Here is an 893,157-nt window from a genome sequence, read left to right as displayed (position 1 = left end):
GCTCGTGCCCGGCGTTGGCGAAGGACAGGATGCGCGACCAGGCGTCGTAGACGAAGTAGGTGCACGACACGAGCGGGTGGCGCCGCTCGGCCGTGTCGGCCGTGTCGCCGTAACCGCCGGGCCCGACCATCGTGCGGACCCATTCGTCCAGCTTCATCAGGATGTCGGCGGGCGGCTTGTCGTCCTGGGCGAAGGCGCGCAGCGCGGCGCGGAGCTGCCCCATCACGGCGGCGGCGCGGGCACCACGGCCCTCCACGTCGCCGATGACCAGGCCGACCCGGCCCGCGGACAGCGGGATGACGTCGTACCAGTCGCCCCCGACCTGGGTCTGGATGCCCTGGCCGTGCGACTCCAGCGGGCGGGCCGGCTCGTAGCGCCAGGCGATCTCCAGCCCGTCGAGGTGCGGCGGGCGGTCGCCGGGCAGCAGGTTCTTCTGGAACGCCAGAGCCGTCTCGCGCTCCTCCTCGAACAGCATGGCGTTGTCGATGGCGAGCGCGACCCGGCTGGCGATCGCGCCGACCAGGTCGCGGTCGAAGCCGTCGTAGTGCGGGTCGGGCCGCCGGCTGATGCTCGACAGGGCCAGACTCATCACGCCGAGCACCTCGCCGCGAGCCAGCAGCGGCGCCGCGATCACCGACGTGATACCCAGGTCGTCGCCGAGCTGCTTGCTCGCGGCGCTGGGCGCCGTCATGCGCTCGGCCACGACGTCCTCGACGACGACCGCGTCGCGACGGGCGAGGGCCTTGGCGCAGAAGTGGCCGGGCGGGTAGGCGACCGTCTCGCCGACCTCGGCCCACGTGCCCGGCGGCGGATTCCACTCGCCGCCGTGCCGTGAGACACGGCGGATGAGCTTCTCGCCGCCGTACAGGTCGATGAAGCAGTGGTCGGCGAACTGCGGCACGAGGGTGTCGGCGACCCGGCGCAGGGTCTGCTGGAGCTCCAACGACGCGGCCAGGCGCTCACCGATGCGCTCGAGCAGGCCGTAGCGGTCCTGGTCGCGCTGGTTGCTGCGCAGGGCCTCGCGCGCGAAGATCACGATGCCTTCGACGGCGCCGGAGGGATGACGCAGCGGCACGGCGTACGCGCGCGTGTAGACGGTGCTGCCGTCCGCGCGCAGGTTGCAGAACGTGCCCTCCCAGACCGCGCCCTTCAGGACGTGACGGGCCAGATCCCTGGCCTGGTCGTGGTCCTCCTCGGCGATGCCGAGCGACAGGATCGACCGCCCGATGTACTCCGAGCCGCCGAAGCCCAGCAGCTTCTCGGTGAAGGCGTTGCAGTAGATGACGTTGCTGTAACGATCACAGACGATGACCGCCATGTCCGCCTGGCCGAGCACCGTCTCGGGCGGCAGCAGCGGGTCCACGGGTGGTTCACCCCAGCGCTTCATACGCCCGCCACCTCGCCATTGCCGTCCCCTTCCCTATTGAACGACGGACGACGGCCCGGGACACGTGGAATGGGCAACTCAGCGCTTTGAGACGAAGACGTGGGAGGCGATACGGCTGGGGAGCTCGGTCGAGGGGCTGTCGGATTCATCGTCGCGCGTCACCCTGACACCGTCGTCGCCTGCGGCAAGCGTCACCTCACGTCCCGGTTGTATCCCAACCTGCTTGAGTCTAAGCATCAGTGCGGTGTCGCTTTGCACCTGCTCGCTGATGCGCCGGACCACGACGGGGGTGCCGGTGGCCGTCGCGACGTCGGTCATGACCGCGAGCGGTTCACCCGGCGGCGCCTCGGGCACGTCGGCGCCGAGTTCGTTCAGGCCGGGAATCGGGTTGCCGTGCGGGCACGTCGAAGGGTCTCCGAGCAGGTCGACCAGCCGCCGCTCGACCGACTCGGACATGACGTGTTCCCAGCGGCAGGCCTCGACATGGACCTCTTCCCACGGGAGACCGATGACGTTGACGAGAAGGCATTCGGCGAGCCGGTGCTTGCGCATCACCCGGACCGCGAGGGAGCGGCCGGTTTCGGTCAGGTCGAGATGCCGATCACCCTCTACTCTCACCAGCCCGTCGCGCTCCATGCGCGCCACCGTCTGGCTCACCGTCGGGCCGCTCTGCGACAACCGCTCGGCGATTCGGGCTCGAAGCGGCACGATGCCTTCCTCTTCGAGCTCGAAGATCGTCCGGAGATACATCTCCGTCGTGTCGATCAAGCCGTGTGCGGTCAAGGTTTTCCTCCAGTTCGCTCCTGATGCTACGGCCGATCGCGACTCTGCGGGGAGCAGGCGACGGCAAGAGCGATCCTTATCTGTTCATATACCCGAACGTGAACCGCCGATGTGGTCTTCCCGCGACCGGGAAGAGCCTTCTTGACGATAGGTTGGAGCCGTCATGCCACGTTTCGAGGGGGCGGGACGCTGGGTCCCGCCGGGGGCCGGGCTCGACGGCCTGCGCCGCGCCGCGCAGGGTTGCGAGGGCTGTGACCTGTACGAGAACGCCACGCAGACCGTCTTCAGCTCCGGCTCGGCGTCGGCACGGGTCGTGCTCATCGGCGAGCAGCCCGGCGACCAGGAGGACCGCCAGGGCGCCCCGTTCGTCGGCCCGGCCGGGAAACTGCTGGACAAGGCGCTGGCCGACGCCGGGATCGACCGCTCCGACGCGTACGTCACGAACGCCGTCAAGCACTTCCGGTTCAAGCAGGAGGGGCCGGGCAAGCGGCGCATCCACCAGACGCCGGACGCGGCCCAGATGACGGCCTGCCGCCCGTGGCTCGCCGCGGAGCTGCACATCATCGACCCCGACGTCATCGTGCTGCTCGGCGCGACCGCGGCCAAGGCCCTGCTCGGCCCGTCGTTCCGCGTCACCCGCCAGCGCGGCCGGCTCATCCCCCGGCCGCCCATCGACGACGAGACCTCCCGGCAGAACGCCTGCTACGTCGCGACCGTGCACCCGTCGGCGGTGCTGCGGGCCGACGACCGCGACTCCGCGTACGCCGGGCTGGTCTCGGACCTGAAGGTCGCCGCCGAGGTGCTGGGCTGACCCTCGCGCGGACTCTTACGGCCGCTCGTCCGCCGGGCCGCGCAGGGTGGCGGTGTAGCGGCGGAACGACGGCACCGCGAGCCCCGCGACGACCACCAGGCCCGCGCACACCAGTCCTCCCCCGGTCCACGACGCCGTCGCGCCGGCGATCGAGGCGGTGACGCCGGCGCGCAGGTCGCCCAGGCGAGGCCCGCCCGCCACGACGACGGTGAACACCCCCTGCAACCGCCCGCGCATCTCGTCGGGGGCGTACGTCTGCAGGATCGTCTGCCGGAACACCGCCGAGACCAGGTCGGCGGCGCCGCCGACCGCCAGCAGCAGCACCGCGAGCCACAGCGAGCCCGCCAGGCCCGAGGCCGCCACGGCCAGGCCCCACACCACGATGACCGCGATGAGGGCGATGCCCTGCCGCTGGATCCGGCCGATCCACCCGGACACCAGACCGCCGATCACGGCGCCGATGGCGATCGCCGCGACGAGCCAGCCGACCGCCTCCTCACCGCCGAAGCGCGTCTCCGCGACCTCGGGGAACAGGGCACGGGGCATCGCGACGCCCATCGCGATGATGTCCACGACGAACGACATCATCAGCACCGGCCGGGTGATCAGGAACCGCAGCCCCTCGACGACCGAGCGGAACCCGGGCCGCCGGATCTCGCCACCGATCGGCGGCAGCGCGGGCAGCCGCACCGCGGCGTACAGCCCGACGGTGAACAGCACCGCGTCGATCCCGTACGCGACCGCGTACCCGCCGTGCCCGATCACCACGCCCGCCAGGACCGGGCCGATGAACGTGGCCACCTGCGAGGCGGTGAAGTTCAGCGTGTTGGCGGCGGGCACGAGGCTCACCGGGAGCAGGCGCGGGATCACGGCACCGCGCGTGGGCGAGCTGACCGCGAAGCCGACCGCCTGGACGACGACCAGACCGATGATCAGTGCGACGCTGTCGACGTGCAGGAAGGACTGCACGAGCAGGCCGAGGGTGGCCGCCCACGTCACCAGCGAGGCCATGATCAGCAGCCTGCGGCGGTCCATCATGTCCGCGACCGCCCCGCCCCACAGCCCGAAGACGATGAGCGGCACGAGGTTGGCCGGCCCGAGCAGCCCCACCCACAGCGAGGACTTGGTCAGGTCGTAGACCTGCACCGAGATCGCCACGGAGGTGAGCTGGAAGCCGGTGAAGGACACCGCCTGCCCGATCCACAGCCGGCGGAACGGCGGCTCGCTGAGCGGGCGGGTGTCGATGGCGGCCCGCCGCACGAGGCTCCGGGTGCGCCGCGACCACGAGGGAGGTGTCTCTGCGGATGCCTCGGGTGACGCCGTAGCGGAGGATGACTGGGGGTCAGCGCTCAAGGACTCAGTCTCTCTACCGCCCATTTGTCCGGTTCATGCACATCGGGACGACGGTATCGCAGGCGGTCGTGCATGCGGTTCGGCCGCCCCTGCCAGAACTCCACGCTCACCGGTACGACGCGGTAGCCGCCCCAGAAGTCCGGCAGCGGCACCTCGCCCGGCCAGCGGCGGGCCAGCTCGGCGTACCGGCTCTCCAGCTCCTCGCGGGTGACCACCGCGGACTGGTGCTCGCTCGCCCACGCTCCGAGCTGGGAGCCGTGCGGCCGGGTGTGGAAGTAGGCCGCGGACGCCTCGCGGGACAGCCGTTCGGCGGTGCCCTCGACGATCACCTGCCGGTGTACCGCGTGCCAGGGGAAGACCAGGGACACCCGGGGGTTCTCGGCGATGGTCCGCGCCTTACGGGATCCATGGTTCGTGAAGAAACGAAAATCTTCTGGGCCGTACCCCTTGAGCAACACCGTGCGGGCGCTGGGCGTACCGTCGGCGGTGGCCGTGGAGAGGATCATGGCGTTGGGCTCGGGCAACTCGGCCGCGACGGCGTCGGCGAACCAGACGTCGAACTGGCTCAGCGGGTCGGCGGCGAGGTCGCGCTCGTCCAGCCGGGCGTCCCTGTAGGACTTCCGGAGGTCGGCGGGGTCGGTTGGCTCCACGACAGGACATCCTCTCGCGCCGCCCCGGGGATGACACGGCAGGGTTCCCGCATAGAGTTGCTGGAAACGAAAAAATTGCGCATATCACACCCCCCCGGGTACTGAGCAGCGTGCAAGAAGAGGTTCAATTATCAGTCGGGTCTGTACACCACAGGGGACGAAAGGCAGGACAGAACATGTCCGACTTCAAACCCGGCCTCGAGGGCGTCGTCGCCTTCGAGACTGAGATCGCCGAACCGGACAAGGAGGGCGGTGCTCTCCGATACCGGGGCGTCGACATCGAAGATCTCGTTGGCCACGTCTCCTTCGGTGACGCATGGGGTCTGCTGGTGGACAACAGCTTCGACCCCGGACTGGCGCCCGCCGAGCCGTACGTGCTCCCGGTCCACTCCGGTGACGTACGGGTCGACGTCCAGAGCGCGCTGCCCCTCATCGCGCCGTCCTACGGCATGCGTCCGCTGCTGGACATCAGCGACGAGCAGGCCCGCGAGGACCTGGCTCGCGCGTCGGTGACCGCGCTGTCGTTCGTGGCGCAGAGCGCCCGCGGCCTCGGTCTGCCGATGGTCCCCCAGGAGCGGATCAACGAGGCCCGCACCATCACCGAGCGGTTCATGGTCCGCTGGCGCGGTGAGCCGGATCCCAAGCACGTCAAGGCGATCGACGCCTACTGGGTGTCGGCCGCCGAGCACGGCATGAACGCCTCCACCTTCACCGCCCGCGTCATCGCCTCCACCGGGGCCGACGTCGCGGCGTCGATGTCGGGTGCGATCGGCGCCATGTCCGGTCCGCTGCACGGCGGCGCGCCCGCCCGTGTCCTGCCGATGATCGAGAAGGTCGAGCAGCTCGGTGACGCCCGCAAGGTCGTGACCGACATCCTCGACAACCACGAGCGGCTCATGGGCTTCGGACACCGCGTCTACCGCGCCGAGGACCCGCGTGCCCGCGTGCTGCGTCGCACCGCCAAGGAGCTGGGCGCGGCCCGCTTCGACGCGGCCAAGGCGCTGGAGGACGCCGCGCTGGCGGAGCTGCGCGAGCGCCGTCCGGACCGGCCGATCGAGACGAACGTGGAGTTCTGGGCCGCGGTCATCCTCGACTTCGCCGAGGTGCCGCCGCACATGATGCCGGCCATGTTCACGTGCGCCCGCACGGCGGGCTGGGCCGCGCACATCCTGGAGCAGAAGCGCACCGGCCGTCTCGTACGGCCCAGCGCCCGCTACGTCGGCCCGGCGGCTCGCTCGGTGTCCGACGTCGACGGCTCCGCCGAGCTCACCACCAAGGTCTGAGCAGGCACGACACGCACGGCCCGCGGCTGCCCCGGCACCGCGGGCCGTACCCGTCCCTCGGCCCCCATGGGGAACCATGTACACCGGCCCACGCGATGAGGACCCCGACGAGCGCGACGTCGCGCTGCTGCGGGAGGAGCGCGAGCGCGAGGAACGCCGCACGCGCCGTGACCATGCCTCCCGTGCGGTCGTCGCCTGGGTGATGGCCGCCGCGCTCGCCCTGCTGTCCTACGACTCCGGCCGCGCCGCGATCACCGCCCGGCAGGACGGCCGGCCCTGGCGTTACCCGGCGTGTGTGTCGTTGATCTGCCTGCTGGCGCTGGTGTGGCTGGTGGTACGAGCGGTGCGGCGAAGACGTCGCGACCGGGTCTCACATCGCGGACCGGGCTGAGTTCGGCCGGATCGCTTGATTAGGCTTCATCGGGTGAGCGACATCGTGATCCCAGACAGCCTCAAGCCCGCGGACGGCCGATTCGGCTCAGGCCCGTCGAAGGTCCGTCAGGAACAGCTCGCCGCGCTCGCCGCCTCCGGCGCGACGTACCTCGGCACCTCTCATCGGCAGAAGCCCGTCAAGTCGATCGTCGCCAGGGTCCGTGAGGGCCTGGCGGAGCTGTTCGCGCTGCCGGACGGCTACGAGGTGCTGCTGTCCAACGGCGGCACGACCGCCTTCTGGGACGCCGCGGCGTTCGGTCTCGTACGCGAGCGGTCCCAGCACGTGGTGTTCGGCGAGTTCTCCTCCAAGTTCGCCAAGGTCGTCGAGAAGGCGCCGTGGCTGTCGGATCCGTCGGTGATCGAGTCCGCGCCGGGCACGCACGCGCTGCCGGCCGCCGAGGACGGCGTCGACGTCTACGCCCTCACGCACAACGAGACCTCCACCGGTGTTGCGATGCCGATCGAGCGGCCCGCCGGCACCGACGCCGAGCGCGGCCTCGTCCTCGTGGACGCCACCAGCGGCGCCGCCGGCCTGCCCGTCGACGTCGCCCAGACCGACGTCTACTACTTCGCGCCGCAGAAGGGCTTCGCCTCCGACGGCGGCCTGTGGCTGGCCCTGGCCTCACCGGCGGCACTGGCCCGCATCGAGGAGATCGCCGCGTCCGGCCGCTACGTCCCGGACTTCTACGACCTGAAGGTCGTGGTGGACAACTCGCGCAAGGACCAGACCTACAACACGCCGGCCGTGGCGACGCTCATGCTCATGGCCCAGCAGATCGACTGGTTCCTCGCCCAGGGCGGCCTGTCCTGGTCGACCGGCCGCTGCGCCGACTCCGCCCAGCGGCTCTACACCTGGGCGGAGAAGACCTCCTACACCACGCCGTTCGTGACCGACCCGGCCCAGCGCTCGCAGGTCGTGGGCACGATCGACTTCGAGGGCGTGGACGCCGCCGAGGTCGCCAAGGTGCTGCGCGCCAACGGCATCGTCGACACCGAGCCGTACCGCAAGCTGGGCCGCAACCAGCTGCGCATCGCGATGTACCCGGCCATCGACCCGGCCGACATCGAGGCCCTCACCGCCTGCGTCGACCACGTGGTCGAGCGCCTCTGAGCTCCGTTCGGCCGGCCGCCGGCGCCCGATCCGGGCCCGGCGGCGGCCGGTGTTCGGGGGTTTCTACAGCTCCGGTGGCGGGGCGGCGCCGTGGCCGGCGTCGGGCGGGCCCCACGGGAGGCCGTGGCGCTCGCAGGCGCGGCGGAGCTCGGTCAGGTCCGGCGGGAAGGACACGCGGCGCAGCACCCGGCCCGCGGGGCTCCACACGACCAGCCGCGGCGCCTCGGCCTCGTCGATGCCCACGCCGCCCAGCGCCTGCCGGGTGACGCTCCACTCCGTACGGCCCAGGCGTGTCACCGAGGAGATCCCCAGGGCCGAGACGCGCAGCTGCGGGCGGTTGCGGTCGTACAGCCACGCGCCCGCGAGGCCCAGGACCAGTCCCGACGGCGCCGACCACGCCAGCGCCGGCCAGAACCCGCCCAGGTCCGCGCGCAGCCACAGGGAGCCGAGCACCGCGACCAGCTCGCACAGCGTCGCCGTCACCGCGTACGCGAGCGCGCGGGTGCGGGTCGGCACGTCGAGCCGGGCCTCGGGCAGGGTCTTCTTCGGCTTCTCCTTCGCCGGTTCGGCCGTCTCCAGATGGGTCATCGAGCCGTAGAAGGCGGCGTTGACGTACGCGTCGTACTCGGCGTCGGTGATCGGGAGTTGCACGCGCCGCGCGGCGTCGCGCAGGTCGGTGCGGGAGATCCGCAGCATCGACAGCGGGGCCGCGAGGAACTCGTCGCCCTCGTCGTCGTACATCCGCAGCCAGGCGTGCCCGTCGACGGTGAGCAGCTCCATGCCGCCGATGCGGTCGCGCGGCATGCGCAGGATGACGTCGCCGGCGCCGTCGGCCCAGCCGATGCCGTCGTCGTCGACGACCAGGCGTCCGCCGGGGACGCGGGAGAAGATCTCCGGCAGCCCGGCCAGGCCGTACTCCGACGGCCGCGGGACGGCCTGGTCGGGCGTGACGACGTGGTAGCCGCGCTCGTCCAGCGCGTGGGTGAGCTGGAAGGCGTCCAGGCCGTGCGCGGGCAGCCGGGCGAGCACCTCCAGCCGATGGCCGAACAGCGTCACGACGGTCTGGTCGGCGGCGGGCCGTCCCGAGACCGGGTCGATGGCCGTGCCGGGGCCGACGACCGCGGCGGCCACCGCGCCGCCCCGTACCCGCCACTCCCCCACCGTCGCGTGCCGGATGCGCAGCTCGGACGGCATGATGGTCCAGCTCAGCGGTGCGCTCCGCAGCCTCCGGCGGCGGGCGGTCATCATCGCCACGCCGCCGACCAGCGCCCACAGCCCGCCCATCAGCCGGCCGCCGAACGCCACGCCGCTCTCCAGGGCGATCCGGGTCACCATCGTCAGCGAGAGCAGCGTGACGAGGACGCCGAGGGCGGTCGTGCGCCGCCGGCCGGTCGTGGCCGTGGCGAGGCGTCCGGTGTCGGTACGGGAGGCGGTGCGCGGCTCGTGCGCGACGGCGAGCAGGGCGGCCTCCTGGTCGCGCAGCCGCTGCTCGGCCCGGCGGCCGAGGGCGCGTGGCGCCTCGTCCTCCTGCGGCAGGCCGTCGTCCTCGAAGAGCGACCGGTCGCCGTCGATCACGTGGGTGGTGATGCCAAGACGCCGCGCGGTGATGTAGAAGCTCAGCAGGTCGAAGCCCATCTCGGCGAGCGGGCCCGCCACGGTGGCGCCGAACCGGTGGAAGATCGTGAGAACCCCGTCGTCCGCGGTCACCGCGAACTCCTCGACGCGGCTCAGCTCGTACGCCTCCACCACCGTGCCGTCGGCGGCGAGGTGCTCAAGCCCGCGCGCGGACAGCCGCCAGCGGCCCGGCCGCCGCTCCCACAGGCCCAGGAGCCAGGGCAGCGCGTAACAGGCGATCACGGCGGCCAGCCACAGCCCCGGCGGCCGGATCGGCAGCAGTGCGACGACCAGCGAGAGGAGGGCGAAGGGCCCGGCCGCCACCGGACGCAGCCGACGCGCCGGAGCACGAAGGCCGATCAACTCGAGGTTCACGAGAACAGATCGTGACATGTCAGCGCCCATCCCGTCATGACCCTCGTCTGCGAGCGAACAGGCCGGCGATCAGAATGACCACTCCGGCGACCAGCACCAGACTCACCGCCGAGAACTTCTTCGAACCCCTGGTAGACCCGGCGGCGCCGTCCTTACCCGATGAGTTCGCCGGGGACGCGCCGGTGGTTCGCGCCGGCAGCGCATTGGCCGGAACCGGCACCTGCCACAGCGGCTGTTTCACGCCCTCGGAACTGAGCAACAGCGACCGGCCGTCGGCGGTGAAGGTGATGCCCTCGCCCTGTTTCTGGCTCGGCACGGACACGTCCGCGATCTTCTTGCCCGGCGCGCGGTAGATCTCCGCCTCCCAGTAGCCGCGGATCACGAAGGTCCGGCCGTCGGGGGCGAACGCGCCGTCGGTCGCGTAGAACGGCGCGTCGGCGACCTTGTGCATGATGTTGTAACCGCTCGTGCTGAGGCGTTTGGGGCCCTCGTACAGCGAGTCGTTGAACGCCTTGCTCGCGATGTAGAGCCGTCCCGTACGCGGGTTGATCATCATCGTCTCGGCGTTGCGCGGGCCGTCGGCGTACTTGATCCGGTACGCCGTGGCGCGCAGCGTCTGGCTGCGCAGCACCGACGGCTCGGGGATCCGGTAGACCGTGACGTACGGCCAGGCGCCATCCAGGTTGTCGCCGATGTCGCCGACGTAGATCCCGTTCGGCCCGAGCGCCATCGCCTCCCAGTCGCGGTTCCGCGCGCCGGCGAGCGTCAGCGTGGCCCGCGTGCGGCAGTCCGGGCCGAGCGCGTACACCTGCGGCAGGCCGCCGGAGTCGTTGAAGGTGTAGACGATGCCGGGGTGACGCCGGCTGGCGGCCAGGCCGCTGGACTCGTCGATGCGCGAGTCCTTGATCGTGCAGAGCTTCTTCGGCTCGTCGTCCTCGTCGGCGTGCGCGGTGCCGGGGACCACGGTCGCCGCGACGGCCATGAGGGCGGCGAGGGCCCTGGTCACGGATCGCGGCGACATGCTCTGGGTCTTCACCGCTCCACGGGCGCGTGAAGCCTGGCGCGGGCGACTCAATGGAGAAGCGTGCCGACGACCACGGCGGACAGGAGGACCGCCAGGACGGCCGGCAACAACCATCGCGGAGCACGGTTCACGCCATGAGCCTATGCGGTCCGCTGATCCACCGAACCGCCGGTGCGATCCCCGCGTCAAAGCCGGAAAGCGACCGGGGGACATCGGGGACAGGGGTGAGATCGATGTGCGGGCTCTTCGGGCTCTACCGCTCGCCGGGGGCGAGGCACCCGGAACGGGCATCGGACGCGTTCGTGGCGCTGGGCATGCTCGCCGGGGAGCGGAGCGCCGACTCCACCGGAGTGGCGCTGTTCGGCCGCCCCGGCACGATCAACGTCGAGACGCCGACCGTCCAGGGCGACGTGACCGACGGCGGCTGCCGCGTGGTCAAGGGCCGAGGGACGTTCCTCCGGGTCTGGCGGCACGATCTGCTCGCCGGCCTGGACGCGGCCCCGGTGGCGCTCGGCCAGGTACGCCGGGCCACCCGGGGCAGGCCGGACCGGCTCGTGGAGACCGGCCCCCTCCTGGTCGGCGCGCTGACCGGCACGCACAGCGGCGACGTGGACGCGGCCGGGCTGCGCGCCCGCTTCGCCACGCCACCGGCGGCCGGTGACGCCGACAGCGAAGTGATCTTCCAGGCGCTGGCCGCCGGACACCGCCCCGAGAACGTTCTGAGCGCCCTGCACGGCCGCGCGGCGCTGGCGTGGGTGGACCGGACGCGGCCGGGCCGCCTCCACCTGGCGCGGGGCGCGCTGAGCCCGCTGTGCGTGGCCGTGGACGCCGAGGGCAACCTCTACTGGGCCTCGAACCCGGACTGGTTCCGCAGGGTCGAGCGGGACACGTCGGTACGCTTCCGGTCGGCCGTCCTGCTGCGCGAGGGCACGCACCTGACGGTGGAGGGCGACGAGGTGAGCAGCGCGGAGTTCGTCCCCACGGCCCGCCCGGGCGATCCGATGATGCCGGACCGGGTGTGGCAGGACTTCACCACCACCGACCGCGAGCACGCCCTCGCCCAACGCCGCCACCGGATCGCCGAGACCTGCGTCGCCTGATCGACGGAGTGCGACGACGCGATCAGTCGCGGCGCGGCCTCGTCAGTCGCCCGGGGTCGATCTCGACGGGAAACGGCCGGCCGAGCTTGATGAGTTCGCCCGACGCGGCGATCTGCTTGTACGTGCCGTCGACCAACTCGAACACGGTCAGCTTGGGGACGGGCACCAGTTCGAGAACCCAGTAGTGCTCGATCCCGGCTTCGGCGTACGCGTCGAGCTTTTCCCCGAAGTCCCGGTTGCGGCTCTGTCTGCTACCGCTGATCTCGGCGACCAGCGCCACGTCGGCCGCCTGGTACTCCTGCGGCTCGGAGTCGAAGGCGTCCCATGCCACCACCGCGATGTCAGGGACTTTCAACCAGTCGTCGCGGCGGTCGGTGACGACTTCCACCTCCGGGAGCACCTCAAGCCCAGCAGCCCTCGCGGGCCCGCGAAGGAGAACTGCGAGCTCCAGCAAGGCGGCCTGGTGGGGAGAGGAAGGGCGAGGGCTCACGATCAGGACACCATCGTCGATCTCATACCGGTTGAGTTCGTCGTCCGGCAACCGGTGGAGCTCATCGACAGTCCACGGTCCGTGACGTTCTGTGAACGATGGCAACACCGCGTGACCTCCTCTCCTGTTCGCGCAAAGTCAGCTTAGTTCTGATCGCTGCTGTTAGCAGGCATGATCTGCCGGATCCCGAACGCTGATCTCCTCCATGCCCGGTGGCTCGGGCACCATGGCCGGTGTGAAGGACGGACGACCGGATGCTTCCGCCGGGCTGCGGGAGCTTGAGGCGGTGCTCGAGCGGATCACGTACGCCAACGAGGAGACCGGGTACACGATCGCCCGGGTGGCGACCGAGCGCACCGGCCCGGACCTGCTCACCGTGGTCGGTCCCCTGCTCGGGGCGCAGATCGGGGAGAGCCTGCGGCTGACCGGGCGCTGGACCACGCACCCCAAGTACGGCCGCCAGTTCGAGGTCCGTTCGTACACGACCGTCCTGCCCGCGACCGTCCAGGGCATCCGCCGCTACCTCGGGTCCGGTCTCATCAAGGGCATCGGGCCGGTCATGGCCGACCGGATGGTCGAGCACTTCGGCACCGACATCCTGCGCGTCATCGAGGAGGAGCCCGCGCGCCTGGTCGAGGTTCACGGGCTGGGCCCCAAGCGCTCGAAGCGGATCGGCGAGGCCTGGGAGGAGCAGAAGGCGATCAAGGAGGTCATGGTCTTCCTGCAGGGCCATGACGTGTCCACCTCGCTCGCCGTGCGCATCTACAAGAAGTACGGCGACCAGTCCATCGAGGTGGTGCGCAAGGACCCGTACCGGCTGGCCGCCGACGTGTGGGGCATCGGGTTCCGCACCGCCGACACCATCGCCCGCGCCCTGGGCATGCCGCACGACGGGCCCGAGCGGATCAAGGCCGGCCTGCGGTACACGCTCTCGCAGGCCGCCGACAACGGGCACTGCTACCTGCCCGAGCCGAACCTCGTCACGGAGGCCGTGAAGATCCTTGAGGTCCCGCGTGAGCTCGTCCCGCCCTGCGTGGATGACGCCGTCGCCGCGGAGGAGGTCGTACGGGAGCGGGTGCCGGTGGGCGACGGCGAGGTGCCCGCCGTCTACCTGCCGCCGTTCCACCGCGCCGAACGCTCCCTCGCCGGCGGCCTGCTGGACCTGCTGCACACCAAGGAGGACCGTCTTCCCGCGTTCCAGGAGGTCGACTGGGACCGGGCGCTCACCTGGCTCCGCCGCCGTACGGGCACCGACCTCGCGCCCGAGCAGGAGGAGGCGGTGCGCCTGGCGCTGACCTCACGGGTCGCCGTGCTCACCGGCGGGCCGGGCTGTGGCAAGAGCTTCACCGTACGGTCCGTGGTGGAGCTGGCGGCGGCGCGGAAGGCCAAGGTGCTGCTGGTCGCGCCGACGGGGCGGGCGGCCAAGCGGCTCGCCGAGCTGACCGGCCACGAGGCCGCGACCGTGCACCGGCTGCTCAAGCTCCAGCCGGGCGGTGAGCCGGAGTTCGACCGCGACAACCCGCTCGACGCCGACCTGGTCGTGGTGGACGAGACCTCGATGGTGGACGTCATCCTGGCGAACAAGCTGGTCAAAGCCGTGCCGCGTGGCGCGCACCTGTTGCTGGTGGGCGACGTCGACCAGCTGCCGTCGGTCGGCGCGGGCGAGGTGCTGCGCGACCTGCTCGCCGCCGACGCGGTGCCCCGTGTCCGGCTCACCAAGATCTTCCGGCAGGCGCAGGAGTCCGGGATCGTGGTCAACGCGCACCGCATCAACGCCGGGCAGGCGCCTCACGTGCGCGGGTTCCCCGACTTCTACCTGTTCCCGTGCGAGGAGACCGAGCCGACGGCGGAGCTGACGGTGGACATCGTGGCCCGCCGCATTCCGCGCAGGTTCGGCCTCGACGCGCGGCGTGACGTGCAGGTGCTCGCCCCGATGCACCGCGGGCCGGCCGGCGCGGGCAACCTCAACGCGCTGTTGCAGGAGGCGCTCACGCCGCACCGCGACGACCGGCCGGAACGCCGCTACGGCGGCCGGGTGTTCCGCGTCGGCGACAAGGTCACCCAGCTACGGAACAACTACGACAAGGGCGCCGCCGGGGTGTTCAACGGCACGGTCGGCGTGGTGACCGCCCTGTCGCTGGAGGAGCAGACGCTGACCGTGCGCACCGACGAGGACGAGAGCGTCCCGTACGACTTCGCCGAACTGGACGAGCTCGCCCACGCGTACGCCGTGACGATCCACCGCTCGCAGGGCAGCGAGTACCCGGCCGTGGTCATCCCGCTGACGACCAGCTCGTGGATGATGCTCCAGCGGAACCTGCTCTACACCGCGGTGACCCGGGCGAAGAAGCTGGTCGTACTGGCCGGCTCACGCCGCGCCCTGGCGGCGGCCGTACGCACCGCCGGCGCCGGCCGCCGCCACACGTCCCTCACCCACCGCCTGGAGGTCGCGCGCTAGCGGCCCATTCGGCTCGGGTCAGCGCGTACTCGACCACTCCGCGTTCGAAGCCGTCGACCGCCTCCAGCCCGTCGCGGTGGAACGTACGCGTGAGGATCAGGCCGAACTTCTCCATCACGCGCCGGGAACCGAGGTTGACCGCCATCGTCTCCGCCACCACGCGCTCCACCCCGAGCTCGGTGAACCCCTTGTGGACCAGGGCCCGCGACCCTTCGGTCGCGTAGCCCCGGCCCCAGGCCGGCCTGCGCAGCCGGTAGCCGAGCTCGATCTCGCCGTCCGGTCCGTTCTTCGCGGGGCGGAAGTGGAACCAGCCCAGAAACCGTCCGGTGGACCTCTCGTCCGCCGCCCAGTAGCCGAACCCGTCGAACCGCTCGTAGAAGTCGAAGACCACCGGCAGTATCCGGCTCCGCACCTCCTCCCGGGGCGTCGGCTCGCCTCCGTTGATGAAGCGCATGACCTCGGGGTCGCCGTCGAGCTCGACCAGGTCGTCCTCGTCGGCCTCGGTGAAGCGCCGCAGCGCCAGCCGCTCGGTCTCCAGGAAGATCGACATCTGTCGATTATCACCGGCTCTCCGCCGGGCGGAGGGTGTCATGGGCGGCACGTCGCCCCTCGGCCACAAAGGCGGTCACCAGGCGGTCGCCGCAGGGGTTGCCGTTGGCCAGGTACGCGTCGTGTCCGCCGGGGTCCACGGTGACCATGCGAGCGCGGTTCCCGAAGGCGCGGCGCAGGTTCAGCGCGCCGCTGTAGGGAGTGGCCGGATCGCGCAGGTTTCGCACGAGCAGGACGTTCGACGGTCCGCGCGAGGTGACCCGCGTCGGGCGGCGAGGACGGCACGAGGTACGGGGGTCGCGGGCACGGGCGGAGGGCGCGCCGGGTACGTTGCGGATACGGGTTCGGCAAGGTGGAGGAGTACATGGAGCTGGTGCATTCCGGCAAGGTCCGGGACGTCTACGCCGATGGCGACGACCTGATCCTGGTCGCGTCGGATCGGGTGAGCGTCTACGACGTCGTCCTGCCGACCCCGATCCCGGGTAAGGGCGCGATCCTGACGCAGCTGTCGCTGTGGTGGTTCGACCGGCTCGGCGACGTCGTGCCGAACCACGTGATCTCCGAGGACGTGCCGGCGGAGTGGGCCGGGCGGGCGATCCGGTGCCGGCGGCTGGAGATGTTCCCGGTCGAGTTCATCGCCCGCGGCTACCTGGCGGGGCTGGGCCTGAAGGAGTACGAGAAGCAGGGCACCGTGTCGGGGGTGCCGCTGCCGCCGGGTCTGGTCGAGGCGTCGCGGCTGCCCGAACCGGTCTTCACCCCGACCACGAAGGCGACGACCGGGCACGACGAGTTCATCACGTTCGACGACGTGGTCCGGGAGATCGGCGCCGAGACCGCCGAGCGGCTGCGCGACCTCACGCTGGAGGTCTACCGGCGCGGCGCGGACCTCGCCCGTGAGCGCGGCGTCATCATCGCCGACACCAAGCTGGAGTTCGGGCGCGCCCCGGACGGCACGATCGTGCTCGCCGACGAGGTGCTGACGCCGGACTCCTCGCGGTTCTGGCCGGCCGACTCGTGGGAGCCGGGCCGTGCGCAGCACTCGCTCGACAAGCAGTTCGTCCGCGACTGGTCCTCGTCGGTGACCGGCTGGGACCGTACGCCTCCGGGTCCGGAGATCCCCGACGACGTCGTGGCGGCCACCCGGGCGCGCTACGCGGAGGTCTACGAGCGGATCACCGGCTCGCCGTGGCGTCTCTGAGCGGCCAGCGGTCCAGCGTCTCGTACCGCACCTCGGCGCCGAGGTGACTCTGGACGAGGTGGATCTCGCCGGCCGTCCACGGCGTCCCCTCGTACGCCGCGAGCTCCTCCACGAGCGGCCTGAGGTCGCGTGGCGCCCGCGTACGGGCGACGGTGAGGTGCGGGTGGAAGCGGAGCGCGCGGCCGGTGTCGATGCCCTCGCGGCGGCCGGCGGCCCGGCAGGAGTCCGCCAGGCGCTGCAGGTCGGTCTCGATGCCGGTCCACAGCGTGTGCGCCGACCGTGCACGGGGGAACGCCCCCGCGCCCGCGAACGCCAGCTCCCGCCGGGGGTGTCGCGCGGCGGCGCGTTCGAGGCGGGGGCGCAGGCGCGCGGCGGTCGGCTCGTCGACCTCGCCGTAGAAGGCCAGCGTCACGTGCCAGGTGTCCCGGCCGGTCCACCGCAGGTGCGGCCAGTCACGGTACGGCGCGAAGGCCTCCGCGATCTCGTCCAGCACGTGCTTCGGCGGGATGAGCGCGACGAAGAGTCTCACCCCACCAGGGTCTCAGAGACCGGACGGGAGCCCTCGGCGTGCGGCTCCGCCTCTCACTTCCCCTCGCCGAGCCCCTCGGCCATACGGGGCCGTAGCGCGTTCAGCGCCGGCCGCGGAGCCATGATCGCGACGACGATGGTCACGGCGGCCAGGGAGACGATGCCGCCGATGATCAGGCCCGAACGCGGCCCGAAGACCTCGGCGAGCCAGCCGAGGAGCGGCGCGCCGATCGGTGAGCTGCCGGCGAAGACCAGCATGTAGAGGCCCATCACGCGCCCGCGCATCCAGGACGGCACGCTGAGCTGCACGACGGCGTTCGCGGTCGTGTTGAAGGTCAGCAGCGCGAGGCCGGTCGGGACGAGCGCCACGAGGAACAGGCCGTACGTCGGCATCGCGCCGCTCACGATCTCCAGCACGCCGAACGCGGCGGCGGCGATGAGCATCAGGCGCATGCGGGGCTGCTTGCGGCGGGCGGACAGCAGCGAGCCGGACACGGCGCCGACCGCGAGCATGGTCGAGGCGAAACCGAACGAGCCGGCGCCGCTGTGGAAGACCTCCCGGCTCATCAGCGCGGTCGTTATCTGGAAGTTCATGCCGAACGCGGCGACGAAGAACAGGACGATCAGCAGCATGACCAGGTCGCGGCGGTCACGGACGTAGCGCAGGCCCTCGCGGAGCTGGCCCTTGGCCCGCGGCACGCGCGGCCGGATGTACAGCTCCTCGTCACGCATCAGGTAGAGCCCGACCAGCACGGCCAGGAACGAGGCGGCGTTCACGATGAAGACCGGGCCGGTGCCGATCGCGGCGATCAGCACGCCGGCGATGGCCGGGCCGAGGATGCGGGCCACGTTGAAGATCGCGCTGTTGAGGGCGATGGCGTTGGACAGGTCCTCCGGCCCCACCATCTCGACCGCGAACGTCTGGCGCGTGGGGTTGTCCACCACGGTCAGCACGCCCAGTCCGAACGCGAGCGCGTACACGTGCCACACCTGCGCGCTGCCGGTGAGCGCGAGGACGCCCAGGATCAGCGCGAGCGCCCCCATCGCCACCTGGGTGATCATGAGGACCCGGCGCTTGGGGAACCGGTCGGCGATCACGCCGCCGTACAGGCCGAACAGCAGCAGCGGCAGGAACTGCAGGCCGGTCGTGATGCCGAGCGCCGTGCCGCTGCCGTGGGTGAGGTTCAGGACCAGCCAGTCCTGCGCCACGCGCTGCATCCAGGTGCCCGTGTTGGAGACGACCTGCCCGGCCGAGAACAGCCGGTAGTTGCGGTTGCGGAGCGAGCGGAAAAGGCTCAGCCGTGACTGAGTCTCTCCAGGATCGGCGCCGCCTGACGCAGGATGGACTGCTCCTCCGGCGTCAGCTCCGCGAGCCGCTGCGCCAGCCACGCCTCCTTGCGCCGGCGCTCCTCCTTCAGGAGCTTGTCGCCCGCCGCGGTCAGCCTGAGCACCACCTGCCGCCGGTCGGTGGGATGCGGACTGCGCGTCAGCAGGCCGTCCGCCTCCAGGCGCGCGATCGTCCGGGTCATCGAGGGCGGCTGCACCTTTTCGTGCGCGGCGAGCTCGCCAGGGGTGAGGGCGTCGTGCCGGGCCACCGCGCCGAGCGCCCCGATCTGCGTGGCGCTCAAGGAGTGACCGCCCTCGGCGCGCATGCGGCGTGAGAGTCGTGAGATCGAGACGCGCAGGGCCGCCGCCAGGCCCGCACGGCTTCTGGTCTGTGACGTTTGCATGTTCATTAGCTGAAGTCATTACTCTTGCTAACGATATATGACGATTGTCTATTCCGCCAGTTCGTTAGCGAGACGAAGGACTTCGGCCCTCTCCTTCTTCCACGGGGGGACGACGGCGCGCTCTCCCGACCTGGTCTGAGACGGGGACGGGGCGGCGCCTCCGCCGCCCCGTCCCCGTGGATCAAAGGGTATGTCGGATAGCTCCCGGTTAGTACTCCCGCCCGGCGTCGCTACCGGACGGCTGACACTCCCGCGAGGAAGATCGTGATCGCGTCGTCGACGAGCGCCTCGCCCTGGGGCGTCGGGATCCGGCGGGACGTGACGAGCGCCGAGATGCCCTGGACGGTCGCGGACAGCAGCAGCGTCAGCCGGCCGACGTCGCCCGCGTCGTACGCGCCCGCCTCGACGCCCACGCCCATGATGCCGGTCATGGTGTCGAACAGGCGCTCCGCGGCACTTCGGACCGCCTCCGAGGGGCCGTCCACCTTCGTCGCGAACATGAGATCGAGCAGCGCCGGTTCCCGCACGGCGAACCTCAGGTACGCCGAGCCCGCCGCGCGAAGGACGCGCGCGTGGTCGCCGGGCGCGCGTGACACCGCATCGCGGATCTCGTCGGCGAGCCGGACGAAGCCACGCTCCGCCAAGGCGTCGAGCAGCGCGTTCCGATCGATGAAATGACTCCGCGGGGCGCCGTGACTCACGCCCGCCTCCCGCGCCAGCTCGCGCAGGGACAGCGCGTCGATCCCCCGCTCCCGGAGCACCGTCTCCGCCTGGTCGAGCAGCACGGCACGGAGGTTGCCGTGATGGAAAGGCCGATCGGACACAGGACCACGGTACCCGAAAGTAGACATTGACTAGTTTCTAGACAGTGCCTAGTCTGCGGATGCGGCTCGTGTCATCCGGCGACGCGACCCCGCCCAACGGAAAGAGGCCCGGAGATGACCGAGCAGAACACCGCACTCTGGCTGCGGAAACGAGGCGCGCCCTTCGAGGTCGGGCCCGCCCCCTACACGCCCCCGGCGGCGAACGAGGTCGTCGTCCGGGCGCGGGCGATCGCCGTGAACCCCATCGACGGCATACCGGGGTTCCTGTACCGCGTGGTCGTGCCCTGGCTGACCTTCCCGGCCATCGTGGGCTCGGACGTCGCCGGCGAGGTCGTCGAGGTCGGGCCCGGCGTGACGCGGCTACGGCCGGGCGACCGCGTCCTCGGGCACGCGGTCGGCATGGAGAAGTCACGGAACCGCGCGGCGGAGGGCGCCTTCCAGCACTACGTCGTGCTCATGCAGCACATGGTCTCCCCCATCCCCGGCTCGCTGTCCTTCGAGCAGGCGGCCGTGCTGCCGCTGACGCTCTCGACCGCGGCGACCGGCATGTTCCAGCAGGACCACCTCGGGCTGGCGATGCCCGGCCCCGACCCCGCCGACCGGCCGGAGACGGTGCTCGTGTGGGGCGGTTCGACGAGCGTCGGGAGCAACGCGATCCAGCTCGCCCGCAACGCCGGCTACCGGGTCGTGGCGACGGCGTCACCGCGCAACTTCGACTACCTCCGGTCGCTGGGCGCGGCCGAGGTGGTCGACCGCCGTAGCCGCGACGCCGTCCGGGAGATCGTGGACCGGATCGGCGACAGCCCGCTCGCCGGCACGCTCGCGATCGGATCCGGATCGCTCGTGCCGGCGGTCGCGATCGCCTCCCAGACCAACGGCGGCAAGCGCGTCGCGTCGGCGCAGCCCGAGTCCGTCACGCGCCTGCGGGGCCCGCGGGCACGGCGACGCGGGGTACGGGTGAGCGGGATCTGGGGCGGCACCCTGAAGGACAACGAGGTCGGGCCGGCGATCTACGTCGACTTCCTCCCGGCCGCGCTCGCCTCCGGCGCGTACCGATCCGCGCCGGAGGCGACCGTCGTCGGCGCCGGGCTCGCCCGCATCCCCGACGCGCTGCGGCAGCTCCGAGACGGCGTCTCCGCGCGGAAGCTCGTCGTCACCGTCTGAACCCGCCCGCCTCAGTCCACGCCGAGGATCACCTTGATCGGGACGATGGCGTAGTAGGCCACGAACAGGACCGCCACCAGCCACAGCAGCGGGTGCACCTCGCGGGCGCGCCCGCGGACGGTCTTGATGACGACGTACGAGATGAAGCCGGCGCCCATTCCGTTCGTGATGGAGTACGTGAACGGCATGATGACCATGGTCAGGAAGGCCGGGATGGCGATCTCGTAGTCGGAGAAGTCGATCCGCCGGATCTGGCTCATCATCAGGAAGCCGACCACGACCAGCGCCGGGGTCGCCGCCTCGAACGGCACGATCTGCACGATCGGGGCCAGGAACATCGCCACCAGGAACAGCACCCCGGTGACCACGTTCGCCAGGCCCGTACGGGCGCCCTCGCCGACACCCGCCGCCGACTCCACGTACCCCGTCGCCGACGACACCGACCCGGCGCCGCCCGCCGCGGCCGCGATTCCGTCCACGAACAGGATGGTGCCGATGTTCGGCGGCGCGCCGCGCTCGTCCAGCAGTCCGGCCTCGCTGCCGATGCCGACGACCGTGCCCATGGCGTCGAAGAAGTCGGCCAGGACCAGGGTGAACGCGAACAGCACCGCGGCCAGCACCCCGACGCGGGCGAACGATCCGTACAGGGTGAAGTGTCCGATGAGCGACAGGTCCGGCGTACCCGCGATGTGGTGGATGCCGGGCAGCTTCGGGACGTTCAGGCTCCAGCCCTTGGGGTTGACCACCCCCGGCTTCACGACCGTCGGGCCGGCGTGGGACAGGGCCTCGACGATGATCGCCAGGATGGTCGTGCCGACGATGCCGATGAGGATGGCGCCCTTGACCCGCCGGGCGACGAGCACCGCGGTGACGAGCAGGCCGAGCACGAACACCAGCGCCGGCCAGCTCTGCAGGTTGTTCGAGATGCCGAGCTGCACCGGGACCGTCGTGCCCGCCTCGTTCGGCACGCGGCGGACGAAGCCGCCGTCCACGAAGCCGATCAGCGCGATGAACAGCCCGATGCCCACGCCGATGGCCGCCTTCAGCCCCTCCGGCACCGCACGGAAGATCGCAGTTCGGAACCCGGTGAGCACGAGGACGGCGATGACGATGCCCTCGATCACCACCAGGCCCATCGCCTCGGGCCAGGTCATCGCCGGGGCGAGCGTCGCGGCGACGAAGGCGTTCAGGCCGAGCCCGGTCGCGATCGCCAGCGGGAACCGCCCCGCCACCCCCATGATGATCGTCATCACCCCGGCCACCAGCGCGGTGGCGGCCGCGACCTTGGGGATGCCGAGGACCGCGCCGGTCTTGTCCGGCACGGTGCCGATGATCAGCGGGTTCAGCACCACGATGTAGGCCATCGTGAAGAACGTCGCCAGCCCACCGCGGATCTCGCGGCCCATCGTGGAGCCGCGTTCGGTGATCTTGAAGTATCGATCCAGGCCGTTCCGCGGCTCGGCGGCCACTGTCGTCGTCGTCACGTCCTTACCTCTCCTCGCCCAGGGGCCCCGAGTCGTAAAAATGACGTACGCAGAGTGACAGACCAGACAATGCGGACGGAAGACTTTCGCGACGTGATCTGCGGCTCTGCCCCCGCGATCGGGCTGCCGATACGCTTGATCCCATGACGCGGCAACCCGAACCGCCCCCCATGGAGACCAACGACGTCCTCGTCTCCGCCGTCGGGGCGGTGGCCTTCGCGGTGGCGTTCGTGGTCCTGCTGATCGTCCCGCTGGCCCCGGACCATCACTGGTGGCGCTGGGTCTGCCTCGTCGGCTTCCTGATGGGCGTGTTCGGCTGCTGGTACATCCCGCACCTGCAGCGCCGTCGCGCCGCGGCCGCCGAACGCCACGCCGCCAAGCGCGCCGCGGACTCCCCGCCCGAGTAACGGGGTTCGAAGCGCCTCAGTACCGGCGGCGGCTCGCCACGAACGGCTCGATCACCTCGGCGTAGTCCGCGGCTCCGCCGAGATCGGGCCCCGGCACATAGCCGCGCGGAAAGCGCGCGCGGTAGGGACTTCGCTCGTACGGCCGGCCCGCGCCCGCGAACGCCGTCCGGCGACGCCGCTCGACCGGCCCCGGGTGGACGTACACGACGCCCGCCGCGACGAGCGCCATCAGCCCGAGGACCACGATGACCAGCAGGTCCCACGGCCAGCTGACGTGCCGAACGAAGATCTCCAGCAGACTCAGGCCGGCCCACACCGGCACGATCGCGCCCCAGGCGAAGGCCATCCGGTAGACGTCCCGCCCCCAGAACGCCGTGTGGCCGATGTGCCACAGCCTGCGCGCGACCTCCTCAGGCGGCCTGAGCGCGAGCAGCCGGCCAACGCACTCCTCCTGCTTCAGCGCCTCGCTCGCGGAGGGGTAGTAGTGATACCACTGCCGCTCGACCCAGTCGGGGATCTGCTCCCAGACCGCCGCCTTCGTGGCGGGCGTCGCCTCAGCCCACATCGAGATGATCCGGTCCAGGATCTCCTGGCGGTCCTCGCCCGCCAGCAACAACCGGATGTAGCGGTCGGCGACGGTGCCGTCGTGTGGAGCGATCGCGTAGGCCTCGGCGTACTCCACGCGGTAGACGACCAGCATCTTCACGTACGCCGCCTTGACCCGAGGATCGTCCGGGGCGATCTCGAACGCCGTGGTGACGCCCTCATCGCTCTCCAGCAGAGCGTCGAGGCAGCGCCGGCGGGCCTCCTCGTCTCCGGGCAGCAGGCGGTACGCCTGGCGCAGGGCGTCCAGTCTCTCCCGGCTTCCGCGATCGTGATCGCCGCCGAGGGCTCCGGTCCGGCCGTCCGCCTGCGCCCATTCCAGCAGCGACTCGGCATAACGCCTGCGGACCTCGTCGTCCTCGGGCGCCAGTTCGAACGCCTTGCGCACTCCCTCGTCGCCCTGCTCCAGAAGCACGCGGGCGTACGAGCGGCTGATCTCGTCGTCGGCGGAGTCCATCTCGTGTGCCAGCCGCAGTGCGCGCCTGGCCTCGCTCTCCCGACCGAGGCCGTGGAGGGCGCGGCCACGCTGATGATGACTGGCGGCGTGGTGGGATTCGAGACCGATGCCCTTGTCGGCCTGGTACAGCGCCAGCTCCGCCTTGCCCTCGTCCAGGTTCCGCCTGGCCAGTTCCGCCCACCCGTCGGCGTCGGAGGGCTCGCTGAAGACCGACGGCCTCGCCGGGGCGTCCGTGGCCGTGGCGAGGACCGTGGGCGCCATCGCCAGGTGACGCAGCCTCTCCAGGAGCTCGCCCGACGTCGGCCGCCGGGCCGGCTCCTTGGCGAGCGCGGAGGTCACCACCGCCCGGAGGGCGCCCTCCAGCCCGTCGAGGTCGGCCTCTCCGCCGAGGACGCGGAATCCCACCGCCTGGGGGCCGCCGGTGCCGAAGGGCGGCCGGCCGGTCGCCGCGAAGGCCGTCACGGCGCCCCAGGCGAACACGTCGGCCGGTGCGCCGACCTCACCCGCGCGCAGCTGCTCGGGCGCCATGTAACCGGGCGTCCCCACGGCGAACTCCGACGTCACACGCTGGGTGATCTCGTCGTGCAGGGCCAGTCCGAAGTCGATGACCCGCGGCCCGTACGGGCTGAGCAGAACGTTTCCGGGCTTCAGATCCCGATGGGTGATCCCCGCCGCGTGAATGTGGCGGAGGGCGGCCGCGATGCCGATCGCCACGGTCTCCAGGTCAGACCCTCGCAGCGGACCGTCCCGGTGCACCGCCTCCTTCAGCGTGGGCCCGGAGACGAACTCGGTGACCAGATACGGCGGTTCCGCCTCGGGATCGGCGCCGATCAGCCGGGCGGTGCAGAACCGGTCGAGGCGGCGTAAGGCGGCGATCTCCCGGCGGAACCGGCTCAGGTCCGCGTCCTTGCCCCGTTCGAGCAGCTCCGGCCGGATCACCTTCACGGCGACGGGATTTCCGGCGCCGTCCTGCGCGAGGTAGACCACGCCCATCCCACCGGCGCCCAGCCGTGCCTTGACGACGTACCCGGCGATGCGCCGTGGATCGGACTCGCGCAGTTCATCGCTCATCGGCGCGAACCTCTCGCTCATCTCGGTGCCTTGGGTCGATTATCCGCGTCATGTGGGAATCTACGGCTGTCCGGATCAGCGGCGCGACGAGATCCATGAGGAGCGGGAATGGCGATCGGGCAACAGTTCGTCAAAGGCAGCCTGGGAGTGCTCGACTGCACGCGACAACTCTTCAGATCGCCCGAGGCGTCATTGAGGATCCTCGAACGCGGTGACAAGCCGCGCATCCGCGTGGGGGTCGTCGGCTACAGCGGCCAGCGGTTCGACGAGGATGCGGCACGAGAGCTCCTGAGAAAGGCCTACGCAGCCGTCAGGAAGGATTACCCGGACCAGGATCTGACGGTGGTGTCCGGGCTGACGAAATTGGGCATCCCCAAGATCGCTTATGAAGAGGCCGGGGAGCACTGGCTCGCCGAGGGGGTGGCCAGCGGGCAGGCCATCGACTTCCCGTGGTCCACCGTCGACAGGATCCGCATCGTCGGCGACAACTGGGGAGACGAGAGCGACACGTTCGTGCACGGCATCGACGTGCTCATCCGTATCGGAGGCGGGGAACAGACTCGCGCAGAGGTCCTGGCGGTCAAGCGGCTGGGCAAGCCGGTGTACGAGCACCGGCTGCCGACACTGGAGGCGTCCGCCGACTCGTGAGGTCGCCGTACCACGGCCGCGGCCGTCCCGCCGTTACAGCTCCGCTTCGGCCAGCAGGGTGGGCAGGGCGTCCGGGTCGCGCAGCGCGGCCTCGGCGAGCAGGCGGTCGCTCCAGCGGTCGCACGCCCACGCCGCGCCCCTGGCCAGGCCCGCCGGGTCGCTCGCGTGGACCGTGCCCGCGTCGTACCACCACGGCACCGCGACGCCGTCGACCACGAGCTTCTCGTGCAGCACGTACGTCTCGGGGGCCTCCGGCAGAACCGCGCGCAGGACGTCCGGCACCGGCCGCGGTGCGCCCGCCGACTCGATCGAGCCCGGCACCTCCTCGCTGCCCAGGGGCAGCTCCAGCGCGTCCGCGACCTCCACCGGCACGAACAGCAGCGGCTGCCCCGCCAGCAGCGGCAGCAGGTCGGGCCGGTCCACGACGATCGCGTCGCCGGCCGGCACCACCTCCGGCTCGCCGTCCACGAACGCGCGGACCTCCGTCGGCGCGGGCACGTCCAGGTCCGCGGCGGCCAGCGCGCGCCACAGGCCGCGCAGCCGCGCGCGCGAGACCGTACGCGCGGGGTCGGCCAGCCGGTCGAGCAGCTCGGCGGCGCCGTCCGGCTCGGCGAGCAGCGCGGAGAGCGTCGTACGGACGCCGAGCGCCCGCAGCAGCTCAGGATCCAGGCCCGGCGGCGCCAGGTCGTACAGGCCCTCCAGGTCGCCGGGCAGGCACAGCTCGCCGGGCCGCCGCCCGTCGAGGACCGGGTGCCGCCGCAGCCACCACGCGGTGTACGACGGGACCGTGGCGTTCCGCCCGTCCGCGAGGATCACGCGTACGGGCTCGGTGACGGCGGCGCGCAGCGGCGGCTCCACCAGCAGCGCGAACGCCCCCGGCCAGTCGGCCACGAACTCCAGGTCGCGCACCGCGGTGAACTCGGGCACCACGAAGCCCTCGCCGAGCTCGTCCGCCCACTCCTCCTCGGCGTCGAGGTGGTGCTCGGGCTCGATGACGTCCTCGTCGCGTACGAGCGCGAAGGTCCGCAGGACACCGGCGGCTTCGAGCGTCTCGGCGCCGTGGCGTTCGACCAGGCCGGCGTCCACGACGCCGAACGGCGCGTCGTCGGCCACCACGGCGGCCAGGGGTGCGCCGGGCAGCAGCAGCTCACCGGCCGGGTACGGCTCGCCGTCCTCGTCCGGCAGCGCCAGCTCGGCCAGCCACGGCTCCTCCCCGGGCCGCAGGCGGGCGCGGGCGACGAGCGTCAGGACGGCGGTCCAGATCGGCTCGGGGTCCTCCTCGTCGTACGAGGCGGCCACCGCCGCGCGGGTCGCGGGGTCGGTCAGGACCGCGCGCGGCCCGGCCTCCACCGCGCCGAGCCGGAGCAGCAGCGGGTGCGCGGCGTCCGGATGCACGATCCGCAGGCCGAGCGCGTCGAGCCCCCGTGGGTCCGTGACGAGCAGCCCGCGCGGGCCCCGCACCGTGCGGCCGTCGGCGAGGGGCACCGGCAGCCCGGTCAGCGCCTCGCGGTCGGCGCCTTCCAGCGCGGCGTACAGCTGCCGCCACCAGCCGGGGTCGCCGGCGGCCGACCCGGCGAGCGCGTCGACCACGTCGGCGACGCTCAGGCGCCGTACGCCGAGCGCGGCGAGGGCCGGATGCCGCGCCGGCCAGTCCGCGGGCAGCAGGTCGGGCACGACCTCGGCGAGGACGTCGGGCAGCGCCGCGGGCCCGTCCACGACGACGGTGTCCCGGCCGCGGACGAGGACGGCCTCATCCGCCGGGACGAAGGCGAGCTCCGCCGGGTCGTCGCCGAGGATCCGCCCGCCCTCGGACGGTCGTGCGGGCACGGGCAGCAGCGGGGTGTCGGGCAGGCGCGCGAGGACGGCACGGCGGAGCCGCGCGTCCAGCTCGCCCTTGGCGACCGGTCCGGGGACGAGGTCGAGCAGCCGGGGTGTCGGCGGCAGCAGCGCGGGATAGATCTCGGCCGCGCGCTCGATGAGGAAGTCGGTGAGCGGCCCGGGCGCGACGTGCCGCCGGTCCGGCGCGAGCGGGAAGGTCGCGAGCAGCAGCGCGGGCAGCCCGAGCGGCTCGTCGCTGGGAGTCGGGGCATGGATCACGGCCGGCACTGCCGGGGGAAGGTCGCCGTCGGGCACGGCCCAGCGGACCTGCCAGCCGGCCCGCTCCTCCACGGGCCGGTCGGCGAGCAGGGACGCGTCGGCGGTGCCGCGCGCCTCCGCCGTGTGCCAGGTACGCCCGTCGATGGTCACCGTGCCGGTCGTCACGCCGCGCCGCTCCTCGCCCCGGTGCCAGGCCGCGGTGAGCGTGCGGGGCTCGCCCGCGTCGACGACGATCTCGGTGAGCGCGGGCAGGGCGATCATGAGCGCGGGCCCGGCCTCGTCGAGCAGCCGCCGTACGAGGGTCTCGGCGGCGGCGTCGCGCAGCGGCAGGCGCACGGCGCTGTCGTACCCCTCGGGAAGGTCGGTGTCGTCGCCGGGCCACGGCAGGCGCAGCACCGGCACGGCGCCACCGCGCCGGTCGAGCTCGTCCGCCAGCTCGGGGACGGCCGCGACCTCGCGGCGGGTGCCGGAGGCCGACCATGCGACGGCCCGGACGGCCCCGTCGGTGCCGCGGGAGGCGATGGACGGCTCGTCGCTCACCGCGACGACGGCCGCGAAGCCGACGCCGAAGCGGCCCGCCGACCCGGTCTCGTCGCGCTTGGCCGACGCGCGCAGCGTGCTCAGCGCCTCGACGCCGGCGGCGTCGAGCGGAGCACCGGTGTTCGCGACCGTCAGCACGCCGTCGCGCAGGGTGAACCGGATCCGCCCGGGCACGCCGGCGCGCAGCGCCGCGTCGGCGGCGTTCTGGGCCAGCTCCACCACCACGCGGTCGCGGTAGCCGCCGCGGGCGTGGTCCTCCTCGGTGTTCGCGTCCTCGCGGAAGCGGGCCGGGGACGCCGACCAGGCCGCCAGGACCCGCGCCCTGATCGCGGCGGTGCCGTACGGATCCTCCATCGCGCGCCTTTCGCCGCCCGCCGCCTCCGGAAGGCGACGGGCGCAGAGACTGTCGGGGCTCCGGGGCCTCAGCTGTGGCCCAGGGCCTCTTCGTCGGTGAGCGTCGCGGAGGGCATGACGTCGTACCCCAGCTCGTCCACGATCGGCGGCGCCGACTCGGCCGCGGCCGGCATCACGACGGCCTCCGAGTGCGCGCCACAGCCGTGGTCGAGGGAGACGACCCTGCCGTCGTCGGGGGCGTACTCGTTGGCGCACACCCCGAACCCCTGCCGCAGCGAGCCCGCCAGCGGCACGAAGAAGCCACAGGTGGCGCAGTGCGCCGGGGCCGAGCGGGCCATCGGCGTCGCCGGACCGGCGTCACCGGAGTGCCAGCGGGCGGCGGCCTGGTCGCGTCCCTCGGCGGACAGCACCCGGTGGCGGCCGAGGCCGAGCTCCCAGAACAGCTCCTCGTCGGTCTCGCCCGAGCTGCCCGACGTGTCGGTGAACCCGGGCACGAGCCGCTCGTCGTCGGCCTGGGTCGGCAGCAGGTCGCCCGGACCCAGGTCGCCGGGGCGCAGCCGGTCGCTCCAGGGCACCCAGGCGGGCGAGAGCATGGCGTCGTCGCCCGGGAGCAGGACGCTCTCGCTCACCGTGACGTTCTTGGCGCGCGAGGCGCGCACGACCGAGACGGCCCAGTGCCAGCCCCGGTACGCCGGGTCCAGGCAGACGAAGTAGTGGGTGACGACCCGGTCGCCTTCGGGTAGCAGACCAAGGTGATCACCGACGTACTCCGGGGCCGAGGTGTCTTCGGCGGCGGCACGCGCCAGGTCGACGGCTGCTGCCGCGGCCGCGTCGACCGCGGGTGTACGGCTCCGCCTCGCGGCGGCCGGGCTGCTGGAACGCACTGGACTCACATAAACGATTGTCGCCCATACAGGGGCATGGGTTTGCCCCGAAGAGGCAGACTTACGTCATGAGTTTGCGGTCACGGGCGGGAGACGCCGGACGGGCGGTGCGCACGATGACCCGGAGCATCGGGCGCACGACACGCCGCGCCACCCACGCCGGCGGCGCCGGCCGGACGGGTCTGGGCAACCTGATCGAGCTGGGCGCGGTCAACAGCGCCGGAGACGCGCTGATCGCGGTGGCCCTCGCGGGGACCATGTTCTTCAACCTCGACGTCAAGCAGGCGCAGGGACAGGTGGCGCTGTATCTGCTGGTCACGATGGCCCCGTTCGCGCTGGTGGCGCCGCTCATCGGACCCGCGCTCGATCACATGCGCCACGCGCGGCGCATCGCCATCGCCGGCACCATGCTCGCCCGCGGCCTGCTGTGCTGGGGCATGGCCGGCGCCGTCCTGCACAAGGACCCGCTGACCCTGCTGCCCGCCGCGTTCGGCGCGCTGGTGCTGTCCAAGGCCTTCGGGGTCTCCCGGAGCGCCGTGACGCCGCGCGTGCTGCCGGAAGATCTCAGTCTCGTAACGGCCAACGCCCGCGCGTCCTTCTGCGGCCTCGTCGCCGCGTCGATCGCCGCGCCGCTCGGCGCCGGGCTGGTCGCGGTCACCAACGCGGGCTGGGCGCTGCGCATCGCGACGGTCGTGTTCCTCGCCGGCGCGGTCCTCGGCATCCGGCTGCCCGCGCACGTCGACACCCCCGAGGCCGAGCCCGGCCCCGGCCAGGAGCCCGACCGGGACGACGCGCCCCCGCCGGCGCGTACGGACACATCCGGCCGCTGGCGGACGCTGCTGCGCGTCGGCCCGGTCGTCGGCGAGGCGATCCGCGCCAACGCCGCGCTGCGGGCGCTGTCGGGCTTCCTGATCCTCTACCTGGCGTTCCTGCTGCGCACCAAGGAGTTCGTCCACCCGGTCTCGCCGAACATCGCGCTCGGCATGCTGGCCGCCGCGGCCGGAGCCGGCGGGCTCGTCGGCACGGCCATGGGCGCGCTGCTCAAGGCGCGCGCACCGGTGGGCATCGTGCTCAGCACGCTCGCGTTCGCGACGGCGACGGCCGCCGTGTGCGCGGTGTTCTTCGGCCTCGTGGCGGCGCTCGCGGTCGCGTTCGTGGGCGCGCTCGGCCAGTCGCTCGGCAAGCTCAGCCTCGACGCGATCGTGCAGCGCGAGATCGGCGAGGAGGTCCGTTCCTCCACGTTCGCCGTGTCGGAGACGATCCACCAGCTCGTCTGGGTGCTCGGCGGGCTGGCCGGCCTCGGCATGTCGATCATCGCCTCGAACGGCCACATCGCCCTGGCGATCGTCGCCGCCGCCCTGGCCGCCACGCTGGTCATGCTCGTCTACCGGCGGGCGGCCCGCCGCGCCGCACGCCGCCGCGGCCGTACGGAGGGCGAGCCGACCGTGGCCGACACCGCGGCCTGAGCCGGGCCCGCCTACTGCTGGTCGAAGTCGTCGGCGACCGCGCGCAGCACCTCGCCGATCTTCTTGGCCATCTTGCCGTCCGGGTGCTTGCCCCGGCGGTAGGTGGTGGAGACGCCCTCGAGCAGCTTGATGAGGTCCTCGACGAGGATCACCATCTCGTCGGGCTTCTTGCGCTTGGACTTGACGACCGAGGGCGGCGCGTCGATGGTGCGTACGCTCAGCGCCTGCTGACCCTTGCGGCCCTCGACGACCCCGAACTCCACGCGCTGACCGGGTTTGAGCGAGTCGACCCCCGCGGGCAGCGCGGAGGAATGCACGAAGACCTCACCGCCGTCGTCGCGAGTGAGAAAGCCGAACCCCTTGTCGGCGTTGTACCACTTGACCTTGCCACTGGGCACAGGTGACCTCGTTGCTAGCTCTTGTCCGGACAGGCCATATCAAGGTTATTGCCTCGACGAGGGGCCTGGGTTGATCAGTTCGGTCAAAGTCTCCGGGAAAACCCGCAAATCGGGCAACACGATATCGGCTCCGTACGCCAGAAGCGCCTCCGCGTCGTACGGTCCGGTGGCGACGGCCACACTGCGCGCCCCGGCCGCCCGCGCGGCGTCGACGTCGCCGACGTGGTCGCCCACATACACGGTCGCGCCGAAACGGCTCAGTGCCGTCCCCTTGGCGGTACTGAACAGTGCCCCCGCCACCTCGTCCACGTTCAGCCCGAGGGCCCGTACGGTCGCCTCGGCGTGCACCTGGCTCTTGGCGGTGACCACGATGACGCGTCCGCCCCGCGCCTTGACCGCCTCGACGGCCTCCGCGGCGCCGGGCATGGTCACCGTCGCGGGCACCGCGATGTCGCCGTAGAAGCCTCGGTAGATCGCGGCCATCTCGGTCACGCGCTCGGCGGGGAACCAGTTCGCCAGCTCGGTCTCCAGCGGCGGTCCGAGCCGGGAGACGACGGCGGCGGTGTCGATGGGCACGCCGGTCCGCTCGGAGAGCGCGACGAAGGTCGCGGCGATACCCTTCCGCGTGTCGGCGAGAGTCAGGTCGAGGTCGAAGCCCACGGAGATCACAGGCCCCAGGGTACGTACGGCCTCGGGGACCGCGTGCCCGCGCCCTCCCGGCAGTGGCGATGCGACGGGATCCGAGTGGGAGGGCGCGGAGTCTGCGCGAAATCTGGATCTATGGATTTCGTCACCGGCGGAACTCGCATTAGAACGAGCCCGAAACAACGGTTAACGCGATGCGGATATACCCAGTGCCGATCGTCCAAACCACGTCACCGACAGATCGCTCCCCCGAGTAGGAAATGCATATGGCGAAAAGGCGGGAAGAGTCAGAAAAGACGACTAAGACCGAAGCGGAGGAGCCCGGCGCGTCCGGGAAGCCGGATCCTGCGGCCCCGACGGACGCCGCGACCGCCACGCGCCGGGAGCCTGGGCACCGCGCCCGGGACGCCGAATCCCTGCGTACGGGCGTGCGCCGCGTGTCCGGCAGGGCGGCCGACCTCGTCCGGATCCTGGCGATGATCATTTGCGTGCTTCTCGCCCTGCACATCGCGTTCGTGGTGTTCTCCGCGAATCGCGACAACTCGATCGTCCGAACGGTGAACGACTGGGCGGACTGGTTCGCGTGGCGATTCCGCGACATGTTCGTGCCCAAGGACGAACGTGTGGGCGTCCTCGTCAACTACGGAATCGCCGCCGTGGTGTACCTCATCGCGGGCCGCGTGGCGGCGGCCCTCATCCGCCGCATCCGCTGAGAGGCCGGTCGCGCGTCAGGGCCGCCATCGTGCGGCGAAGGCGCGAGACGGGTTCTCGACGAAGATCGCGGTTGCCAGCGCGGCGCCGAGTTCCCGTTCGATCCGCGGGCGCAGGCCGCCGAGCAGGAACGGCATGCCGGGGCCGTCGGCGGTGGACCGGGCCGCCGGGGTGACCGTGTCGGCGCCGAGCAGGATCCGGTGGGCGTGGCCGGCGTCGGCCAGGGCCGCGATGCTCTCCAGCAGGCGCCAGTCGGTGGCGTGGTGCACGCGGGACGGGCCGTCGAACGCCAGGAACGCGCCCGCCTCGCCGGCCGCGCGGTGGATCCCCGGGTCCGGAAACCGGTGCAGGTGCCCGAGGATCACACGGTGCGGAGGGACCCCGTGCCTCCCGCACAGCAGGTCGAGTACGTCCATGGCGGCGGTTCCGCCCTCCAGGTGGACGCCGATGGGCGCGTCGGTGGCGTGGTGCGCCTCGGCGGCGGCGGCCATGACGTGCCGGGCGTGGTCGTCGAGGCGGTGGTAGGCGCCCGCGACCTTGATCAGTCCGGCCTTCACCGGAGCGCCGGTCAGCTCGTGGACGAACAGTCCGGCCAGGTCGTCGGGGACGCCGGCCGGCGCATCGGGACCGTAGTGCCTGGCCTGGTGCATTCCGGTGGCGCCGGTGACGTGGACCCCGGACCGCCGGGACAGGCCGGGCAGTTCCTCGGTTCGCGGGCCCATCCCCCACGGCGTCCACTGCACCACGGCACGCCCGCCGAGCGCGGCGAAGGCGTTCAGTTCGGCGAGCGCCGCGTCGGCGTCGTCCAGTTCCTGTCCGGGCAGCGCCGCTGAGCCGATGAACAGATGGTCGTGGGCGTCGCAGACGCCGAGTTCGCCGGGCGCGATGTCCCCCAGCACCGTCCTGACCAGTTCGCTCATGGCCCGACCTCCGCGAGCGTGGTCGCGGCGACCCGGAGCCCGGCCAGCGCCTTGGGCACGCCGACGTACGGCGCGAGGTGCACGAAGACCTCGATCACCTCCTCGCGCGTCATCCCGATCCGCAGCGAGGTCCGGACGTGGCCGGCCAGCTGCGGATCGACGCCGCCGACCGCGACGAGAGCCGCCAGGTTGGCGACCTGCCGGTCGCGCAGCGACAGCCCCTCGCGCAGGTACGTGCCGCCGAACAGGGCGGTGACGATCCAGTCCGTGAACCCGGGCGCGGTCTCCTCGATGCCGCGCAACCCCTCCCTGGTGGCCTCGTCCTGGAGCACCTCCAGCAGGCGGTACCCCTCGTCCCGATCCAGCCGCGCCGCATTGATCACCATGTCCGCCCTTCGTTTGTGTAACGCCTCAGCCGTTACGTCGTCACCATAACAGCCGTAACGGATAAGGCGTTACAGTGGCCGCATGGCCAGAGAGGACAAGCTCGCCTTCCGCTTCGACTGCGGCGCCACCTGGCTGAACCTGCTCGCCACCACGGGTCGCAGGTTCAGCGCGCAGCCGGTCGAACGGCTCCCCACTCCCGACCGGCTCGCCGAGTGGCTGGAACACTGCGAGCTGTCCCCGGTCCGGCGGCCCGACCAGGGCGACCTGGACCGGGCCCGGGAACTGCGGGAGACCCTGCGCACGCTGGCGCTGGCCACCGTCGACCGGGTGCCGCCGCCCGCGGACGCCGTCGCGGACCTGGCCGCGTTCCTCGCCGAGCATGACGATCCGGTCCGGCTGACCACGGATGACCGGCTGCGCCGCGAACCCCCGGCGACGGCGGCGCAGGCCCTCGCCCGGATCGCCCGTCAGGCGGTGGACCAGCTCACCGGCGCGGACCGGCTGGCGCTGAAGAGCTGCCCGGAACACGACTGCCGGGGCGTCTTCCTCGACCCGCCGGGACGCCGGCGCTGGTGCCCGTCACCGGCGTGCGCGAGCCGGGGCCGGGTCCGCGCGCTCCGCGCCCGCCGCGCCGCCGGCGGCACCCCGGCCCGCCCCGGCTCGAAGACCACCACAGACGTCACCGCCGAGCACGACCCGCCGGCCGGCCGCCGTCACTGACCCGGCGGCCGCCGAACCGCTCGGCCGGTATTCGTGATCAGGCGAATTTCCTGGCTTCCAGATCCTTCAGACCCAGTTCCTCGATCGACGTCTCGCGCATCTTGTATTTCTGGATCTTTCCGGTGACCGTCATCGGGAAGTCGTCGGCGAAGCGGACGTACCGGGGGATCTTGTGGTGGGCCAGCTTTCCCCGGCAGAAGTCCCGTACGTCCTCCGCGGTCAGCGTCGAGCCCGGCCGCTTCTTCACCCAGGCGCACAGCTCCTCGCCGTACCTGACGTCCGGAACGCCGATGACCTGGACGTCCTCGATGTCCGGATGGCCGTACAGGAACTCCTCGATCTCGCGCGGGTACAGGTTCTCCCCGCCGCGGATCACCATGTCCTTGATCCGGCCGACGATGTTGACGTAGCCGGCCTCGTCCATGGTCGCGAGGTCGCCGGTGTGCATCCAGCGGGCGGCGTCGATGACCTCGGCGGTCCGCTCGGGGTCCGCCCAGTACCCCAGCATCACGGAGTACCCGCGGGTGCACAGCTCTCCCGGTGCCCCGCGCGGCACGGTCAGGCCCGTCGCCGGGTCGACGATCTTCACCTCGATGTGCGGGTGCACGCGGCCGACGGTGGAGACCCGGCGCTCCAGCTCCTCGTCGTACCGGGTCTGGGCGGAGACCGGTGACGTCTCGGTCATGCCGTAGCAGATCGTCACCTCCCGCATGTGCATCTCGGCGACGACGCGCCTCATCACCTCCACCGGGCAGGGAGAGCCCGCCATGATGCCGGTGCGCAGCGACGTGAGGTCGTAGGAGGAGAACTCCGGCAGCGCCAGCTCGGCGATGAACATCGTCGGCACCCCGTACAGCGAGGTGCAGCGCTCGGCCTGCACGGCGTCGAGCGTCGCCTTCGGGTCGAAGACCGGCGCCGGGATGACGATGCACGCGCCGTGCGTGGTGATCGCCAGGTTGCCGAGGACCATGCCGAAGCAGTGGTAGAAGGGCACCGGGACGCAGACCCGGTCGATCTCCGTGTAGCGGCACAGCTCGCCGATGAAGAAGCCGTTGTTGAGGATGTTGTGGTGCGACAGCGTCGCGCCCTTGGGGAAGCCCGTGGTGCCCGAGGTGTACTGGATGTTGATGGGATCGTCGGGCGACAGGCCCGCCATCCGGGCGTCGAGCCGCTCGGGGTCCAGCGCGGCGCCCGCGGTCGACAGCGCCTCCCACTCCTCGGTGCCGAGGTAGATCACCCGCTCCAGCGACGGCAGGCCGGAGCGCACCTCCTCGACCATTCCCCGATAGTCGCTCGTCTTGTACGAAACGGCGCTGACCAACAGCTTCACGCCCGACTGCCGGAGCGCGTAGGTCAGCTCGTGCGTGCGGTACGCCGGGTTGACGTTGACCAGGATGGCGCCGATCTCCGCGGTGGCGTACTGCAGCAGCACCCACTCCGGATTGTTCGGCGACCAGATGCCGACGCGGTCTCCCTTCTCGATCCCGGCGGCGATCAGGCCGCGGGCGAGGGTGGCGACCTCCTCGTCGAACTCCTCGTACGTCCAGCGCCGGCCGCTCGGCACGTCGACGAGCGCCTCGCGGTGGGGAATGACGGACGCGACGCGCCGTAGGTTCTGCCCGATGGTCTCTCCGAGCAGTGGAAGGTCGGAGGTTCCGTGGCTGTATGAGGGACGGGACATGGACCCACCTCCTCGTGTATTTCACCGCATCTGCCCGCTTGCCACCAGAGCGTCGTACGGCTTCTCCGATGTCAGTGAGCGCTTTCATGGCCTACGCTTTTCGGGGAGGAGCACACATGCAGAGATCCACGCGCGAGCGGATCGTTTCCGAGGCGCTCCGGCTGTTCGCCGAACGCGGTTACGCCGCGACGTCCGTGGCCGAGATCGAGGCGGCGTCGGGCCTGTCCCCGGGCGCCGGTGGTCTCTACCGCCACTTCCGCTCCAAGGAGGAGGTCCTCGCGGCGGCGGTGCGCGAGCACATCACCCGCACCTCCAAGCAGGTCTCCGCGACCTTCCAGCACGCCGACGACGTACGGGCCCGGCCGCTGATCGACCGGCTGCGGCTGGCCGCGACCCTCGGCATGGGCAAGATGCGCGAGGAGGCCGACCTCATCCGGGTGCTCTTCCGCGACCTCGACAAGTTCCCCAACCTCATCGCCGAGATGAGGGAGGGCATCGTCAACCCGCTCTACGACATGATCGGCAAGTGGCTGGCCGGCCAGCCGGAGATGGCCGGCGTCGAGGCCGACTGGGACGCGATCGGCCTGGCCCTCGGCGGCTCCATCGTCAACTACTGGCTCGCCAGCGACGCCCTGCACGAACCTCCCCAGCGCGTCGACGAAGAACGCTTCATCAACGGCTGGGCCACCCTCGCCCTCGGCCTCGCCGGCCAGCCCGCCCAGGCCGTCTGACCGCCGCGCGAGAAACGACGCTACGGCTCGCGTGGGTCCGGACCCGGATTACCGTTGTGGGGTGAGCACGGAGACCTACGCGGACTGGCTGCGGGCGCGCGACGACGACGAGTTGCGCGCGCTGTTCGCGTGCCGTCCCGAGCTGATCACTCCGGTGCCCTCGGACATCACGGCGCTGTCCTCCCGCGCCTCGGCCCCTTCCGCCCTGTCCCGTGCCCTCGACCGCCTCGACCGGCTGGCGCTGAGCGTGTTCGAGGCGCTGCTCGTGCTGCCCTCCCCCACGACCTACGAGGACCTGGCCGCCGCCGTCGGCGCGGACGTGCGCGGCGCGCTCGGCCGGTTGCGTTCGCTCGCCCTCGTGTGGGGCGACGACGACGAGCTGCGGGTCGCGCCCGGCGCCCGTGGCGCGGTGCCGCACCCGGCCGGCCTCGGCCCGCCCGCCAAAGAGGCCTTCGCGTCCTACCCGTCCGACCGCATGACCGCGCTGCTGGACGACCTCGGCCTCGGCTCGGTGCAGGCGATCTGCGAGCGGATCGGCCCCCTGGTCGCGGACGCCGGCCCCGAGGCGCGCGCCGCGCTCGACCGGCTCGCCTGGGGGCCGCCGATCGGCAAGGTCGAGGGTGCCCGCCGCCCCGTCACGCTCGCCAGCGCGAACTCCCCGATCGAGCGGCTTCTCGCCCGCGGGCTGCTCGCCGCCACCGACGACCGTACGGTGACGCTCCCCCGCGAGGTGGGCCTCTTCCTCCGTGGCGGCCGGGTCTTCCGCGACCTGGAGACCGCCCCGCCGCCGCTCGGCGGCACCGTGCGCGAGCGGAAGCTGGTGGACAGCACCGCGGGCGGCCAGGCCTTCACCACCGTCCGCACCATCGAGGACCTGCTCGAACGCTGGGGCGTCGACCCGCCGGGCGTGCTGCGCAGCGGCGGGCTCGGCATCCGCGACCTGCGGGCCACGGCCACGCACCTGGACCTGCCCGAGTGGACGACGGCGCTGCTGGTCGAGGTCGCGTACGCCGCCGGCCTGCTGGCGCGCAGCGGCGACTATGACGGTTCCGGCATGGGCGGCCGCGGCGGAGACGCCGTGTGGCTGCCCACCCCGGCGTACGACCTGTGGCGGCTGCACGACACCGAGCGCCGCTGGGTCACGGTCGCGGGCGCCTGGCTGCGCATGGACCGCGTTCCCGGCCTCGCGGGCGAGCGCGACGAACGCGACCGCCTGATCAACGCGCTGTCCGACGAGGCGATCCGGGCCAGCGCGCCGCAGGTGCGGCGCGCGACGCTCGAGGCGCTCGCCGACGCCCCGGCCGGCACCGCGCCGGCCACCGAGGGCGTCTACGCCAACCTCGCCTGGCACCAGCCGCGCCGCGGCGGCGTGCTGCGCGAGCGGCTCGTCGGATGGACGCTCCGCGAGGCGGAGGCGCTGGGAGTGACGGGGTTCCGGGCACTGGCCCAGCACACGCGGGTGCTGCTCGCTGGCGGCGACGCCGAGGCGGCCCTGCGCGCGGTCCTGCCCACGCCCGTCGACCACGTGATGATCCAGGCCGACCTGACCGCCGTCGCCCCCGGGCCGCTGGTGGCCGACCTCGCCCGTGAGCTGGCGCTCGCCGCCGACGTCGAGTCGACCGGCGGAGCCACCGTCTACCGCTTCACGCCCGAGTCCGTACGCCGCGCGCTCGACGCCGGGCGCGGCGCTTCGGAGCTGATCGAGCTGCTCACGCGGCACTCGACGACCGCCCTGCCGCAGCCGCTGAGCTACCTGATCGAGGACGTCGCCCGCCGGCACGGGCGGCTGCGCGTCGGCATCGCGTCGGCCTACGTCCGCAGCGACGACCCTGCCGTACTGGAGGAGATCATGGCCGACCGGCGCGCCGAACAGCTGCGGCTGCACCGGCTGGCCCCGACCGTGCTCGCCTCCCGCGTTCCCCGCTCCGAGCTCCTCGACGGGCTCCGCGTCCTCGGGTACGCCCCGGTGGCCGAGTCGCCCGAGGGCTCCGTCGTGATCACCCGGCTCGACTCCCAGCGCGCCGACACCGCCGGGCACGGCGCGTACGAACCGGCGCACCAGTCCGTCTTCGGCTCCGGTCCCGACGGCTCGGTGATCACCGCGGCGGTGCGCGCGCTGCGGGCGGGCGACGAGGCCGCCCGCGTCGCGGCCCCGAACGGCTCGCCGCCCCGCTCACCGGCGGCGGCGATGGTCCAGCGCCTGCGCGAGGCGACCGACCGCGGCGGGCGCGTGTGGATCGGCTACCTCGACCAGCAGGGCCAGGCGTCCAGCCGCATCATCGAACCCGCGCGCATCGAGGGCGGCTTCCTCACCGCGTACGACGCGACCCGCGCCGCCGTGCACCGGTTCGCGCTCCACCGCATCACCGGAGTCGCCGACGTGGACGGCGCCGGCTGACCGCTCCGGAGAACCGGACACGGTTCTCGTGCGTCCTACCGATGGGCTGATATGGGCCGATATCCAGGAGAGTCACCATGACGTGGCAGGACCCCCAGGGGCAGCCGGACTGGCGCGACGCGTACGGGCAGAACGCGTACGGCCAGCAGGGCTACGGACAGGACCCGTACGGTCAGCAGCCCTACGGACAGGATCCGTACGGCAACGGCTGGTACGGCCAGCCCCAGTACGACCCGCACGGATACGGTCCGTACGGTCCGGGCACCGCTCAGCGGAGCAACGGCTCGGCCGTCGCCGCGCTGGTGGTCAGCATCATCGAGGGCTTCCTCTGCTGCGGCGGCGTGCTGTGGATCCCCGCCGTGATCATGGCGGCGATCGCGATGAGCAAGAAGGACTCCGACCCGGCGGCCGCCCGCAAGCTGACCATCGCCGCCTGGGTCTGCTGCGCGGTCAACGTCCTCCTGTGCATCGGGCTCCTCATCGCCCTCTTCGCGATCGGGGAGTTCTCCAATAACTCCACCACCACTCCCTGACGAATCCGCGCGGGAAGCAGCGAGGGGGCTCCGGCTGTTGGAGACTGTGACCCCTGGCTCCCGAAAGGCATCCCGTGACCGACGGCCCGCTCATCGTCCAGTCCGACAAGACACTGCTGCTCGAGGTCGACCACGACGCGGCGGCCGAGTGCCGTAAGGCGATCGCCCCGTTCGCCGAGCTCGAACGCGCGCCCGAGCACGTCCACACCTACCGGATCACGCCGCTGGCGCTGTGGAACGCTCGTGCCGCCGGACACGACGCCGAGCAGGTGATCGACGCGCTGATCAGCTTCGCGCGCTACCCGGTCCCGCACGCCCTTCTCGTGGACATCGCCGACACGATGGGCCGGTACGGCCGGCTGCGGCTGGAGAAGCACCCGACGTACGGGCTGGTCCTCTCCTCCTCCGACCGGGCGGTGCTGGAGGAGGTGCTCCGCGCCAAGAAGCTCCAGGCGATGTTCGGCCCGCGCGTGGACGACGACAGCGTGGCGGTGCACCCGAGCGAGCGCGGCACGCTCAAGCAGGCGCTGCTGAAGCTCGGCTGGCCGGCCGAGGACCTCGCCGGCTACGTCGACGGCGAGGCGCACCCGATCTCCCTGGTCGAGGACGGCTGGGGCCTGCGCGGCTACCAGCGCGAGGCGGCCGACTCGTTCTGGCACGGCGGCTCGGGAGTGGTCGTCCTGCCCTGTGGCGCCGGCAAGACGATCGTCGGCGCGGCCGCGATGGCGCACGCGTCGGCGACCACGCTGATCCTCGTCACCAACACCGTCTCGGCGCACCAGTGGAAGCAGGAGCTGCTGCGCCGCACCTCGCTGACCGAGGAGGAGATCGGCGAGTACACCGGCACCAAGAAGCAGATCCGGCCCGTCACCATCGCGACGTACCAGGTCATGACGACCCGGCGGAAGGGCGTCTACACGCACCTGGAGCTGTTCGACGCCCGCGACTGGGGCCTGGTCCTGTACGACGAGGTCCACCTGCTGCCGGCACCGATCTTCCGGATGACCGCCGACCTGCAGACCCGCCGCCGGCTGGGCCTGACCGCCACGCTCGTGCGCGAGGACGGCCGCGAGGGCGATGTGTTCTCCCTCATCGGCCCCAAGCGGTACGACGCTCCGTGGAAGGAGATGGAGGCGCAGGGCTGGATCGCCCCGGCGGACTGCGTCGAGGTGCGCGTGACCCTGACCGAGTCCGAGCGGCTCGCGTACGCCACGGCCGAACAGGAGGACCGCTACCGCTTCTGCGCGACGACGCCGACCAAGTCGTCGGTCGTGCAGGCCCTGGTCGACCGCCACCGGGGCGAGCAGACCCTGGTCATCGGCCAGTACATCGACCAGCTCGACGAGCTCGGCGAACGCCTGGACGCCCCGGTGATCAAGGGCGAGACGAAGATCAAGGAGCGCGAGCGGCTGTTCGACGCCTTCCGGTCCGGCGAGATCTCGGTGCTGATCGTCTCGAAGGTGGCCAACTTCTCCATCGACCTGCCCGAGGCGGCCGTCGCCGTCCAGGTGTCGGGGACGTTCGGGTCACGCCAGGAGGAGGCCCAGCGCCTCGGCCGGGTGCTGCGCCCGAAGTCGTCCGGCAAGGGCGCGCGCTTCTACTCCGTGGTCGCCCGCGACACCCTCGACCAGGACTACGCCGCCCACCGGCAGCGCTTCCTCGCCGAGCAGGGCTACGCCTACCGCATCGTCGACGCCGACGCCGTCCTCGCCGACGAGGAGATCTGACTCCGCGGTGCGCGCCCGGCTCAGCGCGGGGACGCCGACGGTACGGGCGGCATCGCCGAGCGTGGCGGTGACGGGTTCACCGACCGCGGGGTCGGCCGCGGGGTCGGTGTCCGATCCGCCGGGCTGCGCGCCTGCGGCGGCCGCACGCCGGTCGGCGTCGGCCGTGGCGTGACCGGCACGCCGCCGCTCGGCGACGCCGGCGGAGCCGACCTGACCGGTGAGACCGGCGGCGGCACCGATGCCGGACGCCGGTCCGGCCACAGCAGCCACCCCGTCAGCACGGCCAGCGCCACCGCCGCCGCGGCCACGAGCGGTCCCCACCGGGCCGGGAACGCCCACCCCGTACGCGCGGCGCCGCGACAGCGGTCGATCAGCCCGGCGTCCGGTTCGATGTCCTCGGCGGCGCGCCGATAGTGCTCGGTGAGCAGGTCCTCGAGGTCGTCACGCATGCCGCGAGCCCTCCTCCGCCAGTTCGCGCCTCAGCGCGAGCATCGCCCGTGCCGTGTGGCTCTTGACCGTTCCTCGTGAGACGCCGAGGGCTTCGGCGATCTCGTGTTCGTTCAGCCCGCACCAGTAGCGCAGCACCATCACGGCCCGCTGCTTGACGGGCAGCCGTACCAGGACGTCGTCCAGCGTCGTTCCCCCGTCGTCGTACGCCCGCCGCGCGTCCGCGAGCCGGTCCACGTCCTCCGCGCCGCCCACCGGCACGTCGGACCGTCTCTTGCGGCGCTTGCGGTCGTCGATGGCGAGGTTGACCAGCACGGTCCGCGCGTACGCCTCCGGCCGGCCGCCGCGCCGGACCCGCGTCCAGCGGCGGGCGACCCGCTCGTACGTCGTCTGCAGGAGGTCCTCGGCCAGATGGCGGTCGTAGACCAGGAAGACCGCGGTGCGCAGCAGCCGGCCCGCGGAGGCGGCCACGAACTCGTCGAAGGTGAGCTCGCCGCCGTCGCCTCCGCGGGCGTCGTCATCGTTCAGGCTCGACAGCGTGCCACCTAGCCCAGTCCGGGACGCGTCGGCACGGCGCACGGGGTCGGCACCGGACGCGGCGTCGGGCGGGTGGCGCGGGTCGGCGTGGGCACCGGCGTGCACGGCCGGGGCTCCGGCGTACGGCTGGCAGGAGCGCTCGGCACGGGTGTGGGCGGGCGGCTGTCCGGAGTGCTCGGTACGGGAGTGGGCGGACGGCTACCGGGAGCGGTCGGCGTGGGAACGGGAGTGCGGATGTCGGAAGGCACGGGAGCCGGCGGGCGCGACTCGGTGCGCCGGGGCCTCGCCGCCGGCGCGTCGTCGGCCACCCGGGTGATCGACGGCCCGTGGTGGGCGCTCGCGGCGATGGCGGTGCCGCCCGCCCACACTCCCGCGATGACGGCGGCGGCCGCTCCGGCTCTCACCAGCACTCTCGTCGCCCGGCGGCGTCTGCGGTCGGTCATCAAAGGTCCCCTCTCGTTGTCCCTACACCCCCATGAACCCCTTTCGCCCGCCGATCGGTTGTCATGGTCCTTCGGATTTCCGCCGGAAACTAGGCGGGCAGGGGGTCCTGGCCGAGCATGCGGTGACCGTTGGCCGCGGAGGTACGCACCGCGGCGAAGCCGTAGGCGATCATTTCCGCCTCGTACGCGGCCAGCGCCGGGATGAGCGGTTCGCCGTGGGCGATCCGGCCGAGCGCGGTGGCGAGGCCGGCGGCGTCGCGCAGGGCGGTGTTGGCGCCGACGCCCGCGGCCGGGCTCATCACGTGGATCGCGTCCCCGAGCAGCGTGACATTGGTCGTGGGCCACGGGTCGATCGGCACGCTGGTGCGCAGCGTCAGCGGGAAGACCGTGCCGGATCGCCAGTGCTCGATGATCCGGCGGACCCGGGGATGCCAGCCTTCGATCATTCGCAGGGTCATCGCCCGCAGCCGTTCGCCGGACATGGCGTGCAGTTCCTCGTCCGTACACGGCAGGAACTCGGGGCGCGAACCGAACGAGCACGTCATGTAGTCGGTGGTGTCGGTCAGCCGTACGCCGGGGGCCAGACGGGTGACGGCCCGCGTCACCGGTTCGGGGTACTCCACCGGCGCGACGCCGACATAGTTCTTGTTCGGCCCGACGATCGGGGTGAACACGGCGTGCATCTCCGGGAGGAACAGGTGCCGGGTCCGCTCGTCCAGCGGCACCTTGCCGTAGAACTGGCGTAGCCCGGTGTCCACCACGCGGGCATGCGGCAGGTACTGGCGGCGCACGGCGGAGTTCACGCCGTCGGCGGCCACGAGGACGTCCCCGGTCACCCGGGTGCCGTCGGCGAAGTGCGCGGTGACGCGGCCGTCGGCCGCCGTGGTGTGGCGGGTCAGCCGCCTGCCGAAGACGACGGCGTCCCGCACGCCGCTGAGCAGGATCTGCCGTAACGTCAGCCGGTTGACCGCCAGGTGCACGCCGTCGTCGGCGGGTTCGAGCACGGTCAGCCTGGTGAGCTGGTCGTCGAACACCGGTGTGCGCGTCCGCGGCACACCGGCGGTGGCGCGGAACAGCCGGTACAGGTCGGCGGGCAGGACCCGGGCCAGCGCCTGGTCACCGTGCTCGTCGACGTGGATGCGGTAGCCCTGGGGACGCGAGGTCAGGGACTGGTCGCTCTCGTAGACGGTGAAGCCGATCCTCCGTCGCCGGAGCACAGAGGATGACGGCCGCGACTGGATGGAGCGACTGGTCGCCATCGGGCTCGAACTGCGCCAGGTCCTCCTGGCGCATCCCTCGGTGGTCAGGCTGCTGCCCGGGCGGATACCGTTCGGCCCGAACGGGCTGCGGCTGGCCGACCACGTCATCGGCGTCCTGCGCCGGGCCGGCTTCGACGACCGCCTCTCCGGCTACGGCTACCTGCTCCTGATGTTCTACGTCGTCGGTTTCGCCGGCCAGGAGGTGGCCTTCGGCAAGGGCGCCGCCAACCAGGCACGCCTGACCCAGGTCAACGAGTTCCTCCGCGGCCTGCCCGCCGACCGCTACCCCGACCTGGTGGCCGTGGCCGACGACCTCACCGGCCGCCCGGGGCTCACGCACCGGTTCGAACTCGGCCTCGTCGGGATCTGCAAGGAACTGGCCGTCCAGGCGGGCCGCACCGAGTCGCCTTGACATGCAACCTTCCAGTTGCCTAAATTTCACCGCAACCGAAAGGTTGCCTTTGTTCGAGGGATGGGAATGGACGCGGTCTTCAAGGCGCTCGCCGACGCCACACGCCGGCGGCTGCTCGACAGCCTCAACACGCGGGGCGGGCAGAGCCTGCGGGAGTTGTGCGCCGAGTCCGGCATGACCCGGCAGGCCGTCGCCAAGCACCTCGCCGTGCTGGAGGCCGCCGGCCTCGTGACGACCGCCTGGCACGGCCGGGAGAAGCTGCACCACCTCAACGCCGCGCCCATCAACGAGATCACCGAACGCTGGATCAGCCGGTACGACCGCGAGCGGGTGCGCGCGCTCGCCGACCTGAAGACCTCACTGGAGGACCGCCTGATGAGCAGGCCCGAGTTCGTCTACGTCACCTACATCCGGACCACGCCCGAACAGCTCTGGCAGGCGCTCACCGACCCGGTGTTCACCAAGCGCTACTGGGGCGTCGAGTTCGGTACGGACTGGTCGGCGGGCGCGCCGATGACCTGGCGCGAGGGCGGGTTCGAGACGGCCGATCCGGAGCAGCTGGTGCTGGTCAGCGAGCCGTACCGGCGGCTGTCCTACACCTGGCACACCTTCACGCCCGAGTGGGCGGAGTACGCCGGCAAGTCCGCGGACGCCCTGGCCGCACTGGCCGCCGAACCCCGGTCGAAGGTCACGTTCGAGCTGGAGCCGACCGGGGCGACGGTGAAGCTCACCGTGATCCATGACGGCTTCGATCCCGACAGCGCCGTACTCCCGGACGTGAGCAACGGCTGGCCGCACGTCATCGCCAGCCTCAAGTCGCTCCTGGAGTCCGGCGAGCCGCTGTGAGAAAGCGGCCCCCGGACAGGACCCCTCAGATGCCCAGGAAGCCGCCCATCCCGCGGTTGGAGGACCGGGTGGTGTCGTAGGCGAGCGGGCAGGCCAGCGTCAGCGTGCGGATCGGCTCGGGGAGCTGGAAGTTGAGCTGCAGCACGTAGCGGTCGGCGCCGCTGAACATCTGCGAGATGTAGTCGCCCACGCCTCCGGCCCGCCGGAAGGTCGCGATCTGGACGTTCTGCCAGTCGGTCACCTGGGAGCTCAGATGGTCGAAGTAGCCGATCTGGCGCTCGTACGCGTCGAGCATCTCGTAGCCCTGCAGGGCCCGCTTACGGAGATGGCCGATCAACTGCCCCTGCGGCGTGACGACGTCGATCTTCGGTGTGCCGACGTAGGAGTACGGCTTGTTCACCCAGAAATAGGGCATGCCGTCGGGCCTGGTCACCAGGAGGTCGCGCTTGGCCTGGTCGTTGCGGCGCTGGTTGAGGACCCGCCAGGCCTTCTGGGCTCCGTTCACGCCCTGTTCCGCGACATTGGCGACCGGCTGGCCCTGCGGGTTCCAGATGGTGTACTTCGCCTCGACCGAGAACATCTCCGGCGGCTGGTCGTAAACGAGCACAGGGGTGTTGAAAAGGTCCACGCGCGAAGTGTACGACCGACGCGGCAGTCCGCGGACGGTATTCGTTTCGCCTGAAAAGAGGCATAACGAAAGGGGCGGCCCCAGCACCGAGGACCGCCCCTGACGTTGTCGGACTCAGAAGTCCATGCCACCCGCGTCGGGAGCGGCCGGAGCCTTCTCCTTCTCGGGCTTTTCGGCGACGACGGCCTCGGTCGTCAGGAACAGCGCCGCGATGGACGCGGCGTTCTGCAGCGCCGAACGCGTCACCTTGGCCGGGTCGATGATCCCGGCCTCGAACATGTTGACGTACTCACCGGACGCGGCGTTGAGGCCCTGGCCCGGCTCTAGCGAGCGCACCCGCTCGGCCACGACGCCGCCCTCGAGGCCGGCGTTGACGGCGATCTGCTTGAGGGGCTCCTCCAGCGCGCGCTTGACGATGGAGGCACCGGTGGCCTCGTCACCCTCAAGCTCGATCTTGTCGAACGCGCCCGTGCCCGCCTGCAGCAGCGCGACGCCGCCACCGGGGACGATGCCCTCCTCGACCGCGGCCTTGGCGTTGCGGACGGCGTCCTCGATGCGGTGCTTGCGCTCCTTGAGCTCCACCTCGGTGGCCGCGCCCGCCTTGATGACGGCGACGCCGCCGGCGAGCTTGGCGAGGCGCTCCTGGAGCTTCTCGCGGTCGTAGTCCGAGTCGCTGTTGTCGATCTCGACGCGGATCTCGTTGACGCGACCGGCGATGTCGTCCGGGTTGCCCGCACCGTCGACGATGGTGGTCTCGTCCTTGGTCACCACGACGCGCTTGGCCTGGCCGAGCATGTCCAGCGTGGTGTTCTCGAGCTTGAGGCCGATGTCCTCGGAGACGACCTGGCCACCGGTCAGGATCGCGATGTCCTGCAGCATGGCCTTGCGGCGGTCACCGAAGCCCGGGGCCTTGACGGCGACGGACTTGAAGACACCGCGGATCTTGTTGACGACCAGGGTGGCCAGGGCCTCGCCCTCGACGTCCTCGGCGATGATGACGAGCGGCTTGCCGCTCTGCATGACCTGCTCGAGGACCGGAACGAGGTCCTTGTTGGCCGAGATCTTCGAGCTGGCGATGAGGATGTAGGGGTCGTCGAAGACGGCCTCCATGCGCTCCGGGTCGGTCACGAAGTAGTGCGACACGTAGCCCTTGTCGAAGCGCATGCCCTCGGTCAGCTCGAGCTCCAGACCGAAGGTCTGGCTCTCCTCGACCGTGATCACGCCTTCCTTGCCGACCTTGTCCATCGCCTCGGCGATCATCTCGCCGATCGAGGTGTCACCGGCGGAGATGGAGGCGGTGGAGGCGATCTGCTCCTTGGTCTCCACGTCCTTGGCGATCTTGGAGAGCTCTTCGCTCACCCGCTCGACCGCGGACTCGATACCCCGCTTCAGCGACATCGGGTTGGCGCCGGCGGCGACGTTGCGCAGGCCCTCACGGACCAGCGCCTGGGCCAGCACGGTGGCCGTGGTGGTGCCGTCACCCGCGACGTCGTCGGTCTTCTTCGCGACCTCCTTGACCAGCTCGGCGCCGATCTTCTCCCACGGGTCCTCGAGCTCGATCTCCTTGGCGATCGATACACCGTCGTTGGTGATCGTGGGGGCGCCCCACTTCTTCTCCAGAACGACGTTGCGGCCCTTGGGACCGAGGGTGACCTTGACGGCGTCGGCGAGCTGGTTCATGCCGCGCTCGAGGCCGCGCCGCGCGTCCTCATCGAACGCGATCATCTTTGCAGCCATAGGCTCCAGATCCTCCCGGAACAGGGTGGCTATCACTGGATCGAGTCGACGCCCGCGACGGACGACCTGTCCGGCGGCTTCCATGCCGCCGCCGGGTGTGAGGCCTCGTCGCCTCGATCGCTTATTCAAGGCTGGCACTCTCAATGGCCGAGTGCCAATGTCGTGTTTAGCACTCTACCCAGGAGAGTGCAAGCCGTACCCCGTCCTACCTGGTCAGCGACACGTCAAGGCCCGGCGCACCAGGCGCCGGGCCTTGGACCGAGCTATACGGATCAGAGCGGGCGCACCGACTCCGCCTGCGGACCCCGGTCACTCTGCGTGATCTCGAACTCGACCCGCTGCCCCTGCTCGAGGCTGCGGTAACCATCAGCAAGGATGGCCGAATAGTGCACGAACACGTCCCTGCCACCGTCGACCGCGATGAAGCCGTAGCCTTTGTCCGCGTTGAACCACTTGACGGTGCCTTGTGCCATTCCTAACAACTCCCACCAGGGCAATTCCCGTGGTCATTCCCACGGCTACCGACTCGAGCCCGCCGGAGGCGCGGAACCCGACGGCCAGCACGGGTGCGCCGCGATGACCATCGCCGACCATACACACGGCTACGGTCCGTGGAACACCCTTTACCCAAGATGAACGGACGGCCGATCCTGGTCAATGTGAGTTTATAGAAATGGGAACTTCGGCACGGGCTAGTAAAAAATGCCCTGACGCGAGCGTCCGCCTAACCGCCGGCGACGGCAGGGATGATCGAGACCTGCGTGCCATCAGGGGTGGCGGTGTCGAGGCCGTCGGCGAATCGGACATCCTCTTCGCCGACGTAGACGTTGACAAAACGACGAATTTTGCCGTTTTCGTCAAGGATACGGGCGGCGATACCGGAGAAACTGGCCTCCAGATCCGCCACGACCTCACGCACCGTCGTCCCGGACGCGGTCACCTCGGACTCACCGCCGGTGTAGTTCCGAAGGATCGTCGGGATACGCACGCTGATCGAGCTCATACCAGGCCTGCCTTTCGGAAAGCGTCGAAGGTGGGAGCGATGTTCGCGGAGGGCTTGGCGATCGGCGCCACCGCGTCGAGGGTCTTCAGGCCGTCACCGGAGTTGATGAACACGGTCTCGGCGCCCGGGTCGAGCGCGCCCGAGGCCAGCAGCTTGCGCAGGGAGCCCAGCGTGACGCCTCCGGCGGTCTCGCCGAAGATGCCCTCGGTGCGGGCGAGCAGCGCGATGCTGTCCACCACCTCGTCGTCGGAGACGTCCTCGATGGCCCCGCCGGTACGCCGGACGGCGTCCAGGACGTACGGGCCATCGGCCGGGTTGCCGATCGCCAGCGACTTGGCGATGGTGTCGGGCTTGACCGGCCGTACGACGTCGTGCCCGGCCTTGAAGGCCGCCGCCACCGGCGAGCAGCCGGTCGCCTGGGCGCCGAAGACCTTGTACGGCTTGTCCTCGACGAGGCCCAGCTTGATGAGCTCCTGGAACGCCTTGTCGATCTTGGTGAGCTGCGAGCCGGAGGCGATCGGGACGACGATCTGGTCGGGCAGCCGCCAGCCGAGCTGCTCGGCCACCTCGTACCCGATCGTCTTGGAGCCCTCGGCGTAGTAGGGCCGCACGTTGACGTTGACGAACGCCCAGTCTTCCTGCTCGCCGGCGATCTCGGAGGCGAGCCGGTTGACGTCGTCGTAGTTGCCGTCCACGGTGACGAACGTGCCGCCGTACACCGCGGTCGTGACGATCTTCTGCTGCTCCAGGTTGGACGGGACGAACACCGCGCTGCGGATGCCCGCGCGCGCCGCCGCGGCGGCCACCGCGTTGGCGAGGTTGCCGGTGGACGGGCAGGCCAGCACCTTGAAGCCCAGCTCGCGGGCGGCGGCGAGGGCGACCCCGACGACGCGGTCCTTGAACGAGTGGGTGGGGTTGCCGCTGTCGTCCTTCACCCACAGCGTGCGGACGCCGAGCGCCTCGGCGAGGTTGTCGGCGCGGACCAGGCGGGTGAAGCCCGGCTCGGTGTTCGGGGTGTCGGCGACGTTCGACGGCACCGGGAGCAGGTCGCGGTAGCGCCAGATGTTGCGCGGGCCCGCCTCGATGCGCTCCCGGCTCACGCGGGAGTAGTCGTAGGTGACTTCCAGGGGGCCGAAACACTGCTCACAGGCGTAGCGTGGGCCGAGATCGTAGGATTCACCGCATTCGCGGCACGCAAGTGCGGTCGCGGGGCCGAGGTTTCGGACGGCGGTCTGCGACATGGAGCGAGGCCTCTCTCCTCATCTTTCTCGTGCCACCTTGGTCACGAGCCGGAGTTGGCACCTGTCCCGGGCGGCCTCGCATCTGATCGGCGAGTTGCGGCGCGGCTGCGCCGCACTGGACCGCGTGTCCGGGAGGGTTGCCGGGGCTTCGACGGGCCGGTCCCTCCACCCCTCTGGATGAGCTGTATTGAGTTGTATCAGGAACTGTATACGTGACTGACCGGTTCTTTGGCCAGCCCGCGGTCTCAGCGCGCGAGACGCAGAGACACATCTCACGCCACGGCGAGCATCCGTATGGTCACGAAACGGACAGAGGCCGACCTTCGGCGATTGCGGACGACGGCCGCCGGTTACTCTCCCCCCATGGCTGACACGCAGGTGCTCGTCGCGTCCAACCGTGGTCCGGTCTCCTTCTCCCTCGCCGACGACGGCGCACTCTCGATGCGACGCGGCGGCGGCGGGCTCGTCTCCGCGCTGGCCGAGCTGGACGGCGACATCCTGTGGGTCTGCGCCACGCTGTCCGACGCCGACCGTACCGCGGCGCGACGCGCCACCGAGGGCCGGCTGGACGTCCCCGGCATCGGCGCCGTCCGCATGCTGGACATCCCGGCGGGCACCTTCCACCGGGCCTACAACGCGGTCGCCAACTCCACGCTGTGGTTCGTGCACCACATGCTGTACGACACCCCGAACAAACCGCTCTTCGACGCGCGGTCACGCCGCGACTGGCAGTCCTACGAGGCCTACAACGCGGCCTTCGCCGACGCCCTCGCCCAGGACGCCGCACCGGGCTCGAAGGTCGCCGTGCAGGACTACCACCTGACACTCGTGCCCACGCTCCTGCGCGAACGCCGGCCCGACGTCAAGATCACACACTTCTCGCACACGCCGTGGGCGCCGCCGGAGTACTACCGGCTGCTGCCGGACGACATCGGGAACCAGGTGCTCGAGGGCATTCTCGGCGCCGACCACGCCGGGTTCCAGACCCGGCGCTGGGCCGAGGCGTTCCTCGACTGCTGCGCGGAGATCCTCGGCGCCGACGTCGACCGTGCGGCCCGTACGGTCACCCACCAGGGTCACGTCACCCGCGTCGGCGTGCACGGCCTCGGCGTCGACGGCGACGCCCTGCGGGCCCGCGCCGCCGAGCCGGACGTGACCGCCCGCGCCGCCGCGCTGCGCGAGCAGGTCGGCGACCGGCGGCTGATCGTGCGCATCGACCGCACCGAGCTGTCCAAGAACATCGTGCGCGGCCTGGCCGCGTACCGCGAGCTGCTTGCCAAGCACCCCGAGTGGCACGGCCGGGTGGTGCACCTGGCGTTCGCCTACCCGTCGCGGCACGACCTGCCGGAGTACCGGGAGTACACCGCCGCCGTGCAGCGGATCGCCGCCGAGATCTCCGACGAGTTCGGCGACGGCACGTGGGACCCGCTGATTCTGCAGGTCAACGACGACTACCCTCGCTCGCTCGCGGCGTACGGCCTGGCCGACGTGCTGCTGGTGAACCCGATCCGCGACGGCATGAACCTCGTCGCCAAGGAGGGCCCGACGCTGTCGAAGAACGGCTGTGCCCTCGTGCTGTCGGACCAGGCGGGCGCCGCCGACGAGATGTCCGACGACGCCATCATGGTGAACCCCTTCGACGTGTCGCAGACCGCGGAGGCGCTGCACCGGGCCCTGCTGATGCCGGCCGACGAACGCGCCGAACGCCGCAAGCGCCTCGCCACCGTCGCGACCGCCCTGCCGCCCCAGCGCTGGTTCGCCGACCAGCTCGCCGCTCTCGGCTGAGGTCCGGCGCCGGCCGTACGCCGCGCGCGGTCACCGCGTCCGCTGCGTCAGACTGAACCAGTTGCCCGAGTCGTCGCGCAGCACGGCCTCGATCCCGTACGGCCGCTCGGCCGGCTCCTGCAGGAACACCACCCCGCGTGCGGACAGCTCCTCGTACGCCTTGCGGCAGTCGGGCGTGTCCATCACTCCCGTGCTGAGCGCGCCCTTGGCGACCAGCTCACGGATCTGCTCGGCGGTGCCTTCGTCATGGCCCATGGAGCAGTCGGCCAGGATGACCTCGAAGTCCGGCTGGTCCGGCGGACCGACGGTGAGCCAGCGGAAGCCCTGACCCGCGCCGTCGAACTCTCCGCCCATCGTGATGTCGGCGCGCACCTCGAAGCCCAGCTTCTCGGTGTAGAACTCCCGGGCCCGCTCCTGGTCAAGCACAAAGATCGTCATGTGGGACATCTGGCTGATCATTGGCATTTCCCCTCGTCAGTGGCGGTTTCCGACGAGCCTACGAGTGGCCGGTGACCGGCGGCTTCTCCGCGATTGCTCCGCCCGGCAGCGGCCGGGACCAGGCCATGAGGAAACATCCGGGGATCGGCGGCCGCGCGCCGCGCTCCACGTGCCGCCGCCGGTACTCCGTGGGCGGGACGCCGACGAGCTCGGAGAACCGCGCGCTGAAGGAGCCCAGGCTGGAGAAGCCCACCAGGTGGCAGATCTCGGTGACCGTGAGGTTCGCGGCACGCAGGAGGTCCTGGGCGCGTTCGACGCGACGCCGGGTGAGGTAGGCGCGCGGCGTCTCCCCGTACGCCGCTCGGAAGGCGCGTGCGAAGTGGAAGCGGGAGAATCCGGCCGCGCGGGCCATGGCGTCGAGGTCGAGCGGCTCGGCGAACCGCCGGTCGATCAGGTCGCGGGCGCGCCGCAGATGGGCGACGGCCGGGACCGGGCCCGGCATCAGTTGTAGCCGTCGCCGAGACTCTGGCGGACCTGCTTGCGTGCCTCGTGGATGCGCGACTTCACCGTGCCCAGCGGCAGGTTGAGCTGCGTGGCGATCTCGGTGTACTCCAGCTGCGACACGTCGCGCAGCACCAGCGCCTCGATGAGGTCCGGCTTGCGGCGCTCCAGGTCCTCCATCGCGTCGAGGATGTCCACGCGCGAGCCGGCGATGACGCTCGTCCGGTGCGGGTCCGGCCGCTGGTCGGGCAGCTCACCGGCCTGTTCCATCGAGCGGCGCTTGAGCGACCGGTAGGTCGAACGCGCGGAGTTGGCCACCACGACGTGCAGCCACGTCGTGAACCGCGACCGGCCCTCGAAGCGGTTGATGTTGCGGGCGACCTGCATCAACGCGTCCTGGCAGGCCTCCTCGGCGTCCTGCCGGCACGGGAGGAACCGCGAGCAGTGCCGCAGCACGTCCGGCTCGATCACCCGCAGCAGTGCCTCGAGAGCCGCCCGATCACCCCCGGCGGCCCGCTTCGCCAGTTCTTCGGTCCGCTCGTCGTACGCCATGACCCGTCCTCGCCCTCAGCATCGCCCCGCATTGGGCATGATACGGGGGTGTCCATGCCTTCGGCCGTCGGCCGTTACCGAATCGATCGTGTTCTGGGATCGGGAGCCTTCGCCTCCGTGTGGCTCGCCCACGACGAGGTTCTCGATGCCCAGGTCGCGGTGAAGGTGCTGGCCGGCGGACTCATCGACGACCTCGACGTACGCAGCCGCTTCCTGGAGGAGGCCAAGATACTGCGCCGTGCCGACTCTGAACGGCTCGTGCGCGTGCACGACATCGGCGAACTCGCCGACGGGCGCCCCTACTTCGTCATGTCCTACGCCGACCTCGGCACCCTCGCGGACCGGATGCGCGACCGCGACCTGCCGGTGGCCGAGGCGCTCCGGCTGGCCACGGAGGTCGCGCGGGGCGTCGAGGTCATCAACCGGCTCGGCGTCATCCACCGCGACCTGAAACCGTCGAACGTGCTGTTCCAGTCGACCACGGACGGCGGTGAGCGGCTGCTGATCGCCGACCTCGGCCTCGCCAAGGCGCTCGCGCACGCCTCGGGCGCGTTCACCCTTCCGGTCGGCACTCCGGGGTACATGTCGCCCGAGCAGGCGCGGTTCGGCGGCGGCCTCGACGTCCGCGCCGACGTGTACGGCCTGGGCGCGCTGACCTATCACCTCCTCACCGGCCGCGCGCCGGGCACGGCGCCGGTGGCGGCGCCGCCGAGCGCGCTCCGGCCGGGCGTGCCGCCGGCCGTCGACGAGATCGTGATGCGGGCACTGGAGGCCGACCGCGAGCGCCGCTGGCCCACCGCGGAGGCGTTCGCCGCCGCGCTCGCCGGGCCGCTCTCGCAGGTGTCCGGCCGGCACCGCGCGCCCGGCCCGGCGTACGGCGACCGCGCCCCGGCCGGCTTCGACGACGACTCGACGGTGCGCGACCCCACGGTCTCCGGCGGACCGGGGTTCGACCACACCGTGGCCGACCCGACGACCGCCGACCCGTCGTTCCGCCCCGGTGGCCATGGACCCCCGCCCGGCGACGGCACCGTCCGGGTGCCGCCGCCGTACGAGCGGACGGCGCAGAACCCACGGCCCTACGTGGAGAGTTCGGTGGACGCGACGCGGGTGGACCTGCCGGTTTACCGGCCGGAGCCGGACGCCGCGCCCGCCGGCGAGGTGCGTACCGGCGACACCACGCGCGGCCGGGTGCTGGTCGCCGCCGGCCTCGCGGCGGTCCTCGTGGGCTGCGGAGGCGGCGCGTACGGCATCGCCAGGCTCACCGGCGTCAAGGCCACCCAGTCCGCCGGCAAGGACCAGACGACGACCGATGACGGCCTGGTGCCGGTCACCGACACGACCGGGCGGCTGAGCCTCCGCGTGCCGCCGTCCTGGAAGCTGCAGCGGGACCACAGCCACTGGCCCGTACAGGTCAGCGACGGCGCGACCGCGCCCGCGCTGCGCGCGACACCGGACTACGCCCAGTTCGTACGGGACGACGCGCGGGTCCCCGGCGTGTTCGCCGGGCTGACCCACGACCTGAACGTCAGGCTCCCGCCCGCGGGCCTCGGCGACCACTCCGCCAAGTGCACGCGCGGCACCTCCCGGGCGTACCGCCACGGCTCGCTGAGCGGCCGTATCACCCCATGGACCTGCGGCGACTCCATCACGGTCAACGAGGTCGGGCTGCGCGACTCCGGCGGCCGGTTCGCGCTGTGGGTCCGGGTGAAGCTGACCGGGCCGCCGGACATCACCCGGACCATCCTCGACAGCATCCAGACGAAGGGCTGATCAAATGCCGGCGCTCCCCCGGCCGGCCGACCTCTCCGGATCGCGTACGATATATCGGTAATAGCTCGGCCGGGAGAGAGACATGCGCAGACGATCGATGCACCGTGAGGAGCGCGCCGCGTTCGGCGGCTGGGGTCCCGGCTTCGGACCTCGGGGACGGGGCGGCCGCGGCGGGCGCCGGACGAAGCGCGGCAACGTCCGCGCGGCGATCCTGGCGCTGCTGGCCGAGCGGCCCATGCACGGCTACGAGATGATCCAGGAGCTGGAGAGCCGCACCGGCGGGCTGTGGCGGCCGAGCCCGGGTTCGGTCTACCCCACGCTTCAGCTGCTCGAGGACGAGGGGCTGATCAGCGGCGAGCAGTCCTCGGGCAAGCGGCTGTTCTCGCTCGCCGCGTCCGGGCGCACCGAGGCGGAGTCGCAGCGGACGCCGCCCTGGGCCGAGATCACCGAGGACGCCGGCGAGGCGGCCACGCACTTCCATGACGCGATGGGCCGGCTCATGATGGCGATCCGCCAGGTCATGCACGCGGGCAGCGAAGACCAGAAGGCACGCGCGCTGGAGGTCATCAACGACGCGCGGCGGCGCCTGTACGGCATCCTCGCCGACGACGAGGACTGAGCGACCGCCCGGCACCCGTCTCCGGCGACGAAAGAGCGCCCGGCGGTCTCGCCGCCGGGCGCTCGATTCGGCTCTCCGTACTCACGCCACCGGCACGCCGAACGCACCGATCAGCGCGTCGAGCTCCTGCCGCCAGATGCGGTGGACGTTCAGGCGCAGCGGCTTCTGCGCGGCGGGCGTCTGGTAATGGAACGAGCTCCACAGGGCGGCGCGGTTGTAGTTCGAGATCCGGACGCTCTGCAGCGGCGCGGTGAAGGCGATCTCCTTCGGCCGGTTCGAGATGCGGTTCATCTTCACGAAGATGATCTGCTGCGGCGTCACGGCGACGTAGTAATAGTCGATGAACAACTGACCGAGCAGGCCGAGCTGGTTCATCAGCCACGGGCTCGGGCCCGTGATGGCGTAGACGCCACTGATGATCGGCTCGCCGGGCTGAAGTGCCTGGGCGGCCATCTCGTTCGCCTGCTGCTTGATGGTCTCCTTGCGAACGGCCATCCGTCTCACCTTTCACTTCGGGTGCGACAGAAGGCTCATTCCGCCGCGAAAAGGAGTTGATCGCCGGGGATGCTACCGGTTTCGCAGGAAGCCCACTGTCAGAACAATTCGTTCGTGAGGGAATCGAGCAACCGGACGACGCCGGGCGGGCCGTCGACCACGATGTCGGCGCGGTCGGCCAGCGCGGTCACCTCGTCGGACCCGCTGCACACCTTGATCCCCGGCACGCCCTCCTCGCGCAGCGCCTCGACCGCGTCGTAGGCGGCCAGGTCACCGAGATCGTCTCCGGCGTAGAGGACGGCGGCGCTGCCCAGCTCGGCGGCGAGCGCGCGCAGCGCGGCGCCCTTGTCCATGCCCGGCGGGCGAAGCTCGAGGACGAACCGTCCGGGCTCCACCACCAGACCGGTGCGCTCGGCGAGCGCGGCGACGATGCTCCGGAGGCGTTCGAGGGCGACCTCCGGCTCGGCCGCGCGGCGGGTGTGCACGGCCAGCGCGTGGCCCTTGTCCTCGATGGCGACGCCCTCCGGGGCCGTCTCGATGAGGCGGGGCAGCTTCCGCCGCGCCTCCTCGACGCCCGGCGGCGGCTCCGGCGACCGGAGGACGTCGTCCTCCCAGCGCTCGCGGCCGTACTGGCCGAGGACCACGATCCCCTCGACGCCGGACAGGCCGCCCTTCTCGACCGCGGTCGCGGCCGGACGCCCGGTGATGATCGCGACCTTGCCGACATGGCGCGCGAGCTCGGCGAGCGCCGCGATGGCTCCGTCCTGGGCCCGGGCGGAGTCGGGGTCGTCGACGATCGGCGCGAGCGTGCCGTCGAAGTCGAAGGCGGCCAGCGTCTTGCCGGGCCGCGCCTTGATCACGGACAGGGCTTCGGCACCTTCGGCCGTACGGGACTCAACGTTCATGGGTCGCCCAGCGTACCGACATCGCCGCTGGGCGGCCGGTGCCGCGCCGCGGTGTTCGCCCGGCGGTAGCGGAGCGGCGGCGTACGCACGGCCCGCCACGACGGACGGCGAGGAGTCTGCCTCAGGTGCGGATGCCGAGGCGGCGCGCCGCCCGCTGGCGCTGGCGCTGCGACCGCTGCCTCCGCAGCCGCTTCACGAGCATGGGGTCGTGTTCGAGCGCCTCGGGACGGTCGAGGAGCCCGCCGAGGAGCTGGTAGTAGCGGGTGGAGGACATGCCGAAGTGCTCGCGGATCGCCTGCTCCTTGGCGCCCGCGTGCTGCCACCACTGCCGCTCGAAGGCGAGGATCTTCAGGTCACGGTCGGTCAGACCGCCGTCACCGTCGCGTTCGGGGCCGTTGTCGTCAGGGTTTTTCTCAGGGCCGCTGCCCCGGGCGTCCGCCGGTTGCATCAGGTCCCCTCTGTACGGGTTCGGGGGGCTGTCATGCTACGCGTGCTCAGTGACATGTTCGCGCTGTTCTCACGGATGGACGCTGTCGTAGCCTGAACTGTGACGCCGGATCACTGCGTATCGCTACTGACCGACTACGGACTGGAAGACGGCTTCGTCGCCGCATGTCACGGGGTCATCGTCGGCATCTGCCCGCACGCTCGCATCATCGACATCACCCACCTCGTCCCGCCCGGAGACGTACGGCGCGGCGCCGCGATCATGGCGCAGACGGTCCCGTACCTGCCGGTCGGCGTGCACGTCGCCGTCGTCGACCCGGGCGTGGGCACCCGGCGGCGCGCGGTCGCGGTCGCGGTCGGTGACCGCGTCTTCATCGGCCCGGACAACGGCGTGCTGTCCTGGGCGGCTGCCGGCGCCGACCTGCGCGCGTGGGAGCTGACCGAGAGCGAGCTGTGGCTGGAGCCGGTCTCGGCGACCTTCCACGGCCGCGACATCTTCGCCCCCGTGGCGGCCCACATCGCCGCGGGCCGCGACGTCGCGGCGGTCGGGCGGGAGATCGACCCGGCCGGTCTCGTACGGCTGCCGCCGCCGGCCCGCGCGGTGCGCGACGGCACGGCCGAGGGCGAGGTGGTCACGGTCGACCGGTTCGGCAACGTGCAGCTCTCCCTGACCCGTACGGACCTGGACGCGATCGGCGCACGGCGCGGCGGCGCCCTCACGGTCACGCTGGGCCGGCACTCCTTGCGCATGGCGTACGGAGAGACGTTCGGATCCGTGCCGCCGGGCGAGCTCGTGGCCTACACCGACGCGGCCGGCCGGGTGGCCCTCGCGGTCAACGCCGGCGACGCCGCCCAGCGCCTGGGCCTGCCCCCGGGAGCCCACGTACGCCTCACTGTGGCCGACTGATCCATCCCGCCTTCGGCCGAGATACGACACTTTGAAGGTAACGAAACCTTCAAAGCGGCTGGTCCGGATAAGGCATGATCATGGCATGGTTTTCACGCGCTCTGACTGGCGCTTGATCATCGCCACGATCGTGGTGGCGGCCGGGGCCGGCGTCACCCACTACGCCGGGCTCGGCGGGGACATCGCGCCGTTCGTGATCGCGGCGATCGCTCTGGCACTGCTGGCCAGTCTGGTCGGCCGCAGCGTCGAGGCGCTGGGCGACCGGCTCGGTTCGGGCGCCACCGGCGTGGTGCAGAGCGCGCTCGGAAACCTGCCGGAGCTGTTCGTCGTGCTGTTCGCGCTGCGCGACAAGCTCTACGGCGTGGCGACCGCGACGATCGTCGGGTCGATCCTGGCGAACGTCCTGCTGGTGCTCGGCCTGGCGTTCCTGTTCGGCGGCATCAAGCACGGACGGCAGAAGTTCGGCAACGACGCCGCCCGCACGCTGTCGATGCTCCTGGCGCTCTCGGTGGCCGCCCTCCTCGTGCCCTCGCTCACGGCGGCGCTCGGCTCGCACGCGACGCGCGCCGCGCTGCACGAGCGGGACCTGTCGATCGTCGTGTCGGTCCTGTTGCTCTGCCTGTTCGTGGCGTCGCTGCCGTCCTCGATCAAGCGGCAGAAGAGCGCCGAGCAGCCCGAGCCCTCCTCGGCGGCGGCCCCGTCCGGCGGCGAAGAGGAGAAGCACCGTTCCTGGCCGCTCGGCCTGGCGCTGGCGATGCTGGCGATCACCGGTGTGGGCGCGGCCTTCGTCTCCGACTGGTTCGTGGCCGCGCTACAGCCGGCGATCTCCTCGCTCGGCATCTCCGAGGCGTTCGCCGGCCTGGTGATCGTGGCGATCGCCGGCAACGCCGTCGAGAACGTCGTGGGCATCCAGCTCGCCCTGAAGAACCAGTCCGACTACGCCCTGTCGGTGATCCTGCAGAGTCCGCTGCAGATCGCCCTGGTCGTCGCCCCCGCCCTCGTGCTGCTCTCGCCGATCGTCGGCGCGTCGTTCACACTGGTGCTGTCGCCGCTGCTCATCGCCGTGCTGATCATGGCGGTAGTGATCACCGTGCTGGTGGTGCTCGACGGCGAGTCGAACTGGCTGGAGGGGGCGACGTTGATCGTCCTGTACGGGATCATCGCGACGGCCTTCTGGTGGGGATGAGATGAAAAGCACTAGAACGGCCGAAACCGGACGAGCGTCATATTCCTCCGACTCAACTACTGTGACCTTGTGAATCCGCACATCGACGCGAGTGTCGCGGAGATCGAGCGGGCGGCGTTCCAGCTCCGCCGGCTCTGGGCCAAGCCACAGTTTCTCCAGCGTCTGCGCGAGCGGTGCGGGCACGGCGGGCGGCCGATCCAGCTGTCCAGTCTCCTGGTCATCCACGCGATCGCGGGCCAGGGCGGCGCCGGGAACGGCGATGTCACCGTGGGCGCGGTCGCGGACTTCCTCGACATCGACCCGTCGACCGCCAGCCGGCTCGTCGGGCACGCGACCGACGCCGGGTTCGTCTCGCGCACCTCGTCCCCGGTCGACGCACGCCGCGCGCACCTGCGGCTCACCGAGACCGGCGACCGGGTCAGGGCGCTGACCGATGAGTTCCGGCGGCGCTTCATCGCCCAGCTCGTCGCCGACTGGTCCGAGGAGGATCGGCGTATGTTCGCACACCTGCTCGGCCGCTTCGCCGAGGCCGCCGCGAACTTCCCCACGAACGCGGGCGGCCTGGAGGCCGTCGGGCTGGGGGCCGAGCCGGAGCTCGAGTCGGCTCGGCGACCCGACGAGTGACAGATTTCTAGGAGCGCAGCACGCCCAGGCGCTCGCGGTACTCCTCCTCGTCGATCTCGCCGCGCGCGTAACGGTCGGCGAGTACGCGCTCGGCGCCCCCTCGGCTCCACTTCGCGCGCTTGGACAGCAGGTAGAACCCGCCGCCGAGGACCAGGAGCCAGAACACGGCGAACCCGATCGGGAAGACCGGCCACCATCCGTGTGCGTGGCCGTCGTGCCAGGGACCGTACGCGGTCAGCGTCATGGTGTTCATGAGGCGATGGTGGCCCGGCGGCACGGCCTCGCGCGTCGTACGGCGGGCGGCTCCGCGCCTACGCCCGGCGGCGCAGTCGCCGCAGACGAATCCGGGCCGGCAGTCCGGATGGCCGCCAGGGAAGGGGTGCGCGGACGACGCCGCGCGCGGCCATCGGGATCACAGGCCCGGAACGCGTACAAGGTGCACCGTACACATCTCTCGGGATTTCGACCATATTCCCCCCGATCACCGTAGGTCACACTCAATCGCGTGAGCATCCGACCTCACGCCGTGGCAGAATTACGCTCGCTGTCGACCGCCGGGAGGGAACCGGTGCACTTGTCCGAAGTTCGCCGCGCCCTCCCCCGCGTGGCCTCGGCAGTGCTGGTCAGCATCGCGGTCGGCGTGCTGTCCGTTCCCGCCGCGCAGTCCGCCTCTCCTTCCGCGCCCACCCGCCCGGCCGCCGCGCCGGCCGACCTCTACCGTGGCCAGCAGTGGACTCTCGACGCGCTGCACATCTCCCGCGCGTGGAGGTACTCCCGCGGCAACGGCGTGACCGTCGCGGTGCTCGACACCGGCGTCGACGGCCACCAGGCCGACCTGGCCGGACGCGTCATCGACGGCCCCGACTTCACCGGCCACGGGCGCAAGCCGGGCGGCCGCTACTGGGGCCGGCACGGCACCGAGATGGCGAGCCTCATCGCCGGGCACGGTCACGGCGCCGGCGCCACGGCGGGAGTCATGGGCGTGGCGCCCGACGCCAAGATCCTGTCGATCCGGGTGACCTGGGAGCTGAACGACCCGATCCGCAACGACCACGCCCAGGTCAACCGGGCGCGCGACGCCGTCGCGAAGGGCATCCGCTACGCCGCCGACCACGGCGCGCAGGTCATCAGCATGTCGCTCGGCGGCGGCAACCTGTTCTACAACGGCAACGCCGCCGAAGAGGCGGCGATCAAGTACGCCCTCGGCAAGGGCACCGTGCTCGTCGCGTCCGCGGGCAACGACGGCGACGGCGCCAACCGGCGCAACTACCCCGCCGCCTACCCGGGAGTGATCGCCGTCGGCGCGACCGACCGCGCGTTCAAGGCGGCCAAGTTCACCAACCGGCACACCTACATCTCGGTCGCCGCCCCCGGCGTGGAGATCGTCAGCGCCGACGCCGCCGGGCACGGCTACATCCTCGGCACCGGCACGAGTTCGTCGGCCGCCTTCGTGGCGGGCATGAGCGCGCTCGTCAAGGCGCGTTACCCGAACCTCACGGCGCAGGAGGTCAAGCAGGCCCTGGAGGAGGGCGCCACCCACCGGCCGCCCGACGGGCGCAGCAACGAGATCGGCACGGGCGTCGCCGACGCGTACGGCGCGCTGCGCACGGCCGCCCGGATCAACAAGGCCGAGCACGACGGCACGTCCGTGCACACGCCGCCGACGGCGGCCCGGCCGGCACCGACGGCGTCCGAGCACAACGACCCCGACCTGATGCTGATCGCCGTCCTGAGCGGTGGCGGCACCCTGATCCTGCTCAGCCTGATCCTCGGCTGGCGGCAGCGACGGCGGCGGATCGCCCGGGAGAAGGCCGCGGCAGAGCCGGAGGAGCCGGAGCCGTCCCCCATGCCGGTGGCCGCGCACGCCTCGTCGGCCCCCGCGTCGTGGGAACGCCGGCCGTCGCCGCCGCCGTCGCGTACGGGCCGGTCGTCGGGCCTGTCCCCGTGGGAGCGCCGCCCGGAGCCGGCTGCGGAAGAGGAGCTCCGCTGGGACGCGGGACCGCCCGAAGCCTCGCCGCCGGTGACGCCCTGGGACCGCCGTCCGAGCTCACCCGCCGACGACGCGTCGCACTGGGACCCCGCACCCTCCGAGGCATCACCCCCGGTCACCCCCTGGGACCGTCATCCGAGCTCACCCGCCGACGACGCGCCCCACTGGGACCCCGCACCCTCCGAGGCATCACCCCCGGTCACCCCCTGGGACCGTCATCCGAGCTCACCCGCCGACGACGCGCCCCACTGGGACCCCGCACCCTCCGAAGCATCACCCCCGGTCACCCCCTGGGATCGCCACGATTCGGCCGGTTCCTGGGACCCCTCGCCCAACGGCACCGCCTGGGACCGGCCCGAGACATCGCCGCCCGGTCGTGACGAGCGGCCGCCCGCGGGGGAGCATCCGGAGACGCCGGCGCCGTCCTGGGACCGGCTGTCCCCCGCGGAGCGCTCCTGGGACGAGCCGCCCCCGGCGGACCGCTCGTGGGACCTGCCGCCCGCCGACTCGTCATCGCCCACCGAGTCCTGGGACCGTCTGTCTCCTGAGCCGTCGTCCCCCACCGAGTCCTGGGACCGGCTGCCTCCCGAGCCGTCGTCCCCCACCGAGTCCTGGGACCGGCTGCCTCCCGAGCCGTCGTCCCCCACTGAATCCTGGGACCGGCTGCCTCCCGAGCCGTCGTCCCCCACCGAGTCCTGGGACCGGCTGCCTCCCGAGCCGTCGTCCCCCACCGAGTCCTGGGAGCACCCGCCCGCCGACCCCTCGTCGCCCACCGAAGCCTGGGACCGGCTGCCCGCCGAGACCTCCTCGCCGACCGGCGCCTCGGGTCGGCCGGAGCCGGGTGAGCCGGAGGCGCGGGAGACTCCGCCGGCCGAGCCGCCGGTGCCGGGGACTCCGCCGCCGGCCAGACCGTTCGAGCCCTTCGAGCCGCCGCCCCGCGACCCCGCCGAGACCAACGGCCATCCCACGTCCGCGTACCAGGACCTCCGCGGCGCGGAGCCCGACCCGCTCAGCGACGACTCCCCGTTCGACTCCTCGTCCGACGTCGGCACTCCGCTGGCCGACGAGAGCTGGGAGAGCATCCGGCGCGGCTTCGACCGGCTGAAGGACATGACCAACTGGGAGTCCTCCGCCAAGAGCGACCTGGACGACACCGGCAGCGCACCCGCGCAGGACGCCTCCGACGAGACGGCCGCCCTCCCCACCGCGGACCCGGACGAAGACCACCAGCGCCCGCCCTCCTGACCCATCGCCGCCTCAGCCGGTCCAGGCCGCGAGGCGGGTGCGGGAAGTGGTGAGAGGCGGTGCGCGTTCTGGCGGTCCACCGGCCTCGCGCGTCGCTACGGCCTCGGCGAGTTCCCCGTCGAAGAGGAGCCGAGCCGAAGCCCCGGCGTCCGTACCGCGCCCCGTGACCGGCCGGAGGAGATCCGCCCGCCCGCCGAGGCCGCCCGGCACGCGCGGCCCCTCGCCGACCTGACCCTCCCGGACGTGCCCGAGCCGCCGCCCCGGCGCGACCGGCCCGGACCCCTCGCTGCGGCGCAGGACCTGTGCGCCCTCCCCCAGCCGGAGCCACCGATGGAACCAATGGCCATTCCGGCCGGCGGGCCGGTCACCTGCTGCCCTTCGAGCACCACCTCCCCGGACGTGCAGTCACCGCACCCGACCGATCCCCGCGACGTCGGAGGCCACCAGGTGATCGCCCGGCTGGGCGAAGGCCGCATGGGGCAGGTCCTCCTCGGCACGTCGCCGGACGGCCGGCCGGTCGCCATCAAGGTCGTCCGTCCGGCCGGTCGCCATCAAGGTCGTCCGTCCGGCCCTGGCCGCCGAGGGCAAGGTGGCCGCCCGGTACCCGCTGTCGCGGTACCCGTCCGCCGGACTGGCCTGGGCGGCGGTCCTGACCGACGAGTCCTGGGCCTGCTCGACCCTGGCCGGGGCCGGATTCCGTGAGCGGTTCCGCGGGGACGTCGAGGCGGCGCGGGACGGTCAGCGGCGCGTTCACCGCTCCGCTCGCCACGGCCGACCCGGCCGGCCCGGTTCCCTGGCCGACACCGCTATCCGCCCGTGCTCGACCTGGTACGCGGCCGTGCTGTGCTTCGCGGCGACGGCCGCCGGACCCTTCGGCGTCGGCGACGTGCCGACCCTGCTCCACCGCACCTTTCACGAGGAACCGGATCTGTCCGCCGTCGCCGCCCCGTACCGCGCGACCTCTTCGCCGCCGGTCTCCGCAAGGACCCCGCCCAGCGGCCGGCGCCCGCCCGGCTGCCGGCCACGCTCGGCCGGCCGGAGGACGGTCTCGGCGGGCTCCCCGCCCCGCTCGCCGACGTCGTGCTCGGCCGGGCCGCCGTCCGGCCGCCCGCGCCTCCGCCTCCGTACGCATCGTGGGGCCGCAGGCCGGCCGCCGCCCTGCTCCTCGTACCGATCCTCTGCGTCGTGCTGGAGCGCCCCGGCCGCGGCCCGGCCATGGGGGGTTAGCCCCACCTTCACCCGGCGTGCCAGCCGCATGGGAGCGGCCCCGGCCGTCCCGTAGCGTTCTCCTCGAACCGAGCTTCGAGGAGTCTCAGCCGTGAACAGCCGTAGCGTGGCGGTCGTCGCCCTCACCGCACTGACCGCGTCGGGATGCGGCGTCGGCGTGCACTTCGCCGACTACCGGCACACCACGACCATGAACGACACGCACGTCACCGGGGTCACGAGCGTGCGGGTCGACGCGAACCGCGGGCACGTGGTCGTGACGCGCGGCGCTGGGGACGGCGTGACGGTCCACCGCGTGGTGCACTACCAGAACGGGGCTCCCCACCCCGGCCAGCAGGTGACCAACGGGACGCTGACCTTCACCGCCGGCTGCTCGCGGTGCCGGATCGACTATGACCTGGTCGTCCCCGCCTCGGTCAGTGTGAGCGCCCATACGGACAGCGGCCGGGTGAACGTCAACGGCGTGAAGACCGTGGACGCGAAGTCCGACTCCGGCTCGGTGACCGTGCGGCACGTCACGGGCGACGTGAGCGCCCGCTCCGACTCGGGCGAGGTGACGCTGCAGGACGTCGGCGGCGCCGTCCAGGCGAGCACGGACTCGGGGGCGATCCGCGCGACGGAGCTCCGCTCGACCGAAGCGACCGCCTCCAGCGACTCCGGCTCCATCGACCTGACGTTCGCCTCGGCGCCGAAGAACGTCCGGATGACCGGCGACTCCGGCGCGCTGCGCCTGGCCGTCCCCGGCGGCCCGTACAGCGTGGACGCGCACACCGACTCGGGCGGCCGGCACATCGGTGTGCCCACGGCCCCCGTCGCCCCGGCCCGGCTGTCACTGCGCACCGACTCGGGCAGCGTGAACGTCGTCCCGGCCGGTTAGCAACCGGGATCGGTGATGAGCGCCACCCAGAGCGCCCGGGGGTCATCGGGATCGATCGCCGGGTCGATCTCCGCCGCCCGCGCGAGCACGATCCGTTCACCCGCCTCGACCCGGGCGAGGTGGGCGTCGTGCTCTTCTTCCGGCCGTGAGTAGTGGGGTTCCTGGAGGTGGAACTCCCGGAGGATCGCGACCGCGGAGCGCCACCGCCATGCCAGCTCGACGAGTCGCGCGATCGAGGAGTTGAGGAACGCGACCGCCGGCTGGTACAGGTCCGTGTAGACGCGGCGTAGATCGGGATGGACGTCGGCGGCCGTCACCGGGGCGTCCCGGACGGCCAGCACCCGCCCGTCGCCGGCGACCGCTCCCATCTTCGGGGTCCGATCGTGGGCGCCCCACCACCCGAGGTGGTACAGCCGTTGATCGTCGGCGATCAGCCGGCGCTCGTGCTCTCCCGCCACGTTCGGAACCAGCAGCGGCTCGGTCGCGTGCTGGAACTCCGGCCTCATGACCAGATCCGTCGGCAGGCCCCATTCCGCGAGGGCGGACCGGTCCTCTTCCGGCACCTTCCACCGGTCCACCACCGTGCCGGGCGGCCGTACTCGCCGGTCGGGGGCGACGATGCGCGCCAACGGCGCCGCCATCACCTCTCGCAGGCGTTCTTCCAACGGCGTCCGCTCCCGATCGGCGGGTCCCGGTCCCGTCAGTCCCATGCGGTGAGCTCCTCCAGGGTGGTCTCCCGCAGTTCCTCGTCCAGCACCAGCCAGCGCGTGATGCCGGCCGACTCCAGGAACGGCAGGTCGTGACTCGCGACGACGAGCGCACCCTCGTACGACGCGAGCGCGCCGGTGAGCTGCCGGACGCTGGGCACGTCGAGGTTGTTGGTCGGCTCGTCGAGCAGCAGCAGCTGGGGCGCCGGTTCGGCGAGCATCATGGCCGCGAGCGCGGCGCGGAAGCGCTCGCCGCCGGAGAGAGTGCCGGCCGGCTGTTCCGCCCGCGCCCCCTTGAACAGGAAGCGGGCGAGCTGGGCGCGGATGTGGTTGTCGGTCACCCCCGGCGCCCGGCGGGCGACGTTCGCGGCGACGCTCAGGTCGTCGTCCAGCACGTCGAGACGCTGCGGGAGGAACCGCCACGGCACGTACGTCCTCGCCTCACCGGCCAGCGGCGGCAGCTCTCCGGTGAGGGTGCGCAGGAGGGAGGTCTTCCCGGCACCGTTGCGCCCGACGAGGGCGATCCGCTCGGGCCCGCGCACCTCCAGGTCGGCCTCGCGCAGCCGCCCGTACCCGGGCCGTACGCCGCGCAGGCTGAGCACGGTGCGCCCGGCGGGCACGGCGGTGTGCGGGAGGCTCACGCGGATCTCGTCGTCGTCGCGTACGGCGTCCGCCGCCTCTTCGAGCCGGTCGCGCGCCTCACCGAGCCGGTCCTCGTGGAGGTTGCGCAGCTTGCCCGCCGACTCCTGCGCGGACCGCTTCTTGGCGCCGGCGATGATCTTGGGCGCCCGCCGTTCGAGGTCCATCTTCCGGCTGTTCCGCCGGCGCCGGGCGAGCTTGATCTGGGTCTCCTCCAGCTCCCGCTTCTGCCGGCGTACGTCCGCCTCCGCGGCGCGCAGCATCCGTCCGGCCGCCTCCTGTTCGATCGCCACGCCCTCCTCGTACGCCGACCAGCCGCCGCCGTACCAGGACACCGCGCCGGCCCGGAGCTCGGCGATGCGGTCGACGCGTTCGAGCAGCTCACGGTCGTGGCTGACCACGACCAGGATGCCGCTGTGCCAGGCGTCGACGGCGTCGTACAGCCGCCTGCGGGCGTGCAGGTCGAGGTTGTTGGTCGGCTCGTCCAGCAGGAGGATGGCGGGGCGCTCCAGGAGCAGCGCGGCGAGGCGCAGCAGGACGGCCTCGCCGCCGGAGACCTCCCCCACCGTACGGTCGAGGCCGATGCCGTCGAGGCCGAGCGAGCCGAGCATGGCGAGGGCGCGTTCTTCGACGTCCCAGTCGTCGCCGACCGTCTCGAAGTGCTCCTCCCGTACGTCGCCGCTCTCGATCGCGGCCAGTGCCCTGCGCCGGTCGGCGATGCCGAGTGCCTCGTCGACGTGCTGGGCGGTGTCGAGGGTGATGGTCTGCGGAAGGTAGGCGAGGCTGCCGCGGACGCCGACCGAGCCGGCCGAGGGTCTCAGCCGTCCCGCGAGCAGCCGGAGCAGGGTCGACTTGCCGGAGCCGTTGGCCCCGGCCAGCCCGGTGCGTCCCGGCGGGAAGCCGAGCGACAGCCCGTCGAAGACGGGCGTACCGTCCGGCCAGGCGAACGAGAGAGCCGAACAGGTCAGGGATGCGCTCATGAGGAGTCCTTCACGGTCGTGATGTTCGGGGGCGTCATACGCGAACACCACGCGGCGAAGCGGAGCGCTTGAGGAAGGCTCGTACACCGAGGTCGCTGCCACGCGTCGTCGTACGACGAAGCCGTACCGCGTGGTGATCGCGAACCTCAGACGAGCAACATCCACCTCTATCGCCGGCAACAGAACCGAGCCGATATTAGGCGGGCCGCGAACCGGCGGGCAAACGTATTTACCGGCGAGCCCGCTCAGCCGAGGACGGCAGGCCGGAGCACGTCCTCGCACCACTGGCGGAAGGTGGTGGGGCTGCTGGACCGCGGGGTGCGCGGCTCGGCGTTGTAGACGCCCTGGTCGACCTCGGCGAGGAGGTCGACCAGGCCCTGGGCCCAGCCGTCACTCATCCCGTTCCGCACCAGGTTGGCCTTGAACGCGTCGGCGGGCACCCGCTGGTAGCGGATCGGCCGCTCCAGCACCTCGGACATGATCTGCGCCATCTCGTTGTAGGACAGGTCTTCGGGCCCGAGGATCGGGACGCCGGCCTGCTCGCTCCAGGAGTCGTCGAGCAGCAGCCGGGCCGCGGTGGCCGCGATGTCACGGGTGGCGCACGTCGGCAGCCTCCGGTCCCCGGACACCGGGAAGAAGAACACGCCCTGGCTCCTGAGCGGCTCGAGCTGCTGGAGCACGTTCTCCATGAACCCGGGCATCCGCAGGGCCCGGCAGCTCACGCCGGTGCTCTCGATCATCTCGTCCATGATCAGCGAGGTCGACCCGTGCCCGGTGTCCCCGTCGCGGCGCAGGGCCGAGACGTAGACCAGGCGCTCGACGCTCTGACTCCTGACGGCGTCGCACAGCGGACGGGTGAACTCCAGGGCGCGGTCCCGCATGCTGTCGGCGGTGGGCGTCGGCGGCACGAGCCAGAACACGCTGTCCGCCCCCGCGAACGCCTCGGTGAGGACGCCGAGGTCGTCCAACGACCCCGACACGACCTCCACGCGCTCGCGGACCCGCGGGGAGAGGCGAGACGGGTCCCGTGCGAGCACCCGGACCGGCGCGCCGCCGGCGAGGACGTTGTCGAGAACCTGGCGGCCGATCTGGCCGGTGGGAGTGGTGATGACGATCACGAGCTCTCTGCCCCTCTGCACTGGAAACGGAATTCGGATTCCGGTTGATCTCGACGGGTACGTTACGGAACCCGGATTCCGCTTGTCAATCGCTCAGTGATCGCCGGCCGCGAAGCGCCGGCCATGACGGACCGGCCGCGCGAGGCGGAGGCCTTCCTCACGGCGTTGCAGGACCTGCCGCCCAACGCGCTGAGCACCTGCGACACGTGGACGGTTCACCACATCGGCGCGCACCTGGCCGGCAACCACGAGGAGGCGCTCCGGCACGTCGAGACGTACGCGCAGGGCAGCCCGCTGACCTCGACGCGTTCGGTCGAGGAACGCGAACCACCGTTCCGCGAGCTGTCCGGCGCCGCCCTGCTGAAGGCGGTCGAGCGCTACGAAGAGCGCATGCGGAGAGCGGTCGCCGCGGTGCTCGCCGACGACCCCGACGCCGAGCCGGCCTGGACGGGCCGCCCGTTCAAGGTCGGCTCGTTCTCCTCGCACATGCGCAACGAGTGCGCGATCCACCGCTGGGACTCCGCGGATGTCGCTGACCGGCGCGGCCGGGGAGCCCACCGGGGTGGGCGACCAGGCCGCCCGGCGGCTCATGCTGTGGGGCCGCAAGCCCGGCCCGCCGGACGACGTGAACCGCCTCCAGCGGCTGCCGTCCGGCTACTGACTCCGGTCAGGTACAGGCCGAGACAGACGGTCTGGATAGAGTGCGCCGATGCTCGATGGACTGGACGACGTCGCATGGTCGGAGCTGGGTCACGCGTACGGAGACGCCGGTGACGTTCCCGACCTGCTGCGCCGGGCGGCGGCAGGCGGAGACGAGGCCGGGGAGGCGCTCGCGGAGCTGTACGGCTGCGTCTTTCACCAGGGCACCGTCTACTCCGCCACGGTGGCGGCCGTGCCGTTCCTCACCGAGTTGGCGCGGTGCGCACCGGAACCGCGCGACGAGTTCGTCTGGCTGCTCGGCATGCTGTCCGATCCCCACCACGCGTACGGCTCCGCGTTCGACGCCGTCAGAGCGGCGATCGCCGCGCACGCCGACGTCCTGCCGCCGCTCCTGGGCGACCCCGACCCGCAGGTGCGTGCGGCCGCCGCGTACGCCCTCGCCCAGTGCGCCGCGCCGCCGGCACCGTTGTGGGACCGCTGGGCGGTCGAGGAGGACGCGGAGGTACGCGCCTCGCTCGCGCTCGCGCTCGGCCTGCTCGACCCGGTCCGGTCCGGTGAGCCCCTCTCCCACGCGGTCGTGCACGCTCCCCCGGCGGAGCGGGTCGCCGCCGCCCTGGCCCTGACGCGGAACGGCGCGGCGTGGCCGGACGGCGCGGCGGCCGCCGTGGTCGGCGTCATGGACGACGCCGAGGTGGAATACGCCTGGCAGCGTCACGCCGACTGGACCGACGAACTGCTGGCCGTGGCGGATGACGCCCTCGCCGCCGCCCTTCTGGAACAGATGCTCGCGTCGTCTTCCGCCCAGGTCCGCCGTGCGGGCGTGTGGGGGATGACGGTACGCGGCCAGGCCCGGCGTACGGCTCCGGCGCTGCTGCTGCCGATGGTGCGTCCGCTCCTGGACGACCCGGACGAGGGCGTGCGCGGTGAGGCCGTCGGGGCGCTGCGCCGGTCCGGGGCCGCGTCCGCGCTGTTCGCCGGCGAACTCCGTGCGATCGCCGCGCGGTATCCGCGGACGGCGGATCAGGTGGCGATCACCCCGGAGCTCAAGGCCGTGGAGACCCTGATGTCGCTGGGCGACCCCGGCTGGATCGACCCGGTCTGCGCGGCCGTCGCCGAGGGGCACGACACGGGGCGGATCCGGCTGCTGCGCCAGGGCATGCGGTGGAGCCGGCAGACGCTCGACGAGGTACGGCGGCGGCTCGCCGGCGCGGACGCCGCGGTGACGGCGGTCCTGGCCGCGGTCCTCGGCCAGTGGGGTTCCGATGCCGCGCCCGCCGTTCCGGAGCTGCTGGCGGCGCTGCCGCACGCGGGCGAGGCGGTGTCCCGCGCGCTGGCGCGGATGGGCCACGCCACCCCGGAGACGGTGCCGCACCTGCGGGCGCTCGCCGAACGGACCGGCGAGCTGGAACCCGCCATCGACGTGTGGCGCGTGGCCGGGGATCCGCAGTGGCTGGTCGAGGCCCTGAACGGCCTGCTGACGGGTGACCGGGCACGGCCGCCCGCGACCTCGTACGACCTCGGCGAGGTGGGCGCCCGCCTGCTGCCGTTGGTCCCCGCCACACGCCGGCACCTCACCGGCGCCGTGGCCGCGACGTACCCGCAGTGCGACATCCAGGTTCTCGCGGCCCGCGTGCTGTCGGCCGCGACCGGCGACCCGGCGCCGGCGCTGCCGACCGTGCGCGCCGTCCTCGCCTCCGAGGGCCCGCCCGCGAGCCGCGCGGCCGACCTGGTCGCGGACCTGGCCGCCGCGCACCCGCCGGCCGTCGCCGACCTTGAGCCGGTCCTGCGCGACCGGCTCGACGACCACTGGTGCGCGGTGGCGTCCGCCCGCGCGCTGTGGCGGCTCGGCGTCCCTCCGGCCGAGCTGGTCACCCCGCTGATCGCGGCGATCACGGCGCCGTACGGCGGTGGCGGCGCGGTACCGCTGCTGGTCGACATGGGCGCCGTGGACGCCGTCGCGGAGCTCGACCGGCTCGCCCGCCGCGACGAACGGATCGTCGTCTCGGGCATCGACGACGACATCGTCTGGCAGGACGAGTGGCTGCGGGACCGGCTGCGAACCGCGGTCGCCGCACTGCGCGGGCTGTGACGACGCGCTCAGTCGTGCGGAGGACGGCGTACGGCCGCGGCCGGCGGTCGCACCATGAAGACGTCGATCGGGTCCTGGGCCTCCACGGTGAACCCGTGGCGCTCGTACAGCCGCTGGGCGGCGCTGCCCTGCAGGACGTTCAGTCGGACGGGCACGCGGTCGGCGTCGGCCCGCCGCAGCAGTGTCCGCAGGACGGCCGACCCGAGGCCTCGGCCCTGGAGGTCCGGAGCGAGATAGAAATGCTCCAGCCACCGCCCGTCCTCGGCCGGGCGTACGGTGACGCAGCCCGCGAAGGCGCCGTCGACCACGATGACCGATGTGTGCCGCTCGGAGAAGGAGTCCCGGAACCGCTGCCGGACCCGGTGCTCGTCGAACCGTCCCAGCCGCTCCAGGTCCGGGCGCATCACCGTCGCCCGCAGTTCCGCGATCACCTCGACGTCCGCCGGCCCGGCGGCACGCAGCACCCACTCGATGGGCTCGATGCCCGGTTTCGCCCCGTCCGCCCTCACAGTCGCGTCCATGGCCGGAGTATCCCAATAGCCCGCCGCATCCCGAGTGCGGACGTCAGACGACGTCTTCGCCGAGGATGAGGATCGACCAGGTGTGCGGGCCGACCTGACCATCGGCGGCGATCCTGTGCTGGGACTGCTCCTGCTTGACGCGGTCCTCGGTGGCGGAGCCGAACCCACCGTCGATGACGAGCGGTTGCTGTTCGCCGTCGGCACGTGCGTTCAGGAGCCCTTGCAGCGTCCACACGGCGTACCCGGTGTCGCCCGGCTTCAGGGTGGGCAGTCGCCGCACGATCTTCTCCGTCCAGTCGCCGGCGTCACCGCCGGCACCGTACTTGGGGGTGGCGTAGCCGTACACGTAGGACCGCGAACGTGTGCGGCGCATGACGTGGTCCGAGGTGTTGCCCTCGATCGTCTGGATCACCGAACCGGAGACGACCTTCTCCACGATGCCGATGTGCTCGGGCTCGCCTGCTTGCCGAAGACCAGATGGAGCGCGCCCAGTCTGTCGAAGGCGTAGCTCTGGAACATGAAGCACCAGGCCCCGTCTCCGCCGTACCAGGACGTGTACTTGTTGTGGTTGGAACCGGGCGGGGACTCGCCGGTGCCGATCTGGCTCGCCTCGTAGGCGATGATCGCGTACGCGGTCGTGCCGCCCGCGGCGGCGAGTAACGCGGCGTGCTCCGCCTCGTCCAGGTCCGGCACCGGATCCTGGGAGACGCCGGACTGGTCCGGATCATCGGGCATCACACCCGCGCCTCGGGTCACCTCGATGGGGGCCGGTCCGTCGAACGCGCGGCCGCTGGGAACGGTCATCTGTTACCTCCGGTGAATACGCGCGCACGGCAACCCCGGCCCCCACCACATCCCTGAAAAAACGCCTGGACGGCGGTCAGGCTCCCACGAGCAACTTCGCTCAAGTGGCGTGCGGGCCTGAATTGTTCTTCAGGAGTGCGCCCAGGCCGCTCATCGCTATCTGAACCCACGACTTCAGTTCGGAGTAGGCGTAGGCGAGGACGTCCTGGGTACTGCCGTCATCGTTCACGATGTCGATGTAATTGCCGTCGTTCTCGAAGCGAAGATTGCAGTGGAAGTCGACGTTCTTCGGCGCCCCCTGTCGCGCCAGGATCTTGCCGGTGCGCCCGTCGACGTAGTAGATCCAGTTCGCGCTGTCCACCTGGGACGTGTAGAACTGGACGTTGTTCTGCCGATCGAGGGACATCGACTTGAAATGGATGCCCTGGTAGTACCAGGGGATCCCGCACGCGCCATTCCGCGCCCATTGCGGCGAGAGGCCAAAACTTACCGGCTCCCCCTCTCCGGCCTCAGCACCGATTACCCCGTTTATGCGTAGTCGGATACTAAACCGAATTCTTCCGGGGAGAAGGCCCCTGCCTGGCCAAATCAGGACAACGGCCAAGCCCGCAGATCAGCCGACGTAGGCCACTTTCGCCATCAACCACCGACCGCCGACGCGGTTCATCGTCACCTGCATCGGGGGGACGGTCTTCTTGGTCGGCGACTGCGTCGTCTTCGTCCGCACCTCGGTGCCCACGGCGGCGAGCACGGTGGCCTGTGACGGACCCGTCGAGGCGCCGAGGGAGACGTCGATCGCCCTGACCCTGGAGACGCTCGGCTCGGTGACGTAAGCCGATCTGAGCTGAGCCTCGGAACCGACCCACTGATCACGGAACTCGCCGGTGGCGCACGCCCGGACGGCCGTGAACGTGCCGTCGACGGCCCGATGGTCGACGGAGTACATCGCGCGGATACACGACTGCGCGGCCTTGAGCACCGCGGAGACCTTCCGGCCGGGCCAGGAGGCGCCCTCGAGATCGGCGGGAGCCGCGGGCAGCGGCGTGACCTGGTCAAGCCACCACTGTCCCTGCCGGCGGACCAGCGCGGCCCGGACCTCGGCCTGACTCGCCGTCGGCGTCTCCCCCGCTCTGGTGATCCGCTGGTCGAGGGAGAGCAGGACGTTGGCTCGAGCGCCGCGCGTCGATTCGAGCCCGGCGGCGACCACCGACGCCACGTTCACGATCTTCTGTTTCAGCGCCACGGGACGGGCGGTCGTCATCTCGGAGTCGTACTGCTGCCGCAAGCCGCTGGTCATCCTGCTTCGGGCCGACCGCGCGTCCGCGTCGAAGGTGCGATAGTCGTAGCTCTCGAAGGCCTTCGCGTCGGCCGAGGCGATCTTCAAGATCTCCGATCCGCCCGTGGGCAGCGCGAGCGAGTCCGCCGGACCTCGTCCCGGGGCGTACATCCAGGCTCCGACCGCGACGGCGCCCAGGACCAGGGCGGTGCCCACCGCCGTGCCGGCGACCAGCCCGGTCCGGCGCCGCCGCGGCGCCGGCTGAAGGTACGGCGGCGGCACCGGCACCGTGGGCACCGTGGGGAACGGCTGCGGCTCCTCGGCGGACCGGTCGTCGGTGGTCGTGTCCGGCTGCTCGCCGATCAAGGTCAGCATGAGCTGCTGCGCCGTCGGGCGTACCGCCGGGTCCTTGGCCAGGCAGCGCTCCAGCACGGGCAGCAGCGCGACCGGCACTCCGGAGAGATCGGCTTCCCCCTGCGTGATCCGGTTGATGACGGTCGGGATCGAACCACCGCCGAAGGGCGATCGCCCGGTCGCCGCGAACGCCATCGTCGCGGCCCAGGAGAACACGTCGGAGGCCGGACTGACCCGTTCCCCGGCGATCTGCTCGGGAGCCATGTAGGCCGGCGTGCCGACCACACCGCTGGCGGTGGTCGAGTCGGCCCCCGCCTGCAGCGCCCGGGCGATACCGAAATCGATCACGCGCGGCCCGTCGGGTCCCATGAGTACGTTGGCCGGCTTGAAATCCCGGTGCACGACGCCCGCCCGGTGGATGGCGGCCAGCGCCGTGGCCGTACCGATCGCCAGCCGGTCCAGCTCCGTACCTTCGCACGTGCCCTGCTCGGCCACGAGTTGCTGGAGAGAGGGACCCGGGACGTACTCACTGACGATGTACGGCTGGTCCGCCACCACATCGGCGTCGATCACCTGCGCCGTGCAGAACCCCGCGACGCGTTCGATCACCGCCAGTTCGCGGGCGAACCGCGCCCGCACCGCCTCGTCCTGGCCAAGGTGGGACCGCAGCAGCTTGACCGCCACCTGCCGTCCCTCGGCATCGCGCCCCAGGTAGACGATCCCCTGACCGCCCTCGCCGAGCCTGCCCTCCAGGCGGTAGACGCCCAGTTGAGGCGGATCCCCCAGCCGCAGTGGGCGAGGCTTCGCCATTCGTCCCCCATTCCACGCTTACCGGCCCGAATAATGATCTCTCACACAGAGATCAGGCGCTCGATGGGAGCAGATGTCGTGGGCGTGCTGTTCGCGGACGACCATCTGTACTGCTGGATGTGCCTGTGAACCGGGACGTCCCGCGACGACCGAAGCGCCGCTCGGCCACACTGAGTCCATGGAGTACGTCGGCCGCGTGCCCGCACCGCCGCTCGACCGGTTCATCGACGACATCTACTGCCTGACCGGGGTGCCGCGCCACCGCCGGATGAACGTCCCGCCGATGCCGTCGGCGCACCTGTTCATCAACCTGGGCGAACCCGTCCGCCTGCGGGATTCCGACCCTTCGGTGCCGTCGGCGGTGTTGACCGATGGGTGGTTCATGGGCGTGTGGACCCGGCGTTTCCTCGTCGAGTACCCGGCACGGGTGCGGCTCGTCGGGGTGCACTTCAAGCCCTGGGGAATCTCGCCGTTCGTCGACATGCCGGCGACCGAGCTGCGGGACCGATGGGTGCCGGTCGACGCCGTCTGGCAACGGTCCCTGGACCGGATTCGCGACCAGGTCGGCGACATGACGTCGGCCACCGGGACACTGCGGGTCCTGGAGGAGGAGCTGCGCTCGCGCCTCGCCGAGGCGCCGTCGCGCGGGCTCGGCCTGGTCCAGCACACCGGCGGGCGGCTGGAGACCGCCCACGGCGCGGTCCCGGTCGGCGCGCTGGCCGACGCCGCCGGGGTGAGCGGCAATCACCTGGCCACGCAGTTCAAGTTCCATGTCGGCGTCACCCCGAAGCGGGTGGCGCGGATCTACCGTTTCGCGCGACTGATCCTGTCCGTGGACGCCCTGCGTCCGGTCGACTGGTCGGATCTCGCCCACACGGCGGGCTACTTCGACCGAGCCCACTTCAGCAGGGAGTTCAAGGACTTCACCGGCCACACCCCGACGGAATACCTGGCCCTGCGGCGCCGGTTCCCCGCCGAGCGGGGATTCCCGCCGGACAGCGGTCCGATGCCCGCTGCCTGATGCCTTTTCAGCGGCCTGCCGCATGGGATCTCAGCACGTCGACCTCGCAGCCCGGCGAGGACGGGTCGAACCCGTGCTCGACCAGCCAGCGGACCGCCAGCAGGCTGCGCAACGACCACCACGCGCGGATCACGTCGGCACCCGCCGCGGCCCACGCCGCCGGCGACGCGGTCGACGGACCTCTTCCACGTCGGCCATTATCGCGGGACCCGAATGAGAAGGGCCATTGATTTCTTACAAGCCCAGACCTCCTCCGTACCGACAAGATCGGGGGCAAACGCGCAAGGAGACTCAAGGAGAACCCATGGGTACGGTGATCATGCACAACGTGGTGTCGGTGGACGGCTTCATCGCCGACGAGAACGACGACGTGGGGCCCCTCCACGATTGGTACTTCAGCGGGGACACCCCGATCACCGAGGACGGCGACCAGCAGTACGACCACTCCGCGGTGGGAAGCCGCTTCAGGGTCTCCCGCGCATCGGCGGAGTACGTCCGGCCGATGTGGGAGACGATCGGCGTGATCGTGATGGGCCGCACCCTGTTCGACCTGGTGAACGGCTGGGAGGGTCAGCCACCCGCGGGCGAGCACGTGGTCGTGGTGTCCCACCGGCCCAAGCCCGAGGGATGGCACCCCGAGGCGTCGTACCATTTCGTCGATGACGTGAGGGCCGCGATCGACAAGGCCCAGGAGCTCGCCGGGAAGCGCACCGTCAGCGTGAACGCCGGCGACGTGGGCGGCCAGATCCTCGCGGCCGGCCTCGTGGACGAGGTGGCGATGGACGTGGTGCCGGTGGTGTTCGGGTCGGGCAAACGCTACTTCGGCGGCATCGACGGGCAGCACCTGCTGGAGGATCCCCACGTGGTCATCCGGGGCGACCGGGTGCTCCACCTGAAGTTCGAAGTACGCCGCTAGACGGCGTCAGACCGGCACCCGCACGGGTACGCGAATGTCCGGGCCGTCGTCGTTGAGCAGGACGGACGCTTCCAGGACATGGGCACGGTAGAGCCGGAGCGGGTGGGGGGTCCGCAGCCGTTCGGGCGTGAACGACGCCAGCTCAGGCCGGCGGCGGCGGAAGACCCCGGCGTACCGTTCGAGGTCCGCTTCGCCCACCTGTTCCGCGCGGGCGGTCAGGTAGACGGCCTCGGCGTCGCCGAGCGGGACCTGGGAGTCGTAGATGACGATGCCGACCTCGGAGCGCTCGGCGATGTTGCGGGAGTGGCGGCTGCCCGGCCGGGACACCCAGAACAAGTCGATGCCGCCATCCGGGGTGTAGTACACGGGCGACGCCCAGGGCCGGCCGTCGCGGTTCGCGGTGGCGAGGGTCAGGTAGTTGCCGGCCTCGATGATCCGGCGGGCCGTCTGCTGTGCGGTCATGGCTTCAGCGTCGCCCGGAGGAGACCTGAGCACATCCGTGCTGGCCACGGATCCGCGTGAATAGGGTGACCAGATGGAATGGCTCGACCGGGTTTCCCAGCGGGAGGCCGAGGTACTCGCGGCGATCCGCCGTCACCAGTCGAACGCGCAGATCGCGGAGCACCTGCACCTGTCCGTACGGACCGTGGAAAGCCACGTCTCCGCCCTGCTGCGCAAGGCCGGTGTCCCCGATCGCCGGACACTGGCCACGCTCGCGGAGACCCCGGCGGACGGCGGTGAGCTCCCGGCGTACCCGACGTCGTTCATCGGACGCGAGCACGAACGCGCCGTGGTGTCCTCGGCGCTGCGCACCGCGCGGCTGGTGAGCCTGGTGGGGACCGGCGGCATGGGAAAGACCCGGCTGGCCGTCGAGGTCGCCGCGAGCCTCGCCGTGGACACCGCGTTCGTCGATCTCGTGCCGGTACGCGGCGGTGGGGTCGACCAGGCGGTCGCTCGGGTTCTCGGCGTCGCCGAACGGCCGCCGCGGACGCCCGCCGACGCGGTGATCGACGGGCTGCGGTCGCACCGGACCCTGCTGGTGCTGGACAACTGCGAACACGTCATCGCCGAGGTGTGCGCGCTGGTGGCGCGGATCCTCCGGTCCTGCCCGCATGTGACGATCCTGGCGACCAGCCGCGAACGCCTGGGCATTCCCGGGGAGGTGCTGGTGCCGGTGCCGCCGCTCGGCGCCGAGGCGCAGCGGCTGTTCCTGGACCGCGCTCACGCGGTCAACCCCGCTCTCACCGCCGAACCTGCCGCGATCGAGCGACTGTGCGCCGCGGTCGACGGCATGCCGCTGGCGATCGAGCTGGTCGCGGCGCGGACCGCGTCACTCGGCGTCGACGGCCTCCATGTCGCGCTGCAGGACCGGTTGCGGCTGGTCTCCGGCGGCCGCGGAGCGGATCACCGGCACCATTCGCTCGACGAGGTGATCGGCTGGAGCCTCGACCTGCTCGACGACGAGGAGCGCCGCCTGTTCCGCAGGCTGGGGGTGTTCGTCGGCGGGTTCGACCTGGACGCGGTCAGGGCGCTCAATCCCGAACACGACGTCGGCGCGGTCGCCGACCTGCTCGGCCGACTGGTCGACCGCAGCATCGTCGTGTTCCAGAACGCTCGCTGGTGGTTGCTCGAGACGGTTCGGGCGGTCGCCGTTCAGGAGCTGACGGCGAGCGGCGAGGACGTGCGGCCGCGCTACGTACGCTGGGCCGCGGACACCGCGGCCGGCCTCGAGTCGCGGATCGACGGGCTCCCACCCGCCGAGTTCGACGTGGTCGCCGACGACCTGCGACACGCGCTCACCCGGGCGAACCGGGACGGCACCGCGTACCGGCTCGCTAAATCGCTCGCCCATCTCAGTTTCGCCCGCGGTCTGGTCGTGGCCGCCGGCGAGTACTACCGCACCGCCGCCGACCTCGCGCCGGACCCGGCCCCCGATCTCATCACGGCGGCCTGGGCCGCACTCACCATCTCCGCCGGGGAAACCGCCTTCGGGCTGCTCCGGGAGGCGGCCACCCGCGCACGACACCCGACCGCGCGAGCCATGGCCCTCGCCACGGCCGCGATCGCGGCCACGCGGTACTCGATGTGCTTCATCGAGCCGGTCCCGCGCGATCGCGTGCTCACGCTGCTGGCCGAGGCGACCGACCTGACCGACCCGGCCGATGAGCGCGCCGCCGCCCTGCTCGCGATGGCGCGAGCGTGGGTATCGGGACAGGGATCGCTCGAACCGGACCTGGAGCTGTCGCGCGACGCGGCGGCGGCCGCGCGGCGCACAGGGGACGCCGCGCTGGTCATCGGCGCGTTGGACGCGCTCGGCACCGCGCTGGCCAACGCCGGGCGCCTGCGCCAGGCACACCGGCTCTCCGACGAACGGCTCCGGCTGGCCGTCACCGCGCCACGGCACGAGCCCGCCGTCGCGGCCGAGCTGACCGACCTGTTCCACGTGGCGTCCACCTCCGCGCTCGCGGCAGGGGATCTGCCGGCCGCGAGATCCATCGCGGAGCAGGCCGTACGGCAGGACCTGATCGGCGTGCACCCGGCCATCACCGCCCCGAGACTGGTCCGGTTGTACGGCCTGACCGGCCGGTTCGACGAGGCACTCGCCCAGGCCGGCATCCTCTGGGACGGCTGGCAGCACGCGCCCACCGGTGTCGCGGACGGGGAGCTGTCCGCGCTGCGCGGCGACTGGCCGTCCTCGGCCGCCGCGATCGCCGCACTGGTCAACGGCCTGCGCGGCGACCTCCCCGGGTTCGAGGAGTGGCGTTCGCGCGCGCTGCGGATCGCACACGTCGACGATGCGGCCGGGTCATCGGCGCTGGCGGCGGCCGCCGCGTTCGCCGATGCGCGGGTCGCCGTGCACACCGGCCGGTACGCCGATCCGGCGCGGTTGGTCGATGCCGCGCTCGCGTCGTTCCCGGAGAAGTGGTGGCTGGCCTACGCCCACGCGGCCGGGGCCGAACTCGCGGTCGTCGCGGGACTGCCCGACGCCGGTGACCGGCTCGCGGCGGCCGGGTCCGCCGCCGCCGAGAACGACTGGGCGGCGGCCTGCCTCGCGCGCGCCACCGCCCGGCACACCGGTGACGTCCGGCCGGCGATCGAGTCGGTGACCCGGTGGGAACGCATCGGCGCCCGGTTCGAGCGCGCGGTCACGCTGATGCTGGTGCCGGGACGAGCCGAGGAGGGCCGCACGGAACTCCAAGCCCTCAAGGCCACGATGCCGGCCCCCTAGTCGTGACACCCACAAGGCACGGCCGGCTTCTGCTAGGCCGCACGCACGTGCTCCATCAACGGGATCCGGTTTCTTCTCGTTGGCGTAATAGGTGATGGGGTTGCCCTCCGGAAAGCGAAACCACATGACGCCGGCCACGAAGGCACCCGGGGCGGAGTGGTTCTCGGTCAGATGGTCCAGCAGCTCGTCCACGACCTCGGAGCCTGGAGCCGACCAGTTCTGCAGGTTCTCCTTCAGCGCGGCGCGGACGGCATCCGGCTTGCCGTCGATGAGATCCTCTACCAGGGTCGTCTTGTAGAGGATCGCGTGGAGGAAGGCCATCGACACGGTGAAAGGCGCCGCCTCTTCGGCGTTCTCCGGCCGCGAGAGGTAGTCGAAACGCCCGCCGAGTTCGCCCATGCACACAGAACGAGCCCGGAGACCGGCCGACCCTGATCGTTCAGCGCAGGTGGGCGGCCAGCAGGTGCCGTGAGCCGGGATCCCAGTTCCGCCGCATCAGCGCCGCGTGCTCGCCGAGCGCCCGGACGCGCGGGTTGCGCGAGGCGGTCACCCGGCGGGCCACCGCCGGCAGCGCGTCGAGCCCGTTCTGGATCTTGCGTAGGTCGGCGATACCGAGCAGCCCGCGTTCCAGGTTGTCGCGCAGCACGGACGGATCGGCCTGCGCCGACGGGGAGAACAGCGACTTGTTCCAGTAGAAGCAGTCGTGCAGGAACATCAGGTCGTCGATGTCCTGATCGGTGGCGGTGTCTCCGAACACCGAGCGGCCCAGCGCCGCGCGGAACTCGGCGTCGGACAGGTCCGGGTCGCGCATGTACTCGCGGTACGCGATGCGGTTGACGGACACGAGCGGGTCGACGTACGGGTTGGCGTCCAGCCCGATCACGTCGATGCCGAACGGATGCAGCTGGCGTCCGACGATCCCCGGTTCGCCTATCTCGGGATGCTTGGGCACGAACGTGAAGAACTCCTGCGACGGCAGGTAGCCCGCGAATCCGTGGTCGCGCACGTAGCGCGCACTGGCCTTCATGTACGGCGGTGACTGGCTGATGACGTCGAGGTCGAAGTAGTAGGAGTACGACGCCCGCTTGACCAGGTCGAGATTGACCGTCCACGGCGAGAAGATCAGGCCCCACCGCGGGTCGTAGGGCTTGTCGGCGCCGTTCGAGCCCCCGGTGAAGTAGTTGGGGTGGATCAGGATCTGCGCGTCCGGATCGTGCGCCCACACGTCCTCGGAGATCTGCCGGACGAACTCGTACTCGAGCTCGTAGTAGTGCGACGCGCCGCCGCATGCGCCGCCGACGCAGATGTCGATGTCCGAGGACTCGATCAACAGCCCGTCGGCGTTCGGGTAGAAGTCGAAGTACATCTCGCGTGCGTAGTTCAGCATGAACGTCCGCGCGTCGGCCTTGGTCGGGTCGAGGTTGTAGCCCCATGAGTCGATGCCCTGCAGGCGGGCCAGCTTCCCGTTCGCCTGCACGCCTTTGAGGTCCGGACGCTCGAGCGCGTACTGGTTGGTGCCGTCGTAGGTGTACGGCGTGAACCCGAGCAGGACCTTGACGCCACGGGTGTGCGCGTAGTCGATCAGCCGGCCCACGAAGTCGTGCCGCACGTTCGCGTGATGACGGTTGTACTGCCAGGTGATCGGGTACTTCCGCGACCGGAATGCTCCGCCCATCCACATGATCACGTGCTGGATGCCGTCGTCGGCGAACGTGTCGAAGATGGATCGCCAGGTGTCGTAGCCGGCGGTCGGGATGCGGCAGAACGTGATGTAGTAGCCGCGCGAACCGATGCCGGGCGGCGGGGCCGACATCGGTTGCCGCGCAGCGGCCTGCGCGGCACGGGGCTGGGCGGCGGCGCGACCGGCGGTGGTGCCGCCGAGCAGGCCGGCCGCACCGGCGGCTCCGCTGAACTTGAGGATGTCACGGCGGCTGGGCCGGGTCATGGGTCCTCCTTCGGTCTCGGGGGCGTCGATCAGGGCTCACCCAGCCGGACCCGGCCGGTGTAGTGGGCGAGTACGGCCTGGTTGTGTTCGTCGCCGCCGGGGATGTTGGCCGAGATGAACACCGGGACGTCCTGGTGCGCGGCGAGCAACCGGCCGCAGACCTCCGTCACCAGCAGCTGGGCGATCAGCACGCTGGTGAGCGACGAGGTCGCGCTGATCGCGGCACCCGACGGCAGGTTCAGCGCGGCGTCGCCGAAGACGCCACCGTTGTCGATCACCACGTCGGCGAGCTCGAACAGTCGCAGTTTCGATGGATGCCGGGACTCGATCTGCCGCGAGTGGTTCAGCGACGTCACCGCGACGACCGGGTGGCCGCGCTCCTTCACCAGCCGGGCGAGCTCGACGACCGCGCCGTTGCCGCCGGAGTTCGACCCGATGATGAACACGTCCTGAGGGTGGACGTTCGCCAGCGCGAGGATGCGCGCGGCGAGGCTCGGGTCGCGTTCCAGCGAGGGGTCGAGGATCTCCTCCGGAGGTACCCCGCCGTACATGACGAGGTCCTTGACGGACAGGCCGTTCGCCGGGATCAGCCCGCCGGCGCGGCCGACGATCTCCATGGCGAACGACCGGGAGTGCCCGGTGCCGAACATCTGGATGACGCCGTCGGCGAGCAGCGACTTCGTGACCAGCTCGGCCGCGGCCGCGATGTTGTCGACCTGCGTCTCGATCACGCGGTCAACGGCATCGCGCATGATCTCCGCGCACGCCTGTTGGCCGACCTGCACCGTGTCAGTCATCGCTCTCCTCCGCTTCGAACATCTCGTTGATGGCGCGCGTCGCCCGGCCGGCCGCGTCGGGCCGGAACGGGCTGGACAGCACCTCGTAGCCAGGCGTCTCGAAGGCATCGGCATCCGGTAGATAACCGGCGTAGCCGTTCGCGTAGCCGAGGACGACGCCGTCGACCAGGTCCCGTACCGCCAGGTACGGTTCGGCGCCGATTCCGGCCAGCCGGATGGCGCCGAGTCGGACCGTGTCGACGCGCAGCATGGCGACGCCGTCGGGGTGGCGGGTCATCCGCTCGCGAGCGACCGCCAGGCCCTGCCGATACGTGTGCGCGATGCGGCCGTCGCCGGACGGCGCCGCCGGCACGTCCTCGGCCGGACGGATGGGCAGTCGCAGGGTTCGCGTCCCGGCCTGGACCGGCGGGTCGCCGCGTTCGAGGTGGATCGGCTCGGTGGCCAGGACGTCGACGATCTGCGCGGCGGCGAGTTCGCCGAGGCGGTCGCACTCCTCTGGTGTCGAGGCGCGCCGCGTCATCCGCGTGCTGATGTCGCCGGCGCAGCCGGTGGCGACGACGACCCAGGTCGACGGGCCGAGTCGCCGTCGCACGGCGCGGCGCACCGCCCCGGCCAGGTCGGCGCTGACCCTGGTGTTGCCCGCCGGCAGCACGGTCGGGTGAATCGGCGACACCACGACCACTCCCCGCAGCCTGCCGTCATCGTCACGGGCCGCCAGCACGTCCACCGGTACGGACGGCGCGCCGTCCGTACGCGCGCGTACCGAACCCACCCCGTGCAGGGCGCCGGCGTGCCACGCCAGCGTCGCGTCCGCCACGACGACGCGCGATGCCGCCTCGGCGGCCGCTGCCGGGATCGCCTCCAGCCACGGTGCCGGCGTCGGCCGGATGCCCGGCCCGCAGTTCAGGTCGGGACCCGAGTGCGTGTGCGTGGCGGTCGTCCAGACCGGGCCGCCCCCGAGCGCCGCTGACACGGAGTCGGCCAGGTCGCCGCGCACGCACACCACGTCGGCGACGACCAGGGTGAGGCCGCCGAGGCGAACGCACCACACCTGCAGCTCGTCCAGAGTGCCGGTGGCGCCGCCGACCCGGTCGGCATAGCCGCCGAGCGCAGCGCCGAGGGGTACGGCCAGCGGAGAGGACGCGGCACCGATCCTCATCGCTCCACCAGCCGGCGCGTGATGGCGGTGGGATTGGTGATCGCCGTACCGACGACGACGGCGGTCGCGCCGGCGTCGAAGGCGGCCGACACGTCCGCCGGCGTGACGTAGCGCCCTTCGGCCACGATCGGGCAGGAGAGCTCTACGGCCAGGCCGCGTACCAGCCCCAGATCCGGTTCTGACGGCACGGGACCGCCGGTGTAGCCGGACAACGTCGTCGCGACGAGGTCGGCGCCGGCCGAGGCCGCGGCCACGCCGGCGGCCACCGAGTCGACGTCGGCCAGCACCGGAACACCCAGCTCACCGTGGATGCGGGCGATCAGGCCGGACAACGTTTCCGGCCGTGGCCGCAGCGTCGCGTCGAGGCCGACGATGGAGGCGCCCGCCGAGACCAGCGGTGCCGCCGCTGCGAACGTCGGCGTGATGTACACGCCGTCCGGGTCGCCGGTCTTGGAGATACCGATGATCGGCAGGTCGACGGCGGCATGGATCGCGGCGATGTCGGCGGCGCCGTTGGCCCGGATGCCGGCCGCCCCACCGAGCGCGGCCGCCCGCGCCATCAGCGTCATCCCGGCCGGACCGTGGAACGGACTGGCCGGCGGCGCCTGGCAGGACACGACCAGCGAGCCGCGCGGGAAGATCATCGCGCCTCCCGGGTGACCAGCGTGCCGTACGGATGCTCGCGGAGCAGCCGGGCGGCCCCGTCGATCGAGGCACCCTGCGGCTCGCGCACCCGCGCCTCGGGGCAGCGCGCGGCCAGGCCGGCCACGAACGGCTCGCGCAGCAGGTCGGCCACGTCGAACAGCCGTCCTGTGTACGAGACCGGCACCTCGGCCGCATCCGGGAAGCAGCGGCGCACCACGCTCATGGTGGTGTCGACGAGCCGGTCGGCCGCCCGTGCCCAGAGCTCCGATGCGACGGCGTCTCCAGCGCGGGCCTCCGCGACGACCGCCCGGGTGAACGACGCGATCGACGCCACCGGATTGACCGTGCTGTAGATGCCATGCGGGAAGTCCGGGACGTCGGCGAAGTGCGCGTCGAGGACGTCGACCAGGGACGTGGCCGGGCCGCGACCTTCACGGGCGCGCAGCGCGGCGGCCACGCCGGACCGGCCGATCGAGAAGCCGCTGCCGTCGTCGCCGAGCAGGTGGCCGAACCCGTCGGCGTGCTCGATCCCGTCGCCGTTGACGCCCAGGCAGTTCGTGCCGGTACCGGCCGTGATCACGACGCCGGGGCCGCCGCCCAGCGCACCGGCGTGCGCCGTCACCACGTCACCGGCGAGCAGCACCTCGTCCGCGCCGATCGCGTCCAACATCGCTCGTGCCATGCGACGAGCACCGTCCACCGTGGACGGTGCGCTGGTCAGGCCAAGGGCGATGCGGCCGACCGGGCGTCCGTCGACGGCGGCGCATACCGCTCGTACGGTGCTGTCCACCGGGTCCACGGACGGGCGGTACCGGAAGCCGTCGTGCTCGACGACATCGCGCACCGCGCCGTCGACCACCAGGCCCAGGCGCAGCCGGGTCTGTCCGCCGTCCACGGCGAATTCGCTCATTGAATGCCCGCCGACATCGTGATCCCCTCGACGAATCGCTTCTGCAGGAAGCAGAACAGCAACAGGGTGGGCAGCACGGCCATGACCGCCGCCGCCACGAGCATGGGGATGCCGGTGGCGCCGGCGTTGTCGGCCTGCATGGCCGCCAGGCCGACCGGCAGCGTCTTGTGGCCGTCGTCGCTGCCCACCAGCAGCGGCCACAGGTGGCTGTCCCAGGTGGTCATGAACACGACGAGCGCGAGCGCCGACATGGGTGCGGTCATCATCGGTGCGACGATGCGCCACAGGATGCGCATCTCGCCCGCGCCGTCGAGCCGGGCGGCGTCGAGGACCTCGTCGGGCAGGCCGTTGATGCTCTGCCGCATCAGCAGGATGCCGAACGCGCTCGTGCCGGCCGGCACGATCAGACCGGCGAAGCTGTTCACCCAGTGCAGCTTGAAGACCAGGGCGTACAACGGGACGTAGATGACCTCCAGCGGAATCATCATGGTCGCCAGCACGATCAGGTACAGCAACGTCCGCCCGCGGTAGGAGAACTTCGAGAAGCTGTAGGCCGCCAGCGTGCAGGTGACGACGTTCAGCAGTGTGACCGCCACGCCCACCACCACGCTGTTCAGGTAGTAGCGGGCGAACGGCACCGTCGTGAACGGCAGCGTGAAGTTCGACCACACGAACCGGCTCGGCCACCAGTGCGTCGACAGCACCTCGTCGGCCGGCTTCAGCGCCGACAGCACCGCGTAGACGAACACCGACGCGAACAGCAACCCGCCGGGCAGCAGCAGGCCGTACAGCACGACCGCACGAACGTTCACTCGCCGTCGACGCCGGCGTACCGGGGTGGCGGACGACACCGCTACGGGAGGCCGCTTGAGCACGTCCGTCATCGCTCACCCGACCGGAACAGGCGCAGTTGCAGCATGGTCACCATCAGCAGTGCGAAGAACAGGAGCACCGCCACCGCGGACGCGCGTCCCATCCGGGCGTTCTCGAAGGCGGTCTTGTAGACGTAGAGGTTGACGACCTGGGTCTTGAAGCTGCCGCCCGTCAGCACGACCTGCGGGCTGAACGACTGGCAGCCTCGGATCACCGCCATCACGCACACGACCGCGGTCATCGGTTTGAGCAGCGGCAGCGTGATGTACCGGAACGAGCGGAACGCCCCGGCCCCGTCGAGGGATGCGGCCTCACGCAGCTCGCGCGGGATCCTCGACAGGCCGGCCAGGAAGAGGATCAGGAAGAGCCCGGTCTCCTTCCAGACGCTCGCGATCACCAGCGCCCACTCGGCGGACTTGGCGCTGGTCAGCCAGGGGGTGTGCGTACCGAGCACCTGGTTGAGCAACCCGTCCGGCTGGAACAGCAGTCGCCAGATCACCGAGATGGCCACCCAGGACATGGCGACCGGTGCGAAGTACAGCAGCCGGATGAAGCCGCTGCCCGGCAGTTTCGTGTCCAGGCCGAGCGCGAGCAGCAGGGCCAGCAGCACGGCCGGCACGTACGTGAACAGCAGGTAGAAGCCGGTGGCCTCGAGAGACTGGTGGAACTGCTCGCTGTGCCACAGGAATCCGTAGTTGGCGAATCCGACCCAGTGCGGCGGGCTGGTCAGGTCGTAGTCGAACAGGCTGATGTAGAACACCCGGACCATCGGGTAGACGGCGAACAGGCCGAACAGGGCCAGCGCCGGCACCGCGAACACGGCACCGATGATCTTGCGATGCGCCGACGCCCGTACGTTCAGGGTCGTCATGGCGCTCACTCCGACAGCGACTGGTTGATCGTGTCGGCGGCCTGCTTCAAGGTCGAGCCGGCCGGCTTGCCGTCCAGCACGGTGCTCTCGATCGCCGTCTTGATGGCGTCCTGCACCTCGGCCCAGTGCGGTGCCACCTCGTCGAATCGCCCCTGCTGGTAAGCCTGTTCCCAGACCTTCAGGAACGGCACCTTCGCCGCCGCCGGCGACGACGACCAGTCCTTGACCGGCTGGATGAAGTTGACGTCGGTGAGCCACCGCTGGTTCTGCGAGGTCACGTAGTCGATGAACTTCCACGCCTCGGCCTGGTGCTTGGACGCCTTGTTCACCGCCATGTAGTAGCCGTACCAGCGGCCGTTCGGCTTGCTCGGGTCCACCTGCGGCAGCGGCACGACTTCCATGTTCTTGTAGGTCTTCGGGTTGTCCTGGGCGATCTGCCCGACACCCCACGGGTACATGACCGTCATGGACGTCTTGCCCGCCTCGAAGTCGGCGAACGGCGCCGTCGCGTCGTGGGAGGCGGTGTGCGGGTCACCGAGTTTGTCCTTGTTCACCAGGGTGTTCCACAGCTCGAGCGCCTGCACGCCGAGCGGCTGGTCGATCGTCGCCTTCTTGCCGTCGTCGCTGACGATGCGTCCACCGGTCTCGTTCAGCAGGATCTGCAGCTGCTGGGTGTACTGGCCGGCGCTGAGGTAGAGGAAGTTGAACCCACCCTGCCCGGCGGCGATCAGCTTCTTCCCGTCGGCGGCCACGTCGTCCCACGTCTTGGGCGGGTCGGCCGGGTCGAGGCCGGCCTTCTTGAACGCCGCCTTGTTGATGGCGAACGCCGTGGCGTTGAACTCGGTGGGCAGCCCGTACACCTTGCCGTCCGGCCCCTTCGCGCCGTCGAGCGTATTGGGCAGGTACCGTCCCTCGGCGGCGGTCTGCGCGGCGGAGTCCATCGGTGCGAGCAGGCGCTTGGGGATGTAGTCGCCGCGAAGCGCCACGTCGTCCATGTTGATCACGTCCGGTCCCGAGCCGTTGCTCAGCGACGTGAGCATCTTCGTGTTGAAGTCGGTGTTCGGGATCTGCTGGTAGTCGATCGTGACGTTGGGATGCGCCTTCTCGTACTCGGCGATCAGCTTCTTGTTCAGCGCGATCATCGGCGGGTGGGTGTGCGTCCAGAACGTCAGATGCACCTTGTCACCACTGCCACTGCTTCCGGAACCGCACGCGGTCATCGCGACGCCGACCACGCACAGCGCCAGGACGGCGCTCAGCTTCTTCATGACGGTCATCCCTCGTGTTGATCAGGCGGGCGCCGCGGCCGACAGCCGCGGCCGGCGGGCAATTGGTCGTACGGCGAGGCGGTCGGTCATCAGGGAGTACCGGTCGGCTCGGAACAGGTCGACGCCGAAGTCGACGACCCGGCCGGCTTTCCCGTAACTAGTCGTCTCGATACGGAGCAGGGCCGCGCCGGGCTCGCACTCGAGCAGCCGCGCTTCCCGTTCCGACGCCATGGCGATCTCGATCACCGATGTGCCGGTGAGGATGTGTGTTTCGTACCGCTCGGCCAGCAGCTCGTACCACGACCCGGTGAGATCGTCCTGCGTCAGGCCGGGCACCCGGCCCGCCCCGACCCAGGTGGTCTCCAGGCCGATCGGTTCGCCTTCGGCCAGGCGCAGCCGGGTGAACCGCACGACCGGATCGTTGGACGGAATGCGCAGTACCCGAGACCGGACGCCCCCGCGGCGCAGCCTCCGGAACTCCACCACCCGGCTGCTGGGACGCAGACCCCGATCCCGGATGCCGTCCGAGAACGACTGCATCGCCATCGGCCGGGCCATCTTCTGCCGCGCCACGAACGTGCCCCGGCCCTGCTCGCGCACCACCAGACCGGCGACGACCAGCTCGTCGGTCGCTCGGCGCAAGGTCATCCGGGCGACGTCCCACTCGCGGGCCAGTTCGCGCTCGGACGGCAGCGCCGTGCCCGCCTCGGTATCCTCGATGAGTTGCAGCAACCGCGCACGGATAGCCGACACCTTGTTGTAACTGGCCTGCATCGCGGGACCTCCGTCCACAGCTCAGAGCTGCCTATCCCGTGGCCTTTCCTAGCAGCGTGTTGCCTGCGCCGCGGTGCCGCCAGGCATACGTGTTAGACCACTCAAGGCAGCTGACCATACGATCAACCAGGCAGAATAGGAAGATCCAGGGCCTGGTGGACCACGGTGGTCTACTGGAAGTTGGGGCCATCGGTTGCCGGAGGTGTGACCGGCGCCGTCCGCGGAAATTTCAGTACGAGCGACTCAAGGTCCGTCCGGCTCATCGCGGCTCGACCCCGGGAAGACCTCCCCGCCGTCCGTGCGATTGGCATGCCGTCCACTGTCCGGCGCGGCGACCGGCTCAATATCCTTGCCGCCATGAGCCGTTGGGACGAGCTGACCGGTGGGACGTCCGGGGAGGACTACGCCGCGCGGTTCGCGGCCCTGGCCGACAGCGGCAAGGACATGCACGGTGAGGCGCGGTTCTGCGCCGCACTTGTTCCCGCCGGAGCGCGGGTGCTGGACGCCGGGTGCGGTACCGGACGAGTCATGATCCGCCTTGCCGAGCTCGGGTACGACTGCGTCGGCGTGGATCTTGATCCGTCCATGCTGGCGGTGGCGCGGAAAGCGGCGCCGGGACTGCCCTGGATCCGGGCTGACCTGGCGGAGTTCGACCCGGCCGCGGTCACTATGGCCGGGGACTTCGATCTCGTGGTCGCCGCCGGCAACATCTTTCCGCTTCTCGCCGCGGGCACCGAGCTCGCGGTGGTCACGCGCCTGGCCGCGACCCTGCGCCCGGGCGGTCTGATGGTCGCCGGATTCGGCTTGGACGAGGCCCACCTGCCGGTGCCGCCCAGCATCACCCTGCCCGAGTACGACGCCTACTGCGCCGCGGCCGGCCTCACCTTCGTCGACCGCTTCGCCACTTGGGACGCCGACCCTTACGACGACGGTGGCTACGCCATCAGCGTCCACCGCCGCTGAGGATCCCCGTCGAAAAGGGGGGCTGGGTACACCCTCTGGGGTAGACCTGAGCGGCTGGGTGACGGTTTTTCCGGACCATAGTCTCGTCTGCGTGAAGTCATTTGCGAGCAAGCGAAACGCCCAAGTCACGGCGACATCAACACCATCGCGGATATTGGATGTCGACGCCTTGCGGGGATTCGCCCTGTTAGGCATCTTGGTCGTCAATATCGCGTTCTTTGCTTCAGGGTACCCGATACATGGCACCCTGGATCCGGCTTACACTTCGGGCGAAGACAAGGCCGTACGTTGGTTGATCACCTTTGTGTTCGAGATGAAGTTCTATCTGATATTTTCCTTTCTCTTCGGATATAGCTTCACGCTCCAGATGGATTCGGCCGCCCGCCAGGGAGCGGTATTCACCCCGCGCATCCTGCGTCGTCTTGCCGGGCTTCTGACGCTGGGCCTCATCCATGCCGTGCTGCTCTTCTATGGCGACATCCTTTCCTGCTACGCGGTGCTCGGGCTGATCCTGTTCGCCTTGCGGGGCATCAAGCCCCGAACCGCTCTGATCGTGGCCGGCGCGATCGTCGGGATGCTGGTGGTCACCCTCCTGCTCGCCGACGGCGCGACCGCGAGCGATCCGGTCACCGCGCTCGCGGAGGGCCATCGGACCACGGCCGCCATGCGAAACAGCCCCGCGAGCTTCATCACCAGCAATATTCATATTCTGCCCCTTATGGCGGCGACGCTGGCGGTGCAGGGCCTCAGCTCCTTCGCCGCGTTTCTTGTCGGTTTCGCTGCGGGCAAGCGCCAAGTGCTGGCCCGCGTCAAGGAACACGACCGCAGCCTGCGGCGCATCCAGTGGGTAGGCTTTCCGGTCGGACTGGCGGGAGCGTTTTACCTGGCCAGCGCCGGCAGTGTTGTCAGCGATCTCACCCCGGTCGCCGTAACGATGCTGACCGGCTCTTTCCTGGCAGCCGCGTACATGGCAACGGCGTTGCGCTTCTTTCAGACGGAGCCCGGCAGTCGCGTCATGGCCGCCCTAGCGCCGGCAGGCCGGATGGCACTCACCAACTATCTGAGCCAATCCCTGATCTGCGCCGTCCTGTTCACGGCGTACGGTTTCCGCCTGGCCGGCCATGTCTCACCGCTGGGCGCCCTCCTGTTGGCGGTGGCCATCTTCGCCGCGCAACTGTGGCTGAGCAGGAAATGGCTCACCGGTCACATCTACGGTCCTGTCGAGTGGCTCCTACGTGCGGTCACACTGGCGAGGCTCCCGGCCATGAGGGCAGGCTCCAAGCCTGGGGACTAGGTGTGCTGTCCGGACAGGTTGGTGACGCGGCTGGCTGGGGTTTGGCCGCCGATGCCGGTGTGGGGTCGGTGGTAGTTGTACCAGTCCAGCCAGTCGATGAGGACGGTTTGGCGTTCGGTTTCTGAGGTGTAGGGCTGGTGGTAGGCCCATTCCTCGGTCAGGGTGCGGTGGAATCGTTCGACCTTGCCGTTGGTCTGGGGCCGGTAGGGCCGGGTCCAGCGAGGGCTGATGCCCAGTTCGTCGCAGATGGTGCGCCAGGTGGTCTTGGTGTAGGCCCAGGCGTTGTCGGTCAGGACCCGTTGGATGGTGATGCCGCGGGCGGCGAACCACGCGGTGGCGCGGACGAGGAAGGCGGCGCAGGTGGCGGCGGTCTCGTCGGTGAGGGTTTCGGTGTAGGCCAGGCGGGAGTGGTCGTCCAGGGCGGTGTGCAGGTACAGGTAGCCGATGCCGGCACGTCGCTGGTTTTTGCGGCCGGCGGCGCGGCCCAGGGTCTTGTGTCCGCCGCCGTCGGGGATGCGGCCGAGTTTCTTGACGTCGATGTGGACCAGGTCGCCGGGGCGTTGGCGTTCGTAGCGGCGGATGGGTTCGCCGGTGGCGCGGTCACAGACCGCCAGGGGTGGCAGGCCGTGGCGGGTCAGGATGCGGTGAGCGGTGGAGGGCGCGATGCCGGTGCGGGCGGCCAGCCGGAGCGGGCCGATGCGGTGCGCCCGGCGCAGCGCGACCACGTGTGCCTCGATTTGTGGTGGGGTTCGGCGCGGGCTGTGGTGCGGGCGGCTGGAGCGGTCATGCATGCCGGCGGCGCCCAGTTGCCGGTAGCGGGTGGCCCAGCGTGCGGCGGTGGTGTGGCTGACGCCGAAGCGTTCGGCGGCCCGGCGTAGTGGCCAGCCGTCCTCAACGATGCACTGGGCCAGGCGCAGGCGGCCGGTCGGGGTCAGCGGGGCATTACGGTGGGGCATGAGGGCCTCCTGGACGTCGGTGCAGATGTCGCAATCCACACCGAAACCAGAAGGCCCTCCCCTTGTTCAAGAACCACCCAGGGCGTGTCGCCTGTCACCAACGTCCCCGGACAGCACAACTAGGGCAGCCGTACGCCGGGAAACCGTTGTGAGGACACGTTGGCGGGCGAGCCGCTCGGCTCACCCGTCAGTCGCGACTCCTTCTACGAAGTAGAGGAGCCCTTCTTCCGGCGGTGGACAACCAAGCGTCTCGATGATGCGGGGCCACATCTCGTGCTTGACCTCGTAGCAGTAGACCATCCACTCGTCATCACCCCGGTCGAACATCTCTCGGATTCGGACCAGCTGATCCCGAGTGATCGGAAGGGTCGTCCGCAACCACTCATCTTTGCTGTCGTAGGCAGCGAGCCGCCATCCCATGTGTCACAGGTTATGGCGCCGCCGGCTACCAACGGAGCGCCACGTCATGCTGATCGCATACCTGACCTGCGTCAGAACCGTGCCGATAAGGCGCCCGGACGGGTGACGAGTACGCGGGACGGCTGCTCGGCCATGCCTGGGACGTCGGCGCTGGGGATGACTCGGCTTCCGCCTCAGCCACTGGCCGGCCTTCAGGGTATGCGCGGTGTCGGGCATACCCGAGCCGGAGTACCCCCGCCGGAGGGGCGGTTCTTCGTTTCGTAAGGCCGGACGAGTGCTGGAGATGCCGTGGGTGCTTGGGGATGCGGCCCCTTTGACAACGATACGGCCGGTGACTTCCTCGCCGAGCTGGAGCGGACGGGCGACACACCTGCGCACCTGCGCAAGATCCTGTCGCAGGTCGTTGATGCGCCTGGGCGGGTCGATGCGGTCGACGGTGATCGGGCGGCGGCGGCCGCGGCGTTGGTGGCCATTCGCTACGCGGGCCTTGAGGTGGATCCCGAGCTTGCGGACGATCTGGCGGCCCACGTGTTCGGCTGTCCGGAAGATCTTGCGGTGTTGGCCGGCCGCACATTCGACCGGTTGTTGGACCCGGCCGACAACGAGTGGCATGACCTGTGGGTCCGATCTAACGGGCTCGATGACGTGGCGGCGGAACTGAAGCCGTACCGACGCGCGGTAGGACGACCCTGACGACGCCGCGAGGTCCGCTGCGGCGACCAAGCCCTCCTACGACCTCAACCTGTAGGGGACGACAGTCCCCTACATCGGGGAGCTCCGGGGGGCGTCCCCCGGACCGGCACTGAGCCTCCGGCCGGATTCGAACCGGCGACCTGACGCTTACAAGGCGGCTTATGCCGACACTTCGCCAGTAGTCATGGCGCTAATGGCTGCTCTGGCAGTCCCCCACCACCGCTCAGTGCGACGGTCGTCGGCACGACGACGCCCTTTTCGGCACACCTATTTCCCGAAACATTCGACCAGATAAAAGCTTCCTCGCAATGGTAAAGATTTCAAAGGTTTCAAAGAATCGATGCAGCATGATAGCGTGCGGCCTTGCCTATGCGAACGGACACGCTTGCCATTTTTCTGAAACGACAGAGAAAGCAATTTCAACCACACGGGCAGTCATATGTCCATATTGGCCGGGAGGCCTGATGGGTTCGACTATGAGGAAATGCGGCGGCATCGCCACGGCCGCACTGATGATGACTGGAATGGCCGCCGTTCCGCCGGCGCACGCCCGCCAGGTCGTGAGGGTGCCCTGCAGTGCACCGGCGCTGGTCAACGCGGTCGCCGCCGCCAACCAGACCGGCGAGGGCGTGCTCGTGCTGGATACAGGTTGTAACTACGTCCTCACCGCGCCGTCCGCGACCGGACGAGGGCCGGACGGCCTGCTCATCAACGCGGATGTCGAGCTCATCGGCGGATCCGGCACTCAGATCAGCAGGTCCGCGACCGCGGCACCCTTCCGGATCATCGAGGTCGCGGCGGGCGCCTTCCTGGATCTGGAGAACACCACTATCACCGGCGGCCTGACCAACAACACCGTCCCGAGCAATGACACGGGCGGTGGCATCCTCAACTCGCGTGGCACCACGACGCTGTACCGCTCGACGATCAGGGGCAACACCGCGGACAACGGCGCCGGCGTCTCCAACGACAGCGGGCGGCTGGACCTGAACCAGTCGTCCATCAACGACAACACGACCCGCGCCGGCGGTGGCGGCGGTGGCGGTGTGTACAACGACGGCGCCCTCAACATGCAGAACAGCGTGATCCGCCACAATCACGCCAATACGAATGGCGGCGGCCTCTACAACGGCCAAGGCGGCAGCACCGAGACCGTCGGCAGCACCGTTGACCTCAACACCGCCGGCGCACAGGGCGGTGGCGTGTACAACGCGCCGGACGGTCGCCTGCTCCTGCAGAGCACCAACATCACGCTCAACTCCGCGACCAGCGGTGGCGGCATCTTCAACGCGGGCCTGCCAAGCCGAGTGAATCTCATCGCGAGCGCTGTCACCAGCAACACTCCGAACAACTGCGTGCCTGTCGGCACGATACGGAACTGCACGGGCTGACCCGGATTTCCCCGTCAACGCGGCGCCGTGTGTGCCAGGCACACCGCACTGGCACACACGGCGCGAACCGGGGGCCTGCGGTCGGGGACCCAGCGCCTCGCCGGAGAGCCGGTAGAGCTGAAGGAGATGGAACCCTGGGCTGAGGGCCGTCGGCGCCATCGTCCGCGGAAGCCCGCTGTCGCCCGGCCCGTCCGACGCCGCCTTGAACAACCGGAACGCGGGGTAGGTCAGCGTAAGGGAGAGGCGGCCGGGGCTTGGCTTAAGGGCCATAGGGAATCCGCGCTCGGGGGGAGTGCACCGTGCGGGTGATCGTCGATCTCACGCGTTGTCAGGGGTATGGCCAGTGCGCGTTTCTGGCGCCTGAGGTGTTCGCGATGCGCGGTGAAGAGGCGCTGGTGTACGACCCGGACGCGGACGACGCGCAGCGTGAGCACGTCCTGCGGGCGGCGGCGGCCTGCCCGGTCCAGGCGATCCACGTGGAGTGGATGGCCATCCAGCGCAAGGGGATGAGAACCGCTGCGGCTCGGCCGCCGCTCGGTGACGACGCGTTCCGCAAGACGGGGCGCATCGTGATCGTCGGCGCTTCGCTGGCCGGGGGGCGGGCGGCGGGCGTACTCCGCCGGGAAGGGTTCACCGGGACGCTGACCGTGATCGGGGGTGAGCCGTACGAACCCTACGACCGCCCGCCACTGTCCAAGCAGGTCCTGGCCGGTCGGGTGCCCGCAGATCACACGCTGCTGCCACACCTGAGCGAGATCGAGGCGGAGTGGCTGTCGGGTGCACCTGCCACCGGCCTTGACGTGGTCGCCAAGCGGGTGACGCTCGCCGACGGCCGGGAGGTGCCCTTCGACCGGCTGCTGATCGCCACCGGCGCCCGCGCCAGGCCATGGCCGAACGAAGCCGAGGCGACGCTGGACGGAGTCTTCGCGCTTCGCACGATGGATGAGGCGATACGGCTGCGGGAGTGCCTGGCCGCCAAGCCGCGCCGGGTGCTGGTCATCGGCGCGGGGTTCACCGGGTCGGAGGTCGCGTCGGTATGCCGGGAACTCGACGTTCCGGTGACCGTGGTCGAGCGTGGTCCGGCGCCTCTGGTCGGTGCCCTGGGCGGTGTGATCGGTGCGGTCGCGGCCGACCTGCAGCGGGCGCATGGCGTGGATCTGCGGTGCGAGGTGACGGTTGAGGCGTTGGAGGGCGATGCCGACGGGCGGTTCCGCTCAGCGCGGTTGTCCGATGGCACCACGGTGGAGGCCGACGTGGCGATCGTCGCGCTCGGGGCGATCCGCAATGTCGAATGGCTGGAGGATTCGGGGCTGGCGGCCGGGGTCTGGGGCGTGGCCTGTGACGCGGGCTGCCGCGCCTTCGACATCAACGGGCTGGTCACCGATGACGTCTTCGTCGCCGGGGACGTGGCGCGGTTCCCGCATCCGGTCTACGGCTACCAGTTCATGGCACTGGAGCACTGGGGCAACGCGGTCGCCCAGGCCGAGATCGCCGCGCACAACATGCTCAGCGATCAGATGCATCGCTGGCCGCACCTGTCCTTGCCGATCTTCTGGTCCAACCAGTTCGGCACCAACATCAAGTCCGTCGGTGTGCCGACCTTCGCCGATGAGGTGGCCATCGTGCACGGCTCCGTCGCCGAGCGCCGGTTCGTCGCCGTCTACGGCAACCGGGGCCGGGTCACGGCCGCGGTCACCTTTGACCAGGCCATGTGGCTGGAGCACTACCAGCACCTGATCGAGCAGGCCGCGCCCTTCCCACCCGCCTCCCACACAGCGGACCGGCGAGAGCCGATGATCCCCGTCCCGGCCGAGATGCCGGATCGTATCGAAGCGACGCAGGTGACCGTGGTGGTCACCGGGCACGACCCGGCCGAGCGCCGTGCGTCGCTGGTCCGGGGCGATCGATGAACGAGTCTTGAGGAGGCGCCGCCATGGCACCACCCAGCGTCTTCCAGCGGATCCTGGACTACTCCCACCGCGCCGACCCCTACCCGCTGTACGCCGAGCTGCGCAAGACACCGGTGCGGCGGGAGGAAGACGGCACCTACGTCGTCAGCGGCTATGAGGAGATCGTCTCACTCCTCCACGATCCACGCGTCAGCGTCGGTCGCCCGCAGCCGGGCGAACCCCGGGACGCCGAGAAGGAGCCACCGTCCTTCCTCCGGCTCGATCCGCCCGAGCACGACCGGCTCCGCCGCGTGGCGATGCGCCATTTCGGTCCGCCGCATTCGCCGCATCGGGTGGACGGCCTGAGGCCGGAGCTGTTCGGGATCGTCAGGGAGCTGATCGACGGCGTCGCGGGCCGGACCCGGATCGACATCGTCGACGACGTCGCCTACCCGTTCCCGGTGACGGTGATCTGCCGAATCCTCGGGGTGCCGCGCGAGGACGAGGCGCGGTTCCACGACTGGGCTGACGCGGTCATCGAGTCGCTCGACCCCAGAGAGGAGGGCCGGCCGGAGCGCCTGAGGCGCCGGGAGAACGCGGTGGTAGAGCTGCACCGATACCTCGGCGGGATCGCCGCCGAGCGCCGGAGGAACCCGGGTGACGACCTCATCTCCGGCCTCGTCACCGATGAGGGCCCGGACGGTGCGATGTCCCCGACCGAGGTCGCGGCCAACGGCGCGCTGCTGCTCATCGCCGGCCATGAGACCACGGTCAACCTCATCACCAACGGCATGCTCACCCTGCTCCGCCACCCAGAACTACTCGACCGGCTCCGTCACGAGCCGAACCTGGCCATCGGCCTGGTCGAAGAACTGCTGCGCTACGAGCCCCCGGTGCACCTGCGGTCCACGCGGATCGCGTTGGAGGACATCATGATCGGCGACATCACGATCCCTGAGGGAGCTCCGATCGTCCTGGCGCTCGCGGCGGGAAGCCGCGACCCGAAGCGCGTACCCGACCCCGACCGCTTCGACCCGGACCGCCGCCCCAACCAGCATCTCGGCTTCGGCGGCGGCATCCACTACTGCTTCGGCGCCCCGCTCGCCCGCCTGGAAGCACAGATCGCCCTGACCGAGCTGGCCAGACGCCTGCGGAACCCCCGCCTCGTCACCGACCCGCCCCCCTACCGGCCCAGCCCCGAGCTACGCGGCCCCCGCCACCTCCTCCTCGACATCGACGGCGTCATTCAGCCGGCGCGGTGAACGGAAGACGCACCCATCGTCAGAGGGCAACCGGCCAACGCGTTTCAGCGGCGAGTGGCCTCCAGGCGAGAACGGAGATCACCCACGTCGGTTCGCAGGTCCGCACTGGCGCCGGGGTCGTTCAGGTCTGTGTCGATCAGGTCCAGCTCGGCGCTGCGCAGATCGGTCAGGAGCCGGCGGGGCGTTCCGCCGGGTGTACGGCGACGTTCCCTGCGGCGCCTCCGGCGATCGGTGAGGATCTCGGTTTCCGCCGCAGTCAGCACACCACGGTCGGCCTCCGCCGCGGCGGCGTCCCGGAATCGATCGAGGTACCGGCGGCGAGCGACGCGATAGACGACCACGGCGATGACCAAGATCGCCGGCCCCCTGGCCCACACCCAGGTGCCACCGGCCAGCAGCGGGAAGTCCCACCAGGCGTGCATCGCCATCGCGAGCACGAACGCGCCGACGGCGACGAGCAGCCGCCGTGCCAGCGGGCGTCCGGTGGCACCGACCAGGTAACCCAGCCCGGCGCCTGCGACGGCGCCCATGGCCCAGTGACCCCACCAGATGGTGCCGACCCGGCCGATGAGCGAGTCAAGGACGCTGACGGTGCTGTGCACGGCTCCGTGCGCCACGATGGTGTTGAAGACGTAGAGGTAATTCTCGGCGATCTCGAAGCCGAAGCCCGCCAGCGCACCGTACGCGAAGCCATCCAGTGGGCCGCGGATCGCCTGCGGGACCATCAGTGCCAGCAGCGCGACCCCGGCCAGCTTCAGGGTCTCCTCGACGATCGGCGCACTGATCGCCGCGCCCCACCGGTCGGCGAAGCTCAACCCCGCCATCTGGGTGAGAATGCCGCCGAACGCCTCGTTGGCGATCAGGGCCACGCCGGGCACGGCGAACAGCCCCCAGGCCGTGATGAGCAGCGCGTGGCTCCACGGATGCGGGCGCACCGGGTGCAGCCGGCGGAAGTACCAGAGCCCGGCCAGCAGCACCGGGATCAGGACCAGGGCTCCGACAACGGCTCCGCCGAAGAAGACCAGCACGTACGGAGTGAGCGTGAGTATCCCCATGAGCGCGCCCAGCAGACAGAACACGGCCCACAACCAGAACGCCGAACGCCGTGTCAGCCGCGACACTTTCGTCGTGTGCGTCATCGGGCGCTCTTGGTGAACTGGATGCTTCGCACCATTCCGCGGACCTGGTCGGCCTTGTGCCGGAAGTCCTCTGGTGGGCCGGTGGCCGTCACGTCGGTACCCAGCGTCGGACGAGCGAAGACGCTCGCGATGCCGATCTGACCCCGGCCGGCGAGCTCACCGGCGAGCCCGGTCACGCCCTGATCGGTGGTGGCCGGTACCGGGCGAGTGGCCGCCCGCGGGCCGCCCGTCAGGACCGCGATCTTGTCACGACCGTCCCAGAGTTGCCTGGGCGTCGCTTGCCGCGGGGTGACGACACTCACGCTGAATCGGGTTGGACCGCTCCTCAGAGTGATCCTGGAGGATAGGTCGGTGTCCCTCGCATCCACCGCCCATCCGGCCGGAACGGTCAGAGCGACGGGCCGCTTGTCGCCTGGGTGCGCGGCGCCGACCTGCATCACCGAGCCCGGCGGCACCGAAATCTCCGAGTCCCGTACCGCGGAATCGATCATTGGAAGGCCCGCGCACAGCACAACCAGCACCGCGGCGACTCCAGCGGTGTACTGCCATCCACTCCAATCCACGCGAACCCCACCAAACTAAAATCGGGGGGATGCTTAACAGATAACCACCCCTCAACCAGCTCAAACTCCCGGACTGGCGGCTGGGCTTCCTCCTTGACGTGGAGGCCTGATCTAGAGGGACGGGTGAGTCGTGGGAGTGGAAAGCCGCAGGTCCGATAGGCACATTGGTGGCGCGCGGGGGTGCTGCCGTACTTTTCTGCTGCACGGATCCGTGACCGGCCGAGCCCTTGCTGCGGTGTCAGAGGGGGGCTCTACGGTGTGGCCATGAATGGCGCTACGAGGGCTCGTACGACCGAGGCTCCTCCGCTCGATATGGCCGAGGCCGTTCCGGGTCTGGGCGCGTACGCCCGGACGGTGGTCCGGTTGCACCCCCGGCCAGGTGCCCCGGACATCTCCAGCAGTCACATCGGCGGTCCGGTGCTGTGGCCGGCGGACGAACCGTGGCCGCACTGCTCGGACCCCAAGTACTCGGAGCAGAACCGGCATAAGACGCCGGACCGTCCGGTGGCGATGGTCCCCGTGGCTCAGCTCGCCGCAGCGGACTTCCCGGAGATCGTCTTCCCGGCCGGCACCGACCTGGCGCAGATCCTGTGGTGCCCGAGCCATCACCCGACCTGGGGCTACGCGCCCGCGTTCCGGCTGATCTGGCGGGACTCCTCCACCGTGACCGCACCTCTCGCGGCGCCTCCGACGCCACACCTGATCGGTGATGCGGACTATGTACCGCGGCCCTGTGTGCTCCACCCGGAACGCGTGATCGAGTATCCATGGCACGAGGAACTCCCCAAAGACCTCCGGGACAAGCTGGAGGAATGGGAGGCCGGAGAAAGCCTGTACCAGTACATGCTGTCGATCGTGCCCGGCTGCAAAGTCAGCGGCGGGATGTCCTGGGAAGTCACCGACATGGGAGCACTGCCTCCATGTGACGCCTGCGGCGCGCCCCTGAAACTGCTGCTGCAATTGGACAGTTGTGAATGGTCCACCGACGCCCAGGGCTTGCGCTGGGCGCCGCTGGAAGACCGACACCTGGAATTCGCCACCCCAGAACACAACCGCGCACACGAACCGACCGGCCTGCAGATCAGCCGGTACAGCCACGGCGGCTTCTTCGTCTGCTCAACCGCTCCCGAGCACCCAGCGACCTTCTTCACCCAGTAACCAGGCCATCACACGCTCACCGGCGATCGATGTTAATTGTTGCGGGTCAGGACCTTGTTGACGCCTGCGGAGCCGGGCTCGTGGCTCAGTCGCTGAGTCCTGAGTGTCCGAGTGCGGCCGTCGACTTTGTTTCGGTGAGTGAATACTGGCCCTGTGGACAGGGGATGGACGGAGGTCCTGGATGGCTTCCTCGGCGAGCATCGCCGCGAGTTGTGGGCGTTCTGCTATCAGATGTTGGGCTCTCCGTTCGATGCTGAAGACGCCGTCCAAGATGTGCTTGAGCGGGTGTGGCGAGCGCGGGGTGACTTTGACGCCGAGGTAGGGAGCGTGACCGGATGGGTGTTTCGGATCGCTCGGAATGTCTGCGTGGATCGTCTTCGGAGCGCGAGCCGCCGTACGCTGCCGCGCGATCTCAGCGATCCGGGATTCGAGGTGGGCGCCACTCTGGTCCCTCGGTTCGACACCCCGTGGCTGCAGCCGGCCCCGTCAAGCTGGTTGGGCGAGGATGGCACCGCCGACGCTGTGGTGCGGGGCAGCGAAGTCCGGTTGGCGTTGACGGCTCTCCTGCAAGCGCTGCCGGCACAACAGCGCGCGGTCTTCATTCTGCGCGAGGTGCTGGGCTACTCCTCGGCTGACGCCGCCGCCGCACTCGGCACCTCGGTACCTGCGATCAACTCTGCACTCCAGCGCGCTCGAGCTCGTCTCTCACAGACGCGAACGGATGGCCACCCTGAGCAACGAGGCATCGAAGCCGCACTGGTCGAGCAGTACGCCCGGGCCTTGGAAGCGGGGGACACAGAGGCACTGGAGCAGTTGGTGACAGCGGATGTCGTCTTCGAGATGCCGCCAGTTCCACAGTGGTTGCGCGGCCGGGTTCCGTACCGGGCATTCATGGAAGCCTTCTTCCGCCGGCGTGGCGCCCGCAGGCAGACGCGTCCCATCTCGGCCAATCATCAACCAGGGCTGCTGCTTTATCACGTCACCGATGACGGTGTGCAGCCCAACACGCTCCATGTGCTCACGGGGGGAGCGGACGGCCTGCTGTCCCACCTACTCGTCTACCGGGACCCGAAGCTGTTCGCGCTCTTCGAGCAGTAGCGATGAGTTCGAGGGCTCTCATTCGTAGGTAGCGGTAACCGGATCAGGAGGGTTAGCGCTATGCGGAAAGTGATCGAGTACGTTCTGACCTCGGCGGACGGTGTCGTTGAAGACCCGGTGGGCATGGGAGTGGCCGAGTATCAGGATGAGGCCTATCTGCGGGACGGTCTGGGCCTGCTGACGGCCTGCGACGCGATCCTGTTCGGACGCCGCATCTACGAAGCGTTCGCGGAACTGTATGACGGTCGCACAGACCACAAGCCGATGTGGGCCGACCGACTCACGACGATCCCGAAGTATGTGTTCAGCTCGACGCTTGAAAGGGCCGACTGGAACAACTCGATCATCGTTCGTGGCGATGCCGTTGCCGAGGTGGCCCGCCTCAAACAGCAAGACGGGGGGAACCTGCTGCTTCTCGGCCACGGCCAGTTCGGGGAGACTCTTCTGCGAGAGCAGCTGATCGATGTCATCGACCTCACGATTTACCCCTTTATGACCGGGAGTGGGAAACAATTTTTCCGGGAGGGGCAGGATGCCAAGCTGAGACTCGCGGGCGTGAAGACCTTTTCGAAGATCGTCAAGCTGACCTACGAGATGCAGAGATGAGGCCCAAGGGCCGACCCTCGTGCTCTTCGACCGCACGGTGATGAGCCGGCGGCCTTAGCAGATGAGCCACCGCAACGCCCCGCTGGCGGTGGAGCGTCTCGAAGGTCGATCGATCGCTGCCGGCCCCGGCTGATCGCATACGCCGCTGTAATCGTCGCTCGCGAACTCCGCGGGTAAGGACTTGACGAAAGCGCCGAATCGGCAGGTTCAGGCTTAGACGATCTGCCGGGCGAGCAGGGTCGATCATTGGGCCGGTGGTCGTCGCCGTGATCTGCCGTTGCCGTCAGAGGGACCCCGAGTGGTCTTCGCTCGGGGTCTTCTGGCTGGTCAGGTGGGAGCCTCCGGCCGGATTCGAACCGGCTGCCGCTTACAAGGCAACTTATGCCGACATTTCACCAGCACTCCCGGTGCTGGCGCCTGCGCTGGCAGTCCCTCACCACGCGCGAGTGTCCGTCGTCGTTCGTCGCGATTGTCACCCACGACAAGAAGGCTGAAACATAGGGGCAGCCGCCCCGCTGTTTCAGCACGGCAGGGTGTCCCGCAGGTCTGCGCAGGTCACGTGCAGCGGGGGGACAAAGGGGACACTCGCGCGCCTGCTACGCCGAGGCCAAGATCACGGCTTACCTACGTTCTGGTTCCCTGACCCCAGCGGTCCCTCTGCACGCGACAACATGATCACGGTCAGCGGTATCGGCGCTGACGCAGATGGCGGCCTACACCGATCGTTTAGGAAGAACGCTAGTGAATACCGACTTGCCGTCCACTCTGGCACGTCGCCGCCCGAGCGTACTCCTGGTCCTGGCCTCGGCGCAGTTGGTGGCGGCCGTCACCAGCCTTGTCTGCGCCGTCGTTCAGGGGATCCGGGAGCAGCCGTTCCTTCCCGTGCTCGGACAGTGGGGCGGTGTGCCTGCGCCCCTGGTGATCACCGGGTCTGCGGTCGCCGCTGTCATCCTCATCAAGCGGGGCCGTTTCAGTTGTGCCGTGACGGCGGCGGGCCTCCCGCTCGCGGTTCACATACTGGCGATGGTCTCCTACCTCCCCTTTCCCAGGCGGATTCCGCTGGGCCCCTGGGTGCGTCAGGCGCTGACATCGCCGTTCGGACAACTGCAAGTGCTGCCGACTCCGGTGCTGTTGAGGATCAGCGCTTGGGTTTCCATGGCCGCCATCGTCCTCGGTGTCGTGGTCGCGGTCGGCCTCGCCGGAGCGGTGCCGCACCAGGAGCGGCGATCACCAGTGCGACCGGGAGCACTGGTGGTGGTCGCGGTGACGTCGGTGCTGGCGATCGCTGCGTACTGGACAGGTGTGCATCTGGACGGAATAGGTATGCGGCTGGTGGGGCCGACGCAGCCGGCGTTCGTCGCGCTGGCCGCCGCGACGGTGACGGCGCTGATCGATGTGCACACCCGCCGGGCCGCCCGCGAAGGCATGATCGCGGTTGCGGCGGTGTCGGCGGGCGTGTCCGGTGCGGTGCTGATCGTGCCGCTGGGGTGGCAGATGTGGCCGTTGGTGCAGCGTTGGCTGAGGCCCCCGGAACGCCTGCGTGTCATCGGCATCGGGCGAGTGGGCTTGACCCGCTGGCAGGGCCTTTCGGAAAGCCTCATCTCCCTTGGTTCGGTGCTTGTTCTGGTCGCGGTGGCGGCGGCAGCGCTCACAGCGGTGCATCGAGCAGCCGCCGTCCGCGGAACGGCCCCCCGTACCAAGGCTGAACCGGGAACGCCGTCACAGTGAACCGCCTCATGCCGTACGGCGAGCAACTCGCGGCCACGACCGATCGCGAAGACCGGCCTCCGACAAGGCGACTTAGTCACCCACGACAAGAGAGCTGGAACAGAGCGCGCAGCGCCCCACTGTTCCAGCCTCCGGCGTACGCGGGTACAAACAAGACAGCGTGTCCCCCCACCGTATCCCCCAAGTTTGCACAGGTCAGGAATAGTTGGGGGACATAGGGACGTGGGGGACACATATCCTTGACCGCCGAACATGAGAGCCTCAGCGCCCGCCAGCGCTCGGTATGCACGTTTGTTGCGCAGGACCTGATCAACCGAGTCCGCCACGTGCGGCACCGCGCGTCCGCTGGCCACTGAGCTGCACACGAGCGGTTGTCTTCGGTCGTTACCGGTCCCAGGCGACCGTGAGTGCGGTGACGATGCCGAGGCCGCGCCCGCCTTCCTTCTGCGTGCTGATGGTGGATCCGAACTTGGATGGTCCGCCGTTGTCCTGGACCTCGATGCGGATCGTGTTGTCCGGTCGGCGGCAGGCTTCGACGGTGAAGGTGCCGCCTGGTGTGCCGGTGTGACCGGACCGATCCCATTGGGGAGGACGTTGTGGCCGCACGAAGCTGCGGAAAGTTGAGTATTACGACTCATGTGGACGACGTCGCACGAGCTGACGATTTAGGTATGAGCACAACGATCAAACCAAGTACCACGGCCACGTTCCTACGCGTCGGCTCGGTGGTGATCGGGCTGACATGCCTGCTTGCCGCTGCCGCGTTATCGGGGTGCTCCTCGCAATCCGCAGAGGATAAGGCGGTGGCTGATGCGACCAAGCTCGCTCACGGCGACATCGAACGGACCGCGAATCGTATGAGCTCCTGGTTGCGGTCGTCGGCCGGCGGGCGCAGCGGTTACGAGCTCGCGAAAAAGAACCTGTCGGAAAGAACGTTCGTAGCTCAGGTGACTCTTCTCGGGAGCCATTTCTCGAAAAGCGTCCAGACATACGATGTCACGACGACGGAACGAGGAGGGGGAGATAATGGGTTCGGTGGAGGGCACACAGAGAAAACAGTGCGCATGTGCGCCCGGTTGACCGCCCATTTCTCTCCCCGGACCCTCCGCGTCGAAATCTCCGGGCTTCATTGCCCTCCCGGACTTCCAAGCAGAGGGGACGGTGGTCCGGTCGACAGGATCATCCCCTGGAAAAGGTAGTCAGGCCACGAGCCTGGCGCACGGACCGCCAGTTGGGGAACGGAACCGCCGGTGTCGCTGGCAGCGTCACTCAGTTGGTCACCTGCTTATGACGGCATCTTCCGCGTAGCCTGGACGGTTCCGGACTTGCGTAGGGCGGGGCGTCATAGCCTTGTCGGCCGGCTGGGCTGGCACCTGCCTGCCGCCGAACCCGTGATGTTTCGGCGCGTCATGGTCCGACCCCCCGAAGTGCATCCAGCGGCGCGGAGCGCTCGCTGGGGGTCTATCCATCCTTGCCGCCGGGCGGCTGGTCGTGCTCGTCGAGCATCTGGCGGGCATGGTTGGGGTGCGTAACTCACAGGTGAGCGCTCCTTTCGTGAGGTGCCGCCGGAGGCGTCCTCGAACCGGCCCGGCACCGGTCCGCTCGCGGGCCGCCCAGGGGGCCCGGCCAAGCGCAGCCTCCGACCTCAACCCGTGGGGGGCGTGGGGGGCGGCAGCCCCTCACATCGGGGGGCTCCGGGGGCGTCCCCCGGGCCGGCACTGAGCCTCCGGCCGGATTCGAACCGGCGACCTGCCGCTTACAAGGAATACGGACACCCCTGCTCCCCCAACATCCGCCGAGGTAGACGGTGACGGGCGTATGCCGGTGGCTGTCCACGGCCGGCGTCGTTGCCGTCACCGTTGCCGTCAGCCCCGTTGTCCGAGGAGAAGCCGACCCCGATCGCAGGACGGCCACAGATCACCATGCGACGCCCGGTGCGTCGCCCTTGCCCTGCCGCTGCCCGGTCGGAACGGGGAACGACACCGTACGTCCGGTCGTGAGGTCGACGCGGTGGATGCGCCAGCTTTGGGTATACAGCGCGAAGCGGCCTGAACCGTCCAGGGTCAGACCGCCGAGGCCGTCGGCGCTGTTCCTCAGGCGCGCGAGTGTCCGTGCGGCCCCGCCCTGCAGGGGTCGCCGTTCGATGCGCGACCCATTGAAGACGATCATCGCTTGGTCGTCCGGGGTGACCACTCCGTCGAACGCTCCGGAGACGGTGGCGACCGCTCGTACCACGTGCGTCAGTTCGGTTCCGGGAAGCGTCGTGTCCAGCACCTGCAGCGTCTCCCCCGTCCTCAGCCACAGGCGACGCCCGTCCTTCGACCACTTCAGGCCGTCCACGTGCGATCCGCGACCGGTCCACGTGCGCCCCAGGCCCGTGACGATGTCCATCACCGTGATGCCGCCAGAGGCCATCGAGGTGTAGGCGAGCCGCCGGCCGTCCGGACTCAGCGCGCACACGAGCCCGCCGTCAGCGGAGCTCGGACCGACCTCCGGCATCCTTGCGGCGATCTTGCGGGCGGTTCCCGGCCGACCCTTGTCGTCCAGCCGCACCGTGTAGAAGGCGAAGCCGGCGCTCGGTCCGGTCGTGCCACCGATGACGAAGGTCCGATCGTCCGGGGCCGCGGCGACCGCCGGCCACGAGGAGAAGATCCCCCGCGGTGCCGTGATCGTGTGGAGTACCCGCCCGGTCTCCGCATCGAGTACGACGGCATGCGCGGGAATAATGGATGTCGCGTCTTTGGCACTCGGCGGGTCGAACACCGCCACCGGCGCCGCAGCCGCGACGATGAACTTCGGCGTCCTCGACGGCCGCAAGGCCGGGTACACGCGGAATTTCCGCTCGGCCGGTGTGTTCTGCGCCGCCACCGGCGTCGACCCTGAGTGCCCCGGCGGTATCGCCGGCTCAGTGGGATGATCACTGCAGCCGGTGAGCACCGATGCCACAGCGATGACGGAGAAAACCGAGAGCCGTGCGGCCCGACCACCTGAATTCGACGATGTCATCGTCTCTGCCGCCTCCCCGCGACCGGCGGACACCTTATGAGCCTGAGACGGATCATCGTCCGGCGCGGAGCCGCATCGCAAGCACGGCCTGTCCAAATGACCCTCCTTCCGCCGCCCATAAATCGACCTCTCTCGCCTCCGACGCCGCATCGGCGGACTCACATCGGCGACCCTACGGAGAGACGACTACGACGGCGTCCAGGCCAGCAGTTCACTACATCACCGCGACCTGTTCCTCCGAGTGAAGCTAGCCATGTCCATGGCGGTCCAGATCTGACCGCCGACCTGGCCGCCCGCCTCTGACGAGTCCATGTGTGTCCATCGTTGTCCATAGCAGCTATTAGCAATCGCGTTAGCAACGCGTCGGCGCCAACTCCGACCTTCTGAACGTTTCCCTGCTCCGGACAGGGCGCCTGGAAAAGAAAAAGGGTAATCTGATCGCGGAATTGAGATGGCTGGTCCGCGCGCGCTACACCACGTCCGGAAAGGACGCGAGATGGCAACTCGGCCCCAATCCGCTCCACGGCTGTCGAAGGGCGCGGGCACGTGTCTGAGCGGAGCACTGGCGTTCGCCTGGCATCGCGGGTCCGCCGTCGTCGGCACCCACCAGCTGCTGCTGGCGCTCATCGCCCGCGGCGACCCGATCTCCTCGCGGGTGCTGGCCGAGTCGGGTGTCACCTACCGTGCGGTGTGCGATGTGCTGGAGGCGGCGGGCCAGTGGGAAGACGGCGGTATCGGGACCGCCGAGAGCGCCGCCGCGCGCACCCTGGCCGAGGCCGCCAAGGGATTTCGCCCTCCAGGCCGGTTGGCGCGCCTGCTGGGGACGTACGGGTCGCCGTCGCGTCGGCCGCTGCCGCCATGGAGCCGAAACATCGAGACGGTCATCGACGAAGCGTTTTTCTCGGCTCAGGCCGCGGGGCGGGACGCACCGTGCCGCGCCGACCTGACGGTGGCGTGGTTGTCCCAGGATAACGGCGCGGCCGCCGACGTCCTGGAGCGGCTCGGGGCGGATCGCGAGTGGCTGCGAAATCGGCTCGCCGAGGCGTTCGCACCACAGGGCCCGGCACCGACGAGCGCGACGGATTCGGAGATCCGCCCCTCCGGGTGGGTTCTGGGATACCTGCTGAGACAGGGCACCTGTTCCTTGCCCGGCACGTACGACTCCGTCCCCTGGCGTGGCGGACTGACGGCAATAATGCTGGAAAAGCTCTTGCAGGTCAGCGCCGACCTTGAGGTCGCCGAGTTGCGACCGGAACACGTGCTGCTCGCCATCATCGCGACCTATGAGGATCTCGCCGCCGACCGTGAGCAGTTCGGCCCAGGGTGGGAGGCGTGTTTTCCCGCCGGACGGGCGCTGGCAAGCTACAGCATCACCTACGAACGTGCCCGGCAGATGACCCTCGCGCTCAGCCCGGAGACAAAGACCAGCGGCCCGGACGACCAGCGTGGCTTCGTGCAACGGGCCCGAGAGCTTTTCCTTTTCACTCCCACCATGAAGGACGGCGTCGACGAAGCCGTACGCCTACTCGGCCACCGGCCACGAGGGAAAGGGGCCATGGCAACCCCCGAGGTCAATCTGCTCGGCGTCATGCATGAAGAGAATGAATTGGCCAACCGGATCCTGGCCGGCTTCCATGTCGACCGAGAGCGATTGCGCCACGACCTCATCGACGCGTTGCGCTGAGCGCGGACCATGGCGGTCCGCGTTTCACCGGCCACGAGCACCGCGCCCTGGCGCAGGACGCGTCCACCGATCACCGCACTGCGGTAGCCCACACGGACCCTGTCAGACCCCCGCCGCAAACCCGCGCTGCCAGCTTGGGAATCGTCTGGTTCCGCGCCGTCATGGGCGCTGACCTGGGCTTCGGCATGACACCGAGTGACCGCTGTTGCCCCCTGTTCACCGGGGCTAACGGCCCGGACCGCCGAACCGGACGGGACCGGTGGGACCTTCTAATCCGTAGGCACCCAAACGATCTCCGAAGCCGTTCGGATCAGTTCGCGCGCTCGGACGACGTCATCTGGGCCGTCCGCATCCGTACGGCCGCAATCAAGATCGTTCGCCCGGGTGGCTCCTGGGAGCCACGACGGATCACCAGTTTGGAAAATTTCGGAACGCGGTCGGCTATCTGCGCCGTGCGGGCTGGCACGTCGAAGGCGAGACGGCGCTGGTATGCCCCAGCTGCCGCGGCTGACGGCTTCGCCGGCGGGTCACGGGAAGATGACGCTCGTGCGCGTGGTCTGATGGTCCCGAGCCGAAGGGAGTCTGAGGTGGGCGGGACTTCATCGGTGGCGGCTCGCTCGATGCCGTTTGCCCGCTACTGGTGCGCAGCGACCATAAGCTCCTTCGGCACCGCCGTGACGACTGTTGCGATGCCTGTGCTCGTCGTACGGACACTCGCCTCGACGCCGGTAGAAGTCGGAATGGTCAACGCAGCCCAGTTCGTGCCCTATGCCCTCCTCGGACTGATTGCAGGCGTCTACGTCGATCGCTGGCGTCGTAGGACCGTCCTCGTCTGGTCGAGCGTCGGCCGAGCGCTTGCTCTCGGAGCGATACCCGTGCTCTGGGCACTCGGTTCGTTGCATGTATGGATGCTGGTCATCCTTCTGCTGGCCTTCGGGGCCTTCTCGGTCTTCGGCTTCGCCGCGACGCAATCTCTGCTTCCACGGCTCGTTCCTACATCCCAGCTCGTCATTGCGAACGCGCGCCTGGACCAGACCGACACAGCCGCCCAGACGCTCGGCCCTGTCCTCGGCGGCGGAATGGTCGGTGTGCTCGGTGCACCCGTCACGATCGCTGTCGATGCGGTCAGCTACGTCGTCGACGCCGCCCTGAACGCCGGCTTGCGGGTCGAGGAGCCACGATCCTCAACTGCTGACCGGCGCGACCTTCTCGGCGAGGTCCGTGAAGGCGTCAACTGGACCTACCGTCATCGCACGCTCGGTCCACTCGCGGTATCGACGCATGTGTGGTTCCTTGCCAACTCGGCGAGCTTCACGGCACTTGCCGTCATCGCATTGCGAACGCTCGGCTTCTCGTCGCTGTCCTACAGCCTTCTGTTGACCACGAGCGGACTCGCCGGCTTGGTGGGGGCAACGCTCGCCCCCAAGATCGGACTCCGTTGGGGCGCCGGCCGTACGATCATCTGCGCTCGTGCCGCCTATCCCGTCGCGTGGCTCGTCGTCGCACTCACGCTGACCACCTCTGCTCACACGGCAGCTCTCTTCGTCGCGCTCGCGGTGCACGGGCTCGCAGCAGGTGTGGAGAACGCCAACGAGATGGGCTATTGGCAAGCAGCCACGCCCGACGGTCTGCTCGGCAGAGTGAACGCGACGAGGCGCTCGGCGAACCGCACCGTCGCAGTGCTCGGCTCACTTCTCGGCGGTACGGTGCTGGCCACCGCCGGCGACCGAGCCACGATCTTGAGCGTGGCGACAGTGTTCGGCGTCGCTGCAGCTATCGCCGCGTTCTCTCAGCTGAGAACCAATCCGGAGACGCAAACATCAGCTGCCGCGGCGCACGGTCCTTCCCCGAGCCCGTAACGCTGGCGCGGCAATTACCGCCGCTGACGCCGAGGCACCGAGTCCGCGCCAAGAACAGGCAAGCTGCACGCGCCGTCGGAGCACTGTGGCTGGAGGGCCTGCACTTCCACGACCTTCGGCACACCGAGAACACCCTCGCTGCACAGAGCGGGGCAGGTCTCTCATGGTGCCGGATCGGGCAGAAGCCGAAGAAGGCTTCCTGGCTGTTGAGGACGTACAGCTTGAACAACGGCGGGACACCGTGAACCCGGATCTCCGCACGGGCGTTCCGACCATGCCCAGGTCGGACAGCTCCTCCACTGAGTCCAGGATGGCTGGGCTTGGCGGAGCATGATCCGGCCGGCGCGTTGGCGGAACTCCGGGTCATCGGACAGGTCCTCACTGCTGCACGGGACGGCCATCGGTTCGGAGGTGTCGGGGACCAGCATCCGTACGATCAGGCTGCGGGGCTTGAGTGTCGCGGAGCCGGCCGACGCGGATCTTGTCCAGCGGCTCTTGGATGACGCGGCCGCCTCAACATACGGGCGGATGCTGATCGGCGACAAGGCGATCGCCGTCTCTGGCAGGCCCATGGCAGCGGGCACAATCGGACGGGCCTCGCCCGCGGGCGGTTCAGCGCCAGTGCCACCCGGCTCGAAGAGCTGGTCGGCGGTCCACCCCAGGCACATCTTCTCCAGCACCCGGCAATGATGCGGGTACGGCATGCCTTTGACCTCGCCGGACAGCCAGCGGTGGAACTGGGAGCGATCAAGCCCTCTTCCGACCTCAACCCGTGGGGGGCGTGAGCCCCCCACATCGGGGGGCTCCGGGGGGTCGTCCCCCCGGACCGGCACTGAGCCTCCGGCCGGATTCGAACCGGCGACCTGCCGCTTACAAGGCGGACGCTCTGCCAGCTGAGCTACGGAGGCTTGCTTCTTACAGCGTCACCACGATAGCGCGTGCGGCGGGGCCGGTGGGCTGGTCGGCGATCACGTCGGCTCGCCCCGGTGCCGCTCATTAATGAATCGTGGTTCAATAATGCCGTGGCACGTCCCAGGGAGATTTCGGATGAGCGGTTGCTGGATGCCGCCGCTCTTGTCATCAGTCGGCTCGGGCCGGCGTTCAAGCTCGCCGACGTCGCGGCGGAGGCTCGGGTGGCCGTGGGGACGGTGGCTCAGCGGTTCGGGTCCAAGCACGGGCTGCTCGTCGCCATGACCAGGACGGCCATCGAGCGGACGCGTGCCGGGACGCCGGACGAGAGTTCGCCCGTGGAGGCGCTCGTCTCCTCGTACGCGCCGCTGGACGATCCGCACACCGCCGCGCATCACCTCGCTCAGCTCGCCTTCGATCTCGCCGACGAGGAGCTTCGGGCGCTGATGGCCGAGTTCTACGCGGTCATGGAGGCCCGGATCGCCGTACTGGTGCAGCGGGCGAAGGACGACGGGCGGCTCGGCGAGGCGCCCCCGGCCGAGGTCGCCGCTCGGATCCTCACCGCGACGGCGGACGGCACGGCCGTTCACTGGTCCGCTCGGCCGCGCGGCAGGCTCACCGAGCGCATGAAGGCCGACCTCGGCGCGATCGTGGCCGGATGGCGCACCAGAGAAGAACACGACACCGGGAACGAGCAGAGGAGCGGGACATGACGCTGGACGGACAGGTCGCGGTGGTCACCGGTGGCACGCGAGGCGCCGGGCGCGGGATGGCGATCGAGCTGGGGGCGGCCGGGGCGACCGTGTACGTCACCGGGCGGAGTACGCGTCGGGAACGGAGTCCGCTGGGCCGCCGGGAGACGATCGAGGAGACCGCCGAGCTCGTCACCGAGGCCGGTGGCCGCGGCGTCGCCGTGCGCTGTGACCACATGGATCGGCAGGACGTACGGGCGCTCGCCGCGCGGATCGAGGACGAGCAGGACGGGCGGCTCGACATTCTCGTCGACGACACGTGGGGCGGGGACCAGTGGATCGAGTGGAAACCGCTCTGGGAGCACGACCTCGACAAGGGGCTCCAGGCGGTGCGCAACGGGCTCGAGACGCATCTGATCACGCTGCACACCCTGCTTCCGCTGCTCGTAAGGCGGCGGGGCGGCCTGGTGGTGGAGATCACCGACGGCGATGACATGTTCAACGAGCGCTACCGGGGCTCGATGTTCTTCGACATGGTCAAGGTGGCCCTGACCCGGCTGGGCAAGATGCTCAAGGACGAGCTCGACCCGCACGGGGTCACGTCCGTCGCGCTGACGCCCGGCTTCCTGCGCTCGGAGGAGATGCTGGAGCACTTCGGCGTCACCGAGGAGACCTGGCGGGACGGCATCGCCAAGGACCGGTGGTTCGCGATCTCCGAGACGCCTCGCTACATCGGGCGGGCGGTCGCCGCCCTGGCCGCCGACCCCGACCGGGCCCGCTGGTCCGGGCAGGCGCTCTCCTCCGGCGTCCTCGCCAAGCACTACGGCTTCACCGACCTGGACGGCTCACAGCCGGAGGCGAGCCGGTACTTCGCCGAGGTCTACTTCGGCGACAAGAAGGACGCCGACGTCGCCGACTACCGATGAGAAGAACTGTGACACCGCTCGACTAATGTGACGGAGGCATTCCACCGGCTCGCCGGCTCATACGTAGTACGCGAAAAGAGATCCCCCAGCATGAGCATGCCCCCCGGTCCCCCCGGCCCCCAGAGCCCCTGGCAGGGACCCCCACCTCAGGGCCCACCGCCCCAGGGTCCGCCGCCTCAGGGACCGATGCCCCAGGGACCGATGCCTCAAGGACCGATGCCCCAGGGTCCGCCTCCGGGACCGCCCGGCGCCTACCAGGGTCCGCCGGGACCGCCAGGTTTCCCCGGCCCCCAGGCGCCCTGGGCGGGGCCGGGAGCACCCCCGTACGGGATGCCCCCGCGCCGGAACAAGCGGGCCAGGATCATCGTGGCCGTCGCCGCGCCCGTCGTGATCCTGTTGCTCATCGTGGTCGCCAACCTGCTCCCCAACACCTCGGCGCCGACCGGCGAGTGGAAGGCGGGACAGTGCGTGTCGCCCGCCGGGCAGGTGGGAGACCAGGAGGGCAAGGCGTTCCACCGCGTCGGCTGCGACGCGTCCGACGCCGCGGCCAAGATCACCAAGATGACGTCCGCCGGGCTGACCGGGTTGGAGCCGACCGACTGCCCCGACGATACCGACGCCATGGTCAAGGTCGACCAGTCCGGCGGCCACCTGGACCTCACGCACAATGTCGCGTGCATCCGCAACATCAAGGCGCCGCACCCCGGTGACGTGGGGCAGGGCGGCGGGCTGTTCCGGGCCGGCGACTGCATCTCCGATCCGGCGGCCTCCTCCAGCCTGAAGGAGGTTCCCTGCGCCCAGTCGCACTGGGGCACGGTCGTACGGTGGGCGGACAGCGCCTCGGCCTGCCCGCAGGGCGCCGACTACGACGCCGTCCGTACGCTCGGCGGCTCACGGGCCCTGTGCGTACGCCGGGCCTCGGGCCAGACCAGCTGAGGCCTGTCCCGAAGTCCCCGCAGGGCAGCGGGGCGGCGAGACAGGCCCGGCCGGCACCGGCCCTATGACGCGCGGTGGCGGGCGATCTCGTACAGCGCGATTCCGCCCGCCACGCCGGCGTTCAGCGACTCGGCCTTGCCCGGCATCGGAATGTTGACGAGCAGGTCGCAGGTCTCGGCGACCAGGCGGGACAGGCCCTTGCCCTCCGAGCCCACGACGAGCACGAGCGGGCCGGTCGCGGCGTCCAGGGAGTCGATCCCGTTCGCGCCGCGCGCGTCGAGGCCGGCCACGAACACACCCGCCTTCTGGTACGCCTTCAGCGCCCGTACGAGGTTGGTCGCGCGGGCGACCGGCACCGAGGCGAGCGTGCCCGCCGAGGTCTTCCACGCTCCGGCGGTGACTCCGGCCGCGCGCCGCTCCGGTACGAGCACGCCGTGCGCGCCGAAGGCCGCGGCGGAGCGTACGACGGCGCCGAGGTTGCGCGGGTCGGTGACGCCGTCGAGGGCGACGATCAGCGTGGGCGAGCCGCGGTGCAGCAGGTCGTCGGGGTGCGCGTAGTCGTACTCGGGCACCTGCAGGGCGATGCCCTGGTGGACGGCGCGGTCGGTCAGCCGGTCGAGCTCGGCCTTGCCGGTCTCCAGGAGCGGCACGCCGGCGTCGGTCGCCAGCTTGATCGACTCACGGATGCGGTCGTCGGCGGCGCCCGTCATGACGTAGAGCGTGCTGGCGGGGATGCCGGCCCGCAGGGCCTCGACGACCGGGTTGCGGCCGGTGACGATCTCGGGGCCGTCCGGCGCGGACCGCCGGGACGGACGGTCGGCGGTGGCCGTGGCCGACTCGCGCCGGGGGCCGGTCGTGGCCGTCCCCGTCCGGGTGGCCGACTTGGCGGCGCGCGCCGTCTGACGCTGGCCGTACCAATGCCGGTCCTCGGCCTTCGGGGTGTGGCTCGACCCCTTCTTACGACGCTTGGCCATCCATGTCCTCCGCTGGTGCGCGGGGCGGTCTCGCCCCCGGCCCAGACTACGCGGAGTCGCGGCCCGAACCGTCCCGCAAAAGGCGTTCGATGCGCTCCAAGCGGTCCTCGATCGCGGTCAGGCGGCTCTCCATCGCGGACATGCCTCCGCCGCCGAAGACACCCGGCGACGGCCGCGTCTGCTGACCGGCACGGAGCACGGCCAGGATGCCGTGCCGCACCTCCTCGGTGTCGACCTTGAGCCGGCGGAGCACCTCCACGCCGCCGTCGCCCTCGCGTTCGCCCTCGCGGAGCAGGCCGAGCAGGATGTGCTCGCTGCCGATGTAGTTGTGGCCGAGCTGCAGGGCCTCGCGGAGGGAGAGTTCGAGCACCTTCTTCGCCCGCGCGGTGAACGGGATCTCGGCGGCGGGCGGCTGCTCGCCGCGGCCCAGCATCTCCTCCACCTGGTACTGGGCGGGCGCGAGCCCGGCGCCGAGCGACGTGAGCACGCGTACGGCCGTCTCGGTGTCATCGCGCAGGAGGCCGAGCAGGATGTGCTCGGTGCCGATGAAGTCGTGGTCGAGCAGCAGGGCCTCTTCCTTGGCGTAGACCACGACGCGGCGGGCGGTGTCGGTGAACCGCTCGAACAACTGGACCACCTCGGATGCGGTGGGGTGTGAAGCCTCTCGAACGTTACGTCCCCGGACTCCTGCCCACCAACCGTCTCAGGAGCGCTTGAGTTCCCATCGCGGACCGCGCGGGGTGTCCTCGATGATGACGCCGGCGGCGGTGAGACGGTCGCGGATCGCGTCGGCGGCGGCATAGTCCTTGCGGGCCCGGGCCGCCTGCCGCTGTTCGAGCGCCACCGAGACGAGCGCGTCGACGACGTCGCTGAGGTCGTCGCCGGCACTCTCCCACTGCGACGACAGCGGGTCGAGACCGAGCACGCCGAGCATCGCGCGCAGCTCGCCGAGGACGCGGACGAGGCCGTCCTTGTCGCCTGCGGCCATCGCGGTGTTGCCCTCGCGTACCGACTCGTGGACGACGGCGAGCGCCTGCGGCACGCCGAGGTCGTCGTCCATCGCGTCGGCGAACGCCTGCGGAACCGTGCCGGGCTCGACGCGTCCGGCCATCTCCACGGCGCGTACGACGAACGCCTCGATGCGGCGGTACGCGGCGGCGGCGTCGTGCAGGGCCTCGTCGGTGTAGTCGATCTTCGAGCGGTAGTGCGCCGAGCCGAGGTAGTAGCGCACCTCGGCCGGGCGCGCCTTGTCGAGCAGGTCGGACAGCAGCACGACGTTGCCGACGGACTTGCTCATCTTCTCGCCGGCGACCGTGAGCAGCCCGTTGTGCATCCAGTACTGCGCGAACGCGTCACCGGCCGCGGTGGACTGGGCCAGCTCGTTCTCGTGGTGCGGGAAGATCAGGTCGACGCCGCCGCCGTGGATGTCGAAGGCCGGGCCGAGGTACTTGGTGGCCATCGCCGAGCACTCCAGGTGCCAGCCGGGACGGCCCGGACCCCAGGGCGTCTCCCAGCTCGGCTCCCCCGGCTTGGCGCCCTTCCACAGCGCGAAGTCGCGCGGGTCGCGCTTGCGGTCGTCGCCCACCGAGTCGCCGGCGGGCCGCATGTTGTCGAGCTTCTGGTTCGACAGCGAGCCGTACCGGTCGGCCCAGGACAGCACGTCGAAGTAGACGTCGTCGCCGACGTTGTAGGCGTGCCCCTGCTCGATGAGCCGCCGCATCAGCACGATCATCTCCGGGACGTGCCCGGTGGCGCGCGGCTCGACGGTCGGCGGAAGGCAGCCGAGCACGTCGTACCCGCGGTTGAACACGCGCTGGTTGGCCTCGGCGACGGCGAACCACGGCACGTCCGTCTGCGCGGCGACGTTGATGATCTTGTCGTCGACGTCGGTGACGTTGCGGACGAAGGTCACGTCGTACCCGGAGGCGACCAGCCAGCGGTACAGCAGGTCGTACGTCACGCCGGAGCGCATATGGCCGATGTGCGGCGCGGCCTGCGGCGTGGCACCACAGACGTACACACCCGCCCGGCCCGCCGTCAGCGGGGCGAAGTCGCGGATGGTACGGGTGCCGGTGTCGTAGAGGCGCAGGCTCACGCGTAAAAGGCTATTCGATGACGGTCGGCGTCCGGCACGGAAATCGACTTTGTTGGCTGATCCCGGCCGCCGGCGATGCTCATTCCGTACGGGCCTGCCGTACGTAACGCGCCAATTCACTGAAGGCCACGGCATTCGGGACCTCCCCGGCCGTGGCCGTCATGCCGGCCAGCCGGTCGCGCCGGTCCACGCGGACCATGCCGTTGCTGATCTCCACCTCGGCCACGTCGTGCCAGGGCACCTTGTCCCCGTCCTTGGCGATGCCCTCACGGGAGAGCGTGAACGGACCGAAGCGCACCTCGCCGCCCGTCTCGATCCGGGACATGTACCTGGGCAGCAGGCGCTCGGTCACGGCCGCCGACACGGTCTCCACGACGTTTTGGATGTCGGGGAACTCCGGGCCCATGACCACCTCGGTGCCGTCGTCGCGCACCAGCGCGCAGCGCCAGCTGACCGCGTCCGCCGACCCCATCCGCACGCCGGAGACGCGCAGCTCGCGGATGGCGTCCCAGGCGAAGGCGTTCGCCTCGCGGCCCGCGACCAGGATCAGGCCGCCCTCGTAGAGGTACAGCATCCGGCCGTAGCCCGGAAGGACGTCGCGGACCAGTACGCGGCCGGCGGCGCCGAGATAGCCGACGGTCAGCAGGACGCTGAGCACCGTCGCCCAGCCGAACCCGTGGATCAGGAACCGCACCGCGAACGGCAGCAGCACGAGACCGGGCAGCCCGAGGAACACCAGCCACCTGCGGGAGCGGGGATTGACGATGCGCGGATCGTGCACGCTGTGCAGTTCTCCGAGCCGTTCGTCCTTCGCGAGGTCGTCGATGGGGGAAGGGGGAGTCACGTCTCTCAAGGGGGACACCAGATCAGGACCGTGGCCGACAGAACAGCACGAATGGCCGCATACCAACTAGCGTCCACCCGAAGCGACAACATCCTTCCGGTCGGCTTCCCCGTGCCGCAACAGGGGTATGCCGTGCGTGGCGAGCGTGACCGGCGAGTGGCCGTCATGCGGGTTCGGACGGCGACACGCGGCCCGCGCTCACCCCGAGATCCGTTGGTTACGGCCAAGATGGTGTCACCCCGTACGCCCTGATGGTTGGCTGCCTCCCAAATGACAATCACCCCCGCGCAATATTCGAAGGCACAGCGACGGCTCCTCACCACGCTCGGCGGCCTCGGCGTCGCCGCGCTGGCCGCGGGCACGTTCGTACTGTCCTATGACGACCTGCGGCTGCTCGCGCTCCGCGGCGGTGCCGCCCGGCACTGGGCGTTCTTGTACCCCGGGATGCTCGACGGCCTGGTCGTCGTGATCATCCTGGCGATCCTGAGCGCCCGGCGGTCGGGCTGGTTCTCCCGCGCGGTGCGCTGGCTGCTGCTGGTGGTCCTGATCGCCGGCGCCGGCGCGGCCGGCGTCCAGCGTGCCGTCAAGGGGTACGCGGTCCTGGCGGACACCCCGGTCGACGTCGGCGTCGCCGTGGCGCCCTGGGCGATCCTGATCCTCGCGGTGTGGCTGTGGATCGGCATGATCAAGCAGGTGCTGAGCCGTCGGACGCGACGTGAGCGGCGCGGCGATCCGGCCGAGCCCGTCGAGCCGGCGGCGGCCGCGCCCCAGGCGGAGCCGGTGCCCGCGACCGTCGTGGACGGCTCGATCATTCCGGGCCTGGACGGCGAGACGCGTCCGCTGCCGCGCCCGGCGTCGGTACGGGAGCTGGGGCCCGTACGCGAGCCCGCTCCGCCCGAGGAGAACCCCTGGGAGGCCGCGCGACTCAAGCCTGAGCCGTGGGAGGAGGACACCGAACCGGTGCCGGCGGCGTCCCCGGCCGGCAAGCCGACGGCGTGGGACGCACTGTCGGGCTCCTCGCCGGAGGCCGAGTCCGGCGAGCGGTCCGCCGCGGCCCGGCCTGAAGAAGAGAGGTCCGGCGCACCCGCACTCGGTGGGACCTGGCAGGACCCCGAGCCGGCACCGCACGCGGAGCCGGGCGAACCGGTCCCGGCGTCGTGGCGCGCCGCGGGGCCGGACGCGGACGACGAGGCGGGCTCCTCGCCGGGCGACCCGGCCACCGGCTCCCGGAAGCCCGCCGAGCCGGCCCCGGACGCGGACGACGGCGTGGACTCCTCCTCGAGCGGCCCGGCCACCGGCTCCTGGAAGGTCGCGGAGCCGGCCGGCCGTGAGGCGGACGAGCCCGCCGGCGGAGAGGCGACCGGCGCGGAGCCGGACGGCTCCGTTCCGCCGTCGTGGGGCGGCGGGGAGGCCGAACACGGCCGTGAGCCCACCTCACCGGAGGCGCGCCGCGATGAGCACGACGACGAACCCGATGACGAGCCCGCTCCCCTGCTCCCGCCGACCCCCGGCCGGGCCGCGCCGCGTCCGGAGACGTCCGCCGGGCGCGCCGGGTCGTCCGGTGAAGGCGCGGCCGAGCCCGAATCCGACGTGGAGGCACCCGTGAACGACAAGCCCGCCCAGCCCGCCGAAGAGGAGCCCAGACCCCGCTACGTCGCCCGTACCTCGCTGCCGACCGACGTCCGGCTGGTCGGCGGCCCGAAGACCCGTACGCCTCTCGCCGACACCCAGCCGGACGGGATCAAGCTGCCGGACACCCAGCCGGACGGCATCCCGATCGTGACCGCGTCGTCCTCCTCGTCCTCGGACGAGGAGGACGACGCCTACCCCGACGAACGCGCCGAGGACCCGGACGCCGGCATGGAGTCCACCCCGCCGTCGAGCAAGTTCCGCAGCGGTCCCATGCCGCCTCGCGGCTGACCCGCCGGGTTCCGGGCGTCGCCCAGCGCCCGGGGCACGAGCATGTCCGGAATGCGCCGGGGCGGCTTGGTGAAAGCCGGTCTGAGAGGGAACGCTGAGGAGATGAGAACCTGGGTGCCCGTGCCTGAGGGCAGCGGCTTCGGCGTGCACAACCTTCCGTACGGTGTGTTCTCCCAGCGGGGCGAGCTGCCACGCGTCGGTGTGGCCATCGGTGAGCAGGTGCTCGACCTGGCCGAGCTGGCGTCGTCCGGGCTGCTCGCCGACCGGCGGTGGTTCGCCGCCGGATCGCTGAACGCCTTCATGGCCGCCGGGCGCGCGGTGTGGCAGCCGACGCGGGACCGCGTCATCACGCTGCTCACCGACATGTCCTACCGCGACGAGGTCGAGCCCGCGCTCTATCCGATGAGCGACGTCGAGCTGCACATGCCGTTCGAGGTCGCGGACTACGTCGACTTCTACTCCTCGCGCGAGCACGCGACGAACCTCGGGCGGATCCTGCGCCCCGGGGGCGAGCCGCTGCTGCCGAACTGGACCCGCCTGCCGGTCGGCTACCACGGCCGCGCCGGCACGGTGGTGCCGTCGGGCACGCCGATCGTACGGCCGCGGGGGCAGCGCAAGGGCGAACCGGAGCCGGTGTTCGGGCCGACGGCGAAGCTCGACGTCGAGGCCGAGGTCGGGTTCGTGATCGGGGTGCCGTCGGCGCTCGGGCAGTCGGTTTCGACGGGCGCGTTCCGCGACCACGTGTTCGGCTTCGTGCTGGTCAACGACTGGAGCGCGCGCGACATCCAGGCGTGGGAGTACCAGCCGCTGGGGCCGTTCCTGGCCAAGTCGTTCGCGACGTCCGTCTCGCCGTGGGTGGTCCCGGTCGACGCGCTGGGGGCCGCCCGCGTACGCCCGCCGGAGCAGGACCCGGAGCCGCTGCCGTACCTGCGCTGCGACGAGCCGTGGGGCCTGGACCTGACGCTGCGGATCGAGCTGAACGGGCAGGTGGTGAGCCGCCCGCCGTTCGCCGGGATGTACTGGACGGCGCCGCAGCAACTCGCCCACGCGACCGCGAACGGCGCCGCGCTGCGCACGGGCGACCTGATGGCCTCGGGCACGGTCTCCGGCCCGCGGCGCGACCAGCGCGGCAGCCTCATCGAGCTGACGTGGAACGGCACCGAGCCGCTCGAACTGCCCGACGGCACGAAACGCGTCTTCCTGGAGGACGGCGACACCGTACGCATCACCGCCACGGCGCCTTCGCCGGACGTCGACCCGATCGGCTTCGGCGACGTCATCGGCACGGTCTACCCGTCGCCCGCCTGACCGGCGGTCCGGGCGCGGCGGCCCGCCGCGTCGTTACCGGTAGACGAGAGCGGTGGCGACCGCGGCGATGCCCTCGCCGCGACCCGTCAGGCCCAGGCCGTCGGTCGTGGTGGCCGAGATGCCCACCTCCGCGCCGCCCAGGGCCTCGCTGAGAGCCTTTTCCGCCTCCGGGCGGCGGGGTGCCAGCCTGGGGCGGTTGCCGATGATCTGGACCGCGACGTTACCGATGGTGTATCCGGCCTCGTCCAGGCGGCGGTGGACCTCCTGGAGCAGAGAGACGCCCGAGGCGCCCGACCAGCGACGGTCGCTCGTGCCGAAGACGGCGCCCAGGTCGCCCAGGCCCGCGGCCGTCAGCAGCGCGTCGCAGATGGCGTGCGCCGCCGCGTCTCCGTCGGAGTGGCCTTCGAGCCCGTCGCCCTCACCGGGCCAGTCGAGGCCGGCGAGCCTGAGCGGGCGACCAGAACCGAACGGGTGGACGTCGACACCGACGCCCACCCGTGGAAGATGCGTGACCAAGCCTTCAGCCCGCGAGGACTTCGTCGAGCAGCGCCTCGGCCTTGTCCTCGTTGGTCTTCTCGGCCAGTGCCAGCTCGCTGACCAGTATCTGCCGCGCCTTGGCCAGCATGCGCTTCTCACCGGCCGACAGGCCGCGTTCCTTGTCGCGCCGCCAAAGATCACGGACAACCTCGGCGACCTTGTTGACGTCGCCGGACGCGAGCTTCTCGAGGTTCGCCTTGTAGCGTCGCGACCAGTTGGTGGGCTCTTCGGTGTAGGGTGCCCGCAGCACCTCGAACACCCTCTCCAGCCCTTCCTGGCCTACCACGTCACGAACGCCGACGAGCTCGGCGTTCTCCGCAGGGACACGAACTGTGAGATCGCCCTTGTCGACCTTCAACACCAGGTAGGTCTTGTCCTGACCCTTGATGGCACGAGTCTCGATGGCTTCGATCCGAGCAGCCCCATGATGGGGGTAGACGACAGTGTCGCCGACCTTGAAAGTCATGTGACAAGTACCCCTTCCGCTATGGATAGGGTAGCACGCTGCACGGACCCTCTGAACCGCCGTTCTCGGCATATGCGCAGGTCAGCACGGTTATTAGGGTATTGACAAAGGTTGAATCGCGTGCAATAGGCACCCTCGTGGATCGGATTGGCCCGCACCGCGCACACAGCGGGGGAAGCGGCTCATACTGGAGGTGGACGGATCCGCAGCGGGTCGCCCGCCCCCGCGTCGCGGGGGGCCCGGCTCCCGCGCGCGATCACGGCGGTCCGAGAAGGTAGGTGTGGCGTGGGGCTTCACGGCGACCATGACGACTACGGGCTGCCCAAGGTCGACGTCGTCGTACCGGACGACGCGCGGGAGCTCGATCGTGACGTCATCGCGTACCGGCGCGAGCAGCGCCAGCGGCGCCGTCGCGAGCGCTGGCAGCGCATCGGCCGGCCCTTCACGCGTTACGGCATCGCCGCGCCCTTCATCGCGAGCGCCGTGCTCGTCGCCCTCATCAGCGGCGTGCTCATGACCGTCATCTCCCCCCGTCCGGGCCCGCGGACGATCCAGGTGCCGCCGACCGGGCCGCAACGCCTGCGCCCCGGTGACGTCGGCGGCGGGCTGCCCGCCGGCAATGTGATCTACCGTCATAAATCCGTCCCGGTGACCGAGCTCATCAATGTTGCCGGAGTCGTCCTGGTCGTACCCCGTGAGTGCGGATGTGACGCCGTTGTCCAGGGCATCATCCGGCAAGCCGGAGGCCAGCGGCTCCAGGTGTGGCTCATCGCCGACGACCGCGCGGACAAGGACGACGGCGACGTGGCGCGCCTGGCCGACGGCGCCGCGCCCGGCACGGCCCTCCTCGCCGACGATCCCGGCCGGGTGCTCTCCTCGACCTACAAGGCCTCGGGCCTGACCGCGGTGCTCGTCCGTACCGACCGCATCGTCCGTAAGATCCTGAGAGGCCTCCAGACGGGCCGCGATCTCACCGCCGACCTCCGGCCCCTCCAGACGCCGAGCTGACCCTGAGCCGCCTCTGAGCCGCTCCTGGGCCGGGGCCCGCGGAGCGGGCGCGAAACCCCGAGGCTCACGGTCCCGGCGGTCCGCCGGAGGCGCCCTCGTCGGCCCCCCGCGTTTCTCCGTCACGGCTAGCGCTACGCTTCCGTGTGGCGTTTCGCGCGCCTGTCGAAACATCCCGGAATAACCCGCAAGGAGAGTAGGCCGCCGTGAGCCGCAACAGCCGCCGGGCGCTCGCCACCGCCGTCGCCGGCGTCTTCGCCATCGCCCCGCTGGTGACCGCTTGCGCCGCCGGACGGCATCCGCAGAGCGCGATGCCCACCCGCCTGGCCGAGGGCGTCAACGCCTCCGTGCACGCGGTCGACGTCCGCAACGCGTTCGTGCTCGGGCCCGCGCCGGGCAAGAAGCTGGCCGCCGGTGCCGACGCGCCGCTCTACGCGTGGTTCGTCAACAACGCCGCGACTCCGGACCGGCTCGTCGCGGCCGAGGCCCCGGGGGTGGCCCAGTCGGTGCAGATCGCCGGTGGAGCCCTCGCCCTGCCTCCGAACCAGCTCGTGGACACGGTCGAGAAGACCCCGCCGGCGCCACCGTCGGCGCCCACGCCGAGCGTGAGCCCGAGCCGTACGCCCAAGGCCCGCACGCACACCCCCACGGGCGGCGACGCCCCGAACACCACGAGCACGCCGCCGCAGCGGCCGCTGGCCAACCGGAGCCGCGCGGTCGCCCCGGCCACGACGCCGGCCGCCGCCCCCTCGTCGTCCTCGAAGCTGATCATCAAGGGCCTGGCGAAGGAGTACTCCGGCGGCGAGACGGTGCACGTGGTCCTGCACTTCCAGCAGGCCGGCACGCTGAACGTCGACCTGCCGGTCGTGCCCTGGAACGGCTACTACTCGACGTACTCCCCGGCGCCGGTCGCACCGGCTCCGCCGGCCACGCCGACCATGACGCCGCAGTCCACGCCGTCGGCCTCCAGCCCGGCCTCGCAGCCGACCGCCACCTCTTCCAAGGCGCACAAGGCGAAGACGCGGAAGAAGGCCTCGGCCACTCCGTCAGCCTGAGACACGACTGGAAAACCCCGCCGTCGCCGAGCGACGCGCGGGGTTCTTCATGTCCACGGGCGCCGGCGTGGAGCCGGCGCCCGTGAGGGGCTCACTCGTCGGGCTCGAACTTGTAGCCCAGTCCCCGTACGGTGATGATGAAACGCGGTGTCGAGGGGGCCGGCTCGATCTTGGCCCGCAGCCGCTTGATGTGGACGTCGAGGGTCTTGGTGTCCCCCACGTAGTCCGCCCCCCACACCCGGTCGATGAGCTGCATGCGGGTCAGCACCCGGCCGGCGTTGCGGAGCAGCACCTCCAGCAGCTCGAACTCCTTCAGCGGGAGCGGCACCTCGCGGCCCGAGACGGTGACGACATGGCGTTCGACGTCCATGCGCACCGGCCCGGCCTCGAGCGTGGGCGGGGCGAGCTCCTCGACGTCGCCCCGGCGCCGCAGGACGGCGCGGATGCGGGCCACGAGCTCACGTGAGGAGAACGGCTTGGTGACGTAGTCGTCCGCGCCCAGTTCGAGGCCGACGACCTTGTCCACCTCGCTGTCCTTGGCGGTCAGCATGATCACTGGGACGTTGGACTTGGTACGCAGTTCCCGGCACACCTCGGTGCCGGGCAATCCGGGCAACATCAGGTCGAGGAGGACGAGGTCGGCACCGGCGCGGTCGAAGGAGTCGAGGGCGTCGGGTCCGGTCGCCGCGACGGCGACCTCGAAGCCCTCCTTCCGCAACATGTACGACAGTGCGTCGCTGAACGACTCCTCGTCTTCCACGACGAGCACTCGAGTCACTGGGGGGCCTCCCGTACGGTGGCTGGCTCAGGGATTTCCTTCGCGGTCGCGGAGGTTGTCAACAACGGCAGGCGGATGGTGAACGTCGATCCGGAGCCTTCCTTGCTCCAGACGTTGACCTCGCCCCGATGCCGGGTCGCGGCGTGTTTGACGATGGCGAGCCCGAGGCCGGTGCCGCCGGTCTGGCGGGACCGCGCCGGGTCGACCCGATAGAAGCGTTCGAAGATGCGCTGCAGGTCCGCCTCCGGGATGCCGATGCCCTGGTCGGTCACGCTGATCTCCGCGTGCCGCTCATCGGCGAGCCGGGTGCAGACCACCACGCGTGTGTGCTCGGGGCTGTAGGCGACGGCGTTGTCGATGAAGTTGCGCACCGCGGTGATGAGCAGTTCTTCGTCGCCGTGGACGTTGAGCCCCTCACGGCCGCCGATGGCGAGGGTGATGTCCTTGGGTTCGGCCTTGAGCCGGCAGCGGTCCACGGCTTCGTGGACGACGTCGTCGAGGGACACGACCTTGGGTTCGGCCACCGGCTCGCCGCCCTGGAGGCGGGAGAGGGTGATCAGGTCCTGGACGACGTTCGTGAGGCGTACGGACTCGTGCTGCATGCGCTTGGCGAAGCGGCGCACGGCCTCGGGGTCGTCGGAGGCGTCCTCGATCGTCTCCGCCAGGAGCGAGAGGGCGCCGACCGGTGTCTTGAGCTCGTGGCTGACGTTGGCCACGAAGTCGCGGCGGATGGCCTCGACGCGGCGGAGCTCGGTCAGGTCCTCCGCGAGCACGAGGACGAGCCCGTTCGTGCCCATCGGCGCGACGCGGACCGCGAACCAGCGGCCCTCCCGCCGGCCGTGGATGACCTCGATCTCCTCCTCGCGGATCTCTCCGTCGCGGCGTACGAGGCGGGCCATGGCCAGGAGGGCGTCGACGACGAGCCGATCACCGCTGACGAGGCCGAAGGCACGCGCGGCCGAGCTGGCCCGCAGGACGCGGTCCTCACGGTCGATCACCACCGCGGACGAGCGCAGGACGCTGAGCACCGAGGCGACGCCTGCGGGAACTCCCCCGGCCTGCGCGGGAGCGGCGGCTGGGCGCTGGGCACGCTCGCTGACGCGCACGGCCAGGGCGGTCACCAGACCGGTCACCAGGCCAGCGGCGCCGGCAAGAGTCGCGACAACCTCCACATCCACATCTTGGATCGTAGGCGGGGCCGTGGCCAGCTCTGGCCCCGCATGCGCCTACCTGCAAGTACGTTCGCACAAAGTTAACCTGTCCCTCCACAGCCGTTCACGGCCGACGACCATCCTGCTATCCGGATAAAACTGCCTACTGAGCCGCCAAAAACCGTAAGGAATCAGATGCGAGACGCTTACCACGAGGAGCTGGACGGTCTCTCCGACAAGCTCGTGGAGATGACGCGGTTGGTGCGGTCGGCGATGGCCCGCGCCAGCACCGCCCTGCTCGACGCCGACCTGCGCCTCGCCGAAGAAGTGATCAGCGCCGACGAGCACGTCAACAAGCTCGAGACGGACATCGAGGAGACCGTCTTCGAGCTGATGGCCCGCCAGCAGCCGGTCGCCAGCGACCTGCGGACCCTCATCACCTCCCTGCGCATGAGCGGTGACCTGGAGCGGATGGGCGATCTCGCCGTCCACCTGGCCAAGACCGCGCGGCGGCGCCACCCGGAGTCGGCCATCCCGCCGGAGCTGCACGCGACCGTCCTGGAGATGGGCCAGATCGCCGAGCGCATGATCGCCAAGGCCGGCAGCGTGATCGCCTCGCAGGACGTCCAGATGGGCCTCGAACTGGACGCCGACGACGACCAGATGGACCGGCTGCACCGCCGGCTGTTCGACTCGATGCTGTCGCCGAAGTGGCGGCACGGCGTGGAGCCGGCCGTGGACATCTCGCTGGCCGGGCGCTACTTCGAACGCTTCGCCGACCACGCGGTGCACGTCGCGGAGGACGTCGTCTACCTGGTCACCGGGCAGCACCCCGAGGACATCGGCGAGGTCGCGGACTGACCCGCCGCCCGTACGCGAGAGGCCCCGGCGATCGCCGGGGCCTCTTCCGTCGCGGAGGCCCGCCCCGGCCAGGGATCGCGCCGCTCACCAGCCGAGCAGGAAGAGACAGAACAGGTGCCCGTGCGGGTCCCGCATCACCCGGACGCCCTCCGGCGTGGGCTGGTGCTCCTCCACCGTCGCCCCCAGCGCCACGGCCCGCGCCACCTCGGCGTCGAGGTCGTCGACGAGGACGTCGAGGTGCGCCTGCATCTGAGGGGTTCCGGGGCGCGGCGGCCAGACCGGCGGGACGTGGTCCGGTTCGAGCTGGAAGCTCAGACCGGGCCGCTCCTCGTCGGCGAAGCGCAGCCGGACCCACTCCGGCTCGCGGCTCACCTCGGTCATGCCGAGCAGGTCACGGTAGAAGTCGGCGAGCGCGGGCGGATCCGGCGTGCCGAGGACGAAGGCCCTGAGTGTCGTGCTCATCGCGGCATGCTTCCAGCCGGAAACCGACGGCACAACACGCCCACGTCCGGTACGGACACGCGGCCCCGGCTCGGCGGAGGGGCGGCCGACCTCGGCCGAACGGTGGCGGCGATCGATCTTCTCGGGGTGAGATCGTCCGGGTGAGGGCGGCGCCTGACGCGTCGCAGGGTAATGACGGGGAGCGAGGCGACGCCATGGTCAGCGGACGAGAGCCGGTCCGCCACCGGACGGGCGGGTGGTCCTGGGCCGGACCGGCCGTCGTCGCGGGCCTCGTACTCGCACCGGCGGGCGGATGCACGACGGAAAGATCCAGCGTGGCGAATCCGCCCAAGGCCCACGAAGCGCCGTTACCGACGGTGCACTACTCGTTCGGGACACAGCCCCCGCCGTGGACCAAGCCGCTCAACGAGGCGGGTGGCGCCGACGCCGCCGGGCTCGCCATGGGCCCGGCGGCGGGCACCGCCCGGCGCTTCGACAGCCATCTCGACGTCTTCGCGAACGGCAGGCCCATCCGGGTCGCCCCCGGTCTGGGGGTGGATGGAAGGCTCCTCTCCGAGGTGCGCACGCGCGGCAAGGGCATCCTGGTCGTCGCGTCCTCGGACCCCGGCAAACGCTTCACCCTGGGGCAGGTGTTCATGGAGTGGGGCGTGCGCCTCGAGCCGGCGCACCTCGGCGGGTTCACGGCCGACGCGGAGCACTCGCTCACCGCCTACGTCGACGGCGTCGAGCGGACCGGCGACCCGGCGATGATCGCGCTTCTTCCGCACCGTGAGATAACGCTGGTCTACGGAGCGCCCCCGCGCAGGATCCCCACGAGCTACGCCTTCCCGCGAGGGGAGTGAGGGCCGCGGCGCCCTCCCGGGAGAGGTGGTCACCGGCGATGGCGGCCGGTGCGACGAGGGGCGAGGCCGCGAACGCCGCCGCGACAGCCGTGGAAACCAGTCGCGCGCGGCCCTCTCATCTGCGGCGGATACGCAGGTGAGAGGGCCTTTCCATGGTCAGAACTACTTCTTGCCCTGGTTCTTGACCGCCTCGATGGACGCCTCCGCGGCCGCCGGGTCGAGGTACTCGCCGCCCTTCTTGCGCGGCTCGAAGTCGTCGTCGAGCTCGTACAGCAGCGGGATGCCGGTCGGGATGTTCAGGCCCGCGATTTCCTCGTCGGAGATGCCGTCGAGGTGCTTGACGAGCGCCCGGATGGAGTTGCCGTGCGCCGCGAGCAGCACGGTCCTGCCTGCGGCGAGGTCCGGGACGATCGCGTCGTACCAGTACGGCAGCAGCCGGTCCACCACGTCCGCGAGGCACTCGGTGCGCGGGATGAGCTCCGACGGCAGGAGCGCGTAGCGCGCGTCGTTGACCTGGGAGAGCGGGTCGTCATCCGCGATCGGCGGAGGCGGCGTGTCGTAGGAGCGGCGCCAGGTCATGAACTGCTCCTCGCCGAACTCCTCGAGCGTCTGCTTCTTGTTCTTGCCCTGCAGCGCGCCGTAGTGCCGCTCGTTGAGCCGCCAGGACCGCCGGACCGGGATCCACAGCTGCTCCGCCGCGTCGAGCGCGATGTTGGCCGTGCGGATCGCGCGCTTGAGCACCGAGGTGTGCACGACGTCGAGCTTCAGGTCGGCGTCGAGCAGCAGGTCACCCCCGTTGACCGCCTCTTCTTCGCCCTTCTCGGACAGGTCGACGTCAACCCAGCCGGTGAACAGGTTCTCGGCGTTCCAGACGCTCTCTCCGTGCCGGAGAAGTACCAATGTCGCCATAGCCAGCGAGCCTACTGGGTGGACCTTCTCCGCCGGAAAACGCGGGTCGCCCTCGGCGTACGCGCCGCGGGCTCAGGCCTTGCGGGCGACCCCGGCCAGGAAGTACGGACGGCGGTACTTGTCGGCGATACGGCGGGTCTCCACCGAGTCCGGGCGCCACTGGGCGACGTTGACCACGCCGGGTTCGAGGAGTTCCAGATCGCCGAAGAAGCCGCGGATGCGGTCCGGCGTACGGGCCACGATGGGCATCGTGGAGTGGCGGTAGACCTCGGTGACGCCGGGCACCGACTCGGGAAGCGCGTCGCCGCAGACATGGCTCAGCACGAGGTGACCGCCCGGCGGCAGCGCTTCGCGGAACCGCGCCACGACCGCCTCGGGGTCGTCGGCGTCCGGGAGGAAGTGCACGATCGCCAGCAGCAGGATCGCGATCGGCTGGTCGAAGTCGAGGCGCTTGCGCACCTCGGGGTCGTCCAGGATCTCCTCGGGGTGGCGCATGTCGGCCTGGACGATGTCGACGTTCTGGGCGCCGCCGAGGATGGCGCGGCCGTGGGTGAGCACGACCGGGTCGTTGTCCACGTAGACCACGCGGGCGTCCGGAGCGACGCGCTGGGCCACCTCGTGGACGTTGTTCTGGGTCGGCAGGCCCGTGCCGACGTCGAGGAACTGCCGGGTGCCGGTCTCGGCCAGGTGGCGTACGGCGCGGCCCATGAACGCCCGGTTCTGCTGGGCCGCGAGCCGGATCTGCGGCGCGAACTCCAGGGCCTTCTCGGCGGCCTCCCGGTCGGCGCCGAAATTGTCCTTGCCGCCCAGGTAGTAGTCGTACATCCGGGCGACGTTGGGGGTGCTCAGGTCGACCTCGCGCGGCTCCCCGGCCCGGTCATCCACGACGTACCCCCGTTCGATCCGAGCTGCCGGACAGAACTCAACCACCACTCGCCACGATCAGTAACGGAACCGTACAGAAAACTGAAACGCGTTTCAATCGCCCGCACCGGGGATGATCCGGGCGAACGGCTGGAGGTTGGCGAGGCTCTCACCGCGCTTGACCCGCCAGTCCCACTCCCGCTGGATCGAGCCGGCGAATCCGATCTCCAGCGCGCGGTCGAAGTTGTCGTCGGAGTAGGTGAGCACGCAGCCGAGGATGCGGTCGATCTCCTCGGGCGTCACCGCCGACAGGGGCAGCCGGCCGACCAGGTAGACGTCACCGGTCTCGTCCAGCGCGAACGCCACGCCGTACATCCCGCCGTTCTTGCGGAGCAGGAACCGGTAGAACTCCTCGTGGTTCTCGTCCGGCTGGCGGCAGAAGAACGCCTCGACGTGCAGGCTGTGCCCGCCGACGATGAGCCAGGTCATCGTGGCGAGCTTGTGCTGCCCGGGCAGCTTGACCAGGTAGGCGCCGGCGCGCGGCCGTTCGTACTCCAGCCCCTGATCGTCCAGGATCGCCTTGAGTGACGTGTCCGCCTCGCTCATCATCGCTCCTCGGGTCGCTCTGGAAAGCCTCCATCATGTACGACGGGCACTCACGCCGACGCGGCCATCGCCCGCTCCCCCACCGCCTGGGTGTAGACCTCCAGCAGCCGGTCGACCGTCGTCTGCCAGCCGAACGCCCTGCTGTGCCGTACGGCGGCAGCGGACATCCGGCGCAGCCGGCCCGGAGCGCCGAGCAGGTCGGCCAGCACGCGGGCGTAGTCGACCGGGTCGTGTCCGCGGACGAGCACCCCGGACTCGCCGTCGCGCACGGCCGTGCGCAGGCCGCCGACCCCGGCCGCGACCACGGGCGTGCCGCACGCCTGCGACTCGACCGCGACCAGCCCGAACGACTCGCTGTGCGACGGCACGACGGTGACGTCGGCCGCGCGGTACCAGTCGGCCAGCTCGGCCTGGGGACACGGCGGCTCGAAGCGCATGACGTCGGCGACGCCCAGGCGCGCGGCGAGTTCGACCAGCTCCGTGGGCCGCGTACGGCCCGAGCCGCTGGGGCCGCCCACGACGGTGACGAGCAGGCGCTCGCGCAGGCGCGGTTCGCGCTCCACCAGCGCGGCCGCGGCGCGGACGAGCACGTCCGGGGCCTTCAGCGGCTGGATGCGGCCGACGAACAGCAGCATCGCGCGGTCCCGCGGCACACCGAGGCGATGGCGCGCCTCCTCGGTGTCCTCCGGCGTGAACGTCCGCAGGTCGACGCCGGGCAGGACGGTCTGCACCTGATGCGGATCGGCGTCGTACAGCGTGCGGAGCTGCTCCGCCTCGTCGGCCGTGTTGGCGATCAGGCGGTCGGCGCTCTCGACGACCCGCTGCTCGCCCAGGACCCGGCCGAGCGGCTCCGGCGCGTCACCGTCGGCGAGCGCGGCGTTCTTGACCTTGGCGAGCGTGTGCATCGAGTGGACCAGCGGGACACCCCAGCGCAGGCGCGCGGCGTGGCCCGCCTGCCCGGAGAGCCAGTAGTGGGAGTGGATCAGGTCGTAGTGGCCGGGCTCGTGGGCGGCCTCGGTGCGCAGCAGGCCCGAGGTGAACGCGCACATCTGGCGCGGCAGCTCCGACTTGTCCAGTTCCTCCAGCGGTCCGGCGGTGACGTGCCGGACCATCACGCCAGGTGCCAGCTCGACGTCCGGCGGCAGCGCCCGTGAGGTCGCCCGCGTGAACAGGTCGACCTCGATGCCGCGTTCCGCCAGCCGCTTGGCGACCTCGACGATGTAGACGTTCATTCCCCCGGCGTCCCCCGTACCCGGCTGGTCCAGGGGCGACGTATGAACACTGATCGTCGCCACCCGGGCAAGACGTGACACGGACACCACCTCCGATAAGAGAACCTATCCACCGCAACGCGACATTCCCCCGCCGGGTGTCCCCGGTCGGCCCGGCCGCAAACGGGCTGCGATGATGGCTCCCGTGCGTAAGACAGCAGTGGTGACCGGGGCGAGCAGCGGCATCGGCGCGGCGACCGCGCGCCGGCTCGCCGCCGAGGGGTTCGACGTCGTACTGGCCGCGCGCCGGCTCGACCGCCTCGAGAAGCTCAAGGTGGAGATCGACGCCGCGGATCCGGCCGGGCGCCGTCCCGCCACGGTTCACGCGCTCGACGTGACCTCGGCGGAGTCGGTCGCCGCCCTGGCCGAGGCCGTGCGCGGCTGCCACGTGCTGGTCAACAACGCCGGTGGGGCGTTCGGCCTGGACCCGGTGTCGGCCGCCGACCCCGACGACTGGCAGCGCATGTACGACACCAACGTGCTCGGCCTGATGCGCATCACGAAGGCGCTGCTGCCGAAGCTGGTCGAGAGCGGCGCCGGCCACATCGTCAACATCACCTCGCTCGCCGGGCACGCGGTGTACGAGGGCGGCGCCGGCTACACCGCCGCCAAGCACGCCGCCGCCGCGGTCAACGACACGCTCCGCCTGGAGCTGTACGACCAGCCGGTCCGCGTCACCGAGATCGCGCCCGGCATGGTGGAGACCGAGGAGTTCTCGCTGGTCCGTTTCAAGGGCGACGCGGACAAGGCGGCCAAGACGTACGAGGGCGTGGCCGAGCCGCTGGTCGCCGATGACATCGCCGACTGCGTCGCCTGGGCGGTGACCCGGCCCGCGCACGTCAACATCGACCGCATCGACGTGAAGCCGCGCGCCCAGGCCGCCCCGCACAAGGTCCACCGGGTCTGAGGGACCGCGCCGGCGCATGCCTCGGGCACGGCGTCCCGAGGGGACGATCACACGGGGGAAGACGGCGCCCAACCGGCTGCGCCGCGTCGACCGCTGGATCGTCCGCGTCCACGGCCCGGAACTGCGCCGCCAGGAACGGCCGCTCGTCGTGGACCTGGGGTACGGCGCGTCGCCGATCACGACCGTCGAGCTGTTCGGCCGGCTCCGCGCGGTGCATCCGCGGGTCGAGGTCGTCGGCATCGAGATCGACCCGGACCGCGTCGCGGCGGCCCGGCCGTACGAACGGGAGGGGCTGTCGTTCCGGCTCGGCGGCTTCGAGCTGCCGGTGGAACGGCCGCCGGCGCTGATCCGTGCGTTCAACGTGCTGCGGCAGTACGAGGAGGCCGAGGCCTGGCAGGCCTGGGACCGCCTGTGCGCGGGCCTGGCCCCCGGCGGTGTGCTCGTGGAGGGCACCTGCGACGAGATCGGCCGCCGCGCGGTGTGGGTGTCCCTGCGCCGTACGACCGGTGAGGCCCCGGCCCGCGCGGACGTGCCGGCGGCGCGTGGCCCGGTGGCGGCCGGCGGCCTGTGGGGACGGAGCGGCAGGTGGGAGCCTGGAAGCCCGTGGGAGGCGGAAGGTGGGCCAGCGGCGGCCGGCCCGTGGGAACCGAGCGGCCGAGGGGAATCCGGTAGCGCGCGGGAGGCGGGAGGCAGGCCAGAGACGGCCGGCCCGTGGGAGTCCGGCAACGCGCGCGAGGCGTCCCGGCGTCGTGGGCCGGGCGGCCGGCGGGCGGTGCCGCGCCCGCGCGACGGCGAGCCGGCCGGCGTACCGCAGACGATCACGTTCGCGGCGCACCTCCCGACGCTGTCCCGTCCCTCGGACCTGACCGAACGGCTGCCCAAGACGCTGATCCACCGCAACGTGCCCGGAGAGCCGGTGCACGCGCTGCTGACCGCCTTCGACCGCGCGTGGGCCAGTGCGGCGCCCCGCTCGGTGTTCGGCCCGCGCCAGCGGTGGATCGCGGCGGTGGAGTTGCTCTCCCGCGAGTTCCCGGTGCACACCACCCCGCCACTCGGCGGCCGGGGACGGTGGCGTCTCGGCGAGGTGACCGCCCCCTGGCCCACCGTCGCTCCACGACCAGGTGGCCCTTGACCGGCCGCAGGAGGCCGCCGGGCGCGGGCCCCTCCCGCTCCGGGGCCCCGCGTGATCGTCAACGGCGGGACGCCCCCTCGATCGGCGAGGACGACTTCTCGTCCGCTCCGGCGATCACCTTCGGCTCGGCCGGCTTCGCAGGACGGCGCCGAGTCCTCGTACCGGCTCGGCGCCGTCGCACCGATCAGCGGCGCGTACGCCTTCCGCGACGCCGAGATTCCGGCTCGCCTCGCCGGCCGTGGGATCAACCCGAAGACGGCCGTTGCGTACACGACCCACCTGCTGGTCGCGTGGAACCGCCACGACTACGAGGGTTCCCTGCACCTCGGGACCGCGGTCCGTGGCACTGCGGCAATCGTTGACCGGTTCGCCCACCTGCCCGCCTGCCCTATGAGGGCCTGAGGCAGGTCAGCCCTTCAGCGCGCGGGCGAAGGCCGCGTACACGTCGTCGCTGAACAGGACGAAGCGGGCCTCCTCCACCGGGGATTCGGTTTCGCGGACGGTGCCGACCGCGATGCGGGCCGCGTCGTCGAGGGGCCAGCCGTAGATGCCGGCCGAGACCGCCGGGAAGGCGACCGTGCGGGCGCCCAGTTCGGCGGCGACCCGGAGCGACTCGCGGTAGCAGGAGGCGAGCAGCGCGGACCGGTCCTCCGACTTGGCGTACACCGGGCCGACGGTGTGGATCACCCAGCGGGCGGGCAGTCGTCCGGCGGTCGTGGCCACCGCCTGTCCGGTCGGCAGGCCCTTGCCGTACTTCGACGCCCGCAGTTGCCGGCACTCCGCCAGAATCTCCGGTCCGCCCCTGCGGTGGATCGCCCCGTCCACCCCACCGCCGCCGAGCAGCGAGGAGTTCGCCGCGTTGACGACCGCGTCGGTGTCCTGCTCCGTGATGTCCCCGAGGACCAACGTGATGCGCATGTCCCCAGCCTCCCAGTGACGCACGCCCACGGGCCCGTCCTCCTTATAGACAGCGGTATCTGTTTGCTTGTTAGGCTGCTCCTCCAGGCCTGACCTTCGCTGGAGGACGTGCGTTGCATCCGCTTCAAGCCGGAGATCCGGCCTGGGTCGGCCAGTACCGGCTGCTCGCCCGCCTGGGCGCCGGCGGCATGGGAACGGTCTTCCTCGCCCGGTCGCCGGGCGCCCGGCTCGCCGCCCTCAAGATCGTACGGCCGGAGTACGCCGAGGACGAGGGTTTCCGTGCGCGGTTCCGGCGGGAGATCACCGCCGCCCGCAGGGTCAGCGGCCTCTACACCGCGCCGGTGCTGGACGGTGACGCCGACGCGCCACTGCCCTGGCTCGCCGTCGGCTACGTGGCCGCGCCCACGCTGGCCGAGGCCGTCAACGCCCTCGGCCCGATGCTGGAGGCCGGGCTGCGTTCGCTGGGCGCCGGGCTGGCCGAGGCGCTGCTGGCCGTCCACGCGGCGGGCCTGGTCCACCGCGACCTCAAGCCGGGCAACATCCTGCTGGCCGACGACGGCCCCAAGGTCATCGACTTCGGCATCAGCAAGGACCTCGACGCCTCACGGCTCACCGGTAGCGGCGGCATGGTCGGGACACCGGCGTACATGTCGCCCGAGCAGATCACCGCCCGCGCGGACGTCGGCCCGCCGTCCGACGTGTTCTCGCTGGCGGGGGTGCTGGTGTACGCGGCCACCGGCGTCGGTCCCTTCGGCTCCGCGGACTCGGCCTCCCTGCTCTACCAGGTGCTGTACGGAGAGCCGCGGCTGGACGGGGTGCCCGCGCCGCTGCGCGGGCTGCTGGCCGCCTGCCTGGACAAGGAGCCGGCCGGCCGCCCGGAGCCGGCGGCGCTGCTGGAGGCGTTCGCCCCCTCCGATCCGGCGGCGCTCATCTCCCCCGCGCTCCGCCGGGAGGTGGCCGTACGGGAGGCGGAGGCCGCCGCGGTGTCGAACGCGCCCGTCACCACGCCTCCGCCGCGGGTCGAAGAAACGGTCGCGAACCACCCGAGCCGACGGCGCGTCCTGCGCCTGGCGGCCGTCGCGGCCGTCGGCGTGGTGGGCGCCGGCGGCGGCGCCACGGCGTGGGCGCTGACGCGCCGGAGCGCGAGGCCCGCCGAGCCGGCCCCGCGAGCGACCGGCCTCGTGGCGGCGCCCGCGCCCGCCTGGTCCCTGGCCTGGCCCGGGGACCTCGCCGACGGCCTCGATCTGGGTCTCTCGGTGGCGGGCGACGTGCTGGTATGGCGCGGACGCGAGGGGTTCTGCGGGATCGAGGCCGCCTCGGGGCGCCGGCTCTGGACCCTCAGCCGCCCGAACGGTGACACGTTCGGCCCCGGCTATCGGGCCTTCGGAAGCACGGTCCTCGGTCTCGGCGCGCGGGACACCTCCGAGGCGAACGTCGTTCACGTCATCGACGCGAGGACGGGGGACGCCAGGCCGGTCGAGCTGCCCGGCGAGGTCACCGACGCGTACGGGATGACCGGTGACACGGCGTTCGTGGGCGTGCGCGGGGACGGCGACCGGACGACCGTGCTCGCCGTGGACCTGGGCGACGGGCGCGTCCGGTGGCGCCATCCGAGCGACGCCGAGTCGGTCACCGGCGTCACCGACGGCGGCTCGCTGTACGTCATGACTCCCTCGAAGATCATCGGTCTCGACGCCGTCACCGGGGCGCGGCGCTGGACCCATACCTGGTTCACCGGTGAGGCGAGCAGATCCAAGGCGTACCCTCTGACGCTCGGCGACGGCCTGCTGTTCTTCGGCGCCTCCGGCCAATCCAGCTTCCAGGCGATCAGCACTCGCGACGGGACCCCGGCGTGGAAGAAGCCCGCCGACGACCTTCAACACCCCGTGCTGCCCCTGGCTCCCGCCGTGTACATGGCCGGGCAGAAGGGGTTCTACGCCTATGACCAGGCCACCGGGGCCCTTCGGTGGCAGCAGACCTCCAGCCCCACCGACCTGGACTTCCTGCCCGGCGCCTCCGCCGGTGGCTCCTCTCGCCTTCTCGCCGCGACGTTCACCGGCAGCTCGAACTCGGCCCACGTCACCGAGCACGCCGGCTTCTTCGTCGCCGGCACCGGCGGCGGGCCGGCCTGGGCGCACTGGGGGCCGTCCTACAACGCCGGCGAGTGGGGTCTGGCCGTGTCCGGGTCGGCGGTCTACGCGACCGACAACCGGCGGTTGTACTGCTTCCGGGGCGCTTCCTGATGGCGGCTCTGAAGCCTGGCGATCCCGGCCGGGTGGGCCGGTACCGGCTGCTGCGGCGGCTGGGTGAGGGCGGCATGGGCCGCGTCTACCTGGGCGTGTCCCCCGCGGGCCGGGCGGTGGCGGTCAAGGTCGTACGGCCCGAGGTGGCGGACGACCCGATGTTCCGGGCCCGGTTCCGCGCCGAGGTGGAGGCCGCGAAAAAGGTCAGCGGCGCCTTCACCAGCCCGGTCGTGGACGCCGACCCGGACGGGACCGTGCCCTGGCTGGCGACCGCGTACGTGAACGGGCTCAACCTGAAGGACGCCGTCGAGCGGCACGGCCCGATGCCCGAGCAGGTGCCGCGGACGCTCGGCGCGGGGCTCGGCGAGGCGCTGGTCGCCATCCACCGGGCGGGGCTGCTGCACCGCGACCTCAAGCCGGCCAACATCCTGCTGGCCAAGGACGGCCCACGGGTCATCGACTTCGGCATCAGCAGGGCCGCCGACCGCACCCGGCTCACCTCCGAGGGCCAGTTCATCGGTTCGCCGGGTTACATGTCGCCCGAACAGATCCGGGGAGCGGACCTGTCTCCGGCCGGCGACGTGTTCGCCTTCGGCGCGGTGCTGGCCTTCGCCGCCACCGGTCGCCCGCCGTTCGGAACCGGGCCCGTGCACACCGTCATCCACCGGACCCTGCACGAGCCGCCCGACCTGGACGGCGTGCCGCCGTCGCTGACGGCGATGGTCACCGCCTGTCTGAGCGCCGACCCCGGCCGCCGTCCGCCCGCCGCGCTGCTGCCCCGGCTGCTGGCCGCCCGGCCGCTCGCGGACGGCTGGCTGCCCGACACCATCGACCATGAACTCGGGCAGCGCGAGCACACGCTCGTCCTGGACCTGCGAGCGGTCACCCGCGCCCGGACGCGGCGCCGGCTGCTGCTGGGCGGGGCCGCGGCGGCCGGTCTCGCGGCGGCCGGCGGCGGCACCGCCGCGGCGCTGGCGGCGACGGCCCGGGGCGGGCGGGCGACGCCCCCGCCCCGGTTCCTGTGGCGAGCCACCCTGCCCACCGGCGGCGACATCATGACGCCGCAGGTCTTCGCCCGCGCGGTCGTCGTCTTCGGGTCCGTCACGACGTCGTCGGCCTACGACGCCGCCACGGGACGGAGCCTGTGGTCGGCCCCGATGCGCGGCGTCGCCACCGACCGCACTCTCATCTACACGGTCCAGGGCGACGAGATCGTGGCGATGGACCCCTCCTCACGGGCACGGCGCTGGAGTTCGTCCCTGCCGTCCGGCTTCACCGTGCACGGCCTGTGCGGCCCGGCCGGCGGGCTGCTCGCGCTGATCGACCGGGACGGGACGATCATCGGCCTCGACGCCCGTACCGGCAGGCGGCGGTGGACCCACCACGCTCCGGCGGCGACCGAGCTCCGGGGGGATCCAGAACGGCGGCCTCATCGCCGCGTCCGGCGAGGGCACCGGCAACGAGCAGCACCTCTTCGCGCTCGACGCCGGGACCGGCGCGGTCCGCTGGACCCGCGCGTACGCCACGTCGGGAATGACCTTTCCCGGCACGGGAGACCTGGTCTTCGCCGGCACGACCGCGAACGCGTTCGAGGCCCTGTCGGCCGCCACCGGCCGGACGGTGTGGACCGGTGATCCCGGCGGCGAGAACGGCACGATCACGGTGGCGAACGGCACGGCCTACGTGGGCGGCGCCGTCCTCCACGCCCTGGACCTGGCCACCGGCCGGGAGAAGTGGCAGTACCGGCCGGCCGTGCCGGGAGGCCAGGACCGGACCTCTCTGGTGAGCGGCGGGCGCGCCTACGTTCTCGACAACCGGCGCCTGATCGCGCTCGACGCCCGCACCGGACGCCGTCTCTGGTCGGCCGGCACCCCCGCCGACGACACCGCTCCCCTGGTCGCCGCCGGCGGGCTGGTCTGCACCGGCGTGGCCGGAACCACGGGCCCGGGCCTGTACGGCTGGAACGCGGTCACCGGCGAGCCGGCGTGGAACCGCCCCATGGCCTCGCCGAACCTCACCGACCAGTGGACCCTGACCACCGGCGGCACCGTTCTGGCGGCCGTGCAGAACACCACCGTGGCCGTCTTCCGCTTCTCCCGCGCCTGAGGAATGTTCTGACGCGGAGGGAATTCCGTTCGGCATATAATCGGTCACCAAAGATCGGCAAGCGTTTTCCATCGACGCGAATCATCTTACCGATAACGCCCGAAAGTCATTTCCTCAAGACGGCCGCCGTCACGATCAGGCATTGGCCGCAGACGGCCATCCTGCGCACGACGACGGCGCCCGCACCGGCGGTGACGGGCGACACGACCCCCGGACGGACGGCCCACCGGGCCGCCGGCGTTCAGCCGACCCGCAGGAGATATCGCCTGACATTTCGCAGCTCACCGGGTTTCGGTCGCCACGCCAAGGTGGACATAAGTTAATTTTCGTTTACCGCAATAACGCGAAATTTGGTTTCTACCACCCCACACGTCAGGTGATTTAGCCCCAGCAACCGTCACAGGCATCCCGAATCGGACGTAGTGGTCTGCGTCGAGTGACGGATTTCGCGTACCGGCGGCCCCACGCACCATTCCTAAGGCGCCACGCACCGGTCCGGTGGTGGGCGCGGGGGAACCTCTCGAAAAAAGCGGGGAGAACACCAATGCCGGTCAAGCGCATCGAGTATGTCCTTGCCGAAAACGCTGGTCGGGTGAACGCGTGACCGCGGCGGGGCCCGAGACGACATGGCCCGCGCCGGCCTGCGGCACGTACGACGTGGCGATCATCGGTCTGGGGTACGTGGGTCTGCCGACCGCTCTGGCGTTCCACGCGGCGGGGGGCCGGGTGCTGGCCGTCGACGTCAGCGCGGAGCGGCTCGCGAAGGTACGGGACGGCGCGGTCGACCTGCTCGAGTCGGACCGCGCGCGGCTGGAGGCCGCCCTGAACGACGACGGCTTCGCGCTGGTGACGGATCCGTCCTACGCCTCGTGGGCGCGCGCCGTGATCATCTGCGTGCCCACGCCGGTCACCGCGCAGCTGGTGCCCGACCTGCGGGCGCTGGCGGTGGCCTGTGACGCCGCGGTGCGGCAGGCCGTACCCGGACAGGTGATCATCCTGACGTCGACCAGTTACGTCGGCTGCACGGAGGACCTGCTCGCCGCGCCGCTGGCCGCCCGCGGGCTGCGCGCCGGGCAGGACGTGTTCGTGGCGTTCAGCCCCGAGCGCATCGACCCGGGGAACGACCGGTACACCCACGAGGTCGTGCCGCGGGTCGTCGGCGGGACCACGCCCCAGTGCACGGCCGCGGCGGCGAAGGTCCTCGCGCACTGCACGCGCAACGTGCACGAGGTGTCCTCCACGGGCGCGGCGGAGCTGACCAAGCTCTTCGAGAACACCTTCCGCGCGGTGAACATCGCGCTGGCCAACGAGATGGCCGAGGTGGGCCGGACGCTGGGCCTGGACATCATGGAGGTCATCAAGGCGGCCGCGACCAAGCCGTACGGGTTCATGCCGTTCTTTCCCGGGCCGGGGGCCGGCGGGCACTGCATCCCGTGCGACCCGCACTACCTGCTCTGGCAGTTACGCGAGAAGCGGTTGCAGACCCCGGTGGTCACCGAGGCGATGGCGGCGATCGCGGGCCGCCCCCATCGGGTCGTGGAGCGGGTCCGCGAGGTGCTGTCGGACGCCGGCCTGGGCCTGGCCGGGGCGCGCGTGCTCGTGCTGGGCGTCACGTACAAGCCGGACGTGGAGGACGTGCGCGAGTCGCCGGCGCTGGAGATCATGACCAGCCTGCTGGCGGGCGGCGCCACGGTCGCCTATCACGACCCGCACGTGCCCGAGGTACGGGTCGGTGACCGGGTGCTCCACAGTGAGGATCCGGCGGCCGCGGCCACGGATCTGGTGATCGTGCACACCCGGCACCGCGCGATGGACCTGGGCTGGCTCGGCGAGGACCGGCTCGTCCTGGACACCACCTACCGGCTGTCCGGGCCGATCCGCCGGGCGGTGCTGTGACGGCCCGGCTCGCGTCCCTGGCCGCGCTGGCCGGGACGCTGCTGATCTGCGTGCTGATCGGCTGGCACGTGGGAGTGAAGGTCGCCTTCCTGCGCGGCAACATCGTCACGCCGCTGTACACGATCCTCGTCAGCAGCTACGTGCTGAGCAGGTTCGTGCTCGCCGCCTTCTACCGGGCGCCGCGCGACGCGGGGCTGACCCCGTACGTGGCGATCGTCGTCCCGGCGTTCAACGAGGGCGCGGCCGTGGCGCGCACGATCCACTCGTGCATGGCGCTGGACTACCCGGCGGACCGGATGGAGCTCGTCGTCGTCAACGACGGTTCCACCGACGACACGTGGGAGCGGATGCTCGCGGCGGCGGCCGACTACCCGCGCGGCGCGGTCCGCTGCGTCGACCTCGGGGAGAACCTCGGCAAGCGGGCCGCGATGGCGGCCGGCATCCGCGCCACCTCCGCGGAGATCCTGGTCTTCGTCGACTCGGACTCGATGCCGGCGCCCGGCGCGGTGCGCAAGCTCGTGCAGGGCTTCGCCGACCCCCGGGTCGGGGCGATCTCCGGGCTGACGTACGTGCGCAACGCGGAGACCAACACGCTGACCCGGATGCAGGCCGCGCGGTACTACGTGTCGTTCCAGCTGCTGAAGAGCGCCGAGTCGGTGCTGGGCGCGGTGACGTGCTGCTCCGGCTGCTTCGCCGCCTACCGGCGGGCGGCGGTGGCGCCGCTGCTGGACCGCTGGGAGCACCAGCGGTTCCTCGGCACGGCGTGCACGTACGGGGACGACCGGGCCCTGACCAACCGGGTCGTCAAGGCCGGCTGGATCACCCGGTACGACTCCGAGGCCGAGGCGTGGACCGACGCGCCGGACCGCTACCGCAAGTTCTTCCGGCAGCAGCTCCGCTGGAAGAAGTCGTGGAGCCGGGAGGGGCCGCTGCTGCTCTCCCACGTGTGGCGGAGCCGCACCCGCGCGCTGCCGTCGGTGGCGGTGCAGACCTGCGCGGGCCTGCTCAGCCCGATCGTCATCGCGCTGACCCTGGCCAGGACCGTGATCGGCGGGCACTCACCGCTGATCTACTTCCTCGGCCTCTACCTGGTGTCCATGGGATACGCGCTGGTCTACCGCACGCTCCGCAACGACGGGATGTGGCTCTACGCCTTCCTCGGAACCTTCTTCTACATCGCCTTCTCACCGCAGCTCCTCTGGGCGATCGCCCGCATCCGGGACGGCAAGTGGGGCACCCGGGCCGTCGACGAGGACGCCCCGCCCGCGTACCCGCGCGTGGTGGCGCCGACCGGGGCGGTGCGGGATGGCTGAGCCACGGCAGCTGGTCCGCCGGCCGTCCGCGGGCGTCCGGCTGGCCCGTACGGTCACCGGCGCGGTCTTCGTCGCCTCGCTCGCGGTGGTGGTCCTGGTGTGGATCGCGGTCAGCCGCCCGTTCGACCCGCACCAGCGCCCCCCGGTGCCCGCGGTCATCGACGCGGCGACCACACGCGCGGCGGAGGAGCTGCCGGCCTACCCCGGCACGGTCGTCGCGCTGACGTACCACGCGGTGTCCGACGACGACCACGCCGGCAGCACGCTGACCCGGCGCCTGTTCGGCCAGCACATGGCCGCGCTGGCGGCGGCGGGCTACCACACGGTCCGCCTCTCGGACGTGGAGAAGCTGATCTCGCACCAGCCGGTGCGGCTGCCCGCCAGGGCGCTGCTGCTCACCTTCGACGACGGCACGCTCACGGACTGGACGACCGTCGACCCGGTGCTGAAGAAGTACCACTTCAACGCGGTCGCGTTCCTCACCACGTCCAAGATCGTCTCGGCCGGCACCCCGTCCTACTACCTGTCCACACGGCAACTCCGGGGTCTGCGGGCGAACGGCCGCTGGGAGTTCGGCTCGCACTCCTACGCGCTGCACTCCCAGACCACGGTGCCCGGCGACCTGGCGCCGCCGATGAGCAACCGGATCCTGATCCACGGGCACGAGGAGTCGATGTCCGCCTGGCGCTCCCGGGTCGCCGCGGACCTGGCGAAGAGCCAGGGTTTCTTCCGCCAGGTGTTCGGCCGGCCGGCGAGCGCGTTCTCCTACCCGTTCGGCGACACCGGCAGCACCGGCAACACCCCGGCCATCGCCACGGCGATGCCGGGGGTGCTCAGAGACGCCGGCTTCGGCGCGGCGTTCGTCGGCGAGAACGTGCCGACCGAGCACGTGAACGCCATCTCCGCGCAGTCCGCGCGCTGGACGCTGGAGCGCATCGGCGTACGGGCCACCACGTCGGTGGCGGACCTGCTGGAGATGATCCGCGACGCCGTGCCGGTGGCCCCGCCGACCAGGCTGGCCGGACTGCCGTGGCTGGGCGACCTGGCGACCTGCCACCACGGGCCGGCGGCACTGGCCGTCAGCAGCGACACCTACGGCACCTGCCTGCTCAGCGGCGTCAACACCAGCCAGTGGGTGGACTACACGCTGGTCACCACCGTGCGCGGCATATCACGCCACGCCTCCGCCGTCATCGCGGTCCGCGACGGCGCGGGCGCCGGCCACCGGGGCCGGCTGGAGATCGTCCTCGGCGAGGGCTCGCTGGTCGTCCGCGAACAGATCGGCGACGCCTCCCGCGTCGTACTCGCCCGGACCAGGCTCGCCCCGGGCGGCGCCGTACGGGGGATCCGCATCCTCCTGCGGCACGACACCGCCGATGTCCGTGTCGGGAGCACGCGGCATCTCAAAGTCGTCTTCGACCGCCGGCTGCACGAAGGCGGCGTGAAGTTCGCCGTCGCCGCCGACGGCGGACGGCACACGCTCGTCTACGGCTCACCACATCTGATCACCGGCACCACCTGACAGGGAGACCGTTCATGTCCCCTCCGGCATCCCTTCGACTCGCGACGCTGGGCGCCCTCGCCCTGCTCGCGTTCCTGATCCCCTGCCTGCCGCGCGCGGCGCACGCGGACACGCACACCACCGTCTCGCTCACCTTCGACGACGGCATCAAGGACCAGTTCACCAACGCGCGACCGCTGCTGCAGTCGCACGGCATGCACGGCACCTTCTACATCATCAGCGGCCAGACCAACCTGAGCGGCTACATGTCGAAGGACGACATCTCCGCGCTCGCCGCCGACGGCGACGAGATCGGCGGCCACACGGTCGACCACCCGGACCTGACCACCCTGTCCTCCGACGACGTCAAGCGTGAGATCTGCAACGACCGGGTCACCCTGTTGAACTGGGGCTTCACGGCCAAGAACTTCGCCTACCCGTTCGGCTCGGCCAACACGTCGGTGGAGCAGGCCGCCGCGTACTGCGGCTACAACAGCGCCCGCACGGTCGGCGGCGTGGTCTCGCCCGGCTCGTGCGACGGCTGCGGGTACGCCGAGACGATCCCGCCCGCCGACCCGTACTACACGCAGACGCCCGACTCGATCCAGACCAGCACGAGCCTCGCGCAGATGAAGGGACTCGTCACCCAGGCCGAGCAGCACGGCGGCGGCTGGGTGCAGCTCGTCATCCACCACGTCTGCGACGGGTGCGACAACCAGTACGCGGTCTCGCCGAGCGAGCTGTCGGACTTCCTGGACTGGCTCGCGCCCCGGTCGGCCGCCGGGACGGTCGTCAAGACCGTCGACCAGGTGATCGGCGGCACCTTGAAGCCCGGCGTGAACGGGCCGCCGCTCAACCCGCCGACCAGCGGGAACCTGGTGCAGAACCCCTCGCTGGAGAGCGCCGTGGGCAGCGTGCCGCGCTGCTTCCAGTACGGCGGGTACGGCACGAACACCTTCGCCTGGACCCGGTCCACCGACGCGCACACGGGCTCGTACTCCCAGAAGCTCGCCGTGACCGCCTGGACCAGCGGTGACCGGAAACTGGTCACCACGCAGGACGCCAACACGTGCGCGCCGGTCGCCACTCCGGGCCACACCTACACGTCCTCCATCTGGTACAAGGGCAGCTGGGCGGCCGGCGTCGAGGTCAAGCTGACGCTCTACTATCGCACCACGGCGGGCACCTGGGTGTACTGGACGAGCGGCCCGGCCGTGCCGGCCACCACCACCTGGACCAGCACGCCCGCCTTCACCAGCCCACCGGCGCCCGCGGGCGCCACGGGCCTCAGCGTCGGACTGTCCCTCGCCGGCACCGGGACGATCTACACCGACGACTACAACGTCACCGACACGGCCAATCCATGACCGAGCGAAGCGAGGGAATCGAAGGCACGGCCCGGTGGTCACCCCCTCCGACGAAGGAGGTCCCATGACCGGACGAAGGACGCTGGTCGAGCTCGGGGTGGGGGTGGGCTTCCTGGCCCTCACCTCGGCGCTCGCCGTGAACGTACTGACACCACCGGCCAAGCCCGTCGAACGGGCCCGCCGGATCGTGACCAACGCGATGCTGCAGCAGGCGAGCACCGGCAACCGCTGTGCCCGCGGACGGGTCGCGCTCACCTTCGACGACGGCCCCGATATTTACACGCCGCAGATCCTCCGGGTCCTCGCCGCGTACCGGGTGCATGCCACCTTCTTCGTCATGGGCAAGAAGGCGACCGCGCGGCCCGACCTCATCCGGGCGGAGATCGGGGCCGGGCATCTCGTGGAGAACCACAGCTGGGACCACCCGCACATGGCGGACCTGGATCCGGCCCAGATCCGGTGGCAGCTCGCGGCCACCCAGCACGCGGTCACGGCCGCCGGGGCGCCCGCGCCCGAGCTGTTCCGGCCACCGTTCGGCAACACCAACGCCCAGGTCGACACGACGGCCAAGACGCTCGGGATGCGCGTCATCCGCTGGTCGATCGACACCAACGACTGGCGCGGCCGCGCGCCGGGCGACATCGCGGCCTCCGTCATCGACCAGGTGGTCCCCGGTTCGGTGGTGCTGATGCACGACGGCGTGCGTCAGTCCGCGGCCACCGTCCAGGCACTGCCCACGATCATCCGCAGTCTGCGGGCCCGTGGGTTCTGCACCGCTCTCGCCACCGGCTGATCAGGGGAACGTGAGACCAACGTGAGACCACAGAGCCATGGAGCCGACCAGCCGCCGCGGCTCCGGCTGGCGCCCGCGCCTCCCGTGTCGCCGGACCCGCCACGCCGGGGGCGGCGGCGCGTCCTGGTCACCGCCGCCGCCGCGCTCGTCCTCGCGGGCACGGCGGCCGGCGTGGCGTTCGGCCGCCCGCGGCCGGCGCTGTTCGCTCCCGACCTTTCCGGGCCGGACCGGCTGGTGACCAACGAGTACACCCACTGGAACCCGGGGGCGCGGGACGGCCACAGGTCCAAGGACTGGGACGTCACCAGCGGCTCGCTGTTCGTCCGCGACGGCGTGGCCTGGTCCGGCGGTCCCGACCGGGCCACGCCGAACGCCGCCTCCTCCAACGGGACCGGATCGAGTGTGTTCCGGATGACCACCCGCCGCCACGACTTCGGCGACGTGACGGTCTCGCTGAACCTGCGCAACCTCGGGCTGACCTCCTCCGGGCGCGCCGCCCCGTCCGAGATCGACGGAGTGCACGTCTTCCTGCGCTGGCAGAGCCCGGCCGAGCTGTACGTGGTCTCGCTCAACCGGCGCGACGACCTCGTCGTGATCAAGAAGAAACGGCCCGGCGGGACCACGAACGGCGGCACGTACGTCACGCTCGGCCAGACGCGTTACGCCGTGCCGTACGGCGCGTGGCAGCGGTTCGCCGTGCGGATCCGGACGTCCGGCGGCGACCTCGTCGCCATCAGCGTCCGGCACGGTGACCGCGAGGTGCTCTCGGCGGTGGACGACGGCGCCGAGGGCCCGGCCATCCTCGCCCGCGGCGCGGTCGGGCTGCGCGGCGACAACTGTGACTTCGAGTTCAAGGACTTCCGCGTCACCCACGCCTGAGGGAGGCCGTCGCCTCGGCCGGTGGGAGGTTGTGGTTCAGGCGGAACAGGTTCGCCGGGTCGTAGCCGGCCTTCAGCTCGGCGAGCCGCCGGTGGTCCGCCGGCTCGTACGCCTCGCGCACCTGGTCCGCGGTCCCGTCGCCGTAGATGAAGTTGAGGGAGCGGCCGCCGGCGCTCCACGGCTCCATCGCGTCGAACACCCGCCGGTGCGCGGCGCGTACGACGTCGAGGCCGGCCCCGGTCAGGGGCGACAGGACGCGCAGGATGAACCGCGCGTCCCGGTACCCGACCGCGTTCGGCACGCCGGGCGTACGGGCGAGCGCGCCGCCCAGGTGACGCAGGTCGACCACGCACGGCACCGGCGCGCCCGGACCGGCCAGCTCGTGCACGGTGCGCACGGCCCGGTCGTCGAGGTCGCGCAGCATGAGGTTGGACCCGGAGTACCCGTGCGGCTGGGCCGGGTCGTTGTAGATCGAGCCGCCCTCGGCGTACGGCAGTTCGGCGAGGGTGTCGCGCAGCGGCGTGCCGGCGGCCCGCAGCGGCGCGACGAGCCGCTCCCCCTCGGCCGCGTCGCCGAGATGGGCGATGCGCACATGCGTGATGTGCCGGCCCCGCATCGGTTCCGGCACGCCCGGCACGTCCGGGAACGGGATCATCCCCACTGAGGCGGTCATCGTCTCGGGCACCGTGGCCGTCCAGCTCCGGAAGGCCTCCAGGACGTCCACCGCATGGTCGGCGGGGAAGAACAGGCCGCCGCCGTACAGCCGGTCGACCGGCACGAGACCGACGCGCATCCCGGTCACCACGCCGAAGTTGTCCCGGCCGCCGCGCAGCGCCCAGAACAGGTCCGGCTCGCTGTCGGCGGTGACGTGCCGCAGCCGGCCGTCGGGCGTGACGACGTCGAGCGCCCGCACGTGGTCCGCGGCGTACCCGTACGCGCGGGCCAGCAGCCCGAGCCCGCCGCCGAGCGTGTAACCGACCGCGCCGGTGTGCGGCGCGCTGCCGTTCAGCGGCGCGAGCCCGTACGGGGTGGTCGCGCGCAGGACCTGGTCCCAGCGGGCGCCCGCCTCGATCCAGGCCGTACGCGCGCCGGGGTCCACCGTGACCCCGGTCATCCGGCGCGTGCCGATCAGCAGGCCGCCGTCGGCGGGGACGGACAGCCCGTGCCCGGTCGCCTGCACCGCCACCGGAAGCGCGAGGGCGGCGGCGTACGCCACGGCCGCCTGGACGTCGGCCGCTCCCGTCGCGCCGACGGCCACGGCGGGCCGGTGCCGCCAGGCGGTCTGGAAGCCGTTCCGTTCGGCGTCGTACGCCTCGTCGCCGGGCACCAGCACCGGTCCGCGCACCTGCTCCCTGAGCGCGGCGAGCATGTCGATGGATCCCTCTGGATGAGTCACCCGTCCACCGTGGCCGTCCGCGAGCCATAAGTCCAAGAGCTGGTTCGTCTGGCGGCTAGCATCATTCGTTATGGAGCTTCGGCAGCTTGAGTACTTCGTGACGGTGGTCGAGGAGGCGAACTTCACGCGTGCCGCCGAGCGGCTGCACGTGGCGCAGCCCGGCGTGAGTGCGCAGATCCGGCGGCTGGAGCGGGAGCTCGGCGAAGAACTGCTCGACCGCTCGGGCCGTACGGTCCGCCTGACGGAGGTGGGGGCCGCGGTGCTGCCGTACGCGCGGGCGGCGCTGGAGGCGGTCTCCGGTGCCCGCGACGCGGCGGCGGAGTTCACCGGGCTGGTGCGCGGGCACGTCACCATCGGCATGGTGTCCTCGGCCGCCACGCATGACGTGGACCTGCCCGGGCTGCTGGCGGAGTTCCACCGGCGTCACCCGGCGGTGGAGATCACGCTGTCCGAGGCGGGCTCGGGTCCCCTGCTCGGCGCGCTGCGCGCCGGCCGGATCGACGTGGCGTTCGCCGGCCTGGCGGCGGACCCGCCTCCGGGCGTCGACGTCCAGGTCATCACCGACGAGCCGCTCGTCGCCATCGTCGGCCGGGACGACCCGCTGGCCGGTACGGAGACGATGACGCTGCGGTCACTCGCTTCGCGGCCGCTCATGTGCCTGCCTCCCGGCACCGGCATCCGCGCCTGCGTGGACGACGCCTTCGGCGCGGCGGGGCACCGGCCGCGCTTCGTGTTCGAGGCGGGCGACCCGCGGTTCCTCGCCGCGCTGGCCGCCCGGGGGCTCGGCGTCGCCGTCCTGCCGGAGTCGATCATGGGTGGCCGGGAGGACGCGCTGCACGCGATCCGGCTACGGCCCGCGGTCCGCGGGCGCCTGGTGTTCGCGTGGCGGTCCGAGGGCCCGGTCGGCCCGGCGGCGCGGACGTTCGTGCGGCACGCCCGTACGTCGCTGGCGGCGCGCTTCCCCCTAAGGCCTGTCTCGAAGTCCCCGTCCGTAGTAGGACAGCGGGGCTTTGAGACAGGCCCTGGATGAGCCAGGGCCCGCCGGAGCGTGGTCGCGTCCGGCGGGCCCTGAGATCGGGGGTGATCAGTCGGTGATGGACAGACCCGTCTGGGGGTCGAAGAAGTGCAGGCTGCGGTTGTCGACGGCCAGCTCGATCTTCTGCCCGGCCTCGACGCGCGCCCGGGCGTTGACGCGGGCGGTCCACAGCGCCTTGTTGTCCGACAGCGGCAGTGACGCGCCCTCGTCGCCGTCGGTGGCGTCCTGCGCGAGGTCGGCGGCGTCCTTGTGCTGTACGGGCGGCGCGTCGATCGAGAAGATGACGTTGATCTCGCTGCCCAGCTCCTCGGTCAGGTCGGCCGTGGCCTGGATCCGCGCCCGGTCGTTGCTGGCGTGGGCGGAGTCCTCGAAGTCGGAGGGACGCACGCCGAGGATGATGTCCCGGTCGAAGTAGCCGTCGAGGCCCGGCCGCGCCGACAGCGTCTCCTCCGGAATCGGCAGCTTGTACCCGGCGAAGGTCACGTGCGGACCGTCGTCGCGGACCAGCTTGGCGCCCACGAAGTTCATCGCGGGCGAGCCGATGAAGCCGGCGACGAACAGGTTCACCGGGTTGTCGAACAGCCGCTGGGGCGTGTCGACCTGCTGGAGCTTGCCCTCGCGCAGCACGCAGACGCGGTCGCCCAGGGTCATGGCCTCGACCTGGTCGTGCGTGACGTACACCGTCGTGACGCCCAGGCGCTCGTGCAGCTGGCCCAGGGAGGCACGCATCGAGACGCGGAGCTTGGCGTCGAGGTTGGACAGCGGCTCGTCCATCAGGAACGCCTGCGGCTCGCGGACGATCGCCCGGCCCATCGCGACGCGCTGCCGCTGACCACCGGACAGGTTGCGGGGCTTGCGCTCCAGGAACTCGGTGAGGCCGAGGACCTCGGCGACCTCGTCCACGCGCTTGCGGATCTCCGCCTTGGGCACCTTGCGGAGCGTCAGCCCGAATCCGATGTTCTGGCGCACCGACAGGTGCGGGTACAGCGCATAGCTCTGGAACACCATCGCGACGTCGCGGTCACGCGCCGGCGTCCGGTTCATGACCCGGTCACCGATCCGGAGCTCACCGCCGGTGATCTCCTCAAGTCCGGCGACCATGCGCAGTGCCGTCGACTTGCCGCACCCGGACGGCCCGACGAGCACCATGAACTCACCGTCCTTGATCTCCAGGCTCAATGAGTCCACGGCCTTGTTGCCGGCCGGGTAGGTCTTGTCAAGGCGATCCAGCGTGATCGCAGTCATAGGGACGGTCTCCTTTCGAGCGGGCCGCGGCCGAGATACGAGTTGGGGGTGGCGGCCCAGAAGCAAGGCGGATAAATAGGGGTATCGGCGAATGACGTGCCGACTACTTTCGATCAACAGCGTTGAAACGCGTGGGCCCGGCGCCGGGCGGGACATCCCAGTGGATCTCCGCCCAGGACACCTGGCCGCCGTTCTCCGGCCCGCGGCCGGATCGGTCGGCGAGCATCTGGATGATGCCCAGCCCCCGGCCGCGTTCGTCCTCCGCGGCCGCGGGCCCCGGCTCGGCCCAGGAGGGGCTGCCCAGGTCGGCGACCTCGACTCGGGCCCATCCGGCGCGGCCCCGGATCCGGAGGGTCACCAGGGAGCCCGCCTCACCACTCGGTGTGTGGCGGATGGCGTTGGTCATGAGCTCGCTGGTGACGAGCTCGATGTCGTCGCAGCGAGGCGAGTGCTCGAGCGCCGCACGGACGAGTCCGCGCGCGACCGCCACGATGGCGGGAACGCCCGGGACCGAGATGCGCCAGTCGATGACGGCGTCCCGGCCACGAGAGTCGTCGTTGGGTGCGTCGGTGGGTTGGGTCCGGCTCATCGGGATCGATTCCTGGGCCGCCGGACGTCGACCGGCCGCCCGTACGCGGTGGTTCGCGGTCACTCGCCCTCCTTCGTCGGAGGTGACCACTGGGGCCGTGCCTTCGATTCCCTCGCTTCGCTCGGTCACGGGGCCACCTCCGTGGCTCGATCGCAGGCCCCGGAGAACCCGGAGTCCGTCCCCCCGATTCGGGCAGACCGTCGTCATGGGGGTTTTGATCATGGAACGCATCTCGACTACTCCCATGGCGGCCGCCTATACTCGATACATGCTTGTTATATATTGACGTTATCTAGTAGTCAATAGAGGATGCCGAGTTTGTGGGCATCGCAGGCGCTTGACAGACCGACCTAACATGGCTGACATGTAGGTAGGAGAAAGGGGGTGGCGCTAGGTGCGACCGCTGTTGTTGGCGCTGCTGGCCAAAGAGCCGGCTCACGGGTATGAGCTCAAGCAGGCGCTCGAGCAGACCTTCGGAGGCGCTTACCCCTCGCCGAACATCGGTCAGATCTACGTGACCCTGGGACGGCTCGAGAAGGACGGCCTGGTCCGCAGCCAGGACGTGGAGCAGACCAGCCGGCCGAACAAGAAGGTCTACGAGCTGACCCCCGCCGGCCGCGACGCCCTCGCCTCCTGGGTCGACGAGCAGAGCGACGGCCCCAAGCTGCGCGATGACTTCTTCGTGAAGCTCGCGCTGGCCCCGATGACCGGGGCCGCCGACCGGATGACGCTGATCAACCGGCAACGACGTCACCTCTTGAACCTCATGCGCGGCCTGTCCGACCTCGCGGCGACGACCGACCGGAACAACACCGTCGCGCTCCTCCTCATCGAGGGTGCCCGCCTGCACCTCCAGGCCGACCTCGAGTGGCTCGAGCGCTGCCAGGAGGAGCTCACCTGAGCCTGCCGCGTACGGCACGGCGGACGAGCCCGGCGCATTCTCTTTCGAGAGCACGCCCCCTTGACTGAATGTCACGCGAACCGTGTTTCGATTCGCGTGACATTCAGCCTGCCATTCTTATTTGACGGATCCGGCGAGGACGCCCTGCACGAAGTACCGCTGAAAGGCGAAGAAGACCACCAGCGGGACGACGAGTGAGACGAACGCGCCCGGGGCGAGGATGTCGATGTTCCCGGTGAACTGCCGCATCTGCGACTGCAGCCACTTGGTCATGGGCTGGGAACTCGTGTTGGCGAACACCAGCGAGACCAGCATGTCGTTCCAGACCCACAGGAACTGGAAGATCCCCAGCGAGGCGATCGCGGGCCCGCCGAGCGGGAAGATCACCTTGATGAAGATCGTCCATTCCTTCCCACCGTCCATCCGCGCGGCCTCCAGCAGGTCACGCGGGATCCCGGCGAAGAAGTTCCGCAGCAAGAAGATCGCGAACGGCAACCCGAACGCCACGTGGAAGGCCACGACACTCGGGATCGATCCGAAGATCCCTATCCACCCGTACAGCTTGGCGACCGGGATCAGCCCGACCTGGACCGGCACGACCAGCAGCGCCACCACGATCAGGAACAGCCAGTCCCGGCCGGGGAACTCCAGCCACGCGAACGCGTACGCCGCCAGCGAGGCGATCCCCACCACCAGCAACGTGGCCGGCACCGCGATCAACACGGTGTTCCAGAAGGAGTCCACGAAGTCCGGCTTGGCCAGAAGGTCGCCGTAGGCCTTGAAGGTCAGCTGCGAGGGCGCGGTGAACACGTGCCACCAGCCGCTGGAGTTGTCATCCTGCTGCGAACGCAGCGACGCCACGAACAACCCCAGCGTCGGCACCAGCCAGATGACGGCGACCAGGATCAGCACGACCTGGACCACACCGCCCCCGACCTTGGAGACGATGCGAGAGGCGATGCTGCGCCGGGGTGCGCCGCTGTAGTCCGAGCGGGATTCGTCGATCGCGGCCGGCGCGGCCGCGGTGTCGGTGCTCATCGGTTCTCCTGTCGAAAGCGCCGCAGGTTGAACAACATCGCGGGCACGACCAGCAAGAACAACAGGATCGCGACCGCCGAGCCGGCCCCTTGGTTGTTGCCGCCGCCAAAGGACTCGGTCCACATCCGCATCGCCAGAACACTGGCGTTCGGATCACCGCCGCCGATGATGAACACCAGGTCGAACACCTTCAGCGCGTAGATCAGCAAAGTCACGAACACCACGGTCAGGACCGGCGCCAGCAGCGGGATCGTCACCCGTCTGAACACCTGCCACTCGGTGGCGCCGTCGACCCGCGCCGCCTCCAGCGCGTCCCGTGGGATCGCCGCCAGCCCGGCCGCGATCAACACCATCGCGAACCCGGCCCACACCCACAGATACGACGCGATGATCGCCGGAGTGATCAACGTCGACCCCAGCCAGTCCACTCCCCCGTACGCCGCCGTGAAATTGTCCTTCGGCAACTTGAGGGTGTAGGCCCCGGCGGGGAGTTTCTTGATCAGGAACGATCCATCGTCCTTGGTGGTGGTCGACCCGACCACCTTCCCGGAGGCGGAGACGGCTTGGACCTTCATCCCGCCCAGGCCGGCCTCGGTGGCGTCGGGGCTGTTGAGCGTGCCCCCACCGCCCTTGGTGAAGTCGAACCACACCAGCCCCGAGATCCCACCGGCGGCGGCCTGCGGAGCCTTGGCCGGGGTGGGCTTCTTCGGAAGGTTCTCCGGCTTGACCCCGACCAGGGGGAGAAGCGCGGTCTGGCCGGCCTGCACCGGGGTTCGGGTCGTCACCGCGCCCGCCTGCGCCACATCGGGGCTCTTGTCCCCGTCGCGGACCGAGGCGCCGGGATAGCGGGAGCCGCCGTCGAAGGTGTCGTGCACGCTCGTCACCACGGCGTTCGCCACACCCATCGAGGGGTCCTGCTCGTACACCAGGCGGAAGATGACACCCGAGGCCAGGAACGAGACGGCCATCGGCATGAACACGACCATCTTGAACGCCGTCGACCAGCGGATCCGCTCGGTCAGAACAGCGAACAGCAAGCCCAGGATCGTCACGACGGTCGGGGCGACCACCACCCAGATCGCGGTGTTCCGCACCGCGGTCAACGAGTCGTGGTCGGTGAAGATGGCGGTGTAGTTGTCCAGCCCCACCATCTTCTTGCCGGTGGCGTCGAAGAGGCTGCGGATCGCGGTGTAGATGATCGGGTAGACCACCAGCGCACCCAGCAGCAACAGCGCCGGAAGCAGGAAGCCCAGCGCGAGCCAGGACGGCGGGCCGAGCCGGCCCGAGCCCTCGTCGGGGGGCGTTCCGGCCTCGCCGCCGTCTTGCGGCGAGGCCATCTCTTCGGTAATCGCGGTCATGATCCCAGCGCCTACTTGAACGCCTTGGCCGCGTCGGACTCCAGCTTGGCCTGGGCGCCCTTGATGTCACCGGGGTTCTTCACCAGGGCCCGCAGGTCCTCCCACTCGCCCTGACCCGGCGTGCCACCGAACGCGGCCGGCGTCTGGTCGGACATGTCGTACCGGGCCGAGTCGCCGGCCGCCTGCAGCTGGGAGACCAGCTGCTTGGTCAGCGCGTCCGGGTAGGCGTCCGGCTTGACGTTCTTGCTCGGGGAGATGTAGCCGCCACCCTTGGCCCACACCGTGCCGGCCTCCGGGGAGGCCAGGTACTTGATCAGCGCCATCGCGCCCTTGGAGTCCTTCATCGCCACCGCGGTGTCACCACCGAGGACGGCCGGGGTGGTGGTGCCGGCCTTGGGGAACGCGAACACCTTCGCGTCCGTGCCGACCTTCGCCGAGGTCGTGCCGATGTTCGCGGCGGCGAAGTCACCGCCGTAGACCATCGCGGCCTTGTTCTTGCCGAACGTGTCGGTGACCGAGGCGTCGAACTTCTGCTGCAGCGCGCCCGCGCTGCCGCCGGCGATCATGTTGGACTTGCCCCAGATCTGCACCAGCGCCTGCAGCGCCTTGGTCACCGAGGGGTCGGTCCACTTGATCTCGTGCTTGGTCAGCTTGTCGTACATGTCCGGGCCCGCCTGGGACAGGTACACGTTCTCGAACCAGTCCGTCAGCGTCCAGGAGTCACCCGACCCCGCCGCCAGCTCGAACGGCGTCGAGCCCGCGTCCGACAGCGTCTGCGCGGCCTTGGTGAAGGAGGCCCAGTCCGCCGGCGGCTGCACGCCCGCGTCGTCGAACGCCTTGGTGCGGTACCAGATGATCGACTTGTACGCCGCCTTCACCAGCACGCCGTAGGCCTTGCCGTCCACCGAGCCGAGCTGCTTCCAGTACGGCGTGTAATTCGCATCGATCGTCGCCGTCACATCCGCCGACAACGGCTTCAGGTCGTTCTTCTTCGCGTACTGCGCCACCAGACCCGGCTGCGGAAGAATCGCCACATCCGGCGGCTGGTGAGCCTGCAGGCGCGGCCCAAGGTAGGCATCCGTATTCTCACCGGTCGAGGCGTAATTCACCTTCGCGCCGGTCTTCTTCTCAAAGGCCGACAGCACCTTCTGGAAGTTCTGCTGCTCAACGCCCGTCCACTTGGCCGCGACCTCGATCGTCACGCCCTTCAGTTCCTGACCGCCAGCGCCGGAGCTGGACGAGTCGGAGGTCTTGTCATCACTGCCACCACACGCGGCGGTGGCGACGAGCAGGCCCGCGGTCACCGCGGTCGCCCAGAAACCTCTTGCTTGCATCTGCGTACCTTTCTGCATTCTTTCGGGCCCCCGAGTCGGCCGTTCAGGTATTCAGGGCATGCCACGAAGAACTCCTGGCGTTGCCTTTTGGGTCCCCCTGAAAAAGGCCAGGGGGTACCCCGGTGAATACCGTCGTTCTAAGAAAATCAGCGGTTGGTGATGACGCTCCCGAGGTCTCCGGCCATCTGGGAGATGGCCGCGTCGGGCGTTTGCCGGAAGGCGAGAGCCCCGCTCACGGCATTGGAGATCGCGAGACTCACCTGGTTGTAATTCGGACTCACCGGCCGTGGCTTGGCGGCGAGAATGCTCTGCTTGAGCACCGGGAGGTAGGGAAAACGTTTGATCAGCGCGGGATCGTCATAGAGCCGCGCCCATACGGGCGGGAACGACCCCTGGGTGAGGACGGCCCGCTCGTTTTCGAGACCCGTGAAGTACTTGATGAATGCGATCGCGGTCTTCTGGTGCCGCGAGTAGGCGCTGACGGCGAGGTTGGCGCCGCCGAGCGAGCTGGAGCCCGGGCCGTCCTGGCCGGGCAGGAGGGTGACGCCGAACTTCTTCCTGACCTTGCTGCCCGGACGGGTCATGAGCCCGTACGCGTAGGGCCAGTTGCGCAGGAAGAGCAGCCGCCCGTCCTGGAACTCCTTGCGGGACTCCTCTTCCTTGAAGGTGAGGGACCGCTTGGTGATCCAACCCTCCCGCAGGCCCTGCACCAGGAAGTTCAGACCCTGCCGCGCCTGCGGGGAGTTCACCGCGACCTTGGTGCCGTCGTCGGTGAGGATCGCCCCGCCGGCGGACTGCACGGCCTCGGCGAAGTTGACGGTCAGCCCCTCGTAGGGGAAGAACTGGCCGGCGTAGCCCTCGAGTCCGTACTTGGGTGCGAGGGTCATGGCGAGCTGGCGGAGCTGAGCCCAGGTCCTGGGCGGCTTTTTGCCAGCTTTATCCAGAATGTCCTTTCGGTAGTACAGCAGGCCGGCGTTGCTGGTGTAGGGAACGCCGTACAGTTTCCCGCCGTACACCGCGGTGTCCACGACCGGCTTGAGGAACTGGTCCAGAGGGAACTGCCGCCGGTCGAGCGGGATGATCCATCCCGCGTCGGCGAACTCCGCCGTCGACACGATGTCGAGGTTGAGCACGTCATACCGGTCACTCTTCGCCTGAAGGTTGGTGACCATCTGGGCGTGCTGATCGTCGGCGGCGTCCGGAAGAGTGAGCAGGGTGACTTTCTCGGACGGATGCACCGCGTTCCATTTGTCGACCAATGGCCGCATGTAACCCGTAAAATCCGGGCCGGTGGCGAGCGTGATCGGACCACTGGTCGCCACCGTCGAGCCATCACTCGCCGCGTGGGACGGACTCGACATGCCGCAGCCCGCGACGAGAACCATCGCAAGGAGACCGCCTGCCAACGACCGCACCATCGTCAACCTCTCTGTGACCCCTCACTGGGGTACATGCATGTTATGCACACCCGTAATCCAGGTGTCAACGACAAGTTTCAAGTTCGTTACCTATGTCCAGGCATCACCATGACCCCTAACATGCCTGACATGCAGGGTTTCTGAGGAGGTGGTCGGGGGTGCGATCGGTGTCGTCGGCCCTGCCGGCCAAGGAGACCGCTCACGAATATGAGCTCGACCAGGAGTTCCTCTCCAAGCTCGCCCTCGTCCCGCTGACCGGAGCCGCCGACCGTATGACCCTTATCAACCGGCAGCGCCGCCACTGCCACAATCCGCGCGGCCTGTCCGACCCCGGCCACCCAGGACAACGTGGCAGTCTCGTCGCGTCCCTGCTCGTCGCGGGCGCCCGGCCGCATCTCCAGGCGGACCTCGAATGGCTCGACCGCCGCCAGGAGGCGCTGACATGAGCCCTGCCGAGAAACCGGAGCCGGACGCCGCGATGATCCGGACCAAGGACCTGGTGAAGGTCCACCATTCCGACGGCACCGACGTACACGCGATCCGGGGCATCGACCTCCGCGTGCGTCCCGGGGAGTTCGTCGCCGTGATGGGGCCCTCGGGCTCGGGGAAGTCGACTGTGCTGCACCTGCTCGCCGGGCTGGTCCCCGCGACCAGCGGCGAGATCTGGGTGCGCGGCAACCGCCTGAGCGACCTCAGCGAGGCCGACCGGGCGGTGCTGCGCCGCCGCCACATCGGCGTGGTGTTCCAGTTCTTCAACCTGATCTCGAACATGTCCGTCGCCGACAACGTCGAGCTGCCCGCCCTGCTGGCCGGGGCCAACCCCAAACAGGCGCGTGAGCGCCGGGAGTACCTCCTGGAGGAGCTGGGGCTCAGCGACCGTGCCGACGCCTCGCCGGCGCGGCTGTCCGGCGGCCAGCAGCAGCGCGTCGCCCTGGCGCGGGCCCTGTCCAACGAGCCCAGCCTGCTGCTCGCCGACGAGCCCACCGGCAACCTCGACAGCACCAACACGCGCGACGTCGTACGACTGCTGGAACAGGTGCACGACCAAGGCCAGACCATCCTGCTCGTCACGCACGACGCGCGAGTGGCGAGCTCCGCCGATCGGGTGATATCCCTGTTCGACGGCATGATCGTCGACGATGCCGACGTACGGCCCCCGACCGACAGTAAGAACGCCATCGGCTCGATCCTGGACCTCTGACACAGTGCACGCCACCATCCGCTGGATACGCGCCGACCTGCGCACCCGTCCCGGCCAGGCCGTGCTGTCCGTGAGCGTCGTGGCCGGCGTCGTCACGGCGCTGATCCTCGCGACCACGATGCTCGCGGGCGCGATGGACCCGTGGAAGAGCGTGTTCGCGCGCTCGAACGGCGCGCACGTGTGGATCCACGCACGCGCCGGCACCGACCTCTCCTCACTGCCGGACATGAGCGGCGTCACCGGGGTCTCCGGGCCGTTCCAGACCGCGGTCGCGACGGCGGTGCGCGAAGGGCAGCGGGCACCGCTCGAGCTGCGGGCGATGGGCAGTGCACTGCCACAGGTCGGCCGGCCGGTGGTCGCCAAGGGCCGCTGGCTCGACCCGTCCCGGCCCGACGGCGTCGTCCTGGAGCGCACGCTCGCCCGGACCCTGCGCGCCGAGGTCGGTGACAGCCTCAGTGTCCGCGGCCTCGACGGACGTCGGCACGACCTGCCGGTGATCGGCATCGCGGACGCGTCCGACCAGGGCCCCTACCCCTCGGTGACCCCCGGCATCGCCTGGACGCTGCCGGGGGTGCTGAACAGCGTCGAGCCGGGTACCGCCAGCACCGAACTGCTGGTCGGGCTGAAGCTGTCCGACCCGAGCGCGAGCGCCTTCTTCGTCCAGCACGTGGTCACCGTCCTCGGCGGCGACCACGTGGACCGGGTCTCGACGTGGCAGCAGGTGCGCGCGTCGATGGAGACGGACAGCCGCCTGCTCGGCCTGCTGATGGGCATGTTCGGCGTCGTCGCGCTGATCGCCGCCGCACTCGCCATCGGCAACGCCACGGGCGGGCGCATCCTCTCCCTCCTCCAGGACATCGCCCTGCTCAAGGCCCTGGGGTTCACCCCGGCGCAGATCCGGCGGATGCTGCTGCTGGAACAGACCTGCCTGGGGCTCGCCGGAGTGGTGGCCGGCAGCGTGCTCGGCTCGATACTGACCGCCTCCTCGCTGTCCCAGCGCCTGTTCGGCTCGGTCACCGGCGTGGCCACGGCGCCCCTGTCGTTCGGCCGCCTGGCACTGATCGCGATCGCCACTCTCCTGGCCGTGGTGGTGGCCACGCTGCTGCCCGCCTGGCGGGGCAGCCGGGTCTCCCCCACCAGCACGGTCACCGCGGAGCCGCCGAGCGGCCGGCTGTCCCGGTTCGCACGCGTCGCCCTGCTCGTACGCCTGCCTCCGGCGCTGGTCCTCGGCGCCCGCGACGCGTTCACCCGCCGGATGCGGGCCGCCATGACGATCGGCGGCCTGGCCATCCCGATGGTGATGGTGACGATCGCACTCGGCTGCTGGTCGACGCTCGACAACTTCGAGAACCACCCCGAGCAGATCGGCCTGGCCGGCGCGCTGGTCGCCCACCCCGTCGGCCTGGTCCCGTACGAGGCCAGCGCGGTCATCGCCGCCGACCAGGACGTGACCGCGGTCTACCCCGAGGTGCAGATGGACGCGCTGCTGCCCGGGCAGACCCGGACCATCCAGGCGCGGGCCCTCGGCACGTCCAAGCAGCCCTACCCGTTCCCGGTACGGGAAGGGCGGATGTACGCCAAACCGGGCGAGGCGGTCGCGGGCCAGGGACTGCTCGACCTCCTGCACGTCCACGTCGGCGACCGCGTACGGCTCACCATCGGCGGCGCCCCCGTCATCGTGCACATCGTCGGGCGCACGATCGAGCCGTCGCTGAGCGGCGAGGTGCTGTCGTTCGGCATGGACACGCTGGACCAGGCGGTGCGCACGACCCCGTCGCCGTCGTACCGGATCGTCCTGCGGCAGGGCGCCTCAGTGGACACCGCACGCCGGCGGCTGCTGCGCGAGTCGGAGGACCGGCTCGACATCCAGGCCGCCCAGAACCCGGCCCAGCGCCTCTTCGTCGTCCGGGTCGTGGTGTTCGGGCTCGTCATCGTGCTCGCGTTGATCTGCGTGGCGAACCTGCTCACCGCGGCCTCGGTGGGGCTGCGCGACCACATGCGTGACATCGTCGTGCTGCGCGCCATGGGCCTGACGCCGCGGCAGGTGACCACGACGCTGGTGTCCGGAACGAGCGTGCTGGCCCTGATCGCGGTGATCGCCGGCATCGGCGGCGGCCTCGTGATGTCGACTCGCCTCATCGACCTGCAGGGCCGTACGAGCGGGATCGGTGCGGGGATCGGACGGGCGCCGACCGTGCTGGAACTGGCCGTGGCAGCCGTCGTCGCCCTCGCGCTCGCCGCCCTCATGGCCTTCATGCTGGCCCGCAAGGCGACGAGCATCGACGTACGCGAGGTGTCACGCTTCTAGCGTCAGATGTCGGCGTAGAGCGCGGTGAAGGTGTCCAGGCTCTCCTGGTAGAAGGCGATGTCGTCGTTGAGCCGGGACCGGGTGAACCGGTCCGGCTCGCGCTCGTGCGCCGCCCGGCCCATCTCGGTCCAGAACGCCGCGGGCGGTACCTCGTCGACTCCCGGCGGCATGAACTTCAGCACCTCGGCCGCCGCGTCACGGGCGTACTCCCACCCCTTGACCACGCTCTCGTACCGGTCACGGCCGGTCGGGTCCTCGGCGAACCGCAGGTCCTCGTCCACCACGCGCCGCGCGTAGCCCGCGCTGACGATCTGCCACTGCCCCGGATCGAGCACCTCGGAGATGCCGACCCCGAAACGCGCTCCCTCCTCGCGAGCCTCGGCCTCGCTCGCGTACGGGACGTGGAGCTCGATGGGCTCGCCGGCCCCGGCGTCCGGAGGGCCGTCGAACCGCAGCGTCCAGGAGTCCTCCCCCTCGGTCAGCGTGGTCCACCGCTCATGGTCGCGGGCGACCTCCTCGGACGCGGTGCCGCCGGCCAGCGTCAGGTTGATGAAGAGGTGGGCCTCCACCAGGGTTCGGGCGTGCAGGTCGGGCACGCGATCACTCCTTCGTCCCGGGATTACGCGGACCGGTATTCCGCCGCAAGGTCACGATATGTGTCTCGGACGATCACTAGGCGTTCGCGGTGGAACCGGCCCGGCTCCTCGGCGCGCATCCGCTCCCCGCGCGCGGACCAGAACGCCTCGTCGGGCGCCTCCTCCCGGCCGTCGGGGATGAACTTCACGACCTCATCGACCGCCGCGCGTGCGATCGCCAGCGCCCGGAGCGCGGCGTCGGGGTCGTCTCGCGGCACGTTCCCCGCCGTCATGTCGGCCACCCACAGCCACTCTCCCGCGTCCAGGAGCTGCGACGGCTCCGGGCCGCCGAAGGTGGGGAACCCCTCCGGCATCACCTCGCGCTCCGGAAGGGCGAACGCGAATTCGCGTTCGGCGCCGCAGGCCGAGCACGTGCCCGCGTAGACGGTGCCCAGCCCCGGGCCGATGGCGACCACGCCGCTCTCCCACGCGGTCTCCACCGAACCGCATTCGCAGGGATGCAGGTCAAGGTAGAGATGGGCCTCGTCCCGGGTGCGTGCCACCGGAAACTCCATGAGCGAAATCCCCCCGTCGTCGCCCTCGCCCCGTGAGTCCGTTCGGCACTTCGGACCTGTCCGACCGGGCGAAACCGAGGTTAATGTGTCCGCCATGGGGTCGGCCAGCGCGTTCGATGAGCATCTCGCGGAGGCCCATGCGGCCGGCGACCTCGCCCGGTGTCTCGGGCTGCTGCGGCTGGCCGACTTCGCGCTGCCGCTCAGCGACGCCGCGGCGAGCGGCGCGGAGCCCGCGACGTGGCCCACTCTGACCTTCGGTGAGCGCACCTGGCTGATGGCCTACACCTCGGCCGACGGGCTGGCCACGGCGATGGAACGTTCCGATCAACGGTTCCGCGTCGTGTCGCTGGCCGAGCTCTGTGCCGGCTGGCCCGACGCGAGCTGGGGGCTGGCCGTCAACCCCGGCCTGGAGGTCTCCTTCCTCCTCGAGCCGGGCACGGTCGCCCGGCTGGGTGTGCCCACGTTGGCCCAGGACCAGGCCGCGGAGCCGGAGTCCGGTCCGGCGATCGTGCAGAAGCTGCTGCACCCGGACGAGATCCATGCCCTGCTGGCCGCCGAGGACCCGACCGTGTCGGGCTACTGCCACCACGCGCTCGACGTCGCGCACATCGCCACGCCGACGGTGCTGGCCGAGGCCCTGACGCGCTCCGACGTGATCAGTGCCGCCGGCTCGGTGAACATCCTGCGCTGGCCGGCGCTCGGACCCGCCCTCTACCGGACGCCGTACGGCGGAGTCGACGAGGAGAGCCGGGCCGCGGTCGAGGGCTGGGTGATCGAGGAGCCGCCGTTCATCGGCATGGGCCTCGTGCCCAACGTCGACCAGACGATCCGGGAGTACAAGATCGACGGCGTCGGGCTGCCGCACGGGTCGGAGATCGTCGAGCTGGCCGCCGACGGCGTGGAGCGACGCCGCGCGGTCTACGACGGAGATCTCGGCCGATGGCTCTTCATCGAGGAAGCGACCGAGGAGGCCGGATGACGTACCGGGCTCGATGGCACGACGCCGATTACGACGCGAGCCCCGAGCTGCGCTCCGGCCGGCTGTGGATGCGCCTGCGGAGCGCCGAGCCGGCCCCGGGGTTCGAGGAGGTCCGGCCGAGCCGGTACGTCCGGGCGGTGCCGGCCGATGAGTGCGCGATGGCCTGTTCCGTCGCGGTCGTGTGCCGCTGGCGCGGCGCGCCGTTCCGGGTGCACGACCAGCGAGAGGGCGAGTTGCTGCTGGAGTACACCGGCGGCCGGGTGACCGTCGCCCAGAGCCTCGGCCTCGACCGCGTCGAACGCGGGGTGTATCGGCGGTGGGTCGCCCGGGACGAGGTGAGCGACCTGGCGGAACACGTGACACTTCTCGACGAGGAAGCCCGCGGCGTGTAACACGTATATCTCAGACCCTTACGGCAACGCATCCGGGTCTGTTACATTCCTATGAACTCTGCACGTCGCGTTCGTGTCGCTCGATCGGCACACTTTGATGGGTGGTGGCGAGCCGTTGTCCGAAGAGATGGAAACGGCCGGCTTGCGGATCTACGCCGACGAGTTGCGCGACGCCTTCATGCGCATGAACGCCGAAGCGCTCGATCTGCACGCTCAGGGACGCGCCATCCAGGTGACTGAGAAGTCAAGCGATGGTTTGGTGGCCGCGACGGTCGGCGCGCGTGGCGAGCTCATAAGTCTCGACATCGACCCTCGGATCTTCCGGCGGCCGGATTCCCGGGAGCTCGCCGACGCCATTGTCAAGGCCGTCAATCAGGCGGCGAGCAAGGCTCAGGAGAAGGTCGTGGAGATCTTCGAGCCGCTCATTCCCGCCGATCAGATGCGGGCGCACCTCGCCGGCGACGTGGAGAGTGTGCTGGAGCAGATGGTCCAGCAGATACGCGGGGAGAGGTGACTGCAGTGACAGAGCTTCAGGGCGTGCAGATAGACAACACCACGGTGGGACGCGGCCTGTCCGCGTGGGACACGATGTCCTCCGAGCTGCAGAGCATGTGGAGCAAGGCCGTGGACAGAGTCCGCGCACTCAACGAGGAAGCGCCCTGGGGGGACGGCACGGAGGGCGCGTCCTTCTGGTCGGCCTATGCGGCCAATGGCGGACCCGAAATGCTCTGCGCCGAGGGCACCCGGCTTGTCAACGAAATCGTCAACGTCGGCCCGACCCTGCGCACGTCGGTCCAGAACATCACCTCGACAGACCACTCACTGACCCAGACGATCAACAACAACATGTCGGTGTGACGCTTTACGAGGTGGGGTCATCACAGTGATCAGGTGTGCCGGGCGCCGTTCCCGTCGGAAACAGTAGATCATGGCCGGGGGCAGGTCTACTGACACCCATGTCAGCCACAACATCAATGATGATGTCAACAGTCAGATTCCGGCGCTTCCGGATCCCGCCGGCTACTCGACGAAGGACGTACAGCCGGCCTGGGAGACCGAGGCGCTGCCCGACTGGGTGGTCTATTGGCTGATCCCGATGCTGACCTCCGGGCAGACCTGGCCGAAGGCGAGCGAGAGCAAGCTGTGGGAGCTCAGGCTCGCGTTCGAAGAAATGGTGAAGGTGGGGGCCGCGGCGTTCGAGCCGGCCGGCACCTCGGTCCGTACGATCTCGACCGGATACGAGGCCGTCTCCGCGATCATGGCCAAGGCCCGGGTCTCCGAGCTGTTCGGCGACCAGGCCGGCATGCTGGAGAAAATGGTCTCGGCCTTTCTCTACTCCCGGCAGACCGACAGTTTCGCGCAGAACACTCAATATTCGAAGATTTCTTGCAACGTCGCCTTCTGGGTCGCGGTGACCGCCGCTTTCATCGCCCTGATAGCGGCCTATTTCACCGCCGGCACGACCGTTTCCCTCATCGGTCCGTACGCCCAGGCGGGGCGCACCGCGATGGCCCGGATCCTCGAACGCCTGGGCATCGCGGCCGGACGCTCGTTCGGGGCCAATGGGGCGGCACGGATCACCGCCCTGGCCGGCAACTCCGCCGCCGGCCGGTTCGTCTCCCACGCCCTGATGCACGAACTGATCGAGGAGCTCGGCGAAGAGGGCTTCACCGACGCCTACAGCCAGTACCTGCAGATGAAGCAGGGCACGCGGAGGAACTTCGACTGGCACATGGCCGCGGCGACGGCCATCGGGGCGGGCACCGGCGCGTTCGTGGGCATGAAGCTGCACGGCCCCGTCTCCGGCATCGCCGACAACCTGCCGGGCATCCGCACCCTGAACCGCATCGCCGGGGACGCGCCGGGGGTCGGCAACGCGTTCCGGCGGTTCCCGGGCCGGGCGATGAACACCGGCCTGAACAACGTCGCGGCGTCCCCCGCGGGCAGTTTCCTGGCCAACGGGCTGGTCTACGGCCAGTGGGAGGCTCCCACCGGGGAGTCGATGCTCGGCGGCTTCATGGGAGGCGTCGGCCGTACCAACACGATCAGCCCGTTCAACCCCGGCGTCTTCCACGCGGTGACCAGTCCGGGCGTCAGCCTCGCCGGTGCCTTCCACACCTCCATGGCCAGCGACGCCGCGCATCTGGGGATCAACCTGACCGGTGGACCGGACTCCCCGGACGGCCCGAAGCCCGACTCCCAGCAGCCGCAGAACGGGCAGAACGGCACGGCGCCGGTCGGCACGTCGCCGGTCGCCTCGAACGCCCCGACGGGCGACGTGAACGGCCAGACGGTGAACGGGCAGGCGGCGAACGGCACGCGGGCGGCGGGGGCGGGCAACACCCGCGTCAACGCCGCCGCGAACGTGAACGCCGACCCGGACAACTCCGGCGACCCGGCGGCGCCCCACGACTCGACGCTCCAGAACGCAGCGCCGCAGAACGCGGTGGCCCCGGATCCGACCGCGGCCAACGTCGACCCGAACGCGGTCCAGCAGGGCGACCAGAGCGTTCCGGTCAACACGGATACCTCGCAGGGCACCGGTCCCACGCAGCCGGACGGGACGGCGAACCCCCCGGCGACGAGCAACCCCACGGCTCCCGCGCCCGCCACCGCCACGGGCCAGAACACCAGCCTGGACGGCACGGCCCCGGCGACGTCACCCGTCAACGGCTCGCAGACCACACCCGTCAACGGCTCGCCGACCGCGCCCGTCGACGGCTCGCCGACCGGGCCTGTCGCCGGGTCCGGCGACACCGGCACCGGGCAGCCCGGCTCCTCCCCGTCCAACCCGAACTCGACGCGACCCGACGACGCGGTCGTCGGCGCGCTGGTCAACCACTGGATCGGCCGGTCCGACGGCACGCCGAACGCGAACCAGAACGGTAACGCGCAGACCGGCAACACGCAGACCGGGAACGCCGACACCCAGACGCCCGCGCCGCACCACGGCCGCCAGAACGACTTCGGTCTGGTGGCGGCGGGGCGGCTCAAGGGCACCGCGTTCGTCGCCAACGGGCGGCAGGGGCCGATCATCCTGTCGCTGGCCGAGGCGCACGCGCTGTTCGACGCCGACCTGCGGCCCACGGACTTCGGCCCCCAGGTACGCGGCTGGAACTGGTCCGCCGACGGCACGACACTGATCATCCACTTCCAGGACCACCTGAACCGCGCCCCGCAGCACTTCCGGTTCAAGGTCGAGAACAAGGCGGAGGGGCGCCGCGACCGGGCGCGTTCGGTCACCCCGGCGGGTGTGCGTCACCCACGGCTGGGGTTGCGGGGCCGCCGTCTCGGCCGCACCCGGGTGCGGTCGGGCACCGTGGCCGATCCGCATGCCGTGACGCTGGCGCCCGGGCTGGCATCCGGCCAGGTGGCGCGGGTGATGCTGCACGAGATCAGCGACACCTTCCAGCGCCAGACGGCGGACCAGGCCCGTTCCGGGCAGGGCGCGATCCGCAGGTTCCTGTCCCGGCTCGCCGAGCGGCGCGACGGCTGCCTGTCCGCCCGGCTCAACGAGCACTGGTACCTCTCGCGCAAGTGGCACGCGGCCGCCACCGACGCGGAACGGCAGGCGTACGCCAGGGAGATCGAGGGGGTCGCGCGCTACCTGCGCAAGCACGGCCACACGCCGCCGACCCCGCCGTGGTCTGGCGAGGGACGGCCGACGACGGGACCGAACGCCGACCTGTCCGACCTGCGCGCCAACCTCAACGGCGCGGTCACGGACACCGCGCAGGCCGTCGCCGGGCTGCGGCAGGCCATCGCCGACCAGCTCGCCGCGCTCGACCAGACCGACGACGAGCTGCACCGGCTCACGATGGAGAACTACGACGCCGCCTTCCGGCTGGGTCAGCAGGCGGCCGACGCCATCGCGCGCGGCGACCTCGGCCACGCACGCGAGCTGCGTGAAGCCTCGCTACGCCACTACCAGGCGGCCGAGAAGTTCAGCGACATGCGTGGCCCGGCGACACAGGTGCACGACGCCTACCGCAGGGCCGCCGGCCTGGCCGACGAGATGGCCAATGGCGGGCAGGTCGACGTGGACGACCTCGCCGCGGCGGTCCAGGACGCCGACCGGCAGCACGAGCAGTACCAGCGCGGTCTCGCCAACGCCGGGCAGAGCCGGCCGTCGGGCGACCCCACCGCGCCCGGCCGGCGCCACGCCGAGCTGGCGGAACAGCTCATCGCCCGGGCGGCGGCCGCCACCGACCTCAGGCAGGGTCTCGAACGGCAGGCCGCCTCGGCCGCCCAGGCCGCGGCCGACCAGCATCGGGTGGCGGAGTACCACCGCCGGGCCGCCAACCAAGCCTTCGACCGCGCCCAGCAGCTCGCCGCCGGCGGGCAGGCGCAGCTCGCGCAGCAGTACCACGACGCCGGCACCGGGCTGAACCGCGAGGCGAGCGCGTACGACGAAGCTTCCCGGCTGGCCGGCCAGGCCGCCGCCGCGTACCGCGAGGCCGCGAGCCAGCTGGAACAGCTGATGATCGGCGGGCCCGTCGACCTGACCAGGCTCGGCCAGAACCTCGACCAGGCGCAGGCGCACCACGCGGGGTACCAGGACGTGATCGCCGACCGGCCGGTGCCGGCCCACATCGCGCAGGCGATCCGCGAGGCCGAGAACACCCCCGAGCCCCCGCGGCCGGAGGTGACCGACCTGCGTGCCGGGCTGGCCGCGAGCATCACGGTCTCGGGCCGGACGGCCATGGCGCTGCAGCAGGAGATCGGCGGCCAGCTCGCCACGCTCGACCAGGCCGCCGACGAACTGCAGCGCCTCGCGACGGAGAACTACGACGCCTCCCTGCGGCTGCTCGCGGAGGCGGGCGACGCGATCGACAACGGCGACCTGAATCGCGCGCGTGAGCTGCGGCTGGCCGCCCAGCGTCACCGCCAGGCCGGCGACGCGTACAGCGACATGCGCATCCCCGCGGTGCAGGCCCGCGCCGCGTACCGGGAGGTCGTTGAGCAGCTCACCCGGCTCGCGAACGACCGGGGCGTGCGTCTGGGCGACCTGGCCCAGGCCGTCCAGGACGCGCAGAACCACCATTACGCGTACCAGCGCGGACTCGCCGCCGCCGGGCAGAGCCACCCGTCCGGTGACCCCACGGCCACCATCCGCCTGCACGCCGCGCTGCAGAGCCAGCTCGCCGAGCGCAACCGGCTCGGCGCCGAGCTCGCGGTCGAGCTCCAGCGGCAGATCGGCGCGCTGAACGAAGCCGGCGAGGAACTGCACCGGCTCGTGATGCAGAAGTACGAGTTCGCCGTCCGGCTGTCCGGGCAGGCGAGGGACGCCTTCCAGGCCGGTGACCTGGAAGGCGGCAGCGAGCTGCGCGCGGCCTCCCTGCGTCAGCGCAAGGCGGGCGACGCGTACGACGACATGCGCATCCCCGTGATGCAGGCCCGCAACGCGTACCAGAAGGCCGTCACCCAGCTGAACGCCATGGTGTCCGGCACTGACTTCCAGCGGGGCGGCCTCGCGCAAGATCTGGAGGAGGGCCGGAAGCACCAGGTCGCCTACCGGGAGGCGCTCGACGAGGGGACGGTGCCGGACGGTTCCGTCACGGTCCTCCAGGAGGCGGCCTCCCGGCTGGCCACCGACACGCGACCGCCGGACGCCGCGATGCCCGCCGCCGCGGCGGCCGGGAACCTTCCGGTCGGACATCTCACCCGCCTCGTCAACCAGGTGCTGTCCCGCGTCGGCATCGACCACCGCTTCACCGTGGAGGACCTCGATCGCACTCTGCGGGGTGACTTCCGGCGCCTGGTCTCCGAAGACGGCGCGATACTCCCGGTCGGCGACGGCGAGATACGCGTCAAACTGCGGGTGCCCAACCTGCGCATGGTCACGGACACGGACGTGGAGGCGTCGGAGACCATGGTCGGCACGCTCCCGCAGGGTGGCGCGTCGGTCGCCTCGGCCGCGAACCGCAGCACCGACCTGTCGGCGTCGCTGGACGCGGGGGCCCTCGCGAAGCTGACGCCCTGGGAATGGGCCAGGACCGTGGCGCAGTTCGCCATCCTCAAAGGCGGCGGCGGGTACACCTGGAGCAGCTCGGACACGCACCACGCGTCCGAGTTCGCGCTGGGCGGCGCCGTCGAGGACGACCGCAGCCCGCACACGATGTTCGAGACTCCCTGGTCCGAGGGCCAGGCGGCCGGCAACGCCGTGTTCGAGGTCCAGGTACGCCGGACGGCCGACGGCCCCGGGCACGGATGGAGCAACACCCAGTCCGTCAGCACCGACGGCCCGGTACGCGTGTGGGTGTCGCACACCTACACCGACAGCGCCCCGGCGGAGAAGGCGCAACTCCCCGTGGCGGACCGGCAGCAGACCGCGTTGCCCGAGAGCTCGGTCACCGGGATGACCGGGCTGGACGAACTCACCGACCGCACGGCCGACGAGATGGGTCTCGACCCCAACCTCGACGACGTGGCCCGGCGGCAGGTGCGCACTCTTTTCAACGACGAGCTGCCGAGCCGGCTCGGGGAGGCGGTCGACGACCCGCACGGCCTGCAGCGGACGATCGTCAAGGACGGCAAGGAGATCGGCACCGTCCAGATCAAGTCGGAGATCGTGCTCGAGCCGGACGAGGACCCGCGGGTCGGGCCGGCCAGCAACAAACGCTGGCTGGAGCGGCTCCGGATCACCTTCTCGGGCGCGTCCCGCGAGTCGTCGAAGGGCCGCGCGCGGCACTTCAACGTCACCGGCGGCGTGCAGGTCGGCCCGGACCACCTGGGCGCGCTGAACGAGGTCGGCGGCGTGACGCCCAAGCTGTCGGGCACCTACGCGCGCACCCGGTCGCGCTCGAGGTCCACGAGCTCGGGTGGCACCTCCATCCACCCGAGCGTGCAGCGGTGGAAGGGGCACACGCAGGGCTACCACCTGCGGGTGAAGCACACCGTCACGATCCACATGGCGGGCGAGCGGCGGGCCCGGCCGGCGATCGACGGCGAGAGCAAGGCGCTCTTCCGCATGCCGGAACCCCTCGCCTTCCGGTACGGCCTGCCGGTGGACCCGGCGGCGATCGTCCGCGACGACAGCGGAGCGATCAAGTACAACCCGGACGGCACGGTCAGGCTGCGGGACGATCCCGACCCCGATCCGCCCAAGGGCCGGAAGGGCGAGCTGCCGAAGGTGTTCGGCAAGAACAAGCTCCGCGGTGCGGGACCGGCGCTGGTCCAGGACGTCACCGGCGTCGACAAGCTCCGCGAGCAGGTCGAGGAGCGCCTGCGGAAGCTCGGACTGCTGCCGAAGATCAAGAACGGGCAGAAGGTCTACTCCCGCGACCCGGTCAAGCGCGCCAGCCAGATGGCCAACGAGCGGGAGGTGGACGAGCAGTTCACCATGAGGGTCGGCCGGAACGGAAAGGCGACCGGCCCGCGGTTCGAGTCGGGCTATGACCAGCTGGCGCAGGAGGGCCTGCACCTCGACCTGATGCACGCCAAGACCGGCCACTCCCCCAAGAACTTCACGCTCCGGGTCAAACTCGAGCAGGACTTCGAGCACGCGAAGTTCAAGGGCGTGAGCGACGCCGAGTCGGTCGTGAACCTCGACATCGGCTCCGACACCACCAGCATGACCGAAAGCCAGTCGACGACCAACAGCGGCACCGGCGCGGCCGCCGTCGACGCGCCGAAGGGCCCGGGTCTCACGCCCTCGGGTGGCGAAATCGACGTCGGCTACAACAGCACCGAGGGCGCGAGCACGGCCGAAGGCGACACCGCCAACCAGGTGATCATGGGGGAGAACGTCGGACCGGTGGCGGTGTTCGAGATCCCGCACAAGCTGCGGGTCGACCTGCTGACGGCCAAGGGCAAGGCGATCACCATCGCCGAGGACGTCGACGGGTCGGCGCGGGTGGTGCTGCCCGCCGACATGCTGCCGTCGAGTGAGAATCACCCGGCGGCGCCGGCGCACCCGACCTCGGGCGAGGCTCGGCGGACGGCCAAGCTGCTGCACGCCGACGCCGGGGACGAGTTCCTCAAGAAGGCCGTGAAGCTTCTTGGCATCAAGGTGAACTCCCCCGAGTTCCACGAACTCGCCGCGGCGCTCAACGTGCGGGGGCTGCTCTCCCACCCCGAATGGATGTACAGCTCGTACCACACCGGCCAGGCGACGGTGACCGCCGAGCTGGGCGACTCCGAGTTCGTCGAGGAGTCGCACATCGTGGACGGCGACATCAACCTCACGCTGGCCAGCCACGCCGTCGGCCACAACGAGAGCCACGGCTGGACGGTCAAGGGGTCGGGCGGCGTGGGAGTGAACACCTCCACCGATCCCAACGGCAATGCGGGCGTCAGCCTGTCCCGGTCGTCGTCCAGGTCGCGGTCACGGACGGAAACCGACATCTGGGGGACCGAGCAACTCGCCATCGACACCGGCAAGAAGTACGTCTTCCAGGCGCACGCCAAGTTCCGTGTCTCCACCGCACCGGACGCCAAGGGACACACACGGTCGGACAGCGCCGAGGGCGGTTCGGTTCTGTACACCCTCGCCGAGCGCGACGCCCTGAGCATGTGGGCGCGCGGGGAGGTGTCGCTGCCCCTGCACCAGGTCGCCAAGGCCATGGAACGCCTGCTGCGCGGCGAACTCAGACTGGACCGGCGTACGGCCGTCCCGTTCGCCCGCAAGTACCTCGGCGAACTCGCGCTGGCCCGCTACAAGGTGAGCCTGGACGAACGGCGAGGCCAGCCGGTCGGAGTCCCGGCGCTGCCCGTCACGAAGGGGCACAGCCGCGAGACCATCACGAACCTGCTGACGCAGTTCTTCCCCTCCGATGTGGTTCCGCGGGCGGACGCGCCGTCACGCCGGATGGCCAACATGCTGGCGGAAGTACGCCGGTTGGAGCTGCATCCGGACACGATGGTGATCCCGGATCACTACCGGAAGGACGTCGGCATCAGCACGTTCCAGCGGACGTCGCTGCACACCGCCGAGGCCCCGGACACCGAGGTCGAGGTGGTCGACCAGGTCGCCGCCGCCGTCAACGCGGTGGCGCCCCGGGCGCTGGCCGACAATCCGGCGCTCTGGCGCGCGCTCTACGTCGACTTCGCCGGCAAGCGCTGGTGGGGAAAGATGCGGAACATGCTGAGCCCGGCCGGCTACACCAAGAATTTCGGCGACTTCACGGTCCGGGTCACGGCGAGCTTCGACGGCGATCCGACCCTTCTGCGCCATATGTACAGCCACGGCCAGATCCTTCAGCACTACACGTACGAGCAGGAGGACGTCTCCGAGAGCAAGAACGTGACGTACGAGGGCTCGGTCAGCGGAGGCGCCGCCAAGAAGGGCGTGCCGACCCCCTTCGGCAACGTCGACGGCAGCGTGCACGGCACTGTCAAGACCCACCGCTCGCACACCTCCAGCGGCGGCCACACCCGGCAGAAGACCCGGCTCCAGGGCGAGGGCGTGTTCCGGGACGCCGAGCCGGTGATCCAGCACGGACTCACCCTCAAGATCGAGGTCGTGCGCAACTCCGTCGACATCCGGGCCGCTCTGGAGGGCGCGAGGCGCCGCCACGAGGTCACCCTGACCGGAACGGCCGAGCGCGTGCTGCCCGCCGGCATGGCCGCGCCGGTCGGCAAGGCCTCGGCCTCTCCGGTCGGTCCCGCGGACGCGCGACGGCTCGTACCCCCCGCGAAGTCCAGCCCGGAACACGTGGAGATCGACGACCTGCCCAAAGCGATCATCGACGGGCTCGTCCGCCACAAGGTGATCAGCCGGTCCGAGGCCCGTGCGCACGAGGCCTCGATCAGGAGGGTCACGACCGGAGACTCGCTGACCGCACGCTTCGAGCGGGCGACCGACGCGAACGGCCACCGCATGATCACCCTCCAGCTCGGTAACAACAAGGTCGTGGAGGTGTGGGTGCGGCACAACATGTCCGAGCCCAAGCGTTCGGCCACCGGTCTGATCGAGACCGAACTCCGCGACGTCAACCGCCAGCAGGAGCAGGCGAAGGTCGAAGCCGACCGCAGCCACCTGGGCCCGGCGACCGTGAGCTTCGGCGGCGGCCCCGACACGTTCGGCGTCGGCGCGGACGCCACCTTCGGCGCCCAGAGCACCGAACACCGCTCCGTCAGCGGAGGCAACCGGAACGAGACGAGCGCCTTCGAGAAGGGTTCCGCCGACAAGGTGCAGTTCCGCGTCGACAGCGACATCACGTTCGTCGAGAAGAAGATCACCTCCGTGGACGAGGTCGAGGTCATCGGTGAACCCGTACGCATCGCGCACGCGGCCACCGGCAGCGCGACCCTCACGCTGTTCGGACACCAGCTGGACGAGATGCTCTCCCGGGCCGAGGTCGGGGCACCGGACCGCCCCGCCTGGCACTCCGGCGAGTCCGCCAAGCCGGGCCGGCGCCGCCCGTACGACGTGCAGAAGCTCATGGACCAGGCCGCGAAGCGGCCCGACTTCGATCCGGCCGAGCCGCACCACGCCATGGCGGAGATCCTCAAGGCCGGTGGCGCGCGCCGTGGCGTGTCCGTCCGCCTGCGGGCGCACTTCGACCGGGGCGCGCCCAACGCCCAGATGAACCAGGCTCGCCTGCTCGCCCGCGCGCTGAACACCGAGGTCCACCTCGACATCCGCAACACCGACGGCTCCGTGACCTCCTACTCGGCGACCTTCGACGGCGATTTGCACATGGCGGCCGACGAGGGTTTCGCGGAGCAGTTCAACAACCTGCCGAACGACCTCATCGTCCAGGCCGACCGGTTCGGCCGCGACCTGTACGAGCTGTACCTTCGCACCCGGACGCAGCCTGGCACCTTCGCCGAGAAGGTCAGGGACGAGCTGAGGCGCCTGGCCATCCCTGGCCACGTGGCGGACCAGCCGAGCTGGCCGACTCAGGCGCCTCCGGACGAGTCCGAGTGGCACGGCCAGAGCTACATGGGCGGTGTGACCACGGCCTGACGCCTCTCCGGCGACGGCGCCGGCGGTGGCTACCACCGGTCGTAGTACTACGGCTCGTAGTACTACAGTGGATAGCATGGGGGATGTGAAGGGTCTGGGAGAGCTTGAACGTACGGTCATGGAGGTCCTGTGGCACCGCGACAACGGTGCCACCGCGCGTGAGGTGAGCCGTGCGCTCGCCGACGACCGCGATCTCGCGCACACCACGGTGATGACGGTGCTCGACCGGCTCGCCAAAAAAGGTTTTCTCGTACGGGAGCGCGAAGGACGCGCATGGCGCTACCGTCCGATCGCGACCAAAGAGGCGTACGTGGCCGAGCTCATGCTGGGCGCGCTCAACATGACGGGCGACCGCGACGCCGCTCTGGCGCATTTCGCACGCTCGGTGTCCGGCGACGAGGTGGAACTGCTCCGCCGCGTCCTTGACGAGGTGGAAGGGACATAACCGGGATGACCGGCACGGCCCTCCTTGCCCTGGTGGCGGCCGGGAGCGCCCTCGGGGCGCACCTGCTGACCCGCGCCCGGTGGACCTGGCGCACGCCCCGTACCGCGATCGTGCTGTGGCAGGCACTCGGCCTGGCCTGGGGCCTCGCCTCCATCGGCACCCTGCTCGGCTTCGGCGTCGCGCCGTACGACGATGGCGTCGTCGCCGGTATCGGCCGTTCCCTCCGCGACCCCCGGCCGCTGTCGCCGATCCACCTGGCCGCGCTCGCGGCCGGCCTGACCCTCGCCCTCATGCTTCTCGGCGTGCTGATGGTCGCCATCGCCGGCGTCGTCCGCGCCCGCCGGCGCCACCGGGCCCTGCTGGCCCTGGTCGCGCACGGCGACCCCGAGGTGCCCGGCACCCTCGTGGTCGATCATCCGGTCGCCGCCGCCTACTGCGTTCCCGGCGTCCGCTCCCAGGTCGTGGTCAGCGCCGGCACCCTGGAACTGCTCGGCCCGTACGAGCTGGCCGCGGTGCTCGCCCACGAGCGTGCGCACGCCCGCGAGCGGCACGACCTGGTGCTGCTGCCCTTCACGTCGCTGCGCCGGATGCTCCCGCAGTCGCGCACGGTCGCCCGCACCCTCGACGCGGTCGAACTCCTCATCGAGATGGCGGCCGACGACCGCGCCCGGCGGCACCGCCCGGCCAAGGAGCTGGCGACGGCGCTGCTGCGCTTCGCGTCGGCCGGCTCGGCCCCGTCGCCCGTGGGCACGCTCGGCATCATCGCCGCCGACGAGACCAATCCCATCCTCGTCCGGGTCCGCCGGCTGCTCACTCCGGACCCGCTGCCCCGCCGCGTGCGCGGCGCGATGCTCGCCGGCGCCACCCTCGTCGCCACCCTCCCGCTGATCCTCTACGCCCTCCCGGCGTGAGGGATCACAGCGCGATCGGGCGGTGGCTCAGCAGGGCGTCGACGATCTGCTCGGCGTCGCCGGGCCCGGCCTGGTAGATCAGGTCGCTCACGCCCGGGTGCGCGACGTTCGCCCGCAGGAGCAGCAGGTAGAAGTCGGTCTCCGGATCGGCGGCCAGGAGCCTGCGGACGATCTCGATGAGCTCGTCGCGGGTGACGTCGGGCACCTTCGGGTACGCCGGGCGGGCCGCCTCCACGGCGAAGTCGTCCAGCGAACGCCAGCCGTGGTACTCCGCGAAGTCGGAGGCGTCGTAGGCGTGCCCGGTCTCCGCGTTGAACGCGGCGATCGCCTCACCGGCCGGCTCACCGGCGTACAGCAGGCCCGAGATCCTCTCGATCTCCCGGCTCAGCTCCTCCCGCCTCGACCGGCCGACGGGAGGGGGCGACAGCTCCGGTCGCAGTTCCATGGCGCCCATTCTGGCCCTTCTCGGACCGTCCGGGTTCAGGGCAGGCGGGGGTCGGTGACTCCGCCCGGGCAGGCGAGCCCGGCGATGTCCCAGCCCGCCCGGCCCGCGCCGGCCTGGTAGGCGCTCTCGTAGAAGGAGAGCACCGCGGCGCGCGGATCCGCATCGGCGCGCGCGTCGTCGTAGCGCAGGACGGCCAGGTGGCCACCGCGCTGCTCGATCCACCGGGCGGACGCGGGCAGCAGCGGCTCGGTCGCCAGCCCCTCGGGCTCCGGCGCGGTGTAGGAGTAGAACGCCGGCTCGGGAAAGGCGTCGTCGCCGAACCAGAAGCCGAAGCTGACCACCTCGCGGGAGTACGCCTCACGCGTCACCGGATCGCTGGCGGCCGGCTGCTCCACGACGCGACCGGAGAACCTCGTGCAGGCGATGTCGAAGGTGTGCCAGAAGTGGTGAACCGGGCTGGTCTTGCCCGAGAAGCGGGCGGCGAACTCCTCCAGCAGCAGGTTCACCTGGCTGAGCACCTGCCAGTACCGCATGACCATGACCGGGTCGTAACTCGCGTGCTCGGTGTCCTCGGCGAACGGCCGGTCCGAGTCGGGCAGGTCGAACGGCCACGGCCGGGCCAGGTCCACATGGACACCGACGCCGTCCAGCGCGCGCAGCGTCTCCTCGTAGAACGAGGCGACCGACCGGCCGGGCAGTGCGAAGGAGGCCGCCCGCCCGTCGGCCGTGGCGACGAGCAGCCGGTGGCCCACCAGGTCGAAGTCGACGGTGAAGATCGGATTTCCGTCCACCTGCCCCATCGGGCGGGTGGTGAGCCCCCGGCCGGTGACGTGGAACGGCGCGTTCCACCAGTGGTTGCGCCGGACGCTGGCGGCGAGGCGGATCTTGCCGACGATCTGGGCGTACCGGTGGAGGGTCTCTTTGGTGTCCTGCCAATCCGCGAGCGGCATGGCGGGGAAGGTCTCCATGGGTCCCATCTTGCCCGACCGCAGGTCAGCCGACCGGTTCGAACCGGCGCTCGGCCGGCTCGTGCTGAGGCGAGGACGGCCGGCGGCGGCCGGGGAACCACCAGTTGGCATGGCCGAGCAGGCTCATCAGCGCCGGTACGAGCACGAGGCGCACCACCGTCGCGTCCACGGCGACCGCCGAGGCGAGGCCGATGCCCATCATCTTCACCATCGAGTCCGGCTGGCCGAGGAAGCTCAGGAAGACGAAGATCATGATGAGCGCGGCCGACGTGATGAGCCGGGCGGTCGAGCCGATGCCCTTCACGACGCTCTCGTGCGGATCGCCCGTGCGCAGGTACTCCTCGCGCACCCGGGACAGCAGGAAGACCTCGTAGTCCATCGACAGCCCGAAGATCAGCGCGAACATGAACAGCGGCACGAACGACACAATCGGCATCGGCTGGTCGAGGCCGATCAGGCGGATGCCCCAGCCCCACTGGAAGACCGCGGTGACCACGCCGTACGAGGCGCCGATCGACAGCAGGTTCATCAGTGCGGCCTTGAGCGGCACCAGCACCGAGCGGAACGCGATGACCAGCAGGACCAGTGCCACGCCGACCACGACGACGACCACGTAGGGCATGCGCTGCTTGACGATCGTGGCCATGTCGATGATCGCGGGTGACTCTCCCCCGACGTACGCGCGTGCCCCGGGATGCGCCCGCATGATCGGCGGGATGACGTTCTCGCGTAGGTTCCGCACCAGGTCGGCGGTTGCCGCGGTCTCCGGCCGCGACGTGGGCACGACGGTGAGGATGACGCTGTCGCCGGCGACGACCATGTTGTCCACCGCGGCGACGTCGTGGACGCCGCGGAACCGCCGTTGCAGCTCCTCCCCGAGCCGCCGCGCCCGCGGGTTGGGCGCCGGCCGGTCGTCGGGGCTGACGTTCAGCCGCCCGCCCGGCTCGCGGCGCAGCGCCGACCAGCCCTTCGCCGTCTTGGTCGACTCGTCCGCGCGGGGCGGATCCGCCGGCGAGGGCACGGACGCCACGACGGCGAACGGGCTGTACCAGCCGGGGCCGAAGTTCTCGGCCGTCACGTCGTACGCCCGGCGTGCGCTGTTGGAGTGCGGCAGCGTGCTGTCGGCCATGATGCCGAAGCGCAGGCTGAGCACCGGGGTCGCGAGGAAGAGCAGGAAGGCGGTCGCGGCGATCGCGTACGGCCAGGCGTTGCGGTCCACGTGCCGGCCCCACCGCTCCCAGCGGTGGGTGGACTTGTCGGGCCGCACCCGCGGCAGCCGGTACCGGTCGATGTCCGTGCCGAGCGCGCCGAGCACCGCGGGCAGGAGGGTCAGCGCGCCGGTCACCATGAGGAGGACCGCGATGGCGCTGGCCAGGCCGATGATGCCGATGAAGGTGATGCCGGAGAACCACAGCCCGCAGATCGCGAACACCACCGTGCCGCCCGCGAAGACCACGGCGTGCCCGGACGTGGCGAGCGCCTGCCCGACGGAGGCCTCCACGTCCATGCCGTCGGCGAGTTGCCGCCGATGTCGCGTCACCACGAACAGCGAGTAGTCGATGCCCGCGCCGAGGCCGAGCATGGCGGCCACCATCGGCGCGGTCGGATGCACCTGCACGAGTGACGCGCCGAAGTGGATCAGCGAGTACGCCACCGCGAGCGCCGCGAGGGACACCACGATCGGCACGCCGGCGGCGAGGAACGAGCCGAAGGCCAGCAGCAGCACGCCGAGCGCCAGGACGACGCCGACGCCCTCCTTGGGCCCGGCCTTGGGCTGGTTGAGGATCATGGAGGCGATGCCGCCGAAGTCGACGTCGACCCCGGCCAGCCGGGCCGGCTCGGTGGCCTCCTCCAGGGCGTTCATGTCCTCGGGCCGCAGATCGCGCGCGGTGCCCTTGAGGTGGGCGACCGCGACGACGGCGTTCGGGCCCTTGGCGCCGCCCGTGCCGCCGTAGGGGTTCTCGACGGTGGCCACGCGTGGCAGCTCGCCGACCTGCTTGATGGCCTGGCCGACCTGCACCGCGACGCGCCAGTCGCTCAGCGAGACGCCGCGCTGCGGGTGGAAGACGATCGTCGCCGTGGGGCCGGTGACGTCGGGGAAGTTCTTGCGGAGCAGGTCGATCGACGCCTGCGTCTCGGTGCCGGGCAGCCGGTCCTGCTGCACGAACGTGCCCCCGTTGGTCACCCCCAGGATGACGGTCGCGACCGCGACGGCGCCCCAGACGGCGAACACCCACCGCCGGTTCCGGGCACAGAACCGCCCAAGCCGATCCAGTATCCGTGCCATGGTGCAAGGACAGCACGCCACGGAAAAAGGTGCAACGGCTGCAACTTCGCATCGAGTGTATATATTGGTGAAATGGATCACATGGGGCTGAGGGAGCGCAAGAAGCTCCGCACCCGCAGGGCCATCGCCTCCGCCGCCCTGCGCCTGTTCGACGAGCGCGGCTTCGAGGAGACCACGATCTCCGACATCGCCGCCGCCGCCGACGTGTCGCCCCGCACCTTCTTCAGCTACTTCCCGTCAAAGGACGACGTGGTGTTCGCCGAGATGGACGAACGCCTGGCCGACATCCGCGCCCGCCTCGCCGAACGGCCGAGCGGCGAGAGCCCGCTGGCGACGTTCCGCCGGGTGGCCGACGCGCTGGTGGAGGCGATCTCCGCCGAGGACGAGGACGGCGCGATCCAGGTCGCCCTCATCCGCGACCGCCCGTCCCTGCAGGCGCAGGCCCTCAAGCGTTTCGCGGACGCGGAGGAGGGCTTCGTCGAGGTGCTCCGCGGCATCGCCCCGGACCTGGACGAGGTCACCGCGGCGACGGTCATGGGCGTCGCCTTCGGCGGCCTGCGCGCCGCCATCACCTACTGCCGGGCCCAGCGGTACGACGCCGACCGCACCCGCGAGGCGACCGCACGCGCCCTCGCCATCGTCGAGCAGGTCCTGGAGTCGGTGCCGGCCCTCACCCGCCCGGCCACCGACGACGCCTCCTGACCGGCCTGCGCCGCGACCTCCGCAGGCCCGGGCGCAGGCGACGAACGTGAAACTTACTCATGAGTCAGTTGACCTCTTACCCGCTTGTTACGGATAAGTAAGGGGCCCGGGTCAACCAGTCGCACCCGCCGGCCCGGGTGAAAGGAGCCCCCGATGACCAAGTCCCTCGCCAGGCGTGTCGCGGCCGCCTCCACCGTCTTAGCGCTCGGCGGACTCGGCACGCTCGCCGTCCAGGCGCCCGCCCACGCCGCCGGCTTCTCGGCGGCCTACACCTGCAGCGTCCCGCTGTCCGGGTCGCAGACGGTCACCATCACCGGCACGCTGACCGCGTCCCCCAACCCGTCGACCGTGGGCACCGCCACCCACTTCGCGCTGCACATCTCCAACCTGAGCCTGTCCTCGCCGCTCGCCATCAACTCCTGGAGCGCGACCGCCGCCCTCAACGTGAGCGGGGCGCAGACCGCCTCGTTCTCGGTGACCGGCAGCGGCGGGTCCGTCCCCGCCAACCAGCCCATCACCGGCGACCTGAGCGGCAACTGGACGCCGACGGCGGCCGGCACGGACCAGATCCAGGGCGGCAACGTCACGGTCAAGGCATCGGTCTCGCTGCTCGGCACCCTGACCATCCCGTGCACCCCGAACAGCCCACGCCCCGTCGCCGAGACCCTGACCGTCAACTGAGCCCCACTCCCCCGGACGGCCCCACGGCGGCACGCCGTGGGGCCGTCCTGTGCGCACAGAGGCATTCCCGCGACGACCCGCGCATACGGTTCGGCGCGCCCTCGGCATGGGCGGGTTGGCGGGAGCGGGGCTCGCCGGCACCGCGCACGCGGCGGCGGGCGCCTCTCCGGCGGCCGCCGCCGTCGCCGCGCACAAGTGCCGCAAGACCCCGGCCGACGATCCTCAAGCACGGCAAGAGCCGGGTCACGGCCAAGGTCCCGTACTCCCAGACCGGCACGTACCGCAACACCTACGGCCGGTACCGCAGGGACTGCTCCGGCTTCGCCTCGATGGCCCGGGGCCCGCACACCTCGTACTGGACCGGCAGCCCGCTGGGCGTCTCCGAGGGCTGGAAGGACGCGCATGTCCACGCCGCACGGCGGCAGCCACGCGCAGAAGCAGTACTGGTCGTGGCGCTCCATGGTGACCGGCACGGTCGACGCGATCACCTTCACGGGCGCGCTCGCGGTCGCCGCCACCCTGGCCGTCGCGGCGGGCACGCGAGGTCACGTCAGCCGCATGCGACCACGCGGCCCGGCACGGTCGCCGTCGCCCCCACCGCACGGCCGCGTGCGTCAATTTCAGATTGACGAGCGGCGATCGTCAATCTACGATTGACGCATGAGTCCACTCAACATCAGCCTGGCCGACCTGATCGCCCGTCTCGACGAGGAACTCCCCGACGCCAACGACCTGGCCCGCATCAGCGAGGCGCAACTGCGTGCCCAGACCCTGTCCGACCTCGCCGACCAGCTCGTCGGCCACTACGTCGGCAAGGCCAAGCAGTCCGGTGCGTCGTGGAGCGAGATCGGCGAGGCCATCGGGGTGTCCAAACAGGCCGCCCAGCAACGCCACGCGCCCGCCGCGTTCGAGCGGTTCACCGACCTGAACCGGCACACCATCGTGCTGGCGCAGGAGGCCGCCCGAACGCACAAGCACGACCTCATCGGCACCGAACACATCCTGCTCGGCCTGCTCGGCGAACCGCGGGGCCTGGCGTACGAGGTGCTGACGGCGAAGACCGAGTCGGAGCAACGCATCCGCGACGCGATCGAGGAAGCGATGCCGCCGGCCGGGAAGAAGGCGCTGCGAGGCCACATCGCGTTCGCGCCGGCGAGCAAGGAGGCCATCGAACAGGCACGCCGCGCGTCGGCCGACCTCGGCCACGGCTGGGTCGGCACGGAACACACGCTGCTGGGCCTGATCCGCAGCGAGGAGAGCCCGGCCGCGCGGATCCTGCGCGACCTCGGCTTCACGTCGGACGAGCTGCACGAGACCGTCAGGACCGAGATCACCGAACGGCTCGCCGCACGCGACACACAGTAACGAAACAAGCAGTCGCCGCGGCCGCGTCTCCCGGTGCCGCCGGTCGACGGCCACGGACGACAGATCTCGTCCGAGCCGGGCACCGACCTGGTCGCGGCTGTGGACGCGCGGTCGGCGAGACGCGCCGGAGGAGGAGCGGAGAACGCGGCCACGTCGAGCGAGGTCTTCTTCCCCACCGCACTGTTCGCTGAGAGCCTCCGCGGCACCCCACCCTGCGGCGCGGCCGCGTCAGTCCTCGATGCGGATGCGGACGCGCCGGAAGCCCTTGCCCTTGTTCTCCACCTTGGCGACGCGCAGCCGGCCGATCTGACGGGTCGACGCGACGTGGGTGCCACCGTCCGCCTGGGTGTCCAGGCCCACGATGTCGACGATGCGGACCTCCTCCACCTCCGGCGGGACGAGGTTCGTCGCGGTACGGATGATGTCGGGGATCTGGAACGCCTCCGCGCGCGGCAGCGACCGCACGTCGATGCGCCGGTCGGCGACGATCTCGGCGTTGCAGGCGTCCTCGACCGCCTCCTTGAAGCCGGGCGGCACCTCGGGCAGGTTGAAGTCCATCCGCGCGACGCCGGGCTCCATGTTGCCGCCCGTGACGAGGCAGCCGTAGTCGCGGAACACGACACCGCACAGAACGTGCAAACCCGAATGTGTCCGCATGAGGCTGGTGCGGCGTTCGTCCTCGATCGCGCCGTGCACCGTGATTCCCGCAGGTGGCAGCGGGTCACCCTCCTCGGGAATCAGATAAAGGTCGTCGCCCTTCCGCACGCCGGCGATGCGCGTCTGGACTCCCTGCCACAGCAAGACTCCAAGATCGGCCGGTTGTCCGCCTCCGCCTGGATAAAATGCGGAACGGTCGAGGACGATTCCGTCGGGACCGGACGAGAGCACTGTCGCATCCCATTCGCGAAGTGTCTGGTCGGTCAGCTCAAGTCGGTGCGTCGTCGCCATAACAAGGACCATAGGACGCCCGCTCGCCGGGCGCGGGTACAGGGGGCGGGATGAGACGACGCGTGATGAACAGCGTCGCCGCCGTCACCGCTCTCCTCGCGACGGCGGGGTGCGGTGGTGCGGCGGGCAGGGCACGGGCTGACAGTGCCCCGACCAAGGCGGCGCCACGTCGCGCGCCGATCGTGATGTTCCTCGGTGACAGCTACACGACCGGACGGCTAGGGCAGGTACCCGAGCTCACCTACGCCGCCGACACCGCGCGCACGCTCGGCTGGCAGGTGATCCTCGGCGGCTACCGCGGCACCGGGTTCGTGGCCGTGGGCAGCGTCCACAAGAACTTCGCCGACCTGTTCACCGAGCAGCTCGCCTGGCGCCCGGCGCCCGACCTGGTGATCGTCTCGGGCGGCCACAACGACCGCAACCACCCGCCGGCGACGGTGGCCGGCGCGGCCCGGCAGCTGCTGACGACGATCCGGCAGACCTGGCCCGACACGCGCATGCTGCTCATGGGCCCGCTGTGGGGCAGCGGCGATCCGACGCCGAAGGTGGAGCGCATCCGCGACGAGCTGGCCAATGTCGCGAGCGAACAGAACGTGCCGTTCGTCGACCCGCTGCGCGAGCGCTGGATCACCGGCGACCGCGTGCAGGGCACCGGCAACGCGCCGCTGTACATCCTGAGCGACGGCGTCCACCCGAGCACGGCCGGCGCCCGCTACATCGCCGGCCGTTTCGTGGCCGACCTCCGCGCGCTGAAGCTCGCCAAGCCATAGGGTCAGCGCCCGGTTTCGAGACGGGCGCCGTGGTGATCCGCGGCGGCCCGGCTCACCGGCTTACCAGGGCCCGTACGGCCCGGAGGAGGACCCGCCCCGGCCGTACTGCCGGACCGCGGGACGCACGTCGGCGAGGTAGACCGCCGCCGCGATGAAGCCGATGATCGGCAGCATCTGGATGATCGACACCAACTGCACCGCGCCGGCCAGGCCGAACAGCAGCGCGATCCCCAGAATGATCAACCAGAGCTGCTTGGTGAGCTTGCCCGCGGCCGAGTACGCGGCGGCCGGACGTCGTACGGCGTCGACGAACGCCCACACCTCGACGACGAACGCGGCGATCGCCACGGCCCAGAACAGGTAGGCCACGACCCCCTGGGCTCCACTGATCACGGCTGACTCCCTGCGGTGGACGGCGCCGGAACGCCGCGACATTGCTTGACAGGCCCCAGCGTATGCGTTTTCCCCCGCGTCACGCCTCCCGTCACGGACCGGGAGAACGCGCGACGGCCCGGGCGGGTCGCCCCGCCCGGGCCGTCGGTGACGCGGTCAGGACCGCGGTGACGTACGGCGTGGCGTCGTCAGTTACCGACCTTCTTGGAGGCGTCGCCGGCGGCCTTGGTGGCGGTACGCGCCGTCTGGCGCGCGGAGCCGGCGGCCGCACGTGCCTTGCGGACCGTGGCCTTGGCCGAGGCCTCGAGCTCCTGCGTGGCCTTCTGGCGGTCGACCCGGCTGACGATGCGCTTGCCGCGCTCGGCCAGCCCGTCGTACACCTCGGCGGCGCGGGCGCCCACCTGGGTCACGTACGCCACGGCGGCGCCGCCCAGGTCCTTGGGGTCGGTCTTCTCCTGGAGCCGGTTGATGCGGTCCGGTACCTCACGGATCTTCTCGACCGCGAAGTCGCCGGCGCCCGCGGCGGCGTAGAAGGCCTTGCTGTCCCGCAGCCTCTCGGTGATGGTCATGTGCTCGTTCCTTCCGTCGGTGGGGTCGTGCGGATGACGGCTTCGGCGTCCGGTGCCGCCGCGCTCCCGGTTTCGTTGCGGAACGACTCGTAGATGTCGAGCAGGACCTGCTTCTGTCTCTCGGACAGGCCCACGTCCGCACGGATGGCGGCCTGGACGTCCGTGTCGGACTCACGCTCATCGAGGATCCCCGCCTGGACGTACAAGGCCTCGGCGGAGATGCGCAGACCCTTCGCGATCTGCTGCAGGATCTCCGCGCTCGGCTTTCGCAGCCCCCGCTCGATCTGGCTCAGGTACGGGTTGGAGACACCCGTGGCATCGGCCAGCTGCCGCAGCGAGACCTTGGCCCGCTGGCGCTGCTCCCGGATGTACTCCCCGATGGAGCCGACTTTGGAAGTCGCCATGCCTCTACTGTGCGTCGCTCTGCTTGCTATTGCAAGCACGCTTGCAAGCAGAGCGGGGTGAAACGAGTCACATCGCGTTCCCTGTCAGGTCGCGTGCCGGTGCTTGCGGGCGCGGGCGGCCTCGGCGGCGCCGAGCCGCCGTACGTTCAAGGTCTGGATCTTCGGTGGGTCCTGCGGGGTGAGCCGGATCTCGCAGCGCAGCGATCCGCGTACGCCCCTGACCTCCCACACCGCGTGGGCCGGGGAGTCGGTGCGCAGCAGCGCGTCCGACGGTTCCAGCAGCGGGCCCACGTCCTCGATCAGGGTCCCGATCCGGTTGCGGCGGCGTGCCAGGTCGAGGTCCATCGCCACGTTCTCGGCCAGCCAGGCGCCGGCCAGCGCGCCGTCCCACTCTCGCAGCAGCCGCTCGACGACGGTCCTCGCCTCGGACGTCTCGGGCCACAGCTCCGCCGGGCCCGGCGGGTCCGCGGCGGCCACCAGGACGGTCCGCAGCGCCTCCTCCACCTTCTCGTGCGCCGAGACGTACCGGGCGTTCGTCAGGTTGATGACGCCGAGACCGGTGGCCGGGTGCCAGCGCATGTGCGAGCCGAAGCCGGGGTATCCACCGCCGTGCGAGACGACGGTCCCCCACTCGGGCTCATGGTGGATCACCAGGCCGTAGCCGTACCCGACCGGGCCGTGGGGCGCCGGCGGACGGGCACGCTGGACCTGCTGCATCGCGCGGCGCGACGCGCGGCTCAGCGGGCCGGGGTCCTCTCCGTCGCGGGCGGGGAACGCGTCGGCGAGCCAGCGCACCCACAGGGCCAGGTCCTCGACCGTGCTGAACAGCCCGCCGATGGCCGAGAACACGCCCGGCTCGGAGAACGGCAGCGCCTGCCAGCGCCCGTCGAGCCGTACGTGTCCGGTCGCGACGCCGCCCGGGGCCTTCACCGACGTGTCGTAGCCGGTCGAGGTCAGCCCCAGCGGGTGGATCAGGTGATCCCGCACGAACCCCTGGAAGCACTCCCCCGAGGCGGCCTCGACCACGCGGCCCAGGATGGCGTACCCGAGGTTGGAGTACTCGTAGACGGTGCCCGGGGTGCTGACGAAGCGGAGGCCGCTCGTCAGGAGCCGCCCGAACTCCTCCCGGCTCATCGACTCCTGCCGGTCCGCCCACGGGTCGTCGGTGGGCAGCCCGGCCGACATCGACAGCAGCATCTCCACGGTGATCTGCGGGGAGTCCGACGTCGGCAGCCGTACGGCGGCGAACTCCGGCACGTGGCGGCTCACCGGGTCGGCGAGGCACAGCGCGCCGCGCTCGGCCAGCAGCAGGACCGCGGCGGCGGTGAAGCTCTTGGACATCGACGCGATGCGGAACGCCGTCGACGGGTCCGGACGCCGGCCGCCGTCACCGATCACGCCGTGACCGGCCGCGTGCACGAGCCCGGTACGGTCCACCACGCCGTAGGCGATGCCCAGGGCGGCGTCCTCGTCCACCACCGAGCGGAGCAACGCGTCGACGTCCTCGATCATCCGTTCCCCTTCACGAAACGTCGGCGGCCGAGACCGTCCAGGTGTTGCACGCCGACAGCACGCCCTGGCGATAGCCGCGGACCACCCAGCCGGCGTAGTGCCGCCCGGAACCATGGTCACGCAGGTCGGGCCGTGACTCGTCGTCGCCGCGCGCCCGGTTGTCGTCGATCATCGCCTCGTACTGCTTACGGGTCATCGGCAGGGTGCGGCGCTCGGCGGACAGGAAGGCGCCCGCGAAGCACTGCGCCTGCAGCTCGATCCGCCGGCTCGCCTCAGCGCGGGCGTCCGTCTCGTCCGACGCCATGAGCTCGTGGCCGTACTCCAGGATCCCCGCGTCCTCCTGCACGTGGTGACCGTACTCGTGCGCGATGACCCGGGCGTACACCGCGTAGTGCGACACCGGCTCGCCGCCCGCGGTGTCCACAACGTTGCTCAGGCCGACGTACATCGTGTCGTTGGCCGGACAGTAGAACGCCGATGCGCCGGGCGCGGGGTACGAACCGCACGGGCTGCTGCCGGGCAGGCTCCAGAAGACGCGCTGCGGCGCGGTGAAGCCCGGGACGCCGGCCTTGGCGAACTGCCGCTCCCACGCCTGGTCCAGGCAGTCGGACAGAGTGTCGAGGAACCGCCGCATCGACGCCTCGTCATGCTCGGCGATCTTGGGCAGCCGACACTCGATCCGGGGCAGGGTCCCGCTGACGTACAGGGGGCCGGAGAGCGCGGCGGTCCGGCTGCCCGACCGCAGGCGTGACCTGTCGCCGCCGGTCCCGGCCTTCGAGTCGCCGCCGGCCAGCGAGTACCCGAGGACCGCCACGACGAACAGCGCCGCCACCCCGCCCAGAGTGGCGAGGACGACCCCCGTCGCCGTGCGCCGCGGCCGGCGGGCCGGCCGGTGGTACCCGTAGTCCGGTGCCTGCGTGGACGGCCCGCGGGACGCCTGGCCACTCTGCGAAGGCGATCGACGAGGATCTGCCACTCGCTTCCGTCCCTTCTCCCGGCCGTCCCCGGCGTGCCCAGCTCCCGTACGGGCAGGAGGCGACCGCGACCAGAATCATCGCATAGCAGAGAAAAAATGCATCACGGCCTACCCGCGCAGGTCATCCCTGTATAGGACCGCCGTTCCCCGGTACGCTGTGCGCCCATGCTGGTACGGACCCGGCTTCTCACCACCGTCGTCGCCGTCGGTGGGCTCCTCACCTGTGCGGTTCCCGCGTACGCGGGACCGGCGGGCCAGGTCGTCTCCGACAACGTCGCGCTCACCACGACGGACGACGGCGTCCTGCACGCCAAGGAGACGGTGACGTTCGAGGGCACGGGGGTGCGACGCTCCCTCGTCCGCCTCAAGCACGTCGACGACCGCCGGGACCGGCGGTTCGACATCCGTGACGTCCACGGCGGCGCGGTGACCGTCGACGGCGACCGTACGATCCTCACGCCGTCGGGCGGCGGGGGTTCCGGCCGGCGCACCGTCACGCTGACCTACACCGTGCACGGCACGATGACGCCGCTGCGGGGGCGCCAGCAGCTCGACTGGGTCGCCGCGGGCGGCTGGAACGTCCCCGTCGCGCAGACCCAGGTGACGGTCGAGGGCGGCGCCGCAGTGCAGGACCTCAACTGCTTCGCCGGCGAGCTGGACAGCACGGTCGGCTGCACCCAGTTCTTCACCAACCACACGCACGTTCAGGCGGAGTTCCGGCAGGAGAGCCTGCAGCCCGGCGAGTACCTGACCATCGTGATCGGCTACCCGCCCGGCACGACGTCCGGCACGCCCGCGTACGACGAACGGCACACGCTGGCGACGGCGTTCACGGTCAACGCCGTCACGGGCGCGGCACTGCTCGGCCTGCTCGTGCTGCTGCTCGGCGGCGTCGCCCTGCTGTACTCCACCCGCGGCCGGGACGCGCGCATCGTCAGCAGGAAGGCGGCCGAGGGCGACCACGCGCCGCTCGACGACGGGGAGTTCTCGCCGCCGGACGGCGTACGGCCCGGTCAGATCGGCACCCTCATCGACGAGCAGGCCGACGTCATCGACGTCACCGCCACGATCATCGATCTCGCGGTCCGGCGCTACCTGCTGATCGAGGAGCTGCCCCGCGAGACGTACGGGCGGCTCGACTGGCAGCTGCGGCGGCTCGACCGGCCAGCCGACGAGCTGATGCCGTACGAGCGGGTGCTCTACGACGCGCTGTTCGCCGGCCGCGACGTGGTCCGGCTGTCGGAGCTGGGCGGCACGTTCGCGGACCAGCTGGCGGCGGTGCGCGGCGCCCTGTACGAGGACGTCGTACGGCAGGGGTGGTTCACGCGGCGGCCGGACTCCGAGCGCACCCGCTGGACCACCGCGGGCACCGTTCTCGCGGGCCTCGGCATCATCGGCACGATCGCCCTGGCCCTGTACACGAACCTGGCGCTCATCGGCCTGGCGCTGGTCATCGCGGGGGCGGCACTGGCGATCGGCGGGCAGTACATGCCCGCCAAGACCACGCGCGGGGCGACCGTGCTCGCGCACACGCTGGGCTTCCGCGCGTACCTGTACCGCGGCGAGACGCCGGACGCGCCGTCGGGCGACCGGGTGGCGATGTTCTCCCGTTACCTGCCCTACGCGGTGGTGTTCGACTCCGTGGCCCGCTGGGCCGGAACCGTCGCCGACATCGGCGGCGAGGGCGAGCGGGCCGACAACCTCTACTGGTACGAGGGCCCGGCGGAGTGGGATCTGTCCAACTTCGCGGAGTCGATGCGGAGCTTCACACTGGCGACGTCCGGGGCCATCTCGGCCTCGCGACAGTTCAGAGCGATCTAGTGAGGAACCCCGGTCCCTCAGCTTCAGGGCCGGGCGAACATTCGCGCCGGGAACCTCGGCAAGCCGGGCTCTCGCCGTCGCCTCAAGGCCGAGGCCAAACCGATCGCCTTCCGTGCCGAGGCCGCGCAGCCCTATGACGACCGGTGCCTGTCGTGGCAGTACGACGCCGGGACCGTGTCGGTGTGGACCGTCGAGGGCCGGATTGGACCGCCCCGGCGAAGTTGGAGCGTGACCGAGGCTGAACGCACCTCGTCCGGGACCTCCCTGGAAGACCTCAAGGGGATCCGGCAGAGGGTACGGCTCCGCGAGCCCCAACGGGTCGCGCTGCACTCCTGGGCCTTCGCCCAGCTCGCAGACTTCATAGGCGAGGCTGTGTGGACCGCGGGGCGTGAGTCACGCGTCCCTGCCACCCCATAGGAGTGTCTGAACGGAGGAGCCCACCCAGCAGCCGGCTGGGCAGCTACCTCCAAGCCCGGTCCTTCCCTGCCGGGTCAAGTTGACAACTCTGTCCTGACTAAGGAGTCATGAGCCGGAAATGTCCGGCTTTGTGATGACCTTACCTGCGCATTGTGTGACGCGGATGGTACGCCGGGATACTGGAACTGTAGAGGACCACGAGAGCGCGAATAGTCGATGTGTCTCGTGCCAATCCCCGGCAACCAAGGGAGACGATGTGCGAAAGAAGTTCAGCGCCGCCGCCGGCCTCGTCACCATAGCGACGGCCGGCGCCCTGTTCGCGAGCACGCCCGCGTATGCCATGGAAGACATCGCCTCGGTCACACCCGCCGTGACCGCCGGCACGGCTCCGGCCGGCGTTCAGCAGACGACGTCGACCAGCGCGCGTACAGTCGCCTCGGACCACCACCGGCGTCGCCACCGCCACCGCCGCCGTCACCACCGGCGTCATCACAGGCACCACCGGCACCACAGGCATCACCGGTACCACCACCGGTACTGAACCGGGGCGGTCACGGATTCGGCGAAAGCAGGGACAAGGGCCGTCGGAAATTCCATGGGTGTGAAAGGCGAACAGCCATCGGCCCTGCCGCACGAATCGGGCGGTTGATCCCTCCGACCGGGCGCCGGTATCACGGCGCCCGGATCACCTTGACATGGTGTCGATGACCAAAAGCGATGTCGGCGACTAAAAGCCGACCGTGTCGGTGACTAAAAGCCGACCGCGCGGATTTCGCCGACCACCGAATCGCCGCCGTGGACCGGCAGCGTGGCGAGCTCGCCGAGCGCCCCGTCCACGCCGAGGGCCCGCAGCGTCGCGACCGTGACCGGCGTACGGGCGCGCATCGCACCGTCATCGATCTTGATGGCGCCCGCGCGGCCGTCCGCGAGGGCGAACGCGTCGATGCCCTCCGCGCCGCACTTGACCAGCAGGCCCGGCACCGCGTCCATGAGGCGGCGTTCCTCGCGGTCGGTGCCCGAGGTCCACTCCGGGTAGGCCCGCATCGCGTCCGCGACCCGCCGTTCCGGCGTGCCCGGCTCGGCGATGACCAGCGCGCGGAACGCGCGGGACAGCCCGGTCAGGCCGATCGCGAACAGCGGGGCGCCGCAGCCGTCCACGCCCGTGGCGACGATCCGGTCGCCGGCCAGCTCCTCCACCGTCTCGCGCACCGCGACCTGCAGCGGATGCTCCGGCGACAGGTACGACTCGGTGGGCCAGCCGTTGATCACACAGGTCGCGAGCATGGCCGAGTGCTTGCCCGAGCAGTTCATCCTCAGCCGCGACTTCTCCCGTACGACGGCGAGCTCGATGTCGAGCGGCCACTGCGCCGGGCACCGCAGCGCGTCGGCGGTCAGGCCCGCCCCGGCGAGGATCTTCTCCGCTCCCGCGACGTGGAAGTCCTCACCCGAGTGGCTGGCCGCCGCGAGCGCGAGCAGTTCGTTCTCCAGGCCGAGACCGTGCCGCACCATCGCGACCGCCTGCAGCGGCTTGTTCGCCGACCGAGGGAAGACCGGTTCGTCAGGATCGCCGAGGCTCAGCGCCGGGGAGCCGTCGGCGTCCAGAGCGATCACTGAGCCGCGATGCCGCGACTCCACGAAGCCGGAACGTTCCACCTCGACGAGGACCGGATTCATCTTCCCCCTTGAGAGCGTTGCGGGCTCGGCGGTGGCTCGTGACGACCGCGCCTCGTCCGGTGGACTCACACCAGACGGCCGTCGCCAGGGCCGTCACGCCCTCAACGAGCTGGGCGTTCGCCGTAGCAGGGCGATATTCGGGCGAACATCAGCCTATCCACCCCACCGGCCGGGGATGACGGCGCCGATCCGCGGAGGCGTCACTCGGCCTGGCGCCAGCGCGCCTGGTCCTCGCCCTCCTTGCGCACGCACTCCATCGGCGTTCCCGCGCTCGTGACTCCCGTCGCGCCTTCCGGTGAGCAGAACGCCCCCGGCGTGACGGTCCGCGGGGACTCGGACGACGTCGGCCGCGTCGTGCCGGGGTTCGGCCGTGGCCTCCGGGGCGTCGACGTCGTGGCCGGCGTGTGCCGTGTCCCGCGGTGCGATGGCACGCTCGACGGCGATGTTCCGTCATGACGATCGGCCGGGCTCCGCGGTACCGCCTGGCCCGACACGGAGGGCCGGCGCGACGCTTCGAACGAGGGCGTCGCCGAGGGGAGGTCGTGCGCCGTCGCGGTCCCGTGCGTGACCATGCCCTGGAGCGCGACGCCTCCCGCGACGAAGCCGGCCACCAGCACGACTCCGGCGACGGCCAGCGGCCACTTCCGTCCGGACCGCGCGTCGCGCCGGCGCCCCGAGGACGACGGTGACGAGAGGCGGGGATCGCGAGGCCCGGTGGGGCGTCGCTCCGGCCTGACGGGCGGACGCGTGGGGGCATGCCGCCGCTCCGGCAGTGTGGACGGACGCGTCGGCGCGGGACCCTCCGGCGGCGTCGCCCGGTTCCGGTACGGCGTCTCGACGTGCTCCGCCGTGAGGGCCGTGCCGTCGCCCAGAGCGGCCACCGCCTCGACCAGCGCCGCGGCGCTCGGCCGGCGCGCCGGGTCCCGGTTCAGCGCCGGGCGCAGGAGGGGCAGTAGCCACGAGGGGACCCCTTCCAGGTTCGCCCTGCCCTCCACGACGTTGAGGATGACGGACTGGAAACCGCCGGTCCCGTAGGGCGGGCGGCCGGTGGCGGCGAACGCGACGGTGACCGCCCACGCGTGCACGTCCGTGGCAGGCGACGGCGGCAGGTCGTCGAAGACCTCCGGCGCCATGTACGCAGGGGTGCCGGTGACCATGCCGGTCTGGGTGAGCCGTGCGGAATCGGGGGACTGCGCGATCCCGAAGTCGATGACGACCGGTTCGCCCTCGACCATCATCGTGTTGCTCGGCTTGAGGTCACGGTGGACGACCCCGGCCTGGTGGATCGCCACCAGGGCTCTGGCCAGGCCCAGCGCGAGCCGTCGCAGCGCGTCCCCCCGCAACGGCCCGTCCTCGGCGACCACCTTGTCGAGCTGCCGGCCCTCGATGAAGCGCGTCACCACGAAGGGGCGGACGGCGGTCACATCACCGTCCAGGACCTCGGCCACGTGCGGGCTGCGCACCCGCCTCATCGTGTCGATCTCCCGTGCGAGCCGCTGCCGCGCCGTCGGGTCCGCCGCCAGTGCCGGCCTGAGCACTTTGATCGCGACATCCCTGCCGGCCGGATCGACCGCGCGATAGACCACTCCCATACCGCCGGACCCGAGCCGGGTCAGCCGACGGTAAGGTCCCAGCTTCTCCGGCGGCGCCTCTTCGTTGTTGACCATGGTCCGGATGACCCTACACAGAGTGGTCACCGACTCGCCCGGAGTGTTCGTTATGTGGCTATTTTCAAGTTTTTTGCCGTTTGGCGTAGATGATGCGCCTCGTAACAGGCGTCACGATTCCTTGACGCCAAGGAACGACCGCGCCTCCGCCGGAGACATCGGCGCCCGCTGGGCGATCTTGGTGAGGGTGACCGCGCGCTCGACGAGCTGGGCGTTGGACGTCACCGGCTGCCGCTTGGCGTACGTCAGCGTGTCCTCCATGCCGACCCGCAGATGGCCTCCGGCCGACAGGGCCGCGTACATCACCGGAAGGCTCGTCCGGCCGATGCCCGTCGCCGACCACGTGGCGCCTTCGGGCAGCGCCGCGACCGCGGCCACCAGCGACCGGGTGTCCCCCGGCATGCCGCCCGGCACCCCCATGACAAGGTCGCAGTGGACGTGGCCGCCGTACGGCGCGCCGTAGGTGTCGAGCAGGCGGTGCAGCGCGGCGACGTGACCGAGATCGAACAGCTCGAACTCCGGCACGACCTCCCTGGCCTGCGTGAGCTGGTACAGCTCGGCCATGAAGGGCCAGGGGTTCATGAACACGTCGTCGCCGAAGTTGACCGTGCCGCACGTGAGCGAGCAGGCGTCCGGCATGGCGTCGAGGACCTTGAGCCGGTGCTCGTACGGGTCGGTGACCGCTCCGCCGGTGGACAGCTGCACGATCAGGCCGGTGCTCTCGCGTATGGCGGCCACCGTGTCCCGCAGCCGGGCCGGATCGAGCGTCGGCCGGGCCTCGGCGTCGCGGATGTGGACGTGGATGACGGCCGCGCCGGCCTCCTCGCACTCCTTCGCCGTCTGGACGAGCTCCTCCAGCGTCACCGGGAGCGCCGGCGCGGCGACCTTGTCGGCCTCGGCGCCGGTGGGCGCAACAGTTATCAGTGTGCTGACCATGGACAACATGATTTCAAGCGCACACCCGACTTGGCGAGAAAATCTTCGTAATTATCGCGCTGAGCGCGGATGAGGCAGAATGCGGTCCGTGCGAGCGGTGGTGCAGAGGGTGAGCCGGGCGAGTGTCTCCGTCGACGACGAGGTCGTCGGGGCGATCGACGAGCCGGGCCTCATGGTCCTCGTCGGGGTGACCCACGACGACACGCCCGCGCACGCGGCCAAGCTCGCCGCCAAGCTCTGGGGCCTGCGCGTCTTCGACGGGCCGCAGGCCGAGGCCTCCTGCTCCGACCTCGGCGCGCCGCTCCTCGTGATCAGTCAGTTCACCCTGTACGGCGACACGCGCAAGGGCCGCCGGCCGTCGTGGCTCGCCGCCGCGCCCGGGCCGGTCGCCGAGCCGCTCGTCGACGAGGTCGTCGCCGCCCTGCGGCGCCTGGGCGCACGCGTCGAGACCGGCCGGTTCGGCGCCGACATGAAGGTCACCCTGACCAATGACGGCCCGATCACGCTCATCCTGGAGGTCTGACCGGCCTCCCGCACGGTCAGACGACGCCCACCACGGCGGTGAGGATGACCACCAGGCCGACGACGCCCGCGATCGTCAGGATGATCCGGTCGTTCTGCGCCAGCCGCGCGCGTACGGCCGGCGAGTAGACCACCACCCCGGTGTCCCGGTTCGGGTCGTGGGGGGTGGCGCGGGCGAACGGGTTGGGCAGGCCGGCGGCACGCCATATCGCGTCGTTCTTCACCCGCTGGTGCGCGGACGAGCAGGCGAACAGCCGCCCGCGCACCGGCTCGTGGCAGGCGAACCCCTGCCGCGTCATGACCCGGCACACGGTGGGGTTGAGCGCGAACTCGTAGACGCACCACATCAGCAGAGCCAGGAGCGCGAGCCGCCACGCGCTCAGCAGCACGGACGCGAGCATTAAGGCGGCGATCGCCACCCACCAGACGTAGACGGGCTCCCGCCACCGACGCCGCCGTCGCCCCATGTTCCCTTTCCTCGCCGAGGTCTCCGGCGCACCCTCAGGTGCACCATCCGACGGAGAGAACCTTCCCATGAGCGCCGCCCGTTATGATCTTGTTCTGCTGCTATTTATCGCATTATCGGCTTATCGGCGACGAAGGTCGATCTTGACGGTGGATCCGGTGTCCGGCGACACGATGACCTCCTGCGTCGCCGCGACACCTCCGGCGAGCAGCGTCTCGTCGACCGGGACGTTCCGTTTCACCATGCCGAGCGCGATCGGCCCGAGCTCGTAGTGCCGGGCCGCCGAGCCGACGAACCCCACGGTGCGCCCGCCGGACTCGATCGGGTCACCGTGCGCGGGCAGGTGGTCGACGCTCCCGTCGAGATGGAGGAAGACCAGCCGGCGCGGCGGACGGCCGAGGTTCTGCACCCGCGCGACCGTCTCCTGGCCCCGGTAGCAGCCCTTGTCGAGGTGCACGGCGACGTCGATCCAGCCCGCCTCGTGCGGGATGGTGCGATGGTCGGTGTCCAGGCCGAACCGCGGGCGGTGCGCGGCGATCCGCAGCGCCTCGTACGCCCACAGGCCGGCGAGCCGCGCATGCCAGTCACGGTCGAGCGTCTCGCGCGGCACGATCAGCCCGTCGGTCGTGACGAGGGCGTCCTCGGGCGGCTCGACGCCGGAGAGCGTGACGACGGCGTACGAGGCGGTCTCGTCGGTGACCTCGACGCGCATCATGAACCGCATGCGGTCGAGGAACTCCGCGAGCCCCGCGGCCGTGCCTGGCTCGACGTGCGCCCAGACCGCCTCGCCGTCGTCGACCAGGGCCAGGTGGTGCTCGACGTGGCCGTTGGGACTGAGCAGGAGCGCCTCGGTGGGCGTGTACGGGGCCAGCCGTTCGAGGTGCTGGCTCATGAGACTGTGCAGGAACCGCAGCCGGTCGGCGCCGGCCACGCGTACGACGCCTCGGTTTCCACGGTCGACCACCGCGGCACCCGTCGCGAGCGCCCGTTGCTCGGCGGAGGGTTCGCCGTAGTGCGCCGCGACCTGCGCGTCGGGGGGATCGGCCGGTACGGCCCCGTGGGTGCTCAGCAGCGGGCTGTCCATACGGGCAAGACTACGTCTTACGGCAGTCGCGGCAGCGCCCGTAGACCGTGAGGTGCTGCACGTCGGTCTCGAACCCGAAGTCGTCCTCCAGCCGTTCGACCAGACCGTCCGCCACGGACGGGTCCACGTCGTAGACCGCCTCGCATCCGCGGCACACCAGATGGACGTGCTCGGCCTCGGCGGCGAGATGGTACGTCGGCGGCTTGTGCCCCAGATGGGTGTGCTTGACCAGGTCGAGCTGCTCGAGCAGTTCGAGCGTGCGGTAGATCGTGGAGATGTTCACCCCGCGCGCGGTGCGCTGCACCTCGGCGCAGATCTCCTCTGGAGTCGCGTGACGAAGAGCCGTCACCGCCTCCAGTACGAGCTGGCGCTGGGGTGTCACGCGGTAGCCCCGCGCTCGCAGCTCCTTGTGCCAGAGTTCCGTCACGGATCGAGTCTATGCCGCCGGTCCGCACCGGTACGCGCGGAAAACCCACTTGTGCCGCAGACCCTGGCGGTGCGCGTCACCACCCGCCCGCCACCATCGGGATCGTCACCCCGAGGCACCCCGCGATCACACCGAGTGCCTACGGTAAAAACCCCTTGCCTCGGTGCGTGCGCTGATCTAGCGTGCGGGATAAGCGGGAAAGGAGGTGGTCCGAAACTTATGCATAGTACGAGGACTCGTGAGGTGGCTGTCCGCTAGTCGCCGTCCCGCCTACGCCTCCTCATAGGAGGTAGGCAACCGGCCGAGGACGCGGCCGGCGAATACCAGGCAGACACCCGACCCCCGTGGCCGGTCGACCCAGTCCTGTCGACCCCTGCTCCGGCAGGAACAGCCCGGGGGTCGTTTCATGCCCGGACTCTTTCGCCGACGCGTGCCGGCCCCCGGACGCCGACGACGCCCGGGAGCCGAAAACGGCCTGTTACGCGACCCGTTTGAGCTGGGCGGACAGGTGCGACTGCAGGCTCTGCCCCTCCGCCGCCATGTCGTAGGCGTATCCGAGGTCCTCGCCGATCAGGCCGTACAGGCGGTGGCCCGCGGTGTACTCCTTGGCGGTCTCCGTACGGGCGACCACGTCGGTGCGCAGCTCGACCCGCGTGCTGATCACGTTGCCGATGTAGATCTCGGCGATGCCGGTCGGGTGCGCCAGCACCAGTTCGATCCGCCCGCCTGAGTGGGCGCGCCAGTAGCCGCTCTCCTGCGCCAGCGGCGCACCGAGTTTGCCCTCGTCGTCGAGGCGCCACGTACGGCTGGTGTAGATGAGGTACGGCTTGCCGATATGGCGAAACGAGATCTCCTGCCCGAAGCGGAAGCTCTCGATGTTGGGGTAACCGCCGACCCCCGCGCCCTCCCAGTCTCCAAGGAGGAACTTCAGCGGCTCGAGGTCGGGGTGCAGCTCAGGCTCCATGTACGGCCAGCGTAGTCGGCTTTGCACGCGATAGCCTGATCAAACCCGCGATCAGGACTTCACCGGTGAACTGAACCGATCCGGCCGGCGTCACGTCTGATCTTCCTAAGGTCGAGGAAGGACAACGGTTGTACGCGCTCATGACTTTGCTGTCCGCCGGGCTCGAGGCGAGTGCCGGCGTGGTGTCGAAGAAGGTCGGCACGGCTCGGCGGCGGCGGGTGATCCACAAGGCCGAGCCGATCACCGGTGACACCGCGGGTCTACGCGAGATCAACGGGCGCGTCGCCGCGGGGCCCGGCGGGCCGGTCACCGCGCCGCTGTCCGGCCTCGCGTGCGCCTGGTACGCCGTGACCGTGTACGAGCGCTACCGCGCGTGGCGGCCGGGTCCGCTCGGGCCGACCGACGTCATCCGTGACATACGGGTCGCCCAGCAGCTCGCCGGCCCGCTGCACGTGACGGGCGACACCGCGGCGGTGCGCGTGGACCCGCGCGGCGCCGACCTGGAGCTCGGCGACCCGGTGTTCTCCGAGTTCGAGGACAGCCCGAGCGGCGCGCTCGCCGCCCGCCTCGCCACGATGCTCGGCGACCGGCTGCGCCCCCGGCATCGCGACCGCACCGTCGGCTTCCTCGTCGAGGAGCACGTCGTCGCCGTCGACGACCCGGTGTACGTCGTCGGGCAGGCGCGTACGGAGCTCGGTGACCTGGTGATCGGCAAGCCCGCGATGCAGCCGTTCATCATCACGCGAACCTCGGCCATGCGGGTCCCCACCGGACAGGACTAGTCTGCCGGATATGGCACGATCACTCGTGATCAAGGTGACGGCGGGCGCGGAAGCGCCCGAACGATGCAACCAGGCCTTTACGGTCGCGGCGGCCGCCGTGGCGAGCGGGGTGCACGTGTCTCTCTGGCTGACCGGGGAGTCGTCGTGGTTCGCCCTGCCCGACCGGGCCAAGGAGTTCGAGCTCCCGCACGCGACCCCGCTGGAGGATCTGCTCGGCATCCTGCTGTCCGCCGCCCAGGTCACGGTCTGCACCCAGTGCGCCGCACGGCGCGACATCACCGACGACGAGGTGCTGCCGGGAATCCGCATCGCCGGGGCCCCGACGTTCGTCGAGGAGATCACCACCGAGGGTGTGCAGGCGCTCGTCTACTGACGCGGAGCGCACCCGGCCGGAGCCGGACGCCACATGCCGGCATGCCCGCGCCGGGCCGTCTCTTCGGCGTCGCGCAGGACGCCCGCACGTGCGGTGTCCGGCGGTACGGGTAAGGCCCGCGCGAACCCGGCCCGTACGAGCGCGGCGTTGACGAAGACGCCCCGGCTCGTCCACACGTAGAAGAGCCGCCGCCCGTACCGGTCCCTCGGCCGGACATCGCCGGCGACGCGTACGGCCCGGCCGGGCGGCGTCAGGCGGCGCAGCGCCCGCGTGGCCTCCGCCCCGAAGCAGTCGTGCCGCCGCCAGGTCTCGGGCGCGTCGACGCCGATGAGCCGCACCCGGCCCCGCCCGCGCACGATGAGCGTGTCTCCGTCGACCACACGGGTCACCACCGCCGTCGTCGTCGCGGTGCGCTGCCGGAACCGTACGGGCTGCGCCGGAGCACAGCCCGCGGCCAGCAGGCATCCGGCGGCGAGCCACCTCCCCAGAGTCACGGCCGCATCCTCCCCGGTGCCACCGACAGGTCTACTGCCGGGAGAACTGTTCAGCGTGGTCGAGCGCCCACTGGTGAAAGGTGCGCGCCGGGGTTCCCGTCACCGTCTCCACGGTCCGGGTGAGGGTCGGTGCGGGGGCGTCGAGCATCTTGGCGTAACCGTCGAGGAGGACGTCCACGAAGGAGTCGGGGAAGGACTCGTCGTCCAGCAGTCGCCGCCTGGCCTGTTCACGGGACAGCTCCTGCCACCGCAGTGGCCGGCCGAGGGCCTGGCCGATGACGTGGACCTGCTCGGTCTGGGTCAGCAGCTCGGGCCCGGTCAGCCGGTAGCACGCCCGGTCGTGCCCGTCCTCGGTCAGCGCGGCCACCGCGACGGCGGCGATGTCGGCCTCGTGCAGCATCGCCATCGGTACCGCACCGTACGGCCCGGCGACCGTGTCACCGGCGCGGATCTGGTCGGCCCACCACAGCGCGTTGGCGGCGAACGTGCTCGGCCGCAGGACGGTCCATGCCAGGCCTGACTGCCGGAGGAGGCGCTCGACCTCGGCGTGCGACCGGCCCACGGGGTCGGTGTGCCGGTCAGGGGCGAGCCCGTCCTGCACGGCGCCCGATGACAGCAGAACCACGCGACGGGCATGCCGGTTGATCGCCTCCAGGACCGCCGTCATGGGCCGGGCGTCGTGGAAAGGCCACATGAGGAAGACCGCGTCCACACCGTCCAGGCACTTCTCCAGGCCCTCCGGATCGGTGAGGTCGCCACGCACCACCTCGGCGCCCTCGGGCAGGCGGACGAGTTCGGGGGTGCGCGTCATCGCCCGCACGCGGATCCCGCGTTCCAGAAGCGGGGCCAGAACCTGGCTTCCGACGTTTCCGCTGGCCCCGGTAACAAGGATCATCGTTCCTGGCCCTTTCAGTCGTTGTCGTAGCGGACCAAGGCTCGCTTCCGTGGGTGTCGCCGTGCCAGCCACCGGCCGAGATCTGGCGGACTCCTCCATCTCGGTAGCCTTTGCCGGTGGATTCGGTTGATCGAGGATTGGTGCACGCCCTTCAGCTGGATGGCAGGGCGCCGTTCCGCCGGATCGCCGAGGTGCTGGGGGTGTCCGAGCAAACGGTCGCCCGGCGCTACCGGAAACTGCGGTCGACCGGGGCGATCCGTGTGGTCGGCGGCGTCGACGGTACGCGGCTCGGCTACACCTCGTGGACCATCCGGCTGCGGACGACCCCGGACGCGTCGGGTGCGCTGGGCGCCGCGTTGGCCCGCCGACCCGACACCTTCTACGTCCACCTGCTCTCCGGAGGCACCGAGATCTCCTGTTTCACCCAGGCCCGCCTGGAAGATGGCGAGACGTCGCTCCTGGACAAGCTGCCGCGGACCGGCAAGGTGCTGGCGATGAGCGCGCACTCGCTCCTACGGGGCTTCGCCATCCCCAGCGGCTGGGCGGGGCTGGCCGCTCTGGAGGAAGAACGCGCCGCGCGACTCCGGTACACCGCCGACCCTGAGAACCAGGTCGCCGTCGACGCCACCGATCACGCGTTGCTGGCGGCACTGGCGGCCGACGGTCGCACCAGCCATGCCGACCTGGCCACCGCGACCGGCTGGTCGGAGTCGACGGTCCGGCGACGGCTGGACCACCTGCGCCGGTCGGGCGCGCTGCTGATCCAGTTCGAGTTCGACCCCCGCGCCCTGGGGTACCGGGCGCAGGTCAGGCTCTGGATGTCGGTCCGGCCCTCGGGGCTGGTACCGGTCGCCGAAACGCTGGCCACTCACCCCGAGGTCTCCTTCATCGGCGTCACCACCGGCACGACCAACCTCATGGCCGAGGTGATCTGCCGGGACAACGCCCACCTCTACCGTTACCTGACCGAACGGGTGAGCACTCTGGACGCCGTCCAGACGCTGGAGACGGGCCCGGTGATTCGCACCCTCAAGCGGACCGGCACCATCCTGCCGCCGGCTCCGGCCCGCTGAACGGCCGGGCCGAGAGATCCCCTCTCAGGCGTCGAAGAACGGCAGTGCCGGGTCCTCGAACGCGGCGGTGAAGCGGTCGGGCCAGTCGAGCACGTCCTCAAGCCAGCCCGCCCGCATCCGCTCGGCGGCGTACGCGATCCGGTCGGGCGGCTCGACGCCGAGGCCCGCCACGGCGAGGTCGGCCATGACGCTCGCGTGGTCGTCGTCGCCGAGGACGGCCGTGCGCACGATCGGCCGGTTGGACGCCAGGGCCATCGACAGCGGGTGGCGGCGCAGCGCGCGCACCCGATGGCCGAACAGCGGCTCCGGCGGCTCCTTCAGGCCGGGCAGTTCGTAGTCCATCGGTGGGACCGGATCGCGCTTGTCCGGTACGCCGGGACCGGGCGGGAACAGCCGGCTCATCTCGTGCAGCCACCGCAGTTGCGGGATCACCCAGTCGGGCCCGGGCGATGAGTCCGGCCGCGCGCCGTCCAGGAGCCGCTCGGCGACACTCGCCACGCGTTCGGTGAGCTCCTCGGGCGCGTACGCCACGCGCAGGGCGCCGGACCGCCGACCGACGGCGCGGTCGAGGACGGTGGCGAGCAGGCACTCCCGGAGCCGTACGGGCCGGTCCGCCCAGGAACGGGCGAGCTCGTCCGGCACCCGCGGCATCGGGCGGTCGACGAGATGGGACAGCACGAGGGTGTCCGCCCACACCCGCAGCCACGCCCACTCGGCCGCGGAGGCGAGCAGGTCGGCCTCCCGCAGCTCGTACAGCGTGCAGGCACGGCCGTGGCGGCACTCGCCCCCGCAGGCGGCGGACCGCCGTCCGTCGAGCGGCGGCACCGGCCCGGGCAGGACGCGCTCGCGGTCGCGCCCGAGCGGTACCCGGATCCGCAGCGGGCGGTCCATGCCGTCCGCGAAGACCGCCGCCACGCCCGGCGGCAGGGACACGACCTCGCGCGACTGGTCCTCGTCGAGGTTCATCGCGGCGCCCACGAGCCGGCGGTCGTCGTGGGCGGGCAGCCGGTGCACCACCTTCAGCGCGGTGTTCTTGATGACGTCGGGGACGAGCTTGGTGGGGATCTGCTCGGCGACGACGATGCCCTCGCCGTACGCGCGGATCTCGGCGAGCATGCCCGCGAACAGCTCGACCGCGTGCGCGCCGGCGCTGCCCTCGCCGCGGTTGCGCAGCAGCCGGTGCGCCTCCTCGATGACGATGACGTGCTCCAGGTCGCGCGTGCCGGTCTCGCGGCGGGCGCGCAGCCGCAGGTGCTCGACGATCCGGATGATCAGCGTGCCCATGAGGAACGCCTTGTCCTCGTCGTTGGCGACGTCCTCGATGGCGAGCACGACGTTCTTGCCGAGCAGTCCCTCGATGTCGGCCGGGTGCCCGCCTTCGAAGAACCGGCCGGCCGAGCCGATGCGCAGCGACCGCAGCCGTACGTCGACGAACCCCTTGACGTCGGCCATCAGCTCGTTGCCGTAGCCGACGTCGCTGATCACCTGGAGGGCGGCCTTCTGCAGCTGTTCGAGGGTCGGCACCGCGGGCTCGATCGCCGAGCCGGGACGGCCGCGCCCGGTGACGACGTCCCAGCCGTTCGCCTCGTACACCCGCTGCAGGGCCTGCGACATGATCTGGGGAAAGGGCTCCTCGGCGTCGAAGGCCGCCTGGAACAGCGCGCGGACCATGTCGATGTGCGCCTGCACGGGATAGCCCGGCGCGGGCGCGAGCGGGTTCACCGACAGCGGCACGGCGCCGGGGTCGGAGGGGTTCACCACGGTGACGGGCGCGCCGATCCGGCCCGCCATCGTGGCGTACTCCGACTTGGCCGGCTCGATGGCGAGCCACGGGATGCCCGCCTCGGTGAGCTGTTCGAGCAGGTGGCGTACGGTCTGGGACTTGCCCGCGCCGGTCGAGCCGGTGACGAAGACGTGCCGGTTCAGGGTCTGCAGCGGCGCCGTGAACGTACCGACCTGGCGGTCCTGCCCGTCGAGGACCGCGCCGAGGGCGAGGCTCTCGTCCGCGGCCCCGCCCACCTCGGAGGTCACGTCGAAGTAGCCGGCGTCGAGCACCCGCAGTCCGGGCACCTCACGGCGCGGCAGCCCGGCGAGGGCGGCCAGCGCGCCGGCGGTCGCGACGAACGGCGAGCGCAGGTCCTGGTCCTGCGTGTCGACGTGCACGGCCTCGTGGAAGCGCACGGCGCGCTCCCCCGACCGCAGGCGGTACGGGTGGTGGCTCATCTCGACCGAGCCCACGAGGACGGGCGCGATCTGGTCCAGCTCACGCGCTGACGCGGCGCCGGCCAGCACGCGCACCCGCCACAGGCCGGCCTCCTGGAATGCCTCGAGCTCGGCCATCCGGCGTTCGAGGCGCGCGACCGCGAGCTCGTCGTCGCCGCGGCGCTGCACCTGCAGTTCGTACTGCAGGTCCGTGACCTCATCCTTGAGCACCTGCTCGCCGCACTGTTCGGCGATGACCAGCCAGCCGAACGGCCGGCCCATGAGAGTCACCAGCGTGGACTCGAAGAGACTGGGCCCGCCGTCCGCCCGCGTCGACATGAGCGGCGGCGCCAGCCGGGCCGGACAACGGCTCCAGGTCATCGCGGCGGCGTCTTCGAGCCAGTCGTCACCGATCTCCACCCCGCGCGCGCCGTTGGGGAAGAGCAGGCCCTGCTGCGGCTCGGCGGACGGAGTGAGCGGCCCGGCGTTGGTGATCAGCTCGAGCGGCGCACCGCCTCCGCGGGACATCCATCCGACGACGAACGGCCGGCCGTTCTGCGCCGCCGACAGCACCGCGGGCAGCACCGTGACGAAGTCCCATTCGGCGGACGCACCACGCGCCGGCGACAGAATCGCCTGAACCCGGTACCACGGCCCCTGAAGTCCCCCAGCAACCCCTGCCACGCATGAAGGTTTACCGCCCTGCGCCCGTTCGTGCCAGAGGAAGCCCGAACCCGGACCCACCAGTACGAAACCCGGCAGGTCACCGGCCCGCACGACTTGCGATACCCCCACTTAACTTTCTGTAGTGAATCGATTGCGCTACGCGTTTACGGGGGCTAGCGTTCTCGCTGTCCCAACCCCGACCGAAAGGATTCTCGTTGCGAAGCGATATTGAAGACCTCTGCCTGCGGGTGGCCGCCGTGGAGGAAGAACAGGCAAGGCTGCGCGAGCGGACCGAGCGGGCCGAGCAGGTGACCGACTTGTTCGGCGCACTCGACAAGGACGTGGCGGACACCCGCGTCGGCTTCAGCAAGCAGCGGCAGGTGCTCAACGCGATCGGCATGACGCAATCGGAGCACGCCGCCCACTTTCAGCGGCAGTCCACCATCCTCTCTGGTCTGGTACTCGAGATGGCCGCAGTCCGCAGCACGCAGGTCGACCACGGCATCGTGCTGAACGAGCACGGACAGATGCTCAAGGAGCAGGGCCGGATGCTGCGCGAGGTGCTCGACCGCCTGCCCGCATAGCCCGACCGCTGAATCGGGTGTCCGTTTGAGCGGGCACCCGATCCGGCGCGTCAGCGTTTCTTCTTGCGGAAGTCGAGGCGCTCCGGTGGCGGGCCCAGGTTCGGTGCGGTGCGCGGCGAGCCGTCCGGCGGGGTGATGTCCGGTTTGGCGTGGCGGGCGCGGGTCGGGCCGGTGGCCTCTTCGTACTCCTGGATGTTGGCGGTGGGCAGCGTCATGATGCCCGGGTTCGCGTCCACGAGGATGATGCGGCGGCCCGACGGCTCCGGATGCGTGAAGATCATGGCGGTCGGCGGCAGTTGCTGGAGCTCGTGGGGCTCCACCGCCAGTTCGCGCGAGCCCTTGCCCGCGTCGGCCGCCCGCGAGGTGCTCTGGCCCCACGCGGTCGCGCGACCGATGCCCTCCGGCAGCTCGTCCTCCGAGGTGCCGGTGCCCTCGAACACCGTCGGCACGGACCGCCCGACCGTGCTCACGTACGCGCCGTTCTCCGCGTCGGCCGCCACCGCCTCGCTCATCTTGTCGGTGAGCTCGGCGATCTCCAGGAGCTTCTCGGCGCCGATCTGCTCGGCGGCCACACGGGCGTCCTCGGCGTTGCCGAGCCGCATGAACCCGACGGCGGCGTCGCCGCGGCCGAGCCGCTCCTTCACGTGCGGCGGGATGGACCGGTACATCAGCACCAGACCGGTCGAGGTCGCCTCACACGAGTCGATGAGGCGGTCCAGCACGTCGCCGCGCAGCTTCTCCGCGCCGCACAGGATCAGCGTCTGGGCCCACGGCTCGCCCTCCTTGGAGGCACGGAGCACATGGGTGAGCGCGGCGGCGACGTACGTGCCGAGCACCCGGTTGGTGAGCACGCCGGCGCGACGATCGGTGGTGATGACGCGCAGCCGGCTCGGCGGGAGCAGCGTCGGATTGGACCCGAGCTTCTCCAGCTTGCGCAGCTGCGACTCCAGGGCCCAGGCGCGTTCGATGACGACGCGGTCGGCGGCGCCGCGGCCGAACATCGTGGTGATCTTCGCGAGCTCCTCATCGGTGATGAGCCCGCTCCGCAGGTCGTCGCGCGGGTCGCCCACCTGGGCCAGGGCCCGCAGGGCCGCGGTGATGCGCGGGATCGGGGCCCGGCCGCCGAACACGCCCAGGACCCGCTCGAGGATCGCGTTGTCGAAGGACAGGTCGCGGGTGCTCGACTGTTCTTCGCTCACGCTCACCACGAGGGAGAGCACGTCGGCGAGCTCTTCCGGACCGAGCCCGTGCGTCAGGTCGAGCTGTGGCAGGTCGCCCGGCAGCACCCAGACGAGCGGCCGCTCGGCCTGGTCGTGACCGAGTTCGATCAGTTCCTTGGCGACCGCGCCCTCCGACAGGTCCAGGACGGTCACCTGCGAGCCGCTGGCGAGCCGCGCCGCGCCCATCATGGTGACCATCGCCGACCACCCGGAGAGCGTGCCGCCCGCCACGTCGACCCGGCCCACGCCCTGCGGCACGGTGACGGCGTACCACTCGTGCTGCGACTCGAAGGCCTCACGCCGGTGCTGCCATTCCTGGTACGCGCGGGCGTGCGCGGCGTGCGCCGCCTCCAGGCGGCGGCGCCGCTCCTCCTCCCGGCGCTGGTACCGCTCGTGCTCCTCGGCCAGCCGCGCGCGCAACGCCTTCTCGCTCTGCCACATGGAGTAGCCGGTGATCCCCGCGATGGCGGCGCACGCCGCGAGGCCCGCGATGGAGAACGCCCACGGGAGCGTGCCGGTGACCCCGAACACGATGAAGAGAAGCGCTCCCACCGCCGTGGCGACACCGACCATCCGCAGCGGCCGGTTGAAAAGGTTCTCCTTCTGCCGTTGCGAGGCCAGCCACTCGTGGTCGACCTTCTCCGACTCGGGAGGCGTCGGGCGCTTCGGTGGAGGCCCCGGGTCGTCGTGGACCTGGGCATAGCGCCAGCCGACGTAGACGCGGCCCGGTTGCAGTAACCGGGCTTCGCGGGCTGTCACATCCACCACGTCCCGTACTTCGTCGGCTTCACTAGGGGCACAGCGTAGAAAGCTTCGCGTGAAGTGGGGTGCGGTTTCAACCGACTAGAGGGGGTGTCGAGTGACCAGGAGTGGCATTACCGGACATAGGGCGACAGATGGCAACAATCATCCCGATTCTTACCACGGCGGCTGCTGGTATCCCTGTTGCTGAGGAGGCTGGTCGTAGTTCTGGGGCACCTGTCCCTGAGGCGGGTATCCCTGCGGGTAGCCCTGCTGCTGGGGGTATCCCTGCTGGGGATACCCCTGCTGCGGGTAGCCCTGCTGTTGAGGGTATCCCTGCTGGGGATAGCCCTGCTGCTGGTTGGTCCAGGCGCCGTACGGCGAACCCGGCGGCGGGGTCTGCTGCTGCCACTGGCCCGGCACCTGGCCGTACTGGTTCATGTTCTTCCGTCTGGACCGGCGCGCGATCGCCCCGATGGTGGCGACGATGCCGAAGATGACCAGGTAGATGATCAGCCTGATCGGCGCGTAGTAAACGCCGTGTACGTACGCGAGCGGCATCTGCCTCACCAATCTCCTGAGAACGGGAGCGTCCAGCCTGGAGGCTCACCAATCGTGTTGATCAGACCGTCGACCACGGCGACCGGTTCCCCTGATAAGCCACATCACCGCGCACCCTACGCCGACGCGGTCACGCGGTACATGCCGCGCCATTCTCCCCGATAATCGCCGGACGAAGGAGCGCGAACGGCCGACGGCTCTCCCGCTGGCCGTCAGTGGCCACCCGGATCCCGTCGATCCGGCCGGCCGAAGGACTGGGGCGCGGCGTCCTGTTCCGCGTCGGGCGTACGGTCGCCCGGCGAACCGCCGTCCGGCCGCTGTCTCCGCGCGACGCCCACCGCGACCGCCAGGCCGATCACCAGGACGAACACCACGACGCCGACGATCGGCCCGACCGGCACGCCGCCGCCGGACTTCTTCTTCTCCGCCTGCCCGGACGTGGCCGGCGTGGACGACGGAGCGGACGGCGCCTGCTGCCCCATGACCCGGTCGAGCCGCTCGTACGGAGGGTTCGGCGCGGTTCGCGGCACCGCGAAGCTCAGGTCCATGGCCCGGTGGATCCGGAACGCGCCGTACCCCGTCTGGTCGTCGCGGCCAGGGGTGCCGGAGTCCAGCGCGGTGGCCATGGCCCGCTGAACGACCTCGCGGGCGGTCATGCTCGGGTTGGCGGCGCGCACGAGGGCCAGCCCGCCCGCCGTCAGCGCGGTGGCCTGGCTCGTTCCGGAACCCGTGCGTCCGGGCTTTCCGTCCTTGCCCACCCAGCCGACGGTGCCACCCGGTCCTGCGACCGCCGTGAAGGGCACCTGCTGGGTGAGCTGCCACGGCCGTGTGTCGGCGTTGACCGCCCCGACGGCGAGCACGCCGGGGCAGGAGGCCGGTGCCTGCGCCGGGTTCCCGGCGCCTCCGTCGTCACCGGTGGCCGCCGCGATCACCACGTCGTGCCGCGCGGCGTACTCCACCGAGTCGAGAATGTCCGTCGGGCAGGACTCCGGATAGCCGCTCGCCGGAAAGGCCTGGGAGATGCTGATGACCTTCGCCCCGTGGTCGACCGCGAAGCGGATTCCCTTCGCGATGCGGACGTGGAAATCCTCGGCGGTCGCCGTCCCGTTGCCGACGGTCACCGGCAGCACGCGCGCCTGAGGTGCCACGCCGAGCACTCCCGTGCTCCGGCCCTTGCTGACGATGAGGGCCGCCATCGCGGTGCCGTGGCCGCCCTTCTGGGTGTCGGTGTCGGTACGGCCGTCGGTCCCCGCCCCGGTCATGTCACCGCCGGGCAGTACCGACCCGGCGAGGTCGGGAAGCCGGGCGTTCACGCCGGTGTCGAGAACGGCGACCGTGACGCCGTTCCCCTGAGTGATCGGCCAGATCTTGTCGATGCCCCAGGACGAAAGCCACCACTCGGAGTGTGGTGTCGGCGTGTTCGCCGCTCCGGCGGGCGCCCCGGCTGCGATGACGGCGGCGGACATGAACACCGCCGGAACAATGAGCCTCAGCGAACGCACGCGGTCCTCTTTCCTACCGAGAAGCGAAAGGGCAGGGCGAGCGTACTCGCCCTGCCCGACGTCGCGGTATCGGTCAGCCGATGAGCGGTGGAGCCACGTCGTCGTCCGCTCCCCAGATGTCCTCGTCCTCCGTCAGCCAGGCGCTGCGCTCGCGGTCCCCGTTCTGCCCCTGCTGCCCGCCCATCATCGGCGGCATCATCGGCATGTAACCGTTGCCGCCCTTGGCGGCGTTCGCCGCCGCGGTGCCGGCCGCCGCCTCCTCGGCCGCCGTCGCGGCGGTGTTCACCGCGCCGCGGGCGCCGATGGTGTTGCCCGGTGTCGTGACACCCGGCCCGGTCTTGCCCAGGCCGCCGTTCCCGAGGCCCGGAGTCTTGAACGAACTCGGCGTGTACGGCGTGTACGAGTTACCCAGCTTCGGCCCGGATCCCGTATTCGGGTCGAGGTTGGTCCCGCTGTCACCGAGGTGCGGCGGGTTGGTCAGATTCGTGCTGCCGGTGTCGGGCAGAGTCGGATTCTGGATCCCGGACAGATCGGTGCCGGTCGGGCTGTGAGTCCCGGACAGATCCGTGCCGCCGTGGTTGTTCAGGCCGGTCGGGTTGTTGAGCCCGGTCGGGTTGTTGAGCCCGGCCGGGATGGCAGAGTTGCCCGGTATCTTCGGCGTGCCGGGACTCGCCAGTTTCGGCGTCGGGGACGTCGTGGTGCCCGGTCCGTTGTATCTCTTTTTCGGGTCTTTGTTGGGCGAGCCCGTGTCCGGCAACCCCGGCGGCAGATCCAGGGTCACCGACTGCGGGAAGCCCTCCCACGTGCGGATGATGCCGTTGTTGCCCTGCTTCAGCAGATACTGCGCATACAGCCCACGTTGTTCGGCCGGGGTGTCCCGGTCGATGGAAATGGATTTGCCGTCCGACGTCGGAACGGAGAGATAGACGAACCCCGGCGTGATGTTCGGAATGATCGGGGCGACGTCCTTTCCGGCGAAGTAGTCGGCGTTCGACGTCACCATGCTCTTGAACTGCGCAAGCGAGCTGTGCCCGTTCTCACCGTAATCGGTAGGGGTGACATTCGCGAGCGGTGTAGGGGGCGGGTCGGCAGCGGTGACCATGCCGAAAGGCCCGCTTTCAATGGAGGCCTGCTTGGAGAAGTCCGGCTGATCGGAGCCGAGGTTCTTGAGGACACCACCGATTTGCTTGGTGATGGTCTGCATGTTCGACGCCGCGATGAACAACAGAGCGAGCTGACGCGACGCCTCCACCGAGCCGTCCTCACCGGTCCACGCCTCACTCAACCGCTGAGCCATGTCCTTGAACACCTGCAGCGAGCCACCGAAGACACCCCCGATGCCTTCGTAGGCCGCGCCGACTCCCTGGATCTTCGCCGGGTCGATGGTGTTCGCGAAGCCGACAATGTCGTTCGGATGGTACTTCGACGCATTGCCCGTGGGCTGTTCGCCCTGGAAGTCAACCGTCTTCTTGGTGTCACCCATCGCCACGACCTCAGTAAGTCTGGTTCGGAAGGTTGTTGGGGTTGTTCACGGCCGCCTGGCTCTGGTCCTCGGCGTCCTGGGAGATTCCGGCGGCTATCTCGATCCGCCGGATCACGGCCTGGTACGCGGAGACGAACGCATTATTCGCGTCGATCACGGCTCGCTGGGTCTTGGTGAGAGTACTCCCGTGGAAGGTGCTCGGGACGTCCCAGGCGCCGATCTGCTGCTCCGTGACACCGAATGTGTCGGACAGCTGCTGCTGAACACTCTTGGTCTTGTTTCCCGAGCCGCTCGCCGGCAGACCTTCACCGGTGTAATTCGCGAGATCCTGCCGGAGAGCCTTGGCGATGTTCACCAGCTCCGGCCGGTAGATGTATTTATTGTCGCTCTTGTCGGTGCCGGGCCACTCGCTGTTCCCCCAGGGATAGCTGGTCTTGCCGACGTTGGCATTGCGATGCGATCTGGCCCAGTAGTCCGACCAGCTCTCGTCGGGCTTCTGTGGCGACAGATCGGGGGCAGGCGGAGTCTGCGGGGTCTTCGGATCTGGCGCCATGACTCTTTCCCCTCACTGCAATCCGGCCGAGAGACGGCCTCCAGGTCTCAAGGGTACGACGGCGACCGGGTCCGCCCGGTTCCGCCGCCGCAACCAGAATCCATCTTTACAACCAGGCGCCGGGCGTTCCACCCCGGACCCGGATAACTTGTCGCCCACCGGCCATTGTCCCCGTAACGGGCGATGACCCCTGCCGCGACCGGCGCACGGCCGCGGCTGGGGTCGGGGAGGTCGGCCTCGGCTGGTCGACAGCCGAGGCCGGACCAGGACAGGCTCAGTGAGCCCACAGGTCGTAGCTGGCCTTCTCCGCGTGCGAGTAGTTCGTGTGCACGTCGCGGACGGTGTTGGTGATCCCGTTCAGCGTGGTCGACATGTCGTTCGCCGCGCTCTGCCACTTCGTCCGGTTGGTCTTGTACGCCTCACCCGCAGCGCCGCTGAAGCCGTTCACCGGATCCGCGGGGTCCAGCAGCTTCTCGATCTCGGTCTGGAGGTTGTCCAGCACCTCCTGCAACGCCTTCTGAGTCGTCCTGAAGTCTTCCTCGACCTGCTGCAGGGTCGTGAAACTAGCCCTGGTGTAGTCTTTGTCCGCCATCCCGGCCCTCCGTTTTAATTATCGCCGACTTTACGTATCGACTCGTGAATCGAGCCTTCTACGATTAGCGATTGATCAGCGCAGCCACCGCGTTAACAGCGTCGTGCTGCTCCTGGATCATGCTTTCGTACTTGATCGTGCCCTGACCCAGCTTCTGATGCATGTCCTGGAGCGCGTTCAGGACCGCGGTGAAGTCCTCGTCGTACTTGGTGAACATCGTCGTGAACGCATCCGCGGCGGTGCTGTCCCAGCCCGAGCGCAGATCAGTGTGGATGGTCTGGGTGTGCATCTGGAGCCCCTTGATGGTGCTCGCCGCATGGTCGATCTTCTGGGCTGCGATCTTCGCATTGGCAATGCTGATGCCGGACTCGGACACTGCTCACCTCCGGTGAGATGGTTGACACGCGGCCCGACACCCCCGCGGCCACCCCCGCTCACCATGGCGCGCGGTGGGCAACCTTAGGTCCCTCGGGGACCGCCAAATCGGTTGCAACAATACGAGGCTTTAGACGCCCTTGTCCAGTAGATAGGAAGAAGTCAAGGGACATGGCCAACGCAACCGAATTGTTATCAGGAAGCGACCTCCGGAAAGAGGCACCGCAGCGGTCGCCAATCACCCACCTGACCTGGGATAAGACAAAGGTTCCATGGCCTGCTTGGGATCCAGCGTCGGCCCTTCCGGGATCAAGTGGAGCAGGTTTCCTGGAACCGGCGCGACCTTCTTACCGTCCAAGCCGAGTTTGGCCGCGATATCGGCCGACGGAACGGCGAACCGGAGCCCCTGATCCGTTAGTACCGAGTACGAGCTGATGGACTTGACCTGACCGGGCGCGGGCAGCAGCCCGAGGAGCGCGCCGTCTCCCGGCGGCAGCACGACCTGGTCCACCACGCCCTTGGCGGCGCCGGTGCCCGGCGTCGTCGAGGAGGGCCCGGACGGCGTCGGGACGGTGCCGCCGACCGCCACGCGCGCGTCCTGGCTGCCGGACGCGGTGTCGGAGTAGACGACGCACAGCGGCGTCGTCGCGTCGTAGGAGATCATGCTGGGCATCACGTCGGGCAGCCCGTCCGCGGACACCTTGTCGGTCGAGCGCTGCATGGCGTTCGCTGACGCCGGCGGGATCGGTACGGGCTGGACCGGACGTCCCTTGTAGGCGCTCCTGCTCGCCGGGTCGTTCTGCAGGAGCACGCCCTCGGTCTGCTTGATGGGAGCCAGTCCGTCGCTCATCAGGACGTACCAGCGGTCCTGGCCGCCGACCGCCCGCGCGACGTAGATCGTCCCGACCGCCGCCTTCCCGCCATCGGGCCCGGTGACCTCCGTGCCGCGGCTCGGGATCGGCGGCGGCGCGAAGTCGGGGCCCGCCGGGACGGCGTTCAGCCAGGTCGCCGACACCTCCGGAGGATGGTCGGTGCCGCTGAGCGGGCGCACCTCCTCGGCGGGCAGCTTCATCCGCTGGTTGCGCCACACCACCCACGACGCGCCCGCGCCGTGCACGATCACGGCCTGCCGGTCGCTGAGCGACTGCCCGCCGACGCCGCTGCCGACCACGAGAGAGGCGTACGAGACGGTGCCGCCCGTGGAGTTCTCCGCGCTGTGCCCGCACACCGACCACGGACCGGTCACCTGGTGGTCGGCGGTGGGAAGGGAGTCGGGCGCGCCGAGGATGCCGACCGGTTGCGCGCGGTCGTACTTGCCGAGCGACGACTGCGAGACCAGCTTGCGCTTCACGTCATTGGTGTTGAGGATCAGCCGGGCGGACGCGTAGTTGGCGACCGGGTACATCTTCTTGGCCTGCTGGCTGTAGACGTACTTGGTGCCGGTCTCCTTCTCGATGATGAGCGTGCCCGGATCCTCCAGGCCGGTGGCGCCGCCGGGCGACAGCAGACCCCAGACCCCGAACCCGGCGACGATGAGCACGCCGATCATCAGCCCGGCGAACGCCGAGACGGTCATCCGGCGAGTGGGCGGCTCGGGAAGGTCGGGCTCACCGGCGAGAAGTGCCATGCCGACGCGTTGCATCATCAAACGATGCGCCTGATACAGGTCACGACGGGTCTGCACCGGCACCTCCCGATATTTCAAACATTGCGGAACCCCCGGTCCAGCACCGTAATCTAATAGGCGCCCGGTAAGTAATGGAACGTGTCGGTCCAGCTCGGTGGAGGACGGATGAGCACGCAGCAGAACACCATCGCCGCTTTGCTCAATCCGAGTACGAACTCCCAGACCAGCGCGACCAGCGCCGCGGCCACCACGGACACTGGGAAGCCGGAGACGGTCAGCTACGACGTCGCGGCCGGAAAGCACGCGACTCAGTCGCAGCTCGGCATCGACTCGAGCCCGAACGCGCTCATCACCGTCGACGGGCACAAGGTCGCGTCCGGCGACAACGGCCTCAGCATCGACATCGCACCGGACGGCTCCGCCCACGTCGTCCATGGCCCGCAGGATCCGTCGCAGACCGCCACGCAGTCGGCCAATGGCCAGTCCACTCAGATACCCACGCAATACAGCCAGGCGGGGTACGACCCGACGGGACAGGGCCAGAACGGCACGCAGAACGGCACACAGCACGCCGACGGGACCCAGGCGAACGGCACGCAGCCGACGGGCACGCAGTCGACCGGCACCCAGTCGACCGGCACGCAGTCGACCGGCGACGGCACGCCGCTGACCGGGCAGCTGAGCCATACGGGGATGACCCAGAACGGCACCCAGCCCGCGGGCTACACCGGCGGCGACGGCACCACCGCGAGCGGGCAGTACGGCCAGACCGGGACGACTCAGAATCCGTCGCAGGACACCACCCCGGTCGAACACCTCCAGGGCATCGGCGACCACGCCGCCAAGATCGACCTCGCCCTGCACGGGCCGAACTCCAGCCTGCCGGCGCCGGTCATTCACACGAAGGCCGACGGCAGCCAGGACATCGTGATCCCGAAGGGCCCGGACAACCCGCACGCCATCACCCTGCACGTCCACCCGAACAAGGACGGCAGTTACGACCTCACCGTCCCCAAGAGCGACACCAACCCGCATGAGGTCAAGATCCACGTGCAGCCGGACAAGCACGTCGATCTGAACGTCACGCAGGACAAAGACGGGCATATCAAGATCGATGCCCACGACCACCCGGCCGACCAGAAGGACGACTGGTCCGGCCTCCAGGGGCCGGCGGGCCAGAACCCCGGCTACGGCAACGGCACCCCCGTACCGGGGCAGACGGACCAGCCCGGCGAGTCCGGACAGAAGCCCGGCGCCGATGGTCAGCCGCAGATACCCGACATCCCGACGCCCAAAGCCGACACACCGGGTGCCGGGACCGGCGGCGGCGGCGACGTACCGGGCGGTGGGACCGGCGGCGGCGGTGAGGTACCGGGCGGCGGGACCGGCGGTGACGACGGAAAGCAACAGCAACAACAATACCCGCAGCAACAACAGCAACAGCAGCAGCAGCAGCAAGACGGCGCGTTGGATGTCGACGGGAAGACGATCAAAGATCGTGGCTCGAAACTCGTGAATGGTCCGGTGAAGACTCTGGACACCGCGGTCTCGCAGGCCCGTGACATCGGTGTCGGTTTCCCCGGCTTCGGCCTGCTGGGCAGCCCACTGCAGATGATTCATTCGTCACTGGCGGAGACGGCCGCGACGGAACTGCAACAGGGAAGCGCCACGCTCAGCGCCAACTCGCAGGGCATGGTGGCAACCGGCCAGATCTACGGGAACGCCGAGCTGACGAACAAGGCCACAGTTCAGAATACGCCTGGAACAGGGAGCCAGACCGATGGGAATTAGTGCACGAGATGCACTGGCGACGCCGAGCATACTTGGATTCGGCGCCTCGACCTTCGCGGCAGGGGTGATCCCGGCGGCCATTCCCATCGCCGCCCTCGCCGGAACACTCATCTCCGACCCCGGCCAGATACGGCACGCAGGCGACAGGCACGCGACTGTGGCAGAAACCGCCGGAAAGGCCAAAGACGATACCGATGCGATCGTCAAACCCGCCGACGGCTTCAGCACTCCTGCGGCGAGGCAGGCCTACGACACCCGCATGGGCCAGTACACCAAGGCGCTCGGCGACACCAAGGACCAGCACAGCACGCTCGACACGATGATGAAGATCGCCGGTGATGTGTGGATCGCTCTGGGCGCCGCGTCACTCGCCGTCGGCACGGCTCTGGCGCTTCAGGCGGCCGGAGTCATCAGCGTTTCCTGGCTTCCCGGCGCGAATGCGGCGGCTTTCGCGGAGGCCAACGGTTTCGCCGGAGCCATGAACGTCGTGCTGAGGGGCATCGTCACGGGCCTCCGGGGGATCATCACCAAAATCATCACCATGCTCAAGGGGATCAAAGATCTGTCCCTCAAGAGGAAACTGCTACTCGGCGGCCTGGCGGTCGGCGGGGTAATGGGCCACTCGTATATAGGCAACGCGGTGTCCTCGATCGTGCCGGTCACCAAGCCGAGCTGGCCGACGAACGCCCCCGCCTAGCGTGTCCCTCCGCCGCCGCGCGGGGGACACGATCGAACGCTGATCACAGGCCGAGCTGTTTGCTGATGCGCGACAGCTCGGTCATCGCGTCTTCCAGCGTCCGGTCGAACATCGCCGCGGCGGCCTCGACCCTCTCGTGGGCCTCCTTCTGGTTCTCCTTGAAGGCCAGCGGGTTCGCCTCCGCGCCGTAGGTCTCGGTCATGAGCTCGCTGAGCTGCCGCTGCAGGTCGGCGTTGGCCTCGTGGATCAGTGTCTTGAGGGTCTCGGCGAAGTTCGCCGCCGACATGCGCATGGCACGCGGGTCGATGTCGATGTCGGTGATCCCGCCGTCGACCGTGCAGGTCACCTTGATCCTGCGATCCTTGCTCTCCGCATGCCCTTTCAGGTCGGCGGAGCGCTCCTGCATCTCCTGGACCTTCGCCGAATACTCCTCCGAGATACGAAGGAGCCGATCGATGTCCATATTGGCCAGGTCACCGAACTCGCTCATGCTGCACCCCCTTGTTCAGAATTATGTAGGAAAGCGGTAGCCGACACCACCGACCACCGGAAGGACGGCTTTCCGGCGGCCGCTCAACCTCCGATACCGCGCACCTTGGCGTAGACGTTCAGAACGGCGAGGGCCAGCGGCACGAGCGCGATGATGAGGAACATGTCGAGGATGTCCCCGGCCCGGCCCCAGAACGGGCTGGGCCGGTGACCGGGCAGCCACATCGCCATCGTCAGGGTGATGGCGGCGACCGCCAGCATCGCCGGCAGCACCAGCGCGAGGGTCTCCACGGGCGTGGCGCGCAGCGAGAGCGCGACGTCGAGCAGCCCCAGGCCGCCGAGGCCCACGACGAGCATCCAGCTGCGCTGCGAGCGCCCGCGGAAGATGCGCGCCCGCAGGAGCAGCGAGAACGACAGCACCGCGGCCATGATCGGCCCGAACCGGCCCGGGGCCATGACCAGGAACACCAGCGAGGCGGCGGCGACCAGCGCGACCCCGGCGACCAGCCCGGTGGCGAACCGGTCGGCGACGCCCGCGCGGCGCAGGAGCTTCTTGCCGTCGACGACCGTCGACTCGCTGCGCAGGTCCTCGGCGCTGGTCGGGATCGGCGGCAGCGGCAGGCGCGCGAAGCGGAACGACAGGGTCGGGATGAGGGCGCTCAGCGCCATCACGACCACGACCGCGCACGCGGCCACGCCCGCCGGTTTCACACCGCCGAACAGGAGGGTGACGGCCGTGGCGACCGTACCGATCAGACCGGCGAATCCGACGCCGATGAACCACGGCAGGCCGTCGGCCACGCCGAACCCCGCGAGCGCGGCGATCACGGCGGTGGCGGCGAACGCCGCCAGCAGGTGCGGGCCGCCCAGATCCGTGAGCGGCAGGTGCGTCCGCGCGGGCGCGAGCAGGCCGGCCAGGAACCCGTACGGAAGCGCCGCGCAGCCGAGGGCGGCGCCGCCGACGGAGTCGCCGACCGCGCGTGACAGCGTCACGCCCATCGTCAACAGCACGAACGCGACGATCGCCGCCGCGATCGCCGCGGCGTACCACTGCGGCCCCGCCCGGAGGATCGGGATGACGCCGAGGACGAGAGCCCCGGCCCCGGCGAACAGCCCGAAACGGCGTGTCGTCTCCGGGCGCCAGCGGTCGGCGCGGTCCTTCTTGCCCGTCGCGACCACGTCCGCGACGTCGTCGTAGACGAGTTCGGGAATCAGGGTCATGCGCGGGCGGAAGTACAGCATCTCGCCGTCGCGGATGTCGAGCTGGGAGAGGCTGAGCCCGGTCTCGAGAGGGGGGCCGTCGAGCCGCTGCAGCGCCCAGCCGGAATGCGCGAGGCCCGCGTCGGCCAGGTCGCGGCCCGCGGCGCGCAACAGCGTCGGCAGCATCTGGACCAGTGGAACCTCGGCCGGCAGCGACAGGTCGATCCGCCGATCCGGTGCCACGATCGTGATCCGGCACAAGTCGGCTCCGGCTTTCGGGCTCACGGTCTCCCCCATCGGCGAATTCGTACGGAACATGGTGAACCGGCTTTATAGGATGGCGTCAACTCACGCTTTATGCCAGCGGCCCGTGGAGGTACTCCGTTGAGCACGGTGATCATCACCAGACAGGAACGCCGGCCTCCGCCGGAGATGCCTCGAGGTGAGATCCTTCTCGAGTCGCCACCGGAAATCCCGGAAACGCAGTCGGCGGGTTTCCAGGCGATGCTGACGTACATCCCGATGCTCGCGGGCGGCGGGGCGATGGCCTTCATGCTGGTCGCCCCCGGCTCGAACCCGACGATGTTCCTGTCCTCGGGCATGATGTCGCTGTCGATGATGGGGATGATGCTGGGCCAGATCTCCCGCGGCACCGGCGAGCGCAAGCAACGGCTCAACGGCGCCCGGCGCGACTACTTCCGCTACCTTTCCCAGGTCCGCCAGAAGGTCCGCCGGGCCAGCACGCAGCAGCGCGAGGCCCTGGAGTGGAACAGCCCCGACCCCGCCTCCCTGTGGTCGCTGGTGATGAGCGCCCGTCTCTGGGAACGCCGGGCGAGTGACGCCGACTTCGGCAACATCCGCATCGGCAGCGGCCCGCAGCGGCTCGCGATCCAGCTGATCCCGCCGGAGACCAAGCCGGTCGAGGACCTCGAACCCATGACCGCGGGCGCGCTCCGGCGATTCGTGCGCGCGCACTCCACCGTGCCGAACCTGCCCATCGCGGTGTCGCTCTCGTCGTTCGCGCGGATCCTGCCGGTGGGCGAGCCGCGCGCCGTACGCGAGCTGATGTACGCACTGATCGCCCAGGCCGCGGCGTTCCACTCCCCCGACGACCTGCGCATCTCGGTGTGCGCGTCGACCGAGCGGATGCCGTACTGGGACTGGATGAAGTGGCTCCCGCACACCATGCATCCGGAGGACACCGACGCCGCGGGTCCGGTGCGGCTGATGGCCAAGTCGATGTCCGAGCTGGAACAGATGCTCGGGGCCGAGCTGAAGGACCGTCCCCGGTTCACGCCCGGCCTGTCGGCCGATGACATGCCGTACCACATCGTCATCATGGACGGCGGCGCGGTCAGCATGGACAGCCAGATCAGCGCGGACGGCATCGACGGCGTCACGGTCATCGACCTGACCGGCGCGATCACGCCGACACCCGAAGCGACCATGCTCCGGCTCGATATACGGCCCGACCAGCTGAGCATCGTGAAGCGGGACCGGACCGGCAAGGACGTCCACCAGCGCCTCGGCAAGCCCGACGCGCTCGACTTCATGTCCGCGGACGGGCTCGCGCGGCATCTGTGCCCGCTGCGGACCAGCGGCGCGAGCGAGCCCGAGCAGAGCGCGCTGCACGCGAACCGCACCCTGACCTCGCTGCTCGGCCTCCACGACCCGACTCGCATCGACACCCGCGTCGTGTGGCGCCCGCGGCCGCCGCGCAACCGCCTCCGGGTCCCGATCGGCGTCGCCGCCGACGGCCGTCCGGTGGAGATGGACATCAAGGAGTCGGCCCAGGGCGGCATGGGCCCGCACGGCCTGGTCATCGGGGCGACCGGCTCCGGAAAGTCCGAGCTGCTGCGCACCCTGGTCCTCGGGCTGGCGGTGACGCACTCCTCCGAGGTGCTCAACTTCGTCCTCGTCGACTTCAAGGGCGGTGCGACCTTCCTCGGCCTCGACGGCCTCCAGCACGTCGCGGCGGTCATCACCAACCTGGAGGACGAGCTGCCGCTGGTCGACCGCATGTACGACGCGCTGCACGGCGAGATGGTGCGGCGGCAGGAGTTCCTGCGGTCGGCCGGCAACTACGCCTCGCTGCGCGACTACGAGGCGGCGCGCGAGCGCGGCGCCCCGATCCCGCCGATGCCGACGCTCTTCGTGGTGCTGGACGAGTTCTCCGAGCTCCTGTCCGCCAAGCCGGAGTTCGCCGAGCTGTTCGTGATGATCGGGCGTCTCGGCCGGTCGCTCGGCGTGCACCTGCTGCTCGCGTCGCAGCGCCTGGAGGAGGGCAAGCTCCGCGGCCTCGACACCCACCTGTCGTACCGCATCGGTCTGCGGACCTTCTCGGCCATGGAAAGCCGTGTCGTCCTCGGTGTGCCCGACGCGTACGAGCTGCCGTCGCAGCCCGGCAACGGCTACCTCAAGTTCGACACGACCGGCATGACGCGGTTCAAGGCGGCGTACGTCTCCGGCGCGTACAAGCCGGAGGAGGGCGTGGACGAGGACGGCGGTCCGCGCGTCGTCCCGCAGATCGTGCCCTTCGTGCCCGACTACCTGGCACCGCAGGTGATCGCCGACCCGGAGCCGGAGCACACCCAGGACGCGAGCGAGTCGAGCGTCGAGGACAGCCTCTTCGACATCGTGGTCCGGCAGCTCGCCGGGCAGGGGCCGCCCGCGCACGAGATCTGGCTGCCGCCGCTCGACGACCCGTCCACGCTCGACCAGCTGATCCCCGGGCTCCAGGCCACGCCGGAGCACGGCTTCACCTCACCCGGCTGGGAGGGCCGGGGCCGGATCTGCGCGCCGGTCGGCATCGTCGACCGGCCCTTCGACCAGCGGCGCGATCCGATGTGGGTGGACCTGAGCGGCGCCGCCGGAAACGTCGCGGTCGTCGGCGGCCCGCAGAGCGGCAAGTCGACGATGCTGCGAAGCCTGATCGGCTCGCTCTGCCTCCTGCACACGCCGCAGGAGATGCAGTTCTACTGCCTCGACTTCGGTGGCGGCACGCTCTCGTCGCTCTCGGGACTGCCGCACGTCGGCGGCGTCGCGTCCCGCCTCGACGGCGACCGCGTCCGGCGTACGGTCGCCGAGATCAAGACCCTGCTGACCCAGCGGGAGCGGGAGTTCACCGAGCGGGGCATCGACTCGATCGCGACGTACCGCCGGCTGCGCGCCCAGGGCAAGGTGCCGGGCGACGGGTTCGGCGACGTCTTCCTGGTCGTCGACAACTGGATGTTGCTGCGCCAGGAGTTCGACAGCATCGAGAGCAGCATCACGGACCTCGCCGCTCGCGGCCTGGGCTTCGGCATCCACGTCATCGCCTCGACCAACAAGTGGTCGGAGTTCCGGATGAACATCCGGGACCTGTTCGGCACCCGCGTGGAGCTGCGGCTCGGTGACCCGTACGAGTCGGAGATCAACCGCAAGCTCGCCGACAACGTGCCGCAGAACTCCCCCGGTCGCGGGCTGACCCGCGACGGCCTGCACTTCCTGGGCGCGCTGCCGCGCGTCGACGGCCGCCAGGCCGCGGACGACCTGTCCGACGGCGTCCGGTCGTTCGTGGAAACGGTGGCGGGGGCGTGGACCGGTCCGTCCGCACCGCCCGTACGGCTGCTGCCCGCCCGGCTCGAACCCACGGCGCTGCCGACCCCCGAGGTGTCCGGCAAGCGGATCCCGATCGGCATCGACGAGGACACCCTGTCGCCGGTCATGCTGGACTTCGAGAACGACGCGCACTTCATCGTCGTCGGCGACACCGAGTCGGGCAAGTCCAACCTGCTGCGCCTCATCGCGGAGGGCATCATCGCGCGCAACACCCCGGAGCAGGCGCGGCTGATCTTCCTCGACTACCGGCGTTCGCTGCTCGACACCGCCGACACCGAGCACCGGATCGGGTACGCCGCGGCGAGCACGTCCGCGACCACGCTGCTCAAGGACGTCCACGGCGCGCTGGTCACCCGGCTGCCGACCTCGGACCTGACGCCGGAGCAGCTGCGGAGCCGGTCGTGGTGGCACGGCTCGGACCTCTACCTCATCATCGACGACTACGATCTCGTCGCCACGTCGAACAACCCGTTGATGCCGATCGTGGAGCTCCTCCCGCAGGCCCGCGACATCGGCCTGCACGTGGTACTGGCCCGCGCGATGGGCGGTTCGGGACGCTCGATGTTCGACCCGGTGATCCAGCGCATCAAGGACATGGCCAACCCGGCCCTGATCCTGTCGGGCACGAAGGACGAGGGCGCCCTGTTCGGCAACGTACGACCCGACCCGCAGCCGCCGGGCCGGGGCCACTTCGTCGAGCGGCGCACCGGCAACCGCCTCATCCAGACCGCGTACCTGGGCGGCGAGGAGAACGGCTGACCCGGTCCGGTCCTTCCCGTACGGGCGGACCGGACCGGAATATCAGGTGCCGGTGTCGTTCGAGCCGGCGGAGCGGCGGCCCGGCTGCCAGCCACGGCGGCGGCCCATCGGCACGAACACCCCCGCGGCCACCGCCACGGCGACTCCGCCCAGTGCGATGCCCGCCACCACCAGAGCGACCGAGCGCGTCTGCTCATCCGCCGGCTTGCGGTACGCGACGCGGATCGCCTGTCCGCTGCCCGGCTGTGTGGCGTCGGGCGGTGCGCCGGCCGAGCCGGAGTCCTCGCCCGGCAGCAGCTCGGTGACCGCCTGCATCGGGTTGATCATGCCGGCGCCGGAGCCGGTGCCGACCGAACCGTCGGCCGTGGCCTCGAGCCTGGCCTTGACCTGCTTGTAGTTCAGGTTGGGATGGTAGGCGCGCACGAGAGCCGCCGTGCCGGAGACGAACGCCGCGGCGAAGCTGGTGCCCTCCTCGTTCGGCGCGTACCCGCCGGGCCAGGTCGTGGCCACCGCCTGACCCGGGGCGCTGACGCTGACCTTCGTCACGGTGTTGGAGGAGTCGGCCACGGCGCCGTTGGAGCTGAGCGAGCCGACGCTGATGACGTCCGGGTACGCGGCGGGATAGGCGGGGCCGACCGTGCCCCGGTCCTGGTCGGTGACGTTGCCGGCCGCGGCCACGACGACCGCGTCGCGCGACTGGGCGTACCGGACCGCCGACTTCAGCTGGGGGGTGTCCGGTGCGGTCACCGAGACGTTGATGACCTTGGCGTTCAGCGCCGCGGCCTCCCGGATCGCCTTGGCGAGGTTGGGGTCGGCTCCGTCGGTGTGGTCCTCGTTGGTGAACTTCACCGAGAGCAGGCGCGCGCCCGGCGCCACGCCGACGAACGGCATGTTTCGCGACCGGTGGTCCTGGGCAACGATGATCCCGGCCACGGCGGTGCCGTGCCCGATGCAGTCGGTGGTATTCGTGTGCGTGACGTCCACCGAGGTCACGTGTCCGGCGAGTTGCGGCTGGAGCCGGTCGACGCCGCTGTCGACGACCGCGACGGTGACGCCCTTGCCGTTGGTCAGGCTCCAGACCCGGGTGAAGTCCAGGCGTTGCTGCGCCCACGGCTCGGTGGTCAGTCCCGCGACGGCCTGCGCGGGGTTGCACTGCACGGTCGGGGTGGGCGCGACCGTCGGCGTGGACGGGGACGTGGACGTGGACGGAGTCGGACGGCTCGGCGCCGTGGAGCGGGGCGAGGTCTTGGGCGTCGGCTTGACCGCCATGGCGGGAGGCGCGGTGAACGCCACGAGGCCCAAGACTCCCGCGGCGACGAGGCCGCCCAGTTTCGCTGCCCTCACGGCCGTCCCCCTCAAGCCGGTCCGAATTCGGTACCCGCCGGTGACCCAGTGTCAATTCCGCACCGGCAAAGGTGGCACAAATGGTGATGTTACTGCGAATAAAGCGTCCGTTGTCGACGCTGCAGGAACGCGCGTTCGGTCGCGTTGCCGGCGCGGGCGATCGCGGCTTCGTACGCGGACGCGGCCTCGGCGCGCCGGTCGAGACGACGGAGCAGGTCGGCGCGGATGGCGTGGAAGAGGTAGTAGCCGTCGAGCCGGAGGTCGTCGACCAGCATGAGCGCCGCGTGCGGTCCGTCGACCTCGGCCACCACGACGGCGCGGTTGAGGGCCGCGACCGGGCTCGGGGCGAGCGACAGGAGGTGGTCGTACAGCGCGAGGATCTGCGGCCAGTCGGTCGCGGCCGCGGTCGGCGCGTCGCTGTGCACCGCGTTGATCGCCGCCTGGATCTGGTACGGGCCGGGCCGGCCGCGCCGAAGGCACCGCCGGACGAGGTCCTGTCCTTCGGCGATGAGGCCCTGGTCCCACCGGCCGCGGTCCTGGTCGGCCAGGAGCACCAGTTCGCCGTCCGCGTCGGTGCGGGCGGCCCGGCGCGACTGAGTGAGCAGCATCAGCGCCAGCAGTCCCGTGACCTCTGGCTCGTCGGGCATGAGTTCGGCGAGAAGGCGTCCGAGGCGAACGACCTCCGCGCAGAGGTCCGCGCGGACGAGCCGCTCGCCGGAGCTCGCCGTATGGCCCTCATTGAAGATCAGGTAGATGACGGCCAGAACGGCGCGCAGGCGGTCGGGCAGGTCGGCCTCCACCGGGACGCGGTAGGGGATCCCCGCGTCGCGGATCTTGCCCTTCGCGCGGACCAGCCGCTGCGCCATGGCCGGCTCGGCCACCAGGAAGGCGCGCGCGATCTCCGCGGTGGTGAGCCCGCCCAGCAGCCGGAGGGTCAGCGCGACGCGCGCCGCCGGGGCAAGGGCGGGATGACAGCAGGTGAAGATCAGGCGCAGCCGGTCGTCGCGCACCGGGCCCTCCTCGGACGGTTCGCCGGGCTCGTGCAGCAGCGCCGCCTGGGCGTGCCGGTCGTCGCGGGAGGCCTCCCGGCGCAGCCGGTCGAGCGCCCGGTTACGAGCGGTGGTGATGATCCAGCCCGCCGGGCTCGGCGGCATTCCGGCGGCCGGCCACCGCCGTACGGCCTCGGCGAACGCGTCCTGGACCGCCTCCTCGGCGGCGCCGATGTCACCGAAGGCCCGGACGAGGACGGCCACCGCGCGCCCGTACTGCTCGCGGAAGACCCCTTCGATCGCCGCCGTGGTCACCTGCGCCATGCCCACCTCAGCCGCACGAGCCGTCCCGCAGCGGCCTGACCTCGATGGGAAGGGTGGTGGCCCCGGCCAGCTTGCGGCCCCACTCCAGGGCGGCGTCGAGATCGGGCGCCTGGATGATGGTGAACCCTCCGAGGTGCTCCTTGCCCTCGATGTACGGTCCGTCGGTCGTGAGCGTCTCATCGCCCTTCCCCCGTACGACGGTGGCCGTGCTCGGAGCGTGCAGACCCGCGGAGAACACCCAGGCGCCGGCCGACTTCATCTCGGCCCGCACGGCCTCGACCTCCCGCATGATCGGCTCCAGGAACTCAGGCGGCGGAGGAGTGTCGGAGTCGGGCTGGTAGATGCTGAGCAGGTACTGCCTCATGATGATTCTCCCTACGTCACCACCGGCGCCGTGCCGGTCTCTCACCCTCCACACGAACGACCCGGTCCCGATTCGACATCTCGACCCGAGAATGTCGCGGGTCTTCTTCGCCAGGGGCCCCCGGTGTCTGCTTTATGCTCGGTGCACCCCTCTTGTCCGGATGAAATCACCGGAGAGGAACCTGCCGTACGCGTCGAGCGTCCCACCTATTCGTGCCGATGAGGAAGCATGTGCCCCGGAGGTGATGGATGAGCACCGAACCCGACGCGCCCCTCGGCACTCCCGGCGATGAGTACGCACGGCGTACCGAGCAGCTGAAGAAGATGCGGCGCGAACTCGCCGACGTGGGTGCCACGGCGAAGCGACCGGACGGGCTCGTCACGGTGGTCGTCGGTGCGCAGGGTCAGGTCAAGGACATCAAGCTCGACCCTCGCGTCTACCGCAAACTCGACAGCGGCCAGCTCGCGGCCGCCATCATGGAGCTGATCTCTCAGGCCACCACCGAGGTCGCGGAGCAGATGAAAACGATCATGGCCCCCTTCGTCCCGGGCGAGGGCATGGACCTCACCGGCTTCCTGCCGGACGCCCCCAGCTTCAAAGACGGCCTCCAGGACTGATCTCCACCCCCGAAAGGACTGATGGTGAGCCACCGGCGGCCTGCTGAAGCTCGGCGGACTTCGGCCTCCGAGCGACCATCGCCAAGCGCGCGTACGACATGCTGAGATCAGCGATGGGCCTGCCGGCCCGGCAGTCCTCCCCACCACCGGCTCCACCACCACCCGCACCGCCACCGCCGCCCCGACCACCACGATGACCGTTCACCGACAGGAGAGCCGCTGATGTCCGAGCACCCGCCCGGCGCCCGCGCGGAGTGGCATGACGTGTTGCTCCGGCTCGCGGGGTGGCTGGCCGACGACGACCTGACCCGGGCCCGTGAGTTCCTCGCCGCCGGGCGGCTGGACGAGCTCGCCGGGTTGATCGCCGGGGCCGTCGACACCGGGCTGGTCCCCTACTCCCCCGGGGACGCCGAGCGGCTGCGGCGTCTGCTGACCGGGTACGTCGACGACCCGTCCGTGGTGGACGCGGGGATACGGCGGCAGATGGAGCAGCCCCCGGGCGATTTCGCCCCCGTGCCCCCGTGGGGCATCGGGCCGAGCGTGGTCGACGAGATCGACCAGGCCGCGGTGGACGCCGCGCGGAAGACGACGGTGAGCGGTCTGCGGCGTGTGTGGCGGTACCCGCCGACCGGTCTGCAGTCGCCCCGGCGGGTGTACCTCGCCGAGACGCCGGCCGGCGCCGACCCGGTGGAGGTGACCGGGCTCCTGCAGCAGGCCCTGGCCGAGGCGGGAGAGGCGGCGCCACAGGTCGAGGCGTACTCCGCCGGAACCCCGCTGCCGGACTACCACCGGGCGGCGCTCGCCGGCGCCGAAGCGCTGCCGATCTGACGTGGTGATCACATGAGCGAGCGAGGCGGAAGACACAGCGCACCCGGGCCCTTCCCCGAAGGAGGAGGGCCGATGAACGTCTATTACGACGAGCCGGTGGCCCCGCCCCCGCCGGGCGAGGTGAAGCCGCGCCGGCGGATGCGGGTGACACTGATCATCATCGGGGCTCTCGTGGTGCTCGCCGCGGCCACGTGGGCGGCCGGCGGGTTGCGGGCGCAGCCCGGCGGGCCGGCCCAGAGCGTCGCGGGACGCACCGTGAACCAGGGACTGTTCGACGTGCAGATCCTGGACGCGCGGTCCGGGCGGATGAAGCTGAGCTCCTTCGACCCGGCGGCGAACCTCCTCGTCGTGCGGATGCGGGTCACCGACCTGGGCGACCAGTCGTACGGCGTCAGCTCGTTCATCAGCGGCGTCGCCGCCGAGCCCAAGCCCGGCAAGTACGTCGAGCCCGACCTCATGGACTCCGTGGGCGTCGTCGACGGGCAGGTCACCAGCGAGATCCATCCGCGGCTGCCCGTCGTCGTGCAGCTCGTCTGGAAGCTGGGCGACGCCACCGCGCCGCGTGCGCTGACCGTGGCGCTGCGCCTGTGGGAGTACGGCCAGAGCTTCACCACCGACGAGTTCTACTGGAGCGTGAGCAAGCAGTCCCCCGTCAAGGCCGAGGTGAAGGTGCCGGTGCGTCTGGGGGCGACGTCATGAGCGTGGCGCGGAAGGCCGTGGCGGCCGTGCTGACCGTCGCTCTGGCGGCGCTGACGATGTGGCTCCACACCGTCGAACCGCACATCGAAAGCCGTGTGCAGGACCCTCTGGCCAGCAAGGGACGCATCGGCGCGGCCGTGGACACGCCGGACTTCAGCGTGAAGGTCACCAAGGTCGACGTGGCCGCTGCGATCAGCAAGCCGTCGTTCCTGGACAAGAGCAAGGTGATGAAGAGCCTGGGTCTCTTCGTGATCGTGCAGACGCAGATCAGGAGCAACAAGAAGCCGTTCACCCCCGGCCACGTGCGGCTGGTCACGCGAGGCGACGTGACGTACGCCGAGAGCGGCCGGGCGGACCTCCCGGACACCAGCGGTGGCTTCGAACCGCTGCGGTGGGCTCCGGCGACGTTCATCTTCGAGATCCCCAAGGACCGGCTCGCCGGTGCGCGCCTCGTGGTCGGCACCGCCGACCTTCTCAACACCCTGAGCGGTGAGACCTGGATCGACCTGGGCCTCGACGGCGACCAGGCCGCACGGCTGGCCGCCCACCCCACCGCCGACTACGTCCTGAAGACCTCATGAGCGAGCTCTTCGAAAGAGTCGCGGACTCGCCTCAGTGGCAACGCCCTCCGACGAAGGAGGACTCATGACGTACGACCCGATGGAGTGGACGATCCGGGACCCGCTCGAGGAGACGGTCCCGGATCCGCTCGAGCGGCGGCGGGGTCGCGTGGGCCACGACACGCGACGGGCGATCGAGGTGGCGGCGGTGATCCTGCTGATCCCCGGCTTCCTCACGGTCCAGTGGATCGACATGGAACACCAGTCGCGAGGGTTCCAGACGAAGGAACACGTGACCGTCGTACCCCGCGGCGGCACCGCCACGCTCGGACGGGTCCGGCTGCGGCTGCTCGGCCGCGACGCGACCGGTTCGTCGAAGAGCGGCAGCGCCGCCAACGGGTCGGCGCTGCTCAAGCTCGTCGTGGACGCGCAGCCCCTCGACGCCCAGGGCGTGAAGCAACTGCCGGCGATCGCGTACACGGTCCGCGACCGCGCGGGGCACGTGTGGTCGGCCGGCGGTGAGACCGACCCCGACCTCAAGCCGGCCGTCGGCACCGTGTCGCAGGTGTCGGTCACCGCGACCGTGCCCGCGGGCCTGGTCAGCTCGGTTGTACTCGAGGCCCGGCCCGGCGGGCTGCTGACGCGGAAGCCGTCGGGGCCGACGCAGGTTTTGCGCTTCGCTCACTGACCCGGGCGACGACCATGTCGAACGCCGCGGCCATCAGGCAGACCCGCAGAATCTGGTGGAGGAGTTCGGCGAAGAAGGAGATGACCTGGAGCGCCGGCATCCAGAAGACGATGGGGTGCGGCCCGAGCAGGTGGTAGACGCCGCGCTTGAGCAGCAGCGCACCGTCGTCCAGCCCGGTGAACAGGACGCAGAACACCATGAACGGCAGGAGTCCCGAGCGGAAGACCATCCGGAACCCGTAGACGGTCGGGAGCCACTTGTCGCGCCACTCGCGCGTGATGACCTCCCACGGCGTGTGCGGCCGGTCCATGCCGCTGGCCGAGGCGAGCCCCCGGCCGACCCGGCCGCGCCCGAGCTGGGTCTCCTCGTCGGCGTCCACGCCGAGGATGACGCCGGCGATGACCAGCCAGACGAGTCCGCCGAGCACCGCCTCCTTGAACGACGGCCACAGCACGTCGAACCAGCCGAACGCCGGTCCGGTGATCTCTCCTAGCCAGTGCCAGAAGACCCGGTTAGTGATCCAGTCCGTCAGGTCACCGCGGGCCTTGTTGATGGTGAACAGGCCGAACAGCGTCCAGTTCACCTCGAACAGCGCGACCGTGATACCGCCGACGCGCGGCCATCGCGGCTCGACGAAACGCTCGGCGATGAACTTCAGCACCAGGAAGGCCGCGGTGAGCGCGATCGCGACCCAGATGTGGTCCTCGATGGCGATGGTCAGCTTCATCGCCTGGATCTGGCCGGAGAGGCCGCCCTGCGCGTTGCCCCGGCCCGCCGCCGACTGCTCGAAGGCCTGGGCGTCGTCGGTGAACCAGTTCCAGGCCAGATAGAAGATCATGAACGGCAGCAGCGCGCGCGTCACCGCGTCGAGGATCGTCTCCTCCTCCGCGGCCGTCCAGGAGGTCAGGGACTCGTCGAGCTCGCGCTTCCTGACCGCGGGCAGGCCGTCCTTGACGCTGTGCAGCATCGCCACGGTGACGCCGAGCGAGACCATGACGATCAGGCTGATGACGAAGATCGGCACGGGCGCGTGGTGCAGCCCGAAGTGATAGCCCCCCAGGAACAGCAGGTAACGCAGGACCTGGCCGATCGTGAACCAGAGCGCCAGCGGCACCGCGAAGCGCCCGGCCAGCCGAAGCGTGTTCCAGGGCAGAGTCACGGGGGACGAACGCAGCACAATACGCGATCGTAGCGGCTCTCCCCTGGTCGGCCGGGTCACGATTTCACGGGATTAGAAGTAAAAGGTCCCGCCGTCCGGGCGGACGGCGGGACCTTCTCGTGTGCGCAGGCCCTAGATGGCGACCTCGAGGTTGGCGACCTCACCGGTCTGCGCCGTCACCGCGGAGTCGATGCTGACCCCGCCCGGCGCGAGCACGCGCACGGTCCAGTCACCGGGCGCGGCGAAGAATCGGAAGACGCCCTCGTCGCTGGTCACGACCTCGCCGGTGAACTCGCCGGTCGCGTCGAGCAGCCGTGCGTACGCGCCGGAGACAGCGTCGCCTCCGCGTACGACGGTGCCCTGGATGACCGCCTCGTTGTTCAGATCCACTGTGGCGGGCAGGCTCGCCGTCTGAGCCGGTGCCCCGCAGCCGTCCGTCATTTCGCCTCCCCCAGCTCGATCGGTACACCGACGAGCGATCCGTACTCGGTCCAGGATCCGTCGTAGTTCTTCACGTCCGGCAGGCCCAGCAGCTCGTGCAGGGCGAACCAGGTGTGGGACGACCGCTCGCCGATGCGGCAGTAGGCGATCGTCGGCTTGGACAGGTCGACGCCGGCCTCTTCGTACAGCTCGCGCAGCTCCTCGTCGGAGCGGAACGTGCCGTCGTCGTTGGCCGCCTTCGACCAGGGAATGTTACGCGCCGTCGGGATGTGGCCGCCGCGCTGCGCCTGCTCCTGCGGCAGGTGCGCCGGGGCGAGCAGCTTGCCGGAGAACTCGTCCGGCGAGCGCACGTCCACGAGGTTCTTGTCGCCGATAGCGTCGACGACCTCGTCGCGGAGGGCGCGGATCGCGGCGTCCTGCTCCTTGGCCGTGTAGTCGGTCTTCGGCCGGGACGGGGTGTCCTGGACGAGGTCGCGGGAGTCCAGCTCCCACTTCTTGCGGCCGCCGTCGAGCAGCTTGACGTTCTGGTGGCCGTACAGGCGGAAGTACCAGTAGGCGTACGCGGCGAACCAGTTGTTGTTGCCGCCGTACAGCACGACCAGGTCGTCGTTGGCGATGCCCTTCTCCGAGAGAAGGTTCTCGAAACCGGTCTTGTCCACGAAGTCGCGGCGTACCGGGTCCTGCAGTTCGGTCTTCCAGTCGATACGGACGGCGCCACGGATGTGACCCTTGTCGTACGCGCTGGTGTCCTCGTCGACCTCGACGAGAACGATCCCAGGGTCATCGAGGTGCGCCTGCACCCAGTCGGCGTCGACCAGGACGTCGGAGCGGCTCATGCTGTGGTCCTCCCAGTTGGAGTGGCAGTACGGGTCTTACGGGCACTCGCGGCATGGTCACGAGCCTGGCGAAGACGTACTTAGGCGAACTCGCCTAGGACGTCGCTCGCCCAGGGGTGAGCCGGCGGAAGAGCAGATAGGCCTCGCAGCCCAGACACAGCCCGAAGGCGGCGTTGAGAAAGGCCGCGACCAGCGCGAACGCGGTGGCGGTCATTCCCAGCGCCGGGATACCCAGGGCGTACCCGACCACTCCTGTCAGGGCGAACACCGCACCCACCCCCTGCGCGAAGCGGGGCGGTGCCTCCGGCTCCAGCTCCTTGGGCGAGCCGAGCCGAGGGCGGATGAGCGCCTGGTAGATCAGGCCGTACGGTGCGCTCCGGAGACCGAAGAGGACTCCGATGAGGAACACCGCGGCCTGTACCGCCAGCAGCAGCCAGCTGCTGGTCACCAAGACGACGATCAGGACGATGGATGTGAGAACCGCGGCGAAACGCTGGCCTCTTGGGTCGACCTGCATCGGAAGATGCTCCTGATGACGGCGGCGAGTGAGACGGGCTACGAGAGGGCCAACCAGCTCAGGCCGTACGACAGAGCGCCGTCGCGACGCGGCAGAAGTCAACCGCCCGTCGCTTGGTCAGCAGCTCTGTCCAGGATCGCACGACACGATAGTAAGCGGCGTCTCGCTCCGCGTAAAATGCCATCTCGCCCATCGAGATCACAATTTCCTCATCGACCTGCGACGGCGGCGTCATGGACTTCGTCATCGGCCCTGCTCAGGCGACGGTCTGGCCGAGAGCGGCGACGATGTCGGCCTTGCGAGGAAGGCCCGAGCCACGGCGGACGATCTCTCCATCGGCGTTCAGGACGAACACGGTCGGAGTGCGCAGGACGTTCAGCCGGCGCACGAGGTCCAGATGGGACTCCGCGTCGATCTCGACATGGGCCACGCCGTCCACCAGGTCCGTCACCTCGGTCAGGATCCGCCGGGTCGCGCGGCACGGAGCGCAGAACGCCGAGGAGAACTGCACCAGCGTCGCCCGCGGGCCCAGTGCCGTGCCCAGCTCCGTCTCGCCGAGACGCTCCACCTCGCCGTCCTTCCGCTCCGGGCGTTCGCGCAGCACGCCGTTGCGGCTCCGCCACACCAGGCCGAGCGCGGTGGCGAGGACGAGTGCCGCCAGCGCGACGTAAAGACCGATCATCACCTAGTCCAAGGAGTGTGCCGTCCCCGGCATTCCCTCAGAGTCTCACGAGTACCAGCCGGCGTCCCTCGGTGGTGAGCACCTCGACCGACGCCAGATCGCTCTTCTGGATCATCGACGAGCCGGCGAAGCTGGCGGCGCCGGCCTCGTACTGCGTCTCCCAGCCGCCCGCGATGTCCTTGCGGCCCTTCTTGTCCGTCGCGACCAGATGGCAGTGAGAGCCCGGCGGCGCGCCGCTCAGCCGTACGTTGAAGGCGGTCCCCCACAGCTTGGGCTGCATGTCGATCTGGGCGCGGACGCCCGTGGCCGGATCCTTGGTGCTCACGGTCGTGATCGGGCCGGTGGCCGGGGCGGTGGTCGCGGCCGGCGGGCGGGGGGAACGTTCGGCGACGTCACCGCCGCCGTCGCTCCCCATCATCGCCCGGACGCCGACGCCCAGCACGACGACCAGTGCCGCGGCGGCGGCGATCCACAGGGCGCGTTCGCGACGGCGCCGCGCGCGGCTCTCGTCCGCGGCCTTGCTCAGGACCGACTCCAGGAGCTCCGCGGGTGGCGGGGCGAGCTGCTCGATCTGCTCCTCGGTGACGCGCCCGAGCATGGCGGGCAGGCCGGCCAGCGACGCGAGTTCGTCCCGGCAGCGCCGGCAGACGGCCAGGTGCGCGTCCACTTCGGAGCGTTCCGCGGGCTCGATGGCGCCGAGGACGTACACACCGAGCGACAGCCGCAGCCGCGAGCATTCGGTGCTCGATGTCATGGCGCCAACCCCCGTTCTTCCAGTGCGAGTTTGAGCGCGCGCAGCGCGTAGTAGGACCGCGACTTGACCGTGCCGGGCGGTACGCCGAGCGTCGCCGCGGCCTCGGCGACCGACCGTCCCCGGTAGTAGGTCTCGATGAGCACCGCCCGGTGCTCGGGGCTCAGGGTGGCGAGCGCCTCGGCGAACGTCCACGACTCCAGCGCGCGGCTGATCTCATCGGTGGCCGGAACGGCGGCGAGCCCGGCCTCACCGGTCTCGGGCGGACGCGACCGGCGCGCCCGGTGGGCGTCGACGACGAGGTTCTTGGCCACCGTGAACAGCCACGGCCGGATCGGACGGCCGTCCAGCGCCTCCGGATGTCGCCAGGCACGCAGCAACGTCTCCTGGACCACGTCCTCCGCCTGATGCCGGTCACCCTCGGTCAGGCGCAGGACGTAACCCAGGAGCGGCCCCCCGTGTTCGGCGTACAGGGCGCGGAGAAGGCCCTCGTTCGCAGTCGGTCCCACACTTCAGACACGTACCGAAACGGCCGTAGGTTCACCGTAAGGCGCGCGGTTTCGGACCGGTCTGAACGGGCCGGCGCCCGTCAGTGCTCGGCGAGGCTCTCGAGGTTGACGTGCTGTCCCGTGGTCGTGACGCGCAGTCCGTCCGGCTGGACCTGGACGTCGCTGATGGTGGTGTTCGCCGGGAGGCCCTTCACCGGCATGGTGAAGGTGAACGCCTGCTGGACCAGCGCGACGGGGATCGTGGCGCCACCGGCGTCGACCGTCTGCGGCAGCACGCGGATCTTGCGCCCGGAGGGCCGCACGGTGACGGTGGCGCTGAGCGTACGGCTCATGCCGAGGACGGTGACCGGGCCGCGCACCTGCAGCGCGCTGCCCTTGGCCGAGACCTTCATCCCGTGCGGCGCCTGCTTGTTGACGTCGTCGTACGAGACGGTCGCGATGGAGGTCGCCGTGTCGGCCACCATCTTGGAGGCGTCGCCGTGCAGAGCGTCGGACAGCGGCGCGTCGACGCCCTTCAGCGTGACCATGGTGTTGGTCAGGTGCACCCCGAGCTGGGTCACGTCGCCGACGTTGACGTCGATCTCGCCGTACCTGCCGTTCAACGCCTGGTTGAGGAACGGGAAGCCCTTGATCTTGACCTTGGGCTTGTGGTCGAGGCCGTACTGCGACGCGACCTCCTTGGCTATCTGATCCTGCGCCACCCACAGCCCGATGCGATCGGCGGCGATGACCACCCCGATCAGCAAGATCAGGAAGATCACCAGTACCTTGCGCATGTCTCTCCCGTCGCCGATTCGTGATCACATTACCGGCGCCCGTGCCCCGGCGAGTCACCTCCGGTGATGACGTTCGCGGGCACGGAATCGCTCCACCGGATTACCGGCATCACCGCCGGTGAAGCGGCCGGGTGACGCCTCGCGGCCCCCCTGATGGCGGCCGGTGCGTTCGCCGTCGCGACGCGATTCTTCCGCGAGTTGCGGGTCGGTCCGCCGGCCGCCGCTCCGGCCGGCGGATCGCCCGCGCCACCCGCACTTCCGCCCGTCCTGACGAGCCGGAGGGCGGGGCTATCCCCCGGCGAACGGGGGCAGGACCTCGACGGTGGCGCCGTCGGGCAGGTCGATGGAGGCCGGGTCGCGCGTGCCGGCCGGGTCGCCGTCGACGAGGAAGGAACTCCGGGCGAGCACCCGCTGGAACTCCTCGCCGCGGCCGGCCGCCGCCGTCGTCAGCGCCTCCCCCAGAGTCACCGCGTCGTACGGCTCCTCCTCGACGCCCGCCGCCGCCCGGGCGGCGGCCCAGTATCTGATCAGGCCCTTCGCCATCGGTCCCCCTCTTTTCGTGGTCTACACCACTCGGTAGTGAGCTGCCGACCGTCATTGGATATCCTCCCGTAGTAGGGATCCGGGCAGCGCTGCCCTCGGATCCTCGACGTCTTTCTGGGGGCCGCCAAGCGAGGAGGCCGTATTGAGCACTCTGCTTCTGCTGACCAACGTGCTCGAGCCATCCGACGAAGTACTGCCGGCGCTCGGGTTGCTACTGCACTCGGTCCGCGTGGCTCCTGCCGAGGGGGTGGCGTTGATGGACGCGCCCCCGTCCGACGTGGTGATCGTTGACGCTCGCCGCGATCTCGCCCAGGCCAAGAGCCTGTGCCGGCTGCTGCGCACGACCGGACTGGACGTACCACTGCTCGCCGTGGTGACCGAGGGCGGTCTCGCGGCGCTCACTCCCGAGTGGGGTCTGGACGACGTGCTGCTCCAGACGGCGGGCCCGGCCGAGGTCGAGGCCCGGCTGCGGCTGGCCGTGGGACGCTCCACCGCCGCCGAGCCGGACGACGTGCCCGGCGAGATCCGCAGCGGCGAGCTGACCATCGACGAGGCCACCTACAGCGCCCGGCTGCGCGGGCGCGTCCTCGACCTGACGTTCAAGGAGTTCGAGCTGCTGAAGTACCTCGCGCAGCATCCGGGCCGGGTCTTCACGCGCGCCCAGCTGCTCCAGGAGGTCTGGGGCTATGACTACTTCGGCGGCACCCGCACCGTCGACGTGCACGTGCGACGACTGAGAGCGAAGCTCGGCCCGGAGTACGAATCGCTCATTGGAACGGTCCGTAACGTCGGTTACCGTTTCGTCCCCGACCACCGCGCCGAGGAGGCGCCGGCACACCACTGAGTCGCCTCAGACCTCCCGCAGGCACAACACGTACTTCGGATCGGTGAACCAGACCGCGTACGTGTAGTCGGTCTTGTCGCACCGCTTGATGTTCGTCGTGCCGTCGATGCGGTTGAGGATCTTGTAGTGGCCCTTGGCACACGTCGAGATGTACAGGCGCGGCCTGCTCGCGGTCCCGGTGTTCTTCACGCACTGCCCCGGCTGCGGATCGAACACCGTCGCCGCCGTGGACGGCTCGTCGGACGGTGAGTCCGGCACGTCGGACGGGCTGTCCGCGGGGGTGTCGGAGGGGACCGGCGGCGGACTGTAGGCCGGCGGGTCGTAGGCCGACGGCGTCAGGGTGCCCGGCCGGCCGCCCGAGGGCAGGGCCGCCTTCGGTTTCTTCGGATCGTCGGCCCCGTACAGGAACGCCAAACCGAGTACACCGCCGATGAGCAGCACGAACGCGACGATGACGACGACGATCACCAGGGCCGCGCCGTTCTTCGGCTTGGGCGGACCGGGCGGCGGTCCCCATCCAGGCGATCCGGGTGGACCAGAGGAGCCGAGCGGGCCGCCCGGGGGACCGAAACCCGAGCCCGAGGACCCGCCGTACGGCGGCTGCGGGGGTTGCACAGAGACCCACTCCCCAGAGGGCGCGCGTTGGTTTCCGGATCGATCGTAGCGACTGAAGATCCCTACGATCGGCGGTAAGACGCTCGACCCAACAGATCGGTTCCTCTGACCGCGAGGGCCCCTGTTCGCCGCGTTACCGCGGCCCGTAACCGCCCTGCCACGGCGGCGGCCACTCCTGGCCGGGCGGCGGCGCGTACCCCTGCGGCGGCCCCGGTGGAGGCGGCGGCCCCTGCCACCCTTGCGGACCGTACGGCGGAGGCGGGCCGGGCGGATAGGGGCCAGGCGAAGGCGTGTCGTTCCTCTTCCGCGCGGCCAGCACCACGATCAGGAACACACCGACGATCAGGGCCAGCGGGATCAGGATGACATAGAGCTCAAGGAGGGGCATTCCGTCGCTTCCTCAGTGGTGCTGGTACGGACCGTGGGGGAAACCGCGCCGCGAGGAGTCGTCCGGCGCGGACTCCCCCTGGCGCCCGTACGGGTCGCGCTCGTACGAACGGCGGTACGGATCCGGCCGTTCGGACCGGCCGTAGGACTCCGGCGGAGGGGACGGGTACGCCGGTCGCGCGGGCGGCAGGGCCAGTGGGCTTTCCCCCGGCGGTAGCGCCGGCTGCCGGCCGTACGACTGAGGCTGAGGCTGAGGCTGTGGAGCCGGCAGCGGAGCGCGCCACTGCTCGGCGGGCGCGGGACTCTGGGCGGGCGGCGCCGGGGCCGGCGCGCGCGGCGGCTCGTAGTACCCCCACGGCTCCGCGTACGGCGTCGGCTCGTCGAAGTCGTCCTCGTACGGCGCGGCCGCGAGCGCGGCGGGCGTGACCCACCGGCGGCCCATCAGCGCCAGCACGATCACGAACAGCAACACGCCGACGGGCACGGCGAGGAGCCCCGCCATGATCGGCATTCCGGGATCGCCCACAACGACCGCCTTCCCCGCGCAGCCAGTGCGCCCAGATGCTATGGCACCGGCCACTCGCGCGGGAGGAGGCGCATACAGCCTGAAACCACATCGTGACAGGCGACCTCGGATCAGGCCTCGCGAAGCCGGATATGTAGGCTCCCGGCATGACCCTGGTCGTACGGAACGAACTGACGGACGACGAGGTGGCGGCGGTGCTCGCCCTCACCGAGGAGGTCGCCGGCGCCGACGGCGTGCGGCCGGTCGGCGAGAGCGCCCTGCTGCGCCTGCGGGACGGCGCCGGCGCCGTGCTCGCCTACGACGGTGACACGCTGGCCGGAGTGGCCGTCCTCGACGGCGACGCGGGCGAGCTCACGGTCCGGCCGGCGTTCCGGCGGCGCGGTCACGGCCGCGCGCTCGCCACCGCGCTGGCCGCCCAGGTGGAGACGCTGAACGTCTGGGCCCACGGTGAGCTGCCCGGCGCCGTCGCGCTCGCCGAGGCGCTCGGTTTCGAGCGGTTCCGTGCCCTCTGGAAGATGCAGCGTCCGTCCGGTGCGCCGCTGCCCGAGGCCGCTCCCCCGCCCGGCGTGCGCCTGCGCACGTTCACGCCCGGCCGGGACGAGGACGCCTGGGTCCGCGTCAACGCGCGCGCCTTCGCCCACCACCCGGAGCAGGGCCGGTGGACGCGCGCCGACCTCGAACGCCGTGAGCGCGAGCCGTGGTTCTCCGCGGAGGGCTTCTTCCTCGCCGAACGCGAGGACGACCAGGAACCCGGTGGGCTGCTCGGCTTCCACTGGACGAAGGTGCACGATGACGGCCCGATCGGCGAGGTGTACGTGGTCGGCGTCGACCCGTCCGCGCAGGGCCTCGGGCTGGGCCGCGTGCTGACGGTCACCGGCCTGCGGCATCTGGAGAGCAGGGGCCTGCCCGCCGTCATGCTCTACGTCGACGAGTCGAACACGGCGGCCACCGCCCTTTACCGAAAGCTCGGCTTCGAACTCCGCTCGACCGACGCGATGTACCGCAACACCCGGTCAACCGAGTAGTCACCGAAGCGTCACCAGCCCCGACACGCCCGAATGTGAGGCCGTTAACCGTACGGTCGCCTCACGTAACACCTACTTTTCCCAGACGTCACATCTGAGTTCATTCTCCGTTCACCTAGATCAGAGTGAGTGGACACCTCTTCTCCTTAGCGTCGGGCATCGATGGTGGTCCCAACCTGGATAAACGCCCGGAGGACCGCCCGACTACCTTTGAGGAGAAGTTTCGGTGAAGATCGGCACACGGCTGGCCGCCCTCGGCGGCGTGGCCCTTGCGGGTGCGCTCTCGCTGACCGCGTGCGGTACCGACGACAACGGCGGGGGCAACGCCGCCGCCAGCGGTGACTGCGTGAAGTCCACGGTCAACGCGGCCGGATCGAGCGCTCAGGCGAACGCCATGAGCGAGTGGATCAAGGGCTACCAGCAGAGCTGCCCCGGCTCCAACGTGAACTACAACCCCAGCGGTTCGGGGGCGGGTGTCCAGGCGTTCACCGGAGGCCAGGTCGCCTTCGCCGGTTCGGACTCGGCGCTCAAGCCCGAGGAGCACGGCCCCGCCGACGCCCGTTGCAAGAGCGGCAAGGCGCTCGACCTGCCCATGGTCGGCGGTCCCATCGCGCTCATCTACAACCTCAAGGGCGTTGACAACCTTCAGCTGTCGCCCAAGACGATCGCGAGCATCTTCGCCGGCAAGATCAAGACTTGGAACGACCCGGCGATCGCCAAGGACAACTCGGGCGCGAAGCTGCCGTCCACGCCGATCAAGCCGCTGCACCGGTCCGACGACTCGGGCACGACGGACAACCTCACCAAGTTCCTGCTCGCCACCGCGCCGGACGTGTGGAAGTTCCCGGGCGGCAAGACCTGGCCGTCCGCGGCCGGCGGCCAGGGCCTGAAGGGCTCCGACGGCGTCTCCACCGGCGTCAAGCAGGGTGACGGCACCATCGGCTACGCCGAGCTGTCCTACGCCACGAACGGCAAGCTGCAGACCGCCAAGGTCCAGAACGGCTCCGGCCAGTTCAGCGAGATCAGCTCCGACACCGCCTCCAAGGCGATCGCGGGCGCGCAGGTCTCCGGCCAGGGCAACGACCTGGCTCTGACGCTCGACTACAAGGCCAAGGACGGCTACCCGATCGTCCTGGTCACCTACGAGATCGTCTGCGAGAAGGGCCTCCCCGACGAGCAGGCGAAGTTCGTCAAGTCCTTCCTCAACTACACCTCCAGCCAGCAGGGTCAGTCGATCCTGAGCGGCCTCGGGTACGCGCCGATCCCCGACGCGATCCTGACCAAGGTCCAGGCGGCCGTGAAGGGCCTGTCCTGACCGAGACGGTCTCTGAGCCGGCGCGGATCGACCGCGCCGGCTCGGTGGCATACACAGCCCTCTTGAGAACGAGGAGTGCGAACGAGTGACCAGCGAGACCCTTGAGCAGGGTGCCACCGGCTCCCTGGGCGAACGGGGACGCAGACTCAGCACCGGCCGCCTGGGGGATCGCCTGTTCGGCATCTCTGCCCGCGGTTCCGGCATCCTGCTGCTCCTCATCATCGCGGCGATCGCGGTGTTCCTCATCGCGAAGGCCGTGCCGGCGCTGAAGGCGGACAAGGCCAACTTCCTGACCTCACAGGAGTGGAACCCGGACGCGGCCCAGCCGCGCTTCGGCGTCCTGCAGCTCGCCTGGGGCACGCTGCTGTCGTCCTTCATGGCGCTGATCCTCGCCACCCCGGTGGCGATCGGCATCGCGCTGTTCATCGCCTACTACTCGCCGCGCCGCCTGGCGTCCGGCCTGGGCTACGTCGTCGACCTGCTCGCCGCGGTGCCGAGTGTGGTGTACGGGCTGTGGGGCCTGCAGTTCTTCGTGCCGAAGATGGCGAGCGTCGCGAACTTCCTGCACGACCACCTCGGCTGGATCCCGCTCTTCGGCGGCGACAACGTGGGCGGGCAGTCCATCCTGACCGCCGCGATCGTGCTGGCGATCATGATCCTGCCGATCATCTCCTCGATCTCGCGTGAGGTGTTCCTGCAGGTGCCGCGCGCGAACATCGAGGCGGCTCTGGCACTGGGCGCGACCCGCTGGGAGGTCATCCGGATGGCCGTGTTGCCGTTCGGCCGCTCGGGCATGGTCAGCGCCGCGATGCTCGGCCTGGGCCGGGCGCTCGGCGAGACCATCGCGGTCGCGATGGTGCTGTCGACCGCGGGCGGGATCTCGCTGCGGATCCTCAAGCCGGGCGGCAACACCTTCGCCGCCAACATCGCGAACACCTTCGGCATGGCCGGGAACCTGGGCCGTGGCGCGCTCATCGCCTCCGGCCTCGTGCTGTTCGTGATCACCCTTCTCGTCAACATGCTCGCCCGGGCGATCGTGGCCCGCCGCAAGGAGTTCGTGTGAGCACTCTGAACCAGGCCTCGTTGCGCGGGGTCTCCGCCGGTCGCAAGGTCAAGGACCGGATCGTCCAGGTTCTCGTCTACGTCGCCTTCCTGCTCGCGGTCATTCCACTGCTGTCCGTGCTGTGGACGGTGGTGTCGAAGGGCGCCAAGCGGTTCGACCCGGATTTCTTCACCCACTCCCTGAACGGCATCGGCGCCAACGACGCCGGCGGCGGCGCGTACCACGCGATCATCGGGACCGTCGAGCAGGTGGCGCTGGCGAGTGTCATCGCCATCCCGATCGGGGTGCTGACCGCCGTCTACCTGGTGGAGTACGGCCGCGACAGCAGGCTCGCCAAGCTGGTCAGCTTCTTCGTGGACGTCATGACCGGTCTGCCCTCGATCGTGGCGGGCCTGTTCATCCTGGCGTTCTGGCTGCTGCTGCTCGGCTTCAGCTACTCCGGCTTCGCCGGCGCGATGGCGCTGTCGATCCTGATGATGCCGACGGTCGTCCGCGCCGCCGAGGAGATGCTCAAGCTGGTCCCGAACGACCTGCGCGAGGCCTCGTACGCGCTGGGCGTGCCCCGGTGGCGGACGATCTGCTTCGTCATCCTGCCGACGGCCTTCACCGGGATCATCACCGGCATCATGCTGGCCATCGCCCGCGTCATGGGCGAGACGGCTCCCCTGCTGCTGACGGTGTTCGTGACCTCGGCGATCAACAACAACCCGTTCCAGGGACCACAGATGGCGCTGCCGCTCTTCATCTTCGACCAGGCGCAGCGGCCGAACGACGTCGCGATCAACCGGGCATGGGCGGCCGCGCTCACCCTGATCGTGATCATCATGCTGCTCAACCTGGTGGCGCGCGTCATCGCCCGCCTGCGCAAGCCCGTTTCCCGATAGGAGTAGTGCCCCCATGGCCAAGCGGATCGAGATCTCCGGGCTGAACGCCTACTACGGCAAGACCCGGGCCATCGAGGACATCTCGATGACGATCGAACCCCGCTCCGTGACCGCGTTCATCGGCCCCTCCGGGTGCGGCAAGTCGACACTGCTGCGCACGCTGAACCGCATGCACGAGGTGATCCCCGGGGCGCGGGTCGAGGGCAAGGTGATGCTCGACGACCTCAACCTGTACGGCTCGGACGTGGACCCGGTCGCGGTCCGGCGCGCGGTCGGCATGGTCTTCCAGCGGCCGAACCCGTTCCCCACGATGTCGATCTTCGACAACGTCGCGGCCGGCCTGAAGCTGAACGGCGTCCGCGGCCGCAACCGGCTCGGCGAGATCGTGGAGAAGTCGCTGCGCGGCGCGAACCTGTGGAACGAGGTCAAGGACCGCCTGAACCGGCCCGGCGCGGGCCTGTCCGGCGGTCAGCAGCAGCGGCTCTGCATCGCACGGGCGATCGCGGTCGAGCCGCAGGTGCTGCTCATGGACGAGCCCTGCTCGGCGCTCGACCCGATCTCCACCCTCGCCGTCGAGGACCTGATCGCGTCGCTCAAGGACCAGTACACGATCGTCATCGTCACGCACAACATGCAGCAGGCCGCGCGGGTGAGCGACCGGACCGGGTTCTTCAACCTGGCCGGCCAGGGTCAGCCGGGCCGCCTGGTCGAGATCGACGACACGAACAAGATCTTCACGAACCCGGGCGAGAAGGCCACGGAGGACTACATCACCGGCCGCTTCGGGTGACGTTCGCGGGGACAGGAGTGTCCGGACGGAGCGGGGGCACCGTCCGGACACCGGCGTACGCGTCAGTGGAAGAGGCTGATGATCCCGTACGCGGCGGCCGCGACGATGCCGGCCGCCGGAATGGTCAGGACCCAGGCCACCACGATGTTGCCGGCGACGCCCCAGCGCACCGCCGAGAGCCGCTTCGTGGAGCCGACGCCCATGATGGCCGCGGTGATCGTGTGGGTCGTGGAGACCGGCGCCTGCCAGATGAACGCCGTGGCGTACAGGACGCTCGCCGCGGTGGCCTCGGCCGCGAACCCCTTCGGGGGATCGAGCTCGATGACCCGCCGGCCGAGCGTCCGCATGATCCGCCAGCCGCCGGCGTACGTGCCGAGGGACAGCACCGCCGCGCAGACCAGGATTACCCAGACCGGCACGTGGGAGTCGGCGGCGTCCTGGTAACCCGTGGTGACCATGGCGAGGACGATGATGCCCATGGTCTTCTGCGCGTCCTGGAGGCCGTGCCCGAGCGCCATCGCCGCCGCGCTCAGCGACTGGGCGATGCGGAAACGGCGGCCGACCCGGCCCGGGTAGGAGTTACGGAAGATCCACAGGAAGCCGGTCATCACCAGGTAGCCGAGGATCAGGCCGATCACCGGCGACAGGACCATCCACAGGACGACCTTCTTCAGCACGTCCATCCACAGGACGCTGCCGTGCGCCGCGAGCGCGGCGCCGATCAGCCCGCCGACCAGCCCGTGGGTGGACGAGGACGGCAGGCCGAAGTACCAGGTGATGAGGTTCCACACGATCGCGCCGATCAGCGCCGCGGCGACGATCGTGAGGCCGTGCAGGTCCTTCGGCGGATCGATGATGCCGCTGCCGACGGTCTTGGCCACGCCCGTGCCCAGGAACGCGCCGACGAGGTTCATCACGGCGGCCATCGCCAGCGCCGCGCGCGGGGTCAGCGCGCGGGTGGAGACCGAGGTGGCGATGGCGTTCGCCGCGTCGTGGAAGCCGTTGGTGTAGTTGAAGAACAACGCGATGGCGACCACGACGATGAGGGCGGTCAACTCCACTCTCGCGCGTCCTTCCCTGCGATGGCCGCGTCGGCCCGGCGCGCGGTCACGATTCCTTGACCGCGATGGACTCGACGGTGTTGGCCACCTTCTCGAATGCGTCGGCCGCCGCCTCGAGCTGGTCGACGACCTCCTTGAATTTCAGGACGGTCAGCGCGTCGTACTCGCCGCCGAACAGCTCGGCGAGAAGGCGGCGGTAGACCTGGTCGCCCTGGTTCTCGAGACGGTTGATCTCGATCCAGTACTCGCTGAGGTTCTTCATGCCGCGCAGGCGCGGCATCGCCTCGGCGGTGAGTTCGGCGGCGCGTTCGAGCACCTCGACCTGGTCGACGACCTCGCCGGGCAGCTCATCGATCTTGTAGAGCACCACGAGGTCGGCCGCCGCCTCCATGAAGTCCATGACGTCGTCGAGCGACGACGCGAGCCGGTAGATGTCCTCTCGGTCGAAGGGCGTGATGAAGCTCTCGTTGAGCCTGCGCATGATCGCGTGAGTGAATTCGTCGCCCGCGTGCTCGCAGGCGCGCATCTTCTCCGCGATCCCCTCACGGTTGCCGCCGTCGCTGATGAGCTCCACGAGCAACCTGGCGCCGGTGACCAGATTGTTCGCGGAGTCCGCGAACATGTCGTAGTAGCTGTCCTCACGCGGCGTGAGTCGGAATCGCACGTCCTTCTCCTGAAGTGCGGGAACAGTCCGGAGAGGATGCTACGGCTAACCAGCGGGAAAGCGAACCTTCGCCCCCACGCTACCGAGCATCGGCCCCTCCGGACGGACACGTTCATCCTGGTCCGGGGTGATCACTGATCGTGCCCGCCCTGCTTTACCCGAAATAGTGTCGAATCAAACGGTCTGTTGCCAGTTACCCCATAGGGGTATACCCTGCGCCTCATGCACGGCTACGCGAAGGACAAGGACGCCTACCTCACCCGGCTACGGCGGATCGAGGGTCAGGTGCGTGGTCTACAGCGCATGGTCGCCGAGGATGAGTACTGCATCGACGTGCTGACGCAGGTTTCGGCGGTGACCCGCGCGCTCCAGTCGGTCGCGCTCGGACTGCTCGAGGACCACCTCGGTCACTGCGTGGCTCAAGCCATCGACGAGGGCGGCCCCGAGGCGGACGCGAAGGTCAAAGAGGCCTCGGCCGCGATCGCCCGGCTCGTTCGTTCGTGAAAAACGTCACACTTCACACTGGTCGCCGTGGCCGCCTCCGCGCCCCCACGGAGGCATCCGGCCACGGCGGATCTCACGACTGGGCTGTGTGACCGATCCCGAGCACCATGTCGATCTCGTCGACCGTCAGCGGCCGCTCGGCCGAAGCGACGGCACTGAGCATCTCGGAGTAGAGCTCGATCTCATCAAGCGCGACCCGGTCGTGGACGCGCAGATCCACATTTGCTTGACGCACCGCGTCCACCTCCGCTCGTCCCCACCTGCCATCGAGGCTACGCGTCACCTGCGGATCGGGACATGACCCAAGAGGGCCATTCGGCGGCCATCTCCCGAGTGGTCCCCATGGTCTAGTCGCATGGTTCTCCTCCAAACCGGCCCCGGCGACCCGTACGGCGTGCTCCAGCCGCCCGTACCGACGATCTCGTGGACGGCCACGGTCAGAACACGCGGGACGTCAGACGCCTCCAGGAGGCCGCGGGTGAGGGGGCCGGCGCCGGTCGAGGTGCAACTCGTGCAGCAGCTGCCCGGCCTGCGCCTCCGGCAGGTCGCCCACGGTCAGCCGCGCCACCGCCGCCGGGTCGACCCGCGACCCCGCGAGCCGCGCCGCCTGACGGGCGACGATCTGGTCGAACAGGCGGCGCACGGTGTCGGCGAAGGCGAACTCCGGGTACCTCCGCATGCCCGCGAACCGGTCGATCAGCTCCACCCGCAGCTCTTCGTCGAGCATGTAGAGGTCGCGCTCGGCCAGCCGGGAGAACAGCTGCACGAGCTGCCGCTCGGTCGGCTCACCGAACTCCACGATCGCTCCGAACTCCGCCCGGAAACCGGGGTTGGCCCGCAGGAAGTCCTCCATCTCGCCCGGCGGGCTCGCGCAGATGACCATGAACCTGTCGCGCCGCTCCGCCATGAGACGCGACAGGTGCTCCACCGCGGCCGGCAGGTGGGCCAGCAGGTGGGCGTCCTCGATGAACAGCACGCCGCCCGTGGCCTGGTCCACCGACGCCACGACCTTGGCCGCCGTGTCGCCGCCGGCGAGGTCGCGCGCGCCGCGCACGACGAGCTGCCCGGTGTCCAGGAGGTTCAGCGCCGCGTAGATGCCTCCGATCAGCCCGGCGACGGTCGCCTTCCCGGTGCCCGGCCGGCCGAGGAAGACCAGATGACGGCCGGGGCCGCCGTGCCCGCGCACGCCCCGGCCGGCGGCCACGCGCGCCTCGGCGACCAGGCCGCCGACGGTCCGCTTGACCTCGTCCAGCCCGACCATCTCCTCCAGCCCGCGCAGGTAGCCGTCCACGTCGCGGGGCGGCCGGAGCGCCGGCTCGATCTCCTCCGCCACGCCGACGAAGTCGACCGGCACGAGGACCATCCGGTCGCGCGGGGCGCCGGCCCGGTCGATGTGCCGGGCGACCGCCCGGTCGAGGTACGCCTCGACGAGCCGGGCGCCGACGAGGTCGCCATGGCCGGTGAGCCGCGTCAGGTCCCCCCGTACGACGTCCAGCCCGGCCGCGGTGATCGTCACCCGCCGCTCGTCGGCCAGGACGTGCAGCAGGGCCATCCGGGCCTGGATGTTCGTCAGGTCGGGCAGCCGGAAGACCTGGAAGACGCGGGTCAGCTCGGCGGGCAGCCGCGCGTACGAGGCGGGGTCACAGGTGGCGATGAGCGCCGCCTTGTTCTCCCGCGCGCCGGTGACCGCGGCCACGACCCTCGCGGGGTCGGCGGCGTCCAGGACGGCCCGGTCCAACCGCTCGAACAGCAGCGGAGGCCCGGCCCCGCGCAGGATCGCGGTCACCGCCGTCACGTGGTCGCCCCGCAGCTCCGAGCCGTCGGCCGTACGAACCGAGCCGTCACCCACCCCGGCGCCGGCGAGCGAACGGGCGACGAGCCGGGTCAGCCGCCGCTGCCCGGTGTGCGGCTCGCCGACGATGAGGAGCGCCAGGCGCTGTCCAGGCTGCTGTCCGGGCTGCTGTCCGCGGCGGTGCAGCCCGTCGAACAGCTCGGTCGCGTCGTCCGCCCCGCACAGGAACCGGATGCCGAACCGCTCGGCCACCTTCGGCATCGGTGCGGGAGGCGGCGGCGGGGCGATCTGCTCGACGGGACGCTCGGGCATCGGCGCGCTGCCGAACAGGTCGGCCTCGGACATGATGCGGGTCCCGGGCCGTTCGGGCGGCTGGGGGTCCTGCTGCTCGATCATGCGGGTACGCGGCGGCCCGGGAGGCACGGGCGTGGGCGGCAGGACGATGGGGATGGACCCGGCGTCGGCCCGGGTACCGGTGATCCAGTCGAGGTAGGTGGCGTTCTTGGCCTGCTCGAGCGCGTCCAGGCTGGTCGCGTGGTTCACGTGCTCTTCGAGCGAGTCCATCATCGTGACGCCGAGGGCCCGGTCGTCGACGGTGTCGTCCTCGCCTTCGGCGTCCACGACGGTGGCGTCGTCGCCCAGGTACTGAAAGGCGATGGGATCCGCGATCGTCTGATTGTGGAACGCACCGCCCGCGAAGGGACCGGAACTCGCCGCGGGAGCGCCCTGGTCCCCACCGGCCTGAGCGGCGGGGACGCCCGCCTGCGCAGCAGCGGCTTCGGAGACGCCGGGCTGGGCAACGGAGGCGTCGTCGGAGGCAGACGACGCGATACGGGCGCCAGAAGGGGCATCGGAGGCGTCTTCGGCGGTGTCGTCGCCGGGGTCGGAGTCGTCGCTCGCCCGGTCGACGCCAACGGCACCGGCGGCAGGAGAGCCACTCTCGGTACGCGCCTCTTCCGGCGCGACGGCCGAGTCATCGGACGAGGGAGACCCGGTCTGCCCCGCTCGGTTTCCCGAGTCGGGGGCGGCGGTCGGCGAGTGGCCGCCGCCGATCCCCTCGGCGTGGGAAGACGTCCGGACCCTGGACGGCGAGCCCTCGTCTCCCCCACCGGCGCCTGCCTGCTCGGCGGCCACGGCCGAGCCACCGCCGGCGTCGGAATCCTCCACGCCGGCCTGGTCTCGCGGCGACTCCGCGGACACACCCTCGGCCATAGGCCGCCCGGCGATCGGCGCGCCAGGCCCCGTCGCACTTTCGCCCGTTCCGGCCTGTGCCGCAGGCGGTGTTCCGCCTACGCCGTCCTCTCCCGCCCCGGACTGTACGGCGGGCACCGACGTCCCGTCGGAACCACCGGCAGAAGCCCCGCCCTCGCCTGGGGACACGTCCGCCGCCGAAGGCGAGGTAAGGCCTCCCGAGTCCTCATCCCCTCCGACCTCCCCAGCCTGCGATCCCGAACCACCACTGTCGCCGCCCGACCACGCCACGGCAGAAGACGACGAACCACCGCCCACACCGCCATCTCCCCCGGCCACACCGGCCTGCGCCCCGGAACCGTCACCATCGCCGCCCGACCACGCTCGCGTGGCGGGCCGTCCCGATGCCTCAGCCTGGTGTTCACCCGTGTCCGGCCGCGCGGCGGACGAGGTCAGGCCGTTCGCGTCCCCTCCGCCGGAGGTCGCACCTCCCTGCGGTCCAGAGCCCTCACCGGCCGCGTTCGGCGCTCCGGCGAGTGGCTCCGACGCGCTTCCCTCATCCGCCTGCGTGGCAGACAGGGACGCCGGACCGCCGGCGCCCACGGCCTCCGACGCCGAACCGTCCACGCCCGCACCCGGCCCCGCCGGAGCCGAGGACACGCCCGACCCACCTACCGCAGCCCCACCCGTCCCCGCCTCCGAAGCGCGCGGGGACACCGGCGCACCGCCATCAGCACCCTCGATCTGCGCCCGCGAGGCACGCGGGGACCCCGAACCGTCCGCGCCCACGCCCGGCCCCGCCGGAGCCGAGGACACGCCCGACCCACCTACCGCAGCCCCACCCGTGCCCGCCTCCGACGCGGACGAGGAAGCAGACGCACCGCCGTCGGCGCCTTCCGCGTTCAGTTCGGACGTGGAGGCGGCCGTGTGCCCGCCGGGCCGTGCCTGGGGGGCAGGTGGTGGGCCTCCCGTCGCGTCTTCGGTCGACGGCCAGGCCTGCGCCGCGTGGGGTGGAGTCAGGCCGCCCGCTGGTGGCGGCTCCTCGCTGGGCTCGGTCGATGAGGTGGAAGCGGCCGGATCAGGGGACCGGGCTTCCGTACCGGACGCACCGGCGTGTTCATCGCCTGTTCCCGGCCATGCCTGAGTGGCGGGCGGCGGCGCGGGTGTGTCCGCGCCGGTTCCCTGGGCGGCCGCCGGACCCGAACCGGAATCATCCGAAACCGGCTCCACCAGCGTCGCCGGCGGGACCGTCCCGGCCTCTCTCGACTCCGAACCGGAGCCGTGCCCGACCTCCCCCGCCGGAGCCGTCTCTCCCCGACCGGCAGGACCGAGACCCACGCCCGAACCGGGATCGGTGCCCACGTCCGCCTGTGTCGTCGGAGGCGACCCCACACCGCCAAAACCCTGACCTGCGCCCGAACCCGGGTCAGCACCCGGCCACGCCTGGGTGGCCGGGGGCGAACCCGCCTTCCCCGCGCCGCCGGAACCCTGGCCCGAACCCGGATCCGTACCCGGCCATGCCTGCGTCGCCGGAGGCGAACCCACCTCACCCGCGCCGCCGGGACGGCGATCCGAACCGGGGTCCGCACCCGGCCACGCCTGCGTCGCCGGAGGCGAACCCACCTCACCCACGCCACCGGGACGGCGATCCGAACCGGGGTCCGTACCCGGCCATGCCTGCGTCGCCGGGGGCGAACCCGCCTTCCCCGCGCCGCCAGAAGCCCCGCCCGAACCCGGATCCGTACCCGGCCACGCCTGCGTCGCCGGAGGTGGGGATGGTTTCCCGGCGGGATCCGTGCCTGGCCAGGCCTGCGTTCGTGGAGGGAGCGGTTGGGCGCCGGGTCCGTACCGCTCAGGTGCGGCCGGGTGCGGGTCCGCGCCTTCGGTGGCGGACCATGCCTCGGTCGGCGGGGGGCTGGACGGTGTCTCGCCGCCGGCCGTTCCCGGTGGTGACGCCGGTGCAGGATCCGTGCCCGGCCAGGCCTCGGTCCGGGGTGGTGTGTTCGCGGGGAGACCCGACGCTCCCTGCCACGCCTCGGTGGCCGGCGGGCCGGACTTCGGGGTCTCGCGGCCGGGGTCGGCGGGCCATGGCTGGGCGGCGTCCCATGCCTCCGTGGCCGGCGGCGCCCCCGCCGCGCCCCCACCCGGCGCAGGGGGCGTCCAGGCCGGGGCCTGGCCCGGCGGGCCGGTCGGAGGCTGCTGGGCCAGGGGTACGCCCGGCGTCTGCGGTGACGCGCCCGGGTTCGAGGGGTACTGGTGGGCCAGCGGCGCGATGCCCGGCGTGTGGGAGACCGGCTCGGACGCGGTCGCCGACGTGGCGCGGCTCGGGCCGATGATCTCGGCCAGGATCGCCACCGAGGACGGGAAGCCGCGCGGTCGTGCCGGGATGCCTCCCCCGAGCCGGCACCACGCGAGGTCCGCGGCGTACATGGTGGCGAGGAGCGCCCCGCGTACGGCCGGTTCGGCGGCCTCGATGCCGTCGCGCAGCGACCGGGGCAGCCGGTCGCCCTCGGGCCAGAACGGGCGGAGCGGATGGTCCCGCTGGATCAGCATCGCCCGCATCGCATCGCTGACCTGCGGGTCGAGCCAGCCGATCACCTGGCCGGAGACGTCCTGACGCACGACCGCGAGGTCGGCGGCGAGCAGGGCGGCGGCGATCAGCCGGGGTTCGACGTAGCCGCGCGAGCCCGGGTCGCCGGCGATCGGGGTGACCGCGAGCGCGAGGTCGTAGTAGCTGTTGCGGAAGTGTTCGCCGGTCGACGCCTCGACGCGCAGGGCGGGGGCCAGGGCCGGCGGGCAGCGGGTGAGCCACTGCTGGACGACGGCCTGGTCACCGTACGACAGGGCGCCGTAGTCGACCGTGGGGTTCTGCAGGGTCACGCCGAGCATCGCGATGAGGGCGTCGGCGCGCGCCTGGAACCGTGAGTCCTCGCGCAGCGCGCCCGCCATCGCCCACATCGTGCGGAGGATGACCACGGCCGCGTCGACGCGACCCGAGCGCAGCCGCTCGGTGTAGAGGCCGACCAGCGCCTCCAGCGGCGGCGGGGTCAGCCAGCGTGGGCCGTCGATGTCCGGCAGCGGCCGCGTGCGGTGGGACGACCACAGGCTGAGCAGTTGCGCGTCGATGCGCGCGTCGAACACCGGTGCGGTGGCGCACCACAGCATGACGCCCCAGGTGACGGCGACCGTGCTTGGGACGCCGGAGGAGAACAGCCCCCACCAGTGCGGGTAGTCGTGCGTCGGGAGGGCGGCGGCCGACTCGACGATGGCGCGTACGCGGGAGGTGACCTCGGGCCGGATGCCGGCGTCAACGAAGGCCAGCGCGGGCGGTGGCGCGTACGCGAGGTCGGGGCCGGTCGGGACGACGTGCGGGGGGACCGGGGGCACGGGCATGCCCTGCTGGAGCGGGCGCGCGGACCTGCGGGTCATCGCCAGCTGCGGCGGCGGGCAGAGGTGCCACTGGGCGTCGGCGGGGGTCAGGCGGTACCAGCGGCCCCAGGCGCCGAAGATCCACCACGAACCGTCGGGGAGGGCGAGCATGCGGCCGGCGATGAGGTGCTGGCGCTGCTGCGGCGGCGTGCCGGACCACCATCCGGAGGACACCATGGCACGGGTGTCCCGCTCGGCCACCGCGAAGGGATCCTGTGCGGCGGACGAGGGAACATCCCCATATGCCTGCCCCCAGACCATCACGCAATGGTAAACGGACCACCAGCGTGAAGGCGATCACGAGCAAAACTCAGATCCAGCGCGCCTCGCGGTGGAGCCGGGCCTTCTCGACGTACGCGCCGGGCGTGTAGGCGAGCACGGCACGGTCGTCGTCGGTCAGCTCCCGTACGACCTTGCCTGGTACGCCGGCGACGAGGACCCCGGCGGGGATGGTCTTTCCGGGGGGTACGACCGCGCCCGCGGCGACCAGCGAGCCGGCGCCGATCCGCGCGCCGCCGAGCACGATCGCGCCGATTCCGATGAGCGACCCGGTCTCGATGTGCGCGCCGTGCACCATCGCCTTGTGCCCGAGGCTCACCCGGTCTTCGAGCACCGCGGGCTCGCCGGGGTCGGCGTGCAGGCAGGACAGGTCCTGGATGTTGCACTCCTCGCCGACGACGATCTCCTCGTCCTCGCCGCGCAGCACCGAGCCGTACCAGACGTTGGCGCGCGCCCCGAGCGTCACGCGGCCGACGACGGCCGCGCCGGGCGCGACCCACGCCTCCGGGTGGATCTTCGGTTCGTGTTCGCCGAGCGCACCAAGGAAGAAGTCAGCCACGATCGACGAGTCTAGAAGCGACCGGGGAAGGCCCGGCGGTCCACCCCCGGCGGCGGACGGCGCAGCGGTTCGACCGAAACATTGCCTGCGGATGGACGAGTTCTTCCACCTGAAACGGTCATTTGGCGATATAAATCGTCTGCAAACTCCCGCCGCGCGACAACGGAGTGTCACCGATTCTTACCAGACGCCGCGTTCCCCTTGCGCGAAGGGATAGAAGCGTCGAGAGTCGTCCGAGACCTACCTTCAACCCCTTGGGCCTATGAGCAACGAAGCCGAGATCCTGCCAAACCTCCTCCGGGAGGAGTCGTTCGAGATCGTCATGCGCGGCTACAACCGCCGCCAGGTCGACGAATACATCGCCCGCACTCGTAACCAGATCCGCGAGCTCGAAGCACGGCTGTCCCGGGCCCTCGACGAGGTCGAGCGCACCCGCCGCGAGATGGCCGAGGTCCGCGAGAGCCGCCGGCCCACCGGTGACGACCTCAGCGAACGCCTGCGCCAGATCATCAACCTGGCGGAGGAAGAGGCTCAGTCGAAGCTGGGTGACGCCGACCAGAAGGTCAACCAGATCCGCCAGGACGCCGAGAGAGAGGCCAAGCGCGTCGTCGACGAGGCCCAGGGCAAGTCCGAGCGGACCATCGCCCAGGCGCAGGACAACGCCAACCACATGATGACGGCGGCCAAGCAGGAGGCCGAGCGGATCCGGTCGAGCGCCAAGCAGGAGGCCGACAAGCTGCTCCTCGACACCCGCAACGAGGCCGAGCGCACCCTGACGAGCGCCGAGCGCCGCTCGTCGGCCATCAACGAGGACGCCACGGAGCGGCTGACCCAGCTGACCCGGCACCACTCGCAGGCGCTGGGACGGCTCAGCGAGATCAGTGAGACCCTCTCGGTGCTGCTGCGCGCGGAGGAGAACGCCGGCCCGCTGGAGAAGATGGTCGAGGAGATCGCGCAGGCTCCCCGCCGCGACCGGCAGGAGCGCCCGGACCAGCAGCCCGACGCCCCCCGCACCCAGGCTCAGGCCCAGGCACAGGCACAGGGACAGGGACAGCACCCCCAGGCTCCGCAGCCGTCGTTCCCGCCGCCTGCACCGCCGCAGGCGCAGGCACACGGCCAGCCGCAGGGCGCGCACGCGATGCCGCAGGCTCCCCCGCCGGAGCCGCCGCACGTGCTCCCGATGCCGCCGGCCGGCGAGCCGGCCGAGTGAACGACCCCGACATCACCCCGGTGGCCGCCCGGCCGCCGGGGTGATCGCTTGTTCGGCGTTCGCGCCCCGGGCGCACTAGAGTCTTGGTTCCGTGGGAGCTGAACGACGTCGCCGCCCGGGCGCGGGCACGGTGCGCCCGATCCGCTACATGGGCGATCCCGTGCTACGCGCCGAGTGTGACAAGGTCACGACGTTCGACGCCGACCTGAAGCGGCTGATCGACGACATGTTCGCCTCGATGTACGCCGCCGACGGCGCCGGTCTCGCGGCGAACCAGATCGGGGTGTCGCTCCAGGTCTTCGTCTACGACTGCGCCGACGACACCGGACGGCGGCACGTCGGGCACGTGGTCAACCCCACGCTCGTCACCGCCGACGGCGACCTGCTCGACGAGGATGAGGGCTGCCTGTCGCTGCCCGGCCTGCGGTTCGCCACCCCGCGGCACGCGCACGCCGTGGTCGAGGGCGTGGACCTGACGGGCGAGCCGCTGCGGATCGAGGGCACCGGCTACTTCGCACGCTGCCTCCAGCACGAGTCCGGCCACCTCAAGGGCCAGCTGTACGTCGACACGCTCAAGGGCGCCACCCGCAAGGAGGCGCTGCGCGCCGTACGCCAGGCCACCTGGAACTCTTGAGACTCAGTCGTCGAAGCGGCCCGAGCGGCCGCGTTTGAGGTCGCCTCGGCGGCGTTTGTTCTCCAGGCGGCGGGCCTGTACCCGACGACTCGGTTTGGTCGGGCGGCGGGTCTTCGGCGGCGGGGCGGTCGCCTCGGTGAGCAGCGCCGCCAGCCGCAGCTTGGCCGCCTCGCGGTTGCGCAGCTGCGAGCGGTGCTCCTCCGCGCGGACCGTGAGCACTCCGCCCACCAGCCGGCCGCGGAGGCGGTCCAGCGCTCGTTCCTTGTACGTCGGCGGCAGCGCGTCCGAGCCGGCCACGTTGAAGGACAGCTCGACGGCGGTGTCGCTCGTGTTGACGTGCTGCCCGCCCGGCCCCGACGAACGCGAGAAACGCCAGCTCAACTCGGAGTCGGGGATCACCACCGAGCCGCGCACACGTACTGGACCGGACATAGCGTCGATTATCCCCAGTCCGCGACCCGGATGTCGTCTGGTTTTACCGTCCCTGCACGCTCTGGCGACTCAAGCAAGTGGTTACTTACAATGAGGCCATGGACCCCGACGACGCCGGTCTCTTCCACGACGACGACCTGATCCGCGTGATCGGCCGTGAGGGGTTCCTCATCGCGGCCGGCGGCGCGGCCTCCCTGCTCCAGACCGCCCATCCGAAGATCGCCCAGGGCGTCTTCGACCACAGCTACACCGCCGAGGACCCACTCGGCCGCCTGCGCGGCACCATGCAGTGGGTGTACGCGGTCGGCTTCGGCACCCGTACCGAGGCCGAGCGGCTCAGCCGGATCGTGCGGAGCATGCACGACCGGGTCACCGGCCCCGGCTACACGGCCGGCGACCCGGAGCTTCAGGTGTGGGTGGCCGCGACGCTGTTCGCCACGGCCGTGCACGCGTACGAACTGCTCTTCCGCCGGCTCTCCGACGACGAGCGGGCGGCCTACTACGAGCAGACCAAGGTCTACGCGACCATCCTCGGCTGCCCGTACGCCATGATGCCGGCGACGTACCGGGACTTCCGGGAGTACTACGCCAAGACGCTCGCGTCCCTGGAGATCAGCGACGCCTCACGGGCCATCGCCCGGCAGGTGCTGCATCCGAGCCTGCGGGGCGGCGTGCTGAACGAGCCCGGCCTCGCCGCCATCCGCATCATCACCGTCGGGCTGATGCCCGAGCCGATCCGCCGCCAGTACGGCTGGCGCTGGGACCGGGCGCGGCGGGCCCGTTTCCGTCTCCTCATGGCCGCCCTGCGGCTCGCCTATCCACGCCTGCCGCTGCGCGTCCGCACCTTCCCGCGCGACTACTACCTGAGGGACCTGCGCCGGCGTATGTCGAAGAACGCCTGAGGGCGGCCCGGAAGGGACCGCCCTCAGGAAGTGAGAATTACTCGCCGGACCAGGACGGACGGCGCTTCTCCGCGAACGCGGCGGCGCCCTCCATCGCGTCCTTGGACCCGAACACCGGGTTGATGATCTCGCCCTGCTTCGCGAACTGCTCCGCGCCGTCCCAGTCGGGCGACTCGACGATGACGCGTTTGGTGGCCGCGAGGGCGAGTGGCGCGTTCTCAGCGATCCTGGCGGCCAGCTCGCGCGCCGCGGACAGGGCCTCGCCCGGCTCCGCGATCCGGTTGACCAGGCCGAGCTCGGCCAGGCGGGCCGCCGGATAGTGGTCGCCGCTCAGCGCGAGCTCCATGGCGGCGTGGTACGGGATCCGCCGCGGAAGGCGGAGCAGGCCGCCGGCGCCGGCGACGAGGCCGCGCTTGACCTCCGGGAGCCCGAACTTCGCCTCCGAGGACGCGACGATCAGGTCGCACGCCAGGGCCAGCTCGAACCCGCCCGCCAGGGCGTACCCCTCGACGGCGGCGATGATCGGTTTGGCCGGCGGGCGCTCGACGATGCCGCCGAAACCACGACCCTCGGCGAGCGGGCTGTCTCCGGCCAGGAAGCCTTTGAGGTCCATGCCGGCGCTGAACGTGCCGCCCGCGCCGGTCAGCACCAGAACGGACACGTCCTTGCGCGCGTCGAGCTCGTCGAGCGCGCCCGCGATGCCCTTGGCGACCGCGCCGTTGACGGCGTTCCTGGCCTCGGGGCGGTTGATCGTGATGACGGCGACGCCGTCGCCGACCTCGGTCAGAACTGCATCCGACATGGCGCGGACCTCACTTGGGCTGGAAGCGGATACCGCCGTCGAAGCGGATGGTCTCGGCGTTGACGTAGTCGTTCTCGACCAGCGAGCGCACCAGGTGCGCGAACTCCGACGCCTTGCCCATGCGCTTGGGGAACACCACCGGCGCGGCGAGCTTCTTCTTGAACTCCTCGGCCTGCTCGCCCTGCCCGTAGATCGGCGTGTCGATGATGCCCGGGCAGATGGTGTTCACGCGGACGCCGATGGCGGCGAGGTCGCGTGCGGCGGGCACGGTCATGCCGATGATGCCGCCCTTGGAGGCGGAGTAGGCGACCTGCCCGGTCTGGCCCTCGAGACCGGCGACGGACGCGGTGTTGATGACCACGCCACGAGTGTTGAACTCGTCGAGCGGCTCGGTCTTGGCGATCGCCGCGGCGCCGAGGCGCATGCCGTTGAAGGTGCCGATGAGGTTCACCGCGATGACCTTCTGGTACGACGCGAGGTCGTGCGGCGAGCCGTCCCGGCCGACGGTCCGCGACGCCCACCCGATGCCGGCGCTGTTCACCACGACGCGCAGCGGCGCACCGGTGGCGACGGCGGCGTCGACGGCGGCCTGCACCTGGGCCTCGTCGGAGACGTCCACCTTGACGAACACTCCGCCGATCTCGTCGGCGATGGCCTTGCCGCGGTCCTCGTTGAGGTCGGCGATGACTACCTTCGCGCCATGTTCGGCCAGGTCGCGGGCGGTGGCCTCACCCAGCCCGCTCGCGCCGCCGGTGACGATGGCTGCAGCTCCGTTGACATCCATGAGCAGGAGGTTACCGGAGCCGACCGAACCGTATTCTGGTGACGTCGGTCACTTGGTTCAGCCGCCGAGGACGCGCACGTCCGGGGCGTGGCCGTTCCAGGTCGCGAACAGGCTGGAGGCCCGGAATCCCTTGGTGAAGTCGACCCGCAGCCAGCCGTCGCCGTGCCAGGTCCGCATCTCGTACCCGGGGTTCGGGGTGGCGGAGACGAGACGCGCCGTCGTCGCCGTCACCGACAGCACGACCTTGCCCCCGTGGACGACATAGGTACGGTCGCGCGGCGTCGGTGAGGCGCTCGGCGACGGCGTCGCGACGGTGGAGGAGTCGGCGGGCGGCGCGGCGCTCGCCGACGGCGGCGGACGCACCGGGGGCTGCTCGCCGACGAGGGGCCGGGCCGCCGGCGGTTCACCGAAGACCGCGTTGTGCAGCACCGGGCGGGCACCGAACCAGACGAGCAGCATGGCGAGCGTGGTCGCCCCGACCCAGACGGTCACATAGGTCATCACACGCCGCACGGGTGCCATGATGCCCCTTAGGCTACGGAATATGGCGAATGTACTAGTCGTCGAGGACGACCAGTTCGTACGCTCTGCACTCATTCGTGAGCTCACCGAGCGCTCCCACACCGTCCGCAGCGCGAGCACGGCACTCGACGCCCTGCGCGAGGTGTCGCAGGACGCGCCCGACGTCGTGGTCCTCGACCTGGGATTACCGGATCTGGACGGGGCCGAGGCGCTGAAGATGCTGCGCGCGGTCTCCGACGTCCCCGTGGTCGTGGCGACCGCCCGCGACGACGAGACCGAGATCGTACGGCTGCTCAACGCGGGCGCCGACGACTATCTCGTCAAGCCCTTCTCCCCCGAACACCTGATCGCCCGGCTGTCCGCCGTCCTGCGCCGTGCCCGTGGCCGGTCCGCTCCCCCGCGTACCTGCCAGGTGGGCGGGCTGCGCATCGACCTCGAGGCGCGCGAGGCGTTCCTGGACGGCGCGCCGCTCGACCTGACCCGCCGCGAGTTCGACCTGCTCGCGCACCTGGCGTTCCGCGCCGGTCAGGTGGTGCCCCGGCGTGAGCTGCTCACCGAGGTCTGGCGCCAGTCGTACGGCGACGACCAGACGATCGACGTCCACCTGTCGTGGCTGCGCCGCAAGCTCGGCGAGACCGCGTCCCAGCCCCGCTACCTGCACACCGTCCGTGGTGTCGGCGTGAAGCTGCTGCCGCCCGGATGAGCCCGTGACGAGTATCGGATGAGACGGTCACTCGCGCTGGTTTCGGCCGCCGTCACGTCGATGGTCGCGCTCGCCTTCCTCGTACCGCTCGGGCTCATGGTGCGGGAGATCGCCCGCGACCGCGCGCTCGCCGACGCCGAACGGCAGGCGGGCTCGCTCGCCCCCGCGCTGGCCATCTCCACGGACCGTGCCGCGGTCGAACGCGCGGTCGCGAGCATCCAGGCCGGAGAGGCCGGCCGGGTGGCCGTGCACCTGCCCGGCCGCCCCACCATCGGCACCACGCACGCGCACCTGGTGGACCTGCAGACCGCCATGGCGCGGGGGCGGTCGTTCTCGGCGCGCGCGGCCGGCGGGTACGTGCTGCTCCAGCCGGTCGCCCTGGACCACGGCCGTACGACGGTGGTCGAGGTGTACCTGCCGAAGGAGGACCTGACACGCGGGGTGCGATCGGCCTGGATCGTGCTCAGCGGCGTGGCGGCCGCGCTCGTCGTCGGGTCCGTCGTGGTCGCCGACCGCCTGGCCGCCCGCGTCGTCGGCTCGGCGCGCATCCTCGCCAAGGCGGCCACCATCCTCGGCGGCGGAGACCTGCGGACCCGGATCGACCCGCAGGGGCCACCCGAGCTGCGTGAGGCGGGCCGCGCCTTCAACACCATGGCCGACCGGGTCGAGGCGCTGCTCGCCGCCGAACGCGAGCTGGTCGCCGACCTGTCCCACCGGCTGCGCACCCCGCTCACCGCGATGCGCCTGAACGCCGCCGCCCTCGGCGACGAGCCGGCGGCCGAGCAGACCCGCCTCGCGGTGCAGCGCCTGGAGGAGGAGGTGGACCGGATCATCGGCGCGGCGCGTAGGCCGAAGCAGCAGCGCGCGCTGTGCGACGCCGCCGAGGTCCTGCGCGACCGGATGGCCTTCTGGTCGGCCCTGGCCGAGGACCAGAACCGCGACTGCGACCTGGTCGGCGCCGAGCACCCGGTCCCGGTCCCGGTCGCCCGGACCGAGCTCAGCGCCGTGCTGGACTCCCTGCTCGGCAACGTGTTCCGCCACACGCCGCAGGGCACGGCGTTCGTGGTGACGCTGTATGAGGGCGTCGGCCGGGTCGCCATCCTCGTCGCCGACGCCGGCCCGGGGATCGACGACTCCGACACGGCCCTGCGCCGGGGCGCCAGCGGCGGCGGCTCCACCGGGCTCGGCCTCGACATCGCCCGCCGCATGGCCAACGCGGCGGGCGGTGACGTGCGCATCGACCGCTCGACACTCGGCGGCGCCCAGATCCAGGTCTGGCTCCCGGCGGCGGGCGCGCGACGGCGGTGAGCCCGATCTCTCGCTTAGGTCCTCCTTAAGGGACGCTTAAGCACGCGGGCGAAGGCCGCCGACGGCCCTAACGTGAAGACCGTTCACAAGGGCGTTCACATCCGGGGAGGTGCGTCGGCGATGAACTCCCCCCAGGGCAACGCTCACCCGCCAGAGCGTTCGCCGCGTCATCGCCGACGCACCTCACAGTGACCCCCTCCGGGCCGTACGCGATCCCTCGCCGGCTTCCGAGCCAACCCGGATACCGCCCCCGGGGCGGGCCGTGCGCTGACCCACGCACGGCCCGCCCCCTTTAACGCCCGCTCGTGAGGTCACGCGATGATCGCCGGGTCGGCGGTGCCGTAGAAGTCGAAGAACTCACGGGCGGCTTGGCAGGATCGGTGGCCGGCCAGCGCCATGGCGAGGCGGGTGAGATCCGATCGGACCCGTTCCGAGCGGAGGCCGCGGGAGAGCGTTAAGGCCTGCGTCGCGGTGTGGCATGCCTGCTCCACCTCTCCGGCGAGCAGGTGGGCGTGGGCGATCCGGATGAGGTAGATCGCGTGGTCGCGCGGGAAGTCCTCGGCGGAGTGTCCCTTGCGCAGTGCCGCGTCGAAGGAGTCCAGTGCCTCATGCGGTCGGCCGAGGCTGAGCGCCGAGGACGCCGCGAGCATCTCCAACTCGCTCTCGGTCATCCAGTAGAGCCACGCCGGGTCGTCGTCGTGCGGTCCGAGCGCGTACTGCCGGCGAGCCTCGTCGAGGTCGCGAAGGCACGCGGTGAGCCCGTGGGAGGTCCTGGAGTGGGCCCGGGCCCTGCGGCTGTAGAGCATCGCCCGTAGCCGAGGCGTGGCACGTCCCTCGCAACGGTCCAACGCGACGCTGACGAGCTTCACGGCGTCGTCGGCGTCGCCCTCCGAGTATGCCTGGATGGCCATGAACGCGAGTGCGTTGGCTCCGGCCATCGCGTCACCGGCCATGGCCGACGCGCGCAGCGCCGTCACGTAATAGGACTGGGCGGCCGAATGCAGGCCTGAGTCGAAAAACAACCACCCACAGATCCTGGCCGCTTCGCCGAGCGCCGAAAAAAGGCAGCGCCCCGTCGCGTCGTCGTAGGCGGCATCGCGGGCGATGGAACTGAGCACCTCGAAATTCGCCAACGCGATGCGCCGTGTCATCTCTCCACCGAGAACGTCGTCGAGGCGACCTATCCGGAAAAGCGGTTCGGCGAATGTGCCGATCATGTCCCGGGTGACACGCCCCCTTCCCGCCCGGATCACGCGGATGGGCTCCGACAGCGCGACGGACCATTCGCCGACGATCGCGTCGAGGGTGGAGCCGGCGGCCCACGGCGACTGTCGGCGGTCGGACGGCCGGGCCTGCGCCGGGCCGGGGAGCGAGCCGAGCGTGCCGTCCAGGTTCCACGGCGCCCGCAGCAGCGCCCGGTCGGCGGGAAAGGCCAGCAACAGCCAGGACGGCCAGCCCAGGTCGTACACGGCGTCCTCCGGGACACCGTGGAGATCGGCCATGGCGAGCTGGGCCGAAAGCTGAGGCGTGGAGGCACCGGACTCCCAGCGTATGACCTTCTCCCTCCGTATCGCCATCGCGCCGAATCCGAGGGCCTGGTGCCGGCGATTCACCTGGTTGAGGTATTCCACGGCGGACAATCCACCCAACGCGGCACGGAGCGCGGTCAGCGAGTGACGGTAGGTGGGATCGACCATGTCACAGGGCTCCCTTCAGCCACAACGATTCGACGACATCACATTATGTCACCACAAGCATCCCCACCGTAACGAGGCAACGCTACGCAACATCTGTCTTGTGGATTTTTATTTCGCGTCATGCTGACATGTTGTTCGTTGGCCGGATATTCGCACCGGTAGCGGAAAACGACACCGCCCACTTCTTTCACGTTTCGCGTGCGCCGGGAAAGGTAATCGACTGAATGAAAGAGTCACAACCCAGGACGGCGGACCGCTCCCACTTCACGCATTCGGCGCTGTTCCGCTGCGGCGTGGCGGCCGCGGAGAACCGGTGGGCGGTCCTTTCCATCTGGGGGTTTCTCGCCCTGGCCGCACTCGCGCTGTTGCCCTCGCTGCTGCACTCGCTCGGCTCGCCTCCGCTCAGCGTCCGCGGCGCCGAGTCCGCCCGTACGACCAAGGCGCTCCAGCGGGACATGCCGGTGCTGGGCACCGAGCAGTTACTGCTCGTCTTCCACTCCGACCGGCTGACGGCCGGCGAACCGATCTACCGGTCGACGGTGGACGGCACCCAGGAGACGCTGATGAGGCAGCCCGGTGTGATCATCACCAAGGCGTTCCCGGCCGCCGGCGGCGACGTCTCGGCTCCTCATCCGATCGGCCTGTTCGAGGTACGCGGGCTGTCCTACCGGGATCCCCACAACAGCTACGTGTTCGTCTCGACGTACGGCGACGACCGCGAGCGACTCGCCCGTTACCCGGCCCAGCGGGCGGCGGTGGAGCGGGCGGCCCGGCAGGCCTCGGGCGGCCGCGTCTCGGCCTTCCTGGTCGGTGAGACTCCGGCGAACGCCGATGTCAGGACGCTGGAGATCTCCTCCGTCCGCGTCGTCGAGGGCGTGGCCATCGTCCTGTCGTTCCTCGTGCTGTGGATCGGGCTGGGTGCCCTGGGCGCCGCCGCCCTGACTCTGGTGCTGTCCGCGGCGACGATCCTCACGGCCCTCGGCGTCATTCGTGTCCTGGACCAGGTGACGACGTTCGACGTCTTCGTGCTGACGGCGGTGTCGGTCGTCGGCCTGGGGATCGGCATCGACTACGCACTGCTCATCGTCAGCCGCTTCCGTGAGGAGGTCGCGGCCGCACCGGCGGCACGGCGTGGCGGTGCCGACTGCGCACGAGCGGCGGGCATCGCGGTCGCGACGGCAGGCCGCACCGTCGTGTACTCGGCGTTGATCGTGGCGGCCGCGGCGGCGAGCCTGTTCATCGTCAAGGTGTCGATCTTCGCCGAACTCGCGCTGGCGACCCTCATCGTGATCGTCGTGGCGCTGGCGGGCTCGGTCACCCTGCTGCCCGCCGCCCTGTCCGTCCGCCCCGGCCTGCTCGACGCCGGCACGCTGCCGTGGCGGCGCGGGCGGCCGTACGAGGCCACATTCTCCGACGACGGGCGCTGGGCCCGCTGGGCCGGACACCTCATGCGGCGCCCGTGGCCGTATCTGATCGTCATCACGGCGCTACTGCTGCTCTGCGCCGCCCCCGCGCTCCGGTTGAGACTGGGGGCCGACCTCCAGCGGAGCGCGCTCTCGCGGACCCCGACCGGCACCGGGATCGCCGTGCTGGAGGCGGACTCCTTCGCCGGGGCGGAGGGCACGCTCATCGTCGATGTCCGGCGTCCCCCGGGCGGGCCGGCCCCCGACGTGACCCGGCTGGCGGCCGCCCTCGAACGCGACCGGCAGGTCGATGCCGTCGCCGTGGGCGGTACCCGCTTCGCCTCGGTCCTGCTGGTCGTCCCCCGGGAGGCTCCCGACTCGCCGCGCACGGCGGCCCTCGTACGGCGCGTCCGCGGTGAGATCGCGCCGGCGAACGTGCCGCGCTCGTCTTCCGTGCTGGTCGGCGGCGTCAGCGCCCTGCTCGTCGACGCCCACGACGAGCTCGTGCGAAAACTGTGGTGGGTGCTGGCGTTGGTCCTGGTGTCGACGTTGCTGATCTTCGCCGCTCTGATGCGGAGCGTGCTGATCCCGCTGAAAGCGGTGATCATGAACCTGCTGACCTGCGGCAGCACGCTCGGCCTCCTCGTCGTGACATTCCAGTTCGGGATGGGTGAGCGTGTGCTGGGCTTCCACGGCGACGGGATCATCCAGGTCTATCTGCCTCTCCTGCTGTTCGCGATCGTGTTCGGGCTCTCGACCGACTACGAGGTCTTCCTGGTCCGCCGTATTCAGGAGATCCATCGCCGCACGGGGGACAACACGGCGTCGGTCGCCGCCGGCGTACAGCGCACCGCCCGGCCCATCTTCGTCGCCGCGGCCGTCCTGGTCGCCGTCTGCGTCGCACTGCTGCCGTCGCCCGTGGTGGAGCTCAAGGAGTTCGGCTTCGCGCTGCTGGTCGCCATCGTGATCGACGCGACGATCGTCCGTCTGGTCCTGGTCCCCGCGCTGATGCGCGTCCTCGGGCGCTGGAACTGGTGGTGGCCGCGTCCGCCGCGCACCGCGCGGCCGGACCGCCCGCCGGTTCCGCCCCGGACGGTGGCGGCCGCCTCCCCGGAATCCCGATCACTGACCGAAAGGTGATGAGATGGCAAGCCGCGAGGTCCACGCGACCCGGGACAGGCTCCCGACCGGCCCCGTCCCGCCGCTGGGCCCGGTCGAACGCGCCTTCCTCGCCTATGACGCCGCCCACCCCCGGGTCAATCTGGCGATCGGCGGCCTGGCGCTGTTCGACGGGCCTGCACCCGCGATCGACGAGGTCCGCCGGTGGTTCGGGGAACGGCTGCCCTCGCTCCCCCGCCTCGGCAACGCGCCGACACCGGCCGGTCGCCGCCGGAACGCCGGGCTGCCGCTCGCCCCGCACACCCTCACGGCTTTGATCGGCGAGCGGGTCGTGGCTCCCGAGCAGGGCCGGATCGGCCTGATCTCGGCGGTCGACGACCTGCTGCGGGAGGGCGTCCGCGACGGCGGCCCCCTGTGGCGGGCCTGGTTGCTGCGCGGCCACGCGGAGAACGAGTTCGCGCTGCTGTACCTCGGGCATCACGCGCTGCACGACGGCATGTCCATCCCTCACCGGGTCGCGGGAAGTCTCCTGAGCCCCGACCCGCCGGGCCCGCCGCAGGGCGAGCACCGCACGCCACGGCACGGGCCGGCGCGGGCGAGGCCGGGCCTCGGGGAGATGACACGTGGCGGGGTCAACCTCGTGCGCGGCTTCTGGCCTCCCGCCCGACCGGTGACAGGCGGCGACCTCACCGGTGACCGCAGGCTCACCTGGACGTTCACCGACCTGAGCCTCCTGCGGCACGTCGCACACGAACACCGCACCACCGTCAACACGGTGTTCCTCGCCGCGCTCACCACGGTCCTCCGGGAGTGGCCCGGCTCGCCCTGGCACAACCTCTCGAACCCGGACAGACGACCGTGGGCCCTGGTTCCGATGAGCACCCGGAGCCGGCCCGGCGGCGGAGCGGTGGGCAACCGGTTCATCCCCTTCCGTGTCGGATTGCCGTGCGACGAATCCTCACCCGCACGGCAGCTGGCGATCCTGCACGCCGCCACCGAGCGAGGCAAGGGCGACGGCCGTACGGCGGCGGAGAGCCGGCTCGGCGCGACCATGCCGCGATGGCTGGCCAGGCTGCTGGTCGAGGCGATCCAGAGTCCCCGGCACAGCCACCTGCTCGCCACGAACGTGCCCGGCCCGGACCGTGCGCTGGAGCTCGCCGGCAGACCCGTGACCGGGTTCGTTCCCGTGTCGTACCTGCCCGCCGGACAGCCTCTCGGCGTGGCGCTCACGACCTACCGGGAGCGGACGTGCGCCGCGTTCATCACCGACAGCGGCTGTCCCGACCCGGGGGACCTCGCCGACCGGTGGCTCCGCGCCGTACAGCGGCTTGTGCCGCCGGGGCGGCGCCCCCCATCACCCTCCACACAGCGATGAAAGGGGTCATGTTGACCCAGCCGCCACCGCCGACGCCCGGCACTCCGATCGTCGACGACCGCTCCTACACGCACGTCGTGGACCGGCTGTCCCGATCGTCGGTCCGCAAGAACTGGTCCCCCTACCGCGACATTCCCTGGGACGACCCGGAGTTCGACATCGATCCCGCCGACCCGCGGTGGCGGCTCCCCGACGCCGACCGGCTGAGCGCCACCCGCTGGTACCAGGGCCTGAGCCCGGCGGTACAGGCGCGGCTGGGCCTCTGGCGGGTGACCGCGATGATGCAGACCGGCGTGCAGTTCGAGAACATCCTCAAACGAGGCCTGCTCACCTTCGCACGGCGCCTGCCGGCCGGCTCTCCCGCGTTCCGATACGCGTACCACGAGGTCATCGAAGAGGCCAACCACGGCATGATGTTCCGGGAGTTCGCGACCCGCACGGGCCTGCCCGTCCCCGGCCTGCCGGCCGTCCGCGGAGTCCTCGCCGAGCTCGTGCCGCTCCTGCCGTGGCTGTCACCGGAGCTGTTCCTCATCTTCGCGCTGGCCGGTGAGGAGCCCATCGACCACGCTCAGCGCCGGGTGCTGCGGGAGGCCTCCCGCACGCACCCGCTCCAGGTGCGGATCATGAGAATCCACGTGGCGGAGGAGGCACGGCACCTGTCGTTCGCCCGGCATCACCTCCGGCACCGCGTTCCCCGGCTCGGCCGCCTTCACCGGACGCTCCTCGCGCTGGCGATGCCGGTGGTCGTCCGGATCGTCGCCGGGCTGGTCCTCGGCCCGCCGCGCTCGATGAACCGCGAGTTCGCCATCCCGCGCCGCGTCCGGGCCCAGGCCTACCGCGATCCGGCGTGGCGGGCGGAGTTCCGCGCGGCCGTGGCGGGCCCACGCCGCCTGGCCGTCGAGCTGGGACTGATGACGCCCGCCTGCACCCGGCTCTGGCGGCTGCTGGGCCTGAGCGACGCGGACCCGCGGAAGGAGGAGGCGCGATGACCGTCGTCGTCACCGGTGGCACCGGATTCACCGGCACGTACCTGCTGCGCTCGATGCTGTCACGTGATGTGGGCGACGTGGTCGTACTCAGCCGCGACGAACCCGGCAAGGCGCACGCCCGTCTCCTGTCCGCGCTCGAGGCTCTCGGCGCGCCGCCCCCCGTGTTGGACGCTGCGCGCCGGCGGGTCAGCACCGTCCAGGCGGACATCGGACGTCTCGGGCTGAACCTTCCCGACGACCGGTTCCACGCGCTGGCGGACTCGATGACCGAGCTCTGGCACTGCGCCGCCGACACGACCCTCCAGGCCGATCCGGCACGCCTGCGGCGGGCCAACCTCGACGGCACGCGGAACGTGCTCGCCCTGGCGGAGACCGCGGCACCCGGCACTCGTGTCCGTCACCTCAGCACCGCGTTCGTCGCCGGCCGCCGCCGGGAGGGCCTGATCCTGGAGGGCGACCTGGACGGCTCGGCGGGCTTCGAGAACGCGTACGAGCAGTCCAAGTACCACGCCGAGGTCGCGGTACGCGACTGGTCGTGCCGTACGGGCCGGCCCGTGCTCGTCCTGCGTCCCAGCCTCATGATCCCCGACGGTCCCGTCCCGGCGGGCGCACCGAGCCACCAGCTCGCTTCGCTGGTCAGCCTGCTGGTACGGATGCGCGCCGTACACCGGCGGCCGGGCGCGGCGCCGATGACGGTCCGGCTGCCGGGCCATCCCGACGCACGGCTCAACATGGTGCAGGTCGGCTACGCGGCCGAGGCGATGCTGGACGCGTCCGCGCGGATGGCCGCCCGGCCCGCCGAGAGCACCGTCACGACGCTGCACCTCGTGCATCCGCAGGACACTTCGGCCGAGCATCTGTGGCGGCTGGCGGCCGAACACGTTCCCGAGTTCCGCTTCACGCTCGGCCCTCCTCCGGCCGATCCGAACTTCTTCGAGCGCTTCGCGGCCAAGTACTTCCAGCCGTTCCTGCCGTTCGCCTGGCACCGGCGCTCCTATGACCGGTCCCGGCTGCTCTCCCTGCTTCCCGGCGGGCGCGAGCCGGGCCCGCCGAACCTCGACTTCCTGTTCGCCGATTTCCTCCCGACCCGGGTCGAACGGCGGCCGGTGGCCCCGGCAGAAAGGCTCTCTCCTCGTTGACGTCCGCCCCCGCCTGAAGGCGGGGGATTCCAACCCGAATCCCCCTACACAGAGGAGAGAACATGTTGAGGTTCGCGGTTCAAAGCCCCGCCCAACGGCTGGAGGGCTCCCCGCACGGGAGGTCGGTCGGGGTCGGTTGGTCGGGGCAGGCACGTCACCGTCCGTCCGACGGCGATGTTCTTGGCCGCGTTCACGTCCGCGTGATCGGTATGCCCGCAGGCGCGACAGCGAAAGACCGCTTGGCTCTCACGGTTGTCCGCTGCGCAATGCCCACAGGCATGACAGGTCTGAGACGTATACGCCGGATTGATCTTCTCCACCCGGTCGGCGGCTTTGTGCTCCAGACGCCTTGCCAGAAGCCCCCATCCGGCTGCGTGGATCGAACGGTTGAGTCCGGCTTTGGCGCGCACGTTCACACCCAGTGCGGCGATGGTGCCGCGTGCGGAGCGGACCATGTTGCCGATCTTCAAATCTTCGATGCGGATCAGGTCGAGGCGGCGGGCCAAATCGATGGAGGTCTTCTCCACCCAGTCCTTGCGCCGATCGGTTTCGCGGGCTTTCAACCGGGCGATCGCGGTCTTGATGCGTTTGTGCCGGTTCGACCCACGCGCGGCGCGCGCCAGCCGGCGGATCCGAACCTCACCGACCTTGCGAGACAGCCGCCGAACGTCCCAGTGAGCGCCACGGCGGCCGACGACCCGGAACCCCTCATGCACCCCCGCCTTACGCCACCTCGGACGCCGACGCGTGCCGGCGAAGAAATTCGCCACGGTCTGAGCGAAATCCCGCAACGCCTGCTGCCGCACCGTCTGCGAACCCGCCGCCAACCACCCGAACTCTCTCCTGGCCTCGGTCAGCTGACGGCACTGCTCGGCATACCCCGGCGCACTCACCCGCCCCGGCCGCCAGTGCAGGTGCTGCTCACACGCCAGATTCCACACATACCGGGCATGCGCGCAATGCTCCAGCAACGCCGCCTCCTGAGCGGACGTGGGCCGAAGCCGAAATCGCATGCCACGACGCTAACCACCACCACCGACATTCCAAGGAGGGAGCGGCGTGCCCACCCCGGCCTGCAGGCCAGGGCCTCCACGCCGCACAGCCGATGAACCCCGTCTACGACCTCGTCTCCGAGCGCCTCGTCTCGTACTTCGGCGTGCCTGCCGACCTCGTACGGCCGGAGGCGACCATGGAAGACCTCGAGATCGACTCCCTCGTGCTCGCCGAAATCGCCGTCATCCTGGAGGACGAGTGTGGTTTCCGCGTGGAGGACGCCGTCGCCGGCGCCACCGTCGACATGACACTCGGCGAGATCGCGGCTCGGCTGGACCGGGAGCGCCTCCGCGCCGAGTCCGGCAAGCCCGCCGAGTCCGGTGAGTCCGGCGAATGGCGGGCCGAAGCCGCGGAGCACGCCTCATGAACCGCGCCGAGATAGCGGTCACCGGGCTCGGCCTGGTCACACCCGCGGGAATCGGCGTGCCCGCGACGTGGGCGGGCCTCTGCGCCGGCCGGTCGACCGCCGCACGCGACGAGCGACTCGCCGGCCTCCCCGTGGACCTGTCGTGCCGCGTACCGGGATTCGATCCGGTCGCTCGGCTGGGACGGAGACTCATCTGGCGCATCGATCGGTTCACCCAGCTCGCCCTGGTCGCCGCCCGCGAGGCCGTGGCCGACGCGGGCCTCGATCCGACCGGTTGGGACGGCACACGTGTCGCCGTCGTCATCGGCTGCGGCGGAGGAGGGGACCACCTGACCGACGAGTACGAGAAGTTCCGCGCCCGTCGTATCCGGGCCATGTCGCCGCTGGCCATCCCCCGCACCGCCGCCAACATGGTGGCCGGCGAGATCGGCATGGACCTCCAGGCGCTGGGCCCCAACCTCGTCACCTCCACCGCCTGCGCGTCGGGTGCCACCGCCATCGGGGTGGCCCGCGACCTGCTGCGCGGCGGAGCGTGCGACGTGGCCATCGCCGGTGGCACGGAGTGCGCGTGCGTTCCGCTGGTGACGGCGATGTTCGCGCAGATGCGTGTGCTGTCCGATCGCCACGACGACCCGGCGACGGCCATCCGGCCCTTCGCCTCCGACCGGAACGGATTCGTCCTCTCCGAGGGAGCCGGGATCCTCATCCTCGAACGTGCCGCCGACGCGGCCGCTCGCGGCGCCGGCGCCCACGCCTACCTGGCCGGCTACGGCGCGACCGCCGACGGCTACCACCAGACCACGCCCGATCCGTCGGCGCAGGGGGTGACCAGAGCGATGCGCGAGGCTCTGCGCGACGCCGACATCGACCCGCGCGACGTGCACCACGTCAACGCCCACGGAACCGCGACGCCGCACAACGACCTGGCCGAGGCCCGCGCCCTGCACGCGGTGTTCCCCTCACCGCCGCCGGTCACCGCGACGAAGAGCATCATCGGGCACTCCATCGGCGGCGCCGGGGCGATCGAGGCGGCCTGCACCGTGCTCGCGCTGCGGCACCGGACGATTCCTCCCACCGCCAACCTCGACCGCCTCGACCCGGCCATCGACCTCGACGTCGTCACCGGGAGCCCCCGGCGACGGCCGATGGCGGCGGCGATGAGCAACTCTTTCGCCTTCGGCGGCCAGAACGCCGTCCTGGTCTTCCGCGCCGCCTGACGGCGGCCGCCCCTCCGTCCTCCACGCCGTACGTCCGAAAGGCCGGTGTCCTCCCTTGCCTGGAATCGTCGCGGGGAAGAGATTCCTCATCACCGGCGTCATCACCGACGCCTCGATCGCCTTCCACGTGGCCGCGCTCGCCCAGCGGGAGGGCGCGCGGGTCGTACTGACCGGCCACGGCCGGATCGGCCTGGTCGAACGGATCGCCAGACGGCTCCCCGAACCCGCGCCGGTGATCGAACTCGACGTCGCCGACACGCGGCATCTCGACTCGCTCACCGACCGGGTCGGCGAACATCTCGACGGCCCGCTCGACGGTCTCCTGCACTCGATCGCGTACGCCCCGCCGACCGCGCTCGGCGGCAACTTCCTCACCACGCCGTGGGAGGACGTGGCCACGACCCTGCGGGTGTCGGCCCACTCCCTGCACGCCCTCACCACGACGCTGCTGCCGGTGTTCGCACCCTCCGTGTCGGTCGTCGCCCTGGACTTCGACGCCGGTAAGGCCTCGCCGGGTTACGACTGGATGGGGGTGGCCAAGACGACGCTGGAGTCGTGCGCCCGTTACCTCGCCGCCTCGCTCGGCAGCCGGGGGGTACGGGTCAACCTCGTCGCGGCCGGGCCGCTGAACACCATGGCCTCGCGGGCCATCCCCGGCTTCGACGGACTCGGCACCTGGTGGGAGAACCGCGCGCCGCTCGGCTGGAGCACCAAGGACCACGCCAGTGTCGCCCGCGCATGCGTCGCGCTCATGTCCGACTGGCTCCCGGCCACCACCGGGGAAATCGTGCACGCCGACGGCGGCGCCCACGTCGTGGCGCAGGCGATCGGCTGAACCCACCCGGGCGACGGGCCGCTCGCCGCCCGCCCGGGGCAGGTCCCCGCACCCGAAGAGGAGGTGATCACACACCGCACGACCGGCCCACCCGATCAACGGATCAAGGAGGAAGACATGGATCCCACCGAAAACGTCGCCGCCGACGCAGGCGGCCGGCGGCGCACCCCGAACCGGCGCCTGCTCATCCGGCTCGGCGTTCCGGCCCTGGCGCTGGTCACGCTCGCATCGGCTTTCATGCTGCTCAGACCCACGCCCGCGCACGCCGCCGCGTCGGTCGAATGCGCCAACGCGAGCCTGACCACCGCCACGCTGAGCGCGACGTTCCCCCAGCCCGAGGGCGTCACCTGGACGGCCGGCGGAAAGCTGGGAAGCTGCACGGACGTCTCGGTCGGCAAGGGCACCAAGGTCAAGGGCGGCTCGTGGAAGGCGTCGGGCCGCGCCACCGGCAGCTGCACGGCCGCCGATGTGACCGGTTCGGCCACCTTCACCTGGAACCTGGCCGACGGCGGCACCGCCACGAGCACGACCGGCGTCGAATCGGGCACGGTCGCCGCGTCCTCCGTTGGCGTCAGCCTCGGGAGTATCGACTCCGGCAAGTTCCACGGGGCGTCGATCGTCGTCGCCGGCTTCGAACCCACCATCGCATCGATCCTCTCCCGCTGCCCGATCGAACCGAACGACATCGTGGGCAGCAAGGGGACTCTCTCGATCATCGGTTAGCGACCGCGGATGAACGCTCGACGAGCGCGATGACGGCTCTCCCTCGGCCGGTCAGGATGGCCGGCCGCGTTCCCGGGTCCAGCCCGGGGCGCGGCCGGCGTCGCGAACGGGGTGGCGTCAGCGCCACCCCTTTTTGGCGCGTTTGACCCAATAGGCGACCGTACGCCCGAACTGACGGCGCTCGACGTTCCCACAGGTCAGCGAACGGGCTATAACACTCCGCAATAGGACGATTACATAGCGGAACCGTCCGGGTGACGTAGGGCGGTTGCGTCAGCCGGGGGAGGGTTTTCCGCACCCCGCGCCCGACGATCGATGGTGTCAGCCCGCACGAGCCTCGGCTGGAGAACTCCGGTTCTCCGAGCATCGATCTGCCAAACGGGGGCACCCAAATGCACGAGCCGGACTCTGTCCAACTCACCGACGGCATGCAATCCGGCGCGGTCCTGCACCACCTCGACGCCGCACGCCACCGCGCTTCCTGGCCGACGGTCTCCGCTGTCATCCCAACGCTCAACGAGGCCGAAAATCTCCGATGGCTCCTGCCCCGGCTCTCCGGGGTGGATGAGATCGTCGTCGTCGACGGCGAGTCCGACGACGGCACCGCCGACCTCGTCCGCAAGCTGCGCCCGGACGCCGTCATCATCGAGCAACCCCCCATCGGCAAGGGCGCCGCGATGCGCGCCGGTTTCCAGGCCGCCACCCGCGACGTCATCGTCTCGATCGACGCCGACGGGAGCATGGACCCCAAGGAGATCGACGCGTTCGTCGCGCTGATCTGCTGCGGGTTCGACGTCGTCAAGGGGTCCCGCTACTGCGTCGGCGGCGGTTCGGACGACCTGACCCTCATCCGCCGGGCCGGCAACCTCTGGCTGACCCGGCTCGCCAACGTGCTCTACGGCGTGCGCTGGACCGACCTGTGCTACGGCTACATCGCCCTTCGCCGCTCGGTGGTCGACCGGCTCGGCCTCGAGGCCGACGGCTTCGAGATCGAGACCGAGCTGTGCGTCAACGCGATCACCGCCGGCCTGCGCGTCGCCGAGGTGCCGAGCCACGAGCTCGACCGCAGGTCGGGCGAGTCGAAGCTCAACGCCCGCCGCGACGGCCTGCGGGTCCTACGCACGATGATGCGCGGCCGCCGGACGCCCCCGCCCCCGGTCCTCCCGCGCTACGAGCCCGGCTTCGAGGAGGCGGGCTGATGAGGATCGAGGTCATCCGTCCCGACGAACTCGGCGAAGCCGAGCTGCGCCGATGGCGTGGCTTTCAGGCCTCCACCCCCACTCTCGCCAACCCCTTCCTGTCCCCGGAGTTCACGCTGGCCGTGGGCCGGTTCCGCGCCGGCGCCCGGGTCGCGGTGCTCAGCGACGGCGACGGGGTCGCGGGTTTCTTCCCGTACGAGCGGCACGTGCTCGGCATCGGCCGCCCGATCGGCGCCGGGCTGACCGACTGCCAGGGCATGGTGGCCCCCGCCGACCTGGAGTTCGACGTACGCGCGCTGCTGCGCGCCTGCCGCCTTTCGGTGTGGGAGTTCGACCACCTGCTCGCCGAGCAGACCGCCTTCGCGCCGTACCACGCGGAGACCCGCGTCGAGCCGGTCATGGACCTGAGCGGGGGCTTCGCGGCGTACGCCGAACAGGCGCGGGAACGCTCCCCCAAGACGGTCAAGACGGTGCGCTACAAGGAGCGCAAGCTCGGCCGGGAGGCCGGCGAGGTCACCTACACGTTCGAGGAGAGCGACCCCGCCGAGCTGCGGCGCCTGATGGCGTGGAAGTCCGCCCAGTACCGCCGCACCGGCCGTACGGACCGGTTCGCCGAGTCGTGGATCGTCGCGCTCGCCGAGCACCTGCACGCCACCGGCACCGGCGTGCTCAGCGTGCTGCGCGCCGGCGGCCGCCCGATCTCGGCCCACCTCGGGCTGCGTACGGGCACCGTGATGGCCGGCTGGTTCCCCGCGTACGACACGGAGTTCGCCAAGTACTCTCCCGGCATGATCGGCCACCTGCGGATGGCGGAGGCGGCCGCGGAGTCCGGCGTCACGCAGATCGCGATGGGCCGCGGCGGACGCGAGTACAAGGACTGGCTGAAGAACGGGGAGTTCCCGATCGCCGAGGGCCGGGTGGCCCGCGCGTCGGCGGGCGCCGGGCTGCACTGGGTCAAGGGCGCCCCGGTGCGCCGCGCGCGCAGCGCCGTGCTCGCCCATCCCGCCCTGTACGCGCGGGCCGACCGGGTGCTGAAGACCTACGCGCGGCTGCGCGGTCACGCCGGGGACGCCGCGTGAAGATCTCCGTCGTCATCTGCGCCTACACCGAAGACCGCTGGGACGACGTGCTGGCCGCCGTCGCCTCCGTACGCGCCCAGAGCCTCGCGGCGCACGAGGTGATCGTCGTGGTCGACCACAATCCGGCGCTGCTCGGCCGTCTCCGGCCGGCGCTGCCGGACGTCAAGGTCATCCCCAACTCCGGGCCGCGGGGGCTGTCCGGGGGCAAGAACACCGGCGTCGCGGCGTCGGCCGGCGACGTCGTGGCCTTCCTCGACGACGACGCGACCGCCGAGGCCGGCTGGCTGTCGGCGATGGCGGGCGGCTACGACGACGCGAACGTCGCCGGGGTCGGCGGCCTGACCCTTCCCCGGTGGGACGGCGTGGCTCCTCGCTGGTTCCCCGAGGAGTTCGCCTGGGTCGTCGGGTGCACCTACCGGGGCATGGACCGCGGGCCGATCCGCAACCTCATGGGCGGCAACGCCTCGTTCCGGCGCGAGGTCTTCGACGTGGCCGGCGGCTTCCGCAGCGGCATCGGGCGTACGGCGGGCGGGCGGCCGCTCGGCTGCGAGGAGACCGAGTTCTGCATCCGCCTGCGGCAGGCCGCCCCCGAGACCGTCCTGCTGTACGACGACAACGCGGTGATCTGGCACCGGGTCCCGGCCGAACGCGCGCGCTTCGCCTACTTCCGCAGCCGCTGCTACGCCGAGGGACTGTCGAAGGCGCTGGTGACGCGGAGCGTGGGAGTCGGCGACGGCCTGGCCAGCGAACGCCGGCACGCCGTGGTGGCGCTGCCCCGCGGTGTCGCCCGCGGACTGCGCGCCGCGGTCACCGGCGACCCGTCGGGGCTCGGTCGCGCGGCCTCGATCGTCGCCGGGCTGGCGTTCACGACGTTCGGCTACGCCGCCGGGTCGCTCCTGGCGCGCGACGGCCACCCGCCGTCGATGAGCATCCGCGCCGGCCGGGGGGGCCGGCGCGAACGGGAGGCACAGTGAACGACGCGACACGAGCCGGCGCGGTGCCGGTGCTGATGTACCACTCGATCGGCGGCTCCGACCGCCTGGCCGTACGGCCCGAGGCGTTCGCCGAGCAGTTGGCCTGGCTCAAGGAGCGCGGCTACACGCCGCTGCCGTTCGGCGAGCGCACGCGCCCCGCCGTACGCCCCGTGGTGATCACTTTCGACGACGGCTACGCCGACTTCCACGAGCACGCGCTGCCGGTGCTCGACCGGTACGGCTTCGCCGCGACGCTGTTCGTGACGACGGGCTGGCTGCACGACGCCGGACCGCACGCGGCGGGGGCGCCACCCGGACGCATGCTCACCTGGCGGCAGACCGCGGAGGTCGCCGCCACCGGAGTGGAGATCGGCGCGCACGGGCACAGCCACGCGCAGCTCGACCAGCTCGGCGAGGAGGCCCTGCGCGAGGAGCTGCGGCGCAGCCGCGGGCTCCTGGAGGAGCGGCTCGGCCGCCCGGTGCGCACGATGGCCTACCCGTACGGCTACTCCAGCGCGCGGGTGCGCCGCGAGGTGCGCGCCTGCGGCTACACCTCCGCCTGCGCGGTGGCCAACGCGGTCATGACCGGGCGGCACGAACGCTTCGCCGTGCCCCGGCTGACCGTACGCGCCACGACCTCTCTCGACGGTTTCGAACGGGCCCTCGAAGGCCGGGGATACCGCGCCGATCACGTGCTGACCAAGGGATACGCCGTCGTACGCCGGTCCCGGTACGCCGCCCGGCGGTTGCGGGGAGTCGCGTGACGCGGCCGCGGGTGCTTGCGCGTTCGCGGGAGGACACGAGACTGAAGCGCATGATGGCGCTCCGGGGTGAGCTGTCCAACCCGCTGTTCCGCAACGCGTACGCACTCATGATCAACGGCGGCCTGACCGGCGCCCTGGGCCTCGGCTACTGGCTCCTCGCCGCGCGGATCTACGACCCCGCCGAGGTGGGGCGGCAGTCCGCGCAGAACCAGGCGATGATGTTCCTCGGCGGGCTGACCGCGCTGAACTTCATCCTCATGCGGTTCATCCCCGAGATGGGCCCGCGCACCCGCGCCCTCGCGCTGCGCACCTACCTCGCCGGCGTGCTGGCGGCGGCCACCCTCGCCGTGGGGTTCCTGCTCACGCTGCGCTGGTGGGGTCCGTCGTTCTCGCGTCTGGCCACGCCGCGCCACGGGCTGTTCTTCGTGCTGGCGGTCGTGTCCTGGAGCCTGTTCACCGCGCAGGACGGCCTGCTCACCGGGCTGCGGCGGGCGACCTGGGTGCTGGGCAAGAACACCCTGTTCGCGTGCCTGAAGGTGATGCTGCTGGTGGCGCTGGCGAGCGCGCTGCCGGGCGACGGGATCACGGTGTCGTGGGTGGTCTCCGCGGTCGCGCTGCTGCTGCCGGTCGAGGCGCTCGTGCAGCGGCGGCTCATCCCCCGGCACGTCGAGGAGACGAGCGGCGACCGGCCGATCCCCTCGGGCGGGCAGATCGGCCGTTACCTCGCCGGCGACTACACCGGCACGCTCTTCTACTACGCGCTGTGCAACCTGGTGCCGGTCGTCGTCGCGACCACGCTCTCGGCCAGCGACAACGCGTACTTCTACATGGCCTGGGTGCTCGGCGCGACGGTCGACGTGCTCGCCGTGAACATGGCGATGTCGCTGACGGTCGAGGGCGCGTTCGACGTCGACGGGCTGGCCGTCGCCACCCGTTCCGCGATGCGGCGTATGGCGCTGATCCTCGTGCCGATCACCGCGGTGATCTTCTTCGGCGCCGGACCCGGCCTGTCGCTGTTCGGCCCCGGTTACGCCGAGCAGGGCGCCCCGCTGCTGCGCCTGCTCGCGCTCGCGGCGCTGCCGAAGGCCCTGATCGAGCTGTTCATCGGGGTGCTGCGGGTGCAGCGCCGGGCCCGCCTCATCGCCCTGCTGCAGGCCGTGCGCTTCGCGGGCGTCCTGGCGCTCGTGCTCCTGCTCAGCGACCGGCACGACGTCGCCGGTCCCGGTTTCGCCGTGCTGGCCGTCACCGTCGCGATCGCCGTGGCCGTGCTGCCCGCGCTGCTGCGCGCCGTCAAGCCGATCCCGGTCGCGCCGGTCGTCCTGCACGAGGACGACGAGGACACGCTCGCCCGGCCGGTGCCGCTCGCCCAGTCGGGAACCTCGGTGAGCATCGTGCGGGACGAGCCCGGCGAGCCGGGCGACCTGCCGGAATCGGTCGAACCGGCGGGCCGGCGGCCGTGGGGCGCCGCGCTCGCCTGGGTGCTGTTCCTGACCGGCCTCGGCCTCTACTGGGTGCCGCTGCGCCACGTGAACATGCTGCGCATGGACGGGTACGGCCTGGTGTCCGTGCTCCCGGTCGCGACGTTCGTCGGCGGCGGGCTGCTCGTCGTGGCGTTCATGTTCACGCTCTGGCTGCGCCGCCAGTACCGCGTGCTGCTGTTCCTCCAGCTCGTGGCGATCATCGTGTCGCTGCACGGCCTGGCGCCCGCCCTCGAGACGTACGCCCGGCCGGAGACGGCCTGGCAGCACAACGGGTTCGTGGAGTACATCGGCCGCACGGGCGCCGCCGACTACGCGCTCGACGCGCGGTTCAGCTGGCCGGGCTTCTTCGCGCTGATCGCGTTCGTCACGCGCGTCGCCGGGGTGCACAACCTCGAACCGCTTCTGCACTGGGCACCGGTGGCGAGCCAGCTGCTCTACCTCGCGCCGATGTACCTCATCCTCCGGGTGATGCGGGCGAACTGGCGGGCCCAGTGGCTCGCCGTCTGGCTGTTCGCCGCGGCGGACTGGGTCGGCCAGGACTACTTCTCGCCGCAGGGCTTCGGCTACCTGCTGTACCTGGTGTTCATCGGCATCCTGCTCAACTGGTTCCGCCCGCAGAGCCGGCGGTCGGCGTGGGCGGCGGGCGGAGGGCGGCTGCGCTCGTTCCTCCGCGGCCCGTTCGCCCCCGGTGAGCGCCCGCCCGCCGAGAGTTCGGTCGGTGAGCGTACGGTCCTGCTGTTCATCCTGGTCGTGGTGTTCGCCGTCACGACCGCCAGCCACCAGCTGACCCCGTTCCTGATCCTGTTCGTGTGCGGCGCGCTCGTGCTCGTACGGCGGAGCACGCTGCGCGGCCTGCCGATCCTGCTCGGCGTCATGGTGGCCGCGTGGGTGAGCTTCATGACCACGGCGTACTGGGCCGGGCACGTCGGCGACCTGTTCTCGGGCATGGGCGCGCTCCTGTCGAACCTCACCGGCGGCGTCGCGGGCCGGGTCAGCAGCGGCAGCGTGAGTCTCGCGACGGTGCAGACGGGCCGGATCCTGATCGCCGCCACCGTCATGATCGTCGCCGCGCTCGGCCTGCTGCGGCGCCGGCTGCGGCGGATCGACGACCGGGTGGCACTGGTCCTGCTGGCCGTGCCGTTCCTCGCGGCGGGCCTGCAGAGCTACGGCGGCGAGATCGCGCTGCGGGTGTACCTGTTCGTGATCCCGGGCGCGTGCATCCTCGCGGCGTACCTGTTCTTCCCCACGACGTTCACGGCCCCGCGTCGTACGCTCGCGGTCCTCACCGCGACCGCCTGCGGGCTCGTCATCGCCGGCGGCTTCCTGTTCGTACGCTTCGGCAACGAGAACTTCGAGGAGGTGCATCCGGCCGACGTCCGCGCGTTCAACGCGATGCTGAGGGAGACGCCGCACAATGTGATCAACGTGGTGTGGCTGGCCGACCCCGAGGACGACGCCGGATACTTCCCGATGATGCCGTGGGGCGCCACGAAGATGGAGCACTTCGACTACTCCGCCGTACGCGCTCCCGCCGACCCGTCCAACCTGACGGACATCGTGCAGGCGTTGCTGGACCGGCCGGGCGGCTACTTCATCACGACGAGCGGCAACGAGGCGTACAACCACTTCAACTACGGCCTGCCGCTGTCGTACGCCGACCGGATGCGCGCCGCGCTGGCGTCCTCGCCGCAGCTGCGCCCGGTCACGGTGAGCGAGGACGCGGCCGTGTACGCGCTGCGCCAGCCGCCGCCGGGCGCGTCACCGCCGCCCGCGCGCGCTCCGCACTTCGGTGTCCGGCACACGACGTGGACCCCGATCGGGCTGTGCGCGCTCCCGCTGCTGATCGTCATCCTGGTCGCCCGCGAGGTGCTGCGGATCCGGATCCGCCCGAATGAGACGTGGCGCCTGCAGTCGCTGACGGTGTGGTCCGGCTTCCTGGTCATCGTCCTCGCCGTCGTCATCGTCGAGCGATTCCTGGTATTGGGGTAGTGATGCGCGCTCTGCTGCTGCTCGGCACTCCGGTGGTCGCCGGCCTGACCGGAGCGGCCCTCACACTGGCCGGGGTACGGTCGCCGGTGACCGGGCCGCTGACGCTGGTCTTCGTCCTGTACGTCCCGGCGCTCTGCGTGGCGCTGCTCCTGAGCGGCCTGGACCCCCTCGCACGGGCGATCGTGGCGGGCACGGCGGCCGTGGCGCTCGCGGGGGCGATCGCCGAGGTGATGCTGGTGACGGCGGGCTGGTCGCCGAGGGGCGGCGTCGTCGCGACCGCTCTCGCCTGCGCGGCCCTCGGCGTCGCCGCCGTCGTTCCGCGCCGCCGCTCCCGGCCGGTGGAGCCTGCCGCCGCCCCGTCCTCCACCGGCGCCGCCGGGGAGTCCTGACCACACGGTTTCGTTCATAACGCTCAATTTCGGACATTGCGCGCTAGCTCGTACGATAAGCGGCTAGATCTCTCATTTCAGCAATTCGCTGCCCTTTATTGTCATCTTACCTTGTGATTATCTTGCCGAGAAAGGGGCGGGGAATGCTATAAAGCACGGCACCGTTCCTGGACATTCAGGGAGTGCCGGCTCGTGAGGGCCATTGTGCCATTCCGACCAAAAAAGGAGACCGACGTGCTGAAGAAGACGTGCGCCATCGGTGGTCTGCTTCTCACCACCGCCGCCGGCGCTCTGCTTACTAGCTCGCCCGCGTCTGCTCAGGTTCCAACGTGGGGCGGTGGCTGCTGTGGCGCCCACAGTTCCTTCCGCCACTTCTCTCGGCACCACAACCGTAACTGGAACGGCAACGAGAACTCGAACCTGAACCACATCCGGCTCCATCTCAACAACCGGAACAACAACATCGCCGTCGCCACGACCGGCCGCGGCCGCCGCGGCGGTGACGATGACGGTCTCGGCCTGGGCCTCGGCGGCGGTCTCGGCGTCGGGGGCTTCGACGACTGACCCAGGGACGGCGGACGCCGCTGTCACTCCAGCCGCGTCGCGACTCCTCACATGAGGCGGCGGACAGCCGCTGAGTCGCCGAGTCGCCCGCGAACATCGGGCGCCGGGGTGACGACTCCGGCGCCCTTCGCTCGCTACCGCGAGCACCGAGGTAAGGGGGCAGACGTGCTCAAAAAGACAAAGGCCTCTATCCCGCTGGCCGTCGCCGCAGCCGCCGGCGCTCCGCTCACCAGCACACCGGTGTACGCCCTGACGAATCTCCTGCAAGGCCGACCCAGCCACCACCGTCACGGCCACCGCCTCCACGACGGAAACCGACACCACCCCCGCGCGTACGGCGGGAACGGCAACCGGCTGCAGTCCTTGATCGTCCGCCTCAGCCACCGAGAAGCCTGGCCCACGAGGGCCTCCAGGCCCACGATGCCGATCACGGGTAACCGGGCGAAAACCGGCGCAGACGCTCCGCCCACGAACGCAAGCCCAGCCACGGCCACCGACACCCCACCCAGCGGGCCCACAGACCCAGGCGCCACACGCCCCGACACCGCGGGCGCGGGCACTGCCCACCCCGCCACTACGACCACCCCACCCAGCGAACCCACAGGCTCAGGCGCCACACGCCCCGACACCCCAAGCACGGGCACTGCCCACCCCACCACCACGACCACCCCACCCAGCGAACCCACAGGCTCAGACCTCGCACAACCCGGCACCGCATACGCGGGCAACACAGGGCTGGGCACCGCAGGTGGACGTAGCAGGCAGCCAAGCGCCGACAGCGCGCACCCCGACATTGTGGTCACTCTGGCCGGCGGACCCACCGACACAAGCCCCACGCACCCCGCCACCACACACGCGGGCAACGCACGCCCCGCCACCACAGACAGAGCCAACACACGGCCAAGCATCGGCAGGGCACATCTCAGCATTGCGGCCACTCCGGTCAGCGGACCTACCGGCCCCGTACGTGCGGGCAGCGCGCGGGTAAGCGTCATAGGGGGTGGCCGTACAGGCTCCGGTACGGCGGGTGTGGGCGTGGGCGGGCTCGACCCGGGAACCGCTGGAGCGACGCGGGCGCCGGCCGGGAACCCGTCGGGTCACCTTCCCCCTGAAGTGGGCTCGGTCGATCCTGGAGCGGCCTTCGCTCCCTCGCCGGCTCCATTTCGGCGGGGGCCACAAAAGCCGCCAAATTCCTAGAATCCGCGTATTTCGGGCGTCGGAGTAAATACTCCGGAGCTCGCTCACTTAGCACTACGTAAGCTCTTTATAAATATCATCTTACCCGTCGATTATCTTGCCCAGAAATCACCGGGGAATGTTAGAAAGCGCGGCACTCCCGGAAAGATCCGAGAGCGTCTATTCGCGAGATTCATCGCGCCGTTCCGACATAGAAGGAGATCGAACGTGCTGAAGAAGACGGCCGCAGCTGCCGGCCTGATGATCACCGCGACCGCCGGCGTCCTCGCTACCTGCGCGCCCGCGTTCGCCGCGCCCGCGCTCGCCGGGCACTCCCAGACCCATCTGGTCGCGAACCACAACCGGAACTGGAATGGGAGCGAGAACGAGAACTTCAATCACATCCGGCTTCGCCTCCACAACCGCAACAACAACATCGCCGTCGCCCGGACGCGCGGCAACAACCGCCGCAACGATGGCGCTGAATTCATCAGGCCCAACGAAGGTGACTGATATCAGCACCGCTAGGGACAAGTCGGACATCTCGGGGTAACAGTCCGTGTATTCGCGGGCCGCTCCAGCCAGTGACTCGCCCGCCTCGGAATTCGGGCACGGGCGCCACTTTCCCAAGCTCTCTTCGACTTTAGCGGTACGCGGCCTCCGCGTCACGCGCCAAGCGTGGCCGTACTACCGCTAAAGCACGAAGAGGACAGAAGAAAAGGCGGCACTCCTCGCGCCATCCAAGAGTGCCGGCCCGCGAAAGCCATCGCACCATTCCGAGAAAGAAGGATATCGATCATGCTCAAGAAGACGCTAACAGCTGGCGGTTTTCTAACCGTCGCAGCAGCCGGCGCCCTCATCGGCGGCAGCCTGCCCGCGTTCGGTCAGACCCCGATGTGGGGCGGCGGCTGCTGCGGTTCTCACTCCCGCGCTCACATCTTCAATCACCACCGCAACCGGAACTGGAACGGGAGCGAGAACGAGGGCTTCAACCGAATCCGCCTCCACATCCACAACCGCAACAACAACGTCGCCGTCGCCCGCACCAGTGCCAACCGTGATCCACTCGACGGTGTCATCGGTCGGTTCGGCGACGACGCGGCCGGTCCGCCTCCTCCGCCTCCTCCGCCCCCCGCAGGCGGCGGCAACGGCGGCGGTAACGGGCGCGGCAACGGCGGTGCCAACGGCCGCGGCAACGGGGGCGACAACGGCGGCAGCAGCAACGCCGGAGCGCCGAGCGACAGCGGCATCGGAGCGCCCGAGGGCACCAATGGCGACGCGTCCGGCGACACCCGCGGACGTGGCGACAACGCCGGCCGCAACGACGACGCCGGCCGCAACAATGACGCCGGCCGCAATGACGACGCCGGCCGCGGTGACGACGCCGGACGTAATGACGACCCCGGGCGCAATGAGAATCACGGCAAGAGCGCCGGCCATGGCAAGAGCGGTGGGCACGGTAGAAACGGCGGCCACGGCAGACGCCGCTGACACCGCGAAGCCGCCCGACGAGGTCCAGACACTGGATCCAACGCCGACAGCGTCGGCCGAGAATTCGCGCCACTTGACCGATCCTCGATCTTTATCGCCTTACGCGGCGGCAATCATTTGCCGCGAGCACAGTTCACCTGTGATGGCGGATATGACACTCCAACACATCTGAGCGCCCGTCCGTCAAGCCATCACGCCATTCCGATGAAAAGGAGAGACAACATGCTCAGCAAGACGACTCTGGCCAGCGGTATGTTGGTCGCCACGGCCGCCGGCGTCGTGATGACGAGCGCGCCGTCGTTCGCGCAGGTTCTGACGTGGGGCGGCGGCTGCGGCAGTTCCTGCGGCGGCTGCTCGACTTCCTCCTGCTCCTCGTTCGGTCACTTCAACCGGAACAGGAGCTGGAACGGGAACGAGAACGAGGGCTTCAACCACATCCGGCTCCGCATCCGCAACCGGAACAACAACGTCGCGGTCGCCCGCACTCGGCAGGACGACGAGCGCCCGCTCATCGTGGAGCGCCAGCGCGAGCGGGAGAAGTGATCGACGCCGGCGAATCCGTCGGAGCCCGCCTGTCGCATGGTCGAATAGACGATCTCTCTGATGCGCGGTCAGCAGGTCACCGGTCAACCTGACCGACGACCCTGCCGCCTGGCAGAGGCATGGCGGCTTGGGCGGCTTATCCAGAATCAAGGAGTTAGGGCGTCGGAGGTTCACTCCGACGCCCTTCAATTTATCCCCCATCGCTCTTTGTTGTCATCTTACCCGGCGATCATGTTGCCGCGTAGGAACTAGGGAATATTAGAAAATGCGGCGCTCATCGGAACAATTAGGAGCGCCGGCTCATGAGGCTATCGCGCCATTCCGATCAAGAAGGAGACTCAAGGTGCTTAAGAAGGAAAGCATCGTCACCGGGTTGCTGATCGCCGCAGCCGGCGGTGCCGTCGCCACCAGCGTGCCCGCGTTCGCGTCCGTTCCCACGTGGGGTGGCGGTGGCTGCTGCGCCAGCTCGCACTCCAGCTTCTTCCACCACGCACGGAACCGGAACTGGAACGGCAACGAGTCCGACAACCTCAACCACATCCGGCTCCGCCTCCACAACCGGAACAACAACATCGCGGTCGCCCGCACTGACGAAGAGGACCGGCGCCCGCTCGTCATTGAGCGCCAGCGCGAGAGGGAGAAGTAAATCAATTCTGACGGCAGAACGACCGACGTCGCCGTCATACGGCCACGTGAGTGACTCGGGCCAAAGGAGCGGCCATGTGCCGCTGAGTCGCTAAGCCGCCCACGTGAACTGGGCGCCGGGGTAATGACTCCGGCGCCCTCCCCGGAGCCTACCGGAGGGCGCCTTCATCAAGGGGCGCCGATTCACCAGCCCCAAGGGCGGATCGAGCAATAAGGAGAACCGACGTGCTGAACAAGACAAGCGCCTACATCGGCCTGGTGGTCGCCACAGCCGCCGGCGCCCTGCTCGCAAATTCGCCCGCGAACGCTCAAGTCGATCTCGTGTGGGGTTCGCATCACCACCACCGTTTCTACCACCGCTCTCACAACCGGAACTGGAACGGGAACCACAATCGACCCCGCATCTTCATCCGGATCTACATCTACAACAAGAACAACAACCGCGCGATCGCGATAGCGCGCCCGGAGCGCGACCGTTCGCGTCCGGAGCGCATCGTGGCCCGACGTGACCAGGACGCGGCCCCCGTCGCCGGCGCGGCCCGCGGCCGGGGCGACAACTCCGGCCGGGGCGACAACTCCGGCCGACGCGCGGCCTCCAGCGACGACGGCAGCACCCGCGCGGACACCGGTGCCGATCGACAGACCGCCCCGCGCGACTACCAGGGCGCCACCGGCGGAGGCGGCCGGGGCAACGATGACAGTTTCAGTGACGGGTCTCCGACGTCGTGACGACGCCCCGCGCCGCCGTACGACCGCCGGCGCGCTGAGGAGCACCCGCGGAACCAGCTGATATCCGGGCGCCGGAGAGGACTCCGGCGCCCTCTCTCGCCCCCAACCCGCTCAGGCGGAGTCACCGCGAGACGGACCGTCGCCCTCCGAATCGCCGTGCGGGACGAGTACGCCCGTGTCGCCGACCGCGGCCGGGTAGAGCAGGACGACCAGCACGCCCCCGATGAGGGCGCCGACCAGCTGGGCGACGATGAAAGGTCCCACCGAGCACGGGGAGATGCCGGTCGACGTGTCGCTGAGGGCCCGGGCGATGGTGACGGCCGGGTTGGCGAACGAGGTGGAGGACGTGAACCAGCCGGCCGCGCCGATGTAGACGCCGACCGCCGCGGGCGCGAGGTTCGTACGGCCCGAGCGGGCCAGGGCGAAGATCAGGGCCACCAGCCCCGCGGTGGCGACCACCTCCCCCAGCCACAGGTGTCCGCTGAAGCGCTCCTTCGACGAGGCGCTGACCGCGCGGAGTGCGAACATCACGTTGGCCAGTATCGCGCCGGCGATCCCGCCGCCGACCTGGGCCGGCAGGTAGGCCAGTAGCTCCAGGCCGGACAGGCCGCCGCGGGCCTTGCGGTCCAGCGCCCAGTCGGCGATGGAGACGACCGGGTTGAAGTGGGCGCCGGACACCGGCCCGAGGAACAGGATGAGCGCCGTCAGCCCGGCGGCGGTGGCCATGGCGTTCTCCAGCTGCGCGAGGCCGGCGTCGGACGACAGCCGTGCGGCCATGATCCCGGAGCCGACGACCACCGCGACCAGCAGTCCCGTACCGAGGAACTCGGCCAGCGCCCTCCGCCACAGCCCTCCGTTCACCGCGCGCCCATCCTCACCGGCATGTCAGTGCCTGCCCAGAAGATGCAGGCTGAGCCACAGCGTCAGCACCCCGGCGACCAGGCAGGCCGGTACGGTCAGCGCGCCGAGCCGTAGGAAGTCCCTGACGTCGGGCGGGTGATCGTGCGAGCGGAGCAGCTGGCGCCACAGGAGCGTGGCGAGGGAGCCGACATAGGTCAGGTTGGGACCGATGTTGACGCCGAGCAGCACGGCCAGCACCAGAGTCGGCGAGTTCGAGACGAGCGGCACCAGGACGAGCGTCGTCGGCAGGTTGTTCAGCAGGTTGGCGAGGATCGCGGCGATGACGGTGACCGTCAGCAGGCCGAAGAAACTGGCGTGGTGGGGCACCATCCGGGCGATCAGGTCGCCGGCGCTGCTACGCCGCACGGCGAGGACGACCAGGCCCAGAGCGATCACGAACAGCAGAAACGCCGGATTGGCCGAGGCGGCCATGGACCGTACGACGGCCATGCGCTCGGCGACCCGCAGCCCGCGCAGCCGCCGGACGGTGAGCACTCCGGCACCGGCCAGGGCGACCAGGCACGGATGTACGCCGAAGGGCTGCAGCAGACCGAACCCGAGCAGAGTGAGGACGAGCACCACGATCGCCACCGTCGGCGCCTTCGTGCGCACCAGCGTCGACGAGTTCTGCCGGGTGTCGAGATCGCCCGCGAAGTACCAGCGGAAGATCAGATATTCGACCCCGACGACCGCGAACCATGGAGCGACCATGAGCAGGCTGTAGTCACCGAAGGTGAGACCGCTGGCGTCGAACGCCAGCAGGTTCGTGAGGTTGGAGACCGGCAGCAGCAGTGATGCCGAGTTGGCGAGGTGGATGCAGGCATAGACGTACGGCCGAGGCCGAACGCCCGCCGTGGCGGCCGTCGCGAAGATGACGGGGGTCAGCAGGACCACCGTGGCATCGAGACTGAGCGTCGCCGTAACCGCGGCGGCGATCGCGAAGACCCTGGCCAGAAGGCGTTGCGGGGAGCCCCGGCTCCAACGTGCCGCCATGGCTCCGGCGTAGGCGAAGACTCCCTCGCCATCGGCCAGGTAGGCGAGGACGAGGACCGCTGCGAGAAATCCCACCGTGGGCCCGAGTGCGCCCACCTCGTGCCAGGCCGCACCCGCCGGAACCAGCCCGAACGTCAGGACCAGAGCGGCCGCCGGCGCCGCGGCGACGGCCTCCGGGAGCCCGCCGGGACGGGCCACGACGAAACCTAAGACGGCGATCAGGAGCACGATGGAAATCGCGGTGTTCATGTGGACCTCACGATCAGTCTGGTCTCTGCATGCACCTGCCGCCCGAGTGGCTCCGAGCCACCGTCCTGCGGCGACCGCTGCTGACGTGGGCAGGCTCGTACGCACCTCGGGGTGTATTCGTTGGGAGGCCTGCGTAAGCCGCGGCTCCGGCGCGTAACGGAGCTCTTATTGAGTGCCATTTCAAGCACCCACGCGACTTACGCGATAACCGTACGTCTCCTACGGCGATGAACGCCCGTTTCTCTTCTTTGATCGCCACACCGCCCTCGGATGGCGATCCTCAGCGTGTCCTCCAATACCTTTCAGGCTGCGGCCAAGTCTCTCACCTGCAAAGATCCTTCGAAACGGGATGTCCTACTCCGTGAAAACCACATACGCCTCGCCGCACCCATCGACCGGGCCACCATATAGGGCGTTCCCCGCGAAATCTGCCTTCGGTCGCGATGTCACGTTAAACCACACCGACCGAAGACCCCGATCCGCCATATAGCTCAGGTACCGGCCGGACAATCGCCCCACCGGAAGGCGACAAAAGGGACTACCCGCTCCAGTCCAGCCGGCGACTTTCGACCCGCCGCCTTATTTGACCGGTGACGCGCTTCTGACTGATCTGGTCATGTAGTTGTCGACTATCAGTCATTGGCGACCGCGCGTCCGAGCCGGCGACCCGGGTCGATCCGCCTCACGGCGGGTCCGTACGCCGACGCGAGGGTAGCCGACGGCGCGGGGCTTGATCCCGGCGCGGTCTCCCCAGAAGGCTCAGGGCGGCTCATAATGCCCACTTGGGTCAGGCGATTAACGGCCACTACAAGGCCTTCCGGTGCGCACGATGCCCCTTTTGTTATGAGATGTTCGGCCACTAGGTTTGATTATTCCAGGTGTTCTCTTGCATTCACGGCGATTGATGTCAAATTGAAGGTATGCCAAGGCAGGAGTCGCCACCCCTCCGACGACTCGGAGCAGCGGCAACGGGGGCGCGACAACCATGGTCTTCAAGCCCGGCCAAAGATCAACCCGAATGATCGACCGCCGACCGGGCGTCTCCCCAGGCTGAACAGCCACCATGACGGGTTCGTCGAATTGTCATTCTCGGAGCGCAGATGACTCACTGGAAAGCGCCACGTGAATCGGAAAACCCCGGCCCCCGGTCCGGACAGGTCCACGTCGGGCCGCCGCCCAAGCAACCCCCACCGCACTTCAAGACCTACGAAGGGCTGGAACACATCAGCCGGCAGCTCGAAGAGCTGACCACCCAGGTGAGACGGCTGGTCGAGGAGATCGCGAGCATCAGACTCGACAGGAGCGACGGATGAGCTCACGGGAGACGGCAGGACGAATGCTGTCCTACGGGCGTTCGCTCATCCTGTGGGTCGCGTGGGTGATGCTCCTGGTGATCTGGCTCGCGACGCTCATGCGGCACCTGGACCGGCACGACTCGGCGCCCCTGCTGCTGGCCGTCACGACCGTCGCCCTCCTCGTGCTCCTGTCCTTCGCGGAGGGCATGGAGCTGGCGGTCGCGGACCTGCTCGACAAGGACGCCTCTCAGGTCAGTGACCGGCGAACCCGGGACCTGCTGAGCGCGATACAGCGGCGTTCCGGATTCTTCTTCGCCCAACGCCAGGTGTTCGTGGTGCTCATCGTGTCGTTCGCGAGCCTGGCGACGTCCTACGACTGGATCTATGTTCCGTTCTACGGCGAAACACATGACTCCTCGGTGACCTTCTGGTTCAGCCTGTGCTTCGTGACGCTGACCGTACTCTGGTTCTCCCAGGTCACGCCCAAGAGGCTGGCGGTCGCGAATTCGGAGGCCTTCCTCGGGTACAGCAAATTCGTCTGGACCGCGATCCGGGCCATCTCCCTGCTCGGCCTGCCCGGCCCCACGGACCAGCTGTTCGCCCTCTCCAGGAGGATCCCGGCGTTCCGCCACGAGAGAATGCTCCTGCCCAGCCGATCCGCGCACTACAACACCTCGGCCCATCTGTACGGGTTCGCCCTGGACAAACTGTCGACGGACCTGTCGATCGGGCGAAGCGGAGCGGCCACGGTCCGCAAGAAGTTCCTGATCCTGTTCCTGTACGGACGGCACGCGCACGTGTACGGATACGTCGACACCAACTCGGTGTTCAGGAAGCCACCGGTCATCACCCTGAAGTCCATGCATGTGCTTCCGACGCCGGAACGCCTGGAATCCATGACCGGCACGCTCGACGCGATATTCGACGAGGACACGAGTGTCCTCAACCGGCTCGGGCTGAAGAACAGGATCTCCGAATGGGTCGGCAGCGTCGAGGTGTCGATCGAAGAGTCGGACTGGGAGGGGAACGGCCAGCACGCGATCTGGCTGATCCAGGGGCAGCCTCTTCCGGAGAGCTGCTGGCCCGAAGCCGAGGACGACATGCCGGTCCGCCCCCTGGTGGCCTTCCTGTACGAGGTCGAGGCCGAATCGGACACGGGAGCGTTCGCCGAGGTCGACGGATGTTACATGTGGCAGGAGACCATCGGCCTTCCGTGCCGGGAGTACGACATCTCCATCGTGTCCGACCGCGAGGCCGACCTGGGCATCGCCATCCGCGAGTGCAGAGTCGCCCTGGTCGGTCCGGGCACGGAGATCCCGGAGGAGACGCACAAACTCACCCGCACCGCGGTCTCCGGAAAGGACCGGATGAGAGTCATCTACCCCGTGCAGGGAGCGGAGTACTCACTCCTGTGGTGGGAGTTCAAGAGAGAGCCGGAGAGTTCGTGGTGATCCGTCATCGTCCTCCTTGGAACGGGCGGTACGCGCGCGCCCCCGCGGGCCGGCCCGCGGCGTACGCCCGCCCGGTCGTCAGCCGTGCAGATCCTCATCGTGAGAGCTGCGCAGGAGCCGTGCGAAGACTCCGTCGGAAGGCGCCAGTTCGTCGTAGGTTCCCTGCTCCGCGAGCCGGCCGTCCTCGAGCACGCAGATCCGGTCGGCGCTCCGCAGGGTGTCGAGCCGGTGAGCGACCTCGATGATGGTGATCCCGTCGAGTTCCTCGATCGCCCGTTGCACCGCTCGCTGTGACTCGTTGTCCAGCGCCGACGTGGGCTCGTCGAGGAGGAGCAGGTCCGGCCGGCGCAGCAGGGCGCGGGCGAGGCAGATGCGCTGCGCCTGACCGCCCGAGAGGCTGTCGCCGCGCTCGTGGACGAGTGTCTGGTAGCCGTCCGACAGGTTCTTGATGACGTCGTGGACGTTGGCGCGGCGTGCGGCGTCCTCGACCTGCGCGGGGATGACCTCGTCCTCGAGACCGAACACGATGTTGTCATAGATCGTGCCCCGGTAGAGGAAGTACCGCTGGCTCACGTAGCCGACGCGTCTGGCCAGTTCCGCCCGGCTGTAACTCGACAGCGGCATGCCGAACAGCTCGATGTCGCCGACGTAACCGTGCTGGAGCCGGTCGATTATCTTCAGTAACGTCGACTTGCCGCAGCCGGACGGTCCGGCCAGCCCGACGCGTTCGCCGGATCCGACGGACAGGGAAACGCCGTCGAGCACGCGGCCTCCGTCGCTCCCCGGGTACGAGAACATCACGTTGCTCACCCGCACGACCTCGTCGCGGAACGCACCGGCGTTCGACGCCCGCATCCCCGCTCCGACCGGTACGGGCTCGCGTGCGGTTTCGCGCACGACGGCGCGGGCCGGGCGGTTGCTCACGCTGAAGCTGACGTCCTGGGGCCGGTCGAGGAGGTTGGCGAGGTCGCGGGCCTGTTGCGCGCTCTCGGAGACCTCGTCCAGCATGCGATGAAGGTCGCGCAGCGGAGCGATGATGTTGTTGAAGAGCAGCGCGTAGGCCAGCACTTCACCCGGCCCCATCTTTCCCACCGTCACCAGCCCGATCGCGAAGCTCAGCACGAGGACGTACCACAGCGCCTCGTTCGCGTACTTCGCCGCGTCGAACCATGCCATCGCGCGGTGGTGCCTCATCTCCGCGCCGCGCAGCTCGCCCGCCGAGGTGGCCACGCGCGCGCTGAAGTAGTCCTGCGCGTTGTAGGCGCGCACCGTCTCCAGCGCGGGGAGCAGCTCGACGACCTGACCGTCGATCTCCTCTTTGTGGTTGCGGACCTTCACCCGGATGCCGGCCTGGCTGCGGATCTGCCACTGCACCAGCAGCAGCCCGGTCGGGATGACGCACGCCATGACCAGCGCCACGCTGACATTGCGGCTGAAAGAGATCGCCACCGCGGCGAGCGCCAGAGCACCGGTCGGGAGGAAATCCATGAAGCTCAGTTTCAACAGCCTGGTCGAACCCTCGATGCCCCGGTTGATACGGCCGTAGATACCGCCGATCTTGCCCTGCTGAACGTAACTGAGGTCCTGGTGCAGAACGTGCTTGTACGCGAGCTCTCGGGTGTCGCGTTCAAAGGCCGTCGATACCGCTTCGACCAGCTGCCTGCGGATGACCTGCAGAAGCTGGGTTATCAGCAGCACCGCGGCGACGGTGATCAGTCCGGTGAGGAGAGCCCGATGGATGACGTGCGGTTGCGCCACGACCTTGTTCACCAGCTGGCCCAGCACGACCGGCACGATCGCGGTGAGAAACGCGGAGGTCAGCATGGCCACCGCTGCCAGCGCGAGAAAGACGCGCTGTCTCGCGTGCAACTGATGCAGCGCACGCAAAGCCAGCCGGGCCGCGCTTATGTCCGGTGATCCTCTACTCTTGCGCATATAAATGCTCCCCTCAAATGCGATACATAATGAGCACATATATGACGGCGACTACGAATTGAATCGATGCGTTGAGCAGGCCCCATGGCAGGTAGGCCCGCGCCGTGAACGCGACCGGCCGTCCACTGTCGTCCCGCAGCCCGGCGCCCTGCACCTTGCGTGCGATCAGTGGTCCGGCGGTCGCGGACCACAGCAGGGCACTGGAGCCGGCGCAGATCGCCCCGGCGAAGGCCACCGCCAACAGGTCGCCCCGGCCCGCGAGCACCGCGCCGGGCGCGACCAGGGCCTGGCAGAGCGGCAACAGCGTGGCCGCCGTCGGTCCGGCGGACAGGAGCGCGGTCATCACCGCCACGACCGCCATGAGCGCCACGATCATCATCGTCGGCGTGTGCAGATGATCTTGTAGTAGGCGCGCCAGGAACTGGAGGAGCCCCGTCGTCGACAGATAGGTCGCGCCGGCCAGGAACGCACCGATCTTCAACGCCGGATACAGATCCGCGGCGTCCACCCGCGCGGCCGACCGTACCCGGGGGGCGACGACCGAGCCGACGGCGGCGCCGGCCCACGCGACCACCCACGGCGGTACGGAGTGCAGGAAGACCCAGCCGCCGAACATCCCGCCGAGCACGGCGAGCAGCGCCAGCAGGGAACGACGGTCGACCCGCGCGTGCCGGTACCGCGCCTGCAGGAGGATGACCCCCGCGTCCCGCAGGTCGGTGTCCGCGCCGGCCGCTCCCGCCCTCGGCCGGAGCAGCACCAGGTAGAAGGCCAGAAGCGTGCCGGCCGTCAAGATGGCGAACAGCGGGAACGCCAGCACCAGATAGGAGTTGAAGCTGGTGATGCCGGACGCCAGGATCGTCAGCGCCGGGAAGTCGCCGACCGGCGTACTCGCTCCCGCGAGGTTCACGACCGTCATCACGCAGGCGAAATAACCCACGAGATACCGGCGGTCCGCGCTCAGAGTGCGCAGCAGCACCAGGAGGATGGGCAGAACCAGCCCGACGTGCGTGAGGTTGTTGCCCATCGCGCACGTCGCGATCAGCACGATCACGCTCGTGACGAGCGTCATGCCACGGCTCGCCCGCCCCCATCGGGCGAGGCGGACGGCGAGCGCGCTGGCGACGCCGGTGCCGATCACCATCGCCGTGTAGAACTCGAGCGCGATGAAGATCGCCAGGATCTCGAACGGGAACCGTCGTGCAGCGTCGGCGACGTGGCCGATGTGCGCCGCCGAGAGTCCGGCGATGAGCACCGTGACCACGGCGAGTGGCAGGAAGGGGTTCTCCAGGAGAGCCGAGAGCCGTCCGCTCCGCGGTGAGGCGTCCTGTGCGCGCGGTCGCCGTTCCGATGGCAGAAGGGTCACCGTCATGACGCTCGCCTTCCGCTCTTCGGGTCCGCCGGCGCGGAGGAGTAGACGTGGGTGAAGTGCTTGTGCGTCCAGATGGCCGGCCAGCCGGCGGGAACGGCGACCGGATCGCCGTCGGTGGGATCGATGAGCACCACTTCGCCGCGGACCCGGCCGTCGAAGTAACTGAGGAGCGGGCGCACGGCGGGCGCCACGTAGCTGAGGCCGGACACGTGAAGTCCGAGCGTGAGGAGAGCGGGGCAGGACCCGCGAGGTGTCGGCAGCTCGGGCGCCATCACCACATTGGCGTCGAGCCCGCGGGGAATGTTGCCGCGGACACCGGACGCGACCTCATGGGTGCACCCGGCGTCGAGCCAGATCGTCACGGGTGGCGGTGACGCCGTGTCGGCGAGGGCCTCGAGCAGGACCTGTTCGGGACCGGCCACGAGAAGGTGGCCGATCCGGCAGTCCGCCATGAGCTCGGCGAGCACGCTCGTGATCCGGAAGCGGAAGTCGCGGCCGGCGGCGGGATGCGAGGGAAGGCCGGTCTGGGGCCTTCCCTGCAACTCGTAGGCCACGGTGAACGGTCCCAGGTGTTGAACGTGGTCGACCAGGCTCTGGGGAACAGACGTGGCCGGGAACATCAGAAGGTCGCCGCGTCGTCAGGTGGGCGCTCCTGCTCGGGGGCCTCGTGGCCGCCGGCCTGCCAGCGCTCGAGCTGAAGCCGGACGAGCAGATCCACGATCACGCGCATCTCGTCGGGCGCCCGATCGAGCACGAGCCGCGCCGTGTGCGCCATGTCCTCATCGCCGAGAACGGTGACCAGCGAATCAAATGACGGCCCCGGATATCCCCATGGCGCGGCCATGCCCGGACGGAGATGAGGGTGAGGGTGCGGATCGTACTGCGGCGGGTGTACGTGACGCGGAAACTCGTGAGGCGCCGAGTAGCCGGGCCCTTGCTGCGACGGACGGGGCATCATTTCTCCTCACATTGCGGATTTCACATACCGGTTCGCTGATATCACTGGATGTTATTAGCGCGTCAAGGCAGCTGTCAACCTAATGCAGACTTTTGTCAAGTGATTGACAGGGCTTTTGTTCGCCACGATTTTCCCAACTTACGGTGATGTTCCGTTGGGGATTACCTAGCGGCGAAATGGCCGTCCCGGGCGTTGGCCGTGGGGCGTCAGGACGTCGGTGTCATCCCTGGTCGGCGGCTGCTCGCTGGTCGAGCTGGAGCCGTACGAGCAGGTCCACGATCACGCGCATCTCATCCGGCGCCCGGTCCAGCACGAGCCGGGCCGTGTGGGCGGCGTTCTCGTCACCGAGCACGGTGACCAGCGCTTCGTGGGACAGCCCCGGATATCCCCACGGCGTCGCCGTGCCGGGGTGCGAATGAGGATGAGGATCGTGCTGCGGCGGGTGGACGTGACGCGGACGAGTATAAGGCGGAGTAAAGCCGAACCATCGCTGCAACGAACGAGACATCATCACTCCTCAGATTGCCGATCCCTTCAGGTTGCCGGTGTCACTGAAGGTATGGCCGCTCGATCCACCTGCCAAACCACCGAAGACATGCATTAGTAGATTGGCAATCTCTTCTCTTGCCATGTTGCACTCGGTCAGAAGCGGGTTACTGTTGAGAAAACATGGGGGTGAAGAAATGAAGTCCGAGATGTCCGAATGGGTCACTGTCGTCGGGGCCGCGTTGCGGGAGCGGCGGGTGAGCAACAACGCGGCGGCTCAGATGGTGGGCGTCAGCCCGGCGACGTTCGCCGCGTGGATGAGCGGCGCCACACGACCGAACGTCGAGGCCCTGCCAGCGATCGCCAAGGTCTCGGGCCTTGCGCTGTGGCGCCTGCACGAACTCGCCGGGTACCTCCCGGAGAACTACTCTCCCGCCGTCATGGCCACACAGGCGATCGAGTCGCAGCAGCGCCTGTACGCGGACGTACGACGGTGGTCCGAGCAGGCGCTCACCGCCTCCGGTCTCGGCGCGGCCGCCCGCGCGGCCGGCCTGATCCTGCAGCGGGACCCGGGCTGGCAGGTGACCATCCGCCCGGAGCTCCGCGGCATCGAGCACGCTCTGGCGCCGCACACGGTGATCGGCCTCGAACGCTCACGGCCGAGCGGCGAGTCCCTGCTCGCGCTCCGGCAGAAGATCGAGAACGATCTCGGCGCGGCCTTGGCCGCCCTGGGGGTCATCTGGCGCCATCACGACGTACCCGGATGGCGGGAACGCCCGGCGCTGCTGCTGGAGGTGCCCGAGGACGAGCAGACGCGCGGGCGGGGGCTCGCCCCGATGACCGACTTCCCGACCACCGTCGTCACTCTCGGCATCCCCTGGACCCACGCGGAGCTCGTCGGCTCCCTCATCGCGGACGCCATCGACTACGGCTACCGCAACATGAAGACCGACGCGTGCGCCGAGGCGGGCCTGCTGATGGGGGCCGACCAGGAGACGGTCGGCCGCGCCGCCGCACAGATCTTCACGGCCTCCCTGCTGCACCCTCGCAGCCGGCTGCTGGACCGGATGGTCTGGTCGTGCGCCTTCCCGGACGCGCTCACCGACGTGCCGCAGCTTCTTCCGCGCGCCGACCAGGAGACGTTCGTCATCTACGTCCGCGTCGGACCACAGCTCATCCAGCGCTCGGCCGAGGTGTCCGGCTACGACCCCGACAAGTGCCTGCTGACCGCGAAGAAGCTGGAGAGCGCCTGCGAGGAACTACCGGCCCAGCGCGGCATGATCGTCGACATCCCGGACGCCCGGGTCTTCAGCGACAACGACTTCGAGCTCTTCCAGCACCGGATGACCGACGCGGCGGTCGACGCCGCCCTCACGTGCCTGCGCCACATGCTCCAGATCCGGAACCTGCCGGCGTCCAGGAAGTGGCACGGCTATCTCGGCCGGATCTGATCGGTCGCCGGCCCGACCGACGACGCGGGCTGCCGGACGGGAGCCCGCGTCGTCACGGGATCACCGGCCGACGTTCAGTACACCGAAGAGTGAGGAGTGGGCGTCGGTCCAGACCGGGCCACCCGCCGGCGGCGTGTGCCACCGCCAGGACTTGGCGCGCAGCGGCCGCAGGTCGGCGTCCTTTCGGGCGATGGCGACCCATCGCGAGTGGTAGTAGATCTTCTGTGGATCCTCGGCGCCGTTCCCGGTCATCGAGGCGAGACCGGCCGCCCGGGCGGTGGCCGCCAGCATGGGCGCGAGGTCGAGGCTCCGGTTGGTGACGTTGAACGCGAGCACGCCGCCCGGCGCGAGCTTACGGGTGTACAGCTGAAGCGCCTCGTACGTCAGCAGGTGCGGCGGCACCGAGTCGGACGTGAACGCGTCCAACACGATCATGCCGTAGGACCCGTCGGGAACCTTCTCGAGTTCCAGCCGACCGTCGCCGACGATCGCGTTCACGTCGGCCTTGCTGTCGGTCAGGTAGCTGAACCAGTTGGACGCGATCCGCAGGACCACCGGGTCGATCTCGTAGAAGTCCATCGTCTGCCCCTGGTGCCCGTACGCCGCCATGACGCCGGTGCCCAGGCCGACAATGGCCACGCGGCTGCTGCGTTCGCCGTAGGCGGTGAAGAGGTCACCGAACGGTCCGGAGCGCCCGAAATAGGCGACCGGAGTGGTCCGGAGGGGGCCGCCGGTGAACTGGAAGCCGTGCACCGTCGACCCGTGGCCGAACATCCGCCGGCCGCTGCCGTCCATGTAGACGTGGTAGTTGCCGAAGAAGGTCCGCATCCGGATCGAGTCCGTCGGCATCCGGTACCACAGGAGCAGGACGGTCGACAGCGCGACGCCGATCGCCATCATGCGAGGTCGCCGTATCGCGAGAACGCACCACGGAACACCGATCACCAGGACCGCGGGCAGGAACGACGACGCGCCCAGCCGGAGGACGATCGTGCCGGCCAGCAGTACGAGAGGCGCGGCGACCACGAACGCCTTGACCGAGACGGCCGCTCCGGGAAGATTCCACCGGGTGGTCGCGTCCATCCGCCTCAGCAGGATGGGCAGTACGGCGAGGCTCGTCACCACGAGCGGGAACTCCGCCGTCCAGTTGAACACCACCGGGGCGACGAGAGTGTTGAACGCACCACCGAACGCGCCGCCGAGCGAGATGATCAGGAAGAACTCGGTCAGCCGGCGCGGGTTCGGCCGGTCCTTCGCGAGGAGACCGTGACAGGCCAGCCCGGCGACGAGTACGAGGGCCAGGGCGAGCAGAATCCCGATGAAGTCGGGGCCGATGATGAAAAGGGTCCACGGAATCACCGCCGCGGAAAGCGCCGCGATGGTGACCGTGTGACTCAGCCAGCGGTGCTTCTTCGACCCGAAGGCGATGATGAACGTCGCCAGGTAAAGGGCCAGTGGCACCACCCACATCAACGGGACCGGAGCGATGTCGGTCGAGATGTGCGTGGTGGCGCCGAGCATGAGCGACGACGGAATGAAGGCCAGGCCCAGCCAGCGCAGACGACGGCGCCAGGTGATCCTCTCGGCCGCCTCTTCCGTCGCCGTTTCCTCCTCGGCCGACGCCTCCGCGGGAGTCCGGGACGAACGGAATCGGATGATGAGCACGCACGCGACCACCAGCACGACGAACACGCGGTAGCCCAATGCCCACCAACGTGCCTGAGCCTCCAGGTCGGCGGCGGGTTCGATGAGGAATGGATAGGCGAGCAGCGCGAGCATGCTGCCGACATTGCTGGCCGCGTACAGGAAGTAAGGGTCCTTGGACCGCGGCAGGCCCGCCCAGGAATACCAACGCTGGATCAGCGGCCCGATCGTGGACAGCACCGCGAACGGTGCGCCGACGACCGCCGTCAGTACGAGCAGCAGCCACAGGGCGACCGGCGCCGATCCGCCCGACACCGCCCAGCCGGGCAGTGACATCGGTAGCACCAGCAGAGGCACCACCACGAGCGGGATGTGCACCAGGGGCTGCCAGCGGGCACCGAGCAGTCGCTGCGAGAGATGTGCGTAGGTATAACCGAGGAGGAGCGCGACCTGGAAGAACAGCATGGAGGTGTTCCACACCATCGGCGATCCGCCGTAAATCGGTAGCAGCATTTTCGCCACCATCGGCTCCACCGTGAACAGCAGGCTCGCGGCCATCAAGGTCGTTAAGGTGAAGACCACGACCGCGACGCCGACAGGCCCCCGCGTGGCCGGCGCCCCCTTCGCGGCATCGAGGTGTGGCTTGATCTCGGCTACGCTCATAGCTGTTCTCCCAAGGCGACCTGAAGAAATCGATGCGCCGGGCCGCGGCACTTGACACGCGGTTTCCGAAGAATTCGATGCCCGCACAGTAGGCGCTGCAGCTTCCGCTATTCCCGTGCCCTGCTCAGCGGAAACTCATCTGGACAAACGTGACATCGGTCGGCTCTGCGGGAGATGACTTTTATCGTGAGACGTACCGCGACATAACGCCGAAGTCACACATTCGACTGCCTGGAGCCGCTCGCCACCACCCGCCGATGCGACCCGATATCTGCTGACACATACGCCCTTTGCGCTCATCTTACTTGGCGATTGTCTTCATCGGTGAGCGCACGGGAATGCTAGAAAGCGCGGCGCGCCTATAAACCGCATTAATTATCGCTCATACCTTCTTTGTGGCCGCCTTACCCGTTCCGTATGTTGCCGCGATGAGGCCGGGGAACATTTTCTAGCGGGCGCTCTGCGAGATACATAAGAGAGCGCCTGTTCGTGAGAGCCATCGCTCCATTTCCGAACAGCGAAGGAGACTTACCGTGCTCAAGCAAATCATCGCGGCCGCCGGTGTACTGGTTTCAGCAGCCGCCGGAGCCGCCCTGGCCGGCGGAACCGCGTCCGCCCAGACCCCGGCGTGGGGCGGCTGTTGCGCCAGCTCCCACCGCGCTTTCGGCGAAGTGCACCGCACCAGGAACTGGAGTGGTAACGAGAACGAGAATCTCAACCACATCCGGCTGCGGCTGCGCAACCGGAACAACAACATCGCCGTCGCCCGTCCGGGCGGCCGCGGCGGTGACGAAGGCCTCGGCACGACCGCCGGCGGCCTCTGATCGAACCGACTCCGAGAACGGCCGAAAAGGCCGCCCCGGCTCAGCGCCTCGAAACCCACTTCGGGGAACGTCTCCCTGAGCGCTCGAGCCGCCTGACAGAAGGTGTGGCAGAGCCTTGCCCTGCCACACCTTCTTCACCTGCGACCCGCACCACGACCACCTGAGAGAACGGCAGGGTAGCGCTCCACACGCCGGCCTCCCACCCCTCGCCCGACCGGCACCCCACTCCGCCAGGACCCGCCCACCGCGGCCCCCTCCGCCCGACGCCCGCCAGATCATCGCCCTCGCCCTCGCTGGACCAGCGCTTCCTTCCGACCTGCACTCCGCTCCACGGACCTGGCCGAGCGGCCTCGTCCGGCCGGCGTCCTGGCCCAGCTCGCTCAGGCGCGCCAGCCACAGCCGACCAAGCACCTGCAGACTCTCGAACGCGCCGGCATCGTCACCTCCCAGCGCACCGGCCGGCGCCGCATCTACCCGCGTGATCGCGGGTACGCCAAATGGCTGGTCGACACGGAGAAGGTGGTCTTGTCCACCACCCTGACCCAAGCGCCGTGGGAACGCACCCGCGTGATCAACGCGCCCGCCACCGACGTCATCACCGACCTCAAGACCACCGGTGAAGGCGACATCCTCGTCAACAGCAGCGCCGGCATCATCAAGGCGCTCCTGGCAGCGGACCTGCTCGACCGGTTCTACCTCATGATCCTCCCCGAGATCACCGGAGGCGGGCAGCGACTCTTCGACGACGGCCTGCCTGCCTGCCGGCCACGAAATGGACGCTCACCCACCAGACCACCGGCAAGCTGGGCGAACTCGCCATGGTCTACGCCCGGGCTCGCTGAAGCGACGAGGCGGGGCCGGAATCCGTTGGAACTCGTCGTGGCGACCGATCAACAGGTGGGGCCATTTCTCGCCGGTGAAACCAGGCACGGCGACCTCCCCTCGCCCGACCAGCGCTTCGCTCCCGCCTGACGCCCGCCGGGTAACGGCCTCCTTCTCCAAGCGTCCGGACCATGCCTGGCGAGCGTCGGGCGGAGCAGGTTGCGGGTCCCTTACTGGGAGAAACCGCGCCGGCGGGCCCGGATGGAACGGGGCGCCGATCGGACGCGGGAGGGAAGATCGCCGTCCCTGGCAGGTCCCGGGCGGAGCGGAGCGCCGATACCCGGCCGGCCCTCCGCTCGGCTCCGGTTCGCCAGTCGGGCGGTGAGCCGGCCACGGCAGCCGCCGGCCCGCCGGGCGCCCCCTCCACCGCCTCGCCGGCCCCCTGCGCAGGGCATGGCAGCCCCATCCCATATGCCTGAATCCACCTACTTCAGCACTCTTTGTCGGCGGCTTACCCCGTCATACCCCCGGCTCGAAACTGGGCGGGAATGTACGCCATGGCGCCCAAATCGGGCATCACTGGCCTTCGCGCCATTTCTCGCAAGAAGGAGACGACGTGCAGAAGAGGACATACGCCCTTGCCGGTCTGGCCGTTGCGGCAGCGAGCGGCGTGCTGATCACCGGCTCGCCCGCGTACGCCGGGGCGCTCGTCCAAGGACATCGGCACCACCACTATTCGAGCCACCGCAATTCCAACCGGAACCTCAACTTCAATCGCAATCACAACCGGGTCGTCGTCCGGGTGAACGTCCGGAACCGCAACGTCAACACGGCCTGGGCCGGCGGCGGGTTCAACCGCGGCTTCCGCGATTTCGACCGCGACGACGACTTCGGCCTGTTCCGGAACCGCTGCCGCTTCAGCTGCGGCCGGTTCGGGTTCGACGACGACTTCGGCCGCGACCGTGACCGCGACGACGATGACCGCGGCGACAACATCATCGTCGGCAACGACTTCGGTGGGAGACGCGGCTAGGGCGGCGCGTCGCGACGAAGGAGGGAGCCGGCCCGGCCCGGGCCGGGCCGGCGACCTGCGACGAACGCGGCGGGGCGTCGCCTGAACGCCGAGCCGTAGGACGGCGGGGCCGAGCGGAACCAGGGCGGCGGGCGCGGGCAACGATCGCGTGGTGACTCTGGCCAGGAACGGCCGCAAAGGCCGCCGGGTCACCGAGCCGCCCAGAGCAGACCGGGTGGGGGGATCACTCCCTCACCCGGTCTCGCTCTTCCGGAACGACGCCGGCCCGCTACGTGCGGTAAGGGAGGCACTTGATGCCGTTGTCGAAGTTGGACAGCAGCAGCTCCGGCTCCCCCGCCGCGCGGATGCCGGGGACCCGGGTGAACAGCTCGCGGAACATCGCGGTCAGCTCCCGCCGTGCCAGGTGCGCGCCGAGGCACAGGTGCGGGCCCGGCCCGCCGAACCCGACATGCGGGTTCGGGCTACGGGTGATGTCGAACCGGTCGGGCTCGTCGAAGACGTCCTCGTCCCGATTGGCGGACAGGTAGAACAGCACCACCTTCTCGCCCTTGCGATACGTGTGGCCGTTCATCTCGTGGTCACAGGTCAGCGTCCGCTGGAACTGCATGATCGGCGAGGCGTACCGCACGATCTCCTCGATCGCGCCGCCGATGCGGCGGTCGAAGTCGGCCAGCAGGATCGCCCGCTGGTCGGGGTGGTCGGTGAACAGCTTCAATCCGTGCGCGAGGGCGTTGCGGGTCGTCTCGTTGCCCGCCACCAGCAGCAGGTCGAAGAAGGCCCCCAGCTCCCGTACGGACAGGCGCTCGCCGTCGACGTCGGCGGTGACCAGCGCCGAGATGAGGTCGTCGCCCGGCGCCTGGCGACGTTCGCGGCCCAGGCGGGCGACCAGCCGGTGCAGCTCGACGATCGCCCTGACATTGGCGCCGAAGAGCCGGAGCGTACGGAGCCGGGCCACGTCGCCGCGGACGCCGGAGTACTCGGTCATGGCGTCGACGCAGGCGGCGACCTTCGCGTGGGAGTGCTCGGGGATGCCCATCATGGCGCAGATGACCTTGATGGGCAGGCGGGCGGCCACGTCGGCGACGAAGTCGCCGGACCCGCCGCGTACGACGTCGTCGACGATCACGGCGGCGGTCTTGGCGATGTGCTCGTCGATCTGCTCGAGCCGGCGCGGGGTGAAGGCGCGGGACACGATGCGCCGCAGCCGCGCGTGCCGCGGGTCGTCCATGTTCACCATCGGGCGGCCGAACAGCGCGGTGATCCACGGCGGCGGCTCGGGCGAGGTCGCGGCGGGCTCGCTGCTGAACACCTTGGCGTTGCGGCTCGCGTACACGACGTCCTCATGCCGTACGAGGGCGTGGAAGCCACGGCCCGCCCGCACGAAGGGGATCCGCTGTTCGGCGAAGAAGGCGGGCCGGCCCTGCGCGCGCAGCCGGGCGAACACCCGTAGCCGCTCCTCCGGGGGCCGGGCCCAGAACTCGAGTGTGGCGAGATCGTCGCTCATCGGACCTCATCGCGTAGGGGTGTCATCTGTTGGACGCCGGTGGCCGCGGAGGTGGTCACGCGCGGCACCGGCCGGATCGCGCCACTGCCGGCGACGAAGTCCACAGCGTGACCTCACGGGTCGGCCGGGAGATCCTCCCGGCATCCTCATCGGTGACTCATCAGCATCGCGCAATCACTGAGAGTTGCCAAGTACCGGTCACGGGCCGGTCCCGGCACGGCGGGTCAGGCGACCACGACGCGTACGCGGGGCCAGGCGTTGTTGACGTAGCCCCCCGGGTTCCACACCGAGGCGGCGGACTCCGGCTGGCAGCCGCCCTCGATGTCCCAGGCCCTCGCGACGATGGTGATCTCGCCCGCCGGCAGGTCGACGACCGCGCGCCACAGCCGCCACGCCCAGCACCCGTACGCCGGATCGAGGTCGGCCGGCCGCCAGGACAGGCCGCCGTCCGCGGACACCTCGACCCGGTCGACGCCGCGGTCGTCGTCGCCGAACGCGTACCCGTGCACCATGACCGGCCCGGCCGGCAGCACCGCTCGCTCGCCGGGCGCCAGGATGTCGCAACCCGGTGCGACCGGGCCGAGCGGTGCGTCCTGGGGCAGCAGCCGGTACGCGACGGCCTGGAAGTAGTTGTCCGAGGGTCGGTCGCGTACGGTCACCCCGGTCACCCACTTCACGCTGCGGGCCCCGATGTATCCGGGCACGACCACGCGGACCGGGCCTCCGTGCACGGCCGGCAGCGGACGGCCGTTCATGGTCCACGCCAGCAGCACCTCACCCGCCGTGGCCTTGGCCAGCGGGATCGACCCGCCGTACGGCTGCGGCGGCCGTGCCTCCGGGGAGACGTCCGGCGCGGTGAACTCCACGTGGGCGGCGCCCGGCCGGGCCACCGCGCGGGCCAGCACGTCCGCCAGGCTGACGCCGGTCCAGCGCGCGGTCGAGATCGCCCCGGACCGCCAGGGCGTCTTGCCGGGGATGGGGCGCACCGCCAGGAGGCCGGCGCGCCGGTTGCCCGCGCACTGGATGGTCGCGACCACGTCCCGGCGGGGGAACCCGGCACGCAGATCGTCCAGCGACAGCGTCATCGGGTGCTCGACGAGTCCTCCGACCGACAGCCGCCACGCGTCCGGGTCCAGGCGCGGGATCGGGCCGTGGCCGCGCACGAAGAAGGTGTCGACGGGGGTCAGCGTCCGCCCGGCGAGAGCCTCGGGCGGCGGCTCCGCGTTGTACGGCTCAGTGGTGTGCGTGATCATGTCGTCGCGCTTGCCCCACGACGCCATAGGACACCCCTCCCCCAGCGGAGATACCCGAGCCGGCCGACCGGAGAACGCGACCCTCCACACGATCGTCGCAGGTCAGAGGGCATGCGGGGGTGGCGGGACGCAATCTGGACAGGTAATATCCAGGATTATGCGCCTGGGTGAAGGGGTGGAGTGGTCACTGCACTGCCTCCTCACGCTCGGCTGGCTCGGCAGTGACGAGCCGGTGTCCACGGCGAAGCTCGCGGGGATCTTCGAGCTTCCGCCGGCCTATCTGAACAAGCGTCTTCAAACGCTGGTCCGCGCGGGTGTGCTCAGCTCGACCCCCGGAGCCCGTGGCGGGTTCCGGCTCGCCCGGTCCCCCGAGAAGATCACCGTCATGGAAGTGGTGGCGGCGATCGAGGGCCCGGAGTACGCCTTCCGCTGTACCGAGATCCGGCAGCGGGGTGCGGGGAAGAACCGGCCGCAAGACTTCCAACGACAGTGTGTGATCACCACCGCGATGCGGAAGGCGGAGCTCGCGTGGCGGCGCGAACTCGCCTCCCAGACGCTCGCCGACCTGCTGGCGGCGGCACCGGACGCGGCGGCCGAGCGGACCCGCGACTGGTTCGCCGACATCGGCTGACCGCGCCACACGGGGAGGTGGCACGGGTGCGAGGAGAATCCGGATGTCCTGTATCTCGTCATCGCGGAGCCGGTCGGGCGGCCGCGTTCTGGCCGTGCCGGGCGAGCTGAGCCCGACGCTGGTCCTGGTCCTCGGCACGTACGCCGTCGGCGCCGACGCCTTCGTTATCGCCGGGTTCCTGCCGTCGATCGCGGGCGCGCTGGACGTGTCCACCGCCGACGGCGGCCGGGCGATCACCGCCTTCGTGCTCACCTACGCGGTTCTCGCGCCGGTGCTGGCCGCCGCGACCGCGCGGGTCCCGCGCCGGGTGCTCCTGGCCGGCGCGCTGACCGTCATCGGCCTGGCCAACCTCGTCTCGGCGCTGGCGCCGAGCCTGCCGGTCCTCATCGGCGGCCGGATGCTCGCCGCCGCCGGCGCCGCCGCGTACACCCCGATCGCCGCCCGGGTGTGCACCACGCTCGTACGGCCCCGTGCTCGCATGACCGCACTGACCTTGATCATCGGCGGGATGGCGGTCGCCGTCACGCTGGGACTGGCGTTCGGCGAGGTCGCCGGCGGCTGGCTCGGCTGGCGTGCCGCGCTCGGCGCGGTGTCCCTGGTCTGCCTGCTCGCCGGGGCCGGCGTGGCGCTCACGCTGCCGTCGCTGCCCGCCCGGTCCCGCCCGCGGCTGCCGCGCCTGCCCGTCCTGCCCGCCGTGGTGCCGATCACCGTGCTCGGCGTCCTCGTCGCCTTCGGCGCCTACGCCTACGGCGTCCCGGAGCTGAACACGATCGGTCTTCCCGACGCCGCCGCCGTGGTCGTCCTCTTCGCGTACGGGCTGGGCGCGATGTTCGCCAACACGGTGACCGGGATGCGCCGCGCCGGTGAGGAACGCCGCCGCATCGCGCGTGAGCTCCACGACTCGCTGACGCACAACATCACGCTCATCAAGGTCCAGGCCAGCATCGCGCTGCACCTGGCCCGCCAGCGCGGCGAACCCGTGCCGGCGAGTCTCCTGGCCATCGAGGAGGCCAGCACGGAGGCGATGCGCGAGCTCCGGGCGGCCCTGCACCTGCTCCGCGACCCCGACGGCGAGCCCGTCGGCGGCGGCCTCGACCGGCTGTCCGGCCTGCTCGACCGGGCCCGCTCGGCCGGTGTGCCCACGGCGATGACCGTCAGCGGTGAGCGCCGTACGCTGCCCGGCGAGGTCGACCGCACGGCGTACCGCGTCGTCCAGGAGGCCCTGACCAACGTCTCCCGGCACGCCGGCGGCGCGTCCGTACTGGTGCGGGTCGCCTACCGCCCGGACCGGGTGACCGTACAGGTGGACGACGACGGCCGGGCGACCCTTGACGCGCCGCCCGAGCCGGGCATCGGCCTGACCGGCATGCGCGAACGGGTCGCCGCCCTCGGCGGCCGCCTGCACGCCGGCCCCCGCCACGACGGCGGATTCACCGTCCAGGCCGAGCTGCCGCTGGACGCCCGGAACGCGGACTCCTCCCCGGCGGCCACCCGGCATCCGTAGGACCGCCGTTCGCCGGTGAGCACGGTCCCCCCGCCGGACACCTCCTCGGACCGGCCGAACGGCGCGGCCACGGCGTTCTCATCGGCGACGCCGACCCGCGCTGCCATCGCCGCCCGCCGGACACCTCCCCGGAGCGGCCGAACGGCGCGGCCACGGCGTTCTCGTCGGCCCGCACCGCGACCACCCGTCCGCCGCGGTCGCGTCGGCCTGGTCGCGTGCGTAGTCCACGGCGACGGCGTGGCCGTCACGGGCCAGGCGTGCGACGGTCGGGCGGCCGATGCCACGTGAGCCCCCGGGACCCTGGGTGCTCACCGGCCTGCCCCAGGGCGCCTCACCGGCGTGGTGGAAGGGCCTCCTCGGGGACGCGCACGTGGGCGTCGACCAGCTCGGCCAGGGCCCGTACGGCGGCGGTCGGCTTGCGCCGGCGGGGTGTCGCGAGGTGCAGCGACCACTCCATGCTCTCGTCCTTGATCTTGACGGTGCGTACGGCGTCGTCGCCCCGGACCGCGAACGGCGGGACGATCGCGACCCCGACGCCGTGCCGGACGAAACCGGCCGCGGCGTCGAGCGAGTCGACCTCCACGGCGATGCGGCGCTCGATCCGCGCGGCGGCGAAGACCTGGTCGGTGACGGAGCGGCCGGCGTACCCGGACGGGAAGTCGACGAACTCCTCCTCGGCGAGGTCCGGGACGGCGACGACGCGCCTGTGGGCCAGCGGATGCCCGGCGGGGACGGCGAGGACCTGCGGGACCCGGACGAGCTCGCGGCCGTTCAGCTCCCGGCCCAGCGTGTCGGCGGCGCAGAGGAGGCCGACGTCCACCTCGCCGCTCAGCAGGGCGGCGGCGATCCCCGCCGAGCCGCCGGACTCCGCCTTCAGGCGCATCTCCACTTCGGGGTAGCGGCGCCGGAACTCGCCGGCTAGCCCCGGCAGGTCCACCAGCCCCAGGCCGGCGAGCACGCCGACCCGCACGGAACCGCGGAGGGCGCGACCGAGCTCGTCCACGGCGTCTCGTGCCCCCTGCGCGGCGTCCAGCACGGCCAGTGCCTCGGGCAGCAGGGCGCTGCCGGCCTCGGTGAGCACGACGCGCTGCGCGTTCCGCTCGAAGAGCGTGACCCGGAGGTCACGCTCGAGCGACGCGATCGCCGCAGACACGGCGCTCTGCACGACGTGCAGCCGTTTGGCCGCGAGAGTGAAACTCTTCTCGTTCGCCACAGCCACGAAGTAGTTAAGCTGCCTCAACTCCACCTGAAAAGTGTGCCAGTTCAACGGCGGGTGTTGGTAATGGACCTCATGACGGTGGATATCGAGCAGGCTACATAATGGCGTTTCTCAAGGTAGGCGGTGTCTTCCCGGCCGGACGAACGGGTGGCGGAGGCGCCGGGCCCGGCCGCCCCCGCCCGCGCACCGCGACCGATGTGATAGGGGGTACGCGGGCGCGGGCGGTCCCGCCGGCGCGCCCGCGGGAGGAGACGCGGGGAAATAGCTGGCGTCCCGCCTCCGGCGGCCGAGCCGAAAAAGCCCGGACGGCGGCCGCGAACGCGTGGACTTTCCTGCGAAAGGACGACCGGAATTAACCGATCGGGCGCACCTTTCTTGACGCCGAACACTGTTCTACCGGGCGCTCAGTAAATGCCTCCACGACGAGGCGGCCCGGCTCGGTGACCCCGCCCGGCCGCGCCTTCGAGGCGGCCACCACCACGCCCACGGCACCCTGCCCGCGTCACGGGCCATCCGCCACGAAAACAATAGATCCCATCGTTATGTACTGCTATTTCATAGTTTCTCGCATTTGGTGACGCTCCGTTCTGTCCGGCTGTTCCGTTGACGACCAGCGGCCCCACCTGGCCGGAACACCGGGCAGAAGGAGAAGCTCGTGAGACGAGCCTTCGCCGCCATCTCCTCCGTCATCGCCCTCGCCGGAGCACTCACGCTGATCTCCCGGCCGGCCGGCGCGACCCCGCCCAACATCCCCTCCGCGAGCACGGCCGCCTCCCGGCTCGCCTCGCTCACCGTGGCCGCCGAGAGCCACCAGTCCACCTACGACCGCTCGCTGTTCCCCCACTGGATCACGATCAGCGGATCCTGCGACACCCGCGAGGAGGTGCTCAAGCGAGACGGCACGGGCGTCGTCACCAACTCCAGTTGCTCGGCCACGTCCGGTACGTGGCACAGCCCGTACGACGGGGGGACCTGGACCGCGGCGAGCGACGTGGACATCGACCACATGGTGCCGCTGGCCGAGGCCTGGCGCTCGGGCGCGTGGGCGTGGACCACGGCGCAGCGGCAGGCGTACGCCAACGATCTCGGCGGTCCCGAACTGTGGGCCGTCACCGACAACGTCAACCAGTCCAAGGGCGATCAGGACCCCACGACGTGGAAGCCTCCGCTGTCCTCGTTCTGGTGCACGTACGCCCGCGCCTGGATCCAGGTCAAGTGGTACTACGACCTCACGCTGCAGAGCGCGGAGAAGACCCAGCTGACCTCGATGCTCGGCACCTGCTGAGGACCGGGAACGCCGAAGGCGCCCGGCTCTCGCCGGGCGCCTTCGGGCGTTGAGGGGTCAGGGGGTGTTGTTGGCCAGGGCGATGAGCCGGTCGTGGGAGCCGTTGAACACGTCCTGGTCACCGGGGAAGGTGCCGGAGTCGGCCCACTGCCAGATCGTGTAGAAGCCCCAGCCCGCGGGGAGCGTGCCGACGCTGCTGGAGTAGCGCGCGATGGCCAGCGGGTCGTTGCTCGCGTAGGCGCTGGTGTTGCCGGTGCAGGTCGTCCACCAGTCGGTGGTCGTGTAGATCGTGGCCCAGCGTCCGGTCTTGGCGTGGTACTCGTTCAGGAAGCTGGTGATCCACGAACGCATCGACGCCTGGCTGAGGCCGTAGCAGGTGGCGCCGTTCGGGTTGTACTCGATGTCGAGCATGCCGGGCAGCGTCTGGTTGTCCGCCGACCACGCGCCGCCGTGGGCGGCGAAGTAGTCGGCCTGGGCGGCGCCGGTCGAGCTGGCCGGCTGCGCGAAGTGGTAGGCGCCGCGGACCAGGCCGGCGTAGTAGGCGTTGGTGTAGTTGGCGCCGAAGTTCGGGTCACGGTACGTCGTGCCCTCGGTCGCCTTGATGTAGGCGAACTGCGCGCCCTGGTTCTTGACGGTGGTCCAGTTGATGGTGCCCTGCCAGTGGCTCACGTCAAGGCCGGGCAGGCCGCCGGGGGCGAGGAGCGGCGTCGCGCCGGTCCGGTGCTCGTGGGCGGCGACGGTCGAACCCATGTAGTCGCGCTCGGGGTGGGCCATGGGGTTGGGCGTGGCGGCGTGCGCGGGCACCGTGAGACCGATGGTCGCGGCGCCGACGGCAGCGGCGACGGTGGTGACGGATCTCAGCCAGCCGGTGAGGCGGCGGGGGGACGCGGCCATGGGGGCTCCTTCAAGGGGGCGGGTTCCAAGAGGACTTGGCAGCACCTAGATTTCGACAGATTCTGACCTTCTCCGCAATGCCACCGAAGGAATTTGCCTTACCCGCGGTTTACACGCCGTGAATTTCGCCACGTAAAAGGGGTTCGCGCCGGCACCCGGCCGCATCCGGCCAGAGCGTGCGCCTTGACGAACTCCGGTCGATCGGAGTTCCAAGGTCATCTGGCATGGTTGAAAATCTCTTGAACTCTGGGCCGCGCGTCACCCCGGCAGATGATCACATGAGGATTCTCGTCACCGGCACGACCGGCGTCATTGGACAGCGGGTCGTGCCGCTGCTCATCGCGGCGGGCCACACGGTCACCGGAGTGGCCCGTACGGTGCCGAAGGCGGCGCTGCCGCGCGACATGGGAGCGGACCCGGTCGAGGTGGACCTGTTCGACCCGTCCGCAGTACGCGGCGCCGTGGCCGGTCACGAGGCCGTCGTCAACCTGGCGACCAAGATCCCGCCCCCGACTCAGGCCGCCCGCGCGAGCGCGTGGTCCGAGACCGAGCGCATCCGGCGGGGGCCTCGCGCCACCTGGTCGACGCGGCGCTGGAGGCGGGCGCCGGCCGGTCCGTCCAGGAGTCGATCTGCTTCATCTACGCCGACCGGGGCCACGCGTGGATCGACGAGGACGTGCCGCTGGACCCGCCGCCCTTCGGCCGGGCCAATGAGGCCGCCGAGGCCCAGGCGCGCCGGTTCACCGAGGCCGGCGGCACCGGGGTGGAGCTGCGCTTCGGTCAGTTCTACGCGTGGGATTCGACCCGCACCCGGTACATGCGCCGGATGGCGCGCCGACGGCTGCCCGCCATCCCCGGCCCGAAGGACGCTACGCGTCGGCCGTCGCCGCCCTCGGCGCGCCCGCCGGGACCTGGAACGTCACGGACGACCGGCCGCCGACCCCCGGGGAGTTCCACCGGACGCCGGCCGAGACGCTCGGCGTACGGCCGCCCGTGACCACCGGCTCCCTGCCGCTGCGGCTGAGCAGAGATCTCGGCTTCTACCTGCGCTCGCAGCGGGTCTCCAACCGCCGTTTCAAGCAGGCGACCGGCTGGTCACCCGCCTCACGGACGCGGGCGCCGGCCGGCGGGCGATGGTCGCCGAGCACCCGAACGGCCAGGGCCGGTAAGTCCCCGTCCCTGGCGAGCGGTGTCCGCAAGGCGGAGGAGGGAGTCAGCCCGGCGCCGGCCGAAACGGCGAGGCGTCACCTGGGCACCGTGCGGTAGGACAGCGGAGGTCTGAGACCGGCTCTAGCACTGCTCGGTGTCGGCGTCGTCGCCGGTGCAGACGATCGGCACGCCGGTGGCGGCCTGCTGGAGCAGGCCGTAGAGCGTCTCGCGCTGGGTCTCGTCGAGCGCGCCGAGCACGTCGTCCTCGACGGCGGCGAGCGCGCACTCCGCCTTGACGAGCACGCGCGCCCCCTTGTCGGTGAGCACGACGACGTGCCGCCGGCGGTCCTCGGGTGAGCGACGGCGCTCGATCAGGCCGTCGCGCTCCAGGTCGTTGAGCAGGCCGACGACGTTGGTGCCGTCCATCTCCAGCGTGCCGGAGAGGGCCTGCTGCGAGCAGCCTCCCTGCTGGCGCAGCACCGTCAGCGTGACGAGGTGCCGCGGGCGCAGGCCCAGCGGCGCCAGCACCGACTCCGCACGCAGCCGCATGCGGCGCGCGAGGTGGTCGAGGAGCGCGCCGGACCGGTGCACCGGCTGGTTCACGACGGGGAGCTCGACCACACCCCGATTCTAGCCGCAGCCGCCATCGATCCGTGTGGTACAAATAGCTTGCCCTACACAAACGATTAATCAGGGACGAACGATCATGGCTCATCTGCTGCACATCGACTCGAGCATCAAGGGCGACCAGTCCGTCAGCCGGAGGCTCAGCGCCCGCGCCGCCGACGCATGGCGCGCGGCCCACCCCGACGGGACCGTCACGTACCGCGACCTCGGCGCCCATCCGCTCCCCCACCTCGACACGGCCGGCGGCCTGGCCCGAATGGTGCCGCCGGAGGACCACACTCCGGCGCAGGCGGCGTCGTGGCGGCTCAGCCAGGAGGTCATCGAGGAGGTCCGGCAGGCCGACACGATCCTGCTGGGCCTGCCGCTCTACAACTTCGGCGCACCGAGCAGCGTCAAGTCCTGGGTCGACCACCTGATCGGGCCGGGCTCGGTCGACTCCGAAAGCGGCACCGGCCTGCTCGGCGGCCGCGAGTTCATCGTCCTGGCCAGCCGCGGCGGCGGCTACGCCCCCGGCACCCCCCGCGACGGATGGGACCACGCCGAGCAGTGGCTGCCGCACGGCGTGTCGATGACCGGCTTGGAGCCACGCTTCATCACCGCGGAGCTGACGCTCGCCGAGACCACGCCCGCGATGGCCGAGCTGATCCCGCTCGCCGTCAAGAGCCTCGCCGCGGCCGAGGACGCGATCGACCGGCTCTGGACGCCGGCGTCCGTCGCCGTCTGATCACCGGACGCCGCGGCCGGCGCGGGGGACGCCGGCCGCGGCCGTCTGATGGTCACGCTCGCGTTCGCCGGTCGCGCACGCCGCTCGTGTTCGCCGGTCGCGCTCGCCTCCTCACTCACTCACTCACTCCACGGACGGCTCATACCTCACCGGCCGCTCCGCTCGCTCGTCAGCTCGCCGCTCCGGTCAGCCGACCGCCGCGCAGACGGTCGTCGCCTTCTTCGTCGGGTCGCTCTCGGACGTGGCGGTCACCTGCACCGTGCCGAGATGGGCCGCGCCCGCCGTGTGCTGGGCGTACACGGTCACCGCCGTACGCCCGCCGGCCCTGGCCGTGGCGAGGTCGTTCGGCAGCCAGGCCGACCAGCCACGGCCCGAGGCGGTCGCGGACAGCCGGTACACGTCGGCGTCGGCGTACGGGGCGGTGCCCGCCGTGCCGGTGTTGGTCAGCGGCAGCGTGCACCTGGCCCAGCCCCGCTGCGGCGCGGCGACCCCGGCGCCGGGCGACAGCGATACGCCGCGGCGCTGCGTGCCGGCCCCGTCCAGCGAGCGGATCGCGACGGTGTACGACAGCACGCCCGACTTGTCGCGTTTCAGGTCCAGCACGTAGAAGTGCAGCCGGTTGGCCTGGTCGACGTACTCGTACTGGCTGCCCGAGTCGGCCCCGGCGTGGAACAGCGCGTCGGAGAGCTGCCGGTAGTCGCCGATCGTCATCTTCTGCGGGGTGCCGTTCGGCAGCACGAAGTCCACCTTGTCGATGTCCTCCGGGTGCGCGTCGACGACCCAGATGAACGGCGCCGCGTCGCGGTCCTTGGTCTTGGACAGCAGCACGCCGCTGTCCGGTGTGAACGAGTCGTAGCCCATCCGGTCGACGACCTCGACGGTGTAGTTGTCGTACCCGCCGCCGTCGCAGAGCGGATCGGCCGAGACGTCACAGGCCGGGTCGTGGTCGCCGCCGTTCATCACCACGTTGACGCCCGTGAGCTCGCCGGACTTCGGCCGCACCTCACGCGCCTTGACCCTGGCCACCACGACACCCGACTGGGCGAGGCCGTCGCGTGAGACGTTCAGCACGCTGGCCGGGTCGACGATGCCGAGCCTCACCTTCTCGCGGAGCATGTGCTGGGCGCCCATCGAGCTGCCGGCGGTGGCGGGAATCAGCCAGCGGCTGTGCGGGCCGCCGGGCCCGTTGAACGTTCCCCGGCTGAGCATGTCCCACGGCCCGGAGTAGTCCCGCCGTGGCGGCACCGAGTACGGGTTGTTGTAGTTGTCGCCGATGCCGAGGATGTGGCTGAACTCGTGGGCGAAGGTGCCCATGCCCGAGCTCTCGGCCTGGATGGAACTGCCCGAGGCGGCGTTCGGCCAGATGTTGGCCGCGGCCTGCCAGGACGTCCAGTCGACGTACCGGGTCTTGTTCCAGTTGGGCAGTGCCGGGTCCGGCGGCCCCCACTCGTCGGTGACGTCGTCGCGGCCGTCGAACTTCATCTGGCCGAACTCCTGCCAGGTCGACGACTCGTCCTGGCCCGCACTGAGGAAGAACACGAAGTCGTACCGCGCGGCGACGTCCGCACCGACGTCCGCGATCCACGCGGCACGGGCGTCCCCGCGGAAGTCGCGGTTGCACGTGTCGCCCGCCGGGCAGCCCGTGCTGCCCTGGAAACTGGACTCGACGCCGTACTCGTAGCTCTTGCCGGGCATCCGGTACGGCCCGAACGCGCCCAGGTCGATGCCGTAGCGCCCGCCGGAGTCCTCCATCCAGTACTCGTTGATGGTGTGCCCGCGGTTGAGGTCGCCCGGAGTGTTGAGGAAGTCCTGGTAGAACCGCGGCACCTGGTCGCGCGGCACGTCGCTGACCGAGGTGGGGTTGCCGTAGATCGTGGAGTTCTTCGGCCGGCTGATGACGAACGACACGTTCGGGTAGTCGACCAGGACGAGCGCGCCCTTGAAGTTCTTGATCGAGCCCTTCTCGGCCGGGTCGTTCCAGTGGGTGCCCGGGATCGCCTTGTAGTCGTCCCAGGTCATCGTGTCCGGCAGCTCGTAGTCCTGCGGGTCGATCGGACGTGGCACGTTCGGCGCGAACGCGCGCTGTGTCCGGCTTCGCTGCCACGGCTGCGTCTGGGGCCAGTGCCGCATCTGCCAGGGGTTGGCGGCCGGTTCGGGCCGCGGAGCGGCGGTCGCCGCCGCGGCCGAGGTCGCGGAAAGCAGGGCCAGTGTCACGGCGAACACCGCGCACAGCGCCTCCCACCGGCGCCGGCGGGTCCTCCCGGGGTTACCCATGTGACGTCCTCTTTCATCGAGGCCAGGGGCGGTGCCGTTCCAGCGGGGAACACCAGGGGGTGGCGGGGGACTCCGCGGCGGGACGGACGATCGATGATCTCCCGAGGGCACGGTTCGTGCCAGAGACGACTTCCCGTCCCGTCGCGTGACGTGCGCACCCCCCGTACGGGGGCGTCCGGCCACGAGGGCTAACGTCCTGGTGGGGGACTTGATCAACAAGGAGACACCGGATGAGACTTCCGATGAGGGCGAGGACCGTGCCGGGCCGGGTGACCACCGGCGCGTTCCTCCTGCACAGTGGGCTGGAGCACTGGCGCGGAGGCGACGAGCAGGCGTCCGGCGTCCACACGATGGCCTCGAACGCGTTCCCGTTCCTGAAGACCGTCCCGCCGCGCCGGTTCCTGCGCCTTCTGTCGGCCGCGGAGATCGCCACCGGCACCGCGCTGCTCGCCCCGGTCGTCCCGCCGGCGCTGGCCGGCGCCGCCCTCACCGGCTTCTCCGGCGGCCTGCTCGCCCTGTACGCGCGCACTCCCGCGCTCCGCAAACCGGGCAGCATCTGGCCGAGCCAGGCGGGCCTCGGCGTCAGCAAGGACGTCTGGATGCTGGGCATCGGCCTGGACCTGCTCGCCGGCGCCGTCGCCGACCGCCGGAGGCGCTGATCCCGGCGGCCGGAAATGAGCGGTGCCGACCGGCATGTCGGTGTTACCGTGCCGAGGCCGGCCGCGGGACTCCGGTGCGACTTCCGGAACCCGCCTGTTAAGCGATGATTCGCAGCTCGTGCCCCCACTCCCCGGCCGGCTCCGGCGTGTGAGGGGGATTCCGATCGAGACCATGGCGGATCTGATCGCCGCGGACGACGTGCTGCTGTTCGTCAACGCGGCGATCACCTCCACGGGCCAGCGCGAGTTCCACTCCGGCGCGGAGGAACAGGGCCTCTCGCTCGGTTTCCTGCACCGCTACCTGCTCGTCAACTACCGCGACCTGTACGCGGCCACGCTGGCGCTCGACATCAACGACCACAACGCCGCGCTGATCGTACGCAATCTGCTGGTCACCGCGGCCGAGGCCGACGTGGAGCAGCGACGGGCCGAGGGCCGCCTCATCGCGCGGCGGCTGGAGCTGCTCCCGCCCCAGCGGGTGTACGCCCTGTTCCGCGAGCTGCGCCGCGCGAGGGTCAACAACCGCCGTACCCGGGCGATCATGCGGGACTGGCTCTCCGCGCGCCCCGACCCGGCGTTCGACGCGGTCAAGTACCGCGGCGCCGTGAAGGACGCCGTACGCCACGCGCACCTGCGGCCGGACGGCGAGCTCGGCTCGTTCCTGTTCGCGTTCCGGCGGCCGGCCGCCTACACGACGCCGATCCTGGAGACCTGGCGCCGGGCCCACTACGACCAGACCGCGCTCTACGCGCTCCCGTACACGGTGGCGGAGGGCTTCGCCGCCAAGCACCGGATCCCGCGCGCCGCGTTCCTGGAGCGGATCGCGCCCCGGCTCACCCGGCTCGAACGGCTGCGCCTGCAGGAGTCCGCACGCGAACGCGGAGCCGGCGCCGTACGGGCCGACCTGACGACCATGCCGCTCACCCGCCTGGCCTCGTACGTGCTCGGCCTCTCGCTGGACGAGCGGGCGCGCCGCCGCGGCGAGCTGACGGAGGCGCTGCGCGCGTCCGCCAGGCGCACCGCCGGTGACCAGGCCGGACGCTGGGGCAGGGTGGTCGCGGTCCTCGACGACAGCTTCTCGGCCTACGGGTCGGGCACCAAGCGCCGCCGCCCTCTCGCGGTCGCGCTCGCGTGCCACTTCCTGCTGGAGGCGCTCGCCGCCGACTACACGCCGCTGTGGCTGTCGGGCCGCGCCGACGCGCTGCTCGTCCACCCGTACGGCGCGACCCCGCTCGGCGAACGCGTCCTCGACGGGCTCGACCTCGGCCCCGACCGGCTCGTCATCGTCTCGGACGGCTGGGACAACGCGCCGCCGGGCCTGGCCGGAGAGGTGCTGCGGGTCTGGCGCACCCGGCTGGACCCCGGCCACACCTGCGGCGTCGTGCACCTCAACCCCGTGTACGACGCCGCCGGCTTCGACGTACGGCGGTTGACCCCGGTCGTCCCGACGGCCGGCATCCGCGACGCCGAGGATCTGGTCGCGCTGACGGAGCTGGCCCGGTTCGCGGAGGGACGCACCGGGCTGCCCGAGCTCCGCGCCCACCTCGACCGCCGCGTCGCGGCCTTCCTCGGGGAGGACACGTGATCGAGCCGGCCGGCCTCACCACCCGTCCCGCGCAGGTCTGGGGCGGCGTACGGCTCGTTCCGCTGGTCCGCGAGACGCCGATCGAGGACCTGCGGCTCGACGTCCGGCTCCACGACGCCGACTTCGGGGTCGTCGCGGTCGACGCGCGGACCGACTACTCGTCCTACATCCCCCACGGGTACGTGGCGACGTGGGGCGACGACGCGCCCGCGGCGGCGTACGGGACCCAGCTCCTCAGCCCGGCCGAACGGACGCGGACGCCCGACCGGATGGCGCTGCGGTTCCACCGGCGCATGGCACGCCGCGTGGCCAAGAACCGCCTCCGGTTCCTGCCGCTGCACCTGGCCCTGGAGGGGTACCTGGCGCTGCACTTCGGCGGCCCGGAGATCGCGTGGCGGGAGTGGTCGCACCGCGCGATCAGTCGCGGACTCTCGCCCCGGGTCGAGGAGGCCTACACCGGCGCCGTGGTGCGGGGCCTGGACGACGCCCTCCGCGTCTTCGAGATCCACGCCGGCCAGTGCGGGGTGCTCCTGTACGTCGCGGACGCCCTCGCCTCCGCCTTCGTCGTCCCGCGTCCCGCCGACTACCGCGCCCTGCACGGCACTCTGCTCCTCGACCTGTACGGCGAACTGATCTACCACTACGCGATGCTGAGCATGCCGGTGCCCGACTTCGGCGCGCGCATCGCGGACGCGAACGTGCGCTCGCTCGCGGACCTGCGCGCCGAGGCGGCCCGGCAGCGGGATGAGTGGACGGCCTTCCACGACGAGGTCATGGCGGGCGGGCTGCTGGGAGCGGACTACACCTACGAGCACGTGTACGAGCTGGGCCCATACCGCTTGTCGCGGTTCCTGCCGCCGTTCGAACGGCGGCGCGACAACCACATCGGCGAGCTGATCACCGACGAGAGCGGGCAGGTGGCGTACCTGAAGACGTTCCGGCTGTCGGAGAACCAGGTCCGGCGCGGCCACCTGCTGACCGTCCTCGCCGCGAACGACTGGAGCCTGCCCGGCACGGCCGCCGCGCTCGGCGTGACCGAGCCCGAACTCGGCCGCCGCATCGAGAACGCGGGCTTCGGCCACCTGCTCCGCCAGGACGTCCGCGACCACTACCGCGCCCACCGGTCCCACGCCGGCTGACCGACGCCGCGGGACGACGAGCCGGGCCACCGGCGCGAGCCGGTCCGCCGCTACCGGTCCCTGGCCCGGAACGGACTCGCCGCGATGGCCGGGCATGGTTCCGTGGGCTCGCGGGTACGCGACGCGACTACCCGGACTCAGGCCGGGTAGGAGGCGGTCCGCGTGAACCTGACGTCGTCGAGCCGGACCTCTCTGCCGGTGTCGTCGACGAACGCGACGTGGAGCGGCCGGTCGTCGCGGGCCGAGCGCCGGGCGACCGTCGGGCCGACCGCCGGGGGCCGGTGCGCGTCACCCCACTGTTGCAACGCACCGAGGATCGGCCGCAACTGCTCTCCCGCCGGCGTCAGGTAGTAGGCGTACCGGGTCCGGCGGCCGGGCTCGCGGTACGGCCGCTTCTCCATGACGCCCGCCTCGACGAGGGCGGCCAGCCGGTCGGCGAGGACGTCGCGGGCGATGCCGAGACGGTCACGGAAATCCTCGAAGCGCGTGATCTGCTCCAGGTCGGCGTCTCTCAGGATCAGCAGGGTCCACCGGTCTCCCACCACCGCGAGCGCACGGGCGATCGAGCAGTAGTCGGCGTCACGGGGGTTCATGGCTCGATTCTACCCTGCGTTGCTTTTTCAAACTCAGCACTCTAAGTTGGAAAAACCAACCCAATGGGAGAGATCATGGACATCAAGAACTCGCGCGCGTTCGTCACCGGAGCCAACCGCGGTCTCGGCCGGAGGTTCACCGCCGAGCTGCTCGCCCGCGGAGCCGCCAAGGTCTACGCCGGGGCCCGCGACCCCGGGACGGTCGACCTGCCCGGAGTCGTCCCGGTACGCCTGGACGTCACCGACCCCGCCTCGGTGGCCGAGGCCGCGGCCGCCGCCCCGGACGTCACCCTGTTGATCAACAATGCCGGGATCAGCACGCACACGCGGCTGACCGACGGCGACATGGCCAACGTCCGGCTGGAGATGGAGACGCATTACTTCGGCACCCTGGAGGTGACGCGCGCATTCGCCCCGAAGCTGGCCGCAAATGGCGGCGCGATTCTCAACGTCCTGTCCGTCCTGTCCTGGGTGCACTACCCGGACTACGGCGCGTACAGTGCGGCCAAGGCCGCCGCGTGGGCGATGACCAACGTGATCCGGCAGGAACTCGCGCCCTCCGGCGTCGCCGTGACCGCGCTGCACGTCGGCTACCTGGACACGGACATGGCCCACTACGTCGACCCCGCGGACAAGACCGATCCCGCCGTCGTGGCCGCCGCTGCCCTGGACGGCGTCCAGGCCGGCATTCCCGAGGTACTGGCCGACGAGCGCAGCCGGAACGCCAAGACCGGCCTGTCCGGCGGGCTGGAGCTGATGTACCCCCACGTGTTCACGCCGGCCGGCGAGTAGCGACGCGTACGAGGACGGTCCGGCCTCAGGACGGCTCGCGCCGTCCGGTGCCCGCCGATACGAGGTCAGACACCGGGCGTGACGATCCTCGTTCGGGGGCCGCTCTCCCCTGACGCGTCGGCGGTCAGGACCGCTCCTCAACGGTCCAGCCGACGCCGCGCGAGGCGAGGGCGTCGAGGAAGGGGGCCGGTAGGTCCGGCCGGTCAGCCCGTCGCGCCGACGGGGACCTGAGTCGCGACCACGGCCTGCGCATCGGGCCGGCCGCGGAGGGCGTTGATGACGCGGTCGCGGTCGCGGATCGGAATCCGGATTCGGAAGTCGGATTCTGATGCATTCCCCGAAATCCCCCGCCGGGGTTATGGCGTACCGCCGACGGTGTGAGGTTTCCCGGTGTCTCCGTCGTGGGACGTACGTGACGACGCCGCAGTGGGAGAATGGACCGTGTCGCTAACGGGCGAGGTCAGGCAACAGGTCGTCGGTGTGATGGAGCTCTCCGCGCAGGCGCGCGAGTCCGTCGAAGAGGCCGGTGAACTCCTCGATTCGGCGGCGCGGCGTCTGACCGCCGTGCTGACCGCGTCACGTGATCCCCAGGCCGCGCAGGCCGTACGCTCGCTGCTCCTCGCGCAGGAACGCCTCGTCGAGATCGCCGGGCTGTTCGGCTGGGTCACGAGCGAACTCCCCGTCTTCCTCAGCCGCCTCGACCAGACGCCGAGCGCCCCGGCCGGCGTCGGCCCGGCGGTGACGACCTCACACCGTCGGGGCGGGGAGAAGGGCACATCGGTGTCACGGCCCGAGCGCCCCGAGGAGCCGGAGGCCCCCGAGGAGAAGTCGTTCATGGGCTGGTGGGGCACGAGATCACGGGAGGTCGCCGACGCCGGTACCGCCGAGAGCGTCATCGGTGAGGCCGCGGACCGCCTCCTGACCGGCGGACCCCGCGGGGTCGCGATCCGCTTCGGCAAGGGTGAACGCGAACAGGCGCCGCTACGGATCTACATCGACACGTCCGCGGGCCGGGCCGCCGTCTCGTGGCAGGGCAGCGCGGGCGTGGAGTCCGGCGTCGACCCGGACGAGGCGCTGGTCGTCGAGGAACACCCGAAGCGCCCGCCGGTCACCATCCCGCCGGAACGCGCCCGCGTCACCCCGGCGACCGCGATCCGCGCCGCCCGCGAGTACGTCGAGACCGGCCGGCGCCCGACCTGCCTGAACTGGAACGCCGACCCGCCCCCGTCCCGGGTGGAGGAGATCCGCTCGGGCGAGGCCACCTAACGTCCGCGCCGCCGTGGGAGACCTCGCCGCAGGATGGCGCCGAGCCGGCCCGGCTTCCCGGAGGAGACGGCTCGGTCCCGGCCGTCCGGAGACGTCGGCGCCCCACTGCGGGCGAGGAGCCGCCTGAGGCCGTCTCGCGTGGCCACGACGACGAGCGAATCGCCCGGCGTGAGGACGTATCCGTCCTCCGGGTTCCACTCATGGTCCATGCGACCGCGCGGCCGGACGGCGAGCACCCGATAGCGCTCCGGCTCGCCGGCCTCGCTCACCGGGCGTCCGTCGAGCGCGGACCCTGGCTCGACCGGCACGTCGGCGATGAGCATCACCTTCCGGCCCACCGGGATCGTCGCGAGGACCTGCCGGTCCAGCATCGCCCTGGCGAAGGCGGACACGGTGATGGACGACATCGTGCCGACCACCCGGTCGGCGTCGAGGCGCCGGTACACACGCGAGGCGAAGTCGTCGTCGGTGAGCCGCAACACGACGCGGACGTCGGCGCGGATCGCGCGCGCCTGCACGCCGACCTTGACGTTGCTGATGTCATGGCCCGTGGCCGCGATCACCGCCCGGGAGGTCTGGACCCATGCGTCCTTCAGCGTCTCCCGCCGCGTGCCGTCGCCGAACACGATGGGGATCCGCGCTCGGCGCGCCAGATCCCTGCTCGCCGCTCCTTCGCCGGTGTCCACGCCGACCACGAGTACGCCGAGGTCGGCGAGTTGCGAGGCGACGCGAAGACCGAGCTCGCCGAGACCGACCACCACGACGTGCCCGCTGATCGGGTAGGTCAGTCGCCGTACCGGATCGACCCGCGCTCGGAACCTCGCGTCGACGAACGCCGCGGTGACGGCCGGAACGAGACCGAGCGAGGCCAGGGTGACCGCGGTCTGAGCCACCTTCGCCGCGCTGTTGAGCGTGAGATCCGGGGTGGCCGCCCCCGCGATGTCCAGGAGTACCAGGTAGACCGCCTGCGGGAATCGATAGCCGGCGGCGACGCCCAGCGCGATGCTGCCGACCGCGACCGCCACCATGAGCGCCGACAGGACCTTGGGCAGCGGGCCGCGGAAGACCAGGGCGAGCGCGTCCCGGTGCGTCACGGTGCGGTTCCAGAGACGGTGCAGCCGATGGCGGAAGGTCCGGCCGGCGATCGCCGGGGCGGTGGCGAGTAGGAGGTCGGCCCGGTCCTGGTCGGCCGGCAGCAGCCTGGGGCCTCCGTCCGGATCGCTGGTGTCCGCGAGGCCGCAGAGCACCTGCTCCGGCCGGTCCTTGCGCTCGACGACGTGCAGGGCGCGTCCGGCGACGACGATGCGCCTCGGCTGTTCGTGGCCGAGCGCGGCGGCCACCAGGAACGGTGCGGCCATCGCGGCATCGGACAGCGCCGCACAGTTGTCGAACAGGCTCACGATCCACGGGCCGAGAGTCATATCCGACATGCGTATGACGAGCCGGGCACCTGGATTCAGTTCCTGCACCCGCAGCGCCGCGTCGATGTTGTCGTTCTCATCGGCGCCGACGAACGCCACCGCCCGCGCCGATCCGGCGCGGGCGGCCTGGAGAACCTCCTCGTTCAACGCCGTCGCTTCAAGAACCCTCACCCGCGACGATGGCGGGGCCTTCGGCACGCGGCCCGGCGCTTTGGGGGAAAAGATGACATTGACGTCTTGGTCGTATTGCGCGGACAGTTCAATGGCAAGCCGGAAAGCGAGCACCGTGTCGCCGCAAACGACGAGATGGCCACCGGAGATGGCACGATGTCGGCGAATGGACGGCATGCCGCGATACTAACGGCGCCCCGACGACGCAGACCGTACTTTTCCCACGACCGCCGACCGGAGAAAGTTCTAGTCCAGCACGTCGGCCAGGAACGTACGGATGGCGGCGAACGAGCGTTCGTCGGTGGCGCGGTCGTACGCGACGCCGCCCGACCCCGGCACCGCGTTCGTGTGGGTGAAACCGTGCTGGGCGCGGCCGTAGACGGTGAGCTGCCAGTCGGCGCCGGCGCGGTTCATCTCCTCGGCGAAGACCGCGACGTCGCTCATCGGCACGTGCGGGTCCGCGGCGCCGTGGCAGACCAGGATCCTCGCCTTGACGGCTCCGGTCTCGGCGGGCCGGGAGGTGGCGAGGGTGCCGTGAACGCTGACCGCGCCGGCGAGGCCGGCTCCCTCGCGGGCGAGCGTGAGCGCGGCCATTCCGCCGAAGCAGAAGCCCACGACGGCTCGGCCCACGCCGGCCTCGGGGCACCGGCCGAGGGCGTCGAGCCCGGCCTGAGCCCGCCGTACGAGATGGTCCGGGTCGTCGCGCATCGCCATGAGGGTGGCCATGATCCGCTCGCGGTCGCCCTTGACGTCCTCGCCGAACATGTCGCAGGCGAGGACGGCATACCCCAGCTCCGCGTACCGTCGCGCCTGGTCACACGCATGATCGTCAAGGCCGGCGCCGCCGTGGACGAGGAGGATGCCGGGCCGCGGGGTGTCATGCGTCTCGTCCCAGAAGAACCGGCCGTGCAGCCGGGCGTCGCCGTCGTCGTACGGCAGATCGCGTGCCGCGATGGAAGTGGAAGTGGCCTTTGGAGGAGAATTCGTCACACGCGGAGGCTAACACCAGAAAACGCGTATAGCATTCTATCATAGCACAATTAATTGAATTTGTATAGCAATTCCTAATCGCGGTTCTGTCTCAATGGAGAAGGGGCGGACGCTCGCCGCGCCCGCCCCTTCCCGTTCATGTTCTAGTGGTGGTGCTGCATCCCGGCGCCACCGTGGTGGACCGGAACACCGGGCCGGTTCCAGCCGCCTCCCGGGTGGACCGGGCGGTTCCAGTTGCCGGGACGGACCGGGATGACCGGGACGACCGGCCGGTTCCACCCCCCGTGGCCCGGCCGGACCCACACGGGCCGGTGCAGCGCCATGCCCCGGTGGTACCAGCCGCCGATGTGGAAGATCGGGACGGCCGGGCGAACCCAGGTCCCGCTGTACGGCGAGGCGACGCGGAGAACCTCGGCCACCGCGGCGTCGCTGGGCACGCACTGCACCGGCACGCTGCCGGCCTCCGCGCTGTTGGCGGTGAGTTCGATGCCGCCGACGCTCAGCAGGTCGGTGCCGCCCATGACCGGCGCCCAGTCACCGACCATGTCGCCGGCGAGCACGCCCTGGGCCGGCACGGCCCCGCCGCCCCCGGTGACCTGGAAGGTCGAGTGCTCCGCGCCCCGTACGTTGATCCACGCCGCCCCGCTCCAGGAGGAGATGGGCAGCGGCGCCTGCAGGCTCAGGCTCGAGATGTGCAGGCGGAACCGGGCCGGGCCGTTGAAGGTGGTGCCGGGCGAGGCGAGCCATCCGTTGAGGACGGCGGCGGTCTGCCCGAGGTTGCCGATGTTGCAGGTGTACGCGGCGGAGAACGCGGAGGCCTGGGCGGGTGCCTGCCCCACGACGGCGCCGAGACCCCCGACCGCGAGGGCCGTCGTGACGGTCACGGCGCGCCTGCCGAGCGACTTGATCATCTGAGCTCCTTGTAGGTATGTCCCGGAGATCGACGTCATCACCCGCCGAAGCGCCGTACGCCCACGCCGCAGGCCCTTTTGCCAGGTCCGATGACGATCAGTACCGCCCCATGGCGGAATCGGCGCCGCATGCGGCCGGGCGGAATCAGCGCGCCCGCGCACCGGTTGACGAGGATCATCCCGGAAGGCTCCGATGCGCCAGGAGACGCCATGTCCCTCGACCAGCCCGATGCCGCCGCACGAAGGTTCCTGTTCGTCCTGGGAAGTTCCCGCGCGGAGGGCAACACCGAGACGCTGGCCCGGCAGGCGGCGGCACGGCTGCCCGCCGAGGTCGAACAGCGGTGGATACGGCTCGACGACCTGCCGCTGCCCGCGTTCAGCGACGTCCGTCACGCCGGCGGTCCCGGCTACGCCGAGCCGACCGGCAATGAGCGGCTGCTCCTGGACGCCACGGTCACGGCGACGGACGTGGTGATCGTGTCCCCGCTCTACTGGTACAGCGTCTCGGCGGCCACCAAGCTCTACCTCGACTACTGGTCGCCGTGGCTGCGCGTTCCCGGCGTCGACTTCAAGGCCCGGATGAGGGGCCGGACCATGTGGGCGATCACGGTGATCAGCGAGGAGGACCCGGCCAAGGCCGATCCCCTGCTGGGCACTCTTCGGCTCACCGCCGACTACCTGGGGATGCGGTGGGGCGGAGAGTTGGTGGGGTACGCCGACCGGCCCGGTGACATCCGCGCCGACGCGGACGCTCTGGCGGCGGCGGAGAAGTTCTTCACACCGTGAGGCCACCCCTACCTCTCGCGTGAACACGCAGGTCAGCCCGCTTCCAGGCCCCTGGCCAACCTCGGAGGTCGGTCGTAACGTGGGTGGTGACCACGGCTGCGGGGGGTGCAGTGATCGTGTCCGATGCCCCGACCATCGGTGACCGGCTGAAGTTGCTCCGGCACGAACGTTCCATGACCCGGCGCGAGCTCGCGGACCGATCCGGGGTGAACACCGACGTGATCGAGAAGCTGGAGCACGGGCGCCGGCAGACCGCCCGTGCGACCTGGCTGATGAGGCTCGCCGGCACGCTGAGGACGGAGCTGTCCGGCCTGCTCGGCCGGCCCCGCCCCGAGGACAGCGCCGTACGCGACGCCGTGACCGCGCCGGAGTCCACCCCCGGCGTCGATCCGGACGACGCGGGCGAGGCGCCCGACGTCGGCGAACTGCGCGACGCCGTCACCGACGCCTGGCGCGCGTACTGGTCGGGCGACCTGCCGCACGTGGCGATGAGGCTGCCGGGCCTGATCGGCGAGGCGCGTCTCGCGTACCTCGGCCTGGGCCCACGGGCGGCCGCGCCGCTCGCCGACGCGCACCACCTGGCCGCGCGCCTGCTGTCGAGCCTGGGCGAGACCGACCTCGCGGCGCTGGCCGCACAGGAGGCGATCCAGGCCGCCGAGAGCGGGGACGACGAGCTCCGGTGGACGGCGCTGCACGGCTCGTACTGCTCGGCGCTCCTGCACCAGCACCTCACCGGCGTCTGCGAGGCCCACGCCGTGCACATCGCCGAGGACACCGAGCCGCCGCTGGGGGCCGCCGAACTCCGCCGCCTGACGGTGTGGGGCAACCTGATCCTCACCGCGATGACCGCCGCCGGCACGACCACGCGAGCGGGCGCGGTGCACGACTACGTCGGCCTGGCCCGCTCGGCGGCGGATCGCTTCGACCGCGAGCATCTCGACTATCACGTACGGTTCGGCCCGTCGGAGGTGGCGATGCACGCCACGCACGCGTACACGCTGTTGCGCGAGCCCGGCCTGGCCCTGCGGGCGTCCTGCGCCGTGCACCGGGAGGACCTCCCGCGTGCGATGTACGGCCGCCACCTGCTCGACGTGGCCCAGGCCCAGGCGCAGCTCATGGATCTGCGGGCGGCCGAGTCGACCCTGCAGGAGGCCGAGAGCCTGTCCCGCCGGTCCTTCCGCGACCACGGCCCCGCGTACGCCGTGGTCGGTGAACTGGTCGAGGAGATGGCCCACGTCTCCCCCGACCTGCGCCGTATGGCGCACGAGGTCGCCATCGAAGGCTGACCCTGGCCCTGCGGCGCCACGGCACGCTGCTGTACTACGGCGCCTTCATCGGCGAGGTGCCGACGATGGTATGCGCGAGCTCCCGGCCGGCATCAAGGTCTGCCACCCCGTCTTCCGCGACCGCATCCCCACGCGGGCCGCGTCGTGGCCGGGAGGGATTTCTCGCGATCTCCCGCAGGAGATGTCAAGACGGCGGGGACGGCTCCGACTCTTCCGTGAAGGCGCGCCGCCGGGGCGCCACGGGAGCCGAGGAGCTCGTCATGCGAAAGATCATCTACTGGGTCCACGCGTCCATCGACGGTTTCATCGCCGGTCCGAACGGGGAGTTCGACTGGCCGGCCGTCGGGCCGGAGCTGTTCGCGTACTCCAACGGGATCAACGAGCAGGTGGACACCCTGATGTACGGACGGGTCGTCTGGGACTTCATGGCCGCCTACTGGCCGACGGCCGACGCCGACCCGGAGACCACCGACGAGCACGCCCGGTCGTTCGCCCCGTACTGGCGGCGGACCCCGAAGGTCGTGGTCTCCCGCACGCTGGAGAAGGCCGCCTGGGACGCCCGCGTCATCGGCGCGAACCTCGCCGAGGAGGTCGCGGAGCTGAAACGAGAGCCGGGCAAGGACATCCTGCTGACCGGCGGCGCCGAGGTCGCCGCGTCCCTCACCGACCTCGGCCTGCTCGACGACTACCGCATCGTCATCCACCCGGTCGTCCTCGGCGGCGGCCGGCGGCTGTTCCTGGAGCCGAAGGACCGCGTCGGCATGACGCTCGTCGAGTCGCGGACCTTCGACTCGCAGACCGTCATGCTCCGCTACGAGCGCCGGCCCTGAGGACGCGGAGCGCGGCTCTTTACCAAAGCCGGTGTTGCATGATCATGCATTAGTATGCATACTTCTACTCATGTCCAAGGTGCTGACCTCCCTGCCTGTCGGCGAACGTGTCGGGATCGCCTTCTCCGGCGGCCTCGACACATCGGTAGCGGTCGCGTGGATGCGCGAGAAGGGTGCCGTGCCGTGCACCTATACCGCCGACATCGGGCAGTACGACGAGCCCGACATCGCCTCGGTGCCCGGGCGCGCCACCGCGTACGGCGCGGAGGTCGGCCGGCTGGTCGACTGCCGGGCGGCACTCGTGGAGGAGGGCCTCGCGGCCCTGGCCTGCGGCGCGTTCCACATCCGCTCCGGCGGCCGCGTCTACTTCAACACCACTCCGCTCGGCCGGGCCGTCACGGGCACGCTGCTGGTCCGCGCGATGCTCGAGGACGACGTGCAGATCTGGGGTGACGGCTCGACCTTCAAGGGCAACGACATCGAGCGGTTCTACCGCTACGGCCTGCTCGCCAACCCGTCGCTGCGGGTCTACAAGCCGTGGCTCGACGCCGACTTCGTCAGCGAGCTCGGCGGCCGTACGGAGATGTCCGAGTGGCTGCTCGCCCGCGGCCTGCCCTACCGGGACAGCACGGAGAAGGCCTACTCCACCGACGCGAACATCTGGGGCGCGACCCACGAGGCCAAGGCGCTCGAACACCTCGACGCGGGCATCGAGATCGTCGATCCGATCATGGGCGTACGGTTCTGGGACCCCGCCGTGGAGATCCTCGCCGAGGACGTCACGATCGGCTTCGAGCAGGGACGGCCGGTCACGATCAACGGCAAGGAGTTCTCCTCCGCCGTCGACCTGGTGCTGGAGGCCAACGCCATCGGCGGCCGGCACGGCATGGGCATGTCCGACCAGATCGAAAACCGCGTCATCGAGGCCAAGAGCCGGGGCGTCTACGAGGCCCCGGGCATGGCGTTGCTGCACGCGGCGTACGAGCGGCTGGTCAACGCGATCCACAACGAGGACACCCTCGCCAGCTACCACAACGAGGGCCGGCGGCTGGGCCGGCTGATGTACGAGGGCCGCTGGCTCGACCCGCAGGCGCTGATGCTGCGCGAGTCGCTGCAGCGCTGGGTCGGCACGGCGGTCACCGGCGAGGTGACCCTGCGGCTGCGGCGCGGCGAGGACTACTCCATCCTGGACACCTCCGGACCGGCGTTCAGCTACCACCCGGACAAGCTCTCCATGGAGCGCACCGAGGACTCCGCCTTCGGCCCGGTGGACCGCATCGGCCAGCTGACCATGCGCAACCTCGACATCGCCGACTCCCGCGCCAAGCTCGAGCAGTACGCCGGGCTCGGCATGGTCGGCAGCCAGCACCCGATGCTGATCGGCGCCGCTCAGGCGGCCTCGACGGGCCTGATCGGCGCGATGCCCAAGGGCGGCGCCGAGGCGATCGCCTCCCGCGGTGAGGTCCCGGCCGACGACGAGCTGCTCGACCACGCCGCCCTGGAATCCGGCAACGACTGACCGGAGCGGCGAGCCGACGAGCGAGCGGAGCGGCCGGTGAGGGACGAGCCGTCCGTGGAGTGAGTGAGGAGGCGAGCGCGACCATGGACACGTGCGGCGAGCCGACGAGCGAGCGGAGCGGCCGGTGAGGGACGAGCCGTCCGTGGAGTGAGTGAGGAGGCGAGCGCGACCATGGACACGTGCGGCGAGCCGACGAGCGAGCGGAGCGGCCGGTGAGGGACGAGCCGTCCGTGGAGTGAGTGAGGAGGCGAGCGCGACCATGGACACGTGCGGCGAGCCGACGAGCGAGCGGAGCGGCCGGTGAGGTACGAGCCGTCCGTGGAGTGAGTGAGGAGGCGAGCGCGACCAGCACGGCAGGCCCGCGGAAGGCCACGGGGTTCCCGCACCTCGGGGGTGCGGGAACCGGCGTGCCGGCAGCCCTGGTCATTGAGCGCGGCGCGAGGCTCTAGCCGAGACGCGGGTCAGGGCCCTCGGTGATCCCCCACGCCTCCGCGAAGCGGCCGTCGCTGATGCGGAAGATCTCGATCAGCGTCGGCGGCGCGGCACCGTCCGGGGCCGCGATCCCCTCGACCGACGACCGGACCGCGACCTTGTCGCCGTCGACCAGGATGTCCTGGGCGACGACGCGCACGTCGGGGAACCGGGCGACGAGTGTGCGCCAGGCGTCCCTGCCCGCCTCGAACCCGGTGCTGCCCAGCGGATGACTGAAGAAGTCGGGTGTGTGCAGATCCTCGGCCTGGTCGAACCGCCGGGTGTTGAAACACTCCTGCATCCGGTGGACCAGGGTCTTCGCCTCGTCGCGTGTGGTCATCGGCGTGGTCTCCTCGTGACTGGGTGAGGACGAGACGGCCCGGACCAGTAAGCGGTGCGCCGCCCCGGTTACCGTCTCAGAGTATCCGGTGCGTCGCCCCGGTTATGCTGATATGCCATGACCAGCCGACCGTCCGGCCCCACTCCGGCAGCCCACGGGAGCGACCGCGAGCTGCGGGCGGACGCGCGCCGCAATCGGGAGCGGGTGCTGCGGACCGCGCAGCAGCTGTTCGCGACACAGGGCCTCGGCGTCTCACTCGACGAGATCGCCCGCCGCGCGGGCGTCGGTCCCGGCACCGTCCACCGGCACTTCCCGGCCAAGGAAGATCTGTATCTCGCCGTCGCGACCGATCGGTTCGAGCGGCTCGTGACGGAGGCGGAGGCGCTCGCCGCCACCGACGATCCCGCGGCCCTGTTCACGCTGCTGTCCCGCATGATCGCCACGGGCGCCGAGAACGCGACGGTCAAGAGCGCACTCGTGGCCGCCGAGTTCGACCTGCGCACCGCGGCCCCGGACGTCGCCGCAGGCCTCACCCGCCAGGTCGCGCGACTGCTCGACCGCGCGCACGCGGCCGGCGCCGTTCGCCCCGACGTCACCGTCGACGAGGTGATGGCACTCGTCGCCGGCGCCTTCGCCGCGATCCGCCACGCCAACGCCGAGACCAGCCGCGAACGCTCAGCGCACATCGCCCGGCTCATCCTCGACGGGCTGCGCCCCGGACCCCGGTGACCTTCGAGTACTCGGACGAATTACGACGGTCTACTAACGAATACGGCCATACCGGCTCGAAGTTCCGACCGATCGACGACCCGGCGCCGGACCATCGCGACCGCCCGGCGGCCGGGCGTTCCGGCGAAGTCCTTTCGCGCGCGGATAGGGCGCACACATTTCGATTCGGCGAAGCCGGGCCGGACCATAAGGACCGGCCGACGACTTCTCTGAGTAGTCACTCGATCTTGATCCGTGACCGCTCATGGCCAGCGCTCTTGTCGAATTTCAGATACTCGACGACATTTGCCGAGGGTCTTCCCGGATGAACTCCCCCATGGCTCGAGGCGGACCCGTCCCATCCCGGAACAGCCCCGCTCAAAGGAGAGCTCCCAGATGCGGAGAGCTATTTTGTCGCGCGCTTTTCGAATAGGTTCCTCAGCTACCGCCGGATTACTCGTCGCGGGTGTCCTGGTCGGCCTGAGTGCCACGCCGGCGCCCGCCGCCGACGGCTCGGTCCTGCACAAGAGCGCCCAGAACGTCACTCATCCGAACGCCGGGACGGCGAGCCACGGGGACGTCATCAACTGGGTGGTCGACTACACCGACAACGGTTCCGCCACCCCCGCCACGGCGACGGTCACCGACCCGATCAGCGGCGCGACGGGCGCGCAGACGTACGTGCCCGGCTCCCTCAAGGTCCCGCCCGGCTGGAGCCCGTCGTGGTCCACCGACGGCACCACCTTCCAGGGCTCCGACTCCGGCGCCGCGACGACCGCCGTACGGGCCACCACCTCGTCCGCGCGACAGGGCGGTACGAACCTCTCCGCGGACCTGCTGCCGCCGCTGCAGTCGGTGAGCACCGCGACCGGCGGCGACGGCTTCACGCCGGTCCTGTACCGCGCGGACGGCAAGGTGGAGGCGTGGAACCTCTTCCACCACTCCAACGCACCGGCCGCCGTGGCCGTCTGCACCGACCTGAGCACCGGCCAGGCGTGCTCGGGCGGGCCCTGGCCGAAGCCGATCAACGCGGCCGCCGGCCCACTCGGCAGCGGCAACACCTCCGACCTGGGGACCACGACGACCGAGGAGTTCGTCCGCGACCCGGATCGCGCGGGCGTCGTGTACTACCCGGCGTTCGCCGCGACCACGGTCGGCGTCGCCTGCCTCGACCTCGGGGCCCGCGCCAACTGCGGGTACTGGCCGCTCATCGACCGCAGCGGCTCGCCGTCGCGGGTCAACAACATCGGCGGCCTCGTCGAGCAGGGCGGGAACCTGTACGGCGTGGTGTCGACCGGTCAGGTGCTGTGTCTGTCGATGGCCTCGCGTACGCCCTGCGCCGGCCAGCCGTACGCCGCGGTCGTCCCGCCGAACGGCGACCAGACGAGCACCACGAGGAACGAATACTTCGGCTCGATGGTCACCGTGAACGGCAAGGTCTTCATCTCGTCGTCGCCGACCAGTTCCTCGACCGGCGCGCACCCGCCGGCGATCGGCTGCTTCGACCCGGACACCAATGCCTCGTGCGCGGGCTGGACCACGCCGCACGACATCGGCCTCAGCGGCTCGTACACCTACAACGTCTACGCCGGGTACGACACCGGCGGCCACGCGGACCGCGTGTGCGCCACCGTCACCACTCCGGCGATGAGGTCGGCGTGCTTCGACTTCGGCGGCGCGGCGGTGGCCGCGCCCACGGAGTTCGACGGTCTGTCCAGCGGCGCCCAGGCGTTCAGCCCGAACACGGTCACGACACCGGACGGGCATCGGCGCAGCTACTTCGGCATCTGGGGCGGATCCATCACGGGCGCGGCGGTGTGTCACGACTGGACCGCCGGTGGAGCCTGCGCCGGGTTCCCGCTGCCGGCGACGCATCCCGGCGTCAACGGCGGGCAGACACGCGACTACGGCTACGCGTACGACACGACCAGCGGATGCCTGTTCGGGCTCGGTGACGCCGGCGTGCTGTTATCCATGGATCCGGGCACCGCCACGACTCCGTGCCTGCACAGCGGGGCCGACGTCAAGGTGACGCCGTCGCGGTTCTACTGCGACGGCGGGTCCGGTCACGTCCAGGGGTACCAGAACGCCCGGCTGGAGAACATCGACGTGTCCCACGTCGACCTGGCCGCCTCCACGGCCACGGTCACCGACGACGACGGCACCACGATCGCGACGCCCTCGTTCGCGCCGGACGGCACGATCGACCTGTCCGGCATCTCCGTCTCGGCGCATCCGACCATCGAGGTGTCCACTCACCTCGTGTTGAAGAACGGCGGCGACTTCACCGGCACGAACCACCCGGCCCTCGTCGTCACCTACCGCGGCGACGCGCCGCAGGTCTGCTTCCAGACGAAGGTCGGCGACACCTGCACCGTCACCGGTGTGTCCAACACCGCCACCGGCTCCGATGCCACCGGCGACCTGACCTCCAACCGGGTGGACCTCGCGATCGCGCCGGGCGCGTCCTGCACGCCCCACGTCACCGTCGACAAGGAGATCTGCGCGTCGGCGCTGGGCGCCACGTGCGGCCATGGCGGCAGCGGCCCCTGGGTCAAACAGACTCCGGGCGGCCTTCTCGGGCTGCTGGGCACCGCCTATTGGCGGATCACCGTGACCAACAACGGTCCGGTGGACGCCGCGAAGGTCACGCTCAACGACCACACCGAGTCGTCGTGTGAGTCGGCCGCCGGCAAGTTCACCCTGGCGGTGAACCAGACCAAGCGGTTCTACTGCTCGACCTTCCTGCTCGTCCTGCCCCTGAAGAACACCGTCACCGCGTCGTTCGTCCCGGCGAACTCGCCCCCCGGCACCTCGCCGACGACCACGGATCCGTCATCCGCGGTCGCCTGCGGCGTGCTGTGCGTCCTGACCAAGTAACCGTCCGCGCCACAGTGGCGGCCCGTCTCGTACGAGCGGGCCGCCACCCGCGGCGGCCGGGTCAGCCGACGGCGCCGCGTGCGCCCTTCGCCACGGTGATGCCCGAGGCGAACTTCACCATGGTGGTGACGTTCCAGTTGAGCGAGTGCGGCAGCTGCACCATGACGTTCAGCGGAACCTCGGAGAGGCCGGGGGCGGGCCGGCCCCGCTGATCGGTCTGGAAGATGAGGGTGACGGAGTAGCCCGGACCCTTGTGGCCGAAGAACCACCCCCGGTGCCCGTTGACCTCCACGGCCTGATCGCCGGACTTGGGGAACGGGTTGAGGTCCCCCTGGACCACGATCTTGTCCTCGTACGTACCGCCCGTGGGCGTGCCGGCCCGGTGCAGGATCAGGCTCAGGTCGTCCGCGGAGGCGACCTCCCAGCCCTGCGGGATCGTCCGGAGGGTGTACCCCTTCGGCTGGGCGCCCTCGTACGCGACCAGGGCGACGCTTCTCCCCACCGAGGCGGCGGGGCTCGCGGCCTCGTGGGAGTGACCCGCGGGCACGCCCGTCAGCAGGAGGGCGCCGGCGACACCGGCGGCGACCACGCCGGTTCCCCCGGCGAGTGCGACACGACGGCGGCGCCGCATCAGCAGGGCACGGCCCCGGGCGATGTCCGGCTCGGCGTCCGGCCAGGGGTAGGAGGTGCGGAGGTCGGGCGGAACCGCCTCGGACAGCAGGGAACGCACGTCGTTCATCGAGATTCCTTTCTACGGAGTGGGGGCCAGAGCGGCGCGCAACCGGTCCAGGGCCTTGGCGTTCATGCTCTTGACCGTCCCCTTCGCACAGCCCAGAGCCGAGGCGGTGTCCTCGATGCTCAGATCGAGTTCATGGCGGAGCACGACGACGGCTCGCATTCGCGGCGGCAGCTCCGCGAGTGCCCGGCGCACCGCCCCTCCGTCGAGTTGCCCGTCGACGTCGCCGAACGCGTCGCCGGCCGCGGCCGCGTCGGGCAGCTCGTCGGTCGACTTCTCCCGTCGCCACCACGGCCGCCGCGTCTCGTCCAGGAAGGCCGAGACGACGGCCCTGCGGGTGTACGCCTCGGCGCTCTCCCGTATCCGCGGCCAGGCGACGTACACCCTGGCCAGCGCCGTCTGGACGACGTCCTCGGCGAGGTGCCGGTCGCCCGCCGTCAGCATGCAGGCGGTGCGGAGCAGACTCACCCGGCTCGCACCGACGAAATCCGAGAACTCGCGGTCCCGGGCCGTTCGGATCATGTGTACCTCCTCACGGCCTAGACGGAACCGAGGGCGAAAAAGGTTCTACGGCCTCAGCTCGCGCCGGCCGGCGGCCGGTGGCCGTCTCGCGCCCTCATCGCCTGCTCGAAGAACGCGGCGGGGGTGACCCGGCCGGCGACCGGCTCCGCACCGGGCACGCCGAAGTCGATCCAACCCGAGTTGAACCCGTCCGACATCTCCTCGAAGGGCCCGGTGACGCCGGGTGGCATGCCCTGAGCCGCCAGGGCGTCCGTCCACCGCTCGCGGGGGATCGAGCGTGCCCGTACCGGCCGGCCGAGCACGTCGCTCATCGCGCGGGCCAGGTCGTCCGGGCTGACCGGAGAGCCGAGCTCGATGATTCTCCGGCCGTTCCAGTCTTCGGTCAGCAACCGCGCGACCTCCGCCCCGATGTCCGCCGTGGCGACCATCGGCACGGGACGGCCGGCCGGCGTCAGGAAGGTGTCGAACCAGCCGGTGGCGGCCGCCGCGTCGAGCCCGAACGTGTAGTTCTCCAGGAACGAGCCGGCTCGCACGAAGGCGGTGGGGAACGGCACGTCGTCCACCGCCTCCTCCAGGAGGTGGGTCGAGGTGATGTTCCCGAGGCCCTTCTCCCGCTCGGAGCCGACCGAGGACAGTACGACCAGCCGGGGCGGGGGCGCCTTGCGCAGAGCCTCGCGGAAACTGACGATCAAGGCCCGTGCCTCGGGGAAGCCCGCCGCCGGAGCGAGTACCGGGGGCAGCATGAGGAAGGCGCCGTCGACGCCCTCCAGCGCGCCGGCCACGGCGGCGGCGTCACCCAGGTCGCCCTCCCGGACGTCGACGCCTCGCCGCGCCCACGCGGCGGCTCGCCGTGGGTCACGGACCAGGGCACGCACCGGGTGCCCCTCGTCCAGCAGCCGCCGTGCGGCCGCTCCTCCGACATGACCGGTGATTCCCGCCAGGAAGAACACGTCGCGATTCCCTTTCCGGTGACGATGCGCGCCCGGGAGGGACGCGCTCGGTACCGGTGAACGATCCGCCACGACGACGCGGAACTGAAGGATCGGTTCGCTCCCGGTTGTTACCCTGAGGGTATTACCGTCGGAGGTGGGGGTCGTGGAGTCCAGGCCGCTGCGCTACTTCGTCGCCGTGGCGCAAGAGCTCAACTTCGCACGCGCGGCCGAGCGGCTGGGGATCGCCTCGCCACCGCTGTCGCGTGCTATCCGCAAGCTCGAGGCGGAGCTGGGCGTCACCCTGTTCGAGCGGACCACCCACAGTGTCGCGCTGACGCCGGCCGGGGAGGTGCTGCTCACGGAGGCGCGGATCGCGCTCGACGCCCTGGATGCCGCCGGACGGCGGGCGCGGCGAGCGGCCGACCCCGAGCCGAAGCTGGTGCTGGCGGTCAAGGCCGACGCCGACGCCGGTCTTCTGGACCCGATCCTGGCCGGGTACGCCGCCGATCCCGCGTCCCGGCCGGTCTCGCTCCGGCTGTGCGGATGGGGCGAGCACACCCGGCTCCTGCGCGAGGGCCACGCCGACGCCGCCCTGCTCTACGAGCCGTTCGACCACACCGGCCTCGACGCCGAGACGGTGACCACGGAGCGGCGTGTCGCCGCGCTCCCGGCGGCGCATCCGCTCGCCCGCCGCGACAGCCTCAGCCTCGCCGATGTCACGTCCGGCCCTCCCGGCGAGGTCGACCGGTTCGTCGACGAGGTCGCCGCCCGGCACCGGGTCCGTGACCTTCCCCAGTTGCTCAAGCTCGTCGAGCTCGGCGACCTCGTCACCCTGCTGCCCGAGTCGGTGCCCGCCCGGTACCCACGTCCCGGCATCGCCTACCGGCCCGTGCCGGACGCGCCTCCCGCCGTGCTGGCCGTCGCGTGGCCCCAGCAGTCCCGGTCGACGGCCACCGCCGCGCTCGTCCGCGCCGCCACGTCACTTCGGGGGGCGTGACCCCTCTTCCGCGCCGGTGTGGCGCAGACCGTCGAGCAGCAGGCGTACGACCGTGTGGGCCTCGCTCTCCCAGCCGGGCTGGTCGTGGGAGGCGCAGATGCCGCCCATGGCCAGGAAAAAGGTGTGCGGCGCGATGTCGGCGCGGATCGCGCCGGCCTTCGCCGCAGCGGTCATGAGCGTGGCGATCGCTTCGACCATGTCCGTTCTGGCCTGCGCGAAGACCGCCGACCGGCCGTCCATGAGCGTCTGCAGGGCGACCGCCATGCCCCGGCTTTCGACCGCGTGGGCGATGAGCTGCTCCAGGAACGCACGGAGCGCCTCGTACGGCGGGAGCGTGGCGAGCAGGTGCGGCGCCATGGCGCACAGGTCGTCCACGCGCCCGCGGTACACGGCCTCGATGAGGGCCTCGCGGGTCTCGAAGTGTCGGTAGAGCGTGCCGACGCCGACGCCCGCCCGTCGAGCGATCTCCTCGATCCGCACGTCCATCTCTCCGGCGGTGAACGCCTCGCGTGCCGCGGTCAGGAGCGCGTTGCGGTTGCGCAGGGCGTGCGCCCGCAGCGGCCTGCCGGACGCCGCCGACCGCGGCGCCGAGTCCGAAGTGTCCATCCCGAGCCTCCTCCGGTGGGCGTCGGTTCGGCCTGCGACCCAAGCTTATCGGAATCAGATTCCGGTATGGTTGGCGGAATCTGATTCCGGTTTGTCACCCCAGTGGAAGGAAGACCGGCTCATGCATTACACGACCTTCGGCCGGCGCACCGGCCTGCGCGTCTCGGAGTACGCACTCGGCACCGCCCGCTTCGGCCCCGCACCCGCCGGCGCCGGACCGGAGCGCTCACGGGAGATCTTCGAGACGTTCGCCGAGGCGGGCGGCACGTTCATCGACAGCGCCGACCGTTACGAGGGCGGGCAGGCCGAGACCCTGCTGGGCGAGCTGCTCGGCTCCGACCGCGACCACTTCGTGCTCGCGACCAAGTACACGTGCGGCGCCGCCGGCCACACCCGGGTCGGAGAGACGGGCAACAGCCGCAAGACCATGGTCCGTTCGCTGGAGGCGAGCCTGAAACGGCTGCGCACCGACTACGTCGACCTCTACTGGGTCCACCTGCCCGACACCCTCACGCCGGTCGAGGAGATCGTCGCCGCCTTCGACGACCTGATCCGCGCCGGGAAGATCCTCCACGGTGGCCTGTCCAACTTCCCCGCCTGGCGGATCGCGACCGCGGCGACCGTCGCCGAGCTACGCGGCCGGGCGCCGGTCATCGGCCTGCAGGCCGAGTACAGCCTCGCCGAGCGCACCGCCGACCGCGAGCTGCTGCCGATGGCCGAGGCGTTCGGCCTGGGCGCCGCCCTGTACGCCCCGCTGGCCGGCGGCCTGCTCACCGGCAAGTACCGGCACGGCGACGAGGGCCGGCTGACCACTCTGGGCGCCGGCGTACACGCCGAGGACAGCGAGCAGCGGACCGCCGTACTCGACGCCGTCCTCGCCGTCGCCGAGGAGAGCGGCGCCACCGCCGCCCAGGTCTCGGTGGCGTGGCTGCGCGCCCGCGCCGCCCGCGCCGCCACGGCTTTCGTCCCGGTCATCGGCCCGCGGACGCCCGCCCAGCTCGACGAGTACCTGAAGGCGCTCGACCTCGACCTGACCGGCGAGCAGTACGACCGCCTCGACCGGGTCAGCGCCGTCGCCCTCGGCGTGCCGCACGAGTCGGCCACCGCCGCGCTCCCCGCGACCCTCGGCGGCGACGCCGGCCGCGTCCGCCGCCACCCCGTCCCGGTGATCTGACCTCGCCGGGCCGCCGCCGAGGAGCCGGGACGGGCCGTCGCCACGAGCGATCAGCGTGCTCGGGAACGCCCGTTCGCGCGGCCGGCGTCCTACGGATTCCGGCCGCAGAGGGGGACCATGGACCTCATGACGGATCGCAGGAACGGCGAGACCGCGCTCAGCCACGTCCGCTGGCTCGCCGGCGGGACCGGAACGGGCAAGAGCACGGTGGCCGCGGCCCTGGCGGAGCGGTACGGCGTCCGGGTCTACGACGGCGACCGCGCCGAGCACCGCTGGCGGGCCCGGTGCACCCCGGACCACCACCCGCACATGTACGCCACGTGGAACGGACCGTCGGGCGCCATGTGGGCGGACCGGTCGCCCAGGGAGATCTTCCAGTCCATGGCGAGCCTGTACGGAGAGACCGTCGGCTTCGTGGCCGAGGACCTCGCCGCCATGCCGGCCGACCGCGTCATCGTGGTCGACTACTTCGGCGTCCTGCCCGGTCACCTCGCACCGCTGCTGCACCGTCCGGACCACGCGGCCTTCCTCCTTCCCACCTCCGACTTCCGAGCGAGAGTCCTCCGGGAGCGCTACGCCGACCCGGCCCGCGCCCGCGCGAACTGGGGAGACCACGACCTGGAGACCGTCCTGGCCAAACGCCTCGCCCGCGACGCGCTCTGGGACGACGAAGTCCGCCACCAGGCCCGCACTCACGGCCTGCGGGTCACCACGGTCGACGGCCGCACGACCATCGACGATCTCACCCGCCGACTGGCGACCCGGTTCGGTCTGGACCGCGCCGATCGGTAGCGGACGCGGACGAAGCCGGTATGAGAGTCGTCTCTCACAAAGTGTCAGAGGACCTTTGCGTCATTCGGTCGCCCAAGTGTGGTGTGAGGTCGTCCTGCTTCTCTGGTGGGTGGCCGTCATCGCGCACGGGCGGTTCCTGGCAGGCGGGCGGCGCGCTCACGAGGGCGCAGTGCGCGGGCAGCGTCTGGTCGCGCTCGGCGTCACGGTCGCGGTGCTGCTGGCCGTGGGACTCCTGCGGTTCGACGCCTCCCGAATCGCCTGGAGCGTCAAGCCGTGGCCAAGCGGACGATGCAGATCAGCGGTGCGAGCTGCCCCCGGCACATCTCCTACACCACGTCCGGCATCATCGACACCGGCCCATCCTCCAAGCAAGCGCCTGGACGGCTTCGGGCCTAAACTGGCGGCCTTCCTCGCGTGAGAAGGCACTGTGGCGTTGAACATCTTCGATGCGGCGGCGAAATTCTTCCGCGGCCTCCACCTGTTCAAGAGCGGAGTTCTTCTCGATCAGAATGAATCCCCCGTCATGCTGGCCGGCCGGAGATCCCTCGACCGCCTCGCCGAACGGTACGGCGGCGACATCGCCTTTCACGGATCAAGGGACTACATCCCGCTGCTCGAACCTCGCCAGATGACCTGGTACCACCCGCCCAGCGGCAAGCGGTTCCCTGACGGGGCTCCGGCCATCGGCGCCGACACCGGTTATGACATCCCCACCTTCATGGCTCTGTTCAGCGGCAGGCGGAGATGCGCCTACATGGCGGACACCGACGGCACGGTGAAGTACACCGTCGGAGATCCCGTGACTCCGGAAGGGCAGGACCTGAACAGTCTCGTGGGCTATGTCCACGTCCTCGAGAGGAAACACTTCGAGACCTTCACCCTCGACGTTCCCGATGGATGGCCGGAGCCCCTCAGCATCACCAGGCCGCCAGAACTCCGGGCACATGTTCCCGTGCGCCCTCTCGCGGTGGTCAAGGTGACTCTCGACGATTTCCCCCATCCGATCACCTTCGAATAGCCCGCATTCGGGACTTGTGGACACCCCGCCAATCCTCTACACATTGTAGTACTACACGTTGTCGTGGAGGTGGCTTCGATGCGGGTGCTCATCGTCGGAGCGGGGATCGGCGGGCTCACCGCCGCCCGTGGTCTGCTCGCCGCCGGACACGAGGTGACGGTGCTGGAACGCGCGCCCGTCCTGCGGGCGGGCGGCGGCGCCATCACCCTGTGGGGCGGCGGACCCGCCGTCCTGGCCGACCTGAACGTCGACCTTCGCGGCCTGGGGCAGCGCCTCACCGCCATCGAGGCCCGTACGGCGGCGGGCCGCGTGGTCTCCGCGATCGACATGGAGCGGATCGAGGCCGGGCTCGGCACTCCCACCGTGGTCATCCCCCGCGGCCCGCTGCTGGACCGGCTGGCCCGGGACCTGCCCGAGGGCACGGTCCGGTTCGGAGCCCGCTTCGCCCGCCTCCGCGAGCGCGGTGACGAGGTACGGGTCTGGACCGAGGACGGCGCCGCGTACGGCGCTGACCTGCTCATCGGCGCGGACGGGGTGCGTTCCGGCGTCCGCGCCGCGCTGGGCGGCGACGCCGACCCGCCGGTGACCGGGGTGGCCAGCCGGCAGGGCCTGATCCCCACCCCGGTCGACCTGGGATCGCGCGGGCTCATGATCGTGGGCCGGGCCGGTGACGTCGGGCTCAGCCCGGCCGGCGACGGGCTCGCACAGTGGTTCTGCGACGTTCCCTGGCCGCCGGCCACGGCCGGTGGCAGACCACTGGAGACGCTGAGGGAGCGGTACGGGGGCTGGGCCTTCCCGGTCCCCGAGCTCCTGGAGGCGTTGTCCGGCGTGGAGTTGGAGGCGTTCCCCCACCACCGGGTGAAGGTACGGCGCTGGGCCTGGGGCCGGTGCGTGCTGCTGGGCGACGCGGCCCACGCGATGCCTCCCACCTTCGCGCTGGGCGCGAACCAGGTGCTGGAGGACGTCTGGGCGCTGCTGCGCCACCTGGCCGCCGTCCCGGCCACGGCCACGGCCACGGCGCTGCGGGCCTACGAGCGCGACCGCCGCAGGCGAGCCGCGACGGCCTCGCTGGTCGCCACCCGGAGCCTGGCCGTCACCGGGCCGATGACGGTCTTCCAGGGCGAACGGCCGATGCGCGTGACCTCGGCCGTCCCGTCCCGGCTGACCACTCGCGGCGTCATCGCGCTCCACCGGACCATCAGCGGCCGGCTGCGGAACCGACGCGACACGGCGATGGGAGAGCCGGGACGCACCCCCGTGTGAAGCGTCAGCGGCGCAGTTGCAGGCTGATGCCCTGGGCCACGCGCCCGGTGGTCTGGGTGAGGTGCCTCAGCGGGCGTCCCGGGTCGGTCATCACGCAGAGCGCGGCGATCGGCTGGCCGTCCGCGCCGTGGAGGGGAACGGCGGCACAGCACACGCCGGAGACGAGGCCCTGGTGGTCGAAGGCCACCCCGCGGTCACGGATCTCGGCCGCCTCGCGCCGCCAGGCGGCCGGACGTGGATCCAGCAGGTGCTGCGGGCGTACGGCGGCCAGCAGCACCTTGCCGGCGGCCGTCGAGGCCGAGCAGGCGAGGCCGGGGCGGAGCGGCGCGACCTCATCGATCTCACCGGGCACCACGGCGATCACCAGTGCCCGCCCCTCCGACAGCACGCAGACCCCCACCGTCGCGCCGGTGGCGCGTGCGAGTCGCCGGATCGGCCCGCGCGCCGACGCCAGCAGCTTCGGATGGGGTTGCCAGGCCTGGCCGAGCCGGAACATCGCGGGTCCCATGCGGTAGCGGCCCGCGGCGCGCTCGACCGCACCCAGGTCGACCAGTTGCTCCAGCAGCCGGTGCGCGGTCGCCTTCGGCAGCCCGCTGTCCGAGGCGAGAGTGCTGAGTCCCGCGTCTCCGGCCGTCCTCAACGTCTCCAGCAGGCTGAAGGCGCCCTGCAACACGCTACGGCCGCTCGAATCGCCCATCGACCAGCACTCCCCGTGCCCACCCACCCATTGCCGAACGATATTACGATCAGTAAATCGCTCCGCACATCAGGGCAACTACGTACTTTATCTACTTTGCAGCAAGTAACGACAATTATCCGAATTCAGCGTTTTCGGATTGGGCTATTACAGGGACTAATGGACCGGCCTACCGTCGCGCAGCAGGAGGCCGCCGTGCGCGGTGGACGGGGCCCAGATAGCGTCCTCGGCGAAGCTCACGTCGTAGCCGAGCAGGCCGCCGAGCAGCCCGCCGCAGGTGGCGTGCCCGGCCGCGTCGGTGGTCACGTCGCAGAGCGTACGGCTTCCCGCGCTGAACCTGACGTGCCGGCCGGCGATCGGCTTCCCGGTCGCGGTGTCGGTGAGCGTCGCCGTCGCCGAACCGAGTGAGATGGATCCGGCCCTCATGGTCGTGGCGTACGCGGCCGGCGGGCTCATCCGGAGCGAGGCCGTCACCTGGGGACCGGCCTGGTTCGCGTCGGCCGACCACACGTACTCGACCGCCGAGTCGGCCTTCCCCTGACCTCCCAGGCAGTCGGAGGCGGAGCCGCTGACATCGCGAGTGCCATCGGTGACGTATCCGCCGAGCGGCGCGAAGATCGCGTCGGGCCAGCACACGTACTTCACCGAGTCGGGCACCGCCTGCGGATCGCCGCTGCCCGACAGCGCGACCGCCAGGCTCGGCGTCAGGGGATTGACGTCGTTGTCCACCACGGCCGTGTCGCCGGTGGCCGGGGCGTCCGTCCGTTCCACGCCGACGGTCGGATCGAACGGACGGTACGGCTCACCCGCCGCACGCGGCTGGATGGCCGGACCGTCGTCGGTGCCGATCTCGGTGTCCCACAGATACTGGATCTTGTACTGGTGCTTCGGCGTGTTGTAGTCGGTGATGCTCGTCGTGACGCTGACCCGGGTGTCGGCGACGGTGCCGCCGGTGACCGAGACGGCCTGCTCCACGAACAGCGAAGACCGCGACCAGGTCGTGGTCGTGGTGGTCCCCGTGGTGCTCTGGCCGATGGAGGAATCGTCGAGGGAGACCTCGTTGCCGTGGGTGAGCATCTGCCCCTGGACATAGTCGACGCCCGCGGTGACGTCCCGAATGATCATGTAACTCGTGCCCGGGACGCCCTGGCCGAAGAGCACGTCGCGGCCCGCGCCCGCCGGGTTGCTCGCGCCGGTCATGACGGTGAACTCCCCCGCTCCGACGCTCCGCGCCGGAGTCACGTACACCTGGAAGACGCCGTTTCCGAATCCTCCGGCGGGAAGCGCCGATCCGGCGCGTCGCGGCAACAGCCCCGACTGGCGCAGCACACGCGACTTCTGCTGCGACGCCGTCAGCGGTCGTGGCCGCGAGGAGGCGTCGGCCCTCGAACCCAGGACGGCCATGCCGGGCCAGGTCAGGACGGCCGTGAGCATGAGGCGCAGGAACCAGCGGCTTCGTCTCATCATTCTCATCCCTGTCAGATCTCGACGGCGTCCACGTAGACGAGCCGGTCTCCGCCGGCCGGCGGTTTCTCGCGCTCCTCGACCACCAGCCGCATCGGACCGCTGCCGCGCGCCCCCGGCAGCCGGACGTCGCCGGCCCACTGCCCGCCGGACCAGTTCAGATCGGTCTCGGCGGAGGTCTTCCAGCCCACCGCGCCGACCGGCTTCCGGTCGGCGGTCTGGGCCAGGATCGTCATCCGCGCTCGCCGGTCCGGCTCCGCCGTGTACGTCGTGCCCGCGACGGTGACGTGAGCGAGGGCCGCGTCGGAGGCGTCGAACACGATCGAGAGGGTGCGGTCCGGCGTGAGCTGCGCGAACTGCGCGAGCACGACCGGCGAGAGCTCGACATCGGTCAGCGAGTTCGGCTGGAACCTCGCCAGCGCCAGCCGGAGGAACGGGCTGTAGACCTTCCCCCCGGCGCCTTCGGCCATGGTGATGTCGCAGTACCACATCCGCCGGTCCTTGTCGTAGGCCACCGGGTGCGGCGCGACCGCGACGGTCGCGGTGAGCTCGGGAAGGATGTCGGACTCGGCCGGCCGGTAGCCCTGCCTCGGATGGAGCGCGAGCGGGAACTCGCTCATGAGTGGAGCGACCGGCGTCGACGAGGACGCGAACAGCGGGTCCTGGCCGCGCAGCGTGACGTACTGTCTCAGGTTCGCCGGCAGGTCGCCGTTCCCCTCGAACAGCACCACGCCCAGCATCTCGCCGTCGCCCGAGGAGTACCACGGCCGGCGAAGGTAGACGCGCAGTCCGTTGCCGCGACGCGTGCTGGAGATCGTCGTGGCGCCGGCCGCCTGCTGCCAGCCGAACGTCGGCACGATGTAGGCGACGTCCGGTACGGCGGGCCGCGCCGAGGACCGTACGTTCACCACGACCGGTTGCTGGGTTTCGGTGTTCGTCCGCGTCACGGAGCCCGCGACGAAGTCGACGGCGACGGTGGCGCCGTCGGCGATGGCCGACGCGTCGCCCGAGCGTGCCACCGTGCCCGCGTGGAGGTCCACGACATAGTCGCCGGTCACCGTGCTCGACGCGCTGTGGTCCTCGCCGAAGTCGCGGCCGGTCCCGGGGTCGGTGACGTGCAGGGTTCCCTCCGCGATGCCCTCACGGGCCAGCGTGACCGGCGTGGTCCCCGACAGCGTCACCTGGGCCCGCTGCCGGAAGAACTCCACGTAGCGCGAGGTGCCCACGGCGGAGAGGGTGATCTGCCGGTGGATCGTGTCGTGGAACTCGTGGAGGTCGTTCAGCGGGAGCCGGTCGCCCTCGGGCGCGTCCTCCGGGGCCATGAGCTTGATGACGTGGGCACTGCCGGGCCGCTGGACCGGCTCGGGGTCGGACGGGTCGTCGATCGGCTGGGTCCAGGTCGCCTGCACGTCCACGTGATCGGTGCTCGCGCGGTCGATGGTGAGCGTGTCGGTGATGCGCGCCGTCGTGTCGCCGGGCCGGCGGGTCGCCACCGGTTTGGCGAAGGCGGGCGGGGTCATCGGCTGTACGACGGCGTGCGACAGCATCAGCGTCCCGGCCGGGGTCAGCTGCCACAGCCGTCCCTGCGCGGCGAGCCGGCGAAGGTCCTGGACGCTCAGCCCGCCGCCGGGCTCCATTCCGCTCTCCACGAACCAGTTCCAGACGCCCATGAGGTCGACGTCCGCGTCGTCGATGCGGCTGGAGTAGGCGACGTCGACGGTCCGCCCCGGAGGGAGCTGCACGGTGAGGACCCGCGACAGGCGGTCATAGCCGGGCTTGCCGGTGCCGTTGACCAGACGGATCCGGAAGGCCCACGGACCGCCCACCGCCAGCGGGCGGTCGAAGTCGACGGAGAAGACCTCATCCGCGCCCATCCCGGGAAGCCCGTGGAAGGCGACGCCCCGCGCGAGCACGTCGGTGATGTACGGGACGGTGAGGATCGGATCCTCGTAGTAGCGGACGTCGCCCCAGCCGTTCGGGTCGGCCTTGCCGCCGGTCGCCAGCGTGGCCTTGTCGCGTTTGACGATGTCGGCGTAGGCGGACGTGTTCATTCCGCCCGGATTCAGCGGCGAGGGAGCGACGTCGTACAGGCCGTGCTGTTCGGCCATCAGCTGGCTCATCCTGGGCTGGACGACGTGGCGCTGGCAGTTCCCCGTGGCGGGCGCGTTGTAGTTGCCCCTGATGACCATCACCTGGGCGGACTCGGCCGGCGTACGCGGTGCGGCGGGGAGCAGCAGCGGCGAGGGGACCGGCTCGAAGCGCAGATACCGGACCGCGGCGGTGCTGGAACTCGTGGTCGTGTCCGCCGGGCCGGGGCCGTTCCCGGTGATGTCCACGGTGCGCGCCCGGAACCGGTAGCTCCTGCCGTAACGCAGCTTCGGCAACCCCGTCGCCCGGAAGCTGGTACGGAGTTTCACCGGGCCGGTGGCGTCGCTGTCCGGCCCGACCGTCACCTGCTTGCCGTTGACCGTCTCCAGCATGCTCCCCGGGCGGTTGACCACCATGCTGTAGCCGCTCCAGTTGAAGACCGACTCGTGCAGGTAGATCGTCGGGTCGTCGACGCGCTGGGTGTGCGCGAGGTGAACGGTCCCTTCGTCGTCGGCGCTGACCCGCGTTCCGTTGACGTCGTACGTGCCCGTGCGGCGGCACAGGCTGTACCAGCGCTTCGACGTGTCGTCCCACACGTCCACGCGGACTCCGTACGTGAGGTCCTCGGCGTGGAACGGGTCGTCCGTGAGCCGCGCGAGGTTCGCGGTTCTGGTCGCGCTCGCCGTGAGCCGGTCGTGGAGCTGCTTGGCGCGGCCCACCTGGACGACGGAGAAGCCACTGTTGCGCAGGGCCGGCAGTGGCTCCGGCTGGCGGCCGGGGTCGGTGGAGATCGGCACCCCGCCGTTCATCGGGCGTACCGGCTCCTTGGCCGCCTTGCGCTTCTCCGGCGACCCTTCGCCGGTGGCCCTCGTGTAGATCGTCTGGCTCAACGCCGACAGCAGCGCGGCGGCGGAATCCGCCTCGATCTCGACGACGCTGTACTGGTCCGTGTTCAGCGTGAGGAAGCCGTCCTTCATCGTGGTCCCGAGCGGCTTCGCCTGGAAGACGGTCTTGGTCAGCGTCGCGGCGACCGCCGGGTACACGGGGGTGTACGACGTGCCGCCGGGCCAGTCGACCTGGAGGCTGAGCGTCGCCGGGTCGCTCGGGACGGGAATCCCGATGGCGGCGGGATCCACGACCAGGTCGACGACGAGGCCGAGGGCGCGTTGCAGCACCGGGTACTGGGCGAATGAGCTCAGCGCGGCGTGGAAATCGATGTCGTCGTCGCTCTGGATCATCCGCACGTGGTCGCCCACGGCACGCCGCCCCGGCGCGGCGTTCGTGCCTCTCTCGTGGAACAGCTCGGCCAGGAGAAAATCGATCTCCGCCGCCGAGAATCCGGAGAGCCGGCCGCCGAGGAAGTAGCCCTGGCTCCACGTCTCGGCGTCGATCGCCGCGATGGCCTCCTTCCGCCGCTCGGATGACATGTAGATGTCGGTGACCGTTCCGTACGGCCGGTCCTTCGGCGCCAGGCCCTCTCCGGGCGGGATGTAGTCGTTGACCGTGGGTGGTGCGGTGGGGCTGTACGCCAGCGCCAGGGCGTGCTCGGTGGAGGCCATGGACCGGGCCGACGTGCTCGGCCAGGAGCGGATGGGCGGTACGCCGGTGGCCGCGAGCGGCTGGGGCAGTGCGGTGACCGGCGTGTCCTTGGTGAACAGCCGCTGCCAGAGGTCCAGCCGGGGCGCCGGGCTCGAGACCGTGGCGGGCACCGCCGGACCTCCGCCGAACACCACCGAGTACGCCGGCCGGACCGCAGGCCAGGTGAGCCACTCGGGATGGCCGCCGAGCGTGGTGGCGCCCGCCAGCCGCGGGGCGATGAGCACGGACATCCGCAACCTGCCGTTGGCATAGCCGTTCGGCACCGGCGTCCAGACGATCTGTGACGTGGCCATGGCGTTACTCCTCGCCGGGGGCGTCAGCTGGCGAACGAGGCACAGTAGGTTCTCCAGTCGTCTCTGCTGACCAGGTCGCCGAACGTCGGCGGGGCACTCGCGGCGTCCAGAGCCCGGACGGCGCCACCCGGCACGTTGGCCTGACTCGCGCCGCCGAACGTCTTCGTGAACTCGATTCCCACGCTCACGTGCCAGAACGTGATGTCGATGGAGACCGTCAGGTGTGCGTGGGACCAGACGGACCCGACGCCGTCCTGGTTGACGTACTCGATGTCCGCGTAGAGCTCGGCGTTGATGCTGATGAGGCCGAGGACGCTCAGCCGCCCGGTGACCCGTACGTAGCCGCCCAGGTGGACCTCCGTGTAGGTCCCCGGCCGGTCGGTGTAGTCCTTGATCTCCAGGCGGAAGAACACCCCGAGTTCGATGAGCACCCGGCCGGCCGCGACGAGGACGTCCAGGGCGACGTTCCCGAGCACCTCGATGGAGGCCTCGAGCTTCTCGATCCTCCTGGGGCTGACCTCGATCTCGAAGTGGCCGCCGCCGCCGAGACCGTAGACGCTGACCTTGAACTTGTCATCGGGCGCGCCGAACGCGAACCGCGCCCGCGGCAGGTCGGCATAGAGGTTGAAGGGCGCCGGGTTGAACGGCAGGATCACCCCGGCCTCGATGTGCAGCCCGTCCAGGGCGAAGAACCCCAGCGGCAGGGAGGGGATGTCAAAGGTCACCCCGACACCGATGTGCGTCAGATCGAACTTCAGGAGCTTGAACCCGAACCCCGCCTTCTTGCCGTCGGCGGCGGACGCCAGCGCCCGGGACCTCCGCTTCTTCGTCCGGGCCTTCGCCACGGCGGAGTCGCCGCCCCCGCGGAAGAGGTCGGCGAGGGCCCCCACGAAGTCCAGGGGCGGCTTGAACTGCACCGAGTCCAGGTCGGGATCGCAGTCCGGCCCCTTGCCCAGCTGGTAGGTGAACGCGAACTTCGTGAAGATCAACAGGATGGGATTCAGGTCGAGCGTGAAGTCGGTCAGGCACCCGTAGATCTTGGCGATCGCCTTGTTGAGGGTGTCCTCGTCCTTGGTGACCCAGTTGATCTGGTTGCTGCACTGGAGGATGAACTGCGTCAGGACGTTGCCGCTCACGTCCTTGCTGATGACGAGCGGCAGCGGCGGGGACGGCGTCACGTTCTCCCGGAACTCCAGGGTGACGGTCTGCCCGATCGGCTTCGCGTCGTAGTCCGGATTGCCGTCCTTGTCCTTCGGGAAGTCGGTGTACTTCATGATCCGGGGGCCGTGCAGCGAGACCTCCCCGTCCTCGAAGAGCGCGCCCAGCGCGATCTGGCCGAAGAGCGCGGCCTGCTGGAGCGTGTCCCCAAGATTCGAGAAATAGGCCTTGAAGTCGACCTTTCCGCTGTTCTGGACCTTGTCCACGGAGTCCTGCAGCCCACTGATCGGCCCGAGCGACGACGCGGAGATGGCGCCGATCGCGAGGTTCGGGCTCGCGATACCGCCGGCCTTCATGGTGTTCTGCACGATGCGGCGCACCGGGCTGTCGGCCGTGCGGTCGCCCTTGATCACGACCGTGTTGATGGCCGCGACCGACGTCTGCACCCGGACGAAGATCTGCGGATCGTTGCCGGAGTCCGCCAGCTTCGCGAGGTGCCCGAAGCCGTGGGCGAGATACGTGGGGTCGTGCACGAGGAAGACCGGGTCGCCGGTGCCGATGACCGCGTCGATCGCCGGCACCTGGGCCTCGGCGGCGAACATCCTCGGATAGAACAGCGGCGAGTCCACGTGGGCATGGTCCCGGCCGTCCTGGGGAGCGCCCGGTGGCAGCGGGGGCCGCACGTCGCCGGCGGGCCCCTCGACGCCCCAGTACCAGCGCACGGTGGGAAAGCTCGCGACGCCGGGCTTCGGCTCCTTCGCGTACGCGATCTCCTGGCCGCGCAGGTCGATCACTCGCCGGGAGTTCACGGCCGGCCCGACGATGTCGTCGTAACTCCCGTAGTGGCCGAGCACGCTCGTGAAGAGCGGGTCGCCGGTGTTCCGCGCGGGGTCGGCCGGCATGAAGGCCATCGGCGTGGTGAACTCGATCCGCCGGCCCGTCAGATCGGTCGCCACCAGCGAGAACACCACGTCGGAGTGGCCACCGCCGGCCTTCGGGGCGTTGATGTCCTGGATCCAGAACGCCGGCGCCGTGGCGTTCGGCGGTCCCGGCAGGAGCGGATCGAGTTCTCTGGGCAGATCGGGAAGCGTGGTGTTCCGGATCGTGATGTCGGTGAACGGGAACGCCCGGCCGGCCCAGTTCTGGAACGGCGCGGCATAGGTCTTGACCCGTTCGGTAATCCGGATGAACAGTCGTTGCCGCAGATAGGCGACGCCCGACTCGTCGATCTGGCGTTTGGTCTCCGAGATGAGTTCGGCCCGATGCCCGAACGGGAACAAGAACCCGTACTCCTCGACGACGACCTTGTTGTCGCGGCCGAGCCAGGAATGGTGTTCCCAGCGCTTCAGCTCGAACCCGACCGTCGGTATCCACTGCGCCTCGAAGTCGAGAGTGGCGCCGGCCGCGCTGAGTGAGAGAAGGTCGGCGTTCACCGGCCGGTACGCCCCCAGCGTCGGATTACCGGCCAACTGCACGATCTGCTTTGGCGGGTCCACGAAGTGGGGCGGATACAGGGCGCTGAAGACCGTCGCCTCGTCCCCTGCCGGCGCGTCGTAGTACACCGCACGGAGCTTCGGGATCGCGGCGTCGGCGGGTGCCGGAACCGGGATCGACTCCTGCGGCCTGCCGTTCGTCCCGCGTACGGCGAGCCGCGTGTGCCACAGCTCCGTCCGGTCGCCGTGGGTGACCGGCCGGGTGGCGTGCGCCCAGGTGGACTCGCGCTCGGGAGTGAGGTGCAGCCAGTCCACCACGAGCAGGTCGGTGTGCAGGTCGTCGGGGGGTGATCCGTTGGGCGGCCCGGTGACCGCCTGCATGATCCACGGCCACCACTGCAGCAGGCCGTCCTCGTTGTAGGGCAGCGACTTGACCGTTTCCGGTACGACGAAGACGATCCGGCTCGGGCCGACCGCCCTGCCGCTCGCCTTTCCCGGCGCCGGCGGATTCTTCTCGTCCTCGAAGACCGTCTGCTCCATCACGTGCTGCGACGCGAAACGCGCCACGACATAGGCGAGGACCGAGGAGTCGACGCGACGCAGTTGAGGCGGATCGGTGTCGAACGCCGGCGCCAGATTGTAGAAGTCGAAGTCGAGTACGAGCATGTCCTGCGGGCGGACGAGATGCAGACTCGACGTCGGTGTCGCCGATCCGGCGACCAGTGCCCGCGGCAGTGTTCTCTCACTCGACCGGAGGCCGGCGGCCATCAGCAACCCACTGCTCGACGCCAGCACGACGCGCCGGGAAATGGGACGCCGCCAGAGCGCGCTCTCTGAATTCAGGTGTTCGGGCATCGGCCGTCCGTCTCGACGGACGAAATGCAGCAGACCATGGAAGCCGGCTCCTTCCAGAACCCCCGGTCAAGCCCCTGTCAGGCGACAACGGTGCCTGCGGGGTCGGTCGCCGACAAGGTCCGGGTCCACTCAGCGGACCAAAGTTCTGGGCAGCAATCCGTACAGGTCATCGAGTTATTCGTAGAAGGTGTCGACCGAAATGGACGACGGCGTTCCCGCGAGACACCGCCCGTCGTCCACCGCCCGGAGCGCCCGGTCCTCCAGCGCCGCACATGGCGGCCACGGCACCGCCGACCGACCTCCGCCGGACGACATCTTGCCTGGTCAGCGCTATGGTTCGAGTGGTTTGACGGGTAGTATCCGGTTTCTGCTGTTATGCGTGATTTGCGCGGATGTAATGGAACGGAGGGGCCGGTGTCGCTGACCGAGGCACTACGGGCGGGTGCTCCGCAGGCGTTCGGCGCGCTCTATGACGAGCACGCCGGGCCGCTCTACGCCTACTGCTACGTCATGGTCGGCGACGAGGCGGGCGACGCGCTGCGCGACGTCTTCGTCACGGTCGCGCGCCACCCGGACGCCATCCCGGGCGACGACGCGGAGTTGCCGGCGTGGCTGCACTCACTCGCCCGGACCGAGTGCGTACGGCGCGGTGCCTTCCTGCGCGGCGTCGTGGCGACGCCATCGGCCGACCCGCTGCGACGCGCACTGGCCCTCCTGAGCCCCGAAGACCGTGAGGTCCTGGCACTGTCGAACGCTCTCGACACGGCGGAGACCGCCCGGGTCCTCGGCGTGGCGTGGGACGCCGCCGAACTCCTCGTACGGGAGGCGCAGTGGCGCCTGCAGCAGGCCGCCGCCTCGGTGAACGACCGGGAGCCGCGGGACTCGGCCACGCTCGCCCCGCTGAGCGGTGCGGCCCTGCACCGGCTGGTGACGCTCGGGTACGAGCCTCCGGCGGGACAACGGGAGCGCGTGCTGTCGTCCTGCGCGGCGGCCGGACGCGCGCGGGGCGGAACGGCGGTGTTCGGCGCCGACGGGACACCGCTGCCGCCGGATGCGTTCTCCGCACAGGCCGACGACGCCACCCACCAGTTCTCGACGATCTCCCCGGACGATCCGGCCACCGCACCGCTGCGCTTCGACGGGATTCCGGCGAACGCGCGACCGGACCAGCCCGGATCAGACAGACCACCGCCCGCCGAGATCCCCGGAGCCGCACCGGCCGGACTGGAGCCCACGGGCGCGGGACCGGCCCACGACTCGCCGTACGACGAAGCGGCCACCGCACCGCTGCACCTCGGCGGGACCCCGGGGAACACACGACCGGACCAGCCCGGATCAGACAGACCACCGCCCGCCGAGATCCCCGGAGCCGCACCGGCCGGACTGGAATCCGTGGGCGCGGGGCCGGCCGGGCACTCGGCGCATGCGGACGAGCAGCCGCCGCCCGGTCGCGGCACGCACGCCAAGCGGAGAAAGCCGGTCATCGGCCGGCGGGTCATCCCGGTCGTGGGCCTGGTGGCCTGCGTCGCCGCGGCGACCGGCGTGGCCCTCGCGTTGTCCGGTTCCAACGACGCCGACCGGACCAGCGCGATCGTGCACCAGAGTGTGCGCCCGAGCCGATCGGTCCAGCCGTCGCCGTCGGGCGACCAGACGGCTCCGCCGCCCCGGGAGGCCTCGTCGGATCCGGACACGTCGCCGGCGCCGGCCGGCAGGTCCGCCGGGCCCACGGCCACGAAGTCCCCGAGCAGCCGCGCCTCCGCCGGCGCCCCGGACCCGGCGACCCCCACTCCCACGGCCGAGCCGACCACGACTCCGACGGCACGGCACACCCCGACCCCCAAGCCGACCCCGACCCACCATCACACCCCGAAGCCCCACCGGACTCCCAAGCCCCATCGGACCCCGACGGCCGAGCCGACCTCGCCTGACGAGCCGCGCCCCGAGACACCGACGACCGAGCCCAGGCCACATCACACCGCCGGGCGGGGCGACCTGTTCGGGCCCACGGGTCGCCGCGACGGCGATCCGGGGGTCCCGTGGCGCCCCGGCCCCCGGTGGTGACGCGGCCGGACCGCCGACCGGCCGCTAACCGGCCTCGGCGCGGTCGCCCTCGGGCACGGCGCCGAGATGGAGGATGGCGGTGAACCGCTGGTCGGCGCGGTCGAGCTGACCGGTGATGTGGTGCTTGATCCGGTCCGTCAGCGGGGTGTCGTCGCGGTTGATCAGCTCCTTTAGCGCCGGGACGAGCGGGCGGTACTTCATGGCCAGCTTGCGCACCTTCGGCCCGGTCGTGTGGACGAGCCCGACCCCGTTGTCGGTGAAGTCCGACACCTTGATGATCCGAGCCGTCGGGTGGCGGTCGAGATTGGCGATGACGTGGGCGCGGTACTGGGCGTGGACGTCGCGGGTGCGGTCGTACGCCGGGTTCGTCACCGCGTGGACGAGCCCGGCGACGCGCGGGCCGAACTCCTCGGACAGGACCTGCAGGGCCGCCGCCGCCGGATCGTCGTGGCCCTCGCCCGCCAGCTCGACGGGATGGTCCTCGACGGAGTCGTGCAGGAGGGCGGCGACGAGGACGTCGACGTCGTCCACCTCGTAGTGGCACATCACGCGCAGCGTCACCCGCAGCAGGTGGTTCACGACGGGTTCGCGGGCCCTGCGGTCCTGGCGGTGCAGGTCGCTCGCCAGCGCCAGCGCCCGGTTGAGGCGGCGCCAGTCGCGCTCTTCGAACCGCTCGACCTCGCGGGAGAACCGGTCGCGCAGACCGGCCTCACCGTAGACCTCGGTGATCGTGTGCAGTGGCAGGGTCTGTAGGAAGCTGGGCACCGTGCTCCTCCCCCACAGCGGTGCGCTCCCGCCCTCCGGGAGCGACGCCCGGCGTGTGGAAATGGCCGTGTGGGGATGAGACGCCGCCGAAGATCACCGGGTTCCGGCCGGCGCGTCGTCCTTACCAGGGGACCGGGGTCCCGTCCCAGGAGAAGAACTCGCCGGAGGGCCCGTCGTCCGGCAGCAGCGCCAGCCGTACGGCGCCCTCCGCGGCCTCGGCCGGGTCACCGTCGCTGGCGACGGCGGTGGCGTTCAGGTCCGTCCGGCGGAGGCCGGGCGCGAGCGCGTTGACCTTGAACCCGTCGTCGGCCAGAGAGTGGGCGTAGAGCACGGTCAGCGCGTTGAGCGCCGTCTTCGACGACCGGTAGGCGGCGTACGTGCCCCGGTGCGGGAACTGCGGCCCGGTCGACCAGGTCAGCGAGCCGGTGCCGCTGGAGACGTTCACGATCCGAGGGTGCTCCGAGCGCCGCAGCGCCGGCAGGAAGGCGTTGGTCACCGTGACGATCCCGAAGACGTTCGTCTCGTAGACGCGGCGGAAGGCGTCGGCGTCCTCGTGCTCCGGCGTGGCGCCCTCGCCGGAGATGCCGGCGTTGTTGACCAGGATGTCCAGCGCGGCGACCTGCCGTACGGCCGCGGCGACGCTCACGGCGTCGGTCACGTCGAGGACGAGCGGCCGGGTGTCGCCGCCGATCTCCTCGACGGCGCGTTCTCCGCGCGCGGCGTCGCGCGAACCGACGTAGACGGTGAGGCCCGCGCCCGCGAGCAGGCGGGCGATCTCCTTGCCGATGCCCTTGTTGGCGCCGGTGACCAGTGCGATGGAGTTGTCCATGCCTTCGAGGGTGCGCGCCGGCGGCGCGGCCGATCCAGGGACAATCGATACCAGGGAGAAGGGAACCGAGGAGGAGCCCGATGGCGAGAGCCGAACTGGCCCGCTTCCTGCGCGACCGGCGGGAGGGGCTGCGGCCCGAAGACCTCGGCCTGCCCGCGAGCGGCGGGCGCCGTACGCCGGGCCTGCGCCGCGAGGAGGTCGCCGACCTGGCCCGCATGTCGGTCGACTACTACGTCCGGCTGGAGCAGGCGCGCGGCCCTCGCCCCTCCCCGCGGATCCTGGGCTCCATGGCGGACGCGCTGCGGCTCTCGCCGCCCGAGCGGACGCATCTGTTCCGGCTGGCCGGTGTGCCTCCGGAGCCGCCGGCCGGCCCGCCGCGGCACGTCCGCCCGTACGTCGCGGGCCTGCTGCACCGGCTCCCGGCGACCGCGGTCGTCGTCACCGCGGCCACCTACGACGTGATCGCCTGGAATCCGCTGGCCGAGGCACTGCTCGGCGACCTTGGCGCGCAGTCCAACCTGGCCCGCCGGCGCTTCCTGTTCTCCGACGAGGTGCTGACCACGGGCCACGAGGAGTTCGGCGAGATCGCGGTCGCCCGGCTGCGGGCGGCCGCCGACCGGTATCCGCGCGACGCGGCCCTGGCCGCCCTGCTGACCGAGCTCAGGGCGGGCAGCGCGGAGTTCAACGAGATCTGGGCCACCAACCCGGTCCGCGTCCCCGGCCACCGGACGAAGACGATGACGCATCCCGAGCTCGGCCGGCTGCACATCAGCTGTGACATCCTCAGCGTCCCCGACGACGACCAGCAGGTCGTGTTCATGACCGCCGAGCCGGACACACCGACCGCCCGGGCCCTGCACCATCTGGCCGACCGGTCTCTGCGGGAACGCGGTGGCGGAAGCATCCCTCCGCACACGAGATGATGCGCGGGCGGGCCGGGGCGCGGCGGAGTGCCGCGGCCGAAGGGTGTAGGCCTGAAGGAAAGCCTTAGGGGAGGACGAGTCGACGGTGAGTGACAACGTGTCCGATGGCGTGTCGAGCTTCGCGGATCTGGGGTTGGGTCCGGAACTCCTGAACGCGCTGTCCGGTCTGGGTTACGAGGAGCCCACGCCCATCCAGCGGGAGGCGATTCCGCCGTTGCTGGAGGGAAGGGATCTCATCGGGCAGGCGGCCACGGGCACGGGAAAGACGGCGGCGTTCGCACTGCCGCTGTTGCAGGGGTTGTCCAGTGACGAGGGACGCACCGGGCCGGCGGCCCTGATCCTGGTGCCCACGCGGGAACTGGCCGTACAGGTCTCCCAGGCGTTCCACCGCTACGGCCGCGGGCTGGGCGTGCGCGTCGTGCCCATCTACGGCGGGCAGCCGATCGGCTGGCAGATGAAGGCGCTCGAGCGCGGGGTCGACGTCGTGGTCGCGACACCCGGACGGGCGCTCGACCACATCGGCCGTGGCACGCTCCGCCCGCAGGAGATCAAGGCGGTCGTGCTGGACGAGGCGGACGAGATGCTCGACATGGGTTTCGCCGAGGACATCGAGGAGATCCTGCGCGAGACCCCCGACGACCGCCGGACGGTGCTGTTCTCCGCGACGCTGCCCCCGCGCATCAAGGGGCTCACCGGCCGCTACCTGCGCGACCCGGTCCAGATCCAGATCGGCCGCGAGGAGGCGCCGCCCGGTGAGGCCCCTCTGGTACGGCAGAACGCGTACGTGGTGGCACGGGCGCACAAGCCGGCGGCGCTCGGACGCCTGCTGGACGTGGAGGCGCCCACGGCCGCGATCGTCTTCTGCCGCACCCGCGAGGAGGTCGACCAGCTGACCGAGACCCTCAACGGACGCGGCTACCGCGCCGAGGCGCTGCACGGCGGCATGAGCCAGGACCAGCGCGACCGCGTCATGGGGAGGCTGCGCGGCGGGACGGCGGAGCTGCTCATCGCCACCGACGTCGCCGCGCGCGGCCTGGACGTCGAGCAGCTCACGCATGTCGTCAACTACAACGTTCCGTCCGCGCCCGAGTCGTACGTGCACCGCATCGGCCGGGTGGGCCGCGCCGGCCGCGAGGGCGTGGCCATCACCCTGGCGGAGCCGCGCGAGCACCGGATGCTCAAGACGATCGAGCGGGTGACGAAGCAGCGCATCACGGTGGAGAAGGTGCCGACGGTCGCCGACCTGCGCGCGCGGCGCCTGGAGCTGACCCGCGCCGCGCTGCAGGAGAGCCTCATGGAGGACGACCTGTCGCGCTTCCTGGCCGTGGTCGAGCCGCTCACCGAGGAGTTCGACGTCATGGAGGTGGCGCTCGCCGCGGTGAAGATGGCGTACGAGTCCAGCGGGGCCGCGGCCGACGAGGAGGAGATCCCGCAGATCGCCCCGAAGGCCGCCGACCGGGAGGGACGCGACCGCCGGGGCGCCGGCGCGCGGCGGGACCGGCGCGGGGGCACCCCCGCCCAGGGCATGACCCGCTTGTTCATCGGTCTCGGGCGCAGTGCGGCGGTCCGGCCGCAGGATCTGGTCGGCGCGATCGCCGGCGAGTCGAAGCTGTCCGGGCGCGACATCGGGGCGATCGAGATCGCCGACCGGTTCTCGCTGGTCGAGGTCCCGGAGTCCGCGGCCGAGCAGGTGATCAAGGCCTTGCGACGCACCACGATCAAGGGAAGAAAGCCCACGGTCCGCCGGGAACGCGACACGACGGGCAGACGTCCACGATGAGGTGAAGCCACGGGCGCGGAAAGCGGAAGCCGGTTGCGGTTGATACCCAGGTGACCGCCATCCGCGCTATGGAAAGGCATCACATGACAGGGGATCCTCCGCCCCATCCGGCCGAGCGTTTCGACGAGGTCTTCGACGCCTACTTCGTCGAGATCCACCGGTACGCAGCCAAGCGGCTCGGCCCGGACGCCGCCGGTGACGTCGCGGCACAGACGTTCCTGGAGGCGTTCCGGCAACGTCGCCGCTACGACCCGGAGCGCGCGGGCGTGCGCACCTGGCTGTACGGCATCGCCACCAAAGTGGTCGGCAGGCACCAGCGGGCCGAGACACGCGCGCTGCGGGCGCGCGCCCGCCTCGGCCCGGGCCGGGGCGCCGAGGAGCACACCGAACGGGTCGACGCGCGGGTCAGCGCGCAGGGCCTGCGAGGCGAGCTCGCCGGGGCGATCGCGGCGCTGCCGCGCGGGCAACGCGACGTGCTGTTGCTCGTGGCCCTGGCCGACCTCAGCCACGACGAGGTCGCGGCGGCGCTGGGGATCTCCTATGGCACGGTCGGCTCCCGGCTGAGCCGTGCCCGAACCACACTGCGCAGGGCGCTGGGCGGCACCAATCCGATGCTCACTCTGGAGGAACAACATGGATGAGGTGCGGATGGTCCGGGACTCCTACCCCGAGCCGGCCCCGCCCACCGCCCGGGAGATCGCTCGGGCGAAGTCGCTGCTGGCCGGCCCGCCGCGCCGCTCGCGGCCCCGGCTGCTGTGGGGACTGGGCGGTGTCGTCGCGGCGGGCGCGGCGACGGCCGTGGCACTCACGCTCGTCGGCGGGAACGCGCCCGCCCCGTCGCAGCCGACCGGCCCGGTACGCCTGGACGACAAGGCGCTCGTCCTCGCGGCGGCGGAGAAGGCGGAACAGCAGCCGACCGGCGTCTACTGGCACACCGACGTGGTCCAGGGCCAGTCCTTCATCGTTCGCGCGAAGACCGGGACCTATGCGATCACCGGTGCGCTCGACGAGATGTTCGGCTGGTGGGGCGCCAAGTCCGGCATGGGCGAGGGGCACTACGGTCGCGACCTCCCGGCCCGCCCGGTGACCGCGCAGGACGCGGCACTGTGGCGCAAGGCCGGGTCGCCGTCGACGTTCCGCGTCTGGGCCGGCGACCACTACGACACCTACACCACCAAGGCGCAGAAGTGGCAGATGGAGGGCGTGAACAAGGGGACGGATCCGCACGGCGGCGGGAAGCTCGTGGGCGCCCTGGGGATGTCGGTCGAGGAGCTGCAGAAACTGCCGAGTGATCCGGCCAAGCTCGCCGAGATGTTCCTGAGCGATAAGACCATCTACAAGAAAGAGCACCCGATGGGCGCGCCCGCCGGCCGGACGAGGCAGGTCCCGCCCGCCGTCAAGCTCCACTTGGCGGGAGCCCTGGCACAGAACCCGGTCCAGCCGAAGGTGCGGGCGGGCCTGATGCGGGCGGCGACCACGCAGCCGGGCATCCACGCGATCGGCCGCGAGACCGACCCGCTGGGCCGCCCGGGCGTCGCCCTGGCCGCCGACGACACCGCCTCGACCTGGACCGGGGAATACGGCGGGCCGAAGGCCGCCCGGGGGACCTACCGTTCCCGCAAGGTGATCGTCTTCGACCAGCGCACCGGGGCGATGCTGTCCGAACAGGAGGAGCTGACCAAGCCCGGTGGCCCGTACGCGGAGATGAAGCCCGGATTCATCATCGACTACGTGGCCTACCGCTCGGCGGGCTGGACCGACACCAAGCCGAGCCCGTCGGCCGAACTGCCCTTCCGCTGACCGGCGCCTCGCCGCCCGCGCCCGGATCTCCCCGGCGTGGGCGGCGGGGCCCGTCACCGCGAGGTGACGAGCAGGGCGATCCGGACCGCCGCGACGACGGCGACGAGACATGCCACGACGACGGCGACCGTCGCGGGCTCCCGGCCATCCCACGGACGGCCGTTCCGGTCGGCCGGTCTCCTGGTCCGCAGCAGAGCGGGCACGCCACAGGCCAGGGCGATGATCGCGAAGAGCGCCGGCGCGCCCATGCGCCCGGCGGCGTAGTCGGTCCCGATGTCGGCCGCCGGCCGGTACGAGAGCGAGTTGAAGGTCATGAGCCCGGCGAGCACCGCGAAGGTCGCGGCGGTGATCGCCAGTACGTTGCGGCGTCGTGGCCGCCGGTCCTGCTCTGCGGACGTCTCGGGCTCTGCGGTCATGGTCGAGAAGAGTAGAGATGATCAGTCGCCGGGTGAAGGCTCGTCGATGACGCGGTAGCCGACGCCCGGCTTGGTGACGATGACGGGTGGGTCGCCGAGCTTGCGGCGAAGCCGGCCGATGGTCACGGCGACCGTGTTGGTGAAGGGGCCGGCGTGCTCGTCCCACACCTGTTCGAGCAGGTCCTCGGCACTCAGGAACGCGGGACCGGCGCGCAGGAGCGCCTCCAGCACCCCGAACTCCTTGACCGACAGGTCGAGCGGGCGTCCGTCCCGTGCGACGGTGCGCCGCAGCGGGTCCAGCTCGATGCCGGCCGCGCGCAGGACCCGGGCTCGCGCGGCGGGCTGACGGCGGGCCAGCGAGCGGATGCGCAGCACGAGCTCGGGAAAGTGGAACGGCTTGGCGAGGTAGTCGTCGGCTCCCAGGCTCAGCCCGCTGACCCGGTCACCGGGCGAGCCGGCCGCCGTCAGCATCAGCACCATGACCCGGTCGTGGCGTTCGGCGATCATCTTGCAGAGGGTGTCGCCGTGGATGCCCGGCAGGTCACGGTCGAGGACGACCACGTCGTAGGCGTTGAGGTCGAGCTTGGCCGCGGCCTCCAGGCCGTCGTGGGCGGCGTCCACGGCCATGCCCTGGTCGCGCAGCCCCTCGACCAGGACGTCGGCGAGGGACCGGGCGTCCTCCACCACCAGCACCCTCACGACGGGACTCCGGCCGCCGTGTGGACGGGCAGCGAGATGCGGACCCGCAGGCCGCCCTCGGGACGAGCGCGCAGGTCCAGCTCGCCGCCGTGCGCGGCGGCGATGGACGCCACGATCGAGAGCCCGAGGCCGGACCCGCTGCCGGTACGGTCGGCGCCGAGCCGCCGGAACGGCTGGGCCAGCTCCGCGACCTGCCGCGCGTCCAGAACCGGTCCGCCGGTGTCGACGACCAGGTGTGCCGTCGCGCCGTCGGCCTCGGTGGCGACGCGGATCCAGCCTCCGTCGTGGTTGTGCGCGATCGCGTTGTCGATGACGTTGTCGACCATCCGGCGCAGGAGCGTACGGCTGCCGCGCAGCGGTACGTCGTCCCGGCCCGCGGTCTCGTCCACGGTCAGGCCCTTGGCGGCGATGTCGGCGGCGCGGGCCGCCAGCGCCTCGGACACGACGGGGCCCAGCGAGAGCGTCGTGTGGTCGGGCAGATCTCCGTGCTGGGTGCGGGCCAGGACGAGGAACCCCTCCAGCAGCCGGTCGACCTGGTCGAGCTCGGTGCGCAGCCGGCCGGCCAGCGCGGTCGTCTGTGCCGGAACCGGCTCCGGCTTGGCCACCGCCACGTCCAGCGACGCCCGCATGGTGGCCAGCGGCGTGCGGAGTTCGTGGGAGGCGTCGGCGACGAACCGGCGCTGGGCGGCGAAGGCGCCCTCCAGCCGTTCCAGCAGTTCGTCGATGGTGTCGGCGAGGTCCTTCACCTCGTCGGCCGGGCCGGGCACGGCCAGCCGTTCGTGGAGGTTCTCCGCGGTGATCCGCCGGGTCGCCGCCGTCACCGTACGGAGCGGGCGCAGCACCCGGCCCGCGACGAGACGGCCCAGCACGACCGACGCCACCGCCATGACGCCCAGCGCGATCAACGACGCCGTCAGGAGCTGACGCGACTGGGCCGCGTGCACCTGGGCCAGCTGGTCCTGCAGCTGGTGGATGCGCGTCTGGGATTCGGCGGTCCACCCGCTCGCCGGCGGTCGGGCGGGCGCGGCCTCACTCGTCCGCGTCCCTCCGGAGACCATGACGGCGACGATGGCCAGCAGCCCGCCCCCCGACAGCAGGAACACGGCACCGTACAAGGCGGTGAAGCGCGACCGCACGGTACGGCGCGACAGTCCCAACCGCATTCTCATCGGCCCTCCCCCACGGATGAACAGGCGCGCAGTCCAGGATGCCCGGAGTGACCTAACAACGGGATGACGGCCTGCGTTCGGCCGATGTTATGGCGGCCGGTGCATCGTTCGGGACCGCCCCGCAGAGCCGAACGAAGAAGGACACGTCACGACATGAGCACCACAGCGGCCATCGAGGTCATCGGGCTACGAAAACGCTTCGGCACGGCCGTCGCGCTGGACGGGATGTCCTTCGCCGTGACGACGGGGCGGGTCACCGGCTTCGTCGGGCCGAACGGAGCGGGAAAGTCGACCACCATGCGGGTGGTCCTCGGCCTGGACGCGGCCGACGAGGGTCAGGCGCTGATCGGCGGGCGGCCGTACGGGAGCCTGCGCCGTCCGCTGAGCCGGGTCGGGGCGCTCCTGGACGCCGGGGCGCTGCAGCCGAGCCGCAGCGCCCGCAACCATCTCCTGTGGCTGGCCCATTCCCAGGGGCTGACCGCCGAACGGGTCGACGAGGTGGTCGAGCAGGTCGGGCTGCGGCCCGTGATCCGCCGGAAGGCGGGCGGCTACTCCCTGGGCATGCGGCAGCGGCTCGGCATCGCCGCGGCGCTGCTCGGCGACCCGCCGGTGCTCATGCTCGATGAGCCGTTCAACGGCCTGGACCCCGAGGGCATCGTGTGGATCCGCGGTTTCCTGCGGTCGCTGGCCGCCGAGGGGCGCGCCGTCCTGGTGTCCAGCCACCTGATGAGCGAGCTGCAGGACACCGCCGACCACCTGGTGGTCGTCGGCCGCGGCAGGGTCATCGCCGACGCCGGCGTGGCGGAGCTGCTGGCCTCCACCGCCCGGGGCCGGGTGACGCTGCGCACCACGGCGAGCCCGGATGCGGCGACCGTGCTGACACGCGAGGGCGCCACCGTCACCCCCTCCGACTGGGACACGCTGACCGTGTCCGGGCTGGCGGCGGAGCGGGTCGTGGCCCTCCTCAACGCGCGAGCGGTGCCGTTCTCCGAGGTGGCGCCGCATCGCGCGACGCTGGAGGAGGCCTACCTGGAGCTCACCCGCGACGCGGTCCAGTTCCGCGCCGCCGCCGTACGGGGGGAGGCCCGATGACCGGCACCCTCGCACCGAGCCGGCCGGGCGTGCGGACCGGCTTCGGCCGGCTGGTGCACGCGGAGTGGACCAAGTTCCGTACGGTCCGCGGCTGGGTGATCGCCATGGTGGCCGTGGCCCTGGTGACCGTACTGCTCGGGCTGTTCTCCGCGCAGGGCAGCCATTCCTCGTGCGGCAGCGGTCCGGTCGAGACCGCCTGCCCCGCCGTTCCGGTGGGGCCGGGCGGCGAGGCCGTGAACGACCACTTCTTCTTCGTCCACCGGTCGCTCACCGGAGACGGCGCCATCACCGTACGGCTGACCTCGCTGACCGGCATCATCACCTATCCCCCACCGAACCACGACGAGATCGTCCCCGGCGTCGTGCCGTGGGCGAAGGCCGGAGTCATCATCAAGGACGGCACCCGGCCGGGCTCGGCCTACGCGGCGCTGGTGCTCACCGGCAGGCACGGGGTGCGGATGCAGCACGACTTCACCGGGGACACGGCGGGCCGCCCGGGCGGCGCCTCCGCGGCGTCCCCTCGCTGGCTGCGGCTGACCCGCTCCGGCGACACGCTCACCGGCCACGAATCGCCCGACGGCACGCACTGGACCGAGGTGGGCACGGCGCACCTGGCCGGGCTGCCGGCCACGGCGCAGGTCGGGCTCCTCGTCACCTCCCCCGGTGACCTCACGGTGAAGCAGGGCGCTCTCGGCGGCAGCATCGAACAGAGTCGTTTCACCCAGGCCACCGGCGTGTTCGACCACGTGGAGGTGCGGGGTGACACGTCCGGCGGCGCATGGAGCCACGGGGAGGTGGGAGCCACCGGCACGCAGACCGACTGGGAGAAGTACCACCGTCCGGCCGGGGTCGAGAGGTCCGGCGGCACGTTCACCGTCAGCGGGAGCGGTGACATCGCGCCGCGTGGCTCGGGGGAGGGCATACGGATCGAGAACACCCTCACCGGGGCGTTCGCCGGGATGATCCTGCTGGTGATCGTGGCGGTGCTGTTCGTCACGGCCGAGTACCGGCGGGGCCTGATCCGCACCACCCTGCTCGCCGAACCACGGCGTGGCCGCGTGCTGGGCGCGAAGGCCGTCGTGATCGGCCTGGTCACCTTCGTCACCGGCCTGATCGCCGCCGTGGTCGCCGTACCGGTGTGCACGCACATCCTCCGCGCCAACGGCAACTACGTCCTGCCGGTCTCCTGGCTCACCGAGCTCCGGCTGATGGCCGGCACCGCGGCGCTGCTCGCCGTCGCCGCCGTCTTCGCCCTGGCCCTCGGCGCGCTGTTCCGGCGCGGCGTCGCGGCGGTGACCGCCGCCGTCGTCGTGCTCGTCCTGCCCCACGTCCTGGCGACCGCCTCGGTCCTGCCCGAAGGCGCGGCGCAGTGGCTGCTGCGGCTCACGCCGGCCGCCGCGTTCGCGATCCAGCAGAGCATCCCGGCGTACCCCCAGGTGACGGGCCACTACGTGCCGCAGGACGGCTACTATCCGCTGCCGCCGTGGGCCGGCCTCGCCGTGTTCTGCGGCTATGCCGCGCTCGCCCTCGGCCTGGCCGTCGTCCGGTTGCGCCGGAGGGACGCATGAGGCGGCACCTGCATGCGGAGTGGACGAAACTGCGCACCGTGCCGGGCACCGGCTGGCTGCTCCTCGCCGTCGCCGGGCTGACGGTGGCGCTGAGCGCCCTGGCGGCCGCCGCCGTGACCTGCCCCGCGACGGGCTGCGGCACGGACACCACCAAACTCAGCCTCACCGGAGTCCAGCTGGGGCAGGCGGCCGTCGCCCTGCTGGCCGTCCTGGGGATCGGCGGCGAGTACGGCACCGGCATGATCCACACCACGCTCACCGCGATGCCGGGCCGTACCATCGTCCTCACCGCGAAGGCGGCCGTGCTCGCCGGTCTGACGATGGCCGCGGGAACCGTCGCGGTCCTCGGGTCCGTACTGGCCGCGCGACTGATCCTGCCCGGCAGCGGCTTCACCTCGGCGCACGGCCACCCGCTGCCGTCCCTGGCCGATGGGGCGACGCTCCGCGCGGCGGCCGGCTCGGTCCTCTACCTCATGCTGATCGCCCTGCTCAGCCTCGGCGTCGCCACCGCCGTACGGGACTCGGCGGCCGCCGTCGGCACCGTGCTCGGCCTGCTCTACCTGTTCCCGATCATCGGCCACGTGGTCTCCGACCCGCACTGGCAGCGGCGCCTGTGGCAGATCTCGCCGATGAACGCCGGGCTGGCCATCCAGAGCACCACCGAGCTGCGGAGCCTGCCTCTGACCCCGTGGGCCGGTCTCGGCGTCCTCGCCGCCTGGTCCGCCGCGGCCCTCCTGTGCGGCGGGCTCCTCCTGCGGCTGCGCGACGCGTGAACGGGCGCCTGTGCCCGAACTCTCTACGGCAGGTCCTCCCGCCGGTGATCGCCGGCTCGCTCGACGATCAGCCGCAGCGCCTCGACGTGTTCGACGAACCGGTCTCGTCCCTGGCCGGTCGCCCGCACCGTGGTCTTGGGCACCCGGCCGAGATACGTCCGTCGTTGCTCCGCGTATCCGTCCTTCCTCAGCGTGGCCAGTTGCTTGGACAGGGCGGAGTCCGACAGGGACACCTCGTCCCGCAGGAAGGCGAAGTCACACCATTCGGCCGCGCACAGGACCGACATGATCGCCAGCCGCGTCGGGTCCGACAACAGGCGGTCCAGTCCCGGTGTCCCACCCGACGGAGACGTCATCGGTTCGTTCGCCGCCGCGAGACCGTGGTCAGCACCTGACTCAGCCCGAACAGCAGGGTGAACCCGGCGCCGTACAGCACCCCGTCCACGGTGTTGGGGTAGTCCCGCAGGCCGACCGTGCCGGCGAGGTCACCGGCGAGACCGGCGCCGTAACGGGAGGCCAGCCAGGTGCCGACCACCGCCACGACGAGAACCACCCCGAAGACCTGCGGGTCGAACGACTGCCGGCGCTCCACTCCGCGCATCCTGCCCAGCAGCGACGACCGGCTCGCGAAGACGGTCACGAGCACGGCGGCCAGCGCGACCAGGACCAGGAGGGCGATCAGCTTGGCGCCGCCGAGACCGACGAAGTCGTTGGCCGCCGTGCCCCCCGCGGTCAGCACGAAGATCGCCGCATAGACCCACCACGGGAGACGGGCCGCCCGCCGGGTCCGCTCCTGGTGGGTGCGGACCATCGCCAAGGCGTCCGCCGCCTGCCGCTGCTCGTCGTGTTCGTCGCGTTCGTCCATGACCGCCTCCTTCGACTACTTTCCCATAAGGAAAGTACTCACTCCTTTCCGGTTAGGCAAGTAGTCGACGTGTCACGTGCCGCTCAGGGCGTCGAGGTGCGCCAAGGCGTCGGCGACGGATCCCGCCGGGTCGGAGATCGGGTACAGGACCGCACGGATCGTGCGGGCGCGGTCGATGACCAGGCTGAGTCGTTTGAGCCGGTCGACGCCGGCGGTGCGGAAGGTCGGCAGACGCAGCGCCATGGTCAGCTCCAGGTCCTGGTCGGACAGCAGCGAGAACGGGATGCGGTGATGGGCGGCGAACTCGTCGAGCTGGTCGGGACGTTGCGTGCTCACCCCCTGGACGGTCGCGCCGCGCTCGGCGAAGTCGGGTAGCCGGTCGCGGAAGGTGCTCGACTCGAGCGTGCAGCCGGAGGTGCCGGGGATGGTCTCCCAACCCGGCGGGTGGCCGGGAGTCCGCGGCGCCCAGGCGCCGGGGAAGCAGTACAGCACCGTCCACTCGGTGTCGGCGACCGGGTCGGTGCGGCCGTTCCGGCGGTCGGCCAGGCGGTGCGGCGGGAGGCGACGGCCGACGAGGCCGTGCACGCGCGCCGCTTCCGCCGATCCGGGCTTCGTGGTGGCGGTCAGGGATCCGTCACCGAGCAGGAACCGGTCGCCCCAGTCCTGCAGCGCGACGAGGACGGGCAGCAGACCACGCCCCTTCTCCGTGAGGTGGTACTCCGAGCGGGGCGGACGGTCGCTGTACGGACGGCGTTCGACCACCTCGTGCTCGACCAGGGCGTTGAGCCGCTCGGTGAGGACCTTCCGGCTGATGCCGAGCTCGTCGGCCAGGTCGGAGAACCTCGTGATGCCGCCGGCCAGATCGCGGAGCACCAGCAGCGTCCACCAGTCGCCGACCACGCCGAGAGCCTGCGCGATCGCGCAGTCGCCGTCGGCGACCTCGGGGTAGCGCATCCGCCCCGCCTTCCGTGGTGAGATCGCCGCCAGTATAGTCAGTTCCGATTCGGAACTGACTAGGAACGCATCGACGGGCAGGAGACCTCCGTGAGCCGACCGATCGCCGGCGACTTCGACTACGAGACCCACGGCACCGGCTACGCCGTGCGGCGGCGCACCGATCCGCGTATCGCCGCCTACGTCCACGCCGCGCTCGGCGACGCGCGAACCGTGATCAACGTGGGTGCCGGCGCCGGATCGTACGAGCCGACGGACCGTCAGGTCACGCCGGTCGAGCCCTCCGCGTCGATGCGTGCGCAGCGGCCCGCCCACCTGGCCCCCGCGGTCGACGCCGTCGCGGAGGATCTGCCCTTTCCCGACGACGCCTTCGACGCCGCCATGGCCACGGTGACCATCCACCAGTGGTCCGACACCGACGCCGGCCTGCGCGAGCTGCGCCGCGTCAGCCGCGGACCGGTCGTCATCCTGACCTTCGACGGCGACGCCCTGGACCTCCTGTGGCTGGCGGAGTACGCGCCCGAGCTGATCGCCGCCGAACGGCGCCGCTACCCGGACATCGAGCACGTACGGCAGGTGCTCGGCGGCACCGTCACCGTCACGCCGATCCCCATCCCGATCGACTGCGTCGACGGGTTCACCGAGGCCTACTACGCCCGGCCGGAGCGTTTCCTCGACCCGCTCGTCCGGAAGTCGCAGTCCGCCTGGGGGTTCGTCGACCAGCCGGCGATCGACCGCGCCGTCGAACGGCTGCGGACCGACCTAACCGACGGCGAGTGGAACCGCCGTCACGGCCACCTGCTCCGGCAGCCGTCCTTCCTCGGCTCCCTGCGCCTCATCACCGCACTGCCGGACTGACGTCGCGGCCGGTGACGAGCAGGTCATCCAAATTCCTGCCTTTCAACATCCTTTGTGGTGGAATATCGGGCAGAAGTTTGATGATCGTTTCGGGGAGTCGCATTGCCGGGTGAGCTGAGCCTGGAGGCGGGGCTGCTGCTGTCCCAGCGGTACCGGCTGGACGCTCCCATCGGCGCGGGCGGCATGGGCGAGGTCTGGCGCGGGGTCGACCTCGGCCTGAACCGGCCGATCGCGATCAAGATCCTCCCGGCGCAGCTGGCGCAGGACCCGACCGGGGTCGCGCGGTTCCGCCGGGAGGCCGAGTCCGCCGCCGGCCTGCAGCACCCGGGCATCTGTGCGGTCTTCGACATCGACACCCACGGTTCCGTGACGTTCCTGGTGATGGAACTCCTCCAGGGCACCGATCTGGCCAAGCTCCTCGCGGCGAATCCCCGTGGGCTGCCGATCGACCAGGTGGTCGGGCTGGCGGAGCAGATCACCGACGCGCTCGCGGCGGCGCACGCACGCGGGGTCGTTCACCGGGACATCAAGCCGGCCAATCTCTTCCTGCAGCAGGACGGCCGGGTGAAGGTCTGTGACTTCGGCATCGCCCGGCTGGTCGACCGTACGACGCTGACCGCCACCGGCGGGGTGCTCGGCACGCCTCGTTACATGGCGCCGGAGGAGTTCCGCGGTCAGTCGGTCGACCACCGCGTCGACCTCTACGCGCTCGGCGGGGTGCTGTACGAGCTGTTCACGGGGGCGCCCGCGTTCGACGCGGACGACTCGGGACTCGCCGCGATCATGTACAAGCACCTCAACGAGACGCCGCTGCCGCCGCGTTCACACCGTCCGGACCTCCCCATTCACCTCGAACGGCTGGTGCTGGACCTGCTGGCCAAGGCACCCGACCGAAGGCCCGTCAGCGCGGCCGCCGTACGGGACTTCCTGCGCCGGTCCGGGCACACCGCCACTCCTCCCCTCGGCCCACCGCCGTACCTGCGTCCCGTGGAACGCTCCCAGGAGGCGACGACGGTCACCGCGTCCGCCGTCGTCGAGGCACCGAAGAGCCGGAAGGGCCTCGTCGCCGCCGCCGTCGGCGGCGTGCTCGCGGTGGCACTGGCCGGCGCCGGGGCCTTCGCGCTGCTGAACGGTTCCGGCGGCGACGGCGCGAAGGCGAAGAGCACGCCGCGTGCGTCCTCCACCGGGGTGCCGATGCTCCAACCGGTCGGTGAGACGGTGCCCGGCCAGGCCCGGCCCGGTGACCAGTACCCGATCGGCCGGATGGCCATCGTGCCCGTCACCCACGGGGCGCGTACGGACGCGGTGGGGGTGACCGTGACGTCGATCGTCAAGGGATCCCAGGCCGACCTGGCCGGCCTGGCGCTGCCGGGTTCGGACAAGCAGGACACCCCGTACTACGTCCATTTCTCGCTGACCAATCTCGGCCCCGACGACCCGTACCTCGATTTCTCCCCAGCCAACAAGATGGTCGGGATCGACGCCGCGGGCCATTCGGTCACCAGCACCATCACGCTCGACGATCCGAAGGCGTACCCCGGCCAGTGTCGCCCGGTCGCCATCGATGACGGCGGGTTCCGTCACGGGGCCCGTTACGACACGTGCACGGTCATCCTGGAACCCCGGTCCCAGGACATCACCACCGTGCAGTGGTGGGAGAAGCCCTACGACCTTGGCGACGGCCAGGGCGTCGACTGGAAGCGATGAGGGACGATCGTGCACAGCACCCTCGGACAGGTACTGGCCGGGCGATACCGTCTCGACGCGGCGATCGGCACGCTCGGCGCCGGAGCCGGTGAGGTATGGCGTGGGTTCGACCTCCGCCTGAACCGGGTCGTCACCGTGAAGACCTTCGCCGCGCCGACCGCCGCCGACCAGGCGGGCGTCACGGCGTTCCGGCAGGGGGCCGAGAAAGCGGCGGCCGTACGGCACCCCGCGGTCGAGGCGGTGCTGGACATCGGGACCTCCGAGTCCCCCGTGTTCCTGGTGACCGAGTACCTGGAAGGGCAGGACCTGAGAACGGTCCTGGCCGCACAGGGCGGCGGGCTGCCCGTCGGCCAGGTCACCGACGTGGCCACGCGGGTCCTCGACGCCATGACGGCCGCGCATGCCCAGGGCGTCGTTCACGGTGGCCTCACCCCCGCCGACCTGTTCCTGCTCCGCAGCGGGGACGTGAAGCTCTGCAACCTGGGCGTCGGTTCAACGCGGACGGATCCGGCCGATCCCCAGGCGGATCTGCACTCCCTCGGACGCGTCCTCTATGAACTGCTGACCGGTGCACCGCCGGCGGAGTCGCACCCGGTGCCGCCGGCGTCCCGCCGGGCCGATGTGCCGCCGTACCTCGACCGTCTGGTGCTGGGTCTCCTCGCCGAGGGCCCGGCCGGACGGCCACAGAGCGCGGCCGCCGCCCTCGCGGTCCTCCGCGAGGGGATGGGCCCCGCCCCCCGGCCCACGACCGCCTGGCCGTCGGCGAATCCCTCATCGGCGGACTCGACCGTCGACGACCACGTGCCGAGCGGAACCACGAGGAAGAGCGGCCGAGGGCGTCTGGCGGCGGAGATCGCCGGTGCCGTCGTACTCGTGGTGGCCGCGGCGACCGCCGGCTACCTCGTGCACGGCGGTACGAAGACCAAGGCGCCGTCGCGCCCGGTGGCCGGCAAGCCCACCGCGGGCACCACGGGCACCACGGCCCCGGCGCCGCCCGGTGTCAGCCCGAAGTCGCCCCCGGTGGTCGCGGGCTGGCAGGTCGTGGTCTCCCCCGACTTCGGCGTGGTGTACGACGTCCCGCCGGGTTGGAAGGTGGAGGCCCCCGGCACGGGTGTGGGCCTCGCCGACGCCAGCGGGAACGTCGCCGTCGGTTCCAACGGCGTCGCCGACATCAGCCGGGACGGCACCGACGGCAACACCTGTGCGATCGTCCAGTCGGGACTGTTCGGTGGCGCGGGCATCACCTCGGCCTCCTCCGGTCAGCTGGAGTCCCTCGACACGGCCGCCACTCACAACGCGCTCCAGTGGGCGAACTTCGGTTACCAGCTCGGCGGGGTGCTTCCCCGCACGGTGCTGAAGACCGGGGAACATCCCACGATCGGCGGCCTCAAGGCCGTGCTCCAGGGCGTCGCCGTGACGACGAAGGGCGGCAAGGGCACCGCGTGCGAACCGAACGGAGGCACGCTGTACATGGCGGAATTCGCCTCACGGCAGGGCGCGCCCGTCAGCTTCTACGTCTTCTCCAACAGCACCGGTCCGGGGAACGTGAGCGACGCGACGCTGCGGCGGATCGTCGGCACGATTCGCCCCCTGGCCTGAGCCGAGGACCCACCGCGTCCGCCCGTTACCAGGGCACCACCCCGGCGTCGTCGAAGAACCCGCCGGTCGGGCCGTCGTCGGGCAGGGTCGCGAGCCGGATCGCGATGGCCGCGCCCTGTTCGGGCGTACGGACGCCGCGGAAGCCGTTGAGGTCGGTCGCGCAGTAGCCGGGGCAGCCGGCGTTGATCAGGATGTTCGTGTCGCTCAGCTCCTTGGCGTACTGCACGGTGACGGCGTTGAGGAACGTCTTCGACGGCGCGTACGCGGCGGAGATCGGGCCCGTCTCGGCGCCGGGAGTGCTCTGCCGGGTGAGGGAGCCGACGGTGCTGGACATGTTCACGATCCGCGGCGACGCCGAGCGGCGCAGCAGCGGCAGCATCGCGTTGGTGACGCGGATGACGCCGATCACGTTGGTCTCCACGGCCGTCCGTACGGTCGCGGGGTCGACCAGGGTGGGCTCCTGCGGCAGGCCGCCGGTCACCCCGGCGTTGTTGACGAGCACGTCGAGGCGGCCGGCCCGCTCCTCGATCAGCGCGACGGCCGCGGCCACGCTCGCGTCGTCGGTCACGTCGAGCGGCACGCCGAACGCGTCGACGCCGGCCGCGCGCAGCTTCTCCACGGCGGCCTCCCCGCGCTTCTCGTCCCGGGCGCCGATCCCGACGCTCCAGCCGAGAGCCCCCAGGCCGGCCGCGATTTCCTGGCCGATCCCCTTGTTCGCGCCGGTGACCAGCGCGATCGTCTTTTCGCTCATGCCTTCGATCCTGTCCGCGCCCCGGCCCGGCCGCCAACATCGTCTGGGTGGGCGGCGATACCTCCCCGGTATCGATTGCCGGTACCGTGGCGGCATGGAGACGCGGGAGCTGCGATACTTCGTCGCCGTCGCCGAGGAGCTGCACTTCGGCCGGGCCGCGCAGCGCCTCGGGATCGCGCAGCCGCCGTTGTCGCGGGCGATCCAGCAGCTCGAACGGCGCCTCGGGGTGGCGCTGCTCGAACGCACCAGCCGCACCGTCACGCTGACCGAGGCCGGGTCGGTGCTGCTGCGCGAGGGCCGGGCGGCCCTCGACGCCGTGGACGCCGCCGACCGCCGCACCCGCCGCGCCGCGACCGGCCGGCCCGGCCTGGTTCTCGTCACGAAGGCCGGAGCGTCCGGCGACCTGCTGCGCAAACTGCTCGACGCGTACGCCGCCGAACCCGGCGCGGTCACCGTCGACGTGCTCCTGTGCGGACCCGCCGAGCAGGAGCCGCTGCTGCGCGACGGACGGGCCGACGTGGCGCTGCTGCACCGGCCGTTCGACTCGACGACCGGATTCGACACCGAGGAGCTGTGCACGGAGGGGCAGGTCGCGCTCCTGCCGGCCGGACACCCCCTTACCACCCGGGCCCATCTGCAGATGGCCGACGTCACCGCGCTGCCCGGCCTGCCGATGCCACGATGGCCCGCCCCCGACGGGACGTACCCGGACGGCCCCGGTCCGCGGGTTCGCGACAGTGCGCAGCTGTTCCAGCTGATCGCGCTCGGCCGGGCCTCCGCGGTCCTGCCCGAGTCGTGCCGAACCCATCTGCGCGGCGACCTCGTCGCCGTGCCGGTGCTCGACGCGCCGACGGTGACGACGGTGATCGCGTGGCCGCCGCACAGCCGATCCCGGGCCGTCGCCGGGCTCGTGCGAGCGGCGACCCGTCTCTAGCCCTTGTCCGGCGTTCCGGTCTCGCATTAGCGTGCCGCGGTGGACCTCTTCTCGCGTTCCTGGACGGCGTTGCGCACGGCGGTCGCCGAGCTCCCGGACGAGGACTTCGCGCGGCCGTCGGGCTGTGCCGGCTGGCTCGTTCGCGACCTGGTGTGCCACCTGGTCATCGACGCCCAGGACGTCCTGATCACTCTGGTCACGCCCGCCGAGACCGAACCGACCGTGGACGCGGTCACGTACTGGAACATCGTCGAACCCCCGACCGGCGAGGACCCGCTCGACGCGCTGATCCCCCGGCTGGCCGCCGCGTACGGCGAGCCGCGGTGGCTCAAGTTCCACCTCGACGACGTCGGTTCCGCCGCGGGCCGCGCGGCCGAGCTCGCCGATCCGGCCGCTCGCGTCGGCACCCGCGGCGAGGTGCTCACCGCCGGCGACTACCTGTCCGCGTACGTGCTCGAATGGACCCTGCACCACCTGGACCTGATCGCGCACCTGCCCTCGGCCGCCGAGCCGCCGGCCGAGACCATGGCGGCGGCGCGCGCGTCGCTGGAGAGGATCGCCGCAAGCCCGTTCCCCGCCTCGGTCGCCGACAGGGACGCACTGCTCATCGGTACCGGACGTCGCACGCCCACCGACGAGGAAAAGACCGTGCTGGGCGATCTCGCCGTAAGGCTCCCGCTCATCCTCGGATAACAGGGCATACAAGCGGCGACTTGTCGCTTGCCGCCTACCCCGGTTCGATCACCATGACCGGGCGCCCGGCGGGCCGTACCGCGGATGACCACGTTCCCCGCACGTCCCTGCGACTCTGACCGCGCTCACGTCCCATCAGCGCGGGACCTCCCGCTGCGTCCAGCGCAGGGTCTTCTCGTCGACGATGTCGATCTTCTTGCCGACGATGGAGGCGTCCTCCTCGAAGGAGCACTGGTGGCCCGACTTCGTGTGCCTGCACTCGACCTTGTCGCCGTAGGCGACCATGAAGTCGTCACCGGAGTGGGTGAGGGCCTGCACGGTCACCTTCACCTTCTTCGAACTCTTGCGCTCGGTGTGGATGGACTGGACGGTCGGCGGCAGGAATCTCTCCCAGTCGTACGTGGCGTCGGCCTTGGAGTACTTCCACTGCGGGTCCAGGAACTCCTTCTCGAGGTGCGCGACCGCCGCCGGGTTCTCGATGAAGTAGCCGTCGTCCTGTAGGAAGGCGGGATAGGCGTTCTTGGAGCCGAGATAGAAGACGCGGTCGTCGACCACGACCAGCTTGGTGTGCTGGGCGTAGGTGCAGGGTTTCTTGGCGTCGTCGCAGTCGATGACCTTGCCGCGGTCATCGGTCGCCTTGCCCTTCCAGTAGGGCTTGTCGCTGCTGCGCAGCGAGGCGTACTGGAGGGTGTCCCGCATGACCGTGTCGGCCGCGCGGTCACTGCCCGCCTGGAGTGCGATCCGCTTGCGCAGCAGGTTCGAGAACTGCCCCATGTTCTTCATGGTGGAGTAGGAGTCCTCGTTGCCGGGCGTGGAGATGACGATGCGGACCTTCACCCCCTTGATCATCTTGGCTGCGACGTTGTCGAGCAGCCGCAGGTCGCCCAGTGGCTGGACGGCCTTGATGGGCCCGCCGATGGCGGCGCACCAGCCGTACAGGTCCTGCTGGGAGAACACGATGGAGCGGGTGGCGGTGGCCACCATCTCCCGCAGCGCCGTTTCCTCAGGGTTGACGGTCTGGTAGTCCCGGTCGAGGTTGACGACGTCCTTGTCGGCGTAGCTCAGGTCGCACTTGGCGTCTTCGGGCCGCTTGAGGGCGGGCAGTTGGTAGGTCGAGGAGGGATCCTTGGCCTGGATGCCGACGCCCAGCCCGCCGACCTCCAGCATGTCGAGGTCGCCGGCCTTGGCCGCGGCGGGAGGCCGCAGGCGGGAGACGCAGCCCCCGCCCGACTGGTACACCCATGATCCGGTGGTGGCCAGCCAGTTCAGCTTGTTGCGGTTGGCGCAGGTCCAGTCCCAGAGCCGGTTGATGTAGCCGGTCGCCGACATGGCCGCGGGGCCTCGGATGGCCATCATCATGTCGGTGACGGGCTTGGGGGTCTGCACGTAGTTGTTGGTGTAGGTGTTGACGCCGCCGGTGATGACGGTCCGCCCGTCGACGACGATCAGCTTGGAGTGGTTCCAGGAGGGCGTGTAGCCGCCTTTCGGGACGAGGGGCGTCCCCGCGTAGGACGTGGTCATCGTCGCCACGTGGAACTCGACATTGCCGGCCGAGGAACCGATCGTCTTCTTCGCGGCCTTGATCCAGTCGTCGCCGTTCACCGTCGCGGGCAGTACCGGCGCGCCCAGCAACATCCTGAAGATGATCTTGTGTTTGCCGGCCGCCTTCTTCAGCCCGGCGACGATGGCGTCGCGGAAGGCACCGTCGGGATAGGTGCCGCACGGCGAGGGGAGCTGCGCGATCAGCTTCTCCGGACAGCCGAGCGAGGTGATGTCGACGGTCTTGGAGGCCTCGCCGATATTGGCGGTGATCTTGTCCAGGAGCCGTTTCGTGCCCGGCCGGTCGCTCCGCGGGCAGGGGTCGTGCCCCCAGCACTGCGGTGTCTGCAACAGCCAGTCGCCCGCCGAGTCGTCCAGGCGGTTGCCGCCGGTGCGTTCCCAGACCTGGTGTTCCAGCCCCGGCGACACGTGCCGGACGGCCTTCTCGATCCGGTCGAGGTACGGAGTCGGCGACACCGCGGCCGCGGCCACCCCGCGCTCGGCCGCCGGGGCCATCGAAGAGGAAACGGCGGCGATGAACGCCGTCACCGCCACCGCGCTCATGGTCATTCTCATATTCGCCAGTCAAGCCAGCCGGAGACGCTCGCAGGTCACCGGCCACGCCGAGCGCGGGTAAAGCCCTGACCGAGAAAGCACAGCGATATTTCTAGGCAACCCGACTGAGCATCGTTCTCCCTCTCGTTGGGCAGGTGCCCTGACGCTAGGAAGGCCCGGTACACGCGGGGTACACGGCGGCCGGGGATCAGACGAAGCGGTACGGCGTGAGGTACTGCGGGAGTACGACCTTGGTGCGCGGGCTGATCTTCCGCACCGCCGCGACGAAGGCGTCGAGGTGCGGCTTGACCTGCGGATCGGGCTTCGGGGGGTTCGTAAGCTCGGTCTCGAAGTCGTCCCAGTGGACCGGGACGACGACCGAGGGCCGGCCCAGGGCCGTGAGGATCCGCTCGGCGTACGCGTAGGTCGAGTCGCTGGCCTGCATCGCGATCATCGCGATATCCGGGGACAGGCCGGCCACATTGCGTTCGACGAAGTCGCTGCCGCCCATGAGGAACACCGACGGGCCGTTCTTGACGGTCACCTGGTAGGCGAGGGTGTCGCCTTCGGGCAGATCGGCGACGGTCTGTGGCTTCTCCGGCCGGGTGAGCCGCACGCCCGGCAGCGCGACCGAGTACGCGGCGTTACGGCTGTGCAGGGAGGCGATGACCTCGACGGTGTAGGAACCGAAGTCGAGCACCTCGCCGCCCTTGACCAGCCCGAGCTGACCGGACGGCACGTCGGAGGCCAGCGCCAGGTTGTAGGTCGTCATCGTGCCGATGACCCGCGCGCCGGTCCGCTGGGCGATGTAGGGCACGTCGTTGAAGTGGTCCCAGTGCGAGTGGGTCACCAGGACGGTCTCCGGCTTGCCGACGTGCTGGTCGATGGTCCCGGTGGCCACCGTCAGTTCGGTCGTCGGATCGAACGGCCCGGTGAACATGCCGGTGTCGTACCGGCTGAGGTACGGGTCGACGAGCAGAGTCCGCGCCCCGACGTCGATCCTCCACCCCGCCGTTCCGAACCAGCGGAACGTCGCGGCCGCCCTTCTGCCGTTCGCGCCGGGCGACGCCGCCCGCTTCTCATCGGCCGCCGACGCCGCGTACGCTCCCCCACTCGCCACCGACACGACGGTGGCGCCGACGGTCGCGCTTCGCAGGAAACGCCGCCGGTCGACCCGCTTTCCGGACACGCTGAATCTCCCCCTTGTGATGGGCGTACGACTGATCAGGGCGCATTCGACCACCGGGCCACCGGCCGCGTCCAAGATCAGCGAGGCGGCTGGCTCATAGGGGAACGAATATGAGGCCACGTCGGCACGGGCACGCGGCTCCGATCACACCGGTCGTTTCGCTCGTCACGGGTCAGGACGCGCGCAGCGCCTCGACGGCGGCGTGGGCGGCCTCCCCCATCGCCAGGTCGACGTCGATGCGGCGCGGATCCAGCCGGTCGGCGCGCGCGAAGATCGCGATGGCGTACCGGCGGCCGTCGGGATACTCGGCGACCCCGGCCTCGTTGTGCAGGCCGGGCAGGGTGCCGGACTTCGCGGCGACGTGCACCGCCGGCGGGAAGCCGCTGGGGATGCGGGTCCAGGAGAGCTGGTGCCTCATCAGCTCCCGGACCATGGCGCACGCCGGTCGCGGACCGGCCTCGTCGCGCCAGATGAGGCGCAGCAGGCGGGTGATGTCCCGTGGAGTGCTCGAGGTGGTGCGCTCCGGGTCCAACACCCGCAGCGCCCGTACGCGCTCCTCCGGAAGGGTCGGGAAGACCTCGGCGAACTCCGCCTCGGTCCGCGCGCCGACGTCGGCGAACACCGACGCCAGGAGCTCCCGCGGCCCGCCGGTCACCCGGGTGCGCGTCAGGCCGAGCTCGCCGGCGAGCAGTTGGAGGGTGTCCGGGCCGATGCGACGCATGAGCAGGTCGGCCGCCGTGTTGTCGCTGATCGACATCGCGAAGTAGGCGAGGTCGCGCAGCGACGCCTCGACGTCGTCGGCGCATCCCGCCATCCCCCAGCCGCCGAGCCGGTCCTCGGCGCGCACGAGAAGCCGCTCGGTCGGGTCGATCTGGCCGGCGGCGACCTGCCGGGCGAACTCCAGCACGAGAAGGATCTTGAATACCGACGCGATGACGACCTGGCCGTCGGGCTCGACCCCGACCTCTCGGCCGTCGTCGACGTCGACCACGTGGAGCCCGGCGGTGACGCCCACGGAGGTGAACGTCCGGGCGATGAGATCCTCCGTCCGCACCGGCTCACGGTATCGCCGTATCGGCCCGGCGCCTCCCATAGGCGATCGCCTATCGTGGCGGGGTGGATCTGTCGCGGCACCTGCGGTACTTCGTCGTCACGGCCGAGGAGCTCCATTTCGGCCGGGCCGCGGAGATCATCGGCATCGCCCAGCCGCCGCTCAGCCAGTCGATCCAGCGGCTCGAGCGGGAGCTCGGCGTCACGCTGTTCGACCGGTCCCGGCGCCAGGCGGAGCTGACGACCGCCGGTCGCCTCCTCCTCGACGAGGCACGGGACCTGCTGGCCCGCGAGCAACGGCTGCGCACCCTGATGCGCAAGGCCGCCGACGGCGCGCTCGGCACCCTGCGCGCCGGCGTCCCACCGGAGACGCCGGCGGTGTCGCTGCAGGCGCTGTCCCGCCGGCTCGGCGAGGAGGTCCCCGAGCTCGACGTCGACCTGCAGGAGCTGACGACCGCCGAGCAGCTGCGCCTGCTCGCCTCGGGCGACCTCGACGTCGGCCTGGTGCACCATCCGGTGGAGGCGGCCGGCCTGCGGTTCGGTCCGGCCGTCGACGTTCCGCTGGGAGTCGTCATGCCCCGTACGTCACCACTCGCGCGGCTGCCCGAGGTGGCGTTCGGCGACCTCGACGGTCACGGCCTCATCCTCGCCCCGAGAGCGACGGCGCACGGCTGGCACGACCACGTACTCGAGGTCTGCCGGGAACACGGCTTCACCCCGGCGGCGCTGCGGCACGCCCGCAACCCGGAGTTCCTGCTCGGCCTGGTGCTCGGCGGGCACGGCGTGGCGTTCGAGCAGGAGGCGATGGCCCGCCGCGAGCCGCGCGTGGCGTGGCGCCCGCTCACGGACCGGCCCCTGCTGCGGAGCGTGTCGGCCGCCTGGCCGGCCGAGACGGCACACCCGGCGGCACCGAGGTTCGCCTCGATCGCGGCGGACGTCATCGCCGCCGACCACGCCCTGCCTTCGCCCGCCGCTCCCGCCGTGTCACGGCCGTGGTCGGTGGTCTACGACGCGAGCCGGTGACCGCGGCCACGAGGCCACACCTCGGCATGGTTCGCGGGTCAACCGATCGGTGGATCGGCTCGACCGTCCGGTCCACCCGGTCGTTCAGTCCGTGACCTGGGAGATTTCGCCGGGCGGTCGATACCGCGTCCGGGCGGATCTCGCGAGGCTGAGGGCATGCCAGCAGTGATCGAGGTGCGGAATCTGCACAAGAGCTATGGGGACACCGTGGCGGTCGACGATGTCTCCTTCACCGTCCAGGAGGGAGAGATCTTCGGGATCCTCGGCCCGAACGGCGCCGGCAAGACCACGACGGTGGAGTGCGTCGAAGGTCTGCGCAGGCCGGACCGGGGTGAGATCAGCGTGCTCGGGCTCGACCCGCAGCGGGACCGGGCCGAGCTGACCGAGGCGCTCGGCGTGCAGCTCCAGGACGGCGCGCTGCCCGACCGGCTGAAGGTCGGGGAGGCGCTCGCGCTCTACAGCTCCTTCTACCGGGCTCCGGCGGACTGGCGTGCGCTGATGGACGAGCTCGGGCTCGCGAGCAAGAGCTCGACGATGTACGGGAAGCTGTCCGGCGGCCAGAAGCAGCGGCTCTCGATCGCGCTGGCGCTGATCGGGAACCCGCGGGTGGCGGTGCTCGACGAGCTGACCACCGGCCTCGACCCTCAGGCCAGGCGTGACACCTGGCAGCTGATCGAGGACGTGCGATCCCGCGGCGTCACGATCGTGCTCGTCACCCACTTCATGGAGGAGGCCGAGCGGCTGTGTGACCGGATCGCGGTGATCGACACGGGCCGCGTCGTCGTGGTGGACACCCCGGCCGGGCTGACCGAGCGGGTGCAGACCGAGCAGCGGATCCGCTTCCAGCCGTCCGTACCGTTCGACGACGCACTGCTGACCGGCCTGCCCGACGTGACCGGCGTCGTCCACAGGGGCGACGTCGTGGTGGTCACGGGCAATGACAACGCGCTGAACGCGGTCACCTCCGTACTGGCCCGCAACAACATCGTGGCGCAGCGACTGCGCGTGGAGCAGGCCAGCCTGGAGGACGCCTTCGTCGCGTTGACCGGCCGGCGCCCGGAGACCGAGCAGCACGCGAACCAGGGCCGGGCCGCCCAGGGCCAGGCCAGGACCGGAAGGAAGTGACCATGTCCGTCACCACCACCGCGGCGCCGCGGGCGACCGGGTCGCGTTCCGGGCTCGGGCGGCTCGCCGTCACCGAGCTGAGGCTCTTCATCCGCGAGCGGGTCGGGCCCATCTGGGGCGTCGGACTCCCGCTGGTGCTGCTCGTCGTCTTCGGCAGCATCCCCTCCTTCAAGGAGCCGCAGCGGGATTTCGGCGGCGCCACCAAACTCGAGATCTACGTGCCCGTTCTGATCGCGTTCTCGATCGCGCTCCTGGCGCTCAGCTCGCTGCCGACGGTGCTGGCCGGCTACCGGGAGAAAGGCGTCCTGCGCCGCCTGCGGACGACGCCGGTGGGCCCGGCCCGGCTGCTCACCGCCCAGCTCGTGGTCAACGTCGCCGTCACCATGGTCACGGTGATCGCCCTCCTCGTGGTGGCGAGTGTGGCGTACGGCGTGGCCCTGCCGAAGCAACCGGCGGGGTTCGTCATCGGCGTACTCTTCGCCGCCGCCGATCTGCAGGCGGTCGGCCTGTTCGTCGCCGCGACGGCCGGGAGCGGGCGGACCGCCCAGGCGGTCGGCACGCTCCTGTTCTTCCCGATGATGTTCTTCGCCGGCCTGTGGATCCCCATCGCCCAGATGCCCGGCCCGCTGCGCTCCATCAGCCACGGCACTCCGCTCGGCGCGGCGGTCCAGGCACTGCTGCGGGCCTCCGCGGGACACTGGCCCAACGGGTGGCAACTGCTGGTCATGGCGGCGTACGCGCTGGTGCTGGGGCTGGCCGCCGCTAAATTGTTCCGCTGGGAGTAGTTCGTAGCGGGAAGGATGCAGATGAGCGATCCGACGCCGCGTACCCGGCAGGATCACTGGACCCGGCGGCTGCTTTCACCGATGACCCTCATGCCCTACGTGCTGCTGGCCGCCGTGACCTGTGTCAGGATCCCGAGCGAACGGTCCGGCGGTGAGCCCTTCGCCATCAACCTCGCGCTGTGCGCGCTGACGGCGGCGTGGATGCTGTGGATGTTCACACTGCATCCGGCCTGGCGGGAGCGCCCGCGGGTGATGGGGCTGTTCCTGGCCGTGCTGATCGGGCTGATGGCGATCCTGGTGATCAGGGATCCCTGGTTCGGGCTGTTCACGCCCGCCGGCTACGTCTACTCCTACCGGCTCCTGCCCTGGCCGTCGGAGCTGGCCGCCATCAGCGGGGTGGCGATCGTGGCGGGCACCGCGCAGGCGTCCCCGGTAGCCAAGACGGACGTCTACGGCGTACTCGCCTACCTGGTCGTCGTCGCCGTGAACGTCGGTCCCTTCTGCGCCGTGGCCTGGCTCGGCCGGAAGGCCGAGGAGTACGACGAACTGCGTGAGCGGGCCCTCGCGGAGGCGAGGGAGGCGAACCGCAGGCTCGAGGCGAGCATGGCCGAGAACGCCGGGCTGCAGCAGCAGTTGCTGGCCCAGGCGAGGGAGGCCGGGGTCTCCGACGAGCGGCAGCGGATGGCCCGCGAGATCCACGACACGCTGGCCCAGGGGCTCACCGGGATCGTCACCCAGTTGCAGGCGGCCGAGCAGACGGCCGACGACCAGGCACTGTGGCGGCGGCACCTGCGGGCGGCGACCCGGCTGGCGAGGGAGAGCCTGTCCGAGGCGCGGCGGTCGGTGCACGCGCTGCGGCCCGAAGCGCTGGAGGCGGCACGGCTGGGTGAGGCACTGGCCGGTGTCGGCGAGCGCTGGTCGGCGCTGCACGGCATCCCGATCCAGGTCACCACGACCGGCACGGCGCGGCCGATGCCGCCGGAGACCGACGTCGCCCTGCTGCGTACCGCGCAGGAGGCGCTGGCGAACGTCGCCAAGCACGCCGGGGCGACCAAGGTCGGGCTCACACTTTCCTACCTGGAGAACGAGGTCGCGTTGGACGTACGTGACGACGGCAGAGGCTTCGCGCCGGACCGGTACGGCGACGGCCCGGCGGACACGGGAGACGACGGCCCACGGCGTCCGGACGCGGGCGGGTTCGGCCTGGTCGCGATGCGGCAGCGGATCGAGAGCCTGGCCGGGACACTCCAGGTCGAGTCGGAACCCGGCGCCGGCACCGCCGTCTCGGCCTGCATCCCGGCCGCGCCCGCGGGGGCCGGCGCATGACCGGCGCACCGATCAGGCTGCTGATCGCGGATGACCATCCCGTGGTCAGGGACGGGTTGAGCGGCATGTTCACCCGCGACCCGGGATTCGAGGTGCTCGGCGAGGCCGGCGACGGGGCCGAGGCGATCCGGCTCGCCCAGGCCCTCGACCCCGACGTGATCCTGATGGACCTGCGGATGCCCGGGATGGACGGCCTGACCGCCATCACCGAGCTGGCCCGGCGGGGCGTCACCGCGCGCGTGCTCGTACTGACCACCTACGACACCGACAGCTACGTCCTGCCGGCGATCGAGGCGGGCGCCACCGGCTACCTGCTCAAGGACGCTCCCCGCGACGAACTGCTCCGAGCGGTACGCGCGGCGGCCGACGGCCAGGCGGTGCTCTCGCCGTCGGTGGCGACCCGGCTGATGAGCCGGGTCCGCGAGCCCGAGACCAAGCCGCTCAGCCGGCGAGAACTGGAGATCCTGGAACTGGTCGCGGCCGGCACCACCAACCGCGACGCGGCGGCCAAGCTGCTGATCAGCGAGGCCACCGTCAAGACCCACCTGCTGAACATCTACGCCAAGCTCGGCGTCAACGACCGCGCCGCGGCGGTCGCCGAGGCGTTCAACCGGGGGCTGCTCATCCCCGGCACGCCGGAGGAGCCGTGACGCCGGCCCCGCAGAGGTACGTTGAACGGCCGCCGTTGCCGGAACTGGCGGGCGTGGTACGGACGGTCTGGATCCAGCACACCGGTGAGGCGGCGTACGTGCAACGGCACCTGCCCACCGGCGGGGTCGAGATCCACTTCCCGATCGGTGGCCGTCTCCAGCTGGTCGGGCCGCTGACCGGTCCGCAGATCGAGGTCATCCCGGCGCGCACCACCATCGTGGGGGTGCGGTTCCGCCCGGGGACCGCACCGCCCCTTCCGACGACGCTCGACGACCTGGTGGACCAGCGCCTGGGCCTGGCGGAGTCGCGGGGTAGCTCGGCGGACCGCCTCGGCGAGGCGATGGCCCAGGCCGCGACGCCCGAGCGGGCGCTCATGATCCTGCAGGCCCACCTCGTACGGGAGTTCCGGAGCGGGGTACGCGTGGATCCGCTGGTGGGCGAGGCCGTGCGGGCGCTGATGCCCTGGCACCCCGTCGGCATCGACACCCTGGCCGCCCGCCTCGGACTCTCCGCGAGCCAGCTGCGCCGCCGCTGCCTGCGGGCGGTCGGGGTGAGTCCCAAGGTCCTCCAACGGACGTTGCGGTTCCAGGGCTTCCTCGCGCTGGCTCAGGCCGGTGCCGCCTCCTCGGGCCGGCGCGGCGCGGACGGCATCGCCGGGCTGGCGGCCGACGTGGGGTACGCCGACCAGGCACATCTCACCCGCGAATGCCTCCGGCTGACCGGCCTCACCCCGAGCCGGCTCCTCGGCGGCGACATCGACCGGTGTGCCTGCGGCCATGAGCACTCCGCCTCGTATCGGCCCTTTCTCGCCACCCGTGGTCCGCGCGATTCGTTCAAGACGGAGTCGGCGGGCCGCGCCTAGCTTCGGACTCGTGCACGATCTGGCCGGGTTCGGCGATTCACTCGACGGGGAAGTCTTCGGCCCCGGCTCAGCGGGCTACGAGACGATCCGCCGCCCGGTGAACCCGGCTTTCCGGGACGTACGCCCCCGGCTCGTGGTGCTGTGCCGCTCGGTCTCGGACGTCGTCGGCGCCGTGACGTACGCGGCCGGCGCTGGGGACCGCATCGCCCCTCGTGGTGGCGGGCACTGCTTCGCGGGCCGATCGTCGACGGACGGGATCGTGCTCGACATGTCCGGCCTCGACGGCGTCTCCGTGGCGGATGACGGGGTCGCCACGGTCGGAGCCGGCGCCCGTCTGGGCCAGGTGTACGCGGCGCTGCACGCCCACGGCCGGACCCTGCCGGCCGGGTGCGGTCCCACCGTCGGCATCGCCGGCCTCACCCTCGGCGGCGGAATCGGTCTGCTCGGGCGTGAGCACGGGCTGACCTGTGATCGCCTCGTGGGCGCCTGGGTCGTGCTCTCGAACGGCCGCGTCGTGGACTGCGACCACGACCGCGAACCGGACTTGTTCTGGGGCCTGCGCGGGGCGGGCGGCGGCCAGTTAGGGGTGGTCACGTCACTGCGCTTCGACACCGTCCCCGAGCCGATCACCACCCGTGTCGAGGCGCACTGGCCGGACTTCGCCGTCGAGGAATTGGCATCGGCCTGGCAGGCCTGGGCCCCGGACGCCCCGGACGGGCTCACCGTCGATCTCACCCTGACGTCCGATCCCGGCACGCCCGTCCAGGCCACCCTCTTCGGCGCCTCCACCCTCGGTGCGGGAGCGACCCGGGACCTGCTGCGGGAGTTCGCCGACCGGGTGGGCGTGGGCCCCACGATCGCGTTGCGCACCGGCCTGCCCTTTCACCGTCTGAAGGACACCTTCGCCGGGCCGCCGGACGAACGAGCCGTACGAATACGATCGGAGTTCTTCTCGCGCGCGATGTCCGGTCGTACCCTCGCGTCGCTCCTGTCCGGGCTCGACGGCCCGGGGCGCAGGGGCCGACGGCGGCTCACGTTCACCGCGATGGGCGGGGCGTACAACCGAGTCGCCGAGGACGCCACCGCGTTCGCCCATCGCAGCGAGCGCTTCCTGCTCGAACACGTCGCCGACGCGGCCGACCCGTGGGTCGATCGTTCCTGGGCGATCGCCCACGCCGACGGGTCGGGGCGCGTCTACCCCAACTTCCCCGACCCCGGGCTCGACGACTGGGCGGCGGCATACCACGCGGGCAACCACCCCCGGCTGCGAGCGGTCAAGAAGGCCTACGACCCGCACCGGTTCTTCGACTTCCCCCAGGCCATCTGACCGGGAGCGCGTTCAGCCACCGGTCTCCGGGAGGTCGTACCGCCAGCGTTCGCCGGCGTACCCCTCGCAGGCGGCCACCAGCCGGTCAGCGGCTCCTTTGAGCTCCTCCAGCTCGAAGAGCACGATCGCGTCGAGCTGCTCGGACCATCGCGGGTACCCCCACCGCCGGGTGGGCACGGTGTGTCCCGACGCGGGCGTCGCGGTGAGGACGGGCACCGGGCGGTGCACCGGCCCGGGCTTGAGCTCGACGCCCATGGAGTCGACCTGATCCCACCTCAACGTGGTGCTCCGGCCGGCCGCCGTGACCATCACCCCCGTCTCGTCGACCGCGATCCAGAAGGGAGAGACCGCGATCCGGCCGTAGAGCACGGCGCCGTAGGCGAAGAAGAGCACCAGCACGACGAGGCCGTACTCAAGGCCCCCCGCTCCGTACTGCGCCCTGAGCCAAGGGATCCCACCGGCCGAAAGCAGTGCCAGAAGCAGGAACGCGGCAGTACGACGAATGTGCGGGCGTTTGTCGCCTTCGAAGCGGCTGATCATGAACTATCTCGCCTTAACGGGTACGCGGAAAAGGCTCCGCAGGCGCCTCTCCCGCGAAGATCGTCCCCACGGTGGGCTCCGTTACCGTGAGAGGCCCGGACTCTCAGGGCACCGTCAGGCGAAAGGTGTCGTGGTCCACCTGGACGGGGCGGTGCCGAGCACGGTGATCCGCTGGTAGAGGCCGGTGACCCCTCCGGTGGTCTGGAGCCGCTGCAGCGTCTGGCCGGAGGCCTGGACCGTGACGTCGAACCCGTTGACGTCGAGGACGATCAGGGTGTGTCTGGCCACTCCGCCCGATGTGGTCCGCCGATCGACGGCGCGGTGGCCGCCGACGGTGATCCTGCGGCCGGGATCTGTGGCGAGTTGCCGCTTCATGAGCCCGGCCGGATTCACCGAAATCTCCAATCCATTGTTCGGTGAGTACGCCCCGGCACCGAAGCTCACTCCGGCGGATTCGCCGGTCCCGCGGCCCAAACCCGGGCCGGCCGTGGACCGATAGATCGTAAGCCCATCCGGTAGCCCTCTGATGCGAAAAGGAAAGGCGACCGGTTGAGCGGCGCCGAACATGATCGACTTGGCGATTCGGTGAATGGTGCCGACGTCGTCGGCGGCCCCCAGCACGGAGATCTCGGCCCAGCGGTGAGGTCCGTACTGCCAGCGCAGCCTGCCACCGTCTTTGTCACCCGGCTGGGCGATCCAGTGGGCCGGCCTTCCGTTCACGGGCGTGGCGGGCAGGGGCCGCGCCGGCCTGCCGCCGGAAAGATGGCCGAGGATCGGCTCGGGCCCGGCGCCGAAGTCGGTCAGGTCGATGATCCCTCCGCGGCCGCCGTCGAGGCCGGCCATCGCCTCGAAAGTGTGTTGACCGTTCTGGTGATCCTCCATGACAGTCGCGGTCACATAACCCTTCGGCAGCCACCCGAAGATGGCACGCCGCACGAGCGGGTTGGGATAGGTCCCGGTAGCCGGCCGCGACGGCGGGGAGGCGGGCCGTCCGGATCGGGCGCCGATTCTTGGCAGGCCGGTGGCCGCCAGCGTCACGACCAGGCCTACCGCCACGGCCGATCCCGCCACGGCACAGGCGCGCCGCGCGCGCAGCTTCCGGCGGCCACGAGCAGCGAGTGGAGGGATGGCGATCTGCGGGCGTTGGCGGGGAGTGTCCGCGATCCGCGCCAACCTGCGCTTGAGCTCGGTGATCTCATCGGTCATCGGGCCGTTCCCTCCTCGATGCTCACGGTCGGCACGAGTGCTCGGCGCAGCGCCGCCAGTCCCCGCGAGGTCTGGCTTTTGACGGTTCCCGTGGAGCAGTCCAGAACCTCGGCCGTCTGTTCGACCGACAGGTCGCAGTAGAAGCGCAACACCACTGCCGCGCGCTGCCGCGGGGCCAGCTCCCGCAGCGCCGTACGCAGGTCCAGATCGCCGTCGCGGTCGGCGATGTCCGGGCCCGGCTCGGGCGGTTCCCGGACCGTCGTGACCCGTTTCCACCAGCCGGTCCGCTGTTCGGCGAGAAAGACCCGTAAGAGCACGGTCCGCGCGTAGCCATCGACGTTCTCCACCGAGCCGACGCGGTGCCATCGCACGTACAGCCTGGTCAGGGCCACCTGCACAAGATCATCGGCACGATCCCAGTCCTGGCAGAGCAGATAGGCGACACGCTGCAACCACGGAAGCCGCGCGGCGACATACGCCGTGTACTGCTCGTCCCGTGCTGGTCCCGCCATGGGCGCCGCCTTTTCGTCAGATGCCGCACACCTGTCTAATGCGGCCGAACCTCCATGAGGTTGCATCGGTTTCGACGGGCGACGCGACCCACCGTACGGGCGCCGACCGCCCAGGTGACGAGCGCGCAGAGCGCGAGCGTCGCACCCAGGACGGTGGGGCCGAGCCAGCCGGCGGCGCCGAACAGGGCCGTGGTCGCGGCCGCCCCCAGGGCGGAACCCAGGGAGTAGAAGACCATATAGGCGCCGATGGTCGTGCTGGTGCGCTCGGGGTAGGCGGCGGTGAGCGTGTGCTGGTTGCTCACGTGCACGGCCTGAACGGCGAAGTCGAGCAGGATCACGCCGAGGATCAGCAGCGGTAGCGACCACGAGAGCTGTCCGATCGCGGTCCAGGAGGCGAGCAGGAGCGCGAGTGCGATGCCGGTGACCCGGCGCGCGTGCCCGGCATCGCCCCAGCGTCCGGACCGGGCGGCGCCGAGCGCTCCGGCGAGGCCGGCGAGGCCGAAGAGCCCGATCCGCGCTTCGCTGAGGTGCCACGGCGCACCGGCCAGCGGCAGGGCCATGCCGCTCCACAGCGTGCCGAACGAGGCGAACAGGAAGAACGCGATCAGCCCGCGGCTGAGGAACACCGGCTGGCCGAACAGCCCGCCGAAGGACCGAAGGACCTGCCCGTACGGTGCCGTGTCCCGGCGGACGTCGGCGGGCAGCAGGGTGAGGGTGAGCAGCGCGAGGACGGCCGCGAGGACCGCCAGGGCCAGGTAGATGCTCCGCCACCCCCACAGGTCCGCGAGGATTCCGGCGATGACGCGCGCGCCGAGGATGCCGATCACCACGCCCGAGGTCACGATGCCGAGGTTGCGCCCGCGCTCGGCGGGCGGGGAGATCGACGCCGTGTACGCGACGGTGGTCTGCACCACCACCGCGAACACGCCCGCCGCGGCCAGTCCGGCGAACGCCGCCCAGGCGACCGGGGCGGCCGCGGTGATCGCCGTTCCCGCGGCCACCAGGGCGAGGTGCGCGGCGATCAGGCGCCTGCGGTCGAGCATGTCGCCCAACGGCACCAGCAGCACCAGCCCGGCCAGGTAGCCGAGCTGGCCGGTGGCCACGAACCAGCCGAGCGAGTCGACCGGAACCCCTAGGTCGCGCCCCATCGGGCCCAGCACCGGCTGCCCGGCGTAGACGCTCGCCACGGCGACCCCGCACACGACCGCCAGCAGCAGCCTCGTCCTCCAGTTCACGGACACACCCCATTTGGTTTCGTTTTGCAACTGATTGGAGGCTAGGCGAGAATGGTTTCATTACGCAACTCATTGGAGGGGTGATGGCACGCGACGCCGAGGGGCAGAGCCCCGCGTGGACGGACCCGACCTGCCCGGTCGCCCGCACGGCCGATCTGGTCGGCGACCGGTGGAGCCTGCTCATCATTCGCGACGCGATGGACGGCGCCCGATCGTTCACCGACTTCCAGCAGCGCACCGGGATCGCCCGCAACATCCTCACCGAACGGCTCCGCAAGCTCGTCGCTCACGGCCTGCTCACCCAGGTCGACGCGCCGTCGGGCAGACGCAGGCCGTACGCGCTCACCGAGGCGGGCAAAGATCTCTTCCCCGTGATCGTCGCCCTGCGACAGTGGGGCGAACGCCACGCCTTCGAGGCCGGCGAGGCGCACTCGGTCCTGGTCGACGACAACGGCACCCGCGTACCCGACCTCCTGCCCATGGCAACGAGCGGATCGCCCCTGACGAGCGACACGACCTCGGTACGACGGCCTGAGTCCGGCGCGACGCTCACTTGACGGCCGAATTAGCTACCCGCTATCTATTAGCTAGCCGTTAGGGGGTGGCACGTGCAGGACGCACTGCTGGCGATGCTCGCCAAGGAACCGTCGTACGGCTACCACCTGCGCACACGCCTACGGCGAGCGCTCGGACCACTGGGCGAGTCGATGAACGCGGGCCAGGTCTACGTCGCCCTGACCCGACTGGAAAAGGCCGGCCTGATCGTCAGCGAACGCGCAGAGGGACTCCCCGAACGCCCCGATCGCAAGATGTACGCCCTCACCCCGGCCGGCCAGCAGCGGGTCGCCGCCTGGCTGGCCGAGGTGAGCTGGCCCAAACCCGACCTGGCCGACTTCCACCTCAAACTCACCACCGCCGCCGCGGCCCGGCTCGCCGACCCCGTGGAACTGGTGGCCGCCCAACGCCGCGAACTCATGCGCCGCCTACGCGACGCGCAACACGCCGCGCTGGCCGAACCCGACGACTCGACCGCCGGTCTGCTCCTGGAAGGCGTCGTGTTGCGACTACAAGCCGACCTGCGCTGGCTCGCCGCCTGCGAACGCGCCTGGTCCGGCGACGAGAACCGAATCTGAGGACGCATGGACGAATCCGGTGACATGCTGCGGGTCCGCGACCTGTACAAGGAACACGGCCACCACGAAAGCCTGGTCCGCGCGGTCGACGGAATCGACCTGGACGTGCCGACGGGGCAGATGCTCGCGGTGATGGGCCCCAGCGGCTGTGGGAAATCCACCCTGCTCCACCTGCTCGGCGGCCTGGAACGGCCCACCGACGGAGAGGTATGGCTGGCCGGCCGGCGCATCGACACCATCAGCGAACGCGGCCTGGCCCGCCTACGACGCCGGGCGGTCGGATTCGTCTTCCAGGCCTTCCACCTGGTGGAGGAGCTGTCCGCGGCGGAGAACGTGGAGCTGCCCGTCCTTCTGGCCGGCGGCTCACCACGCGCGGCCAGACGCCGCGCCGCCCTCCTGCTCGAACGGTTCGGCCTCGCCGACCGCGCCCGGCACCTGCCCTGGCAACTGTCCGGCGGCCAACGCCAGCGAGTCGCCATCGCCCGCGCCGTGGCCAACCGACCACACGTACTCCTGGCCGACGAACCCACCGGAAACCTCGACACCACCGCGACACTCGACGTCCTGCGAGTCTTCGAAGACCTACGCGCCGCAGGACAGACTCTGGTGATCGTCACCCACGACGAACGGGTCGCGGCCACCGCGGACCGGCTGATCTCCATGCGAGACGGCATGTTCGTCGACGACACCCGGCTGGCGGGCAGCACCACCGGACGACTCGACGGCCTCATCAGGCTGGAGGACTGACCGCCGTGGGCCGCGTCCTGCTCATCTTCCGCCTCGTCCTGGCCGACGTACGCCGGCATCCCACCCAGGCGGTCATCCTTCTCATCTCGATCACCGCCGCCACCGCCATGCTCGGCCTGGGCGGATCACTACACGGCGCGACGCAAGCGCTGTACCAGAAGACCCGCGCGGCCACGGCCGGGCCGGACGTGGTCGCGTTCGCACCCGGCACCGGCCGGACCGCGATCAAAACCTTGACGTCCTTGGAGCACGTGCCCGGGGTGCTCACGCACAGCGGACCGTACCGCGAGTACTACACGAAGCTCACGGCGCACGGCTCCACGGGAGCCGCGGTGGCGCAGGTCGCCGACATGACACCGGGCCCGGTCGACCGTCCCCTGGTCACCTCGGGCCATTGGGTACGCCCCGGCGGCGTCGTGGTCGAACGCGGCTTCGCCACCGCGCTGGGCGTCCACGTCGGCGACCACGTCACCGTCGCCGGCCACTCGCTCCCGGTCGTGGGCATCGCCGTGACCGCGGCCCACGCGGTCTACCCGTGGGCGCCGGGGATCGGCCCGGGCGGCGGGCCGAGCGACGGCGGCGGCCTGATCTGGCTGAACGAACGGGACACCCGGGCACTGGAGTCGGCCGCCGATACCTCGGTGACCTCCTTCATCGACCTGAAGCTGCGGGATCCCGGCACGGCCCTGGCGTGGCATCGCAATCCCGCCGTCACCTCCGCGATCGGGGACCGCTGGGTGAACCTCAGAGCCTGGCAGCTCATCGCCGAGCAGGACTCCCTCATGCTCAAGGGCAGCCAGCCGATCCTGGTCATCGGCAGCTGGCTGCTCGCGTTCCTGGCCATCGCCGGGGTGGCCACGCTGGCCGCGGGACGCGCCGCCAGGCAGACCCGCCGGGTCGGACTACTCAAGGCCGTCGGCGCGACCCCCGGCCTCATCGCCGCCGTCCTGCTCACCGAATACCTGACCCTGGCACTCCTCGCCGACGCGCTGGGGCTGATCACGGCACGGCTGATCCAGCCCGCCATCATCAATCCCAGCGCCGGCCTGATCACCACCGCCACCGGACCGACCGGTACCACCATCGCCGTGACGACCGTCGTCGCCCTGGACGTGGCCGCCCTGACGAGCCTCGGCCCGGTCGTACGGGCCCTGCGCACCGACACCGTCGCCGCGCTCGCGGACACCGCCCACCGGCCCCAGCACCGGGCGCACCTGACCAGGCTGTCCGCGCTGCTGCCGACGCCACTCCTCCTCGGGCTACGCCTGATCGCCCGCCGGCCCGGCCGCGCCGTCCTGCACGCCTGCGACACCGCGGCCACACTGACCACGATCACCGGCCTGCTGATGATCTACGCCCAACCCGCGAAGGGTTACCCGGGCTCTTCCATGGCGAACCATCTGCGAGACGCCCAGGAACACCACGTGATACTGGCCGTCACCGCCGCGCTGGTCGCCCTCGCCGCCATCAACACCGTCACCATCACCTGGACCACGGCACAGGACGCCCGGCCCACCATGGCCATCGCCCGTACGCTCGGCGCCACCCCCGGCCAGATCACCGCCGGCCTGTCCGCCGCGCAGCTCCTGCCGACCCTGCCCGGCGCCCTCGCCGGCATCCCCCTGGGCATCATCCTGTGCCTGCCCTTCAGCACCGCGAACACGACCTGGCCTCCCGCATGGTCGCTGCTCGGCGCGGCACTCGCCGCCCTGCCCGCGACAGCCGCACTCACCGCCGTACCCGCCCGCGTCGCGGCCCGCCGATCCGTGGCCCACACCCTCAACGCCGAGGCGACGTAAGCGACCGCCGCCCTCACATGCGGGCCGTCAGGCCGTCCAGGGTCAGGTCGAGCAGGCGTTCGGCCCGTTCCCGCTGGTCGGGTCCTGCCGAGGTGAGGGCGATGCCTTCGAGGGCGGCGCCCATGTCGGTGGCGCTGATGTCGGTACGGATCGTGCCGGCGTCCGCGCAGGCGTCCATCAGGGTGGTGACGGCGGCCTGGATCATTTCCCGGCTGTGGCCGTAGGGGTTGCTTCCCGCGGCGGCGATGGCGCGCAGAGCGTCGGCCATGCCGGATTTGGCGGTGACGTAGTCCAGGAAGAGGCGCGTCCAGGCACGCAGGGCCTCGTAGGGCGGCTTCACCGCGAGCAGCTCGGGGACGGCGTCACACAGCTGGGCCACCTCGTTGCGGTAGACCGCCTCGATCAGGACCTCACGGGTGGGGAAGTTGCGGTACAGGGTCGCGCTGCCCACGCCCGCCTCTTTGGCGATGCGCTCCAGGTGCGCGTCCAGCCCCTCTTCGGCGAACACGCGCACCGCGGCCGCGAGGATCTTGTCCCTGTTACGCCGTGCGTCAGCGCGCAACGGGCGTTGTGCACAGTCGGCCATCAGCCGTCGCCACTCCCCTCAACTTGCTAAGTGGAGGCGCGCCCACTTAGCCTCAGCGTAAGTGGTGGCGCCCCCACTTTCACTGTAGGTCATGGACCGACCCCCTTCTGGAAGGACGTTGATCATGTCAGGTGTCGAGGGCAAGGTCGTGGCGATCACAGGCGCCAGCAGCGGCATCGGAGCGGCGACCGCGACCCACCTCGCCGGAGAAGGAGCCCGGCTCGTGCTGGGGGCCCGGCGGGAGGACCGGCTGGACGCGGTGGTGGACCAGATCACGGCCCGGGGCGGCACGGCCGTCGGGGCCGTCATCGACGTGACGCGCCGCGAGGACCTCAAGCGCCTGACGGACACGGCGGTCGACCGGTTCGGCCGGCTCGACGTCCTGGTCTCCAACGCCGGCACGATGGCGGTGTCGCCGTTCGACGAACTGCGCCAGGACGACTGGGACGCCATGGTCGCGACCCATGTCACCGGCCTGCTGAACGGGATCGGGGCGGCACTTCCCGTCTTCCGGCGGCAGCGCTCCGGCCAGTTCGTCAACGTCGCCTCCACCGCGGCGTACGTCGTGAAATCCCCCCAGGCCGTCTACGCGGCCACCAAGACGGCGGTGAAGGTGCTGACCGAGGGCCTGCGACAGGAGTCGGGACCTGACCTGCGCGTCACCCTCGTCTCACCGGGGTTCACCAACACCGAGGGCGTGGGCAAGGGAGCGAGTCCCGAAGCAGCCGCGGCGGCCGCCCGGCAGCGCGACGAGATCGCCATCCCGCCCTCCGCCATCGCATCCGCGATCGGTTACGCGATCGGGCAGCCCGCCGGCATCGACGTCAGCGAGATCGTCGTCCGGCCCACCGTGCAAGCCTGACGCCCAGCGCGGACGACCGCGAAGACAACGGCGGCCGGTGGAGAACGGTCAGGAGCGCCCTGCCAGACGCTCCGACGCCCTTGGAACAGCGGGGCGAGGCGGTGACCGATCCTGTGACGTCGCTGTGACCGGCTCCTTGGCAGTCTGCCCGGCATTCGGGTTCTCCGAGAGGAAAGGATCTTCGAATGAGACGTGCGGCAGCCGGGGGCGTGGGTGGTCTGGCCTGCGCGGTGCTGACGCTGGGCAGTACGACACGGGGCATGGCCGTACCGGCCACCGCGGTGGCGAGTCCGCCGGTTTCGGCGGTCGGCTGGAGGCCCTGCCCCGCCTATTCCGATGAGGTGATCACGAGCCTGGGCGCCACCGGCGAGCAGATACCGCGGTTCCGCGCGCAGCTGAAGCGCCTGGAGTGCGGGACGATCAGCGTCCCGCTGGACTACCGCCGCCCGGCGGGCCGGAAGATCAGTATCGCGGTCACCCGGCTGGGCGCCGTGGACACCGGACACCGGCTCGGCGCGCTGGCGATGGCCCCGGGCGGGCCCGGCGGCAGCGGATATCTCGACCCCATCAGCATGACGCTCAGGAACAAGGAGATCGCCCGGCTCAACGACCGGTACGACCTCATCGGCTTCGATCCCCGTGGGGTGAACTACAGCACCAAGACCAGCTGCGAGGGTGCGCCGCCTCCCCATAGGGGACCCGGACCGCTGACCAAGGCGTCGGCCAAGCGGATCTACGAGGCCATGGCGGCGGACAACGCCGCCTGCGGGCGGTCCGATCCGGCCTTCCTCGGGCAGCTCACCACCGCGAACGTGGCCCGGGACCTGGATCGGGTGCGGGCCGCGCTCGGTGAGCGCAGGCTCAACATCCTCGGCTTCTCTTGGGGCACCTGGCTCGGCGCGGTGTATCGCAGCCTCTTCCCCGGCCGTACGGGGCGCGTCTTCCTGGACAGCCCGGCGCCGCCGTACACCAGCTTCGCCGAGCATGACGAGGGAGTCGCCGAGGCCACGGAACGGAACTTCGCGCGTATGGCGGCGTGGCTCGCGCGCTACGACACGACGTACGGGCTGGGCGCCACCGCGCAGCAGGTGCGGGCCGCGGTCCTGAAGCTGCGCCACGACTATGACGCCGCCCCCAAGACGTTCACGGACCTGAACGCGACCATCGACGGCGCCTCGATCGCCCAGCTGGCCGGCAAGACCTCACCCGAATGGCCACGGGCCGGCCGGGCGCTCGCCGAGCTGCGGGGCGCGACCGGCTCCCAGGCGCCGCCCACCGTCAAAGAGATCTTCGGCGCCGAACCGGCCCCGCCCGTCCCCGGCGCACCCGAGATGATGAACATGACGATGAACCGGGCGACCATCTGCAATGAGGATCAGAGCCGGCTCGGCTTCTCCGCCGCCTGGGCCGCCTACCAGGAGCGCCTCGAGCGTGAGCCGGTGACGGCCTTCTACTTCGGCGCCGGATGCGCCGGCTGGCCGCTGCCCGCACGACAGACCCGGGTACACCGCACCGGAGGTTCGCTGGTGTTGTCCGGGCACCGTTACGACACCATGTCCGCCTACAAGTGGACCCTGCAGACGCAGGCCGCCATCGGCGGCAAGGTCTACACCGTCGACGACGACGTCCACGTATCGGCCACACGCGTGCCCGAATGCGCCGTGGACGTGGTGGCCTACTTCACCACCGGACGAATCGACAACGGCTGCGACGGAGAGCCGGCGCCGACCCCCTAGGAGGCACGCCAAGTGTGACCACTCTCCGGCGGCCGCGGTGGGCGCGGGTGCCCACCGCGGCCGCCGGACCGCTCAGCAGGTCAGCCGGCGCAGGTCGATCGAGTCGGCGACGGCCCGGTAGCCGGCGTCGCTGAGGTGAATGTGGTCGCCGGAGTCGTACGGCGCGGCCAACCGGGTGGCGTCGCCGCGATCGCGGACGACGGCGTCGAAGTCGAAGACCGCGTCGAAGTCGCCGGTGGTTCGCAGGTATCGGTTGACCTCGTTGCGGGTCGCCTCCCGATCGGCGTCGTCGAGGTTCGCCGGAGTGATGGTGGCGGCGAAGACGCACTTGCCCATGGCGTGCGCCTGTTCCACGATCTGCCGGTCGGCGGCGATCAGATCGTCGGCGGAGACGCCGCCGCTGACGTCGTTGATCCCCTCGAAGAGGAAGACCGAGCCGATTCCCGGTTTCGTGAGCACGTCGCGCACGAGCCGGGTCTGGCCGGGCAGGCCGGTGCTGCCGCCACCCGAGGTGACCCGGTTGCCGGAGATGCCCTCGTTCGCGATGCCGAACTGTTTCACCTCCGGGAGCCGCTCGACCCGAGCGGCCAGTTCGTCGGTCCAGCGATGGTTGGCGTTGATGGTCGATCCGACGCCGTCGGTGATCGAGTCGCCGAGTGCGGCCATGGTGCCCACACGTGTCGGCGCGTCGAGCGTGATCGCGTCGAGGAAGAACCAGTTGGCGTCCTGGGTGCCGAAGTGGTCGGCGGACTCATCGGCCGCCCAGTCACCGGTGCCGGACTTGAAGGTGTACTGCATTGTCCGGTTATGGGCGGTGATCACGCTCGCGGTTCCCTTCAGCGCCAGCGAGACCGAGAGATCGGCGCCCGGCGCGACCGTCCCGGGCAGCCGATCGCTGAGCACCACGCCACCGGCGGGGATGGTCACCGACGTCTTCCCACCGAAGGTGATCCGGCGATTGCTGCCCGGCACGATCGCGGCCGAGTCCGACGCCGTCGGCGTACCGATGTAGGCGGAGGAGAAGGTGATGGCCGAGGTCCCGAAGTTGTTCGACAACCGGATACGGAGGTTGCCACCGCCGATCGTGGTGTGCACGACGTTGCGCACGGTAACGTCGGTGAGGCTGCCGCCGGCCTTGTCGTCGCTCGCGGCCCAGGTCGTGACGGTGGAGAGCGGTCGAGCTTGGGCGGCGTCGGCCGTGGAGCCGGCGAGTGTGCCGGCACCGGCGGCGAACAGGGTCGCCGCCAGCGCGGCCGCGCACCCGGCGGCGATGCGCGATCGGACAGACCAGGTCAGTGGCATGGATGTCCTCTCGAATGAGGGAAAGGACCCGGTGTCGGGTCGCCGAACATGTCGATAGTGACCTGGGATTCGACTTCTGATCATGTCCACTTTCGGTCTGGCCGTTATGCCGCGAAGCCTTGCGGATCTCTGCGGACCACCGCGTAGCACGGCGGGCATAACGGCGAAAGCCCCCGGCCGGCCTCAACAAAGTGCACTTCTCAGCCGATCGGCCGCTTGTTACCTTTGACCGACCAGGGCTTCGGCGGCAGTGAGGACCCTCCGATGACCGAACATGGTGAGGCCGGCGTCCAGCAGCCTCTTTCGATCGAGAGGCTCCCGGTGAGCGAGGACCGGGACACCGCCTACGCCATGATCCGCGAGCGCGGACCGGTCACCCGCGTCACCACCGGGGTGGCGGCCATCTCACGCGAGACGGTCGAGTACGTCCTGCGGCATCCGGAGCTCTTCTCCTCCAAGCGGGCGTACGAGAGTGCGGGCAGCCCGGTGCCGATGCTGCCGATCGCGTTCGACCCGCCCGAGCACACCCGCTATCGGCGCCTGCTCCAGCCCCACTTCAGCCCGCGCCGGATCAGGGCGATGGAGCCCGAGATCAGAGCGCTCGCCGTCCGGCTGGTCGGCGAGGTCGCCGACGCGGGCCGCTGCGACTTCGTCTCGAGCATCGCCGTACCGCTGCCGGCGCAGGTGTTCCTGACGATGTTCGGACTCCCGCTCGCCGACCGTGATCGTCTGATCGCCTGGAAGGACGCCATCCTCAGCTCGGCCCCCGAGTTCGGGGCCGAGGCCCCCTCCGAGGCCGCCGCCAAGGCCGGCGGTGAGCTCTTCGGCTACCTGGTCGAGCACATCGCGGCGCGCCGCGCGGAGAGCGGCGGGAACGACCTGCTGGCAGTCCTCCTCGCCGACACCGGTGACGACCGTCTCACCGAGCACGAGCTCCTCGGCATGTGCTTCCAATTCGTCCTCGCGGGGCTCGACACGGTGACCGACGCCCTGTCGAACGCCTTCGCGATCCTGGCCACCCGGCCGGACCTGCGGCGGCAACTCGTCGACGACCCGGAGGTCATCCCTGACGCGATCGAGGAACTCTTACGCATCGACGGCCCGATCCTGACCCTTCCCCGCGTGGCCGTTGAGGACGTGCGCTTGGGCGGCCACCGGGTCGCCGCGGGTTCCGCCGTCCACGTCGCCGTCGCGGTCGCCGACCGAGACCCCTCGGAACACGCCGAGCCCGACACGATCGACTTCCACCGCCGCCAGCCCCATCTGGCCTTCGGCATCGGGCCGCACTTCTGCCTCGGTGCTCATCTCGCCCGGCTGGAGATGAAGGCGGTCCTGGAGGAATGGCACCGCCGCATCCCCAGCTACCGGCTCGCCGAGGGGGTTCGCCCAGCGGCCCTCTGGCCGGCCGGACTGGTCGGCGTCGCCGGCCTTCCCCTCGTCTACCCGGCTGACCGAGATGGGCGGGCGGACAGTCGGTGAATGCCCCCGTTGGTCGGTTGTGTACGGGACGGCCGGCCGAGTACGCGCATCTCTCGCTCTCGACATCGGCGACTTGTCGGCTCATCCAAATAATGCTGGTTGCATGGCGTGCCTCCATGCGCCCCAAAAGGGCGCGGCACCAAAGGAGGAAACGATCATGCGTAAGAGAAATCTCACTCTGGCTCTCGCCGACGCCACCCTGTTCGGATCGGTGGCCCTGACGCCCGGCGTGACGCCCCACGCCAACGCCGCACAGAGCGCCGGCACAGCGACCGTAACGGCATCCCACAATGCGAAGAAGCCCGTACCGCCCGCGACCGAGGAGGATTACCACCGCGGCTACAGGAGCGGACGGTCGGACGCGAGGAGCGGCTGCTACAACCGCGATGTCAGTGGCGAACCCGCCGACTATCAGACCGGCTGGGGGGACGGATTCGCCGACGGAGGATGCTGACACGCGTTATATCAAAACTGCGGAATGAGGCTGGTCCGCATGTGTTGGCCAGCCTCCCGCGCCCTGTGTCCCAGTTCTGTCAGTTCACATAAGTCCGTAACGCCGTCGTCCAGGAGGCCGTTATCGCGGGCCTTGGCGGCGGCCTGCGTACGGGACACGGCACCGAGCTTGGCGAGGACCCTGGTCACGTGGGTGGCGACGGTGTTGACGGAGATGAACAGCTCCGTGGCGATCTGCTGGTTCGACCGTCCATGTGCCAGGAGGCGCAGCACGTCGAGTTCGCGGCGGGTCAGGCCGAAGGGGTTGCCGCAGGCGCCGTCGGCGGTGTCGGTGAGCCGCCCGCGGGCGGCGAGGTCGTCGATGCGCGCCAGCAGCGGAGCGGCGCCCAGCTCGGTGGCGATGACGCGTGCCTCGCGCAACCGGGATTGGGCTCCGGGACGGTTGTTGGACGCGAGCGCCGCGGCCACGCCCTCCACCAGAACCACGGCGGTCTCGTAGCGGTTGCCGAGGTCACGCCAGGCCGCGGCCGCCTCGTCCCAGGCGGGCAGTTCACCGCCCGCTGTGAGCGCCCGGAAGGTGAGGCGGAACGCGTCGATCACCGGTGTGGTGGTGCGCACCGAGCCGAGCATGCGTGTGAGTTTCGCGAGCCGGTCCGCGGTTTCGCTCGCGACCTTCCGGTTTCGCGGCGCGGCCGCTCGCCGGGCCCGCTGTACCCGTGCCCCCAACACCGCCAGCCGCGCCGTCTCGTGCGGAGGCCAGGCGTCCGGTGCCGTCGCCAGGTGCTCGCCCACGATCAGATCCGCCGTGTCGAAGGCGTCCTGGTCGACCGCCTGCGTGATGCGCAGCAGCGCCAGCCAGGACTTCGTCTCTGCCGTCCCGGCGGTGTGCATGGCGAACTGCGTGATCTGACGCAGCAGCGTCGCGCCTCGTTCGCTCTGGCCACGCCGCTGTGCGATGTCCGCGGCGGCCAAGCGCAGATACGCGGCGTACAGCGGGGGTGGCACCAGAGTGAGGGCGTCGTCGATGACCCGCAGGGCCTCGTCCCAGCGTCCCAGCAAGCCCAGGGGAATGGCGCGGGCCGCGGCGAGCATGCTGCCGCGGGACCGGGCCTGGCCGAGCCGTTCGGCGGCCCGCTGCCCGGTGCGGGCGAGTTCGACCGCCTCCTCGTACCAGCCGGCGTCGGACAGAAAGCTCGACTCCCATTGGAAGGTGGTCAGGAATATGTACGCGTCGCCCGCCGCGTCGGCGGCACCACGGGCCTCGGCGAAGGCACTGCCCGCCTGCTCCGGGTCGCCGAGCGTGCCGTGGAGTGCGCCCAGCACCAGCAGCGCGGGCGCGCGCAGGGCGTCGTCACCGAGCCGCTCGGCGATGTCCAGGGCCTCCGTGGCGTGCCGCCGGAGGGCGTCGAGATCGAGCGCCATGAACTCGGCGAACGCCAGGGCGGACAGCAGGCGGCCGCGCAGTGCGTCCGACGACCCGGGCGGCACCAGGGCGACCGCCCGTTCCAGGTCGTCGTGTCCCCCGCCGTCGATACGGCTCTGCAACCGGCCACGCAGTCCGAGCAGCCGGGCCGCTCGCTCCGGCTCGGCCGCCGGGTCCAGCTCGTCCAGGGCGGCCGTGCCGTACGTCACGCCGGCGGCCGATCGGCCCGCGGCGAACGCCGCCGTGGCCGCTCGTTCGAGCACGACCGTACGGTCGGCGCCGATGAGCTTGACCGGCTCCGGCACCTTCGCCCACTGGTTCAGGACCAGCTCCAGCAGATGGAACTGCTCGTCGTAGGCGTTCTGCCGCCCGGCACGGTCGGCCGCGTGCCACGCGGCGGGCAGCGCCCGCTCGAACTCGCCCGCGGCCGTCCAGTGGTCGGCCAGGGCCATGCCGCCCTCGCTACGCTCGGCGAGCGCGGCGGCGTACCGGCCGTGCATGCGCCGCCGCCGGGTCGGCGGCAGCGCGTCGTAGACCGTCTCGCGGATGAGGTCGTGCCGGATCGCGTACCCGTTCTCCCGCGCCACGACCAGTTCCCGTCCGATCAGGTCGTCGAGGGCGTCCCGGAGCCGGTGATCGGGCTCGCCGGCGACCGTGTGGACGAGGTCGTCGGTCAGCTCGGCGCCCGCGACCGCCATGGCTTCCAACGCCTCGCGGGCCGGGGCCGGCAGGTCGGTGATCCGGGCGAGCAGGAGCGTTCGCAGGTCGCCCGACGGCACCTCGTCCGCGGTGCTCAGCGCCTCGACGAACAGTGGGTTCCCGCCGCTGCGCCGGTGGATCCGGACGCTGCGCGCCGGGTCCGGCGGCTGCCCGTCGACGGCCGCGAGAAGCGCGGCGACGTGCCGGTGCTCCAGCGGGCCGAGGGCGATGCGCCTCACCGCGCCGCTGCGGCCCAGCTCCGCCAGCATCCGCCGGGCCGGCTGCCCGGTGGTCCGCTCGCCGGTGCGGACGGTGCCGACCAGCAACACGGCGACGCCGGTCAGATTGCGGGCCAGGTAGGCGAACAACTCACGGCTCGACGCGTCCGCCCAATGCAGGTCCTCGACCACCACGGCCACGGGCCGTACCTCCGCCACCCGGCCCAGCAGCGTCAGCGTCTCCTCCAGCAACCGGGTCGGCCCGTACCGCGCCGGCGCCGGACCCAGATCCGGCAGCCAGTCGCCGAGCGCGGCACCGCCCGGCGGCAGCAGCGCCGCCACCCGGTCGCGCCCGAACCGGCGCACCAGATCGCGCAGGACCGCGACGAACGGCACATACGGGGCGCCCTCCGAGCCGAGTTCGAGGCACCCGCCGGACACCACCAGCGGATCGCCGGGCAACTCCCGCACCGCCGCGGCGACCAGCCGTGACTTGCCGATGCCCGCCTCACCGGAGACCAGGACCGTCCCCGGGTGGCCCGCCCGGGCCCGCTCGTAGGCCTCGCGCAGCACGGCGATCTCGTCGTTCCGCCCGACCAGCACCGGGCTGACGACCGAACCCGTCATGCCGCTCCCCCCAAAGCCCGGACCGAATGTCACCAACTCTGACGACGACAGCCTGCCACCGGTGCCACCAGGCTGAACGGGTGATTCCGACAACCGAAAGGAACCGTCCGATGACCGGAGACAACGCCCGCCGTACCGTCACCGCCAACATCACGCTGTCCCTGGACGGCCGTGTCAGCGGCCCCGGCGGCGAATACGACATGAGCTGGATCGCGCCGCACGCCATCACTCCCAAGTCCCGCGACCACATGGTGTCGGTCACCGGCGCGGCGACCACCGCCCTGCTCGGCCGCAAGAACTACGAGGGCTTCGCCGGGTTCTGGCCCGCCGTCGCCGACGACGAGGGCGCCGACCCGCGAGACCGGGAGTTCTCCCGCTGGCTCAACGCGGTCGAGAAGGTCGTCTTCTCCACCACCCTAAAGGGGGCCGCCTGGGACAACGCGCGCATCGCCGACAGCGACCCGGTCACGACGGTCAAGCAGCTGCGCGAGCAGGAGGGCGGCGACATCATCATCCTGGCCAGCGCCAGTGTGATCCGTAGCCTCCTCCAAGCGGGAGAAGTGGACCGGCTGAGCATCACGCTGTGTCCCGAACTCGTCGGCGGCGGTGCCCGGCTGTTCACCGACGGCCCGTCCGCGTCGTGGGCGCTGACCTCCAGCGAAGTCACCGAAAGCGGCGCGATCTGCCTCCTGTACGACCGGGTCGGAGACTGAACCCTCGACTCCCCAAGCTTTGTGATCAACAGCGAGGAAAGCATGAGCAAGGTTTTCAGCGCCCACGCCGTCTCGGTCGACGGCTACATCAGTGGTCGCACCCCCGACGCCGATGAGGAGTACGGCGGCGATGGCCCGCATCCGACGGCGCCGTTGTTCGTCCTCAGCCACCGGCCCGCGCCCGAGATCAGCGAGAGGCAGACGCTCGTCACCGACATCGAGACCGCGATCGCGGCGGCAGAGGCCGCCGGGGACAAGGACGTCGCCCTCATGGGCGGCGGCGTGGTGACCGCCGCGCTGGAGGCGGACCTCCTCGACGAGGTGATCCTCCACCAGGTACCGGTCCTGCTGGGCGCCGGTCGCAGCTTCTTCCACGAGCTCCCGGAGCACGTGCGACTCCGTCTGCTGGAGGCCGTCCCGGCGCCCGGCATGACCCACCTGCGCTACGAGGTGGTCCGATGATCCTCGTCACCGGAGGGCTGGGCATGATCGGTGCCCACACCGCCCGCGCACTCGTCGACCTCGGACACGAGGTCGTCGTCACCGCGCACCGCCGGACCGAGGTCCCGTCGTTCCTGGCCGGCCGGGTCAGCGTGGAACCCCTCGACGTCACCGACCGGGACGCCTTCCTCGCCCTCGGCGAGCGCCACGCCATCAGCGACATCGTCCACCTCGCCGGCACCATCCCCGGTCAGGACCCGGTCCGCTACTTCCGTACGGACACGACCGGCCTGCTCAACGCGCTGGAGGCCGCCCGCACCTGGGGCGTGCGCAGATTCGCCGTCGCCAGCAGCATCGGCGTCTACATCGGCCGGACCGAGACCCGCTGGCACGAGGAACTCGCGCTGCCCGCCGCGGAGCTGCCGCACCTGATCGTCGCCTTCAAGAAGGCCGTCGAGCCACTCACCACGCACAGTCTCCAGGGCAGCGGCGTCCAGCCGGTCGTACTCCGGATCGGGAGCATCTGGGGACCGCTGATGGACCCGGAGTCACCGTTCAACCCCATCCCGCCGTACATCAGTGCCGCGCTCCGCGGTGAGGAGCCACAGCCGCTGTACGCCGACGACGGCGGCGACAGCTGCTACGCACCCGACGCCGGACGCGCGATCGCCCTGCTGACGACCGCGGAAACCCTCCGGCACGACACCTACAACGTCTCCCGCGGCCGGCCGTTCACCAACCGCGAGCTCGCGGACGCCGTACGGACGATCACTCCCGACCTGCGACTCGAGCTCCTGCCCGGACGGCAGGGCGGCCCCGGCGACAACCCCTACCTCGACACCACGCGGCTGACCCATGACACCGGCTTCGCACCGACCTTCGACATCGCCACGGCGGTCGCCGACTACGTCGCCTGGCGCGCCGACAACCCCCGCTGAAGGAGCTTGACCGCCAGAAGCTCAGCGAGACGCTCGGCTGGGCCATCCCAGCCGAGCGTTCCCTCCCTCACCTGGTCTCGAGGGGGGCGAGCTGCCAGCCGTCGGCCGCGTCGGTTCGATCGGCCGCGTACCGCTGCCAGGGGGCGAAAGTGCAGGCGGCCGGTTCGGGCCGGTGGGCCCGAACCGGCCGGCCCGAAGGCGGTCGGTGGCGCTTTCCGTCAGTGCGCGCCGACCTCATCGAGGTGCTTGAGCGCGATCCGGTACGACTCGATCAATCCCGCCTCGGTGTACTTGATGCCGTGTTCGAGGCAGTAGTCGCGGACGATCGGCTGGGCGCGGCGCAGCGCGGGCCGGGGCATCGACGGGAACAGGTGGTGTTCGACCTGGTAGTTCAACCCGCCGAGCAGGAAGGCGATCAGCCGCCCGCCGCGCACGTTGCGGGACGTCAGCACCTGCCTCCGCAGGAAGTCGATCTTGTCGTCCTCACCGAAGATGGGCATGCCCTTGTGGTTCGGCGCGAACGTGGCGCCCATGTACAGCCCCCACACCGCCTTGTGCAGGAGCAGGAACGCGATCGCCTTGCTCGGCGGCAGTACCCAGAACAGCGCGCCCACGTAGACGATGCCGTGCGTGGCCAGCGCCACGGCCTCGGGCCAGCGTCGCCGCGACATCGCCCTGACGCTGGACACGTGCAGGTTCAGGCCTTCGAGCAGCAGCAGCGGGAAGAACAGCCATCCCTGCAGGCTGGCGAACGCGCGGGCGAAGCCGCTTCGCCGCGCGGCCTGCTCCGGCGTCCAGACGATGACGCCGTCGCCGATGTCCGGGTCCTGGCCGACGTGGTTGGGATGGCTGTGGTGCCGGTTGTGCTTGTCCACCCACCAACCTCGGCTCACCCCGATCGCCAGGTTGCCGCAGACCACCCCGCCGACCGTGGTGGCACGGCGCTTGGCGAACACCTGGTGATGCCCGATGTCGTGGCCGAGGAAGGCGATGTGCGTCCAGATCAGCCCCAGGTACGCGGCCACCGCGAGCTGCCACCACGAGTTACCTACCAGGGCGAACGCCGTCCACCCACCCGCGAACAGCACAGCGTCGACGATCATCTTCATCGTGTAGTAGCCGGGTCTGCGGCGCAGCAAGCCACGCTCTCGAACCAGCCGGGACAGTCTCGCGTAGTCGCTGCCGCGTGCCGTGGTGTCGCTGGCGCGTGCCGTGATGGTCTGCGTCATGTCCGCGAGGCTAGGGACGCCGCGCCCGAAAGCGCCTCACCCGCAGGGAGGGGTGCTCCTCTCACTCTCAGGTACCGGATCCCGGCCGGTGAGTCCGTTCTCGTACGCGTAGACGACGGCCTGGGTACGATCGCGCAGGGAGAGCTTGGTGAGCACGTTACCCACGTGCGACTTGACGGTCTGCTCGGCCAGGTACAACTCGCCCGCGATCTCCGCGTTGGACAGCCCACGCGCTATCAGCCGCAGCACGTCGCCCTCGCGCGGGGTAAGGCCGGCCAGCGCGTCCTGCCTCGGCCGTTCGTGGCGGCGCCGGCGCGCGAAGTCACCGATCACCCGCCGCGTCACCGAGGGTGCGAGCAGGGCCTCGCCGGCGGCGACCACGCGTACGCCGGTGATCAGGTCCGCGGCGGGGGCGTCCTTCAGCAGGAATCCGCTGGCCCCGGCGCCGAGCGCCTCGTAGACGTACTCGTCGAGGTCGAACGTTGTCAGCACCAGCACCCGCGGGCCCGGGGTATCCGGATCTCGGTCGCGCATGATCTCAGCGGTCGCCGCGAGCCCGTCCATCTCCGGCATCCGGATGTCCATGACCACGACATCGGGCACCAGACTGCGGGTCAGCTCGACGGCCTCCCGGCCGTTCGCCGCCTCCCCGACGACCTCGACGTCCGGGGCGGCGGACAGCAGGGAGACCAGCCCGTCCCGGATCATCTCCTGGTCGTCGGCGATCAGCACGCGGATCGTCATGGCAAGACCCTATTCGGGCCTGGCGTACGGTAGCTCCGCGGCGACCGAAAAGCCGTCCCCGGCCGGCCCCGCGGTGAGGGTGCCACCGAGCATGGTGACCCGCTCGCGGACGCCGACCAGGCCATGGCCGCCGCCCGGCTCCGAGGTCACCTCGCCCGCAGAGCCGTCGTCGCTGACCGAGACCGTCAGGGCCCGCGCGCCGTACCGCACCCGTACCCGCACCCGCGAGCCGGGCGCGTACCGGCAGGCGTTGCTCAGCGCCTCCTGCACGATCCGGAACGCGGACAGATCGACCCCGGCCGACAGCCGCCGCGGCATCCCGTCGATGCGCGCGTCCACGTCCAGCCCGGCGTGGCGGGCACGCTCGACCAGCTCGTCCAGGCGGTCCAGCCCGGGCTGCGGCAGCCGTTCGGCCGTCTCGTCCTCCTCGCGGAGCAGGCCCACGACTCGCCTGGTCTCGGCCAGCGCCTCCCGCGCCGCGTCCCGGATCAGCCCGAACTTGCCCAGCGCCGCGTCCGGCAGATCGTGGATCTTGTACGGCGCCGCCTCGGACTGCAGGACGATCACCGACATGTGATGGGCGACGACGTCGTGCAACTCGCGGGCGATGCGGGCGCGCTCCTCTAGGACGGCCTGGCGTGCCCGGTCGCGCTCGTGCAGCGCCGCCTGCTCCGCCAGTCGCGCCTCGGCGGCGTACCGGCCGCTGAGCGCATCGGCGAAGATCAAGACGAAGCCGATGATCCCACACAGGATCAGCGCGAACCAGAACGGCATCTTCGAGACCGGCACGGCGGGCAGCACGACGATCACCGCGGTGATCATGCCCGCGGCGGCGGAGGTCCGCCGCTCGCAACAGACACCGACCTGGAACAGCACCACCACCATGGCCAGCCACGTGGTCACCGGCCACGGCCAGATCCCGCCGGTGGACCCGATGGACAGGTTGCCCGCGACCATCGCCAGCGCCATGATCCGCCACGAACCGAGCGGCCACCGCAGGGCCCCGGCCAGCGGCACGGCCTGCGCCAGGCCGAGCAGGGCCGCCAGGTTGCCGTTGACGTGCATGGACACGATCATGATCGCGATGGCACCCGCGCTGAACCCGATCGCCATGGCGCCCAGGAGCGCCGTCACGACCGCCGGCCAGACGGGCCCCCGCTGCCAGCGCCATCGGCGCCCCGCCCGCGCCGGCGCTCGGAGCACGGCGTCGATCAGCGCTCCCACCAGAGCCGCGTCGTCAGTCACCCCCCGAGCGTAGGCGTCCGAGCGCGCTCAGCGCCGCCGGGTCGGCGAGGTCCGGATCGTCCTCCTGGCGGTCGCCGTCCACGCCGGGCGGCTCGACGGCCTCTCAACCGTTGCCGTCGGCGGTGCGGCCGAGTTGGTCGATGCGCCGTACCCGCCCGTCTTCGGCGACCTCACCGATCAGGATCCACTCGATCACCAGGTGTCCGAGCTTGCGGTGATCGGTGATGAGGTGGCAGCGGGCCGCGAAGCGGTGGCCGTCGACGAGGAGGTCGTCAATGCGCATCTCGATGGCGGTGACGTTCCTACGGGCCGGCGGCGCGTGCGCGATCAGCCGGTCGCGGGTGAGCTCGGTGCCGTCGGTCACCCAGATCGCATCGTCGGTCAGGGTGCGGTTCACGATCTGTGCCGGGTCCTCCTCGGAGAGGGCCATGTCACGGGTGTAGTCGATCAGAAGGCGGCGCGCCGCCGCCACTGTTATCTCTGACATGCCTGTCATATTTAGCTGGGCCGCTATAGTTGTCAACCGTGTCAGAGATAAGGCGCCGTCGGCAGCGGGTCGAGGTCGGACGTAACCGTGCCGCGCTGGTCTCGGCGGCGATCCGGATGCTCGCCGAGCGTCCGGAGGCGAGCATGGCCGAGATCGCGTCCGCGGCCGGCGTGGCGCGGCAGACCGCGTATGCGCACTTCGGCACTCGCGAGGCGCTCCTTAAAGAGGTACGCGACGAGTTGAGCCGCCGGGCGATCGCCGTGCTGGACTCCGCCGACCTGGAAACCGGCACCGCCACCGAGGCTCTGGGCCGGTTCCTGGACGCGGCCGGAACCCTGCTGGCCGAGCAGGCGGCGACACCCGGTCACGAGGCCGGCGACACGACGGAGGAGGCGAATCGACATCTGCCCGTCGAGGAGCGCCTGGCGGCGCTGATCCGCCGCGGACGCGACCGCGGCGAGTTCGCGACCGACCTGGAGACCGGTTGGCTGATCGCCGCGACGATCGCGCTCGGCCACGCCGCCGACCACCAGATCCGCACCGGCCGCCTGAACGCACGAGCCGCGGCGATTCAGTTCCATACGTCGGTGATGCGCTTGTACGGCGCGACCGACCCCGGCCATGCACGGTGACAGGCCGGCGATCAGAGCCCTCAGTTCCCGCACACTTCTTGGCGCATATCTCGGATTATCCGCGTCGGGCCGAATGGCGCATGAGCGATATCGTCCCGCCATGGGTTCCGCGGAACGGACTATCGCAGGGCGTTACCGGCTGCTGGACGCGCTCGGTCGCGGCGGGATGGGGATCGTCTGGCGCGCCCGGGACGAATATCTCCAGCGTGACGTCGCGGTGAAGGAGATCCTGCTTCCCGGCGGTCTGGATGACGCATCCCGGGCAGGTCTGCTTGAGCGATTCGTTCGTGAGGCCAGGGCCGCCGCTCACCTCGATCATCCGGCGATCATCAGCGTCTACGACGTGGTCACCGAGGACGACCTGCCGTGGATCGTCATGCGGCTCGTACGCGGCAGGTCCCTCGACCAGTTGGTCGGCGAGCACGGCCCGCTCCCCGCGGAACGCGTCGCGGCGATCGGCCTGCAGATGCTCGACGCGCTGGACACCGCGCACGCTGCGGGGATCCTGCACCGGGACGTCACACCGAGAAACGTGTTGGTCGGCGATGACGATCGCATCGTCCTGACCGACTTCGGCATCGCGGCGATGGCGGGCGCGACCGCGCTGACCCAGACCGGGGCGCTGATCGGATCTCCGGGGTACATGGCGCCGGAACGCCTACGCGGACGCCCGGCCGGCCCCGAGTCGGACCTGTGGTCGCTTGGCGCCGTGCTCTACTTCGCCGTCGAGGGCAGGCGCGCCTACATCGCCGATGAGATCCCCGCGCTGATCGGCATGGTCCTCACCGAGGAACCTGAACCGCCGGCTCAGGCCGGACCCCTCGCGCCGATCCTGAAGGGTCTCCTGATCAAGGATCCGGCCACACGGCTGGGCGCCGAGGCCACACGGCGAGGGCTGCGAGCGGTCACCGAAGCGAGCGACGCCGCAGGCCGCCCGCCGGCGGAGCACGCCACGTACGGGGCGCCGGAGCGGCCTTACGGTCCGGTGCCGGTAGCGGCCGCATACTCCGGCGGCCGGCCTCCAGGGGGTCCCTACAGGGCGGGAGCCGTCGCGGGACCTTCCATTCCCCTTCCCCCCGCGTTCGTTCCGGGCACGCGCCCGATCAGGGCGAACGTCTCGGCGAAGCTGCCGACGATCGCCTTGATCTGCGCACTCGTGGTCCTCCTGGGGGTGGCCGGCGTTGTGGTGAACCTGGCCTGGAACCCGTTCCGCATCGTCGGCGAGGGGAGGTTCTCCGCGGCTCCGGCCTGCGGTGGGATCACCTCGGCCGCCCTCGACAAGGCGATCCCGCAGCCGCGTCATGCGGTCGGCGGCCACTGCGAATGGTGGAGTCTGGCCAATGGGAACCTCGACCTCCAGATCCTGTCCACCACCCGGTACGCCCGGTCCTGGTGGCATTCGGCGGAGGACCGTGCGCACTCCGGGATGACCAGGCTTCGCTCTGATGACCCGTTGATGGAGGAGATGGTCGTCGGCGACGAGAAGGCCGTCATCAGGCAATCCGGCGAAGAGTCGAACGGCAGCGGCACGGTCGTCCTCTGGTTCCGGGTGAGCAACCTCATCGTGAAGCTGATGCTCACCGACCCGAAGGGCTCGGCGACCGCGTACTTCGGGGCGATCGGTGCTGGGCGCGAAATTGCCCGATCCCTCGCGAAACACCGCTGACCGGCCGCTCCGCTTACGCTCTTACAATGATTACAACGGTGTAGAGCGCGGAGAGGGACGGGAGCCGATGAGCCTTCGTCAGTTCGAGTACGCCCTGGCCATCGCCGAGGAGGGCTCGGTGACGGCGGCGGCGGAGCTGCTGCACGTCGCTCAACCGTCGGTGTCCCAGCAGATCCGCGGCCTGGAGCGCGAGCTCGGGGTGGAACTGTTCGCCCGCACGCCGACCGGACTGGTGCCCACCGTGGTCGGCCGCGCGTTCCTGCGGGAGGCGGAGGTCGCGGTGAGCGCGGCGCGGCGGGCGAGAGCGACGGCGCGTGCCGGCGCCGATGAGCTGGTGGGCGAGCTGGTGGTCGCGGTGCAGATGGGCTTCGGCACCCGGCAGCTGCCGGGCGCGCTGGGCGCGCTGCGCCGCCGCTTCCCGCGGCTGGAGGTCACCGTCTTCGAGGAGCCGAGCTCAGCCGAGCTGGAGCGGCTGGGGCGCCGGGGCGTGCTGGACCTCGCCCTGATGGCGGCGTGCGAGCAGACCCCCGCCGACGCCCACCACCTCGGCGACGAGGAGTTCGTCGTGGTGCTGGGCGCCGGGCACCCGCAGCTCGCCGCGGACCGCGTCGAGCTGCGCGAGCTGGAGGGCGAGCCGTGGGTGAGGTTCGACCGCGACAGCGCGCTCGACGGCGTACTGATGAGCGTGCTGCGGGACAACGATCTGACCCCGGCCACGGCCGCCCGCGTGTCCCAGACGGCGACGGCCGTGCGCTGGGCCGCCCACGGGCTCGGGGTGACGCTCGTCCCGGCCTCCGCGGTGCCCCAAGGGCACGAGCACCTCGTTCGCCCGGTGTCCCCGGTCGTATCCCAGCCCGTCATCGCCGTGGTCCGGCACGGCGCGGGTCCGGCGGAAACGACCCTGCTCGAACTCCTGCGTCACGAGACCTGGTCCGAGTCCGTTTCCTTCTCACCGGTGTCCTGAAGCTCCGGAAATGCCGTCGGCGTCAGCCCCTGGGGAATTCGCCGCCGTCCACGACGAGATTGCTCCCGGTCAGCCAGCCCGCCCGGCCGGACACGAGGAACAGCACCGCGTGGGCGATGTCGTCGGGCCGGCCGTCGCGCCCCAGCGGCGTGGCGTTGTTCGGGCCGGGCGCCGGATCCAGAAGCGCCCATTGCTCCCGCGTCGCCTCGCCGCCGGGGGTGGCGACTCTGCCGGGACTCACGGTGTTGACCCGGATTCCGTACGGGGCCAGCTCCAGGGCCAATCCCCGGCTGTAATTCTCCAGCGCCGCCTTCGCCGCCGTGTAGTGCAGGAACGGTCCTATCGGGGTGAGGACCGCGGCCGAGGAGACGTGCACGATCATCCCCGAACGCCGCTCCCGCATTCCCGGTGTCAGCAGCGAGTCCAGCCGCACAGACGCCAGGAAGTTCAGGTCCAGCGCGTCTTGCCATTCTTCGTCGGTGATGGCCGAACTGCCTTTGTGCGGTCGCGCCCCACCCGCGTTGTGAACCAGGATGTCCACCCCTCCGAGCGCCTCCTGCGCGGCCGCGGCGATCGCCTCCGCTCCGGCCCGTGACCGCACGTCGGCCTCCACGAACGTGGCCCCCTCCGGGACCGCGCTCGTCACCGACCTGGCGGTCGTGAGCACCTCGGCGCCCGCGTCCAGGAGCCGGCGCACGACGGCCGCTCCGATCCCGCGAGAACCACCCGTGACCAGTGCCCGCTTTCCCTCGAGTTCTCGCGTGCCCGATCCGCTCTCGATCGTGGTCATGCCATTCCCCTCAATCGCATTTCGTCCGCTCGACGAAAGAAGGATTCACGTGCGCACAGCGCGAATTTCTGGAGAATTCGCGGCGAGTGCCTCGTCGAGCTGTTTCACGCTACGTTCGGAAAAGAACGAAAGGCAAAGACGAAATGTCAGCAGGCGCTATAGGGGATTCCTATGGCATCCCGGCCTGGGAGGTGACCTCCCAGGCCGCCTCGATCATCCGGAAGATCTCGTCCACCGCGGCCTCCGGGTCGGCCGCCTCACGGGCCAGGGAATAGGCGTCGATCACGAACCTCGCGATCGCCCGGCAGGTCGTCGCGCTCTTTGCCAGGTCGAGATCGGCGGCGATGGCCGTCGCGAGCGACTCCGCATGGCGCAGCCTCATCGACTCCTCGTACTCCCGCAGGGCAGGTGATTCGTCGATCATGCGCCAGACGGGGGCGGCGCCGTCCGCTGTGCAGTGCCGTACCAGGGCATGGATCTCGCGGCGCAGCACAGGGATGAGCGGCTCGTGCGACGCCCGCTCGGTGACCGCCCGCGTGAGGCGTTGCTCGAAGTCTTCATCCTGCTCGAACACCAGGGCCTCTTTCGAGGCGAAATGGGAGAAGAGCGTGGTGACGGCCACGTCGGCCTCAGCGGCCACGTCACGGATGCCCACCGCGTCGTACCCGCGGTCGAGGAAGAGCCGCAGGGCGGCATCGGCGATCTTCTGACGGGTCGCGGCCTTCTTACGCTCACGGCGTCCGGACGGCACGGTCATCCCATGATGCTATCAGATACAAAACCGTAACCGTTTCAAAGCACTAACGGTTAGTGCTACGGTGGGCCGCATGAAGAAAGTGAGCTTCGCCGCGTTCGGCGGTCCGGACGTTCTGCGACTCGTGGACGCCGAGGAGCCCCACGCAGGCCCCGGTCAGGTGCGCATCGCCGTACGGGCGGCGGGTGTGAACCCCGTCGACTGGAGGATCCGTGAAGGCCAGTTCCAGAAGGTCCATCCGATCGAGTTGCCCGCCGGAGTCGGACAGGACGCCTCCGGGGTGGTGGACGAGGTCGGTGAGGGCGTCGAAGGGGTCGAGGTCGGCGACCCTGTGTTCGGCGAAGGCTCGAGCACCTATGCCGAGTTCGCCGTGCTGTCGGCCTGGGCCCGGATGCCCGAGAGCCTGACGTTCGAAGAGGCGGCCGGGTACCCCTCCGTGGTGGAGACCGCGCTGCGCGTCATCCGTCAGGTCGGCGTACGGTCCGGGCAGACGCTGCTGGTCAGCGGCGCGTCCGGAGGAGTCGGATCGGCGGTGCTGCAGATCGCCCGCGACCGCGGCATCACGGTGATCGGCACGGCCGGTCCCTCGAACCAGGACTATCTGCGCAGCCTGGGCGCGGTCGCCACGACGTACGGCGAGGGCTGGGTCGAGCGGGTGCGGCGACTCGGCCGCGTCGACGCGGCTCTCGATCTGGCCGGCTCGGGCGTGATCCGCGAACTCGTCGAGCTGACCGGGGACCCCCAGAAGGTGATCTCCATCGCCGATCTCGGTGCGCCGGAGCTCGGAGTCCGATTCTCCGGCGTGGCCGGGAGCATGCCGGAAGCGCTCGCCGAGGCCGCCGGCCTCATCTCGCGGGGAAGGCTCCACATCCCGGTCGAGAAGTCGTACACCCTTGCCGAGGCCGCGGCGGCGCACATCGACAGCCACGCCGGTCACACACGCGGGCGCCGGGTCGTGGTCGTCTGAGCCGTCTCCTGCGCGGTAACACGGCCCGGCAAGCCGGCCTACCCGACCGTACTCGCCCGGCGGGCGGCCAGTTCGGCGATCTGAACCGCATTGAGCGCGGCACCTTTGCGGAGGTTGTCGCCGGAGACGAAGAGGGCGAGACCTCGGTCGTCCGGGACGCCCTCGTCCTGCCGAATCCGGCCGACCAGGCTGGGATCGGCGCCGGTGGCCTGCAACGGCGTCGGCACGTCGACCAGTCTGACGCCCGGCGCCCGGCCGAGCAGCTCCCGAGCGCGGACGGGGGTGAGGGGTTCGGCGAACTCGCGTTGATCGCCAGTGAGTGGCCGGTGAGCACGGGGACGCGTACACAGATGCCACTGACGGGCAGGCCGGGCAGTTCGAGGATCTTACGGCTCTCGTCGCGGAGTTCGCGCTCCTCGACGGTCTCGCCCCGTCCATCGTCGACGAAGTCACCGCTCGGGTCGGCGGTGGCGGTGTCTTCGACGGGGATCTGGACGCCCTTCCAGGGCAGGGTCGTGCCGGCGCGTCTGGCGCTGGCGAAAAAGCGGATCCGGTCCACGGGGAAACCGCGCTCCTCGAGGATCGCCCGCACGACCGCGCCGACCTGACCGGTGGCGCCGACGACGCCGATGCTGAGGCCCATCTCAGTGCGCTCCTGACGATGTCGTCGGCACCTGCGCGCGGATCGGCCGGAGGACCGGTCGACCGGTCCGGACGGGCGACACGTCCAGACCGGCCAGGTCGAAGGGCAAGTGGAGCTCTGGTGGGGGGCCGCTGTGGGCCGTCGTGTTCCCCCGGAGGAGCCCGATCCGGGCCCGGGCGGGGTATCGGCGTGTCGCTATTTCTTGACCGGATCGGATCCGGCCTGCTTCACGATCTGGTCGCCGGGGTTGAGGGAGTCCCAGAGGGAGCGGTCGACACGAATCTTCTTGGTCTTGCCGTCGGTGAACGTGACTTCGAGGTAGTGGTAGAGGTTCGACCCGTCCGGCATGTTGCGGGACTTGTCGTTGACGACGCCTTCCCACGCTTCGTCCTTGTGCACCTTCCGTGACCCGAACATGGATTCGCCCGCTTTCTGTGATGTGTCTCTTACTTCCGGTGACCAGATTAGAGATTCGCGCAGCCGAGGGCGTCAGCCGCGTGTCGGGTCTTACGGGTGCGACTTCAGACTGAGGCGCGGAGGCGGACCATACCGAGGTCGTAGGGCATCACGACGTCCTGGTGTCATGGCGGCTCCTCCACCGGCAGCCGGGCACGGACCCGGAACCCCCCGGCCGGGTCGGGTCCCGCCGTCAGTGATCCGCCCATCATCGCGGCGCGTTCACGCATACCGGCGATGCCCTGTCCCGCCCCCAGGCCGGTCAGGCGGCCGCCGCCGATGCCGTCGTCGCGGACGTCGATGGTGAGTTCGCGGTCGGTGGCGACAACCGTGATGTCGGTGGTGCGTGCGCGGGCATGGCGCAGGGTGTTGGTGAGCGACTCCTGCACGATCCGGTAGGCCGACAGTTCGACTCCGGGAGGCAGCGTCCTGCCGTCCAGACCCTCGGTACGGAACGTCACGCGCAGTCCCGCCGCGGCCAGGGGTCTGGTCAGGCCGTCGAGGTCGGCGAGGCCCGGCCGGAGCGCCGCGCCGCCCTCGGGCTCGTCGTCGAGGGAACGGACGGTACGCAGGAACGCGCGCAGCTCGGTGAGGGCCTGCCTGCCGGAGGTTTCCAGATCGCGCAGGGCCTGGCGGGCCTTGGCGGGGTCGACGTCGAACACGTCATCCGCCGCGGCCGCCTGGATGACCATGACCGAGACCGTGTGGGCGAGAACGTCGTGCAGTTCGCGGGCGATGCGAGCCCGTTCTTCGAGTACGACGCGCCGCGCCTCGGCCTGGCGGCGGGCGGAGCGGGCTCTGCCCAGCGCTCCCCAGCTCCAGGCCAGCAGGGCGGCGGCGGGCCACAGCAGCGCGTGCCGCAGGTGCCCGGTCGCCCACGGCAGGACGCCGGCCGGCACCAGTGCCCCCGCCAGACCCCACAGAGACTCGCGGGCGGGACGGATCCAGGCGAGGGTGCTCACCACCACCAGCGCGATCCCGGGCCCGGCCTTCGGATACAGGAACTGGATCCCGCTCCCGGCCAGGAGAACTGTCGCGGTCACCGTGCCCGGCCACTCGCTCATCCACCAGACGGCGCCCGCCTGAACCACCACCAGGGCGATCAGCACGGCCCGTCCGAACCCGCCGGGAGCCCCCTGGGGCGTGAAGAGGACCAACGGCGCCAGCAGGGCCAGCGCACACCCCACGAGTACGGTGCGCCACCGCGGTGACAGTGTCACCTCGAACCGGTCCGGCACGATGACCGACGCTAGCAGTACGCGTATCCGACCAGGCGACGCCTCATCCACGGTCACCGCGTCGTTGTCTCCCAGAACCCGCAGTTGTGCTCGGCCGCGGCGTCGACGGTCCGGATCGCTCCCGGCGCGAGGCTCAGCGGCGCGGTGCCGGGCCGCCAGCTCGGCGCGCCCCGATGGTTCGGATCGCCGGAGCGGGCGAAGGCACTCCAGTAACCGACCATCGTACGGGCCAGTTCCTTGCGATCCCGGGTGACCAGCAGGTCCCTGCCTCCCAGGTCGAAGAGGTAGGGAAGGTCGGAGGCGTGGGCGGCGCCCTGCGGGAGGCCGGGGATCCTCAGGCCGTTGACGTTGGGCGCGTTCTCGTCGGCGAACTCATAGGAGTACACGGTCGTACGCGCGGCGAGGTCCCGGGCGCCGGCCAGGGTCGAGCAGGCCCAGGACTCGTCGGTCAGAACCGCCGCCCAGGCCAGTCCGGCGGACGGGAACCGCGACAGCGGGTACCGGGCGGCCACCTTGCCCGCGCTGGAGCCGAACGCCCGCCTCAGCAGCCGCGGATAGGTCTCCGAGGTGATCAGCTTCGAGTCGTACTTGAGCGCGCCGCCGACGAACGCACGGGCCTCGTCACGGGTACCGCCGACGATCACCGGAACGTTGGTGAACGCGCCCGCGCCCAGCGCCACGGCGGGATCCCGCGGCAGCAGATCGGTGCCGTAGGCGAGATGATCGGCGAAGGACTCCGAGTGTGGGAGAAGGTCGGCGACGGGCTTGCGCCGTAGGCACGCCAGCGCCTTCTCGCCGCCACAGCCCAGCTCCTTGGCGGCGGCCAAGCCGTCGCTCTGCCCCTGGGCGAGAGGGACGTACGGCCTGTCGGCAGGCGCCCCGGGGAACAGCCCGCCGGCGGGCCAGCGCACCCGGCACGACCCCGACGAGACGATCGCCTTGCTGATGAGCCCCTTGGCCGCTGGGGAGGTGAGCAGGGCGCAGACCGACATTCCCCCCGCCGACTGGCCGAACACGGTGATGTTGCGCGGGTCGCCACCGAACGCGGAGGCGTTGCGGCGCGCCCACTGCAGCGCCGAGATCTGGTCGGCGAACCCGAAGTCGCCCGACCCTGGCAGCCCGGGCAGCCCCAGGTAGCCGAAGATCCCAAGCCGGTAGTTCACCGTGACGACGACGGCCTTGCCCTCGGTGGCCAGCCGGACGGCGTCGTACTCCCTGCCGCTTCCCTGGGTGAAGCCGCCGCCGTGCCACCACACCATCACCGGCAGACCGCCGTGGTGTTCGCGCGGGGTGGTGACGTTGACGTAGAGACAGTCCTCACCGGACGGCCGGCTTCCCTGCGTGCCCGCCGTGCCCTGCGTGCAGTCATTCCCCGGCCGTCCGGCCGCCCTCACGCCGCTCCAGGGACGCGGCTTACGCGGCAACGTCCAGCGCAGGGCGCCGGTGGGCGGTTCGGCGTACGGAATGCCGAGGAACTGTCGCGACCCGCCCTTCACGATGCCCCGCACGCTCCCGGAATCCACGCGTACGGTCAGCGGTGCCTGCGCGGGCTCCCGCGATGAGCGACACGCCCCCACCAGCCCCGCGGCCGAGACCACCGCGAGCACGGTGAACACGCTTTTGACATCCGCCATCTTCATGACCGCCTGACTGATCACGTCCGCCGTACGACGGCACGGGTTCGAAAGCCATGGCGAGGTGACCCGCCGACGCCGACGTTAGGGATCCCGGCGGCAGTTGGCCTCAGCCTGTCGTCCGGTCTTGGAACCGCGACTTCGGACGGAGAGGCGGGCGCGTCCCCACCCACAGACGGAGACGCCTTGCTACCCGACGTGCCGCCGATACCGCGCTCGGACCGTCAGGGGGCCGTCCTGAGAGTCAGGGCGTAGTACTCGACCCAGTAGTCGCCCACGTTCTGGCTGTGGTCGGTAAGGAACAAGTTGTGCGGTGACTTGCAGCCGCCCAGCTTGGCCGTGTCCACCAGCAGTTGAGCCAGGCGCCGGCCGTCCACTTCGCCGGCTTCGTAGGTTTCTGAATGGAAGAGCGGGCCCGCCGAGGTCGCCGATTCCGCGATCCATCCCAGGTCGGCCAGCTCGGCCTTCGGTAGCGCCGGCTCGTTGAAGTCGTGCATACGGAGCCTCAACACGGGATCAGACTCGATATCGATGTGGATGGCTCCTGGCCATACGCCAAGATGCGCGATGTCCTTGCCGATGCCCAGTGCGCGGACTTCCGCGGGGAAGGTGGTCAGCATCGCGGCCACGGAGGTGGCGAAGACGCCCCAGTCGTCGGTGCGCCATAGACCGGGCAGGTCGAGGCCGTCGTTGGCTGGATCGTTCTCGGTGCCGAAGAAACCACCGAGCGCGAAGGAGTCGTGTTGCTGTCTCCGATACCAGTTCTCCACTGGGGCGCTCGGCGACAACAGCAGTTCGGGGCCTTGCTCGCCGGCGCGCAACTCCAGCGAGTTCGGATCGCCTCGCCACCGCCGGAACGGACTGCCCCACGATGCGGGCGCGTCATGGAACGGGCCCGGACTCCCGTAGGCACCCATTATTGGCGAGGAGCCGAAAGCGGCCGTAAGGACATCGGCTGCCCTGCGGAAAGCGTCGGCCTTGGCGATCGGCGTATCCTGCGGGAGATCGATCGGCACATAGAGGCCGAAATATTCTTCACCCGCGACGTGATCCTCCACCATATGCCTGCGAACCGACCGCAGGTACGCGTCGCCGGTCACCAGCCCAGTGCTCAGCACCGGCCCGTAATGCTCCCTGTGGAGCGGCTCCACTCGGTCACGCCACTCCCAGCCCAACCCGGCCACCAGTTCTCGCAGAGCCGTCTCGGCCCATCCACCGGTCTCGGCCGTCTTCAGTCGTCGCGCCAGCTCCACCAAGGCCTCATCGCTCAACCGCGCCACCGAGATCACCGCCTTCCACATAAAAAGTCGATCTTCGTCGTCAGTGCCACAGCATCGCAGAGCAGGGCCGTTGATAATCAGTCATGACCTCTCGGATGACCTGCCTTGTCCCAGCGCCCGTCCACGTCCGGCCGTCGCCCGACGACAGCTTTCTCATCACGGCCGAAACCCGTGTCCGCGTCAGCCGGGAAACCTCTCGCATCGGGGACCATCTCGCCGAAACGCTCCAGCTGGCCACCGCCGCGGACGGCGAGATCTCGCTGTCCCTCCACGGCGCCGATCCACGAGTCGGCGACGAGGGCTACCGGCTCTCCGTCACCAGAACAGGCATCGCGCTGAAAGCCAACACCGAGACCGGGTTATTCAACGGTGTCCAGACGCTGCGCCAGCTGCTCCCGGTCGACGGGCCTCGTGTGGTGGACGGCGGCGAGGTCCTGGACCATCCGAGATTCGCCCACCGCGGCGCGATGCTCGACGTGGCACGACATTTCTTCACCGTCGATGACGTACGGAGGTTCATCGACCAGATCGCCCAGTACAAGATCAACGTTCTGCACCTCCACCTCACCGACGACCAGGGCTGGCGCCTGGAGATCACCGGCTGGCCCCGACTCACCGAAGTCGGCGGAGCGACGCAGGTCGGCGGCGGCCCGGGCGGGTTCTACACCCAGCGGGAGTTCCGGGATCTTGTCGCGTACGCCGCGTCCCGGCACATCACGGTCATCCCCGAGATCGACCTCCCCGGCCACAGCAACGCCGCACTGACCTCCTACCCCGAACTCACCTGCGACGGTGTCGCACCGCCGCCGTTCACCTCGATCGGGACGGCCACCGGATTCAGTTCCCTGTGCACCGACCAGGAGAGCACCTACCGGTTCACCGAGGACGTGCTCGGCGAACTCGCAGCCCTGACGCCCGGCCGGCATCTGCACATCGGCACGGACGAAACCCACGCCACGCCCGAAGAGGGCTACGTGAAGTTCGTCCGGCGGACCGTCGACATCGTGCGGCAGCACGGCAAACAGGCCATCGGCTGGCACGAGATCCTCCGCGCCGGCCCGCCGGAGGGCACCGTGCCGCAGTTCTGGAGCAAGACCGACGACGATCCCCGAGTCGCCGAGGCCGCCGCCCGGGGCCACCGAATCCTTCTCTCCCCCGCCAACAAGGTGTACCTCGACATGAAGTACACCCCCGACTCCCCCATCGGCTTCAAATGGGCCGGCTATCTCGATGTCCGCGACGTCTACGACTGGGACCCCGGCAGCCACCTCGACGGCGTACCGGAGCACGCCGTGCTCGGCGTCGAGGCGCCCCTGTGGTCGGAACACCTCGAACATCGCAGCCATATCGACCACATGGCCTTCCCCCGGCTTCCCGCGATCGCCGAACTCGGCTGGTCACCGGGACAGACCCACGGCTGGGACGACTTCCGACGCCGCCTGGCGACCCACGCACCACGCTGGACGGCCCAGGGCATCGAGTTCTATCCGTCCACCCAGATCCCCTGGGCCATCTGAGTGACCGCGCTTCGACAGGGAGCATGTCTCCGCCGAAATACCACCTTTGGGTACTACGACGCGCTGCCCACTGCCCACTACATTGGCGCGGCGTCTCTCAGTTGCGATTGACCACCGGCATCCGGTCGCGTTGATGAGGATCGCGGGTGACGACGGAACCTCACGACCGGCGGCATCGTCCAAATTCCCACCTTGATCACCCATGTTCAGCAAATGATCGGGATTCCTGTTGAAACGTGCATTGATGCCCATTGCGGTGTCCGGCGTACTCCTGGCCGGCGCGACCGGCTGCCATTCGGCGGATCGTCCGCGAGCAGCGGATCTGTCCGGCGATTCGGCCCACGCGACGAGTCACCCGACACCGACGGCGGATGGTCCGGCAAAGGCGGATCTGTCGACCCGTTCGGTACGCTCCGCTGCTGCTCCTGGATGTGATGGAGTGGCCGTCGGGCCCGCCCAGGAGGTGGTCTCGACCGCCGAACGCAACCGTCTTGGGCTGGATGTGTGGCCTGACACGGCGTTGGGTGTGCTGAACGACGGGAGTGGAAAGTACCGGTTCTTCTCCACCGGAACGCCCGGCTCACGCGCTCCGCAGAAGGTCATCACCACGAGCGGGACGCTCAACGCCCCGGCGTCCGGTGGCATCACCGGCTCTCAGCAGGTCACCGGTGTGCCGAGCGGGTTCGACTATGCGGGTGGCGGCCCGGTCTACCGCGACGCGAACAGCGGCCTGGTGCTGCAGATGCTGCACCTGGAGCGGCCGTACGGCAGTGACCCGTCGAAGTTCTACACCGAACTCGATCTCGGACGCGTCGACCCGGCGACGGGCAAGGTGACGCGGCTGGGCGCGATCGTGCGGCCGCACGCCGTTTTCGCGGACGCCCAGAAGACCAAGACCACGATCGACCTCGGCGCGCCCTCGTTCAGTGTGACGAAGGTCGGTTCGACCTCCTACCTGTACGTGTACTTCGCCGACGCCTCCGCCGACACCTCCGGGCACGTCTCCTTCTCCGGGCTGTCGGTGGCCCGCGCGTCGCTGAGCTCCGTGCTGGCCGCGGCCAAGCAAGGAAAGGTCAGCGCGTGGAACAAATTCTCCGACGGTGAATGGACCCAGCCCGCACTGGGCGGCGCGTCCGCCGACATCAACGCGGGCCGGCCGATGGCCTGGGCACCGGGCACCGCTCGCGGTGATGGGCGCACCATCATGGTCGCAGGTGTCTCCCCCCACGAGATGGTCCTGTCCGCCTCCGCGGACGGGGTGAGCGGCTGGTCCGCGCGGCATCCGCTGTGGCGTGACCCGGACATGTTCGACGCCTACCCGACCGTCGTGGCGAACAGCGGCACCCCCGATACCCCCGGCACGACGTTCTTCGTCTACTACACCCAGTGGCAGAGCCCGAGCCCGGACTGGTCCAAGGCGCGGCTGATGCGGCGTACGGTGCGTTGCACGCAGGGAACGAGCGGGACCGACGTCGCCCTGGTCCGCTACAGCAACGGGTCCCACCACCAGGTCACCACCGGCTCGGCCCCGACCGGCTACCACGAAGAAGGCCGCTGGTATCTGCGCTCGGCACAAGAGTCCGGCACCGTCCCGCTGTACGGCTGCCGTAACGGCCAGGACGACCAGTTCCTGTACAAAGAGGCGGACTGCGGCGGCTCCCAGTTCGCCATCGTCCAGACCGAAGGGTGGATCTACACCGCCCGTCCGTCAAACCCCTCCGTACCGCTCTACCGATGCCACATCACCGGCGTCGGCGACCATTTCGTCTCCACCCAACCCGACTGCGAGGCACCCGGAAACGCCAACGTCGTCCAGGAGGGCCTGCTGGGATACGCCCTCACCCACTGATCGGTACATCATTCTCGGAGGGAGCGCCCGAGTACGCGGCTGAGCCACCGGGTTCGAGCGTGACGGGCTTCGCGGGCGAGGGCCGCGGTGGGGGCGACGGAGTCGAAGCCGTGGAAGGCACCGGGCCAGACATGGAGCTCGGCGTCGCCCCCGGCGCACCAGATCGCGTGGGCGTAAGCGACGTTCTCGTCGCGGAAGGTCTCCGCCGAGCCGACGTCGACGTAGGTGGGCGGCAGCCCGCTCAGGTCGGTGGCGCGGGCGGGGGCGGCGTAGGCCGGCAGATCCGCGAGGCCGTACCGGTCACCCAGGTAGGCCCGCCAGGCGACGGCGGTCGAGGATCTGTCCCACAGGCCGACGCCGGCCATCTGGCGAGCGGAGGGGGTATCGAGGCGGTCATCCAGCATCGGACACTGCAGGAGCTGCCCGATCGGTCTCGGGCCGTCGCCCCGGTCCCGGTTGAGCAGGGCCAGGGCCGCGGCGAGGCCGCCGCCGGCGCTCTTGCCCCGATGATCACGCGCTCGCCGTCGATGCCGAGCTCGTCCGCGTGGCCGACGGTCCACAGAAGTCCCGTGTGGCGGTCTTCCAGCGGCCCCGGATACTGCGTTTCCGGCGCCAGCCGGTATTCCACGGACACGACGGCCAGGCCAAGCGGGGCGGACCAGTCACGAAGGATCTTCGGGAGGACGGACCAGGCATTGCCCATCATCATCCCGCCCCCGTGCATGTAATACAGCACCGGCAGGGACCCGGCGGCGTCGGCGGGCCGCGCGTACACCAGCGTGACGTTCGGACCGCCCTCGGCACCGGGCACGCTCAGTTCCTCGACGGCGAAGCGGCCGTCGGCCCGCAGCTCGACCGCGGTGGGCCGGGGTCTGTTCGCGGCGTCGTGTTCTCGCCGGGCGGCGAGGTTCTCCGGAGTGAGCCGTTCCCTGGACAAGTCGCCCAGGGCCTCCAAAGCGGCGCCCAGCTCGGCATCGAACGGCGGGGCCGTTCCCACGGCGACCGTTTCGGAGGCCGGAGAGCGCCGGCGCCCCGTCATGACGCGCCGCCCTGGCGGCCGAAAGAGTACGTCGGCGGGACACTGTCATGCGGCATGTTGCTTGATCTATCCATCAGTGGTAGCGTAGTGGTAGTTGCAGTTGTGGTTCCCATGAGCTTATGTGCGCCTGCTGGTACTCACCTCAGGCGCATTTTTTGTTTTCCCGATAGTCCGTTCGGATGGGGTCATTACGGCGACGCGTGGCTCGCAGAGTGCGGGCCCCGTAATTGCCTTTCGGAAGGGACGAATATGGCCACCGGCACCGTGAAGTGGTTCAACGCGGAAAAAGGCTTCGGCTTCATCGAGCAAGACGGCGGCGGTAGCGACGTCTTCGCGCACTACTCCAACATCGCGGCTCAGGGCTTTCGTGAGCTCCAGGAGGGCCAGAAGGTCCAGTTCGACATCACGCAGGGCCAGAAGGGTCTCCAGGCAGAGAACATCGTTCCCGCCTGAGAACCGAACAGTGCGGCGCCGGGCCCGCATCTGAGCCCGGCACGCTGCCTGCCAGCAGGAAACGATCTTTCTGTCGACACCGACGTCTGATCGTTCGGGGGTGTGGCCCTTTCGTGGCGTTCCGCCATGCGGCTCCCCGGAAGTACTTGGCTGCGGGCTCTGGGCTGCACGCCGCTCAGCCCAGAGCCCGTCCTCCAGCCGTCTCCCGCGATATCACTCAACGCCCTTTTCCGGCTTCGGCGTTGCCTCGCGGTTCACTCAGGTTCGTTCTTGCGATCGCTTCCGGCCACAGGCTGCGGAGTCTTCCTCGAAACGTGCCAGTTCAAGGAAGGCTTTGCACATGCCCCATGGCACCCGTCCGTCTCACCGTCGTTTCTCCCACTCGCCTACCAAGGCCTCGCGTCAACCGGCCGCCCGGCGGCAGAACGACTTCGCACTCCCCGCCAGTTCCACGCCGCCTCTTCCCCCGGTCGCGTCGTTCGCCGAGTTGGAAATGCCGGCGGCCCTGCTGTCCACATTGACTCAACAGGGGGTGACGGAGCCGTTCGCCATCCAGGCCTCGACGCTTCCGGACGCGTTGAACGGCCGTGATGTCCTCGGCCGTGGACGTACCGGCTCAGGAAAGACCCTCGCCTTCGGCCTGGCGATGCTCGCCCGTAGCGCCGGCCGGCGCGCCGAGCCGCGTAGGCCGCTGGCTCTGGTACTCGTCCCGACTCGCGAACTGGCCCAGCAGGTCACCGACGCCCTCATGCCCTACGCCCAGTCCCTCAGGCTTCGATCTGCCACCGTTGTCGGCGGCGTATCGATCTCCCGGCAAGCCGCCGCCCTCAACCGCGGCGCGGAGATCTTGGTCGCCACCCCGGGACGGCTCACGGACCTGATCAACCGGGGCGCGTGCAGCCTGGAGCACGTACGCATCACCGTCTTGGACGAGGCGGATCAAATGGCCGACATGGGTTTCCTGCCGCAGGTCACCGCGTTGCTTGACCAGGTCGCTCCGGGCGGTCAGCGGATGCTGTTCTCCGCGACGCTGGATCGCAATGTCGACCGACTGGTCCAACGCTTCCTCACCGATCCGGTCGTCCACTCGGTCGATCCGTCGGCGGGAGCGGTGACGACCATGGAGCACCACCTGCTGCACGTCACCGAGGCGGACAAGCACGATGCCACCACGCACATCGCCGCCCGTGATGGCCGCGTCATCATGTTCGTCGACATGAAGCATGCCGCCGACCGGCTGACCCGCAAGCTCCTGAACAGCGGCGTACGCGCTGCGGCGCTGCACGGGGGCAAGTCCCAGCCGCAGCGTAACCGCACTCTGGAGCAGTTCCGCACCGGAGACGTCTCAGTCCTGGTCGCCACGAACGTGGCCGCGCGCGGCATCCACATCGATGGGCTGGATCTGGTCGTCAACGTCGATCCGCCCAACGACCACAAGGACTACCTGCACCGAGGCGGCCGCACCGCACGCGCGGGCGAATCCGGCACCGTGGTCACCCTGGTGCTGCCCAAGCAGCGCCGTGAGATGGACCGGATGATGGCGACCGCCGGCATCACGCCGCACTCCGCGCGGGTACGGTCCGGCGATGCCGAACTCAACCGCATCACCGGTGCCCGAACGCCCTCCGGCGTCCCTGTCACCATTCCCGCTCCGGCCTCCGAAGGACGACGCGCCAGCGGAGCTGCGCGTAACCGGCGTCCGGCACGAAACCGCCGCCCTCAGCGATTCGCGACAACCGAACGCGCCGGCAGATAGGCGACCGGCCGACGCCCGAGGGACTTCACGGCGCCGCGTCGCACCAGGGCGATGGCGAGGTGTCGGGGTGGATGGCAGCCGGGCGGCCTTCCCGGCTCCGGGCTCTCCGTTGGAACGCCGTCGAGCACCATCCTGCGCGTGCGGTGGGGTGGTGCCGACAGGTTCGGACCGTTGCGGTGGCGGATGCGGTTTGGACATGTCCGCGATACACGGAATCCCCGGTGGCTCAGCCACCCGATCCCCCGTCGGCCGGAGCCCCGGTGATGGCCTGCATCTCCTGCCCGATCATCTCCGGCAGCGGCACGCCGTCGCAGTTGCCGAGGATGACGCCGACCCAGCCGGTGTACGGGTAGATGTCCCAGTTGGCGCCGACACCGGGGTTGCCACCGGCGCGCTGGTACATCCACTGGCCGTTGACGATGGAGACCGGAATCCCGTACGCGCCGAACGACGCCGGTCCTTGGGGGATCTTGGCGGCGGTGAGCACGTCGGCCCAGGGCCGGTCCAGGACCGTACCGTCGCCCAGGGCGCGGGCGAACCGGACCAGATCCGGCGCGGTGGCGAAGCCGCCGTCCCCGGGGGCGTCGATGAAGGCGCGGCCCGGATTCTTGCCGAGTACGTTCGGATCCGGGCTGCTCTTGTCCAGGTTGCGGACGGCGTCCACCACGCTGCCGTCGGCCAGCGTCATGTACGGGTGCGCGATGTGCTTGTCGGTGAGCCACTGCGGCCTGGTGTAGAACGCCGATCCGGTCATGCCGCAGCGCTCGAAGATGTTCTCCTGCGCGTAGTCCCAGTACGTCTTGCCGGTCACCGCCTCCACGATCAGCGCGGAAATGGTGACCTCCGGCTCCTCGTGACCGGTGTTGGGCACGCCCGGGACGCCCACCAGTTTCGCCTGCCGGGCCCGCTGCTCGTAGTACGCGTGCACCTCATCCCGGCTCTGGAAGACGCGTTGCACGTCCTCGTCCGGGCCGGCCAGCCCGGAGGTGCCGGAGAGCAGGTGGTGGATGGTCACCTGCTCGGCGATGTCCTTGGCGAAGCCCTTGAGATGGGTGCCCACCGTGTCCGACAGCTTCACCTTGCCCTGCTGCGCCAGCTGCAAGACGGCCACCGCGTAGAACGGCTTGCCCGCCGAACTGAGGCTGAACGCGGTGCCCTCGTGATTGCGGATCCCGTTCTCCCTGTCGGCCATGCCGTAGCCGCGCGACAGCACCGTCCGGCCCCGGTGCGACAACAGCACCACGCCGGAGAACTTGCCGTCGGCGGCCAGCTTCGCCACGTACCGGTCGTAGGCCCCACCCGGCAGAGTGTCCGGCGGGATCCGGTCGTCGTCGGCCGGGGCCGCGCCGGCGTAGCCGGGCTGGGCACCCACCAGCGACGCGCCGGCCACCACGCCCGCGGCCGCCAACCCGCCCCACCCGAGCAGCCGCCGCCGGCCGACACCGCGTACGGAATCCGAGTCCATGATCACAATCCTCTCCCGATGGACGCATTGACCGTTGATGCGCCGCGGTCCATGCCTCCACCGAAGACGCAGGACCGTTGCGGTGGCGTATGCGATTTTCGATACTTCCGCGATACGTGCGGCCACGGCGTCGACGTCTTCGCCGAGCATCGACTACACCGGGTAGCGGCGCAGCACCACCACCGATCCAGCTCGCGTCATCGCGGCTCCCTCTCCTCGATCGCTCCGCTCAGGCCGTCGGCAGGTGTTTGGCGAGGAACTCGCGAATGAGCGCTGCGACCTCGTCGCCGGCGCTCTCGAGGAGGAAATGGCCGCCCTCGAACAGGTGGATCTCCGCGTTCTCGCTGTCGCGGGCGAACGCGCGTGCCCCGTCCGGGCCGAAGAACGGGTCGTACTTGCCCCACGCCGCGAGCACCGGCACCTGCCTGGTGCGCAGCCACTCGTGCAGCGCTGGATACAGCGGCGGGTTCGTCGCGTAGTTCAGGAACAGCTTCAGCTGGACCTCCGCGTTCCCCGGCCGTGACAAGAAGGCGTGGTCGAGGTGCCACGTGTCCGGGCTGAGGACGCTCTCGTCCTCGACGCCGGTCACGTACTGGTCCCGGATCGCCTCGAGCGTGAACGCCCCGCGCAGGGCCGCCTCGTTCTCCGGCGTCTGCTCCCGCTGGTAGTCCCAGATGCCCTGCCAGCCGTTGGCGACGAAGCCCTCGTCGTAGCCGTTCCCGTTCTGGCTGATCACCGCGACGACGGCGTCGGGGTCGCGGATCGCGAGCCGCCAGCCGATCGGGGCGCCGTAGTCCTGAACGCCGATCGCGTACCGGGTCACGCCGAGCTGCTTGAGCAGTCCGGCGGTGAGGTCGGCCAGGGCGTCGAAGCTGTAGTCGAACTCGTCGGCCGACGGCGCGTCCGAGAGCCCGAAGCCGAGGTGATCAGGGGCGATGACCCGGTAGCCCTCCAGCTGCGGGATCAGGTTGCGGAACATGAACGAGCTCGTCGGAAAGCCGTGCAGCAACACGATCGCCGGCAGGTCGGCCGATCCGGCCTCGCGGTAGAAGAGCCGATGACCCTCGACCGTCGCGTACCTGTGATGCACCACTACGCTCATCGTTCTAACCTCCATAACTGCTGTCGGTGGTTATAGGAGAGCAGGCGCGATGTAACCTTGTCAAGGCATCGATGGAGGTTAGGACGATGATCAAGGTCATGACCCCGGACGAGGGGCTTCTGCTGGCCCTGCTGAACACGACGCCGACCGTCGCCGGAGAGGTGACCGATCGGCTCGCCGACCCCGAAGAGGCCTACGCCTGGGTGGAGGAGCACGCGGGCGAGGGGTATCTCGAGGAAGATCTCGAGCTCCTGCGCTCGACCCGCGACACGCTCCAGGCACTGGTGCACGGCGAAGCCGCGCCGACGGCACTCGCCCCGGCGCTCGACGGTGTCAGCTACCAGGCGGTCATCGGCGACACCGGCATCAACTGGGAGCTGGCGACCCCTCGCGAGCACACCCTGGCAGCCCGCGCCGTTGTGGCCTGGGACGCGCTCCAGCACACCGCCCCCGGTCGACTCCGCTCATGCGAGAACACCGACGAGTGCACCCTGTTCCTCATCGACCATTCCAAGAGCAACAGCGCCCGGTGGTGCTCGATGGCCGGCTGCGGCAACCGCATGAAGGCGCGCCGCCACTACGAACGCCGGAAGAACGCCCGAACCGCCGACTGACACCCGCAACCGCTCACGTACACGCGAAGGGCGTCAGTTGAGGAAGCGGCCGACCGCGACGAAGGCGGCGAGCAGGAGCAGGAGCACGTTGGCCGGCAACGGTTGGCGTTCGTCGCGGACCAGGTGCACCCGAAGCGCGCCGATCTGCACGACGACCAGGCCGATCGCGGCGATCGGGGTGAGGATCGACGCGATCCCGGTCAGCCAGGGCAGGATCACGCCGAGTGCGCCGAGGATCTCCACCAGGCCGACCGCCTTCACCCCCGCGTCCGACGTGTCCTTCATCCAGTCGAAGTTGCCCGATGCGACCAGCCGATCGCGCGGCCGTACGACCTTGAGCCCACCCGCGGCGAGATAGACCAGCGCGAGCAGGCCCTGGACGATCCACAGTGCGATGTTCACGGCATTCCCCAATCCTTACTGCGTAGCCTCATCGTGCGTGCGCACGGGGGCGGCCGCAAAAGGCACATCGATGTATGCGTCCAGGAAAGAAGCCTCGTTATGGCGAAGGTCACACCGAAGTCGGGCGGCCCGCGGATCCGCGAAGGCGGCGCGGTCCGCGAGGTGATGGATCGGATCGGCGACAAATGGAGCCTGCTGGTGATCGGCACCCTGCGCGCCGGGCCGCTGCGGTTCGGCGAGCTGGAGGCGGCCGTCGCCGGCATCTCCCAGCGGATGCTCACACTGACGCTCAAACACCTGGTCGAGGACGGTCTGGTCGCGCGCACCGCCTACGCCGAGGTGCCGCCACGGGTCGAGTACGAGCTGACCGAGCTGGGCCGGACGCTGGTGCCGCTGGTGATGGCGCTCGCTGAGTGGGCGATGGCCAACCACGAGCAGATCAACGCCAACCGATCAGGTCATGCGGGCGGCGAGGGACGGCCCTGAACGAGTGCTTGCGGCAGATGATACGAAATCGTATAGTCCGAAATCGTGACGTCTGAATCCGTGTCATCCGGGTGGTCGGCTTTGCTCGCACTGCAGCGGGCCACCCACGCAACACTGCAAGTGCTCTCCGCGGAGCTCGTCGACCTGGACCTGACCGCCTCCGAGATCAACGCGCTGGCGAACCTGGCTGACGGCCGAGGCCGGACCGTGTCCGAACTCGGCGCGGCCGTGGGCACCCGCCCCACCACACTGACCAGCGTGCTGGACCGTCTGGAACGACGCGGCCACATCACCCGCGGCGCCCGCCCCGGAGACCGTCGCGCGGTACTCATCGAACTCACGCCGTCCGGACGATCGGCCGCCGCCACGATCCGGCAGGCCATCGCCGCTTTGGAGCACCGCGCGTTCGACGGCCTGCAGGACGACGCGATCGCCCACCTGCGCACCGCCCTGGAGGCCCTGACGGAGATTCCCTCATGACCATGCGGCCCTCCTGCGACGCCCGCGACTTCGACGCGTTGATGGCCGAAGTGATGGCGACCGCCGAACGGTTCGGCCACCGGGAACATGTGCATCTGACGTGGCTGGCCGTGCGACGCGTTGGCGTGTCTGCGGCGGTCGGCCTGATCGGCGAGGGCATCCAGCGCACCGCCCGCTATGCGAGGGTGCCTCAGAAGTACCACGCGACCATGAGCCGAGCCTGGGTCGAACTGGTCGGTCACCACGCGACCGAACACGGCGAAGACGACTTCACCGCGTTCGCCGGCCACCACACCGCCCTGCTCGACAAGCGCCTTCTGACCCGCTTCTACCATCCGGCGACGCTGACCTCCTCACAGGCCAGGACCGGCTGGGTCGAACCCGACCGCGCTCCATTCCCGTGGCAGGACCCGAGCCGGCGGCAGCCCCAAGACGAAGAGGCCCTGTGACCGTGACCAGGCGATGGCGGCAACGCAGGTTCGCTGCGCCTCATCCGTTTGGCGGGAACCTTGCGGGATCTTGTTCATACGCTTGGAGTGCGGCCTGCGGGGTGTACTTGGAGGAGAATTCGACGATTCGGCCATCCTCACGGCGTACGAGCACCGGCCCGGCGCCGATCAGTCCGTAGTTAGAATCCCCTGTTTCCAGCGCCTTCTCGGTGGTGTAAACGAACATCCACCCATACGGCGACTCAATCGTGGCAGGATCGATGATCACTATCCGTGGATATCGATCGGCAGGAAAGGTACGCTCGATAAAGAGTTTTGCAATCCTCGTCGCCGCCTCGCGCGTCATCGAATACATTACCAATCATCCTCATCATGTGGCTGGGTAGTAATCGTAGATGATAAAGCCCGGCATGTCAGGGTAAGCCTCTGCCGTGTATTTCTTGAGCGATCCGTCCTGTCCGTCCAAGAAATGCACTTCGCCGTTCAAATCGGCGACGTTGTAAACATGGCTGTTCCATGGCATTGTCCTGATGTCCTGACGCAAGATCCCATAGGTGCCGGGATTGGCCCTCACGTCGGATACCACATGGCTAATGCCCGGGGCGCCTTCCATGATGCGGGACTCGACCGACAGCGGTCGAGTGACCGGACCGAGCGGCCCCGGATTTCTCCCGACCCAGACGTTGGTCGGCCCGGCCACCACTGCGCCGCGCTCGCGAAGCAGGTTCTCGCGAACGGCCAGCGAGCACTCGAGGCAGTTGCGTGTGCCACCAGTAGGATTGATGTTCTTCACTATCTCGTGCACTTCATCGGTAGTGAACGGCCTGCCGGCCGCACCTTCATGAATTGCCGCGATCCGTGCGTGGGCGGCGCGCATCAATGCCGCCTGTTCTTCTGTCATATCAGTGGCTTCGGGAAGTTTTTCCACCCCGCGTGGCCGGATCTCTGCCAGCGGTACGTCCTGCGGCGTCACCACGCGCTCTCCGGACGCGATCTCGCGCTCGGCACCCGCCAAGCCTTTGGGCGATTTGAAGAATTGCAACAAGGGCTGGAAGAGACGCCCGAGAGCCCTACCCTCACCCGCGGTGAACCGCGCCGCCACTAGGCACCGCCGTTTTGGATCATTGATCGACAATAGCGGTGCGCGGCCAGTCGGCGACAGGCTCTCGTACGAGTGCGCTCGGGCTCGGGGCGTACAAGCGATCTGCGACGTGACCGCTGTTCCTACCCCCGCCGACGGCCTGGCTCGGCAGAGGCGTGCGGCTTTGTGGCCACCTCAAGCCGTCCGAGCATGTGCTTCGTAGGCCCACTCACATGAGTCGCCGGTCACGGACTGGCTGTAATGCACGCCTGGGCCGCGACACAGACACAGTGTGGACAGACGAGATGGGCGGTGTACATGACCGCGGACAGGCAGTGGTTCGTCGATATCTACGAACGTCACTACGACGCGGTGCTGCGGTACGCGTGGCGCCGGGTCGGCCCTGACGACGCGGCGGATGTCGTCGCGGAGACCTTCACGATCGCCTGGCGGCGGCTGCGCGACGTTCCGGAGGACATGCCGCTGCCCTGGCTGTACGGGGTGGCTCGCAACCTCATCGCGAACCGGAGGCGGAAGGACCGCCGGCGCGGCGTGCCAGATGCGTTCGACGAGGGTGTGTACCTGGTCGAGCCGGACCACGCGGAGGCGCTCGGCCGACGGGACGCCGCGCTCGCGGCGCTTCATGATCTCTCCGATGACGACAGGGAGATCGTCCGGCTGATCGCCTGGGAGGGCCTGACGACGGCCGAGACGGCCGTCGTACTCGGGTGCAGCGCCGCCGCGGCGACCGTGCGCCTCCACCGGGCACGGAGACGGATCGAGAAACTGATGAGCGCCAAGCTCGAGGAGGTGGCGTCGTGAAGACCGACGCGGACATCGTGCGCGGCCTGCTCGCCGGACACGACCCGGCCCGGGCCGTGCGGGCCGACGTACCGGAGCGAGAACGAGCCCTGGAAGCGATCCTCACCGAGCCACCGGCTGTGGACTCCGTCACGCGGAAGCGGTGGCGGCCCCGCTGGCGGACGATGGCGGTCGTGGCAACCGCGGCGGCGGCCACGGCCATCGTGGGCCTCACCGCACTGCCGCAGCTCCGAACGACGCACGTCTCGCGCGTGACCACCCCGCCGTTGCTGGAGTTGAAGCAGCCGGTGTACGGCGCAGCGGCCACGAAGGCGCTGCGGGACCTCGCGGCCAGGGCCGAGCGGCAGCCGGACACGATCGGGCACGGCCGCGTCGTATACAGCAAGATCCAGGGCTGGTACCTCGACAGCACTGTCTCGCGTCGGCGGACGTCCGCCGTGGTGGTCCCGCGGACGGAGGAGCAATGGGTCGCACCCGACGGGTCCGGCCGCCAGCTCGCCGGCGCCGGCCGACCGTGGTTCCCCACCGCCAAGAGCCGGCAAGAGTGGGAGCGACAGGGCCGGCCGCCTCTGGGCGCCCGGGACAGCGATGACCGCTTCGGCCCCGGTGGGCTGTCGGGCGATCCCGATGTCGACAAGCTGCCGACGGATCCGGCGGCACTCCGCCGTGAGCTGGAGAAATCCGGAACCGACCTCAAGGGTGCCGCGGTCCTGCTGGAGGCGGAAGGTGACCTGTGGCGGCAGCCGCTCCGGCCGGCCCTGCAGGGGGCGCTCCTGCGCGTCCTCGCCGACTCCGGTGAGATGGGCTACGCCGGACCGGTCCGGGACCGTGCCGGGCGCGCCGGCGTCGCGTTCACCCTCGACCAGAACCAGACCGGCCTGCCCGAGCGCGACGTCATCATCTTCGACCGGCGCACCGGCCGGGCGCTGAGCGAGGAGACGATCCTCACGAAGGATCCCGGGAAACTGCCGGTGCGGATCCCATCCGTCACCTCGTACACGCTCTTCCTCGGATCCGGCCGGGTCGACGGCATGAACGAGCGCCCCTGATCCCATGACCGGCGGGCCTCGCCGTAGCGGCGTAGGTATCGGCACCTGCCGGTATCTACGCCTACGGGGCCAGGAGGAGACTGCGAAGCGGAATGTCGACGCGGCTCTCCGGGGGTCACCCGGCCACCGTGAAGTAGACGGCCGGGTCAAGGGAGTTGAGCGCGGTCCAGCGCTGCGCCGTCGCTTCGGCGGGCGCTCGGCCGCCGCCCGCCGAAGCGAGGAAGAAGCCCTGCACGTCGAGAGCGATGCGGGGATCGTCGTCGATGCGCCGCGCCATGTCGTAGTAGACGGCCAGCTCATGGGCGCACCGCGGGGTGCCGGCCGGGCAGGAGCAGTCGACGCTGTCGAGGACCGGCGCGGGCGGATGGCCCGCGTCGACGATCGTGCGGTACAGATCGTCGGTGAGCAGGGGCTGGATGCCGCTCAGCTGTCGGGAGATCTCGGCCGTCGCCCCCGCGGACATCGGCGCGACCTCGATCGTGACCACCGAGGTGCCGCGACCGCGGTGCACGACGGCGCGCACGGTCCGGCCGTCGAACGTGATCTGCACCTTCCCGTCGCGCGCCATGCGCCGCGCGCTCGGCAGCTGGGGATCGGGACGGGTCTGGCGCAACGACTCGGCGAACCGGACCCAGTCCTTGCCCCACTTCGTGTAACCGTAGTCGTGGTCGGCCATGGTCAGTTGACTCGCTTCCGGCGCAGGACCTCGATGAGACGGTCGTCGTCCAGGCGGGTCAGCTCGGCGACGCTGGACATGTCAGCGATGTCCGACAGCGCGGACTTGCGGTCGTGCATGGCCGCGATGTGCTCCTCGACGGTGGTCCCGGTGGTCAGGGTGGTGACGGTGACCGTGCGGGTCTGACCGATCCGGTGTACCCGGTCGGACGCCTGGGCCTCCACGGCCGGGTTCCACCATCGGTCGAAGTGGATGACGTCGGCCGCGCGCGTGAGCGTGAGCCCGGTGCCCCCGGCCTTCAGGCTGAGGACGAGCACCTTCGGACCGTCCTCGGACTGGAACCGGCGGACGATGTCGGCCCGTTGCTCCTGGTTCAGGCCGCCGTGGAAGAACGGCGTACTCAGCCCGAACGTTTCGGCGAAGTGCCGGACCAGCAGCTCACCGGTCTGCCGGTACTGGGTGAAGACGAGAGTCGGAGAGTCGTTCTCCAGGTTGTTCGCCACGATGTCGGTGCACAGGTCGAGCTTTCCCGACCTGCCCGACAGCTCACCGAGGTCGTCCGTGATCAGGCCCGGATGGTTGCAGACCTGCTTGAGCGAGGTCAGGACGGCGAGCACCTTGGTCTGCCGCTGGGCGCCGCTGCCGAAGCCGTCGTCGATGACCTGCTCCAGCAGCCGGTCGTACAGGCTCTCCTGCTCCTCGGTGAGGTAGCAGATGAGATCCGCGTGGATCTTGGGCGGAAGCGACCCCGCGACCTGGGACTTCTTTCGCATCAGCACGACCGGCTCGATGGCCCCGCGCAGCCGGGCGGAAGCGGCCCGGGAGCCGTCCGCGATCTGCCGTACGAAACGACGGCGGAACTGCGCCCGGTTCCCGAACAGGTGCGGTGCGACCAGATTGAGCAGGGCCCACAGCTCGTCCAGGTGATTCTCGACGGGCGTCCCGGTCAGGGCGATCCGCGCGTCGGCCGCGATGGTGCGCGCGGCCTTCGACACCTGCGTACGGGGGTTCTTCAGGACCTGCGCCTCGTCGAAGACCGCGGTGCTCCACTGGATCCCCGCCGGGGCCGGGCTGTGCGTACGCAGCGTGGGGTAGCCGGTGAGCACCACCGTGCCGTTGTCCACCTTGGGCAGCGGCCCGCCGCGCCAGATCGTGGCCCGCAGGTCGGGTGCGAACCGCGCGATCTCGTGTGCCCAGTTCGCCACCAACGACGTGGGACAGACCACCAGTTGCGGCCCCTTCTCGGCCCGCCCGGCGACACAGCCGATGGTCTGCAGGGTCTTGCCGAGTCCCATCTCGTCGGCCAGCACCGCGCCGCCGTGCGTCTCGATGGTCTCGCGCAGCCAGCTCACCCCGCGCACCTGATACGGGCGCAGCTTGGCGGTGAGCGCCGTACGCATCTCGGCCCCCACCGCAGTGGTGCGACGGAAGACGCCGCTCGCGTGTTCCGCCGTCGTGACGGCGACACCCGTGGCGTCGGGGATCGCGTGCGCGGCGATCGGCAGAGCCGACTCGCCGCCCGCGATCCACGACCGCCAGACGTCCACCGACCGGCCGGGCGAGTCGAGGGGCACGGTCACGAGCCGGTCCGGCTCGATCAGCACGCAGTCGACGTCGGACACTTTGAGCCTGCCGAGGTCCGGCGTCGGCACGACCAGGGGGACGGTCTGGACGTCACCGACCGGCGGGGCCGCCCCCACGGCGCCGTCGGACCAGGTCCACAGGGCGAACATGTGCCGGTCGGGCAGGTACGTGGCCTGACTGTCCGATCGCGCCTCGGGGAGTTGCTGCCTGGTTCCCATGGCGTCAGCGGGTGCCCACGCCGGCGCCCTCGCGGGCGGTCAGGTCCTCGGCCCCGGCCCGGGGGGCCGTCTCGTCCGCGGTCGGGCCGCCGTCCCCCGCGGGCTTGCGGACCGCGCACAGGGCGAGCAGCAGCACGGCCGCGCCGAAGAGCGCGACGAACATGATCCAGACCGCGCCGACATGCATGGCATGGACGAACGCGTCGTCGGCGGCGTGCCCGAGCGCGGGCAGGTGGGACGTGGTGGCGACGTGCCGCGCCTGTTCGGCGGAGACCCGCGCCTGCTCCCGTACCGGTCCTGGGACACCGTCCAGCGACGGCTCGATCGCGCGTCGGTACGCGATCGACATGATCGTGCCGCCGACGGCGATACCGATCACGCTGCCGGTCTGGCGCACGGTGTTGGTGACGGCCGACCCGGCACCGGCCCGCTCCAGCGGCAGCGTGCTGATCAGCGCCGCGGTCACCGGGCCGAGCACCATGCCGATGGACAGGCCCTGGACCAGCAGCACGACCTCGATCCAGACGAGGGGCGTGGCCGGTCCGAAGAGCCCGTACGCGCCCATGGTCAGCGCCGCGACGATCAGCGCCGGCACGGCGACGAGCCGCAGCGACCAGCGGTGCACCAGGCGGGCGCCGACGGGCGCGCCGAAGATCGCGCCGAGCGCGGTCGGGAGGCCGGCCAGGCCTGCCTCGATCGGCGAGTAGCCGCGCGCGCCCTGCAGGTAGAACGCGTTGTAGAAGGTGACCGCGGACACGGCGAACAGGAGCAGGCCGAGCGCCGCGTTGCCGCCGCCGAACGCACGCTGGGCGAGCAGCCGGGGATCAAAACTCGGCGCCCTGCTGCGCAGTTCGACGCGGACGAACACGGCCAGCAGGAGCAGTCCGACGACGATCGGCGCCCAGACGTCCGTACGGCCCCAGGCCGCCACCTGACCCGCGCGGATCAGTCCGTAGGCGAGCGCCGCGAGACCGGTGACGGACAGCAGCATCCCGGCCGGGTCCAGCGGCCGCGCGACGGGGCTGCGGAAGTTCGGGACCAGTAGGGCGATGCCGATCAGCGCGACGACCACGACCGGGACATTGACCAGGAAGACCGAGCCCCACCAGAAGTGGTCGAGCAGCACACCGGCGAGCACCGGGCCTACGGCCATGCCGACACCGGCGGAGGTCGAGGAGATGGCGATCGCGGTCGACCGCGCCGGGCCGGTGAACGTCCATATGAGGATGGCCAGGTTGGCCGGCATGATCAGTGCGCTGCCGACGCCCATCGCCGCCCGCGCGGCGATGAGCTGCCCCGCGTCCCCCGCGTACGCCGCCCACACCGAGGACGCGGCGAAGACCACCAGGCCCGTCGCGAGCACGGCCCGGTGGCCGAAGCGGTCGCCCAGCGCACCCGCGGTGAACATCAAGGTGGCGAAGGCCAGCGTGTACGAGCCGGTGGCCCACTGCAGCTCGGCCGGGCTGGCGTTCAACCCACGGACCGGGTCCGCGAGGGTCTCCAGCGTGGTGCTCAGGACGGTGTTGTCCAGCCAGATCAGCAGTGAACACACCATGAGAACGGCAAGAATCAGCTGCTGCCTGGACTTCGGCAACGTGGATGTGGTCATGAATTCCTTCGGGTGCGGTCTGGAAAAGCCGACGAGCGGACCGTAGGCAACAATCGCGCTTGTGTCAATTCTCGGGCGGCCGTTAACGGTCGGCGATTTTCTGCCTCCCCCGAGGACATACCGCCAGGCACTCTGTCAATTCTTGAAGATGTGAGCGGGCCGCGGCTCAGTGTGCTCTCGTGGGCATGCCGCCAAGCACCTTGTCAAACTCTGGTCCTGTTGTTTGACTTCGCGTGAATTCCGTGCCCCACCCCGTGCGGGCGGTGCTTTCGGCCTGCCGGTTCAGCAAGCCGAACGTTCTTCCCCCCGAATTTTTGTAATAGGAGAATTGAATTCTTCCGGATATGCATGGAGAGGAGCGCAGGCCCCATCGGGACCCGGCCATGCCGAGCCTGTCGGCGACGAGATGACCGCACGCACCCTCGATCACGCCGGTGGCGTTGGGTCAGCCCACCCCGAGCGCCTGGTCGTAGTTGCAGGTAGGGGGCTTGCGGCTTGGATCCGCTGGACGGGTCCAGAGCCAGGGAACGCACATCGCATAGGTCCCTCGGGAGGGCCGTCCCCTCCGCACTCGCGGTTCCTCAGTGTCCGTAGGAGCGGGCCCGGCGGGCACCCGGTCACGGAAAGCGATGCTCGGTTGCTTAGAGTTGCCTGGTGGACTGGAGTCTGATCACCTGCGGCCTCACCGGACACGTGACGTACGCGCCATCCGAGCCGGAACTGCGCGATCGGCTGCGCTGCACCAGCGCGCGGGGCACGTCGTGGCGGTGCTTGCGCTGTGGCGACTTCGTGCCTGGCGAGCCGCAAGCCTCCGGACCCGCCGACGAGGCACCGACCGTCGGTCGCGGAAGGCAACTACGTGACGCGTTCGTGCTCCGCGTCTTCGCTGTCGAACGGCTGCTCCGGGTGGTCGTCTTCGGGCTCGCCGCGTACGGCGTGTGGCGATTCTCCGTGCACAGGACCTCGATTCGGCAGGTGTTCGAGCGAGATCTTCCGCTGCTACGGCCACTTTTCGGCCAAGCAGGTCTGGACTTCGGCCATTCCCGCATCCTGCGCTGGACACAGGAGGCCCTTGGGAGCCGTCCGGGCACGCTGCACTGGATCGCCGCGGCGCTCGCCGCATACGCGGTGATCGAGCTGGTCGAAGCCGTCGGGCTCTGGTCACTCAAGCGCTGGGGAGAGTACTTCGCGTTCGTCGCCACCGCGGTGTTCCTGCCGCTGGAGATCTATGAGCTCACCGAACGGATCAGCGTCCTTCGGGTCGGCGCCCTGCTCATCAACCTGATCCTCGTCGCCTACCTGGTCTGGACAAAACACCTGTTCGGGGTCCGCGGTGGCCGAGCCGCTTACGAGGCAGAACGCCGTAGCGCCTCACTGATCGAGATCGAACGCGCCGCGACCTGACCGAGCCGGGCCGAGGTCTATGACTTCACGGCTTCCCGCGGAACCCGCAGGCCTACTGCCGGTAGACGCCGCTGACAGTTGCGGCCCAGTCGCTCGTCGCCTGCTGACCATCCCCTGGTTGGAGGCCGCCGCCGGAGGCGGCCATGCCGCGACCGTTTGATCCGGGTCCTCTGACGGAAACCCGGCGATATACCCGATGTGTCGGCGCTATCGTCTATCTTCGCGATTAGCCCGATCGTCAGTTCCAATGCGGAGACCCTCGACCACTTTGGCACACACAGCGGACCTGACGAGCGACATGGAGCCTGCCAAGGGCGAGGGAGATTCCCCCGAAGCCGAGCCGCTCCGCGCGGGAAGGGCAGCCCGCGCCATCGTCTCCGACGGCCGTGCGATTCACGACGCCATCGAGGCGGTCCTGGCCGCGCCGGAGGAATCCCGCGAGATCGCGCGACGGGCGTACGAAGTGGTGCGCGATCAGCTTGTCGCCGGCCAGCTGGACACGATGCCAGTGGACCGGCTCCGGGAACTCGTACGGGGCCGGCCGGTCACGTTCGTCCCCGTCAGCGACGCCGGCCTCGACACCGTCGGCGCGGTCCTCATGGCCGGTGCGAAAGCGCTCGGGCGAATCCCTGGAGTACGCCGGAGGACGGCCAAGCGGATCATGGCCGCCGCACGACAGATGCGGGAGTTCGTCGAGGAGAGCACCCGCGTCCGCATCGAGCCGGACGCCCGTACTCCCGAGCAGACCGCGCTCATCGCCGCCTTGCGCCGCTACGAGCGCACCAGATCCCCGATGAAGGGACCGGACCCGAGCTCGCTGGCAAGTGAGATCGGGCGTCACCTCGACCCGGCGGCACGCGGCGCGAGCCGCCGAAGAATGCTTTTCACATTCTCCGAGCGAAAGAAGCAGGAAGCTCGTGACGCTCTCGCCGAGCTGGACACCACCCTAGGTTCGAAGAAAGTCACCGCGGCGCGCAAACGCCTGTCCAGAGCCGAGTCTCTGCTGGAAAAGGCCAAGAAGACGCCAAGGGCCGCCCGGCTATGGAGCGATTACCTCGCCCGGCCGGTTGCGTACAACGGCCTGCTGATCGAGGTGGCCGGACTCGACCCGGTCAAGGAGGCCGGCCAGGGATTCCTCCCCGCCGATATCGCCGAGCAAGTCCGCGTGCTCCCCCTCGACCAGTCTCTCCTCAAGACGTCGCTGCGTGGCTACCAGGCGTTCGGCGCGAGGTTCGCGCTGTTTCAGGAGCGCGTGATCCTCGGCGACGAGATGGGACTCGGCAAGACGATGCAGTCGCTGGCCGCGATCTGCCACCTGGCGGCCGAGGGCGCGACGCACTTCCTGGTCGTCTGCCCGGCGAGCGTGGTCGTCAACTGGACTCGCGAGGTTGAGCGGCACACGCTGCTGGAGTCCCGCCGCGTACACGGACCGAGTGAGAAACGGGAGGCGGCCCAGCAGGAGTGGGTGGCCCGGGGCGGCGTGGCGATCACGACGTTCGAGGCGCTGCGCGCCATGCCGGAGGACCTGGACGTCTCGGTGGCGATGATGGTCGTCGACGAGGCGCACTACGTGAAGAACCCGAACGCGCTTCGTACGCAGGCGGTCAGTGAGTGGGCGGCGCTGAGCAGACGGGTGCTGTTCCTGACGGGGACACCGATGGAGAACAAGGTGAGGGAATTCCGGGTGCTGGTCGGGCACCTGCGCCCGGAGGTCGCCGAGAACCTGGACATCGCGGACGGAGCGCTGGACGGCACCAGGTTCCGGGAGGTGGTGGCACCGGTCTACCTGCGACGTAACCAGGAGGACGTGCTCAGCGAACTTCCGCCCCGGCTGGAGACGCAGGAATGGGTCGCACTCGAGGGACCGACGCTCCGGGCGTACCGGCAGGCGGTTCTCGCGGGGAACTTCATGGCGATGCGCCGGGCGGCGTTCGATCCAGGGACGGTGAAGGGATCCCCGAAGCTTCGGCGGCTGGCGGAGATCGTCAGCGAGGCCGCAGACGGCGGGCGCAAGGTCGTCGTGTTCTCGTACTTCCGTGACGTGCTGGACACGGTGACACAGGTACTGGGCTCCGGGCGTGATGGCGTCCCGGGCGTCCATGTCTTCGGCCCACTGACCGGGGACATCCCGTCGACGGGCCGCCAGGAGATGGTGGACGAGTTCACCGCCGCCAAGGGGCCCGCGGTACTGGTCTCCCAGATCCAGGCGGGCGGCGTGGGCCTGAACATCCAGGCCGCGTCAGTGATCATCATCGCCGAGCCGCAGCTGACGCCCTCGATCGAGGAGCAGGCGATCGCCCGCGCGCACCGGATGGGCCAGGTACGCCGCGTGGACGTACACCGGCTGCTGTGCAGCGACAGCGTCGACCAGCGAGTCCTCGAGTTGCTGACGGACAAGCGTGAGGCGTTCGATGAGTACGCGCGCCGCAGCGATATGGCGAACGCGTCACCGGACGCGGTTGACACGGGCTCCGAGACCGAACTGCGACGCCGAATCGTGGCCGCGGAGCAAAAACGTCTCAAGGCGGCGTGACCCGCAGAGCAACCACCCGCCGCCCATCCTCGTAGACCAGCTGAAGCTCTGAGTCACTCTTCACGCGCGCCCGCGCCGAAGGCCGTTCGAGTCACGGTCTGAGAGCACGCGGGGTGGATCGACCAAGTCGCCGTTCGCGCTCGCCCACTCGGTCAGCGTGTGGATCGGATCGATCAGCGTCGCTCCGAGCGGGGTGAGCTCGTACTCGACACGGGGCGGCACCTCGGCGTAGACGTGGCGGCGGATGAGTCCGTGCGCCTCCAGCCGCCGGAGCGTCTGGGTGAGCATCTTGCGGGAGATACCGCCGATTGGCTGCGGAGGTTTCGTCCGACACCGCTTGTTGGCGAGTTCTGACACCGCCGGGCACGTGTCGGTGCCGCGGATGTTGGTTTGCGTCGACACCGCTTCCGCGCCCGACGGGTGTCAGGTTGTCCGCTGCTTTGTGGCTTGGGCCAGACGGTAGGAGTCGGTGCCGGTCTCGAGGATGGTGCCGCCGAAGGTGAGTCGGTCGACGATGGCTGCGCATAGCCGGGGGTCGGTGAAGGTCTTGGTCCAGCCGCCGAAGGACTCATTGGACGCGATCGCGACCGAGGCCTTCTCCTCACGCTCGGTGAGGACCTGGAAGAGGAGTTCCGCGCCGCGGCGGTCGAGTTGCATGTAGCCGAGTTCGTCGATGCACAGCAGGTCGACGCGGCCGTAGCGGGCGATGGTCTTCGCCAGCGTCATCTCGTCGGCGGCCTCGACGAGCTCGTTGGCAAGCTGGGTCGCCAGGGTGTACTTGACCCGGTAGCCGGCCATGGCGGCCTCGGTGCCGAGTGCGATCAGCAGATGGGACTTGCCGGTGCCGGAGTCCCCGATCAGACACAGCGGCTGTCCCTTCTGGACCCATTCGCACTTGGCGAGGGTGTGGATCACGGCGGGATCGATGTTGGGGTTGGCGTCGAAGTCGAAGGCCCGCAGGGACTTCTCGCGGGGGAACTTGGCGGCCTTGATCCGGCGTTCGGACCGGCGTCGGGCGCGATCGTCGCACTCGGCAAGCAATAGTTCGGCGAGGAACCCGCGGTAAGACATCTGCTCACGCCCTGCCCGGTCGGCGTAGTCGGTGAAGGAGCTGCGGATGGTGGGCATTCGCAGCATCCGGCACGCTTGGTCGATCGCGGCGTCGGCTGCTTCTTCGGTCATTCCACGGCGCTTGGTGGTCACGGTGCGGCTCCTTCGTTCGGGGTGTCACGTCGGCTGGCCAACAGCTGGTCGTACTTCTCCACGCTCGGCAGCGGCCGAGTGTCGGCCGGATGTGGGCGCGGAGCCGGCGCTCGGTCAGCGATCGCACGGCAGGGATCTCGCCTTCTCCGCGTGCCCTGTCGCCGCTCATCAGGGACTGGTGGTCCGCTGTCGTGTCGTCGGCTCCGCCATCTGCTGTGTCGTTGTACTTGCGCGCTTCCAACGCGACAGCGTCCGCGGTGAGCGCGCCTGCACGCAGCGCCGTCGCGAGTCCGGCGACGACGTGGTCGTGTGGAAGGTGCCGGTGCAGCATCAGGACCTCAATGAGGGCACGGGTGCCGTCGGCGTCACCGTGGGCCTTGCAGGCCGCGGCCCACCAGGCGTCGTGAACGGGCGTGAACCGCCCGGATGCCCTGGCCTGCTCCAGCGCTTTCGCGCCGGGTAGCGCGCCCGGTTTGCGGAGGAGGACCTCGAGATAGTGGTCCAGGTCGACCCGGGTCGAGCCCTTGGTCATGAGCCGTTCGTGGCGGGCGATCTCGGTCCTGCCGTCGAACACGACCAGGTCGCTGGCGTTCAGGAGCACCCGGGCTTGACGGCCGACCATGCGCGCGGGCACGGAGTACTTGTTCATCCGGACCGTGACCTGGGCGTACCGGTCCACGCGCGGGGTGAACCAGCGGCCGGTCTCGAACGGCTCGGTCGGAAGGGGCGCGAGGAGTGGCTGCTCGGTGGCGAAGTGTTCCCCGACCGTGCGGGCGCGGGACCCGATCCGCCGGGCGTCGTCGGCTTCGTCCTAGGCGTCGACCATAGCGTTGAGCTCGGCGAGGGAGTCGACTTCTGGGATGGGGACGAGGTGGTTGCGTCGGAACCAGCCGATCTGCCCCTCGACGCCGCCTTTCTCGTGCGCACCTTGGATTCCGGGCTGGCAATAGAAGGCTTCGATGCCGTAGTGGGAACGGACGGCGGTCCACCTGTCGGCCTCGACCCGCTGGCGGGAGAACCCGATCACGCTCGCGACGGCGGCCTTGAGGTTGTCGTAGCGGATCTTCCCGGTCGGCACCCCGCCGAGCACGTTGAAGGCGTGGACGTGACCCTCGAAGAAGGCTTCCTGCCCAGCCGAGGCACTGACCCTGTGCACGGCCTTGCCCGAGTAGGAGAGCCGAAGGCTGAACAGCGCGCAGGTTACGAGCTCGCCGCGCAGGCGGATGGCGACGTCGCCGAAGTCAACCTCGGCCTCGCGGCCCGGGAGGTGCTCTTGCGGGATGAACGCGTTGGCAGGTTCCCGTCCGACCTCGTCGCGAATCTCACGGCGTCGGGTGGCGACGTACTCGCGGACCATCCAGTACGACACCACCCCGGCCCCGTCATGTTCGTCAAGCAGTCGATCGAAGATCCGCTTCGCCGTGTGTCGCTGCTTCCGCGGCGCGTCGAGGTCCGAGCGCAGCCAGTCGTCGATCACCACTCGGTACGCGTCAAGCCGTGAGCCGCGTTTGGGCGGTTGCTTTCTCTCCTTCGGCCATGCAGATTCCAGCGCCGCTGTCACGGTTCGGAAGCCGACGCCGTGCTTGCGCTGCAGCGCGCGGTTGGACATCCCAGATCGGGCATCCCGTCGGATCGCCGCGTACAGGTCGACCCGGGAACGCGCTGCGTCATCGGTGACACTCCTGACGTGAGCACGCCATGGGCACGACTTTCGGCACCGGGCCACCGCCCGGGAACGGTGACCGCATGCGACCACAGCCCGGAATCACTGGCCCTACCGAGGTGCCTGGTCATGTGCTGCGCAGGGCTTCGGTGGGCGGTACTGAGTCGGCCCGGAGTGCGGGGTACGACCGACGACGGAGCCGATGAGCAGCGAGTAGGCCAGGTCGAGTCCCGCTGAAGCCCAGGTCAGTACGACGGCCCGGCCTTGCGTGGTGACGAGCACGCCCAGGATCAGGCCTGTGATGCCGCCGACGACATCAACCTCGACACCACCTGTCCGCCCCGTGTCCCTGGCGCGACGAAGATCTGCTTGCGCGGTGCCTAATCGGTCTTCCTGCAGCACCTCGCGGGACCCTCAGCGTTCGCTGCTGAAGAACCGTAGCAACAGCGGGCCGACGGTCTGTGGGTCGACGACGTGATCCGGCCCCTCGAGGGTCTCCCGTTGAGCGTGGGGTAGTAGGTCTGCGAGCTCGTCGGCCGCGCGGTCGAAGAAGTCCGAGGACAGGCCTGCCATGTAGGGGACCGTGATCGGTCCTCCGGTGGTGACCAGGACCGGTTGGGTGACCGTTGCCAGTCGATCGGCCGGCAATTGGTAGCGGTTGAGGAAGACGCTGTCGTGGACCAGCGTGGGCGCGAGGGCGACCGAATCCGCCCAATGCGCCGTCTGCTTGCCTGCCGCTTTCCTGGCCGCGATGTTGTCGTCGGAGGCGCCGGTCACGCGCATGAACAGTTCGAGAACCTCCTCGTCTCGCCCGGCGTCGAAGGCGCGTCGGGTGTCCGCGATGTACTCCTCGAATCGCGGGCGTATGTCGTCCCCGACCACGTAGGGCACCTCCCACACGGCGATCGTGTCGATGGCTGACCCGGCCGCGGCGGCTTCCAGCGCCAGCGCGCCACCAGAGGACGCCCCGAACAGGTGTGCCGAGCCGCCCGCCTCCGCGATCAACGCATCCAGGTCCTCGATCTCCCTTTCCACGGCGTAAGGCTCGGTGAAGCCGCTCGCGCCGCGTCCCCGACGGGCATAGTTGTAAACCGTGAAGTGCTCGGCGAGAGCCGGCGCCAAGGGAGCGTTCTCCACCCCCTCGTCGAGTGCTCCGCCCACCAGAATGACGGCCGGACCGCTTCCTTCCCTGTCGTAGGCGATGGTGGTGCCATCGTTTGATGTCACGCGAAAGGCCATCTCGTTCATCTCACATCTCCGTTCGAGAGGTTTGTCTCAGCGCCTGAGCAACGTGCCGACGACGGCCTCGGTGCGCGACCACCGCGCCCTTGCGATCACGCCCGCCACGACGAGACAGGCGAGCGGCAGCCAAGGGCTCTGCTCGAGCACGAACTGATCGGTGATGACAGCACCGGTCAGCAATGCCGCCAACCCAAGACTGGCCAGGCCCGCCAGAGCCGGGATCAGAAGTCCAACCCCTCCCGCGACCTCCAGCGCTCCGACCAGGTACCGGAGCCACTGGCCAGCCCCGATGTCGGCGAACATGTCCACCATGACCGGGTCGCCGGCGAGCTTCGAGATTCCGCCGCCGGCGATTATCGCCGCCAGCACGACTTGCAGAATCCAGACCCCGATGCTGCTCGCCCGCCCGGGCGTCTGCGCAACGGTTTCCGAGTTGTTCTTGGGAATGGTGCTCATTCGGCTCTCCTTGTCGTGTCCGGGCCTGGTACCGGTGATGGCGTTGGCCGAGTGGGCCGGGTTGTCGGAGTTGATTTCGACCAAGTGCTCGCGGTAGCGGCATCTACTTCTTGTTGCGGTAGAGGACCATGGTGATGGGACCGAAGACCGCGACCAGAAGTACGGACGAGACGAGCACCCAGCCGATTTCCCCGGCGGGCACCGAGCCGTCCATCAGGCCGCGTACCACGGTCGCCAGGTGGGTGATCGGGTTGACCTCGACGACCGCCTGCATCCACCCGGGCATCGTCTTCGGGTCCACGAAGATGTTGCTCCCGAACGTCAGCGGGAACATCACCATCATGCTGACCCCCGCCACCGAGTTCGGCGTGCGCAGGATCAGGCTGAGCATCGTCCACAGCCACGACAGGCAGAACGAGAACACCAGCAGCAGCACCACCGAGAGCACCACGCCGACGGCGCCACCCTCCGGCCGGAACCCTAGGACCAGTCCGAGCGTGATCACGATCGCCGACCCGATCGAGTAGCGCATCACATCGCCGAGCAGGGCGCCGACCAGCGGCGACGGTCGCCACACCGGGAGCGCCCTGAACCTGTCGAACACCCCCTTCTGGATGTCGGTGTTCAGCGTTATGCCGGTGTTCATGGTGATCATGACGTTCGCCTGCACCAGGATGCCGGGCAGCAGGAACTGTAGGTACTCCTGTGTCGACCCGGCGAGCGCGCCGCCGAACAGGTAGGTGAACATAAGTGTGAACATGATCGGGAACATGGTCACGTCGACGAGCTGCTCGGGCACGTGTTTGATCTTCAGCAGCGCCCGCCAGCCGAATGTCAACGAGGTGCGCACCGGGCCGGGGCGAGACGGCCGCTCGCCGGCCAACAGCACACTGCGCAGCGCGTCCTCGGTGACCGGCGCCGACGCCTGCTCCGCGGTCGTGGCATTCATGCGGCATCCTCCTCGGGTGTCTCTTCGGCGGGATGTCCGGTCAGGGTGAGGAACACCTCGTCTAGGCTCGGCTGACCGAGCGCGAACTCGGTGACGTCGATGCCGCTGCGGGACAGCTCGGCCAGGGCGCGGGCGACCCGCTCGGGGTCGGAGATCCGCGCGGACAGCGCGGCCGGGTCGGCGGACGGCTCGGCCGGCACCTCGAGGACGCCGGCGAGGATCCGTTCGGCCTCGGCCCGCTGCTCGGGCGCACGTAGCCGTACGTGCAGCGAGCCGGCGCCGACCGACGCCTTGAGCTCGCCGCTCGAGCCCTCGGCGATGACCTTCCCGTGGTCGATCACCGCTATCCGGTCGGCGAGCTGGTCGGCCTCGTCGAGGTACTGCGTGGTCAGCAACACGGTGGTGCCTTCGGCGACCATGCCGCGGACGATCTCCCAGACCTGGTTCCTGCTCCGGGGGTCGAGGCCGGTCGTGGGCTCGTCGAGGAAGATCAGTTCGGGGGTGACGACCAGGATCGCCGCGATGTCGATGCGCCGGCGCATCCCGCCGGAGTACTTCTTCACCTGCCGGTCGGCCGCCTCGGCAAGACCGAACGCGTCGAGCAGGTCGGTCGCCCGCTCCCTGCCTCGGCGGCGTGAGTAGCCGAGCAGCCTGGCGAGCAGCAACAGGTTCTCCACCCCGGTGAGGTCCTCGTCGACCGACGCGAACTGCCCGGCGAGGCCCACCCTGCTCCGCACCGCCTGGGCGTCACGCACGACGTCGTAGCCGAGCACTTGCGCCTCTCCGGCGTCGGGGTGCAGGAGCGTGGCCAGCATGCGGATCGTGGTGGTCTTGCCCGCCCCGTTCGGACCGAGCACGCCGTACACGCCCCCGGCGCTCACGGCCAGGTCGACACCGGCGACCGCGTGGGTCGTACCGAAGCTCTTCTTCAACCCTCTCGTCTCGATCGCGAGCGTTCCCATGGGTTCGATTCCTTCTCTCGGTGTTGCGAACGGATTGGTTGAGCGCTAGTCAAGTTTGAGTACTTGGCCAGAGTGCACGAGGAGGAACGTCTAGTCAAGTTTGATTAGAAGCGCATCTTGAGGGGATCGGGGACCGTTCGCCACGAACCCGGATCATCGGCCATGGTGTAGGCGCCCTCAGACAGTCGTTTGCTCAGGCTCTTCGCCCACTCCAGTTCGGTGCGTGCGTGTCCCGCCCACAGTTCGGCCTGATCGCGGACGTGCTCGGGGGTGTCCCGATTGGGGTGCTCCCGCCACTTGGCCTGCTCTACGAGCTCCGCTTCCAGGCGCGCGACCCGCTCGTTAACGTGCGCGATGGCATCTGTCCTGGTCAGCATGGGCAACATGGCGATGGACGCGTTGAGCATGTCCGGGTCGTGGGTGCGCCGCAGACCGTCGCGGACCAGTTCGACTATCTCGTCACGTCCCCGAGCTGTCGCGCGGTACAGAACGCGCTCCGGCCCGGAGTTGCCCGGCTCGGCGTGTTCGGTGAGGAGGCCATCAGCCGCCGCCTTCTTCAGTGCGTGATAAATCGAGCCGGGCTTGATCTTGGCCCAATTCTCCGCACGCCAGCTCTGCAGCAGTTCGGACCGCACCTGGTAGCCATGCGCGCCGCCGGAAAGGTGCACGATACCGAGTACCAGGAGCTTCGTCGCCGACATGCGCCCACCTCCGCTCAATCTGCTCGGACTTGCTCCGCTTGCGCGCCCGCCAGGGTGGTGTCAACTCCCACCAACACTAGGGTGCCCTCCTGGTCCGGGTGGTGTCAGCACTGACCTACAAACGGTGCCGGTGGAGACCTCCAAAGCCAGCCGATCAGCTCAAAGAAAGGGGCCACCGGGACCGAAGCCGCACATGGCGCCACAGGTACCTGCTGGTTCCTGTCGGAAACCTAGCCTGGTTCTCTCCCCCTCCCAAGCCAGGAGAGCCATGCGAGTCATCACCCAGCGGTCAGATCGAAGTGGAAATGCGCGGACCACTCCGGACCCTGCCGTGCGAACAAAAGGGCTGACCTCGGACTGCGAACAGGAGGCAGGACGATGAGCGACATAGACGACCAGATCATCGAGGAGTTCCGAAGGAACGCGGGGAAGGTCGGCGGCCAACTGGCCGGTATCCCGGTGATGCTGCTTCACCACCGAGGACGCAAGACCGGCATCGAGCGGGTCACCCCGATGGTGTACTTGCCATCGGCCGACGAGAACGTCATGTTCGTGATGGCCTCGAATTGGGGCTCGCCCGAGAACGCGGGATGGTACTACAACATCACCTCCGCCGGTGAGGCCCGGGTCGAGAGCGGTACCGAGACCTATCCGGTGACGGTCCGCGAGCTGAAGGACGAGGAGCGCGCCCGAATCTGGGCCACCGTGGTGCGGCGCTACCCCGTCTTCGGCGACTACGAGAAGAAGACCGCCGGCATCCGCACGATCCCGGTAGTGGAGCTGACCCGCGCCTGAAGGTCCCGTACGCGTGATCGACCACCACGCCGACGGGCGGTGTTTGCTGGTACATCCGTCGGTCACGGCGGTGAACGCACGGCCTCATTCGGCGTCGTGGACGAGGAGCGCGATCTGGACGCGATTGTCCAGGTCGAGCTTGGTCAACAGGCGTGAGACGTAGGACTTGACGGTGGCGACGCTGACCACCAGCCGCTCGGCGATCTGCGCGTTGGACAGTCCCAGTGCGACGGCTTCGGCCATCTGGCGCTCGGTGTCGGTGAGTTGGTCGAGTCGGCGCAGGGCCGCGGCGCGTCGCTCGTGTCTGTCGTCGGTGACATGGTCGACGAGCGTACGCAAGATTCTCCGGGAGAAGGCCGGCTCGCCCGCGGCCACGCTCCTGATCGCTTCTACGATCCGATCCGGAGAGGTGGTCTTCAGCAGGAAGCCGGTGGCGCCTTCGCGCAAGGCGCTCAGGACGAGTTCGTCCTGGTCGAAGGTTGTCAGAACGATGACTTCGGGCGGGTCGTCCCCGGCGCGGACCTGCCGGGTCGCGGTCAGCCCGTCGGTGCGCGGCATGCGGATGTCCATGAGGATCACGTCCGCTTCGGTCTCCCGCGCCTGCTCCAGTACGAAGGTCCCGTCCGCCGCCTCCCCGACGACCTCGATGCCCTCCACGCCTGTGAGCATGGTCCGCAGTCCGGCGCGGACCAGCCACTCGTCGTCGACGAGCAGTACCCGCACGGGCGTTGCGTCCTCGGTTCGAGCGGCCGTTTCCGTGGTGCGCACCGTGTCCGTCACGCTTCCCAGGGTAGCCATGCCCGCAGGAGATACTCTCCGCCGTCCGACGCGTCGGCGGTGGGTCCGTGGTCCAAGGTTCCGCCTGCCAGCAGGGCCCGTTCAGCGAGGCCGAGGAGCCCGACGCCGGAACCGGGCGGGACGACCGCGGCCTCCTGTCGCTTCGGTGACAGCGGCTGGCGTACCTCGACGGCGAGGCCGTCACCCGCCGTTCCCCGTACGGTCACGGTGACGGGAGCGCCCGGCGCGTGTTTGGTGGCGTTGGTGAGTCCCTCCTGAATGATCCGGTAGGCGGTACGAGCAGTCATCGTCGGCACTGTCACCAGATCGCCCGCGTCCGTAATCAGCGTGATCTCCGCGCCCGTCCTGCGGAACTCCTCCGCCAGCTCCGGCAGGCCGGCGAGGGCCGCCCGGTCCGTCCGCGTATCGTCGCCGGACTCTTCCCGCAGCAGGCCGATGATCTCGCGGAGGTCATCCGACATCTGGTGCGTGCCACTGCGGATGACTCCGGCAGCACGGGCGATCTCCTCCGGCGAGGCGTCCGGTCTGAACTCCAGCGCGCCCGCGTGCAGGCTGATCAGCGAGATACGGTGGGCGAGCACGTCGTGCATCTCGCGCGCCAGCCGGGTCCGCTCCAGCCGCCGCGCCTCCTTGATCTGCGCCTGCCGGTCGGCCTCGATGCGCCGGGCGCGTTCGGCGAGGGAGACCAGCAACTGCCGCCGGGCTCGCACCAGCCGGCCCCAGCCGAGGGCGGCCGCGGTACCCAGCATGGCGATCACGACACTCGCTGTGTACGGCACGTGGGGTGCTGGCGTGACCCACGAGCTGACCAGGCCGGTGGCCACACCGAGGGCGGCGATCCAGGCGGCGTCCCGCATCCGCAGGTGGACCGCCACGGAGAACAGGCCGATGAACGCCGCTCCGCCCGCGGCCGGTGATACGGCGGAGATGGCGCCCGCGACGGCGGCCACCGTCAGCGGAAACCGCCGCCTCAACGGCAGGGCGAGACAGCAGCCGCCGCCGACGGCCAGCGTGACCGTCCAGAGCCCGCTGGGGCCCGCGGCGATACGGGGCCACGAGGTGAGACCGCCCACCAGCAGAGAGATGGCAACGGCACCGGTATCGACGGCGATGTCGCGTACGGAGCGCCGCGAGCCCGTGACGGATTCGGGTGCGGGGTCGGTTTCCGCGCGCAGCGCACCGGGCAGCAGCGGCCACGGAGCGAATGCGGTCATGGCCTCGTTCGACACCACCCGCAGCCACTGCCGCCAGCGGCGGATCAATTGGCGGAATGCAGCCATGCGTTCAGGAGCTTTGCCCACTTACGGTTGCTGGTGGTCTCCAGGAACGTCTTATGGTCGATCATGAGATAGATCTCGCCGACGATTGCGGTGTCGAGGATGAGAGGCTTGCCCGCGTTGAGAAGGCCGCCCAGGAAACGCCCGTAGAGTTCCGTGAATTCGTTCGCGATGGACGCGATGTCCGCGGGTCGCAGGACAAGGTCTCCCTCATCGCCCCAGCCTTCGAGCACGAGGTGCTCAGAGCGCAGCGTGACCTTGCCGCGCCTCGGGAAGAGCGTCTTCTGGTCCACGCCGGCCGCGATCCGATCGCCGCGCTTCTTGCGGGCCAGCTCCTCGGTCGTGGAGCCGATGTAGGAGGCCTGAGCGAGTGGTTCCGTCGCAGGTCGGGTCTGGTTCATGTCTCCACCTTGTCGGAGCGTTGGCGGTACGCCATCGGGCGATGGTTTCCACCTGTCGTCGACTTTCGTCTATGTCCTCGGGTCGAGGTGACCGTACGGGCGGTGCGAGGTGCGCGCACGTCAGTGGCGGCCGAGGTGGTTCCACAGCGCGCAGTTGTGCTCGCTGCTCGCGTCGACCGGTTTGATCCCTCCGCTTCCCGGAGCGAGCGACAGGACGGGGGACCCGTTCTCCTGCGTCGCGGAAGGCCACGCCGGCAGCCCGGGGTGGTTGGGATTGCCGTGGTACATGAATCCCGTCCAATATTCGATCATTTCCCGGGACAGAACGTTCTGGTCCGGTTGCAGTTTTGTAGGCATGTCGAACAGGTAGTTCAGGTCGGAGGCGTGATACGCACCCAAGGGCAGCGACGGCATCCGTTCTCCGAGCCCCGGCCATTTCGGCGCTTTCCGATCGGCGAACTCAAAGCCGTAGACGGGCATCCGCGATGCGACCCCTGCCCGCATGGCCGCCGCCGGACAGCTGAAGCCCCAATCCGTCTGCACGGCCGTGAACTGATCGGTCCCCTCCTGCTTCGTACGGACGGGATACCGCCTGGTGATCTTCGGGATATCGTCCGGCGCGGCGAACAGCCCCTTGAGGACGGCCGGCCACGAGTCGTGGGTCACCCCGCCGATGAGCGGGAGTAGTCCGGATGCCGCGAGCGTACCGTCGTCCCGAGTCGATCCCACGAGCACCGGCATCCTGCGGATCCGGCCGGTCCGAACGGCCTTGTCAGGACGGGTCGGCAGGGTGGGCGTCTCGTAGGCCACGCGCCCGACCGCCGCGTGGCTCTTCGCCACGGCGTCCAGCAGGTCCGCGGCGGACTTCGAGCGCATGCAGGCGAGGCTGGAGCATCGCAGCTCCCGCTCGATCTTCTTGCCTTCCTTCTCGACCTCGGCCACCGGCGCCAGCAGGCCGTTGCCCGTATTGGTACAGGGCCCGCTGTGGATGACGGCCTTGTCGAAGAGTTCGTCCGCCCCTGGGGACATCATGTTGATGCACGTGCTGATGCCACCCGCCGACTGCCCGGCCAGTGTGACGTTCTCCGGATCACCGCCGAAAGCCGCGATGTTACGCCGGACCCAGCGCAGAGCCGCCTGCTGATCGAGGATTCCGAAGCTTCCCGAATTCTTCAGTCCTGGCAGTCCGAGGAAACCGAAGACGCCGACACGGTAGTTGGCGGTGACCGCCACCACATCTCCCTGGCGGACCAGCCGATCGGCCTTGTACTTGCTCGCCTCCCCCGCGGTGAATCCCCCACCGTAGAGAAACACGATCACGGGCTTCTTCCGGGTGCGATCGCTACGGGGTGCCGTCACGTTGAGGTAGAGGCAATTTTCCTCGACGACTCTCCGCGGCTGCTCAGTGGGCTCCTGCGGGCAGGCGCTGCCCGGGTCGGTGGCGTTGCGCACCCCGGACCAGGAAACCGGTGGCCTCGGCGGTTCCCAACGGTCCTTTCCTGTTGGGGGGCCGGCGAAGGGGATGCCCTGAAAGTGCCTGACTCCCCTCGACTCGGATCCACGCACCTTGCCGGACTGTGTCCCGGCGACCAGCCCCGCACGCGCGGAATCGTCCTCCGTCGGTGAACAGGCCACTGCTGCAAAGGTGACGACGGTGAACGTGCACGTCGCCACCGGTCTGGAGAAACCCATACGGTGAGCTTCCTCAAAGGGCCTGCGGCGTGGCAGCGGCCGATGGTTCCCGTTCGCCGTCGACTTTCGTCGATGGACGCCGGTGCCGGACGATCCCTGAAGAGCGGAGGACAAGGCACCGCGCCAGTCGTAGGAGCGGACGGGGAACGAAGGCAGTGAGAGTACGGCGGTTCACGTCCATATCGGCAGCGTGACTCACCGAGCGTGGAAGTCCGGCGCTGGGCTCACATCCGCGCGGTCCGCATGGATACGGCGCCGCCGTCTCGCCGCAGTGCCGGGTCTGCCGGGCGAGCCGTCACTGATGCGGAACGGCGATGCCGGCTGCACGTAGGTTCGCCTCGACCAGCGTGTTCAAGCGGGCGATGGACGGTGCCTGGTCTTCCCCGTGGTGGTTGACCATTCCGTACCGGGAGGCGGCGTCGGACTGGTTCTGAAACCCGGTCGGCACTGCCAGCAGCGCGCGGTTGGTCAGCAGCTTGTCGGCCAGCATGGACGCCAGCTCCTCGATCCGCGGGTCGTCCGGATCCCAGAACCTCGCATCCCAACCGCGCCTGGTCAGCTCGACGGACTCGGGATCGTCAAGCAAATGTTCGAGCTGGGTCAGGAAGCTGTCGAAGATCTCCGGGACCAGCCCCCGGGCCAGCACCAGAGCCTCCCGTTGAACGGCCACGTAGTCGGGACTGAAATCGAGTTCGGCGAGTCGGTCCAAGACCGCGCAGGCCCGGTCGGGCAGCAGAGCCCGGTCGCCATGGTCGAGACGGTGCAGCCTGTCGCGGCGCGCGATCAGGTCCTCGATCCGTTCGGTGAGCTGGTGATGGATATCGTCCAGGGTGGCGGCGAACGTCTTGGGATCGGCGTCGAGCAGGTCACCGATCTCAGCCAGCGGCACGCCGGCCGCAGCCAGGGTCCGGACCTGGACCAGCCGGAACAGCTCGCCCGATCGGTAACGGCGGTAGCCGGAACCGTCGCGTTCCGGCTCGGCGACCAGGCCGATCCGGTGATAATGCCGCACGGTCTTGATCGTGACACCAACGAACGCCGCCGCCTGACCGATTGTGAGCCCGTCTGCCATCGGCTCAGCGCACCTCCAGATCGCGGGCGGCTGCGGGTTCGCGAACCGCGTCGGCGACGGTCGGGAAGTCCGGACGATCGCAGGGGTGAGGATAGCGCGCACCAGTTCCAGCCCATCCCCCTGCCGCCGAGGGGGACCGCGATCGGTTCTGGTCGCCCCTTGATCGCGATAGCGGTTGACCTTGACCTTGGGTCAAGGATGCAGCCTCTTCACATGGCCGCTCGAAGGGCCAGGCAGCCACCAGGGCCGCCGTGAGAACTAACACTGTGAACAGGAGATTCGTCATGAGAACAAGCGACAGCGGCTTCTCCGACGCAGGGCTGCGTCGACTGCGCGACGTGCTGGCGCGGCATGTCGAGTCCAAGAAGATTCCCGGCCTTGTCGCCCTGGTCAGCCGGGGCGGCCAGACGCACGTCGAGGCGATCGGGACGATGCGTCACGACGGTGGCGCGCCGATGCGCCGGGACACGATCTTCCGGATGGCGTCCACGTCCAAGCCGGTCACGATGGCGGCAGCGATGATCCTGCTCGACGAGTGCAGGCTGCGGCTGGACGACCCGGTGGATCCGTGGCTGCCCGAACTCGCCGACCGGCAGGTGTTGAAGCACCCCGACGGTCCGCTGGACGACACTGTGCCGGCACAGCGGCCGATCACCGTACGGGACCTGCTGACCTCCACGTTCGGGCTCGGAGTGGACTTCGAGTCGATGACTTCCCCGATCAGAGCCGCGACCTTCGAGCGTCTCGACTACAGCGTGGCATCCGGGCCGGCGCCCGAGCCGGACGAGTGGATGCGCCGCCTCGGCGAGCTGCCGTTGCAGTACCAGCCCGGAGTGCGGTGGCAGTACGACCTCAGTAATGAGGTAGTCGGCGTGCTTGTCTCCAGGGTCGCCGGTCAGTCGTTGGAGACGTTCCTGCGCGACCGCATCCTCGATCCGCTGGGGATGAAGGACACCGGTTTCCATGTGCCCGCCGACAAGATCGACCGGCTGCCGCCCCTGTACGGGCCTGACCCGCAGACCGGCGAGTTCGTCCTGTGGGACGAGGCGGCAGGGGGAAGGTCCAGCGTGCCTCCCGCGTTCCAGGGCGCCGGCGGCGGGCTGGTCTCCACCGCCGACGACTACCACGCCTACTTCCAGATGCTGCTGAACCACGGGATGTACGGGAGTGAACGGATCCTGTCCCGGGCCGCCGTCGAGCTGATGACCACCAACCGTCTCTCGCCGGAGCAACTAGCCGCCCGGGAAGCCATGTTCCGCAATGTCGTCCACATGTCGTCCGGCCAGGGGTCGAACGGCGGCTGGGGCTTCGGCATGTCGGTGCGCACCTATCGCAGCGACTACACGCCCATCGGCCAGTTCGGCTGGTTCGGCGGTACCGGCACCACCGCCTACGCAGACAGAACCAACCAGCTCACCGGAGTCCTGCTCACCCAGGTCGGACTCTCCACCCCGGACTCGCCGCGTGCCATGAACGACTTCTGGACCACGCTCTACCAGGCAATCGACTGACAACGAGCTCGACCGCTACTTCGTTCGGCTCCGTTGACCACCACAGCACCGACCCTGTTCACGTCGGGCGGCGCGTCCGGCGGCGAGGCTTGGGAGTGGAGTTCTTTCGCGGGGGCTTCTTACGGGTGGGTGGTTGCTGGGAGGTACGGCCCCGGGAGCTGTTGGGGGTGCGGCCGCGGACGATGCCGATCAATTCCTCCATGAGATCGGTCGTCTCGGCCTCGAGCCAGGCCAGGCCGATCTGGGACTGAGGGGCGTCGGTCACGGTGCGGTACGTAAGGTCTTTGCGGTGGTGGAGACGGGCCAGAGACTGAGGGAGCAGTAGTACGCCAGCCCCCGACGCCACCAGCTCGATCGCGTCCGCCGTGCTCTCGGGGCGGGTGAAGGCGGGCTGCCCGGGCCGGTCGCTCCAGGCCAGGACCTCGTCGAACGGCTCGAACACCTGCTCGTCGGCGAGGTCCGAAAGCTCCACCTCCTCGACTGCGGCCACCGCGTGATCCTTCGGCACCACCACCACGGTCGTCTCCAGGTACAGCGGGATCACGTGGAGAGCTTCGCGGTCGACGGGCAGGCGCACGAACGCCGCGTCCACGCCGCCGTCCCGCAGCAGGAGGACAGCCTCGGCGGTGGGCATCTGGACGAGCCGAAGCGGCACCTCCCGTACCCGCTCGGCCCACACCCCGGCCCATTTCCCGGGGGTCACTCCCGGCGCGTAGGCCAGCCGAAACTCACTCTTGGTCACCTTCTCACCCTAACCGCGTCCAGACGGCCTCCTCCCGCTGGCTACCCTCTGTGTCATGAGCACGTCCAAGGCGAAGACCCCGCAGACCATGAAGCCCGCGACCGCGGCCAAGAAGCTGGGGATCCTGCTATCGGCAGCCCCCGCCGAATTCCAGGAGGGCGTCGTCTCCCGGGACGAGCTGAACGCACTCCAGGCCGACCCGCCCTCTTGGCTCGCCGACCTGCGCCGCGAGGGCCCCCACCCCCGCCAGGTCGTCGCCGCCAAGCTCCGCGTCTCCGCCTCGGGCCTGGCCCGCGCCGGCATCACAGGCCCTCTTACCACTGCCGAGATCGAGGCCTTGAAGGCCGAAAGACCCGACTGGCTAGAACGCGAGCAGACCATCCAAACCCGGGTCCGCCAAGAGGAACTCCGCCTTAAGCAGCAGCGTGCCAAGGCTTGACCCACCGGACGAGGTTGGTCTCTGCCGGGGTCGGTCCGGCGTTCGGCTCTGTCGCTCTGACGGTGGAAATAGAGGGTGACCTGTTGGAGCGATGGCGCCTCCGTCGAGTCGGCGGAGGTGCAGCGTAGGGTTGGCCGATGCCGGTTCGCCGAACGGGTGCGGGTTCACCCAGGATCTCGTCGTCGTACCGGAAGAGCGATGCGTACAGCCTCGTGCGCGCGGCACTTCGAAGCGTCGAGCCCGCTTCACGTCCGCTGAGCCGGGACGGGTGGGTCAGCCCCCGCCGCGGCGGGGACTGACCGGGGTTTGGTGCTGGCCTGTGGGGGTCAGTAGGTGAGGACGACGCAGCCGGGTTGGCCCGGGGAACGATCGGTCCTGTTGGGATGGTATTTGGCGTCTCTGCCCTTCCCGCCGGTGCCGGTCCCGGCGGGGCAGGCGCGGTCTACTCCAGCCCCGGCAGGGCCCCCTGCCCCTCCAGCCCCATAGGCTCCACCCAGACCGTCGGTGCCGGCAGTGCCCACAGCCAGGGTGACATTGGCACCGTCACACACTGCGCCGGCACCTCCTCGACCGCCGTGCTCCTCATAGCCACCCGCGCCGCCAGGGGCGCTCGCGCCGCCGGCGTTGGGAGAGCTGATGGTCGATTTCTCGCCAGGAAAGGCGTGGTCGACGCCTCGGTCGCCTCCCGGGCCGACGGTGATGGTCAGGGCGTCACCGGGTCGCACCGCCAGCGTGCAGGCGGCGGTGGCACCGCCTCCGCCGCCGCCGGCCCCGGAGAAACCAGGGTTGACCGTCACAAAGCCGCCGCCTCCGCCGCCCCCGGTCAACACCACGCCGATCTGGGAGACACCCGTGGGCACGGTGAAGGTGTAGGTGCCTGGGGTGGTGTAGGCGTTGATGGTCGCGGCGTGGGCGGGGCCGGGTGCGGCCGGCAGTAGCCCGGCCGCCGCTACGGCGCCCGCAGCGATGCCCAGGGACAGGGGAGATGACAAGCGCATGGGTTCCCTCTCGTTCGACGACCGTGCGCATACATCTAAACACGCTGAGTAGCCACTACTTATGCGTCGAAACCTTTTGCGACCGCACCTGTGCTGCGGATGGGCCCGCGTCCGGCCGCGAGAGCTGACCGCGTGGCGCCAGGTCCGTTCAGCGTCGGTACGGCTGTCGGTGTCAGGAGCCGACCTTCCCCCGGGTGGGGTCTCGTCCAGCTTGTCGGTGTGCGCACTGGTCAGGTGTCGTGGGCAGAGGGTGTGGTGTACGAGTCCCCGCTGGTTAGGCGGCGGATTCTTCCGCGACCCCAGCCTGGCCTACATTCAACAGGCAGCCTGACCTGCACGATCAAGTCCAGGAACCCACAATCGGTACCTCGCGCTCGCATACCTGGCGACCATGAGGAGCTGGGCGAGCATGCCCGCCTTCAGGATCTCCCGGTTGCCTGTCCATCAGCTCCGGGATCTGGGGTGTCCCAGTCGGAGACGAACCAGGTGACCGTTCCGGTCGCCGGGTCGTACGAGCGCCGTTCGATGGCGCAGATGTCGGCTCCATAGACGTGGATCCCGACGGTGGGCACATCGCCGACGGCCGCGACGGCGTGGACGTCGTCGTCGGTCGTGCAGCACACGGTGACCTGGCCGGGCTCCCACACGTTCTCCCCGGCCGGCTTGAGAGGGCGGCCCGCATCGGCGGCCGTGGGCTTGTCGTAGCGGAACTCGTGTTCGGATCCCGAGTAGATTCCGGCCACGCCCCACGTCTCGTGTCCGTGCACGGGCGTGCGCTGACCGACGTTCCAGACGACTGCGGCCAGGCACCAGCCGTGGTCGGGAGCGATGTAGAGCGGATAGTTGACGTGGTGATCGTTCGACGGCCGTGTGACCTCGGGTGGGAGCCGGTAGTCGCCCGCCAAGAGGGCGGACAGCAGGTCCTCGACCCGCTTGGTGATCTCGTGCTCGTCATCGGTGCTGCCGACCACGGACTCCACATCGTCGATGAAGGTCTGCAGGGCGCCATCGGGTCTCATGGTGATCTCCCTTGTCACGGCAGCACGCGATAGGTCAGGTGCGTGATCGGGCCTGCCGCTCGTGACTCCACCTGCTGGAGGTTCAGCGACGGAACGCCGTCGAACAGCCGCGTGCCGGCGCCGAGCGTGATCGGCATGATGCGCAGCCGCAGCTCGTCGATCAGGCCGGCGGCGAGGTACTGATTGATGGTGGTCGCTCCGCCGTGGATGGAGATGTTGCCGTCTCCCGCCGCCTCGCGCGCCCGTTCGAACGCGGCCTTGATCCCGTCGGTGACGAAGTAGAAGGTGGTGCCGCCCTCCATCGGCTGCGGGTCGCGGGGGTAGCGCGTGAGCACGAAGACCGGGGCGTGGTACGGCGGGTTGTCCCCCCACCAGCCCTTCCACAGCCGATCCCACTCGCCGCGCACCGGGCCGAACATGTTGCGGCCCATGATGAACGCCTTGGTCTCCGCCAGCCAGTCGGCCTGGAGCCGGGACTCCTCCGGATCATTCATCCATGAGTGGAGCTTGGAGCCCCAGCCGTCGCCGCCGTCGTCGCCGAACGGGCGCTCCTCGGTCTGGTTGAGCCCGGCCGAGTATCCGTCGACCGAAATCGAAAGATCACAGGTCACCATGCTGGTCATCGCTCTGTCCTCCTCGCGGTGGGTCTCGCTCAAGGATGGAGCAGGCATGACATGACGTCTAATGACAATCCTGCGGGATTCACATCGATATTCTCGATTAATGCTCAACCTGGTGCACCTGAAGGTTCTGTCCGCTGTGGCCCGGCACGGCTCGGTGACCGAAGCGGCGAAGCACCTGCACTACTCCCAGTCCTCGGTGAGCCACCACCTGTCCCGCCTGGAGGCAGCCACCAGCGCCAAACTCGTTCAGCGGATCGGCCGCGGGATCCGGCTGACACCCGAAGGCCACCTGCTGGCCAACCGTGCCGCCGAGATCCTCGGACGCGTCGACGCGGCGACCAACGAGCTGGCGGCACAGGTCGGCCTGCAGTCCGGCCGGGTCCGCCTGGCCGCCAACGCGTCCACGCTGAGCACGATCGTGCCGAAGGCGGTCGCCTCACTGACCGAGGCGTACCCGGGAATCGAGCTGAGCCTCTTCGACCGCCACCCCGTCGAAGCGCTGCAGATGCTGCGGCACGGCGAAATCGACGTCGCGCTCGTCTTCCGCCACGCCGACGACCCGGTCGAGGACGAGGGATTCCGCCTCGTCCACGTCGGCGATGACGCGATCTACCTCATCAGCCGGCAACCAGACGACAGCCTCGCCAACCACCGCCTCTCCTCCTGGATCGGCGGTTGCGTCCGGTGCCAGGCCGAGCTGAACGCGATGTGCCGGCACGAGGGCTTCACCCCCCGCATCGGCTCGCACAGCGACGACATGGTCGCCATGCAGTCCCTCGTCGCCGCCGGCGCGGGCGTCACCACCCTGCCCGGCTATGCGCTGCAAGCCCACCGTCGCGAGGACATCCACGCCACCGACACCGGCTTCCGCCGACAGATCCACGCCGCGACCTACGGCGACCCACCCGACCCACCTGCCGTGGCCGCCGTCCTGACCGCCCTGACCGAAGCGGCCAACCCGCCTGAGCAGGGCCGCTCCGCTAGGGCCTAGTGGCGCCCTCGGCGAGCGCCTTCCGTGGCCCGCTGCCGCTTCCTCCGGCGGCAACACAATCCGGCGTACCGGTAGACGACCGGATGTCAGCGATATGGTGGCCACCTCCCGCCAGCCGTTAAGACCAGACACCCACGAACGGCGCCCGACCATATTCATGTGGGTCGGGCGCTGTTTCTTGCTGCTCTGGGATGGTGGCCAGGGACAGGGTTGAACCGCCGAACTCCGCTTTTCAGGAGTAGCAACCACCCTGTTCGCGGTACCTCTTCGTCAGCTCCGCCGCCGGAGGGTTGTCTGTAGCCACTGCACATCCGGCTGGCTGTCGCGGTGTCCGGCCCGAAGCGGAAAGCAGCACTCGAGATAAGCTTCACCGACTCCGTGAAGCGACACTAAGCGCATATGAACTCGCTTAGACGCAATCGCGATTTCCTGTTGCTGCAAGTCGGGCAGCTTCTGTCCAGCGCCGGCGGCCAGGCCGCCGCGGTCGCCTATCCACTGGTCGTGCTCGCGGTGACCCACTCACCGGCACTGGCCGGGGTAGTGTCTTTCGCTCGAATGGTGCCGAGTGTGTTGTTCGGCCCGCTTTCTGGCGTCCTATCCGATCGCGTCAACCGCAAAGCGTTGATGATCATCTCGGATGCGTTCCGCGCGGTCGCTGTCGGCAGCATCGCCCTGACCTTGGGGCTGAATGTGCTGCCGTACTGGCAGATTCCCATCGTCGCGTTCGTCGAGGGTGCGTTCTCCTCCGTCTTCAACCCCGCCGCGGCGGGGATGCTGCGCTCCATCGTGCCCGTGGAGGACCTGTCGTCGGCGGTGGCCACGCAGCAGGCGCGGTCGTCAGTGGCTCAGCTCGGCGGGCCGCCGGCTGGCGGCGCCCTCTACGCAGCGAGCCGCGCATTCCCCTTTCTGATCGACGCCGCGTCGTATTTCTTCTCGATGGTCGCGGTCATCCTGCTGCGGACACGATCCTCGCATGTCACGTCTGAGCGGGATGGTCGGTGGCGGCTGCGCACCGATCTCGCCGAGGGCTGGCGATTCCTGTGGACGCAGCCGTTCCTCCGTACGACGACATTCCTGTACGGCCTGACCAACCCCATCGGTCCGGGCATCTTGCTTGCCCTTGTCGTCGTATCCCAGCAGGAGGAACTGCCATCCACGATCATCGGCGCGCTGCTGGCAACGTTCAGCGGCTGCCTCCTGATCGGATCGCTGCTGTCCGGGGTCGTCCGCCGACGGCTGTCCCCCCGCGCGATCATGCTGCTCGAACTCTTGGCATGGCCAGGGCCACTGCTGTTCACACTCTGGCCGAATGCATACGTTCTGGCGGCGTCGATCCTGCCGGTGGCGCTTGCCATCCCGGCGACCGACTCGGTCGTCGTCGCCCAACGCCTCGCTGCTACCCCGGACCGGCTCGTAGGTCGGGTGGAAAGCGTGCGCAGTACCATCGCGCTGGTGCTCGCACCGTTCGGGTCGCTGGCCGCCGGAGTGCTGTTGGATGCCATGTCGGCACGCCCAGCGATTCTGATCTTCGCATTGCCGACCGTGCCGCTTGCAATCTGGGGTTTGCTTAGTCCAGCGCTTCGGAACCTGGCAGTTCACCGAGTGGAGCACCGCACGGGCGTGGGCCAAGCTGTACCGGATGATCGTGGATGAGCTCGGCGGCACGGTGCATTGTGTCCGACCGCAGGGACAAGACGAATCACTCAGAGCCCGCATCGGTGCAGCTCTACAGGGCAATGACTTGGGCACGTATTGGGCACAGCCACCCGCGCCACCCGTTAACAGCCGAACACAACCGGACACAGCGAACAGCGCCCGACCTCGTTCATGCAGGTCGGGCGCTGTTTTCGCTAGTCTCAGGGAGTGGGCAGGGGCGGGGTCGAACCGCCGACCTTCCGCTTTTCAGAAGTGACATCACCCCTGCTCACGGGATCCGAGCCGAGGTCAGACGGTGGTCGACGTGTGCCCGTGTAAGTCTTTGGATGGGGACGTTGTCGTCAGGTCATATGCATGTTCGCCATGCCCTCGGCTCGTCGTGCGACCGGACGAGTCGGGGTGGGGACCCTTGGGCACATGAGTTTCCAGACCTCGCAGTCGGGCACGCCACCCGGTTCGCTGAAGCCCGGGCCGTTACGCTCCAGGCTGGCGATCTTGCTCGACGTCCGGTTTCAACGTCGCTTCGCTCCGCTGCTTGTGCGGTGGCTGTAGGTCGGCGCGCTCGCGTTGATCGCCGCGGTAACGCTGTTCCGGCTTCTCATGTTGTGGTGCCTCGCGAGCTGGGCCGGCTGGCTACGACGGCTTGATCTGGCCCCGCTCGGGCTGGGGGCGGGTGACGGAATCCTTATGTCGGCTTGAAGTGGCCCCGCCGGGCGCTGACGCATGCTGAGCCGGCGCCGCGGAAGACGCCCGGAAAACCGCACGTTCGAGCAGACCAGGCAATCACTTCGCTGCCTGGCAGGAACCGACGCTGTTTACCACCGAGGTCCGCGCCGCGTTCCGGTCATTGCGCTAGCGAGGCGCCCCGGTCATCCACGGCACGGTTGACGGCCCGATCTGGTTGCCGCCATTCTCCCCCCATGGGCTTGGGGGAACGCGTTCGCTACCAGACCTCCTTTACGGACTCGGCCCGCTGGGATGGGTTCGTGTTCCGTCCCGGCGACATCGTGATCAGCACCCCGGCGAAGTGCGGCACGACCTGGCTGCAGATGATCTGCGCCCTGGAGATCTTCAAAAGCGCGACATTCGACCGGCCGCTCGACCAGATCTCGCCGTGGCTGGACGTCCTGCTGCGCCCGCTCACCGGAGTGCTGGCCGACCTCGAGGCACAGACGCACCGGCGATTCATCAAGACCCATACGCCCCTCGACGGATTGCCCTTCGACGACCGCGTCACCTACCTCTGCGCAAGCCGGGACCCCCGGGACGTGGCCGTGTCCTTGGACAGCCATGCCAGCAACACCGACCGGGCCGTGTCCCTCGCATTGCGGGAGGATGCCGTGGGCGCCGTGGTCCTTGACGAGCTGCTGGCCGCCGCTCCGTCCCTGCCGAGCGGGACCGCGCGCGAGCGCTTCTGGTCCTGGGTCAATCCGGCCGCGCCCGGGAAGGCCGTGTCCGACCTGGAGATCATGCTTCATCATCTAGACACGTTCTGGCAGGTCCGCGACCAGCCGAACATCGTGCTGCTGCGCTACGAGGACCTCCTTGATGACCTCGAAGGGCAGATGCGCTACATAGCAGCCCGGCTCGGGATCGCCATCACCGAGACAGCCTGGCCGGACCTAGTCCAGGCCGCCACGTTCGAGGTCATGAAAGGCCGGGCCGGCGAGCTCGCGCCCGAAGCCAGCCACGACGGCTTCTATCACGACCACAGCCAGTTCTTCCACAGCGGATCAACAGGCCAGTGGCGGCAGGTCCTCAGCGAGGAGGAGCTTCCCCGGTACGCCGCCCGCGTCGCCGAATGCGCGCCCGCGGACCTTGCCGCCTGGATCCATCGGCCCGCGCTGCCGGCGGCAGGCAACCTCTAAGGGCGCGGTGCATGAGTGAAGACGCGCCGGAGCTGACCGCGGAACTGGTGGCGGACGGCGTCGTGCCGTCGCAGCCGGTGATCTCGCCCGACGGGTGCCAGGTTGCCTACGCCGTCGCTCCGGCCGGCCGCAAGACAGAGCTGGGAAGGATAGACGGGAATGCGCAGAGTCTCCTTTGGCGTCGCTCGGGCCCATGAGATCGTCTGCCGGTGGGGACTTGGGGAAAAGGGCCGTTCGACGACGACACGGCGATGGACTTCTTCGATGCTCTGTCCGACTGTGATGGAGACGCACGCGCTGAGCGCCTGAGAGCGGCGGTTCTGCGGGTGTCCAGGGCGCCCGGGTCCGTCAATTACTCCGAGGGCGTGGAGGCTGTGGCGGCGGCCTCACTCCTGGCCGGGATGACGCCACCTTCTACGAACGTGGAGTGGGTGGCGTCGCTGCCGACCGACCTGATGGCTGAGCTTGCGGACGATGCGGTCGTGGCTGTCGAGCGAGCGCATTCTCATGCCAGCGACCTGCACAAGTTGCGGAGCGAGGCATGCGGATACGACCAGGTATGGGAGGCGTTGGCTCCGGTGCTGCGAGCACTCAGAGCCGCCGGCGAACCGAAGCAGAACGGGCTGTTCTAAACCGGTGTCAGAGTTCGCCACGATCGTGAACTCGGTGTACCTCGTTGGGTGGCGAGGCCGCTGGTCACCGCTGTGAGCGACGGTTGTCGTCAGAGTTGTCGTCAAAAAAGACCCCGGGCGCGTTGCGCTCGGGGTCTTTGAGCAGGTCAGAGAGGTGGGCAGGGGCGGGGTCGAACCGCCGACCTTCCGCTTTTCAGGCGGACGCTCGTACCGACTGAGCTACCTGCCCGCACGGCACCGTGGTGCCTCAGCGGTCCTGACGGGATTTGAACCCGCGGCCTCCACCTTGACAGGGTGGCGAGCACTCCTAGCTGCTCCACAGGACCTTGCCTTGCTACCCCGAAGGGTATCGTGCCCCCAACGGGATTCGAACCCGCGCTGCCGCCTTGAAAGGGCGGAGTCCTAGGCCGCTAGACGATGGGGACTCGACGGCGTGGCCGCCGTGTTGCCCTTGCCGCCTGCCGTCGGGGACACCGAAAGCATAGGGGACAACAGCCCCAACCACCAAAGTGATTCCCCTACCCCGGCCGTCCCGCCGCGCTGGAGCTCGCTGACCTGGGCGAACGCGAAGGCGAAGCCGACGGCGAAACAGGCGAAGCAGGCGTGGTGAGCGGCGTTCGGGCGGACGGGGGTGGGCCGATCGGGCGGTCCGGCTTGGGTTCGAGGGTGCGTTCGATCTGGGCCGAGGTCAGGCCCAGGCCGCCGAGGCGTATGTCGTCCCAGCCCTGGAGGCGGTGGCTGGTGCGGTTGAAGTACAGCACCGACATCTCGATCGGGGTCGGCTGTTCGTGTTCCAGGCCTCGCATGCCGGCGCCTCCGGTGGAGCCCTGGACGAACAGGCGGGTGCCCGAGGGCAGCATGCGGGTGGAGCGCTGGTGCATGTGGCCGCTCAACACCAGGGGCGCCGTGCCGTCGAACGCCTGGCCCTCGGCCGGATCATGGACTAGCACCACGTCCGGGGCCTGGTGCGAGGCCGTCAGCTGCGCCGCGGCGCCCTGGCCGATGCCGAGCATCTCGCGGGCGTCCACGTCGTCTCCACGGGTGGTCTTGTCGGGGGTGAAGCGCGGGTCGCCGATGCCGAAGATCCGCAGGCCTCCGACGTCCTTGACCTGGTTGTCCAGTACGACCGCGTTCTTCTCGCGGCGTACGGCGCGTTCGGTGCCGGCGGAGTCGTGGTTCCCGCGGATGAACACGTACGGGATCTTGAGCTTGGAGATGTCGTTCGCGAACTTCTCCTCGGCCGAGGAGCCGTGGTCGGTCAGGTCGCCCGTGTCGATCACGAACTGGATCTGGAACTGCTTGGCGACCTGGCGGATCACGCTCCACGCGACCGGGTTGAGGTGGATGTCGGAGACGTGCAGGACGCGGATGGTGGTCGGGTCGGGCTCGTACGTGGGCAGCGTCGAGGTCACGTCGTACAGGCGAGAGACGTTCCCGATGAGCTGGGCGAGTTGGGCGCGGTACGCCCCGAAGCGGGACACGATGGACTTGGCGTCGCCGACGACCTGGGGCGCGCCGGCGAGGATTCCGGTGAAGCGCGGCTCCCCGACCGACTGCGGGTCGAACGTGACCGCACCTAGGACGCCGACGAGCAGCAGGCCGTTGAAGGCCGCGAGGGTCGACCACAGCATGCGCTTCCACGTGCGGAACACGACCAGGCCGGCCAGGGCGGCGCACGCCAGCGCGGCCAGCGTGGCCTTGACGATCATGACGATGAAACCGTGACGAATATCACCTCCGATCGTGGTGGTGAGGCGGTCGACGGCGGCCGGGTCCTCGAGGAGTTTCTGGGCGGGTTCGGGGCGGATCCGGGTCACCTGGGCGTCGATGCTCACGGGACCGGAATGGCTGTCGAGGCGCAGCGTGCCCAGCGGCGGGATGTCGATCACGGTGCCGCCGGAGAGGGACGGGCGGAGGGAGAAGGTGACGTCGGCCGGGCCGATGTCGGTGTTCGCGTGGCCGCCGTACAGCATCCCCAGCCAGCCCGCCAGCAGTCCCACGGCGACCACCGCCGTGATCCGCGCAGGGAGCCGGACACGCCGCATCGCCGTGATGCGGCGGACTTCTGTCATCACTCGGGTCAACACGTTGGTACCTATGCTCGCTTCGGTCACTCTCCACGCACAATGGCAGAGTGATCGACGTCAGTCGCGAGGAGTTCGAGGAACTGGTGGGCGAGGCGCTGGACACCATCCCGCCCGGGCTCACGCGGCTCATGAAGAACGTCGTCATCATGGTCGAGGACGACCCTCCGCCGCAGGTCGGAACGCTTCTCGGCCTGTACGAGGGCGTGCCGCTGACCGAGCGCGGAGACACTTACGCCGGTTTCCTGCCCGACCGAATAACGATCTTCCGGCGTCCCCTGCTGGCCGTCTGCAAGACCCGCGCCGACCTGGTACGAGAGGTGCGGGTGACCGTCGTGCATGAGATCGCTCACCATTTCGGCATCGGCGACGAACGGCTTCACGAACTCGGTTGGTGATCTTTCCCATACACAGGTTGCACACAATGGGTCACACCTCAGCGACGCTGCGTGAGATAATCCCTGGGACCGCCCGGTCACGGACAGCGATGACAGGGGAGCGCGCGTGGGTGGACGACATCGACGGCCGTTGGATCGGCAGGCCACTTATGGCGACGTGTTCGGTGTCGGTGAGTTCCGTTCCCTCTGGCTGGCCCAGGCGCTTTCGTACATCGGCGACCAGTTCGCCCAGGTCGCTCTGGCCGTCCTCGTCTACAACAACACCCACTCGCCGCTGAAGACGGCCGTCGCGTACGCCCTGACCTACCTGCCGCCGATCCTGGGCGGCCCCATCCTGTCGGTCCTGGCCGACCTGCTCCCCCGGCGCCGGGTCATGATCTTCTGCGATTTCGCGCGGGCCGGCGTGCTCGCGCTGATGGCCCTCGAGGCGATGCCGTTCGCGGCCCTGTGCGCGCTGGTCTTCTTGAGCGTGCTACTGGGCACGCCGTTCACGGCGGCGCGGGCCGCGCTGCTGTCGGAGGTGCTGCCCGGCGACATGTACGTCGTGGGCTCGGCCATCAACAACATCACCCACCAGCTGACCCAGATGATGGGCTTCCTGGCGGGCAGCGCGGTGATCTTCGTCGTCGGCACGCACCAGGCGCTGGCGGTCGACGCGGTGACGTTCGTGCTGTCGGCGCTCATCGTCGTGACCGGCGTACGCCGGCGGCCGGCGCCGCCGGGCGAGGCCAAGACCCGCGAGTCGCTGTGGCAGATCACACGCCGCGGCGGGCGCCTGGTGCTCGGTGACCGTACGCTCCGGCCGCTCGTGTGCTTCGCGTGGCTGTGCGGCTTCTACGTGCTGCCGGAGGGGCTGGCCGCGCCGTACGCCAAGACGTTCGGCGACAGCCCGTTCATCGTGGGGCTGCTGATGTCGGCGACGCCGACGGGCATGGTGGTCGGTGCGTTCGCGTACAGCCGGTTCGTCCGGCCGGACAACCGGCTGCGCATGATGGGCTGGATGGCGATGCTCGCCTGCGCGCCGCTGGTGGGTTCGGGGCTGCGCCCGCCACTGTGGGCGGTCGTCGTGCTGTGGGCGCTGTCCGGCGTCGGCTGTGCCTACCAGGTGGCGGCCAACGCCGCCTTCGTGGCGGCCGTGCCCCCGTCCGGACGGGGGCAGGCGTTCGGCTTGGCCCAGTCGGGCATCCTGGCCAGCCAGGGCATCGGCATCCTGTCGGGCGGCGCGCTGGCCCAGGTGCTCGGGCCGGAGCCGGTCGTCGCCCTCGCCGGTGTGGCGGGCCTGACGGTGGCGACGATGCTGGCCATGTCCTGGACCCAGGTGCGCACCGAGGTGATCGCGTCCACCCACGACCGCGCCATCAGCGCGGCCGCCTAGGACCGGTTGGTCTGCTTGGTGATGAGTTCCTGGGCGATGGAGACGTCCCTGCCCTCCTCGGGGATGAGCAGCACCGCGGCGGCGTACAGCAGGATGCCCGCGCCGCTGGTGAGGAGGGTCACCACCGCCGCGCCGATCCGTACGAGGGTGGGGTCGACGTTGAAGTAGTCCGCGATGCCGGAGCAGACGCCGGTGATCATGCGTCCGTCGCGGGTGCGGGTGAGGCGGCGGGGGCCGGTCGTGTCGGTGGGCTCGTGCGTCATGTTCTCGTCCATGTCTCGATCGTGCCCGGCCCGTACGGCCGCCGCCATGGGGGCTTGCCCTGATCCGTCCCTGAGAGAGCCCCTATGGCCCCTCGGTCACATCGATGACGCATGACCTCCGGACGAACCGCCAACCCTGAGACGGCGCCGGAGAGTCCCCGAACCCGACCGTCACGCGCAGCCGTGAGCGGTCCAGCGGCCGTGCCGTGCCCAGCCCGTAGATCAGCCGGTCGCGGGCGGACGGCGAGCCGTACGTCAGCATGCGGTCGCCCTCGATCACCACGACGCTCCCCGCGTCGTACAGGCCGGGCCGCAGCCCGCCGGAGAAGTCCGAGAGCGCGAGCGTGCGGGGCTCGGTGAGCGCGATCCGGGCGAACACCGCCGGGTCGATCACCGGCGCGCGCTCCTCTCGTGGTGCCTGGCGCAGCAGCTCGCACAGCGGCGCGGCGTGCGCGGCGTCGTCGAGGATCACGAACTCTCCCCCTCCGACCGCCACGAACCCCTCAGGGCCGCTGTGCGGCCCGCGCAGCCGCTGGAACCCGCAGTCGCGCACACTCTCGCCGCGCAGCACGTCGCCGTCGCGGCGGAACGCCACGGACAGCTGCACGCCGACGCGCAGCCACAGCGGGAGCACGAGCAGGCCGCCCTCGGCGAGCTGGTCGCGCCAGGCCCGGGAGATGTCGGAGGTGCCGATGGTCAGCTGGATCCGGTCGTACGGCGCGTGGTCCGGCGCGCCCGCCCAGCCGTCGCCGGTGCGGACCTCGACGTTCGCCACGCCGGCCAGGTGGTCGCGCGCCGCCGCCGCGATGTCGTCGTCGATGTCGATGGTGATCACCCGGCCGGCGAGCCGGCCGAGCAGCGCCGCGTTGTACCCGGTGCCGGCGCCGATCTCGAGCACCGAGTGCCCGGGGTCGACCCGCAGCTGCTCCAGCATGACCGCGACCATCGCCGGCTGGCTCGCCGAGCTGATCGCGACGCCGGCGCCGTCGCGCTTGGTGATCAGCACCTTGTCGTCGTACGCCTCGCCGCGCAGGTCCTCGGGGACGAAGAGCTCGCGGGGCACGGCCGTCATCGCCTCGGCCACCCGCGGATCGCCGAGCACCCCCTTGTCGGTCAGGAGGCGTACCAGGTCGCGGGGGGCCATGGATCCCAACGTACGCTGAGGGTCGAACCCCCTGGGAGGTCTTCATGGATCTGCTGCGCGTCGACGACCGGCTGACCGACGAGGAGCGACTGGTCCGCGACACGGCCCGCCGGTTCACGGCCGAACGCATCGCGCCGCACGTCGCGGACTGGTTCGAGGCGGGCACCTTCCCGGCGCGTGAGCTCGCGCCCGAGCTCGGTTCGCTCGGCTTTCTCGGCATGCACCTGTCCGGGTACGGCTGTCCGGGCGCCGGCGCGGTCGCGTACGGCGTCGCCTGCCGTGAGCTGGAGGCGGCCGACTCCGGGCTGCGCAGCTTCGTGTCGGTGCAGGGTTCGCTGGCGATGTCGGCGATCCACAAGTTCGGCTCGGAGGACCAGAAGCAGGAGTGGCTGCCGCGGATGGCCGCCGGCGAGGCGCTCGGCTGCTTCGGCCTGACCGAGCCCGACCACGGCTCGGACCCGGCGAACATGCGCACGCACGCCAAGCGCGAGGGCTCCGACTGGGTCCTGAACGGCTCCAAGATGTGGATCACCAACGGCTCGGTGGCCGACGTCGCCGTCGTCTGGGCGCGTACCGACGACGGCATCCGCGGGTTCCTCGTGCCGCGGGGCACGCGCGGGTTCTCGGCGCGCGACATCCACAAGAAGCTGTCGCTGCGCGCGTCGGTGACCTCGGAGCTGTCGCTGTCGGACGTACGGGTGCCGTCGTCGGCGATGCTGCCGGAGGTACGCGGGCTGCGCGGGCCGCTGAGCTGCCTCTCGGAGGCCCGGTACGGCATCGTCTGGGGCGCGATCGGGGCGGGCCGCGCGTGCTACGAGGCGGCCGTGGAGTACGCGGGCAGCCGCGAGCAGTTCGGCAAGCCGATCGCGGCGTTCCAGCTCACGCAGCGGAAGCTGGCCGAGATGGAGATCGCCCTGGGCCAGGCGGGGCTGGTCGCGCTGCACGTCGGGCGGCTCAAGGAGGCGGGTGAGGTGACGCCGCAGCAGGTGTCGTTCGGCAAGCTGGCGAACGTCCGCGCGGCGATCGACGTCGCCCGCTCGGCCCGTACGGTCCTGGGCGCGAACGGCGTCACGCTGGAGTACCCGGTGATCCGGCACATGACGAACCTCGAGTCGGTGCTCACATACGAGGGCACGGAGGAGATCCACACCTTGGTGCTGGGCGAGGCCATCACCGGCGTCTCCGCATACCGCTGACCGGGCGGGGCCCGGTCGCCTGCGACCAGGATCACGTGAGGCCGTCCCCTCCGGTACGCTCGTTACCAGCGGGGCGTTAGCTCAATTGGCAGAGCTGTGGACTTTTAATCCATAGGTTCCGGGTTCGAGCCCCGGGCGCCCTACCACTCACTTGGGCGCTGACCTGGGGTTCCTTGCCATGACCGGATCTCGTCCTGATCGTTTCAGGGCGTCGGTGCTCCGTGGGGTGCTCTCTGGTCGCGATCTTGTGCAGCATGGCCATCAGGGGTATGCGGCATGGTGCATAACTTTTCAACCATCGGTGCCCGAATAGACGGCCGCGTCGTGAATAGAGGGCTGGCCGGCTGGCCCCGTCAGGGGGAATGGGAAGGTGTGCACGCCCTCCGCAGGTAGGTTGGAGAAATGGTGGAGCAGCCGAAGATCGCGTTCTCGAAGCGGACCCGTACAAAAGAGGGCCGCACCTACTACGACAACGTCTACGCCACCTCGCTCGAAAAGGCGTACGAGCTGTACGGCACCAGCAACATGGAAGATGCCGTCGTCGACATCATCGAGGCCGACGACGAGGACCTGGAGCGCGGCGAGCGCGGGCTGAGCCATCCCTGACACGGGCTTTCCCCAAAGAAGGCGGCGAGCTTGTCGACGGCCGGGTCCATGAGAACCACGGTGAGGACCATCGGACCTGTCCGCATGAGTCGACGAGCGAGGCACGCCCTTACGCACGTCGACGGACGGCCCGCACCGGGCCGGGTCCGTGATGTTGAGGGGCTCGCCGCCGAACTCCAAGAGATCCCGCGCCGCCCGCGACCGCGCCGCAGTTCCCAGGGACACGCAGAACATCACGGGTGACCCCCCGAGCGCAGACCCAACCGTCGCTCGTACAACAGCCCATACGCCTCATTGCCTCAACAACCGGCCCTCGGCCGCCAACGGCCGCTGCCGCTCGTTCAGATGCGGCAGCAATACCGCGAATCGCGCCGGCTCGACAAAGGCGAGAGCCTGTACGCGCCGCGTCGCGACCTGTACTATTGCCCGCCAGGGTACGGCCACCAAGCCGACCTGACCGATCAGAGCGAGCAGGCGTGGCGTTTGACCTTTTTAGCCAATTGCCTGGCGGCTTGGACGACCAAGTACCAAACCCTCGCTCGGAAGCGCTGGTCGATGGGGGACGAACTACTCGCCCGCATATTCCCTAGCCACGGCGACAACATCAACTTCTTCGGCATCATCAACGTCGACATCGAGGGCCGACCCGTCCGAACCGACAGATGGCCGGCGGGCGCTACGGCCCGTCCAGCCACGCCGGCTCGGAGAGCCACCCCCACAGCCAGGACAGTGTGTTGACAGCAGCATTCGAGCGCCTGCACATCGTGCCTGAAATGTGGCTGCGGGCGGGGCGCGGTATCGATGAGGCCGCCGCCCGTTTGGCCGATGGAATCGATATGTTCTGTCAGGCGATGGGCGGACAAGCGTTCGGTAGCGATTATTTGGGCCGGGGGTTGTTCGAGGGGGATCCGGCCGCAGGCGCGATGGGATTTACGCAGCGGCGGGATGGGTTGTTGAAGGACCTGCCTGCGATGGTGGATTCGTTGCAGCGGATGGGGGCGGGTCTGGTCGCTGCCGGCCGCCGGTATACCGCGGCCGATACGGCGATCGTCGATGAGTTGGGTGGTGGCCGGAGCCTGCCGGCGCTGGCCGATTTTTTTGCCGGTGTGGCGTCGGGTGGGGGTGAGTATCGGTTGCCTCCGGTCGAGGGCGGGCTACCGTCGAGTTCACCGGCGCCGGATATTGTGCGTCAGGCGTTGTGGCTTTTTGAGCAGGTGGGATTGGGATTTGCATGGCCTGATGGGAATGTGGCGGCGGTGGCGCGGCTGGCGGATACCGCAGCTGTATTGTCTCGGGTCATCGATGCGCTGAAAGACGAGGTTGCCGAGCACGCCGGGAAGGTGACCAGCAACGGGTTCGGGGATGCGACCGAGGCGTTCGGGAACGCCGCGCGGACGTTGCACGGGCCGGACGGACTGCTGACGGATCTGAAACAGCGTTGTGATGAGCTCGCCGCCTACTGCCGAGCATCCGCCGATGCGATCATCACCGCCCAGCGGCATTTCGTTGCCTCAGCGATGTTCGCAGTGGGGTTGATGTTCGCGGTCAGCACGCTCGGCCCGCCCGTCCAGGCCTGGCTCGGTGTGGCGTTGTCGTTGATCCGGCTGGAAGGCCAGGCACTGCAGATCATCGTGCGGCTGTTGTTCGAAGCCGTGGTCGGCGGGCTCTTTTCTGTCGGCTCGGACGCGCTCGATCAGCAGTTCCGCAGCGGTCGTTTTGACTGGAGCGAGCTGGGCGGAGCGCTCGGACAGGGCCTGATACTGGGCGGGCTGATGGGTGGTGCGAGAGCGGCTCTGCCTGCACTGCTACGCCGGGGACCGGCCACCGCCGGCCTGGCCACCATGATGGAGTCAAAAGGCGCCACCGGCATACTGTCCCGCTTCATAGTCGGCTGGAGCGTCAGCACCGGAGCGATCGCGGCCACCAGCAAGATGACCGGACACGGCTGGGACCTCGAGCACGCCTGGCGAACCGGAATCGCCATGGCCTCAATCAGCGCCGGCGGTGAGGGCATCAGGTACCTGCGCGACATCATGCGGCCCACTGACCTCGCCGACGTATCCAGCGCCGCCACGGCCGGCACGCCCGATCACTTGGCCTCAAGCGCTGCCGCCGCACATGCCGACGCCGCCGAACGCCCGCTGGACCATCACGATCCCAGGCCGGCCCTCGGCGACGGGACCGGCATTGTGGACAACGGCGGGCAGAGCATTGCGAGCATTCTGAATAAGGATGCGAAGCTGCCGCCCACGGCCGATACCCCGGAAATCATTTCGCCCCCCACGTCCAGGCCGGCCACAACTGCCGTCGCGCCCCACGACCACTCTGTCCTTCCGGCGAAGCACCCGGAGTCACCCTATGAGCGCGCGAAACTGAATGGGGCGGTTGAGCACGCGATCTCACATTCCGGAATCACTGACGACCTGAGCGAATTTCACGTGGCATCACACAACGCATTGTTGGAATACCCTGCATTTGGGCCAGGCAATTATACGAGGTTCGATGGCATCATCGTTCCCACGGTGCGACCTGATTACCTCCACGGCGTCGGAGCCCTGGCCACCCTGGTCGAGACCCCCCTCGTGGTCCTTTGCGGCGAAGGCCAGAAAAGCATGGTGGATCTAGCGCTTTCAAAGTCGCTACCACCAGGCGACCTTCACGTGCTGGAGGTGATGCCGAACCGCGAGCACGGCTGGCTGCAGTCAGCCGGCGAACGCTATCCCTTTTCGAGAAGCGAGCAATTCAAGGTCGTGGATATCGCTGGGAAGCGCAATCTGGGCCTCATCATCGCCCGGATGGCCGGCTGGGAAAAAATTATTTTCCTTGACGATGACATCGGAGCGATTAATCCGTCGATGCTTGGACGAGCAGCAGAGCTGACCGAACGCTACCGCACGGTGGGATTTCAGGTTCCAGAATTTCCGGACAACTCGGTCGTCGGTCATGCGTACCGTCTCGCCGGTGGACCGCAACACGTCTTCGTAGGAGGAGGGGGGCTGGCGGTGAAATTGCCCGAACACAGCGCCTTCTACCCGTCCATCTACAACGAGGACTGGCTCTATCTGCATGATGCCGTCGCGGATCGTTCCCTAGCCGTCTCAGACTGGATATCGCAACTACCTTATGATCCCTTCACGGATCCCTCTCGTGCGGTCAAGGAGGAGTTCGGCGATCTCATTGCCGAGGGTCTCTTCCGACTCTTGCATACGGGATCGTCTCGGACGGCGTACACAGAGGCCTACTGGGAGCAGGCGATCAAATGGAGAACCGCCTTCATTGAAGGTATCGCCGAACGGCTTGGCCAAGACCCGCGAAACACGCCGCAGGTCGCCGCCGCACGTACCGCCGTCAACGCCGCCGGTCAGCGCCTCGCCCGCATCACTCCCCAGGACTGCCTCTCCTTCGTTACCGGCTGGCGCACTGACCAGGAGGTCTGGAAGCGCAGATTCGACCGGCTGCCGGTGGCGTCGAGCCTCGAGGAGGCAACCGACCTCCGGTCACCGATATGGGACCGGGTTCAGAGGCTGTTCGCCGACACCGAACTTGCCGCGGCGAATGGCGGCTCGGTGACGAATGGAACGTCGATCGTTGAGTTCGTGAAGTCGGCGAAGTCCCCTGTATTCATCCTCGGCCTGGCACCAAGTAGTGCGTCGATACGCCGCCGACGTCGGAAGACTCGTACGCCGTGACCGGCGACACCACTCGGTTACGCGTCTCGTAGGCGAGACGATGGTTCCGGGTCGGCCGCATGCCGGCCCGGAACGTCCACTCAGCGGGCCGAGAAGGTGAAGGTCGTGGCCGTCCGGTAGGTCTGCCCGGGGCGGAGCACGGTCGAGGGGAAGTCGGGGTGGTTCGGGGAGTCGGGGAAGTGCTGAGTCTCCAGCGCGAGCCCGTCACCCTGCCGGTACGAGTGACCGCTCGTGCCGTACAGCGTGCCGTCCAGGAAGTTCCCGGAGTAGAACTGGATGCCCGGCTGATCGGTGGCGATGCTCAGGACCCGGCCGCTGCCCGGCTCGATGACGCGGGCGGCCGGGCGGAAGCCCGATCCGTCCAGCACCCAGTTGTGGTCGTAGCCCTGACCGTAGGCGAGCTGCTGGAAGTTGTCGCGGATACGGGCTCCGATCTCCGTCGGTCGCCGGAAGTCCATCGGAGTGCGGGCGACCGAGGCGATCTGGCCGGTCGGGATGAGGGTGGAGTCCACCGGTGTGAAGTGGCTCGCGTTGATCTGCAGCTTGTCCGCGTAGATGCTGCCCGTGCCCTCACCGGCCAGGTTCCAGTATGAGTGGTTGGTCAGGTTGACGATCGTGGGCTTGTCGGTGGTGGCCCGGTAGTCGATGCGCAACTGGTTACGGATCAGCGTGTACGTCACGGACGCCGCCACGGTACCGGGGTATCCCATGTCACCGTCCGGGCTTGTGAGATCGAGGCGCAGCGACACGCCGTCGCCGGTCCGGTCGGGTGTGGCGGTCCAGACCTTGGTGTCGAAGCCCTTCGTGCCGCCGTGCAGACTATTGGGGTCGTTGTTGATCGGTAGGTGGTAGGTCTTGCCATCGAGCGTGAACGTGCCCTTGGCGATCCGGTTCGCGTACCGGCCGATGAGCGCGCCGAAGTACGGACCGGGGTTGTTCTTGGTGACGTAGTCGTTCAGGTCGGGAAACCCGAGAACCACGTTGGCACGGTGACCGTGCCGATCCGGCGCGTCGAGCTGCTGCACGATTCCGCCGTACGTGATGATCCGGACACGCAGAACACCACTGGTCAGCGTGTAACGCCACACTTTGGTGCCGTCAGAGAGCGCGCCGAACTGCTCCTTGGTGATGTCCGGTTTGGAGGCTGCCTCGACGGCGGGTGCCGAGAGCGAGGCCAACAGCCCGACCATCGCCGTTAAGCCGACGAGCCGAGTCTTGAACAGGCGGGTGAGCACGGGTGTTCCTTTCTCAGGCCATTTCCCTAGGGCCATGCATCACGAAGATGCACATTCACCGCCCGCCCCCGATCCGGGCGAGGTCCGTCCAATCGAACGCACGACAGAGTGACACCTTGTTCGATATTTCGGACGCTGTTCGATATGTGCTCACGACGCTAAAGACCGGTTGAAAGCCTGTCAAGCACGTGCCGAATCCGGCGCCCCAGGGCGGCGGGTGACCCGGGCGGGAATCATTCACGGCATTCGCTTTTTGAGGTCGGCGGCGAGCTCTACGGTGATCTCGATCGCTCGCGCCGCCAGCGGGGAATGGCTGCGTCCCTCCTGCCAGCAGAGGTAAATCTCCCGCGGTGAGGGCGCCGGCTGCAGGTGATGTACGCGGAGCCGGTCATCGGCCCAGGCGCCGGCGCCGTACAAGGCCAGCCACGGCAGCACGGCCGGACCCATCCCGGCTCGGACCATGGCCAGTAGCGCTTCGTTGCTTGCGGTGCGGAACACGATATGGGGCCGTACGCCGCGTCGTATCAGAGCCTCCTCCACCCGGGGTTGGTCGCAGGTCGCCGGCCAGGCCACCATGGGCAAGCCGTCGAGCTGTGTCACCCGAACCGGGCCTTCGGGAAAGTCGCCGCGGCGGGCGACCAGCAGGTAGGGGTCGTCGAGCAGACGCAGGTGCTCGACGTCGCCCTCGACGCGGCGATCGTAGAACAACAGGTCGAGATCGTCCGTCTGCGGTTGTTCGGGCTCTTCCTCCGACAGCCTGATATCGCAGCCGGAGTACTGCTCGCGCAGGCGGCGGAGTACGACCGACAGGATCACGCTGGTCACGCTCTGCAGTGTGCCGATGTCAATTCGGCCATCGCCGGCCTTGAACCGCTCAACGGCATCGGCCAGGTCTGTCGCCGCGGCCAGCAGCTCACGGCCCTTGGCCAGGACGACGGACCCGAGAGGGGTGAGCCGTACCGGCTTGGGGCCGCCCGGCCGGGCGAAGACCGCGCCCCCCACGGCCTTCTCCAGCGCGGCGATCTGCTGGCTCACCGTGGACTGGGTGTACCCCAACCGGCTCGCCGCCCTGCCGAACGAGCCTTCGTCGACCACCGCCGCCATGGCGGCCAGATAGCGAAGTTCCACGTCGGACACGGGCGTCAGATTAGCATTATCATCGCGAACCCCGATTGCAATGATCGGAATTTATCGCTTTTCGCGATGACATTGCCTGCCTAGCGTGGTCCCCATGCCCAATGGAGAAAGGACGCACCGTGCATCGGGGACTGTACTTGGCGCCGTTCGACCGTCTGGCCGATCCGCGTCTGCTGGTAGAGCTCGCAACGCTGGCTGAGTCACGTGGGTGGGACGGCCTGTTCCTGTGGGATCGGATCGCCTATCCGCCCACGGGTCGCGCCGTCGCCGACCCGTGGGTGGCGCTGAGCGCCATCGCGTTGGCGACCGACACCCTCCGGCTCGGGCCGATGATCACTCCGCTGTCCCGGAGGCGGGTCCAGAAGGTCGCCCGAGAAACGATCACCCTGGACCATCTCAGCAACGGCCGTCTGACGCTGGGGGTAGGGCTCGGCAACGCTGATGACTTCGAGGCGTTCGGAGAGGTCACCGACCCGCGTGAGCAGGCGCGCATGCTGGATGACGGACTGGAGCGACTGGACGGGTACTGGCGCGGGGATTTCCATCCGCTTCCGGTTCAGCGCCCGCGGATTCCCGTCTGGGTCGCGGCGAAGTGGCCGAACCGACGGCCGCTCCGACGTGCGGCCCGGTGGGATGGCCTGTTCCCGATCGATCTGCCGGGAACTGAACAGCTTGCGGAGATCGCGCAGGAAATAAGCCACGCACGAACCAGTTGCGAGGATCCATTCGATCTGGTCGTGGAGGTGCCGCCCGGAGCCGACGTTCGCCCGTGGGAGTCCGCTGGAGCGACTTGGGCGCTGACCAGCATCGAGCCTCAGACCCCAGAGGGCAAGATACGCGAAGTAATCGAAAGCGGCCCATGAGCACCGACTACGACTCCGAACTGCGGCTGTACAACGAAGTACTGCGCCGGGCCTGTGGCGTACAGTCACGCGATCATGTCCTCGACATCGGATGCGGGACCGGGCAGACGACCCGGGACGCCGCGCGCACGGCCAGGGCCGGCAGCGCGCACGGAATCGACATCTCCGCGGCCGCCGTCGAGCGCGCCTGTGAACTCGCACGCGCGGAAGGCCTGGACAACGTGACCTTCGAGCACGCCGACGCGCGACTCCACCGCTTCACCCAGGGACACTTCGACCTTGCGATCAGTAGGTTCGGCACGATGTTCTTCGACGAGCCGGTCGCCGCGTTCGCCAATATCAGGCGGGCACTCCGCCGGAGCGGGCGTTTGGTGATGATGGTCTGGCAGGCGCGTGAGCACAACGAGTGGGAAGTCGCGACTCGTCAAGCCCTCACGGGACCCGAGGCATCAATGGCCGTGCCTTCCGCGGGACCGGACCCGTTCTCATTGGCCGATCCCGTGACGGTGAAGAGGATCCTGACGGAGGCCGGGTTCGTCGGCATCACCCTCACCGACGTCCGTGAGCCCATCTCCTACGGCCCGGACGTGAACCGCGCCCTCGACTGGGTCTGCGGCTTCACCAGCACCACCGAAGCCCTGAAAAGACTGGACCCCGCCGCGGCGACCCGTGCGCTCGAGCGGCTGCGCGAGGCGCTTTCCACGCACATGAGCGGCGACGGTGTCTGGTTCGACTCCCGCGCCTGGTGCGTCACCGCTCGTCAGAGAGAGGAACCATGACACAGAGCGAGCCACGGGCCGCCGTTCCAGTCCCTGGTGGGGAGGTGTACGCGAAGAGTTTCGCACCGCGCTTCTACGAGATCGACGGCCAGGGAGTCATGTTCAACATGTGGTACCTGGCCTACGTGGACGAGGCGGTGGACGGCTTCTTCATCACCCGCGGACTGCCGTACGCCACCTGGCCGGAGTTGGGCATGGACGTGCACGTCGCACACGCGGAGATCGACTGGAAGGCTCCGATCCGGTACGCCGACCGGCCGGACGTGCTCATCAGCACGGCGCGGATCGGAAGGAAGAGCTTCACGCTGGACTTCGCGTTCCGCCGGGACGGAGACATCACCGCGACCGGCTGCGTGGTCTACGTAGCGGTCGCGTCGGACGGGACGGGAACCACGCCGCTGCCCCAACGGCTGGTCGACGCGCTGGGCGAGGTGCGCACGCTCCGTCCTGAACGACCGAAGGACCGCCGCCCTTAGGGCCCTGAGGTTTCGATACCGCTCGTTTCCGCTGGTCGTACGCCCCTCTCTGGCCGGCGGGAAGACGGCGACCGGTGCGGGCGTTATGGGGCCCAGCGTCCGACGGTGCGGGCGCCATCGATGGAAGGACTCCGATGACCTACGAGGAGTACCAGCGCGGACAGATGTTCTTCGACGCCCGGGACTACGCCGAGGCGGGCCGCATCCTCGTCCCGATCGTCGAGAACGAGCCGGACAACCGGGCGGCCGTCGAACTGCTCGGGCGGGCCTACTTCCACAGCGCGCAGCTGGGCCGCGCGGAGCAGACCTTCCGGCGGCTGATCGAGCTGGACCCCGCGAACGGCTGGGCGCATGAGGCGCTGGCCCGCACGCTCGAACGGCGCGGCCGCGCCGACGAGGCCGCGCCGTACCGCAAGCTGGCTCGCGCCATGGGCACCGACCAGGCCGAAGAGGCGGCGATCTCCGTCTCCGCGGCGAACCTCGTCGGCTGAGGACCACCGGCACCGGGCGCGCGGTGGGACCGCCGGGCTCCTAGAGATCGGCCGGCGGTCCCACCGCGGCCCTGTCCGGGCCTTGGGTCGGTCCGGTCGTGACGGGTGCGGCCCAGGCGCGAAGGAGCCGCACCTCGGTTGCGCTCTTTTCATCCGGGATGAGGGTGACCAGTCGGTGGCGTGTTTCGTCCACCGGCACGAAGTTCTGATATCGCAACCGCAACACTCCGAGGGCCGGATGACGGAGGCTTTTGACTCCGGAGGAGCGCTGCTCGACGTTTCCCGCGTTCCACAGTGCGCGAAAATCCTCGCTGTACGTCGTCAATTCCGCGATCAATGCCGCCAATTGGGGGTCACGGGGGTACTGGCCTGCCGACAGACGCATCTGCCCGGCAGTGGCGGCGGCGACCTCGTCCCATTCCACGTAGAAATCACGTGCGCCAGGGTCGAGAAAGAGGTAGCGGGCGAGGTTGTGCGTCCCACTCTTCGCGGTCGTGACATCGATGAGCAGGCGGGTGGCGAGCGAGTTGGCGGCCAGCACCTCGAAGTAGTCATTGATGATCAATGCCGGGATGCCGTCCATCAGGGAGAGCATGCGTCGCAGTTGTGGGCGTGGCGCGCCGGCCGCCTGGTCGGCTGAATGGGCCGCGACGCGGCGCAGGGAGTCCAGATGGGCGCGCTCTACCTCCGAGAGGCCGAGTGCGCACGCGATCGCGTCTAGGACCTCGCGCGAAGGTCGGGTCGCCCGGCCCTGCTCCAGCCGCTGGTAGTACTCGACGCTGATCCCGGCGAGTTGTGCGAGTTCCTCCCGTCGCAGCCCGGGAACCCGGCGCCGCGAGCCACCAGGTAGGCCGGCGCTCTGCGGAGTCACCCGGGCACGTCTCGTACGCAGAAATACCCCGAGCTCCCCTCGATGCATCATGACCGTCATTATGCCCAGCGTCGACGAATGGAAGGTGGCCCTGCCAGTACCCGTAAGAGTGGGATCTGGATGACATGGCGGGCTCATCGGCAATCTCTGATCCGTACGAACGCCACGGAACGGAAGAGATCAATCATGTGCCATTCGGTCGACGGCCGCCCACCCGCCTCACCCGTGGTCACCGGAGAGGTCGCCGAACATGGACACCTGGAGATCACGGCAGACGACGGCAACCGCCTGAACGCCTACCGTGCGACTCCCACCGTTCCGAACGGACGGAACGTCGTCATCCTCCCCGACGTTCGTGGACTGCATCCGTTCTACGAGGCCCTGGCCCATCGGTTCGCCGAGGCCGGCTTCCACACCATGGTCATCGACTTCTACGGGCGCAGCGCGGGCACCCTGCCACGCGATGACTCCTTCGATCCGATGACGCACATGGCGTTGCTGGAGGCCCCCCATGTCGACGCCGACGTCGCGGCGGCCGTCGTACGGCTACGCGAGGAGCACCCGGGCCCGGTGTTCACCGTTGGGTTCTGCCTTGGCGGAGGGCACTCCTGGCGGCAGGCCGCCACCGGACTGGATCTCGCCGGGGCGATCGGCTTCTACGGGCCTCCCCGTTTCTTCGGCGACGCCACTACGACGCTGTCCGCGCCGTTGCTGATGCTGCTGGCCGGCGACGACGTCGCCACCCCGCAGGCCGAATTCCAGGCGCTCGCGGCCGGCTTCGACGAGGCCGGCAAGGAGTATGAGATGCACGTCTACGACGGGGCTCCGCACTCGTTCTTCGACGTGGCCTTCCGTGACTGGGAACGGGAGTGCGCCGACGCCTGGCAGCGCATCCTGAGCTTCACCTCCCGGAACGGTGGCGAGGCGGCATGAGTGTTCCGCCGATCGACACGGGGGTTCACCACATTCCGCGCTCGGCCGGGGGGCCGGTCGGGAGTGCCGGGAAGGTGACGGGCAGGGCGTCGAGGGCGCGGTGGAAGGGGCCGGGGCGCCACTGCAGCCGGTCGGTGGGGATGGCCAGGTCCATGTCCGGCAGCGAGTCGAGGAGCCTTTCGATCGCGATGGCGGCGATCAGGCGGGCGTGTCCCTGGGCGGGGCATCGGTGCGGGCCGGCGCTCCAGGCCAGGTGGGCGCGGTTGCCGGCCCGCTGGTCCGAGAATGTGGCCGGGTCGTTGTTCGCGGCGGTGAAGCTCACGACGACCGGCTGGTCGGCGGGCAGATGGGTGCCGGCCAGGGTGAGGTCCCGTACGGGGTAGGTGATGCCGAAGTTGGCGAGCGGCGGGTCGGTCCACAGGACCTCATCCAGCGCGTCGTCGACGGCGAGGCTGCCGCTGGAGACGTCGCCGGCGAACCGGTCGTCGGACAGCAGGAGGTGCAGCGCGTTCGCGATGAGGTTCTGTTCGGGTTCGGTTCCGGCGCCCATGAGGATGACCAACTGGTACATCGCCTCTTCGTCCGTCAGCCCGACAGGGTGCTGCAGCAGCCAGGACGCGACGTCCTGGCCGGGCCTCCTGCGTTTGAGCGCGACGAGTTCGATGAGGCACTGGACGAGTTCCACGTACGCCTTCTCGGCGTCGACGACGTCGAAGATTCCCTTCACGCCCGCGGCGAGCCGTTCGCCGAGCGGGCCGGGACAGCCGAACATCTGATTGAAGATCAGGATCGGTAGTGGCCTGGCGTACTGGGTGACCAGGTCGGCCTCTCCGTCATGCGCGAACTGCGCGATGAGCTCGCCCGCGCTGTGCTCGACCTGTTCGCGCAGCGTGTGCACGTCCAGGCGCTGCAGGCTGTCGTTCACCGCTCGGCGAAGTCGGGCGTGCGTGGCGCCGTCGGTGTACAGGCAGTTCGGCCGGTACATCATGAGGGGCAGGACCGGGCAGTCCGGGGGAATGTTCCGCTGCCATCGGCGCGGGTCCTTGGGGAACGCCTCGGGATCACGGAGCACGTGGAGAGCGGCCTCGTATCCCAGGACGAGCGTGGCCGGGACGCCGGGCGCGAGCTCCACCGGCGCGGCCTGTCCGTACCCCCGCAGGTGGTCATAGACGCGGCCCGGGTCGGCGGCGAACTCCGCTCCGTAGAGCGGGGTGGGCCGGGGCCGGGGGCACGACTCTTCCGCATGCGGCTCGTACTCATGCATATGTGTGCTTCTTCCGCTTTTCCCGCAGGAGCGCGTTCAGCTCGATGGCGGTGGTCGCCGTGACGCGGTCGTTCTTGCCGCGCAGTGCGGACCAGGTGTTCTGCCACGGGTCGTACAGGAACGCCCAGTCCGGGAAGGTCTCCCTCAACTTCTGCAGCCAGTTCGCCGCATCCACCCAGCCCGTCATGGGCTTGCGTCTCGGTGAACGGCCGGCAGCGCGAGAGGCTCGGCGGCAGGTTCGGCCGGGGGGCGTTGTTCGTCGATGTCCCACTCCACGCCGGCCTGGTCGCAGGACGACCCGGCGCCGGCGGTCAGCGGGGCCCTCACCACCGGCGTACGCGGCCGGGGATCGAACAGCAGCCGGGTCACGTCGCCACGGCTGTAGTGCCCCGCAGGGTCCTGCAGGGACTTGACGAGGGGGATCACGCCGAGGTCGATCTCGCCGTACACGAGTCCCTCGACGTCGGGTGGCAGAGTCGTCCCGACCGGGCGGCCGTCGGGGGCGAATATCTGGGAGAAGCCGCCGCTTCCGCCGGAGAGGAAGTGCACCCGTTCTTCGTTTCCCTCGGCGAACATGTCCAGGCCGCGCTCGCCGAGCATCGTCGTGGCGGCGAGTACGTAGCAGCCGCCTTCGAGCGCGTAGACCTGGCTGATCCGCATACTGGCCTCGTCGGACAGCGGGTAGGTGTACCGACTCTTGGCAAGGCTGGGCCACGACGCCACGTGCACCTGCTCGTTCATGCTGTACATCGCGTACTTCGTCAGCGGTTGCAGGTGTTCCCAGCAGTTGAGCGCGCCGAGGCGGCCGATGCCCTCGACCTCGTGGACGGCCAGGTCGCTTCCGTCGCCTTCGCCGAAGACGCCGCGCTCGACCGACGTCGGCTTGAGCTTGCGCCGGGTCGCGATCACTTCCCCCTGCGCGCCGAAGATGAACTGCGCCATGTACAGCGATCCGCCGTCGCGTTCGCTGGCGCCGACGACGGCCGTGATCCCGTGTTCGGCGGCCGCCTTGGCCAACCGGGTGAACGGTTCGTCCCCGACCACGATCGAGTTCTCGTAATAGCGGGGGATGAACTTCATTCCCCACAGCGGCGAGCCGCTCCAGATCCACGCCGGATAGCCGGGGATCCACGTCTCGGGAAAGGCGATGAGGCCGGCGCCGTTCCGAGCGGCCTGAGCGATGAGACCGATCGCCTTGTCCGTGGAAGCGTGAACGTCCAACCAGACTGGCTCTGCCTGAACGACCGCGGCCTTGAACCGGGGGGTGGGCATGAGACTTTCCGCCTGTCAGCAACTCCAGGTCGATGACCTGGGGGTTTGATGATGAGCCGACACGCTAGCGGGCGGAGCCCCGGCCTCCTTGCCCAGAAGCGCCCGGACACTTGACGCGGCGCGCACCGACGGAATGGCGGATGTCCCCACCTGGGAGACCACATTTCGTCCCTGCGGCGCGCTAAGGTGCGCTTACTGTCTGTTGCACAGGTTTTGAAGCGGAGTACGGATGACCCTCGTCCGATCTACCGGCGACCGGCCTCCCGATGAACGGCTGGACTACTGGCACGAGATCGTCGCCGAGTCTCTGGTACGCCTGCGGATCTCCGCCGCCGAGGGTCCGGCCGTGGTGGCGAGCCTGAGCGTTGACGATCTCGGCGACCTGCGGTTGTGCTCCGTACGTGCCGGTGGCGGCGAAGTGGTCAGGACACCACGCCTGATCTCCGCTTCGTCCGAGCCGTTGATCCTGTTGAGCCTGCAGACGTCGGGCAGCTCCGTGGTGGCACAGGATGGCCGCGAGGCGTTGCTGCGCCCCGGAGACTTCGCCTTCTACGACACCAGCCGGCCGTACTCCCTCGGCTTTCACGACCCCTTCACGATGACCGTCCTGCGGGTCCCCGCGCGCAGTCTCGCGCTGCCCGAGTCCACGATGCGTGCGACCACGGCGACGGTCTTCCGCGGCGACGACGGCTTCGGCCGGTTACTGTCGCCCTTCCTCACCGGACTCGCGGCGCAGGCGGGTTCGTACCACGAGAGCGCGCGCGCCGAGCTGGCCGGCGGCATCCCCGAGCTCATCAGAGCCGCGGTCGCCCTGCGGGCCGGCCAGGCGACGCCGTTTCGGGAGGACGCGCCCGGCACCGCGCTGCTGGCACAGATCAAGCAGTACATCGAGCGGCACCTGGACGCCCCTGGCCTCTCCCCCTCGGCGGTGGCCCATGCGCATGGCCTGTCGACGCGCTACCTCCAGAAGCTCTTCGCCCGGGAGGACACCAGCCCGGCCGCGTGGATAAGACGGCGCAGGCTCGAGATGTGCCGGCGCGACCTCACGAGGCCGGCCTCGGCCCACCGCACCATCGAAGCGGTCGCGTTCCGCTGGGGCTTCGCGAGCGCCGCCCACTTCAGCCGGGTCTTCAAGGACACGTACGGGATGACGCCCCGGGAGTGGCGGGCCATGGCGAACGAGGGCCCGGACCGCACCGCCTGACACGCGCGGACGGTGCCGGCCGCACTCATCCCGGCCGGCACCGTTTCACTAGGCTGACGTCCGATGAAACCCCCCACAGGCACCTGGGCGACCGTGCTCCTGCCGATCGACGAAGACGACGACCTCCGCTGGGAGCACGTCGGCGAGCAGCTGGACCACCTCATCGGCGCCGGAGTCGACGGCGTGTACACGGGTGGGTCGGCCGCCGAGTTCTGGACGCAGAGCGAGGCGGAGGTCGACCGGCTCGCCGAACTCGTGGCCGCCCGCTGCCGAACGGCGGGCATGCCGTTCCAGATCGGCTGCGCCCACCCCAGCCCGCAGGTCGCCCTCGACCGGCTTCGCCGCGCGCGGGAACTCGCGCCCGACGCCGTTCAGGTGATCCTCCCCGACTGGTTCACCGTCACCGACCGGGAGGCGGTCGCCTTCCTGCGCCGTCTCGCGGATGAGGCGGCACCGGTTCCCCTGGTCCTGTACAACCCTCCGCACGCCAAGCGTGTGCTGACTCCGGCCGGGTACCAGCGGCTGTGCGAGGAGATCCCGGAGATCATCGGGCTCAAGGTCGGCGACGGCGACGACGCGTGGTACGAGGCGATGCGCCCGGTGATGGAGCGGGTCTCCGTCTTCGTCCCGGGCCACCATCTGGCCTCCGGCCACCGCCGTGGCGCGGCCGGCGCGTACTCCAACGTCGCCTGCCTGCACCCGCGCGCCGCCGTCGCCTGGTGGCAGGCCATCCGCGACGGCCTCCCCGACGCGATGTCCGTCGAGGCACGCCTGAACGCGTTCTTCGGTGAGTTCATTCAGCCGCTCCAGCACGAGTACTGCAACGCGGCACTCGACAAACTGCTGGCCGCGATCGGCGGCTGGAGCACGATCGGGACGCGGCTGCGCTGGCCGTACTTCGGCGTGCCCGCCGAACACGCCGAAGCGCTGCGCGCCGTCGCCCGCGAGCGGCTGCCCGACTTCACCTCCCCCTGATCGGCGGCGAGCCGGAACCCGGCCGAGCCGCGGCGTCAGGAGTGCCAGCCGACCGGCTTCGTGGTCGGGGTGAGGACGAGCAGGCGCAGTTCGTTCGGGTTGAGGGGGAGGGTCTGGCTCGTGTATCCGCCCGATCCGCGCGGGCCGATCACGAACTGCTCCACCGGGTTCAGCTCGCCGGTGTCGGAGTCGTCGGCGATACGGTAGCGGGTCACCAGGACGTTGGAGTTCAGGAACGCGGCCGGGAAGTTCGACAGCACGATCCTCGAGTCGTAGGCGGTCCTGAGCGTCCACTGGTAGTTCCAGGTCATGACCGCGACCTCGCCCGGATCGGCGGCCGCGAGGCCGTACACACCGATGCCCTTCGAGCTCAGGCCGTCAGAGGTGGCCTGGTAGCGGGTGCCGGGAAGCATCGACTCCATCCGGATCGCGTTGTAGTACGGCCGCGCCATCCCCGTGTCGGTGTCGGCGAACATGCTCTTCCGGTCGTTGTCCGGGTGGTGGATCGTCCAGTCGAACGGGGTGACCGACGATTGGCCGAGGTAGTAGTAGTCCAGTGACGGCAGCGCCGCCGCCTGTATGTGGTAGTCGGCCGACAGGCCCAGGTCGGACTCGCGGGAGCCGGGGAAGACACCGGTCTCGGTGACCATGACGGGCCGGCTGGTCAGGTTCCGGGCGGTCAGCATCGAGTCGACCTGCGCGCGCTCGGTGGAGACGACGGCCGGGTTCTGCTTCGGGGCGTCCCACGTGCCGCTGCCGGACGTGTTGATCAGGTACTGGTGGTAGGTGATGAAGTCCAGCCGCTTGTTCGTGTCGGTGTCGGCGGCGTACAGGTCGAGGAACTGACCGATCCGGCCGACCGAGAAGATGTCCGTGGTCGGGCCGCCGATCTCGATCTCCGATCCGGGCAGGCCCATCGCGTTGACCGCGTTCACCACCTGATACATGAACTTGTATTTCGGGTAGTACGCGGCGATGTCCGGCGGTTCGTTCTCGGCCTCGAGGTACTTGATCGACGGGAAGTGCCTCTTGTAGTCGGCGAGCATGTCACGCTCGGCCGCGAACAACGCCGAGCGGGTGAACGTGCCGTTCGTGACGAGCGGGTCGTAGTCCGAGCGCCAGTCGACGACGAGTCCGTCGCTGGACCGTGAGGCGTACTCGCTGAGGTAGTCGTACCACTTCGAGTATTCAGGGGTGCCGGTCCCGACGTCGTACGCCTGGTCGAACTCCAGCCAGACCCGTGCCCGCGCGAGACCGAGGTCGCCGAGCTTCTCGTTCGTCGTCGTGCCGTACTTCCAGCTGTTCGGGGTCGCGCTGAGCTGGCGACCCGGCCGGAACGGGAACGCGCCGAGGCTGTGCGACAGGTCCACCCGTACCGTGCCGGCCGTCGGCGTGGTCTCCTCGGCCGCGAGCGACGAGGTGGCCGAGCTCGGCCGGGCCGCTCCGGGGTGCGGGATCGCCGCCCACAGCGTGAACCCGGTCAGCAGTGCCAGCCCCGAGGCTCCCCAGGCAGAACGAGTACGACGGCCCATCGGGTCCCCTTCTCCGGTGCCCTGGCCCGCCGATGAGACCAGGTCTCGCGGAGATTCTCCTTGATCGCGTGCACTCTGAGGGTGTTTTCCGATGGTGTCCGGTTCGATGGCGAAAAGAGCGGCTCAGCCGAGCGGGAGGTCGGTGGGGTGCGACCGGGCGGCGTCCAGCGCGGCCATGGCGGTGTCATCCAGGGCGATCGTTCCGGCGGCGATGTTCGCTTCGAGGTGGGCGGCGTCCGCGGTACCCGGGATGAGCAGCACGTTCGGCGCGTGGTGCAGCAGCCAGGCGAGGCCGGTCTGCGCGGGGGTGCGGCCGAGGGACCGCGCGACGGCGATGACGGCCGGGTCGTCGGTCACCTTCGGCATGCCGGGGAGGGCGCCGCCGAGCGGGAAGAACGGTACCCAGGCGATCTGCTCGTCGGCGCAGAGCCGGAGCATCTCCTCGTCGCCGCGCGCCACCAGGCTGTAGGCGTTCTGGACGCAGGCGATCCCGGCGGGAAGGGCTCGGCGCAGTCCGTCCAGGGTGACGTTGCTCAGGCCGATCGCGCCGATCTTGCCCTCGTCCCGCAGCGCCGTCATCATCGCGAGCTGGTCATCGAGGTCGACCACCTGGTCGCCCTCGACCCGCAGGCCCGGTCCGGTGTCCAGGCGGCGGAGGTTCACCACCGGGATCTGGTCGAGGCCGAGGCTCTTGAGGTTGTCCTCGACGCTCGCCCTCAGCTGTTCGGGTCGCTGGGCGGGACGGACCTGAAAGGTGCCGCCCGGGTTGGGATCGCCGCCGACCTTGCTGACGACCACGACGCCGTCCTCGGGGCGGAACGCGTCGCGGATGAGCCCGTTGACGAAGCCGTCGCCGTAGAACTGGGCGGTGTCGACGTGGTCGACGCCGAGCTCCACCGCGCGGCGCAGGAGGGCGATCGCCTCGTCGCGGTCGCCTCGCCGGCGTAGCTGCATCGCGCCGTATCCGACGCGGGAGACCGTGCGTCCGCCGATCACCCCGGCCCCGCCGGCACGCGGGACACCGGTGACGGTGAGCCGGGAGGAGGAGGTGCTGTCCGAGGTCATGGGAGTTCCTTCCACATGAGACGGTAAGCGGAGTTGGGTCCGCTTACGCCGACGATAGCACCTTATCGGAGGCGACTCCGGTTCTCCGGGAGTCGGCATCATCCGGCGTCGCGGGAGGAACCGGCGGTCGCGGAGTCGGCCGCGAGCCGGTCGATCTTCTCGTTGAGCGCCCGGATCTCGTTCATCAGCGCGGTGTGCTGTGCCCGCTCCAGTTCCTGGTCCTCTTTCCACCGTGAGGCGTTGACCTCGGTCTCCATCGCGGAAACGATCACGCCGATGAGCAGGTTGAGGATGAAGAACGCCGTGACCACGATGAACGTGACGAAGAAGACCCAGGCCAGCGGCTCCTTGGCCATCACGTCCTCCGCGACGCTCGGCCAGTTCTCGACCGTGAGCACCGTGAACATCGTGAACAGCGACTTTCCCAGGTTTCCGAAATGCTTCGGGGCCGCCTCGTGAAAGAGCCGCTCGCCGATGACGGCCGCGACGTAGAGCGACAGCAGCAGGAGGACCAGGATTGAGGCCAGCCCCGGAATCGCGGTGAACAGCGCCGAGACCACCCTGCGCATGCCCGGCACCACGGAGATCAGCCGCAGCACCCGCAGAAACCGGAAGAGCCGGAGGATGGACAGCGACTCCGACGCCGGAACGAGGGCGACGGCGACGATGACCAGGTCGAACCAGTTCCACGGGTCGCGGAAGAACGCCTTTCCCTGTGCGGCGATCCGCAGAACGATCTCAACGACGAAGATCGCGATGACGAACCGGTCGATGACCAGGAAGGCCGTGGAGTGCCCGTCGGCCAGGCCGGGCGAGGTCTCCAGCCCGAGCGCCAGCCCGTTCAACGTGATGACGGCGATGATCGCACGCTGGAACGCCGGAGCGTCCACGAAGACACTGAGGCGTTCACGCGAAAAAGCGGGCAAGTCAGCACTCCAGACCGTAAGACGCCTCTGACCGCCCAAAACCCTACAAGTCCCCTGCGCCACACCCCCGCTCGGACGACCGCGGCCCGGTTCCGGCCGGTGGCCGGAACCGGGCGTCAGGTGCCTCTCAGCGGGCCGGCTGGAACCGGCGGAGCCGCAGGCTGTTGCTGACCACGAAGACGCTGGAGAACGCCATCGCGGCACCGGCGAGCATCGGGTTGAGCAGGCCGGCGGCGGCCAGGGGCAGGGCGGCGACGTTGTAGGCGAAGGCCCAGAACAGGTTGCCCTTGATGGTGCCGAGCGTGCGGCGCGACAGGCGGATGGCGTCGGCGGCGGCGCGCAGATCGCCGCGTACGAGGGTCAGGTCGGCGGCCTCGATCGCCACGTCGGTGCCGGTGCCCATGGCCAGGCCCAGGTCGGCCTGGGCGAGGGCGGCGGCGTCGTTGACGCCGTCTCCGACCATCGCGACGGTCCTGCCCTCGGCCTGCAGGCGTTTGACGACGTCGACCTTGTCGGCGGGCAGGACCTCGGCGATGACCTCGTCGATGCCGGCCTCGGCCGCGATCGCGCGGGCCACGGTCTCGTTGTCGCCGGTGAGCAGGACCGGCCGTAGGCCCAGCGACCTCAGCCGAGTGATCGCCTCGGCGCTGGTGTCCTTGATGGTGTCGGCGACGACGAGGACCGCGCGGGCCTCGCCGTCCCAGCCGACCGCGACGGCCGTGCCGCCGTCGGCCTCGGCGGCGGCCTTGGCGCGTTCCAGCTCGGCGGGCAGGTGCTGGGACCACTCGTCCAGCAGGCGCGTACGGCCGACCAGCACGGCGTGCCCGTCGACGACGCCCTGGACGCCGAGGCCCTCGACGGCCGCGAAGTCCTCCACCGGCGGCAGGTCGCCGACCCGCTGGACGGCGCCCCTCGCGATGGCCTGGGCGATCGGGTGTTCGGAGGAGTCCTCCAGCGCTCCGGCGAGGCGCAGCACCTCGTCGGCGTCCTGGCCGTCGGCGGTGACGACGTCGGTCAGGGTCATCTTGCCGGTAGTGACGGTGCCGGTCTTGTCCAGCACGACCGTGTCGATCCGCCGGGTGGACTCCAGAATGTGCGGGCCCCGGATGAGGATGCCGAGCTGGGCGCCGCGCCCCGTGCCGACCAGGAGGGCGGTGGGAGTGGCCAGGCCGAGCGCGCACGGGCAGGCGATGATGAGGACCGCGACGGCCGCGGTGAAGGCCGCCGTGACGCCGCCGCCCGTACCGAGCCAGAACCCGAGGGTGGCCACCGCGAGCGTGATCACGATCGGCACGAAGATCCCGGAGACCCGGTCGGCGAGGCGCTGCACCTGCGCCTTGCCGCTCTGGGCCTCCTCCACCAGCTTGGCCATCTGCGCGAGCTGGGTGTCCGAGCCGACCCTGGTCGCCTCGACGACCAGGCGGCCGCCCGCGTTGACGGTGGCGCCGACGACGGCGTCGCCGACCCCGACCTCGACCGGCACGGACTCCCCGGTGAGCATGCTCATGTCGACCGCCGAGCCGCCCTCGACCACCACGCCGTCCGTGGCGATCTTCTCGCCGGGCCGTACGACGAACCGGTCGCCGGTGGTGAGCCGCTCGACGGGGACGCGTTCTTCGCGGCCGTCGCGCAGCACGGCGACGTCCTTCGCGCCCATCTCCAGCAGCGCCCGCAGCGCGGCCCCGGCGCGCCGCTTGGAGCGGGCCTCGAAGTAACGGCCGGCCAGGATGAACACCGTCACCCCGGCGGCGACCTCCAGGTAGATCTCGCCCGCGCCGGAGACGCGCCCGACGGTGAGGGTGAACGGGTGCCGCATGCCCGGTTCGCCGGCGGTGCCGAAGAACAGCGCGTACAGCGACCAGCCGAACGCCGCGATCGTGCCCAGCGACACCAGCGTGTCCATCGTCGCGGCGCCGAGCCTGAGGTTCTTGTACGCGGCGCGGTGGAACGGCGCCGCACCCCAGACCAGCACCGGTGCCGCCAGCGTCAACGAGGCCCACTGCCAGTACGTGAACTGCAGGGCGGGAATCATCGCCAGCGCGATCACGGGTACGGCCAGCACGGTGCTGACCAGGAGCCGGTCGCGCAGGGCGCGTACGGTGGCGTCCTCGGCCTCCGGCGCCGTCTCCTCCTCGTCCGGCTTCGGCGGGGCGGGAAGGGCGGCGGTGTACCCGGCCTTCTCCACCTGGGCGATCAGGTCGTCCGGGGAGACGCCGGGCTCGAAGGCGACGCTGGCCTTCTCGGTGGCGTAGTTGACCGTCGCGGTGACGCCCTCCAGCCGGTTGAGGCGCTTCTCGACGCGGTTGGCGCACGACGCGCAGGTCATGCCCCCGATCACCAGCTCGACCCGCTCGGGTGCCGTGGTGCTCATGAGCCCTCCTTTGTCGGGGAAGCGACGGCCGTCACGGTGAACTCGGCGGTGTGGACCGCGCCGTCGTGCTGGAAGTCCAGGTAGAGACGGTACGAGCCGGCGGACGGCACCTCGGCGTGGAAGGTCACGGTCGGCCCCGGCTTCGTCCTGCCGTCGCCCGGCTCGCCGTCCGGGTGGACGTGCAGGTAGGCCAGGTCGCCCACACGAAGCGCCACCAGGTGCCCGTACGCGGCGAGATAGGGCTGAAGGTCGGTGACCGGCCGGCCGTCCCGCGAGACCGTCAGGTCGAGCCGGCTCTCCCGGCCCGCCGTCAACGCGCCCTTGAGGGTGACGGTGTAGCCGTCGACGGAGGCGGTCGTGGCCGGGGCGGGCAGCGGCCGCGGGGTCGTCTCGCCCGCGACCTCGGTGTCGATGCCGAGCGTCAGCGGGTCGGCGCCGGCGGGCTTGAAGTCGGCGAACGCCCGGTAGGTGCCCGGCCCGCCGAAGGGTGCGGCGACCCGCCAGGTGCCGTCGGCGTCCATGGCGGGGTGCACGTGCCGGAAGCCGGACAGGTCGCGGCGGACGACGATGAGGTGCATCCGCTTGTCGTGCTCGGTGTCGAACGCCGTCACCGCCCGCCCGTCCGGGCCGATGATCCGGAAGGCGAACGTCCCGGTGGACGCGGTAGTGGTGGTGAGGGTGTAGCCGTGGTCGGAGACGAGCAGCCCTCCGGGCATGGTCGCGTGCGTCATGTCATGGCCGGTGTGCTGCTCCATGTCGTTGTGGGAGGCGTTCGGCCGATCCGCGGCTCCGACGGGACCGGCCAGGCGGCCGGCCCCGAGCGCCGCGCCGAACACCGCCGCCAGCCCGATCGTGAAGATGCCGAGCCTGGCCGGTGTGTTCATCGCTGCCTTCCTTCGCTGCTCTCAGGCCCCCCGGAGCGGGCCCGGTCAGGAACCGGTGACCTCATAGCCGGCCTCGTCCACGGCGTCGCGTACCGCCTGCTCGTCGAGGGGCGCCGTGCTGGCGACGGTGACCGTCCCCGAGGCCAGGTCGACGTCGACGTCGGTGACACCGTCGATGGCCCCGACCTCCGCGGTCACCGCGGAAACGCAGTGGCCGCACGTCATGCCCTTGACCTTGTACTGGGTCGTCGTCATCTGTGCTCTCCTTCGGCGATGTCGGTGACCGCTCCATTACGGCCGACTCCTAAGGTACCCATACCGGGTATATGGATAGCAGGGGCCTCCGCCTCAGCGAGGCGGATACCCCTAGGGGGTAACTTGGGAGGACCATAACATACCCCATGGGGGTTTGCTAGAGTCGGCCTCATGAGCACGGAGAGGTCCGCGCAGGCCGCTTCCGCCCCGGCGGCTCGCGGCTACAGCGCGACCAAGGACCAGCTGCGCACCCGCCTGCGCCGCATCGAGGGCCAGGTCCGCGGCGTCCAGGGCATGGTCGACGAAGACCGCTACTGCATCGACGTCCTCACCCAGATCTCCGCGATCCAGGCGGCGCTGGACAAGGTCGCCCTCGGCCTGCTGGACGACCACGTGAAGCACTGCGTCAAGGAGGCCGCCACCGAGCAGCGCACCGACGAGATGACCACCGAGATGATGGCGGCCGTCGCCCGGCTCATGCGGCGCGGCTGATCAGCGCACCGCCGCCGGAGTGGACGAGGCGTTACTGGACGGCGCCGTCGGTGAGCATGACCTCGCGGATCCCCTCTCGGCCGGACAGGCGCGGCAGGAGATCGTCGGTGGACCCGCGGCCGGACAGCTCGAGCAGGACGCCGACCAGTGAGGCGGAGGCGCTCGCGTCCGTGCCGGCGACGCGCAGCCCCGAGACGTGGAAGCCCGCGCTGGTGCAGTCGTCGATGATGGCGCGCAGCAGACCCTGACCCTCGACGTAGTCGATGCGCACCTGGAGCGGATCGCTCGCCGAGCGCGGGATCCGCCGCGTCCGACGGCCCGAGCACGGTCAGCATCATTCCGGCTTCCCGTCGGCGAGGATCCGGTCGACGAGGTCGGCGACGGCTCCGTCGGCGCAGCCGCCGACCACGATGTCGGCCGCCGCCCGCGCCTCCGGGTGCCCGTCGCCGACGGCGGCGCCGAGGCCCACGGCCGTCATCATGTCGATGTCGTTGGGGTTGTCACCGATGGCCGCGACGCGTGACAGGTCGATCCCCTCCCGCTCGGTGAGCCACCGCAGCGCGGGGCCCTTCCCCGCTTCGGCCGGCAGGATCTCCAGGTAGGTGTCCTCGGACTGGAGCAGCCGTACGCCGGGGCACCGCTCCGCCACCAGCGCGGCGAGCCCGTCCAGCGGTGGGGCGGGCGCGATGAGCATCGCCTTGGTCAGCGGCTCGGCCGGGGCGTCCGTGCGAAGCGTGATGCCGTCCCGGCGCGCGTAGTCGGCGAGTGCCGGGGCCGCACGCAGCGCGTAGGCGTTCTCTCCGGCGAACCCGACGGCGCCGACGCCGGCCGGCAACTCCGGCAGCACCGCGTTCCGCAGGCAGGAGTCGTCGAGCCGCAGGTCGAGAAGGCGCCTGCCGGTGGCGGGGTCGACGACGCGAGCCCCGTTGTAGAGGATCATCGGCGTGTCGAGGCCGAGGTCGCGGTGGTAGCGGCCGGCGGACTCCTCGTTGCGGCCGGTGGCGATGTAGACGGTGCCGCCGCGCTCGCGGTAGCGCCGCAGCGCGTCGGCGCTGCGGGCCACGATCCGCAGGTCGCGGCCGACGAGTGTGCCGTCCAGATCGGTGACCAGCCAGGGGAAGAGCGGTCCGGCGGCGCTCACGGGCGGCATCAGCCGACCCGCCCGTTCGCGGCGGCCCGGCACTCGTGGCAGACGACCAGCGCAGCCACGGAGCGGCTCAGCGGGCCCGCAGGGTCATCTCGAAGGAGTAGAGGTCGGCCCGGTACAGGTGGAATCCGTACTCGATCGGGCGTCCGGCGTCGTCGTACGCGGTGCGCGACATGGTCAGCAGGGGCGCTCCCCGCGTCTCCCCGAGCAGGCGCGCCTCCCCGGCCGTGGCGCGCCGCGCGCCGACGGCCTGCTCGGCGATCTGGATGGTGACGCCGACCGCACGCAGCAGTTCGTACAGACCGCGCCGGTTCAGGTCGTCCTCGGTGACGTCGATGAGGCCGGCCGGCAGGTGGTTGTGCATGATGGCGAGCGGTTCGTCACCGGCATAGCGCAGCCGCCGTACGGACAGTACGTCGGCGCCGGGCTCCACCTGGAGCGCGGCGGCGACGTCACCGCCGGCGGGGACGGTGTGGAAGGACAGCACCTCGGTGCGCGGCTCCCGGCCGTCGCGGGCGAGGTCCTCGTACAGGCTGGTCAGCTCGACCTGCCGGCGGACCCGGTTGTGCACGACCTGCGTGCCGAAGCCCCGCTTGCGGGCCAGCATGCCCTTGTCGACGAGGTGCTGGATCGCCTGGCGCATGGTCGGCCGGGAGACGCCGAGCTGGTCGGCGAGCGTGATCTCGTTCTCCAGGCGGACGCCCTGGGCCAGCGTGCCGGACTCGATGAGGTCCTGGAGCCGCTCCGCCACCTGGAAGTACAGCGGCACCGGGCTGCTCCGGTCGATCGTGATCAGTTTCCCGATGGGCTCCACGCGAACTCCTCAGGGCGACGTACCCCCCAGTATGCCCCATCTATGGCTTAAGCTCCTTACGTCAGCATGTCAGGACAAAGTATTGACTCTTCCGCCGTGGCGTGGATAGAACTACCTGGTCATCCCCCATCGGTCGGACACCGACCACCGAAGGCGAGCAACTCCATGCGCATTGGGCTTCTCGGCGCAGGCCGGACGCCACCCCCACCGGCACGCACGCCGAGCACATCCGCGCCGGTGTCCGCGCCGGTCTGCCGATCTTCTGCGAGAAGCCGGTGGCCGGCGACATCGACGAGACGCGGGACGTCCGTGCCGAGGTCACGGCCGCCGCGGTCCCGCTCCAGGTCGGCGTCCAGCGCCGCTTCGACGCCGGCTACCAGACGGTCCGCCAGGCCGTACGGGACGGACGGCTCGGCCGCCTGCACACGCTCCGCGCCTGCACCTCCGATCCCGCTCCACCGCCTCCGGAGTACCTGCCCGGCTCCGGTGGGATCTTCCGCGACTGCTCCGTCCACGACTACGACATCGTGCGCTGGGTGACCGGCCGGGAGGTCACCGAGGTCTACGCGACCGGGGCCGCCGGGGGCGGCGCGTTCTTCGCGGCGGCCGACGACGTCGACACCGCTATGAGATCGCCGGCGGACTCGGTGTGAAGCTCGCCGCTCCGGAGCGCGAGGTGTTGCACGGTCGACGGGCTCCGCGACGCGCTGGCCACGGCGAAGAAGTCCCCGCGCACGACCGTCATCCAGATCGAGACCGACCCGCTCGTCCCCGCTCCGGACTCCGGCGCCTGGTGGGACGTACCGGTCGCCGAGACGTCCGCGCTCGACACGACGCGTGCCGCCCGGGCCTCGTACGAGACCGCCCGGCGCGCCCAGCGCCACCACCTGTGAGAGGAACCCTGATGCGCACGATCGACCACTGGATCGCCGGGGCGCCGGCCCGCGGCGTGAGCGGCCGGACCGCCCCGGTATGGCAGCCGGCCACCGGCGTCCCGCAGGCCGAGGTGCCGCTCGGCGGCACCGCGGAGGTGAACGACGCGGTGGCCGCCGCGCTCAAGGCGTACGAGACCTGGTCCGGCATGTCGCTGACCCGCCGCGTCCGCGTGCTGTTCGCCTTCCGCGACCTGCTGGAGCGTCACGAGGACGAGCTGGCGCGGATCGTCGCCGCCGAGCACGGCAAGACGATCGACGACGCACGCGGGGAGGTCGTCCGCGGACGCGAGGTGGTGGACTTCGCGTGCGGCATCCCCCACCTGCTCAAGGGCGGTTACTCCCCCCACGTCTCCACCGGCGTGGACTCGCACTCGCTGCGGGAGCCGGTCGGGGTGTGCGCGGGGATCACCCCGTTCAACTTCCCGGTCATGGTGCCGCTGTGGATGCACCCGATCGCGATCGCCTGCGGCAACACCTTCGTGCTGAAGCCGAGCGAGCGGGACCCGTCCGCGTCGGTGCGGGTGGCGGAGCTGTACGCCGACGCGGGCCTGCCCGACGGGGTGTTCAACGTGGTGCACGGCGACAAGACGGTGGTCGACGCGCTGCTCGACCACCCCGACGTGGCCGCCGTGTCGTTCGTCGGCTCGACTCCGGTGGCCGAGTACGTCTACGGCCGTGGCGCCGCAGCGGGCAAGCGGGTGCAGGCGCTGGGCGGCGCGAAGAACCACGCCGTCGTCCTGCCCGACGCCGACCTCGACGACACCGTCCGGCAGATCGCCTCGGCGGCCTTCGGCTCGGCCGGGCAGCGGTGCATGGCGCTGTCCGCGGTCGTCGCCGTCGGCGACGTCGCGGACCCTCTGGTCGACCGGCTCGCCGCCGCGGCCCGCTCGGTGCGGGTCGGACCGGCCGACGACCCGCGCAGCGAGATGGGACCGCTGATCAGCGCGGCGGCACGGGACCGGGTCGTCGACCTGGTCGGGCAGGGGGTGGCCGCGGGCGCCCGCCTGGTCGTCGACGGCCGCGAGGCGCACCCTGGCGACGGCTTCTTCGTCGGCCCCTGCCTCTTCGACCATGTCACGCCGGACCACCCGATCTACCAGGAGGAGATCTTCGGTCCCGTCCTGGTGGTCCTGCGGGCCGCGACGTTCGAGGACGCGATCGCGCTCGTCAACGGAAGCCCCTACGGCAACGGCACCGCGCTGTTCACCTCCAGCGGCGAGGCCGCGCGGCGCTACGAGCGGCAGGTCGCCGTCGGCATGATCGGCATCAACGTGCCGATCCCCGTGCCGATGGCGTACTACTCCTTCGGCGGCTGGAAGGCCTCGCTGTTCGGCGACACGCACGTCCACGGCGCCGAAGGTGTGGCCTTCTACACGAGAGGCAAGGTCGTCACGTCGCGGTGGCCGCGCCCGCAGACGGCGGAGCGCGTCAGCTACCGCTTCCCCCAGGCCGAGTGATGGCAGGGGCCGGCCGCGCTCCTCGCGCGGCCGGCCGTCCCTTCGCGGTGACGAGGCGAAGGCAGGGAGAACCGTCAGTGATGGCCGCGCAGCGCCGGGTAGTTCTCCAGCAGCATGACGGCGAACCAACCGGCGTGCTCCTGGTTGCCCGGGTCGGTGACTCTCAGAGAGCCGTCGCTGTCGAGGATCCAGCCCTCGCTGATGGGCTGGGTGACGTCGGGGTAATAGTGCCGCAGGAACTGGTCGAGTTGGCCGATCCTGGCGGTGTCTCCGGCTTGGTGGGCCTGGGCCCATTCCCATGCCAGCCCCTTGGTGAGGACCCAGTCGTTGTGGCCGGTGAATGCGTAGTCCGACATCGAGGACAACATGCGTACTCCGGACCAGTCTCGGCTCTCATGGGCCATGTACGCCGCGACGGTGTTCCGCATGATGGTTCGGTCGAGGCCATACCACGAGAACGCGATGGGAGAGAGGTTGACGAACGTCCACCCCACGGTGAACTTGGTCGGGTCCTTTCCGTCGTACCACGCCCCGTAGACGGGCTTCCCGTCGACGTTCGTGATCAGGTTCTGCTTGATCCCGCGCGAGATCCGGTCCGCGGTCTGTGCCCATCGGTGCGCGTCGTCGGCGGCGCCCAACTGCCCCGCCAAGGGCACCAACTCGTGGAGAGCCTGTGCGGTAACGGTGTTGGTCAGCAGGTCGTAGACGTTGTTGTACCCCTCGTCGTCCAGGATCGGGTTGCGGATGAGGTTCAGCTCGTCCGACAGGTACCCGGGCTGGTTCAGGTGGTGGTCGGCGTACTCGCGCACCAGCGGCCACGTCTGTGCGACGAAGGCGCGGTCGCCGCGGTTGGCCCGCACGTACCGGGCCCAGGCGAGCAGCACGCTGTACTTCTCGTCGACCTCATCCCACGCGTCGTAGCCGGAGAGGGCGAAGTCGTGCGTGTGCTCCCGGAAAGCCGCGCCCGCCTTGGTATCTCCCCACCAGGTGACCCCACCGGTGGGGCCGGTGCCGGAGAGGGACAAGGCGTACCCGCCCGAGGGCACCCCGGTCGACAGCGGCGGCGCGAACCGGAAGGTCACCCAGCCTCCGTTCGCGGGAAGCTCGCTGACCGGCAGTGTGGCCTTGTCCACCACCACGCTCCGGGAGTCCCGCACCGCACGCAGCGTCGCGGTGACCGTGCCGTGCGCCGCCGTAGACCGGCTCAGCCATGCGTCCACGGCGGTCACGATCCCGGGTGCCGGCATCGACTGGGTGAACTCACGGCCCCCGCCCAGGCCGACGACCGCGTGTCCGACCTGGGTTTGCTGCCCGTCTGGGGCGAGGGTGTCGCTCAACGGGAAGATCCGGTGCGGGATGGTCGGCTGCCCCGACGCGGCCGTGTAGCCCAGGATGTACCGCAGGATCCTCCGGGCCTGCGGGTAATCACGGCCCAAGATCAACGCCAGGGCGTTGACCGACGCGTCCCGGGTGTACATCCCCCCGTAGTAGCCCTTGAGCGACGTGGGCGCGTATCCCCGCTCACTCACCCGGTCCCGCAGGCTGGCGTAGGTACTCGCGAACAGGGCCCGCTCGTATTCAGGTGGTAGCCCTCTGCCCGACGTCAAGGCGGGCTGTGTCGCCGTCGTGGCGGCGGGCGAGGCGACAGCGGGTACGGCCGGCGCCATGACGACCGCACAGGCGGCGGTCAGCGAGAGCGGGACGAGTCGGTGCAGTCTCATGAAGTTCTCCAAATACCGGTGCCGATGCCGGCCCTATCGCGTTCTGTGGACACCCTCGGACTCGCGAACATCCCCGACGGACAGCTCTGGAGCGACCGGTCGGTCGGCCGCGCGACGCGCGCGGCCGACCGACCGACGGTGCGACCGGTTATGACGCGAACGCCCTGGCCACGGCCTGGAAGACGTGGCTGGGGAGGTCGGCGTCGTAGACGTTCATCTCCGGGATGAGGTTGCCGAAGGTGGACGCGGTCTGCCAGCTGCCCGGTGTCTCGAAGCCGGGGTCGGTGACGTCGAACCCGGAGGTCTGGACCGTGTCGAACGCGGTCAGCGACCGGTAGTTCGCCGCCTGGTCCTCGTACAGCCGGAACGTCAGCGTCGCCTGCTTCTTGCCGCGCAGGTAGCCCGGGTCGATCTCGATCGGGCCCTCATTCTGCATCCACCGGAACTCGTGGTTGCCGCCGGACATGTCGGTCGCGATGTCGGAGGACCAGACGACGTGCCCGTCGACGAGCACCTGCATGAGCCGCCCGGGCGTCGGCGTGCTGTAGAAGCGGTTGTAGCGCCAGAGCGAGATGGTGTAGCGCGGCGCGGCGGGGTCGACGCTCACGGTCTGGGACGCCGACTCGTAGGCGCCGGCCGGGGTGGAGCCGCCGTAGTTCTGGAACACCAGGCTGCCGCGCCCGTACATGGCGAGCAGGTCGGAGCTCACGGCCGGGGCGCCCAGGTGCGGCGTGCCGTACGAGGCGATCCCCTCGATGCGGCCCTGGCGCGCGTAGCCGAGCCCGACGTCGAGGGCGCGCTTCGCATAGTCGGGGGTCGGCTCGTCGAAGGTGCTGTACCGGCCCGTGTAGATCATCAGCACCACCTTGGTGTGGTACTTGTCCGCGTGCGGCAGGATCGTGTCCAGCTCGGGGCCGAGCGTCGAGGTGACCTGCGTGTTGTAGTACGGGTAGTCGCGGAACGGGAAGATGATGCCGCGGATGTACGGCGCGTACTTCTCATAGAAGGCGTCGTTGACGGCCGTCGGGTAGTAGGCGGTGGTGTACAGCCCGAGGTCGGGGTTGATGCCGTCGGTGATCTGCTTGATCTGCCGCATGTAGTCCGGTGTGAACGTCTGCGAGTTCTGCCCGTTCGTGAAGTCGTCGATCGCCCACCCGGTGAGGTTCGGGTACCGGGTCGAGAGCTGGGCGATCTCGCGGGCCCAGGACAGGTAGTCCGTCTTGTACGGCTGTGAGCACCAGCTGACGCACTCGGACGGCGGGACGATGTACGCCCACACGTTGATGCCGGCCCGCTTCGCGGCGGCCATGAACTCGCCGCTCAGGTCCTGCCAGTCGGCCGGCGAGTGCCAGACGAGGAACAAGAACGTGTTGACGTGGAGCTTCTTCAGCTGGCTGATCGTCGCCGGGGTGTCGACGTGGTAGTAGCCGTCGGCCCGCGGCCGCTTCTCCCTGATCTCCGTGTCGATGGTGTTGCCGCCGGGGTAGCTCGCCAGGACGGTGCCCTTCGGCAGCGTGCTCGCCGCCGGCCGCCCGCCGGTGAGAGCGTTCGCCCGGGGCGTCGTGCCGCCCCAGGTGAAGCCCACCAGCATCACGGCCACGGCGAACGCGGCGACGGTCGTCACCCAGAATCTTCGCGACATGCGGTTCCCTTCTCGTGCGGTGACGGGACAGGCGCTCGACCGCGGGCTGCTCCCCCGCCAGCGGCTCCGCGTCGCGCGTATAGGGGTCGGTCAGAGGCCGCTCGCCAGGCCGACGGCGGCGTCGGCCAGAGACTCGGCGGCGCCGGGCGCGAACGGGGCCGGCATGCCGTAGTAGCGGTGTGCGTCCTCCACCTCGTATCCGCCCTGGTCGAGCTCGGTGACGGGCGGCAGGTAGCCGGGGCAGCCGTCGCTGTAGCCGATGACGATGACGTCGCCGGGCACCCGGGCGGCGATGTCGCGCGCGGTCACCGAGAACGGCTCGCCCGGCAGCGCCACCAGGCGCAGGCTCCCCCACCGCAACACGGTGACCCGGCCGGTCCAGCACGTCCGGGTCCGCGGGGCGACGTCCCGCGCCCACGCGAGCCAGGCGCGCAGCAGCTCACGCCGGCCCGCGTCGGCCTGCGGCAACTCCCGCTCCCACCGCGCGACCAGGGCCGCCGTCTCGGCCGGATCCGCCGTCCGCAGGGGCAGCCGGACCTCCTGCGACGCCCCGCCCGTTCCGGTGCCGGCGTCCGCGTTGGTCTTGGCGGTTGGGACGGCGAGCGCCGCCTCGGCGATCCGTCGGCCGATCCGCCCGGCCGCGGCGAACGTGCGCTCCGCCGACGCGCCGGCCGACATGGACGCGTAGGCGCTGTGCCCGGTGTTGAGCTCGCCGCAGCATCCGGTGAGGAACAGGCACACCGAGTCCGGCTCGGCCTCCTCCATCACCGTGCGCACCACGCCGGGATAGTCCGCCGTCCAGTGCCGGTTGTCCGCGCCGAGCACGACGGGATGGCAGGCGTAGCCGACGACCGACGCGGCGCAGGTGCCGTCCGCCCGCCGGAAGCGGACGACGCCCAGCGGCGCGTACACCGGTCCGTCGGCGCGCCGCCGGTTGCGCGCGATCCCGGGGTCCGGCCCGGTTCCCACCTCGATCGACGCGGGTTCGCGCGCCGAACGAGCGGCGCGGGCGGCGGCCACGCACGTCGCGTACAGCCGCGCCTGGTAGTCCGCGTCCACCGGGCCGCCGAGCCGTCCGGGCATGGTCGCCGGTCCGCCGTGCGTGTGCGTCGCCGCGACCACCACGGACCCGCAGTCGGCCAGTTCGGCGCGGACCCGGGCACAGAAGTCCTCGTGCAGCCCGCAGGCATCGACGGTGATCAGGACGCTGTCGTCCACGGCGAGCGCCCGCACGGTGAGCGGATCGTGCGCGCCGGCGGCCGGTCCGGTGCGGGCGGCGAACCCCGACATGGCCAGGCCGGGCGGCGGCGTGCAGTCGCGGACCGCGGCCCCGACCCGCGCGGTCACCGGCTCACCACCGGCGTCCCGGCGACGACGACCGTGCGCACGTCCAGGGTGGTGTCGCCCGGCCGCCAGGCGAAGGTGATCAGGTCGGCGGGCGTCCCGGGCCGCAGCACCCCGCGGCCGCCGGTGAACCGGCCCGGGTTGGCCGATGCCAGTCGCAGCGCGGTGGACAGGGTGAGGTCGGCCATGGAGATCGCGGTGGCCACCCCGTCGGCCAGCGACCGGGACGCGCCGGCCAGGTAGGGCGTGCCGACATAGGACAGCCGGCCGTCCTCGGACAGTTCCACCTCGCCGCCGACCGCGGTCCGGTAACGCCCCGGCGACATCCCGCCGAGCGCGGTCGTGTCCGAGACGAGGTGGGAGCGTTCGATCCCCTTGGCCCGGAGCATGGCCCGGAAGGCGTCGGCCGGCAGGTGGTGGCCGTCGGCGATGAACCCGGCGTACAGCCGGTCGTCGGCGAGCTGGGTCCACAGGTGGTTGGGGTGGCGCGGAAGCATGGCGTGCGCTCCGTTGCCGAGGTGCGTCGCCAGCTCGGCCCCGGCGTCGACGGCACGGGTGATCTGGGCGGGATCGGCGTGCGTGTGCCCGATCGCGCAGCGCACCCCGAGGCGTACGGCCCCGGCGATGAGGTCGATCGCCGCGTCGTCGTGCGGGGAGACCGTCAGCATCCCGACGAGGTCGCCCCAGCGGCGCACCTCCTCCAGGTCGGCACGCCGGATGTACCGGGGGTCGTGCACGCCCCGCGGGCCGTCCTCGGCCGAGATGAACGGCCCCTCCACGTGGGCGTAGGGGATCGCGTGCGCGACCAGCGGATCGGCGGCGCGCGCCCGAGCGACGGCGGACAGCGCGGCCCGGATGTCCTCCTCCGGCGCGGTCACGATGGTCGGCACCACGGTCGTCACTCCGGCGCGCCATACGGCGTGCACCAGCTCCGTCACGACCGTCTCGTCCACGTCGGCGGCGTTGACGTCGTGCCCGGCGAAGCCGTTGACCTGCAGGTCGACGAGGCCGGGCGCGAGCCAGAGCTCCGCCGGTCCGTCCGTGGCGCGGACCTCGGCGATCCGCCCGTCCTCGACGGAGACCCGCAGCGTACGCCCGGTCGCCGGGTCGCGGCCGGTGAGCCTCACAGCTTCCGCACCCGGGAGCGGAAGGCGTCCAGGAACCGGGAGTTCGCCTCGTCACCGCCCGGCGCGTTGCCGCTGCGCCACACCGGCGGCTCCACCCCGGACTCGACCAGCCGCTGCACGGTGCGCAGGACCAGGGCGTTGAGCGCGTACGCGTTGGCGAACGTGGACACCGCCGCGAGCGGCTCGGCCACGCCGTCCATCGTGATCAGCGCGTCGCCGATCGGCACCTTCGTGTCGATCGCGATGTCCACCAGGTCGTGCAGGTTCGCCTTGGTCGGATGGCGGGCCGGGTGATCCGGGTCGGTCCGCTCGGCGTGCTCGCGCGAGCTGACGCCGATCAGCGTCACGCCCCGCTCCCTCGCCTCCAGCGCGGCGTCGATGAGCGCGGCGTTGATGCCGTACGCGTTGACGAGGATCAGCAGGTCGTCAGGGGTCAGCCCCGCATCGGCGATCACGACGCGTCCGTACCCCGGAGTGCGCTCGATGGCCATCGACCGCAGCGCCCCGTTGGACAGCAGCGTGCCCTCGTCCAGGATGGCCGAGACGTGCATCAGCCCGCCGGCGCGGAAGAAGACCTCCTGCGCGGCGAGGTTCGAATGACCGCCGGGCCCGAAGATGTGCACCAGCCGGTCCGCCCGTACCTGCTCGGCGACCCGGTCGGCGGCCCGCAGGATCGCCTCGGACTCCTCCTCGTGGATGCGTTCCAGCAGCGCGGTGACCTCGCGCAGATAGGTCAGGGTCGGGTCAGCGGACATCGGGGGCGGACTCCTCGTCGACGTAGATGGTGCAGCGGGGGTGGGTGCGCAGCGCGCTCGCCGGCAGCCGGCCGTCGATCGGGCCGTACAGGGCCCCGGTGACCGCCGCCCGCTTCTGGGCGCCCGGCACCATGCAGAACACCTCGCCGGCGGACAGCAGCGCCGGCACGGTGAGGGTGACGGCCCGCCGCGGCACCTCGTCCGGCGTCGTGAAGGAGCCGTCGTCGACCTGCTGGCGGCGGCAGACCTCGTCCAGTTCGACGACCTTCACCAGCGCGGGGTCGTGCAGGTCGGCGGGCGGGTCGTTGAACGCCAGGTGCCCGTTGACGCCGATGCCGCAGCAGACGATGTCGATCGGCGCCGCGGACAGCAGCCCGGCGTACCGCTCCGCCGCCGCCTCCGGGTCGTCGCCCGGGTCGATCAGGTGCGCGGCGCCGATCGGGACCCGGTCCAGCAGCGCCGTACGCAGCCAGTTCCCGAAGCGCCGTGGGTCGTCGGCGGCCAGTCCCAGGTACTCGTCCATGTGGAAGGCCGTGACCCGCGTCCAGTCGATGTCCGGCCGGCCGGCCAGCGTCCGCAGGGCCGCCTCCTGACTCGGCGCCGAGGCGAAGATCATCCGGACCTCCGGCCGGTCCGCCAGGAGGCGGACGAGCGCGTCGGCGATGTCCCGCCCGGCGGCACGGCCCAGTGCCTCGGTGTCGGGCAGGCGGCGGACGACGGGTTCATAGGTGGTGTCGGGCATCGGAATTCGTGTTCTCCCCCAGTTCGGCCAACAGCAGCAGGGCCCGCGCGATGTGGAAGGGATCCTTCACCGGCAGGGCCACGACCTCGTCCAGCGGGGTGCCGTCGCGCGCGCGGATCTGCGTCCACTCGCGGCCGGGCCCCTCCGGGAAGGTACGGAACGTGTAGTCGCGTACCCGGTCGTGCCATTCCCCGAGCCGCTCGTCGTCGTGCCGCTCGGCGAGCAGCGCCGTGGCGTACAGCGCCTCGGCGTGCGGCCACCACAGCTTGGTGTCCCACGTCCGCACGACGAGGTCCTCGTACGGGTCGCCGAGCAGGTCGCCCCGTGGCGCGCCGCCCTCGACGTCGACGTACCGGAGCAGGCCGCCGTCGCGCCGGTCCCAGCCGAGGTCGAGCGCTGCCAGCGCCGTACGGGCCGGCCAGCCGGGGTCCGGCAGGACGTCGGCGACCGCGGACACCTGGTCGGCGGCCCATGTGAGGAACCAGGCGAACTCCAGCAGGTGACCGGGCGTACGGTGCCGGGCCAGGAGAGACGACTCCGGTCCCGGGCGCCGGAGCGCCAGGTCCCGTACGTCGGTGCCGTCGACGAAGCCGCCGGTCAGGGCGGTACGCGCGGCGGCCAGCGCGATCCGGCCGCCATGCCGCGACCCGGTCGCGGCGTGCAGCTCCGCGGCGACGTGCATCAGCATCATCGGCTCGGCCAGACCGCGGAACCGCGGGTCGACCGGATACGGCTCGGTCCGCGCGGTGCCGGCCGCGATCCGCTCGTGCGCGGACACGAGGAGCTCCTCGGCGAGGCCGCCCCACCGCCCGGCCGCCGCCCCGTCGGCGAGCGCCAGCCCGGCGAACCCGAGCGCGGCGAACAGGTCGGCGAACACACTGGCGTGCGGGTCGCCGTCCGGCCCGTACGGCCGGACCGTGCCGTCCCCCGCCGTCACGTAGGCGGTCGTGCCGTCGCCGAGCAGGGCGTGCTCGGCGACGAACTCGCCCGTCGCGACGGCCTGGGCGAGCAGGTCGTCGGCGTCCAGGGAGACCGTCCCGCGCCGGGCGGCCCGTGAGAGCCGGGCCAGAAGCCACGCCCACCGGCCCTGTGACCAGGTGTACTTGTCCGGGGAGACCAGCGTGTCACCGGAGTTGGCGAAGCAGGTGTGCACCCCGCCCAGCTCCCGGTCCGGCCCGTGCGCGAGCCACCAGGCGAGGACGTCGTTCTCCAGGTGCTCCCGGTAGCGGCGGGCGTCACGCATGGGCGATCGCCTGTTCGGGCGCCGGGCCCCCGTCCGTGCCCAGCGCGTCGATCAGCTCGTCGGAGGCCGGGTCCCGCCACGGGCGCACCAGTCCGGTCACGGTGAACACCACGAACGCCACGATGACCGGGCCGGCGACGGTGACCGTGGACACCCAGTTCGCGCCGAGCCGCGCCACCTGGCCGTCGAAGACGTACTTGGTCAGTGCGAACACGATGAGGCCGGCCGCCCAGGACAGGATCGCCGCCGAGGGACCGCTGCGCCGGAACCAGGGCAGCATGCCGAACAGCATGGGGATCGCGATCGGGCCGACGAGCGCGCCGAACCAGAGGATGAGCAGGCCGAGGACGCCGCCGAAGTGGTCGGAGGTCAGCGCGATGACCAGCGACAGGGCGATGAAGGAGAAGGTGGCGATCCGGCCCGCCGTCAGTTCGGTGCGGGGACTCAGGCTCGACCGGCCGCGCATCAGCCCCGGAATGATGTCCCGTACCACCACCGCGGAGATGGCGTTGGCGTCCGAGGAGGTCATCGCCATCGTGTGCGCGAACATCCCGGCCAGCACCAGGCCGATCAGCCCGCTCGGCAACAGGTGCGTGGTGAGCAGGGCGTACGACTGCTCCGGCGCCTTCAGGTTGGGCAGCAGCAGCGGCGCGGCCCACATCGGGAAGAACAGCACGAGCGGCCACACCAGGTAGAGGGCGCCGGACAGCACGGCCGCGCGCCGTGCCTGCGCGGCGTTCCCGGCCGCGATGAAGCGCTGGGCGAGGTTCCACGTGCCGCCGTTGTAGGACAGCGTGTCGATCAGCAGGTAGACGAGGAAGAACACCACGGTGTAGCTGCCGGCGAACGGCTTGGCGTGGCCGGCGGGCAGCCGGTCCCAGATCGTCCAGACCGCCGAGACCCCGCCGAGCTTGGACAGGGTGACGACCAGCATCGCCACTCCGGCGGCGAGCTGGATGACGAACTGCCCCAGGTCGGTCAGCGCGTCGGCCCACAGCCCGCCCACCGTGGAGTAGACCAGCGTCACTCCGCCGGTCAGCAGCACGCCCCAGTGCAGCGGCACGCCGGCGAAGACGTTCAGCAGCACGGCGCTGGCCGTCCACTTGGCGCCGACGTCGAAGATCTTCAGTGCCGCGCCGCTCCACGCGAGCACCTGCTGCGCGGGGAGGTTGTAGCGGGTGGTGAGGTACTCCAGCGGGGAGATGATGCCGAGGCGCTGCCGCAGCCGGGGCCACTTCGGCGCGAACAGCACCGAACCGACCGCCATCGCGAACACGATGCCGATCGCCCACCAGACGTACAGGGCGAAGCCGGTGGTGTAGGCGATGGCCGCGTACGCCACGAAGACGGCCGCACTGTAGCCCGACATGTGGTGGGAGATGCCGGCGAGCCACCAGGGCATCCGCCCGCCGGCGGTGAAGAAGTCGCGGGCGTCGTGCACCCGGGACTTGGCCCACCAGCCGATCACGATCATCAGTGCGAAGTACAGCGACAGCACGATCCAGGCGACAGAACCCACGACCAACCTCCGGGGTAGGACTGGTTGCGTACATTGTCATGCAACCGGTTGCACATCAAGGGTTCAGCGCACCTTTTCGTGTTACTTGTGCGCTAACGTTTTCCTCATGGCGAGCCCAGACGGGAGCCCCACGGCCGCGGTCCCGACGATCAGCGTGATCGCCAAGGAGCTGGGGGTGTCCCGCTCGACGGTCTCGCGCGCCTTCACCCGGCCGGACCTGCTGAAGCCGGAGACCGTCGAGAAGGTGCTGGCCAAGGCGCAGACCCTGGGCTACGTGCCGAACAAGGTCGCCCGCGCGCTCTCCACCGGCCAGAACGGCGTCATCGCGCTGATCGTGCCGGACATCGCCAACCCGTTCTTCCCGCCACTGATCCGCGCCGCCCAGGTCGACGCGGACCGGCAGGACTTCTGCGTGCTGCTCGGCGACTCCGCGGAGAACCCGGCGCAGGAGAGCCGCCTGATCACCCGGTTCACCCCGCAGGTCGACGGTTTAGTGCTCGCCGCCTCCCGGCTGGACGACGCCGCCCTCGCCGAGCACGCGCGACGGCGGCCGGTGGTCCTGATCAACCGGGACGTACCGGGGATGCCGCGGGTGCTGACGGACTCCCACACGGGGTTCATGCAGGCGATCGCGCATCTGGCCGAACTCGGCCACGAGCATCTCGCCTACGTCGGCGGGCCGCCCGGGGCCTGGTCGGACCACCAGCGACGGCGCGGGATCGCCGCCGCCCGCACCGACCACGGCATGACGCTCACGACGTTCCAGGCGGAACCCGCGACGTACGACGGCGGCAAGGCGACCGTGGAGGCCATCCTCGCCTCCGGCGCCACCGCGGTCCTGGCCTATGACGACGTCGTGGCGCACGGCGTCCTGGCCGGGCTCACCGAGCACGGCGTACGGGTGCCGGAGGACATGAGCGTGGTCGGCTGCGACGACGTCTTCGCCGCGACGACGTACCCGCCCCTCACGACCATCTCCCTGCGCTGCGCGGAGGCCGGAGAGATCGCCGTGTCGGTGCTGCTGGACCTCGTGGCCGGCCGGAGCGTCGGCGACGTCCGCCACAGCCTCGACTCACACCTGATCGTCCGCGCGACCACGGGCCCGGCGCCGCGCGCCTGACCCCGTCCGCCGCACTCATGTGGGCGTTCGCCAGGCCCGCTTGGACAATGAGCCGGGACGGTCGGTCGGAGGATGGATGGCATCGCATGGCCGGTGATGACCTGATATCGATCCTGCCCTCGGTTCTCGGGGGGTTCTGGTTCGCCGACGAGGTTCATCGGTTCGACGGTGATCCCGCGCGTCACGGGCGCTGCCGCGCCCTCATCGAGGACGCCGCCGAACGCGACCGTGTCGCGCGGTACCTGCGCGGAGCTCAGGTGATCGAACAGAGCGAGGCATGGCTGTTCACGCTGTTCCGTGGACGCGGACTCCGCCGCGAGGTGCCGCTCTCCTACTACACCGACGGCACGTGGATCTGGTCGGACGCCTGCGCCTACCACCTGATCGCCCACCACCACGCGCCGCAACCGGAGTTCCTCGATCACATCGCCGCGAGCGGATACCGGTGCGCTCCCGTCCCGCCGGCCGTGCTCGCGACGGCGCGATCCGCCCTTCACGCCCATCGCGGGACCGCGGACGAGCAGCTGTCGCGCCGGTCCGGCCCCGACGGCTGCGCGATCGACCGGTCGGGCTGGGCGAACTGCGAAGGGATCCGGGGCCACCGTCACGAGGTCTTTCCGGTGGCCACCGAGATACTGGGAGAGTTCGGCCTGCTCGATGTGGACTTTTCGAGAATCCACCTCCATTTCTTTCCTCTGGACACGTGGATGGATCCGGCGGAGTACGCGGGGTTCGCCGACGACATCGGAGCACGGCTCTTTCCGATCGCCTTCATCGAGCACGCCTATGGGGAAAACGTCTACGGCATGCTTCGGCGATCTCGACCGCGCGTTCACCGAGCCATGCGGAAATGTCCTCACCGCGTACCGAAGCCCTGCGCCAGCCCAGCTTGCGCGCCAGTGAGGCATCGACCTTCGCGATCGCGGAACGAATCCCCGCATCGCCGTCGGGATGGCCGGCATCGAGGCGGAAGGAACCGCCGTCGAGGCTTGTCCCGGCGCGTTCCGGCGGCTGGGTCCTCTCGGCGACGAACTCGGGCCGCCGAGCGCCGACGACATCCGAGCGTGGTTCCTCTCGAAAGGTTCCTCGCATTTCGACCTGCGCCGGACCCACACGCTGGCGGCCGGTACCGTCGCGTTCGGCGACGGACGGCGCGGCTATGTGGTCGCCGGCACGGACGCCTCCGTCCGCGACGAGTTGATCCACCGGCTCCACAACGCCGTCCGAAGATTCGAACGGGCGCTTCGCGGCCGGGAGCTGCGCGTCCTCGAACGCAAGGACGTCACCCGCGACGACCCCCACGGTCAGCTGGTGGTGACCGCGGACACCGCGGCCGGCGCCCTGCGGATCAGCCTCGCCGAGGAGCGTTGGTTCGTGGCACCCGACACCCCGGGCGCCGAGAGCCGGCGTCTTCGCAGGCTCGACAAGACCACCGACGTCCGCGTCAAAGGTCGTGACAGCTTCGACGATCTGGCCCACGACATCCACGCGATCCTGATCGCGGACGCACTCCGCGACTGAGGTCAGGGCGGCGGTGATGTGCGCTCCGCGGCGCGGGAGAGCACGGCGAAGGCCCGGCGCGTCGTGTCGGCCTCCGGCTCCAGCCCGAGCTTCGTGAAGACCTCGGTGACGACCTTGACCACGGTGGCCTCGTCGAACCACAGCCGCGCGGCGATCGCGTCATCGGACCACCCTTCCGCGACCAGCCGTACCACCTCACGCTCCACCGTGCCGAGGCTCCGGAGTTCCGGCACCCAAGTGCAGGCGAACAGGTTCCCGATCACTTCCTCGTCAAAGCCGAACCCACCCGAGGCGACCCGGCGGAGCGCGAGGACGACGTCCGCGGGCCGGTTGAGACTCCCCGCCTGCAGATATCCGACACGCCGCCGACGGCCACCAGATCCTCCGTATAGGACACTTCGACGAACTGTGACAGAAGCACGACCCCGGCCGCCGGATCCCCGCGCCGGAGGTTCAACGCCGTCCCTATCTTGCCGTGATCCGCGTACGACGGACCGACCGTCGTCACCACCACGTTCGGCCGCTCTCGCCCGGCCGCCCGCATCAGCGCCGAGAACCCGCCGGCCGTGGCGGTCACCTCCGCACCGTACGACCCACCCAGTTCGGCCATGCGGTCGGCGAGAGGGGCGTCGTCGCCGCCGACCATGATCCGCATCTGGCCAGTGTGCACGACCGCCCGAGGGGTTCCTGCGCTTCTCCGTCGGCACCGCTGAGAAGCGGCCGAAAACCGTGGACGATCATGGGCCTGTTCCTATGGCATGCTGGCGAGAACAACGGCGGGAGATGAATGTGATCGAGCTGGCCGACGTCGTCAAGGATCTGCGCGATGAGTTGTATCGGGCGATCGACGGAGGCGAGGACGAGCCGCTCCAGTTCGAGGTCGGCTCGATCGAGCTGGAGCTCAGCGTGAGCGTCGAGCAGACCGACGGCGTTCACGGCAAGGTCCGCTTCTGGGTCGTCGACCTGGGCGCCGACCTGAGCGACAAGAACATCTCCACGCAGCGGCTGAAGCTCACGCTCACTCCGACTCTCCAGACCGGCGACGGCCGGATCACTCCACGGGTGTCCGGTGCGGCCGAAGACGGAGAGGACTGACCCGGCGGGATGCCCGGACTCGACGTCGACCGCGTGGCGCAGATCGTCGCCGGAGAAGCCGAAGATCCAGGCGTTCGCGGCTCGGGCTACCTCGTCTGCCGGCGGATGGTGCTGACGGCCGCCCACGTCGTCGCGCCCGACGCCCGGGTCCGCGTACGGTTCGTCGCCGACGACGGGACGACCCGGCTCGAGCCCGGTCAGGTGGTCTTCCACGAGGAGGCCGTCGACGTGGCGGTGATCCGCCTCGACACGGGGCAGGAGGTGGAACCCGTCCGCTACGGACGGATCCCGGAACCGTCGCCGGTCGAGGCCGTCGGGTTCCCGCGGTTCCGGCTCCGCTCGCACAAGGACTCCGACGGCAGGTTCCGGGACACCCGCCATGCCCGCGGTACGGCCCACCCCGCGTCGTGGCGGCGCGAAGGCGGCCTGGAGATCATCGTCGATCCGCCCGCCCGCGACCCGAACCCGCGGAGGTCGCCGTGGGAGGGCATGTCCGGCGCGGCCATCTGGTCGGTCGGCCACCTGGTCGGCGTCGTGAGCGAACACCGTCTCGGCGACGCCCTGAACACGCTGACCGGCAGCCGCGTGGACCGCTGGTACACCGAACTGGAGTACAAGCGGCTGAAGCGCCTGCACAACCTCATCGGCCTGCCGCTCGAACGCGCCCGCCTGACCACGATCACGCCGCACGTCCTGAGCCTGAACGCCTACCTCGCCGCCGGCGTACGCGCGGCCGACGAACACCCGCGGCCCGGTCCGGTCGCGCCCGGTCTCCGCGAGGTCTACCTGCCACAGGACCTGCGCCCGTACGGCCTGCGGGACGGCTCCGACGGGTCACTCGCCGGTTCCCTGCTGGATCTCGACGGCGACACCGTCGTCGTGGCCGGGCCCGGCGGCGGCAAGTCGTGCATGCTCCGCATGCTGCTGGTCGAGGGCGTCTCCCGGTGGCGGCACGGCCATCCGGACGGCGAGGTCCCGGTGCTGGTCCAGGCCGCCGACCTCGCCGGGCCGGCGCCGCTGCCATCCGCCCTCGCGGCGGCGGTCGCGCGCGACCTCGCCCCGTTCGGCCTGACGGCGCCGCTGGCCGGTGACTTCTTCCAGGACCCGCCTCGCCCCGGCGGGCGTTGGCTGATCCTCGTCGACGGCCTCGACGAGATCGTCGACCCCGAGACCCGGCGGCGCGTGCTCCGCACGCTGGCGTCGGCCTCGTCACCGGCCCGTCGTTTCGTGGTCTGCACCCGGCCCCTGCCCGACCACGAGCTCGACGTCGCGGGTGACCGTGTCCGGCGCTACGAACTGCGGCCGCTCGGCGCGGACCAGCTCGACGAGTTCTGCGAGCGATGGCTCGGCGCGACCGGCGCGGCCGATCCGGCGGCGGCCGCCCGTTCGTTCACCACGGCGCTCGACCGGGCCGGCGTGCGTGGCCTCGCACGCACCCCGCTCATGGCGACCATGCTCCTCGGGCTCCACGTGTCCGACTCCTCGGCTCCGCTCCCCACCGGACGGAGCGGCGTCTTCGCCCGGTTCGTCGAACTGCTCTCCGAACGCTTCCACGCGCGGGGTCCCGGCGGAATCCATGCCCAGACCCGGGCCGCCCTGGAGCGCTACGGGCCGGAGGTGCTGAGGGCCGCCGAAACCGCCGTCGCCCGGATCCCGGACGTCGTCGAAGAACTCGCGGTCCGGCAGAACAGGGCCGACGACGTGAACGCGGCACGGTTCGTCGGCGCCGCCCTGGTCCGGCCCGAGCCGGTGGCCGAGGCCGTCTGGGACGACTTCGTACGCGACGCCGTACGCCGCACCGGCCTGCTCGTCGGCGACGATCTCCGTTTCTCCCATCGCACGCTGGTGGAGTTCCTGGCGGCGCGGCACGTCGCGAAGGACGAGGCCGCGCACGCCGCCGCGCTCCGGGAGGAGCTCGCCGCCGTGCAGCGGCGGATCCGCGCCACCGGTTACCTGTCGGTGCCGGCCGCCGCGCCCGAAGCGTCCTATCTGGGCTTCCTCCTCGACGCACGGGAGACCCCGCGTTCGGCCGTCAGGACGCTGAACCACCTGGCGACCGGCAGATCCCTCCAGGGGTGCGAGTTCATCGCGGACCTGGCGCGGCTCGGTACCGCGCTTCCGCCCCGCACCGTCCATGAGGCGTCACGCAACCTGAGAAGGCTGGTCCGCCGCAAGCGGGCGTACTCGCTCATGCATCGGGCGAGGGCCGCGGCCGCCCTGGCCGAGCTCGGCGGGGACGGGGCGTCCGACGCCCTGGCCGACATGTACGCGGAACCGGACGGTCTCGGGCCGCGAGGGCGGAAGACCGTCGACGACGAGTGGCGGTTCAGCGACGCCATCCGCTGCTTCGGCAGCGAGTTGCCCCGAGGGTTCATCGCGCTGCGGCTCGCGGAGCGCGGTGACCCACGGGGCGTCCCGCTGCTCATGGCGATGACGCGTGACACCTACCTGCTCCCCTTCACGAGAGTGCACAGCGCGGGCGCCCTCGCCGATCTCGGTCACCCCGACGCCGGAGAGGTCCTGCACGGCCTGGCCACCGACCCGACGATCGACAACACCCACCGGGCGCTGGCCGCGAGGCTGCTCGGGGTGAAGCTCGACGATCGCCGCGCGGTCTCCGTCCTGCTCGCCATGGCGCGCGACGAGGACCTCCCGCCGTTCGTCCGGATGCGGGCGGCGTTCGGCCTCGCCCGCCTGGGCGAGAACCGCGGCGTCTCGATCCTGGTGGCGGCCACCCGCCGCAAGACCGTCCAGGAGGCGCCGCTCCCCGGCTACAGCAAGCTCCAGGCCGCCCGATACCTGGCGCGCCTGGGCGATCGGCGGGCCCTCGGCATCCTCGACGCCGTGTCCCGCGACGACACGGTCGCGCCCCTCGTGCGCCGCCGAGCCGGCACCGTCCGCAAACGCGTCGCGGCCAGGAACTACTTCGACCTGCCGCTCGAACAGCGTGTCGTCGACGAGCTCACCGGCGGCCGGGTCCGCCGCCGGCTGGTGCCTCTCCTGGCCCGGCCGGCCTGGGTACTCCTGCCCTTCTTCATCCGGCGCTACGGCCGGGACATCGACGCGATGTTCGACGACGCGGGCCCCGCCGACGTCCCCGAGGACGCCGGCGGGGCCAACGAGCACGCCATCAGTAGGTGAAGCGTTCCGGACCGGTTCCCCAGGCGTTGACGACCCAGCCGCTCCGGGTGGCCGGGTCGAGGTACAGACCCTGCCGGGAGGTGAACTCGACGTTGGATCCGGCGATGGTCGAGTAGGTCAGGTGTCGGTGGTCGCGGTGGCCTCCTGCGCGAGCGTCTTCTGTTCAATGCCGAGCCACGAACTGACCGGGAAGGTGTTCTGGAAGCCCTGGGCCGCGCCGACCACGATGTAGCCGTTCCCGCCGGACAGCGACTGCGTCTCGGTCACCTTCACCGTCGCGCCGGTGCCGGCGTTCCGCACGTCGACCTGCGGACTGGACTTGCCGGAGACAGGGTGCCGTCCTTGAGCGCGTCCGGCGTCGTCGAGGAGCGGTCCAGCCGGTACGACTGGGTCCCATCGGCCGAGCTGAACTCGCCGGCGCCGACGAGCGCCCCGGCCGCCGGACACCGTGAAGCCCTCGACGGCGCCGGACAGCTGGTCACCGTCGCGGTACTGCACGAAGGACGTCGGTGACGAGCGGGGCGGCCGCCGGCGACATCGGCACCCGCGCGGTGACCATCGACGGCGAGCGGCGCCCGCACATGAGCACCATCGGCTGGTGCGGCCTGATCAGCGTGCTCGGGCTGCCCGGCGCCTCCCCCGGGATGCTCGTCGGAAAGGTCCAGCGGAGGCCATGGCCGATGCCTGCTACCGAAGCAGCGGATGACGTTCGCGGCGCTCCGGCAAGCGTGGTGATGCGCCGCGGAGCGCGAAGCCGCTCGGCGATCTCAACGGCGCGATCAGGCTTTGTGGCCGCGTCGCTTTGACAGCGGCTCTAGGTATCAGGCCGTCAAAAGCGGTTGAGCGTCCACTCGGTCGTGGGGCTTTGGATTTGGCGCGGCCCTTTCGCGGGATCGCTTCCGCCAAAGAAGGCACCCCAGCCCACTCCGGCCGCCTTCGTGACTTTGAGATCGAGGTCGAACTCGTTCACTCACGGCTCCCTTCACCGATTGAACCAAGGACATATCAAGGCAAGTGAAGTGCACGACAAACGCAGGTGTACATACCACTTTGGTGGAAGATCTGCCGCGCCGTCGGCCAAGGTGGCGGGTCTTGTCCTGGCTGGTAATCCTCACAGCGATGAGAGGACGTTTGTGTTCATTAAACGTTTCTCAGCAGCAATGGTCGCCGTAGCCACCGGCACTGCGCTGCTTCTTGACGTGGCGACACCTGCGTCGGCGATCGTCGGCGGTGTTCCGGCGACGACTCCGTACGCGACTTCGTTGCAGAGCTTCTCGGACGCCACCTCAAGCCGAGCCTGCGATGGCGTGGATACGGGCAGGCTCCCGCAGCGGACTCACTCGAAGGCGTGTGCGCCACCCTCCGGCGCCGCCGAGGTCGCCGCCAACTTCGATTGTGGCGGCGTGCTGATCGCCCCGACCTGGGTCCTCACGGCGGGGCACTGTATTCCGTACACGACGGGTCAGGCTCGGCTCAATTCGCTTTCCAGGAACGAGGGCGGCGAAGCCATCCCCATCAGGGCGGTGTTCCGCGATCCGGCCTCGGACCCCACCGGCGCCCGCTTCGGCAACGACGGCGGCTTGGTACAGCTGGCAGAGCCGGCTCACTCCCAATGGCTGCCGTTGGCGGCGTTCGAGCAACCGAAGACCACGCCTGGAATTCTGCAGGGCTGGGGCCTCACCTGCGACGACCTTCTCGGTGACTCAACGGACCCGTGCTGGAAATCCAAACCGCAGCACCTGCAGGAACTGTCCATGAAGCGAGTCGACGATCACGTCTGCGATCTGCTGAGCCCGTCGGGCACCCAGCTCATGGAGCCGGACACCATGATGTGCCTGGTGCCGTCCAAGGACGGCAAGTCCGGCGCCTGTTTCGGCGATTCCGGTTCGCCGGAGTTTCTGAAAGTGCAGGTGCTGGACAAGGCGACCAAGCAGCGGCGGTGGCAGCCCGTGGTGTTCGGGATCCAGACCGCCATAATGAACGCCTCGTCGTTCAAGGACGGTTCCGGGAACCTCATACCGAACGTCTGTTCGGTGGGGCCGAACGGTGCGATCAACCGAGACGCCCTCACCAAGGTGTCACCCGAGTTGCCGTGGATCATCGCCACGATCACGGCACACGATCGTTCGGCGGCGGAGTCCGTACAGCGGAATCTGATCACTCCGGGTGATCTTGCTCCGCACACGCTGAGCGCCCCGGTCAAGTGACTGATCGCGATTCGGTCGATCCCGAGCTGTTCACACGGATGATGTGACCTCGGAGGCGATGGGTGGTCGACCTGCGGAGGCCGACCACCTACCGCCCGTTGGAGTACAGGCGTGCGTCGCGTCGCGGCTCGTCCAGGAGCTGCCAGTCGACCGCATCCAGCTCGTTTTGCGACTGTGACTCGATCATGGGCGTCAGCATTGCGAACGTAACGTAGCAGCGGCTATACGCGTATTAGACGCCCATGTGATCGGCGTCGAAGACCCGGCGATCCGCGGTGCTGCATGGCGATAACTTCACCATCGCCATCGTGGACGAGACGACGATGCCCAGAGCACTGTTCCGAATGGACTCGGCAGATATCCCTACAGTCGACCTCGCCTTGGGCAAGGCGCGACTGGTGCCTCGGACGGCATGCCGTCCAAGCTGTGGCGAACAATCATCGCAGATGACGCATATCTCGGATTGACGGTACCGACTGCACTGGATCGGGTGCTGGGAGGTGCTGTGCTCTTCGGCGGCGGCTACCCATTCAAGGTGGACGGGACGATCGTCGGTGGTATCGGCGTCAGTGGCGGGAGCGAAGCCGAGGACGATGAGGTGGCGCGAGCCGGCCTGGCCGCCATTCCGGAGGCCGATCAGTTCACCGAGGATGATGCTGCGCGTTCGGGGGCGCCAGATGGGAACTGACGCGATGACACCGGCGGATGGCGACTGGAAGGCCTTGGCCGAAGCTATCGCAGGCGATGTCGTGCTGCCTGAATCCGCCGCATACGAGTCAGCGCGAAAGCCGGCCTCGAGCGATTCCACGATGTTCGACCACAGGCAGTGGTGCGATGCCGGACCGCGACCGACGTGGCAGAGGCCGTCTCGTTCGCGCGTCGCTTCTCGATCGCGACTGCTGTCCGCAGCGGCGGCCACGACTTCGCGGGGCGATCCTCGACCAGCGGTCTCCTCATCGATCTCGGTCTCATGAACACCGTAACCATGTCAGGGAACTCGGTGGTTGTCGGAGCCGGGACGAAGCTCGGCGACCTCTACCGAAGCCTGCGCATGCGCGGCCGCACTGTTCCTGGTGGCTGCGGACCGTCGGTGGGGGTCGCGGGACTCACACTCGGCGGCGGGCTCGGCATCCTCGGACGCGCCCACGGGCTGACCTGCGACCGTCTCGTCCGGGCACAGGTCGTCCTCGCGAACGGCCATACTGTCGAGTGCGACGATCAGCACGACGGCGAACTGTTCTGGGCTCTGCGCGGCGCTGGAGCCGGCCAGTTCGGCGTTGTCACGACGCTGGTGTTCGACACCGTCTCCGCCCCACGCTGTAGCACCTTCGAACTCACGTGGGACTACCGTCACGCGGCCCGGCTCGTCGAGGCCTGGCAGGCCTGGGCACCCGACGCGCCCGATCCACTCGCCGTGAGCTTGCTGCTCAACGCGCCGGCGGACCCACGGCGGCCGCCACGGGTCACCGTCCTGGGAGCCGCGGCCGCGCTCGCGCCTGAGCCCACCGATGAGTTCCTCGATGCCTTCATCGTCCGAACCGGCGCCGCACCGCAGACGAGGTGGTGCCGTGATATGTCGTGGCCGGATACGAAACGCCGCCTCGCCGAACGTGCGCCAGGCGACGACGACGGCCACCTGTTCAGCAAGTCCGAGTTCTTCCAGACGGCACTCCCGGCAGAGGCGATCGAGGAGCTGGTCGACGGACTCGTCGCGACCCGCCATCCCGGCGAGGCGCGCGAGCTCGACTTCTCGCCGTGGGGAGGCGCGTACAAGCGCGTCCCTGCCGACGCCACCGCATTCGTTCACCGGGACGAACGTTTCCTGCTCAAGCACGCCGCCGTCGTCAATCCCAGCGCATGCGGGCCTCGCAGGCCGGTCGCAGGAGACTGGCTCACTCAGTCGTGGCAGACCGTCCGCCCCTGGGGAACCGGCCGGGTTTATCCCAACTTCCCGGATCCGGACCTTGACGATCCCGGACGCGCCTACTTCGGCGCCAATCTCGAACGTGTGGTCCAGGCCAAAGCGACCTATGACCCGGAGGGTGTCTTCCCGTGGCTTCCCGCGCAGATCAAGAGGAGGCCGACAGCCGCGTCGCCCTCGTGACGGGAGCCGGTCGAGGCATCGGGCTCGAACTGATACGTCAACTACTGATCAGAGGATTCACCGTTCACGCGACGTGCCGGCACCCCGACCAGGGCACGTTGCTTGCCGACGCCATCGCCGAGGTCATACGCGTCAACAGCATCGGGCCGGCCATCGTGACGCAAGCCGTAGCGCCAAAGCTCAGCCGGGCGAGGCCAGGCGCTCAGGTGGTCAACGTGACATCCGACCTTGGATCATTGACCACCCCGGTCGTGGCCGGCGGCTACGCCTACGCGATGAGCAGGGCCGTGCCCAGCAGCGGCGGCACCCGCCACCGGCGCGTTCCACCGTCCTCGACGGCCGGGCCGCGCGCCGGTGAGCCGCTCGCCGTCTTCGCCATTCGAACGTCCCCCGGGATGAAGGACGAGGCGATCGCCCGGGTCATGGGGCTGAGCCGGCGGACGATCCAGAAGCACATCACGGACATCGGCGCCGCCCTGGGAGCCAGGACCGGCTTCCGGATCGCCCTGTCGGCCCAGGAACGCTGATGGCTCCCGCCCACTGCGGAATCCCCGCCGGGCCCCCCGGCCACGGACGACCCGCGCACTCCCCTTCGCGCTGCTCAGTCCCGCCCGCCCAGCGCGCCAACACCGCTGGCTCCACCCCGCATGGCCATCATCGGCCGTTCCGCGTTCGCTGCGACAAAAGACTCTTTGAAAAGAGTCTTTTGAAGCTATCGTCCTCGCATGGACGGATCGGAGAGGAAGCTTCGCGACGCGCCCGAGCTGCGCGCGCTCGCCCATCCCGTGCGCATGCGGCTGTGCCAGGCCCTGTACGAGCGGGGTACCGCGACCGCCACCGAACTCGCCGAGATGATCGGGGAGAGTCAGGCGAACTGCTCCTGGCATCTGCGGCAGCTCGCCAAGTACGGCTTCGTCGAAGAGGCCGGCGGCGGAAAGGGCCGGGACCGTCCGTGGCGGCCGGTGGCCCGTCCGTTGTCCTGGGGCGACAGCGGCGAGTCCGGTGAGGTGGCCGCCGCCAGTGACGCGCTCAGTACGCAGTACCTGGAGCAGGAGTTCGCCGGGCTGCGCGACTGGCAGGCGTGGCGACGCACCGACCCGCCCGAATGGCAGGACGCCGCGAACTGGGTACAGAACATCGACTGGCTCACCCTCGACGAGCTGCGAGAGCTCAATCAGGCCCTCATCGCGATCGTGGGCCGCCACCGCGAGGAGCGCCGGGACCCGGCGAAACGGCCGCCCGGGGCCCGCCGGATCCGGATGTTCGCCTGGGCCGTGCCCGCGGCACCGTACGCCGACGACTGATGCGTGCCGTGCTCAGACTTCCGGCGTTCCGCCTGCTCTTCGCCGGTCTGGTCGCGAGCATGGCCGGCGACGCGCTGTTGATGCTGGTGTTCGGCATCTGGGTCAAGAGCCTCACCGGCTCGAACGGCGCGGCCGGCCTGGTCACCCTCTTCATGGCGATGCCGTACGTCGTGGCGCCGCTCGGCGGCCGGCTGGTCGACCGGTTCCGGCACCGTCCCTTCCTCGTGGTCGTCAACATCGCCTCGGCGGTGATGCTGCTCCCGCTGTCAGCCGTACGTGACGCCGCCGACGTGTGGATCATCTACTCGGTCGCCGCGCTCTACGGCGCCTCGTCGGTGACGATCGCCGCCGCGCTCGGCGGCCTGTTGAAGGAACTGCTCACCGAGGATCTGCTGGCCGGCGCCAACGGCGTCCTGCAGACGGTCAAGGAAGGGCTTCGGCTGGGCGGCCCGCTCGCGGGCGCGGCGCTCTTCGCGGTGTCGGGCGGCACGGCCGTCGCCACGATCGACGCGGTCACGTTCCTGGTCGCGGCGGTCGCCATCGCCCGCGTCCGCCTGCACGAGGACCCGCCGGCGCGTTCGGGCCGGCACTGGCTGAGCGAGATGACGGCGGGTCTGACCCACATCAGGGCGGACGCGGCGCTGCGTCGCATGACGGTCGCGACGGCCATCGGCTTCCTCGTCATCGGCATCGACGAGCCGGTGCTGTTCGCCGTCGTCGGCGAGGGACTGCACCGGCCGCCCGGGTTCGTCGGCGTGCTCGCGTCCGCGCAGGGCGTCGGCGCCATCGGCGGAGGGCTGCTCGCCGCCCGGCTCATCGGGAGCGTCGGCGAACTGGCCGCGATCATGATCGGCATGGCGACCGTCGGGCTCGGCAACGGCCTGTGCGCCCTGCCGTGGCCGGCCGCCATCCTCACGGGCACGGTCGTCGGCGGCCTCGGGCTGGCCACGCTGGTCGTCGGATCCGCCACCGTGGTGCAGCGACGTACGCCCGGTCCGCTGATCGGGCGGGTCTCCACCGCGGCCGAAACCCTGGCCGGCGGCCCACAGGCGATCTCCATCGCGGCCGGCGCCGCCCTGGTGTCCATCGTGGACTACCGCCTGCTGCTGACGGTCGTCACCGTGGGCATGCTCACCGCCGCCGCCTCCCTGTGGACCGTACGCCGATCGACCGAGCCCCCGGCGCCCCATCGGTGGGAGTCATCAGTGGAAGATGTCGCCGAGGGACGACAGTGAGTTCACGCCCGCGTACACGGTGAAGATCCAGGCGGCCGCGCCCAGCGCGATCAGGGCGACCGGGTAGCGGTACGCGCCGCCGGCGATCAGGTCGCGGCGCCGGATGGCGACCCACAGCAGGATGGCCAGGCCGATCGGCAGGATCAGGCCGTTCACCGCGCCCGCGAAGACCAGGAGCTTGGCCGGGGCCTGGCCGAGGACCAGGAACAGCACCGTGGTGATCGCCATGAATCCCATGACGCCCTGGTGGAAACGGCGTTTCAGCGGCTTCGCGAGCGACTGCAGGAACGAGATCGAGGTGTAGGAGCAGCCGAGCATGCTCGTCATCGACGCACACCAGAAGACCAGGCCGAACAGCCGCTCGCCGGCCGAGCCGAACGCGTGGCCGAACGCCGATCCGGCCGGGTCCGCCTTGCTGAGCTTCACGCCGCCGTACACCACGCCCAGGAAGCCGAGGAACAGCACGATGCGCAGCACCGAGGCGACCAGGACCCCGGTGAGCGAGCCGCGGTTGATCCGCTTCAGGTTGCCGACGCCGGTGATGCCGTCGTCGATGAGGCGGTGCGCGCCGGAGTAGGTGATGAAGCCGCCGACGGTGCCGCCGATGAGGGTGAGGATCGGCAGGAACGGCAGCGAGTGCGGGGCGACGGTACGCACCGCGGCCTCGCCGACGGGCGGTGCGGTGACCAGGACCAGCGCGATGATCAGCGCGATCTTGATGCCTCCGAGCACGACCACCACGCGGTCCACGGCGGCGTTCATGGCCTTCGCGGTGAAGACGGCGATCGCCAGGCAGCCGCTGATCGCCACGCCGATCCGCACGTTCAGCCCGAAGAGTTCGTGCAGTCCGAGGCCGGCGCCGGAGATGTTGCCGAGGTTGAGGATCAGCCCGCCGAACACGATCAGGACGGTGAGCACGTGGCCGGAGCCCGGCAGCGCCTTGTTGGCGAGGTCCTGGGCGCGCATACCGGACAGGCCGACCACACGCCAGATGTTGGTCTGGATGGCGAGGTCGATGATCAGCGAGATCACGACCGCACAGGCGAATGAGGCGCCGTAGGCCGACGTGAAGGTCGCCGTCTGCGTGATGAACCCCGGTCCCGCCGCGGTGATCGCCATCAGCAGGGCCGCGCCGAGCAGCGGCGGCACCCGCCACCGGCGCGTTCCACCGTCCTCGACGGCCGGGCCGCGCGCCGGTGAGCCGCTCGCCGTCTTCGCCATTCGAACCTCCGGGGGGTGGGGCAGCCACAGGGGGAAAGCCCACTATTTGAGTCGAGTAGCAATAGTAAGACGTCTGACGTCTACTTTGTCGAGTGGCCTCGCCGGTTGACGACCCGCTTAGCGGGACGACGCCGCGCCTGGGATCAGGCGGCGTACGTCCTGGTGAACCGTTCGACGGAGTCCGCAGCTCGCGTTCGCGCCGCGGCCGGGTCGCGAACGGGGTGAGGGCCCATCACCGGCAGCATCCGGCGCATCGCGAACCGGGCTTCAGCGCTGCTGCCGCCGCCATGGGTCCAGCCCGCCGTCAGCCCGCATCGGCCTCCAGACGCCGGCGCTGGGGCACGACGGTGTACTTCGGGTCCTCGGCCGACCGCATCCCGGCGGCGAAGACGCCGAACCTCGTGCAGGCGGACGCGGTCAGCAGCGCCGCGCCGCCGAGGACCGCCGCCGTACGGCTGCGCCCGCCGAGCAGCGCGGCCCCGGCGGCGCCGGCGGCCGAGAGCGCCGTCGCCGCGCGCATCAGCCGCCCGGCCCGGCCCGGGCGGTACGTCTCGCCGATCATGCCGAGGCGGTGCTCCATCAGCTTGGCGGCGGCGACCTCGAGCGCCGCGCCGAAGACCGCCGTGCTGCGGGCCGGAGCGTTCTCCTCCGCCGGAGCGGCGATCAGGGCCATGCCCGAGGCCGCGGCCGCCGCCGAGCCGACGAACACGAAGGGCAGCTCCCGGTACCCCTCGTGCCACGCGGGCACGGCGGTGTCGGCGGCCAGGACCGCCGTGTACGCCGCGACCGCCGGGCCCAGCGTCGCGGCCCCCGCGGTCGCGACGCGCCCGAGACGCGGGAAGAGCCCGGTGACGTCCAGCACCGCGGCGGCGCCCGCCGCCGGACCATAGGCCGTCAGCAGCCAGGTACCGAGGCTCATCGGCGAGGTCGGTTTGATCACCCGGAGCATGTTGGCGAACCGGGCGGGACGGCCCAGATCGTGGACCAGCGCCACGAGAGAACCCGAGATGGCCACCAGCGAGGAGATCTTCAGGGCCCGCGCGGTGCGCGGGCGGCCGGTGAGCTGCGCGCCGGCGGCGAACACCGAACCCGCGCCGGCCAGACCGCCGAGGAAGAAGTAGCCGGCGATGTCCAGCGGCTCCCACACCGGCGCGTTGATGATCGGCTTGCCGTAGTAGGAGGTGAATGTCGCGTCCGGCACCATGGCCCGCTCGCCGCGGCCCCCTCGGCGGCCCTTACGGCGCCCCGGGCCCTTGCCGACGAGCGCCTCACGCGCCGGGAGTTCCCCGCCCGCGTCCGAACCGTTCATCGTCTCCCTCCCGTACGGCCGTGGGCGGCGAACACGGCGGCCAGGCCGCCCAGCAGGGTCAGCGCGGCGGCTCCGGCGTGACGCCACATGGAGGGCAGGTCGCGGGTCGTGACCACCGGGTCCGGGGGCAGCCCGTACACCTCGGGTTCGTCGAGCAGCAGGAAGAACGCGCCGTCGCCCCCGACGCCGTCGTCCGGGTCGTGGCCGTAGAGCCGCGCGTCCGTGACGCCGACGTCGTGCAGCCGCGTGATGCGTTCGGCGGCCCGCGCCCGCAGCTCGTCCAGCGGGCCGTACTGGATCGACTCCGTGGGGCAGGCCTTGGCGCAGGCGGGTGTCAGCCCCTCGCCGATGCGGTCGTAGCAGAGCGTGCACTTCCAGGCGCGGCCGTCGTCCTTGCGCTGGTCGATGACGCCGTACGGGCAGGCGGGGATGCAGTAGCCGCAGCCGTTGCAGACGTCCTCCTGGACGACGACGGTGCCGTACTCGGTGCGGAAGAGGGCGCCGGTCGGGCAGACGTCGAGGCAGCCGGCGTGCGTGCAGTGCTTGCACACGTCGCTGGCCATGAGCCAGCGCAGCTCGCCGCCCGGACCCGGAGTGGTGGGCGTCATGGGCGCCTCGGCGGGCGGCGTCCCGGAGTCCGGTACGGGCCCGGCGTGGTCGACGCCCGGTTCGGCCAATCCGACGGGTTTGCGCTGTTCGATGAAGGCGACGTGGCGCCAGGTGTCGGCGCTGAGACCCTCGGTGTTGTCGTAGGACATCCCGGTGAGCTTGAGACCATCCTCGGGGATGGCGTTCCACTCCTTGCACGCCACCTCGCACGCCTTGCACCCGATGCACACCGAGGTGTCGGTGAAGAAGCCCATTCGCGCAGGAGACATCGTCACATCTCCATTCCGGTCTCGTCGGTGATCCCGGCGCGCCGCCGGTACTCGCGGACGAACTCCAGGAGTGCGGGGCCGCGTGGCCTGCGGCCCGGCCGGATGTCGCAGGCCATCGCCTTGACCTCCTGAATGTGGGTGTTCGGGTCGAGGACGACGGGCGCCAGCTCGTTCGCCGCGTCGCCGGTGGACAGGCCGTTCGGGCCCCAGTGGTAAGGCAGGCCGACCTGGTGCAGCGTGCGGCCGCCCACTCGTAGCGGGGTCAGACGCTCGGTGACCAGGACCCGCGCCTCGATGGCGGTCCGCGCGGTCACGATGGTCGCCCAGCCCAGGTGTTCCAGCCCACGCTCGGCCGCCAGTTCCGGCGAGATCTCGCAGAAGAACTCCGGTTGCAGCTCCGCCAGGTACGGCAGCCACCGCGACATTCCGCCCGCCGTGTGGTGCTCGGTGAGCCGGTACGTCGTCGTCACGTACGGGAACACCTCCGACCCCGGCGGCTGGTAGCGGTTCTCCGGATGCCGGATGACCTGGCGCACCGGATTGCTCTGCTGGGAGTAGAGCGGGTTGGTGAACGGCGACTCGTGCGGCTCGTAGTGCGCCGGCAGTGGCCCGTCGACGAGCCCCGCCGGGGCGTACAGCCACGCCTTGCCGTCCGCCTGCATGATGAACGCGTCGGTGCCGCTCAGCGCGTCCGGGCCCTTCGCGCCTTCTTCCGGCCGGTAGTCCGGTGCCTTGCCCGGCTCGAAGTCCGGGACGTCGTGGCCGGTCCACTTCTGCCCGTCCCACCACACGTAGGCCTTGCGTTCGCTCCACGGGCGGCCGTCAGGGTCGGCGGAGGCACGGTTGTACAGGATGCGGCGGTTGGCCGGCCACGCCCAGGCCCATTCCTTGGCCACCCAGTCCTGCTCGGTACGCGGTTTGCGCCGGTCGGCCTGGTTCACGCCGTCGGCGTAGACCCCGCAGTAGATCCAGCACCCGCAGCTCGTCGAGCCGTCGTCCGTCAGCTCGGTGTAGGCGCTCAACGGCCGGCCGTCGGGCCCGGAGCCGTTGATCTCGGCCAGCACCGCCTCCGCGTCCGGCTCGGCGATCGCGCCATGGACGGGATAGTCCCAGGTGAGGTCGAGGAGGGGACGGTTCATCTCGTCGGCGGAACCGGCCAGTTTCGCGCGGATCCGGCGCCCGAGGTGATAGGTGAACCACAGGTCGCTGCGGGCGTCGCCCTGGGGCTCGACCGCCTGCCGGTGCCACTGGAGCAGCCGCTGGGTGTTGGTGAAGCTGCCCGACTTCTCGGTGTGCGCGGCGGCGGGCAGGAAGAACACCTCGGTGCCGATGTCCTCGGTCCGCAGCTCCCCGGTCTCGATCTCCGGGCCGTCCTTCCACCAGGTCGCGCTCTCGATCAGGGAGAAGTCGCGCACCACCAGCCAGTCCAGCGCCGCCATGCCCAGCCGCTGCATCTTCGCGTTCGCCGAGCCCACCGCCGGGTTCTCCCCCATCAGGAAGTAGCCGTGGCACGTGCCCTCCAGCTGCGCCATGACGGTCTCGTACGTGCTGTGGCTGCCGGTCAGGCGGGGCAGATAGCCGAACGCGTAGTCGTTGTCCTCGGTCGCCGCCGGTCCCCACCAGGCCTTCATCAGGCTGACGAGGTAGGACCGCAGGTTCCCCCAGTAGCCTTTCTCCGCGCCCTCGGCCTGCACGAATTCGTCCAGCGTCTCGTTCTGGTGCGCGTGCGGCATCGGGATGTAGCCGGGCAGCAGGTTGAACAGCGTCGGGATGTCGGTGGAGCCCTGGATCGACGCGTGCCCGCGCAGTGCGAGGATGCCGCCGCCCGGCCGGCCGATGTTGCCGAGCAGCGACTGCAGGATCGAGGCGGTCCGGATGTACTGCGCCCCGACCGTGTGCTGGGTCCAGCCGACCGCGTACGCGAACGCCGTCGTGCGCTCCCGCCCCGAGTTCTCGGTGGCCAGCTCGCACACCCGCCGGAACGTCTCCTGCGGCACGCCGCACACCTGCTCGACCATCTCCGGCGTGTAGCGGGCGTAGTGCCGCTTGAGGATCTGGAAGACACACCGCGGATGGGTCAGCGTCTCGTCGGTGTGGATCTCCCCGGACACCCCGGCCCCACCGGCCCCGTGCGCCTCGCCCCGGGCGGCCTCACGGATCGTGGACTCCGCCTCGGTGCGCTCCTCGTACTCCTGGTCCCGTTCCCCGGAGGCGGCCTGCACCACGGCTCCCTCGTACTGCCAGGTCATCGGGTCGTAGCTGCGGTTCTCCTGGTCCAGGCCGGAGAAGACGCCGTCGAGGTCCTCGGTGTCGCGGAACTCCTCACCGACGATGGTCGCGGCGTTGGTGTAGGCCAGCACGTACTCCCGGAAGTCCTTCTCGTGCGTCAGCACGTAGTTGACCAGCCCGCCGAGAAACGCGATGTCCGATCCCGCCCGCAGCGGAACGTGCAGGTCCGCCAGCGCGCTCGTCCGGGTGAACCGCGGATCGACGTGGACCACCGTCGCACCGCGCGCCTTGGCCTCCATCACCCACTGGAACCCCACCGGGTGGCACTCGGCCATGTTCGAGCCCTGGATGACGATGCAGTCGGCGTTCGCCAGGTCCTGCTGGAACGTCGTGGCGCCGCCGCGTCCGAAACTGGCCCCCAGACCGGGGACGGTGGAGGAGTGTCAAATACGGGCCTGGTTCTCGATCTGGATCGCGCCCAGGGCGGTGAACAGCTTCTTGATGAGGTAGTTCTCCTCATTGTCCAGCGTCGCCCCGCCCAGGCTCGCGAACCCCATGGTCCGCCGGACCCGGGCCCCGTCCTCCTCCCACTGCCAGCCCCGCTCACGCGCCTCGATCACCCGGTCGGCGATCATGTCCATCGCCTCGTCGAGGCTCAGGCGTTCCCACTCCGTGCCGTACGGCCTGCGGTACAGCACGTCGTACCGGCGCGCCGACCCGGTCGTCAGCTGAAGACTCGCCGACCCCTTCGGGCACAGGCGGCCACGGGAGACCGGCGAGTCGGGATCCCCTTCGATCTGGACGACCTTCTCGTCCTTGACGAAGACGTCCTGCCCGCAGCCGACGGCGCAGTACGGGCAGACCGACTTGACCACCCGATCGGCGGTGCCGACCCGCGGCCTGAGCTCGGCCGTACGACGGCTCATGGCGGACTCACCCCGGCCGGACCGATCCTCACCACGGAACTGGCGGTACACCGGCCAGGACTCCAGCCATCCGCGCACCAGGGGTCCCCCTTTCCTCTAGACCGCCCTCCCCTGGAACAACCTGGTCAAACACGGAGGCTCAACAGCCTGGCGGCGGACCGGCGCGGTCAGGCGTTCTCGTTCTCGCCCTGCGCGCGGATGGGAGCGGAGCGGCTGAGGCGGATGCTCCCGTAGAAGATCAGCATGAAGCCCGCCACCTCGGCGATCATCCACGGCCCCGTCCGGACGCCCTCGCCGAACATCGTGGTGCCGTACACGACGGCCGATACCGGGTCGGAGATCGTCAGCGCCGGCTGTGCGGCGACCAGGGTGCCGCTCTGCAGGGCGTTCTGCAGCAGGTAGACGCTCCCGAGGCCGGCGGCCGCCATCGCGTACGGCTGCCACGACGTCACCACGGTGATCATGCCCTGATCGACCAGGTTCGTCGTCGCCTTCATGAACGTGGCGGTGAACGCGAATCCGACGCCGGCGGCGACTCCGAGCACGGCCGCACGCGGCGCTCCGTTCAGCCACCGCGCCACCAAGACCAGCCCGACGATCACCGCGAGAGTGATCACCGTGGCGATCACCCAGTCCGCCGTGTCCGGCGTGTGGCGGCCCTTCGTGGGCGACGCCGCGCCCAGGAACCCGGCCAGGCCGGCCGTCATCGCGGCGACCGCCACCCAGGTGCGCCGGTCGAGGCGGAGCCGGGACATCCGGGCGAGAAGGATCATGGTGAAGGGCAGCTCCGCGACCAGGAGCGGCTGGACCAGGGCCAGTCCGCCCCTGGACAGGGCCAGCGCCTGGAGCAGGAAACCGGCGATGAGCGCCCCGATCCCGCCGAGCCACACCGGGCGGCGGAACAGGCTCCACAGCAGCGCCGGGCGGAAGGCGAACTCCTTCGGGGCCGAACGCGCGGCGCGACGCTGCAGCACCGACGCCAGAGCGTTGCTCGCCGCGGCGAGCAACGCGAACAGGACCGCGATCACTCTCAGTCACTACCCGCACCATGGAGAACGGGCCGCTCGCCGACAGCGCCGACCGGCTTGCCGACGACGGCCCTCAGGCCTCGCCGGCCGGCACGTCCACCGCCTCCCGCAGTCCCGCCCGGACCAGTTCGGGCACGCCTGCGACCGGGTCGGTGCCGGTGACCACCGTCAGGCCTCCCTTGGCCTCGTAGAGAACGAAGCGCACGCCGGACAGCTCGCACACGCCCCGCTGCCGGAGCTGGGCCAGCAGGTCGCTCTCGGTCAGCCCGCAGATCATCAGCTGGTGGCGGCGCACCTTCCCGTCCGCGACGAGGACGCGGATCCGGTGATCGGTGAGGCGGCGGAACAGCGGCTGCGCCCGCAGAGCGCTGACGACGCGGTGCATCGCTATGAGGGTGACCAGCGCCACGGCCCCGGTGACGAACGACTGGTTCGACGCGATCGCCGTGCGGCCCACGATCGCCCCGACCGCCACCGCGGCCACGGTGTCGATGATCGTCCACTGGGCCAGCGTGCGTCTCTCTCCAAGACGCAACGCCGCCAGCGCCGTCACGTAGATCAGCGCGGCCTTACCCGCGACCGCACCCAAATGCGTCCAGTCCCCCGCCAGCCAGGACATGCTCGCTCCCTCCGCGCGCCGCCGTCCTCTCGGGGCATACGTTCCCCGCCGCCCACCTCCCCGACACGCCTTCTGTACCTACTAGTATGTACACTCGCGGCACGAGGGAACGCCTCATTGGAAGCACTCGCGAAGGAAGCCCGAAAGCATGCGAATATCCCGCGCCTCACGCACCGCTGTGTCCGCCTCGTCCGAATGGGTCACCGGCGACGCCCGGGTCGAAGAACTCGCCGCCCCCGAAGGCCCGTCCCGTACGCAGGTCGACGGCGTCCGCTTCGCGCCCGGCGCCCGCACGCACTGGCACCGCCACCCGGTGGGGCAGGTGCTCGTGGTCACGGAGGGCACGGGGCTCGTGCAACGTCGCGGTGGAAAGGTCGAGACCATCCGCGCGGGCGACACCGTACGGATCGAGGCCGGCGAGTGGCATTGGCACGGCGCGACGCCCAACGCCGCGATGACTCATCTGGCCGTTGAGGAGCTGCCGGAGGACGGGAGGGCGACGGAGGTCGCGGAGGCCGTGACGAACGCCGAATACGGCGGCGACACCGTACGGACCGATCCGGCGCCGCCGCTCAGTCGCGAGATCGTGATGGACCAGAAGCTGCCGGAGCCGCTGGCCGTCCAGCGCGTCGAGATCCGGCGGATCACCATCGCGCCCGGGTACGCCGCGGGGCTGCACGTCCACAACGGGCCGGTCTTCGGCAGTATCGAGACGGGCTCGGCGGTCTACCAGATCGAGGGCGAGGCCGAGACCGTGCTGCGGCCCGGCGACGTGTTCTACGAGCCCGAGGGCGTGCGCGTCGCGCGCTTCGACGCGCGAGAGGACGGCGTGACCTTCCTCGGGTACTTCCTGCTCGCCGACGGCGTGAACGCCGAACTGGTTATCCCGACGACCTGACTCAGCAGCGGTGAGCGGCCCACAGGTCCGGCCACATGCCGCCCCGGTCGGTGCCGGTGGGGTCGGCCGGGGTGCGCGGCCGCTTCGGGGTGGCCGTACGCCGTTCGGGCGGAGCGGCGGCGGTCTGGGCGTCGTCGGGACTCGGAGCGGGAGCGGCGGAGTCGGCCTCCGCCCGGGCCTGGCGGCCATGGACCCGGCGAGCCGGCGCGAAGGGGTTCCTGGTGTGCATGCGCGCGCCCTTCCCATCGGTGCGAGGGGCCGCGCTGTTGGACCCGGCATGCGCCGGACCTCGGCGAATGCTGCTCATTCACCTTCGGCTACCCCGCACCATCGCTTCCACACATTCGGTGTTCACGGCTCTCGGTAGACCCGTACGCTCTCCAGCTTCGAGTCGGCGGCGTCGGGGATCACCATGCCCGCCTTCACCCCGGTCCGCAGGTAGTCGAGGACGGCGGTGTTGAGGCGCTCGCCGGGCAGCGCGGCCGGGATCCCCGGCGGGTACGGCGTGAGCATCTCGGCCACCACCCGGCCGGCCACCTGTTCGACCGGCACCTGCTCGGTACGGCCGAAGAAGGCGTCGCGCGGCAGGTGGACGAGCTCCAGCCGCAGGTCGTCCGGAGTGGGCACCTGCACCTCACCGGCGGGGTCCAGCGCCTCGTTCCCCCGCTCGGCCTCCCGGCTCAGGTGCCGGAACGCCTCCAGGAGCGACCGGGTGGACTCCTCGTCGTCGGCGTAGCTGAGCTGTGCGCTGATCCGCCGTTGGTCGGAGACGTGCAGGTTGATCCGGTGATGCTCGCGGAGCCAGTCGGCCGCGCTGTAACCGGTCACGCCCAGCGCCTCGATGTCGACGATGATCTGCAGTGGGTCCATCTCGGCGGCACGGTCCGGGCCGATGAAGTCGGCCTCCCCGTGCACACGCATGCCCTCAATGCCGTCGATCTCCGCGCGCACGGACCGGGCCAGGTCGAGTGCGGCCTGCAGCAGGTCGCGGCCCTGTTCGACCATCTGGCGCCGCCAGCCGTCCAGCGCCGCGTACACGAGCACGGACGGGCTGGTCGTGCCCAGCAGGTCCTCCCGCGCGCTCAGCACGTCCGGGTCGACCCGGTCGCCCTGAAGGTGGAACACCGAACTCTGCTCCAGCCCACTGCCCATCTTGTGCACGCTCGTCACGCACACGTCGGCCCCGGCGTCCATCGCCCAGACCGGCAGTTCCGGGTGGAACGGCAGGTGCGCGCCCCACGCCTCGTCCACGATCAACGGCACGTCGCGGTCATGGCAGACGCGGGTGATCGCGGCGAGGTCGCCGCTGGTTCCGTACGGGGTCGGGCTGGTCACCAGCGCGCCCCGGGCGTCGGGGTGCTCGGCGAGACGCCGCTCGAACGCCTCCGCGTTCGGCGGATGCGCCAGCCGCAGCTCCGGATCCCACTGCGGCTCCACCCAGATCGGGCGGATGCCGGCCAAAATCAGCCCGGCCACCACCGCCTTGTGCGCGTCCCGGCCCACCAGCAGCTTCTCGTGCGGGCCGGCGACCGACAGCATCGCGCTCTTGACCGACAGCGAACTACCGCACGTCGAGAAGAACGCGTGGTCCGCCCCGACGGCGTCCGCCATCAGCTCCTGGGCCCGCTCCAGCACCCCGCCCGAGGACATCCGGTCGTCCAGGCCGGCGGTCGCCAGGACGTCGGACCGGAAGACGTCGTCCCCGACCACCGCGCGCACCCGCGGATCGGTGCCGCGCCCCTGCTTGTGGCCGGGTGGGGTGAACGGCAGATATCCCCGCCGGTGGTAGGCCGCCAGCGCGTCGAGTACGGGTGCCTGCGAGTGGTCCATAGCCCAGCCGCTTCCCGCCTTCGAAGCGGGAAAACCTGCTCTGGCCTGCCGAATCACCGCACGACCCCGAGCCGACCCCGGTCACGAGACGTCGGCTAGCCTCGATAACAGACGGTATTCGGGGGTGATCCTATGAGCGCTCCGACGAGTGAGCGAACGGATCAGAAGACCAGTCAGCAGACGACCGGCGCGGTGAGCGCCCGCAAGGGCGGTGAACTGGTCGGCGAGCACGGCCGGACCGCCATCGCGGACACGGTCGTCGCCAAGATCGCCGGCATGGCGGCCTCGGAGGTGCAGGGCGTTTACGCCATGGGCGCCGGCATGGCCCGCGCGTTCGGCGCGGTCCGCGAGCGCATTCCCGGCGTCGGCCGCCCGAACGTCGCCCAGGGGGTGGCGGTCGAGGTCGGCGAGCGGCAGGCGGCCATCGACGTGGACGTCATCGTCGAGTACGGCGTGTCCATTCCCGACCTGGGGGACGGCATCCGCCGCAACGTCATCGAGGCCGTGGAGAAGATGTGCGGCCTGGACGTCACCGAGGTCAACGTCAACGTCGGCGACATCCACCTGCCCGGTGAGGAGAGCAGGGAGAGCGGCGAACCCGCCGCGCCGCGGGTGCGATGAACCTCTCCCAGGCGGGACGCCTGGCCGAGCGGATCGCCACCGCGGTGGCGGACTGCCCTTCGGTGGCCCGTCTCTCCGCAGGTCCGGCCGCGACCTATCTGCCCGGCCGGACCGTGCCGGGAGTGGCCGTGCGCGAGGACCGGGTGCGGATCGCGGTGGTGGCCGCCTACGGGCCGCCGATCGCCGAGGTCGCGGAGCAGGTACGGGCCGCGGCCCGGGAGGTCGTGCCGGACCTGCCGGTCGACGTGGCGGTCGAGGACATCGAGGTGCTGGAGGCTTCGTGAGCGGGGACCGCGCGGCGTTCGCGGCGTGGGTGCGCACCCACCATCCCGACGTGGGCGGTGACCCGGCGGAGTTCGCCGCTGGGCTGGTGCGCCGGCACGCGGGCGGTACCGCCGAGGTGATGCTCGCGGTGTGCGTGTTCCGCTCTCGGCACGGGCTGTGGCACGTCGCGCGCTGGCTGCGCCGGCGGCGTCGAGGCCCGCGCGTGGTGTGAGAAGAGGTGACTGAGATGAGTGAGATGCGATGGTGGCCGGCCGTGGGCCTGGGCTTCGGGACCGCACTCGGGTTCGCCGGCGCCTTCGGCGGCTTCGCCGCGTTCGTGATCGTGCTGGTGCTCGGGATCGTGGGATTCCTGGTCGGCCGGGTGCTGATCGGCGAACTCGACCTGACCGAGATCCTGGGCGGCCGGAGGCGGTCGTGAGCGCCGAGGTCGAACCCCGGGGGACGATCGCGCTGGAGCACCGGGGCCGTACGGAGATCGCCGACCGGGTTCTGGCGAAGATCGCCGGTCGTGCGCTGGCCGAGGACGAGGACGCGGGCGGCGCGGCCCGGCGCGTGCTGGGCGTGCCGCTGGGCCGCGACTCCCTGGAGAGCACGCCCTGGGTGACGGCGAAGGTCGACGGTGACCTGGCCATGCTCCGGATGCGGATCTCGGTCGCCTACCCGGCGCCCGTACGGGAGGTGACGCGGCGCCTGCGGGAGCTGGTGCGGACACGCGTCGGCGAACTGACCGGGCTGGACGTACGCGAGGTCGACATCGACGTGGCCCGGCTCCTGCCCGCCGAGCGGTCCGGGAGGCGAGTGCGGTGACCGGGATGGACGCGGCCCGGACCGGCGACCTGCGCCCGCCGTCCCGCCGGGCCGCGCGTCGCGCCGTACGCCGGTCTTTCGGCCCCCGGCGCGTGCTCCCGTCGGTGGTCACCGCCGCCCTGCTGGCCGCCGCCGCGATCATCCTCGCGGCCGAGGTGATCGGCACTCTCGTCGGCCGCTCGCCGGGCGTGCTGTTGCCCGTCGTGGACCTGGCCCGGCTCGGCCGGAGCCTGCGCTGGGACGACGTGCTGGTCCTCGCCGTGGCGAGCCTCCTCGCGGCGCTCGGCCTGCTGCTGCTCCTGCTGGCGCTGCGACCCGGACGCCTGCGGGCGATCCCGTTGCGTTCGGAGGACCCGAACGTGGTGCTCGGCATCGCACGGGCGGACCTGCGAAGGTACGTCGCGCGGGCCGCCCAGAGCGTGGACGGCGTCGACCGCGCACGGGTCAGAGTACGGCGGCACAGCGTCCGCGTCCGCGCCGTGAGCCCGCTCCACGACGTCGCCGGGCTCACCGAGCAGGTGCACGGCGCCGTCGGCGAGCGCCTCAGCGCGCTGGCGCCGCTGCACCGGCCGCACGTGCGCGTGACCGTACGGCATCGGGAGGACTGACCCCATGGGAAGCACTCGCGCGAACCGCTTCGGCCTGGCGGTCATCGGACTGATCCTGCTCCTCGGCGGCCTCACGGCGGCCGTCCGCGGCGCCGCCTTCGTACCGCGTCATCTGGGAGCGGCCCACGTGCCGGTCACCGGCCGCTTCGTGCGCGCCTTTGCCGACGCTCACCTGTGGTTCTGGATCGCGCTGGCGGCCTTCTCCGTCGCCATCGCGCTCCTGGCGCTGCGCTGGCTGGGCGCGCAGGCCCGCAGGCCGGCCCCGCGGACGATCCGGCTGGAGCCCGACACCCGGCACGGCGCCACCACGCTGTCCACCCGCGCGGTCACCGACGCGATCGAGGACGACCTGAACGCCGGCCCGTACGTGCGGCGGGCCACCGCCGGCGTGACCGGCAGCCGTGCCCGTCCGCACCTGCTCCTCAACGTGACCGTCGATCCGGACACCGACCCGGCCGACGCCCGGTCGAGCATCTACGAGGCGATCGCGCGGGCCCGGCGCACGCTGGAGAACGACGACCAGCCGGCCACCGTCCGCCTCCGCGTCAGAGAATAGGACGTGTTTTTCCGGGCACACAGCCGTGCATGACGCTCCCGGGAACAGCCACCTCGTACTGGATCGAATCGAGTGCCGGCACCTCCTACCCGACGCTGACCGAGGACGTCGACGTCGATGTCGCGGTGGTCGGGGGCGGCATCGCCGGAATCTGCACCGCCTTCGAGCTGACACGCGCGGGCCGTTCGGTGCGGGTGTTCGAGGCCGGCCGCGTCGCCGCGGCGGTCACCGGCCACACGACCGGGCGGTTGTCGGCCGCCCATCCGTGGATCTACCGGCCGCTCCGGGAGCGCCTCGGCGCCGAGGCCGCGCGGCTGTACGCGCGGTCGCAGCAGGAGGCGGTCGACCACGTCGAGGCGACCGCGTCCGCGCTCGGCATCGACTGCGAGATCGAACGCCGCCCCTCTCACATCTTCACCGAGGACGAGGACGAGGCCGACGGGCTCCGAGCCGAGGCGGACGCCGTGAAGGACGCCGGGCTGGAGGCCGCGTTCGTCACCGAGACGGATCTGCCGTTCCCGGTGGCCGGGGCGCTGCGGGTGGAGGACCAGATCCAGTTCCATCCCCGGCGGTACCTCGTCGGCCTCGCCGAGGCGATCGTCGCGAACGGCGGGCGGGTGCACGAGAACACCCGCGTCACCGACCTGAAGGAGGGCGAGCCGTGCCTCCTGCGCACCGAGCACGGCGCCGTCGTACGGGCCCGTGAGGTGGTGGTGGCCACGCTGGCGCCGGTGTTCGAACAGCTCCGGCTGTCGACCCGGCTCAGCGCCATCCGCGAGCTGGTGGTGGCCGGACCGATCCCCGCCGACCGGGACCCGGGCGGGATGTACATCACGCGTGAGCTCAGCACCCGCTCCGTCCGCACCGCCCCGCTGCCGGACGGACGGCGGCTGCTGCTCATCACCGGCGAGGGTTTCGCGCCCGGCGCCGGCCACGTCGCCGAACGCTACGAGCGGCTCATCGACTGGGCACGGAAGCACTTCGGCGCCACCGACATCACCCACCGCTGGTCCGCCCAGGACACCCAGACCACCGACACGCTCCCCTGGATCGGCCGCGCCCCCGGCACGGAGCACGTCTTCGTCGCGACCGGCTACGCACGCTCGGGCATGAGCCACGGCGTGATGACCGGACGGCTCATCGCCGACCTGCTGACCGACCGCACCCCGCCCTGGGCCGACCTGTACGACCCGAGCCGCGTCCACCCGGCACACGAGGCGACCGCGACCGTCGAGAACGTCGCCGCCATCGCCGGGCACTACGTCGGCGACCGGATCTCCGCCTGGACCGGCTCGGTGGAGGACGTGCCCAAGGGCTCGGGCCGGGTCGTGACCGTCGACGGCCGCCCCTGCGCGGTCCACCGCGACGAGCACGGGAACCTGACCGCCGTGTCGGCCACCTGCCCGCACCGCGGCTGCGTCGTGGCGTTCAACGACACGGAGAGCACGTGGGAGTGCCCCTGCCACGGCTCCCGGTTCGCCGCGGACGGCACCCTGCTGAACGGCCCGGCCAACCGGCCCCTGGAGCCCATCACCGATCTTCCCGGCTGATCGGCTTCAGGCGGCGGGAGCGCGGTCCCCGCGGAACGATCGCCGACGACCGGCGTCCCGGAAAGTTCTGCGAAGAAATCCGGGAGGCGGTGTCGGGTCCGGGCGGTGGTGTTCGTAGCAGGGGTGAGGCCGCCCACGAGGGGCGGCGCCGCAGGAGATGATGTTCAGATGCAGTATCTGGTTTCCGTGATCGATGACAAGAGCAATCCCGGCAGCACGGACAGGCAGCCTGCCATCAGCGCGTTCAACGAACGACTGATCGCCGAGGGCTACTGGGTCTTCGCGGGCGGACTCGCGGACACCGACGCGGCCACGGTCATCGACAACCGGGGCAAGCAGGCGGTGTTCAGCGACGGGCCTTTCGTGGAGTCGAAGGAGTACCTCGCCGGCGTCTGGGTGTGGGAGGCCCCTGATCTGGACGTGGCGCTCACGCTGGCCGCCGAGGCGTCCAAGGTCTGCGATCGGAAGATCGAGGTGCGGCCGTTCCTGTGAACGACGTCGACGTCCGCGAGGCGATCACCCGGGTCCACCACGAGGAGTGGGCGAGGGTGGTCGCCGCCCTGACCAGGCGTTTCGGTGACCTCGGCATCGCCGAGGAGGCGGCGGCCGAGGCGTTCGCGACCGCCGTCGAGCGGTGGCCGGTCGACGGCGTGCCGCCCAACCCCGGCGGCTGGCTGACCACCACCGCGAGCCGCAAGGCCATCGACCGGATCCGCCGCGAGAACAAACGCGATGACAAGCACAAGGAGGCTCAGATGGTGTACGACGACGCCCCACCCGAGCCCGTCGGCGCGATCGACGACGACCGGCTCCGGCTGATCTTCATCTGCTGTCATCCGGCGCTGGCGATGCAGACCCGCGTGGCGCTGACGCTGCGCATGGTCGGCGGCCTGACCGTGCCCGAGATCGCCCGCGCCTACCTGGTGGCCGAGACCGCCATGGAACGGCGGATCACCCGCGCGAAAGCCAAGATCAAAGCGGCCCGTATCCCGTACCGGATGCCGTCCGCCGAGGATCTGCCGGCACGCGTGTCCGGCGTGCTCGCCGTCCTGTTCCTGGTGTTCAACGAGGGCTACCTGGCCACCGGCCCCGGCACCGATCCCCTCCGGCACGACCTGACCACCGAGGCGATCCGGCTCACCCGCCTGATCCGTACCCTGATGCCGGGCGACGGCGAGGTGGCCGGGCTGCTGGCGCTGATGCTCCTCATCGAGGCCCGCCGCCCCGCCCGCGTCTCGGCCGGCGGCGAACTGGTCCCCCTGACCGAGCAGGACCGTGGAGCCTGGGACGCGACGCTGATCGCCGAGGGGCATCGGCTGGTGCGCGAGCGCCTCGCCGCCGGCGTGGCTCCGGGCCGCTACCAGATCCTCGCCGCGATCAACGCCGTGCACACCTCCGCGCGCGACATCCGCGACACCGACTGGTCACAGGTCCTCGCCCTCTACGACCAGCTCGTCCGCCTCGACCCCTCGCCGATCATCGCCCTCAACCGGGCCATCGCGGTCGCCGAGATCGACGGCCCGGACGTGGCACTGGCCACCGTCGACCGCCTCGCCGAGGCGCTGACCGGCTATCACGCCTACCACGCCACCCGCGCCGAACTACTACGCCGACTACACCGCGGGCCCGAAGCACGCACGGCCTACGACAAGGCCATCGAACTCGCCGGCAACACCGCCGAGACCGCCTACCTCACCCGCCGCCGCGACCAACTGCGGTAGCGCCCACAGATGCTCGCGCGCGCCCATGTGCCGGTGGTCAGGTTCTCGGCCCGGACGCGGCCGCCGCGCGTGCCGGGGAGTCCGCGATCAGCGCATGGCGGCCCAGGTAGTAGTCCAGCAGGCGGCGGGTCTCGGCGAGGGAGTCGGCCCAGCTGCGGAGCCGGGCGTCTCCCGACGCGGTGAGGTGGTACATGCGCCGCCTCGGTCCCGCCTCCGAGGTCTCCCACTCCGAGCGGACCATGCCCTGTTCTTCGAGGGCACGGAGCCGGCGGTAGAGGTTGCCCGAGTCGCCGTCCGCGAGGCCGAACGCCTTCAGCCGTTCGAGCAGCTCGTAGCCGTGCGCGGGCCGCTCCCGCAGGAGCAGCAGCACGCAGCCCTGCAGGTAGTTGCGCGGCTCGGCGCCCGCCCGCGTGGCGAAGGCGTCGGCGGGCTCGCCGACGCTCACGGCCGCACCTCCGGTGCCGGCGCGAGCCGCCCGGCGACCACGGTGCCGTACATCATGTGGTCGACGGCCAGCATGGCGCGGTGGACCAGGCGCCTCTGCTCCCGGTACTGCACGCCCAGGAGCGGGCCGATCCCGAGTTCGAAGGCCAGCCAGACGACCAGGCCGTACAGGGGGCCGATGCGCGGATCGGCCCGCCACCGGCGCGGGAGCAGGCCGAACGCCGCCCCACCGGCCGCGCCGTAGCCCCAGTGCGCCAGCTCGATGATGGCCGAGCGGTGCTCGGCGGCGAGCCGTTTGACCTTCCTCGGGGCGTGCCGCTCGACGATGACCTCGGGCGGGCTCTTCTCCAGCAGGCCGATGTTGGCGGTGAAGTCCCGCATGCCGGACATGGCCATGGCGGCGATCAACCCGCGCACGCCGGCACGGACGGTCGATGCTGCGTCTGGCACGGTCCACCTCCGGCCTCGGGACGTCACTCGGGGAGCGACACAGTTCCTGACTCATACCCCGTCACACCCGCGGTCACCTGCGAAGACTCTCCGCTAAGTGCGTCCGTCACCTAGACGTCCGTCACTTACGGCGCGCCGCCGCGGCTTGCTAGACCGGAGTAGCCAGGCGGGACGGTCGTGGGGAGGACGAGGACGATGGAGGCGAGCCCGGTTGACGCCGCGGTCTTCGACCGCGCGCTCGCGGTGGCCGACGCCATCCTGTACGAGGGCTACCTGCTGTACCCGTACCGGCGTTCGTCGGTCAAGAACCGGTTTCGCTGGCAGTTCGGCGTGCTCACCCCACGGGCGTGGGCGGAGGCGCGGGACACGGCCGACGCCGGTGTCGCCGGCTCGGCCGAAGGCTGGTGGCAGCGCACCGAGTGCCTGCTGGCGGCCCCCGAGCCGGGCGAGGCCGTCGTGCGATGTCGGCTGCGCTTTCTCCAGCTGGTCGTCCGGTCGGTCGAGGAGCGCCTGCCCGACGGCGGCCACCGCCCCGCCGACGACCTGGACGTCGGCTCACGGCTCGCGGTGGGCTTCGACGAGGCTCTGCCGCGGGACTTCGGCCTGCGCGTCCGTCTCGCCGACGTCCTGGACCGCGAGCAGCGGATCGACCTGTGCGCCCCCGGAGGCGAGGACGTCGAGACCCTCGGCGACGACGACGGCCGCCCGGTGGGCCGCGCGCGGTCGCGCCGGTGGCCCGTACGGGTCTCGGTGGTCGTCTCGGCGACCCGGTGCGAGACGCCGGCTCCGCTGTTCCGGCTGCGAGTACGCGTCGAGAACGCCGATGCCACGACGCCTCCGGACGCGCCACGGCAGGAGGCCCTGCGCCGCTCGCTGATCGCGACGCACTCGCTGCTCGCGGCCGAGGAGTCGTCATTCGTCTCGCTGCTCGAACCGCCCGCCTGGGCGGAGGCCGAGGCACGCGCCTGCGCGAACGTCCACACGTTCCCCGTGCTGGCGGGCGAGCCCGGCACGCGCGACCTCGTGCTGTCCTCGCCGATCCTGCTGTACGACCACCCGCGGATCGCGCCGGAGAGCGCCGGTGACCTGTACGACGCCACGGAGATCGACGAGATCCTGTCGCTGCGCACGCTGACGCTGACCGACGAGGAGAAGCGGGAGGCGCGCGCCACCGACCCGCGAGGCGCGGCGATCGTCGACCGGGTCGACACGATGCCGCCGGAGATCCTCTCCCGCCTGCACGGGGCCATCCGTTCACTCGGCCCGTACGGGGAGTCCTGATGGACGCGATCGAACTGCTCGACGAGCTCGGCCGGCGGCTGCGGCAGGCCGAGTCCACGGCGCCCACCCGTCCACGTCCCGGCGCCCCCGACCGCCCGCGGGCGCTCGCCCTGGCGGCACCGTTCGCCGCGTTCTACGACCGCATCCGTGACCGGCTACGAGGGAGGCCCCGCACATGAGCATCGACGCCGGAACCGAAGACGTCGCCCGCGAGCCGACGAGCACGCGGGAGCGCGAGGGCTTCGACCACATCACCATCCTGTGGATCTCGGAGGGGATGAGCTGCGACGGCGACAGCGTCGCGATGACCGCCGCCCGGCAGCCGCCCATCGAGGACGTCGTCCTCGGTCTCATCCCCGGACTGCCCCAGGTCAGCCTGCACAACAAGGTGCTGTCCCCGACGCAGGGCGGCGAGTCGTTCCTCGCGCCCTTCCGCGCCGCGGCCGCGGGCGAGCTCGAGCCCTTCATCCTCGTCATCGAAGGGTCGGTCCCCAACCAGAACATCATCACCGGGGGCGGCTACTGGACCTCCTTCGGCAACGACCCGGAGACCGGCGAACCGCTGACCCTCAACTGGTGGATCGACCACCTGGCGCCCAAGGCCTGGGCGGTCGTCGCCGCGGGCACCTGCGCGACGTACGGCGGCATCCACGCGATGGCCGGCAACCCGACCGGGTGCATGGGACTCGCCGACTACCTCGGCTGGGACTTCAAGTCCACCGGCGGACTCCCGATCGTCAACGTCCCGGGCTGCCCGATCCAGCCCGACAACTTCATGGAGACCCTCACCTGGGTGCTGCAGCACGCCGCCGGTGACGCGCCGCCGCCTCCGCTGGACCACATGCTGCGCCCGCAGTGGCTGTTCGGCAAGACCGTGCACGAGGGCTGCGACCGGGCCGGCTACTACGAGCAGGCCGACTTCGCGCACGACTACAACTCGCCCAAGTGCCAGGTGAAGATCGGCTGCTGGGGCCCGGTGGTCAACTGCGACGTGCCCAAACGCGGCTGGATGGGCGGGATCGGCGGCTGCCCGAACGTGGGCGGCATCTGCATCGGCTGCACGATGCCCGGTTTCCCGGACAAGTTCATGCCCTTCATGGACGAACCACCGGGCGGCTCGCTCTCCTCCCTGATGGCCAAACCGTACGGCGCGTTCATCCGCAAGTTGCGCGGCTTCACCAACCAGGCCCTGAACACCGAACCGAAGTGGCACCACAACGAACCCGAGCTGACGAGCGGTTATGACCCGCGCTGGCGTCCGTGACGGACCGGCCGGACAACGAGGAGGGCTTTTCAGATGGCCATGACCGAACGGCCGGCGGACGGCGAACAGCTGGTCGAGATGACCTGGGACCCGATCACCCGCATCATCGGCAACCTCGGCATCTACACGAAGATCGATTTCAAGAACCGGCGTGTCGCCCAGTGCCATGCCACGTCGTCGCTGTTCCGCGGCTACTCGGTGTTCATGAAGGGCAAGGACCCCCGCGACGCCGGCTTCATCACCAGCCGGATCTGCGGCATCTGCGGCGACAACCACACGACCTGCTCGGTCTACGCGCAGAACATGGCCTACGGCATCAAGACCCCGCCGCTCGGTGAGCACATCCTCAACCTGGGCGAGGCGGCGGAGTACATGTTCGACCACACGCTGTTCCAGGACAACCTCGTCTTCATCGACTTCTGCGAGGCGATGGTCAAGAAGACCAACCCGAGCGTGCTGAAGCGCGCGAAGCAGACCGAGGCACCCAACGCCGAGATCCACGGGTACCGCACCATCGCCGACATCATGGAGGCCTACAACCCGTACGAAGGCGCGGTCTACAAGCAGGCGCTGCAGGTCAGCCGGACGACCCGGGAGATGTTCTGCAAGATGGAGGGCCGGCACGTCCACCCCTCGACCGTCTATCCGGGCGGAGTGGGGACCATGCCGGAGCCGACCACGTTCACCGACTACCTGACCCGGCTGGTGTCGATCCTCGACTTCGTCAAACAGGCCGTCGCGATGAACGACGACGTCTTCGACTTCTTCTACGAGGCGCTGCCCGGCTATGAGGAGGTCGGCCGCCGCCGCGTCCTGCTCGGCTGCTGGGGAGCCTGGCAGAATCCCGACGTCGTCGACTACCGGTACGAGCACATGACCGACTGGGGACGCGCGATGCACGTCACCCCGGGAGTCGTCGTGGACGGCGAGCTGGTCACCACCGACCTCGTCGACATCAACCTCGGCATCCGGATCCTGCTCGGCAGCTCCTACTACGAGGACTGGGTGAACGAGGAGCCGTTCGTCACCCACGACCCGCTGGGCAACCCGGTCGACATCCGCCATCCCTGGAACCAGACGACGATCCCGCTGCCGCAGAAGCGCGACTTCGACGACAAGTACAGCTGGGTGATGAGCCCGCGCTGGCTGGACCGGCGCAGCGGCGAACTCCTCGCGCTCGACACCGGCGGCGGCCCGTTCGCGCGCCTGTACGTGACCGCCCTGGCCGGGCTGGTGGACACGCCGTACGTGAAGGCGACCGGCTCCAGCGTCCGCATCACCCTGCCCAAGAGCGAGAAGCTGCCCGAGACGACCCTGGAGTGGAAGATCCCGCAGTGGTCCAACGCCCTCGAGCGGGACCGGGCGCGCGCCTACTTCATCGCCTATTCGGCCGCCATGTCGTTGTTCTTCCTCGAACGGGCGATGGGGCTCGTACGGGCCGGCGACACCAAGGTCTTCGAGGACTTCACGGTGCCGGAGGAGGGCATCGGCTGCGGGTTCCACGAGGCCGTACGCGGGGTGCTGTCCCACCACCTCGTCATCAAGGACAAGAAGATCGCCAACTACCACCCCTATCCGCCGACCCCGTGGAACGCCAGCCCCCGCGACGTCAACGGCGTGCCGGGGCCGTACGAGGACGCCGTACAGGACATGCCGATCTTCGAGGAGAACGGGCCGGAGGACTTCGTCGGCGTCGACATCATGCGCGCGGTGCGCAGCTTCGACCCCTGCCTGCCGTGCGGGGTGCACATGTACCTCGGCGGCGGCAACGTCCTGAAGAAGCTGCACTCGCCGACCTTCGGGGCGGCGCATGGCTGACCGCCCGATCCGGGGCCTGCCGGACGAGGACGTCGAAGCGCTCATCGGCCGGCTGGAAGCGCTGCTCGACCGGCTGGAGCGGGCCACCGGACCGGTCGCCGAGCTGGCCGCGCAGGCGGTGGAGGGCCTCGCGCTGATGTACGGCACCGCGCTCGCGCGGGTCATGGCGCTGGCCGGCGACGATGCGCCCGAGCTCGTGTCGGCGCTGGTCCGGGACGAACTCGTGCACCACCTGCTGGCCCTGCACGGCCTCCACCCGCAGCCGGCGCGCGAGCGGGTGCTCCGTGCCCTCGACGACATCGGGCCCCGGCTCCGCTCCCACGGCGGCGACGTCGAACTGATCGAGGTGACGGACGACGTCGCCCGGCTGCGGTGGTCCGTCGCGGGCTGCGGTTCCACGTCCGCGGCGATCGGGCGGCTGATCAGCGATGCCGTCGCCGGCGCGGCGCCCGAGTTGCGCGTCGAGGCCGTGACGGCGTCCGGGGAACCCGGGCCGCCCGCGCTCATCCCGGTGGAGTCGCTGCTGCGCCGACCGGCGACGCCCGTGCGCGGTGACCCCGGATGAGCACCGGCGCGCTGCCGCGCCTGATCCGCCGTACCGCCGCCGACCGGCCCCGCCGGCGGCCCTGCGACCTCTGCGGTACCCCGCTGGCCGAGGACCACCGGCACCTGCTCGACGTACGCGACCGGCGGCCGCTGTGCGCCTGCTACGCCTGTTCCGTGCTGTTCCAGCGGGAGGAGGCGGGCGAGGGCCACTACCGGCTCGTGCCCGAACGCCGGATCCCCGTCGGCGGCCTGTCACCGGCCCGCCTCGGCGTCCCGGTCGGCCTCGCGTTCTTCGTCGAACGCGCCGACGGCGAGGTGGTCGCCCACTACCCGAGCCCGGCAGGGGCGACGCAGTGGACCATCGACCGGAACGCCTGGGAGTCGGCCGCTCGGGACTGCCCCGCCCTGGAGGAGCTACGCGCCGAAGTGGAGGCGCTGCTGGTCAACACGGCACGCGGGCGCTCCGAGGCCTGGCTGGTCCCCATCGAGGACTGTTACCGGCTGATCTCAGTCGTACGCCGGCACTGGACGGGGATGTTCGGCGGTGACCGGGTATGGCCTGAGATCGAGGGGTTCTTCGAGGAGCTGAGGAGGTGTCATGGGACAGATACGCACCGGTAAACCGCATACCAGGCCTGACGCCCCGGCCCATGTGACGGGGATTCGCGAGGGCAACGAGAGGCGCGGCCACGAACGGCAGATCGGTCATCACGACGACGGCACCGCCGACGCGCGTCGCTCCACGGGCATCAGGCCCAGGAAGCACGACGCGATACTCAAGATCATGCCGAACCTGCCGCCCGGCTGACGCCGCAGGCGCCTGGACTCCTGGGGGATCGATGGTCAAGAAACTGCTGATCGGAGCCGTCGTCGCCGGTGTCGTCGGCATGGTCATCCACGAACTGCCCGCGCTCCGGCGCGAGATCAAGATCTGGCGCATGTGAGACCCGCGGGGAAGCCCGGAGGCGAGGACGCCTCCGGGCTTTCGTGTGTTCTGGCGCAGCGGCGGCCGGCTTGACAGCGATGACCCATAACCCTTTAACTCAATAACTATGGATGTAGATAAAGCTTCTCCGTCGCCGATCGAGTTCCGGCTCGATCCCGGGTCGGGGGTCCCGACCTATCTCCAGCTGGTCCAGCAGGTGGAGCAGGCACTGCGACTGGGATACCTGCGCGAGGGCGACCAACTGCCTCGGGTGAAGGACGTCGTCGCCGGGCTGGCGATCAATCCGAACACCGTGCTGAAGGCCTACCGGGAGCTGGAGCACCGCGGCCTGGTGGCCGGACGGCGAGGACTGGGCACGTTCGTCTCAGGGGCGCCGGATGTGGTCGGGCTGCGCGAGCAGGCGGCGTTGCGCAAGAGCATGCTGGCCTGGATGCGCACGGCGAGCGAAGCCGGGGTGGACGAGGAGGGCATGGCCGCGCTGTTCACCGCCGCGCTCCACGAACTGCGCCAGGGCCACGACGGGCGGACCGACGACGAGGACGGCGGGCGCGCGGAGGTCAGCGCGTGAGCGCCGCGATCGAGACGGCCGGGCTCGGGAAGCGCTACGGACGTACCTGGGCCCTGCGGGACTGCTCACTGGCGATCCCGGCGGGGCACGTGGTCGGTCTGGTCGGACCGAACGGCGCGGGCAAGACCACCCTGCTGAGCCTGGCCGTGGGCCTGGCCACCCCCACCGCCGGTGAGATCCGGGTACTGGGCGGCACGCCTGCCGGATCGGCCGCCGCGCTGGACACGGTCGCCTTCGTCGCCCAGGACGCGGCGCTCTACCGCAACGTGTCGGTCGCCGACATGCTGCGCATGGGGCGCGGGATGAACCGGCGCTGGGACGCCGAGCGCGCGCACGACCGGCTGAAGGAACTGGGCATCCCGGTGCGGAAGAAGGTCGGCGAACTCTCCGGTGGTCAGCGGTCCCAGGTGGCGCTCACCCTGGCGCTCGCCAAGCGCCCGCGGTTGCTGATCCTGGACGAGCCGCTCTCCGCCCTGGACCCGCTGGCCCGGCACGAGTTCATGGCGGCGCTGATGGCGGCGGTGACCGAGGACGGCGTCTCGGTCGTGTTCTCCTCCCACGTCGTCGCCGAGCTGGAGCGGGTCTGTGACTACCTGGTGGTGCTCCAGGACGGACGGGTGCAGGTGTCCGGCGAGGTCGAGACCCTGACGGCCGAACACCACGTGCTGGTCGGGCCCGCCGAAGAAGCCGACGACGTCGCCCGGCGGTTCCCGGTCGTCCGCGACCGTCGCACCTCCGCCCAGGCGCATCTGCTCATCCGCACCGGCGATCCGGCCGCCGTCCCGCCGGGCTGGCGACGGCATCCCGTCGCCCTGGAAGAGATGGTGCTGACCTACATGCGCGAACCGGCCGCCTCCGCACTGCCGGGCCCCGCACGCGTCCCCCACGAGCCGACGGGATCCGGCCTCTCATGACGACGATGGACATGCGCCGCAGGGCCTCGCTGCCCAGGTTCGGTCAGGTCTGGGTGATCTGGCGTCAGCACCGGGCCGCCACCTACGGATTGCTGGCGCTGTTGGCCTCGTACGGCACCGCCGTCCTGGTGACCGGACTGCGGGCCCGCTCGTACTATGACCGGCTCGGCCTGAACGCGTGCCGGTCCTTCACGACCGGAACGTGCCAGCCGCTCGGTCGCGCCTTCACCTCCTCCTATCCGCCGCTGTTCCTGCTGCTGTTCCTGCTGGCACTGCCCGCGGCGTTCGGGGCCTTCGTCGGGGGGCCGCTGGTGGCACGGGAGCTGGAGACCGGCACCTACCGGTTCGCCTGGACCCAGGGCGCGGGCCGTACCCGCTGGATCGTCACCAGGCTGCTTGTCATCGGCGCCGCGCTGTTCGCCGTGACCGCCGCCTACGGCCCCCTCTACACCTGGTGGATCGCGCCCTATGAGCACGTTCTGCCCACCGGGTTCAACAATTACCTGCGCTTCGAGTTCACCGGGGTCCTCTTCCCCGTTCACACGCTCCTGGCCTTCGCCATCGGCGTCCTCGCCGGAGTGCTCGTCCGCCGTACCGTCGCGGCCGTCGCCGTCACCTTCACCGGCTCGTTCGCTCTCGTCTTCGTCACCGTCTTCGGACTCCGCCGGTACTACATGACGCCGCTGACCACGACCGGCGCACCGGGCGCCCACGACTGGGTGCTCGACACCACCTATCGCGACTCCACCGGGCGCGGCCTGACCGGCGGGCAGGCCCACGACCTGTACCTGCGGTTCCTGCACCAGCTCCCCGATCCGAACGCCGAGGTGCCGCCGGGGGCGTTCCGGAGCTGGCTGCAGGAACGGCACTACTCCCTGCTGACGAGCTACCACCCCGCCGGTCGGTTCTGGCCCTTCCAGTTCATCGAGACCGGCTGGATGGTCGTGCTCACCGTGCTGCTCGGCGCCTTCGCCGTCTGGCTCATCCGCCGTCGTACCAGCTGAATCACGACAGGAACCCTCATGACACGAGAATTCACCGACCGTCCGGCCGGGCGGATCCTGGCCGGGCCGCGCGGCCGGGCCCGGTCGTCACGACTGCTCGTCGCCGTGCCGGCGGCGTGCCTCGCCCTCGCGGCGGCGGCCTGCGCACCCGCCTCACCGGCGCGTCAGGCGGCGTCCACCGTGACCGCCGCGTCCGCGACCGAGTTCCCGGAACTGCCCCGGCCGACGGGCCCGCACGCGGCCGGCCGCACCACGCTGCGCCTCACCGACGCCCATCGCCCCGACCCCTGGGTGCCGGACGCGGGCCCGCGGCAGCTCATGGTGTCGATGTACTACCCGGCCCGCCCGCGGACCGGTGGGCCCGCCCCGTACATGACCGCCGACGAGGCCCGGCTGTTCCTGCGGGAGAAGGCTCCGGGCGCCGACATCCCGCCCCAGGCGCTCAGCGACACCCGCACCTGGGCGCACACCGACGCGCGGCCGGCGCAAGGCCGATTCCCGTTGGTCGTGCTCTCTCCCGGCCTCTCGTTCCCGCGCGCCACCCTCACGAGCCTCGCCGAGGACCTGTCCAGCCGGGGATACGTCGTCGCGCTGGTCGACCACACCTACGAGTCCTCCGGCACGACCTTCCCCGACGGGCGCACCCTGGCCTGCACCATCTGCGACAAACCGCCCGCCGGCGGGGTCTCGGCCATCGCGAAGAGCCGGGCCCGGGACATCTCCTTCGTGCTCGACGAGCTGACCCGCCGCCACTCTCCCTGGCCGTACGCCCGCATGGTCGACGCGAGGCGGATCGGCATGGCCGGGCACTCCATCGGCGGTGACGCCGCCATGACGACCATGGCCGCGGACCACCGGGTACGGGCCGGAGTGAACATGGACGGCACCTTCTTCGCACCGGTCCCCGCCACCGGCCTGGGCCGCCGCCCGTTCCTTCTGGTCGGCACCCAGGCGGAGCACAGCCCGGGCGACGACGACACCTGGGACAGCGGCTGGACGAGTCTCGACGGCTGGAAACGCTGGCTGACCGTCACCGGCACGGACCACGGCAGCTTCACCGACCTGCCCGTCCTGTCCGCCTGGGCGGGCCTGCCCGTGTCCGGGCTCTCCCCGCAGCGCTCGGTGCGGATCGTCCGCACCTACGTCGGCGCCTTCTTCGACCTGACCCTCAACGGCGAGCGGCGACCACTGCTCGACCGGCCGTCACCGGCTTATCCCGAGGTCACCTTCCAGCACCTCTGACGCCGCCCCTGGCCGTGGTCGCGGCGGCCTCGGCCGCCGCGACCGCGTTTCGCCTTACTCTCAGCCCACGTGGAAGCCGGCGCCGACGCCGCCGCGGGAGTTCAGGTCTTTGAGGATGCTCGTGAAGGGCGTGAAGTGCTGGGCGCCCCAGTCGCTGCCCACCAGGACGTTGCCGTTGTACACCGGGGAGCCGGAGTCGCCGGCCCAGGTCCAGATGAGGGTCGTGTAGTACTGCCCGTCCTTCACAAGAGTGGCGCCGCAGGTCACGCTCGTCCGGTGGCCCTGCTTGCACATCCGGGTGCCGAGCGCGGGAACGTCTCCGATCGACGTGATCTTCGCGGTGCCCGTCGAGCTGGTGACCGTGTCGGTGGCCTTCACCTTCGTCGGGTCCAGCTTGATGACCGCGTAGTCCAGACCGTGGGGCTTACCGATCGTGAGCAGGTTGTTCGGGTCACTGACGTAGGTCACGGTGCCGATCGGCCCGATCTTCAACGAGTCCCGCGGGTCGGGGATCGCGGCCGGCGCGGCGGCCGTACCGGCGGGGGTGGTGTCGTAGTAGACCTTGCCTCCCACCAGCTTGTTTCCGTCGGAGTCGAGGAAGCAGTGGGCGTTGGTGAACCCCACCAGGTCTCCGGCGGCATCGTGACCCACCGCCGTGAGTGTGCAGACCTCCTCGTTGTAGCCACCACCGTCGACCTGCTTCAGCTGCTGGATGATTCCCGAACCGGCGCCGATGGGGATCAGGTCGTCCGCGTGCGCCTGCGACACGGGAAGGCAGAGACCGGCCGCGACGGTGGCGGCGACCGCAAGGGCCTTACGTTTGAGACTGGGCATTCGAACCCACTTCCGGGAAGCGAGGAACAGGTGAACAAAGTCCCGCCGCGATCGGCGGGGCCCGGAGGGGACCGTACGGTTTCCGGTGTAACTCCTGATTAATTCCCGATGTAACCCCTGTTCAGGGAGCCTGTTCCCATGCGAGAGGATCCACCCGGCGCGTCACGAGTCGGGCGATGAATCGCCCGAAAGCCGGTATTTCAAGTGGCAGCAGCGACGTCGCCGGATAAACGCGGCGTCGCGTGTTCCGTTCAATGGCCTTGACGATCGCCGTGGCCGCCGCTTCCGGGGAGACCGGCGGCGGGGTGCGCATCGGCCCGTTGCGCCAGGGCAGCAGATCGAGGTCGCGGGCGGCGGTGTCGGTGGCGCCCGGCACGATCTCCAGCACCGAGACCCCGCTGCCCGCCAGTTCGTGCCGCAGCGTACGGGTGAGGTGTGCCAGCGCGGCCTTGGATGCGCCGTAGTAGCCCAGCAACGGGATCGGCACGGCCTGCAGGGTGGAGGTCACGTTCACCACCAGCCCGCCGCCGGCGCGCAGGGACGGGAGAAGGTGCCGGGTCAGCGCGAGCGGCGACCACAGGTTGGTCTCGAACAGCGCCCGCGCCCGGTCGTCGTCGCCGGCGGCGGCCTGCGCGGCCACCATCCCGGCTCCGGCGTTGTTGACCAGCATCCGCACGGTGCCCAGCGCGGCGGTCGCCTCGCCGGCCAGCGCGGCGGCGGCGCCGGGACGCGACAGGTCGGCCTCGATCACGTGCGGCCGGATCCCGCCCGCGCTCTCCACCTGATCGGCCACCTCGTCCAGGGCCGTCCGGCGACGAGCCGCGATCGCCAGCCGCCCACCGCGCTCGGCCAGCGCGAACGCCAGCGCCCGGCCGATCCCGCTGGAGGCTCCGGTGAGCAGGATCGGCACGCCGCTCACCCTGTCCGTCACGGCGGCCTCCCTGTGGTTGACTGATAATCAATCAGTCGGCAACCTAACCCGGCCGGTCCGACCGGTCAAGGAGGGAGAAACGGCATGGGCTCCCCTCGGTCCGAGGCACGGCACACCGACCGGCGCGGCCGGCTCATCCGGGCCGCCTCCCAGCTGTTCTCCGAACGCGCCTACGACGAGGTGACGACCACCGAGATCGCCGCACGGGCGGGCGTCGCGTACGGGCTCATCGCCCACCACTTCGGCAACAAACGCGGCCTCTACCTCGCCACCATCCACGCGGCGGCCGAAGACCTCCAGGCCGTCCAGGCGACGCCGCCCGAGGGCGACGGTCCGGCCGAACAGCTGCGGAACGCCATCGACCGGCACATCGCGTACATGGACCACCGGGCCGCGGGATTCCTCGCCCTCATGCGCGCCGGCAACGGCTCGGACCCCGAGGTCCGCGCCATCGTCGAGGACCTCCGCTGGCAGGGCGCCGTACGCGTCCTCCACGCCCTCGGCGTCGACGGGCCCGTCCATCCGCTGCTTCGCGCCGCCATGCGCGGCTGGGTCGGCTACCTCGACGAACTCATCATCGACCACATCCGCCACCACGACGTCGACCGGGCCGACCTCGTCCGGCTGGCAGCGGACGCGCTGGTCACGACGCTGCGCACGGCAGCCTCCATCGCTCCCGGCGCCGGCGTGGACCCGGCCACCGTCGACCTCCTCACCGGACCCGCGTGAGCCTCAGCAGGACAGGTCGCCACCGGCTCCGGTGCCGAGGATACCGGCGAACCGCTGGTAGAGGTCGATGCGATGCCGACGCTGGCCGGGGTTCTTGCCGTTGCACTCCAGGTCGCCGTTGATGCTGCGGATCGTCTCGCCGAAGCCCTTGTTGCGCACCATCGCGTCGTGCGGGGTCATCGTGCCGGCGCCCCGCTGGGCGTTCCAGAACCACAGGCCGGTCTTCCAGGAGACGGCCGCGTCCCGCTCCACCCGGTACGGGTCGTGCAGCAGGTCGACGTGCAGTGCGTCGCCGGCGGCCTTGTAGTTGAAGTTCCAGCTCAGCTGCAGCGGGCCGCGCCCGTAGTAGGCCCGCGCCCCCGCCGGACAGCCGTAGGGCAGGCTCTTGTCGCAGTAGTGGCCGTAGTTCGCGGTGTTCTGCTCGACGACGTATCTCAGGCCACCGGTCTCGTGCGCGACGTTGGCGAGGAACGCCGCCGCCTCGCGCTTCCTGGTCGCGTCGCCACCGGTCCTCGCGAAGCCGGGGTAGGCGCCCAGCGCGTCGATCAGGCCCTGGTACGAGTAGAACGGATTGCGGCCGGGGAACATCTGGTCGAACTGCGCCCGGCTGACCACGAACCCGGCGGCGGCGTGGGACGAGGCGGTCGCCGGCGCGGCGAGGAACAGACTCGCGACGGCGGCCGAGACCACGGGAACCATGACACCACGTACGGACATTTCTCTGCTCCTCGCGTAATTGTGATGAACGGCGAAAATGCGACCGGCCTCTTCTCGGCGGCCGGCATCGCCTGAATCGATCTTCCCGGTCGCCGTACGTGCGTAACGGAGGACAGAAAGTAGTCACGTCGAGGATGGCCGGGCCTTCGCGCTCATTCGTGGAACGCGGATAAACGCGTGCTGTAATGTCGGCACATTTCGCTTGTGACCCCTCACGGTGCGTGGAATGATGCCACCGGTTCACATCGAGCGAGGTTGGTCCATATGGCAGGCGAAACGCCGTTGCCGTCACACGTCGCCAATGCGGCGGCCCGCGCGGCGCTCGGAGATCTGGTGAGGGTCTTCCCGGTGACGGAGCGGGGAAGGCAGTTCCTGGTCGTCCACGTCTTCGAAGAGGGCAGTGTCTTCCTGCCGGCCGAGCAGAACCAGGCGCACGCCTTCCGGTGGAGCGACGTCACGATGCTCATCCAGTCGGTGACCCGGGTCACCAGCGGAAACGTGCCCAAGTACGTGCGTTACCAGTATCTCTTCGTGTGCGGCGACGGCAACCAATATCGCGCGGACGCCAGGGCGAACATCCTCGGCAACGAACAGTGCGGCCTGGAGGACTTCGGCCGGATCGTGAATCCTCTGGTGACGGCCGTCCAGCTTCCGGCAATGCGCGCCGCGCTCGGCCGGGGTGAGCCGGTCACCTTCGGTCCACTCGCCATCGAGCCCGATGGCATCCGCAAGGACCGCAAGAAACTGCTCCCCTGGGCCGAGTTCGAAGAGCTGAAGATCACGAGCGGGCAGGGCATTCTCATGCCCAATGGCGATGTCGTCGTCCGGCGCCGTGGAAAACGGCTCAACTGGTTCAGGTGGGAAGCCGCCAAGATACCCAACCTCGGCGCACTGCTCGCGCTGACCGACGAGGTCGGCGGACCGGCGACCGCATAGGGCGGTCCGCGCGGCCGCGCGCCAATGATTCGACGTTTTTCATATTGTTTGCTCCTGCATCCGCACGCTCGTAGGAAGGAAAGGGGCGGCGCCGTGGGGACGGCGTCGCCTGGCCGGGCGGGGATTCCCGGCCTTTCGGGGATCGCAGGGGGCGTTCGGTGGTGGCTGCCACTTCCGAGTATGTGGAGATTCATCCGGGGCGGATCGCGACGGCCGCGGCGGGCATCGATGACGCGGGCGGGGAACTGTCGGCGGCTCTGCTCGACCTGATCCGGGCGCTGAACCGGTCGGGAGCCCCGTGGGGCGACGACGACCTGGGCCGCGCGTTCTTCGACGGGGCCCCGGGCTCGATCGGTTTCCGCCAGGCGCGCGACGAGTTGCTGGACGGAACGGCGCAGCTCGCGCTGGCCCTGAGAGGTCACGCCGTACGAGCGGTACGCATGGCCCGGACCTGGGCGGGAGCCGAGTCCGGGGACCATCCGCGGTTCCGGTTGAACACCACCGGCGGGAGCCCGGCCCTGGAAGCCCTGCGCCGGGTGGCGGGGCCGGAGACGGACACGCTCGTCCGGAAGGATCCCCCGCCGCCCTGGTACGAGGAGATCGAACCGCTCCTGGAGGAGATGGTCGCCGGCTGCCGCAGACCGGCCGGGGACGCGGCCGGGATGGAGTCGGTGGCCCGGGCGTTCGACCGCATGGCCGACGCCGTCGACGAGGTGACCGGGACGGCGGGCGACCATGCGCGGAGGATCTCCGCGGACAACGCCGGGCGCGAGATCGAGGCGTTCGGCGAATCATTCGCGCGGCTGTCCCGCAACGGCGGCGGATTCCTGGAGGACGCCGCCGCGGCGTACCGCGGGCTCGCCGGTTACTGCCGGTACATGGGAACCGAGATAGCCGCCGCCGAAAGCCAGTTCGCCACGTCCATCTCCTACCTGGCCGCGCTCTGGGCGGTCGTCCGGCTGGTCGCCGCGACACCCCAGGGCCCGGTCTACCTGGTCACCGCCGTGGCCGAGACCAGGACGGTGGGGGTGCGGCTGCTGGCGGTGCTCCGCGGCGCGGAGGCCCGCGCGGCGGCCGCGGGGGTGAGCTACGTCGGCGGCCTCGACCTGGTACGTCAGCTCACCCGGATCGACTACGGACTGCAGGACCGCCTGGACTGGGCGGCCCTCGGGAAGGCCGCGGGCCTGGGCGCCTTCGCCGGCGGGGCCACCGGCGTGATCTACCGGTTGCTGAGCCGGGCCGCGGTGAACGGCGGCACCCTGTCCGCGCTGCTGACCGGCACGGTGCCGGGTCGCCTGGTCACCCATGCCGGAGTGGGCGGCGCCGTCAACATCGCCACCGACGTCGCCGGAAACGCGATCGAGCACGACGGCACGGTGCACTGGGACGAGATCGCCTGGGGCAAGGACCTGCTGATGGGCGTCGGCATGGGCATCCACGCCGAGGCCGTGCACGCCTTGAGGAGCGGCGAGCGCGTCATCCCCGCCGAGCTGGGTGTGCACGACCACGATCTGCCCGCCGCCGGTCCCGAGACGGACCTCGCCGGCGCGGACCGAGCGGCTCGCCCGGAAGATCCTCTGCCGAAGGTCGTCGACGGCACGGTGCTGAACGTCCGCGACACGGTCTCCTCTCCGGCCGGAAAGGACGGCCCGGAGCACCTCACGATCTCGCCACCGCCACGGCCGGACGCCGGCCGCGCCGGACCGGCGCCGCGCCGGGAGACCGGTGCCGGGCCCAGGACGCCGTACGACGCCATTGAGGCTCCCCGCGAAGACGCCGCCGAAAAGAGCCCGGACACCGGCACGGGAACACGCATCGCGGCCGAGCCCGCCGAGCCGCGGGAACGGACGCTCACCGGACGCCCGGCGGCCGAGGTCCGGTCCGGGACGGGTCCCGCCCTCGCGGAGCACGCCGGCTCCCGTATCGCCGCGCTGCTCAACGGTCACCCGCACGCGCCGGGTGACGGCGCGCCGCCGGACGTACCCCGGCACGGGGCCGAGGTGGCCACCGCGCATCCGGCCGTTCCGGACGGCGTCCGGGTAGCGCCGGAGCTCACCATCCGGCCGGACTGCGAGGACTGGGTGGGGTACAAGCCGTGCGGGGTGCAGCGGGAGCTCGGGCTGGCCGACTGCGGGGGCTGCGCCCACCACCGGCCGGCTCCCGCCGTGCTCGACCTGTCGCACCAGCGCCCCTACGATCCCGCCGAACTCGCGCACGCGCGTCGCGTCGGCGTGGTGGAGATGGGCGGACTCGGCAGCCACGTGCGGACGAGCGCCGTCGTCAAGGCGCTGCGCGAGCTCAATCCGCGGGCCGAGGTGCTCTGGTTCACCCATCGGCGCGGCGCCGAGGTGGTGGGCCACATCCCCGGCGTGCGGCCGGTCGACATCGAGACCGGCGGCGTCCCGCACGACGTCGTGCGCGGCCTCGACGTCGTGCTCAACTTCGAGACCGGCGACGCCGCTCGGGAGATCGTACGGACGGCGCGTAGCGTCGGCGGGCTCACGCTCAACGCGCAGGACCGGTTCCAGCCGGCCTCGGAGCACGCGTACCACCTCCAGCGGCTGCAGATCCACGACGCGTGGCGCCGGAACAACACGGCGACGATGCAGCGGATCCTGCTGGAGACCGTCGGGCTGGACCACGCCACGCCCCGCTACGACCTCGTCCTCGCCGATGAGGCCGTCGGCGCCGCGCGGGCCCGCCTGGACGGGCTGTTCGGCGAGCACGACCGCGACCTGGTCGCGCTGAACATCGGGTCGAGCCTCAAGGGCCGCCTCAAGCGCTGGACCCCGCAGGCGTGGGCGGACCTGGCCGCCGGCCTGGCCGCCGACGACGCCGCGGTGGTCGTCCTGGCCGGCCCTGAGGACCACGACATCCGCGACCAGGTCGCGTCGCTGCTCGCCGGGAATCCGTCACCGTGGATCAGGCTCGTCGACGACATGGACGTCGGCGAGTTCATGGCGATCCTCGGCGCGGCCGACGTCGTGGTGACCGCCGACAGTCTCGCGCTGCACGCGGCGGCGGCCCAGAGCCGTCCGCTGGTGGCCCTGGCCGGCCCGATGCCGCACCGGGAGCTGGAACTCTCCGAGACCGACCGGATGGTGGGGCCCCGGCTCGGCTGTTCCCCGTGCTACCTGCGCTGCCACCGGCGGATCCAGGGCGAGTGCATGACCCTGATCGGGGTGGCCGAGGTGCTCGCTCACGTACGCGACCTGCGCCCCTAGCTCGCGAAGGCGGCGCGGTCGGGGGCGGGGAGCCACTGGTGCCGCGGGTCCAGCGGCACGTGGTGGGCCGCGACGTGGCGGGTGAGCAGCTCCAGGGCCGGGTGCCGGTTGTGGCGGTGCCGGAGCAGCAAGAACGGGTAGACGGGCACGGGGTCGACGACGGGGAGCCGGACGGCGTCCGGGTGCCAGGGCACCCGCGTCCCCTCGCCGATGAAGCTCGCCCCTCGGCCGGAGACGACCTCCGCGACGAAGTGCTCCCAGCCGAAGTCCGGTCCGGAGGTGTCCATCCGGATGCCGAAATCGGCGCCGAGGAAGTCGTAGTACTCGGCCCACTCGCTCCCGGCGACGTTGCCGGGCATCCAGACGGTGGTGCCGGACAGCCGCGCGATCTCCACCCGGGTCAGGCCGGCGAGCGGGTGGTCGCGGCCGACGAGGAGGTGCAGCGGCTCCAGGTACACCGGCGCGGCCACGAGCTCCTCCTCCAGCCCCGCGCCCACCCGGCAGAAGGCGGCGTCCACCGATCCGCGGATGAGCGCCTCGCGCGCCGACCTGAACCCGTTGGACGTGATGATCTGGATGTCCACGTCCTCGGCCGTGTCGTGGAACGCCCGGATCAGGTCGATGGAGGCCAGCCGGGTGTCGAGGACGTCGACCCGGAGCGCGCGGCGCCGGCCGTGCAGCATCTCGAGTGCCTGGTCGGCGATGTTGACGAGGGCGCGCGCGTGGGGAAGGAACGCCGTGCCGGTCTCGGTGAGGTGGGCCCCGGTGCGCGAGCGCGCGAACAGCCGGACGCCGAGGTCGGATTCGAGCTTGGCGATGCGCTTGGAGATGGCCTGCTGGCTGATCCCCAGCCGGGCCGCGGCCTCACTGAAGTAACGGTCCTCGGTGACGGTGACGAAGGCGCGGACCGCGGCAAGATCCAGGTCCGCCCCACCCTGCCCCACAACCGATGGTTGTGAAAGATCGGCGTGTCGATTGTTGGACAACTGCGCCAGCCCTCGGGTCGAATGCTCGGGTTCGCGAGTGAGCCTACAACCAGGGGGCGTGGTCGCCGGTGCGATCCTTCGTGCACCTCCACGTGCACACCGAGTACAGCATGCTCGACGGCGCCGCCAAGGTCGGGCTGTTGATGGACGAGGTGGCGCGGCGGGGAATGCCCGCGGTGGCGATGAGCGACCACGGCAACGTGCACGGCGCGTACGAGTTCCACCGGGCGGCGGGCAAGGCGGGGATCAAGCCGATCATCGGCATCGAGAGCTACGTCGCCCCGGCGTCGCGGTACCACCGCGAGCCGGTGTACTACAGCGACAACCTCGCGCTGCGCCGGTCCGATGACCGGACCGGCGAGGGCGGTGACGTCTCCGGCCGCGGCCTGTACACGCACATGACGATGTGGGCCGCCGACGCCGAGGGCCTGCGGAACCTGTTCCGGCTCCAGTCGCGCGCCTGGCTCGAAGGCCACGTGCAGAAGTACCCGCGGATGGACGACGAACTGCTCGCCGAGCACGGCACGGGGATCATCGCCACGACCGGCTGCCCCTCCGGCGCGGTGCAGACCCGGCTCCGGCTCGGCCAGTACGACGAGGCCGTCGCGACCGCCGCCACGTACCGGGACATCTTCGGCAGGGAGAACTACTTCCTGGAGCTGATGGACCACGGGCTCGCCATCGAACGCCGGGTCCGCGACGACCTGCTCCGCCTCGCGAGAGAGCTGAACCTGCCGCCCCTGGCCACGAACGACTCCCACTACGTGACCGAGAACCAGGCGGAGGCGCACGACGCGCTCCTGTGCATCGGCACCGGCAAGCGGCTCGCCGACCAGAACCGGTTCCGGTTCTCCGGGACCGGCTACTTCATCAAGACCGCCGAGGAGATGCGGGCGCTGTGGGACGCGGAGGTCCCCGGCGCGTGCGACAACACGCTGCTCATCGCCGAGCGCGTCGGCGACTACGGCGAGGTGTTCGCGCACCGGGACCTGATGCCGAAGTTCCCGGTCCCCGAGGGCGAGACCGAGTCGTCGTGGCTGCGGAAGGAGACCTTGGAGGGAGCGCGGCGCCGTTACGCGGGCGAGCCGCCGCGGGAGACCCTGGAGCGCATCGACTACGAGCTGTCCGTGATCGACGACATGGGCTTCCCCGGGTACTTCCTCGTCGTCGCCGACATCTGCCGGTACGCCCGCGCGAACGGCATCGGCCTGGGCCCGGGCCGCGGGTCCGCGACCGGGTCGATGGTCGCCTACTGCACGGGCATCACCGAGCTCGACCCGATCGAGCACAAGCTGATCTTCGAACGCTTCTTGAACCCCGAGCGCATCACGATGCCCGACGTCGACCTGGACTTCGACGACCGCCGGCGCGACGAGATGATCGACTACGTCACCGCGAAGTACGGGGACGACCGGGTGTGCCAGATCGTCACCTTCGGCACGATCAAGGCGAAGGCCGCGGTGAAGGACGCCTGCCGCGTGCTCGGCTACCCGTACGCGCTCGGTGACCGGATCACCAAGGCGTTCCCGGCCGCCGTCGGCGGCAAGGAGATCCCGCTGTCCGCCATCCAGGACGAGAAGCACCCGCGCCACGGCGAGGCCGCCGAGCTGCGGAAGATGTACGAGGAGGAGCCCGACGTCAAACGGGTCGTCGACACCGCCATGGGGGTCGAGGGCCTGACCCGCGGCACCGGCATCCACGCCGCGGGCGTGATCCTGTCGTCCGAACCGCTGCTCGACGTGCTCCCCCTGGTGAAGCCGAAACAGAACGGCCCGGTCATCACCGGGTTCCCCTTCACGCAGGCCGAGGAGATGGGCCTGCTGAAGATGGACTTCCTGGGCCTGCGGAACCTCACCGTCATCGGCGACGCGATCGCGAACGTCAGGGCGAACAAGGGCATCGAGATCGACATCCGTGAGATCCCGCTCGACGATCGGAGGACCTACGAACTGCTGGCGCGCGGCGACACGCTCGGGGTCTTCCAGCTCGACAGCGGCGGGATGCGGGTGCTGCTGCGGCTGATGCGGCCGACGGTGTTCACCGACATCGCCGCGGTCAACGCCCTGTACCGGCCGGGGCCGATGGAGATGAACGCCCACACCAACTACGCGCTCCGCAAGACCGGGAAGCAGAAGGTCGAGCCGATCCACCCCGAGCTGGAGGAGGCCCTCGAACCGATCCTGGGCGACACCTACCACCTGGTGGTCTTCCAGGAGCAGGTCATGGCGATCGCCCAGCAGCTCGCCGGGTACTCCCTGGGCGGCGCCGACATGCTGCGCCGCGCGATGGGCAAGAAGAAGAAAGAGGTCCTGGACGCCGAGTGGGGCAAGTTCTCCGCCGGCATGAGCGAACGCGGCTTCTCCGACGAGGCGGTCAAGGCCGTCTGGGACGTGCTCGTCCCGTTCTCCGGGTACGGCTTCAACAAGTCCCACACCGCCGGGTACGGCGTCGTGTCGTACTGGACGGCCTACCTCAAGGCGAACCATCCCGCCGAGTACCTCGCCGCGCTGCTCACCTCGGTCGGCGACGACAAGGACAAGATGGCCGTCTACCTGTCGGACTGCCGCCGCCTCGGCATCAAGGTGCTGCCGCCGGACGTCAACGAGAGCGTGCTGAACTTCGCCGCGGTCGGGAAGGACATCCGCTTCGGGCTCGGCGCGGTCCGCAACGTCGGCGCGGGCGTCGTCGACGCGATCGTCACGACCCGCCGGGAGAAGGGCGGCTACACGTCCTTCGACGACTTCCTGGCCAAGGTCCCGACGGTCGTGTGCAACAAGCGCGTCATCGAGTCGCTGGCCAAGGCCGGCGCGTTCGACGGCCTCGGCCACCGGCGCAAGGCCCTCGTCATGGTGCACGAGCAGGCCATCGACGCGATCATCGACGTCAAGCGCAACGAGGCCAGCGGCCAGGACTCCCTCTTCGGCGCGTTCGAGGAGACCGGTGACGACTCCGCCGCCGCGTTCTCGGTCGCGATCCCGGACGCGGAATGGGACAAGAGCACTCTCCTGGCCTTCGAACGGGAGATGCTCGGCCTGTACGTCTCGTCCCACCCCCTCGACGGCGCCGAGCACGTCCTGGCGGCTCACCGCGACACCACGATCGCCGAGCTCCTGGCCGCCGGCCGTACGGACGGCCACGTACGGGTGGCCGGGATCGTCTCGGGTCTGCAGCGCAAGGTCACCAAACAGGGCAGCCCGTGGGCGATCGTCACGCTCGAGGACCACGACGCCGCGGTGGAGTGCCTGATCTTCCCCAAGACCCACACCTTGTACGGCGAGGCACTGGCCGAGGACCGTGTGATCTCCGTACGGGGCCGGATCAACGTGCGCGACGAGACGGTGAGCGTCTACGGGGAGGAGATCTCCGTCCTGGACGTCTCCACGGCCGGCGCCGAGCCGCCGGTGGTCATCTCGGTCGAGGAGGCTCGGCTGAACGCGCGGCTCGTCGAGGAGTTCCGGCGCATTCTCGCCACCCATCCGGGCCGGGCGCCGGTCCACATGCGCGTCCACCGGCACGGCGCGAAGAGCGTGCTGGTGGACCTGCCGTTCCAGATCATCCCGGAACCGGCGTTCTACGGCGACGTCAAGGCGCTGCTCGGCGCGGACGCGATCGGCGGGTCATGATCGGAGTGTGCCCGCGCTGTCGCGTCGGCGAAGTCCTCGCGATCCTGCGTCTCCCCCACACCTGGACGAACGCGTCCGGAGGCCGGGTCCGCGGCGTCAGCGACGTGCTTCTGTGCGCCCGCTGCGACGCGGACGATCCCGTCATCCGGCACTTCCCCGCCCGCGGGACCGTACGGCCACCGGACGCCGACCGGCTCGCACGGGACCTGCTCCGCTGGATCGACCAGGCCCGGCCGCCGAAGCCGGACGAGAACGCGCTGAAGACCGAAGCCGAGGCCTGGCACCGCGGCGATCTGTGACCGGTCGCCGTTGGTGGGTCCGTCGCCCTCACGCCTCCGGTGAATCCGCGCAGAGCGCCAGCTGGTCGAACACGACCAGGGCCATGCGCGTGGGGTCGTCCGGCGGATGGACCCGCAACGTTCATAGGGCCGGCCGGTTCATTGGAGAGTGCTACTATCCAAGCTTAGATAGTGGCACTCGCCAATACGAGGAGGACGCGATGCCGACGCTTCGCTGGGCGGTCCCGGACCCGCCCTCGCCGGACACGCAGGTGTACGTCATGGCCTCGCGGTTCGAGGTCCGTTCCCGCAGAGACACCCTGCGGTTCTTCCTGAGGTCGCTGTCCGCGTGGCGCCAGGTGCGGTCGGCGCCGGGAGCCCTGGGCGCGTCCCTCATCGCCCACCCGTCGAAGCGCACGTTCTACACCCTGTCCTGGTGGGTGCACCGCGACGCGCTTTACTCCTACGCGCGTACGGAGCCCCACCGCGGCATCATGACCGCGCTGCGCTCCACCATGAAGACCTCGGCCTTCACCTTCTGGGAGGCGCCGGCGGACCGGCTGCCGATCCCGTGGGAGGAGGCCCACCGCCGCCTCGCCGACCAGACGCGAGCCGACGTCGACCGCCCCATGACCGCGCCGGCAGAGCCCGGTTCCGCCCAGTAGATCCACCGTGTCCCGGTGGCCTACGGGTAGAGTCGCGCGGTGCCTGAACTGGAGCGGCTGCATGCCGGCCATGCCCCGGCGGTCCTGGCCTTCGAGCTGGCGAACCGCGCCTACTTCGCCGCCTCGATCTCTGACCGCGGCGACGAGTTCTACGAGCGGTTCGCCGAGCGGCACAGCGCCTTGCTGGCCGAGCAGCAGGCCGGCATCGGCGCCTTCTACGTGCTCGTCGGCGAGGACGGCACGGTCCTGGGCCGGTTCAACCTGATCTTCACCGAGGACGGCGTCGCCGAACTCGGCTACCGGGTCGCGCAGCACGTCGCCGGCCGCGGTGTGGCGACCGCGACCGTACGGGAGCTGTGCCGGCTGGCGCCGGCGCGGCACGGGCTGCGCACCCTCAGGGCGGCCACCTCCCTCGCCAACACCGCGTCTCAAAGGGTGCTGACCAACGCCGGGTTCGTCCCGGTCGGGCCGGCCGACCCGGCGGAGCTCGGCGGGAAGCCGGGCACCTGGTACCAGCGCGACCTGACAGGCGGCGAGTGACCTTCGCACCCGCCGGACCGGCGCTGGCTACAGTGGCGCGATGCGCGAAACGCCGGAAGAGCTCAACGAGCTTCAAGCCCTGCTCGACGCCTCTCTGTCCCGTTCCACCGCCCACCTCCGCTCGATCATCAACGCCGAACGCACCCTGACCGCGGAGGGGCTCACGCAGGTCCTCACCGGCATGTGCACGCTCGCCCTGTCCACCGTGACGGCGAAGGGCGAGCCACGGATCAGCGGCGCCGACGGGCACTTCCTGCACGGCAGGTGGCACTTCGGCACGGCGCGCAGTGCCGCCAAGGCCCGTCACCTCGCCGCCCGCCCCGCCGCCAGCGTCGCGCACATGCGCGGCGAGGACCTGGGCGTGTTCACACACGGCACGGTGGAGATCCTCTATCCGGAGAACGGCGAGCCGGCCGCGGACTGGCCGGACCTGCTCGCGTACTTCAAGGACTTCTACGCGACGACGCCTTCGACTGGGACGACGACGTCGTCTTCTACCGGCTGCACCCGCGCTGGATGACCGTCTTCGCCCCCGACGGAGCGTCGTCCGAACTGGAACAGAGGGAGAAGTGAAGCCGATGGGCCTCCGGCTGGCCCGCAGCGCCCCCGAGGCGTACCTGTACATGGCGCGGCAGCCTTGCGAGGCCTGCGGGATGACGGGCTTTCAACCGGAACGCTCGGCCTCCGAGATCGTCGACGACACGCTGACCCGCCGGTACGAGGGCGCCTGCGGGCGATGCGGGGCGGTACGCGAGTTCGTGTTCCGCGTACCGGACGAGCCGTTCGCCGCGGTCACGCCCGAGCAGGGCTTCGGCGATTCCCGCCCTTCCGAGCTGCTGGATCCCGGCGAGTGGCTGGAGATGGCCGACGGCGTCCTCGCCCGGATACCGGAGTCGCCGGCGGGCCTCACCGACGCCCAGCGCCGCGCGGCGTACGCCGATCTCGACGCGGGCGCCGCCGCACTGGAGGAGGTGCTGAAGTTCGTTCCCGCCGGTGCCGACGCGGTTTCGCCGTTCGCGTTCTGGACCGAGCGTGGGCGTCGCTTCAGTCTCGACTCCCGCTGGCGTTTCAACGCCGAGGGGCTCCGTGACAGCCTCGCCCAGGTCCGCGCCGCCCAGCGGAGCTTCTCCGACTGACACGAGCGTCGCGGGGCCTGATCGATGACCTGCGATCCGGCCGGCCGCCCGGCGGACGCTGAACCGACACCGCCGGACGGGGCACTACGGCCAGGTCGGAGGCAGGACGCGGGCGATCTCGGCCAGCGCGTCCCAGGCCCGTCCCAGCTCTTCGGCGGTACGCACGGAGGTCCCGTCGACGGTGCCGAACAGCAGCGATCCCTCGATGCCCAGGGTCCGCAGCCCCCGCTGCCGCAGCAGGGTGAGGGTCTCGCGGTTGAGCAGGCCGCCGGCGAACTCCCGGTCGTCGGACTGCGACGTGTAGTCCTGGTGGAGCCCGCCGGCCGAGTCGACGCGTTCGTACCGCAGCCGAGGCAGGTTCGACGGCAGAGTGAGGACACAGCCCGCCGAACGGGAGCCGTCGGGACCGACGCGGGAGCTGACCGCGATGCACGGAAAGCCGCCCAAGTCACCCTCGACGACACTGCCGACGCCGCCGTCGAGGCTCAGGGCACCACGGAACAGCCGGTCGAAGGCGGGCTCGACACGGCGCCGCAGATCGAGTTCCGAGGGATCGACCTGACGCAGTCCACGGCTCGCGGCGAGCCTGGGCAGCAACTCCGTCCATTCCGGCTCGGCGGCGCGCTCCTGCCGAGCGACGTCGGCGACGCGTTCCCGTCCGGCGCGAGTCTGTGCGGCGTGAGCAGGACCGGCCGGCCCCAAAAGGTCGGCGAGGCGTTCCTCCGCGGCGCGAGTCTGCGCGGCGTGAGCGCGGCCGGCCGCCCCGAAGCGGAGACGGAGGCGATCGGCCGCGGCCTCGGTGTCGACCAGGAAGACCAGTGCCCCGGCGCCGAACAGCATCAGGACGCCGCCGACCAGTTCGTTTCTGTGGCCCCTGCCGCGCTGCTGGTCGAGCTGCTCATCCGGCGAGTACGTGGCGGTGTGGCCATCGGAGTACACGACGACGCACTGGTCGTCGGACCCCATGGTGTGACCGTGACAGGTCGCCTCGGCGTCGGAGACCTTGGAGTAGCCCACCAGGAACGTGATCAAACCGCCGAGGAGAAGCACCCCGCCGACGACGCCTTGCTTCACACGCCTGTCCACGGCACCTCGTCAGATCGCGGGCGAGCGGGGACCTTGACCCATTACGTCAGGCTAACTGATCATGAATCTCCGCCCGCCTGATACATCAGTTCGTGACCTTGGGCACCGTGAGCACGGCCCCGATGCCCATTCGACGGACGTCCTACTCAGGCGGTGGCACGGTCGGTGAGCAGGTCGCCGACCGTGCGCGGTTCCCTGTCGAGAAGCTCGGCCAGAAGCGGGCCGGCTTCCGCGAAATGGCCACTCCGCGCGGCCTGGAAGAACGACAGCAGCATGCGGGCCATGGACTCGGGTGTGCCGGCCGCGACCTGGTCCGCGATCCACTGCTCGTCATCCACGACGACTCGCTTGATGTCGCGGCCGGTGAGCTCGGAGGCGATCGCGGCGATGTCGTCGAAGGTGACGGCGCGGCGTGCCGTGAGCGTGATGGGACCGTCGAACGAGCGTCGCCCGGTCAGGACGATCGCGGCGGCCTCGGCCTCGTCGGCGCGGTCCGTCCACGAGACGGCGCCGTCGGCCGGCGCGGCGATGACTCCGGTCTGCCGCCATGGGCCGAGCAGCCAGTTGAGGCTGTGGGCGTAGAAACCGTTGCGCAGCGAGGTCCAGGCGACTCCCGAGTTCGCGAGCAGCGCCTCGGTGGCGGCGTGTTCACGCGCCGGGGCGAAAGGGCTGTCGCCGCGCACATTCTGGTGACTGGTGTACAGGATGCGCTGGGCGCCCGCCGCGACCGCGGCCTCGATCGCCATGCGGTGCAGGCCGGCCCCGTCGCCGCCGGGCTCGTTCTGGGACACGAGCAGCACCTGGTCGGCGCCCTCGAACGACTCACGCAACGCGGCCGGTTCGTCGTAGGAGCCACGCCGCACCCGCACCCCCCGGTCGGCGAGGTGCCGTGCCTTGGCGACGTCGCGCACGCTGACGCCGATTTCGTTCGCGGGAATGCGCTTGAGCAGGTGCTCGACGGTGGCGCCGTTGAGGGCGCCGGTCGCGCCCGTGATGACGATCATGATTGCGTCCTCTGGTGTGTCGACGCCTGACACCGGGCCGTGTGGTGAGGCGCCTGGATTCGGTGGTCGCCGGACCGGATGAGAGGTTCTCGCCCCGATCACCGGCGCCGGAGCAGCGGCAGAAGGATGTCGTCGACGACGTGCTCGACGAAGCTCTGATCGCAGGGCTCACCGACGACGATGAGCCGGTGCACGATGAGCGCCGGGGAGATCTCGGCGAACAGCTCGGCCGCTCGGGGCACGAGGTGTTCGCCGCCCTCGACCCCGCTGCGGAACGGGTGTTCGGTCATCGCCGCCTCGTCACGGCGCAGGATCCGCCGCATCTCCGCCGCGAGATCCGGGTCGCCGCGCATGCCGGCGAACAGGGCACCGAGCAGCCCGACCTCCTGTCCGGCGATCTGCTCTGCCAACCATCGCACCGTTTCCAGCAGGGCCTCACGAAGATCGCTTGTCTTGGTGGCGGGCGGGACGCTCGTCACTCGGTGCTCGACCGCCGCCGCCACCAGTGCGGCCTTGCCGGCGTGGCGCCGGTAGACCGTCGGCTTGCCCACCCCGGCCTCGGCCGCGACCGACTCGATGGACAGTTGGTCGTAGCCGACCTCGACCAAGAGTCGCAGCGTCGCGTCGAGGATCGCTGCGTCACGGGCAGCGTCCCGTGGCCTGCCCCGCGCGGGTACGGCTTCGCGCGCACCGGACAAATCACCCTCCCGATTACGAAACGGAACGGGAACGTAATGGAAGGTACTGCCGCAGCGGGGAATCGGTCAACCTCGGACCGGGCGAGGTCAGTTCGTGACCTTCAGACCGACGACGCAGCCGACGATGCCGGCGAGGAAGAGGAGTTTCAGCGGCGAAACGGCCTCGGCGCCGGTGAGCATTCCGTAGGCCACCGTGAGCACGGCCCCGATGCCCACCCAGACCGCGTAGGAGGTGCCGACGGGCAGGGCGCGCATCGCGTACGCCAGGCCGGCCATGCTCGCCACGAGCGCGACGGCGAAGACGACGACGGGTGCCGGCTTGGTGAAGCCGTGCGAGCGGTCCAGGGCCGTGGCCCACACCGACTCCAGGACGCCGGACAGCACGAGCACGATCCATGACATGGGGTGCCTCCACCAGTGCCGTCTTGTCGCTGGTCGGGTACGGCACCCCTCGTCCGAGAGCACGGTCGGGCTCGCTCGCAGACTACCAAGCGGGCCCGGCCGCGCTCCGACGGCCGGTCAGTCCAGGTGGTCGGCGATGATCCGGGCGTAGTTCGCCTCGCCCCGCTGGTTCGGGTGGAGCGGGGCGGCCGGGTTGACCGGCACGTAACCCTCCACCCACTTCGTCGTGGCCGACTGGCAGGCGTCATGGCCGGCGCTCGGGGTCTCCACGTCGACGTACTCGGCGTTGTGGGCCCTGGCCTGGGTCGCGATGACGCCGTTCAGCCGGTGGACGTTGCCCTGCAGGTAGTCGGCGTCCACCGGCAGCACGGGCTGGAGCGGCCAGCAGCCACCCGGCTTGACGTACAGGCCGTAGCCGGTCACCAGCACCCGCGCCTTCGGGGAACGCTGGTGGATCCCGTCCAGCACGGCGGCGATCCGTGGCCCGGCCGCGTCGACGCGCTGGGCGACCTGGTCCACGCCGCCCTCGGTGTACCGCTCCTTGCAGGGGGTCGCGGCCGGGTCGAGGTTGACGCAGTCCTCGGCGATGCCGACGAGCCCGGCGTCGTTGCCGCCGATCGTCAGGGTCACCAGGGTGGTGTCCGCGCTCAACGCGTCGAACTGCGGCGGCGCGGTGCCGGTGGACACACCGGCGACGCTGAGGGACTGCGACTCGGTCATGTGCTTCGTCTCGGCCCCGCTGCAGGTGACGTCGTGCAGTTCGGCGCCCAGTTGAGCCGCCAGTTCGTGCGCGTAGTTGTGCGTGGAACGCCCGCAGCCCACATTTCCCGTGATGTTCGGAATGAGCGGCCCGGAGGCCATCGAATCGCCCAGCGCGACGTACTTCGGCGTGGCCGCGGAGGCGGGTGGCGCGGCGAGGGCAATGGTCGCGGTCACCGCGGCGGCGGCGCCGAGAGCACCGGTGAGAATGCGACGAACGCCGTGGACGGGGGGCGAGGACATGGCGGCTCCCGGCAGTCATGGAATGCTTTGCGCTCATCATGCAGACTCACAACGGATCCTTTAACTGGTGAGTAAGGCAGACTTCCGCGGGAGCTTTTGTGACGGATCACAATGAGGGAACTCCGCCGCTGCGCATCGCGGGCCGGCCCGTTGCCGGCTACCTGCGGGCCCGTGTTCCGTCCCTGACCCGGCGGGTGGTCGACCGGCTCCGCGCCGACCTTCCGGTCTACGCCGAACTGCCGGCCGAGGAGGTCACCGGCGATATCGCGGATATCGTCCAGCACAATCTGCGGCTGTTCGCCGATGTCCTCGAACGCCGCGCCGAGGCCGACGACCACCGGTTCGCCGTACAGCGCGATTCGGCGGCGCAGCGGGCCGAGGAGGGTGTGCCGCTGGACGCGATCCTCAGCGCCTACCTTCTCGGCGCTGAAATGGGCTGGAATGAGATTTCGGCCGGGGCGGAACCGTCCGATCTGGCCGATCTGCAGGAGACGCTGACGCATTTGCTGGCATTCCAGCGGAGACTGGTGTCCGAGGTCAGCGCGGCATATCTGGAAACGAGCCAGGTGCTGGACGTCCAGCAGCATCGCGACCGGCATTCGCTGATGGCGGCGCTGCTGGCGGGCGACCCGCCGCCCTCGTATCCGGCCGGCGCGCGGCCGTCGCCGCTCTACGTGGTGATGACGCTCGCGCTGGGCCGCCACCCGGACGAGAGCCGCCCGGGGTCCCGCACCAGGGTCGCCGCCCGACGGAAGATCCGCCGGGTGCAGTCGACGTTCGACCGGTTCGCCGGCGAGCCCGCCCTGACCGCGCTGGACGGCTCAGGGGGCACCGCCCTGCTGCCCGTCGGCGTCCCGCCGGCCTGGGAGGACCTGTGCGCGCTGGTCGCCCGCGCCGCGCGGGCGGCCGACGTGCCCGTCACCGCCGCGGCGTCCGTCGTCGAGCCGGGCGCCGTGCCGGCCGCGGTCGCGCAGAACACCGAGATCGTGGAGCTGGTGACGCGGACCGGCCGGACGCCCGGCCTGTACCGGCTCGCCGACGTGTTGCTCGACTACCAGCTCAGCCGGCCGGGCGAGGCGCTGACCGCCCTCGCCTGCCTCCTGCGGCCGCTGGAACCCAAGCCGGAGCTCCTTCAGACGCTGGAGACCTATCTCCAGCAGGACCTCGACCGGCGCCGTACCGCGACCGCACTGCACGTCCACCCCAACACGGTCGACTACCGCATCCGCCGCATCACCCAGCTCATCGGCCTGTCCCCGGCCCGCGCCGCGGACCTGCCCCGCATCAACGCCGCCCTCATCGCACGCCGCTCGATCGACCCCTGACGGCAGGCCGCCGATTCTGCGACAATTCCAGCGAGCCGCACATACGCCAATGTTCTTTTGAGGTAGGGCGCTTGTCGATGAAGCCTTTGCGGAACGGCGATCCTCAGCAGGTGGGGACGTACCGTCTGCTGGGACGGCTGGGCGGTGGCGGGATGGGTCAGGTCTTCCTGGGCCGCTCCCGTGGCGGCCGGCTGGTCGCGGTCAAGGTCGTACGCCCGGAGCTGGCGGACGACGCGGGATTCCGCCGGCGGTTCGCCGAGGAGGTCGCCGCGGCCCGCAGGGTCGGCGGCTTCTACACCGCCCAGGTGGTCGACGCCGATCCCGCCGCCGATCCGCCGTGGCTGGTCACGGCCTTCATCTCCGGCCCGTCGCTCCAGCAGGCCGTCCAGACGTTCGGTCCGCTCCCGGCGCACGCCGTCGGTGTTCTGGGGGCGGGTCTGGCGGAGGGACTCACCGCGATCCACGCGGCGGGCCTGGTGCACCGCGACCTCAAGCCGGCCAACATCGTCATCGCCGCCGACGGCCCTCGCGTCATCGACTTCGGCATCGCCCGCGCCCTGGACGCCACTCACGCCTCCACCGCCGTGGTCGGCACGCCGGGATTCATGTCGCCCGAGCAGGCCCGGGGACATCAGGTGGGGCCGGCGAGCGACGTGTTCGCGCTGGGTTCGGTGCTCACGTTCGCCGCGACCGGACGCGGCCCCTTCGGCACGGGCACGGTCGAAGGGATCGTGTACCGCGTCGTCCACGACGATCCCGACCTGAGCGGGATCCCCGCCCACCTCACCGAGATGATCGCCGCCTGCCTGGCCAAGGACCCCACGAGACGGCCTGGTCTCCCCCTGATCCTGGACCGGCTCGCGGCCCCCACGGGAGCGGACGGCGCCTGGCTCCCGCCCGCCGTGACCGCGATGATCGGCGAGTACGACCGTGAGCTCGCGGACCATACCCGTACGTCGAGCTCGGAGAGACCGCCAACCGCACGCGCGCGCCCGTGGCGTCCGAACCGCCGCGACGTCATCGTGGCCGGGCTGGGCGCCGCCGCCGTCGCGGCCGCCCCCGCCGCGTTCCTGCTGCACTCGTCCCGAGGGCACGCGAGCGACCATCCGGCTCCCACACCGGGCAGGTCCGGGCACGTCCTCCGCCCCGGGCCACCGGTGACGCTCCACGACGGGGCGGTGTGGTCGGTGACGTTCAGCCGGGACGGCCGGACCCTGGCCAGTACGGGCGAGGACGGTAAGGCGAGGCTGTGGGACGTGACCACGAGGAGCCCGGCCAAGACCTTCACCCATCAGGTCGTCAACCCCTGGCCGAAGCCGCTGGATCAGGTCACCGGCTACAACCCCAGATTCACCTTCACCCTGTCGGCGGCGTTCAGCCCGGACGGGACCCGCCTGGCGGTCGCCAACGGCGACGGGACGATCGACCTGTGGGACCTCGCCACGGGCAACGCCACCACCCTCCCCTACCTCGAAAAGTCCGAGGAGTGGAACACGGCGGTCGCCATTGTGGCGTTCGACCGCACCGGCGGAACGCTGGCCGCCACCTACGACGGCGCGGGCGTCCGGCTGTGGGACGTGAACGCGCGCAAGAGCGAGGCCACGCTGACCACCGGCCCCGACTACTGGGTCCAGTCCCTGGCGTTCAGCCCCTCCGGCGACCTGCTGGCGACCGCGAGCGGCAACGGCAATCCGGGGAACACCGCCGAGGACGGGCTGCTCCAGCTGTGGGATTCGTCCTCCCACACGAAGATCGCCACCCTCAGCGACGCCAACACCGACGTGAACTCCCTGGCGTTCAGCCCGGACGGCAGGACGCTGGCGAACCTCCGGAACGACGGACTGCTCCAGCTGTGGGACGTCACGCGCCGCTCACCCACCCGCGCCCTCACCACCCCCGGTTCCGACGCGACCTGCGTCGCGTTCGGCCCGGACGGCATCCTGGCGAGTGGTTTCGACGACGGCACCGTCAGGCTGTGGGACGTCACCCGTCGCGAGAGCGCGACCGTTCTCCGCTCCGGCGCCCAGGACCGGATCAGCTGTGTCGCCGTCGGCCCGGACGGCAGGACCGTCGCCGCCGGAGGACCGAAGCTCACCATGTGGACGATCAAGTAGAGGGCCGGTCGTGGCCGCCGGCGATGTTCCGTACGTGCCGGAGTGCTCCGGCCGCCACGACCAGCCAGACGGCGAGGGCCGGCCAGGACACGGCGCGCCCGAGGTCCCACACCACCTCCAGGTGGAAGACGCGGGACATCCGCAGGCTGACCAGGCCCGCCATGCCGAGGGGGAAGACGGTCGACCAGCGCCGCATGTCGAACCGCGGCCGTGGCCAGATCAACTCCGAGGCCGCGAGCGGCACACAGGCCGCGACGGCCTCCCCGGCCAGACATATCGTCACCAGGCGTACGACGGTCCGCGCCCCGTCCGGTGCGCCGAGCGGGCCCGAGGCGTCCAGCAGCGTGTACTCCACCGACCCGCTGGAGGCGTTCTTCGCCGCCGACGTCATGACCACCGAACCGACGGGGCTGGGTCCCGGCCAGAGCGTCCAGGAGGCGCTGCGTCACATCGCCGCGGCGGACGGAGGCGGCCAGCACCTGTACCCGGTGACCGGAACGGACGGACGGCTGCTCGGCGTTCTCCCCCACGCCCGCCTGCTGTCGGCCCAGACCGGCCGCGCGCAGCGTGCCGCCGTCGACACGCTGCCGGAGTCGGACGCGCTGTCCGTGCGCGACGACGACACCCTGCGGCACGTCGCGTACGTCCTCGCCGAACACGACGTCACCCAGGTGCCCGTCACCGCGGCCGACGGCACCGTCAGCGGCCTGATCGCGCTCCCGACCTCCTGCACGCACGTCTGCACGACCTGACGAGGAGCACCACCGGCAACGCCTGCTGCCGGTACGGCCCAGCCCCCGCCGCCCGGCGGACCGTCACGAGGGACGGCGGATGCGCCTTGCTCGGCCCCGTGGCCGAGGCGCCGGACGCGCCGCCTCCGTAGCCGCCGAGGGTGAGCAGGCGACCCGCATCGGCTCCGTACGCGAGACACCGCACACCCCGACCCGGCATGTCCTGATCCTTCGGCGAAGCCGGTGACGAGGCAGATGACAGTGACCGGTACGGTGCCGGCGCCGTCAGTTCTCCGGATCGCGCAGCGCAGCCGCCACGGCCGACAGACCCGCCTCGCTCGAGGCCTTGACCAGGACGACGTCCGCCGGCTGGAGCAGTTCTTTGACGAGCTCGGCCGCCGCGGTCCGGTCGGGGACCGTGTGCACGGACACGCCGGCGTCGCGGGCGGCCTCGGCCAGGGTCTCCGGTCCCTCGCCCTCGCCCACGACGACGAGGATCTCCACGCCGAGCTCACCGACCAGCCTGCCGAGGGCGGAGTGGTGGTACGCCGTCTCCTCCGCCTGGCCGGTCATCTCGCCGAAGACGGTGATCCTCCGGCGGCCGGCCGCCATCGTCGCCGCGGTGCGGAGCGCGGCGCGCATGGAGACCGGGTTGGCGTTGTAGGCGTCGTCGATGATCGTGACACCGTCGGCCCGCTCGGTCACCTGGAAGCGGTTCGGCGAGCGCCGGACGGCCGAGCTGAGCGCCTCGGCGATCCGGTCGGTCGTGACGCCGATGACGCCGGCGACGGCCGCGGCGGCCAGCGCGTTGGCGACCAGGTGCTCGCCGGGCAGGCCGAGCCGTACCGGGGCCTTCCCGGAGGGGGTGTGCAGGGTGAACGACGCGTGACCCGTGGTGTCGACGGTCACGTCCTCCGCCCGTACGGTCGCGTCCGGGCCGGTGCCGTAGAACACCACCTGCGCGAGGGTCTCGCGCGCCATGGCGACGACACGTTCGTCGTCGGCGTTGAGCACGGCGAAGCCGCCCTTCACCGCCGGCGGCAGGGCCCGCGGGAGCTCGCCCTTCGCCTTCGCGACGCCCTCCACCCCGCCGAGCGTCATGATGTGCGCGGGTCCGACGTTGAGCACCAGGCCGAGCTGCGGCCGGGCCACCCGCATGAGGTGGGTGATGTCGCCCGGCTTTCCGGCGCCCATCTCCAGGACGAGGTAACGGGTCTGCCGGTCGGCGCGCAGGATGGTCAGCGGCAGCCCGATCTCGTTGTTGTACGAGCGGTCGGTGGCCACGGTCGGCCCGTTCTGCTCCAGGATCTGGGCGAGCAGGTCCTTGGTCGTCGTCTTGCCGACCGAGCCGGTGAGGCCGATCACGACGGGGTTCAGCCGGTCCCGTACGAACACGGCCAGTTCGGTCAGCGCGTCGACCACGTCGTCGACCACCACGCAGGGTCCGCCGACGGGCCGGGAGCCCAGCACCGCGCTCGCGCCCGCGGCGTAGACCTGGTCGGCGAAGTCGTGTCCGTCGCTGCGCGCTCCCACGATCGCGGCGAACAGCGCGCCGTCGGTCGCCTCACGGGAGTCGATGACGACCGGTCCGGTGACCGTGACCGGGCCGGAGGCTCCGTGCACGGTGCCGCCGACGGCCCGTGCGATCTCTTCCAGGGTGAGTGTGATCACTGTCCCGCCTCGACGGTCTTCTGCTGCTTGCTGGTGTGCCGGGCGAAGGCCAGGTCGATGAGCCGCGTGAGGATCTCCTCGTACGGGACCCCGCTCTCGGCGAAGCCGCGCGCGTACACCGAGCGGGAGGTGAACCCGGGCATGGTGTTGATCTCTCCGACGTAGAGCTTCCCGGCCGCCTCGTCGTACAGGAAGTCGACGCGGGCCAGCCCGTTGGCGCCGATGGCGCGGAACGCCCGGGCGGACAGCTCGCGCACCTGCTCCGTGACCTCTGCCGGCAGTTCGGCGGGCGAGGTGATCGAGTCGGCCATGCTCAGGTACTTCTGCGCGTAGTCCGAGAAGCCACCGATGATCTTCGCCTCGGACGGCACCGAGACCTCGGGCTCGTCCATGTCGCCGAGCACGCCGCACAGCAGTTCGCGTGCGGTGACGCCCTCCTCGACCAGGACGACGTCGTCGTACCGGAACGCCTCCTCGACCGCGCTCACCAGCTCGTCCGGGCCGGTGACCCGCGAGATGCCGATGGAGGAGCCCATGTTGGCCGGCTTGACGAACCGCGGCCAGCCGAAGTCGCCGGCGAGCCGCACCGGATCGTCGGCGCCGCGCCACTGCTTCTCGGTGAACCACACGCCGGGGACGAACGGGATCCCCTCCGCGGCGAAGGCGCGTCTCATCGCCACCTTGTCCATGCCGACCGAGGAGGCGAGCACGCCGCACCCGGCGTACGGCAGGCCGAGGGTCTCCAGGTGTCCCTGGATCACACCGTCCTCGCCGAACGGCCCGTGGATGACGGGGAACGCGACGTCGAGCCGCTCCAGGACGACGTCCGGCGCGTCGGAGGAAACGAGGCGGCCGCCGCGTCTGAGCTCGACCTCGGTGCCTTCGGCGGTCAGCCGGTCCTGGATCGCCGGCCCGGCGGACTTGCGGGCCGCGACCTCCTCGACCGTCTCGGACGGGACCAGGAGCCAGCGCCCGTCTCTGGTCACGCCGATGACGACCGGGCGGTACCGGTCCGGGTGCAGATGGCGTACGACGGCCAGCGCGGACGCGCCGGACACCTCGTGCTCCGCGGACGGCCCGCCGAACACCACGCCGACGGTGATCCGCTCGTCAGACATCGTCGCCTTCCTTCGGGAGGACATTCACGTCGTGCTGCCGGTACAGCGCGGCCGGGCTGTTCGTGCGCATCGCCCAGTAGCGGTCACCATAGGACCAGTGCCACCACTCGGTGGGATAGTTCACCATTCCGGCGGCGGTGAGCACCGTGCTCAGCAGTTCCCGGTTGCGCCGCGCGCCGGCGGAGATCCCGGGCGCCGCGGTGTAGCAGTCGCCGTCGCTCTCCTCCGGGTTGGCGTTGACCTCGGTGCCCATGGGCAGCTCGGCGCCGTCGGCGTCGCACAGGGTGACGTCCACCGCGGCGCCGGCCACGTGGGGCGCGACCTCCGGCGGCGCGACGAACCGGCTGGCCTGCGCGTGCAGTCGCGGCGGAGGCCACTCCGGGTGCAGGCGCGCCAGTTCCGACGCGTACTCGTCGAAGTAGCGGCGCTGAAGCGCGGGCGGGCGGTACGCCTCGACGACGCGCAGCCGTAGGCCGTCGCGCAGCAGGCTCTGCGCCTCCAGCAGCCGGGTCGCCACACCGGCCCGCACGTGGGCGTACGCGCCGAGGGGATCGGCGAGCCTGCCGTCGAGCACGAGTTCGGGATGCCGGCGCAGATCGACGAAGGGTTCGCCGATCTCGGCGACCGGGATACCGGCCACGCGCTCGTCCGACATCAGCGTGATCTCCGTCAAACTCCCCACCGGTTCTCTATGGCACATCGGTCCTGCGTGACGGTAGGGCGGGAGCACACGCCGGGGATACCGGGCATTTCGGTGAAGTCAACCGGGCAATCCGGGTTTTTACACCGGGCGATTTCCGCTGATGGACTGAACAGCGCCGGAGCGGCCCCACGCTGGCCGCATGCACTCGATCATCGGGCGGACGGAGCTGACGGACTCCGCCCACGGCACGCACGCGCGCATCGACCTGGCCGCGATCTCCGCGAACACCTCGGTGCTGGTCTCCGCCGCCGCCGGCACGCCGGTGATGGCCGTGGTGAAGTCGAACGCCTACGGCCACGGGCTCGTCCCCGCCGCACGCGCGGCGCTCGACGGCGGAGCGAGCCGGCTCGGCATGGCGCAGGTCGAGGACGCGCTGACGCTGCGTCAGGCGGGCGTCGAGGCGCCGATCCTGGCCTGGCTGCCGTGGCGCCAGGCCGACTACGACGCGGCCGTCCTGGCCGACGTCGAACTCGGTGTCGAGGCGCCGTGGCGGCTCGCGCTCATGGCCGAGGCCGCCGAGCGGAACGGCCGTCCGGTCCGGGTCCACCTGGAGGTCGACACCGGGCTGTCGCGCGGCGGGGCCACCCGTGACGACTGGCCGCAGCTCGTGGAGGCGGCGCGGCGGGCGCAGGCGGCCGGACATGTCACGGTGACCGGGGTGTTCTCGCACTTCGCCTGTGCGGACGATCCGGGTCATCCGTCCGTCGCCGCGCAGATCGACGCGTTCGACGACGCCGTGCGGTACGCCGTCACGTCGGGCGTGGAGCCGGAGCTGCGGCACCTCGCGAGCTCCGCGGCGCTGCTCACCGTGCCCGAGAGCCACTACGACCTGGTCCGCGCCGGTCTCGCGCTGTACGGCCTGAGCCCGCTGGAGAGCGGCGGCGACTTCGGGCTGCGCCCGGCGATGAGCCTGCGCTCGACCGTCGCGGTGGCCAAGCGCATCCCGGCCGGCACCGGGGTGATGTACGGGCTGACCTACCGGGTCCCGTCCGACAGCACGATCGTGGTCGTGCCGGTCGGGTACGCCGACGGGCTGCCGCGCGCGGCGGGCACGGCCGGAGTCGAACTGCTCGTCGCCGGCCGCCGCCACCGCATCGCCGGAGTGGTCGGCATGGAGCAGACCGTGCTGGACGTCGGCCAGGACCTGCCCAGCCCCGGCGAGGAGGTCGTGCTGTTCGGTCCCGGCGACGAGGGCGAGCTCACCTTGACCGAGCTGGCCCGCCAGCTCGACCTGCTGCCCGCCGAGATCCTCGCCCGGATCCCGGCGGCGCTCCCCCGGATCTACGAGTCCTGACGCGCGCCGGGTTCAGGAGGCGGTGGCGGCGCAGAGGGCGAGGACCTCGCTGGTAAGCGCGGCCGCCGCGTCGGGGCGGCCCATGCTCCGTGCCCTGGACGCCATGTCGGTGAGCCGCGCCCGGTCGCCGAGCAGCCCGGCGAGCTCCTCCGCCAGCCGGGCCGGCGTCGCGTCCTCGCCGATCAGCACGCGGGCGGCGCCGTTGCCAGAGAGGTGCTCGGCGTTGCGGACCTGCTCGTTGCCGCCGGTCGGGATCAGCGGGATGAGCACCGACGGCTTCCCGATCGCGGTGAGTTCGCTGACCGTGCCGCCACCGCTCCGCGCGACGACCACGTCGGCGAGGGCGAGCAGGTCGGCGAGCTCCTCGCCGACGAAGCCACGCACCATGTACCGGGGCCGCACGTCGGCGGGCAGCCGCTCGGCCATCGCGGCGGCCTCGTCGACCAGCTGGCTGCCCGCCTGGTGGAAGACGTTGGCGTACCGCAGCAGGTCGGGCAGGATCTCGGCCACCAGCTCGTTGACCTGCCGGGCGCCGAGCGAGCCACCCGTGACGTAGACCGTCGGCAGCGACGGAGTCCAGCCCGCCCAGCCGAGCCGTTTCGGCGCCTCGGCCGCGTCGCCGTCGCCCAGGCCCGGGCGCAGCGGGTTGCCCGTCACCACCGCGCGGTCCCGCAGGCGTTCCGGCAGCAGCTCCATCGACGGCTCCGCGCTGAGCGCGATGCGCGTCGCGCCCCGCATGGTGATCCGGTTGGCCAGCCCCACGCGTACCGTCTGCTCGTGGACGAGCAGCGGGCGGTGGCAGAGCCGGGCGGCCAGCCCGACGGGCACCGACACGTAACCGCCCGTGCACAGCACGGCGTCGGGCTTGAGGTTGCGGACCACGCTGATCGCCTCGCCGACGCCGGCCGGCACCTTGCCCGCGTCCCGGATGTTGGCCGCCGTGAGCATGGCCAGCGGGTTGCGCGCGCGCCGCAGCTTCCCCGTGGGGATCGCGGTGAACGGCACGTTCTCCGCCTCCGCGACGCCCTTCTCGATGCCGCCCTCGCTGCCCACCCAGTACGGGTCCAGGTGCAGGCCGTACCCGCCCAGCGCCGCGCGGGCGGCCCGGATGACCGTGACGGCCGGGAACGTGTGGCCGCCACTCCCGCCGCCGCTGACGACGAGCCGCACCGGGCTCCCGCGGTCGATGAGGGCTTGCGGGACGACGACATGCATCATTCGAACTCCTGGAAGGAAACGTGACCGGCCGGCGGTGGCTCAGCAGGACAGGGCCGCGGCCAGTTGGGGTCGCCCGGTGATGCCGAGCTTGCGGTAGACACTCGTCAGGTACTGCTCGACGGTGCGCTGTGTGAGCACCATATCGTCGGCGATCTGGCGGTTGGTGGCACCTGCGGCAGCCCGTTCCGCCGCGGCGCGTTCCTGCGCCGTGAGCGCGGTCACGCCGCCGATGCGGCCCAGGTCCGGCCGCCCGCCGGCGCGTTTGATGTACCGGGCCGCCCGGAGCCAGACCGGCCGGGCGTTGATCACCCGGGCCAGGGCGAACCCGTCCTGGAGATGGTCGCGGGCCCGATCGACGGCGCCGGTCTCCAGCTCGACCGTGCCCAGGTCCACCAGCGCCATCGCCCGGTGGAGCTCCGCGTCCGTCCGGTCGAGGACCATGACGGCCTCAAGCGCGGCCGCCGGATCCCCCGAGACCACTCCGGACGCGGCGAGGGCGGTGCTGAGCGCGCGGGGGCTCCCCCAGCGCCGGGCGAGCGCCACCTCCTCCGCCGCCAGCGCCCGCGCGGCCGCGCCGTCGCCGAGAAGGGCATGGCACCGTGCGGCCCGCGAACGCCACGGGAGCGCCGCCGGGTTGTCGACGCCGAGTGCGCGCAGGCCGCGCCCCGTCTCCAGGAAGCCCTCCAGCGCCTCCTTGCGCTGGTTCCGCGCCGCGCACAGCGACGCGCGGGCGAAGGCGAACACCGCGGTCGCCCACGTCGGCGCCGCCGTCGCCGCGGGGGCGTGCTCACGGATCAGCCGGTCGGCGGCGTCCAGGTCGCCGAGGTCCGTCAGCACGCTCACCAGCCGCGCGACCCCGTCCGTACCGGCCACCGACGGGTGCTTCAGCGCCGTGCCGAGCACCGTACGGGCCACCTTCAGGTCGCCGCGTCCGTACGCGAGGCGCCCGCGGAGACAGGCCGCGACCGTCGCGTCGCCCGCGGTGCCCTGGCGGTGCCCGAAGTGGCCGTCGATCCCGCGGAGGTCGCCGACGAGGTCGTACTCCTCGGCGTCGATGAGCGCGCTCACGGCGGGCAACCGCAGCCGGAGCTCCCAGGTCCGCTGGTGGTCGATGGTCTCCAGTGCGGACCGCGCGCGGCGTACGCACTCCGCCCGATCGCGCCCGCGCCGGGCGCCGGACCAGGCGTCGACCACGCCGGCCAGCACGGTCAGGCGCGCGTCGTCGGCGGCCCGGTCGCGGAGCCGGGCCATCCGCCGGTCGAGGAACTCGCCCGCGTCGGCGGAGGCCGTGTACGCCGCGAAGACGCCCAGCTCCGCCTCTGCCGCGAGCTCGTCGCGCCCCGGCGGCAGCCGCGCACAGACCTCGTCCACGACCTCCAGGGCCGACTTGAGCGGACGTCCGGCGACGGCGTCCACATAGGCCAGATCGACCCCGATCCGGACGCGGAGCGACGGCTCGGTGGCGATCGCGAGGGCCTCGTGGAGCGTGCTCTCGGCGCCGGCGACGCCCGCGCCGATCTCGGTGGCGCCGATGCCGGCCAGGAGTTCGGCGCGAGCGGAGACCGGCATCGGCTCGGCGAGCGCCCGGCGCAGGTATCCGAGGGCCTGCTCGGGCAGCCCGCGTTCGAGGGCGGCGTCGGCGGCGGCCCTGAGCGTCTCCAGCGCCCAGGGCTCACTGGACATGTCCACGGCCATGAGATGCGCGGCGGCGCGCTCAGGTTCGGCGTAGTGGTCGCGGACCAGCCGCGCGGCGCGCAGCCGCTGCGACGTCCGGAGCCCGGCGGAGATCCCCGCGTGCACCACCGCCCGCGTCAGCGAGTGGACGTAGCGCAGCGGCGAGGTGTTGGTCAGGACGTCCATCTTGATCAGCCGGTCGGCCGCCCTGGCTGCGGCGTCCAGGTCGAGCCCCGCGAGCTGGGCGACCAGGACGAGTTCACCGTCGTCGCCGAGGACCGCGACGGCCTGCGCGACGGCCGGCGCCTCGGGGCCGCACCGCCTGATCCAGGACAGCACGCGGCGCGACACGGCGGCGCCGCCGATGTCCTCGATCGAGGCCAGCGACTCCTCCACCGGCGGTACGGAACGCGCGGCCAGGGCCGGCAGCAGGTCGGCCAGCAGCGCGCCGTTGCCGCCGGTGACCTGATGGCACTCGGCGACGAAGGCGTCGTCGGCGCCGGCGCCCATGACGTCGGCGATCCACCGGCTGAGGTGGGCCTGGGTCAGCCGGTGCAGCGTGCGCCGCTCGCAGGAGGCGATCAGCTCGTCGAGCAGGAACTGCTGCTCGCTCATCTCCCGCGGCGAACTGGCCAGCACGAGGGCGAGCGGCAGGTCCGCGCTCCGGTGCGCGAGGTAGGCGAGCCAGCGAAGGGACAGGGTGTCGCACCACTGCAGGTCGTCCAGCGTGATCAGCACCGGCGCGCCCGCGGTGACGTCGAACAGGTGGGCCGACACCAGCTCGAACACGTCGAAGGGCGAGGCGTCGTCCTGCGCCGTACGGAGCGCGGGCACCGCCCGGCCGTCCGGCGCGGGCGGCAGCCCGGCCAGGACCTGCCGCAGCACGCCGAAGTCGTTGGCGGCCTCCAGCATGGCCGCCCGGCCCGTGAGCACGGTCCATCCGCGCCGCCGGGCGTCCGCCCGCGCCCGGGCCAGGAGGGCGCTCTTGCCCGCGCCCGCCGCCCCCTCCAGGGAGAGCAGCCGGGCCCGGCCACCGGCGACCGCGTCCAGCGCGGACGCGAGCGCCGCCGTGTCGGGCTCCCGCCCGTAGAGCCGCCCCGTGAGGTCCAGCCCGCTGCCCGCGTCACGGTCGTACGGGCGCACCAGGCGTTCGACACGCATCGCGCGCGGCGACACGCCTCCCGCGTTCGTGATCCGAGCGTGGTCCCGCATCGCCGCCACCGTCCCGTACAGGCGCCTGTCCACGATCCATCCCTCTTGTCGGCCCACACCAGTCTGAGAGACCGCCGACCGGTCGCCGAGGATAAACGCTAAGAAACACGGACACCTCAACTGATGCCGACGAGCCGGCATCGGTTCGGAGGACTCCGCGACCGCTGTGTCAGCGGGCGGTCACCTCGCGTACGGGGCCCCGGCCTCGCCGGCTGCCATCCCGGTGCTCATGAGCGTGGTGCGTATGCCGAACGACTCGACCTCGGCGGTCAGAGTGCCGGTAAACGCCATCGATGCCCCACTTGAGCGCATGCTACCAGCGAGAACGCGGGACAGACGGCCTGGCCGGCCATGCTCGCGCACCCGCCGGGCGGAGGATCGACAGGTACGGGCGGACGGTGAAGGTGACCCGGCGGGACCGCGGCCACGTTCCGCGACATCGGCTCCGCCCCTCTGGGGACCGATACGCGGGAACGTCGGGCGCTCCGACCTTTCTTGGAGGACTCTGAGAAATCCTGACTAGCTTCCGGACCGTTCGAACTCCTCGGATACCGGGAGGCCGCGCGTGCCGGAAATCGTGGATTATCTCATCATCGGAGCCGGCCCGGCCGGCCTGCAGCTCGGTTACTTTCTGCATCGGGCCGGTCGCGACTATTTGATTCTCGAGGCGGGCGAGACCGCAGGAGACTTCTACCGCGACTTTCCGCGCCATCGCCAGATGATCTCCATCAACAAGCCGCACACCGGGTGGGACGATCCGGAGCTCAATCTGCGGATGGACTGGAACTCGCTGCTCAGCGACGACCCGGATCTGCTTTTCACCCGCTACACCGAACGCTATTTCCCGCACGCCGACGACTACCTCCGCTACCTCCAGGACTTCGCGGAGCGGCTCGGCCTGAACGTGCGCACGCGCACGCGCGCCGCCCGGGTGGCGCGGGACGAAGACGGGTTCGCGGTGACCGACGACAGCGGGAACGTGCACCGGGGGCGGCGGCTCATCGTGGCGACCGGGTTCAGCGCGCCGTACCTCCCGCCGGTTCCCGGCATCGAGCTCGCCGAGCCGTACACCGAGGTCTCGGTCGACCCGGAGGACTTCACGGACCAGCGCGTCCTCATCATCGGCAAGGGCAACTCCGCGTTCGAGACGGCCGACGCCATCACCGAGAAGGCCGCCGTCATCCACCTGGTCGGGCCGAGCGCGATCAAATTCGCCTGGCGCACCCACTTCATCGGGCACCTCCGCGCGGTGAACAACAATTTCCTGGACACGTACCAGCTCAAGACGCAGAACATGGTGCTCGACGGCGTCATCCAGCGGATCGAACGCGAGGGCGACGAATTCGTGATGACGCTGAGCTACGCGCGCCGCGACAAGGTCGTGCGGCTCGCCTACGACCGGGTCATCGCCTGCACGGGATTCAAGCTCGACTCGTCGATATTCACCGACGAGTGCCGCCCGGAACTCGCGATCAACGACCGTTTCCCGGCGCTGACCAGCGAATGGGAGTCGGTCAACGTACCGGACCTCTATTTCGCCGGAACGCTGACGCAGGTCCGCGACTTCAAGAAGTACACGAGCGCCTTCACCCACGGTTTCCGCTACGGCATTCGCGCACTGTGGCACATGTTCGAGAGCAGGTACGAGGGCGTCGAATGGCCGTACCGGGGACTGTCCGCCAAACCCGACGAGCTGACCGACGCGGTGCTGGGCCGGATCAACCGCACCTCCGCGCTCTGGCAGCAGTACGGGTTCCTATGCGACCTGGTCACCGTCGGGTCGGACGGGACCGCGCGCTACTACGAGGAGATGCCGCTCGACTACGTGCGAGAGAGCGACTTCGGCCGGGCCGACCGGTACTTCACGGTCTCGCTGGAGTACGGCCGGGGGCACTCCACGATCGACCCGTTCGACGTCGAGGCCGGTCGCGCCTGGGAGGCCGACCCGAGCCTCGACGACCGGTACCTGCATCCGGTGGTCCGCCACTACCACCGCGGCCAGGTGCTCGCCGAGCTCCGGCTGAAGGAGGACATCTGCAACGACTGGTCGGGCGAGGAGGACTACCGCGTCCCGCTGCGGGACTTCCTCGCGCCCAAGCTGGTGGAGGCCTGACCATGGACCCGGTGAACGTCCGCGAGTTCGAGGCCCTCGCCCGCGAACGCCTCGACCCCGTGCACTACGACTACTTCGCCGGCGCCGCGCAGGATGAGGTCACGTTGCGGGCGAACGAGTCGGCATTCGCCCGCCTCGCGCTCGTACCGAGGATCCTGCGCGGTGCGGCGGCGCCCGCCCTCGACGTCACCCTGCTCGGCGCGGACGCGTCGATGCCGATCCTGATGTCGCCCACGGCCTTCCACCGGCTGGCCCATCCGGACGCCGAACGCGCCACGGCCCGCGCCGCCGCGGAGGCCCGCACGATCATGATCGCGGCGATGCTGTCCACCGTGGCGATCGAGGACATCACGGCCGAGGCCGGCAAGGTCGCCGCGGACCCCGCCCTGTGGTTCCAGCTCTACGTCCAGCCCGACCTCGGCTTCACCGAGGCGATCGTCCGGCGCGCGGAGGCCGCGGGCTGCCGCGCCCTGGTGGTCACCGTCGACTCGCCCGCGCTGGGCCGCCACGAGCGCAACGACCGGAACGCCTTCCACGACCTGCCCGACGGGATGCGGTGCGAGAACCTGCGCGAGCTGCGCGGCGGCGAGCCGGGCAGCGTACGCCAGGTCGTGCTCTCCCCGGAGATCTCCTGGCGCCACATCGACTGGCTGCGGGAGATCACACCGCTGCCGATCGTGCTCAAGGGCGCGCTGCATCCGCTGGACGCCCGCCTCGCGGTCGAGCGGGGCGTCGACGCCCTCCTGGTGTCCAACCACGGCGGCCGGCAGCTCGACACGATGCCCGCGACCATCGACCAGCTCCCGCTCGTCGCGGAGGCGGTCGAGGGACGGGTGCCGCTGCTGCTCGACGGAGGCGTCCGGCGCGGCACCGACGTGGTGAAGGCGCTCGCTCTGGGGGCGAGTGCGGTCGCGGTGGGCCGGCCGATCCTGTGGGGCCTGGCCGCCGACGGCGAGGCCGGGGTCACGCGCGTGCTGGAGACGTTGCGCGCCGAGACCGCGCACACGCTCACCCTCTGCGGCTGCGACGGACCGCGCGCGGTCACTCGCGACCTGGTACGGGAGGTCCGGTGCTGCCACTGACCCTCGCCGCTCTCGTGGTCGTGGTGGTGAGCCTGCCGTACTGGCTGCCCCGGGTCGTCGTGGCGCTGCGGATGTGGATCTTCGCCCGGATCAATGGTGACGAGGGCGTCCCGATCCCCGGGCGGAGCGTCGGCATCCGGGACTTCACCCGGGTCTACTCCGACCCGGCCGCCGACGGCCGCAGCCGGGGCGCGCGGCTGTCGGACCTGTTCTGGTACTGGCTGGCCCCCGGGCCCGAGGTGCACCAGGAGCACCTGGAACCCGGCGAGCGGTACGACGAGGTGGCCCGTACGACCCGGCGGATCCTGGCCCGCCCGAAGCCGGAGGTCGAACGGCTCGCCGCCGCGTGCGCGGCCCGTACGCTCGACGCCACGCGGCCCGGTTTGGTCCGGCTGCGCGACCTGATGATGCCGATCTGGGCGGAGTTCTACTACGAGCTCGTCTTCGGCCGGCCGTGCCCGCCGGAGGCCCGCGACCTCATCGTCGGCAACGCCGACGACGTCGTGACGGCGCTCAAGTGCTGCGGCCTGCGGCACATGGACCGTCGCGTCCGGCTGACCGCCTACCTGCGAGACCGGCTGGAGGAGATCCCGCACCCGCTGCCGTCGTCGCTGTCCCGCGAGGAGCGGGTGTACTACCTGCAGGGCGCCTTCTTCAACACCGCCGTCGTCCAGATGTCCGAGGCGATGGCGCACCTGCTGATGGCGATCGCCCAGCACCCGGACGTGCGGGAACGCCTGGCGCGCGACCCCGGCGACGACGCGTACCTGGACCAGGTGATCAACGAGAGCCTGCGCCGCTACCCGCTGTTCGGCATCGCGCACCGCATCACCTCCAAGGACATCACCGTGGACGAGCGGACGACGCTGCCGGCCGGCTCGGTGCTGTGCTTCGACTACCCCTCCTTCCACACGACCGGGTACGAGGACCCCGAACGGTTCGACCCCGACCGCTGGCGGACGCTCGCGGTACGGGAGGCCAACCACATCCCGTTCGGGGTCACCGCCAACCGGCCCTGCCCGGCGCGGGGCGTGGCGCCGCTGACGATGCGCGTGGTCGCACGGGAGACGCTGCGCCGGTTCGCCCTCCGCACCTCGGCCGCGCACACCCGGTCGCTGCCGAACCGGGGGCCGTGCGTCCTCCTCCCCCGTACGGACGACCGCGCCCTGCGGGTCCGGCTCCCGCTGCTCCGCCTGCGCGACCGGTGGGAGGACGTCTGGCGCAGCGTGGTCCAGCTCGGTTTCGGCACCTACATGGTCTGGGACGCCCGGCGCCATCGGCTGGCCGCCCGTTACTTCGCGGAGGCGACACGATGAGGCGGTACGGGTTCGCGATCGGCTCGGTCCTCGTGCTGGCCGGGGTGGCGATGCACTTCCCCGACTACGTGAAGGCGCGCCACGACCACTTCATGATGGCCGGCATGCCGATGGGCGGCGTCATGACCACCGGCATGGCGCTGATCGTCGCCGGGCTGGCGCTCGCGGTCTGGGGCCTGCTGCCCGACCGCGCCGAGCGGGCCGCGCGGGCGCGCCGCGTCCCCGCGACGCAGCGGTACGCGGCCCTCGACCGGGCCGAGCTCAGCCCGGCGCACCGGCTCCTGGCGATCGTGCTGTTCGTCGGCCTGGTCATCGACACCATGAAGCCGGCGTCGCTCGGGTTCACCGCTCCGGGCATGGTCAAGGAGTACGGGCTCGACCACTCGGAGATCGCGACGCTGCCGTTCGTGGCCATCACCGGCACCGTGGTCGGCTCGCTGCTGTGGGGCTACCTCGCCGACATCTTCGGCCGCCGGTCGACGATCCTGTTCTCCGGGCTGATGTACGTCGCCACCTCGATCTGCGGCTTCATGCCGTCGTTCGGATGGAACCTGGCGATGTGCTTCGCCATGGGCGCCGCCGCCGGCGGCATGCTGCCCATCGCGTACTCGCTGATGTCGGAGTCGATCCCGGCGCGGCAGCGGGGCTGGCTGATGGTGCTGCAGAGCGGCCTGGCCACCGCGCTCGGCTACCTCATCGCGAGCGGCGCCACCTCGCTGCTGGTGCCGCACCTGAGCTGGCGCGTGCTCTGGCTGCTCGGCGCGCCGACCGGGCTGCTGCTCGTCGTGCTCACCCGGTGGATCCCCGAGTCGCCGCGCTTCCTGCTCGCCTGCGGGCGGGAGGACGAGGCGGCCGAGGTGATGCGCCGGTACGGAGTGCGCGCCGTGCCCGCCGAACCCGCTCCCGTCGCCGACGCTCCCCCGCCACGGCCGGCCACGCTGCTGACCGGGTCGCTGCTGCCGCGCACCGCGGGCATCCTGGTGTACGGGCTCGGCTGGGGCGTCGTGAACTGGGGCTTCATCACGTTCCTGCCGGTGTTCCTGCAGGCGGCGGGCGCGGGGACGCAGGCCAGCGACCTGCTGCTCCTGGCCTCGGTGTTCGCGCTGCCGGCCACGGCGGTGGCCGCCGTCGCGTACGCGCGCTGGAGCAGCCGGCGGGCCATGCTGACCTACGCGCTGGTCACGGGGCTGGTGCTCCTGCTGTTCGGGACGCTCGATCCGAGCAGGCCCGGTCACGGTGTGCTGCTCGTCGCCCTGGTCAGCCTCCTGCTGTCCGGCGCGGCCGGCATGATCGCGATGCTCGCCCCGTACGCCGCGGAGGTCTACCCCACGACGATGCGCGCCACCGGCAGCGGCGTGGCCGCCGCGTCGAGCAAGGTCGGCGGCATGTTCGGGCCGCTGCTGCTGACCACGGCGCCGCGCGTCGGGACGCTCGCGTTCGTCTCCGCCGTCCCGGTCGCCGCCGCCGCGTACGCGCTGTGGCGCACCGGCGTGGAGACCGCCGGCCGGCCGCTTGTGGAAGTCATCGCATCCAGCGAACAGGAGGGCTGAGGACCCAGTGGACCTCGACATGGAGGAGTTCGCCGAGGCGCGGCTCCGCAAGCCGAACAACGCGCCGCACGACCGGTTCCTGGACGCGTACCGCGCCCGCATGGGCTACCGCGCCGAGCCGCTGCACCCGCCCGCCATCCGCGGCGTGGAGGGCGCGATCGACATCCACTGTCACGCGCACGAGGGTCAGCAGGACGCGCTGGCCATCGCGAAGCTGGCCTCGGCCAGCGGCATGGGCGGGCTGCTGTACAAGAGCGTGCAGGGCATGAACAGGCCCGCCGCGGCGGGCCCCGCCGCCGTGGTCCGCGAGATCGAGCGGGACCTGGCCGCCTGGAGCGAGGAGACGGAGATCGAGCCGATCCAGGTGTGGTCGGGCTGGATCACCACCGACACGCGGGGGCTGCCGCTCGTGGAGGCGGCGCGCCGGCACCTGGACGACGGCGTGTCCGCGGTCTGGATGCCGGTCTTCCGGAGCGCCAACACGTTGAGCAAGGTCGGCGGGCCGCCGATCTGGTGGGGCGGCAGCGAGGACCCGAAGGAGTGGAGCGATCCGCTGCCCTGGGACCAGGCGCTGAAGGTGGGGGCGTACACGCTCGACGAGCACGGACGGCTCAAGCCGGAGTACAAGGAGATCTTCCGGATGGTCGCCGACCGGGACGTCATGGTCTCGTTCGCCCACGCGACGCACGAGGAGATCTTCGCGATGGCCGAAGAGGTGCGGAACCTGGGCATTACCAAGGCGGTGATCGACCACCCGTTCAGCCCCTTCATCGACCTGTCCCTGGAGCAGATGAAGGAGCTCGCCTCCGCGGGCGTGTACCTGAACTTCACCTACGACGAGATCTCGCCGCTGCTCGGGGTGAACCCCGCGGACATGTGCCGCACCATCCAGGCGCTCGGCACCGACCACGTGACCCTGTCCAGCGACGCCGGGGAGCCGCTGTTCCCGCACACCGTCGAGGCGTTGCGCCTGCTCTTGGCGCACATGAACGCGTTCGGCCTGACCGAGGAGGAGGTCCACCAGGTCAGTGCGGTCAACCCGGGAAGGCTGCTCGGCAAAGCGTGACATTTCTCCGCTCACGGAGGCGATCAACATGCGATGCTTACCTCGTGGTGACCGAGCTGTCAGATTCACCGCGGCGTGTGCTCCTCGTCGAGGACGACACGGAGATCGCCGAGATGCTGAAGGAACTGCTCACCGGTGAGGGCTATCAGGTCGAGACGGCCGGAGACGGCCAGCGCGGCCTGCACCTGTCGCTGACCCGGGCGTACGACGTCCTCGTCATCGACCGGGTGCTGCCCGCCGTCGACGGGCTCGACCTGATCAGACGGATCCGGAGCAAGGGGATCGCCACGCCCGTGCTCGTGCTCACCGCCCTCGGCACGGTCGCCGACCGGGTCGCCGGGCTCGACTCCGGCGCGGAGGACTACCTCGTCAAGCCGTTCGACATCGAGGAGCTGCTGGCGCGGATACGGGCGCTGCACCGCCGGCACCGCGACGCCGCGCGGACGCTCCCGCTGGGCGCCGCGGAGATCGACCTGGTGCGCCGGCGGGTGCTGCTGCCGGACGGCGACGAGGTCGAGCTCTCCAAGCGGGAGTTCGAGCTGCTGCGGACGCTGGCGAGCCGCCCGAAGACGGTGCACTCGCGCGAGGACCTGCAGCTGACGGTGTTCCAGGACGCCGCCACCGACTCCATCGTCGACACCTACGTTCACTATCTTCGCCGCAAGCTCGGCCGCGGGGCCGTACGCACCGTCCGGGGCTTCGGCTACCGGCTGGGGGAGCTATGAGAGAACCGCAGGAGTTCGACGGCCGGTCGCTGGCCAGAGCCCGGTGGCTGCTGACCGCGCAGCTGGCCGGCGCGATCACCGGCGTGGTGCTGGTCGTCGGCGCGCTGATGTTCGTCGCGACGACCGGGGGCCAGCAGCGTGACGCCGAGCGCGACCTGCGGTTCTACGTGGCCCGCAGCAGCGTCGAGAGCCCGCCGCCGTGTGTGTGGATGTTCGCCCAGGACGGCGGCTCGCTCCGCCGTACGCCGAGCGCGCCGGCCGACCTCCCGGTCCGGTCGAGCCTGCGCCGGGTGGCGAACGGCGGCGGGGCGCTGGTCGAACGGCGGAGGATCCACGGGATCGACTACCTCATCCGCACCGGCCGCCGGGGCGGCACGGTCGTCCAGGCCGCCATGGACCTGCGGTACCAGCAGCAGGAACGGCAGCGGCTCTACCTCGCGCTCACCGTCGCCGAGCTCGCCGGGCTGCTCGCCGCCCTGGTGACCGGGCAGGTGCTGGCCCGGCGTGCCATCTCGCCGCTGGAGGAGGCGCTGCGCCGGCAGCGCCGCTTCGTGGCCGACGCCAGCCACGAGCTGCGCACGCCGCTGACCCGGCTGCACACGCGCGCGCAGCTGCTCGCCCGCCGCGCGCCCACGGCGGACATCGACAAGGACCTGCGCACGATCGTCTCCGACACCCGGCAGTTCGGCGAGGTGATCGAGGACCTGCTCATGTCGGCGCAGCTGGGCCACGCGACGGCGCGCCGCGAGCTCGTCGACCTCGCGGCCATCGTGGAGTCGGTGGCCGACGCGGAGTCCGCGCGGGCGCAGGCCCGGTCCATCGCGCTGGAGGTCCGCCGCGATCCCGGCGGGTACCTGGTCCTGGGCGTGCCGGCCGCGCTGCGCCGGGTCGTGGGCGCGCTGGTCGACAACGCCCTCACCCACACGCCGCCGGGCGGTCACATCGAGCTGACTCTCGACCGTACAGCGAAGCGCCGCGAGGTGGTCCTGACCGTACGGGACGACGGCGTCGGCTTCGACCAGGACCAGGAACGGCTGATCTTCGAACGCTTCAAGCACGGCAACGCCGGCGACGGACGCCGGTTCGGCCTGGGCCTGGCCCTGGTGCGGGAGGTCGTCGACAGCCACGGCGGCCGGGTGGGCGCGACCGGGGAACCGGGCCGCGGAGCGGCGTTCACGGTCCGCCTGCCCTCCGCGTCCGTGGAGGCCGCCGTCGCCCGCTGAGCCCGCGGCGCGGCCGCCCGCGGTCAGCCGGCGACCGGGAGGTCGGTCGGGACCGGGGTGGGCCGCGGGGCCTCTTTGACGTGCGCCGCGGACGGCGTGCCGCCGGCCGAGGACGACGCGGAGGAAGAAGGGGAGGTCTTCGTACCGGGCACGGTCGGCGTCGGGGCCGGCTTGCCGTCCGCGCGTCCGCAGGTGGCGGAGGCGAGGTCGATGGTCTGGACGCTGCTGCCGATCGAGATGTCCAGCTCAAGGGCGACGACCGTCAACGTGCCGTCCGGGTTCTGGACCTGCTTGTTGGGCGTCACGCGCAGACCGAAGCCCCGCGTCGGGATGACGATGTCGGTGTTGGGCGGGCCGCCGATCGGCACGTCGTGGCCCGCCACCGAGATGTCGGCGAGGTGGGCCGAGCCGACGCCGTTGTCGCACTTCGCGGCGATCGTCTGCGCGGAGAGCAGCCCGGTGGGGAGCTTCGTCTTGAGCCCGGGGTGACTCAACCGCAGGTCCAGGACGCCGGCCGACGCGTGGTGGCCCTTGGCCTCCACGGTGAACAGCGCGAGATTGAACACCGGGTTCTTCGGAAGTTCGAGCGCCTTGCGGTTCGGCTGGGTCGCGGAGGTCACCGCCGGCTGTGCCGGAATGGCCAGCGCGCCACCGGCGTAGATGCCGTAGGCCGAACTCGCCGGACCAGAGGCGGAGGCCGGGCTCGCCGCCGACAGCGGCACCACCAGTGGTACGGCCAGAGCGCCGGCGAGGGCCGCGTACTTGGTCGGACGCGTCGAGCGCATGAGTTCTCCCGGGGGGACGGAGAGATGCGGTACTTGAACGTACCAGTTGAACGGTAGGTCAATATACCAATCGGTTCGGACGCGTGGAAGGGAATCGGTCCTCTATTACGTCCCCGTTGAAATAATTCAGTCATTTTTCAGATATCGCTACCGGCAAGCCATTCCTGTGACGCCGAACAGCGTCGCTATCTACGTTATTCAACGTCGCCCTACGGCGGAATGCCGTATCCCCGCGAACAGGAGGAGAAGCTCATGCGTACGCAGCATCTCGCAATCCGTGTCGGCGCACTCGCGCTCTCCGGCGCGGCGCTGGCCGTGTACGGGCTCAGCGCGACCCCGTCGTCGCCCCTCGCCGGCACCTTCCCCGTACGGACCGCGTCACAGGAAACGCCCATCACGCCGCTCGCGACCATCAGCCGGACCCAGGTGCTCGCCAACGCCAGGACGTGGCACCCGCACACCGCCATGCGCGTGCCGTACAGCCAGTCGAGGACGCACGACGGATACCGCACCGACTGCTCGGGCTACGCCTCGATGGCCCTCGAACTGGGCAGGCCCGGCCTGAACACCGTTGGCCTGGCCGGACCGTCGGTCAGCACGCGCATCGCGATGTCGCAGTTGCAGCCGGGCGACCTGGTCATCGACGCGACCGGCACCGCCGACACCCGTCACGTCGTCATCTTCGATAAGTGGGCGAACACCGCGCACACGTCGTACTGGGAGTACGAGCAGCGCGGCGGGTACGGCACGGACTACCGCACCCGCGACTACGGCCTGTCGAGCGGCAGCCAGTTCCACGCCTACCGCCCGAGGAAACTCGCCTGATCCGGGTGGGCCGGGGAGGGGCCGCTCCTCCCCGGCCCATCGGCGTCGTACGCGGCGCGCCGCTATCCGGCCGCCGCCCGCAGGTGGCGGCTGACGTCCCCGACGAGGTCGATGTGCACACGCCGCTCGGCGAACCGCCACCGCGTGCCGTCCCACGCGAACCGGTCCTGGTAGCGCCCGACGGCGATGGGCTGGAGGGGCAGTTCGGGCAACGCCTGGTACACGGTGACGTACGACCGCGCGGCGGCGGTGTCCCCGTCGAGTTCGACGATGAGGTTGGTGGTGACGTGCTTGGTCCGAGGCGTGCCGTCGCCGTACACGATCAGCGTGCCGCGGAACATCTCCTCGATCGCGCCCGCCCCGCTGACGGGCGAGCCACTACCCGTGAAGGTGGCGTCGGCCAGGAGCGCGCCGAGCCCCGCGAAGTCACCACCGTCGACGAGCTCGGCGTACCGCGCGATGAGGTTCGCGATCTCCCGATGACTCGCGGCCGGCTCGGGCCCGACGTACGGGGGTGTGCTCATGGGCGAGATTCGTCCTTCGGGTCTGGATCTGAGACTTCCGGCCGGCGACGAGCGCTGCGCGCCGACGCGTCTTCTATCGGGGGGCGAGGAGGGCGATGGAGGCCTGGACGGCGACCTCGGTGACGTCGCGGACGTGGCCGCTGTCCTCGACCGTGATGGCGGTCAGTTCGCGCAGGCCGCCGAGGAGCATGATGGTCAGTTGCCGGGAGACCGGGGCCGGGCCGTTGGCGTGCCACTCCTCCGTGTCGCACAGAGTCTGGATCATGGTGATGAAGGCCTCCGTCATGTCGCGCTGCAGGCGGCGTGAGGTGTCGCCCAGCGACGGCACGTCGCGGATCCAGCTCAGCATGATGGCGGGTTCGGCCTCGGCGCAGTCGATCCACTCCTCGATCGCCTGGCGCACCTGGGCCTTCCACGGGGCGGCCGGGTCGACGGCGGCGAGGATCCGTTCGATCATCTCCGCGTTCGCGGCGGTGAGGAGCGCGACGAAGCAGGCGTCCTTGCTGGAGAAGTACTCATAGAACGTCCGGCGGGACGTACGGGCGCGGCGGACGATGTCGGCGATCGTGGTGTTGCGGTAGCCCTGTTCGCGGATGGAGGCGGCGAGGCCGTCGAGCAGCCGGCGGCGGAAACCGTCGTCGTCCGCGGTCGCCGTCTGGTCCTGAAGGCGCCGGACAGTCCTCATCAAGGTCACGCTATACCTCTCGCCTCACACCGGCCCTTGAAGCGGATGGTACGGCGGCGTACCGTGCGGCTGGTACCGTCGCGTACCCCCGTGGGAAGGTGCCATCGGACATGACGACCGCGACGCTTCCGCCAGGCCCGCCGAGTCCCCGCTTCCTGCAGGGCGTCTTCGCCCTGCTCGCCCCCATGCGCGGGGTGCGGCGGATGCGCGACCGGTACGGCGACGCGTTCTCCGTCAACGTGCCGGTCTTCGGCCGGGCCACGGTCATCAGCGACCCGGCGCAGGTCCGGCGGTTGTTCACCGCGGGGCCCGACGTCGTGGAGAACCTCGAACCCAACCTCGGGCGCGTGCTCGGGCCCGGCTCGTTGTTCGCGCTGACCGGCGCGGAACACCGCGAGCAGCGCAAGCTGCTGGTCCCGCCCTTCCACGGCCGCCGGCTCGCCGCGTACGAGAAGATCATCGAGGAGGAGGCCGTCCGCGAGATGGCCTCCTGGCCGCAGGAGCGGGCGTTCGCCACCTTGCCGTCGATGATGCGCGTCACGCTGAACGCCATCCTGCGCGCGGTGTTCGGCGCGGAGGGCGCCGAGTTCGACCGGCTGCGCACGCTGCTCCCGCCGGCCGTCGCCCTCGGGTCCCGGCTGGCCGTCGCGCCCATCCCCCGGACCGATCTCGGCCGGTGGAGCCCCTGGGGACGGTTCCGGATGGCGCGCCGCGAGTACGACGCGATCGTCGAGACGCTGATCGCCAAGGCGGAGGAGGACGACCTCGACCGGCGGGACGACGTCCTCGCGCTGCTGCTGCAGAGCCGCTACGAGGACGGCTCCCGGATGAGCCACGGCCAGATCGCCGACGAGCTGCTCACCCTGCTCGTCGCCGGGCACGAGACGACGGCGACCACGCTCGCCTGGGCGGTCGAACGGATCCGCCGGCACCCCGACCTGCTGCGGGAGCTCGTCGAGGAGAACGACGCGGGCGGCCGTGCGCTGCGCGAGGCGACGATCCTGGAGGTGCAGCGCACCCGGCCGGTCATCGACCTCGTCGGGCGGCAGGTGACGGCCGACGCCCTGGAGCTCGGGCCGTGGGTCCTGCCGAAGGGGTCCACGGTGCTCGTCGGCATCACGCTGGTCCACGACGACGAATCGATCTTCCCGAACCCGCGGGCCTTCGACCCGCACCGCTTCGTCGACGCCAAGCCGGACCTGCACCAGTGGATCCCGTTCGGCGGCGGCACCCGGCGCTGCGTCGGCGCGGCGTTCGCGACCATGGAGATGAACGTCACCCTGCGCACGCTGCTGCGTGACTTCACGCTGGTGCCGACGGACGAACGCGACGAGCGGTGGCACTCGCGCGGCGTCGCCAACGCTCCGGCGAAGGGCGGCCTCGCGGTCGTACGCCGCCGCCGGTCCTCCTCGTCGCCGCGGACCACGACCACGGCCGGGGTGCGGCCATGACCAACCCCGATGAGCACGTCGACGTCCTGATCATCGGCGCCGGTCTGTCCGGCGTCGGCGCGGCGTACCACCTCCAGGCGGCCTTTCCCGAGCGGACCTACACGATCCTGGAGGCGCGCGACACGATCGGCGGCACCTGGGACCTGTTCCGGTACCCCGGCGTACGGTCGGACTCGGACATGAACACCCTCGGGTACCGGTTCCGGCCGTGGACGCAGGCGAAGGCCATCGCCGACGGCCCGTCGATCCTGCGCTACATCCGGGACACCGCCACCGAGGCGGGCATCGACCGGCACATCCGGTTCGGGCACCGGGTGGTCCGCGCGGAGTGGTCCAGCGCGGACGCCCGCTGGACGGTCGAGGCGGTGCACGACGGCGAGACGGTACGCCTCTCCGCCCGCTTCCTGTACGCCTGCAGCGGCTACTACCGCTACGACGCCGGCCACACGCCGCACTTCCCCGGCGTCGAGCGCTTCCGCGGCACCGTGGTCCACCCGCAGCACTGGCCGGACGATCTCGACCACACCGGCAAGGACGTCGTCGTGATCGGCAGCGGCGCGACGGCGGTGACGCTCGTGCCGGCGATGGCCGAGCGGGCGGCGCGGGTGACGATGCTGCAACGCTCGCCGACGTACATCATCGCGCTGCCGTCCGAGGACGCGATCGCAGGCGCTCTGCGACGGCTGCTCGGCGACCGCCGCGCGTACCCGATCACGCGGTGGAAGAACGTCGTGGTGAGCTCGCTGTTCTACCGGCTCAGCCGTCGCCGGCCGCGCGTGGTCCGGTCGATCATCCGCCGGGCGACGGCGCGGCTGCTGCCGCCGGGGTACGACGTCGACACCCACTTCAAGCCGCGGTACCAGCCGTGGGACCAGCGGCTGTGCGTGGCGCCCGACGGCGACCTGTTCGCCGCCATCCGCGACGGGCGGGCGTCGGTGGTCACCGACCGGATCGAGGAGTTCACCGAGACCGGGCTGCGGCTCGCGTCCGGCACCGAGCTGGCGGCCGACATCGTCGTCACCGCCACCGGCCTGCGGCTGCAGGCGCTCGGCGGCGTGCGGCTCACGGTCGACGGCCGGGACGTCGCGCTGCCGGAGACCATGGCGTACAAGGGCATGATGCTCAGCGGCGTGCCCAACCTCGCCTTCACGATCGGGTACACCAACGCCTCGTGGACCCTCAAGGCCGACCTGGTGAGCGAGTACGTCGTGCGGCTGCTCCGCCACATGGACGCCCACGGGTACGACCGGTGCGTCCCGGCCAACGACGACCCGGCCGTGGCCGAACGCCCGCTGCTGGACTTCCAGGCCGGGTACGTGCTGCGCGCCATCGACGAGTTCCCCAAGGCCGGGTCGCGGCCCCCGTGGCGGCTCGGCATGAGCTACGCGCACGACCTGCTCAAGCTGCGGCACGGCCGCGTCGACGACGGCACGCTCCGGTTCTCGAGCCGGTCCGCGGCCCGGGAGACGGTGCCCATGACCGATACGAACACAGACGGGACGACACCGTGAGAGCACAGATCGACTCCGGACGCTGCCAGGGGCACGGCCGCTGTTACGACCTCGCCCCCGACCTGTTCGGCGACGACGACGAGGGCTACGGCACGGTCCTCGGCGACGGCGTCGTCCCGAAGGGCAAGGAGCCGGACGCGCGGCTGGCCGCGTCGAACTGTCCCGAACGCGCGATCGACCTTCTCGAAGAGGGCTGACATGACCGAGCGAAGCGAGGGAATCGAAGACACGGCCCTGTGGTCACGCCCTCCGACGAAGGAGGGCTCATGACCGAGCGGTTCGCCAAGAACTACGCGGAGTTGCGCGACGACCAGCCGCTCGGCACGCGCAACGAGATCGTCACCGGCCCGGTCGAGGACTGGGCGACCGACTTCTCCCACCTGGAGCCGGAGTGGGCGGCCGACCCGTACCCGATCCAGGACGACCTGCGGCAACGCTGCCCGATCGCGCACACCGACCGGTTCGGCGGCGGGTGGCTGCCGACGCGTTACGAGGACGTCGCGGCGATCGCGTACGACACCGAGCGCTTCTCCTCGCGGTCGGTCATCATGAGCAACTTCCGGCCGCCACGTGAGCTGGCGCCGATGGGCGGCACGCCGCCGATCTCCTCGGACCCGCCGTTCCACCAGCACGCGCGCAGGCTGCTGCTGCCGGCCTTCACCAAGACCGCGGTCGGGCGGCTGGAGCCGGCCACGAGGGCGTTCTGCCACTCCCTCATCGACGGGTTCGCCGGGCAGGACGTCGTCGACGCCGCCCGCGACTACGCCCAGCACATCCCGATGCGCGTCATCGGCGACATGCTCGGCTTCCCGCCGGAGGACGGGCCGCGGTTCCGCGAGTTCGTGGAGAACACGCTCGAAGGCGTCAACCTGCCGCCGGAGGAGCGCATCGCCCGGATGGAGCAGCTGTTCGACTACCTGCTCGAACAGATCCGCGACCACGTCGCGAACCCACGCGAGGACCTGACGACCTACCTCATCGAGGCCGAGTTCGGCGGCGAGAAGCTGCAGCCGTCCCATGTCGCGGGCACGATGGCCCTGCTGCTCATCGCCGGCATCGACACGACGTGGAGTGCGATCGGCGCGTCGCTGTGGCACCTGGCCAAGACCCCCGCCGACCGCGAGCGGCTGGTCGCCGACCCCGGCCTGCTGCCCACCGCGATGGAGGAGTTCCTCCGCGCCTACGCGCCGGTCACGATGGCGCGCCTGGTCAAGGAGGACATGCACTGGGCGGGCGTGGACATGAAGGCCGAAGACTGGGTGCTGCTGTCCTTCCCCGCGGCCAACCGCGACCCCGCGCAGTTCGACCGCGCCGACGAGGTCGTGATCGACCGGCAGGTCAACCGGCACGCGGCGTTCGGGCTGGGCATCCACCGCTGCGTCGGCTCGCACCTGGCGCGCATGGAGCTGCGGGTGGCCCTGGAGGTCTGGCTGGAGCGGATCCCGGCCTTCTCCCTCGACGACCCGTCCGCGGTGACCTGGGCCGCGGGCCAGGTCCGCGGACCGCGAACGCTCCCCCTCCGCGTCGGCTGACGCGCCGCCGGGCTCACGTGGCCACGCCAGGCGACGCCGACCCGATCAAGATCACGTACGTTCGGATCGGCCGCCGTGTGCTTCGGCGAATACCGGCAGTGCCACGTCTGGTCGGTAGGCGGTCACGATGCGGTTGACGGGCTGTCGTAGTGCTTCGACGGCGTGCTGCCGGCATGCCGGCACCGTCTGGTGATCGATGCCGGGACGAAGCAGCTCGACGATCGGTTCGGAGGGGCAGTCGTGCGTCCCGCAGGCTTTGGCGTCGCGATTGATCAGGGCTGAATGGCTGTTCGTCGCGGCGTACGCGTCCGCGGTCAGTGCGGCGAGCAGTCCGATGGAGTACGCGGCGGTGGGATCGGCCGGTGTGGAGGCATTCAACGCCACCGCGTGCGCGTCCACCAACATGAGGTCGAGCGCGTCGAGTCGTTGCGCCGGCGATACCTCCTCGATCTCGGCCAGCCGTGTGCGCAGATTCGCCAGCCAGGGCAAGCCCGGCTGCCCCTCGGCCGTCGTGAGCACGGCCCGGGCACACTCCGCGAACTGGTGTCCTCGGGTCTTCCACCACATGAGCTTGCGCTGCCGCCCGTCTGCCAGCCCGGCCAGCCCTGGCCACTTGCGCCGGGCGCCCTGCCTGGTCATCCCCGCCGCGGCACCGATCGCGGGATAGTCGGCGCCGCGTTGTGCCGCCGACAGGGCCGCAGAGGCCGCCAGCTGTTCCGCGCCGTCTCGGATCGCCAGCAGTGCGGTCAGCGCGGCCAGCCACAGTTGCCGCAGGTCGGCGTCCGGTAGGTCCGAGCCAGGCCCCGCATCCGGTCCGAGCTCCAGCGTTTCTCGCGCCGCGGTCCACGCCATTCGCTCCACGGCAGCGGTCAGCTCGGCGCGTTGCGCGTTGGACAGACGCGCTCGGACGGGGACACGAGGTCACGACCTTCAACCGTGGGTTGACCGGCAAGGACGTCGAGGGCGTCGAGGCGCTTCGCGGCGACCGCTCCACCGACGAGGGTCTTCGGCAGCTCACCGGCCGTGCCTTCGATGCGGTCATCGACCCGGGTGGGCTGGTGCCGGCCCACGTGCTGCGCACCGCGCGGGCACTGGCCGAGTCGGCCCCCTTCTACGCGTTCGTCTCCACCACGGCCGTCTATCAGGCATGGAACACCGCCGGGGCGGACGAGTCGGCGGCGACCTGGCCGGGCGTGGCGGACGAGGACGGCGACCCGGCCGACCTGGCAAGGCTCGGCGTGCGCAAACGTGGGTGTGAGCTGGCGGTCGAGCAGACCTACGGACCGAATGCCTGCCTGATCGCGCGCGCCGGCTTGATCGTGGGTCCGCACGACAACGTGGGCCAGTTGCCCTGGTGGCTCACCAGGATCGCCGAGGGCGGCCGGGTGCCCGCACCCGGCGATCCGGCCCGGAGGCTGCAGCTGATCGACGCGCGTGACGTGTCCACGTTCGTGCTGGACCAGGTCGAGGCGCATGCGGGCGGCATCCACAACGTCGTCCCGGACGAACCGAACACCACGATGGGCCGGCTCCTCGACGACTGCGTGCGGGCCACGGGTTCGAACGCCGCACCCGTGTGGATGGACGAAGTCGCGGCATGGGACGCCCGACCGGCCGCCTGATCACCTGGGAGGCGGTCAGGCGGGTTCGCCGGCCTGACCGCCCACCGAGCTCACCGACCGGCATGTCCGTTGGGCTCGATGCGGCCCGGGCCGTCCCGTGTCGCCACCATCGTTGACCGATCGAAGCGCAATTCCTACTATCCAAGTAGATTTGATCGGGAGATGAGTACATGACCAAGCCCGGCAAGCAGGTACATCTCGCCGCGCACTTCCCCGGCGTCAACAACACGACCGTCTGGTCCGACCCGCGTTCGGAGAGCCAGATCGACTTCGGCTCGTTCGTCCGGCTGGCGCAGACCGCCGAACGCGGCAAGTTCGACTTCTTCTTCCTCGCCGAGGGCCTCCGGCTGCGTGAGCTCAAGGGCCGCATCCACGATCTGGACGTCATGGGACGGCCCGAGTCGCTGACCGTGCTGTCCGCGCTGGCGGCGGTCACCGAGCGCCTCGGTCTGGCCGCGACGGTCAACTCCACCTTCAACGAGCCGTACGAGGTCGCCCGGCGGCTGGCCTCGCTCGACCATCTCAGCGGCGGCCGGGCGGCCTGGAACGTCGTGACCAGCTTCGACGCGTTCACCGGCGAGAACTTCCGGCGCGGCGGCTACCTCGACGAGGCCGACCGGTACACGCGCGCCGCCGAGTTCCTCCAGACCGCGCGCGAGCTCTGGGACTCCTGGCGGCCCGACGCCGTGACCGCCGATCCGGCCCGAGGGGAGTTCGTCCGCCCCGGCGGCATCGGCGCCTTCCGGCACGACGGACGCCACATCTCCATCTCCGGACGGTTCAACGTGCCGCGCGGTCCGCAGGGCCGGCCGGTGATCATCCAGGCCGGCGACTCGGACGAGGGACGGGAGTTCGCCGCCTCCGACGCCGACGTCATCTTCAGCCGGCACGGCAGGCTGGAGGAGGGCCGGGCCTTCTACAAGGACGTCAAGGCCCGCATGGCCAAGTACGGCCGCCGGCCCGAGGACCTGAAGATCCTGCCCGCGGTGACCTACGCCCTCGGCGACACCGAGGAGGAGGCCGCCGAGCACGCTGCCGAGATCCGCCGGGCGCAGGTGAGCCCGCAGACGGCGCTCGCCTTCCTCGAAGGCGTCTGGGGCCGCGACTTCTCCGACGTCGACCCGGACGGGCCGCTGCCCGACCTCGAACCGGACCTCGGCGAGGGCGTGTCCAAGGGCCGCGCGCAGTTCCGCGGCGACCGGAGCGCCACCGTGGAGAAGTGGCGGGCGCTGGCACGCGAGAAGAACCTCACGGTCCGCGAACTGGTCATCGAGGTGACTGGCCGGCAGACGTTCGTCGGCACCCCCCGTACGGTCGCGGACCGGATCGAGGAGTTCGTGCGGACCGACGCGGCGGACGGCTTCATCTTCGTGCCGCACCTGACCCCCGGCGGCCTGGACGACCTGGTCGACAAGGTCGTGCCGCTGCTCCAGGAGAAGGGCGTCTTCCGCGCCGACTACACCGGCCCGACACTCCGCGACCACCTCGGCCTCACGAAGGAGCAGGCGGCATGACACGTGTCCACCTCGCCGCCGCGCTGGACGGCGCCGGCTGGCACCCGGCGGCGTGGCGCTCGCCGGACGCACGGCCGGACGAGCTGTTCACCGCCGGCTACTGGGCCGGCCTGGTGACCGAGGCCGAGAACGGCCTGCTGGACTTCGTCACCTTCGAGGACTCTCTCGGCCCGCAGTCGTCGCGGTTCGAGGGCCCCGACGACCGCGTCGACCAGGTCCGCGGGCGGCTCGACGCCGTGCTGGTCGCCGCCCGCGTCGCGCCGCTCACCTCCCGGATCGGGCTGGTGCCGACGACGAGCACCACGCACACCGAGCCCTTTCACGTCGCGATCGGCATCGCCTCGCTCGACCACGTGAGCCGCGGCCGGGCGGGCTGGCGACCGCAGATCTCCCCCCGCGCCGCGGACGCCCGGCACTTCGGCCGCCGGGAGTTCCCCGAGTTCACCCTCGACCAGCGCGCCGACCCGCGGATCGCCGAGCACGTACGCCGGCTGTTCGACGAGGCCGCCGACGTGGTCGAGGTCGCGCGGCGGCTGTGGGACAGCTGGGAGGACGACGCCGAGATCCGCGACGTGGCCACCGGACGGTTCGTCGACCGCGACAAGCTGCACTACATCGACTTCGAGGGTCCGTTCTTCAGCGTCAAGGGACCGTCGATCACGCCCCGGTCGCCGCAGGGCCGGCCGCTGATCACCGCGCTCGCCCACGACGTCCTGCCGTACGAGTTCGCGGCACGCGGCGCGGACGTCGTGTACGTCACTCCGCGCTCCGCGGCCGAGGCCGCCGAGATCATCGTGCGGGTACGCGAGGCGGAGACGACGGTCGGGCGGCTCGGCGACCCGCTGAAGGTCTTCGCCGACGTGCTGGTCTTCCTCGACGACGACGCTCCGGCGGCCCGCGACCGCAAGGCGCGGCTGGACGCGCTGGACGGCGCGCCGCTCGCCTCGGACGCCCTGGTCTTCACCGGCTCCCCCGGAGAGCTGGCCGATCTGCTGCTGGAGTGGCGCGACGCCGGCGTCGAGGGCTTCCGGCTCCGCCCGGCCGTACTCCCGTACGACCTGGCCGGGATCACGCGCGGGCTCGCGCCGGAGCTGCGACGCCGCGGCGCGTTCCACGACGCGTACGGCGCGGACACGTTGCGGGGCCTACTCGGCCTCGACCGCCCCGCCGGCCGCTACGCGGTCAGCTGAGGTTCGACGCGGCGCGGCGCCGCCGGTACTCGGCCGCGCGGGCCTCGTAGGTGCGGTGCTCCTCGGCCGCGTCCGGCGGCAGGTGCGGCGCGTCCGGGGTGTGGTCGGCGAAGAACTCCCTGGTCGCGTTGTTCGACGCGACGGCGAGCGGTCCGGAGCGGGCGAACATCTCCGTCTCGTAGCGGGTGATCGCCTCCTCGGTGTCGCCCGCGGCGACGATGGCGCGGGCCAGCTCGGCGCCATCGAGCATCGCGAGGTTCGCCCCGTACCCGCCGAACGGTCCCATGAGGTGGGCCGCGTCGCCGATCAGCGTGACGCCGGGCACGCGGTCCCAGGTCAGGGGGGCGGGCAGGCCGGCGAAGGAGCGGGGCACGTAGGAGCCGTCGATCTCGGTGATCGCCCGCCGGAGATCGGCCGACCAGTGACCGAACTCCCGCAGCAGGTACGCGGACACGGACGCGCGATCGCGGACATCGACCCCCTGCCGCGCGGGCCAGTCGAGCCGAGCGCGGAACGCCAGGTAGCCGCGGATGACGGCGTCGCCGTTGCGCTGCAGGATCAGCCCCCGGCCGTTGCCGTCATTGACGAACAGATGCCCGTCGCCGACGAGCGCGGCGATCTCGGGATGCGCGCGATCGACGTCGTCGTACCGCGCGTCGAGGAAGCAGACGCCCAGGTGCTCGGGTGCGGCGTCGGTCAGCAGCGGCCGGACCCTCGACCATGCGCCGTCGGCGCCGATCACGAGGTCGGCTTCGACGCTCGAGCCGTCGGCGAACTCCAGCCGCCACACGCCGTCGCCGCCGGGCGTGATCGCGGTCAGCTCGCGTCCCCAGTGGACCGTCCCGGGCAGCAGGTGTTCGTGGAGCATGACGCGAAGGCGGCCACGGTCGATCTCGGGCGCCGCCTGGTCGGACTCATCGGGAACGAATCCGGCGAGGACGCGGCCCTGCTCGTCCATCCGGGTCTTGGCCTGCCTGCTGATGCTCGCGAGCCCCAGGAACGCGTCGAGGAGGTCGGCGTCCTCCAGGGCGATCTGGCCGGTGTCGGCGTGCAGGTCGAGTGTGCCTCCGGGATCGCGGGCGTCGACGGCGGAGTCGGCGTCGAAGACGATGGGCCGGATGCCGTGGCGCTGCAGCACCCGTGCGCAGGTGAGGCCGGCGGGTCCGGCGCCGACGATGGCGATGCGAGGTGAGGGCGTCATCTCGGGCTCCTTTCGTGTCGAAGCGGGCCCGGGTGGCCCGGACCCCGAGAAAAGCACACTTGAGCAATAAGTGCAACGGATACACTTTTTGAGCGGGTAACCCTATCTACGGGCATGGCGGGGCCGTGTGATGAGGAAGGACTTGTCGGCGCGAGCCGGCTACGCCGTCGTGTCGGCGGCCGGGCCGCCCACCGCGTGCCAGCCGTGCTCGAGCAGGTCGAACGCGCGCTCGACCATCAGCTCGGGGTCGGAGCCGTCGAACACGAGGTCGATGACCTCGATCGAGAAGTGGGCGAGCGCGCGGCAGGCCGGATCGTCGTGGGGAGCGCCCACGTCGTCGGCGATCTCCGCGGCGAGAGCGAGCTCGTACCGCATCCACATCTTGCGCGAGTACTCGCGAAGCGCCGGGGTCTGCTCGATGAGCCGCTTGAACTGGGCGAAGCGCGGATCGTCACCGTGGTGGGGCAGCCGATGCCCGATCACGTAGTCCCGCAGCGCGGCCGGGATCGACCGCCCGGCGCCGCGATCCCGTACGGCCGACAGGAGGGCGTCCTTGACGTCGCCCTCCTGGTCGAAGACCAGCGCCTCCTTGCTCGGGAAGTGCTTGAACAGCGTCGTGACCGACAGGTCGGCCGCCTCGGCGATCTCCCGGATGCCCACCGCGTCGTAGCCGCGCTCCAGGAACAGGCGCAGTGCGGCGTCGGCCAGAGCCTTGTGGGTGGCGGCCTTCTTCCGCTCGCGCCGGCCGAGTCGAGGCTGCTCGATGGCACTCTCCGGCATGCGGTCACTCTACCGAGAACGGCCGCGGGCCGTTCCCCCGTGACCGGGCGACGCGGGTCGACTACCCTTTATGACAGGCGTCATGGAAGGCGGGAGTCCATGTCGGGTGAGGAGAGGCCGCCGCGGGAGCGGATGGTCTACAGCGCGGCACAGCTGGTGCGGTCGCGCGGGGTGGCGGCGACCGGCGTACGCGACGTGGTGGCGTACGCGAACGCGCCGCGCGGGTCGTTCCAGCACTACTTCCCCGGTGGCAAGGACCAGCTCGTCGGGGAGGCGCTGGCCTGGTCCGCCGACTTCGCGGCCCGGCGGGTCGCCTCGTACGGGCGGCAGGCCGGCGAGCCGTCGCCGTCCGGGCTGTTCGCGCACATGGCCCGGCAGTGGCGGGAGGAGCTCACCGCGCGCCGCTACGAGCGCGGATGCCCGATCATGGCGACCGCCTCGGAGCTGGCCGGCGGCGACTCGCCCGTCAACGAGCCGCTGCGCACGGCCGCCGCCCGCTGGGAGCGGGCCGTGGTGGAGGAGCTGGTGCGCATGGGCGTGCCGGCCGAGCGGGCCGGGGGCCTGGCCACCGTGATGATCAGCGCGCTGGAGGGGGCGATCATGCTGGCGCGAGTGTGCCGCGACGTCGGCCGGCTCGACACCGTCGTCAGCGAGCTCGCGCCGGTGCTGGACTCCTACGCCGGCTGAGCGGCGGCGCGGGGACGGCCACGTCGACCGTCAGGTCGCAGCCCGCCGCGCTGCTGGCCACGACGTCCGCGCGGGCGCACACGTACGCGATCAGGGACGGCTGCGACCGGCAGAGTTCGAGGCGCATCCGCTCCACCCCGGCGGCGTGTGCCGCGGCGAACAGGCGGGCGAACAGCAGCCCGCCGACGCCCCGGCGCTGCCAGGCGTCCTCGACCAGGACACCCACCTCATGGACGCGCGGGTCGTCGGGAACGGGCCCCGCGCTGGCGAGCGCGACGAGGCCGCTGGCGCCCGCGGGTTCGGCGACGAACGCCCGGTGCCGTCCGTCGAGACAGCTGCGCAGGTAGGCCGCTGGGATCTCGGTGACCGGGCCGTGGAATCGGCGGTAGCGGGTCTCCCCCGAGCAGCGCCCGAACATGGCCGCGAGCGCCGCGGCGTCCTCCGGGCGGACGGCCCGGATCACGTCCGCGCCCCCTCGCCTCGCCCGGCGGGCACGGCCTCGGCGTGCCGGTCCGTACGCTCCTCGATCGCCCGGACCACCGCCACCATGTCCGCCCGGCCGTGGCCCAGCGCGACCGTCTCGTCGTACAGGGCATGGCAGACGTCCAGCAGCGGGGAGGCCACGCCGGACTCGCGCGCGGCGCCGGCGACCAGGCGGTTGTTCATCAGGACGTCGGCGGCCGCCGCCTGGGCGGCGAAGTCCTGGTCGAGGAGCTTGCGCGTCTTCACCCGCGACACCGCGCTCGCCATCGGCCCCTTGTCGAGGACCTCCGCGAACCGTCGCAGGTCCAGGCCGTGCCGCTCGGCGAAGTGGGCCGCCTCGGCCAGGCCGGTGACCATCGTGATCAGGTACAGGTTGACGGCGAGCTTCATGTACAGCGCTCCCGGGACGGCTCCGCAGACGGTCGTCTCATGGCACATGGGCGCCAGCAGCGGGCGCACCGCCCGTACCGCGGCGTCGTCACCGGCCAGCATGGCCACGAGCCGCCCCTCCTCGGCGGGCGTGCGCGACCCGGAGACCGGGGCCTCGACGTAGGCGCCGCCGGCGGCGCGGACGTCGGCCTCCAGGCCGCGCGAGTATGCGGGCGAGGTGGTGCCCATATGTACGATCGTGCGCCCGGCGACGCGAGCGCCGAAGTCCGGGGTGGCCCGGGCCAGCACCTGGTCGATGGCCTCCTCGCCCGCGAGCATGAGGATGACGGTGCGGGTGCGGGCGAACAGCTCGGCGGGGCCCGCGGCGACCCGCGCGCCGGCGGCGCGCAGTTCCTCGCACCTGGCGGCCGTGCGGTTCCAGACGACGAGCGGCGTGCCCGCGCGGGCCAGGTTGAGCGCCATGGGCCGCCCCATGAGTCCCAGCCCGGCGAAACCGATGTCCATGCGCCCTCCCTGGTTATGACGGTCGTCATGATAATCATGACAGCTGTCATAGTCCACGAGCCTCGACGGGATTCCGCGCCGTGGTGGACCTGGCGACACCCCACGACCGGCGGTCCAGCCGCACCCGAGGACGCCTCCTGGGCCCAGGGCGCGAACCGCGCCGCCGCAGGAAACTTGGTCTCACCGGAACGAACCAGAGGGAGACCGACCATGAACGTCGAACTGCGCGACCGCACCGCACTGGCCCAGCGCCTGCTCCACCCCGACCAGGTCACGCTGGCGGAGACCGAACGCGACCACGCCCGCCACCGCGTCGAGGACGCCGTGTACGCCGGCGAGCTGGGCAAGGAGCACGCCGCGACCGCCCTGACCCGCGTCGCGAACGCCCGCACCCGCGGCGACCTGCGCCGGGCGATGGGCGTCGTGCCGGGAGGAGCCGCACCGTCCGGCCTGGTCAACGCCCTGCGCGGAGCGAGCGCCGTGTGGCTGGGCGGGACGGCGGTGCAGATCGTCGTCTGGGCGCTGATCACCGTGATCGGCCTTCACCTGACCGAGCCCTGGTGGCTGTGGACGCTGATCCCCGGCCTGTTCGTCGTCGGCCCGCTGTGGTGGCTCAACGAGACGCACTACCGCGCGGCCCCGGCGACGACCGGCGCCATCGACTCCGCCCGCGGATGACCCGCCGGACGAACGGCCCACCGGCCCCGCGGCGCCGGTGGGCCGACCGTTTCCTGGGCCGGGTCACGAATAGCGCACGCGGTACCACAGGTTCGTCACGTGCGGTGCCTCGGTGACGCGCAGCTGTTCGAGGTCGACCGAGCCCCTGTCCTTCCGGTCGAACATGCGAACGCCGTCGCCGAGCAGCACCGGAGCGACGATCATGAGGATCTCGTCCAGCACGCCGGCCTCCAGGCACTGCCGGGCGACCTCGGCGCCGAGGACGTTGACGTACTTGTAGCCCGCCGCGTCCTTGGCGGCCTTGACGGCGGTGTCCAGATCACCGACGAACGTGACGTCCGGGATCACCGTGTCGGGCGCATGGTGGGTGAGGACGAACTGCGGGCCCTCCCACCCGCCGCCGAACGCCTTTCCCTCCTTCTCGGTCCCCCGGTGCGGGTCGTCGCCGCCGAAGGTATGGCGGCCGACGAGGAGGGCGCCGATCCGGCCGATCAGCTCGCCGACCTCCGGGTTCGGGCCGAGATGGGCGGTGAGCCAGGACATGTCACCGCCGGGACCGGCGATGAAGCCGTCGAGGGACATGGTGGCCGAGTACAGCAGTCGTGCCATGAGGTACCTCCGTGGAAGCGGACCGGTACCTGTTGAGACGGTGAACCGCGGAGAAACTCATCGACCCGCGGGTGGCAGCTCCAGCGGCAGGCCGAACGCCGGGAACAGGCCGGGATCGTGGAACGCGGTCGCCTCCACGATCAGGTCTCCCTCGATCCGCAGGACGCCGATCGCGGCGGCGCGGTACACCGGCGACGAGGGCTCGCGGATGTAGGCCGCGGCCGCCGGCTGCCGGTTGGCCGAGGTCGGCAGCATCGCGAACCGTCCCACGTACGCCGGGGAGGCCGGGTCCCAGCCCTCGGCCAGCGCGGTCAGCACGGCGTCGCGGCCCTGGAACCACATCGGATACGGCGGCATCGTCGTCCGTACGTCCTCGGCCAGCAGGCCGGCCATCGCGGTCAGGTCGGCGTGCTCGACCGCGTCCATGTACCGCCGCAGCACCGCGCGTTCGCGCGGTGTGGGCTCGGCCGGCGCCCGCCAGTCGAGGCGGCGTTCGGGCAGGTGCTCGCGCATCGTCGCGCGGGCGCGCTGGAGCGCGCTGTTCACCGAGGCCACGCTGCCGCCCAGGTGCTCGGCGGTCTGCCTGGCCGGCCAGCCGAGGACGTCGCGCAGGATCAGCACGGCCCGCTGCCGCGGCGGCAGGTGCTGGATCGTGGCCAGGAAGGTCAGCTCGATCGTCTCGCGGGCCACCGCCACCGCCTCCGGCTGCGCCTCGGCCGGCGCCAGGCGGTCGGGGAACGGCTGCAACCAGGAGACGTCCGTACGCGGCGGGCGGCCGGCCGTCGGGTCGGAGGGCTCCTCGACGTGGTGCGGCAGCACCCGCCGGGCCCGGCCGTCGAGCGCGTCGAGGCAGGCGTTCGTCGCGATGCGGTACAGCCAGGCGCGGAACGTCGAGCGGCCCGCGAAGCCGCCGAGGTTCTTCCACGCGCGCAGGAACGTCTCCTGCACCAGGTCCTCGGACTCCTCCAGCGAACCCGTCATCCGGTAGCAGTGCACCCGCAGCTCACGCTGGTGGCGCTGGACGAGCACCGCGAACGCCGACTCGTCGCCCGCGCGGGCGGCGGCCATGACCGCGTCGTCGTCTGCCGTGCTCATCGGTCCCTCCCCGGCCTCGTCTCCGAGTCGACGGCGCGACCGTATCGTCACCGAGATCCTGACAGTAGTCGTCAGTGTCGGCGTCCACGCTGAGATCCGCTCTCCCCATCTCCTGTGAGGACTTCTTGGACGCGTCATCCCGCCGGGCCGAACGCCTGCTCACTCCCGCCGTCTTCATCACCTCGCTGGGCAACAACATCCAGGTCATCGCGGCGTCCCTGCTCCTCGTCCGGGCGGAGGGATCCATGCTGGCGGTGGGCTGGCTGTTCATCGCCATGGCCGTCCCGCAGGCACTGCTGTCGCCCTTCTTCGGCCGGCTCGCCGACCGGGTCGACCGCCGCCTGCTCTGGCTCGGGTGCGATCTGGCCGGCGCGGCCGCCGCCCTGGCCCTGCCGGTGGGCGTCGCGCTCGGCGGGCCACGTGACCTGGTCGTGTACGGGGCGGGCCTCGCCCTCGCGGTGGCCAACGCCCTCTTCGTCCCGGCCGGCGCGGCGCTGATCAAGGAGCGCGTGCCGGCGGGCGAGCTGCGGCGCTTCAACGCGAACTACGAGATCGCCATGCAGGCCGGCATGCTGCTGTCCGGCTCGATCGGCGGGTTCGCCGTGCAGTGGTTCGGGGCGATGCCGCTGTTCGTGTTCAACGCGGCGACCTTCGCGGCGTCCGCGATCTGCGTCTTCGCCCTCGGCCGGGGCCCGGCGCGCCCCGCTCCGGCACGGCCGTCGGCCGCGCCGTACCGGACCTCCCTGCCCGGCGGCACGGGCCGGCTGATCCTGCTGTACGCGCAGACCGGCATCGTCATCACGGTCTTCAACGCCCTGCTGCCGATCCTCGTCGTCGTCGAACTGCGTCGCGGCAGCGGCTTCCTCGGCGTGGTCGACGCCCTCGGCGGCACGGGTTTCCTGTTCGCCGCCGCGGCGTACCGCGTGATCGGCAGACGCGTCGCCGATCTGCCGATCGCGATCGCCGGGCTCCTGCTCACCGGCGTCGGGCTGGTGCTCCAGCCCCTATACGGCGTCGCCAGCCTGGTGTCGTGCGTGCTGGTGGGCGCGTCGCTGCTGGGCCAGGCGCGCATCGCCTCACGTGCGCTGCTACTGACGTCGGTCGCGGAGAGCCAGGCCGGCCGGCTGTTCGGCCTGGCCAACGGGTGCGGCCTCGCGGGGACCATCGTCGTCATGCTGGGAGTGTCGGAGGTCACCGATCACTCCGACAGCCGGTACGGGTTCGCGACGCTCGCGGTGATCACCACGGCGGCCACACTGCTGGTCCTGGCCGCGAGCCTGCTCACGGTGGGGCGGGCCCGGCGGCCCGAGCCGCCGGCACCGCTCGTACCGGCCGAACAGGGTTAACTCCGGCGGCGGCGGTGGCTCGTGTCGCACAGCGGGAAGCGCCGGCTGCGGTGACAGGCGCAGATCGCGACCATGAAACGGTCGGAGACGACCGTCGTACCGTCGGCGAGCAGGATCTCGACCGGCCCCTCGACCAGGACGGGGCCGGCCGGTACGACGACGACGCGCCTGCGGTCTCCGCGCGGCGGGACGCCGGGGTCCGGCTCACGATCGCTGTTCGGCACGGATCACCACCAGTTCCTCATAGCGCTGTTCGGGGTAGATCAGCCCGCGTTCCTCCAGGTCGTGGGCGCGTGCCGTCATCACCGGCCCGAACTGCTGGCGGCGGCGCGCGCCGACGGTCACGTGCAGGCCGGCCGTACGCAGGAGGTCGACGGTGTTCTCGATCCCGCACAGCGCCGACTGGACCATCAGCAGCGTGCCGCCCGGGGCCAGCAGCGAGGGGGCCACCGCGCAGAGCCGGTCCAGGACCGCGCGCCCGCGGGCGCCCCCGTCCCACGCGCGCCTCGGCCCACGCGGATGTGCGGTGTCGCTGGAGCAGACGTACGGCGGATTGGCGACGATCAGGTCGAACGCCTCATCGCGAACGGCGTCCACCAGATCGCTCCGGACCACGCGTACGGGCAGCCGCCGGAGCCACACGTTGACCCGCGCGGCGAACACGGCGTGGGCACAGACGTCCACCGCGACGACCTGGGCGGCGCCGCCACGCGCGGCGGCGAGCGCGAGGGCTCCGGTCCCGGTGCCGACGTCCAGCACCCTCACCCCGACCCGCACGGTGCGCAGGGCCTCGGCCAGCAACCAGGTGTCACCCTGCGGCCGGTAGACGCCTGGTGGCCTGAAAAGCCACACGAACAGCTCATACCGCATTTGTGCTGCAAAAATACGCAGGCGGCGGGTCAAGAAACCCTGGGCATCTCTTGGTTCCGGGGTGGGTCAGGTGAGCACGGGGGCCCGGAGCGACGACTCGCCCGCGCGCCAGGCGCCGAGCAGCCGGCCGCCCAGCCGCTCCTCCAGCATCGCGGTCGCCTGCGCGCCGAGCACGACGTCGGCGGCCAGGTACGGCTCGCCCGCGAGGAGATCGCCGACGACGTCGCGGCGGAGGACCTGCTCGTGCACGGCGTCGGCCTCGATGTGCTCGGTGAAGAAGACCTCGGCCCCCGGCCGGGCGCCCAGGCGTTCGAGGGCCTCGGCGAGCCGCTGGGCGCCGGGCGGGGTGCTGATCTCGGCGGCCGCGAAGTGCCCGACCAGCGCTCCTCGCAGCGCCCGGTGCAGGCCGAACATCGACATCATGTTCACGGTCGCCAGCGTCACGGCGGGAACCGCGTCGAGGTAGCGCCCGTACGCGGGATCGAGCCCGGTCTCCCGCATCAGCTCCGCGAACAGCCGCGCGTGCATCCGCTCCCCCCGTCCCCCGCCGAACTCGTCGTACTCGACGGCGACGAGCGAGGCCTTGGCCTGCCCGCGCAGCCGCGGGATCACCCAGGCGTGCGGGTCGGCCTCCTTCAGGTGGTAGATCGAGCGGTGCACGAGGTACTCGCGCAGCTGCCACCATTCACCGTGGTCCCGCAGGTGGGCGCTCACCCCGGTGTCCTCGGTCGCCTCGGCGGTCACCCGGCGCAGCGCGGCGCCCACGTCGTCGCCGCCGGGCAGCTCCGTACGGATGGCGTCGAGGAAGACGCGTTCCATGCGGGCACGGAGCCGCAGCAGTCCCGGCTCCCACTCCCATTCCGGATCGACCCGGTCGAAACCGCGGTAGTGCAGCTCGTAACAGGTGTAGAGCGCGAGCTGGAGATCCTCGCCGAAGGGATCCGCGTCCATCCTGACGATGGACGCCGGCGCACCGTCCCGCAGCGCGGAGACGACCGCCGCCGACAACGGCCCCCGCGCCTCCGGCAACGGCGGTGCGACGATGACGTTCGACGTCACGAGGTTCCCTCCTTCCCTCGGCCCCGGCTTGTCCACAACCGCGGGGACGCCTTCCTTCGGGAGGTCTCGGCCCTTGACAATGGAAGTGGGCTGGAGCCCCCAGGGCGGGCGGGGCGTCTCACCGGGCCGGGGGCGGGGCATCGCACCAAGCCGAGGGCAGGGCATCGCACCAAGCCGAGGGCAGGGCATCGCACCAAGCCGAGGGCAGGGCATCGCACCAAGCCGAGGGCAGGGCGTCCCACCAAGCCGAGGGCAGGGCATCGCACCAGGCCGAGGGCAGGGCGTCTCGCGGCGATGCGGGCGGGGGTCTCGCCTCGGTGGGCCGGCATCAGCGGCGGCCCGTCTGCTGGATGAGCATGTCGACGACGCTTCGCAGGCCGTGGACGGCGGCGATGCGCTGGCGGGCCGCGCCGGTGCCGCTGTGGCCGATCTTGCGGATCAGCGCGCGGACGGTCCCCAGGTCCCCGGTCTCCTCCAGTGCGGGGCGTATCCGGCGCAGGAGTTCATCCAGCAGGTCCCGGGCGGCCGTCCGGCGTTCTTCGAGCAGATGGATGCCCTGCCCCGTCAGGCCGTACCGGGCCGCCGACCACAGCGCGACCGTGCACAGCTGCTCCCCCACCGGCGCCGCCTCCCTGCCTCCGGCGAGTTCGCCGAGCGCGGTCACCACGAGGGCCCGTACGACGGCCGCCTGGAGCACCGCCTCGTCGACCGTGGCCGCCGCGTCGCTCGCCCGTACCTCGATCGTGGGCAGCCGAGGTGACGGCCTGGCCAGCCAGAACGTCGTCGTCCGGTCCGCCAGGACGCCGAGTTCGACCATACGGTCGAGGAACTCGTCGTACGCGGCGGCGGAGGCGAACCACGGCGGGACGCCCCCGCCCGGAAAGCGCGCCTGCACCTGGATCCGCCAGCTCCCGTAACCCGAGTCGCGGCCGTGGTCGAACGGCGAGTTGACCGACAGCGCGACCAGCGTCGGCAGCCAGGGCCGCAGGTGGTTGAGCACGCCGACGGCCAGTTCGCGGTCCGGGACGCCGATGTGCACGTGGCAGCCGCAGGTCTCGTGGCCGACGACCGTGCCCGCCAGGATGTCGGCGATCCGCGCGTAGTGCTCGCCGGGCATGAACGGGGCCGTACGTCCGGGCAGGACCGGGTTGCCCGTCGACACCAGCCGCACCCCCTCGGCCCGTGCCGCGGCTGCCAGGCAGGTACGCGCGTCCGCGAGCTGCCGGCGGAGTGTCTCCAGGTCACGGCACACGCCGGTCGCGGCCTCGACCTGGGTGGCGACGAGTTCCGCCTGGAACATCACCTCCGGCAGAGACGCCTTCGCCGCCCGGGCGAGCACCGCCGGCGCGTGCGGCGAGGTACGGCGGGTGACGGCGTCGACCAGGAGGAACTCCTCCTCGACCCCCATCGTCCGACCGTTCCTGTCCACCAGGCCGCGCCTTCCCCGCACCACCCGGTGTCGCCCCAGGCGGCGACACCGGGTGCGCTCGTGAAACGTGAATCGCGTGCCGCGCCGGGTCGAAAGCCCTCTTCCTGGGGAAATGCCCAGCAGCGGCCACCGTCATACCGGCACGGCCGGCGAGGTCAGCTGACCGGCATCCTCTCGCGGGCGCGGCTCTTCATCCTCTCCACCCGCTCCGCCGGCATGGTCTCGCCCATCTCCTCTTCCATCCGCATGGCGTTGCCGAGCGCGAAGAAGGTCGGGGCCCACTGTCCGACGAAGATGCCCCACCGGTCCGCGCGGGCGATGCCACGCGACTCGATGTTGCGGGACATCATCCAGGACGCCACCGACATGCCGATGGACGCGAACCCTGCGGTGTAGAGCATCGAGGACGAGATACCCGCCTTGCGGAGCATGCTGATCATGACGATTCCCCCCTGAACTGTGCGTTTGCCTGCCGTAGCCGTACCCATCCAGCCAGTCCGCCACCCCACGCCCGGCGGCGGCCGCCGAAGGAGCCGAACGGGTCAGCCCGCCAGGGCCTGGCTGATCAGAAAACCGTTGAGCGCCGTGATCAGGGCGGTGACGACCGCGCCGGCGATGACGGTGGACTGGCGGTTGACCAGGTCCCCCATCAGCGTCCGCCGGCTCGTCAGGGCGATCAGCGGGATGAGCGCGAACGGGATGCCGAAGGACAGCGCCACCTGGCTGAGGATCAGCGCCCGGGTGGGGTCCACGCCGGCGGCCAGGAGCGCGACGGCCGGGGCCATGGTGAGCAGCCGGCGGACGAGGACCGGGATCCTCCGGCGCAGGAAGCCGTCCATGATGATCTGGCCCGCGTACGTTCCCACGCTGGACGAGGCCAACCCCGAGGCGAGCAGGGCGACGGCGAAGGCCACCGCGGCGCCGGGTCCCAGGACGTCGCCGAGGCCCGCGTGGATGGCCTGGAGACCGCCGGGGTCGTGGCCGTGGAAGGCGGTGGCGCCCACGGTCAGCATCATGATGTTGACCAGCCCGGCGACGCCGAGGGCGACGAGGATGTCCACGCGGCTCGACCGCAGCGCCGCACGGCCGGACTGGCGGCGTGTCAGCGCCGAGTGCAGGTAGATGACGTGCGGCATGACCGTGGCGCCGACGATGCCCGTCGCGAGCAGGAGGCTGTCCGGGCCGGCGAGGCGCGGGACGAACCCGCCGGCGGCTCCGGCGAACGACCCCGCCCGTAGGGCCTGATACAGGAAGCCGGCCAGGACGATCGCGAGCATGCCGCCGATCACCACCTCGAACCGGTGGCGGCCCCGCGGTGCCAGCGCGAGCAGCCCGCACGAGACGACCGCGGTGATCGCCGCCGCGGGCAGCAGGGCGACGCCGAACAGCAGGTTCAGGGCGATCGCGCCGCCGACGAACTCGGCCAGGTCGGTGGCGACGGCCACCAGCTCCGCCTGCGCCCACAGCATCCAGGTCAGCGGGCGCGGCAGGTGGTCGCGGCACAGCTCGGGCAGGGTCTGCCCGGTCGCGATGCCGAGCTTGGCGGACAGCGCCTGGACGAACATCGCCAGGACGTTCGCGACGGCGACGACCCACAGGAGCAGGTATCCGTAGCGGGCGCCGCCGGACATGTTGGTCGCGAAGTTGCCCGGGTCCACGTACGCCACCGAGATGACGAACGCCGGCCCGCACATGCCGGCGATGCGGCGGGCTCTGGGGGCGGCCGTCGGGCGGGATGCGACCGGAGGGAAGGTCTCCTGATACTGAGCCGGATCGAGCACGACAGTCACCTGTTCTCCTCGTGGCCGCGGAACCTCGGCCGGGCGTGCCGGACGGGGGATCCCGCGCCGGAGGCCCCGCACGGCTCGCGGTGGGGCTCCGACGCCTGCTCCGGCCTCAGGTGAACTTGTCCTTGAGCTTGCCCAAGGGTCCGGTCTCGGTGCCGAGGACGGGACCCTTGGGTTCACCCATGCTGCCGTCGTAGGTGGCGTAGAGCTTGGGGTCGGGCGGGGGCGCGGCGGCCAGGTCGCCGAGGGGTTCGGGGTCCATGAGGTAGGTGAACTCGTGTTCGCCGTCGGGCTGAAGCCCCGATGCCCAGCCGCCGTCGGTGGCGGCGGCGCCGTCGGACAGGTGCCAGATGGTCTGGGCGTGTTCGGCGTGTTCTTCGTCGAGGAGGGCGTTGGGCGCGACGGTGGTGGGTTCGAGGCCGTCGGCCTGGAGTTCTTCGATGGCTTTGAGCCAGAGGTTCTGGTGGAGGGTGTCGCGGGCGAGGTTGAACTTGAGCATGTTCTTCACGCCCGGGTCGTCCGTCATGTTGTAGAGGCGTGCGGTCTGGAGGCGGCCTTGGGCTTCGGCGGCGACGTTGGCGCGGAAGTCGGCGAGCAGGTTGCCGCTGGCGACGATGAACTTGCCGTTCCAGGGGTAGCCGTTGCTGTCGGCGGGCAGCGCTCCGCCGCCGGCCACGATGGCCTGCTGGGGGTCCATGCCGCCGATCACCGCACCGACGACCGGGTCGGCCAGCGCCGCCTTGGTGGTCGCGGTGGCCGGGGCGCCTTCGAGGAGGCGGGCGACCATGACCGCGAGCATCTCCACGTGACCGATCTCCTCGGTCGCCACATCCATGATCAGGTCCTTGTACTTGCCGGGCATCCGGCAGTTCCAGCCCTGGAACAGGTACTGCATCGTCACGGTCATCTCGCCGTACGCCCCGCCGATCAGCTCCTGGAGCTTGTGCGCGAACACGGGGTCGGGCTTCTCGGGCTTGGCGTCGAACTGCAGGTGGTCGGTGTGCCGGAACACGCTCACTCCTCACGATCGGTGTCAGACGTGAGGGACGCTATGCGGCACCCGTCTCCCACCCGTCACCACGGCGTCGCCGCCCGCGTCACCGCTCCCGCCGTGTCCCGCTCCGGGCCGGGCCGCAGGCGCGGATGACCAGCCGTACGAGGCGGTGACGGGGCCGTGACGAGCGGGTCGGCGAACTCTGTCAGCGCGGCGTTACCGGCATGCAGACGGGTATTTGCCTCAAAGCGGGTAGGCGACGTCTCAAGTGCGTATTTCGACACCCGCCGCCCCGGAGGACGCGATGGCCGCCATGCCGCAGGCAGAGCACGTCACCGCCGGATACACGGTGCGCCTGCTCGGCGGGTTCGAGCTTCGCCGGGGAGACCGGACCATCGCCGCGAGCCCGTCCGCGCAACGGCTGCTCGCGTACGTCGCCACCCGGCGCGCCATGGTCAACCGGGCGGCCGCCGCACGGGTCCTGTGGCCCGACTATCCCGACCCACGCCCCGCGGCGAACCTGCGGTCGGCCCTCTGGCGGCTACGGCGGGAGCACGGGGGCGGCCCGATGATGTCGACCGCACACGGGCTGGAGCTGCGGCGGGACACGGTCGTCGACCTCCAGACGGTGCACGCGAGGACCGCCGCCCTGTCGTCCGCGCCGGACACCTCGTGGGACCTGGACCTGGCGGTGCTGCGGCAGGACGTGCTGCCCGACTGGGCCGATGAGTGGCTGCTGCCGACGCGCGAGTGGTTCCGGCAGATCCGGCTGCACGCGCTGGAGACCCTGTGCACGCGACACTGCCGGTACGGCCGCTTCGACGCGGCGCTGGAAGCCGGCCTGGCGGCCGTCGACTGCGAACCGCTGCGGGAGAGCGCACACCGCGCGATCGTCCGGGTGCACCTCGCCGAGGGCAATCCGGCCGAGGCACTGCGCCAGTACGAGCTCTACCGGCGGCTGGCAGGCAGCGAGCTGGGACTGCGCCCGTCGCAGCAGTTCCGCGCGTTGATCGCCCACCTGCTCGGCCGCCCGATGGACGTCCAGGCGACCTGAGCACGGCGGCCTCCACCGGTCCGGCCGATGGAGGGCCGTCGCACCCACTCAATCGATCACAGCTCCGAGTCGGGCTTTACGTCCGCCTTCGCAACGCATACCGGCGGCTTTCCCAGACCCGTCATCGTTATTGGCCGTGTTGCGGTGCTGGGCGCCCGTGGTGCGGGTCAGACCTCTAATCCGGCGGAAATCGGTTCGACGGTCCTGGCCACCGCGGGCCGTGCCCGGCGACTCAACAGCGTGTCGAGCGCCCACGACCCGCCGCCGAACAGGGCCAGCAGCAGGAAGGACCAGCAGAACATCACCGCCGGCTCGCCGCCGTTGAGGATGGGGAAGAGCGCCTTCGGCTGGTGGACGGTGAAGTAGGCGTAGGCCATCGACCCTGACGCGATCACCGCGGCGACGCGGGTGGCCAGCCCGAGGGTCACCAGCCCGCCGGCAACGAACTGAATCAGGGCGGCCCACCAGCCAGGCCACTCGCCCAGGTGCGGTTGCGCTCCGCCGTGCGCGCCGCCGAGGACGTTGAACAAGGTCGCGGCTCCATGACAGGTGAACAAGAATCCGACCACGACGCGGAAAAGCGACAGTACGGAAGAGCGCAGCCGTTGCATCGATTCCTCCGAGGCAGGGGGACCCGCGGACGGCCAAGGGGGCCGGCCGTCGGGCGACGGTGAGGGACGGAAAAGACCTTCTCGCCAGATCGTTTACCGGCGTGATTACTGGAGTGTAAGCCGGTTACTAAACTACAGAAAACTCCCTTTCATGGATTTCATAAGCCAGCCTCGATCTGCCGGTTAATGTCGGTGATGGTCTTTAGTTCGCGACTACCCACACCAGCCCTAGCTGACCTGCATGTCAGCAGCGGTCATCGGCTGTTGTTGGTCGCCCGTGGCCAGCCTGTGACGGCCCAGGGACGGCCCGGCGCCCTCGATCGCGATGCGTGAAGCAGGAGCCTCGCTGATCGATGTCGAGATTCCCCGCCTGTCCGACCCGCGGCACGCTACCGGTCCAGGGAGTCGGCACCGTCGTAGCGCTGCCGGGCGGCCTCCAGCGCCGAGGTGTTGGCGCTGAACCAGCCCAGTAGCGCGCACAGCTGCTGAGCCAGGCTCTGCCCGAGTGGCGTCAGGCTGTAGGTGACCTGCGGCGGGACGGTCGGCTCCACCAGGCGTTCGACCAGCCCGTACCGCACCAGCGACTTGAGGTACTGCGACAGCATCTTCTGGCTGATGCCGGCGATGTGCTGACGAACGTCCACGGAACCGGTGGTCAAAAAGATGAATGGATTCAAGATGGCACAAGCCGTGTATCCCCGGCCTTCCTGGGCTGGGACCTTGGAGGCGTCGTCGTACGCCGAATCGACGAAATCGACATGTCACCGGCGACCAGTCAGTGGCTACTGCCCGATGCCACACCGGAGCACTTGCAAATCCCCTGGCTGCAACCCCACTTCACCAACGGCACAGCCTTTGCGATGCACGTACACCTCTTCGCGATCGAGACGAACGGCAAACGCATCCTGGTCGACACCGGCATCGGCAACGACAAGCCCCGGCAAATACCCGACGCCGACAACCTCCAGACCCCGCTGCTGCACCGGCTGACCGCCGCGGGCTACGCCCCGGACACCGTCGACTTGGTGATCACCACGCACATGCACGTCGACCACATCGGCTGGAACACTCACCTGGTCGACAGCCGCTGGACACCGACCTTCCCGAACGCCCGCTACCTCACCGACCGCAGGGAATGGGACTACTGGACCGCCGCCGCCGAAAGCGACGAGGAAGTCGCCCAGGCGCACCGAGACTCCCTGCGACCCATCCGTGACAACGGCCTGTACGACCTGCTCGACATCCCCGCCGCAGGCCTTGAGGTGGCCGACGGTGTCCGCCTAGTACCGACACGCGGCCACACGCCCGGCCACCTGTCGGTGAAGCTGACCGGCGCCAGCCGCAACGCGCTGATCAGCGGCGACAGCCTGCATCATCCCGTGCAACTGGCTTACCCCGACATGGGTAGCGTCGGCGACGTCGACCCTGCCGAGGCACGAACCACCCGCCACCGCCTGCTCACCGAACTAGCCGCCACCGACGACCTGCTGCTGGGCACCCACTTCACCCACCCCACCGGCGGCCGCATCCAGCACGAGGACAACCGATTCCAGCTGCTGACCGATTCCCCTGCACTTCTCTCGCCCGCCTCGTTCTAAAGGTCCGCGGGCCGGCACCAAGCGGCCCCCTCACCTACGGCGTTATATGCAGGTGAGGGGGCCGCTACCTGGTCAGTCACGGCGTCAGCAGCACCTTGATGGCGCCGTCCTTCTTCTTCTGGAAGATCTCGTAGCCGTGCGGCGCCTCATCGAGCGGCAGGCGGTGCGTGGCCAGGTCCTCCACGCCGAGCGGGTCGCCGTCGCCGGTGACCAGCGGCAGCAGGTCGTCGATCCAGCGTTTGACGTGCGCCTGGCCCATCCGCACCTGGATGCCCTTGTCGAACATCCGCAGCATCGGCAGCGGGTCGGCCGTGCCGCCGTACACACCGCTGATCGACAGTGTCCCGCCCCGTCGTACCGTCTCGATGGCCTGGTAGAGCGCGGCGAGCCGGTCGACGCCCGCCTTCTTCATGAACGTCGCGGCCGCGGCGTCGGGCAGCAGGCCGGTGAGGCTCTGGGCGATCTTCGCGCCCGGCGAGCCGTGCGCCTCCATGCCGACGGCGTCGATCACCGAGTCGGTGCCCCGCCCGTCGGTCAGGTCGCGTACGGCGGCCGGCACGTCGTCGCAGTCCTGGGCGTTCAGCACCTCGATGTCGTAGCGGCGGGCCATCTCCAGCCGCTCCGGCACGCCGTCCACCCCGATCACCCGGTACCCCAGGTGGCGGGCGACGCGGACGCACATCTGCCCGATCGGCCCCAGCCCGAACACCGTCACGCTGCCGCCCTCGGGGACGTCCGCGAACGCGACCGCCTGCCACGCCGTCGGCAGCACGTCGGACAGGTAGACGAACCGCTCGTCGGGCGGCCCCTCCGGTACCTTGATCGGCCCGAAGTGGGCCTGCGGCACCCGGAGGTACTCCGCCTGCCCGCCGGGCACCTGCCCGTACAGCTTGGTGTAGCCGAACAGGCTCGCGCCCATGCCCTGCTCGCGGACCTGGGTCGTCTCGCACTGCGCGTACAGCTTCTGGTCGCACATGTAGCAGTGACCGCACGAGATGTTGAACGGGATCACCACCCGGTCACCGGGTCTGATGTGGGTGACCTCCGCGCCCACCTCCTCGACCACGCCCATCGGTTCGTGTCCGAGGATGTCGCCCTCGTCGATGAACGGCCCGAGCACCTCGTACAGATGCAGGTCGGAACCGCAGATCGCGGTCGTCGTCACCCGGATGATCGCGTCCGTCGGCGTCTCGATGGCCGGGTCGGGCACCTCGTCCACGCGTACGTCGCGCCGGCCGTGCCATGCCAGTGCCTTCATCGCCGTTCCTCACCCCTTCCGCGGTAGTGGTCCTGGTGTTGTGCGCTACCCCGGCATCCGGCGAACCAACAGTTCGGGCCAGGGAAGCGTCAAGGAGGCGCCAAGGTGAGGCCGATCCGGAGCCGCCCGGTGTTGGCTGGTAACCGGGACACGCCGGGCCGCACTAGGGGGAGCATGCCGGGCCAGCACGGACTCGACCTGAGCATCACGCAACTCATCGCCGGCGCCGCCGCCACGATCACCGCGACGGTGGCGTCGTCGTACTTCGGGGTCGGCGGCACTCTCATCGGCGCCGGGGCGGTCAGCGTGCTGTCCACCGCCGGCGCCACCGTCTACCAGCACTTCCTCGACCGCGGCAAGGAACGGATCGCGGCGAAGATCCCGGTACGCGCCGGCGGCGGGACGGGCGACGGACCGCCGCCCGTAGCCACGACGCAGGGACGGCCGTGGCCGAAGTGGTACGTCGTGCTCGGCGCGGCGGGGGTGGTCTTCCTCGCCGTGATGGGGCTCGTCACGGCGTTCGAACTGTTCACCGGCAGGCCGCTGTCCAACACCGTGCGCGGCCAGGCCGGGCGGGGCACCTCGGTGCACCCGGTCGTGGCGCCCGTACGGTCCCCGCGGACGCCGCCGGTCTCCCGCCGGGCCACGGCGGAGGCCACCGCGACGTCCTCGGTGGCCCCGCCGCCGGGGACGACGGCCCGGACCACGCCGACGCCCTCCCCGAGCCGCACACTCCGGCCGATGCCCGGCGAGCGCTCCGCCGAGGCCACCGCCGGTCCGCCGGCCGTCCACTCGGCCGCACCGCCGGCGACCCCGGATGACGACGGATCCCTGAAGACCCCCTGACCGAGCAGAAGTACAGCAGGCGTCCAGCGAGTCAGGCCCGGGGAGGAAATACGTCAACGCTTGTAGTGACTCAGCATGACCCATGAAGTCATTGTCTCGGTCAGCGGGTGCCGGATCGGCCGGCCTGGCTCAATGACATTCCGTCGGCCGACGATCACTAATCGCGTCGGCCGACGGGAAAGAGGCCCGCCACGGGATGTGACGGGCCTCTGCTCTGTTACGTGCCTACACGGTGGTCACCAGCGATACCACCGGCCACGGGAGCCCGACGAGCCGGCGCTGCGGAAGACGAACCCGAGCACCCAGAGGATCAGGACGATGACGGCGATCCACCAGAGAGCCTTGAGGGCGAAGCCCGCCCCGAAGAGGATCAGGGCCAGCAGAAGAACCAGAATCAAAGGAACCATTTCTCATTACCTCCCGGCCAACCCGCTACCCGCGCTCGACGGGTTCATGCAACGCGCTCAGATCATTTCCGCCCGTTTCCGCTCCGGCCGGAGTCGATCATGAGGGAAACGTTTGTGACCGGCATCCGGGGTAGCGGGGCGAGGATGAGAAGACAGGGGGAAGGGCGTCAGGGTCTTATGGACGACGACCTCAGCTACAGCATGGAAGCCCGGGTACGGGTCGCGCTCTCGGCCAGCGCGGCGCAGGTCAGTACCACCGCGGCCTCACTCGTACCCACTCACGACGAATACGGCTGCCCGCGCGGTGAGCTGGCCGAACTCGCCGGGCGCCTGGTCGGTACGGCCGCCGAGGCGCTGACGTACGCCGTCGCGTGCGAACGCCGGCGGGGCACGAGCTGGGAGCGGATCGCCGAGGTCCTGGAAGAGGACGTGGCGGCGGTCCGGCGGCGGTTCGAGAAGCCGGTGGCGCGGCTCGACCGGGACCTGGTGGAGGCCTGGCTCGACCCGGATCAGGCGAGGCACCTGCCCGAGGGCGCCGACGACCCGGCCGCGAACGCGGCACGTCTCGACGAGTGGCTGACCGGCGACTCCCGGCTCGACGACGCGTTCCAGCACCATCCCGACTCGGAGGTCCGCGAACACCCGGTCAGCTCCGGGCTGCCCGTCATGTCCCTGAGCGAGCACTACGAGCTTCTCGCCTCCGCCGCCCGCGTGATCGACGAGGACCGCCACGACCGCGAGGCGATGATCAGCCTGCATCGGCGGCGGATCGCCCTGCTCGAATGGCTGCTGGCCGAAGAGCTCGTCGACCCGGAGATCGCCGAGGACGTCGACGAGGACACCCTGCGCGCCCTCCTGCGCGCCGCGCGCCGCCGCCTCGCCCGCCTGTAGCCCCTGCCCACTCATGGCGGGGGCGATCCGGGGTAGCGCTCCTGTATGAGAATCGTCATTCTGGGCGCCACGGGCAATGTCGGGTCGAGCACGGCGCAGGCGCTGGCGGCCGACCCGGCCGTCACGTCCCTGATGTGCCTCGCCCGGCGCACCCCGGACCTCGAGCTGCCGAAGGCCGAGTGGGCGTCCGCGGACGTCACCACGACCGACCTGGTCCCGCTCTTCCGCGGCGCCGACGCCGTCATCCACCTTGCCTGGGCCTTCCAGCCCACCCACGACCCGGCGGCGACCTGGCGCGTCAACGTGCTCGGCAGCCGGCGGGTCTTCGACGCGGTGGCCGCGGCGGGCGTGCCCTCGCTGGTGTACGCGTCCTCGGTCGGCGCGTACTCTCCCGGCCCCAAGGACCGGGCCGTCGACGAGTCGTGGGCGACCGACGGCTGGCCGGGCGCCTCCTACACACGGGAGAAGGCGTACGTGGAGCGGGTCCTCGACGCCTTCGAGACCGAACATCCGAACGTCCGGGTCGTACGTCTCCGTCCCGGGTTCATCTTCAAGCGGGAGTCGGCGCAGGAGCAGCGCCGTATCTTCGCGGGGCCCCTGCTGCCCAATGTCGACGCCCGCGCCCTGCCGATCGTGCCGGACGTTCCCGGGCTGCGGTTCCAGGTGGTGACCACCCCGGACGTCGCCGAGGCGTACCGGCTGGCGGCACTCGGCGACGCCCGCGGTGCGTTCAACGTCGCGGCCGATCCGGTGATCGGCACTCCCGAGCTCGCCGAGTTGCTGGACGCGCGGCCCGTACGCGTTCCGGCCCGCCTCGTACGCGCCGCGGTCGCGGCCGGCTGGTGGCTGAACCTGGTGCCGGCCTCACCGGGCCTGTTCGACGCCCTGCTGCGCCTGCCGATCATGGACTGCTCCCGCGCGCGGGAGGAGCTCGGCTGGACGCCGCGCGACAGTGCGCTCGACGCGCTGGAGGAGTTCGTCACCGGGCTGCGCGAGGGTGCCGGCACCCCAACGCCGCCGCTGGCCGCCCGGACCGGCAGCCGGGTACGCGAGCTCCTCACGAGCCGCCGGCAGCTCCCCTGAACGCGCCTGGAGGCGGTTGCCGCGGCAACCGCCCCCAGGCTGACCGGCGCGCTGGTGGTCTCAACGCGTCGGCTGGTTCTCGTCGCTACCCGCCCCGGGCCCGTCGATTCACTTTTCAGGAATCCTTGAGCAACTCGGTCTGAAGCTGGGTGAGCGTGCGGGATATGAGCCGCGACACGTGCATCTGCGACAGGCCCATCAAGTCCGCGATCTCGGTCTGGGTCTTGTTGCCGTAGAAGCGGTACAAGATGATCATCCGCTCGCGCTCGGGCAGGTTGTCGAGCAGCGGACGTAGCGCGATGTGGTCCACGGCGTCCTCGATCGCCGGGTCCTGCGCGCCGATCAGCTCGCCGAAGGTGTCGGCGTCCTCCTCGTCGCCCACCGGTGTGTCGAGTGACATGGGCCGGTAGGCGTCGAAGGCACCGATCACCTCGATGGCCTCCTCCTCGCTGATGTCGAGGATCTCGGCGATCTCCGTCACCGTGGGTGCGCGGTTGTGCTCGCGGAAGAAGTCGCGCCGGGCCTCACGCATCGCCAGCCGCAGTTCCTGCAGCCGGCGGGGCATGCGCAACAGCCAGGTACGGTCGCGGAAGTGCCGTTTGACCTCACCGGTCATCGTCGGCCCCGCGTAGGCGAGGAACCGCTCGCCGCGCTCGGTGTCGTACCGGTTGATGGCCTTGACCAGGCCGAGCATCGCGGCCTGCTGAACGTCCTCGATGGGTTCGTCGTACTGGGCGTAGCGCCGGGCGATGCCGCGGACGATGGGCATGTGCATCCGCACCAGCTCCGCGCGGATGTCCTCGCTCCGGGGGTCCTCCTTCGGCAGGGAGCCGAGCTCACCCAGCAGGGCCTCGGCATGGCCGTCGTCATAGTCGATCTGGGTCGTCATGCGATCTCCCAGGAAGAGTTTCGGGAACAGCGGCTGCGCACCATGGGTGGGGCGTTTTCGCTATGTCTCTTCGCTGGGTCGCCGAGCCGAGTCTGTGATCACCGGTCGCATGGGCAGCCGTCACCTCACGTTGGTTCGATTACGTGAGGGCCGCGCTTTTGGACCCGTCGTCCGGCATCCGGCCGGAGCGGTACCTCCACCGTCTACCCCGACGCGTGACAAGTCAACCGGAGGAGTTTCGACCGTGTCATGGCTCTCGTCCGGCCGCGTCGGCGGCTCGGCTGGTGCGGTGACCACGAACGTTCGCCGGGTCGGCGCTCATGACGGCGACACAGGACAGATCCCTCGGCCGGCGGTGGCCCGCCTCGCCCGCCCCCTGCGGTGGCGACGAGTCGCTCGCCTCACGGCGAGGATCCACCCACGTCGTCCCGCAAGCCGGGAAACGTTAGTGACACCGCACTAGTCGACCTCGGCGCTGCCGCTGACGCGGAGTTTGCGGCGGGCGCGTTCGTAGAAGGTCGTGCCACCCAGGCGTACGACCTGGGCCGCCGCGGGCAGAGCGGTCACGGCCAGCCGGTCGCCGGCCGCCATCTGGGCGACGACCGCACCGTCCACCTCCACGGCGAGATCGCCGGAGATCGGCAGGAGGTCCAGCGCGACGGCCTCGTCGGCCGACAGCATGATCGCCCGGTTGAACGCCGAGTGCGCCGCCGCCGGGATCACCAGGAAGCCCTCCACCGTCGGGGAGACGATCGGGCCGCCGGCGGAGAAGCTGTAGGCGGTCGAACCGGTGGAGGTGGCCACGATGACCGCGTCCGCGGCGTACCGGACGAACGGCTCGCCGTCCACCGACACCGACAGCGCCGCGAGCCCGTCGCCCGGGATCCGTACCAGGGCGATGTCGTTGAACGCGGTCACGACGCGCCCGCCGGGCAGTTCGGCGCACACCGCCATGCGTGGCTCGACCTGGTAGCGGTGGTCGTCGATCGCGGTCAGCGCGCCGGCCAGCCCGTCGACGTCGATCTCCGCGAGGAACCCCAGTTTGCCCAGGTTCACACCGAGCACCGGCGTGGACGGCCCCGCGGCCAGCCGCATGGTGCGCAGCATCGTCCCGTCACCACCCAGGCTGACGAGCAGATCGGCCCGCTCGATCATCTCCTCGGGCGGCACCGCCACCGCACTGCAGTCGATCCGGCCGATCTCCTCGGGCAGCCCGAGCACCGTCCCGCCCCGGCTCGAGGCCCACTTGAGGATCGCGTCGATGGCGACCTTCGAGTCGCGCTTCGGGTGCAACACCAACCCGAGCGTGTTCACCATGCCCATGCCGCAAACTGTACGAGCCACCGGACGCCCTCGGTACGGCGAGGCGGGCGCCGCGGGCGCCTTTGTCCACAGCCGCCGTGGCGGGCTTCCCTCCGCGGATTCGAGCACTGGACAATAAGGGTGGGGTGGAGGCCCCCGGGCGGGAGGGCTCCAGGCAGGAGGGCTCCAGGCAGGAGGGCTCCAGGCAGGAGGGCTCCAGGCAGGAGGGCTCCAGGCAGGAGGGCTCCAGGCAGGAGGGCTCCAGGCAGGAGGGCTCCAGGCAGGAGGGCTCCAGGCAGGAGGGCTCCAGGCAGGAGGGCTCCAGGCAGGAGGGCTCCAGGCAGGAGGGCTCCAGGCAGGAGGGCTCCAGGCGGGAGGGCTTCGCCGACCTGGGCCGGGGGTTCGGATGGCTTCGTAATATGGTCGCACCATCTGGCGGTACGGCGACCGCCGAGCGGGAGGGACACGTGGCGCGGCTCACCAGGGTGGAGACTCAGGAGCGCAACCGCGCCAAGGTGCTGGCCGCCGCGCGGGCGGAGTTCGCCGAACGGGGCTACCGCGACGCCAAGGTCGACCGGATCGCCGAACGCGCCGAGCTCACCCGTGGCGCGGTCTACTCCAACTTTCCCGGCAAGCGGGCCCTCTACTTCGCCGTGCTGGCCGACGAGGCCGAGCGCGCGCCCCGGCCGGAGCAGCACGGCCGTACTCCGTCGGAGGCGCTCGGCGCGTTCGCCCGCGCCTGGCTCGCGCGGCTGCCGCTCGCCGGTGGCGAACCCGGCCGGCTCGGTCTCGAACTCCTGCCCGAGGTGATCACCGATGATCGGACCCGGCAGGCGTTCGCGCAGCTCACCCGCCTCGACGCGCTGCTGCTCGGCCTGGCGCTCGAAGGGTTGGACGGCAGGCGGCTCCGCATGGTCCGGGCCGCGGAGACGGCGCTGACCACACTGCACGGGGCCAGCCGCCTCGCCGCGGCGGCGCCCGGCTTCGTGGAGCCCTTCACCGTCGTCAGCGCCTGCGAGCGGCTGACCGACCTCGACCTCGGTGACGGCTGGCCGCCGGCGCATCTGCCGTACGTCCCCGACGCCCGCGCCGTCGACGAACCGTGGCCCGCTCCACCGGTGGTGGACGCCGTACGCGGCGAGGCCACCCGGCTCGACGGTGACGGCGTGGTGGCGATCCTCGGCCTCCACCGGCTGGAGGCCGCCGAGGAGGCCGTACGCGCCCTGCCTCCGGGTGAGACGGTCACCGTCGTCCTGGTCAGTGGCGATCCGGGCGAGTTCGCGCCGCTCGCCCGGCTCACCGTCGCCGACCTGTGCGGCTGTCTCCGTCAGGCGTTCCCGTCCGCACCGGCGCTCCGGGTGGTGCACGACCCGGCGGGTACGGTCGCGGCCGCGGCCGGTGTCCCCGCGGTCAGCGACGTCACCGAGACCGCGCTCCGCGTCCGCGCAGGCCGCGTCGTCGCCCGAGCCGACGCCCACGGCGCCTGCCACGCCGCCGCCTCGGCCCAGGCACACTGACCTCCACCGACACCTCGACCCGGGCGCCGGCTCCGGACGAATCCACGATCCGCCGGCCTGTTTGGCGCTCCTCGAACGGGTAGGGCGAGCCCTCGGCACGAAACGCGATCCCGGTACGAGGGAGGACGACGTGAAGGGTCTGGTCTCCAACGGTCCGCGGGACGTCAGCGTCGAGGAGGTCCCGGACGCGGCCGTCGAACGGCCGACCGACGCGTCAGTCACGAGCTGCCCCTGGCCGAGGCACCGGACGCGTACCGGCGCTTCGACGCACGCGACGACGGCTGGACCAAGGTCGTCCTCAAGCCGTGAGCACGGCACGGGTATGGCTGCGTTGTACGGAAGGAGAGATCATGGGCGACAAGAGCGATAAGCACGGTGCACGGCTCGACGACCAGCTCCGGCACGAGACCGAGGGCCTCGTGCGCGGCGGCGGTCCGACGCATGCCGAGCGAGGCAACGATCCCGAACCGGTGGAGACGGACGCGGGCCGGGATCCGACGGCGGCGAGCTCGTCGCGCACCGTGGGCGCCCCGCCGGGCATGTCCCCGGAGGACGTGGCGGACCGGAGCGAGTTCGCCAAGGTCCTGGCCGGAGCGCGGTACCCGGCGACGCCGGACCAGCTGTCCGCCCACGTGGCGGACGAGGGCGCGCCGGACGTCGCGGTGAGGGCCCTCGGCGACCTGCCGAAGCGGCAGTACGACGGTCTCCCGGAAGTGATGGACGCGCTCGGGTACGGGCACGAGACCGAGAGGTTCTGAGACGGGATGGGCCCGCCGCTGTCGCGGCGGGCCCGTCCGTCGGGAGTGGGGGTCAGAAGGCTCCGGTGCCGTTCGGCGTGCCGAGGCCGGTCGGGCCGTCCCAGCCGGTGCCCGCGTGGCACCACTTGGTGGTGGAGCAGCTGCCGTTGCTGCCCGAGGTCACGTCGAACAGCGACGAGGAGTGGGTGTACGGGTAGTTGTTGTCGATGCTCGCCGCGTTGGCGGCCAGGCCGTACACGCCCGCGATGACCGGTGCGGCGACGCTGGTGCCGCCGAAGACCATCCAGCCGCTCTGGCCCTGGTAGGCGGTGCTGTCGTAGACGGCGACGCCGGTGGCCGGGTCGGCCACCGCGGAGACGTCGGCGACGGCGCGGCGGGAGCAGCCGGTGAGGCCGGACTGGCCGCTCAGCGCGGTGTTGTAGCTGGAGCAGCCGCTGCCCGCGCCGCTCCAGGCGGTTTCGGTCCAGCCGCGGCTGTTGCTCGCGGACTTGAGCGAGGTGCCGCCGACGGCGGTCACGTAGTGGGAGGACGCCGGGTACTCCACGCCGTAGCCGGAGTCACCGGAGCTGACCGTGATGGCCTTGCCCGGGTGGTTGTAGTACGAGCCGTAGCTGGAGTCGGAGGCGTCGGAGCCGCCGTAGCTGTTGCTGATGACGTTGGCGAGCCGCGCCGCGGTGTTCTCCGCGGTGCCCAGGTTGGCGAAGGACGCGGAGGTCGCCTCGACCAGGACGATCTTGCAGTTCGGGCAGACCGCGGAGACCATGTCGAGGTCCAGGGAGATCTCCTGCGCCCAGCCGCCGTCGGTGGCCGGGTAGGACGACGTGCCGCCGGTCTGGTTGACCTTCTTGAAGCAGCCGTTCGCGGTCGTGCAGGCCGGCAGCCCGTACTGGCTGCGGTAGACGCCGAGGTCGGCCTCTGCGGTCGGCGCGTTGTAGGCGTCGACGATCGCGACCGTCTGGCCGGAGCCGGCGCTGGAGGACGGCAGCTTGTAGGCGCTCTGCAGGTTGGCGGGCGAGAGGCCCGAGGGCGCGGCGAGCGCGGCGCGGAGGGCCGTCTCGCTCGTGGCCACGTCGTTGCGCACCAGGGCGTCGCAGTTCGCGACGCCGGCCCGCGCCGTCGCGCATGAGTGGTGGAAGGAGTGGGAGACGGGCGGCGCCGCCTGGGGCGTGGCGTTGGCCGCCGAGGACAGGAAGGGGACCAGGGCGAGAACCAGTCCGCCCAGGATGGTCCCGGTCACGCGTCGTCGCATGGGCTCTCCTCAGAGCTGGCGGGGGGAACGACGTGCGAATCCTGACATATAAGTCATCGCGACATGAAGCACTGAATCAGCGGCGAAATTTCGGCATGATCAACAGTTCTGTCAGAAGGCAGTCGAGGCCGCCGACCACGGCGGATGAGTGAGGAGAGTCAAGAATCGGTAAAGTCGCCTGATGCGCGGCGGTGCCCGCCTCGGCTCGTCAGCGCGGCACGGCAGGCGAAAGTCAGCCGTTGACGTCGCATGTCAAGGGAAATCAACGATCTTGTCGGACCACTGTCGGCCAGAGGCGGCGGACCGTGGGGCGGGTCCGCACAGAAAACGAACCAGTCAGGAACAGGCCGAGGCCGCCCCCGCTCCGTGGGCGGCGGGGACGGCCCGGCGGTCGTCCGGTCAGCCTTCGCGCTCCACCCGCATCGCGGCCTCCTCCGCGGTGAAGCCACCCGAGTCCGGGCCGACGTCCTCGGCGATCTCCTCGCTCTCGGTGTCGTCGCGGACGCCCTCGTCCTGCTGCACCAGCCGGCCGGCGCCGCGCGGGGTCTCCGTGGCGCCGCCGGCTCCGACGTCGGGCTCCTCGCGGCTCAGCCGGCCGTCCAGCGACTCGCCCTCACGCTCTTCCTCGGCGGTCGTGCCGAAGTCCTCCAACGCCACGGGTTCGTCGCCGGGTACCGGTGCCTGCTGAGGATCCTCGGCCCACTGCTGCTGGGGATAACCGTCCTGCAGGTCCGGGATCCCCTCGTCCTCCAGCTCCGAACGCGGGTCACGGTTCGTCATATCGGGCCTCCTCAAAGGGATCGCAGGGCCGGGAGGAGCTCGCGCTCCGCCCAGCCGATGAACTCGTCCTGATGGTCGGCGCCGATCTGGACGAGGGCGATCTCGTCGAAACCGGCGTCGACGAACGGCTTGATCTTCCGGACGTGCTCGTCGACGTCCGGGCCGCACGGCAGCTGCTCGGCGACCTGTTCGGGCGTGACGAACTCCGTCGCGGCCTCGAAGGCGGGCGGGCCGACCAGGTCCGCGTTGACCTTCCAGCCGAGCCCGAACCACCGGAACTGCTCATGGGCGCGCTTCATCGCGGCGTCGCGGTCGGTGTCGTAGGCGACCGCGATCTGCCCGATGCGCGGCTTGCCGGCGCCGCCGGCCTCGTCGAACATCTCGCCGAGCTCCCGCTTGGGCTCCGTCGCGATCATGAGGTCGGCCTTCTCCCCGGCGAGGTGGCACGAGCTCTTGCCGGACACCGCGATACCGATCGGCACCCGGGTCTCCGGCAGGTCCCAGAGCCTGGCCTGCTCGACGTCGTAGTACTCGCCCCGGTAGCTCACCTCGTCGCCGTCGAACAGCTTGGAGATCACCTCGACCGCCTCGGTGAGCATCTCGTGGCGTACGCCGGCCAGGGGCCAGCCCTGCCCGACGACGTGCTCGTTGAGGTTCTCCCCCGCGCCGAGCCCGAGCCGGAACCGCCCGCCGGACAGGATCTGCACGGTCGCCGCCTTCTGGGCCACCACGGCCGGGTGGTAGCGGACGATCGGGCAGGTCACGAAGGTCATCAGCGGGATTCGCTCGGTGGCCTGGGCGGCCGCGCCCAGGATGGACCACGCGTATCCGGAGTGGCCCTGGGACCGCAGCCAGGGCTGGTAGTGGTCACTGATCACCGAGAAGTCGAAACCGGCGCGCTCGGCCGCCTGGACGTCGCGTACCAGCTGGTCCGGGGGTGCCTGCTCGCACATCATCGTGTATCCGAAAGCCGTCATCTCGGTGTTCCTCTCCCTCCTCCGTACGGGCGCCCGCCGGTACGGCGAGCCCTACCCGGGCACGCCTCACGCATTCGAGGCGTCAGGGCCGGGTCCGTACCTTCAGGCGGCGGCGCCGGCGGGCCCTGAGCAGAGACTGGCGCTGCTGCTCGGTGCGCCCGCCCCAGATGCCGTCCTTGATGCGGTTGGTCAGGGCGTAGCGGAGGCACTCGGCCTGGACCTGGCATCCGTCGCAGATGGCGCGGGCCCGGTCGGCGCTCGCCTCGCTCGAGCTGATCGGGAAGAAGAGTTCGGGGTCCTCGTCCTGGCAGGCTCCCTCGGTCATCCAGGGGGCCGGGGCCATGTCGATGAGCGTGGTGGTCATGATTTCCATCTCTCGGGGAAGTTTCGCGGGCGTACCCGCTAGAGCGGTGGTACGCGGATCAGGCCGGAGCCTTGTCGGGCTCGCGCAGGGCCTCAGTGGCCGGTTCGGACGGCGCGGGAAGCGCCCGGAGCGTCGGACGGGCGCGCAGGCACCGCCACATCTCCTCGGCGTACGGCAGCGCGCCGAAGAGCACCAGGGCGGCGATCAGCCCGGCCCGGGTGGAGCGGGACAGCGGATCGTGCCGTTTGAGCCGCAGCCGGAAGCGCGGCGCACGCCGGTCGCCGCCGACGAGGGCACGCGCCTGGTCCCAGTGCAGCGCGGTCAGGAACCCGGTCGCCATCAGCGGGACGACCTCGAGCAGGCTGTGGAGGTGCTGCTCGATCGGGGTGACCCTGCGGCGTTCCTCGGCGTAGGCCTGATCCCAGTAGGCGGTGGCGCCGTGCAGGCCGAGCGCCCCGGCCGAGGCCAGCAGCACTCCGGCGTTGACCTCGCAGAACAGTCCCAGCATCACGGGGACGCCGGTCTCGGTCATCATCAGCAGGTGGATGGCCGACTCACGGGGACCGGCGGTCGTCCCGATGTGGGTCTGCCGGTGGCGGTACCAGTCGGCCAGCCCCGCGCCGAGCCAGAGCGGCATGACTCCGCCGAGCAGCAGCCGGCGGGTGGCGGTCTCCACGCCCAGCGTCCGCCGTACGTCGCCGGGCCCGTGCGTCACCGCGGCGGCCAGCCGGCGCGGGGACGGCCTCATCGGTGCGTTCCCTTCGTTGAGGAAGGCAGACCGTCCCGCTGCGGGGACGGCCTCGCCTACCGGTGTGGATCAGGGCTCCGGGCGGTCGACGTTCCCCCGCCAGGCGCCGGTCTCGCGGCCCCGGCTCTCGATGAACTCCTTGAACCGCTTGAGGTCGGACTTGGCCCGCCTCTTGAGCAGCCCCGCCTTGTCCGCGACGTTCTCCAGGAACCCCTCGGGGTCGACGTCCATCTGCGTGGTGACGCGCGTCGTGTCCGGGCCCGTACGGTGGAACGTGACGACGCCGGCGTGCTCCGGCCCCTCGGTGGAGTGCCAGGCCACCCGCTCGTCGGGGATCTGCTCGGTGATCTGCGCGTCGAACTCACGGGTCACCCCGGCCATCTTGACGCGCCAGTGCGTCATCGTGTCCGTGACCTGGTTGACCTCTTCGACGCCCTCCATGAACTCGGGGAACTCCGCGAACTGAGTCCACTGGTTGTAGACGGTATGGATCGGTACGTTGACGTCCACACTTTCGGTAACGGTACTCATCGTGTACCTCCACTCTTCGTGTTCGGGTACATGGCTCGCGCTACCCGGCCTCGTCTGGGGCAAACAGGGCGTCCCGAAATCCCTCCTAGATCGACGAAAGCGCCCGTGACCAGGCCTTTCACCACAGGCGCCGCCGCCGCTGAATCAACACGCGCGCGAAGGGGTAGGGCGGGCGCATGACCGAAAAAGAGGAGCTCGGCCACGAACCCGAAACGACCGACGACCGCCGGTTCGCCCCGGCGACGCGGGGGTCGGACGCCCGCGGCCGTACCGTCCCGCCGGACGAGGAGGGCATGTCCCGGCAGGAGGACGAGGCGGGTGGTACCGGGGTGCCGGGAGTGGATGTGGGCCATCCCGACGCACTGCCGCCCGACGAGGAGGGCGTACGCGAGGCGGAGGAGCACGACGACACCCGGTGAGCGGACGGTCGGCCGATGGTTGCCGTACGTGAACTTCTCGAAATCGGAATGATCGGCTTTTTCGCGGGTAGCGCGGATCCTCGGCCGGTCGACGGTGTCGCGACCGGCGTCTCCTCGGCGAAAAGGTGGTGGCCATGGTGGCTCGTCGGCAGGAAACCGAGTCGATGGATGACGTTCGCTCCCGGTTGCTGGCGCGGTTTCCGGAGGACGCCGCCGAGGTGAACCGGCAGTTCAACCTCGCGGTCGCGTGCGCCGACCACCTCGGTGTCCGGCTGACCCCGCCGATGCTGGAGAACCTCGTCGTCGAGCGCCTCCAGGCCAAGGCCGCCGCCCGGCCGCCCCGCATCTCGCCGGCCGTGCCGCTCGTGTGCCGTCGCCCGCGGAGCGGTGACACCGAGTCCCGGCGCCCGGGTAGCACCTGGGGAGGGAAGCGAACAACGTCGTCCACGGGGGATTCCTGATGAAAGACCACCTGATCGCGGGGCTGCTGGCCGGGGCGGCCGGTACGACGGCGCTGAACGCCGTCACGTACGTCGACATGGCGGTGCGCGGGCGGGGCGCCAGCGGCATACCGGAGCAGCTGGCCGGCCGCGCCACGGACGCCGCCGGCCTGGACCTCGGCGACGAGGAGACCGCCGAGAACCGCAGGCAGGGGCTCGCGGGCCTGCTGGGCATCGCCACCGGCGTGGGGGTGAGCGCCGCGTACGGCCTGCTGGACGGTCTGGTCGGCGACCCCCGATCCTCGGTGGGCGAGGTCGCGGCGAGTGCGGTGGCCCTGGGAGTCGTGGCGGCCCTCGCCAGCGACACCCCCGCCGCCGCCGCGGGCCTGACCGATCCGCGCGACTGGCCGGCCTCGTCCTGGATCTCCGACGCGGTGCCGCACCTGGCCTACGGCGCGGTCGCCGCGATCACCTACGACCGCCTGATCCGGCGCCGGTACTCCTGTTGACGTGCCCGAACTGCCGGACGTCGAGGGCTTCCGCCGCGTCGTCGCCGACCACGGCACCGGCCGGCGGATCACCTCTGTGCGGGTGGACGACCCGCAGGTGCTGCGCGGCGTCGACCCGGAGAAACTGGCCGGAACGCTGATCGGACTCTCCCTCGGCGAGCCCGAACGCCACGGCAAGTGGCTGGCGGTACCCCTGTCCGGCGACCCGGTGCTGCTGCTCCACTTCGGCATGACCGGCGCGATGGTGTGGGACGACGGCACGTCACCGGCGCACGCTTACGACCGGGTGACCTTCGTCCTGCCCGACGGCGAACTCCGCTTCCGCGACATGCGCAAACTGCGCGGCATCTGGCTCGCCGCAGACCGACCGGACGCCGACCGCCTTCTCGCGCCACTCGGCCCGGACGCCCTGACGGTCGGCCGCGAGGAGTTCGCTTCGGCCGTGCGGACCCGCCGCCGGGTCAAGGCGACGCTGATGGACCAGTCGGCCCTCGCCGGCCTGGGCAACCTGCTGACGGACGAGATCTGCTGGCGAGCAGGCGTCCATCCCCGCCGGAGCGGCGACGACCTGAGCGAGGAGGAACTCGCCACACTCCACCGCGCGATGCGCCGCGTCCTGCGGGGAGCGATCCCGACGGGCCGCGTCCCCGGCCGCCGCACGTGGCTGACCGGCCGCCGGGAGGACCCGGACCCGACATGCCCCCGCTGCGGCACGCGGCTGTCACGCGGCCGCGTCGCCGGCCGCACCACCGTGTGGTGCCCCCGCTGCCAGCCGGAGGCGAAGTCTCGCTGAGGGGCACCTCCGGACACGCCCCGCCTCCGGACACGCCCCGCCCGCCTCCGGACACGCCCCGCCCGCCTCGGGGGGCTCACCCCAATCTCAGTGTCCAGGGGGCGCGCCTGCTCGGACAAGGTGCGCGTCTCGGCTGTGGATGACTCCCGACCGCTCCGGTCGAGATCCGCTCACGCGGGTTCTTCCGGAAGATCGTCGCTCTCCCGAATCATTCGCACCTTTGACGACGTTCCGCTTGCGGATGACTGCGGGGAGTAGCACCATCGAGAGTCCCCAAACCTCCGAGATCGATGCGGTCGAAAGAGGCGTATGTGAAGACACCAGCGCTATTCCATGCTTTTCGGAACGACATTCTCCCCGCTGGCGCGCAGTTGCTGCAGGCAGAGGACCCGGTCGCGATCGGTGGTCACCGGCTGGCCGGGCGGCTCCGGTCCGGTGGTGCCGGGCTCGTCTACGTGGCGCACGGGCGTGGCTCCGGGCTCGTGACGGTCAAGACGGCCCATCCGGGCGCCGCCGCCGAGCCCGAGCCGGTCCGTGCGCGGCTGCGCGCCGAGGTCGCGTGCGCGCGGCGGCTGCCCTCCTCCTGCTCGGTACGGCTGCTCGACGACGGCACGGACCACACCCCGCCGTACGTCGTCAGCGAGCACCTCGACGGTCCCTCGCTCGAGCGGATCATCGACGCCAAGGGTCCGCTGGCGCCCGCGCCGATCACCGCGCTCGCCACCGATCTCGCCCAGGCCCTCGCCGCCGTGCACGCCGCCGGGGTCATGCATGGCGACCTGGCGCCCGGCAACGTGCTGTTCACCAAAAACGGCCTGCGCATCCTCGACTTCGGCGTCGCCGAGCACATCCCGGGCGATCCGGCCGAGATCGGCGCGGTCGCCGACAACCCCGGATGGCTGGCGCCGGAGCTGCTCACCGACGGCACGCCCGGCCCCGCGTGCGACATCTTCGGCTGGGGCTGCCTCGTCGCGTACGCCGCCACCGGCCAGAGCCCCTATCGGGAGACCGCGGCCGGCGCGCCCGCCCGGTTCCGGCCCGTCGACACCAGCGCCCTCCGGCAGCCGCTCCGCGACCTGGTCGAAGCGGCGGTCGCCGAGGACCCGGCCCTCCGCCCGTCAGCCGCCGACCTCGTCGTCCGGCTCGCCGCGCACGCCGAGCCGGACGATCTTCCGGTCCTGGCCGCGTCGGCGCAGCCTGTGGTCACGGCTCCTACGGTCGTGACCCACGACGTACGGCCCCCGCGCCCCGGACGGACACGCGCCCTCGTGTCGGCGCTGCTCGTCCTCGTCGCGGTCCTCATCGCGGCACCCACGTCGACCGAACGGCCGGCCGCACCGCCACCCCGCCCCAAGAGCCCTGCCGCGCCGCCCGCGAAACCCCGTCCCCGGCACTCCTCCAACGCCGCCGCGATGGCCCTGTACGGCCGTCCGCCCACGACCGCACGGCGCCCCCGGCCCGCCCCGCACCGGCCGGCCCAGCACCCTCCCGGCGGCACCCTCTGGATGACCTGCTCCAGCAACCGCCCCGGCTGGTGCACGATGTCCGACGCTCCGGACGCCTCTCCCCCGTCGTCCGGCTGGCGGTTCACCTGGGGCGCGGGCGGCTGATCCCGGACGGCCTCTGCGGAGGTCCTCTTCACGGTTTCGGCGGGTCCGCGCCGGGGAGCCGCATCGGACGCCCGGCATGGGGCAGGGTCTCTGGGGTAGCGCGGGCCGGGAGCACGAGAGGAGAGGATCATGAACACCGTGACCGACGCCGTCCGGGACCAGCGGCGTGAGTACAGCCAGGGTGAGGACCGCCCGCTCGGTTCGTACGCGGCGACGCTCGCCGTCTACGGCCTGACCGCCGGCGGCGCCGCGGTGGCGGCGCGGTTGACCGGACGGCGGCCGCCCGACCTCGGTCTCCGGGACGTCGCACTGATGGCGATCACCACGCACCGGGTCTCGCGCACCCTCGCCAAGGACCCGGTCACCAGCCCGCTCCGTGCGCCGTTCACCCGCTACGAGGGTGTGTCGGGCCCGTCGGAGCTGAAGGAAGAGGTCCGCGGCGCCGGCGTGCGGCACGCGGTGGGCGAGCTCATCTCATGCCCGTTCTGCATGGGCCAGTGGGTCGCGACCGCGTACGCCGCGGGCATGGTGTTCGCCCCGCGTACGACGCGGTTCGCCGGCGCCACGATCACCGCGGTCGCGGTGGCGGACTGGCTGCAGCTCGCCTACGCCAAGCTGCAACAGTCGGCCGAGGGCTGACCGGCCGCGCAGACCAAGCTCCAGCAGCCGGTCAGCCGGACACGCGGCAACCCCTCACGTACGCCCCCGGCAGCGGCGGCCGGGCCGATCAACCCGCGCCGGGCAGGCGGACGTGCAGTACGCCCTCTCGTACCTCCGTCTCGAAGACCGGCTGCGGGGCGGTGGCCGGGCCGCGGGCGACCGAGCCGTCGGAGAGCCGGAACGTGCTGCCGTGCCACGGGCACGTCACGCACCCGTCGTTCACCTCGCCGTCGGACAGCGGCCCGGACAGGTGGCTGCACTGGTCGGCCAGCACGTCGACGTCACCGCCCCGTCGCACCACCAGCAGCGGAACCTCGCCGAGCATCCTGCGCACCGGGCTCCCGTCCGGGAGATCGTCGAGCCTGCCCAGCTCATGCCAGCCGGGCTCCACCAGATGCGGCACCGACTCGGCGTGATTGGCCCCTCCGGCCTGGTGGAAGGACAGATGGCCGCCGAGCAGCGCACCGACGCTCGCCACGCCGAGGCCCGCGTACCGCAGCGCCCGGCGGCGCGCGGGCGTACGAGCGAGCAGTGACGCTCCGTACAGGCCGATCGCGGTGCCGTTCGCCAACGCGTGGACGACGCCGACCCGCATCTGCTGCTCGTGCTGTTCGGACCAGTCGGCCGTGCCGGCCAGTACGGCGGGCGCCGAGACCAGCAGCCCGAACGCGGCCAGCCGCCGGGCCCCGTCGTCGCCGCCGCGCCACAGGTCGAGCACCCCGGCGGACAGCCAGGCCCCCACGGACGCCTGGACCAGCATCGGGTGGACCGGATGCCCCAGCCAGGTGCCGTGCAGAGCGTCACGCACCGGCCCGGGCCGCAGCCGCCGCGCGACCTTCTGCGTCGGCTCCACCACACGATCGAGGACCTCGGCGGTCTCCAGCTTGTTGAGTATCTCCATGTGAGCCCGCTTCCCCCACGGCCGTGATCGAAGCATGGAACCCGCACGGGCCCGCGGCGTGCCGTCCGCTCACCGATACCTTGCCCTGGAAGCGAATGAAAGGCGGGGATGTCGATGTCCGGCGGACTCACCAACTGGGCGGGGAGCGTCACCTTCCAGGCGGAGCACGTGGCGCGGCCCGGTTCTCTCGACGAGTTGCGGGCTCTGGTGGTGAGAAGCTCCACGGTCCGCGCCCTCGGCAGCGGGCACTCCTTCAACGACATCGCGGACACCTCCGGGGTGCTGCTGTCGCCGGACGCCCTCCCCCACCTCTTCGAGATCGACGCCGCGGCCCGTACGGTACGGGTCGGGGCGAGCCTGCGGTACGCGGAGGTGGGCCGGCGGCTGTACGAGGCGGGGTTCGCCCTGGGCAACCTGGCCTCGCTGCCGCACATCTCGGTGGCCGGTTCGATCGCCACGGCCACGCACGGCTCCGGCGACGGCAACCGGAACCTCAGCGCCGCCGTGGCCGGGCTGGAGATCGTCACCGCCGATGGCGACCTGGTCGCGCTGCGCCGCGGCGACGAGGGGTTCGAGGGCGCGGTCGTCGGGCTGGGCGCGCTCGGCGTCGTGGTCGCGGTGACGCTCGACATCGTGCCCGCCTTCGACATGCGGCAGTACGTCTACGAGGAGCTGCCCGTCACGGTGCTGGAAGAGCACTTCGACGACGTGTTCTCCAGCGCGTACAGCGTCAGTCTCTTCACAGGCTGGCGCGGCCCGGCGATCGACCAGGTATGGATCAAGCGCCGCGCCGACCAGGACGAAGGTCTGCCCGGCGACTGGTTCGCGGCGCGGCCGGCGGCCGGACCCCGGCACCCCGTACCGGGCATCTCCGCCGCGCCCTGCACCGAGCAGCTCGGTGTGCCCGGGCCCTGGTTCGCGCGGCTGCCGCACTTCCGCCCGGAGTTCACTCCGAGCAGCGGGGTCGAGCTCCAGTCGGAGTACCTCGTGCCCCGGGCGCGTGCCGTCGAGGCCCTGCGGGCGGTGGCGGCGATCCGGGACCGGGTGGCCCCGGTACTGCAGATCTCCGAGATCCGCACCATCGCGGCGGACGACCTGTGGCTCAGCACGGCGTACGGCCGCGACTCGGTCGGCATCCACTTCACCTGGGTGAAGGACATGGAGGGTGTGCTGCCGGTGGTCGCCGCCCTGGAGGAGTGCCTCGCGCCGTACGAGCCCAGGCCGCACTGGGGCAAGCTGTTCACCACCGCGCCCGAGGCGCTACGCGAGGTCTATCCGCGCCTGCCCGACTTCCAGGCGCTCCGGCGCCGCCTCGACCCGGCCGGCAAGTTCGCCAACGCGTTCCTCACCCGGCACCTGCCCGGCTGAGCGCCGGTGGCGGCCTACCCCACCACCGCCGTCGGCGGCAGCCGGACCGCCGGGGGCAGTGGCGAGGTGACCGGCTCGGCCTGGAAGGCCTGGATCAGCAGCGCGGCGAAGCGCCGCGACGCGGCCACCGCGACGGCCGGCGAGGTGGCCCGGATGCCGCCGTGGGCCATGAGCACCAGGATCAGGTCGTCCAGGACGAAGTCCGGGCGCAGCCGGCCGGCCGCCTTGGCCCGGCGAGCGAGCTCGGCGACCTTGCCCAGTGTCCGCTCCCGGTCCGCGGCGAAGTCGACCGCGTGGGGGAAGGCCGCGAGGAACGCCGAGGTGAAACCCCGGTCCCGTGCGTGCATCTCACAGATCTTCTCGATCACTCGGCAGAAGCCGCGCCACGGGTCCGGGTCGGCGAGTCCCTCGTCGACGATGGCGGTGCAGGTCGCCATCTGTTCGGTGAAGGCCTCGGTGACCAGCGCCGCCTTGGTCGGGAAGTGCCGGTAAAGGGTGGCCGGGCCGACCTCGGCGCGGCGTGCGATCTCGCGCATCGGCACGTCCAGGCCCTCGGCGGCGAACGTCGCGCCGGCCACGGCGAGGATGCGCTCGCGGTTGTCCCGGGCGTCGGAGCGCAGGGAGGGAGACGAACGGCCCGTCACGGCTCTCACCCTAGCCAACCGGACGGGGCGTTCCGATAACGTCCGGCGCCGCGGGCCGTGGGTCACTTCGGGACGGCCATCTCCCCCAGCTCGGACCAGTCGTCCTGCGGCACCGTGGCGTTCACGATGCGCGGGGTCTCGGCCAGGTGCGGCGGCAGGGTCCGCTGCGCGGCCTTGAAGTGGTCGGACTGGACGTGAGCCGCGCCCGCCTCGCCGTCGCGGAACGCCTCGACGAGGACGTACTCGTTCGGGTCGTCGAGGCTGCGGGACCAGTCGAACCACAGGCAGCCGGGCTCGGCGCGGGTCGCCTCGGTGAATTCGCGGGCGATCTCCGGCCATCGCTCGGCGTCCTCGGGCCGGACCCGGAACTTCGCGGTTATGAAGATCATGAGATCCCCTCGGCGCTCGGTTACGCCCCCACGATGCCAGACGGCGTCCGGCCCCACGAAGGGCCGGAAGGCCCGTGTCTAGGATCAAACACATGGAATATCGACAGTTGGGACGTTCAGGCCTGAAGGTGTCGGTGCTCACCATGGGCACGATGACCTTCGGCGGCCAGGGGAACTTCGCCAACGTGGGTGACACGGACGTCGACGAGGCGCGGCGACAGGTCGACATGTGCCTCGAGGCCGGTGTCAACATGATCGACACCGCCGACGTGTACTCGACCGGCCGTTCGGAGGAGATCGTCGGCGAGGCGGTCAAGGGACGCCGGGACGACGTGCTGCTCGCCACCAAGGTCCGGATGCCGATGGGACCCGGCCCCAACGACGCGGGCCTGTCCCGTCACCACATCGTGTCCGGCTGCGAGGCCAGCCTGCGGCGGCTCGGCACGGACCACATCGACCTGTACCAGGTGCACGAGTGGGACGGCGTCACTCCCCTGGAGGAGACCCTGGAGGCGCTGGACTCGCTGGTCACCTCCGGCAAGGTCCGGTACGTCGGCGCGTCCAACTACACCGGCTGGCAGCTGATGAAGGCGCTCGGCACCGCCGACCGCCTGGGCTACCAGCGGTTCGTCAGCCACCAGATCTTCTACTCGCCGCAGGCGCGCGAGGCGGAGTACGAGCTGATCCCCGCCGCGATCGACCAGGGGCTGGGCGTGCTCGTGTGGAGCCCTCTCGCCGGCGGCCTGATGTCGGGCAAGTACCGGCGTGGCCGTACGGCGCCGGAGGGATCGCGGCAGCTCACCGACTGGAACGAGCCACCGGTCCGCGACGAGGACAAGCTGTACGACACGGTCGACGTGCTCGTCGACATCGCCGAGGGGCACGGCGTCTCCGCCGCGCAGGTCACGCTGGCGTACCTGCTCGGCCGCCCCGCCGTGACGTCACTGGTCATCGGCGCGCGTACCGGCGAGCAGCTCGCCGACAACCTCGCCGCCGTGGACCTGACGCTCACCGAGGACGAACGCGCCCGGCTCGACAAGGTCAGCGAGCTGCCGCTGACCTACCCGTACTGGCACCAGGTCGCGACCGCGCAGGACCGCCTGTCCCCCGCCGACCTGTCCCTGCTCGGGCCGTATCTGGACTAGGGCCTCGGGTCAGTGGAACTGGGGCACGATCAGGTAGATCCCGTACGCCGCGATGGCGGCGCAGGCGAGGAAGCACAGACCGGCGGCGACCGTGCCGAAGGCGCCGGCGCCCGCCGGGGCGTCCGTCTCGGCGGCCCGCGGCCGCACCGATGCGGCGAGCACACCGACCGCGAAGATCACCACGATCGCGACGCCCACGCCGAGGCTGACCAGCGCGACCTCGCCGAGCGCGCTCCACTTGACGTCCATCCGGTCCCCCTCAGGCGGCGGTCGTCGCCGGTACGACCGGCGCGGTCGGCTGGTCGTTGACGTTGCCCGCGGTGACCGGGTCGCGCCGCGAGATCGTGTAGATCGCGACGGCGACGGCCACGGCGGCCAGGCAGATCACCACGATCCCGGCCGTGCCCTGCTTGGCCACGGCCGCCGAGACGCCGCCGACCACGGCGGCGGCCGGAAGCGTGAAGACCCACGCCAGCGCCATCCGCCCGGCCACGCCCCAGCGCACCTCGGCGAGCCGCCGGCCGATGCCGGCGCCGAGGATGCCGCCGGAGCACACCTGCGTGGTGGACAGCGCGAAGCCCAGGTGGGACGAGGCCAGGATCACCGTCGTCGAGGCGGTCTCGGCCGCGAACCCCTGCGGTGACTGGATGTCGGCCAGTCCCTTGCCCATCGTCCGGATGATCCGCCAGCCGCCCGCGTACGTGCCGAGCGCGATGGCCGTGCCCGCGAGCAGGACCACCCACCACGGCGGGCCGGACCCGTGCGAGAGGGTGCCGGCCGAGATCAGCGTGAGGGTGATGACGCCCATCGTCTTCTGCGCGTCGTTGGTCCCGTGCGCCAGCGAGACCAGCGACGCGGAGGCCACCTGCCCGAACCGGAACCCGCGCGTGACCTCCCGCTCACGTCCCCGGCGCGTGATCACGTACGCCAGGTAGGTCGCGATCATCGCCACGACGCCGGCGACGACCGGCGAGGCGACGGCGGGGATGAGGATCTTCTCGGTGACCTCGGTGAAGTGGACGCCCTTCACGCCGGCGCCGACCCAGACCGCTCCGATCAGCCCGCCGAACAGCGCGTGGGACGAACTCGACGGCAGACCGAACAGCCAGGTCAGCAGGTTCCACACGATCGCTCCCACCAGCCCGGCGAAGATCATCCAGGGGGTGACGAGCGTGTCGTCGACGATGCCACCCGAGATCGTCTTGGCCACCTCGGTGGACAGGAACGCACCGACCAGGTTGAGCGCTCCGGAGATCGCCACGGCGACCCGGGGCGGCAGCGCGCCGGTCGCGACCGAGGTCGCCATCGCGTTGGCGGTGTCGTGGAACCCGTTGGTGAAGTCGAAGGCCAGGGCCGCGATGACCACGACCAGGACCAGGAAAGACCAGTGACCCATCAGGGCTTACCTCCCTGTGACCGCACTGCCGCCCACCGTAGACGCGAGGCGTGAACGGGGGGTGAAGTCCTTCCCAGGCGCGGGCGACGAACCGGTCGGATCCGGCCCTCGGGCTGTAACACCACGGGGCGCTGTGGCGCTGAGGTGGTGTTGACATTGGGATAATTGTGAAGATCGGGACTAAATGGGACAGAACGCGCCTGCCGTGACTCAGGAGCCGGAGCCGGTCTTCGTCGACCGGACGGGCAGGCGCCGGCGGCTTGTTCGCAATGCCGGAATCGCCGTCGGGTGTCTGCTCGCCGCCTACCTCGCGGTCGTCGCCTTCGGGCTGGTCAGCGGGGCCGACGCTCCCATGGCTCCATGGCCCGCTCCCAAGCCCTCACACCGCGCCGCGCTTCCCCGCCATGACGGCATGACGGCTCGGCCGGACACCCCGCGGCCGGCGGCCAGGCCCACGCCGAGCGCCACCGCGCGGACCCGGCGCGCGCAGCCGCCGAGGAGCGCCGCGACCACGACGCGGACCACCGCACCGGCCGCGACGTCGACGACCCAACCGGGACAGGGCCGCGCGTACGGCCGTACGAAGAGCCCGAACCCCAGGAAGCCCTGATGGCGAACCGGCGCCGCGATCCACGCGGACACTGGATCCTTCTCCTCCTCGGCGGATTCATCCTCGCCGCCGGGCTGCTCCTGCAGGGCTACGCCCACGGCGCGGTCGGAGAGTCGCCCCAGCACGACCACACCGGCGGCGGCGCGGCACCGGCGGCGGCGACCGGCGGCGGACCCGTGCTCAACCTGTCCGGCGAACGGCCCCAGAGCGTCCGGATGCCTCCGCGCACCATCGCGCTGACCTTCGACGACGGACCCGATCCCCGCTGGACCCCGCGGATCCTCGACGTACTGCGCCGTCACCGGGCCCACGCCACGTTCTTCGTCGTCGGGGCGCGCGCCGCCGATCACCCCGGCCTCCTCCGCCGGACCCTCCGCGAGGGCAACGAGATCGGCTCCCACACCTACACCCACATCGACATGGCCGGTTCGCCGGCGTGGCGGATCCGGCTGGAGCTCGGCCTGACGCAGCGGGCCCTGGCCGGCGCGGCCGGCGTCCACACGCGGCTGCTCCGCATGCCGTACTCCTCGTTGACCGCCGAGATGTCCGCGCCCGAGTACCGCGCCGCGCGGGAGGCCGCGCGGCTGGGCTACCTGGTGGTGAGCACCGACCGCGACACCGACGACTGGAGACGGCCGGGCGTCGCGCGCATCGTCCAGGCCGCGACGCCGGCGAACGGGGCCGGCGCGGTCGTGATGATGCACGACGCCGGCGGCGACCGCGCCCAGACCGTACGGGCGCTGGACACGCTCTTGACCGGTCTGTCCGCGAAGGGGTACCGCTTCACCACGCTCAGCGCGGCGACGCGGCTGCCGGCCGCCGATGTGAGCGCCTCGACCACCGCGAAGGTGACCGGCACGGCCCTGGTCGACGGTCAGCGCGCCGCCGGTTGGCTGGCGGGCGCGTTCGCCACCCTGTTCGGGGTGACCGCCGTGCTCACCGGCCTGCGGCTGCTGGCACAGCAGATCTTCGCCCGCGTGCACGTCCGGCGCATCCGGCGCGAGCGGCGGCGCCGTGCCAGGCCCTGGCTGGCCGCCGGCACGACACCGCCACCGGTCTCAGTGATCGTTCCCGCCTACAACGAGCAGGCCGGTCTCGCCGCCACCGTGCGGTCGCTCGTGCGGACCGACTACCCGGCGCCGATCGAAGTGATCGTCGTTGACGACGGCTCGACGGACGACACCGCGCTCATCGGCCACCGGCTCGCCCAGGAGTTCGCCCACGTCGAGCTGGTGCGCCGGCCCAACGGCGGCAAGCCGGCCGCGCTCAACACCGGCATCGCCCGTGCCCGGTACGACATCCTCGTCCTCGTGGACGGCGACACCGTCTTCCAGCCCGACACGATCGGCAGGCTCGTCGGGCAGCTCGCCGACCCCGCGGTCGGAGCGGTGAGCGGCAACACGAAGGTGGCCAACCGGAAGGGGCTCATCGGCCGCTGGCAGCACATCGAGTACGTCATCGGCTTCAACCTCGACCGCCGCATGTTCGACGTCCTCGAATGCATGCCCACCGTGCCCGGGGCGATCGGCGCCTTCCGGCGTCGCGCCCTCGCCGCGGCCGGTGGCCTGAGCACCGACACCCTCGCCGAGGACACCGACCTGACCATGGCGATCTGCCGCGCCGGCTGGCGGGTGGTGTACGAGGAGACCGCCATCGCCTGGACCGAGGCGCCGTCCTCACTCCGGCAACTGTGGCGACAGCGGTACCGCTGGTGCTACGGCACTCTCCAGTCGATGTGGAAGCACAAGCGGTCGCTCGTCGAAGGCGGCCGCTCGGGCCGGTTCGGCCGCCGGTGCCTGCCGTACCTGACGATCTTCCAGGTCGTGCTCCCGCTCTTCGCGCCCGTGGTCGACATCTTCGCCTGCTACGGCCTGATCTTCCTCGACCCTCTCACCGTGGCGGCGTCGTGGCCGGCGTTCGCGGGCGCCCAGGCGGTGGCCTCCATGTACGCGCTGCGCCTCGACGGTGAGCGCTTCCGCACCCTCTGGGTACTCCCGCTCCAGCAGGTCGTCTACCGCCAGCTGATGTACCTCGTCGTCATCCAGTCCCTGGCGACCGCGATCCTGGGCGACCGGCTCCGCTGGCACGTCATCCGCCGCACCGGCACCTTCTCCGGAGAAGACCCCCTGCCGGCCCAGGCCAACGCCTGAAGCCATTTCTTGCCAGGATGTCGAGAAACCGCAGCCGGCTTCTACCTGTGGGTGAGAGCGCCGGGAGGCGGCGCGGCAGCGGGAAGGACAAGACCGTGAAGTACATGATGTTGATGCAGTTCAGCGCGGCGCAGGCCGATTTTCCGAGCATCGACACCTGGTCGGCGGAGGAGGTCTCGGCGCACCTGGACTTCATGCGGCACACCAACGAGGAGCTCGTCAGGTCCGGCGAGTTCGTCGACGGGCAGGGCCTGGCCATGCCCGACCAGGCCAAGATCGTACGCGCCGGCGACGGCGGCCGGCCGGTGGTCAGCGACGGGCCGTTCCCGGAGACCAAGGAGTTCCTCGCCGGCTGGTGGATCGTCGACTGCGAGACGCCCGAGCGTGTCATCGAACTCGCCGCCGCCGTGTCGGCCGCACCCGGCCCGGGCGGCCGTCCGCTGAACATGCCGATCGAGGTCCGCCAGGTGATGGCGGCTCCGACCGAGGAGCTGTGACCGCTGGAGACGGGCGCCGATGACCTGCTGCGGACGCTGGCGCCGCAGGTCATCGGCGTGCTCTCCCGGCGCTTCGGTGACTTCGAGGCCGCCGAGGACGCGGTGCAGGAGGCGCTGCTGGCCGCGGCGACGCGGTGGCCGGCCGACGGCGTGCCCGCCAACCCGCGGGGCTGGCTGATCCAGGTCGCGGCCCGCCGCATGATCGAGCGGGTACGCGGGGAGCAGGCGCGGCGGCGCCGCGAGGACCTGGTGGCCCGGCGGACGCCGGACGACCGCCGGGCGGCGCCGGCCGCCGACGAGGAGTACGAGGCGGACCGCGACGACACCCTCACCGTGCTGTTCCTGGCCTGCCACCCGTCGCTGTCCTCGGCGTCGGCCATCGCGCTCACCTTGCGGTCCGTCGGCGGGCTGACGACCGCCGAGATCGCGGCGGCGTTCCTGGTGCCCGAGGCGACCATGGCCCAGCGGATCAGCCGGGCCAAGCAGCGCATCAGGGCCTCCGGCGTCCCGTTCCGCATGCCGTCGGCGGAGGAATGGCCGGGCCGGCTGCGGTCGGTGCTGCACGTCCTCTACCTCATCTTCAACGAGGGCTACACCGGGACGACCGGGGCCGGCCTGCACCGCGTCGAACTGTCCCGGGAGGCGATCCGGCTGGCCAGGGCGGTGCACGCGCTCCTGCCCGACGACGCCGAGGTGGCCGGGCTGCTGGCGTTGATGCTGCTGATCGAGGCACGGCGGCCGGCGCGTACCGGCCCGTCCGGCGAACTGGTGCCGCTCGCCGAGCAGGACCGGAGCCGGTGGGACGGCGCGGCCATCGCGGAGGGCGTCGCGCTCATCACCGCGACCCTGTCGAGAGGTGCCGTCGGCCCGTACCAGCTCCAGGCCGCGATCAACGCGGTCCACGACGAGGCCGCCGCCGTGGAGGAGACCGACTGGCCGCAGATCCTCGCCCTGTACGGGCTGCTCGAACACATGTCGGACAACCCGATGGTCACGCTCAACCGCGCCGTCGCCGCGGCCATGGCCCACGGCCCGGCGGCCGGGCTCGCGCTGCTCGACGCGCTGGAGTCCGACGGCCGTCTCACCGGCCACCACCGGCTGCACGCGACCCGGGCCCACCTGCTGGAGATGCGCGGCGACCGCGCGGCGGCGGCGGAGCACTACCGCACGGCCGCCCGGCTGACGATGAGCCTCCCCGAACGGCACTACCTCATCGGCCGTGCCGGCCGCCTCGCCGAATAGGCACGGAGCCGCCCCGCCTGGCCTGCCCCGGCCGCGGGTACGGAGTAGGGCATGGGGAAGAGCTGGTGAGGGCGGTCGTCTTCGGGGGCACCCGTACGGTCTCGGCGGAGGAGGTGCCGGACGCCCGGATCGAGGAGCCGTCCGACGTCGTGGTCCGGGTGACCTCCAGCGCGATCTGCGGCACCGACCTGCACATGTACGACGGGCGCACGGGCGCCGAGCCCGGCATGGTCCTCGGCCACGAGCCGCTCGGCGTGGTCGAGAGCGTGGGCGACGCCGTGCGGATGGTCGAGCGCGGGGACCGGGTGGTGATCCCGACCCACCTCTACTGCGGGGTGTGCGTCAACTGCGCGCGTGGCCTGTCCGCGGCCTGCCTGCGCGTGCGTTCCGGCGGGTTCGGCGCCGCGTACGGGTACGCGGGGATGGGCTGTTACCGGGGCGCGCAGGCCGAGCTGCTGCGCGTTCCGTTCGCGGACGCCAACTGTGTTCCGGTGCCCGGCGAGCCGGACGACGTGTTCGAGGACGACTTCGCGATGCTGCCCGACGCGTTCGTGACCGGCTGGCACGCGACCGAGCTGGCGTCGGTGTCGGCCGGCGCGACCGTGGCGGTCTTCGGCGCGGGCGCCGTCGGGCTGCTCTCGGCGTACAGCGCGCTGCTCAAGGGCGCCGAGGAGGTCTACGTCGTCGACCATGTGCCCGAACGGCTGGACAAGGCGGCCGAGATCGGCGCCACGCCCGTCGACTTCCACGAGGGCGACCCGGTCGAGCAGATCCGCGACCTGCGCCGCGCCTCCGGGTTGCCGCCCGGCGAGGAGCCGATGACCGGGGTGGACGCCGGCATCGACGCGGTCGGTTTCCAGGCCGACGACCGCCTGCGGCCCGGCGAGGAGAACCCCACTCAGGTGGTCGGCGACCTGGCCCGCCTGGTGAACCCGGCCGGGCACCTGGGCATCATCGGCGTGTACGCCGAGAAGGACCTGTCCCCCGCCCCTCGCGGACACACCGACGGCCGGCTCACGGTGCCGTGGGCCACGCTGTTCGCCAAGGGCGTGTCGGTGCGGTTCGGCCGCACCCACGACCGGCGTTACACCGTGCTGCTCCGCGACCTGATCCTGTCCGGCCGGGCCCATCCGGGCGTGGTCGTCACCCATCACGGGCCGATCGAGGAGGCGCCGGCGCTCTACCGGGCGTTCGACCGGCGCGCCGACGGCGTCATCAAGGCCGTTCTCCGGCCCTGACGGGCGGCTCGTCCAGGACGGCGAGGTCCGGCGGCACGAGCGTGGTGGACAGCAACAGCTCGTGCAGCAGGTTGTGGTTGAGGGCGTTGCCGACCGGCTCGCCGATCTCGGCGCGGGTCAGGCCCGCGACGCCGCCGGCGGACAGCCGGTTGCGGACGCCGACGACGAGGTGCTCGACCTTCTTGCGGGTCCAGCCGGCGTCGGGCCGTAGCTCGGCGAGTTGGACGGCCGCCACGTGCCAGGGCAGGGGCTGCGGGCGCGGCTCGTGCAGCAGGTACCGCTGGCCGAGGACGATCAGCGCGAGGCGTTCGTCCTCGTCGAGCGCCCACATCTTCGGCGGCCGGGTGACGTCCTCGTGGCGGGGAGCGGGCCGCCGCCCGTCGGCGCCGGCGACGAACACCTCGAGCAGGTGCTCGCGCTCGTTCGACCCGCGAACGAACATCGGCGTGTATCCCTCCGCCAGCGGCACCGGCTCCTCGTTCTCGAACAGCAGGCGCGCGCCGGGCAGCCGGATCGGCAGCCGCCCGGTGTTGTGCAGCCACCATCGCCGGTCGCGGTGCACCAGGCTGCCGTGCCGTCGGCTCACCCGCAGGTCGTCCTCGCCGAGGCAGACGTGCACGTCGGGCCGGTTGCGGCCGAAGATCACCTCACGGCCCTCGCCCGAGCCGAGCGCGATGCCGCCGGCGAGGGTCAGGGTGAAGATGGTGCCGGGCGCCGACGGCGGGACGCCGCGGGCCAGGCTGCCGTGACTCTCCGGCAGCCTCCTGCCGCCGTCCATGCTTCGAAGCGGACTCACCGGTGTCCTCCCGTCGTCGTGGGGGTGGTGGGCATCCGGGCGCTCCGTTCACGTCTTCGGCAGCCGGGCGGCGGCCGCCGACGCGAGGGCCTTGGCGTCGGCGCAGAGCCGGCTCTCGGGCCGCGATCCGGACACCACGAGGAAGACGATCTCCGCGGTGGTGTGCCCGCCGGTGTCGGTGTACGTGCGGTGCACCACCCGGGCCAGGCACGTGCCGTGGCCGTCGCCACCGGCCTGGACGAAGGCGGCGTGGCCCGCGAGACGCACCGGCGTCCCGTCGTCCGAGCTCAGCGGGCCGTTGTGGTCGAAGCGCAGCTGGACGCCGGTGCCACCCGTGCCCCTCCAGCGGCAGTCCCAGCGGCCGAAGCCCGGCGTGGCGCGGCCGGCGCCGACGCGTGACAGGGCGGCGGAGGTGAGCAGCGCGCAGGCGTCCTGGCGGCCCAGCGACGCGGACGGCAGAGGCCGGGCGCGCCGTGGCATGACACCCCGGACCAGCACCGCCGCCGCGTGGTCGGTGGCGGCCGTCGCCGCCGCGCACAGGTCGATCGCGCCGCGGCCCGTGCGCTGCGCGGTGACCGCGACGACGTGCCCGTCGGCGAGAGTCAGCTCCTGGCCGCACTCGCCGTCGGCGAGCGGTCCGCGGATGATGCCGACCGTGCCACGCCGCTCGACCCGGTCGCCCGCGCCCGGCTCGGGCGCGGGGCCGTTCTCCAGCTCGATCTTGACGTCGGCGAGGTCGTCGTCGCCCCGCTTGATCAGCACGTCGCAGCGGTTGAAGTTGCCGTAGTCGGTGGACAGCTCGGTGCCGCCGAACCGCCGCAGGGACGCCGGGTCCGCTAACGCGCAGGGTTCGGCGGTGCGCGGATCGCCGACCGCCGACGCCGGAGGGCTCGCCGACCGCGCCGGCTCGTCCTCGGAGGAGGAACGGCCCGCCTGGACGATCATCACCGTCGCGACGGAGACCACGACGATCGCCGCCACGGCCGCGGCGACGGGGACGCTCCGAAGCCGGCGCGGGCGCCGTGCCGCCGGGACGTCGTCGCCGAGTTCGAGCAGGCGGCACGCCTCAGCGGCGTCCGGCCGGTCGTCCGGCTCCAGGCGCAGCATCGCCGACAGGGCGGCGCCGAGCGCGCCCGGCGCGCTGGGCGCGGCGACGTGGCCGGATGCCGAGCGCCAGACGGCGGTCAGCGGGCCCACGCCGTTGCCGAGCGGCGAGTCGCCCTCCGCGGCGGCGAACAGCGTGGCGCCCAGCGAGAACACGTCGGCCGCGGGCAGGGGCTTCGCGCCGCGGGCGACCTCCGGGGCGACGTACGCCGGGGTGCCGCGGAACAGGCCGCTGTCGCTGACCGTCTCGTCGGCCCAGACCGCGCGGGAGACCCCGAAGTCGGTGAGCTTGGCGTCGCCGGACTCGGTGATCAGGACGTTGCCCGGTTTCACGTCGCCGTGGACGATGCCGCGAGCGTGCACGGCGGCGAGCGCGTCGGCGAGCTGCCGGCCGATCCGCGCGACCGCCTCCGGGGCGAGGACTCCGTCGGAGGCGATGACGTCGGCGAGGTCCCGCGCGGGGACGTACTCCATCACCAGCCAGGTCGCGGCGTCCTCGGTGATGAGGTCATAGAGGGTCACGACGCGCGGGTGGTCGATGCCCCCGGCGATGCGGGCCTCGCGGGAGAGCTCCCGGAGCCGGCGTTCGTCGGCGGCGGGGTGCGCGCGCTTGAGCGCCACCGGACGGCCGAGACGCTCGTCACGGGCGAGCCAGACGGCGCCCATCCCGCCCGAGCCGATCTGGCGCTCGACCCGGTAGCGCCCCGCGACCAGCGCACCGATCCGTACCGACACTCGTCTCACCCGACCGGGGTCCGTGGGTACCCGCCTGTCACCGAAAGACTACGGCGCGGCGCCGCCGTACGGGGAGGAATCACCCGGACCATTGGATCTCGATCAGGGGTCCGCCTGACGGGCCAGTGCCTGCGCCAGGAGTGGATGAGGTCCTGCGACGGCGGCATTGACCAGGCACGCGAGACGGCGGCACGCATCGCCGGCGCGCGTCCGATCGTCCTGCCCGGCGTCGGCCACGAGGTCCCCGAACCCGTGGGGAACGAGATCGCCGTCCAGATCCGCGCGCTGGTGGACACCCCATCGCGCGCCGCCTGAACGGGCGAGCGATTCCCGACCCATCGGCCGTTATGGGTGACAGTGCTGGTCGGAGTTGCTTAACTAATGGGCGATCTTGTCGTGATTCGCCGCCCAGTCCCAGGTCGGTGACCACTCAGCGGAGGTGGTTGATGCGAGCCGGACCGCCCCTGATCGTGGCCTGGTTGGTCATCGGCGGGCTCGCCGCGGGACAGCGCCACTACTACTCCCACTTCGACGCGAGCTGCGGCAGGTTCGCCACCATCGGCGTCACGATCATCTCCGGACCGCTCAACTACGCCGGCCTGAACCCATGGGTGGCCTGCAAGGTTCCGCAGCCCAGCCGGTGACGCCCGCCTGACGAGGTCCCGTACTCAGCCGGCCCCGGCCGCGCCCCAGCCCTCGACCTCGAAACGCGCCGTGAGCGACTCGGGGGCGATCTCCCCGCCGCAGTAGCGGCACACGACGGCCGGCTCGAGGTCGGCACCGCAGGAGTGCTCGAACACGACCGGCGGCCGCTCGCTCAGGTGCCGGTCGCCCCAGGCCATGAGGGTGAGCAGCACTCCGCGCAGTTCGCGACCCGCCTCCGTCGGACGGTACTCGTAGCGGAGCGGGCGCCGGCTGTACGGGGTCTTCTCCAGCACGCCCGCCGCCACGAGGTGGTTGAGGCGCGCGGTCAGCACGTCGCGGGGCGCTCCCACGTTGCGAGCGATGTCGTTGAAGCGCCGGACGCCCCAGAACACCTCGCGCAGCACGAGCAGGGAGTACTTCTCGCCGATGACGGCGAGCGCGTCGGCGATCGAGCAGGGGCGTGGCGTGGCCATGTCCCCACCGTAAGACCACAAGTTTGCTTTTCCAACTTACTCCGGCCTACCGTTAGTTGGATTTCCAAACCAACCTCGTGGGAGGGGAAGAGCCATGCGCGACGCCGTGATCGTCGAGGCCGTACGCACGCCGATCGGCAAGGGACGGCCGACCGGCACGCTCGCGAGCGTGCACCCGGTCGAGCTGCTCGCTCACACTCTGCGCGCCCTGGTCGGCCGCAGCGGGATCGACCCGGAGCTGGTCGACGACGTGATCGGCGGCTGCGTCGACCAGGTCGGCGAGCAGGCCATGAACACCACGCGCAACGCCTGGCTCTCGGCCGGGTTCCCCGACTCGGTCCCGGCGACCACGGTCGACCGGCAGTGCGGCTCGTCCCAGCAGGCCGTCCACTTCGCCGCCCAGGGCGTGATCTCCGGCGCGTACGACCTGGTCATCGCCTGCGGGATCGAGTCGATGAGCCGGGTTCCGATGTGGTCGAACGTGCCGGCGGGCGCCGATCCGTTCGGGCCGGGCCTCGCCCGGCGGTTCCCCGAGGGCCTCGTCCCCCAGGGCATCAGCGCGGAGCTGATCGCCGCCAAGTGGTCGCTCAGCCGGGAACGGATGGACGAGTTCGCGACACTGTCGCACCGCAGGGCCGCCGAGGCGCACGCCGACGGCCGGTTCGAGACAGAGCTCGTTCCGGTGCACACCGACGCGGGCCTGATCAGCGGGGACGAGTCCGTACGGCCCGGCACGACGCCGGAGGTGCTCGCCGGCCTCCGCCCGGCCTTCGAGGACCCGGCGTACGCCGAGCGCTTCCCGCAGATCGAGTGGTCGGTGACGGCCGGCAACAGCAGCCCGATCAACGACGGCGCCTCGGCGGTACTGATCACCTCGAGCGAGACCGCGAAAAGGCTGGGGCTGCGGCCGCTGGCCCGGCTGCACGGGTTCGCGGTGACCGGCTCGGACCCGCTGCTGATGCTGGCGGGCGTCATCCCGGCCACCGAGAAGGTGCTGCGCCGCACCGGGCTGCGGCTGGAGGACATCGACCTGTTCGAGGTCAACGAGGCGTTCGCGAGTGTGGTGCTGGCCTGGCTGCAGGAGACCGGCGCCGACCCCGCCAAGGTCAACGTCAACGGCGGCGCGATCGCGCTCGGCCATCCCCTCGGCGCCAGCGGCACCCGCCTGATGACCACGCTGGTGAACGCCATGCGGCAACGCGGCGCGCGCTACGCCCTGCAGACCATGTGCGAGGCCGGTGGGCTCGCCAACGCCACCGTGCTGGAGCGGCTGGCCTGAGGACCCCGCGCCGGACCCACCCGGACCGAACTGTATACGGGATCCGCAACCTGCCCAGGTGGCTGATACGGAACCGACCGTAGAAACGAACAATTCAAGTGTGTCCTCGCTTCGAGGGTCCGCGACGCGGACGTTCCGGCCGACTGAGCCCGACTGGGGGCGGCGGCTCAGCGGTGCCGGAAGACCTGACCGGCGGCCGGCGTCGCCGCGGACCTCGCGAGGGCACGGGCCGGCGAGGCCTCAGCAACGTCACGGGGGAACGTGCTGAGGCCCGCCGGCCGGATCCACCTCGTGCCCACCACCGGCGCGCACCCGACCCATGCCTGTCCGCGCGTCCACCGGACAGGCCCGCAGGGGCCCTGACCAGGTAGGTTGTAAATCTGGTGTCTCACGGACTCACGGCGGCGAGCACGCACGCCTTCGACTCACAGGCCGGAGCCGACCTCGAACGACCGTCGCGGCGCGGCTGGCGCGGCCGCAGCCGGGAGTGGCGGGCCGTCACCGCCGCGATCGAGGCCGCCCAGCGCAGCCGGGGCGCGGTGCTCCTCGTCGAGGGCCAGGCCGGCATGGGCAAGAGCAGGCTGCTCTCCGACGCCGTCGAGGCGGCGGCCGCCCGCGGATTCATGCTCGCACACGGCGCGGCGGACGAGCCGAGCCGGCTCGCACCGCTCGTCCCGCTGATGGCCGCCCTGGGGGAGTCCCCGCAGACGCTCCGTGAGGGCCTGGACACCACCGCGGAAACGGCCGACCTGCGGCTGCGCCTGCTCGAACGGTTGCAGAGCCGCCTGGAGGAACGCGCGGCGCACGGCCCGTTCCTGATCGCGCTCGACGATCTGCAGTGGGCCGACCCGACCACCCTGCTCGCGCTCCGGTCGATCGTGCCGGAGCTGGCCTCCTACCCGCTGGTGTGGATTTTGGCCCGGACGACGGGGATCGCCGAGTCCGACGCCGACCGGGTGTTCGAGATCCTGGCGCGGGAGGGGGCCGCCCGCATCGTCCTGGAGCCGTTGGGCGACCGGGCGGTGGGCGAGGTGATCGGCGACGTGCTCGGCGCCGCGCCCGGACCCGAGCTGCTCGCGATGACGGCGGCGACCGGCGGCAACCCGTTCCTGCTGGTGGAGCTGTTGCACGGCCTCCAGGACGAGAACGCGGTGCGGGTCGCCGACGGCGAGGTCACGCTGGTGTCGCGGCAGTTGCCCCGGCGGATGCAGGAGATCGCGCGCAGCCGGCTGGGCCGGCTGTGCCCGCACACCCGGCACCTGCTCCAGGTCGCCGCCGTGCTGGGACGCTCGTTCCGCGTGGACGACCTGGCGGAGATGTTCGACGAGCCGCCCAGCCGCCTGCTGCCCGCCCTGGAGGAGGCGGAGTCGGCGGCCGTGGTGGCCGCCGCGGGTGACCAGCTGACGTTCCGGCACGAGTTGCTCTGGCAGGCCGTGACCGAGACCGTCACCGTGCCGGTCCGCCACGCGCTGCACCGGCAGGCCGCGGAGATGCTACTGCGACGCGGCGGCTCGGCCATCCCCGCCGCCGCCCACCTCATGCACTACGCCCGGCCCGGCGACGGCCACGCCCTGAAAGGGCTCGACCAGGCCGTCCGCGAGGTCCTGCCGTCCTCCCCGCAGAGCGCCGCCGACCTCGCCGTACGGGCCCTCGAACTGACCATGCCCGGCGATCCGGACCGCGTCGACCGTACGGTGACGGCGGTCTACGCCCTGACGACCTGCGGGCGGCTGCCCGAGGCCACCGACTTCGCCCGTACCGCGATCGGCCAGGCCCGCCACCCCGAGCAGGCCGCGCGGCTCCGGTCCGAGCTGGCGTACGCCCTGCTGCTGGCCGGCCGGCCGGCGGACGCGGCGGCCGAGGCCGAGCAGGCGCTCGCCCAGCCGGACCTGATCGGCGACAAGCGCGGCCTGGCCGAGCAGGTGTTCCTGCGCGCCCTGTACGCCACCCACGACTTCCGGCGGGGGCGGGAACTGGCCGAGGAGATCATCGACTCCGGCCGGCGGCACGACCGCGCAGCCCAGGTGGGCGCGCGGATGCTGTTCTCCTACATCGCCTGGGGCGACGGTCAGGCCGCCGAGGGGATCAGCCACGTACGCGAGGCGGTCCGCATCGCGCCCCGCGACGACGCCTCGGCGGGGCGCGTCCACCCTCGTCTGCACCTGGCCACCCTGCTCACCGACATGCGGCGGCTGGAGGAGGCCGACGCCCAGCTCAACCAGATCGCCGCGGAGATCGCCGAGTTCGGCCAGAGCGCGTACGCGGCCACGCCCGCGATCTTCCGGGCGCGGCTGCGGCTCGCCGAGGGCCGGCTCGACGACGCCGCGGCCGAGGCGCAGGCGGGCCTGGCGGTCGCCGAGCAGATGGGCACGAACGCGTTCATGCTGCTGGGCCTCGCGGTGCTGGTCGCCGTCGCCGTACGGCGTGGCGAGCTGGACGCCGCCGCCGGACACGCCCAGCGGTACGAGGAGCGGTACCGGGCCGGCACGAGGCTCGGGAAGGCCTGGGCGCGGTGGCCGCTGGCGACGCTCGCCGAGGCGCGCGAGGGTCCGGCCAGGGCCTTCGAGATCCTCCGCCCCGTCTGCGCCGACCTGAACGAACGACGCTGGCTGCTGATGTCCGAGCCCGACGCCGCCGCCTGGCTGGCCCGTACGGCGCTCGCCGCCGGGGACCGGTCCTCCGCCGAGGCGGTCGCCGTGACCGCCGAGCAGCTCGCCCGCGCCAACACGGGCTTCTCGGCGCTGGCCGCCGCGGCCGCGCACGCCCGCGGCGTCCTGCGCGGCGACCGGGTGACGCTGGCCCACGCCGCCGCGACGCACCCGAGCCCGTGGAGCCGGGCCTCGGCGGCGGAGGATCTCGGCGTCCTGCTGGCCGGGTCGCGGGGCCGCGTGGACGACGACGCGGCGATCGAGGCCCTGGACCGGGCGCTGGAGGGGTACCAGCGGATCGGCGCGCTGCGCGACGCTGCCCGGATCCGGGCCCGGCTGCGCCGGCTCGGCGTACGGCGCCGCCACTGGACGCAGGCGGAGCGTCCGCTCTCCGGCTGGTCGAGCCTGACCGAGACCGAGCGGAACGTCGCCGTCCTGGCCGCACAGGGCCTGACGAACCCGCAGGTCGCGACGCAGATGTTCGTCTCGCCGCACACGGTGAAGTTCCACCTGCGCCAGGTGTTCCGCAAGCTGGGCATCGCGTCCCGCGTCGAGCTGGCCCGGCTCGCCGCCGAGCACGCCTCGGAGCCCCCGTCCTCCGAGGCGTGAGCACCGGCCGCGGTCAGCCCATGGTCTTGGCGCCGTCGAGGGACTCGCGGATGATGTCGGCGTGGCCGGCGTGCTGTGCGGTCTCGGCGAGGATGTGGAGCAGCACGCGGCGGGCCGACCAGCGCGTGCCGGGCTCGAACCAGGGCGCCTCGGGCAGCGGGCGGGACGCCTCCAGGTCGGGCAGGCCCGTCACGATCTCCTCGGTGCGGCGGGCGGCCTTCTCGTAGCCGGCGAGCACGTCCGCGAGGGTCTCGCCCGGCAGCATGCGGAACCGGCCGTCCTGGTTCTTCCCGCCCGTGGCGACGGTGCCGTCGCCGTCGACGACGAAGTCCATCCACGCGCTCTCGACCTCCGTGACGTGCTTGATCAGGCCGCCGAGGCACAGCTCGCTCGCCGTCGTACGGCGTCCCGCCTGCTCGTCGGTCAGGTCGCGCACCGTGTGGCGCAGGAAGAAGCGCTGCTGGGCCAGTGCCGTCAGCAGGGTCGCGGTCTCGTCGGTCACGGTGTCGAGCGTGCTGGTCATGTCCTTCGTCCCTCTCTCTTGGCCGTCACGAGTGACAGTAGGGACGATTGCGGCCACTTTCCGTCCGCAATGACCGCCGTCGCGAGGGACCGCTCAACGCAGGACGGCCGCCAGCAGGTCGGCGCCCAGCGCCGTCAGATCGGGAAGGTTGAGGGTGTAACGGACGTAACGACCGTGCCGCCGGGCCGTGAGCAGGCCCGCGCGGCGCAGGACGGCGAGGTGGCGGGAGACCTCCGGGGGTGAGAGTTCCCAGAAGTGGGCCAGCTCGCCGGTGGTGTGCGGGCCGCGGGCCAGGGTGCGCAGCAGCCGCAGCCGTACCGGATGCGCGAGCGCCTCCAGCCGGAGGGTGACCGTCTCCAGGGAGACCGGTTCCGCCGGACCCGGCTCGGCGACGGGGTACTGCACCACCGGATGCCACCCGGGCGCGTGGACCGCCACCAGGTGCGGGCGGCCGAAGACGCTGGGGATGAAGGTGACCCCGGCGCCACGGGCGGCGGTCGCCTTGTCCTGCACCTTGTCCACGATGATGCGGTCGCCGTCCGGCGCCAGGGCGACCGCGCCGGAGACCGAGGCGAGCGCCGCACCGATGCCCTGGCGCCTGAGCAGTTCGTTCTTCAGGCGCAGATCGGTGGCGAGCCGCACCGCGACGCCCGCCCAGGCGCCGTCGAAGAATGCCTCGGCGCATTCTTCGAAGGTGTGGCGCACCCGCGCCCGCACCGCGGCCGGGTCCGCGAGCAGCCGTTCCGCGAAGGCCTCCTGCAGCGCGCCGCGGGCCTGGGCCACGTCCAGGGCCCGCTCGCGCGCGGTCGTGTCGGTGAGCGGCGACGCCCCGGGGAAATGGACCCGGTTGCTGCCGCAGGTGGTGACGAGCGCGGCGGTCACATACTTCTCGTCGTCGATCCGGTCCACCTCGTCCAGCTCCTCGGCGAGGGTCGGCCGGGGCCGCGCGGGGATCAGGAAGTCGGCCTGTGAGGAACGCCAGAGGAACTCCGCCTCCCTGAGCCGCTCGGCCAGCTCCGGCCGCAGTCCGGCCCAGACGTCCGCGGCCCAGCCGGCGTACTGCGGATGGTGACCGGGCTCGGCCAGCACGTGCAGCATCGCGGTCAGCTCGGCCAGCGGGGAGGCGGCGAACCGCACTCGCTCGGACGGCAGGCCACTGATGTCGATCCTCAGTGTCACCCCCTCAGCATCACCGACCGGATGACCTGCGACGTGCGTCGGTTGACGGAATCCGTCAACCGACGGGACCCGGGCCGGTGGCCGAACGCACCGTCTGACGTCATGGCGACCATCACCAGAATCCAGCCCCGTGCCCTCGTCCGTGCCTCTGGAGGCCCCCGCTATGCCGTCGCCCTGGCCGTGGACGCGCTCGGCACCGGCCTGCTGCGGCCCTTTCTGCTGCTCTACGGCGTGACGGCGCTGAGGCTGTCCGCGCCGGTCACCGGCACCGCCATGACGGTCGGCATCGTCATGGGCCTGGTGTGCATGCCCGCGGTGGGCCGCTGGCTGGACCGGGGCGCGCGCAGCACGGTCGTGGCGGCGTCGATGCTGGTGCGGACGCTGGGCGTGGCGCTCCTGCTGGCCGCCCCGGCGGGGCACGTCTGGCCGTTCGCGGCGGCGGCGCTCTTCCTCGGCATCGGCAACCAGGCATGGCCGGCCGCCCACGCGGCTCTCGTGGCCACGGTGGCCCACGGCCGGGAACGCGACGCCGCTCTCGCCGGAGGCCGCGCCCTGCGCAACGCCGGCCTGGGCGCGGGTGCGCTCCTCGCCACCGCCTGCCTGACGGGCGGCACATCCGCGCTGCAGGCGCTGGCGGCCGTCACCGGGCTCGCCTATCTCGCCGCGGCGGCCCTGGCGTGGTCGGTCCACCTCCGTGCGCGGCCGGCCGCCGCCCCGGCCGAGGGCACGGACGCCGGGCCGGCACCTCGGATGGGCGTGCTGCCGGCCGCCAACGTGATCTACGTCTTCTGCCTCAACGTCCCCGAGGTCGCGCTCCCGCTGGTCCTGGTGACACGGATGCACGCGTCCCCGGTGTGGCCGGCGGCCATCTTCGTGGCCAACACGGTGCTGGTGGTCACCCTGCAGGTACCGGTCACCGTCCTGACGTCCCGCTTCTCCCGGCGGGCCGTGCTGGCTCTCTCCGGCGTGGTGCTCACCGCGTCCTACCTCGGCTTCCTCGCGGCCACCTCACTGGGACACGGCTGGGGTGCGCCGGCCGTCGCCGCGGTGTCCGTGGTCTGCACCATCGGCGAGATCATCTATGCCGGCAGCGCCACCGCGCTCGTCACCGCCCTCGCCCCGGCCCATGTCCTGGGACGCGCCCTCGCCCGCTTCCAGCTCTCCACCGGTTTCGGCCTCGCCGTCTCCCCGGCGGTCATCACCGCTCTCGCACCACACGGCTCGGCCGTCCTCTGGGGCGGCCTCGCCGCTGCGACGCTCCTCTCCGCCTCCGCCGTCGCCGCCGAGAAGGATTGAGGAACGCGAAGAGGAGGCCCCCGGGCCTGCCCGGGAGCCTCCTCTCGTACGGGTTACCTGGTCCGCGCCCCCGCCTGCCCGCTCTGGGTGGCGGCGGGCGGCGTCGGGTCACCGAGCTGCGAGACGTGCACGGTGTCGGCCTTCGGCAGGGTGCCGTTCAGGAAGTAGGCGTCGAAGTAGGAGTCGACGCCCCCGGGACGCAGGTCGCCGCGGTGGACGATGCAGTGCGTACGGTCGCCGTCCTGGACCACCAGGTGCGAGCCGCGAAGGACCTTGTGCAGCTCCAGCGCGCCCGCGTACGGCGTGGCGGCGTCGTCGGTGGCCTGGAACATCAGGATGTTGCTCGGCAGGTTCTTGCTCTGGCCGACCTTGACCGGGGTGCCGGCCTTGGCGCCCCAGAACAGGCACGGCGCGTTGAACCAGACGTTGCTCCAGGTCAGGAACGGGTTGGTCCGGTTGACGCGGACGGCGTCGGCGTGCCACTTGTTCCAGCTCGTCGGCCACTGGGTGTCGCTGCACTGGACGGCGTTGTAGACGGCGAAGGTGTTGTCGTCGCTGCCGCCCGTCGTCGGGGCGCCGAACGTCCCGGCGAAGGTCGCGACGTCACCGGCCTTGTAGGCCGACAGCGCCGCCGCGTAGCTGTTCCAGACCGCCTGGCTGCGGCGGTAGGCCGCGTTCTGGATGTTGTCCACCAGCTCGTCCTCGCCGACCGCGACGGTGTTGCCGCCGGAGGTGTACGTCAGCGGGTGCGCGGCCAGCTTGTCCTGGAGCGCGTAGTAATAGCTGCGGACGGCGGCCTGGGTGGTGCCCAGGTGGTAGGTGGAGTCGTACTTGGCGATCCAGCCGAAGTAGTAGTCCATGTTCTTGTTGAACGCGACGTCCTGGGTGAGCTGGGCGTCGTACCAGACGTTCTTGGGGGTGACGTTGCCGTCGAGGACCATGCGGCCGACGTTCTGCCCGAAGACGGTGGCGTAGACCTGGCCGAGGTAGGTGCCGTAGGAGGCGCCGTAGTAGTCGAGCTTCTGGTGGCCCAGCGCCTGGCGGATCGTGTCCATGTCGTGGACGGAGTCGATCGTCTTGATGTGGTCGAGCAGGTCGACCTTGGCGCCGCGGCCGAACTTGCGCGCGCACGCGTCGGCGTAGTTCTTGGACTTCTCCAGCCAGGTGGCGTCGTCCTGGCGGCCGCCCGTGCCGTACTCCGGCCGCGGGGCGTTGCTGTAGTCGACGTCGCAGGTCAGCTTGGGCGTGCTGAACCCGACGCCGCGCGGGTCGAAGCCGATGACGTTGTACGCCGCCTGCATCGGGGCGGAGTTGCGCGCGTAGACGCTCGCGCCGAACAGGGCGCCCTCACCGCCCGGGCCACCCGGGTTGACCAGGATGTCGCCCTTGGCCGCGCCCGAGCCCTGGTGCGGCAGCCGGGTCAGCTCAAGAGTGATCTTCTGTCCGTCCGGGTGCGCGTAGTCCAGCGGAACCTGGAGCTCGGCGCACTGGATGATCTTCGATACCTGGACGGGGCCGAGGCTGTCGTAGGCCTTGGCGCCGTTCAGGATGTCCGCCTGGCAGGTATGCCACGCGAGGCTCGCCGGATGGAACGCCCCCGACGTTCCCGTGGTCGCGGACGCGCTTGTGGCGCCGAGACCGAGGCCGGTGAGGCCCAGCCCGGCCGTCGCGGCCACGGCAAGAAGCTTCTTCACGAAACCCCCTTACAGGTCGGGCTACGTTTCGCCCGAAATGATGAACAAGGGGTGATTGTCGCGAGACCCCATGGTCGACTGAAGATGGCGGCACAGATGGTTGCCGAATCGTGACAAATAACCCAAGCCGGTACAGCACCGTCGAGAGTCGTAATTTCGCATCAGATCGTACATAGCCCCCGCCGAGTATCAGTAACCCCAGAAACGCACCCAGGCACGGAGACAACCGGCGTTATCGCAGGACTCGCGTTCGGCGGGGCCCATCGGCAAGAAGATCACCGACGACGTTTCCGCAATGTTTCCCAGCACGGTGCCGCGACGCGGTGACGCCGTAGCGCGGCGCGGTCACGCTCACGGCCGTGAGGATCGCGATAGTCACTGAGTCGTTCCTGCCCCACGTCAACGGCGTGACCAACTCCGTCTGCCGGGTCCTGGAGCACCTGACCCGCCGCGGGCACGAGGCGCTCGTAGTGGCGCCGGGCCCGGGTCCGGACGGCCACGACGACCGGCTGCGGCTGACAGCCGGGGTTCCCCTTCCCTTCTACCGTTCGTTCGTCGTCGGGCTGCCCAGCCGGCACGTGACGCCGACACTGCGCGACTTCCGGCCCGACGTCGTGCATCTCGCCTCGCCGCTCATGCTCGGCACCTCCGGGGTGGCGGCCGCCCGCCGGCTCGGCGTGCCGACGGTGGCGGTGTTCCAGACCGACCTCGTCGGCTTCGCCCGCCGGTACGGCCTGCGCGGTGCCGACTCGCTGGTGTGGGCCTGGCTCCGGCACATCTACGAGCGGACCGACCGTACGCTGGCGCCGTCCCGGCCGACACTGGACGAGCTACGCAAGCGCGGCTTCCCCCGGCTCGCGCTGTGGGCCCGCGGAGTCGACGACGAGCGCTTCCATCCCCGGCACCGGTCCGCGGAGCTGCGCGAGCGCCTGGCACCCGGCGGTGAGGTGCTCGTCGGATACGTCGGGCGGCTCGCCACCGAGAAACGGCCGTGGATGCTCGCCCACCTGGCCGGCCTGCCGGGCGTACGCCTCGTCGTGGTCGGGGACGGCCCGGCCCGGCGACGGCTGGAGCGGCTGCTGCCCGAGGCGATCTTCACCGGTTTCCGTACCGGCCAGGAGCTGTCGGAGCTGGTCGCGTCCCTGGACGTGTTCGTGCACACCGGTGCGGACGAGACCTTCGGCCAGGCGGTGCAGGAGGGACTCGCCGCGGGGCTGCCGGTCGTCGCGCCCGCCTCGGGCGGCCCGCTGGACCTCGTACGGCCGGGCCACAACGGCCTCCTGTACCCGCCCGACGATCCGGCCGCGATGCGCGCCGCCGTCGCGGCGCTGGCGTCCGATCCCGGCATGCGGACCCGGATGGGCGGCCACGCGCGGCTGTCCGTGCACGGCCGCGGCTGGGCCGGCATCTGCGACGAGCTCATCGGCCACTACCAGGCCGTCCTCGGAGCGACGCCGGCGGAGCACGCGGCCTGAGTCCGATGAGACGGGTCCTCGTAGGCGTCACGTACGGTGGCATCGCGCTCAGCGTCGCGTTGATGGCGCTCGTCGGGGCCTGCCGCTTTCCGTCGGCGGTGCCGGCCATGGACGGCGACGGCGTCTTCCCGCGCCTGACCTGGCCGTACACCTCCGACGTGTGGGCCACCGCCCTGCTGTGGGCGGCGATGATCAGCGGGTTCTCCGGTGTCGTCGCGGGGCTGGCGGCGGGGCGCGGCGGTCCCCGGCCCCGTGGTCTGGTGGCCGGCGGCCTGCTGGCGGTCGGCGTCCTGGTCGCCGCGCCGCCGATGGGCACGACCGACACGATGGACTACGCCGTGTACGGGCGGATGGCGGTCCTCGGCCACGACCCGCACGTCATGACGCCGCGGGAGTTCCGCGCGACGGGCGACCGGGTGGGCGCGCTGGCGCCGGAGCCGTGGCAGGACACGCCGTCGGTGTACGGGCCGCTGGCGACGGGCACCGAATGGGCCGCGGCGACGCTGTCGGGCGGCTCGGCGACCGCGACGGTGTTCTGGCTGAAGGTCTGGAACGCCCTGGCCTTCCTGGCCGCGGCGCTGGCGCTCGCCCGGCTCGCGGGCCCCGGCTCCCGGGCCCGCGTGCACCTGCTGTGGACGCTGAACCCGCTGCTGCTCTGGGCGCTGATCGGCGGCGCCCACGTCGACGGGCTCGCGGCCGGACTGGCGGTGACCGGGCTGGCGGTGGCCGGCCCGTCGGTGTGCCGGAGCCTCTGGCGGAGCGGGACGGCGGGCGTGCTGCTCGGCGCCGCCGGTGCGGTCAAGGCGCCGTACCTGCTGCTCGGCGCGGTGGCGGTCTGGTCGCTGCGCCGGTCGCCGCGGGCGCTCGTCGCGCTCGGCGTGGGCGCGGCGACCGTCCTCGCCGCGTCGTACGCGATCGCCGGGGGCGCCGGGATCGTCGCGCTGGCGCACCGTGGCCGGTCGCCGTCCTGGAACACTCCCTGGCAGTTGCTCGTGCCGGTCCTCGGCCGGCTCCCGTCCTGGCTGCCGTTGGCCGCGGTCGTGCTCGCGGCCGTGGTGGCGGCCCGGCTCCTGCGCGACCGCACGCGCGGCCCGGTCTGGCTGGGACCGGCGCTGGCGGTCTGCACGGCCTGGGTGGTGACGACGCCGGTCTACTACCCGTGGTACGAGGCGTTGGTGCTGCCGCTGGTGGCCCTGGCGCCCGCGAGCCGGCTGGACTGGGTGCAGCTCACCCGCGCGCTGGTCGCCACGGTCGGCTGCCTGCCGGGGTTGGCGGTGCGGTTCGGCGGCACATGGCTGCGCACCGGGCCCCTGCCGTACGTGGTGCCCGGTGCGCTGCTGTTGCTGCTGATGGTGCTGCTTCTTCTCCGTCCGGCCGCGCTCAGGCGGAGATCTGGACCGGAGTGCCGAGCGGCAGCATCTTCGCCAGCTTCGTGATCATCGCGTTGCTGATGCGCACGCACCCGTGGCTGACCGAGGTGCCCAGCAGCTTCGGCTGGTTGGTGCCGTGGATGCCGATGACCGGGTCGTGGCCGTTGAACTGGGTGAGCGCGGTCGACTGCCCGGACAGCCCGTACGCGTACGGGCCGTAGTCGCCGTTCGGGTTCGGCGGCTGGAGCAGTTCGGTGAGGTAGTAGGCGCCGCCGGGCGTCGGAGTGTCGGACTTGCCGATCGCCGCCGGCGTGCTGATCAGCATCTTCTTGCCCCGGTAGAGCTTCAGCCGGTGGCCCGACTGGAGCACCTGGAGCCAGTAGTCGGTCTTGGCGGTGCGGACCTCGCGCGTGGTGATCCAGCCGGTGCTGCCGTTCGGCTGCACCGGGAGGAAGACGTGCAGCCATCCGGGCTTGCTGTCCATCACGAGGAACACGCGGGGTGCGCCGTCGGGGTTCGGGCTCTGCAGCTTGATGCTCGGCGACGGGTCGCCGGCCTCCTTGTAGATGTCGACCGTCGCGTTCCGCGCGGTGGCGATCGTGCTGGGGCCGTTCCCGAAGTCGTACGACGCCGTGCTCGGCTTGGCCGCGGGGGCGTCCCCGGCCGGCTTGCCGCTCGCCGCCTTGTGATCGGAACCGCCGCAGCCGGCCAGGGTGAGGCTCAGCGCGGCGCCGGCCGCGACGGCGGCCGCTCGCGTTCCCGGGCTGATTGACATCGGTCCTGCTCCTCGATGACGTCGGTGAGACGGCCGGCCCGGGAACACGGACGCTCCCGGGCCGGCCTTTTCGATCTTCGTCAGCCGGTGAACTGGGGCTGGGCCTTCACGGGAGTCGCGGGACGCGCCTCACCGCTCGGCGGGGTGACCGGCTTGGGGGCCTCGCTGGTCCTGCTCGGCTTCGGGGTCGGCTTGGGCTTCTCCGACGGCGGAGCCGTGGGCTTGGTGCCCTTGCAGTGCTGCGTGAGCAGGCCGATCGCACCGTGCCGCTGCCAGACCGGCATGGTCCGCTGGTCGGGACGGTAGGCGGTGACGATCACCTTGGCGGCATGCGTCGCGAGCACGACGGTGCCGCGGGCGGGCACGCTGATCTTGCCCTGGCTGTGGCCGCCCTTGTTGTCGGCCCACGTGGCGGGCACGGCGCCCCAGCCGTTGGGGTTGCTCAGCAGCCAGAGGGCCTGGCCGTCCTTGCCGCAGAGCGAGCGGAGCCGCAGAGCGGGGTCACGGTCGCTGCACGCCCAGGCGGGAGCGGCGGCCATCGTGGTGACGGCGACGGCCGCGGCGGCTCCGGCCAGGGTCAGACTCGCCTTCTTCAGGCGCATGGGGAATTCCTCCTGCTGAGGAGTGGTCATTGACACGCCATGAGACGGAAACATCATTGGCGCATCGGGCACACTATCGCCCACAAGACGCTTATGCCGCTTTAGTAACAAGCCTTTACCCTCCGGTCATATTGCCGTCTGTCGCAACACTTACCCCATCGACCTCTTTGTCCGCTTCGCTGCTCCGCAGGAGCCGCCGACCTCCCGCCCTGAGGACGAAAGATGGCGAGATGGGATACTTGGCGGCGCCATGATCTCTTTGCATGATTCCTCCGCCCGGGGCTTCAACAGCGACAACTGCGCCGGCGTCCACCCGGAGGTCCTCGCCGCGATCGGCGTGGCCAACGGCGGTCACCAGCCCTCGTACGGCGGTGACGTGTACACCGCACGGCTGCGCGAGATGTTCAAGGAACGTTTCGGCGAGCGGGCCGAGGCGTACCCGGTCTTCAACGGCACGGGCGCCAACGTGATCGGCCTGCGGGCGCTGACCGACCCCTGGTCTGCGGTGATCTGTGCCGAGACCGCCCACATCCACCTCGACGAGGGCGGCGCGCCGGAGAAGGTGGCCGGGCTGAAGCTGCTGCCGGTGCCGGCCCCCGACGGCAAGCTGACCCCGGAACTGATCGACCGGCAGGCCCACGGGCAGGGCGACGAGCACCGCGCCCAGCCACGCGTCGTCTCCCTCACCCAGCGCACCGAACTCGGCACGGTCTACACGGCCGAGGAGATCACCGAGATCTGCGCGCACGCCCACGAACTCGGCATGCTCGTGCACGTCGACGGCACCCGGCTCGCGAACGCCGCCGCAGCCCTCGACCTGCCCTTCCGCGCCCTCACCACCGACGCGGGCGTGGACATGCTGTCATTCGGCGGCACCAAGAACGGCCTGCTGTACGGGGAGGTCGTCGTGGCGCTCTCCCCCGAGGCCGCCCCGGGAATGCCCTACCTCCGCAAGGCCGCGATGCAGCTGTCCTCGAAGATGCGGTTCGTCTCCGCCCAGTTCATCGCGCTGCTGGAGGACGACCTGTGGCTCCGCAGCGCCGGGCACGCCAACGCGATGGCCGCCCGGCTGTACGCGGCCGTACGCGACCTGCCGGGCGTCGTGGTCCCGCGCGTGCCGCAGGCGAACGCGGTCTTCGCCCGGCTGGACCCGCGGGTCGCCGAGCGCCTGGGCGAGCGGTACCGCTTCGGGCTGTGGGACCCGGCGACCGGCGAGGTCCGCTGGGTGTGCTCCTTCGACACGACCGAGGACGACGTCGACGTCTTCGCCGCCGCCCTCACCGCGGAACTCCGGGACTGACAGATCACCGCGTCCCAGTGGATCGACGCCGTCGCTTCTCCCTACCTGCCACCACATCTCCTCCAGGCGGCCGTGCCTTCTGACGCGCGTCAGGCGGCCTTCGTCGGTCTCAGGCCGCCTGCCCCCGGTGGGTTCCACAGGCGCCGGCGGCGGTACCGCGGCGTCCACGCGAGCCGGTTGACCGCCCGTACGGGCGCGGGCAGGTGAGAGAGGAACCGGCGACGGTCGGCGCGCGGGATCCCGTCGATGATCCACGGCACGTACGCCGCGGCGCCCTTCACGCCCTGGCGGCGGGCCATCGCGCGCCCGAACTCCTTCCAGTCGGCGGGCGTCATCACCTCCTGGATCAGCGGCAGCGCCTCGTCCTCCTCGTGTTCGAGGTGCCGGTCGAGCACGGCCGCGAGCGTCTCGACGCGCTGGGCCAGGTCGGCGGCGTTCGCCGCCAGCGCGCGGCCGAGCCCCTCCAGCAGCGGATCGAGGCGCGCGTGCTCGGCCTCCATGTCGGCCAGCAGCGCCAGCGCGCCGGGCCGGTCCTTGACCAGTTCGGTGAGGCGGGGCCACAGCCACTCGTCCTCGACGGTGTGGTGGACATGGAGCTGGGCCGTGAAGTTGTCCCAGCCCGCCCGCACCTGGGGTGTGGCGGCCCGCCCGTCGGCGACCGCGGCCTCCAGGCGCGCGAGGTCACGGCGGAACGCGTCGTGCGTGACGTACATCATCGTGAAATCGATCTGGTCGGTCATCGGATCCCCTGCGGTTCGTCTTCGGTGAGTGGAAGGCCGTGCGGGTTGGCGGACGGCTCGCGTACGCGCCGGAGGGCCAGGCAGGCGAGCACCCCCGCGAGGAGCACGCCCGCGGCGACGAGCATCGTGGGCCGCATCGCCTCGACGAACCCGTGCCCGAACACCTGTCCGGCGACGGCCTCGACGCGATGGGCCAGGTCCGCCGGTCCGCCGGCGGGCGGCTTCACGCCGCTCTGACCGCCCGCCTCCAGGTGGCGGCCCGCCTGGTCGAAGCCACGGACGAACGGGCCCCGGGCGGACGGCGGGAGCTCGGCGGCGCGCTCGTGTGCCTGTTCCCGCAGCGCGGTGGCGAGGCGCGCCTGGAGCACCGCGCCGACGACGGCCCCGGCGAGCACCGACCCGACCTGCCGCAGCGCGTTGTTGACGCCGGAGGCCGCGCCGGACAGCTCGGCCGGTACGTTGCGCATGACCTCCGAGGCCATCGGCGTGAACGTGCAGCCGGCGCCCAGCCCGGTGAGGAACAGCGGCGCCAGGACGTCGGCGCCGCTCCCGCCGGCGTCCGCGACCACGGCCACCCACACCAGCCCGCCCGCGAACGCCGTCATGCCGGTCATCAGCAGGTAACTCGCGCCGAGCCGCTCGGACAGCACACCGGCCGGCCCCGCGCTGACGACCGACCCGCCGGCCAGGGCCAGCATCACGAGCCCGGCCCGCTGCGCGCTGAAGCCGAGTACCGACTGCAGGTAGATGGTCAGCGGCAGGGACAGCCCCACGACGCCGAACGACACCGCGATGCCGACGCCGTTGACGACCGTGAAGCCGCGGTCGCGGAACAGGGAGAAGGGGACCAGTGGCTCGCCGTCCTGCCGGCCGCGCTGGTGGACCAGGAACCCGGCCAGGAGCAGGGCGGACGCGGCGATCGTCGCCCAGATCCCGGCGTTCCAGTCGTACTTCTCGCCCTCGATCAGCCCGAACGCCAGGCAGAACAGCGACGCGGAGGCGAGCAGCACGCCGGGCACGTCGAAGCGGTGCCGTACCGTACGCCGTGCTCCGGGCAGGACCAGCAGTCCCGCGACGATCACGACCACGCCCACCGGCACGTTGACGAAGAAGATCCACCGCCAGTCGAGGCGGCTGACCAGCAGCCCGCCGACGCTCGGCCCGGCCGCCCCGGACAGGCCCGCGGTGGCACCCCAGATGCCGAGCGCCGCTCCGCGCCTCCCGGCCGGGAACACCTCGACGATCATCGACAGCGTCTGCGGGAGCAACATCGCCGCCCCGACGCCCTGCACCGCGCGGAAGGCGATCAGCTCGCCCGGCCCCTGGGAGAGGCCGCAGGCCAGGCTCGCCAGGGTGAAGACGGCGACGCCGGACAGGTAGAGGGTCCGCTTGCCCCGCAGATCACCGAGGCGCCCGGCGGTGATCAGCAGCACCGCCAGCGCCAGCGCGTACGCGTTGACCACCCAGAGGATCTGGTCCAGTGACGCGCCCAGCCGGTCGACCATGTCCGGGATCGCGATGTTGACGATCGTCAGGTCCAGCAGCGTCATGAAGAATCCGAGCGCCAGCACCGCCAGGATCGCCCATGGATTCCCCCGCCATCTGTTCATCGGGTTCCTCTTTCTCGAGACTCCGAAGCACAAGAGAGCCCGAGGGCGGGAGAGTGTGACGTCTCCGGGCGTGACACGAGTCACGTGGCCCCGGATGTCACACTTCAGGGGTCGGAATGCCTCTCAGGTGGGTGAGTGCACAGGAGGCGCGAGCATGAACCGACCTTCAGGCGAGGCGAATCGGCCCGAGACGGCTCCGGGGGACGCCGCGACCGAAATGTTCGTGGACCATCGCGAGCTGCTGTTCTCCATCGTCTACAACATGCTCGGCACCGTCGCCGATACCGAGGACGTGCTGCAGGAGACGTGGCTGGCATGGTCGGGCGCCTGGCCCTCCCCGTCGATCACCAGCCCGCGGGCGTACCTCGTGCGCATCGCGGTGAACCAGGCGCTGGCCCGGCAGGCGACGATCAACCGCCGCCGGGAGAGTTATGTCGGCCCCTGGCTGCCCGATCCGCTGGTCACCGACACCGCGGAGGACGCCTCGGAACAGACCGTACGGGGCGAGTCGGTCTCCATGGCGATGCTCGTGGTGCTGGAGACGCTGACGCCGCTGGAGCGGGCGGTATTCGTGCTGCACGAGGTGTTCGGGTACGCCCACCCCGAGATCGCGGAGATCCTGGACCGGTCACCGTCCGCGGTACGGCAGCTCGCCCACCGCGCCCGCTCGCACGTCCAGGCCCGCCGCCCGCGCTACCAGGCGGACCCGCGGGTGCAGCGGCAGGTGACCGAACGCTTCGTGGCCGCGGCGTTCGGCGGCGACATCGGCGCCCTGCTGGAACTCCTCGCGCCGGACGTGACGATGTGGACCGACGGCGGCGGAAAGACGGGCGGCCTCCGCCCGGTCAAGGGCCGGGACAAGGTCGCCCGCCTCATCACGAACGTGACGTCGCGCCTGCCCGAGGACCTGGCCGTCCGCTACCGCACCGTGAACGGCGACCCGTCCGCGGTGGTCTTCAACGAACACTCCCCGTTCGCCGTGATGGTCCTCGACCTGACCCCGGGCGATGACCGGGTCCGCGGCATCTACGGCGTAACGAACCCGGACAAACTGGCACACATCGACGAAGACTGAGACTCAGTGACTCAGGCGCCGGCGGGCGGCGGCGCGGAGGCGGCGATCGCCCGCGCCCGTCCGACCATGTCGGTCGCCCATGCGCCGGTCTGCTGCGCCGCCGGGAACTGCACGGTGTGATACAGCCCGCCGGGGCCCGTGACGGTGATCGTGACGAACCCGGCGTAGCGCTTCTCCTTCATGAGAAGGAAGAGCAATCCGAGCAGGCAGAAGATGAAGAAGAGGATGGCCAGCACGATCGCGACCGCCGGAATGCCCTCGGTCACCTGCGTGGAGTCCTGCACGGTCCACGTGGTCCCGTGGACGGGAAACCGCCCCTGAGGCACGATGACAGAAGTCGGGGTGACGGAAATGTCACCGATCGACAGCAGCACAGGTTCGTTGTCCGGCGGCGGCATCATGCCCGGCGGCGGAGGAGGGTAGCCCATAAGGCATACAGTACGGCCTACCGCACTCCGGACTCGCGCCTTTGAGCGGCCACGTTGGGCATTTCTGTCATCTCGCGGCCACGGAGCGGTAGACGAGCCGCGCCGCGAGCGTTCCGATGGGGCGGGAGAAACGCCATCAGGACAACCGGTCAAATGGCGAACGTGATACACGGCGCCAACGTGGTCGTCGCGGGCTTGTTCTCGGCCAGGCGCAAGGACCATGTCGAGGCGATGGACGAGCTGGAGGCCGAGGTGACCCGGTTCGGCGGGCTGGTGACGGCCCGCTTCGTCCAACGCCGGGGCGTCTCGGAAAAGGCCGCGTCCGGGGCGGAGCGGAGAACATGGATCGCCCCTACTCGTCACGGACCCTCATGAGCACCGGCAAGATCCGCGAGATCGCCGACGCGTGCGTACGGACCGATGCCACGGCGGTCGTCTTCCATAACGATCTGACCGATCGTCAGCGTAGGGCGCTCTCCGAGATATTCGGGAGCGCGGTCCTCACCATTCGCGAGCTCAAGGAGGAACGACGCGCGAATGGTTGAGAAGCCGGCCACTAATGGCCGTCGAGGCGGTGCCCGTCAGCCCGGTGGCACCGCCCCGACGGAGCTCCGATGCGGTCAGGCGCGGGACTTGTCCTGCTTCCATGACAGCGGGCCCGGCAGGTCGTACCGCTGCCTGCGCGACCTCGAGTTCCATGACCAGCGACCGAGCTTGATGGTCCAGGAGGAGAGACCGTTCTCGGTGAAATTGAAGACCAGAGGGCCGAATTTCTTACGCTTACGGAACATCAGACCCATTGCTGTGCTCCTTTCCTTAGGTTCAGGCGACTCGACGATGCCCCGTATATGGCCCCCCAAACTTCCCGATCCCACCGAGGGCGGCGAACCGCGCTAGGCCGCATGGATTCCCCATAATGGGCAATGGTGAGGAGATGCCTGAGGTTGGTCGCGCATCGACACCCAGGGTCGGGCTGCTCTATCCGACTCGCGACTGCGGCGAGGACGATTTCGTACGCATGGCGGCCCTGCTGGATCCGTCGATCATGGTGGAGTTCTCCTACGTCGAGTGGGGCGCGGACGTCTCCGACATCGCCGAGATGGGCGCCCTGGAGAAGCTGAACGCGGTACGCGAGCTCGGCGAGCCTGACCGGCTCGCCGTGGCGGCGGCCGGGTTGACCGGGTTCGCTCCCCACGTGGTGGCGTTGGCCTGCAGCAGCTGTAGCTTCCTGCAGGGCCTCGACGGCGCCCGGAAGCAGGCCGCGGACCTGGCCGCACTGATGGGAGCGCCGGCGACAAGCACGTCCCTCGCGTTCGTCGCGGCGGCGCGAGCGATGGGGCTCTCCCGGGTGGGACTCGCGTCGGTGTACGGCGAGGAGGTGACGAGCGCCTTCGCCGAGTTCCTGGCCGACGCGGGCATCACCACGACGCATCACGTCGCCATGGACGCGCCGTCGGACCGCGCGCTGGCCTCGTGGGACCGGCATCGGATCGCCGACCTGACCGAACGCGGCGACGACCCGGACGCCGAGGCCGTCCTCGTGCCGGAGACCGCCCTGCACACGGCGGACCTCGTCCCCGGCCTGGAGCGACGCCTCGGAAAACCGGTCCTGACCGCGACCCAGGTGACCATCTGGCACGCCCTCGCCGCGGCCGGCCACCCGGCGAGGGGAGACCGCGCGGGCGCGCTCTTCGCACGCGCCCGGTGATAGCACGGGTCCGCTCATCCCTGGGCGGCGTCCTCCACGGTGGGGACGAGCGGAGAGAGCAGGGAGTCCGCGTGCTCGGTGACCGTACCGCGCACCAGGCGGAAGACCCGGAACGCGTTCGGGTGCTCCGCGTCCTCGTCGTCCCAGACGTACAGCAGGCCGAACGAACCCGGGGCGATCTCGCCGACCCGCCGGAAGAGGTCGATGATCCGTGATCCCCACTCGCCCCGGTGGTTGGGCACGCCGGCGACGTGCAGGAACGGGAAACCGTTCAGCCAGCGCAGGTCGAGCAGGCCGTACTCGTCCAGCTCCGCGAGAAGCCGGCGGACGTCCTCCACCCGCGAACGCAGCCGCCTCTCATCGTCGTCGAGACCGGCCGTCTCCCGGATGTTCACCCACCCGTGGTACTCGAACATCGGCCAAGGCTAGTGGCCGGAGGTCTCCGGCTCCCGGAGCTCCTCTTCGGCGGGCTCCGGGCCGCCGGCGTCCAGGCGTCTCCGGGTCCGCCGGCGGCGGAAAGCCAGGCCCGCGGCGATCATCGCGCAGAGAACGAGGAGGAGCAGGAGCGTCCAGGAGACGTTCCAGGCGTGCGTCGTGGTCCTGACGGCGGCGAGCGGGGCGATCGAGCCCGCCGCGTCGGCGAGCAGCGGAGTGACGGTGACCGTTCCCGTCAGTCTCAGCGCGGGCGCCACTCCCCGTACCGGCACCGAGACCTTCCAGGTTTCGCCCGGGAGCAGCTGAGGCGAGTCGCCGATCCCGCCCGCGCGAACGCCCGGGCCGCCGAGGGGACCGGACACCGAGACCGCCTGCCGGGCGGTGAGGATCGCGTTGCCCGTGTTGTGGATCGTGTACGTGACGGTCGTCTCGCCCTTCCCGAACGGGTTGAGCGTGCCCGAGTAGCGCACGTGCGGCCGCTCCACCGACAGGCTCGGCTTGAGCGGTCCGCCCACGCGGAGCCGGATCCGGATCCCGACGCGCCGGTCCACCTTCGCCGAGTCCGCCGTCCCGGCCCGCGTCAGCGACGTGACGATGCCGCCCATGTGATCGCCGGGCGCGGCGTCGTCCGGAAGCGCGACCGTGAACGGCACCTGGACCGACTCACCGGGCCGGATCGTGAGCTCGGGACGGTCCGGGTGGACCCACGCACCCACCCCCGTCGACTTCGCGCCCTTGGTGACCAGGTCGAACCGGCCCGCCTTGGTGGTGAACCCGTCGGCGGCGTACACGGTCAGGCGCAGCGGCGTGGTGCCGTGGTTGGTGACCACGAGGCCGTCCTGGAGCCGCCCGCCCGGGTCGAGGGTGTAGCGGTAGTTCGGCCGGTCCGACCCGAAGTCGCCGGCCGCCGTGCCGACCGTCCAGGGGACGTCTCCGTCCGCCGCGACGGCGGGGCCGGCCCCCGCTCCGAGGAGTCCGAGCGCGGCGAGCAGCGTCACGACGGCCGCCCGGGCGAGGGCTCCGGCCGCTGAGGTCGTACGCGGTCTGGGCAGGTGCATCTGATGATCCTCGGACGGTCTGCGGAACGGCGGGACGAAAAAAGTGCGATGGGGCGGGCACCCGCCGGCGCCCACCCCGACCGGTAAGGCGGACCGGGATCAGCTCAGCGAGGTGAGCGTGACGCCCTTCGACTCACCGTCGCTCTGCTGCACCCAGGCGGGCTTGCCCGGAGTTCCCGGCTTACCCGGGGTTTCGGGCTTACCCGGCTTGCCGGGCTTGTCGCTGAACGGACGGATCACCACCTTGTCGACGAGGGAGCCGACCGGCTTGGCCGCGCTCGCCCCGCTGTCCGGGCCGCACCAGGACACCTTGCCCAGCTCGACCGCGGCGTTCGGGCCGGCGCAGGTGCCGCTGCGGATGTCCTGGACGACGAGCTTGTTGTCGCGCACCTCGACCTTCACGTAGGTACGGACGTGCTCCTGGTTCTCGACCGAGTTGGCCCAGTGGTTCTTGGGGTTCAGCGGGTCGGGACCGTAGTTCGGGTCCTTGGTGGTGTCCGGAGCGGTGAGGTCGTAGTACTTCGAACCCGACGCGGAGTTGGCCGTCACGTAGATGACGCCGCCCGGCCCCTGGGCCACCTGCGCGGCGCCGGGCCGCTCGTTCGCGTTCGCCTTCTTCCCGTTCTTGATCACGTAGCTGCGGGAGTAGCTGTGGTCGTGACCCTGCAGGACCAGGTCGACGCCCAGCTTGGAGAACGCGGTCGGGAAGTCCTGACGGCGCTGCTGGTTGTCGGTGTCGTTCGCGTGGTCGGCCGGTGAGTAGATCGAGTGGTGGTAGACGAGCACCGTGTACTTGGCCTTGGCGCCGTGCGCCTTGATGACGTCGCTGACGTAGCTGAGGTGCGCCGCGTCGGAACCGTTGGCGTAGGCGTTGCTGTTCAGGTCGATGAACAGGACGCCCTTGTACGTGTACCAGTAGTCGCCGCCCGACTGGGTGGCCGCGTTGCCGGCGTAGAACGGCGCGGAGCGGTCGGTGTTCGGCGTCCAGAAGTGCTGTTCGTACGACTTGCCGCCGACGTCGTGGTTGCCGATGGTGGCGGCCCACGGGTACTGGCGCAGCTTGTCGGGCGCGAGGAACGCGTTCCACTGGGTCTCGGTGTTGGCGCTCTCGACCTGGTCACCGCCGGAGACCAGCAGTTCGGCCTTCGGGTTGGCAGCGAGGGAGACGTTCACGGTGTCCAGCCATCCGGCACCGTCCTTCGCCGTGTCGCCGGACGAGCCGATCTGCGGGTCGCCGTAGAACAGGAAGTCGAAGTCGCCCTTGAAGTCCCGGGTCTTGAAGGAGTACGCCGGCGACCAGTCGCCCTCGGAGCCGACGCGGTAGGAGTAGGCGGTGTTCTTCTTCAGGTTGTCGATTGTGGCGTGGCCGTTGTAGCCGCCGTTGACGCTGTTCGCGGCGACCGTGGCCGGGAAGGTCACGGCGTTCTTGGGGAACCGGCCCTTGGCGACCTTGGAGGTCGGTGCGACCTGCACCACCTGCGCGGTGCCGGCCGAGGTGTACCAGGAGACGACGCGCTGCGACTCGGTGGCGCCGACGCTGAGGACGATGCCGGTGGTCGTCGTACCGCTGTCCGCGCCGGCCGCGGTCGTCAGGCCGCTGCCGAGCACCGCGGTGACGCCGATGACCGCCGCGGTGGCCCCCATGGCCACCCGGCGCCGAATCGACCCGGGGCCCTCTGTCCAGTTTTGGAAGTTCATAGGGTTCCGTCCCTTTTGGGAGAGGTAAAAGCTCGGTCAAGCTCTCGCAATGCGTTGACCAGGAGATGAACGGCGAGGAGGTGAACGGTGGCGCACGCCGGAAGTTGTGACGTGATCTTTCAGAGAACTCGCTGGAAGAACCACACGAGGCCCATGACGGACACCCCGGTGGCGATCGCGCCGGTCGTCCACAGCCCCGCCACCGGCCGGCGGTGGCGCAGCAGACCCAGCAGCGGGAAGACGACGATGATGATCGCCAGCTGAACGACCTCGATGCCCACGTTGAACACCAGCAGTGACCACAGCAGCGTCCACGACCAGGCCTGCTCGATGCCCAGCGCCGAGGCGAAGCCGAGCCCGTGCACGAGCCCGAAGCAGAAGACGACCGCGAGCCGCGTCCAGCCCGCGGTGTCCAGGCTGAGGTGACCGTGACCGGTGGTCTCGAGGTCCACGGCATGCGATCGGCGTCGCCAGATCCGCCACAGATGCCAGCCCGCGACGACCGCGATCGACAGGGCGATGACCGGCTCGACGAACGACGCGGGCACCCGTACGAGACCGAGGGCGGCGAAGACGAAGGTCACCGAGTGGGCCAGCGTGAACGTCGTCGCCGCCAGTACGATCTCGCGCAGACGGCGTGACCCCGCGATGAGCGCCAGCAGGAACAGGATGTGGTCGATCCCGGTGAGCAGGTGCTCGGCCCCCAGCCGGAAGAACTCCCAGAACCGCTCGGCCCACGACTGCCGCGTGGAGAACGTCGGATGCCGCGCGTCGAGGGCGGCGCTTCCCGACCGCAGGTCCAGGTCGTACGTGACGATCGTCTTGGTGCCGCGTACGTAGCCCTCGGAGTCCGGGAACAGCCCGCTGCGCACCTCGTGCGCGTCCGCGGCCTCCGGGCAGCGGTAGTCGAGCACCAGCAGCGCGTACGGGACGCCCTCACGCTGCTCGACCCGGAAGCCGCCGTTCCGGGCCGGGGCGCAGGCCCTCCCCTCGGCCGTGACGCCGAAGTGCCGGGTCACGTACGCGACGACCGAGCCGGCGTGGGCGTCGAGCGCCGCCGCCTGCCCCGCCCGGTCACCGGACCTGAACGCCGCGTCGCCCGCCCGGAAGAGCGGATCGTCCTTCTGGTAGTCGGCGGCGGAGACGACGAGCAGGTCGTACTCCAGCCCGATCGCGGCGCGGACGTGCCCGGTGGCGGGCGCGGTGAGATCGACGTACGCGGTGGAACTGAACCCGTGGGCGAAGGCGGGCAGGGCGCTGAGCAGGACGGCCACGGCGGCCACGGCCACGGCGGCGGCGACAGCACAGGCACGACGCCGGGCGGCGTGGGACATGTGACTCCTCGTTGGTTGCGAGACGCAATCTGCTCGGCACGGATGAACGGCCGGCGGCCCGCAGGCGAACCGATGAGGAACCACACCCGGCGGAGGTGGCCTCGCTCCTCGAAAACCGCAAGTCATGGGGTAGGAAGTAGGCCCACCCGTGACCCCGCCGGAGGCCGATCCCCCATGCGCTTTCGACGTCTGCGCGCCGCCGCGCTGGCCGCGGCCGCGGCGACCGCCGTACTGGCCGGCGGGTGCGGTTCCGGCGACGACTGGTCCCGGCCGCACGCGAGGCCCACTCCCATCGGCACCCTCGGCCCGGGCTTCTCCGACCCGGCCAGGTCACCCGCCCCGGAGTCGACGATCACACCGCGCGCCGGCTCGTGGGACGCCGCCCGCCCGTCGAAGGGCTACCGCGTGGTGCTGCTCACCGCGGGCCAGGACGCCCAGACCAGGACGCTGACGGACGCCGTACGGAAGTGGGCGAAGGAGGAGCACGTCAGCCTGAAGACCGTCACGGCCGCCAAGCCGGACCAGTACGTCCCGTCCATCAGCAGGGCGATGAACCTGGCGCCCGACCTCATCGTCAGCGCCGGCAACGACCTCGTCGACGCCCTCGCCACGGTCACCCCCAACCACCTCGACCGGAAGTTCCTGGTGATCGGCGCGGAACTGGCCGAACCCACGGCGAACGTGACGGCCGCCGACTGGACCGGCGCGTCGTTCCGCGGCGAGGGCCTCGGCATGTCCTCGAACTACGACCCCGCCACCTTCACCCCCGCCCGCGCCGGGCACGCCCTACGCGCCGGGGTCGCGGCCGTGCTGAACGGCCTGACCGGCATCGTGATCTGGATCGGCTGACCGCGTCGCGGCGGCCAGGTGACAGGCGGCTAGGTGACAGGCGGCTAGGTGACAGCCGCGGCCATTCGTCCTTCAAGGTAGGCGTGCACGGCGGAGACCACCACCGATCCTTCTCCGACGGCGGAGGCGACCCGTTTGACCGAGCCGGCGCGGACGTCACCCACGGCGAACAGACCCTCGACGGAGGTCGCGAAGGCTTCTCGGGTCATCACGAAGCCCTTGTCGTCGAGTTCGACGCCCACGTCGTGCAGCCATGTGGTGCGTGGGACCGCGCCGATCATCAAGAACACTCCACCCGCCTCGATCCGGACGTCCTGCCCGCTTCGCCCGTCTCGCCAGGTGAGCTCGGTGAGACGGTCCTCACCCGCGACGGAGGTCAGCTGTGACCGGGGGTGGACGGTGATCCGTTCATGGTGGGTGAGCCGCTGGGCCAGGTAGCTCGACATCGTCTCGGAGAGGTCGTCGCGGCGAATGAGCACGTGTACCTGGTCGGCCTGCTGGGTGAGGAACAGCGCGGCCTGGCCGGCCGAATTGCCGCCTCCGACCACCACGGCATTCCGGCCGACACATGCCCGCGCCTCGAGTTCGGTCGCGGCATAGTGGACGCCGCGACCTTCGAACTCGGTGACACCCGGGGTGCTCTCCAGCCGGCGGTATCGGACGCCACTCGCGATGACGACGGCCCGGGCCGTGACGTCGCTCTGGTCGTCGAGCCGGACCCGGAATCCGTCCGGGCTCCGCGACAACTCGGTCACGGAGCGGGGCGAGACCAGCCGTGCGCCGAACTTGACCGCCTGCAACATCGCCAGCCGGGCGAGCTCGCTGCCGGCGACTCCGCGCGGGAATCCGAGGTAGTTCTCGATCCGCGAGGAGGTGCCGGCCTGCCCTCCCAGGGCGACATCTTCGACGATGACGACGTCAAGTCCTTCGGAGGCTCCGTAGACGGCGGCGGCCAAGCCCGCCGGTCCGGCGCCCACGATCAGCAGATCGCAACGCGCCTGGTCGGAGAGCCCGCAGAGGTCGAGACCGATGGCGGTGGCCAGATCGCGAGTCGTCGGCTCGGTCAGGATTCGCCGTCGGCCGGTCACCACGGCGGTCCCCTTCTCCGGGAGCGCGCACTGCCCGGCGACCTCGGCCCAGGCGGACGGGTCCGAGCGCAGCACCGTCCGATACGGGATGTGATTGCGCTCGGCGAACTCCCGCAGCCGGTGCAGGTCGGGATCGTCGTCGCCGGCGAGGACGAGGCCGCCCTCGCCGGCACGGGTCAGCAGACGTCGCCGCGCGTCGAACGCGGAGAGCAACACGTCACCCAGCTCGGCGGAGGTCGCCACGAGCCGGCTCAGATCCTCGACCCGCACCCGCAGCAGCGCGCTCTTCGCCATCGCGACACCCGCGAGGAAGGCCGGCTGCCCCATCAGCATGCCGAGTTCGCCGACGAAGTCGCCGGCTTCGACCACAAACACGACCCGGTCGTCTCTTCGATCCACGAGACGAACCTCACCGGCGAGTACGAGGTACAGGTCGTAGGCGTCGCCCGCGTCCCACAACACCTCACCGGGCTCGGGATGGATCACCTGTCCGACCGACTCCAGCAGCCTTCGGCCTTCTTCGTCGAACACAGGCCACGCCTGAGTATCGACGGCGTCCGCCCGGTGGGAGGAGTAGCGGGTCCGCTCGTCGGTCGCTGGAACGGCGCTCATTTGACTGCCTTCCGTTGGCCTGGCTTCCCCGGTGAGCAGCAGGCGATCCAGGATGCTATCCGGTACGCCACGGACGGGACCACCGCCTCGGCGACCGCCCGCCCTCGGCTCCCCCATGCGCGGGTGCCGAGGTGGCTAGTCTTCCTGGGGTGACGGAGACAGCTGAAGACCTGGCGCTGCCCGCCGCCCTGGCCGAGGTGGTCGAGGTCGGCTTCGAGTGGGAGTGGGACGAGGAGACCGACGAGTCCCGAGGGTGTGATTTCGAGCCGTACGCACGGCTGGAGGCACCCGAGAAGACCGCGTGGTGGTTCCGTCTGTGGACCGGCAACGAAGAGGCCGACGGCAGCGAGTTCCGCTTCTTCGGCGCCACCGGGGCGGGCGACTATGCCGGCTTCTGGCTGGTCCGGCCGGGTGCGCCTCTCACCGAGCAGCCGGTCGTCCACCTCGGTTCCGAGGGCGACCGGGGAGTGATCGCCCGCGACCTCGGCGACCTGCTGTGGCTGTTCGCGAACGGTTTCGGCCCCCTTGAGGCCTTCTCCGCCCCGGACGCCGAGGCGGAGCCGAACGAGGCGTTCCAGGCGATCGCCGAACGCCACGCGCCGGGGAGACGCCGTACGACCGCGGAGATCGTGGCAGCGGCACGCGCGGAGTTCCCGAACTTCTCGGAGTACATCGACGCGATGTGCCGCTGAGCGAAGGTCCGCGTGGCGAGATCCGTACGGGCGAGGCCGATGAGTTTCCGGGACGTGCCGGATCTGTACAGCTGACCCTGTTCTCGTCGACCGGAGTCAACGGTGTCCCTTCCTCCTTCCGCCGGCTGGTGCCTGACCGTGGTGTTCGCGTGCTCGGGCGGGTGGTTCCTGTACCAGTGCGTGCGCGCCACGGCGGGCGCCGCCGAGCGGATCTCGCTGTTCCTGCACGCGGTGATGTGCCTGGTGATGATCCCGATGGTCTGGCCGTGGGGAGCCCGGATCCCCCGTGGCCCGCAGGTCACGCTGCTGGGAGCGGGCGTCGTCTGGTTCGTCGTCTCGGCCGTACGTGAGCGGCGGATGACGCCCGCGATCAGGGACGCGCACCATGCGCTGATGGCGGCCATGATGGCCTGGATGGTGATCACGCCGATGCCCGTCCCCCGTGACGGGCCGGCACCCCGGATGAACGGCGGACACGCCGCGATGGCGCAGATGAGCGGCCCTACGCCGGCCGCCGTGACGCTGGCCGCGTACTGCCTCGTGGCGACGGTGGTCTGGCTCGCCGAGGCCGGCACCGCGACCGGCCCCCAGCCGCTCATACGCCGCCTGCCCTCGGCGGCCGGCCACGCGGCCATGAGCCTCGGCGCCGGCGTCCTGGCTCTGGCCATGTCATGACCGCGGCGAACGTCGCGGCCCCGCGCTCGTCAGTGCCTGACCCCTCTCGGTCGACATAGGCCCTCACCTGGGGATACGGCCCGCGATGACGCGGACACCCGCGGGTAGCGTGGTCAACGTGCGGATCGAGGACTACGCCCTCATCGGGGACACACGGTCAGCCGCCCTGGTCGGTCGCGACGGGTCGATCGACTGGCTCTGCCTTCCCCGGTTCGACTCTCCCTCGTGCTTCGCCAAGCTCCTCGGCGACGAGTCCAACGGGTTCTGGCGGTTGGCCCCCACCGGGCACGAGATGGCGGCGCGACGCGCGTACGCCGGCGACACGCTCATCCTCGAGACCGTATGGGAGACCCCTACGGGGACCGTCAAGGTCATCGACTTCATGCCTCCCCGGCAGGCCAACCCCCACCTGGTCCGGATCGTGGAGGGCGTGTCCGGGACCGTGGACATGACCGCGGAGATCAGCATCCGGTTCGACTACGGCGGGATCGTCCCCTGGGTCCGCCGCTTCGACGGCCGCCTTCACGCCATCGGCGGGCCCGACTCGGTCTGGATCGACGTCCCCCTCCACCTGGAGGACAGCGGTGACCGGCACACCGGCACCTTCATGATCGACGCAGGGCAACGCCAGGCGTTCGTGTTCACGTGGCACCCCTCGCACCAGCCGGAACCCGACCGCATCGATCCCGGCGAGCAGCTCACCGATACCAGACTGTTCTGGGAGGAATGGGTCTTCCGCTGCTGGCTCCCGAGCCGCTGCCGCGCCGCCGTGATGCGCTCCCTCATCACGCTCAAGGCCCTCACCTACAGCCCGACCGGCGGCATCGTGGCGGCTCCCACCACATCGCTGCCCGAGCATCTCGGCGGGGTCCGCAACTGGGACTACAGATTCTGCTGGCTGCGCGACGCCGCGATGACACTCGACGCCCTGACCGAATCCGGATACATCACCGAGGCGGGCGCCTGGCGTGACTGGCTGCTCCGCGCCATCGCGGGCCGCCCGGAGGATCTCCAGATCATGTACGGCGTGGCAGGAGAGAGGCGCCTGCCGGAGCAGACGCTCGACTGGCTACCCGGCTACGAGGGCTCCAGGCCGGTACGGATCGGCAACGACGCGGCCGGCCAGCTTCAGCTCGACGTCTACGGCGAGGTGCTCAACTGCTTCTACCGGGCCCATAAGCTGGGGATGCCGCCCTCCGACTACGCCTGGTCCATCGTCTGCAGACTGATGGACTTCATCGATCGCAGCTGGGACCAACCCGACGAGGGCCTGTGGGAGATCCGCGGCCCGCGACGGCACTTCGTCCACTCGAAGGTCATGGCGTGGGTGGCGGCCGACCGGGCCGTACGGATGGTCGGAAAGCTCGGCCACACCGGTCCCGTCGAACGCTGGCGTGCCATGCGAGACCGGATCCACGCCGAGGTCTGCGACAAGGGATTCGACCCCGAGCGCGGCACGTTCACCCAGTCGTACGGCTCGCGCGAGCTCGACGCGGCGCTGCTCCTCATCCCGATCGTCGGCTTCCTGCCGCCGAAAGACCCCCGGGTCACCGGCACGATCGACGCGATCAAACGCGAGCTGACGACCGACGGCTTCGTCCTGCGCTATCCGACCTCCGAGAGCAACGACATCGACGGGCTACCCGGAACCGAAGGCGTCTTCCTCGCCTGCAGCTTCTGGCTGGCCGAGGCGCTCGCCCTCGTCGGGCGCAAGCATGAGGCCATGGAGCTGTTCGAACGGCTGCTGGCCCTCACCAACGACGTGGGCCTGCTCGCCGAGGAGTACGACCCGGTCCAAAGGCGTCAGCTGGGCAACTTCCCTCAGGCGTTCACCCACATCAACCTGATCCACACGGCCCAGGCCCTCAGCTAACGCCGACCGAGGAACGGTCACCGGGTTGATCTTCACGCCACCGCAGCGAGGCGGGCTCGGCGGCGACAACGGCCATCGAGCCCGCCTGACCGAATTCACGAAGATCGAGGTCAGGAATTATTGCTCAGTCGGTCCAGGGGGTGAACCATTGGGCCTTGTTGATGACCGTGACGGATGCGCGCGCCGGGCCAGGTGAGTACAGCTGGTCGGTATAGGCCCAGCCCGCCACCGATGAGCCGAGACTTTTATAGCCATATGGATTCTGTCGAGTCACCCCCAGTATGGCCGTCTCGCCGGGGTTGACGTAGTACCTTGCCCAGTTCGTTTTACACGTCGGTGACCACATGAGCTGCAGTCCATTGATGTCGAAGACCGCGTATGCGAGATATGTGCATCCGGTCTCGTCCGGATCGGTGCCGTCGCATCCGTAGTTGCTACAGGTCACAGACGGAGCGACCGTCGTGGCGGCTGCGGAGGCGGGTCCGGCGGTAACGCCGAGGCCGAACAACGACAGCGGCACGGCGGGAACCAATGCGGCGATCGCCCGGGTGAGATGTTCCACGGTCTGCCCTCTCTGTACGTGGGCCCGTTCGCGGCATGTCCGCCGGGAACAGGCGAAGCACTAGGGACACTTCCACTCACCGCGTTGATCGGGAATCCTTGTTTCGATCCGAACGACAAAATCCGAACAAGGACGGACGCTGCATGGGACGCAGGCCGCAGCCAGTCGACGCAGAGGTAACGGAACTAGCGGAATTCGTTGCGGACCTAAGGGCGCTGCGAGCACAGGCCGGAAATCCGCCGTACCGTTCGATGGCGGTGAAGGCCCGGTACTCGGCGAGCACCCTCTCAGAGGCGGCATCGGGGCATCGGTTGGCGACCCTCCCGGTCGTGTTGGCCTATGTCGCCGCCTGTGGCGCCGGGACTCAGGCCGAGACATCACCAGCGGCTGATCGGAGCGAATCAACTCCGCTCGTCGACGTGCCGGCCACCTTGAGCCGCCTCGCCGAGATCCACCAGAACGATCGCAGAGGGCAGCGACCCTCAGGACACCGGCTGCGACAAGGGCGAGGGCATGACCGTCGCCTCGGCCAACCTCTACGCTCCCGACCGGTTCTTCGTCGGCTATATCTTGCTTCGTTACGCACCAGCCTGCGCGGCGATGTGGCCGCGCTTCCAACCGGCCGCGGGAATGGCGCAGCTGGACGGCGCCCAAGTCACCGTCTGGATCACGCGGCCGGCCGACGGGCGAGCCTCGCGGTACGACACCTTATCTCGGGGATTTCGTCTACGGGAACATGCTGCGCACCTCGTACGGCTGTCTCGAAGGCGCGGCGACCGTCACAGCGCCGCATCCCACCGCAGGGCCCACCGCCGCGCTGCCCGGGAAAGGCCGCATCTTCGCGCATGCCGAGACTCAGTGCGTACACCGACCCTGAACTCGTCATCGGCGTCGTGACCGGACACCCGGCCGACAGGTAGGCCAAGCGCCGGTGGCGGACCACGCGGACCTCGTGGAGTCCTCCAGCGTCATTCGCCGCCGCCATGGGCGGGCGCAGGTTCCCGGCCCGTACCCCGCAACCCCCTCATGTCAGGCGATAGAGCCGCCTAAACTCCAGGGCATGGATCTCAAAGAGGCGTCGTACATGGTCCTTAGCGAATCCGCCCCATATGCGGAGCTGCGAAGCGTCGCCCAAGCCGCGTATGACGACTTCTCCGCCGGCCGCGAAGTCCCCTACGTTGCCCTCAAGGGCATCCTCGCCGAGGCCAGCCGCAAAGGCGTGCTGGGCAAACTCAAGCAGAGATACGGCTACGACACGTTCTGCGAGATGGTCATCGTGCTTGGCCGTGAGACAGATCGCCAGCGGACCATCGCCGGAGATCTGCCCTCCAGAAGACGTCCCGGCTTTCGTGGCTCGCCGGTAGAAGCCGGTGATTTCTCGTAGGTAGTACATCAAGTGTTGTAGCTGACGATGTAGTCGTCGCCCTGGTGCATCGGCAGGCCGCCGAGGATGACGGCGTTCAAGGGGTGGCTACCGTCTTCGCCGCCGAGCTCGCCTTCAGTCCGGTGCTGAGAGGGCGGCAAGGCGTGATCCGCCTGTCCGTCTTCGCCCTCCTCACGGCCCTCCGTTCGTCAGGACGCGAGGTCGAGGACGAACCGGTACTTGACGTCACCCGCGGCCAGCCGGTCCAGTGCCTCGTTGACCTCGGCGACGGGCAGTACCTCGACGGTCGCGGTCACGTCGTGGGCGGCGCAGAAGTCGAGCATCTCCCGGGTGTCGGTGATGCCGCCGCTGCCTGCGCCCGCCAGCCGTTTGCGTCCGAACCGCAGGGTCTGAGGTGTGAAGGAAAGTTCCGGCACGATGCCGAGCGTGCACAGGGTCCGGTCGAAGCGGAGCGCCGTCAGGTAGGGCGAGAGATCGTGCGTGCGGGGCACAGTGTCGAGGATGAAGTCGAACCGCCCGCGCTGCCCGGCCATGGCCTCGGCGTCGGTCGACACCACCACGTCGTCGGCACCGAGTTCCAGCATGTCCTTCGCCTTGTCGGGTGAGGTGGTGAAGCCCACCACCTCGGCGCCGAGCGCCTTGGCCAGCTTCACCGCCACGTGCCCGAGTCCGCCGAGGCCGATGATGCCGACCGTCTGCCCTGGGCCGACCTCCCACCGCCTGAGCGGCACCCAGGTGGTGATCCCCGCGCACATCAGCGGCGCGGTCCCGGCCGGGTCGAGCCCCTCGGGACGCCGGTACACGAACGCCTGGTCGGCCACGTACTCGTCGCTGAACCCGCCCTGGGTCAGGGACCCGTCGCGCCGGTCACGCCCTCCGTAGGTCAGGGTCGGGAACTCCGCGCAGAACTCTTGATCACCGTTGCGGCAGGCCTCGCACACCCCGCACGAATCGACGATGTTCCCCACACAGACCGGATCACCGACCTGGAAACCGGTGACCGCACTGCCGACGGCCACCACCTCACCCACGATCTCGTGGCCGGGCACCAGTGGAAAGATGTCCGGCCGCCCGTGGCCCGGTTCGGGCCGCACGTGCTCCAGGTCGGTGAAGCACACCCCCGCGTGTGTCACACGCAGTGCGACGTCGGTAGGTCGCAGCTCACGGCGCTCGAAGCGCCAGGGTGCCAGCGCCGACCCGGGTGCCTGGGCGGCCCAGCCGTTGACCGTTCGCATGGTGGATCTCCTCTCGTTCGCAACGCCCCCATGCTGTCGCCGGACCGCGCCGCCCCACCATCGGTGGCCGATGACTGGGAATCACAGGGCCACCCTCGTACGGGACGACCGGACGTAGCCTGAGGCTGTGGACAACGCCGCTCTCGCAGAATTCCTACGGGCTCGCCGCGCCCTGGTCCGTCCCGAAGACGTGGGCCTCGACGACGCCGCCGGCGACGCCCGCCGCCGCGTGACGGGGTTGCGGCGCGAGGAACTGGCCCTCCTGGCCGGAGTGAGCGCGGACTACTACGTACGCCTGGAGCAGGCACGCGGCCACCGCCCCTCGGAGAGCGTCCTGGAGTCGCTGGCCCGGGCGCTGCGACTGGACGAAGAACTGACGATGCACCTGTACGCCCTGGCCCGCCCGGCACCGACCGCCACGCGCACCCGGGAACGGGTGGCGGACACCGTGCAGGAACTGCTGGACGCCTGGACGACGACACCGGCCACAGTGACCAGCCGCCGGATGAACGTCGTCGGATCGAACGCTCTGGCGTGTGAGCTGGCCCCCTGCTACGTGCCCGGGACGAACCTGCTGCGCGCGGTGTTCCTGGACCCCGGGACACGGGAGACACATGTGGACTGGGACGCGGCGGCGTCGGACGCGGTCGCCAACTTCCGGGCCCGGATCGGAACCGAGCGGGACGACCCCGACCTGACGGCACTCATCGGCGAACTGTCGCTGCACAGCCAGGAGTTCCGGGAACTGTGGGCCCGCCACGACGTCCGCACCACCACGGCGGGCGCGAAGAGCTTCCGGCACCCGGAGCTGGGCGTGATCAGCCTCCGCTTCCACGCGATGCCGCTGGAGGACGGCCAGGTGCTCACCGTCCTCCACGCCCGGCCCGGCTCACCGGACGAGCAGTCCCTGGCCCTGCTCGCCACGATGACCGCGACCCGATCTTGGCGGTAGGGCTGTCCCCGTCGCTCCGTGGGCCATGAGCCATCGTCATTCTCCGAGCCAACCGGCGCAGGGCACGACCTCGAATCCCCGGCTGGGAAAGACGGCTTCCATGAAGAAGTCGTGCATCGCCGGATCGCCGTCGGCACAACCGTCACGCAACACGGTCACCTGGTAGTCACGGTCTGCCGCGTCGTAGCACGTCGCAGCCACCATTGCGCTGGTCGCGACTCCGGCGATTGCGAGAGTGCCGACGCCGCGCGCGCGGAGCACGAGGTCAAGGTCTGTGCCGGCGAACGCGCTGGCGCGGCGTTTCATCACGATGACGTCCTCGTCGGCGACCGGCAGATCGATCTCAGTTCCGGCCGTCCCCTCGTGGAAGGCGTCGCCGGCTTCGTAGAACGTTCTGAGTAGCGCGTTGCCCGGCGGCACGTCGGCCCCGTTGGCCCGGAAGGCGAAATGCACGAACACGACGAGAACGCCTGCCGCGCGGGCGCGCGGAAGCAGTTCCGTGAGCGGTGGCACGACTTGCCTGGCGAACGGGTAACCGCCCGTGATGCCCTGCTGCACGTCGCCGATGATCAGTGCGGTGGTCACGACCGGCTTCCGTCCAATCTCCATCCGGCGTCCTGGGTCAGCAGGACGATTCCGGCGGCCGCGCCGCCGAAGCAGCAGATCACTCGGCCCGAGCGACACCCACCGGGCAGGACACCCCGGTCCCGCCGACGCCGCAGTAGCCGTTCGGGTTCTTCGCGTCCGAGAGATACTGCTGGTGGTAGTCCTCGGCGAAGTAGTACTCCCCGGCCGGCTGGATCTCGGTTGTGATGTCGCCGTAGCCCGCGGTCGTCAGGACCTTCTGGTACGACTCCCTCGACGCGAGGGCCGCGTCGCGCTGGGCGTCCGAGTGGGTCAGGATCAACGAGCGGTACTGCGAGCCGACGTCATTGCCCTGCCGCAGCCCCTGGGTCGGGTCGTGGCCCTCCCAGAACACCTTCAGCAGCTGCTCGTACGTCACCGCCGACGGGTCGAAGACCACGCGGACGACTTCCGCGTGGCCCGTCTGGCCCGAGCAGACCTCCTCGTACGTCGGGTTCGGCGTGTAGCCGCCCGCGTAGCCCACCGAGGTCGACACGACGCCCGGTACCTGCCAGAACTTGCGTTCCACGCCCCAGAAGCAACCCGCGCCGAAGTCGGCGATCTCCGTGCCCGGGGGGTACGGCGGGGCGAGGGGGGCGTCGAGGACGGTGTGGCGCGGCGCGACGGGCATGGCCTGGTCGCGGCCCGGCAACGCCTGGTCCGGCGTCACCATCGAGGTCTTTCCGAATCCGAACACCCTCCCAAGGCTATCCGGCCGACACCGGCCTCCCAAGACATGACCAATACCAAATATGACTCCTTACGATACGATGACGCCCGTGTCTGAAATGCGGCGTGGGGTCCTCTACGGAGTCGCGGCCTACGTTCTCTGGGGCCTGTTCCCGCTCTACTGGCCACTGCTGAAGCCCGCCGGTTCGATCGAGATCCTCGCGCACCGGATGATCTGGTCGCTCGTCGCCGTCGGCGTCATCCTCGCCGCGCGGCGCCACTGGCGCTGGATCAGGACGCTCAAGGCCGGGCGGCTCGCGATCCTCGCCCTCGCCGCGGTCGTCATCACGGTCAACTGGGGCACCTACATCTACGCCGTGAACAGCGGGCACACGATCGAGGCCGCGCTCGGCTACTTCATCAACCCGCTCGTCAGCGTCCTTCTCGGGGTCCTGGTCCTCCGGGAGCGCCTCACCCCCTGGCAGTGGACGGCGGTCGGCATCGGCGCGGCCGCGGTCGTCGTTCTCGCGATCGACTACGGCCGCCCGCCCTGGATCGCGCTCGTCCTGGCCGGTTCCTTCGGCACGTACGGGCTGCTGAAGAAGTTCGCCGCGACGCCGTCGGCGGAGAGCCTCACGGTCGAGACGGCCGTCCTCTTCCTGCCCGCCGTGGCCTATGCGGTCTTCCAGCCGCACCCGACGTTCACCGGCCACGGCCCGTGGCACCTGCTCCTCCTCGCCGGCGCCGGCGTCGTCACCGCGGTGCCGCTGATGCTCTTCAACTCCTCCGCCACGCGCGTGCCGCTCACCGTCATCGGCATGCTGCAGTACCTCGCCCCGATCCTGCAGTTCCTCATCGGCCTGGTGGTCCAACACGAGGCGATGCCGGCCAGCCGCTGGATCGGCTTCCTGCTCGTCTGGGTGGCCCTGGTCTTCCTCAGCGCCGACGCCGTCCGCACCGCGCGGAGGAGCCGCCGGGTCAAGGCCCGGCCCGAACCCGTATCTGTCTAGGCGCGGTCGTCGGCGGTGTTCAGGAGACGCGCCGTGTCGTCGGTGAAGATCGGGCTGTAGGACCGCCACTCCTCGCTGCCGCCCTCCTGGTACCCGCCGATCACGCCGACGACGTGCCCGCTCTGCGTACGGGCGTCGTAGTCGCTCAGCCAGGGGCTGCCGCTGGTGCCGCCGTAGAAGCCGTGGCAGTCGAACCGCATCTGGGTCCTGCTCTGCCGGGCCGCGCGGCCGGCGCAGCCGACCGGACGGTCGGCCGGATAGTTCTCCTTCGCCGGATAGCCCGCGACGACCACCCGGATGCCGGGTCCCTGGTTGATCTCCAGGGTGTTCGCCCCGACCACGTCGGCGATGCGGCGGCCGGCCATGATCTGTACGGCCGCGAAGGCGAAGTCCAGGTCCGGGTCGCCGTGCTGGAGCCAGCGCTTGTCCGCCACCATCAGCCACACCGGCCAGGTGCCGTACGGCCGGTGCCCGGCGCTGTAGCGCGGCACGAACACGATGTGCCGGTGCCACGTGTGCGCGCCCTCGTTGTAGAGGCAGTGCGCCGCGGTCAGCAGCATGTTCCGCTTCGGCGTACGGACCACGCTCGCGGTGCAGTAGTGGCCGCCCGAGCCGCTGTTGAAGAACAGCGCGCCGATCACCCGGCTGCCCGCCACGCTCCGCGCGACCGGCACCTCCATCCCCGTGCCGAAGCGCGCCCGGCCGCCGCCGAGAGGCGTCGCGCGCGCCATCCGCTCCGGCGTCCAGTAGGCCACGGCCGCGGCTCCCCGGTCGGCCGACGTCACGACTCCCGCGGAGGCCTCCGGGACGTACGACAGGAGCGGCACGGCGGTCAGGACACCGCAGAGCAGGGCTTTCACCGGACCTCCGAGTGTGGACGGCGGACACGAGCGACTCCATCGTCGTTCACACGCGCAGCGGATTCCCGCAGGTCAGAGGGTGTGTCGTCATGAGTTGAGGTCAACGTACGGACCGGAGTCGGCAAACACCCGTCCATCGGTGGGCCGCCGTGGGCGGAGCTCGGCTAGCGTGCGGCCCAGACCAGAGGGGGGCTGGAAAGAGGATGCCTGTGCGCGCTGTCCGTACGGCGGCGGCCCTGGCCTGCGCCACGATCGTCGCCGGCGCCGGCCTCGCGGCGGCCGACTCGATCACCGTGACACCCGGCTCCCCCCGGCCCGGTCAGCAGGTCCACATCAGCGTCCCCGGGTGCGCCACCGGGTCGAGCGCGCACGTCGCCGTCTCTCCGGCCTTCACGACCAACGTCACGCTCTACGGCAAGGCCGACACCGGCGACGCCGACCCGACGATCCGCCAGGAGCTCAGACCCGGCACCTACCCGGTCACGGCGTACTGCGGCGCGGGCACCGTGCAGGGCACGATCTCCGTCGCCGCGGGCACCGACCCGTCCGGCGACCACGGCGGCGGGACGAACAACTGGCTGCTCATCGTGGTGTTCGTCGTCGTCGCGGGCGTCGTCGCCGCGTTCGTGTTCGGCCGGCGCGGCAGACGCGTCAGCTAGTGCGCGTCAGGACGTAGTCGCACAGGGACATGAACGCCGCACGGGCCGGCCGGTCGGACAGCGTGGCCAGCTCCGCGCGCGCCTCGTCCACCCACTGGCGCAGGTCGGCGCGGGCGCGGTCCATGGCCGGGTGGGCGCGCAGCAGCGCGAGCGCCTCCGCGTGCCGCGCGTCGTCGGACAGGTCCGAGTCGAGCAGCTCCCGCAGGCGTGCGTCCTCCGGCGACGTGGACCGCAGGACGTGCAGCACCGGCAGCGTACGGACGCCTTCGCGCAGATCCGTGCCGGGGGTCTTGCCCGACTCGGCCGAGTCGGAGGCGACGTCGAGGATGTCGTCGGAGAGCTGGAAGGCGATGCCGATCTTCTCGCACACCGACGTCAGCGTACGGACGACCTCCGGTTCGGCGCCCGCGAGCAGGGCGCCCAGGTGGCCCGAGGCGGCGATCAGGGACCCCGTCTTGCCCGCCACGACGTCGAGGTAGTGCTGCAGCGGGTCGGCGCCCTCGGCCGGCCCCGCCGTCTCCTCGATCTGGCCCTGGACCAGCCGGGCGAAGGTGCGGGCCTGGATACGCACGGCCTCCGTACCGAGGTCGGCCAGGACGTCGGAGGCGCGCGCGAACAGGTAGTCGCCGGTGAGGATGGCCACGGTGTTGTCCCAGCGGGAGTTGGCCGAGACCTCGCCGCGGCGCATCACCGCCTCGTCCATCACGTCGTCGTGGTAGAGCGTCGCCAGGTGGGTCAGCTCCACCACGACCGCGGCCGGGATGACGCCCGGCGCCTCCGGGTCGCCGAACTCCGAGGCGAGCAGCACGAGCATCGGCCGGAACCGCTTGCCGCCCGCCTCGGCGAGATGGCGAGACGCGTCGCTCAGGAGCGCATGGTCACTCTGCACCGAACTCCGCAGCATCTCCTCCACTGCGGACAACCGCTTCAACAGATCCGCTGCGAGTGTGTCATCGACGGCCGGAAGGCCCAGAAGGGCACTACTCACAGACTCTCCCGAGGGGTCAGCGAACGAAGAACTGGCTGGCGGCCGATTGGGCCAGATGAAGCGCAGGCCCCGGAACCACGCCCAGGACAACAGTAGCCAACGCGCCGACCACGACCGCCGTCGTACTGGTCGGACTGAAGACCACCGCGGGCCCGTCGGCGGCGGGATCGCTGAAGAACATCAGCACGATCACGCGGACGTAGAAGAACGCGGCGATCGCCGAGGACACCACGCCGACGATCACCAGAGGGGTCGCCCCACCGGAGACCGCCGCCTGGAAGACCGCGAACTTTCCGGTGAAGCCGCTGGTCAGCGGGATACCGGCGAAGGCCAGCAGGAAGAACGCGAACGTCCCGGCGAGCAGTGGCTGGCGCTTGCCGAGCCCGGCCCAGCGCGACAGGTGCCACGCCTCACCGCCGGCGTCGCGGACCATCGTGATGATCGCGAACGCGCCGACCGTCGTGAAGCCGTACGCCGCGAGATAGAAGAGCGTGCTCGACAGGCCCGCCTTGTTCGTGGCGATGACACCGGTCAGCAGGAAGCCGCCGTGCGCGATCGAGGAGTAGGCGAGCATCCGCTTGACGTCCGTCTGCGTGATCGCGACGACCGCGCCGAGGACCATGGTGAGGATGGCCACCGCCCACATCACCGGCCGCCAGTCCCAGCGCAGCGTCTCGAACCCGACGTAGAACACGCGCAGGATGCCGCCGACCGCCGACACGAGCGTGCAGGAGGCCATCAGCGCGGTGATCGCCGTCGGGGCGCCCTGGTAGACGTCGGGCTTCCACACCTGGAACGGCGCGGCGCCCATCTTGAACAGCAGCCCGACGCTGAGCAGCGCGACACCGGCGAGCAGCAGCGGCTCCATGCCGCCCTTCTGGCTGATCGCGAGCTGGATGTCCGACAGCCGCACCGAACCGGCGAAGCCGTACAGCAGCGCGGTGCCGTACAGGAAGAACGCCGAGGAGAAGGCGCCGAGCAGGAAGTACTTGACCGCGGCCTCCTGCGAGAGCAGGCGGCGCCGCCGGGCGAGGCCGCACAGGAGGTACAGCGGCAGCGACAGGACCTCCAGGGCCACGAACATGGTCAGCAGGTCGTTGGCCGCCGGGAAGATCAGCATGCCGCCCACCGCGAACAGCATGAGCGGAAAGACCTCGGTCTGGAGGATGCCCGCGACCAGGCTCTCGCGCTCCTCCGCGGTGCCGGGCACCGAGGACGCCTGCGCGGTGAACGGGCTCGGCTCGTGCCGCCGCTCGGCGATGAGGAGCAGCGACATCAGCGCGAGCACGAGGATCGTGCCCTGGATGAACAGGGTCGGCCCGTCGACGCCGACCGCGCCCAGTGCCGCGACGTGGTGTGGGGTGTGGGAGACGCCCATGACGATCGTCCACACGAAGGCCACGACCAGGCCGACCAGTGACACCCCGACCTGGGACCAGTAACGGTACGGGCGCGACACGAAGGCCTCGATGAGCACGCCCACGGCCGCCGCGCCGAGCACGATCAGGATCGGGGCCAGCTGCCCGTACTCGATGTGCGGCGGGGTGATGCTCCCGGCCGCGACACTGACCTGACTCACGGGCGGATTCCCTTCTCCGCGATGGTCGGCTGGGGGTCGTGCTTCTCGACCTTGACCATCGTCTGCTTCACGGACGGGTTGATCATGTTCAGCGCGGGCTTCGGGTAGAAGCCGAGGACGACGAGGAGCACCAGCACCGGCGCGATGACGACCAGCTCACGCTTGGACAGATCCCGCATGCCGGCCACCTTCTCGGTCGGCGGGCCGCTCATCGTGCGCTGGTACATCCACAGGATGTAGACGGCGGCCAGGACGATGCCGCTCGTGGCGATGATCGCCGGCACCTTGTAGCGCGTGAACGTGCCCACGAGGACCAGGAACTCCGACACGAACGTGGAAAGCCCCGGCAGTGAGAGGCCGGACAGGCCCGCGACGAGGAACGTGCCGGCGAGCAGCGGAGCGACCTTCTGCACGCCGCCGAAGGCGTCGATCCGGGACGAGCCGCGGCGGGCGATGAGGAAGCCCGCGACGAGGAACAGCGCGCCGGTCGAGAAGCCGTGGTTGACCATGTAGAGCGTCGCACCGGTCTGGCCCTGCGTGGTCATCGCGAAGATGCCCAGCGTGATGAAGCCGAAGTGCGAGATCGAGGTGTAGGCGATCAGCCGCTTGATGTCGATCTGGCCGATCGCCAGCACCGCGCCGTACACGATGCCGATGACCGACAGCGTCAGCACCACCGGCGTGAACCACTTGGCCGCGCCGGGGAACAGCTCCAGGCAGAACCGCAGCATGCCGTACGTGCCGACCTTGTCCAGCACGCCGACGAGCAGCACGGCGGCGCCGGCCGGCGCCTGTCCCGCGGCGTCGGGCAGCCACGTGTGGAACGGCACGAGCGGCGCCTTGATCGCGAAGGCGACGAAGAAGCCGAGGAACAGCCACTTGGCCGTGGTCGGCTCGATGTGAAGGTTCCGCAGCTCGTCGAACAGGAAGGTGCCGTGGCCGGCGTTGGCCGACTGGACGTACAGGGTGATCACCGCGGCGAGCATGAGCAGCCCGCCGAACAGGGAGTACAGCAGGAACTTCACCGCGGCGTACGAGCGCTGCGCGCCGCCGTAGGACCCGATGATGAAGTACATCGGGATGAGCATGGCCTCGAAGAACACGTAGAACAGGAAGATGTCGGTCGCCGCGAAGACACCGATCATCATGGCCTCGAGGGCAAGCAGCAGCGCGAAGTACGTCTTGACCGAGCGCTTCGGCGGCGCCTCCACGCCGCCGGAGCGCTCCGCGTCGTTCCAGGAGGCGAGCACGACCAGCGGCACGAGGATCACCGACAGCAGGATCAGCACCAGCGCGACGCCGTCGACCCCGACCGCGTAGTGCACGCCGAACTGCTTGATCCACCAGTACTTCTCGGTGAACTGGAAGCGCGGCCCGCCGTTGTCGAAGCCGATCGCCATCGCGATGGCGAGGACGGCGACGACCAGCGTGACGACGAGCGCGGTGAGCTTGGCGAGCTCGTCCCGGCCCTTCGGCAGGAACGCCACCAGCAGCGCCCCGAGTGCGGGGATCGCGATGAGCGCCGTCAGCATGTCAGATCCTCACCAGGAGCAGGGCGCCGACGATGAGGGCGGCACCGAAGAACATGGACAGTGCGTACGAGCGGACGAAGCCCGTCTGCACCCGCCGCACCCGGCCGGACGTGCCGCCCACGAAGGCGGCGATGCCGTTGACGAGGCCGTCGACGCCACGCCCGTCGAAGTAGACGGTCAGGCGGGTCAGCCACTGGCCGGGCCGCATGAACAGCGACTCGTTCAGCGCGTCGCCGTACAGGTCCTTGCGGGCCGCCACGACCGGGAAGCTCCCGGCCGGCGCCGTGCGTGGCACGGGGCGCCGCAGGTACTGCAGGTACGCGATACCGACCCCGACGACCATCAGCACGAACACCACGATGGTGTACGGGGTGAACAGCTTGTGCGCCGCCTCGGGCGCGCCGACGACCGGGGCGAGGAAGTTCGCGAACCGGTCGCCCGCGATCAGGAAGGCGCCGCCCGCGACCGAACCGACGGCCAGCAGGATCAGCGGGATCGTCATGACCGACGGCGACTCGTGCGGGTGGACGTCCTCTTCCCAGCGCTTCTCGCCGAAGAACGTCATGAACATCACGCGGGACATGTAGTACGCGGTGATGCCGGCGCCGATCAGCGCCGCCCAGCCGAGGATCTGGCCGGACGTGCCGCCCTTCTCGAAGGCCGAGTCGATGATGCCGTCCTTGGTCCACCAGCCGGACAGGAAGGGGAAGCCGATGATGGCCAGGTAGCCGAGGCCGAACGTCGCGAAGGTGATCGGCATGACCTTGCGCAGGCCGCCGTACTTTCGCATGTCGACGTCGTCGTTCATGCCGTGCATGATCGAACCGGCGCCGAGGAAGAGCCCGGCCTTGAAGAAGCCGTGCGCGATGAGGTGCGCGATCGCGAAGACGTAGCCCGCCTTGCCGATGCCGGCGGCCAGCATCATGTAGCCGATCTGCGACATCGTCGAACCCGCGAGGGCCTTCTTGATGTCGTCCTTGGCGCAACCGATGAGCGCACCGGCGATCAGCGTGGCCGCGCCGACGATCGTCACCAGCAGGCGTGCCTGCGACGACAGCTCGAAGATCGCGTGCGAGCGGACGACCAGGTAGACGCCCGCGGTCACCATGGTCGCGGCGTGGATGAGCGCCGACACCGGGGTCGGGCCCTCCATCGCGTCCAGCAGCCAGGACTGGAGCGGGAGCTGGGCCGACTTACCGCAGGCGCCGAGCAGAAGCAGCAGGCCGATCGCGGTGATCGTGCCGTGGGAGGCCTCCGAGGCGTGCCCGAAGACGTCGGTGAAGCTGATCGAGCCGAACGTGACGAACATCAGCATGATCGCCACCGAGAGGCCGAAGTCACCGACCCGGTTGACGATGAACGCCTTCTTGGCCGCCGTGGCCGCGCTCGGCTTGTGCTGCCAGAACCCGATCAGCAGGTACGAGGCGAGACCCACGCCCTCCCAGCCGACGTACAGGCCGAGGTAGTTGTCGGCGAGCACGAGCAGGAGCATGGACGCCACGAACAGGTTGAGGTACGCGAAGAACCTCCGCCGATCCGGGTCGTGGGACATGTAGCCGATCGAGTAGATGTGGATCAGCGAGCCGACCCCGGTGATCAGCAGGACGAAGCTGATCGACAGCGGGTCGAGCAGGAGGTTCACATCGGCCTTGAACGACCCGACCGAGACCCACTGGTACACGTGGACCAGCCGGGTCCGGCCGTCCCCGGGCTGGCCGAGCATCTGCACGAACGCGAGGACGCCCACCACGAAGGACGCGAGCGACATCGCGACGCCGAGCAGGTGGCCCCACTTGTCGGTACGGCGGCCGCCGAGCAGCAGGATCGCGGCGCCCACGAGCGGGAACGCGATCAGCAGCCACGCGGCGGACTGCATCCCGGTGGCCGCCTGCGTGTGCAGTTGCGGGCCGGCTTCGGCGAGAAGGTTCGTCATCGAGTGGTCCTCAGTACTTCAGCAGGTTCGCGTCGTCGACCGACGAGGACTTGCGGCTCCGGAAGATCGCCATGATGATCGCCAGCCCGACGACGACCTCGGCCGCGGCCACCACCATCACGAAGAACGCGATGATCTGCCCGTCGAGGGCGCCGTGCATGCGGGAGAAGGCCACGAACGCGAGGTTGGTGGCGTTCAGCATGAGCTCGACGCACATGAAGATCACAATGGCGTTGCGGCGGATGAGCACCCCGACCGCGCCGATCGTGAACAGAATGGCGGAGAGCGCCAGGTAATGCCCGGTCACTTCTTCTCCTCCTTTGATTCGGAGGTCTCGGACTCGGCGCGCTCGACCTCGACCTGGCCTTCGACCTGGCCTTCCAGCACCGCCTTGACCGTCGCGGTGCCGTGGCGGAGCGCCGACTCGGGCCCCTCGCCGTGCAGGTCGTCGTGCGAACCGCCGCGGCGGCGGGCGATGACCGGGCTGACCGACAGCTCCGACACCGACCCGTCCGGCAGCAGCGCCGGCATGTCGACCGCGTTGTGCCGGGCGTACGTGCCGGGCGGCGGCAGCGGCGAGACCTGGTCGCTCTTGATCCGCGCCTGGGACAGCTCGCGCTGCGTCGGCTTGGGCTTGAGGCGCTCGCGGTGGGCCAGCACCATCGCGCCCAGCGCCGCGGTGATCAGCAGGGCGCTGGTCACCTCGAAGGCGAAGATGTAGCCCTGGATGTTGTTGCTCACCCGCAGGGCGTTGGCGGTGTCGCTGCCGTCGTTGGCGTTGTTGCCGAACAGCAGCCGGGCCAGGCCCATGACGTTGCCGCCGTTGGAATTGGCCTTCGACAGGCCGGCGCTCGTCGGGAGCGTCGCGTCACCGATGCCGAGGATCAGCAGCACGCCGAAGCCGATGCCGGCGATCGCCGCGGCGACCCGCTGGCCCCTGATCGTCTCGACCATGGACTCGGTCGAGCTGACCCCGACGACCATGATGACGAACAGGAAGAGCATCAGCACCGCGCCGGTGTAGACGATCACCTGCACGAACGCCAGGAACGGAGCCTCGTTCACGGCGTAGAACACCGCGAGGGACAGCATCACCACGGCGAGCAGCAGCGCGGAGTACACGACCTTCCGCATGAAGATCATGCCGAGCGCCGCGGCGACGGACACGATGGCCAGGACCCAGAAGATCCCCGACTCACCGGTCTGATGCGCCCCTGCCGCAATGGCGTTCATGAGCCCTCCTTCGTCGGAGGGGCGACCATGGTGCTGTGCATGCTGATTCGCTCGCTTCGCTCCCTCATTTGGCGCCCTCCTCGTGTTCCTTGGAGGCGCCGAGGAGGTAGTAGTCCTCTTCGGTCTCCCCGAGCCGCATGTCGTGCGGCGGGAGCTCCATGCCCTCGGTCAGCGGCGCGAGCAGCATCTCCTTGGTGTAGATGAGGCTCTCGCGGCTGTCGTCGGCGAGTTCGTACTCGTTGGTCATCGTGAGCGCCCGCGTCGGGCACGCCTCGATGCACAGGCCGCAGAGGATGCAGCGCAGATAGTTGATCTGGTACGTCCGGCCGTAGCGCTCACCCGGGGAGTAGCGCGCCTCCTCGGTGTTGTCGGCGCCCTCCACGTAGATCGCGTCCGCGGGGCAGGCCCAGGCGCAGAGCTCGCAGCCCACGCACTTCTCCAGGCCGTCGGGCCAGCGGTTGAGCTGGTGCCGGCCGTGGAAGCGCGGCGCGGTGGGCTTCTTCACCTCGGGGTATTCGACCGTCTCCACCTTCATGAACATCTGGTGGAAGGTGACACCGAACCCCTTGACCGGGTTCAGGAAATCAAGCACGGGTGGCCTCCGTGGATTTGTTCGCACGGGCGTTCCCGGCACCGTGGTAGTGCGGCGCGTCGAGCGGGGGCACCGGGAACCCGCCCGCCATCGGATCCGGCTCCGGCTCGGCCGTCTCCTCCGCCGTCTCGGCCTTCCCCGAGCCGGAGGCCCGTTCCCAGACCACCGAGACGATGAGCAGGACGATGATCACGGCCGCCGCGATGAGCATCACCGGGCGCATGTCGTGCTGCTGGTTGCGCAGCGCACGCACCGTCGACACGAAGAGGATCCAGCCCAGCGACACCGGGATGAGGACCTTCCAGCCCAGCCGCATCAGCTGGTCGTAGCGGACGCGCGGCAGCGAGGCCCGGACCCAGACGAAGCCGAAGATGAACAGCCACATCTTGACCAGGAACCACAGGATCGGCCACCAGCCGGAGTTGGCGCCGGCCCAGATGCCGGTGATCGGCCACGGGGCGCGGTAACCGCCGAGGAACAGCGTCGTGGCCAGCGCGGACAGCGTCGCCATGTTGATGTACTCGGCGAGGTAGAACATCAGGAACTTCAGCGAGGAGTACTCGGTGTGGTAGCCCGCGACCAGTTCGCCCTCGCCCTCGGGGAGGTCGAACGGGATGCGGCCCGACTCCCCCAGCATCGTGAACAGGTAGATCACGAACGAGGGGAACAGCAGGACGACGTACCACGACGGGTAGTGGCCGGTCATGCCGAGGAAGTGGTACGTGCCGCCGTGCGCCTGGGCGTCGACGATCTCCGACGTCGACAGCGATCCGGCGAACAGGAACACCGCCACGAACGACAGGCCCATCGCGATCTCATAGGAGATCACCTGCGCGCTGGAGCGCATGCCGCCGAGCAGGGAGTACGGCGACATCGACGACCAGCCGGCCAGCACGAAGCCGTACACGCCCATCGAGGACATCGCCAGGACCAGCAGCACGGCGACCGGCAGGTCGGTGAGCTGCAGCGGCGTCTTGTGACCGCCGATCGAGACGATGCCGCCGAACGGGATGATCGAGAACGACACCAGCGCGGGCGCCGCGGCCATCACCGGGGCGAGGAAGAAGACGATCTTGTCCACGCCGCGCGGGACGATGTCCTCCTTGGTCGCGCCCTTGACGCCGTCGAGCAGCGACTGCAGCAGGCCGAACGGTCCGGCGCGGTTGGGGCCGGGGCGCAGCTGCATACGGCCGATGATCCGGCGCTCCGCCCAGACGGCCATGAGCACCGTCAGCAGCAGGAACACGAAGATCACCAACGCCTTGGCGCCGATCAGCCACCACGGGTCGCAGCCGAACGAGCCGAGCCCGTACGGCTTGCCGGTGCACTGTTCGGTCCGCGGCGTGGCGGAGGCCACCGCCTCCGCGAGGACGTGTGTGGCAATCATGCCCCACTCCCGTTCTGGATCTTCACGACTCCTCCGGCCTGGACGCCGAGATCGCGGTAGACCGCCGAACCCGGTGAGTTGGCGGGCACCCAGACCACGCGGTCCGGCATGTCGGTGACCTCCAGCGGCAGGGTGATCTCGCCGTGCGCCGTGGCCACGGTGACCTTCCCGTCCGCTCCGATCTCCTCCGCGGTGGCCGCGCTCAGCCGCGCGACCGGGGTCTTGGCGGTGCCGGCGAGGTACGGCTCGCCGTCCTGCAGGCGGCCCGCGTCGAGCAGCATCCGCCAGGTCGCCAGGACCGCCTCGCCCGCGGCGGGCTCACCCGGAACCTTGGCGGCGACGCTCGGCAGACCCGGCCGCGTGCCCCGGAAGCCGCCCAGCGTGGCCAGCTCGCGGCGGGCCGACGCGGAGTCGGGCAGGCCGAGGTGGACGTCCATCAGGTCGGCGATCGTGGCGAGCACCTTGAGGTCCGGCATGGCCTGCCGCACCTTCAGCACGGCCTCGAACGGACGGCCGCGGCCCTCCCAGTTGACGAACGTGCCGGCCTTCTCGGTCACGGCCGCCACCGGCAACACCACGTCGGCCCGGTCGGTGACCGCGGTCACGCGCTGCTCCAGGCTGACGATGAACGGCGTGGCCTCCAGTGCGGCCAGCACGCCCGACGGGTCGGGCAGGTCGTACGGGTCGACGCCGCCGACGAGCAGGGCGTCGATCTTCTCGTCGAGCGCGGCGGCGAGAATGCCCTCGGTGTCGCGCCCCTGCGCCTCGGGCAGGGCGGCGACGCCCCAGGCCCGCGCGACCTCGGCGCGGGCGGCCGCGTCGGTGACCGGGCGGCCGATCGGCAGCAGGCCGGGCAGCGCGCCCGCCTCGATGGCGCCGCGCTCACCGGCCCGGCGGGGCACCCAGGCGAGCCGCGCGCCGGTGGCCGCGACGAGCCGTCCGACGGCGGACAGCGCGCCCGGCACGGCGCCGAGCCGCTCGCCGACGAGGATGATCGAACCTTCGCTCTTGAGCAGCTCCGCGGCGGCCTTGCCCTCGGTGTCCAGCCCGATGCCGGTGATCAGATTGCCGAGCGTCTCGGCCTCGGAGCCGGGGGCGGTGGCCACCAGCGTGCCACCGATCTTGGCCAGGCCGCGGGACGCGAACGGCGCGATCGAGTACGTCTTCAGGCCGTGCTTGCGGGCCGCCTTGCGGAGCCGCAGGAAGACGATCGGCGACTCCTCCTCCGGCTCGAAGCCGGCCAGGAGCACGACGGGCGCCTTCTCCAGCTGGTCGTAGGTGACCGAGATGGGGCTGCCCGCGACGGTCGCCGCGAGGAAGTCGGCCTCCTCGCGCGAGTGCGCGCGGGCGCGGAAGTCGACGTCGTTGGTGCCGAGGGCGACCCGGGCGAACTTGGCGTACGCGTAGGCGTCCTCCAGCGTGACCCGGCCGCCGGTCAGCACGCCGGCCTTGCCGCGGGCCTTCGCCAGCCCCTCGGCCGCGATGGTCAGCGCCTCGTTCCAGGAGGCGGGCTCCAGCACGCCGTCCTCGTTACGCACCAGCGGGTGGGTCAGCCGGTCCGGCGTCGTGGTGTAGGTGAACGCCCAGCGGCCCTTGTCGCAGTTCCACTCTTCGTTGACCTGCGGGTCGTCGCCGGCCAGCCGTCGCGTCACCTTGCCGCGGCGGTGGTCGGTGCGCTGGGCGCAGCCGGACGCGCAGTGTTCGCAGACGCTCGGCGTCGAGACCAGGTCGAACGGCCGGGAGCGGAAGCGGTACGCCGCGCCGGTGAGCGCGCCGACCGGGCAGATCTGCACGGTGTTGCCGGAGAAGTAGGACTGGAACTCGTGGCCGGGCGCGAGGCCGACCTGCTCCTTGGCGCCCCGCTCCAGCAGGTCGATGAACGCGTCGCCGGCGATCTCGTCGGAGAACCGGGTGCAGCGGGCGCACTGGACGCACCGCTCACGGTCCAGCAGCACCTGCGTGGACAGCGCGATCGGCTTGGGGAAGGTGCGCTTCTTCTCCACGAACCGCGACTCGCCGCGGCCGTTGGACATCGCCTGGTTCTGCAGCGGGCACTCGCCGCCCTTGTCGCAGACCGGGCAGTCCAGCGGGTGGTTGATGAGCAGCAGCTCCATCACACCGTGCTGGGCCTTGTCGGCGACCTCGGAGGTGAGCTGGGTCTTGACCACCATGCCCGGCATGACCGTGACCGCGCAGGACGGCTGCGGCTTGGGCATCCCGCGGCCGTTGCCGGCGTCGGGGATCTCCACCAGGCACTGCCGGCAGGCGGCCACCGGCTCCAGCAGCGGGTGGTCGCAGAACCGCGGGATCTGGATGCCGAGCAGCTCGGCGGCCCGGATGATCAGCGTGCCCTTGGGCACACTGATCTCGAACCCGTCGATCGTCAGCGTGACCAGGTCCTCTTTCGGTACACCCCCAGGCTGCTGGGGAGAGGCCGCCGAGCCGCCACTCATGGTAACCGTCATGCGTTGGCTCCTGCCCAAACGGTGGAAGCCGCCTCGTCGAAGGGACAGCTTCCCGTCTCGAAGTGCCGGATGTACTCCTCGCGGAAGTGCTTGATGCTGGAGGTCACCGGGCTCGTGGCACCGTCGCCCAGCGCGCAGAAGGAGCGGCCGAGGATGTTGTCGGACAGGTCGAGGAGCGTCTCGAGGTCCTCCTCGGTGCCCTGACCCGCCTCCAGGCGCTTCAGCATCTGCTTGTACCAGTACGTGCCCTCACGGCACGGCGTGCACTTTCCGCAGGACTCGTGCGCGTAGAACTCGCTCCAGCGCAGCACCGCGCGGACGACGCAGACCGTCTCGTCGAAGATCTGCAGCGCCCGGGTGCCGAGCATCGAGCCCGCCGCGCCGACCGACTCGAAGTCGAGCGGCACGTCGAGGTGCTCGTCGGTGAAGATCGGCGTGGAGGAGCCGCCCGGGGTCCAGAACTTCAGCCGGTGCCCGGCGCGGATGCCGCCGGCCATGTCGAGCAGCTCGCGCAGCGTGATGCCGAGCGGCGCCTCGTACTGGCCGGGCCGCGTGACGTGGCCGGACAGGCTGAAGATGCCGAAGCCCTTGGACTTCTCGGTGCCCATCGAGGCGAACCAGTCGGCGCCGTTGGCGACGATCGACGGGACGCTCGCGATGGACTCGACGTTGTTGATGACGGTCGGCCCGCCGTACAGGCCGGCCACCGCCGGGAACGGCGGCTTGAGGCGCGGCTGGCCGCGGAACCCCTCCAGGGAGTCCAGCAGCGCCGTCTCCTCACCGCAGATGTACGCGCCGGCGCCGCTGTGCACGACGAGTTCGAGGTCGTAGCCGGAGCCGAGGATGTCCGTGCCGATGTAGCCGGCCTCGTACGCCTCGGCGACCGCCTGCTGGAGGCGGCGGATGACGTGCAGCACCTCACCGCGCACGTAGATGACGGCGAAGTTCGCGCGGATGGCGTACGAGCTGATGATCACGCCCTCGACCAGCGCGTGCGGGTTGGCCATCATCAGCGGGATGTCCTTGCACGTGCCCGGCTCGGACTCGTCCGCGTTCACCACCAGGTAGTGCGGCTTGCCGTCACCCTGCGGGATGAAGCCCCACTTCATGCCGGTGGGGAAGCCGGCGCCACCGCGTCCGCGGAGGCCGGAGTCCTTCACCGCCTGGATGATGTCGTCCTGCGGCATGCCCAGCGCGGTGCGCAGCGCCCGGTAGCCGCCGTCGGCCTCGTACGCCGAGCGGGTGAAGGAGTCGGGCCGGTCCCAGTACTTGGTCAGGATCGGCGTGAGGGTGGTCACTCGGCACCTCTTTCGGGCTCAGGGGCCTCCCAGCCGGACTCCTTGGCGAGCTGGAGGCCGCGCAGCGACGCGTAACCGGCCTGCGTGCCCTCTCCGGCACGGCCGTCGTTGAAGCCCGCGAGCACGCGGGACGCCTGCTTCCAGGTGCACACCGACTCCGCGCCGCGGGTCGGGGCGACCTGCTTGCCGGCCCGGATGTCGTCGACGAGCTGCTTGGCCTTGGCCGGAGTCATGTCGTCGAAGAACTCCCAGTTGACCATCATCACCGGGGCGTAGTCGCAGGCGGCGTTGCACTCGATGCGCTCGAGGCTGACCTTGCCGTCCTCGGTCGCCTCGTCGTGGCCGACGCCGACGTACTCGCTCAGCTCGCGCCAGATCTGGTCGCCGCCCATGATCGCGCACAGGCTGTTGATGCAGACGCCGACGTGGTAGTCGCCGACCGGCTCCTGCTTGTACTGCGTGTAGAAGGTCACCACGCCGGTCACCTGTGCCGGGGTGATGCCCACCGCGTCGGCGCAGAACTCGATGCCGTCGTCGGAGACGTACCCCTCCTCGGACTGCACGAGGTGCAGCAGCGGCAGCAGCGCCGAGCGCGGCTTGGGGTACCGCGCGATGATCTCCTTCGCGTCCCGCTCGAGACGCTCGAGAACCTCGGGCGCAAAACTCATCGGTCGACTCCCCCCATCACCGGGTCGATGCTGGCCACGGCCGCGATGACGTCGGCGATCATGGATCCTTCGGTCGCGGCCGGAATGGCCTGCAGGTTGGTGAAGGACGGGTCGCGGAAGTGCGCGCGGTACGGGCGCGTGCCGCCGTCGCTCACCAGGTGGCAGCCGAGCTCGCCGCGCGGCGACTCCACCGAGGCGTACACCTGGCCGGCGGGCACCCGGAAGCCCTCGGTCACCAGCTTGAAGTGGTGGATCAGCGCCTCCATGGACTGGCCCATGATGTGCGCGATGTGGTTGGGCGAGTTGCCCATGCCGTCCGGCCCGAGCGCGAGCTGCGCCGGCCAGCCGATCTTCTTGTCCTGGATCATCACCGGGCCGGACTTGGCCGAGCCGGAGCTCAGCCGGTCGAGGCACTGCTCGATGATCTTCAGCGACTCGTCCATCTCCTGCATGCGCACGAGGTAGCGGCCGTACACGTCGCAGGTGTCCTGGGTGGCCACCTCGAAGTCATAGGTCTCGTAGCCGCAGTACGGCTGGGACTTGCGCAGGTCCCACGGGAGGCCGGTGCTGCGCAGCACCGGGCCGGTCACGCCGAGCGCCATGCAGGCGGCCAGGTCGAGGTAGGCGATGTTCTTGGTCCGCGCCAGGTAGACCGGGTTGGCGTCGAGCAGCTTGCGGAGCTGCTTGAACCGGTACCGCTCGCGCTTGACGAAGTCACCGATCTTGTCGATGGCGCCCGGAGGCAGGTCCTGCGCGACGCCGCCCGGCCGGACGTAGGCCATGTTCATGCGCAGCCCGGCGATCATCTCGAACAGGTCCAGGGCGTACTCGCGCTCGAGGAAGCCGTTGAGCATGACCGTGGTCGCGCCCAGCTCCAGGCCGAAGGTGGCGATCGCGACCAGGTGCGAGGAGATCCGGTTGATCTCCATCATCAGGACCCGGATGACCTGCGCCCGCTCGGGTACGTCATCGGTGATGCCGAGCAGCTTCTCCACGGCCAGGCAGTAGGACGTCTCGTTGAAGATCGGCGCGAGGTAGTCCATGCGGGTGCAGAACGTGGTCCCCTGGGTCCACGTCCGGTACTCCATGTTCTTCTCGATGCCGGTGTGGAGGTAGCCGATGCCGACGCGGGTCTCGTCGACGGTCTCGCCGTCGAGGGTGAGGATGAGCCGGAGCACGCCGTGCGTGGACGGGTGCTGCGGGCCCATGTTCACGACGAGGCGGTCGTCCTCGCTCTCCTGGGCGCCCTGGACGACCTCGTCCCAGTCCTGCCCGGCGACGTTGAAGACGGTGCCCTCGGTGGCCTCTTCCGTCCCGTAGGCGTCGTACTGCTGGGTCGGGCTCATACGTACGACCTCCGCTCGTCCGGCGGGGGCACCGTGGCCCCGCGGTACTCGACGGGGATGCCGCCGAGGGGGTAGTCCTTGCGCTGCGGGTGGCCCATCCAGTCGTCCGGCATCATGATCCGGGTGAGCGCCGGGTGCCCGTCGAAGACGAGCCCGAACATGTCGTACGTCTCGCGTTCGTGCCAGTCGTTGGTCGGGTAGACCGCGACGATGGAGGGGACGTGCGGGTCGGTGTCGGGGCAGGTCACCTCGATCCGCACGCGCCGGTTGTGCGTGATCGACAGGAAGGGGTAGACCGCGTGCAGCTCGGCGCCGGTCTCGGCCGGGAAGTGCACGCCGGAGACTCCGAGACACAGCTCGAAGCGCAGCCGCGGGTCGTCGCGCAGCGTCTGGACGACGCCGAGGAGGTGCGTGCGCCGCACGACGAAGGTCAGCTCGCCCCGGTCGACCACGACGCGCTCGATCGCCTCGCCGAAGTCGGGGTAGGCCGCCTCGAGAGCGTCGGCGATCTCGTCGAACTCGCCCTCGGCTCCGGTGGTCGTCGGCCCGCCGTACGGGCGCTCGGCGCTGACCTTGGGCGACTGACGGACGACGAGGCGGCCGAAGCCGGAGGTGTCACCGGTCGTCCGGGCGCCGAACATGCCGTGGCGCGCGATGGGCTGCTCGGCCCGCTCCTCCTCGCCGTGCGCGGGAAGCTGGTCGGCGGCCTGCTCGGCCTGCTGCTCTGGGTGTTGGGAGCTCATGAGGCCTCCTTCGTCGGAAGCGGGAGCATCAGAACGCTGTGCTTGTTGATTCGCTCGCTCCGCTCGCTCATGAAGTCACCTGCTGGGGCTGCTCAAGGAGGGGAAGCTGCCGGAGCCGGGCGCGCTCGAGCTCCTCGATCTCCTTCTTGCGATGGGGGCCCATCTTGGTGTTCTGGATCTTGTCGTGCAGCTTGAGGATGGCGTCCAGGAGCATCTCCGGCCGCGGCGGGCAGCCGGGCAGGTAGACGTCGACCGGCACGATGTGGTCGACGCCCTGGACGATCGCGTAGTTGTTGAACATGCCGCCCGAGGAGGCGCACACGCCCATGGCGATGACCCACTTGGGCGAGGCCATCTGGTCGTAGATCTGGCGCAGCACCGGCGCCATCTTCTGGCTGACCCGGCCCGCGACGATCATCAGGTCGGCCTGGCGCGGCGAGCCCGACGCGCGCTCCATGCCCCACCGGGAGAAGTCGTGGCGCGGGTCGCCCGTCGCCATCATCTCGATGGCGCAGCAGGCCAGGCCGAACGTCGCCGGCCAGACCGAACTCTTGCGCGCCAGCCCGAGGACCTGCTCGACCGTAGTGAGGATGACCCCGCTGGGGAGTTTCTCTTCTAGACCCATCTCAGTCCCACTCCAGACCGCCGCGCCGCCAGACGTAGGCGTACGCGATGAGGACGGTGACGATGAACAGCACCATTTCCACGAGACCGAACAGGCCCAGGTGGTCGAAGGCCACCGCCCATGGGTAGAGGAAAATGATCTCGATGTCGAAAACGATGAACAGCATCGCCGTCAGGTAGTACTTCACCGGGAATCGACCACCGCCGACGGGCTGCGGGGTGGGCTCGATACCGCATTCGTACGCCTCGAGCCGGGCACGGTTCCAGCGTTTCGGGCCGGTCAAAGACCCCATAACTACCGAAACAACCGCGAAACCAAGTGCTAGTACACCAAGTACGACAATCGGAACGTAGAGGTTCAAATCTCTACACCCCCCTCTCGGTGAAACTCATCGAGCGCGCGTCTGACGCGGCACGGCCGTCGATCACGACCGGGATTTCCATCCTAGGCACGGCGATCATCACTTCTTTCCTCGGGGTGTCACGCCGCCGGCGCGAGTTTCGACATCGCGTTGATCACCCGGTCCATCGCGTCGCCGCCCCGCGGATCGGTGAGGTTGGCGAGGAGCTTGAGCGTGAACCTCATCAGCACGGGGTGCGGCAGGCCGTGGCGCGTCGCGAACTTCATCAGCCGCGGGTCGCCGATCGCCTTCACGAAGACCCGTCCGAGCGTGTAGTAGCCGCCGTACGCCTGCTTGAGGACCTGCGGGTAGTCGTGCAGGGCGCGCTCGCGCTGGGCCGCGGTCGGCCGGCCGAGCGCCTGCACGATGACCTCCGCCGCCATCTCGGCGGACTCCATCGCGTACGCGATGCCCTCGCCGTTGAACGGGTTGATCATCCCGCCGGCGTCGCCGACGAGCAGCAGGCCGCGCGTGTAGTGGGGCGTGCGGTTGAAGCCCATCGGCAGCGCGGCGCCGCGCACCGGGCCGGTGGCGTTCTCCTCGACGTAGCCCCATTCTTCGGGCATGCCGGCGAGCCAGCTCCGCAGCAGCGCGCGGTAGTCGACGTTCTTGAAGGCGTCGCTGGTGTTGAGCAGGCCCAGGCCGACGTTGGAGGTGCCGTCGCCGACGCCGAACACCCAGCCGTAGCCGGGCAGCAGGCGTTCGCCGTCCCACAGCTCCAGCCAGGACTCGAGGTAGTCGTCGTCGTGGCGGGGGCTGGTGTAGTAGCGGCGCACGGCCACGCCCATCGGGCGGTCGTCGCGCTTGCGCAGGCCCAGCGCGAGCGAGAGCCGGGTCGAGTTGCCGTCGGCCGCCACGACGAGCGGGGCGCTGAACCGGACCTCGCCGTCGGGGGTCTTGGCCACCACGCCGGTGATCCGGCCGGTGTCGTCCAGGATCGGCTCGGTCACGGAGGTGTTCAGCCGGAGCTTGGCGCCCGCGGCGACCGCACGCTCGGCGAGGATCTGGTCGAAGTCCATCCGCGTACGGACCAGGCCGTAGTCGGGGTAGCTGGAAAGGTCGGGCCAGGGCAGTTCCATGCGGACGCCGCCGCCGATGATGCGCAGGCCCTTGTTGCGGATCCAGCCGGGAGCGTCGAGGTCGACGCCCATCTTCAGCAGCTGCTTGGTGGCGCGGGGGGTGAGTCCGTCACCGCAGACCTTCTCGCGGGGGAACACCGTCTTCTCCAGCAGGAGAACGTCGAGCCCGGCCTGGGCGAGGTGGTACGCGGTAGCCGAGCCCGCCGGACCGGCGCCGACGACGATCACGTCGGCCTCCGTCGCGGAGGTGTCCTGCGGAATTGCGCCGGGTGTCTCGATCACGAGCATCCTCTGTGGGCCATTGGTCGGTGGTGCCGCCTGCTGGGGGTGGCGGGCTCGATGCCGTGCCGGATCGTACGGCCCTGGAGGAGGCTCGGTGCGACCCGGGGTGCCATCTTCGGGTCTTGTTCTTTTGTGAAGCGCTTCACAAGCTTGGCTACACGCTGAGTCTAAACCTTCTCAGGGGCTGCTCGGGAACCGCGAGGCGGCGCCGATCGTTCTCGATCATTCGGCGTGGCCCGCCTGCCGGAGCGCGGCGTCTCTTGCGTAGGCTCGACGACCATGACGCGGGCATCCCTGGACAAGCAGCCGACCGAGGTCGCGGCCATGTTCGACCGTACGGCGGCGCGCTATGACCTGCTGAACGACCTGATGACCGGCGGCCTGGACCGCCGGTGGCGGCGCGAGGCCGTCCGCGCGCTGAACGCGCGCCCCGGTGAGGTGGTGCTGGACCTGGCGGCCGGCACCGGGACCTCGTCGGTGCCGATCGCCGAGGCCGGAGCGCTGACCGTCGCATGCGACTTCTCCCTCGGGATGCTGCGCGAGGGCGTGCGCCGCCAGGCGGGAGTTCGCGGCCTGGCCTTCTCGGCGGGCGACGCGATGCGCCTGCCGTTCGCCGACGCGTCGTTCGACGCCGTGACGATCTCCTTCGGCATCCGCAACGTCAATGACACGGTGGCCGGGCTGGCGGAGATGCTGCGGGTGACCAAGCCGGGCGGACGCCTGCTGATCTGCGAGGTCAGCCGCCCGCCGAACCCGGTGCTGCGCCGGCTGCACGGCCTGCACCTGCGGGTGGGCCTGCCGCTGATGGCCAAGGTCAGCTCGAACCCGGACTCCTACCACTACCTGGCCGAGTCCACGGCCGCCTGGCACGACCAGGAGTCACTGGCCGCGCTGCTGCGACGGGCGGGGTGGGAGTCGGTCCGCTACCGGAACCTCACCTTCGGGGCCGTGGCCCTGCACCACGCCAGCCGCCCGACGGCTTGATCCAGTCGCGCCTTAGTCGCCGTCTTCGCGGGCGGCGCCCTCGGCGAGGTTCTGCCGGATGCGGCCCGCCCGCTCGGTGACCGAGTTGGAGACCGCGTCGCGCTGGCGGGACAGCAGCACGAAGCTGATGACGCCGCTGATCAGGATGGCCAGCGCGAGGAGCAGGAACCCGCGGGCTCCCACCAGGAACAGCACGCCCGCGGTCACGGCGAACAGCACGAGCCGCGACAGGGTGTAGATGAGTACGGAACGCATGACGTCCTAACGCTATCTCGCCGGCGCACCGGTCAGGACGACACCTCCCCCGGAGGTGACGGTCAGCCCTGCCGGGCGACGCCTTCGGCGAGGACCTCCGCGTACAGGGCGGGGTCGGCGTTGCCGCCGGAGACGACGGCGACGTACTTGCGCCGGTCGCCCGGCACCCCGAAGCGGCTCAGACAGGCCGCGGTCGCCACCGCGCCGCCGGGTTCGGCGACGAGACGGGCGCCCCGGGCGAGCTGCCGCATCGCGTCGCGGATCTCCTCCTCGCTCACGGTGACGATGTCGTCGACGTACCTCAGGTGCTCGAACGGGAGTTCGCCGACACACTCGATGCGGAGGGCGTCCGCGATCGTCCGGCGGGTGTCGGCGCTGGGCCAGGAGATCCGGCGGCCGGCGCGGAACGAGGCGCGCGCGTCGGCGGCCAGCTCGGGTTCGACGCCGATGACCCTGGTCTCGGGCCGCCGGGACTTGATCGCGGTGGCGATGCCCGCGAGCAGGCCGCCGCCGCTGATCGGCACGAGGACGGTGTCCACGTCCGGCGCGTCGGCGAGGATCTCCAGGCCGATCGTGCCCTGGCCCGCGATGACCCGGCGGTCGTCGAACGGCGGGATCAGCGCGTAGCCGTGGGCGTTCGCCAGCCGCTCGGCGGTCTCGACGCGCGCCTCGATGGTCGGCTCGACGTACACGATCTCGGCGCCCAGCAGGCGGCACGCGTCGGCCTTGATGGCCGGGATGGTGGTCGGCACGACGAGTACCGCCGGGACGCCGACGACCCTCGCGGCGTACGCGACGGCCTGGGCGTGGTTGCCGCTGGAGTGCGCGATGACGCCGTTCTTGCGCTCGACTTCGGGCAGCGCGCCGATCGCGTTGTAGGCGCCGCGGAGCTTGAACGAGCCGACCGGCTGCAGCGACTCGGCTTTGAGCAGGAGAGACGGACCCCCGGAAGCCTGCGGAAAGGCCACCAGCGGCGTGGGGAGGATGACGCCCGCCAGACGCCGGGCGGCGTCCTCGATCTCCTCCGCCGTAACAAGATCGTACATACCAGCACCCTATGGGCCAGCGTACGCCGCACGGAACTGCAACCGGGCGATTACATTTCGTTATTACCCCATGTCGCAAAACTACGTAGCGTGATGTTTTCCGAAAACAAGGGAGAAACCGGGCTTCAACCGGCACACTGAGAAACAGTCCTTCCGCGACGAGAGCGGGACAAAGGGGGAGAGAAAACGTGGAGAGCACGAGCGAGCGCCTGCTGACCCCAGGCGAGGTCGCTGCCCTGTTCCGGGTCGATCCGAAAACTGTGACTCGTTGGGCCGCCGCCGGGCGGATCAGCAGCATCCGTACGCCCGGTGGACACCGCCGTTTCCGGGAATCGGAGGTCCATGCACTACTGCGTGGCGAGGAGAACGTCGACTCTTCCGACCTCGGCCGCTGACCTCCCCTTTCAGGGCCGAAGCCCCCATCTCCCCGGGTGCCCTTGTCACTCTTTGGCCTGCTCGGCCTTGAATTCCTCGAACTCCTGGCGCAGCGCGTCGTCGTCCGCGCGCCATCGCCGGCGCCGGTCCGCGAGTTCCTCCTCGGTGATGGACTGCTCGAGAAGCCGTTGATAGTCGGGGTCATCGGGCCCGATCTCGACGTACGCCTGGCCGATCACGTTTCCGGTCTCACCGTGCGCCGCCTTTTCCGCACGCTCGGGTCCGATCACCCCCACGGGCACCCGGAGGTTCCCGTCGGGGAGTCTGATGACGTACATCGCCCCTCCCCTATATTCCGTATTTCCGGTTGAAGAAAAGCATCACATTGAGCGCCGCGCGGGTGTTCCCGCCGAGCATGTCCACAAGCGCGGGCCGCTGTCGCGATGCGATCGCCGCGAAGGCGTCCGCGAAGAACTCATGGCGGCCCAGATCGTCGCCGGTGATGTGAAAATCACTCGCGAAATGCGGCACACATTGCTCGTACAGCGCGCGGAACTCGGGACTGTCAGACTGCCATTGTCGGGACCCGTCTTCGACGAACTCTCCGTCGATGTCGTCCAGCGCGTGACCGACCTCGTGCAACATGACGTCCGGAGTGGGTGAGGGCTGGTCACCGACGACGATCTTCCGGTCGCCGTACGCCCCGGCGCAGATGTCCCAGGTCGCCTTTCCGCCCGGCAGCGGAGCGCCGCGCAGATACTGCATGTCGTCCAGGTCGGGCACACCGCCCGAGCCGACATAGATGCCGTCCAGCCCGTCGGCCAGCTTGTCCTTGAGCGCGTCCGGCAGCTCGGCCAGGCTGTCGATGGCGCGCACGGCGTCGGCCGGCGCCGACCTGCCGTCGGCCGCCCACTGCCGGTAGAGGATCGACTCCAGAGTCCCGCAGTTGCGCCGCCCGTCCCGCAGGTCGACGGCGTCGGGCGGGTGCGGCGCGGCGCGCGGGAGGTCCTCGTCGAGCTCGAAGTCACGCCAGGTGTAGCGCGGCTTGGCCCGCGCGTCCGCCGCGACGTCGCCCGGGTGCTCGACCGCGCGGAGGTCCGCCGGCTCGATCTTCCGGAACCGCCCGAGCGCGTCGCGCGGCTGGAGCCGCCGGGGACGCTCGGCGGAGGGCTCTGACGTGCCGTCGGCCCGGGACGTACGGTCGGGCCCGCCGGCGTCCTTGGACCGCCGATGCCGCCCGCGGCTGTCCGCGGCCGCCACCTCGGCCTGCCGGCGGCTCCCCCGATAGCGCATCGAACGCCCTTTCCGCCGTTCACCGGGACTACCCAGGCGTAGCGTAAGCCGGACCCCATGACCGCGTCATCTCCGCGTACGGCGCCTACGGCGGACGGACGGAGAGGCGGGCAGGCCAGGGCACCGGCACCCGATTTTCGGCCGCGACCGCGGAGCCGAGCGGACGGCCCGGAGCGGCCACCGGGGGTTCGCCGCTTGCATGCCCAAGCTAGTCTGCGAATCATGCTCGCCCTTGCCGCCGTGCTCGTCCTGGTCGCACTCGGCATCTGGCTCTACTGCCTCTTCGAGGTGCTGTCGACCGATGAGGGCCACACGCGCCATCTGCCGAAATTCGCCTGGTTCCTCATCGTGCTGCTCGGTTTCGAGCTCGGTGCGGTCGCCTGGCTCCTGTTCGGGCGACGTCGCGGCTTCGTCACCGCCGACGTGACCGCCTGGCCGCCGGATTTCCTCCTCTCGGGTGAGGGGTCACGAGACGAACCGGCCGCCCCCGGCCCGCTCGGACCCGACGACGATCCCGAGTTCCTCCGCCAGCTCGATCGCCGGCTCCGCGGCGACGACCCGAGCTAGACCCCGAGAAAAGGCAACGCCCCGGCGACACGTCGCCGGGGCGTTCTGCTGGGAAAGGGCGGCTCAGTGAGGCAGCGCGCTGCCCTTCAGCCAGGTGTTCCAGGACAGGGTCCAGAAGGTCCAGCCGTTGCCCTGCTCGTTGACGAGCTTGCGGTTGGTGCCGGTGACGTCCACAACGTCGCCGCGCTGGGCGATGTTGTAGAACCAGCGGGCGCCGGTCGGCGAGGTGCGGACGCAGCCGTGGCTGACGTTGCTGTGGCCCAGCGCGCCGTACTCACCCGGGCTCTGGTGGACGTACTCGCCGCGGTCGCTGATGCGGACGGCCAGCGGGATGTCCTCGGCGTAGTAGCCCGGGTCGCCCGGCTTACGGCCCGGCGACACCATGTGCACCATCGTCGCCTTCTCCTTGGTGAGATGGACGCCGCTGGTGGTGGTGTACTCCTGGGTCGTCCCCATGCCCATGCTGATCGGGAACTTCCTCACCGTGCCGTCGTGGTCGACCTTCATGTAGTGGGTCTTGCCGTTGGCGACGGTGATGTTGGAGGCGCCGATCTTGAAGGCCTTGGTCACGTCCGTCGTGCCGTAGACGCCCTTCAGCCCGCGCACACCCGCCAGGTGGGCGGTGAAGGTGACGTTCTGGTGCGGCTGCCAGTACTTCTGGGTGCGGTACACCACCTGCGTGTCCGAGGTCCAGTGCCAGGCGCCCACGTCACCCTTGTCGGACTTGACCTCCAGGGCCTTCTCCACGAACGCCCGGTTGGCGATCGCCCGGTTGAACGTCACGATGATCGGCATGCCGACGCCGACCGTCTCCTTCGGCATCGGCGTCACGTCGCTGATGCTGAACGTCTGCGTGGCCTTCTGCAGCGTGAACTGGCTCGCCGCGCTGACCGTCTTGCCCTTGGCGCTCTTGGCGGTGGCGTTGACCGAATAGGCGGCGCCCGGCTTCAGCGTCCACGTGGACTTCCACTGCGTGTGGTCGGTGTTGAAGGCGCCGGGGACCGGCCTGCCCGCCTGCACCGCGTTGACCTGTTCGAGCTTGCCGCCCGACGTGGTGACCGTGATGCCCTGGTCGGGCCTGGCCTTCCCGTCGCCGTTGGCCGGCAGAATCCGCACCTGCGCGTCGGGCGCCTTGGTGCCGTCCTTGCCGTTCGTGCCCGCTTCACTGCTCTGGCACGCGCACGCACCCGCCACCAGTGCCGCCATGACGATTGCCACGGCCGCCCGCCTATTACTCACCCGAGTCCTCCCAGCTTTTGCCCACAGCGGATGAGACGCACCACGTGCGTAAAATGTTTGCCAGTCAGGGTTAGAAAATCACCCGGCGTACGAGTGCAACCCCGACACCAGGTAGTTGATTCCAAAGAAGTTGAACAGCAGGCAGCCGAAGGCGATCAGCGAGACGACCGCCGCCTTGCGGCCTCGCCAGCCCGCGGTCGCGCGGGCGTGCAGGTAGCCCGCGTACCCGATCCAGGTGATGAACGACCAGGTCTCCTTGGGGTCCCAGCCCCAGTAGCGGCCCCACGCGGAGTCCGCCCAGATCGCCCCGGCGATGATCGCGAAGGTCCAGATCGGGAACGCGAACATGATCACCCGGTGCGCGGTCGTGTCCAGCGCCTCCATGCTCGGCACACGCGAGAGGATGCCGCCCGGCCGTACCGTGACGAGGGACTTGATCAGGTACAGGGCGGTCGCGACGCCCGCCACCGTGAACGTCCCCGTGGCGGTCACCGCGGCGGTCACGTGGATGGCGATCCAGTACGAGTGCAGGGCCGGCCGGAGCGGACCCGGGTCGTTGTAGAGCCAGATCGTGGCGATGCCGAGCGCGATCACGACGGCGACCATGAGGAACGGGCCCAGCCAGTTGACCTTGTAGCGCCAGAGCATCACGAGGTAGACGGTGACCGCGGCGAACGAGATCGCGGACACGAACTCGTACATGTTGCCCCAGGGCACCCGGTCCGCCGCCATGCCCCGCGTGACGATCTCCGCGCCGTGCAGGCCCCAGCCGACGACGTTCATGAGGATGGCGAACCGGCCCCAGTCGAGCTGGCGCCGCCCGCTCGCGGGCTCGTCTGTCTCCTCGGCCTCGGCCTCGGTGGTCTCGGCGTCGTCGGTCTCGGCGGCCTCGTCGGTCTCCGGTCCGCCCGCCCCGACCAGCACGCGCGGGCGGTCGGCGGGCACCTCGGCGTCGGCCCGGCGCCGCGCGAACGCGAGCTCACCGGCGTACGCGACCATGGTCACGACGTAGACCAGCACGGCACCGAGCATCAGCTGGTTGCTCAGGCTCGCCAGATGGGTGTCGACCATGGTCGTCACTCCTCGTCAGGGGTTGGGGGAGCGGCCTCGCGGAGCCGCTCGGCGATCGCGTCGAACTCGGGCGTGGCGCCACCGAGAGTCAGGCCGCCGACCTCGACCACCGTACGCCCGCCCTCGTCGGCCCGTGCACGGACCCACACCCTGCGGCGCCGTACGAGGAAGGAGGTGACGATGCCGAGGATCGCGACGATGCCGGCGGCGAGCGCGGGCACGCGGCCGGGGTCGTGGTTGACCTGGAGGGTGATGTACTGCCGGTAGCCGTTGAAGGTGATCGAACCGGCGCCGCCGGGCAGGGTCTCGGTGTTGCCGACCGCGAGCGGCTTGACCTTGTTGCCCATCAGCAGCGGCTTGAGCTTGGCCGTGTCGAGCCGGTACACCGACTGCGGGGCGCCATTGGACAGGCCCAGGTCGCCCTTGAAGGCGAACAGCGCCACCTGGGGGTTCCAGGCCGCCGGGAACGCCGAGGTGACCTTGCCCTGCGCGTCGGGGACGGCGGTGGGCCAGAACAGCCCGATGAAGCCCAGCTGGTCCGGCTGGGCGTCGGGCACCTTGACGACGCCCTCGGAGGCGTACGTCGCCTCGTTCATCGGCAGGAACGGCACCGCGCCCTGGAAGGCGATCTGCCCCTTGCCGTCGCGCACGGTGAACTGCGGCGCGTAGCCGTGGCCGAGCAGGTAGACGCGGGCGCCGTCGATGTTGAGCGGGTGGTTGACCTGCAGGTCGTACGGCCGTACGGACGTCTTCAGGTCCTTCTGGTAGCGGATCTTGGCGGAGAACGCGGTCGGTTGCCCGCGGTCGGGGCCGTCGGGCAGGTAGGCGGCCTTGAACGAGTCGAGCCAGACGGTGAACGGCGGCAGGTGGGAGGACGAGAAGGCCTTCCCGCCCTTGAAGGCGTCGTAGGAGGTCAGCGCGTTCGAGAAGCCCTCGCCCTCGGTGACGATGACGTTGCCCTTGTAGCCGAACGCCGCCCCGGAGCCCACCGCGAACAGCAGCACCAGCAGCGCCAGGTGGAAGACCAGGTTGCCGGTCTCCCTCAGGTACCCCTTCTCGGCCGCGACGTGGTCGTCATGGGAGTCGACGCGGAACCGCCGGTCCTTCAGCACCTTCGCCGCCTCGGCCAGCACCTCGTCCGGTGCCGCCTCGGTCTCGTACGTGGCGGTCTGCGGCAGCCGGGCGAGGTTGCGCGGCGCCTTCGGCGGCCGGGACCGGATGTGCTGGTAGTGCTGCCAGGACCGCGGCAGCACGCAGCCGGCGAGCGAGATGAACAGCAGGATGTAGATCGCCGCGAACCACGGCGCCGAGAAGACGTCGAACAGCGACAGCCGGTTCATCCACGGCGCGAGGGTCTTGTGGTCCTGGAAGAACTGGCTGACCTTCTCGGGCGCCAGCCCGCGCTGGGGCAGGAACGATCCAGGCACCGTGCCGAGCGCGACCAGGAACAGCAGCACGAGGGCCGTACGCATCGAGGTCAGCTGCCGCCATCCCCAGCGCAGCCAGCCGAGCAGGCCGATGCCCACGGGGCGTTCGCGTGGGGCCTGGGGCGAGGTCTGCGCCTCGGGGGCGTCCGTGCTCGTCGTCAATCAGATCACCGTCTTGAAGCCGGATACCCAGCCTTGCATTTTGATCGTCAGGTCGGCCCAGGCACCGGTGACCAGGAGCAGCCCGATCGCGACGAGCATCCCCCCGCCGACGCGCATCACGGCCTGGTAGTGCCGCTTGACGAAGCCGAACGCGCCCAGCGCCCGGCGGTAGGCCAGCGCGGTCAGCAGGAACGGCACGCCCAGCCCCAGACAGTACGCGAAGGACAGCAGCGCTCCGCGCGTGGCGCTCGCCTCGCTGTAGGCCATGGCCTGGACCGCCGCCAGGGTCGGCCCGATGCAGGGCGTCCAGCCGAGCCCGAACAGCATGCCGAGCAGCGGCGCGCCCGCCACACCGGCGGCGGGCAGGCGGCTGGACTTGACCGTGCGCTGCAGGCCCGGGATGAACCCCATGAACGCCAGGCCGAGCACGACCGTGACCGCGCCGAGGACCCGGGTGAGCACGGTCGCGTGCCGCTGGAGCAGCGCGCCGAAGCCGCCGAAGGCCAGCCCGGCGCTGACGAACACCACCGTGAACCCCAGCACGAACAGGCCCACGCCCAGCAACAGCCGCCCCCGCCGCTGCGCGGCCAGGTCGGCGCCGGTCATCCCGGTGACGTAGGACAGGTAACCCGGCACCAGCGGCAGCACGCACGGGGACAGGAACGAGACCAGCCCGGCCGCCGCCGCTACGGGGAAGGCCAGGACGAGGGAGCCGCTGGTGACCGTACTCACGTCGCCCGGCTCACTTCTCCGCCGCCAGACGCGTGACGATGTCGCGCAGCGAGGTGTAGGAGACGCTGCCGATGGCGCGGGCCGCGATCTGGCCCTTGCGGTCGACGATGAGCGTGGAGGGCACGGCGTTGGGCGGGATGTCGCGGAACGCCAGCGCGATCTGCCCCGCCTGGTCGAACAGACTGGGATAAGTGATCTTGTACGTGCGCAGGAACGCCTGGGCGTTGTCCTTGCCGTCCTTGATGTCCACGCCGACGAACTGCACGCCGGAGGCCTTGTTCTCGTCGGAGATCTTCTGCATCGTGGGCGCCTCGGCACGGCAGGGCGCGCACCACGACGCCCAGAAGTTCACCACGACGATCTTGCCGGTGTAGTCGGACAGCTTGAACGGCTTGCCGTCGAGCGTGGTGCCCTGGACCGCGGGCGCGGGCTTGCGGTCCTTGACGATCTCGCTGACGTTGTCGCCGGCGACATAGCGCGAGTCACCCGCGCCCGCGCCGCTCTGCACGGCCGAGGCACCCGCGCAGCCCGCGAGAACACCGCCGAGGAGGACGACGGCCGGCACGGTGAACACACGTCGGATCACGGTGAGACTCCTACTACTACAGGGCGTAGTACTTATTGTGCCCGAGGGGTCAGGCGCCGGGCACATTGGGGCGCCGCGACAGCGCCCCCGCCGGTTCGGCGTAGTCCACCTTGACGATGCGGCCGTCGTCGTACGTGAAGCTCGTGACGCTGGCCAGACCGCACTGGCGCCGGGCCGGGTGGTGCCACAGCGAGCGGCCCTCGACCTTGCGGCGGGTCACCCAGACGGGCAGTTGGTGACTGACGCAGACCGCCTCGTGCCCTTCGGCCGCGTCGCGCACGTCGGCCATGGCGGCCAGCATGCGCCGGGCGATCTGCTCGTAGGGCTCGCCCCAGGAGGGACGAAAGGGATTCCAGAGGTACGGCCAGTGCTGGGGGCGGCGCAGCGACCCGTCGCCGACCCCGAACGTGTGGCCCTCGAAGTGGTTACCGGCCTCGATCAGCCGCTCGTCGATGCCGACCGGAAGGCGAAGCGTCTCGGCGATCGGCTCCGCGGTCTCCTGCGCGCGCTCCATGGGCGAGGAGCACAGCACGGTGATGTCACGCCCGTCGAGCCACTTGGCGGCCGCCTCGGCCATGAGCCGACCGTCGTCGCTGAGGTGGTAGCCCGGCAGGCGCCCGTACAGCACCCCTTCGGGGTTGTACACCTCACCGTGGCGCAGCAGATGGACGATCGTCTTCATGGCGCGCCCCACACTACCGGCCGGCGGGCGCTCACGGACCAGCCGGGTGGCGCGCCTTGGTGAAGTCTTCCTGACCCCGCCGCCCACCTTTGGAAACCGCGAGCCGGCGGGTTCCGCACGGGCCTCTCAGGCCGCCGGGTCCTCGGCGGTGGTGCCGACCAGCGCCGGGGCGCAGGCGCGGAGGGCGGAGACCGCGGCTCGGATGGCCGGGCGGCGGGCGGCCTCGGCGCGCCAGATCGCGTACACGTGCCGGGTCAGGGCCGGCCGGACAGGGATGATCCGGACGCCCGCGGGGACGTCGCAGCGGCCCAGGCGGGGAAGGACGGCGACGCCGAGTCCGGCCTCGACCAGCGCCAGCTGGGTCGCGTACTCGTCGGCGGTGTGGTCGATGCGGGGTTCGAGGTCCACCGAGCGCAGCGTGTGGACCAGCCAGTCGCGGCAGATGGCGCCCGGGGACTGGGCGATCCAGGAGTCCTCGTGCAGATCACCGAGATCGATCACCGAACGCGCGGCGAACGGGTGGTCGCCGGGCAGTGCCACGTCCGCGACGTCGTCGACGACCGCCGCCTTGAGCAGCCCGTCCGGAATGGCGAGCGGCACGTTGAACCAGTCCTGCACGACCGCCAGGTCGACCTCGCCGCGGACGACCAGCGGCACGGCCGAGTGGGGTTCCTGCTCGCGCAGGCACACGCGCAGGCGCGGGTGTTCGCGGCCCAGCGCGCGCAGTGTCGGCGGCAGCAGGCCGCGCGCGGCCGTGGGGAACGCCGCCACGGCCAGCTCTCCGACCACCTGTCCGCGCTGGGCCTCCAGGTCCGACTCGGCCGCCTCGACCATCGCGAGGATGCGCTCCGCGTGCGCCGCCAGCAGCTCGGCGGCGTCGGTCAGGCGCACGCCGCGCCCGTAGCGTTCGAGCAGTTTCTGTCCGGTCTCCCGTTCGAGCTTGGCGACCTGCTGGGAGACGGCGGAGGTCGTGACGTGCAGGACGTCGGCGGCGGCGCTCACCGACCCGTACGTGGCAACCGCGCTGAGAGCGCGCAGACGGTCGAGATCGAGCATGAAGCAATACTACATATATGTCTTAATAAATAGTCGCTTGTCCTAAATATTGGTCGGGCGCAGCATCGGCCTTATGAAACCTCGCCACGTCGCGGTCGCGGTGCTGATCGCGGTGATCTGGGGCGTCAACTTCGTCGTCATCGACGTCGGGCTCGCCTCGCTGCCGCCGTTGCTCTTCGCCGGTCTGCGGTTCGTCGCCGCCGCCTTCCCCGCCGTCCTGTTCGTCCGGCGCCCGGCGATCCCCTGGCGCTGGTTCGTCCTCGTCGGGCTGCCACTGGGAGTCGGGCAGTTCGGGCTGCTGTTCATCGGCATGCACATGGGCATGCCGGCCGGCCTGTCCTCACTGGTACTCCAGATGCAGGCCCTGTTCACCGCGCTGCTCGCGGCCGTGATGCTGCGCGAGCGCCCGCGCCGGACGCAGGTGGCCGGCATGGTCGTCGCCTTCGCCGGGATCGGGCTGATCGGCCTGTCGCTCGGCCAGGGCAGCCCGCTTCTCGCGTTCGTGCTGTGCGTCGTGGCGGCCGGCATGTGGGGGCTCGCCAACATCGGCCTGCGCACGGCCGGTCCGCCGGACGCGTTGGCCTTCATGGTCTGGGTCAGCCTCGTGCCGCCCCTCCCCCTGCTGGGCCTGTCCCTGATCTTCGAGGGGCCACGCGCGGACGCGCACGCGCTCGCCCACCTCTCTCTCGGTGCCCTGGGCTCGCTGTTCTACATCGCCTACATCTCGACGCTGGTCGGCTTCGGGCTCTGGGGCCGGTTGATGCGCCGGTACGACGCCGGGCAGGTCGCGATGTACTCCCTGCTCGTGCCGCCGTTCGGCATGTCCTCGGCGGCGCTGTTCCTGGGCGAGCGGATCACCGTCACGGACATGGTCGCGGCCGTGCTCATCGTCGGCGGCGTGGCGCTCGGCAGCGTCCGGCGCCGCCGCGTCGGAGGCCCGGAGAACGTTCCGCAGCCGGTGGGCGTCCGATGAACGGCGTGCACGTGCCGCTCGTCACCCCGTTCACCGACGACGGGGCGGTCGACGTGCCCTCGCTGGAACGGCTCGCGCACCACATCCTCGACCACGGCGCGGCCGGCCTGGTCGCACTGGGCACGACCGGCGAGGCGCCGATGCTGACCGAGGCCGAATGCCGCACCGTCGTCGAGGTCTGCCGCCGGGTCAGCGACGCGTACGGCACACCGCTGACCGTCGGCGCGGGAACGGCCGGCACGGACGACTCCGTACGCCAGGCGAAGGAACGCGCCGAGGCGGCCGACCTGCTCCTCGCGGTCGTGCCGTACTACCTGCGTCCCACCGACGAGGGCGTGGTCGAGCACTTCGCCGCGGTCGGCGCCGCGACCGGCGTCCCGCTCGTCGTCTACAACGTCCCGTACCGCACCGGGAAGACGCTGCGTGCCGAGACCCTGCTCGCGCTGCTGGCCGCCGATCACGTCGCGGGCGTCAAGCACTGCCCTGGATCCGTGGACGCCGACACACTGACCCTGCTGGCCGGCAGCCGCGACGTGCTGTGCGGCGACGACGCCTTCCTGTACCCGATGCTCGCGCTGGGCGCGGCCGGCGGGATCGCGGCGTCCGGGAACGTCGCCCCGGCCGCGTTCGCCGCGATGATCTCGGCCGTACGCGCCGGGGACGCCGAGCGGGGGCGTTCGCTGCACCGTTCGCTGCTGCCGCTGACCCGCGCGCTGTTCGCCGAGCCGTCGCCGAGTGTCATCAAGGCGGTGCTGGCCCGGCAGGGCCTGATCGCCCGCCCGGCCGTACGGGCGCCGCTGCGTGCTCCGGCCGCCGACTCGCTCGACGCGGCGATGGACGCGCTGGCCGCGTTGGACGCAGGATGGACCCTATGAAGATCGGATTCGGCGCCCCGGTCGCGGGCGCATGGGCCGGCCCGGACAACCTCGGTTACTTCGCCGGCCGGGCCGAGGAACTCGGGTACCACGAGCTGTGGTCGTTCCACCGCCTGCTGACGCCGGCCGACAAGGACGCGATGGCGCCGGTCTACCGCAGCGTTCTGGACCCGCTCGGCGCGCTGACCTTCGCCGCCGCCCGTTCCTCCCGGATCCGGCTCGGCGTCGCCGTGCTGAACCTGCCGTTCGTGTCGCCGGCCTATCTCGCCAAGCAGGCGGCCACGCTGGACGTCCTGTCCGGTGGACGGTTCGACCTGGGCCTGGGCACCGGCTGGCAGCGCGAGGAGTTCATCGCCAGCGGCGCGTCGATGGAACGCCGTGGCGCCCGCGCCGAGGAGTACGTGGCCGCGCTGCACACGCTCTGGGCGGACGAGGTCAGCTCGTACGAAGGCGAGTTCTACACGATCCCGCCGAGCCGGATGGCCCCCAAGCCGGTGCAGCGGCCGGGCCCGCCGGTGCTCCTCGGCGGCACCGTCGAAGCCGCCCTGAAACGCGCCGGGCGCCTCGGCGCGGGCTGGATCAGCCGCAGCGCCACCGACCTGACCAGGATCCACGAGCAGATCGCCGTCGTACGGAACGCCGCCGCGGAGGCCGGCCGGGACCCGGACTCCGTGCGCGTCGTGGTCCGCGGCGTCGTACGGGCCGGCGAGGAACAGCGGGACGAGGCGGGCGGACGCGTCCGCCTGACCGGCACCTACGAGCAGATCCGCGAGGACGTCGAATGGCTCGGTGAGCAGGGCGTCACCGAACTGTTCTACGACCTCAACTGGGACCCGCTCGTCGGCAATCCGGACATCGCGCCCGAGTCGGCCACGGCACGCGCCAAGGAGATCCTCGAGGCCCTCGCCCCCTGAGCCCCGGATCTCAGTCGTCCATGGCGCCGATCTCGCCCGTCAGTTCCCTGGCTCCGGCGTTGAGCCTGGTGTACAGCTCGACGAACAACGCGAGCGCCTCCTCGTCGTAGTCGCGGGGGGACGAACAGGACGCGACCGACGCACGGTGCGTGGAGCTCATCCGTACCGCCGTCGAGGTGAGCGATCTCGCCGTCACCGTCCCCGCTCGCGCCCACCACCGGCGGTGGCACTGAACGGCGGCGCCGGGCCACGGCTCCTCGACTCACACGACGCCGAGCGACGGCCGCTCGCCGACGCCTACGCCGAACAGCAGTACGCGAACATGATCCAGCGCCACGCGCCCGGCCTGCGAGACGAGTCCGTGGCCGAGCCCCTGGACCCGGCCCACCCTGCTGTCCGGCCGCGCCTTCGTGCTGCTGAGCGAAGGCACGGCGTGGCAGGAGGCGGGCCGAGCGGCGGCCGGGCGGCTCGGCGTCGGGCTGGACGGCTTCCGCATCGGCCCCGACGCGGATCTCCAGGCCCCGAAGGACGCCTGACCGGCCGCCTACGGCCTCACCCCGTCGGGCGGGGTACTCGTGCGCCCGGACGACGTCATCGCCTACCGAGGCCGGGACTAGCCGACGCGACCGGTCTGGAAGCCGCACTGCGTACGGTGCTGTGCCGGGCGTAGAAACGACCGGCCTCACACTCAGGCCTCGGCGGCGGCGCGGGCCGCGTGGGGCAGGGCCTCGGCGACGCGTTCCAGTGCCGCGTCGTCGTGCGCGGCCGACAGGAACCACGCTTCGTACGACGACGGGGGCAGGTGGACGCCGTGCTCCAGCGCGGCGTGGAAGAACGCCGCGTACCGCTTGACGTCCTGGCGCTGGGCGGCGGCGAAGTCGCGCACCTCGCCGTCGGCGAAGAAGATCGAGAACAGGTTGCCCGCGGTCTGGAGCCGGTGCGGCACGCCCTCCTTGGCCAGCGCGGCGGTCGCGAGGGCGGCCACCGTCTCCGCCGCGTGGCCGACGCGAGCGTAGACCTCGTCGGTCGCGCCGCGCAGCGTGGCCAGGCCGGCCGCCGTGGCCAGCGGGTTACCCGACAGCGTGCCGGCCTGGTACACCGGGCCGGCCGGGGCCAGCTTCGCCATGATGTCGGCCCGGCCGCCGAACGCCGCCGCGGGCAGTCCGCCGCCCATGACCTTCCCGAACGTCACCAGGTCGCCGGCCACACCGTCGATGCCGTACCAGCCCGACCGCGACACGCGGAAGCCGGTCAGCACCTCGTCCATGATCAGCAGCGCGCCGTACTGCGCGCAGATGGCCTTGAGCCGCAGGTTGAAGTCGTCGAGCGGCGGCACGATGCCCATGTTCGCCGGGCAGGCCTCGGTGATGACGCAGGCGATCTCGTCGCCGTTCGCGGCGAAGGCCTCCTCGACCGCGGGCAGGTCGTTGTAGCCGAGCACGATGGTGTCCGCGGTCGCCGCGCCGGTGACGCCCGGCGAGTCGGGCAGGCCGAACGTCGCCACGCCCGAGCCGGCCGAGGCCAGCAGGCCGTCGGAGTGGCCGTGGTAGCAGCCGGAGAACTTCACGATCTTGGACCGGCCGGTGAAGCCGCGCGCCAGCCGGATCGCCGACATGGTGGCCTCGGTGCCCGAGCTCACGAGCCGGACCTGCTCGACCGGCGTCCGCTCGACGATCTCTTCGGCCAGCTCGACCTCGCCCCGGGTGGGCGCGCCGTACGACGTGCCGAGCGCGGCGGCGCGCTGTACGGCCTCCACCACGGCCGGGTGCGCGTGGCCGAGGATCATCGGCCCCCACGAGCAGATGAGGTCGACGTACTCGTTGCCGTCGGCGTCGGTGAGGTACGGCCCGCGAGCGGACGCGATGAAGCGCGGCGTCCCGCCGACGGCGCGGAAGGCGCGCACCGGCGAGTTGACGCCGCCCGGCACGACCGCGCCCGCCCGCGTGAAGAGTTCCTGCGAAATCCGGTCCGAAGTCACGCCGTCGAGTCTTCCAGACCGGATTCCGGCGCCTGACGGGACCCGCCCGGCGGCCCAGGCGGTTCCCGGCGTTACTCGCAGACGTCCGCGAGGATCTCCAGAACGCGCAGGGGATCGGGCAGCGCGGCGTTCTCGGGGAAGGCCACCCAGCTCACCTCGCGGCCGAACGGCAGCGTCGACGGCGGCGCCACGACATAACTGTCGCGGCAGTGCCAGCGCATGCCCGGGGTGGCCTCGACGCTCTCGGGCACCGTGTCGAGGTGGCAGGACCACCACTCGTCCTCGTCCTCCGGCGCTCCCCTGGTCGCGACGAAGAACAGGTAGCGCTCGTCGCCCATCGCGGCGACCGGCCCGACCGGCGCCTGGTCGCGCTCCATGCGGGCCAGCGCGAGCCGCCCGGCCTCCGCGGGCACGTCGAAGACGTCGAAGACCCGGCCGGTCGGCAGGATGATGTTCGCCTCGGGCGCGGCGTTCCACCACTGGCCGACGCGGTCGGTGTCGACCGTGGCCTGCAGCTTCCATACCTGCGACGCCGGATGAGCGCCCGGCGACGGGCAGCCGATCCGGTCGCACGAGCAGGCGCGCGTCCGGTCGGTGGCCGGCTGCGCGCCGGGACAACAGGGCCAGCCGAGGGCCGCGTACTGCTGGGCCGCGGCCCCCATGTGCACTTTTTGTCGCTTCCCCGACTGTTTGCCGGAATTCCTGCCACCAGATCGCGCGACGGACTTCTTGACGGATGTGTCCAACATCGCTCCCCCTCCACCCTCTTACCTTCGATGATGACCTGCCGGGGTTCGGGGGATCGCGACAACCCCGGGATAGCCGCGAACACGTGACCTCAACGCCGTGCCGCATAGCCGGTTGAGAGCGGCGTGATAGAGCCGCGCGGAAGGATGAGAGGACGCGATGGGCTCGGGTCGTCACGGAGGCCGACCCGGCCTCTCAGCGGCTGACGACCCGGTGATGCGGCGTACGCCCGGCGGCCGTCAGCGCCGGGTGAGCGATCGGGCGACCTCGGTGGCCCAGTAGGTCAGGATGATGTCCGCGCCGGCGCGGCGGATCGAGGTCAGCGTCTCGTCGATGATCCGCCCACGATCGATCCAGCCCTGGGCCGCGGCCGCCTCGATCATGGCGTACTCGCCGCTGACCTGGTACGCCGCGACCGGAACGCGGACCGACTCGCGGACCCGGTGGATGATGTCGAGGTAGGTCATCGCGGGCTTGACCATGACCATGTCGGCGCCCTCGTCGAGGTCGAGCAACACCTCGCGCAGGGACTCCTCGGCGTTGGCGGGGTCCTGCTGGTACGCCGCGCGGTCACCGAACTGCGGCGCGCACTCGGCCGCCTCGCGGAACGGGCCGTAGAAGGCCGAGGCGTACTTCGCGGCGTACGCCATGATCGACACGCCGGAGTAGCCGGCCTTGTCCAGGGCGGCGCGGATCGCCCCGACCTGCCCGTCCATCATGCCGCTGGGCGCGACGACCTCCGCGCCCGCCGCGGCCTGCGCCTCGGCGATCGAGGCGTAACGCTCCAGCGTCGCGTCGTTGTCCACCTCGCCGGAGGAGGTGAGGATGCCGCAGTGCCCGTGGTCGGTGTACTCGTCGAGGCACAGGTCGGCCATCACCACGGTCGCGTCGCCGACCTCCGAGGACAGGTCGCGCAGGGCCTTCTGCACGATGCCCGCCGGGTCGTCCGCGCCCGAGCCCCGGCCGTCCTTGACCGCCGGGATGCCGAACAGGATCAGCCCGCCGACCCCGGCCTCCGCCGCGTCGTGTGCGGCCTTGCGCAGGGTGTCCCGCGTGTGCTGCACCACGCCCGGCATCGAGCCGATCGGCAGCGGCTCGGTGATTCCCTCCTTGACGAACAGCGGCTGTACGAGGTCGCTCGGCCGTACCTGGGTCTCGGCGACCAGCCGGCGCATGGCGGGGGTACGGCGAAGCCGCCGGGGACGTACGACGGGGAACTGCGCGGACACTGCGACCTTCTCTCGAGCGGCTACTTTCGGCGACGCGCTCCGCGCCGCATCTCACTGGGCTTGCGCAACGGATCGCCGGCCTCGACCTGGGCGGCCCGGCGCTTGGCACCGTACTCCGCCAGGGCCTCGGCGAGGGCGCTGGCCGACGGTTTGTCCGCGGTCACGTCGACGCGCAGGCCGTACTCCTCCGCCGTCTTGGCCGTCTGCGGACCGATCACGGCGATGACGGTCACGTTGTGCGGCTTGCCGGCGATGCCGATGAGGTTGCGGACCGTCGAGGAGGAGGTGAACAGCACGGCGTCGAACCCGCCGCCCTTGATCGACTCGCGGATCGGCTGCGGCGGCGGCGCGGCGCGTACGGTGCGGTAGGCCGTGACGTCGTCGCACTCCCAGCCCAGCTCGGTCAGGCCGGCCACGAGCGTCTCGGTGGCGATGTCGGCGCGCGGCAGCAGCACCCGGTTGATCGGGTCCAGGTCCTTGTCGTACGGCGGCCAGACCTCCAGGAGCCCCTCGGAGGACTGCTGACTACCCGGCATCAGGTCCGGCCGGATGCCGAACTCCACCAGGGACGCCGCGGTCTGCTCGCCGACCGCCGCGACCTTGAGGCCGGCGAAGGCGCGGGCGTCCAGGCCGTACTGCTCGAACCGCTCGCGTACGGCGCGCACGGCGTTGGCCGAGGTGAACACGACCCACTCGTAACGCCCGGTGACGAGCCCCTTGACGGCACGTTCCATTTGTTGCGGAGTGCGCGGCGGCTCGACGGAGATCGTCGGCACCTCCTCGGGCACCGCGCCGTACGAGCGGAGCTGCTCCGACAGCGAGGCGGCCTGCTCCTTGGTGCGCGGCACGAGCACCCGCCAGCCGAACAGCGGCTTGGTCTCGAACCATGACAGCTTGTCGCGCCAGCCGACGACGTCGCCGACCACGATCAGGGCGGGCTCGTCGAGGTTCTTGGCGGCGGAGGCGACGCGGGCGAGCGTGGAGGCCACGGTGTACTGCTCGGTCGTGGTGCCCATGGAGGTGACCGCGACCGGCGTGGTGTCGGACCGGCCGGCGGCGATCAGGCCCTTGGCCACCTCGCCGATGGTGTTCTCCGCGCCGAGGATGACCAGGGTCGCGGCGCCGGAGTAGGCGGTCCAGTCGACGCCGCCCTCCTGCGCGTCGACGACGGTGACGTCACGGTGCTTGCCGTCGGTCAGCGGGATGCCGGTGTAGGCGGGCACACCGGTGATCGCCGAGATTCCGGGCACGATCTCGAACGGGACGTTCGCCCGGACGCAGGCCTTGGCCTCATCGGCCAGCACCGACCCGACGCCCGGATCGCCGAGGAAGATCCGTGCCACCAGGCCGGCCGACCGGGCCAGGGTGACCGGGTTCACCGTGCCAGGCTCGACGATCTCCGCGGCCGGGTTGAAGTACTCGCGGAACAGCGAGGCCGTCGCCTCGTGCACCACGATGACGTCGGCCGCGCCGAGCAGTCGCGTGGCCCGCAGCGTTAGTAGCTCCGGGTCCCCCGGGCCGACACCGACAAAGGCCACTCTGCCCGGCTCCCCGGCCGGCCTCCTGCCGGTACGGGACGCGCCGCTCGCGGCGGCCGGGCTCTTGCTCGCGGGGCTCAAGATGTGCGCTCCCCCATCAACTGGTCGGCCCCCTTGGCGATCATCCGGGCCGCGAGGTCGCGTCCCAGCCGCTCGGCCAGGTCAGGGTGGCCGCTTTCGGACAATCGGACCTGTCGTTCACCGTCGTACCCGGTGACGACTCCGATCAGATGCAACAGTGTTCGGTCTTCCACAGCAGCGTATGCGCCCACCGGGGCGGAACAGCCCCCCTCGAGCGCCGCGAGCAGGGCGCGCTCGGCGGCGACCGCCGCGCGGCTCGCGTAATCGTCGAGGGTCGCCAGGATCTCCAGCAGATCGGTCCGGTCGGCCCGGCACTCGACCGCCAGGGCGCCCTGGCCGGGCGACGGCAGCATCTGGGCCGGGTCGAAGATCTCCGACACGGCGTCCAGCCGGTTGATCCTCGTCAGGCCGGCGTAGGCGAGCACGACCGCGTCGCACTCTCCGGTGGTCACCTTGCGCAGGCGTGTGTCGGCGTTGCCGCGGATCGGCACGACCTTCAGGTCGTGCCGGAGTGCGCGCAACTGCGCCATGCGGCGCGGTGCCCCGGTGCCGATCCGCGCGCCACGCGGCAGGTCGGCCAGCTTGGCCTCGCCGCAGAGGGCGTCGCGAGGGTCGTCACGGGGCGGTACGGCGGCCAGGGCGATGCCCTCGGCGGGCGCCGTCGGCAGGTCCTTCAGGGAGTGGACGGCGAAGTCGACCTCGCCGTCGAGCACCTTCTGGCGCAGCGCGCTGACGAACACGCCGGTGCCGCCCATCTGCGCCACGTCGGCCGTGGAGACGTCGCCCTCGGTCGTGACGCCCACGAGCGCGACCTCATGGCCGGTGCGCGCGGTCAGGGCGTCGGCGACCAGACCCGACTGCGTCATCGCCATCAGGCTGCGGCGCGTCCCCAAGGTGAGCTTCATAGGACGTCCTCCGCCCGGATCACGGCCTCCGGCGTCTTGGGGTCGAGATCGAAGAGCTCGCGCAGGGCCTCGGTGTAGGTGTCGCCGCCCGGGGAGGCGGCCAGTTCTTTGACGCGTACGGTCGGCGCGTGCAGCAGCTTGTCGACGACGCGACGCACGGTCTGGGCGATCTCCTCACGCGCCTTGTCGTCCAGGCCCGGCAGGCGCCCGCCCAGCCGGCCCAGCTCGGCGTCGACCACCTCGGCCGCCTTGCTGCGCAGCGCCACCACGGTCGGCGCGACGGTCGCCGCGATCAGTCCGAGCTGGAACGCCTGGACCTCCTCGCAGACGATCCGGCGTACCGCCTCGATGTCGCCCGCGGCCGGGGCGTCGTCGGCGTCGCGCAGGTCGCTCAGGGCGACGAGGGTGACGCCCGGCAGGTCGCGTACGGCCGGGTCCACGTCGTGCGGCAACGCCAGGTCCAGCAGGAACGCCGGTCCGTCGATCATGTCCGGGGTGATCACCAGGCCGGTGGCGCCCGTGCAGGAGACGACGATGTCGGCCTCGGCCATCGCCTGCCGCAGGTCGGAGAGCTCGATGGCCCGCGCCGGCACGTCGGCCGAACGCGCCAGGTGCGCGCCGCGCTCGTAGGTGCGGTTCGCGATGACGATCTCGCCGATGCCCCCGCGGGCGAGGGTGGCGACCGCCAGGCCGCTCATCGACCCGGCGCCCACGACGAGCGCGCGCCGGCCCTCGAGTGAACCGGCCCGGCTCAGTCCCACGCTGACCAGGGAGGCGCCGGCCCGGTCGATGCCGGTCTCGTTGCGCGCCCGCTTGCCCACCCGCAGCGCCTGCTGCACGAGCTCGTTGAGGGCCCGGTCGACGGTGTCGTTCGCCTGGGCGACCTTGAGCGCGGTGCGCAGCTGACCGAGGATCTGACCCTCGCCGACGACCATCGAGTCGAGCCCGCAGGCCACGGAGAATATGTGCTGGACCGCGCGTTCTTCGTAGTGGACGTAAAGGTGCTTGGACAGCTCTTCCAGCGGCACGTCGGAGTGGCGCGAGAGCAGCTCGGAGATCGAGGAGACACCGGCGTGGAACTTCTCGACGTCGGCGTACACCTCGATCCGGTTGCACGTCGAGACGACGACGGCACCGTCCACGTTCGTGACCTGCTGCACGTCGTGCAGGAGCTTGTCCAGCCGATCACCGCTGACCGCGGCCCGCTCCAGCAGCGTCACGGGAGCGCTGCGGTGACTCAACCCGACGACGAGGATGCTGCTCATGAATCCTCCTCGACCGTCCGGTGCGCTCCGGCGGGCCGTGCGTTAGCGGTTGCTGACGTGCTGGTACGGCTCATTGGCCCTCTACCGCCTCGAGATACTCCTCTTCCACGCCGCTCGGGCCACCGGCCTTGCGCTGTTCGTGGAACGCGAGGATCTGTAGCTCAATCGACAGGTCGACCTTACGCACATCGACACCGTCGGGTACAGAAAGCACGACAGGGGCGAAATTGAGAATGCTCGTCACTCCCGACGCCACCACTCTGTCGCACACCGGCTGCGCCGCGGCCGCGGGGACGGCCAGGACGGCGATGGATATCCCATTGTCCTTGATGACCGTCTCAAGATCGTCGATGTGCTCGACGGTCAGGTCGGCGATCACCTCTCCGACGATCCCCGGCTGGGCGTCCAGCAGCGCCGCCATGCGAAACCCGCGCGAGGCGAAGCCACCGTACCCGGCCAGGGCACGGCCCAGGTTACCGAGGCCGACGATGGCGACCGCCCAGTCCTGGGTCAGGCCGAGCTCGCGGGAGATCTGGTAGACGAGGTACTCCACCTCGTACCCGACACCGCGCGTGCCGTAGGAACCCAGGTGGGACAGGTCCTTGCGAAGCTTGGCGGAGTTGACGCCGGCGGCGGCGGCCAGCTCTTCGGAGGAGACGGTGGCGACACCGCGTTCGGCCAGGACGTGCAGCGCGCGAAGGTAGACCGGAAGCCGGGCCACGGTCGCCTCTGGGATGCCGCGGTTCCGTTCACCGAGGGTGGATCGACGGGTCACAGGCCTGCTTTTCCGGGGTTCGACACGCGGCCGATCCCGTATGGTGCCTGCGCCACACGGCGAACGAACCGCCTGGACTTTCTCCAGATTAAGCCCTTGTGAACACGCGCACAAAGTCGGAGACCGAGCGTACGGACGCCGGAGAGGTCGTACTGGGTGCGGATTGCCCAGCTCACGGGGGTCTCGCGACGAACCCCCGCACCTTCCGAGTCACCCCCGCCACGTGTGACGATGTGACCGAACAGACATCCACCAGGCCGAATCCGGCCACCGAGGTCAGCCCACGAGGGCCGCACGCAGCCGGCGCTCGTCCACCCGCCAGAAGTCGTGCTGGACCCCGTCGACGAACGTCACCGGGATCTGGTCCCAGTAGAGCCGGGTGTCCTCCTCGGACGCGGTGATGTCGCGTTCTTCCCAGGCGACGCCGAGTTCGCCGGCGACCTTCGCGATCACCGCCCGGGCGTCGTCACACAGGTGACAGCCGGGCTTGCCGAGCAGGAGAATGCGCGCGTCATCGGCCATGACGCCAGCGTACGGTCCACGACGAACCGCCCGCCCCGCCCTCCGGGCCAACGCCCGATCCCCGCCGGTACCGCCACGCCCGCCGAGCCCGCCCCGTCCACCGGGCCGCCGCCAGGTCCGCCCGGGCCACCGCGCCCGGCAGGCCCCGCGCGGTCCACCGGGGCAGCCGCGCATGTGCCCGCGTTATCGGCCGCGGGGCCAACGCACGGGTCGCGACGGACCGCCCGACCCGCCCTCCGGGCCACCGCCCGGGCCGCCGCCGTTTCTCCCGCCGGGTCCGCCGCGCCCGGCGGGGCCGCCCCGTCCACCGGGGCCGCCACTGCGGCCGCCGGGACCACCACCGCGGCCTCCGGGACCGCCGCGCCCGCCGGGCGCCTGCCCGCCGAAGCCGCCCTGTCCACCGGCCCCTCCCGGGCCGCCCTGTCCTCGTCCTCCCTGTCCTCCGGGTCCGCCCGGTCCCCCAGGGCCGCCGGGTCCGCCGCGGCCACGGCCGCTCGGGCCACCGCGCCCGGTGGGCGCTCCCGACCCGCCGGGTCCGCCGGAGCCGGCCGGAATCGCCGGAGCGGCCGGGCCCGCCGGGCCCGGCTGCCCGGCGGCTCCGGCGAGAGCGGCGAGGCTGCCCGCGCTGACGGTCAGTTCCAGGACGTTGGTGCCGCTGACATGCGCCCGTGCCTCGCGGGCGAACCGCTGGACGTGGGGCTGGCGGGTGTGCGCCTCGACCGCGTTCGCGTCGCGGAAGAGCTGGTAGAACAGCCGCTGGCTCGGCGAGTTGTCCACGGTGTGGCAGGCGTAGACGAGGGTGCCCGGCTCGGTCTGGCGTACCGCGTGGGCGACCTCGGCCGCGAGCCGGTCGAAGGCGTCCGCGTGGCCTTCGATGAGCGTGTAGATCATGATCCGGCCGTACTGGCCGATGCCGGGCGGGGCCTGGGGCGCGCGTCCCGGCGGGGCGAAGGACGGCTGCCCCTCGCGCCGCGGCCGTGCGTACCCGCCCGTGTCATAGCCGCCCCTGTCATAACCGCCGGTGTCGTATCCGCCGGTGTCATAGCCACCCGTGTCATAACCGTTGTCATAACCGGCGTCATAACCCGAGTCATAACCGCCCGTGTCATAACCGCCGGTGTCATAGCCCTCCGCGTCATAACCGGCCTGCTGGCGTCGCCTGCCGCGACGCCGCCCGGTGTTGTACTGCCCGTCGTCGTAGGGCTGCTGGTGGCGCGACATTTCCTCGTACGGCTCCGGTTCTTCGTCGTCGGGGTCGGGTGGGCCGCCCGGGAGCCGGGTGGCGCCGAACCACACAAGGGCGGCGGATCCGCCGAGCGCCAGCGGCGCCAGTGGTCCGGGCAGGTAACTGCGCATCGCGGCGACTGTGAGCACCCCGGCGAGCGCGACCATGGCGAGGGTCGGCATGATCACGGCCGCCTGCCGGTCGCGCCTGTTGCCGCGCACCGCGGTGACCGCGACGCACGAGACCAGGGAGACGACGGCGAACAGGTGCGCTCCGTCGAGCACCAGGCCGGGCAGCGATGAGTAGTGGCCGGACACCTTCGGCATGCTCTTGCCGAAGGTGCCGATGATCGGGTCGAGCAGGATGATGACGACGGCGACGATCACGTACGACGCCGCGATGAGCCGCGCGGCGAACCGCGCCTGTACCGTTCGCGCGATCAGTTCGACGACGCCCAGCGCCAGGGTCAGCGGAGCGATCAGCGACCCGAACAGCTCCGTGCACCGCAGCAGCGCCGGCCCGAAGCCCGCCGCGTAGCCGATGGTCATCGCGGCGAGCGCGATCCCGAGGGCCACGAGGGTGCCGCACCACGCGAACAGGTACACACGCCGGTCTGGCAGGGTGCGCGAAACGAGCAACCCGGCGCCTCCGAGGGCCGCAAGGGTCGCCAGCAGCGCCAGAGCGACGTTGACCATCGCCCCCAATGGTGCCCGATCACACGCCTGCGCGGGTAACGAAGAGCTACGGCATAAGCGCAAAGAGCGGATAAAGGCCGTTGTTTTCCTCAAGCACCACCATTGCCAGCTTACTCACCAGTATCTAGCATGTTCCGACACGCCCCGTGGTCGCGCCGTTCCCGAGGAGCACTGCATGCGCAGCCTTACCCTCGATCCCCCTGCGCGCCACGGCCCCGAAACCTCCGACGACCTGCGCGACATCGTCCTCCGGGCTCGCGCCGGCGACCCCGAGGCGTTCGGCGTGCTGTACGACCGGTACGCCGACGTGATCTACCGCTTCGTCTACTACCGCGTGGGCGGCCACGCCCTCGCGGAGGACCTGACGAGCGAGACGTTCCTGCGGGCGCTCCGGCGCATCAACCTGTTCACCTGGCAGGGCAAGGACTTCGGCGCGTGGCTCGTGACGATCGCCCGCAACCTCGTGCTGGACCACTTCAAGTCGAGCCGCTACCGCCTCGAGGTCTGCACGGCCGACCCCCTGGAGCCCGACCGCTGGGAGGAGGGCCCCGAACGCGCGGTGCTCGACTCCTTCACGCACCGCGCGCTGTTCTCGGCCGTACGGGAACTGGGCAACGAGCAGCGCGAGTGTGTGGTCCTGCGCTTCCTGCACGGCCTGTCGGTCGCCGAGACCGCCGAGATCATGGGCAAGAACACCGGCGCGATCAAGGCGTTGCAGTACCGCGCGACCAGGTCCCTGGCCCGCCTCTTTCCCGCCGATATCCGGTGAGATGACGCGGAGGTCGGCTACCTCCAGCCATGATTACATTCGGTGACGGCCCGCGACGCGCCGCGTACGGGGTTGCCGAATCACCGCGCACGGCCGCTGGTTAGTCTCATCTGCATGCGTCGACTGTGGCCATGGACCGATGACGACGAAGTAGCCGACGAGCTAGCGGGCGAGGCCGCGGCCGCGGCCGCCTCGCCCGAGACCGAGCCGGTCGTCCCCGACCCGAACGCCGCCGCGTTCTTCGACGTCGACAACACCCTGATCCGGGGCGCGTCGATCTACCACTTCGCCCGGGGCCTGGCGGCGCGGAAGCTCTTCACCTTCCGCGACCTGGCGATGTTCGCGCTCGGCCAGGTCTCCTTTCGCGTACGCGGCGCGGAGAACGCCGAGCACATCTCCACGGCGCGCGAGGCGGCCCTGGCGTTCGTCGCCGGGCGGAGCGTGGAAGAGCTCGTCAGCCTCTGCGAGGAGATCTACGACGACAAGATGGCCGACCGCATCTGGCACGGCACGCGGTCACTCGCGCTCAAGCACCTCGACGCGGGCCAGCAGGTGTGGCTGGTCACCGCGACCCCGGTCGAGCTGGCCCGGATCATCTCCCACCGCCTGGGCCTGACCGGCGCGCTCGGCACGGTCGCCGAGACCGAGAACGGCGTCTACACCGGCCGCCTGGTCGGGCACCTGCTGCACGGTCCGGCCAAGGCGGGCGCCGTACGCGCGCTGGCCCGCAAGGAGGGCCTGGACCTGTCCCGCTGCTCGGCCTACAGCGACTCCTACAACGACCTGCCGATGCTCACCACGGTCGGCCACCCTCACGCGGTCAACCCGGACGGCGACCTGCGCGACCACGCACGCGAACACGGCTGGCCGATCCACGACTTCCGCACCGGCCGCAAGGTCACCATGGTCGCCCTCCCGGCCGCGGCCGGCACCGGCGCGCTGGTCGGCGGCGTCGCGGCCGGCGTGGCCCTCCGCCGCCACCACCGCGGCCGCTGACCACCGAGGGCACCCCTCGCATCGGGACGCCCTCGGAACGGCGGTCAGCTCCGCGCGATGAGACGGAGCATGCCCTCGGGGTAGCGCGCGCCCGAGACCGGCAGTTCCAGCTCGGACAGCTCCGCGCCGGTCAGCTTGATGTCGGCCGCCGCCAGGTTCTCCTCCAGGCGCTTACGGCTCTTGGTGCCCGGGATCGGCGCCACGTCGTCGCCCTGGGCGAGCAGCCACGCCAGCGCGAGCTGCGCCGCCGTCACGCCCTTGCGTTCGGCCATCGCGCGTACGGCCTCGGCCGCCTTCATGTTCACGTCGAAGTTGGCGCCCTGGAAACGCGGGTCGTTGCGACGGTAGTCGTCGGCCGGGTAGTCCTCCGCGCGCCGGACGTCGCCGGTGAGGAACCCGCGGCCCAGCGGGGAGTACGGGACCAGCCCGATGCCCAGCTCCCGCAGCGTCGGCAGGATCTCCTCCTCCAGGCCCCGTTCCCACAGGGAGTACTCGGTCTGCAGCGCCGACACGGGGAAGACCGCGTGCGCCCGCCGGATGATGCTCGCGGACGCCTCGGACAGCCCGAAGTACCGCACCTTCCCGGCCGCGACCAGCTCGCCGACCGCGCCGGCGACGTCCTCGATCGGGACCTCCGGGTCGACCCGGTGCTGGTAGAGCAGGTCGATGTGGTCGGTGCCGAGCCGTTCGAGCTGCTGGTCGGCCACCTCGCGGATGTGCTCGGGCCGGCTGTTCGGGCCGAGCCGCTCACCGTCGGGGGCGTACTCCCAGCCGAACTTGGTCGCGATCACGACCTCGTCGCGGCGCCCCTTCAGCGCGCGGCCGAGCAGCCTCTCGTTGGTCCACGGTCCGTACGCCTCGGCGGTGTCGAAGAAGTCGCAGCCGAGCTCGATCGCGCGGTGGATCGTGGCGATGGACTCGTCGTCGTCGGGCGCGCCGTACGCCCAGCTCATGCCCATGCACCCCAGGCCGAGTGCCGAGGTGCGCAGGCCCTGTCGTCCCAGTGCTCTCTTTTCCATGCGCACCAGGCTGCCCCTTAGAGCGCGGTCTAAGTCAAGCGCGTGAACCCTGATGGAGCGCGCTGCCCGCCAGCCAGCGCGACCACGACCGGGTCCAGAACGTCCAGTCGTCGGCGTACGGCTCGTCCGCGAACGGTCGCGTCGTGTGGGTCACGTCCACGATGTCACCCCGCTGGGATATGTCGTAGAAGTAGCGGGCGCCGACCGGGGACGTCCGGACGCACCCGTGACTGGCGTTCTGCCGCCCCAGGTAGTAGTACTCGCCGACGCTCTTGTGCACGTACTCGCCGCCCAAGGTGATCCGCACCGCCAGCTCGACGCGCTCCTTGTAGTAGTCACAGCCCGAACTGCCCTTCGGGCAGGTCGCCGTCATGGTCACCGAACGCCGCTTCTCGCGGGTCAGGTGGACTCCGCTGGTCGTGATCGTGTCCGGTCGCGTGCCCGCGCCCATACTGACCTTGAATCGTCTCTTCGTGCCGTCGTGGTCGACGGTCATGGAGTGGGACCTGGCGTCCGCCACGGTGATGTTCGAGGCTCCGATGGCGAAGGACCGGGTCACATCGCGCACGCCGTACGTGTCACGGGCGGCTCGCACGCCGGCCAGGTGCGCGGTGAAGGCGACCTTCTGATGCGGGTTCCAGTACTTCTCGGTGCGGTACACGACCCGGCGGTCGGAGATCCAGCTCCAGGCCCCCGTGTCCCCGTGGGCCGAGGTGACCTCCAGCGCCCGCTCCACGTTCGCGCGGTTCGCCACGGGCCCGGTGAAGTCGACGATGATCGGCATTCCGACGCCGACCGTCTCCCCCGCCGCCGGTGTCACGTCCGCGATGCCGATCGTCCGGGGCGCCTTCTGCGTGCGGAAGGCCCGGGTGACCGTGGTGACCCTGCCCTTGGCGTTCTTCGCGGTGGCCGTCACCGTGTACGCGTGACCGGGCCGCAGGGCCCAGGTGGTGCGCCACGACGTGCGGCCGGCGTTGAAGCCGCCGGCGGCGCCGGTGACGGTCTCCAGCGTGCCGCCCGACACCGTCACCGTGACGCCCTCGTCGGGACGTACGCTCTGCCCGGAGGCGCTGATCCTCAGGGTCGGCGCCGACGCGTCGGCGGCGGTACGCCCGGACGAAGCGGCCTGGCCGTTCGTGCAGCCCGCTGCCAGGGCGAGTGCCAGAGCCAGAGCCGGATATCTGATCTTCAAGGACGTTCTCCAGGGCGTGCGACGGGCCGCGCGGACAGCCGCGCGACCCCGTAGATGATTTCTTCGTTCCGGCCGTGGTCGCGCGTGATGACGTCACGCAACCCCAGGTAGCGGTAGGTACGCGGATCCAGAATCAGTTCGAGCCGCGAGGCGTCGCTCGTGGCGATGGAGAAGGCGACTCCGTGGCGCCCCGCGGTGTCGGGCACGTCCGGCAGCACCTCGACGCCGGGCAGCCGGGACAGCGCGCCGTACAGCGTTGCCTGGGAACGCGGCGTGACGTCATAGGCGTCGAGCAGCCTGGTGACGAAGTCGAACACCGCCGCGTCGCGAGGCACACCGATGATCCCGGCGGCGTACTCCGTCACGCGTCCCTTCGGCTGAGGTCTCGCCCGGATGCGGTCCACCTCCGCGTAGAGCCGGGCGAGGGCCGCTTCCGGCGCTTCGGGAAGGCCGGTCAGCACGGTGCCGCGTACCGCGAGCGGCAGCCGATCCGCCGGGTGTCGCCGACCGTCCATGCGGATCCAGGACTCGACGACGCGCCGCCCGGACCGCGCCTTCGTGTCCCGCTGCATGCTCCGCACGTAGATCCACTGATGCGGTCCCATCGTGACGAGCGGCTCGCTTCGCGCCACGGTCCGGGCGCGTTCGGCGAGACGTACCGCAGGGCTGCCCGCCGGCGCGGCCGGTGCCGTCGTCGGGTCCGGTTCCCGCACCGTCGTGAGCCCGGCGACCAGTGCCACGACGGCGGTCGCGGCCACCGCGAGGCGCAGGGCGATCCTTCGGCCCTTCGCGGAACGCCGCGGCGTCGGCCTGATCGCGTCGAGCAGCCGGGCGTGACCGGATTCGATCACCTGTGGGTGGGGTGCGGCGATCCGCTCGTACCTGCGTCCGACCAGTTCGAGCTCATCCACGGTGTGCCTCCAGCGTGGCGCGCATCTTCCTGCGGGCACGGAACAGGCGGGACGAGACGGTCCCGACCGAGACACCCAGCGCCTGTGCGACCTCCTCATAGGCGAGGCCGCTCCCCGCGACCAGGATCAGCACGTCGCGCTCGCCCTGGTTGAGACGGGCCATCGCGTCCGCGAGCGGCCGGCGCATCCCCTCGGCGGAGAGCCGGTCGATCACCGGCTCCATCGGCTCGACCGCGGGGTCCACGCCCGTCCGTGCGATGGCCCGGTAAAAGCGGAGCTCTGAGCGACGCTGCCGGCCGATGAGGTTGGTGGCGATTCCGTAGAGCCAGGGCCGGACGCCCGCGCGCTCCGGGTCGTAGCGCGCGCGGTACCGGAACGCCTCCAGAAACGTGTCGGCCATCAGGTCGTCGGCCACGTCCGGCCCGAGGCGGCCGGCGATGTAGCGGTAGATCTCGCCGGCATAGCGCTGGTACAGCGTCGTGAACCGCTCGGGTTCGGCGAGGGAGGCGGTGATCACGTCGGCGTCATGACACGCTTCCGCGATCACCACTGGCTCGTGTTCGTCATGGCGCTCTTCCGCGGTGAGGGATACGTCCGTCTGTACTTGTCCGGACGCGGGCGCCTTGTTCCCAGTTTTTTTTCGCGGGCGCGTGAGGCCTCAGCCCGAGCAGTCGCCCTCAGAACGGCTCCTGCGCCGAGGTGAAGGTCATCACTTCGACGCACTGACGCGGTGTTTCCTCATGTCGGCTCTGTGGCGGAGAAGTGTGGGTTCTCGATCAGTCCGAGCAGGGTTCCGTCCGGGGTGGTGAGGGTGGTGGTGCGGATCCCGCCGCCGTGGTCGGTCAGGGGGGCATGGGTGGTCGCTCCGGTCCGCATCAAGGTGGCCGCTGCCTGCTCGACGTCCTCGACGCCCCAGTAGACGACCGGGCCCGTGCCGCTTTCGGTGTGGCCGTGGGGGTCCAGCGCCAGCTCGTAGCCGCCGACGTTGAAGCCCGCGTAGTAAGGCTCGTCGAAGTAGGGAGCGATGCCCAGAACCGTCGACCACCAGCGCTTGGCGGTGTCCAGGTCGCGGACGGGGTAGACGACCGTGCGGAGTCCAAGAAACATGATCGGGACACTAGGCGCCGGTGGTGACGGTTCAGGGGCCGTGCGCGTACGGACCGTCAGCCCGAGCAGTCGCCCTTTTCCAGGAGCCGGCCGCCGATGACCTTGTTGTCGCAGGCAATGGTGTTGCCGCCGACCGTGTCGTTGATTTCGACGCCGTCGGCGCCGGACAGGTCGATGGTGTTGCCGCGGAAGACGTTTCCGGTGCCCCCGCCCTTGATGATCTGTTCGGACGGGTAAGTGAAACCTTTCTGTCATTTCTGAAATGGCCTGTCGATCAGGAGCCGGGCAGGCCGATCACCACCGGGCCGAGCCGCCGGCTCGCGGTGGCGGGCCGGCCCGTCACCGGCGCGAAGGACGGCTGCGACGCGCCGACAGGTTCGATCAGGTAGGTGCCACCCGCGCGCGCCGGCACCGTGAACGTCGACGCCGTGGTCGGCGCCAGCACGACCGCGTGCCGGTCGTCGCCCGTCACGACCCGTACCGGTCGGCCGGGCCAGGGACTGCGCACCCGGATCGGCGCGTTCGACCCCGCCTCGATGCCGACGGTCACCGGCACACCGCCGCGGACCTGCACGTCCACCTTGTCGCGATGCTGGATGTAGACGGTGCCGTCGGCGTCCCACGACACGGGCCAGGCGGGCGCGACGCGCAACGTGCCGTCGTAGTCCTGCGCCAGCGCGTCCTGCAGGGCGGTGGCGACCACGCCGCCCTGCTCGATGTACGGCTCGGGCTGGCGCACCGTCACGCCGAAGGAGGCCAGGCCGGACGGCCGGTCCTGGAACCGCTCGGTGAGGTCGACCAGCGTCTTGGCCATGTCGTCGGCGAGGCCGAGCCGCGCCGCGTCGATCGGGTCGAAGCTCCAGTCGTTGTCCTCGACGTACGGCCGGCGGGCGAACGTCCGCGCGGCCAGGTCGTGCGAGGGCCCGTCGTCACCGATCAGGCCGTACGGCCAGACCGGCTCCAGGCCGATGTTCTCCACGTTGTGCGTGGCCGCCGACTGCTGCCACGACATGCCGATCACGTCCTGACCGGCGGCGTCGGCGGACGGCGGTAGCTGCTGGGTGCGCGTGGCCTGGTCGGTGCGCGGGTAGGGCATCAGCTTCGCGACCGCGGCGTCGAGCCGGGCCGCCAGGTCGGCGTCGCGGTGCAGCAGACGCGACGCCTGGGCGATGGCCGGGAACACCGCCCGCATCGCGGCGATGTCCGTCGTCGGGTCGGTGACGTCCCACTGCGTCTCATGCGCGTTGGACGGGCCGGTGTGCAGCCTGCCGTCCTCGCCCACGGTGGCGTACGAGAGCATGAATCGCGCCCAGGCCCTCATCACCGGGTAGTTCTTCCGCAGGAACGCCAGGTCGTCGGTCTGCAGGTACTGCTGCCAGGCGAACAGCGAGACCTCGCCGCCCGTCGTGAGCGTCCGGGTGTTGTAGTTCGCCGGGCCCTGCCCGCTGCAGTCGAGGAACGGCCGGGCGCCCCAGCCCGCCCCGTCGTTGTGCGTCTGGTAGCCGATGCCGTTGAACCGCATCGTCTCCGGGACGCAGGCGCCGGCCTTGCCGGGGAACCGGCTCGCCGTCCAGTCCTCGATCGTCGCCAGGTCGTCACGGTACATGGCGAAGTAGCCGTCGTTGTCGCCGTACGTTCCGGCGCCCAGTGACGCGGTGACGAGCATGCGCAGGTTCCAGCCCCAGTACGCGGACGGGTCCCAGGTGTGCGTGTCCTGCGTGGAGTCGAACAGGTCGGCCACTCCGGCCTGCGAACCGGGCCGTACGTCCCCGCGCTCCGCGGCGTCCGCGTACAGGTTGATCAGCCGCAGGTTCTCCAGGTACTGGGCGGTCCCGTCCGCGGACGACAGGCGCATCAGCCCGGCCCGCCGCCAGTACCCGTGCCACCAGGCGAGGTGCGCCGCGCGCAGCGTCGCCGCGGGAGGACCGGCGGCGCCGGCGAGCCGGCCGCGTACGGCGGCGAGGGCGTCGCCGCCGGTCCAGTGCGGAGAGTCCACCACGACGCGGTACGAGCCGTCCGGGCGCGGCCGGAAGCCCACCTCGACGGTCCGCGTGTCGACGACGCGGGCGTCCACGTCGCGACCGCCCGCGGTCACCGCGGCGAGGGACCCGAAGGTCCTTCCGGTGGAACCGGGCCGCCCGCTGTCGGTCCAGGTCTGCGCCAGTGCGCCCACACCGCCCGCGGCCTGCGCGTCCGGGGTGCGCGGCGCCCACAGCGCGAGCCGGGCCGTCTGCGCGGCCGCCGGGTCCGCGCCGGTCACGTCGACGACCAGCTGGTCGGTGCCGGCGCGGACGTACGCGGTGGCCGTCATGCCGCCGCCGGATTCGACCAGCGTCCCGTCGTAGAGGTTCAGCCGGCCGCGGAAGTCGGCCGCGCCGGTGAGCTTCGCCAGGCCCGGGATCAGGACCTGGCCGGGAGAGAGCCGGTCGGGCAGCGTGTCGGCGCGGTTGAGCTGGGCGGTGAAGCCGTCCGCCGCCCACGCGGCGACGCCGAGCGTGCCGTTGCCGAGCGGCATCGCCTGCTTGGGGTCGGTGTTCGGCCGGCCCAGGACGACGTCGGAGCGGCTCACCACGCCGGGCACGTCCACGTGGAACGAGCCGTGCGCCCAGGCGGTCGTCGTCGTGCTGTCGGCGGCCGCCGGCGCCATCGGAAGGACGATCGCGCCGGCCGCGACAAGGGCTAGCAGACGCATGTCACTGCCCCACCGGGTAGGGGAACCGCGCGGTGAGGCCGATCTGGTCGTAGCGCATCTTCGAGGTGTCGAAACCGTCCCGCCAGCTGTCGTTGGCGAACTCGTTGCACTCCGCCGCCGACGGCCCGTGGTACTGGTCGCCCTGGACGTTCGTCACCTGGATGTTGGAGAAGTTGAATCCGCAGCCGCCGAAGTCCATGTGCACGCCGCGCGGCGGGGCGTCCACCATGGACGGGTCGGCCCGTACGTCGTCGATCGTCACCTGGTCCACGGAGCTGTTCGTGGTGTGCGGATCGAAGTTCTGCACGCCGTACGCGTAGATGGCGCCGGTGTCGCCGCTGTCCTCGCCGACGTGCGCGATCTTCAGGTAGGACAGCGCGTTGCCCTGGGCGTAGTCGTCGGCGTTGGCGGCGGTCGTGACCGCGCGCATGCTCACCGCGTACCGGGCGCTGTGCTGCATGACGCTGTGGCTGACCACGTTCGACCCGCTGTCGAGCAGCTCGACCGCCGAGGCGTCGCCCGGCACCAGCTCGCCGTAGTAGTCGAAGTAGTCATCGGTGATCACGTTGTGGTTGGCGATATCGCCCTCGCCCGGGTACGGACCCTCGATCTTGACGCCGTCGCCGCCGATGTGGGCGAAGTAGCCGTCGGAGATCGTGTCGTGGTCGGCGCGCCCGGTCAGGTAGACGCCCTCCCACCCGGTGTTGGTGACGTGCAGGGCGTGCAGGTCGACGCCGGTCGTGTGGGTCAGCGTGATCGCGCCGAAGCGGTTACGGGGCAGTTCGATCTGCCGGTCGTAGTCCTGGTACTTGTGCGCGGTGCCGGAGTCGCCGGCGGAGTTCCACGCGAAGCGGTACCAGTCGACGAAGTCCGAGTACTCGAACGCCAGCCCGTCGAAGGTCAGGTCGTGCGCGGGCGCACTGGCCGAGCTGCCCGTGACCGACACGATCGTCTGGACGGTCGGGGCCCAGACCGTGGTGTCGATCTTCCCGTCGCGAGGCCAGTAGTACAGCCAGCCGGTGGCCGAGTCGTAGTAGTACTCGCCCGCCTGGTCGAGGAAGTCCAGCGAGTTCTGGATGAAGTAGCGCGAGCCCGGGTCGTCGGTCTGAATGGAGTACCGCGTCGGGTACAGCAGCGTGGCGAGATTCTTGTTCCACGACATGTTCTTGATCGGATCGGTGTCGGTGAACCAGCTCCACTTCCCGCCCGACCAGGTCACCACCTGGGCGTCGTGCAGGTCCCAGTTCTGGTCCCAGACCCCGGGCTTGAAGGTGAGCCAGGTCTGGCTGTTGCGCCGTTCCGGGTCGAGCGTGGCGCGCAGGTAGGGCGCCCACGTCTCGTCGGTGCCGCGGTTGGGGTAGCGCGCGGTGGTCGCGCGCCGGTCGCCCTCGTACAGCGTGTGGATGGGGTGCCCGGTGCCGATCTGCGTCCGGAAGATCTTGTCCTTGTACGGCTGCCAGCCGGTGACCGGCTTGGCGCCCAGCAGGCGCGCCTTCCCGGGACCGTCGGAGCTGCGGTAGACGACGCGGTGCCCGTTGCTGCCGGAATCGGCGCCGGTGAACGCGATCGTCTGGTCGACGGGGTAGTCACCGGCGCGAAGGTTGACGTCGATGTCGCAGTGCATGTGGCGGTTCAGGCCGTGGCCGGCGATGTGGTCGCGGGCGTGCTGGACGGTGCGCCACGGGCTGCGGGCGGTGCCGCCGGCGGAGTCGGCACCGTCCGGTGAGACGTAGAACTCGGTGGGGTGACACGGCGCGGTCTGGGCGGCGGCACCCGAGGCGGCCGCGGGGGCGGCGGCGAGCGACCCGAGCGCGGCGACGGCGACCAGCGCGAGGCGGTGCTTGAGGGAAACCATGCAGGAGACTCCTCCGGCGGCGAAGGATAAACGCTAATCGATTGGATTCGATCGATTAGCCGGACCGTAACGAGCGGAGGGCGCTCGGTCAATATCCCGCGATGTGCCGGTTTCAGCCTTAATGCCCCGATGCCGGTGCCCGGCTAGGCGCCGCCCGGCCGGGAACCGCGCTCCGCGAGCGCGTCGTCGACCGCCTGGCCGAGTTCGGTCCGCAGGTGGGCGCAGTCGCGGACTGGATCCGCCGTCGGGCAGGTCAGCAGGTGTTCGAGGAGCTCCTGGCGGCCTGGAGGTCATCGATCCGGCTCTTGATCGCCTCGATTGAGAATGTTGCGCTCAAGTCGGCTTGAGCGTGCACGGTTGACGCCGATCACCGTGAAACAGCCTGCGCACGCTCGAGGTGTTCCGCTCGGTGGGGCTGATGTCCGCGCTGGAGCAGGTCGGCTGGGAGGGCGGCCTGCCGATGCGGACGGTGTTCAAGGACCGGGCGCTCGGTGTCACCCTGAACCGAGGTGGGCTGCCGGCGCGATACTCCAGACCTGCAGCCCGGTGAATCCCCGTCTCGTCCTGACGCATGACCAGGTGCAGCGCCTCGCGCTTGATGAGCTGCGACGCCGTGGTGGTCACGTGCGGTTCGGCGTACGGCTGGCCGACCTCGTCCCCGAGGCCGATCACGTGCGGGCTCAGGTCATCGATGTCGCCACGGGCGAGGAACGGCGGGTCAGGGCGTCCTACGTCGTCGGCGCGGACGGGGCGAGCAGCGACGTGCGGGCGGCCGTCGGTGTCACCATGCCCGGCCGTGAGGTCATCGGGCACCTCAGTACCGCGTTCTTCCGTGCCGATCTCGGACCCGTCCTGCGGGAGTGGGGAACGCACATGTGCTTCGTGCGCAACGACGCGGTGTACGGGCGGACTCGGCATGAACACCGGCATCCAGGACGGCCACAACCTCGCCTGGAAGATCGCCGCCGTTCTCGACGGATCGTTCACCCCGGCGCTGCTGGACACGTACGAGACCGCGCGCCGCCGCCCAGGCGTCCCTGGCCCTCTCACGGGGAACGCACCAGGGCTACCAGTCGCTGGACGGAGACCCGAACGCTCTGTACGACAAGATCGCCGTCGACTACCGGTTCCCGCACCGGTGGGTGCCCTCCGCCGGAGCCGGCAGGATCTCCACTGTGGACCTGGCCGGCTCACGCTGGACCCTGTTCACCGGCCCGGGCGACCGCCGGTGGCGAGCCGACCCGACGGCTTCGTGGCCTGGCGAGGAGCGACGGAGGAGTCCCTGCGGGAAGCGCTCCGCGACCTGGGCCGCGGACTCAGGTGATCAGGCCGTGTGACTTGCCGGCCGCGTGGTCGCGGACCGCCGCTTCGGCGCGCTCCGCGTCTCCGGAGGCCAGGACGATGACCAGACGGGCGTGCCACTCGGGCAGTTCGTCCAGGTCACCCTTGTAGAACGGGTCGCCCACGACCTGCAGGAGGTTCAGGCTGGGTTCGAGCACGCCCCACAGGCGCTGTACGAGCGTGTCGCCGCCGAGCGCGCACAGCCGGCGATGGAAGGCCAGGTCGGCCTGGCGCAGCTTGGACTGGCTGCCCGACCGCGCCGCGGCCCTCATGCGCTCCACCTCCTCGGTGAGCGCCTGCTCGGCCTCTGGCGTCCAGGCGGTGGCGAGCTCACGAGCGGCGATCCCTTCGAGCACGACCCGGATCTCCCGCGCCCGCGCGGCGTCCTCGGCCGAGATCTCCGCCACGTAGCTGCCCCGGCGCTGAACGTGGCTGACGAGCCCCTCGTGCGCCAGGCGGCGGATCGCGTCGCGTACGGGCGCCTGGCTGATGCCGTATCGGCGCGCCAGGTCCGACTCGACCAAGCGGGTGTTGGGCCCGAGGCTGCCGTCGATGATCGCCTGACGCAGGCGGTCGTAGACCTGGTCGGAGAGCAAACCGGTCCGCAGCGGAGCGACATCGGTCACGCTGTTGCCGCCTTCCTTCGCGACGACCTGACCCAAGAGCGGGTGCATCCCATGGCGCAGTCTAGCCGGGCACATCGACTATCGATCGAGCCGCCGGGACGCCCGCGTCAGTCGTTCGCCAACTCTCCGGTGGCGCCCTGCCCGGCCTCGATCGTGCGGTTCAGGAAGTCGGCGAGCAGGTCCAGCTCCTCATCGGTGTAATCGGCGCAGATCTGGTCCATGGAGGTGTTCATCCCCGAATACAGCTCGAACAGCTCGGGGTTTCGGGTGAGCAGGGGGTGTACGGCGACGGCACGGCGGTCGAGGGCGTCCGGATCGCGCCGGCGGGCGACCCAGCCGCCGCGTTCGAGCCGGTCGAGGACGCCGGTCATGGTGGCCGGGTGCAGGCCGGCGCGGCGGGCGAGGGCGCTGGGGCTGAGCGGGCCGTGCCGGTTGACGAGATCGAGGCAGTAAAGGTCGATGTCCTTCAGGCCGGCGTGCGTGCCGACCTGGTGGTTGAGCAGGGACATCTGGATGCTGAGCTCACGTAGAGACTCTTTGATCGTGACGACCCCTCGCCGCCGACGCCGCGCCCGGTTCGCATCCTCATCAGGCGTCATGGACGTCATGCGGGTCCGCCTCCCGTCCCGGATGTGATATGTCCCGGATATTGTATGAGAGGCAGACCGGTCATCGACTCACGAACGCCGGCCGGACCGCGACAAGGACCTGTCGAGCGGCTGGTCCAGCAGGTGGCGGCGCAGGAACGCCACCTCGGCGTCGACGGCCTGTTCGTGCGCTGCCAGGAACGGGGCGTAGTGTCCGCCCGGCAGGCGGACCAGTTCCCCGTGCGGCGCCCGTTCCGCCGCCCGGGCCCCGGTCTCGAAGAGGACGGACTGATCCTGCTCGCAGGCGACGACGAGGATCGGACACGCTACGCGGGACGCGCGGCGGCCCGGGCGGTACATCGTGATCCTGAGCCCGGCACGGGCCGCGACCGCCTGCTGCCAGTCCCGGTGACGGTTCCCCGGGTTCAGCGCCCGGTCGCCGTCGCGGCTGTCCGGAGTGGTGAGCATCGCGACCGTACCCGGTTCGCCGTCGAGGGGCACCAGCAGGGGTGATCGCCCGATCAGGGCACCGGCGGCGTCCAGCAGGCCTCTGACGGTGAAGCGGAGCATCGCCGCCGGTCGCTGGTGACGCGCCGCCGCTCTCGCGGCCGCGAGGCCGTCGGCGAGCGGGGTCTGCGCGATCGCCGCGGCCAGCCGCGGGTTCTGTTCGGCGACCGGGAACATGTGGCCGCCCGCCAGGGAGAAGCCCCACGCCGCGAGCCGGTCCGCGTCGACGCCCTCCAGCGTGGCGGCGAACGCGATGGCGGCGCGCCAGTCGGCCAGTTGCTCGCCGATGCGGACGACCTGCCGGGGCCGGCCGCCGCTCTCCCCGAAACGTCGATGGTCGAAGGCGAGCACGTGAAAGCCGGCGTCCTGGAATCGTGCCGCGAACAGGTCGGTTCCCGGTTCCTTGGTCACGGCGGTACCGCCGGCCATTATCAGACAGGCGTTGTTCGTGCCCGGATAATGCCAGGCGGCGCACTCGTGCTCACCGCTGAGGAACCGAACCTTCTTCCGCTCCGTCATCGTGCGCCTCCCCGCTGGTCGGCGATGCCGATGATCTTGTTGATCGTCGAGGGCTGGTCGATGACCGCGAGCATGTGGTGGGCGACGTTGGCGCGTGAGACGCGCGTACCGCCGCGGATGTTGCGCCCGTACGCCGTCCGGTAGTCGCCGGTCAGAGGCCCGTCGGTCAACTGTGGTGGTCGTGAGATGGTCCAGTCGAGGCCGCTCTCGCGAACGAGGTCCTCCATCACCGCCAGGTCGGCGAAGTGCGCGCCGAGCATGGCGTGGGCGAACCGGCTGCCCAGATGCCGCATGAAGAACCCGTCGCCCGGGTCGTGCTTCGGCGGGTTCGGGCGGCCGGGCGATGGCACGGTGCCGACCGGCGCGGCGCTCACCACGACGAGTCGCCGTACACCGGCGGTCCGCATCGCGGTGAGGATGGCCTTCGTGCCCCGCGAGGTGATCCCCGCCTCGGTCCTCGGCTTGCGCGGCCCGAGCCCGGAGAGGACGGCGTCACTTTTGGCGACGGCGGACGCGAGCACCGCCGGGTCCGCCGCGGTGAGGTCGGCGGCGACGAGGCGAGCCTCTCCGGCCAGGCTCCGCGGGTCGCGTGCGACCGCGGTGACCTCATGGCCCGCGGCGACGGCCTGTTCGAAGATCTGCCGCCCGATACCACCGGTCGCCGCGAAGATCGTCAGCTTCATTGCTCGTGGCCTCCCTCCGGCCGTCCGACATCGACGGCCGCACACTGTTTCTCTAATGGAGACTATATGAGATTCATATTATCTTCACCGCATACGACATGACGCTGGTCACATCCATGGCGTCGACGCGCCCGGGAGGGCAGGCTTCAGCTGATCGAGACGCCCGCAGGGTCTCTGTGGCTCAGGCGCGGAGGAACGCGGGGCCGCGCTGGCGGAGGACGTCGAAGAGCATGTTCTGGATCGTCTCGCGCACCTGGTCGGTCAGGTTGAAGACCGTCATGTGGTCGTCCGCCTGCGCCGGGTCGTACCGGTCCGTGCGGATCGGCTCGCCGAAGGCGATCATCCACTTCGAGGGCAGCGGCACCAGGCCGAGCAGCCCGAACAGCGGCCAGGTCGGCGTCACCGGGAAGTACGGGAACCCGAGCAGCCGGGCCAGCGGCTTCAGGTCGGCGATCTTGGGATAGATCTCCTCGGCCCCGACGATCGCGCACGGGATGATCGGCACCTGGGCGCGCAGTGCGGTGGCCACGAACCCGCCCCGGCCGAACCGCTGGAGCCGGTAGCGCTCGCTGAACGGCTTGCCGACGCCCTTGAAGCCCTCGGGGAAGACCCCGACGAGCTGGTCCTGGGCCAGCAGCCGCGACGCGTCGGCCTGGCACGCGAGCGTGTGCCCGCTCTTGCGCGCGAGGTGGGCGAGCACCGGGACCTGGTAGACGAGGTCGGCGCCGAGCAGCCGCAGGTTGCGGTGGGCCGGGTGGTCGTCGTGCAGGCCGACCTGGAGCATGACGCCGTCGATCGGCAGCGTGCCGGAGTGGTTGCCGACGACCAGCGCGGGGCCGGTGTCGGGCACGTGTTCCATGCCGAACATCTCGACCCGGAACCAGCGCTCGTACAGGGGGCGCAGGAGCGGCAGCAGCACGTTCTCGTTGAGTTCGGGGTCGAAGCCGAACTCGTCGATCTCGTACTCGCCGGTCAGCCGCCGCCGTACGAACTGCAGAGCCGAAGCGACCTTGTGGTCCAAACCCCTCGGTTCGCGGACGAGGTGCTCTGCGGCGTCGGTGTTGAGCGGAATTACCTGCGCTTCTGGCCGCATCGCGGGTCTCGCCTCCTCCACGGGGTCGTGACTCACCTCTTGCCCCCTACGGCTCCCGCCAACCGGTCGAGGAGCCCCGCGGGCAGACCATGACCGAGACCTTGCGAATCCGCGAAATCGGTAAAGGCTTCTTCCGAACTGTATTTCGGCCGCCAGGCGAGCTCCCCCGCCAGGCGTTCGGTGTCGAGCACCCGGCCGTACGTCAGCCAGCGCAGCAGCTCCGGCGAGAAGCCCTTCAGCCCGCCGAACCGGCGCCCGACGTCGCCCAGCGTCTGCAGCGCGGGCGCCGGGAGCGGCAGGGCCGGCCGGCCGGCGCGGCGCAGCGCCTGCGAGAGCAGGACGACGCCGTCGCCGGCCACGTTGTACGTGCCGGGGTGGTCCTCGGTCGCCATGCGCCGCAGCACCTCCACGCCGTCGTCCTCGTGGACGAACTGCAGGCGCGGGTCGAACCCGAGCACCGTCGCCACCACCGGCATGCGGAAGTAGCGGCTCAGCGGGTTGTCGACGTGCGGCCCGAGGAAGTTGGCGAAGCGCAGCACGGACACGGTCAGGTCGGAGCGGCGCCGGGCGAGCCCCCGGACGTACCCCTCGACCTCGACCGCGTCCTTCGCGTAGCCGGACGCGGGCGGCCGCACCGGCTCGTCGGTCTCGGAGAAGACCGCCGGGTCGTGCCCGGACGAGCCGTACACCGCCGCGGACGAACGGACCACGACCTTGCGCATCGCCGGAGACCGCTGGCAGGCCGCCAGGAGCTGCATCGTGCCGATGACGTTCTGCTCTTTGGACTTCAACCGCCCCGCGGCGGCCATCGTCACCAGGTGGAGATGCACGACCGTGTCGACCTCGGCCGCGTTAATGATCTTGGCGATGCTCGGCGTGCGGATGTCGATGCGGACGAACTCCGTGCGCCCGAGCGGCAGTGTGGGCGCGACGGTATCCACGCCGATGACCCGTTCGATGCTGGGATCGGCCTGGAGCGTGTCCGCGACTCGTGCGCCGAGAAAGCGGGACACGCCGGTGACCAGAACCACCCGGGTGGTACCCGAGGTACGTGATCCGCTCGCCGAGGGACGCATGGATGACACAGTGCCCCCCAGCTGTTTCGACTACCTCAACGAGAAGTCACTTCTTGTTACGGCGCTGGACCCGCGTCTTCTTCAGCAGCTTGCGGTGCTTCTTCTTGGCCATGCGCTTACGACGCTTCTTGATGACAGAGCCCACGAAACCCTCACTCGATGGTCGGCAGGAGACAGGCGATCAGCACCCTTGGCGGGCACAGCCCGAAGCCCAAGGGTACCGCCGCCAGTACGCCCGTCGTCCGCGGGCTCGGCGACCCCCGACACGGTCGGGGGTCAGCCCGCCTCGATGTAAGCGTCTCGCAGATAGTCGTGGACAGCCTGCTCCGGTACGCGGAACGAACGTCCCACGCGAATTGCCGGTAGTTCTCCTGAGTGAACAAGGCGGTATACGGTCATCTTGGACACCCGCATCACCGCAGCCACCTCGGCCACAGTCAGGAACCTGACCTCGCTCAGAGGTCGCTCGCCTGAGCTCATCGGACGCCCTCTTCCACACGCCGCGCGTCAGACCTTTGCGGTGACTTTGATCACGGCCGTGTACTTTCTCCAGCGTAAATCGTGAATCTGTAGTCGCAAGAGGGGAGTTCAACCAATCAGGCTCGAACGCGCCAAAAGATACATCGTGAGCGGCGTGTAGTAGTGCGGCGGCACGTTGTCGTCCAGAGGCACCACTACCCCGATCTTGCCCTCTGCCTCCCCCGCGAACAGCGCCGGATCGTTGCAGTCCGCGAAACCGACCGTCGGTACGCCCGCCTGCCCGGCCGCGCCCGCCCAGCCGTGGTCCGCTATGACCAGATCCGGCCATAGTGTCGCGTTTGCTGTTAGTTCTTCCAGTATCGCTCGCATCGGATGTGGGTCGTGTGTATGGTGCAGCGCCCCGCCGCCCGAGAGCACCGCGACCCCGTCCACATAACGGATGTGGCGCCTCTCGGGACCCCGTGACGTGTCCGCCTCGTACGACCAGCCGGCCGCCGGAGTGATCACCTGGCAGCCGCGCGCCGCCAGCTCGCGCGCCAGCGCGAGATACACCGGCAGCAGACCGGACGGATGCCCGGTGGCGAGCAGGACGGTGTCCTCGCGAGCGGCCGCCTCGCCGATCCGCTCCCCCATCGCCTCCAGCGCGTCGATGGTCAGGTCCGGGTCGATCGTGTCGTCACCGTAAAAGTGCGATGTATCGGGATCTATCCCGCATTTTTTTACCATCAGCGCGAAGACGTCCTCGAACGTCCATTCGCGAGTGAACTCCAGTCCGAACTGGTAGTACGGCCGTCCCGCCGCCATCCGCCGGTAGTGCAGAAGATTGTTCTGCCGCGGCGTGGCCACGTCGCCGGCGATCAGTGTGCGCACCAGGTGCTCGCGCAGCTCCGTACGAGTCGGGACCGCGGCCGGATCCGGGACCGTCATTGCATCGGGTCCAGGCCGTGCTCCGGGAACACCGCCCTCCGCGTCGCCATCACCGCCCGGTCCACCGGATGCGCCGGATCGTAGCCGCCCGCCCACGTCCACACCTCCACGTCCTCGCCGTCGGTCATGCGTTCCGGAGCCCGTGCCCCGGTGCGGTCGCGCACGTAGTTCTGCCAGGTCGGCGGGGTGATCGTCGCCGGGTCGATGGGCCGTTCGGCCGCCTCGGCGAGCAGGTGGGTCCACGCCCGCGGCACCACCTGGACCAGGGCGTATCCGCCGCCGCCGACGAGGACCCAGCGGCCGCCGGCGGTCTCGTGGGCCAGCCGGTGCAGCGCGCGGTACGCGGCGCGCTGCCCGTCGACGCTCAGCCGCAGGTGCGCCAGGGGATCCAGGTCGTGGCTGTCGCATCCCTGCTGGGTCACCAGCACCTGCGGCGCGAACTCCCGCAGCAGCGGCGGGACGACACCGTCGAACGCCCGGAGCCAGAGCCGGTCGTCGGTGCCGGCCGGCAGCGCCACGTTGACCGCGGTGCCCTCGGCGCCGGTGTCCTGCGGCAGGCCGGTGCCGGGGAACAGGGTCTGCGGCGACTCGTGCAGGCTGATCGTCAGCACCCGCGGGTCGTCGTAGAACGCGGCCTGGACGCCGTCGCCGTGGTGGACGTCGACGTCGACGTAGGCGACCTTCGTGGCGCCCTGCTCCAGCAGCCAGGCGATCGCGATGGCCGGGTCGTTGTAGACGCAGAAACCGGACGCCGCGCCGTGCATCGCGTGGTGCAGGCCGCCGGCGATGTTGGCGGCGTGCGTCGCCGTGCCCTCCCAGACGGCGCGCGCGGCCGCCACGGTCGCCCCGGCGACCAGCGCGGACGCGTCGTGCATGCCGGAGAAGACCGGGTTGTCGGTGAGCCCGAGGCCACGGGCGGGGTCGGGCCGCTCGGCGCGTACGGCGTCGATGTAGGCGGGATCGTGGACGAGCCGCAGCAGGTCGTCGTCGGCGGGCTCGAACCCCTCGACGGTGACCCCGGGCGCGTCCAGGACGCCGAACTCACGGGCCAAGGCCATGGTCAGCTCGACGCGTAGCGGATTCATCGGATGTTCGGCGCCGAAGTCGTACGAGGTGAGACGCTCGTCCCAGAAGATCCGCAGGGACGGCTCGTACGAGGGCCCGCTCCGTTCGTCCATGTTGGTCACGGTACCGGTAGGCTCCGCGGCCATGGGCCTGGAGATGCGCGCCACCTGCGAACGCTGCGACGAGCCGCTCTACGCCAACGGGCTGGCCTACATCTGCAGCTACGAGTGCACGTTCTGCGCGGCGTGCACCCGCGCGATGGCGCACACCTGTCCTGACTGCGGCGGCGAACTGGCCCGCCGCCCCACGCGCGTCTGACCCTCGCGCCCTGGCGGCGGAACCGCTCACTCGGCATCGGGCAACAGCAGGTGTCCCGACCGAGAGCCGACCGAGAGCCAGAGGTCAGTGAGAATGAGCGAGAGCGGCCCGACCGCGACCGAGGCGGACGACGCCTCCTTGATCGCGCGGTCCCGCCACGAACCCGAGGTGTTCGCCGAGGTCTTCCGACGGTACGCGCCTCAGATCAAGCGGTACGTCACCCGCCGGCTGGGGCCGGACACGGCCGAGGACGTCGTCGCCGACACGTTCCTGCTGGCGTTCCGGCAGCGTGACCGCTACGACCTGTCCCAGCCGAACGCCCGTCCGTGGCTGTACGGCATCGCCACCAACCGGATCGGACGGCACCGCCGCGGCGAGGTGCGGCTGCTGCGCGCCCTCGCCCGTACGGGCGCCGACCCGGTCACCGAGTCGTTCACCGACCGCAGCGACGAACGGGTCAGCGCCACGGCGGTACGCCGCCGCCTTGCCGACGCGCTCGCGAAGCTGCCCGCCGGCCACCGCGACGCGTTGCTGCTGGTGGCCTGGGCCGGCTTCGGCTACGCGGAGGCGGCGCAGGCCCTGGGCGTGCCGATCGGAACGGTGCGCTCGCGCCTGAGCCGTGCCCGGACGAAGCTGCGCGAGGAACTCGGCGGGGCCGACCCCACATCGATCGGAGAGGAAGCGCTTCATGGATGAGATGGCCCAGTTGAACCTGCTGCGCGCCGAGGTCCCCGAGCCGGACCTGCCGGGCCTGCGCGCCGAGGAGGAGCGCCTCATGGCCGCCATCGCCGAGCCCACCGGGTCCGGCCCGGCCCGCCGTACGTCCCGGCGCCGTGTCTTCGTACGGGTCGGCGTCGCCGGTGGCCTGGCCGCCGCGGCGGTCGCCGCCGCGGTCGCGGTGAGCCTGGACTCGGGCCCACGGCCGGCTCTGCCCGCCCCGCCGCCGTCGGCCGTGGCACCCGTGGCCGTCGTCCGGACCCTGGACCACGCCGCGGAGGCGGCGCTACGCCGGCCGGAGCCGCACCCGCGGCCGGGCCAGTTCCTGGTCGTCCGGTCGCGGTCCCTGGAAGAGGTGGACTCCGACTCCGCCCGCTACCTCAGCGACACGCGTCGTACGGTCTGGCTGCCGGTGGCCGGGGACGCGACGGGCGGCGTCATCGAGGAGCAGGTGCTGGCCCCGAAGGCCTACCCCGGATGGCCGATCCCGCCCGAGGCGCGGACCGAACAGGGCGCGCACGGTCCCGACCGGCTCGCCGACTTCGACGGACGCGCGGAGTACCTCCGCAACGACTACGCCTACCTGAGCCGCCTGCCGACGGACACCGCCGGGATGCGACGGCATCTCTACGTCGGGGCGAAGAGGGGCGCCGAGGGCGACCGTGATGCGTGGCAGCGAGTGGGCGGCATGCTCACCGAGGCGTACCTGCCGGCGGCGCAGCGGGCCGCGCTGTTCCGCGCGGCCGCGACGATCCCCGGGGCCGAGGCGGTCGCGTCGGCGCAGGACGCCGCCGGGCGGGCGGGCGTCGCCGTCGCCATGACCGACCCCGAGGCGGGCACGCGCCAGGAGTACATCTTCGACCGCCACACCCACCTCTACCTGGGCGCGCGCACCGTGATCGTGGATCCGGCGAAGGCCCGGGGCACGAAGGGCGGCGTCACGGAGTCCACCGCCCAGCTGAGCGTGCGGGTCTCCGACACGGCCCCGCGGATCAAGAAGAACTGAAAGTCAGAGCCGGGCCGGGCGTGCTCCGGCCCGGCTCTTCACACCGGCTCTTCACACCGGCGGGTCGGTGCGGAGGATGCTGTACGTCACCCCGTCGCGCCACGCGCCGTCCCGCCAGCCGCAGCCCCGCATCACGCCCTCGCGGGTGAAGCCGGCCCGTTCGAGCGCCTTCTGCTCGGCGACGTTGTCCACCTCCGTGTCGGCCTCGATCCGGTGGACGGTCGTGTGGGCGAACAGGTAGCGGGCCAGCAGGCGGTGCGCCTCCGTGCCGTACCCCTTGCCCCGGGCGCCGGGCAGCATGGCGATGCCCATGGTGAAGCAGAACGACGCCGGAGTCGGCTGCCGCCGGTTCCACGCGACGAACCCCAGGCGTTCCTCTCCTCGCCGCACCATGAGGACGCCGCCGTCCTCGCCGAGCATGCCGTTGTCGGTCCACCGGCGGCGGTAGCGGCTCGCGTCGCGCCAGCCGAACCAGGCGAACTCCCCGGTGGAGTCCGGATCGCCGGTCAGCCGCTCCAGGATCGTCAAATCCTCCTCGGTCACCGGGCGCAGTACGAGCGATTGTTCGTCCATGCCTGAGCAACGCGGGACGGCGGCTCGATGTCACCGGAAATCACACGGCGGCCGTGTGGCGGTCCGCCGGGGCCGCCTCCTCGCCGACCATGCGGTCGCGGCCGGCGCCGAGGCCCGGCACGAGCATCACGGCCGAGACGGCGAGCACCAGAACGCCCGGCGCGGTCCAGCCGTGCGTCGCGTCGTGCACCGCGCCGACGGCCAGCGGGCCGAGCGCCGCGATGACGTACCCCACGCCCTGCGCCATCCCGGAGAGTTGTGCGGTCATGTGCGGGTCGGACGTTCGCAGGCCGATGAACGACAGGGCGGTGGCGAACCCGAGGCCCTGGCCGAGGCCGAGGATGACGATCCACAGCCAGACGGAGCCGGCCGGCGCCCAGATCGACCCGGCGTACCCGGCCGCGGTGAGCAGGACGGTGAGCGCCACCAGGGGCCGCTGGTCGCGGAGCCGGCGTGCGAGCACCGGCACCAGCAAGGCCCCGGCGGCCTGGACCAGGTTCGTGAGGCCCAGTGCGTACCCGGCGGTGGCATCGCTCAGCCCACGGTCCAGGAAGACGCTGGACAGCCAGCCATTGGTGACGTAGGCGAGCAGCGACTGCAGGCCCATGAAACAGGTGACCTGCCAGGCGAGGGCCGACCGCCACACCTTGGACGAGCCGGCCTCCGGCGGCGGCGTGGCCGCGGCCACGCCGCGCAGCCGCGGCAGCCACGCGATCCCCGCCAGGGCCGCCGGGATGGCCAGCAGCATCAACGGCGGCCGCCAGCCCGATCCCAGCGCGTGCTGCAGCGGCACCACCACGCCGGTGGACACCGCGGCGCCGGCGGTGATCGCGACGGTGTAGACGGCCGTGACGGTCGTGATCGCCTGCGGATGGTCGCGCTTGATGATCGCCGGCACGGCGATGTTGCCGATGCTGATCGCGATGCCGGCCAGCAGCGCGCCCCCGAACAGCGTCGGCTGGAGCGGGATCACCCGGACGAGCAGCCCGAGCACGAGCAGGGCCATGCTCGTGACCAGCAGCGTCTCACCGCGCGGCCTGCGACGGGTGAACGGGGCGATCAGCCCGTACGAGCCGAAGAACAGCACCGGGAGCGTCGTCAGCGCGCCCGCCGCGGTGCCGGACAGGTCGAGGTCGTCCTGGATCTGCCGCAGCAGGGGCCCGACCGCCACGACGGCGGGCCGCAGGTTCAGCGCGACCAGAACGATCAGGATGACGCCGGCGTGGCGCCTCAAAGCAGTGCCTCCAGAGCGTCAAGGGTGGGCACGATGACGCTTTCCGCGGCGCGCCCGGCCGCGTCCGGGTCGCGCGCCGCGATCGCGTCGACCACCGCGCGGTGCGCCTCGGGTCCGGCGTCGGACAGCTCGCGGTCCAGCCGGACCGCGCTCAGCGACTCGCGCAGCCGGCTCTGGAAGTACCGGAAGGCCTCGACCAGTAATGCGTTGTGCGAGGCCTCCGCGACGCCGAGGTGGAACGCCGCGTCGGCCGTGCCGAACTCCGCCGGGTCGAGGGCCGCGTCCCGGTCCTCCAGCAGGGCGTGCAGCCGCAGGAGGTCGTCCTGCGTGCGCCGCCGGGCCGCCAGCCGCGCCGCCTGGACGTCGTACGCCTGCTGGAGCTCGAACACGTCGCGCAGCGTGGACCGCTCGACGCGGCGCAGCAGCGGGCGCGGGTCGACCGCGCTGCGCACGTACGTGCCGTCGCCCCGGCGGACCTCCAGCACGCCGATGTGACTCAGCGCCCGGATCGCCTCGCGTACGGCCGGCCGGCTGACCGCGAGCCGGGCGGCGAGGTCGTACTCGCCGGGAATCCGGTCGCCGACCGACCAGTTTCCCGCCGTGAGCTGCCCCTGCATCTGGTCGATCACCGCTTCGACCGCCGAAGCCCGAGGAACCGGTTCAAGTGTGGTCACGTCTTGTGATCATGCCAGATGTCAGGCATGTTAAACGTCTGACATCTGATGTCTCAACCATGTTGTGACGTGAACAGCCGAAAGGTGGGGGCATCTAACTACGTAGGTGGCTCCTGGCCCAGGAGGCGGTTGCGGTGGAAACTGTGGAAGAAGTGAACATCCCCCCGTTCGCTCGGACCCCGAGCTCGCAGAGCCGCGTGCTCACCACGGCGGTGCGTTTCGGGGTCAGACCGTTCGCGGGCCGGATCAAGGGCCGATCGGCGACCATCCGGCTGTGGCGCTCGCTGCTGGGGGCCGGTGCCCGCTGCCTGCGAGCCGACCCGCGCGTGAGCATCGAGCCGATCATCGATCCCTGTGTCGAGGATCCGGACGTGAAACGGCCCGTACGCGGCGAGTGGCTGCGCTCCCCCGGCTGCTCGCCCGAGCGAGGCGCGATCCTCTACCTCCACGGTGGCGGCTACGCCATCTGCTCCCCCCGCACCCATCGCGTGATCACCACCCGGCTCGCGATGGACACGGACCTTCCGGTGCTCGCCCCCGACTACCGGCTCGCCCCCGAACACCCCTTTCCGGCCGCCTTCGAGGACGTGCTCGACGCCTACCGGCTGCTGCTGGCACGCGGTTTCTCCTCCGACCGCATCATCATCGCGGGCGACTCCTCCGGCGGTCACCTGGCCACCGCCCTCACCGCGGAGGCCTGCCGTACGGGCCTGCCGGCGCCGGCCGGCGTCGTGCTGTTCTCCCCCTGGGTCGACCTCACCGGTGAGCTGGCCCTGGCCTCGGTGTCGAGCAGCCGCGACCCCTACATCGTCCCGGCCGTCGCCACCCGGTTCGGCCGGCTCTACGTCGGGAAGGGCGACTGGGAGGATCCCCGCCTCTCGCTGCTGACCTGCCCGAACGAGGAGCTTCCCCCTTTTCTCATCCAGGTCGGCGGCATCGAGGTGCTCCGGGCCGAGGCCGAGGCCCTCGCGGAGGTGCTCGACGAGGCCGGGAGCCCGTACGACCTTCAGATCTGGCCGGAGCAGATGCACGTCTTCCAGATCTTCAACCGGCTCCTCCCCGAGGCCGACGCCGCGATGCGCGAGGCGGGCCGCTTCATCCGGAGAGTGCTCGGCACGGATTCCATCACCGAAGCCGCCTGATAATCTACGTCCATGCGAGGACCTCGACAGCGCTTTCGATACAGCTGGCGTGCCGCCTGACGGCGGTCGCCCAGTCCTCGTACCCACCCACGGCCGCCGCTCCGGCGGCCGTTTTTCGTGCGCTCCGCCGGGCGGCCCACGCACGAAGGAGTCACCATGAGTGACCGGAGCGAAGGCACGCCGCGTGTCCTCAGCCTGTTCACCCCCTCCGGCAGTCCCACGCTCGGCAACCTGCTCGGCGCGCTGCTCCCCTCGGTCCGCCTGCTGGAGACGGCCGACTGCGTCTACGGCGTCTCGGACCTGCACGCCCTCACCAGCGACCATGACCCGGCGCGGCTGCGCGAGCGATCGCTGGAGCTGGCCGGACTGGCGATCGCGGCCGGGATCGACCCGGCGCGCTGCGTGCTGTTCCTGCAGAGCAACGTTCCGGCCCACGCCGAGCTGGCCTACCTGCTGGAGAGCACCGCGCACTACGGCGAGATGCAGCGGATGATCCAGTTCAAGGAGAAGTCGGCGCGCCAGTCCGTCGTGCGCCTGTCGCTGCTGACCTATCCGGCGCTGATGGCCGCCGACATCCTGCTCTACCAGGCCACCGACGTGCCGGTCGGCGCCGACCAGGCCCAGCACGTGGAGCTGACCCGTGACCTGGCGACGCGGTTCAACCGGCGGTACGGCCCGGTGTTCACGATGCCCCGCGCGGTCCACCCGCCGGCCGCGGCGCGGGTCATGGACCTGGCCGACCCGACCGCGAAGATGAGCAAGTCGGTCGACTCGCCCGGCACGATCTTCCTGCTCGACCCCATCGACGTCGTCCGGCGCAAGATCATGCGGGCGGTGACCGACTCGGGCACCGACGTCACGTACGACGCCGACGCCAAGCCGGGCGTGTCCAACCTGCTGGCCATCCTGTCCGCCTGCACCGGCACCCCGGTCACGGACCTCACCGCCGGCTCGTACGGCGCGCTGAAGAAGGAGACCGCCGACGCCGTCATCGCCCTGCTCGAACCCCTCCAGCGCCGCTACGCCGACCTGTCCGCCGACCCCGCGGCGCTGGAGGGCATCCTCCGTACGGGCGCGGAGCGGGCCGGCGAGCGGGCGGCCGGCACCGTCACCGCGGCGAAGAAGGCGATGGGCCTGCTCGCGGCATGAAGAGGTCCGGCCGGAGACTCAGACGTTGACCGGCTGCTCGTGGGGGGCCGTCGCCGACCGGCGACTCCGGGCCGAGACGGCGAGACCGATCGCGGCGGCGACGGTGGCGACGCCCTCCGCGACGGTGGTCACGACCTTCTCCGTGTACCAGATGGGCTCGTACATGTCCGGGAGCGGGCCGATCGCGCCGACGTCGACGTAGCGGTAGAGCACCACGGCGCCGAAGGCACTGGCGGCGACCAGGAACGCGATGAGGTACGGCACGGGCCGGGGACGGACGAGCACGAGGATCGCCACCACCGCGGCGACCGCGCCCTGCACCCAGAACAGCGTGCCCTCGCTGATGGTCCCGGTCTGGCCCGTGTCTCCGGCCAGGTGGAAGTGCACGTACGCGTCGACGGCGAGGCCGACGAAGACGGCGAGTCGAAGTAGTAGCGCCATACTCCGGTCACGAACGGCGGGACGGTTCGGTTCAGCGGCCGGGCGAAAAACCGCCCGGCGGTGCCCGTCTCAGCCGCCGCCGAGCTCCCGGCCGCGGTCGCGCGCGGCCTCGATCGCCTCGATGACCGCCGCGCGTACGCCGTGCCGCTCCAGCTCGCGGATGGCCGAGATGGTCGTGCCGGCCGGCGAGGTGACCGCCTCGCGCAGCATCACCGGGTGGTCGCCGGAGTCGCGCAGCATGACGGCCGCGCCCACGGCCGACTGGATCACCATCTCCAGGGCGGCGGCCCGCGGCATGCCCAGCAGGATGCCCGCGTCGACCATCGCCTCGACCAGGTAGTAGAAGTACGCCGGCCCGCTGCCGGACAGCGCGGTCGCGGCGTCCTGGAGCGACTCGGGGATGCGCAGCACCTTGCCGACCGGGGACAGCAGCTCCTCGGTGACCTTCAGGTGCTCCTCCGCCGCGTGCGTGCCGGCCGAGATCACGCTCATCGCCTCGTCCACGTGCACGGGCGTGTTGGACATGACCCGGACGACCGGTACGTCGGACGGCAGCCGCTCCTCGATGAAGCCGGTCGGGATGCCGGCCGCCATCGAGATCACCAGCCGCCCGGCCGTGACGTGGCCCTCCAGCTCCTCCAGCAGCGACCCCATGTCCTGCGGCTTCACCGCCAGGACCAGCGTGTCCGCGGTGCGCGCGGCCTCGGCGTTGGTGACCACCTCGACGCCGTACCGCTCGCGCAGCAGCGCGCCCCGCTCCTCCCGCCGCGCCGTGACGACCAGGTCCGACGGGCGCCGGCCGGCGCGCAGCACGCCCGACAGGAGCGCCTCGCCCATCTTCCCGGCCCCGAGAATCGCGATCATTTCCGTCCCCCTCGTGTCACGTGACGAAGCGTATCGAGCCGGGAGCTCGCCCGAGCCCACCGGCCCTCACCTGCGCGGACGAAAAGGGCCGAATTCAAGGGGAAAGAAAACCCGCTTCGCGGCCAATACTCCTTGACCGCTGTCGTCGATGAGATGGACAACGCATGAGAAGACCCAGAGCAGGTCTCGCCCTCGCTCTCACGGGCCTGGTACTCGCCGGGGCACCGGCCGCCGCGCAGGCCGACGATCACCCCGCCTCACCGCCCGCGTCCTCATCCACCGGCCGTTCGTACACGGTGACCCTGCTGACCGGAGACGTCGTGCACCTGCGCACCCGGGCGGGCGGGCCGCCGCTCGTGTCCGTGGATCCGGGGCCCGGACGGCGTTCGGTGCTCTTCCGCAAGGACATCCGGCCCGACGGGACCGTGCGGGTCGTCCCGCTCGACGTCGCGTCGAAGATCGGCAAGGTGTACGACCCGGCCCTGTTCGACGTCACCGCGCTGATCAAGGACGGTGACGACGACGCGCACCGCTCGTACCTGCCGCTGATCGTGCAGAACGGCTCCGGCATACGGGCCCTGGCCGCGGGCCGGACGCTGTCGAGCATCGGCGCCGTCGCGGTACGGCAGCCGAAGAAGCAGGCCCTCGCCCCGAAGGCGACGATCCAGGCCGGCGTACGCCACATCTGGCTGGACCGTACGGTCCGTGTCAAGGCGCTGGACCACAACCTCGACCAGATCGGCGCGCCCACGGCCTGGGCGGCGGGCGCGACCGGGAAGGGCGTCAAGGTCGCCGTCCTCGACACCGGCGTCGACGCGACCCACCCCGACCTGAAGGGCCGGATCGCCGAGCAGAAGAACTTCAGCGACGCCGCGGACACGGTCGACCACTTCGGCCACGGCACCCACGTGGCGGCGACGATCGCGGGCACGGGGGCCGCCGCGGACGGCGAGCGCCGCGGCGTGTCGCCCGACGCCGACCTGCTGATCGGCAAGGTCCTGGACGACCAGGGCTTCGGCGAGGAGTCCGGCATCATCGCCGGCATGGAGTGGGCGGCGGCCAACGCGCCGATCGTCAGCATGAGCCTCGGCGGCTACTCCGACGATCCGGCCAACGACCCGATGGCCAAGGCCGTGGACGACCTGACCGCCAAGAACGGCGCCCTGTTCGTCGTGGCCGCCGGCAACGACGGGGCCCCGGACAGCATCGAGACGCCCGGCATCGCCGGATCGGCGCTCACCGTCGGCGCGGTCGACGGCCAGGACCAGGTCGCCTCCTTCTCCAGCCGGGGCGGCAAGGTCCTGAAGCCGGAGATCGCGGCGCCCGGCGTCGGCATCGTCGCCGCCCGCGCCGCGGGCACGTCCATGGGCCACGTCATCGACGCGAACTACACCTCCGCCGACGGCACCTCGATGGCCACCCCGCACGTCGCCGGCGCCGCCGCCGCGCTGCTGCAGAAGCACCCGTCCTGGGACGCCGCCCGGCTGAAGGCCGCGCTCGTCTCCACCGCGGACGCCACGAGCGGCACCGTCTACCAGGTCGGCGGCGGGCATCTCGACGTCGGCGCGGCGGCCACCTCGACGGTCACCGGCGACCAGGCGACCGCGGCGTTCGGGTCGGTCCCGCACGGCTCGACCACGCCCCTCACGAAGCAGCTCACCTGGACGAACACCGGAAAGACCGCGGTGACGCTGCGGCTGTCCGCGACACTCGCCGACACGCACGGGCAGGCCGCCACCGCCCTCTCCGTGCCCGCCACGGTGAGCGTGCCGGCCGGCGGGTCGGCCGGCGTCACGCTGTCCCTCGACCCGAAGCGGCTCACGACCGCCGGCGCCTACAGCGGCGTGGTGACCGCGAAGGCGGACGGCGTCTCGCTGCGCACGCCGGTCGGCGCGTTCGCCGAGCCGGAGACCCACACGCTGACGGTGCGGGCGACCGCACTCCCGGACACCCCGGACGGTGCTTTCTCCGGCTGGGTCAGCGTCTCCGACCTGGACGACTACACGCTGTTCACGGACGGCGTCCTGCTGGACGCCGACGGGACCGCGAAGATCACAGTGCCCGCCGGGCGGTACGTGGTCCTCGGTGAGATCGACGACACGACCGCGGGCAAGGAGCGCGCGGTCCTCGCCGGGAACGCCGAGCTGGCGGTGGACGGCGACGTGACGCTCCCGCTCGACGCCTCGCACGCGGAGCCGCTCCGCGTGTCGGCGCCGGGCATGACGCCCGACCCGGACTCGGCGCAGGGCCTGCAGGTGGAGCGGACCCTCGGCGAGGACACCTGGGCCACCTCCGTGTTCAGCTTCGCCGGCTCTCCGGCCGTCTACACCGTCCCCATCGCCGCCGCGCGGACCGGTGCCCTCCGGGCGTACGCGTTCACCCGGCTGACCGACGGCGGCAAGACCGTCGACGACGTCCTGCACGACCTCGGCCCCAGCGTGCCGGCGAAGGTGGACTTCCAGGTCGACCCGAAGACGCTCGCCCGGGTCGACCAGCGGTTCGGCACCATCAACGGGGACACCAAGGACCCGATCGGCGAGATTCGATACGGCATCGATCCCGCCGGCTTCCTGGTGTCCGAGGGCGACGGCCAGGTGCCGGGCGGTTCCACGCGCACGGACTACGTGTCCGCCGAACCCGGCCTTCTGTGGGCCGAGGAGGCGGCCCCGCCGAACCTCGGCCAGGGACTCTGGGTTACCGAGCTGCCGGTACGGAAGTACACGCCGGGCAGCACCCAGACCAACGAGTGGGTGCGCCAGCCGTTCCGGCCGGGCCCCTACTCCGCGACGGGCACGTCACCCAGCGGCTGCACACCGGGCGCGAGCACCCGCAGCCGCGGGAACATCCACGTCGAGCTGGTGGACCTGCAGGACCTCACCGACGGCTTCGACTGCCTGACCGACATGCCGGAGTGGGACTCCGTCAGCTCGCGCACCATGAAGCTTTACGCGGGCGGCACGCTCGAAGGCACCACCGACCGGTCGTACGGAAACTTCAGCGTGCCGGCCACCGCCGGGACGTACCGGCTGGTCTACGACGTCGACGCCTCCGCGGCCCTGCCGGTCTCGACGAAGACCTCGACGACGTGGACGTTCCACTCCAAGCCGGTCGAGGAGCGGCTCCCGCTGCTGCTGGTGGACTACCGGCTGCCGCTGGACCTGTTCAACCGGCCGAACGGTGACACCGCGACGTTCACCGTCTCCCGCGTCGCCGGAGCGGCCTCGGCCAAGGCCACCGGCCTGAAGCTGTGGACCTCCCTCGACGACGGCGCCACCTGGCAGCCCGCCCCCGTGACGGGAACCGGCGGGAAGTACTCCGCCACCCTCCCGCACGCGGGCAAGGGCCAGGCCGTCTCGCTGCGCGTCCGGGCCACCGACGCGGGCGGCGGCGCCATCGACCAGACCATCCTCCGCGCCTACTTCGGCGCCTGACCTTCACGTGAGCGTGCCGCCCCCGGTCGGGGGCGGCACGTCCGCGGTCAGGACTTGGAGGCGAGCGACCTCAGGAAGAAGCCCAGGTTGGCGGGGCGCTCGGCCAGGCGGCGCATCAGGTAGCCGTACCACTCCTCGCCGTACGGGACGTAGACCCGCACCTGGGCGCCCTCGCGCGCGAGCCGCAGCTGCTCGTTCGGCCGGATGCCGTACAGCATCTGGTACTCGAAGCTGCCGGGCTCGCGGCCGTGCAGCCCGGCCAGCGAGCCGCCGATCTCGATCAGGCGCGGGTCGTGCGTGGCGAGCATCGGGTACCCGCGCCCGCCCATCAGCACCTTCATGCAGCGCACGTAGGACTTGTCGATCTCGTCGCGGGCGGTGAAGGCGACCGAGTCGGGCGCGTTGTAGGCGCCCTTGCACAGCCGCACCCGCGAACCCTCGTCGGCGAGCGTCGCGCAGTACTCCTCGGCCCGGCGCAGATAGGCCTGGATCACCGCGCCGGTGGTGGGGTACTCCTCGCGCAACTCGGCCAGCACGCGCAGTGTGGAGTCGACCGTCGTGTGGTCCTCCATGTCGAGCGTGACCGTCGTCCCGGCGTCGCGTGCGGCGGCGCAGATCCGCCGGGCGTTCTCCAGCGCGATCTTCTCCCCGTCGTCGAGGAGCTGGCCGAGCGCGGTGAGCTTCACCGAGACCTCGGCTCGCGTGCCGGTGCCGTTCGCGGCGAGCCAGCCGAGCAGTTCCTCGTACCGGGCGGTGATGGTCTCGGCCTGGGCGGTCTCCACCGTGTCCTCGCCGAGATGGTCGAAGGTGATGAGCAGCCCGTCGGAGATGAGCCGGTCGGTGACGGCGAGGGCATCGGCCGCGGACTCACCCGCGACGAACCTCTTCACAACACTTCTGGTGTACGGCGCGGTCTCGACGAGCCGGCGTACGCCGCCGCTGCGCGAGGCGGCCAAGAGGACCTGGCGGAGCAACCTTCCCCCTCTCGCACGGGACTACGCTGTCCCGATCGTTCCCAAGGTTAAGCCACCCTTCAGCGGAGAGGACCCGCTCAGGAGGGTGATACCTCACCCTCGGAGTTGACCTGCCAGGCGCCGGCCGGGCGGGCCGCGGCCAGGTGCAGACGGGTGAAGGCGAGGGACTCGGCCAGATCGTCGATCCGCTGATCGCGGCCGGCCGCGCGGCGGGTGTTGATCTCGACGACCACCTGGCCGGTGTAGCGCTGCGCGGCGAGGCGTTCGAGCATCTCGGCGGCCGGCTGGTTGCCGCGGCCGGGCACGAGGTGCTCGTCGCGGTTGACGACGCCGATGCCGTCCGCCAGGTGCAGGTGGGCGAGCCGGTCGCCGAGCGCCTCGGCCATCTCCAGCGGGTCCGAGCCGGACACGGCGGTGTGCGACAGGTCGATGGTGACGTTGGGGTAGGGCTGGTCGACCGGGTTCCAGTGAGGGGCGTACATGCCGACCTCGGTCGTCCGCGCGCGTACGGGGAACATGTTCTCCACCGAGAAGACCACGTCGGTCTCCTCCTGCATGCGCGCCAGCCCCTGCTCGAACTCCCGTGCGTACTCCCGCTGCCAGCGGAACGGCGGATGCACCACGACCACCCGCGCGCCGAGCTTCTCGGCGGCGTCCTTGGAGCGCATCAGCTTGCCCCACGGCTCGCGGCCCCAGACCCGCTGGGTGAGCAGCAGGCAGGGCGCGTGCACCGAGAGGATGGGGATCTGGTGGTAGTCCGACAACCTGCGGAGAACGTCGATGTCCTGGCTCGCCGGGTCGGTTGTCACCATGACCTCGAGCCCGTCGTATCCGAGTTGCGCGGCGATCTCGAACGCGGCGGGCGTCTTCTCCGGGTAGACGGAGGCCGTCGACAGCACGATCGGCGCGTCGGGAACCTGGAGGACTTCATCCACAATCGGCAAGCCTATGCGTTCCTCGGCCCGAAACGTTGTGGGATCCCCCACGCGTTTACCGTGGAATAGTGATCGCTGCCGGAGCCATAGCCAGTCCGAACATCTGGAACGCCCCGCGGGTGTACGAGCTGGAGAATCTCGCGGCCGACCCGGACGGCCGGATCGAAGAGGCCATGCGCGCCGTCCGCACCTGGGACGGCGCCACCGTGCTGGACATCGGCTGCGGCACAGGTTTCCACCTGCCGCGCTTCGCCCGTACGGCCGCGAAGGTGCTGGGCGTCGAGCCGCACGAGGCCCTCGCGGCGGCGGCGCGACGGCGTGTCGCGGACACTCCGGGAGTGGCCGTACGCGTCGGGGCCGCGCAGGCGCTGCCGGTGCCGCCCGCCTCCGTGGACGTCGCCCACGCCCGCTGGGCGTACTTCTTCGGCCCGGGCTGCGAGCCGGGGCTGACCGAGCTGGACCGGGTCATGCGCCGCGGCGGCGCGGCGTTCGTGATCGACAACGACGCCACGCGATCGACGTTCGGCTCGTGGTTCCGGCGGTGGCTGCCGTCGTACGATCCGGTCGCCGTGGAGCGGTTCTGGAGCCGGCACGGCTTCTCCCGTACGCCGGTCGACATGAGCTGGCGGTTCGCCGACCGCGCCGCGCTGGAGGCGGTGCTGCGGATCGAGTTCCCGGCGGACCTGGCGACGGCGTTCCTCGCCGAGGTTCCGGGGTGCGAGGTGGACTACGCCGTCAACCTGTGGTGGCGGCGGTACTGAGGGTTCGGGAGTTCACGGCCGCAGCTTGGCGAGGATCTCCGGGATGCGGCGGACGACCTCTCGCTCGTCGTCGTCCAGGTCGTCACGGATCGCCCGCGCGATGCCGGACGCCCGGTGGCGGCGTTCGTCGTCCAGGGTCCGCCGGCCGGACTCCGTGATCGTCACGACCTGCCGCCGCCGGTCCTGCTCGTCCGGGCTCAGCATGACGAGCGCCCGATCGTGCAGCAGATGGACCGTCCGCGTCATGGTCTGGTGCTTGACGTGCTCCCGTCGGGCCAGGTCCGCGATCGACAGTGGCCCCGTACGGTCCAGGTGGCCCAGCACCGCCGCCTGACCGCGGGGCATGCGGTCGTGCAGGCGTACGCGACGCACGAAGTCACCGATGGCCGCGCGCAGCTCTTCGGCCAGATCCTCGTCCATGGACAGAGATATACAGCATCGCTGTACTCTTTGAATGTACAGCGTCGCTGTATTTCTTGAGAGGAGAAGATCTTGAACCCCTACGCGCTCGCGTTCCCGGCCCCGTCCTTCCCGATCGCCAGCGAAGACTTCGACGACGGCGGGCCGCTGCCGCCGTCGGCCTACCAGCCGGCGAACGAATCGCCCGCACTGTCCTGGGGACCGCTGCCGGAGGCCACGAAGAGCCTGGTCGTCACGGCGTTCGACGCCGACGCCCCGATCCCCGGCGGCCTGTGGCACTGGGCGGTGAAGGACATCCCGGCGACCGCCGGCGGTCTCCCCCACGGCGCCGCCGACCTGGGCGTGACACTGGCCAACGACCTGGGCGTGCGGGCCTACACCGGCGCGAAGCCGCCGCCGGGCACCGGGACGCACCGGATGTTCGTCTGCGCGACCGCGCTCGGCGTCGAGACGCTCGACCTCCCGCCGGACGCGAGCCTGGCGATGCTGAACATCGCGATGATCCCGCACACTCTGGGCCGCGCCCTCATCGTCGGCACCAGCCGGCCCTAGCTAACGGTCGGCGGCGGCTCTGGCGGCGGCGAGGGTGGCCAGGACGCGGTCGGCCACCACGCGCATGCCGATGGCGTTCGGGTGGATCGGCGCGGCCGCGTGGCTGATCAGGATCGGCTCGACCCAGCGACGCGCGCGGGCGCACATGTCGTGGCCGGTGCCGCCGCGATAGTCGTCGACGAACAGCGCGCCGCCCCGCCGCGCCTCCTCGGCCAGCATGTGGTTGAGCGAGCGTTCGACCCGGTCGAGGTAAGGCACGTCACCGGCGGCCGCCGGCACCGACGGCCAGCACCCGGTGTCGGAGGGCAGGATGCGCAGGTAGCCGACCACGACCACGACCGCGTGCGGCGCACGCGCGTGGATGGTGCCGATCACCGTGGCGATCCTCGGTGCGGCGGCGGCCACGCGGTCGGTGAGCGTGGTGCCGAAGTGCTTCATGCAGGGCGCGCCCTTGGGCGCGGTGATGCTCAGCCCGGCGCACGTGTAGAAGGTCCGGCTGAACCCGATGTCGTTTCCGCCGATGCCGACCGTGACCAGTGCGGTGTCGGGGGTGACCGCGGAGAGCTGCGCGGGGTTCTCGCCGAACAGGACGTGCTGCGGCTGGAACAGATCGGTGATGGTGGCGGCGGTGCAGCTGACGTCGGCGAACTCCCCGGCTTTGAGCGCGCGGGCGAGCAGCGAGGGATAGTTGTGGTCCGAGCGCAGGCAGGCGAACGGCTTTCCGTGCTGTCGCGGGATCATCGGCCCGGCCGTGAACGAGTCGCCCATCGCGACGTACCGCCCGCCGGTGACCAGCGCCGCCGCGGTGGGACGCCGGGCGGCGTGGGCGGCGGGGACCGCCGTCATCGTGACCAGCGGCGCGAGAACCGCCGCGAGCGCGGACCACCTGCGCATCCGTGCCTCCCAGTACCCCGATCGTCGCGATCCTCCGTCGTCACATTCTTACCCTCCGTAACGACCGTCACGCGGAACTGTCGGCGCCCCTGCGTACAGTCGGCCCCATGGCGAAGACCGTGAAACAGGCGTACCGCTGTGCCGAGTGCGGCTGGCAGACCTCCAAGTGGGTCGGCCGCTGCGGCGAATGCCAGGCATGGGGCACCGTCGACGTCGCGGGCGCGGCCAAGCCCGCGCGGGTCGTCACGGCCGGGCCGGTGAGCTCCCCCGCACGGCCGATCGGCGAGGTCGACGTCCAGGCCGCGCAGACGACCGCGACCGGGCTGGACGAGCTCGACCGGGTCCTGGGTGGCGGCCTGGTGCCCGGCGCGGTGATGCTGCTCGCCGGCGAGCCGGGCATCGGCAAGTCGACGCTGCTCCTGGAGGTCGCGGCCCTGCACGCCGCACGCGGTCCGGTCCTCTACGTCACCGGCGAGGAGTCCGCCGAGCAGGTGCGCCTGCGCGCCGACCGGGTCGGGGCCATCGCCGCCAAGCTCTACATCGCCGCCGAGACCGACCTGTCGGCCGTGCTCGGGCAGGTCGACTCCGTGGCGCCCGAGCTGCTCGTCGTCGACTCGATCCAGACGATCGGCTCGGCCGAGATCGACGGCGCGCCGGGTGGGGTGAGCCAGGTGCGCGAGGTCGCGGCGAACCTCATCCGCGTCGCGAAGGAACGCGGCATCACCACGGTCGTCGTCGGCCACGTGACCAAGGACGGCTCGATCGCCGGCCCTCGGGTCCTCGAGCACCTGGTCGACGTGGTCCTCTACTTCGAGGGCGACCGGCACAGCCGCCTGCGCATGATCCGCGCGGTGAAGAACCGCTACGGCCCGACCGACGAGCTGGGCTGCTTCGACCTGTCGGAGATGGGCATCGTGGGGCTGCCCGACCCGAGCGGCCTGTTCCTCACCCGGCAGGAGAAGCCGGCGCCCGGCACCTGCGTCACCGTCACGCTCGAGGGCCGGCGGCCGCTCGTCGCCGAGGTCCAGTCGCTGGTCGCGCCCTCGCCGCTGGCCAACCCCCGGCGGATGACCTCCGGCCTCGACTCCTCACGGGTGGCGATGATGCTGGCGGTGCTCCAGCGACGGTGCGGCGTCAAGTTGCACGACCGCGACGTGTACGCCGCGACGGTCGGCGGCGTGCGCCTGGGCGAGCCGTCGGTCGACCTCGCGGTGGCGCTGGCCGTCACGGGCGCCGCCAACGACCTGACGCTGCCCGCCGATCTGGTGGCGTTCGGCGAGGTCGGGCTGGCCGGCGAGGTGCGTGGGGTGCAGGCGGCCAAGCGCCGGCTGTCGGAGGCCGCGCGGCTCGGCTACCGGCGCGCCGTCGTGCCCGCGGGCTCGCTGGACCCCACCACACGGTCGAGTGGCACGATCGTCACCGATGAGGGTATGCAAGTGGTGGAAACGGACGCCGTCTGGTCCGCGTTGGACATCGCGTTCGCCGCGGGTGGTCCGCAAGCATGACCATCGGCCCTCCATTTTGGGCCGAGCGGAGGAGCCTGCCGGGCGCGTTCACCGATAAACTGACCGCCGTCCAGCGACCTCCGGGGGTCACGTGCCAGCACATGACAAGGGTAAAGACGAGCGTCGGCGCGCAACCCTTGCCGCCGTCGCGCCGGGGACCCAACTCCGCGACGGGCTCGAACGCATCCTGCGCGGCCACACCGGCGGTCTGATCGTTCTCGGGTACGACAAGATCGTCGCCGGCCTCTGCACGGGCGGTTTCCAGCTCGACGTGGAGTTCTCCTCGACGCGTCTGCGCGAGTTGGCGAAGATGGACGGTGCGATCGTCATCGACAGCACCTGCACGCGCATCGTCCGCGCCGGCGTCCACCTGATGCCCGACCCGACCATCCCGACCGAGGAGTCGGGCACCCGCCACCGCACCGCCGAGCGGGTGGCGAAGCAGACCGGCTTCCCGGTGCTGTCGGTCAGCCAGTCCATGCGCATAATCGCGCTTTATCTCGACGGCCAGCGCTATGTCCTGGAGGACTCGGCGGCCATCCTGTCGCGGGCCAACCAGGCGCTCGCGACGCTCGAACGCTACAAGCTGCGCCTCGACGAGGTCGCCGGCACGCTGTCCGCCCTGGAGATCGAGGACCTCGTCACCGTCCGCGACGTGAGCGCCGTCGTGCAGCGCCTGGAGATGGTCCGCCGCATCGCCGACGAGATCAACGGCTACGTCGTCGAGCTGGGCACCGACGGCCGCCTGCTGTCGCTCCAGCTCGACGAGCTGGTCTCCGGCGTCGACGCCGACCGCGAGCTCATCGTCCGCGACTACCAGCCCCAGGGCCGCGGTCCCCGCCGGGTCGCCGACGTCCTGGAGTCCCTCAACCGCCTGTCGGCCAGCGAGCTCCTCGACCTGACGACGGTCGCGGACGTTCTGGCGTTCTCCGGCAACGACCCGCTGGACATCCCGGTGAGCCCCAAGGGCTACCGCCTCCTGGCCAAGGTCCCCCGCATGCCGAGCCTGGTCGTCGAGCGCCTGGTGGAGCACTTCGGCGGCCTGCAGAAGCTCCTGGCCGCGGGCATCGACGACCTGCAGTCGGTCGGCGGCGTGGACGAGGCCCGCGCCCGCAGCGTCCGCGAGGGCCTGTCCCGCCTGGCCGAGTCCTCCATCCTCGAACGCTACGTCTGACCGCTCCGCCGCCCCGGCGCGCGGCCGGGACCTTCGGTCCCCGTCGAAACCGCCGCAGGTCCATCCCGGAAGTGACCTAACGCGATGGTCCGGCGTCCGCCGCCGCGCGATTCTGGGAGGGGGTCCGTACCGGCTCGGGCGTGCCCACAGAGGTCACGCGGAGGGCAAGGTGTCAGAGGTGTCCGATGGACGGTGATGACAGCTCGTTGATCAGTGTGATCACGCGTGATCACCGTCGTCTCGGGGATCTGCTCGTGCGGCTGACGGCCCGTGGCCCGGCGCGCGACGGGCTCGTCGACGAGATGACCGCCGAGGTGATGCGGCATGTGGTCGCCGAGGAGCTGTACCTGTATCCGCTGGTCCGCGAGGTCGTGCCCGAATGGGTGGTCGGCTCGGCCGAGCACGCCGACATCGACGCCCGGATGGAACGGCTGCTGGCCGACCTCAGCGTGACCAGACCGGACAGCCCCGCGTTCGACGCACTGATCACCCGGCTCGTCGTGGTGACGCGTCAGGCGATCCTTCATGAGGAGCTGGAGGTGTTCCCCCGGCTGGCCCGGCACGCCGACAGGCGGCTGCTGACCGACCTCGGGACCATGTTCCGGGCGTTCAGCGACGCCGCGGTGGTCGAGAGGACCTGCGATGCCGGGCGTGTCATCCGGTTCCACGGCCTGGTCCTGCACCGCTGGGAGCCCGGTCTCCCTATTTGCGCCGCGCCGCACGTATCACCGCGAGACGTCACGCCGCACCTGTCGCTACCGGCGTGAGCACGACGGCCTGCGCGGCGCGGAGACCGCCTCAGGCGAGACGGAAGACCTCCCGGTGGGTCTTGATACCGGGCGCCCCCACGGCGATGACGTACGTGCCCGGAGCGGCGTGTGCGTCGCTGTTGCAGCGGCGGCGGTCCCAGTCGAGGGTCGCCAGGTACGGGACGCCGCGCCGGAGCATCTGGATGTTCGCGCCCGCGCCGGACACGCACCGGTCCGAGGACCACACCCGGTCCGAGCCGGACGAGATGCGGATCAGCAGGGCCTTCGGGCCGACGTCGAACGTGCACGCGCGGCGGCCCGTGTTGACCACGCTCAGGCCGAACCTCGGGTGTTGCCGGCCCTTGAACACCGTGCCCGCCGGAGTCACGCCCACCACGACGTCACGCGGGGCACAGGTGTCACCGGCGCGTCTGGGCGCCGACGGCAGCGCGGTCGGGGACGCGGTGACGGTCACGGTGGCGGTCGGCTTCGGGGCCGCGGCGGACGGGGTCGGCGTCGGGCTCTCGGTGGCGGCGGCGTTGCGCACCTGCGCCGTCGACCGTTTGTGCGCCGAGCCGGAGCAGGCCCACGCCACCAGGGCGATCAGAGTGATCCCGCCCGCCAGGACGTACACGCGCCGGCGCCAGTACGCCTCCGTGTCGTCCGGGTCGTCCTCGACATCCGGGTCCAGATATCGCGTACGGTCCGCGTCTGACTCCATACGCTCAGTATGCTTTTTCGATCATGGCGAGTTGTCGCGACCCGCCGTGCCAGGATCGATTGCGTCATGCATGAACCCAGATACGCCGAACCCGTTCTGACCTGGTACGCCGAGCATGCCCGGGATCTGCCGTGGCGCCGTCCCGACGCCTCGCCGTGGGCCGTACTCGTCAGCGAGATCATGCTCCAGCAGACCCCGGTCGTCCGCGTGCTGCCCGCGTACGAGGCGTGGCTCACCCGCTGGCCCACCCCGGCCGACCTCGCCAAGGAGCCGCCCGGCGAGGCCGTACGGGCCTGGGGCCGCCTCGGCTATCCGCGCCGCGCGCTCAACCTGCACGCGAGCGCCCGCGCCATCACCGAGCGGCACGACGGCGTGGTCCCGGCCGACTACGACGAACTGCGCGCCCTGCCGGGCGTCGGCGCGTACACGGCCGCGGCCGTCGCCAGCTTCGCGTACCGCAGGAGGCACGCCGTGCTGGACACCAACGTCCGGCGCGTGCTGGCCCGCGTGGTCACCGGGGTGGAGTACCCGCCGAAGACCCAGACGACCGCCGAGGTGCGCGTCGCGGAGTCCCTGCTGCCGGAGGACCCGCCGGTGGCCGCCCGGTGGTCCGTGGCGATCATGGAGCTCGGTGCCCTGGTGTGCACGGCCCGGTCGCCGCGCTGCGCCGACTGCCCGCTGGTGGCGGAGTGTGAATGGCGCCTGGCCGGCAAGCCCCCGTACGACGGCCCGCCGCGCAGGGGCCAGACGTACGCGGGCACCGACCGCCAGTGCCGGGGCCGCCTCCTCGACGTCCTGCGCCACGCCGACGGCCCGGTGGAGAAGGCCGCCCTGGACGACGTGTGGCCCGACGCGCTCCAGCGCGAGCGCTCCCTGGCCGCCCTCATCGAGGACGGCCTGGTCGACCCACTCGACGACGGCCGCTACGCCCTGCCTAGCTGACGCGCGAGGCGCGCAGGGAACCGTAGCGGCGCTGGAGGTACCACTCCGCGATCAGCAGGTTGAGCACGAACGCGAGCCACGAGGTCGTGCCGGCGATGTCGTGCGTGATCAGAGTCGTGTCGTCACCGCGTCCGAGCGCGCCGTCCTGCGCCGCGACGAGGAGGTAGACCGGCACCTGGAGCAGCGTGTTGGTGACCTTGCCGAAGGTCAGCGCGAAGTTACGGATCATCCACTGCCGGTGGTCGGCGTACCGGCGCCGGCGGGCGGCGCGATAGGCCGCGTAGGCGGTGCCGAACCACACGACCGAGAAGACCCCGGTCGCCAGCTGGCTGCTCACCCCGAACGTGGAGGTCTGTACCGAGACGGGAATGCTGAGCACCGCGCTGGGGAACACGCCGGCGAACAGGTAGGCGCGCCCGATCCAGCGGTGCGCCTTACCGCGCCGCCGCAGCCACGGCCAGAACTGCAGCGGGCCCGCGATGAGGGCCACCGACGCGGTGAAAATGTGCGCGACGAGCAGGACGTAGGCGAAGGTGTCGGTCTCCGGCACCCGGCTGCGGCTCATCTCCGGCGGGACGTAGGCGGTCAGCAGGTACACCAGAGGCGCCACGCACAGCACGGCGAGCAGGACCAACGGCCATGTACGGCCGCGCCGGCGCCGCTCCGGCCCTCGCGTCGCCTTCGCCGGCGGAACCACCGTCGTCGTCATGGGATCTCCTCTCCGATGGTCTGGGCTCCGTCAAAACCCTCGCAAGGATGCGTGCGAGAGTCCCTGGGCCTGGACCCCGGATCGGGGGTGGTACTGGCGACACCTGTCCCCATGACGCACAAGACCCGCGCCCCTCAGCGGGACGCGGGTCTTGGTCAGGTCGTGCGGTTACGGGTGGTTGACCGGCTCGGCGGCGCCGGCGGAGGCCGGGACGGCGGGCTCGGGCTTGGGCTCGCCGGTGAAGGTGAACTTCGCCGTCTCGCCGGTGCCCTCGACACCCACCATGACGATCTCGCCCGCGCGCAGCTCGCCGTACAGGATCTTCTCGGACAGGTTGTCCTCGATCTCCCGCTGGATGGTGCGGCGCAGCGGCCGGGCGCCCAGGACCGGGTCGTAGCCGCGCTCGGCCAGCAGGTCCTTGGCCTCCTGGCGCAGCTCGATGCCCATGTCGCGGTCCTTGAGCCGCTCGTCGACCTTGGCGATCATCAGATCGACGATCTGGATGATCTCCTTCGGCGTGAGCTGGTGGAAGACGACCGTGTCGTCGACGCGGTTGAGGAACTCCGGCCGGAAGTGCTGCTTGAGCTCCTCGTTGACCTTCGCCTTCATCCGGTCGTACGAGCCCTGCTCGTCGTTCTCCCGTGCGAAGCCGACCGACAGGCCCTTGGAGATGTCGCGCGTGCCGAGGTTGGTCGTCATGATCACGACCGTGTTCTTGAAGTCGACCACGCGGCCCTGGGCGTCGGTGAGGCGCCCGTCCTCCAGGATCTGCAACAGCGAGTTGAAGATGTCGGGGTGGGCCTTCTCGATCTCGTCGAACAGGACGACGGAGAACGGCTTGCGGCGGACCTTCTCGGTCAGCTGGCCGCCCTCTTCGTAGCCGACGTATCCGGGCGGAGAGCCGAACAGCCGCGAGACCGTGTGCTTCTCCATGAACTCGGACATGTCCAGCTGGATCAGCGCGTCCTCGTCGCCGAACAGGAACTCGGCGAGCGTCTTGGACAGCTCGGTCTTACCGACACCCGACGGGCCCGCGAAGATGAACGAACCACCCGGGCGCTTGGGGTCCTTCAGACCCGCGCGCGTGCGGCGGATCGACTGGGACAGCGCCTTGATGGCGTCGTTCTGGCCGATGACCCGCCTGTGGAGCTCGTCCTCCATGCGGAGCAGGCGAGCGCTCTCCTCCTCGGTGAGCTTGAAGACCGGAATGCCGGTCGCCGTCGCGAGAACCTCCGCGATCAGCTCCTCGGTGACCTCGGCGACGACGTCCATGTCGCCGGCCTTCCATTCCTTCTCCCGCTGCGCCTTGGCCTGGAGAAGCTGCTTCTCCCGGTCGCGCAGCGCGGCGGCCTTCTCGAAGTCCTGCGCGTCGATCGCGGACTCCTTGTCGCGTCGCACGTCGGCGATCTTCTCGTCGTACTCGCGCAGGTCCGGCGGCGCGGTCATGCGGCGGATGCGCATGCGCGAGCCGGCCTCGTCGATGAGGTCGATCGCCTTGTCCGGCAGGAACCGGTCGCTGATGTAGCGGTCGGCCAGCTGGGCCGCGGCCACCAGCGCACCGTCGGTGATCGAGACGCGGTGGTGGGCCTCGTAGCGGTCGCGCAGGCCCTTGAGGATCTCGATCGTGTGGCTGAGCGACGGTTCGGCGACCTGGATCGGCTGGAAGCGGCGCTCGAGCGCGGCGTCCTTCTCCAGGTACTTGCGGTATTCGTCGAGCGTCGTCGCGCCGATGGTCTGCAGCTCACCGCGGGCCAGCATCGGCTTGAGGATGCTGGCGGCGTCGATCGCGCCCTCGGCGGCACCCGCACCGACCAGCGTGTGCAGCTCGTCGATGAACAGGATGATGTCGCCGCGGGTGCGGATCTCCTTGAGCACCTTCTTCAGGCGCTCCTCGAAGTCACCGCGGTAGCGGGAACCGGCCACCAGCGCGCCCAGGTCGAGGGTGTAGAGCTGCTTGTCCTTCAGCGTCTCGGGGACCTCCCCCTTGACGATCTTCTGGGACAGCCCCTCGACGACCGCCGTCTTACCGACGCCGGGCTCACCGATCAGGACCGGGTTGTTCTTGGTACGGCGGGACAGCACCTGCATGACCCGCTCGATCTCTTTCTCGCGCCCGATGACCGGGTCGAGCTTGCCTTCACGCGCGGCCTGCGTCAGGTTGCGGCCGAACTGGTCCAGCACAAGAGAGGTCGACGGAGCCGCCTCTGAGGGCCCGCCCGAGGAGGCGGGTTCCTTGCCCTGGTATCCGTGCAGCAACTGGATCACCTGCTGCCGCACGCGGTTCAGATCGGCACCCAGCTTCACCAGAACCTGGGCGGCCACACCCTCGCCCTCACGGATCAGGCCGAGCAGGATGTGCTCGGTCCCGATGTAGTTGTGGCCGAGCTGAAGCGCCTCACGCAGCGAGAGCTCAAGGACCTTCTTCGCCCGCGGAGTGAACGGGATGTGTCCCGAAGGTGCCTGCTGCCCCTGGCCGATGATCTCCTCGACCTGCTGGCGCACGGCTTCGAGGCTGATGCCCAGGCTCTCCAGAGCCTTGGCGGCAACACCCTCGCCCTCGTGGATGAGGCCCAAGAGGATGTGCTCGGTGCCGATGTAGTTGTGGTTGAGCATCCTGGCCTCTTCCTGAGCCAGGACGACAACCCGCCGCGCGCGGTCCGTAAACCTCTCGAACATCTCGTCGCTCCTCACAGAGCGGTTGGGCAGTAGCCGGAATGTCCGACTCTGTCCTTCCGCATGCTAGCCCGCCCGGCAGACGCCGCCACTCGGTAGTCCCAACGGAAGACGTTCCCCTGGGCAAGCCCGTTCATCCTCATCCAACTACCGCGCGGGGCCGTGATGTTCCCCGTACGCCGCAAGCGAACGGCCCGTCGCCCCCTGGGGCCGGGCGACGGGCCACTCACCGGAGCTGTATTCGATCAGTGCGCGCGCTCGTACTCCTCGACGACGGTCGCCGGGATGCGTCCACGCTCGTTCACCTTGATGCCACGCGCCTTCGCCCACGCACGGATGTCCGCGCTGCGCTCGCGGCTCGACGCGGCGCGGCTGCGACGCCGGCGGCCACCGGCGGCGGCCCCACCGGCCTTGCGGGCGTGCTCCACGAACGGCGCCAGGGAATCCCGCACCTTCTTGGCGTTGGCGGCGCTCAGATCGATCTCATATGGGACGCCGTCGAGAGAGAACTGGACCGTCTCCTCTGCCTCCCCCCCATCGATGTCGTCGATGAGGCGCTTAATGATCTGCTCTGCCATGGAGACTGACCTTTCACCGGAGCAAACTGCATTCGGTTGCCAAAGATATACCTCCGTGGCTCCCGATGACAATTCCAACGCTGGAAGTTTAGCACGCACGTTACGGTGCGTAATCACCGGCAATCCATCCGGCGGCGGGGAGCTTACCGCCCCCCGTTGCGCTTCTCCGGCGCGTCTTCCCGCCTCCGCTTACCGCCCATCTCTCTCCGCACCACCCAGAACACGCCTGCGAAGAACACTGCTGCCACCGTGAGAGGGGGGACGAGCGCCGCAAGGTCGTTCCACATCGGCCCATGCCTTCCGTTCTCGCGTTATCGGACCTGTCACGCAAGAGGTCGCCCAAGCTGTCGTCCAAGCGGACTGGGCGCGCACGGCCCCTGCCCTTGAATTGTCCCGCAGTCGCATGCGGCACACACACCGCCCCGGCTTTCGGCCCGGCCGCTGCACGGCATCCGGTCCGACGGGCCCGGCGGGAGCTCATCCGGCGGCCGTCGAGCGGGGCGTCGATACGCTGCGGTGAGTCGTTCCGGTAACCGGACCGCGGAGCGGGGCGTGCCGGTACGGCGGGTGACCACCCTGTCCGAAAACCAGAGACGGGCCTCGTCAACACCTTGGCCCACGTATCGCTCGAATAACCCTCACGTACCGCCACTTAACAGGCAGCGACCGCCACGGAATGCGCAACCCGGCAGGCTCGCCCACCGAGCCGGGGATCATGAGCAGCGAACATGCCCCATGGAATCCATCGGTCGGCGCGATCCGGCGATCTTAAGGCCCGGAGCATGACAGGATCCAATGCGGCACCAGCGCGATCCGAGAGACGACGGGCGACGACGTGACGTTCTACGCGGACCTTCATATCCATTCGAAGTACTCCCGCGCCTGCAGCAAGGACTGTGACCTTGAACACCTGGCGTGGTGGGCGGGCCGCAAAGGCGTGTCGCTCGTGGGCACCGGCGATTTCACCCACCCCGCGTGGATGGACGAGCTCCGTGAGAACCTCGTGCCCGCAGAACCGGGGCTGTTCCGGCTGCGACCCGACCTCGAACGCCGAGTGATCCGAACACTACCGCCCGCCTGCCGCCAACCGGTTCGTTTTCTGCTCTCCGTCGAGATCTCGACCATCTACAAAAAGGGTGAACGCACGCGGAAGGTACACCATCTCCTTTATTCTCCGTCCTTCGAGGCGGCCGAACGCATCACCGCCGCGCTTGCCAAGATCGGCAATCTCGCGTCGGACGGCCGCCCGATACTCGGTCTGGACTCGCGTCACCTGCTCGAGATCACCCTGCAGAGCGACCCCGGCTCGTACCTGGTTCCGGCGCACGTGTGGACGCCGTGGTTCTCCGTTCTCGGCTCCAAGTCCGGCTTCGACGCCGTGGCCGACTGCTATGACGACCTGGCGGACCACATATTCGCCGTGGAGACCGGCCTGTCCTCCGATCCGCTGATGAACTGGCGGGTGCCCTCTCTCGACCGCTACCGCCTCGTCAGCAACTCCGACGCGCACTCACCGCCGGCACTTGCGCGCGAGGCGTCGATGTTCACCACGGAGATGGACTACTACGCCGTGCGCGCCGCCCTGGAGACCGGGCGGGGGTACGGCGGCAGCGTCGAGTTCTTCCCCGAGGAGGGCAAGTACCACCTCGACGGCCATCGCAAGTGCGGAGTGCGGCTGGAGCCGGAGGAGACGAAGGCCCACGGCGGCCGGTGCCCCTCCTGCGGCCGTCCGCTCACCGTCGGCGTGCTCTACCGCGTCGACGAGCTCGCCGCCCACCCGGAGGGCCGCCGGCCGGAGGGCGCCGCCGACTTCCGCAACCTGATCCCGCTGCCCGAGATCGTCAGCGAGATCCGCGGCGTCGGCCCGCGCTCGAAGTCCGTGCTCGGCCACATCGCCGAGCTGGTCTCCACCCTCGGCCCGGAGCTGTCGATCCTCGACGACGTCCCCCTGGACGACGTACGTGCCGCAGGGGGCGAGCTGCTGGCCGAGGCGATCGGCCGGCTCCGGCGCGGCGACGTGATCCGGGACGCCGGCTTCGACGGCGAGTACGGCGTGATCCGCCTGTTCGGGCCCGGCGAGCTGCGCCGTGAGGGCAAACGCGCCGTCGGGCTGCTCGGCGCCCCGGACGACACCGGGCTCTTCGACCTTCCCGCCGAGCCCGTACGGCCCGCCGAGCCCGTACGGCCCGATGCGCCGGAGCCGGAGGACGCCTCGCGGGAGGAGACGCCCGGCGACGGCTCGACGCCTCCCGAGCCGCCGATGGAGGGCCAGCAGGACATCCTTGAGGCCGCGGAGGCCGCCGAGGCCGATGAGAACGCCTCGATCCTCGACGGCCTCGACCCCGACCAGCGTGTCGCCGCCGCGCATCCGGGCGGCCCGCTGCTGATCATCGCGGGCCCCGGCACCGGCAAGACCCGCACCCTGACCCACCGGATCGCCCACCTCGTCGCCGAGCGCGGCGTGGAGCCGGAGCGGTGCCTGGCGATCACGTTCACCCGCCGTGCCGCCGAGGAGATGCGCGAACGCCTGGAGGGCCTGCTGCCGGGCCGCGCCGCCCGCCTCACCGTCACCACCTTCCACGGCCTGGGCGCCCTGATCCTGCGGGAGCAGCACGAGCGCGCCGGCCTGCCGGCGGACTTCCGCATCGCCGACGAGACCGAGCGGCTGGAGATCACCCGGGAGATGACCGGGTCCGACAAGGAGGCACGGCGGCTCCTCGCCGGCTTCGACGGCGCGGGCGGCCCGGCCGACCCCGAGGCGCGCGGCTCGTTCGAGAAGCGCCTGCGCGAACGCGGCCTGGCCGACTTCGCCGACCTGCTGCGCCTGCCGGTGACGCTGCTCGGCGACGACCCGGACCTGACGGCGCGCTACCGCGAGCGCTGGCCGTGGATCAGCGTGGACGAGTACCAGGACGTCGACGAGACGCAGTACTCCATGCTGCGCCTGCTGTCCGGCGCGGAGGGCAACCTCACCGCGATCGGCGACCCCGACCAGGCGATCTACGCCTTCCGCGGCGCGGACGTCGGTTTCTTCCTCCGGTTCGAGGACGACTTCGCAGCGGCGACGAAGGTGCTGCTGACCCGCAACTACCGCTCCGCCCCGGCGATCGTGCACGGGGCGGTGGGCGCGATCCGGGCCACCAGTCTCGTCCCGGACCGCGTCCTGGACCCGCAGCGGTCCGGCGAGCGGCTGATCGTCGTGCAGGAGAGCGCCGACGCGCAGGCCGAGGCCGCGTTCGTCACCTCGACCATCGACAGGCTGCTGGGCGGCACGTCGTTCCACTCACTGGACTCGGGGCGGGCCGGCGGGCACCACGACGAGCACCTCGACTTCTCCGACATCGCCGTGCTCTACCGCTCCTCCGCCCAGGCCGAGCCGGTCATGGAGGCACTGACCCGCGCGGGCATGCCGTACCAGAAGCGCTCACACGACCGTCTCGTGAGGCGGCCGGGCGTACGGGAGATCGCGCACGAGGTGCGGCACCACGGCGGCGAGCTGACCGGACGGATCCGCGCGGCGGTGGAGACGCTCACCGAGCTCCACGACGAGACGGTGCTGCGCACGGCGGCCGAACTGCTCACACCGCTCGCCGTCCGCTGCGGCGACGACCTGGAGACGTTCCTCGGCGAGTTGGCGCTGGGCGCCGAGGTGGACGCGTTCGACCCGCGAGCCGACCGGATCGCGCTGCTGACGCTGCACGCCTCGAAGGGCCTGGAGTTCCCGGTGGTGTTCATCGTCGGCTGCGAGGACGGTCTGCTGCCGATGCGCCTGCCGGACACCGACGAGGACGAGGAACGCCGCCTGTTCTTCGTCGGCATGACGCGGGCGCAGTCGTCGCTGTTCCTGTCCGGCTCCCGGCGCCGCGACCCGTCACCGTTCCTGCGCGGAATCCCCGGAAAGTACGTCACCCGGCCCGAGCAGGCCGCCCGCCGCCGGGCGCGCGATCAACAACTCCGCCTCATCTGACGGGAGGCTCCTCGGGCGCCTGCTCCTCGGCGACGGGCTCCTCATCCACGGGCGGCTCGGCCGCGCGGGCCCGTACGTCGACGACGAGCGTGCCGGCCGCGCGGTCGTGCAGGGCCTGCCGGTGGTTCCCCTCGAACAGCAGGCCGATCTCGGCGAGCCAGAAGATGCCCGCGAGCACGTTGAGCACCGGCACCGGCCGGGCCGCGGGCGGCAGGGCGTAGATCGCCGAGCGGACCAGCGCCTGGCTCACGCGCAGCCGCCCGCCGTCGGCCGAGATCACCCGGATGCCGGTCAGCCGCTTGCCGACCGTACGGCCCCAGATCGCGAGCTGCACGACCTCGTACACCAGGAAGACCGCGGCGAACGCGATCGGCGCGACGACGGTCTGCGCGGTCTCACGCGGGAAGATCCCGGTGGCGGCGGTGGCCAGCGGGACACCGACGATGAGCGTGTCCACCAGGCGCGCGACCAGCCGCTGTGACGGTTCCGCGAGCACGGCCTCGTACGTCATTCGGTCTCATACTCCCGGTCGTCGCTCACGGTCGATCACCATCGTGCCGGTCAGCGGGTCGACGCCGGGTGCGTACTCCCGATCGTCGACCACCACCGTGCCGGCCAGCCGGTCGTGGAGGGCCTGGTGCAGTGGTTCGTCCCAGATCGCCCACAGATAGGCCATGAGCGTGCCCACGCCGCAGCCGAACAGGTAGAGCACGTTGTTGGCGGCCGCGCGGCCGACGGCCTGCGCGGGCCGCACCGGTTCGCCGCTCTCGGCCAGCACCCGCAGGCTCATGATCCGCTTGCCGAGCGTCTGGCCCCACAGGGCCAGCTGCACCGCCTCGTACGCGAACGGCAGGATCCCCACGACGAGGACCCACCCGAACAGGGCCGGGCCCGACCAGACGGAGGAGTCCTTTCCGCGGCTGCCCGGCTCGTCCAGACCCACCGCGGCCACCATGAACGGCAGGATCAGGGCGAAGCCCACGATGCCGAGTAATCCTGCGTCGATGACCCGGGCGCCGGCGCGGCGGATCACCGGCGCCAGCGTCAGTTCCTCGACCGGCTCGTAGTGACTCATCGCTCGCCTTCCAGGTGGAGCAACATCCGGGTGTTGCCCAAAGTGTTCGGCTTCACCCGGTCGAGGTCGAGGAACTCCGCCACGCCGTCGTCGTAGGAGCGCAGGAGCTCTTCGTACACCTCGGGCGCCAACGGGCTGCCCTGCAGCCGGCGGAACCCGTGCCGGGAGAAGAACGTCACCTCGAAGGTAAGGCAGAACACGCGCTGGACGCCGAGTTCGCGCGCGGTCTCCAGGAGGCGCGTGACAATACGGTGCCCCACTCCGTGGCCGCGGCAGACGGGATCCACCGCGACCGTACGGACCTCGGCGAGGTCCTCCCACATCACGTGCAACGCGCCGCAACCCACGACGGTGCCGGTCCGCGAATCTTCCGCGACCCAGAACTCCTGAACGTCCTCATAGAGCGTCACGGTCGGCTTGGCCAGTAGCCGGCCCGGGCCGGCGTACAGGTCCACCAGCCGCCGGATCGCCCGGACGTCCGTCGCGCGGGCCCGGCGGATAGCTGTCTCCACAAACAGGTGACCCTAGCCGCCGGCCGCCCGCCCGGTGACCCGCGGGCGGCCGCATACCCCCCTCGGCCGGACCGCTCGCGCGGGACGTTCAGGTGCTGGAAGTCAGATGAGTTGCCGTCGTGCCGCCCACACAACGGCTTCGATGGGGGTGTTCACATTGAGCCGGTCACATATCGTTCGCAGTCGCCTCCGTAGCGTCCGCGCGCTGAGTTCGAGTTTCCGCGCTGCCACATCTGCGGTGACACCTGTGGCGATCTGCGCGAGCAACCGGAGTTCGTCCTCGCTCAGACGCGGATCGTCGGTGCCACGGCGTGTCAGTGTGGCCTGTTCCACTCCGTCCTCCCTCGTCCCTGGTGATGACTACGGGGATGCGGCGGGGCGCCGCATGGGCACGGGTAGGCCTGACGCGCTTGACCGGAGGTGGCCGTCGGAGCCGATTCGGCTGCGCGGCGCGGGAACTCCAGTAACGATTCATACGTTGAGACTGCGAGGAGGGACGTAACCCCGGGTGCGCGGAGAAACGTCCCGGTGGTGCGACCGGGACCGGGATCCACGAGTTCGGGAGGGGTCATCGGTGCGCTTCTCGCCCCCATCCCTTCGACAACGATCCCGGCAAAGATCGTGAATCGTTTCAAGCTAGGCTTCGAACCGGAACGCTAGGCGGCCGGATCCGGACCGTCAAGCGTTCAAATATTACGTTGCGTAGCCGAATGAAAGCGGCTCGCTACATAACACCTCGGAAACAGTTCTTCGCAGCCATTAACCTGCGAAAACCTCGTAACTGGAGAGGAAGACAGCGTGCCGCCCGTCAGCATCCGGGATGTGGCGATGCGTGCAGGTGTCTCCGTAGGGACAGTTTCGAATGTCCTAAACCGGCCAAACCTGGTGGCCGAAGCCACCCGCGAACGCGTGCGCGCGGCCATCGGCGAGCTCGGTTTCGTACGCAATGAGAGCGCCCGGCAGCTCCGTCAGGGGCGCAGCCGCACACTCGGCGTCGTCGTGGAGAGCCTCGGCAACCCCTACTTCACCGATCTCGCCCGGGGTGCCGAGGCGGCCATGAACACCGACGGCTTCGACGCTCTCTGGTGCACGAGCGACGGCTCGGCGGCCAAGGAGCGCCGCTGTCTGGACTTCCTCGAAGAACAGCGCGTCAGCGGCGTGATCATCACGCCGGTCGGCCTCGACGCCGGGCGCATCGCCGAGCTGCGCGACCGCGGCCTGTCCGTCGTGGTGCTCGACCGCCGCGCGTACGACGGGGTCTGCTCGATCCGCGTCGACCACGTCGCCGGCGGGGAGATCGCCGTCGATCACCTGACCTCCCGGCACCGCCGCCTCGCGATCGTCACCGGGCCGCTGGTCGCCGAGCCGATCACCGACCGGTACGAGGGCGCGGTGGCCGCCGCCCGCCGCGCGGGCGTGGCCGAGGAGCACCTGACCACACTCGTCCAGCGCGACCTGACGCCGACGTCGGGCATGGAGGCGGCCCGGCGGCTGCTGGAGCTCGACCCGCTGCCGACCGGGGTGTTCTGCGCCAACGACCTGCTGGCGATCGGCCTGGTCAACGCGCTGCTGCGGACGGGCGTCAAGGTGCCCGAGGAGATCAGCGTGGTCGGCTACGACGACATCGAGCTGGCCGGCACCTCCGTGGTGCCACTGACGACCGTACGGCAGCCGCGGCACGAGCTCGGCTGGACCGCCGCCGAGCTGGCCGTCGCCGAGGCCGGCACCGCCGAGGGGCACGAGCACCGCGGCCTGGTGCTGTCACCGTCGCTGGTCGTCCGCGAGTCCGCGTGAAGAGAGACTGCCCGGAACTCTTCCTCCTGGTTCCGGACAGTCTCCGCTGATCGGCCGATCAGGCGCTGACGGCCTCGACCTTGGCGGCCTCGGGGTGGCCGATGGCCAGGCCGCTCTCGGCGTCGAAGAAGTGCAGGCGGCTCGTGTCGACGGCCAGGTCCAGCGTCTGGCCCGGGCGCACGTGCGAGCGGGCGTTGACGCGGGCGGTCCACAGGGCCTTGTTGTCGGTCAGCGGGATCGCGCTGTCCTCGTCCTCTTCGTCCTTGGCGAGGTCGGCGGTGTCCTTGTGCTCCACCGGCGGCGCGTCGATGGCGAAGATGACGTTGATCTCGCTGCCGAGCTCCTCGGTGACGTCGGCCGTGACCTGGATGGTCGGCCAGTCCTGACCGCCGTGGGCGGCGTCCTCGAAGTCGGACGGCCGGATGCCGAGGATGATCGACTGACCGGCGTACTCGTCCAGACCGGGCTTGCTCGTGAACGTCTCGGCCGGCACCTGCAGCTCGTACCCGGCGAAGGAGACCCGGGCCCCGCCGCCCTCACGGACCAGCTCGGCGTTCACGAAGTTCATCGCCGGGGAGCCGATGAAGCCGGCGACGAAGAGGTTCACCGGGCTGTCGAACAGGTTCTGCGGCGTGTCGACCTGCTGCAGGACGCCCTCGCGGAGGACGCAGACGCGGTCGCCGAGGGTCATGGCCTCGATCTGGTCGTGCGTGACGTAGACCGTCGTGACGCCCAGGCGCTCGTGGAGCTGGTTGAGCGAGGCGCGCATCGAGACGCGGAGCTTGGCGTCGAGGTTGGACAGCGGCTCGTCCATCAGGAACGCCTGCGGCTCGCGGACGATCGCCCGGCCCATCGCGACGCGCTGCCGCTGACCGCCGGAGAGGTTGGCGGGCTTGCGCTTGAGGAACTGCTCCAGGCCCAGCATCTTGGCGGCCTCGCCGACGCGCTTCTTGATCTCCGCCTTGGAGGTGCCGCGGAGCTGGAGGCCGAAGGCGAGGTTCTGCTCGACCGTCATGTGCGGGTAGAGCGCGTAGTTCTGGAACACCATGGCGATGTCGCGGTCCTTCGGCGCGAGGTCGTTCACGACCCGGTCGCCGATGGAGATCTCGCCACCGGTGATGTCCTCCAGGCCCGCGATCATGCGCAGGGCGGTGGACTTTCCGCAGCCGGACGGGCCGACCAGCACCATGAACTCCCCATCCGCGATCTCCAGGCTGAGGTTGTTCACCGCCTTGATGTCGCTGGTGTAGGCCTTGTCGACCTGGTCAAGAACGATCTTGGCCATGGGGGTTCCTCCGAGGGTGTCGCCGCAAAGTGTCCATAACCATAGCCACTGTTCGCATATCTGAACAGATCTGAAGCAGGATGGAGCGCACTAGGCTGTGACCCGGCTCCGGCGTGATGGCCGGATCTCGGGTGGCACCCGGCGTACGCCGGGTGCTCTAGAGGGGCTGGGCATGGACTCATCCGACACCACCGGGCCGGGCGTCAAGTCCGCGACGCGCACCGTCGCGCTGCTCGATTTCTTCGCCCGCCAGGGCGGGATGTACAGCCTGTCGGCCATCCAGCAGGAGCTGGGCTACCCCAAGAGCAGCCTGTACGCCCTCCTGCGCACGCTCGTGCAGCTCGGCTGGGTGGAGACCGACCCGACCGGCACGCTCTACCGCATCGGCATGCGGGCCCTGCTCGTCGGCGCGTCCTACATCGACGGCGATCCCGTGGTCGGCATGGCGCACGAGACCCTCGAGTGGCTCGCCGAGGTGACCGGCGAGACCGTGCACTTCGGCCGGCTCGACGACGTCGAGGTCGTCGACCTGTCCTCCCGGCCCTCCCGCCACGACCTGCGGCCCGTCGTACGCGTCGGCCGCCGCGTGCCCGTGCACAGCACCGCCCTCGGCAAGGCCCTGCTCGCCGACCGCCCCACGCCGCGCCTCCCCGACGAGTTCGAACGCCAGACCGAGAACACCATCACCGACCGGCGGGCGCTGGCCGAGGAGCTGCGCCGCGTACGCGAACGCGGCTACGCCGCCGACCGCGAGGAGAACAGCACCGGCATCTGCTGCTTCGCCGTCGTCCTGCGCCTGCAGCGCCCCGCCCGGGACGCCATCAGCGTCTCCGTCCCGGCGACCCGCCTGACCAAGGCGGCCGAACGCGAGATCCCCGCGCTGCTCATGCGGGCCCGCGAGCGCATCGAGTACTCCGCGCACCATCTGCTTCACTGAGTGCGGGAGGTCCCATGACCGACGTCAGTGCCGTTCTCGGTTTCGACCCGTTCGCCCCGGAGTTCAGCGCCGATCCGTACGCCCACTACCGCTCGCTGCGGGCGGCGGGGCCCCTGGTACACACGGCCGGCGGCCTGTGGCTCTCGACCTCCTTCGCGGTGTGCACGCAGGTGCTGCGCGACCCGAGGTTCGGCCACGGCGACACGGGACCCGCCGGCCGGCCGCCCCGGCGCCGGTCGTTCCTCACCCTGGACCCGCCCGAGCACACACGACTCCGCCGCCTGGTCAGCCGCGCCTTCACCGCACGCCTCGTCGAACGCCTGCGCCCTCGCGTGTCGGCCATCGTGGACGAGCTGCTGGCCGGCCTCGACGGCGAGGTCGACCTGATCGCAGGCCTGGCCCACCCGCTGCCGGTCATCGTGATCAGCGAGATGCTCGGCGTGCCGCCGGAGGACGAGGAACGCTTCAAGGACTGGTCGGACGCGCTCGCCCGCGGCCTCGACCCGGACTTCGTGGTGCCGCCGGACGAGCTCACCCACCGCGACCAGGCGCGCGAGGAGTTCGCCGAGTACTTCCGCGAACTGGCCGCCCGGCGCCGCGCCGCTCCGGGAGACGACCTGCTGAGCGGGCTGGTCGCCATCGAGGAACTCACCGAGGACGACCTGATCGCCACCTGCGTGCTGCTGCTCGTCGCCGGCCACGAGACGACGGTCAACCTCATCGCCAACGGCACGCTGGCGCTCCTACGGTCCCCGGACCAGCTCGCCTGGTTCCGCGACCATCCGGACGAGGCCGCCGCGGCGGTGGAGGAACTGCTGAGGTACGACCCGCCGGTCCAGCTCAGCGCCCGCGTCGCCCTGGAGGACGCCGAGATCGCCGGCCAGCGGATCGGCCGAGGCGAGCCGATCATGCTGCTGCTGGGCGCGGCCAACCGCGACCCGGAGGTCTTCACCGACCCGGACCACCTCAACCTGACACGGTGGCTGACGGAGGCACCGCGCCACCTGGCGTTCGGGCAGGGCATTCACTTCTGCCTGGGCGCGCCCCTCGCCCGCATCGAGGGCCAGACCGCCCTGACCGCCCTGATGCGACGCGAGGTCACCCTCATGCCCGGCCCGCTGCGCTACAAGGACAACCTCATCCTGCGCGGCCTCGCCGAACTGCCGGTACGGATCTCCTAGTGCGATGTCCACCGACGTTCCCCGGTTTACGGGACGACGCTGGTGGGTCCTCGCCGCGAAGCGAGCGACTCCTCGCCGCCCGCAGGGGCGACGAGGCGGGCCACCGCCGGCCGAGGGATCTGTCCTGTGCCGCCGTGACGAAGGCGACCGGCAGAGCACGCCGTGATCGCAGGGACACCTGGCCTGTACGGAGGGCCCAACCCCCGGACGACGCGACGCCCACCGCCACCCCCTGCCACCGGACAGCCCCGCCGGCGCTCGACGGCAACCCCAATGCCGCCCTCCGGACCACCGGACACCACACGCCTGCACCGACAACGAGCGCTACGGGGAGCCCGATCCCCGGACGACGCCACGCCCACCGCCGTCACCCACACCGGACAGCGCGCCGCCGGTGCTGGACGACAACCCCCACCGCCGCCCTCCGGATCGCCAGAGGCGCTCACCGTGCCCCCAGCATTCGCACTGCACAGGACCACTCGCCAAACAGCGGCACGGCTACCGCCGTCCCGCGCCGCCGAGCGGCCTCCCGCCATGCTCGACGGCCATCCCTGCCGCAGGCTCTGGACCGTTGGAGGTGCCTCATCGAGGATCCCGGCGCCTGCGCATCGCACTCCAGCATGGGGACCGCTTTCCTGACCTACCACATCGAAAATCGTCTAGGAATTGCCCGGAATGTCTCTAGGGAAAAGGCAAAGAACTCGCTAGCACGTTCGAGTTGAGAGTCGAATATGCGGAAGGGGAGGCAGATGAGCGTTGCCACGCAGGCTCCACCCCTCTCGCCGATATCGCCGCAAGGACCGCTTGAATTCGATGCCGGCGAGCTGTCCGATCAGGAGCTGGTCGAGACGATGGTCGAGGCGCGTCGGCTGGCCGCACAGATACAGGCGGTGGAGCTGGCGGCGCCGGCCCGACGCCGGTTCGCCGAGGCGGCGGGCCAGGACGCCGTCATGGAGGTGCTCTCCCCGGTCGACTCCCTGTACGACGAGGTCGCGGGGGCGCTGACGCTCACTCCCACCACGGCCGATGGTCTGATCCGGTTCGCCACCGAGCTGACCCGGCGGCTGCCCGCCACTTACGCGGCGCTGGCCACCGGCGTCATCGACTACGCCAAGACGCGGACGATATGGCATGCCACCGACCAGGTCGACGAAAAGTTAACGTCCACCGTAGAAGCCAAAGTCCCACCCAAAGCCCCGGAACAAACAACCGGGCAAATTCGCGCGAAAATCCGGCGACTGATCAAAGAGGTGATCTCACCAAGATCATGTTGATAACCCGTTCCGGGAGAACGGTCGAGTAGGCGACCCGATCGAGTGCGCGGCCTGGCGACAGGGCCGGTGAACGTAGGCGGGGAGCCCCTCGTAGGACTGGATTTGCTGAAGATCAAGTCCTACGAGCGGCTCCCCTTGATCGCCCATCGTGCCATGCTCGACGTGCCCCGCGAACTCGCCCACTTGAAACTCACTGGGCCTTTGCCAACCTGATCACGCGCTGGCGATCATGAGGGTCTGGACTGCGGCGATGAGCTTGTCGGCGTTGTCGGGGCTGGAGCGGATCTTGCGCAGGATCTTCCAGTTCTTCAGCGCGACGTTGACCCGCTCGCCGGGTCCGCGGCGGCGGGCGTGGGCTTCGTTCACGTCTTTCTGGTTCCGGGACAGGGGCCGATAGCGGCCGGTGTCGGGGTCCTTGCGTCGGCGCCGCTGCGGGACGGCCACGGTCGGTCCGGCGCCCAGGTAGGCGGTGTCGGCGGCCGCGGGGATCTTGTGAGCGGTGAACGCGTTGATGATGCCGTGCTCGCGGACGGCGCCCATGTCGTGGCGTGCGCCGGGCAGCGGCGGTGAGATCCACACCAGCCGCCCGATCGGGTCGGCGATGACCTGCACGTTCAGCCCGTGGGCCTTGTGCTTGCCAGAGTAGAACGCCCGGTCGTAGCCGGAGGCCATGCCGACCCGGTCGATGCGCAGCAGGGTCCCGTCGAGGATCACGAACGCCTTGCGGCGAGCGACCTCGATCGCCTGTTCCAGGGTGGGCGCCTTCGCCGCGAGCAGGTCGAGCGCCTCGCGGATGTAGCGGTAGGCCGTGGAGGTGCCGACCCCGAACCCGCAGGCCAGTTCGGCGTAGGTGTCGTTCTTGCGCAGGTGGGCTACGACCAGCAGGGCCTGACGTCCGGCGGGCAGCTTGCGCCACCGGGTCCCACGTTCGGTGCGGCGGCCGCGCAGTAGGTCTGCGAGCAGGTTGAGCGCGCGGCTGGACATGGTCATCCCCGGACGGGTAGGACAGCATCTTGAAGCTCCTGATGGGACGTGTTGATCTAGTCAATCGCCCGTCCACGAGGAGCTTCACCCATTCGAGGGCACGACACGCCGCACGGCCCTGACCAGCAGGTCACCCAGGTCGGCAAGGCTTAGTGCGAACGGTCCGTTCGCGCCTGTCGGTTCAGGCGCCGGAGTGGTCCGGCAGGAGTTGAGCCGCGAGTGATCGTGCCGTGGCAGTGAGTGTGGCCGTGTCCAGCCCGGTCCGGCTCATGAACACGAGCCCTTGTTGCGCGGCCAGGAGGGCCCGCGCTAGTGCGATCGGATCCGCTCCGGCCGGCAGGTCGCCCTCGCGTTGGGCGCGGGCGACGCAGTCACCGATCAGCGCGGTGGACGTCTCGTAGGTGCGGTGTGCGTGGTCGAGGACTTCCGGATCGACGTTACCGAGTTCGCAGGTGCTGTTGGCCATCAGGCAGCCACGCCGCGTGCCGGCGCCGGTCGGGTCGTCGATCGGCGCCTCGAGGAGCATGCGTAGTGCGTCCAGGGCCCGTGGAGCCTCGGCGAGGGCTTCCCGAAGATAGCCATGGCTGTCGTCGGTGTAGCTGTGCAGCGCCCGGAGGAAGAGCTGACGCTTGTCGCCGAACGCCGCATACAGGCTGCCTTTGCCCAGGCCGCTGACCCGCATCAGGTCTTCCAGCGAGGTCGCGGCGTAACCGGCGTCCCAGAACTGATCACGGATGGCGTTCAGCACCTGCTTCTCGTCGAACGATCGCGGACGTGCCATGCGAACAGAATACGGATTCTTGACCGCGCGGTCCACCATGCTTATGGTGGACCGCGCGGTCAAGAACTCCGTGGCACGTTGCACCTGGGGAAGTGGGAAGCACATGGGAAAGCTGGACAACAAGGTGGCGATCGTGACCGGCGGGTCGCGGGGGATCGGGGCGGCGTCGGCGCTGGCGCTGGCTGACGAGGGAGCCGACGTCGCGATCAGCTACTCGTCCTCGGCGGATCAGGCCAAGGCCGTGGTCGCCGACCTGGAGGCAAAGGGGGTGCGCGCGGCGGCCTTCCAGGCAGACCAGTCGGACGCGGCGCAGGCGGCGGGCCTGATCCACAGCGTGGTCCAGCAGTTGGGAAAGCTGGACATTCTGGTCAACAACGCGGGCGTCACCGTCGCTGGCCCGATCGACAGCGAGCTCGCCGACGAGTCTGCCTTCGACCGCCAGCTCGCCATCAACTACACGAGTGTGGTGGCCGCGATCCGGGCGGCGTTCCCGCTGCTGCCCGATGGCGGGCGGATCATCAGTATCAGCTCGGGTGTGGGAACACGGGTGGGCTTCCCCGGGATGACCGACTACGCCGGCGCCAAGTCGGCCCTCGAGGGCTACAGCCGGGGCGCAGCCCGCGATCTGGCCCACCGGGGCATCACGGTCAACGTCATCCAGTCCGGGTTCGTCGACACCGAGATGAACCCCGCCGACGGCCCGGCCGCACCTATGTTCCTTCCGACAACGGCGATGGGGCGGTACGGCAGGCCGGAGGAGATCGCCGCAGGCGTCGTCTTCCTCGCCAGCCCGCAGGCCTCCTACGTCACCGGCGCAGTACTGAGGATCGACGGCGGATACGGCGCATAGCCCGACCGCGCAGCCGGCGGCGGGCAGCCACGGATAGCGGGCGGCCACGGACGGCGGTGGCGCAGGAGTACGGTCCCCCTCCATAACAGATTCCCGGGCCACTTCTGTCACGCAGCCGTCCGTGGCCGGCGCCGCCCTGCATCTGGAACTGAGGGGAACCGGATCGCGCGCCGGGCTCATGGACGCGTTGCGGGAGGCCGTGCGCACCGGGCGGCTCGTGTCGGGCATCCGGCCGCCCTCGGCCCGATCCCTTGCCGCTGATCTAGGCATAGCCCGTAACACCGTGGCCGACACCTACGCAGAACCGGTCGCCGAGGGCGACTCACCGCACAGCAGGGGGCCGGGAGCCGGGTGGCCAGGCGGGCCGAGCCGCGCAGAGCTGCGCCCGCTCCTCCTCGCACAATAGACGTGAACGAAGCCCCACGCCCGCCGGCGCGGACCCGGCGAGCGGGTCAACGTCGAGCTGAAGAACTGGAAGATCCTGCGCAAGATCCGCTCCAGCCCCGACAACGCCGACAAGCTCATCGCCGCAGTCCAGACCCTCATGATCGCCAGCGCATGATCAGGTTGGCAAAGGCTCACTGAGATCACCTCAAACACCTGGATCCCCGAAGCGGCGAACCGACGCCGCGAAGAAGCGGAGAAACGCCGCGGCCTGGAATTAGTCGAGACGCAGGACGGCACCTCGCATCTGACCGGCGTCGACCTGCCCGCCGAAGCCGCCAGCGCCGCTTATGGCCGCGTCAGCGCGATCGCGACCGGCCTCAAACGCGACGGCGACGACCGCGCGATCGATCAGCTACGCGCGGACGTGTTCCTGGGACTGCTGCGAGGCACGTTCGTCACCGGCGAGCCACCCGCCGACACCACCGACCGCCCCACCCCCGGACCCGCAACGGGCAACCCCGGCTGGACCGCATTGGACGGCGCGATCGCCGACATCATCGCCGATGTCACCCGTACGGAACTGACCGCCCTGACCCGCGCACTCGACGCACAATCCCACCGCAAGGCCCACCACACCGCGGCGAACCCCGCAGACCCCGCCGCCGAGGCCGGAGCCCGCGTCAACCGCTCACCGATCAGCCGGTCCTTGACCGCCACCGACGCCCGCGACCCGGGAACACTCATCGCGAACGCCGAAGCCTCCGACGCGAGGCCCCTGACCTTCGCCAACGACGAGCTCACCGAACGGCACCACCACATCGGCGCGCTCATCACCGGCGCCCGCGTCAACCGCTTCCTGACCACCACCACACCCGCTGAAGCCGACCGCGACCCGCGAATACTCATCGTGCAGGCCGAAGCCCTGACCAGCGAACTCCTGACCACCGCCGATGACGCACTCCCCTCCCGGCACACCGCGACATCGGGACGCTGATCGCCCACGCCGGTACACGCATCAAGGCGATCAAAGGCTGGCACATCGAACAACTCTGGCCAGGCGTCATCCTGTGGACCACCCCGACCGGCCGCCGGCGCATCACGGCACCCGCCGACCGCGAATGACCACCAACGCACCTACCCCAGTCACATACGCCCCCTCGGCAACGCCCACCGGGGTGACCTGGCGTGCCTGGGCGCGACCACCTGTTCCGGCGCGGCGTTCGCCTACACGCGGAGGTACTTCTCCAGCCAGGGCGACGCGGCGTCGGCACTGAAGCAGGTCCTCTGCGCGACCGTGGACGGTCGGAGCTCGGCCGGCGGTTACTTCTGTTCGTCGGACAGGTGCTCGGCGGCCTTCTCGCCCGTGGGACCGAACTTGTTCAGCACCTTGCGGACACCCTTCACCACGGCGTCCCCGACCGGGTTCGGGTGCTCGTCGTCCGGGTCACCGACCGAACCGGCGGCGCCGCTGGAGCTGGAGTCCATCGTTGTCTCCCCTCGAAGTCGCGAACAGCCGCATTGATCGTTCCGTCGGCGTCCCGGTGCCGTCAACGCGCGTTCTGGTGGCCCGGCGAGGGCCGGCACGGGTCTGGGGGCTCGTGGCCGGATCCGGGCGTGCCGGAGGCAACGAATCTCAGATTGCTCTCATCGGGCTCTCATGCGTCGCGCATAGCGTCGCCGCGCCGACGGTCGACCGACCGTCAACCCACGTGTCAGAACGAAGGGTGGCTGACGTATGGCCGAACAACAAGAGCACGACGAGGGCCGCGACCGCATGAACCGCCGTCGCGCGCTGACCGCCATCGGCGGTGCGGGGCTGGGGGCTGCCGGGGTGGTCGCGGCGAGCCGCGCGGCGGCCGGGGCGACCGGCGGCTCGGCGGCCAGGACACCGGAGGGCGCGCGGCCGGCCTGCGTGCTCGCGCCCGAGCTGACGGAAGGGCCGTACTACCTGGACTACGAGCTGTTCCGCCGTGACATCACCGAGCACAAGGACGGCGTGCCGCTCCTCCTGCGCGCCACGATCGTCAACGCCACGACCTGCGCGCCCATCCCGAACGCCGCGTTGGACGTCTGGCACTGTGACGCGCTCGGGGAGTACTCCGGCTACACGGCGCTCGGCATCGGCGGCGCGAACGGCGGCGGACCCGGTGGGCCGGGCGGCGGTACGCCTCCGCCGGACTCCCCGCCGCCGTCCGACCCGTCCGGGCCGCCTCCCGGCGGAGGTCACGTCGAACCGACCGACCAGCTGACCTTCCTGCGCGGCGTCCAGACCAGCGACCGGCACGGCGTGGTGGAGATCCGTACGCTCTTCCCCGGCTGGTACGTCGGCCGGGCCATCCACATCCACGCCAAGGTGCACCTCGGCGGCAAGGCGAAGGGCGGCAAGTACGCCGGCGGCCACGTCGTCCACACCGGCCAGTTCTTCTTCGAGGAGAAGGTCTCCGCGCAGATCGCCGAGCGCCAGCCGTACGCGATCAACACGGTGCACCGGACGACCCTCGACGAGGACGGCATCTACCAGGGCGGCGGCTCCGCGGGCCTGGTCACGCTCCGCCACACCGGCGCCCCGAAACACGGCCTGCTCGCCACGATCGTGGTCGGCGTCGACCCCGACGCCACGCCGTAACCGGACCGCCTCCGCGGACGCGTTTCCCGGACGCCTCCGCGGAGGCCCCCGGCGGCCCGCCCCGGCCGATCGCTGGGCGCGCCGTGGCCGTACGGACAGAGTGGAGACCCCTCGTCCCCAGGAGGTCCCCATGCGCTTATCAGCCCGTACCGCCGTCGCATATTCCACGTACGCGAAACCCCGACGCAGGTCGTCGACTACAGCGGGTGCAGCCCGTTCGCGGTCGTGTAGAGGCTCAGAGCCGGTCGGCCGCGTCGGGGTGCCGGGCGAGGAGTTCGGCGAGGCGGGCCAGCTTGACGTTGTGGTTCTGCGAGCCGCGTACGAGCACCTCGAACGCCTCGTCGGCGGACAGTCCCCGGCGGGCCATCAAGATCCCGGTCGCCTGACCGATGATCGTCCGGGTGTCCAGCGCCTTGCGGAGGTTGCCCACGTCCGCCTCGGACCGGTTCAGGGCGCGTTCGGTGTCGGCGTCGCGATAGAGGGCGGCGAGCGCGAGCGACGCGTACGTCGCGAGGATGAACGCCGTGTCGCGGGCTGAGTCGCCCAGGGCGTCGCGCTCGCGGGAGTAGATGTTCATCGCGGCGGTGAACGGCGGCGGCTCCGGCACGGTGATCAAGGCTGTGGAGAGGATCGAGGCGAACCCGTGCGCGCTCGCCTCGCGGGCGAACACCGGCCAGGCGGACTCGGTGGCGAGGTCACCGCTGTGGGCGTACGCGGGCCCGGCGGGGTCGGCGGCGTCCATGCAGGGGCCCTCGCCCGCCTCGTACTGACGGCGATCGAGTTCGGCGGCCTCCACGTCGGTCTCGGCGGGCGTCCAGAAGCTCCCATCTCGCTCCCGCAGCGTGATGCTCACCACGTCGGCCGCGGGGATGAGGTAGCGGGCGGCGAGGATGATGCGCTCCAGGACACCGTCGACCGTGGTGGCGCTGAGCAGGGCCCGGGTCAGTTCGCCCAGCTCATGCGTCAGCGAGACCGGCGGGCCCTCTTGAGCGGCGTCGGCCGCCGGTTCCGGCAGAGAACAGGTATCGGATCTGTCGTCGTCCACGATGTCCTCTTCCCCTGGCGCCGGAGTCCGGCGTCCTCCCCATCGATCGCCCCTAGTATCACCTGATCGAAGCAGACCATGCCCGGCGAGGGTACGATCTCGGCCCTATTCGGGCTTGACCAGCGGGAACAAGATCGTCTCGCGGATGTTCTTGCCGGTGAACGCCATGATCATTCGGTCGATGCCGATGCCGACGCCACCGGTCGGGGGCATGGCGTACTCCAGCGCGCGCAGGAAGTCCTCGTCGAGCTGCATGGCCTCCGGATCGCCGCCGGCCGCCAGGAGAGACTGCTCGGTGAGCCGGCGCCGCTGCTCGATCGGATCGATCAGCTCCGAGTAGCCCGTGCCCAGCTCGGTGCCGAAGCCGATGAGGTCCCACTTTTCGGTCAGCAGCGGGTTCGAGCGGTGCGTACGGGCGAGCGGCGAGGTCTCCAGCGGGTAGTCGCGGACGAACGTCGGCTGGACCAGCGTGCGCTCGACCAGCTCCTCGAACAGCTCCTGCACGAGCCGCCCCTGCCCCCATGCCGGGTCGTACTCCAGGCCGCGCAGGTCGAACAGCTTGCGCACCTGCTCGATCGGCGTCTCGGTGGTGAGCTCCTCGCCCACCGCGCCGGACACCGCGTCGTACAGGGTGACCTTGGGCCATTCGTCGCCGCCGAGGTCGATCTCCTGCCCGTCGTGCACCACGACCGTCGTGCCGAGCGCGGCCACCACCGCGGCCTGGTAGATCTCGCGGGTCAGCGTGGCGATCGTGTCGTAGTCGCCGTACGCCTCGTAGGCCTCGAGCATGGTGAACTCGGGGTTGTGCGAGGAGTCGGCGCCCTCGTTGCGGAAGTTGCGGCTGATCTCATAGACCTTCTCGATGCCGCCGACGACGAGCCGCTTGAGGTACAGCTCGATCGCGATCCGCAGGTAGAGGTCCATGTCGTACGCGTTGATGTGCGTGACGAACGGCCGCGCGGACGCCCCGCCGTGGATCGGCTGGAGCATCGGGGTCTCGACCTCGAGGAACTCGCGGTCGTTCATGTACTCACGGATCGCCCGCACGGTGTCGCTGCGCAGCCGGGCCATGCGCCGCGCCTCGTCGTTGACGATCAGGTCGACGTAGCGGAGGCGTACGCGCTGCTCGGGGTCGGTCAGGCCGGCGTGCTTCTCCGGCAGCGGGCGCAGGCACTTGGAGGTGAGCACGTAGCGGTCCGCCATGATCGACAGCTCGCCGCGCTTGGAGGTGATGACCTCCCCCTCGACGCCGACCTGGTCGCCGAGGTCGATGTCGCGCTTCCACGCCTCCAGGGCCTCCTCGCCGACGTTGGCGAGGGACAGCATGATCTGGATGTCGCCGCTGCCGTCGCGGATGGTGGCGAAGCAGAGCTTGCCGGTGTTACGAGCCAGCATGACGCGGCCGGTGACCCCGACCTTCTCCCCGGTGGAGGTGCCCGGTTCCAGATCGGGATGGTCCGCGCGGACCTTCGCGATCGTGGTCGTACGCGGGAATCCGAGGGGGTACGGGTCGACCCCGCTCTCCCGCAGGCGCTCCGCCTTGTCCCGGCGGATCCGCATCTGCTCCGGAAGATCTTGCTGCGACTCGTTCACGGTCGAAGGCTACCGACCCGGCCGGGGAGCCCGCGAACCGATTGCCCTGGTTACTGGCCCGCCGTGGACACGCTGACGTTGCGTTCGTAGACCAGACGCAGGCCGATCAGCGTGAGCCACGGCTCGTACGCGTCGATGGTGCGGGCCTCGTCCAGGACGAGGGGCGCGAGACCGCCGGTGGCGACCACCGTGACGTCCTCGGGGTTGTCGGCCAGTTCCTCCGACATCCGGTCGACCACGCCGTCCACCTGACCGGCGAAACCGAAGATGATGCCCGACTGCAGCGCCTCGACCGTGCTCTTGCCGATGACGTTGCGGGGCCGGACGAGCTCCACCTTGTGCAGTTGTGCACCCCGGGCCGACAGCGCGTCCACCGCGATCTCGATGCCCGGGGCGATCGCGCCGCCGACGTACTCGCCCTTGGGCGACACGGCGTCGAACGTGGTGGCCGTGCCGAAGTCGACCACGATCGCCGGGCCGCCGTAGATGTGGTTCGCGGCCAAAGCGTTGATGATGCGGTCGGAACCGACTTCCTTGGGGTTGTCCATCCGCACCGGCACGCCGGTCTTGACGCCCGGCTCGACGATCACCGCGGAGACGTCGCCGTAGTAGCGGCGGCACATCTCCCGCATCTCGTGCAGTACCGACGGCACCGTCGAGCAGAGCGCGATGCCGCTGATGTCGGTCTCGGCCAGCAACGGGCTCTGCTGCACGAGCCCCTGGAGGACCACCGCGATCTCGTCCGCGGTACGCCGCGCGTCGGTGTTGATACGCCAGTGCTCGATGACCTCATCGCCCTCGAACAGGCCGAGCACGGTGTGGGTGTTACCGACGTCGATGGTGAGCAGCATCAGGTCCCCGCTGTGTCAATGGTCGCGCTCGCCTCCTCGCTCGCTCCGCGGACGGCTCGTCCCTCACCGCCCACTTCGCTCGCTCGTCAGCTCGCCGCTCCGTTAAGGTCAAGGCCGATGTCGAGCGCGGGCACCGAATGGGTCAGTGCCCCAACGGCAAGGTAGTCGACACCGGTCGCGGCCACATCTCGGGCCCCGTCCAACGAGAGGCCGCCGCTCGCCTCCAGTTCGGCGCGCCCGCCCACCAGGGTCACGGCCTCGGTCATCGTCGGGATGTCCATGTTGTCCAGCAGGATGGAGGTCGCGCCGGCCGCCAGCGCCTCGCGTACCTGGTCGAGCGTGTCGCACTCGACCTGAACGTGCAGGCCGGGGGCGCGTACGGCCTCGAACGCGGCGGTGACCGAACCGGCCGCCGCGACGTGGTTGTCCTTGATCAGCGCGGCGTCCGCCAGCGACATGCGGTGGTTGACGCCGCCCCCGCAGCGCACCGCGTACTTCTGCAGGGCCCGCAGGCCGGGCAGCGTCTTGCGCGTGTCGCGGACTCGCGCCCGGGTGCCCTCGACGGCGTCCGCCCACTGCCGGGTGACGGTGGCGACGCCGGACAGGTGGGTGAGGAGGTTCAGCGCGGTGCGCTCCGCGCGCAGCAGCCCGAGCAGCGGTCCCTCGACCGAGAGCAGGACGTCGCCCGCGGCGACCCGGTCACCGTCGCCCGCGAGCGCCTTGACGGTGAGACCGAGCGTCTCGAACACCAGCGCGGCCACCGGCAGGCCCGCGACCACGCCGGGGCGGCGCGTCACCACGTCGGCGCCGGCCGTGGCGCCGGCGTCGAAGATCGGTTCGCTCGTGACGTCGCGCACGCCGTCTTCGGCCAGCGCGACGCGTACGACGCTCTCCACGGCCTGCGGGTCCAGCCCGGCCTCGGTCAGCCAGGCGTGCGTGGCGGCTCTCATCGGGTCTCCGCGGGTTCGTAGGTCGTGGTGAGGGTGTCGCCGTCGAGTGCCGACACGAGGTGCCCGCGCCACTCGTCGGAGGCGTCGGGGAAGTCCGACCGCCAGTGGCTGCCGCGCGTCTCCTCGCGGCGCCGCGCCGACGCGACGATCAGTGAGGCGACGGCGTGCAGGTTCGTGACCTCCCAGGCCTCGGTGCGCGGCCGGTCGGTCGTACGGCCGGCCAGCGCCGCCAGTTCGGCCGCGGCACGCTCCAGACCGGGACCGTCACGCAGCACACCGGAGCCGGCCGTCATGATCCGCTGGATCTCGGACCGGATACCGGGGTCGAGAAGGGCGGACGTCCCCGCCGCCCCCGACGACGCCGGAATGTCCCGTTCCAGGTCGCCGGGCAGCACGGACGCGATCCGCTGGGCGAACACCAGCCCTTCGAGCAGCGAGTTGGAGGCGAGGCGGTTGGCGCCGTGGACGCCGGTGCAGGCGACCTCGCCGCAGGCGTACAGCCCGGGAACGCTCGTGCGCCCCCACAGGTCCGTACGGACGCCGCCGCTGGCGTAGTGCGCGGCCGGCAGCACCGGGATCGGCTCGTTGACCGGGTCGATGCCGTGCCGCTCGCAGGCCGCCGTGATCGTGGGGAACCGCTGCGCCCAGATGCGCGGGCCGAGGTTGCGTCCGTCGAGGTACATGCACGGCTCGCCGGTCTCGCGCATCCGCTTCATGATCTCCTTGGCCACCACGTCGCGGGGGGCAAGGTCGGCGAGCGGATGCCGGCCGGTCATGAACCGCTCGCCGGAACCGTCGATCAGGAACGCGCCCTCGCCGCGCACGGCCTCGGAGATGAGCGGCTGACGCCCACGCGCGTCCGGCCCCAGCCACATCACCGTCGGGTGGAACTGCACGAACTCCACGTCGGCGACCCGCGCGCCCGCCCGCAGCGCGAGGGCCACCCCGTCGCCAGTGGAGACCTCCGGGTTCGTGGTCGCCTCGAAGACCTGCCCGAGCCCGCCGGTCGCGAGGATCACCGCGTGGGCCCGTACGGCGCCGACGCCGTCGCGCTGCCCCTCCCCCATGACGTGGAGCGTGACACCGGCCGTCCGCCCGTCCTCGATCAGCAGGTCGAGCGCCAGTGCGTGCTCGATGACCTCGATCCCCGCGTCCTTGGTGGCCGCGAGCAGTGCCCGGCTGATCTCGGCGCCGGTCGCGTCGCCGCCGGCGTGCGCGATGCGGCGCCGCAGGTGGCCGCCTTCACGGGTGAGCGCGATCTGCCCCTCCCCGTCGCGGTCGAATTCGGCGCCGAGCGCGATCAGCCCGCGTACCGCGTCGGGCCCCTCGGTGACCAGCACGCGTACGGCCTCGGGGTCGCAGATGCCGACCCCCGCGGTGAGGGTGTCGGCGAGGTGCTCCTCCGGCGAGTCGCCCGGGTGGAGCGCCGCGGCGATCCCGCCCTGCGCCCAGCGCGTGGACCCGTCGTCGAGGAGTGCCTTGGTGACGAGAAGAACCCTGCCCGCCGTACGGGCCCGCAGGGCGGCCACGAGACCGGCGATGCCGGACCCGATCACGACGATGTCGGCGTCGGTCGTCCAACCGGGCGGCGGGGCGGTGAGTCGCTGAGGGAGCATGAGCCCTCCTGGGGGAGGCGAGTTCTCGTCAATTTGACTATAACTCGCGCCCGGAACGCCTGATCCCTCCGGGCGGGTGTTAACAAGGGGTGAACCCGCCGGTCAGCACGCTGCAGCCGGACCCGTCGAAGGCGTACGCAAGGCCGCTGACCGGCGACGCCAAGCCACGCCACGGCCGACCGCGAACCAGCAGAACCGCCCCCGAAACGGCCGATACCGGCCTCGCCCTGGCTGATGTGCTCGTTCCAGTGCCCTCACCACGCGCCGATCCCGGTGTGTCCGGGCTGCCCGGAGAAGCCCTCACGGACTATCGAGCGTTGCAATGACGGTGATACGGGCACGACTCGCGGTTTCACGTCGAGCCCGGCCCGGTGGAACACCTCCGCGAAGCGTCCGGAATCGGCATAGGCGTCCTTCACCCGCACCGTACAGGTGTTCCCATGACGGTCGATCTCCATGGCCGCGTTGGCGGCGGCCGTGGATGACTTCAGGCGAGCTCGGCGACCGTGTCGCCGCGGACCGTCGCGGTGCCGGGCACCGGCTCCGCCGGGTCGGAGCCCAGGGCGATGATCCGGTTGTCGCGGTCGACGTGGACGACCTTCGGCTCGAAGGCGCGGGACTCCTCATCCGTCATGGCCGCGTAGCTCATGATGATGACCAGGTCGCCCGGGTGCACCAGCCGTGCCGCCGCGCCGTTCAGGCCGATCACGCCGCTGCCGCGCGGCCCGGCGATCACGTACGTCTCCAGGCGGGCGCCGTTGTCGATGTCGACCACCTGCACCTGTTCGCCCGCGAGCAGGTCCGCCGCCTCCATCAGGTCCTCGTCGATCGTGATCGAACCCACATAGTGCAGGTCGGCCTGGGTGACCGTGGCCCGGTGGATCTTCGACTTGAACATGGTGCGGAACATCAGCGCGTCTCCGTGGGCGGCTCGGGCGTCAGGTACAGCGGGGTGTTGTCGATCAGATGAGTGGAGCCCACCGTGCCCGCGATGGCGAGGACGGCCGGGCCGACGTACTCCTCGTCGACCTCGTGGAACGTCGTCGGGTCGACCAGCTTCACGTAGTCCAGCTCCAGCGGCGGCTCGGTGTCGGCCGCCTCGTCGAGTACGGCGCGGGCCGCCTTGAGGACCTTGGCCGGCCCGTCCGGCGCGGCCGCCGCCCCCCGGCGCAGGGCCAGCGACAGCGACAGCGCCGTGACCCGCTCCGGCGGCGACAGGTACCGGTTGCGGCTCGACAGCGCCAGCCCGTCGTTCTCCCGTACGGTCGGGCAGGCGTCGATCCACACCGGGACGTTCAGGTCGGCGACCATGCGGCGGATCATCGCGAGCTGCTGGGCGTCCTTCTCGCCGAAGACGGCGATCTCCGGGCGGACCAGGTTGAACAGCTTGAGCACGACGGTCAGCACGCCGTCGAAGTGGCCCGGCCGGGACGCGCCCTCGACGATCGTCCCCATCTCGCCCGCGCTGACCGTGACGCCGGTGCTCCGGCCCTCGGGGTACATGGTCTCCACCGTGGGCGCGAAGACCAGCCCGACGCCCTCGTCGGCGCAGACGGCCAGGTCGTCCGTGAGCGTACGGGGATAGCGGTCGAGGTCCTCGTTCGGCCCGAACTGCAGCGGATTGACGAAGATGCTCACGGCCACCGTGCCGGCCAGGCCCCGGGCCCGGCGCATCAGGGACCGGTGGCCCTCGTGCAGCGCGCCCATGGTGGGCACGAGCGCGATCGTCCCGAAAGAGGACCGTGCCGCCGCGAGTTCCTCGCGCGTACGGGCGATCACGAGCGTCATGGCTGCTTCCCTTCGGAACCGCGTTCGGCCAGAGCGGCGAGGAGACGTGATGCGTCGTCGGGCTTCAGGAGACCGGCCGCGAGCGCGCGGTCGGCGGTGAGGCGGGCCAGCGCGACGTACGCGCCGCGCGCCTCGGGTGAGACGCGGCCCAGCTCCTCGACGTGGCCCGCGACCGTGCCGGCGTCACCGCGGGCGACCGGTCCGGTCAGGCCGCGGACGCCGAGCCGCAGGGCGTTGTCGAGGGCGGCGCCGAGCAGCGGGCCGAGCATGCGGCTCGGATTCTCCACGCCGGCGCGGCCGAGCAGATCCATCGACTCGACGACCAGCGTGACCAGGTGGTTGGCGCCGCCGGCCAGCGCCGCGTGGTAGAGCGTGCGCCGGTCCTCGGGGATCCACACCGGCTCGCCGCCCATCTCCACCACGAGCGCCTCGGCGACCGGCCGCAGCGGCTCGGGCGCGGTCACGCCGAAGGAGATCCCGGCGAGCCGGTCGACGTCGTCGGGCCGCCCGGTGAACGTCATCACCGGGTGCAGCGCCAGCGGCAGCCCGCCGACGCGGGTCGCGGCCTCCAGCACGCCCGTGCCGTACCGGCCGCTGGTGTGGACGAGCAGCTTGCCGCGTACGGTCACGTCGGTGCCGACCAGGCCCTCGACCAGGTCGGGCAGCGCGTCGTCGGGCACGGTGAACAGGACCAGGTCGGCGGCGGCCACCACCTCGGGCACCGGCAGCAGCGGAACGCCGGGCAGCCGCTCGCGGACGCGTTCGCGCGAGGCGTCGGAGACCCCGGACGCCGCCACCACGGTGTGGCCGGCCAGGTCGAGCGCCCGGCCCAGCGCCGACCCGACGCGGCCGGCGCCGACAACGCCCACGGCGAGGCGCCCCGGGCGCTGGTCAGAAGTGGTCATTCGTGCGTTCCAGTCCTTCACGGGTACCGGACGGTCCGGCCACAGCCTACCCACGCCGGCGTGATGCCCCTTCTGCGCAGGCTCCCCCGAGCGCACCGGCGGCGTACGGAGATTGTCTCCGTACGCCGCCGGGCGGACCAAGCCCCTCAGTCTGCGGCGAGTGAGGCGACGATGGACGCCCGCGCCGCCCGGCGGCTCGGTATGACCGCGGCGAGCAGCCCCGCGACCCCGGCGACGAGGACGAACGCGAGGACCCGCACCACCGGGAAGCCGAGGACGGCCCCGGAGGCCACCGCACTGATCGCCGCCCAGCCGAAGCCGGTGCCCAGGACGACGCCGAGCAGCGCCCCGATCACCGCCATGATCACGGCCTCCAGCGACAGCATCCACCGCAGCCCGCTCCGGGTCAGGCCGAGTGCCCGCAGGAGCGCCGACTCACGCGTGCGCTCGACCACCGAGAGGGTCAGGGTGTTGGCGATGCCGATCAGCGAGATGATGATCGCCAGTCCGAGCAGGGCCCCCACCAGCAGGAACAGCTGGTTGAACGCCTTGGTGAACTGGGCCTTGACGTCCGCCAGGCTGCCCACCTTGACCATCGGGTACGCCTTGGTGGCGTCGTTGATCACCTGGCGGGACGCGTCGGCGGACACGCCGTCCTTGGCCATGACGTAGATCTCGGAGTCGTCCTTGGCGCCGAAGGTGCGGTCGAAGTCCGCCTCGTTGACCGTGATGTTCGGGATCTGGGCCTCGCCGGAGAAGACCGCGGCCACCCGTACGAGAAGCCGGTGGCCGCCATCGGTGACGGTGATCTGCCGGCCCACGCCGACGCCGAAGCGCTTGGCCGTGTCCTCGTGCAGCGCGGCCGTGCCCGGACGCAGGTCGGTGATCGAGCCGGCGACGAGCTTGGGCTTGACCGAGCGGCCGAGGGCGTGACCCGTGACCGTGCCGACGCTCGCGTCGCGCCCGTCGACCTGCGCGTCCGTCGACTCGCGCACCTCGATGACGTCGGCCAGCTGCGGCTTCGTACGCAGGGTCGCGGCGGCCTGCCGGGGAATGAGCTGCCCGCCGGCCGTGGTGAGCTGGTAGTCGACCGGGAACTGCTCGGCGAGCTGGGCGGTCGCGGTCGCCTGCGTCGAGGCCAGCGCGACCGAGAACGTCGTCATCAGCGTGACGCCGACGGTGAGCGCGATGGTGGTGATCGCCGCGCGCTTGGGGTTGCGGCCGGCGTTGTCCCGCGCGAGCCGGCCGGGCACGCCCAGCAGCCGCGCGGGCAGCCAGCCGACCAGGCGGCTGAGGCGGCGGACGATGAACGGGCTGAGCCCGATCACGCCGAGGAAGACGAGCAGCGCGCCGGCGAGCACCATCAGGAACGGCCCCTGGCCCGCCTTGGACAGCAGCGCCAGGGCGATGAGCCCGAGGCCCGCGACGGCCGGCAGCCCGCCGAACACCATGCGCAGGACGCCCGCGCGGCCCTTGACCGGGCCGTCCACCTGGCTGCGCAGCGCGGCTACAGGCGGCACGCGGGTGGCGGCGCGGGCCGGCAGCAGCGCGGAGACGAGCGTGACGACCAGGCCGATGACGAGCCCGACGACGACCGGCGTGACCGAGACGGTCAATGAGCCGGACGAGGTGTTGTCGGCGGAGGCGAACAGCGTGGCACCCCCGGCGCCCAGGCCGATGCCCACGAGCACGCCGAACGCGGAGGCGACCAGGCCGACGATCGCCGCCTCGATGAGGACCCCGCGGAACACCTGGCCCCGCGTCGCGCCGACGCAGCGCAGCAGCGCCATCTCGCGGGTCCGCTGGGCGATCAGGATGTTGAACGTGTTGTAGATGACCAGCGCCGCGACGAACAGCGCGACGATGGCGAACGCCAGGAAGAACACCGTCAGGTTCCCGGTCGAGACGCCGGAGGACTTGGCCATCCGGTCGGCGAGCCGGGCGCTGGTCAGCACGTCGTAGTCGCCGCCGGCGGTCCGCGCCACCGCGTCGCGCAACCGGGCGTCCGTGGTGCCCGGCGCGGCCTTCAGGTCGATCTCGGTGTAGCCGCGCTCGCCGGTCATCGCGGTGGCGGTCGCGGCGGTGAAGCCGACCGCGCCGCGGTAGCCGATCTCCTGGTCGATCCCGAAGTCGGCCAGCCCCGAGACGGTGAACGAGTGCGGGTGCCCCTGCTTGTCGAGCACCGAGACGGTGTCGCCCACCTTGTAGCCGGTGCGCCGGGCGGTGCTGGTGTCCAGTACGGCCGTGTCCGGCCCGGACGGCGCCCGGCCGGCCTTCAGGGTGTAGCGCTGGAGGGCGCCCGTGGACAGGGACACGCCCGCCGTGCCGTTGTCCCCGTAGACCTTGCCGTCCTTGCCGACGAGCGGGGCCGTGCCGCGGACGAGGCCCTGGGCGTCCTGGACACCGGGCACGCTCCGCAGGCGGGACAGCAGCGCGGGCGGCAGGCCGCTGTCGTCCGAGCCCTGCTTGGCCAGGACGGCGACCGAGACCTTGTCGGCGGAGGCGGTGAACTGCTGGTCGAAACCGGTTCGCATCGTGTCGGTGAGCACGAACGTGCCGGAGACGAACCCGACGCCGAGCGTGATGGCCAGCGCGGTGAGCACCAGCCGCAGCAGGTGGGCGCGGAGCCCGGCCAGAGTGGTCTTCAACATCTCAGGCCTCCAGCTGCTTCAGCGCGTCCAGGACGGTCTCCGGCGTCGGCCGGGCGAGCTCGGCCCGGATCAGCCCGTCGCGCAGGAACACCACGCGGTCGGCGAACGAGGCCGCGACCGGGTCGTGGGTGACCATGACGATGGTCTGGCCCATCTCGCGGACCGACGTGCGCAGGAAGCCGAGCACCTCGGTGCCGGAGCGGGAGTCGAGGTTGCCGGTCGGCTCGTCGGCGAAGATCACCTCGGGGCGGTGCAGCAGGGCGCGGGCGCAGGCGACGCGCTGCTGCTGGCCGCCGGACAGCTCGCTCGGCCGGTGCGAGAGCCGGTCGCGCAGGCCGACCGCGGAAATGACGTGGTCCATCCAGGCGCGGTCGGGCTGCCGGCCGGCGAGTTCGAGGGGCAGCAGGATGTTCTGCTCGGCCGTGAGCGACGGCAGCAGGTTGAAGGACTGGAACACGAAGCCGAGGCGTTCACGGCGCAACCGGGTGAGCTGCCGGTCCGACATACCGGTGATCTCCACGTCGCCGAGGCGGACCGAGCCCTGGTCGACCGTGTCCAGCCCGGCCAGGCAGTGCATGAGGGTGGACTTGCCGGAGCCCGACGGCCCCATGATCGCGGTGAAGGCGCCCCGGGCGAACGCCACCCGGATCCCGCGCAGGGCGTGGACGGCGGCGTCTCCGGAGCCGTACACCTTGGTCACATCGGTGGCGACGACGGCCGGCGGGGCATTGACAGCGGTGCTGATCACGGGTGACTCCTAAGTCATGAGCGGAACGTGATCAAAGCTAGGGACGGGAGGGCCCGCTGCCATCGCCCTCGCGGCCATCGTCATGTCGGCCCGCACGTTGATCCGGGATGCGACCTGAGACGTACGAGACCCCCGCGCGATCGTTCGCGCGGGGGTCTCGGCGGATGCGACGGCTACGTCAGGAGTCCCAGTGGTAGCCGTGGTGGTGCGCCCCGTACCCGACCGCGGCGCCGCCGCGGCATCCGGCGCGTGCGCCGCCGATGACCGCGATGGCGTTGCCGCAGACGTTCACCGGGATGGAGATGGGCACGTTGACCTGGTTGCCGCCCAGGATGCTGCCGTCTCCACTGGTGTTGTTGATGCCGGCGTTGGCCGGCGAGGTGAACACGAGGGCGCCGGACACGGCGGCCGCGACCACTCCGGCCGCGGTGAGCTTCTTGAGCACGTGAATCCTCCCGTACATGGAGATTCGCGACCACCTGTGACGTGGCCGATACGTACGGTAGTTATCCAGGGACTCTCAGCCAATGGCAATGGAACGGCCGGGCGCGTGATGTAATCGTTACGCTTCGTGACTAGCTCTGACCGCTTTTGATGAGGCCCGTCTCATATGCGAAGACCACGGCCTGCACCCGGTCCCGCAGGTCCAGCTTGTTGAGAATGCGCCCGACATGCGTCTTCACGGTCGCCTCCGAGACGTAAAGCGTCCCGGCGATCTCGCCGTTGGACATGCCGCGCGCGACGAGCTTGAGGACCTCGGCCTCACGCGCCGTGAGCGACTCCAGGGCCGCGTCGGTGGTGCCGTCCTTGTCGGGGATGTGCTCCACGAACCGGTCGATGAGCCGGCGCGTGGTGCTCGGCGCGACCACGGCGTCACCGGAGCTGACCGCGCGGATCGCCTCGATGAGCTGCTCGGGCCCGGCGTCCTTGAGCAGGAACCCGGCCGCGCCCGCCTTGAGCGCCGAGAAGGCGTACTCGTCCAGGTCGAACGTGGTCAGGATGATCACTTTGGGGCAGTCGGGGCGCGAGCAGATCTGCCGGGTCGCCTCGATGCCGTCCATGCGCGGCATGCGCACGTCCATCAGCACCACGTCCGCCGACGTCGAGCGCAGCACCTCCAGCGCCTGCCGTCCGTCGGACGCCTCGCCGGCCACCTCGATCTCGGGCTGCGCGTCGAGCACCATACGGAACCCGGTACGGACGAGCTCCTGGTCATCGACCAGCAGCACTCGAATCACGAGCCCTCCTTCGTCGGGAGAGCGACCACAGATGCGTGCTCATCGGTTCGCTCGCTCCGCTCGCTCACGGGCACCGACCTCCTGTCTCGCCGACGACTCACGCACCGGCATCCGCGCGACGACCTCGAAGCCGCCGCCCCGCGCCGGTGCGGCGGTCACCTCTCCTCCGTAGACCGCGACCCGCTCACGCATGCTCACCAGGCCGTGGCCGCGCCCGTCCGAGAACGTCACGCCGCGTCCGTCGTCGCGGATGCGTAGTTCGACCGCTCCGTCACCGTAGTGCAGTTCGACCTTCGCGGTGGCCGAAGGACCCGCGTGTTTCATGACGTTGGTGAGGGCCTCCTGCGCGATCCGGAAGATGGCCAGCTCCATGCCGCCGGGCAGCGGGACCTTCGCCCCGCCGATCGTCAGTTCGACCGGCAGCCCGGTGGAACGGATCTGCTCCACCAGGTCCGGGAGCTCGTCGACGCCGGGCTGCGGCGCGAGAGCGGCCTGGCCGTCGCCCTCGCGCAGGACGCCCAGCATCCGGCGCATCTCGGTGAGCGCCGACCGTCCCGTGTCGCCCACCGCCCGCATCGCCCGCTTGGCGCGCGCCGTGTCGGTGTCGATCGCGTACGAGGCGCCGTCCGCCTGGATCACCATCACGCTGATGCTGTGCGCGATGACGTCGTGCATCTCGCGGGCGATCCGCGCGCGCTCGGCCGCGGCGGCCACCTCGGCCTGCGCGTCGCGTTCGCGTTCGAGCCGGCGGGCGCGCTCCTCGAGGCTGAGGGTGTACTTGCGCCGTGTGCTGATGTACAGGCCGCACAGCCAGATCGCCGACAGGCCGACGGAATCGGGGATCAACGCCCGCCACGAATCCTGGGGAATGGGCTGGCCGACCAGCTTCCCGATCGCCAGGACGAAGCCCAGGAAGTTGACCAGCAACGTGGCGAGCGCCCACCGGAAGGCGCACTGCGCCGCGACGGTGTACATCGCGACGAGTAGCGGGAAGTCGCACGTGGAGATGTTGACGCCGACCAGCCACTGGACGAACGCCACCGCGGCGATCACCGCGAACACCGCTCGTGGCCACCGGCGGCGCCAGACCAGCGGCAGGCACATCGCGACGGCGAGCGCGAGGTTGCCGAGGAACGGGATCGATCGGGTGATGCCGTCCGGTGTCGTCGCGATCCACCGGCTCCGCACGAGCACCGCGAGCGCCAGGAACGGCAACATCAACAGGGTGTCGACGAACCGCTGGTGCTGCCTCAGCCAGGCGAACAGTCGGGGGACCATCGCCCAAGCGTATTTAGCCTCCGGTTCGACGCGCGTCAGTCCCAGGTCGGAGCGGCGTACGACCTGGGGAGCACGCGATACGGTCAAGATGTGAGTCAGGTCGGATGGCGGACGGCGATGGAGCGCGCACTGTACGGGGCGGACGGCTTCTACACCCGCGGCGAACGGCCCGCGGCCCACTTCCGCACCTCGGTGCACGCCTCACGGCGCTTCGCGCACGCGATCGCCCGGCTGGTCACCGACGTCGACGACGCGCTGGGCCGGCCCGCACGGTTCGACCTCGTCGACGTGGGCGCCGGCTCCGGCGAGCTGCTCGCCGAGATCCACGCGGCGGCCGCACTGGACGGGCGGCTACGGCCGATCGCCGTGGAGGTCGCCCCGCGCCCCGCCGGGCTGAGCCCGGCGATCGAGTGGCGCGACCGGCTGCCGGACACCGTCACCGGCATCGTCATCGCCAACGAGTGGCTCGACAACGTACCGCTCGACGTCGTCGAACTCACCGGCGACGGGCCACGGCTCGTCGTGGTCGACCCCGGCACGGGCGCCGAGGTTCCGGGCCCGGCGCCCTCTCCCGAGGACGCCGCCTGGCTGGAGCGCTGGTGGCCGCTGCGCGAGCCCGGCGACCGCGCGGAGATCGGCCGGCACCGCTGCGCCGCGTGGGCGGCGGTGATCGAACGCCTGCGGGCCGGGGTGGCCCTGGCCATCGACTACGCCCACGAGCGCGGCCGGCGCCCGACGTACGGCACGCTCACGGGCTACCGCGACGGCCGATGCGTCTCCCCCGTGCCCGACGGGTCATGCGACATCACCGCGCACGTCGCGCTCGACGCGTGCGCCGACGCGGGCGAGCACGCCGGCGCCACGGCGACGCTGCTCACCACCCAGCGCACCGCGCTGCGCGCCCTGGGCCTGCACGGCGTCCGGCCGCCGCTGGACCTGGCCCACACCGACCCGCGCGGCTACCTCCATGCCCTGCGCGCGGCGGGCGAGGACGCCGAACTGATCGACCGCGAGGGCCTGGGCGGGTTCGGCTGGCTGGTCCAGGCGGTCGGCGTCGAGGTGCCCCGCGCGCTGGCCGCTACACGACGACGGGAAGCGACTCCAGGCCGCGCAGGATGAAGCCCGGCTTCCACGTGGGTTCGGCTGTCGGACGCAGGTCCGGGGCCGCGCGTAGGAGGGCGGCCATCGACTCGGCCAGCTCGATGCGGGCCAGTGGTGCGCCCAGGCAGAAGTGGATGCCCGCGCCGAAGCCGATGTGCGGGTTCGGGGCGCGCGACAGGTCCAGCGAGTCGGGGTTCGCGAAGACGTCCGGGTCGCGGTTGGCGGAGGCGAACTGCAGCGCCACCTCCGCGCCGCGTGGCACGTGCACCCCGGCCACCTCGACGTCCTCCAGCACCCACCGCTCGAACATCGGCGCCGGTGTGTCGTAGCGCAGCAGCTCTTCGACCGCGGTCGGGATCAGGCCGTGGTCGGCGCGCAGCCGGGCGAGCTCGCCCGGGTCGCGGAACAGGGCCCACCAGGCGTTGCCCGTGGCGTTGACGGTCGCCTCGTGGCCGGCGTTGAGCAGCAGCACGCAGGTGCCGACCAGCTCGTCCTCGGTCAGCCCGTCGACGGCGGCCAGCGCGCCGATCAGGTCGTCGCCGCGCGGACGCCGGGCGAGGCCGCGCAGGTAGTCGGAGAACTCCACCGCCGCGCGTACCGCCGTGTGCTGCGTCTCCTCGGCGGGGTTCAGCTCGTACATGCCGCAGATGTCGGCCGACCAGGGACGGAGCAGGTGCCGGTCGCTCTCGGGGATGCCGAGCATCTCGGCGATCACCGTCACCGGCAGCGGCTCGGCCACGTCGGCGAGCAGGTCGCCTCCGCCGCGGTCGACGAGCCCGCGGACCAGGCCCTCGGCGAGCTCGCGGACGCGCGGGCGCAGCCCCTCGACCATCCGGGGAGTGAACGCCTTGGACACGAGACGCCGCAGCCGGGTGTGGTCGGGCGGCTCGACGTCGAGCATCCCGGCGCGGATGAGGTTCCAGAACGGCGCGAGGAACTCCGGCTCCGGTGGCCGCCCGAACTCCTCGTGGGTCGCGACGTGCAGGTACGACCGGCCGAGGCGGCGGTCGCGCAGCAGCGCGCTCACGTCCGCGTGGCGGGAGACCACCCACTGGCCGGTCGGCTCGTCGAAGAAGACCGGCCGCTCGCGCCGCAGCACCTCATAGGCCGGGTACGGGTCGGCCACGAACTCGGGAGACCACGGGTCGTACCTCATGTCAGGTCGCCCATCGGTCGGTGCGCTGGTCGGTGGCGCGCGCTCGGTGCGCCCGTCCGGCGGCGGACTCCACGATCGCCCGGGCCTCGCCCAGCTCGCGATTCTCGGCGGCCACCTGGACCGGGCCGGGCGGCGCGTCGACGTGGACGGTGCCCAGGCCCAGCAGCCGCTGGAGCGGCCCCGACGTCATGCGTACGCTCTGCGCCCGCGCGTGGGGGATGACGTCGAGCCGCCGGCACAGCCGGCCTCGCTGGGTGACGAAGACGGCGTCGTCGGTGCCGGCCGCGCTCCGGCCGAACGGCGAGCGCAGCCACGACCGCGGCGCGGGCAGCAGCCGCACGGCCTCCGCGTTGGTGCCGGGGAAGACCAGGCCGACGAGGTGGAAGGCGACCCGGCGCGGCGCGACGGGCAGCAGCACCGAGGACAGCACCTGGCGGTCGCCGACGTACCCGGCGACGGTGACGTCGAGCCGCGCCCAGCCGAAACCGCGCCACAGCAGCGGCTCGACCACGCGCACCGCCTGCACCCGGCCCGGCGGCACGGTCTGCATCCGCGTCTCCATCAGCCCGTACCGCAGGCGCAGCCCGTCCGGCGACAGCGCGGCCTTGAACCCCGTGTGCATGACCAGCGGGGCGACCACGCCGCGTGCCAGGCCGAGCAGCACCGGCAGCGCCGCGGCGAGCACGCCCAGCTCGCGGAAGACCACGCCGAACGCCAGCAGCGCCACCAGCAGCGCCAGGCCGCCGATGACCGGGAGCTTGAGCAGCTGGGAGCCGAGCAGCGGGCCGAAGAACACCCGCCAGTACGGCTGCTCGGGCGCCTCGGGCGTGTGGCCGGGCAGCCCGGCGGCGCGCGCCAGCAGCTCGGCGCGCAGCTGCTCGGCCATCGACCGGCCGAGGTAGCGGAACCGCGTCTCGGCCTGGTCGCCGCCGGCCAGCTCCACGCGGACCTCGGCGAGCCCGAACACACGCGTGACGAGCGGGCGCACGACGTCGACCGCCTGGATGCGCGACAGCGGAACCCGGCGGTTGCGGCGGCGGACGATGCCGGTCTCGACCACCAGGTCGTCGCCGGAGATGTGGAACTTCAGCGACCACCAGGTCCAGAAGCCGATGATCGCCGCGACCGCCGCCACCGGCATCATGATGAGCAGGAACCGCGCGATCGACCGCGGCGTGAGGATCACCTCGACGCCGTCGGCGGTCTGGCCGAGCAGCAGCGTGTAGCCGCCGAGCACGAACACGATCACCAGGACGGACAGCGCGCTGATCACCGCGGTGGACACGTGGAGGCGGTGCACGCCGCGCGAGAAGTGCACCGGCGGCGGAGGCGGCGGCCCGTACGGAACCGGGCCATACGGGACCGGCCCGTACGGCGGGCCCGGTGGCGGTCTGAAGAAGGGTGGGCCGTACGGCCCGTAGCCCGGGGGTCCGGCGTTCAAAGCCCGATCGACCTCGATTCACCCTTCTGGGCGAGCCGGTCGCGCAGCACGGCGGCGTCACGGGCGGGCAGGCCGGGGATCCGGGCGTCGGTGGCCGCCGCGGCGGTGTGCAGCCGCACGGTCGCCACGCCCAGCCACTGCTCCAGCAGCCCGGCCGTCACGTCCACGTACTGCATCCGGCCGTACGGCACGACGACGAGGTGCTTGACGAAGAAGCCGTGCGTGACGAGCAGGTCGTCGGCCCGCTCGGCGAACCCCCAGGAGCGGTAGACCAGCTCGGCCACGATCCAGCCCATCCCGCACGCGACCACGATCACCGCGAGCCAGATCAGCCCGCCGAAGAGGCCGGTCGTGCGGGCGAGGACGAACGCGCCGACGATCGTGACGGGCAGTGCCCACAGCAGCACGGCGATGCGCCGGTGCCAGGTCAGCCGGGGCGACACACGGGCCCACACCATGCCGGCCGGCGGGTCGAAGGCCTGCTCGGCCCGGCCGCCGATCGGCACCGGCGACGGACCCGGCGGCCCGGGCGGCGCCGGGGACGGGGGCGACGGGGGTGACACGAACGGCGGCGCGGGCACGCCCACGTGCGGCAGAATCTGCGGACTGCCGGGCGGCATGTCCCGCGGCTCGCGTGCGGGCGGCTGGCTCTCGTTCATCGAAGCCAAGTCAACCTCAACCGGCCCGCGTTCCGCGACACCCTGGGCATGGCACGATGGGCGTTGTGAGCACCGAGCGCATCGTGGGCGTCGGGTCGGGGGTCAAGGACCTCGCGACCGAGGACATGACGCTCAACATCGGTCCGCAGCATCCGTCGACCCATGGCGTTCTCCGCCTGCGCATCACGCTCGACGGCGAGCGCATCGGCGCGGCGGAGCCGATCATCGGGTACATGCACCGCGGCGCGGAGAAGCTGTTCGAGGTCCGCGACTACCGCCAGATCATCGTGCTGGCCAACCGGCACGACTGGCTGTCGGCGTTCGCGAGCGAGCTGGGCGTCGTCATCGCGGTCGAGCGGATGCTCGGCATGGAGGTGCCGGTCCGCGCGGTCTGGGCCCGCACCCTGCTGGCCGAGCTCAACCGCGTGCTGAACCACCTGATGTTCCTCGGCTCCTACCCGCTGGAGATCGGCGCGATCACGCCGATGTTCTACGCCTTCACCGAGCGGGAGCAGCTGCAGCACGTCATGGAGGAGATCTCCGGCGGCCGCATGCACTACATGTTCAACCGCGTCGGCGGGCTGAAGGAGGACCTGCCGGCGGGCTGGCTGGGCCGGGTGAGCGAGGCCGTCGCCGCCGTACGCCGCGGGGTCGGCCAGATCGACCGGCTCATCATGGACAACGAGATCTTCCGCGCCCGCACGCGCGGCGTGGGCGTGCTGACCCGCGAGCAGGTCGAGCAGTTCGGCGTGTCCGGGCCGATCGCGCGGGCGGCGGGCGTCGACTTCGACCTGCGGCGCGACGAGCCGTACCTCGCGTACGGGGAGCTGGCCGACGTGCTGCGCGTCCCGGTGCGGAGCGAGGGCGACTGCCTGGCCCGGTTCGAGTGCCTGCTCGACCAGGTGCACGTCTCGCTGGACCTGGCCGACGCCTGCGTCGAACGCCTGGCGGCGCTGCCGCCGGGCCCGATCAACCAGCGCCTGCCGAAGGTGCTGAAGGTCCCGGAGGGTCACACCTACGCCTGGACCGAGAACCCCCTCGGCATCAACGGCTACTACCTGGTCTCCCACGGTGAGAAGACGCCGTGGCGGCTCAAGCTCCGCTCGGCCTCGTTCAACAACATCCAGGTGCTGACCGAGATGCTGCCCGGCAATCTGGTGGCCGACATGATCGCCATTCTGGGCTCGATGTTCTTCGTGGTCGGCGACATCGACAAGTAGCCCGGCTACGGCTCGTACGTCTCGCGGGCGCGCAGCAGGGCGGGCAGGTGTTCCTCGCTCCAGGCCCGCGCGGCGTCGATGAGCGGCACCAGGCTGCGTCCCAGCGGGGTCAGGGCGTACTCCACCCGTGGCGGGTTCTCGTCGTGGACGGTGCGGGTGACCAGGCCGTCGCGCTCCATCGCCCGCAGGGTCTCGGTGAGCACCTTCGGCGTGACGCCGCGCAGGGGCTCCCTCAGCTCGGTGAACCGCCGTGGGCCGCTCTGGAGGCAGCGCACCACCATGCCCGTCCACTTGCCACCGATCTGGACCGGCATGTCGCTGGACGGGCATCGGGGATCGAACTCCGGCGGCGCCACGGACTCGGCCATGCGCACGAGGTTAACCGCACGGAGCGGCACGGCGCCGGTTCCGTTGAAGTAACCGGTTTCCGATGAATACCGTCCCTGTCCGGCGCGCGAAAGACGTGCGCCGGGAGGGAGCGAGATGACCGGCATCGTGATCTATGGGGCTGGCGGACGGGCCGGGCGGGCCGTCACGGCGGAGGCACGGGCACGCGGGCATCGGGTCACCGCGGTGGTCCGCGACCCGGCCCGGTACGACGATCTGGGGGCGGACGGGGTGCGCGTCGTCCGTGGCGACGTCACGGACCGGAGCACGGTCCCCGCGATCGTCGGCGGGCACGACGCCGTGGTGCACGCGGTGAGCCCCTTCAGCGGCCCGGAGCAGGGCTTCGCCGATCTGGACCCGGAGTTCTTCGTCACGGCCGCCGACGCCCTCCTGGACGGCATGGCCGCGGCGGGCGTGCACCGCCTCGTGGCGGTCGGGCTGTTCGCGAACCTGATCGACGCCTCGGGCCGCCTGGTGATGGACGACCCGGCCGCCTTCCCGCCCGAGATCCGGCCGTTCGCCGCCGCGCACACCGCGGGCCTGAACCGCCTGCGGGAGCGGGACGGGACGGCGGTCGACTGGCTCATGCTCACGCCTCCCGCCCGCCTGGAGGAGGCGGTACGGACCGGGCGGTACGCGGTCGGCGGGGAGACGACACCGCCGCCGGAGGCACGCCTGTCCTACGCGGACCTGGCCGTGGCGATCGTCGACGAGATCGAGACGCCCCGGCATCACCGCACCCGCGTCTCGGTCGCCGGCCGATGATCAGGAGGCGCCGGGAGTGATCAGGCCGGACTCGTACGCCGCGATCACGGCTTGGACCCGATCGCGCAGGCCGAGCTTGGCGAGCACGTTGCTGACGTGGGTCTTCACCGTGTGCTCGCTGACCACCATGGCGACCGCGATCTCGGCGTTGGACAGGCCGCGGCCCAGCAGCTTCAGCGTCTCCCGCTCGCGTGCGGTGAGGGCGTCCAGGCCCACCGAGCCGGTGTACGGCCGGGGCCGGCGGGCGGTCAGGTCGGAGATCAGCCGGCGGGTGACCGTGGGCGCCAGCAGGGACTCGCCCGCCGCGACGACGCGGACCGCGTGCACGAGGTCGTCGCGGCGCACGTCCTTCAGCAGGAAGCCGCTCGCCCCGCCGTACAGCGCGTCGTACACGTAGTCGTCCTGGTCGAACGTTGTCAGCATCAGCACCCGGCAGTCGGTCCGCGCGCACACCGCACGGGCCGCCTCGATGCCGTCCATGCCCGGCATCCGGATGTCGAGCAGGGCGACGTCGGGGCGGTGCGCACGAACGGCGGCGAGCGCCCCGGCGCCGTCGCCCGCCTCGGCGACCACCTCGATGTCGGGCTGCGCGTCGAGGATCATCGCGAACCCGCTGCGCACCAGTTCCTGATCGTCGGCGATGACGACACGAATGCTCATACCGGCGCTCCCACCCGCGCGTACGGCAGTGTCGCGGTCACCCGGTAGCCGCCGCGCACCGGGCCGGCCTCGGCCGTGCCGCCGCAGGCGGCGGCACGCTCGCGGATGCCGATCAGGCCGTGGCCCGCGCCGGCGGTCTTGCCGCCGCCGTCGCCGTTGTCCGAGACGGTGACCTCCAGGCCGGTGTCGCTCCAGTCCAGGCTCACGGTCACCCGGCTCGCACCCGCGTGCTTGACCGTGTTGGTGAGAGCCTCCTGGACGATCCGGTACGCCGCGACCTCGGCGTCGGCGGGGAGCGGCCGTACCTCGCCCGCCACCCGCAGACCGACCCGGAGGCCGGGGGTGCCGTCGACCTGCTCGACCAGGACGGGCACACCGGCCACGGTGGGCTGCGGCGCCCGGCTGCCCGTGTCGTGCTCCTCCTTCAGCACCCCGAGCATGCGGCGAAGCTGCACCATCGCGTCGCGGCCCGCCTCGGCGATCGCGTCGAAGGCCTGTTCGGCGCGGTCGGGGTTCGCCCGCACGACGACCGGCCCCGCCTCGGCCTGCACGACCATGATGCTGACGGCATGGGCGAGGATGTCGTGCATGTCGCGGGCGATCCGGGCCCGTTCGGCGGTCGCCGCGCGCGCCAGGTCGAGCTCGCGTTCGCGCTCCATCTCCCCCGCCCGGTGCGCGAGCGCCTGCAGGCGGATCTCCCGGTGCCGCGCCAGCAGCCCCAGCACGTACGCGCCGGTCGTGGTGAGCACGCCGATGACACTGGTCGTCAGGCTGTGGGCGAACGCGATCGCGACGGCGCCGATCACGAGCAGCACGGCCGTCTCCCGGACCCGGCGGCCGCCCCAGGCGATGGAGTAGGCGGCCACCAGCATGCCCCAGGCGATCGGCTCGCTGGCCGCGTGCCGGACCTGGTTGTAGCAGAACAGCGCGACGAAGATCACCAACAGGCAGGCCAGGGGGAACCGGCGACGCCAGATCAGCGGCAGCGCCGTACCGGCGGTGAAGACCCACGCCCAGACCGAGAACGGACCGGGCTGGTTGACCCGCGGGAGCACGAACGGCGCGTAGAGCACCGCGAGCACCATCAGCGCGACCACGGTGTCGGCGAGGTAGGGCGCGGCGACACGCGGCCGGATCGGGGGGAGGCGCACGGCCTCAGTATCCGCCAAGGTGAGCGGGGGACGCGTCGCCCGTGTGACGGATCCGCGGCCGGCTCATCCGTCGTACGGGGGAGGCCGAAAGATCGGTGTGCTCGGCGATCCACCGGGGCCGCGCCGGGCCCGACGATGAGCCGAATGAGAAGACATCTGGCCGCCATCGGCACCTTTCTCGCCCTCACGGCCCCCGCCGTCGCCTCGGCTCCGGCCTCGGCCTCGGTCTCCGCCCCCGTTCACCGGTCCGCCACCGCGCTGCCGCCGCTCGACCCGGCTCTTCTGCGAGCGGCGATCTCCGGTCTGCCGAACGCCACCGTGACCGGCGCGCTCATCAACGTGACCGGCCCGGCCGGCCAGTGGAGCGGTACCTCGGGCGTACGGGACGTCGTCACGAACCGAACCGTCCAGGGCGACGGGAGCTTCCGCATCGGCAGCATCTCGAAGGTGTTCACCGCGGTGGTGCTTCTGCAGCTCGCCGCCGAGGACGAGCTGGACCTCGACCAGTCCGTACAGCACTACCTGCCCGGCCTTCTCCCCGCGTCGTTCCCGGCGATCACCGTGCGCCAGCTGCTGAACCACACCAGCGGCCTGCCCGACGGCGACCTGGGTGAGGGCGACGCCGAGTGGTTCGCCGACCACCGCTTCCAGAGCTGGACGCCCCGGCAGATCGTCGCGAACGCGGTGAGCCATCCGATGAAGTTCGCGCCCGGCACGAAGCAGGACTACAACGGCACGAACTACTTCGTCGCCGGCCTGCTCGTCGAACGCCTGACCGGTCGTACGTACGCCCACGAGGTGCGACGGCGCGTCATCGAGCCGCTGAACCTGCGCGACACCTACGTCCTGGACCGTCACGACCCGCGTCTGCCCGGCCCGCACGCTCACGGGTACGTCGCCGTCACCAAGGACGGCACGACGACGCTGCGCGACGTCTCGGAGCAGAGCCCGTACCCGTGGGCGGAGGGCGGCCTGATCAGCGACAGCGCCGACCTGCGGACGTTCATCACGGCGATCTTCCAGGGCCGCCTGGTGCCCGCCTCGGAGCTGAACGAGATGTTCACCGTCCCGGACGTGCCGTACCTGGGCACGGACAACTGCGTGATCGGCCCGGACGCGGGCCGTGCCTGCTACAGCGCCGGCCTGATGAGGACGACGATGCCGAACGGCCTGACCGCCTGGGGCAAGACGGGGTCCCGGCCGGGCTACACGAGCGGCCTGTTCGCCACCCGCGACCTGGGCCGCGTGCTCGTCTACTCGCTCAACCCGACGGGCGACAAGGACGGCTCGGAGAGCCCCTACATCCAGAAGATCGCCGCCGCCGTCCTCGATCCGGACCTCGCCACCGGAAACTGACCGACCGGGCGGCCGGCTCAGCGGAGCCGGCCGCTCCGGTGCAGGTGGTCGAAGATGATCTGGTCGACCGGCGACACGCGGTCGCGGTCGCCGTACGTGAGCCAGATGAGTTCCTCGATCTCGCTGCTGGGAACGGGGGTGCCCTGGTGGTCGGCGGTGTAGCAGGTCATCCGGACGGTGACGCCGTCGGTGTGGCCGTGCGCCTGGGCCTCGAAGGTGCCCAGGTGCCGGGCGGTGGCGGGCACGATGGTGACGGCGAGTTCCTCATCGATCTCCCGGATGAGGGTTTCCAGGTCGCTCTCGCCGGGCTCGCGTTTCCCGCCGGGCAGGTAGTGGACGTCCTTGCCGCGGGACCGCGTGCCGAGGATCCTTCCGTCGTCCAGGTGGATCCAGGCGATCTTGTCGATGATCTTGGTCAACCGTCGTCTCCTGTCGTGTCTCGCCCGCACGGCCCATCGATGACCGGCCCGGCCGCGAGAACGGCCGGGCCCGGGGCCGCTACTCGCCGTCGAACGCTCGCACCACGCGTTTCGGGGCGGTCAGCCGCCAGGCCTCGGTCACGAGTTCGCGCAGGTGCTCCTCGCCGACGCGGGCCACGTCCACGCCGACCCAGCCGTGCCGGCCCACGTACGCGGGGTGAGTGAACGTCTCCGGATCCTCGGCCAGCAGCGCCGTCTGCTCGTCCTTCGTCGCCTTGACACTCGCGCTCGTGCCGTCGGCCGCCATGATGACGAAGATCTTCTCCCGTACGCGGAAGGTCGCGTTCCCCCACGTCTCGCGTTCGTGCGCCTCCGGCAGGGCGAGCGCGATCGCCCGCAGTGCCTCACCGGAGGCCATCAGAGGCGCGAGGCGGACCGGCGCTGGTCCTCGTCCTCGGGACCCTTGGGCACCCGGCAGGCGTGTTCGAGGATGAGGGCGACCACGATCAGGGCGATCGCCGCCAGCGCCGTGCCGCCGCTGACGTAGAAGTCACGCCGCGGCGACGGCTTCTCCAACGAGGACGCCAGGTAGATCGCCATGCCGCCGAACACCCCGGCCAACACGGCCGCGGCGTACGCGCTCGCCTTGCCCAGGGCCGCCAGCCGCGCGGCGACCAGCGGCTCGATCGGCTTGGTGCCCGGTTTCCGCTGGATGCGGGCCCGGGTGACCAGGGCGGTGTAGAGCTCGCCGAGGGCGAGGAGCAGCAGCGACGGCACCATCGTCCAGGGCAGCAGCGGCAGCGAGAGGTACAGGAAACGTACGATCACCCAGGTCACGGCCGCCACCACGACCAGCGTGAGGGCGAGGACGGGGATTCGGGTCGGCTTCACGCGGGCGGCTGGAGGGAGAGGTCGTCGCGGCGCCGGAGCTCCTGGTCGGCCACGGCCGGCAGCAGGTCGGTCACGCGCCCCTGGCCGGGCAGCGTCGCGTCGGGTTCGAGGTCGCACCACGGCCGCAGCACGAACGCGCGCTCGCGCGCCCTCGGATGTGGCAGCAGCAGGTCCGGATCGTCGGAGGTCACGTCCCCCATCATGACGATGTCGATGTCGAGCGTGCGCGGCCCCCAGCGAACCTCGCGCGTACGGGCCATCGACTCCTCGATCGCCAGCACGCGTTCGAGCAGCGACTTCGGCGAGACGCCGCTGTTCGCCACGATCACGACATTGAGGAAGTCGCCCTGTTCGGGGCCGCCGACGGGCTTGGTCTCATAGACCGGCGACAACCCGATGAAGTCAAGACCGGGCGCGTCGAACAGCGCGTCGATCGCCTCCTGGAGATTGTCGAGCCGGTCGCCGAGGTTGCTGCCCAGGGAGAGTACGGTATGGCGCTTCTCCGTGGATGTCGTCATGGGCGGCTCCGATGAATCGTCACGGCAACGTCGGTGAAGGGGTGCGGCATGGGGGCACTCGGCTTGTGCACGGTGACCTCCACTTCCTCGACCTGCGGCGAGCCGAGGCACACTGCCGCCAGGCGTTCGGCGAGCGTCTCGATCAGGTTGACCGGCTCACCCTCGACCACGGCCACCAACCGGTCGGCCAGCGCGCCGTAGTCGACGGTACGCAGGAGATCATCTTCCGCCGCCGCGGGTCGCACGTCGAGCCCCAGCGTCACGTCGATCACGAACTCCTGGCCGAGCTCGCGTTCGGCCGGCAGGACGCCGTGGCGGCCACGAGCGCGCAGCCCGCTCAGGACGATCCGGTCAGTGCCCATCCTCGTCGTCTTCCTCTTCCCGGTTCAGCACGGGCGAGCCATGGTGCAGCCACATCCGCCATCCCTCATCCGTACGGATGAACACATTGGTGGTCACCATGCTTCCCCCGGTCGTCAGCGAGTCCGCCGACTCCTCTACCGCCGTGATGATGTTCTCCGAGCAGGTCACCACCGCCTGGTCGCCGGAGATCCGCACCTGCATGTCGGTGAGCACGAACTGGATGTACGGGGTGTTCGCCATGATCAAGGCCCAGGAGCGCAACACCGTGCCCCGGCCGCGCAGCGGCGGCCAGCCCGGGTGCACGCAGACCACGTCTTCGGCGTGCGGCCCATCCGCCCACACCAGACCCATGCGGTCCAGGTCGGCGGACTCGAAGGCGGCGTAGAACTCGGCGTTGACCGCCTCCACGGCGCTCACGTCGATCTCCGTCACCATCCCTCCTCGGTCACCGTGCGGCCTCCCACGCGGCCGCGGCGCGTACGGCGTCGGCGTTGGCCCGTACGTTGTGCACGCGGACGCACCAGGCACCGGCAGCGGCGGCCAGCGCGGTGATCGCCACGGTCGCGTCGTCGGACTCGGCGAACGGCCGGTACGTGCCGTCCGGCGCGGCGAGCAGCCGGCCGAGGAACCGCTTGCGCGACGCGGCCACCAGCACCGGATGCCCGAGTTCCAGGAGCGCGTCGAGGTGCGCCAGGAGCGACCAGTTGTGGTTGTCCTCGGGGCGCTTGGCGAAGCCGAGACCGGGGTCGACGATCAGCTGGGCGGGATCGACGCCCTCATGGACGATCGCGGTGATGCGGGCGCGCAGCTCGTCGGTCACCTCGCGGACCACGTCCTTGTAGACGGCGCGGGTGTCCATGTCGTGACTGTGCCCGCGCCAGTGCATCACGACGTACGGCACGCCGGCCTTGGCCACCACCCGCGGCATGGCGGGATCGGCGAGGCCGCCGCTGACGTCGTTGACGAGCCGCGCCCCGGACGCGACCGCCACCTCGGCCACCTCGGCCCGCATGGTGTCGACGCTGACCGGCACGTCCTCGGCGGCGAGGGCCTCGATCACCGGGATGATACGGCGCAGCTCCTCCTGCAGGGACACGCGCTGCGCGCCGGGCCTGGTGGACTCGCCGCCGACGTCGACGATGTCGGCGCCCTCCCGGACCAGGTCCAGGCCGTGCCGGATCGCCGCGTCGTGGTCGAACCAGGCGCCGCCGTCGGAGAAGGAGTCGGGGGTGACGTTGACCACGCCCATGACGAGACAGCGCCCAGGGGCGGGAAGGCCGGCGATGCTCGTGGTCATACCGGTCAGCCTAGTGCGGATGTGGTCCCCGTCAGGGCGCGGGCAGGGCGCGGCGCGGAGGGCGCTTCAGGCCGGGGAGACGCAGCCGGGGCCAGGCGATGAACGCCTCGGCCTCCAGAGCCGCCAGGGCGATCCTCGGGGCGTCGTTCAGGCTCGGGTAGACGAAGAACCGGGGCTGCCAGACCGGCTGGAACTTGGCGTTGAACTTGTACAGCGACTCGATCTGGAACCAGCGGGACAGGAACACCAGCAGCCCGCGCCAGGCCTTCAGCACCGGGCCGGCGCCGATGCGCTCGCCGCGGGCCAGGGCGGCGCGGAAGACCGCGAAGTTGAGGGACACGCGCTTGACCCCTAGGTCGGGCGCCGCCTTGAGCGCCTCGACGATGAGGAAGTCGTTCAGGCCCGGCTGCGCGGAACGGTCGCGGCGCATCAGGTCGAGGGAGAGGCCGTCGGTGCCCCAGGGGACGAAGTGCAGGATGGCGTGGAGTTCGCCGTCCTTGGTGGCCGTGGCGAACACGCACTCCTCGTCGCCCGGCTCGCCGACCCGGCCGAGCGCCATCGAGAAGCCCCGCTCGTTGTCGGTGCCGCGCCAGGCGCCGGCCCGCTCCCACAGGGCCCGCAGCTCCTCGGGCGCGTAGTCCTTCTCCCGGCGGATCTCCGCGACGTACCCCTGGCGGCCCACCCGGTTGACCATCTGCCGCACGTTGCGCATCGTACGGCCGTCGAGGGAGAACTCGGCCGCGTCCACGATCGCCTCGTCGCCGAGCTCCAGCGCCGACAGGCCCGACTCACGGCACCAGATCTCCGCGCCGAGCTCGCTGCACCCCATGACCGCGGGCGCCCAGGCGTGCGCCGCGGCCTCCTCCAGGAACGCCTGGATCGCCCCGGGCCAGGCCTCCGGGTCGCCGATCGGGTCGCCGCCCGCCAGCATCACGCCCGAGACCACCCGGTAGGTCACGCAGGCCTTGCCGGTCGGCGACCAGATCACGCTCTTGTCGCGGCGGAGCGAGAAGTAGCCCAGCGAGTCACGGGCCCCGTGGCGGCCGAGCAGCCCGCGGATGCGTTCCTCGTCGTCGGCCGACAGCGACGGCGCCGGCTCGGCCGGGCGCAGGAACAGGAAGGCCGTGACCAGGCCGGTGAACAGGCCGAGCGAGCCGAGGATCAGGCTGAACAGGTCGTTCTTGCGGTCGGAGACGAACGTCACCGGCCCGGTGGCGCCCACCAGGCCCGCGGCCACGTGTTCCAGCCGCTCGCCGAAGGAGTAGTGATGATCCAGGCCGCGGGAGTTCAAGGTGATGAACAGGAGCCCGAGCGCGACGCTGAACGCGGCGAGGAACAGCCCGACCCACAGCGCGCGCCAGCGGGTGCGGGGATCGCCGGTCGCGTAGAACTCGCCGCGGAAGTAGATCAGGGCCGCGAGCACGGCCGCGGCGACGAGCGCGGAGATCGCGAAGTCCTTGACGATGTGGGAGAACACCGTGAAGGCGAGCAGGACGACCACCGCGCGCCAGGCTCGGCGCTTGCGGCGGCGCAGACCGTGGGACAGCAGCAGGAACAGCAGGCCGGCGATGAGCGTCGCGGTGCGGGCGGCGTTGTTGACCGACCCGGGAACGAACTCGTCGACGCGGACCATCCGGCGGTGCCACTCCGGCATGAGGGCCCCGAGGACGTCGTGCAGTCCGACGAGAAAGGTCAGCCAGCCGGCCAGCGCCGGAACCCATCGGCGCTGACGGCGACGCTCCTGGACGTCGTTCTCCGGACGCCCTGACGTCTCACGCTTCGACTCCACCATCACGGCCCCACAGCGTAGTCAGCCGGGCACTCGCCGCGTGTGAATCCGTATTCCCGATTTCGGGTTGTACCGCATATCCCACGGCGGCTCGTCCCCGTGTCACGGTAACACCGCGGACTCTTGGTACGACGCCGAGTCGGCGACGTTGGTTCGGCCGCGGCGTGGGTCAGCGGCCGAGGATGAGGCTCATCGCCTCGGCGCGGGTGCTCGGCTCGTCGCGGAAGTCACCGCGCACGGCCGAGGTCAGCGTCTTGGCGCCGGGTTTGCGTACGCCGCGCATGGTCATGCACAGATGCTCGGCCTCCACGACGACGATCACCCCCCGGGGCTGGAGGACGTCCATGAGGGCGTCGGCGATCTGGGAGGTCATCCGCTCCTGCACCTGCGGGCGGCGGGCGTAGACGTCGACGAGCCGGGCCAGCTTCGACAAGCCGGTGATCTGGCCCTTGTCGTTGGGGGTGTAACCGACGTGCGCGACGCCGTGGAACGGCACCAGGTGGTGCTCGCACACGCTGTAGACCTCGATGTCCTTGACGATCACCATCTCGTCGTGATCGGCGTCGAACACCGTGTTGAGGACGTCCTCGGGCCGCTGGCGCATGCCCGCGAACTGCTCCGCGTAGGCACGGGCGACACGAGCGGGCGTGTCCACGAGACCATCGCGGTCGGGGTCCTCCCCGACCGCGATGAGGATCTCGCGGACCGCCTTCTCGATCCGGGCCTGGTCGACCGGCGGCCCGTGCGGCTCTGGAGCTGAGGTCACGCCGGGCCTTCGCGGTCGTCCTGCTCTTCGCGGTCGACCGAGTGCGCCGTGCCGCTGCCGTTGCCCTGCGTCAGGTCCTTGACGTCCTTCGGGCCCATGAGCGCGAGCTCCTTGGGCGTCAGCACCGGCGGACGGTCCGACGGCAGCCGCTTGCCGTAGCCGCTGTAGGACGGGGCGGCCGGCCGCTTCTCCACCGGAGCGAAGATCTCCAGCACCTGGTTCTTGGACAGGGTCTCCTTGTCCATGAGCTGGAGCACGAGGTCGTCGAGGACGTCGCGGTACTGAACGAGGATCTCCCACGCGATGTCGTGGGCGGACTCGATCAGACGCCGGACCTCGTCGTCGATCGCGGAGGCGATCTCCTCGGAGTAGTCACGGCTGTGCGACATCTCCCGGCCCAGGAACGGCTCGCCGTTGCCCTCGCCGAACTTGCGGGCGCCGAGACGCTCGCTCATGCCGTACTCGGTGATCATCTTGCGGGCGATCGAGGTCGCCTTCTCGATGTCGTTCGCGGCGCCGGTCGTGGGCTCGTGGAAGACGAGCTCCTCGGCCGTACGGCCGCCGAGCAGCATGGCGAGCTGGTCGAGCATCTCCGAGCGGCTCGCCAGGAACTTGTCCTCCATCGGAAGCGTCATCGTGTAGCCCAGCGCCTGGCCGCGGGACAAGATCGTGATCTTGTGCACCGGGTCGGCGTTCGGCAGGGCGTGCGCCACCAGGGCGTGACCGCCCTCGTGGTAGGCGATGGTCTTCTTCTCCTGGTCGGACATGACCCGGCTCTTACGCTCCGGACCCGCCATGACCCGGTCGATCGCCTCTTCGAGGGTGTTCATGTCGATCTGCTTGCGGTCCATGCGGGCCGTGAGCAGAGCCGCCTCGTTGATGACGTTGGCCAGGTCGGCACCGGTGAAGCCGGGGGTGCGCCGCGCGATCGTGTCGAGCTCGACGTCGGGCGCGAACGGCTTGCCGCGGCCGTGGACCCGCAGGATGCCCTTGCGGCCCTCGAGGTCGGGCCGGTCGATGACGATCTGCCGGTCGAAGCGGCCCGGACGCAGCAGCGCCGGGTCGAGGATGTCGGGCCGGTTGGTCGCCGCGATCAGGATCACGCCGCCCTTGACGTCGAAGCCGTCCATCTCGACCAGCAGCTGGTTGAGCGTCTGCTCGCGCTCGTCGTGACCACCGCCGAGGCCGGCGCCGCGGTGACGACCGACCGCGTCGATCTCGTCCACGAAGATGATCGAGGGGGCGTTGGCCTTGGCCTGCTCGAACAGGTCACGGACCCGGGACGCGCCGACACCGACGAACATCTCGACGAAGTCCGAACCGGAGATCGAGTAGAACGGCACGCCCGCCTCGCCGGCGACGGCGCGGGCCAGCAGCGTCTTACCGGTGCCGGGTGAGCCGTACAGCAGCACGCCCTTGGGGATCTTGGCGCCGATGGCCTGGAACTTGGCCGGGTTCTGCAGGAACTCCTTGATCTCCTGCAGCTCCTCGATGGCCTCGTCGGCCCCGGCCACGTCGGCGAACGTGGTCTTCGGCGTGTCCTTGGTCACCAGCTTGGCTCGCGACTTGCCGAAGTTCATCACTCGCGAGCCGCCGCCCTGCATCTGGTTCATGATGAACAGGAAGATCAGCACGACGACGACGATCGGCAGGAAGCTGAACAACAGGCTCAAGAAGACGTTCTGTTTGGGCACCGAAACCGTGTAGCTCTTGAGCTGCCCGGCGTCGGTCTTCTGCTGCAGCAGGTTGGCGAGCTGGGCACCCTGGCCGTCGACCCACGACGCCTGGAGCTGCTTGCCGCTCTTGAGCTTGACCTCGATCCGCTGATCCTTGTCAATGATCTGGGCGGAGGTCACCTCGTTGTGCTGGATGGCCTGCACGACCCTCGAGGTGTCGGCCTTCTCGTACGAGCCTCCGGGATTGATCCCGTACATGACGAGGAGTACGAGCGCCCCGAAGGCCAAGATCCAGAGCAACGGCCCGCGAAAGTAGCGCTTCAGATCCATTTATGCGGAACCCCGTGGTGGGGCCCGTCCCTCCTGACCAGCGTCATCAGACCTCGTCGCGCGAACGCCCGCCGAGGCGGTCTTCCTGAGTACGGCCCGCAAGGAGCCCGAGATAACGAAGGTACACCGGTGTCGCGGAAGACCGCAGCACGACGTCCAGCGCCCCACTTCGCAACTAGGAACGTACGAGGCTAAGCCTCTTGTTCCCCACTTCCACCGTAGACGTGCGGCGCAAGTGTTCCGACGAAGGGCAGGTTGCGGTAGCGCTCGGAGTAATCGAGGCCGTAACCGATCACGAACTCGTTCGGGATGTCGAAGCCGATGTACCTGACGCCGACCTCGATCTTGGCGGCGTCCGGTTTGCGGAGCAGCGTGCAGACCTCCAGGGAGGCCGGGCCGCGAGATTCGAGGTTGCTGCGAAGCCAGGAAAGTGTGAGACCGGAGTCGACGATGTCCTCGACGATCAGCACGTCGCGGCCCATGATGTCGGCGTCCAGGTCCTTCAGGATGCGCACGACGCCGGAGGACTTGGTCCCCGAGCCGTACGACGAGACCGCCATCCAGTCCATCGAGACCGGTGTGTGCAGCGCGCGGGCGAGGTCGGCCATGACCATGACCGCGCCCTTGAGGACTCCGACGAGCAGGAGGTCGCGGCCCTCGTAGTCGCGGTCGATCTCGGCGGCGAGCTCCCGGATCTTGGCCTGCAGCTCCTCCTCCGGGATGAGCACCTTTTCGAGGTCAGCCCGCATGTCCGCTTCGTCCACCAACAAGCCCTTCCAAGTCGAAGGAGGATTCAGTCTTTCCGTGGGGTTTCGGATGGCCCGAAGAGCAGCTTTTCATACCTGCGCCACACACGTACGCGCCCGGGCAGGTCGACGTACGCCTGGCCACGCCACGCGGTGACCAGGGCGTCCACCGCGTCGACGTGCACAGCGGCGAGCGTACCCGGGGGGCTGCCCGCCTCGATCGCGGTGCGGTGCAGGACACGCGTGCGTACCGCACGGGGCAGCCCGGCCAGGGCCCGCACGCCGAGCGCCCGTACCGCGCCGGGCTCGTCCTCCGCGGCCTGCGTCTCGGCGGCCCACGCGTCGAGGGCGTCGGCGTCGTCGCGGAGCATGCGGGCGGTACGGGCCAGGGCGGCGGTGATGCCGGGGCCCAGGCCCTTCTCCAGGGCGGGCAGGACGTCACCGCGGACCCGCGCCCGCGCGAACGCGTGATCCTGGTTGTGGGGGTCGTCCCAGGGCGTCAGGCCCATGGCGAGACAGGCGCGGCGCGTGAGGTCCCGGCCGAGCTCCAGCAGCGGGCGACGGTAGATCCCCGAGACGGCGGGCATGCCGGCCAGCGAACGAGCGCCGGACCCGCGCGCCAGCCCGAGCAGCACGGTCTCGGCCTGGTCGTCGAGCGTGTGCCCGAGCAGCACGGCGGCGGCCCGGTGACCGGCCGCGGCGGCGTCGAGCGCCTCGTAGCGTGCGGTGCGTGCGGCGGCCTCCACCCCGCCCTCGGACCCGACCGTGACCGTACGGACCTCGGCGGGCTCCAGCCCCAGCCCGGTCAGGGTCCCGACGACGGCGGCGGCACGCTCGGCCGACCCGTCCTGCAGCCCGTGATCGACGGTGACCCCGCCCGCCTGGTGACCGGATCTGGCCGCCTCGAACGCCAACGCCCCGGCCAGCGCGAGCGAGTCGGCCCCACCACTGCAGGCGACGAGCACGAGATCGCCGGCCTCGACCGCGGCGAGGGCACGGCGAACCGCCAGCCGCACCGCCGCAACCGCCGGATCAGGTCCCACGCCCCCATTGTCGTACGCGCAGCCCTTCACGCGAGGCCCCTCACGCGAGCCGCCTCCCGCCGACTGCGGACGACCTCCCACCCGCACACGGCACCCCGCCCGCACACGACACCCCGCCCGCACACGACACCCCGCCCGCACACGACACCCCGCCCGCACACGACACCCCGCCCGCACACGACACCCCGCCCGCACACGACACCCCGCCCGCACACGACACCCCGCCCGCACACGACACCCCGCCCGCACACGACACCCCGCCCGCACACGACACCCCGCCCGCACACGACACCCCGCCCGCACACGACACCCCGCCCGCACACGACACCCCGCCCGCACACGACACCCCGCCCGCACACGACACCCCGCCCGCACACGACACCCCGCCCGCACACGACACCCCGCCCGCACACGACACCCCGCCCGCACACGACACCCCGCCCGCACACGACACCCCGCCCGCACACGACACCCCGCCCGCACACGACACCCCGCCCGCACACGACACCCCGCCCGCACACGACACCCCGCCCGCCCGGGGGGCTCACCCCACTTTCATTGTCCAGTGCTGGTGGTGGCCGCCGGAAGGCGCGCGGAACCCATGTGGATAACCTCCGCGCCACCAACGCGCGCCCGGGACGGTTCGGTCGTTGGCGAAAGCTTCTCGACATAGCGTCGGGGCATGTCCGAGATCGACATCGCAGGCGTGGCCGCGGCGATCGGAGACCCCTCTCGCGCGAAAGTGCTGCTGGCCCTGGCCGGGGGCAGTGTTCTGTCCGCGAGTGCGCTGGCCGCCGAGGCGGGGGTGAGCAACTCCACGATCAGCGGTCATCTGGCCAAGCTCCTCGACGCCAAGCTGCTGACCGTCGAGCTGGACGGCCGGCACCGCTACTACCGTCTCGCCACCACCGACGTCGCCCGGGCCCTCGAACAACTGGCTCTGATCGCCCGTCCCCTCCCCGTACGGTCGCTGCGCGACGACGCCCGCGCCAGGGCCCTGCTGCGCGCCCGCCTCTGCTACGACCACCTCGCGGGCCGCCTGGGTGTCGCGCTGATGGACGCCCTCCTCGACCAGGGTGTGCTGGCCGCCGACGGCAGTCCCGAGACGTACCGTCTCAGCGGCGACGGTCACGGGCGGCTGGCCGCGTTCGGCGTCGAGGTGGAACGGCTCCCCCGCCGCCGCTCCACCGTCCGCTACTGCGTCGACTGGGGCGAGCAGCGCCACCACCTGGCCGGGGCGCTGGGCGCGGCCGTCACCGACCGCATGTTCGCCCTCGGCTGGCTCCGCCGTGGCAAGGCCCGTCGCGTCGTCCATCTCACCGACAGCGGCCGCGAAGGCGTCGCGTCGGTGTTCGGGATGTCCGTCGCCGAGATCTGAGGAGTCAGTCGGAGGGGAGTTCGGGCTTGCCGATGACGCGGCCGATCCACAGGGACGGGGTCTTGATCTCCGTGTGGGTCGGCAGGGTGTTGGGCGAGGTCCAGACGCGGTTGAAGCCGTCCATGCCGACCCGGTCGATGACCTCCTTGACGAAGCGTGAGCCCTCGGCGTACTGCTTCATCTTCATCTCCAGCCCCAGGAGGCGCCGGATCGTACGGTCGAACTGGGAGGCGCCCTCACGGCGGTGCTGGAACTTGGCGCGGATGTCGGCCACGGTCGGCACGACCTCCGGGCCCACCGCGTCCATCACGTAGTCGCCGTGGCCCTCGGCCAGGGTCATCACCGCGGTCAGCCGGTCGAGGATCTCCCGCTGCTCGGGCGTCTGGATCGCGTCGATCAGGTTGCCCTCGCCGCCGCGTACGGCGTCGGCGACCGCCTCGCCCACTCCGCGCAGCCGTTCGAGCAGTGCCCCCGGGTCGAGGTCGGAGGCCAGCAGGAACGCGGTCATCTGGTCCTGGACGTAGGCCCGCAGCCACGACACCGACGCGAACTGGGCGCGGTGGGTCTCCTCGTGCAGGCACACCCAGAGCCGGAAGTCGTGCGGGTCGACGTTCAGTTCCTGCTCGGCGTGGACGATGTTGGGCGCGACGAGGGTCAGCCGCCCCGTCGGCGCGCGGCCGGCCGGGTCCGGCGGTAGGAACAGTTCGTACTGGCCGAGCACGCGGCTGGCCATGTACGCCAGGATGGCGCCGACCTGCATGCCCGTGACCCGCGAGCCCACGGCCTGGATGACCACGCCGCCGACGCCTCCGCCGAGCACGCTGCTGCCGCGCCGGGCCTGGAGCTGCTCCATCAGGGGTTCGAGGACGACGCGGAAGCCGTCGACGTTGGCGCGGATCCAGCCGGGCCGGTCCACGACTTTCGCCGGCGAGGCGTCGATCCCGCCGTCCATGCCGGTGAAGTCCCGCACGTGGCCCTGCGCCACCGCGGAAAGCTCACGCAACTCGGTGACGACCTGGCGGGCCTCTCGTGGGCTCACCTGCGGCCCGGGGCGGACAAGCCGGGTCCCCGTCTGAACGGCGACGTTCCAGTCGATCATGGATGCTGGCATTACAACCCTCTCCGGCCGGGCTCTCCACCTACGGTACGTCCCCGTTCGCCCGGGGAGCATGCCTCACAGGGTCCAACGCCCGGAGACACCCGATGAACTCCCACCGAGCGGGTGTGATCAGCGGCATCCGCAGCCGGCCAGAGTGCCGGCGAGCGTGTCGAGAGCGGATATGGCCGCCGCCGGGGACTGCACCCGGTTGGCCATGAACGCGAACGCCAGCAGCCGCCCGTCCGCGTCCTCGACGACTCCGGCGAGGGTGTTGACCCCGTCGAGGGTGCCCGTCTTGGCCCGTACGACGCCCCGTCCGGCGGAGGCCGTGCCCGCGTCGAACCGGTCGCCGAGCGTGCCGGAGAAGCCCGCGACGGGCATGCCGGACAGCACGGTGTGCAGTTCGGGATGGGCGGGTGAGGCGGCCAGGGCGAGCACTTTGGCCAACGCGGAGGGTGTGATCCGGTTGTCGTGCGACAGCCCGCTCCCGTCGAAGATCTGGACGCCCCCGCCGACGCCGAGCCTGGTGAGCACGTCGCGCGTGGCGGCGGCACCGCCCGCGAACGTCGGCGGCCGGTGGAGGTTCGTCGCCAGCAGCCGGGCCATGGCTTCGGCGATGTCGTCGTCGCTGTGGGTGAGCAACTGCTCGACCAGCACGGAGACCGGCGGCGACTGCACGGCGCCGAGCCGGGTGGCCCCCTTGGGCGCCGTCGTACGCGACCCGACGTGCGCCGTCACGCCACGGCTGGTGAGCATCTGCGCGAATCTCTGCGCGGCGGCCGACGGCGGATCCTGGACGCGCGGGGTGTACTGGGCTCCCGGCACTATCCGGCCCGCGTCGAGTTCGAGCGCGCTCACCGGGGCCACGTCGCCCTCCGGGGAGAAGTAGAGCTGCTTCCAGCCCGGGGCCATCGTGCTGCCCTGGTACGCCGAGGTGTCGTAGTCGACCGTCACCTGCGTCGCGCCGGCGGCCTTCAGCGCCGCGGCGGTCTGCTTCGCCAGGTCGGCGAGCGACGCGTACTTCGGGTAGGCGTTCTTCGGGCTGGCGGCCGTCAGCGTGGGATCGCCCCCGCCGACCAGGATGACGCCCCGGCTGCTCCGCACCGCACTGGTGGTGAGGCGGTGGTTCGGGCCGACGGAGGCGAGCACGGCCGCCGCGGTGATGACCTTGGTCGTCGAGGCGGGCACCGCCGGCTGTTCGGCGTTGCTGCTGTACAGGGAACGGCCGGTCATGGCGTCGATGACGACACCCGTCAGGTTCTCGCCGAGGCCGGCGCCCCGCATCGGGCCGGCCAGGTGCGAGGCGAGAGTCCCCGGCGAGGGCAGCGGCGCGGTCGCCTCGGCGGGCACCAGCGCGGGCGCGCCCGCGGGCACGATCGTTCGGTCCGCGACGGTTGGCGGCCGGAGCGCGAGGGAACGATCTGGTGTGAGCTTCACCACTGCGAGAGCGGCGGTGACGAGGAAGACGTTCAGCAGCGCCAGTGTGATCATGGCCACGGCGCGCTCGGGCCTCCGCACCTTAATGCCCCTCTCCAACAGTGGCACTAGTGACGTGCGACATCCTTAGACAGGCCAACATCCAACCAGAACCGCCTCGGCCCGCCCCGGGGAGCGGAGGACATTGTGCAATTCGACGTCACTATCGAGATCCCTAAGGGTCAACGCAACAAGTACGAGATGGACCACGAAACCGGACGAATCCGCCTAGACCGGATGCTTTTCACCTCCACGCAGTACCCGGCCGACTATGGGTTCATCGACAACACTCTGGGCGAGGACGGCGACCCGCTCGACGCCCTCGTTCTCCTGCAGGAACCCACGTTTCCGGGGTGCCTGATCCGCTGCCGGACGATCGGCATGTTCCGCATGACGGACGAGGCCGGCGGGGACGACAAGGTCCTGTGCGTCCCGGCCACCGACCCGCGCATGGAACACCTGCGTGATATTCATCACGTTCCGGAGTTCGACCGGCTGGAGATCCAGCACTTCTTCGAGGTCTACAAGGACCTGGAGCCCGGCAAGTCGGTCGAGGGCGCCAGCTGGGCCCACCGCACCGACGCCGAGGCGGAGATCGAACGGTCCTTCAAGCGCGCCGCTCAGCTGAGTCACTGACCCCTACCGCGGGCCCGCCGGACGGGTGGCGCCCGCGTAGTCGGGGCGGAACGCGTTCGAGATCCTCACGCGTGCCCCCGTGAAGGGCGCCTCGACCATCTGGCCTCCCCCGATGTAGATGCCGACATGGTGAATCGTGCTCGGATCCGCCGGGTTGTGGGCGAAGAACACCAGGTCGCCGGGGCGCAACTGATCGCGCGTCGGATGCGGGCCCGCGTTGTACTGGGACGTCGCGTAGTGCGTGAGCGGCACCCCGGCGCGGGCCCAGGCGTAGGTCACCAGCCCGGAGCAGTCGAAGCCGACGGTGTGCGCGCCCTGGGCGATCCCGATCGTGGGCCCGGACGCGTTCCCGCCGCCCCAGGAGTAGGGCGTGCCGATCCAGCGCAGCGCCGCTCGGGCGGCCACGGCGCCGAGCGACGCCCCGCGCACGGCACGGGCGGCCTCGCGGGCGTTCCGCGGTACGGCCTGGGCCGCGCTCTTGCCGGCCGCTTTCGCGACGTGGGCGCGCTGGAGTTCGGCGGTGCGGGCCTGTGCCCGCTTCAGCGCGGCGACCAGGCCTTCCTTCTGCCGCTGGATGCGCTGCACGCTCGACCGCTGCCGGGTCACGGCGGCCGTCGCGACCTGGCGTGCGGCGGCCGTGGCCCGGGTGGCGTCGCGCTGGGCGCCGAGCGCCCGGCGCGACTGCTTCTCGAACAGGTCGGCGATGGTGTGCGTGGCCTGCTCCTGCTCGACGGCGAAGTGCTGCCGGTTGGCCAGGAACTGCATGAAGGAGGCGCGTTCGAGGAACCCCTGCGGCCCGCCGCGCCCACCGAGCACGGCCGCGGCCGAGGGGATGCTGTCGTCGGTCCGGTAGGCCTTCGAGGCGAACACCGCCAGGTCGCGGCGTGACTGGTCCAGCCGGTCGCGGGCGCGGGCCGTACGGGCCAGCGCGGCCTGGTAGTCGCGGCCGGCCTGGTCGAGCCGGGCGCGCGCGCCGTTGAAGCGCTCGACGGCGAGCTCGGCCTGGTCGTTCATGTCGTCGAGTTCGGCGTTGGCCCTGGCCAGCTCGGCGTTGATGCGGCCGACGTCGGCGGCCCGGTCGTGCACCTGCCGCCGGCTGCGGGCGAGGTCACGCGCGCCCGGTGACGGGATGGCGGCCGAAGGGTCGGTGAGCAGCGCCGAGACGGCGAGCGTGGTCAGGGACAGGGCGCCGAGCCGTCGCCGCCGCCGTCTTCGTCGTCGCGTGGAGCCTGCCAAGGTGGATCCCCCCGATGTCCGCCCGCGCCGCGGAGCGGGCCTCACGAAGAGTTACCACTGATGACCCACGGGAAACATCAACCCCACCGATCACTCCGTTCCCAGCAGCCGGATGATCCAGGGACGGGTGGCTGATTTGGGCGGGAACGGGCCGCGCGGATAGGTGACGACCGGGACTTCTCCGCCGTAGCGGGCCTGGAGGTCGGCCGCCCGGCACCAGTCGGCGGGCGTACGGGTGGCGGCCCACGCCGCCGCGAGCGCCTGCCGCACGTCGGGGACGCGCTCCCAGAGCTGCGTCAGCGTCATGGTGGTGTGCGCGGCGGCGTATCCGTCGTCGGGATAGGCGCGGCTGGCGAAGAACGGCGCGGTCACCCGGCCGCCGCGCGTGGAGGACAGCGCCCAGGTGAAGTTGGCGATCACCAGGTCGCGTACGGGCGGCGCGAGGCGTTCGGCGGCGCCGTACATCCGCTGCTGGCGGTGGCCGGTGAGCCGGGTGGTGGTGAGCAGCCAGCCGACCTCCTCTCGTCCGTCGCCGGGCGCGCCGCCGTCCGCGAGCCAGGCCAGCACGGTGAGTCCGCGGGCGGCCTGCAGGCGGCACAGCTCGATCACCTCCTGGCACATCCGGTCGCCCGGCTCGTTCGACTGCGGCCAGGGCACCCGCTGGATGCGCCTGACGAGGTCGGCCATCTCCGGCTCGACGAACCGCGGCGTGACCAGCGCACCGCGCGGAGCGTCGGCCCGCACCGTGTAGGCCTCCATCAGCCGGCCGAACCGGACGATGGATCCGCGGGCGGATCGGAGTGCGGGGGGTCGGCCGGCGCCGGAGCGGGGTCGGTCGGCGCGGGCTTCGCGGGCGGTGACTCGGGCGGCGGCGCCTGGGTCGGGGCGGTCGGCGCGGGACGGCTCGGCGGAGGCTGCGGGCTCTCGGGCCGGCTCGGCGCGGACGGGCCGGGCGCGGGCTCGCCCGGCGGGGACTGACCGGACGGAGGCCCGCTCGGCGACGGCTCGCCGGAAGGCGGCTCCGTCGGGGTCGGCGTGGGGGTCGGCACCGGTTCGGGCGTCGACGGCGGCGGGTACGGCGGACGGTCGCCCCACACGATCTGGACCTGGTGGCCGCCCGGCCAGAACGTGACGACCGCCGAGCCGGACCCGCCGGCCGGGGCGCGTACGGTGACGAGCTGCGCGACGCCGCACCGCAGGGTGCCCGCCGCGGGGCTGAGGCGTGTCGGCCGGCCGCCGGAGGCCTGCCAGTCGAGGGTGCCGGCCGGGCAGCTCAGCATGATCACGCCCGCGCCGCCCGCGGGCAGCGTCAGCCGGCCGGGCCGTACGTCGAGGTCCTGGGCGACGGGGGCCCACAGGTAGTCCTTGGGCGGCACCGCGCCCAGCACGGCGGGGCCGGCCGGGGCGGGCAGGGCCAGGGGCAGCGTCGCCGACACCGGTCGCGCGCCGCTGGGCCGGCTCGGCGGCGCGGGGCTCGGCCGCGGCGACCGCTTGCCGGGCGGTCCGGCGATGACGCCGTCCCGGCCGTGAAGGGTGTCGTCGCCGAGGTAGCCGCACACGGCGATCGCCGTGACCGCGGCGAGCAGCGCCCCGGCCGCGGCGGCGAGCGCCCGCGGCCAGCCGCGCGAGGCGTCCTCCGAGGCGCGCCGCAGGGCCGCGGCCGGGCCCGTGCCGGGCTGCTGGGGGAAGCCCTGGGCCCCGAAGCGCGACACGCGCGCCGCCGCGAACAGCCGGTAGCCGGCCAGCTCGGGGTCGGTGAAGCAGTTCATGAGCCGGCCGCGCAGCGCCGGCGGCAACGGCGCGTCGGGCAGCAGGGCGTACACCTTGCGCGGCGCGATGTTGTCCGGCAGGTGCCGGGCGCACCGCGGGCATTCGAGCGAGTGGCGGACGAGCGTCTCACGCAGATCGTCGTCGATCTCGTCCTTGCGGGGACGCAGGAGCGCCGCGCGCTGCGAGCAGCCGTCCAGGCCGTCGTGCGCGAGGATCTCCGCGATGAGCGCGGCCTCCAGCAGCACCGCGGCCTGTCCCAGCAGCTCGCCGATCTCCTTGGCCCGCAGCCCGACGACGAGCGCGATGTCGGAGTCGGTCAGGCCGTGCCGGTGCCGCAGGTCGAGCACTTCGCGGCTCAGCGGCGGCAGCCCGGTGACGGCGCGCCACGCCATCAGCCGCAGGTCGACGTCGTCCTGGTCGTGCCGGGCCACCGGCACGTCGGGCTGTACCGGGCCGGCCGGCCGACGGCGGCGGCACTCGATCCGCGCGAGCGCGTAGAGCCACGGGCCGAACCGCGCGGGACTGCGCAGCCGGCCGACGTGGGCCTCGGCGCACATGAGGGTGTCGCGGAACGCCACCTGTGCGGCGTCGCCGTTGCGCAGCTGGAACCAGCAGTAGCCGTAGAGGCGTTCGGCGTACGCGTCGTAGATCTCACCCATGGCGATCGGGTCACGTGATCGCAGCGCCTCGACCAATAGCCGGTCTTCCATGGCGCTGAAGTTAAAACCTTTTACGCCCCATCTTCAACACTTTCCCGAAGAGCCATAGAAGTTTATTCGGATCGCCACGGTAAAGTGCCGGTGAAATGCCTTTTTATATAGCCGTAAGCGGTCGTTTATCGTCCTATGACGGCTTTGCCCCGCCTGGGGGCGGTCCGTGCCAACAAGAGGGGAACATGCCAACGACCAGCGCGGAGACGGTGATCAGCCGGTGACCCGCGCGATTCCCGCCATCGCGCAGCCCGCCTCGAGCTCGGCAAGGCCGAAAGCGTTGATCGGCCCCAAAGCTCCCGTCTCCACCATTCCCCTTGATGCCTGACAAGCGGCCCAAGAAAGGGTGCCGGCCGTGAACTCATAGGGATCACCGCCGGAAAGGTGCACATCCGTGAGCAGCGATCCCTCGGAGTCGTAGGCGACCGCGACGATGCGCGACGTCAGCGTGCTCTTGCCGCTTCGGCGGCGGGCCAGGCGCGCCATCGTGCCCAGCGCGGCTCGCGCGCCGTACGCGCCGACCCGCCCGCGCGCCGCCGGCCTCGTGGCCCGGCCGAACCAGCCCAGATAGACGTTGACCTCGTACAGCGCCGGGTAGGACTCGGGCAGCGCGAAGTGCTCCGAGGAGCCGATCGACAGGCCGGGCCGCGACCGGCCCGCCACCTGGAACTCACGAACCCGTGGTCGGCGCTCCTCGTGGATGCGCCCGCGGAAGGAGTACATCCGGGCGGTGGCCACGCCGGCGACCGACTGCAGGCTGCCGGCGGTCAGCCCCCGCCACAGGTCGCCGCCGCCGACGAAGTAGCCGATGTCAACGCGGAAACCGTCGTCGCCGACCCGGTCGAGGGCGAGGCCCGCGGCGAGGTTGCCCGGAACGTAGTCGTAGCCGAACGCGGGGATCAGCGCCGACCGCGTCGCGCGGGGCCCGTAGGACTCGAAGACCTCACGGATGAACGGCGGCTCGCCGGTGGAGTCGAGGTAGTGCGCGCCCGCGTCGACCGCGGCCTCCAGAGCCGCATGCCCGTACCGCTGGAACGGGCCGACCGTCGTGACCAGGACGTCGCCGCTCTCGACCAGCGCCCGTACGGACCGCGGCTCCTCGACGTCGGCGTAGGCGATCTCCAGGCCGCCGAGCCCGTCCGCGAGCGCGGTCAGGGCCGTACGGTTCCGGCCGGCGAGGACCGGGCGCGCACCCTGGGCGACGAGCGCTCTCGCGGTCAGGACGCCGGTGTAGCCGGTGGCACCGAAGACGACGATGCGGCCCGCCATGCCCCTTCTCCCCAGCTACGCGAGTCGGTCTGTTGCGCCGAGAGACCGCCGGGGACCCGATGCGCCACTCGCGACGGGCGCGGGTTCCCGGCCGTGTCCGAGCGTACTCATCAGTCACGAAGCGTGCCGGTTTTTCCCCACACATCGATCATCGGGGGAAGTATCCGTTCCGCCGCCGCGGCGATCGCGGTGACCTGTGCGGTGGTCAACACCGCAGGCTGCCGCTCGACGAGCCGGCGGGCCCGCCCGGCCCGCTGCACGGTCACACCGTCGAACGTGAACCCCGTGCGCGGCAGCCGCGCGCCGTGCACGGCGACGACCGCGTGCACCTCGACCCGGTGCCCGAGATCCTCCGACAGACGTTCGGCGACCGTACGCGCCGCGTCCCTCGCCGTCACGAGCAGCCGCGTCATCGGCCGCGGCCCGACCCACAGCCGCTCGTCCACCGCGCGCAGCCGGGTGAGGACCGGCCAGCGACGCGAGACGATCGCGTACACGCCGGTCAGGCCGACGACGAGGTGGTCGAGGTTCGCGTGGGCGGGTATGGGCAGCGCCCGGTCGTGCAGCACGTGGAAGTAGGCCGGGTCCAGCCGCGACAGGCGCCGGCCGGTACGCCGCTCGGCCGCCGCGCCGCGCCGCCAGTGGGTGACGGGGTCCGGCTTGACCCGCAGGTAGAAGGAGTGCAGGAGGAGGGCCGTGAGGGCGGCGGCCAGACCGGTCAGCCAGTCGAAGACGCCTGCGGTCATGGCGCCCGCGACGCCCGCCAGGACGGTCCGCGCGAGGACCCGCTCCTGCCGGTACTCCGCCCGCAGGCGCCGGTATCGGGCGTGCGCCGACGCGCCGGCCACCGAAGCACCTCGTCCAGGCACCGCTCCTCCTCAAGGGAAAGAGTGATGTCCCGCGACCGGGGCCTCAAGACACTTGACCACCTGTCGACCGAGTCATGGCCGAGGTCCGCCCTCCGGCGGAGCCATGGCCGAGGCCCCCTCCGACGGGGTCACGACCGACGGCCACCCTCCGGCGAGGTCACGGCCGAGGTCCGCCCTCCGGCATCGTCGTACGGTCCTCCGCGCGGAGCCGCGCGGCGAGGTCGCGGTTGATCCGGCGGGGCCAGGACGGTCCGCCGTAGATCAGGCCCGTGTAGGCCTGGACCAGGGTCGCGCCGGCCTGGAGGCGTTCCCAGGCGTCGTCGGCCGTCTCGATGCCGCCGACCGAGATCAGCACGAGCCGGTCGCCGGCGCGCTCGCGCAGGCGCCGCAGCACCTCCAGCGAGCGCTCCCTGAGTGGCGCGCCCGACAGCCCGCCCGTCTCGTCGGCGTGCGCGTCGGTCAGGCCCGTACGGGAGATCGTGGTGTTGGTCGCGATGACGCCGTCGAGACCGAGGTCGAGGGCCAGGTCGGCGACGGCGTCGACGTCGGCGTCCGCGAGGTCGGGTGCGATCTTCACCAGCAGCGGCACGTGCCGGGGCGTGGTGCGCCGCGCGGCCTGCCGTACCTGCTCCAGGAGGGGCCGCAGGTGCTCGACGGCCTGGAGGTTCCGCAGGCCGGGGGTGTTGGGCGAGCTGACGTTGACGACGAGGTAGTCGGCGAGCGCGGCCAGCCGTTCGGTGCTCTCGACGTAGTCGGCGGCGGCCTCGGCCTCCGGGACGACCTTGGTCTTGCCGATGTTGACCCCGACGACGGACCGGCGCCGGCCCTTGAGCCGGTCCGCGGCGGCCCGCGCGCCGTCGTTGTTGAAGCCCATCCGGTTGATCAGCGCCCGGTCCTTCGGCAGGCGGAACAGCCGCGGGCGGGGGTTGCCGGGCTGTGCCCGCGCCGTGACCGTGCCGATCTCCACGAACCCGAACCCGAACGCGCCCAGCGCCTCGTACGCCTCGGCGTCCTTGTCGAACCCGGCGGCCAGGCCGAGCGGGCTGGGGAAGTCCAGACCGAGCGCGCGGACGCGCAGGACGGGGTCGCGCGGCCCGTACCGGCGGCGGACCAGCGCGAGTACGCCGGGTACGACGGCGAGGAGGCGCAGGCCGCGGAAGCTCAGCCGGTGCACGGTCTCGGCGGGCAGGCGGCGCAGGATGAGGGCGAAGATCAGTCGGTACATCGGCCCTGATTCTCCCAGTGACGCCGATCCGGGGTGACGGCGGCCGTGCCCGGAGCGCACCCACCGGGACCGCGACGTCGGCGGCCCACTCTCGTTCGGCTGGTCACGCACACGAGATCGCGCGCCGAGGCGGGCCATGTCCGCGCCACCCGGCGACTCACCGCGCTAGCGTGGAGGCCGTGAGTCCGCGGATCGAGATCGACGGTCATCCCGCGACAGCGGCCGAGCTGGGGCACTTCGCGCTCGGGAACTACGGGCACTTCACCGCGATGCAGGTCCGCGAGGGCCGGACGCGCGGGCTGGACCTCCACCTGGCCCGGCTCGACGCGGCGCAGCGGGAGTTGTTCGGCGACGGGCTGGATCCGGCGCTGGTGCGCTCGCGCATCCGTCACGCGCTCGGCGAGACCCGCGACGCGTCCGTACGGGTCACCGGGTTCTGGCCGGAGGGTGCCGCCGAGCCGTCCCTCCTGGTCTCCGTGCGCCCGCCGGCCGACACTCCGCGCTCGCCGCAGAGTCTGCGGACCGCGCCGTACCAGCGGCCCGTCGCGCACGTGAAGCACCTCGGCGGGTTCGGGCAGAGCTACTACGGCCGCGTCGCGCGGCGTACGGGCTTCGACGAAGCGCTGCTCGTCGGGCCGGGCGGCGTCGTCTCCGAGGGCGCGATCACCAATCTGGGCTGCTATGACGGCACGTCGGTGGTGTGGCCCGACGCGCCGGCCCTGGACGGCGTCACCATGCTGCTGCTCGAACGCGACCTGCCCGGCGAGGGCGTGCCGTCGCGGCGCGGCCCGGTGCGGGTGGACGACCTGCCGTCGTACGCCTCGGTGTTCGTCACCAACTCCCGCGGGGTGGCGGCGGTCGATCGCGTGGACGACCTGCGGCTGCCGGTCGACGAGGGGTTCATGAAGACGGTGCGGCGGACGTACGAGTCCGTGCCGTGGGACGTCATCTGAGGTGACCCCACCGACGCGAAGACCCCGCCAGGAATCTGGCGGGGTCTCCCACGTTGGCACCGGTGCGCGGGTCGCCTCACGGCGAAATGCACAACACGGCTCCAGCCGAACGGTATTCCGTGAAGGCGATGGTTAGGCCCGGGGGACACCGAACGCACCGGCCACGTCGAGTGTAACAAGAGGGGCGGATGCGTTTGTTCCCGTCCACGGCCGGGTTTTCCGCGGCGCCGTCAGATGACCTGTGTCCAGGGCGGCGCGCGGGCAGAAGGTTGTCATGACATCTAGCCTGGGTCACATGGACCCGCTCAGCACCGGCGAACTTCAGGTGTGGCAGGCGTGTAAGACCCTGGGACACGAGGTCACCCGCCGCGTCGGCGCGGAGTTGACGGCCGTCACCGGGCTGTCGGGCTCGGAGTACGGTCTCCTGTCCCGGCTGGAGGAGCTGGGCGGCGGCCGGCTCGGGCAGCAGGCGCTGGCCGACGCGATGGGCTGGGCGAAGAGCCGCATGTCCCACCAGCTGACGCGGATGGCGGCGCGAGGGATCGTCCGGCGTGAGAAGGGGCCGGCCGGCGTGATCGTCGTGCTCACCGCGGACGGCCGTGAGCTGCTGGCGCGGGCGCGGCCCGTGCACGCCGCCGCCGTGCGCGAGCACCTGATCGACCGGCTCGGGGAGGCCGAGCGGGCCATGCTCGTACGGATCGCCGGCCGCCTCGCCGGTGAGGCCGAGCCGGCCGGATGACGGGCGTCGCTCAGGTTCCGGTGCCGGTCGCCCAGAGGACTCTGCCGTCCTGGACGATCGTCAGGTCGCCGTCGGCCTGAAGGACGAGCACCGCGCCGTCGTGTCCGTCGGTGCGCGAACTCCACAGCGTCCGCTGGTCGCCGCCGTACAGCACGAAGTTGCCGTCCGCCTGGAAGACGGCATGGGTGCCGGACGCGTGGGTGCCGCTCGACCAGACCCGCTCGTCGTTCCGGTCGCGCAGGACCAGGTCGCCGCCCGAGGTCAGGGACAGGCGGAGCCGGTTCGTACGGATCTCGTCGCCGGGATACAGCACGTACGTCCCGTGCACGACCCGCGTCTGCCCCTCGGCGGCCGCCCGTTTCCCCGTGCTCGCCGACCGCCGGGGCGCGGCCGTGTCCTTCGGCTTCGGTGCGAGGGCGCGACGCACGGCGGCGTTCGCGGAGGACCCCGGGCCGGGCGTCGTACGGGAGTCCGTCCGCGGTCTCGTCCTCGGCGACGTGCGCGGTGGCGCCGATCGCTCCGACGGGCTCGGCGAGGGGATCTTCGCCTTCGGCACCGGAGGAAGGGACGGCGGCGGCGAGGAGGACCGCGGCTGCCAGGTCGGCGCGGGCGCCGGCACGGCCGGCCTCTCCGCGGTCCGCTCGGTCACCGGGCCGTGCGGCCGTGCCTTCGCCGACGAGGCCACGGAGTCGCCGAGCACCCGCTCCGTGGGCGAAACCACCGCGAACGGCGCCGCCGCGAGGACGGCGATGCCCGTCGCCGTGAGCAGCGCCATCCCCGTACGCCGCCGGCGGGCGGGCGAGGGCCCGGCGACCTCGTCGACGGCGTCCGGCGGCCCGTCGAGCACGATGATCGGCGAGACCCGCAGGGGCCTTCCTCCGCCCGCCGTCGTTCCCGCTTCGTCCGGCGGCTCCGCCACCCGCTCATCCGTCATGCCGTCTCCTTCCGTGCCGTCGCGGACGCCGTCCAGAGAGACGGGCCCGCACCGGTATCACGTCCGCGACCGCCCGCCGGGATCACTCCGGCTCGGCGGCGACGGCGATGACCATGGAGAATCCACGCTGTGAAAATCAGGGGAATCGGTACCCGCGCTTTCGTCGGCATGGCGGCGGCGATGGCATTGCTGGGTACCCTCATCGAGCCGGCGCAGGCCGCCGAACGACCGGACCACTCCGGCCGTGGCATCGCCCAGAAACTGCGGCAGACCATGGACCGGCTGCACTTCGAGCAGGTCCTCGACCTCGCGCCGCCGACCGCGTCGGCGCAGGCCCGTGCCATGACGGCACAGTCGGTGGACAAGGACGCGACAACGCCCCAGCAGCGCGCGAAGCGTTTCGCCGCACTCGCGTCGGATCCGCAGCCGATCGTCCAGCAGCCGCAGATCGACACGACCGTCATCGAACTGGACGCGCACGGCCGGCCCGTTTCCTCCGGCACCGTGCTGATGAGCCCGCAGTATCCGCACGGAATCGTCGTTCCGGTGGACGGGAATTACCACTCCGACGCCGTTCGCTGGCGCCAATGGGACGACGCCGGGTGGTACACCAACCACGCCCAGGGCACCATCGACATCGTCCCCGGCCGGGAGAACGCCCCGCTCGACTTCATGGAGCCCTATCCCGCGTCGGTGCTGAAGCTGATGGTCGTCTTCGGGGTCCTCCGGCTCGTCGACCAGGGCACGGTCAAGCTCGACGACACCTACGCCTACCAGCCGACGTCGCTCAGCTCGCTCTGCGGTGACGCCACGAGCGACACGATCCGCGACTACATCGACGCCTCGATCACCTGGTCCTCCAACGCCGCGTCGTGCGCACTGGTCAAGCTGCTCTGGGACCACGACGCGGTCGACGGGCTCAACCAGACGTTCCAGGACCTGGGCCTGGAGACGATGCAGCTGAAGGAGACCAACCCGGCGAACGGCGGGCACTGGTCCAACCCGGTCACCATGACCTCGCTGGACACCGCCAAGCTCCTCATGATCATCAATGGCTCGCCGGGCCGGCTGTGGACCACGCCGAACGGCACGCCGGTCACCGCCGCCGCCCTGAGCCCGTCCTCGCGGCGGTTCTTCAAGAGCGAGCTGTTCCAGCAGGGCTACAACGACGTGCTGTCCACCACGAGCTGGTGCGGCGCGGACTACCCGGCGCCGGGCATCCCCCAGCTCACCGCGTCGCGCTGGATCGCGGCCGACGGCACGACCACGGTCGGCGGCGACGCGTACGCCCATGACGTGCGGCCGTGCGACCTGGCCGCCCAGGTGACGTACTCGCACAAGACCGGCCTGGTGGGCAACTCGGCCTCGGACGCGGGCATCGTGAAGGCCCTGCCGGGCAGGGGCGGTCGGACCTACATCATCGCGATGTTCTCCAACCTCGGCGACCAGTACCAGGACCCGAACCGTCCGCCGACGGCCCCGGGCGCGCACCCGGTCGCCTACACGGAGAAGTTCGCCCAGCTCGGCAAGATCATCGATCAGTTCGAAGCAGCGCGTCACTGAGACAGCGGCGGTCCGGCGGCCTCGGAGCCGCCGGACCGCCGTACGTCTCCTCAGTACGCGAAGGTGATGCGGCGCCTGATCGCCTCGCCCTTCTCCAGCTCGGTCACGAGACCGTCCGCGTAGTCCTCGGCGCTGATCCGGCTCCGGCCCTCGGCGTCGGTGAGCAGCTCGTCGCCGCCCCGGCGGTGGTTCCCCGTACGCTCGCCGGGCGCGATCTCGGCCGCCGGAGAGACATAGGTCCAGTCGAGGTCGCCGGCCTCCTCGCGCAGCAGGTCCAGCAGCGCGGCCTGGGCCAGCGCCCCCTCCTTCCAGGCGGGCGGGAAGTCGGGGGCGTCCACGAGCCGTGCGCCCGGCGCGACCTCCAGACTGCCCGCTCCCCCGACGACGACCAGCCGGCGGACGCCCGCGGTGCGCAGCGCCTCGAACACCGCGCGTCCGGTGCCGAGCATCCCGTCCTCGCCCGGCGTGATCGCGAGCACGACCGCGTCATGGCCCGCGGCGAGCGCGGCCACCGCCGAAGCGTCACTGGCGTCTCCGGCCGTGGTGCCGTCGGCGCCGCTGCGCGTGACGCCCGTGACCGTGTGCCCCCGTCCGCGCGCCTCGGTCGCGATCCGGCTCCCGATCATGCCGGTGGCGCCGATCAGCAGAATCCTCATGGTGTCGCCTTCCTGGACGTTCTTCATCAGGGACGTGACGGTATCCATTGGATATCGGTTACTTCAACGTGCTATTGATATCTAGTGGAAACCATTGAGCAGGGAGACGCCTTCGACCCCGACTGCCCCACGCGGCTGGTGCTCGACCGCATCGGCGACCGGTGGACCGTGCTGATCCTGCTGACACTGCGCGACGGGCCGCGGCGGTTCACCGAGCTGCGCCGCAAGGTCAACGGCGTGACCCCGAAGGTCCTCACCCAGACCCTGCGCGCGATGGAACACGACGGCCTGGTCACCCGCGAGGTGTTCGCGGAGGTCCCGCCGCGCGTGGAGTACACCCTGACCGCGCTCGGCATGTCCCTGCAGACCCCCATCCAGGCCATCACCGACTGGGCCGAGGCGAACGTCGGCAAGGTCATGGCCGCCCGCGAGGAGTCTCTCCGGGCCTGATCATCCGTCGGCGCATGGCCACGGTGGAACACGGGTAGGGCCGCGCAGGGACGCACCTTCCACGCGAACAGGCAGGTGAGGTCGATGGCGTCCGAGGAGTCCGCCCTCTCGCCCGGCCGCTCGATCTGGGCGGGCGTACTGATCGGGGTCGGAGTCGCGGCGTTCCTCGATGAGACGGTCTTCCACCAGCTGCTGCACTGGCACCACTTCTACGACCGGTCCACTCCGGCCGTCGGGCTGGTCTCCGACGGGCTCTTCCACGCGTTCGGCTGGTTCGCCACGGTGATCGGCCTGATCATGGTGGCCGATCTCGTGCGCCGTTCGGGACTGTCGGGACGGGCGCTCGCCGGAGGCGTCCTGCTGGGCGCCGGCGCCTTCCAGCTCTACGACGGCACGATCCAGCACAAGATCCTGCGGTTGCACCAGATCCGCTACCACGTCGAGATCGCGCCGTACGACTGGTCCTGGAACGTCATCGCGGTGATCCTGCTGCTCGTCGGCGCGTGGGTGCTCCGCCGGGAGGGGCGACGCCGGTGACCGCGTACGCGGCGGCGCTCGCGGCCGTCGCCCTCTACATCGCCGGCGCGCTACGCCTGCGGCGTCGCGGTGACGCCTGGTCGCCGTGGCGTGCCCTGTCCTTCGGCGTCGGCGCGTGCGGAGCCGCCGTCGCGGTGGCCGCGCCGCTGCCGGGCGGGGCGTTCACCGCCCACATGGTGCAGCACCTCATCCTGGGGATGTACGCGCCGCTGCTCCTGGTGCTGGGCCGGCCGATCACGCTCGCGCTGCGCGCCCTGCCACCCGGCCGCGTACGCCGTGGCCTGCTCGGGACGGCGCGGTCGCGGGCCGCCGCGTTCCTGGTCTTCCCGCCGGTCGCGGCGGCGCTGGACGTGGGCGGCCTGTGGATCCTGTACCGAACGCCCCTGTTCGCGGCAACCCACGAGCGTCCGTGGGCGCATGCCCTGGTCCACCTGCACGTCCTGCTCGCCGGAGTGCTCTTCACCGTCGCCGTCTGCCAGGTCGAGCCGCTGCGGCACCGGTACTCGATCGCGCTGCGCGGCGCGACGCTCGTGCTCGCGGGCGCCGCGCACGCCGTACTGGCCAAGTCCCTGTGGGTGACGCCGCCCCCGGGGTTCTCCGCGCCCGACCCGCACACCGGCGCGGAGGTGATGTACTACGGCGGCGACGCCGCCGAGATCGCGCTGGCCGTGGTGATCGCCCTGCGCTGGTACGCGGCCGGCGGCCGGGCCCTGCGCCGCCCCGCCCGGCCGTCCGGCGGGAGGCCTCACAGCCGTACGGGCAGGGCACGCACGCCGTTGTCCACGAAGGTGGAGCGGTAGGAGAGCTCCGTCGCGGCCACCTCCAGGCCGGGGAAGCGGGTGAACAGCCGCTCCAGCGCGATGGTGGCCTCCATGCGGGCCAGCGGCGCGCCGAGGCAGAAGTGCGCGCCGTGTCCCAGCGAGAGATGCCGCGCGGCGTCGGACCGGCGGGGCCGGGTCACGTCGAAGCGGTCGGCGTCCGGCCCGTGCGCCGCCGGGTCGCGTCCCGCGGCCGAGTAGCCCGCCAGTACGGGGGTGCCCTGCGGGATCACCGTGCCGTCGACCGTCAGGTCGCGGACGGGATAGCGGAAGGGGAAGAAGCTGACCGGCGCGTCCCAGCGCAGGGTCTCCTCGACCGCGTCCGCCCAGCCGGCCTCGCCGTTCAGGACCAGGTCGAGCTGGTCGCGGTGGGCGCACAGGGCGCGGACCGCGTTGGCGATCAGGGACAGCGTGGTCTCGTGCCCGGCGACGACCATCAGGAGCAGGGTGCCGATGAGCTCCTCCTGGCTGAGCCGGTCGCCGTCCTCGTCGCGGGTGGCGATCAGCGCGCTGGTGAGGTCGTCGCCGGGCCGCTCCGCGCGGGCCGCGGCGACCGTGCCCAGGAGGGCCACCATCTCCCGGTTGGCGGCTAAGACCTCCTCCGGGCCGGCGTTCGTGGCCACCACCCGGTCGGACAGCCGGTGCAGGGTGTCGCGGTAGGCGTCGTCGATCCCGAGCAGCTCGCCGATGACCCCGATCGGCAGCGGCAGCGCGAAGTGCCGGATCAGGTCGACGACTCCGCCGTCGGCGGCGCGCTCAAGCCCGTCGAGCAGGCCGGCGGTCATCTCCTCGACCCGTGGACGCAGGAGCTCGACCCGCCGGGCGGTGAACGCCTTGCTGACCAGGGAGCGCAGCCGGCGGTGGTCGGCGCCGTCGGCCGTCGTCATGCCCGGCACCGTGGCGAAGGTCAGCAGGGGCCAGCCGGCCGGGATCCGCCCGTCGCGTAGCGCCGCGAAGTGCCGGGCGTCCTTGGCGACGTCGGCGCGGGAGAGGAACTCCTTCAGCGCCTCGTGCCCGAGCACCGCCACGCCCTCGACGTCTCCGGGGAGCACGACCGGTGCGACGGCCCCGCGCGCGAGCAGCCGCGCGTTGTCGGCGTGCGGACTGCCGCCGGCCGGGTTCAGCCGGTACGGCGGGACGGAAGAGGTGTTCACCATGCCCTCCTCGGCACGACCGGGTCCGTGGACCCCGCTGCCGTCGAGGCTACTCGCGAGGACCGCTCCACAGCGGAGAACATCGGCCCTTCTCTGGAGACGCGGCCGGGAGTCGAACCCGGAGATCGGTCGGTGTTGCAAGCCGCCGCCCGCAGCCGGCGAGAACCGCGCCCTGGTGTCCAACGCAGCGCAGACGGGACTCGAATCCGCAAGCACCGGAATGAAGGTCCGGCGGCTGTACCCGATTTGCCTACTGCGCCAGGCGTACCCCGTGCGGGAATCGAACCCGCGATCTCCGGATTGAGAGTCCGGCGTCTTCACCTGCGTCGACCAACGGGGCAGGAAAGCGGAGAGGGTGGGATTCGAACCCACGGAGGCACGGTGTCCTCACACCCTTAGCAGGAGTGCCCGATAAACCTGACTCTGGCACCTCTCCGAAGTACGCCGTCAGAGAATTGAACTCTGTTCCCCGGGGTAAGAACCCGGTGCATCACCCGTTATGCTTACGGCGTCCAGAACCGTACTCGGGACTCGAACCCGATTCCCCTGCTTGGAAGGCAGGTGCCTCACCCGTTCGGCTTGTACGGCATGTCATCGACACGTCGGAACGGCAGGATTCGAACCTGCGATCTCCGCTACCCGAAAGCGGCGCCCTGCCAGGCTGGGCCACGTCCCGTGGTGTGTCGCCGCGCGATGACGGCGACTCGTGGACCAACCGGGATTCGAACCCAGGAACTCCTCGGTGCAAGCGAGGCATGATTCCGTTTCACCATCGGCCCAAGTGCTCGTGAGCGGATGTCTCACGAGCCGATGTTCTCCACTGTGGAGTTGTCAATTTCCGGACCCGCATGAGGGCATGAAGCGATAAGAAAAGGCCGCTGGGGATGTCTCCTCCGGCGGCCTCTGGATCAGGGACTGAACGTCGCTATCCAGAGGTTCGTTCGGGCTCACTGGAGCCACTCGGAGAAGCACACGGACACTTGGCCGCCTCGGCGCCGGGTTCGTACGTCATCGTGTGCTCCTTTCTCGTTCGCGCTTTCTGGTCTCTATCGTAAGGACTCGCCCGGGAAAGGCAACCTTATTTTCCCGACGTTTTCCCTCAGCCGCGCAGCGCGGCCGAGATCGCGTCGAGCCGGCGGTCGACGGGACCGGCGGTGAACAGGCCCGTGCCCGCGCCCGCGAGTTCGCCGGCGGCCGGCCGGAGACGCGCCTCAACCCGCTCCAGCACCACCCGGTCGCCGAGTTCGAGCGCGGCCTCCGCCTCCACGCAGCACAGCGCCTCGTACGTCAGGTCCGCGGGAGGTTCGGCGAGCGCGCGCAGCGCCGTACCGGCCTCGGCTCGGCGGCCCGACCGCAGCAGGACGAGGGGCTCGACCCACGGCCGGTACGGCCCCCAGTCCGCGTCGGGGTCGACCTCGGCCTCCGGACCGAGCCGCAGGCACAGCAGCGCCATCGGCAGCAGCCCCCGCTCGACGCCGGGCATCCCCGCGTCGTCCAGCCGTACGGCGGCGGCGCGGTAGGCGTCCTCGGCCGACGGCCGGCCCTCGGCGGCCAGCCGCAGCGCCGCGTACCACTGCGTGAACACGCCGACGAGCGGGAGCTCGTGCCGCGCGGCCAGGCGGTCCACGGTGGACGCGTGCTCATCGGCCGTCGCGAAGTCGGCCAGGGCGGCGCGCGCCTGGATGCGGATCAGGTGCCCGAGCACCTCGTACGTCACCAGCCCGCGCCGCGCGGCCAGTTCCACCAGCTCGACGCCGATCGCGTCCCGCCTCCGGGCGAGCCCCGCCCGCGTACAGGACTGCATGAACCTGCCGTTGAGCGCGAACGCCAGCAGCGCCGGATCGTCCAGGCGGCGAGCGAGGTCCTCCGCCTCGCGCGCGGCCGCCGGTCCACGCGGGGAGCGGGTGCCGCGCATCTCCAGCGCGACGGTGGCCAGCAGGCGGGCACGCGCCGCCGGCGCGTCCGCCGGCAGGGCGGCGAGCGTACGCTCGGCCGCCGCGACGATCTCCGCGGCCTGCCGCGGGTCGTCGCTGCGCGTCCAGATCGCCGGGACGTCGTACGCGCCGATCACCCGCGCGGTCAGTTCCGGATCGCCGAACTCCTCCGCCGCGGCGATCGCCGTCATGCGGTGCGTCCGCGCCGCCTCCAGGCCGCCGCCTCCGGTCACCGCGAGGTTCCGCAGCAGGCCGACCGTGGACTCGATCCGGGCGCGGGCGCCCGCGCCGACCGTACGGTCGTAGGCGGCGGTGGCGTCCGTCCACAGCCGGGCCGCCGTGGTCACCGGCGCGTCCAGGCGCGGATCCTGGGCGAGGATCTCGGCCTCGAGCCGACGCAGGCCGGGGCCCGGGTCCAGCCCGAGCCCGCCGGCCAGGGTCGCGCGCGCCCGGCGCAGCACCGCGAGCGCGTCCGCCTGGCGGCCGGTCCGGTACAGGGCGAGGGCGAGCAGCCGCCAGCCCTCCTCGCGCCACGGATGCCCGGCCACGTGCGCGTCCAGGTCGGGCACCGCCTCGCCCGCGGCGCCGAGGGCGAGCCGCGCCTCCGCCTGACGCTCGACCGCGTGCAGCCGCAGTTCCGTGAGCCGGGTCCGCTCCGCCCGGGCCCAGTCCTGGTCGGTGAACTCGGCGTACGCGGGCCCGCGCCACCACGTCAGGGCCTCGGTCAGCCGGGCGAGCGCCTCCTCGGGCGGACCCTTCGCGGCGACGCCCCGCTCGAAGCGCCAGGCGTCCACGTCGTCGGTCCGCAGCGCGTACCCGGGCCCCTCGGTGACGAGCAGCCGGGCCGGCGCCCGAGGCGGCCGTCCCGGCTCCAGCGCGCGGCGCAGCGCCCCGACGAAGGTCCGTACGGCGCTCACCGCACCGTCGGGCGGGTCGATCCACAGGTCGTCGACCAGGCCGGACACCGGGACGACGCGGCGGCGAGCGATGATCAGCCGGGCCAGTACCGCGCGGTGCCGCGGCCCCTTCAGGTCGACCGCGGTCCCGTCGGCGTCCCACGCCGCCACCGGCCCCAGCACCCCGAACCGCACCCGCCCGTCCCCTCTTCCGTCGCGCTGACCGGATGCTCATTCGCGCCCGGCAGGCTGCCTGGTGTCTCGTTCCTCCACCGTACGGAAAGGACGGCACCATGCCGCCTGTCATCCCCGGCTTCGACTACCGGCGCGTCCCCGTCGCCGACGGCGTGTCCCTGAACACGGCCGTCGGCGGCACCGGCAGCCCGATCGTGCTGCTGCACGGCTTTCCGCAGACCCACCTGATGTGGCGGCACGTCGCCGCCGACCTCGCCGCGGACCACACGGTGATCTGCCCCGACCTGCGCGGGTACGGGGCGAGCGACAAGCCGGCCGAAGACGACGAGACCACGTACGCGAAGCGCACGATGGCCGCCGACGTCGTCGCCCTGGCCCGGGCCCTCGGACACGAACGCTTCGCGCTCGCCGGGCACGACCGGGGCGCCCTGGTCGCGTTCCGCGCCGGCCTGGACCATCCCGACGCGGTCTCCCACCTGGCCTGCCTGGACGTCCTGCCGACCCTGGACATGTGGGAGGTCATGCACGGCACGACGGCCGCGGTGGGCTTCCACCTGTACCTGATGGCCCAGCCGCCGGGCCTGCCGGAGCAGATGATCGCCGCGAGCGCGGACGCGTTCTTCGGCCACTTCCTCGACATCTGGGCCCTCGACCGTACGGCGATCCCCGCCGACGTCCGCGCCGCGTACCTGGACGCCTGCCGTGAGTCCGTGGTCTCGATCGTCGCCGACTACCGCGCCTCCGCCGGCATCGACGTACGGCACGACACGGCCGACCGCGAGGCCGGGCGGCGGCTGGAGATGCCGGTCACCGTCCTCCAGCAGGACTGGGGCGCGGCCCTGGGCTTCGACGCGGCCGCCCTCTGGCGCACCTGGGCCACCGACCTGCGGCATTCGTCGGTGAAGTACGGCCACTTCATGGCCGAGGAGGCCCCCGCCGAGGTCGCCGGGGCCTTGCGCGCGCTGGTCGCCGCTTAGACGCCCGTGCTCACGCGCTGCTCGGCCGGGCCGGGTCGAACACCTCGTTCACCGTGATCCGGTCGAACGCGTCGAGAAGCGCCCTGGTGCCCTCGGTCACCTTCAGGTCGATCTCGGCGGGATGCAGCGGTACGAGGGCGAGCAGCGAGATCTGCTTTCCCTCGGCGGTGATGACGGTGTGCGCCTCCTCGGGGTGGTCGACCATCGGCGCGACGAGGACACCGGCGAACGGGGTGCCGTCGGCGTACGGTTCGGCCGGATCGCCGTTGGGCACCGAGTGCCAGACCCCGATCCAGGTGTCGTACTCGTGCGGCAGGCGCGCGACCGTCTTCAGGAGCCGGACGGGCCAGTACGCCTTCTCGTCGTTCAGGGCGTCCGCGCTCAGCGGCCAGTCCGGGGGCAGGCAGATGAGAAGCTCGGCGTACGGGCCGACGCCCTCCGGGACCGTCATGGGCAGATCGCTCATCCCGGAGGTGATGAGGGTGTAGTACGGCCGCTCGGGGCTCGGTTCCACCACGTGCACGTCGATGTGGACGAGGTCGGAGATGAACTCGTGCCACACGAACGCGATCTCCCCGAAGTGCCGCTGGATGTGCCGCTTGACGGCCTCCGCGGTGTCCGGGTCGGTGGGCGCGGCGGGTTCCCACTCACGCTCCCGCGCCGCGTACCGGAACAGCCCGCTGCCGGTCGGCGTCTCGGAGGGTTCCATGGCGGGTGAGCCTAGAGGAACCCTCCGACGGTGGCAGGATCAGGGGCCGTGAGGGGGACGATGGAGATCCTGTCCTATCCGAACAGCCGCGAACCGTGCCTCGTCGAGCGCCGAGTGGCGCGGCTCCGTCTGCACCGGCCTGGCCTGGGAGGGATTCGTCCCAGATGACGCGGCCAAACGATCTTTTCTGGCCGTTTCTCTGCCCACATGTCACAGATGGCCGGGCTGTCTCGTCTTTGGTGTCGGAGACAAGTTCCGAGCACCTCGACGTGCTGATCAACAACACCGGCATCAGCGGCCCCGGGGCACCAAGAAAGGAAATAATGCATAAAGTCGTCAAGAAGGTGGCGCTGTCGGTCAGTGCAGCGGTCGCGCTCGCCGTACCGCTCTCGGTGAACGATCCGGCAATGGCGGCCTCGTCACCGATCGCGGCATGCGGTGGCGGCTCGTATCACGTCATCGACAAGCATGATCTGGGCCCGGCCGTCATTTACCTGCTCTACAACGGCACCACCAACTGCGTGGTCACCTGGAAGGACAGCCCGAACACCACCAGCGTGTACGCCAGCATCCAGCGGCAAAGCGACGGGAAAGAGGTCCAGGACGTAGGTTACTACTCGACCTACGCCGGTCCGGTAAAGCTCAACGCTGCCGGAACGTGCGTCTGGTGGATGGGAGGCTACGGGAACTCCTACGAGTGGGGTTCGGGCTGGTCGCACTGCGCCTGATTAGTTCGTACGGGCGGCGGACAGGCGCAAGCGCTCGGCCAGGGCGTAGAAGACGAAGAAGTTGGGGATCGACCGCACCATGGTGCGGGTCAGCGACAGCCACTTGCCCTCGACGCGCAGGGACACCTGGCCGTCCTTGACCTTGATCTCCTGGATCCGCCGCCACGGGACGGACTTCCCCGAGGCCGACACTGTCTCCCGGTTGAGGGAGATGTCGCCGAACGACAGTGTGCCTCCGGACTGGATCGTGGCGACCGCGCGCGGGAGCTGAGCGTCGGTCACGGCCTGCTGGATGGCCTTGCCCCATTCTTCGGGCCGGTGGAACCCGCCGGCGAGCCCCAGAGTTTCGCCGGCGGGGTCGATGAGCCGGTACGAGTAGGTGGTGCGGACGTAGCCGCCGTTGCGGTAGTGCCGGACCGTGTTCTGGTAGACGGTGGTCGAGTCCCACCGCCGTACGTGGATCCGCCCTCCGACGCCGACGCAGACCAGGCCATGCTCGAAGAGCAGGAGTCGCTGGCCTTCCTTCTTCTGGTTCAGCAGTGCGATACGCCCGAACTGGAAGCCGAAGACGACCGCGAAGATCAGGCCCAGGATCGTAAGGAAGACGACTCCCGTGGCCAGGCCGATCAGTGCCAGCACCAGTGCGACACCCGCCACCACGCCGCCCACCGTCAACCGGCCCTTGGGCATCAGCGTCGCCGGATAGGTCGCCCGGTGGCCACCGAGTCGCGCCCGATGAGCAGCCTCACTGATCCTCGCGGAGACGTCTTCTGCTTCCATGGCCTGCTCTCACTCGATAAGCCGCACGGTTCCGTTCATCGAGACAATATTGTCTGTATGCCTGAGCCGGGCAAGCCACGGGTGAACACCCGCCGTACTCCGGCTCGGTGTCGGCGACCGGCGGGGGGGCGGTCGCCGACACCGGTTCAGGTCAGGCGGATGATGTGGCGGCCCGGCCGAGGTGTCGCGATCTCCTTCTCGTCGTGCGCGGTACGCGGCCGGCCACCGTGCCCGGGCGCGTCGATGGTCGCGACGTTGAAACCGCAGTGGTCGATGATGCGCCGCGCGCCCGACCACCGCCGGCGCCTTCCTGTGCCGGCCGCCGCCATGCCCCCGTCAGCACCAGGGGGCACGCCCGGCACCGGAGGCGGGCGACCAGAGAGCGCCGGTGACCTCACCCACGGCGAAGTCGCGCTCGACGACACCGTCCGACGATGTCTCCGCGGTGAAATGCACGGAATGCAGCCCGCCGCCCCGCCCAACCCAACCCCTTTTCACGCCGTACGCGACGGCTGGTCGAGTGCGCCGGCACGGGCGGCGGCCAGGGCCGCGGCCGCGGCGCGTTCGGCGACGGTCTCGTCGAACGGCTCGTGGGTCACCAGCAGCCGGTAGTACAGCGGCGCTCCGATCATCCGGATGACCTCGACCGGATCGGTTGCCTCGGGCAGTTCGCCGCGGGCGATGGCGCGGTGAACGATCTCGGCGGCCTGCGTGTTGCGGCGGGTCCAGAACTCGCGCAGCCCTTCCGCGGCCGGCGCGTTGTGCACCGACTCGGCGATCAGCGCCAGCACCAGCGACCCCGCGACGTGGTCGGTGAAGAACCGCGAGATCTGCACGGCGAGCCGGCGGAGGTCCTCGTCGACCGTACCGGTGTCGGCGAGGGGGATCTCGGCGGCGACGAACTCGTTGAGCAGTTCCATCAGCAGCCCGGCCGTGTCACGCCATCGCCGGTACACCGTGCTCTTCGCGACACCGGCCTTGTCGGCCACCCGTTCGATGCTCAGGCCCTCGTACCCGACCTCGACCAACACCGCGCGCGTCGCCGCGATCACCGCCTGCCGGACCCGTTCGGTGCGGCCACGCGGGCGGAGGGTGCCGGGGGCTGGACGTTCCGCAGACAAATAAAACTCCCGTTGCATTAGTGGGCGACATGCGTCTAGCATGACCGCTAACGCTCCAAGCGTTTCATTAATTCCGTCCGGACGCATGCCAGCGGTCCGCGCCGCCGGTTCGTCCACCCACCCATCCCGAAACGGAAGCGATCAGCGATGAACGACAGCACCGTACGACGCATCGCCGGCGGCGCCGGCCTTGTCGCCGCCCTACTGACCCTGGTCGAGGTCCCGCTCTACTTCGTCTACGACGGACCCCCGCCCGACGCCAACGTCCTGACCCGCAGCCTGTTCGGGCTGGTCGGGCTGACCTTCCTCGCCGTGTTCATGGTCTACCTGCGCCCGATGCTCACCCGCCGCGATCCCCGCGTCGAGCCGATGGCCACGCTGGCGGCGGCCGCGGGGCTCATGTGGGTGACGGTCGAGTTCGTCTCCAACGGGCTGGAGACCGGCGCGGTCATCCAGTCGGCCGAACCGATCGACCCGACCATCGCCGTCAGCGGAACGTACCTGCTCTACGGCACCATCACCCGCCTGATCGAGGCGCTGTTCCTCATCGCGTTCGCGGCCACCGTGCTCCGGGCCCGGAGCCTGCCCCGGTGGACGGCGTGGTCGGGTCTGCTGCTCGCCGCGATCAACCTGGCGTTCGTGCCCTCGATCTACTTCGGCAACGACCCGGCCAACTTCTACGCCGCCAACGGCTGGGGCACCACCGCCACCATGGGCGGACTGTTCATGCTGTGGCTCCTCGCCACGGCCATCGCCACCCTCCGCGCCAAAACCGACACCACCACCACCGCCCCCGCGCATGCACGCGAGGTCTTCACCCGCTGACCGGCCATCCGGCCTCGCGCATCGTGCGAGGCCGGCATGCCCCGGCCTACCGCGTGCTCAGCACGTGGAGGGCCGGGGATTCGCCGTGGACGTTCTCCGACACCGCGTACAGGCGGCCGCCGGGCCCGGGGCCAGGAGCTTGAGCGGTGAGGAAGGGTCGGCGCCGAAATCCCGGCCATGCGTCGTGACGTGGTACGGATACCCGGCGGTGACCAGTGCGCACGACCCGTCGGGTGTCACCGCGGTTCAGCGGGTCGCCGGTCGGATGGGCCGGTAGACGAGCCGGGTGATTCCGCATCGGTAGGACTTGGTGGCGACCGGCGTGAGGGGGGTGTGCGTGGTGAACAGTCGTTGTCCGGCGCCGAGCGCGACCGGCTCGACGAGGAAGACGTACTCGTCGATCAGGTCGAGCCGCGCGAAGGTCCGGGCGGTGCGCACACCGCCAGGCAGTCCAAGATCGCGGCCGGGGCGTTTCTTGATCTCGGCTACCGCGGCGGTCAACGCCGCGTCGTCGGATGCGACCAGAACCTCTGCGTTCGGGACGCCGAGTTGTTCTGGTGACCGTGAGACGGCAAAGGTGTGCATCGTTGCGACGGCCTCAGCGATGTCGCGGGAGGCATGAGAGGCTTTGGGGTCCTGGGCGACGCTCGCCCAGTAATGGATCATCGGCTCGGCGGTCGGATAGCCGATGAACCCCTCGTCGGCTCGCCGCAGTTGCGCGACGATGTCGGCGGTGAGTTCCGCGTCGTGCGCGGTGGTCATCCAGTCGAGTTCGCCGTTCGGGCCGGCGACGTAGCCGTCCAGGGACATGGTCATGTTCAGGAACAGGGTGCGCACGGTGTCTCTCCTCGGGCTGTGGTGGCCGGTTCAGCGGGATGTCCGGTCGCGTCGCACGAGGGCGAGGGCCGGGAGCAACACGGCCGCGGTCAGGGCGAAGGTGGTCGGGTAGCCGAGGTGGGTGACGGTCAGGCCCGCGCCGAACGCACCGGCGGCCATGCCGAGGTCGTACGCGGCGTTCCAGATCGCGCTCACCGCGCCCTCTTCCCCAGCGGGGACACGGGTGTACATCAGCGTCAGTGTCGCGTTCTGCAGCACGCCGAAGCCGATGCCGAACACGAGCGCTCCGGCGAGCACCGCCGCGGGCATGCTCGTGCAGATGAAGGCGGCCATGCCCGCGGCGGCCAGGATCAGCCCCGGCGCCAGAAGGCATGCCTGGCCGCGCCGGTCGCCGATCCGGCCGGCGATCCAGCGGCTCACCGTGGATGACGCGGGCTGGATGAACAGCGCGGCCGTGGCCACCCAGGTCGCCTGGCCGCGGGTGGCGAGCGGGAGGAAGGTGACGAGCACCCCGACCGCGGCGGTCGAGGCCGCGAAGATCGTCGCCGGACGCGCGAGCGCCGGGTTGCGCAGGCCGCCGAGGACCCCCCGGCGAGGTGCGGAAGCCGCATGGCGGGGCGCGGAAGCCGCGCGGCGGGGCAGTCCCGGTACGGACACCAGCGCGAGCAGAGGCGCCACGGTCGTGACGACGAACACCGGCGTGAAGCCGAAACGGGTCGCCGCCCACACGCCGGCCGGCAACGCGAGCAGTCCAGGAATCCCAGAGACGATGCCGACGAGAGCCAGTCCCTCACCGCGCCGGTCGGCGGGAATCAGCGCGGCCGTGATGGCACCGCCGGCCACCACGCAGATCGCAAAACCCGCACCGCGCACCGCGCTGACGGCGAGAATCACTGCCGGATCGCCGGACACCATCAGGACGGCGGTGGGCGCACCGAGAAGTACCAGCCCCAGCGCCAGCGCCCAGCGGTAGCCGACGCGACCGACGAGACGTGGCGTCACCAGTTCACAGGCCACGGTGGCGAGCAACAGGGTGACCGTCGCCAGCCCGGCGCCGCCGGCGGAGCCGGACTGGTCGGCGAACATCGGCATCACCGACAGCGGCAGATAGAACCCGATCGTCGAGCCGATGACCGACACGAAGCGGAGCAGAAGAGCGCGGGAGACCAGTTTCGGCGGGGCCACGGTCGTGGTCGGGGCGGTCGCCGCGGGGAGGGTGTCGATTGCCATGTCCAGGACGCTACGGGGCAACCGGGTCACTAGTAAGGTCCAGTTCCATGGCCGTGGAGTGGGCCGGTTCGGGCCCGGAATTGCTGATCACCATCGACCGGGACAGCGCCGTCGGGTTGCGCACCCAGCTGGAGAACCAGCTGCGCGACGCGATCCGCGGCGGGCGGCTGGCGAGCGACGAACGCCTGCCCTCCTCCCGCGAGCTCTCCCGCACCCTGCGGCTGTCCCGTGGGCTCGTCCAGGACTGTTACGCGCAGCTGCAGGCCGAGGGGTACCTCACCAGCCGCGCCGGCTCGGCGACACGGGTGGCCGCCGCCACCGCGCCTCGTACGGACGCCCCGCCCGCGCCGTCTCCCCCGGTGACGCGGCCACGGCACGCGATCGCCGACTTCCGGTCCGGCGTGCCCGACCTCGGCCTGATGCCACGGGAGGACTGGGCGTGGGCGATCCGCGAGGTCTGCAGGACGAGCCCGAACTCCGCCTTCGACTACGGCGACCCGCTCGGCGAACCAAGCCTGCGGGACGTGCTCGCCGCCTATCTGCGGCGGGTACGAGCCGTCGCGGCCACCGGCGATCGGCTCGTCATCTGCGCCGGCATGGCGCAGGCGCTCGGGCTGGTGCTCCAGGCTCTCGCCGCCGACGGCATCGGCACGGTCGCCTTCGAGAACCCCGGACCCGGCACGTCGACGCCACGGCTGGCGGCCGCCGCCGGCATGACCGCCGTACCGGTCGCGGTCGACGAGGACGGCATCGACGTCGCGGCGCTCGAACGCAGCGGGGCACGCGCGGTACTCGTGACGCCGGCCCACCAGTGGCCGACCGGCGTCGTCCTCGCCGGGCACCGCCGGCAGGAGATGATCGCATGGGCCCGCCGGTGCGGCGGAGTCATCATCGAGGACGACTACGACGCGGAGTTCCGTTATGACCGCGACCCGGTCGGCTCGCTCCAAGGGCTCGCGCCCGACTGCGTCATCTCCCTCGGAACCGTGAGCAAGTCGCTCGCGCCGGCGCTGCGCCTGGGCTGGATCGTCGCGCCTCCGAGGCTCCTCGGCGCACTGGCCGAGGGCAAGCGCCTCGCCGACCGCGGCAGCCCGGGCCTGGACCAGCTGGCGCTGGCGACCCTCATCGAGTCGGGCCGCTACGACCGGCACCTGCGACGCATGCGCGCCGAGTACGCGACGCGGCGCGTGACCCTCATCGACGCCCTCTCCCGCCACGCCCCCGGCCTGCGCGTCACCGGACTCGCGGCCGGCTTCCACGCCGTGCTCCACCTGCCCGCCGGCACCGACGAGAACGCCCTGATCGAGGAGGCTCGCCGCCGCGGCGTGGGGCTGTACGGCATGGCGGCGCTCCGGCACTCCGGTGGTACGGCCCCACCGCAGCTCGTCCTCGGCTTCGGCGACACCGGGAAGCGCGCCATCGAGGCGGGCATCGCCGCCGTCGCCGACCTGCTGGGGCCTGACTCATGAGCGGCGACGCGCGCTCACCACATAGGCCCCGATGAGGATGAGGACGCATCCCAGGAGCTGGAGCGGCGATGGCCGTTCGTTCAGGAAGATGGCGGCCATCGCCACGGCCCCCGCCGGGGTGAGCAGCAGGATGCTCGCGCCGACGTGGCTCGGCAGCCGGGGCGAGCACAGGGCCACCAGCAGCCAGCCGACGATCTGGCTGGTCAGCGAGGCCACCAGGAGCCACCCGAACGCCGCCCAGCCCGGCGCCAGGTCCACGCCCTGCCAGAACGCCCCGCCGACGAGCGAGGCGAGAGCCGCGGCCGCCGTGACGTCGCGATAGGCCCCGATGGGCAGCCTGCCGTCGCCGCGCCGCAGCAGGAAGAGGAAGCCCGCGTAACAGAGCGCCGCGAGCACCGCGAGCGCCGCACCCGTACCCGGCGCGCGGCCGGTGGAGGCGCCGTCGGCCAGGCCGGCGGTGAGCACCACCCCGGCGATCAGGATCGGCAGTGCCAGCGCGAAGGCCGCGGTCACCCGCTCGCGATCGATGATCCACGCGAGCAGCGGGACCAGCACGACCTGGACGTTGACGAGCACGGTCGACAGGCCGGCGCCGACGTCGGCGATCGCCTGGGTCCAGAGCAGCATGTCGCCGGCGAAGAGAACGCCGGCCAACGCCGGCAGCCACCGGCCTCGGACTCGCGCCGCCGTACGACGGCGCTCCCGGCGCGCCAGCACGGCCAGTACGGGGAGGGCGGGCAGGCAGCGGTAGAACGACGCGGTTCCGGGCGAGGTGCCGGACAGGTCGATCACGACCGGGGAGACGGACACGCTGAGGGCGCCGAGGGCCATTCCCACGGCGGGACGGCGCGCCGGCACTTCGGCGAATCGCCCGTGTCGTTCCCCCGTCCGCGTGACACCGAGGCGTTTCCGGACCGTGCCGTCCATGGTGAGAGGCCCCCTCGTCGTACCGATCGGTCACCGGTTCTTGCGGGGGTACCCGCGACCTGTATATGGATTCATGACAGATCCGGGCGCTTTTGATAAGCAACTCTTATGTTGGATGTGCGACGCCTACGCGTGCTCCTGGCCGTGGCGGCCCAGGGGTCGTTCTCCGCTGCGGCTCGGGCCCTCTCCTACAGCCAGCCGGCCGTGTCCCAGCATGTCGCGGCGCTCGAGCAGGAGCTCGGCGTCCGGCTCGTCGAGCGCGATCGGCGCCGTGTCCGGTTCACCGAGGCCGGCCGGGCGCTCGTACGCCGCGCCGAGACGATCATCGACGAGCTCGACCTGGCAGAGGCCGAGGTGCGAGCGGTCGCCGACGGGCGGGCCGGCCGGGTACGGATCGCGACGTTCGCCAGCGCCGCCTACACGCTCGTGCCCGCCGTCATCAGCCTGCTGCGGACCCGTCATCCGGGCGTCGAGCCGGTGTTGTCGCTCGCCGAGCTCCCGGCCGAGGCGATCGGCGCCGTCCGCTCCTGGCACGCCGACCTGGCGCTCACGGTCGGCCAGGAGCCCGCCGCGGACCTGTGCACCGACGTGCTCTTCGACGATCCGCTGCGTGTCGTGCTGCCACGTCACGATCCGCTCGCCGCCGCGACCGCCGTGCGTCTCAACGATCTCGCCGACCGGCCCTGGGTCATCGGCGGCGGCCCCGAGTGCCCGGACGCGGCTCTGATCCTCGCGGCGTGCCGGGGCCGCGGCTTCGACCCGCGGGTGGCACTGTCCTTTCCCACCGACGACTACACCGCGGTCCAGGGCATGGTCGCCGCGGGCGTGGGAGTGGCCCTGCTGCCGGACCTGGCACTCGGCGTCTCCCACCGTGGTGTGACCGTACGCCCCCTCGCCGACGAGGACGCGGTCACGCGCACGGTGTTCACCGTCACCAGGTCCGACCCGCGAGAGATCGTCGGGCAGTTGGCCGGCATCCTCCGCGAGGCCCACGCGGTGGCCTCAGGTGGCGCGACCGTAGTTGAGGAGAAGGGTGCCGTTCTTTCCTCGCTCCAGGTCGTCCAGCCTCCATTGCTGGAGCATGTCGCCGTCGAACACCCGGCTTCCGCGTCCGACCACCGCGGGGGCGACGACCAGTCGTAGTTCGTCGACGAGCCGGGCCCGCAGCAACGTACGGGCCAGGCTGATGCTCCCGTGGACGCCGATGTCGCGGCCGGGTCCCTGCTTCAACTCGGCCACGTAGTCGGTCACCGAGGTGGTGACCGGAGTGCTGTTCGCCCAGTCCTGAGTGAGGGCAGAGGACGTGACGACGTGCTTGCGGGTGCCGTTGATGAAGCTCGCGAAGGGCTCGAAGTCCGACTTCGGCCAGTACCCGGCCCAGTCGTCATAGGTCCCGCGGCCCAGCAGGACGTCGTCCTGGGTCTCGATGATCCTGCCGAGGTAGGGGATCAGCTGGGGCCCGTCGTCGGCGAGCCAGTCGCCCTCCTGGTGCTGGTGGGCGATGCCGTCGAGGGACATCAGGTGGTAGAGCACGACCTTGCGCATGGATTCTCCTCGGGTCAGTTCTGGCCGCGGACCGGCGTGTAGACGTGCTCGACGGACCCGTCCGGGAAGGTACGGGTGCCGGTGAGCTGAAGCGGCGTGGTCGCGCTCTTGTCGGGCGTGAGCCGCAGGCCGTCGCCGAGCAGGATCGGCATGACGACCACGCCGAGTTCGTCCAGCGCGTCGATGTCGCGGAAGGCCTGGATGGTCTGCTGGCCGCCGACCAGGTGCACGTCGCCGGTGAAGTCCGCCTCGCGCATGAGGCGGAGCAACTCGGCCGGGTCCGCGGCGGACACGACGTCCGCGGGCGTCCCTTCCGGGAGCGGCCGGCTGGTCAGCACGAACACCCGCAGGTTCGGCCACGGCCAGTGCGAGGACCCGACGGCCGGCGCGAAGGTGTTGCGGCCCATGACCACCGCGCCGCAGCCGGCGATGAACTCCGGGAGGCCGTGCGAGAGGCCGGACTCGAAGTCCGGTGCGGTCAGGATGGTGGGCAGCCCGTCCGGCGACGCGATGTACCCGTCGACGCTGACGGCCATGTGGGTGCGGATACGCATGAGATGTCCCTTTCGTTCGAGTGTCTGTCCAGGATGTCCGGCATCGCGGCCGGGCACATTGGGCTGATGCCTTAGGCGGATCGCTCCGCCCTCTTTAGATTCCGGGCGCGGCTACTCTGTGGCCATGGCGAACCGGCTGGTGAGCCCGGTTCTGGTGGGCCGGGAGCGGGAGCGTACGGCGCTGCTCACCGCGTACGGCGACGCGGGGCGAGAGGCGACCGTGGTGCTCGTCGCCGGCGAGGCCGGCATGGGCAAGACCCGGCTCGTACGGGAGTTCACGTCCGGACTCGGCGCGTCCGCGCGGACGGTGGCGGGCGGGTGCACCGATCTGGGCGCCGACGGGCCGCCGTTCGGCCCCTTCGTCACGGCCCTGCGCCGGTTGGTGCGGGCCGTGGGCGCCGACCTGCTTCCCGGCCGCGGCCGGCGCGGGCTGGCCCGGCTGCTCCCGGAACTCGGTGAGGACGACGGCGACCCGGACCGCGACCTGGGCCGGGCCCGGCTCTTCGAGGAGATCCTCCTGCTGCTGGAGGGCGGCGCGACCGACCGGCCGCTGGTCGTGACGCTGGAGGACCTGCACTGGGCCGACCGGTCCACCGGCGAACTCCTGACCTTCCTGGCACAGAACCTCAGCGCGCCGGGTCTCCTGCTCGTCGGAACGTACCGGCCCGACGAGATCACCGCGACGCATCCGCTACGGCCGTTGGTCACCCGGGACGAGAACGTACGGCAGATCATGCTGACCGGGCTGGACCGCGACGCGGTGACACAGCAGGTCGCCGCGCTGCTCGGCCACCCACCCGGCGAGCCGCAGGTGGACCGGATCTTCCGCCGGAGCGAGGGAAACCCGCTCTTCGTCGAGGCGCTGGTGGACGCCGGCGACGCCCCCGCCGAGTCGTTGCGCGAACTGCTGCGGACGGATGTCGAGCGCCTGCCCGAGCCGAGCCGGCGGATCGTGCACGCGGCCGCGGTCGCCGCCAGCCCGGTCCACCACGGCCTGCTGGCCGTGCTCACCGGGATGGCCGACCTGGAGTTCGAGGACGCGCTCCGCCCGCTCGTACGCCGGAGGTTCCTCGACGTCGTCGAGGGCGGGTACGCCTTCCGCCGCGACCTGATCCGCGAGGCCGTCTACGAGGGGCTGCTCCCCGGTGAACGGGTCCGCCTGCACCGGCGCTGCGCCGAGGCGATCAGCGCCGACCCGCGGCTGGTCCCCGCCGATCGCGGCCCCGTCGAGATCGCCGCCCACTGGTACGCGGTCGGCGAGGACGCCCACGCCGCCGAGGCCGCCTGGCAGGCCGCCGAGTCGGCCGGCCGGACGTACGCGTACGCCGAACGACACCGCATGCTCGACCGCGTCCTCCGGCTGTGGGACCGGCTGCCGGACCGGATCGGCGTCGACCGGCTCACGGTCATGGAGATGACCGCCGAAGCCTGCCTGAACGCGGGTGAACTGGCCGCCGGAATCGCCGTGGCGACCGCCGCGCTGGACGAGTCGCCGGACCCCGAGCGTGCCGCCGTACTGCTCGAGATGCGCGCGGCGATGCGCGACCGCAACGGCCAGGACCCGCTGCCCGATCTGCTGGAGGCCGCCGGATCGCCGGCGGTACGAGGACGGGTGCTGGCCGAACTGGCCGTCGCCCAGCGCAACCAACGCCTGCTGGCGCCCGCCCGCGCGTCGGCCGAGGAGGCGCTGGAGATCGGCCGCCGAACCCACGACGGCGTCGTCCAGGCGAAGGCACTCGTCACCCTCGCCGCCCTGGCCGCCGCGAACGCGGACCTTCCGACGGCGAACGACCTGTTCGCCCAGGCCGCCGAGGCCGCCTCCGACGCCCACGACACCCGGTTGCTCGTGGCGATCACCGAGTCGGACGCCCTGGAGACCCTCGGCGAACACGCCCGAGCGGCGGAGGTCGCCCGGCAGGGCATGACCCTCGCCGACCGCCTGGGGTTGACGCGCACCCGTGGCACGCTGCTGGCGCCGAACCTGTCGGAGTCGCTGCTCTCACTCGGCCGCTGGCCCGAGGCGAGCCAGGTCAACCGGGACGCGCTCAGCCTGACACCGCCGCCGCTGTACCGGGCGTACCTGCAGATCATCCAGGCGACCGTCGACCTCAGACGGGGAGCCACGGACCAGGCGGCCGCCGCGGCCGAGCAGTCCAGGACCGTCATGCGCGGCAACAACCGGGGCGAGGAGTCGTGCCTGGAGCCCGACCTGCTGGACTGCCGGCTCGCCCAGGTCAAGCAGGATGTCGGCGCCATGGCGGCGGTCATCGGGCACGTCCTCGACGATCACGATCTGCTGGTCAGCCCCCGGTACGGGTGGCCGCTACTACTCACCGCCGCCCGAAGCCTCAACGGCCACCGGCAGGCCTCGGGCCTGATCCAACAGCTGGTCACCTGGAGCAAGAAGCTCACGGTCACCGGCCGCCTGCAGCAGGCGCACCGGGTGACGTTCGACGCCGAGATAAGCTCGGACGTCGACGCGTGGCTCCCGGCGATCACCGCATGGCGCAACCTCGAACAGCCCTACGCCTTGGCCGAGACTTTGCTCCGCGCCGGCCGAGCGGCCCTGTCCGCCCGTGACAGGGATCGGGCGATCGCCCTGCTGACGGAAGCTCTGTCGATCGCGACCGAGCTGGGGGCCGGACCGCTGCGCACGGAGATCGAGAGCCTGACCCAGCGGTCCCGGATCCCCGTCGACACGACCGCCTCACCCGCCCGGTCGGAGACCGGCCTCACCAAGCGCGAACTCGAGGTGCTGAAACTCCTGACCGCCGGCCTGAGCAACCGCCAGATCGGCGAGCACCTGTTCATCTCCGCCAAGACCGCCGGCGTCCACGTGTCGAACATCCTGACCAAGCTCGGAGTGACAACTCGCCTGGAGGCCGTCGCCTGGGCCCACCGAACCCACCTCTTCGACCAGGAACGCTAACGCGTTTCTCCGTGGTTCAGCCCGAGTCCTTCTCGGCGACCCGGCCGTTGGTGACGTGTAGGCGACGTATGGTGTGCACCGCGTTGATCATCCGGCGGTCGTGGGTCACCAGGAGCAGGGTGCCGGGATAGGAGTCGAGTGCGGACTCCAGCTGTTCGATGGCGGGCAGGTCGAGATGGTTGGTCGGCTCGTCCAGAACGAGCAGGTTCACGCCTCGCGCCTGCAGCAACGCGAGGGCCGCGCGGGTGCGCTCACCGGGGGACAGCGTCGCCGCGGGCCGGGTCACATGCGCGGCACCCAGGCCGAACTTCGCCAGCAGGGTACGGACCTCGGCCGGCGACGACTCGGGGACCTCCGCGCCGAAGGCGTCCAGCAGCGCGCCCTCGCCCAGGAACAGGGCCCGCGCCTGGTCGACCTCGCCGATGACCACGCCCGCGCCGAGCGCGGCGTGACCTTCGGCGAGAACGGCCCGGCCCAGCAACGCCGCCAGCAGCGTCGACTTGCCCGCTCCGTTGGCTCCGGTGATCGCCACCCGATCGGCCCAGCCGATCTCCAGGTCGACGGGGCCCAGGGTGAAGTCCGCGCGCCGCACCACCGCGGAACGCAGAGTCGCCACCACCGCCCCGGCACGCGGCGCGGCGGCGATCTCCATCCGCAGTTCCCACTCTTTGCGGGGCTCCTCGACCACGTCGAGGCGTTCGAGCGCGCGCTCGGTCTGGCGGACCTTGGAGGCCTGCTTCTCGCTCGCGTCGGCGCGGAAGTTCCGGCCGACCTTGTCGTTGTCTCCCCCGTTGGCGCCCCGCGCCTTCTTCCTCGCGTTCCTGACGCCCTTGGCAGCCCACTCCCGTTGCGTACGGCCGCGCTCCACCAGGGCGGCGGCCTTCCCCGCGTACTCCTCGTAGTCGGCCCGGGCATGCCGCCGGGCGACCTCACGCTCGGCCAGGTACGCGGCGTAACCGCCGCCGTAGACGTTCACCTGCTGCTGGGCCAAGTCAAGCTCCACCACCCGGGTGACCGTACGGTCCAGGAACTCGCGGTCATGGCTCACCAGCACCGTGCCGGCCCGCAGGCCCGTGACGAACCGCTCCAGCCGCTCCAGCCCGTCGAGGTCCAGATCGTTGGTGGGCTCGTCGAGCAGGAAGATGTCATACCGGCTGAGCAGCAGCGACGCCATCCCGGCGCGGGCCGCCTGCCCGCCGGACAACGAGGTCATCGGCTGATCGAGGCCGACCGCCAGCCCCAGCTCCGCGGCCACCTCCCCAGCCCGGTCCTCGAGATCGGCGCCGCCCAGGTCCAGCCATCGCTCCAGGGCGGAGGAGTATTCGTCATCGGCGCCCGCACGCCCGCCGACCAGACCCTCGGTCGCGGTGTCCAACTCCCGCTGAGCCTGCGCCACCCCCGTACGACGGGCGAGGAACTCGATCACCGTCTCACCGTGACGCCGCTCGGGTTCCTGCGGCAGATAGCCGACCGCCGCGGACGACGGGCTGAGCGTCACGGAGCCGCCCTCGGGACGGAGCAGGCCCCCGAGAGTCCGCAGCAGGGTGGACTTCCCCGCGCCGTTGACTCCGACCAGCCCGATGACTTCTCCAGCGGAGACGACCAGGTCGAGCCCGGAGAACAAGGCACGGTCACCGTGGCCGGCGGCGAGGTCCTTCGCGACAAGGGTTGCGGTCATAGAACGCCAACGCTATCCGCCACTGGGTGACCGCCGAACGCAGCCGACGAGGCAGACCGGCGTTGCCGCTCGAACGGACGATCCGCCTGCCGGCGCGCGCCTGACCCTCATCGACTCGCGGCGACCGACCCGTTCGTCAGCCCGGCGACGCCGTTGGGCGTGCCGATGCCGGTCGGCCCGTCATACCCGACGACCGCGGTGCACAGGTAGGAGCCTCCGCAGGAGCCGTTGGCGCCGGTGACGATGTCGTTGAACGCCCATGGGCGCGCGTAGGGAAAGGAGCTGGGTTGATCGGCCGTACCCGGGACCCCGGCCAGGGCGTACATGGCGGCGAGCAACGGGGCGGACGCACTGGTGCCGCCGAACACCCGCCAGCCGGAGAACTCGAAACTGTCGTACACGGCGAGACCGGTCATCGGGTCGGCGTCGGCGGACACATCGGCCGCGGTACGGCGAGGACAGCTGAGGTCATGTTGAAAGGACGGCTTCGGCGCGTACGGGGAGCAGCCGGAACCAGCGCCGGACCATGCTCCTTCCACCCAGCCGCGAGGGTTCGACGCCCGCACGAGCGACGTGCCGCCGACCGCCGTGACGTACGGCGAGGCGGCCGGATAGAGCTGGTGGCCATAGCCCTGGTCACCCGAGGCGAAGGTGAAGGCCACGCCGGAGTGAGCGGCGAGACGGCGGTCGAAAAGCTCCTCGCCAGAGAACTCGTTCGCGCCCCAGCTGTTGCTGACGAACCTCGCGCCCTGAGCGACGGCCTGGTCCTCCGCGGCGAACAGATTACTGAAGAAATTGTCATTCGCCTCGACGAGCAGGATCCGGCAGTACGGGCATGCCGCGCTGACGGCGTCCATGTCCAACGAGGCTTCACCGGCCCAGCCCGCGTCGGATGGGGGATAACGTGTCCCGCCATTCTGGTCTATTTTGCGGAAGCAGCCGTTCGCGGTGGTGCAGGGCGGTAGGCCGTATTGGTTACGGTAAACCGCCAGATCCTGTTCGGCACTTGGGTCGTCGAAGGCGACGACGATCGCCACGGTTCGCCCGAAACCGGCAGTGGGGAGGCGATACGCGTCGCGAATCTCCGCAGGCCCATATCCGGGCGGCAGAAAACCGGGCGAGACCGTCGTGATGCGGGGCAGATCGGAGCGGAACAGCGCCAGACAGAAGGCCCTACCAGCGCCGGGCGACGGCTCGCAGACACGCCGGTACGGCAGCCCGCGCTGTGCTGCGGCGACGGACGGGAGCACTATCAGCGCCAACGACATCAGCGCCAACAATGGCAGCCGAATCCGCACAAGCCGCATCATCTTTCCCCTTATTGGCTACGCTTCTCAGCGAGAACGACAGCGAGAGGTTTTTCCCCTGAAGTCGAGAGCCAAATCCTGGCGAGATGACGTTCTCCGCTACGGCCGATTTATCCGATGCACGCCTCCACGGTCGACGTTGAGCGGAACGCGAACAACGTGTCGTGGTCGGCTAAGTCCGCCCTAGTGTCCTGCGCCTGAAATTCGTTGCAGATATCGGGCGAGGGAGTCGAGGATCTCTTCGGCGGTCTTCTTCCACACGAACGGTTTGGGGTTGGTGTTCCACTGAGTGATCCAGGCGCGAACGTCGGCTTCGAGAGCTTGGACGCTCTTGTGGACGCCGCGCCTGGTCAGCTGGTCGGTGAGGTGGCCGAACCAGCGTTCGACCTGGTTGATCCAGGATGAGCCGGTAGGTGTGAAGTGGACGTGGAAGCGGGGATGGCGAGCGAGCCATTCGTGGATGAGCGGTGTTTTGTGGGTGGCGAGGTTGTCGCAGACCAGGTGTACGTCCAGTTCGGCGGGGACGGCCTTGTCGATGGCGACCAGGAACTTCTTGAACTCAGTGGCGCGGTGCTTGCGGTGTAGTTCGGTGATCACCGTTCCATCGGCGATGTTGAAGGCGGCGAACAGGCTGGTGGTGCCGTGCCGGGCGTAGTCGTGGGTGCGACGCTCGGGCATCCCCGGCATCATCGGAAGCACCGGTTGCGACCGATCCAGTGCCTGCATCTGGCTTTTTTCGTCCACGCACAGCACGACCGCTCGCTCTGGCGGGTTGTGATACAGCCCGACCACGTCCACGACCTTCTCCACGAACAACGGATCCGTCGACAGCTTGAACCCATCGACCAGGTGCGGCTTGAGGTCGAACCGCCGCCAGATCCGCCCGATCGTCGATCTGGACAACCCCGTCCGTTCCGCCATCGACGCCCGCGACCAGTGCGTCGCGCCGACCGGTGTCTGCTCCAGCGTCAAGGTGATCACCTCCTCGACCTGATCGAGCAGAATCGAGGGCGGCCGGCCCGGCCGCGGCTCATCGGCCAACCCGGCCAGCCGGTGCTCGATGAAGCGTTTACGCCACTTGCCGACCGTCGCAGCGGACACGCCGGCATCCGCCGCGACCTGCGCGTTCGTTGCCCCATCCGCACACGCCAGTACCACCTTGCATCGCAACGCGAACGCCTGCGTCGACGTCGCCGCCCGTGCTCCACGCACCAACTCCGCCCGTTCGGCATCACTCACCGTCAACGGAGCCTTCGGCCTGCCAGTCCTCGCCACTTGCCAAGCATAGAGTTATTTCACCTAATTAAGGCGCAGGACACTAGCGCCAGATCATGAAGTCGGGGAAGGCGTACCGGCCGGGACGGGCGCCGATCTCCTCGACGGCCGCCTGCACGTCCCGTAGCTGATCCACCGTCATCTGCAGCGGCGGCTCGTCCGGCTGATACGTGGTGCCGATGCGGTAGTCGACACCCGGTTCACTCGTCATCTCGATATGGCAACCGAGGACGTGTGTGACCGGCCGCGCGCGGGCGAACTCGACCAGGCGACCGACGGTGCGGTGGAATGCGGCCCAGTCCTCGACGTACAGCCGGCCACGGTAGATCGTGTCGCCGGTCAGCAGGAGGCCGGTGTACGGATCGTAGAACGTGACGGCCGCCCTGTGGTGCCCCGGGGTGAGCAGGCATTCGAGCACCCGACCCCCGAGGTCGACGTGCGCGACCTTTTCGGGTTCGTCGGCGAATCCGAAGTAATCCCGGACAGCGCCGAGTCCCGCATCGACGACGGTCGTCCCAGGCCGGCCGGCGAACTGGGCGTCCCCTTGGACGTGGTCATCGTGCGCATGAGTGTGCAGCACGAGTAGCCCGTAGTCGTCCCTTGGATGCCCGGCGAACCAGCGTTCGATCAGATCGTCGACGGTTCGGCGCAGCGGAAACCATTCGGCGGACTCCGTCGCGCCGGTGTCGATGAGCACGGCTTGGGCGTTGCCGAACAGCAGGAACATGAACGGCGCCTCATAGTGGACCGCCTTGTTCTGCCGCAGGATGACAGTGTGCTCGTTGTAGAAGTGCACCTGAATGTCGGGATCCGTGTTGTGCTTGGCCGACGGCGACCCGTGAATCCACTGCACATCGAGCGATCCGGGCATGGGAACGCCTGATGTGAAGTCGATGAGTTGCATGCCCCTACCCATACCCCCGCCGCCCCTCAAAGGCGACTGACTCAGATTCATGCGGACCCTCAGCGACGATGGATCTGTCCGGGCGCGTGGCCTAGGTCGTACTGCCCCGGTCGATGACCAGTTCGCGTAGGTGGACGGCGAGAGCGCTGGTCCAGACCGTGGTGAACCACTGACGGGCTTGGGTGACGTGCCGCGTGCCAACCGGTGAACTGGGTTGGCCGTGATGGAACATGATCCGCCCAGCACGCCGGCGGAACTACCGCCATCGGCGCCGAGGTGTCCGGGCCATCCCACGATTACTGGCCAAAGAGACGACACCCTCCAAGCCGGAGCGCCAGATCGCCGAGGACGCGACGTGTCTCACACATGAGGTTGGGACACTGCGGCGGCACCTACGCCCACATCTACCCGAAAGACAGCCAAGCGCAGAAACAGGGCCTGACCGCAAACCGCGGCAGGCCTCTCTTCATTGCCGTAGACCGACACAAAAGTCCGGGTGACGTTCGACGCCGAGATGAGCCCGGCCGTCGACGCGTGGTTCCCGGCGATCACGGCATGGCGCGACGACCCGCCTGGAGGCCGTCGCCTGGGCCCACCGAACCCACCTCTTCGACCAGGACCAACCATCCCACCAATGAAAAGACCGTCGCCTCAGCCCTGACACGGGGAACTCGCAGGTGCGTGCACGGCTCTATTCGTACGGGTCCCGCCGACCGTTGGCTCGCTCGGCACTGACCGGCCTCAGACCGCCACCGGACGGCGCACGGTTCGTACGGCGAAGGCCACCGCGAGGATCGCGACCGCGGCGCCACTGAGCCAGAACGGGGCGCGGAGTCCCCACGCGTGGGCGACGGCACCGCCGGCCAGGGCACCGAGGGGCACGGCCGTGCTCGAGAGGGTACGGCTCGCGCTGTTCACCCGGCCCAGGAGCTCGGCCGGAACCAGGCGCTGTCGCATCGTCACCGACAGGACGTTCCACAGGGAGAACGTGAAGCCCGTGCCGCCCCACGCCAGCGCCGTGACCGCCGGGACGGGGAACGCCGCCAGGGCCAGGACCGACGCGGACGTGGCCGCCAAGGCGAGGATCTGCAGGATTCGGTCGTCGAAGCGGCGGATCAGCAGCGGTGTGACCGCGGCGCCGGAGATCCCGCCGACGGCTCCCACGGCGAGCAGAACGCCGAACGCGGTGTTCGACAGGCCCATCGGACCTACGGCGAGCAGCACCAGGAGCGGCTCCCATGACTGGGTGAAGAACGTCAGCCCCGCGCCGGTCAAGATGACGGTACGGACCGTGCCGCTCCGCCACAGCCAGCGCATGCCCGCCGACACCTCGGCGAAGAGCTCGCGGACCAACTGACCGGTCGCAGCGGGCGGCGGGGTGCGGAGCGGGGCGATCAGCACGGCGCCGAGCAGCAGAACCGCGGTGTTCAGGCCGAACGGCAGAGCCGCCGAGGTCGCGAACATCAGGCCGCCCAACGCAGGGCCGGCGAGGTCCAGGCCGGTGCGTTCGGCGGCGGCGAGCGTGCCGTTCGCGCGCTCCAGGGCCGCGTCATCGACCACGCGGGGAAGCAGCGACTGTGCTGCATTGTCGTAGGCCGCCTCGCCCACCCCGAGCAGGAACACCACGACGTACAACAAGATCAGTGAGCGGTCGCCGGCCAGGATCGTGACGCACAGGAGGCCCATCAGCAGCGCGCGGCCGGCGTTCGCCGCCACCGCGACCCGCTCGGGGCGGTTCCGGTCGACGTACACGCCGATCGGCAGGCCCAGGAGGATCCACGGCAGGTACGACACCGCGGTGAGCACGCTGAGCGCGACCGGCTCGCGAGTGATGGACGCGGCGAACAGCGGGAGCGCGACGTGGCGGATCCCGTCGCCCAGATACGCCAGTGCGGCGGAGGCGATGACTCGGGTGCCGTTCGACCGCACGGTCTCAGCCGCCGGGTGCCGGCGAGAGCCGGCACGACTGAGCGTGGTACCCGGTGCCGGGCCTGAGGGCCGCCCCGGTGACACGCCTGAGCGCCAAGCCGGCGACGAGACTGACGGGCACGGTCGGTAGGAGCCGCTGCGACGCCTCACGATCCCCGGCCACCGGGCCGCTGACACCGTCCGCCGCGATGCCCAGTGTCCCTCCTCGCACACTCCACACGTCAGGACCCAGGGACACGCGTCCGCGGTGCGGAGCGCTCGGCGTCCGAACCGGAGCGCCCGTCGCGATGCTCACCCGGCGGCCGACGTCACCCGCGAAAGTGGCATTCCGAGCCGCCTGATCCTTCATATTCGCGAGATCAGAAGCCGGGTCATTCGATGTGTCGAAAATGGCCCATTCGCCGGGGCAGTGCGTGAATCCACTTTCGGCATCAGCCGCGTATTCATATGGAGTCAATGTGCCATCGCTGCGATCAAGGAGGACTTCCGCAAAGCACACCCCGTCGTGGGTGGACGGGGAGATCGGCAGGCCGGTGCGCGCACCACGGTGCGAAGTACGCCGACCGACAGGACCGACGGGCCGATGGCGTGTCAGGGCGTGGAGATGAGCACCGTACATGGTGGGCGCCCGGGCCAAAGTGTTGCAGGCCCGGGCGCCTACCGGGTCACGTTACTCGGGTGCCTTTGAGTGCCCTGCTGTTGTTCGTCATAAGGTCACCATAGATCGGCCTCGCACCCCCTCCAAATACTTGATAAAAATTCGAAGTGTCGCCGATCCCGGCATTCATCCGCGCCACGCCGGCGACCTTCTGCGGCGAGACCGAGAACCGCCGTCGCACCCCGGTGGTCGCCGTCCTGGTCGGCCGATCTGGCTCACCGTTGAGGGATCGCGCCGATCCGCGAACCTGGCGAGCTGCGCCTGAGAGGCCAGGCGTGTGATCACTGACCGTAGGAGAACCGAAGGTCGGCGAAGAGAAGGTGGTTGAGCCGCAGTCGAAGGTGTCCTGTCTTGCTCTGGTCAGGAAGTGCGTCGGGCGTGAGCAAGGCGAACCTCAGCGAGGTCTCACCGCCTACGGCCGTCAGCTCGAAGTGGACCTGGTCGTTGGGCCTGCTGGGCCACAGAGACGACCACACGACCCGGTTGGGCCTGTCCGCCTCCAGAACCCTCGGCTACACCTCATCGGACAGCAGGTTCAGCCACGGCCGAGCTCCGGGCCGACGAGGCTCCACAAGCGATTCCCAGACTGCTGACGGGGGCGCCGACAGCTTCCGCGCCCTCGAACCGATTTCGGCCACGCCAGAAGCGTAGGGCTGCTTGCGGTGCCCGGCCTTTCAGGCCCCACGAGGGTCAGTATCGACAACTGTGCCGTGTGGCCCGCTCTGGCAGCAGGCCCCGGGGCACTCGCTCCATACAGATCACCTTTACCGGCCAGAACAGGGGCGGCGGAGGCGAGCGGACGACGACCGCCGATGTCCTCACCAAGGCTGCTGCGTAACCCGGCCTGTCGGTAGGGGCGTTAGCAAAAAGGCCCCTTCCATGATCGGAAGGGGCCTTTGACGTGGGAGCCGCCTATCGGAATCGAACCGATGACCTATTCATTACGAGTGAGGCTATAGGCGTCCAGCGCAGTCCAGATCGGTCCGCTGACCTGCCTCAAGGCGGCTGTACCGTCCACCGGCGTCCGCCGCCGTCCGGGACGGTTGTTAGCAGAGGCGTTAGCAGCCTCGGTGTGCGCGACGCTGCCTGATCGCCGTGTCGCTCGCATTGCTCAGCCAGCGAATGCTGAACCCGGCCAATCAACAGCTTTAAGCCTTACCGATCCTGCTCGACCGTCCGTCCCCGCCATCGGACCTCTACTCCACCCTGGCCTCTCGCCTCCGTGTCCAGGCGGACAACAGCACGCCCGCTGCGCGGAGGACACGCGGATCCGGAGCGCAGGGCCAGCGACCGCCCGAGCACCGGAAGCCGCGCGTCAGTTTCCTGAGCCAACTTGGAGGCTGGCTCACGTGCAGTTCGACGTTAGATTGCCCGAGTGGGCGACGGGGGAGCACTACGAAGCGGTCCGGCCTTTCCACACACCCGCGGAGATCGTGATGCGGCGTCCGATCCGGCTGTCGACGCTGACACGTTGCGTTATCTCTCACGGTGCCCGTGTCCGTTCGTGTGGCAGGCGTTGGCTTCCAACTCGAGCACACCTGCGCATGATCTGGACCAGCTGCGTTCGAAACGCGACAGCGTGTGGAACGACAACCGGCTCTTGCGTCTGATCGCCGAGCACCCGAACGCAGGCCGTGCGGTCTTGCTCAAGGTGCTGGGTGAGCTAGAGGTTCGGTTGCAGACACGTGCGAGCCATTCGCGGCCGTACTCTCCCTCGCGGGCCGGCCGGAGCTGGCGTTGGAAGAGGTCCAGCCTCTGGCTCTCCTGCCGGGTGCGTCAACGCGTATGCGAGCTGGGATAAGACGTCGTCTTGCCGAACAGGACCGCTCAGGTGATGGCGGCTGGTTCTAGATATAAGGAATCGAAATTCCCAAAGCAGAAAGCCGCTCAGCTATTTCCGGAATCGGACGCCGTGTCCTCGCTGCCGCGGCTACGAGATATCTGAGCGGAATTGTTTGACCATGCACTAGAGCCTTGTGGCGATACACATTGAGCATGATTAGGTCGTCAGGGTGAGCGGTAATTCCTTTGCGCACTTCTGGGACACGGAAACCCAGCTCCACGAGCCGCCCAGCAACCACATGCAGAGGATTGCCTGTAATAATAGCTCCCGCAATAATTTGCTTCAGCGGGACCACCTCATCATAAGATTGCCATACGGCGTGCCCTTGCCCACCCCCATCTTCGGTTAGAATGATCCGGTCTTCGCGCGTCAAAATAAGACCCTCTGGAATTTGAGGGACATTAAAACCGAACTCCGCGAGCCGACCGGAAAGTTGATTGATGTCGCTTCCCGTTTTGATAGACGTCGAAACTAGGTGCGCGATAGGTACCGGACGATTGACCGCCAACCAATAACGCTTGAACTGGATATCATAGGACATGATTCTGGCATCAGAGGCGTCGACAATCACATCTCCTGGGAGTTCGAGAACATCGTAACCAAGTTCCTGCAGCCTCTTGGAAACCTCGATAGGCGTTGCCTTAATTAGTGCCGACACTCGAATCAAGTGACCAAAGTGTACCGGCTCGGCCGGATCCAACCACGGCTCTTCACGCTCCCGCCTATATCCAAGCGTATCGCGATGACTCATAACTAGAACATCATCATGAGGATGAGCACTGAAACCTTCAGGCAAAGAAGCGACACGATACCCAAGTTCAGAAAGCCGCTGCGCTACCTCGCTGACGCCCTTACCCGCTTTTTTCGATGCGATCACCAGATGCGCGATCGGGATTTCCCTATCAGCCGGAAGCCATGGCTCCCGGCTGTTGCAGTAAAGACTTATGAGGATCAAGTCGTCGGGATGCGGAACGAGATCACGAGCTATGTTCGGAGCGCTATAACCTAGAATGCGCAGACGATCAGCCACGTAGTGGACGGAACGTCCGGTCATCTTGGCAACTTCGAACAGATGCAGTACCGTAACCGATTCATTAATGCGCATATATGTTGGACGAGAAGGACCGTCGCTTCGCATAAGAATTACGTCGTCGACCTCGACAGAGAAACTAGGCGGGATTTCCGGAATCCGACAGCCAAGCTCCGCCAGCCGAACAGCCACGTCCTCTACTGATTCTCCTGTGCTCACCGATGCAGCGACGAGGTGGCCGATCGCCACGGGTTCATTGAGGTTCAACCACGGAGATTGACCATCAGCATCAACGCTAAGGAGGATTTTATCGTTAGGCCTAGCGGTAATTTCTCGCGCGATCTCAGGAATATGAAAGCCAAACTCTCTAAGCCTGTGGGCGACCTCCGCAACGGTCTTGCCGACTCTATTCGCGGCGAATACCACGTGACCTATAGGAACAGTCTCGTTGTATTTCAAAGAAACTTTCGAGTAGGGTGCGTCGATCCCTAGAATCTGCAAATCGCTAGCTTTTGCAGTGAGACCCTGCGGAACTTCTGGCACATGATAGCCGAGCTCAGCAAGACGCCTCGCAACCTGGGCGATCTCAAGTCCTGTCTTTGCTGCTGCCGCGATCAGATGCGAAATTCTGATCTGCGATTTAGGGTCAAGAAACGGAGCCCGAGCATCCGCCCATCTTGTGACTATTACGCTATCTGAGGGTCGCGCAGGTCCAGGATAACCTTCTTCATCCGAGCACGGCCAATCGGACAAGAACCCCGCGCTAGCGAGCGCCCTAAGTCGCCATCTCATTAGATTAGCGGGCATCTCAAGTTCAAAAAGACGCCTAGCAGTAACATTGGGATCTTTTAGGACTCCAATAGCGTCGAATGCATCAATTATCATAGTATCATGCGCAAAGCACCCAGCATGCTCCACTATGCCAACTCTGTCCCTTATACGCCAAGCGCGCGCTGGATTCTTAGATAGCTCTTCGAGTATTAGATCTGCAATCTTAGGCTGGGCGTTAAGCATGGATTTCAACCACTCGAAACTAAGCACAGCTTCTTTAGATTGCACAAGGGCCGGCACGGCTTCCCGCATAAGAGATTCGACCGTCAGGTGGTCGTACTTGAGGATCTGCTTTCGATCGACCGAAAGTTGCGGAGCATTAGCGCTGGAGAGATTAATGATGGCGCCAAAGACATTGCTGCGAATGTACACTCCATCAGCTAGTATGGCGCCCTGGCCAGGGATCCACCAAACCGGCAAACCTTCAGCGTGAATAAGACCTGAAGAGTCACTCCCCGTTTGAAAAAGTGTTGGTTTATTTCGGGCGGCGGGAATCCGCGCAGCGGATGACAACTTACCCGGCTCCCAGATGCTTTTCTCTTCCCCGTTTATTGCTTCCATCGAGAAATCTGATACCCAAATCAGATTACGGAGAAGGTTGACGCACGAGAGGTCGAGGTCTCCAGGTCGGAGATATAGACGGACAGTGGTCCCGCTATCTTCACTGTAATCGGCTGGGCGGATCCTAAAAAGACAGCCCGGTCCGGAGATCGTCACCATGAGCGGTGAACCTAGACTGCCGTCTCTTTCGAATCGTCGAGTCGTGACGGCAATTTCATCGGCAAGCATAAAGTAGCTGAGAACACCTATGCCGAACTGACTGTTAGGGAACAGCCGGATAGGCCTGCTAAGCTTTTCCCATTCCGACCGTTCACTTACAAACTCTGGAAGGTCTGTAAATCTAACACCTGACTTTGCAAAGGCCTCTTCCAGCTCTCTTATCCCCATCCCAACGCCATTATCTGAGCATTCGATAAAATCACGCCCCCTCTCGTCTTTCCCTTGACGAAAAAGTATCTTTCCTCGCCAGGCAGTCGTTACATTTTGAACTTCAGCCAGATAATCTAGGCGAGCCTTCCGGTAGCGGCAAGCGTCGAGTGCATTCTGGTAAAGCTCCCTGATGGCCAGCGCAGGTTCCCCGTATAGCCGCTCTCCCATCAACAGCTCTTGCACGCGTTCCTCTGCGATACGAAAACGCATCCCCGCAGACTGATATTCTGGTCTTTGGTCGGAAAACCGCGCTCTGACGTGATCATCCGCCACATGTGTGAACAGCATACGTAGGGGACTTATTGTCACCTCACTGCTGGCTGCTCGATGGATTTCAGCGAGAAGCTCATCCACTCCCTTTATATGTTCTCTCAACGCTACTTCAACGGCTGGATGTGCGCACTCAGCTCGCAATACACGCGTGCTTCCACGCGGTTCCCAAACCGCTTGGGAAAGAGTCTTATTGAGATCCTCGATGGAGACGGAATCCAAAATCCCTACGTGATCGACGATGACCTTAGATAGGCGGGCAGGATCTATTGCCAGCTTGTAGCCCATAGATAGAATGTAACCGATAAAACGTTCTCTGACTTCTTGCTCGTCTATAGTACTAGCTGCCAAAGTTGCACTCTTAGCAAGCTCATTAGAATACTCTAGCTGAGAAAAGAAATTTACTCCTCCGAGAATAGCCTTTATAAATGAAAGGACGCGTCCTGGAGCAAAAGTCAACGTCTGCATGTTGGCAGGGTCCGCAGCGGCCAGGACGGGAATCCCAGTCAGGGCAGCGGCGTCATAGTTCTCAGCTTGTTGTATCACCCATTGGTGAGCCAGCCACCAACCGATCTGGTTTGACTCGTCACGTTTATCGTTACCTATGCTGGCAATAGCGCGCCGATATAGTCCCGGATAGCCTTGACTAAAGCGCTCGAAACTTGTACGGATTACGTCATGGTCATTATTGGGGCTAAGGTCTTCTGGGTTTATGTTTCCGATATTGGCCAGTCTTGTAATCCAGAAGGTATCGTAAAGATATGGCATCACGACCAATAGAGATGCCTCGGCCGACGAGAGACCGCTTTGCCCTAGCGTTGAAAGCAAGAACGCCACACGCTCACTCATGCGTCCCGCGAGTGACGAATCGAGCCAAGGATCACCCTCTATGTTTCGGGCAGATTTCTGTCGGGATTTGGCCAGCTGGCCAACTAGTTCTGCTGCAGCGGAACGCGCCTCTTCGCGCTGCGACTCTGAAGCAACCAACTCCCAGGCGGGATGCTTCTGCGCTAGTTCACGCCAACTCGTAACGCCCTTACCGGCAGTTCGTTGATTTGGCTCGGAGAATATTCTAAAGGCATGCCGATCATTCTCCGTCCTAATGCGAATCTCTTGTCGATTTTTATTATATTTGGCCGCCAGCGCATCAATTTCCTCTTTGAGCGCCTCATGTAGCTCTGCAAGAGTTGCTATGCCACTTTCGTTTTGCATTGCAAGCCGAAATGCTTCTGCAAAAAGGCTGAAGGTCCGGCCATCGTCAGTAACAAAACTTGCCTTTTCGCCTGGACTACAAGCGAAAACAAAGCCTACTTTTCTGTTACTAACTCGCAGGACGGTACTGCTCCCCCAGCCGATCAATGAGCCCAGGGACTTAATATTTTCCGTGTAACCCTCTCGACATGCGTCCACGACGAACAGGACCGCGCCAGCCTTGGTGGCCTCTATGTGCTTCTTCCAGTAATCCAACGCTAGGCAGGCATCGGCGAAAGGCTCGACGCGACGATCGGCATCCGTCGGTACCAAATAATCGACGTCCTCAGTATGCACGCCATGCCCGCTGAGATAGACCAGACATGTATCACCATGCTTGGCGTCCTGCAAAAACTGTCCAACCTCGGCACGGATGAACGTAAGGCGCGCACTCCCGTCGTTTCCTTGTGGCGAAGTGACTCGATAACCAACTTGCTCAAGCGCTCCGGCGATGGCGGACATGTCTTCCAGAACAAACGGTATCGATTGTATTTCTGGGCTCTCATATTCGGCTGCGCCGATCAGCAGAGCTCTGTACTCGGCCATCGGCTACTTACGCCTCTTCTCCAAACACGAGGGTTATCGCACCCTTGCTGCCGACTTGCGATGTTCCGATCAGTTGAATTCCGCCGGTCGCAGTCACTTCAAAACCAATATGCACCTGCCGAAGCTTCATTCGCCCTGACTGTGCGGCGATCTCATCAAACAAGCTTCTTAGAGCGGTAGTGGTCTCGTGAAGGCTGGTTCTTAGTGCTTCTATTGGAATGGCTTTTAGTACTGCGTCGCCATCGCCTGGACGGAAAATTCCTTTCGTTTGGTTGTCAATCTCCTCCGGGGGTGCAACTAGGAAAGGAAGGCTATTCGCGTTGATTGCCATTTCGCTCATAATAAATGTCCCCGTTTGAGTGTGGTTCAGCTAGTAAACGCCGAGTGTACTCTAGCCCAACGCTCAGTACGCGTCGGCAACTTCTTGTAGCCGCATGCGGCCACGTCGAAGGAGGTGATAGACGCTGAAATCGAAAGGGGCGGATCCGTCCACGTTCGACCTCTGCATTGCCCTCAGTTGATCAAGCAGGACCGCCGTAGAACGCTCGTAGCTTCTCAGTTCACGACTGATGGTGTCGGCTGTCTCAACGGGGACGCTGGACAGGTGCGGCTGCTGGATGACCAACGCGAGCAGACGACGCCCGTCAATCTCTGGCCATTCACCATGCTGGCCTGGACGCAGGCAACGCTAGCTTCGGAGCCGCCGGCGGCCATTACGGCCAAGCTCCCGCTCCATCGAAACGCGAGCGGTCGAGCCCTTGGCTCGGTCGCCGCCACCGCCGTCTCCAGCCGATCGAATGCCGAGGCACAGTGTGAGGCATCAGTCGGGCGGCCGAGCTAACCCTCTGGCCAGCGCTTAGCTACGTTCTCACAAGCCCTTGCGGTCATCTCTGGCAAGCGGCTTCGGGCCAGCGCATATTCGGCACAAGTGGCAGACCACGCATCGGCACAAGATGTTGCGGCATGTCACTAGCGCGTCTACAGCATGTGGGATGGCTGCACGTGCTGAACGACTTGGGTACCAGGCCTTAGAGGACAAGCCGAGCCGGACCGCAGGGCCGGCCACGGCCCGAGGACCGGAAGCGGCGCGTCAGCCGATCGCCCCGACCCGGGAGGCGCGCAACCATCTAGAGCGATCGTCACGGTCTCGGCTGCGACGCACCGTCACTGAACGCGATGTAGTTGACCCTTGGCGTGTCGACGTCCTATTAGGCCAGCGCTGAGCAACTACTGGGGATCTGCGACACCCTCTCGGACCGCCTTGAGGTCCTTTCGCCAGGGTCTTGGCGACCCACCGGCTCGGGGCGGGTTCGGCCCGAAGAGGCCGCATGCCCGGCCCGAGGCCGGTGGGCCGCTGGCGGCCCGCGTAGCGGGTCGCCCTTGAAGACGTAGAGAAAGTCCTCACCGATCGGTGATGCCTTCCCATGTCGCGACCCAGTCTCGAGGTCGTCGGCTCCTAGACTCGCGCGGCGTCGGCTACTGCTATCCATGCCTTGGTTCGCTCGGCGTCGACGCCGATCTGGCGGGAGAGACGCTCGGCGATGTCCCCCGGCCGGGCTTGCCCGGCGATCTTCAATGCGGCTACGGCGGCGTCATATTCGGCTTCCCCGCTCATGCCGCGAGGATCGATGAGCATCAGTCCATTGCCACCGGCAAGGATGTTGCCTGACGAGGCGTCGCCGTGGCAGAGACCATCCTTCCCACCAGTACGCAGGTCTTTGAGGATGGCCAGAGCGTTCTGGCGCTGGTGGAGTGGTGCGACGCTCCTGTTTGGGGCCAGGTCGGCCAGTTCGTCGTCTTCAAGCCGGCCTTGTAGCCAGTCGGTGAGTGAGGGCATCGGGCACGGAGCCGGTTGACCGACCATCGGCCGGAGCATGGCTGCCAGGGCGGTGGAGACGTCCGAGCCGAGCCGGCAATCGGTGAGGCGATCGCCAGGGCGAACGCGGTCCATGATGACCCACGTCCCTGTGGGCGTGGAGACGACTTCGTGGACCTTGGGCGCTATCCGGAGTGATGCGAGCGTTCGGGAGACCATCGCCTGCTGTGGGCCGGCGGGATCAGGACTCGCTCGCATGATCAGTGGTCCGGTTGGGGTGTCTGCCGCGACCACGAACCCGTACCTGGCGGACATGACGGTACGTGGTGTCGCGCGGTAGCGGGTGCAGACGGCGGACAGTTCGCGTTCGGCGCTGGTGCCCCATTCCGCCGCGCTGTCCGGCCAACGGCCGGCCACAGCACGGACCACATCAGCTGGTATTCGCAAGCGCATGTTCATCTATCGTCCGGTGTGCCCGTGTGGTGGCCCGGCTGGACTACCTGCGCCGTCGTCCGTCAGCGGCGTTCGGATCCGCCGCCTGGTGCTCGCTCAGGTGTGGGAGGAGTTCGGCCATGTCGGTGATGATGGCGTCGGCGCCTGCCGTGGTGAAGCGCTCGTGCTTGCCGGGCTTGTTGGCGTAGCCGATGCTGAGCGTCCCGGCATGGCGGGCTCCCTCGATGTCGCTAAGGGAATCACCAATCAGTACGCATTCGGCGGGGTCGGCGGCCAGTCCCCTGACGGCACGGTTGATCAGCTCAGGGTGGGGCTTGAGTAGCCGCGGGTCGGGGTCAGTGCGCCCGACGATGGCGGTGAAGTACGGAGCGAGATCGTTGACGGTGAGGTAGTGGGTAACGGCCTGGCAGGAGTTGTTGCTGACGGCGGCGATGCTGCGGCCGTCCTCGTGCGCCGTCTGGATGACCTGGCGGACGTGCGGCGTGGCGGTGGCCGACTCGGCGGCCCGAACCTCCATCGTGCGCAGCTCGTCATTGACCTCGCGAGTGAGTTCGGGGCTGATAGTGGCGGCGAAGCGCAAGACGTCGAACGGGTCGCGTGACGTTGCGGCTCCGGCGGACAACTTGATGCCGCGGTCGAGCACCAGCTCTCGCAGGTGGACGGCGATGGTGGGGGCGGGCAGGCCAGCAAAGATGCTGCAGATGGGGCCGTCGAAGTCGAACAGCAGATGCCGGCAGTGGGCGATGACCTCGCCGAGGGGGCCTCGCGTCGTCATGCGGTGAACTCCCGGCTGATGGTTTCCCAGACGGTGGTGAACCACTGGCGGGCTTGGGTGACGTACTGTGCGCCGACCGGTGAGCCGTCGTGGACGGTGTAGCGGAACAAGCTGGCTTCCTTCCCCATCAGGTCGTACACGGGATGGGCCGTGCCCTTGATCTTCACCTCATGGTGCCGGATCGGGTAGAAGCCGAAGAACGCTTCCTCGTTGTTGAGGACGTACAGCTTGAACAACGGCGGGACACCGTGCACCCGGATCTCCGCACGTGCATTCTCGACCATGCCCAGGTCGGACAGCTCCTCGACTGAGTCGAGGATGGCTTGACCGTGTCGGAGCATGATCCGGCCCGCGCGCTGTCGGAACTCCGGATCATCGGACAGGTCCTCACTGCTGCACGGGACGGCCATCGGCGCGGAGGTGTCCGGGACCAGCATCCGCACGGTCAGGCTGCGGGGCTTGAGCTGACCGGCACGGATCTTGTCCAGCGGTTCTTGGATGACGCCGTGGAGGGTCTCTCCGGAGAAGCCGAAGAAGTCGATCACGACGTGTTCGCGGTCGAATGCCTTCTCAACGTACGGCCGGATGCTGATCGGCGACGACGCGATCACCGTCTCCGGCGGAGCCATGGCAGCGGGCACGAGCGCGCCGGCCTCGCCGGCGGGTGGGTCGGCCTCCGCAGTGCCGGGCTCGAAGAGCTGGTCGGCGGTCCAGCCTGGGCACATCTTCTCCAGCACGCGGCAGTGGTGAGGGTACGGCAGGCCTTTGAGTTCGCCGGACAGCCAGCGGTGGAACTGGGCGCGGCTGGGCCAGGTGCCGACCAGCTCGGGGTCGATCTTGCGGGCGACTCGGTCGTACTCGCGGCAGAAGGTGCTGTGGGTCTGTAGGTGCTTCTGCCGGAGTACGGCCTTGAGGCGTACCGGCTCCGTGGCGGTGTTTTCGCTGGCCTGACCCTGTGGCATTTCGCGACGGTAACACAGACGAGCACTAGACGAGACAAGGCGAGCACAAGAAGCCTCGGTGGGGACTCCGGCGGTATCGAGACGTGACACCACACGTCGGCAGTGTCGTTCCCGTAAGAACCTGCAGGGCCGATGACATGACGCGAGCGAGTCACCGCTGAGGCTCCCGACTTCCCCCCGGGGGGAGCCGGCGATCCGTGTCCCCGTGTCATCGGTCCTGCCACCACCACCGGGAGGCAGACGTTGGCGTGGGATATCGGGCCGGAGCTACGCGCTCTGGTCGCCCTCTGTAAAGAGTTGCAAGCGATCGGGGTCGGCTCGGAGATGCGCGACAGCTATCCGGGGCTGGCCGTACGGACCTCCACCCCCGGCGCGTACGTCTACGTCCTCATCAGCCCCGACGGGGAGCGCTACGTGTGGGACAGCGAGCCCCACCACCATCCGGTCAGCGACGTTCCCGGGGCGGCCGAGCAGATCAAGGCGTACCTGCGTGCGGAGGGATGCCTGTGAATCCCCGCGACGACCTGATCAGCGGTTCCCCGATGAGAAAGAAGCCGATGGCACTTACCGAACGCGAGCGCCAGATTCTCCTTGCCGAACTGTGCGAACTTGCCGACGAACTCACCGAGATCGCCACACAGCTCGAAGCGCTGCACAAGCGGACGAGCCAGATCATCGATCGGGTCGCCCCTCGCTCGTCTGTCCGTTTGGTGCGTCCAGCATGAGCAGCAGAGACACGGCGGCTGGGCCGGCGGGTGCCGCGGAGAGGCTCCAATACCGGTTCCCGCTTCCTCCGCACCCGATCGCCGCTGAACAGGCGCGCATCGTGGCGCGGCTCGCGCTGGCGGACTGGGGCCTGGACGGTATCGCCGACGACGTCTTACTCATCACGGTGGAACTTGCGGCGAACGCCGTAAAGATCGGAGAGGTCTTCCAGCTCACCTTGTCCCGCCATGTCGGCGGGGTCCTGGTCGAGGTGTCCGACAGCAGTGAAGCCGCACCCGAACGTCAGCGGTGCTCCTTCGATCGGGTCGACGGGCGGGGCCTGCTGCTGGTCGAGGCGTATTCGAAGGACTGGGGCTGGCGGCTGGAGACGACCGGCGGCAAGACGGTCTGGGCGCTAATCGGCGACGTCGGACCCTGCACCCCTCCGGCCGGGTCACCATCCCCCGCGAATGTGACGGCGGCTGGCCCCTCATGAACTCCCGGCCCTGAGTCCGACGATCGCCACCGGTGTCCCCCGACGCCTCCGGCGATCAGGCGCCTCGGCTCAGGGCCGGGTCCACCCCTGCAAGATTCGCTTCGAAGATCAAGGTTTTTCATGCACGACGTCTCCCCCGTACCTGATGACCTGCTCAAGCCTCGTGAGGTGGCCGAGTTGTTCGGCGTCCGTACGACGACGATTGCCCGGTGGGCTCGTGAAGGGAAGCTCTCGCCCCTGCGAACACCTGGCGGGCATCGGCGCTATAGCCGTGCCGACATCCGGCGAATCCTGGCCGAGGAGGCGACCCCGCGCGAGGCCGCACAGCAGATCGCCGAAGACGCGGTCCGGTTGTACAACCAGGGCTGGAGCATCCGCCAGGTCGCCGGCAAGTTCGACTACAGCTACGGCGCGATGCGCCGTCTGCTGGGTAAGCACGTGACCTTACGCAACCGCGGCGGCTTCTACGCCGACATCTATCCCGAAGACAAAACCTGAGTGCCGGACACGAAGCAGGGGCCTGACCGAACCGCGGCAGGCCCCTCTTTCTTGTCGCCACTCCCGCTCAGGCGTCGCCGAGGCGCCTCGTGCGCTCGTCCAAGTCGTTCAAGCGGGCGCTCATGTTCTTGATGGCGGCCCTCATCTCCTGGAGCTGGGCGGAGATGATCTGGAACTCCTCACTCGGCCCCTGCGCCTCCTCGCCGGCCTCCTCCGGGGTGGCCAGGACGATGCTCGGGCTCCCCTGCCGGGTCTGGACGAGGCCTTCGTCCCGCAGGGCGGCGATGGCGTTGCTGATCGTCATCTTCGCCACGCCGAACCGCGTCGCCAGCTCGGCCACGGAAGGCAGTGGGTCACCCACCGCGTACCGCCCGGACGTGATGTCGCGACGGATGTCATCGGCGATGCGGACGTACTGCTTGCGGCGGTCTACGGGCCGGGGATTTCCCATGTCAGACAGTGTACGCCGTCCGTCTAGGTCTCTAGGTGCATAGGAAAGATTCGGCCAATCGCTTGACTGTCTCGCCTATCTAGCTATCCTAGGTAACTAGAACGGCTAATCCACTGGAGGACAGCACGTGCGCAACATCCCGATTCCGGTCGACACCACCAAGCTCACCTTCGTCTGCGTCTCCGCACCCCGCCCCCGTCTGGTCGACAAGGACACCGGAGAGGTCAAGGTCGACAAGCAGGGCCAGACCGTCTTTCAGGTCGGCCTGTCCGTCTCCGAGAACGACTCGGGGCGGGTCGAGCTGATCAACGTCAACGTCTCCGGCGACCCCGGACTGTCCGTGGGCCAGGTCGTCGAGCCGTCCGGGCTGGTCGGGTTCGCCTGGCAGCAGACCCGCGGCGGCGAGACCCGGTGGGGCATCTCCTACCGCGCCGTCTCCTTCGCCTCCGTCGCCGTCCCGGCGGCTGCCTGAGCCGGGGTAACGGTGACCAACGCGATGTATGCCACGCTCGGGCTCCTGGTCGCTTCGGCGGCCGGGGCCTGGGCCTGGCGCCACTGGCTCCCGCGCTCCTTCTGGTACGCGGTCGGCTTCCCACTCAAGGCCATCCGGGTCTATCTGACCTGGCGGCACGTGGCCTACGGCTGCACCCTCACCCGCAAACGCCGCGCCTGGCGGCTGTCGCTGGAAGCCGTCCCCGGCCTGCGTACGGCCTCGGCCGTCATCCACGAACGGCGGCGCGTCCGGCGGGTCGATATCGAACGCGCACCCCGGCTCGGGCTGCTGCGGCCGACCGTCCTGGGCTGGCGGGTCCGGGTGCGGCTGCACGATGGGCAGATCCCGGACGACTACATGAAGGTCTGTGACCGGCTCGCGCACGCGTGGCGCCTGTACGCGGTCCGGGTGGTCGACTTCGCGCCCGGCTCCGTCACGCTGCTGGCGACCATGAGCGATCCGCTGATCGGTGTCGACGTCTCGCCCGAGACGGGCGAGTTGTTGACGGTGCGGCCGGGCCGGCTGGAGAACGGCCGGGACTGGGTCATCGACTTCCGTACGGTGCCGCACTGGCTGAACGCGGGCGCGACACAATCCGGCAAGTCGAACCTGGCCAACGCCATCATCAAAGGCCTCGCGCCCCAACCCGTCGCCATCGTCGGCTTCGACCTCAAAGGAGGAGTGGAGTTCACCCCGTACGCCCCACGCCTGTCCGCGCTGGCCACCACCCGCACCGAATGCGTACGGCTGCTCGATGACCTGGTGGCAGTCCTGACCGACCGGATGCGAATCTGCCGCGAAGCGGGCGCACGCAACGTCTGGAAGCTCCCGGAGCAGGCGCGACCGGTGCCCATCGTCGTCCTGGTGGACGAGGTCGCCGAACTGTTCCTGATGGCGGACAAGAGCGAGAAGGAAGAGATCGCCAAGACCGCCACTGCGCTCCTGCGGGTTGCGCAGCTCGGCCGGGCGTTCGCCGTCTACCTCATCGTCTGCGGACAGCGCATCGGCTCCGACCTCGGTCCCGGTGTCACCGCGCTGCGCTCGCAGTTGTCCGGGAGGATCTGCCACCGCGTCAACGATCCTGAGACCGCCAACATGACCCTCGGCGACATGGACCCCGACGCCCTCGACGCGGCCCGCGCCATCGCCGCCGAGACACCCGGCGTCGCCATCATCGCCGGACAAGACGGCACCTGGCACCGCGCCCGCTCCGTGTACGTGAGCGAAGAAGACGCCGAAGCCGCCGCCCGCCAGCACGCGAACCTCACCCCCGCGTGGGCGGATCTGGTCGCCGTCGACACCGCGCCGCTCAAGGCCGCATAACCCTCACCCGTTCCACCGGCGCCCCGTGCCAAGTCCTTAGCCGAGCCATGCCTGAAACCAAGGTGATCGCCATGACCAACGTGATTCCGCTCCGTCCCGTCCGCCGTCCCCGCCGTCCTGCCGCCCGTCCTGGCCTCGTCCCCGTCTCGGTCGAGTGGGACGAAGGGCGCGGCCTGTACGTCACGGCGTGCGAGCGGTGCTGTGAGTCCGCCACGTTGCACCGCCTGGCCGACGCGGACGCCTGGGTCGAGACGCACCACTGCGACCCCGAACTGGCCGCGCTCCTGGCGGTCGTCCTGGACCAGGTGGCCGCGTGAGCACCCGCCGAAAAGCCGCCGCGGTGGCGGTCGACTCCGGGCCGGTCGCCGTGCTGGCCGGCATCGCCGGAGCAGGCTCGTTCACCCACATCCGCGACACCGCCAACGAACACGGCCAACACGGCCCCATGGCCTGGGCCATCGCCGTATGCATCGACCTGACCTGCGTCATGGCCGCTCGCGAACGCCAACGCGACAAGCGCACCGGCCGCAGCATCCGGCGGGTGTCCTGGCCCGCGCTCGTCCTGACGGGCGGGGTGCTGCTGTCGCTGGCGGCCAACCTCGCCCAAGCCGAACCCACCGTATGGGGCTGGCTGACAGCCGCGACACCCGCCGGAGCGTTCCTGGTCGCCGTCTCGATGCTCGAACGCCGCTCGGCTGGACGCCGTCCCGCGCCGTCCCCGGTCGTCCTGTCGTCCCCGGTCCCGCCGTCCTTCGGCAAGCCGCAGGACGAACGGCAGGACGAGCCTGAGCCAGCGGTGCCGCGTCCGGGCGAACTCGTCCCCGTGCCCGACGAGCCGTCGTCCTCCGCAACTCCTGCTGACTCGCTGATCGCCTACGCCCGCCGGGTCGCCGACGAACACCAGACCCGGCATGGCCGCCCCATCACACGGGATGCGCTGCGCGCCCGGCTGGGCGTGTCCAACCAGCTCGCCTCGGACCTTCTTCGCCAGATCCGCACTGCCTGAAAGGGAACCGTCCATGACCCACCGCACCGAGTTCATCAACGGCCTTCACGCCCTCGCCGACTACCTCGACACCAACCCCGCCCTCCCGGTGCCGGCGTTCCATACGGAAGTCCTCATCCACATCCGCGGCACCGACAGCGAGCAGCGCGCCGAAGTCGACCGGCTCGCCGCGCTGCTTGGCGTCTCGACGGTCGACCGGACCGACACCGGCGGGCACTACACCGCCACCCGAGCCTTTGGCCCGGTCGAATACCGCTGCGTCGCCGTCCCCAGTGCTGTCCGGGCGGCCTTCAACGCCGGCATGTCCTACGCCAACTCCGTCATCCCCGACGACGAGGCGGCCTGATGGAGCCCGAGCACTACCAGTGCTGCACCTGCGGCGGCACCGGTCTCGACAGCTATGGCGACACCTGCGGCCACTGCCACGGCCTCGGGTTCTGCTGACCCGCTGAAGCGCCCCCGGCGTGGTCGTACAACCGCCAAGCCGTCCGCCACGTCGGGGGCCATCCCATACGCATCACCACTGCGAGAGGACCCGCCCATCTTGCCCAACCACATCGACCGACACGCCATCAACGGAATGGTCGCCCGCTACAACGACCCGCACTATGACCGCTGGGCCGCCCAGATCCGCCGCACCGGAGGATGCGCACAACCCGTCCACCTGCGCGGCAAGGTCGAATACCGCGACCCGCTCAACGGTGCCCTACTCCACCGCTACACCACCGCGAACGAACCCGGCGGCGTCCTGCGCGTCGCCTGCAAAACCCGCCGCGCGTCGCGCTGCCCGTCCTGTGCCGAGACCTACCGGGCCGACACCTACCAGCTCATTCGCGCGGGCCTGGTCGGAGGCAAAGGCGTCCCCGCCGAGGTCGCCGAACACCCGGCCGTCTTCCTCACCCTGACCGCGCCATCCTTCGGGGCTGTCCACAGCCTGTGCATGAAAAACGGCCAGGTTCTGCGCTGCCGCCCTCGGCGGAAGAGCGGCACGTGCCCGCACGGTCGACCGGTGGCCTGCAACGAGCGGCACAGTGCCGATGATCCGCGGCTGGGTGAGCCGATCTGCCCGGACTGCTACGACCACACCGGCTCGGTGCTGTTCAACGCTCTCGCGCCCGAGCTGTGGCGGCGGTTCACCATCCGGCTCCGCCGCGTCCTGGCCCGCAACTGCGGCCTGAGCGTCAAGGAACTCGGCCAGGTGCTGAAGGTCTCCTTCGCCAAAGTCGCCGAATACCAGCGACGCGGCGTCGTCCACTTCCACGCCATCGTCCGCCTCGACGGGCCGGACGGACCCGCAACGCTCCCGCCTGGCTGGGCGACCCTCGATGGACTCGCCGATGCCATCACCGAGGCGGCGCGTCACGTCACCGTGGCTACGCCCGAGGCGGCCGAGTTGCCACCGGTCACGCTCGCCTGGGGTCGTGAACTCGATATCCGGCCCATCACTGCAAACGGCGACCTCACGGAGCAAGCCGTGGCCGGCTACGTCGCAAAGTACGCCACCAAAGCCGCCGAGTGCGTCGGCACCCTCGACCGCCGTGTCAGACCAACCGACGACCTCGACCAACTCGACATCCGCCCGCACGCTCGGCGCCTCATCGCCGAGTGCCTGAAGCTTGACGCGCTGCCTGAGCTGGAGGGCCTGCGGCTGGCGGCATGGGCTCACATGCTCGGGTTCCGCGGCCACTTCTCGACCAAGAGCCGCGCGTACTCCACCACGCTCGCCGCCCTCCGCGCGGCTCGCGCCGAGTACCAACGCGCTGAACACCCCGTCACCACCGGACGCCTGCCCTTCGAAGACGACACCGTCCTGGTCACCTCCCACTGGGCCTACGTCGGCCAGGGACTGACCACCGGTGAAGCACTCCTCGCC

At 70.6% G+C, this 893,157-nt stretch carries 860 protein-coding genes, 13 tRNA genes, 11 pseudogenes and 2 riboswitches (2 of these 886 cut by a window edge); of the genes and pseudogenes, 393 read left to right on the top strand and 491 right to left on the bottom strand.

Going from position 1 to position 893,157, the window contains the following annotated elements; genetic code table 11:
• Positions 1-1,387, bottom strand: partial view of a SpoIIE family protein phosphatase gene (locus ACQEV1_RS10670; RefSeq protein WP_433393378.1) — the 5' portion only. 854 nt of this gene lie to the left of the window's left edge; the window shows 1,387 of its 2,241 coding nt (coding positions 1-1,387); it begins with the start codon at positions 1,385-1,387; the stop codon falls past the left edge of the window.
• Between the two features lie 78 nt (positions 1,388-1,465).
• Positions 1,466-2,170 carry a metal-dependent transcriptional regulator gene (locus ACQEV1_RS10665; RefSeq protein WP_285568509.1) on the bottom strand — a complete coding sequence of 235 codons (705 nt, stop codon included), beginning with the start codon at positions 2,168-2,170 and terminating at the stop codon, positions 1,466-1,468.
• Positions 2,171-2,333: 163 nt separating this feature from the next.
• Between ACQEV1_RS10665 and ACQEV1_RS10660 the strand changes: the two genes are divergently transcribed.
• Positions 2,334-2,981, top strand: coding sequence for a UdgX family uracil-DNA binding protein (locus ACQEV1_RS10660; RefSeq protein WP_285620366.1), 648 nt, complete (start codon positions 2,334-2,336; stop codon positions 2,979-2,981).
• A 15-nt stretch (positions 2,982-2,996) separates the two neighbouring features.
• Here the strand turns inward: ACQEV1_RS10660 and ACQEV1_RS10655 are convergent, their stop codons facing one another.
• Positions 2,997-4,241, bottom strand: coding sequence for an MFS transporter (locus tag ACQEV1_RS10655; protein ID WP_285620370.1), 1,245 nt, complete (start codon positions 4,239-4,241; stop codon positions 2,997-2,999).
• An 89-nt stretch (positions 4,242-4,330) separates the two neighbouring features.
• Positions 4,331-4,984, bottom strand: coding sequence for a pyridoxamine 5'-phosphate oxidase (gene pdxH / locus ACQEV1_RS10650; RefSeq protein WP_285620372.1), 654 nt, complete (start codon positions 4,982-4,984; stop codon positions 4,331-4,333).
• Between the two features lie 176 nt (positions 4,985-5,160).
• Between pdxH and ACQEV1_RS10645 the strand changes: the two genes are divergently transcribed.
• The 3 genes from ACQEV1_RS10645 (at position 5,161) to serC (ending at position 7,810) form a co-directional block, all read left to right on the top strand.
• On the top strand, positions 5,161-6,267 hold the full coding sequence (locus ACQEV1_RS10645; RefSeq protein ID WP_285568502.1) for a citrate synthase 2: 1,107 nt from the start codon (positions 5,161-5,163) through the stop codon (positions 6,265-6,267).
• Positions 6,268-6,343: 76 nt separating this feature from the next.
• Positions 6,344-6,658 carry a hypothetical protein gene (locus ACQEV1_RS10640; protein WP_285620374.1) on the top strand — a complete coding sequence of 105 codons (315 nt, stop codon included), beginning with the start codon at positions 6,344-6,346 and terminating at the stop codon, positions 6,656-6,658.
• 33 nt (positions 6,659-6,691) lie between these two features.
• Complete coding sequence (gene serC, locus ACQEV1_RS10635) at positions 6,692-7,810, top strand: phosphoserine transaminase (protein ID WP_285620375.1); 1,119 nt, start codon at positions 6,692-6,694, stop codon at positions 7,808-7,810.
• Between the two features lie 63 nt (positions 7,811-7,873).
• On the opposite strand, the gene ACQEV1_RS10630 is transcribed toward serC, so the two are convergent.
• Positions 7,874-9,799: a hypothetical protein gene (locus ACQEV1_RS10630; protein ID WP_285620376.1), complete on the bottom strand. Its 1,926-nt coding sequence runs from the start codon at positions 9,797-9,799 to the stop codon at positions 7,874-7,876.
• Between the two features lie 34 nt (positions 9,800-9,833).
• Complete coding sequence (locus ACQEV1_RS10625) at positions 9,834-10,820, bottom strand: hypothetical protein (protein WP_433393373.1); 987 nt, start codon at positions 10,818-10,820, stop codon at positions 9,834-9,836.
• A 236-nt stretch (positions 10,821-11,056) separates the two neighbouring features.
• Here ACQEV1_RS10625 and ACQEV1_RS10620 point away from each other — a divergent pair, with 236 nt between their 5' ends.
• Positions 11,057-11,923 (top strand): class II glutamine amidotransferase, encoded by an 867-nt coding sequence (locus ACQEV1_RS10620; protein ID WP_433393371.1) that lies wholly within the window; start codon positions 11,057-11,059, stop codon positions 11,921-11,923.
• Positions 11,924-11,945: 22 nt separating this feature from the next.
• Here the strand turns inward: ACQEV1_RS10620 and ACQEV1_RS10615 are convergent, their stop codons facing one another.
• Positions 11,946-12,521, bottom strand: a complete 576-nt coding sequence (locus ACQEV1_RS10615) for a Uma2 family endonuclease (RefSeq protein WP_433393369.1) — start codon at positions 12,519-12,521, stop codon at positions 11,946-11,948.
• A gap of 118 nt (positions 12,522-12,639) precedes the next feature.
• Here ACQEV1_RS10615 and recD2 point away from each other — a divergent pair, with 118 nt between their 5' ends.
• On the top strand, positions 12,640-14,871 hold the full coding sequence (gene recD2 / locus ACQEV1_RS10610; protein WP_433405875.1) for an SF1B family DNA helicase RecD2: 2,232 nt from the start codon (positions 12,640-12,642) through the stop codon (positions 14,869-14,871).
• Here recD2 and ACQEV1_RS10605 read toward each other — a convergent pair.
• Both ACQEV1_RS10605 and ACQEV1_RS10600 read right to left on the bottom strand, forming a co-directional pair.
• A complete protein-coding gene (locus ACQEV1_RS10605) occupies positions 14,843-15,421 on the bottom strand; it encodes a GNAT family N-acetyltransferase (protein WP_433393367.1) in 579 nt (192 codons plus the stop codon). The genes recD2 and ACQEV1_RS10605 overlap by 29 nt on opposite strands.
• A 10-nt stretch (positions 15,422-15,431) precedes the next feature.
• The gene (locus tag ACQEV1_RS10600) at positions 15,432-15,758 is read right to left on the bottom strand and encodes an alpha/beta hydrolase (protein ID WP_433405873.1); all 327 of its coding nucleotides are present in this window, start codon (positions 15,756-15,758) and stop codon (positions 15,432-15,434) included.
• 26 nt (positions 15,759-15,784) lie between these two features.
• On the opposite strand from ACQEV1_RS10600, the gene ACQEV1_RS10595 reads away from it, so the two are divergent.
• Positions 15,785-16,618 (top strand): phosphoribosylaminoimidazolesuccinocarboxamide synthase, encoded by an 834-nt coding sequence (locus ACQEV1_RS10595; RefSeq protein ID WP_285568489.1) that lies wholly within the window; start codon positions 15,785-15,787, stop codon positions 16,616-16,618.
• Here ACQEV1_RS10595 and thpR read toward each other — a convergent pair.
• The 4 genes from thpR to ACQEV1_RS10575 form a co-directional block, all read right to left on the bottom strand.
• A complete protein-coding gene (gene thpR, locus ACQEV1_RS10590; protein ID WP_285620391.1) occupies positions 16,593-17,147 on the bottom strand; it encodes an RNA 2',3'-cyclic phosphodiesterase in 555 nt (184 codons plus the stop codon). The two genes, ACQEV1_RS10595 and thpR, sit on opposite strands and share 26 nt — an antisense overlap.
• Before the next feature lie 53 nt (positions 17,148-17,200).
• Entirely contained in the window at positions 17,201-18,445 is a 1,245-nt protein-coding gene (locus ACQEV1_RS10585) for an MFS transporter (protein WP_285568928.1), read from the bottom strand.
• Entirely contained in the window at positions 18,442-18,882 is a 441-nt protein-coding gene (locus tag ACQEV1_RS10580) for a MarR family winged helix-turn-helix transcriptional regulator (RefSeq protein WP_285620395.1), read from the bottom strand. Before ACQEV1_RS10580 ends, ACQEV1_RS10585 begins: the two co-directional genes overlap by 4 nt.
• Positions 18,883-19,106: 224 nt before the next feature.
• Complete coding sequence (locus ACQEV1_RS10575; protein ID WP_433393364.1) at positions 19,107-19,700, bottom strand: TetR/AcrR family transcriptional regulator; 594 nt, start codon at positions 19,698-19,700, stop codon at positions 19,107-19,109.
• 114 nt (positions 19,701-19,814) lie between these two features.
• Between ACQEV1_RS10575 and ACQEV1_RS10570 the strand changes: the two genes are divergently transcribed.
• The gene (locus ACQEV1_RS10570) at positions 19,815-20,864 is read left to right on the top strand and encodes a zinc-binding alcohol dehydrogenase family protein (RefSeq protein WP_433393362.1); all 1,050 of its coding nucleotides are present in this window, start codon (positions 19,815-19,817) and stop codon (positions 20,862-20,864) included.
• A gap of 11 nt (positions 20,865-20,875) precedes the next feature.
• Here the strand turns inward: ACQEV1_RS10570 and ACQEV1_RS10565 are convergent, their stop codons facing one another.
• On the bottom strand, positions 20,876-22,270 hold the full coding sequence (locus tag ACQEV1_RS10565) for an NCS2 family permease (protein WP_285621996.1): 1,395 nt from the start codon (positions 22,268-22,270) through the stop codon (positions 20,876-20,878).
• Between the two features lie 221 nt (positions 22,271-22,491).
• On the opposite strand from ACQEV1_RS10565, the gene ACQEV1_RS10560 reads away from it, so the two are divergent.
• Positions 22,492-22,755, top strand: coding sequence for a DUF2530 domain-containing protein (locus ACQEV1_RS10560; protein WP_285620401.1), 264 nt, complete (start codon positions 22,492-22,494; stop codon positions 22,753-22,755).
• 16 nt (positions 22,756-22,771) lie between these two features.
• Here the strand turns inward: ACQEV1_RS10560 and ACQEV1_RS10555 are convergent, their stop codons facing one another.
• Positions 22,772-24,886 (bottom strand): protein kinase domain-containing protein, encoded by a 2,115-nt coding sequence (locus ACQEV1_RS10555; protein ID WP_433393360.1) that lies wholly within the window; start codon positions 24,884-24,886, stop codon positions 22,772-22,774.
• 108 nt (positions 24,887-24,994) lie between these two features.
• Here ACQEV1_RS10555 and ACQEV1_RS10550 point away from each other — a divergent pair, with 108 nt between their 5' ends.
• Positions 24,995-25,534 (top strand): hypothetical protein, encoded by a 540-nt coding sequence (locus tag ACQEV1_RS10550; protein ID WP_433393358.1) that lies wholly within the window; start codon positions 24,995-24,997, stop codon positions 25,532-25,534.
• 33 nt (positions 25,535-25,567) lie between these two features.
• On the opposite strand, the gene ACQEV1_RS10545 is transcribed toward ACQEV1_RS10550, so the two are convergent.
• Together ACQEV1_RS10545 and ACQEV1_RS10540 are read right to left on the bottom strand one after the other, a co-directional pair.
• On the bottom strand, positions 25,568-28,525 hold the full coding sequence (locus ACQEV1_RS10545) for a sacsin N-terminal ATP-binding-like domain-containing protein (protein ID WP_433393356.1): 2,958 nt from the start codon (positions 28,523-28,525) through the stop codon (positions 25,568-25,570).
• A gap of 68 nt (positions 28,526-28,593) precedes the next feature.
• Positions 28,594-29,418: a DUF3027 domain-containing protein gene (locus ACQEV1_RS10540; protein ID WP_285620412.1), complete on the bottom strand. Its 825-nt coding sequence runs from the start codon at positions 29,416-29,418 to the stop codon at positions 28,594-28,596.
• Positions 29,419-29,477: 59 nt separating this feature from the next.
• Between ACQEV1_RS10540 and ACQEV1_RS10535 the strand changes: the two genes are divergently transcribed.
• Positions 29,478-30,875, top strand: coding sequence for an MFS transporter (locus ACQEV1_RS10535; RefSeq protein WP_285620416.1), 1,398 nt, complete (start codon positions 29,478-29,480; stop codon positions 30,873-30,875).
• An 11-nt stretch (positions 30,876-30,886) separates the two neighbouring features.
• Here the strand turns inward: ACQEV1_RS10535 and ACQEV1_RS10530 are convergent, their stop codons facing one another.
• Together ACQEV1_RS10530 and ACQEV1_RS10525 are read right to left on the bottom strand one after the other, a co-directional pair.
• Positions 30,887-31,273, bottom strand: a complete 387-nt coding sequence (locus tag ACQEV1_RS10530; RefSeq protein ID WP_285568473.1) for a cold-shock protein — start codon at positions 31,271-31,273, stop codon at positions 30,887-30,889.
• Between the two features lie 45 nt (positions 31,274-31,318).
• Positions 31,319-31,942, bottom strand: coding sequence for an HAD family hydrolase (locus ACQEV1_RS10525; RefSeq protein WP_285620419.1), 624 nt, complete (start codon positions 31,940-31,942; stop codon positions 31,319-31,321).
• Between the two features lie 413 nt (positions 31,943-32,355).
• Here ACQEV1_RS10525 and ACQEV1_RS10520 point away from each other — a divergent pair, with 413 nt between their 5' ends.
• Positions 32,356-32,631, top strand: a complete 276-nt coding sequence (locus ACQEV1_RS10520; RefSeq protein WP_285620422.1) for a hypothetical protein — start codon at positions 32,356-32,358, stop codon at positions 32,629-32,631.
• 15 nt (positions 32,632-32,646) lie between these two features.
• Here ACQEV1_RS10520 and ACQEV1_RS10515 read toward each other — a convergent pair whose 3' ends face one another.
• A complete protein-coding gene (locus ACQEV1_RS10515) occupies positions 32,647-33,549 on the bottom strand; it encodes a phosphotriesterase family protein (protein ID WP_433393352.1) in 903 nt (300 codons plus the stop codon).
• Complete coding sequence (locus ACQEV1_RS10510) at positions 33,546-33,935, bottom strand: carboxymuconolactone decarboxylase family protein (RefSeq protein ID WP_433393350.1); 390 nt, start codon at positions 33,933-33,935, stop codon at positions 33,546-33,548. Before ACQEV1_RS10510 ends, ACQEV1_RS10515 begins: the two co-directional genes overlap by 4 nt.
• 82 nt (positions 33,936-34,017) lie before the next feature.
• On the opposite strand from ACQEV1_RS10510, the gene ACQEV1_RS10505 reads away from it, so the two are divergent.
• Positions 34,018-34,656 carry a CGNR zinc finger domain-containing protein gene (locus ACQEV1_RS10505; protein WP_433393348.1) on the top strand — a complete coding sequence of 213 codons (639 nt, stop codon included), beginning with the start codon at positions 34,018-34,020 and terminating at the stop codon, positions 34,654-34,656.
• 37 nt (positions 34,657-34,693) lie between these two features.
• Here the strand turns inward: ACQEV1_RS10505 and ACQEV1_RS10500 are convergent, their stop codons facing one another.
• Positions 34,694-36,337, bottom strand: coding sequence for an AMP-binding protein (locus ACQEV1_RS10500; RefSeq protein WP_433393346.1), 1,644 nt, complete (start codon positions 36,335-36,337; stop codon positions 34,694-34,696).
• 116 nt (positions 36,338-36,453) lie between these two features.
• On the opposite strand from ACQEV1_RS10500, the gene ACQEV1_RS10495 reads away from it, so the two are divergent.
• The 4 genes from ACQEV1_RS10495 to ACQEV1_RS10480 all read left to right on the top strand — a co-directional run bounded on the left by ACQEV1_RS10495 (position 36,454) and on the right by ACQEV1_RS10480 (position 41,726).
• Positions 36,454-37,068 (top strand): TetR/AcrR family transcriptional regulator, encoded by a 615-nt coding sequence (locus ACQEV1_RS10495; RefSeq protein ID WP_285568462.1) that lies wholly within the window; start codon positions 36,454-36,456, stop codon positions 37,066-37,068.
• Positions 37,069-37,129: 61 nt separating this feature from the next.
• Positions 37,130-39,466 (top strand): helicase-associated domain-containing protein, encoded by a 2,337-nt coding sequence (locus ACQEV1_RS10490; protein ID WP_433393344.1) that lies wholly within the window; start codon positions 37,130-37,132, stop codon positions 39,464-39,466.
• A gap of 77 nt (positions 39,467-39,543) precedes the next feature.
• Positions 39,544-39,999 (top strand): hypothetical protein, encoded by a 456-nt coding sequence (locus ACQEV1_RS10485; protein WP_433393342.1) that lies wholly within the window; start codon positions 39,544-39,546, stop codon positions 39,997-39,999.
• 74 nt (positions 40,000-40,073) lie between these two features.
• On the top strand, positions 40,074-41,726 hold the full coding sequence (locus tag ACQEV1_RS10480; RefSeq protein WP_285620434.1) for a DNA repair helicase XPB: 1,653 nt from the start codon (positions 40,074-40,076) through the stop codon (positions 41,724-41,726).
• A 20-nt stretch (positions 41,727-41,746) separates the two neighbouring features.
• Here the strand turns inward: ACQEV1_RS10480 and ACQEV1_RS10475 are convergent, their stop codons facing one another.
• The 3 genes from ACQEV1_RS10475 to ACQEV1_RS10465 form a co-directional block, all read right to left on the bottom strand.
• Positions 41,747-42,175, bottom strand: coding sequence for a hypothetical protein (locus ACQEV1_RS10475; protein WP_433393340.1), 429 nt, complete (start codon positions 42,173-42,175; stop codon positions 41,747-41,749).
• A complete protein-coding gene (locus tag ACQEV1_RS10470) occupies positions 42,168-42,815 on the bottom strand; it encodes a SigE family RNA polymerase sigma factor (RefSeq protein ID WP_285620439.1) in 648 nt (215 codons plus the stop codon). The genes ACQEV1_RS10475 and ACQEV1_RS10470 overlap by 8 nt, the downstream gene beginning before the upstream one ends.
• A 427-nt stretch (positions 42,816-43,242) precedes the next feature.
• Positions 43,243-44,370 (bottom strand): FAD-dependent oxidoreductase, encoded by a 1,128-nt coding sequence (locus ACQEV1_RS10465; RefSeq protein ID WP_433393338.1) that lies wholly within the window; start codon positions 44,368-44,370, stop codon positions 43,243-43,245.
• On the opposite strand from ACQEV1_RS10465, the gene ACQEV1_RS10460 reads away from it, so the two are divergent.
• Together ACQEV1_RS10460 and ACQEV1_RS10455 are read left to right on the top strand one after the other, a co-directional pair.
• The gene (locus tag ACQEV1_RS10460) at positions 44,342-44,824 is read left to right on the top strand and encodes a TetR/AcrR family transcriptional regulator C-terminal domain-containing protein (protein WP_433393336.1); all 483 of its coding nucleotides are present in this window, start codon (positions 44,342-44,344) and stop codon (positions 44,822-44,824) included. The genes ACQEV1_RS10465 and ACQEV1_RS10460 overlap by 29 nt on opposite strands.
• 66 nt (positions 44,825-44,890) lie before the next feature.
• Complete coding sequence (locus ACQEV1_RS10455) at positions 44,891-45,670, top strand: ArsR/SmtB family transcription factor (protein ID WP_433393334.1); 780 nt, start codon at positions 44,891-44,893, stop codon at positions 45,668-45,670.
• Positions 45,671-45,695: 25 nt separating this feature from the next.
• On the opposite strand, the gene ACQEV1_RS10450 is transcribed toward ACQEV1_RS10455, so the two are convergent.
• The 5 genes from ACQEV1_RS10450 to thrC all read right to left on the bottom strand — a co-directional run bounded on the left by ACQEV1_RS10450 (position 45,696) and on the right by thrC (position 50,279).
• Positions 45,696-46,298 carry a hypothetical protein gene (locus ACQEV1_RS10450; protein WP_285568452.1) on the bottom strand — a complete coding sequence of 201 codons (603 nt, stop codon included), beginning with the start codon at positions 46,296-46,298 and terminating at the stop codon, positions 45,696-45,698.
• A 114-nt stretch (positions 46,299-46,412) separates the two neighbouring features.
• Complete coding sequence (groL, locus tag ACQEV1_RS10445; protein WP_285620452.1) at positions 46,413-48,035, bottom strand: chaperonin GroEL; 1,623 nt, start codon at positions 48,033-48,035, stop codon at positions 46,413-46,415.
• Positions 48,036-48,307: 272 nt separating this feature from the next.
• Positions 48,308-48,508 (bottom strand): cold-shock protein, encoded by a 201-nt coding sequence (locus ACQEV1_RS10440; RefSeq protein ID WP_285620455.1) that lies wholly within the window; start codon positions 48,506-48,508, stop codon positions 48,308-48,310.
• A gap of 251 nt (positions 48,509-48,759) precedes the next feature.
• Positions 48,760-49,038: a MoaD/ThiS family protein gene (locus tag ACQEV1_RS10435; protein ID WP_285568448.1), complete on the bottom strand. Its 279-nt coding sequence runs from the start codon at positions 49,036-49,038 to the stop codon at positions 48,760-48,762.
• Positions 49,035-50,279 carry a threonine synthase gene (gene thrC, locus ACQEV1_RS10430; protein WP_285620458.1) on the bottom strand — a complete coding sequence of 415 codons (1,245 nt, stop codon included), beginning with the start codon at positions 50,277-50,279 and terminating at the stop codon, positions 49,035-49,037. The genes ACQEV1_RS10435 and thrC overlap by 4 nt, the downstream gene beginning before the upstream one ends.
• Before the next feature lie 15 nt (positions 50,280-50,294).
• Positions 50,295-50,463, bottom strand: a riboswitch (SAM riboswitch).
• 179 nt (positions 50,464-50,642) lie between these two features.
• Between thrC and ACQEV1_RS10425 the strand changes: the two genes are divergently transcribed.
• Positions 50,643-52,064 carry an alpha,alpha-trehalose-phosphate synthase (UDP-forming) gene (locus tag ACQEV1_RS10425; RefSeq protein ID WP_285620461.1) on the top strand — a complete coding sequence of 474 codons (1,422 nt, stop codon included), beginning with the start codon at positions 50,643-50,645 and terminating at the stop codon, positions 52,062-52,064.
• 30 nt (positions 52,065-52,094) lie between these two features.
• On the opposite strand, the gene ACQEV1_RS10420 is transcribed toward ACQEV1_RS10425, so the two are convergent.
• The 3 genes from ACQEV1_RS10420 to ACQEV1_RS10410 are packed head-to-tail and all read right to left on the bottom strand — an operon-like array spanning position 52,095 to position 53,555.
• Complete coding sequence (locus ACQEV1_RS10420; RefSeq protein ID WP_285620464.1) at positions 52,095-52,502, bottom strand: VOC family protein; 408 nt, start codon at positions 52,500-52,502, stop codon at positions 52,095-52,097.
• A gap of 58 nt (positions 52,503-52,560) precedes the next feature.
• A complete protein-coding gene (locus ACQEV1_RS10415; RefSeq protein WP_285620465.1) occupies positions 52,561-53,004 on the bottom strand; it encodes a helix-turn-helix domain-containing protein in 444 nt (147 codons plus the stop codon).
• Positions 53,004-53,555, bottom strand: coding sequence for an RNA polymerase sigma factor (locus ACQEV1_RS10410; protein WP_285568439.1), 552 nt, complete (start codon positions 53,553-53,555; stop codon positions 53,004-53,006). The genes ACQEV1_RS10415 and ACQEV1_RS10410 overlap by 1 nt, the downstream gene beginning before the upstream one ends.
• Positions 53,556-53,609: 54 nt before the next feature.
• Here ACQEV1_RS10410 and ACQEV1_RS10405 point away from each other — a divergent pair, with 54 nt between their 5' ends.
• Positions 53,610-55,328 (top strand): serine/threonine-protein kinase, encoded by a 1,719-nt coding sequence (locus tag ACQEV1_RS10405; RefSeq protein ID WP_285621998.1) that lies wholly within the window; start codon positions 53,610-53,612, stop codon positions 55,326-55,328.
• 82 nt (positions 55,329-55,410) lie between these two features.
• The gene (locus ACQEV1_RS10400) at positions 55,411-55,947 is read left to right on the top strand and encodes a PadR family transcriptional regulator (protein WP_285620468.1); all 537 of its coding nucleotides are present in this window, start codon (positions 55,411-55,413) and stop codon (positions 55,945-55,947) included.
• Between the two features lie 81 nt (positions 55,948-56,028).
• On the opposite strand, the gene ACQEV1_RS10395 is transcribed toward ACQEV1_RS10400, so the two are convergent.
• From ACQEV1_RS10395 to ACQEV1_RS10385, 3 genes are all read right to left on the bottom strand, one after another.
• A complete protein-coding gene (locus tag ACQEV1_RS10395) occupies positions 56,029-56,442 on the bottom strand; it encodes a hypothetical protein (protein ID WP_433393328.1) in 414 nt (137 codons plus the stop codon).
• A gap of 98 nt (positions 56,443-56,540) precedes the next feature.
• Complete coding sequence (gene otsB / locus ACQEV1_RS10390; protein WP_285620472.1) at positions 56,541-57,347, bottom strand: trehalose-phosphatase; 807 nt, start codon at positions 57,345-57,347, stop codon at positions 56,541-56,543.
• Positions 57,348-57,468: 121 nt separating this feature from the next.
• On the bottom strand, positions 57,469-57,795 hold the full coding sequence (locus tag ACQEV1_RS10385; RefSeq protein WP_285568434.1) for a DUF3263 domain-containing protein: 327 nt from the start codon (positions 57,793-57,795) through the stop codon (positions 57,469-57,471).
• A gap of 99 nt (positions 57,796-57,894) precedes the next feature.
• Between ACQEV1_RS10385 and ACQEV1_RS10380 the strand changes: the two genes are divergently transcribed.
• From ACQEV1_RS10380 to ACQEV1_RS10370, 3 genes are all read left to right on the top strand, one after another.
• On the top strand, positions 57,895-58,701 hold the full coding sequence (locus ACQEV1_RS10380) for an SAM hydrolase/SAM-dependent halogenase family protein (protein ID WP_433393325.1): 807 nt from the start codon (positions 57,895-57,897) through the stop codon (positions 58,699-58,701).
• Positions 58,702-58,786: 85 nt separating this feature from the next.
• Positions 58,787-59,887 carry a calcium/proton exchanger gene (gene cax, locus ACQEV1_RS10375; RefSeq protein ID WP_433393323.1) on the top strand — a complete coding sequence of 367 codons (1,101 nt, stop codon included), beginning with the start codon at positions 58,787-58,789 and terminating at the stop codon, positions 59,885-59,887.
• 69 nt (positions 59,888-59,956) lie between these two features.
• A complete protein-coding gene (locus ACQEV1_RS10370) occupies positions 59,957-60,511 on the top strand; it encodes a MarR family winged helix-turn-helix transcriptional regulator (RefSeq protein ID WP_433393321.1) in 555 nt (184 codons plus the stop codon).
• A 7-nt stretch (positions 60,512-60,518) separates the two neighbouring features.
• Here the strand turns inward: ACQEV1_RS10370 and ACQEV1_RS10365 are convergent, their stop codons facing one another.
• Positions 60,519-60,764: an SHOCT domain-containing protein gene (locus ACQEV1_RS10365; protein ID WP_285568428.1), complete on the bottom strand. Its 246-nt coding sequence runs from the start codon at positions 60,762-60,764 to the stop codon at positions 60,519-60,521.
• A 321-nt stretch (positions 60,765-61,085) separates the two neighbouring features.
• Here ACQEV1_RS10365 and ACQEV1_RS10360 point away from each other — a divergent pair, with 321 nt between their 5' ends.
• On the top strand, positions 61,086-63,746 hold the full coding sequence (locus ACQEV1_RS10360) for a S8 family serine peptidase (RefSeq protein WP_433393319.1): 2,661 nt from the start codon (positions 61,086-61,088) through the stop codon (positions 63,744-63,746).
• Between the two features lie 405 nt (positions 63,747-64,151).
• On the opposite strand, the gene ACQEV1_RS10355 is transcribed toward ACQEV1_RS10360, so the two are convergent.
• Both ACQEV1_RS10355 and ACQEV1_RS10350 read right to left on the bottom strand, forming a co-directional pair.
• Complete coding sequence (locus ACQEV1_RS10355) at positions 64,152-64,298, bottom strand: hypothetical protein (protein ID WP_433393317.1); 147 nt, start codon at positions 64,296-64,298, stop codon at positions 64,152-64,154.
• Between the two features lie 360 nt (positions 64,299-64,658).
• Positions 64,659-64,979 carry a hypothetical protein gene (locus ACQEV1_RS10350; RefSeq protein ID WP_433393315.1) on the bottom strand — a complete coding sequence of 107 codons (321 nt, stop codon included), beginning with the start codon at positions 64,977-64,979 and terminating at the stop codon, positions 64,659-64,661.
• Positions 64,980-65,064: 85 nt separating this feature from the next.
• Here ACQEV1_RS10350 and ACQEV1_RS10345 point away from each other — a divergent pair, with 85 nt between their 5' ends.
• Positions 65,065-65,850 (top strand): DUF4097 family beta strand repeat-containing protein, encoded by a 786-nt coding sequence (locus ACQEV1_RS10345; RefSeq protein WP_433393313.1) that lies wholly within the window; start codon positions 65,065-65,067, stop codon positions 65,848-65,850.
• Here ACQEV1_RS10345 and ACQEV1_RS10340 read toward each other — a convergent pair.
• The 3 genes from ACQEV1_RS10340 to ACQEV1_RS10330 form a co-directional block, all read right to left on the bottom strand.
• Complete coding sequence (locus tag ACQEV1_RS10340; RefSeq protein ID WP_433393311.1) at positions 65,847-66,560, bottom strand: SUKH-4 family immunity protein; 714 nt, start codon at positions 66,558-66,560, stop codon at positions 65,847-65,849. The two genes, ACQEV1_RS10345 and ACQEV1_RS10340, sit on opposite strands and share 4 nt — an antisense overlap.
• A complete protein-coding gene (locus tag ACQEV1_RS10335) occupies positions 66,551-68,176 on the bottom strand; it encodes an ATP-binding cassette domain-containing protein (RefSeq protein WP_433393309.1) in 1,626 nt (541 codons plus the stop codon). The genes ACQEV1_RS10340 and ACQEV1_RS10335 overlap by 10 nt, the downstream gene beginning before the upstream one ends.
• 245 nt (positions 68,177-68,421) lie before the next feature.
• On the bottom strand, positions 68,422-69,294 hold the full coding sequence (locus tag ACQEV1_RS10330; RefSeq protein WP_433393307.1) for an NmrA family NAD(P)-binding protein: 873 nt from the start codon (positions 69,292-69,294) through the stop codon (positions 68,422-68,424).
• 123 nt (positions 69,295-69,417) lie between these two features.
• On the opposite strand from ACQEV1_RS10330, the gene ACQEV1_RS10325 reads away from it, so the two are divergent.
• Positions 69,418-70,068 carry a maleylpyruvate isomerase family mycothiol-dependent enzyme gene (locus tag ACQEV1_RS10325; RefSeq protein WP_433393305.1) on the top strand — a complete coding sequence of 217 codons (651 nt, stop codon included), beginning with the start codon at positions 69,418-69,420 and terminating at the stop codon, positions 70,066-70,068.
• On the top strand, positions 70,004-72,043 hold the full coding sequence (locus ACQEV1_RS10320) for a hypothetical protein (RefSeq protein WP_433393303.1): 2,040 nt from the start codon (positions 70,004-70,006) through the stop codon (positions 72,041-72,043). The genes ACQEV1_RS10325 and ACQEV1_RS10320 overlap by 65 nt, the downstream gene beginning before the upstream one ends.
• A gap of 8 nt (positions 72,044-72,051) precedes the next feature.
• Here the strand turns inward: ACQEV1_RS10320 and ACQEV1_RS10315 are convergent, their stop codons facing one another.
• The 5 genes from ACQEV1_RS10315 to ACQEV1_RS10295 form a co-directional block, all read right to left on the bottom strand.
• Positions 72,052-72,564 (bottom strand): N-acetyltransferase family protein, encoded by a 513-nt coding sequence (locus ACQEV1_RS10315; RefSeq protein ID WP_433393301.1) that lies wholly within the window; start codon positions 72,562-72,564, stop codon positions 72,052-72,054.
• Positions 72,565-72,607: 43 nt separating this feature from the next.
• Entirely contained in the window at positions 72,608-73,000 is a 393-nt protein-coding gene (locus ACQEV1_RS10310; RefSeq protein WP_433393299.1) for a peptidoglycan-binding domain-containing protein, read from the bottom strand.
• A complete protein-coding gene (locus ACQEV1_RS10305) occupies positions 72,973-73,368 on the bottom strand; it encodes a hypothetical protein (RefSeq protein ID WP_433393297.1) in 396 nt (131 codons plus the stop codon). Before ACQEV1_RS10305 ends, ACQEV1_RS10310 begins: the two co-directional genes overlap by 28 nt.
• Before the next feature lie 100 nt (positions 73,369-73,468).
• Positions 73,469-73,774: a hypothetical protein gene (locus tag ACQEV1_RS10300; protein ID WP_285620518.1), complete on the bottom strand. Its 306-nt coding sequence runs from the start codon at positions 73,772-73,774 to the stop codon at positions 73,469-73,471.
• Between the two features lie 207 nt (positions 73,775-73,981).
• Positions 73,982-75,808, bottom strand: coding sequence for a serine/threonine-protein kinase (locus ACQEV1_RS10295; protein WP_433393295.1), 1,827 nt, complete (start codon positions 75,806-75,808; stop codon positions 73,982-73,984).
• A 178-nt stretch (positions 75,809-75,986) separates the two neighbouring features.
• Between ACQEV1_RS10295 and ACQEV1_RS10290 the strand changes: the two genes are divergently transcribed.
• Positions 75,987-76,829 (top strand): DUF6597 domain-containing transcriptional factor, encoded by an 843-nt coding sequence (locus ACQEV1_RS10290; protein WP_433393293.1) that lies wholly within the window; start codon positions 75,987-75,989, stop codon positions 76,827-76,829.
• Between the two features lie 7 nt (positions 76,830-76,836).
• Here ACQEV1_RS10290 and ACQEV1_RS10285 read toward each other — a convergent pair whose 3' ends face one another.
• Entirely contained in the window at positions 76,837-76,962 is a 126-nt protein-coding gene (locus ACQEV1_RS10285; protein WP_285620526.1) for a hypothetical protein, read from the bottom strand.
• Positions 76,963-77,133: 171 nt separating this feature from the next.
• Here ACQEV1_RS10285 and ACQEV1_RS10280 point away from each other — a divergent pair, with 171 nt between their 5' ends.
• Complete coding sequence (locus ACQEV1_RS10280) at positions 77,134-77,745, top strand: dihydrofolate reductase family protein (RefSeq protein WP_433393291.1); 612 nt, start codon at positions 77,134-77,136, stop codon at positions 77,743-77,745.
• A gap of 6 nt (positions 77,746-77,751) precedes the next feature.
• On the opposite strand, the gene ACQEV1_RS10275 is transcribed toward ACQEV1_RS10280, so the two are convergent.
• Positions 77,752-78,207, bottom strand: a complete 456-nt coding sequence (locus ACQEV1_RS10275; RefSeq protein WP_285620531.1) for a pyridoxamine 5'-phosphate oxidase family protein — start codon at positions 78,205-78,207, stop codon at positions 77,752-77,754.
• A gap of 73 nt (positions 78,208-78,280) precedes the next feature.
• Between ACQEV1_RS10275 and ACQEV1_RS10270 the strand changes: the two genes are divergently transcribed.
• Entirely contained in the window at positions 78,281-80,974 is a 2,694-nt protein-coding gene (locus tag ACQEV1_RS10270) for an ATP-binding protein (RefSeq protein WP_433393289.1), read from the top strand.
• Positions 80,975-81,145: 171 nt separating this feature from the next.
• Positions 81,146-81,409, top strand: a complete 264-nt coding sequence (locus ACQEV1_RS10265) for a hypothetical protein (protein WP_433393287.1) — start codon at positions 81,146-81,148, stop codon at positions 81,407-81,409.
• A gap of 4 nt (positions 81,410-81,413) precedes the next feature.
• On the opposite strand, the gene ACQEV1_RS10260 is transcribed toward ACQEV1_RS10265, so the two are convergent.
• The 9 genes from ACQEV1_RS10260 to ACQEV1_RS10220 all read right to left on the bottom strand — a co-directional run bounded on the left by ACQEV1_RS10260 (position 81,414) and on the right by ACQEV1_RS10220 (position 90,216).
• On the bottom strand, positions 81,414-82,919 hold the full coding sequence (locus ACQEV1_RS10260; RefSeq protein ID WP_285620537.1) for a twin-arginine translocation signal domain-containing protein: 1,506 nt from the start codon (positions 82,917-82,919) through the stop codon (positions 81,414-81,416).
• A gap of 29 nt (positions 82,920-82,948) precedes the next feature.
• Positions 82,949-83,716, bottom strand: a complete 768-nt coding sequence (locus ACQEV1_RS10255; RefSeq protein ID WP_285620540.1) for an SIS domain-containing protein — start codon at positions 83,714-83,716, stop codon at positions 82,949-82,951.
• The gene (locus tag ACQEV1_RS10250; RefSeq protein ID WP_433393284.1) at positions 83,709-84,875 is read right to left on the bottom strand and encodes a hypothetical protein; all 1,167 of its coding nucleotides are present in this window, start codon (positions 84,873-84,875) and stop codon (positions 83,709-83,711) included. Before ACQEV1_RS10250 ends, ACQEV1_RS10255 begins: the two co-directional genes overlap by 8 nt.
• On the bottom strand, positions 84,872-85,519 hold the full coding sequence (locus tag ACQEV1_RS10245) for an N-acetylmannosamine-6-phosphate 2-epimerase (RefSeq protein ID WP_433393282.1): 648 nt from the start codon (positions 85,517-85,519) through the stop codon (positions 84,872-84,874). The genes ACQEV1_RS10250 and ACQEV1_RS10245 overlap by 4 nt, the downstream gene beginning before the upstream one ends.
• Complete coding sequence (locus tag ACQEV1_RS10240) at positions 85,516-86,430, bottom strand: N-acetylglucosamine kinase (protein WP_433393280.1); 915 nt, start codon at positions 86,428-86,430, stop codon at positions 85,516-85,518. The genes ACQEV1_RS10245 and ACQEV1_RS10240 overlap by 4 nt, the downstream gene beginning before the upstream one ends.
• Positions 86,427-87,242, bottom strand: a complete 816-nt coding sequence (locus ACQEV1_RS10235; protein WP_285620551.1) for a carbohydrate ABC transporter permease — start codon at positions 87,240-87,242, stop codon at positions 86,427-86,429. The genes ACQEV1_RS10240 and ACQEV1_RS10235 overlap by 4 nt, the downstream gene beginning before the upstream one ends.
• Before the next feature lie 68 nt (positions 87,243-87,310).
• Entirely contained in the window at positions 87,311-88,174 is an 864-nt protein-coding gene (locus ACQEV1_RS10230; RefSeq protein WP_285568370.1) for a carbohydrate ABC transporter permease, read from the bottom strand.
• Positions 88,175-88,179: 5 nt separating this feature from the next.
• Complete coding sequence (locus ACQEV1_RS10225) at positions 88,180-89,442, bottom strand: ABC transporter substrate-binding protein (RefSeq protein WP_285568368.1); 1,263 nt, start codon at positions 89,440-89,442, stop codon at positions 88,180-88,182.
• Positions 89,443-89,463: 21 nt separating this feature from the next.
• A complete protein-coding gene (locus ACQEV1_RS10220) occupies positions 89,464-90,216 on the bottom strand; it encodes a GntR family transcriptional regulator (RefSeq protein ID WP_433393277.1) in 753 nt (250 codons plus the stop codon).
• A 357-nt stretch (positions 90,217-90,573) separates the two neighbouring features.
• Between ACQEV1_RS10220 and ACQEV1_RS10215 the strand changes: the two genes are divergently transcribed.
• Both ACQEV1_RS10215 and ACQEV1_RS10210 read left to right on the top strand, forming a co-directional pair.
• The gene (locus ACQEV1_RS10215; RefSeq protein ID WP_285620559.1) at positions 90,574-91,179 is read left to right on the top strand and encodes a class I SAM-dependent methyltransferase; all 606 of its coding nucleotides are present in this window, start codon (positions 90,574-90,576) and stop codon (positions 91,177-91,179) included.
• 91 nt (positions 91,180-91,270) lie between these two features.
• Positions 91,271-92,473, top strand: coding sequence for a DUF418 domain-containing protein (locus ACQEV1_RS10210; RefSeq protein ID WP_285620562.1), 1,203 nt, complete (start codon positions 91,271-91,273; stop codon positions 92,471-92,473).
• Here the strand turns inward: ACQEV1_RS10210 and ACQEV1_RS10205 are convergent.
• Together ACQEV1_RS10205 and ACQEV1_RS10200 are read right to left on the bottom strand one after the other, a co-directional pair.
• Positions 92,470-93,429 carry an IS481 family transposase gene (locus ACQEV1_RS10205; protein WP_433393274.1) on the bottom strand — a complete coding sequence of 320 codons (960 nt, stop codon included), beginning with the start codon at positions 93,427-93,429 and terminating at the stop codon, positions 92,470-92,472. The genes ACQEV1_RS10210 and ACQEV1_RS10205 overlap by 4 nt on opposite strands.
• 180 nt (positions 93,430-93,609) lie before the next feature.
• Entirely contained in the window at positions 93,610-93,849 is a 240-nt protein-coding gene (locus ACQEV1_RS10200; protein WP_285620566.1) for a DUF7683 domain-containing protein, read from the bottom strand.
• A 288-nt stretch (positions 93,850-94,137) separates the two neighbouring features.
• On the opposite strand from ACQEV1_RS10200, the gene ACQEV1_RS10195 reads away from it, so the two are divergent.
• The 4 genes from ACQEV1_RS10195 to ACQEV1_RS10180 all read left to right on the top strand — a co-directional run bounded on the left by ACQEV1_RS10195 (position 94,138) and on the right by ACQEV1_RS10180 (position 99,084).
• Positions 94,138-94,542: a DUF4259 domain-containing protein gene (locus tag ACQEV1_RS10195; protein ID WP_433393272.1), complete on the top strand. Its 405-nt coding sequence runs from the start codon at positions 94,138-94,140 to the stop codon at positions 94,540-94,542.
• Between the two features lie 524 nt (positions 94,543-95,066).
• Positions 95,067-95,933: a hypothetical protein gene (locus ACQEV1_RS10190; RefSeq protein WP_433393270.1), complete on the top strand. Its 867-nt coding sequence runs from the start codon at positions 95,067-95,069 to the stop codon at positions 95,931-95,933.
• Between the two features lie 299 nt (positions 95,934-96,232).
• Positions 96,233-97,843 carry an FAD-dependent oxidoreductase gene (locus ACQEV1_RS10185; RefSeq protein WP_433393268.1) on the top strand — a complete coding sequence of 537 codons (1,611 nt, stop codon included), beginning with the start codon at positions 96,233-96,235 and terminating at the stop codon, positions 97,841-97,843.
• Positions 97,844-97,866: 23 nt separating this feature from the next.
• Positions 97,867-99,084, top strand: coding sequence for a cytochrome P450 (locus tag ACQEV1_RS10180; protein ID WP_433393266.1), 1,218 nt, complete (start codon positions 97,867-97,869; stop codon positions 99,082-99,084).
• A 44-nt stretch (positions 99,085-99,128) separates the two neighbouring features.
• Here ACQEV1_RS10180 and ACQEV1_RS10175 read toward each other — a convergent pair whose 3' ends face one another.
• Both ACQEV1_RS10175 and ACQEV1_RS10170 read right to left on the bottom strand, forming a co-directional pair.
• Positions 99,129-100,223, bottom strand: coding sequence for a PrsW family intramembrane metalloprotease (locus ACQEV1_RS10175; protein WP_433393264.1), 1,095 nt, complete (start codon positions 100,221-100,223; stop codon positions 99,129-99,131).
• Positions 100,220-100,525: a hypothetical protein gene (locus ACQEV1_RS10170; RefSeq protein ID WP_433393262.1), complete on the bottom strand. Its 306-nt coding sequence runs from the start codon at positions 100,523-100,525 to the stop codon at positions 100,220-100,222. The genes ACQEV1_RS10175 and ACQEV1_RS10170 overlap by 4 nt, the downstream gene beginning before the upstream one ends.
• 573 nt (positions 100,526-101,098) lie before the next feature.
• On the opposite strand from ACQEV1_RS10170, the gene ACQEV1_RS10165 reads away from it, so the two are divergent.
• The 4 genes from ACQEV1_RS10165 (at position 101,099) to ACQEV1_RS10150 (ending at position 105,376) form a co-directional block, all read left to right on the top strand.
• Positions 101,099-101,944: a hypothetical protein gene (locus ACQEV1_RS10165; protein ID WP_433393260.1), complete on the top strand. Its 846-nt coding sequence runs from the start codon at positions 101,099-101,101 to the stop codon at positions 101,942-101,944.
• Positions 101,945-102,097: 153 nt separating this feature from the next.
• On the top strand, positions 102,098-103,042 hold the full coding sequence (locus ACQEV1_RS10160) for an RNA polymerase subunit sigma-70 (protein WP_433393258.1): 945 nt from the start codon (positions 102,098-102,100) through the stop codon (positions 103,040-103,042).
• Positions 103,043-103,102: 60 nt separating this feature from the next.
• The gene (locus ACQEV1_RS10155; protein ID WP_285620582.1) at positions 103,103-103,648 is read left to right on the top strand and encodes a dihydrofolate reductase family protein; all 546 of its coding nucleotides are present in this window, start codon (positions 103,103-103,105) and stop codon (positions 103,646-103,648) included.
• Between the two features lie 705 nt (positions 103,649-104,353).
• Positions 104,354-105,376 (top strand): hypothetical protein, encoded by a 1,023-nt coding sequence (locus ACQEV1_RS10150; protein WP_433393255.1) that lies wholly within the window; start codon positions 104,354-104,356, stop codon positions 105,374-105,376.
• Between the two features lie 1,917 nt (positions 105,377-107,293).
• Here the strand turns inward: ACQEV1_RS10150 and ACQEV1_RS10145 are convergent.
• Positions 107,294-108,544 (bottom strand): WD40 repeat domain-containing protein, encoded by a 1,251-nt coding sequence (locus tag ACQEV1_RS10145; protein ID WP_433393253.1) that lies wholly within the window; start codon positions 108,542-108,544, stop codon positions 107,294-107,296.
• A gap of 334 nt (positions 108,545-108,878) precedes the next feature.
• Here ACQEV1_RS10145 and ACQEV1_RS10140 point away from each other — a divergent pair, with 334 nt between their 5' ends.
• Both ACQEV1_RS10140 and ACQEV1_RS10135 read left to right on the top strand, forming a co-directional pair.
• Entirely contained in the window at positions 108,879-110,066 is a 1,188-nt protein-coding gene (locus ACQEV1_RS10140) for a Clp protease N-terminal domain-containing protein (RefSeq protein WP_433393251.1), read from the top strand.
• 161 nt (positions 110,067-110,227) lie between these two features.
• Positions 110,228-111,925 carry an MFS transporter gene (locus ACQEV1_RS10135; RefSeq protein ID WP_433405870.1) on the top strand — a complete coding sequence of 566 codons (1,698 nt, stop codon included), beginning with the start codon at positions 110,228-110,230 and terminating at the stop codon, positions 111,923-111,925.
• 835 nt (positions 111,926-112,760) lie between these two features.
• Here ACQEV1_RS10135 and ACQEV1_RS10130 read toward each other — a convergent pair.
• Positions 112,761-112,833 (bottom strand) — tRNA-Thr (locus ACQEV1_RS10130).
• A gap of 114 nt (positions 112,834-112,947) precedes the next feature.
• Between ACQEV1_RS10130 and ACQEV1_RS10125 the strand changes: the two genes are divergently transcribed.
• From ACQEV1_RS10125 to ACQEV1_RS10115, 3 genes are all read left to right on the top strand, one after another.
• Positions 112,948-113,547 (top strand): TetR/AcrR family transcriptional regulator, encoded by a 600-nt coding sequence (locus ACQEV1_RS10125; RefSeq protein ID WP_433393249.1) that lies wholly within the window; start codon positions 112,948-112,950, stop codon positions 113,545-113,547.
• Positions 113,544-114,452: an SDR family oxidoreductase gene (locus ACQEV1_RS10120; protein ID WP_285620644.1), complete on the top strand. Its 909-nt coding sequence runs from the start codon at positions 113,544-113,546 to the stop codon at positions 114,450-114,452. Before ACQEV1_RS10125 ends, ACQEV1_RS10120 begins: the two co-directional genes overlap by 4 nt.
• Positions 114,453-114,668: 216 nt before the next feature.
• Positions 114,669-115,388 carry a hypothetical protein gene (locus tag ACQEV1_RS10115; RefSeq protein ID WP_285620649.1) on the top strand — a complete coding sequence of 240 codons (720 nt, stop codon included), beginning with the start codon at positions 114,669-114,671 and terminating at the stop codon, positions 115,386-115,388.
• 62 nt (positions 115,389-115,450) lie between these two features.
• On the opposite strand, the gene rlmB is transcribed toward ACQEV1_RS10115, so the two are convergent.
• From rlmB to ACQEV1_RS10095, 4 genes are all read right to left on the bottom strand, one after another.
• Positions 115,451-116,362 (bottom strand): 23S rRNA (guanosine(2251)-2'-O)-methyltransferase RlmB, encoded by a 912-nt coding sequence (gene rlmB, locus ACQEV1_RS10110; protein ID WP_285620652.1) that lies wholly within the window; start codon positions 116,360-116,362, stop codon positions 115,451-115,453.
• Positions 116,363-116,408: 46 nt separating this feature from the next.
• On the bottom strand, positions 116,409-116,990 hold the full coding sequence (locus ACQEV1_RS10105; RefSeq protein WP_285620656.1) for a Clp protease N-terminal domain-containing protein: 582 nt from the start codon (positions 116,988-116,990) through the stop codon (positions 116,409-116,411).
• Between the two features lie 75 nt (positions 116,991-117,065).
• Positions 117,066-118,457 carry a cysteine--tRNA ligase gene (gene cysS, locus ACQEV1_RS10100; RefSeq protein WP_285568325.1) on the bottom strand — a complete coding sequence of 464 codons (1,392 nt, stop codon included), beginning with the start codon at positions 118,455-118,457 and terminating at the stop codon, positions 117,066-117,068.
• Positions 118,458-118,536: 79 nt separating this feature from the next.
• Complete coding sequence (locus ACQEV1_RS10095) at positions 118,537-119,301, bottom strand: DUF6585 family protein (RefSeq protein ID WP_285620659.1); 765 nt, start codon at positions 119,299-119,301, stop codon at positions 118,537-118,539.
• Between the two features lie 270 nt (positions 119,302-119,571).
• Between ACQEV1_RS10095 and ACQEV1_RS10090 the strand changes: the two genes are divergently transcribed.
• Together ACQEV1_RS10090 and fahA are read left to right on the top strand one after the other, a co-directional pair.
• Entirely contained in the window at positions 119,572-121,221 is a 1,650-nt protein-coding gene (locus tag ACQEV1_RS10090; protein ID WP_433393245.1) for a DUF2637 domain-containing protein, read from the top strand.
• Between the two features lie 102 nt (positions 121,222-121,323).
• Positions 121,324-122,529, top strand: coding sequence for a fumarylacetoacetase (gene fahA, locus ACQEV1_RS10085; RefSeq protein WP_285620666.1), 1,206 nt, complete (start codon positions 121,324-121,326; stop codon positions 122,527-122,529).
• Between the two features lie 33 nt (positions 122,530-122,562).
• Here fahA and ispF read toward each other — a convergent pair whose 3' ends face one another.
• The gene (gene ispF, locus ACQEV1_RS10080) at positions 122,563-123,024 is read right to left on the bottom strand and encodes a 2-C-methyl-D-erythritol 2,4-cyclodiphosphate synthase (RefSeq protein ID WP_285568319.1); all 462 of its coding nucleotides are present in this window, start codon (positions 123,022-123,024) and stop codon (positions 122,563-122,565) included.
• Positions 123,025-123,049: 25 nt separating this feature from the next.
• Positions 123,050-123,532, bottom strand: coding sequence for a CarD family transcriptional regulator (locus ACQEV1_RS10075; protein WP_285568317.1), 483 nt, complete (start codon positions 123,530-123,532; stop codon positions 123,050-123,052).
• 285 nt (positions 123,533-123,817) lie between these two features.
• Between ACQEV1_RS10075 and ACQEV1_RS10070 the strand changes: the two genes are divergently transcribed.
• A complete protein-coding gene (locus tag ACQEV1_RS10070; RefSeq protein WP_285620669.1) occupies positions 123,818-124,540 on the top strand; it encodes a hypothetical protein in 723 nt (240 codons plus the stop codon).
• 203 nt (positions 124,541-124,743) lie between these two features.
• Positions 124,744-125,592, top strand: a complete 849-nt coding sequence (locus ACQEV1_RS10065) for a hypothetical protein (RefSeq protein ID WP_433393241.1) — start codon at positions 124,744-124,746, stop codon at positions 125,590-125,592.
• Positions 125,593-125,683: 91 nt separating this feature from the next.
• Here the strand turns inward: ACQEV1_RS10065 and ACQEV1_RS10060 are convergent, their stop codons facing one another.
• The gene (locus ACQEV1_RS10060; RefSeq protein ID WP_285568311.1) at positions 125,684-126,370 is read right to left on the bottom strand and encodes a response regulator transcription factor; all 687 of its coding nucleotides are present in this window, start codon (positions 126,368-126,370) and stop codon (positions 125,684-125,686) included.
• Positions 126,367-127,548 carry a sensor histidine kinase gene (locus ACQEV1_RS10055; protein ID WP_285620673.1) on the bottom strand — a complete coding sequence of 394 codons (1,182 nt, stop codon included), beginning with the start codon at positions 127,546-127,548 and terminating at the stop codon, positions 126,367-126,369. Before ACQEV1_RS10055 ends, ACQEV1_RS10060 begins: the two co-directional genes overlap by 4 nt.
• A gap of 168 nt (positions 127,549-127,716) precedes the next feature.
• Between ACQEV1_RS10055 and phoU the strand changes: the two genes are divergently transcribed.
• A complete protein-coding gene (gene phoU / locus ACQEV1_RS10050; RefSeq protein WP_285620675.1) occupies positions 127,717-128,382 on the top strand; it encodes a phosphate signaling complex protein PhoU in 666 nt (221 codons plus the stop codon).
• Between the two features lie 84 nt (positions 128,383-128,466).
• Here the strand turns inward: phoU and ACQEV1_RS10045 are convergent, their stop codons facing one another.
• Positions 128,467-128,844, bottom strand: coding sequence for a VOC family protein (locus ACQEV1_RS10045; RefSeq protein ID WP_285620677.1), 378 nt, complete (start codon positions 128,842-128,844; stop codon positions 128,467-128,469).
• Positions 128,845-129,038: 194 nt separating this feature from the next.
• On the opposite strand from ACQEV1_RS10045, the gene ACQEV1_RS10040 reads away from it, so the two are divergent.
• Complete coding sequence (locus ACQEV1_RS10040; protein ID WP_433393238.1) at positions 129,039-129,686, top strand: hypothetical protein; 648 nt, start codon at positions 129,039-129,041, stop codon at positions 129,684-129,686.
• 162 nt (positions 129,687-129,848) lie between these two features.
• Here the strand turns inward: ACQEV1_RS10040 and ACQEV1_RS10035 are convergent, their stop codons facing one another.
• The 4 genes from ACQEV1_RS10035 to mshA form a co-directional block, all read right to left on the bottom strand.
• Entirely contained in the window at positions 129,849-130,595 is a 747-nt protein-coding gene (locus ACQEV1_RS10035) for a phosphoglyceromutase (RefSeq protein WP_433393236.1), read from the bottom strand.
• 72 nt (positions 130,596-130,667) lie between these two features.
• Positions 130,668-131,480 carry an SAM-dependent methyltransferase gene (locus tag ACQEV1_RS10030; RefSeq protein ID WP_433393234.1) on the bottom strand — a complete coding sequence of 271 codons (813 nt, stop codon included), beginning with the start codon at positions 131,478-131,480 and terminating at the stop codon, positions 130,668-130,670.
• 93 nt (positions 131,481-131,573) lie between these two features.
• Positions 131,574-132,065, bottom strand: coding sequence for a YbjN domain-containing protein (locus tag ACQEV1_RS10025; RefSeq protein ID WP_285568297.1), 492 nt, complete (start codon positions 132,063-132,065; stop codon positions 131,574-131,576).
• Between the two features lie 50 nt (positions 132,066-132,115).
• A complete protein-coding gene (gene mshA / locus ACQEV1_RS10020; protein ID WP_432705565.1) occupies positions 132,116-133,378 on the bottom strand; it encodes a D-inositol-3-phosphate glycosyltransferase in 1,263 nt (420 codons plus the stop codon).
• Between the two features lie 103 nt (positions 133,379-133,481).
• Here mshA and ACQEV1_RS10015 point away from each other — a divergent pair, with 103 nt between their 5' ends.
• Together ACQEV1_RS10015 and ACQEV1_RS10010 are read left to right on the top strand one after the other, a co-directional pair.
• On the top strand, positions 133,482-134,243 hold the full coding sequence (locus ACQEV1_RS10015; protein ID WP_285568293.1) for an SDR family NAD(P)-dependent oxidoreductase: 762 nt from the start codon (positions 133,482-133,484) through the stop codon (positions 134,241-134,243).
• A gap of 16 nt (positions 134,244-134,259) precedes the next feature.
• Entirely contained in the window at positions 134,260-135,375 is a 1,116-nt protein-coding gene (locus ACQEV1_RS10010) for a class I SAM-dependent methyltransferase (protein ID WP_433393231.1), read from the top strand.
• 408 nt (positions 135,376-135,783) lie between these two features.
• Here the strand turns inward: ACQEV1_RS10010 and ACQEV1_RS10005 are convergent, their stop codons facing one another.
• Positions 135,784-136,293 (bottom strand): O-acetyl-ADP-ribose deacetylase, encoded by a 510-nt coding sequence (locus ACQEV1_RS10005; RefSeq protein ID WP_285620691.1) that lies wholly within the window; start codon positions 136,291-136,293, stop codon positions 135,784-135,786.
• A 113-nt stretch (positions 136,294-136,406) separates the two neighbouring features.
• Between ACQEV1_RS10005 and ACQEV1_RS10000 the strand changes: the two genes are divergently transcribed.
• From ACQEV1_RS10000 to ACQEV1_RS09960, 9 genes and pseudogenes are all read left to right on the top strand, one after another.
• Entirely contained in the window at positions 136,407-138,536 is a 2,130-nt protein-coding gene (locus ACQEV1_RS10000) for a protein kinase domain-containing protein (protein ID WP_433393228.1), read from the top strand.
• Positions 138,536-139,945: pseudogene (locus tag ACQEV1_RS09995) on the top strand (protein kinase domain-containing protein); the annotation flags it as partial. The gene ACQEV1_RS10000 and the pseudogene ACQEV1_RS09995, both read left to right, overlap by 1 nt.
• A 4-nt stretch (positions 139,946-139,949) precedes the next feature.
• Complete coding sequence (locus ACQEV1_RS09990) at positions 139,950-140,642, top strand: PQQ-binding-like beta-propeller repeat protein (protein WP_433405868.1); 693 nt, start codon at positions 139,950-139,952, stop codon at positions 140,640-140,642.
• A gap of 600 nt (positions 140,643-141,242) precedes the next feature.
• A complete protein-coding gene (locus tag ACQEV1_RS09985) occupies positions 141,243-142,538 on the top strand; it encodes a nucleotide sugar dehydrogenase (protein WP_285620699.1) in 1,296 nt (431 codons plus the stop codon).
• Positions 142,535-143,851 carry a glycosyltransferase gene (locus ACQEV1_RS09980; protein ID WP_433393226.1) on the top strand — a complete coding sequence of 439 codons (1,317 nt, stop codon included), beginning with the start codon at positions 142,535-142,537 and terminating at the stop codon, positions 143,849-143,851. The genes ACQEV1_RS09985 and ACQEV1_RS09980 overlap by 4 nt, the downstream gene beginning before the upstream one ends.
• Positions 143,844-145,373, top strand: coding sequence for a polysaccharide deacetylase family protein (locus ACQEV1_RS09975; protein ID WP_433393224.1), 1,530 nt, complete (start codon positions 143,844-143,846; stop codon positions 145,371-145,373). Before ACQEV1_RS09980 ends, ACQEV1_RS09975 begins: the two co-directional genes overlap by 8 nt.
• A gap of 14 nt (positions 145,374-145,387) precedes the next feature.
• A complete protein-coding gene (locus ACQEV1_RS09970) occupies positions 145,388-146,719 on the top strand; it encodes a polysaccharide deacetylase family protein (protein ID WP_433393222.1) in 1,332 nt (443 codons plus the stop codon).
• Between the two features lie 64 nt (positions 146,720-146,783).
• Positions 146,784-147,512, top strand: a complete 729-nt coding sequence (locus tag ACQEV1_RS09965; RefSeq protein WP_285620708.1) for a polysaccharide deacetylase family protein — start codon at positions 146,784-146,786, stop codon at positions 147,510-147,512.
• Between the two features lie 21 nt (positions 147,513-147,533).
• The gene (locus tag ACQEV1_RS09960) at positions 147,534-148,391 is read left to right on the top strand and encodes a hypothetical protein (RefSeq protein ID WP_433393220.1); all 858 of its coding nucleotides are present in this window, start codon (positions 147,534-147,536) and stop codon (positions 148,389-148,391) included.
• Here ACQEV1_RS09960 and ACQEV1_RS09955 read toward each other — a convergent pair.
• Entirely contained in the window at positions 148,378-149,787 is a 1,410-nt protein-coding gene (locus ACQEV1_RS09955; protein ID WP_433393218.1) for an FAD-binding oxidoreductase, read from the bottom strand. The two genes, ACQEV1_RS09960 and ACQEV1_RS09955, sit on opposite strands and share 14 nt — an antisense overlap.
• A gap of 70 nt (positions 149,788-149,857) precedes the next feature.
• Here ACQEV1_RS09955 and ACQEV1_RS09950 point away from each other — a divergent pair, with 70 nt between their 5' ends.
• The gene (locus ACQEV1_RS09950; protein WP_433393216.1) at positions 149,858-150,817 is read left to right on the top strand and encodes a LysR substrate-binding domain-containing protein; all 960 of its coding nucleotides are present in this window, start codon (positions 149,858-149,860) and stop codon (positions 150,815-150,817) included.
• 54 nt (positions 150,818-150,871) lie between these two features.
• Here ACQEV1_RS09950 and ACQEV1_RS09945 read toward each other — a convergent pair whose 3' ends face one another.
• Together ACQEV1_RS09945 and ACQEV1_RS09940 are read right to left on the bottom strand one after the other, a co-directional pair.
• Complete coding sequence (locus ACQEV1_RS09945; protein WP_285620715.1) at positions 150,872-152,068, bottom strand: ABC transporter ATP-binding protein; 1,197 nt, start codon at positions 152,066-152,068, stop codon at positions 150,872-150,874.
• 103 nt (positions 152,069-152,171) lie between these two features.
• Complete coding sequence (locus tag ACQEV1_RS09940) at positions 152,172-152,720, bottom strand: ATP-binding protein (protein WP_285568273.1); 549 nt, start codon at positions 152,718-152,720, stop codon at positions 152,172-152,174.
• Between the two features lie 331 nt (positions 152,721-153,051).
• On the opposite strand from ACQEV1_RS09940, the gene ACQEV1_RS09935 reads away from it, so the two are divergent.
• A complete protein-coding gene (locus ACQEV1_RS09935) occupies positions 153,052-153,558 on the top strand; it encodes a PadR family transcriptional regulator (RefSeq protein WP_285568272.1) in 507 nt (168 codons plus the stop codon).
• Between the two features lie 117 nt (positions 153,559-153,675).
• On the opposite strand, the gene ACQEV1_RS09930 is transcribed toward ACQEV1_RS09935, so the two are convergent.
• From ACQEV1_RS09930 to ACQEV1_RS09915, 4 genes are all read right to left on the bottom strand, one after another.
• Positions 153,676-154,596 carry a carbohydrate ABC transporter permease gene (locus ACQEV1_RS09930; RefSeq protein ID WP_285568271.1) on the bottom strand — a complete coding sequence of 307 codons (921 nt, stop codon included), beginning with the start codon at positions 154,594-154,596 and terminating at the stop codon, positions 153,676-153,678.
• Complete coding sequence (locus ACQEV1_RS09925) at positions 154,593-155,954, bottom strand: ABC transporter permease (RefSeq protein WP_432705566.1); 1,362 nt, start codon at positions 155,952-155,954, stop codon at positions 154,593-154,595. Before ACQEV1_RS09925 ends, ACQEV1_RS09930 begins: the two co-directional genes overlap by 4 nt.
• Positions 155,955-155,965: 11 nt before the next feature.
• Positions 155,966-157,288, bottom strand: a complete 1,323-nt coding sequence (locus ACQEV1_RS09920) for an ABC transporter substrate-binding protein (RefSeq protein ID WP_285620717.1) — start codon at positions 157,286-157,288, stop codon at positions 155,966-155,968.
• A 146-nt stretch (positions 157,289-157,434) separates the two neighbouring features.
• Positions 157,435-158,706 carry an ABC transporter substrate-binding protein gene (locus tag ACQEV1_RS09915; RefSeq protein WP_285620718.1) on the bottom strand — a complete coding sequence of 424 codons (1,272 nt, stop codon included), beginning with the start codon at positions 158,704-158,706 and terminating at the stop codon, positions 157,435-157,437.
• Between the two features lie 158 nt (positions 158,707-158,864).
• Here ACQEV1_RS09915 and ACQEV1_RS09910 point away from each other — a divergent pair, with 158 nt between their 5' ends.
• The 3 genes from ACQEV1_RS09910 to ACQEV1_RS09900 are packed head-to-tail and all read left to right on the top strand — an operon-like array spanning position 158,865 to position 162,215.
• The gene (locus ACQEV1_RS09910; RefSeq protein ID WP_285620720.1) at positions 158,865-159,152 is read left to right on the top strand and encodes a hypothetical protein; all 288 of its coding nucleotides are present in this window, start codon (positions 158,865-158,867) and stop codon (positions 159,150-159,152) included.
• The gene (locus ACQEV1_RS09905) at positions 159,149-159,907 is read left to right on the top strand and encodes an ABC transporter ATP-binding protein (RefSeq protein ID WP_285568264.1); all 759 of its coding nucleotides are present in this window, start codon (positions 159,149-159,151) and stop codon (positions 159,905-159,907) included. The genes ACQEV1_RS09910 and ACQEV1_RS09905 overlap by 4 nt, the downstream gene beginning before the upstream one ends.
• A 4-nt stretch (positions 159,908-159,911) precedes the next feature.
• On the top strand, positions 159,912-162,215 hold the full coding sequence (locus ACQEV1_RS09900; protein ID WP_433393210.1) for an FtsX-like permease family protein: 2,304 nt from the start codon (positions 159,912-159,914) through the stop codon (positions 162,213-162,215).
• Positions 162,216-162,217: 2 nt separating this feature from the next.
• Here the strand turns inward: ACQEV1_RS09900 and ACQEV1_RS09895 are convergent, their stop codons facing one another.
• Both ACQEV1_RS09895 and ACQEV1_RS09890 read right to left on the bottom strand, forming a co-directional pair.
• A complete protein-coding gene (locus tag ACQEV1_RS09895) occupies positions 162,218-162,811 on the bottom strand; it encodes a hypothetical protein (protein WP_433393208.1) in 594 nt (197 codons plus the stop codon).
• A 23-nt stretch (positions 162,812-162,834) separates the two neighbouring features.
• Positions 162,835-163,353, bottom strand: a complete 519-nt coding sequence (locus tag ACQEV1_RS09890; RefSeq protein ID WP_285620728.1) for a hypothetical protein — start codon at positions 163,351-163,353, stop codon at positions 162,835-162,837.
• 106 nt (positions 163,354-163,459) lie between these two features.
• Between ACQEV1_RS09890 and ACQEV1_RS09885 the strand changes: the two genes are divergently transcribed.
• From ACQEV1_RS09885 to ACQEV1_RS09855, 7 genes are all read left to right on the top strand, one after another.
• Entirely contained in the window at positions 163,460-164,344 is an 885-nt protein-coding gene (locus ACQEV1_RS09885; protein WP_433393206.1) for an SseB family protein, read from the top strand.
• Positions 164,341-164,736, top strand: coding sequence for a hypothetical protein (locus tag ACQEV1_RS09880; RefSeq protein WP_433393204.1), 396 nt, complete (start codon positions 164,341-164,343; stop codon positions 164,734-164,736). Before ACQEV1_RS09885 ends, ACQEV1_RS09880 begins: the two co-directional genes overlap by 4 nt.
• A gap of 73 nt (positions 164,737-164,809) precedes the next feature.
• Positions 164,810-165,250: a YbaB/EbfC family nucleoid-associated protein gene (locus ACQEV1_RS09875; RefSeq protein WP_285568251.1), complete on the top strand. Its 441-nt coding sequence runs from the start codon at positions 164,810-164,812 to the stop codon at positions 165,248-165,250.
• Positions 165,251-165,255: 5 nt separating this feature from the next.
• Entirely contained in the window at positions 165,256-165,594 is a 339-nt protein-coding gene (locus ACQEV1_RS09870; protein WP_285568249.1) for a hypothetical protein, read from the top strand.
• A gap of 70 nt (positions 165,595-165,664) precedes the next feature.
• Positions 165,665-175,648 (top strand): hypothetical protein, encoded by a 9,984-nt coding sequence (locus ACQEV1_RS09865; RefSeq protein ID WP_433393201.1) that lies wholly within the window; start codon positions 165,665-165,667, stop codon positions 175,646-175,648.
• A gap of 85 nt (positions 175,649-175,733) precedes the next feature.
• Positions 175,734-176,093, top strand: coding sequence for a BlaI/MecI/CopY family transcriptional regulator (locus ACQEV1_RS09860; protein ID WP_285568922.1), 360 nt, complete (start codon positions 175,734-175,736; stop codon positions 176,091-176,093).
• 5 nt (positions 176,094-176,098) lie between these two features.
• Positions 176,099-177,004 (top strand): M56 family metallopeptidase, encoded by a 906-nt coding sequence (locus ACQEV1_RS09855; protein WP_285620733.1) that lies wholly within the window; start codon positions 176,099-176,101, stop codon positions 177,002-177,004.
• Positions 177,005-177,008: 4 nt separating this feature from the next.
• On the opposite strand, the gene ACQEV1_RS09850 is transcribed toward ACQEV1_RS09855, so the two are convergent.
• From ACQEV1_RS09850 to ACQEV1_RS09840, 3 genes are read right to left on the bottom strand one after another with little or no spacing between them, the layout of a single operon-like run.
• Positions 177,009-177,449 (bottom strand): hypothetical protein, encoded by a 441-nt coding sequence (locus tag ACQEV1_RS09850; protein ID WP_433393199.1) that lies wholly within the window; start codon positions 177,447-177,449, stop codon positions 177,009-177,011.
• Between the two features lie 35 nt (positions 177,450-177,484).
• A complete protein-coding gene (locus ACQEV1_RS09845; protein WP_433393197.1) occupies positions 177,485-178,417 on the bottom strand; it encodes a DUF5996 family protein in 933 nt (310 codons plus the stop codon).
• 25 nt (positions 178,418-178,442) lie between these two features.
• Positions 178,443-180,704 carry an MMPL family transporter gene (locus ACQEV1_RS09840; RefSeq protein WP_285620741.1) on the bottom strand — a complete coding sequence of 754 codons (2,262 nt, stop codon included), beginning with the start codon at positions 180,702-180,704 and terminating at the stop codon, positions 178,443-178,445.
• Between the two features lie 72 nt (positions 180,705-180,776).
• Here ACQEV1_RS09840 and ACQEV1_RS09835 point away from each other — a divergent pair, with 72 nt between their 5' ends.
• The 4 genes from ACQEV1_RS09835 (at position 180,777) to ACQEV1_RS09820 (ending at position 183,452) form a co-directional block, all read left to right on the top strand.
• Positions 180,777-181,406, top strand: a complete 630-nt coding sequence (locus ACQEV1_RS09835) for a TetR family transcriptional regulator (protein ID WP_285620744.1) — start codon at positions 180,777-180,779, stop codon at positions 181,404-181,406.
• A 153-nt stretch (positions 181,407-181,559) separates the two neighbouring features.
• Complete coding sequence (locus tag ACQEV1_RS09830; protein ID WP_433393194.1) at positions 181,560-182,087, top strand: hypothetical protein; 528 nt, start codon at positions 181,560-181,562, stop codon at positions 182,085-182,087.
• 402 nt (positions 182,088-182,489) lie between these two features.
• Positions 182,490-182,744, top strand: a complete 255-nt coding sequence (locus tag ACQEV1_RS09825) for a hypothetical protein (RefSeq protein WP_433393192.1) — start codon at positions 182,490-182,492, stop codon at positions 182,742-182,744.
• A gap of 3 nt (positions 182,745-182,747) precedes the next feature.
• Positions 182,748-183,452, top strand: coding sequence for a Clp protease N-terminal domain-containing protein (locus ACQEV1_RS09820; protein ID WP_285620756.1), 705 nt, complete (start codon positions 182,748-182,750; stop codon positions 183,450-183,452).
• Between the two features lie 228 nt (positions 183,453-183,680).
• On the opposite strand, the gene ACQEV1_RS09815 is transcribed toward ACQEV1_RS09820, so the two are convergent.
• Positions 183,681-184,400, bottom strand: coding sequence for an alanyl-tRNA editing protein (locus ACQEV1_RS09815; RefSeq protein WP_285568235.1), 720 nt, complete (start codon positions 184,398-184,400; stop codon positions 183,681-183,683).
• Positions 184,401-184,450: 50 nt separating this feature from the next.
• Between ACQEV1_RS09815 and ACQEV1_RS09810 the strand changes: the two genes are divergently transcribed.
• A complete protein-coding gene (locus tag ACQEV1_RS09810) occupies positions 184,451-185,170 on the top strand; it encodes an SGNH/GDSL hydrolase family protein (RefSeq protein ID WP_285620757.1) in 720 nt (239 codons plus the stop codon).
• 60 nt (positions 185,171-185,230) lie between these two features.
• On the opposite strand, the gene ACQEV1_RS09805 is transcribed toward ACQEV1_RS09810, so the two are convergent.
• From ACQEV1_RS09805 to ACQEV1_RS09785, 5 genes are all read right to left on the bottom strand, one after another.
• Entirely contained in the window at positions 185,231-185,563 is a 333-nt protein-coding gene (locus ACQEV1_RS09805) for a DUF2516 family protein (RefSeq protein WP_285568233.1), read from the bottom strand.
• A gap of 188 nt (positions 185,564-185,751) precedes the next feature.
• Positions 185,752-186,132: a hypothetical protein gene (locus ACQEV1_RS09800; protein WP_285620759.1), complete on the bottom strand. Its 381-nt coding sequence runs from the start codon at positions 186,130-186,132 to the stop codon at positions 185,752-185,754.
• Positions 186,129-186,536, bottom strand: coding sequence for a helix-turn-helix domain-containing protein (locus ACQEV1_RS09795; RefSeq protein ID WP_285568230.1), 408 nt, complete (start codon positions 186,534-186,536; stop codon positions 186,129-186,131). The genes ACQEV1_RS09800 and ACQEV1_RS09795 overlap by 4 nt, the downstream gene beginning before the upstream one ends.
• Before the next feature lie 84 nt (positions 186,537-186,620).
• Positions 186,621-188,048: a serine hydrolase domain-containing protein gene (locus tag ACQEV1_RS09790; protein ID WP_433393183.1), complete on the bottom strand. Its 1,428-nt coding sequence runs from the start codon at positions 188,046-188,048 to the stop codon at positions 186,621-186,623.
• Positions 188,049-188,058: 10 nt separating this feature from the next.
• The gene (locus ACQEV1_RS09785; protein ID WP_433393181.1) at positions 188,059-189,024 is read right to left on the bottom strand and encodes a neutral zinc metallopeptidase; all 966 of its coding nucleotides are present in this window, start codon (positions 189,022-189,024) and stop codon (positions 188,059-188,061) included.
• 165 nt (positions 189,025-189,189) lie between these two features.
• Between ACQEV1_RS09785 and ACQEV1_RS09780 the strand changes: the two genes are divergently transcribed.
• Positions 189,190-190,845 (top strand): DUF2207 domain-containing protein, encoded by a 1,656-nt coding sequence (locus ACQEV1_RS09780; RefSeq protein ID WP_285620768.1) that lies wholly within the window; start codon positions 189,190-189,192, stop codon positions 190,843-190,845.
• Between the two features lie 673 nt (positions 190,846-191,518).
• Positions 191,519-191,803, top strand: coding sequence for a hypothetical protein (locus ACQEV1_RS09775; protein ID WP_433393179.1), 285 nt, complete (start codon positions 191,519-191,521; stop codon positions 191,801-191,803).
• A 209-nt stretch (positions 191,804-192,012) separates the two neighbouring features.
• On the opposite strand, the gene ACQEV1_RS09770 is transcribed toward ACQEV1_RS09775, so the two are convergent.
• The 3 genes from ACQEV1_RS09770 to ACQEV1_RS09760 form a co-directional block, all read right to left on the bottom strand.
• A complete protein-coding gene (locus ACQEV1_RS09770; protein ID WP_433393177.1) occupies positions 192,013-192,936 on the bottom strand; it encodes an asparaginase in 924 nt (307 codons plus the stop codon).
• Between the two features lie 200 nt (positions 192,937-193,136).
• On the bottom strand, positions 193,137-194,603 hold the full coding sequence (locus ACQEV1_RS09765) for a serine/threonine-protein kinase (protein WP_433393175.1): 1,467 nt from the start codon (positions 194,601-194,603) through the stop codon (positions 193,137-193,139).
• 111 nt (positions 194,604-194,714) lie between these two features.
• Positions 194,715-195,539, bottom strand: coding sequence for a 3-keto-5-aminohexanoate cleavage protein (locus ACQEV1_RS09760; RefSeq protein WP_433393173.1), 825 nt, complete (start codon positions 195,537-195,539; stop codon positions 194,715-194,717).
• Positions 195,540-195,627: 88 nt separating this feature from the next.
• Here ACQEV1_RS09760 and dtd point away from each other — a divergent pair, with 88 nt between their 5' ends.
• Positions 195,628-196,062, top strand: a complete 435-nt coding sequence (gene dtd, locus ACQEV1_RS09755) for a D-aminoacyl-tRNA deacylase (protein WP_285568921.1) — start codon at positions 195,628-195,630, stop codon at positions 196,060-196,062.
• A 16-nt stretch (positions 196,063-196,078) separates the two neighbouring features.
• Here the strand turns inward: dtd and ACQEV1_RS09750 are convergent, their stop codons facing one another.
• From ACQEV1_RS09750 to ACQEV1_RS09735, 4 genes are all read right to left on the bottom strand, one after another.
• The gene (locus tag ACQEV1_RS09750; protein WP_285620777.1) at positions 196,079-196,528 is read right to left on the bottom strand and encodes a hypothetical protein; all 450 of its coding nucleotides are present in this window, start codon (positions 196,526-196,528) and stop codon (positions 196,079-196,081) included.
• A 120-nt stretch (positions 196,529-196,648) separates the two neighbouring features.
• Entirely contained in the window at positions 196,649-197,611 is a 963-nt protein-coding gene (locus ACQEV1_RS09745; RefSeq protein WP_433393170.1) for a YgfZ/GcvT domain-containing protein, read from the bottom strand.
• 10 nt (positions 197,612-197,621) lie between these two features.
• The gene (locus ACQEV1_RS09740; RefSeq protein ID WP_285568210.1) at positions 197,622-198,038 is read right to left on the bottom strand and encodes a Fur family transcriptional regulator; all 417 of its coding nucleotides are present in this window, start codon (positions 198,036-198,038) and stop codon (positions 197,622-197,624) included.
• A 478-nt stretch (positions 198,039-198,516) separates the two neighbouring features.
• Positions 198,517-199,002: an FABP family protein gene (locus tag ACQEV1_RS09735; RefSeq protein WP_433393168.1), complete on the bottom strand. Its 486-nt coding sequence runs from the start codon at positions 199,000-199,002 to the stop codon at positions 198,517-198,519.
• A gap of 140 nt (positions 199,003-199,142) precedes the next feature.
• On the opposite strand from ACQEV1_RS09735, the gene ACQEV1_RS09730 reads away from it, so the two are divergent.
• Both ACQEV1_RS09730 and ACQEV1_RS09725 read left to right on the top strand, forming a co-directional pair.
• Complete coding sequence (locus tag ACQEV1_RS09730; RefSeq protein WP_285620784.1) at positions 199,143-199,784, top strand: GIDE domain-containing protein; 642 nt, start codon at positions 199,143-199,145, stop codon at positions 199,782-199,784.
• A gap of 10 nt (positions 199,785-199,794) precedes the next feature.
• Positions 199,795-200,157: a DsrE family protein gene (locus ACQEV1_RS09725; protein WP_285620785.1), complete on the top strand. Its 363-nt coding sequence runs from the start codon at positions 199,795-199,797 to the stop codon at positions 200,155-200,157.
• Here the strand turns inward: ACQEV1_RS09725 and ACQEV1_RS09720 are convergent.
• Complete coding sequence (locus tag ACQEV1_RS09720; protein ID WP_433393165.1) at positions 200,151-200,651, bottom strand: thermonuclease family protein; 501 nt, start codon at positions 200,649-200,651, stop codon at positions 200,151-200,153. The genes ACQEV1_RS09725 and ACQEV1_RS09720 overlap by 7 nt on opposite strands.
• A 31-nt stretch (positions 200,652-200,682) precedes the next feature.
• A complete protein-coding gene (locus ACQEV1_RS09715; protein WP_433393163.1) occupies positions 200,683-201,546 on the bottom strand; it encodes an NAD(P)H-binding protein in 864 nt (287 codons plus the stop codon).
• Between the two features lie 116 nt (positions 201,547-201,662).
• Here ACQEV1_RS09715 and ACQEV1_RS09710 point away from each other — a divergent pair, with 116 nt between their 5' ends.
• Positions 201,663-202,619 (top strand): Lrp/AsnC family transcriptional regulator, encoded by a 957-nt coding sequence (locus tag ACQEV1_RS09710; RefSeq protein ID WP_433393161.1) that lies wholly within the window; start codon positions 201,663-201,665, stop codon positions 202,617-202,619.
• A gap of 24 nt (positions 202,620-202,643) precedes the next feature.
• Here ACQEV1_RS09710 and ACQEV1_RS09705 read toward each other — a convergent pair whose 3' ends face one another.
• On the bottom strand, positions 202,644-205,505 hold the full coding sequence (locus ACQEV1_RS09705) for an ATP-binding protein (protein ID WP_433393159.1): 2,862 nt from the start codon (positions 205,503-205,505) through the stop codon (positions 202,644-202,646).
• A gap of 197 nt (positions 205,506-205,702) precedes the next feature.
• Here ACQEV1_RS09705 and ACQEV1_RS09700 point away from each other — a divergent pair, with 197 nt between their 5' ends.
• Positions 205,703-206,071, top strand: a complete 369-nt coding sequence (locus tag ACQEV1_RS09700; protein ID WP_433393157.1) for a hypothetical protein — start codon at positions 205,703-205,705, stop codon at positions 206,069-206,071.
• A 50-nt stretch (positions 206,072-206,121) separates the two neighbouring features.
• Here the strand turns inward: ACQEV1_RS09700 and ACQEV1_RS09695 are convergent, their stop codons facing one another.
• The 8 genes from ACQEV1_RS09695 to eccB all read right to left on the bottom strand — a co-directional run bounded on the left by ACQEV1_RS09695 (position 206,122) and on the right by eccB (position 214,782).
• Positions 206,122-208,059: a hypothetical protein gene (locus ACQEV1_RS09695; protein WP_433393155.1), complete on the bottom strand. Its 1,938-nt coding sequence runs from the start codon at positions 208,057-208,059 to the stop codon at positions 206,122-206,124.
• Between the two features lie 150 nt (positions 208,060-208,209).
• Positions 208,210-208,602, bottom strand: a complete 393-nt coding sequence (locus ACQEV1_RS09690; protein ID WP_285620800.1) for a hypothetical protein — start codon at positions 208,600-208,602, stop codon at positions 208,210-208,212.
• Between the two features lie 203 nt (positions 208,603-208,805).
• The gene (locus tag ACQEV1_RS09685; protein ID WP_433393153.1) at positions 208,806-210,095 is read right to left on the bottom strand and encodes a S8 family serine peptidase; all 1,290 of its coding nucleotides are present in this window, start codon (positions 210,093-210,095) and stop codon (positions 208,806-208,808) included.
• Between the two features lie 73 nt (positions 210,096-210,168).
• Positions 210,169-211,578, bottom strand: a complete 1,410-nt coding sequence (locus ACQEV1_RS09680; RefSeq protein ID WP_433393151.1) for a hypothetical protein — start codon at positions 211,576-211,578, stop codon at positions 210,169-210,171.
• A 10-nt stretch (positions 211,579-211,588) separates the two neighbouring features.
• Complete coding sequence (locus ACQEV1_RS09675; RefSeq protein ID WP_285620807.1) at positions 211,589-212,131, bottom strand: hypothetical protein; 543 nt, start codon at positions 212,129-212,131, stop codon at positions 211,589-211,591.
• 274 nt (positions 212,132-212,405) lie between these two features.
• On the bottom strand, positions 212,406-212,723 hold the full coding sequence (locus ACQEV1_RS09670; RefSeq protein WP_285568183.1) for a WXG100 family type VII secretion target: 318 nt from the start codon (positions 212,721-212,723) through the stop codon (positions 212,406-212,408).
• A 64-nt stretch (positions 212,724-212,787) separates the two neighbouring features.
• Complete coding sequence (locus ACQEV1_RS09665) at positions 212,788-213,099, bottom strand: WXG100 family type VII secretion target (RefSeq protein ID WP_285568181.1); 312 nt, start codon at positions 213,097-213,099, stop codon at positions 212,788-212,790.
• A gap of 237 nt (positions 213,100-213,336) precedes the next feature.
• Positions 213,337-214,782, bottom strand: coding sequence for a type VII secretion protein EccB (gene eccB / locus ACQEV1_RS09660; protein ID WP_433393148.1), 1,446 nt, complete (start codon positions 214,780-214,782; stop codon positions 213,337-213,339).
• A gap of 108 nt (positions 214,783-214,890) precedes the next feature.
• Here eccB and ACQEV1_RS09655 point away from each other — a divergent pair, with 108 nt between their 5' ends.
• Together ACQEV1_RS09655 and ACQEV1_RS09650 are read left to right on the top strand one after the other, a co-directional pair.
• Positions 214,891-216,516: a hypothetical protein gene (locus ACQEV1_RS09655; RefSeq protein WP_433393146.1), complete on the top strand. Its 1,626-nt coding sequence runs from the start codon at positions 214,891-214,893 to the stop codon at positions 216,514-216,516.
• Complete coding sequence (locus ACQEV1_RS09650) at positions 216,506-217,213, top strand: hypothetical protein (protein ID WP_433393144.1); 708 nt, start codon at positions 216,506-216,508, stop codon at positions 217,211-217,213. Before ACQEV1_RS09655 ends, ACQEV1_RS09650 begins: the two co-directional genes overlap by 11 nt.
• A 43-nt stretch (positions 217,214-217,256) precedes the next feature.
• Here ACQEV1_RS09650 and ACQEV1_RS09645 read toward each other — a convergent pair whose 3' ends face one another.
• Positions 217,257-217,703: a YbaB/EbfC family nucleoid-associated protein gene (locus ACQEV1_RS09645; protein WP_433393142.1), complete on the bottom strand. Its 447-nt coding sequence runs from the start codon at positions 217,701-217,703 to the stop codon at positions 217,257-217,259.
• Positions 217,704-217,786: 83 nt separating this feature from the next.
• Positions 217,787-219,199, bottom strand: a complete 1,413-nt coding sequence (eccD, locus tag ACQEV1_RS09640; protein ID WP_285620820.1) for a type VII secretion integral membrane protein EccD — start codon at positions 219,197-219,199, stop codon at positions 217,787-217,789.
• Between the two features lie 60 nt (positions 219,200-219,259).
• Between eccD and eccCa the strand changes: the two genes are divergently transcribed.
• Positions 219,260-223,261, top strand: coding sequence for a type VII secretion protein EccCa (eccCa, locus tag ACQEV1_RS09635; protein ID WP_433393140.1), 4,002 nt, complete (start codon positions 219,260-219,262; stop codon positions 223,259-223,261).
• A 42-nt stretch (positions 223,262-223,303) separates the two neighbouring features.
• On the opposite strand, the gene ACQEV1_RS09630 is transcribed toward eccCa, so the two are convergent.
• The 3 genes from ACQEV1_RS09630 to ACQEV1_RS09620 all read right to left on the bottom strand — a co-directional run bounded on the left by ACQEV1_RS09630 (position 223,304) and on the right by ACQEV1_RS09620 (position 226,282).
• Complete coding sequence (locus ACQEV1_RS09630; RefSeq protein WP_433393138.1) at positions 223,304-224,605, bottom strand: S8 family serine peptidase; 1,302 nt, start codon at positions 224,603-224,605, stop codon at positions 223,304-223,306.
• Between the two features lie 89 nt (positions 224,606-224,694).
• On the bottom strand, positions 224,695-225,918 hold the full coding sequence (locus ACQEV1_RS09625; protein WP_433393136.1) for an RNA polymerase sigma factor: 1,224 nt from the start codon (positions 225,916-225,918) through the stop codon (positions 224,695-224,697).
• A 7-nt stretch (positions 225,919-225,925) separates the two neighbouring features.
• On the bottom strand, positions 225,926-226,282 hold the full coding sequence (locus tag ACQEV1_RS09620) for a YciI family protein (RefSeq protein ID WP_285568168.1): 357 nt from the start codon (positions 226,280-226,282) through the stop codon (positions 225,926-225,928).
• A 248-nt stretch (positions 226,283-226,530) separates the two neighbouring features.
• Here ACQEV1_RS09620 and ACQEV1_RS09615 point away from each other — a divergent pair, with 248 nt between their 5' ends.
• The 5 genes from ACQEV1_RS09615 to ACQEV1_RS09595 all read left to right on the top strand — a co-directional run bounded on the left by ACQEV1_RS09615 (position 226,531) and on the right by ACQEV1_RS09595 (position 229,674).
• The gene (locus ACQEV1_RS09615) at positions 226,531-226,899 is read left to right on the top strand and encodes a YbaB/EbfC family nucleoid-associated protein (protein WP_285620825.1); all 369 of its coding nucleotides are present in this window, start codon (positions 226,531-226,533) and stop codon (positions 226,897-226,899) included.
• Positions 226,900-227,121: 222 nt separating this feature from the next.
• Positions 227,122-227,727 (top strand): hypothetical protein, encoded by a 606-nt coding sequence (locus ACQEV1_RS09610; RefSeq protein WP_433393133.1) that lies wholly within the window; start codon positions 227,122-227,124, stop codon positions 227,725-227,727.
• Positions 227,728-227,799: 72 nt separating this feature from the next.
• A complete protein-coding gene (locus ACQEV1_RS09605; RefSeq protein WP_433393131.1) occupies positions 227,800-228,426 on the top strand; it encodes a hypothetical protein in 627 nt (208 codons plus the stop codon).
• Positions 228,423-229,007, top strand: coding sequence for a hypothetical protein (locus tag ACQEV1_RS09600; protein ID WP_433393129.1), 585 nt, complete (start codon positions 228,423-228,425; stop codon positions 229,005-229,007). Before ACQEV1_RS09605 ends, ACQEV1_RS09600 begins: the two co-directional genes overlap by 4 nt.
• A gap of 64 nt (positions 229,008-229,071) precedes the next feature.
• Positions 229,072-229,674: a hypothetical protein gene (locus ACQEV1_RS09595; protein ID WP_285620836.1), complete on the top strand. Its 603-nt coding sequence runs from the start codon at positions 229,072-229,074 to the stop codon at positions 229,672-229,674.
• On the opposite strand, the gene ACQEV1_RS09590 is transcribed toward ACQEV1_RS09595, so the two are convergent.
• The 10 genes from ACQEV1_RS09590 to ACQEV1_RS09545 form a co-directional block, all read right to left on the bottom strand.
• Complete coding sequence (locus ACQEV1_RS09590) at positions 229,586-230,851, bottom strand: hypothetical protein (protein ID WP_433393127.1); 1,266 nt, start codon at positions 230,849-230,851, stop codon at positions 229,586-229,588. The genes ACQEV1_RS09595 and ACQEV1_RS09590 overlap by 89 nt on opposite strands.
• Before the next feature lie 114 nt (positions 230,852-230,965).
• Positions 230,966-231,274, bottom strand: a complete 309-nt coding sequence (locus tag ACQEV1_RS09585) for a DUF1416 domain-containing protein (RefSeq protein ID WP_285620841.1) — start codon at positions 231,272-231,274, stop codon at positions 230,966-230,968.
• Positions 231,271-232,110 carry a sulfurtransferase gene (locus ACQEV1_RS09580; RefSeq protein WP_285568150.1) on the bottom strand — a complete coding sequence of 280 codons (840 nt, stop codon included), beginning with the start codon at positions 232,108-232,110 and terminating at the stop codon, positions 231,271-231,273. Before ACQEV1_RS09580 ends, ACQEV1_RS09585 begins: the two co-directional genes overlap by 4 nt.
• A 94-nt stretch (positions 232,111-232,204) precedes the next feature.
• Complete coding sequence (locus tag ACQEV1_RS09575; RefSeq protein ID WP_285620843.1) at positions 232,205-232,627, bottom strand: DUF4395 domain-containing protein; 423 nt, start codon at positions 232,625-232,627, stop codon at positions 232,205-232,207.
• A 58-nt stretch (positions 232,628-232,685) separates the two neighbouring features.
• A complete protein-coding gene (locus ACQEV1_RS09570; RefSeq protein WP_285568146.1) occupies positions 232,686-232,874 on the bottom strand; it encodes a putative leader peptide in 189 nt (62 codons plus the stop codon).
• A gap of 9 nt (positions 232,875-232,883) precedes the next feature.
• Positions 232,884-233,309, bottom strand: coding sequence for a thioredoxin family protein (locus tag ACQEV1_RS09565; protein ID WP_285568144.1), 426 nt, complete (start codon positions 233,307-233,309; stop codon positions 232,884-232,886).
• Positions 233,310-233,346: 37 nt separating this feature from the next.
• Complete coding sequence (locus tag ACQEV1_RS09560; RefSeq protein ID WP_433393123.1) at positions 233,347-234,063, bottom strand: anti-sigma factor family protein; 717 nt, start codon at positions 234,061-234,063, stop codon at positions 233,347-233,349.
• On the bottom strand, positions 234,060-234,569 hold the full coding sequence (locus ACQEV1_RS09555; protein WP_285568140.1) for a sigma-70 family RNA polymerase sigma factor: 510 nt from the start codon (positions 234,567-234,569) through the stop codon (positions 234,060-234,062). The genes ACQEV1_RS09560 and ACQEV1_RS09555 overlap by 4 nt, the downstream gene beginning before the upstream one ends.
• A gap of 80 nt (positions 234,570-234,649) precedes the next feature.
• Positions 234,650-235,345 (bottom strand): LmeA family phospholipid-binding protein, encoded by a 696-nt coding sequence (locus tag ACQEV1_RS09550; protein WP_433393121.1) that lies wholly within the window; start codon positions 235,343-235,345, stop codon positions 234,650-234,652.
• 288 nt (positions 235,346-235,633) lie between these two features.
• Positions 235,634-235,888 carry a MoaD/ThiS family protein gene (locus ACQEV1_RS09545; protein WP_285620853.1) on the bottom strand — a complete coding sequence of 85 codons (255 nt, stop codon included), beginning with the start codon at positions 235,886-235,888 and terminating at the stop codon, positions 235,634-235,636.
• 142 nt (positions 235,889-236,030) lie between these two features.
• On the opposite strand from ACQEV1_RS09545, the gene ACQEV1_RS09540 reads away from it, so the two are divergent.
• Positions 236,031-236,732, top strand: a complete 702-nt coding sequence (locus tag ACQEV1_RS09540) for a winged helix-turn-helix transcriptional regulator (protein ID WP_285568135.1) — start codon at positions 236,031-236,033, stop codon at positions 236,730-236,732.
• Positions 236,733-236,738: 6 nt separating this feature from the next.
• On the opposite strand, the gene ACQEV1_RS09535 is transcribed toward ACQEV1_RS09540, so the two are convergent.
• The 3 genes from ACQEV1_RS09535 to ACQEV1_RS09525 all read right to left on the bottom strand — a co-directional run bounded on the left by ACQEV1_RS09535 (position 236,739) and on the right by ACQEV1_RS09525 (position 238,260).
• A complete protein-coding gene (locus ACQEV1_RS09535; protein WP_433393118.1) occupies positions 236,739-237,347 on the bottom strand; it encodes an LppU/SCO3897 family protein in 609 nt (202 codons plus the stop codon).
• A gap of 133 nt (positions 237,348-237,480) precedes the next feature.
• Positions 237,481-237,735: a hypothetical protein gene (locus ACQEV1_RS09530; RefSeq protein WP_433393116.1), complete on the bottom strand. Its 255-nt coding sequence runs from the start codon at positions 237,733-237,735 to the stop codon at positions 237,481-237,483.
• A 12-nt stretch (positions 237,736-237,747) separates the two neighbouring features.
• Positions 237,748-238,260 carry a hypothetical protein gene (locus ACQEV1_RS09525; RefSeq protein ID WP_433393114.1) on the bottom strand — a complete coding sequence of 171 codons (513 nt, stop codon included), beginning with the start codon at positions 238,258-238,260 and terminating at the stop codon, positions 237,748-237,750.
• Between the two features lie 146 nt (positions 238,261-238,406).
• Here ACQEV1_RS09525 and mshD point away from each other — a divergent pair, with 146 nt between their 5' ends.
• The 5 genes from mshD (at position 238,407) to pstB (ending at position 243,337) form a co-directional block, all read left to right on the top strand.
• Complete coding sequence (gene mshD / locus ACQEV1_RS09520; RefSeq protein WP_433393112.1) at positions 238,407-239,285, top strand: mycothiol synthase; 879 nt, start codon at positions 238,407-238,409, stop codon at positions 239,283-239,285.
• 226 nt (positions 239,286-239,511) lie between these two features.
• Positions 239,512-240,600 carry a phosphate ABC transporter substrate-binding protein PstS gene (pstS, locus tag ACQEV1_RS09515; RefSeq protein ID WP_285620868.1) on the top strand — a complete coding sequence of 363 codons (1,089 nt, stop codon included), beginning with the start codon at positions 239,512-239,514 and terminating at the stop codon, positions 240,598-240,600.
• 85 nt (positions 240,601-240,685) lie between these two features.
• Positions 240,686-241,663 (top strand): phosphate ABC transporter permease subunit PstC, encoded by a 978-nt coding sequence (pstC, locus tag ACQEV1_RS09510; protein ID WP_432705567.1) that lies wholly within the window; start codon positions 240,686-240,688, stop codon positions 241,661-241,663.
• Positions 241,660-242,547 carry a phosphate ABC transporter permease PstA gene (gene pstA / locus ACQEV1_RS09505; protein ID WP_285620869.1) on the top strand — a complete coding sequence of 296 codons (888 nt, stop codon included), beginning with the start codon at positions 241,660-241,662 and terminating at the stop codon, positions 242,545-242,547. Before pstC ends, pstA begins: the two co-directional genes overlap by 4 nt.
• Positions 242,548-242,560: 13 nt before the next feature.
• On the top strand, positions 242,561-243,337 hold the full coding sequence (pstB, locus tag ACQEV1_RS09500) for a phosphate ABC transporter ATP-binding protein PstB (protein WP_285568126.1): 777 nt from the start codon (positions 242,561-242,563) through the stop codon (positions 243,335-243,337).
• Between the two features lie 62 nt (positions 243,338-243,399).
• Here the strand turns inward: pstB and ACQEV1_RS09495 are convergent, their stop codons facing one another.
• Together ACQEV1_RS09495 and ACQEV1_RS09490 are read right to left on the bottom strand one after the other, a co-directional pair.
• On the bottom strand, positions 243,400-244,398 hold the full coding sequence (locus tag ACQEV1_RS09495; protein WP_285620871.1) for an inorganic phosphate transporter: 999 nt from the start codon (positions 244,396-244,398) through the stop codon (positions 243,400-243,402).
• Between the two features lie 46 nt (positions 244,399-244,444).
• Complete coding sequence (locus tag ACQEV1_RS09490) at positions 244,445-245,062, bottom strand: DUF47 domain-containing protein (protein ID WP_285620872.1); 618 nt, start codon at positions 245,060-245,062, stop codon at positions 244,445-244,447.
• 222 nt (positions 245,063-245,284) lie between these two features.
• On the opposite strand from ACQEV1_RS09490, the gene ACQEV1_RS09485 reads away from it, so the two are divergent.
• The gene (locus ACQEV1_RS09485) at positions 245,285-245,566 is read left to right on the top strand and encodes a metal-sensitive transcriptional regulator (protein WP_285568123.1); all 282 of its coding nucleotides are present in this window, start codon (positions 245,285-245,287) and stop codon (positions 245,564-245,566) included.
• 73 nt (positions 245,567-245,639) lie between these two features.
• On the opposite strand, the gene ACQEV1_RS09480 is transcribed toward ACQEV1_RS09485, so the two are convergent.
• The 3 genes from ACQEV1_RS09480 to ACQEV1_RS09470 all read right to left on the bottom strand — a co-directional run bounded on the left by ACQEV1_RS09480 (position 245,640) and on the right by ACQEV1_RS09470 (position 252,816).
• Positions 245,640-245,810, bottom strand: coding sequence for a hypothetical protein (locus ACQEV1_RS09480; RefSeq protein ID WP_285568121.1), 171 nt, complete (start codon positions 245,808-245,810; stop codon positions 245,640-245,642).
• 210 nt (positions 245,811-246,020) lie between these two features.
• Positions 246,021-252,239 (bottom strand): hypothetical protein, encoded by a 6,219-nt coding sequence (locus ACQEV1_RS09475; RefSeq protein ID WP_433393107.1) that lies wholly within the window; start codon positions 252,237-252,239, stop codon positions 246,021-246,023.
• A 49-nt stretch (positions 252,240-252,288) separates the two neighbouring features.
• Complete coding sequence (locus ACQEV1_RS09470) at positions 252,289-252,816, bottom strand: gamma carbonic anhydrase family protein (RefSeq protein WP_433393105.1); 528 nt, start codon at positions 252,814-252,816, stop codon at positions 252,289-252,291.
• 262 nt (positions 252,817-253,078) lie between these two features.
• Here ACQEV1_RS09470 and ACQEV1_RS09465 point away from each other — a divergent pair, with 262 nt between their 5' ends.
• Both ACQEV1_RS09465 and def read left to right on the top strand, forming a co-directional pair.
• Entirely contained in the window at positions 253,079-254,026 is a 948-nt protein-coding gene (locus ACQEV1_RS09465) for a DivIVA domain-containing protein (RefSeq protein WP_433393103.1), read from the top strand.
• A 91-nt stretch (positions 254,027-254,117) separates the two neighbouring features.
• Positions 254,118-254,660, top strand: a complete 543-nt coding sequence (gene def, locus ACQEV1_RS09460; protein ID WP_285620883.1) for a peptide deformylase — start codon at positions 254,118-254,120, stop codon at positions 254,658-254,660.
• Positions 254,661-254,663: 3 nt separating this feature from the next.
• Here the strand turns inward: def and arfB are convergent, their stop codons facing one another.
• The gene (gene arfB / locus ACQEV1_RS09455; protein WP_285568109.1) at positions 254,664-255,092 is read right to left on the bottom strand and encodes an alternative ribosome rescue aminoacyl-tRNA hydrolase ArfB; all 429 of its coding nucleotides are present in this window, start codon (positions 255,090-255,092) and stop codon (positions 254,664-254,666) included.
• Between the two features lie 98 nt (positions 255,093-255,190).
• On the opposite strand from arfB, the gene ACQEV1_RS09450 reads away from it, so the two are divergent.
• Positions 255,191-255,994, top strand: coding sequence for an oxygenase MpaB family protein (locus ACQEV1_RS09450; RefSeq protein ID WP_285620885.1), 804 nt, complete (start codon positions 255,191-255,193; stop codon positions 255,992-255,994).
• A 37-nt stretch (positions 255,995-256,031) separates the two neighbouring features.
• On the opposite strand, the gene ACQEV1_RS09445 is transcribed toward ACQEV1_RS09450, so the two are convergent.
• Genes ACQEV1_RS09445 through ACQEV1_RS09435 form a run of 3 tightly spaced genes read right to left on the bottom strand, consistent with a single transcriptional unit; the run spans position 256,032 to position 258,093 of the window.
• Positions 256,032-256,796, bottom strand: coding sequence for a crotonase/enoyl-CoA hydratase family protein (locus tag ACQEV1_RS09445; protein ID WP_433393100.1), 765 nt, complete (start codon positions 256,794-256,796; stop codon positions 256,032-256,034).
• Positions 256,797-256,806: 10 nt separating this feature from the next.
• Positions 256,807-257,580 (bottom strand): SDR family NAD(P)-dependent oxidoreductase, encoded by a 774-nt coding sequence (locus ACQEV1_RS09440; RefSeq protein ID WP_285568102.1) that lies wholly within the window; start codon positions 257,578-257,580, stop codon positions 256,807-256,809.
• Between the two features lie 57 nt (positions 257,581-257,637).
• On the bottom strand, positions 257,638-258,093 hold the full coding sequence (locus ACQEV1_RS09435) for a hypothetical protein (RefSeq protein WP_285620890.1): 456 nt from the start codon (positions 258,091-258,093) through the stop codon (positions 257,638-257,640).
• A 31-nt stretch (positions 258,094-258,124) separates the two neighbouring features.
• Between ACQEV1_RS09435 and ACQEV1_RS09430 the strand changes: the two genes are divergently transcribed.
• Positions 258,125-258,805, top strand: a complete 681-nt coding sequence (locus tag ACQEV1_RS09430; protein ID WP_433393097.1) for a response regulator transcription factor — start codon at positions 258,125-258,127, stop codon at positions 258,803-258,805.
• 18 nt (positions 258,806-258,823) lie between these two features.
• Complete coding sequence (locus ACQEV1_RS09425) at positions 258,824-260,113, top strand: HAMP domain-containing sensor histidine kinase (protein WP_285620891.1); 1,290 nt, start codon at positions 258,824-258,826, stop codon at positions 260,111-260,113.
• A 311-nt stretch (positions 260,114-260,424) separates the two neighbouring features.
• On the opposite strand, the gene ACQEV1_RS09420 is transcribed toward ACQEV1_RS09425, so the two are convergent.
• The gene (locus ACQEV1_RS09420) at positions 260,425-261,810 is read right to left on the bottom strand and encodes a hypothetical protein (protein WP_433393095.1); all 1,386 of its coding nucleotides are present in this window, start codon (positions 261,808-261,810) and stop codon (positions 260,425-260,427) included.
• 224 nt (positions 261,811-262,034) lie between these two features.
• On the opposite strand from ACQEV1_RS09420, the gene ACQEV1_RS09415 reads away from it, so the two are divergent.
• The 4 genes from ACQEV1_RS09415 to ACQEV1_RS09400 are packed head-to-tail and all read left to right on the top strand — an operon-like array spanning position 262,035 to position 267,835.
• The gene (locus ACQEV1_RS09415) at positions 262,035-264,353 is read left to right on the top strand and encodes an MMPL family transporter (RefSeq protein ID WP_433393093.1); all 2,319 of its coding nucleotides are present in this window, start codon (positions 262,035-262,037) and stop codon (positions 264,351-264,353) included.
• A 4-nt stretch (positions 264,354-264,357) separates the two neighbouring features.
• The gene (locus tag ACQEV1_RS09410) at positions 264,358-265,707 is read left to right on the top strand and encodes a WS/DGAT domain-containing protein (RefSeq protein WP_433393091.1); all 1,350 of its coding nucleotides are present in this window, start codon (positions 264,358-264,360) and stop codon (positions 265,705-265,707) included.
• Between the two features lie 8 nt (positions 265,708-265,715).
• Positions 265,716-266,696, top strand: a complete 981-nt coding sequence (locus tag ACQEV1_RS09405) for an AurF N-oxygenase family protein (RefSeq protein ID WP_433393089.1) — start codon at positions 265,716-265,718, stop codon at positions 266,694-266,696.
• Entirely contained in the window at positions 266,693-267,835 is a 1,143-nt protein-coding gene (locus ACQEV1_RS09400; protein ID WP_433393087.1) for an SDR family oxidoreductase, read from the top strand. The genes ACQEV1_RS09405 and ACQEV1_RS09400 overlap by 4 nt, the downstream gene beginning before the upstream one ends.
• A 44-nt stretch (positions 267,836-267,879) precedes the next feature.
• Here ACQEV1_RS09400 and ACQEV1_RS09395 read toward each other — a convergent pair whose 3' ends face one another.
• Positions 267,880-268,848, bottom strand: coding sequence for an RNA-guided endonuclease InsQ/TnpB family protein (locus ACQEV1_RS09395; RefSeq protein WP_433393085.1), 969 nt, complete (start codon positions 268,846-268,848; stop codon positions 267,880-267,882).
• Between the two features lie 92 nt (positions 268,849-268,940).
• On the opposite strand from ACQEV1_RS09395, the gene ACQEV1_RS09390 reads away from it, so the two are divergent.
• The 16 genes from ACQEV1_RS09390 (at position 268,941) to ACQEV1_RS09315 (ending at position 285,053) form a co-directional block, all read left to right on the top strand.
• Complete coding sequence (locus ACQEV1_RS09390; RefSeq protein WP_433393083.1) at positions 268,941-269,255, top strand: acyl carrier protein; 315 nt, start codon at positions 268,941-268,943, stop codon at positions 269,253-269,255.
• Complete coding sequence (locus tag ACQEV1_RS09385; RefSeq protein WP_433393081.1) at positions 269,252-270,472, top strand: beta-ketoacyl-[acyl-carrier-protein] synthase family protein; 1,221 nt, start codon at positions 269,252-269,254, stop codon at positions 270,470-270,472. Before ACQEV1_RS09390 ends, ACQEV1_RS09385 begins: the two co-directional genes overlap by 4 nt.
• Before the next feature lie 55 nt (positions 270,473-270,527).
• On the top strand, positions 270,528-271,307 hold the full coding sequence (gene fabI / locus ACQEV1_RS09380) for an enoyl-ACP reductase FabI (protein WP_285620916.1): 780 nt from the start codon (positions 270,528-270,530) through the stop codon (positions 271,305-271,307).
• Positions 271,308-271,424: 117 nt separating this feature from the next.
• Positions 271,425-272,030, top strand: a complete 606-nt coding sequence (locus tag ACQEV1_RS09375) for a hypothetical protein (RefSeq protein WP_433393079.1) — start codon at positions 271,425-271,427, stop codon at positions 272,028-272,030.
• Positions 272,031-272,422: 392 nt separating this feature from the next.
• Positions 272,423-273,229 carry a glycosyltransferase family 2 protein gene (locus tag ACQEV1_RS09370; protein ID WP_285620921.1) on the top strand — a complete coding sequence of 269 codons (807 nt, stop codon included), beginning with the start codon at positions 272,423-272,425 and terminating at the stop codon, positions 273,227-273,229.
• Positions 273,229-274,308: a GNAT family N-acetyltransferase gene (locus ACQEV1_RS09365; protein WP_285620924.1), complete on the top strand. Its 1,080-nt coding sequence runs from the start codon at positions 273,229-273,231 to the stop codon at positions 274,306-274,308. Before ACQEV1_RS09370 ends, ACQEV1_RS09365 begins: the two co-directional genes overlap by 1 nt.
• Positions 274,305-275,282 carry a glycosyltransferase family 2 protein gene (locus ACQEV1_RS09360; protein ID WP_433393076.1) on the top strand — a complete coding sequence of 326 codons (978 nt, stop codon included), beginning with the start codon at positions 274,305-274,307 and terminating at the stop codon, positions 275,280-275,282. Before ACQEV1_RS09365 ends, ACQEV1_RS09360 begins: the two co-directional genes overlap by 4 nt.
• A complete protein-coding gene (locus ACQEV1_RS09355) occupies positions 275,279-276,046 on the top strand; it encodes a polysaccharide deacetylase family protein (RefSeq protein ID WP_433393074.1) in 768 nt (255 codons plus the stop codon). Before ACQEV1_RS09360 ends, ACQEV1_RS09355 begins: the two co-directional genes overlap by 4 nt.
• Positions 276,047-276,096: 50 nt before the next feature.
• Entirely contained in the window at positions 276,097-279,516 is a 3,420-nt protein-coding gene (locus tag ACQEV1_RS09350) for a lipopolysaccharide biosynthesis protein (RefSeq protein WP_433393072.1), read from the top strand.
• 2 nt (positions 279,517-279,518) lie between these two features.
• On the top strand, positions 279,519-279,905 hold the full coding sequence (locus tag ACQEV1_RS09345) for a hypothetical protein (protein ID WP_285620938.1): 387 nt from the start codon (positions 279,519-279,521) through the stop codon (positions 279,903-279,905).
• 234 nt (positions 279,906-280,139) lie between these two features.
• Complete coding sequence (locus tag ACQEV1_RS09340) at positions 280,140-280,469, top strand: hypothetical protein (RefSeq protein WP_285620940.1); 330 nt, start codon at positions 280,140-280,142, stop codon at positions 280,467-280,469.
• Between the two features lie 1,404 nt (positions 280,470-281,873).
• Complete coding sequence (locus tag ACQEV1_RS09335) at positions 281,874-282,158, top strand: hypothetical protein (protein WP_285620944.1); 285 nt, start codon at positions 281,874-281,876, stop codon at positions 282,156-282,158.
• A 285-nt stretch (positions 282,159-282,443) separates the two neighbouring features.
• On the top strand, positions 282,444-283,136 hold the full coding sequence (locus ACQEV1_RS09330; RefSeq protein ID WP_433393069.1) for a hypothetical protein: 693 nt from the start codon (positions 282,444-282,446) through the stop codon (positions 283,134-283,136).
• A gap of 222 nt (positions 283,137-283,358) precedes the next feature.
• Positions 283,359-283,679: a hypothetical protein gene (locus ACQEV1_RS09325; RefSeq protein ID WP_433393067.1), complete on the top strand. Its 321-nt coding sequence runs from the start codon at positions 283,359-283,361 to the stop codon at positions 283,677-283,679.
• Between the two features lie 343 nt (positions 283,680-284,022).
• Positions 284,023-284,325 (top strand): hypothetical protein, encoded by a 303-nt coding sequence (locus ACQEV1_RS09320; RefSeq protein WP_285620953.1) that lies wholly within the window; start codon positions 284,023-284,025, stop codon positions 284,323-284,325.
• 224 nt (positions 284,326-284,549) lie between these two features.
• Positions 284,550-285,053 (top strand): hypothetical protein, encoded by a 504-nt coding sequence (locus ACQEV1_RS09315; protein ID WP_433393065.1) that lies wholly within the window; start codon positions 284,550-284,552, stop codon positions 285,051-285,053.
• Between the two features lie 111 nt (positions 285,054-285,164).
• Here ACQEV1_RS09315 and ACQEV1_RS09310 read toward each other — a convergent pair whose 3' ends face one another.
• Positions 285,165-285,914 carry an aquaporin gene (locus ACQEV1_RS09310; RefSeq protein WP_285620958.1) on the bottom strand — a complete coding sequence of 250 codons (750 nt, stop codon included), beginning with the start codon at positions 285,912-285,914 and terminating at the stop codon, positions 285,165-285,167.
• Positions 285,915-285,938: 24 nt separating this feature from the next.
• Entirely contained in the window at positions 285,939-287,195 is a 1,257-nt protein-coding gene (locus tag ACQEV1_RS09305) for an SLC13 family permease (protein WP_285620961.1), read from the bottom strand.
• Positions 287,196-288,295: 1,100 nt separating this feature from the next.
• Between ACQEV1_RS09305 and ACQEV1_RS09300 the strand changes: the two genes are divergently transcribed.
• Together ACQEV1_RS09300 and ACQEV1_RS09295 are read left to right on the top strand one after the other, a co-directional pair.
• A complete protein-coding gene (locus ACQEV1_RS09300; RefSeq protein ID WP_285620963.1) occupies positions 288,296-288,508 on the top strand; it encodes a hypothetical protein in 213 nt (70 codons plus the stop codon).
• Positions 288,505-289,941: a hypothetical protein gene (locus ACQEV1_RS09295; RefSeq protein ID WP_433393062.1), complete on the top strand. Its 1,437-nt coding sequence runs from the start codon at positions 288,505-288,507 to the stop codon at positions 289,939-289,941. The genes ACQEV1_RS09300 and ACQEV1_RS09295 overlap by 4 nt, the downstream gene beginning before the upstream one ends.
• Positions 289,942-290,019: 78 nt before the next feature.
• Here the strand turns inward: ACQEV1_RS09295 and ACQEV1_RS09290 are convergent, their stop codons facing one another.
• The 5 genes from ACQEV1_RS09290 to ACQEV1_RS09270 form a co-directional block, all read right to left on the bottom strand.
• Entirely contained in the window at positions 290,020-291,810 is a 1,791-nt protein-coding gene (locus tag ACQEV1_RS09290; protein ID WP_433393060.1) for an ABC transporter ATP-binding protein, read from the bottom strand.
• 79 nt (positions 291,811-291,889) lie between these two features.
• Entirely contained in the window at positions 291,890-293,245 is a 1,356-nt protein-coding gene (locus ACQEV1_RS09285; protein ID WP_285620971.1) for an SLC13 family permease, read from the bottom strand.
• A complete protein-coding gene (locus ACQEV1_RS09280) occupies positions 293,242-293,799 on the bottom strand; it encodes a hypothetical protein (RefSeq protein ID WP_433393057.1) in 558 nt (185 codons plus the stop codon). Before ACQEV1_RS09280 ends, ACQEV1_RS09285 begins: the two co-directional genes overlap by 4 nt.
• Positions 293,800-293,864: 65 nt before the next feature.
• Positions 293,865-294,089, bottom strand: coding sequence for a hypothetical protein (locus ACQEV1_RS09275; protein WP_285620975.1), 225 nt, complete (start codon positions 294,087-294,089; stop codon positions 293,865-293,867).
• A 334-nt stretch (positions 294,090-294,423) separates the two neighbouring features.
• Positions 294,424-294,711 carry a hypothetical protein gene (locus tag ACQEV1_RS09270; RefSeq protein ID WP_433393055.1) on the bottom strand — a complete coding sequence of 96 codons (288 nt, stop codon included), beginning with the start codon at positions 294,709-294,711 and terminating at the stop codon, positions 294,424-294,426.
• A 175-nt stretch (positions 294,712-294,886) separates the two neighbouring features.
• Between ACQEV1_RS09270 and ACQEV1_RS09265 the strand changes: the two genes are divergently transcribed.
• A complete protein-coding gene (locus tag ACQEV1_RS09265; RefSeq protein ID WP_433393053.1) occupies positions 294,887-296,140 on the top strand; it encodes a helix-turn-helix domain-containing protein in 1,254 nt (417 codons plus the stop codon).
• A 60-nt stretch (positions 296,141-296,200) separates the two neighbouring features.
• Here the strand turns inward: ACQEV1_RS09265 and ACQEV1_RS09260 are convergent, their stop codons facing one another.
• Positions 296,201-298,447, bottom strand: coding sequence for a spermidine synthase (locus ACQEV1_RS09260; protein ID WP_433393051.1), 2,247 nt, complete (start codon positions 298,445-298,447; stop codon positions 296,201-296,203).
• Between the two features lie 533 nt (positions 298,448-298,980).
• On the opposite strand from ACQEV1_RS09260, the gene ACQEV1_RS09255 reads away from it, so the two are divergent.
• The 3 genes from ACQEV1_RS09255 to ACQEV1_RS09245 all read left to right on the top strand — a co-directional run bounded on the left by ACQEV1_RS09255 (position 298,981) and on the right by ACQEV1_RS09245 (position 301,126).
• Positions 298,981-299,271 carry a hypothetical protein gene (locus ACQEV1_RS09255; protein ID WP_285620981.1) on the top strand — a complete coding sequence of 97 codons (291 nt, stop codon included), beginning with the start codon at positions 298,981-298,983 and terminating at the stop codon, positions 299,269-299,271.
• 525 nt (positions 299,272-299,796) lie between these two features.
• Positions 299,797-300,243 (top strand): dihydrofolate reductase family protein, encoded by a 447-nt coding sequence (locus ACQEV1_RS09250; protein WP_433393048.1) that lies wholly within the window; start codon positions 299,797-299,799, stop codon positions 300,241-300,243.
• Between the two features lie 466 nt (positions 300,244-300,709).
• A complete protein-coding gene (locus ACQEV1_RS09245) occupies positions 300,710-301,126 on the top strand; it encodes a hypothetical protein (RefSeq protein WP_285620984.1) in 417 nt (138 codons plus the stop codon).
• A gap of 268 nt (positions 301,127-301,394) precedes the next feature.
• On the opposite strand, the gene ACQEV1_RS09240 is transcribed toward ACQEV1_RS09245, so the two are convergent.
• A complete protein-coding gene (locus ACQEV1_RS09240; protein WP_433393046.1) occupies positions 301,395-302,630 on the bottom strand; it encodes a cytochrome P450 in 1,236 nt (411 codons plus the stop codon).
• A gap of 224 nt (positions 302,631-302,854) precedes the next feature.
• Positions 302,855-303,910 (bottom strand): sulfite oxidase, encoded by a 1,056-nt coding sequence (locus tag ACQEV1_RS09235; RefSeq protein WP_285620989.1) that lies wholly within the window; start codon positions 303,908-303,910, stop codon positions 302,855-302,857.
• 130 nt (positions 303,911-304,040) lie between these two features.
• On the opposite strand from ACQEV1_RS09235, the gene ACQEV1_RS09230 reads away from it, so the two are divergent.
• Entirely contained in the window at positions 304,041-304,514 is a 474-nt protein-coding gene (locus tag ACQEV1_RS09230; protein ID WP_285620991.1) for an RrF2 family transcriptional regulator, read from the top strand.
• A gap of 43 nt (positions 304,515-304,557) precedes the next feature.
• Positions 304,558-306,018: a sensor histidine kinase gene (locus tag ACQEV1_RS09225; RefSeq protein ID WP_433393043.1), complete on the top strand. Its 1,461-nt coding sequence runs from the start codon at positions 304,558-304,560 to the stop codon at positions 306,016-306,018.
• Positions 306,019-306,349: 331 nt separating this feature from the next.
• Here the strand turns inward: ACQEV1_RS09225 and ACQEV1_RS09220 are convergent, their stop codons facing one another.
• Entirely contained in the window at positions 306,350-307,264 is a 915-nt protein-coding gene (locus ACQEV1_RS09220) for a LysR family transcriptional regulator (protein ID WP_433393041.1), read from the bottom strand.
• A 628-nt stretch (positions 307,265-307,892) separates the two neighbouring features.
• On the opposite strand from ACQEV1_RS09220, the gene ACQEV1_RS09215 reads away from it, so the two are divergent.
• Positions 307,893-308,522 carry an HNH endonuclease family protein gene (locus ACQEV1_RS09215; RefSeq protein WP_285621076.1) on the top strand — a complete coding sequence of 210 codons (630 nt, stop codon included), beginning with the start codon at positions 307,893-307,895 and terminating at the stop codon, positions 308,520-308,522.
• Positions 308,523-308,579: 57 nt separating this feature from the next.
• Here ACQEV1_RS09215 and ACQEV1_RS09210 read toward each other — a convergent pair whose 3' ends face one another.
• On the bottom strand, positions 308,580-309,416 hold the full coding sequence (locus tag ACQEV1_RS09210) for a GH25 family lysozyme (RefSeq protein WP_433393038.1): 837 nt from the start codon (positions 309,414-309,416) through the stop codon (positions 308,580-308,582).
• Positions 309,417-309,640: 224 nt separating this feature from the next.
• Between ACQEV1_RS09210 and ACQEV1_RS09205 the strand changes: the two are divergent.
• The 3 genes and pseudogenes from ACQEV1_RS09205 to ACQEV1_RS09195 all read left to right on the top strand — a co-directional run.
• A pseudogene (locus ACQEV1_RS09205) lies at positions 309,641-309,865 on the top strand (NAD-dependent epimerase/dehydratase family protein); the annotation flags it as partial.
• Between the two features lie 86 nt (positions 309,866-309,951).
• Complete coding sequence (locus tag ACQEV1_RS09200; RefSeq protein WP_433406180.1) at positions 309,952-310,413, top strand: hypothetical protein; 462 nt, start codon at positions 309,952-309,954, stop codon at positions 310,411-310,413.
• On the top strand, positions 310,410-310,682 hold the full coding sequence (locus ACQEV1_RS09195) for a hypothetical protein (RefSeq protein ID WP_433406178.1): 273 nt from the start codon (positions 310,410-310,412) through the stop codon (positions 310,680-310,682). The genes ACQEV1_RS09200 and ACQEV1_RS09195 overlap by 4 nt, the downstream gene beginning before the upstream one ends.
• A gap of 24 nt (positions 310,683-310,706) precedes the next feature.
• Here ACQEV1_RS09195 and ACQEV1_RS09190 read toward each other — a convergent pair whose 3' ends face one another.
• Entirely contained in the window at positions 310,707-311,186 is a 480-nt protein-coding gene (locus ACQEV1_RS09190; protein ID WP_285621082.1) for a MarR family winged helix-turn-helix transcriptional regulator, read from the bottom strand.
• 85 nt (positions 311,187-311,271) lie between these two features.
• Between ACQEV1_RS09190 and ACQEV1_RS09185 the strand changes: the two genes are divergently transcribed.
• Positions 311,272-311,916: an FMN-dependent NADH-azoreductase gene (locus ACQEV1_RS09185; RefSeq protein ID WP_433393036.1), complete on the top strand. Its 645-nt coding sequence runs from the start codon at positions 311,272-311,274 to the stop codon at positions 311,914-311,916.
• Between the two features lie 186 nt (positions 311,917-312,102).
• Here the strand turns inward: ACQEV1_RS09185 and ACQEV1_RS09180 are convergent, their stop codons facing one another.
• The gene (locus ACQEV1_RS09180; protein WP_433393034.1) at positions 312,103-314,190 is read right to left on the bottom strand and encodes a M6 family metalloprotease domain-containing protein; all 2,088 of its coding nucleotides are present in this window, start codon (positions 314,188-314,190) and stop codon (positions 312,103-312,105) included.
• A gap of 230 nt (positions 314,191-314,420) precedes the next feature.
• Here ACQEV1_RS09180 and ACQEV1_RS09175 point away from each other — a divergent pair, with 230 nt between their 5' ends.
• The 3 genes from ACQEV1_RS09175 to ACQEV1_RS09165 all read left to right on the top strand — a co-directional run bounded on the left by ACQEV1_RS09175 (position 314,421) and on the right by ACQEV1_RS09165 (position 317,573).
• Positions 314,421-314,849: a hypothetical protein gene (locus tag ACQEV1_RS09175; RefSeq protein ID WP_433393032.1), complete on the top strand. Its 429-nt coding sequence runs from the start codon at positions 314,421-314,423 to the stop codon at positions 314,847-314,849.
• Positions 314,850-315,021: 172 nt separating this feature from the next.
• Positions 315,022-316,434: a hypothetical protein gene (locus ACQEV1_RS09170; protein WP_433393030.1), complete on the top strand. Its 1,413-nt coding sequence runs from the start codon at positions 315,022-315,024 to the stop codon at positions 316,432-316,434.
• The gene (locus ACQEV1_RS09165; RefSeq protein ID WP_433393028.1) at positions 316,431-317,573 is read left to right on the top strand and encodes an ARPP-2 domain-containing protein; all 1,143 of its coding nucleotides are present in this window, start codon (positions 316,431-316,433) and stop codon (positions 317,571-317,573) included. The genes ACQEV1_RS09170 and ACQEV1_RS09165 overlap by 4 nt, the downstream gene beginning before the upstream one ends.
• 137 nt (positions 317,574-317,710) lie before the next feature.
• Here the strand turns inward: ACQEV1_RS09165 and ACQEV1_RS09160 are convergent, their stop codons facing one another.
• A complete protein-coding gene (locus ACQEV1_RS09160; RefSeq protein ID WP_433393026.1) occupies positions 317,711-318,166 on the bottom strand; it encodes a winged helix-turn-helix transcriptional regulator in 456 nt (151 codons plus the stop codon).
• A gap of 75 nt (positions 318,167-318,241) precedes the next feature.
• Between ACQEV1_RS09160 and ACQEV1_RS09155 the strand changes: the two genes are divergently transcribed.
• Entirely contained in the window at positions 318,242-318,958 is a 717-nt protein-coding gene (locus ACQEV1_RS09155; RefSeq protein ID WP_433393024.1) for an SDR family oxidoreductase, read from the top strand.
• A gap of 441 nt (positions 318,959-319,399) precedes the next feature.
• Positions 319,400-320,224, top strand: coding sequence for an Imm1 family immunity protein (locus tag ACQEV1_RS09150; protein ID WP_433393022.1), 825 nt, complete (start codon positions 319,400-319,402; stop codon positions 320,222-320,224).
• Here the strand turns inward: ACQEV1_RS09150 and ACQEV1_RS09145 are convergent.
• The 3 genes from ACQEV1_RS09145 to ACQEV1_RS09135 all read right to left on the bottom strand — a co-directional run bounded on the left by ACQEV1_RS09145 (position 320,221) and on the right by ACQEV1_RS09135 (position 323,717).
• Positions 320,221-321,993, bottom strand: a complete 1,773-nt coding sequence (locus ACQEV1_RS09145) for an NAD-binding protein (protein WP_433393020.1) — start codon at positions 321,991-321,993, stop codon at positions 320,221-320,223. The genes ACQEV1_RS09150 and ACQEV1_RS09145 overlap by 4 nt on opposite strands.
• A gap of 69 nt (positions 321,994-322,062) precedes the next feature.
• Complete coding sequence (locus tag ACQEV1_RS09140; protein WP_433393018.1) at positions 322,063-322,806, bottom strand: dienelactone hydrolase family protein; 744 nt, start codon at positions 322,804-322,806, stop codon at positions 322,063-322,065.
• A gap of 143 nt (positions 322,807-322,949) precedes the next feature.
• A complete protein-coding gene (locus tag ACQEV1_RS09135) occupies positions 322,950-323,717 on the bottom strand; it encodes a hypothetical protein (RefSeq protein ID WP_285621106.1) in 768 nt (255 codons plus the stop codon).
• A 210-nt stretch (positions 323,718-323,927) separates the two neighbouring features.
• Between ACQEV1_RS09135 and ACQEV1_RS09130 the strand changes: the two genes are divergently transcribed.
• From ACQEV1_RS09130 to argG, 4 genes are all read left to right on the top strand, one after another.
• Positions 323,928-324,503, top strand: coding sequence for a flavodoxin family protein (locus ACQEV1_RS09130; protein WP_285621107.1), 576 nt, complete (start codon positions 323,928-323,930; stop codon positions 324,501-324,503).
• 116 nt (positions 324,504-324,619) lie between these two features.
• On the top strand, positions 324,620-325,789 hold the full coding sequence (locus ACQEV1_RS09125) for a helix-turn-helix domain-containing protein (protein WP_433393016.1): 1,170 nt from the start codon (positions 324,620-324,622) through the stop codon (positions 325,787-325,789).
• Positions 325,790-326,049: 260 nt separating this feature from the next.
• Entirely contained in the window at positions 326,050-326,619 is a 570-nt protein-coding gene (locus ACQEV1_RS09120; protein ID WP_433393014.1) for a dihydrofolate reductase family protein, read from the top strand.
• A gap of 70 nt (positions 326,620-326,689) precedes the next feature.
• Entirely contained in the window at positions 326,690-328,138 is a 1,449-nt protein-coding gene (gene argG, locus ACQEV1_RS09115) for an argininosuccinate synthase (protein ID WP_285567932.1), read from the top strand.
• Positions 328,139-328,583: 445 nt separating this feature from the next.
• Here argG and ACQEV1_RS09110 read toward each other — a convergent pair whose 3' ends face one another.
• The gene (locus ACQEV1_RS09110; RefSeq protein WP_433393011.1) at positions 328,584-328,949 is read right to left on the bottom strand and encodes an ester cyclase; all 366 of its coding nucleotides are present in this window, start codon (positions 328,947-328,949) and stop codon (positions 328,584-328,586) included.
• Positions 328,950-329,066: 117 nt separating this feature from the next.
• Here ACQEV1_RS09110 and ACQEV1_RS09105 point away from each other — a divergent pair, with 117 nt between their 5' ends.
• Positions 329,067-329,678: a TetR/AcrR family transcriptional regulator gene (locus ACQEV1_RS09105; RefSeq protein ID WP_433393009.1), complete on the top strand. Its 612-nt coding sequence runs from the start codon at positions 329,067-329,069 to the stop codon at positions 329,676-329,678.
• Positions 329,679-330,068: 390 nt separating this feature from the next.
• On the top strand, positions 330,069-332,537 hold the full coding sequence (locus ACQEV1_RS09100; RefSeq protein WP_433393007.1) for a DUF7617 domain-containing protein: 2,469 nt from the start codon (positions 330,069-330,071) through the stop codon (positions 332,535-332,537).
• Between the two features lie 61 nt (positions 332,538-332,598).
• On the opposite strand, the gene ACQEV1_RS09095 is transcribed toward ACQEV1_RS09100, so the two are convergent.
• Genes ACQEV1_RS09095 through ACQEV1_RS09085 form a run of 3 tightly spaced genes read right to left on the bottom strand, consistent with a single transcriptional unit; the run spans position 332,599 to position 334,745 of the window.
• Positions 332,599-333,276 carry a hypothetical protein gene (locus tag ACQEV1_RS09095; RefSeq protein ID WP_285621118.1) on the bottom strand — a complete coding sequence of 226 codons (678 nt, stop codon included), beginning with the start codon at positions 333,274-333,276 and terminating at the stop codon, positions 332,599-332,601.
• Between the two features lie 12 nt (positions 333,277-333,288).
• On the bottom strand, positions 333,289-333,795 hold the full coding sequence (locus ACQEV1_RS09090) for a SigE family RNA polymerase sigma factor (protein ID WP_285621120.1): 507 nt from the start codon (positions 333,793-333,795) through the stop codon (positions 333,289-333,291).
• Between the two features lie 53 nt (positions 333,796-333,848).
• Complete coding sequence (locus ACQEV1_RS09085; protein WP_433393004.1) at positions 333,849-334,745, bottom strand: NmrA family NAD(P)-binding protein; 897 nt, start codon at positions 334,743-334,745, stop codon at positions 333,849-333,851.
• Positions 334,746-334,890: 145 nt separating this feature from the next.
• Between ACQEV1_RS09085 and ACQEV1_RS09080 the strand changes: the two genes are divergently transcribed.
• Positions 334,891-335,724 carry a LysR family transcriptional regulator gene (locus tag ACQEV1_RS09080; protein ID WP_433393002.1) on the top strand — a complete coding sequence of 278 codons (834 nt, stop codon included), beginning with the start codon at positions 334,891-334,893 and terminating at the stop codon, positions 335,722-335,724.
• Here ACQEV1_RS09080 and ACQEV1_RS09075 read toward each other — a convergent pair.
• Positions 335,707-336,330, bottom strand: a complete 624-nt coding sequence (locus ACQEV1_RS09075) for a TetR/AcrR family transcriptional regulator (RefSeq protein ID WP_285621127.1) — start codon at positions 336,328-336,330, stop codon at positions 335,707-335,709. The genes ACQEV1_RS09080 and ACQEV1_RS09075 overlap by 18 nt on opposite strands.
• A gap of 121 nt (positions 336,331-336,451) precedes the next feature.
• Between ACQEV1_RS09075 and ACQEV1_RS09070 the strand changes: the two genes are divergently transcribed.
• The 4 genes from ACQEV1_RS09070 to ACQEV1_RS09055 all read left to right on the top strand — a co-directional run bounded on the left by ACQEV1_RS09070 (position 336,452) and on the right by ACQEV1_RS09055 (position 340,577).
• Positions 336,452-337,504: an aldo/keto reductase gene (locus tag ACQEV1_RS09070; protein WP_433393000.1), complete on the top strand. Its 1,053-nt coding sequence runs from the start codon at positions 336,452-336,454 to the stop codon at positions 337,502-337,504.
• A gap of 126 nt (positions 337,505-337,630) precedes the next feature.
• On the top strand, positions 337,631-338,296 hold the full coding sequence (locus tag ACQEV1_RS09065) for a hypothetical protein (RefSeq protein WP_433392998.1): 666 nt from the start codon (positions 337,631-337,633) through the stop codon (positions 338,294-338,296).
• Between the two features lie 427 nt (positions 338,297-338,723).
• Positions 338,724-339,314 carry a hypothetical protein gene (locus ACQEV1_RS09060; protein WP_433392996.1) on the top strand — a complete coding sequence of 197 codons (591 nt, stop codon included), beginning with the start codon at positions 338,724-338,726 and terminating at the stop codon, positions 339,312-339,314.
• A 78-nt stretch (positions 339,315-339,392) separates the two neighbouring features.
• The gene (locus ACQEV1_RS09055; RefSeq protein WP_433392994.1) at positions 339,393-340,577 is read left to right on the top strand and encodes an FAD-dependent oxidoreductase; all 1,185 of its coding nucleotides are present in this window, start codon (positions 339,393-339,395) and stop codon (positions 340,575-340,577) included.
• A gap of 4 nt (positions 340,578-340,581) precedes the next feature.
• Here ACQEV1_RS09055 and ACQEV1_RS09050 read toward each other — a convergent pair whose 3' ends face one another.
• The 4 genes from ACQEV1_RS09050 to ACQEV1_RS09035 all read right to left on the bottom strand — a co-directional run bounded on the left by ACQEV1_RS09050 (position 340,582) and on the right by ACQEV1_RS09035 (position 350,164).
• On the bottom strand, positions 340,582-341,274 hold the full coding sequence (locus ACQEV1_RS09050; RefSeq protein ID WP_285621137.1) for an IclR family transcriptional regulator: 693 nt from the start codon (positions 341,272-341,274) through the stop codon (positions 340,582-340,584).
• 156 nt (positions 341,275-341,430) lie between these two features.
• On the bottom strand, positions 341,431-342,738 hold the full coding sequence (locus ACQEV1_RS09045; RefSeq protein ID WP_433392992.1) for a hypothetical protein: 1,308 nt from the start codon (positions 342,736-342,738) through the stop codon (positions 341,431-341,433).
• Between the two features lie 14 nt (positions 342,739-342,752).
• Positions 342,753-346,718 carry a hypothetical protein gene (locus tag ACQEV1_RS09040; RefSeq protein WP_433392990.1) on the bottom strand — a complete coding sequence of 1,322 codons (3,966 nt, stop codon included), beginning with the start codon at positions 346,716-346,718 and terminating at the stop codon, positions 342,753-342,755.
• A 23-nt stretch (positions 346,719-346,741) separates the two neighbouring features.
• Positions 346,742-350,164, bottom strand: coding sequence for a hypothetical protein (locus ACQEV1_RS09035; protein WP_433392988.1), 3,423 nt, complete (start codon positions 350,162-350,164; stop codon positions 346,742-346,744).
• 414 nt (positions 350,165-350,578) lie between these two features.
• Here ACQEV1_RS09035 and ACQEV1_RS09030 point away from each other — a divergent pair, with 414 nt between their 5' ends.
• Positions 350,579-352,225, top strand: coding sequence for a hypothetical protein (locus ACQEV1_RS09030; RefSeq protein ID WP_433392986.1), 1,647 nt, complete (start codon positions 350,579-350,581; stop codon positions 352,223-352,225).
• A gap of 24 nt (positions 352,226-352,249) precedes the next feature.
• Here ACQEV1_RS09030 and ACQEV1_RS09025 read toward each other — a convergent pair whose 3' ends face one another.
• Both ACQEV1_RS09025 and ACQEV1_RS09020 read right to left on the bottom strand, forming a co-directional pair.
• Positions 352,250-352,990: an HD domain-containing protein gene (locus ACQEV1_RS09025; RefSeq protein ID WP_285621147.1), complete on the bottom strand. Its 741-nt coding sequence runs from the start codon at positions 352,988-352,990 to the stop codon at positions 352,250-352,252.
• A 121-nt stretch (positions 352,991-353,111) separates the two neighbouring features.
• Complete coding sequence (locus ACQEV1_RS09020; protein ID WP_433392983.1) at positions 353,112-353,819, bottom strand: SDR family NAD(P)-dependent oxidoreductase; 708 nt, start codon at positions 353,817-353,819, stop codon at positions 353,112-353,114.
• A gap of 80 nt (positions 353,820-353,899) precedes the next feature.
• On the opposite strand from ACQEV1_RS09020, the gene ACQEV1_RS09015 reads away from it, so the two are divergent.
• The 4 genes from ACQEV1_RS09015 (at position 353,900) to ACQEV1_RS09000 (ending at position 358,322) form a co-directional block, all read left to right on the top strand.
• Positions 353,900-354,742, top strand: a complete 843-nt coding sequence (locus ACQEV1_RS09015; protein ID WP_433392981.1) for a helix-turn-helix transcriptional regulator — start codon at positions 353,900-353,902, stop codon at positions 354,740-354,742.
• An 85-nt stretch (positions 354,743-354,827) separates the two neighbouring features.
• Positions 354,828-356,522 carry a DEAD/DEAH box helicase gene (locus ACQEV1_RS09010; protein ID WP_285621154.1) on the top strand — a complete coding sequence of 565 codons (1,695 nt, stop codon included), beginning with the start codon at positions 354,828-354,830 and terminating at the stop codon, positions 356,520-356,522.
• Positions 356,523-356,605: 83 nt separating this feature from the next.
• A complete protein-coding gene (locus tag ACQEV1_RS09005) occupies positions 356,606-357,163 on the top strand; it encodes an RNA polymerase sigma factor (protein WP_285567892.1) in 558 nt (185 codons plus the stop codon).
• Positions 357,156-358,322, top strand: coding sequence for a hypothetical protein (locus ACQEV1_RS09000; protein WP_433392978.1), 1,167 nt, complete (start codon positions 357,156-357,158; stop codon positions 358,320-358,322). Before ACQEV1_RS09005 ends, ACQEV1_RS09000 begins: the two co-directional genes overlap by 8 nt.
• A 53-nt stretch (positions 358,323-358,375) precedes the next feature.
• Here ACQEV1_RS09000 and ACQEV1_RS08995 read toward each other — a convergent pair whose 3' ends face one another.
• Genes ACQEV1_RS08995 through ACQEV1_RS08985 form a run of 3 tightly spaced genes read right to left on the bottom strand, consistent with a single transcriptional unit; the run spans position 358,376 to position 360,606 of the window.
• The gene (locus tag ACQEV1_RS08995) at positions 358,376-358,738 is read right to left on the bottom strand and encodes a hypothetical protein (protein ID WP_433392976.1); all 363 of its coding nucleotides are present in this window, start codon (positions 358,736-358,738) and stop codon (positions 358,376-358,378) included.
• A gap of 21 nt (positions 358,739-358,759) precedes the next feature.
• Positions 358,760-359,437 carry a response regulator transcription factor gene (locus ACQEV1_RS08990; protein ID WP_433392974.1) on the bottom strand — a complete coding sequence of 226 codons (678 nt, stop codon included), beginning with the start codon at positions 359,435-359,437 and terminating at the stop codon, positions 358,760-358,762.
• Positions 359,434-360,606: a sensor histidine kinase gene (locus tag ACQEV1_RS08985; RefSeq protein ID WP_433392972.1), complete on the bottom strand. Its 1,173-nt coding sequence runs from the start codon at positions 360,604-360,606 to the stop codon at positions 359,434-359,436. The genes ACQEV1_RS08990 and ACQEV1_RS08985 overlap by 4 nt, the downstream gene beginning before the upstream one ends.
• A gap of 153 nt (positions 360,607-360,759) precedes the next feature.
• Between ACQEV1_RS08985 and ACQEV1_RS08980 the strand changes: the two genes are divergently transcribed.
• The 3 genes from ACQEV1_RS08980 to ACQEV1_RS08970 are packed head-to-tail and all read left to right on the top strand — an operon-like array spanning position 360,760 to position 364,039.
• Positions 360,760-361,698: an ATP-binding cassette domain-containing protein gene (locus ACQEV1_RS08980; RefSeq protein ID WP_433392970.1), complete on the top strand. Its 939-nt coding sequence runs from the start codon at positions 360,760-360,762 to the stop codon at positions 361,696-361,698.
• Positions 361,695-363,266 carry an ABC transporter permease subunit gene (locus ACQEV1_RS08975; RefSeq protein WP_285621166.1) on the top strand — a complete coding sequence of 524 codons (1,572 nt, stop codon included), beginning with the start codon at positions 361,695-361,697 and terminating at the stop codon, positions 363,264-363,266. Before ACQEV1_RS08980 ends, ACQEV1_RS08975 begins: the two co-directional genes overlap by 4 nt.
• Positions 363,263-364,039, top strand: coding sequence for an ABC transporter permease (locus tag ACQEV1_RS08970; protein ID WP_433392968.1), 777 nt, complete (start codon positions 363,263-363,265; stop codon positions 364,037-364,039). The genes ACQEV1_RS08975 and ACQEV1_RS08970 overlap by 4 nt, the downstream gene beginning before the upstream one ends.
• A gap of 23 nt (positions 364,040-364,062) precedes the next feature.
• Here the strand turns inward: ACQEV1_RS08970 and ACQEV1_RS08965 are convergent, their stop codons facing one another.
• From ACQEV1_RS08965 to ACQEV1_RS08955, 3 genes are all read right to left on the bottom strand, one after another.
• Positions 364,063-364,353 carry a winged helix-turn-helix domain-containing protein gene (locus ACQEV1_RS08965; RefSeq protein ID WP_285621169.1) on the bottom strand — a complete coding sequence of 97 codons (291 nt, stop codon included), beginning with the start codon at positions 364,351-364,353 and terminating at the stop codon, positions 364,063-364,065.
• 38 nt (positions 364,354-364,391) lie between these two features.
• Complete coding sequence (locus ACQEV1_RS08960; protein ID WP_433392965.1) at positions 364,392-364,904, bottom strand: hypothetical protein; 513 nt, start codon at positions 364,902-364,904, stop codon at positions 364,392-364,394.
• Positions 364,905-364,976: 72 nt separating this feature from the next.
• Positions 364,977-365,858, bottom strand: a complete 882-nt coding sequence (locus ACQEV1_RS08955) for a winged helix-turn-helix transcriptional regulator (protein ID WP_433392963.1) — start codon at positions 365,856-365,858, stop codon at positions 364,977-364,979.
• 90 nt (positions 365,859-365,948) lie between these two features.
• Between ACQEV1_RS08955 and ACQEV1_RS08950 the strand changes: the two genes are divergently transcribed.
• The 3 genes from ACQEV1_RS08950 to ACQEV1_RS08940 all read left to right on the top strand — a co-directional run bounded on the left by ACQEV1_RS08950 (position 365,949) and on the right by ACQEV1_RS08940 (position 370,022).
• On the top strand, positions 365,949-366,716 hold the full coding sequence (locus ACQEV1_RS08950; protein WP_433392961.1) for a class I SAM-dependent methyltransferase: 768 nt from the start codon (positions 365,949-365,951) through the stop codon (positions 366,714-366,716).
• Between the two features lie 102 nt (positions 366,717-366,818).
• Positions 366,819-368,423: a serine/threonine-protein kinase gene (locus ACQEV1_RS08945; protein WP_433392959.1), complete on the top strand. Its 1,605-nt coding sequence runs from the start codon at positions 366,819-366,821 to the stop codon at positions 368,421-368,423.
• Positions 368,424-368,432: 9 nt separating this feature from the next.
• Positions 368,433-370,022 carry a serine/threonine-protein kinase gene (locus tag ACQEV1_RS08940; RefSeq protein WP_433392957.1) on the top strand — a complete coding sequence of 530 codons (1,590 nt, stop codon included), beginning with the start codon at positions 368,433-368,435 and terminating at the stop codon, positions 370,020-370,022.
• 25 nt (positions 370,023-370,047) lie between these two features.
• On the opposite strand, the gene ACQEV1_RS08935 is transcribed toward ACQEV1_RS08940, so the two are convergent.
• Complete coding sequence (locus tag ACQEV1_RS08935) at positions 370,048-370,773, bottom strand: SDR family oxidoreductase (RefSeq protein WP_433392955.1); 726 nt, start codon at positions 370,771-370,773, stop codon at positions 370,048-370,050.
• A 94-nt stretch (positions 370,774-370,867) separates the two neighbouring features.
• Between ACQEV1_RS08935 and ACQEV1_RS08930 the strand changes: the two genes are divergently transcribed.
• Together ACQEV1_RS08930 and ACQEV1_RS08925 are read left to right on the top strand one after the other, a co-directional pair.
• Complete coding sequence (locus ACQEV1_RS08930; RefSeq protein WP_285621183.1) at positions 370,868-371,707, top strand: LysR family transcriptional regulator; 840 nt, start codon at positions 370,868-370,870, stop codon at positions 371,705-371,707.
• Positions 371,708-371,746: 39 nt separating this feature from the next.
• Positions 371,747-372,400 carry a maleylpyruvate isomerase N-terminal domain-containing protein gene (locus tag ACQEV1_RS08925; RefSeq protein ID WP_285621184.1) on the top strand — a complete coding sequence of 218 codons (654 nt, stop codon included), beginning with the start codon at positions 371,747-371,749 and terminating at the stop codon, positions 372,398-372,400.
• A gap of 135 nt (positions 372,401-372,535) precedes the next feature.
• Here the strand turns inward: ACQEV1_RS08925 and ACQEV1_RS08920 are convergent, their stop codons facing one another.
• The 3 genes from ACQEV1_RS08920 to ACQEV1_RS08910 form a co-directional block, all read right to left on the bottom strand.
• Positions 372,536-374,503, bottom strand: coding sequence for a hypothetical protein (locus ACQEV1_RS08920; protein ID WP_433392952.1), 1,968 nt, complete (start codon positions 374,501-374,503; stop codon positions 372,536-372,538).
• Between the two features lie 199 nt (positions 374,504-374,702).
• Positions 374,703-375,683 (bottom strand): MBL fold metallo-hydrolase, encoded by a 981-nt coding sequence (locus ACQEV1_RS08915; protein WP_433392950.1) that lies wholly within the window; start codon positions 375,681-375,683, stop codon positions 374,703-374,705.
• Between the two features lie 172 nt (positions 375,684-375,855).
• Positions 375,856-376,737 (bottom strand): serine hydrolase, encoded by an 882-nt coding sequence (locus tag ACQEV1_RS08910; RefSeq protein ID WP_285621190.1) that lies wholly within the window; start codon positions 376,735-376,737, stop codon positions 375,856-375,858.
• A gap of 62 nt (positions 376,738-376,799) precedes the next feature.
• Between ACQEV1_RS08910 and ACQEV1_RS08905 the strand changes: the two genes are divergently transcribed.
• The 7 genes from ACQEV1_RS08905 (at position 376,800) to ACQEV1_RS08875 (ending at position 383,832) form a co-directional block, all read left to right on the top strand.
• A complete protein-coding gene (locus ACQEV1_RS08905) occupies positions 376,800-377,756 on the top strand; it encodes a LysR family transcriptional regulator (RefSeq protein WP_433392947.1) in 957 nt (318 codons plus the stop codon).
• Between the two features lie 156 nt (positions 377,757-377,912).
• A complete protein-coding gene (locus ACQEV1_RS08900) occupies positions 377,913-378,881 on the top strand; it encodes an ABC transporter ATP-binding protein (protein WP_433392945.1) in 969 nt (322 codons plus the stop codon).
• 2 nt (positions 378,882-378,883) lie between these two features.
• Positions 378,884-379,666, top strand: a complete 783-nt coding sequence (locus ACQEV1_RS08895; protein ID WP_433392943.1) for an ABC transporter permease — start codon at positions 378,884-378,886, stop codon at positions 379,664-379,666.
• A gap of 21 nt (positions 379,667-379,687) precedes the next feature.
• Positions 379,688-380,992 carry a sensor histidine kinase gene (locus tag ACQEV1_RS08890; RefSeq protein WP_433392941.1) on the top strand — a complete coding sequence of 435 codons (1,305 nt, stop codon included), beginning with the start codon at positions 379,688-379,690 and terminating at the stop codon, positions 380,990-380,992.
• Positions 380,989-381,642 carry a response regulator transcription factor gene (locus tag ACQEV1_RS08885; protein WP_285621207.1) on the top strand — a complete coding sequence of 218 codons (654 nt, stop codon included), beginning with the start codon at positions 380,989-380,991 and terminating at the stop codon, positions 381,640-381,642. Before ACQEV1_RS08890 ends, ACQEV1_RS08885 begins: the two co-directional genes overlap by 4 nt.
• Positions 381,639-382,505, top strand: coding sequence for a helix-turn-helix domain-containing protein (locus ACQEV1_RS08880; RefSeq protein WP_433392938.1), 867 nt, complete (start codon positions 381,639-381,641; stop codon positions 382,503-382,505). The genes ACQEV1_RS08885 and ACQEV1_RS08880 overlap by 4 nt, the downstream gene beginning before the upstream one ends.
• A 10-nt stretch (positions 382,506-382,515) precedes the next feature.
• On the top strand, positions 382,516-383,832 hold the full coding sequence (locus ACQEV1_RS08875) for an FAD-binding oxidoreductase (RefSeq protein WP_433392936.1): 1,317 nt from the start codon (positions 382,516-382,518) through the stop codon (positions 383,830-383,832).
• 12 nt (positions 383,833-383,844) lie between these two features.
• Here ACQEV1_RS08875 and ACQEV1_RS08870 read toward each other — a convergent pair whose 3' ends face one another.
• The 4 genes from ACQEV1_RS08870 to ACQEV1_RS08855 all read right to left on the bottom strand — a co-directional run bounded on the left by ACQEV1_RS08870 (position 383,845) and on the right by ACQEV1_RS08855 (position 387,325).
• Positions 383,845-384,372 (bottom strand): hypothetical protein, encoded by a 528-nt coding sequence (locus ACQEV1_RS08870; protein ID WP_433392934.1) that lies wholly within the window; start codon positions 384,370-384,372, stop codon positions 383,845-383,847.
• A 114-nt stretch (positions 384,373-384,486) separates the two neighbouring features.
• Positions 384,487-385,578 carry a hypothetical protein gene (locus tag ACQEV1_RS08865; RefSeq protein ID WP_433392932.1) on the bottom strand — a complete coding sequence of 364 codons (1,092 nt, stop codon included), beginning with the start codon at positions 385,576-385,578 and terminating at the stop codon, positions 384,487-384,489.
• Positions 385,575-386,090, bottom strand: a complete 516-nt coding sequence (locus tag ACQEV1_RS08860) for a SigE family RNA polymerase sigma factor (RefSeq protein WP_433392930.1) — start codon at positions 386,088-386,090, stop codon at positions 385,575-385,577. Before ACQEV1_RS08860 ends, ACQEV1_RS08865 begins: the two co-directional genes overlap by 4 nt.
• Before the next feature lie 35 nt (positions 386,091-386,125).
• Entirely contained in the window at positions 386,126-387,325 is a 1,200-nt protein-coding gene (locus ACQEV1_RS08855; RefSeq protein WP_433392928.1) for an MFS transporter, read from the bottom strand.
• Between the two features lie 83 nt (positions 387,326-387,408).
• Here ACQEV1_RS08855 and ACQEV1_RS08850 point away from each other — a divergent pair, with 83 nt between their 5' ends.
• From ACQEV1_RS08850 to ACQEV1_RS08835, 4 genes are read left to right on the top strand one after another with little or no spacing between them, the layout of a single operon-like run.
• The gene (locus tag ACQEV1_RS08850; protein WP_433392926.1) at positions 387,409-387,882 is read left to right on the top strand and encodes a winged helix-turn-helix transcriptional regulator; all 474 of its coding nucleotides are present in this window, start codon (positions 387,409-387,411) and stop codon (positions 387,880-387,882) included.
• A 51-nt stretch (positions 387,883-387,933) separates the two neighbouring features.
• Positions 387,934-388,458 carry a PadR family transcriptional regulator gene (locus ACQEV1_RS08845; protein WP_433392924.1) on the top strand — a complete coding sequence of 175 codons (525 nt, stop codon included), beginning with the start codon at positions 387,934-387,936 and terminating at the stop codon, positions 388,456-388,458.
• 6 nt (positions 388,459-388,464) lie between these two features.
• Positions 388,465-389,205 carry an ABC transporter ATP-binding protein gene (locus tag ACQEV1_RS08840; RefSeq protein WP_433392922.1) on the top strand — a complete coding sequence of 247 codons (741 nt, stop codon included), beginning with the start codon at positions 388,465-388,467 and terminating at the stop codon, positions 389,203-389,205.
• A 5-nt stretch (positions 389,206-389,210) separates the two neighbouring features.
• Positions 389,211-391,004 (top strand): FtsX-like permease family protein, encoded by a 1,794-nt coding sequence (locus ACQEV1_RS08835; RefSeq protein WP_433392920.1) that lies wholly within the window; start codon positions 389,211-389,213, stop codon positions 391,002-391,004.
• 13 nt (positions 391,005-391,017) lie between these two features.
• On the opposite strand, the gene ACQEV1_RS08830 is transcribed toward ACQEV1_RS08835, so the two are convergent.
• Entirely contained in the window at positions 391,018-391,566 is a 549-nt protein-coding gene (locus ACQEV1_RS08830; protein ID WP_433392918.1) for a TetR/AcrR family transcriptional regulator, read from the bottom strand.
• A gap of 148 nt (positions 391,567-391,714) precedes the next feature.
• On the opposite strand from ACQEV1_RS08830, the gene ACQEV1_RS08825 reads away from it, so the two are divergent.
• Both ACQEV1_RS08825 and ACQEV1_RS08820 read left to right on the top strand, forming a co-directional pair.
• A complete protein-coding gene (locus tag ACQEV1_RS08825) occupies positions 391,715-392,452 on the top strand; it encodes an SDR family oxidoreductase (RefSeq protein ID WP_285621236.1) in 738 nt (245 codons plus the stop codon).
• Between the two features lie 185 nt (positions 392,453-392,637).
• The gene (locus ACQEV1_RS08820; RefSeq protein ID WP_433392915.1) at positions 392,638-394,188 is read left to right on the top strand and encodes an alpha/beta hydrolase; all 1,551 of its coding nucleotides are present in this window, start codon (positions 392,638-392,640) and stop codon (positions 394,186-394,188) included.
• 72 nt (positions 394,189-394,260) lie between these two features.
• Here ACQEV1_RS08820 and ACQEV1_RS08815 read toward each other — a convergent pair whose 3' ends face one another.
• Complete coding sequence (locus tag ACQEV1_RS08815; RefSeq protein ID WP_433392913.1) at positions 394,261-395,490, bottom strand: GDSL-type esterase/lipase family protein; 1,230 nt, start codon at positions 395,488-395,490, stop codon at positions 394,261-394,263.
• A gap of 264 nt (positions 395,491-395,754) precedes the next feature.
• Between ACQEV1_RS08815 and ACQEV1_RS08810 the strand changes: the two genes are divergently transcribed.
• Positions 395,755-396,969 carry a cytochrome P450 gene (locus tag ACQEV1_RS08810; protein WP_433392911.1) on the top strand — a complete coding sequence of 405 codons (1,215 nt, stop codon included), beginning with the start codon at positions 395,755-395,757 and terminating at the stop codon, positions 396,967-396,969.
• Positions 396,970-397,126: 157 nt separating this feature from the next.
• Positions 397,127-397,423, top strand: coding sequence for a hypothetical protein (locus tag ACQEV1_RS08805; protein ID WP_433392909.1), 297 nt, complete (start codon positions 397,127-397,129; stop codon positions 397,421-397,423).
• Between the two features lie 11 nt (positions 397,424-397,434).
• Here the strand turns inward: ACQEV1_RS08805 and ACQEV1_RS08800 are convergent, their stop codons facing one another.
• Complete coding sequence (locus tag ACQEV1_RS08800) at positions 397,435-400,389, bottom strand: ATP-binding protein (RefSeq protein ID WP_433392907.1); 2,955 nt, start codon at positions 400,387-400,389, stop codon at positions 397,435-397,437.
• Positions 400,390-400,499: 110 nt separating this feature from the next.
• Between ACQEV1_RS08800 and ACQEV1_RS08795 the strand changes: the two genes are divergently transcribed.
• Genes ACQEV1_RS08795 through ACQEV1_RS08785 form a run of 3 tightly spaced genes read left to right on the top strand, consistent with a single transcriptional unit; the run spans position 400,500 to position 402,481 of the window.
• Positions 400,500-401,102 (top strand): dihydrofolate reductase family protein, encoded by a 603-nt coding sequence (locus tag ACQEV1_RS08795; RefSeq protein ID WP_285621251.1) that lies wholly within the window; start codon positions 400,500-400,502, stop codon positions 401,100-401,102.
• A gap of 42 nt (positions 401,103-401,144) precedes the next feature.
• Positions 401,145-401,564: a dihydrofolate reductase family protein gene (locus ACQEV1_RS08790; RefSeq protein WP_433392905.1), complete on the top strand. Its 420-nt coding sequence runs from the start codon at positions 401,145-401,147 to the stop codon at positions 401,562-401,564.
• Positions 401,561-402,481: an NAD-dependent epimerase/dehydratase family protein gene (locus tag ACQEV1_RS08785; protein ID WP_433392903.1), complete on the top strand. Its 921-nt coding sequence runs from the start codon at positions 401,561-401,563 to the stop codon at positions 402,479-402,481. Before ACQEV1_RS08790 ends, ACQEV1_RS08785 begins: the two co-directional genes overlap by 4 nt.
• A 218-nt stretch (positions 402,482-402,699) precedes the next feature.
• Here ACQEV1_RS08785 and ACQEV1_RS08780 read toward each other — a convergent pair whose 3' ends face one another.
• The 4 genes from ACQEV1_RS08780 to ACQEV1_RS08765 form a co-directional block, all read right to left on the bottom strand.
• Positions 402,700-403,710 (bottom strand): fatty acid desaturase family protein, encoded by a 1,011-nt coding sequence (locus ACQEV1_RS08780; protein ID WP_433392901.1) that lies wholly within the window; start codon positions 403,708-403,710, stop codon positions 402,700-402,702.
• Positions 403,711-403,746: 36 nt separating this feature from the next.
• Positions 403,747-404,454 (bottom strand): response regulator, encoded by a 708-nt coding sequence (locus tag ACQEV1_RS08775; protein WP_285621260.1) that lies wholly within the window; start codon positions 404,452-404,454, stop codon positions 403,747-403,749.
• Positions 404,455-404,463: 9 nt separating this feature from the next.
• The gene (locus ACQEV1_RS08770; protein ID WP_285621262.1) at positions 404,464-405,699 is read right to left on the bottom strand and encodes a sensor histidine kinase; all 1,236 of its coding nucleotides are present in this window, start codon (positions 405,697-405,699) and stop codon (positions 404,464-404,466) included.
• Positions 405,700-405,802: 103 nt separating this feature from the next.
• Positions 405,803-406,186 carry a hypothetical protein gene (locus ACQEV1_RS08765; RefSeq protein ID WP_285621263.1) on the bottom strand — a complete coding sequence of 128 codons (384 nt, stop codon included), beginning with the start codon at positions 406,184-406,186 and terminating at the stop codon, positions 405,803-405,805.
• 38 nt (positions 406,187-406,224) lie between these two features.
• Between ACQEV1_RS08765 and ACQEV1_RS08760 the strand changes: the two genes are divergently transcribed.
• The 3 genes from ACQEV1_RS08760 to ACQEV1_RS08750 all read left to right on the top strand — a co-directional run bounded on the left by ACQEV1_RS08760 (position 406,225) and on the right by ACQEV1_RS08750 (position 409,448).
• A complete protein-coding gene (locus ACQEV1_RS08760; RefSeq protein ID WP_433392898.1) occupies positions 406,225-406,818 on the top strand; it encodes a TetR/AcrR family transcriptional regulator in 594 nt (197 codons plus the stop codon).
• On the top strand, positions 406,808-408,484 hold the full coding sequence (locus tag ACQEV1_RS08755) for a protein kinase domain-containing protein (RefSeq protein WP_433392896.1): 1,677 nt from the start codon (positions 406,808-406,810) through the stop codon (positions 408,482-408,484). Before ACQEV1_RS08760 ends, ACQEV1_RS08755 begins: the two co-directional genes overlap by 11 nt.
• A gap of 67 nt (positions 408,485-408,551) precedes the next feature.
• Entirely contained in the window at positions 408,552-409,448 is an 897-nt protein-coding gene (locus ACQEV1_RS08750) for a LysR family transcriptional regulator (protein WP_433392893.1), read from the top strand.
• Positions 409,449-409,470: 22 nt separating this feature from the next.
• Here the strand turns inward: ACQEV1_RS08750 and ACQEV1_RS08745 are convergent, their stop codons facing one another.
• Both ACQEV1_RS08745 and ACQEV1_RS08740 read right to left on the bottom strand, forming a co-directional pair.
• Complete coding sequence (locus tag ACQEV1_RS08745) at positions 409,471-410,238, bottom strand: SDR family oxidoreductase (protein ID WP_433392891.1); 768 nt, start codon at positions 410,236-410,238, stop codon at positions 409,471-409,473.
• Positions 410,239-410,407: 169 nt separating this feature from the next.
• Positions 410,408-410,995, bottom strand: a complete 588-nt coding sequence (locus ACQEV1_RS08740; protein WP_433392889.1) for a TetR/AcrR family transcriptional regulator — start codon at positions 410,993-410,995, stop codon at positions 410,408-410,410.
• 70 nt (positions 410,996-411,065) lie between these two features.
• On the opposite strand from ACQEV1_RS08740, the gene ACQEV1_RS08735 reads away from it, so the two are divergent.
• Positions 411,066-411,959 (top strand): NADP-dependent oxidoreductase, encoded by an 894-nt coding sequence (locus tag ACQEV1_RS08735; protein WP_433392887.1) that lies wholly within the window; start codon positions 411,066-411,068, stop codon positions 411,957-411,959.
• Between the two features lie 38 nt (positions 411,960-411,997).
• Here ACQEV1_RS08735 and ACQEV1_RS08730 read toward each other — a convergent pair whose 3' ends face one another.
• From ACQEV1_RS08730 to ACQEV1_RS08705, 6 genes and pseudogenes are all read right to left on the bottom strand, one after another.
• Positions 411,998-412,195, bottom strand: a complete 198-nt coding sequence (locus tag ACQEV1_RS08730; protein ID WP_433405865.1) for an Asd/ArgC dimerization domain-containing protein — start codon at positions 412,193-412,195, stop codon at positions 411,998-412,000.
• A 119-nt stretch (positions 412,196-412,314) separates the two neighbouring features.
• Positions 412,315-412,602, bottom strand: a pseudogene (locus ACQEV1_RS08725) (hypothetical protein); the annotation flags it as partial.
• Positions 412,603-412,797: 195 nt separating this feature from the next.
• Positions 412,798-413,019 carry a DUF7489 domain-containing protein gene (locus tag ACQEV1_RS08720; RefSeq protein ID WP_285567733.1) on the bottom strand — a complete coding sequence of 74 codons (222 nt, stop codon included), beginning with the start codon at positions 413,017-413,019 and terminating at the stop codon, positions 412,798-412,800.
• 164 nt (positions 413,020-413,183) lie between these two features.
• Positions 413,184-414,296 carry a sensor histidine kinase gene (locus ACQEV1_RS08715; protein ID WP_433392885.1) on the bottom strand — a complete coding sequence of 371 codons (1,113 nt, stop codon included), beginning with the start codon at positions 414,294-414,296 and terminating at the stop codon, positions 413,184-413,186.
• Between the two features lie 53 nt (positions 414,297-414,349).
• Positions 414,350-415,930 (bottom strand): carboxylesterase/lipase family protein, encoded by a 1,581-nt coding sequence (locus ACQEV1_RS08710; RefSeq protein WP_433392883.1) that lies wholly within the window; start codon positions 415,928-415,930, stop codon positions 414,350-414,352.
• A 224-nt stretch (positions 415,931-416,154) separates the two neighbouring features.
• On the bottom strand, positions 416,155-417,231 hold the full coding sequence (locus ACQEV1_RS08705; protein WP_433392881.1) for a hypothetical protein: 1,077 nt from the start codon (positions 417,229-417,231) through the stop codon (positions 416,155-416,157).
• A gap of 74 nt (positions 417,232-417,305) precedes the next feature.
• On the opposite strand from ACQEV1_RS08705, the gene ACQEV1_RS08700 reads away from it, so the two are divergent.
• Both ACQEV1_RS08700 and ACQEV1_RS08695 read left to right on the top strand, forming a co-directional pair.
• On the top strand, positions 417,306-418,727 hold the full coding sequence (locus tag ACQEV1_RS08700) for a family 20 glycosylhydrolase (protein ID WP_433392879.1): 1,422 nt from the start codon (positions 417,306-417,308) through the stop codon (positions 418,725-418,727).
• Between the two features lie 439 nt (positions 418,728-419,166).
• Complete coding sequence (locus ACQEV1_RS08695; RefSeq protein ID WP_433392877.1) at positions 419,167-420,576, top strand: hypothetical protein; 1,410 nt, start codon at positions 419,167-419,169, stop codon at positions 420,574-420,576.
• An 8-nt stretch (positions 420,577-420,584) separates the two neighbouring features.
• Here the strand turns inward: ACQEV1_RS08695 and ACQEV1_RS08690 are convergent, their stop codons facing one another.
• Positions 420,585-421,136 carry an alpha/beta hydrolase fold domain-containing protein gene (locus tag ACQEV1_RS08690; protein ID WP_433392875.1) on the bottom strand — a complete coding sequence of 184 codons (552 nt, stop codon included), beginning with the start codon at positions 421,134-421,136 and terminating at the stop codon, positions 420,585-420,587.
• A 5-nt stretch (positions 421,137-421,141) separates the two neighbouring features.
• Positions 421,142-421,279: pseudogene (locus ACQEV1_RS08685) on the bottom strand (alpha/beta hydrolase fold domain-containing protein); the annotation flags it as partial.
• Positions 421,280-421,864: 585 nt separating this feature from the next.
• Between ACQEV1_RS08685 and ACQEV1_RS08680 the strand changes: the two are divergent.
• Complete coding sequence (locus ACQEV1_RS08680) at positions 421,865-422,068, top strand: cold-shock protein (protein WP_252786350.1); 204 nt, start codon at positions 421,865-421,867, stop codon at positions 422,066-422,068.
• Between the two features lie 340 nt (positions 422,069-422,408).
• Positions 422,409-423,824, top strand: coding sequence for a DEAD/DEAH box helicase (locus tag ACQEV1_RS08675; RefSeq protein WP_433405863.1), 1,416 nt, complete (start codon positions 422,409-422,411; stop codon positions 423,822-423,824).
• A gap of 226 nt (positions 423,825-424,050) precedes the next feature.
• Here the strand turns inward: ACQEV1_RS08675 and ACQEV1_RS08670 are convergent, their stop codons facing one another.
• Together ACQEV1_RS08670 and ACQEV1_RS08665 are read right to left on the bottom strand one after the other, a co-directional pair.
• The gene (locus tag ACQEV1_RS08670; protein WP_285621311.1) at positions 424,051-425,289 is read right to left on the bottom strand and encodes a serine hydrolase domain-containing protein; all 1,239 of its coding nucleotides are present in this window, start codon (positions 425,287-425,289) and stop codon (positions 424,051-424,053) included.
• A gap of 229 nt (positions 425,290-425,518) precedes the next feature.
• On the bottom strand, positions 425,519-426,391 hold the full coding sequence (locus ACQEV1_RS08665) for an alpha/beta fold hydrolase (protein ID WP_433392872.1): 873 nt from the start codon (positions 426,389-426,391) through the stop codon (positions 425,519-425,521).
• 86 nt (positions 426,392-426,477) lie between these two features.
• Between ACQEV1_RS08665 and ACQEV1_RS08660 the strand changes: the two genes are divergently transcribed.
• Positions 426,478-427,005 (top strand): CGNR zinc finger domain-containing protein, encoded by a 528-nt coding sequence (locus ACQEV1_RS08660; RefSeq protein ID WP_433392870.1) that lies wholly within the window; start codon positions 426,478-426,480, stop codon positions 427,003-427,005.
• 33 nt (positions 427,006-427,038) lie between these two features.
• Here ACQEV1_RS08660 and ACQEV1_RS08655 read toward each other — a convergent pair whose 3' ends face one another.
• Positions 427,039-427,407 carry a DoxX family protein gene (locus ACQEV1_RS08655; RefSeq protein WP_433392868.1) on the bottom strand — a complete coding sequence of 123 codons (369 nt, stop codon included), beginning with the start codon at positions 427,405-427,407 and terminating at the stop codon, positions 427,039-427,041.
• A 99-nt stretch (positions 427,408-427,506) separates the two neighbouring features.
• On the opposite strand from ACQEV1_RS08655, the gene ACQEV1_RS08650 reads away from it, so the two are divergent.
• From ACQEV1_RS08650 to ACQEV1_RS08640, 3 genes are read left to right on the top strand one after another with little or no spacing between them, the layout of a single operon-like run.
• Positions 427,507-427,893, top strand: a complete 387-nt coding sequence (locus ACQEV1_RS08650; RefSeq protein WP_433392866.1) for a winged helix-turn-helix transcriptional regulator — start codon at positions 427,507-427,509, stop codon at positions 427,891-427,893.
• Between the two features lie 45 nt (positions 427,894-427,938).
• Entirely contained in the window at positions 427,939-428,373 is a 435-nt protein-coding gene (locus ACQEV1_RS08645) for a MarR family winged helix-turn-helix transcriptional regulator (protein WP_433392864.1), read from the top strand.
• A complete protein-coding gene (locus ACQEV1_RS08640; protein WP_433392862.1) occupies positions 428,370-428,822 on the top strand; it encodes a hypothetical protein in 453 nt (150 codons plus the stop codon). The genes ACQEV1_RS08645 and ACQEV1_RS08640 overlap by 4 nt, the downstream gene beginning before the upstream one ends.
• A 40-nt stretch (positions 428,823-428,862) precedes the next feature.
• Here the strand turns inward: ACQEV1_RS08640 and ACQEV1_RS08635 are convergent, their stop codons facing one another.
• Entirely contained in the window at positions 428,863-429,168 is a 306-nt protein-coding gene (locus ACQEV1_RS08635) for a YrhB domain-containing protein (RefSeq protein WP_433392860.1), read from the bottom strand.
• 24 nt (positions 429,169-429,192) lie between these two features.
• Entirely contained in the window at positions 429,193-429,867 is a 675-nt protein-coding gene (locus tag ACQEV1_RS08630) for a hypothetical protein (protein ID WP_433392858.1), read from the bottom strand.
• Positions 429,868-430,221: 354 nt separating this feature from the next.
• On the opposite strand from ACQEV1_RS08630, the gene ACQEV1_RS08625 reads away from it, so the two are divergent.
• The gene (locus tag ACQEV1_RS08625; RefSeq protein ID WP_433392856.1) at positions 430,222-430,725 is read left to right on the top strand and encodes an RNA polymerase sigma factor; all 504 of its coding nucleotides are present in this window, start codon (positions 430,222-430,224) and stop codon (positions 430,723-430,725) included.
• Positions 430,722-431,774, top strand: coding sequence for a CU044_5270 family protein (locus tag ACQEV1_RS08620; protein ID WP_433392854.1), 1,053 nt, complete (start codon positions 430,722-430,724; stop codon positions 431,772-431,774). The genes ACQEV1_RS08625 and ACQEV1_RS08620 overlap by 4 nt, the downstream gene beginning before the upstream one ends.
• Positions 431,775-431,889: 115 nt before the next feature.
• Here the strand turns inward: ACQEV1_RS08620 and ACQEV1_RS08615 are convergent, their stop codons facing one another.
• From ACQEV1_RS08615 to ACQEV1_RS08605, 3 genes are read right to left on the bottom strand one after another with little or no spacing between them, the layout of a single operon-like run.
• Complete coding sequence (locus ACQEV1_RS08615) at positions 431,890-432,450, bottom strand: hypothetical protein (protein ID WP_285621336.1); 561 nt, start codon at positions 432,448-432,450, stop codon at positions 431,890-431,892.
• 2 nt (positions 432,451-432,452) lie between these two features.
• Positions 432,453-434,252, bottom strand: a complete 1,800-nt coding sequence (locus ACQEV1_RS08610) for a DEAD/DEAH box helicase (protein WP_433392851.1) — start codon at positions 434,250-434,252, stop codon at positions 432,453-432,455.
• A gap of 4 nt (positions 434,253-434,256) precedes the next feature.
• Complete coding sequence (locus tag ACQEV1_RS08605; RefSeq protein WP_433392849.1) at positions 434,257-435,861, bottom strand: MFS transporter; 1,605 nt, start codon at positions 435,859-435,861, stop codon at positions 434,257-434,259.
• Positions 435,862-436,515: 654 nt separating this feature from the next.
• Here ACQEV1_RS08605 and ACQEV1_RS08600 point away from each other — a divergent pair.
• Complete coding sequence (locus ACQEV1_RS08600) at positions 436,516-437,265, top strand: DUF2127 domain-containing protein (RefSeq protein ID WP_433392847.1); 750 nt, start codon at positions 436,516-436,518, stop codon at positions 437,263-437,265.
• A gap of 268 nt (positions 437,266-437,533) precedes the next feature.
• Positions 437,534-439,798, top strand: coding sequence for a DEAD/DEAH box helicase (locus tag ACQEV1_RS08595; protein WP_433392845.1), 2,265 nt, complete (start codon positions 437,534-437,536; stop codon positions 439,796-439,798).
• A gap of 60 nt (positions 439,799-439,858) precedes the next feature.
• On the opposite strand, the gene ACQEV1_RS08590 is transcribed toward ACQEV1_RS08595, so the two are convergent.
• The 8 genes and pseudogenes from ACQEV1_RS08590 to ACQEV1_RS08555 form a co-directional block, all read right to left on the bottom strand.
• Positions 439,859-440,086 carry a winged helix-turn-helix transcriptional regulator gene (locus tag ACQEV1_RS08590; RefSeq protein WP_433392843.1) on the bottom strand — a complete coding sequence of 76 codons (228 nt, stop codon included), beginning with the start codon at positions 440,084-440,086 and terminating at the stop codon, positions 439,859-439,861.
• A gap of 135 nt (positions 440,087-440,221) precedes the next feature.
• Complete coding sequence (gene istB / locus ACQEV1_RS08585; protein WP_433392841.1) at positions 440,222-441,001, bottom strand: IS21-like element helper ATPase IstB; 780 nt, start codon at positions 440,999-441,001, stop codon at positions 440,222-440,224.
• A pseudogene (istA, locus tag ACQEV1_RS08580) lies at positions 440,998-442,610 on the bottom strand (IS21 family transposase). The gene istB and the pseudogene istA overlap by 4 nt, the downstream one beginning before the upstream one ends.
• Positions 442,611-443,078: 468 nt before the next feature.
• Positions 443,079-443,912, bottom strand: coding sequence for an alpha/beta fold hydrolase (locus ACQEV1_RS08575; protein ID WP_433392839.1), 834 nt, complete (start codon positions 443,910-443,912; stop codon positions 443,079-443,081).
• A 27-nt stretch (positions 443,913-443,939) separates the two neighbouring features.
• Positions 443,940-444,446, bottom strand: coding sequence for a DoxX family protein (locus ACQEV1_RS08570; RefSeq protein WP_433392837.1), 507 nt, complete (start codon positions 444,444-444,446; stop codon positions 443,940-443,942).
• Between the two features lie 19 nt (positions 444,447-444,465).
• Positions 444,466-445,311, bottom strand: coding sequence for an ABC transporter permease (locus ACQEV1_RS08565; protein ID WP_131350304.1), 846 nt, complete (start codon positions 445,309-445,311; stop codon positions 444,466-444,468).
• On the bottom strand, positions 445,308-446,273 hold the full coding sequence (locus ACQEV1_RS08560) for an ATP-binding cassette domain-containing protein (protein ID WP_433392834.1): 966 nt from the start codon (positions 446,271-446,273) through the stop codon (positions 445,308-445,310). Before ACQEV1_RS08560 ends, ACQEV1_RS08565 begins: the two co-directional genes overlap by 4 nt.
• A gap of 104 nt (positions 446,274-446,377) precedes the next feature.
• Positions 446,378-446,974, bottom strand: a complete 597-nt coding sequence (locus ACQEV1_RS08555; RefSeq protein ID WP_433392832.1) for a PadR family transcriptional regulator — start codon at positions 446,972-446,974, stop codon at positions 446,378-446,380.
• 378 nt (positions 446,975-447,352) lie between these two features.
• Between ACQEV1_RS08555 and ACQEV1_RS08550 the strand changes: the two genes are divergently transcribed.
• Entirely contained in the window at positions 447,353-447,769 is a 417-nt protein-coding gene (locus ACQEV1_RS08550) for a nitroreductase family deazaflavin-dependent oxidoreductase (RefSeq protein WP_433392830.1), read from the top strand.
• Between the two features lie 84 nt (positions 447,770-447,853).
• Here ACQEV1_RS08550 and ACQEV1_RS08545 read toward each other — a convergent pair whose 3' ends face one another.
• The 5 genes from ACQEV1_RS08545 to ACQEV1_RS08525 all read right to left on the bottom strand — a co-directional run bounded on the left by ACQEV1_RS08545 (position 447,854) and on the right by ACQEV1_RS08525 (position 453,009).
• Positions 447,854-448,549, bottom strand: coding sequence for a response regulator (locus ACQEV1_RS08545; protein ID WP_285621358.1), 696 nt, complete (start codon positions 448,547-448,549; stop codon positions 447,854-447,856).
• Positions 448,546-449,847 (bottom strand): sensor histidine kinase, encoded by a 1,302-nt coding sequence (locus ACQEV1_RS08540; protein WP_433392828.1) that lies wholly within the window; start codon positions 449,845-449,847, stop codon positions 448,546-448,548. Before ACQEV1_RS08540 ends, ACQEV1_RS08545 begins: the two co-directional genes overlap by 4 nt.
• Positions 449,826-450,245: a hypothetical protein gene (locus tag ACQEV1_RS08535; RefSeq protein WP_285621363.1), complete on the bottom strand. Its 420-nt coding sequence runs from the start codon at positions 450,243-450,245 to the stop codon at positions 449,826-449,828. The genes ACQEV1_RS08540 and ACQEV1_RS08535 overlap by 22 nt, the downstream gene beginning before the upstream one ends.
• Positions 450,246-450,365: 120 nt before the next feature.
• Complete coding sequence (locus ACQEV1_RS08530; protein WP_433392826.1) at positions 450,366-451,937, bottom strand: carboxylesterase/lipase family protein; 1,572 nt, start codon at positions 451,935-451,937, stop codon at positions 450,366-450,368.
• 295 nt (positions 451,938-452,232) lie between these two features.
• Complete coding sequence (locus tag ACQEV1_RS08525) at positions 452,233-453,009, bottom strand: MerR family transcriptional regulator (protein ID WP_433392824.1); 777 nt, start codon at positions 453,007-453,009, stop codon at positions 452,233-452,235.
• Between the two features lie 284 nt (positions 453,010-453,293).
• Between ACQEV1_RS08525 and ACQEV1_RS08520 the strand changes: the two genes are divergently transcribed.
• Positions 453,294-454,520, top strand: a complete 1,227-nt coding sequence (locus tag ACQEV1_RS08520; protein WP_433392822.1) for a serine hydrolase domain-containing protein — start codon at positions 453,294-453,296, stop codon at positions 454,518-454,520.
• A gap of 58 nt (positions 454,521-454,578) precedes the next feature.
• Here ACQEV1_RS08520 and ACQEV1_RS08515 read toward each other — a convergent pair whose 3' ends face one another.
• On the bottom strand, positions 454,579-455,262 hold the full coding sequence (locus ACQEV1_RS08515; RefSeq protein WP_285621371.1) for a LysR family substrate-binding domain-containing protein: 684 nt from the start codon (positions 455,260-455,262) through the stop codon (positions 454,579-454,581).
• Between the two features lie 55 nt (positions 455,263-455,317).
• Between ACQEV1_RS08515 and ACQEV1_RS08510 the strand changes: the two genes are divergently transcribed.
• On the top strand, positions 455,318-455,701 hold the full coding sequence (locus ACQEV1_RS08510; RefSeq protein ID WP_285621373.1) for a DUF5997 family protein: 384 nt from the start codon (positions 455,318-455,320) through the stop codon (positions 455,699-455,701).
• A 1,417-nt stretch (positions 455,702-457,118) separates the two neighbouring features.
• Here ACQEV1_RS08510 and ACQEV1_RS08505 read toward each other — a convergent pair.
• Together ACQEV1_RS08505 and ACQEV1_RS08500 are read right to left on the bottom strand one after the other, a co-directional pair.
• Positions 457,119-457,718: a hypothetical protein gene (locus ACQEV1_RS08505; protein ID WP_433392819.1), complete on the bottom strand. Its 600-nt coding sequence runs from the start codon at positions 457,716-457,718 to the stop codon at positions 457,119-457,121.
• A 14-nt stretch (positions 457,719-457,732) separates the two neighbouring features.
• Positions 457,733-458,341 carry a dihydrofolate reductase family protein gene (locus ACQEV1_RS08500; RefSeq protein WP_433392817.1) on the bottom strand — a complete coding sequence of 203 codons (609 nt, stop codon included), beginning with the start codon at positions 458,339-458,341 and terminating at the stop codon, positions 457,733-457,735.
• A 100-nt stretch (positions 458,342-458,441) separates the two neighbouring features.
• Here ACQEV1_RS08500 and ACQEV1_RS08495 point away from each other — a divergent pair, with 100 nt between their 5' ends.
• The 5 genes from ACQEV1_RS08495 to ACQEV1_RS08475 all read left to right on the top strand — a co-directional run bounded on the left by ACQEV1_RS08495 (position 458,442) and on the right by ACQEV1_RS08475 (position 463,488).
• Positions 458,442-459,332, top strand: coding sequence for a LysR family transcriptional regulator (locus tag ACQEV1_RS08495; protein ID WP_433392815.1), 891 nt, complete (start codon positions 458,442-458,444; stop codon positions 459,330-459,332).
• Between the two features lie 399 nt (positions 459,333-459,731).
• Positions 459,732-460,985, top strand: a complete 1,254-nt coding sequence (locus ACQEV1_RS08490) for an MFS transporter (protein ID WP_433392813.1) — start codon at positions 459,732-459,734, stop codon at positions 460,983-460,985.
• A 1,010-nt stretch (positions 460,986-461,995) separates the two neighbouring features.
• Entirely contained in the window at positions 461,996-462,856 is an 861-nt protein-coding gene (locus ACQEV1_RS08485; protein ID WP_433392811.1) for a sulfotransferase domain-containing protein, read from the top strand.
• Positions 462,857-462,867: 11 nt separating this feature from the next.
• Positions 462,868-463,053 (top strand): hypothetical protein, encoded by a 186-nt coding sequence (locus ACQEV1_RS08480; protein ID WP_433392809.1) that lies wholly within the window; start codon positions 462,868-462,870, stop codon positions 463,051-463,053.
• 12 nt (positions 463,054-463,065) lie between these two features.
• On the top strand, positions 463,066-463,488 hold the full coding sequence (locus ACQEV1_RS08475) for a DUF4259 domain-containing protein (RefSeq protein ID WP_433392807.1): 423 nt from the start codon (positions 463,066-463,068) through the stop codon (positions 463,486-463,488).
• A gap of 155 nt (positions 463,489-463,643) precedes the next feature.
• On the opposite strand, the gene ACQEV1_RS08470 is transcribed toward ACQEV1_RS08475, so the two are convergent.
• From ACQEV1_RS08470 to ACQEV1_RS08455, 4 genes are all read right to left on the bottom strand, one after another.
• Positions 463,644-463,717 (bottom strand) — tRNA-Phe (locus ACQEV1_RS08470).
• Positions 463,718-463,739: 22 nt separating this feature from the next.
• Positions 463,740-463,814: transfer RNA gene (locus tag ACQEV1_RS08465), tRNA-Asp, on the bottom strand.
• 26 nt (positions 463,815-463,840) lie between these two features.
• Positions 463,841-463,913: transfer RNA gene (locus ACQEV1_RS08460), tRNA-Glu, on the bottom strand.
• A gap of 93 nt (positions 463,914-464,006) precedes the next feature.
• Positions 464,007-465,560, bottom strand: a complete 1,554-nt coding sequence (locus ACQEV1_RS08455) for a metallophosphoesterase family protein (protein ID WP_285621424.1) — start codon at positions 465,558-465,560, stop codon at positions 464,007-464,009.
• A 62-nt stretch (positions 465,561-465,622) separates the two neighbouring features.
• Here ACQEV1_RS08455 and ACQEV1_RS08450 point away from each other — a divergent pair, with 62 nt between their 5' ends.
• Both ACQEV1_RS08450 and ACQEV1_RS08445 read left to right on the top strand, forming a co-directional pair.
• The gene (locus ACQEV1_RS08450; RefSeq protein WP_285567608.1) at positions 465,623-465,970 is read left to right on the top strand and encodes a metallopeptidase family protein; all 348 of its coding nucleotides are present in this window, start codon (positions 465,623-465,625) and stop codon (positions 465,968-465,970) included.
• A gap of 106 nt (positions 465,971-466,076) precedes the next feature.
• Positions 466,077-467,345 (top strand): MFS transporter, encoded by a 1,269-nt coding sequence (locus ACQEV1_RS08445; RefSeq protein ID WP_285621426.1) that lies wholly within the window; start codon positions 466,077-466,079, stop codon positions 467,343-467,345.
• Here ACQEV1_RS08445 and ACQEV1_RS08440 read toward each other — a convergent pair.
• Together ACQEV1_RS08440 and ACQEV1_RS08435 are read right to left on the bottom strand one after the other, a co-directional pair.
• Positions 467,342-467,620: a PspC domain-containing protein gene (locus ACQEV1_RS08440; protein ID WP_285621428.1), complete on the bottom strand. Its 279-nt coding sequence runs from the start codon at positions 467,618-467,620 to the stop codon at positions 467,342-467,344. The genes ACQEV1_RS08445 and ACQEV1_RS08440 overlap by 4 nt on opposite strands.
• Positions 467,621-467,690: 70 nt before the next feature.
• Positions 467,691-468,752, bottom strand: coding sequence for a protein-L-isoaspartate O-methyltransferase family protein (locus ACQEV1_RS08435; RefSeq protein ID WP_285621431.1), 1,062 nt, complete (start codon positions 468,750-468,752; stop codon positions 467,691-467,693).
• Between the two features lie 44 nt (positions 468,753-468,796).
• Between ACQEV1_RS08435 and ACQEV1_RS08430 the strand changes: the two genes are divergently transcribed.
• From ACQEV1_RS08430 to ACQEV1_RS08410, 5 genes are all read left to right on the top strand, one after another.
• Positions 468,797-469,948: an acyl-CoA dehydrogenase family protein gene (locus ACQEV1_RS08430; RefSeq protein ID WP_433392803.1), complete on the top strand. Its 1,152-nt coding sequence runs from the start codon at positions 468,797-468,799 to the stop codon at positions 469,946-469,948.
• Positions 469,949-470,018: 70 nt separating this feature from the next.
• Positions 470,019-470,094: transfer RNA gene (locus ACQEV1_RS08425), tRNA-Lys, on the top strand.
• A gap of 256 nt (positions 470,095-470,350) precedes the next feature.
• The gene (locus ACQEV1_RS08420) at positions 470,351-470,554 is read left to right on the top strand and encodes a hypothetical protein (protein WP_285621437.1); all 204 of its coding nucleotides are present in this window, start codon (positions 470,351-470,353) and stop codon (positions 470,552-470,554) included.
• A gap of 345 nt (positions 470,555-470,899) precedes the next feature.
• Positions 470,900-471,292: a Tn3 family transposase gene (locus tag ACQEV1_RS08415; protein ID WP_433392801.1), complete on the top strand. Its 393-nt coding sequence runs from the start codon at positions 470,900-470,902 to the stop codon at positions 471,290-471,292.
• Entirely contained in the window at positions 471,289-474,243 is a 2,955-nt protein-coding gene (locus tag ACQEV1_RS08410) for a hypothetical protein (protein WP_433392799.1), read from the top strand. Before ACQEV1_RS08415 ends, ACQEV1_RS08410 begins: the two co-directional genes overlap by 4 nt.
• An 80-nt stretch (positions 474,244-474,323) precedes the next feature.
• Here the strand turns inward: ACQEV1_RS08410 and ACQEV1_RS08405 are convergent, their stop codons facing one another.
• Positions 474,324-475,478, bottom strand: coding sequence for an aldose epimerase family protein (locus ACQEV1_RS08405; RefSeq protein WP_433392797.1), 1,155 nt, complete (start codon positions 475,476-475,478; stop codon positions 474,324-474,326).
• A 237-nt stretch (positions 475,479-475,715) separates the two neighbouring features.
• On the bottom strand, positions 475,716-476,615 hold the full coding sequence (locus ACQEV1_RS08400) for a LysR family transcriptional regulator (protein WP_433392795.1): 900 nt from the start codon (positions 476,613-476,615) through the stop codon (positions 475,716-475,718).
• 119 nt (positions 476,616-476,734) lie between these two features.
• On the opposite strand from ACQEV1_RS08400, the gene ACQEV1_RS08395 reads away from it, so the two are divergent.
• The 4 genes from ACQEV1_RS08395 (at position 476,735) to ACQEV1_RS08380 (ending at position 479,224) form a co-directional block, all read left to right on the top strand.
• On the top strand, positions 476,735-477,478 hold the full coding sequence (locus ACQEV1_RS08395; protein ID WP_433392793.1) for an LLM class flavin-dependent oxidoreductase: 744 nt from the start codon (positions 476,735-476,737) through the stop codon (positions 477,476-477,478).
• Positions 477,406-478,257 carry a class I SAM-dependent methyltransferase gene (locus tag ACQEV1_RS08390; protein WP_433392791.1) on the top strand — a complete coding sequence of 284 codons (852 nt, stop codon included), beginning with the start codon at positions 477,406-477,408 and terminating at the stop codon, positions 478,255-478,257. The genes ACQEV1_RS08395 and ACQEV1_RS08390 overlap by 73 nt, the downstream gene beginning before the upstream one ends.
• Before the next feature lie 44 nt (positions 478,258-478,301).
• Positions 478,302-478,733: an acyl-CoA thioesterase gene (locus tag ACQEV1_RS08385; protein WP_433392789.1), complete on the top strand. Its 432-nt coding sequence runs from the start codon at positions 478,302-478,304 to the stop codon at positions 478,731-478,733.
• Between the two features lie 134 nt (positions 478,734-478,867).
• Positions 478,868-479,224 (top strand): tetratricopeptide repeat protein, encoded by a 357-nt coding sequence (locus tag ACQEV1_RS08380; protein WP_285621462.1) that lies wholly within the window; start codon positions 478,868-478,870, stop codon positions 479,222-479,224.
• 40 nt (positions 479,225-479,264) lie between these two features.
• On the opposite strand, the gene ACQEV1_RS08375 is transcribed toward ACQEV1_RS08380, so the two are convergent.
• Positions 479,265-480,155 carry a helix-turn-helix transcriptional regulator gene (locus tag ACQEV1_RS08375; RefSeq protein ID WP_433392787.1) on the bottom strand — a complete coding sequence of 297 codons (891 nt, stop codon included), beginning with the start codon at positions 480,153-480,155 and terminating at the stop codon, positions 479,265-479,267.
• 126 nt (positions 480,156-480,281) lie between these two features.
• Between ACQEV1_RS08375 and ACQEV1_RS08370 the strand changes: the two genes are divergently transcribed.
• Entirely contained in the window at positions 480,282-481,028 is a 747-nt protein-coding gene (locus ACQEV1_RS08370; RefSeq protein ID WP_433392785.1) for a dienelactone hydrolase family protein, read from the top strand.
• Between the two features lie 25 nt (positions 481,029-481,053).
• Here the strand turns inward: ACQEV1_RS08370 and ACQEV1_RS08365 are convergent, their stop codons facing one another.
• From ACQEV1_RS08365 to ACQEV1_RS08355, 3 genes are read right to left on the bottom strand one after another with little or no spacing between them, the layout of a single operon-like run.
• Positions 481,054-482,292: a cytochrome P450 gene (locus tag ACQEV1_RS08365; protein WP_433392783.1), complete on the bottom strand. Its 1,239-nt coding sequence runs from the start codon at positions 482,290-482,292 to the stop codon at positions 481,054-481,056.
• The gene (locus ACQEV1_RS08360; RefSeq protein ID WP_285621471.1) at positions 482,285-482,479 is read right to left on the bottom strand and encodes a hypothetical protein; all 195 of its coding nucleotides are present in this window, start codon (positions 482,477-482,479) and stop codon (positions 482,285-482,287) included. The genes ACQEV1_RS08365 and ACQEV1_RS08360 overlap by 8 nt, the downstream gene beginning before the upstream one ends.
• A complete protein-coding gene (locus tag ACQEV1_RS08355) occupies positions 482,476-483,564 on the bottom strand; it encodes a carbon-nitrogen hydrolase family protein (RefSeq protein WP_433392780.1) in 1,089 nt (362 codons plus the stop codon). Before ACQEV1_RS08355 ends, ACQEV1_RS08360 begins: the two co-directional genes overlap by 4 nt.
• Before the next feature lie 229 nt (positions 483,565-483,793).
• Between ACQEV1_RS08355 and ACQEV1_RS08350 the strand changes: the two genes are divergently transcribed.
• A complete protein-coding gene (locus ACQEV1_RS08350) occupies positions 483,794-484,768 on the top strand; it encodes a helix-turn-helix domain-containing protein (protein ID WP_285621476.1) in 975 nt (324 codons plus the stop codon).
• Positions 484,769-484,831: 63 nt separating this feature from the next.
• Positions 484,832-485,743, top strand: coding sequence for a dihydrodipicolinate synthase family protein (locus ACQEV1_RS08345; protein WP_433392778.1), 912 nt, complete (start codon positions 484,832-484,834; stop codon positions 485,741-485,743).
• Positions 485,744-485,778: 35 nt separating this feature from the next.
• On the opposite strand, the gene ACQEV1_RS08340 is transcribed toward ACQEV1_RS08345, so the two are convergent.
• The 6 genes from ACQEV1_RS08340 to ACQEV1_RS08315 form a co-directional block, all read right to left on the bottom strand.
• The gene (locus ACQEV1_RS08340; RefSeq protein WP_433392776.1) at positions 485,779-487,275 is read right to left on the bottom strand and encodes a hypothetical protein; all 1,497 of its coding nucleotides are present in this window, start codon (positions 487,273-487,275) and stop codon (positions 485,779-485,781) included.
• Between the two features lie 123 nt (positions 487,276-487,398).
• A complete protein-coding gene (locus ACQEV1_RS08335; RefSeq protein ID WP_433392774.1) occupies positions 487,399-488,340 on the bottom strand; it encodes an aldo/keto reductase in 942 nt (313 codons plus the stop codon).
• 98 nt (positions 488,341-488,438) lie between these two features.
• On the bottom strand, positions 488,439-489,266 hold the full coding sequence (locus tag ACQEV1_RS08330) for an ion transporter (RefSeq protein WP_433392772.1): 828 nt from the start codon (positions 489,264-489,266) through the stop codon (positions 488,439-488,441).
• Positions 489,267-489,393: 127 nt separating this feature from the next.
• Positions 489,394-491,637, bottom strand: coding sequence for a heavy metal translocating P-type ATPase (locus tag ACQEV1_RS08325; protein WP_433392770.1), 2,244 nt, complete (start codon positions 491,635-491,637; stop codon positions 489,394-489,396).
• Positions 491,634-492,521 (bottom strand): hypothetical protein, encoded by an 888-nt coding sequence (locus tag ACQEV1_RS08320; protein WP_433392768.1) that lies wholly within the window; start codon positions 492,519-492,521, stop codon positions 491,634-491,636. Before ACQEV1_RS08320 ends, ACQEV1_RS08325 begins: the two co-directional genes overlap by 4 nt.
• 45 nt (positions 492,522-492,566) lie before the next feature.
• Positions 492,567-492,776: a heavy-metal-associated domain-containing protein gene (locus tag ACQEV1_RS08315; RefSeq protein WP_285567564.1), complete on the bottom strand. Its 210-nt coding sequence runs from the start codon at positions 492,774-492,776 to the stop codon at positions 492,567-492,569.
• Between the two features lie 171 nt (positions 492,777-492,947).
• On the opposite strand from ACQEV1_RS08315, the gene ACQEV1_RS08310 reads away from it, so the two are divergent.
• Positions 492,948-493,268: a metal-sensitive transcriptional regulator gene (locus ACQEV1_RS08310; protein WP_285621492.1), complete on the top strand. Its 321-nt coding sequence runs from the start codon at positions 492,948-492,950 to the stop codon at positions 493,266-493,268.
• A gap of 31 nt (positions 493,269-493,299) precedes the next feature.
• Here the strand turns inward: ACQEV1_RS08310 and ACQEV1_RS08305 are convergent, their stop codons facing one another.
• From ACQEV1_RS08305 to ACQEV1_RS08295, 3 genes are all read right to left on the bottom strand, one after another.
• Complete coding sequence (locus ACQEV1_RS08305; RefSeq protein ID WP_285621495.1) at positions 493,300-493,539, bottom strand: hypothetical protein; 240 nt, start codon at positions 493,537-493,539, stop codon at positions 493,300-493,302.
• A gap of 63 nt (positions 493,540-493,602) precedes the next feature.
• Positions 493,603-494,409: an HAD family hydrolase gene (locus ACQEV1_RS08300; RefSeq protein WP_433392765.1), complete on the bottom strand. Its 807-nt coding sequence runs from the start codon at positions 494,407-494,409 to the stop codon at positions 493,603-493,605.
• A 76-nt stretch (positions 494,410-494,485) separates the two neighbouring features.
• The gene (locus tag ACQEV1_RS08295) at positions 494,486-495,220 is read right to left on the bottom strand and encodes a GntR family transcriptional regulator (RefSeq protein WP_433405861.1); all 735 of its coding nucleotides are present in this window, start codon (positions 495,218-495,220) and stop codon (positions 494,486-494,488) included.
• Between the two features lie 110 nt (positions 495,221-495,330).
• Between ACQEV1_RS08295 and ACQEV1_RS08290 the strand changes: the two genes are divergently transcribed.
• Together ACQEV1_RS08290 and ACQEV1_RS08285 are read left to right on the top strand one after the other, a co-directional pair.
• Complete coding sequence (locus tag ACQEV1_RS08290) at positions 495,331-495,882, top strand: Gfo/Idh/MocA family protein (RefSeq protein WP_433392763.1); 552 nt, start codon at positions 495,331-495,333, stop codon at positions 495,880-495,882.
• Between the two features lie 248 nt (positions 495,883-496,130).
• Positions 496,131-497,621, top strand: coding sequence for a CoA-acylating methylmalonate-semialdehyde dehydrogenase (locus ACQEV1_RS08285; RefSeq protein ID WP_433405859.1), 1,491 nt, complete (start codon positions 496,131-496,133; stop codon positions 497,619-497,621).
• A gap of 74 nt (positions 497,622-497,695) precedes the next feature.
• On the opposite strand, the gene ACQEV1_RS08280 is transcribed toward ACQEV1_RS08285, so the two are convergent.
• The 8 genes from ACQEV1_RS08280 to ACQEV1_RS08245 all read right to left on the bottom strand — a co-directional run bounded on the left by ACQEV1_RS08280 (position 497,696) and on the right by ACQEV1_RS08245 (position 507,714).
• Positions 497,696-499,342 carry a hypothetical protein gene (locus ACQEV1_RS08280; protein WP_433392761.1) on the bottom strand — a complete coding sequence of 549 codons (1,647 nt, stop codon included), beginning with the start codon at positions 499,340-499,342 and terminating at the stop codon, positions 497,696-497,698.
• Between the two features lie 148 nt (positions 499,343-499,490).
• Entirely contained in the window at positions 499,491-500,984 is a 1,494-nt protein-coding gene (locus ACQEV1_RS08275; protein ID WP_433392759.1) for a hypothetical protein, read from the bottom strand.
• A 90-nt stretch (positions 500,985-501,074) separates the two neighbouring features.
• A complete protein-coding gene (locus ACQEV1_RS08270) occupies positions 501,075-502,331 on the bottom strand; it encodes a hypothetical protein (protein WP_433392757.1) in 1,257 nt (418 codons plus the stop codon).
• Positions 502,328-503,455 carry an N-acetylglucosamine-6-phosphate deacetylase gene (locus ACQEV1_RS08265; RefSeq protein WP_285621510.1) on the bottom strand — a complete coding sequence of 376 codons (1,128 nt, stop codon included), beginning with the start codon at positions 503,453-503,455 and terminating at the stop codon, positions 502,328-502,330. The genes ACQEV1_RS08270 and ACQEV1_RS08265 overlap by 4 nt, the downstream gene beginning before the upstream one ends.
• Entirely contained in the window at positions 503,452-504,210 is a 759-nt protein-coding gene (locus ACQEV1_RS08260) for an SIS domain-containing protein (RefSeq protein ID WP_285567546.1), read from the bottom strand. The genes ACQEV1_RS08265 and ACQEV1_RS08260 overlap by 4 nt, the downstream gene beginning before the upstream one ends.
• Entirely contained in the window at positions 504,200-504,952 is a 753-nt protein-coding gene (locus ACQEV1_RS08255) for a glucosamine-6-phosphate deaminase (RefSeq protein ID WP_433392754.1), read from the bottom strand. The genes ACQEV1_RS08260 and ACQEV1_RS08255 overlap by 11 nt, the downstream gene beginning before the upstream one ends.
• Entirely contained in the window at positions 504,933-506,195 is a 1,263-nt protein-coding gene (locus tag ACQEV1_RS08250; RefSeq protein ID WP_433392752.1) for an AGE family epimerase/isomerase, read from the bottom strand. The genes ACQEV1_RS08255 and ACQEV1_RS08250 overlap by 20 nt, the downstream gene beginning before the upstream one ends.
• Positions 506,188-507,714, bottom strand: a complete 1,527-nt coding sequence (locus ACQEV1_RS08245) for a sodium:solute symporter family protein (protein WP_285621518.1) — start codon at positions 507,712-507,714, stop codon at positions 506,188-506,190. Before ACQEV1_RS08245 ends, ACQEV1_RS08250 begins: the two co-directional genes overlap by 8 nt.
• A gap of 106 nt (positions 507,715-507,820) precedes the next feature.
• On the opposite strand from ACQEV1_RS08245, the gene ACQEV1_RS08240 reads away from it, so the two are divergent.
• Positions 507,821-508,834, top strand: a complete 1,014-nt coding sequence (locus ACQEV1_RS08240; protein ID WP_285621520.1) for a LacI family DNA-binding transcriptional regulator — start codon at positions 507,821-507,823, stop codon at positions 508,832-508,834.
• Positions 508,835-509,785: 951 nt separating this feature from the next.
• Positions 509,786-510,355, top strand: a complete 570-nt coding sequence (locus tag ACQEV1_RS08235; protein WP_433392749.1) for a hypothetical protein — start codon at positions 509,786-509,788, stop codon at positions 510,353-510,355.
• A 2-nt stretch (positions 510,356-510,357) separates the two neighbouring features.
• Here ACQEV1_RS08235 and ACQEV1_RS08230 read toward each other — a convergent pair whose 3' ends face one another.
• Both ACQEV1_RS08230 and ACQEV1_RS08225 read right to left on the bottom strand, forming a co-directional pair.
• Entirely contained in the window at positions 510,358-510,588 is a 231-nt protein-coding gene (locus ACQEV1_RS08230) for a hypothetical protein (protein WP_433392747.1), read from the bottom strand.
• Between the two features lie 26 nt (positions 510,589-510,614).
• A complete protein-coding gene (locus ACQEV1_RS08225) occupies positions 510,615-511,010 on the bottom strand; it encodes a hypothetical protein (RefSeq protein ID WP_433392745.1) in 396 nt (131 codons plus the stop codon).
• 134 nt (positions 511,011-511,144) lie between these two features.
• Here ACQEV1_RS08225 and ACQEV1_RS08220 point away from each other — a divergent pair, with 134 nt between their 5' ends.
• Positions 511,145-511,450: a trypco2 family protein gene (locus ACQEV1_RS08220; RefSeq protein ID WP_285621527.1), complete on the top strand. Its 306-nt coding sequence runs from the start codon at positions 511,145-511,147 to the stop codon at positions 511,448-511,450.
• Positions 511,451-511,459: 9 nt separating this feature from the next.
• Positions 511,460-514,591 (top strand): HEAT repeat domain-containing protein, encoded by a 3,132-nt coding sequence (locus ACQEV1_RS08215; RefSeq protein ID WP_433392743.1) that lies wholly within the window; start codon positions 511,460-511,462, stop codon positions 514,589-514,591.
• A gap of 117 nt (positions 514,592-514,708) precedes the next feature.
• Here the strand turns inward: ACQEV1_RS08215 and ACQEV1_RS08210 are convergent, their stop codons facing one another.
• Complete coding sequence (locus ACQEV1_RS08210) at positions 514,709-514,891, bottom strand: hypothetical protein (protein ID WP_433392741.1); 183 nt, start codon at positions 514,889-514,891, stop codon at positions 514,709-514,711.
• A gap of 42 nt (positions 514,892-514,933) precedes the next feature.
• Here ACQEV1_RS08210 and ACQEV1_RS08205 point away from each other — a divergent pair, with 42 nt between their 5' ends.
• Positions 514,934-515,104, top strand: coding sequence for a hypothetical protein (locus ACQEV1_RS08205; RefSeq protein ID WP_433392739.1), 171 nt, complete (start codon positions 514,934-514,936; stop codon positions 515,102-515,104).
• Complete coding sequence (locus ACQEV1_RS08200) at positions 515,101-515,397, top strand: hypothetical protein (RefSeq protein WP_433392737.1); 297 nt, start codon at positions 515,101-515,103, stop codon at positions 515,395-515,397. Before ACQEV1_RS08205 ends, ACQEV1_RS08200 begins: the two co-directional genes overlap by 4 nt.
• 23 nt (positions 515,398-515,420) lie before the next feature.
• Here the strand turns inward: ACQEV1_RS08200 and ACQEV1_RS08195 are convergent, their stop codons facing one another.
• On the bottom strand, positions 515,421-515,561 hold the full coding sequence (locus tag ACQEV1_RS08195; RefSeq protein WP_433392735.1) for a hypothetical protein: 141 nt from the start codon (positions 515,559-515,561) through the stop codon (positions 515,421-515,423).
• 163 nt (positions 515,562-515,724) lie between these two features.
• Between ACQEV1_RS08195 and ACQEV1_RS08190 the strand changes: the two genes are divergently transcribed.
• From ACQEV1_RS08190 to ACQEV1_RS08165, 6 genes and pseudogenes are all read left to right on the top strand, one after another.
• Complete coding sequence (locus ACQEV1_RS08190; RefSeq protein WP_433392733.1) at positions 515,725-516,798, top strand: S1 family peptidase; 1,074 nt, start codon at positions 515,725-515,727, stop codon at positions 516,796-516,798.
• Positions 516,799-517,073: 275 nt separating this feature from the next.
• A pseudogene (locus ACQEV1_RS08185) lies at positions 517,074-517,486 on the top strand (heme-binding protein).
• Between the two features lie 138 nt (positions 517,487-517,624).
• Entirely contained in the window at positions 517,625-518,902 is a 1,278-nt protein-coding gene (locus ACQEV1_RS08180; RefSeq protein WP_433392731.1) for an FAD-binding oxidoreductase, read from the top strand.
• A 215-nt stretch (positions 518,903-519,117) separates the two neighbouring features.
• Positions 519,118-519,429 carry a hypothetical protein gene (locus tag ACQEV1_RS08175; protein ID WP_433392729.1) on the top strand — a complete coding sequence of 104 codons (312 nt, stop codon included), beginning with the start codon at positions 519,118-519,120 and terminating at the stop codon, positions 519,427-519,429.
• 198 nt (positions 519,430-519,627) lie between these two features.
• Positions 519,628-520,206 (top strand): winged helix-turn-helix domain-containing protein, encoded by a 579-nt coding sequence (locus tag ACQEV1_RS08170; RefSeq protein WP_433392727.1) that lies wholly within the window; start codon positions 519,628-519,630, stop codon positions 520,204-520,206.
• An 8-nt stretch (positions 520,207-520,214) separates the two neighbouring features.
• On the top strand, positions 520,215-521,441 hold the full coding sequence (locus ACQEV1_RS08165; RefSeq protein WP_433392725.1) for an MFS transporter: 1,227 nt from the start codon (positions 520,215-520,217) through the stop codon (positions 521,439-521,441).
• Here ACQEV1_RS08165 and ACQEV1_RS08160 read toward each other — a convergent pair.
• From ACQEV1_RS08160 to ACQEV1_RS08135, 6 genes are all read right to left on the bottom strand, one after another.
• Positions 521,409-522,662, bottom strand: a complete 1,254-nt coding sequence (locus ACQEV1_RS08160) for an NRAMP family divalent metal transporter (RefSeq protein ID WP_285567522.1) — start codon at positions 522,660-522,662, stop codon at positions 521,409-521,411. The genes ACQEV1_RS08165 and ACQEV1_RS08160 overlap by 33 nt on opposite strands.
• A gap of 304 nt (positions 522,663-522,966) precedes the next feature.
• The gene (nrfD, locus tag ACQEV1_RS08155; protein WP_433392723.1) at positions 522,967-523,971 is read right to left on the bottom strand and encodes an NrfD/PsrC family molybdoenzyme membrane anchor subunit; all 1,005 of its coding nucleotides are present in this window, start codon (positions 523,969-523,971) and stop codon (positions 522,967-522,969) included.
• On the bottom strand, positions 523,968-524,849 hold the full coding sequence (locus ACQEV1_RS08150) for a 4Fe-4S dicluster domain-containing protein (RefSeq protein WP_433392721.1): 882 nt from the start codon (positions 524,847-524,849) through the stop codon (positions 523,968-523,970). Before ACQEV1_RS08150 ends, nrfD begins: the two co-directional genes overlap by 4 nt.
• 2 nt (positions 524,850-524,851) lie before the next feature.
• A complete protein-coding gene (fdh, locus tag ACQEV1_RS08145) occupies positions 524,852-528,085 on the bottom strand; it encodes a formate dehydrogenase (RefSeq protein ID WP_433405857.1) in 3,234 nt (1,077 codons plus the stop codon).
• 86 nt (positions 528,086-528,171) lie between these two features.
• Positions 528,172-529,032, bottom strand: a complete 861-nt coding sequence (locus ACQEV1_RS08140) for a DMT family transporter (protein ID WP_433392719.1) — start codon at positions 529,030-529,032, stop codon at positions 528,172-528,174.
• A gap of 73 nt (positions 529,033-529,105) precedes the next feature.
• On the bottom strand, positions 529,106-529,651 hold the full coding sequence (locus ACQEV1_RS08135) for a DUF421 domain-containing protein (RefSeq protein ID WP_285621553.1): 546 nt from the start codon (positions 529,649-529,651) through the stop codon (positions 529,106-529,108).
• A gap of 148 nt (positions 529,652-529,799) precedes the next feature.
• Here ACQEV1_RS08135 and ACQEV1_RS08130 point away from each other — a divergent pair, with 148 nt between their 5' ends.
• Positions 529,800-530,549, top strand: coding sequence for a (R)-mandelonitrile lyase (locus ACQEV1_RS08130; protein WP_285621555.1), 750 nt, complete (start codon positions 529,800-529,802; stop codon positions 530,547-530,549).
• Between the two features lies 1 nt (position 530,550).
• Here the strand turns inward: ACQEV1_RS08130 and ACQEV1_RS08125 are convergent, their stop codons facing one another.
• Together ACQEV1_RS08125 and ACQEV1_RS08120 are read right to left on the bottom strand one after the other, a co-directional pair.
• Positions 530,551-530,778, bottom strand: coding sequence for a hypothetical protein (locus tag ACQEV1_RS08125; RefSeq protein ID WP_433392716.1), 228 nt, complete (start codon positions 530,776-530,778; stop codon positions 530,551-530,553).
• A gap of 122 nt (positions 530,779-530,900) precedes the next feature.
• On the bottom strand, positions 530,901-532,379 hold the full coding sequence (locus tag ACQEV1_RS08120; protein WP_433392714.1) for an aminotransferase class I/II-fold pyridoxal phosphate-dependent enzyme: 1,479 nt from the start codon (positions 532,377-532,379) through the stop codon (positions 530,901-530,903).
• Positions 532,380-532,511: 132 nt separating this feature from the next.
• On the opposite strand from ACQEV1_RS08120, the gene ACQEV1_RS08115 reads away from it, so the two are divergent.
• The 10 genes from ACQEV1_RS08115 (at position 532,512) to ACQEV1_RS08070 (ending at position 538,527) form a co-directional block, all read left to right on the top strand.
• The gene (locus ACQEV1_RS08115) at positions 532,512-533,000 is read left to right on the top strand and encodes an Asp23/Gls24 family envelope stress response protein (protein ID WP_285621561.1); all 489 of its coding nucleotides are present in this window, start codon (positions 532,512-532,514) and stop codon (positions 532,998-533,000) included.
• Positions 532,997-533,284, top strand: a complete 288-nt coding sequence (locus ACQEV1_RS08110) for a hypothetical protein (protein WP_285621563.1) — start codon at positions 532,997-532,999, stop codon at positions 533,282-533,284. The genes ACQEV1_RS08115 and ACQEV1_RS08110 overlap by 4 nt, the downstream gene beginning before the upstream one ends.
• A complete protein-coding gene (locus tag ACQEV1_RS08105; protein ID WP_433392711.1) occupies positions 533,281-533,496 on the top strand; it encodes a hypothetical protein in 216 nt (71 codons plus the stop codon). The genes ACQEV1_RS08110 and ACQEV1_RS08105 overlap by 4 nt, the downstream gene beginning before the upstream one ends.
• Positions 533,497-533,511: 15 nt before the next feature.
• On the top strand, positions 533,512-533,703 hold the full coding sequence (locus tag ACQEV1_RS08100) for a hypothetical protein (RefSeq protein ID WP_285567494.1): 192 nt from the start codon (positions 533,512-533,514) through the stop codon (positions 533,701-533,703).
• Positions 533,700-534,092, top strand: a complete 393-nt coding sequence (locus ACQEV1_RS08095; RefSeq protein WP_433392709.1) for an Asp23/Gls24 family envelope stress response protein — start codon at positions 533,700-533,702, stop codon at positions 534,090-534,092. The genes ACQEV1_RS08100 and ACQEV1_RS08095 overlap by 4 nt, the downstream gene beginning before the upstream one ends.
• A gap of 5 nt (positions 534,093-534,097) precedes the next feature.
• Positions 534,098-534,700 (top strand): DUF6286 domain-containing protein, encoded by a 603-nt coding sequence (locus ACQEV1_RS08090; protein ID WP_285622029.1) that lies wholly within the window; start codon positions 534,098-534,100, stop codon positions 534,698-534,700.
• A 4-nt stretch (positions 534,701-534,704) separates the two neighbouring features.
• Positions 534,705-535,256, top strand: coding sequence for an alkaline shock response membrane anchor protein AmaP (locus ACQEV1_RS08085; RefSeq protein WP_433392707.1), 552 nt, complete (start codon positions 534,705-534,707; stop codon positions 535,254-535,256).
• A 29-nt stretch (positions 535,257-535,285) separates the two neighbouring features.
• Positions 535,286-536,806: an FAD-dependent oxidoreductase gene (locus ACQEV1_RS08080; RefSeq protein WP_433392705.1), complete on the top strand. Its 1,521-nt coding sequence runs from the start codon at positions 535,286-535,288 to the stop codon at positions 536,804-536,806.
• 168 nt (positions 536,807-536,974) lie between these two features.
• Positions 536,975-537,298 carry a YciI family protein gene (locus ACQEV1_RS08075; protein ID WP_433392703.1) on the top strand — a complete coding sequence of 108 codons (324 nt, stop codon included), beginning with the start codon at positions 536,975-536,977 and terminating at the stop codon, positions 537,296-537,298.
• Positions 537,295-538,527 (top strand): RNA polymerase sigma factor, encoded by a 1,233-nt coding sequence (locus tag ACQEV1_RS08070; protein WP_433392701.1) that lies wholly within the window; start codon positions 537,295-537,297, stop codon positions 538,525-538,527. The genes ACQEV1_RS08075 and ACQEV1_RS08070 overlap by 4 nt, the downstream gene beginning before the upstream one ends.
• Before the next feature lie 37 nt (positions 538,528-538,564).
• Here the strand turns inward: ACQEV1_RS08070 and ACQEV1_RS08065 are convergent, their stop codons facing one another.
• Positions 538,565-538,972, bottom strand: coding sequence for a helix-turn-helix transcriptional regulator (locus tag ACQEV1_RS08065; protein WP_433392699.1), 408 nt, complete (start codon positions 538,970-538,972; stop codon positions 538,565-538,567).
• A complete protein-coding gene (locus tag ACQEV1_RS08060; RefSeq protein ID WP_285621581.1) occupies positions 538,969-539,421 on the bottom strand; it encodes a hypothetical protein in 453 nt (150 codons plus the stop codon). Before ACQEV1_RS08060 ends, ACQEV1_RS08065 begins: the two co-directional genes overlap by 4 nt.
• A gap of 195 nt (positions 539,422-539,616) precedes the next feature.
• On the opposite strand from ACQEV1_RS08060, the gene ACQEV1_RS08055 reads away from it, so the two are divergent.
• From ACQEV1_RS08055 to ACQEV1_RS08005, 11 genes are all read left to right on the top strand, one after another.
• A complete protein-coding gene (locus ACQEV1_RS08055) occupies positions 539,617-540,702 on the top strand; it encodes a hypothetical protein (protein WP_433392697.1) in 1,086 nt (361 codons plus the stop codon).
• Entirely contained in the window at positions 540,702-540,881 is a 180-nt protein-coding gene (locus ACQEV1_RS08050; protein ID WP_433392695.1) for a hypothetical protein, read from the top strand. The genes ACQEV1_RS08055 and ACQEV1_RS08050 overlap by 1 nt, the downstream gene beginning before the upstream one ends.
• Entirely contained in the window at positions 540,878-541,966 is a 1,089-nt protein-coding gene (locus ACQEV1_RS08045) for a hydrogenase expression protein HypE (protein ID WP_285621589.1), read from the top strand. The genes ACQEV1_RS08050 and ACQEV1_RS08045 overlap by 4 nt, the downstream gene beginning before the upstream one ends.
• Before the next feature lie 33 nt (positions 541,967-541,999).
• Positions 542,000-543,784: a nickel-dependent hydrogenase large subunit gene (locus ACQEV1_RS08040; protein WP_285621591.1), complete on the top strand. Its 1,785-nt coding sequence runs from the start codon at positions 542,000-542,002 to the stop codon at positions 543,782-543,784.
• The gene (locus ACQEV1_RS08035) at positions 543,777-544,349 is read left to right on the top strand and encodes a NifU family protein (protein WP_285621593.1); all 573 of its coding nucleotides are present in this window, start codon (positions 543,777-543,779) and stop codon (positions 544,347-544,349) included. Before ACQEV1_RS08040 ends, ACQEV1_RS08035 begins: the two co-directional genes overlap by 8 nt.
• A complete protein-coding gene (locus ACQEV1_RS08030) occupies positions 544,346-544,951 on the top strand; it encodes a DUF5947 family protein (RefSeq protein ID WP_285621596.1) in 606 nt (201 codons plus the stop codon). The genes ACQEV1_RS08035 and ACQEV1_RS08030 overlap by 4 nt, the downstream gene beginning before the upstream one ends.
• Positions 544,929-545,138 (top strand): hypothetical protein, encoded by a 210-nt coding sequence (locus tag ACQEV1_RS08025; RefSeq protein ID WP_285621599.1) that lies wholly within the window; start codon positions 544,929-544,931, stop codon positions 545,136-545,138. Before ACQEV1_RS08030 ends, ACQEV1_RS08025 begins: the two co-directional genes overlap by 23 nt.
• Before the next feature lie 244 nt (positions 545,139-545,382).
• Positions 545,383-545,844 carry a GntR family transcriptional regulator gene (locus tag ACQEV1_RS08020; RefSeq protein WP_433392691.1) on the top strand — a complete coding sequence of 154 codons (462 nt, stop codon included), beginning with the start codon at positions 545,383-545,385 and terminating at the stop codon, positions 545,842-545,844.
• Positions 545,841-546,758, top strand: coding sequence for an ABC transporter ATP-binding protein (locus ACQEV1_RS08015; RefSeq protein WP_433392689.1), 918 nt, complete (start codon positions 545,841-545,843; stop codon positions 546,756-546,758). The genes ACQEV1_RS08020 and ACQEV1_RS08015 overlap by 4 nt, the downstream gene beginning before the upstream one ends.
• Complete coding sequence (locus ACQEV1_RS08010) at positions 546,755-547,762, top strand: hypothetical protein (protein WP_433392687.1); 1,008 nt, start codon at positions 546,755-546,757, stop codon at positions 547,760-547,762. Before ACQEV1_RS08015 ends, ACQEV1_RS08010 begins: the two co-directional genes overlap by 4 nt.
• A gap of 18 nt (positions 547,763-547,780) precedes the next feature.
• Positions 547,781-549,004, top strand: coding sequence for an alpha/beta hydrolase family protein (locus tag ACQEV1_RS08005; RefSeq protein WP_433392685.1), 1,224 nt, complete (start codon positions 547,781-547,783; stop codon positions 549,002-549,004).
• 60 nt (positions 549,005-549,064) lie between these two features.
• On the opposite strand, the gene ACQEV1_RS08000 is transcribed toward ACQEV1_RS08005, so the two are convergent.
• Together ACQEV1_RS08000 and ACQEV1_RS07995 are read right to left on the bottom strand one after the other, a co-directional pair.
• A complete protein-coding gene (locus ACQEV1_RS08000) occupies positions 549,065-549,838 on the bottom strand; it encodes a hypothetical protein (RefSeq protein ID WP_433392683.1) in 774 nt (257 codons plus the stop codon).
• A 121-nt stretch (positions 549,839-549,959) separates the two neighbouring features.
• Positions 549,960-550,769, bottom strand: a complete 810-nt coding sequence (locus ACQEV1_RS07995) for an SDR family NAD(P)-dependent oxidoreductase (RefSeq protein WP_433392681.1) — start codon at positions 550,767-550,769, stop codon at positions 549,960-549,962.
• Positions 550,770-550,853: 84 nt separating this feature from the next.
• Here ACQEV1_RS07995 and ACQEV1_RS07990 point away from each other — a divergent pair, with 84 nt between their 5' ends.
• Positions 550,854-551,498 carry a TetR/AcrR family transcriptional regulator gene (locus ACQEV1_RS07990; protein WP_285621620.1) on the top strand — a complete coding sequence of 215 codons (645 nt, stop codon included), beginning with the start codon at positions 550,854-550,856 and terminating at the stop codon, positions 551,496-551,498.
• Between the two features lie 3 nt (positions 551,499-551,501).
• On the opposite strand, the gene ACQEV1_RS07985 is transcribed toward ACQEV1_RS07990, so the two are convergent.
• Positions 551,502-552,215 (bottom strand): chitinase, encoded by a 714-nt coding sequence (locus tag ACQEV1_RS07985; protein ID WP_285621623.1) that lies wholly within the window; start codon positions 552,213-552,215, stop codon positions 551,502-551,504.
• 204 nt (positions 552,216-552,419) lie between these two features.
• On the opposite strand from ACQEV1_RS07985, the gene ACQEV1_RS07980 reads away from it, so the two are divergent.
• Positions 552,420-553,151: a DUF6585 family protein gene (locus ACQEV1_RS07980; RefSeq protein WP_433392678.1), complete on the top strand. Its 732-nt coding sequence runs from the start codon at positions 552,420-552,422 to the stop codon at positions 553,149-553,151.
• A gap of 182 nt (positions 553,152-553,333) precedes the next feature.
• A complete protein-coding gene (locus tag ACQEV1_RS07975) occupies positions 553,334-556,375 on the top strand; it encodes a glycosyltransferase family 9 protein (protein ID WP_433392676.1) in 3,042 nt (1,013 codons plus the stop codon).
• Here the strand turns inward: ACQEV1_RS07975 and ACQEV1_RS07970 are convergent.
• On the bottom strand, positions 556,372-557,319 hold the full coding sequence (locus ACQEV1_RS07970) for a LysR family transcriptional regulator (protein WP_433392674.1): 948 nt from the start codon (positions 557,317-557,319) through the stop codon (positions 556,372-556,374). The genes ACQEV1_RS07975 and ACQEV1_RS07970 overlap by 4 nt on opposite strands.
• Positions 557,320-557,429: 110 nt before the next feature.
• Here ACQEV1_RS07970 and dnaE point away from each other — a divergent pair, with 110 nt between their 5' ends.
• Together dnaE and ACQEV1_RS07960 are read left to right on the top strand one after the other, a co-directional pair.
• On the top strand, positions 557,430-560,984 hold the full coding sequence (gene dnaE / locus ACQEV1_RS07965; protein WP_433392672.1) for a DNA polymerase III subunit alpha: 3,555 nt from the start codon (positions 557,430-557,432) through the stop codon (positions 560,982-560,984).
• A complete protein-coding gene (locus ACQEV1_RS07960) occupies positions 560,981-561,283 on the top strand; it encodes a DUF6300 family protein (RefSeq protein WP_433392670.1) in 303 nt (100 codons plus the stop codon). The genes dnaE and ACQEV1_RS07960 overlap by 4 nt, the downstream gene beginning before the upstream one ends.
• 28 nt (positions 561,284-561,311) lie before the next feature.
• Here ACQEV1_RS07960 and ACQEV1_RS07955 read toward each other — a convergent pair whose 3' ends face one another.
• Entirely contained in the window at positions 561,312-561,401 is a 90-nt protein-coding gene (locus ACQEV1_RS07955) for a hypothetical protein (RefSeq protein ID WP_432705568.1), read from the bottom strand.
• An 82-nt stretch (positions 561,402-561,483) separates the two neighbouring features.
• Between ACQEV1_RS07955 and ACQEV1_RS07950 the strand changes: the two genes are divergently transcribed.
• Genes ACQEV1_RS07950 through ACQEV1_RS07935 form a run of 4 tightly spaced genes read left to right on the top strand, consistent with a single transcriptional unit; the run spans position 561,484 to position 563,603 of the window.
• Positions 561,484-561,927 (top strand): hypothetical protein, encoded by a 444-nt coding sequence (locus ACQEV1_RS07950; protein WP_433392668.1) that lies wholly within the window; start codon positions 561,484-561,486, stop codon positions 561,925-561,927.
• A gap of 39 nt (positions 561,928-561,966) precedes the next feature.
• Entirely contained in the window at positions 561,967-562,467 is a 501-nt protein-coding gene (locus tag ACQEV1_RS07945) for a GNAT family N-acetyltransferase (RefSeq protein ID WP_285621638.1), read from the top strand.
• A 40-nt stretch (positions 562,468-562,507) separates the two neighbouring features.
• Positions 562,508-562,987 (top strand): pyridoxamine 5'-phosphate oxidase family protein, encoded by a 480-nt coding sequence (locus tag ACQEV1_RS07940; protein WP_433392665.1) that lies wholly within the window; start codon positions 562,508-562,510, stop codon positions 562,985-562,987.
• 58 nt (positions 562,988-563,045) lie between these two features.
• Positions 563,046-563,603, top strand: a complete 558-nt coding sequence (locus tag ACQEV1_RS07935; protein ID WP_433405855.1) for a hypothetical protein — start codon at positions 563,046-563,048, stop codon at positions 563,601-563,603.
• 84 nt (positions 563,604-563,687) lie between these two features.
• Here the strand turns inward: ACQEV1_RS07935 and ACQEV1_RS07930 are convergent, their stop codons facing one another.
• The 5 genes from ACQEV1_RS07930 to ACQEV1_RS07910 form a co-directional block, all read right to left on the bottom strand.
• Complete coding sequence (locus ACQEV1_RS07930) at positions 563,688-564,689, bottom strand: hypothetical protein (protein ID WP_433392663.1); 1,002 nt, start codon at positions 564,687-564,689, stop codon at positions 563,688-563,690.
• 146 nt (positions 564,690-564,835) lie between these two features.
• Positions 564,836-565,693, bottom strand: a complete 858-nt coding sequence (locus tag ACQEV1_RS07925) for an NAD(P)H-binding protein (RefSeq protein WP_433392661.1) — start codon at positions 565,691-565,693, stop codon at positions 564,836-564,838.
• 98 nt (positions 565,694-565,791) lie between these two features.
• Positions 565,792-566,391 carry a TetR/AcrR family transcriptional regulator gene (locus ACQEV1_RS07920; RefSeq protein ID WP_433392659.1) on the bottom strand — a complete coding sequence of 200 codons (600 nt, stop codon included), beginning with the start codon at positions 566,389-566,391 and terminating at the stop codon, positions 565,792-565,794.
• Between the two features lie 87 nt (positions 566,392-566,478).
• A complete protein-coding gene (locus tag ACQEV1_RS07915) occupies positions 566,479-566,793 on the bottom strand; it encodes a DMT family transporter (protein WP_433392657.1) in 315 nt (104 codons plus the stop codon).
• Between the two features lie 12 nt (positions 566,794-566,805).
• A riboswitch (guanidine-III (ykkC-III) riboswitch) is annotated at positions 566,806-566,869 on the bottom strand.
• Between the two features lie 41 nt (positions 566,870-566,910).
• Positions 566,911-567,795, bottom strand: a complete 885-nt coding sequence (locus ACQEV1_RS07910) for an SGNH/GDSL hydrolase family protein (RefSeq protein WP_433392655.1) — start codon at positions 567,793-567,795, stop codon at positions 566,911-566,913.
• Between the two features lie 98 nt (positions 567,796-567,893).
• Here ACQEV1_RS07910 and ACQEV1_RS07905 point away from each other — a divergent pair, with 98 nt between their 5' ends.
• Together ACQEV1_RS07905 and ACQEV1_RS07900 are read left to right on the top strand one after the other, a co-directional pair.
• Positions 567,894-569,120: a PucR family transcriptional regulator gene (locus tag ACQEV1_RS07905; RefSeq protein WP_285621657.1), complete on the top strand. Its 1,227-nt coding sequence runs from the start codon at positions 567,894-567,896 to the stop codon at positions 569,118-569,120.
• Positions 569,121-569,230: 110 nt separating this feature from the next.
• Entirely contained in the window at positions 569,231-571,234 is a 2,004-nt protein-coding gene (locus tag ACQEV1_RS07900; protein ID WP_433392653.1) for a WD40 repeat domain-containing serine/threonine protein kinase, read from the top strand.
• Here ACQEV1_RS07900 and ACQEV1_RS07895 read toward each other — a convergent pair.
• A complete protein-coding gene (locus ACQEV1_RS07895; protein ID WP_433392651.1) occupies positions 571,227-571,625 on the bottom strand; it encodes a hypothetical protein in 399 nt (132 codons plus the stop codon). The two genes, ACQEV1_RS07900 and ACQEV1_RS07895, sit on opposite strands and share 8 nt — an antisense overlap.
• Here ACQEV1_RS07895 and ACQEV1_RS07890 point away from each other — a divergent pair.
• Entirely contained in the window at positions 571,579-571,986 is a 408-nt protein-coding gene (locus ACQEV1_RS07890; protein ID WP_433392649.1) for a CBS domain-containing protein, read from the top strand. The genes ACQEV1_RS07895 and ACQEV1_RS07890 overlap by 47 nt on opposite strands.
• 264 nt (positions 571,987-572,250) lie before the next feature.
• On the opposite strand, the gene ACQEV1_RS07885 is transcribed toward ACQEV1_RS07890, so the two are convergent.
• The 3 genes from ACQEV1_RS07885 to ACQEV1_RS07875 are packed head-to-tail and all read right to left on the bottom strand — an operon-like array spanning position 572,251 to position 575,436.
• Positions 572,251-573,636, bottom strand: a complete 1,386-nt coding sequence (locus tag ACQEV1_RS07885) for a UDP-N-acetylmuramoyl-tripeptide--D-alanyl-D-alanine ligase (protein ID WP_433392647.1) — start codon at positions 573,634-573,636, stop codon at positions 572,251-572,253.
• Entirely contained in the window at positions 573,633-574,754 is a 1,122-nt protein-coding gene (locus ACQEV1_RS07880; protein ID WP_285621679.1) for a D-alanine--D-alanine ligase family protein, read from the bottom strand. Before ACQEV1_RS07880 ends, ACQEV1_RS07885 begins: the two co-directional genes overlap by 4 nt.
• The gene (locus tag ACQEV1_RS07875; protein ID WP_285621693.1) at positions 574,747-575,436 is read right to left on the bottom strand and encodes a M15 family metallopeptidase; all 690 of its coding nucleotides are present in this window, start codon (positions 575,434-575,436) and stop codon (positions 574,747-574,749) included. Before ACQEV1_RS07875 ends, ACQEV1_RS07880 begins: the two co-directional genes overlap by 8 nt.
• A gap of 160 nt (positions 575,437-575,596) precedes the next feature.
• Here ACQEV1_RS07875 and alr point away from each other — a divergent pair, with 160 nt between their 5' ends.
• Positions 575,597-576,751 (top strand): alanine racemase, encoded by a 1,155-nt coding sequence (gene alr / locus ACQEV1_RS07870; protein WP_285621695.1) that lies wholly within the window; start codon positions 575,597-575,599, stop codon positions 576,749-576,751.
• Between the two features lie 12 nt (positions 576,752-576,763).
• Here alr and ACQEV1_RS07865 read toward each other — a convergent pair whose 3' ends face one another.
• Both ACQEV1_RS07865 and ACQEV1_RS07860 read right to left on the bottom strand, forming a co-directional pair.
• Positions 576,764-577,969 (bottom strand): UDP-N-acetylglucosamine--N-acetylmuramyl-(pentapeptide) pyrophosphoryl-undecaprenol N-acetylglucosamine transferase, encoded by a 1,206-nt coding sequence (locus tag ACQEV1_RS07865; RefSeq protein WP_285621698.1) that lies wholly within the window; start codon positions 577,967-577,969, stop codon positions 576,764-576,766.
• A gap of 39 nt (positions 577,970-578,008) precedes the next feature.
• On the bottom strand, positions 578,009-580,888 hold the full coding sequence (locus ACQEV1_RS07860) for an AAA family ATPase (protein ID WP_433392644.1): 2,880 nt from the start codon (positions 580,886-580,888) through the stop codon (positions 578,009-578,011).
• Positions 580,889-581,420: 532 nt separating this feature from the next.
• Here ACQEV1_RS07860 and ACQEV1_RS07855 point away from each other — a divergent pair.
• The 7 genes from ACQEV1_RS07855 to ACQEV1_RS07825 are packed head-to-tail and all read left to right on the top strand — an operon-like array spanning position 581,421 to position 589,930.
• A complete protein-coding gene (locus tag ACQEV1_RS07855; RefSeq protein WP_433392642.1) occupies positions 581,421-582,968 on the top strand; it encodes an NAD(P)-binding domain-containing protein in 1,548 nt (515 codons plus the stop codon).
• 2 nt (positions 582,969-582,970) lie between these two features.
• Positions 582,971-584,050 (top strand): alpha-hydroxy acid oxidase, encoded by a 1,080-nt coding sequence (locus ACQEV1_RS07850; protein WP_285621706.1) that lies wholly within the window; start codon positions 582,971-582,973, stop codon positions 584,048-584,050.
• Positions 584,038-585,366, top strand: coding sequence for a cytochrome P450 (locus ACQEV1_RS07845; protein ID WP_433392639.1), 1,329 nt, complete (start codon positions 584,038-584,040; stop codon positions 585,364-585,366). The genes ACQEV1_RS07850 and ACQEV1_RS07845 overlap by 13 nt, the downstream gene beginning before the upstream one ends.
• Positions 585,363-586,916 (top strand): MFS transporter, encoded by a 1,554-nt coding sequence (locus ACQEV1_RS07840; protein WP_433392637.1) that lies wholly within the window; start codon positions 585,363-585,365, stop codon positions 586,914-586,916. The genes ACQEV1_RS07845 and ACQEV1_RS07840 overlap by 4 nt, the downstream gene beginning before the upstream one ends.
• A gap of 7 nt (positions 586,917-586,923) precedes the next feature.
• Complete coding sequence (locus ACQEV1_RS07835) at positions 586,924-587,982, top strand: DUF6282 family protein (protein ID WP_285621715.1); 1,059 nt, start codon at positions 586,924-586,926, stop codon at positions 587,980-587,982.
• Between the two features lie 44 nt (positions 587,983-588,026).
• Entirely contained in the window at positions 588,027-588,707 is a 681-nt protein-coding gene (locus tag ACQEV1_RS07830; RefSeq protein ID WP_285621718.1) for a response regulator transcription factor, read from the top strand.
• Positions 588,704-589,930, top strand: a complete 1,227-nt coding sequence (locus ACQEV1_RS07825; RefSeq protein WP_285621721.1) for a sensor histidine kinase — start codon at positions 588,704-588,706, stop codon at positions 589,928-589,930. Before ACQEV1_RS07830 ends, ACQEV1_RS07825 begins: the two co-directional genes overlap by 4 nt.
• A 23-nt stretch (positions 589,931-589,953) precedes the next feature.
• On the opposite strand, the gene ACQEV1_RS07820 is transcribed toward ACQEV1_RS07825, so the two are convergent.
• Positions 589,954-590,715 (bottom strand): choice-of-anchor P family protein, encoded by a 762-nt coding sequence (locus ACQEV1_RS07820; RefSeq protein ID WP_433392634.1) that lies wholly within the window; start codon positions 590,713-590,715, stop codon positions 589,954-589,956.
• Positions 590,716-590,967: 252 nt separating this feature from the next.
• On the opposite strand from ACQEV1_RS07820, the gene ACQEV1_RS07815 reads away from it, so the two are divergent.
• Positions 590,968-591,540 (top strand): hypothetical protein, encoded by a 573-nt coding sequence (locus ACQEV1_RS07815; RefSeq protein WP_433392632.1) that lies wholly within the window; start codon positions 590,968-590,970, stop codon positions 591,538-591,540.
• 62 nt (positions 591,541-591,602) lie between these two features.
• Here ACQEV1_RS07815 and ACQEV1_RS07810 read toward each other — a convergent pair whose 3' ends face one another.
• Both ACQEV1_RS07810 and ACQEV1_RS07805 read right to left on the bottom strand, forming a co-directional pair.
• Positions 591,603-592,064, bottom strand: a complete 462-nt coding sequence (locus tag ACQEV1_RS07810) for a nuclear transport factor 2 family protein (RefSeq protein WP_285621732.1) — start codon at positions 592,062-592,064, stop codon at positions 591,603-591,605.
• 73 nt (positions 592,065-592,137) lie between these two features.
• Positions 592,138-592,749: a TetR/AcrR family transcriptional regulator gene (locus ACQEV1_RS07805; RefSeq protein ID WP_433392630.1), complete on the bottom strand. Its 612-nt coding sequence runs from the start codon at positions 592,747-592,749 to the stop codon at positions 592,138-592,140.
• Between the two features lie 110 nt (positions 592,750-592,859).
• On the opposite strand from ACQEV1_RS07805, the gene ACQEV1_RS07800 reads away from it, so the two are divergent.
• From ACQEV1_RS07800 to ACQEV1_RS07785, 4 genes are all read left to right on the top strand, one after another.
• The gene (locus tag ACQEV1_RS07800; protein ID WP_433392628.1) at positions 592,860-594,200 is read left to right on the top strand and encodes a cytochrome P450; all 1,341 of its coding nucleotides are present in this window, start codon (positions 592,860-592,862) and stop codon (positions 594,198-594,200) included.
• Positions 594,197-595,711, top strand: coding sequence for a flavin-containing monooxygenase (locus ACQEV1_RS07795; RefSeq protein ID WP_433392626.1), 1,515 nt, complete (start codon positions 594,197-594,199; stop codon positions 595,709-595,711). The genes ACQEV1_RS07800 and ACQEV1_RS07795 overlap by 4 nt, the downstream gene beginning before the upstream one ends.
• Positions 595,708-595,908 (top strand): ferredoxin, encoded by a 201-nt coding sequence (locus ACQEV1_RS07790; protein ID WP_433392624.1) that lies wholly within the window; start codon positions 595,708-595,710, stop codon positions 595,906-595,908. Before ACQEV1_RS07795 ends, ACQEV1_RS07790 begins: the two co-directional genes overlap by 4 nt.
• Before the next feature lie 69 nt (positions 595,909-595,977).
• Positions 595,978-597,243, top strand: coding sequence for a cytochrome P450 (locus tag ACQEV1_RS07785; protein ID WP_433392622.1), 1,266 nt, complete (start codon positions 595,978-595,980; stop codon positions 597,241-597,243).
• Between the two features lie 51 nt (positions 597,244-597,294).
• On the opposite strand, the gene ACQEV1_RS07780 is transcribed toward ACQEV1_RS07785, so the two are convergent.
• On the bottom strand, positions 597,295-598,095 hold the full coding sequence (locus ACQEV1_RS07780) for a hypothetical protein (protein WP_433392620.1): 801 nt from the start codon (positions 598,093-598,095) through the stop codon (positions 597,295-597,297).
• Positions 598,096-598,184: 89 nt separating this feature from the next.
• Between ACQEV1_RS07780 and ACQEV1_RS07775 the strand changes: the two genes are divergently transcribed.
• From ACQEV1_RS07775 to ACQEV1_RS07765, 3 genes are all read left to right on the top strand, one after another.
• Positions 598,185-598,865: a hypothetical protein gene (locus ACQEV1_RS07775; RefSeq protein WP_433392618.1), complete on the top strand. Its 681-nt coding sequence runs from the start codon at positions 598,185-598,187 to the stop codon at positions 598,863-598,865.
• A 170-nt stretch (positions 598,866-599,035) separates the two neighbouring features.
• Positions 599,036-600,379 (top strand): NtaA/DmoA family FMN-dependent monooxygenase, encoded by a 1,344-nt coding sequence (locus ACQEV1_RS07770; protein ID WP_433392616.1) that lies wholly within the window; start codon positions 599,036-599,038, stop codon positions 600,377-600,379.
• Positions 600,376-601,569 carry an LLM class flavin-dependent oxidoreductase gene (locus ACQEV1_RS07765; RefSeq protein WP_433392614.1) on the top strand — a complete coding sequence of 398 codons (1,194 nt, stop codon included), beginning with the start codon at positions 600,376-600,378 and terminating at the stop codon, positions 601,567-601,569. The genes ACQEV1_RS07770 and ACQEV1_RS07765 overlap by 4 nt, the downstream gene beginning before the upstream one ends.
• Here ACQEV1_RS07765 and ACQEV1_RS07760 read toward each other — a convergent pair.
• Positions 601,562-602,770, bottom strand: coding sequence for an FAD-dependent oxidoreductase (locus tag ACQEV1_RS07760; protein ID WP_433392612.1), 1,209 nt, complete (start codon positions 602,768-602,770; stop codon positions 601,562-601,564). The genes ACQEV1_RS07765 and ACQEV1_RS07760 overlap by 8 nt on opposite strands.
• A 159-nt stretch (positions 602,771-602,929) precedes the next feature.
• Positions 602,930-603,550, bottom strand: a complete 621-nt coding sequence (locus ACQEV1_RS07755) for a TetR/AcrR family transcriptional regulator (RefSeq protein ID WP_433392610.1) — start codon at positions 603,548-603,550, stop codon at positions 602,930-602,932.
• A gap of 99 nt (positions 603,551-603,649) precedes the next feature.
• Here ACQEV1_RS07755 and ACQEV1_RS07750 point away from each other — a divergent pair, with 99 nt between their 5' ends.
• Positions 603,650-604,237, top strand: coding sequence for a TetR/AcrR family transcriptional regulator (locus ACQEV1_RS07750; RefSeq protein WP_285621766.1), 588 nt, complete (start codon positions 603,650-603,652; stop codon positions 604,235-604,237).
• Here ACQEV1_RS07750 and ACQEV1_RS07745 read toward each other — a convergent pair.
• On the bottom strand, positions 604,197-604,700 hold the full coding sequence (locus ACQEV1_RS07745; protein WP_433392608.1) for an N-acetyltransferase family protein: 504 nt from the start codon (positions 604,698-604,700) through the stop codon (positions 604,197-604,199). The two genes, ACQEV1_RS07750 and ACQEV1_RS07745, sit on opposite strands and share 41 nt — an antisense overlap.
• Positions 604,697-605,614, bottom strand: coding sequence for an NAD(P)-dependent oxidoreductase (locus tag ACQEV1_RS07740; RefSeq protein WP_433392606.1), 918 nt, complete (start codon positions 605,612-605,614; stop codon positions 604,697-604,699). The genes ACQEV1_RS07745 and ACQEV1_RS07740 overlap by 4 nt, the downstream gene beginning before the upstream one ends.
• 210 nt (positions 605,615-605,824) lie before the next feature.
• Here ACQEV1_RS07740 and ACQEV1_RS07735 point away from each other — a divergent pair, with 210 nt between their 5' ends.
• On the top strand, positions 605,825-606,292 hold the full coding sequence (locus tag ACQEV1_RS07735) for a hypothetical protein (protein WP_433392604.1): 468 nt from the start codon (positions 605,825-605,827) through the stop codon (positions 606,290-606,292).
• A gap of 63 nt (positions 606,293-606,355) precedes the next feature.
• Here ACQEV1_RS07735 and ACQEV1_RS07730 read toward each other — a convergent pair whose 3' ends face one another.
• Both ACQEV1_RS07730 and ACQEV1_RS07725 read right to left on the bottom strand, forming a co-directional pair.
• The gene (locus tag ACQEV1_RS07730) at positions 606,356-606,901 is read right to left on the bottom strand and encodes a dihydrofolate reductase family protein (protein WP_285621778.1); all 546 of its coding nucleotides are present in this window, start codon (positions 606,899-606,901) and stop codon (positions 606,356-606,358) included.
• Between the two features lie 57 nt (positions 606,902-606,958).
• On the bottom strand, positions 606,959-607,996 hold the full coding sequence (locus ACQEV1_RS07725; protein WP_433392602.1) for a sigma-70 family RNA polymerase sigma factor: 1,038 nt from the start codon (positions 607,994-607,996) through the stop codon (positions 606,959-606,961).
• A 125-nt stretch (positions 607,997-608,121) separates the two neighbouring features.
• Between ACQEV1_RS07725 and ACQEV1_RS07720 the strand changes: the two genes are divergently transcribed.
• Positions 608,122-609,342 (top strand): MFS transporter, encoded by a 1,221-nt coding sequence (locus tag ACQEV1_RS07720; RefSeq protein WP_433392600.1) that lies wholly within the window; start codon positions 608,122-608,124, stop codon positions 609,340-609,342.
• On the opposite strand, the gene ACQEV1_RS07715 is transcribed toward ACQEV1_RS07720, so the two are convergent.
• The 7 genes from ACQEV1_RS07715 to ACQEV1_RS07685 all read right to left on the bottom strand — a co-directional run bounded on the left by ACQEV1_RS07715 (position 609,339) and on the right by ACQEV1_RS07685 (position 615,499).
• Positions 609,339-609,566: a CDGSH iron-sulfur domain-containing protein gene (locus ACQEV1_RS07715; RefSeq protein ID WP_285621787.1), complete on the bottom strand. Its 228-nt coding sequence runs from the start codon at positions 609,564-609,566 to the stop codon at positions 609,339-609,341. The two genes, ACQEV1_RS07720 and ACQEV1_RS07715, sit on opposite strands and share 4 nt — an antisense overlap.
• The gene (locus ACQEV1_RS07710) at positions 609,547-610,194 is read right to left on the bottom strand and encodes a HemK2/MTQ2 family protein methyltransferase (RefSeq protein ID WP_433392597.1); all 648 of its coding nucleotides are present in this window, start codon (positions 610,192-610,194) and stop codon (positions 609,547-609,549) included. Before ACQEV1_RS07710 ends, ACQEV1_RS07715 begins: the two co-directional genes overlap by 20 nt.
• Positions 610,195-610,278: 84 nt before the next feature.
• Positions 610,279-611,271, bottom strand: a complete 993-nt coding sequence (locus ACQEV1_RS07705; protein WP_433392595.1) for an iron-containing redox enzyme family protein — start codon at positions 611,269-611,271, stop codon at positions 610,279-610,281.
• 328 nt (positions 611,272-611,599) lie between these two features.
• A complete protein-coding gene (locus tag ACQEV1_RS07700; protein ID WP_433392593.1) occupies positions 611,600-612,700 on the bottom strand; it encodes a carboxylate-amine ligase in 1,101 nt (366 codons plus the stop codon).
• Positions 612,701-612,855: 155 nt separating this feature from the next.
• Positions 612,856-613,140: a hypothetical protein gene (locus ACQEV1_RS07695; protein ID WP_285621797.1), complete on the bottom strand. Its 285-nt coding sequence runs from the start codon at positions 613,138-613,140 to the stop codon at positions 612,856-612,858.
• Positions 613,141-613,242: 102 nt separating this feature from the next.
• A complete protein-coding gene (locus ACQEV1_RS07690; protein WP_433392591.1) occupies positions 613,243-614,490 on the bottom strand; it encodes an Nramp family divalent metal transporter in 1,248 nt (415 codons plus the stop codon).
• A gap of 106 nt (positions 614,491-614,596) precedes the next feature.
• Positions 614,597-615,499: a manganese catalase family protein gene (locus ACQEV1_RS07685; protein ID WP_433392589.1), complete on the bottom strand. Its 903-nt coding sequence runs from the start codon at positions 615,497-615,499 to the stop codon at positions 614,597-614,599.
• 250 nt (positions 615,500-615,749) lie between these two features.
• Here ACQEV1_RS07685 and ACQEV1_RS07680 point away from each other — a divergent pair, with 250 nt between their 5' ends.
• Complete coding sequence (locus tag ACQEV1_RS07680) at positions 615,750-616,535, top strand: AfsR/SARP family transcriptional regulator (RefSeq protein ID WP_433392587.1); 786 nt, start codon at positions 615,750-615,752, stop codon at positions 616,533-616,535.
• Positions 616,536-616,702: 167 nt separating this feature from the next.
• Here ACQEV1_RS07680 and ACQEV1_RS07675 read toward each other — a convergent pair whose 3' ends face one another.
• Together ACQEV1_RS07675 and ACQEV1_RS07670 are read right to left on the bottom strand one after the other, a co-directional pair.
• Positions 616,703-617,146 carry a DoxX family protein gene (locus ACQEV1_RS07675; RefSeq protein ID WP_285567343.1) on the bottom strand — a complete coding sequence of 148 codons (444 nt, stop codon included), beginning with the start codon at positions 617,144-617,146 and terminating at the stop codon, positions 616,703-616,705.
• Positions 617,147-617,535: 389 nt separating this feature from the next.
• Positions 617,536-617,790, bottom strand: a complete 255-nt coding sequence (locus ACQEV1_RS07670; RefSeq protein ID WP_285621808.1) for a winged helix-turn-helix transcriptional regulator — start codon at positions 617,788-617,790, stop codon at positions 617,536-617,538.
• On the opposite strand from ACQEV1_RS07670, the gene ACQEV1_RS07665 reads away from it, so the two are divergent.
• A complete protein-coding gene (locus ACQEV1_RS07665; RefSeq protein ID WP_433392584.1) occupies positions 617,773-618,744 on the top strand; it encodes an MBL fold metallo-hydrolase in 972 nt (323 codons plus the stop codon). The genes ACQEV1_RS07670 and ACQEV1_RS07665 overlap by 18 nt on opposite strands.
• A gap of 76 nt (positions 618,745-618,820) precedes the next feature.
• Here ACQEV1_RS07665 and ACQEV1_RS07660 read toward each other — a convergent pair whose 3' ends face one another.
• Positions 618,821-620,002, bottom strand: coding sequence for a zinc-dependent alcohol dehydrogenase (locus ACQEV1_RS07660; RefSeq protein WP_433392582.1), 1,182 nt, complete (start codon positions 620,000-620,002; stop codon positions 618,821-618,823).
• Positions 620,003-620,176: 174 nt separating this feature from the next.
• Between ACQEV1_RS07660 and ACQEV1_RS07655 the strand changes: the two genes are divergently transcribed.
• Positions 620,177-620,848, top strand: coding sequence for a hypothetical protein (locus ACQEV1_RS07655; protein WP_433392580.1), 672 nt, complete (start codon positions 620,177-620,179; stop codon positions 620,846-620,848).
• A gap of 236 nt (positions 620,849-621,084) precedes the next feature.
• Here ACQEV1_RS07655 and ACQEV1_RS07650 read toward each other — a convergent pair whose 3' ends face one another.
• Positions 621,085-621,255: a DUF5670 family protein gene (locus ACQEV1_RS07650; protein WP_285567338.1), complete on the bottom strand. Its 171-nt coding sequence runs from the start codon at positions 621,253-621,255 to the stop codon at positions 621,085-621,087.
• A 177-nt stretch (positions 621,256-621,432) separates the two neighbouring features.
• Between ACQEV1_RS07650 and ACQEV1_RS07645 the strand changes: the two genes are divergently transcribed.
• On the top strand, positions 621,433-622,146 hold the full coding sequence (locus ACQEV1_RS07645; protein ID WP_433392578.1) for a hypothetical protein: 714 nt from the start codon (positions 621,433-621,435) through the stop codon (positions 622,144-622,146).
• A gap of 45 nt (positions 622,147-622,191) precedes the next feature.
• Positions 622,192-623,229, top strand: a complete 1,038-nt coding sequence (locus ACQEV1_RS07640) for an NAD-dependent epimerase/dehydratase family protein (RefSeq protein ID WP_433392576.1) — start codon at positions 622,192-622,194, stop codon at positions 623,227-623,229.
• 115 nt (positions 623,230-623,344) lie between these two features.
• On the opposite strand, the gene ACQEV1_RS07635 is transcribed toward ACQEV1_RS07640, so the two are convergent.
• A complete protein-coding gene (locus ACQEV1_RS07635) occupies positions 623,345-624,118 on the bottom strand; it encodes a SigB/SigF/SigG family RNA polymerase sigma factor (RefSeq protein ID WP_433392574.1) in 774 nt (257 codons plus the stop codon).
• Positions 624,119-624,577: 459 nt separating this feature from the next.
• Positions 624,578-625,441: an NAD(+)/NADH kinase gene (locus ACQEV1_RS07630; RefSeq protein ID WP_285621822.1), complete on the bottom strand. Its 864-nt coding sequence runs from the start codon at positions 625,439-625,441 to the stop codon at positions 624,578-624,580.
• Between the two features lie 446 nt (positions 625,442-625,887).
• Here ACQEV1_RS07630 and ACQEV1_RS07625 point away from each other — a divergent pair, with 446 nt between their 5' ends.
• Positions 625,888-626,937, top strand: coding sequence for a TetR/AcrR family transcriptional regulator (locus ACQEV1_RS07625; RefSeq protein ID WP_433405853.1), 1,050 nt, complete (start codon positions 625,888-625,890; stop codon positions 626,935-626,937).
• A gap of 350 nt (positions 626,938-627,287) precedes the next feature.
• Positions 627,288-627,695, top strand: a complete 408-nt coding sequence (locus ACQEV1_RS07620; RefSeq protein WP_433392571.1) for a DUF2795 domain-containing protein — start codon at positions 627,288-627,290, stop codon at positions 627,693-627,695.
• Positions 627,696-627,747: 52 nt separating this feature from the next.
• Here ACQEV1_RS07620 and ACQEV1_RS07615 read toward each other — a convergent pair whose 3' ends face one another.
• The 6 genes from ACQEV1_RS07615 to ACQEV1_RS07590 form a co-directional block, all read right to left on the bottom strand.
• Positions 627,748-628,944 carry a S53 family peptidase gene (locus ACQEV1_RS07615; RefSeq protein ID WP_433392569.1) on the bottom strand — a complete coding sequence of 399 codons (1,197 nt, stop codon included), beginning with the start codon at positions 628,942-628,944 and terminating at the stop codon, positions 627,748-627,750.
• Between the two features lie 399 nt (positions 628,945-629,343).
• Positions 629,344-629,724: a DUF5709 domain-containing protein gene (locus ACQEV1_RS07610; protein ID WP_285567323.1), complete on the bottom strand. Its 381-nt coding sequence runs from the start codon at positions 629,722-629,724 to the stop codon at positions 629,344-629,346.
• 11 nt (positions 629,725-629,735) lie between these two features.
• Entirely contained in the window at positions 629,736-630,701 is a 966-nt protein-coding gene (locus ACQEV1_RS07605; RefSeq protein ID WP_285621828.1) for an LLM class F420-dependent oxidoreductase, read from the bottom strand.
• Between the two features lie 82 nt (positions 630,702-630,783).
• Positions 630,784-631,065 carry a WhiB family transcriptional regulator gene (locus ACQEV1_RS07600; RefSeq protein WP_285621831.1) on the bottom strand — a complete coding sequence of 94 codons (282 nt, stop codon included), beginning with the start codon at positions 631,063-631,065 and terminating at the stop codon, positions 630,784-630,786.
• A gap of 58 nt (positions 631,066-631,123) precedes the next feature.
• On the bottom strand, positions 631,124-631,813 hold the full coding sequence (locus tag ACQEV1_RS07595) for a diguanylate cyclase (protein WP_433392566.1): 690 nt from the start codon (positions 631,811-631,813) through the stop codon (positions 631,124-631,126).
• Positions 631,814-631,882: 69 nt separating this feature from the next.
• Entirely contained in the window at positions 631,883-632,344 is a 462-nt protein-coding gene (locus ACQEV1_RS07590; protein ID WP_285567316.1) for an SRPBCC family protein, read from the bottom strand.
• A 176-nt stretch (positions 632,345-632,520) separates the two neighbouring features.
• On the opposite strand from ACQEV1_RS07590, the gene ACQEV1_RS07585 reads away from it, so the two are divergent.
• The 6 genes from ACQEV1_RS07585 (at position 632,521) to ACQEV1_RS07560 (ending at position 636,754) form a co-directional block, all read left to right on the top strand.
• Entirely contained in the window at positions 632,521-632,763 is a 243-nt protein-coding gene (locus ACQEV1_RS07585) for a hypothetical protein (RefSeq protein WP_433392564.1), read from the top strand.
• A 164-nt stretch (positions 632,764-632,927) separates the two neighbouring features.
• Positions 632,928-633,224, top strand: a complete 297-nt coding sequence (locus ACQEV1_RS07580; RefSeq protein WP_433392562.1) for a hypothetical protein — start codon at positions 632,928-632,930, stop codon at positions 633,222-633,224.
• A complete protein-coding gene (locus tag ACQEV1_RS07575; RefSeq protein WP_285621841.1) occupies positions 633,224-633,712 on the top strand; it encodes a hypothetical protein in 489 nt (162 codons plus the stop codon). Before ACQEV1_RS07580 ends, ACQEV1_RS07575 begins: the two co-directional genes overlap by 1 nt.
• Before the next feature lies 1 nt (position 633,713).
• On the top strand, positions 633,714-634,505 hold the full coding sequence (locus tag ACQEV1_RS07570; RefSeq protein ID WP_433392559.1) for an Fpg/Nei family DNA glycosylase: 792 nt from the start codon (positions 633,714-633,716) through the stop codon (positions 634,503-634,505).
• Positions 634,506-634,876: 371 nt separating this feature from the next.
• Positions 634,877-636,115, top strand: a complete 1,239-nt coding sequence (locus ACQEV1_RS07565; protein ID WP_433392557.1) for a protein kinase domain-containing protein — start codon at positions 634,877-634,879, stop codon at positions 636,113-636,115.
• A gap of 129 nt (positions 636,116-636,244) precedes the next feature.
• The gene (locus tag ACQEV1_RS07560) at positions 636,245-636,754 is read left to right on the top strand and encodes a DUF1360 domain-containing protein (protein WP_433392555.1); all 510 of its coding nucleotides are present in this window, start codon (positions 636,245-636,247) and stop codon (positions 636,752-636,754) included.
• An 88-nt stretch (positions 636,755-636,842) separates the two neighbouring features.
• Here the strand turns inward: ACQEV1_RS07560 and ACQEV1_RS07555 are convergent, their stop codons facing one another.
• Positions 636,843-637,676: a Rieske (2Fe-2S) protein gene (locus tag ACQEV1_RS07555; protein ID WP_285621852.1), complete on the bottom strand. Its 834-nt coding sequence runs from the start codon at positions 637,674-637,676 to the stop codon at positions 636,843-636,845.
• Positions 637,677-637,790: 114 nt separating this feature from the next.
• Here ACQEV1_RS07555 and ACQEV1_RS07550 point away from each other — a divergent pair, with 114 nt between their 5' ends.
• Positions 637,791-639,044 (top strand): D-arabinono-1,4-lactone oxidase, encoded by a 1,254-nt coding sequence (locus ACQEV1_RS07550; RefSeq protein ID WP_433392552.1) that lies wholly within the window; start codon positions 637,791-637,793, stop codon positions 639,042-639,044.
• Between the two features lie 14 nt (positions 639,045-639,058).
• Here the strand turns inward: ACQEV1_RS07550 and ACQEV1_RS07545 are convergent, their stop codons facing one another.
• Positions 639,059-639,688: a TetR/AcrR family transcriptional regulator gene (locus ACQEV1_RS07545; RefSeq protein ID WP_433392550.1), complete on the bottom strand. Its 630-nt coding sequence runs from the start codon at positions 639,686-639,688 to the stop codon at positions 639,059-639,061.
• Between the two features lie 62 nt (positions 639,689-639,750).
• Complete coding sequence (locus tag ACQEV1_RS07540) at positions 639,751-640,077, bottom strand: putative quinol monooxygenase (RefSeq protein WP_433392548.1); 327 nt, start codon at positions 640,075-640,077, stop codon at positions 639,751-639,753.
• Between the two features lie 92 nt (positions 640,078-640,169).
• On the opposite strand from ACQEV1_RS07540, the gene ACQEV1_RS07535 reads away from it, so the two are divergent.
• Positions 640,170-641,222, top strand: coding sequence for an aldo/keto reductase (locus ACQEV1_RS07535; protein ID WP_433392546.1), 1,053 nt, complete (start codon positions 640,170-640,172; stop codon positions 641,220-641,222).
• Positions 641,223-641,231: 9 nt separating this feature from the next.
• Here the strand turns inward: ACQEV1_RS07535 and ACQEV1_RS07530 are convergent, their stop codons facing one another.
• The 3 genes from ACQEV1_RS07530 to ACQEV1_RS07520 all read right to left on the bottom strand — a co-directional run bounded on the left by ACQEV1_RS07530 (position 641,232) and on the right by ACQEV1_RS07520 (position 643,260).
• Entirely contained in the window at positions 641,232-641,471 is a 240-nt protein-coding gene (locus ACQEV1_RS07530) for a hypothetical protein (RefSeq protein WP_433392544.1), read from the bottom strand.
• 10 nt (positions 641,472-641,481) lie between these two features.
• A complete protein-coding gene (locus ACQEV1_RS07525) occupies positions 641,482-642,618 on the bottom strand; it encodes an anion permease (protein ID WP_433392542.1) in 1,137 nt (378 codons plus the stop codon).
• Positions 642,619-642,921: 303 nt separating this feature from the next.
• Positions 642,922-643,260 carry a hypothetical protein gene (locus ACQEV1_RS07520; RefSeq protein WP_433392540.1) on the bottom strand — a complete coding sequence of 113 codons (339 nt, stop codon included), beginning with the start codon at positions 643,258-643,260 and terminating at the stop codon, positions 642,922-642,924.
• On the opposite strand from ACQEV1_RS07520, the gene ACQEV1_RS07515 reads away from it, so the two are divergent.
• From ACQEV1_RS07515 to ACQEV1_RS07500, 4 genes are all read left to right on the top strand, one after another.
• Positions 643,228-645,378 (top strand): bifunctional polysaccharide deacetylase/glycosyltransferase family 2 protein, encoded by a 2,151-nt coding sequence (locus tag ACQEV1_RS07515; RefSeq protein WP_433392538.1) that lies wholly within the window; start codon positions 643,228-643,230, stop codon positions 645,376-645,378. The two genes, ACQEV1_RS07520 and ACQEV1_RS07515, sit on opposite strands and share 33 nt — an antisense overlap.
• Positions 645,379-645,482: 104 nt before the next feature.
• The gene (locus tag ACQEV1_RS07510) at positions 645,483-645,875 is read left to right on the top strand and encodes a YciI family protein (protein WP_285622035.1); all 393 of its coding nucleotides are present in this window, start codon (positions 645,483-645,485) and stop codon (positions 645,873-645,875) included.
• Positions 645,876-645,932: 57 nt separating this feature from the next.
• Positions 645,933-647,117, top strand: a complete 1,185-nt coding sequence (locus tag ACQEV1_RS07505; RefSeq protein WP_433392536.1) for an RNA polymerase sigma factor — start codon at positions 645,933-645,935, stop codon at positions 647,115-647,117.
• 65 nt (positions 647,118-647,182) lie between these two features.
• Positions 647,183-648,355 carry a glutathione-independent formaldehyde dehydrogenase gene (locus tag ACQEV1_RS07500; RefSeq protein ID WP_433392534.1) on the top strand — a complete coding sequence of 391 codons (1,173 nt, stop codon included), beginning with the start codon at positions 647,183-647,185 and terminating at the stop codon, positions 648,353-648,355.
• On the opposite strand, the gene ACQEV1_RS07495 is transcribed toward ACQEV1_RS07500, so the two are convergent.
• Entirely contained in the window at positions 648,333-649,151 is an 819-nt protein-coding gene (locus ACQEV1_RS07495) for a hypothetical protein (RefSeq protein WP_433392532.1), read from the bottom strand. The genes ACQEV1_RS07500 and ACQEV1_RS07495 overlap by 23 nt on opposite strands.
• A 48-nt stretch (positions 649,152-649,199) precedes the next feature.
• Positions 649,200-650,990: a serine/threonine-protein kinase gene (locus ACQEV1_RS07490; RefSeq protein WP_433392530.1), complete on the bottom strand. Its 1,791-nt coding sequence runs from the start codon at positions 650,988-650,990 to the stop codon at positions 649,200-649,202.
• Between the two features lie 144 nt (positions 650,991-651,134).
• Here ACQEV1_RS07490 and ACQEV1_RS07485 point away from each other — a divergent pair, with 144 nt between their 5' ends.
• Both ACQEV1_RS07485 and ACQEV1_RS07480 read left to right on the top strand, forming a co-directional pair.
• On the top strand, positions 651,135-651,305 hold the full coding sequence (locus ACQEV1_RS07485; RefSeq protein ID WP_433392528.1) for a hypothetical protein: 171 nt from the start codon (positions 651,135-651,137) through the stop codon (positions 651,303-651,305).
• A 131-nt stretch (positions 651,306-651,436) separates the two neighbouring features.
• Positions 651,437-651,634 (top strand): hypothetical protein, encoded by a 198-nt coding sequence (locus ACQEV1_RS07480; protein ID WP_285567282.1) that lies wholly within the window; start codon positions 651,437-651,439, stop codon positions 651,632-651,634.
• 24 nt (positions 651,635-651,658) lie between these two features.
• Here the strand turns inward: ACQEV1_RS07480 and ACQEV1_RS07475 are convergent, their stop codons facing one another.
• Positions 651,659-652,108, bottom strand: a complete 450-nt coding sequence (locus ACQEV1_RS07475) for a winged helix-turn-helix transcriptional regulator (RefSeq protein ID WP_433392526.1) — start codon at positions 652,106-652,108, stop codon at positions 651,659-651,661.
• Positions 652,109-652,202: 94 nt separating this feature from the next.
• Here ACQEV1_RS07475 and ACQEV1_RS07470 point away from each other — a divergent pair, with 94 nt between their 5' ends.
• Both ACQEV1_RS07470 and ACQEV1_RS07465 read left to right on the top strand, forming a co-directional pair.
• Positions 652,203-653,387: a thiolase family protein gene (locus ACQEV1_RS07470; protein ID WP_285621888.1), complete on the top strand. Its 1,185-nt coding sequence runs from the start codon at positions 652,203-652,205 to the stop codon at positions 653,385-653,387.
• 383 nt (positions 653,388-653,770) lie between these two features.
• Positions 653,771-656,644: a helix-turn-helix transcriptional regulator gene (locus tag ACQEV1_RS07465; RefSeq protein ID WP_433392523.1), complete on the top strand. Its 2,874-nt coding sequence runs from the start codon at positions 653,771-653,773 to the stop codon at positions 656,642-656,644.
• A gap of 13 nt (positions 656,645-656,657) precedes the next feature.
• Here the strand turns inward: ACQEV1_RS07465 and ACQEV1_RS07460 are convergent, their stop codons facing one another.
• Together ACQEV1_RS07460 and ACQEV1_RS07455 are read right to left on the bottom strand one after the other, a co-directional pair.
• A complete protein-coding gene (locus ACQEV1_RS07460) occupies positions 656,658-657,167 on the bottom strand; it encodes a DinB family protein (protein ID WP_285621892.1) in 510 nt (169 codons plus the stop codon).
• Between the two features lie 93 nt (positions 657,168-657,260).
• Entirely contained in the window at positions 657,261-658,346 is a 1,086-nt protein-coding gene (locus ACQEV1_RS07455; RefSeq protein ID WP_433392521.1) for a DUF5937 family protein, read from the bottom strand.
• Between the two features lie 102 nt (positions 658,347-658,448).
• On the opposite strand from ACQEV1_RS07455, the gene ACQEV1_RS07450 reads away from it, so the two are divergent.
• A complete protein-coding gene (locus ACQEV1_RS07450; RefSeq protein ID WP_433392519.1) occupies positions 658,449-659,642 on the top strand; it encodes an MFS transporter in 1,194 nt (397 codons plus the stop codon).
• A 53-nt stretch (positions 659,643-659,695) separates the two neighbouring features.
• Here ACQEV1_RS07450 and ACQEV1_RS07445 read toward each other — a convergent pair whose 3' ends face one another.
• The gene (locus ACQEV1_RS07445) at positions 659,696-661,336 is read right to left on the bottom strand and encodes an alpha/beta fold hydrolase (protein ID WP_433392517.1); all 1,641 of its coding nucleotides are present in this window, start codon (positions 661,334-661,336) and stop codon (positions 659,696-659,698) included.
• 359 nt (positions 661,337-661,695) lie between these two features.
• Here ACQEV1_RS07445 and ACQEV1_RS07440 point away from each other — a divergent pair, with 359 nt between their 5' ends.
• On the top strand, positions 661,696-662,811 hold the full coding sequence (locus tag ACQEV1_RS07440) for a glycosyltransferase family 4 protein (protein ID WP_285621903.1): 1,116 nt from the start codon (positions 661,696-661,698) through the stop codon (positions 662,809-662,811).
• Positions 662,812-662,816: 5 nt separating this feature from the next.
• Complete coding sequence (gene mptB / locus ACQEV1_RS07435; RefSeq protein WP_433392514.1) at positions 662,817-664,247, top strand: polyprenol phosphomannose-dependent alpha 1,6 mannosyltransferase MptB; 1,431 nt, start codon at positions 662,817-662,819, stop codon at positions 664,245-664,247.
• On the opposite strand, the gene ACQEV1_RS07430 is transcribed toward mptB, so the two are convergent.
• Together ACQEV1_RS07430 and ACQEV1_RS07425 are read right to left on the bottom strand one after the other, a co-directional pair.
• A complete protein-coding gene (locus ACQEV1_RS07430) occupies positions 664,192-664,956 on the bottom strand; it encodes a L,D-transpeptidase (protein WP_433392512.1) in 765 nt (254 codons plus the stop codon). The two genes, mptB and ACQEV1_RS07430, sit on opposite strands and share 56 nt — an antisense overlap.
• Before the next feature lie 80 nt (positions 664,957-665,036).
• Positions 665,037-665,588, bottom strand: a complete 552-nt coding sequence (locus ACQEV1_RS07425) for a hypothetical protein (RefSeq protein WP_285621911.1) — start codon at positions 665,586-665,588, stop codon at positions 665,037-665,039.
• 220 nt (positions 665,589-665,808) lie between these two features.
• On the opposite strand from ACQEV1_RS07425, the gene ACQEV1_RS07420 reads away from it, so the two are divergent.
• Positions 665,809-666,858 (top strand): threonine aldolase family protein, encoded by a 1,050-nt coding sequence (locus tag ACQEV1_RS07420; protein WP_433392510.1) that lies wholly within the window; start codon positions 665,809-665,811, stop codon positions 666,856-666,858.
• Positions 666,859-666,947: 89 nt separating this feature from the next.
• Here ACQEV1_RS07420 and ACQEV1_RS07415 read toward each other — a convergent pair whose 3' ends face one another.
• Positions 666,948-667,598 carry a hemerythrin domain-containing protein gene (locus tag ACQEV1_RS07415; protein ID WP_433392508.1) on the bottom strand — a complete coding sequence of 217 codons (651 nt, stop codon included), beginning with the start codon at positions 667,596-667,598 and terminating at the stop codon, positions 666,948-666,950.
• Complete coding sequence (locus ACQEV1_RS07410; RefSeq protein WP_433392506.1) at positions 667,595-669,208, bottom strand: MFS transporter; 1,614 nt, start codon at positions 669,206-669,208, stop codon at positions 667,595-667,597. The genes ACQEV1_RS07415 and ACQEV1_RS07410 overlap by 4 nt, the downstream gene beginning before the upstream one ends.
• A 154-nt stretch (positions 669,209-669,362) precedes the next feature.
• Between ACQEV1_RS07410 and sigJ the strand changes: the two genes are divergently transcribed.
• Positions 669,363-670,283, top strand: a complete 921-nt coding sequence (gene sigJ / locus ACQEV1_RS07405; protein ID WP_433392504.1) for an RNA polymerase sigma factor SigJ — start codon at positions 669,363-669,365, stop codon at positions 670,281-670,283.
• Between the two features lie 11 nt (positions 670,284-670,294).
• Here sigJ and ACQEV1_RS07400 read toward each other — a convergent pair whose 3' ends face one another.
• Positions 670,295-670,657, bottom strand: a complete 363-nt coding sequence (locus ACQEV1_RS07400) for a hypothetical protein (RefSeq protein WP_285621921.1) — start codon at positions 670,655-670,657, stop codon at positions 670,295-670,297.
• A 207-nt stretch (positions 670,658-670,864) separates the two neighbouring features.
• Between ACQEV1_RS07400 and ACQEV1_RS07395 the strand changes: the two genes are divergently transcribed.
• Both ACQEV1_RS07395 and ACQEV1_RS07390 read left to right on the top strand, forming a co-directional pair.
• Positions 670,865-671,086, top strand: a complete 222-nt coding sequence (locus tag ACQEV1_RS07395) for a hypothetical protein (RefSeq protein WP_433392502.1) — start codon at positions 670,865-670,867, stop codon at positions 671,084-671,086.
• Positions 671,083-671,256: a hypothetical protein gene (locus tag ACQEV1_RS07390; protein WP_433392500.1), complete on the top strand. Its 174-nt coding sequence runs from the start codon at positions 671,083-671,085 to the stop codon at positions 671,254-671,256. Before ACQEV1_RS07395 ends, ACQEV1_RS07390 begins: the two co-directional genes overlap by 4 nt.
• A 75-nt stretch (positions 671,257-671,331) precedes the next feature.
• Here ACQEV1_RS07390 and ACQEV1_RS07385 read toward each other — a convergent pair whose 3' ends face one another.
• Entirely contained in the window at positions 671,332-671,511 is a 180-nt protein-coding gene (locus ACQEV1_RS07385) for a DUF4236 domain-containing protein (RefSeq protein WP_285567245.1), read from the bottom strand.
• 134 nt (positions 671,512-671,645) lie between these two features.
• On the opposite strand from ACQEV1_RS07385, the gene ACQEV1_RS07380 reads away from it, so the two are divergent.
• The gene (locus tag ACQEV1_RS07380) at positions 671,646-672,419 is read left to right on the top strand and encodes a maleate cis-trans isomerase family protein (protein ID WP_433392497.1); all 774 of its coding nucleotides are present in this window, start codon (positions 671,646-671,648) and stop codon (positions 672,417-672,419) included.
• Between the two features lie 14 nt (positions 672,420-672,433).
• Here ACQEV1_RS07380 and ACQEV1_RS07375 read toward each other — a convergent pair whose 3' ends face one another.
• The 4 genes from ACQEV1_RS07375 to ACQEV1_RS07360 form a co-directional block, all read right to left on the bottom strand.
• Positions 672,434-672,835: an Imm7 family immunity protein gene (locus ACQEV1_RS07375; protein ID WP_285621928.1), complete on the bottom strand. Its 402-nt coding sequence runs from the start codon at positions 672,833-672,835 to the stop codon at positions 672,434-672,436.
• A 9-nt stretch (positions 672,836-672,844) separates the two neighbouring features.
• Positions 672,845-673,912 (bottom strand): WxL protein peptidoglycan domain-containing protein, encoded by a 1,068-nt coding sequence (locus ACQEV1_RS07370; RefSeq protein WP_433392495.1) that lies wholly within the window; start codon positions 673,910-673,912, stop codon positions 672,845-672,847.
• Between the two features lie 99 nt (positions 673,913-674,011).
• Positions 674,012-675,556 (bottom strand): fibronectin type III domain-containing protein, encoded by a 1,545-nt coding sequence (locus tag ACQEV1_RS07365; RefSeq protein WP_433392493.1) that lies wholly within the window; start codon positions 675,554-675,556, stop codon positions 674,012-674,014.
• Between the two features lie 173 nt (positions 675,557-675,729).
• Entirely contained in the window at positions 675,730-676,944 is a 1,215-nt protein-coding gene (locus tag ACQEV1_RS07360) for a HupE/UreJ family protein (RefSeq protein ID WP_433392491.1), read from the bottom strand.
• A gap of 174 nt (positions 676,945-677,118) precedes the next feature.
• Here ACQEV1_RS07360 and ACQEV1_RS07355 point away from each other — a divergent pair, with 174 nt between their 5' ends.
• A complete protein-coding gene (locus ACQEV1_RS07355; RefSeq protein ID WP_433392489.1) occupies positions 677,119-677,793 on the top strand; it encodes a hypothetical protein in 675 nt (224 codons plus the stop codon).
• Between the two features lie 44 nt (positions 677,794-677,837).
• On the opposite strand, the gene ACQEV1_RS07350 is transcribed toward ACQEV1_RS07355, so the two are convergent.
• Positions 677,838-679,493 carry an FAD-dependent oxidoreductase gene (locus ACQEV1_RS07350; protein WP_433392487.1) on the bottom strand — a complete coding sequence of 552 codons (1,656 nt, stop codon included), beginning with the start codon at positions 679,491-679,493 and terminating at the stop codon, positions 677,838-677,840.
• A gap of 149 nt (positions 679,494-679,642) precedes the next feature.
• Between ACQEV1_RS07350 and ACQEV1_RS07345 the strand changes: the two genes are divergently transcribed.
• From ACQEV1_RS07345 to ACQEV1_RS07335, 3 genes are all read left to right on the top strand, one after another.
• Positions 679,643-680,185 carry an SMI1/KNR4 family protein gene (locus ACQEV1_RS07345; protein ID WP_433392485.1) on the top strand — a complete coding sequence of 181 codons (543 nt, stop codon included), beginning with the start codon at positions 679,643-679,645 and terminating at the stop codon, positions 680,183-680,185.
• A 102-nt stretch (positions 680,186-680,287) separates the two neighbouring features.
• On the top strand, positions 680,288-680,860 hold the full coding sequence (locus ACQEV1_RS07340) for a DUF5134 domain-containing protein (RefSeq protein ID WP_433392483.1): 573 nt from the start codon (positions 680,288-680,290) through the stop codon (positions 680,858-680,860).
• Positions 680,861-680,945: 85 nt separating this feature from the next.
• Complete coding sequence (locus ACQEV1_RS07335) at positions 680,946-682,733, top strand: glycoside hydrolase family 15 protein (protein ID WP_433392481.1); 1,788 nt, start codon at positions 680,946-680,948, stop codon at positions 682,731-682,733.
• Between the two features lie 124 nt (positions 682,734-682,857).
• On the opposite strand, the gene ACQEV1_RS07330 is transcribed toward ACQEV1_RS07335, so the two are convergent.
• Positions 682,858-683,295 carry a DUF2690 domain-containing protein gene (locus ACQEV1_RS07330; protein ID WP_285621951.1) on the bottom strand — a complete coding sequence of 146 codons (438 nt, stop codon included), beginning with the start codon at positions 683,293-683,295 and terminating at the stop codon, positions 682,858-682,860.
• A gap of 1,060 nt (positions 683,296-684,355) precedes the next feature.
• On the opposite strand from ACQEV1_RS07330, the gene ACQEV1_RS07325 reads away from it, so the two are divergent.
• Positions 684,356-684,679: a hypothetical protein gene (locus tag ACQEV1_RS07325; RefSeq protein ID WP_285621958.1), complete on the top strand. Its 324-nt coding sequence runs from the start codon at positions 684,356-684,358 to the stop codon at positions 684,677-684,679.
• A 188-nt stretch (positions 684,680-684,867) separates the two neighbouring features.
• Here ACQEV1_RS07325 and ACQEV1_RS07320 read toward each other — a convergent pair whose 3' ends face one another.
• On the bottom strand, positions 684,868-685,914 hold the full coding sequence (locus ACQEV1_RS07320; RefSeq protein ID WP_433392478.1) for an NAD(P)-dependent alcohol dehydrogenase: 1,047 nt from the start codon (positions 685,912-685,914) through the stop codon (positions 684,868-684,870).
• Between the two features lie 127 nt (positions 685,915-686,041).
• Here ACQEV1_RS07320 and ACQEV1_RS07315 point away from each other — a divergent pair, with 127 nt between their 5' ends.
• The gene (locus ACQEV1_RS07315) at positions 686,042-686,866 is read left to right on the top strand and encodes a helix-turn-helix transcriptional regulator (protein ID WP_285621965.1); all 825 of its coding nucleotides are present in this window, start codon (positions 686,042-686,044) and stop codon (positions 686,864-686,866) included.
• A 36-nt stretch (positions 686,867-686,902) separates the two neighbouring features.
• Here ACQEV1_RS07315 and ACQEV1_RS07310 read toward each other — a convergent pair whose 3' ends face one another.
• Both ACQEV1_RS07310 and msrA read right to left on the bottom strand, forming a co-directional pair.
• Positions 686,903-687,451 (bottom strand): cysteine hydrolase family protein, encoded by a 549-nt coding sequence (locus tag ACQEV1_RS07310; RefSeq protein WP_285621968.1) that lies wholly within the window; start codon positions 687,449-687,451, stop codon positions 686,903-686,905.
• A gap of 79 nt (positions 687,452-687,530) precedes the next feature.
• Positions 687,531-688,187, bottom strand: coding sequence for a peptide-methionine (S)-S-oxide reductase MsrA (gene msrA / locus ACQEV1_RS07305; protein ID WP_285621973.1), 657 nt, complete (start codon positions 688,185-688,187; stop codon positions 687,531-687,533).
• Between the two features lie 73 nt (positions 688,188-688,260).
• On the opposite strand from msrA, the gene rarD reads away from it, so the two are divergent.
• Positions 688,261-689,169: an EamA family transporter RarD gene (rarD, locus tag ACQEV1_RS07300; protein WP_433392475.1), complete on the top strand. Its 909-nt coding sequence runs from the start codon at positions 688,261-688,263 to the stop codon at positions 689,167-689,169.
• Here rarD and ACQEV1_RS07295 read toward each other — a convergent pair.
• Complete coding sequence (locus ACQEV1_RS07295) at positions 689,166-690,029, bottom strand: trypsin-like serine peptidase (RefSeq protein WP_285632098.1); 864 nt, start codon at positions 690,027-690,029, stop codon at positions 689,166-689,168. The genes rarD and ACQEV1_RS07295 overlap by 4 nt on opposite strands.
• Before the next feature lie 203 nt (positions 690,030-690,232).
• On the opposite strand from ACQEV1_RS07295, the gene ACQEV1_RS07290 reads away from it, so the two are divergent.
• A complete protein-coding gene (locus tag ACQEV1_RS07290) occupies positions 690,233-690,688 on the top strand; it encodes a hypothetical protein (RefSeq protein ID WP_285578399.1) in 456 nt (151 codons plus the stop codon).
• On the opposite strand, the gene ACQEV1_RS07285 is transcribed toward ACQEV1_RS07290, so the two are convergent.
• The 16 genes from ACQEV1_RS07285 to ACQEV1_RS07210 all read right to left on the bottom strand — a co-directional run bounded on the left by ACQEV1_RS07285 (position 690,681) and on the right by ACQEV1_RS07210 (position 708,838).
• Entirely contained in the window at positions 690,681-691,610 is a 930-nt protein-coding gene (locus tag ACQEV1_RS07285) for a polyprenyl synthetase family protein (protein ID WP_285578398.1), read from the bottom strand. The genes ACQEV1_RS07290 and ACQEV1_RS07285 overlap by 8 nt on opposite strands.
• Before the next feature lie 82 nt (positions 691,611-691,692).
• A complete protein-coding gene (gene nuoN, locus ACQEV1_RS07280; RefSeq protein ID WP_285632089.1) occupies positions 691,693-693,255 on the bottom strand; it encodes an NADH-quinone oxidoreductase subunit NuoN in 1,563 nt (520 codons plus the stop codon).
• Positions 693,252-694,787: an NADH-quinone oxidoreductase subunit M gene (locus ACQEV1_RS07275; protein WP_285632086.1), complete on the bottom strand. Its 1,536-nt coding sequence runs from the start codon at positions 694,785-694,787 to the stop codon at positions 693,252-693,254. Before ACQEV1_RS07275 ends, nuoN begins: the two co-directional genes overlap by 4 nt.
• A gap of 1 nt (position 694,788) precedes the next feature.
• Positions 694,789-696,720: an NADH-quinone oxidoreductase subunit L gene (gene nuoL, locus ACQEV1_RS07270; protein ID WP_285578395.1), complete on the bottom strand. Its 1,932-nt coding sequence runs from the start codon at positions 696,718-696,720 to the stop codon at positions 694,789-694,791.
• A 10-nt stretch (positions 696,721-696,730) separates the two neighbouring features.
• On the bottom strand, positions 696,731-697,027 hold the full coding sequence (gene nuoK, locus ACQEV1_RS07265) for an NADH-quinone oxidoreductase subunit NuoK (RefSeq protein WP_285578394.1): 297 nt from the start codon (positions 697,025-697,027) through the stop codon (positions 696,731-696,733).
• Entirely contained in the window at positions 697,024-697,953 is a 930-nt protein-coding gene (locus tag ACQEV1_RS07260) for an NADH-quinone oxidoreductase subunit J (protein ID WP_285632083.1), read from the bottom strand. Before ACQEV1_RS07260 ends, nuoK begins: the two co-directional genes overlap by 4 nt.
• Positions 697,954-698,017: 64 nt before the next feature.
• The gene (nuoI, locus tag ACQEV1_RS07255; RefSeq protein ID WP_285578392.1) at positions 698,018-698,545 is read right to left on the bottom strand and encodes an NADH-quinone oxidoreductase subunit NuoI; all 528 of its coding nucleotides are present in this window, start codon (positions 698,543-698,545) and stop codon (positions 698,018-698,020) included.
• The gene (gene nuoH, locus ACQEV1_RS07250) at positions 698,538-699,932 is read right to left on the bottom strand and encodes an NADH-quinone oxidoreductase subunit NuoH (protein WP_285632077.1); all 1,395 of its coding nucleotides are present in this window, start codon (positions 699,930-699,932) and stop codon (positions 698,538-698,540) included. The genes nuoI and nuoH overlap by 8 nt, the downstream gene beginning before the upstream one ends.
• Positions 699,929-702,397 (bottom strand): NADH-quinone oxidoreductase subunit G, encoded by a 2,469-nt coding sequence (locus ACQEV1_RS07245; protein WP_433392470.1) that lies wholly within the window; start codon positions 702,395-702,397, stop codon positions 699,929-699,931. Before ACQEV1_RS07245 ends, nuoH begins: the two co-directional genes overlap by 4 nt.
• Positions 702,394-703,695 (bottom strand): NADH-quinone oxidoreductase subunit NuoF, encoded by a 1,302-nt coding sequence (gene nuoF / locus ACQEV1_RS07240; RefSeq protein WP_285632071.1) that lies wholly within the window; start codon positions 703,693-703,695, stop codon positions 702,394-702,396. Before nuoF ends, ACQEV1_RS07245 begins: the two co-directional genes overlap by 4 nt.
• Positions 703,692-704,363 carry an NADH-quinone oxidoreductase subunit NuoE gene (nuoE, locus tag ACQEV1_RS07235; protein ID WP_285578388.1) on the bottom strand — a complete coding sequence of 224 codons (672 nt, stop codon included), beginning with the start codon at positions 704,361-704,363 and terminating at the stop codon, positions 703,692-703,694. The genes nuoF and nuoE overlap by 4 nt, the downstream gene beginning before the upstream one ends.
• Positions 704,360-705,709 carry an NADH-quinone oxidoreductase subunit D gene (locus tag ACQEV1_RS07230; protein ID WP_285578387.1) on the bottom strand — a complete coding sequence of 450 codons (1,350 nt, stop codon included), beginning with the start codon at positions 705,707-705,709 and terminating at the stop codon, positions 704,360-704,362. The genes nuoE and ACQEV1_RS07230 overlap by 4 nt, the downstream gene beginning before the upstream one ends.
• The gene (locus ACQEV1_RS07225) at positions 705,706-706,452 is read right to left on the bottom strand and encodes an NADH-quinone oxidoreductase subunit C (RefSeq protein WP_285632068.1); all 747 of its coding nucleotides are present in this window, start codon (positions 706,450-706,452) and stop codon (positions 705,706-705,708) included. The genes ACQEV1_RS07230 and ACQEV1_RS07225 overlap by 4 nt, the downstream gene beginning before the upstream one ends.
• A 67-nt stretch (positions 706,453-706,519) precedes the next feature.
• Positions 706,520-707,077 (bottom strand): NuoB/complex I 20 kDa subunit family protein, encoded by a 558-nt coding sequence (locus ACQEV1_RS07220; RefSeq protein WP_285578385.1) that lies wholly within the window; start codon positions 707,075-707,077, stop codon positions 706,520-706,522.
• Between the two features lies 1 nt (position 707,078).
• A complete protein-coding gene (locus tag ACQEV1_RS07215) occupies positions 707,079-707,438 on the bottom strand; it encodes an NADH-quinone oxidoreductase subunit A (protein WP_285578384.1) in 360 nt (119 codons plus the stop codon).
• Between the two features lie 119 nt (positions 707,439-707,557).
• A complete protein-coding gene (locus ACQEV1_RS07210) occupies positions 707,558-708,838 on the bottom strand; it encodes a geranylgeranyl reductase family protein (protein ID WP_433392466.1) in 1,281 nt (426 codons plus the stop codon).
• A gap of 279 nt (positions 708,839-709,117) precedes the next feature.
• On the opposite strand from ACQEV1_RS07210, the gene ACQEV1_RS07205 reads away from it, so the two are divergent.
• On the top strand, positions 709,118-709,822 hold the full coding sequence (locus ACQEV1_RS07205; RefSeq protein ID WP_285578383.1) for a class I SAM-dependent methyltransferase: 705 nt from the start codon (positions 709,118-709,120) through the stop codon (positions 709,820-709,822).
• Between the two features lie 12 nt (positions 709,823-709,834).
• Here the strand turns inward: ACQEV1_RS07205 and ACQEV1_RS07200 are convergent, their stop codons facing one another.
• Together ACQEV1_RS07200 and ACQEV1_RS07195 are read right to left on the bottom strand one after the other, a co-directional pair.
• The gene (locus ACQEV1_RS07200) at positions 709,835-710,077 is read right to left on the bottom strand and encodes a DUF4229 domain-containing protein (RefSeq protein ID WP_285578382.1); all 243 of its coding nucleotides are present in this window, start codon (positions 710,075-710,077) and stop codon (positions 709,835-709,837) included.
• A gap of 62 nt (positions 710,078-710,139) precedes the next feature.
• On the bottom strand, positions 710,140-711,123 hold the full coding sequence (locus ACQEV1_RS07195) for a threonine ammonia-lyase (protein WP_285632062.1): 984 nt from the start codon (positions 711,121-711,123) through the stop codon (positions 710,140-710,142).
• 188 nt (positions 711,124-711,311) lie between these two features.
• On the opposite strand from ACQEV1_RS07195, the gene ACQEV1_RS07190 reads away from it, so the two are divergent.
• Positions 711,312-711,518: a BldC family transcriptional regulator gene (locus ACQEV1_RS07190; protein WP_285578380.1), complete on the top strand. Its 207-nt coding sequence runs from the start codon at positions 711,312-711,314 to the stop codon at positions 711,516-711,518.
• A gap of 45 nt (positions 711,519-711,563) precedes the next feature.
• Here the strand turns inward: ACQEV1_RS07190 and ACQEV1_RS07185 are convergent, their stop codons facing one another.
• Positions 711,564-711,836 (bottom strand): hypothetical protein, encoded by a 273-nt coding sequence (locus tag ACQEV1_RS07185; RefSeq protein WP_285632059.1) that lies wholly within the window; start codon positions 711,834-711,836, stop codon positions 711,564-711,566.
• A 10-nt stretch (positions 711,837-711,846) separates the two neighbouring features.
• Positions 711,847-712,791, bottom strand: a complete 945-nt coding sequence (locus ACQEV1_RS07180) for a hypothetical protein (protein WP_285632056.1) — start codon at positions 712,789-712,791, stop codon at positions 711,847-711,849.
• Between the two features lie 222 nt (positions 712,792-713,013).
• On the opposite strand from ACQEV1_RS07180, the gene ACQEV1_RS07175 reads away from it, so the two are divergent.
• Positions 713,014-713,358: a PLD nuclease N-terminal domain-containing protein gene (locus ACQEV1_RS07175; RefSeq protein WP_285578377.1), complete on the top strand. Its 345-nt coding sequence runs from the start codon at positions 713,014-713,016 to the stop codon at positions 713,356-713,358.
• Between the two features lie 63 nt (positions 713,359-713,421).
• On the opposite strand, the gene ACQEV1_RS07170 is transcribed toward ACQEV1_RS07175, so the two are convergent.
• The 7 genes from ACQEV1_RS07170 to ACQEV1_RS07140 all read right to left on the bottom strand — a co-directional run bounded on the left by ACQEV1_RS07170 (position 713,422) and on the right by ACQEV1_RS07140 (position 720,313).
• The gene (locus ACQEV1_RS07170) at positions 713,422-714,576 is read right to left on the bottom strand and encodes an Ig-like domain-containing protein (RefSeq protein ID WP_433392461.1); all 1,155 of its coding nucleotides are present in this window, start codon (positions 714,574-714,576) and stop codon (positions 713,422-713,424) included.
• A 99-nt stretch (positions 714,577-714,675) separates the two neighbouring features.
• Positions 714,676-715,668: a c-type cytochrome biogenesis protein CcsB gene (gene ccsB / locus ACQEV1_RS07165; RefSeq protein WP_433392459.1), complete on the bottom strand. Its 993-nt coding sequence runs from the start codon at positions 715,666-715,668 to the stop codon at positions 714,676-714,678.
• A 5-nt stretch (positions 715,669-715,673) separates the two neighbouring features.
• Positions 715,674-717,257: a cytochrome c biogenesis protein ResB gene (gene resB, locus ACQEV1_RS07160; RefSeq protein ID WP_433392457.1), complete on the bottom strand. Its 1,584-nt coding sequence runs from the start codon at positions 717,255-717,257 to the stop codon at positions 715,674-715,676.
• The gene (locus ACQEV1_RS07155; RefSeq protein WP_285632040.1) at positions 717,258-717,989 is read right to left on the bottom strand and encodes a cytochrome c biogenesis CcdA family protein; all 732 of its coding nucleotides are present in this window, start codon (positions 717,987-717,989) and stop codon (positions 717,258-717,260) included.
• A gap of 10 nt (positions 717,990-717,999) precedes the next feature.
• Positions 718,000-718,575, bottom strand: coding sequence for a TlpA family protein disulfide reductase (locus tag ACQEV1_RS07150; protein WP_285578372.1), 576 nt, complete (start codon positions 718,573-718,575; stop codon positions 718,000-718,002).
• A gap of 49 nt (positions 718,576-718,624) precedes the next feature.
• Positions 718,625-719,257, bottom strand: a complete 633-nt coding sequence (locus tag ACQEV1_RS07145; RefSeq protein WP_285632034.1) for a histidine phosphatase family protein — start codon at positions 719,255-719,257, stop codon at positions 718,625-718,627.
• A 126-nt stretch (positions 719,258-719,383) separates the two neighbouring features.
• Positions 719,384-720,313, bottom strand: coding sequence for a LysR family transcriptional regulator (locus ACQEV1_RS07140; protein WP_285632031.1), 930 nt, complete (start codon positions 720,311-720,313; stop codon positions 719,384-719,386).
• 73 nt (positions 720,314-720,386) lie between these two features.
• Here ACQEV1_RS07140 and ACQEV1_RS07135 point away from each other — a divergent pair, with 73 nt between their 5' ends.
• From ACQEV1_RS07135 to ACQEV1_RS07125, 3 genes are read left to right on the top strand one after another with little or no spacing between them, the layout of a single operon-like run.
• The gene (locus ACQEV1_RS07135) at positions 720,387-721,286 is read left to right on the top strand and encodes an EamA family transporter (RefSeq protein ID WP_285632029.1); all 900 of its coding nucleotides are present in this window, start codon (positions 720,387-720,389) and stop codon (positions 721,284-721,286) included.
• Positions 721,283-722,161: a 4-hydroxy-tetrahydrodipicolinate synthase gene (dapA, locus tag ACQEV1_RS07130; protein ID WP_285632019.1), complete on the top strand. Its 879-nt coding sequence runs from the start codon at positions 721,283-721,285 to the stop codon at positions 722,159-722,161. The genes ACQEV1_RS07135 and dapA overlap by 4 nt, the downstream gene beginning before the upstream one ends.
• A complete protein-coding gene (locus ACQEV1_RS07125) occupies positions 722,158-723,075 on the top strand; it encodes a TIGR03619 family F420-dependent LLM class oxidoreductase (protein ID WP_285632017.1) in 918 nt (305 codons plus the stop codon). Before dapA ends, ACQEV1_RS07125 begins: the two co-directional genes overlap by 4 nt.
• Positions 723,076-723,085: 10 nt before the next feature.
• Here the strand turns inward: ACQEV1_RS07125 and ACQEV1_RS07120 are convergent, their stop codons facing one another.
• Together ACQEV1_RS07120 and ACQEV1_RS07115 are read right to left on the bottom strand one after the other, a co-directional pair.
• Complete coding sequence (locus ACQEV1_RS07120) at positions 723,086-723,235, bottom strand: hypothetical protein (RefSeq protein WP_433392453.1); 150 nt, start codon at positions 723,233-723,235, stop codon at positions 723,086-723,088.
• A gap of 102 nt (positions 723,236-723,337) precedes the next feature.
• Entirely contained in the window at positions 723,338-723,463 is a 126-nt protein-coding gene (locus ACQEV1_RS07115; protein WP_433392451.1) for a hypothetical protein, read from the bottom strand.
• Positions 723,464-723,485: 22 nt separating this feature from the next.
• On the opposite strand from ACQEV1_RS07115, the gene ACQEV1_RS07110 reads away from it, so the two are divergent.
• A complete protein-coding gene (locus ACQEV1_RS07110) occupies positions 723,486-723,611 on the top strand; it encodes a hypothetical protein (RefSeq protein WP_433392449.1) in 126 nt (41 codons plus the stop codon).
• A gap of 152 nt (positions 723,612-723,763) precedes the next feature.
• On the opposite strand, the gene hemL is transcribed toward ACQEV1_RS07110, so the two are convergent.
• The 9 genes from hemL to ACQEV1_RS07065 form a co-directional block, all read right to left on the bottom strand.
• Positions 723,764-725,053 (bottom strand): glutamate-1-semialdehyde 2,1-aminomutase, encoded by a 1,290-nt coding sequence (gene hemL, locus ACQEV1_RS07105; RefSeq protein WP_285632014.1) that lies wholly within the window; start codon positions 725,051-725,053, stop codon positions 723,764-723,766.
• Positions 725,054-725,124: 71 nt separating this feature from the next.
• The gene (locus ACQEV1_RS07100) at positions 725,125-725,715 is read right to left on the bottom strand and encodes a bifunctional DNA primase/polymerase (RefSeq protein WP_285632010.1); all 591 of its coding nucleotides are present in this window, start codon (positions 725,713-725,715) and stop codon (positions 725,125-725,127) included.
• 324 nt (positions 725,716-726,039) lie between these two features.
• The gene (gene hemB, locus ACQEV1_RS07095) at positions 726,040-727,029 is read right to left on the bottom strand and encodes a porphobilinogen synthase (protein ID WP_285578363.1); all 990 of its coding nucleotides are present in this window, start codon (positions 727,027-727,029) and stop codon (positions 726,040-726,042) included.
• Between the two features lie 20 nt (positions 727,030-727,049).
• Positions 727,050-728,648, bottom strand: a complete 1,599-nt coding sequence (locus ACQEV1_RS07090) for a uroporphyrinogen-III synthase (RefSeq protein ID WP_433392446.1) — start codon at positions 728,646-728,648, stop codon at positions 727,050-727,052.
• On the bottom strand, positions 728,645-729,553 hold the full coding sequence (gene hemC / locus ACQEV1_RS07085; protein ID WP_285632008.1) for a hydroxymethylbilane synthase: 909 nt from the start codon (positions 729,551-729,553) through the stop codon (positions 728,645-728,647). Before hemC ends, ACQEV1_RS07090 begins: the two co-directional genes overlap by 4 nt.
• The gene (locus tag ACQEV1_RS07080) at positions 729,550-730,818 is read right to left on the bottom strand and encodes a glutamyl-tRNA reductase (protein WP_285631998.1); all 1,269 of its coding nucleotides are present in this window, start codon (positions 730,816-730,818) and stop codon (positions 729,550-729,552) included. Before ACQEV1_RS07080 ends, hemC begins: the two co-directional genes overlap by 4 nt.
• A gap of 70 nt (positions 730,819-730,888) precedes the next feature.
• A complete protein-coding gene (locus tag ACQEV1_RS07075) occupies positions 730,889-731,593 on the bottom strand; it encodes a redox-sensing transcriptional repressor Rex (RefSeq protein ID WP_285578360.1) in 705 nt (234 codons plus the stop codon).
• 276 nt (positions 731,594-731,869) lie between these two features.
• Complete coding sequence (locus ACQEV1_RS07070) at positions 731,870-732,115, bottom strand: glutaredoxin family protein (protein WP_433392442.1); 246 nt, start codon at positions 732,113-732,115, stop codon at positions 731,870-731,872.
• 183 nt (positions 732,116-732,298) lie between these two features.
• The gene (locus ACQEV1_RS07065; protein WP_433392440.1) at positions 732,299-734,035 is read right to left on the bottom strand and encodes a putative quinol monooxygenase; all 1,737 of its coding nucleotides are present in this window, start codon (positions 734,033-734,035) and stop codon (positions 732,299-732,301) included.
• A 175-nt stretch (positions 734,036-734,210) separates the two neighbouring features.
• On the opposite strand from ACQEV1_RS07065, the gene ACQEV1_RS07060 reads away from it, so the two are divergent.
• Together ACQEV1_RS07060 and ACQEV1_RS07055 are read left to right on the top strand one after the other, a co-directional pair.
• Positions 734,211-734,804, top strand: a complete 594-nt coding sequence (locus ACQEV1_RS07060; RefSeq protein ID WP_285578357.1) for a sigma-70 family RNA polymerase sigma factor — start codon at positions 734,211-734,213, stop codon at positions 734,802-734,804.
• 114 nt (positions 734,805-734,918) lie between these two features.
• On the top strand, positions 734,919-735,800 hold the full coding sequence (locus ACQEV1_RS07055; RefSeq protein ID WP_285631989.1) for an HAD family hydrolase: 882 nt from the start codon (positions 734,919-734,921) through the stop codon (positions 735,798-735,800).
• A 44-nt stretch (positions 735,801-735,844) separates the two neighbouring features.
• On the opposite strand, the gene ACQEV1_RS07050 is transcribed toward ACQEV1_RS07055, so the two are convergent.
• From ACQEV1_RS07050 to ACQEV1_RS07020, 7 genes are all read right to left on the bottom strand, one after another.
• Positions 735,845-736,819, bottom strand: coding sequence for an aldo/keto reductase (locus tag ACQEV1_RS07050; RefSeq protein WP_285631986.1), 975 nt, complete (start codon positions 736,817-736,819; stop codon positions 735,845-735,847).
• Positions 736,820-736,853: 34 nt separating this feature from the next.
• Positions 736,854-738,011 carry an Ig-like domain-containing protein gene (locus tag ACQEV1_RS07045; RefSeq protein WP_433392437.1) on the bottom strand — a complete coding sequence of 386 codons (1,158 nt, stop codon included), beginning with the start codon at positions 738,009-738,011 and terminating at the stop codon, positions 736,854-736,856.
• Positions 738,008-738,922, bottom strand: a complete 915-nt coding sequence (locus tag ACQEV1_RS07040) for a CU044_5270 family protein (protein WP_433392435.1) — start codon at positions 738,920-738,922, stop codon at positions 738,008-738,010. The genes ACQEV1_RS07045 and ACQEV1_RS07040 overlap by 4 nt, the downstream gene beginning before the upstream one ends.
• A complete protein-coding gene (locus ACQEV1_RS07035) occupies positions 738,915-739,439 on the bottom strand; it encodes an RNA polymerase sigma factor (RefSeq protein ID WP_433392433.1) in 525 nt (174 codons plus the stop codon). Before ACQEV1_RS07035 ends, ACQEV1_RS07040 begins: the two co-directional genes overlap by 8 nt.
• Positions 739,440-739,660: 221 nt before the next feature.
• On the bottom strand, positions 739,661-740,029 hold the full coding sequence (locus ACQEV1_RS07030; protein ID WP_433392431.1) for a VOC family protein: 369 nt from the start codon (positions 740,027-740,029) through the stop codon (positions 739,661-739,663).
• A gap of 274 nt (positions 740,030-740,303) precedes the next feature.
• The gene (locus ACQEV1_RS07025; RefSeq protein WP_433392429.1) at positions 740,304-742,721 is read right to left on the bottom strand and encodes a glycosyl hydrolase family 95 catalytic domain-containing protein; all 2,418 of its coding nucleotides are present in this window, start codon (positions 742,719-742,721) and stop codon (positions 740,304-740,306) included.
• Position 742,722: 1 nt separating this feature from the next.
• Complete coding sequence (locus ACQEV1_RS07020) at positions 742,723-744,576, bottom strand: hypothetical protein (protein ID WP_433392427.1); 1,854 nt, start codon at positions 744,574-744,576, stop codon at positions 742,723-742,725.
• A 324-nt stretch (positions 744,577-744,900) separates the two neighbouring features.
• Here ACQEV1_RS07020 and ACQEV1_RS07015 point away from each other — a divergent pair.
• Both ACQEV1_RS07015 and ACQEV1_RS07010 read left to right on the top strand, forming a co-directional pair.
• A pseudogene (locus tag ACQEV1_RS07015) lies at positions 744,901-745,413 on the top strand (FAD-dependent monooxygenase); the annotation flags it as partial.
• Between the two features lie 79 nt (positions 745,414-745,492).
• Positions 745,493-745,900, top strand: coding sequence for an FAD-dependent monooxygenase (locus ACQEV1_RS07010; RefSeq protein ID WP_433392425.1), 408 nt, complete (start codon positions 745,493-745,495; stop codon positions 745,898-745,900).
• Here ACQEV1_RS07010 and ACQEV1_RS07005 read toward each other — a convergent pair.
• The 10 genes from ACQEV1_RS07005 to ACQEV1_RS06960 form a co-directional block, all read right to left on the bottom strand.
• Positions 745,893-746,543, bottom strand: coding sequence for a GntR family transcriptional regulator (locus ACQEV1_RS07005; RefSeq protein ID WP_285631958.1), 651 nt, complete (start codon positions 746,541-746,543; stop codon positions 745,893-745,895). The two genes, ACQEV1_RS07010 and ACQEV1_RS07005, sit on opposite strands and share 8 nt — an antisense overlap.
• Before the next feature lie 107 nt (positions 746,544-746,650).
• The gene (locus ACQEV1_RS07000; RefSeq protein ID WP_433392422.1) at positions 746,651-747,142 is read right to left on the bottom strand and encodes a MarR family transcriptional regulator; all 492 of its coding nucleotides are present in this window, start codon (positions 747,140-747,142) and stop codon (positions 746,651-746,653) included.
• A gap of 78 nt (positions 747,143-747,220) precedes the next feature.
• On the bottom strand, positions 747,221-748,156 hold the full coding sequence (locus ACQEV1_RS06995) for an alpha/beta hydrolase (protein WP_285631950.1): 936 nt from the start codon (positions 748,154-748,156) through the stop codon (positions 747,221-747,223).
• Positions 748,153-748,839: an NAD(P)-dependent oxidoreductase gene (locus ACQEV1_RS06990; protein ID WP_285631946.1), complete on the bottom strand. Its 687-nt coding sequence runs from the start codon at positions 748,837-748,839 to the stop codon at positions 748,153-748,155. The genes ACQEV1_RS06995 and ACQEV1_RS06990 overlap by 4 nt, the downstream gene beginning before the upstream one ends.
• Positions 748,840-749,020: 181 nt before the next feature.
• The gene (locus tag ACQEV1_RS06985; protein WP_285631943.1) at positions 749,021-749,932 is read right to left on the bottom strand and encodes a lysophospholipid acyltransferase family protein; all 912 of its coding nucleotides are present in this window, start codon (positions 749,930-749,932) and stop codon (positions 749,021-749,023) included.
• 32 nt (positions 749,933-749,964) lie between these two features.
• Entirely contained in the window at positions 749,965-751,008 is a 1,044-nt protein-coding gene (locus ACQEV1_RS06980; RefSeq protein ID WP_285631940.1) for an NAD-dependent epimerase/dehydratase family protein, read from the bottom strand.
• A gap of 46 nt (positions 751,009-751,054) precedes the next feature.
• Positions 751,055-751,153: a 30S ribosomal protein bS22 gene (locus ACQEV1_RS06975; protein WP_012854759.1), complete on the bottom strand. Its 99-nt coding sequence runs from the start codon at positions 751,151-751,153 to the stop codon at positions 751,055-751,057.
• A 131-nt stretch (positions 751,154-751,284) separates the two neighbouring features.
• Positions 751,285-751,488 (bottom strand): helix-turn-helix domain-containing protein, encoded by a 204-nt coding sequence (locus ACQEV1_RS06970; protein ID WP_187233448.1) that lies wholly within the window; start codon positions 751,486-751,488, stop codon positions 751,285-751,287.
• Positions 751,489-751,596: 108 nt separating this feature from the next.
• Positions 751,597-752,415, bottom strand: coding sequence for a phosphatase (locus tag ACQEV1_RS06965; protein ID WP_433392416.1), 819 nt, complete (start codon positions 752,413-752,415; stop codon positions 751,597-751,599).
• Positions 752,412-753,593: an acetoin utilization protein AcuC gene (locus ACQEV1_RS06960; RefSeq protein WP_433392415.1), complete on the bottom strand. Its 1,182-nt coding sequence runs from the start codon at positions 753,591-753,593 to the stop codon at positions 752,412-752,414. The genes ACQEV1_RS06965 and ACQEV1_RS06960 overlap by 4 nt, the downstream gene beginning before the upstream one ends.
• Positions 753,594-753,624: 31 nt before the next feature.
• Here ACQEV1_RS06960 and ACQEV1_RS06955 point away from each other — a divergent pair, with 31 nt between their 5' ends.
• From ACQEV1_RS06955 to ACQEV1_RS06945, 3 genes are all read left to right on the top strand, one after another.
• Positions 753,625-753,798, top strand: coding sequence for a DUF1272 domain-containing protein (locus tag ACQEV1_RS06955; protein WP_285631934.1), 174 nt, complete (start codon positions 753,625-753,627; stop codon positions 753,796-753,798).
• Positions 753,799-753,891: 93 nt separating this feature from the next.
• Positions 753,892-754,494: an RNA polymerase sigma factor gene (locus tag ACQEV1_RS06950; protein ID WP_433392414.1), complete on the top strand. Its 603-nt coding sequence runs from the start codon at positions 753,892-753,894 to the stop codon at positions 754,492-754,494.
• Positions 754,487-755,521, top strand: a complete 1,035-nt coding sequence (locus tag ACQEV1_RS06945) for a CU044_5270 family protein (protein ID WP_433392412.1) — start codon at positions 754,487-754,489, stop codon at positions 755,519-755,521. The genes ACQEV1_RS06950 and ACQEV1_RS06945 overlap by 8 nt, the downstream gene beginning before the upstream one ends.
• Positions 755,522-755,572: 51 nt before the next feature.
• Here ACQEV1_RS06945 and ACQEV1_RS06940 read toward each other — a convergent pair whose 3' ends face one another.
• The 3 genes from ACQEV1_RS06940 to ACQEV1_RS06930 are packed head-to-tail and all read right to left on the bottom strand — an operon-like array spanning position 755,573 to position 758,002.
• Positions 755,573-756,094: a GNAT family N-acetyltransferase gene (locus tag ACQEV1_RS06940; RefSeq protein WP_285631928.1), complete on the bottom strand. Its 522-nt coding sequence runs from the start codon at positions 756,092-756,094 to the stop codon at positions 755,573-755,575.
• A 40-nt stretch (positions 756,095-756,134) separates the two neighbouring features.
• The gene (locus tag ACQEV1_RS06935) at positions 756,135-757,328 is read right to left on the bottom strand and encodes a CynX/NimT family MFS transporter (RefSeq protein WP_433392410.1); all 1,194 of its coding nucleotides are present in this window, start codon (positions 757,326-757,328) and stop codon (positions 756,135-756,137) included.
• The gene (locus ACQEV1_RS06930) at positions 757,325-758,002 is read right to left on the bottom strand and encodes a FadR/GntR family transcriptional regulator (RefSeq protein ID WP_285631922.1); all 678 of its coding nucleotides are present in this window, start codon (positions 758,000-758,002) and stop codon (positions 757,325-757,327) included. Before ACQEV1_RS06930 ends, ACQEV1_RS06935 begins: the two co-directional genes overlap by 4 nt.
• A 152-nt stretch (positions 758,003-758,154) precedes the next feature.
• On the opposite strand from ACQEV1_RS06930, the gene ACQEV1_RS06925 reads away from it, so the two are divergent.
• Positions 758,155-759,144 (top strand): alpha/beta hydrolase, encoded by a 990-nt coding sequence (locus tag ACQEV1_RS06925; RefSeq protein ID WP_285578334.1) that lies wholly within the window; start codon positions 758,155-758,157, stop codon positions 759,142-759,144.
• A 156-nt stretch (positions 759,145-759,300) separates the two neighbouring features.
• Positions 759,301-760,293, top strand: coding sequence for a tryptophan--tRNA ligase (gene trpS, locus ACQEV1_RS06920; RefSeq protein ID WP_285631918.1), 993 nt, complete (start codon positions 759,301-759,303; stop codon positions 760,291-760,293).
• Positions 760,294-760,311: 18 nt separating this feature from the next.
• Here trpS and ACQEV1_RS06915 read toward each other — a convergent pair whose 3' ends face one another.
• Positions 760,312-760,734: a hypothetical protein gene (locus ACQEV1_RS06915; RefSeq protein WP_285578332.1), complete on the bottom strand. Its 423-nt coding sequence runs from the start codon at positions 760,732-760,734 to the stop codon at positions 760,312-760,314.
• A gap of 69 nt (positions 760,735-760,803) precedes the next feature.
• On the bottom strand, positions 760,804-761,598 hold the full coding sequence (proC, locus tag ACQEV1_RS06910) for a pyrroline-5-carboxylate reductase (RefSeq protein ID WP_285631915.1): 795 nt from the start codon (positions 761,596-761,598) through the stop codon (positions 760,804-760,806).
• 164 nt (positions 761,599-761,762) lie between these two features.
• Here proC and ACQEV1_RS06905 point away from each other — a divergent pair, with 164 nt between their 5' ends.
• A complete protein-coding gene (locus tag ACQEV1_RS06905) occupies positions 761,763-765,029 on the top strand; it encodes a S8 family peptidase (protein WP_433392406.1) in 3,267 nt (1,088 codons plus the stop codon).
• Between the two features lie 47 nt (positions 765,030-765,076).
• Here ACQEV1_RS06905 and ACQEV1_RS06900 read toward each other — a convergent pair whose 3' ends face one another.
• Together ACQEV1_RS06900 and ACQEV1_RS06895 are read right to left on the bottom strand one after the other, a co-directional pair.
• Positions 765,077-766,003 carry a proline dehydrogenase family protein gene (locus ACQEV1_RS06900; protein WP_433392404.1) on the bottom strand — a complete coding sequence of 309 codons (927 nt, stop codon included), beginning with the start codon at positions 766,001-766,003 and terminating at the stop codon, positions 765,077-765,079.
• A gap of 77 nt (positions 766,004-766,080) precedes the next feature.
• Positions 766,081-766,938: a sugar phosphate isomerase/epimerase family protein gene (locus tag ACQEV1_RS06895; protein WP_285631909.1), complete on the bottom strand. Its 858-nt coding sequence runs from the start codon at positions 766,936-766,938 to the stop codon at positions 766,081-766,083.
• Positions 766,939-767,111: 173 nt separating this feature from the next.
• On the opposite strand from ACQEV1_RS06895, the gene ACQEV1_RS06890 reads away from it, so the two are divergent.
• Positions 767,112-767,699: a class I SAM-dependent methyltransferase gene (locus ACQEV1_RS06890; RefSeq protein WP_433405851.1), complete on the top strand. Its 588-nt coding sequence runs from the start codon at positions 767,112-767,114 to the stop codon at positions 767,697-767,699.
• A 12-nt stretch (positions 767,700-767,711) separates the two neighbouring features.
• On the opposite strand, the gene ACQEV1_RS06885 is transcribed toward ACQEV1_RS06890, so the two are convergent.
• Positions 767,712-768,119 carry a MarR family winged helix-turn-helix transcriptional regulator gene (locus tag ACQEV1_RS06885; RefSeq protein WP_285578326.1) on the bottom strand — a complete coding sequence of 136 codons (408 nt, stop codon included), beginning with the start codon at positions 768,117-768,119 and terminating at the stop codon, positions 767,712-767,714.
• Positions 768,120-768,191: 72 nt separating this feature from the next.
• On the opposite strand from ACQEV1_RS06885, the gene ACQEV1_RS06880 reads away from it, so the two are divergent.
• Positions 768,192-768,671 (top strand): YbhB/YbcL family Raf kinase inhibitor-like protein, encoded by a 480-nt coding sequence (locus tag ACQEV1_RS06880; RefSeq protein WP_285631902.1) that lies wholly within the window; start codon positions 768,192-768,194, stop codon positions 768,669-768,671.
• On the opposite strand, the gene ACQEV1_RS06875 is transcribed toward ACQEV1_RS06880, so the two are convergent.
• Entirely contained in the window at positions 768,672-769,565 is an 894-nt protein-coding gene (locus ACQEV1_RS06875; protein ID WP_433392401.1) for an SGNH/GDSL hydrolase family protein, read from the bottom strand.
• 107 nt (positions 769,566-769,672) lie between these two features.
• On the opposite strand from ACQEV1_RS06875, the gene radA reads away from it, so the two are divergent.
• The 3 genes from radA (at position 769,673) to ACQEV1_RS06860 (ending at position 773,011) form a co-directional block, all read left to right on the top strand.
• A complete protein-coding gene (radA, locus tag ACQEV1_RS06870; protein WP_285631899.1) occupies positions 769,673-771,070 on the top strand; it encodes a DNA repair protein RadA in 1,398 nt (465 codons plus the stop codon).
• A 91-nt stretch (positions 771,071-771,161) separates the two neighbouring features.
• Positions 771,162-772,244 (top strand): DNA integrity scanning diadenylate cyclase DisA, encoded by a 1,083-nt coding sequence (gene disA, locus ACQEV1_RS06865; protein ID WP_285631898.1) that lies wholly within the window; start codon positions 771,162-771,164, stop codon positions 772,242-772,244.
• Between the two features lie 185 nt (positions 772,245-772,429).
• Positions 772,430-773,011, top strand: coding sequence for a hemerythrin domain-containing protein (locus ACQEV1_RS06860; RefSeq protein ID WP_285631896.1), 582 nt, complete (start codon positions 772,430-772,432; stop codon positions 773,009-773,011).
• A 31-nt stretch (positions 773,012-773,042) separates the two neighbouring features.
• Here ACQEV1_RS06860 and ACQEV1_RS06855 read toward each other — a convergent pair whose 3' ends face one another.
• On the bottom strand, positions 773,043-773,714 hold the full coding sequence (locus tag ACQEV1_RS06855) for a hypothetical protein (RefSeq protein ID WP_433392398.1): 672 nt from the start codon (positions 773,712-773,714) through the stop codon (positions 773,043-773,045).
• 66 nt (positions 773,715-773,780) lie between these two features.
• Between ACQEV1_RS06855 and ACQEV1_RS06850 the strand changes: the two genes are divergently transcribed.
• Positions 773,781-774,656: an A/G-specific adenine glycosylase gene (locus tag ACQEV1_RS06850; protein WP_433392396.1), complete on the top strand. Its 876-nt coding sequence runs from the start codon at positions 773,781-773,783 to the stop codon at positions 774,654-774,656.
• Here ACQEV1_RS06850 and ACQEV1_RS06845 read toward each other — a convergent pair.
• The 3 genes from ACQEV1_RS06845 to ACQEV1_RS06835 all read right to left on the bottom strand — a co-directional run bounded on the left by ACQEV1_RS06845 (position 774,649) and on the right by ACQEV1_RS06835 (position 778,616).
• Complete coding sequence (locus ACQEV1_RS06845) at positions 774,649-775,365, bottom strand: DUF2306 domain-containing protein (protein ID WP_433392394.1); 717 nt, start codon at positions 775,363-775,365, stop codon at positions 774,649-774,651. The genes ACQEV1_RS06850 and ACQEV1_RS06845 overlap by 8 nt on opposite strands.
• A 168-nt stretch (positions 775,366-775,533) precedes the next feature.
• A complete protein-coding gene (locus tag ACQEV1_RS06840) occupies positions 775,534-778,041 on the bottom strand; it encodes an ATP-dependent Clp protease ATP-binding subunit (RefSeq protein WP_285578316.1) in 2,508 nt (835 codons plus the stop codon).
• 242 nt (positions 778,042-778,283) lie between these two features.
• Positions 778,284-778,616, bottom strand: coding sequence for a histone-like nucleoid-structuring protein Lsr2 (locus ACQEV1_RS06835; RefSeq protein ID WP_285578315.1), 333 nt, complete (start codon positions 778,614-778,616; stop codon positions 778,284-778,286).
• Between the two features lie 835 nt (positions 778,617-779,451).
• Between ACQEV1_RS06835 and ACQEV1_RS06830 the strand changes: the two genes are divergently transcribed.
• A complete protein-coding gene (locus tag ACQEV1_RS06830) occupies positions 779,452-782,583 on the top strand; it encodes a UvrD-helicase domain-containing protein (RefSeq protein ID WP_433392391.1) in 3,132 nt (1,043 codons plus the stop codon).
• Here the strand turns inward: ACQEV1_RS06830 and ACQEV1_RS06825 are convergent.
• The 4 genes from ACQEV1_RS06825 to ACQEV1_RS06810 form a co-directional block, all read right to left on the bottom strand.
• A complete protein-coding gene (locus ACQEV1_RS06825) occupies positions 782,576-783,094 on the bottom strand; it encodes an RDD family protein (RefSeq protein ID WP_285578313.1) in 519 nt (172 codons plus the stop codon). The genes ACQEV1_RS06830 and ACQEV1_RS06825 overlap by 8 nt on opposite strands.
• 6 nt (positions 783,095-783,100) lie before the next feature.
• Positions 783,101-783,658, bottom strand: coding sequence for an RDD family protein (locus ACQEV1_RS06820; RefSeq protein WP_285631881.1), 558 nt, complete (start codon positions 783,656-783,658; stop codon positions 783,101-783,103).
• Positions 783,655-784,176, bottom strand: a complete 522-nt coding sequence (locus ACQEV1_RS06815; protein ID WP_285578420.1) for an amino-acid N-acetyltransferase — start codon at positions 784,174-784,176, stop codon at positions 783,655-783,657. Before ACQEV1_RS06815 ends, ACQEV1_RS06820 begins: the two co-directional genes overlap by 4 nt.
• 96 nt (positions 784,177-784,272) lie before the next feature.
• The gene (locus tag ACQEV1_RS06810; protein WP_285578311.1) at positions 784,273-784,503 is read right to left on the bottom strand and encodes a LuxR C-terminal-related transcriptional regulator; all 231 of its coding nucleotides are present in this window, start codon (positions 784,501-784,503) and stop codon (positions 784,273-784,275) included.
• Between the two features lie 465 nt (positions 784,504-784,968).
• Here ACQEV1_RS06810 and ACQEV1_RS06805 point away from each other — a divergent pair, with 465 nt between their 5' ends.
• Entirely contained in the window at positions 784,969-785,964 is a 996-nt protein-coding gene (locus ACQEV1_RS06805) for a LacI family DNA-binding transcriptional regulator (RefSeq protein ID WP_349497874.1), read from the top strand.
• 58 nt (positions 785,965-786,022) lie between these two features.
• On the opposite strand, the gene ACQEV1_RS06800 is transcribed toward ACQEV1_RS06805, so the two are convergent.
• On the bottom strand, positions 786,023-787,249 hold the full coding sequence (locus ACQEV1_RS06800; RefSeq protein ID WP_285578310.1) for an ABC transporter ATP-binding protein: 1,227 nt from the start codon (positions 787,247-787,249) through the stop codon (positions 786,023-786,025).
• Positions 787,250-787,421: 172 nt separating this feature from the next.
• Here ACQEV1_RS06800 and ACQEV1_RS06795 point away from each other — a divergent pair, with 172 nt between their 5' ends.
• The 3 genes from ACQEV1_RS06795 to ACQEV1_RS06785 all read left to right on the top strand — a co-directional run bounded on the left by ACQEV1_RS06795 (position 787,422) and on the right by ACQEV1_RS06785 (position 790,641).
• Positions 787,422-788,186, top strand: coding sequence for an IclR family transcriptional regulator (locus ACQEV1_RS06795; protein WP_433392387.1), 765 nt, complete (start codon positions 787,422-787,424; stop codon positions 788,184-788,186).
• 14 nt (positions 788,187-788,200) lie between these two features.
• Positions 788,201-789,367 carry a cytochrome P450 gene (locus ACQEV1_RS06790; RefSeq protein WP_285631872.1) on the top strand — a complete coding sequence of 389 codons (1,167 nt, stop codon included), beginning with the start codon at positions 788,201-788,203 and terminating at the stop codon, positions 789,365-789,367.
• Between the two features lie 749 nt (positions 789,368-790,116).
• Positions 790,117-790,641, top strand: coding sequence for a DUF222 domain-containing protein (locus tag ACQEV1_RS06785; protein WP_433392385.1), 525 nt, complete (start codon positions 790,117-790,119; stop codon positions 790,639-790,641).
• 213 nt (positions 790,642-790,854) lie between these two features.
• Here the strand turns inward: ACQEV1_RS06785 and ACQEV1_RS06780 are convergent.
• Positions 790,855-791,653 (bottom strand): annotated as a pseudogene (locus tag ACQEV1_RS06780) (transposase family protein).
• 153 nt (positions 791,654-791,806) lie between these two features.
• Positions 791,807-792,442, bottom strand: coding sequence for a TetR/AcrR family transcriptional regulator (locus tag ACQEV1_RS06775; protein WP_433392383.1), 636 nt, complete (start codon positions 792,440-792,442; stop codon positions 791,807-791,809).
• Positions 792,443-792,452: 10 nt separating this feature from the next.
• On the opposite strand from ACQEV1_RS06775, the gene ACQEV1_RS06770 reads away from it, so the two are divergent.
• Both ACQEV1_RS06770 and ACQEV1_RS06765 read left to right on the top strand, forming a co-directional pair.
• Complete coding sequence (locus tag ACQEV1_RS06770; RefSeq protein ID WP_433392381.1) at positions 792,453-793,256, top strand: SDR family NAD(P)-dependent oxidoreductase; 804 nt, start codon at positions 792,453-792,455, stop codon at positions 793,254-793,256.
• 811 nt (positions 793,257-794,067) lie between these two features.
• Positions 794,068-794,637 carry a hypothetical protein gene (locus ACQEV1_RS06765; protein ID WP_433392379.1) on the top strand — a complete coding sequence of 190 codons (570 nt, stop codon included), beginning with the start codon at positions 794,068-794,070 and terminating at the stop codon, positions 794,635-794,637.
• A 326-nt stretch (positions 794,638-794,963) separates the two neighbouring features.
• Here the strand turns inward: ACQEV1_RS06765 and ACQEV1_RS06760 are convergent, their stop codons facing one another.
• A complete protein-coding gene (locus tag ACQEV1_RS06760) occupies positions 794,964-795,128 on the bottom strand; it encodes a hypothetical protein (RefSeq protein WP_433392377.1) in 165 nt (54 codons plus the stop codon).
• 250 nt (positions 795,129-795,378) lie between these two features.
• Between ACQEV1_RS06760 and ACQEV1_RS06755 the strand changes: the two genes are divergently transcribed.
• Entirely contained in the window at positions 795,379-796,269 is an 891-nt protein-coding gene (locus ACQEV1_RS06755) for an intradiol ring-cleavage dioxygenase (RefSeq protein WP_433392375.1), read from the top strand.
• A gap of 235 nt (positions 796,270-796,504) precedes the next feature.
• Here the strand turns inward: ACQEV1_RS06755 and ACQEV1_RS06750 are convergent, their stop codons facing one another.
• From ACQEV1_RS06750 to ACQEV1_RS06690, 13 genes and pseudogenes are all read right to left on the bottom strand, one after another.
• Complete coding sequence (locus ACQEV1_RS06750; protein WP_433392373.1) at positions 796,505-797,314, bottom strand: ANTAR domain-containing protein; 810 nt, start codon at positions 797,312-797,314, stop codon at positions 796,505-796,507.
• Between the two features lie 105 nt (positions 797,315-797,419).
• On the bottom strand, positions 797,420-798,907 hold the full coding sequence (lysX, locus tag ACQEV1_RS06745) for a bifunctional lysylphosphatidylglycerol synthetase/lysine--tRNA ligase LysX (RefSeq protein WP_285578301.1): 1,488 nt from the start codon (positions 798,905-798,907) through the stop codon (positions 797,420-797,422).
• Between the two features lie 50 nt (positions 798,908-798,957).
• Positions 798,958-799,758 carry a type III pantothenate kinase gene (locus tag ACQEV1_RS06740; RefSeq protein WP_285578300.1) on the bottom strand — a complete coding sequence of 267 codons (801 nt, stop codon included), beginning with the start codon at positions 799,756-799,758 and terminating at the stop codon, positions 798,958-798,960.
• An 86-nt stretch (positions 799,759-799,844) separates the two neighbouring features.
• Positions 799,845-802,324 (bottom strand): annotated as a pseudogene (locus ACQEV1_RS06735) (L-aspartate oxidase).
• Between the two features lie 254 nt (positions 802,325-802,578).
• Positions 802,579-802,782 carry a hypothetical protein gene (locus tag ACQEV1_RS06730; protein WP_433392371.1) on the bottom strand — a complete coding sequence of 68 codons (204 nt, stop codon included), beginning with the start codon at positions 802,780-802,782 and terminating at the stop codon, positions 802,579-802,581.
• 29 nt (positions 802,783-802,811) lie between these two features.
• Positions 802,812-803,234: an aspartate 1-decarboxylase gene (panD, locus tag ACQEV1_RS06725; RefSeq protein WP_285631847.1), complete on the bottom strand. Its 423-nt coding sequence runs from the start codon at positions 803,232-803,234 to the stop codon at positions 802,812-802,814.
• Positions 803,234-804,112: a pantoate--beta-alanine ligase gene (gene panC, locus ACQEV1_RS06720; RefSeq protein WP_285631844.1), complete on the bottom strand. Its 879-nt coding sequence runs from the start codon at positions 804,110-804,112 to the stop codon at positions 803,234-803,236. The genes panD and panC overlap by 1 nt, the downstream gene beginning before the upstream one ends.
• Positions 804,109-805,017, bottom strand: a complete 909-nt coding sequence (locus tag ACQEV1_RS06715; RefSeq protein ID WP_433392368.1) for a Rossmann-like and DUF2520 domain-containing protein — start codon at positions 805,015-805,017, stop codon at positions 804,109-804,111. Before ACQEV1_RS06715 ends, panC begins: the two co-directional genes overlap by 4 nt.
• 146 nt (positions 805,018-805,163) lie before the next feature.
• Entirely contained in the window at positions 805,164-807,668 is a 2,505-nt protein-coding gene (locus tag ACQEV1_RS06710; protein WP_433392366.1) for an ABC transporter permease, read from the bottom strand.
• A 1-nt stretch (position 807,669) separates the two neighbouring features.
• Positions 807,670-808,416: an ABC transporter ATP-binding protein gene (locus ACQEV1_RS06705; protein WP_433392364.1), complete on the bottom strand. Its 747-nt coding sequence runs from the start codon at positions 808,414-808,416 to the stop codon at positions 807,670-807,672.
• Positions 808,417-808,594: 178 nt separating this feature from the next.
• Positions 808,595-808,861 (bottom strand): chaplin family protein, encoded by a 267-nt coding sequence (locus ACQEV1_RS06700; protein WP_285631834.1) that lies wholly within the window; start codon positions 808,859-808,861, stop codon positions 808,595-808,597.
• Positions 808,862-808,991: 130 nt separating this feature from the next.
• Entirely contained in the window at positions 808,992-809,654 is a 663-nt protein-coding gene (locus ACQEV1_RS06695; protein ID WP_285631831.1) for a response regulator, read from the bottom strand.
• A gap of 39 nt (positions 809,655-809,693) precedes the next feature.
• Complete coding sequence (locus tag ACQEV1_RS06690; protein WP_433392361.1) at positions 809,694-810,932, bottom strand: sensor histidine kinase; 1,239 nt, start codon at positions 810,930-810,932, stop codon at positions 809,694-809,696.
• A gap of 90 nt (positions 810,933-811,022) precedes the next feature.
• Here ACQEV1_RS06690 and ACQEV1_RS06685 point away from each other — a divergent pair, with 90 nt between their 5' ends.
• Complete coding sequence (locus tag ACQEV1_RS06685; RefSeq protein WP_433392359.1) at positions 811,023-812,051, top strand: SAM-dependent methyltransferase; 1,029 nt, start codon at positions 811,023-811,025, stop codon at positions 812,049-812,051.
• Here the strand turns inward: ACQEV1_RS06685 and ACQEV1_RS06680 are convergent.
• The 3 genes from ACQEV1_RS06680 to ACQEV1_RS06670 all read right to left on the bottom strand — a co-directional run bounded on the left by ACQEV1_RS06680 (position 812,011) and on the right by ACQEV1_RS06670 (position 815,289).
• Positions 812,011-813,189, bottom strand: a complete 1,179-nt coding sequence (locus tag ACQEV1_RS06680; protein WP_433392357.1) for a cytochrome P450 — start codon at positions 813,187-813,189, stop codon at positions 812,011-812,013. The two genes, ACQEV1_RS06685 and ACQEV1_RS06680, sit on opposite strands and share 41 nt — an antisense overlap.
• A gap of 1 nt (position 813,190) precedes the next feature.
• Entirely contained in the window at positions 813,191-814,474 is a 1,284-nt protein-coding gene (locus ACQEV1_RS06675; protein ID WP_285578287.1) for a PH domain-containing protein, read from the bottom strand.
• A 152-nt stretch (positions 814,475-814,626) separates the two neighbouring features.
• A complete protein-coding gene (locus ACQEV1_RS06670; RefSeq protein WP_285631822.1) occupies positions 814,627-815,289 on the bottom strand; it encodes a PH domain-containing protein in 663 nt (220 codons plus the stop codon).
• Between the two features lie 65 nt (positions 815,290-815,354).
• Between ACQEV1_RS06670 and ACQEV1_RS06665 the strand changes: the two genes are divergently transcribed.
• Positions 815,355-816,509, top strand: coding sequence for an NADH-quinone oxidoreductase subunit D (locus ACQEV1_RS06665; RefSeq protein ID WP_285578285.1), 1,155 nt, complete (start codon positions 815,355-815,357; stop codon positions 816,507-816,509).
• Between the two features lie 5 nt (positions 816,510-816,514).
• Here the strand turns inward: ACQEV1_RS06665 and ACQEV1_RS06660 are convergent, their stop codons facing one another.
• Complete coding sequence (locus tag ACQEV1_RS06660) at positions 816,515-816,877, bottom strand: winged helix-turn-helix transcriptional regulator (RefSeq protein ID WP_433392354.1); 363 nt, start codon at positions 816,875-816,877, stop codon at positions 816,515-816,517.
• A 115-nt stretch (positions 816,878-816,992) separates the two neighbouring features.
• Between ACQEV1_RS06660 and ACQEV1_RS06655 the strand changes: the two genes are divergently transcribed.
• Positions 816,993-817,661: an NAD(P)-dependent oxidoreductase gene (locus tag ACQEV1_RS06655; RefSeq protein ID WP_433392352.1), complete on the top strand. Its 669-nt coding sequence runs from the start codon at positions 816,993-816,995 to the stop codon at positions 817,659-817,661.
• On the opposite strand, the gene ACQEV1_RS06650 is transcribed toward ACQEV1_RS06655, so the two are convergent.
• Positions 817,662-818,321 (bottom strand): response regulator, encoded by a 660-nt coding sequence (locus ACQEV1_RS06650; protein ID WP_433392350.1) that lies wholly within the window; start codon positions 818,319-818,321, stop codon positions 817,662-817,664.
• Complete coding sequence (locus ACQEV1_RS06645; protein WP_433392348.1) at positions 818,318-819,472, bottom strand: sensor histidine kinase; 1,155 nt, start codon at positions 819,470-819,472, stop codon at positions 818,318-818,320. The genes ACQEV1_RS06650 and ACQEV1_RS06645 overlap by 4 nt, the downstream gene beginning before the upstream one ends.
• Positions 819,473-819,616: 144 nt before the next feature.
• On the opposite strand from ACQEV1_RS06645, the gene ACQEV1_RS06640 reads away from it, so the two are divergent.
• A complete protein-coding gene (locus tag ACQEV1_RS06640) occupies positions 819,617-820,828 on the top strand; it encodes a serine hydrolase domain-containing protein (protein WP_433392346.1) in 1,212 nt (403 codons plus the stop codon).
• A gap of 17 nt (positions 820,829-820,845) precedes the next feature.
• Here the strand turns inward: ACQEV1_RS06640 and ACQEV1_RS06635 are convergent, their stop codons facing one another.
• The 12 genes from ACQEV1_RS06635 to tilS all read right to left on the bottom strand — a co-directional run bounded on the left by ACQEV1_RS06635 (position 820,846) and on the right by tilS (position 830,666).
• The gene (locus tag ACQEV1_RS06635) at positions 820,846-821,247 is read right to left on the bottom strand and encodes an NUDIX hydrolase (protein ID WP_433392344.1); all 402 of its coding nucleotides are present in this window, start codon (positions 821,245-821,247) and stop codon (positions 820,846-820,848) included.
• A 79-nt stretch (positions 821,248-821,326) separates the two neighbouring features.
• Positions 821,327-821,665 (bottom strand): MmcQ/YjbR family DNA-binding protein, encoded by a 339-nt coding sequence (locus ACQEV1_RS06630; RefSeq protein WP_285578277.1) that lies wholly within the window; start codon positions 821,663-821,665, stop codon positions 821,327-821,329.
• Complete coding sequence (locus ACQEV1_RS06625; protein WP_285631801.1) at positions 821,665-822,138, bottom strand: DUF3180 domain-containing protein; 474 nt, start codon at positions 822,136-822,138, stop codon at positions 821,665-821,667. The genes ACQEV1_RS06630 and ACQEV1_RS06625 overlap by 1 nt, the downstream gene beginning before the upstream one ends.
• The gene (gene folK / locus ACQEV1_RS06620; protein ID WP_285631798.1) at positions 822,135-822,656 is read right to left on the bottom strand and encodes a 2-amino-4-hydroxy-6-hydroxymethyldihydropteridine diphosphokinase; all 522 of its coding nucleotides are present in this window, start codon (positions 822,654-822,656) and stop codon (positions 822,135-822,137) included. The genes ACQEV1_RS06625 and folK overlap by 4 nt, the downstream gene beginning before the upstream one ends.
• Positions 822,653-823,018 (bottom strand): dihydroneopterin aldolase, encoded by a 366-nt coding sequence (gene folB, locus ACQEV1_RS06615; protein ID WP_285578274.1) that lies wholly within the window; start codon positions 823,016-823,018, stop codon positions 822,653-822,655. Before folB ends, folK begins: the two co-directional genes overlap by 4 nt.
• Positions 823,008-823,451 carry a nuclear transport factor 2 family protein gene (locus ACQEV1_RS06610; protein ID WP_285578273.1) on the bottom strand — a complete coding sequence of 148 codons (444 nt, stop codon included), beginning with the start codon at positions 823,449-823,451 and terminating at the stop codon, positions 823,008-823,010. Before ACQEV1_RS06610 ends, folB begins: the two co-directional genes overlap by 11 nt.
• Before the next feature lie 13 nt (positions 823,452-823,464).
• Positions 823,465-824,268, bottom strand: a complete 804-nt coding sequence (gene folP, locus ACQEV1_RS06605) for a dihydropteroate synthase (RefSeq protein ID WP_285632113.1) — start codon at positions 824,266-824,268, stop codon at positions 823,465-823,467.
• Between the two features lie 79 nt (positions 824,269-824,347).
• Entirely contained in the window at positions 824,348-826,108 is a 1,761-nt protein-coding gene (locus ACQEV1_RS06600) for a phosphatidylglycerol lysyltransferase domain-containing protein (RefSeq protein ID WP_285578416.1), read from the bottom strand.
• 166 nt (positions 826,109-826,274) lie between these two features.
• On the bottom strand, positions 826,275-826,871 hold the full coding sequence (gene folE, locus ACQEV1_RS06595) for a GTP cyclohydrolase I FolE (RefSeq protein WP_285578272.1): 597 nt from the start codon (positions 826,869-826,871) through the stop codon (positions 826,275-826,277).
• Entirely contained in the window at positions 826,868-828,877 is a 2,010-nt protein-coding gene (ftsH, locus tag ACQEV1_RS06590) for an ATP-dependent zinc metalloprotease FtsH (RefSeq protein ID WP_285578271.1), read from the bottom strand. Before ftsH ends, folE begins: the two co-directional genes overlap by 4 nt.
• Positions 828,878-829,068: 191 nt before the next feature.
• Positions 829,069-829,641: a hypoxanthine phosphoribosyltransferase gene (gene hpt / locus ACQEV1_RS06585; RefSeq protein ID WP_285578270.1), complete on the bottom strand. Its 573-nt coding sequence runs from the start codon at positions 829,639-829,641 to the stop codon at positions 829,069-829,071.
• Between the two features lie 29 nt (positions 829,642-829,670).
• Positions 829,671-830,666, bottom strand: coding sequence for a tRNA lysidine(34) synthetase TilS (gene tilS, locus ACQEV1_RS06580; RefSeq protein WP_433392339.1), 996 nt, complete (start codon positions 830,664-830,666; stop codon positions 829,671-829,673).
• Positions 830,667-831,348: 682 nt separating this feature from the next.
• Between tilS and ACQEV1_RS06575 the strand changes: the two genes are divergently transcribed.
• The gene (locus ACQEV1_RS06575; protein WP_433392337.1) at positions 831,349-832,044 is read left to right on the top strand and encodes an ArsR/SmtB family transcription factor; all 696 of its coding nucleotides are present in this window, start codon (positions 831,349-831,351) and stop codon (positions 832,042-832,044) included.
• Positions 832,045-832,048: 4 nt separating this feature from the next.
• Here ACQEV1_RS06575 and ACQEV1_RS06570 read toward each other — a convergent pair whose 3' ends face one another.
• Both ACQEV1_RS06570 and dacB read right to left on the bottom strand, forming a co-directional pair.
• Positions 832,049-833,143, bottom strand: coding sequence for a zinc-dependent metalloprotease (locus ACQEV1_RS06570; protein WP_433392335.1), 1,095 nt, complete (start codon positions 833,141-833,143; stop codon positions 832,049-832,051).
• Positions 833,144-833,272: 129 nt separating this feature from the next.
• Positions 833,273-834,661: a D-alanyl-D-alanine carboxypeptidase/D-alanyl-D-alanine endopeptidase gene (gene dacB / locus ACQEV1_RS06565; RefSeq protein WP_285631780.1), complete on the bottom strand. Its 1,389-nt coding sequence runs from the start codon at positions 834,659-834,661 to the stop codon at positions 833,273-833,275.
• 105 nt (positions 834,662-834,766) lie between these two features.
• On the opposite strand from dacB, the gene ACQEV1_RS06560 reads away from it, so the two are divergent.
• Positions 834,767-835,255 carry an inorganic diphosphatase gene (locus ACQEV1_RS06560; RefSeq protein WP_285578266.1) on the top strand — a complete coding sequence of 163 codons (489 nt, stop codon included), beginning with the start codon at positions 834,767-834,769 and terminating at the stop codon, positions 835,253-835,255.
• A gap of 3 nt (positions 835,256-835,258) precedes the next feature.
• On the opposite strand, the gene ACQEV1_RS06555 is transcribed toward ACQEV1_RS06560, so the two are convergent.
• The 6 genes from ACQEV1_RS06555 to ACQEV1_RS06530 all read right to left on the bottom strand — a co-directional run bounded on the left by ACQEV1_RS06555 (position 835,259) and on the right by ACQEV1_RS06530 (position 842,334).
• A complete protein-coding gene (locus tag ACQEV1_RS06555; protein ID WP_433392332.1) occupies positions 835,259-836,491 on the bottom strand; it encodes an NlpC/P60 family protein in 1,233 nt (410 codons plus the stop codon).
• Between the two features lie 90 nt (positions 836,492-836,581).
• Entirely contained in the window at positions 836,582-837,250 is a 669-nt protein-coding gene (locus ACQEV1_RS06550) for a hypothetical protein (RefSeq protein ID WP_433392330.1), read from the bottom strand.
• Complete coding sequence (locus ACQEV1_RS06545; protein WP_433392328.1) at positions 837,250-838,971, bottom strand: hypothetical protein; 1,722 nt, start codon at positions 838,969-838,971, stop codon at positions 837,250-837,252. Before ACQEV1_RS06545 ends, ACQEV1_RS06550 begins: the two co-directional genes overlap by 1 nt.
• A 213-nt stretch (positions 838,972-839,184) precedes the next feature.
• Positions 839,185-840,240, bottom strand: a complete 1,056-nt coding sequence (locus tag ACQEV1_RS06540) for a saccharopine dehydrogenase family protein (protein ID WP_433392326.1) — start codon at positions 840,238-840,240, stop codon at positions 839,185-839,187.
• A gap of 110 nt (positions 840,241-840,350) precedes the next feature.
• Positions 840,351-841,109 carry a nuclease-related domain-containing protein gene (locus tag ACQEV1_RS06535; protein WP_433392324.1) on the bottom strand — a complete coding sequence of 253 codons (759 nt, stop codon included), beginning with the start codon at positions 841,107-841,109 and terminating at the stop codon, positions 840,351-840,353.
• 157 nt (positions 841,110-841,266) lie between these two features.
• Positions 841,267-842,334: a quinone-dependent dihydroorotate dehydrogenase gene (locus ACQEV1_RS06530; protein ID WP_285631761.1), complete on the bottom strand. Its 1,068-nt coding sequence runs from the start codon at positions 842,332-842,334 to the stop codon at positions 841,267-841,269.
• A gap of 179 nt (positions 842,335-842,513) precedes the next feature.
• Between ACQEV1_RS06530 and ACQEV1_RS06525 the strand changes: the two genes are divergently transcribed.
• Positions 842,514-843,287: an aminotransferase class IV family protein gene (locus ACQEV1_RS06525; RefSeq protein ID WP_285631758.1), complete on the top strand. Its 774-nt coding sequence runs from the start codon at positions 842,514-842,516 to the stop codon at positions 843,285-843,287.
• Between the two features lie 295 nt (positions 843,288-843,582).
• On the top strand, positions 843,583-844,026 hold the full coding sequence (locus ACQEV1_RS06520; protein ID WP_285631755.1) for a MarR family winged helix-turn-helix transcriptional regulator: 444 nt from the start codon (positions 843,583-843,585) through the stop codon (positions 844,024-844,026).
• Positions 844,027-844,036: 10 nt separating this feature from the next.
• Here the strand turns inward: ACQEV1_RS06520 and ACQEV1_RS06515 are convergent, their stop codons facing one another.
• Positions 844,037-844,960 carry a hypothetical protein gene (locus ACQEV1_RS06515; protein WP_433392321.1) on the bottom strand — a complete coding sequence of 308 codons (924 nt, stop codon included), beginning with the start codon at positions 844,958-844,960 and terminating at the stop codon, positions 844,037-844,039.
• A gap of 180 nt (positions 844,961-845,140) precedes the next feature.
• Between ACQEV1_RS06515 and ACQEV1_RS06510 the strand changes: the two genes are divergently transcribed.
• The gene (locus ACQEV1_RS06510; RefSeq protein ID WP_433392319.1) at positions 845,141-846,523 is read left to right on the top strand and encodes a serine hydrolase; all 1,383 of its coding nucleotides are present in this window, start codon (positions 845,141-845,143) and stop codon (positions 846,521-846,523) included.
• Between the two features lie 50 nt (positions 846,524-846,573).
• Here the strand turns inward: ACQEV1_RS06510 and ACQEV1_RS06505 are convergent, their stop codons facing one another.
• Entirely contained in the window at positions 846,574-847,179 is a 606-nt protein-coding gene (locus ACQEV1_RS06505; protein ID WP_433392317.1) for an NAD(P)-dependent oxidoreductase, read from the bottom strand.
• 84 nt (positions 847,180-847,263) lie between these two features.
• Between ACQEV1_RS06505 and ACQEV1_RS06500 the strand changes: the two genes are divergently transcribed.
• The 3 genes from ACQEV1_RS06500 to ACQEV1_RS06490 all read left to right on the top strand — a co-directional run bounded on the left by ACQEV1_RS06500 (position 847,264) and on the right by ACQEV1_RS06490 (position 848,966).
• Positions 847,264-847,629 carry a winged helix-turn-helix transcriptional regulator gene (locus tag ACQEV1_RS06500; protein WP_433392315.1) on the top strand — a complete coding sequence of 122 codons (366 nt, stop codon included), beginning with the start codon at positions 847,264-847,266 and terminating at the stop codon, positions 847,627-847,629.
• A gap of 84 nt (positions 847,630-847,713) precedes the next feature.
• Positions 847,714-848,166: a DUF2243 domain-containing protein gene (locus tag ACQEV1_RS06495; protein ID WP_285578252.1), complete on the top strand. Its 453-nt coding sequence runs from the start codon at positions 847,714-847,716 to the stop codon at positions 848,164-848,166.
• Complete coding sequence (locus tag ACQEV1_RS06490) at positions 848,163-848,966, top strand: cytochrome c oxidase assembly protein (protein ID WP_433392313.1); 804 nt, start codon at positions 848,163-848,165, stop codon at positions 848,964-848,966. The genes ACQEV1_RS06495 and ACQEV1_RS06490 overlap by 4 nt, the downstream gene beginning before the upstream one ends.
• Here the strand turns inward: ACQEV1_RS06490 and ACQEV1_RS06485 are convergent.
• The 10 genes and pseudogenes from ACQEV1_RS06485 to ACQEV1_RS06440 all read right to left on the bottom strand — a co-directional run bounded on the left by ACQEV1_RS06485 (position 848,912) and on the right by ACQEV1_RS06440 (position 853,163).
• Positions 848,912-850,138: a cytochrome P450 family protein gene (locus ACQEV1_RS06485; protein ID WP_433392311.1), complete on the bottom strand. Its 1,227-nt coding sequence runs from the start codon at positions 850,136-850,138 to the stop codon at positions 848,912-848,914. The two genes, ACQEV1_RS06490 and ACQEV1_RS06485, sit on opposite strands and share 55 nt — an antisense overlap.
• A 94-nt stretch (positions 850,139-850,232) precedes the next feature.
• A pseudogene (locus tag ACQEV1_RS06480) lies at positions 850,233-850,310 on the bottom strand.
• 13 nt (positions 850,311-850,323) lie between these two features.
• Positions 850,324-850,398, bottom strand: a tRNA-Glu gene (locus tag ACQEV1_RS06475).
• 5 nt (positions 850,399-850,403) lie between these two features.
• Positions 850,404-850,478 (bottom strand) — tRNA-Glu (locus ACQEV1_RS06470).
• 7 nt (positions 850,479-850,485) lie between these two features.
• Positions 850,486-850,574 (bottom strand) — tRNA-Ser (locus ACQEV1_RS06465).
• 4 nt (positions 850,575-850,578) lie between these two features.
• A tRNA-Lys gene (locus ACQEV1_RS06460) sits at positions 850,579-850,650 on the bottom strand.
• A gap of 4 nt (positions 850,651-850,654) precedes the next feature.
• Positions 850,655-850,726 (bottom strand) — tRNA-Gly (locus ACQEV1_RS06455).
• 14 nt (positions 850,727-850,740) lie between these two features.
• Positions 850,741-850,814, bottom strand: a tRNA-Pro gene (locus ACQEV1_RS06450).
• Between the two features lie 31 nt (positions 850,815-850,845).
• Positions 850,846-850,917, bottom strand: a tRNA-Ala gene (locus tag ACQEV1_RS06445).
• Positions 850,918-851,237: 320 nt separating this feature from the next.
• Positions 851,238-853,163 carry a BTAD domain-containing putative transcriptional regulator gene (locus tag ACQEV1_RS06440; protein WP_433392309.1) on the bottom strand — a complete coding sequence of 642 codons (1,926 nt, stop codon included), beginning with the start codon at positions 853,161-853,163 and terminating at the stop codon, positions 851,238-851,240.
• Between the two features lie 98 nt (positions 853,164-853,261).
• Between ACQEV1_RS06440 and ACQEV1_RS06435 the strand changes: the two genes are divergently transcribed.
• Entirely contained in the window at positions 853,262-854,140 is an 879-nt protein-coding gene (locus ACQEV1_RS06435) for an alpha/beta fold hydrolase (RefSeq protein ID WP_433392307.1), read from the top strand.
• A 10-nt stretch (positions 854,141-854,150) separates the two neighbouring features.
• Here ACQEV1_RS06435 and ACQEV1_RS06430 read toward each other — a convergent pair whose 3' ends face one another.
• Positions 854,151-854,849: a suppressor of fused domain protein gene (locus ACQEV1_RS06430; RefSeq protein WP_433392305.1), complete on the bottom strand. Its 699-nt coding sequence runs from the start codon at positions 854,847-854,849 to the stop codon at positions 854,151-854,153.
• A 269-nt stretch (positions 854,850-855,118) separates the two neighbouring features.
• Between ACQEV1_RS06430 and ACQEV1_RS06425 the strand changes: the two genes are divergently transcribed.
• Positions 855,119-855,577 (top strand): hypothetical protein, encoded by a 459-nt coding sequence (locus ACQEV1_RS06425; protein WP_433392303.1) that lies wholly within the window; start codon positions 855,119-855,121, stop codon positions 855,575-855,577.
• Here the strand turns inward: ACQEV1_RS06425 and ACQEV1_RS06420 are convergent, their stop codons facing one another.
• From ACQEV1_RS06420 to ACQEV1_RS06410, 3 genes are all read right to left on the bottom strand, one after another.
• Positions 855,578-856,357 (bottom strand): DUF6585 family protein, encoded by a 780-nt coding sequence (locus tag ACQEV1_RS06420; protein ID WP_285631727.1) that lies wholly within the window; start codon positions 856,355-856,357, stop codon positions 855,578-855,580.
• Between the two features lie 146 nt (positions 856,358-856,503).
• Positions 856,504-856,710: a hypothetical protein gene (locus ACQEV1_RS06415; protein WP_433392301.1), complete on the bottom strand. Its 207-nt coding sequence runs from the start codon at positions 856,708-856,710 to the stop codon at positions 856,504-856,506.
• A 141-nt stretch (positions 856,711-856,851) separates the two neighbouring features.
• Positions 856,852-857,478 (bottom strand): TetR/AcrR family transcriptional regulator, encoded by a 627-nt coding sequence (locus ACQEV1_RS06410; RefSeq protein WP_433392299.1) that lies wholly within the window; start codon positions 857,476-857,478, stop codon positions 856,852-856,854.
• A gap of 147 nt (positions 857,479-857,625) precedes the next feature.
• On the opposite strand from ACQEV1_RS06410, the gene ACQEV1_RS06405 reads away from it, so the two are divergent.
• Complete coding sequence (locus ACQEV1_RS06405; protein ID WP_285631721.1) at positions 857,626-858,303, top strand: hypothetical protein; 678 nt, start codon at positions 857,626-857,628, stop codon at positions 858,301-858,303.
• 246 nt (positions 858,304-858,549) lie between these two features.
• Here ACQEV1_RS06405 and ACQEV1_RS06400 read toward each other — a convergent pair whose 3' ends face one another.
• Positions 858,550-859,140 carry a dihydrofolate reductase family protein gene (locus ACQEV1_RS06400; RefSeq protein ID WP_433392295.1) on the bottom strand — a complete coding sequence of 197 codons (591 nt, stop codon included), beginning with the start codon at positions 859,138-859,140 and terminating at the stop codon, positions 858,550-858,552.
• A gap of 30 nt (positions 859,141-859,170) precedes the next feature.
• Entirely contained in the window at positions 859,171-860,370 is a 1,200-nt protein-coding gene (locus ACQEV1_RS06395) for an MFS transporter (RefSeq protein ID WP_433392292.1), read from the bottom strand.
• A gap of 47 nt (positions 860,371-860,417) precedes the next feature.
• On the opposite strand from ACQEV1_RS06395, the gene ACQEV1_RS06390 reads away from it, so the two are divergent.
• Entirely contained in the window at positions 860,418-861,839 is a 1,422-nt protein-coding gene (locus ACQEV1_RS06390; protein WP_433392289.1) for a PLP-dependent aminotransferase family protein, read from the top strand.
• Here ACQEV1_RS06390 and ACQEV1_RS06385 read toward each other — a convergent pair.
• Positions 861,834-862,766 (bottom strand): DMT family transporter, encoded by a 933-nt coding sequence (locus ACQEV1_RS06385; protein ID WP_433392286.1) that lies wholly within the window; start codon positions 862,764-862,766, stop codon positions 861,834-861,836. The genes ACQEV1_RS06390 and ACQEV1_RS06385 overlap by 6 nt on opposite strands.
• A 108-nt stretch (positions 862,767-862,874) precedes the next feature.
• On the opposite strand from ACQEV1_RS06385, the pseudogene ACQEV1_RS06380 reads away from it, so the two are divergent.
• Positions 862,875-863,735: pseudogene (locus ACQEV1_RS06380) on the top strand (LysR family transcriptional regulator); the annotation flags it as partial.
• Between the two features lie 33 nt (positions 863,736-863,768).
• Here ACQEV1_RS06380 and ACQEV1_RS06375 read toward each other — a convergent pair.
• Together ACQEV1_RS06375 and ACQEV1_RS06370 are read right to left on the bottom strand one after the other, a co-directional pair.
• Entirely contained in the window at positions 863,769-864,311 is a 543-nt protein-coding gene (locus ACQEV1_RS06375) for a dihydrofolate reductase family protein (RefSeq protein WP_433392283.1), read from the bottom strand.
• A gap of 14 nt (positions 864,312-864,325) precedes the next feature.
• Positions 864,326-864,865: a dihydrofolate reductase family protein gene (locus tag ACQEV1_RS06370; RefSeq protein ID WP_433392280.1), complete on the bottom strand. Its 540-nt coding sequence runs from the start codon at positions 864,863-864,865 to the stop codon at positions 864,326-864,328.
• Positions 864,866-864,989: 124 nt separating this feature from the next.
• On the opposite strand from ACQEV1_RS06370, the gene ACQEV1_RS06365 reads away from it, so the two are divergent.
• Complete coding sequence (locus tag ACQEV1_RS06365; RefSeq protein WP_433392277.1) at positions 864,990-867,794, top strand: helix-turn-helix transcriptional regulator; 2,805 nt, start codon at positions 864,990-864,992, stop codon at positions 867,792-867,794.
• Positions 867,795-867,810: 16 nt separating this feature from the next.
• Here the strand turns inward: ACQEV1_RS06365 and ACQEV1_RS06360 are convergent, their stop codons facing one another.
• The 11 genes from ACQEV1_RS06360 to ACQEV1_RS06310 form a co-directional block, all read right to left on the bottom strand.
• On the bottom strand, positions 867,811-869,472 hold the full coding sequence (locus ACQEV1_RS06360) for an ABC-F family ATP-binding cassette domain-containing protein (protein ID WP_433392274.1): 1,662 nt from the start codon (positions 869,470-869,472) through the stop codon (positions 867,811-867,813).
• Positions 869,473-869,579: 107 nt separating this feature from the next.
• Positions 869,580-870,782 (bottom strand): S53 family peptidase, encoded by a 1,203-nt coding sequence (locus ACQEV1_RS06355; protein ID WP_433392272.1) that lies wholly within the window; start codon positions 870,780-870,782, stop codon positions 869,580-869,582.
• A 180-nt stretch (positions 870,783-870,962) separates the two neighbouring features.
• Positions 870,963-872,054 carry an IS630 family transposase gene (locus ACQEV1_RS06350; protein ID WP_433392269.1) on the bottom strand — a complete coding sequence of 364 codons (1,092 nt, stop codon included), beginning with the start codon at positions 872,052-872,054 and terminating at the stop codon, positions 870,963-870,965.
• Between the two features lie 43 nt (positions 872,055-872,097).
• On the bottom strand, positions 872,098-872,925 hold the full coding sequence (locus tag ACQEV1_RS06345; RefSeq protein ID WP_433392266.1) for an MBL fold metallo-hydrolase: 828 nt from the start codon (positions 872,923-872,925) through the stop codon (positions 872,098-872,100).
• A 774-nt stretch (positions 872,926-873,699) separates the two neighbouring features.
• Positions 873,700-874,887, bottom strand: a complete 1,188-nt coding sequence (locus ACQEV1_RS06340) for an MFS transporter (RefSeq protein WP_285631684.1) — start codon at positions 874,885-874,887, stop codon at positions 873,700-873,702.
• Between the two features lie 1,564 nt (positions 874,888-876,451).
• Positions 876,452-876,551: transfer RNA gene (locus ACQEV1_RS06335), tRNA-OTHER, on the bottom strand.
• 841 nt (positions 876,552-877,392) lie between these two features.
• Positions 877,393-882,306, bottom strand: a complete 4,914-nt coding sequence (locus ACQEV1_RS06330) for an HD domain-containing protein (protein WP_433392263.1) — start codon at positions 882,304-882,306, stop codon at positions 877,393-877,395.
• A gap of 7 nt (positions 882,307-882,313) precedes the next feature.
• Positions 882,314-882,637 carry a Pepco domain-containing protein gene (locus ACQEV1_RS06325; RefSeq protein WP_433392260.1) on the bottom strand — a complete coding sequence of 108 codons (324 nt, stop codon included), beginning with the start codon at positions 882,635-882,637 and terminating at the stop codon, positions 882,314-882,316.
• A gap of 1,125 nt (positions 882,638-883,762) precedes the next feature.
• Positions 883,763-884,581: a phosphotransferase gene (locus ACQEV1_RS06320; protein WP_433392257.1), complete on the bottom strand. Its 819-nt coding sequence runs from the start codon at positions 884,579-884,581 to the stop codon at positions 883,763-883,765.
• A gap of 37 nt (positions 884,582-884,618) precedes the next feature.
• Positions 884,619-885,350, bottom strand: a complete 732-nt coding sequence (locus tag ACQEV1_RS06315) for an HAD family hydrolase (protein ID WP_433392254.1) — start codon at positions 885,348-885,350, stop codon at positions 884,619-884,621.
• Entirely contained in the window at positions 885,347-886,312 is a 966-nt protein-coding gene (locus tag ACQEV1_RS06310) for a hypothetical protein (protein WP_433392252.1), read from the bottom strand. The genes ACQEV1_RS06315 and ACQEV1_RS06310 overlap by 4 nt, the downstream gene beginning before the upstream one ends.
• A 243-nt stretch (positions 886,313-886,555) precedes the next feature.
• Between ACQEV1_RS06310 and ACQEV1_RS06305 the strand changes: the two genes are divergently transcribed.
• From ACQEV1_RS06305 to ACQEV1_RS06290, 4 genes are all read left to right on the top strand, one after another.
• On the top strand, positions 886,556-886,822 hold the full coding sequence (locus ACQEV1_RS06305) for a hypothetical protein (protein ID WP_433392250.1): 267 nt from the start codon (positions 886,556-886,558) through the stop codon (positions 886,820-886,822).
• On the top strand, positions 886,819-887,037 hold the full coding sequence (locus tag ACQEV1_RS06300; RefSeq protein WP_433392247.1) for a hypothetical protein: 219 nt from the start codon (positions 886,819-886,821) through the stop codon (positions 887,035-887,037). Before ACQEV1_RS06305 ends, ACQEV1_RS06300 begins: the two co-directional genes overlap by 4 nt.
• Positions 887,038-887,138: 101 nt before the next feature.
• Positions 887,139-887,513, top strand: coding sequence for an ATP-binding protein (locus ACQEV1_RS06295; RefSeq protein ID WP_433392245.1), 375 nt, complete (start codon positions 887,139-887,141; stop codon positions 887,511-887,513).
• A 120-nt stretch (positions 887,514-887,633) separates the two neighbouring features.
• Complete coding sequence (locus ACQEV1_RS06290; protein WP_433392243.1) at positions 887,634-888,011, top strand: helix-turn-helix domain-containing protein; 378 nt, start codon at positions 887,634-887,636, stop codon at positions 888,009-888,011.
• Positions 888,012-888,078: 67 nt separating this feature from the next.
• On the opposite strand, the gene ACQEV1_RS06285 is transcribed toward ACQEV1_RS06290, so the two are convergent.
• On the bottom strand, positions 888,079-888,462 hold the full coding sequence (locus tag ACQEV1_RS06285) for a GntR family transcriptional regulator (protein WP_433392240.1): 384 nt from the start codon (positions 888,460-888,462) through the stop codon (positions 888,079-888,081).
• Between the two features lie 127 nt (positions 888,463-888,589).
• On the opposite strand from ACQEV1_RS06285, the gene ACQEV1_RS06280 reads away from it, so the two are divergent.
• From ACQEV1_RS06280 to ACQEV1_RS06255, 6 genes are all read left to right on the top strand, one after another.
• The gene (locus ACQEV1_RS06280) at positions 888,590-888,934 is read left to right on the top strand and encodes a hypothetical protein (protein WP_433392237.1); all 345 of its coding nucleotides are present in this window, start codon (positions 888,590-888,592) and stop codon (positions 888,932-888,934) included.
• A 24-nt stretch (positions 888,935-888,958) separates the two neighbouring features.
• Positions 888,959-890,278, top strand: coding sequence for an FtsK/SpoIIIE domain-containing protein (locus ACQEV1_RS06275; RefSeq protein WP_433405849.1), 1,320 nt, complete (start codon positions 888,959-888,961; stop codon positions 890,276-890,278).
• A gap of 71 nt (positions 890,279-890,349) precedes the next feature.
• Complete coding sequence (locus ACQEV1_RS06270) at positions 890,350-890,595, top strand: hypothetical protein (RefSeq protein WP_433392234.1); 246 nt, start codon at positions 890,350-890,352, stop codon at positions 890,593-890,595.
• Entirely contained in the window at positions 890,592-891,284 is a 693-nt protein-coding gene (locus ACQEV1_RS06265; RefSeq protein ID WP_433392231.1) for a DUF2637 domain-containing protein, read from the top strand. The genes ACQEV1_RS06270 and ACQEV1_RS06265 overlap by 4 nt, the downstream gene beginning before the upstream one ends.
• Before the next feature lie 13 nt (positions 891,285-891,297).
• The gene (locus ACQEV1_RS06260) at positions 891,298-891,630 is read left to right on the top strand and encodes a hypothetical protein (protein ID WP_433392229.1); all 333 of its coding nucleotides are present in this window, start codon (positions 891,298-891,300) and stop codon (positions 891,628-891,630) included.
• A gap of 234 nt (positions 891,631-891,864) precedes the next feature.
• Positions 891,865-893,157: the 5' portion of a replication initiator gene (locus tag ACQEV1_RS06255; RefSeq protein ID WP_433405847.1), read on the top strand. The gene runs 60 nt beyond the window's last position; 1,293 of the gene's 1,353 nt are visible here — the first part of the coding sequence; its start codon is at positions 891,865-891,867; the stop codon falls past the right edge of the window.

The organism is Actinoallomurus sp. CA-142502, from assembly GCF_050936355.1.
In the GTDB taxonomy this organism is placed as follows: domain Bacteria; phylum Actinomycetota; class Actinomycetes; order Streptosporangiales; family Streptosporangiaceae; genus Actinoallomurus; species Actinoallomurus iriomotensis.
The sequence above is the reverse complement of the archived record's forward strand: the minus strand, read 5'-3'. Positions and strand labels throughout refer to the sequence as shown.

What these genes read in the sequence shown, in the direction of transcription:
- ACQEV1_RS10265 (WP_433393287.1), top strand. Translation starts at nt 81,146, where the DNA reads ATGGTCCAGCAGCTCGTCCACGACCTCGGAGCCTGGAGCCGACCAGTT.
- ACQEV1_RS09595 (WP_285620836.1), top strand. Translation starts at nt 229,072, where the DNA reads ATGACGTACGACCCGATGGAGTGGACGATCCGGGACCCGCTCGAGGAG.
- ACQEV1_RS06395 (WP_433392292.1), bottom strand. Translation starts at nt 860,370, where the DNA reads ATGGCAATCGACACCCTCCCCGCGGCGACCGCCCCGACCACGACCGTG.
- ACQEV1_RS07220 (WP_285578385.1), bottom strand. Translation starts at nt 707,077, where the DNA reads ATGGGTCTAGAAGAGAAACTCCCCAGCGGGGTCATCCTCACTACGGTC.
- ACQEV1_RS09790 (WP_433393183.1), bottom strand. Translation starts at nt 188,048, where the DNA reads ATGATCGAGGACGTCGACGCGTTGCTCCGCTCGGTGGTGGACGAGGAC.
- ACQEV1_RS10515 (WP_433393352.1), bottom strand. Translation starts at nt 33,549, where the DNA reads ATGAGCGAACTGGTCAGGACGGTGCTGGGGGACATCGCGCCCGGCGAA.
- ACQEV1_RS08825 (WP_285621236.1), top strand. Translation starts at nt 391,715, where the DNA reads ATGTCAGGTGTCGAGGGCAAGGTCGTGGCGATCACAGGCGCCAGCAGC.
- ACQEV1_RS09305 (WP_285620961.1), bottom strand. Translation starts at nt 287,195, where the DNA reads ATGAACACCGCGATTTCCATCGTGCTCCTGATCGCCGTCTTAGGTTTC.
- panC (WP_285631844.1), bottom strand. Translation starts at nt 804,112, where the DNA reads ATGACGCTCGTGATCGCCCGTACGCGCGAGGAACTCGCGGCGGCACGG.
- ACQEV1_RS10215 (WP_285620559.1), top strand. Translation starts at nt 90,574, where the DNA reads ATGAGCCGTTGGGACGAGCTGACCGGTGGGACGTCCGGGGAGGACTAC.
- ACQEV1_RS10040 (WP_433393238.1), top strand. Translation starts at nt 129,039, where the DNA reads ATGGTCAGCGGACGAGAGCCGGTCCGCCACCGGACGGGCGGGTGGTCC.
- ACQEV1_RS10505 (WP_433393348.1), top strand. Translation starts at nt 34,018, where the DNA reads ATGGCCAGAGAGGACAAGCTCGCCTTCCGCTTCGACTGCGGCGCCACC.
- ACQEV1_RS08130 (WP_285621555.1), top strand. Translation starts at nt 529,800, where the DNA reads ATGCGAATATCCCGCGCCTCACGCACCGCTGTGTCCGCCTCGTCCGAA.
- ACQEV1_RS09925 (WP_432705566.1), bottom strand. Translation starts at nt 155,954, where the DNA reads ATGACCGCGATTACCGAAGAGATGGCCTCGCCGCAAGACGGCGGCGAG.
- ACQEV1_RS08775 (WP_285621260.1), bottom strand. Translation starts at nt 404,454, where the DNA reads ATGACGATCCGCGTGCTGATCGCCGACGACCAGGAGATGATCCGGGAC.
- ACQEV1_RS09095 (WP_285621118.1), bottom strand. Translation starts at nt 333,276, where the DNA reads ATGAACGACGTGCGTTCCCTGCTGTCCGAGGCGGTTCCGCCCGACCTC.
- ACQEV1_RS09050 (WP_285621137.1), bottom strand. Translation starts at nt 341,274, where the DNA reads ATGGGCGATTCGAGCGGCCGTAGCGTGTTGCAGGGCGCCTTCAGCCTG.
- ACQEV1_RS06330 (WP_433392263.1), bottom strand. Translation starts at nt 882,306, where the DNA reads ATGGCCGAGTACAGAGCTCTGCTGATCGGCGCAGCCGAATATGAGAGC.
- ACQEV1_RS06505 (WP_433392317.1), bottom strand. Translation starts at nt 847,179, where the DNA reads ATGAGGATTCTGCTGATCGGCGCCACCGGCATGATCGGGAGCCGGATC.
- ACQEV1_RS10090 (WP_433393245.1), top strand. Translation starts at nt 119,572, where the DNA reads ATGACAATCACCCCCGCGCAATATTCGAAGGCACAGCGACGGCTCCTC.
- eccD (WP_285620820.1), bottom strand. Translation starts at nt 219,199, where the DNA reads ATGGGGGAGACCGTGAGCCCGAAAGCCGGAGCCGACTTGTGCCGGATC.
- ACQEV1_RS09880 (WP_433393204.1), top strand. Translation starts at nt 164,341, where the DNA reads ATGACGTACCGGGCTCGATGGCACGACGCCGATTACGACGCGAGCCCC.
- ACQEV1_RS08350 (WP_285621476.1), top strand. Translation starts at nt 483,794, where the DNA reads ATGACCCTCGTCCGATCTACCGGCGACCGGCCTCCCGATGAACGGCTG.
- ACQEV1_RS09450 (WP_285620885.1), top strand. Translation starts at nt 255,191, where the DNA reads ATGGACCCCGACGACGCCGGTCTCTTCCACGACGACGACCTGATCCGC.
- ACQEV1_RS08005 (WP_433392685.1), top strand. Translation starts at nt 547,781, where the DNA reads ATGACACGAGAATTCACCGACCGTCCGGCCGGGCGGATCCTGGCCGGG.
- ACQEV1_RS07735 (WP_433392604.1), top strand. Translation starts at nt 605,825, where the DNA reads ATGAACGTCGAACTGCGCGACCGCACCGCACTGGCCCAGCGCCTGCTC.
- ACQEV1_RS08975 (WP_285621166.1), top strand. Translation starts at nt 361,695, where the DNA reads ATGACCGGCACCCTCGCACCGAGCCGGCCGGGCGTGCGGACCGGCTTC.
- ACQEV1_RS08660 (WP_433392870.1), top strand. Translation starts at nt 426,478, where the DNA reads ATGATCAAGGTCATGACCCCGGACGAGGGGCTTCTGCTGGCCCTGCTG.
- ACQEV1_RS09410 (WP_433393091.1), top strand. Translation starts at nt 264,358, where the DNA reads ATGGCAAGCCGCGAGGTCCACGCGACCCGGGACAGGCTCCCGACCGGC.
- ACQEV1_RS09620 (WP_285568168.1), bottom strand. Translation starts at nt 226,282, where the DNA reads ATGAGGCAGTACCTGCTCAGCATCTACCAGCCCGACTCCGACACTCCT.
- ACQEV1_RS07380 (WP_433392497.1), top strand. Translation starts at nt 671,646, where the DNA reads ATGCCTGAGGTTGGTCGCGCATCGACACCCAGGGTCGGGCTGCTCTAT.
- ACQEV1_RS06630 (WP_285578277.1), bottom strand. Translation starts at nt 821,665, where the DNA reads ATGGCCTCCGGTGAGGCACTGCGGGCGATCGCGCTCGCCCTGCCGGAG.
- ACQEV1_RS08700 (WP_433392879.1), top strand. Translation starts at nt 417,306, where the DNA reads ATGACCTGCCTTGTCCCAGCGCCCGTCCACGTCCGGCCGTCGCCCGAC.
- ACQEV1_RS07125 (WP_285632017.1), top strand. Translation starts at nt 722,158, where the DNA reads ATGAAGATCGGATTCGGCGCCCCGGTCGCGGGCGCATGGGCCGGCCCG.
- ACQEV1_RS09395 (WP_433393085.1), bottom strand. Translation starts at nt 268,848, where the DNA reads ATGCGATTTCGGCTTCGGCCCACGTCCGCTCAGGAGGCGGCGTTGCTG.
- ACQEV1_RS08260 (WP_285567546.1), bottom strand. Translation starts at nt 504,210, where the DNA reads ATGTCCGCTGACCCGACCCTGACCTATCTGCGCGAGGTCACCGCGCTG.
- ACQEV1_RS08510 (WP_285621373.1), top strand. Translation starts at nt 455,318, where the DNA reads ATGAGCACGTCCAAGGCGAAGACCCCGCAGACCATGAAGCCCGCGACC.
- ACQEV1_RS06905 (WP_433392406.1), top strand. Translation starts at nt 761,763, where the DNA reads ATGAGAAGACCCAGAGCAGGTCTCGCCCTCGCTCTCACGGGCCTGGTA.
- ACQEV1_RS07245 (WP_433392470.1), bottom strand. Translation starts at nt 702,397, where the DNA reads ATGACGGTTACCATGAGTGGCGGCTCGGCGGCCTCTCCCCAGCAGCCT.
- ACQEV1_RS07390 (WP_433392500.1), top strand. Translation starts at nt 671,083, where the DNA reads ATGAGCACCGGCAAGATCCGCGAGATCGCCGACGCGTGCGTACGGACC.
- ACQEV1_RS10230 (WP_285568370.1), bottom strand. Translation starts at nt 88,174, where the DNA reads ATGACGACCCTGAACGTACGGGCGTCGGCGCATCGCAAGATCATCGGT.
- ACQEV1_RS08380 (WP_285621462.1), top strand. Translation starts at nt 478,868, where the DNA reads ATGACCTACGAGGAGTACCAGCGCGGACAGATGTTCTTCGACGCCCGG.
- ACQEV1_RS06680 (WP_433392357.1), bottom strand. Translation starts at nt 813,189, where the DNA reads ATGAGGTACGACCCGTGGTCTCCCGAGTTCGTGGCCGACCCGTACCCG.
- ACQEV1_RS10200 (WP_285620566.1), bottom strand. Translation starts at nt 93,849, where the DNA reads ATGGGATGGCGGCTCGCTGCCTACGACAGCAAAGATGAGTGGTTGCGG.
- ACQEV1_RS07195 (WP_285632062.1), bottom strand. Translation starts at nt 711,123, where the DNA reads ATGTACGATCTTGTTACGGCGGAGGAGATCGAGGACGCCGCCCGGCGT.
- ACQEV1_RS06990 (WP_285631946.1), bottom strand. Translation starts at nt 748,839, where the DNA reads ATGAAGCTGACGATCTTCGCGGCGACCGGTGGTATCGGGCGGCAGATC.
- ACQEV1_RS06365 (WP_433392277.1), top strand. Translation starts at nt 864,990, where the DNA reads ATGGCGAACCGGCTGGTGAGCCCGGTTCTGGTGGGCCGGGAGCGGGAG.
- ACQEV1_RS06640 (WP_433392346.1), top strand. Translation starts at nt 819,617, where the DNA reads ATGAGAAGACATCTGGCCGCCATCGGCACCTTTCTCGCCCTCACGGCC.
- ACQEV1_RS06345 (WP_433392266.1), bottom strand. Translation starts at nt 872,925, where the DNA reads ATGCCCGGATCGCTCGATGTGCAGTGGATTCACGGGTCGCCGTCGGCC.
- ACQEV1_RS08480 (WP_433392809.1), top strand. Translation starts at nt 462,868, where the DNA reads ATGAGTGAAGACGCGCCGGAGCTGACCGCGGAACTGGTGGCGGACGGC.
- ACQEV1_RS06405 (WP_285631721.1), top strand. Translation starts at nt 857,626, where the DNA reads ATGAACGACAGCACCGTACGACGCATCGCCGGCGGCGCCGGCCTTGTC.
- ACQEV1_RS07800 (WP_433392628.1), top strand. Translation starts at nt 592,860, where the DNA reads ATGACGACCGCGACGCTTCCGCCAGGCCCGCCGAGTCCCCGCTTCCTG.
- ACQEV1_RS09905 (WP_285568264.1), top strand. Translation starts at nt 159,149, where the DNA reads ATGAGCCCTGCCGAGAAACCGGAGCCGGACGCCGCGATGATCCGGACC.
- ACQEV1_RS08520 (WP_433392822.1), top strand. Translation starts at nt 453,294, where the DNA reads ATGAGAACAAGCGACAGCGGCTTCTCCGACGCAGGGCTGCGTCGACTG.
- ACQEV1_RS10365 (WP_285568428.1), bottom strand. Translation starts at nt 60,764, where the DNA reads ATGAACACCATGACGCTGACCGCGTACGGTCCCTGGCACGACGGCCAC.
- ACQEV1_RS09680 (WP_433393151.1), bottom strand. Translation starts at nt 211,578, where the DNA reads ATGGGTGACACCAAGAAGACGGTTGACTTCCAGGGCGAACAGCCCACG.
- ACQEV1_RS09575 (WP_285620843.1), bottom strand. Translation starts at nt 232,627, where the DNA reads ATGCAGGTCGACCCAAGAGGCCAGCGTTTCGCCGCGGTTCTCACATCC.
- ACQEV1_RS08365 (WP_433392783.1), bottom strand. Translation starts at nt 482,292, where the DNA reads ATGCATGAGTACGAGCCGCATGCGGAAGAGTCGTGCCCCCGGCCCCGG.
- ACQEV1_RS07180 (WP_285632056.1), bottom strand. Translation starts at nt 712,791, where the DNA reads ATGCGCTATCGGGGGAGCCGCCGGCAGGCCGAGGTGGCGGCCGCGGAC.
- ACQEV1_RS10305 (WP_433393297.1), bottom strand. Translation starts at nt 73,368, where the DNA reads ATGACCGTTCCCAGCGGCCGCGCGTTCGACGGACCGGCCCCCATCGAG.
- ACQEV1_RS09235 (WP_285620989.1), bottom strand. Translation starts at nt 303,910, where the DNA reads ATGGCGTCGTGGGGCAAGCGCGACGACATGATCACGCACACCACTGAG.
- ACQEV1_RS09400 (WP_433393087.1), top strand. Translation starts at nt 266,693, where the DNA reads ATGACCGTCGTCGTCACCGGTGGCACCGGATTCACCGGCACGTACCTG.
- ACQEV1_RS10580 (WP_285620395.1), bottom strand. Translation starts at nt 18,882, where the DNA reads ATGAACATGCAAACGTCACAGACCAGAAGCCGTGCGGGCCTGGCGGCG.
- ACQEV1_RS06740 (WP_285578300.1), bottom strand. Translation starts at nt 799,758, where the DNA reads ATGCTGCTCACCATCGACGTCGGTAACACCCACACCGTGCTCGGCCTG.
- ACQEV1_RS06375 (WP_433392283.1), bottom strand. Translation starts at nt 864,311, where the DNA reads ATGCGCAAGGTCGTGCTCTACCACCTGATGTCCCTCGACGGCATCGCC.
- ACQEV1_RS09325 (WP_433393067.1), top strand. Translation starts at nt 283,359, where the DNA reads ATGCTCAGCAAGACGACTCTGGCCAGCGGTATGTTGGTCGCCACGGCC.
- ACQEV1_RS10135 (WP_433405870.1), top strand. Translation starts at nt 110,228, where the DNA reads ATGGGCGCTGACCTGGGCTTCGGCATGACACCGAGTGACCGCTGTTGC.
- ACQEV1_RS09225 (WP_433393043.1), top strand. Translation starts at nt 304,558, where the DNA reads ATGTCCTGTATCTCGTCATCGCGGAGCCGGTCGGGCGGCCGCGTTCTG.
- ACQEV1_RS07185 (WP_285632059.1), bottom strand. Translation starts at nt 711,836, where the DNA reads ATGTACGTCATCAGACTCCCCGACGGGAACCTCCGGGTGCCCGTGGGG.
- ACQEV1_RS08705 (WP_433392881.1), bottom strand. Translation starts at nt 417,231, where the DNA reads ATGTGGAAGGCGGTGATCTCGGTGGCGCGGTTGAGCGATGAGGCCTTG.
- ACQEV1_RS07780 (WP_433392620.1), bottom strand. Translation starts at nt 598,095, where the DNA reads ATGGCGTGGACCGCGGCGCGAGAAACGCTGGAGCTCGGACCGGATGCG.
- ACQEV1_RS08420 (WP_285621437.1), top strand. Translation starts at nt 470,351, where the DNA reads ATGGTGGAGCAGCCGAAGATCGCGTTCTCGAAGCGGACCCGTACAAAA.
- ACQEV1_RS07375 (WP_285621928.1), bottom strand. Translation starts at nt 672,835, where the DNA reads ATGTTCGAGTACCACGGGTGGGTGAACATCCGGGAGACGGCCGGTCTC.
- ACQEV1_RS09465 (WP_433393103.1), top strand. Translation starts at nt 253,079, where the DNA reads ATGAGCAACGAAGCCGAGATCCTGCCAAACCTCCTCCGGGAGGAGTCG.
- ACQEV1_RS07695 (WP_285621797.1), bottom strand. Translation starts at nt 613,140, where the DNA reads ATGATCAGCATGCTCCGCAAGGCGGGTATCTCGTCCTCGATGCTCTAC.
- ACQEV1_RS09715 (WP_433393163.1), bottom strand. Translation starts at nt 201,546, where the DNA reads ATGATCCTTGTTACCGGGGCCAGCGGAAACGTCGGAAGCCAGGTTCTG.
- ACQEV1_RS07060 (WP_285578357.1), top strand. Translation starts at nt 734,211, where the DNA reads ATGCGCAGCCTTACCCTCGATCCCCCTGCGCGCCACGGCCCCGAAACC.
- ACQEV1_RS06495 (WP_285578252.1), top strand. Translation starts at nt 847,714, where the DNA reads ATGGCGTCCGAGGAGTCCGCCCTCTCGCCCGGCCGCTCGATCTGGGCG.
- ACQEV1_RS06980 (WP_285631940.1), bottom strand. Translation starts at nt 751,008, where the DNA reads ATGCGTCCCTCGGCGAGCGGATCACGTACCTCGGGTACCACCCGGGTG.
- ACQEV1_RS08765 (WP_285621263.1), bottom strand. Translation starts at nt 406,186, where the DNA reads ATGTCAGAGATAACAGTGGCGGCGGCGCGCCGCCTTCTGATCGACTAC.
- ACQEV1_RS08900 (WP_433392945.1), top strand. Translation starts at nt 377,913, where the DNA reads ATGCCAGCAGTGATCGAGGTGCGGAATCTGCACAAGAGCTATGGGGAC.
- ACQEV1_RS07645 (WP_433392578.1), top strand. Translation starts at nt 621,433, where the DNA reads ATGGACGACGACCTCAGCTACAGCATGGAAGCCCGGGTACGGGTCGCG.
- ACQEV1_RS09885 (WP_433393206.1), top strand. Translation starts at nt 163,460, where the DNA reads ATGGGGTCGGCCAGCGCGTTCGATGAGCATCTCGCGGAGGCCCATGCG.
- ACQEV1_RS08640 (WP_433392862.1), top strand. Translation starts at nt 428,370, where the DNA reads ATGACCATGCGGCCCTCCTGCGACGCCCGCGACTTCGACGCGTTGATG.
- ACQEV1_RS07510 (WP_285622035.1), top strand. Translation starts at nt 645,483, where the DNA reads ATGATGTTGATGCAGTTCAGCGCGGCGCAGGCCGATTTTCCGAGCATC.
- ACQEV1_RS10500 (WP_433393346.1), bottom strand. Translation starts at nt 36,337, where the DNA reads ATGTCCCGTCCCTCATACAGCCACGGAACCTCCGACCTTCCACTGCTC.
- ACQEV1_RS06260 (WP_433392229.1), top strand. Translation starts at nt 891,298, where the DNA reads ATGACCCACCGCACCGAGTTCATCAACGGCCTTCACGCCCTCGCCGAC.
- ACQEV1_RS09005 (WP_285567892.1), top strand. Translation starts at nt 356,606, where the DNA reads ATGACAGGGGATCCTCCGCCCCATCCGGCCGAGCGTTTCGACGAGGTC.
- ACQEV1_RS09415 (WP_433393093.1), top strand. Translation starts at nt 262,035, where the DNA reads ATGAAAGAGTCACAACCCAGGACGGCGGACCGCTCCCACTTCACGCAT.
- ACQEV1_RS10565 (WP_285621996.1), bottom strand. Translation starts at nt 22,270, where the DNA reads ATGGGCCGCGAGATCCGCGGTGGGCTGGCGACGTTCTTCACGATGGCC.
- ACQEV1_RS07525 (WP_433392542.1), bottom strand. Translation starts at nt 642,618, where the DNA reads ATGGGTCACTGGTCTTTCCTGGTCCTGGTCGTGGTCATCGCGGCCCTG.
- ACQEV1_RS07485 (WP_433392528.1), top strand. Translation starts at nt 651,135, where the DNA reads ATGAGGTCCTGCGACGGCGGCATTGACCAGGCACGCGAGACGGCGGCA.
- ACQEV1_RS07550 (WP_433392552.1), top strand. Translation starts at nt 637,791, where the DNA reads ATGTCCGGCGGACTCACCAACTGGGCGGGGAGCGTCACCTTCCAGGCG.
- ACQEV1_RS07200 (WP_285578382.1), bottom strand. Translation starts at nt 710,077, where the DNA reads ATGCGTTCCGTACTCATCTACACCCTGTCGCGGCTCGTGCTGTTCGCC.
- ACQEV1_RS06385 (WP_433392286.1), bottom strand. Translation starts at nt 862,766, where the DNA reads ATGGACGGCACGGTCCGGAAACGCCTCGGTGTCACGCGGACGGGGGAA.
- ACQEV1_RS10405 (WP_285621998.1), top strand. Translation starts at nt 53,610, where the DNA reads ATGCCTTCGGCCGTCGGCCGTTACCGAATCGATCGTGTTCTGGGATCG.
- ACQEV1_RS10335 (WP_433393309.1), bottom strand. Translation starts at nt 68,176, where the DNA reads ATGAGCGCATCCCTGACCTGTTCGGCTCTCTCGTTCGCCTGGCCGGAC.
- ACQEV1_RS07810 (WP_285621732.1), bottom strand. Translation starts at nt 592,064, where the DNA reads ATGAGCACACCCCCGTACGTCGGGCCCGAGCCGGCCGCGAGTCATCGG.
- ACQEV1_RS08670 (WP_285621311.1), bottom strand. Translation starts at nt 425,289, where the DNA reads ATGGACTCGGATTCCGTACGCGGTGTCGGCCGGCGGCGGCTGCTCGGG.
- ACQEV1_RS09365 (WP_285620924.1), top strand. Translation starts at nt 273,229, where the DNA reads ATGAGGATCGAGGTCATCCGTCCCGACGAACTCGGCGAAGCCGAGCTG.
- ACQEV1_RS09260 (WP_433393051.1), bottom strand. Translation starts at nt 298,447, where the DNA reads ATGAGCGTAGCCGAGATCAAGCCACACCTCGATGCCGCGAAGGGGGCG.
- ACQEV1_RS07635 (WP_433392574.1), bottom strand. Translation starts at nt 624,118, where the DNA reads ATGACGACCCAGATCGACTATGACGACGGCCATGCCGAGGCCCTGCTG.
- ACQEV1_RS07175 (WP_285578377.1), top strand. Translation starts at nt 713,014, where the DNA reads ATGCTCGCCCTTGCCGCCGTGCTCGTCCTGGTCGCACTCGGCATCTGG.
- ACQEV1_RS09610 (WP_433393133.1), top strand. Translation starts at nt 227,122, where the DNA reads ATGTCCGAGCACCCGCCCGGCGCCCGCGCGGAGTGGCATGACGTGTTG.
- ACQEV1_RS07100 (WP_285632010.1), bottom strand. Translation starts at nt 725,715, where the DNA reads ATGGGGGCCGCGGCCCAGCAGTACGCGGCCCTCGGCTGGCCCTGTTGT.
- ACQEV1_RS06785 (WP_433392385.1), top strand. Translation starts at nt 790,117, where the DNA reads ATGAGCGTTGCCACGCAGGCTCCACCCCTCTCGCCGATATCGCCGCAA.
- ACQEV1_RS06730 (WP_433392371.1), bottom strand. Translation starts at nt 802,782, where the DNA reads ATGGAGATCGACCGTCATGGGAACACCTGTACGGTGCGGGTGAAGGAC.
- ACQEV1_RS08675 (WP_433405863.1), top strand. Translation starts at nt 422,409, where the DNA reads ATGCCCCATGGCACCCGTCCGTCTCACCGTCGTTTCTCCCACTCGCCT.
- ACQEV1_RS08030 (WP_285621596.1), top strand. Translation starts at nt 544,346, where the DNA reads ATGAGCACCGGCGCGCTGCCGCGCCTGATCCGCCGTACCGCCGCCGAC.
- ACQEV1_RS08575 (WP_433392839.1), bottom strand. Translation starts at nt 443,912, where the DNA reads ATGAACGAGATGGCCTTTCGCGTGACATCAAACGATGGCACCACCATC.
- ACQEV1_RS10355 (WP_433393317.1), bottom strand. Translation starts at nt 64,298, where the DNA reads ATGGCGACCGGCCGGACGGACGACCTTGATGGCGACCGGCCGGCCGTC.
- ACQEV1_RS10045 (WP_285620677.1), bottom strand. Translation starts at nt 128,844, where the DNA reads ATGAGCACGACACTCAGGGCCTTCGTCCTCGGCACGCCGGATCCGCCC.
- panD (WP_285631847.1), bottom strand. Translation starts at nt 803,234, where the DNA reads ATGTTCCGCACCATGTTCAAGTCGAAGATCCACCGGGCCACGGTCACC.
- ACQEV1_RS09270 (WP_433393055.1), bottom strand. Translation starts at nt 294,711, where the DNA reads ATGTCTCGTTCGTTGCAGCGATGGTTCGGCTTTACTCCGCCTTATACT.
- fahA (WP_285620666.1), top strand. Translation starts at nt 121,324, where the DNA reads ATGAGAACCTGGGTGCCCGTGCCTGAGGGCAGCGGCTTCGGCGTGCAC.
- ACQEV1_RS09625 (WP_433393136.1), bottom strand. Translation starts at nt 225,918, where the DNA reads ATGGCGCAGGTGACCACGGCGGCGATCGAAGGGGTCTTCCGCGAGCAG.
- dapA (WP_285632019.1), top strand. Translation starts at nt 721,283, where the DNA reads ATGAACGGCGTGCACGTGCCGCTCGTCACCCCGTTCACCGACGACGGG.
- ACQEV1_RS10205 (WP_433393274.1), bottom strand. Translation starts at nt 93,429, where the DNA reads ATGCCCCACCGTAATGCCCCGCTGACCCCGACCGGCCGCCTGCGCCTG.
- trpS (WP_285631918.1), top strand. Translation starts at nt 759,301, where the DNA reads ATGAGTGACCGGAGCGAAGGCACGCCGCGTGTCCTCAGCCTGTTCACC.
- folK (WP_285631798.1), bottom strand. Translation starts at nt 822,656, where the DNA reads ATGACGACATCCACGGAGAAGCGCCATACCGTACTCTCCCTGGGCAGC.
- ACQEV1_RS09810 (WP_285620757.1), top strand. Translation starts at nt 184,451, where the DNA reads ATGAGACGACGCGTGATGAACAGCGTCGCCGCCGTCACCGCTCTCCTC.
- ACQEV1_RS06800 (WP_285578310.1), bottom strand. Translation starts at nt 787,249, where the DNA reads ATGGCCAAGATCGTTCTTGACCAGGTCGACAAGGCCTACACCAGCGAC.
- ACQEV1_RS07415 (WP_433392508.1), bottom strand. Translation starts at nt 667,598, where the DNA reads ATGACCGACCAGATCGATTTCACGATGATGTACGTCACGCACGACGCG.
- ACQEV1_RS08240 (WP_285621520.1), top strand. Translation starts at nt 507,821, where the DNA reads ATGGCGAGCCCAGACGGGAGCCCCACGGCCGCGGTCCCGACGATCAGC.
- ACQEV1_RS06310 (WP_433392252.1), bottom strand. Translation starts at nt 886,312, where the DNA reads ATGCCACAGGGTCAGGCCAGCGAAAACACCGCCACGGAGCCGGTACGC.
- alr (WP_285621695.1), top strand. Translation starts at nt 575,597, where the DNA reads ATGCACTCGATCATCGGGCGGACGGAGCTGACGGACTCCGCCCACGGC.
- ACQEV1_RS07350 (WP_433392487.1), bottom strand. Translation starts at nt 679,493, where the DNA reads ATGAGCGCCGTTCCAGCGACCGACGAGCGGACCCGCTACTCCTCCCAC.
- ACQEV1_RS07935 (WP_433405855.1), top strand. Translation starts at nt 563,046, where the DNA reads ATGGGCCTCCGGCTGGCCCGCAGCGCCCCCGAGGCGTACCTGTACATG.
- ACQEV1_RS08820 (WP_433392915.1), top strand. Translation starts at nt 392,638, where the DNA reads ATGAGACGTGCGGCAGCCGGGGGCGTGGGTGGTCTGGCCTGCGCGGTG.
- ACQEV1_RS07910 (WP_433392655.1), bottom strand. Translation starts at nt 567,795, where the DNA reads ATGTCCTCGCCCCCCGTCCACGGCGTTCGTCGCATTCTCACCGGTGCT.
- ACQEV1_RS07355 (WP_433392489.1), top strand. Translation starts at nt 677,119, where the DNA reads ATGCGCTTTCGACGTCTGCGCGCCGCCGCGCTGGCCGCGGCCGCGGCG.
- ACQEV1_RS08490 (WP_433392813.1), top strand. Translation starts at nt 459,732, where the DNA reads ATGAACTCGCTTAGACGCAATCGCGATTTCCTGTTGCTGCAAGTCGGG.
- ACQEV1_RS07515 (WP_433392538.1), top strand. Translation starts at nt 643,228, where the DNA reads ATGGCGAACCGGCGCCGCGATCCACGCGGACACTGGATCCTTCTCCTC.
- ACQEV1_RS07535 (WP_433392546.1), top strand. Translation starts at nt 640,170, where the DNA reads ATGGAATATCGACAGTTGGGACGTTCAGGCCTGAAGGTGTCGGTGCTC.
- ACQEV1_RS09055 (WP_433392994.1), top strand. Translation starts at nt 339,393, where the DNA reads ATGCGGGTGCTCATCGTCGGAGCGGGGATCGGCGGGCTCACCGCCGCC.
- ACQEV1_RS06710 (WP_433392366.1), bottom strand. Translation starts at nt 807,668, where the DNA reads ATGTTGAAGACCACTCTGGCCGGGCTCCGCGCCCACCTGCTGCGGCTG.
- mptB (WP_433392514.1), top strand. Translation starts at nt 662,817, where the DNA reads ATGAGACGGGTCCTCGTAGGCGTCACGTACGGTGGCATCGCGCTCAGC.
- ACQEV1_RS06435 (WP_433392307.1), top strand. Translation starts at nt 853,262, where the DNA reads ATGCCGCCTGTCATCCCCGGCTTCGACTACCGGCGCGTCCCCGTCGCC.
- ACQEV1_RS10320 (WP_433393303.1), top strand. Translation starts at nt 70,004, where the DNA reads ATGCTCGATGGACTGGACGACGTCGCATGGTCGGAGCTGGGTCACGCG.
- ACQEV1_RS10495 (WP_285568462.1), top strand. Translation starts at nt 36,454, where the DNA reads ATGCAGAGATCCACGCGCGAGCGGATCGTTTCCGAGGCGCTCCGGCTG.
- ACQEV1_RS07595 (WP_433392566.1), bottom strand. Translation starts at nt 631,813, where the DNA reads ATGAGGCCGTCCCCGCGCCGGCTGGCCGCCGCGGTGACGCACGGGCCC.
- ACQEV1_RS06840 (WP_285578316.1), bottom strand. Translation starts at nt 778,041, where the DNA reads ATGTTCGAGAGGTTTACGGACCGCGCGCGGCGGGTTGTCGTCCTGGCT.
- ACQEV1_RS07750 (WP_285621766.1), top strand. Translation starts at nt 603,650, where the DNA reads ATGTCGGGTGAGGAGAGGCCGCCGCGGGAGCGGATGGTCTACAGCGCG.
- ACQEV1_RS07585 (WP_433392564.1), top strand. Translation starts at nt 632,521, where the DNA reads ATGACCGAAAAAGAGGAGCTCGGCCACGAACCCGAAACGACCGACGAC.
- ACQEV1_RS09835 (WP_285620744.1), top strand. Translation starts at nt 180,777, where the DNA reads ATGGATCACATGGGGCTGAGGGAGCGCAAGAAGCTCCGCACCCGCAGG.
- ACQEV1_RS08080 (WP_433392705.1), top strand. Translation starts at nt 535,286, where the DNA reads ATGACGCTCCCGGGAACAGCCACCTCGTACTGGATCGAATCGAGTGCC.
- arfB (WP_285568109.1), bottom strand. Translation starts at nt 255,092, where the DNA reads ATGTCCGGTCCAGTACGTGTGCGCGGCTCGGTGGTGATCCCCGACTCC.
- ACQEV1_RS09160 (WP_433393026.1), bottom strand. Translation starts at nt 318,166, where the DNA reads ATGAACCCCCGTGACGCCGACTACTGCTCGATCGCCCGTGCGCTCGCG.
- ACQEV1_RS07030 (WP_433392431.1), bottom strand. Translation starts at nt 740,029, where the DNA reads ATGTTTCTTGGACTCCGCACGGTCGTCTACCCCGTCCGCGACCTGGAC.
- ACQEV1_RS06570 (WP_433392335.1), bottom strand. Translation starts at nt 833,143, where the DNA reads ATGATCGACTGGAACGTCGCCGTTCAGACGGGGACCCGGCTTGTCCGC.
- ACQEV1_RS09780 (WP_285620768.1), top strand. Translation starts at nt 189,190, where the DNA reads ATGCTGGTACGGACCCGGCTTCTCACCACCGTCGTCGCCGTCGGTGGG.
- ACQEV1_RS06690 (WP_433392361.1), bottom strand. Translation starts at nt 810,932, where the DNA reads ATGGTCCCCCGACTGTTCGCCTGGCTGAGGCAGCACCAGCGGTTCGTC.
- ccsB (WP_433392459.1), bottom strand. Translation starts at nt 715,668, where the DNA reads ATGGTCGACACCCATCTGGCGAGCCTGAGCAACCAGCTGATGCTCGGT.
- ACQEV1_RS06970 (WP_187233448.1), bottom strand. Translation starts at nt 751,488, where the DNA reads ATGAGCTCAGGCGAGCGACCTCTGAGCGAGGTCAGGTTCCTGACTGTG.
- ACQEV1_RS09930 (WP_285568271.1), bottom strand. Translation starts at nt 154,596, where the DNA reads ATGAGCACCGACACCGCGGCCGCGCCGGCCGCGATCGACGAATCCCGC.
- ACQEV1_RS07560 (WP_433392555.1), top strand. Translation starts at nt 636,245, where the DNA reads ATGAACACCGTGACCGACGCCGTCCGGGACCAGCGGCGTGAGTACAGC.
- ACQEV1_RS08110 (WP_285621563.1), top strand. Translation starts at nt 532,997, where the DNA reads ATGAACCTCTCCCAGGCGGGACGCCTGGCCGAGCGGATCGCCACCGCG.
- ACQEV1_RS08860 (WP_433392930.1), bottom strand. Translation starts at nt 386,090, where the DNA reads ATGGCGGGACCAGCACGGGACGAGCAGTACACGGCGTATGTCGCCGCG.
- ACQEV1_RS09110 (WP_433393011.1), bottom strand. Translation starts at nt 328,949, where the DNA reads ATGACCACACGCGACGAGGCGAAGACCCTGGTCCACCGGATGCAGGAG.
- ACQEV1_RS08505 (WP_433392819.1), bottom strand. Translation starts at nt 457,718, where the DNA reads ATGAGACCCGATGGCGCCCTGCAGACCTTCATCGACGATGTGGAGTCC.
- ACQEV1_RS07765 (WP_433392614.1), top strand. Translation starts at nt 600,376, where the DNA reads ATGACACGTGTCCACCTCGCCGCCGCGCTGGACGGCGCCGGCTGGCAC.
- ACQEV1_RS08170 (WP_433392727.1), top strand. Translation starts at nt 519,628, where the DNA reads ATGGACGGATCGGAGAGGAAGCTTCGCGACGCGCCCGAGCTGCGCGCG.
- ACQEV1_RS06995 (WP_285631950.1), bottom strand. Translation starts at nt 748,156, where the DNA reads ATGACGGAGCGGAAGAAGGTTCGGTTCCTCAGCGGTGAGCACGAGTGC.
- ACQEV1_RS07460 (WP_285621892.1), bottom strand. Translation starts at nt 657,167, where the DNA reads ATGACCAGCACGCTCGACACCGTGACCGACGAGACCGCGACCCTGCTG.
- ACQEV1_RS07950 (WP_433392668.1), top strand. Translation starts at nt 561,484, where the DNA reads ATGCCGACGCTTCGCTGGGCGGTCCCGGACCCGCCCTCGCCGGACACG.
- mshD (WP_433393112.1), top strand. Translation starts at nt 238,407, where the DNA reads ATGACCCTGGTCGTACGGAACGAACTGACGGACGACGAGGTGGCGGCG.
- ACQEV1_RS07080 (WP_285631998.1), bottom strand. Translation starts at nt 730,818, where the DNA reads ATGAGCAGCATCCTCGTCGTCGGGTTGAGTCACCGCAGCGCTCCCGTG.
- ACQEV1_RS10250 (WP_433393284.1), bottom strand. Translation starts at nt 84,875, where the DNA reads ATGAGGATCGGTGCCGCGTCCTCTCCGCTGGCCGTACCCCTCGGCGCT.
- ACQEV1_RS10325 (WP_433393305.1), top strand. Translation starts at nt 69,418, where the DNA reads ATGACGGACCGGCCGCGCGAGGCGGAGGCCTTCCTCACGGCGTTGCAG.
- ACQEV1_RS09275 (WP_285620975.1), bottom strand. Translation starts at nt 294,089, where the DNA reads ATGGCCGCGCCATGGGGATATCCGGGGCCGTCATTTGATTCGCTGGTC.
- ACQEV1_RS07895 (WP_433392651.1), bottom strand. Translation starts at nt 571,625, where the DNA reads ATGACGTCGGCGGCGAAGAACGCCTCCAGCGGGTCGGTGGAGTACACG.
- ACQEV1_RS10025 (WP_285568297.1), bottom strand. Translation starts at nt 132,065, where the DNA reads ATGAGCGAGGCGGACACGTCACTCAAGGCGATCCTGGACGATCAGGGG.
- ACQEV1_RS08055 (WP_433392697.1), top strand. Translation starts at nt 539,617, where the DNA reads ATGGAGGCGAGCCCGGTTGACGCCGCGGTCTTCGACCGCGCGCTCGCG.
- ACQEV1_RS08995 (WP_433392976.1), bottom strand. Translation starts at nt 358,738, where the DNA reads ATGACCGCAGAGCCCGAGACGTCCGCAGAGCAGGACCGGCGGCCACGA.
- ACQEV1_RS07360 (WP_433392491.1), bottom strand. Translation starts at nt 676,944, where the DNA reads ATGTCCCACGCCGCCCGGCGTCGTGCCTGTGCTGTCGCCGCCGCCGTG.
- recD2 (WP_433405875.1), top strand. Translation starts at nt 12,640, where the DNA reads ATGGCCGGTGTGAAGGACGGACGACCGGATGCTTCCGCCGGGCTGCGG.
- ACQEV1_RS08745 (WP_433392891.1), bottom strand. Translation starts at nt 410,238, where the DNA reads ATGACCACGATCGAGAGCGGATCGGGCACGCGAGAACTCGAGGGAAAG.
- ACQEV1_RS07850 (WP_285621706.1), top strand. Translation starts at nt 582,971, where the DNA reads ATGGACCCGGTGAACGTCCGCGAGTTCGAGGCCCTCGCCCGCGAACGC.
- ACQEV1_RS07650 (WP_285567338.1), bottom strand. Translation starts at nt 621,255, where the DNA reads ATGGTTCCTTTGATTCTGGTTCTTCTGCTGGCCCTGATCCTCTTCGGG.
- ACQEV1_RS10260 (WP_285620537.1), bottom strand. Translation starts at nt 82,919, where the DNA reads ATGACCCGGCCCAGCCGCCGTGACATCCTCAAGTTCAGCGGAGCCGCC.
- ACQEV1_RS08310 (WP_285621492.1), top strand. Translation starts at nt 492,948, where the DNA reads ATGAGCACGGAGAGGTCCGCGCAGGCCGCTTCCGCCCCGGCGGCTCGC.
- ACQEV1_RS10120 (WP_285620644.1), top strand. Translation starts at nt 113,544, where the DNA reads ATGACGCTGGACGGACAGGTCGCGGTGGTCACCGGTGGCACGCGAGGC.
- ACQEV1_RS08325 (WP_433392770.1), bottom strand. Translation starts at nt 491,637, where the DNA reads ATGAGCACCACGGCACCCGAGCGGGTCGAGCTGGTGATCGGGGGCATG.
- ACQEV1_RS09565 (WP_285568144.1), bottom strand. Translation starts at nt 233,309, where the DNA reads ATGATCGGTCTTTACGTCGCGCTGGCGGCACTCGTCCTCGCCACCGCG.
- ACQEV1_RS10165 (WP_433393260.1), top strand. Translation starts at nt 101,099, where the DNA reads ATGGCCGAGGCCGTTCCGGGTCTGGGCGCGTACGCCCGGACGGTGGTC.
- ACQEV1_RS07760 (WP_433392612.1), bottom strand. Translation starts at nt 602,770, where the DNA reads ATGACGCCCTCACCTCGCATCGCCATCGTCGGCGCCGGACCCGCCGGC.
- sigJ (WP_433392504.1), top strand. Translation starts at nt 669,363, where the DNA reads ATGAACCGACCTTCAGGCGAGGCGAATCGGCCCGAGACGGCTCCGGGG.
- ACQEV1_RS07420 (WP_433392510.1), top strand. Translation starts at nt 665,809, where the DNA reads ATGATCTCTTTGCATGATTCCTCCGCCCGGGGCTTCAACAGCGACAAC.
- ACQEV1_RS08795 (WP_285621251.1), top strand. Translation starts at nt 400,500, where the DNA reads ATGACCGGAGACAACGCCCGCCGTACCGTCACCGCCAACATCACGCTG.
- ACQEV1_RS07880 (WP_285621679.1), bottom strand. Translation starts at nt 574,754, where the DNA reads ATGTCTGACGAGCGGATCACCGTCGGCGTGGTGTTCGGCGGGCCGTCC.
- ACQEV1_RS06985 (WP_285631943.1), bottom strand. Translation starts at nt 749,932, where the DNA reads ATGCGGCCAGAAGCGCAGGTAATTCCGCTCAACACCGACGCCGCAGAG.
- ACQEV1_RS08665 (WP_433392872.1), bottom strand. Translation starts at nt 426,391, where the DNA reads ATGAGCGTAGTGGTGCATCACAGGTACGCGACGGTCGAGGGTCATCGG.
- rlmB (WP_285620652.1), bottom strand. Translation starts at nt 116,362, where the DNA reads ATGGCCAAGCGTCGTAAGAAGGGGTCGAGCCACACCCCGAAGGCCGAG.
- ACQEV1_RS10415 (WP_285620465.1), bottom strand. Translation starts at nt 53,004, where the DNA reads ATGCCGGGCCCGGTCCCGGCCGTCGCCCATCTGCGGCGCGCCCGCGAC.
- ACQEV1_RS08870 (WP_433392934.1), bottom strand. Translation starts at nt 384,372, where the DNA reads ATGATCAGCCGCTTCGAAGGCGACAAACGCCCGCACATTCGTCGTACT.
- ACQEV1_RS07475 (WP_433392526.1), bottom strand. Translation starts at nt 652,108, where the DNA reads ATGGCCACGCCACGCCCCTGCTCGATCGCCGACGCGCTCGCCGTCATC.
- ACQEV1_RS06955 (WP_285631934.1), top strand. Translation starts at nt 753,625, where the DNA reads ATGGGCCTGGAGATGCGCGCCACCTGCGAACGCTGCGACGAGCCGCTC.
- ACQEV1_RS10550 (WP_433393358.1), top strand. Translation starts at nt 24,995, where the DNA reads ATGGCGATCGGGCAACAGTTCGTCAAAGGCAGCCTGGGAGTGCTCGAC.
- ACQEV1_RS07815 (WP_433392632.1), top strand. Translation starts at nt 590,968, where the DNA reads ATGCGTACGCAGCATCTCGCAATCCGTGTCGGCGCACTCGCGCTCTCC.
- ACQEV1_RS10340 (WP_433393311.1), bottom strand. Translation starts at nt 66,560, where the DNA reads ATGGGACTGACGGGACCGGGACCCGCCGATCGGGAGCGGACGCCGTTG.
- ACQEV1_RS09485 (WP_285568123.1), top strand. Translation starts at nt 245,285, where the DNA reads ATGCACGGCTACGCGAAGGACAAGGACGCCTACCTCACCCGGCTACGG.
- ACQEV1_RS09845 (WP_433393197.1), bottom strand. Translation starts at nt 178,417, where the DNA reads ATGGAGACCTTCCCCGCCATGCCGCTCGCGGATTGGCAGGACACCAAA.
- ACQEV1_RS09345 (WP_285620938.1), top strand. Translation starts at nt 279,519, where the DNA reads ATGCGCGCTCTGCTGCTGCTCGGCACTCCGGTGGTCGCCGGCCTGACC.
- ACQEV1_RS09765 (WP_433393175.1), bottom strand. Translation starts at nt 194,603, where the DNA reads ATGGTCAACAACGAAGAGGCGCCGCCGGAGAAGCTGGGACCTTACCGT.
- ACQEV1_RS09120 (WP_433393014.1), top strand. Translation starts at nt 326,050, where the DNA reads ATGCGAAAGATCATCTACTGGGTCCACGCGTCCATCGACGGTTTCATC.
- ACQEV1_RS10440 (WP_285620455.1), bottom strand. Translation starts at nt 48,508, where the DNA reads ATGGCACAAGGCACCGTCAAGTGGTTCAACGCGGACAAAGGCTACGGC.
- ACQEV1_RS08125 (WP_433392716.1), bottom strand. Translation starts at nt 530,778, where the DNA reads ATGCACACCAGGAACCCCTTCGCGCCGGCTCGCCGGGTCCATGGCCGC.
- ACQEV1_RS07410 (WP_433392506.1), bottom strand. Translation starts at nt 669,208, where the DNA reads ATGAACAGATGGCGGGGGAATCCATGGGCGATCCTGGCGGTGCTGGCG.
- ACQEV1_RS06790 (WP_285631872.1), top strand. Translation starts at nt 788,201, where the DNA reads ATGACCGACGTCAGTGCCGTTCTCGGTTTCGACCCGTTCGCCCCGGAG.
- ACQEV1_RS09670 (WP_285568183.1), bottom strand. Translation starts at nt 212,723, where the DNA reads ATGGCGGACAAAGACTACACCAGGGCTAGTTTCACGACCCTGCAGCAG.
- ACQEV1_RS08740 (WP_433392889.1), bottom strand. Translation starts at nt 410,995, where the DNA reads ATGACCGTGCCGTCCGGACGCCGTGAGCGTAAGAAGGCCGCGACCCGT.
- ACQEV1_RS09385 (WP_433393081.1), top strand. Translation starts at nt 269,252, where the DNA reads ATGAACCGCGCCGAGATAGCGGTCACCGGGCTCGGCCTGGTCACACCC.
- ACQEV1_RS08000 (WP_433392683.1), bottom strand. Translation starts at nt 549,838, where the DNA reads ATGCCCAGTCTCAAACGTAAGGCCCTTGCGGTCGCCGCCACCGTCGCG.
- ACQEV1_RS06670 (WP_285631822.1), bottom strand. Translation starts at nt 815,289, where the DNA reads ATGAACGAGAGCCAGCCGCCCGCACGCGAGCCGCGGGACATGCCGCCC.
- ACQEV1_RS08115 (WP_285621561.1), top strand. Translation starts at nt 532,512, where the DNA reads ATGAGCGCTCCGACGAGTGAGCGAACGGATCAGAAGACCAGTCAGCAG.
- ACQEV1_RS08535 (WP_285621363.1), bottom strand. Translation starts at nt 450,245, where the DNA reads ATGAACCAGACCCGACCTGCGACGGAACCACTCGCTCAGGCCTCCTAC.
- ACQEV1_RS07370 (WP_433392495.1), bottom strand. Translation starts at nt 673,912, where the DNA reads ATGCACCTGCCCAGACCGCGTACGACCTCAGCGGCCGGAGCCCTCGCC.
- ACQEV1_RS06360 (WP_433392274.1), bottom strand. Translation starts at nt 869,472, where the DNA reads ATGACCGCAACCCTTGTCGCGAAGGACCTCGCCGCCGGCCACGGTGAC.
- ACQEV1_RS08850 (WP_433392926.1), top strand. Translation starts at nt 387,409, where the DNA reads ATGGCACGCGACGCCGAGGGGCAGAGCCCCGCGTGGACGGACCCGACC.
- ACQEV1_RS06420 (WP_285631727.1), bottom strand. Translation starts at nt 856,357, where the DNA reads ATGGAAGCAGAAGACGTCTCCGCGAGGATCAGTGAGGCTGCTCATCGG.
- ACQEV1_RS08035 (WP_285621593.1), top strand. Translation starts at nt 543,777, where the DNA reads ATGGCTGACCGCCCGATCCGGGGCCTGCCGGACGAGGACGTCGAAGCG.
- ACQEV1_RS06855 (WP_433392398.1), bottom strand. Translation starts at nt 773,714, where the DNA reads ATGGAGTCAGACGCGGACCGTACGCGATATCTGGACCCGGATGTCGAG.
- ACQEV1_RS07145 (WP_285632034.1), bottom strand. Translation starts at nt 719,257, where the DNA reads ATGAAGACGATCGTCCATCTGCTGCGCCACGGTGAGGTGTACAACCCC.
- ACQEV1_RS06575 (WP_433392337.1), top strand. Translation starts at nt 831,349, where the DNA reads ATGTCCGAGATCGACATCGCAGGCGTGGCCGCGGCGATCGGAGACCCC.
- ACQEV1_RS08605 (WP_433392849.1), bottom strand. Translation starts at nt 435,861, where the DNA reads ATGACCACATCCACGTTGCCGAAGTCCAGGCAGCAGCTGATTCTTGCC.
- ACQEV1_RS07140 (WP_285632031.1), bottom strand. Translation starts at nt 720,313, where the DNA reads ATGCTCGATCTCGACCGTCTGCGCGCTCTCAGCGCGGTTGCCACGTAC.
- ACQEV1_RS08025 (WP_285621599.1), top strand. Translation starts at nt 544,929, where the DNA reads ATGGGACAGATACGCACCGGTAAACCGCATACCAGGCCTGACGCCCCG.
- nuoH (WP_285632077.1), bottom strand. Translation starts at nt 699,932, where the DNA reads ATGATTGCCACACACGTCCTCGCGGAGGCGGTGGCCTCCGCCACGCCG.
- ACQEV1_RS07385 (WP_285567245.1), bottom strand. Translation starts at nt 671,511, where the DNA reads ATGGGTCTGATGTTCCGTAAGCGTAAGAAATTCGGCCCTCTGGTCTTC.
- ACQEV1_RS09600 (WP_433393129.1), top strand. Translation starts at nt 228,423, where the DNA reads ATGAGCGTGGCGCGGAAGGCCGTGGCGGCCGTGCTGACCGTCGCTCTG.
- ACQEV1_RS09550 (WP_433393121.1), bottom strand. Translation starts at nt 235,345, where the DNA reads ATGCGCAAGGTACTGGTGATCTTCCTGATCTTGCTGATCGGGGTGGTC.
- ACQEV1_RS09605 (WP_433393131.1), top strand. Translation starts at nt 227,800, where the DNA reads ATGAACGTCTATTACGACGAGCCGGTGGCCCCGCCCCCGCCGGGCGAG.
- ACQEV1_RS09725 (WP_285620785.1), top strand. Translation starts at nt 199,795, where the DNA reads ATGGCACGATCACTCGTGATCAAGGTGACGGCGGGCGCGGAAGCGCCC.
- ACQEV1_RS07575 (WP_285621841.1), top strand. Translation starts at nt 633,224, where the DNA reads ATGAAAGACCACCTGATCGCGGGGCTGCTGGCCGGGGCGGCCGGTACG.
- ACQEV1_RS08335 (WP_433392774.1), bottom strand. Translation starts at nt 488,340, where the DNA reads ATGACCTCGGACAGCACCTCCTCCTCCCGGCTCACCGTCACCGGTGTC.
- ACQEV1_RS10225 (WP_285568368.1), bottom strand. Translation starts at nt 89,442, where the DNA reads ATGAAGAAGCTGAGCGCCGTCCTGGCGCTGTGCGTGGTCGGCGTCGCG.
- ACQEV1_RS09735 (WP_433393168.1), bottom strand. Translation starts at nt 199,002, where the DNA reads ATGGAGCCTGAGCTGCACCCCGACCTCGAGCCGCTGAAGTTCCTCCTT.
- ACQEV1_RS09230 (WP_285620991.1), top strand. Translation starts at nt 304,041, where the DNA reads ATGCGCCTGGGTGAAGGGGTGGAGTGGTCACTGCACTGCCTCCTCACG.
- ACQEV1_RS09585 (WP_285620841.1), bottom strand. Translation starts at nt 231,274, where the DNA reads ATGACGGACGGCTGCGGGGCACCGGCTCAGACGGCGAGCCTGCCCGCC.
- ACQEV1_RS07425 (WP_285621911.1), bottom strand. Translation starts at nt 665,588, where the DNA reads ATGACCACTCCTCAGCAGGAGGAATTCCCCATGCGCCTGAAGAAGGCG.
- ACQEV1_RS07805 (WP_433392630.1), bottom strand. Translation starts at nt 592,749, where the DNA reads ATGAGGACTGTCCGGCGCCTTCAGGACCAGACGGCGACCGCGGACGAC.
- ACQEV1_RS10395 (WP_433393328.1), bottom strand. Translation starts at nt 56,442, where the DNA reads ATGGCCGTTCGCAAGGAGACCATCAAGCAGCAGGCGAACGAGATGGCC.
- ACQEV1_RS08120 (WP_433392714.1), bottom strand. Translation starts at nt 532,379, where the DNA reads ATGGACCACTCGCAGGCACCCGTACTCGACGCGCTGGCGGCCTACCAC.
- ACQEV1_RS09430 (WP_433393097.1), top strand. Translation starts at nt 258,125, where the DNA reads ATGGCGAATGTACTAGTCGTCGAGGACGACCAGTTCGTACGCTCTGCA.
- ACQEV1_RS08720 (WP_285567733.1), bottom strand. Translation starts at nt 413,019, where the DNA reads ATGTTCGGGTCACGGAAGGTGCACAAGGACGAAGCGTGGGAAGGCGTC.
- ACQEV1_RS06325 (WP_433392260.1), bottom strand. Translation starts at nt 882,637, where the DNA reads ATGGCAATCAACGCGAATAGCCTTCCTTTCCTAGTTGCACCCCCGGAG.
- ACQEV1_RS07070 (WP_433392442.1), bottom strand. Translation starts at nt 732,115, where the DNA reads ATGGCCGATGACGCGCGCATTCTCCTGCTCGGCAAGCCCGGCTGTCAC.
- ACQEV1_RS07450 (WP_433392519.1), top strand. Translation starts at nt 658,449, where the DNA reads ATGGCGACCATCACCAGAATCCAGCCCCGTGCCCTCGTCCGTGCCTCT.
- ACQEV1_RS08050 (WP_433392695.1), top strand. Translation starts at nt 540,702, where the DNA reads ATGGACGCGATCGAACTGCTCGACGAGCTCGGCCGGCGGCTGCGGCAG.
- groL (WP_285620452.1), bottom strand. Translation starts at nt 48,035, where the DNA reads ATGGCTGCAAAGATGATCGCGTTCGATGAGGACGCGCGGCGCGGCCTC.
- ACQEV1_RS07290 (WP_285578399.1), top strand. Translation starts at nt 690,233, where the DNA reads ATGCCTGTGCGCGCTGTCCGTACGGCGGCGGCCCTGGCCTGCGCCACG.
- ACQEV1_RS07675 (WP_285567343.1), bottom strand. Translation starts at nt 617,146, where the DNA reads ATGCAACGGCTGCGCTCTTCCGTACTGTCGCTTTTCCGCGTCGTGGTC.
- ACQEV1_RS08590 (WP_433392843.1), bottom strand. Translation starts at nt 440,086, where the DNA reads ATGCTCACCCAGACGCTCCGGCGGCTGGAGGCGCACGGACTCATCCGC.
- ACQEV1_RS10010 (WP_433393231.1), top strand. Translation starts at nt 134,260, where the DNA reads ATGCCTCGGGCACGGCGTCCCGAGGGGACGATCACACGGGGGAAGACG.
- ACQEV1_RS10660 (WP_285620366.1), top strand. Translation starts at nt 2,334, where the DNA reads ATGCCACGTTTCGAGGGGGCGGGACGCTGGGTCCCGCCGGGGGCCGGG.
- ACQEV1_RS09570 (WP_285568146.1), bottom strand. Translation starts at nt 232,874, where the DNA reads ATGACGAAGTCCATGACGCCGCCGTCGCAGGTCGATGAGGAAATTGTG.
- ACQEV1_RS06545 (WP_433392328.1), bottom strand. Translation starts at nt 838,971, where the DNA reads ATGGAAGACCGGCTATTGGTCGAGGCGCTGCGATCACGTGACCCGATC.
- ACQEV1_RS09175 (WP_433393032.1), top strand. Translation starts at nt 314,421, where the DNA reads ATGAGACTTCCGATGAGGGCGAGGACCGTGCCGGGCCGGGTGACCACC.
- ACQEV1_RS08750 (WP_433392893.1), top strand. Translation starts at nt 408,552, where the DNA reads ATGAGCCTTCGTCAGTTCGAGTACGCCCTGGCCATCGCCGAGGAGGGC.
- ACQEV1_RS09820 (WP_285620756.1), top strand. Translation starts at nt 182,748, where the DNA reads ATGAGTCCACTCAACATCAGCCTGGCCGACCTGATCGCCCGTCTCGAC.
- ACQEV1_RS08560 (WP_433392834.1), bottom strand. Translation starts at nt 446,273, where the DNA reads ATGGGAACGCTCGCGATCGAGACGAGAGGGTTGAAGAAGAGCTTCGGT.
- ACQEV1_RS09405 (WP_433393089.1), top strand. Translation starts at nt 265,716, where the DNA reads ATGTTGACCCAGCCGCCACCGCCGACGCCCGGCACTCCGATCGTCGAC.
- ACQEV1_RS09950 (WP_433393216.1), top strand. Translation starts at nt 149,858, where the DNA reads ATGGAGCTTCGGCAGCTTGAGTACTTCGTGACGGTGGTCGAGGAGGCG.
- ACQEV1_RS10560 (WP_285620401.1), top strand. Translation starts at nt 22,492, where the DNA reads ATGACGCGGCAACCCGAACCGCCCCCCATGGAGACCAACGACGTCCTC.
- ACQEV1_RS10645 (WP_285568502.1), top strand. Translation starts at nt 5,161, where the DNA reads ATGTCCGACTTCAAACCCGGCCTCGAGGGCGTCGTCGCCTTCGAGACT.
- ACQEV1_RS07825 (WP_285621721.1), top strand. Translation starts at nt 588,704, where the DNA reads ATGAGAGAACCGCAGGAGTTCGACGGCCGGTCGCTGGCCAGAGCCCGG.
- ACQEV1_RS06285 (WP_433392240.1), bottom strand. Translation starts at nt 888,462, where the DNA reads ATGGGAAATCCCCGGCCCGTAGACCGCCGCAAGCAGTACGTCCGCATC.
- ACQEV1_RS07205 (WP_285578383.1), top strand. Translation starts at nt 709,118, where the DNA reads ATGACGCGGGCATCCCTGGACAAGCAGCCGACCGAGGTCGCGGCCATG.
- ACQEV1_RS08755 (WP_433392896.1), top strand. Translation starts at nt 406,808, where the DNA reads ATGCACGGTGACAGGCCGGCGATCAGAGCCCTCAGTTCCCGCACACTT.
- ACQEV1_RS06600 (WP_285578416.1), bottom strand. Translation starts at nt 826,108, where the DNA reads ATGGTGGAGTCGAAGCGTGAGACGTCAGGGCGTCCGGAGAACGACGTC.
- ACQEV1_RS06825 (WP_285578313.1), bottom strand. Translation starts at nt 783,094, where the DNA reads ATGACGTACGAGGCCGTGCTCGCGGAACCGTCACAGCGGCTGGTCGCG.
- ACQEV1_RS08315 (WP_285567564.1), bottom strand. Translation starts at nt 492,776, where the DNA reads ATGACGACGACCCAGTACAAGGTCAAGGGCATGACGTGCGGCCACTGC.
- ACQEV1_RS09440 (WP_285568102.1), bottom strand. Translation starts at nt 257,580, where the DNA reads ATGGATGTCAACGGAGCTGCAGCCATCGTCACCGGCGGCGCGAGCGGG.
- ACQEV1_RS06290 (WP_433392243.1), top strand. Translation starts at nt 887,634, where the DNA reads ATGCACGACGTCTCCCCCGTACCTGATGACCTGCTCAAGCCTCGTGAG.
- ACQEV1_RS10245 (WP_433393282.1), bottom strand. Translation starts at nt 85,519, where the DNA reads ATGATCTTCCCGCGCGGCTCGCTGGTCGTGTCCTGCCAGGCGCCGCCG.
- ACQEV1_RS09800 (WP_285620759.1), bottom strand. Translation starts at nt 186,132, where the DNA reads ATGACCATCACCGAGAGGCTGCGGGACAGCAAGGCCTTCTACGCCGCC.
- ACQEV1_RS08075 (WP_433392703.1), top strand. Translation starts at nt 536,975, where the DNA reads ATGCAGTATCTGGTTTCCGTGATCGATGACAAGAGCAATCCCGGCAGC.
- ACQEV1_RS09210 (WP_433393038.1), bottom strand. Translation starts at nt 309,416, where the DNA reads ATGGCCGCGTCCCCCCGCCGCCTCACCGGCTGGCTGAGATCCGTCACC.
- ACQEV1_RS07325 (WP_285621958.1), top strand. Translation starts at nt 684,356, where the DNA reads ATGGATCTCAAAGAGGCGTCGTACATGGTCCTTAGCGAATCCGCCCCA.
- ACQEV1_RS08935 (WP_433392955.1), bottom strand. Translation starts at nt 370,773, where the DNA reads ATGAGCGAAAAGACGATCGCGCTGGTCACCGGCGCGAACAAGGGGATC.
- ACQEV1_RS10410 (WP_285568439.1), bottom strand. Translation starts at nt 53,555, where the DNA reads ATGGCGTACGACGAGCGGACCGAAGAACTGGCGAAGCGGGCCGCCGGG.
- thrC (WP_285620458.1), bottom strand. Translation starts at nt 50,279, where the DNA reads ATGTCGCAGACCGCCGTCCGAAACCTCGGCCCCGCGACCGCACTTGCG.
- ACQEV1_RS09945 (WP_285620715.1), bottom strand. Translation starts at nt 152,068, where the DNA reads ATGACTGCGATCACGCTGGATCGCCTTGACAAGACCTACCCGGCCGGC.
- ACQEV1_RS09000 (WP_433392978.1), top strand. Translation starts at nt 357,156, where the DNA reads ATGGATGAGGTGCGGATGGTCCGGGACTCCTACCCCGAGCCGGCCCCG.
- ACQEV1_RS06760 (WP_433392377.1), bottom strand. Translation starts at nt 795,128, where the DNA reads ATGGACTCCAGCTCCAGCGGCGCCGCCGGTTCGGTCGGTGACCCGGAC.
- ACQEV1_RS10150 (WP_433393255.1), top strand. Translation starts at nt 104,354, where the DNA reads ATGGCGGCCTACACCGATCGTTTAGGAAGAACGCTAGTGAATACCGAC.
- ACQEV1_RS09105 (WP_433393009.1), top strand. Translation starts at nt 329,067, where the DNA reads ATGACCAGCCGACCGTCCGGCCCCACTCCGGCAGCCCACGGGAGCGAC.
- ACQEV1_RS10175 (WP_433393264.1), bottom strand. Translation starts at nt 100,223, where the DNA reads ATGACGCACACGACGAAAGTGTCGCGGCTGACACGGCGTTCGGCGTTC.
- ACQEV1_RS08500 (WP_433392817.1), bottom strand. Translation starts at nt 458,341, where the DNA reads ATGACCAGCATGGTGACCTGTGATCTTTCGATTTCGGTCGACGGATAC.
- ACQEV1_RS06390 (WP_433392289.1), top strand. Translation starts at nt 860,418, where the DNA reads ATGGCCGTGGAGTGGGCCGGTTCGGGCCCGGAATTGCTGATCACCATC.
- ACQEV1_RS08955 (WP_433392963.1), bottom strand. Translation starts at nt 365,858, where the DNA reads ATGCGCTACCCCGAGGTCGCCGACGGCGACTGCGCGATCGCGCAGGCT.
- ACQEV1_RS09090 (WP_285621120.1), bottom strand. Translation starts at nt 333,795, where the DNA reads ATGATCCGAACGGCCCGGGACCGCGAGTTCTCGGATTTCGTCGGTGCG.
- ACQEV1_RS09035 (WP_433392988.1), bottom strand. Translation starts at nt 350,164, where the DNA reads ATGCCCGAACACCTGAATTCAGAGAGCGCGCTCTGGCGGCGTCCCATT.
- ACQEV1_RS08320 (WP_433392768.1), bottom strand. Translation starts at nt 492,521, where the DNA reads ATGAACACACCGGCCAGGCTCGGCATCTTCACGATCGGGCTGGCGGCG.
- ACQEV1_RS06940 (WP_285631928.1), bottom strand. Translation starts at nt 756,094, where the DNA reads ATGGACGAACAATCGCTCGTACTGCGCCCGGTGACCGAGGAGGATTTG.
- ACQEV1_RS07615 (WP_433392569.1), bottom strand. Translation starts at nt 628,944, where the DNA reads ATGCGACGACGCGTGACCGGGACCATCCTGGGCGGACTGGTTCTCGCC.
- ACQEV1_RS07820 (WP_433392634.1), bottom strand. Translation starts at nt 590,715, where the DNA reads ATGCGCTCGACGCGTCCGACCAAGTACGCGGCCCTCGCCGGCGCTCTG.
- proC (WP_285631915.1), bottom strand. Translation starts at nt 761,598, where the DNA reads ATGATCGCGATTCTCGGGGCCGGGAAGATGGGCGAGGCGCTCCTGTCG.
- ACQEV1_RS10315 (WP_433393301.1), bottom strand. Translation starts at nt 72,564, where the DNA reads ATGGACGCGACTGTGAGGGCGGACGGGGCGAAACCGGGCATCGAGCCC.
- ACQEV1_RS08555 (WP_433392832.1), bottom strand. Translation starts at nt 446,974, where the DNA reads ATGTCGGCGACGAAGCTCCTGGTACTCGGTATCGTGCACCTTTCCGGC.
- ACQEV1_RS06370 (WP_433392280.1), bottom strand. Translation starts at nt 864,865, where the DNA reads ATGCGTATCCGCACCCACATGGCCGTCAGCGTCGACGGGTACATCGCG.
- ACQEV1_RS08090 (WP_285622029.1), top strand. Translation starts at nt 534,098, where the DNA reads ATGGACGCGGCCCGGACCGGCGACCTGCGCCCGCCGTCCCGCCGGGCC.
- ACQEV1_RS10425 (WP_285620461.1), top strand. Translation starts at nt 50,643, where the DNA reads ATGGCTGACACGCAGGTGCTCGTCGCGTCCAACCGTGGTCCGGTCTCC.
- ACQEV1_RS08085 (WP_433392707.1), top strand. Translation starts at nt 534,705, where the DNA reads ATGGGAAGCACTCGCGCGAACCGCTTCGGCCTGGCGGTCATCGGACTG.
- ACQEV1_RS06510 (WP_433392319.1), top strand. Translation starts at nt 845,141, where the DNA reads ATGGCATTGCTGGGTACCCTCATCGAGCCGGCGCAGGCCGCCGAACGA.
- ACQEV1_RS10420 (WP_285620464.1), bottom strand. Translation starts at nt 52,502, where the DNA reads ATGACGATCTTTGTGCTTGACCAGGAGCGGGCCCGGGAGTTCTACACC.
- ACQEV1_RS09760 (WP_433393173.1), bottom strand. Translation starts at nt 195,539, where the DNA reads ATGGTCAGCACACTGATAACTGTTGCGCCCACCGGCGCCGAGGCCGAC.
- ACQEV1_RS06540 (WP_433392326.1), bottom strand. Translation starts at nt 840,240, where the DNA reads ATGGCGGGCCGCATCGTCGTCTTCGGTGCCACCGGCTACACCGGCGTC.
- ACQEV1_RS08430 (WP_433392803.1), top strand. Translation starts at nt 468,797, where the DNA reads ATGGATCTGCTGCGCGTCGACGACCGGCTGACCGACGAGGAGCGACTG.
- ACQEV1_RS09475 (WP_433393107.1), bottom strand. Translation starts at nt 252,239, where the DNA reads ATGGTCTGGGGGCAGGCATATGGGGATGTTCCCTCGTCCGCCGCACAG.
- ACQEV1_RS09375 (WP_433393079.1), top strand. Translation starts at nt 271,425, where the DNA reads ATGGATCCCACCGAAAACGTCGCCGCCGACGCAGGCGGCCGGCGGCGC.
- ACQEV1_RS09075 (WP_285621127.1), bottom strand. Translation starts at nt 336,330, where the DNA reads ATGGACACTTCGGACTCGGCGCCGCGGTCGGCGGCGTCCGGCAGGCCG.
- ACQEV1_RS08800 (WP_433392907.1), bottom strand. Translation starts at nt 400,389, where the DNA reads ATGACGGGTTCGGTCGTCAGCCCGGTGCTGGTCGGGCGGAACGACGAG.
- ACQEV1_RS09965 (WP_285620708.1), top strand. Translation starts at nt 146,784, where the DNA reads ATGACCGGACGAAGGACGCTGGTCGAGCTCGGGGTGGGGGTGGGCTTC.
- ACQEV1_RS08960 (WP_433392965.1), bottom strand. Translation starts at nt 364,904, where the DNA reads ATGGACGAACGCGACGAACACGACGAGCAGCGGCAGGCGGCGGACGCC.
- ACQEV1_RS08980 (WP_433392970.1), top strand. Translation starts at nt 360,760, where the DNA reads ATGAGCACCACAGCGGCCATCGAGGTCATCGGGCTACGAAAACGCTTC.
- pstB (WP_285568126.1), top strand. Translation starts at nt 242,561, where the DNA reads ATGGCCAAGCGGATCGAGATCTCCGGGCTGAACGCCTACTACGGCAAG.
- ACQEV1_RS10075 (WP_285568317.1), bottom strand. Translation starts at nt 123,532, where the DNA reads ATGACTTTCAAGGTCGGCGACACTGTCGTCTACCCCCATCATGGGGCT.
- ACQEV1_RS07555 (WP_285621852.1), bottom strand. Translation starts at nt 637,676, where the DNA reads ATGGAGATACTCAACAAGCTGGAGACCGCCGAGGTCCTCGATCGTGTG.
- ACQEV1_RS07960 (WP_433392670.1), top strand. Translation starts at nt 560,981, where the DNA reads ATGATCGGAGTGTGCCCGCGCTGTCGCGTCGGCGAAGTCCTCGCGATC.
- ACQEV1_RS07990 (WP_285621620.1), top strand. Translation starts at nt 550,854, where the DNA reads ATGGGCTCCCCTCGGTCCGAGGCACGGCACACCGACCGGCGCGGCCGG.
- ACQEV1_RS09265 (WP_433393053.1), top strand. Translation starts at nt 294,887, where the DNA reads ATGAAGTCCGAGATGTCCGAATGGGTCACTGTCGTCGGGGCCGCGTTG.
- ACQEV1_RS09040 (WP_433392990.1), bottom strand. Translation starts at nt 346,718, where the DNA reads ATGGCCACGTCACAGATCGTCTGGACGCCGGTGCCGAACGGCTATGCC.
- ACQEV1_RS07580 (WP_433392562.1), top strand. Translation starts at nt 632,928, where the DNA reads ATGGATGACGTTCGCTCCCGGTTGCTGGCGCGGTTTCCGGAGGACGCC.
- ACQEV1_RS07230 (WP_285578387.1), bottom strand. Translation starts at nt 705,709, where the DNA reads ATGAGCCCGACCCAGCAGTACGACGCCTACGGGACGGAAGAGGCCACC.
- ACQEV1_RS07480 (WP_285567282.1), top strand. Translation starts at nt 651,437, where the DNA reads ATGCGAGCCGGACCGCCCCTGATCGTGGCCTGGTTGGTCATCGGCGGG.
- ACQEV1_RS10385 (WP_285568434.1), bottom strand. Translation starts at nt 57,795, where the DNA reads ATGCAACCGGCGGACGCCCGGGGCAGCGGCCCTGAGAAAAACCCTGAC.
- ACQEV1_RS06660 (WP_433392354.1), bottom strand. Translation starts at nt 816,877, where the DNA reads ATGGCCGAGTCCGTGGCGCCGCCGGAGTTCGATCCCCGATGCCCGTCC.
- ACQEV1_RS07655 (WP_433392580.1), top strand. Translation starts at nt 620,177, where the DNA reads ATGCCGGGCCAGCACGGACTCGACCTGAGCATCACGCAACTCATCGCC.
- ACQEV1_RS08790 (WP_433392905.1), top strand. Translation starts at nt 401,145, where the DNA reads ATGAGCAAGGTTTTCAGCGCCCACGCCGTCTCGGTCGACGGCTACATC.
- ACQEV1_RS09135 (WP_285621106.1), bottom strand. Translation starts at nt 323,717, where the DNA reads ATGATCAAGTCGCTCGGCAGGCGCGCCGTGACCGTCACGACGGCCCTC.
- ACQEV1_RS10155 (WP_285620582.1), top strand. Translation starts at nt 103,103, where the DNA reads ATGCGGAAAGTGATCGAGTACGTTCTGACCTCGGCGGACGGTGTCGTT.
- ACQEV1_RS10570 (WP_433393362.1), top strand. Translation starts at nt 19,815, where the DNA reads ATGACCGAGCAGAACACCGCACTCTGGCTGCGGAAACGAGGCGCGCCC.
- argG (WP_285567932.1), top strand. Translation starts at nt 326,690, where the DNA reads ATGTCCAAGGTGCTGACCTCCCTGCCTGTCGGCGAACGTGTCGGGATC.
- ACQEV1_RS09795 (WP_285568230.1), bottom strand. Translation starts at nt 186,536, where the DNA reads ATGGCGACTTCCAAAGTCGGCTCCATCGGGGAGTACATCCGGGAGCAG.
- ACQEV1_RS08275 (WP_433392759.1), bottom strand. Translation starts at nt 500,984, where the DNA reads ATGTCGCGAAGATTCTGGGTGACGACCGTCGCCGCGTTCGCCGTGGCC.
- radA (WP_285631899.1), top strand. Translation starts at nt 769,673, where the DNA reads ATGGCGAAGACCGTGAAACAGGCGTACCGCTGTGCCGAGTGCGGCTGG.
- ACQEV1_RS08100 (WP_285567494.1), top strand. Translation starts at nt 533,512, where the DNA reads ATGAGTGAGATGCGATGGTGGCCGGCCGTGGGCCTGGGCTTCGGGACC.
- ACQEV1_RS09070 (WP_433393000.1), top strand. Translation starts at nt 336,452, where the DNA reads ATGCATTACACGACCTTCGGCCGGCGCACCGGCCTGCGCGTCTCGGAG.
- ACQEV1_RS06430 (WP_433392305.1), bottom strand. Translation starts at nt 854,849, where the DNA reads ATGGAACCCTCCGAGACGCCGACCGGCAGCGGGCTGTTCCGGTACGCG.
- ACQEV1_RS07395 (WP_433392502.1), top strand. Translation starts at nt 670,865, where the DNA reads ATGGCGAACGTGATACACGGCGCCAACGTGGTCGTCGCGGGCTTGTTC.
- ACQEV1_RS10240 (WP_433393280.1), bottom strand. Translation starts at nt 86,430, where the DNA reads ATGAGCGAATTCGCCGTGGACGGCGGACAGACCCGGCTGCGCCTGGGC.
- ACQEV1_RS08815 (WP_433392913.1), bottom strand. Translation starts at nt 395,490, where the DNA reads ATGCCACTGACCTGGTCTGTCCGATCGCGCATCGCCGCCGGGTGCGCG.
- ACQEV1_RS10475 (WP_433393340.1), bottom strand. Translation starts at nt 42,175, where the DNA reads ATGCGTGACGACCTCGAGGACCTGCTCACCGAGCACTATCGGCGCGCC.
- ACQEV1_RS08010 (WP_433392687.1), top strand. Translation starts at nt 546,755, where the DNA reads ATGACGACGATGGACATGCGCCGCAGGGCCTCGCTGCCCAGGTTCGGT.
- ACQEV1_RS08495 (WP_433392815.1), top strand. Translation starts at nt 458,442, where the DNA reads ATGCTCAACCTGGTGCACCTGAAGGTTCTGTCCGCTGTGGCCCGGCAC.
- ACQEV1_RS08865 (WP_433392932.1), bottom strand. Translation starts at nt 385,578, where the DNA reads ATGACCGATGAGATCACCGAGCTCAAGCGCAGGTTGGCGCGGATCGCG.
- ACQEV1_RS07020 (WP_433392427.1), bottom strand. Translation starts at nt 744,576, where the DNA reads ATGGTTTCCCTCAAGCACCGCCTCGCGCTGGTCGCCGTCGCCGCGCTC.
- ACQEV1_RS08650 (WP_433392866.1), top strand. Translation starts at nt 427,507, where the DNA reads ATGGCGAAGGTCACACCGAAGTCGGGCGGCCCGCGGATCCGCGAAGGC.
- cax (WP_433393323.1), top strand. Translation starts at nt 58,787, where the DNA reads ATGGTTTTCACGCGCTCTGACTGGCGCTTGATCATCGCCACGATCGTG.
- ACQEV1_RS07365 (WP_433392493.1), bottom strand. Translation starts at nt 675,556, where the DNA reads ATGGGGGCCACCGCGGCGGTCATCGGCGTCACCGCGGTGCTCGGCAGC.
- ACQEV1_RS09065 (WP_433392998.1), top strand. Translation starts at nt 337,631, where the DNA reads ATGACGGATCGCAGGAACGGCGAGACCGCGCTCAGCCACGTCCGCTGG.
- ACQEV1_RS10435 (WP_285568448.1), bottom strand. Translation starts at nt 49,038, where the DNA reads ATGAGCTCGATCAGCGTGCGTATCCCGACGATCCTTCGGAACTACACC.
- ACQEV1_RS10605 (WP_433393367.1), bottom strand. Translation starts at nt 15,421, where the DNA reads ATGTCGATCTTCCTGGAGACCGAGCGGCTGGCGCTGCGGCGCTTCACC.
- ACQEV1_RS08680 (WP_252786350.1), top strand. Translation starts at nt 421,865, where the DNA reads ATGGCCACCGGCACCGTGAAGTGGTTCAACGCGGAAAAAGGCTTCGGC.
- ACQEV1_RS09825 (WP_433393192.1), top strand. Translation starts at nt 182,490, where the DNA reads ATGTCCACGCCGCACGGCGGCAGCCACGCGCAGAAGCAGTACTGGTCG.
- ACQEV1_RS08040 (WP_285621591.1), top strand. Translation starts at nt 542,000, where the DNA reads ATGGCCATGACCGAACGGCCGGCGGACGGCGAACAGCTGGTCGAGATG.
- ACQEV1_RS07275 (WP_285632086.1), bottom strand. Translation starts at nt 694,787, where the DNA reads ATGCTGACGGCGCTCATCGCGATCCCCGCACTCGGGGCGCTGCTGGTG.
- hemC (WP_285632008.1), bottom strand. Translation starts at nt 729,553, where the DNA reads ATGAAGCTCACCTTGGGGACGCGCCGCAGCCTGATGGCGATGACGCAG.
- nuoL (WP_285578395.1), bottom strand. Translation starts at nt 696,720, where the DNA reads ATGACGAACCTTCTCGCCGAAGCCGGCCCGCAACTGCACACGCAGGCG.
- ftsH (WP_285578271.1), bottom strand. Translation starts at nt 828,877, where the DNA reads ATGGATCTGAAGCGCTACTTTCGCGGGCCGTTGCTCTGGATCTTGGCC.
- ACQEV1_RS07025 (WP_433392429.1), bottom strand. Translation starts at nt 742,721, where the DNA reads ATGCGTCTGCTAGCCCTTGTCGCGGCCGGCGCGATCGTCCTTCCGATG.
- ACQEV1_RS08440 (WP_285621428.1), bottom strand. Translation starts at nt 467,620, where the DNA reads ATGGACGAGAACATGACGCACGAGCCCACCGACACGACCGGCCCCCGC.
- ACQEV1_RS07925 (WP_433392661.1), bottom strand. Translation starts at nt 565,693, where the DNA reads ATGATCGTCATCACGGGCGCGACCGGCGCCCTCAACGGCGCCACCGTC.
- ACQEV1_RS08540 (WP_433392828.1), bottom strand. Translation starts at nt 449,847, where the DNA reads ATGGCTGCATTCCGCCAATTGATCCGCCGCTGGCGGCAGTGGCTGCGG.
- ACQEV1_RS10220 (WP_433393277.1), bottom strand. Translation starts at nt 90,216, where the DNA reads ATGCAGGCCAGTTACAACAAGGTGTCGGCTATCCGTGCGCGGTTGCTG.
- ACQEV1_RS08345 (WP_433392778.1), top strand. Translation starts at nt 484,832, where the DNA reads ATGAAACCCCCCACAGGCACCTGGGCGACCGTGCTCCTGCCGATCGAC.
- ACQEV1_RS06835 (WP_285578315.1), bottom strand. Translation starts at nt 778,616, where the DNA reads ATGGCAGAGCAGATCATTAAGCGCCTCATCGACGACATCGATGGGGGG.
- ACQEV1_RS09155 (WP_433393024.1), top strand. Translation starts at nt 318,242, where the DNA reads ATGGACATCAAGAACTCGCGCGCGTTCGTCACCGGAGCCAACCGCGGT.
- ACQEV1_RS09580 (WP_285568150.1), bottom strand. Translation starts at nt 232,110, where the DNA reads ATGAGCCGCTCCGACGTCCTGGTCGACGCCGACTGGGTGCAGGCGCAC.
- ACQEV1_RS07915 (WP_433392657.1), bottom strand. Translation starts at nt 566,793, where the DNA reads ATGTCATGGATCGTGCTCGTGCTGTCCGGCGTCCTGGAGTCGGTGTGG.
- folP (WP_285632113.1), bottom strand. Translation starts at nt 824,268, where the DNA reads ATGGGCGTGGTCAACGTCACCCCCGACTCCTTCTCCGACGGCGGCGCC.
- ACQEV1_RS10255 (WP_285620540.1), bottom strand. Translation starts at nt 83,716, where the DNA reads ATGACTGACACGGTGCAGGTCGGCCAACAGGCGTGCGCGGAGATCATG.
- ACQEV1_RS10295 (WP_433393295.1), bottom strand. Translation starts at nt 75,808, where the DNA reads ATGGCGAAGCCTCGCCCACTGCGGCTGGGGGATCCGCCTCAACTGGGC.
- ACQEV1_RS06965 (WP_433392416.1), bottom strand. Translation starts at nt 752,415, where the DNA reads ATGACGGTCCCGGATCCGGCCGCGGTCCCGACTCGTACGGAGCTGCGC.
- ACQEV1_RS08930 (WP_285621183.1), top strand. Translation starts at nt 370,868, where the DNA reads ATGGAGACGCGGGAGCTGCGATACTTCGTCGCCGTCGCCGAGGAGCTG.
- ACQEV1_RS06945 (WP_433392412.1), top strand. Translation starts at nt 754,487, where the DNA reads ATGGATGAGATGGCCCAGTTGAACCTGCTGCGCGCCGAGGTCCCCGAG.
- ACQEV1_RS08160 (WP_285567522.1), bottom strand. Translation starts at nt 522,662, where the DNA reads ATGGCGAAGACGGCGAGCGGCTCACCGGCGCGCGGCCCGGCCGTCGAG.
- ACQEV1_RS09295 (WP_433393062.1), top strand. Translation starts at nt 288,505, where the DNA reads ATGAGCTCACGGGAGACGGCAGGACGAATGCTGTCCTACGGGCGTTCG.
- ACQEV1_RS08280 (WP_433392761.1), bottom strand. Translation starts at nt 499,342, where the DNA reads ATGAGACTGCACCGACTCGTCCCGCTCTCGCTGACCGCCGCCTGTGCG.
- ACQEV1_RS10005 (WP_285620691.1), bottom strand. Translation starts at nt 136,293, where the DNA reads ATGCGCATCACGTTGGTCCTCGGGGACATCACGGAGCAGGACACCGAC.
- ACQEV1_RS10035 (WP_433393236.1), bottom strand. Translation starts at nt 130,595, where the DNA reads ATGGCGACATTGGTACTTCTCCGGCACGGAGAGAGCGTCTGGAACGCC.
- ACQEV1_RS06755 (WP_433392375.1), top strand. Translation starts at nt 795,379, where the DNA reads ATGGCCGAACAACAAGAGCACGACGAGGGCCGCGACCGCATGAACCGC.
- ACQEV1_RS10625 (WP_433393373.1), bottom strand. Translation starts at nt 10,820, where the DNA reads ATGTCGCCGCGATCCGTGACCAGGGCCCTCGCCGCCCTCATGGCCGTC.
- ACQEV1_RS06275 (WP_433405849.1), top strand. Translation starts at nt 888,959, where the DNA reads ATGTATGCCACGCTCGGGCTCCTGGTCGCTTCGGCGGCCGGGGCCTGG.
- ACQEV1_RS09425 (WP_285620891.1), top strand. Translation starts at nt 258,824, where the DNA reads ATGAGACGGTCACTCGCGCTGGTTTCGGCCGCCGTCACGTCGATGGTC.
- ACQEV1_RS09850 (WP_433393199.1), bottom strand. Translation starts at nt 177,449, where the DNA reads ATGGAACTGCGACCGGAGCTGTCGCCCCCTCCCGTCGGCCGGTCGAGG.
- ACQEV1_RS10535 (WP_285620416.1), top strand. Translation starts at nt 29,478, where the DNA reads ATGAGTTTGCGGTCACGGGCGGGAGACGCCGGACGGGCGGTGCGCACG.
- ACQEV1_RS06550 (WP_433392330.1), bottom strand. Translation starts at nt 837,250, where the DNA reads ATGGAGGCCTACACGGTGCGGGCCGACGCTCCGCGCGGTGCGCTGGTC.
- ACQEV1_RS10180 (WP_433393266.1), top strand. Translation starts at nt 97,867, where the DNA reads ATGGCACCACCCAGCGTCTTCCAGCGGATCCTGGACTACTCCCACCGC.
- ACQEV1_RS09330 (WP_433393069.1), top strand. Translation starts at nt 282,444, where the DNA reads ATGCTCAAGAAGACGCTAACAGCTGGCGGTTTTCTAACCGTCGCAGCA.
- ACQEV1_RS08415 (WP_433392801.1), top strand. Translation starts at nt 470,900, where the DNA reads ATGCGGCAGCAATACCGCGAATCGCGCCGGCTCGACAAAGGCGAGAGC.
- ACQEV1_RS08810 (WP_433392911.1), top strand. Translation starts at nt 395,755, where the DNA reads ATGACCGAACATGGTGAGGCCGGCGTCCAGCAGCCTCTTTCGATCGAG.
- ACQEV1_RS09350 (WP_433393072.1), top strand. Translation starts at nt 276,097, where the DNA reads ATGATGGCGCTCCGGGGTGAGCTGTCCAACCCGCTGTTCCGCAACGCG.
- ACQEV1_RS07785 (WP_433392622.1), top strand. Translation starts at nt 595,978, where the DNA reads ATGACCGAGCGGTTCGCCAAGAACTACGCGGAGTTGCGCGACGACCAG.
- ACQEV1_RS06650 (WP_433392350.1), bottom strand. Translation starts at nt 818,321, where the DNA reads ATGAGCATTCGTGTCGTCATCGCCGACGATCAGGAACTGGTGCGCAGC.
- ACQEV1_RS10115 (WP_285620649.1), top strand. Translation starts at nt 114,669, where the DNA reads ATGCCCCAGGGTCCGCCTCCGGGACCGCCCGGCGCCTACCAGGGTCCG.
- ACQEV1_RS10455 (WP_433393334.1), top strand. Translation starts at nt 44,891, where the DNA reads ATGGACGCGGTCTTCAAGGCGCTCGCCGACGCCACACGCCGGCGGCTG.
- ACQEV1_RS06915 (WP_285578332.1), bottom strand. Translation starts at nt 760,734, where the DNA reads ATGGCGCTACTACTTCGACTCGCCGTCTTCGTCGGCCTCGCCGTCGAC.
- ACQEV1_RS09445 (WP_433393100.1), bottom strand. Translation starts at nt 256,796, where the DNA reads ATGTCGGATGCAGTTCTGACCGAGGTCGGCGACGGCGTCGCCGTCATC.
- ACQEV1_RS08805 (WP_433392909.1), top strand. Translation starts at nt 397,127, where the DNA reads ATGCGTAAGAGAAATCTCACTCTGGCTCTCGCCGACGCCACCCTGTTC.
- ACQEV1_RS09300 (WP_285620963.1), top strand. Translation starts at nt 288,296, where the DNA reads ATGACTCACTGGAAAGCGCCACGTGAATCGGAAAACCCCGGCCCCCGG.
- ACQEV1_RS09390 (WP_433393083.1), top strand. Translation starts at nt 268,941, where the DNA reads ATGAACCCCGTCTACGACCTCGTCTCCGAGCGCCTCGTCTCGTACTTC.
- ACQEV1_RS08985 (WP_433392972.1), bottom strand. Translation starts at nt 360,606, where the DNA reads ATGAGAATGCGGTTGGGACTGTCGCGCCGTACCGTGCGGTCGCGCTTC.
- ACQEV1_RS09865 (WP_433393201.1), top strand. Translation starts at nt 165,665, where the DNA reads ATGGCCGGGGGCAGGTCTACTGACACCCATGTCAGCCACAACATCAAT.
- ACQEV1_RS08370 (WP_433392785.1), top strand. Translation starts at nt 480,282, where the DNA reads ATGTGCCATTCGGTCGACGGCCGCCCACCCGCCTCACCCGTGGTCACC.
- ACQEV1_RS08710 (WP_433392883.1), bottom strand. Translation starts at nt 415,930, where the DNA reads ATGGCGGATGTCAAAAGCGTGTTCACCGTGCTCGCGGTGGTCTCGGCC.
- ACQEV1_RS08135 (WP_285621553.1), bottom strand. Translation starts at nt 529,651, where the DNA reads ATGTCCTGGCTGGCGGGGGACTGGACGCATTTGGGTGCGGTCGCGGGT.
- ACQEV1_RS07065 (WP_433392440.1), bottom strand. Translation starts at nt 734,035, where the DNA reads ATGGTCAACGTCGCTCTGGCGCTGCTGGCGACCCTTGCGGCCCTCGGA.
- ACQEV1_RS08020 (WP_433392691.1), top strand. Translation starts at nt 545,383, where the DNA reads ATGGATGTAGATAAAGCTTCTCCGTCGCCGATCGAGTTCCGGCTCGAT.
- ACQEV1_RS08150 (WP_433392721.1), bottom strand. Translation starts at nt 524,849, where the DNA reads ATGTCTCCTGCGCGAATGGGCTTCTTCACCGACACCTCGGTGTGCATC.
- ACQEV1_RS07050 (WP_285631986.1), bottom strand. Translation starts at nt 736,819, where the DNA reads ATGGAAAAGAGAGCACTGGGACGACAGGGCCTGCGCACCTCGGCACTC.
- ACQEV1_RS07630 (WP_285621822.1), bottom strand. Translation starts at nt 625,441, where the DNA reads ATGGGCATGGTGAACACGCTCGGGTTGGTGTTGCACCCGAAGCGCGAC.
- ACQEV1_RS09420 (WP_433393095.1), bottom strand. Translation starts at nt 261,810, where the DNA reads ATGGTCGATCCCACCTACCGTCACTCGCTGACCGCGCTCCGTGCCGCG.
- ACQEV1_RS07000 (WP_433392422.1), bottom strand. Translation starts at nt 747,142, where the DNA reads ATGACGCCTGATGAGGATGCGAACCGGGCGCGGCGTCGGCGGCGAGGG.
- ACQEV1_RS07610 (WP_285567323.1), bottom strand. Translation starts at nt 629,724, where the DNA reads ATGACGAACCGTGACCCGCGTTCGGAGCTGGAGGACGAGGGGATCCCG.
- ACQEV1_RS09170 (WP_433393030.1), top strand. Translation starts at nt 315,022, where the DNA reads ATGGCGGATCTGATCGCCGCGGACGACGTGCTGCTGTTCGTCAACGCG.
- ACQEV1_RS07225 (WP_285632068.1), bottom strand. Translation starts at nt 706,452, where the DNA reads ATGAGCTCCCAACACCCAGAGCAGCAGGCCGAGCAGGCCGCCGACCAG.
- ACQEV1_RS06850 (WP_433392396.1), top strand. Translation starts at nt 773,781, where the DNA reads ATGCATGAACCCAGATACGCCGAACCCGTTCTGACCTGGTACGCCGAG.
- ACQEV1_RS06860 (WP_285631896.1), top strand. Translation starts at nt 772,430, where the DNA reads ATGGACGGTGATGACAGCTCGTTGATCAGTGTGATCACGCGTGATCAC.
- ACQEV1_RS08550 (WP_433392830.1), top strand. Translation starts at nt 447,353, where the DNA reads ATGAGCGACATAGACGACCAGATCATCGAGGAGTTCCGAAGGAACGCG.
- ACQEV1_RS06315 (WP_433392254.1), bottom strand. Translation starts at nt 885,350, where the DNA reads ATGACGACGCGAGGCCCCCTCGGCGAGGTCATCGCCCACTGCCGGCAT.
- ACQEV1_RS08890 (WP_433392941.1), top strand. Translation starts at nt 379,688, where the DNA reads ATGAGCGATCCGACGCCGCGTACCCGGCAGGATCACTGGACCCGGCGG.
- ACQEV1_RS10545 (WP_433393356.1), bottom strand. Translation starts at nt 28,525, where the DNA reads ATGGAGGATCCGTACGGCACCGCCGCGATCAGGGCGCGGGTCCTGGCG.
- ACQEV1_RS09920 (WP_285620717.1), bottom strand. Translation starts at nt 157,288, where the DNA reads ATGCAAGCAAGAGGTTTCTGGGCGACCGCGGTGACCGCGGGCCTGCTC.
- ACQEV1_RS08565 (WP_131350304.1), bottom strand. Translation starts at nt 445,311, where the DNA reads ATGAATGCCACGACCGCGGAGCAGGCGTCGGCGCCGGTCACCGAGGAC.
- ACQEV1_RS08455 (WP_285621424.1), bottom strand. Translation starts at nt 465,560, where the DNA reads ATGACAGAAGTCCGCCGCATCACGGCGATGCGGCGTGTCCGGCTCCCT.
- ACQEV1_RS09645 (WP_433393142.1), bottom strand. Translation starts at nt 217,703, where the DNA reads ATGAGCGAGTTCGGTGACCTGGCCAATATGGACATCGATCGGCTCCTT.
- ACQEV1_RS09185 (WP_433393036.1), top strand. Translation starts at nt 311,272, where the DNA reads ATGGCTCATCTGCTGCACATCGACTCGAGCATCAAGGGCGACCAGTCC.
- ACQEV1_RS08235 (WP_433392749.1), top strand. Translation starts at nt 509,786, where the DNA reads ATGGCCGGCATCGAGGCGGAAGGAACCGCCGTCGAGGCTTGTCCCGGC.
- ACQEV1_RS07985 (WP_285621623.1), bottom strand. Translation starts at nt 552,215, where the DNA reads ATGTCCGTACGTGGTGTCATGGTTCCCGTGGTCTCGGCCGCCGTCGCG.
- ACQEV1_RS08225 (WP_433392745.1), bottom strand. Translation starts at nt 511,010, where the DNA reads ATGCGGATCATGGTCGGCGGCGACGACGCCCCTCTCGCCGACCGCATG.
- ACQEV1_RS09975 (WP_433393224.1), top strand. Translation starts at nt 143,844, where the DNA reads ATGGCTGAGCCACGGCAGCTGGTCCGCCGGCCGTCCGCGGGCGTCCGG.
- ACQEV1_RS07430 (WP_433392512.1), bottom strand. Translation starts at nt 664,956, where the DNA reads ATGTCAATCAGCCCGGGAACGCGAGCGGCCGCCGTCGCGGCCGGCGCC.
- rarD (WP_433392475.1), top strand. Translation starts at nt 688,261, where the DNA reads ATGACGCCCGTGTCTGAAATGCGGCGTGGGGTCCTCTACGGAGTCGCG.
- nuoE (WP_285578388.1), bottom strand. Translation starts at nt 704,363, where the DNA reads ATGAGTTTTGCGCCCGAGGTTCTCGAGCGTCTCGAGCGGGACGCGAAG.
- ACQEV1_RS07795 (WP_433392626.1), top strand. Translation starts at nt 594,197, where the DNA reads ATGACCAACCCCGATGAGCACGTCGACGTCCTGATCATCGGCGCCGGT.
- ACQEV1_RS10510 (WP_433393350.1), bottom strand. Translation starts at nt 33,935, where the DNA reads ATGGTGATCAATGCGGCGCGGCTGGATCGGGACGAGGGGTACCGCCTG.
- ACQEV1_RS08970 (WP_433392968.1), top strand. Translation starts at nt 363,263, where the DNA reads ATGAGGCGGCACCTGCATGCGGAGTGGACGAAACTGCGCACCGTGCCG.
- ACQEV1_RS06355 (WP_433392272.1), bottom strand. Translation starts at nt 870,782, where the DNA reads ATGATGCGGCTTGTGCGGATTCGGCTGCCATTGTTGGCGCTGATGTCG.
- ACQEV1_RS09145 (WP_433393020.1), bottom strand. Translation starts at nt 321,993, where the DNA reads ATGCCGTCCATTCGCCGACATCGTGCCATCTCCGGTGGCCATCTCGTC.
- ACQEV1_RS09655 (WP_433393146.1), top strand. Translation starts at nt 214,891, where the DNA reads ATGAGCACGCAGCAGAACACCATCGCCGCTTTGCTCAATCCGAGTACG.
- ACQEV1_RS06960 (WP_433392415.1), bottom strand. Translation starts at nt 753,593, where the DNA reads ATGGACGAACGGAGCGGGCCCTCGTACGAGCCGTCCCTGCGGATCTTC.
- ACQEV1_RS06520 (WP_285631755.1), top strand. Translation starts at nt 843,583, where the DNA reads ATGGACCCGCTCAGCACCGGCGAACTTCAGGTGTGGCAGGCGTGTAAG.
- ACQEV1_RS09970 (WP_433393222.1), top strand. Translation starts at nt 145,388, where the DNA reads ATGTCCCCTCCGGCATCCCTTCGACTCGCGACGCTGGGCGCCCTCGCC.
- ACQEV1_RS07055 (WP_285631989.1), top strand. Translation starts at nt 734,919, where the DNA reads ATGCGTCGACTGTGGCCATGGACCGATGACGACGAAGTAGCCGACGAG.
- ACQEV1_RS08625 (WP_433392856.1), top strand. Translation starts at nt 430,222, where the DNA reads ATGACCGCGGACAGGCAGTGGTTCGTCGATATCTACGAACGTCACTAC.
- ACQEV1_RS06320 (WP_433392257.1), bottom strand. Translation starts at nt 884,581, where the DNA reads ATGAACATGCGCTTGCGAATACCAGCTGATGTGGTCCGTGCTGTGGCC.
- ACQEV1_RS08250 (WP_433392752.1), bottom strand. Translation starts at nt 506,195, where the DNA reads ATGCGTGACGCCCGCCGCTACCGGGAGCACCTGGAGAACGACGTCCTC.
- ACQEV1_RS06885 (WP_285578326.1), bottom strand. Translation starts at nt 768,119, where the DNA reads ATGGACGAGGATCTGGCCGAAGAGCTGCGCGCGGCCATCGGTGACTTC.
- ACQEV1_RS08045 (WP_285621589.1), top strand. Translation starts at nt 540,878, where the DNA reads ATGAGCATCGACGCCGGAACCGAAGACGTCGCCCGCGAGCCGACGAGC.
- ACQEV1_RS08215 (WP_433392743.1), top strand. Translation starts at nt 511,460, where the DNA reads ATGCCCGGACTCGACGTCGACCGCGTGGCGCAGATCGTCGCCGGAGAA.
- ACQEV1_RS09650 (WP_433393144.1), top strand. Translation starts at nt 216,506, where the DNA reads ATGGGAATTAGTGCACGAGATGCACTGGCGACGCCGAGCATACTTGGA.
- ACQEV1_RS10485 (WP_433393342.1), top strand. Translation starts at nt 39,544, where the DNA reads ATGACGTGGCAGGACCCCCAGGGGCAGCCGGACTGGCGCGACGCGTAC.
- ACQEV1_RS10400 (WP_285620468.1), top strand. Translation starts at nt 55,411, where the DNA reads ATGCGCAGACGATCGATGCACCGTGAGGAGCGCGCCGCGTTCGGCGGC.
- ACQEV1_RS07865 (WP_285621698.1), bottom strand. Translation starts at nt 577,969, where the DNA reads ATGATGCATGTCGTCGTCCCGCAAGCCCTCATCGACCGCGGGAGCCCG.
- ACQEV1_RS08375 (WP_433392787.1), bottom strand. Translation starts at nt 480,155, where the DNA reads ATGACGGTCATGATGCATCGAGGGGAGCTCGGGGTATTTCTGCGTACG.
- ACQEV1_RS08785 (WP_433392903.1), top strand. Translation starts at nt 401,561, where the DNA reads ATGATCCTCGTCACCGGAGGGCTGGGCATGATCGGTGCCCACACCGCC.
- ACQEV1_RS09815 (WP_285568235.1), bottom strand. Translation starts at nt 184,400, where the DNA reads ATGGCGACGACGCACCGACTTGAGCTGACCGACCAGACACTTCGCGAA.
- ACQEV1_RS09840 (WP_285620741.1), bottom strand. Translation starts at nt 180,704, where the DNA reads ATGGCACGGATACTGGATCGGCTTGGGCGGTTCTGTGCCCGGAACCGG.
- ACQEV1_RS07540 (WP_433392548.1), bottom strand. Translation starts at nt 640,077, where the DNA reads ATGATCTTCATAACCGCGAAGTTCCGGGTCCGGCCCGAGGACGCCGAG.
- ACQEV1_RS10555 (WP_433393360.1), bottom strand. Translation starts at nt 24,886, where the DNA reads ATGAGCGATGAACTGCGCGAGTCCGATCCACGGCGCATCGCCGGGTAC.
- ACQEV1_RS07260 (WP_285632083.1), bottom strand. Translation starts at nt 697,953, where the DNA reads ATGAACGCCATTGCGGCAGGGGCGCATCAGACCGGTGAGTCGGGGATC.
- ACQEV1_RS09915 (WP_285620718.1), bottom strand. Translation starts at nt 158,706, where the DNA reads ATGGTGCGGTCGTTGGCAGGCGGTCTCCTTGCGATGGTTCTCGTCGCG.
- ACQEV1_RS06950 (WP_433392414.1), top strand. Translation starts at nt 753,892, where the DNA reads ATGAGCGAGAGCGGCCCGACCGCGACCGAGGCGGACGACGCCTCCTTG.
- ACQEV1_RS07725 (WP_433392602.1), bottom strand. Translation starts at nt 607,996, where the DNA reads ATGAGCACGGCAGACGACGACGCGGTCATGGCCGCCGCCCGCGCGGGC.
- ACQEV1_RS07660 (WP_433392582.1), bottom strand. Translation starts at nt 620,002, where the DNA reads ATGAAGGCACTGGCATGGCACGGCCGGCGCGACGTACGCGTGGACGAG.
- ACQEV1_RS08525 (WP_433392824.1), bottom strand. Translation starts at nt 453,009, where the DNA reads ATGGCAGACGGGCTCACAATCGGTCAGGCGGCGGCGTTCGTTGGTGTC.
- ACQEV1_RS07135 (WP_285632029.1), top strand. Translation starts at nt 720,387, where the DNA reads ATGAAACCTCGCCACGTCGCGGTCGCGGTGCTGATCGCGGTGATCTGG.
- ACQEV1_RS09045 (WP_433392992.1), bottom strand. Translation starts at nt 342,738, where the DNA reads ATGAGACGAAGCCGCTGGTTCCTGCGCCTCATGCTCACGGCCGTCCTG.
- ACQEV1_RS10270 (WP_433393289.1), top strand. Translation starts at nt 78,281, where the DNA reads ATGGAATGGCTCGACCGGGTTTCCCAGCGGGAGGCCGAGGTACTCGCG.
- ACQEV1_RS07470 (WP_285621888.1), top strand. Translation starts at nt 652,203, where the DNA reads ATGCGCGACGCCGTGATCGTCGAGGCCGTACGCACGCCGATCGGCAAG.
- ACQEV1_RS07770 (WP_433392616.1), top strand. Translation starts at nt 599,036, where the DNA reads ATGACCAAGCCCGGCAAGCAGGTACATCTCGCCGCGCACTTCCCCGGC.
- ACQEV1_RS09560 (WP_433393123.1), bottom strand. Translation starts at nt 234,063, where the DNA reads ATGACATCGAGCACCGAATGCTCGCGGCTGCGGCTGTCGCTCGGTGTG.
- ACQEV1_RS08840 (WP_433392922.1), top strand. Translation starts at nt 388,465, where the DNA reads ATGGACGAATCCGGTGACATGCTGCGGGTCCGCGACCTGTACAAGGAA.
- ACQEV1_RS07605 (WP_285621828.1), bottom strand. Translation starts at nt 630,701, where the DNA reads ATGACGGCTTTCGGATACACGATGATGTGCGAGCAGGCACCCCCGGAC.
- ACQEV1_RS09240 (WP_433393046.1), bottom strand. Translation starts at nt 302,630, where the DNA reads ATGAGCGACGATCTCGCCACACTCGAGTTCTGGGCCCGGCCCCCGGAG.
- ACQEV1_RS09855 (WP_285620733.1), top strand. Translation starts at nt 176,099, where the DNA reads ATGACCGGCACGGCCCTCCTTGCCCTGGTGGCGGCCGGGAGCGCCCTC.
- ACQEV1_RS09130 (WP_285621107.1), top strand. Translation starts at nt 323,928, where the DNA reads ATGTCCCTCGACCAGCCCGATGCCGCCGCACGAAGGTTCCTGTTCGTC.
- eccCa (WP_433393140.1), top strand. Translation starts at nt 219,260, where the DNA reads ATGCCAGCGGCCCGTGGAGGTACTCCGTTGAGCACGGTGATCATCACC.
- ACQEV1_RS10280 (WP_433393291.1), top strand. Translation starts at nt 77,134, where the DNA reads ATGGGTACGGTGATCATGCACAACGTGGTGTCGGTGGACGGCTTCATC.
- ACQEV1_RS06515 (WP_433392321.1), bottom strand. Translation starts at nt 844,960, where the DNA reads ATGACGGATGAGCGGGTGGCGGAGCCGCCGGACGAAGCGGGAACGACG.
- ACQEV1_RS08355 (WP_433392780.1), bottom strand. Translation starts at nt 483,564, where the DNA reads ATGCCCACCCCCCGGTTCAAGGCCGCGGTCGTTCAGGCAGAGCCAGTC.
- ACQEV1_RS09745 (WP_433393170.1), bottom strand. Translation starts at nt 197,611, where the DNA reads ATGGACAGCCCGCTGCTGAGCACCCACGGGGCCGTACCGGCCGATCCC.
- ACQEV1_RS07010 (WP_433392425.1), top strand. Translation starts at nt 745,493, where the DNA reads ATGAACACCGGCATCCAGGACGGCCACAACCTCGCCTGGAAGATCGCC.
- ACQEV1_RS10300 (WP_285620518.1), bottom strand. Translation starts at nt 73,774, where the DNA reads ATGTCCCTCGATCGGCAGAACAACGTCCAGTTCTACACGTCCCAGGTG.
- ACQEV1_RS08735 (WP_433392887.1), top strand. Translation starts at nt 411,066, where the DNA reads ATGAAGAAAGTGAGCTTCGCCGCGTTCGGCGGTCCGGACGTTCTGCGA.
- ACQEV1_RS09015 (WP_433392981.1), top strand. Translation starts at nt 353,900, where the DNA reads ATGGCGAGAGCCGAACTGGCCCGCTTCCTGCGCGACCGGCGGGAGGGG.
- otsB (WP_285620472.1), bottom strand. Translation starts at nt 57,347, where the DNA reads ATGAACGTTGAGTCCCGTACGGCCGAAGGTGCCGAAGCCCTGTCCGTG.
- ACQEV1_RS08615 (WP_285621336.1), bottom strand. Translation starts at nt 432,450, where the DNA reads ATGGCCGACCACGACTACGGTTACACGAAGTGGGGCAAGGACTGGGTC.
- ACQEV1_RS08340 (WP_433392776.1), bottom strand. Translation starts at nt 487,275, where the DNA reads ATGGGCCGTCGTACTCGTTCTGCCTGGGGAGCCTCGGGGCTGGCACTG.
- ACQEV1_RS07755 (WP_433392610.1), bottom strand. Translation starts at nt 603,550, where the DNA reads ATGCCGGAGAGTGCCATCGAGCAGCCTCGACTCGGCCGGCGCGAGCGG.
- ACQEV1_RS06655 (WP_433392352.1), top strand. Translation starts at nt 816,993, where the DNA reads ATGACCGGCATCGTGATCTATGGGGCTGGCGGACGGGCCGGGCGGGCC.
- ACQEV1_RS07620 (WP_433392571.1), top strand. Translation starts at nt 627,288, where the DNA reads ATGGGCGACAAGAGCGATAAGCACGGTGCACGGCTCGACGACCAGCTC.
- ACQEV1_RS10275 (WP_285620531.1), bottom strand. Translation starts at nt 78,207, where the DNA reads ATGACCGCACAGCAGACGGCCCGCCGGATCATCGAGGCCGGCAACTAC.
- ACQEV1_RS09285 (WP_285620971.1), bottom strand. Translation starts at nt 293,245, where the DNA reads ATGACGGTGACCCTTCTGCCATCGGAACGGCGACCGCGCGCACAGGAC.
- ACQEV1_RS06715 (WP_433392368.1), bottom strand. Translation starts at nt 805,017, where the DNA reads ATGACCACTTCTGACCAGCGCCCGGGGCGCCTCGCCGTGGGCGTTGTC.
- ACQEV1_RS08920 (WP_433392952.1), bottom strand. Translation starts at nt 374,503, where the DNA reads ATGAGCGCGGTGGCGGTGACGGCGTTCATCGCCGCCGTTTCCTCTTCG.
- ACQEV1_RS09770 (WP_433393177.1), bottom strand. Translation starts at nt 192,936, where the DNA reads ATGAATCCGGTCCTCGTCGAGGTGGAACGTTCCGGCTTCGTGGAGTCG.
- ACQEV1_RS09370 (WP_285620921.1), top strand. Translation starts at nt 272,423, where the DNA reads ATGCACGAGCCGGACTCTGTCCAACTCACCGACGGCATGCAATCCGGC.
- ACQEV1_RS10640 (WP_285620374.1), top strand. Translation starts at nt 6,344, where the DNA reads ATGTACACCGGCCCACGCGATGAGGACCCCGACGAGCGCGACGTCGCG.
- ACQEV1_RS07730 (WP_285621778.1), bottom strand. Translation starts at nt 606,901, where the DNA reads ATGGCACGACTGCTGTACTCGGCCACCATGTCCCTCGACGGCTTCATC.
- ACQEV1_RS08435 (WP_285621431.1), bottom strand. Translation starts at nt 468,752, where the DNA reads ATGGCCCCCCGCGACCTGGTACGCCTCCTGACCGACAAGGGGGTGCTC.
- ACQEV1_RS08895 (WP_433392943.1), top strand. Translation starts at nt 378,884, where the DNA reads ATGTCCGTCACCACCACCGCGGCGCCGCGGGCGACCGGGTCGCGTTCC.
- ACQEV1_RS06890 (WP_433405851.1), top strand. Translation starts at nt 767,112, where the DNA reads ATGCGCGCCGTCCGCACCTGGGACGGCGCCACCGTGCTGGACATCGGC.
- ACQEV1_RS10290 (WP_433393293.1), top strand. Translation starts at nt 75,987, where the DNA reads ATGGAGTACGTCGGCCGCGTGCCCGCACCGCCGCTCGACCGGTTCATC.
- ACQEV1_RS10190 (WP_433393270.1), top strand. Translation starts at nt 95,067, where the DNA reads ATGGCCGCCGTTCCGCCGGCGCACGCCCGCCAGGTCGTGAGGGTGCCC.
- ACQEV1_RS06845 (WP_433392394.1), bottom strand. Translation starts at nt 775,365, where the DNA reads ATGACGACGACGGTGGTTCCGCCGGCGAAGGCGACGCGAGGGCCGGAG.
- folB (WP_285578274.1), bottom strand. Translation starts at nt 823,018, where the DNA reads ATGGGCACTGACCGGATCGTCCTGAGCGGGCTGCGCGCTCGTGGCCGC.
- ACQEV1_RS08610 (WP_433392851.1), bottom strand. Translation starts at nt 434,252, where the DNA reads ATGGGAACCAGGCAGCAACTCCCCGAGGCGCGATCGGACAGTCAGGCC.
- ACQEV1_RS09730 (WP_285620784.1), top strand. Translation starts at nt 199,143, where the DNA reads ATGACTTTGCTGTCCGCCGGGCTCGAGGCGAGTGCCGGCGTGGTGTCG.
- ACQEV1_RS07740 (WP_433392606.1), bottom strand. Translation starts at nt 605,614, where the DNA reads ATGGACATCGGTTTCGCCGGGCTGGGACTCATGGGGCGGCCCATGGCG.
- ACQEV1_RS08530 (WP_433392826.1), bottom strand. Translation starts at nt 451,937, where the DNA reads ATGGGTTTCTCCAGACCGGTGGCGACGTGCACGTTCACCGTCGTCACC.
- nrfD (WP_433392723.1), bottom strand. Translation starts at nt 523,971, where the DNA reads ATGAACGGTTCGGACGCGGGCGGGGAACTCCCGGCGCGTGAGGCGCTC.
- ACQEV1_RS10140 (WP_433393251.1), top strand. Translation starts at nt 108,879, where the DNA reads ATGGCAACTCGGCCCCAATCCGCTCCACGGCTGTCGAAGGGCGCGGGC.
- ACQEV1_RS09180 (WP_433393034.1), bottom strand. Translation starts at nt 314,190, where the DNA reads ATGGGTAACCCCGGGAGGACCCGCCGGCGCCGGTGGGAGGCGCTGTGC.
- ACQEV1_RS10620 (WP_433393371.1), top strand. Translation starts at nt 11,057, where the DNA reads ATGTGCGGGCTCTTCGGGCTCTACCGCTCGCCGGGGGCGAGGCACCCG.
- ACQEV1_RS09615 (WP_285620825.1), top strand. Translation starts at nt 226,531, where the DNA reads ATGAGCACCGAACCCGACGCGCCCCTCGGCACTCCCGGCGATGAGTAC.
- ACQEV1_RS07335 (WP_433392481.1), top strand. Translation starts at nt 680,946, where the DNA reads ATGACGCGGACACCCGCGGGTAGCGTGGTCAACGTGCGGATCGAGGAC.
- ACQEV1_RS07530 (WP_433392544.1), bottom strand. Translation starts at nt 641,471, where the DNA reads ATGGACGTCAAGTGGAGCGCGCTCGGCGAGGTCGCGCTGGTCAGCCTC.
- ACQEV1_RS09675 (WP_285620807.1), bottom strand. Translation starts at nt 212,131, where the DNA reads ATGGCGCCAGATCCGAAGACCCCGCAGACTCCGCCTGCCCCCGATCTG.
- ACQEV1_RS07120 (WP_433392453.1), bottom strand. Translation starts at nt 723,235, where the DNA reads ATGAGCTCCACGCACCGTGCGTCGGTCGCGTCCTGTTCGTCCCCCCGC.
- ACQEV1_RS06270 (WP_433392234.1), top strand. Translation starts at nt 890,350, where the DNA reads ATGACCAACGTGATTCCGCTCCGTCCCGTCCGCCGTCCCCGCCGTCCT.
- ACQEV1_RS06820 (WP_285631881.1), bottom strand. Translation starts at nt 783,658, where the DNA reads ATGAGTCACTACGAGCCGGTCGAGGAACTGACGCTGGCGCCGGTGATC.
- ACQEV1_RS08255 (WP_433392754.1), bottom strand. Translation starts at nt 504,952, where the DNA reads ATGCCCGACACCACCTATGAACCCGTCGTCCGCCGCCTGCCCGACACC.
- ACQEV1_RS07600 (WP_285621831.1), bottom strand. Translation starts at nt 631,065, where the DNA reads ATGACCACCACGCTCATCGACATGGCCCCGGCCCCCTGGATGACCGAG.
- ACQEV1_RS09545 (WP_285620853.1), bottom strand. Translation starts at nt 235,888, where the DNA reads ATGGCGAAGGGCCTGATCAGATACTGGGCCGCCGCCCGGGCGGCGGCG.
- ACQEV1_RS06875 (WP_433392401.1), bottom strand. Translation starts at nt 769,565, where the DNA reads ATGCGCAGGTGGTCCGCGCTCGCGGCGGTTCTCGCGCCGCTGGTCACG.
- phoU (WP_285620675.1), top strand. Translation starts at nt 127,717, where the DNA reads ATGCGAGACGCTTACCACGAGGAGCTGGACGGTCTCTCCGACAAGCTC.
- ACQEV1_RS09530 (WP_433393116.1), bottom strand. Translation starts at nt 237,735, where the DNA reads ATGCCCCTCCTTGAGCTCTATGTCATCCTGATCCCGCTGGCCCTGATC.
- ACQEV1_RS10595 (WP_285568489.1), top strand. Translation starts at nt 15,785, where the DNA reads ATGGAGCTGGTGCATTCCGGCAAGGTCCGGGACGTCTACGCCGATGGC.
- ACQEV1_RS08360 (WP_285621471.1), bottom strand. Translation starts at nt 482,479, where the DNA reads ATGACGGGCTGGGTGGATGCGGCGAACTGGCTGCAGAAGTTGAGGGAG.
- ACQEV1_RS06530 (WP_285631761.1), bottom strand. Translation starts at nt 842,334, where the DNA reads ATGTACCGACTGATCTTCGCCCTCATCCTGCGCCGCCTGCCCGCCGAG.
- ACQEV1_RS09830 (WP_433393194.1), top strand. Translation starts at nt 181,560, where the DNA reads ATGACCAAGTCCCTCGCCAGGCGTGTCGCGGCCGCCTCCACCGTCTTA.
- ACQEV1_RS08635 (WP_433392860.1), bottom strand. Translation starts at nt 429,168, where the DNA reads ATGACGCGCGAGGCGGCGACGAGGATTGCAAAACTCTTTATCGAGCGT.
- ACQEV1_RS09020 (WP_433392983.1), bottom strand. Translation starts at nt 353,819, where the DNA reads ATGGACAACTCCATCGCACTGGTCACCGGCGCCAACAAGGGCATCGGC.
- ACQEV1_RS06795 (WP_433392387.1), top strand. Translation starts at nt 787,422, where the DNA reads ATGGACTCATCCGACACCACCGGGCCGGGCGTCAAGTCCGCGACGCGC.
- ACQEV1_RS08885 (WP_285621207.1), top strand. Translation starts at nt 380,989, where the DNA reads ATGACCGGCGCACCGATCAGGCTGCTGATCGCGGATGACCATCCCGTG.
- ACQEV1_RS07320 (WP_433392478.1), bottom strand. Translation starts at nt 685,914, where the DNA reads ATGCGAACGGTCAACGGCTGGGCCGCCCAGGCACCCGGGTCGGCGCTG.
- ACQEV1_RS08780 (WP_433392901.1), bottom strand. Translation starts at nt 403,710, where the DNA reads ATGACGCAGACCATCACGGCACGCGCCAGCGACACCACGGCACGCGGC.
- ACQEV1_RS07590 (WP_285567316.1), bottom strand. Translation starts at nt 632,344, where the DNA reads ATGAGTACCGTTACCGAAAGTGTGGACGTCAACGTACCGATCCATACC.
- ACQEV1_RS07840 (WP_433392637.1), top strand. Translation starts at nt 585,363, where the DNA reads ATGAGGCGGTACGGGTTCGCGATCGGCTCGGTCCTCGTGCTGGCCGGG.
- ACQEV1_RS07640 (WP_433392576.1), top strand. Translation starts at nt 622,192, where the DNA reads ATGAGAATCGTCATTCTGGGCGCCACGGGCAATGTCGGGTCGAGCACG.
- ACQEV1_RS09750 (WP_285620777.1), bottom strand. Translation starts at nt 196,528, where the DNA reads ATGGGGCGACGGCGGCGTCGGTGGCGGGAGCCCGTCTACGTCTGGTGG.
- ACQEV1_RS07940 (WP_433392665.1), top strand. Translation starts at nt 562,508, where the DNA reads ATGCGCGAAACGCCGGAAGAGCTCAACGAGCTTCAAGCCCTGCTCGAC.